Here is a 922746-nt window from a genome sequence, read left to right as displayed (position 1 = left end):
GAGTGTCGCAGCAGGCGGCTCCGTTCATTGCAAAGCTGAGCGAGCAGGAGCGTGTATTTAATAGCGGGACGCTCACCGCCGGGCAATACCAGCAGGCTCTGAGAATGCTGCCTGCGCAGTTCACTGACATTGCCACCTCTATCGCTGGTGGCATGCCCTTGTGGATGGTACTGATCCAGCAGGGCGGGCAGATCAGCGATTCGTTCGGCGGCATTGGTGGGCTGTTTCAGTTTATCAAGGAAGAGCTTCTGGGAATAAAAAGCGCTTCTGATGATTCGTCCGAGTCGCTTTCAGAGAACGCCAACTCGCTGGCAGAAAATGCGGAACATGGCAGGGGGCTTCTCTCGTTTCTCACCCCTGCCAGAGTAGCTATTGGCGGGCTGGTTGGTGTCGCTTCGCTGCTGGCGATAGCATGGTATAAAGGCTCGCAGGAGGCTACCGAGTTTAACAAGCAGCTCATTTTAACGGGAGATTATGCGGGCAAAACAGCAGGTCAGCTAAGGCTCCTGTCGAAGCAGATCGCTGATGATGCAGGCGTTACACCTGGTGAAGCAGCCGCCACGCTCGCAAAAGTAGTTGGCACCGGGCAGTTTGATGGCAGAAAGCTTGAGATCGTCGCCAGAACAGCTGCAGCAATGGAAGATGCAGTAGGGCAGTCAGTTGACGAAACCATCAAAAACTTTCAGAAGCTCTATGACTCACCCGCAAAGGCATCAGAAGAGCTGAACAAGCAGCTGCATTATCTTACTGCATCACAGTTCGATTACCTGTCTGCGCTTGAGCGCCGGGGGGACCAGGAAGAGGCTGCGGAATATGCTGCTGAGCTGTACAGCAAAGCGGAGCAGCAGCGCAGCCAGCAGGTGCTGGATAACCTCGGGCTGATCGACCGGGTAGTCCGCAGCGTATCAGATACCTGGAAGGGGTACTGGGATGCTGCTTTAGGGATTGGGCGTAAGGAAACCACTGCCGACCAGCTTGAAATGGTGCAAAAGCGTATCAGGGAGCTTACCGACAGCTCCCGGCCAGGCGCTTTCGGGCTGGGTAACATCGGTGATGGCGGGGCGTCTAGTAAAGAGCTTGCCGCCCTGCGCCAGCAGGAAAAAGAGCTGCAATTTGTTGTCAAGTCTCAGGAGGGATATAACCAGGCAAGGGCTGAGCTTAATAAGATTAACAGTGACGGCATTGAGGCCCAGAGCGTTGTTAATAAATATCTTGATGCGGGAACGACCCCTGCCGAAAAGCGCGCCCTTGCAGAGAAGGCGCTTGCAAAGGCTATTCAGGAAAGAAACAAAGCCGTTAAAGCAACTCAGTTCCTGCCTGAAAATCAGCGGGTAAAACCATTCAGTGAGGCTGAGTTAGCCAAGGCGCGAGCTGGCATTGAAAAGCTTTATCAGGACCCTAAAACGCCCAGGGTCAAAGGGGTAACAGTCGCCGCCGGCGATCGCGCCGAGGACTCCGCGCAGGCCGAACTGCTGGCGCTGCAGGCTCAGCTGAAAACGCTGCAGGATCACCGCTCGGTCAATGACACGATTAGCCAGCAGCGGAAAGACCTCTACACTACCGAGTCGAAATTCGCCGTGCTTGAGGAGGCGGCCCGCACGCGGCAGCTCTCTAAGCAGGAGCAATCCCTGCTGGCGAGCAAGAATCAGGTGCTGGAACTGGCCCGCCAGAAAGCGCTGCTGGGCGACCAGATCACCGCCCAGGAGCAGCTCAACAAGCGCATGGATACCGCCAGCAAATACGTCACGCATATGGCAGAAAAGCAGGCCGGGCTTGAGTCAGGCGCAACGATGAGCGACAGGCTGGCCAGCCGCGAGACGGCGCTCTCACAGCTGCGTAGCGGCTGGATTAATGCCGGTGGCAACCTTGAGGATGAGGGCTACCATAAGGAGCTTAAAGCAGCTCAGGATTATTATGATGCTGAGGATAAGCTTCGCAGTGACTGGCGGGCTGGCTTTAAGAGGGGCTGGGCTGAGTACCTGGACTCTGCAACTAACGTCTACGCCTCGATGCAGAGCGTGGCGCAGTCAGCCATGGGCGGCATCTCTGACATGATGACGAGTCTGGTCACCACCGGCACGGCCAGCTTCAAGAGCTTTGCCGCGTCGATGATGAAGATGATCGCTGATGTCATCAACCGGCTGCTGGTGGCCTACGCCGTGCAGTCCGCATTGGGGTGGGTAACCGGGAGTGTCAGCAGCAGCAGCGGGAGCACGCCATCAGGTGCCTATGCCAGTGCCGCAAACTCCGGCGTCAGCCTCTATGACACAGGTGGCTATACCGGCCCCGGCGGCAAATATGAGCCTGCAGGCATCGTTCATAAAGACGAGTTTGTCTTCACCAAAGAGGCCACCAGCGCGCTGGGCGTCGATAACCTCTACGCGCTCATGCGAAACGCCCGGGGTTACGCCAGCGGTGGTCTTGTCGGTCGGGCACCTATGTTCGGCCTGGGCAATAACGCGGGCGCGGCCGGTTCGGCTCCAGTGATACAAACCACCGTGCACGTTGATGCTAACGGTAATGCTTCAGCGCAATCAGAAGGCTCTGGCGATGCAATGGGCCGGGCGCTTGCGGCGGAGATGCAGAATGCAGCCACTCAGATAGTGCAGAAGCACCTGAAGAATGGTGGGATGATTTACAACTTTGTTAAAGGCAGATAGCCCACTTCGGTGGGCTTTTTTTATGGAGTAAATATGGCAGTCGAAACTTACCGATGGCCTGTGCAGCTGGGCGGCGGGGCCATTGAGTATGCCCAGGCGATCCGCTCGGCCCAGTTTGGCGACGGCTACGAACAGGTAGCAGATAACGGCATCAACTCCACGGCCATTCAGGTCCCGATGAAATATGTTGGCAAGGATACTGAGGTTAACGAGCTCCGCGCCTTCCTGCTGGCCCATACCGTAAAAGCCTTCATCATCACCCCGCCGGGAGAGGAAAAGGGCCTCTATCGCGTCGTGGCTAATTCGGTGCGTAAGAACCTGATCAGTAGTAATGCTGCTGAACTGACGTTCACCATCAAGCGGGCTTACGGAGTTTACGCATAATGGCACTGGTCGATCAGGCTGCAAAACTGGCACCCGGTGGCAGGGTGCGATTAATCACGGTGGACGCGTCAGAATTTAGCGGCGGGATCCACCGCTTCCATTACAGCCCGTTCCCTCACACATCCGAAGAAATCGACGCGGCAAACGGTGACGAGGACAAGCTCGGGCCAAAGGCCATCATCTGGGATGGCGAGGTTTATGAGTTCTGGCCGTTCCAGATGTCCGGCCTTGAGCTTTCAACAGACCAGGCGGCAGAGCCGGATCTCAGCGTGTCAAACCTGGACGGGCATATCACAGCGCTGTGCCTGCAGTTCCGGGATATGGTCAACGCGAAGGTGAGTATTATCGACACCTATGCCGTGTATCTCGATGCCGTGAACTTCCCGGACGGTATTAACCCGACTGCTGACCCGACAATGTTTTCTCTCCAGACCTTCTGGCTTGATACCAAAACGGCAGAGCATGACGAAACAGTAGCATGGGCCATGAGCAGCCCTGCGGATCTGCAAGGACAGGTCATTCCCACCCGGCAGATAACTTCTCTTTGCGAGTGGGCGATGCGCGGGCAGTACCGTAGCGGCGATGGCTGCACCTACAACGGCACGGCTTATTTTGACGCCAAGGGCAATCCGGTTGCTGACCCCGCGCTGGACGCATGCGGCGGCTGCCTTAGCGACTGCCGTAAACGATTCGGCGCTGGCCTGGCCGAGCCCAATACCGCCATTCTCGATTTTGGCGGCTACCCCAGCACGGTTCTGATCTCCCGATAAGGTTTTCCCATGAACAAAACGATAATGGCAGCAATCCGGGCACATGCACTGGAGGAATCACCGCGCGAGTGCTGTGGCTTCGTTATCCAGGCGGGCCGCCGCCAGCGCTACGTCCCGGTACCGAATAGCCATGAACAACCCGAAGAGCATTTCCGCATCGATGGCGAGGAGTGGGCTAACGCGGAGGATAGCGGCACGATCATTCGTGTCATTCACTCCCATCCGGGCGACGGCGCCCGGCCAATTCCGTCTGACCTTGACCGCCAGCAGTGCAATAACTCTGGTGTGGTCTGGGGCATCTATGCGCCCGACTGCGACGAGTACGCAGAAATTACCCCGGACGAGATCCCCCTGATTGGTCGCCCGTTCATTCTGGGCTCGCATGACTGCTGGGGGCTGATCATGGACTGGCACGCCATGCAGGGCGTCGTGCTGAACGATTTTCGCGTTGATTATCCCTGGTGGGAGAGCCAGTACCCGGACAACCTCTACTTCGACAACTGGGAGAAAGAGGGCTTTATCGAGTGTGACCCTGTGCCTGGCTGCATGGTCATCATGCAGGTGCAGTCCGATAAGTGGAACCATGCGGGTGTCCTCACCGAAGAAGGTAATCTACTTCACCACCTTTACGGCCAGCCCTCGTGCATTACCCCTTATGCCCGCGGCTATTTCAGAGACCGGACGATGATATGCGTCCGCCATAAAAACTTACCCAAGGAGATCAAACCATGGCGCGATTAACCACCATTCGCCTGTATGGCGCGCTCGGCGCGCGGTTCGGGCGCGTTCACAAATTTGCAGTCCAGACATCAGCCGAGGCCGTGAAAGCTCTGTGCGTCAATTTCGACGGCTTTGAAAGCTACCTGATGAACGCGAAAAAAAACGGCATGGTCTTCGCCGTGTTCAGAGGTAAGCGCAACATCGGCGTGGAGGACTACCAGAACCTTGGCGGCAATAACGACATCCGCATTGCGCCGGTAATGGAGGGGGCAAAGAAAGCAGGGATGTTCCAGACCATTCTCGGCGCGGTAATGGTGGTTGCCGGGATTGCTATCGCTACTCTCAGCTCGGGTGCTTTGGCGACTTTTGGTGCAGGCTTAGCAGCTGGAGGTGTCGGGATGATGGCCGGCGGTGTATACCAGATGCTTTCACCCCAACCTAAAGGCCTGCAGGGTCGCGACGATCCTGACAATAGACCCTCATACGCTTTCGGCGGCGCCGTGAACACTATTGCTATGGGGAATCCTGTGCCGGTCTTGTATGGAGAACGCGAAATCGGCGGAGCCATCATAAGCGCGGGTATAGTGGCTGAGGATATTTGAAATTTCTGCCTTGCTCATAAAGGCTGGTGTTCGAGCTTCTCAGTGATAAGATTTAAATCGCCTTAAGCTCTGAGACTATGAAAATGAAAAGAATATTTTTGACGGTTGTTTTTCTGGGTATATCTGGTTGTGCTACTAAGCCCATAACGAACGACCAAGCCAAAGAGGTACCAGCCAAGCGGTTAGTAGACCCATCTTTTACCACGCCAAAAGATAATACCGGTGAGGTAGTTATCAAACGCGATGACGGGTTGAGAGGCAGTATATGCACTGTTAGGGTATATGCTGACAGCAAGCCCGTTGCGGATTTAAAGGCAGCAGAGAAGGTCACTCTTTACTTAGATACCGGTGAGCATGTATTCAGCGCTCAAGGCACTGGTGCGTGTTATGGCGGCCTGAGTGGGCAATCCGGAAAGGTGTCTGTAGATAAAGCACTGACCTATCGGGTAGGGCTTGGATCTGTAGGCGATTTCGCGATCTACCCCGCGACATTTTAAGCTACTCGAGCAATACCAAAGCCCGCGCGAAGCGGGTTTTTTATTATCTAAAAATCACTACCCGCTTCGGCGGGTTTTTTTATGGACGCAATATGGCAACGATCACTGGTGCGAAGGGTGGCAAACAAAAGCAGCATACGCCTGTAGAACAGCCTGACAGCGCCCAGTCTATGGCGCGCTGCCGCATGCTGCTGGCGCTGGGGGAAGGTGAGTTTGCTGGTGGCCTGACCGATCTGACGGTATTTGCCGACGGTACTCCCGTAGGCAACGCTGACGGAACAAAGAATTTTGAAAACTTCACCTGGGACTTCCGCCCGGGTACCCAGATGCAGGATCCTATCCCCGGTTTCCCGGCGGTGGAGAACGAAACCACCATTGGCGTAGCACTGACGAATGCCACACCCTGGACGCGAGCCTTCAGCAACACGCAGATTGACGCTGTGCTGGTCCGGATCGGTATCTCCGGCCTGCAGCAACAGGATAAGAACAACGATATTGTCGGCACCTCTGTCACCTATCATATCGACGTGGCCACGGATGGTGGCTCTTATGAAACGGTCATGACCAAAACGGTGACCGAAAAGCTCAGCGCCCTGTATGAGCTCACGCACCGCATCAACCTGCCTAAGGCCAGTACCGGCTGGCAGATCCGTGTCGTGCGTGACACCGCCGACAGCACCAGCCAGCTGCTGCAGAACAAAACGCAGGTGCAGGCCATTACCGAAGTGATCGACGCCCGCCTGCGCTATCCGCACACCGCGCTGCTGTACGTGTCGTTTAACGCCAAAGCGTTCAGCAATATTCCGAAGATTTCCTGCAGGCCGAAAGGGCGTATTATCCGGATCCCCTCAAACTACGATCCGATTGCCCGGACCTACAGCGGCACATGGAATGGCACGTTTAAATGGGGCTGGTCGAATAACCCGGCGTGGATCTGGTTTGATGTCCTGACCGAGCCGCGCTTTGCCCTCGGCCGACGCGTAACGCCGGATATGCTGGATAAATGGGAGTTATACCGCATCGCGCAGCGCTGCGATCAGCTGGTACCAGACGGTAAGGGGGGCGGCGGCACGGAGCCGCGCTTTATGTTTGATGTTTATATCCAGGAGCAGGCCGATGCCTGGCAGGTGATCAAAGATATCGCGGCTGGTTTCAACGGCATGACGTTCTGGGGCAACAACATGTTCAACGTTGTCTCCGATATGCCAGTCGATACCTCTAAGCTGCAGATCCTCACCCGCGCCTCGGTGGTCGGTAAACCCACGTACTCCAGCGGCAGCGAGAAGAACCGCTATTCCAGCGCGCTGATTAACTTCAGCGATCCGGATAATCACTATCAGGACCGCACAACAGCGGTGATGTTCCCTGACCTGGTGAAGCAGTTCAATTTTAAGCAGACACAGATAACGGCCATCGGCTGCACGCGAGAGAGCGAGGCGCAGCGGCGCGGCGGCTGGGCGGTTTACTCCAACTATCTGGACCGGATCATCACCGTGGAGACCGGGCTTGATGGTGTCGCCTTCATGCCCGGTACCGTGTTCGCCTTTGCGGATGAACGCGTTTCCGGCCGGGTATACGGTGGGCGCATAACGGATTATGACGCATCCATCCGGGCGGTCATCACTGACCGGGGCACCAGCGCGGTGCCCGGTAATACGCTGATGATCCGCACGCAGGGCGGTACCGTGGAAAGCCGCATCATCCAGGCGGTGAACGGCAACCAGCTGATTGTGTCCACGCCATTTGCCGCGACACCAGCGCCGGATGCTGTCTTTGTCATCGATGCAGGGCAGCTGCGCCTGCAGTATTTCCGGGTGACCAACCTCAGGTACAACGACGAGGAAAACACCTTCACCATTACCGGCGCTGAGTACAATACCTCGAAATATGATGCCGTGGATAACAATGCACGTCTGGATGTTCCGCCGATTAGCCTCATCCCTACCGGGCTGGTGGCGCAGCCGGGCAACGTTACGGTCTCCGGTTATGATACCGTCCGCCAGGGGCAGCGCGTGGCAACACTGGTGGCAACATGGGACGCGCCGCTGGATAAAAACGGCAAACCTCAGGACGATGTGGTTGCTTACCAGGCGCAGTGGAAGCGCGGGGACAACGAGTGGATCAACACCCCGGAAACCGGGCTGAGGAGCATTGAGGCACCGGGCATATTTGCGGGCGATTATCTGGTGCGCGTCCGGGCCATCAACTCCGGCGGTGCATCCAGCCTTTGGGCCACTTCGGTGCTGACCCATCTTTCCGGACGCACGGGCGATGTACCGAAGCCCGTCGGCCTGGCCGCCACGGATGATGTCGTTTTCGGCATCAATATCACCTGGGCGTTTCCGGCAGACAGCGGCGACACGCTGAGCACTGAAATTCAGTACAGCCTGACCGCTGACGGCGAAAAGCCTGTGCTGCTGGCCGCTGTGCCTTATCCTCAGCAGCTTTACCAGCAGATGGGTCTGCGGGCCGGGCAGGAGTTCTGGTACCGGGCGCGGCTGGTGGACCGTATCGGTAATCAGTCCGGGTGGACAGATCTGGTACGCGGGCAGGCGAGCATCGACGTCTCTGATATTACCGACGCCATTCTGGAGCAGATCAAGGACACCGAGCTTTTCAAAGACCTGATCGAGAACACCGTGGAGACCAGCAAGACAGTGGCGGATCTGGCCGCCACGATAGCCGAAAATGCCGATCAGCTGGCGGCGGCCGTAGGCGCAACCCGGGAAACCGCCGAGGGCGTCATAAAGAACGCACTTGCGATTGCTGAGGTGACGTTCCGGCAGTCTGCTCAGAACGGCGAGAACTCTGCGCAGTTCGAGCAGTTGCGCGAGGTCATCGCCACCGAGACGGAGGCCAGGGTTACTGACGTCACGCGCCTCGAGGCGTCAACGGAGGAGAACGCGGCGGGCATTACCGAAGTGCGCCAGGCGCTGGCCAGTGAGACGGAGGCGCGGGCGACGGCGGTTACCCAGCTGACGGCGGCCACGAAAACCGCTTCTGATAAAGCCGATGCAGCAAGTGATGCAGCCGGTGCTGCTACAGAGGAGGTTGCGAAAAACACTGCGGCCATCACGCAGCTGGATCAGGTGGTCACAACGCTGGACAGCGCCACGGCGTCACGGTTCGATGAGCTGGAGGGTCAGACGTCTGAGGCGAGCGGCGGCGTTCAGAACACCGCGATCGCGCTGATTCAGAATACCCTGGCGCAGGTCAGCGCCCGGCGGACCCTGACAGCGGTTAATGCGGCTAACAGCGCCCAGATTGACCGGGTCGATTCAGCGGCAGCCAGCGACCGGGAAGCCTCGGCTCAGTCTATGCTGCAGATGTCTGCCCGTGTGGGTAGCAATACGGCCTCGATCAACAGCATCAGCAGGACGTTATCCGATTACCAGCAATCCATGGCAACTCAGGTTAACTCTCTGACGGCTTCGATTGGCGGCGTAAGCGCAGCTGTAACGACGAATGCCCAGGCGATTGCTAACCTCAACGGCAGCCTGAATGCGATGTACAGCATCAAGGTAGGTGCAGATGTTAACGGTGTGCAGTATGCCGCCGGGATGGGGCTGGGTGTGCAGAACACACCTGCAGGCATGCAGTCGCAGGTAGTTTTCCTCGCTGACCGGTTTGCGGTGATGAGCTATGCAGGCAGCACGGTAACGCTGCCGTTCGTTATTCAGAACGGGCAGACCTTTATCCGCGATACTTTCATTCAGGACGGTACGATCACTAACGCGAAAATTGGCGCATACATCCAGTCATCGAATTATGTCGTCGGTACTCTGGGGTGGATGATAGATAAAAACGGGAACATTGAGATAAACGGCGGGGTTGCAGGTCAGGGCAGGATGTCTATAACAAATAACCGGATTGTCTCGTATGACCAGTACGGACGTCCGGCGGCAGTTATGGGGCAGAGGCTGTAATGCAGACATTTATCCAGGGGACTTCGTTTGACGCCATAAACTCAATGGCAGTTAACTACGTTATGGATGTTCTGGATATTTCCGGCACGGGTAGCAAATCGTACCCGGCCGGATGTACCTACCAGGCGTCGCTCCTTATCGAGTCGGTTATCCAGGCGATGCCGACTACTAACCCGTATCAGGTAACTGTTTCCGGGAATGTCGTTTCATGGAATGTGGCGACCCCGATCCGGATGGTAGTGTTCGCCTCGCCCAATACGGGGCGGGAGTCGGATTATTACGGATTCTCGCTTTATTCCTACGACGGCAACGGTAACCGGACAATTAAACTTGCGCCTGACTTCACACCGTTTTGCCTGGTGAGCGTGATTGACGTTCCGCCCGGTAGCCAGAACATCGCCTCATCAGTCCCGCTGGGTCAGAAAATCGTGACGTTTATCCGGACGCGCGACGGCGATGCACGGATGCCGACGTCCTTTTACCAGCAGTACAATGCAGGGGGTAATTACGGATTTTCGTTCGTGCAAACGGGCGGAATGACGCAGACGGGCTGCCGGATGTACATCTTCTCGAACTACCTGGTTAACATCCCGATGCACGGCTTTTTCCTGTACCGGGACGGCGCTATGGTGTGGCACAGCAACTGCCTGCCGCTGAACATGCAGCTTTTGGCGAGGGATATAACCTCGGGAGCCCCAATGGCGGTAACTCCCGGTATCACTTCGGGGATTTATATTCCACAGGATCCATCGAACCCCCAATACGGTGGCTACCTGAACATGAACTGCTCCAGCGCGGGCATTTCTAATGGCGTCTGGAAAGCGTCTTCGGCGGTTGTTTATTCCAGCCGGATTATTTCTTCCAGTGAGGCCGCTGCCTTTAAGCCCTGGGCTATCAGCGGCCGGGTGGGCCTTATCGACTGCAGTATCTACGACCAGTATTACCCCTATGCGCTCGGGCTGGTTTAGCCAGCCCGCCATTTCCCTATTTCATCCTGAACCCGCCGCGTGCGGGTTTTTTTATGTCCGGAGAAAACATGATTTACACCACTGGCACGATCGCCGGCAGCGGCAACACACTCACCGGCACCGGCACTAATTTCACCGCAGCTGGTAGCCTGATCCGTAACGGCTGCACAGTCATTGTCATGACCAGCCCGCCTCAGGCATTCCAGATCACTGGCGTCAACAGTGCCACTGAGCTGGAAGTATCACCCGCAGTCAGCCCGGCCATTCCTGCAGGCACGCGCTATGCGATCCTGCTCAGTGACAGCAAAAGCCTGGATGGCTTTTCTCTTGATCTCGCCGAGACGTTCGGCATGTATCAGCGGTACATGAGCGGCTTCGCCGATGTGATGACCGGCTCAGGTAATGTCACCATCACCATTAACGGCGTGGCTGTCACGATACCCACGCAAAAATCGCTGGTTCAGAAAGGCGCTAATGGAGCAGCGCCTGTTGATCAGGGCGGCACCGGGTCGACAACAGCTGCCGGTGCTCGCAATAACTTGGGCATCAGCGACAACCAGCTCAACTCTGTCAACGGTAAATCAGGTGGTGCTATCGCTGGCGATACATCTATTGAGGGCGGGAACCTGAACCTGCGGGCATCGACTCCTGGAGGCGGCTGGCCATTTCTCATCAATTTTCAGGCCGGGCAGGGTAATAACCTGACGTACGCACGCCTGTATCAGGAGCGTTCCGGCGATATGACGATTGCGACGGCGGTGAATGCTTCACCGAAATATTTTCTGTTCACCAGCCAGGGATCTTTTAGCACCAGCGGCAACATCAGCTGCTCCTCGCTCACTCAGACGTCCGATGCTGATAAAAAGGACCGTATCGAAACAATAGCTGACGCCCGAGGGAAGGTCCGGCTGCTGCGCGGGGTGACCTACCTTTTAAAAGAGTCGCAAATGCCATCAGCTGGCGTCATCGCGCAAGAGCTCCTTGACGTGCTGCCGGAGGCGGTGAGTTCCGTTTTTGACGATCACGATGAATACGAGGAAGTAGAAGTTGACGTGGAAGTTGAGAAAATCGGAGAAGACGGCGAACTGGTAACAGTTACTGAGAGGCAGGTAATTACCCGCCTTAAGCATGCCCGCGATGAGAGCAAACGCAGCTACACTGTGGACTACTCTGCTGTTACCGGGCTTGTTCTGCAAACTGCCGTAGAGTTGGATCAGGCTGTAACAGCTATGGAGCAAAAACAGCGCAATATGGCAGCATTCCTAAAAACTTTCGGTTATAGTTCTGACATTGTCTACACCGCTTCAGAGGCAGATACCAAGAATTAATAAGCCGCGCCGTATAACATTCGCCACCATAGTAGTTCGATTAGCGAAATATTTCGCGCTCTGCTAGGCGAGTAGGGGGGGCTGTGAGCTGTATGTCGCGAGACAGACCAGAGCATTAAATTTACCTTTTTTTGCTCTGGGATCGCCCCGACCAAAGCCTTAGCCAAACGGGTAAAAGATTTTTTTTAGAAGCCTTGGATTGCCTTAAGCGAATAGTAGATTAAATGGTATTGATCGGTTTTAAGCGACCAAAATGCTAACGCCGCTAAAATCACATCTGGCTTGGAATTAGGGGTATCTAAATTTTTAATAAAAGTTTAGGTGTCTGTCCATTTCTGTGATTATAAAGGCCCCATGAAGCAGTAATTAAACCCCGCCCATCGAGCGGGTTTAATTAGATGGTGAATTAAGAAAATTTTTGTTACTTTTCCAAATCATTTAGTGCGTCGTTGACTTTATTTAGAGCGCTATACTGAATCTTTCTTTTACTCAAAACAGGTTGATAAAGAGGGTTTTCGAAAAGTTTACCGATGACTCTTTTGTAAGTAGATTCAAACCGCGTTTTGTCCAGTTTGCCATCCAGGTAGCGCTGACATGCAATATCGTAAGCATTCAATACAGTTTCGATATGAAGATCCAAAAGCGAGTCGTCAGCCTTACTGATGACGTAAGATTCTCCTGCCTCATCAGCCTTTTTCATTAATTCAATTTGGAATTTAGAGAATTCAAAAATTGATTTACTGATTAATTCATAAAGCTTAATTTCTGAATCACCTAAGGAATTACGATCACGTCTAGCAGTCATCCAAGAACTAAAACAAGCAATTAACGACGATACCACAGCAACAGATACACCAGCCGCATACATCAAATCTTTGAATGTCCAGTTACCAGAGGCTGCTTGTGCAACCACTTCAGCAGTAACTTCTGTAACAGCCATTACTTACGCTCTCTAAGGGCTGCAATCTCATCTGATGTTTGATCAGCGCTGTCAAATGATATCCGCTCAATTTTTTTAGAAGGAAGATCGTCACCATCACTGATTATGTGATGGCCCCTCTTGTTTTCCCGAATTTCAAAGCCCCCATCTGGTATAATGTAAGAGTCCTTGGGGTATTCTTCGTCTGACAAGTTTATACGTCGACGGGTTTTATCAGCAAGATTTTTCTTGTTAAAATCACTCATACGATTATTCTCTTAGGTTATATAAAATTATAGTTGCTCTGCGAAATTATCATAAGCTACGTTATTCATAATGAGTCTATACTAATTTTTTCGTAGTTCCTACATTTAGGGCACTCTTTGTCATCCACAAAGTGATGCTAACTGGCCTATCATATGCATAGCCATACGTTGTTATGAGTGAAAAGTAGACGTTATCATTTCGTTATTACGAGCGAATTTTCTTGGCTAGTCTGCACTGGTGTAAAACGATACCTTTTTTTATAAAAAACAGACTAATTGGCATGACTACGCAACGATGTATAAGTTAGCTGCATCGCAACCTGATTTTATAAAAAGTGTTGGAATCTCTTCTTCTAGAATACCCTCTAACATTAAAGCAGCTTTTGCTTGATTAAACGATTTTTCAACGGAAAGACCAAAGGTCAAAGATGAGTAAAATTGTGCAGAAAAAATTCTTGCTGCGTTATCTGTAATGGAGTTTTTCATCCCAATTGCGCAATCAATGTATTCAACCACTTTATTGGCCTGATTTTTTGAATGACAAGTATTGAAAAAAACCAATCTTAAGTTTTCATTCGCCACACTCATTGCTTGAATGATGGATCCCATCGACACTAATTTAGTGTTGGAATTATTATCCATAAGAACCAGTTCATCATTAGGGCTTCCATGACCACTAAAATGTATGACTGTCGGCATATATTGATTTATATATTGAAAAATATCACTTGGTCTAACTGCCCAACATGATTCCAAATATACCGCATCACGGTGACGTGATTTTGTAATCATTTCTTTTATCGTTCGAACTTCTTCATCCAAACTTAATTGCCCTTGATCGCGAGGATTTGATGCAAGAAAGAGTACGGTTATTTTTTCGGGTAAGTCACTTAAAGTGTTTATGATATTAGAGTGTTCCGATAATGTTTTATTTACAGCGGTTAATGCTTGAGATTGCTCTCGCTCGAATTTATCTTGTGCTTGTTGGCGTTTTTTTCGATCCTTCAACTCTTCGCTAATTAATTTTTTATTTTCATTTTGTAGTTGTTTGTTTTTTGCCGATATCTTGGATTCAAGGTCTGATATTTTTCTTTCAATTTTAGAAATCTCCAATTGATATCTGCTTACTTCTTTTTCTTTGTTACTAATGGTTGTTATTGATTTTGATGAGTTTATTTGCCGTGTTACAGTATTGATTTTATTTTTTAAGGTTATAATCTTAGAGTGTTCATTGGCTTTATGCTTAGTCAAAAGTGCGATTTCATCACATTTACGATTAACATTTCTTCTATATGTATCTGTCATTGACATGCTATTTTCTCTTTTTAAATTCAACTATTATCAATATTCATTTTTATCAAGCAATTGTATGAACACAAGGGAAAAGTAGTGGAGCAGTCTAACATTTTCCTCTTTGCCTCTTAACAACTGATGAACAGCATGTCACTGCTCAAGAGTAAGCAAAAGCTATAGCTCATATATCAAAAATAATGCAAAACAATCAAGGCCAAGATTGAAAAATTAAGCAAGTGACAGTTAACTTCCTGAATTTTATAGAGATAAATTAAAAATCAAAATCAAAATTGATAAAGGGCATACAACTCTAAGGCTTACAAATGGTCGGGCAAACTAAGCAAAACCTCATGTAAAAAGAGGTAAGGCGTCTTACTCCACGTTAAACATAGACTATCTAAGTTAAGAATCTATTTGGTCATCTATGATTTTCTTTAGACGATGGTATACTTAGACTATCAAATAAACAATGAGAATGCTAATGAACGCGCTGACAGTTTCACTTGTAGCCATTATGATCCCAGGGGTTATTATGGCTCTAATTTATGATACATATACCCAGCATAAGCCATGGGATTCATTTCGATATATCTTAATGTCTGTTGTATTTGGAATAGTCACCTACTTGACAATGCAAGCAGGAATTATAATTTATCAATTTATTAATGGTTTAATGGATACAAAATCAATAAAATGGCATTTACTTTCTGTGTGGTCAATTGCTAATGGGCAAGAAAAAATTTCAATTAGCCCACTTGAAATATTAATAGGTGGTATAGTTTCCATTCCGCTTGGGTTAGTTTCTGTGCTTATCTCAACTAAAAGAAAATTGCATGAGTTTCTTTTAAGAAAGGGAATATCTAACAAATATGGGGATGATAATGTTTTTATTCGTTCCATTGAACTAATGAATTCAATAGATGGATTTTGCCATTTAAGCTTGCATGACGACGGTTGGTTGATACATGGTAAGTTATTTTTGTACAATGAGAATGATAAAACTCAGGAGGTTGGTCTACGAGATGCTACAGTTTATCTTGCTTCGGATGGTACTATTCTTTACAAAACAAATCTTTTATACATTTCCAGAGAGTACGGTAAAATAGTGATGTTTAACCAATACATTGAGGACGAAAATAATGAGCATTAATAAGAAACCAGATAGTGGCTCTGATCAGTTCTGTCGACAATTAAGGCAAACCAATGAAGGGAGAGAGTTTCAAACTAATGGTCGTCAAACTCTTGCTGATGGTTTCGAAACACGCGGGGCACAATTTCAAGTTCCATCGAGCAACCAAGGCAATGTTGGTGCGGGAAGACAGACGGCACCAATAAACCTTGCCCCTACTAACTTCCAGTCACCAAAAGTACCTAAAATCCCGGCTAAAAAATCCTAAATCTTTGATTAAACAGCACCGCTTGAGAGCGGTGCTATGGAAGTAATGTTTGTACTTGGTGTAAAAATGAGAGCTTGATCAGTCTAACTTAAGAAAACTGTCGGTCTCTCGGTAACGATTTAATTAAATGCGAAAGGGAGTAATGAGTAGAGTCGATGATATAGATCTGTATCCTATCCAACGCAAAGATTTGGCAACGATTATGAAAAAAATTAGAAAGCATTTTGGGACATTTTTGGGGCAAAGAAAAGAAATGGGGCACGTTTTGGGACATAAAAAAGGTAGATAGGTGTAACTCAGTGTGGTAAATGAAAGAGTGCAACCTATTGAATATTAATAATTTTATTTTATTAACAACAACTTAAAAAGCGCAGTATGGTTTGTTTAAGTTGTACTGCTCTTTCTTGTTAACGTCTTGATGCTCTTGCATGGTGTGCTGTCTCGGTTGACCGGGTCGTCATTCATTCTATGTCGCGTATGGTACGGATTACGGCGACGAATGCCAGCATGTTTTACACTGGGGTTCCACTAAATCACGACGTTGCTCAGGCTCGCGGCTTTATGGCTCAAGGAGGACTTTAGCCTTGCGGAGCCTTTAACAGGGCAGGCTCATCCTTCGAGATTGAACCGTATTTGATCTCTCTGGCGATAAAAGGCTGAGGTTTACTAAACAGATATCCTTGTGCGAAATCGCAGCCCAGTGCCTTAAGGTGTTCCAGTTGTTCTTGTGTTTCAATACCCTCTGCGACAGTCTTCATATTGAGGGATTTCGCCATGCCGGTGATGAGTTTTATGATATTAAGAGCATCCTCCTTTTTAGCTATCGAATGCACAAAGGATTTGTCTATTTTAATTTTATCAAAGGCAAGCTGGCTTAGCCGGGAAAGAGAAGAGTATCCCGTACCAAAATCGTCGATGGAGATTTTTACGCCGAGAGCTCTAAGCTTATTAAGGGTATTCATCGGCATATTGCTCTCAGTAAAGAGAGACGATTCAGTAACCTCCAGTTCAAGTCGGTCAGCGGGCAGCCCTGTTTCTTTCAGTATAGACAGCACTATTCCTGCAAAGGCTTTGCTGCTTAGCTGAACAGGTGAGACATTTACTGAGATTTTAACCGGAACGGCCCAGCAAGCAGCTTCTCGACAGGCCATTTCAAGTATGGATTTCCCCATCTCGTTAATCATTCCTGTTTTTTCAGCAACCGGAATAAAACTATCTGGCGATAAAAGACCCTTTAGCGGATGTACCCAACGAATAAGGGCTTCATAGCTGTAAACTTCCCGACTGTACGAATCCACAATCGGTTGATAATACACTACGAATTCTTTATTGACTAACGCCAATGCCATATCATGCTCAAGGGTTCTCCTCTCCTGCAGCTTATCTAACATTCGCTGACGGAAAACTTTAATCTTGCCTTTGCCTTCATTTTTGGCTTCATAAAGGGCCAGGTCGGCAAATTTATAGAGATAGTCGGAACGGCGCTCAGTTTCTGAGTTAACAATGCCTACACAGGTGGTTATGTTGATAATTGTGCTATAAATAGTGTAGGGCTGGTTAATGCAATCACATATTCTTTGGGCGAGTGTAACAGCATGATTCTCTGTCAGATCGCTCGAGAGGATTGCAAACTCATCCCCACCTAAGCGATACAGCAACTCCGCTGGAAGACTCATCGAAAGCAGACGCTGAGATATTAGGCGTAATAACATATCACCAGCATCATGACCATACGTATCATTTACCTCTTTGAACCTGTCTAAATCAAACAACATCACGGTCACAGAGCTTTTATTTCTTTCAGCTATCTCGATGGTTTTATTCAAATTATCCCAGAAAAACAGTCTGTTACTCAGCTCTGTAAGAGGATCGTGGTAAGCGTCATACTCCAGCTTTGTATTCTGGATTTGCAGTTTTTCTTTAGATTCCTGCAGCTCTCCAGCAAGACTCTTGACCTGAAGATGTGCCTTTAGAATATTTCTGTTTTGATAAAAAATCAGCACGCCCAGTATCGCACTCAGTATTATTAGCAGTACAGAAATTGCGGAATAAATAGAGTATAAGATTTGAATTTTACTGTTGGCGCTATTAATAAGGTTAATATCTTTGTTTAAAGCGTCGGATGAAAGGCGGCTCAAAGGGGCGTCAATCGAATACATTACCTTCAAATACCCCTGGATTTCTGCGCGAGTCATTTTCTCAATGTTCGCATCCAGATAATTAAGAATATTTTCGAGTTTTACAGCCAGGTCATTAAGTGCTTTATTGCTATGTATAAATTGCCCCAGATCTCCTTCCTTCAATAAATCACTTTGGCTGAGCATGATGTCAAGATGAAGGCGAACATCATCCACCGTCATCGTCTCATCGATAGTATAAAGCCCAAGCCATGATTCGAAACGGTAATACCCCGAGACAAGCTGTCCAGCAGACCATGAACTGGCGTAGTGCGTCAGTTTCTGCAACTCTTGCTGTCTTTCATGTACAAGGAAAGATATATACCCGGTAGATATAAAAAGGGCAAATATTATACCAGCCAATATTCTGTTCATGTTATTCGTCTGAGACCTTACTCAATGCTCATTTTGCTGACCTGCCATGCTGACCTTGAATAAAAGACCTGGTTATTCAGTTCAGGCTCACTGTCATAGGGGTACACGATGAATAGCGGACCTTTGTCGCGGACGCGCATGTATTGCCCATTGATTTTTAAAGCAAGGATCACATTATATTTTTGGAAATCACTAAGAGGGATAACGGTAGTGTAGTCATTGAGTGCAGAGACCTTAACGACAGAGCCTTTCGCCCCTACGTACGCCATAAGCGTTTTCATCGGAATACCCGTAAAGGTTGTGCGCCCATTGTACCAGGGGGAGGCAGTCTGGAAACTAACCATACCCAGCTTCTCAAGGCTGGCGATATCGAAAACGGCTTTACCCTCTTCGTTTGTATTTTCTATATTACCGGACAGTGTCAGAAGGGGTTTCCCGGCGGGTTTGGGGAGTTCCCCAGCTAAAGCCTGCATGGAGATCGCAAAGCTTAACAACATGACAATTAACTTCATTCTAACCTACCTATCAAACGAATATAAAACAATTATAATTGAGTTATTATGCTATTTATACATGCCGCCTGGCGAATAACAATCCGTTGAGGAGATTTATAAATTAACAAGTAAAAATCAATGGGTTAGGTTGCGTGCTGTACCAGGGTGTTGATCGTCTAAGGTCGGTGCTATTATCTTTTAGGTGCGTTAAAAACATCATGCCTGTACGAAGAATAATCTATGTGTTTGATTAGTGCAAATAAACTCACACGAATGTTAAGGTTTAAAGGTTTATCCAGGCTCAGAGCATGATTGTTTGCAAGGTCATCATTAACGGTAGTTTTGGTACTCGCTGGCTGAACGACAGGGCCATTCAGCCCCCCTTGGCACTAAGGTATATCATACACATAACGCCAGATGTTAGCAGGAGAGGGGAGAAAACTGGCACTTGCTGTCTACCACCAGACAATAGCGGAAATTCTACTAAAGGAGTAAAAATGAAACAGGTAACGCCAAGCTATACGGCTGTTGATTTATCTCGTTGGGCAAGAAAGGAGCATTTTGAGGTATTTCAAGGCTTTGCTCAATCTACAATTAACCAAACCGTTCTGTTAGACATTACCGCGCTGCTAAAAAATATCAAAGAGGTGGGTTGGAAATTTTACCCTACTATGATTTTTCTGGTTTCCAAGATTGTAAACCGGCATACGGAGTTCCGTATGGCCATAAAGAACAATGAGCTGGTTATATGGGATGAAATTCATCCAAGCTATACAATTTTCCATAAGGAAACGGAGACCTTCTCATCATTATGGAGCCACTACGATGGTAATATTCATCACTTCCAGAGCGTTTATGCAGAAGACGCTGCACGCTATGGTAATAACCTTGCTTATTGGCCGAAGGAGGAGTCACGGGAGAACGTCTTTTTCATATCAGCTATTCCGTGGGTAACTTTTACCAGTTTTAATGTTAATGTTGCTAACATGAAGAATTTTTTTGCCCCCATGTTCACTCTGGGAAAGTACTACAACCAGGATGGAAAAGTATTGTTGCCTTTCGCCGTTCAGGTACATCATTCCGTGTGCGATGGTTACCATGTGGCAAGACTGGCCAATGAGTTACAAGAAATGTGTAATGACGTAATGCGCCATTCTGCAGAGCACGCAGAGTAGACATTACGTCCAGGTAATTTATGCGACTGTTCTGCCGCGTGGATCCACACATCGTATGAGCCCCCTCTACGTAACAACATACCAGGAGCAATGCGAGTCACGGGGTTTGGGATTTATCATTTGTCACTATACGAATGGCTTCGGCATGGAGTTTTTTCATGCCATCTATAGATTCTCTCTCTCCCAGCCTGAGCTGGGCCAGGATGTTTTCAGTTTCTATTGGCTTTCCCAGTGCTATCAGACACGAAATGGCATAACCTATTACTGCATAGATATCATGCATTTTTTCTGATTTATCGATGTCCATATAAATATCCTGTTTAACGCTCATGCAAGATACCCCTCCTAAAATCATACTAAAAAAGAAAAGCATACACAGAATAACGCCATAACGTTAATGGTTTTTTCCATTGAGTTGGCGCCGCGTCAGCACGATATTGAATAATAAACATGAAGGTTTGTGCTTACCCCTTGCTGGCAGGTGACGCTTCATCGGTCATCTTCGTAGCGGCCGACAGATAACCACCATAGCGACGGCACTACACAGCGGGAAAATCGCCAGTTCCAGCCATGGAATAACGGCCTGTGGGCCGGGGGAGAGAGCGGCATCAAGACGGGTACCAAAAACCAGATTTCCCACCAGTACCGCGCATCCACCCGCTGAGGCTAGCGCCCCGTAATGCGCACCCAGCGTGGACTCATGCGAGAACCAGGGAATAAGATCCTTCACGGCAGGCACCAGTAGCATTTGGCCCAGCGTCAGCAACGTCACAAAACATATTGACGGCAGCAGACGCAGCCAACCGTCTGGCGGCGCTGACGCGGCAAACAGCGCTACGCTGGCAAACGCAGCGGCGAGGAGCAAAAACCCAATAGGCAAGATTAGCGCCGCGCCGGCCCGCCTCGCCACGCGTGCCAGTGGAAGCTGGCACAGAATAATCAGCAGTGAAGCCAGTATAAACAGCGGGCCAAGATCTTTCTCACTCCCCCCGGCGCGCTGGATCTCTACCGGCAAGGCAAGATAGAGCTGGTTATAGCTCAACAACCACGAGCTGTAGGCAATGATAAAGGCGACAAACCGCGGTTGCCGAAACGTCGTCCACCAGGGAACTATCTTCAGCGTTTGAGCGCTGGGTGGGGCAGAAGGCAGTGAGAAAAATAGCGTTATCAGCGCGATAACAAAAATCCCGGCCCCCGCAAGTGCGATTTGGCGAAAGCCGAACCCGGTCAGTAGCGCACCCGCAGCCGGACCGAGCACCGCCCCGAGCTCGCCGCATACGGCGAACAGGGCAAACCACTCTGCGCGGCTGCGCTTACCCTGGGCCTCGCTTTGCGTGCCTGCTTTTGCCAGCAGTGCTTCAATAGACGGCGAGAAAAACGCGCCGCCGATGCCGGTCAGGCAGGCCCCCAGGATAACGGGCCACACGGTGTGGCTGAAGGCCAGCATCAAATAGCCAGCAATCCGTAGAAGGCAGCCACACAGAATGACGATTTTTGCCCCAAAGCGGTCAGAGAGTGCGCCGCCAACGATGAACATCCCTTGCTGCGAGAAGGTTCGCAGTCCCAGAATCAATCCAATCAGGCCGCCGGAGAGCATCATGTCATCGCGCAGAAAAATCGCCAAAAACGGGACAACGGCGTAGAAGCCAATATTAAAAACAAACTGGCTACCCAACAAAATGGGCGGCCAAAGTGTGCCTGCTGGGCGAAGAGGGTTTTGTGACATTTACACGCGCTTATATTATGAAATGAATATGCTTTTTGCCATGGAAGGGGGAAATTTCAATACGGGTTTTGACGTTGAACACCTCCCGAAGCAGATCCTCACTGAGGATCGCTTCCGGCGTACCGGTGGCGACAATTTGCCCCTGTCGCATGACAATAAGACTATCGCAAAACATTGCGGCATGATTGAGATCGTGAATGGCCACTATGCTGGTTACCGGCAGCGTGCTGATGAGATGCATCAGCTGCATTTGATGGTGGATATCGAGATGGTTGGTCGGCTCATCCAGCAGGATTTCAGTCGGCGACTGTGCAAGCGCCCGGGCAATATGCACCCGCTGGCGTTCACCGCCGGAGAGGCTCAACCATCCCTGATCGTTGCGATCCAGCATATCGACCCGCTGTAAGGCGGCATCGACGATCTCGTCATCTTTGGCGCTCCAGCTGGAGAAGGGCGAGTGGTGCGGAATGCGTCCCAGCTTGACCACATCGCGTACGCGCATATTGGCCTCGGTCATGCCATGCTGCTCAACAAATGCAACCCGGCGGGCAAGCGTCTTTCTGGCGATGCGGGTGATATCCTGCTCGTCGAGCAGTACGCGACCTGCATCCGGACGGCGTAATCCGGCAAGAATGCGTAGCAGTGAGGATTTACCGCAGCCGTTGGATCCTAACAGGCCAACGGTTGCCCCCCGATCAATGCGCAGCGAGACGTTGTTGACGATGATCTTTTTACCCGCCTTCCAGGTAATATTTTCAGCGGTAATACTCATCAGGTACTCCTTGAGCGGAAGATAATCACGGCGAAGAAAGGCACGCCTACCATGGCGGTGACGACGCCGACCGGTAAGCTTTGCGGCGCGATAAGCACCCGTGAGGCGATATCAGCCAGCACCATCAGGATCGCACCCGCCAGCGCGCTGGCGACCAGTAGCGTTCGATGCAGTGGGCCAAACATAAACCGCATAATATGAGGAACCACGAGGCCCACAAAGCCGATGGAGCCAGCCATGCTGACGATAGTAGCGGTCATGAGCGCGGTGAGGGTAAAGAGAATCAGCCGCACCACAGGAACGGCGATACCCAGCGAGGCGGCAGCATCGTCACCGAAGGTAAAGGCATCCAGCGCCCTGGCGTAGAAAAGACAGACCGCAAGCCCGATCAGCACCACCACCAGCGCAAGCTGAAACTCCGGCCAGCGTACGCCGCTAAAGCTACCCAGCAACCAGAACAGCACGTCACGCGCCTGCTGGGCACTGGCCGATGTGCTAATGGTATAGGCCGTAATGGCATTAAACAGCTGCGAAGCGGCAACCCCAGCCAGAATGGTCTGCTGATTGCCGCCGCGTGCACCGTTGGTCAGAAAAGCGACGAATGCAAAGGCTGCAAACGCACCGATAAAAGCCCCGGCGGAGAGTGACAAAGCCCCCGTGCCGATGCCGAGCACCACCACCATGACCGCGCCTGTAGATGCGCCAGCAGAAACGCCGAGCACGTAAGGCTCGGCTAGCGCGTTTTTCAGCAGGCTTTGTAGCACTGCACCACAGATGGCGAGTCCTGCCCCGCAGCAAGCCGCGACCAGCGCACGGCTCAAGCGAAAATCCCAGATCACGCTTTCATAGATGCGGTTAAGCGGAACGGCGGTCAGCCCCATCTTATTGCTGATGGCGTAAAAAACGTCCCGCAGCGGGATTGACAGCTCTCCCACGCTGACGCCCAAGGCAATCGCCATACATAACAGAATGACAGACAGCAAGCACGAGACGGCTAAAAACGTGCCCTGTTGCGCGTGCACCATCGGTAAGGCCATCAGTTCAGCCCCAGCTTTCTGAGTTGTTCGCCGACTTGCTCAGCGCCATAGAGGGTACGAACCGTGGGATTCATGGCCTGGCCATCCATCACCACGATATGACCCTTTTTCACCGCATCCAGCTGGCTGATCGCTGGATCGCTTTGCAAAAATTTAATCTTCTCCTGCGCGTTGTCCAGCGTCCAGCGGTTACGATCCAGGCTGGAGACCACAATGACATCCGGGTTGGCAGCAATGATGCTTTCCCAGCCTACCGTCGGCCACTCAGCCTCGGAGGTGATTGCGTTATGACCGCCCAGCACGTCAGCGATAAATCCGGACGCGCTGTTTTTACCTCCAACGTAGGCATCAGCCGATGGAGACGCGCTGGAAAACCAGAAGACAAAGGAGAGATCTCTCTTATTCTTACTGAACTCGTTGCGTAGATCGCTTTCGCGTTTTTTAAAGTCGGCAACCAGCGCGTCGCCACGCGGCTGTACGTCAAAAATCATGGCAAAATCTTCAATCTCTTTATACAGATAGGCCATGTTCCACAGCGTATGGCGACTGCCATACATATCTCCCGCCACTTTTTTTGTCGCGCACATACCAGGAGAGAGGTAGCTGTTAACGCCAACGGTGGCGAGATCCTCGCGCTTCGCAACCTTACTCTCTGGCCCCAGCAGCAGAGGCAGCTGCGCGGGCACAAAATCAGGGTTTTGTGAAAGCACGGACTCCAGCGTCGGGATCTCCACGGTCAGCAGCTTGATCTGCGCATTCTGTTCGGCCAGCTGCGGCATCACTTTCGTTGGCCAGAAGGCACTGGCAGTGATTTTATCCTGCAATCCCAACAGCAGCAGGATCTCCACGGTATTTTGTCCAAGGGCGACCACGTGCTCGGGGTTTTTGTTGAACGTCTCTTTATAGCCACAGTTGTCAATGGTGAGTGGGTAGGTAGTTGCCGATGCGGCGCTAAGCGTGGAAAACAGTATGGCTGCTGCGCAGATAACCTTTTTCATTAAATCCTGATCCTGAGGGGATATATCTTGATATTTAAACAGGAATGATAATGAAAATTATTTTTAATGCGATAAAAAATTGGTGGTGTGGGTCACAACAGTTGCTTTCGGAACATAAAAAAAACCTGCCATTGAGCAGGTTTTTTCTGTTTGTAAGAGGCGTACCAGCACGTTTTAACGTAACAGTACTTTACCAATCAGATAGGTTATTGCCTGACCACCAATGTGGACCCGGTCGCCCACGCGCTGGCAGCGCAAATCTCCTCCACGCTCTGAGCACTGGTGCGCCAGCATTTCTGTCTTATCTAATTTTTCAGCCCAGTAAGGGATGAGCATGCTGTGCGCAGAGCCTGTGACCGGGTCTTCCGCGACGGCTTCTCCCGGACAGAAGAAACGGCTGACAAAGTCGACCTCTCCTTCGCCCGGCGCGGTGATGCAGACCATTTTCCCGAGAGGAAGCATGGCGTTGATGTCTGGACGTACCGCTTCCACCTGACGCTGATTTTCCAGGACAACAAGGTAATCACGCGCCACGCGTACCTCTTTGCACTCGGCGATGCCCAACGTTTCCAGAAGTAGAGGCAGCGGCATCACGGGCTCTGTTTCCCAGGCAGGAAAATCCAGCGTCAGCCAGTCGTCACTCCGCGTTACCGTCAGAGGACCCACAAAGCGGGTATCGAAACGGATAGTCGTATCAAGGTAATCAAGATGTTCGAAAATGACGTGTGCCGCAGCAAGGGTGGCATGCCCACAGAGATTAATCTCTCCCTGAGTGGTAAACCAGCGTAGCTCAAAGCCATTATCATTTGCGATAAAAAATGCCGTTTCTGACTGGTTGTGCTGCTTAGACATTTTCAATAATGTCTCATCGGGCAACCATTCCGTGAGCGGGCATACTGCGGCGGCGTTACCGGTAAATGTGGTGGCCGCGAAGGCGTCTACCATATAAAAATCAATTTCTTGCATCACGAAAATCTCTCGTCGATCCCAGGGTAAATTCTACTCTATCAGAAACGATTGCATGAAATCACTTAGTGACCGTGAACCGTTAAGCCTACCAGCCGGATAACAATCGGACGCACAACGAGGATGCAAACCTGGAAATTTAGCGTCAAGGGGCAATCTATAAGCGCGAAACTCAACCCAGGTTCATTAGCGACGATATCGATATCGATATCATAACTAACATCGCTGTAAACGGAGGGAGGGGAACGACTTTATATCGTCACCTATGAATATTTATGCCTGCGTTAATGAGCGTCAGCGCTTAATTCAAAGGTCACGGCATTTATTACATTTTTAGAAACGGCGTTGGCCAGCAAAGGGGATGCACATCTCAAAATGTCTGCTTTGACTTCACAGGCTAACTGAGATTCTGCGCATAAAACGTCAACGCTTTGGCATAACGCTGAATGCTCAACGTTGGCGGATAGTTTGACACCAGTTCAAGCATCACCGTCATCGCGCGATCGTGTTCACCGAGGTTGTGCAGACAGAGGGCATAGAAGGGGATAGCTTCGCTGGCGTCGGGATAGTCGCGGATAATCTCCTCGAAAATCTGTTTCGCGAGCGCGTACTTCCCCAGACAGCGCCAGGTGCAGGCGAGGCCGAGCCGGGCTTCAAACAGATTATCGCCTTCCAGGCCTTCGTTCAGTGCCGCAAGATAATATTCAGCGGCAGTCTCTTCCAGCCCCTGATTGTCGTATGACCATGCGATATTAAGCAGCGCTTCCGCTTTCAGCGTGGGAAGTATTGTCAGCGTCCTCAGCAGGTCGCGGCTCTGTTCATACTCGCCTGCGGCGCGCAGAGAAATTGCCTGTTCAATTCTGGGATCCACAGTCATAAACCTTGTTGCGTCAATAGGTTGATTATTGACCCAATATATCTCATTTGAGAGGCAGCGTGCGGTTTTTATGGTGGGGGTGAAAAGATATCGGTGCCGGGTGGTATCACCCACCCGGCAGGGGACTACGCTGTTGCTACGTCTTCCTTGATTTGCTCAAGATAGCGATCGTAACGTTGCAGGAACAACACTTTACAATCGTTATCCATATTTCCTGTTATTGCCTCCGTGCAGAGATGTCGCCCTTGCGAACGCATCTGGGCAAAACTGAAGGCCAGGAAATCAAAATCCCCAGAAGACACTGCATACTTTTGACTCACTACCTGCATGAATTCCTCCTCTATTGTGGGTAAAGCAAAAAGGAAATATGCATATTTAACTTAAGTATGGTTCAAAAATCGCGGTTCGGTGAGAAGTGTGGAACGATTGCTGTAACCTATCAATATGGGAGCGCCAGTGCGCTCCCATTGATTCACTACTTATAACGACTGCAGGAACGCCAGCAGGTCGTTGTTCAGCTGATCCTGATGCGTGACGGCAAAGCCGTGCGGTGCGTTATCGTACACCTTCAACTGCGCGCCGGGGATGCTTTCCGCTGCAACTTTACCGGTGGTTTCAAACGGCACCACCTGATCGTTGCTGCCGTGGATCACCAGCGTCGGCACATCTACTTTCGCCACGTCAGGACGGAAATCCGTTTCGGCAAAGGCGGTCACGCAGTCGATAGTCCCTTTCAGCGAGGCGAGCAGGGCAATGTTCAGCGTCTGGGTCAGCACACCCTCAGAGACATTCTGCCCGGCGTTAGTGCCGTAGAACGGGGTAGAGAAGTCGCTGATAAACTGCGCCCGATCTTTACGTAGCCCGTCGCGGATACCTTCAAATACGCTCTGATCGACGCCCTGCGGGTAGTCGGCGGCTTTGCCGAAAATAGGCGTTACCGCGCCCAGCAGCACCAGCGCTTTCACACGTTCACTACCGTAACGGCCGATGTAGCGGGTCACGTCGCCGCCGCCCATTGAGAAACCGACCAGCGTAACGTCACGCAGATCGAGGCTGGTAATCAGGTCGTTGATGTCAGAGGCGAAGGTATCGTAATTGTAGCCTTCCCACGGCTGATCCGAGCGGCCAAAGCCACGGCGATCGAAGGCGATGACACGATAGCCACGCTCGGCCAGGAAGTTCAGCTGGCTGTCCCACATGTCGGCATCCAGCGGCCAACCGTGGCTGAACAGAACCGGCTTACCTGAACCCCAGTCTTTGTAATAAATCTGCGTGCCATCCTGCGTCTTGATTGTGCTCATGTCAGATCCTCAGTAGTAATAACGGGTTTTGGGTTGTGCTGCTTACGTAACGGGTGCTATCAGGTAGCGAGCCGCTGGGCGTTCGCTCCCCCGATGAAAAGCATAGACTTTGCTTTGGATCAGCAGATCGTTGGCCGTGTGGCGCTCCTGCTGACGCAGGTGCTCGATCCAGGTGCCGATAACAAAGGTTTCAAGAAAAATCCCTGGCCGCTGAATATCTTCGTACACCGACCAGCTTAGCGCGCCGCCGCGCTGGCGCACCCGGCGCATCTCCTGAATGCTCACAACAAAGTCATACACGTCATCGGCGTCAATTTGATACTCATAACTCACCATGATCGGGCCGCGCTCGTGAGAGACATCCAGCGTCCGGGCGAGGTTGTCCACTTCACGCAGCTCCAGGTTGAGATCGGGGTTCTCATCCAGCCGCCAGCGGAGTACGGTCAGGCTGGCCAGCATCATGCCCACCGTTGCCACGCAGAGCGAGACGGGGAGGGTGAAATGCGATGCCAGCTGGCCCCAGATGGCGCTGCCTACGGTCATTGAACCGAAAAATACCGTGAGATAGACCGCCAGCGCCCGCGCTTTAACCCATTTTGCCGCGCTGCGCTGCGCGCCCATGTTGAGCGTCGAGAGCACCGCTATCCAGGCGAAACCGGTGATGAACAGAAACGCGTTCAGCAGCCAGAAGTGGCGAACAAAGGCCAGGGCCAGCATTGCGGCGGCATAAAACAGGCTGGTCAGCACCATCAGGCGGTCCGGGTTGAGCCGCTTGCGCAGGCCAGGCAGCAGCACCGCGCCAAAAATCGCCCCGATACCAATACAGGCCAGCATAATGCCGTAGCCACCGGGGCCGAGCCCCAGCTCGCGTCGCGCGACCAGCGGCAGTAGGGCCCAGGCGGCGCTGCCGAAGAGGAAAAACGCCACCGTGCGCACCAGCACGTTGCGCAAGACTGGAGCGGCATGCACATAGCGTAATCCTGCCCGAACGGCGGGGAAGAAGTGCTCCGGCGGCAGGCGCTGAATAGAGGGCTCCGCTTTCCAGCGATAGAGCACCCATGCCACGCCCAGCACCGACAGCGCATTCAGCATGAACACCACCCACGGACCGGCAAACGACAGCACCAGCCCGCCCAGCGCCGGGCCAATCGCGCGGCTGATGTTGATCCCCAGCGAGTTCAGGGCGATAGCCGGGGCCAGCTCATTTTTCTCTACCAGATCCGGCACGATAGCCTGAAAAGGCGGCGAGCTCATTGCCGCGCCTGTGCTCAACAGGAAAGCAGCGATAAGCAGCACCGTCGGCGTTACGTAACCGGTCAGCGACAGCAGGGTCAGGCCCGCCGCAGCGATAAAGACCCACACCTGGGAGAAGAGCAGGTACTTCCGCCGGTCGACGATATCCGCCATTACCCCAGAGGGCAGGGCGAAGAGAAACATCGGCAGGCTGCTTGCCGCCTGCACCATCGCGACGGAGAGCGGATCCGCGCTCAGCGTCAGCATGGTCCAGTTGACCCCGACATCGTTCATCCATGAACCAATGTTGGACACCACCGTCGCTATCCACAGCATGCGAAAAATGGGGTTACGCAGCGGCTGCCAGGAGGATACGGCGGCGGGCTGCGTCGTCACCGCATGGATATCATTTACCTGCGCCATAGCGAAACTCCTGTACCCGACTCGTGAAGGGCCGCCAGCTGCCGGGCCCGGTGATAGCCAGCGTGGTGAAGATAATCAGCAGCAGCCAGCCAAACTGGCCCTCCGCTACGCTCCAGCCAGGGTGCACCACCAGCATCGCCACCAGCAGCACGCCGATAATCGGCAGGCAGGCCAGCCGTGTACCGACGCCGACGATGATGAAGAGCGGGCAAACTACCTCGGCGAAGATAGCCGGTAAAAGGCTGGCCCACGGCCCCAGTCCAAACGGATCTTCGATCCGCGTCAGCTCTTCACTAAAGTGCATCACCTTCGGCAAACCGTGCACATAGAGCAGCAGCAGAGAGCCGGTGAGGCGCAGGAAGAACAGCCCCGCATCAATACGGGGCGCAAAAGCGAATGTGCTTTTCATCGTTATCAGAAGGCGAAGCAGCTGCAGCCGAGCGCGCCCCAGAAGGCGCTGTCGTCTGAAACTGGAACCGAGGAGTGGCGCGCCACGTCGTGCTGGTGGCTGTGTACGCCGCACGGACCGCTGCAGTGGTGCACGGCAGGCATCAGCCCGACGCGGTTTTGCTGCGGTGGGGCGCTGCGGTAGTGGCCCGGCACGTTGACCACCGGCGACCACTCTGGCAGCACAGGAATCGACGGCGGAGCTTCCGAGGTAAAGGCCCCTGCGGCGTAGACGATGTTGCCATCCACCACGGTCAGCACGGATTCGATACCTTTGATCTCCTCTTCCGGCACGCGGAAATAGTCTTTGCTCAGCACGGCGAGATCCGCCAGCTGGCCAACTTTGATCTGGCCCTTTTTGCCCTGCTCGCTGGAGAACCAGGCGCTGCCCTGGGTCCAGAGCATCAGGGCGGTGTCGCGGTCGAGGCGCGCGTTGACGTCATACATCTGCATGCCGCCCACGGTGCGGCCAGAGACCAGCCAGTAGAGCGCAGTCCACGGGTTGTAGCTGGCGACGCGGGTGGCGTCGGTACCCAATCCCACCGGCACGCCGGTCTCCAGCATCTTCGCTACCGGCGGGGTGTGGCGCACCGCCTCCATGCCATAGCGCTCGGCGAAATATTCGCCCTGGAAGGCCATCCGGTGCTGTACCGCAATGCCGCCGCCCAGCGCTTTGATGCGGTCGATGTTGTGTTGGGTGACCGTTTCGGCATGATCAAAGAACCAGTGCAGGCCGTTGAAGGGAATGTCGCGGTTCACTCTCTCGAACACATCCAGCATGCGGCTGATGGATTCGTTATAGGTGGCGTGCAGGCGGAACGGCCAGCGGTGCTCTACCAGATGACGGACGACGCGCTCCAGCTCGTCTTCCATACCCGGCGCGAGATCCGGGCGCGGTTCAAGGAAATCTTCGAAGTCCGCGGCGGAGAAGACCAGCATCTCGCCTGCGCCGTTGTGGCGGAAGAAGTCGCTGCCCTGGCCCGGCGTCAGCATATCGGTCCACTTCTCAAAATCCTCCAGCTCATGGCCGGGACGCTGGGTAAACAGGTTATAGGCGATGCGGATGGTCATCTGCTCTTTGGCATGCAGCTCGGCGATCACCTCATAATCTTCCGGGTAGTTCTGGAAGCCGCCGCCGGCGTCGATGGCGCTGGTCAGGCCCAGGCGGTTCAGCTCGCGCATAAACTGGCGGGTAGAGTTGACCTGCTGCTCCAGCGGCAGCTTCGGCCCTTTTGCCAGGGTAGCGTAGAGGATCATGGCGTTCGGGCGGGCAATTAGCATCCCGGTGGGGTTGCCGTTGCCGTCGCGCTGGATCTCGCCGCCGGGCGGGTTCGGGGTATCTTTGGTGTAGCCCACCACCTTCAGCGCGGCGCGGTTGAGCAGGGCGCGGTCATAGAGATGCAGAATAAACACCGGCGTATCCGGCGCGGCCTCGTTGATCTCATCCAGGGTGGGCATCCGGCGTTCGGCAAACTGAAATTCAGACCAGCCGCCGACCACGCGCACCCACTGCGGAGCAGGGGTGCGCAGCGCCTGCTCTTTCAGCATACGCAGCGCGTCCGCCAGCGACGGCACGCCTTCCCAGCGCAGTTCGAGATTGTAGTTCAGACCGCCGCGGATCAGGTGCAGGTGGGAGTCGTTGAGGCCTGGGATCGCGGTGCTGCCTTTGAGATCGATGACGCGGGTGCCTTCCGCCTGGTGCTGCATCACCTCTGCCGCCGTGCCAACCTCCAGAAACTTGCCGTCGCGAATAGCCACCGCATCGGCGACCGGGTTTTCCCTGTCTACCGTATGAAATTTACCGTTGAGTAAAATGAGTTCTGCCTTGCCGAGCGAGACCATTGGGTTCTCCTGCTGAAGCGTCCGAAGCCTGATGCGCCGGACTATAAAGTGATGGGATTATCTTCAGCAGGGGGATCGGGCGTCTAGTTATACGAAGGTATACCTATACGAAGGTATAGTTATACACAGAGATAATAGTTATGCCGGTTCAGGGGTTTTACTATCCGTGTCGATAACAATCTGTTTTAACTTACACGACAATGGAAACTCACATGACCAACTCTAAGCTTGAAGTACTGACCCCAGAAAATTGCCAGATGATCTTTATCGATCAGCAGCCGCAGATGGCCTTCGGCGTGCAATCTATCGACCGTCAGGTACTGAAGAACAACGTGGTTGGCCTGGCAAAAGCGGCTAAGGTCTTCAACATTCCCACCACCATCACCACCGTTGAAACCGAAAGCTTCTCGGGTAACACCTTCCCGGAGCTGCTGGACGTCTTCCCTGAGCACGACATTCTTGAGCGTACCTCCATGAACTCCTGGGATGACCAGAAAGTGCGTGACGCGCTGGCGAAGAACGGCAAGAAGAAGGTGGTGGTGTCGGGTCTGTGGACCGAAGTGTGTAACAACACCTTCGCCCTGTGCGCCATGCTGGAAGGGGGATACGAAATTTATATGGTGGCTGACGCCTCCGGCGGCACCTCTAAAGAGGCGCATGACTTCGCGATGCAGCGCATGATCCAGGCGGGCGTGATCCCGGTGACCTGGCAGCAGGTTCTGCTGGAGTGGCAGCGCGACTGGGCGCACAAAGAGACCTACAACGCCGTGATGGATATCGTGAAAGAGCACTCCGGTGCTTACGGTATGGGCGTTGATTACGCTTACACCATGGTGCACAAAGCACCGTCGCGTGCCAAGGGCGCACATCGTACCCTGGCTCCGGTTCCGGCCAACAAATAACGTCGATGCGGGCCGGACCTCTGTCCCGGCCCGTTTTTTTACTGAGTGACGATTGAATAACGGGAGACTGCCATGAGCGCAGAGCTTATTTCCCTTGGCGCTGGGGTCTTGATTGGTCTGGTTTACGCCCTGCTGAAGGTGCGCTCGCCCGCGCCGCCTGCCATCGCGCTGGTGGGTTTGCTGGGGATGCTGGCAGGCGAGCAGCTTGTCAATCTCTTTACCTGGGCAGGCTAAATATGTTGAAATCATACGTTGTTTCGCTGGCGACCGGCCTTTTGGCAGGGGCTATCTATGGCGCATTACAGGTTCATTCGCCTGCACCACCGGTCATTGCCCTGCTGGGGCTGTTCGGTATGCTGGTGGGGGAACAGCTTATTCCGGTATGTCGGCGTCTTCTACGCCGTCAGCCGGTCACCCTGGCATGGTTTCGTCATGAATGCGTGCCCAAAATCAGCGGCACTCCTCCCCCCGAAGGCAAAAACCTACCGTAGGGAGCGCCACTCACGTTCGCGTGAGCTCAGTCAGAGGATCACGGCATGGCGTTCTCTCCGCGCATTGTCATTGTTGACGATGAACGTTCCGTTCGCAGCGGGCTAAGCAATTTACTGCTGTCGGAGGGCTACGATACCTGCACCTTCGAATCCGCAGAAGCGTTTCTCAGTGACGACTCGGCGTTGGCCAGCGCCGATCTGTTGATCCTCGACGTCAAGCTAAAGGGGATGAGCGGCCTGGAACTCTATACTTCAGTGGTATCGCAACCCAATCCGCCGCCGGTTATTTTTATCTCCGGACACGAAGAGAAAAACAGCCAGTGGACGATCACGGGCGCGGAGGCCGTTTCGCTTTTACGCAAGCCGATCAATATTGATACGCTGCTGGAACATATCCGCCGTGAACTCTCTTTACGTGAGGAGCGCTGATGAGCGAAAAACTCTCTGCCGCCGGCAACCTGATGAATGGCGACGTATTTACCTTAACCGACGACATTATCTTCACGCCGCTGGCTCAGGAAGGCTGCATCGCCTGGACTTTGTGTCATCCGCTGCATTCGGGCGAGAGCTTTATCCTGGCCAGCGCCGCCAGCGATGAGGCAGAGTTTCAGGCAACCCGGCTGCTCAAAAACGAATTTGCCCTGCGTAGGCAGCTTTCTGGCGTCTGGGCGGTACGACCCATCAGCTCCACCAGCCATCACGGCCGCTATGCCCTGGTCTATGCCCCGTTTCCCTTCCGCACCCTGGCGCAATCCACCCGCCTGCGGGTAGGCAATATCGCCGACTTTCTGGCGATGGCGCTAGGCCTCTGCACGCCGCTGCGGCAGATGCATGCCCAGGGGCTGGTGCACAGCGATATCAAACCCGGCAACTTTTTTATCGATCCCGGCGGCGCGTACCGGCTGGCCGGATTCGGCTTGACCACCGGCTCGCCAGAGATCGCCAGCCAGACGAGCCTGACGGTGCCCGGCGGGACGCTTGCCTATATGTCGCCGGAGCACACCGCGCGCACCCGCGATAACGTTGACAGCCGCAGCGATCTCTACAGCCTGGGCATCGTGCTGTATGAACTCCTGACCGGCACGCTGCCCTTTGAGTCCAGCGAAGGCGGGCAGGCGGAGTGGGCGCATCACCATATTGCCTCTGTTCCCCGGCCGCTGCACGAGGTGCGGCCCTCGGTGCCCGGCATGCTCTCGGCGATCGTTCTGCGTCTGCTGGAAAAATCCCCGGCGAACCGATACCAGACGGTGGAGGGGCTGATCGCCGACCTGCGCCGCTGTCAGGCGAACCTGGCAGAAAACGGGGATATCACGCCGTTTACGCCAGGCTTGCAGGATCGTCTGCCCGCCCGCTTTTTGCCGGACAATCTCTACCTGGCTCACCCTCAGCAGCAGCAGCTGCTGGCGGCGTTTGACCGGGTCATGGAGAGCGGCACGCATTCGCTGGTGGTGATTAGCGGCCCGCTCGGCAGCGGCAAGTCGTCGCTCATCGCGTCGGCGCTGAAAACGCTCCAGCATCGGCGTGTGCTGCTGGCGGTCAGCAAAGCCGACCAGTATTCCGCCGTGGTGCCCTATACCGTTATCGCCTCGGCCTTTCGCTCGTTAACGCTCTATCTGCTGGGGCTGGGGGCAGAGGACGTTGCGCGCTGGAAGCGGCGGCTTACCCGGGCGCTCGGCAGCTATGCCGTCCTGGCCGTCAAGCTGGTGCCGGAGCTGGGCCTGCTGCTGGATAATTGCTCCCTTACCGCGGGCGATCCCGACTCCACCGACGCCCGGGCGCGTTTCAACCAGATGGCATCCCGGCTGGTGGAGGCCTTCGCCACGCCGGACTGCCCGCTGGTGTTATTAATTGATGATATTCACTGGATAGATCAGGCCAGCCTGCAGCTTCTGGAATACCTGACCCACGCCAGCGGCGCGCTGCCGCTGCTGATGGTGGTTGCCCACTCTGATACCGACGCGTTTCCCGACGGTAGCGCGCAAACGCTGCTGAAAAACCTGCGCGCCGACGCCCATCATCTTGTCGATATCCGACCAGAGCCGCTCAGCGTCAAAGCCGTGTCGCGCTGGCTGGCGGACATTTTTCAGGCCCGGGCGTCTGGCTTACACGAGCTGGCGACGCTTATTCATGAAAAAACCGGCGGCAATCCGCTGTTTACCCATGAGTTTTTTCAGCGCATCGTCAAAGACGGGCTGATCACCCATAACAAAAAACAGGGCAAATGGTATTACGATCTGCCTGCTATCCGCGCGCGAAACTACACCGAAAACGTGGCAAGCCTGGTGCTGCTGCAGCTGGCGGATATGCCTCTGCAAGTGCGCAGGCTGCTTGGCTGCCTCGCCTGTGTAGGCGGAACAGGCAAACCCGCGCTGCTGAGCCAGATGCAAGCCATCGCGCCCGAGCAGCTTCACGAGCAGCTGCAACCGGCGGTTTCCGCCCGGCTGATTAGCCTTGCCGGGGATGAATATACCTTTACGCACGATCGCGTACACAAGGCGGCGCGGGCGCTGCTTAACGCTGACGAGATCGGCCAGCTTAATCTCTCTGCCGCGCGCCTGTTCACCGAGGCGGCGCGCCAGAGCGACGACAGCGATCGGCTGTTTTTAGCGGTTCACCATATCACCTCAGCGCTTAACGACATTCGCTTCTCGCCGGAGCGCGACAGCTACCGTGCGGTCTGTCATCTTGCCGCCCAGCGGGCGAAAAGTACCGGTGATTACGCCTCTGCCGTGCGCTATCTGCGTACCGCAAAGCTGCTGCATGAGGATGCGCTCCACGCCGAGCCGGATGAAGCTTTCCAGCTTGATTTTGACGAGGCGGAGTGCGAGTTTCTGCAAGGTAATCTCCCCGCTGCGTTGGCGCTGTGCCAGCGGCTGATGCATGCGCCGCGCCCGCATCAAAAAGCGGTAGCCGCCTGCATGATGGCGGAAATTCATATGCGCCAGTCTAATATGCCGCTGGCGCTGGAGACGGCCCTGTCCGGCCTGGTCACCTTTGGCGTTGACCTTAGCCGCCACCCGACGGCGCACGACTGCGACGAGGCGTGGCGATCGGTAGAGTCCCGAATTAGCGGCGATCCGGTCGCGGCTTTCCAGACCCTGGCCGTAACGCAAGACGGGGAGGCGGAAGCGATCATGAGCCTGATGCTCAGCGCCAGCATGTTCGCTGCCTTTGCCTGTCCGCGCCTGCACTTTTTACTGCTCTGCAAAATCATTCATATGACGCTGGACCGGGGATTATGCGGCGCTTCAACGGCGGCATTTGCCTGGTATGGCGTGCTGATTGGCCGCCGCTACAACGAATATCAGGCCGGATTTATCTGGAGCCAGCTCGCGCATGAGCTGGTGATGCGGCACGCTTTTAACAATTTCAAAGGGCGAACGCTGCTGGCGGTAGATCTGGCTACCTCGTGGGTGAAGCCGATCGGATCGGCCATCGAGAGCGCGAAAGTCTGCTTTACGGCCTCGGTTGACCACGGCGATCTCACCGCCGCCTGTTTTATCATTCGCCATCAGACCATGAATTTTCTTACCCGCGGCGATCACCTGGACGGCGTGCTGACCACTATCGAGCGCGGCCTGGGCTTTATTCGCAAACTGCGCTTCCCGGACGTGGAGATCCTGCTTCTGCTCCAGCGGCTGTATGTGAATCACCTGCGTAATGCCTCGGGGAGTTTTACCGGCGCGGACGTTTTCCCCGCGTCGCTGATTGCCGATGAGGCAGCGCGCGGCCATCAGCACATCCCTCTGACGCTGTTCTGGTTCTGGCTCTATCGCGGTATGGCGCATTTTATGGCGGGGGAGTACGCCGAGGCGTCCCATTGCCTGGAGAACGCCGCGCCGATGGTCGACAGCGTGCCGGGGTATATCCATCTGCTTGATTACCATTTTTACAGCGCGCTTTCCCTGACGCTTGCCCTGACGCCGGAGACCGCAACCGCCGCGCAGCGGGAGACGGTAAAAGGCCATCACGATCGGATCGCGCTGTGGGCGCGGCATAATCCGGCGACCTTTGCCGATAAAGAGGCGCTGGTCGGCGCAGAGCTGGCGCGCCTGGAGCAGAAGAGTGATATCGCCATCGCCCACTATGAGAGGGCGATTAAGCTCTCGGGCGACGCGGAGTTTCATCACATCCACGGCCTGGCCTGTGAGCTGGCCGGAGGCTTTGCGAAAGCAGCGGGCTTCCAGGTGGCCTCCGAGGCCTATTTCCGCGGGGCGTTTTCTGCATGGCGGCGGTGGGGCGCGATGGCGAAACTGCGCCAGCTGGAGCGCCACTATCCGCATCTCTCGCCATCCGTACAGAGCACGCCCTACGACACCATTGCTTTTGCGCAGAATGAGGTTGTACACGATCTGGAGAGCATGCTCAGAGCGGTGCGCGCCATGACGGAGGAGATCGACCTCGACCGGCTGATGCAGACGCTGATGACCCTGCTGCTTGAGCGGGCAGGTGCTCAGCGCGGCCTGCTTATTCGCATTCTTGATAACAACGTGCTGGAAACTCAGGCCTGCGCGGAGACCTCCTCGGACGGCGTGAAGGTGCGGCGGGTTAAGGAGCGGCCTTCTGCGACCGATATGCCGCTGTCGATTCTCTCGGCGGTGATGCGTACTGGCCAGGAGATCCGCACCGGGAAGCCGGGAAGCTTTAGCCCCTTCAGCCAGGATGCCTATCTGGTGACCTCCGGCGCGGCGGTGATGTGCGTCCCGATGTACAAGCAAGCCAAAATGGTCGGCGTGCTCTATCTGGAAAACCGCGTCATGCCGGAGATCTTTACCGCCGAGCATTCACGCATCGTCAGGATGCTGGCGTCGCAGGCGGCGGTATCGCTGGAAACGGCGCGTCTGTACGCCGAGCTGCTGGAGGAGAACGTCCAGCGGCGGCGGGTTGAGAAAGAGCTGCGCGCCAGCCAGACCTCCCTGATGCTCGGGGAGCGCATCAGTAACACCGGCACCTGGCGCTGGGATATCGATCAGGATCTGATGTTTGTCTCCGATGAATACGCCCGCATCCTTGGCCTGCCGGACCGGCAGCGCACGATCTCGATGGCGGATTTCCTGATGCTGGTGCATCCGGAGGATTATCAGCGCATCAGCCGGCTGGTTACCGATAGCGTGCGCAACGGCGTCTCGATGCGCGCCGAGTTTCGGGTGTTTCGTCCGGACGGAGAGTGCCGCTACATTCTGGGGGTAGGTAATCCGGTGGGGGATGAACCCAGCGTCGCAGAGTATTTCGGCGTCATCACCGATATCACCGCCCGCCGCCAGTCGGAGGACGCCGTGCGCGTGGCGCAGGCCGATCTCGCCCGCGTCGCCCGCGCCACCACGGTCGGGCAGCTAACGGCCTCTATCGCCCATGAGATCAACCAGCCGCTGATGTCGATTGTGGCTAACGCGGGTGCGAGCCTGCGCTGGCTCAGCCGGGAGCCGGCCATGCTCAGCCATGCGCGTACCAGCCTGGAGGAGATCATCAGCGAGGGCGAACGCGCCGGGAATATCATTCGCGGATTACAGGCGCTGACGCGCAACCAGACGGCAAGCCGCTCGCGGGTGAACCTGCACCATCTGGTCTACCACATTGTGGCGCTCTCACGCAGCGAGCTGGAGCGGCAGCAGATTGCGCTCCAGTACCAGCTTAAGGCGCAGGATGCCTTTATCTACGGCGACAGCGTGCAAATCCAGCAGGTGCTGCTGAACCTTATCGTCAACGCAATTGATGCTATGGCGGGCATACATGACCGTCCGCTCACCCTCACCGTGAGCTCACTGAACCCGGAGCCGGGCAGGATCCGTCTGGACATTACCGATACCGGGATTGGTCTGAGCCCCGAGGTGCAGGCGCGGCTGTTTGATTCGTTCTACACCACCAAAGAGCAGGGGATGGGGATGGGGCTGAGCATCAGCCACTCTATCATTGAACGTCATGCGGGTCGGTTGCAGGCTGCCCCAGGCGAGCGCCACGGCAGCCGATTCTGGTTTACCCTGCCGGTGCATGACGAGCAGGGTGAGCAGGGCGAGTAGCGCTTAGGACGCGGGCGCGATCTGCGTTAAACGGTTACGCAGTTCGCCATGCGCCATCGCCACCTCGGTGGACTCCTGCAGCGCATCGAGGTATTTCTGGCGAAACTCACCGCTGTTCTCCGCGCTCAGCAGGCTGGCGAGCGTTTTACGTACGCTCTCCACCGCCGCGCTATCTACCGGCTGCTCTTTGTCGTCCAGTCGCTCGTCAATGTCTACCAGCACCTCAGAGATCTGGCGCAGCCAGGCAAACTGCGGGTGGCTGGTCAGCAGCTGTAAATGCTCAAACGCGTTGCCGGGATCGCCAAAACGCGTGGTTTCGAGATCGACCAGCGTTTTATGCAGTTTTCTTAGCGTGGATGAAAGGGACTTAAGCTGCGAGCGGGGCTCAGTAGCGGGTTGGCTGGTCATCGATTTCTCCGGGGGCTTCAACGTTAACAACAGGCCGCAGCATAAGCATTAGCGGCTTTGCGATTTCACTATATTAAGACGCTCCGCACAGCGAACCAGATCCGCCAGCGAACGCACTTCCATCTTTTCCATGACCCGCTTCTTATGCACCTTGGCGGTAATTTCACTCACGCCCATGGCGGTGGCGATCTGCTTGTTCAGCAGGCCGCCGATGGCCAGTTGAAACACCTCTTTCTCGCGCGGGGTCAGCGACTCGTAGCGGCTGGTGAGCGTCTGTATCTCCTGCGACGCACCCATATTTTTCTCCGCCAGCGACAGCGCATCTGCCACAGCCTTGAGCAGCAGCCCCGGCACGGCGGGCTTGGTCATAAACTCATAGGCCCCGGCCTTCATCGCCTTAACCGACAGCGGGATGGTGCCAAACCCGGTGAGAAAGATCACGGGAATGAGATAGCCGAGTTTGGTCAGTGATTCAGCTACGTCAAAACCGTCGGCATCCGGCATGTTCATATCAAGGATAAGACAGCCGGGCTCTGGCCTGAACGCATGAGCGAGAAAGGCCTGCGCTGAAGGAAAGTCAGCAACCCGATAATCCTCTGCCATTAACAACCTGACCAGAGATTGCCTTACCGAATTATCATCATCTACTACATAAACAATAGGATCCATGAGTAGTCCTTGCCATCAACGGGTATGTATGCGTCTGAATCGGTTATTAAAAAAGCATATAACCATTTTGTTGTCTTATATAACAGAGACATACGCCACGTGTTTACCAAATAATAACCGGATAGTAACACAATAATTCTCATTATCATCTTGAAAATACGAAGATCGGGTGGAGTTAGGTAAGATATTGACAAGTAAAGGATAATAATTGAGCACTGGTAAAAAAAGAGGCGTAATTATCAGGTTACAGTGGCTGACAGCGGCCAGGCAAATTATGATACAAAGTACCAACACTCTTCTGAACCCTGACGCTACGCATGGCTTATACGATTGATATTATCTCCTGCATTACCGATCGCTTTATGGAGCTGACCGCCACTGAAAAGCGCATTGCCCAGTTCATTCTTGATGATGTCGCTACGGCGGCGGACCTGCCGATTGCCGAGCTGGCGCGCCTGACCGAAACCAGCCAGGCCTCTGTTACCCGTTTTGCGCGCGCGTTGGGCTGTAAAGACGTACGCGAATTAAAAATGAAGCTGGCGCAGTCCCTGGCGGTAGGGCAGCGTTTTATCCTCGACGTGCCGGATCTCGAAGGGGTGCAGGGGATTTACGAGTCGATCATCAGCGTGCTGGAGACCAACCGCCGGGCGCTCAACGGTGAGGCGCTGAACAAGGCGGTTAGCTGGCTCAGCCAGGCGCGGCAAATTCTCGCCGTTGGCATGGGGGGCGGATCCACCATCTGCGCTCAGGAGCTGCAATACCGCTTTTTCCGCCTTGGCCTGCCGGTGGTCAGTCAGAGCGACGGCCTGCTGGTGCGGATGATGTGTTCCGCCGTGGCTCCGCAGGACGTGGTGCTGGTGCTGTCGCTGGGCGGCTATACCCCGGAGATGATCGAGAGTGCGGCGATTGCCAGGCAGTACGGGGCGAAAGTGATCGCCATTACGCCGCTGGAGACGCCGCTGGCGGAGCAGGCCGATCTGGTGCTGCCCCTGCTGGTGCGAGAAAACGACTACATCTTTAAGCCCAGCACCTCTCGCTACGCCATGCTGGCGATGGTGGACGTGCTGGCGACTGAGCTGGCGATGGCGAACAAGGCGCAGACCAAAGATCGGCTGCGCCGTATCAAGCTGGCGCTGGACAGCCACCGCGGCGGCGTGGACCGTCAGCCGCTGGGAGACTGATCCACGCCAGCATGCTTCGCTAGCCCTCTGTCGGTTTACGTTTGCCGATCGGCAGCGGCGGCGCTTCCGGCTGGCTCTCGCGTTCACGGGTAATCAGCGCCAGCGCCTCTTCCCGGCTGAGCGCGCTGGCAGGCGTGACCAGCGTCACCACCACCGCACAACCCAGGCTGGTCAGCACCGACGGCACGCAGGGGTTGCCCCAGAAGGCGAGCCAGTCGCTGTCCATCAGTACGGCGACTGAGGCACCCGCGCCACCCGCCAGCGCGGCCAGCGCTCCCTGCCAGTTAAAGCGGTTCCAGAAGCGGCCCAGAATCGAGCAGATAAACATGCCGGACATAATCATCGAGATCATTTTGGTGATATAGCTGATGATGTCGTTAGAGGTGAGGGCGAACAGCAGGGCAAGGGCGATCACCAGCACCAGGAAGATGCGCGACAGACGAATGGCTTTCTCCGGCGCAGGCATATGCCCGGTCACCAGGGTGTAGAGATCGCGCAGGATGATCGATACCCCGGCGATAGCATCCGAACTGCCGGAGGACATATTGGCAGACATGCCCGCAATCAGCACCGCCATCGCCAGCACCGGCGGCAGAACCTGGGTTGCGAACAGGAAGGCGAAGCCGCTGTTGTCCAGCTGCGAGTTCATCGTCCAGACCGCCATCCCGATAATCGCCGGCAGGAAGGAGAAGAGCAGGTACAGCAGGCCGGTGATGGTAAATGACTGGCGCACCGACGACACCGTTTTTGCCGAATAGATACGCTGACGGTAAGAGGGGGTCGCCAGCACGCCGACGCCGATCACCATCGCCAGCGAGAAGGCGGGCAGGACGCCAAGCTTATCCACCGCAAACAGGCTCTGGGCGGCTGGATCGACGGCATGCTTAATATTCTCCCAGCCGCCGACGTGATTCACCGCCAGCACGGCCATTAAAATAAAGCCGACAAACAGGATGATAGATTGAACGGTATCGATCCACACTACGGCGGAATAGCCCCCGATACCGACATATACTACAAACGCCAGAGCAATAATAATTTTGGCGACGTTAATATCTATTCCACTGGCCCAGGCGAGATACAAACCGCCACCCAAAATATGCGCGCCCAGCCAGCCAATAGAGGCAATAAATATCAGTACGGCAACCACGTTTTTAACAATCTTACTGCCGCCGGTGTAATAGGAGATCTCTTCGCTCATGGTCATAAAGCGTAATTTACGCACCGGGGCAAATAGCCAGGCGACCAGTAAGATCCCGACCGCGCCCCCGAGGCCATACAGCATCCCGGCCCAGCCGTTGGTATAGCCAAAGCCCACTGCGCCCACGCTTGAGCCGGTGCCAACCATGGTGCCCACCGTCGATCCCAGGGTTAATATCATCGGCAACGAGCGGCCGCCCAGCAGAAAATCATCGCCATTTTTTTGATGCCGCGAAACGTACCAGCCGAGCGTAATCATGGCGCAGGCATACAGGGTGAACCAGACCAGGAAAGAGATATTATTCATTGCTCACGTCCAGATATCGTTAATCTATTTCGTCTGCGCGAAACGGATGTGTTAACAGGACCGGTCACCTGAAAAAAGGCGCAGGGGATCCGAGAGTACAGGCAAAGTAAGTGTTGCCGGGGTACCGCAATAGCTTTTTTATAAATGTGCGATCTCCCTTGCGCGCAAGGGAGAGGGGATTATTTGATGCGAGCAGCGTTGTAGCAGGTCACATCGACTTCAACTTTGCAATCCACGACCAGGTCTGCGACGCAGCAGATGCGGGCAGGGGGATGATCGCCAAAAAACTCCCGGAAAACCTTGTTGAACGACTGGAAGTAGCGGGCATCGGTCAGGATCACCTTCACGTGAACCACATCCGCCAGGGTATAGCCCGCCTCGGTCATAATATCCACGCAGTTCTGGATCGCCAGCCGGGACTGATCGACAATGCCGCCTTCCACCACTTCGCCATTTTTCATTGGGGTCTGGCCGGAGACATAGAGCCAGCCGCCTGCCTCCACCGCCCTGGCAAACGGCAGGTGCTGTCCGCCAGTGCCGGTTCCGCCTTCGGTGCCATAACGTTTAATGCTCATCGTTGCTCCTTATTCTGTGGTCTGCCGACGCAGGAAACGTCCTGCGCGTCCTGTAATGTGTTTATGGTGGTCGTAGCTCATTACGCCATTCACCATCACGGCGTCGATGCCGTCCGCGGGCCGTTTAGGATCCGAGAAACTGGCGACGTCGCGCACCGTATGCGGATCAAAAAGGACCAGGTCCGCATAGTAGCCGGTTTTGATCAGGCCCCTCTGCGGCAGCTGGAAGCGCGCCGCCGACATGCCCGTCATCTTATGCACCGCCATCGTCAGCGGGAAAAGCTTCTCGTCGCGGCAGTAATGGCCCAGCACGCGCGGGAAAGCGCCCCACAGGCGCGGGTGCGGCATCGGGTCGTTTGGCAGCCCGTCGGAACCGATCATCGTGACCGGATAGCGCAGCACCCGGCGCACGTCCTGCTCGTCCATGTTGTAGTAAATGGCCCCGGCGGGCATCAGCTGCTCCGCTGCGCTGTGCAGGCTCACCTGCCAGCCGTCCGCTATCTGCTGTAGCGTTTTACCCGCCTGCTCCGGGTGCGCCTCAGACCAGGTAATGACGATGTCGAACTCGTCGGTCACCTGCTTGAGATCCAGCGTCGAGGAGCTGGCGGAGTAGGGGTAGCAATCGCAGGCGATCTCCTGGTGCTGGCGCATCTTGTCGAAAAATGCCAGCGTCTCCCGCGTGCGTCCCCAGTTTTTTGCCCCGGCGCACTTATGGTGTGACACCACCACCGGCACCTTGCCGTGGCGGCCAATCCGGAACGCTTCGTCGAGCGCCTCCAGAATCGGTTCAAACTCAGAGCGCAGGTGCGTGGTGTAGATACTTTTTTCCGCCGCCAGCTCTTCCGCCAGGGCCATCACTTCGTCGGTGGATGACTGAAACGCCGTGGCGTAGGCCAGCCCGGAGCTCATGCCCAGCGCCCCCTGCTGTAGCGCCGCACGCAGCTGCTGGCGCATGGCGGCGATTTCGTCCGCGGTTGCCGCCCGGAACAGATCGTCCATGTGGTTATTGCGCAGGGTCGTATGACCAATCAGCGTCCCGACGTTGATGGCGGGCCGCGCGGCTTCCAGCGCGTGGGCGTAAGCGTCTACCGTCGGATAGATAAAGTGCTCTTTCTCGCCCAGCAGGTTCATCGGGTCTGGTACGTCGCTGCGGATCGTGGCGGTAGCGGCGCTGATGCCGCAGTTGCCGACAATCACAGTGGTGATCCCCTGGCTGATTTTCGGCAGGTAATCGGGCATGCGGATGACGTTGGTATCGTCATGGGTATGCACGTCGATAAAACCGGGCGACAGCACGTTGCCCTTGGCATCGATAACGTGCCCGGCCTGAGCGTGGATCGCAGGCGCGATCTCCACGATACGGTCGCCGCTGACCGCTACATCGGCGCGGTATTCAGGTCCGCCGCTGCCGTCGATAACGGTGGCGTTTTTGAAAAGCCAGTCATGCTTCATAACACCTCACTCTCTTTTTGTTCTGCAGCCAAGTTAATCATTTACAAGCTTAAAAAACAGTGGAAAACTACGCAAAATCCAGATCGTTTTGTGATACTTTTATTCAAAAACAATAACAATATTATATTTACTCTTTTATTTTCATATAGATAGATATGTTATTTTAACGTTAAAACACGATATCCCGATAAGGATTATGTTATGAAATATCATTCCGATACGTTAGTGACCCATAAGTCCGCGATAATGCATACCCCGGCAAACGTGCTGGCAGAAGAGGTTTGCCTGCCCGCGGCGGTGCTTAAAAAGTCGGCGCTGCGCAATAACATCGACTGGATGCAACGCTATGCTGACGCCCGCGGCGTCTCGCTGGCGCCGCACGGGAAAACCACCATGACGCCGTGGATCTTTCAGGCGCAGCAGCAGGCGGGCGCATGGGCGATTGGCGTTGGCAGCGCCTGGCAGGCCGGAGCGGCCATGGCGAGCGGTATCAAGCGCGTGCTGATGGTGAACCAGCTGGTGGGGAAGGCCAACATGCAGCTGATCGCTCAACTTAAGCAGCATTACCGTGAGGTGGATTTTGCCTGCTGTGTGGACAGCGTTGAAAATGCCGCTGCGCTTGCAGACTTCTTTGCCGGGCAAAACCAGACGCTGGATGTGCTGGTAGAGCTGGGCGTGCCCGGTGGGCGCTGCGGCTGTCGCAGCACCGACGCCGCGCTGGCGCTGGCACAGAAAATCCATGCGCTGCCTGGTCTGCGGCTGCGCGGGCTAGAGCTGTATGAGGGTGTGCTGCACGGCGACGATCCGCAGCCGCAGGTCGAAGCCCTGCTGCGTGATGCCGCCGAGCTGGCCTGTGGCATGGAGCACCTGGTGGACGGCGAGTTTATTCTCACCGGCGCCGGTACGGTCTGGTATGACGTGGTATGTGATATCTGGCTTGCCGCCCGCAAACCGGCGCAGTGTCGAATTGTGATCCGTCCGGGCTGTTATATCACCCACGACCGGGGGATTTATGCCGATGCGCAGCAGACGCTGATTGCGCGCGACCGCGTCGCCTGCGATCTGGGTGGCGATCTCGCCTCTGCCCTGGAGCTGGTAGCGATGGTGCAGTCGGTGCCGGAAGCCGACCGCGCGGTGGTGAACTTCGGCAAGCGCGACTGCGCCTTTGACGCCGGGCTGCCGCAGCCGATTGCCCACTATCGCCACGGCCAGGCCCTGCCGTTCCGGCCGCAGGCCATCGTCAGCGTTGGAATTATGGATCAGCACTGTATGGTGAAGCTGGCCCCGGAAAGCGACGTCCGCGTCGGTGACATTCTGGTGTTTGGCACCTCACATCCATGCCTGACCTTCGATAAATACAAAACGCTGCTGCTGATTGATGACGACTACCGCGTCGTCGACGAGCTCGACACGCTGTTCTAATCTACCGTCTGCGGCGATGCACGGCCTCGGCCTCCCAGAAGAGGAGTCGCCGCTGCAGCCAGCGCACCAGCTCTGCGCCGCACAGCCCAATCAGGGCCAGCAAAAACACGCCTGCGAACATGGTCGCCATACTCATGCTGACCGAGCTTGCCGCGATCAGATAGCCAAGCCCGCTCTGCGCCGAGAGAAACTCCGCTACCACCGCGCCAATCAGCGCCAGCGCAACGCCAATCTGCAATCCGGCGAAAATGTCGCTCGCCGCCGAGGGGAGTTTGACATGGAAGAGTAAATACCCGCGTGAGGCGGAAAAGGCGCGGCAGGCGTCCAGCAGCTCTGGATCGGCGCGGCGAATACCGTTGACGGTATTCACAAACAGCGGGAAAAAGCAGACCAGAGTGACCAGCACCACCTTTGACAGGGTGCCAAAACCAAACCACACCAGAATGATCGGCCCCAGCGCCACCTTAGGCGTGGCCTGCAGTGCCACCAGCAGCGGGTAGACGAACCGCTCAAAGGTGCGTGACTCCGCCAGCGCCACACCCAGCGTAATCGCCAGCACGCTGCCGATGGCAAAGCCGCTAAGCGTCTCGCCCAGCGTGACCGCAATATGCGGCCACAGGCTGTTATCCTGAAAGCCGCTGGCCAGCGCGCCGAATACCGCGCCGGGCGAGGGCAGCAGATAGTCGGGAATAGCAAACAGACGCACGGCCATGTCCCAGATAAATACCAGCACCGCCAGGCTAATCAGCGGGTAGATCAGCGGTTGAAGTCTACGCATGAGTAAAATACCTCCGTAAATGCTGGCACAGGGCCATAAACCTCGCGTCCCCTAGCGTCTCCAGCGTGCGCGGGCGCGGCAGGGAAATCGCTAGCTCTTCGACAATTCGGCCCGGCCTCGGCGACATCACCACTACCCGGTCGGCCAGAAATACCGCTTCCTGAATCGAGTGGGTAATAAACAGCACCGACTTGCGCTGCTGCTCCCAGATGCGCTGTAGCTCCAGCATCAGCGTCTCCCGCGACAGCGCGTCCAGCGCCGCGAACGGCTCATCCATCAGCAGCAGCTGCGGATCGTGCAGCAGCATCCTGGCGATGCCGACGCGCTGCTGCATTCCACCGGAAAGCTCGAACGGATAGTCGTTGGCAAAGGGCGCAAGACCCACCAGCGCAAGCAGTTCGAGAGCGCGCTGCCGGGCCGGGCCTTTGGGCAACCCCAGCGTACGGGCCGGCAGCAGGACGTTATTGAGAACGCTTTTCCACGGCAGCAGGTTGGGTTTCTGAAACACTACACCCGCATGGCGGCCCGGTCCGTTCACTGCTTCAGACGCCAGCAGAACCTGGCCCGATGAGGGCGGCATCAACCCGGCGGCGAGCTTAAGAATGGTCGATTTACCGCAGCCGGATGGCCCCAGCAGCGCCACAAACTCACCGTCTGCCACCCGCAGGTCAACGCTGCCCAGCGCCTCGATCTCTCCCCGGCGCGTGGTATAGGTCAGGCTCGTCCCGCGCAGCTCCAGCGCAGCGCTCATGTTTGTGCCTCGTGCTCTGCCCGCGCGGCGGCAAGAAACGCCAGCACCCACTCCCAGCTTCTACGGTTGGCCCGGGCGTTTGCAACCGGCGTTCCACCGCCGTCGATGGCGACCCCCGCCACCGGATGCACTTTAGCGATGTCAGTGGTCGGGACAAACGGAAAGCCGATGGCATGCCCGGCCCCGGCGTTATGCACATGCTCAACCGGCCAGGGGTGTTCCCGTGCCACCAGATCGGCCTTAATGCGATCGCAATACGCTTCCGACGGCCAGAAGCCATCATCAGAGCCGGAGATCACCAGCACGGGCCCGGCAATGCGCTCCACCGGAATACGCGCCGCCGCGGTGAATTCCGCGTTGCGCTCTACCGTTAAAAATGCCGGAGCCTGACGGAGGGGGACGTCCGGGGCGGAAGGGGGGTCAAACGCATGCCAGTCCGCATCAGGATTATTGTGCCAGATATTGCGCAGCGGCTCGCCGCGCCATATCCAGGCGGTGGCGTCGCGCGGCTCGTCCGGACGGCCAGCGCGCAGCGTGCCGTGGATCACCGCGCTTGGCACATAGCCAATTACGGCGCTGATACGTTCGGGGAAGGACGAGGCCAGCAGCAGGGCCAGTTCGCCGCCGCGAGAGTGTCCGGCGACCGCGATAAACCCGGCGCGCGGCTGAAGCTCACGGGCGGCCCACGCCAGCGCTTGCTCAAAATACTCCAGCGGGGTAGCGGAAATGTACTCCGGGCGGCCAGGCGCTTTGAAATAAGCCAGGGCAAACGCCGCGTAGCCGTGGGAGGCAAACAGGGCGGCACGCGACTCAGGCGTCCCACCGCCGGAGCCGTTCAGCAGCACAATCAGCGGATGCGGGCCCTCTCCCGGCGGGGTGAAGAGGGTGCCGGAAAGATCGCCCTCGCGTACCTCGCGGCGCGTAACGCCGGGGGCAACAAGATGCTGCACGATAGTGGTCTGCGCCTCTTTGCCTGCGGCATCCACAAGATGCAGTGCGATCCGTCGCGGTTCGGTGCTGTCGGACAGCTTAGGGTCAACAGGCGCGGAAACCTGGCGCAGCGCCCAGACAGGAGCCATAGGCTCTGTGTCCTGCCAGCTACCCTCCAGCGGTACAGCGGTGGCAACGTCCAGCGCACCGTCTTCAGCGATGGCAAACGCGGCACGGCTTTGCCAGATGCTGCCGTCCGGATGGGTAAACGACGCTGTGAGCCGGGCAACGCCACGCGCCAGTCCGCTGGCAGTGATGCTTCGCGGCCGATCGATTGGCCCGTCAGCCATATCAATATGCAGTGTCATACTCATTTTGCCGCCTCCGCCCGCTTGCGCAGGGCATCTTTATCAAAATCGTCAAACGCCGTAACGAACTCGTTAGAGAAGATCTTTGCCACCGGCACGTTTGCGCTGGGGAACTCCCCCTGTTTCGCCATCGCGCCAATGGCCTGCTGGATCACCGCGAGGTCATACTCGCCTGGCTGGCGGCGCGTGCCGTCCGGTCGGTAAAGCGTGCGCTGCAGGCGGCGGGTAAGCAGCGTCGTCGCCTCGGTCAGGACCTTGCCATCGGCGTTCGCGGGCTTGCTCTCCGGATGCTGTCGCCAGAAGGCCTGTACGCAGAAAGTCGGGTTGATTTCACAGACGTACTGCGCCTCGGTATAGGCGCGGCCAAAGCGGCGGATTAAGTCTGGATCCTCTTTGAAGGTATCCTGATGAGCGATAAAACCGTTGCCGGGGTTCTCCTGAAATACCGCCGGGTAGGCGATACGGCGGATTTTGGTGCCGGTAAACTCAAAAATATCGCCCCAGCTGCTGTTGTAGTTGAGCGCATCCACCTTACCGCTGCGCAGCGCCTGGAAGCCGGAGCCCAGCGCGCCGACCGCCACGAACTCAACGTTCTTGCCCGGCTCCAGCCCGGCAACCCTAAGCGCGGCCCGGCTGTTGGGCAGGGTGCCCCATGTCAGCGCGCCGACGCCGATCTTCTTATCTTTGAGATCGGCAAGGGTTTTAATGGGTGAGTCCGCCAGCACCGTATACTCCAGCGTCTGGTTTGGCGTGCCGTTATAGAAGTAGCGCAGCGGCAGCGGATTTTTGCCGCTGAAATAGCTGGAAATTACCGGCTCCGAGACTGGATAGCCGAAGGTTACACGCTTGCTGGCGACCTGGGGCAGCAGCGCGCCCGCCCCCTGAAACACCAGCAGCTTAACGTCGAGATTTTGTTCTTTGAACAACCCCAGCTCTTGTGCGGCCGCATAGGGGGCCCCGTCGTGGACGGCGGGAGGAATGGCCAGAGCCACGGTCACTTCATCAAGGGCCTGCGCCTGAGCGACGCCGGCAAACGTGAGTGACAACAGCAGATACTTTACTCGCATAGGGCTTCCTGATGATGACGAAACAGAGGCGCTCAAGGTAGAGCAGGCCACCCTCATGCAAAACGAACATATTGCGCTAACGGTATGCAAGAGAGAGCTAATCTGGGCAGCCCAGCGGCAGCGGCGCTCGCCGTTCAGGTCACTGGCTGCTGATACGCCCTTATCCGCGCACTGAGCAGCTCAGTTGATGCTTTTTTCAGTTTTACATTGCTGTTTTAATTATTAGAACCCGACGCAAACCTACCCCAGAATGGCCTCACTAAGAGCATCAAGGCGACGCTGTGAGAAGCTCACTGTGGTGAGATAAGCGGCTAAGGGGAGTGCTGTGACGGAATCTTTATCTTTAGGCGAACGTGCTTACCATGCGATCCGCCGCGACATTCTGACCTGTCGCATGATGCCGGGATCGCTGGTGACTGAATCCGAGCTGATGGAGCGCTACCAGCTGGGTAAAAGCACCTGCCGACTGGCGCTGGCGCGGCTCAGCCATGAATACCTTATCGAATCCCGCCCGCGTAAAGGCTACCGCATCGCGCCCATCACCCTCCAGGATGTAGAGGAGATCTTCACCCTGCGCGTGCAGCTTGAGCCGCTGGCGGCGCGTCTTGCCGTCGGCAAAGTGGATATCGACCTGCTTAAGCGGCTAGAGGCGGACTGCCGGGTAGAGGTCGCCGCGCCGCTCCCTACGCGCATTGATGTGTTTATGAATGCCAACAAGCGTTTTCATCTGGCTATTGCCGAGGCGGCGGGCAATCAGCATCTGCTGCGCACGCTCTCTACCCTGATGGATGAGATGGCGCGGCTGGTGGCGCTGGGGTTCAACGTTCAGCGTACCAAGCCGGAAATTCGCCACGACCATAACGCCATGATCGACGCCTTTATCGAGGGCGACCGCAAACGGGTGGAGTTTATCGCCCGCCGGCATATTGAGACCTTCCAGGCGATGACGCTGGAAAAAATCTACGCCACGTTAACGTCGGACGGTACGCTGCTGCCCGTTCAGGAGAGGAGAGCTTTCTCATGAGCGCCCTTCTTGAAGAGCTGCCTGCCGCCGCTGCGCCAGCGATCGCGCTCCAGCAGGTCGGCAAACATTTCGGCACGCAAGAGGTGTTGAAAGCGATTTCACTTAGCGTTTATCCAGGGGAGATCGTCGCGCTGCTCGGCGCTTCCGGCTGCGGAAAAAGCACGTTGCTGAATATCATCTCCGGCCTGCTGCCGGCTGACAACGGCGACATCGTCCTGCAGGGTGAGGCGGTGGCGCAGTTCAGCCAGTGGCGGCAGGTGGCCTATCTCTTTCAGGAGGACCGACTGCTGCCGTGGCGCACGGTGCGCCAGAACGTCAACTTCGCGCTGGAGAATAGCGCCCTGTCGCGCGCAGAGCGTCAGCGTCGCGTCGAGGCCGCTCTGCAACTGGTGGGCATGGCGCAGGTGGGGGATAAGTGGCCGCACCAGCTCTCGGGCGGGATGCGCAGCCGCATCGCCCTGGCGCGCAGCCTGGTGGCAGAGCCGCAGATTTTGCTGATGGATGAGCCGTTCTCCAAACTTGATCCGCAGACCCGCAGCGCCATGCACGACGAGCTGCTGCGTATTCGCCAGCTTAAGAATATGACGGTGGTGATGGTTACCCATGACGTCGAGGAGGCGGTGATCCTCGCCGACCGCATTGTCATTCTGCAACCCAATCCGGGACGCATTAAGCAGTTTGTGACCGTGACTCTGCCGCGTCCCCGTTTGCCCACCAGCCGCGACGTGGCCGAGAAGGTCCGTCTGCTGCGGATGGAGGTCTAGATGCATAAGTCCAGGAGAGTGCTCTCCCTTATTGTCCAGCGCCTGATCCTGCTGGCGGCCTTTTTCTTACTGTGGCTGCTGGCGGCACGCAATATGCCTGCTTTTGTCCTCCCAGGGCCGGAGAAGACCTTTAACGCGCTGCTGATGCTGTGGCGCAACGATACGCTGCTACACGACATTGGCGTGACCTTCTCACGGGTATTCAGCGGCTTTTTACTGGCTACGGTGGTAGGAACGCTGGCCGGGCTGGCGCTCGGGGCAAGCCGCAGGCTAGCGCAGTTTTTCGAGCCGCTGCTGGCGGTGTTTAACACCGTCTCGTCGGCCATCTGGGCGATATTCGCCATTATCTGGTTTGGCATCTCTAACGCGACCACCGTCTTCGTGGTGTTTATGACCTCAATGCCGCTGATCCTGACCAACGTCTGGCAGGGGGCGCAAACGGTCGAACGACAGTACGTGGAGCTGGCGCGCAGTTTCCGTATGAACCGCGTGCAGACGCTGCTCAAAATCTATTTACCCACCATTCTGCCTTACTTTTTTTCGGGCGCGCGGCTGGCGTTTGGTTTTGGCTGGCGCGTATCGCTGGTGGCGGAAACGCTGGGCGCATCGGACGGAATTGGCTACCGACTGCGCCAGGCGGGCGATCTGGTGCAGACAGATCAGGTCTTCGCCTGGACGCTGCTGCTGGTCTCGCTGATGCTGCTGCTGGAAGGCGGTTTGCTTAAGCCGCTGGAGCGCCACCTCTTTCGCTGGAAATCACACACACAGGAATAACAGATGAAAAACTGGTTAAAGGTGGCCACCCTGGCTGCCGGGGCTCTCTTCGCCCTGAATTCTGCGGCGGCTGAAAAGGTCCGCATTGGCTACTGGAGCAGCGGCGTCAGCCTGGGCTACGGCACCGTACTGGAAAATAAGGACTTTTTGGCTAAGCGCGGCATTGATGCTGAGTTCGTTCACTTCCCGGACGTCAATGCACCCATCAAAGCGCTGGCGTCAGGATCCATAGATTTAGCGTTCGGCGCGCCGCTGGCAGGGGTCTTCAGCAGCGCGGCCGAAGGGGTACCGATCAAAATCTTTGCCGCCACGCAACCTGCCGACGTGCAGTTTGTTGTGCCGCAGGGCTCACCTATTACCTCGCTGAACCAGCTCAAGGGTAAAAAAATCGGCATGTCGCCTGCCGGGTCGTCGGTGGCGGTGATCGCCGCCACGCTGTTACAGGGTAACAACCAGATCGCCCCCAATGATTTCCAGCTGATTGGCGGCAATGAATCGCGCCTTGCCCAGTATCTGGTGCAAAAGCAGGTCGATGCCGCCGCGCTACGTTCGCTGACTATTGAGCAACTGGACGAGCTGAAAGTGACGCCGCTTGGTAGCTTTGCCGATGAGTGGAAAAAGCTGACCCATAGCGACGCCGTACCCTATATCGGCGTCGGCGCGGTGCGCAGTGAGTTGATTGAACAGCACCCGGAAACGGTAGCGCGGGTTATCGCCGCGCTGCGTGACACCCTGGCGTGGGGTAAGGCTCATCAGCAGGAGGTGGTTTCGCTGCTGCAGAAAAACGCCAACCTGCCGCAGCGTGAGGCTGAAGTCTATTTCAGCCGCTGGGACAGCATGAACCGCGTCACCTTTGAACCGGCGGATATCGCCACCCTTAAGCGTCAACACCAGGTCTTTGTCGCCAGCGGCACCGTGAAAGGCGACGTGCCGGAGAGTCTCTACGACGACGCGGCGTACAAGGCATCGGCATCAATAAAATAACAGGAGATAACCGTGAGTCAGACCATGAAAGCGCTGGTGCTTAACCAGCACGGCAGCCTGGACAATCTGTCCGTTGTAGCCGACAAACCGCGCCCGACGTTGCAGCCAGGCCACGCCATCGTGCGGGTGAAAGCCTCCGCGTTTAACTATCACGACGTCTTTACCGTTAACGGCATGCCGGGCATTAAGGTGCCGCTGCCGGTGGTGCCGGGCCTCGATCTTGCTGGCGTCATCGATGAGATAGCTGACGACGTGACGGGCTGGAAGGTGGGCGACCGCGTGCTGATCAATCCGCTGAAGCCCGGCGTGGGGCTGATGGGCGAAATGACCGACGGCGGCATGGCGGAATATGCTCTGGTGGACGCCATGCAGCTTATCGCGCTGCCGGAAGCGGCCACCTTCGCCCAGGCGGCGGCGCTGCCGGTGGCCTACGGCACGGCGCACCGCATGCTGGTCACCCATGACACTATCAAACAGGGCGACCGGGTGTTGATCCTCGGTGCCAGCGGCGGTGTGGGCACCGCCTGCGTGGTGCTGGCGAAAAAGCTCGGCGCGGAAGTTATCGCCTGCGTCGGCAGCGCGGAGAAGGGCGAGGCGCTGCTCGCGCTGGGTGCCGATCACGTCGTTAACTATCGCGAAGAAGATTTCTCCCGCTGGGCAATTGGCCGCTACGGCAAACCCCAGCGCCGTAACTATGAGGGCGGCGTGGACGTGGTGATTAACTTCACCGGCGGCGACACCTGGCGTCCCTCGCTCAAATGCTTAAAACGCGGCGGCACGCTGCTGGTCTGCGGTGCGACGGCGGGCTACGACCCAGCGGAAGATCTGCGCTACGTCTGGAGCTTTGAGCTCAACATCAAAGGCTCCAACAGCTTCTACACCGAGGATCTGGAAGCGCTGCTGACGCTGGTGGCGCAGGGCGACATTAAACCGCTCATCGACCGTGAGCTGCCGCTGGAGCAGGCGGCGGAAGGGCTGCGGTTGATCCGCGACCGTGAAGTCTTAGGCAAAGTGATTGTGACACCATAAGGATAAGCAGATGAGCGAGATTGTTGCATTAAGCGCGCAGGACGTGCAGGAAAAACTGCTGAAGGGTCCCTATCACCAGTGGCTGGGGCTTGAGGTGCAGGCGGTGGCAAAAGGCGAAATCACCCTGACGGCGCGTTTTCGCGACGAGTGGGTGGTCAACCCTGCGGGAGGGTATATCCACGGCGGCATTCTGGCGGCGCTGGTCGATCTGACCGCCGACTGGGCGCTGGTAGCCTATACCGGGAAAGGCGTGCCAACGCTGGATATTCGAGTCGACTATCACCGTCCAGCGCGCGGCGACCTGCGAATAACAGGTAAAGTCATCAAAGTGGGCAAGCAGGTCTCCAGCGCGGAGGCATGGGTCTATGACAGCGAAGATCGGCTGGTGGCGAGCGGCCGTGGCCTGTACGCCATGCCTGCCGCCTGAGGAGCCGTCCATGCCACTGGTCTTCGATCACCTGGTGATTAATAACCATTTTGCGCTGGAAGCCACGCGGGATCTTTTTGCCGCGCTGGGCTTCACCCTGACGCCGGAGAGCCATCACTCGCTCGGATCGATGAACCAGCTGGTGATGTTCAACGGCCACTATTTAGAGCTTATCGGACTCCCGCGTCACGGGGAGCGGATCCGTCAGGAGCTGCTGGACAGCCCGCGCGGTATCGACGGCGTGGTGTTTCGCAGTACGGATGCCGCCGCAACCGCGCGGCAGCTGCGCGAGCAGGGATTCACGGTGCAGCCGGTCCAGCACTTTTCCCGCGAGGTAGCAGCCGACGGCGAGCGGGGCGAGGCGCGTTTCAGCACGGTACGTCTCGCAGCCGGCAGCTTTGCGGCGGGAAGGGTCTATTTTTGCCAGCATCACACCCCGGAGTGGGTGTGGCGCGCCCCCTGGCTCTCCCACGCCAATGGCGTTGCGGGGATCGAGGCGTTAACCGTTGTGAGCCAGAACGTCGAGCAGGAGGCGCAGGCGTGGCAGCAGCTCGGCGCGCCCGATCCGGCTTTTCAGCTGCAATTGCTGACGCCCTCCGCCTGGCGTGATGATTCCGCCGGTCTGGTCAGCGTGGACGAGAGCCGCCCCAGCCAGTTTACGGCTATCCACTTTCGCGGCGGCAATGCGTCGATGCTGATTCAGGCGGCGCGTAACGCCGGGCTGCCGCTGCATCAACGACCGGGACGGCTGCTGATCGCCATGCCCGCCATACACACCCTACTTGAGTTCAGGCTATGACTATCACTAATCTGGGGGCGCTGCCCCTGGCGGCTCGGCACAACCCGCTGCCCGCCTTTATCATGCCGCAGGGGGAAGGGGAGAACACCATCACCTTTGGTGAACTTGACGCTCAGGCCAACGCGGTAGGCGCGGCGCTGCGGGCCCGTGGCTATGTGCCGGGCGAACGTATCGCGCTGCTCGGGCGTAACTCCATTGCGTTTATTACCGCTTTTTTAGGCATCCTGCGAGCGGGGCTGGTCGCCGTGCCGATTAGCATCAAATTTCCGCCAGCGACGCTGGAGAGCATTCTCGACGACTGCGACGCGCGTCTGGTGATGGGCGATGATACGCTGCTGGCCAGCCTCGCCGCCACGCGCAGCCGGTGGGGCTTCAGCGAGCTGGTGACGCTTGCGTCGGTTACCGACTACGATGTTTTTACGCCGCAGGCAGACTCGCTGGCGATGCTGCTCTATACCTCCGGCTCCACCGGGATGCCGAAAGGGGTTCGTCTCACCCATGCCAGCCACCGCTGGGTGGTGGAGACGCGGCTGGCGGCCAACGAGCTGGTGGACCAGCGGGTGCTGATCGCCGCCCCCTTTTACCATATGAACGCCCTGGCGTTGGCGCTGCTGACGCTTGCCAGCGGTGTCACCACTATCCTGCTGCCGCAGTTCCGGGTGCGAGAGTACATTGCCGCTATTGCCCGCTACCGCTGCACCTGGATCACCGCCGTGCCGCCGATGATCGCGATGATGATGAAAGAGCAGGCGCTGCTTGCTGCGAGCGATCTCTCATCGGTGCGGGTTGTGCGTATGGGATCTGCGCCGGTTAACGAAGGGTTATTCAATCAAATTCGTCAGATCTGGCCCAATGCGCGGGTCATCAACGCCTACGGCACCACGGAAGGCGGCCCGATTGTCTTTGGTCCCCACCCGCAGGGACGCACCGCGCCATTGCAGTCCAACGGCTATGCCCATCCGGCGGTCTCGCTGCGGCTTCGCGACGAGCAGGGGCAGCTTAGCGACCACGGCGTACTGGAGATGAAAAGCCCGGCGCTGATGCAGGGGTATCATCAGCGCCCGGACGTCTCCGCGCCGTTCACCGACGATGGCTATTACATCTCCGGCGACGTATTCATGCGCGATGAACATGGCTTCTACACCTTTATCGGGCGACGCGACGACATGTTCGTCTGCGGCGGTGAGAATATCTATCCCGGCGAAGTGGAAAAGCTGCTGGAGCAGCATCCTGCCGTCCAGCAGGCGTGCGTCGTGGCGGTAAACGATGAGATTAAAGGCAGCAAGCCGGTAGCCTGGATTATTCCTCGGGAGGACAGCGTCGCCAGGCCGGAGGAGATCAAGGCCTGGACGCTAACCCACGGTCCTGCCTATTTGCACCCCCGCCATATCTGGCTTACCGACAGCTTCCCGTTAGCGGGTACGAACAAAGTAGATAAACAGGCGCTGCGCGCAGAGGCGGAGCGCTATCTGGCGACGGCAAGCGACAAGGAGATGCGAGCATGAAATTTAACTGGCATAACCCCTACCTGACCACGCGCACGCCGCTGTTCGCGCGTAACGCGGTGGCGACATCGCACCCGTTGGCGGCTCACGCTGGCAATCAGGCTCTGTTAAACGGCGGTAATGCGGTAGATGCGGCCATTGCGGCAGCGGCGACGCTGACTATCGTCGAGCCGGTCTCCAACGGGCTGGGCAGCGATGCGTTCGCCATGGTCTGGGACGGTCAGCAGCTACACGGCCTGAACGCCTCCGGCACCGCGCCCTCGCACTGGGATACCAACTGGTTTGCCCGGCGCTACGGCGTGGATGCGCAAGGCTATGCCAGACGGCCCGTGCGCGGCTGGGACAGCGTGACTATTCCAGGGGCCGTCGCCGCCTGGGAGGCGCTACATCAGCGCTTCGGCAAGCTACCGTTTCACCAGCTGTTGGAAACAGCTATCGATCTTGCCGAGCGAGGTGTGACCATTGCGCCGATGGTGTCGCGTAAGTGGCACGCCGCCGTGCCGCTGCTTCAGGATCAGCCGGGCTTTGCCGCCACCTTTATGCCCAACGGCCGCGCACCGGATATTGGCGAGAAGTTTGTCATGCCCGCCGCCGCCCGCACGCTGCGTCTGCTCGCCGACCAGGGCGCGCGTGCATTCTATGAAGGTGAGGCGGCAGAGGCGATTGTCCGCTTTGCTGCCCAAAGCGACGTGCCGCTAACGCTTGCCGAGCTTGCCGGATATCGCCCCGAATGGGTCACGCCGGTGAGCCGTCGCTATCGCGGTTACGACGTTCACGAGCTGCCGCCTAACGGTCAGGGCATTGCCGCCCTGATCGCGCTGGGGATCCTTGAGCATTTCGACCTTGCCAGCCTGCCGCTGGACAGCGTCGCGTCGCAGCATCTGCAGGTTGAGGCGATGAAGCTGGCCTTTGCCGATATCTATAAATACGTCGGCGATCCGCGCTCTATGGATATCACTCCTGAGCAGATGCTGGATGACAGCTATCTGGCCGAACGCGCCAGGCTGATCGACCCGGCGCGGGCCAGCCAGCCGCTATCGGGTATGCCCGCCAGCGGCGGCACCGTCTATCTCACTACTGCCGACGAAAGCGGCATGATGGTGTCATTTATTCAGTCGAACTATATGGGCTTTGGCTCGGGCGTGGTGGTGCCGGAGTACGGCATTAGTTTGCAAAATCGAGGGGCGGGGTTCTCCAGCGATCCACGCTCCGCCAACGTGGTCGCACCGGGCAGGCGGCCATTCCATACCATCATCCCTGGCTTTCTCACTAAAGACGGTCAGCCGCAGATGAGCTTTGGCGTCATGGGCGGGGATATGCAGCCGCAGGGGCACGTTCAGACGCTGGTACGGATGCTGGACTACCAGCAGCAGCCGCAGGCCGCCTGCGATGCGCCGCGCTGGAAGGTAAACCGCGATTTCTCGCTCGACCTGGAGGTCGGTTTTCATCAGGGCGTGGCGGAGCAGCTGGGTCAGCGCGGGCATCGTTTTACCTCGCTTAACGACCCGTATATGGACTTTGGTTCAGGCCAGTTTATCTGGAAACTGACGACGGAGGGCAGCGATGGCTATGTTATTGCCAGCGACAGCCGCCGCGACGGCCAGGCGGTAGGTTTTTAAATACGGTGCGCGACGCTCTTCAGGCGGCGCCAGGAGCGCCACCGTGAGTCAGATTACTGCGGACCACCAGACCTGGCATCGTCACTCTCTACTCGCGGCTGTGCCAGCCGGGCAAAGTCGGATCCTGCCGGGTGCTGGTAAATCTGCAGCTCAAAGTGGCGGGCCATCGCATAGATATATTCAAAAATCGCCGCCTGGGTATTTTCATAATCGCTCCAGAAAATAGATGAGGTGAAGCAGTAGATCTCCACCGGCAAGCCATCCGGTGACGGCTTCAGCGGACGCACCACGATATACATCTCTTTTTTAATATCCTCACGCTGGGCCAGCCAGGCGGTCAGAAACTTACGGAACACCATAAGGTTGGTAATGCCGTTCTCCATAAACCAGCGGTCGCCGACCGCGCTGATATCACGTCCATCCAGCAGCTCAGTGATAGATTCGCCTGCGATGCGGATCTGGCTTATCGCCTGCAACATCTCCTGATTCACAAAGGTGATAGACTTCTGATCAAGATAAAAGCTGCGCATGATACGACGCGCGCCCGAAGAGAACATCGCCTGCCAGTTGGTGTAGGTCTCGGTGAGGAAATTCTTGGTCGGGATACGTGAAATGGTGTTATCCCAGTTGCGGATAGTGATGGTATGCAACGCAATATCGATCACCTCGCCGCTGATATTTCTATCCGGCATCTCAATCCAGTCGCCCAGCTGCAGCACATCGTTGGACGAGAGCTGAATATTAGCCACCAGCGACAGCAGGGTATGCTGGAAGATCAGCATTAACACCGCGGCGACCGCACCCAGCGAAGAGATAATAATCGCCGGTGACTTGTTGGACATAATCGCCAGAATCATTATCGCGGCGATAATATGCACCAAAATTTTACCAATCTGGATATAGCCTTTTATCGAGTGATTCTTGCGCTTAGATTTGCGCGAATAGGAGTTGTTAACAATCTCCAGCACTTCATTGAAGAAGATCGACAGATAGACAAAAAACAGAATGCCGCAAATGGTCTGAATTGCAACTTTCAGATTTTCAGGCAGGCCTGGCATAAACTGCAGGAAATTGTAGACCACAATCACAGGCACAAAATTCGACAGCTTCTGAGAGAGGCGTACATCTTTATCCAGAGGAACGTCCTGTTTATGGCTGCTGAAAAAGACCTTTCTGATCACTTTGACGATGAAAAATTTGCAGATCAGGTGAGTGACCATCCCGGCCATAATCAGCAACAGCAGACTGACGCTGACCGACAGCACCCTGTTTCCCTCAATAAAACTCATCAAACTCTGAATAAAATGCATGATAACTACCGACCTGGCCCCATTGTTAATGACAACACTCAGTTTATAGAGTGATTACTGCTCCATGATAGTCTTTATCATGGGCGTGGTCAGTGTAGTGCCAAAAGCGGACATTTAATGCGCAAGCCGAATACGGGAGCCGCCTCGGTATGATGAGTAAGCTTTACCCGGAACTTAGCTATCAACAGTCATCGCCAGCACCCGCCGCCGTGACCGCCAGAGGGGAGGTTTTAAATGCAGTACGCATATAAAACAAGCGATTGAATACAAAAATAAAAAATTTACATATCCTTTAACCTTTTGATAAGTAATAATTTTTATTATTAATAATTACACACGTGGCGACAGGCATTTACTTAAGCCACTTGATCACGGCATCATATAAATCTACTGTATAAATACACAGTAGATATTATAATAAGGTGACGTCCGTGAGTTTAACATTTTATAAGCCCGCTGAGCTGCGCGAAGTTCTCGCGTTTCCTCTCTTTGGCGATGTTGTGCCGTGCGGTTTTCCCTCGCCGGCGCAGGACTATGTGGAGCAGAGTCTCGACTTAAACGAACTGATGATCCACCACCCCAATGCGACCTATTTCGTCAAGGCGGCGGGGGACTCGATGATCGACGGCGGCATCAACGAGGGCGATCTGCTGGTCGTCGATAGCGCCCGAACCGCCGCACATGGCGATATTGTTATCGCCGCCGTCGACGGTGAATTTACCGTTAAAGAGCTTCAGCTTCGCCCCACCGTCCAGCTTAACCCCCGCAACCCCCGCTATATGCCCATCCGCATCGGCAGTGAAGAGGCGCTCGAAATCTTCGGCGTCGTGACGCACATAATCAAATTCACGTGCTGAATCATGTTCGCCCTGGTGGATGTGAACTCATTCTATGCCAGCTGTGAAACGGTCTTCCGGCCCGATCTGCAAGGCAAGCCGGTGGTGGTGCTCAGCAATAACGACGGCTGCGTGATCGCCCTCAGCGCGGAAGCGAAAAAGCTGGGCATCACCATGGGCGCGCCGTTCTTCAAGCAGCGGGATCTGTTTCGTGCCCACCGTGTCACCTGCTTTAGCAGCAACTATGAGCTTTACGCTGACATGAGCCGCCGGGTTATGGGCACGCTGGAGAGGCTCTGCCCGCGCGTGGACGTCTACTCCATTGACGAAGCGTTCTGCGATCTCTCCGGGGTGCGTAACTGCCGGGTGCTGGAGGAGTTTGGCCAGGAGATCCGCAACACGCTGTGGCGTGAGACCCACCTGAGAGTCGGAGTGGGGATTGCGCAGACCAAAACCCTGGCCAAGCTGGCTAACTATGCCGCCAAGCGCTGGCCGCAGCTGGGCGGCGTGGTGGATCTCTCTAACGTCGATCGCCAGCGGCGGCTGATGGAGCGGCTGCCGGTGGATGAGGTATGGGGCATTGGGCGACGCCTTGCGAAAGCGCTAAATGCGCACGGGATCAAAACCGTACTGCAGCTTGCCGACAGCGATATCCGTTTTATCCGCAAGCAGTTCAGTGTGGTGATGGAGCGTACGGTGCGCGAGCTGCGGGGCGAGTCCTGCCTGGCGTTCGATGAGTTTGTCCCTGCCAGGCAGGAGATTCTTTGCAGCCGCAGCTTTGGCGAGCGTACAGCGGACTATGAATCGGTCAGGCAGGCCATTTGCACCTACGCCTCGCGGGCAGCGGCCAGGCTGCGCGGCCAGCATCAATACTGCCGCGTCATCTCGGCCTTTGTGAAAACCTCTCCTTTTGCCGCTGGGGAGCCTTACTACGGCAACAGCGCGATGGTGAAGCTGCTGACGCCCACCCAGGACAGCCGGGATATTATCCACGCCGCGACATGCTGTCTGGACACCATCTGGCGCGAGGGCCACCGCTATCAGAAGGCGGGCGTCATGCTCGGGGATTTCTACAGCCAGGGCGTGGCGCAGCTCGATCTTTTTGACGCTAACGCGCCGCGTCCGGGCAGCGATGCGCTGATGGCGGTGCTGGACGAGCTGAACAAAAAACGCGGGCAGGGGACGCTCTATTTTGCCGGGCAGGGGATCCAGCAGGCGTGGCAGATGAAGCGCGAGATGCTCTCGCCGCGCTACACGACCCGATGGTCAGATCTGCCGATTATTAAAGGTAAGTGACCAGGCGTAAAGGTGGCCTGACATAGCCCCTGTTTCAGCAGGATCCGGATTAGCGATGAAACAGCGCGCATATGGGCACATTTTGCATATGGGCAAGCTTTAAGACCGGGTAATGCGTTAAGATTGGCGAAAGATAGAAAAGCTAAGGTGTGGAGCAGGTATGGAAGGTAAGAAACTCACTCTGAATGATATTGCAAAACTGAGTGGCGTAAGTAAATCCACGGTTTCACTTGTCATCAATAACAGCCCTAAAGTCAAAAAATCCACGCTTGACCACGTCCAGTCCGTTATCCAACAGTATGGTTTCACGCCTTCAAAAGCCGCGCAGTCTCTGCGCGGCCAGCGTGAAAAAATCATCGGTATTATTGTGACACGCCTCGATTCGGCTTCAGAGAACCAGGCCGTCCAGACCATTTTGCCTCACGTTTATCAGCATGGATATGATGCGCTGATTATGGAAACGTTGCTACAACCGGAACGGCTTGAAGAACACCTGAAGGTACTGGAAAACCGGCAGGTTGAAGGCGTCATTGTTTTTGGTTTCACCGGGATCGCGAGCCCCATGCTCAGACAGTGGAAAGGCAGAGTGGTACTTATCGAAAGCGAACTCTCTGGATTTCCCCGAATTCGTTATGATGGCGCTGGCGCGGTGCGAATGCTGATGCAGCGTATGGTGCACAACGGCGCTGAGAACATGAGTTTTATTGGCGTCGCGGAGAAAGATAAAACCACAGGCAGCGAACGTTACCAGGCCTATCTCCAGGGATGTGAACAGTTCGGTTTTACCCCCCGCGCAGCCCTGGGAAATTTAACCTATCAGAGCGGCTATCAACTGGCGGCGGAGATCGTGAATGCAGACACTCGCGCACTGATCTGCGCGACGGATACCATCGCCCTCGGCGCGATCAAATTTATACGTGAAAAGCGTTTTAATCTTGAGATAGGCAGTATCGGGAGCATTCCGCTGCTGAGCTTTTTATTTCCAGAGGTCATGTCAGTCAGGCTGGGCTATCCGGATGCGGGTCGCGAGGCCATACAGCTCCTGATCGCTCTGTTAAACGGGAATGTCGAAAAGAAAAAAATTGTCATTCCCTGTCAGTTTGTTGTCTAGTGAACGTAGTGACTACCGACGTGTATCATTAAATAGACGTCGGCATTACTCTTTGTGAAAGCGGGTTATTTTATCCACCACATGCATTCATAAGGACGCAGTGAATCTACGCTATTCTGAGTGCTATCATAATTACCGTACAGTAGACGCCAGCGTTCTTCCTCGCCAAAATAGTCATCAATTGCGACTGTATCAGGTGTGAGATTAGCCAGCACCAATAAGCTATTATCTTTATCCTCTCGTTTATAGCACCAGATGCGCTCACTCAGCGGATCCATATCGGTATAATCGCCAAGCGTCAATACAGGCAGGCTTTTTCGCAGCGCAATTAAACGGCGATAGGTATTCAGAACGGATTGTTCATTCAACCGTTCCTGCTCAACGTTAATGACATCATAGTTGCCTGCTACGTCAATCCAGCTTTTACCGCTGGTGAAGCCTGCGTTAACGCTATTGTCCCATTGCACGGGCGTTCTGCTGTTATCACGTGACTTCTTCTCCAGGATTGCCAGAACGTGCTCCTCAGAGATACCCCCTGCAATAAGGGTTTGATAAATATTAAGGCTTTCTACATCGCGATAGTGATCGATATGCTTAAAATGCGGATCGGTCATCCCGATCTCTTCACCCTGAAAAATATAAGGCGTGCCCTGCATACCATGTAATACCATCGCCAGCATTTTTGCAGAAACCTCACGCAGGGGGCCGTCGTCACCCAGGCGGGAGACGATGCGTGGCTGATCGTGATTACACCAGAAGAGCGCATTCCATGCCAGGCCATGCATGCCGCGCTGCCACTCTGCAAATATCTTTTTCAGATGAACGCGATCTGGCGTACCGCGGTTCCACTTTTTGCCCTCATCATAATCTATTTTAAGATGGTGAAAATTAAAGGTCATCGACAGCTCTTTGCCATCCAGCCGAGCGTAACGCTGGCAGTGAGCCAGCTGTGTGGATGACATTTCGCCGACCGTCATTAGCCCGCGGGGTTGAAAAACATCCCGGCTCATCTCTTCCAGAAAATCATGAATGGCGGGGCCGTCGGTGTAGAAGCGACGGCCGTCTCCTTCGTGATCGTCCGGAAGATCGGGATGCTTCGACACCAGGTTAATGACATCCAGCCGCAGTCCGTCGATCCCTTTATCCGCCCAGAAGTGACATACCGCTTTTAACGCGTTACGCACGTCCGGATTCTCCCAGTTGAGATCGGCCTGCTCAGGGGAAAAAGAGTGCAGATAGTATTGCTGGCTCTCTTCATGCCACTGCCACGCGCTTCCACCAAATTTTGAGTGCCAGTTATTAGGTGGCAGGGCTCCTTTTCCGTCGCGCCAGATATAAAAATCGCGCCAAGGGCTCAGGCGATCGCCGGCGGCCGATTTGAACCAGGCATGCTGCGTGGAGGTATGGTTAAACACCATATCCATAACCACTTTTATCTGCCGTTCATGGGCGGCCGCAATCAGATTGTCGAAATCTTCCATGGTGCCGAACAGAGGATCGATATCGTAATAGTCCGCAACGTCATAGCCATTGTCTATCTGGGGCGAAGAGTAGATTGGCGTCAGCCAGATGGCGCTGACGCCCAGCCACTGCAGGTAATCCAGGCGACGGGTGATACCATTGATATCACCGATGCCGTTTCCTGTACTGTCCTGAAAACTGCGTGGGTAGATCTGGTAGATAACGCCGTTTTGCCACCAGTGGATATCATTTTTCATGTGTCCATTGTTCCTCTATTAAACAACCAGAAGCTTGCCTGAAGCCTGTTTTCTCTTGTAGATAGCGATGGTCAGCACCAGTGGGATCACAATGGCAACCATCATTGCCGCGCCGAAGACAGACCAGTAACGCGTTTGTATTGAGAGGATCGCCGGTAAACCACCGACGCCGATGCCACTGGCGGTTACGCCGAAGAGACCACAGACCAGACCGGCGCAGCTGGAACCCACCATGCCGCACAGCATCGGAAAGCGATACTTCATGTTGATGCCATACATTGCGGGCTCGGTGACGCCGAGGTAGGCAGAGACGGCGGCGGGAACGGAAATTTCACGCTCGTTTGTTTTTTTACTGATTAATATGATGCCGAGGACGGCGGAGGCCTGCGCCATATTAGAGAGGGCAATGATCGGCCAGACCGGTGTGCCACCCATGTTCTGGATAAGCTGAAGGTCGATTGCCAGCGTGGTCTGATGTACACCGGTGATCACGAGCGGCGCATACAGGAAACCAAACAGCGCTGAACCGATAGGTGCGAAAGGACCCGTCATCAGATGGCTGACGCCCCACGCGATGCCATCGCCGATGATTCGGCCAAAGGGACCGATAAGGGTATGGGCCAGAAAAACAGCAATAATCAGCGACACGACCGGCACAATCACCAGTGAAAGATAGTCGGGCACAATACGCTTAAGATTGATTTCCAACCACGCCAGGGCCATTGCTGCCAGTACAGAGGGGATCACCTGTGCCTGATAGCCTACTTTTTCAATGGTAAACAGGCCAAAATCCCATATTTCTGGCACCTGCTGTCCCAGCATGTAAGCATTCATCAACTGCGGCGATACCAGGGTGATGCCGAGTACAATACCGAGTATCGGTGTACCCCCCATTTTTCGCATCACCGACCAGCAAATACCTACCGGGATGTAAAAGAATATCGCCTCACCAATCAACCAGAGGAAATCGTAGATATTTTTCCACACCGCTGACGCGTTAATCAGGGGTTCATTGTTGTGTAATGGCAGATCGCCGATGACATTGCGAAAACCTAAAATCAAACCACCACTGATAAGGGCTGGCAGCAGAGGAAAGAATATTTCAGCCAGATGAGAGATCAGGCTTTCGTGCCATTTCATGTTTTGACGGGCAACGCGTTTAGCGCTTTCTTTATCCATGCCGGTCATTTGCGTTTGTTTCAGCAGGACCTGGTACCAGTCATCGACATCGGTACCAATGACAACCTGAAACTGCCCGGCATTAGTAAAGCAGCCCTTAACCATCGGCAGCGCTTCAATTTCTTTCGGCTGCGCTTTGGATGCATCGTTCAAAACGAAGCGAAGCCGGGTAATGCAGTGGGTTACCGCTGCAATATTGTCAACGCCGCCAACCAGAAGTATAAGCTTATCAATATCTTGAATATTTGCTTTCTTAGCCATAGTCAATGTCCAACACATTAGTAAGACGGTTTTAAGTGTTGGTCATCTTAGTGACGAGTCCTTTTTTACGTAAGTAGGAACGTTCCAATTGTCGAGCGAGATCACACTATATTTGTTGTTCCTTAAAGTGCTCTTAGGCAAAAACCCCAGGCTAACGAACTGCACTATTTAATTGCTGTATCTCATTAAGAGCTGATAGGTAACGCCATTGGTCCATGCAAAACCATCCTGTAACGGATATTCACCCCCTCCGCCGGGAAGGCTTTCTTTATTAGTTATGTCATATTTTTCAACCAGTTTATGGTGTTTTTGATAAAACTGGTCAACCGTGTGTATCCAGTTAGTCGCTATTTCGTGGGCCAGCTCTTTCTCGCCATAATTTTCAAAGCCAATCACTGCCATCCACTGTAGAGGAGCCCAGGCATTGGGTTTATCCCATTGCTCCCCGGTATCTAAAGCGGTGCTAAGAATGCCTCCAGGGGTGAGCAGCGTGTTTCTTACAGCCTGGGCTGAGGAGTGTGCTTTTTTCTCCGAGCTCATTTTTACAAAAAAGGGCGTCAGAGACGCGGCCGAGAACGCGCCAAAACATTTATTCTCCCAGTCATAGTCGCGATATACCCCGGAAGCGCTATCCCACAGATGCTTATTGATAGCTTTTTTACGCCTGAGATAGATTGATCTAAACTCTTTGGACTGATTGGTTTTTCCCGTTCTCAATAAAATTTCAGAAATTTTTCTTTCAAGATTAAACAGAAATGCGTTTAAATCTATAGGGATAAATGCGGTGGTTCTTATGCTACTGAGCAAGTTGGTTTCATCCAGCCAGCGTGATGAAAAATCCCAGCCTGAGGCTGCGGCCGAGCGCAGTTCGCGATAAACCTGCCTGTGTTCACGCCCGCTTAGGTTAGCCGTTTCAATATCTTCGGCCCATGACTCATCCCGTGGGCTGTCCCTTTCATCCCAATAGCGATTAAGTATCGACCCATCGTCCAGGGCTACAACATGTCGCAAAGCCTGGCCGGGCTCTATTTTATTACTGCCTTCCATCCAAAAACTGTACTCTCTTAGCAACTGCTCAATATAATCATCAGCATTTGCGAGTCCCTTTTCCTCTATCAGCTCTAACATCAGCGAAAAAACAGGCGGGTGAGAGCGGCTAAGGAAATAGGTCCTGTTGCCGTTGGGGATATGACCGTACTGATCTATTAACCATGCAAAGTTATCGGTCATATCTTTCAATAGATCAGGGCGGCCACTGTCGACGAAGCCAAGCATGGCGAAGTATGAATCCCAGTAAAAAGTCTCACCAAAACGGCCCCCCGGCACGATATACGGGTAAGGGAGGTCCAGCAGCGAGGAGTACTCATTTTTTACCGAAACCTTGGTCAGTATGGGCCAGAGATCTTCAATATGTTTTTGTAAAGACTTCGGGCTATCGGAAACATAATTGCTTTCGTTCACATAGGGAGTGTAAAAGTGCTCATGAACGAACAGTGCCAGGTTGAAATCAGGAAGGGAAGACCTTGCCCGATATTGCTCTAAAATAAGCTCGGGTGCTATTTTAGCCGTGCAGTCAGCAAATGTTTTGCCATCAGGAAACACTCTGGCCAGTTGTACGGCATGGAATAACTCTTGGTATAGATCCGCTGGGGTCAATACGGGGTTTTGATAGTCCAGGGCAGAGAAATGGTAATATAAATTCAACCAGTTCTCTCTGTGGTTGTCATTTAAAAACTTTTGTATGGTTTTACTGTATCGTTCTTTCGTATTCGAGTTTACAGTGATCATATAAGCCTTTTTTCACTAAATATCATGCGATAAGTATGATGGAATAAAAATCCTGACATCATTTTGTTTAAACTCTAGCACCTAAAAGGCAAAATTGGAACGTTCTGATTGATGGCAGGGCGCGCAGACAATCGTTCTGGATACGTTGTAAAGAGCGGGAGTAGGGGGAGGCCGCAGGCATTGCAGCTAAGGTATGAGAGGCGCTCGCCACCCCCTATTTATAGGGGGTGGCTGCTTACGCCTGTTGCAGTCTGTTCAAGTCTCTGAGCATCCGCTTAAGACATTTGAGCTTGTTTTTATCGCGTATGACCCCTGAAAGCTTGCTGAGCTGAAAAAGCGTTTTGTCACCGAACCCATCAATAACCTTGAAACGATATTCCTGGCGCGCGCTGTCCCAGGCGTAGACGATGTTTTTACAGTGCAGGGAGTTAATAATGACGCCGGTAGTGACAAACCATGCTAAAAACGCGTTCAGCTTTTGCAGCTTACCGGCATCAAGCTCTTTGTTCAGCGCAAGCTGATAAAGCGTTGGCGCGATATCGCTATGCTCATCGCACTCCTTCACAATGACTTGTCCTACGCCCCTGTTTGTTTCAACAAGGCCTTCAATCTTTTGGATATAAAGCGAGTCCGTTTGGTTATTCGGCTTGCACTCTTTGACATCCCGATAGACTTCACGCACTTTACTTTTGTATTTCACAATACCGGGAATAACCACTTTAATCAGCAGCTGACTATCGTGTGGATGCTGGAAGACGTAGCGATCGTTACCTTTGGCCAGTAAATCTTCATCGATCAATACAAGCTTTTGCTTCATGATAGTTATTGACTCTTACCCTATGGGAAATGAAATGCCTAACGATCATGTGTTGACAATTTCTATACGTTTACAAAACTATAGATTCCCTAATATCAACAATTGATATACGAACTTCACATTTGCTCAATAAGTAATCGCTTTAGTCAGGTTTGAACGAAGAGTGTAAACAGGAGAGGGACAATGATTTCAAAAGAGAACGCGGAGCATTATATCTGGGGTGAGAATTGCGACGGGTGGTATCTGTTAAACCGGCAGGATATGCTTATTATTCATGAAAAAATGCCTCCAGATACGCACGAAAAGCGGCACTTTCACTCGGTGTCCAGACAGTTTTTTTACGTTCTTGAGGGGGAACTGACCATGGAACTGGAAGGGGTTAAACATGAAATCAAGGCCCGGCAGGGAGTTGAAATTCCGCCGGGGGCAAAACATCAGGCCAGGAACGACAGTGCATTACCGGTGGAGTTTATTGTCATCTCTCATCCGACAACGCGAGGCGATCGTTCCGATCTCTCCTGTTGATAAGGGTTCTCTGTATTTGTTTGTTATGCAACAGGCAGCGCGTGTTGTGCAGCCATCGGGTTAGCTATCCTGGTTCATTGTGAGCACAATCCGGTAGCGCGCCAGCCCCTGTCTTAGCCGGTTGAGCGCCTCGCTGGCGTGCTCAAAAGGCATTTGTTCGATGACGGGCAGGGTCTGGAACAGCTGAGTGAAGTGTAAAGCGCGTTCGGTTTGCGCTGGCGTACTGACGAACGAGCCCGTCACAGTGCGTTCCGCCCCAATCATCATCCCCGGCATAATTTGCAATGGCGTCCGTCCGGTACCCAGCAGTATCGCTTTACCCTTTGGCGACAGGGCTGGCAGCAGGGCGGAAACTGCGTCAGAATCAGGCGCAGTAACGAGAATAAGATTCACGCCGCCCAGGGCTTTCAGGCGTTCTGTTACGTTCTCCGTGAGAGCATCAATGTAGTGATGCGCCCCCAGCTCAACGGCATCCCGTTCTTTTTCACCCCCGCGCGCAATCACGATGACTTCATACCCCATTTTATGGGCGTACTGAATCGCCATATGGCCCAGGCCGCCAGCACCGAGAATAGCTACCTTGTCGCCCGCTCTGGCGTCAGACTGACGCAGTGCAGTGAACGTGGCGGTGCCTGCGCAGAGGATTGGGGCGGCATCGACAGAGGACAACGCCGAAGGAATGGCTATGAGTGCGGTGTGGCGAATGACCACATATTCAGCGTAGCCTCCGTCACAGCTAAGCCCCGGCGTCAGCTGGTTTTCGCAGAGATGAAAAAGCCCGTCGCGACAGGGTTTACAGGACTGGCAGTAACCGCCCAGACGGCTCACGCCCACCCGCTGATCGGTGTGCCAGATATCAGGAACCGCATCGCCTTTCTGCGTAATACGCCCCACAATTTCATGTCCGGGAATACGCGCAGGCTGGCCCTCTGCGGCTGGCGTCTCCGTATCCCGCAGATCGGCCCCGCATACGCCACAGGCCTCAATTTTGATGAGAACTTCATCTGCCGTTGGTACCGGCATCGGTCTTACCACCATCTCCAGCACGCCCGGAGACGTGACCTGCATAGCACGAAAGGTTTTGTTCACGGTATCTCCTGTGAAACGGTTACGTCACGGTTTTTAGATTGCGAGGGCAACGAGGAAACGCGACACCATATTGTAAGCCGCGACGGTCGCAACGCCGTCTACGGTCTCTGCTTCACCAGCTCGGCGTTTCAGCCGTTCCGGCCAGCCATCACGCCACCATCGATATCCCAGATGGCACCGGTGACCCAGCCAGTCTTGTCAGAAAGCAGGAAGGCAACGGTTTCGGCGATATCGACCGGGGTACCCACGCGGCCAATCGGGTGGAAGCTGTCGAAGCTGTTCATGACTTCCTTCACGTCGTCTTTCGGAATGAAGCCTTCATAAATTGGCGTATGAACGACGGCCGGGGAGACGGCATTCACGCGGATCCCTTTTTCGCCAAGCTCAATCGCCAGGTTTTTGGTCAGCGCGTGCAGACCGGCTTTCGCCATCGAGTAGGCAGAAGACGGTGTGGCACCGATAGCCTGCTGCGCCCACATAGAGCCGATATTGACGATGGAGCCTTTAATGCCGGCATCAACCATGTTGCGTACCACGTCGCGGGTAATGAAGAAGGTCGCGCGGTTAATGTTCATGTACATGTCGTAATCAGACATCTCGTGTTCAGTGAACGGTTTCGGGAAGAATACGCCGGCGGCATTCACCAGCAGGCTGATATCTTTGTGTTCGGCGTTAATGGAATTTACCACGTGCTGCATGCCTTCTTCTTTCATCAGGTCGGCCACAATGATGGATACCTGACCGTCTGCTGCCAGCGCCTGGCGTGCCTGCTCGGCTTTGTCCTGGCGATTACCGACCAGCACCACGCTGCCGCCGTTTTTCAGGATCAGCTTCGCCGTTTCGAAGCCCATTCCACTTGTCCCACCGACCACTAACAGTTTCTTACCGGCAAAAGATGCGTTCATCGCTAACCTCATTAAAATCATCTGATTGTCATTGATGAAAAGCACGGCTCTTCATCGTGTGAAAACAGAATGCCACCCTGAAGCCAGATTGACGACTGAGAAGAAATTGCGACACAGGAAAGAAAATCTTTCTCGCTCAGGTATACTGAAAAAAACAGTAAATCAGGATACCTGCAATGCGATCGCTTAACCGACTGAAATGGCTGCACGCCTTTGAGGCTACTGCCCGACATGGCAGCTTTACCGGTGCGGCCCAGGAGCTGGGCGTCACGCCTGCCGCCGTGGGCCAGCTTGTCCGCTCCCTGGAGGAGTGGGTGGGACACCCGCTGCTGCACCGCACCCGCTCCGGGAAGGAGCGCCTGACGCTGGTAGATGAAGCGCGGGAAGCATTGCAGGACATCACCCAGGGTCTGGATAAACTGGAAACTGGGTTAAATAAACTGCGCGGACGTCGGGCGCGCTCTGTCGTGGTGGTCACCGCCTCCCAGGTTCTGATGATGAACTGGCTGATGGATCGCCTGAACCGCTTCTCGGAAACGCATGAAAATATCGATCTCAGGCTTAACGTCACGGAGAAGCTGATGGACGTCTCGCACGGTGAAGCGGATATCGGCATTCGCTGCGGGCAGGGCGACTGGCCCGGCGTGAATAAAACCTGGCTGATGGATGAGGAGGCCGTACTGGTCTGCAGTCCACGTCTGGTGCCGGCAGAGAAAATAAGCTGCGGTGAGTGGCTTGCCACCCAAAAACTGATCCACGATGACACGCCGCATCCCGGCGCGAATTTTCCGTCCTGGGACGATGTCCTGAGCGCGGTCGGTGCGTCTGACGCGCTGGAAAACGGACTGCATATTAACTCCACCTCCGCCGTTATCCTCTCAGCGCTGAGTGGTCGTGGTGTGGCGATTGTGCGTTACGCCCTGGTAAAACAGCTGATTGAGATAGGTCAGTTGATCCAGTTGCATCCTGACCATCGCTGGCCGCTGACCTGGTCTTACTATCTGGTGACCCCACAGCTGAACGTTATGCGGGATGAAGTGAAAGTTTTCCACGACTGGCTGGTGCAGGACGTTATCTCTGATACAGAGACGACGTAGATTTTCTTCTCTGCATCGCAAGATTATCTGATTTGTTGATGCACGCAAGCTTTCTCATAATCCCTTCCACTGAACGGCAATGGCTCTGTCGGCATTGCCTTACCCTGAGCGAAGGAGAGAACGATGGCTTATCTGCAAATCACCCTTGATATCACTAGTGAAAACCGTGCGGCTGCCGCCGGCATCTACCAGAAATACAAAACGCCGTTTCTGACCACCATTGACGGCGCCACCTCTAAAGAGCTGCTTGTCCGTGACGAGGATGTCCAGGTGCTGCACGGTTTTAAGACCGCAGCCCAGGCGCAGGCGTACCTCAACAGCCCGCTATTCACTCAGGACGTCGTGGCAGGATTAAAACCTTATTTAAACAGTGCACCCGACGTACGTATTTACGACGTTCTGTAATTAACGCTTTTCTGAGACAAACAAAACCGGAGTTTCAATGTTCTTAAACTGGAATGAATACCGCACTAGCCTGCTTGCCACCGTCGGCAAATTTGCCAAACTGCAGCCTGAGTTTATGAAAGGCCTTCAGCAGATGGACAAAGGTGCATCTGAAAACAAGCACCTCGATCCTAAAACCCATGAGCTGATTGCGCTGGCCGTAGCCGTCACCACCCGCTGCGACGGCTGTCTGGCTGTGCATGTGGATACTGCGGTCAAACACGGTGCCACGCGGGAAGAGATCGCCGAAGCGCTTGCTGTTGCCATCAGCCTGAACGCCGGTGCTGCGCTGACTTACACCGCGCGTGCTCTGGATGTTTACGATAACCTACCGAATAAATAAACCTGAAAACGGTACCTGCAAAGGTACCGTTTAACGACGGACTATGATGTTACTGAATGCTGATTTCTCGCAGCGAGCCATCATCTCCCCGGATGACTATCGCTGGGTGCCCTCTCCGCAGTCGGGCGTAGAACGTGCCATGCTCGACCGGATAGGTCGGGAGCAGGCCCGGGCGACCAGCCTTGTGCGTTATGCGCCGGCATCGGTGTTTCCTGAACACAGCCACCCCGGTGGCGAAGAAATTCTGGTGCTGAGCGGCACGTTTACTGAAAACGGGGTGGATTACCCTGCAGGCTGGTATCTGCGCAGCCCGGACGGTTCGTCCCATCAACCTTCCAGCCGCGACGGCACAACTATTTTCGTCAAGCTGCGCCAGATGGCTGCCGATGAACGCCAGCCCGTCAGAATTAATACAAAAGACGACAAGAACTGGCACGGTCAGCCGCAAAGAAAAATTTGCCCGTTGTTCTCGGACACACGGGAAACAGCGGTACTTCAGAAGCTGGCACCGGGCGAGCGTATCTTCTGTACACCGCTTGCCGGCGGTGCCGAACTGCTGCTGATTGAGGGAGAACTCAGGGCACCGGAAGGTCGCTATGAGAAAGGAAGCTGGCTACGGTTTCCGCCTGGTGACATGCCCGCCCTGACAGCCAGCGCGACTGGCGCACTTTTTTATCTGAAAACCGGGCACCTCAGCCCGGCCACCCTGACCGGAGAGTCTTTATGACAGGCAGCGTTATTATCATTGGGGCTGGCGAGGTGTTATATGAGCGTCATGCCGATGCGCCTGCGCACGTTACCCTGCGTATGAAACCTCACCGGCATCATTCAAACTGAAGGGAGGAGAGCAGACGCTGACGGCAATACTGAAGCGTCAGGTTCCGGCACGCAAAGATTCGCTGAAACAGGTTTTTTAACGCTGCACTGACTATTAAGGGCGCATTTTAAAGCTGCCAAAAGCCTATCCTGTCGGTGCTAATTTAACCGAGGATATCATTATGGAACTACCCGATCTGATTTTACCCCAGGCAACGGATAATGTGATCCAGTCTGCGGATATTGCGCTGGTGGGCGGCGTGGCGGTCTCTATTCCTGCCAATATTGATTCTCAACAAAGCGATCTTGTTAGCATTTATTGGGGAGACCGGCGGAGAGCGGCAAAAGTCATTATCGACCCTAATCAGGATTTTCCCGTGGTGTTCCTGATCCCGGATGAGTGGACGGCAATTGGTCAGCATGAGGTATGGTATGACTACCATGATAATGTCGAAAATATTTCATCAAGCAATCCAGTCACGGTAACCATTGAGTAATTATCACCAGGCCAGAAGGCTGGTCTGGCTTAACGGATCACTCTCCGCTCGGTAAATTTCCCCTTTACGACGCCATCATAAAAGCGGCCTTTCGACACTACGGTTAAAAACAGGGTGAATATGCGCAGCGGTACGCCGTGATACTGATAGCAGCTTCGGTCATGGAATAAAATCTCCAGCGTGCAGGAGGCTTCATCATAGCCTACGGAGGCGATGCGGGATGAGGCGACGGGGTGATGGCGCATGGCAGAACTCCTGGTCAGGCTGGCACAGGAGAGATTATTACACGTTTAGCCCGGCAATGCCGGGCTAAAACAGGGTGTTAATCCGCCGCGTTCTTCTCTGCTTTTCCTGCCAGCTGCGCCAGGAAGTCATAGCGTTTTTGCAGATCGGCAGTGGCGTCCTTCCACAGCTGCTCTGCCACCTCCGGCTGCTGGGCATTGAGGCGACGGAAGCGCTGCTCTTTCAGCAGCGTATCAGCCAGCGCGTCTGACGGCGGACGGGAGTCCAGCGCCAGCGGCAGCTTGCCTTCGTCGGCACGACGCGGATCGAAACGGTAGAGCGGCCAGAAGCCGGTCGCCGTTAGCTGGCGCATCTGATCGTGGCTAAGGGCCAGATCGTAGCCGTGCTCTTCGCAAGGGCTGTAGGCAATAATCAACGACGGCCCCGGATAGGCCTCCGCCTCCTGAATCGCCTTCACCGTCTGGTTAAGCTGCGCGCCAAGCGAAATCTGCGCCACGTAGACATGACCGTACATCATCATGCTGGCGCCCAGATCCTTACGCGCCTTGCGCTTGCCATGCTCGCCAAACTTGGTTACCGCCCCCAGCGGCGTTGCCTTCGAGGCCTGACCGCCAGTGTTGGAGTAACACTGGGTATCCAGCACCAGAATGTTGACGTTCTCCGTCAGGCTCAGGACGTGATCCAGGCCGCCAAAGCCAATGTCGTAGGCCCAGCCGTCGCCGCCAATCAGCCAGATGGATTTCTCTACCAGCGCGTCGGCATCCGTCAGCAGCTCTTCGGCTCCCGCCACGCCGCTCAGGTGCTGGCGCAGGGCGGCAACCTGCTCCCGACGGACTTCCGGCGTCGCCTCAGCGTGCAGCGCCGCGTTAAGCTCCGCCGGGATCGCCTCGGAGAAGCTCTCCAGCAGGCGCATCACCCGCTGACGATGCTGATCAACGGTAAGGCGGAAGCCCAACCCGAACTCGGCGTTATCTTCAAACAGCGAGTTAGCCCACGCTGGACCGCGCCCGTTGGCATCGGTGGTGTAGGGCGTAGAGGGCAGATTGCCGCCGTAGATCGAGGAGCAGCCGGTGGCATTGGCAATCAGCATCCGGTCACCGTAAAGCTGGGTCAGCAGCTTGATATACGGTGTTTCACCGCAGCCGGAGCAGGCCCCGGAGTACTCAAACAGTGGGGTAAGCAGCTGCGAAGTACGAATGTCGATACGCTCCAGCGTGCTGCGGTCCATCTCTGGCAGGTCAAGGAAGATGTCATAGTTAACTTTTTCCTCCTCCACGTGCTCAAGGCGCGACATCATATTGATGGCCTTGATCTCCGGGTTCTGGCGATCTTTGGCCGGGCACACTTCGACGCAGAGGTTACAGCCGGTGCAATCTTCCGGTGCGACCTGAAGAACGTATTTCTGACCACACATGTCGCGGGATTTGACGTCCAGCGACTGTAAAGAGGCTGGGGCGTTTTCCAGCGCCTCTGGGGCGACCACTTTTGCGCGGATCGCCGAGTGCGGGCAGGCGGCCACGCAGTGGTTGCACTGGGTGCAGATCTCCGGCTTCCAGATAGGGATCGCTTCGGCAATATTGCGTTTTTCCCAGCGGGTGGTACCCAGCGGCCAGGTGCCGTCCGGCGGCAGGGCGGAGACCGGTAGCGCATCGCCCAGCCCGGCCAGCATTGCGGCGGTGACGGTTTTCACAAAGTCCGGCGCGGCGTCGCTGACCACCGGCGGGCGGTACGGGCTGGCAGCGTTAACCTGCTCCAGCGGAACCTCGAACAGCGATTCGCGGGCCAGCGCCAGCGCCTGCCAGTTGCGCTCGACCAGCTCCTGGCCTTTGCTGCTGTAGCTTTTGGCAATGGCCCCCTGCAGGGCGGCCAGCGCGCTGTCGCCAGGTAAAAGCTGCGTCAGATGGAAAAACGCCATCTGCATAACGGTGTTGATGCGCGCTGCCAGACCGCACTCGCGCGCAATCTTCGCCGCATTGATAATATAGAAGCGGGCCCGCTTCTGGTTCAGTACCGCCTGTACCTCCTGCGGCAGCCGCGCCCACACCTCGTCGGCGCTGTAGGGGGTATTGAGCAGGAATATCCCGCCAGGCTTCAGGCGCTCGGCCATCTGGTACTTATCGATAAATTGCAGCTGGTGGCAGCCAACAAAATCCGCCTGGGAGATCAGATAGGCAGAGCGAATCGGCTGCTCGCTGACGCGCAGATGGGACACCGTCAGGCCGCCTGCTTTTTTCGAGTCGTAGACGAAGTAGCCCTGGGCATACCACGGCGTGGCGTTGCCGATAATTTTGATGTTGTTTTTAGTGGCCGAGACGCTGCCGTCGCTGCCCAGGCCGTAGAAGAGCGCCTCCAGCTTCGCAGCTGAGGGCAGGGTGTTCTCCGGCAGCGGCAGAGAGAGGTTGGTCACGTCATCATAGATGCCGACGGTAAAGCGCGGCATGGGCTTCTCTGCCTGCAGCGCGTTAAAGATAGCCAGTACGCACTCCGGGCCAAACTCTTTTGAAGAGAGGCCGTAGCGTCCGCCGATGACGCGCGGCAGGGTATCGCGCTCGCCCTGGTTAAAGGCTTCTGCCAGCGCGGTCATGATATCAAGATAGAGCGGCTCCGCCTGCGCGCCTGGCTCTTTGGTGCGATCCAGTACGGCAATGCGCTGAGCGCTCTGAGGCAGCACCGCCAGCAGATGCTGGGCCGAGAAGGGACGATAGAGGCGCACCTTCAGCACGCCAACCTTCTCATGGCGGGTTAGCAGCTCATCAACCACCTCTTCGCAGGTGCCGATCGCGGAACCCATAATCACAATGACCCGCTCCGCCTGCGGATGGCCGTAGTACTCAAACGGCTGATAGCGGCGGCCAGTGGCCTCGGCGAAGTCATCCATTGCCTGTTCAACGTGCGCATACACCGCGTTGTACCACGGGTTGGTCGCCTCGCGAGACTGGAAATAGGTATCCGGGTTCGCAGAAGTACCGCGGATCACCGGGTGGTCCGGGTTTAAGGCGCGAGCGCGATGGGCGGCGATCTCATCGCCAGGCAGCAGGTTACGGATCGTCTCATCAGCCAGCGGGACGATTTTGTTGATCTCATGGGAGGTGCGAAAACCGTCAAAGAAATGAATAAAGGGCACCCGGCTTTTCAGGGTAGCAATGTGGGCGATCAGGGCAAAATCCTGCGCCTCCTGGACGCTGCCAGCGCAGAGCATGGCGCAGCCGGTCTGGCGCACGGCCATGACGTCGGAGTGATCGCCAAAGATTGAGAGCGCATGGGTGGCCACGGTGCGGGCAGCAACGTGCAACACAAACGGCGTCAGCTGACCCGCCAGCTTGTAGAGGGTGGGGATCATCAGCAGCAGACCCTGCGATGAGGTAAAGGAGGTCGAGAGCGCCCCCGTCTGTAACGCGCCGTGCACGGCGGCAATCGCCCCGGCTTCGGACTGCATCTCGACTACCCGAGGCGTATCGCCCCACACGTTTTTCAGCCCGTTGCCGGCCCAGGCATCTGCCTGCTCGGCCATCGTTGAGCTGGGGGTAATCGGGTATATGGCGATAACTTCGCTGGTTCGGAACGCCACCGAGGCGACCGCGCCATTACCATCAACTGTGATCATAGGTTTGCTCTCATTGCGTAAATGTTCACTTCTCACTCCAGTATAGACAGCCAGTCCGGAGCGGTTTTTGATCTAAAAGTGAAGATATCGCAAAATCTAGCCCGGCATTTTTCCGTACGTAGCACTGGGAAACTATTTTCATTTTCCCCTTGCACTGTGCGGTTAATCATGCGTTAATAGTCCAATAATGCAGCACTGAAATTATCTTGAAATCCGCGAAACTCTCCCACAGTTAGTATCTTCCGAAATTTCCCTGTAACTTCCCTGCAAATACCACAACGACCGCTATACTTCTTATTGGGAACAGCGGGTTAAGGCAGGCCTGAACGGCGGCCCTCGTTGAAAATAATTATTTAAAAAAGGATATTATTATTTCTAGTCACATTCATTTCCGATGCCCACACTGTCATGGGTCGCAATACAGAACTTCACATTTTGACGTGAGCGAAGCCAATCCCTTCGGCGCAAAATGCATTTTTTGTAAGTCTTCCATGATTATGCTGAATAACGTTTCAGCCCCGCTCTCCGCTGCCCACGTAGCGCTGGATTTACGCACCTAGCGTAAACAAGGCCATCAGGCCTGTGGCATAGCGTAGAGTACAAAAAACGCTATGCCGGATAGAAAACCCGCATCCTCCTCTCGACGTCAGGCGCAACGCTGCCTATTATGCATAGGTTTTGCTAATTCAGAGGGGAGAAAAAATGCGTACAGCGTTATGGGTAGGGTGTGCTGTCTGGTTACTTTCGGCATGTAGCAGCGAGCCTGTACAGCAGGCCACGGCGGCGCACGTTGCGCCGGGTCTGAAGGCCGCCATGTCCAGTACGGGTGCAGCCAACTGCGCGATGATTGGCGGTTCGCTCTCAATTGCCCGCCAGCTAGATGGCTCTGCCACGGGCATGTGTGCACTGCCTAACGGTAAACGCTGTAGCGAACAATCTCTTGCCACAGGCACCTGCGGCAGCTACTGATCACTGTCCTGCGTCAGCCAGCTTATAGATCAGCGTCTTGTCCGCGGTGGTTAGCGTCAGCTGGCTGTCGGTAAGATCGACCTGCGCGCCGTCTTTAAGCACGGTGCCAATCACGCTATCCAGCTCGTTACGCTGCGGATCGGCACAGGCCATGCGGGTCATCACCAGCGCTTTCGCCGTTAGCTCGCCGCTGGAGAGTTTCCCCTGACCCGAGAAACGGTTACACATGCTGCCGGAGATCGCCAGCTTCTCACCGAAGCGTAGCTCGGGTGGATTCTCTCCAGGGGTTATGGCCTTGCCGTTAACGTTCTCCAGCACAAAGCGATGGCCGATTAGCTGCTCGCTGGTCACGGAGACCTTTCCATCCCGCACACAGCCGGCCAGCAGAACACACAGCCCAGTTAATACAATGACTCTTTTCATAACGACTCCCTGAAGATCCTCCGTGGTAAATTCTATTTTATCAGTACGGTAAGGGAAGTCTTGCGGGATAGTCTGAAACTCCCTCCGCTGAAGGGAGGGAGAGAGGCATGTTTTATTAACGCTTACACCAGCGCGTTAGGGCACGAATCGCCGTTTTCCAGCTGACGCAGGTTTTCCAGCGTGGTTTCCGAGATGCTGGTCAGTGCTTCGGCCGTCAAAAACGCCTGGTGACCGGTAAACAGCACGTTATGACAGGCAGAGAGGCGACGGAAGACATCGTCCTGGATCACGTCGTTCGACTTATCTTCAAAGAAGAGATCGCGCTCGTTCTCATACACGTCCATGCCCAGCGCACCAATTTTCTGCGTCTTCAGCGCTTCAATGGCCGACTGGGAGTCAACCAGACCGCCACGGCTGGTGTTGATGATCATCACTCCATCCTTCATCTGTGCGAAAGAGTCGCGGTTGAGAAGATGGTAGTTTTCCGGCGTCAGCGGACAGTGCAGGGTGATAACGTCAGAATTGGCAAACAGCGTCGGTAGATCGACATACTCGACCCCTAACTCCAGCGCGGCCGCGCTCGGGTAGGGATCGGACGCCAGCAGGCGCATGCCAAAGCCTTTTAGAATACGCAGGGTGGCAATACCGATTTTACCCGTGCCGATCACCCCGGCGGTTTTACCGTGCATGGTAAAGCCGGTCAGCCCCTCCAGCGAGAAGTTAGCGTCGCGGGTACGCTGATAGGCGCGATGGATGCGACGGTTAAGGGTCATCATCATGCCAACGGTGTGCTCGGCCACCGCTTCAGGCGAGTAGGCCGGAACGCGAACCACGCGCAGCCCCAGCTCTTTTGCCGCATCGAGATCAACGTTATTAAAACCAGCGCAGCGCAGGGCGATAAATTTTACCCCGTGCTTCTTTAACTCTTCCAGTACCGGACGGCTACCGTCATCGTTAACAAAAATGCATACGCCGTCGCAGTCGTGGGCGGTTTTCGCCGTTTTTTCCGTTAACAGAAAGTCAAAGAATTCAAGATTGTATTGATAGCTCTCGTTAACCTGCTGCAGGTACTTTTTATCGTACTGCTTGGTGCTGTATACCGCGAGTTTCATAAGCTTTTCTCCAGTGATTTAGGAGTAATTATAGCCAGTTACGCGAGGTCTTAACATAAGAATTGATGTTGATTATGTTATAATATAACATCACTTATCTTAACATGGATTGAGGGTAACATTTTGGCTAACCATTTTGGTAAATTTGCAGTAGCTCTGGGAACGTTATTGCTGGCGGGGCAGGCGTTGGCGCACGGCCACCACTCGCACGGTAAACCGCTGACGGCAATCGAGCAAAAAGCCGCCGAGGGCGAGTTCAATGACAACGATGTCAAAGGGCGCAACCTGAGCGACTGGGACGGTATGTGGCAATCTATCTATCCCTATCTGCTCAGCGGCGATCTCGATCCGGTTTTCAAAAAGAAGGCTGAGAAAGAGAAGGGTAAAACCGCCGAGCAGATCAAAGCGTACTACCGCAAGGGATATCTTACGGACGTTGACACGTTGGGCATCGAGAACGGCGTGATGGAGTTTCATACCGGCGATAAGGTAAGCAGCTGTAAGTATGAGTCAGCGGGCTATAAGATCCTCACCTACGCCTCAGGTAAAAAAGGCGTGCGCTATCTTTTTGAGTGTAAGGATGCCACCAGCAACGCGCCGAAATTTGTCCAGTTCAGCGACCACACTATCGCCCCGCGCAAGTCAGCGCACTTCCATATCTTTATGGGTAACACCTCTCAGGAGGCGCTGCTGAAGGAGATGGATAACTGGCCGACCTATTATCCATATCAGCTCAGCAAAGAGCAGGTGGTTGACGAGATGCTCCATCACTAAAAGTAAGAGGCGGCAGTAGTATGTAATCAACAGCTTAACGTGGCACAATGGCGTCAGTATGGATTACTTTCCGGGACGCTGACCTGCCCATGAGGGGTAAATACAAAGCCGCCATTGCGCTTCTCCTGCTGTTGATACTGCTGCCGCTGACGCTGCTGCTTACGCTCGCCCAGTGGCTGCCGGGGCTGGCGGGTATCTGGCTACCGGCTGGCACCCGTATTATGCTGGAGGCCAGCCCGCGGCTTACGCGTCATGCGCTGTACATCCCTGACCTGCGTTATCTGGTGGGGGATTGCCCTCTCGCCTGGATCCAGAATGCAGAGATCACCCATCCCAGCCGCTGGCAGTTGAAGATTAACGCGGTAGACCTCAATCAAACCTGCTTGCAAAAACTTCCCCAAACCGCGCCGTCCACCGCCGCACCGCGTACTTTAGCCGAGTGGCAAGCCATGCTGCCCTATGCATGGGTAAAGGTAGATCGGGTGACAGTGTCACCTTTTCAGGCGTGGGAGGGGTCGCTATCGCTTTCATTAACGCCTCAGGTACAGCAGGTACGCTATCACGGCGACCGGCTTACGCTTAATGCCACCCTGCGCGGGCAGGCGTTAACCGTCAACGAACTGGCGCTCTCCCTGCTTGATAATCAGCCACCCATTGCGCTCTCGGGTGAGTTTACGCTGCCTCGCCTGCCTGCTGGTGCGCCGGTTGACGGGCGCGCCACCGCGACGCTCAACCTGTCGCAGGTGCCGTCTGGTGTCGATGCCGAGCTGGAGTGGCGGGGCAACACCGGGCAGCTGATCGTCATGGCCCGCGATAACCCCGATCCGCTTCTCGATCTACCGTGGCAGGTGACCCAACAGCAGCTAACGATCAGCGATGGCCGCTGGCAGTGGCCTTATCAGAACGGCATCCCGCTGAGCGGGCGCGTTGCCCTGAAAGTGAAGGAGTGGCAGCAGGGCCTGGAGAAAGCAGAGGTTAGCGGTCGGTTAAACGTGTTAACCCAGGGGCAGGCCGGCAAGGGCAACGCGGTGCTGAGCTTCGGGCCAGGGCGATTGAGTACCATAGAGAGCGCCATGCCGCTGCAGCTCACCGGCGAGGCGAAGCAGGGCGATCTCATTTTCTACGCGGTGCTGCCTGCCCAGCTAACCGGCTCGCTCGCCGAGCCACAGCTACGTTTCTCCCCCGGCGCGCTGCTGCGCTCCCGGGGACGCGTTATTGACTCCCTGAATATTGATGAAATTCGTTGGCCGCTGGCGGGCGTCACGCTGACCCGCCAGGGCGTGGACGGACGTCTGCAGGCTATTCTGCGAGCGCATGAGGCGCAGTTGGGGGATTTTGTCCTCCATCTCGACGGTCGCGCGCAGAATTTCCTGCCGGACAACGGGCTGTGGCAGTGGGCCTACTGGGGAGACGGCAACTTTACCCCGATGCAGGCGCGCTGGGACGTCAGGGGGCGGGGCGAGTGGCGCGACAGCGATATCATCCTGACGGATCTCTCTACCGGTTTTGACCAACTGGCCTATGGCAGTGTGCAGGTACGCCAGCCCAGAGTGGTGCTTGACGCGCCGATCCGCTGGTCACGGGATCCGCAGCATCCGCACTTTAGCGGCGCATTGGCGTTGGACGCGCAGGAGACTGCTCTCAACGGCGGTGGTGCGCTGCCTCCTTCAACGCTTAAGTTCAGTGTCGAGGGGCGCGATCCGACTCGGTTTCAGTTTAAAGGCGACCTCCATGCGGCAGCAATCGGCCCGGTGCGGGTTAACGGACGCTGGGACGGCGAGCGCCTGCGCGGCCTGGCCTGGTGGCCACGCCAGCCGTTAAGCGTTTTTCAGCCCTTGCTGCCGCCTGACTGGAAGATGGATCTGCGCGAAGGCGAGCTGTATGCGCAGATTGCCTTCTCGGCGGCGGCGGGCCAGGGGTTTGAAGCCGGTGGCCACGGCGCGATCCGTCAGGGCAGCGCCTGGCTCCCCGATAATAAATTCAACGGCGTCGATTTTATTTTACCCTTCCGCTTTAGTGAGGCGGGGTGGCAGTTTGGCACGCGGGGGCCGGTATCGCTGCGCATTGCTGAGATCGTCAATCAGGTTACCGCCCGCAACTTCACCGCCGATCTGCAGGGCGCATACCCGTGGCGCGAGGATAATCCGCTACTGCTTAGCGACGTCAGCGTCGATCTGCTGGGGGGCAAAGTGACCATGCAGCAGCTGCGCATGCCCCAGCACGAGGCAGCCCTGCTGCGCCTGCAACATATCTCCTCAAGCGAGCTGATTACCGCCCTGCATCCGAAGCAGATTGCGCTCTCGGGGCCGATCAACGGCGCGCTGCCCCTGTGGCTGGAGCATGATAAATGGCTTATTAAAGACGGCTGGCTTAACAGTCCCGCCGCGCTGACGCTGCGTCTTGATAACGACACCGCCGACGCGCTGGCGAAGAAGAATATCGCGGCGGGGGCGGCCATTAACTGGCTACGTTACATGGAGATCTCGCGCTCCTGGACCACGCTCAACCTCGACAACCAGGGCGCGCTGACGCTTCAGGCCACGCTGCACGGCACCAGCTACGTCGAGGGGAAACGCAACACCGTGAATCTCAACTACCATCATGAAGAAAACGTATTCACCCTGTGGCGCAGCCTGCGCTACGGCGACAACGTAGAGACATGGCTTGAACAGCATGCGGCACTGCCGGGCTGCTCACGCGAACGGGGATGTAAGGACAAAGAATGAGAACCCTAAACGCCGCTTTTGGCCTGCTGCTTTTGCTGACGCTGACCGGCTGCACGCCGCGTATTGAAGTGGCGGCTCCAAAAGAGCCGATCACCATCAACATGAACGTGAAGATCGAGCATGACATCAACATCAAGGCGGATAAAGAGGTTGAGGCCCTGCTTAAGGATCGGCAGTAAAAAGGGTGCATTGAGGTCAAACCCGGTATGGCTGTTGCGGGGATTGCTCCCCGCATGAAAGCTACTTCTTCGATTCGTAAGCGAGAACAGCTTTAAACTCCATACTACGCTGCTTAAAACTCAGTTCACAAAGTGAGCCGCGCACCATCAGCGTAAATCCCAGTGCCGTACCGCATAGCACTATGATTGCCACAAGGGCATATTTCGTCGGCATGTTATTGCCTCCATGCAAAGAAGGGGCTAACATCCAAACTGTCGGGTTTGGTCGTTAGCCTCAGGTTGATAGAAATATCGCCTGGGGCTTTCAACTTTCTGGACTCCCGACATGCCTGAAGCCGCAAAAAGCCTCAAGCACCCAACGGCATTCTAACGGCGGGTGGCGGGGTGGATATAACAGGGTAAAGGATTTGCGGTGCGGCTCGGAATAAACAGTGCGGGAAGGGTAAATACCCCCTCTGCCGTAGCAGAAGGGGAAAATGCTTAGGCGGTAACGATGCTGTCGATAGCAGCTTTCGCGTCGGCCTGGGCTTTGGTCGCCACTTCCGGGCCGTAGGCGATGCCTTCGGCGAACACGAAGTTCACGTCGGTGATACCGATGAAGCCGAGGAACAGCTTCAGGTATGGGGCGATCAGGTCAGACGGGGTATCTTTATGGATGCCGCCACGGCTGGAGAGCACAACCGCACGTTTGCCGGTCACCAGGCCTTCCGGACCGTTTTCGGTGTAGCGGAAGGTCACGCCTGCACGGGCAACCAGGTCAAAGTAGTTCTTCAGCTGGGTCGGGATGTTGAAGTTATACATCGGGGCCGCCAGCACAATCACGTCATGCGCTTTCAGCTCGGCAATCAGCTCATCGGAGAGGGCCAGCGCTTCCTGCTGACGCGGGGTCAGCGGCGCATCGCTTGGGCGCAGCGCGCCAACCAACTCACCGTCCAGTACCGGAATCGGGTTAGCCGCCAGGTCACGCACGGTGATCTCATCCGCGCTGTTCTTCTCGCGCCACTGATCGACCAGATAATCAGCCAGCTGACCAGACTGCGAGTACCCTGCCAGAATACTGGATTTAAGAACTAATACTTTGCTCATGGGTGTTTCCTTTGTTGTATTTGATGAGGTTCGCCCCCAAATAATTGCTTGTCACTTTATTCACAAATCAGCGTCTTGAATAGCGCAATATATCGAAGCCTACATTCGAATTTTTTGAATAAGTCAAAGCGAGAACGGATGTGGTACTCTACACTCAACGTAAAAGCGAGATTCTTCCGGCAGCCTATTGCCCGATAACACTATGACAGAACAACAGAAATTGTCCTTCGCCGACCTCAACACTCACCTCGATAACCTCATGCTCCGCGACCGGCAGCGCTTCGCCCGTCGTCTGCACGGCGTGAAGAAGGTTAAAAATCCTGAAGCTCAGCAGGCCATCCTGCGCGAGATGACCCAGGAGATCGCTCAGGCTGCGGCCGTCGTTGAGCGGCGCGCGACATCGCGTCCGGAAATTAGCTATCCAGAGAATCTGCCGGTCAGCCAGAAGAAGCAGGACATTCTGGAGGCCATCCGCGACAACCAGGTGACGATTGTTGCTGGTGAGACCGGCTCGGGTAAAACTACCCAGCTGCCAAAAATCTGCATGGAGCTGGGGCGAGGCGTTAAGGGCCTGATCGGCCATACCCAGCCGCGACGTCTGGCGGCGCGAACCGTGGCGAACCGTATTGCCGAAGAGCTGAAAAGCGAGCCGGGCGGTGCGATTGGCTATAAGGTGCGCTTTAGCGATCACGTCAGTGAGAACACCATGGTCAAGCTAATGACCGACGGTATTCTGCTGGCCGAGATCCAGCAGGATCGCCTGCTGATGCAGTACGACACTATCATCATCGATGAGGCCCACGAGCGCAGCCTGAATATCGATTTTCTGCTGGGCTACTTTAAAGAGCTGCTGCCCAAGCGCCCGGATCTGAAGATCATCATCACCTCGGCGACCATCGATCCGGAACGCTTCTCGCGTCACTTTAACAACGCGCCGATTATCGAAGTTTCAGGCCGTACGTTCCCGGTGGAGGTGCGCTATCGTCCTATCGTCGAAGAGGCGGATGATACCGAGCGCGATCAGCTCCAGGCTATTTTTGATGCGGTTGACGAGCTGGGACGCGAAAGTCCCGGGGATATCCTGATCTTTATGAGCGGCGAGCGGGAGATCCGCGACACTGCCGACGCGTTAAACAAACTCAACCTGCGCCATACCGAGGTGCTGCCGCTCTATGCGCGTCTGTCGAACAGCGAGCAAAACCGCGTCTTCCAGCCCCACGGCGGGCGGCGCATTGTGCTGGCTACCAACGTAGCAGAAACCTCGCTTACTGTGCCGGGCATTAAGTATGTGATCGATCCGGGTACGGCGCGTATCAGCCGCTACAGCTACCGTACCAAGGTGCAGCGTCTGCCGATTGAGCCGGTTTCACAGGCGTCGGCTAACCAGCGTAAAGGGCGCTGCGGCCGCGTGTCCGAGGGGATCTGTATTCGTCTCTACTCCGAGGACGACTTCCTCTCGCGGCCGGAGTTTACCGACCCAGAGATCCTGCGCACCAACCTCGCGTCGGTGATTTTGCAGATGACCGCCCTCGGGCTGGGCGACATCGCTGCCTTCCCGTTTGTTGAAGCACCGGATAAGCGCAACATTCAGGACGGCGTGCGCCTGCTGGAGGAGCTGGGGGCCATCACCACCGATGAGAGCCAGACCGCCTACAAGCTTACCGCCCAGGGACGCCAGCTGTCACAGCTTCCGGTGGATCCGCGTCTGGCCCGTATGGTGCTGGAGGCGCAGAAGCTGGGCTGCGTGCGCGAGGCAATGATCATCACCTCTGCGCTCTCTATTCAGGATCCGCGCGAGCGGCCAATGGACAAGCAGCAGGCGTCCGATGAAAAACATCGCCGCTTCCATGACAAAGAGTCTGACTTCCTCGCCTTTGTGAACCTGTGGAACTACCTTGGCGAACAGCAGAAAGCGCTGTCGTCGAACCAGTTCCGCCGTCTGTGCCGTACCGACTACCTCAACTACCTGCGGGTACGCGAGTGGCAGGATATCTATACCCAGCTGCGCCAGGTGGTGAAAGAGCTGGGTATTGCGGTTAACAGCGAGCCGGCAGAGTACCGCGAAATTCATATCGCGCTGCTTACCGGCCTGCTGTCGCATATCGGCATGAAGGATGCCGACAAACAGGAGTTTACCGGCGCGCGCAACGCCCGGTTCTCTATCTTCCCCGGCTCTGGGCTGTTTAAGAAGCCGCCAAAGTGGACGATGGTTGCCGAACTGGTAGAGACCAGCCGCCTGTGGGGGCGCATCGCCGCACGTATCGATCCCGAGTGGGTCGAGCCGGTGGCTCAGCATCTGCTCAAGCGCTCGTACAGCGAGCCGCACTGGGAACGGGCCCAGGGCGCGGTGATGGCGACGGAAAAAGTCACCGTCTATGGCCTGCCGGTGGTCGCCGCGCGCAAGGTCAACTACAGCCAGATCGACCCGGCGCTCAGCCGCGAACTGTTTATCCGCCATGCGTTAGTGGAGGGCGACTGGCAGACCCGGCACGCCTTCTTCCGCGAGAACCTGAAGCTGCGCACCGAGATCGAAGAGCTGGAGCATAAGTCGCGCCGCCGAGACATTCTGGTGGATGACGACACGCTGTTTGAGTTTTACGACCAGCGCATTAGCGTCGACGCCGTTTCTGCCCGCCACTTTGACAGCTGGTGGAAAAAGGCCAGCCGCGAAACGCCGGATCTGCTCAACTTTGAAAAGAGCATGCTGATTAAAGAGGGCGCGGAGCAGGTCAGCAAGCTGGACTACCCCAACTTCTGGCATCAGGGCAACCTGAAGCTGCGTCTGAGCTATCAGTTTGAACCGGGCGCGGACGCCGATGGGGTAACAGTGCACATTCCGCTGCCGCTGCTCAACCAGGTGGAGGAGAGCGGTTTCGAGTGGCAGATCCCCGGTCTGCGCCGGGAGTTGATTATCGCCCTGATCAAGTCGCTGCCGAAACCGATCCGACGTAACTTTGTACCCGCGCCTAACTATGCCGAGGCGTTTCTGGGCCGCGTCACGCCGCTTGAGCTGCCGCTGCTGGATGCTCTGGAGCGCGAGCTGCGCCGCATGACCGGCGTTACCGTCGATCGCGACGCGTGGCAGTGGGAGCAGGTGCCTGACCATCTGAAGATCAGCTTCCGCGTAGTGGATGACAAAAACCGCAAGCTGCAAGAGGGGCGTGACCTGACGGCGCTGAAGGAGAGCCTGAAGGGCAAAGTGCAGGAGACGCTATCGGCGGTGGCTGATGACGGCATCGAGCAGAGCGGGCTGCATATCTGGAGCTTCGGCACCCTCGCCCAGAGCTATGAACAGAAGCGCGGTAATTATAAGGTGAAGGCGTGGCCAGCGCTGGTGGACGAGCGCGACAGCGTGGCGATCAAGCTATTTGATAACCCGCTGGAGCAGGAGCAGGCCATGTGGCGCGGCCTGCGTCGGCTGCTGCTGCTTAATATCCCGTCGCCGATTAAGTATCTGCACGAGAAGCTGCCTAACAAAGCCAAGCTGGGGCTCTACTTTAACCCCTACGGCAAAGTGCTGGATCTGATCGACGACTGTATCGCCTGTGGCGTCGATAAGCTGATTCACGAGGCAGGTGGCCCGGTATGGACAGAAGAGGGCTTCGCGGCGCTGCATGAGAAGGTACGCGCCGAGCTGAACGAGACGGTAGTGGAGATTGCCAAACAGGTTGAGCAGATCCTGACCGCGGTGTTCAATATCAACAAGCGTCTGAAAGGTCGCGTGGATATGACCATGGCGCTGGGGCTGTCGGACGTAAAAGCGCAGATGTCGGGGCTGGTCTATCGCGGCTTTGTCACCGGCAACGGTTTTAGCCGCCTGGGCGATACCCTGCGTTATCTGCAGGCCATCGAAAAACGGCTGGAGAAGCTGGCGGTAGATCCGCATCGCGATCGCGCGCAGATGCTGAAGGTGGAGCAGGTGCAGCAGGCGTGGCAGCAGTGGTTGAACAAGCTGCCACCCGCCCGCCGCAACGATGATGACGTACAGGCGATCCGCTGGATGATCGAGGAGCTGCGGGTGAGCTTCTTTGCTCAGCAGCTGGGGACCCCGTATCCGATTTCAGATAAGCGTATCCTGCAGGCGATGGAGCAGATCTCCGGCTAACGGCATGCCCGGTGGCGCTTTGCTAACCGGGCCTGCGATTTAGGATTGACCCGCCCAACCACCCCCTAATGCCCGATAAAGGTCGATCTGTGCCAGCAGCACGCTGTTCTTCACCTGGACCACGTTGAGCTGGGCCGAGAAGAGCGTGCGCTGGGCATCCAGCACGTCCAGATAGGAGGAGTAGCCGTTCTGGTAGCGATTCTGCGCGATGCGCAGCGTTTCGTCTGCCACCTCCACCTGCCCCTGCAGCTCGACCAGCTGCTCCTGTAAGCGAGCAATGGCGTCCAGGCTGTCGTTTACCTCTTTAAAGGCGTTACGCACCGTACGCTCATAGCCATAGAGCGCCTGGTTGCGCTGGGACTGGGAGACATCCACCTGCGCATTCAACGCCTGACGGTTGAGCAGCGGGGCAAGAATGCTCCCGCCGACGCTCCATAGCCGCAGCGGATTATCGAGTAACCCCGCCAGAGTATCATCCTGCACCGAACCGCCCGCCGTCAGATTCAGAGAGGGCAGCAGGTTCGCCTGCGAGACCGCCAGGCTGGCGTCGGCCGCGATCAGCTCCCGCTGCGCCTGAACGATATCCGGCCGGCGGTTGAGCAGCGAGGAGGGGAGCTGACCGGGGATGCGCAGCGGGGTTAATTTATCAAACTCGTCGCTGCGCCGGATGCCGCCTGGGTTGTCGCCAATCAGCACGCTCAGGGCGTTCTCCTGCTCGTTAATCTGATGCTGGAGCTGCGGGATCTGCGCCCGGGTAGCACGCAGCTCGGAGTCCGACTGCATCAGCTCCAGGCGCGAGCTGTAGCCAGCCTCATATTGACGCTGAGCGAGGGTAAACGCCTCTTCTCGCGCCTTCAGCGTTGACTGGGTAACGCGCAGCTGCTCATCGAGCGAAAGCAGCGTTACGTACCCCGTTGCTACCGACGACGCCACGGTCAGATTTGCTGCCGCCGCCGCGGCCTGCTGGGCTTCCAGTGAGGCCTGGGCGGCTCTGGCGGTGCTACGGTTGGCCCCCCACAGATCCACATCGTAGCTGGCAGAGAGATTGCCCCGGTAGAGCGTGCTGTAGGCTGGGAGACCTGTCGCCGCAGACTGCGTGCGCGCTCGCGTGCCGCTAAGACCTGCATCCAGGGTCGGGAACAGGCTACCCTCAGCGGCGTACACCCGCGCCTGATACTCATTAACCCGCTCGCGGGCGATCAGGATATCGCTGTTATAGCGCAGGGCCTGGTCTACATAGTGGTTGAGCTGGCTGTCATGGAAATTCCGCCACCAGACCGCCTCGGCCTGGCTGGCTGGCCCTACGGTGCTGCGCCACTGGGCGGGGATCTTCAGGCTGGGCTTCGCGGGCTGGACGTCAACCGACTGACAGGCTGCCAGCGCAACGCAGAGCGCCAGCAGCGCGGGGCGAAACGGTCTCATTTCGCCTCCCGGGTATCAATATGCACCTGTACCGACATGCCGGGACGCAGACGTGCGATCTGCTCTGCATTCCCCTCGACCGCAATGCGGACCGGAATACGTTGGGCAATCTTCACAAAGTTGCCGGTGGCGTTATCCGGTGAGATCGCGCTGAACTCGACCCCGGTGGCCGGAGAGATAGATTCCACCCGGCCGGAGAAAGCCTGATTGTTCAGCGCATCGACGGTAAAGCGTACGGGCAAGCCGGTGTGAATATTGGCGAGCTGCGTCTCTTTCAGGTTAGCGATAACCCAGCGCTGGGAGGGAACCAGCGAGGTCAGGTGCGTGCCCGCCGTCACATAGGCACCGAGCCGTACTGCCATCTGCCCCAGCTGACCGTCGCGCGGGGCGACGATGCGGGTATTTTGCAGATCGATTTGCGCCAGCTCCAGCGCCGCCTGAGCATTTTCCACGTCGGCCTGCAGTGCCGCACGGTTGACGATAACCGTTTGCAGATCCTGGCGGGATGTCTCAAGGGTGGCCCGGGCCTGCGCAATATCGGCGTTGCCCTGCGCTGCGCTGGCCAGCGCCGCATCGCGCTCACGAATCGACAGAGAACCATCTGCCGTGAGGTTTTTCACCCGGCGTAGATCTGCCTGCGACTTCTGGTTTTGCGCCTGGGCATTTTGCAGCGCCGCCTCGTTACGCTTGATCACCGCCTCGGCGCTTTTGCGCTGCTGGAGGTTATTGTTAAGTGCCGCCACCTTCATCGCTAGCTGGGCCTCGGCCTGGTGTACCCGCTGCTTGTAGATGCGATCGTCAATCTGCACCAGCAGATCGCCACGCTTTACTATGGCAAAGTCCTGCACCTTCACCTCGGTGATATAGCCGTTAACCTGCGGGCTGATAAAGGTGGTCTGGCCGCGCACGTAGGCGTTATCGGTAAACTGGGTATGGCGAGTAAACGGCGGTAGCTGCCAGGCGTAGAGGATCACCAGTACGCCCACGATGCCAATAGCGGCGGCGGCAAAAATCGAAACCACCCGCAGATTGCTGCGGGTATGTGCCTGCTCTTTAGCGGCATCCTGCTGACTCATAACCACTCCTGTTGTAACACTGCTCTCATTAATGCGCTTCCAATTCTATTTTGGGGTGTTCACTGCTTTTTTTAGGGCCAAACGGGCGGTAAGACGCAGCCGCAGCAGTCGCCATAGGATCCACAGCAGGGTGGCGGCGGCAACGGTAGCGGTCAGCATATACGTATCGTTATAAGCAAGAATATTTGCTTCGATAGCGCTGACGTTTTGTAGCTGGGCGATAGCCTGGGCGCTGAGCAGGGTGCTGTCGCCAATCACATTTTGGTACTGCTGGGTATAGAGCTGAATGCGCTCGGTTACCAGTGGGTCGAGCGTGGTAAGCTGATCCGCCAGCAGGCTGGAGTGATACTTCTCCCGCCAGACCTGGAAGGTGCCCAGCACCGCCGAGCCAAGCAGGCCGCCGAGGTTCTGGCTCATGCCAAACAGCACCGAGAAGCTTACCAGGTTACGCGGCTCGGTAACCACGCTGCCGATACCCGCCAGCATCGCCGGGGCAAGGAAGAACGCGCTGCCAAAGCCCAGCAGGAACTGGCTCACCATAAACTGGTTGGCGCGGGTCAGGCTGGTGGAGTGGCTGTCGAGCAGGGAGGCGACGATCATCACCGCCAGCGAGGTCACAATCGGCCAGGCCAGCCGCTGGGGCTTGATGGTCAGGCAGCTGGCGACGATGCCGCAGACGATGCCGGCAAAAATCGCCCAGGCCAGGTTGGTCATCTGCTCGTTTTGCAGGCCGATATACTGTAGCCAGCCGATGGCACCGCTGTTCTGCTCCGCCAGCACGATGCGGATCAGGATCATAATCAGCCCCAGCCGCACGATGCTGCCGCTGGAGAGCCAGCGCGTATTAAGCAGCGGGTTGCTGCGATTGTGCTCAAAGACGATGGCGCTAACGATCAACACCAGCGCCCCCGCCAGCGCCCAGCCGAGCCACGGTGTTTCGAACCACCACTCCAGCCGCCCCAGCGACAGCACCGCACAGAGCAGGGCCATGCCGGGGGCAAACAGCATGAAGGTGATAAAGTCCTTTTTCTCAAACACTTTTTTACGATCGCCCGGCGGCAGCTTAAGCATGATCACGCAGGCAAGGGAGACCAGCGCCAGCCCCAGCTCAAACAGGTACAGCCCGCGCCACTCGTCGGTTTGCAGCAGCTCGGTAGAGAAGAGCCTTGCCATGGGGATCGCCAGCGATGAGCCGGTGATACCAATGGTTAACGCCTTAAGACGGTGGCGGGCAGGCCAGGCCTGAATCTGATAATAGATCCCCAGTGAACTGAGGGCCGCCGCCACCATGCCGTGCGCCGCCCGCACCATGATCGCCGAGCTAAGATCGTTGACGAAAAGGTGGAAAAAGGTCACCAGCACGTAGAGCACCAGGAACCCTTCGGTAAAGGCGCGCAGGCCATACTGCTGGCGGAATTTGACCAGCAGCAGGTTGATCGAGACGTTGGTCATGACGTAAACCGCCGGTAGCCAGGCGATCTCGGTGGACCAGGCGGCAAAGGTGCCCTGTAAATTTTGCAGGTTGGCAGATACCATCGCATTGCCCAGCGCGCCGGTCAGGCACACCAGTAGTCCTACAATACCGTAGGCAATACGTTTCGGAACGGGGTGAAGCGGCGTTGAGGGGGACCCCAGCAGCATCGGTTTTTCATGCGGAGCCCATTCACGCGGTGCATAGGGATCGCGTTTCGTTGGCTGTTGGTCATCCATAGCGTGTTGACATCAAGCGGTCTGCATTAGGTTAGTGTACTTATGATAGTGAATATTTAGCAGATTAATGAATAAAGGGAAATCAGCGATTAGGAGAGATCGCCTTTTCTTTGCCTCGGGCTTTGTTACCCTGTAACGATATATCCTACAGGAGGTGACGATGTTTATGACCCGCTTTCCGGCTCTGCCAGAAAAGACGCTGGCAGCAGTGAACGCCCTGGGGCGCTGGCTGGCGCAAAATGAGTTCGACGGTAAACCGCTCCCTGCTCAGGCCGACTGCATCATTCTGGCAGGCAATGCGGTAATGCCCACGATTGACGCTGCCTGTGAGCTGGCTGCAGCCCATAAGTTACCGCTGGTCATCAGCGGCGGCATCGGCCACTCCACGTCCTTCCTCTATTCGGCGATTGCCCGCCACCCGCGCTATAACAAGGTGCGCACCACCGGACGTACTGAGGCGGCCATTATTGGTGATATCGCCCGTCAGTTCTGGAAAATTCCGCCCGAGAAACTGATCATGGAGGAGCGGTCAACCAACTGCGGGGAAAACGCCCGTTTCTCTCTGGCACTGCTTCGCGATCGCGGTATTCCGCTAAATACGCTGGTGATCGTACAGGACCCCACCATGCAGCGACGAACGATGGCTACCTTCGCCCGCGTGCTGGCGGACAACCACAGCGACACCTTCTGTGTCAGCTACCCTGGCTTTACGCCGATACTCGAGAACGGTAGCCATGGCCTGCGCTTCCAGCCCAAGAGCGACGGGCTCTGGCCTATCGATCGCTATTTGTCGCTGATCCCCGGCGAGCTGGCTCGGCTGCGCGATGACAGCCAGGGCTATGGCCCGAACGGACGCGATTTTATTGTTCACGTTGATATACCTGATGAGATTGCGCACGCCGGAGAAATGATCCTGGCGGATGAGACGCTCATTCCCACCCTGCAAGCGCGTTCGCTAATATAAAGGGTTGATGTACGGTGCTGTTTATTATGAGTTCACTCACAAATTCCGCCTGTAGCTATGGGAATTATTCAGTACGCCTGTAGATTTTAACAACATATTTACTTGTTAAAAACAATACCATTACAGGAGCAGCGCATGACAGCACCCGTACAGCACCCAATGTATATTGATGGTCAGTTTGTCACCTGGCAGGGCGAGGCCTGGATTGACGTTGTCAACCCGGCGACCGAAGCGCTCATCTCACGCATCCCTGACGGTACGGCGGACGATGCGCGTAAAGCCATCGATGCCGCCGCCCGCGCCCAGCCAGCATGGGAGGCGCTGCCAGCCATTGAGCGTGCCGGGTGGCTGCGGAAAATCGCGGCGGGCATTCGTGAGCAGGCCAGGGAAATCAGCGCCCTGATTGTTGAGGAGGGTGGTAAAATCCAGCAGCTGGCCGAGGTCGAGGTCGCCTTTACCGCTGATTATATCGAGTATATGGCCGAGTGGGCGCGCCGTTACGAAGGTGAGATCCTACAGAGCGACCGCCCCGGCGAGAACATTCTGGTCTTTAAACGCGCGTTAGGCGTCACCACCGGCATCCTGCCGTGGAACTTCCCCTTCTTCCTGATTGCCCGCAAGCTGGCTCCGGCCCTGATAACGGGCAATACCATCGTCATTAAGCCGAGCGAGTTTACGCCTAACAACGCCATCGCCTTTGCCAAAATTGTCGACAGCATTGGCCTGCCGCGCGGCGTGTTTAACCTGGTGCTTGGCCGCGGAGAGACCGTCGGCCAGGAGCTGGCGGGTAACCCGAAAGTGGCGATGGTCAGCATGACCGGCAGCGTCGGGGCCGGGGAGAAGATCATGGCGGCGGCGGCGAAAAATATCACCAAGGTGTGCCTGGAGCTGGGTGGTAAAGCGCCTGCCATCGTGATGGACGATGCCGATCTGGAGCTGGCGGTGAAAGCTATCGTTGACTCACGGGTGATCAATACCGGGCAGGTCTGTAACTGCGCCGAACGCGTCTACGTCCAGAAGGGCATCTACGATCGCTTCGTTAACCGCCTGGGCGAGGCGATGAATGCCGTTGAGTATGGCGATCCTGCTACCCGCAACGACATTGCGATGGGGCCGCTGATCAACGCCGCCGCGCTGGCCCGCGTTGAGCAGAAGGTAGCCGGTGCCGTAGAGCAGGGAGCGAAGATTGCGCTCGGTGGTAAAGCGGTAGAGGGCAGTGGCTATTTCTATCCGCCGACGCTGCTGCTGGACGTGCGTCAGGATATGACCATTATGCATGAGGAGACCTTCGGCCCGGTGCTGCCGGTGGTGGTCTTTGATACCCTGGAAGAGGCGCTGGAGATGGCTAATGACAGCGAGTATGGGTTGACCTCCTCGATCTATACGCAAAACCTCAATACCGCCATGAAAGCGATCAAGGGGCTGAAGTTTGGCGAGACCTACGTTAACCGCGAGAACTTTGAGGCGATGCAGGGGTTCCATGCTGGCTGGCGTAAATCCGGTATCGGTGGTGCCGACGGACGGCATGGCCTGAACGAGTATCTGCAAACGCAGGTGGTCTATCTGCAATCCTGAATGACTCGGTCAGGGAAAAATTAATGCACTTTTAATCAAAGCCCGGTATGTTTGCTTTTTTATTGTTTTAGATAAGGAAAATCTGATGCGCAGCAAATATTCCGGGTTACAAATAACCATTCACTGGCTGGTATTTTTGCTGGTGGTAGTAGCCTACTGCGCGATGGAGTTTCGCGGGTTTTTCCCCCGTAGCGACCGTCCGCTGATCAATATGGTGCACGTCTCCTGTGGGATCTCCATTCTGGTGCTGATGGTGGCGCGTCTGCTGGTACGCCTGAAATATCCCGCGCCGCTGATTACCCCAAAACCGAAGGCGATGATGACCGGGCTGGCGCATCTCGGACATTTGATTATCACTCTTCTGTTTATCGCCCTGCCGATTATCGGCCTGCTGATGATGTGGAATCGCGGTAATAACTGGTTTGCCTTCGGTATCACGATGCCCCACGCCAGCGAAGCAAACTTCGATCTGGTGGATACCCTGAAAAGCTGGCACGTTACCCTGGCGACGCTGGGCTACTACGCGATCGGCCTGCACGCCGCCGCCGCGCTGGTGCATCACTACGTCTGGAAAGACGATACGCTGCTGCGCATGATGCCAGGCAAGCGGCGCTAGCAAGGGGGCCGGGGTGAGTCATTACTCTACAGGCTCGATCATCTCCGGCCCCTGATTTTTAATGTTTCCCACCGCCCGGGTGACCGGGTGCCAGATGAACATCTCCGCCGGAACCGCGCCATCTTTGGCGATGTCTTCCGCCTCTTTACCGCTGACCTCCTGCCGCATCCACTCCCGGGCGGCCTCCGGCGTCAGCACCAGCGGCCGCCGATCGTGGATATCAACCAGACCTTTATCTGCCGCGGCAGTAACAATCAGAAAGCCTTCGTTTTCATCACCGCGTTCAAACGGCGCGCTGCCGATGGCCGCCATCAGAATCGGCTGCCCGTCGCTGCGGTGGATAAAGTAAGGCTGTTTTTTGTCGCCCTCTTTTTTCCACTCAAACCAGCCATCGGCAAAGCAGACGGCGCGACCGTGCTGCCATAGCGGCTTGAACATTCTGCTGGTGGCGGCAGTCTCGACGCGAGCGTTAATCAGCGCCGGTTTGTTCCACCAGCCCGGCGCATAGCCCCAGTGAACCGGATCCAGCCCCAGCTTGTCGTCACGCTCGCTCAGTAAAAGCACCTTTGTTCCAGGCGCAACGTTATATCGCCCGATGGGTTCGGGATCGAACGGGATATCGCGTTCTGCGTGATCGGCAAAAAGCGTTAAATACTCTTCGCGTGCCTGCGCCTGAGCAAATCGTCCGCACATATAAGCCTCCTGTTTCAATACAGAGAGTATAGAGGGGGATGCGAGATGACAGCGCCTGGTATATAAATAGCGATTAATACCTACGCCTTTTGTCCATAGCCATTGAGGAGTGCCTGATGCTTGAGCTAAGACCCAACTGTGAGTGCTGCAATAGCGATCTGCTTCCGGATGCTACCGGGGCGCTGATTTGCTCATTTGAGTGTACGTTTTGCGCAAGCTGCGCAGAAAAGATGGCGATGCGCTGCCCGAACTGCGGCGGCGAGCTGGTGCGGAGACCGCGCAGGGCGGCAGAGAAGCTCACCAATAACCCTGCCGCCACTGCACGCATTTTTAAACCTGAAGGCTGCGCGTGACATGATGGGTTTAAAAACAGCAGGCCGGAACCGCGCCTGCTGGTAGAGATACATGCTTAATTTAAAGAGGGGATAGATAAAGATTCTAGCTTGATAACAAAGTGGTTATTAGATCGCTTTATCTCTGCACCCTTACTTCCATACTCGTCGGCAATCTGGAAAAAAGCATCGGTATCAATGTCGAAATCCAGCTCAACCTCCCGGTGTTTACCGGAGTTGAGTAGCTGGTATGCCTGATCAAGATCGTACGCTTTAGCTGTGGCCATCAGACGTCTCCTCTTATTGGTTGCATAACGACCTTAAGTGTACTGGAGTTGTCTACTTTTGCAGCGGAAACCAGAAAATTCTAACGCTGTCGAAGGCATGTCGCATGTGTTCGCGGGCACTGTTCAGTGTCGCTTCACCAAACAGGCGATGACCGGGTTCGGAACTCGCATGAAAGCATGATAGCCGCCTCAAGGCGGCTTTTTTATTATCAATGCCGACGTTCGCAGTAGCACATTACGTTGAGGTCATTTCTTGTAAACATGGGACTGCTAACAAATGAAAACAATGCTTGTAGTGGCAGTAATTATTGGTCTGGTGGGCTGTACGCCCAAATCTGGGTCTGATCAACAGGCGAAGCTCGCGCCGGAGAAACAAATTCTTGCTCCACAGCTTCTGGTGAAAAAGAGGGACAGCGGCGCGGTGGTGATCAAGCGCGATGGGAGCTTTACAGGTAATTCGTGCTTAAGCCGTGTCTATATTAATGGCAAACCGGTAGCCGATTTAGATACCTCACAAGAAGTCATTGTCTATCCAACGCCGGGGGAGTATGTCATTAGTACCTTGCCGAAGGACTTCTGTGCGGGGAGCATGAGCGCCCAGTCTGCGGAGGTGGATGCAGGCACTACACTGACGTTTCGTATCGGATATGCGACAGACGGTGACTTTGGTATCTATCCATCGACCCATTAATTGTAAATGATTAATCAACCCACACTCGTGTGGGTTGATTGTATCAGTCCTATATGTAATTCAATAACTATTTAATTACGATGAGAGATGTTTTTTGATCTCATACGGACATTGTTTAAACTGGCATGAGGAACTATTTAAGCAGGGGCCATTAAAGTCGGGTGAATTTCCAGGACAATGCGTCGTTTTGATAAACCTGGTCCACAACTCAGTATTAAAAGGGAACGCATGTATAATATTGATTTTTTTGAGCCGATCATTGATTGCAAAACCGATATTACTTGTTGAAATAGAGTGTCCAGATCGTAAGAAGAAATCACTTCTGTACCACAATATCAATTTTAAGTTCCGGGATGAGGATACCGCGGCAAAGAAGGTCCCAGTGCCCGGACTGGCTAGCGAGTCGATGATTTTCCATTCCATGTTTTCTCCTTTTGACAACATTGAATCGCAATAATAAAAACGCTTACAGCTGCAAAAACAATAGTCACTGCATGTGACTAAAAATGTAGCAGTTTGAGTTAAGGTGTCAATGATTTTTGTTATACCTTAAATTTCTTTGAAAAAATATCTTTAATTTATAGTGGCTTACAAAGTTACGCATTTCTTTTTGATATAGGACAATTTATGCTGGAAATATAAGGCGGAGCAAACGTTGATGTATGCTGCGTTTCTCTCTACGGGCATCATCTTAGTCTGTTCGTGTGGAACGATCGCGCTACGGGTAGATGTTTCAGAGCAGATAAGAAATGGATTAAAAACTCCGCAAGCTGGGCGGTTGTTTGCCTATATAGCCAATATTTCCGTATAACTCACGTAACAATCACATATGGAAATAGTGTAGTAGAGGAATTATCTTTTTGACGCGGGTTGAAAGATGCCGGGCTTCCTGCGTGATGGTTTATGAAATGCAAATAGGCAGTAAAAATTAACAAAAAATGAGAGCCAGATCCGTGTGCTAATGTAACGAGAAGACATGTGAACTGGCTTACATTTTTGACCTCCGTCACACTCTATAGTTACTGCACGTGAAATTGAGAAACAGTAACGGCTTATGGCATCCCTGAAAGACGTAGCAAAAAAAGCTGGCGTATCTACCGCTACCGTATCACGCGTGCTAAACAATCATCCGGGCGTGATCCCGGAAACGCGCCAGGCGGTACGGGACGCCATGGATTTTCTCTGCTATGTGCCAATGAAAAGCGCCGTACAGCTCAACGGAAAATGTTCTGGTCTGATCGGCGTGGTCCTGCCCAATCTGGTAAATCCGCATTTCTGCGAATTGCTGGCCACCTTTGAAGAGGAGGCCAGATATATTGGCAAATCGGTGATTGTTAAAACGCATCAGAATCAGCCGCAGCAGGATAAACACACTATTCATAGCCTTATCGGAATGGGTATCGATAGCCTGCTGTGGGTGCCCACCGACGCAGAGGCAGAGCTGTCTGAATGGCTCAGCGCCACGAAAATACCCGTCGCCGTGGTGACGCAGGTGTCGCGGTTTTTTCATTCGGTATCTATTAACCAGACCAAAGGGGCAGAGAGTATCGCAGCGCATTTTATCCATACCGGACATACCGCCTTTGGGTTTATCGCTCAGGAGGGCGTAGATAATCGTAAAGTCTCGGCCTACAGCAAGAAAATTACCGGCCATGGACTGCAGCTGGCGCTGGCGCATCAATTCTGGATCGGTAAAGGGGAAGGGGAGAAAACCTCCGGGCATATCCATAACCTGGATGTGATTATCGATAAGCTGAAAAACGATCCGTCTCGCTGTACCTGTCTGCTGGTCTATAACGACGTTGCCGCCTGCTATATTATTGACGGCCTGAAAGCGCAGGGCATAACGGTTCCGGATGATATTGCCATCGCCAGCTTTGATAATACGGTTCTGGCGCAAACTCAAAAAATAACCAGCGTTGCGCAGCCAATAAATGAAATTGCGCACCTGGCGTTTCAGATAGTAAAGAATAAAAACCAACAGGAAAGTATCGATATGGTCGAGATTGTTTCTCGGCTCATTATTCGTGAGAGCAGCGTCAGGCTTACTATCACTACGCTGTGATGAGGTTATTCGCTTTCGCCTGACAAAATTTATTCCTGACATTATACCCGCACGGTACAGGTCTGATGACCTATGCCCGGCGTTTACGACTGCGCAAAAAAGAGGTAGGCCACGCTATGTCTGCAACTATATCGGTAACGACAACACAAAAGCACAGCGTTTATGAGAAGCTGAGCGTGAAAGAAAAGGTGGGATACGGTATGGGAGATGCCGGCTCCTGTATGATCTGGAGCGTGCTGGCTCTCTATTTGACCTGGTTTTATACCGATGTCTATGGGCTGGATGCCGGGGTGGTAGGCACCTTATTTCTGGTGATCCGTATATTCGATGCTTTTAGCGATCCGGTGATGGGGGCCATATGCGATCGTACGGCCTCTCGTTGGGGTAAATTTCGCCCATGGTTATTATGGATGGCAGTGCCCTTTGGATTGGGCGCGGTTGTGATGTTTACCACGCCCGATCTCAGCATGAGCGGCAAAATTATTTATGCCTGGGTGACCTATCTGGTGATGTCGCTTATTTATACCGCGATAAATATCCCGTACTGCTCCGTAGCCGGCGTAATCACCCTCAATCAGAAAGAGCGGCTGGGCTGCCTGTCGTGGCGATTCTTTCTTAACGGGTTGGCGACGCTGATTGTTTCTTCGTCCATTCTGCCGCTGACGGAATGGCTGGGAAAGGGCGATCGCGCCTCGGGTTTTCAGCTGACCATGATGATTATGGGCGGGGCGGCGACTTTGATGTTCCTGTTCTGCTTCGCCAGCATTAAAGAGCGCGTGGTGTCGGTTAAAGCCAATGACTCATTGATGCGGGATTTAAAAGATATCATCAAAAATGACCAGTGGTTACTGATGATCTCCATTACCTTCCTTAACGTTTTTCCGGCATTTATTCGCGGGGCGGTGACCATCTACTACGCTACCTATGTGATGCACGCTTCGGTGGGATTTGTCACCTTTTTTATGGCGCTGGGCGTTGCCTGTAATATGCTCGGCAGCGTGATTGCCAAGCCGCTCACCGACCGCTTTGATAAAATAAAGCTGTTTCGCATTATCAATATTATTCTCGGGGTTCTGTCGTTCGCGCTGTGGTTTGTTGATCCGCAATCGCTGACGCCGCTGTTATCCCTGTTTATCGTCATTAATATTCTGCATTTGATCCAGTCTGGCCCTATTTTGTGGGCCATGATGTCCGACGTAGATGATTATGGTGACTGGAAATACGGCAAGCGGCTGACCGGCATCTCATTTGCAGGCAATCTGTTTATGCTAAAAATGGGCCTGGCCGTTGCTGGCGCCATCGTCGCCTGGATCCTCTCATTTACCGGCTATGTCGCTAACCAGCCGCAGCAAAACCCGCAAACCCTTCAGGGCATAATTATCATGTTCTCGTTACTACCGATGGTGAGTTATTTCATCAGCGCCTGGATGGTACGTTATTTCAAACTCGATAATCAGCTGCTCGAAAAAATCAAAGTCGACCTGGCAAAGCGTGAACTTTCTGTTATTTAAAGGAGGATGTACCGATGACGAGTCCCAACCATTACGATGTAACCCAGTGGCATACCGGCAATCCCTATAGCGATATTGGTGAGGTAATTAACAGCATCATCAGCGATATTAAACGTCGGCAAACGCAAAATGACAGTAACGGCGGCGGTAAGCCTGGCGCGGTGATCTCTATTCCGCCCGGCGACTACCACCTCACCACCCAGGTAGTGATTGATATCAGCTATCTGAAAATCATGGGCGCGGGGCATGGCTTCACCTCGTCCAGCATCCGCTTTAACGCGCCGGAAAATGAGTGGCCAAACTGGCATGAGATCTGGCCAGGCGGCAGCCGGATCCTGGTCGATATCGCCGCAGGCGTCGGCGAAGAGGAGCATGCTGGGGCAGCTTTCTACGTTGAACGCAGCGGTGAGCCACGCGTTAGCGCAGTGGAGTTTTCCGGCTTCTGCATTGATGGTCTGCACTTTGTCGATGACGGACTGGGGCATAACGATCCGGAAAATAGCTATGTGAACGGCAAAACGGGTATCTATATCGCCAGCGCCCAGGATTCGTTCCGTATCACCGGCATGGGCTTTGTTTACCTTGAGCACGGCATCACCATCTACAACGCTGACGCGCTCTCGGTGCACGATAATTTTATTGCTGAATGCGGTAACTGCGTAGAGCTACGCGGCGCGGGTCAGGCTTCCAAAATTACCGATAACCTGATGGGGGCTGGCTACAAAGGCTTCACCATCTCCGCCGAGAATTTTGGCGGACTGCTGATTGCTGCAAACAACATCTTTCCCCGCGGGAAAAGCAGCGTGCACTTTGCAGGGGTAGCGCGGTCAAGCGTCACCGGCAATCGCTTCCACTCCTTCTATCCAGGCATGATTATCCTGGAGGGTAGCTGTACGGAAAACCTGATTTCAGCCAACCATCTCTTGCGCGACCGGGAGCCATGGCCGCCTATGCAGGGCTATGATAATGGCCTCGATGACACCTTTGGTATTGTGCATATCAATGGCGATAACAACTCGGTGATCGGTAATCATATTTCAGCATCCCTGGAAACGCTGCACATCACACCGCCCGGCGCAACGCCGGTGATCGTTCATATTGTTACGGGCCGGGGGAATTACATTTCGGGTAATCACATCGTTGCAACCCGCGAACCCACTGATGTGCAGAGTGCTGAGGCAGGATCGTGCTTTACAACGCAGGTGGGGGCGTTACTGGCAACGGAGCGGCGAGTGGCGCATGAAATTACTGCCGTGCTGATTGCACCTGCCGCGACGCATAATACTGTGCTTGATTCGGGCTGCGAGTCGCAGGTAAGCCTGGATAAAAGCCTCAATGCGTTCAGGGCTACGCCAGAACCAGTACGCCCTCTTTAATAGCTGAAACGATAAAGCAAAACCTTCTTAAACCCGCATTTTTCACGCAACGATGCGGGTTTTTTGCATATTTTATGCGATCTCGTCCGCAGAGTTTCCCTTGAAAATGTGACCTTTCTCATCAGGTGAACCTCGTCACATTTCTTTAACCTGCAAATCAGTAGATTTTCCCGCGACACGTAATAATCGATTCAGCAAAAAGGAAAAACAATGAAAATCAAACTGGCGTTAACGGTGCTTGCTCTGCTGGTCTCTGGTCAAGCGGCGGCTAAAACCTGGGTGCTGACCAACGCTGAACAGGGCATGGATAAAGGAAACTGGAAGATTTCAAGCAGTGAGCTGAACATTAAAGATAAGCCGTTCAGCATTGAGCAGAAAGTGCTGCATGGTGGTAAGCAGGAGGGGAGTAAAATTCTCGTCATCGCCAGTCAGAATGGGCTTACTATTACGCTGAGCCCAACGCGCGGTATGAACCTGCTGCGCATTGAAGGCTTTGGCGCAAAAATGGGCTGGGATTCACCGGTGAAAGAGGTGGTCAATCCGGCGTTTATCAATCTGGAGAGCCGCAACGGACTGGGCTGGCTGGAAGGTTTCAATGAAATGATGGTGCGCTGCGGCTATGAGTGGACAGGGCATCCGGTCACTGCGGATGGACAGATCTATACCCTGCACGGAAAAGCAGGCAATACCCCCGCCTCGCAGGTGGAGGTCGAGGTAGCTGATGCGGCACCGCATGAGATCCGTATTCGTGGCCTGGTTAAAGAGAGCACCTTCAAGAAGGCCGATTTGCAGACCATGACCGAGCTGCGCTATGTACCCGGCAGCAACAGCTTTAGCCTGCATGATGTGCTGACTAACCACGCTGACTATCCGCATGATTACCAGATTATCTACCACAGTAACTTCGGGATGCCGATCCTCGAAGAGGGGGCACGATTCCTTGCACCGATGTCCAGCATCAGTCCGTTTAACGACTATGCCAAAGCGGGCCTGAAGACATGGCAGACCTACGCCGGCCCAACCAAGGGCTTCGATGAGATGGTGTTTAACATCCAGCCGCTCTCCGGAGAGGATCATCAGACCGTGGCGGCAGTGGTGAATAAGGCGGGTGACAAGGGAGCCTCTATCCAGTTCGACACTCGCCAGCTGCCGGTGCTGACGCTATGGAAAAATACCGATACCGTTAAACAGGGCTACGTCACCGGGATTGAGCCGGGTACTAGCTATGCCTATCCGGTCACTATTGAACGCGAGCAGAAACGCGTCAAGCAGCTGCAGCCGGGTGCCAGCACGCAATTTGATTTGACCTATACCTTGCTGCACAGCAGCGAGCAGGTGGCGGACGTCGAGAAGAAGATTGCTGCTATCCAGGGTGAGACAAAAATCGAAGAGAACGCTACGCCGATAGCGAAAGAGTAATCTGCCCGTCGCGCTCCCGGACGGTGCTTCCGGGAGCGTAGTGCTACAGCGATTCGCGCAGCAGCAGCGGGCTTTCGACGCGAATGGTATCGCTGTGCGTTTCCTGATTGATGATATGCAGCGCGCTCAGGCGGCCAATATCGTAGTGCGGTAGCTGTACCGTCGACAGCGACGGAAAAAACAGATCGCCAATGCCCACCATATTGTCGTAGCCCATTACCGCGACGTCCTGTGGGATACGTAGCCCCTGGCTAAGCAGCGTCTGGTAAACCATAAACGCAATGCGATCGTTACCGCAGATCACAGCGTCAAACAGCGGCTTGCCGTGACGAATATGCGCCAGCAGCTGGGCGGGCATATCGCGGTAGTGCTCATCGCCGAACTGCATATAGACATGGTCAAGCGTATCGGGATCGACGTTGGCTTCGCGGCAGGCGCGCTCCAGTCCCTGGCGGCGGCGAATGGTCGCCAGATGCCTCTCGGGTAGGTGCAGGCAGAGCGGGCGACGATAGCCTGCGGCCAGCAGCGCCTTTACCGCGGTGTACTGACCCTGTTCATCATCCGGAATATAGCTCGCCACCGGCTCGTGCAGGCTTTCACAGTTTGCCAACACACAGGGCAGGGTGAGCAGCTTGGCGGGCAGCGGTACCTGCCGTAGCCCCATGGTGGTAAAGATAATGCCGTCCGGACGGTGAGAGAGCAGCAGATCCACCATGGTCTCCGGGCTATCGTCGGAAAACATGTTGACCACAAAACTGTTCCAGCCGTGGGCGCGGGCGGTCTCTTCGATAGAGAGCGTGATCTCGACCGAAAACGGGGTCGTCACGGTATCCAGCGCCAGCACGCCAATGGTGCTCGGCGAAGCATGGGCGCCACGGATCTTTTTGGCTGACAAATCCGGCACGTAGTTGGTCTGCGCAATGGCCTGCTGCACCCGAGCCAGGGTTTCAGGTTTCAGCCGCTCCGGGCTGTTCAGCGCCCGGGAGACGGTCATCAGCGATACGTTTGCCAGCTTTGCCACATCTTTCAGGGACGCCATGTGTCTTACTCCATCATTGCCATGTTGCGTGAGACAGTATAACTAAGTTGCTGATGTAAAAGGATCATACGCTATTGTTTCTCTTTGATGTTGCAGGTTGTACAACTGAAATGTTGATCGCGATCTCATCTTTATTATGTTAACGTTAACTTTTGTGATTAACATCATGAATCTTAGCAAAATGGCGTGAGGATATTCTTTTGTTAACGTTACCATCAAGGCATTACTCCAACATGAGATCGCCATGATGAAAACCCATCATTCTCACAGTTACCCGTTACTCAGTGCCTTGCTGTTCTTCTTTTTTGTTACCTGGTCCTCCTCAGGCTCGTTACTTTCTATTTGGCTGCATCAGGAAGTCGGGCTAAAAGCAGGGGATACGGGGATTATTTTTGCAGTGCTGTCGGTCTCGGCGCTGTTTGCCCAGATCTGTTACGGCTTTATTCAGGACAAACTCGGCCTGCGCAAGCATCTGCTGTGGTATCTCACCACGATGCTGATCCTCTCTGGCCCGGCCTATCTGCTGTTTGGGCATCTGCTGAAGATCAACATCCTGCTCGGCAGCGTGTTTGGCGGCATTTTTATTGGTCTGACCTTTAACGGCGGGATCGGCGTGCTGGAGTCCTATACCGAGCGCGTGGCGCGTCAGAGCCAGTTTGAATTCGGCAAAGCGCGAATGTGGGGCTCGCTGGGCTGGGCGGTGGCAACGTTTTTCGCCGGGCTGCTGTTTAACATTGATCCAAAGCTGAACTTTGCGGTGGCCAGCTGCTCCGGACTGGTGTTTCTGCTGCTGCTGGCCCGGCTGCGGGTCTCCTCTGCGCCCCATGCCATGCAGGAAGCGGTGGCGGGGGGCAAAGTCACGCTGCAGGATGCGCTGCGTCTGCTGACTCTGCCGCGCTTCTGGGCGCTGGTGTTCTTCGTCGTCGGCACCTGTGTTTACGGCGTGTACGATCAGCAATTTCCAGTCTATTTCTCGTCCCAGTTTGCCACGCCGCAGGAAGGCAATGCGATGTATGGCTATCTCAATTCGTTTCAGGTGTTTCTCGAGGCTGCCGGAATGTTTTGTGCCCCATGGCTGGTGAATCGCGTCGGCGCTAAAAATGGCCTGATATTCGCGGGCATGGTGATGGCAATGCGCATGATTGCCTCCGGGCTGGTAGAGGGGCCGCTGCTAATCTCCATTACTAAACTGCTGCACGCCGTCGAGCTGCCGGTGCTGCTGGTGGCGATCTTCAAATACAACAGCCTTAATTTCGATAAGCGCCTCTCATCAACGCTCTATCTGGTGGGCTTCGCCTGCACCAGCTCGGTGATCGCCTCGGTGCTGTCGCCGCTGGCAGGCTACAGCTACGAAAAATATGGCTTCGCCGAATCCTACCTCTTTATGGGACTGCTGGTGTTCGGCATCACCTTTATCTCCATGTTTTTACTGCGATCCAACAATGCTTCGGCGGATCCGCAGGTACCACAACTTTCCGCTATCTGACTGACAAGAGTGAAGACTATGACCTACTCAATTGCTGACGCTGAACAGGAACTCTTGGTAAAGCGCGATGCGCTTAACCTGCGCTGGTACCCACGCTACCATCTGGCCGCCAGGGCGGGGTGGATGAACGATCCCAACGGCCTGGTGTGGTTTGACGGCTGGTATCACGCTTTCTACCAGCATCATCCGTACTCCACCCAGTGGGGACCGATGCACTGGGGTCATGCGCGCAGTCAGGATCTGGTTCACTGGGAACATCTGCCGGTGGCGATCGCCCCGGAAGGGCCGGAGGACAAAGACGGCTGCTTTTCCGGCTCGGCGGTAGTGGACGGCGACACGCTGGCGCTGATCTACACCGGGCATAAATTCCACGGTGATGCCGATAACGAAGATAACCTTTACCAGGTGCAGTGCCTGGCAACCAGCCAGGACGGCATCCACTTTACGCGACAGGGCATTGTGGTCGATACACCGCCGGGCGTACATCACTTCCGCGATCCGAAGGTTTGGCGCGAAGGAGAGAGCTGGTACATGATCGTCGGTGCCCGTGCGGGCGAGACCGGGCAGGTGCGGCTGTATCGTTCAGCGGATCTGCGCCAGTGGCAGGAAGAGGGAGTTCTTGATGAAGCCGAGGCCGGGATGGGCTTTATGTGGGAGTGCCCGGACTTCTTCACCCTCGGCGACAAGCGCGTGCTGATGTTCTCCCCGCAGGGGATAGCCGCCCACGGCTTCAAAAACCGCAATCTTTTTCAGAGCGGCTATCTGCTGGGTGACTGGCAGCCTGGGCAGCCGTTTGTCCGCGCCGGTGAGTTTGTCGAAATGGATCACGGCCACGACTTTTATGCCCCGCAGAGCTTCCTGACCCCGGACGGGCGACGCATTGTCATTGGCTGGCTGGATATGTGGGAGTCGCCGCTGCCGGAGCAGCAGGATGGCTGGGCCGGGATGCTGTCCCTGCCGCGCGAGCTTAACCTTAGCGCTGACAACCGGGTACAGATGCGTCCGGCAAAAGAGGTGAAAAGCCTGCGCCAGGGCTGGTATCCGTGGCCGGTCAGCACGCTTAACAATCAGCAAATTAGCGTGGCGGAGAACGCCGGGGCGATGGAAGTGGTGCTGAACTGGAAAGGCGCGGAGAGTGATGCCGAACAGTACGGCCTGAGTCTGGGAGACGGCCTGCGCATCTATGTCGATGCGCAGATGCAGCGCCTGGTGCTGGAGCGTCGCTATCCACAGCACGGTCTATGCGGGACGCGCAGCGTGCCGTTAACCCTCGACCACGATCTCCACCTGCGCGTGTTTATAGACAGCTCGTCCGTTGAAGTCTTTGTCAATGATGGCGAGGCGTGTCTCAGCAGCCGTATATATCCGGATGCCAACCAACGGGATTTACGCCTATTCGCCTGGAGCGGTAGCGCGTCACTGTCCGATGGCGGAGCCTGGCAGCTTGAATAAATAAGATAAGCGTCTGGAATAACCCGTCTCTGGCGATGGACGGGTTAGGGTTGTCTTTGTCGCCAAACTGTACCTCTACGTAATGAATAACTGATTATCGCAATAATAAAAAAGGTTTCCCGATGAAAATAATCTGGGTCGGTTGTATGTTGACGTCTGTATTTAGCGGCGTGGTGTGTGCGCAGGATAGCCTTTCTCTGGAAGCACGGCTGGCGCAAATGGAAAATCGACTGAAAGCTACCGAGGCGCGCGCCGCCAGTGCAGAAGCCGAGATACGTGCCTTAAAGCAGCAGGAAACTCGCCAAACGGTTGCCCGCACCGCACCGGCAAAACCCACGTTACAGGTAAATGATACCGATGATTTAAAATTCTATGGCGACGTTGAATTTAATATGGACGGAGCCAGCCGCACCGGTGGACTGACATCGCTCAGAACCAGCGCTAATAAAAGCTGGACGCCAGGGGAAAAAGAGCGCTGGGATATTAACGGGCGTATTCTTCTCGGTTTTGATGGTATGCGAAAAGGGGCTGACGGCAAATATGCTGGCTTTACCGTCCAACCGTTGGCGGACATGAACGGTAAAATGAATCTCGACGATGCGGCTTTTTTCTTCGGTCAGCAGGATGACTGGAAAATTAAAATTGGTCGCTTCGAAGCCTGGGATATGTTCCCCCTGAATCAGGATACCTTTATTCAATACTCCGGTAATACCGCTAACGATCTCTACAGTGACGGGTACGGCTATATCTATATGATGAAAGAGGGACGAGGACGCAGCAACAGCGGCGGCAATTTCCTGCTCAGCAAAAACCTGGATAACTGGTATTTCGAGGTCAATACGCTGGTCGAGGACGGCAGCTCCCTGTTTGTCGATCAGAACTACCATGGCAACGCGCTGGATAACCGTAAAAACGTCGTGTATGTGCGCCCGGTGGCGGCATGGCAGTCCGGCCCGTGGTCGGTGGCCGCCGCGCTGGAGAGCAATCTGGTCAATAACGCCTACGGCTATCAGCAGGAAAATGGCCGCTTCCGGGATCAGTCCAGCCGTACCGGTTACGGCATGACCATGAGCTGGAATACGCTGAAGACCGACCCTGAAAACGGCGCGGTGGTGAATCTGAGCACCGCCTACCTTGACGCGGCAGACGAGAAAGACTTTAGCGCCGGTATCAATGCGCTATGGCACCGCGTCGAGCTGGGCTACATCTATGCCCACAACAAAATTGACCAGTTCAATATGGCAGGCGTCAACGCGGACTGCGATAGCGACTGCGCGATCCTTGCTCCGGGCCGCTACGACATTCACACCATCCATACCTCATGGCAGCTACCAGACATTATGGATATGCCAAATTTCAACATCTACCTCGGGGCTTACGCCTCCTGGCTGGACTCGGCGGCTGCGCCAACCGGTAACGATGATGAACGCTACGGCGCACGGGTTCGCTTTAAGTATCTGTTTTGATAATAATTTCGGTAAGGGGAGTTTATGAAAATCTGGGCATTAGGCGACGCGGTAGTGGATCTCCTGCCGCAGGGAGAGATGCAGTACACCGCCTGTGCAGGCGGCGCGCCGGTTAACGTTGTCGTCGGAGCCGCGCGTTTGGGTTGCGAGAGCGGCTTTATCGGCAGAGTGGGCGACGATCCGTTTGGTCATTTTCTACGTAACACGCTGACAGAGGAGGGCGTTGATACCCAGCCTATGCAGTTTGATACGCAGCACCGTACCAGCACGGTGCTGGTCTCGCTCGGGGATGAGGGCGATCGCAGCTTTACCTTTCTGGTCGATCCTTCTGCCGACCAGTTTTTGACCGCTGATACGCTTCCGGCGTTTGGAAACGATATTCTGCATTTTTGTTCCCTGGCGCTGGTGGCAACGCCATGTCGTGACACGCTGGTACGGGCTATCAGCTACATCAAGCAGCGGGATGGCCTGTTGAGCTTTGATATTAATCTTCGGGCGCAGATGTGGCCCGATGCGCAGGAGATGTTGGATACCGTGCGTCATTTTGCCCAGCAGGCCGATATTCTCAAGCTGTCGCAGGAGGAGCTGTACTGGTTGGCTGGCACCACGCAGCATGAAAAGGCGTTAGACATTCTACGAAGCTATCCGTCACGTCTGAAGGTGGTGACCTGCGGGTCTGACGGGGCGATGGTGTTATGGCAGGATCGGCGGGTTCAGGCCAGCGCGTTCCAGGTTAAAAGTCTGGACACCACCGGCGCGGGCGATGCGTTTATCGCGGGGCTGCTGGCGAGTGTGGCACAGGGCAATACGTTAGACGATCTGGCCCAGCTCAAACAGGCGATGACGCAGGCCAGCGCCTGTGGCGCGCTGGCAACCACGGCGAAAGGGGCGTTAGCCGCGCTGCCTGATGCCCAGGGTGTGGCGGCATTCAGGACATCAGCGCCTGAGCTCGTGTTTAATTCTGGGGAGATCGGTTAACCTGAAGCACCCTGGGTGAGCGGCGCTTATCCAGGGCTCTTTATCGAGGTGGTGAGCAGGCGCATACAGTATGAGTCGTTACTTGAAATATTTGTCCAGCGGATCGTGGTGTCTAAATTTCCTGAAGAAAAAGAGCCAGTAGACAAAACCAAGGGCCGCACCGAGTCCAGCAAAATATAAGAACAGAGTTTTACGAAAGCGAATAAGATCTGCAAATGAGTATTTATCTTTCAATATATCAATAATGCTTCCGTTTATCACCAGATCCAGGAACAGAGCAAGTGTGGGTAGTGCAAGAGCATAGGCCGCCATAAGATAGATAAGTGCCCAAATCCTGTGCCTGGTATCGATGTGCATGTTCCACCTCCATGCCTGAATGATAAATTCGCTGCCGGCCCTTGGGTTAACAGCGCTTCGCTGGTGACATGACTTGTTTCACATAATGTTCAATAACGATGTGGTTTTCACGGCCCACTTGCGAAATAAACGTTTGCAGACGCTCTGACGGAGAGTGAAGTGTATTCGCAATAAGGGTATCGAAGTCGTTCTGGGTGAAGCGATCGTTACCTTTCGCCGTCGACCGCTGAAGCAAGGTGTGGGCAATGACGTAGAGAACGGCTCGCCTGTAATTATCCGAAAGTAGGATGTCCAGATCGAGCTGGTCAATGTCAAACGTGAAGCTGAAGCTCACTACGCCTGAGTCGACAGGCAGCGAGTAGGTCAGCCTGTCGCCTAACCGATCGACATGAGGTTCATATCCGTCGCCCATAAGCCGTATTGGCTGCATAGCATTTTTCTCCTCAGGCAGAGTAGGAGTAACAAATAAGTTAAACTATCTCTTTCGTTGTAACTATTTTCGCAAATCCAGCCTCAAGTAGACCAAGCGTCACATCAAGAATGGTTTTGGCTTCAAGGTTTGACTCCTGGAGTGCAAAACTGATTACCGCATCCTTTACCACCGTCATTTTTAAACCTAAATCTGCACCAGCCCTGACGGTAGAATTCACACAAAAACCCGCTACGGCACCAATAACAACGCACTCGTCAATGTGGTTAGTTTTCAGGTGAGAAAAGAGCTCGGTTGAGCTGAAGGCTGAAGAGGTGTTTTTTATCATTACGGTTTCACCTTGCTCCGCCTCAAATTCTTCCATGACGTGAGCGAGCAGGGAATGTTGGTGTAGTGGCGAACCCTCTCCAGGCGTCTGATGACGAATATGAATAACAGGATCACCAGCGCCTCTGAATTTTTTTAATATGCTTTCCATATTATGCACGGCATTATCAGGATACATTCCAATGCCATTATTGATTCTGTCTACAATAAAATTTTGCATGTCGATGATAATCAGGGCCGCAGTCATCACTATTCCTTTTGATTTAGTCACGCGTCGAATAAAGATAAACCATCCTAGTCGATCGCCTTAAATCTGTCAGCCCCTAAGATTAATGGATAAGTGCTAACGCTCTGTCCAGCTCATCACGTTCATGACCACGCCTTGTTTTGGATAAACCCTACCAATTTCGGTTGGTTATTGAAAAAGTATCTAAAGGTACTATGCACCCTGTCGTCGTTTAAGGATGTCGAGAGTTTATAAAGGAATTGCTGATGAATACGCTTTTGCTGAGTTCTTTATGATCGCCTCGTCTTTAAGCATTGTTAGCCCCCTTACAGGGGAGGATCGCTGTTTGTAAGACCCTAAAATGGACATTCGGTCGATCAATCTCAGAGGAAAGAAGATGAAGAAGTACCTATTTGCTTTACCTGCCGTACTGTATATGGCTTTGCCATGTTTGATCTCTCCTGCCTATGCCGCACCGGCGGTTCGCTCGGTTGATGTAAAATCCTTTGATGTCGCTGGCGTGAAGACCGGCATGAGCGTTGAAGAGGCGCGAGCTGCAATGCAGAAAAACTTTGGCGTATCCGCAGACGCAATAAGAACCTCTACGTTCCGGAAAGATCAGATAGCTTATCTGGTCACCGGGAATATAGAAGTTTCAAACCTTATCTATGAAAAGGATGGCACCCGCATGCAGGTGAGCTTTGAACCTCGTGTGCCATACGATAAGAATAATCCCATGGCCGTATCGTTAATCAACTACGAAATTCCATGGACCAAAGAGAATGAAACGGCCATGAAGGAAGCTGCGATCGCAAAATATGGACCGATTTCAACCGGCGGAATGGCCCCGGAGTGGTGTGACAAACCCCTGCCGACCTCAGGCATGGGATGCGAGCCAGACTCTGCCACACTCAAGGTGGGAAGCACACATTTAAGTCTGTTTGATCCCGCATGGAAAAATGCGGTGAGCAAGTTTATGGACCAAAAACGGGCCACAAAACCTCAATTTTAATCAGGTTAAAAAGCTATTAGCTTCTTATTATTAAGGTCAGTGGGAAGGTGAAGGCTGTATAAAAATTGCCCTTCTGAAATAAAATCCAATACTTCAGAAGGGTGACCAAAGGGTCATCGTTACAAAGAACATGCACAGCATAGAGCAAATCAAGCGAATAGATACTGTAATTACAAAAAAGAGAGAAACTGTATCTTTACTTCTGTCATAAAGCCTCGTTTTACGTCTTAAAGAAGGGTTTATAAATACAATTTATAGATACAGTTGAGAGAGGTGATGACAGGCGACATGCACATTATGAAGGGGAGTTGTGTCGTCCTTGACATTTTCTCCAGCCGGTAACGCCTGAGCGTAACCGTAAGGTTATCTTCATCGTTTTCCGGCCGGAACCGGTCTACGTCTAAGTGTATCCGTTCTACTCGTCGTTCAGGCCGGTAAGGGTCTTAATATACGGCACGGACTCAACATCTTTCCCAGTAAGGTCAACATTCACCAGCCAATTTCTGGCTTCAAAGATAGCATAAATCCGCTCATCGCTTACGCTGGACTCAGCCATACGGGAGAGTTCCTTGATAAGCGATTTGACTTCAATATCCTGCTCTTTGAGGGCGAGAGAGAGTGCCGCTTCTCCGATTATGACGTAGCCTTTCTCGTCGTGTTGAATAGACAATAAAAATCCTCCACTTTTATTGATGATAACCTCATATTTAAGGCTAGCTTAAGTCTTGATAACTGCATTCAGATTTTTTGAAGATCTGTTTTAACTGCCCTGGTTTGACGCATTCTACACTGTAAGCGCAGCAACAATGACGGGTTCCAGTTTCTCCGGCGTGGTGAATGGCGCAAACCGCTTGAGTGGTTTGCCGTCGCGTCCGATGAGGAACTTAGTGAAGTTCCACTTGATTCGTCCACCCAATACACCGGGCAATTCCTCTTTTAAGTAACGAAACACCGGGTGCGTAGCGGCACCGTTGACCTCTACTTTCTCGAATATCGGGAAGCTCACACCGTAGTTGATGTGGCAGGTCTGGGTAATTTCATCGACGCCGCCGGGTTCCTGAGAACCAAACTGGTTGCAGGGAAAACCCAGCACCACCAGACCCTGGGCAGCATACTTTTTGTAGAGCGCTTCAAGGCCAGCATACTGCGGCGTGAAGCCACACTGGCTGGCGGTATTCACCACCAGCACCAGCTTGCCTGCGAAATCGGCCATCGATACAGGCTGGCCATGCAGGCTGGTGGCAGTAAGTTGATAAAAGGGAGCCATGTTGAGTTCCTCACAGCAGAATCAGGTAGTTTGACAGAAGCAGTACAGGGGCTAATATCTCATTTGTGAGAATTATTTCTCTAATTAGAGATGCTAACATGGATAATCAAGATTACAGACAAAAATTAGCGGCACGCCTTGCTGCACTCCGCGTGCAGCACAACCGAACCCTGGAAGAGCTTTCATCTGTATCGGGTATTAGCCGAGCCACCTTATCACGGATTGAACGTGGTGAGGTCAGCCCTACGGCTGAAGTACTGAATCAACTCTGTATCGTATACCGAATGACGATGTCCCGGCTTCTGGCTGAGGTTGAACAAACTGCTGATAATCTTTTCAGGGTGGAGCAACAAACCCTGTGGCAGGATGAGCGCAATGGATTTGAACGGCGAATGCTGTTACCGCCTTCTAATCAGTTTAGATGTGAGCTTATTGAGGGAAAATTGCGTCCAGGTGCTTATATCGAATATCTAAACCCGCCGGTGCAGGGGCTTGAGCAATACCTATGGTTATGTGCAGGAGGTTTAACTATCAAGGTAGATACTGAAATATGGACGTTAAAAAAAGGCGACAGTTTGCGCTTTCATTTGGCAGGCATCTCATCATTCAGCGCTCATGGGAGCCTGGGTGCACATTATCTCTTAGTGGTATGTAAATCATGATCAACTATGAATTTCTGAGCGCTACCGAAGCACATCAAAAATTAACGGAATTAGGTGACGTACTGCAGGCGTGTGTAAAAGACGGTGCAAGCGTAGGTTTTACTCAGCCAGACGATCGTCTGGCTATCGATCGCTTTTGGGAAGATAAAGTCAACAGCCTTGCCAGCCAGGATTGTGAATTATTGACAGCCCGTGATAACAACAGCGTGGTCGGCACAGTGATAATCAACTATTGTGCCATGCCCAATGGCAGTCATCGTGCTGAAATTTCCAAATTACTTGTTCACCCACATGCGCGTCGTCAGGGTATTGCCAGACAATTAATGAATCAGGCAGAGCAAAGAGCGTGGGAAAAAGGACTCTCTCTACTCGTCCTGGATACACGTAGCGGTGATGTTGCCAGCAAATTATATCTTTCACTAGGCTGGCAGATAGCCGGGTCGATTCCCTGTTATGCAAGGTCTATTGAAAACACCCTGGATGCGACGACCTATATGTATAAAGTCAGCGCTACTATCAGCTAAATCCGCTGGCAGAAGCCTTTCATCTATACTGACTCTTACCGTGGTCATTTGCATACAAGACCACACAACGTTTATCACCTTCCACCTTAATAATGCTTAAAGAGTTAAAAACCTTTACTTACCCCGGAGATAACTAATGAAAATAACCGATTTCGTCTACTCCGCCTTAATAGGTCTTGTCGCCAGCTGCCGTTCCATGACGCCGATGGCGGCCATCGCAGCAGCACGTATCACCGGCCGCGATACATCAGGCCGTCTTTTGCTATTGGACCGTCCACTATTCAAATATGGCGCATTAGCGATGGGAGTAGGGGAACTCTTTGGCGACAAGATGAAGTCAGCACCAGACCGCACTGTGTTTTTGGGCTTATCAGCTCGCGTGGCCAGTGCAGGGATTGCGGGCGCGGCATTGGCACCCAGCGGAAAAGAAAAGGCCGGGGCAGCGATTGCTGTCTCTGCCGCTGTGCCACTTGCCTATGTAACGCTTGCGGCACGCAAAAAGGCCATAGCAGAGATTGGGCAGACCAGAAGTGGCCTAATTGAAGATACGCTCATCGTCGCTATGGGAGCCGCAGTGGTCTTCCTGGCAACGCGCCCAAATCGTCTTTAAACGCACTTAGTCTTCTGAGGGCGATCCCGACAATCATGAAGGCGTCAGGGAGTGCTTCAGGCACAGGGCTGCTGTTGCAGCCCTCACACGTTAGACGTCAATTAACGCTGATATCTCCAGGGCACCTATCTCAATAAAATCTGAATCAGCTGGATAAAGATATACCCTGTCACTAGCACTTGTATTACCCGGAACCCACGTCTGAGATAGCGCCATTCATGACGTTCTCTGGCATCAGCTTCTTCAATGGCGGGATCTAAACGTTTTTTTTTCTTTGTCCTGAATTCACTTATTACCCACAGGACGAGCAAAAAGATAATGATGACTTTCTGAAGTATGGGATTATCCACAAAGCGTGCCTCCGGTCTACTCGCTAATGAAGGCAGAATAGATAAAAAACTTTTAAATAACCACTACTAAATGTAGGGTTAAAGTCGATTTTCGTTCATGCTGGGCATTGAGGTGATTCTGTCCAATGCAGGTTGAACTGCTGATCACACAGTTGGCTATACGCATTATCTAAACGGCAGCTATGAGCGAAAAGGGTACTTCCGGTTTTCTGCCATGGCAGAGCAAGCGTGAAAGTGATGAATTGCGCTAGCTTGCAGTGCTATTTTGGCGAGATGCGCGAAACGTCATCGCTACCGCCCCAAAAAGTAATAAACCACTTAAGCCAAAAGCACTTCGCCATCCCAGACTGTCGAATACCAGACCGCCTGTTGTTGAACCTAGCGCAATCGAAAGCTGGATGACAGCAACCATGAGGCCACCACCTGTCTCTGCATTTTCGGGCAGCGTCCGCGCTATCCATGTCCACCATCCCGTTGGCGCAGCCGTCGCAAGCATTCCCCACAGGCTTAGCAAAACGGTGACCGCCCATATGTTGTGTCCGGTCAGAAGTAACGTACCGGCAATCACTGCCATAAGCAGCGGTATCATGATCAAAGTCTGATAAAGCCTTGAGTTCAGTAATGTCGAAACGATTATTGTGCCGACAAAACCTGCCACGCCTGTAGCCAGCAAAATCAAGGACAGGCCAGAAGCACTAACCCGGGTCACGGTCTCCAGAAACGGCCGTACGTAGGTAAATAAGGCAAACTGTCCCATAAAAAAGAGTCCGCAGGCCAGCAGCCCCGTTGGTACTAGGGAGCCTCTTAACAGGCGAAGCACAGACCTGTGTGGCTTTCGTTGTTTATCGCTTTCCATCGAAGGCAGGCTGACGCATTGCCAGATGAACGCGACTATCGCGAGCGGTACGAGACAGAAAAAGGCTCCCCGCCAACCGACGGTCGCCCCAAGGTAGCTACCAAGCGGCGCCGCCACAACGGTAGCCAGCGCATTTCCGCCGTTAAAAATCGCCAGTGCGCGGGGAACCTGGTGCTGCGGAACCAGCCGAATGGCAGTTGCAGCCGACATTGACCAGAATCCACCGATGACAATACCAATCAAAGCCCTCCCTAGCATATAAACCGGATAGCTGTGCGCCAGCGCGATAATTGTTCCCGATATCGCCATCAAAACCGTCAGTCCCAGCAGAAGAAATTTACGATTCAGATCCCTGGCAATGTAGGAGATAGTCAGGCTGGCCAGGACCGCCAGGGCGCCAGAGATGGCTATTCCCTGTCCTGCGAGTCCCTCTGTGACATGCAAATCGTGGGCAATTGGCGTAAGCAGGCTGACTGGCATAAACTCAGAAGCGATCAGCACAAACACGCAGAGTGTCATAGCTAATACGCCATCCCAGTGTGCGCGTGTTTTTATGTTTGATGGGTTAGGACTTACCGTGGACATTATCAGCATCTCTTAATATCGATCCGACCGAATTCAGGTGCAGTCGGGGTAGGGGATATTCAGCATTACATCAGGCAGGTTCAAGCCACCCGTGTATTGCAGGTGGCCTGATCATTATCTCTTATTCAGAGGCTATTTTAAGTTGGTCTTGAAAAACTGTTCAAATTTAGCGAACGGAATCTTACCAGCAACGTTGTCGTACAGGTCCACATGGTTTGCCCCCGGGATAATCACTAACTCTTTCTCTTTGCTGCCGATCGCTTTAAAGGCGTCTTCAGCAAAATAACGTGAATGGGCTTTTTCGCCGGTCACAATAAGCGTAGGGATAGTGACTTCATTTGCATAGCTCAGCAGCGGCATATTCATAAACGACAAGGGCATTGTCGCATTCCATGCGCCGGTTGAATTGACCGAACGCGCATGGAAACCACGTGGCATACGGTAATAATCAAAGAACTCTTTTAAAACCGGGTTCGGATTGGCAGGTAACGTTTCCGGCAGAATACGCTCGGAAATGGTGGCTTTTCCCTTCTCATCCACATAAATATCATGCCCACCTGGTGCGAACGTGCCGTTTTCAGCATCCTTCCAGCGTTGCGCGTTCAGATACTGCAACACGGTACGACGATCGGCAGTAGTGTAGCGATCTTTGCCATCGCCTACGCCATGACCCATAGCCCGACTCATGTCATACATAACGCTGGTCGCCACCGCTTTAATGCGGGTATCCATTGCGGCATCGTTTAAAGCCATGCCGCCCCAGCCGCAGATACCGAGCACCCCGATACGGTTCCGATCAACCTCTTTTTGCAGTCCTAAGAAATCAATCGCCGCGCTGAAATCCTCGGTGTTGATATCCGGAGAAGCGACATTACGTGGGTAGCCGCCACTTTCACCCGTGTATGAAGGGTCGAACGCCAGGGTAATAAACCCTTTTTCAGCTAGCGTTTGCGAATAGAGGCCGCTGGATTGTTCTTTGACCGCACCGAAAGGGCCGCTTATGGCAATGGCCGCCAACTTGCGCTCGCCGCGATCCTTCGGAATGTAGAGATCCCCGACTAAGGTGATCCCGTAACGGTTCTTAAAGGTCACTTTTCGATGATCAACTTTCGTACTTTCAGCAAAAGTTTTATCCCATGTTTTGACCAGCGAAACGGGTGCGTTCGGATTGGTTGTATCAGCATAACTCATCGTTGTGACTCCACTTAATGATGCGCATAGCAGCATGACGGGTATCGCGGCTGTCAGTTTTTTGGTGAAAACAGTCATCAAAATCCTCCTGAAAACGTTATAGATACAGGTTTCATGCGGACAACGCTGCTGTGCTTCATTGGTATGCGCACATTATAGTTAGCAGCAGGAGTGCTGATTAGAGGCTAAAAAATACTAAGATTGATATCATATTGTTCTAAATAGCGATGCAGTCATTAGGCCGGGAAGATGGCAAAACGAGAAAACTATAACGATCTCTACCTTTTCATGCTGGTTGTGCGGGAGGGGAGTTTTACCGCCGCGGCGCAACGCCTCGGCCTGGCACAATCAGGAATCAGCCGTTCTGTACGCGAACTGGAAGAAAGACTGGGTGTTCAACTTCTGGTACGCACCACGCGCAGATTATCGCTCACTCATGCCGGCGAGCAGCTCTATGCGAGCGTTGAGTCAGGATTCGATGCGTTAGATATGGGACTCGCCACGCTGGCTCATTATCGCCAAACCCCATCCGGTACGGTACGCATTAATGCCAGTCAGCACGCTATTGATAAAGTTCTCATGCCGAAGCTTGCGGTGTTCAAGCAACACTACCCCGATATCAGACTGGAACTCATCAGCGAAAGCCGGTTTGTCGATATTATTGCCGAGAGATTCGATGCTGGTGTACGTCTGGGGCTGGAAGTTGGCAGTGGCATGATTGCTGTTCGCATTTCGCCCGACATGGAGATGGCCGTTGTCGGTACGCCAGAACACTTTCGTCGCTATGGCTTTCCGCAAGTCCCCGCCGATTTAGCGGTTCATCCCTGCATCGCTTATCAGTTTGGCGATGGCAGCCTCTACGCATGGGAACTCCATCAGGATGGTGAAAAAATAACCCATCGCCCGCAGGGACAGTGGGTTTTTTCTGACAGCTATATGGAAGCCAAAGCCGCCAGTCTGGGGCTGGGGTTGGCTTATGTCCCGGAAGAGTTGGTTTCCGATGAGTTAGAACGAGGGAAGCTTATTAGGGTTCTGCAGCGTTACAGCCAGCGTCTGGAAGGTTCCTTTCTTTATTATCCGCATCGCAATGTGTCACCCGCTCTGCGGGCAGTTATTGATACATTGAGAATGTAAGAGTAAGGATGATATTGACCACTTAAACATATATATCGCAGTTTTATTAACTTTCACGGTAACGTAGCGCGGCGATAACTTCAGCAAGCGCCGGCGCTAACTGACGCCGGCTGGCATAATAAAGATGATATCCCGGAAAACGCGGCCACCACTGTTCTAGTGCCGGGACTAGCTTTCCCGCAGTAATATACGGTTGCGCCAGCTCCAGCGGAATGTAAGCAAATCCCAGTCCGTCCAGCGCGGCATGTAACATAAGATAAGTATTATTAAAAACAGTTTGTCCTTGTACACGCACCGATAACGTTTTCCCTTGATGTTCAAACTCCCAGGCGTAAAGCCCCCCGCGCGTCGGAAGCCGCAGGTTTATGCACTGATGTGTTGTCAAATCTGCAGGTGTTATGGGCTTGCTTTTTCCTTTCAAATATTCCGGTGAACACACCACAGCCATATGAAAGTCAGGGCTGATTCTCACGGCTATCATGTCTTTATCAACGATGCTACCAACCCGGACGCCAGCATCAAACTGCTGCGCAACGATATCGGTAAGCGCATAGTCAACGCTTAGTTCAATCAGTATGTCGGGATATTGTTTCAGTAAAGCCTGAAGCCGGGGCCAGAGTACGGATTCAATGGCGTGATCGTGGGCGGTAATGCGTACAGTGCCTGCTGGCTTCTCGCTCAGGGCTCGCAGAGAAGCCAGCTCGCTATCAAGTGTATTCAGCATGGGCTGCAGAGTACTGTACAGGCGCATCCCGGCTTCTGTGAGCGCAACGCTGCGTGTTGTGCGTGTCAACAGCCTGACGCCCAACCGCGCTTCCAGCGCTGTAATAGCATGACTCAGCCCGGAACGTGACATAGCAAGCTGAGCCGCTGCCCGTGTAAAGTTTTTTTCTCGTGCCACGATCGTGAAAGCACGAAGGTCATTCAAATTTTCAGATGTCATTGTTGCATCCTGTGCACATACCCGTTCATATTTGCCTATCTTATCAACTAATCGTGCCCGGCTTACACTGATACTGTTCCGGTCGCCGAAATCGGCGCCCGGCGCACCCTGAAATGATAAGCGGAGCAGATATGAAGATACTTGCCATTATTGCTGTGTCCCTGACGCTATTAGTTTCAACTGCTTACTCTAAGGAGAACTCACCTATGATTACCGTTATGCAAAGTGGAACTACACCCTCGGCGAAGGGCCCGTCAGATTATTTTACTGGAACGGTCCGCATCGATTCGCCTTTCCAGGGCACAGAGCCTGCACGCGTAGGTGGCGCTACCGTGACGTTTGAACCCTCTGCCCGCACCGCCTGGCATACCCATCCGCTCGGGCAGACGCTGATCGTGACCGCCGGCTTGGGTCTGGTACAGGAATGGGAAGGCCCGGTGCGTGAAATTCGGCCTGGCGATGTAGTGTGGATACCTGCCGGCGTCAAGCACTGGCACGGTGCCGCCCCTGAATCCGCCATGTCGCATATCGCTATTGCCGAGGCTCAGGACGGTAAGGTTGTTGACTGGATGGAGCAGGTAACCGACGAGCAGTATGCCTCGGCTAACAAGTCATGAGGATAGCGTCATGAAACGAGACATAAATAGCGCACTCTTACTGTGTGCGGCACTGGCTTCCCCCTTCAGCTCCGCCGGAGAAGCCCTGTCCCTCTCATCGAAAAGGAGTGAAACAATGCTCACAAAGCAGGAACATCCCCTTACCGCGCAGCAAAAATATATGGCCGTTATCGCGGCCTATGCTGCAACGGGCAATTTGCCCGGGCTGAACAGCGCCTTACAGCAGGGGCTGGATGCCGGCCTGACAGTGAGCGACTGCCGTGAGATTCTGGTTCAGCTTTATGCCTATGCCGGTTTTCCCCGCAGCCTGAACGCACTGGGTGAGCTGATGAAGGTTATCGATGCGCGCAAAGCGCAGGGCATTCAGGATGCCCAGGGTCAGCTGCCTGGCCCACTGCCTAATCCTGATGAGATGCTGGCAGCCGGAACGCAGAATCAGACCGCGCTCGCTGGAAAGCCCGTAGAAGGTCCCCTGTTTAGGTTTGCGCCGGCTGCTGATGAGTATCTGAAGACGCACCTGTTTGGCGATATTTTCAGCCGGGATAACCTTGACTGGAAAAGCCGCGAGCTGGCTACGGTAGGTGCACTGGCCGCTATGACTGGCGTAGAGCCGCAGTTGAAAGCGCATCTGAGCATGAGCATGAATGTGGGATTAACGCCGCTTCAGCTCGCTGAGCTCATACCTGTATTTGAGGAGAAAGGGGAGAACATTATCGCCAACCGGCTGCGGAGCGCACTTGATTCTGTCGGTGCCGAATAACAAGCTGGTTTGTTCCGGACTTTGTGCTGCGGATATAGGTCAGTTCTGCCGACCGTTCGGGCTCATTAGCTGAAATTTTGGCGACCTCAAATTTTGGCGACCTCAAATTTTGGCGACATAGTGGGGACATATATGGTTTGTCAAAAAAGCTGTATATGTCTCCATGTGTTTTTAAGCGCTATTTCATAACTCACTGATTATCATTGCTTAATAAATTTTACAGCAAGATAGAGATCCTGCTACTATACCCCCCTACAGTATAGGAGGGCGTATGCCACACTCACCCGAAGATAAAAAGCGCATCCTTACCCGTGTTCGCCGCATTCGTGGCCAGGTCGACGCCCTTGAGCGGGCGCTGGAGTCGGGCGAACCCTGCATCGCAATATTACAACAGATCGCCGCCGTGCGCGGGGCTGCTAACGGCTTGATGGGCGAGATGGTCGAAATTCACCTCAAAGATGAACTGGTCAGCGGCGAGACGACGCCTGACCAGCGCGCGGTAAGAATGGCAGAAGTCGGCCATCTTCTGCGCTCTTATCTAAAATAATTACTACTGTTCACATAAGGGAAGAGAGTCTATGAAATCACGTGCGGCTGTTGCCTTTGGGCCAGGTCAACCACTGAAAATTGTTGAAATCGACGTAGCACCACCGAAAAAAGGTGAGGTGCTGGTCAAGATCACCCACACTGGCGTCTGCCACACCGATGCGTTCACCCTCTCCGGGGACGATCCGGAAGGTGTCTTCCCGGCGGTGCTCGGCCATGAAGGCGGCGGCGTGGTGGTGGAAGTGGGCGAGGGCGTGACCAGCCTGCAGCCCGGCGACCACGTTATTCCTCTCTATACCGCCGAGTGCGGCGAGTGTAAGTTCTGTAAATCTGGCAAGACCAACCTCTGCCAGGCCGTACGTGCTACCCAGGGCAAAGGCCTGATGCCGGACGGCACCACCCGTTTCTCCTACAACGGTGAGCCGATCTATCACTACATGGGCACCAGCACCTTTAGCGAATACACCGTTTGCGCGGAGATCTCGCTGGCGAAGGTCAACCCACAGGCCCCGCTGAATAAAGTGTGTCTGCTGGGCTGCGGCGTCACAACCGGTATCGGCGCGGTGCACAACACGGCGAAGGTAAAAGAGGGCGATAACGTGGCGGTCTTCGGCCTCGGCGGCATCGGTCTGGCGGTGATCCAGGGTGCAGTGCAGGCGAAAGCGGGCCGCATCATTGCCGTCGATACCAACCCAGAGAAGTTCAAGCTGGCAGGCGAGATGGGCGCAACCGACTTTATCAACCCCAACGACTACGATAAGCCGGTTCAGGACGTCATCGTTGAGCTGACCGACGGCGGCGTGGAGTTCAGCTTCGAGTGTATCGGCAACGTTAACGTCATGCGTGCGGCGCTGGAGTGCTGCCACAAGGGCTGGGGCGAGAGCGTAATCATCGGCGTTGCTGGCGCAGGCCAGGAGATCCGTACCCGTCCGTTCCAGCTGGTTACCGGGCGCGTCTGGCGCGGCTCCGCCTTCGGCGGCGTGAAGGGCCGTACCCAGCTGCCTGGCATGGTTGAAGATGCGATGGTTGGCAAAATCGACCTCGACCCGTTCATTACCCACCGTCTGCCGCTGGATCAGATCAACGAAGCCTTTGACCTGATGCACGAAGGTAAATCTATCCGTACCGTTATCCATTTCGGCGATAACTGATCCCACTGCCAGCGGTTTAGCCGCTGGCAGCTTCTTTAATGTGCGAATCTGTGACCGAGTTGGCGCTTTTAGACATAAGATAAATCTTATGGCTGCCGATGACTATCTTACAGGCGTGTAATTACGCATCTAACAATAAGAGAGTCGATAGCCATGGATAAAACAGCAGCGATGCACAAACCGCAGACAGTTGGCTTTTTACATCATATCCGCTTAGTACCCCTTTTCTCCGCCATCCTCGGCGGTATTCTTCTGCTTTTCGCCCTGAGTTCAGGGCTGGCAGGCTACTTCCTGATGCAGGCCGATAGCGACCAGCAGGATGTCACCGCCGAAATTCAGATCCGTATGGGGCTGTCGAATAGCTCTAACCACCTGCGTACTGCGCGTATCAACATGATCCATGCCGGGGCGGCCAGCCGCATCGCGGAGATGGATGATATGAAACTCAACATTGCTGAGGCAGAGAAGCGTATTGGCCAGTCGCAGGAGGGCTTCAATGCCTACATGAACCGCGGCGTGAAAACGCCAGCCGATGAGGCGCTGGATGGCGATCTCAAGGCGCGGTTCGATGCCTATATCGCCGGGCTACAGCCGATGCTGAAATACGCTAAAAACGGCATGTTCGAGGCGATCATCAATCATGAAAACGAGCAGGCGCGTGGGCTGGATACGGCCTATAACGAGGTGCTGCTGAAAGCGATTCAGATCCGCACCGAGCGGGCGAACAAGCTCAGCGAGCTGGCGCATGAGCGTGCGCAGCTTGGCCTGATGTTTATGGCTGGCGCATTTGTGCTGGCGCTGCTGCTGACGTTGATTACCTTCGTGGTTCTGCGCCGCATCGTGATCAATCCTCTCCAGCGTGCGGCACATCGCATCGAGCTGATTGCCTCCGGCGATCTGACCCATGCCGAGGAGGCTACGGGACGCAGTGAAATTGGTATCCTGAGCCGCGACCTGCAAAAAATGCAGCGCTCGCTGGTGAAAACCGTGGGCACGGTGCGCCAGGGGGCAGAAGAGATCTATCGCGGTACCAGCGAAATCTCGGCGGGCAATACCGATCTCTCATCGCGTACTGAACAGCAGGCGGCGGCTATCGAAGAGACCGCGGCCAGCATGGAGCAGCTGACCGCCACCGTGAAGCAGAACGCCGATAACGCCCACCACGCCAGCAAGCTGGCCGGGGACGCGTCCGGTAAGGCCACCAAAGGCGGGCAGATTGTCTCCGGCGTTGTGCAGACCATGGGCAACATCTCTGCCAGCTCGAAGAAGATCTCGGAAATTACCGCCGTCATCAACAGCATCGCTTTCCAGACCAATATTCTGGCGCTGAACGCGGCGGTAGAAGCGGCGCGCGCGGGCGAGCAGGGCCGAGGCTTTGCAGTAGTAGCCAGCGAAGTGCGTACCCTGGCTAGCCGCAGCGCCCAGGCGGCAAAAGAGATTGAGGGACTGATCAGCGAGTCGGTGACTCTGATTGAGCGTGGTTCCGGTGAGGTGGTTGCCGCAGGAGATACGATGGGTGATATCGTTGCGGCGGTAAAACGCGTTACCGATATCATGCAGGAAATTGCCGCCGCGTCCGACGAGCAGAGTCGCGGCATTGAACAGGTTAGCCAGGCTATCACCGAGATGGACAACGTTACCCAGCAGAACGCCTCGCTGGTAGAGGAAGCATCAGCCGCAGCGGCGTCGCTGGAAGAGCAGGCGGCACGCCTGACCGAGGCGGTAGGCACCTTCCGGCTCCAGCAGGGCAGCCAGGCGCGGGAAGAGAAACCCGCAGCGACAAAACCCTTTACGCCATCGCGTCCGGCGCTGGCCAGCGGCGATAACTGGGAAACATTCTGATTTCACCAACCTTTGGGGGCCACGAGGCCCCCTTTTTTTATCGCTTATTTACTGTCAGGCAGCGCGTAGGCAATGATGTAATCCCCGCGATCCGGAGACTGACGTGCGCCCCCCGCGTTAATCACAATGTACTGCTTGCCGGTTTTCGGTGACACGTAGGTCATCGGGCCGGACTGGCTGCCAACCGGCAGACGCGCCTTCCAGATCTCGCTCCCCGTCGCGGTATCAAACGCGCGCAGATAGAAATCCTGCGTACCGGCAAAGAAGAGCAGGCCGGACTGGGTAGAGAGGGATGCGCCCAGGGTCGGCATACCGATCGGGATTGGCATATGCATGCGGATCCCCAGCGGGCCGGTATCCTGCACCGTACCAACCGGAACCTGCCACACTAGCTTGCCAGACTTCAGATCGACAGCGGACATAGTGCCAAACGGTGGTTTCTGGCACGGAATGCCCAGCGGAGAGAGGAAGCGTTCGCGCATTGCACCGTACGGCGTCCCCTCCATTGGCACAATCCCCATCTCAATGCCGCTGGCGTTTTTCGCTACGTTGGCACGCGGCACCATGTAGTTTGCCAGTCCCAGACGCATGTCGTTAACAAACATCAGGCCGTTATTAGGATCGACAGAAACACTGCCCCAGTTCATGCCGCCAAGCGAACCCGGGAACTGCAGGGAGCGGTCGAGGCCCGGCGGGGTGAAGACGCCTTCATGACGCATCGCTTTAAATTCGATACGGCAGATCAGCAGATCGATAGGGGTGGCACCCCACATATCCGATTCAGTCAGCGTCTGGTTGCCAATCATCGGCATCCCAACGGAGTAAGGCTGGGTCGGAGAGTAACGCTCGCCCTCGACGTTGCCAGCTGGAACCGGGCGCTCTTCCACCTTCGCCACCGGCTCGCCGGTTTCGCGGTTGAGCATGAAGATCATGCCCTGCTTGCTGGTCTGCACCAGCACCGGCGTCGTGCCGCCTTTGCCGTCAGGCAGATCGTAGAGCAGCGGCTGTGCAGGCAGGTCAAAGTCCCACAGATCGTGATGAGTGGTCTGGTAGTGCCAGCGCACCTGACCGGTGGTGGCGTCAACGGCGACAATGGATGAACTGTACTTGTCATCCAGCGCGGTACGCTCCCCGGCGAAGAAGTCTGGGGTGGCGTTGCCGGTCGGCAGGTAGACCAGGTTCAGTTTGGCATCGTAGGACATTGCCGACCAGACGTTAGGTGTCCCGCGAGTGTAGGTCTGACCTTCCGGCGGCAGGCCGGTGATTGCCGGGTTACCCGGATCCCACGCCCACGCCAGCTTGCCAGTGTGCACGTCATAAGCACGTACCACGCCTGGCGGTTCGCCCGTGGAGTAGTTATCGGCTACGCGTCCGCCAACTACCACCACGTTACCCGCCACCAGCGGGGTGGAGGTCTGCTGATAGTAGCCTGGCTTCACGTCACCCATACCGACGCTGAGATCGACCGTGCCGTTGCTGCCAAAGTCCGCGCACGGCTGGCCGTTATCGGCGTTGATCGCAATCAGGCGGGCATCGGTGGTCGGCAGGAACAGACGACGGGCACAGGCTGCGGGCTGTGCCGCGGGAACGGTTGCAGCCTGTGCATCTTCGTAATAGCCGAGGCCACGGCAGCGCTGCCAGTTTGGCGCGGTAGCTTTGCTGTCATAGCGCCACTTCTCTTTCCCGGAGTCGACGTCCAGCGCCAGCACCTTGCTGTACGGCGTACAGACGAACAGCGTGTCACCAATTTGCAAAGGCGTGTTCTGATCTTCCGCGCCGGAGCCGTTGCTCTGCGGGATATCGCCGGTGTGGGCTATCCACGCCACTTTCAGTTGGTTCACGTTCTGCTTGTTGATCTGATCCAGCGCGGCAAAGCGGTCGCCGTGGGTGGTATTCCCCCAGTGCTTCCAGTCCGTCTGCTGACTACCTTCTGCCACTGGCTTCACCGGCACGGCTTCATTGGCCGCGACCAGCGTCTGCGGTTTGAACATCCAACCCGCGCTAACCAGCAGCACCAGGGCAATCACGCCCGCAAGGCCAAAGGCCGGTTTTTTGTTGGCGGAGGCGGTCAGGAAAGGCCAGAGCAGGGCGGCGAGGAAGGCCAGCACGCCAAAGGTAAAGAGCCGTGAGAACAGCGGCCAGAACTCCCAGCCCGCGTCGCTGACGGCCCAGATCGCCGAGGCGATAAACGCCAGGGCATAGAGTACGATGCCGCTGGTGCGGTTTTTAACGATCAATAGTGCAGAGATCAGCATCGCGACGCCCATGATCAGGAAGTAGGCGCTACCTCCCAACGAGACGAGTTTGATACCGGGAATACCAATAGCCAGGCCGATAATTATCAGAAGCCCGGCCAGAAGCCACTTCAGGATCCGGCCGATCCCGTGCGGCGTGCTGCCAGTTGCCATGTCACTCTCCTAAAACCTTTTTGATTACGCGAGCGAACCAAAAAGGTAATTTAAAAAGGTCTTACCGTGTAAAATAGGGTTTTAAATCCACCATGCCGTAATTTTACGAACCATATGGTGAATTCCGCGACATGATAGATCTGTTAAATTGTTTTACGCAATTGTTAAAAAATAATTTGGCACATTTTGTGAGCGGCAAACAAAACGCCCGTCACAAAGACGGGCGTAAGGAGAGGGATATTAAGGATTAAGCGATACGCAAGGTGGACTGGGCCTGAGCTTTGGTCACGCGCACCGGAATCGATTTTGACGTCGGGGTGCCGGTACCGTCTCCAATGCGGGAGAGAGGAACCAGCGGGTTCGTCTCAGGGTAGTAGGCCGCCAGGTTACCACGCGGGATGGCGTAGGCTACCAGTTTGAAATCCTGCACCTGGCGCACAATGCCGTCATCCGTCTCGGTAGTGATATCCACCCGATCGCCATCCTGTAAGTCCAGCGCTGCGATATCATCCGCATGCATAAACAGCACCTCGCGCTGGCCGTAAACGCCACGGTAGCGGTCGTCCAGCCCGTAGATGGTGGTGTTGTACTGATCGTGGGAGCGCAGGGTTTGCAGAATAAACGGCGCATCCTCGCGCACGGAGACCGGCAGCGGCGCGGCGCTGAATTCGGCCTTGCCCGACGGCGTGTTAAATGTCAGCCCGGCGGCGGCGTTGCCCAGCCAGAAGCCGCCCGGTAGATCGCAGCGGGCGTTGAAGTCGGCGAAGCCGGGGAGGGTGGCGGCAATATGGTCGCGGATCAGACTGTAATCATCCGCCAGCGCCAGCCAGTTCACGGCGGCATCGCCAAGCGTGGCGTGGGCGATATTGGCGATAATCGCCGTCTCTGAACGCTGGGTTGTCGCCAGCGGTTTGCCGATCCCTTCAGAAGCGTGAACCATGCTGAAGGAGTCCTCCACAGTGATGAACTGTCGGCCGCTGGCCTGGATATCTTCCTCCGTGCGGCCCAACGTCGGCAGGATCAGCGAGGCCTTACCGGGCATCAGGTGGCTGCGGTTGAGCTTGGTGCTGATATAGACCGTCAGCCCGCAGCGGCGCAGGGCGTCGCAGGTGCGCGGCGTATCCGGCGCGGCGGCGGCGAGGTTGCCCCCGAGGGCGATCAGCACCTTAACCTCATCCCGCAGCATGGCGTTGATTGCATCCACGGTGTGGTGCCCAGGCCTGCGCGGTGGTTCAAAGTTAAAGTGACGGGCGAGGCTGTCCAGCAGCACGGCAGGGGGCTTCTCATCAATGCCCACCGTGCGGTTGCCCTGCACGTTACTGTGGCCGCGAACCGGGCAAAGGCCCGCGCCGGGTTTACCGAGATGGCCGCCGAGCAGCTGCAGGTTGGTGATCTCCCTTACGGTGTCGAGAGAGTGTTTGTGCTGGGTAATGCCCATCGCCCAGGTACAGATCACCCGTTCGGCGCGCTGCCAGATGCCTGCCGCCTCGCGAAGCTGCTGCTCCGTCAGGCCGGACTGCTCCACCAGCGTTGCCCAGGAGGTGGCATCAATTTGCGCAAACCATGCCTCGATGCCCTGGGTGTAACGGGTGATAAATGTCTCATCAAAGATGCCGGGCTGGCCGTCGGCCTGCCGCTGGCGTTGGGTCTCCAGCAGCGCCTTGGCCATGCCGCGCACCGCCGCCATATCGCCGCCAAGGTTAGGCTGATAATAGGAGGAGCTGATGGTGCCTGCCTTCGGGGTGATCACCTCCAGCGGCTTCTGCGGATCGGCGAATCGCTCCAGCCCGCGCTCGCGCAGGGTATTAAAGGTGACGATGCTGGCTCCGCGATCGGCGGCGTGGCGCAGGCTGTGCAGCATACGCGGATGGTTGGTGCCCGGGTTCTGGCCAAAGACAAAGATCGCGTCGGCCTGGTCAAAATCCTTCAGGTGTACCGTGCCTTTCCCGACGCCGATGCTGCGCTTCAGCCCGGCACCGCTCGCCTCATGACACATGTTGGAGCAGTCGGGGAAATTATTGGTCCCGACCATGCGACCAAACAGCTGATAAATATAGGCCGCTTCGTTGCTGGCGCGCCCGGAGGTGTACAGCTCCATCTGATCCGGGTGATCCATCGCCTGGATATGTTGCGCAATCAGCGCCCAGACGGCGTCCCAGCTAATAGGCTCATAGCGGTCGGTGGTAGGGTTATAGCTCAGCGGCTCGGTGAGACGTCCCTGATACTCAAGAAAGTAGTCAGACTGCTGGTTAAGTGCGCTCACGGTGTGGCGGGCGAAGAAGTCGGCGTCAACCTGGCGACGGGTGGCCTCCCAGGTCACGGCCTTAGCGCCGTTTTCACAGAAGCTGAAGGTGCTTTTATTGTCGTCGCCCCAGGCGCAGCCGGGGCAGTCAAAGCCGCGAGCCTTGTTCATGCGCAACAGATTGCGCATATTCTTGAGGGCGTTTTTGCTGTCGATGACGAAGCGGGTCGTTGCTTCCAGAGAGCCAAGCCCGCCGGCAGCGGCGTGGTATGGCTTAATAGCAGATTTGAATTTCATGAATACTTCCAGACGGCGGGTTGCTGGGCCCATAATCAATAACGCGGTTTTATCACACAATTAACGTTATGTTTACCCTTTGCGCAACAATATGCGCAACAATTTGTGTAACAACAGCCGCTGGAAGAGCGCTAAAGCGCACGCTGTGTTAAACCGGCATCGATTTTCGGATCGCGCTAAGCAGCGTTTGCGCCGCCGCCGAAAGCGGGGCGTCGATACGGGTAATAATGCCAATCGGCTCGCCCGCGCCCTGAGCCGGGATCGGCAGCGCCGTCAGCGCCCCCTGTTTGAGATCGTCCTTTACCGCGCCGGAAGGCACAAACCAGACGTAGTTATACTCAACGGTAAGCTGGCGGGAGAGCGAGGCCGACAGCGTTTCGATGCAGCCGGAGGGCAGGGTGCACCCCTGGGCCGCCAGCAGCGCCTCGGTATGCTGGCGCGGGGCGGTGCCCTGCGGGGCAACCACTACCGGCCACTCCATCACCCGGCTGAGCGTCACCGTATCTTTTAATAGAGGGTGATGGGGATGCACTACCAGCTTCAGGGATTCTAAAAACAGCAGCTCGTAGTTCAGGCCGCTCATCATCTCTGGATCTGACATGCGGCCAATACCGATATCCAGCTCGCCGGTTTTCAGACCGGCCAGCAGCATCGGGTTATTCATCGTGGCAACCTGAAGCGTGATGTGCGGCAGGTGGCGATGAAATTCGCCAATCGCCGGCGGCATAATGCCCAGCGCGGCGGTAGGTAGCGCGCCAACGCGCACCACGTCATGGTTCACGCCCTCTTTGTGGTACAGCGCCTGTCCGGCGGTATTCAGCGCGTCCAGCACCCGTACCGCATGGGTCAGGAACTGTTCGCCGACCACGGTGAGGTGCGCCCCCATCCGGCCACGATCGAAGAGCCGCGTGCCGGTTAGTTGCTCCAGCTCGTTAAGGGTTTTCGATAGCGCAGGCTGACTCAGGTTGAGCGTTTCTGCCGCGCGCCCCAGCGTTCCCTGTTGAGCGACGGCGACAAAGGTATGTAAGTGGCGCAAGCGGATGCGCTGACTGAAGAGACCATTTTTTTCCATAACCAATGTTAAAAACAGAGCGCAACCGCTGACAAGAAAAGTTATCTAAATTTGATAACCTGCTAGCAAAATATTATTAACATTTAACCGCTTTGCTCAACGGCCAGGCGTTTGCCCAGCGTGGTGGTATAATTTTTTGTTATGTAACTTACGCTTACACTTTTTGCCCCGATCACACTTTGTAATTTTTTCCCGCGCCGGATGAGGACCTTCTCTACACTCCAGGTAGATAAAGGGGAGAAATGAGATTATGGCGTATACAATCACGGCTGATGAGATCCGGGAAGCATTTTCACAGGCCATGTCGGCCATGTACCAGCAGGAAGTTCCCCAGTACGGCACGCTGCTGGAGCTGGTCGCCGATGTCAATCTGGCGGTACTTGAGAACAACCCTAAGCTGCATGAGCAGCTCGCCAATGCCGATGAGCTGGCGCGTCTCAACGTCGAGCGCCACGGGGCCATTCGCGTCGGTACGCCGCTGGAGCTCTCTACGCTGCGACGACTCTTTGCGGTCATGGGGATGCAGCCGGTAGGCTACTACGATCTCTCCGAGGCAGGGGTGCCGGTGCACTCCACCGCGTTTCGCCCGGTTGATGACGAGGCGCTGTGCCGCAATCCGTTTCGCGTCTTTACCTCGCTCCTGCGGCCCGAGCTGATTGAGAGCGAGTCGCTGCGCCAGCGCGCGAAAGCGATTCTGGCTAAGCGTTCGATTTTCACCCCGCGCTGTCTGGAGCTGCTGGATTGCTTTGAGCAGCAGGGGGGATTCACGGCGGCTCAGGCCAGCGAGTTTGTTCAGCAGGCGCTGGAGACCTTTCGCTGGCATCAGCATGCCACCGTTGACTACGACACCTATCACGCGCTGCACAGCGAGCACCGGCTGATTGCTGACGTTGTCTGCTTTCCCGGCTGCCACATTAACCATTTGACTCCGCGCACGCTGGATATCGATCGGGTCCAGGCCCTGATGCCGGAGTACGGTATTGAACCGAAAGTGCTTATCGAAGGGCCGCCCCGGCGTGAGGTGCCGCTCCTGCTGCGGCAAACCAGCTTCAAGGCGCTGGAGGAGCCGGTGCTGTTTGCCGGCGAGCATCGGGGAACCCACAGCGCGCGCTTCGGTGAGATCGAGCAGCGTGGCGCGGCCCTGACGCCAAAAGGACGGGCGCTCTACGACAGGCTGCTGGCCGAGGCGGGCACCGGAAAAGATAACCTGATCCACCAGCATCACCTGCAGGAGAAGTTCAAAGCCTTTCCCGACAGTGAGCTGATGCTACGCCGTCAGGGGCTGGCCTACTTCCGCTACCGCCTGACGCCCACCGGAGAGGGCCATCGTCACGCCTTTGGTCCAGGAGACGATCCACAGCCGCTGATCGAGCGCGGCTGGGTAGTAGCGCAGCCCATCACCTACGAAGATTTTCTGCCGGTCAGCGCGGCAGGGATTTTCCAGTCCAATCTTGGCAATGAAACTCAGCAGCGTCAGCATGGTAATGCCAGCCGTGAGGCGTTTGAGCAGGCGCTGGGCTGTTCGGTACTGGATGAGTTTGCGCTTTACCAGGCAGCGGAGGTGCGCAGCCTGCGGCGTTGTGGACTAGTGTAAAACTCTCATTGGATTCTGCGACAAAGTTGTCTAGAGTGGGCGTGCTTTTATTGCCGCTGTTTCGCTTGCGGGCGGAGCGCTTTCACACGACCAAAAGGACGTTTTCTCAGGCATGAACCGCAGACGTTTTTTAAAATCTTCTATGATACTGGCCGCTGCGAGCGGGACATCAGGACTCGCCTCGCTCTTTTCCCGCGCTGCCTTTGCAGCGGAACCCGGCATTGCCGATGGTCAAAGCCATCGTTTTGATTTTTCCAGCCTGCAGGCGACGGCGCACGATCTGGCCCAAACGCCGTGGGGAGGCGCGCCGCGTGCGCTGCCCGAGACGCTCGCCACCCTGACGCCGCAGGCTTACAACAGCATTCAGTACGATGCAAAGCAGTCGCTATGGAACAACGTAGAGGGCCGCCAGCTTGACGTGCAGTTCTTCCACGTGGGGATGGGCTTCCGCCGCCGGGTGCGCATGTTCTCGTTGGATCCCTCCAGCCAACAGGCCCGTGAGATCCACTTCCGGCCGGAGTTGTTTAACTACCACGACGCAGGCGTTGATACCAAACAGCTCGAGGGGCAGAGCGATCTCGGCTTCGCCGGTTTCCGCGTGTTTAAGGCCCCGGAGCTGGCCCGTCGGGATATCGTCTCCTTCCTTGGGGCAAGCTACTTCCGCGCGGTTGACAGTACCTACCAGTACGGCCTCTCCGCCCGCGGCGTGGCGATCGACACCTTTACCGATACCCCCGAAGAGTTTCCGGACTTCACCTCGTTCTGGTTCGAAACGGCGAAACCCACGGACACCACCTTTACCGTCTATGCCCTGCTGGACAGCCCGAGCCTGACCGGCGCGTATAAATTCGTGATCCACTGCGAGCAAAACCAGGTGATCATGGAGGTGGATAACCATCTCTACGCCCGCAAGAACATCAAACAGCTGGGGATCTCACCGATGACCAGCATGTTCAGCTGCGGCAACAACGAGCGGCGCATGTGCGACACCATTCACCCGCAGATCCACGACTCTGACCGTCTGGCGATGTGGCGGGGTAATGGGGAGTGGATTTGCCGCCCGCTCAATAACCCGCAGAAGTTACAATTTAACGCCTTCGACGATAACAACCCGAAAGGCTTTGGGCTGCTGCAGTTGGATCGCGACTTCTCCCACTATCAGGACGTGATGGGCTGGTACAACAAGCGCCCAAGCCTGTGGGTCGAGCCGCGCAATAGCTGGGGCAAGGGGAGCGTTAACCTGATGGAGATCCCCACGACCGGTGAGACGCTGGATAACATCGTCTGCTTCTGGCAGCCGGAAAAACCGGTCAAAGCCGGGGACAGTCTCGCCTTCCAGTACCGCCTCTACTGGAGCGCGCAGCCGCCGGTGCATACGCCGCTGGCCCGCGTGCTGGCGACCCGCACCGGCATGGGCGGCTTCCCGGAAGGATGGGCACCTGGCGAGCACTATCCGCAGGTGTGGGCCCGCCGTTTCGCCATCGACTTTGCCGGAGGCAACATCAAAGAGGCCGCCCCGAGGGGCATTGAGCCCGTGATCACCCTCTCTAACGGTGAGGCGAAGCAGGTGGAAATCCTCTACGTGGAGCCGTTTGACGGCTATCGCATCCAGTTCGACTGGTATCCCACTAACGACGCCACCGATCCGGTGGAGATGCGCATGTTCCTGCGCTGCCAGGGCGAGGCGGTCAGCGAAACCTGGCTCTATCAATACTTCCCGCCAGCCCCGGACAAGCGGACCTACGTTGATGACCGCGTGATGCGCTAGGTTAAGGAGAGAAGATGCAGACCAGTACGGATGAGCTGATCCCCGTTAGTGACACCCTGAATCTGTGCGCCATTGATGAGCGTTTCGTCAGCGAGCTGTATCAGCTGGTGGTGAAGAACCGGGCGTGGCTCCAGCAGTCGCTAAACTGGCCGCAGTATGTTGCCAGCGAAGAGGACTCACTGAAAAACGCCCAGAGTAACATCATGCTGCACCAGCGTGGGTATGCCAAAATGTTCCTGATTGTGCAGCAGGAGACCCTCGTCGGCGTGCTGTCGTTTAACGCCATCGAGCCGCTGAACAAAACCGCTTATATTGGTTACTGGCTGGATGAAGGGCATCAGGGGCAGGGCATTCTCTCCCAATCGCTGGAGGCGTTTATTCAGCACTATGCCCAGAGCGGCGAGATCCGGCGCTTTGTGATCAAGTGCCGGGTGGATAACGCTGCCAGCAATCGGGTAGCCCAGCGCGCGGGTTTCGTGCTGGAGGGCTGCCTGAAAGAGGCCGAGTTCCTCAACGGCCGCTATGACGATCAAAACCTCTACGCGCGGATTATCGACGCCTAGAGTGCCCCCAGCAGCGGCGTGCGGGTAATACGCTCCGCGCCGCTCATCACCTTCGGACCGCGCAGGTGAATAGACTCTTCCTCCAGGGCGGTCACCGCCGCATCGCCGCTAATCTCAATATGTCCCTCGATCAGTAGATTGCCCCTGAGCTGCGCCCGGCCTTGAACGAGAACATAGTCGTCCAGCACCAGCGGTCCGCCGCTGAGCCGCGCTTCACCCCCGACGCGCACGTGGTGCTTCAGCACGCAGTTGCCCTCTACCACCGCATTCTCTGCTACCTGAGCGCTGTAGCGTAGGGTGGGAATGGCATCTTCCCCGCGTCCGGCGACCAGACGGGCGCGATCGTATACCCTGGCGCAGTCGCAGACCCAGACGTCGTTCTCCTCATTGCCATCCAGCAGGGCGAAGTCGAAGACCTCTGCGCGATGCTCAACGAAGGCGTAATTGACGATGGCGTCGCCGTAAATCTGCGCCTGGTGCAGGATGCGGGAGTGGTTCACCGTGGCCCGGTCGTAGATGCGCAGGGTGGCGTCGTGATCGAGGGTGAGACCACGGGCGGCAATAATCTCGCTGCCGTTGAGGATCCGTGCATCGTCGCCGAGCAGACACTCGCCGCTCACCCGCGACCGCTGCACCAGCACGTTGCCGCTCAGACGCGCCCCTCGACAGATTTCCGACCCATCAACCCAGGCATGGCCGCTAATCTCTACCCCGTCGTAAATGGTGCAGGACTGGCTAATGCGGGCGCAGTCGCGTATCCGGCTGCCGCCGAACACCATGCTGTTCTCATCGTAGATCCAGCAGCTGTCCTGCTGGCTTAGCACCTGCTCATCCTCTACCCAGCCGCCCAGCGTGCCGGCCTGGACATCATGAAAATCCCGCAGGGCGACGATCTGGTGCAGGATAACGTGCCGCTTTTCACCGTTATCCTGATAGCTAAATGAGCGGCTGGCATCGCTCAGGCGATACTTATTCATTGTTGGTTTTCCACTGATGGCCTTAGATAAACGTAGCAAACTTTGCCGCTCTGGCTATTGCAAAGGAATTTCAATAAAATGCATTTAAAATATCATTTTAAATTTCCCGCCACGTAAGGATGGATCATGGCCCAGGTTGATGAGAATTACTTCACTGAAAAATATGGTTTAACCCGCACCCATTCTGAGGTGCTGGCTGCGGCGGGGCGGGTTCCACCGGGCAAAACGCTCGATCTCGGCTGCGGCAATGGTCGTAACAGCCTCTACCTTGCCGCTAACGGTTACAGTGTCACGGCATGGGACAAGAATCCCATGAGCATCGCCAATATCGAACGTATTAAGGCAGCTGAGGGACTAACTAATCTTGAGATCGCCACCGTCGACCTCAACGCGATGAGCTTTGAGGGAGAGTATGACTTTATTCTCTCCACCGTGGTGATGATGTTCCTTGAGCCGCAAACCATCCCTGGCCTGATTGCCAATATGCAACGCACTACCGTACCGGGGGGCTATAACCTGATTGTCGCCGCGATGGACACGGACGATTTTCCCTGCACGGTCGGCTTCCAGTTTGCCTTTAAAACCGGAGAGCTGGCGGAGTACTACACCGGCTGGGAAGTCGTAAAATACAATGAAGACGTCGGTGAGCTACACCGCACCGACGCCAATGGCAACCGCATCAAGCTGCGCTTCGCCACGCTGCTGGCCCGTAAACCCGCTTAGCGGGCCGCCAGCAGACAGAGCTGAAGCGCGACGTTGTAGGACGCCTCGAAGGATTTCAGCGGCAGGAACTCAAAGCGCGAGTGGAAGTTGTGCGCACCGGTGAAGAAGTTCGGGGTCAGCAGCCCCTTCGCCGAGAGCGCTGCGCCGTCGGTTCCGCCGCGCATCGGGGTTGGCTTCGGCGTAATGCCCAGGCTCTCCATTGCCTCAAACATCAGATCGATGGCGCGGCGATCCTCGCCCACGGCGTTGCTGATGTTGCTGTAGACGTCCTCGATCTCATACTCCACCTTCGCGGTGGGGTGCTGCGCGGCAATACGCTGCGCCACCTCGCCAATCTGCCGCTTGCGCTCCTCAAAGCGTTCTTTATCGAAATCGCGGATGCTGGCGCTGAGAACGGCGTGGCCCTGTACTGCTTCCATACCGTTGAACCAGGTATAGCCCTCGCGGCCTGCGGTATGCTCCGGCGTCTGCTGGCGATCGAAATGGCTGATGTAGTCCGTGGCCATCAGCAGGGGGTTGACCAGTACGCCCTTAGCTGACATGGGGTGCGCCGTGACGCCGGTAAAGCGGATCTTCGCCTGGGCGGCGTTAAAGTTCTCGTAAACAATCTCCCCCAGCTCGCAGCAGTCGATGGTCCAGGCAAACTCGACGTCGAAACGCTTAAGATCCAGCGCCTTGGCCCCGCGCAGGCCTACCTCCTCATCGGGCACAAAGGCCACCACGATATCGCCATGCTGATGCTCTGCGGTCAGATTCTCCAGCAGGGTCATGACTACCGTTACCGCCGCCTTGTTATCCGCGCCCAGCACGCTGGTGCCGTCGCTAAAGATAATCTCTTCCCCTGGGTAGGCTAGAATTTCCGGGTGCTCGGCGGTGCGCAGCCAGATATCCTGCTGGGCATTCAGACAGAGATCTGTGCCGGTAAACTGCAGGATCTGTGGATGAATATCCGGCGACAGTCCGACGTCTACGGTATCGATATGGGTAATAAAACCGATGCGCGGCGCGCCTGCCACATTGCCCTTTTTAACCGCCGTCACGGTGGCGTAGTCGTCGATCACAATCTCTTCTAATCCCAGCGTTTTTAGCTCGTCGGCCAGCACGCGGGCCATCTCATACTGGCCCGCTGTGGTAGGCAGGGTGGTAGCAGACGCATCGCTCTGGCTGGTGATAGCAAGGTAGCTAAAAAAGCGTTGGGTTAATTGTCTGGCGAGTGGCGATGACATAGTGGATCCTTCTTTATTTGTTTTATCAGGTGCTTACGGTGTGACTTTAATGTTATGTATTAACGGGCAAACAACAAGCACTTATTGATAGCACGCTAAGATAGCCGGATAAACGACAGGATAAAGATGATAAGCAAACCCACAACACTTGCACTGGCGTTGGCCGCGCTCACGGTCAGTTCTACCGTGGCAGCGAAGACGCTGGTTTACTGTTCGGAAGGATCGCCTGAAAACTTTAACCCTCAACTTTACACCTCGGGAACCAGCGTCGATGCCAGCGCCGTGCCGGTCTACAACCGGCTGGTTGAGTTTAAGGTCGGTACCACGGAGTTAGAGCCTGGCCTCGCCGAACGCTGGGACGTCAGCGAAGATGGTAAAACCTACACCTTCCATCTGCGCAAAGGAGTGAAGTTCCAGAGCAATAAATACTTTACCCCGACGCGAGACTTCAACGCCGACGACGTGATCTTCTCGTTCATGCGGCAGAAGGATCCGAATCATCCCTATCACAACGTCTCTAACGGTAACTACTCCAACTTTGAGAGCCTGGAGTTTGGCAAGCTGATTACCAGCATCGATAAAGTCGACGACCATACCGTGCGCTTTACGCTTGCGCATCCGGAAGCACCGTTCGTGGCGGATCTGGCGTGGTATTTTGCCTCGATCCTGTCGGCCGAGTATGCCGACGCCATGCTGAAGGCGGGCACGCCGACCCGCGTCGATATGGACCCTATCGGCACCGGCCCGTTCAGGCTGGCACAGTATCAGAAGGACTCCCGCATCCTGTTTACCGCTTTCCCCGAGTACTGGCAGGGCAAGGCCAAACTTGACCGGCTGGTGTTCAGCATCACCCCTGACGCCTCGGTGCGCTACGCCAAGCTGGAGAAGAACGAGTGTCAGGTGATGGCCTTCCCGAACCCGGCGGATCTGCCGCGAATGCGCGAAAACCCCAATATCAACCTGATGAGCAAGGCCGGGTTAAATACGGGCTTCCTCGCCCTCAACACGCAGAAAGCGCCACTGGATAACGTCAAGGTACGCCAGGCGCTGGCGATGGCGATCAACAAGCCGGCGATTATCGATGCGGTGTTCCAGGGCACCGGCACGGCGGCGAAAAACCTGCTGCCGCCGGGGGTCTGGAGCGCCGACAGCGACCTTAAGGATTACGACTATAACCCGGAGCAGGCCAAAGCCCTGCTGGCCGAGGCGGGCTTTAGCAAGGGCTTAAGCATTGACCTGTGGGCGATGCCGGTTCAGCGTCCCTACAACCCGAACGCCAAGCGTATGGCGGAGATGATCCAGGCCGACTGGGCGAAGATTGGCGTGCAGGCGAAAATCGTCACCTTTGAGTGGGGCGAGTACCTCAAGCGCGTGAAGGGTGGTGAGCACCAGGCGGCGCTGATGGGCTGGACCACGGCCACTGGCGATCCGGATAACTTCTTCGGCCCGCTGTTTACCTGCCAGTCGGCGGACGGCGGATCCAACTCGGCGAAGTGGTGCTATCAGCCATTTGATAAGCTTATTGCCGAAGCGAAAGGCATCACCGATCGGTCTCAGCGTACTGCTCTCTACAAGCAGGCCCAGCAGATGATGCATGACCAGATGCCCGCCGTGATGATTGCCCACTCGACGATTTTCGAACCGGTGCGCAAAGAGGTGCAGGGGTATGAGATCGATCCCTTTGGCAAACACATTTTTTATCAGGTCGATTTAAAAAAATAATCAACCCATGCCTGCGGTCATGCGCAGGCATGATTTTTGGTAAAAGGGTGAGCCAGCGCTCTTTTAGTCACAACGACCCTAATCAAGTTTTGCTATAACTCCGTATGCATCGTCATAATTCCAGGAATAAATACATGCGTACTCACTCATTGATTCAGGTCGCAGTACTGTCGGGGCTGCTGGCTCTGACAGGGTGCTCGTCGAAAGTTACACAGCCCGAAAAGTATTCCGGTTTCTTAAAAGATTATTCAAATCTGAAAGAGGCGACCTCCGCCTCGGGGAAACCGGTCCTGCGCTGGGTTGATCCGTCGTTTGATGACAGCAAATACGATAGCATCGTCTACAACCCCATTACCTACTATCCGCAACCTAAACCCACCACGCAGATTGGTCAGGATACCCTCAACGGCCTGCTGACCTACACCAATACCAAGCTGAAAGCTGCCGCTGCCCAACGCAAGCCGCTGGTGGCTAAGCCCGGTCCGCGCAGCCTGATTTTCCGTGGCGCGATCACCGGCGTCGACTCCAGTAAAGAGGGGTTGCAGTTCTATGAGGTGATCCCAATTGCGATGGTGGTAGCAGGCACCCAGGCCGCCACCGGTCACCGTACCATGGATACCGCGCTCTATTTTGAGGGCGAGCTGATTGACGCCGCTACCAACAAACCGGTGATCAAAGTGGTGCGTAAAGGCGAGGGTAAAGATCTCAATAACCAGAATACACCGCTTACCGTCGATACCCTCAAGCAGGTGGTGGACGATCTGGCCAGCGATGCGGCGCTGTTCCAGGTTAAAAAACCGTAGTCAGCGAAGCGCCATCCCGGTGATGGCGCTTCTCTTTTCCCTCACGCCGAGCGCGGCCGCCCGTGCCAGACGCGCAGCAGACTCTCTGGCCGGGTAAACATCACCAGATTACCCACCAGGATCAGCGCCAGCCCCACCACGGCATTGCTCTCCCAGCGGTACCCTTCAAACAGGGTAGAGAGCGTTAACGCCACCAGCGGAAAGAGCAGCGTGCTGTAGGCGGCTTTGCTCGCCCCGATGCGACCCACCAGCGTAAAATAGACCCCAAAGCCAACGACCGATCCGAACAGCGCCAGGTAAACCAGCGCGCTGAGGTAGCTCACCGTCCACTCGGGCGTGAAGCTGTCGCCCCGTACCAGGGCAATAAAACCCATAATCAGCGTGCCGTAGAACATGGCCCAGCCGTTGGTGGTCATGGTCTCCAGCCCTTTACGCTGGTGACGCAGGCTGATCATATTGCCCAGCGAGAAGCCCAGGGTGCCCAGCGCAGACAGGCCAATGCCCAGCAGCAGGTTAACGTTCAGCTCTTTCGCCAGCAGATCCTGCCAGAAGAGGGCGACGATGCCGGTCAGGCCCAGCGCAGCGGCAAGAAAGAAGCGAGCTGGCGGGCGCTGCCCAAAGAAGATAAAGCTGTTTATCGCGTTGAACAGCACTGCCATGGAGAAGATGACCGACTCAAGGCCGGTGTTGATCCACGCCGCAGCGGTGTAAAAGCACCAGAAGTTGAAGCCAAACACGCAGCCGCCCTGCACCATACACATCAGGTGATCCCGGAGCGTCAGGGCGCGCAGCCGCTTAAGCACCAGCAGGGTCAGCAGCATGATGGCCGAGGCCAGCGCGAAGCGCCAGAAGATGGAGACCGGCGCAGCGACCGACCCCTGCTGCAAATGGATAGCAATCCACGTCGTTCCCCAAATCACCACCACCAGGCCATACATTAATGCGTTCATCGTGCGCTGCTCTCCATCGTTAAAAACCCTATTGTTGAGCGTGGCGGGCGGTGACGCTTGCAGGGGATTGCGGGAGACTTGCAAATTCTTGCGGTTTTTTGGCGGTCAGAGGGCGGCAACGCTTTCATCCGTGCCGCACTCTTCATACACTAAGGATCTGGTTAATCACTTGTTAATGTGGCAATGGCAGAAACCTACGGTGCTTTTGAAAACCTGCGCAGGCATAGCGCGGTGCTGAAAAATTCAGTGGCCCTGAATAATGGCATGCAGCTGGCCGCATGGTCCAACAAGCGCGATCGCATTACCCAATATTGCGATCACCACACGTTGAGCCTCTACGTTGCCGACGGCTATGAGAGCTACCATAAAACCCGCAGCGGCTGGCAAAACGGCGGCGGGCCGGATCGGTTTTGTCTTCTGCCGAAAGAGAGTGAATCGACCTGGGATATTCGCGACGATCTCTCCTTCGTGCACCTCTACTGCACCGATGCGCACCTGCGCAGCGTGGGGGAGCAGATCTGGGATCGCAGCCCGGCCACGCTGACGCTGGATGAGAAGACCTTTGGTCAGGATGCGCAGATCACCGCCCTCTATCGCCAGTTTTTGCTCGACTGCGACTGGCAGCAGCAGGCCAACCAGCTTACCCTGAGCACGGCATCGACGCTGCTGCTGACCCATATTATTCAGCGCTACAGCAGCGTGCAGTGGCGCATGCCGAGCAGCACCGGCGGGCTGGCGCCGTCGGTGCTGCGTAACGTGCTGGAGTATATCGACGCCCATCTTGCCGAGCCGCTGACTCTTGCCGATCTCGCCAGCCAGGCGTCCTTGAGCGAATACCATTTTGCCCGCATGTTTCGTCACTCCTCCGGGCTTGCGCCGCACCAGTATGTGATGCAGCGGCGGATGCACCAGGCCCGGGATAGGGTATGCCACACGGCGCTGCCGCTGACCGATATCGCCCTCGGATGCGGGTTCAGCTCCGCCAGCCACTTCAGTAACCGTTTCAAAAGCGTGTTTGGCGTGACACCGTCACAAATGCGCGCGGCGTACGCCTGACAGGGCGGCAAAGCAGATCCCGCCCACCAGCAGACCCCAGAATGCCGACCCGATGCCCAGCAGCGTCACGCCGCTGGCGGTAACCAGAAAGGTGACTACCGCGGCATCGCGCTCGCGTTCGTTTACCAGCGCCTGATGCAGGCTGCCGCCGATCGTACCCAGCAGCGCCAGCCCTGCTAGGGTCTGGATCCAGCTCAGCGGCAGGGCAGCCATTAGTCCGCTTATCGAGCCGCCAAACAGGCCCGCCAGCAGATAGAAGACGCCTGCGGCAGCGGCAGCCTGCCAGCGTCTCTCCGCATCCGGGTGCGCATCCGGGCTTTGACAGATGGCGGCGGTGATGGCGGCGATACAGACGGAGTAGACCCCAAATACGCTGCCCAGCAGCGCCAGCCCGCCGGTAAAGACCATCAGCGGCGAGGCGGGAACATGATAGCCAGCAGCCTGCATAGTGGCGAAACCGGGCGCGTTTTGCGAGGCCATCGTCGCCAGGAAAAAGGGCAGGCCCACGCTGATTAAGGTGGTCAGAGTAAAGCGAGGGGCAATTATCTCGGGCATCACCACCGAAAAGTGCAGTGCAGACGTGACAACGTCACCGTGTAGCCAGGCCACGAATGCGCCTGTAATCAGAGTGGCAATAATGGCGTAGCGCGGCGCTAGCGCTTTGCAGAGCAGCCATGCCAGCAACATGCTGACACATAAACTGAAATCGCTCTGTAAATTAGTAAAGGCCTGCAATCCAAAACGCAGTAAGATACCGGCCAGCATCGCTGCCGCCAGCGAGTGCGGGACAATCTTCATCAGTCGGGCAAAGAGGCCGGTAAGGCCGCAGAGCAGGATCAGGGCATTAGCAAAGATAAATACCCCGACGGCCTCGTTGAGGGTGGCCCCGTCAAGGCTGGTAGCGAGCAGCGCCGCGCCGGGGGTTGACCAGGCGGTGAGCACCGGAACGCGGTAGCGCAGGGTCAGCACAAGAGTGCTAATACCCATTGCCAGCCCCAGCGCCGTCATCCAGCCGGCGATTTGCACCGGGCTGGCACCGGCGACGCTGGCGGCCTGCCAGATAATGGCCGCTGAGCTGGCATAGCCCACCAGCACCGCCACAAAACCTGCCAGCAGGGTGGAAAAGGGAAAGGGACGCAGGGGCATAAGGACTCCATGTACGCTATCACGGTAGATAAAAATAGCACTGTGCGTTATAACGTACAACAGGCCATTCACGCACGAGGGAGGGAGAGTATGGATCTGCCACAGTATCTGTCTGCGACACTGAAAACGCTGCGCCAGAGCCGGGGCTGGAGCCTTTCGCGCCTCGCCACGGAAACCGGCGTCTCGAAAGCGATGCTCGGCCAGATCGAGCGTAATGAATCCAGCCCCACGGTGGCTACGCTATGGAAAATCGCTACCGGGCTAAACGTACCGCTCTCCACGTTTATCACCGCAGCGGACGCCAGCGCGCCGCAGGCCTACGATCCTGACCAGCAGGCGATGACCATTACGCCGATTTTCCCGTGGGATAGCGAGCTGCGCTTTGACCACTTTTCGGTAACCCTTGCCCCCGGCGCGTTCAGCGAGTCCACGCCGCACGAGCAGGGTGTCATTGAACATGTGGTGGTGATTTCCGGCACGCTGGAGATGCGGATCGACGGCGAGTGGCAGACGCTACAGGCGGGAAGCGGGCTCAGGTTTGCCGGGGATAAAACCCATGCCTACCGCAACAGCAGCGGACAGACCACCCAGTTTCACTCTCTGATCCACTATCCAAAAGAGCGAGTGGCGCGAAAAATAACGACCCATAGCCCTGACGCACCCTAACAAGACGGCGTCAGCATAGCGAAAATGTTTTCGTCCGGGCCAGCTTCTCACTACAATAGCGGCCATTTTGTTGATCACGGATAATAACGACCCTATGCGCCTGCCCACTCATCATCTTGAACTGTTAAGCCCGGCCCGCGACACCGCCATCGCCCGCGAGGCTATCCTGCACGGGGCCGATGCGGTCTATATCGGCGGTCCCGGCTTTGGTGCACGCCATAATGCCAGCAACAGCCTGCGTGATATCGCCGAGCTGGTGCCTTTTGCCCATCGCTATGGGGCAAAAATCTTTATTACCCTGAATACCATTCTGCATGATGATGAGCTGGAGCCGGCCCGGCGCCTGATTACCGACCTCTATGAGACCGGCGTCGATGCGCTGATCGTGCAGGATATGGGCGTGCTGGAGCTGGATATTCCCCCCATCGAGCTGCACGCCAGCACCCAGTGCGATATCCGCAGCGTAGAGAAGGCGAAGTTTCTCTCCGACGTCGGCTTCTCGCAGATCGTTCTGGCCCGTGAGCTGAACCTGCAGCAGATCCGTGCTATCCACGAGAGCACTGACGCCACCATCGAGTTCTTTATCCACGGTGCACTGTGCGTAGCCTATTCCGGGCAGTGCAACATCTCTCACGCCCAGACCGGGCGCAGCGCGAACCGGGGCGACTGCTCGCAGGCCTGCCGTCTTCCCTACACCCTGAAAGACGATCAGGGCCGGGTGGTGTCGTTTGAAAAGCATCTCCTGTCGATGAAGGACAATGACCAGACCGCCAACCTCGGAGCGCTGATCGACGCCGGGGTGCGCTCCTTTAAGATTGAGGGGCGCTACAAAGATATGAGCTACGTGAAAAACATCACCGCTCACTACCGGCAGATGCTGGACGCTATCATTGAGGAGCGGGGCGACCTGGCGCGTTCCTCAGCGGGGCGCACCGAGCACTTCTTTATCCCGTCGACGGACAAAACGTTCCATCGCGGCAGCACCGACTATTTCGTTAACGCCCGTAAGATCGACATCGGCGCATTTGATTCGCCGAAGTTTATCGGTCTGCCGGTGGGTGAAGTGCTGAAGGTAGGCAAAGATTATCTCGACGTTGACGCCAGCGAGACGCTAGCGAATGGCGATGGGTTAAACGTGCTGATTAAGCGTGCGATTGTCGGCTTTCGCGCCAATACGGTAGAGAAAACCGGCGAAAACCGCTATCGCGTGTGGCCGAACGAGATGCCCGCCGATCTCTACAAGGTGCGGCCGAATCATCCCCTTAACCGTAACCTCGATCACAACTGGCAGCAGGCGCTGACCAAAACCTCCAGCGAGCGCCGCGTTGGCGTGGATATCGAGCTGGGCGGCTGGCAGGAGCAGCTGATCCTTACCCTGACCAGCGAAGAGGGAGTGAGCATTACCCATACGCTGGAGGGCGAGTTTGCCGACGCCACCAACGCTGAAAAGGCGCTCAGCCAGCTGCACGATGGCCTGGCCAAGCTGGGGCAGACTATCTACTACGCCCGCGATATTCGCGTCAACCTGCCGGGCGCGCTGTTTGTCCCTGCCAGCCAGCTGAACCAGCTGCGCCGCGAGGCCGTAGAGCTGCTTGATAGCGCCCGTCTGGCAAACTACCCGCGCGGCAGCCGCAAAGCCGTGGCGACACCAGCCCCGGTCTACCCGGATACCCATCTCTCGTTCCTGGCGAACGTCTACAACGAGAAGGCGCGCACTTTCTATCACCGTTACGGCGTGCAGCTGATTGATGCCGCCTACGAGGCGCATGAAGAGAAGGGCGACGTGCCGGTGATGATCACCAAGCACTGCCTGCGCTTTGCCTTTAACCTCTGTCCGAAGCAGGCGAAGGGATCGATTAAGAGCTGGAAAGCGACGCCGATGCAGCTGGTACACGGCGATGAAGTGTTGACCCTGAAGTTTGACTGCCGTCCATGTGAGATGCACGTGATTGGCAAAATGAAAAACCATATCCTCAAGATGCCCCAGCCGGGCAGCGTTGTGGCCTCCATCAGCCCGGATGAGCTGATGAAGACCATGCCAAAACGCAAAGGGTAAGACCCAGAGTAGGCCCGGCAGGCGTAAGCGCCGCCGGGCAAGTCGGTCAGTGAGACTTAAACCCCGCCGCCGACATCAGCAGGCGAAACGCCATGCTGACCGCAGTAAGCGCCAGCACGCTGGCGACCCAGATAGCAATCAGCCAGAACAGCCGTTTCACGAAACGCGGTGCCGCCATCAGTGGTACCCCTCCCCAGGCTGAACTTTGCCCCGGAACACATAGTAGCTCCACGCGGTATACACCAGGATCAGCGGAATAATCAGCAGCGCGCCCACCAGCATAAAGCCCTGGCTTTGCGGCGGCGAGGCGGCATCCCACAGGGAGATACTGGGCGGGATAATATTCGGCCAGATGCTGATCCCGAGTCCGCTAAAGCCGAGGAATACCAGCCCCAGGGTCAGCACGAACGGTAAGGTGTGATGGGCATGGTTACTCAGGCTGCGCCACTGCCAGAAGCTGAGCAGGAGCACCAGCAGCGGCACCGGCAGGAAGAAGAACAGGTTCGGCACGCTGAACCAGCGGTCGGCGATGCCCTGGTGGGTCAGCGGCGTCCAGAGGCTGATCACGCCAATGGTCACCAGCAGCGCTAGCAGCAGCTGTTTCGCCCTGTGTCGCATCGTCTCCTGCAATGCGCCACCGCTCTTCATGACCATCCAGGTGGCACCGAGCAGAGCGTAGGCGATGGTTAACCCCAGGCCGCAGAAGAGGTTAAACGCCGTTAGCCAGTCCAGCGCGCCGCCGCTAAAGCGCCGGCCGGTCACCTCAAAGCCGTTCAGTACCGCGCCAACCACCACGCCCTGGGCGAAGGTGGCGACGATCGATCCGAAAATAAACGACTTATCCCAGAACGGACGGTGGGCAGGCGTGGCCTTGAAGCGAAACTCGAACGCCACGCCGCGGAAGATCAGTCCCGCCAGCATGATGGTCAGCGGAATGGTCAGCGCGTCGGTAATCACCGCGTAGGCCAGCGGGAACGCGCCAAACAGGCCCGCGCCCCCCATGACTAACCAGGTTTCGTTGCCATCCCAGACCGGCGCGACGCTGTTGACCATCACGTCACGATCTTCACCGTTACGAATGAGGGGAAACAGAATACCGATCCCGAGATCGAAGCCGTCCATCACGATATACATCAGCGTGGCGAAGACGATTATCACAAACCAGATAACTGACAGATCGATACCCATTATTTGTTCTCCTCTGTCTCTAACGACTCACCGGCTGCAGAGAGCGGACGCGCCGGGCGGCCCTCTGTCGGGTGACGATCTTCGGGCTGCGGACCGGCCTTGATCAGTCTGCCGATATAGACATACCCCACGCCAAAGACGGCGGAGTAGACCACAAAGAATCCCAGCAGGGTCAGGCTCATCTGCAAGGTGCTGTGTTGCGAGACGGCATCAATGGTGCGCAGCTGGCCGTAGACCACCCACGGCTGGCGTCCCACCTCGGTGGTCACCCAGCCCGCCAGCAGGGCGATCAGCCCGGCAGGCCCCATCCACAGGGCGAAGTGATGAAACGGTCGGGAGGTGTAGAGACGGCCCTTGTAGCGCAGCCACAGCCCGACCACGCCCAGCAGCAGCATCAGCAGACCCATCGCCACCATCAGGCGGAACGACCAGAAGACAATGGTGGAGTTAGGGCGATCTTCTTTCGGGAATGACTTGAGCGCCGGCACCTGCTTATCCAGACTGTGGGTCAGGATCAGGCTGCCGAGGGCAGGAATTTCCAGCCCGTAGCGGGTGCGCTCCTGCTCCATATCCGGCCAGCCAAACAGCAGCAGCGGAGTGGGTTCACCGGGCGGGTTTTCCCAGTGCCCCTCGATGGCGGCGATCTTCGCTGGCTGATGCTCCAGGGTGTTCAGACCATGCATATCGCCCACCACGGCCTGGATCGGGGCCACCACCAGCGCCATCCACAGCGCCATAGAGAACATCTTGCGGATAGCGGGCGTATTGTTGCCTTTGAGAAGGTGCCAGGCACCCGAGGCACCCACAAACAGCGCGCTGCTCAGGAAGGCCGCGATAGACATATGGAGCAGGCGGTAGGGGAACGACGGGTTAAAGATGACCTTGAACCAGTCAACCGGGATCACCTGGCCGTTGACAATCTCATAGCCCTGCGGGGTATGCATCCAGCTGTTGGAAGCGAGGATCCAGAAGGTCGACATCAGCGTGCCGAGGGCCACCATGCAGGTCGAGAAAAAGTGCAGGCCGGGGCCGACCTTGTTCCAGCCGAAGAGCATTACGCCGAGGAAGCCAGCCTCAAGGAAGAAGGCCGTCAGCACCTCATAGGTGAGCAGCGGCCCGGTAATGCTCCCGGCAAACTGCGAGAAGCCACTCCAGTTGGTACCAAACTGGTAGGCCATCACCAGACCTGAAACGACGCCCATCCCAAAGTTGACGGCGAAAATTTTCACCCAGAAGAGATACAGCGTTCGCCAGACCTGATTTTGCGTCTTGAGCCACAGGGCCTCAAGCACCGCCAAATAGCTGGCCAGCCCGATAGTAATAGCGGGAAATAAAATATGGAATGAGACGGTAAAGGCGAATTGAATTCGCGCCAGATGGAACGCGTCTAGATCAAGCATGCAGGACTCCGCGCACAATTTAAGTTATGTCAGCGAAAGTATAGGTGATGTCAATGAATGCGGGCAGAAACAGCACCCGAACTTAAAAGCATAACAGTTGCCCCTTGGCTAAACCTTTAACCGTAGAAAGCGCTTTCTGTTATACAATGGGCAGAGAGGAATTCACAGGACCGAGCAATGAAAAAGTATCAGCAGCTGGCGCAGCAGATTATTGAGCAGATCAATCTTGGCGTCTGGCAGCCCGGCGATCGGCTGCCGTCGCTGCGCGAGCAGGTCACCATCAGCCACGTCAGCTTTATGACCGTCAGCCACGCCTACCAGATGCTGGAGAGCCAGGGACGGATCGTTGCCAGGCCGCAGTCCGGCTACTACGTTGCGTCACCTCCCTCCCGTAAGCCGCCCATGCCGCCCGCCCAGGTGATGCAGGACGAGGCCGTGGACATCAACACCTACATTTTTGAGGTGCTGCAGGCCAGCTGCGACGCCTCGGTGCTGCCCTTTGGCTCGGCGTTTCCCGATCCGCGTCTGTTTCCACTCCAGCAGCTTAACCGCTCCCTGGCTAACGTCAGCAAAACCGCCAACGCCATGAGCGTGATCGAGAACCTGCCGCCGGGCAATGCCGAGCTGCGCCATGCCATTGCCCGCCGCTATGCCCAGCAGGGGATGAACATCTCTCCCGATGAGGTGGTGATCACCGCAGGCGCGCTGGAGGCGCTCAACCTCAGCCTGCAGGCGGTCACCGAGCCGGGTGATTGGGTGATTGTTGAGAACCCCTGTTTTTACGGGGCGTTACAGGCGCTGGAGCGGCTTAAGCTCAAGGCCCTGGCGGTCGCCACCGACGTTGAGGAGGGGATCGATCTCGATGCGCTGGCCCAGGCGCTGAACGACTATCCGGTGAAGGCCTGCTGGCTAATGACCAACAGCCAGAATCCGCTCGGCTTCACCCTGAGCAATGAGAAAAAGGCGCGGCTGGTGGCCCTGCTGGCAGAGCACAACGTCACTCTGATTGAGGATGACGTCTACAGCGAGCTCTACTTTGGCCGTGAGAAGCCGCTTCCTGCTAAAGCGTGGGATACGCAGGAGATGACCCTGCACTGCTCGTCGTTCTCGAAGTGTCTGGTCGCCGGGTTCCGTATCGGCTGGGTGGCAGCGGGGAAACACGCCCGACGTATCCAGCAGCTGCAGCTGATGAGCACCCTCTCGACCAGCTCGCCGATGCAGCTGGCGCTGGTGGACTATCTCTCCACCAAACGCTACGACGCCCACCTGCGTCGACTGCGCCGCACCCTGGCGGAGCGCAAGCAGCAGGCCAGGCAGGCGCTGCTACGCCATCTTCCTGACGAGGTGAAGATCCATCCCAGCGACAGCGGCTACTTTCTCTGGCTTGAGCTGCCCGCCCCCCTGGATGCCGGGCAGCTAAGCGAGCGGGCGCTGGCGCACCGCATCAGCATCGCGCCAGGCAAAATGTTCTCTACCTCGGACACCTGGGCTCCCTTTTTCCGCTTCAACACCTCCTGGGCATGGGGCGATCGTGAAGAGCAGGCGGCCAAAACGCTGGGGATGCTGATCCGCGAGGCCATGGCGTAACGCACCGGTATTAACCCGTTGTCTCTGCTCCAGAAGATGGCGGAGTGCGTCATCTGTCACAACCTAAGCAAATTTCTTTTGCGCCTTATGTGGGGCCGCAGCGCGCCGTCTACCTTTACTGAGGGAGATATTTTTACGGCACGGCTGCCGCACATTTGATTGCGACAGGAGTAATGGCTTATGAGTAAGACATTTGCCCGCAGCACGCTGTACGCGCTCGGTATGACTATCGTCACCGCGCAGGCAGCCGAGCCAACGGAAGTCGGTAAAGGGGAAGGGCGTCTCGATATCATCGCCTGGCCGGGATACATCGAGCGCGGTCAGACCGATAAGCAGTATGACTGGGTCAGCGAGTTTGAAAAAGCCTCCGGCTGCCAGGTGAACGTGAAGACCGCCGCCACCTCGGACGAGATGGTGAGCCTGATGGCGAAGGGCGGCTACGACCTGGTTACCGCCTCCGGCGATGCGTCCCTGCGCCTGATCATGGGCAAGCGCGTTCAGCCTATCAATACTGCCCTGATCCCCAACTGGAAAAACGTCGACCCGCGCGTGGTGAAGGGCGACTGGTTTAACGTTGGCGGCAACGTCTACGGTACGCCCTATCAGTGGGGGCCCAATCTGCTGATGTATAACAGCAAAACATTCCCGACGCCGCCGGACAGCTGGGCGGTCATCTTCGTTAAGCAGAACCTGCCGGACGGCAAGAGCAACCAGGGGCGGGTTCAGGCGTACGACGGTCCCATCTACATTGCCGATGCCGCCCTGTTTGTGAAAGCCACCCAGCCGCAGCTGGGCATTAGCGATCCCTATCAGCTCAGCGAAGAGCAGTATCAGGCGGTGCTGAAGGTGCTCCGCGACCAGCATGGACTGATCCACCGCTACTGGCACGACACCACCGTGCAGATGAGCGATTTCAAAAACGAAGGCGTGGTGGCCTCCAGCGCCTGGCCCTATCAGGCCAACGCTTTGAAAGCCGAAGGCCAGCCCATCGCCACGGTCTTCCCGAAGGAGGGGGTGACCGGCTGGGCGGATACCACCATGCTGCACACCGATGCGAAACACCCCAACTGCGCTTACAAATGGATGGACTGGTCACTGACGCCGAAGGTGCAGGGCGACGTGGCCGCCTGGTTTGGCTCGCTGCCGGTGGTGGCGGAGGGCTGCAAGGCCAGTTCCCTGCTGGGCGAGAAGGGCTGCGAAACCAATGGCTATGGGTTCTTTGACAAGATCGCCTTCTGGAAAACGCCGGTTGCCGAAGGGGGTAAGTTCGTGCCCTACAGCCGCTGGACTCAGGATTACATCGCCATCATGGGCGGCCGCTGATCGTCAGGAGTGACGCATGACTTATGCCGTTGAGTTTGATAATGTCTCGCGGATCTACGGTGACGTTCGGGCGGTGGACGGGGTTAGCCTGGCCATTAACGACGGAGAGTTTTTCTCTATGCTGGGGCCGTCCGGCTCCGGCAAAACCACCTGCCTGCGGCTGATCGCCGGGTTTGAACAGCTCTCCGGTGGCGCGGTGCGCATTTTTGGCAAACAGGCCAGCGAGCTACCGCCGTGGGAGCGCGACGTCAATACCGTGTTTCAGGATTACGCCCTCTTTCCGCACATGTCGATTCTGGATAACGTCGCCTACGGGCTGATGGTCAAAGGCATCGGCAAAAAAGCCCGCCATGCTCAAGCCCACGAGGCGCTGGAGCGGGTGGCGCTGGGGTTTGCCCACGCGCGGAAACCGTCCCAGCTCTCCGGGGGGCAGCGGCAGCGGGTTGCCATTGCCCGGGCGCTGGTTAACCAGCCGCGCGTGCTGCTGCTGGACGAGCCGCTTGGCGCGCTGGATCTTAAGCTGCGGGAGCAGATGCAGTTCGAGCTAAAGAAGCTTCAGCAGGATCTGGGCATCACCTTTATTTTTGTCACCCACGACCAGGGCGAAGCGCTGTCGATGTCCGACCGCGTCGCGGTGTTCAATAACGGTAAGATCGAGCAGATTGCTGCCCCGCGCGATCTCTACCTGCGGCCGCGCACCCCCTTCGTGGCGGGCTTTGTAGGCACCTCCAACGTGTTTAGCGCCACCAGGGCGCAGGCGCTGTGCGGCATGGCCGGAAGCTACTCTCTGCGTCCAGAGCATATCCGGCTGGACTGGACGAATGAAGTGCAAACCGAGGGCGTGGTGCAGACGGTACAGTATCAGGGAGCCGCGACGCGCATTGAGCTAAAGCTTGCGGATGGCGAGAGGCTGCTGGTCAGCGAGGCCAATCTTCTTGATGCCCGTCAGCCTGCTTCACTCCAGCCAGGGCAGACCGTGCCGCTCTCCTGGTCCCGTGCGGCAATGGTTCTGCTGCAGGAGGCGTAGATGGCGATGAGCGCTATGCCAGCCCCGCGCCCGTCGGCGCATGGTCGCCTGAGCGGGCTGTTCTGGCGCAAGCCGACGCTGGGCCTTTTCCTGCTGCTGATCGCCCCGCTGATCTGGTTTGGTATTGTCTATCTCGGGTCGCTGCTAACGCTGCTGTGGCAGGGGCTTTACACCTTCGACGACTTCACCATGTCGGTGACGCCGGATTTAACCCTGGCGAATTTGCAGGCGCTGTTTCAGCCCGCCAACTACGACATTATTTTGCGCACGCTGACCATGGCGATTGCGGTGACCATTGCAAGCGCGATCCTCGCTTTTCCGCTGGCGTGGTTTATGGCTCGCTATACCCAGGGCAAGATGAAGGCCTTTTTCTATATTGCGGTAATGCTCCCGATGTGGGCGAGCTATATCGTTAAGGCCTACGCCTGGACCTTGCTGCTGGCGCGGGACGGCGTGGCCCAGTGGTTTTTACAGCATCTGGGTTTGCAGCCGCTGCTGGAGAGCGTGCTGACCCTGCCTGCGGTGGGCGGCAGCACGCTCTCAACTTCCGGCCTCGGGCGCTTCCTGGTCTTCGTCTACATCTGGCTTCCGTTCATGATCCTGCCGGTGCAGGCGGCGCTGGAACGCTTACCGCCATCGCTGCTGCAGGCGTCGGCGGATCTCGGCGCGCGACCGGCCCAGACGTTCCGGCACGTGGTGCTGCCCCTGGCAATCCCCGGCGTCGCGGCAGGGTCAATCTTTACCTTCTCCCTGACGCTGGGAGACTTCATTGTTCCCCAGCTGGTGGGCCCGCCGGGCTTCTTCATTGGCAACATGGTCTATTCCCAGCAGGGCGCAATTGGCAATATGCCGATGGCAGCGGCGTTTACGCTGGTTCCTATCATCTTAATTGCCCTCTATCTGGCGTTCGTGAAGCGCCTGGGAGCGTTCGATGCACTCTGATCGCGCACCGCTGCTGTTAAAACTGGCTGCCTGGGGCGGGGTGATTTTTCTGCACTTCCCGCTGCTGATTATCGCCATCTATGCCTTTAATACCGAAGACGCCGCCTTTAGCTTCCCTCCTCAGGGCCTGACGCTGCGCTGGTTCAGCGTAGCCGCATCGCGGGGCGACATCCTCGAGGCTGTGACACTGTCACTTAAGGTGGCGGCACTGGCGACGCTGGTGGCGCTGATACTTGGCACGCTTGCTGCTTGTGCTCTCTGGCGCAGCCAGTTTTTTGGCAAGAGTGCTGTCTCGCTGCTGCTGCTGTTGCCCATTGCCCTGCCGGGCATCGTAACCGGTCTGGCGCTGCTGACGGCGTTTAAAACGGTAGGGCTGGAGCCGGGGTTTCTGACCATCGTGATTGGCCACGCCACCTTCTGCGTGGTGGTGGTCTTTAACAACGTCATCGCCCGCTTCAGGCGCACCGCCTGGAGCATGGTGGAGGCGTCGATGGATCTGGGGGCCAACGGCTGGCAGACCTTTCGCTACGTGGTGCTGCCCAATCTTGGCTCGGCGCTGCTGGCGGGCGGAATGCTGGCGTTTGCCCTGTCGTTTGATGAAATCATCGTCACCACCTTTACCGCCGGACACGAACGCACCCTGCCGCTGTGGCTGCTAAATCAGCTGGGCAGACCGCGCGAGGTGCCGATCACCAACGTGGTGGCGCTGCTGGTAATGCTGGTGACCACGCTGCCGATTTTAGGCGCATGGTGGCTGACCCGCAGGGGCGAGAACGCCTTTGGCAACGAGAAATAACTGACCCTCAACCAGGATATGACTATGCAAGATCAACTGTTAATTAATGGCCAACTGGTCAGCGGCGAAGGGGAAAAGCAGGCGGTTTATAATCCCGCAACCGGTGAGGTGCTGCTGGAGATCGCCGAAGCCTCTGCCGCCCAGGTGGACGCTGCGGTGCAGGCCGCCGATCGCGCCTTTAGCGAGTGGGGCTATGCTACACCGAAAGTCCGTGCCCAGGCGCTGCTCGATCTCGCCCAGGCCATTGAAGATAATGCCGAGGCGCTGGCCCAGCTGGAGTCCCTTAACTGCGGCAAGCCGCTGCACTGCGTGACAGGCGATGAGATCCCCGCCGTGGTTGACGTCTTTCGCTTCTTCGCCGGGGCGGCGCGCACCCTGAACGGACTGGCGGCGGGCGAGTATCTGGAGGGGCATACCTCGATGATCCGCCGCGATCCGGTGGGCGTGGTGGCATCGATTGCGCCCTGGAACTACCCGTTGATGATGGCGGCCTGGAAGCTGGCTCCAGCTTTGGCGGCCGGTAACTGCGTAGTGATCAAGCCGTCAGAGATCACGCCGCTCACCGCCCTGAAGCTGGCGGAGCTGGCGAAGGATATTTTCCCGGCCGGGGTGCTTAACGTGCTGTTTGGCCGGGGCAAGACCGTGGGCGATCCGCTCACCGGGCACGAGAAGGTGCGAATGGTTTCCCTGACCGGCTCCATTGCCACCGGGGAGCATATCATCGGCCACACCGCCTCTTCAGTGAAACGCACCCACATGGAGCTGGGGGGCAAAGCGCCGGTTATCGTCTTTGACGATGCCGACCTCGACGCGGTGGTGGAGGGGGTACGGACCTTTGGCTACTACAACGCGGGTCAGGACTGTACCGCCGCCTGCCGTATCTATGCCCAGAAAGGTATTTACGATGCGCTGGTTGAGAAGCTGGGCGCAGCGGTGGCGAGCCTGAAGATGGGTGCGCCAGACGACGAAAGCACCGAGCTGGGGCCGCTCAGCTCCGCAGCCCACCTGGAGCGGGTAACGCAGGCGGTAGAGGCCGCGAAAGCGCTGGGGCATATCAGCGTAGTGACTGGAGGCGAGAAGCGCGACGGCGCAGGCTACTATTTCCAGCCGACGCTGCTGGCCGGGGCGAAGCAGGAGGATGACATCGTCCAGAACGAGGTATTTGGCCCGGTAGTAAGCGTGACTGCGTTTGACGATGAGGATCAGGTCCTGAACTGGGCCAACGACTCCCGCTACGGGCTGGCCTCATCGGTATGGACCCGGGACGTGGGCCGGGCGCACCGGCTAAGCGCTCGCCTGCAGTACGGCTGCACCTGGGTCAACACCCACTTTATGCTGGTCAGCGAGATGCCGCACGGCGGGCAGAAGATGTCCGGCTACGGCAAGGATATGTCGGTCTACGGCATCGAAGACTACACCGTGATTCGCCACGTCATGATTAAACACTAGAGTATGCGCCCGGTGGCGCTTCGCTTACCGGGCCTACGGTGTCGCAAAACTGTACTGTTGCCTTCTTTTTTTGCTCTTCTCTTTATTTCGCCCGCTGCAGATAATCAACAGGGCTTTTCCCTCGCTTTGACAGGGATAAAGCTTGATTTACATCAATAAAAAATGCATATTGCGCGCGTTTTATTCTATTTTGAGCAAATGTCGGCTATGACCCTATACCAAAAAATGCTGGTCTTCTACGCTGTGATGGCAACGATCTGTGCCCTTATCACCTGGTTCCTGTCAAAGGATCGCAAGCGGATCCGCTTCCTGTGCGCATTTCTGATCGGCTCCACCTGGCCGATGAGCTTTCCGGTAGCGCTGCTGATCTCGCTGTTCTAAGAGCGCGCCGGTAAGAGGTTCCCCGGCGCGCGCTGCGTCACCGGGGGAGGCGATTAGGGCAGGAGCGTGAGCAACGTTTTGCGCTGGGCATCCGTCACGTCTGATGGGTGCCGATAGCCAATATTCTCGGTGCTGCGGGTATAAAGCGCCACCAGCCAGTCATAAACGTAGCGCGTAGCGGCATGCACCGGCTGATCGCCGAGTCGCGTTAGCCTGCCTTCGGTGTGGGCTGGTGCGTCGGTGCTGAAGATCGCGCTGCCTTTCTGGATGCGGCTAGCCGGGCGCTGATCTACCGCAACGTCGGCGTAACCCAGCCAGGCAATCAGATTGCCTATCGCCGCATGCAGCTGCGCCGCACAGGCGTTATCCCGCTGCATCAGGGTTTGCAGCTGGCTGGCGAGATCCAGCCGGTAGCTGGTGGTGATAATGGTGTCCGCCACCTGGCGCAGCGTAGCCGGGGTAATGTCCAGCCGGGCTGCGCTCTCCGCGCTACGGCTCCACTGGCGAAGATGATTCACCCACATGGCGTGTGCCTGTTGGCCAGCATCCCGTGCGGCGCTGGCGCGCTCCGGCACCTCCTGCGCATCGGCAAAGAGATCGATCGCCTCATTAAACAAGCCGCTCACCTTCTCCTCACGCGGAAGCTGCACCTTCCACAGGGCATCAAACTGCTTCATCTCTGGCAGCAGACCTTCCAACAGTTCACCGTGGCGTCCGGCCTGGCCCTGCAGCTCGCGAATCGCTGATTCAGCACGGGTGCGGCGGGTATCCGCATCCTCGGTTAGCGGCGAAAGCAGAGGCTGCATCAGATCGCGCAGCGTCTGATAGTGGCGCTCGCGCAGGGCAGTCAGCCGACTCGTACGCAGCGATGGCGTGGTAGCCTGAGAGAGCCACTCAATCAGCCGCTGCAGGCTGCTGGCATCGAGCGCCTGCAAGGTTCCCCAGCGCTGGCCGGGCTTGCCCAGCAGCTGCTGCACGGTTTCATCAAGATTCAGCGAGGTGGTAAAGCGGGCATCCTGAGGCGTAATCGCCCATACCAGGCCCGGCAGCGCCGTCTCCTGGCCCGACTGCGTCTCCTGCACCCAGTTCAGCAAGGCCCTGGCCGTGACGGCGGTGGCGCTGCGCTGCGGCGTGGCGTTGCAGATCATTAGCACGTCCGGCTGGAGCTGCTGGCGATAGTGCTCCAGCAGCCAGCGGCACTTGCTGTGCCAGAGCGGGCGTTGAGGCTGTGCCGCCGGGCAGGGAATATCGACAATATCTACCCCGTCCAGCACGGTGTCTTCGACGCACAGGACCAGCTCGTAGGTCAGCAGCGACAGGGTGGCGAGGGGAATGCTCACCGCGTTTTGCAGCTCCTCTTTTGACAGAGGATGAACCACGACTTCCGCCTGCGCCTCAATGCTCTCTGCCGCCAGCGGGTTCAGGAATCCCTCCGTTGGCAGAGCAAAGTTATCTACCAGCAGGCTCAGCGGCGCAGCCAGCTCGGCGGCGTTGCCGGTCTGATGCAGAACGTGCGCCAGGGCTAGCCACTGCTGGGTCAGCTCCTGCTGCTCTCCCCACAGCAGCGACCAGGCGCTGGCCCGGGCGCGCAGATCCAGGGCGGGGATCAGGGTAGCGAGCTGGTACCACAGGCCGTCGTCGATCTGCTGCTGTGCGGCGGGCACGGTAGTGCGCCAGAACGCGGCAATAGCGCCGACCTCCTCAGCGGTAATGCCCGCCACCGGATGCGGCTGACGCAGCCCGCGCCAGCGGTCAAGGCGATCTTCAATCACCGCCCGGTCGACAAGGTGGCGTTCCTGCTGTCCGGCGGCATGAGCGATAAACACCTGCACCAGTTCCGCCTCGCTAATCAGACGCAGACGCAGAGGAAACGCATCGTCAACGTTCTGGACCTGGGTCGTGAAGCGCAGCGCCATGCCGGTCAGGGCATGGCCTGGATTGATATGGCTCAGATAATCGAAACTCTTCTCGTCGGCCCTGACGTTTACCCGGCCACTGCCGCTGCTGCACAGGGCGGTAAGCAGGTGGGCTTTTGCCGCCTGGGCATGACCGTAGAGGCCCACCGTGCGGGGCTGGCTTGCGGCATGGGCCAGCACGCTCTCGTGCGCGGCGGCGGCGGTCAGGCGCAGCAGCAGGGCGTCGGCGTCATCGTCAAGCAGCGGGGCGTGCTGGCGGGTCTCATCTATCCATGCCATTAATGCCTGGGAGGTTTTGCTCAGATCTCTCATTTTAAGTACACGCTCCCGCTGTCAATCCAGTAGTGGCTGCCGCTGTGGCGGCGATCGGCCAGGGTGTTCAGTTTAAACGTCAACGCATCGGCGGCGACCGGGGTGCCGTCCTGCAGCCAGGCCTCGCTCAGGGTGAACGCTTCCGGCCCCAGCGCTTTGCTGCCGCCGGTAAGGGCCAGCCGCACGTTAAGCACGCCGTCTCCGGCGATGGCTTTTGCCAGCTCCGGCGAGTTAATGCTCAGGGTATAGAGCGGCGTTGCGGGCCAGCGGGCGTTGGCGAGCTGGCGGAAGCCCAGCGTGACGTTGCCACGCAGCGGAAAGTGCAGGCGGGCATCCAGTTTGGCACCCGACTTATCCAGGTCAATATCCTCGTACCAGACGTTCTCTTCGCGCAGGGTGTTCACCACGTTATCCAGCACGCCAAGGTAGCGCACGGTAGAGTAAGCCCCAATATCCGCCGCCTTAAAGTTAAAGCGCGGCAGGCGCAGATCCAGCGCCAGGCTGCACAGCATTGCCCCAACGGCGGCGGTGGATTTCGGATTGCCAATCCGTCCCTGCTGGCTAAACGGATACCACTCGTGCACTCGGTACTTATCCAGCCAGACCATACGGTTAACCGGAACCGGCTGCAGATGGCGGATCAGCGCCTGCACGCCCGGCAGGCAGCCCGGACGCCCGGTGACCAGCAGTACGTCACAGCCGTAGTGGGAGATGGCTTCACACACCGCATGGATCGGCGCGGTCAGGGTGAACTGTCCCCCCAGCATCGCCGCCTGCAGATCGCTAAAGTTAACCTGCAACGGCACGGCGAAGAGATCGAACGCCGGAGCGCTGGCTGGCAGGGCGTGATCGATGGCCTGCTTCAGGTAGTTCATGACGTTGCGCGTTGGCTGCTGGCTTAGCAGTTCGCCAAAGGTCGCGTGCAGCCCCGCCAGCGGATCGTTGATATCGCTCTGCTCCCAGGCCGAAAGGATGGCGTGGCCGATTGGCATAAAGAGTTGCAGCGTGGTCTGCTGGCGCAGCACCGCCTGGGTGTCGATGCGGCCGGAGTCGCCAAACAGCGTTGCCATTAGCGCGGCGGCATCGGTAATCCCCGACTTTTGCAGCTGGGTTTGCAGGGCAGGCAGCACGCAGCGCTGAATAATATCCAGCAGAATGTCGTCACCCGCCACCTTAAATCCCTCGCGGAACAGCAGGTGTGGCGTGATCTTGACGTTGCTCCCGGTGCCGTCATCCAGCTGATAGTGGACGATGGCCATATCAGTGGTGCCGCCGCCGATATCGATCGACGCCACCCGCAGGGCGCGGCCCGGCATTTCGTCCGGCGCGCCGATACGGTCCGGGCGGGCAAGAGAGGCAAAAAAGGTCTCTGTCTGTCCGGCGTAGTGAGAGATAGCTTCGTTATAGAGCCAGACCAGCTGACCGCAGCTGGCTTCATCCCACTCCATCTGGATCTGCGGGACGGGTACCACGCTCTTATCGCGTTGCTTGCTGTTAGAGAAATCGTCATCCTGCGGGTGCCAACCCATCGCTTTCCATACCAGAGCGATGGCTTCAAACATGCGGCGGCGGAAGATCTCGCGCTCCTGCTTCGGCATCGCCGAAGGCAGGGTCAGAATAATGGTGCGCAGCTGGCGGGGCGAAGCCGGGAAGCCCAGACGCAGGCGCGTCGCCACGCTGTTGATCTGTCCCAGCGCCTGAGCCAGCAGCTCACACAGCATGTGGGTCATCAGCGTGCTGCGGCTGTACTGGGGCGAGAACACCGGCAGACGCTCATCCAGCGGCAGGGTGTAGAGCGGCTGACCATCGTCGTTCATCAGGTTCATCAGCGGGAAAGCGGTCGCTAGCGGCTCGCGCTGGGACTTGCTGTTCATCTGGCTAAAGCGCCAGTCCTGTAGCACCGGGGTTTCATCCCACAGGTAACGACGCGGGCTGGAGATACCGCTGTTGCCTTCCGTCCCCAGACGCTGCATCGCCAGCTTGCGGGCCTCGTCGCCTACGCGAACAATCGACGGCCAGACGAAGGCATCTTCGCGCCCGCTCTCCACGGAGAAGTGCTGCTTGCCGAAGCGGGCTTCAGAGAACTCCAGCCGGCTGGTAAACAGCGGCTCGTTTAAAAACTGCGGCTCGCTCAGGGAGCGCACCTGCAGCTCTGCCGTCTGGCGCAGGCCGTCGTTGGCATCGCCCTGATCTTCAATGATTACGCCGCAGGTGTGGGTGTTGCCGACGTCGAGGATCAGATCCACCGGAATAGCCGGGGTGCTGAGGGTATGGGTAACGATTTTAACTTCTGGAACGGTCAGCTGCTCGCCCAGCAGAGTGAGCAGGTTGAGCCAGTGGGCCTGATACTCAAAGCCGCGCAGGGCCTGGGCAATCTCCCGCTCGCTGCGGTTCTCGACGCTGGTGGCGTAGTGCAGAAACGCCTCGCGCAGCCAGCCGTCAATCCAGGTCTGATCGAGAAAATCAAACACCTCGTCGTCGCGCCACGCCAGTGCAAAGCGGGTCCCGTTCAGGATGTCATTGGTGGTCGGGGCCAGCGCAAGAGGGGAGAGATCGTTGATCTGGCTGTCCAGCGCCAGGGTCACGCGGTGGGTGTTGCCTGCGCTGTCCGGCTCGGCCAGCTTGCGGATCTGCACGCGAGCCCAGTTGTCCGGGCCTTCCACGAAGGTACGCGGCGGGTTAAAGCGCAAAAAAGGAATGGGCAGCCACACGCCGTCCAGCACCGCCAGCGACTCAAGCAGCGGCAGGGTGCTCTCCGGCTTCACTACCTCGGGCTGGCCGCCGTCGCGCCCAGGCAGCGTATAGCGGCTGTTGATCAGATCGTAATCGAGGCGCAGCAGCGGCCCGTTAGCGGTTTTTCGTACAAAGCGTCCGCTCTGTAAGGAAGCCTGCGGCGTCAGGCCAAAGTCAAGAAACTGCACGCCGCTGTTGGCAATCAGCGTGACGCTCTGTTTGTAATCGCAAAGATTAACCAGCATAAAATCAGGAACCTGTTTTTCTGAACGTCAACGGGACAATGGTTTTGGCATCATACCGGGCGCTGCACTGGGCAACGTCGCTGGTGCCTGCGGTGCAGGAGATCTCCGGCATCGGGTAGCGAGTGCCGTCGCTGCAGCGCGCGTGACCGCGGCTTTTGATCATCAGTACGCCGGTGTCGTGCAGGCCAGAGAAGATCTCGGACCGGCAGACAATATTATTACCCTGCACCAGGCGGGCGGTACCTTTATTGTTCTGGATCTGGAAGCGCAGCGTAGGCGGTTTGCCGGTCACTTCGTCTTTGATATCCAGCATCACGCGCCAGCTGCCGTTGAGAAAACGGGTGCTGCCCGCTTTAACCTGGTTGGCATCCATCACCAGCGCATCTTTCGGAATGGCGGTGATAGTCGGCTCGCTGGTTTTTTCCACCACCGGGGCAGGCGCTGCTTTGGCTGCCACCACTTCTGCCTGATGCAACGGCAGCGAGGCCGTAAGCACCGGCGCAGGCTCAGCCTCGAGCGGAGCAGGCGCAATGGTCTGCGGAGCAGCGGGCGCGGCAGCTGTTTTGAGGGCAGGCGTTGAGGCATGCTCTGCGGGCTGATGCGGCCACAGCAGCGGGGCAGCAACGGCGGCGACCACCACGGCGGCCACCGGCAGGGCCCACAGGCCATAGCGGCGCTTAGTGGCAGGCGCAGGCGCAGCGGCAACGGCGGCAGGTGGCACAACCGGCGCGGGCTGGGGTTCAGGCTGCGGAGGTTCGGGAGGCTGCTGGGGGGTAATCTCCGGCACGGCGGCCAGCAGCGGTTCATCGGCTTTGCTGAAGGTCGCCACGGCAGGGACGTCCTCTTCAACGTCGCGCTCTTCCGGCATCTCGATGATCGGGGCAGGCGGCTCCTCTTCCCGCAGGCAGGCGAGCACATCCTCGCGGGCGCTCTCGTTAAGGTCAACAAAGCCCCAGAAGGTAATAACCGGTTTGCCATCCACCAGGAATACGTGGTTCACGCCGGGAAACTGCAGCGCTTTCGCCAGCAGCGAGCCAAAGAGCTGCTGAGCGGTTTTCGGCGACTGTAGGCTTTTCCGGCTCAGGGCAGCGGCGCTGTCGAGCGTGCTTTCCAGAAAACGCAGGGCGCGGAAGCGGGACTCGTCGTCTGCCGCCTTCCAGCTTACCGCCCGGCCTTCGATCGGTGAGTACCAGTCCACGCGATCGCCGTCGTCGTTAATCTGCGGTATGGCGAGGCAGTCCACCATCGCCTGCTGCTTACGCAGACGTAACGCTTCACGAATTTGCAATGCCGAATCAAAGACGGCCTGGCCGCCGCCGCCAACGGCCTGAAAATCATCCAGATCGCCGCTGCGCAAGAGAGTTTTTGCCACGTTTTCATCCCATAGACTTCTTCACGCCTCTACTTTACGAGATGTAATAGCAAGCAAACGGTGGAAGAGAGGCTAAAAGCGGTGAATTCTCGTGGCATTGCACCGGCGCTTTTCGCTTGACGTTTCCGGAATAACTTAAGGCAAACTAAATGGTGGGCGAAGGCGAAGAAATCAGCAAAATCAGCTGCTTTGGCATAACCTGATAGTGATTCGTTATTTGCCAGACTTTCACTGCTATGCTGAGATCACGTTTTAATAAAATAATAAGGTTTTAATTATGTTTTCAGGAAAACTGTCTACAGGCAAAACGCTGCTCGCGCTGGCGCTCAGCACGCTTCTGCCGGCAAGCGCGGCATGGGCGGCGGCCAACGATACCCTTATTTACTGCTCTGAAGCCTCTCCGGAATCCTTTAACCCACAGATCGCCAGCTCTGGCCCAAGCTTTGTCGCCAGCTCCCAGACGCTGTATAACCGCCTGATCAACTTCGACCCGGTGAAAAATACCCCGGTGCCGTCGCTGGCGACCAGCTGGACGATCTCCCCGGACGGTAAGACCTACACCTTTACCCTGCGCCAGGGCGTGAAATTCAACAGCAATAAATACTTCAAGCCGACCCGCGACTTTAATGCCGATGATGTGATCTTCTCGGTCATGCGTCAGAAAGATGCTAACCACCCGTATCACAACGTCTCTCAGGGTAACTATGAGTACTTCAACGACGTCGGCCTCGACAAGCTGATTAAAGAGGTCAAAAAGGTCGATGATTATCACGTGCAGTTCGTCCTGAACGAGCCGAACGCTGCATTCCTCGCCGACTGGGGCATGGATTTTGCCTCTATCCTCTCGGCGGAGTACGCGGATGCCATGCTGAAAAAGGGCACGCCGGAGAACGTCGATACCTGGCCAATCGGTACCGGGCCGTATGCGCTGCAGCAGTATAAGCGTGACGCGCTGATCCGTTATATTGCTAACCCGAACTACTGGGACGGTGAGGTGCCGACCAAGCACCTGATCTTCTCTATCACCCCGAACGTTGAGACGCGTCTGGCGAAGCTGCAAACTAACGAGTGCCAGATTATTCCCGCGCCGTCTCCGGTGCAGTTCGACGTGATCAAAAAGAACAAAGATCTGGCTCTGCACTCGGTAGATGCGCTTAACGTCGGCTATCTCGCGTTCAATACCGAGAAGAAACCGTTTGATAACGTGCTGGTGCGCCAGGCGTTGAACTATGCCACGGATAAAAAGGCCATTGTTAACGCCGTCTTCCTGGGCTCCGGTACGGTAGCTAAATCACCGCTGCCACCGAACATGCTCGGCTTTAATAAAGACCTCAAGGATTACGCTTACGATCCGGAAAAAGCCAAGGCGCTGCTGAAGCAGGCCGGTCTGGAGAACGGCGCGGAAGTCACGCTGTGGTCAATGCCGGTACAGCGTCCATATAACCCGAACTCTAAGCGTATTGCCGAGATGATCCAGAGCGACTGGGCGAAGGTGGGCGTGAAGGCGAAGATTGTCTCCTATGAGTGGGGCGAATACCTCTCTGGCATGCGCAAAGGCGAGCATGACAGCGCGCTGTTTGGCTGGATGTCCGACAACGGCGATCCAGACAACTTTGCCGACGTGCTGCTGGGCTGTGATAGCATTGAAACCGGCTCGAACGCCGCCCGCTGGTGTGATAAAACCTATAACGGGCTGGTGAAAAAGGCGAAGCTGACCTCCGTTCCGGAAGAGCGCGCTAAGCTCTACGCTCAGGCACAGGAGGTGTTCTACCAGCAGGCCCCGTGGATTGCGCTGGCGAACGGTAAAACCTTCTATGCCACCCGCAGCAACGTAACCGGGTATAGCGTTAGCCTGATGGGCAGTGATTTCTCAAAAGCTAAACTGAATTAACAGTCACAGGAGAGGATATGTCGCATTTGGAAGAGGTGGTTACGCGCGTGGATGCCGCTATCAAGGAGAGCGTGATTGCGCATATGAATGAGCTGCTGGTCGAGCTCAGCAATGACGCGGAGCTGAGCCGGGAAGATCGTTATACCCAGCAGCAGCGCCTGCGTAACGCCATCGCCCATAATGGACGGCACCATCAGGAAGAGATGGAGGCGCGCCGCGAACAGCTCACCAAAAACGGGACTATCCTCTAAAGCATTGTGAACGCCGGGCGGCGCTAACGCTTGCCCGGCCTACGTAAGCACGGTGTAATTTGTAGGCCCGGTAAGCGTAGCGCCACCGGGCGTTACGGTCCGGACTGCCGGGCAATTTACCTACCACTGACGTCTTGCCACTAGCCACGCACCAATCACCAGCAATACCGCCCCGCATACCGGGCCCACCAGCGCCCGCCATGGCACGCCGTGGCTTTTGACCAGGTCCATCACCAGTCCACCGATCAGCTGGCTCGCTACCAGCACCGCGATAGTGGTGGCCGCGCCAACGTATTGATATCCGCTAATGCTGGCAAAGACAAAAAATGACCCAAGCAGGCCGGGGATCAGCGTCCACCAGCGCACCGTTGCCGCCAGTTCGCTAAACCCGGCCAGGCCATACTTCATCAGCAGAATTCAAACAAACAGCACAATACCCACCAGCGAGTTGAGCAGCATGGCGATCAGCACGGTGGAGGAGGATTGGGTGATCCGCACCATCAGCGTATTTTGTACCACCAGCCCGATACCCGCCGCCGCCAGGAACAGCAGGGTCAACGACTGGTTCATGCGATAGCGTCCGGTTCGCTGCGGTCATCCAGCTGCAGCTGCATAAAGGTGAGATCCAGCCAGCGGCCAAACTTGGTACCCACCTGCGGCATCTGCGCGGTGGTGATAAAACCCAGCTTCTCATGCAGGTGAATAGAGGCCGCATTCTGCGACTCAATTCCGGCGATCATCACGTGCTTGCCGATGCGTTTTGCCTCCTCAATCAGCCTGACCATCAGCGCCTGGCCCAGACCTTTACCCTGATGATCCGGGTGAACATATACCGAGTGCTCTACCGTATGGCGGAAACCGTCGAAAGCGCGCCAGTCGCCGAAAGCTGCATAGCCGGCGATCTCGCCGTTCTCTTCGCTGACCAGCACCGGGTAGCCCATCAGGGTGCGCGCCTCAAACCAGGCGATGCGGTTGTCGGCATCAACGGTCTGATCGTTCCAGATAGCGGCGGTATGCAGTACGGCGTGATTGTAGATCGTGGCAATGGCGGCGCAGTCGTCTTTGCCCGCGTAGCGGATAGTCATGCTTAAAACCTCAGAGAATATGCACGGGATAGTCTGTTATGAATACTATTACAGCCGCGATAAATCAACGCTTTGCCGCTGCTGTTTCGCTTCAGGAGCGGATGACGCAGATTGCGAAGCAAAGAGAGGCGTAAGGCGCTACGCTGAAAGGATGTTTAACCGTCCAAGGAGACTATTGTGAGTCAAGAACAACAGCGTAACCGCCAGTGGCTGCTGGCTTCCCGCCCGAAAGGCGCGCCCGTTGCTGAAAACTTTCGTCTCGAAGAGAGCGAGATCCCCACGCCAACATCCGGCCAGCTGCTGCTGCGCACCGTCTATCTCTCTCTCGACCCGTATATGCGCGGTCGAATGAGCGATGAACCCTCCTATGCCGATCCGGTGAATATCGGCGACGTCATGTGCGGCGGTACGGTGAGCCAGGTGGTCACCTCACAGCATCCAGACTATGCCGAAGGCGACTGGGTGCTGGGCTACGACGGCTGGCAGACGTATGCCATCTCTAACGGTGAGGGGCTGGTTAAGCTCGACAAGAGCCTTGAGCACCCGTCCTGGGCGCTGGGCGTACTGGGGATGCCTGGCTTTACCGCTTATATGGGGCTACTGGACATTGGTCAGCCCAAAGAGGGGGAGACGCTGGTGGTCGCGGCGGCAACGGGCCCGGTTGGGGCAACGGTCGGCCAGATTGGCAAGCTGAAAGGCCTGCGGGTGGTAGGCGTCGCCGGTGGGGCAGAGAAGTGCCGTCACGCCGTGGAGAAGCTGGGCTTTGATGCCTGTATCGATCATCACGCCGATGACTTTGCTGAACAGCTTAAAAACGCCTGCCCACAGGGGATTGATGTCTATTATGAAAACGTTGGTGGCAAGGTATTTGATGCGGTGCTGCCGCTGCTGAATACCGGCGCCCGCGTGCCGGTGTGTGGCTTGATCAGCGGCTACAATGCCACCGATCTGCCGCCGGGGCCGGATCGCCTGCCGCTGCTGATGGGCACCATTTTGAAAAAGCGTATCCGGATGCAGGGTTTCATCATTACTCAGGACTACGGTCACCGCATCGACGAGTTCCAGCAGGAGATGGGGAAATGGGTTCAGGAAGGCAAAATTCACTATCGCGAGCAGATTGTTGATGGCCTCGAAAATGCCCCTGAAGCCTTTATTGGTCTATTGGAAGGCAAGAACTTTGGCAAACTGGTTATTCGCGTAGCCGCGGACCAGTAAAGGTAAGTGCCAATAAAAAATTGCATAAAAAATCATGCAATTTTACAAAATGTTGTCTTTAATTAAGCATAGCTACACCAGCGGAGCGGTATGTTCCGTTGGTGTATATTAATCTGCATAATAAATAACTTTTAGTTCTAACGATTTGCGTTAATCCAATACCAGGCAACTCTCTACCTACTATATCTTATGGTTCGTGTGCGAATAGTCACACGAATAGGTGAAAAGTAATAAGTATTCGACAGGACATGAATATGCTTGATTTGGAAAAGGCGCAGCGTCTGAGCCTCACTCAGCAGGTTGAAGTAAGTTTAAAAAACGCGTTAATCGTCGGGGCGCTAAAGCCCGGCGCACGCCTGATTACCAAGGAGATTGCCGACCAGCTCGGAACCAGCATTACACCGGTGCGCGAAGCACTTTTGCGTTTAGTCTCTGCGGGTGCGTTACATGCCACTCCCGCCCAGGCCTTTCTGGTTCCAGACGTGAGTCAGCAAACCCACCGCGAAATAACTGAAATTCGTAAGCGGCTGGAATCGATGGCCGTCAGTGCCGCCTGTAGCAAAATGACCGATGAAAAACTTCGCCAGCTGCGGCTGCTGGCTAAAACATTTAATGAAGCCCGACTGGGCGCGAACGTGGAGCAGGCCTTGCAGGCTAACCGTAGCTTTCGCTTTCGCCTGTACGAATATGCTGAGATGCCCACGCTGCTCTCGCTGATCGAGCAGCTGTGGGTGCGCATCGGCCCGTGCTTTAACCATCTTTATCCTGTCTCGGCGGAGCTGGCCAACGGGCACCATGACTATGCCGATCTGTTAGACGCCCTGGAGCGGGGTGACAGCGAGGCCAGCCAGCAGTCAATTATTAGTGTCATTGATATGGGCGTAAACATTGTTCAGCATCAGTATAAAGAGGCACTGTAGCCCGTCTCTTAATTGCGCCTTATAACGGCTTCCCTGGTGAATTTGCCTCAGGGAAGCACCTCCATCACACTTTTACTATTCTTCCTGCCAATCGCGTTAATTACCTTTCTCCAGTGCCGATAACCCTTTTATACGCAGTTGGGCGCTAACATTTTGCTTGGGCAAGGAGAGGGTATGTTTTTAAACCGACGATTACGCGATATCACCATCAGCAAGAAACTGTCGGTGGGCTTTGGTCTGGTTCTGCTGCTGGTTGCGGTTGCCACCACTCTCAGCGTGATGCGTTTTAAAGAGATCCGCAGCGTTTATGAAAAAACCAACCTGATCTACAACATCAATATTGAAGTCTTCCAGGCCAAGATTAATCGCCTGAAATATTTTTACAGCGGCGATGAAAAATCGGGTCAGGCGCTGGCAAACTATGTCAACCATGCCGCAGAGCTTACCGCCTCGGCGAAAAATCTCGACTGGACCGATGGCGAGACGACGCTGCTTCACACCCTTGAAACTCATCTTGCCGACTTTCAGCGCAGCGTAAGCGGCATGCAGAGCGCCAACGCCGCGCTCGCTCCGCTACGCGCCGCCGGCACCCAGGCAGGCAGCGCCGAGATGCAGCAGCTTCAGGCCGCCGAGGATGGGGTTAAGGTCGCTGGCGACAACAGCAGCGCCGACATCAAACTTATTATCGCCTCGGTAAAAGCCCATAACGATGAGCTGGCCTATAGCTCCAGCACCGTGACCGCGGTGATTGGCGGCGTTGCCATACTCATTGGCATTCTTGTCTCGTGGTGGGTTATCCGCCAGATTACCCGGCCGGTGCAGCATAACCTGACCCTGGCGGAGCGCATCGCCAGCGGCGATCTTAGCTCGGTGATTGAGGTGCGGGGCGGCGATGAGTTAGGTAAGCTCACCGGGGCGATGGCGAAGATGAACCTGCGTCTGCGGGAGATGATCCGCGAGGTGCGCAGCAGCGTGGCCCAGGTCTCCCACGCCGCCAGCGAAATTGCCGACGGCAACACCGATCTCTCTTCCCGTACCGAGCAGCAGGCGGCCGCCGTGGTGCAGACCGCGGCCAGTATGGAGGAGCTCACCGCGACGGTGAGAAATAACGCCGATAACGCCCGTCATGCCAGTAAACTGGCTGCTGAGGCCTCCAGCACCGCCAGCCAGGGCGGCAGCGTAATGCGCGACGTGGTCAATACCATGGGCGATATCCACGCCAGCTCGCAAAAAATTGCCGATATCACGGCGGTGATCAACAGCATTGCTTTCCAGACCAACATTCTGGCGCTGAACGCGGCGGTCGAAGCCGCGCGTGCTGGTGAACAGGGCCGTGGCTTTGCGGTGGTTGCCAGCGAGGTGCGCAGCCTCTCCCAGCGCAGCTCCCAGGCGGCGAAAGACATCGAGCAGCTGATCGGCGAGTCGGTATCACGTATCAGCACCGGCAGCGAGCTGGTGGCCAGAGCGGGCCAGACCATGGAGCAGGTGGTGGATGCGGTGACTCGGGTCAACGATATCATGGGTGAGATCTCTTCCGCGTCGGAGGAGCAGAGCCGGGGTATTGAGCAGATAGCCCGCGCGGTAGGCGAGCTGGACAGTACCACCCAGCAGAACGCCACGCTGGTCAGCGCCTCATCGCTGGCGGCGGGATCGCTGGAGGAGCAGGCGCAGCTGCTGTCTCAGCTTGTCGCGGCGTTCCGTCTGGAGCAGCCAGCAACGGCGTAAAATAAAAATGCCCGGCAGCGTTTGGCTACCGGGCATCAGCAGAGACGCTAAGGCGTTACTCGAAGCGGTACACTACCGAGAGGCCTACGCCGTAGTTACGACCCGGAGCCGGTTCGTAGTAGCGGCCGTTAGATTCGTTAACGATGACCGATCCGACATACTCTTTGTCGAACAGGTTATCGACGCGGCCAAAGACGTCCAGCATCCAGTTGTTGTAGTTGAACTTATAGCCGGTGTTCAGTCCCACGGTGGTATAGGACGGCGCTTTCGCCGTGTTCTCATCGTTCGCTTCAATGTCGCTCATGTAGCGCATATCAGCCCCCGCGTACCAGCCGCTCTCCGGCACGTAGCCGAGGGAGGCAAAGCCCATGTTACGCGCAATGCCCGGCATCCGGTTACCGTTGCAGTTGTCATCCCCGCAGACGTTGGTTCGGTAGGTGGCATCCAGATAGGTCCACGCCATTTTCACCCGCCAGTCGCCAGCAAACTGCTGGTCGAGGGAGAGCTCAGCGCCCTGACGACGGGTTTTCCCGGCGTTTTTGTAGGTCGTGCGCCCACCGCTGCTGGTATCCGTCACGATCTCGTCATGGGTCATCGTCTGGAACAGCGCTGCGGTAAACAGGCCGTTGCCGACGCGGGTCTTGCTGCCAATCTCATAGGTGTCGTTGGTAGACGGTTTAAGATTGAAGTTCAGGCCGCTCTGATTATTGGCCCGGTAGGAGAGCTCGTTGATGGTCGGCGTCTCGAAGCCACGGCCTGCGGCGGCGTAGACATTCCATGCATCGGTCACGGCATACTTCAGCGCACCGGCCGGGAGCCACTCGTGGTAGCTGGCTTCACCGCTGTCGTCGCCGTTAGCGGCAGTAATGTAGTGGTCATTGGAGTCAAACCACACCGAGCTGTAGCGCACGCCGGCGTCTAGCGAGAGCTTATCGGTCAGCTGCCAGCGGGACTGCATATAGGGATCCGCGTTCCACATCAGGTTACGCTCGTTACGGCGCAGGTTACCTTTCTGGCCGTAATCCGGCGTGCCGTTATTCATTACGAAGTTCTCGAAACCCTTCCGATCTTCGCTCATGTTTTCATAGTTCAAACCGGTGGTAATGGTCACCGGCACCAGCAGCTCGCCACGGTGCGTCCAGCGGGTATCGATCCCCTGGTAGTGACGGCTCAGGTCGATCACGCCGCCCGCATGGGTCGGATTGAGCTGCGGCGCACGCGGAATGGACTGGTACTGGGTCGTTTCACGCTGGCCTGCGTACATCATCACGCTGAGGTCATCCTGCTCGCTCAGCTGGCGCTCATAACGCAGTCCGGCCTGGGTCTGCTTGATGGTTTTGCGGGTGTTGTACTGGTCGGCACGCGGAGCCTGGTGCGGATCCTGTTTCCACTCCTGCTGCGTCAGGCCGCCCGGATCGTCCGCTTTGATATCAACGCTGTTAAAGATCAGGCTCAGCTTGCTAACGTCATCGATGCGCACACCAAGTTTGGCATTGGCCAGGTTCTTACGCGCACCGCTGTGGTCGCGATAGCCGCTGGTAATAAAGCGGGTAGAGGAGACGGTGTAGTCCACGTCACCTGCCTGAGTACCGTCTCCGGTTGCACCGGTGGCTTTCAGGCCGTAGCGCCAGCTACCGTAGCTGCCGTAGTAGCTGCTGGCTTCGATAGTCGTGGGCTGCTGACCGGTTTCGGTAGTGACGTTAACCACGCCGCCGGAGGCGTTACCATACAGGGCAGAGAAGGGGCCGCGCAGCACTTCGACGCTCTCGACGCTGTTGAGATCGATATTGGAGGTCTGTCCCTGGCCGTCCGGCATGGTCGCCGGGATGCCATCGACGTACATGCGGATGCCGCGCACGCCGTAGGTAGAGCGGGAGCCAAAGCCACGCATAGAGAGCTGCAGATCCTGCGCATAGTTCTGGCGATTCTGGATCTGTAGCCCCGGCACGCCGGTCAGCGACTCGGAGAGGTTAACGCGCGGAGCGGCATGACGCATCTCCTCCCCGTTGACCACGCTGACGGCGGCAGGCGTATCCAGCTCGGACACGGTCTGCGGCGTAGCGCTGACGATCAGGGTCTGCTCATCAGCGGCAAAAGCAGAGCCGCAGGCCGCGGGCAGCAGCAGCAAAGGGAGGGTCGCGTGCGTGATAGCGATGATTTTCATTAAAGGAACCGGTTAAATAAAAAACGAACCAAATGGAACATGTGTGCACATGTTACTGTTTTTGTAAAAATTATGAAAACGTTAACGGCACGTAGTGTTAAGTGCTGTATCCAAGTGTGTATGGAGAAAGTATGAAGATTATGGACGACCTGGCAAGAAAGGCTCCACATTTTATCAATTAATGATTATTATTCTCATTCGCAACACGCGAATGTATTAATCAAAGGGAGTCGTCATGTTTTTACGTCAATTAAGCTCGCCGCGCCTGCGTGGTTCACTGTTCCTCGGTTCACTGCTGCTGGCGGGGGCGTTTAACGCCAGCGCGGCGGAGGAGATGCTGCGTAAACCGGTGGGTAAGGGCGCATACGAAATGGCGTTCAGCCAGCAGGAGAACGCCCTGTGGGTCGCCACGACCCAGAGCCGCAAGATGGATAAGGGCGGGGTTATCTACCGCCTCGACCCTGTTACCCTGGATATCACCCAGGTCATCCACAACGATCTTAAGCCGTTTGGTGCGACCATCAACCATCAAACCCAGACGCTGTGGTTTGGCAACACCACCAATGGCGCGGTGACTGCCGTTGACGCGAAAACAGGCGAGGTCAAAGGCCGTCTGGTGCTGGACGATCGCAAGCGCTCCGAAACGGTGCGCCCCTTGCAGCCGCGCGAGCTGGTGGTGGATGAAACCACCAATACCGTTTATATCACCGGCATCGGTAAGGAGAGCGTGATCTGGGCCGTGGATGGCGAAACGCTGAAGCTGAAAAACACGATCGCTGACACGGGCACCTTTAGCACCGGGCTGGCTATCGATGCGGCGGCAAAACGTCTCTATACCACCAACGGCGACGGCGAGCTGATTACCATCGATACCGCCAGCAATAAAATCCTCTCCCGTCAGAAGGTGCTTGACGATGGCAAAGAGCACTTCTATCTCAACCTCAGCCTCGACACCGCAGGCCAGCGGGCGTTTATTACCGACTCGAAGCAGGCGGAAGTGCTGGTAGTAAATCTGCGCGACGGCAAGGTGCTGGCGAAGGTTACCGCCCCGGAGTCGCTGGCCGTGCTGTTTAACCCGGCGCGTAACGAAGCCTATGTGACCCACCGCAAGGCGGGCAAGGTGAACGTTATCGATGCGAAAAGTTATAAGGTGGTGAAGAGCTTTGATACGCCTACCTACCCGAACAGCCTGGCGCTCTCTGCCGATGGTAAAACGCTGTACGTTAGCGTGAAGCAGGCCTCGACCCGCGAGAAAGAGGCGACCGATCCGGATGATGTGATCCGTATTGCGCTGTAAGTAAGAGCAAGTAGGTTACTTTAGTGTATGTGTTCCGTACACCTCATGCGGGACAGAACATATAACGTGCGTCACACGTGAACGGGATAAGGGGGCCACCGCGGCCCCCTTATCGATCCCCGCGGCCCCGCGGGGAAACCGGTGCTGCGCACTGCGCTCTCCTCCCGCCCGGCTGACCGACGGCCGGCTCGACTCGAGATTACTCGTCCCATCCTCAGGACTCGCCCCTTCGGGGCCAACGCAAAGCGTTGTTCAAAATCGCTCCGGGCGATTTTGTCCTGTCTCGTTTCGCCTCTGGCCGCCCTCCCTGGCGTCCAGTCCTTGTCATCCGGTCTCCGGTTCGCCGGTTTCAGCGGGGACTCAACACCCGCGCGGTGAGACTGGAACCTATAGCGACAAAGACATCGCTGTAGGCTCGGTATCAAAGCGAGGTGTTGAATCCGGCTGAAAATCGCTGAGGCGTTCACTTCTGGCCGGGGCAGCCCGCATGGATGCGGGCTGAGGGCGTGCCTTACAGGGACGTTACCTCACGCCCGACCCGAAAGCCGGAAGGGATAAGCCGAGGACAAAATTGCCGGGAGCAATTTTGGACAGCGCTTGCGCTGGCCCCGAAGGGGTGAGCCCCAGGGATGGGGCGAACAAACCGCGCAGCGGCGATTTTCCCTGCCGGGAGCCCGGGTCGCCAGGGTGGTGGCGGCGAGCCACCCTGGCACGTTCACGTGTGCAGAATTTTAAGATAAGCAGGATTTTGACGTGAACGGAAACCTCAGCGGCCCCTCATATTCTTCACGCTCTTCCAATAAAAAAGCCAGTCTAATCGACTGGCTTTAATTTATTAGCTGGAGGTTTTCTCAACCAGCACGGCGCTTTCCGCCGTCTCTTCACTATGCACCGGCGCGGTGCTGTGGATCTCCTGCACCCGCTTACGCACGCCATACCAGCCTACGACCAGCAGAAGTGCAATCACCGGAATCGAGGCGATGGTATAGGTCCCGTTCGGATAGTCGAACGCCATCAGCACCAGCACGCTCAGCAGGAACAGCAGCGTCAGCCAGGAGGTGACCGGCGCGCCCGGCAGCTTGAAGCTGACGTCAGCCGCTTTGCCCTCTTTAATAGCTTTACGCAGGCGCATCTGGCACACCACGATAAACGCCCACGAGGCGATAATGCCCAGCGCCGCCACGTTCAGCACGATCTCAAACACGCTGGCCGGAACCAGATAGTTCAGCACCACGCCGAAGACGTAAATCGCCAGCGTCGCCAGAATGCCCGCGTAGGGAACATGCTGCTTGCTCATTTTGGACATGAACTTCGGTGCAGAGCCGCCCATCGACATGGAGCGCAGAATACGGCCCGTAGAGTAGAGGCCTGAGTTCAGGCTGGAGAGCGCGGCGGTCAGCACCACCATGTTCATTACGTCGCCAATGTAAGGCACGCCCAGCTTGCTGAAGAAGGTCACGAACGGGCTCTGTCCAGCCTGATAGGCATTCCACGGCAGCAGCAGCACCAGCAGAACCACGGAGCCAACGTAGAACAGGCCGATACGCCAGATCACGCTATTGATGGCTTTTGGCACCATGGTCTGCGGATCTTTACATTCACCCGCCGCCGTACCCACCAGTTCGATAGAGGCGAAGGCGAAGACCACGCCCTGCACCAGCACCAACGCAGGCAGCAGGCCATGCGGGAAGAAGCCGCCGTTATCGGTAATCAGGTGGAAACCGGTGGTGCCGCCGTCCAGCGGTTTGCCGGTGCCGAGGAAGATAGTCCCCACGACCAGGAAAACCACGATAGCCAGCACCTTCACCAGCGCAAACCAGAACTCCATTTCGGCGAACCATTTCACGCCGATCATGTTCATGGTGCCGACGATAGCCAGCGCGCCAAGGGCGAAGACCCACTGCGGCACGTCGCCAAACGCGCCCCAGTAGTGCATATAGAGCGCAACGGCGGTGATATCCACAATGCCGGTCATGGCCCAGTTGATGAAGTACATCCAGCCGGCAACGAATGCCGCCTTCTCACCCAGGAACTCACGGGCGTAGGAGACGAAGCTGCCGCTGGAGGGGCGGTGCAATACCAGCTCGCCAAGCGCGCGGAGAATAAAGAAAGAGAAGATCCCGCAAACCAGATAGACGATGGCGAGCGAAGGGCCTGCCATCTGCAGGCGTGCGCCCGCACCGAGAAATAACCCTGTACCAATCGCACCGCCGATAGCAATCATCTGCACCTGACGGTTACCCATCGCCTGCTTATACCCCTCTTCATGCGAGTTAAGCCAGCGGCGTTTTGCAGCCTGATGCTCTGCTGCGCTGTTGTTGCTGTTTTTCATTGCGTTACCTGTTGACCTGTCTGAATCATCGAGGATGTTTTCATTCGACCAGTACGAAACAAACGTTTGCCCTGGCGAATAAATATGCTGTCTTTCCCGCTATTTTGCGCATAGATAAGACGAAACATGGCGCAGCATCCTACCTGCAATTTTTAAGCGACGCAAAAGATACCCAGCGAAAATTGAGCGCTGTCGCGTGAATTCGTGTGGTCGGATGAGCAGCGTTGTCGATACGATTCAGCCCGATGAAAAGGGTTAGGGTGCAGGCGAGGCGAGAGAGATGCGACTTAGCCACTTTTTAGCTAATGAAATGTAAATTAATTGTTTCACAGGCGTTTCCTGACCTCTTACTAATAGAGGCATGTTTCCTCATCTGAGCGTACGCATGTCATATCGAATTAGTCTGCTGGATAAAAGTCCCATCGCCGATGGCGAAACGGCAACGGAGGCGCTGGCCCGCACCCTGCACCTGGCGCAGCGAGCCGAGGAGTGGGGCTATCACCGCTTCTGGATCGCTGAGCACCACAACACCCCGCAACTGGCCAGCCCATCACCGGAGCTGGTAATCGCGTGGATCGTCGGCCAGACCCGGCGTATTCGTGTCGGCTCCGGCGGCGTCATGCTGCAACACTACAGTCCCTACAAGGTCGCGGAAAACTTTAACCTTCTCGCCACGCTGGCACCGGGACGTATCGATCTCGGCGTAGGTAAAGCCCCTGGCGGCCTGCCGCTCTCCACCCGCGCGCTTCAGCAGGGGCTGGATCAGGAACGCGCCGGCACCTTTGCAGACAAACTGGCGCAGCTCGACAACTGGCTTTCACTCTCGGTAAACGATCGCCAGCAGGAGAGCCTGCTGGCAACGCCGGTACCGCCTCACCGCGCCGACGGTTTTCTCCTCGGGGCGAGCGTCGAGAGCGCTCGGCTGGCTGCCGCCCTTGACTGGAACTTTGTCTTTGCTGCTCACCTGAACGGGGATAAAGCCCTGCTGCGCGACGTGCTCACGGCCTGGCAGGCGCATAGCCAGCGCAGCACGGTGGTGGCGGTGCAGGCGATTGTGGCCGACAGCGATGCTGACGCGCAGGCGCTGGCCCAGGAGGTTGAGCTGTGGGGCGTGGAGCTGGAGAACGGCCAGCGCGTCACGGTAGCCAGCCAGGAGCAGGCGCAGGCGTTTGCCCGTCAGGCGGGCAGCCTGGCGAAGCAGATTGTTCGCCGGGACTCCTCGGCGCTGGTGGGCACGGCAGAGACGGTGCTGGCCGGGCTGAACGCGCTGCACCATGCATGGGGCATTGACGAATTTATTATTGACACGCCCATTACCGGCGGCGCAGCGCGGATTACCTCCCTGCGCCTGCTGGCAGAGGCGTGGTCGCAGGAGCGGCACGTGACGGAGGCAGCGGAATGCAGTTTGCACAACAGCTGATTGAGTGGCGACGTGAGCTTCATCAGTACCCGGAGCTGTCGCTTCAGGAGTTTGAGACAACGCGGCGGATCCGCCAGTGGCTGGAAAACGCCGGGCTGCGACTGTTGCCTTACGATCTGCCCACCGGCGTGGTGGTAGAGATTGGCAGCGGCGAAAAAATAATTGCTTTGCGCGGTGATATCGATGCGCTGCCTATCGACGAGGCCAGCGGCGTGCCGTTTAGCTCGAAAAACGCTGGCATCATGCATGCCTGCGGCCATGACGTGCACACCACCGTGATGCTTGGCGCGGCGCTGCTGCTCAAGGAGCACGAGCATCGGCTGGCGGGCAGGGTGCGTATCCTGTTCCAGCCTGCCGAAGAGAATTTTGGCGGTGCGAAACGGCTGATTAACGCAGGCGTCCTGAATGGCGTCAGCGCGATTTTCGGCATGCACAACGAACCCGGTCTGCCGGTGGGCGTCTTTGCCACACGCGGCGGCCCGTTCTACGCCAACGTCGATCGCTTTGTCATTGGCGTGAAGGGCAAGGGGGCACATGCCGCCCGCCCGCACGAGGGCAACGACGCCATCCTGCTGGCGAGCCAGCTCGTCAACGCCCTGCAGAGCGTCGCCAGCCGCAACGTTAACACCCTTGACTCAGTGGTGCTCAGCGTGACGCGGATCGCCGGAGGCAATACCTGGAATGTGCTGCCGGAGACGGTAGAGCTGGAGGGCACTCTGCGTACCCACGACGTTGCGGTTCAACAGCAGGTGAAGAGGCGCGTAAACGCCATTGCCGCCGGGCTGGGTCAGGCGTTTGGGGCGGAGATTGTCGTCAGCTGGTACGACGGCCCCACGGCGCTGGTTAACGATGAGCGCTGGGCCGCCTTCGCCCGTGACGTCGCTGACTGGCACGGGTATGAGACGCAGCACGCCGGGCTGCATATGGGCGGGGAGGATTTTGCCGTCTATCTGCAACATATTCCCGGTGCTTTTGTCAGCATCGGCAGCGCCAGCGAGTTTGGCCTGCATCACCCGGCATTTAACCCCGACGAAGCACTGCTTGAAGGCGCGGCGCGCTACTTTGCGCTGCTGGCTGAAAAAGCGTTACTGCAACCTTAAAAGGATCATTTATGGCGACTGAAAAACTGGCGACGACACGACAGTTACGGCTGGGCACGATTTTGCAGGGCGCAGCGGGAAATATGTCTGCCTGGCGCCATCCGGCAGCGGTGGCAGATGCCAGCATCAACTTTGAGTTTGTAAAAGAGACCGCGCGTAAAGCTGAACAGGGGAAGCTGGACTTCCTGTTCGTCGCCGACGGCCTGTACATTAATGAGAGATCAATTCCGCATTTCTTGAACCGCTTCGAGCCGCTAACGGTGCTCTCCGCGCTGGCTAGCCTGACCACCCACCTTGGGCTGGTGGGAACGCTCTCTACTTCCTACAGCGAGCCGTTTACCGTCGCGCGCCAGTTTGCCAGCCTCGATCACCTTAGCAATGGTCGGGCAGGGTGGAACGTTGTGACCTCGCCGCTGGAAGGCTCGGCGAAGAACTTCTCACGGGACAAGCACCCGGAGCACGCGCTGCGCTACCGCATTGCCGATGAGTACCTGGATGTAGTGAAAGGGCTGTGGGACTCCTGGGAAGAGGATGCCTTTGTGCGTAACAAAGAGAGCGGGCAGTTTTTCGATCCGCAAAAGCTGCATACGCTCAACCACAGCGGGACGTTTTTCCAGGTCGCCGGGCCGCTCAATATTGGTCGTACGCCACAGCATCGTCCCATTATTTTCCAGGCCGGGGCCTCAGACGATGGCAAAAAGCTTGCCGCCCGCCACGCCGACGCCATTTTTACCCACCATGACACGCTGGAGGAGGCCAAAGCCTTCTATCGCGACGTTAAGCAGCAGCTGGAGGCTAACCATCGCCAGCCTGACGATCTCAAGATATTCCAGGGGGTGAGCATCATCGTCGGGGATAACGACGCCGACGTCGAGGCGCAGTATCAGACCACCGCCGCGCTGGTATCGATAAACGATGCCCTGAACTACCTTGGCCGCTACTTCGAGCACCATGATTTTAGTCAGTATCCCCTCGATGAGCCTTTCCCGGACGTGGGGGATTTGGGGCAGAATAGCTTTCGCAGCACAACCGATGAGATCAAACGTAACGCCCGGGCGCGGAATCTGACCCTGCGCCAGGTAGCGCTGGAGAGCGCCTCGCCGCGGCCGCGCTTTGCCGGCACCCCGGAGCAGGTGGCCGACGGTCTCCAGCGCTGGTTTGAAGAGCGGGCCGCGGACGGATTTATCATCCAGGGCGGTACGCCGGAGAGCTTTGCCCACGTTGTGGATCGGGTAGTGCCACTCCTTCAGGCGCGGGGAGTGTTCCGCACTGACTATCCGGGCACCACGCTGCGCGAGACGCTGGGTTTATCCGCGCCTGATAATCAATTTATAAAATAATAATTTAATAAGAGAATACGCTATGCAGAAATCAACGCTACTTCTGGCCATTTCGCTTGCCTTTACGCCGCTGGCGTGGGCTGACAGCGTCACCATTAACGGCACCGGCGTGAGCCTTGAGGCCAACAAAGCACCCATTAATACCGCCAAAAATGCCCAGGCGGTGGCGGAGCTGCCAAAGGGCTACCGCTTCGCCCAGCCGGGCAAGTTTACCGTGGCGGTGGCGGCGTTGAATTCTCCTCCGCTAACGGTCTTCTCAGATGACAATAAAACGCTGCTGGGCAGCGAGGTCGATATTGCCCGGCTGGTAGCGGATAGCCTTGGCCTTGAGCTTAACGTCGTGCCGACCTCGTGGGAGGATTGGCCCCTGGGCGTCTCGTCCGGCAAGTATGACGCCGCCATCAGCAATATTACCGTCACCAAGGAGCGTAAAGAGAAGTTCGACTTCGCTACCTACCGCAAAGATTCGCTGGGCTTCTATGTGAAGTCGACCAGTTCGATTAAATCCATTGAGAAAGCCGAAGATATCGCCGGGCTGCGGATCATTGTGGGATCGGGAACCAACCAGGAGGCGATCTTGCTGGCGTGGGACAAGGCCAATCAACAGAAGGGGCTAAAGCCGTTTACGCCGGTCTATACCAAGGATGATGCCGCCCAGACGCTGGCGATCCAGTCCGGCCGTGCCGACGCCTTTTTCGGGCCGAACGTAATTGGCGCGTGGAAGGCTGCGCTAACGAACAGGACAAGGCTGGTGGGAAGCGTTGACGGCGGCTGGCCAAAGGCGGCGCACATTGCGGTAACGCTGAAAAAAGGCAGTGGACTGGTGGAGCCGGTGCAGACCGCGCTTAATGGTGCAATCCAAAGCGGCGACTACGACAAGGTGCTGGCCCGCTGGGGCGAAGGGATGGAGCGCATCTCCACATCGGAAATTAACCCGGAAGGCCTGGGTGACTGAGGAGAGAGCCATGCGCGAACGCTTTCGTGATGTCCCAATGGATGCCCCCGAGCTGCAACCGATTATCGAGGGGCTGTTTGGTGAATACGCCGCCCGCTATGGGGACTACTTCGCCAAAGACGCGGAGGTGGAGCTCAACGAATGGTATCTGCCGCCGCAGGGACTGTTTTTAGTTCTTGAGCGCGACGGGGAGATTATTGCCACCGGGGCCTACAAGCCATTCGATGCGCAGACGGCGGAGATCAAGCGTATCTGGACCCAGCGCACCCTGCGTCAGCAGGGCCTGGCCGGGCGCATGATGCAGGCCCTGGAGCAGAGGGCTTCCCTCGCTGGCTATCGGCGGATCTTTCTTACCACCGGTTTTCGTCAGCCGGAGGCGGTCAAGCTCTACCTGAGCCTGGGGTATGAAGCCCACTTCGATCTGCACCGCGATCCAGAGGAGTACAGCCTGCCGCCTTATGACGGACGGCTGCGCTTTACCAAAACGCTGGACGTTGCTCTGCGCCACTCAGCCTGAGGAAAAAAGATGACCACACCTGAAACTATTAAAGTGATCCCCGCCCGCTATCCGCTGCGCACCGTAGGCGCGTTTGTCGCGCTGTTTGTGCTGGCGATTGTGATCCAGTCCGTTGCCTTTAATCCGCGTTGGGAGTGGCACGTGTTTGCCCGCTGGTTTTTCGACCCGGCGATCCTGTATGGCGTAGGCCAGACGCTGCTGCTCACCCTGCTGGGGACGGTACTCAGCGTGCTTATCGGTGGTCTGCTGGCGCTGGCGCGCCTGTCATCCTCCTGGCTATTGAGCAGCCTCGCCTGGGGCTATATCTGGCTGTTCCGCTCCCTGCCGCTGATTGTGGTGCTGATTATTCTCTACAACTTCTCCTATCTCTACGACACGCTGACCATCGGTATTCCCTTTACCGCCATTAGCTGGGGGCAGTTTGAGACCATCAACGTGCTGGGTCAGTTCTCAACGGCGGTGGTGGGGCTGACGCTGGTTCAAAGCGCCTACACCGCTGAGATTATTCGTGGCGGATTTTTGGGCGTCGATCACGGTCAGTACGAGGCCGCTGCTGCCCTCGGTCTACCGGCATGGCGGCGCACCCTGCGCATCATCTTGCCCCAGGCGCTGCGCACCATTCTGCCGTCGGGCTTTAACGAGATCATCAGCCTCGCCAAGGGAACGGCGATGGTCTACGTGCTGGCAATGCCGGAGCTGTTCTACACCATTCAGATGATCTACAACCGTACCCAGGAGGTGATCCCTCTCCTGATGGTCGGCGCGGTCTGGTATCTGGCGATCACCAGCGTGCTGTCAATCATTCAGCACCTCGTCGAGCGCGCCCTGGCCCGCAGCGAGCGCCGTTCGGCCATCAACGCCGCGCCGCGTGTTTCTCGGGTCTCCTCTCCCGCAACCCACGTTACCGCTCAGGAGCCTGTCCATGCCCACCTCTCATAATGGTCATATCTCGATTACCGGCGTCAGCAAATATTTTGGTCGCCACAAGGCGCTGGACGGCGTCTCGCTGGAGCTGCCCCCCGGATCGGTAACGGTGATCCTTGGTCCCTCCGGCTCGGGTAAATCGACGCTGCTGCGCGCCATCAACCATCTTGAACGAGTAGACGAAGGCTTTATCCAGATCGACGGAGAGTACATTGGCTATCGTCGGGAGGGCGACCGGCTCTACGAGCTGAAAGAGAAAGAGATCCTGCGCCAGCGCATCAACGTCGGCTACGTCTTCCAGAATTTCAATCTCTTTCCGCATCTGACGGTGCTGGAAAATTTGATTGAAGCGCCCATCGCCCATAAACAGCTCAGCCGCAAAGCCGCCGTTGAGCGGGCTTACGAACTGCTGGACGTCGTCGGCCTGCGCAATAAGGCCGACGCCTGGTCGCGCCATCTCTCCGGCGGTCAGCAGCAGCGTATCGCCATTGCCCGCGCGTTGGCGCTGCGTCCACGCGTTATGCTGTTCGATGAGCCCACCTCGGCCCTCGATCCTGAGCTGGTGGGCGAGGTGCTTGACGTCATCAAAACCCTGGCCCGTTCCGGCACCACGCTGGTGGTCGTTACCCATGAGATCGGCTTTGCCCGCGAAGTGGCGGACACGGTGGTCTTTATGGTAGACGGCAAGATCGTCGAGCAGGGCAGCAGCGAGGCGGTGTTAAACCGCCCGCAGCATTCCCGCACCCAACAGTTTTTGTCAAAAGTGCTGTAAAAAAACACTATGGCCGCTTGCCAAACTCAACGGTCTGCTGCGTCCAGCGCCGCGCCTGCTCGCTTAACGTAAAGCCAAGGCCATGACGGTCGGAGACGTACATCCGGCCATCCCGCAGCTCAAGCTGCTCGTTAAACAGCGGGTTCAGCCACTCAAAGTGCTCCAGCCACGGCTCCAGCGGGTAGGCCGCCGCGAGGTGGAGATGGACCTCCATCGCGAAGTGCGGAGCCAGCTTGCGCCCGTGCTTCGCTGCCAGATCCATAATCTTCAGGAACGGCGAGATGCCGCCAACCCGTGGCGCATCGGGCTGGACGAAATCGCTGGCGTTGCCGAGGATCAGCTGTTCATGCTCGCGGAAGCTGGTCAGCATCTCGCCAGTCGCAATGGGCGTATCCAGCGCGGCGGCAAGCTGGGCGTGGCCCTCGACGTCATAGGCATCGAGCGGCTCTTCGATCCAGATCAGGTTGAACTGCTCCATTTTACGTCCCATGCGGATGGCGGTTTCGCGATCCCACTGTTGATTAGCATCCACCATCAACGGGAAATCGTCTCCCAGCGCCTCGCGTACGGCAGTGAGGCGACGGAGATCCTCGGCTGTATTGGGCTGGCCGACCTTCAGCTTAATGCCGCCAATGCCGTTCTCTCTGGATATGGTCACGTTTTTCAGCACCTGATCCAGCGGGGTGTGCAGGAAGCCGCCGGAAGTGTTGTAGCACTTCACCGAGTCGCGATGGGAGCCAAGCAGTTTCGCCAGCGGCAGACCCGCGCGTTTGGCTTTCATATCCCACAGGGCGATATCGAAAGGGGAGATGGCCTGCACCGCCATGCCGCTGCGGCCAACAGAGGCCCCTGCCCACAGCAGCTTGCTGTAGATCTTATCGATATCGTTAGGATCTTCACCCAGCAGGTTATCGGCAATCTCTTTGGCATGGGCGTAGATCCCCTGGCCGCCGGCGCGCTTGGAGTAGCTAAAGCCCACGCCTTCGAAACCGTCGCGGGAGTGGATCTCCGCCACGATAATCGCCACTTCGGTCAGCGGCTTTTGTCGACCGGTAAGCACTTTGGCATCGCTCACCGGCGTCGCCAGCGGCAGGAAGGCAAGGGAGAGCTTCACCCACTCAATACGATCGCCGGTTTCCGCTGCCGTTTTGACACCTTCTGCTTTGGCATAGGTGACTGAATCAGAATTTGCGCTAGAGGTCATCGCACTCTCCATAGGTTATAAAATGTTTGCGCTAACATTTATAGTTCAACCATCAGGCCGCTGCTAGAGGGGAGTGGATAATTTGTACAGTCGATCACAGTTTCTGCCCGCCTGGGACACAATAGCGTGTGGATTAAGCGCGCCGCTTGATGAATAATGGCAGAAATGCTTTTTAGAACAGGTTGATACTGCGTGACCACGCCTAAGATCTCTCGCCCACAGCCGCCCCGGGCCCCCACCCTGGATGACGTTGCCCGCGTCGCCGGCTTGTCGTCAATGACCGTCAGCCGGGCAATTAACACGCCAGAGCGGGTACGGCCAGAAACAGTTGATCGGGTAATGAGTGCCGTTAAGGCTACAGGCTATATTCCCAATGCGCTGGCAGGGGGGCTGGCTACCCGACGCAGCAAACTGGTTGCCGTTGTGGTACCGCAGATCAATAACAGCATGTTCGTCGATACTATTCAGTCCCTGAACGATGCGCTGGCGGCGCGGGGCTACCATATGCTGCTCTGCATGTCGGGCTACACGCCGCAGACTGAAGCCGAACTGGTAGCAGCGCTGCTGTCGCGCCGTCCGGACGGAATGGTATTAACCGGTATTCACCACTCGGCGGAGCTGAAAAAGATCGTGCTTAACGCCAGCGTGCCGGTGGTGGAGATATGGGATTCAACCCCAACGCCGCTCGATATGCTGGTGGGTTTCTCCCATGAAAAAGTGGGCCAGGCACTGGGGCATTTTTTACAGCGCAAAGGTTACACCCGTCCAGGGCTGATCTGGGCTGAAGATCGCCGCGCCCAGCAGCGTAAGGCAGGGTTATGTGAGGCGCTAACATTGCACGGTTTTCCTGCGCCGTTACAGGTAGATGTGCCGCTTCCCGCCAGGCTAGCGCTGGGCCGGGAAGGGCTAGGGGCATTGCTAACGCAGGGAGAGTGTGACGTGGTGGTGTGCAGCTCCGATACCCTTGCTCAGGGAGCGATTATGGAGGCCGAAAGTCGGGGACTGCGGGTGCCGCAGGATCTGGCCGTCGTCGGTTTCGGCGATCTCGATTTTGCCGCTTCCAATCGACCCGCTATTACCACCGTTAGCGTCGACCGTCACGAGATAGGCCTGCGCGCCGCGACGCTGCTTGCCGATCGCATCGAGGGCATTGAGCCTGATAATGTTATTCTGGACGTTGGCTTTACGCTTATTGAACGCGAGTCGGCTTAAACAGATTACAGGAGGGTAAGTGATAACGTTTCGATCCCCATCCCGGCATGAATTTCAGGCCTTTGTTGACTATTTTATCCCGGATTATGCTGCCGAGATTGTCAGTAACTATCTGCTCTCTGAGGAAGATGCCCTTGCGCAGGCGCGTCGCGAGCTGGAAGCCAGTTTCCCCGACGGCGAGAAGAGTGCAGGGCAGATACTACTGTGTATTGTTCTTAACGACGCTGAGAAAGAAAATCATATTGGCTACCTCTGGTACAAGCCGGATCCGCAGCTGCATTCAGCCTTTATCAATGACTTCTATCTTTTCCCCGCGTTCCGGGGAAAAGGTTTTGGCAGCGAGGCCATGAAGCAGCTTGAGCTGCGCCTGGTGGAAGAGGGCTGTAAGCAGATCAAACTGCGGGTGGCTGCTGGAAATCCGCAGGCCAGACGAGTCTATGAGAATAACGGTTTTAACGTAACCGGAATCAATATGAATAAAGTACTGGGCTAACAACCCGGCCAGACGCTAAATAAACGAGGAGTTTGCTATGCCGCATATCGATATTAAATGTTTCCCCCGCGATCTGAGCGAAGAGCAGAAAACGGCGCTGGCGGACGATATTACCGCTGCAATTGTCCGTCATCTCAACAGCAAAGACAATTCGGTGAGCGTTGCCCTGAGCCAGGTTCAGCCTGAGGACTGGAAAGCGCAGGTGTGGGACACAGAGATCGCTCCGCAGATGGAAAAGCTGATCAAAAAGCCGGGCTACAGCATGTAGTTTGTGCCTCCTGCCCTTCGGGGCAGGGTAAGCATGGGGTGTTGTAAATGAATAAATATTGCCTGGCGTATATCATTGGTACGATCCTATCGGCTTTTACTATCAATGCTTTAGCAGAATCCAACCATTCAAGCATAGTCAAAAATAGCGATGTTGACGCTTGTGTCGATAAGAGTAGTAATATAGACAGTGAGTGTTTAAATTCTGTCAGTAAGCGAAGTGAAAAAGAATTAAATGACGTTTATAAAGATAAACTAAAAGAGATATCAACTTTCGACTTTTCCCGGTGGTGGATGGGAGAAAAAGATCGGCGTGAAGGCATGAAGCAAGCCTTTATACATAGTCAAGAATTATGGCTTAAGTACCGCACTGAATATTGTAAAACCGCTAGCACAGGATCTGAGAGAGTTGATGGCTATGGAGCAGCAGTATTAAGCTGTCAGATTAACCTGGCGAAAAGGCGAATAGAAGAAATCAAAATGATACATCCTGAACTTTCGGACGGATGAAATAGAAATTACCAATAGTGAGGTTAAGGACTTGCTCTTGCTTAATTACTTAAGGTTCTTTGTTTAGGCTTTTATTCAACCACCAGATTATCTTATTAGTCATAAGGTTACTAATGGTTGAATAAAAATGAAGAAGCATCCAACAGTCATTTGTTGATTAAAAATTATACTTGATGCTGCCCTCTCGGGTACGCCAGATCATCATCAGTATATTTTTATCAATGCAGTTACGGGGAGGTTCAACATTGGGAAAACAGAGTCGATCTTCTTTACCTTCCTCTTGATACCCTTCACCAAAGGCGTATATCGTTATGAGAAACGGACCTTGAGCGCCAGCAGGAATATGATACTTACGTCTAATTTCATCCTGATTATGCTGCCACCAGTCAATTTTTTTCGCGTCAGTGAAAGGCAGAGAATCTACGATAATCCGTGCAGTGCTACCGTCATAATAACTATTTACCACTGTAACTTTTTGATCTTTATTAAAATAATAATACATAAAACCTAGCATTATTGCTAGAGCTGCGATAGCGAACGAACGCATCAGCGATTCCCCTGTATATTAACAATAGCCTCTAGATTTGTCAAAAATGGACGGAAACCAAATTTATTAAATCTTTGTAGGACAAACCATATTTGAAAGAATTTAAATTGGTAGAACTTCTTTTTTCTTATATCATTAATATCAAGACCAAAATGATCTTGGGCTGAAAATTTAACACGTGCTTTCCAACCTCGCTCGTATACTTCAAGGCTAATAATATCTATTTTTGTTGCATGAACATCATGAATGGTTATACCCATTCCATTAATCTTGTCTATAATCATAGAGTCAAATTTAGGAAGTATTGAACCACCTATAGCAGATGTAACATCTTTTAATCGCTCTTGGGGGAAGCATTTATTTTCATAATCAATAAAGGATCCAAATGTTTTTTGAAATATTGAATTTACACTCTTTGCATTATAGTCAGATTGAAGCTTTTGACTGTAAGCAGCGTTAAGTTGCGCATCGCCAAAAGGCGTACCTGTCGAACGCTGAAAATGTCTTAACATCTGGTTAATCAAATAACGGTATGGACCTACGAAGGAGTAAGGTAAAGAGGTTTTCTGCATCTCCTCAAATAATAATCGGGCACAGTCTTGAATGCTTATTGTTCCACCTCGATGAGTGCCACCATAAACCCCTGCGAATCTTGATTGCGGGTTATCAAATGTTGTCAGACGAGTTAATGTATAGGGATCAACGATATTTGATATATTCTTTAACCCAAATTCTCGTATGAGCCTATCGGCTGAGATATCTCCGTACCGCATATCATCTGCGCCATAATCATCAAATGGCCGCTGGGTCATAAATATTGTCTGTGGAAATACAGCATTAGTCATATAGTGTCATCCTTTACTTGCTTCATATCAATCCATCATACGATGATCATAAAACTGTGCAATAGATCATCATTTAACATTAACCTGTCATCAGTGATGTGATGATTCTACAGATGAGGCGCAGCTACTGGTTTGCGTTCCAGTATATAAGCCAAAATACCAATAATGTAAAAAATATTATCAAGATGATTCGTAAAAAGGAGGTTTGAGTATTGAAATCAGAGATCGCCATGGAGATGGAAGCACAAAAGCTGGGCCGAAGCATGGTCTTTTATCTCCCCACCGCTAACGGCAGGGAGCACTTCTCTACTTATCGTTAATGCTCATCTGCCTGCCGCTGGTGACAAAGGTTCCGCCGCCCAGGTGGTGCAGGGTATTGAGTTTGTCATCATCAAACTGCCAGCGTCCGTTAATAAATGCGCGTTCGTCGGCCGCAGCGGCGACTACCTCGCCAAACAGGGTATCGTATTTCTCCTGCGCGGCGGTGGCCGGCAGCAGACGACACTCCATCCATGCCAGGCAGCGCTCCTCAACCACCGGCAGGCCTAACACCGGACCTGAGATAGCAGGGATACCGTAGCAGTTAAATTTATCTTCATCCCGCCCGGTGACGCTCCCTACCGCATAGGTCCAGTTTTTGGCCGCAACGCCGGGAACCACGATGCCAAACATGCCGCTGCGCTCAATCAGCTCTCGCGACCAGGCGCTCTTATCGATCACGATGGCAATGCGCGGCGGGGAGAACTCCACCGGCATCGACCACGCAGCCGCCATAATGTTGCGGCGATCGATCTGGTCGTCCCGACTGGTGATCAGGACGGTTGGGCCGTGGTTTAGCAGACGGCTGGCGTGCTCCAGCGCAACGGGGCGGAAATAGCGCATTGTGACTCCTTCTAGTGACCTTGCTGCATTAAAGGCTGCATGACGGATTAAATCAAGCCGCAATAAATGCGTCATCTCGATGTAACAAAGCCTGCCTATAGTCGCCAGCAACTAAGTCCCAAAGAGGATAACAATATGTTTGCTCCCCTGTCTTTTGTACAGGTGAGTGCGGCCCGTCTGCATTTGGCGACGGGGCGTTGTCGGCTTCCTGTAGCTGGAGGGCGATAATGCACGCACTGACCCGTATTCGTCTCGAAGGTGTTTCGTACGCCTTTGCCAACCATACCGTTCTTCATCAGATCGATCTGCATATTGAACCCGGCAGCATCGTGGCCCTGCTCGGACCCTCTGGCTGCGGCAAAAGCACGCTTTTACGCCTGCTGGCCGGGCTGACGCACCCTGCGGAAGGGGAGATCTGGTTCGGTGAACGACTGGTCGCAAAGGCGGGCTGGGCGCTGCCGCCAGAGGCGCGCGATATCGGCATGGTCTTTCAAGACTATGCGCTGTGGCCACATATGTCTGTGGCGCAGAACGTCGCCTTTCCCCTCAAAATGCGTAACCTGCCACGTGCCGAGCGTGATCTCCGCGTCGCCGAGGCCCTGGCAAGGGTAGGGCTGTCGGACTTTGCCGAACGTAAACCGTCCGGGCTCTCCGGCGGACAGCAGCAGAGGGTGGCCCTCGCACGCGCCATCGTCGCCCAGCCCCGGATCCTGCTCTTTGACGAGCCGCTCTCCAATCTCGACAGTGAGCTGCGAGAGTCGCTGTGTCTGGAGATGTCACGGATCCTGCGCCAGTCCGGAACCACTGCGGTCTACGTTACCCACGATCGCCGGGAAGCAGAGTTGATTGCCGACCGTATTGTGCATCTCTCCGCCGGTCGCGTGGCGGCATCTGATTTAATTACAAATACTTTAGTTACAACATACAATGGAGCATTATTATGAAAGCAGTGTCGTCTGTAATAAAAGGAGTTGCATTAACTATGGCATTGTCTGCTATCAGCGTCTCCAGCGCGCAGGCGCTGACTGTCTATACCGCAGGTCCTGGGTCGCTGGCTAAAGGCCTCGCGGCAGGCTATGAGAAGAAAACCGGCGTCAAGGTCAACATCTTTCAGGCTACGACCGGGAAGGTAATGGCGCGCCTGGAGGCCGAGCAGGCTAATCCGCAGGCCGATATTCTTATCTCTGCGTCATGGGATACGGCGGAAGATCTGCACAATCGTGGTTGGCTGCTACCGTATCAGAGCCAGAATGCAGAAAAGGTGCCTGCTAACCTCAAAACCAGCGACTATGTTGCTCAGGGTATTTCGGCATTGGGTATCGTCTGGAATAGCAAAAGCGGTACGCCTGAGCCAAAAGAGTGGCAGGATCTCACCGCCACAGACTTTAAAGATAAAATCACCACGCCTGACCCGGCGCTCTCTGGTGCATCTCTCGATCTGCTGATTGGCCTGCAAAACGGCATGGGTGATGCGGCGTGGAAACTGTTTGAGCAGCTGAAGCAGAACGGTATGGTGGTCAGCGGCCCTAACGCCCAGGCGGTAACGCCGGTCATGCAGGGGGCGAAAGCCGCCGTGTTTGGTGCGGTGGACTATGTCTCTTACGGCAATATCGCCCAGGGTGAGTCGCTGAAGGTGATCTTCCCGGCGAGCGGGACGGTGATTGCCCCACGCCCGATGATGATCCTGAAAACCACGCAGCATGCTGACGATGCTAAAGCTTTTGTTGACTATGTGCTCTCGCCAGAAGGGCAGGCGTTGGTCGCCGATGCCTGGCTGATGCCGGCCCGCACCGACGTTACCGCTAAGCGCCCACTGCTGAACGACCTTAAAATCCTGCCGACCTCCAACGACGGCAACAGCGAGCGCAGCGATGTGTTGAAACGCTTTAATACCCTTTTCGCGCAGTAATCACCCGGCGGGGGCAACCCCGCTTTCAGGATAGCCGTTGTGAAACAGAGATTAATTACCCTCACTACCGTGGCGCTGCTGGCGATCCTGGTCGCGCTGCCGTTGCTGTTTATTATTCTACAGGCCATTTTTCCGCAGTTTAGCGCCGGCTCGTTGAGCGGGGCGTTAACGGGGATTGCCCCGCAGTTTCAGGATCCGCAGCTGCCCGCTATGCTGGGGGGAACGCTATGGATTGCCGCAGGCGTCGCGCTGTTGAGCGCTCTGATTGGTCTGCCGCTCGGCGTAATGCGCGGATTATTCAATCTTCCCGTACCCAGGCTGTGGGATCTTATCTTTCTCATCCCGTTTCTGACCCCGCCCTATATTGCCGCGCTCTCCTGGATGCTGGTCTTACAGACCAATGGTTATCTCGATCAGCTGACCGGTATCGACCTTAACAACCTGCTTTTCAGCCGCAGCGGCATTGTGCTGGTCATGACCCTGAATATTTTTCCGGTGGTCTATTTTGCCGTCTCGCGCAGCCTGCTCGCTAGCGGACAGCGGCTGGCGCTGGTTGCGCGAGTACATGGCGCGACGGCGTGGCGGGCATTTTGGCATATCACGCTGCCCATGGTCGCGCCCGCCCTGGCAGCGGGGATGCTGTTAGCCTTTACCCTGGCCATTGAGGAGTATGGCGTTCCGGCGGCGCTGGGAACGCGCTCAGGGGTAGTGATGATGACGGTGGGTATCGAGAAGAAACTCGCCGACTGGCCAATTGATCTGCCCGGCGCGTCGCTGCTCTCGATGGTGCTGATTGTCATTGCCTTAACCGGATGGTGGTTACAGCGACGCCTGGTAGGGGATAAAGAGGTGACCAGCGTAACCGGCAAGCCAACGGAGAATATGGGGGCCACGCTGGGCATCGCCGTCGTTCCGGTGGTGACGGTAATGGCCTTAACCGGATTTTTGGCAGTTGGACTGCCGGGATTATCCATGGCGGTGACCGGGGTGATGTCGACGCTGTCAGGCGGACTGGCCTGGAATAACGTGACGCCTCAGCACTATTTAGCGCTCTTCTCCCAGCAGGGGGATGCGCTGTCGGCGTTGGGCACCAGCCTGTCGCTGGCGCTCGGCGCGTCGCTGATCACCGGTCTCCTTGGCCTGCTGATTTCGTGGCTGGTTGTGGTCAGGCAGATAAAAGGTCGCAGCGTGCTGGATGCCCTGTCGCTACTGCCTGCGGCGCTGCCGGGCATTGTCGTTGGTGTAGGGCTGATTCTGCTGTGGAACCGCACCTTCTGGCCGGTTTCGCCCTACAATACCTGGGCGATCCTGCTGCTGTCATATTGCTGCCTGCTGATGCCCTGGCCGGTGCGCTATATCACCAGCGCGCTACGCCAGCTGGGTGGCAATCTGGAGCCGGCCGCGCGGGTTCATGGTGCAAGTGCGCTTCAGGCGCTGCGCTTTATCGTCATGCCGCTGGTCTTTCCAGCTATGCTGGCCGCGATGCTAATGGTATTTGCTATCGCGTCCCGTGAGCTGGTCACGTCGCTGCTGCTCTCACCAGCCGGCACGCAAACCGTGGCGGTCTTTATCTGGCGGCAGTTTGAACAGGGATCGGTCGGGCAGGGAATGGCGATGGCGACCTTAACGCTGCTCACCGGGCTGCTTCTTATGCTTACCGCGCTGGCAATCATGCAACGTAAGGGACGCGGCTGATAATAAATTACGCAAAAGCGTTCAAATTATCGCCAATCGCAAGGGTGACTATTGCGGAGGAAAGCATTGCCGTCTACGTTTATCGCGGTAACTATTTTCTCTCGATACGTAGAGAGGCCAGTAACTTAAATTTAAAGGCATATTGATGCACAGCGCAACAACTGAAGACACGCTCAACACCTGGTTTGATCAGGGTAGTCATGCTTTTGAAGCCGAACGTACTCTTATTAGGGGACTCGCTCAGAATCTCAAAAGTAATCGTATTGAGGTGAACAATAAAAATATGATTCTGGCCCTTATCAGGCTGCTTGAAACAGAAGATGATGTAATCAAGCTCGATGTCTATCGCAACGCGCTTGAACTCATCGTCCAGAAAACACCAGACGATTTGTAATGTTATTTAAAACGCCCCGTATCGCTTAGTCAGGATACAGGGCGTTGACTTATAAAGGTTTTACCAGACGGGCCCTAAGGTAGCGAATACAGCTTTCCAGAATGCTTAGCTGCTGCTTCTCTTTTACCATCACACTACGGGCGCGTAGTACCATCATAAGATTGTCCGCATTTACCGGCAGACGTGAATTCATCAGCCAGGTTGCCGCCTCACCAATGACCTCTTGAATATTTTCAAGTAAAACGTGTTCATCTTCGTTCAATTGCACTCTCAATGCAGAAGGGGGTTTGTCTTCCAGGCTAAGTCGCCAAGATCAAATTCACAGAGAGCATTTGGGGGAACATGCTTAAAGCAAGTCTGATTAGAAGGGTAAAACAGCAAAAAACCTGTTAACCGTACCGATTAAACAGGTATTACTGACTGAAGCTAATGTTTATAAACAATATTAGGGTGACTGAGAACAGCGTCGCGTCTGTGGAGCTTTAAGGATCGGGAGGGGCTGGAACCGCTGTCGGGGAGCATTCTGAACTGATGTACCCCATTGATGGCCGTACGAAAAGCTTCACGTCTGCCATGGTCATTTTCATCATGGAGACTCTCCTGCAACTGACTGAGAAGGGCATCGAAAGAGACGTTGTCATCAGCCTCAAGAAGCGACATTACGGCTTCACCCATCACTTTATCTACCAGCCTTTCCTTATCATTTTTGCTCATTGAGCCTCACAGTATTTATTTGGCGCTGGACTTCATATCATTCTAGCAGTATGCCCGCTTATGCCAGAGATAGATAGGTATATTACACGTTTCGCCCGTCAGAAATGATTATTACGCAGAATCAAACGCATTAGATCGCTGAGATGCGCCTGCATAAGGGGACTATTTTCAGCCTCGATACGCGCAACCAGTTTCAAACAGATCGTTCTTCTGCTGATAATTTGACCAGCACGCAACAGAGCGATGACGATATCTCCCAGCGTCTCTTCTCGTGAAGGCATATCCTGCATGACTACACACACGCCCGTATTGATATCGTTACTCTCTGTCGCTTTTACATCGTTCTCGCACATGTTGCGTTTCCGGTACCCGTTTAATCACGCACTTGATGAGGGGCTTTATCTGTCCGCCTCAGCCCGTTTATTTTGTTGCCTAATAATATCGATAAGAAACGGTAAAAGAAAAGAAAACTGATATTTTTTTACCCTACTCATACAAGGGGTAAAATGTAAGCTGTTTATTAATATAGGATATATCCAGTTTGTGATTGAACATAAACCTTCCTTAAGTAGAACTCCACATCACTTTTTACAGCATAGGCTATGATTTTATTTACATACGGTCAGGAGAGGTAGCAACCCGAATACCGTTTTACACCCTTTCGTCACGTCTGCGTTTATTGAGGTATCTGCATGGAGTCCAGATCTTTTCTTAAAAGCTGGGGGGCCGAGTTCGTGGCCGCTGACACAGTGCGTTTTCGTGTGTGGGCGAGCGGTCAGGAGAGCATTACGCTCAGGCTTTCAGGCAAGGAATTTAAGATGAACCCGGCCGGGGAAGGCTGGTTCGAATTTTCCGCTACCGATATCTCCCCTGGTACGGAATATCACTACGTTCTGGCTGATGGTACCGCTCTGCCGGACCCGGCGTCCCGGGGGCAAAAGGCCGATGTCAATGGCCCTTCGCTGGTTATCAATCCAGAAAGCTATCGCTGGCAAAACACGCAGTGGCAAGGGCGTCCCTGGGAAGAGACCGTTTTCTATGAGCTGCATGTTGGCACCTTTACCCCAGAAGGGACCTTCCAGGCCGCCATTGAGAAGCTGCCTTACCTGGCGGATATTGGAATTACCGCTGTTGAGATCTTGCCCGTATCGCAGTTTGGTGGCAACCGGGGCTGGGGCTATGACGGCGTGCTGCTTTACGCGCCGCACTCCGCCTACGGTACGCCAGACGATTTCAAAGCCTTTGTCGATGCCGCGCACGGCTACGGCATCTCGGTGGTGCTCGACATTGTGCTGAATCATTTCGGCCCAGAGGGCAACTATTTGCCGCTGCTGTCGCCAGAGTTCTTCCACAAGGAGCGCATGACGCCCTGGGGGCCGGGCATTGCCTATGATATCGATGCCACACGTCGCTATATTGCCGAAGCGCCGCTCTACTGGCTGAAAGAGTTTAACCTCGACGGGTTACGCTTCGATGCCATCGATCAGATTGATGACAGCGCTGAGAAGCATATCCTGATGGAGATTGCCGAGCGCATTCGGGCTGAGATTACCGACCGACCTGCACACCTGACGACGGAAGATTGCCGGAACGTCATTTTCCTGCATCCGCGTGATGAAGAGGGTTCGACGCCGCTGTTCAGCGGCGAATGGAACGATGATTTCCACAATGCCGTACACGTTTTTGCTACCGGCGAAACCCACGCCTACTATGAAGATTTTGCCGACCAGCCGGAGAAATATGTCGCACGTGCGCTGGCAGAAGGGTTTGCCTATCAGGGAGAGGTGTCCCCGCACTCAGGAGAGGCTCGCGGCGTGGACAGCACCGGGCAGCCGCCGGTGGCGTTCGTGGACTTTCTGCAGAACCACGACCAGACCGGCAACCGTGCGCACGGTGAGAGACTGATCTCCCTGGCTGGCGTCGAGCGTACCAGGGTGCTGCTCGCCGCGCTGCTTCTGTCTCCGCATATCCCGCTGCTGTTTATGGGAGAGGAGTACGGAGAGAACAATCCATTCCTGTTCTTTACCGATTTCCATGGCGATCTCGCTAAAGCCGTACGTGAAGGGCGCGCGAAAGAGTTTGCCGGGCATAATGGCTACGACGGTGACAGCGTGCCCGATCCGAACGCCGAGAGCACCTTTATGCAGTCGAAGCTGGATTGGCACAAACTCGAAAGCCACGAAGGGCGCGCCTGGCTGGAGCTGACCCGAGCGCTGCTGCGTCTGCGCCAGCAGAAGATCGTGCCGCTGTTGGCTACCGCCGGGGGCAATTCTGGCCGGGTAGTTAAAACAGACGAAGGATTCCTTGCCGTGAGCTGGACATTCCCGCAGGGAACGCTCTCTCTGGCGTTGAATATTGGCGAGCGTCATCAGACGCTACCGGAATTACCCGGCGAAACCGTTTTTGCCTGGCCGAATGCGGCAGATGAACTGCCGCAGAACTCCATTGTTGTTCGCCTTGCATCAGGAGAAGCAAAGTGAAGATCCCAACCGCGACTTACCGTATCCAATTTCGTAACGGCATGACCTTTGACCGCGCCGCTGCCCTTGTGCCTTATTTGCAGCAGCTGGGCATCAGCCACCTTTATGCCTCACCGATCTTTACCGCCACCGCCGACTCAACCCATGGCTATGACGTTACGGATGCCAACGAGATCGAGCCCGCCATTGGCGGCCGCGAGGGTTTTGACCGCATGGTAGCCGCCCTGAAAGAGGCCGGCCTTGGCCTGATTCTGGATATCGTTCCGAACCATATGGCGGCCTCGCTGGAGAACGCATGGTGGCGCGACGTCATTGAACACGGTGAACAGAGCCGCTATGCCCGCTATTTCGATATCGACTGGTCGCGTCGCCTGACCCTGCCGTTCCTCGGGGATACCTTTGAGGCCGAGCTGGAGAAGGGCGATATCCGCCTGCAGGCCGATCCTAAAACAGGTAAACCTGCCTTCGCCTATTTTGAGAGCTTCTATCCACTTTGCCCGGAGAGCTATCAGGGGCGTGAAGATGAGGTGCTTAATCTCACCGATAAAGCAGAGCTTATTGCGCTACACGAGCAACAGCCTTATCGATTGATGACGTGGCGAGATGCGCCCCGCGATCTCTCCTATCGTCGCTTTTTTGAAATTACCGGCCTCGTTGGAGTTCGCGTTGAAGATGAAGCCGTCTTTGACGATAGCCACCGCCTGATCCTGGATCTGGTGCGCAGCGGGGCGGTAGACGGCCTGCGGGTTGACCATGTAGATGGCCTTGCCGATCCCAAAGGCTATCTGAGACGCCTGCGCCAGGAGGCCGGCGCTGACTGCTACCTGACCGTTGAGAAGATCCTCGGCAAAGGCGAGCATCTGCCGGACGACTGGCCAGTATCGGGCACTACCGGGTACGAATTTATTGCCGCGCTCTCGGACGCCCTGGTCGATGACGATCGGCTTGCCGCGCTGCGCAAAGCCTACGACAAGACCATGGAGAGGCAAGTGGATATGCGGGCCGAACTGCGTTCGGCCAAGCTGCTGATGGTTGACCGCAACTTCGAGGGTGAATTTACCACCTTGCTGAAGCTGGCGCTCGGCCTTGCGGAAGTGGAGGGGTTTGTAACAGAGCAAGCGACAATGCATGCCGCTTTACGCGAGCTGCTTGTTGCCTTCCCGGTCTATCGTACCTACGGAACACAAGAGGGCCTGCCGCCTGCAGATGCTGAGCTGCTGCATAAAATAGTGACCAAGGTTAAAGCCAGCGACAATGCACCGGATCCCGAGGCGCTCGACTTTATTACCCAAATTCTTGCGGGTTTGCTGTCGAATGCAGCATCGGATAAAGCATCTCTGTTCCGCACCCGATTCCAACAGCTCACCGGCCCGCTGATGGCAAAATCCGTGGAGGATACGCTCTTCTTCCGCCAGAACATGGGCCTGGCGCTTAATGAGGTCGGTGCCGAGCCGTTGCCGCGCATGTTCTCTCTGGATCGTTTCCACGCTGAGATGAAAACCCGTCTGGAGAAGCAGCCTGATGCGCTTTCCAGCACCTCGACTCATGATACTAAACGCGGGGAAGACACGCGTGCGCGCCTCTATACGCTGACGGAAGCCCCGTCGCGCTGGGCGGTATGCGTCGGTCGCTGGCGGGAAATTAACCAGCATAAAGTGGTCGAGCTTGAAGATGGTCCGGCACCGAAGCCCGCTGGGAAGTGGATGCTGTACCAGGCGCTGGCGGGCGTGTGGCCCGTGACGCTGCAGCCCGACGATGCGGCAGGGCTAAAGGCGCTGGAAGATCGCTTCCTGGACTTCGTTGAAAAGGCGTTACGGGAAGCGAAGCTGCGCACCGACTGGGTGGACAATAACGATCCGTTTGAGAAAGCGATGCTCGACTATGCTCGACACCTGCTTTCGCCGGACAATCAGGTCTTCTTACAGGATTTCGTGAGTTCGCTTCAGCCGTTTATTCGCGCCGGACTGGTTAACAGCTTGACCCAGACCGCTATCAAACTTACCGCGCCGGGTGTGCCGGATATCTACCAGGGCAGCGAGGCGCTTAACTTTAGCCTTGTCGATCCTGATAACCGTCGCGAGCCGGATTTCGCCACCCTGACCCAGCAGCTGCCTGAGGATGACCATCCCGTCATCGTTACCGAAGAGAGCTGGCAAAGCGGTTTCCTGAAGCAGCAGGTTATTGCCAAAACCCTGCGCCTGCGTCAGCAAAAACCTGCGCTGTTCCGCTATGGTGATTATCTGCCGCTGACGGTAACGGGCGAGCGAGCGGATCACGTTATCGCTTACGCCCGGGTCAGTACCCGGATCCGCGGCGGCGATGCGCTTATTGTTATCGCTCCGCGTCTGGCGCTGCGGCTGCCTGACGATGCAGAAACAGCATGGTTTACCGATACGACCATTGCGCTCCCTGAATCGCTGGCAGGCCGCCGCTACCGTAACATTCTCAGCGGAGAAACGTTCTCCCTGAATGAACAGATTGATTTAATGCAAATTATCGGCGATGTACCGCAAATCTTGCTGGCTGAATGAGTATTCACCTGAATTTTTGCCGCGCTCAATCGCGCCTGGTTGCCTACTGCCTAAAGGAATGTGCTCTTTGAAGCCCACATTCTACGGAGAAGAATGAATGACACACCATAATACATACCAAATTTTGCCGGGGGATTATCACCTTCTCGGCGCAAACTACGATGGCGAGGGTGTTAACTTTGCCCTTTTCTCGGCGCATGCAGAGCGCGTGGAGCTGTGCCTTTATGACCCGAGCGGCAAGCACGAGATCGGCCGCCTGGACCTGCCGGAGTATACCCACGAGATCTGGCACGGTTACGTGCCCGGCCTGCAACCGGGTGCACTGTATGGTTTCCGCGTGCACGGTCCCTTCGATCCGGAAAACGGTCATCGCTTTAACCCCAACAAGCTGGTTATCGATCCCTACGCCCGTGAGCTGGTAGGCGATGTGGAGTGGAACGAAGCGCATTTCGCTTATGACATGCTGCACGAGGATAAGGACCTGACCTTTGATGAACGCGACAGCGCGCCGTTTATGCCGAAATGTCGGGTCGTTAACCCCAATGAGTTTGACTGGCAGGACAATAACCGCCCGAACATTCCGTGGTCACAGGCAATTATCTATGAAACCCATGTGAAAGGGTTTACCCAGCTTAACTCGGCGCTGCCGCAGGCGCTGCGCGGTAACTTCGAGGGGATGGGCCACAAAGCGACCGTGGACTACATCAAAAACCTCGGCATTACGTCGGTGGAGCTGCTGCCGATTCACTGGTTCCCGGACGATCAGCATCTGCTGGATCGTGGGCTGAAAAACTTCTGGGGCTACAATACGCTTGGCTTCTTTGCGCCAGCCTCTCGCTACTTTGGGCCGAAAGGCATTCAGGGCTTCCGCGATATGGTGCGCGCATTCCATGACGCAGGTATCGAGGTGATCCTCGACGTGGTCTACAACCACACGGCGGAAGGTAACGAGCTGGGGCCAACGCTGTCGTTTAAGGGTATCGATAACTTCTCTTACTATCGCACCATGCCCGATCAGCACCGCTACTACATCAACGACACCGGTACTGGGAATACGGTAAACACCTCTCATCCGCGCGTACTACAGATGGTGATGGACTCCCTGCGCTACTGGGCAGAGTCGATGCATATCGACGGCTTCCGCTTCGATCTGGGTACCATTCTGGGGCGTGAGCCGGAAGGCTTCGACCAGCGCGGCGGCTTCTTTGATGCCATCACCCAGGATCCGGTGCTCTCTAAACTCAAGCTGATTGGCGAACCCTGGGATATCGGGCCGGGTGGCTATCAGGTAGGTGGGTTCCCGCCGGGCTGGGCAGAGTGGAACGATAAGTATCGTGACACGGTACGTGAGTACTGGAAAGGCGACAACGTCGCCCAGGATTTTGCCTCCCGCCTGCTGGGTTCTGGCGATCTCTACGACATCCGTGGCCGTCGCCCCTGGTCGAGCGTTAACTTCATCACCGCCCACGACGGCTTCACGCTTAACGATCTGGTTTCGTATAACGAGAAGCACAACGAAGAGAACGGCGAGGATAACAACGACGGTCATAACGATAACCGCTCTTACAACTACGGGGCGGAAGGTCCTACCGACGACGAGAACATTAACGCAGTCCGCGAGCGGCAGAAGCGTAACTTCCTCGCCACGCTGTTCTTATCCCATGGTACGCCGATGCTACTGGCCGGGGACGAGTTTGGCCGTAGCCAAATGGGTAACAACAACGGCTACTGTCAGGACAGCGAGATCTCCTGGGTTCACTGGGACGATCTCCCGCCCTCCAGCGAAGCGCTGCGCGAGTTTACCCGCAAACTTATCAAGCTGCGTGCGGAGCAACCCTTGCTACGCCGCGAAAGCTGGCGCGATGGTCTGCTCATCGAGTGGTTCAACGCCGAAGGGGGGATCCAGCAGCCAGAGCACTGGCATGAGGGATCGGCCCTGGTGGTCTACATTAGCCGCCCGGATTTAATACCCGAAGAGGGGATCTGGCACGACGTGCTGATGCTGCTGAACCCGTTTGAAGAGAGCATGCCGTTCCGTATTCCGCAGCCAGGGGAAAGCGGTTGGGTTCTGGAGCTCACGACCTTTGATAAAGAGTCCCACGGTATCGTTATCGATAGTGAAACGGACTTTACTCTGGAAGGGCGCAGCATCGCGCTGTTCAGAAGGCCATAGGGTAAATAGCTAACAGCGCTTACTCAGGCGCGGATCGATAATAAACGGCTCTGCTTTTACACTCAGCAGAGCCGTTTTTGCGTCTGGATGTTCCGGGTTGAACAGGGCGTTCCACTCCCCGGTAATTAATGACGGAAATCGATCACCATACGACCGCGGATCTTGCCTTGCTCCATTTCATGGAAGATGGCGTTGATATCCTCCAGCGGGCGAGAGGCGACTTTCGGCACCACTTTGCCCTCGGCGGCGAACTGGAAGGCTTCGGTCAGATCCTGACGGGTGCCCACCAGCGAACCGACGACCTGAATACCGTCCAGCACCAGGCGCGGGATATCGAGACTCATGGACTCCGGCGGCAGGCCAACGGCAACCACGCGGCCACCGGCCCGCACCGCATCGACGGCGGAGTTGAATGCCGCTTTGGCGACAGCGGTGACCACCGCCGCATGTGCGCCGCCGGTTTTCTGCTGAATGATCTGCGCCGCGTCTTCGTTACAGGAGTTAATGGTCAGGTCAGCCCCCATCTCTGATGCCAGGCTGAGCTGCTCATCATTGACGTCGATAGCGATCACTTTGGCGTTAAAGACGTTCTTCGCATACTGCATCGCCAGGTTGCCGAGGCCGCCAAGACCGTAGATCGCAATCCACTGGCCGGGTTTGATATGGGAGATCTTGATCGACTTATAGGTCGTTACGCCTGCGCAGGTAATACTGCTGGCGGCGGCGGGATCGAGACCATCCGGCACTTTCACCGCGTAGTCTGCTACGACGATGCAGCCTTCAGCCATACCACCATCAACGCTATAACCCGCGTTTTTAACCTCACGACAGAGGGTTTCATTACCGCTGTTACAGTATTCGCAGTGTCCGCAGCCTTCATAGAACCAGGCTACGCTGGCGCGATCGCCTGGCTTCAGCGACGTGACGCCCGGCCCGACTTCCTCTACCACGCCAATGCCTTCATGGCCCAAAATGACGCCGGTTTTGTCACCGAAATCGCCATTCTTGACGTGAAGATCGGTATGGCAAACTCCACAGCACTCCATCTTTAACCGCGCCTCGCCATGGCGAAGCGGGCGTAAGGTCTTTTCGGTGATCTCTACTTGATGATCGTGAGTGACAACAGCTGCTTTCATTGTTATCTCCTGAAGGTATGCAGTTGATTAATGCATAACGTAACGCGTGAGAAGTGAACGAAATTACTCCTTAAGGATTAATGACTTCTGGAAAAGTTGCAACCTCGCAGACACATCCTGCAAAGATTTATGAGAATAATTCGCAAATGACTCGTCAACAAGCTCCAGGGAGGGTGAAGGGATGTAGGCCCGGCAAGCGTAGCGCCGCCGGGCAACTGATTAAATAGAAGTGCGGCGATAGCTGCGGTACTCAGGCCGCCAGAAGTTGTCGTCGATCGCCTGCTGCAGCGCCTCGGCGGAGGTTTTCACCGCCACGCCCTCCTGCTGCGCCACCTGGCCCACGGCAAACGCGATAGCGCGGGAGACGTGCTGGATCTGATCGAGGCCCGGCAGCACCATGCCGTTATCATTTGTGCGCAGCGGGGAGTGCTCCGCCAGGGTTTCACTTGCCGCCATCAGCATCTCGTCGGTGATACGCGACGCGCCAGCGGCGATAACGCCCAGCCCGACGCCCGGGAAGATATAGGCGTTGTTGCACTGGGCAATCGGGTAGACCTTATCTTTCCACTGCACCGGTGGGAACGGGCTACCGGTGGCTACCAGCGCGTTGCCGTCGGTCCAGGTGATGATATCCTGCGGCGTTGCCTCTACGCGAGAGGTAGGGTTTGAAAGCGGCATGACGATCGGGCGCGGGCAGTACTTATGCATCTCCCGGATAATCTCTTCCGTAAACAGGCCAGTCTGGCCCGAGACGCCAATCAGAATGTCCGGCTTGACGTTGCGTACTACGTCCAGCAGGGAGATAGCATCGCCGCTGGTCTCCCAGTGTTGAATATTCTCCTGCTTCTGCACCAGCTTGCTCTGGAACGGCAGCAGATTCGGCATCTGATCGGTCAGCAGGCCGAAGCGATCGACCATGTACACTTTTTGCCGCGCGGCGGCTTCGCTCAGCCCTTCGCGCTGGGTCTGGGCCACAATCTGCTCGGCGATACCGCACCCGGCAGAACCTGCGCCGAGGAATACAATTTTCTGGTTGCTGAGCTGGCTGCCTGCGGCATGGCTGGCGGCGATAAGCGTGCCCACCGTCACGGCCGCCGTGCCCTGAATATCGTCGTTAAACGAGCAGATCTCGTTGCGGTAGCGGTTGAGCAGCGGCATCGCGTTTTTCTGGGCAAAATCTTCGAACTGCAGCAGCACGTCCGGCCAGCGCTGTTTCACGGCCTGGATAAACTCATCTACAAACTCATAGTATTCGTCGCCGCTGATACGCGGATGACGCCAGCCCATATAGAGGGGATCGTTAAGCAGCTGCTGATTGTTGGTACCGACATCCAGCACCACCGGCAAAGTATACGCCGGGCTGATACCGCCGCAGGCGGTGTAGAGTGACAGCTTGCCGATGGGAATGCCCATGCCGCCGATGCCCTGATCGCCGAGACCGAGAATACGTTCACCGTCGGTGACGACGATCACTTTAATATTGTGCGCCGAGACGTTCTGCAGGATGTCATCCATCATGTGGCGGTTTTCGTAGGAGATAAATACGCCACGCGCGCGGCGATAGATCTCAGAGAAACGCTCGCAGGCAGCGCCGACCGTCGGGGTATAGATTACCGGCATCATCTCATCGAGATGGTTTTCTACCAGACGGTAGAAGAGGGTTTCGTTAGTGTCCTGAATGTTACGCAGATAGATGTGCTTATCGATATCCGTTTTGAACCCCTGATACTGCAACCAAGCGCGTTCCGCTTGCTCTTCAATGGTCTCTACCACTTCAGGCAGCAGGCCGAGCAGGTTAAAGTTGCGCCTCTCTTCCAGACTGAAGGCGCTGCCTTTATTCAGCAGAGGAAACTCCAGCAGCACGGGGCCAGCATAGGGGATGTACAGCGAACGGTTTTTCTTATACTTCAGCAACATCTCGAAAACTCCTGGGTAAACAAATCCCGGCGATGGCACGGTTACCTGCGTGCAAACGGGGTAGGTAGTACGGCGGAGGGAAGTATAAAGCATGCGTATTGCAATTACTTGTTACTTTGCTGAAACATATTCATAAATAAAAACGCCACCGGAGCGGTGGCGCGGGAACTGTTTTGGGTAACAATTTGTATAACAATAATGACATTACTGGGCGCGGCGATGACGCCCGTGGCGGTGTGTGACCACTTTTTCGCTGCCGTCGTCGCTACGCACGACCTTTCTCTGATTCGACAGCTTATAGTCCAGACCTAAAATATGACGTGCCTGACGATTCGTTCTCATGCTAACTCCTTAATTCTGTTAATAGTTTCAAGGACCAACTCGCAACGGCGAGCCGGGCAAAGCGTATCCCATAGCTGGGTTAGCATACCGCCGCCAGTGAACGAAAAACGTGCTGCACCGTTGAATTACGTCAATTCCCTCCGCCAAAAACCTGAACGGCGCGTTGCAGACGTGCGGCACGCGTGGAGAGGTCGCCGGCGGCGTCGGTCACCTGCTCAACCATGCTGGTATTGTTGTGGGTCATGACACCGATACGCGACACGGATTCGTTGATAAGCGACAGCGCCTGAGTCTGCTCCTGGGTAGCAGTACCCATCTCTTTAATCATCGTCGACATCTGGATCACGTTATCAATCATCGCCGTCAGGTGCGTCTCGGTGTTCTCCACCATCTTCACGCCGCTGCTGACGTTAGCGACGTTCTGCTCAATCAGGGTTTTGATCTCTTTCGCGGCGGAGGCGGAGTGCTGGGCCAGGTTACGCACCTCGGCGGCGACCACCGCAAAACCTCGGCCGGCTTCCCCGGCGCGGGCGGCTTCAACCGCAGCGTTAAGCGCCAGAATGTTGGTTTGAAACGCGATGCTGTCGATCACGCCGATAATATCCACGATCTGCCGGTTATCCCGGGAGACAGACTGCATCATGGTGATGGTTTGCTTCATGATATTACCGCTGTTCATCGCGTTGCGGCTGGTCTCATCTGCCCGCGTCATCGCTTCAGCGGCGGTTTCTGCCGTCTGCTTCACCGCGCTGGCAATCTCCTCCACCGCGGCCGCCGTTTGGTGCAGATCCGCTGAGGTCTCTTCAGTACGCTGCTGTAGCGACTCCCCCTCTTCGGAGATGCGATGGCTGATTTTGCGGATCCCCACCAGTTGGGTGGTGACGTCCCCAACCAGAGAGTTAAGATTCAGCCCGGACTGATTCACAAGGCGCAGCAGCATGCCGATCTCATCGACGCGGTTAAATTGAAAATAATCGGCGCGACGTCCGGATACCACTTTCTGCATTTGCGTTAAGATTAATTTTAACGGATGCGAAACCTGCGCCTGTAGGAAAAGTGCAATAAGTAAAAACAGCATCAGCGCTGTGGCGGATTGCACCGGCGCAGGGAGAGAAATAAAGGGCAGGGCAGCGATCAAAATCGCGGGAATAGCCAGCGCCAGATTAATTCTGCGGGAAATAGCCAGCCACTTAAAAAGAGAGAGAAAAGAGAGCACACCCCGGCGCACCAGTACGCCTTTATAGAAGCGATAGCCTTTTAATTTATTGCTGTTAATTTGCGCGTAGCATTTTTCACTCGCGTCTATCTCCTCCCGATGGGGAATATTTCTGACGGAGATGTAGCCGGTGAGTTTTTCCTGCTGATAAACCGGGGTAACGTTAGCGCGAACCCAGTAGTGATCGCCGTTGCAACGCCGGTTTTTCACCAGTCCCGTCCAGCTCTCTCCCTGCTGGATAGTAAACCACATATCGGCAAAGGCGGCGGGAGGCATATCAGGATGGCGGATAATATTGTGCGGCTCGCCAACCAGATCCCCCTCATCAAACCCGCTGGCAGCAATAAAGGCGGAGTTAGCGTAGGAAATATAGCTCTGCGTATCGGTTGTCGACATAAGCGTCGTGCCGTCGTTAAGTAAATACTCTTTCTGTGTAACGGGAGTGTTACGCTTCATCAATATCCCCACAATCAAGCGTCTGGCAATAAATAAATAGGAACTGTATTTTTCTTATAGCTCGCGCATTTTCCACGATCAATGCAATAACGGAAAGTAGCTTCAGGAAATATTTTTTTAGCCATACTGAAATATGCCTTTGGCATAGGTTATAAAAATGAAAATAGATCAAGTGGACGTTGTTAATACCTTAGTACCCGGCAAAACCTTAAGGCAAATAGGGAGGGTATCGTGCTATATCGCGAAAATAATCTACCCTTTACACGTACCGTTAATCGCCGGACAGGCTCAGGAGATGGACATGCATACCCCCACCGCGTCAGGACGTTCGAGCTTTGCCGTAGCGCTGTATGAGCTACTTAACCCCATTCCACTCGGTTTTTTTACCGCCGCCTGGATCTTTGACATTCTCTATATCAAAAGCATGCAGATTATGTGGACCGATGCCGCCAGCTGGCTGATTGTTATCGGGCTGGTGATTGCCATTATTCCACGCCTGATTAACCTGGTGCAGGTCTGGGTAGGGCGTCGCTATACCTTCGGCTCCCCCGTAAAGCTGCACTTCTGGCTTAACGTGCTCGCCATTCTGCTGGCGATCGTCAATGCCTTCATCCATAGCCGCGACGCCTGGGCCGTGGTCCCGCTGGGTGCGATCCTGTCGACGTTGGTGGTGATCCTGCTGCTGCTGGCAAATGTTCAACTCGCGCTGCGTCAGCGTAACGCTTAAGGAGAGCTGGTATGAAAAAACATAACCGAGCGTTACTCAGCGTGGCGATTGTCGCCCTACTGAGCGCCTGTGATAACGGCGCAACTGTCGATCCGCAAAAGCAAATGGGCCCCAACCCAGAGCTGCCGCAGGCGCAAAACTTCCTGCTGCCGCCGATGCAGGTCCCGGAAGGGGTGGCGTGGAAAGAGGGCGAGAAGCCTACCGTGCCCGCCGGGTTACAGATTGAAAAAATTGCTGATGGTCTGAAGCATCCGCGTCAGATCTACGTTTTACCGAATAATGATGTGCTGGTGGCTGAGTCAAACAGCACGCCGAAACCTACCACGCGACCCAAGCAGCTTATTATGGGCCTGGTGCAAAGCGCCTCCGGCAAGGCAGGAAAAGGCGGGGACACTATTACCCTGCTGCGCAACGTTAACGGTAAATGGGAGAAGCATACCTTTATTGAAAACCTGCACTCGCCGTTTGGCATTCAGCTGATCGGCAATACGCTGTGGGTGGCCAATGCCGACAGCCTGGTGAAGTTCCCCTATGAGACAGGGCAAACCTCCATCAGCGCCCCTGCTCAGGAGGTCACAGAGCTGCCCGGCGGCCCGATCAACCACCACTGGACTAAATCCCTGCTGGCCAGCCCGGACGGCAGCAAGCTGTACGTGGGCGTGGGATCGAACAGTAATATTACTGAAAACGGCATCGGGGCGGAGTACCGCCGGGCAGCCATTCTCGAAGTCGATGCGGCCAGCGGGGCGAGCCGCATTTACGCCAGCGGCCTGCGTAATCCCACCGGATTGGGATGGGAGCCGCAGAGCGGCAAACTGTGGGCTATCGTCAACGAACGGGATGAGATTGGCTCCGATCTGGTGCCGGACTACATGACGTCGGTGCAGGAGAACGGTTTCTACGGCTGGCCCTACAGCTACTTTGGTCAGCACGTTGATGAGCGTGCCCAGCCCCAGCGTCCGGATCTGGTGGAGAAGGCTATCAAGCCCGACTACGCCATTAGCTCGCACGTCGCACCGCTCGGCCTGCTGTTCTACACCGGGGACAATATGCCGCAGTATCGCGGCGGCGCGTTCGTCAGCGAACACGGCAGCTGGAATCGCAAGCCGCTCAACGGCTACCAGGTGATGTGGGTGAAGTTTGAGAATGGTCAGCCGGTAGGGTTGCCGCAGCCGGTGGTCACGGGCTTCTTAACTGACGATCAGAAACAGGTCCGCGGCCTGCCGGTTGGGTTGGGGATGGATACCCAGGGCGGGCTGATTATCGCTGATGATGCCGGCGATGCCGTCTGGCGGGTCAGCGCCGCGCAATAGAGTGAAGCGCCGGGCATGCGTGCTGCTGCCCGGCATATTTAACGTTGTTTCGTTAATGTCTCAGAGGCTGTTCAGGGAACCGCCGGGTACGGCTCACCCATTAATGTTGGTTATTTTGGATGGCATATACGGAGGCAGGCAGGAAGTAAAAGTGAAATAATTTTACTTCAATAATAAACCAGGAACATATGCTCACTGTCAACAGGAGGGGCTGGACCCATCTGAATTACTCTGTTAAACAACCGCCCATTCAACGATATATTAATGTCTAACAATGCATAAGCACTCTGCGTTTTCTTAGCCATACATAGAGTTTATTTTAATAAAACTTCATCGTCCATTGCTGCTATGATTCCCGCAAGTATGCTAACAAGTCATTTACATATTCCAGGTTTGTCATTTGTGCATATTTATTACCGCATGCTGGTTTGTTTGATCGCGGTAAAGATTCCTTATGATTTTCATAATAAAATTTGAAATTCATATTATTAAAGCGGAGAGGTAAGACGAATGAATATCTATTATGTATAAACCCAGCTATTACCTATGTGATTAAATTATTTATTGATTAATTAAAAGAAGAAAAGGAAATACTTATGAGTGGTGGTGATGGAATCGGTCACAATAGTGGTAGACAGAATGGTAGTAATATTAATGGTGGCCCTACTGGTTTTGGTGGACGTAGTGAGGCGTCAGACGGTTCAGGATGGAGTTCAGAAAACAACCCATGGGGCGGTCATGATAATGGTATTCATTGGGGTGGGGGTTCTGGTAACGGTAATAGTGGCGGGCACAAGAATAACTCAGATGGTAACCAATCCTCCATAATGCCAATTGGGTTTGGTTTTCCTGCTCTGGCCACTCCAGGGACTGGTGCTTTTGGTGTGGCTATTTCTGTTGATGCGTTATCTACAGCTATCGTAGACATTCTGGCAACTCTAAAAGGACCATTAAAATTTAGTGCATGGGGGGTGGCACTTTACAGCATTTTACCAACTGAGATAGCGAAAGATGATCCAAACATGATGTCAAAGATTGTCGTGTCATTGGCAGCTGAAACAGTAACTGATACGTTGGTCGATTCCCTGCCGTTAGATCAGGCTACCGTAAGTGCGACAATACGTGTGGTGGATACTGTGAAGGATGATCAACAGCATATTACTTTCGTAACCGGTTCACCGATAAGTATTCCGGTAGTGAACGCAAAACCGACCCAAAGTATGGGCGTATTCAATGTTTCTGTTCCTGATTTGCCAGATGTCCAGGTGAGTACTATTAACGGAGAAACAATATCGGCAGTGCTGCCCCGAGGTATTTCACAAAATAATAATGCTCAGGTCGGTTACCCAGGTCTAACTGCAGGAGGTAATTCACGTGATTTTTTTATCCGTTTTCCGGAAAAAAGTGGTCAGAAATCGATGTATTTATCGGTGACGGATGTGCTTACGCTTGAGCAGGTTAGACAGCGACAAAATGAGGAAAAACGTTATCAGCAGGCTTGGGATGCAGTTCATCCGATAGAATCTGCCAAGCGGGATTACTATATGGCCACTGCTGAGTTAAACCATGCTACTAAGCGTGTAGCCAGAATACAGGCTCGACAAATATCAGCAACTCAGAGAGTTTCTACACTTAGCAGCGAACTTGATACTGCAAATAAAAAATTTGCAGCAAAAAATGAAGAGATAAAAAGTTTTGAGCGATTTGCATACGACCCAATTGTGGATGGTCACAAAATGTGGCAGAGGGCTGGATACAAGGCGCAAAAAGCACAGAAAGAGATAAATCAAAAACAGGCGGAATTGAATGACGCTGAAAAAGAGTTAACTGAAGCTAGAATTGCTTTAAATGATGCATTTAACAACTTAAAGCAGAAAGAGAAAAAGACACAGGATGCTAAGACTAAATTTGATAAGGAAAAGAAACGTAATCAGCCTGGAAAAGCAACCGGCAAAGGTAAACCAGTTGATGATAATTGGCTTGAAGATTCTGGTAGAGAGCTGGGAGTCCCGATTCCCGATTGTATAGCGGATAAGTTACGTGAGAAACACTTTAAAAATTTTGATGATTTTAGAAAGAAGTTCTGGGAAGAAATTTCTAAAGATCCCGACTTAAGTAAACAATTCTCCCCCATTAATAAAAAGCGTATGAGTCTAGGATTAGCGCCACGAGCCAGGAATAAAGATACGGTGGGGGGACGACGTTCATTTGAACTTCATCATGTTGAAGAAATTAGACATAATGGAAGTGTTTATGATATGGATAACATTCGTATAGCGACACCTAAACATCACATCGATCTCCATAGAGGTAAATAAACATGCAATTGAAAAACAGTCTCAGCGATTACACTGAATCAGAATTTGCAAAACTTATTAGCGCCATTATCAATTGTGAAGGTGATGAAAAAACGCAAGATGCTAATCTTGAGCACTTTATTAGCGTTACTGAACATCCTGCGGGTTCAGACCTGATCTACTACCCTGAAGGTAATAATGATGGCACTCCTGAAGCCATCCTAAAGGAAGTCAAAGAGTGGCGCGTAGCTAATGGAAAACCAGAGTTTAAACAGAATTGATACGTTTCTAAAAAAAGTCTGCCCTGCGTTAAAGCTACAGGATTCTGAAGCCAAAGCAGGGCGCTAGCGTGGGCATCACGGCTGTCGCTTAGCCACCGAGTCCCTGACGATCAGCGAGCCTTCGTGCAGCGACTGTGGGGCGCTGTCAACGTTGCTATCTGGCGCGAGCAAAATGCGCACCGCATCGCGGATCATCTCATCCATCGGAATATGGACGGTGGTTAAGGTCGGGGTAAAGTAACGGCCAATGATGGAGTCATCGAACCCGGCAACGGAGATGTCGTCTGGCACTCGCAGTCCGTGGTCGATCATCGCCTTAGTGACGCCGATGGCCATGTCATCGTTGGCGGCCAGAACACAGCTCATCGGTCGCGCTTTTTTCAACAGGACGCAGCCCGCCTCATAGCCGCTTTCGGTGCTCCAGCTGCCGCGCACGATAAGCGATTCATCAGGCGTCAGACCCGCAGCGTTAAACGCATCGCGGTAGCCAGCAAGACGACTGTCACCCGTGGGTGACCCTTCGCCGCCAGCGACAAACGCAATATCGCGGTGGCCCTGGGCAAGCAGATATTTCACCATGCGCATGCTGCCCTGGTAGTGATCGACAAACACCGAGCTGCTGCGGTTGCGCTTTAGCTCGCGGTTGATAACCACGATAGGCACGCTGCTCTCATCAATAATGTCATCCAGCTCATCTACGCTGAGATACTTGGGATAGATCATGATCGCCTCGCAGCGCAGCTGCACCAGGAAGTTGATAGCGTTGCGCTCATCCTCCCGGCTGTGCTTGCCGTCGGCCAGCACCAGCTGACGCTGCAGATCTTCGCTGCACGTCGCCGCCTGGTAGATCATGGCGGAGAAGAACGGCCCGTTATACAGGCCGTTAGTGATCACCAGTCCTACCGAGTTGGAGCGGCTGGTCGCCAGGGTGCGCGCCAGCAGGTTAGGGCGATATCCCGTCTCTTCGATGGCCTTAAAGATCCGCGCCTTCACCTCTTCGCTGACCACTACTTTGCCGTTTAGCGCACGGGAGACCGTGGCTTTTGAAACGCCCGCTCGCCTCGCGACATCCAGTATCGTGACCATAACACTCCCCAGTTAGTTAACAGCGTATCAGGAGACGGTCATCAACGGCATCTCCTGACGAATAGTGCCCCCGGACTGGAGCTTCGTCAGTTGAAACTCATCGCTGTTGATCACCAGCACCGGCGTGGTCAGATCGTACCCGGCACGCTCGATGGCCTCTTTATCAAACTCCAGCAGCGGCGTACCGGCTTTAACAACGTCACCCTCCTTCACCAGCGGACGGAAGTGCTCGCCTTGTAGATTTACGGTATTTAACCCAACGTGGATCAGCAGCTCAGCGCCGTTGGCGCAGGCCAGGCCAATAGCATGGCGTGATTCGATCACCGTCTCCACCCGGGCATCGCAGGGCGCTACCACTTTACCTTCGTGGGGACGAATAGCAACGCCGTCGCCCAACACCTTTTGCGAGAAGGCTTCGTCAGCCACCGCTTCCAGGGCAATCACCTCGCCACTGAGCGGGCTGTTCAGCGCCAGGCTGGTCTTCGCCGCTGCGGTTGAGGTGGTGCCGATCGGGGCGGTCTCCGGCGCGTCGGTGAGCGTCTCTTCCGCCACCGGATCGTCAAAACCAACAAACTGCACCAGTATAATAGTCAGGACGATAGCCGTTGCGCTACCGGCAAGTTCACCGATAAAGGACATCGGCGCATCCGGGCTGATGGCGTTGACCAGGGTAAAGAGGCCCGGCAGCGCCGCATAGGCGTAATAAAGAGAGCCAAACAGGCTTGCGACCACCGCACCCACCGCACCGCCAATACAGCCGCAGATAAAGGGCTTTTTAAAGCGCAGCGTTACGCCGTAGATTGCCGGTTCGGTAATACCGAAGATGGCCGTTACGCCCGCCGACAGGGAGGTGGTTTTCAGCTCGCGGTTGCGGCTTTTCAGGAAGACACCAAATACGGCGGCCATCTGGCCGATGACGGCAATGGTTTGATAGGCCTGGAAGGAGTCATACCCCTGGGTATCGAAGTTGGCCATGATCACCGGGGTGATGCCCCAGTGGACGCCGAAAATAACAATAATCTGCCAGATACCGCCGATGAGCGCAGCGGCGACCGCAGGCGCGGCGGCAAAAAGAGCATTGTAGCCGCTGGCGATGCCCATTGCGGCCCAGGTGGTAATCGGCCCGATGACAATCAGCGTCAGCGGAACAATGATCACAAAGCAGATCAGTGGGGTGAACAGGGCGCTGACCACGTCCGGCAGCGCCTTCTCGACACGCTTCTCAAGCCAGGATAGCGCCCAGACCAGGAACAGCGGCGGCAGTACGGACGAGGTATAGACCGTTTTCGCCAGCGGAATAAACAGGAAGGTAATCGTCTCCCCGGTAGCAATGCGGCCCGCCATGGCCGACCACTCGGGGTTAATCAGCGCGCAGCAGCAGAGCACGGCAATAAAGGGATTACAGTTGAAGTGGCGCGCGGCTGTAATGGCGATAAACACCGGCAGGAAGGCAAACGGCGTCCACGACATAAAGTTGAGGATTGCATAGGTGCCGGTGGTTTTAATGTCGGCATCGATCAGGCCGACAACAATCAGCAGCCCCTGTAAAATCCCGGCGGCGGCAAGGATGTAGACAATCGGTGCAAACACCGCCGACATAGTGGCGATTACCGCATCCAGCCAGCGGGTTTTCGGTTTATTGCCCGTTCCAACGTGGTCCTCGCCGATCAGTGCGGAGAGGGCATTAAACACGTCGGCAACGTGGGTACCGATAACAACCTGGAACTGACCGCCGCTCTCTACAACGGCGATAACGCCAGGCAGGTTTTGGATGCGGCTTTTTGCCTGGGCAGGGGTATCGTTCAAAACCAGACGTAAACGGGTGGCGCAGCGGGTAAAGCTACTGATGTTTGCTTCCCCGCCGACCTCCTGAAGGATGTCACTGGCTAACTTATTGTAATCCCTAATAATGGCCATTCTGATGTACCTTTTTTATGGGTTATGAGTGTGTGACTTATATTTGAAACCGGTTTCATGCTAGCAGTGAAGCGCCCCCTTGCAACCGGTTTCATGGCTAAAATGTGGGTTGAATCACAGAGGTAAATGAGTGGAAAAGGGTGTGGATTGCTTTTCAGAGTCGTAAGAAGGGCCTATCGTGCCGGGGCGCGATGAGAGTAGAGTAAGGTTGAAATCGACGCAGTCACCCGGAGCATGCACATCGATGGATTACCTGTCTGGAATTATCGTCCATACGCCGCTGTGGGTATGGGCGCTGTTTATCTACCTGCTGGTTCGCGGCATCAAGGCGCGCCAACCGGCAACGGTGAAGCTGGAGAAGCTGCTGATCGTTCCAGCCATTTTTCTGGTATGGGATCTCTACGACTTAATCGCCTTTCGTCCTCCAACTGTCGGAACATGGGCAATGTGGGTATTGGGTCTGCTGGCAGGAGCAGCCATTGGCTATATGTTGATTAATCCACAACACATTCAGCCGGGCAACGAATCCCGAAGTCTGCAACGCCCAGGGGATTACACCGTCTTACCCATGATGATGATCGCTTTTTTAACCAAGTATGCCTTTGGCGTGCTCACTGCCATTTCACCTACTGCGATGGCGCAGCCGGGACTCAGCGGGTTGGCAATTGTCTCTGGCGGCGTCTTCGCAGGGACGTTTATGGGGAAATTTATTCACTATGTCCGCTGCTATGCCGCTTTCAAGCAAAACTAATCATCATGCCGAACGGGAAATTCACACCTGTGTGATTTCGCTTGCCGGCAATCCTGACACCAATGAACAGATAAAAAAAGTTGAGCACTTTTGCGGCTTATATAACGCCATGAATCAGGAAGAGAAGAAGAGGGCTATCTATCAACACCTGACCGGCCATCTTCCGCCTGTTTCTGTGAATGAGGCAAAGGCATTAGCCCTGAGCGAGCGCCCCTTGACCGGAAGAGCGCTCGGCGAGGTTGCTCAACGGCAGAATGGTGAGATTGCCGCGTACCGCGCTGCCGTTAACGCCTGGTTTGCCGATTGCGATAATAATTGGGAGCATATAATTCCGCAGGAGACGCTGGTGCTTCACTACCGTGGGCAGAACGAACATGCAGCCCGGTTTGTTGCAAAAGTTAACGGCGTCGTCACCCATACCGCGTTGACCTACTTTGAGAATCAGCGTCGCCACCAGCGTCATACCGGCACCCGCTGGCTCATTATCGATAAGAAAAACCATAGGCACGCGCTCACCCTGCCTGTCGCTGCCAACGTTCATTTCCACGACTCTCTGAATTTTTATTATCAACATCAGGATGGCAATGAGCGCATCTATAACTTCATGGGCCAGCCGCTAATGAAGGTCAACTGCAGCCCGGAGACCTCCCTTGCAGCCATTCTCAGCCATGAAGTTGATCGCAAAGAGTATGAAAAATTGCAGTCAACTTTACTTCGAGAGCAGGGTGATGCGGGTTCGGCTATCGCGCTCAACCAGCGCTGCTATGCTGCCGATGCGCTGTGGCAGCAGGAGCGGCTGAATGGCCAGGTCATTAATAAATCCGATGCCGTCGCGGATGTCTCTTTTTATCACGCCATTGCCATCAGTGACAGTGTCACTTATATTAGCGATAGCAGCGTTGAAGGAGAGGAGAGTTTAACGATAACAAAGATTATTTTAACTCGCGAAGATAAGATTTCGGCGTTCGCTGCCAGACTGACGGCGACGCTGGGAAGAGATCCGACGCAGGATGAAGTGGAAGAGAGAGTGGCACGCTTCGGAATCGATTCGCGTTAACCGGGCAGCGTGAGGGCACTACCCGACGGTTCCAGCAACGCCTGATGGCGTTGCGCTTAACAAGACTACGCTACCTGCAAATTAAATATCATCCATCGTATGGTCGACGACAATTTCCAGCGTCTTACGAATAATGTCGCTTTTCACCACGTTATCGGTAGTTTCGATCGCCTGGATGAGATGCAGGATAATGGCTTTATTATTGAGATGACCGCCAGAGGCAAGGATCGTTCTCACTACTGCACCCAGAACCGCTGATTCGTCTGCCAGAACGTCACCCGCATTGCGGAAGTAGGCGGAGAGGGCCGTATCGGGCAGCGTTTCGAATAGGTCTGATGATTGCTGAAGCGTAGCCTGAAGCATAGGATTATACCGTTAAAAAGTTAGAAAATGGATGCAGTCAGTGTTTTTTACTGGTGCTCTTTTGCTGGCTAGTGCCGAACAGTTGAAACACATTGTCCTTATGCTCGTTCTCAGAATCCTTCTGTTCACGTCCGGAGTGGCGACGCATCGATACTTTTGCATTATTCGTTATTTCCGCGATAACGCGGCCAAGCGTTTCACGTCGTCGAATATCCTTCTCTTTTGCTTCCATAGACTGCAACCTCGTGATAAGTGCCCTGGTGTTGACCGGGCCATTTTCACTGAGGAGAGATAAGACGGCTTCTCCGATTAGCTCATCTGTAAGCTTTTCAATGTCACTTCTATTCATAACTACGTCTCTGATGCCACACTAATCCAAATAATGGAAACGTGGCATGAGTCTGCGCCAGGTTGAGGCCGTGTGTTCTTCCATGAATACCAGCCTACTCCAGGCGACTTTAAAAAAACTTAACTACCAGTTGCTGTGATTTTGCTAACTCTTAGCGGTCAAACAGCAGGCCAATCAACGTGTGGTAATGGCTCTCTTCTTCAGAGTCAGACGCCATTTCCAGACGGCTAAGCAGTTTGGTGCAAATTGCCTTGCGGTTCAGGCTCTGGCCACTGCTCAGAATTTCAACCACAATCTGACCCAGCGTCTCCTGCTGGCTTGGCAGTGCAGCTTTATTGAAATACCGGGTAATGGCATTAGCTGTGTTCGGAACATAACCGTTCTGCTGCATATGTCACTCCTGTAAAATTCAGTAATTTGTGATAACGAGTACAAAGTTATACAAAACCGGCAAACTTGTACATAGAAACTGTACAAATTTGCGTAATTATTTATAGATATTTCTAACATATCCTTATAATCAATGCCTTACGGAAAATTCCTATCTTGATCTGAGAATACTTGTACAGGTATGGCAAAAAGCTGTACTCTTTATGGAGCAGCATACTTATACACGGGAAAGATTGTCTTTAAAATCAGGCACAATCATTACAAGATCTGGGTGCTGACATTTGTTAATGTGGCTTTTCACACACCGATCCCCGGAATAATTATGCTTACAACCATTATTTACCGCAGCCATCTCTGCGACGACGTGCCGGTTAAAATGCTGGAAGAGATGGTTGCCGCAGCAAACCAAAAAAATGGTCACTCCGAGGTGACAGGCATCCTGCTTTTTAACGGGACCCACTTCTTCCAGCTGCTGGAAGGGCCGGAAGAGAGCGTGTTCAAAATCTACCGCGCTATTTGTCAGGATACTCGCCACTACAACCTCGTTGAGCTGCTGTGTGACTATGCGCCGTCGCGGCGGTTTGGTAAGTCGGGAATGGAGCTCTTCGACTTAAGAGAGTATGACCGGGATGATGTGCTGCAGCGCGTACTGGACAAAGGTACCTCTAAGTACCAGCTAACCTATGACGACCGTGCGCTGCAGTTCTTCCGCACCTTCGTTGAGGAGCGCGAGAAAGAGAACTACTTTGAAATTCCGCCCGCAGATGCATGGGATTTCATTCCGGACGACGGTGCTTCCCGCTCAGAGAGGCGAGAAGTGGATGAAACGGCAGAGTGCAGCTTTGCTTTTCAACCGATGATCGATCCTTTTGCCCGTGAGGTGGTTGCGATTGAAGCCTTGCTGCGTACGCCGGGAGGAGATTTTCCCGAGGCCTGGTTTGCCGGGCTGATCGGGGATGAAACCTACGAGGCCGATCTGCGCAGCAAAAAAGTCGCTTTTGCCATGGCGGCGGAGCTGAATATTGGCGAGCAGACGCTGTCGGTAAATCTGCTGCCGATGACGCTGGTGAAGATACCCGGTGCGGTCAATTTCCTGCTTCAGGAGATCGAGGCCAACGGGCTGATTCCAGAGCAGATTATCGTTGAGTTTACCGAGAGCGAAGTGATTTCACGCCTCGATGAGTTCACCGATGCGGTAAGGCTGTTAAAGGCAGCGGGTATCCGTGTCGCCATCGATCACTTTGGCGCGGGCTTTGCCGGTCTGCTGCTGCTGGCGCAGTTTCAGCCGGACAGGATTAAGATCAACCGCGACCTGATCAAAGATGTACATAAGAGTGGCCCACGGCAGGCAATCATCCAGGCCATTATTAAATGCTGTAGCTCGCTGGAGATTCTGGTCTCCGCAGTGGGCGTTGAGCGGCCTGAAGAGTGGATGTGGCTGGAGTCAGCAGGCATATCACAGTTCCAGGGCTACCTGTTTGCCCGTCCCGAATTTGCCGGCATACCTGCTGTAGCGTGGCCAGAAAAGCGGGCGGGTTTATGAGATAATGATAGCGTTTGAATATGAGCATAGCAGCGTTGAGTTTAGGGGAGTTGATGGCTTTTTATAGTATTGGCGATGTAGCAGAAAGATGCGGTATTAACCCGGTCACGCTCCGTGCCTGGCAGCGTCGCTATGGCTTGCTCAAACCCCAACGCAGCGAAGGCGGTCATCGTCAGTTCGACGAGGAAGATATTCAACGCATCAAAGAGATCAAACGCTGGATCGAGAGCGGCGTCCCCGTCAGTAAAGTCAAGGCGCTGCTGGAGGACAACAAGGTGGTTGCCCATGATGACTGGGCAACGCTGCAGGAAGAGATGATGGGCGTGCTGCGCCAGGCCCGTCCGGCCAAGCTGCGTACTGCTCTCACAACGCTTGGACGCGCCCATACCGTAGATGACCTCATCGACCACATCCTCACGCCCGTGCGCCAGCGTCTGACCCTCGACCAATACACGGCACGCGTCATGTCCAGCCTGCTGGACGGCGTTATTACCGAGCATGCTGTCTCATGCGTCATTACTGCGCGTAAAAAAGCGGGCAGAGAAGCACTGCTCATTGGCTGGGGCAGCGAGGATCGCACCCGGCTGTGGCTGGAGGCGTGGCGGCTGTCGCAGCGGGGCTGGCATATCGATCTGCTGGCTGAGCCGCTGGAGGTGCCGCGTCCCGAGCTTTTCCCCGGCCAGCATATCTTTTTATGGACCGGCAAAGCGCTTACTCGCCGCCAGCAGGAGCAGCTGGAGCACTGGCAGGAGCAGGGGTTTACCATTTCGTTTCATGAGCCGTAACTGACTCGTTCATGCGTTTTTAAACGCATGAGTTCACCTATCCACAATTCCTGTACCAGGCTTACAGAGAAGGTAATAGTCATTGTGGAGCATTATGAAAGAGCAAAATCGTACTATCGGTATCAAACCCTATGGTGGTTCAGCTGGCGGTTGGGGAGCACTCAAAGCCGTCGCCGACGCAATACGCGGCCAGATGTCGGTGAAGCAGGACGTCATTGCCCTGTTCAAAGTTAACCAGCCTCAAGGCTTCGACTGTCCAGGCTGTGCATGGCCCGATCCGCAGCACGCTTCCTCGTTTGAGTTCTGTGAAAACGGCGCGAAAGCCGTCTCCTGGGAAGCCACCAGCAAACGTACCACCCCCGAATTTTTTGCCGCCCATACCGTGAGCGAACTGTGGGAGCGCAATGCTTTTGAGCTAGAGGGCGAGGGTAGACTTACCCATCCCATGAAATACGACCCCGCCAGCGATACCTACCAGCCCATTGAGTGGGAAACCGCCTTCCGAGAAATCGGTGAGCATCTTCGCAGCTACGACCACCCCGACAGCGTTGAGTTTTACACGTCCGGCCGCGCCTCCAACGAAGCCGCCTTTCTCTGGCAGCTCTTCGCCCGTGAGTATGGCACCAACAACTTCCCTGACTGCTCGAATATGTGCCATGAGCCCACCAGCGTCGGCCTGCCAGAATCTATCGGCGTCGGCAAGGGAACCGTTGAGCTGGAGGATTTTGACCATTGCGATCTGGTGCTGTGCATCGGTCATAACCCCGGCACCAACCATCCGCGCATGCTCGGCACGCTGCGGGAGGTGTCAAAACGCGGTGCCACCATCGTTGCCATCAACCCGCTGCGCGAGCGTGGCCTGGAGCGCTTTACCTCGCCGCAAAGCCCTATCGAGATGCTCTCCCTGAGCTCCACCGAGCTCGCCTCAACCTACTATAAGGTGCGGGTGGGCGGTGACGCGGCGATGCTGAAAGGGGTGATGAAAATTCTGCTGACGATGCACGACGAGGCGAAAGCCAAAGGCGAGCCCGGCGTCATTGATGAAGCTTTCATTAGCGAGCACACCCAGGGGTTTGAGGCACTAAAAGCCGATCTTGATGCCACCGACTGGGCGCACATCCTCAAGGTCTCGGGTATGGAGCGCAAAGAGATCCAGAACGTGGCCAGGCTGTACGCCAACGCCGAGCGGACCATCATCTGCTACGGTATGGGGATCACCCAGCACCAGTACGGCACGCAGAACGTTCAGCAGATCGCTAACCTGCTACTGATGCGCGGCAACATCGGTAAAAAAGGGGCTGGCATCTGTCCGCTGCGCGGCCACTCCAACGTGCAGGGCGATCGCACCGTGGGGATTACCGAGATCCCGCCCCAGTCGCTGCTGGACAATATTGAAAAAGTCTTCGGCTTCACGCCGCCGCAAAAGCACGGCCACGGCGCGGTAGCGGCGATTCAGGCGATGCGCGACGGGCAGGCCAAAGCGCTGCTCTGTCTCGGCGGTAACCTGGCGGAGGCGATCTCCGACCCGCAGGTCACTTTCCCGGCGATGCGCAACCTCGATTTGGTTGTGCATATGGCGACCAAGCTCAACCGCTCCCATCTGCTGCTGGGCAAGCACAACTATCTTCTTCCCGTACTGGGCCGTACCGAACGGGATGTTCAGGCCTCTGGCGAGCAGAGCATAACCGTTGAGGACTCCATGTCGATGGTGCATGCCTCTCACGGTTCGCTGGAGCCCGCCTCGCCGCACCTGAAATCAGAGCCCGCCCTGGTCGCCGGGCTGGCAAAAGCCACGCTGCCCAACACCGTTGTTGACTGGGATAAAATGGTGCGCGACTACAGCTTTATCCGGGATGCCATTGAGGCCACCATTCCAGGCTTCGACAATTTCAATGAACGGGTGAAAAAGCCGGGTGGTTTCCGCCTGCGCAATACCGCCTCAGAGCGAGTCTGGAACACGCCCTCCGGCAAAGCCGAGTTCAAAATCATGCAGGGTATCAATGAAGATCCGCGCTCGCTGAAGTGTCACGATCTGGTGCTGACCACGCTGCGCAGCCATGACCAGTACAACACCACGCTGTACGGCCTGAACGACCGCTATCGCGGGGTGACCGGCAGGCGGGACGTGTTGTTTATCAACGCCGACGAAGCCGAGAAGCGCAATCTGCGGGTAGGGGATCAGGTCAACATTGTGGCGCTCGATAGCGAGGGCAACGCTACCGAACGGCGAATGCACAATCTCACCGTAGTGGTGATCGACATGGCGCCGGGTTCGGTAGGGGCCTACTACCCCGAAGCCAACGTGATGGTGCCGCTGGATAGCCACGACACCAAAAGCGGCATTCCGGCCTATAAGAGCATCCCGATAGCGATGGAGCGCGTGGAGGCGGTGGCCACCTCCGGCGCGCTTCGTTAATCAGCCTTTGTTAATCAACTGCCCCAGCGGCTCCGCAGGTAGTTTACCGCCTGCTGAGCCTGGGGCTGATTGAGGTTGTTCTCCCGGAACAGAATGGTGCCGCCGATCTCAGGTAGCGCATCGTTAAGATCGAGCTGCTTTTTCAGCTCCGGCACGCCGCCGTTGACCGTCCAGTCCGGCTCGGTTTTCGACGGTTCGCCCACCTTATACAGCGCTACGCCAATATAGAGGCGCGTATGGGTGGGTTTCACCACGTCCGCCCACCATTTAGCCAACACATCATAGCGTGCCGCGTCTCTGGAGAAGGGCCAGTAGATCTGCGGGGCGATATAGTCCACCAGCCCTTTTTGCACCCACAGGCGGGTATCGGCGTAGGACTCATCATACGCCGCTGCGCCGCGCGTATCGGATCCGGCCGGATCGTGGGAGCGGTTGCGCCAGACGCCGCAGGGGCTAACGCCAAACTCTACGTTGGGGTTCAGCTGCTTAATGGTGCGCGACACCTGCTCAATCAGCTGCTGCGTGTTGTTACGTCGCCAGTCCGCTTTTGAGGCAAACGCGCTGCCGTATTTCTGGAAAGTTTGATTATCGTTCAGGGTCGAGCCGGGCGCTTCAGCATAGAAGTAGTCGTCAAACTGTACGCCGTCTACCGGATAGTGGGCCACCACCTCGGCGACGATGCTGGTGATCCAGTCCCGGGCTTCCGGAATACCGGGATCAAGCACGTAGCGATCGCTGGCGGTGCGGACCCAGTCCCGGTGCAGCACAAAGACGCTGGCGGGATTGAGCGGCAGGGTGCGATTCAGCTCGGCAACGGTGCTGGGTTTGGTATTGGTGGAGACGCGATAGGGGTTGAACCAGGCGTGCACCTTCATGCCGCGCTTGTGGGCCTCATCCAGCATAAACTGCAAAGGATCGTAGCCCGGATCGGCCCCGATGGTGCCGGTAAGCATATCTGACCACGGCAGGATCTTTGACGGCCAGAGGGCAGTTCCGTCAGGCTTCACCTGGAAGAAAACGGTATTCACCCCAAGGCGTTTCAGGTTGTCCAGCTTATCGGTCAACGCCTTCTGCTGCAGGCTGACGCGCAGCGCCGGGCTGGCGGTAACCGACGACGCCGGTGGCCAGTCGAGGCGGGAGACCGTGGTCAGCCAGACCCCGCGCACCGGCTCATTGCTACGCGCAGATTTATCCGGTAGCGGCTGCTTCGCGACGGGCGGAAGCGGGGTGATCAATGATTTCGGTGGTTTAGAAGAGCAGCTGGCAAGTAAAAGCGCGCAGCCAACCAGTGCGCCTAACCGTGTAATGTGTCGCGCCATCTTTGTTTCAGCTCTTATTCAGGCGGCTAGTAGCCCATGGGTTTAAAGCAGGCTCGTCCTGTGTTTCCGGGACGGCATCATCCAGTGAATCCAAATAGAGTGCTTCGACCTCCGCGCGCGCCCAGGGCGTGCGGCGTAAAAACTTGAGGCTCGATTTTACGCTGGGATCGTTTTTAAAGCAGTTGATATTAATTAGCTTGCCCAGCTCGCTCCAGCCATAGCGCGCAACAAGGGCATTCACCTGCATCTCAAGGGTTACGCCGTGCAAAGGGTCTTTAGATACGTGTGCAGTCATGACCAGTCCGATGGTTTAGGATGTGCTGATTAGAATAGCGGGCGCGGAGTAAAAGAAAAGGGGGAAATGCGGCACGCATCTTGCTTTGTCATCGGTATGTTCCTTTTGTGCAGGTACCGATATGCCTCTTTCTGCTCTCGATTTTGTGCTGGCCGCCCGACAAAGTGAAATTATCGGTCTACAGCAGCTGCTGCAAATGAGCAAGCTGGTGGGGGCGGTTAGCCAGCTTATCCATGTTCTGCAGCGCGAGCGGGGCACGGTCAATATCTATCTCTGTTCGCGCGGCGATACGTGGGGCGACCGGCTTGAAGAACGCGCGCAGCAGGTCCAGCTTGCCGCAGACGCGGTAGATAGCCAACTCACGAGCCTGGATCTCAGCGGTCCAATGGCTAACGCACCGCGCCTCTTTAGCCGCATCGCCAACGCCCTGCATAGCATGAGCAATTTGCCTGCGTTGCGTGAGCAGGTTGCAGCCCTGAAGATTGACCAGCCGGAGGCGATGAACCGCTATAGCGAAGTGATACGCGCCCATCTGGCGCTGGTGTTCGAAGCCGCTGATACCTCCGGGGATCCCACCGTGTCACGGGCGCTGCTGGCTATGTTCAGCTTTATGCAGGGCAAGGAGCTGGCCGGGCAGGAGCGCGCCCTGGCGGCGGCGGGTTTTACCTCGCAGCGCTTCGACGATGCTATGCATCAGCAGCTGCTGGAGCTTATAGAGGGGCAGGAGCGCTGCTTTCACGCCTTTATGGAGTTTGCCGATGAGCGCTCTTTGGCGCTGTGGCAGCAACAGCTCCACACCGACAGCAGCGAGCTGGAGCGCTTTCGGCGTATTGCCTGCACTTGTGTAACGCCTGCAGGCGTTGCGGATGACATCGCGCTGCGCTGGTTTGATATCACCACGGCACGTATCGACGGGATGAAAATCATCGAGGACCGGCTGGAGGAGCGGCTAATGGCCTGCTGCGAACAGAGGATCGGTGATGCACAACGCTGCGACGCTCTGCAACAGCAGGAGATTGCGCAGCTGCCGCTGCAGAATAGCGATTACGCGGCGCTGATCCCACCCCAGCTCAGCCGCTCCGTACTTGAGCTTATCGAGCGTCAGTCTCGCCAATTGCAGGCGCAGGATGCCGAGCTGGCCGCGCTGCGCGCGACGCTTGCCGACCGTAAGCTGGTGGAGCGCGCCAAAAGCTTGCTGATGCAGCACCACGGTATGAGCGAGCCGCAGGCCCACAAAATCCTGCGTGACATGGCCATGAAGCAGAATAAGAAGCTCGCGGAGATCGCAGAGGCGATGCTCTCTGTCGCCGCCATTATGGGAACAGCAGCGAATAAATCCGCTCCGTAATCCTTACGGAGTAGCTGCACCGCCGGTGTGCAAATAGTCAACCGTTGCGGTGCAGACAATGCCATATCCGCCGTTGAGTTTAACGTATTTCACTGAATTTAAAGCGTATCCGCAGATTGGCACACAAGCTGCATTACCCAAAGTACAGAAAGACTAAGCCAACGGCGGTTTAGTCAGCGTTTCGGATAAAGGCGTCCGTTAGCGTTCAGGAGACTGAGCGCTAACAGGACGCTTTTTTTTGCGCATTTTTCAGCTAACAGGAAGCCGCAATGAAGCAAGACGACAGCAACACCGTGGTGAGTCTCTCCCGACGCCGATTTCTGGCAGGTAGCGCGCTGCTGGGCGGCAGCATGCTGTTACCGGGTTTTATGAACAGCGTCTGGGCGGCGGGCTCTGATACGCCAGAGAAAAAAGAGATCCGCGTCGGTTTTATCCCGTTAACGGACTGCGCCTCGGTGGTGATGGCGGCAGTGAAGAAGTTTGATGAGAAGTACGGGATCAAAATCATCCTCAGCAAAGAGTCCAGCTGGGCTTCGGTGCGCGACAAGCTGGTCTCCGGCGAACTGGATGCGGCTCACGTGCTGTACGGCCTGGTGTATGGCCTGCAGCTCGGCGTCTCTGGCCCGCAGCATGATATGGCGATGCTGATGACGCTCAACAACAACGGCCAGGCGATCACCCTGTCGAACCAGCTGAAAGAGGCGGGCGTGACCAATGCAGCCTCGCTGAAAAAAACCATCGATGGCAGCGCAAAGGGAACCTACACCTTTGCCCAGACGTTTCCCACCGGCACGCATGCCATGTGGCTCTACTACTGGCTCGCCAACGCCGGGATCCACCCCTTTAACGACGTTCGCAACGTTGTGGTGCCGCCGCCGCAGATGGTGATGAACATGAAGATTGGCAACATGAGCGGCTACTGCGTCGGCGAACCCTGGAATCAGCGCGCCATTCTTGACGGGATTGGCTTTACCGCCGCGACGACGCAAGAGATCTGGCCCGATCATCCGGAAAAAATTCTCGGCACCACCTCGGCGTGGGTTGCCGCTCATCCCCATACGGCCCGCGCCCTGACCGCAGCAGTGCTGGAGGCCTCCCGCTGGATCGATACCTCTGACGCTAACCGTATTGAAACGGCGAAAACCATAGCCGGGCGCGCCTACGTCAACACCTCACCCGAGACCATTCAGGGGCGAATGCTTGGCGACTATGACAACGGGCTGGGCAAGAAGTGGAAAGACGCCCACGGCATGCGCTTCTTCAACGACGGCGCGGTGAACTATCCGTATCTCTCAGACGGCATGTGGTTCCTGACCCAGCACAAACGCTGGGGCCTGATCGAGGCCGACCCGGACTATCTGGCGGTCGCGAAGAAGATCAACCGCACCGATCTCTATAAGCAGGCGGCGACGGCGGTAGGCGGCATCAACCTGCCTGCCAGCGATATGCGCAGCAGCACCCTGTTCGATGGCAAGGTCTGGGACGGCAGCAACCCTGCAGACTACGCCAACAGTTTTGCTATGAAACGCTAAGTGAGGCTGACATGTCTATTAACACCAAAACGAATGTGGTTGCGCTGGCCGCCGAGCCGGAGAGTGCTGAGATCCTCCCCCTGAAGACCACTATCCCCACGCCGCCAGCATTAACAACGCAGGCGCCTGCCAGCCGCCTGCGTAAAGGCGTCCATGGCGCAGTGAAAAAAGCGGTGCCCGGCGTGCTGGGGGCGATGGTGCTGATCGTCCTCTGGCAGATCGCCGCCTTGAGCAGCAGCGGCTTTCCAACGCCGCTGAAGACCTGGGAAGCCGCCAAAATCATCTTCGCTGAACCCTTTTATATCGCCGGGCCGAACGATATGGGTATCGGCTGGAACGTGCTGGCATCGCTCAAACGCGTGGCGCTGGGATTTGGTCTGGCGGCGCTGGTGGGGATCCCCCTCGGCTTTCTCATTGGCCGCTTTAGCTTTATTGCCAACATGCTTAACCCGGTTATCGCCTTGCTGCGTCCCGTCAGCCCGCTGGCCTGGCTGCCGATTGGTCTGCTGCTGTTCCAGCGCGCAGAGCCTGCCTCGGCATGGACCATCTTTATCTGCTCTATCTGGCCAATGATCCTCAACACCGCCGAAGGGGTGATGCGCATTCCACAGGATTATCTCAACGTTGCTCGGGTGTTGAAGCTCAGTGAGTTCACCGTGATGCGCAAAATCCTCTTTCCCGCCGTGCTGCCGCACATTCTGACCGGGGTTCGCCTGTCAATCGGTATCGCGTGGCTGGTGATCGTCGCGGCAGAGATGCTGACCGGCGGCGTCGGGATTGGGTTCTGGATCTGGAACGAGTGGAACAACCTCAACGTGGAAAACATCATCATCGCCATCCTCTTGATTGGCGTGGTGGGGATGCTGCTTGAGCAGGGCCTGATGGCCATTGCCCGCCATTTTAGCTACGGCAGTTAGTCACAAGAACCCTCAGGAGCCTGATATGAAACACGAAAAAGCCATTATTCGCGTAGAAAACGTTACCCAGCGCTTTCACACCGCACACGGGCCGTTCCTGGCGCTCGACAACGTCAGCTTTGAGCTAGCGCGGGGAGAAACCGTTAGCCTGATTGGCCACTCCGGCTGCGGGAAATCCACGCTATTGAATCTGATCGCCGGGCTGAGTCAACCCACCGAAGGCGTGCTGCTGTGTGATAACCAGGAGATTAACGGTCCAGGCCCAGAGCGCGGCGTGGTGTTTCAAAACCACTCTCTGCTGCCGTGGCTGACCGCCTTTGAGAACGTTGCCCTGGCGGTAGAGCAGGTCTTTAAAGGAAAGATGAGTAAGAGCGAGATGCAGGCGTGGATCGAACATAACCTTGAGCTGGTGCATATGGGGCATGCCATGCACAAACGTCCTGGAGAGATCTCCGGCGGCATGAAGCAGCGCGTAGGTATTGCGAGGGCGCTGGCGATGAAGCCGAAGGTGCTGCTGATGGATGAACCCTTTGGCGCGCTGGATGCGTTGACCCGCGCCCATCTGCAGGATGCGGTGATGGAGATCCAGTCGCGCCTGAATACCACCATTCTGCTCATTACCCACGACGTTGATGAAGCGGTGCTGCTCTCTGACCGGGTGATGATGATGACCAACGGTCCTGCGGCAAAGGTTGGCGAAGTGTTGCATGTCGAACTGGAACGCCCGCGTTCGCGGCTGACCCTGGCCAACGACTCACGTTTCCATCATTACCGCCAGCAGGTGCTGCATTTCCTGCATGAAAAACACCGGGCCGTGGCCTGAGAGAGCGGGCGAGGTAAGCAGAATGGATAAACCTGTCCTGGTTGTGATTGGCAACGGCATGGCGGGCGTGCGGCTGGTGGAAAAGCTATGCGAACTGGCCCCCACCCGCTACCGGATAGTGATTATCGGTGATGAAGCGCAGCCCGCCTATAACCGCATCATGCTTACGCCGGTGCTGGCGGGGGAGAAATGCTTTACGGAGATCGTTACCCATGACCAGGCATGGTATGAGCGTTACAACGTCACGCTGATCGGCGGATCCCCGGTGACGACAATTGACCGTCAGGCCCGCACCGTATGGGTTAACGACAGGCCGCTGGGCTACGATCGTCTGGTAATCGCAACCGGCTCGCTGCCTTTTATGCCGCCGATGCCGGGTGGCGATCTGCCGGGTATCTATGGCTTTCGCAACCAGCAAGACGTGGAGAACATTCTGCACGCGCTGGTCGCAGGGCAACCGGCAGTAGTTATTGGTGGCGGGGTACTTGGCGTCGAGGCAGCGGCGGCGCTGGCGCTGCGGGGTATGCGGGTCACGCTTCTCCACCGTGGGCCACATCTGATGGATCAGCACCTGGATCGGCATACGGCAGATCTCCTGCGCGATGAATTGAGGGTCCGCGGTATTGAAACGGTACTGGAGGCGGAGACGATAGCCTATAGCGCCGATGAAAATGGACATCTTCAGGCTGTGAAGCTCCGCGACGGACGGGATATTCCTGCCCGACGGGCGATCGTGGCCGCTGGCGTGCGGCCCAATATTACCCTGGCGCAGTCCGCCGGACTGGCGTGCGCCCGCGGCATTCTGGTTAATGACCTACAGCAAACCTCCGATCCGCACATCTCGGCCATTGGCGAATGCTGTCAGAGAGGTGAACAGACCTTTGGGCTGGTGGCCCCGTGCTGGCAGCAGGCGGAGACCCTGGCGGCAACGCTGGCCGGCGTGAGCGTACCGCTTGCCGTTCATGACGTACCGCTGCGCCTCAAGGTTACCGGTATCCATCTCTTCTGCGCCGGAACGCTGCACGGCGGGCAGGATGCGGAGATCCATTCCACCTTTGATCCCTTTGACGGCCACTATCGGCGTCTGCTTATCCAGAACAATCAGCTAAAGGGCGTACTGCTGTGGGGAGACATTAGCGACGGGCCAGAATACCTCGCCCGTCTGGGTCACTCTCAATCCAGTCTGTTTATGCCTGACGCGCCTGATTCCCTCTCTTTGAAAGATCCGTTATCCGCAACGATAGCGAGGAGCACTATTATGTCAAAACCCGTTTTAGTGATGGCCGGACACGGCATGGTTGGTCACCACCTTCTGCAACAGCTGGTCGAGCGTGAACTGCATCTTCGCTATCAGATTATCGTCTTCGCCGAAGAGAATAGACCGGCCTACGATCGGGTCCATCTCTCGGAATACTTCTCCGGGCGCAGTGCGGCGTCGCTGTCGATGGTAGAGAGCGACTTCTTTGAATCAACCGGTATTGAGCTGCGCCTCGCTAACGGTATTGAGCATATCGATCGCCACCATCGGTATGTCGTGGACAAACAGGGGCGGCAGACCCGTTATGACGCCCTGATTCTGGCGACCGGATCCTATCCCTTTGTGCCGCCAATCCCCGGTAACGACAGACCCGGCTGTCTGGTCTATCGCACTATTGACGATCTGGCGGCGATTCAGGCCTGCGCGGAGAACGGCAGCGTCGGTGTGGTGGTCGGCGGCGGCCTGCTTGGACTGGAAGCCGCTAACGCGCTGAAGCATCTCGGTCTGCAAACCCATGTAGTTGAGTTCGCGCCACGGCTGATGGGCGTGCAGCTCGACGAAGGCGGGGCGGCCATGCTGCGTCGCAAGATCGAGGCGCTGGGCGTGCAGGTGCATACCGGAAAAGAGACGCGGGAGATTGTTCCGGGGGAGACCAGCCATTACCGGATGGTCTTTGCCGACGGCAGCCATCTGGAGACCGATCTGGTGCTCTTCTCCGCCGGGATCCGGCCTCGGGATCAGCTCGCCAGGGAGTGCGGGCTGGAGGTTGGGCCGCGCGGCGGGATTGTGATCGATGATCAATGCCGCACCTCCGATCCGGCTATCTTTGCCGTCGGGGAGTGCGCCCTGTGGAACGGGCAGATTTTCGGGCTGGTGGCACCGGGTTACCAGATGGCGCGTACCCTGGCGGAGACGCTTGCCGGCAACGAGGCGGCCTTTAAGGGCGCGGATATGAGTACCAAGTTGAAACTGCTTGGCGTCGAGGTGGCCTCGGTAGGCGACGCGCATGGCCGCACGCCGGGGAGTGAAAGCTATAGCTGGGTGGACGGCCCGGCAGAGATCTATAAAAAAATTGTGGTATCTGCAGACCGCAAGCGTCTTCTGGGCGCGGTGCTGGTGGGTGACAGCAACGAATACAGCACGCTGTTACAGATGATGCTCAACGATATGGCGCTGCCCGCCAACCCGGAGGGGCTAATTCTGCCCGCCAGTGCAGGCAGTGCCCCCCAGGCGCTGGGCGTCGCGGCCTTACCGGACGGGGCGCAAATTTGCTCCTGCCATAACGTCAGCAAATCTGATATCTGCCACGCCGTGAAAGAGGGCTGCGGTGACATGGCCGCGATTAAGTCCTGCACCAAAGCGGCCACCGGCTGTGGCGGCTGTGCGGCGCTGACTAAACAGGTGATGGAGTTCGCGCTGAGCGAAATGGGCGTTGAGGTAAAAAAAGATATCTGCGAACATTTTGCCTGGTCACGGCAGGAGATCTATCACCTGGTGCGCGTAGGCAACATCCGCAGCTTCGATGAGCTGATCGACAAACACGGCCACGGCTACGGGTGTGAGATCTGTAAACCGCTGGTGGCTTCGGTGCTGGCGTCGTGCTGGAATGATTATCTGCTCAAGCCGCAGCATCTCCCGCTCCAGGACACCAACGATCGCTTCTTTGCCAATATCCAGAAAGATGGCACCTATTCGGTGGTGCCGCGCATCCCGGCTGGAGAGATCACGCCTGACGGCCTGATCGCCATCGGCCAGGTGGCCAAACGCTACAACCTCTATACCAAAATCACCGGCGGGCAGCGGGTCGATCTCTTTGGTGCGCGGGTGGAGCAACTGCCGGAGATCTGGCAACAGCTCGTGGATGCGGGATTCGAAACGGGCCACGCCTACGGCAAGTCGCTGAGGACGGTGAAGTCCTGCGTTGGCTCTAACTGGTGCCGCTACGGCGTGCAGGACTCTACTGACCTGGCGCTGCGGCTGGAGAATCGCTACAAGGGGCTGCGCTCGCCGCACAAAATTAAAATGGCCGTTTCGGGCTGCACCCGGGAATGTGCGGAAGCGCAAAGCAAAGACGTGGGGGTCATCGCCACCGACAAAGGCTGGAACCTCTACGTCTGCGGTAACGGCGGCATGAAACCACGACATGCGGATCTGCTGGCCCAGGACCTGAGCACCGAGGCGCTGATCCGCACCGTGGATCGCTTCCTGATGTTCTATATCCGCACCGCCGACAGGCTGCAACGCACCAGTACCTGGATGGATAATCTTGAGGGAGGCATGGATTACATGCGTCAAGTGGTACTGGAGGATAGCCTGAGTATCGCCGCCGAACTCGAAAGCGAGATGGAGGCCGTGGTGGCGACCTACCAGTGCGAATGGCAAACCACGCTGGCTGCTCCCGATCGCCTCGCGCTGTTTAAACCCTTTGTTAACCGCGATGAGCCAGTACGGACGGTGCAGGGCTGGGTGGAGATCTGTGACCTGAGTGAGATCCCGGCCAATGCCGGTATGGCAGCTCGGCTAAGCAACCAGCAGATAGCGCTGTTTCATCTGCCGGATCATCCCCAGCAGGTATTTGCCCTTAGTAACCATGAGCCGAACAGCGATGCCAACGTGCTGGCGCGTGGACTGCTGGGGGACGTGAAGGGCGAGCCGGTAGTGATCTCTCCTCTGTATAAGCAGCGGTTCCGCTTGCAGGACGGCCGCAGCGTGGACGACGGGCAAAGCGCGCTGAGCGTCTGGCCGGTGAAAGTAGAGGGCGGACGCGTCTGGGTGCAGGAGCAGCCTGTGAGCCACATCGATCGGCCCGCGGCTATGATTGAGACGGTCAGCCTATGAACGGCACGACGGTCACAACCACCTGCGCTTACTGCGGCGTCGGCTGCGGGATAAAGATGCAGCCCCACTCAGACGGGTTTGCCGCCAGCGGCGACGGCGTGCATCCTGCCAACCTCGGGCGGCTATGTGTGAAAGGCAGCGCCCTGGGAGAGACGCTGGATCTGGACGGGCGGCTGCTGCATCCTGAGATTAACCGCCAGCCGGTAAGCTGGTCGCAGGCCTTAGACGCCGTCGCGCAGGGATTGCAGGCTATCATTCGCGATCATGGTCCCCAGGCGGTGGCCTTTTACGGCTCCGGCCAACTGCTGACAGAGGACTATTACGTCGCGAACAAGCTCATGAAGGGCTTTATTGGCGCGGGAAATATGGATACCAACTCGCGGCTGTGTATGGCCTCGGCGGTGGTGGGCTATAAACGCGCTTTCGGGGCCGATGCGGTACCGTGCAGCTATCGGGATCTGGAGCTGGCAGACTGCGTGATCCTGACCGGTTCGAATACCGCCTGGGCGCACCCGGTGGTCTATCAGCGGCTGGTTCAGGCTAAAAAAGCGCGGCCGGAGATGCGCATCATCGTCATCGATCCCCGTCAGACTGCCACCTGCGACATTGCCGATCTGCATCTGCCTCTGCGTCCCGGCAGCGACGCCGCCCTGTTTTGCGGCGCGCTGAACGCCATGGCAGAGCATGGCCTGCTGGACAGTAACTTCCTCACGCGTCACACCCAGGGTAGCGATGAAACACTGGCGGCAGCGCGTGACTGGACGGAAGAGCACACCGCTGCGGTCTGTGGATTGCCGCTGGCCCAGCTGCGGACGTTTTATCAGATGGTTGCCGACAGCGATCGTCTGGTCACGCTCTACTCAATGGGTATTAACCAGTCCACTTCGGGCGTGGACAAGTGTAACGCTATCATTAACCTGCATTTAGCGACAGGCAAAATAGGGCGCGAAGGCTGCGGTCCGTTTTCGATAACCGGTCAGCCAAATGCCATGGGCGGTCGGGAAGTCGGCGGGCTGGCGAACCAGCTGGCATCACATATGGGCTTTACTCTGGAAGAGATCGACCGGTTAGGACGCTTCTGGAAGAGTGACAACGTCACAAAAAGCGCAGGCCTTAATGCCGTTGAGCTGTTCCACGCTATTGAAGCGGGGCAGATAAAGGCGGTATGGATCATGGGCACCAATCCGCTGGTTTCGCTGCCGGATGCGGATCGGGTTCGGGCCGGACTGGCCCGCTGTCCGCTGGTCATTGTCTCAGACGTCATGCGCGATACCGATACTACCCAGGCAGCGCATATCTCTTTGCCGGCTCTGGCGTGGGGCGAGAAAAATGGCACCGTCACTAACTCTGAACGTTGCATCTCGCGCCAGCGCGCGTTTCTGCCTGCACCGGGCGAGGCGAAGCCGGACTGGTGGATCTTAAGCCAGGTCGCCCAGCGGCTAGGGTTCGACGAGGCGTTTGCGTATCAGCATCCGGCAGAGATATTTCGCGAGCACGCGGCGCTGTCCGGTTTTGAGAATAACGGTTCGCGGGCATTTGATATCAGCGGCCTGGCGCAGCTTACCGATCGGCAGTGGGATGAACTCTGTCCGGTGCAGTGGCCGGTCAACGCGGCAAATCCGCAGGGCAGGGAGCGACTGTTTACCGACGGGCGTTTCTTTCACCCTGATGGCAAAGCGCGGCTCATCGCCATTACGCCCCGGCTGCCGCGCAATCAGCCATCGGCGGTTTATCCCCTGATTATGAACACTGGCAGGATCCGCGATCAGTGGCATACCATGACCCGCACCGGTAAATCCGCGCGTCTGATGCAGCATATCAGCGAGCCGTTTTGTCAGTTTCATCCCGCTGATGCGCCGAACATTAACGACGGCGATCTGGTGCGCGTTTCATCCACCCACGGCTGGCTGCTGCTGCGCGCCAGGCCCGATAATCTGCAACCCCGCGGCAGCGTGTTTGTGCCGATGCACTGGAACAGCCAGTTTAGCCAGCAGGCGAGGGTAGATGCGCTGATTGAGGCGCATACCGATCCGCTATCAGGGCAGCCGGAGAGTAAACACATGCCGGTCAGCCTGCGGCGCTGGGCTACCGCATGGCAGGGTGAACTGTTTATGCGCGGCAGCCATCTTAAGCCGCCCGCCACGGCATACTGGAGCCGAATCGCTCAACCAGCCGTCTCACACTACCTCATGGCGGACTCCTCTGCGCCGAAAGACTGGCTGGCCTGGCTTAACGAGTACGCGGCTACCGGGGAGTGGATCTGCCAGTCGGCCCACCTCGGCGATAATGGATTTAACCTCCTTGCATGGGCAGACGGCGAACTCCAGCTGGCGTTTTACGCTCACCGGGATCGAACTACTGTGGATCGCCAGGCGGTAGTGGCTGCATTCAGCCAGCCCCCACAGACTGCATCACAGCGTCTGGCGCTACTGTCCGGCACGGCAGGAAAGGGTAAGGCTTCAGCGGGGGCAGCGATCTGCAGCTGTTTTGCGGTAGGCGAACTCACGATTGCTGATGCCGTGCGCCAGGGGTGCACTAGCGTGCAGCAGCTCGGCGCGCAGCTTAAGTGCGGGACCAACTGCGGCTCCTGTATTCCGGAGCTAAAGAAGATCCTCGCTGAACAGATCGCTTTGAATTCAGGTATGTCTTAATCGTGCAAGGCCATTGTTCTGCTAGCTTAATGATTTAGCTGAAGTTGGTAACCGGAGGTTATCTTTGCTGATTAAACTGAAAAGAACACGCTCGCATAATGAGGACCGCAAGCTGGCCCTGTGGCTCGCCACAGCGGCAGGTCTGCTAAACGCCATCGCGCTTGGTGCTTTCGGCTTCTTTCCCTCCCATATGACCGGGAACACGTCGCAGCTCTCCAGCGAAGTGTCTAATACTGACCTACGGGACGTTCTTTTTTTCAGCGCTATTATTGTAGCGTTTGTTTGCGGGGCGGTGCTTGCCCGCATTATTGTGCTGTGGGGGATCGTGCATAACTGCCGGCTGATTTTCTGCCAGATCCTTTTCGCCGAGGGGCTCTTTTTAACCGGGATATCACTGTATGAGATCTACTTTCATGCGTTCTCATCGAACCGGGAGATTGTTGTCACTCTTTGCGGCCTGATGGGATTGCATAACTCGACGTCTACGCAGCTGTCGAGTGGCCGGGTCAGATCGACACATATTACCGGCACCTTAACCGATGCGGGGATCTCGCTGGCGTCAGTGCTGGCAGCCATGCTGCGCCGGGATTACTCCAAAGATAGCGCCGCGCAGAAAAGTCAGCTCAAAACCCATCTCACCACGATTTTCTCGTTTCTGACCGGCGGTATTGCGGGCCTGTTCCTGTTCAGATGGTTTGGTTTTACCGCTATGTCGGCGGTCGGCGTAGTGCTGATGGCGATTGCTGCGCTGTCGATTATTAGCGTTAGCGTACGGGTGAGGAAAGTACGTGCAGCGATGCGTGGGGTATCCTAATAGGTAAATGTCGGGCGGCGTTTCGCTTGCCCGACCTACAGCCAATGCCCGAGCATACCCTTAGTCGAACCAGGTGGGACGCTCGGACGTGGCAATTTCCATGCTCACTTCTATCTGTTCAGGAACGATCCTTGTCAGCGACAGCTCCGGCAGCGCGTTAATATCAAAAAAGCCAATGTCGGTGGATTCGTGGCTTAAGGCCAGACTTCCACCGATCTCTTCGCACAGGAAGATAAGCTTGTAAACATGCCAGGGGTAGGGTGGATGGCCATGAAGATTGCGATCCCATACGCCCAGCAGTTTTGTCACGTTTACGCTGAGTCCAGTTTCTTCTTTAACTTCCCGGCTCACGGCCACAGACGGCGTATCGCCGACGTCTGCCCAACCGCCGGGTAAACTCCACAATCCATCGTCAGCTTCGCGAACCATTAGAATTTTCCCCTCGCGGAGGATAAATGCACGAACGTCCGTTTTCGGCGTTGCGTAACCAATTTCAGAAACGTGATTCCAGTTCTTAGCGTCAATGTCAAAGCGGGAGCCGATTAACTCAACGGCCAACTGCTGAAGGGTTTCATAGCGCTCGCGATCGAAAACATCTTTTGCATAAGTGAGGCCGGTCTGGGCGATGGCGTTGAGTTTTTTAGCAAGATCGGTGATATCAACAACCTTTAAATCGTCTGGCATCGAGCTTTCCTCTGGTTTGTCGTTATGATTTAGCGCGAAGTGTGACTATTACGTGTCTGGCTGATTAGCTGTCGCCAGGCGCGGTTATGTAGGGTAAAGATCAACATCTGATAGAAGGCAGTTGAGCGGATAGAGCTACCGCTGAGCAGTAGCATGACGACACTCACCATCGCTGCTGCCAGGTTAACGCCTGGCCAATTGGCACCGCTCAGCGTGCCAGCTAGCGCAAAAAGTAGGTAAACTGTTGTCAATAGCAGGCTCAACAGCGCCAGCGTAAGATGTACCCGAAGGGCACGCATGCTGCCTTTGCCAATCATAAACATCGTTAAGCCGTTAATGCCAGCAAACAGCAGAGCGATCGCTACTACCCACCCAAACACTCTTTCCTCAGGCTGGTTTAGTGCGGCGAGTATGCCGTGACCCAACCATAGCTGCGGAATAGCAAAACTGACTACCACACCGAGAGTGCTGATCGCCGCTGGAATGCCCATAGTATGTAGCCCCACTGGCTTACCCATCTGTTCGGCCAACTGTGTTTTCAGCTGTTGCAACTGTGTACTACTGGCCTTGCTAATGCTGGCCGCCACATCGTTACAATATTGCCAGCGACGGGATAATGTTTTAAACATCTGTATACCCTTCGCTTAGTTAGGGGAGAATGACTGTAACAGTCCCACTACATAGCGTCCAGACTGAACGGTGTTCTGTATAGTCGTGTTGTGTTACCGAAGAGAAGGGGAAGAGTGCTGGTTCTTATGTATAAGTCGCTGTAGGTAAGATGACATACAGCACCTCACACTGAATTTAACATAATATACATTATGCGCACTAAGGTTGTAGTGGCTAAGTTGTAATGTCCGGTCATGGGCTACGTTAAGATGTCCGTCACGTAGATTCACCACCGAGGGATCCTGATGACGGCTCATGCAGCAGAGTTTTTCACTTTGGATGAAGTTAACCGACTCAAAACGAGATGTCCGTTAATTAGTTAGTATGGACTCAACCCCACGAATCAGGCCGGGGAAATAAGACTGATCTATGACTATGCCACCCTTAAGCGTCCACCCTTCATCTTCTTGAGGACTGGCAGTAAAGTTGAAGCCGATAATATCACCGCCTTCCACCTCACGAAGTTCAAACGCAAATACCGGCACTCTTGGCGTGAATAATTCAGGAGCCGCTTCTGTGCTGTTCGAAATTTTTTCATAGAACTGTGAAAGCATGTCCCGAAGCCTTTCCAGGTCAAAAAGAGTCAGCTCACACTCGCATTGCAGCTTTATGGAAGGTTCCTCAATCTCTAGCCAGCACACAATTAGATCTTGCCGGCGGTCTTCCAGAACTTCGATTCGCTCGACAAAGGAGAAGCGGAATAAGACACTTTCGTTTTTGATTTCAAACATTATCGAACCGCCTCTATGTGATAGTGCATTACTGTCCAGTCCTTCTCTCTTTGGCCGTTGTCATTCATCCTGTGGTCAGTTTGTGGCTTTCAGATAAAAGATCGTGTATTTCCTTTGGGGATAACGGACCGGAGAGAACAATGCTTATCCAGTGCTCTTTGTTCATGTGATAAGCAGGTAAAATGCCCTCTTTTTTTCTAAGAGAACCGATGTGTTCAGGTCTGATCTTGACCTCCAGTACGTCAACGTCTGCTTCTGTTTTAAGACCCAGCTTCGTACCTGGCACGTTCATAACTATTCCGAACCACTTCTTCCCGTCGTGATGCCGGAGAACGGCATAGCCCGGAAGATTGCTCCATAGATACTCTGGCTCGGCGTGGTAATGCTCACGGGCATGTTTGAACAGCGTCTCTCTTTTCATCAATTTTCTTCTGTTAATTAGGTTTATATATGAGTATGTATATCGGATGAGCTAGATGTGCTCATTATAGGACGATGAGATGACGGATGCCGAGTTAGACATTTTAGTGAAAGATAAAACCGATTTTAATAAACGCTTGCGACTGGTCGCGAGTTTATCCCGTTGTGAGGATGAACGCAGCGTATTGGCGCTGAAACATCTTGCACAGCATGACTTCGTCTATGCTGTGCGACTCTCTGCGTGGCAGGCACTACAAGCAAAGGGCATTCTTATACCAGAACCCGTTGAACGCCCCCGCTATGCAATCCTGTTAGAAAGATCCCTTGCGCGCGCTAAACGCATCTGCCAGAGGGTGTTTGATTTTTGCCAGGGCTGGTATATCTGAACAGCACCGTCATTACCAACAACACTCAACGCCGCAGGATCTCGCCATTAATCGATGCGACACGCGTCTTGCCGCAGAACGCCATCGACAAATCGAACTCATTACGAATGATGTTGAGCGCCATTGTGACGCCCTCCTCGCCCAGCGCCCCTAATCCATACAGCATGCTGCGTCCGATATAGGCTCCTTTTGCGCCCAGCGCAATCGCCTTGAGTACATCCTGCCCGGAACGTATCCCGCCGTCAAAATGCACTTCAATGCGATCGCCTACCGCGGCGACGATCTCCGGCAATACTGTAATCGATGACGACACGCCATCCAGCTGACGCCCGCCGTGATTGGAGACGATCAGCGCATCCGCGCCCGCCTCCACCGCCAGACGTGCATCCTCGGCGTCCATAATGCCTTTTACCACAAGCTTGCCGCCCCAGCGCTGCTTTATCCACTCAATATCCTGCCACGAGAGCCGCGGGTCGAACTGCCGGGCCGTCCACTCCACCATCGCGTCGATATTATCAACGCCGCTGGCGTGGCCAATGATATTGCCGAAGTTACGGTTACGCGTGGCGAGCATACTGCGACACCATCGCGGTTTGCCGGCAATATTAAGTAGGTTGCGCAACGTCATTTTCGGCGGCGTCGACAGGCCATTTTTAATGTCTTTATGGCGCTGACCAAACACCTGTAAATCCATGGTGACGACCAGCGCGCCGCAATTTGCCGCTTTTGCGCGGTCGATAAGGTTCGCGACGAACTGGCGATCGCGCATGACGTAAAGCTGGAACCAGAATGGATGGTAGTCCGTTGCCTGCGCCACCGCTTCAATAGAACAAATACTCATCGTGGAGAGTGTAAAAGGAACACCAAATTTTTTAGCCGCGCGCGCCGCAAGAATTTCACCATCAGGATGGATCATGCCGGTTAAGCCAGTGGGCGCAATCGCCACCGGCATCGCCACGGCCTGACCGAGCATCTCGCTGGCGGTGCTGCGTTCAGTAATATCGACCGCCACGCGCTGGCGAAACTCAAGACGTCGTAAATCAGCTTCGTTGGCGCGATAGCTATATTCGGTCCACGAACCTGCATCCACATAGTCGTAAAACATTTTTGGCACCCGCTTACGCGCCAGCTGCCGTAACTCTTCGATGCAGGTTATGGTCATAGCCGTTATCCCATAAAAAAGCTAAATATCAGTGATTACGATTTAACATAATCGGTATAGGCGTTCTGCAACGCAATGTGATCGGCAATGTATTTAGCGTCGTGCCATACACCGTAAATAAACGATGAGGCGCGATTGACCAGGTTCGGCAGGCCGATGAAATAGATGCCCCGCTCTGCAGAAATACCGCGTTTATGAAACGGCAGCCCTTTCTCGTCGAATGCATCAACCTGCAGCCAGCTGAAATCAAATTTAAAACCGGTCGCCCAGATAATGGTCGTAATGCCCGCTGCGGCCATATCCAGTTGAGTAAGCGGAGTGAGCAGGCACGCCGGATCGGGCAACAGCTCCCACGCCTGCGGCTCCGGCGGCAGATCCAGCCCGTTGCGTTCAATGTAGGCATCGGCATCGCGTAGTACATCGAAGTAAGCTTTATCGCCATCGGCGATATTCTCAGCCAGGCCTTTGGCGAAGTGCAGCACGCCGTTATCCCAGCTTTGGGTAATACCGACAAGCGTAATGCCCATATGCGCCAGGCGGCGGAAATCCACGGTTTTGCCCCCTTCATAGCCGCTCACCGCAAAGGCCACGTGCTCTTTCTTCGGCTTGATTTTAACTTCATCCCACAGGCCGAGCGCGCCGAGCCACCAGCAGTAATCACGGTTGCGATAAGCACGCGGCGGACGGTAATGTTCGCCAACCGACAGATAAACCTCGCGCCCTGCTTTCCGCAGCTCTTCGGCGATTTGCGTACCCGATGCCCCTGCCCCCACCACCATCACGCCGCCTGCGGGCAACTGCTGCGGGTTTTTATAAACGGAAGAGTGGATCTGCTGCACCCCGGCGCTCTCCGGCACAATCTGCGGGAATGAGGGCTTCTGGAACGGGCCCGTTGCGGCAACCACGTTGTCGGCTTCGAATTCACCCGCTGACGTCACCACGCTGAAGCCGCTGCGCCCTGTCAGACGCACCACCTGATGAACCTCTACGCCGGTGCGTACGGGCGCCTTAAGCATCTTCACATAGTCTTCGAAGTACTGCGCCATACGCTCTTTTGGCGGAAAGGCTTCCTGAGAAATATTGTCGAATTTAAGCGAGGGGAACCGGTCGTGCCAGGCCGGTCCGTTCGCCACCAGCGAATCCCAGCGCTCGGAGCGCCAGCGTTCAGCGATACGGCTGCGCTCAAGAACAACATGCGGCACGCCCATCAGCGCCAGATGTTCACTCATGGCAATACCGGCCTGCCCGGCGCCAACAATAACAGTATTGATCTTTTCTACTGACATAATAGATCCCTGGAAATGAATAGTTTATTAATGTCTGGTTTCGACGTTTAATACTTTGCCAAGCCCTAAAAACTTATTAGCAATAATTAACAGCGTGGCGGTAACGGTAATATAAATAACTGACAGGGCCGCCAGCGTCGGGTCGGCAAATTCACGCACATAGTTGTACATCGCCACCGGTAAGGTCTGCGTCGCCTGAGTGGTAATGAACAGCGATGCGGTAAACTCATTAAAGGAGAGAATGGCTGCAAACAGCCAGCCGCCGAACAGGCCCGGCAAAATCAGCGGCACGGTGATGGTCAATACGACGCGGAGCGGCGATGCGCCAAGGCTTGCCGCCGCCAGCTCAATACGCTGCTCGAGGTTTTTTAGCGACACATACACGCTGCGCAGCACAAACGGCAGCACCAGCACGACGTGGCAGAAAATCACCAGCGGATAGCCACGCCCCAGGTTGAGCTGTGACACCAGCATCAGCAGGCCCAGACCTATAGTGAAATGCGGGATAAACAGCGGCGACAGCAGAATGCCTTCCAGCACCTGCTTGCACGGGAATGAATAGCGCTCAATGGCAATCGCCAGCGCGGCCCCCACGATCACCGCCAGCGACGATGCCCATGCGGTAACAATCAACCCGGACCAGAAGCCATGACGAAAGTCATCGTAACTCACCGCACGTTCGAACCAGCGCAGCGACCAGCCTTTCGGCGGGAAGAACAGCACCGAGGTGCTGCTGAACGCGGAGATAAACACCACGATGGTCGGCAGCAGCACAAAGATAAGAATAGCGGCGACCAGCAGGCGGCCCGTCAGCGTCATCAGTTTGTCGTTCATCGAACGGGTCATATTAATGCTCTCCCATCGCGTGCAGGAATCGGGTCATGCGTTTCAGCGCCATCAACAACAGGATGGTGAGGATCAAACCGGCAATGCTTAACGCGGCGGCAAACGGGAAGTTCATCGACGAGAAACCCAGTTGATAGACCAGGGTTGCCACGGTGCTGACGCGTCCGCCGCCAATCAGCTGCGGCGTGGCAAAGGCGCTAAAGGTCCAGGCGAACGCGGTGGTCAGGCTGGAGACAATACCGGGGATAGAGAGCGGAATGGTCACCGTCAGCAACGTGCGGAGCGGCCCTGCGCCAAGGCTGGTGGCGGCTTTCTCATAATCGGGGTTAATGTGCGACAGCGCGGTGGCCAACATCAGCACCATGATCGGCATGGTGACATGCACCAGCGCCACAACTACCCCCGTTTGCGTAAACATAAACTGAATAGGTGTTGAGATGACGCCCACGGCCAGCAACAGGCTATTCAGGAAACCGCTGTTGCCCAATACGATGATCCACGAATAGGTGCGCACCACTTCGCCAAGAAACAGCGGCGTAATCGCGATAATCAGAATAGTGGATTTGATCCACGTGGTGCGGGTGCGCACCAGTGCGTACGCCAGCGGATAACTCATCAGCAGGCCAAAAATAGCCGTTTTGGCGCTAAGCATGACGGTGTTGATAAAGGCATCGGCATAGATGCCTTTAAGCAGGCCGTTGAAGTTCGCCAGCGTAAATCCGCCCACGTCGAGCGAACCGGGAATATAGGCGCGCACGCTATATTGCATTACCGCAAACATCGCGATAACCAGCCCAAACGCGGTCAGCGTGGCGGGAATAATGAACCAGGGTAAAAATGTCGGTTTTCTCGTCATAGACGTCGCAGCCTGAGTAGTGTGTTGCCGGTAGAAACGGGGCGGCCCGCAGGCCGCCAGGTCAATCAATGAGACATGATGTTTTCAGAGAACCACTGACGCCACTCTGCGGTCTTCTCGGCGCGCAGCTGCGGATCGGTGTTGATGGTGGCGTTCCACTGCTCGGGGGTGGTCAACATGCCCGGCAGTTTCGCCAGCGCCGGGTCGATATGGGCGTTAGTCACCGTTGGGCTGCCGTGATAAATCTTCGCCACCTGCTGCTGGGTTTCCGGCTTCAGGGCGATATTGATGAACTTATACGCGAGGTCGGCCTTGCTAGTGCCTTTGTTAATGCCAATCGTATCGACGCCCAGAACCGCGCCCTCTTTCGGCATCACCAGCTTGATGTTTACCCCTTCGGCAATCATGTGGTAGGCGTTCATCGACAGCATCACCTGCACGGGCGTTTCGCCGGTGGAGATCAGCTGCTGGCTGTTGGCGTCATCGGTATAGAAAGATTTGATGTTCGGGATAAGCGCTTTCAACTTCGCCTGGCCCTGCTCCCAGTGCGCCGCGTCGGTGCCGGAGAGTTTGGCGGAAACCGCAATGATATGGCTCGGATCCCAGTCAGGCAGCGCCAGCGTCCCTTTCAGCTCAGGCTTCCACAGGTCGTTCCAGCTCTCAAAGGTTTCGCCCTTCGCCACCATATCCGGACGATAGCCGATTGTGTAAACGTAGCCCCACACGCCGAGGTGATAAGGGCTGACTTTCGCCTGCTGCACCAGGTTCGCCGCGTTCGGGATTTTGCTCATATCGAGCTTTTCAAACAGGCCGGAGTTGGCGTACAGATAGCCGACATGTGCCGTCGTAAAGGTCACGTCCGTTTCCGGCGAGCCCCCCGCCAGTTTGGCTTTGTTCAGACGATCGATAGTGCCGCCCGTGACAAACTGCACTTCCACGCCGGTCTCTTTGGTAAATTCTTTGGCGATGGTCTCATCAATCAGATCTTTAAAACCGCCGCCCCAGGTGCTGACAATCAGCTTATCAGCGGCCATCGCATTACCAGCGGACAACACACTTGTGGTCAACAACGTTAAGGCACAAATCTTACGCAACATATTCTCATCCCCAATGCATGAAATGACTGTGGTAGCAATCTGAAACCCGGCGCGCCAACACGGTGCGAACGGTGTTCCCTGGTGTGAAATCACTATGCCGTTGCGAGCCGATTCGGTAAAACAGCCTTTTCCTCGTCGTTGCGTCAGGATTTCTGACGCAAAAAAAATGCCCCTGTTCTGGCATGAGAAATGCAAGAAACCTGCACTATTAGAATGACTGGCGCTACATGATGGCGTCGGCGATCTCAGGAGAACCTGCATGCTCAGTCGCATCACCCAGCGTCAGCTGGAATATTTTGTCGCTTCCGGAGAGGCTGGCAGCATCATCGGCGCATCGGAGCGTATCCACGTTTCATCGCCGTCGATCTCTGCCGCGATCACCCACATTGAATCTGAACTGGGCGTACAGCTGTTCGTGCGGCACCACGCCCAGGGGGTGTCGCTGACCGCCATCGGTCATCAGGTACTGAAGGAGGCGAAGCTCATTCTGGAGCAGATGATGAACCTCTATACCATTGCGTCAGAATCAATGAACAATGTGCGCGGCCCGCTGCGCGTAGGCTGTCTGGATACGCTGGCGCCCATGCTGACGCCGGAACTGGTGTTCGGCTTTGGCCGCGCGTTTCCGGGCGTGCGCATTACGCTGGTGGAAGGCCACCACGAACAGCTGCTGAAACAGTTGCGCGCTGCCGATATCGACATCGCACTGACTTATGATTTAGTCCCCGCTAACGACATTGCTTTCACCTCGCTGGCGCAGCTGCCGCCGTATGTGATGGTGGGTGAACATCATCCGCTGGCGACACAATCGGCGGTGACGATTCAGGATCTGGCGACAATGCCGATGGTGCTGCTGGATATGCCGTGGAGCCGCGAATACTTCCTTGGGCTGTTTAGCGAGGCGGGCGTTACGCCGAATGTGGTCATGCGCTCCGGCAACATGGAGGTAGTACGCGCCATGGTGGCCAACGGCGTGGGGTTTGGTATCGCTAACGTGCGGCCGAAAGCGCATCTCTCTCAGGATGGCAAACGCCTGATCCGCGTGCGGCTGGCGGGGGTGAACAGGCCGATGCAGCTGGGTTACGCCACCGTGGCCCACACGCAGCACTCTATGGTGGTGAACGCTTTCGCCGAGCGCTGCCGCATGTTTATCTCCGACCAGTACATCCCTGGCATGGCGGCCCCCAGCTATTTCGACCCGCAGGTGGTGCGCGTGGCGTGACGGTGTCACATATAACCCCGGCGTGGGTATGAATGTTAGTACCCGCGCGCCGGGAACACTTGATGAGTTACCGGTTCGCCGCATGCGGCGCGTTGGATGTTCTCTGCAACCTGCTGCGCGGCGCTGGCGGGAATGGCGACAGACGCCAGATGCGGCGTAATCAACACATTTTCCATGCGCCATAGCGGATCGCCCGGCGGCAGCGGTTCGCGGTCAAACACATCCAGCGTGGCTTCCGCAATTCGCCCGGTGCGTAACGCATCCGTCAGCGCCGCCTGGTCGACAATTGCCCCGCGCGAGACATTGATAAACGCCGCGCCAGGCGGCAGTCGTGCCAGCCGTTCGGCACTAAGCAGGCCCGCCGTGTGCGGCGTGAGAGGGAGCATTACTACCAAAATGTCGCTCTGGCTGAGAAAGTCATTCAGTGATTCCAGTCCGCTGCTACAGCGAACACCCGCAATCGCTTTTTGCGAACGCGACCAGCCGCGTACATCGAATCCCTGTCGTGCCAGCTCCTGCGCCGCATACCCGCCCAACTCCCCGAGGCCCAACACGCCGACACGGACGCTGGAGGGCGTACGCGGATGCAAATAGCGCCAGCGCTGTTCACGCTGCGCACGCTCGAACGCCGGAATATCGCGCGCGTAGCGCAGCACCGCGAAAAGCACATAACCGGCCATCATGCGCGCCATATCCGGGTCGGACAGTCGTATAATCGGGATATCTGGCAGATCGTCGCGCCCGACCAGGGAGTCGACGCCCGCGCCGAGATTCACCAGCAGTTTGAGATTACGGTATGGTGCAAAGAAACCCTCCGGCGGTTGCCATGCCAGCGCATAGTGCACGTCATCAGGTTTTTGCACCGTTTCGGCGCGGCATATCGTCACGCCGGGCAAATACGGTGCAAGTAAAGCTGACCACTCGTCGAAGCTGTCAAATTCGCTGTAAAACACAAGGGTGCTCATGCGACGCGCCCCTCCATCAGGTTAACCACCGCATCAATCGCCAGCTCGTAACCCATCGCGCCCAGCCCGGCGATCACGCCGGTTGCCGCTTTCGACACCATGGAGTAGTGTCGGAACGGCTCGCGCTTCCAGATGTTGCTCATATGCGCTTCGATAATCGGGCCGTCAAACATCAGCAGCGCATCAAGGATCGGCACGGACGTGTAGGTCAACCCCGCCGCGTTGATAATCAATCCCGCCGCGTTCTGTCGCGCTTCCTGGATCCAGTCAACCAGCACGCCTTCATGATTGCTCTGGCGAAAGTGCACTATCACCCCGTGCGATTGGGCGCGACGCTGACAGCGCTCGCCAATGCTGACAAAACTTTCGCTACCATACGCGCCGTTTTTATCCAGCCCATACAAATTGGCGTTCGGCCCGTTGAGAAAATAGATCTGCTGTGACATGCAAGCTCCTGATTAAACGTGCGGACGCGTAGCGACCATAGCCGAATGCGCATCGAAAACGGCAAACCATGCGGCGGTCAGCGGGTGGCCAGTGCGCCAGTTAAGTTCGGCAAAGCGGAAGTCGAGATAACCCAGCGCGCAACCGATGGCAATCAGCCCGATATCGTGGGGACGATCGCTAAAACCGCTGGCCTGACGTTCAACTTCCGCCAGTGCGGCGGCAACTTTTTGCAGCTGCGCGTTGGCCCAGCTCTGCCACTGTTTCTCAGGCGGACGAGCGCTGAATTCATAGCGCGCCAGCAACGCGGCGTCGATAATGCCATCGCCCAACGCCTGCCGCGCAAGGCTCCGCCAGCGCGCATCACCGTCCTGCGGGAATAAACCGCCCTGCGCGCGAGCGTTGAGGTATTCGCAAATGACCCGGCTATCGTAGAGACAGATCCCGTTTTCGGTACGTAGCGCCGGGACTTTGGCTAACGGATTAAACGCGGCGATACGTTCGTCGCGCTCAATGGGATGCGCAGCGGAATCCAGCCGGTGTATCTCCTCAGCAAGGCCCAATACCGTCGCGCACACCATCACTTTACGGACGTAAGCGGACGTCGAGGCGAAATAGAGTTGCATCATGACGCCACCGCCAGCAGCACTTTGCCGATGTTGGCGTTGGCCTCAAGAATGCGATGCGCGTCCGCGGCCTGCGCTAACGGCAGGGTTTGATAAACAATCGGCGCGATTTTACCGGCAGCGATCGGCGGCAGCAGATGTGTACGGATGCACTGCGCCAGCCGCGCCTTCTCGGCATCACTCTTCGGACGCAGGGTTGAGGAGGTCAGGATCAGCCCCTTACGCATCACCTGTTGCAGGTCGAGTTCAATCTTCGCGCCCTGCATAAACGACAGGCTGACATGACGTCCGCCCGATGCTAACACGCTCAGGTTGCGCGCCACGTAATCGCCGCCAACGTTATCCAGCACCACATCCACGCCGCGCCCCTGGGTTTCCTCAAGGATAACCGCGACGAAATCTTCTCTGTGGCGGTCAATGGCGCGCCAGACGCCAAGCTGTCGCAGCGCTGCTACCTTTTCAGCACCGCCTGCCGTCGCCACTACCCGCGCCCCGCACGCCTGTGCGCACTGAATGGCGAACGTTCCCACGCCGCTGGCCGCCCCGTGGATCAGTACGGTTTCGCCGGGCTGCAAACGCCCCAGTTCAAACAGGTTATGCCACACGGTAAAGGCCGCTTCCGGCACGCCCGCCGCCTGGGCGAGCGGCAGGTTTTCCGGCACGGGTAAACAGAGTTCGGCGCGCGCCACGCAATACCCGGCATAGCCGCCACCGGAGAGCAGCGCCATTACCGGCGCGCCAGGAGCGAGAGAGTCAACGCCCGCGCCCAGCGCCGCAACGGTGCCGGAAACTTCCAGCCCCAGTACATTGGTGACGCCCGCCGGCAACGGCATGCCGTTGCGCTGTAAGATATCGGGACGGTTCACGCCCGCACAGGCAACACGAACTAATACTTCGCCCGGGCCAGGCTGCGGCACGTTACGCTGTACCAGGGCTAACACCTCAGGGCCGCCCGGCTCGCGGGCGACTATTGCGTTCATCATTTCAGGTATCATCGACGCTTATCCCTGTTTCGCCGCGCTAAACGCGCATACGCCTTCGTCATCAACGCTCACGCCCACCAGGCTGCCGATGGGCCAGCGCGTCAGTGAACTCAACCCGGACTGGCGCGCAAACAGCGAGGCGCTACCCAGCGCCGGGACATCGAGATGGACATCCACATGATCGCCCTGAAAGACATGGGCGATCACCGTGGCGCTGAACAACGAATGCGGTCCAAGCGGCGCCAGCTGCAGGTTTTCCGGACGCACGTAGACATCCAGGCGCTCGCCCATCATGGCGTGCACGCGTTCCGCCGGCAGGCGCAGCGTATTGCCGCCCACCTCCAGCATCGCCGCACCGTCACGACCGACATAGCGCCCCGGCAGAATATTCACATCGCCCACAAAACCTGCGACAAACGGATCCTGCGGACGACGATAGATCTCATCCGGCGTGCCGATCTGGCGCACGTGCCCTGCCGACATCACTACCACGCGGTCGCTCATGCTCAGCGCTTCACCCTGATCGTGCGTTACAAATACAGTGGTGACGCCAAGTTTGCGTTGAATCGCCTTGAGCTCAACCTGCATCGACAGACGCAGGTTTTTATCCAGCGCCGAGAAAGGCTCATCCAGCAACAATACTTTGGGGCGGATCACCAGCGCTCGCGCCAGCGCCACACGCTGCTGCTGACCGCCTGAAAGTTCCCGTGGCTTGCGATGGCCGTAACCGGCCAGCTTCACCAGCGCCAGCGCTTGCTCAACGCGCTCGGCGATTTCAGCTTTGGGCACACCGCGCATACGCAGGCCGTAGCCGACATTTTTCTCGACCGTCATATGGGGGAACAGCGCGTAGTTCTGAAACACAATGCCGATTTCACGCTGGTACGGCGGTATCTCGGTAACCAGATCGCCATCAATAAAAATTTCGCCGCCATCCGCCTCGGCGAAACCCGCCATCAGGTTCAGCAGCGTAGTTTTGCCGCAGCCAGAGGGGCCGAGCAGCGTAATAAATTCCCCTTCTTCTATGGTCAGGGAGATTTTGTGTAGGGCGATAGCGTCGCCAAAGCGTTTCAGTACGCCGTCAAGCTGTACGGCGACATGGGCTTTGTTGACGACGGGATGCAGCGCTTCGGGCTGCGGGAATGTGGTGACTTCGGCACTTACCATGGACTCTCCAGATACGGGCTATCAAATGCGTGTCACCAGCATACGGGGTAAGCGTGCATCATGCGGTTAGTGCTTCCTGAAGCTGGCGTTTGGAAAAGGGAAAGCAGAGAAAAAGGTGACAACGTCACCTTGACTGGCCCATCCATGCAGCAAGACGGCGCAGCATGGCATCGCAGGCGGCTAGCTGTTCAACAGTGATAAACTCATCGGGCTTATGGCCCTGCGCCATACTGCCCGGCCCGCAGATCACGCTGGGGATACCAGCCTGATGGAACAGCCCGCCTTCCGTACCGAATGCCACGGTGCTAAAGGCGTCGGTACCGGTGAGATGAGCAATCAGCTGTGCGGCGTTGCTGTGCGCTGCGGTATATAAACCGGGATAGCCGCTGATGGGATAAAAGCGAATAGCGGCGTCGGCATTGACGGCGTGCATGTGCGGCAGCAGTTCCCGCTGCGCATAGCGTTCCAGCGCCTGCACCACCTGCTGCGCGTCATCCTGCGGCAACGTGCGCACTTCGAAGTCAAACGTACAGTCGGCAGGCACGATATTCAGTGCCCGACCGCCCTGAATCACGCCGGTTTGCACCGTAGTAAACGGCGGATCGAAACGCGCATCCTGACGTTCCGGCGCGGCCAGCCGCTGGCCTATCACCGTAAGGCGGTGAATAAGTTTTGCGGCGTATTCAATGGCATTGACACCCTGGGGGGCATAGGCCGAATGGCAGGCCGCGCCCTGCACTTCGCAACGAACGCCGAGCTTGCCTTTGTGGCCGAGCACCGGCTGTAGCCCGGTGGGCTCGCCAATGAGGCAGATGTCGGGTTTGTCCGGGCGGCTCGCCAGGGCATCCAGCAGAGTGCGCACGCCCAGGCACCCGACCTCTTCGTCATAGGAAATTGCCAGATGCAGCGGTTGCGCCAGCGGCTCGGCAAGAAAGTGCGGCACCGCCGCCAGCATGCAGGCGATAAAGCCTTTCATGTCTGCCGTACCGCGGCCGTACAGCTTGCCGTCTCGCTCAGTCAGCGCAAACGGCGGTACGCTCCAGTTCTGCCCGTCCACCGGTACCACATCGCTGTGGCCGGAGAGCATTACGCCGCCGCTGCCTGCCGGACCAAGCCGCGCATACAGATTGGCTTTGCTGCGCTCGGCATTGTGAATCAGCTCACAGTGGACGCCGAGATCGGTTAAATAGCGCCAGACAAAGTCGATCAGCGCCAGGTTGGATTCGCGGCTGGTGGTATCAAACGCCACCAGCTGCTCCAGCAGTTTGCGACTGGTTATCATCGCCTCTCCTTACGTCATTCGTCGCCCGGCACGCCGTAGCCAGGTGCGCTGCGGGGATCGAGCGCGCGCGTTATATAGTCCTGCATTTGCGGCTTATACGCCTGCCAGAGCTGATTGAGCTCAGCGATGGGATCGCCGTCCGTCCAGTCGACACGTAAATCGACAACCGGCCAGACGGGCGCATCTACAATCGACAGTGCCGCTGAATGCACCGGCCCTGCCTCTCCGCCCGCTTTCATGCCCGCCTGCATCGCGGCAATGAGCCTGTCGGCAAGGTCGCCTGGGCGTTGTTCGAAGGCGTTGACCATCGCGATAATCACGTTCGGATCTGCCAGCAGATTACCCGCCGCCACGCAGTTTTCGCCGCTCAGGGCGTTGTTAACACCGAGCGTCTTCTCGCCGCTATAAAACGCGCTTTCTCCCGCAGCCGTCAGCACCGTAACTTGCCGATAGATGGCGTAATCATCAGTGCCGAGCCCGGCTTTTAGCGCGGTGTCGACAGCATCGCCCTGCTCCAGCCTGTCAAGAATGCGCGGCCCGAGCGCCGGTAAGGTGATGTTTTGGGTTGATACCGCGCCGACCTGACTGCGCAGCCAGGGACAACGCGCCCCCACCGCGATGCTGGACGAGCTGATGGCGATGCCTGTCTGGCCAGTTTGCGCGCAGCGGCCAATAATCGATAACGTCATGGTTTATGCTCCCGCCTGCGGCTGCCAGTCATCCGGGATCACGGCGATCACATCAATCTCCATCAGCCACTGCGGCTGACCCAGCCCGGAAATAACCAGCCCGGTTGAGATGGGAAATACGCCTTTCAGCCATTTACCGACCACCTGATAGACCGGCTCGCGATAACGGGGGTCGATGATATAGGTAGTGGTTTTAACGATATGCGACAGATCGCTGCCCGCTTCTTCCAGCAGCTGTTTCACGTTCTTCATCGCCTGTTCGGCCTGCGCGGCCGGGTCGCCAAGCCCCACCAGATTGCCGTCGAAGTCGGTACCAATCTGACCACGAACGTAAACGGTATTGCCTGCGCGAACGGCCTGGCAAAGATCGTTGTCCAGGGACTGGTTCGGGTAGGTCTCTTTGGTATTGAATTTGCGAATGCGGGTATGTGTGCTCATGTTTGCCTGCTGAGAAAATGGATTCCCAGCAAGGTATACGTCCTCAGGCGTCACAAGCAAAACAGCATATTCCGAGGCATTAGTTTAGAAAATCCGATCTCTGTGAAAAAGGGTCAGTTTTGTGATGGAAACTGACCAAGCTGCTGGAACAGGCCAAGCCAGTCCTCCAGGTGCCAGGTGGTGGTAATCAGACCGTTGGCCACCGTGTGAAACTCGTGCAGCCTGAAACTCACCTCTTTACCGGTTGGTGCGATGCCAAACAGCTCACCCAGATGGGTGCCACCGATCTCGGCGCGTACGCCGACCTTGCCGGGTTCCTGAATCGTGTCATGAATGGTGATGTGCACATCAGGAAAGGCGGCGACGACCATGTTGATGATGGTCTTGATCCCTGCCGGACCAGGAGCCTGACCCGGTGCCAGCGGAATGTCATCCCACTCCGGGGCAAGTACGGTATCCACAAGATCGGGGTTCTGTTCGCTGAATGCGCGATAGAGTGTTTCTACAGCGGCCAATTCGGTGCGTAATTGCTGGGTCAACTCTGTCGATGGGATGTTCATGATAAGCGCTACTCCGTAGTTAAGGAGGTGGCAGAATAAAACGTGCGTTATAATCAATCCAACAAATAACCGATATAGACCATTATTCGAAATATGGATTTTCACGGTATCGATCTGAACCTGTTGGTGGCTTTCAATGCGCTCATGAACGAACGCAATGTTACGCGTGCTGCAATCCAGACAGGCGTAAGCCAGCCGGCGATGAGCGCAGCCCTGTCCCGGCTGCGGATCCTGCTGGGGGATCCCCTCTTTCAGCGCAGCAATGCGGGGTTAATTCCCACGCCACGCGCGCGGGACCTGGCGTCCCCTATTGCTGCGGCCCTGCAGCAGATCGAGCAGGCCATGATTACCCGGCCTGTTTTTCAGCCTGAAACCGCGCAGGTCACGTTCAAAATAGGCTTGCAGGATTACCCGACTGTGGTTTTGCTTCCGACGCTTATGCAAGCGCTGGAGCGGACCTGGCCCGGTGTCTCTTTGAATGTCGTTGCATTTAATGACCGCAATGCTGCTGTCGAGCTGCTCGATGCCGGTGCGATCGATGTGGCCATCGGCGTGCCGCCGACAAATATGGATGCACGGATTCTGACCCGGCCGCTGCTGCGTGATGAATTTGTCACCATCGTATCAAGCGAACATCAGGCGGCAAGAGAACCGATGAGTTTAGAGACCTATCTGGATCTGCAGCATGTGCTGGTCTCACCTGAAGGAGAGCTGCACGGCCTCGTCGATCGGACTCTCGCGCAGCAGGGTAAGCAGCGTAGGCTCGTATTAACCGTGCCGAACATTTTTGCCGTGCCTGCGGTCATCGCGCGCACCCATATGGCCGCCACGATACTCAAACGCGTGGCACTTCATTCGCAGACCCGCCATCGGTTGGCGCTATTTTCGCCTCCCCTGGCGCTGCCGGAGATCGAATTCGGTCTGATATGGCATCGACGCAGCGATAACTCTCCCGCTCTGGTGTGGTTCAGAGAGCTGATTGCAAAGCACGCAACTACCTTGTAGCACGTTGTTCACTGCCCTCTTCGCGTCTACCCTTGAAGTTCTTTTATTGTCAGGGGACACCATGTCATCAGAAAAAGCGGCAAAAAACATAAGCGCCAGGTCTCACGCTATCAGCCCTGGCGTAAGCGTACTCGGAGCCAGAACGCATAACCTCAAGGACGTCTCCTTTACCTTTCCCCGCGATGCCATGGTGGTGTTTACCGGCATATCGGGATCGGGGAAATCTTCCCTGGCGTTTGACACGATCTATGCCGAGGCGCAGCGACGCTTTATGGAGTCTATCGCACCGCACGCGCGGCGTCTGATTGAGCAAGCGGCTGCGCCGGACGTGGATGGTATCGACGGTTTGCCACCCGCCGTTGCCCTGCAGCAGAGCCGTGCCGGTGCGCAGGAGCGCTCAACGGTCGGGAGTCTGACGCGGATCTCCGTTACCCTGAGGCTGCTGTTTTCCCGCGCCGGCAGCCATCCTGCCAACGTCCCATTTCTGGCAGCGGAATCTTTCTCGCCCAATAACCCGCAGGGCGCCTGTCCGGCCTGCCAGGGGCTGGGCATGGTACATGACGTTAAAGCCGACGCGCTGGTGCCGGACGATTCGCTGAGCATTCGCGAAGGGGCGATAGCCTCCTGGCCCCCTGGCTGGCAGGCAAAAAATCTGCGTTCAATTCTGGAAACGCTGGGCTACGACATTGATGCGCCGTGGAGGACGCTGGCTGAGAAAGATCGCGAGTGGATCGTCTTCACCGACGAACAGCCCTCGGTACCGATCTTTTTGGGACTCAATGCGCAGCAGCGCCAGGAGGCAATCGCCGCCGGTACCGAGCCCGCCTATACCGGAACCTACACCAGCGTCAGAAAATACCTGCTGCAGAGCTACTCCGGCGGTAAGGAGTCGGTGAAAAAACGACTCTCCCGCTTCATTACCGTGGCACCCTGCACCGAATGTCACGGCAAGCGGCTTAATCAGAGTGCGCTGGCCTACCGGTTTGCGGGCCTTGATATTGCTGAGATGGGCGATCTGACGATTACGCAGCTGAAGGCGCTGCTTTTACCCTATGCCGAAGGCCATCCTCAGCAACTGCCTGCCGAGGCCGCGCTGCGGGAAGCCGTCGTCAGGATGACGACCGATATCTGCGGCCGCCTCGACCAGCTGGAAAAACTGGGGCTCGGGCATCTGTCTCTCAGCCGCCGGACTACCATGCTCTCCTCGGGAGAACTACAGCGGATCCGACTGGCTACGCAGCTTATTTCCCGCCTCTTTGGCGTGATTTACGTGCTTGATGAGCCTGCGGCTGGCCTGCATCCGGAAGATGTACGCGCCCTGCTCAAGTCCCTGCGTTTGCTTCTCGATGCGGGAAACTCGCTGGTTATCGTCGAGCACAATCTGGACGTGATCGCCGAAGCCGACTGGCTGACGGAGGTGGGACCGGGCCCAGGGCATTTGGGCGGTGAGATCGTGTATAACGGTACGCCATCAGGTCTCAAACAGGTGTCCAGTTCCACTACCGCAGGCTACCTGTTCGACAGGCATCGTCCGGGGCTGCGTCAGCGGCGGCTTCCCGAACGCTGGCTCAAGCTAGAGCAGATAACCTGCAATAATATTCATGACATGAATGTTTGCATCCCCCTTGAACGGATGACCGCCATCACCGGCGTGTCTGGCTCGGGCAAGTCCACGCTTCTCGCCCGGGTGCTCCCCGCGCTGCTTCAACGGCTCGACAAAACCCCCGAAGAGGAAGGTGCCGAGGAGGAGAGCGTGGTTCCGGATGTGCAGGGTAAAATCACGGCGGGCGGAACATCTCTTAAACGTCTGGTTCGTATCGATCAGCGGCCTATCGGGCGGACGCCGCGATCCAATCTGGCGACCTATACCGGCTTTTTTGACACCGTACGCAAGCTTTTTGCCGAAACGGACGAGGCGAAAAAGCGCGGCTTTAACGCCAGCCGGTTTTCCTTCAACCTGCCCGCCGGTCGCTGTGCCGCCTGCGAGGGCCAGGGGCAGATCACCATTGAGCTGCTGTTTATGCCCGAGGCAAGCGCACCGTGCTCTGCCTGCGGCGGACGTCGCTACAATGATGAAACTCTTGCGGTGCGGTGGCATGACAGAACAATAGCGGACGTGCTGGATCTCACCGTCGACGAAGCTATCTCGGTATTTGAGGACAATGACGCTATCCAGCGCTCTCTTGCCGCGCTTGCCGCGCTCGGTCTCGGCTACCTGACGCTGGGTCAGCCTGCGACCGAACTGTCCGGCGGTGAATGCCAGCGCATTAAGCTCGCCTGGGAGCTGCAGCGCGTGCAGCGGGGTAAAACGCTCTATCTGCTGGACGAACCCTCTACCGGGCTGCATCCGGCGGATATGGATAAGCTAATGCGGGTTCTTGACAGGCTGGTTCAGCGTGGCGATACGGTGGTCATGGCAGAGCACGATATGCGCATCGCCGCCGAAGCTGACTGGGTCCTCGATCTCGGACCTGGGTCTGGCGAAAACGGCGGACAACTTGTTGCGACCGGTACGCCGGAAGAGGTAAGCCGATCACCGGACAGCCTCACTGCTCCCTACCTGGGGTCAGCTTTGAAAACGGAAAACATCCTACGCTAAGCCTGTTTTTTGTACAGGCTGCTATCTACTGAGCGTAATGAACGGTATTTCCCCTGTCCCAGCTTGAGGTTTGTTCTCCAGACGTAATCTCCACTCAGGTTGATGTGTCCCCATCCCAGCGGGGACACATGAGAAATCAACAGGTCATTGAATGGGATCCCTTTTCGCTTCAGAGAATCTATGGCTCTTTCTATATATACCGATTAGTACGTGACTTTTACGCACTGAGAGCCACAAAGAAAAGCATCATGCAAAAACACATCTTCAGCATCCTTGTCGGTAGACGATGCGCCAGAGCAACACCCGAGGCAACGGTGAACATGGCCCCCATGGCCATCGGTAAGCCGACGGACCAGGCAACGTGCCCTGCAAAAGCGTAGGATATCAGTGCGGTGAATGCGCCTGGCAGAACCAGCGCCAGCGCCGTACCCTGTGCTCTGGTTTGAGAGTAAGAAAAGAGTGCGACCAGCAGCGGAACGATAACCATACCCCCGCCCACGGTAAAAAGGCCAGACATCAATCCGCACACCGCGCCTGTCACAGGGAGCCAGGATTCAGACAAGGTATAGTTACGGGATGCACCCCGCTTCAAAACAGCGTACAGATAATAAAATGCAAGCAGCAAAATGAAAGCACAAAAAAACAAATTTAACGTTTTCGCGTTAAGATGGATCGCCAGCGTCGATGAAATAGCAGAAAATATGCTGGACAAAATACACACTGGAATAATTTTCTTTAATCTTATGTCGTTTCTTCGCCGATAATGGATGACACTCATAATAAGATTCGGGATGATCATAACCAATACTGTCCCCTGAGCGAGTTGCTGATCCATTTGAAACAGCCAGGCCAGTATCGGTATGGCAATAATCCCACCACCTATGCCTAACAACCCACCTAAATAACCCAGCCCACCGCCTATACAAAAACACTCTATAAATAATATTAACATTGAATAGTTATTCATCGTGATATCGTTTCTGACAAAGCACTATAGCATCTGAAATCAGGAGTTAAAAATGGAAGAAACACCCTGAAAAATACATTTAAGATATTGTTTATTATGATTAAATATCAGTTTTTACGATTTGGAAAAAAAGTTTTTACTTTTAATTTTTTCTGTACGGCTATACACATTACCCATGGGAATTATAATGGAAAAAACCAAAACCGGGAGTACCTCATGATGACGATAAAAATAGCAAAAACACTCTATGACAAACATATTGACTCACATACTGTAAGAAAACTTGATGACGAAGGTAATGTGTTGTTGTATATCGACCGTTCCATTCTGAATGAATATACCAGCCCTCAGGCATTCAGTGGCTTACGTGAGCAAAAGCGAAAAGTCTGGAATCCGCAATCTATTTTGCTCAACGTTGATCATGTCAACCCGACCCGGCCGAAACGCGATCCAGAAATGACCGATTCCGGTGGTGCAATTCAGGTGAAATATTTCACCGAAAACAGCCAGCACTTTAATATCGAATTGTTCGATGTGATGGATAAGCGTCAGGGTATTGAGCATGTTGTGGCTCATGAGCAGGGGTTAGCGATGCCAGGTATGGTTATCGCTGCCGGAGATAGCCATACCACCACCTATGGCGCTCTCGGTGCTTTCGGCTTTGGTATCGGCACATCGGAAATCGAGCATTTTCTGGCCACTCAAACGCTGGTTTATAAAAAACTACGCAATATGCGCGTCACACTGGAAGGAGAGCTCTGTGCAGGCGTGACCTCCAAAGACATTATTATGGCCCTGATAGCCCGTATCGGCGCTGATGGTGCCACGGGGTATGCTATTGAGTTCTGCGGAGGCGTTATTGATAGTCTTAGCGTTGAGGCGCGCATGACTATCTGCAACATGGCGGTAGAAGCGGGTGCGCGCGGCGCAATTATGGCTCCAGATGAAAAGGTTTTTGCTTACCTGAAAGAGACACCGCGGGCACCGAAAGGGGAGATGTGGGACCGGGCAGTAGAGAGCTGGCGGACACTGAAAACCGATACCGACGCGAGATTCGATAAAGAAGTGTATATCGACTGTGGACAGCTCGAACCTTTTATTACCTGGGGGATCAGCCCCGATCAGGCTGGCCCTATCAATGAGGTCATTCCCGACCCGCAAACCATTTCTGACGTGCAAAAAAGACACGATTACCTGACAGCGCTGAAGTATATGGAGCTGAAACCCGGTACACCATTTACTGAAATCCGTATCTCTCATGCCTTCATCGGTTCCTGTACCAATAGCCGCATTGAGGATTTACGTGAAGTGGCGAAGGTGCTGGCAGGTAAAAAAATAGCCCCACATGTAAGGGGAATGATTGTGCCTGGCTCAACCCAGGTGCGTGAGCGGGCAGAACAGGAAGGCCTGGCGAAAATCTTTATCGATGCGGGTTTTGAATGGCGGCAATCCGGCTGCTCAATGTGTCTGGCCATGAATGAAGACGTTCTGTCGCCAGGCGATCGCTGTGCCTCAAGTACGAATCGTAATTTTGCAGGCCGTCAGGGCGCGGGTTCGCGCACCCATTTAATGAGCCCGGCGATGGTGGCTGCTGCAGCCGTCGCAGGTCACCTAACCGATGTCAGATATTTCACCGAGGCTTAATAATGGAAGCATTTAATTGTGTAACTGGTATTGCTGCCCCCATGATGGCAGCAAATATTGATACTGATGTGATTATGCCGAAGCAGTTTCTTAAAGGTATCGACCGCAGCGGTCTTGATAAAGGATTGTTCTTTGACCTTCGTTTTAATAAAGACGGCAGCCTTAACAGCGATTTCATTTTAAATCAGCCAGGGTGGCAGGGAGCAACATTTTTGGTTGTTGGGCCTAATTTCGGCTGTGGTTCCAGTCGGGAACATGCAGTATGGGGTTTGAAACAATTAGGCATTAAAGCCTTAATAGGTACTTCGTTTGCTGGAATTTTCAATGACAACTGTCTGAGAAATGGAATATTAACCATTTGTCTTAATGAAACGGATTTGCAGCAAATCGCCGGATGTATTCAGCATCGTAACACTAATACACTGACAGTAGATCTTGCGCAGCAGTCACTTACGACCGTTGAACAGGTTTATTCATTCCATGTGGATCAAATTAAAAAGGACATGCTATTACAAGGACTGGATGCTATTGGTTTTACTTTATCCTTTACCCATGAAATTAAGCAATTCGAAACACAATACTTTGACCGTAATCCATGGCACAGAACCGGTCAGAATTAACAGGAATAAACACCATGAAAATTGTCAATTTTAAAATTAATGGTCAAAATAAGTTCGGCATCTTAAATGATAAAGGAATTATTGATGCCAGTGCGATTTATGGTAATCGCTATTCATCATTAAAAGCTTTTCTGGAGCATGAAGATGTTGCTAGTCTGGAAGCGATCGCGAGCTTATCCGCTGATTATTCGATTGAGGAACTCGAGTTTATTCCGGTAATTGATAACCCTAACAAAATTATTTGTGTAGGGATGAATTACAGTGAAAAACGCCTGGAATTTAATGAGCTGAATCCAGAGCCTACGCTGTTTGTACGCTTTGCCGACTCCCAAACTGGGCATCTTAGCTTTGTCAACAAACCGGCTGAATCCCGGGAGTTTGATTACGAGGGAGAGCTGGCGGTAATTATCGGTAAAAAATGCTCACATGTCAGCGAACATGATGCGCTGAAATACGTTGCAGGCTATAGCTGTTATATGGATGGTTCAGCACGTGACTGGCAACACACCTGGTATACCGCCGGTAAAAACTGGCCACGCACTGGCGCATTTGGCCCCTACTTAACCTGCAGTGACGAAATTCCAGATCCACATAACTTACAAATCCGGACATTTCTGAACTCACAGGAGGTGCAGTGTGATAATACCAAAAATATGATACACAAAATTCCTTATCTTATTTCTTATATCAGTACCTTTACCCCATTAAGTGCTGGCGACGTAATTATTACTGGCTCTCCTGGCGGAGTAGGCAAAAAAAGAACACCACCACTTTTTTTGAAAGATGGTGATTGTATTGAAGTGGAAATAGAAGGACTGGGACGCTTAAAAAATCATATCAAAGAATCTGTCACGTCATAATAAAAACAATATTAAATCATCTTCACCTCTTAAGGAAGTCATGCATCCTATTACAATTAAGGCGGACTTATGAATCACGTTGAAAGTAATACCCTACAACAAAGTAAAAAACTGGCTGAGACGCGTTCGCTGAGCGCTCTGTCGGGAAAAGAAATTTGTTCAGTACCTGTCTGGTTTTTGGGGGTTATGTGTATTGTTATCGGCGCAGCAGCATGGTTTGGTACGCTACCCAAAAACATGATTGGCGGACTGGCGATAATCATGTCTTTAGGATTTATTTTATCCACTATTGGTAAAAATATCCCGGTGATTAAGGATATCGGAGGGCCCGCGATATTTTGCCTTATGATCCCCTCTATTTTAGTCTTTTATCATGTCATCCCTCAGAACGTACTGGACTCCGTTCATGTATTAATGAAGGATGCCAATTTCCTGTACTTTGTTATCGCGACGCTGGTTGTCGGCAGTATCCTTGGCATGAACCGCATCATTCTGGTTCAGGGGATGATCAGAATGTTCTTTCCGTTAGTGGTGGGAACCATCACCGCGGTAGGTGTCGGTCTGTTGGTCGGAAAAGCGGTGGGTTACACTTTTTATCATACATTTTTCTTTATCATTGTTCCTATTATTGGTGGCGGTATTGGGGAAGGCATTTTACCACTATCTCTCGCTTACTCCTCAATCCTTGGCACCACCCCGGATATCTATGTCGCACAGCTGGTCCCTGCTGCTGTCGTCGGGAATATTTTTGCTATCGTATGCGCGGGCTTCCTCTCCAAGCTGGGGAAGATGAAACACGAACTCAGTGGCAACGGCATGCTGATCCGTACTGCTGAGGATAACGCAATATTCAATAATATTGCTGAAGATGGTAATGGTAAAACTGATTATTCCCTGATGGGGGCCGGATTATTGATGATTTGCTGCTTCTTCATTTTTGGGGGGCTGCTGGAACGGATTGTACATATTCCTGGTCCGGTACTGATGATTGTCATGGCCGTTATTTGTAAATACGCAGGTGTTATCCCCGGAAAAATGGAGGTGGGCTCGAAGTCTTGCTACAAGCTGATTTCCACTTCGCTGATTTGGCCGACGATGATTGGTCTCGGTATGCTGTATGTCCCGCTTGAAAGTGTGGTATCTGTATTTTCTGTTGCGTATGTGACGGTTTGTGCCTCAGTGGTGCTTTCAATGGCCCTGGTGAGCTTTTTCCTTGCCCGATTCCTGAATATGTATCCTGTCGAAGCCTCTATCGTGACCGTTTGCCATAGCGGACTCGGTGGCACTGGTGACGTTGCCATTCTCTCTGCCTGCGACCGTATGGGACTTATGCCTTTCGCGCAAATATCTACCCGTATTGGTGGCGCCTCTACTGTTATTCTTGCAACAATGCTGCTGGCCGCTTTTGCCTGATATTTTTGCCGCCCCGTTAAAAGGGGCGGCTGTCAGAAAAAAATGTCACTAAAATAGCTTTCGAGAAAAGTAATACACTTTTGGGTTTTAATCGATTCGTCCAGTTTGTTCGGGTACAACGCCCACACCGAAGCCTTTTCATAATAGTCAGGTAAAACCTGAATGAGATCGCCAGATTCAATATAACGCTTTGCATCCCATTCGCTTCTAAGCGCAATACCATGATCGTCAAGCGCCCAGTGCAGAATCACTTCACCATTATTCGATGACAAATTGCCTTCCACCCGTACCGTCTCTTGCTTTTGACCATTGGTAAGATGCCAAAGGCCGAAGGTTAACCCTTTTTCCTGCAAAAAAAGGCATTTATGGTGAGCTAAATCTGTCGGTGACTCAGGTAAATTCTGTTGATTCAGGTAACCTGACGATGCGCAAAGAATGCGCCTGTTATCGGCGATTTTTTTCGCATAGTAGCGTTCGTGAACCTCCTCTCCGACCATAATTTCCAAATCAATATTTTCTTTAATTAAATCCAGTTTTGTATCTGTTAAAGTGAGTTTTATCTTTAAGTTAGGGTTTAGTTTCGAAAACATGGAGAGTGGTGTGGTAAGATGATTTTTGCCAAAGCCAAATGAACTACAAATATGAAGATTGCCCTTAATATCTTTTTTTGTATTGACGATTAAATCCATCGCCACATTATTTTTTCTGATGATTTCTTCGGCCTGAATGAGGGCCACTTCCCCCGCTGCTGTCAGGCGCATTTCTCGGGTATTACGGTGCAGCAGCTTGGTATTCAATGTTTGCTCAAGTGCGGCAATCCGCTTGGTCACCCAGGCATTTGAAAAACCGAGTTCTACTGCTGCATCTGTAAAGCTGTTATGGCGTACCACCGCCAGAAAAACTTCCAGGTCTTCCACATGAGGCCATTTCCTATTCATCAGGGATGATCCTTGTTATGTATTCACAGAGTTAATAGCTTATGGGAAATGCGAGCCACAAAACAGAGGAGATTGCTTCCAGGATAAGCAGTGTATTACTAACATTTAAATCCAGGCCGTTATTTGGATACGGTTCATCCATTTAATACCGCCTGCTTTCCAGAGGCTGACGGATTTCTTACGCCGGACAGGTTGCGAACGTGAAAGCCGGGTGCAGCGCCGTATAGCGCTACACCCTCCCCTCAGTTACTCCAGCGCCAGCAATGCGAAACTCGCCAGCCAGTGTCCGCCGCTGTAGTGGCTTCCAACCACATGCTCGATGCTGGCAGCAAGATGACGCTCAACCGCCTCGCTCAACGCCTGCTGCCCCGGGTGATCAGTCGGCAACGCTTTCGCAATATGCTTCATGCACCAGGCGCGGCTGAGGTTTAAACCATCAAGGTGCGCAATTTTGGGATCGGTACGGTCGCTCACCTCCGCCGGGTTCATCAGCGCCGACACCGAGCCCACTTCAGGAAGAAACGCATCGAACCATGCGGGGAAGCGATCCGTCACCTTGCTCATTAGCAGTGCCTCGGTGAGCGCCCCGGAAATATACTCGTCCCCTCCTGGCTCATAGTGCGCCGGATAGTCCGTGTCAGCGAGATAGAAGCGGTTTGCCGCCGTTACGATCGATTGCTCAAGTGCGTTATCCTCCACGGCGCGGGCATAGTCCAGACCCAGCGCCAGCGCAAAGGCGGTGTTGTAATGGGTACCAACCCGAATCGGGTACGTTAGCTTACTGAGATAATCCATCAGCCTGCCGCGAATATCCTGCGTTAAAGGCTGCAGCGTCTGATACCAGCCTGCGGCCTGAGGTAAAGCGGATTGCTTTAGCTCCTGAGCCAGCGCCAGCAACCAGCCGTAGCCGTAAGGCCGCTCAAAAGAGGCCCGAAACGGCGCGTTAAAATAGGCCAGCTCCTGGGCCACCTTCTCTTCCGTCATGTGCTCATCAAATAGCGCGACGATCTCCTCCCGGCACGGCAGGTCAGGATAGCGGCGCACGCAACGCAGCAGCAGCCAGTAGCCATGCACCGCCGAGTGCCAGTCAAAACAGCCGTAGAAAATAGGGTGCAGTTCGCGGGGCGGCAATACGTCTCCATCGTCATTAAGCAGATGCATAATGTGGTTCGGATATTCCTGACGCAAATAGGTTAATGGCATTCTGGCAAACGCATCAGCCTGATGTTGAGTAAGTTCCATAACAGCTCCTTAAGTCATTGCTACGCTTAGCGAAATACGAGGAAATACATTAAGAACACGTTAACTACCAGCAGGGTTAGCGCGGTCGGGATCTGGATTTTGATCACCTGGTACTTATCTTTAAGCTCTAGCAGAGCCGCAGGAACGATATTGAAATTGGCAGCCATCGGCGTCATCAGTGTGCCGCAATAGCCTGCGTACATGCCAATCGCCAGCAGCGGTGCCGGGTTACCGTGATGTACGTTGATCAGGAAGGGTAAGGCGATGCCTGCACTCAGCACCGGGAACGCGGCGAAGGCGTTGCCCATGATCATGGTGAAGAGCGCCATACCCACGCAGTAGATCACCACCAGCATGAAACGACTATCCGGGTTCACAAACAGGCTGACTACCTTTTGCACCGATTCGCCGGTATTTGCCACCACAAACACACCGCCCAGCATGGCAAGCATCTGCGGCAGGATCACCGCCCAGCCGATGGTATCAACCAGGCGACGAGACTGGCGGACCGCATGCAGCGGTGTCCCCTTCGTCAGCCACCAGCCGGTGAGGATCGCGGCAACGCACGCCACGCACAGGGCCGCGAGCGTAAGCTGTTTCTGATCAAGCAGGTAAACCCCGCCCACCGACACGCCTTTCAGGAACAGGGTACCGATCACCGTAACCACCGGGATCATCAGCGCTGGCAGGAACAGCCAGTTTTTCAGTCGATTTGCCGAGGCGACGCGTTCGGACTCGGTGGACATCTTATAGTGTCCTTTACCCACCAGCCCAAAACCTGCCAGCAAGGCAATGAGAATGACGCAGCCGCCAATGATCCGGTACGCCAGAGACTTGCCCAGCTCCTGCACCATAAGATCGCCAAACAGGAAGATGCCGCCAAACAAAAACCAGAACAGCGCGGTGGTAAAGCGTTTAGGGTTGGCGCGGTCGCGCAGGGTCATCACAACCAGCAGCATCACAACAAAACCAATCAGGTAGTACACGCGGTTAATAGTGATTAACGTCATCATGGGGCGATCTCCTGTGTACCCTGCTCTGCTCTCCAGGCCATCACGTCGCGACGGATGCTCGCATCCAGGCGCAGCAGGCGCGTCATATGAATTACCAATGCCGCGATGGCGGTCGGAATGGCCCACAGGCCGATATGCAGCGGTTCAATTCCCTCAATGCCGCTCTCTTTCAGGAAGGCGTCAATCAGCAGCACCGCGCCAAAGGCGATAAAGATATCCTCGCCAAAGAAGACCGCAATGTTGTCGCACGCGGCGGCATGGGCTTTGATTTTGTCGCGGATATGCTGCGGCAGCTCGCCATATTCATTCAGCGCCGCCCCTTCGGCCATCGGCGCAAGCAGGGGACGCACCGTTTGAGCATGACCGCCAAGCGACATCAGTCCCAGCGCCGCCGTTCCTTCACGCGCCACAAAGTAGAGCATCAGAATACGTGCCGAGGTAGCGCTGGCGATCTTCGCGACCCAGGCCTGCGCCCGCTCTTTCAGCCCGTAATACTCCAGCAGACCAATAACAGGCAGGATCAGGATAAAGGTTGCCAGCGATCGGCTATTCACGAACTTTTCGCCAAACGTCTCCAGTAACATCCCAAAATCCATCCCCACCAGCAGACCGGTAGCTAGCCCCGCCACCACGACCACCAGCAGCGGGTTGAAGCGTAGTGCAAAGCCGATAACCACGATGGGTATCCCAATCAGCGGCAATAATGTCGAACCGTCCATAAACGTTTACCCTATCCAAAGTGAGTGTTGCGCGCCGACGGCTATTTTTTTAATACTTCGTATCAGGACGAAGCGTGATGCATTCCGGCGAGCGATGTTGTGTTTTGCGCCCGGCTCCACAGAACCAGTACTAAAAAGCTATATCTGAACCACAAAAACATGTAAACAATTTATCAATAAAATGTTCTTATTTTATCGATGTAAGTTTACATTTTTGGCTAAGAGTCACACTCCGGTAAGGACCGTTATGACCTTAAAAACACGAGCTACATCAAACCACGACGATATAACGGATGGCCGGATCGTCTCTTCTCGCCATCTGGTGTCTGAGCGCTGTGCTGAGTTATCGGAGCTGGAATACGCGCTGATCATGACCAGCAATGCGTTCAATAAATGGATGGTGCGCTGCATGACCGCTGCCGGGGAGCCTGATATGGCGGCCTTTGATGTCTCCCTTCTGCATCATGTGAACCATCGCAACCGTAAGAAGAAGCTGGCCGATATCTGTTTCGTTCTCAACGTTGAAGATACCCATGTGGTGACCTACGCCCTGAAAAAACTGGTCAAAGCGGGCTACGTGACGAGTGAGAAAGTGGGGAAAGAGCTCTATTTCTCAACCACAGAGGAGGGTAAAGCGCTATGCATGAAATACCGCGATGTGCGTGAAGCCTGCCTGATCAATATTCATGCGGAAAGCGGCATTTCAGGGGCATCTATCGGTGATACCGCGCAGCTGCTGCGCACGATATCGTCTCTGTATGACACCGCCGCCCGGGCGGCGGCATCGTTGTGAGATAACTGAACAGGCGTTAAGGCGTAGGGAGAGCGGTTTCGTGGAGATGTCGCCAGCGGACCGTGCCATCCGGCTCGGATACAAACACTACGGTTGAGAAACGTAACGTCGCGTTTTGACCGGGCAGCTGCTGGCGCTCCTGATAGGTCACGGTTGCGCCACCTGTGCTCTCTGCAACGAGCTGCATATTCTCAATGTCGATGCGCAACCCCCTCTTCGCGCCGCGCTGGGCGCGGAAGAATGCGTTCAATGCCGTAAAATCAAGCATGGCACCACCCGGGGTCACCATCGAGTACGCCGGGCTGAAGCGCGCCAACAGCGCTTCGCACACCTCGATTGCAGCGGTTTCGTCACCCAGCCAGTGGCTAATTAGCGCGTGGGCATCGACGACTTCCTGAAAATAACGATTCATCTCTTCTCCTGTTTGAGCGTTAAGACAAGACTTTGGTTCGGCAGCCGGAGGCAGTAGATCAACGGAATAATTACGCTACCTGCAGCCATTAAAAAACAGAGATGGAAGGCCTGGCTTATTGGCAAACCTGCGCTGAGCATGAGGTTCAACAGTAAACCCAGCACGGCGACGCCTAAACAAAAACTCAGTTGGCGATTAATGTTCCATAGCGCGCTGGCATCCGCTAACTCACCCTCCGCGATGTCAATAAATGCCGAGCTTTGCGCCGTACTACTACACAGGCTGCTGCCGAAACCCATCAAAAGGTAAGCCAGTGCGGCAATGGTAATGTCTTCGACATGACCAATAAGCGTCAGCAACGCAATGCCTGCTCCTTGCCCCAGGCAGCCGATAATAAACAGCGGACGAGGGCCAATATGATTGAATATTTTCCCGGTAAGCGTGATAGCCACACAGGAAGCCAGCGCCCACGGGATCATCATTGACCCTACAAGCGTTGCGCTCATACCCAACTGGTCCTGTAGATAGATCATGGTAATTAGACTCACACCGGTAAATACGCCAGGAATAAAGTGATACACCAGCATTGCGGTTTGCAGCAGCGGCGCGTTCAGCAGTCGTAAGTTGATCAAGGGCGTCGCTTTTCTCAGGGTGTGCCGGGCGAACAACCCCATCAGCATAATGCCGACCACCAGCACTAACCCGCCTCGCCAGATATGTCCCGCCTCTCCCAGATACGTCAGCCCCAGCAGAATCAGCGTGAGCGCCGAGCAGGCCATGATTAACCCTGAAAGATCTAACGGCTCAGACAGTGTCGAACCGACGTCCGGCTTAAGCCAAAGAGCAGAGAGGATGAGCGTGACACCCGCTAGCGGCAAACTTGCTAAAAAGACATAGCGCCAGCTGATGTTATCGACAATCAGCCCGCCAAGGGTGGGTGACAATGCCGGGGCCAGTAACGCCACCAGCATAATCGCTGAAGAGAGCTTTGCACGCTCATGACTGCGATAGAGCGCATAGGTCATCGTCTGCCCGACGGGAATTAATAATCCTCCGCCTATCCCCTGTAACCATCGGCAGGCGATGAGCTGAGATAGCGAAGAGGCAAGGCCCGCACCGGTCGCGCCCGCCATAAACACAATCAGAGACAGCATCAGCAGGCGCCTGGTGCCGATACGCTGGGATAACCAGCGGCTTAACGGTATCACCAGGGTGAGGCCCAGGATATACCCGTTGCTCACCCAGGCTAACAGGCTCACCGAGGCATCAAAGCGTCGGCCAATATCGGGATACGCTACGTTGCCGATAAACATGTTAATTAGATCAATGAAGAATCCCAGCAGATAGATACTGGCAACGCGTACTCGATAACTCATTTTCTTCCCTTAAAACAGCAAAGTGCGCGCAGTATAGGCACTGAACAGGATAGGATAAACGCCACGTTCGGCGTTATAGTGTCAAATTCATTTTGACAATAAGCGGGTTGACGGAGGGATGAATGCTCAACATGCAGCGGCTTGAGATATTTGTTGCGGTAGTGGAAGCCGGTAGCTTTACGAGAGCAGCGCAAACGTTGGGGCTGACTAAGGCAGTCGTCAGCTTTAACATCAAAAAGCTGGAAGAAAAACTTGGCGTGTCGTTACTTACACGTAGTACCAGGCAGGTCGCCGTTACCGATTCGGGAGAACGCTTCTACCATCGTTGCCTGCGGCTTCTGCAGGAGGCTGAAAGCGTATTTAATGACGTGCGTAGCGATCATTCCGGCTTAAGCGGTGTGCTTCGCATCACGACTACCCAGGAATACGGTGCTCATGTGGTTGTTCCGGCGCTTGCGGCTTTTTCAGCTGAGCATCCTCAGCTCAGAATTCAGCATGTTTCCTCTTCGAAAAACGACGATCTGATTGCCGGGCGATTTGACGTTGCCATCCGGCTTGGTCAGCTAACGGACTCAAGCCATCATGCCAAACTGATCGACCGGTTCGAGATCCTCCCCGTTGCGTCACCTGCTTACCTGAAGCGCGACGGAGGAGTGCACTCTCTCAGTCTGGAACAGCTTGCCGAGGCGAGCTGGCTGGCCCACACCCGACTTGCTACCCCGCTTAACTGGCAGGTTCTGACTCCAGAAGGCGAAAGCGTACTTTTTCGGGCGCATCTCCCCCCGGTAATCATGGCCGACAGCGCGGCCTCACTCCTGGCGTTTGCCAGATGCGGGGCCGGTATTGCGCTGCTGCCGGCCTGGCTGGTTCAGGACGATGTGAATAACGGCCAGCTTGTCCATCTGCTTCCCAATCACCGCTTTCCTCGTCAGGGGATCTATGCGCTGTATCCCAATACGCGCCATGTTCCAGAGAAAGTGCGAATGTTCATCGACTTTTTACAAAACTGGGTGACAGGTGACTAACGCCCTCTGACAGCCGCTCCGCCGGTGATGAGCTGCTGCGCCATCGGCCGGGAGATAAAGCGCGCCGGGAAGATAGGATCAATCGCGCTGGCCTGCTCCAGACGCTGGAGCTGCTCATCACTGAGCACGACATCCAGCGCAGCAAAATTGTCCTCGGCCTGAGCGACGGTACGTGCCCCCATAATGGTGGAAGCAACGGCAGGGTTACGTAATGTCCACGCCAGCGCAATTTGTGACGATGACGCCCCGCTTTCATGGGCGATGTCGCTTACCACCTCGGCAATGGCCAGCGCACGCTCGTTAAGATGGCCGGTCGAGGCGATGATCCCCTTACGCGTCGCTGCCACGTCGGCACCGTTCTCATCAGAGAGATCGGCCCGGCTGTATTTGCCGGTCAGGATCCCACCGCCGAGGGGTGACCACGGCAGGACGCCGAGGCCCATCGCCTGCGCCATCGGGATCAGCTCATGCTCCACCGTACGCTCCACCAGGCTGTACTCAATTTGCAACGCCACAAATGGCGACCAGCCGCGCAGATCGGCCAGGGTCTGCATCTGGGCGATACGCCATGCCGGTGTGTTACAGATACCCAGGTAGAGAATTTTGCCATCACGAACGAGATCGTCGAGAGCGCGCATCACCTCATCCGGCGAGGTAGTGAAATCCCATGCGTGCAGATAGAGCAGATCGATGCGGTCTGTATCGAGCTGCCGCAGGCTGGTCTCAACGGAGCGGACGAGATTGTAGCGGTGATTCCCGCCCGCATTGGGGTTACCCGCTTCCCGCGACATAGTGAACTTGGTGGCCAGCACGATACGGTCGCGTTTCGCCTTGATCATCCGTCCGAGAATTTTTTCCGCGCTGCCGTTGGTATAGTTAACTGCGGTATCGATAAAGTTGCCGCCACGTTCGACATAGGCATCAAAGATGCGTTGCGCTTCCGCGTCATCCGCGCCCCATCCCCAGTCAGAGCCAAAAGTCATGGTCCCCAGCGAAAGAGGTGAAACACGTAATCCGGAACGGCCCAGCAGGCGGTATTGGTCGAGTGCTGATGAGGTAGTCATGATGTCCGATCTCCTAAAAGTGTTGGTTCGACTATCATCCTCTATCAGAACGCGGGTCAGCGGATAGACATGAGATCCGCAATGATTGCACGATCGTCCTGGCTGAACGATGCTCTCTATGCGGAGACTTTTTTCAGGGATACTATGCCTGCCTATGAACAATCTTAATGCTCTCGTAGATATTATTGGCCGCCATGTGCCGGACGATGGCACATACCGCTGCGCCCTGCCTGGCGTGACGCTGATCCGTGCGTCGTCGCCAACCATGCCGATGCCGGTGATCTATACGCCAACGCTCTGTCTTGTGGCACAGGGAACCAAGGAGGCGCGCCTTGGGGAGACAGCCTACCGTTATGATGCAGCCAACTACCTGATTGCCTCCGTGGAGCTGCCTGTCATGGGGTCGGTTATCGAGGCCACGGCGGAACGGCCCTACCTCTGTCTGCAGCTTGATTTCGATATGACCGCGCTGTCAGAGCTGGCCATCCGCTACCCCTCTCCGTTGACCGATGCGCAGGCTTCCCCCTCAGGGATTATGTTAAATAAGACCCCCCCGGAACTGCTTGATGCGGCCATACGCCTCGCCAGCCTGCTGGATACGCCACAGGATATTGATGCGCTCGCCCCGCTGACGCTTCAGGAGATCCTTTATCGTCTGCTGACGGGGCCGCAAGGCGACATTATTCGCCATATGGCCAAGGGCGAGAGCCGGCTTAATCAGATTGCCCGGTCTATTATCTGGATCCGAACCCACTTTCGGGAAGCGTGCCGCATTGAACAGGCGGCCAGCGTTGCCGGGATGAGCCGTTCGGCCTTCCATCACCACTTCAAAGCCGTTACCACCATGAGCCCTATTGCGTTCCGCACGCATCTGCGCATGCAGGAGGCGCGACGGCTTATGGTGAGCGATGCAATAGACGCCGCCAGCGCGGGCTTTCATGTTGGGTATGAGAGTCCGTCCCAGTTTAGTCGCGACTATGTGCGGATCTTCGGTATCTCCCCTGCCATGCACGCCAGCCAGCTGCGTAATACGTCGTGAGGGGAATTGCCGGGACGAACCCGGCGCGATGAGTGTTAACTGCGGGGGGTATTATGCCAGTGCTGCTCGCACCGCTCTTTTGCCTCGGTGACCAGGTCGCGCAGGTCCGGGAGGGGATCGCCAGAGCCATAGTCCAGCGTACTGGTTGCTTCTTCCTGTTCTTCTTTCGCGGCGAAGCTCAGGGTGTCATCCAGCTTTTGCCAGCTGCCATCCCGCTGTTGGTATATCAACGCATAGGTTGGCGTCTTTTCGTCATCGCCATAGATCTCGTATTTTTGCGTTGGTGCATCTTCAGGGCCAAACTGCAGCGTATCGATCAGGGTTGAATCAGCCATCGTGTTCTCCTCTTTGTTAAGGAGTAAGGTTAGCTTATAAATAGCGAGGCTGCGGGCTTGCCTGTGGGATCGTTATCTTCACCCCTTCACCACCGATACGCCCTGCTCTTCCACCGACCGGATCCAGCCTTCATCGGTCCCCTCCTCGACCACCAGCGTATTGATAAGCGACAGGCTACCGATCGCAAAGGGTGATGCGGCGTTAATCTTTTCCGGCGATGCCAGCACCACTGTCTCAGCGGCTCTGCCGGAAAATGCACGTTTGATGCACGCCTCTTCGTAATCCCCGGTGGTCAACCCCGCTTCCGGGTGAATACCGGTCACGCCCATAAAGAAGAGATCGGCATGAATGTTTCCGATACCCTCTATGGCCGCCGCACCGACGGTAACAATGGAGTGTTTATACAGGCGGCCGCCGATCAGGATGACCTCAATGGCGGGATGATCAATCAGGCCCAGAGCAATGCCTGGACTATGCGTCACCACCGTAATGCGGAGATCCACAGGCAGCTGCTTAACAAGCTCCGAGGTTGTCGTTCCGCCATCGATAATCACCACCTGCCCGTCTGAAATCAGCTCAACGCCTTTGCGGGCTACGCGCTGTTTTGCATCTATTTTAAGCGATTTGCGCGCTGAGAAGGTGCCGGTGGCCGATGAGGCTGGCAGCGCGCCGCCGTGCACCCGTTGCAGGTGCCCTTCTGCCGCAAGCTCGCGTAGGTCACGGCGGATGGTATCTTCCGATACCGCAAAATGTGCGCTGAGATCCTTTGACAGAACCTGACCCTCGGCGGCCAGCTTTTCACGTATCAGCTGTTTGCGTTGACTGGTTAGCATCGTTTTATCACCTGCACGAATTAACTTGATCTTGCACGAAAGTGCTGTTTATGATGGTTACTCTACGTATTGGAGCGCTATCATGCAATCAAAACATGCAGAAGTACGGATCATCAACACACAAACTCTTTCCGATGACTGGTATACGCTAAAGAAATATACCTTTGCGCTGCAGCGCCAGAACGGCGAGTGGCAGCAGCAAAACCGGGAAGTATATGACCGAGGCAATGGCGCAACTATCCTGCTCTATAACCGCCAACAGCGAACCGTGATCCTCACGCGTCAGTTCCGCTTCCCTGTCTATGTGAACGGACACGACGGTATGCTGATCGAAGCGGCGGCTGGCCTGCTGGATAATATGGATCCGGAAAACCGCATTAAAGCTGAGGCGGAAGAAGAGACTGGATTTCGTATTTCGCACGTTGAGAAGGTATTCGAAGCCTATATGAGTCCCGGCTCGGTAACGGAGAAGCTCTATTTCTATATCGCAGAGTACCAGGCTGAGGATCGAACCGGCACGGGTGGCGGTATCGAAGCAGAAGGAGAGGATATTGAGGTGCTAGAGATGACGCTGGAGGACGCATTAGCCGCCATCGAAAGCGGCCTGATTGTGGATGGCAAAACCATTATGCTGCTCTATCACGTTGCCCTGAAGGGGGTTTTATAATGTTTACCCTATATCATTATTCTTAAAGGCTCAGGAGATAAAATGAAAGACAACGCGCACACTATACCTGCCGGATACTCCAGTATTGCTCCGGGTCATATCGCCTCGGTCGTCACCTGTCTTGAAATGCGCGAGAAGCCCGCTGGTGCGCCGGTCCCTCTACCGGAAGGGTTTACGTTGCAGCCTTTGACGCATCGCGATCCTGATGCTTACCGTAGCCTGTTCCGCAAGGTAGGCGCAGACTGGCTCTGGTTTTCGCGTCTCATGATGAGCGATGAGACGCTGATTAGCGTGCTGCAAAATTCTAGCCGGGAGATCTACGTTATCCATCATAACGATCGGGATGCAGGGCTGATGGAGCTGGACTTCAGCGAACCCGGCGAGGTCGAACTGGTCTTTCTCGGACTGACACCCGACGTCACCGGCAAGGGCATTGGCCGGGCGGTAATGAGCGCGGCAACGGAGCTCGCCTGGGCGAAGCCCGTTCAGCGTTTTTGGGTGCATACCTGCACCTTCGATCACCCTTCCGCGCTCGGGTTCTATATCCGCTCAGGGTTTACCCCCTACGCTCGACGGGTAGAGGTGCAGGCCGATCCGCGCCTCAGCGGCCATCTGCCGCTGGACGCCGCGCCGCATGTGCCGCTGCTCTCTGCTTGAAGATTAGGTGGCGGGTATCGGTTCGCGCGCAAAGACGCGATCGAAAAGCCAGGTAAAGATAAAAGCGTAAACAAAGAAGAAGGTGATGAGGCCGATCTCCATCATGAACGCCTTCACCAGACCAACATCGTAGTACCACATAAAGAACGGCACGATCAGAATAATAAACATCGTTTCGAAAAGCAGAGTATGCACAATCCTGATCGGAAGCGTGCGTTTCTGAATGTTGTTTCGCTTTTCCCACCGTTCAAAAAGGGTGTTGTAGATGTAGTTCCAGACAACGGCCACGACGGAGGTGGTCACGGCCACCGGTAGGGAGCTGGCCGCGTCACCGTGGCTCATGCCTGAAAGCAGCAGGGATGAGAAGAAGATGGCAATCACCTCAAAGGCGGTAACGTAGGCGATCCGGCGCGGAACCGGTTTAAGATAGAACATGGTAAACCTCATGTGCGATGATATGGCCGAAATTGCGTTGATTTCAGCCCTGTGATTAACTGGCAGGAAAGTTAACATACGACCGTATTTAAATCAATGGGGGGAGAGGCCCGTGGCAAGACCAAAAACGATAGATCGGGAAAGCCTGCTGGATGCAGCGGAGAGTGTGCTGGGCCGCGAAGGTGCCGCCGCCCTCTCCTTTGGCGCTATCGCCACGGAGGCTGGTATCTCAAAGGCCAGCGTGCAGTCGGTTTTTGGCTCACGTGAAAAGGTGCTGGATGCCCTGCTGGATCGCTGGCTGAATAAAGAGCAGGAGCGCTACCGCACGCTGCTGCCAGCAAACGCCGATGCCAAAGCGCGACTGCTGACCCACATCAGCGCAACCCAGCAGGAGACCTCGGAGGCCGGGATCAGAACCCTGACCCTGCTGGCCGCCCAGGCCGGGACGCAAAGCGAAAGCATGGTTAACTGGTATAAAGAGAGATTTGGCAATCTTGAGGCCACGGACGAGGCGTCCCGAAAACGGCGAATACTCTATCTGGCCACCGAGGGGGCTTTTATGATGCGGAACATGGTCGGCTTTGAGAGCGAATCGGCGCTCTGGAGTGAGGTGTTTAACGATCTCAAGGAATTTGCGGGTTAATATGCCGGTTCGTCTGATTACCCCCAAACTGGGGAACTGCGCCTGCTTTTATGGAGAGTGGTGATCGCCTGAGCGATCACCATTTAACGCCCATGCCAACTATTTTACAGTTTCATCCACATTTTGTATTTATGCGATTCCGAATGTGTAACTTTGATATTTTTAAGTAATCCACCGCCTATAATTATTTCTCTGCCCCCATCGGTATCATGAGGAGCATTGAATGCAATTCCAATCCTGCTAAGCGTTGGCATTAAAGGTTTCTCCTGATTAATTTCCTTTATCTTTTCATCATCTAAAAAGTCGGATTTATCAATCAGAAAATGTTTAATCGCCGCTGCTTTCTCGTCGCCAGAAAACGCATCACTGCCATGAGCATGGGCTATATTATTAAGAATCGGAATCTCTTCTGTTACCTCAAACGTATGCAGCCAGGCAATACCATTTCCGGTGATTTCATCGAGATAATCTGTTTCATACCCTTCAGATATCTCTTTATCCAGGGCAAAATATTGGCCTTCCCATTCGTCTTTATTTGCTTGCCCAGATATGGCCAACTCCACATCAAAACTAGCGTACCTCATAGCCTTATAGAGCGTTGTGCCAACCGGTAGTTTCTCTAGGGTCAATTCACCCAGGGTAATTTTGAGCTCATCAGGAAAAGCGATTTTTTTTACAGGCGCTGGATCTACAGCCTCTTCAGTATCTGATGAGTCACTTATTGGATCAGCTATCGTTAACTTTTTAAGTTCCATAATACTATCTTTTTCATCATCTTTGGTGGGAGCAAGTCCGTTATCATCCCTTAATGTTTCCGGATTATTTCTCACCATCCTGAAAAGGTTCAGTCCATCCACGGCACCGGCTGGGTCCGCACTCAGCCATCTACCTGCCCACGGCTGGTAGTAGCGGTAACCGTAGTAGTACAGCCCCGTCGCATCCCGCTCTTTGCCCGAGTAACGCACGACCTTATCGTCTGCCTCGGCCTGGCTCCGCACCGTCCACACAGACGTCCCGCCGTATGGATAGTACTCTTCCATGCTGATGACGTTGCCACTGCCGTCCAGCTCAAGCTGACTGCTGTGCGTCAGGTTGTCATAGCTGTAACGTAGCTGGTCATTTTCCAGGCCGTCCGGCTTACCGCTATCCCAGTGCAGCACCCTGACCTGCGCACGTCTGGCTTCGCCCACGGTAATCGCCTGCAGGCTTTCGGTTTGCTTATCGCCATTTTTTTTGCTGCGCAGCTCCAGCCCCGGCAGGTAGTGCACTCGCTGTGTCTGCGTGCCGCTGCTGATTTTCTGCACGCTGACTTTCAGCAGGCGCTGGCTGCTGCCGTCATAACGGTAGCTTTCATTGTCGTCTTCCGCGCCCCCACGCACCACCGGCATCACCTTTCGCAGCTCGTTACGCGGCGTCCAGACCATGCTCTGCCCCGGCTGCAGCTGCATCTGCTGCCCGCCCGCTGTAAACAGCGCTTCCACGTCTGAGGGATTTTCCGTCAGCGTGCTTAGCACGCCGCGGTTGCTGCGGTCGCTGATGGTAATGTCCGTGGTGTAACTGTTTCCTGTGGCCGGGGCACTGTGACTGATTTGCGTCAGGTTACCCGCTTCATCGTAGAGGTAGGAACGGCTGTAGTTTGTAAAGGCGGAACCGTCTGAAGGAAGAGGGATGGCGGGAGTGGGTAAGCTACTGCTCTGCTGGCCGACATTCGCCATCTCACGTCCACTCGCGGTGGCCAGCTGGTACAGGCTGTCGTAGGCGTACGTGTTCGCTGGCACCACTTTCTGGTTGCGCCAGAAACGCGTCTCTTCTGCGTCGTTGCTGATAGTCAGTACGTTGCCTACCGGGTCGTACTCATAGCGCAGATCCTGTAGCACTCTCGCCCCAGAGGGGTGCCCGGTCGGGCGCTCTGTCTTAATCCCGGTCAGGCGCTGCGTCTCTGCTTCGTACGTATAGGTGGTCACCACCCCGTTACCGTGCTCTTCACACAGCTTCAGTCCCGCTGCCGAGTACGTCAGAGACTTCACGATAATCTGCTTGGTTTTCCCCGTCAGGGCTAACCAGCTTCCTGACAGTAGGCCCGCTACGTCGTATGCTACACGCTGCAGGTTGCCCTTCGCATCGGTGGTCGTTAGCACCGCGCCGGTGGCATCCAGGGTGGTCAGGGTGGTGAAGGCCTCCGGGGCCAGCAGTTCATTCCAGGCGGATGCATCTGCGCCCTGCCAGTCGGCCACGGTATCCGGGTTATCCGCATCCTTCAGCAGGCGTCGGGTGACGGAGAGCGGTACGCCGGTTAGGGAAATGCTGTTGGTCTGTACCTGGCCTGCCGTGTCGTAGTGGCTGACGCATTGCCCGGCCAGATTCAGGCCTTTCTCCGCATCCGTATTGCCAGCATACACAAAGCGCTCCGTGAAATGTGATGTTCCGTCCGGCGTCTTTTCCTGGATGCTCAGAGGACGGCCGGGTAACGATGCATCCTCATATTGCCAGATATGGGCCACGGCCTGGCTGTTGTCATCCGTGCCGTCGGTGGCAGTACGAATGTTGCTGACGGTGATAGACGGTCGTCCGGCGGCATCGTTTAGAACAACGGTCGTGCCGTTATCGACGCCCTGCGTGCGCAAGACGTTGCCAGACAGGTCAGTGATATAGGTGAAGTTCACCTTACCGGCATGGTTCAGACGTGGGTCGGCACTCTGTGTCAGAAAGCCGCGTACATCGTACTGATAGCGGGTGATACGCGTATCCGTAACATCCGGCGAGTCAGGATGGCGGTAGTAGGCAATGTCGCGTACGGTCAGGCCCTGGTTATCAATGACCTTGACCGTGGGGGTGTTGCTGAATAGCGATATGCTCATGGTATTCTCCTGTGCAGGTTACGCAGCCGGTCTTGCTACGCAGAAAATAGCAGAGCACTATCACTTGATGTATACCGGTGGCATGTTTCATTTGCAGTCAATGTGGGCCAAAATCTGCACTGATTGCGAGCAGTTGGAGTTTCGGTTGCAAGCGTAGCGCCGCCGGTTTTTTTTCCTGTTATTAGATCACTTCAACCACGTCAAACTCTTCGGCAACCAGCTCCATCTCTTCCGAGAAGCTCCCTGTCCGCGTAAAGAAGCGCTGATGCTCCGTGCGCCAGTATTCAAGGCTCAGGTCACCTTCCCCCTCTTTACGCGCAAAGGCGGCGTCGACGTCGCAGAATTTCACCAGCCGCAGCGACGTAATGCGAATAACGCACACCGGTTCCTGCTGGCCGTTAAGAATAATATGGTAGCTGCCTACTGCCGGTGATGCGCTTTCCGCCTGGTATGACGCTAACGAGCCGCACGATGCCGTCTTTTTTCCCTTCACAACCAGGTCGGCTAACTGGTTTGCCAGCTCGACGCTGTCGCCAATGGACCACGCGGGGGCATTGGGATATTTTGCCTGTAAACTTTCGACTGAAGTCATGCGTTGTCCTTTATTATTAATTAGATTTTTTAAAGCGTTAAGGCAGTCCTTTTTCCTTCACAGACTGCCTTCCCGTTTAAATTAACTCACTATACGCAGCAGGTAGTCAAGGATCAGCGACGGCAGCGTAAAGTCAGGATCGGCAAAGGTCACCCCCTGCGCGCCCAGCTGCGAGAAGATCGGCAGCGTCAAGGCTGGCAGCACGCACAGCAGTAAACCGTTGATACTGCTGGCAATTACCGCACCACGGAAACCGCCGGTTGCATTCCCGAAGATCGCCGCCGCGCCGCCGGTGATAAAGCTGGCCATAATTCCCGGAACGATAATTGGTAGGCCAATGAACGGGAAAAGAAAAATACAGACCAGTTCAATAGAGAAGCTAATTAAAAAGCCGATCAGCGTGGCGTTGGGCGCTTTGGTAAACAGAACCATAACGTCGACTGCCGGTACTGAGCCTGGGGCAAAGACGCGCGCAAAGCCTTTGAATGCCGGGACGATCTCGGCGGTGAACAGGTTTACCCCCGCCTTCGCCAGATAGAGGCCGCAGGCAAACGTAGCTGACTGTTCCAGAATAAAGATCACCACGTTCTTGTCACCGGCACCCGCACCATAGACCACGGTCATCGCGTCTTTAATTTGCGGCTGGGTAGCAAAAATGCAGGAGATGAGCAGCAGAACCAGCATGGTCAACAGCGTGGCAATATTGGGTTCACGAATAAAATCAAACTTGCTGCTGATATTAAGGTGTTCGGTATCGTTCTGCTTATTACCAAACCATTTCCCCATATAGGAACCCATCACGTAAGATGAGATCGCCGCATGAGAAATAGCATACTCATTTGAGCCAATAATTTCCCGGCTAAAACGGCTGAGAATAAACGGTGATACGGCCATATAGGTTCCAATCAGCAGCGAGGCGATGACAATCATCATCGTGTGGCTGAAACCAAACTGTAGCAGCACGGCAGTGATGGCAAAGGCCATAAACAACACCAGGTGCAGCGAGAGATAGATAAATTTAAAACGGGTGAAGCGAGCTAAAATAATATTTAAAATCATAGCAAACAACAGGATAAGCGCCGCAATAGAGCCCAGCTTATCAATGGTAGCCGCCATAATCGCTTCATTACTTGGCACGACCCCAACTATATTAAATGCCTTGGAAAACAGCGAGCTAAAGGCTGTCAGCACCTTCATTAAAATGCTGCCGCCCACTTTAATCATTGTAAATCCGATAAACGATAAGAATGTACCGGTAATTAAGCGAGAAATTGATGCTTTTTGAAATAATAAACCCAAGAATGCAACGATCGCGATAATCACCGCGGGCGTTTTCACTAACCCTAAAAGTATATCCATCATTGTGATCCCATAAGGCACGGCTATTTATACAGGTTGATATTTTTCAGCTATGAAAAACGCAGGAGATACTATCACCCTGCGTTACTACCAATCTGTCGCGCCGATCACAAAAAGAAATACTATTTTAGCAAAATAGAAATAGCGTTTCATATAAGAAAAGTAAAATGTTTTCGCGTATTCTAACAACTAAGGTTAATTATTTGTGAATATCCGAAATAACCGCGCGGTCACGCCCCGCCATTTTCGCGCTATAGAGTGCAGCATCTGCGCCCTCTTTTAACGTGCGCGCATCATCATCGCCGCCGCGAGGGACCAGGCTATAGCAACCTGCGCTGATCGTCACCACTTTGGTCCCGGTCAGCGACTCCTTGTGCGGCAGCTGAATGGCGCGCACGGCAGCGACGGCAAGCTCGGCAATGGTGAATGCCGCCTCACGGTCAGTATTAGGCAGAACAATCGCGAACTCCTCTCCGCCGTAGCGAGCAATAAGATCGGACTGACGCAGGTTAAGCTTCTGCAATGCTTCCCCCACCTGCCGCAGGCAGTTATCACCCGCCACATGACCATAAGCGTCGTTGTAGCGTTTGAAGTAGTCGATATCAAGCATGATCAGCGAGACGGGTTTGCCGGTCAGCGAGGCGGCTCTCAGCGACTGGGAGAGAAAAAGATCGAACTGCCGTCTGTTTGCCAGCCCCGTCAGGCCATCCGCCAGCGCCATAGTTTGCAGCGTATGGTTAATACTGGTCAGCTCATCCCGCAGCGTGGTCAACTCCGTCTGATCCCTGACGTTGACCCTCACCACCCGAAAAATGAGCACGCCCATGATCAGCGTGCCTAACAGCAGCATAGCGTTAAGCACGATATCCGGCAGGCTCTCGCGCAGCCAGGTATGCCACAGCGCTGGCTTATCATATCCCGCAGCCACAACCAGCGGGTAACGATCCAGGCGAGCGAAACCAAAGATACGCTCTACGCGATCGATACCCGAACGCCACGTCGCATTGCCGCGATCCTGGCGGACCAACTCCTGGGTAAATAGCGGGCTCCGCGAAAGGTTACGATTGATGACATCATCGTTAAACGGGCGGGCATACAGCACCGTCGCATCGGTGCTGAGGATCGCCAGCAGATCGCGACTGCCCAGCTCAAAGTAGTTGTAGAAGTGGCGGAAGTAGTCAATTTTCACCGTCGCCAGGGCGACGCCATCGAAGCCGCCCGCCGCATCGTTCAGGCGCAGCGACACGGGGATAATGAGGTCGCCGGTAGAGCGGCTGCGGATCACGTGCCCAATATGGATGCTGCCGTGGCCATTTTTACGATGATAAATAAAATATTCCCGGTCAGCGTTATTGGTAATAGCGGGCTGGCGACCAAACGACGTAGATTTCATATTACCCTGTGAATCGTAGATAAACAGGCCATGCAGCTGCGGCAGGCGCTCTTTGATCTCTGTAAGGTACAGGTTGAATTTCGTCACATCGATGCCCGATACGCCCTCTTGCGGCACGTTCCGGCGGATATCTCTTAGCGCCAGTTCGGCTTGCAGAAAGGTATCTTCCGCCTGGCGAGCCTGGGAAACCGACAGGTTGATGGCGTTGCGCTCGCTCTCCTCAACGGTGCGCTCCCAGGAGCGGTTTAGCGTCCAGGCGCTGGTGGCCACGCCGGCAATGAGCAGGCCCGCCATAAAAAGAGAGATGCTACGCCCAAGGGAGGAGTTTAACGCCAGCGCGTTTGAAATTCGTTTCCCGACTGTCATTGTCACTCCTCCAGGGTTCCTTTACTTCAGTAAAGCACAAAATCTTACGACTTAAGATCGGATTAAGACAGATGCCTTATTGCAAACTGTTCACCCTTATTCAACACCCTGTTCATAAAAATGTAAAACAAAATCAAAATTGCATTTCGAAAAATAAAAAACATCAATCTATGTGATATAGATCAACTATTTAGATCAATGCTTTTCCGATATCTGCCGTTATTAGTCATACCTATCTCTTCTAAGACTTCACTATGAAAAAATTTGCGCAGTCTACGGTTTTAACCAAACTCTTAACCGGTTTTTCTATTCTGATCGCCATGATGCTACTGCTAGGCGTAGTGGCTATCTATCAGCTCAACGCCAGCAACCAGCACATCGATAAATATCGGGAAAATCGCCTGCCCGGCGTGCGCTACTCGCTGGAGATGCGCGGCGTACTGTCGGAGATGCGTTTGCAGCAGATCCAGTATATCAACTCGCCTACCCCTCAGGAGCGTGAAAAGCACCGTCTGGAGCTGTTGCAGAACCAGGATATCTTCCTCAATGCGCAGAAACACTACGCCGCGATTGCCGATGCGCTGCCGGACGAGATGCGGGCGCTGTTTGGCCAGGTGGGTGAGAACTTCACGCACTTTGTCGACGTCAATGGCAAACTGGTTGAGGCGGTAAATGCCGAACGGCTCGACGAAGCCGCTAAGATCAGCGGTGCCGTCTCGGCGAAATACCGCACGCAGCTGATGAAGGATCTCGCTACGCTGGTGGATATGGAAATCGCTATCGGCAACAAGGCGGGCGAAGAATCCGCGCAGGGATATCAGCGGGCACTCTATCTGCTCTCGGGCCTGCTGCTGATGGCCCTGATTGCGACCGGATTCATTGCGCTGTTTATTTCGCGTAATCTCTCCCGTCAGCTGGGGGGCGAACCGGCCTATGCGGTAGATATTATGCAGCAGATCGCCGCTGGTAAGCTGAATACCGATATTACGATTAACGCCAACGATCACAGCAGCCTGCTGGCCACCATCAAGTTTATGAACGGCAGGCTGGCAGAGATTATCAACGGTATCATTCATGGCAGCGAGTCTATTTCGCTGGCGGCCAGCGAAATTGCGATGGGCAACAGCGACCTTTCCCAGCGCACCGAAGAGCAGGCTGCCTCGCTGGTGCAGACCTCGGCCAATATGCAGCAGATCACCGAGAACGTGAAGAGCAACGCCGAGAATGCGCACAAGGCCAGCGAGCTGGCGCGTCAGACCTCGCAAACGGCGGTGAAAGGCGGTAAAGAGGTACACGATATGCTCATGCGCATGCATGAGATCTCCGACAGCTCACAAAAAATCGTCGACATCATTGCGGTGATTGAAGGTATCGCCTTCCAGACCAATATCCTGGCGCTCAACGCGGCGGTTGAGGCAGCTCGCGCGGGTGAGCAAGGTAAAGGCTTTGCCGTCGTGGCGGGTGAAGTGCGTAACCTGGCGCAGAAAAGCGCCGATGCGGCAAAAGAGATTAAAACCTTGATTGACGGCACAGTGAATAAAATCACCGAAGGCTCCCGCTATGCCGATACCGCTAGCCGGGCGATGGAAGAGATTGTCAGCTCGGTGAACAAAGTGACCGGTATCGTAGCAGAGATCTCCTCAGCATCGAACGAACAGCACCAGGGGATCCGGGAGATCGGCGTAGCCATTGAGCAGATGGATCAGGTTACTCAGCAGAATGCGGCGCTGGTAGAACAGGCCGCGGTTGCCGCGAACTCCATGACCGAACAGAGTGAGCACCTGCGTGACTCGGTGCGTTTCTTTCAGCTGCGGATGAGCTAACGATGTAGCGGTTCAACACGCGAACCCTCAGGGGCAAGAGTGCCCCTGAGAACGCGCAGGCTTGCCATAGGCATGGCTATGGAATTTCAGTCACAAACGAGAGATCGTAGGCGGTTGCAAACAGCGCAACGCAGGCAATCAGCACAACAACCATCTGAATTACTCTTTCCATCGTGTTTCCCTCCTGGCGGTTTAACCAGCCGGTAACGGGCGCATCCGGCTTTCGTTACGTAAGCTGGTAATACTTATCAGGCACTATTTTTGCGGGCACAACGTTTTCATCATTCATCTGCAGCAAGTCTATCTCAATCGCATTGCAGATGGCATCTAGCGGTAAATCGTTATCTTCCACGCCAAATGGATCTTCCAGCTCTTCGGCTAAGGTATCCAGCGATATAAAAGTATAGGAGATAAGTACCGAGACGAAAGGCGTCATGTAGTGCAAATCTACAACCAGCGCAAAGGGCAGCATAATACAGAACAGGTAGACCGTGCGGTGCAAAATGAGCGAATAGGCAAACGGCACCGGCGTAAAGGCAATGCGCTCACAGCCGGAGAGCACCGCCGAGATATCGTTCAGTCGGTTGTTCATACTGTGATAGAGAATGTCAGACAACCCGTTCGGCCCGCGCTGGGCGGCCAGCCACTCTCCCATCATCAACAGAAGCTGGTTAGCCGGCGAGTGGGCTTTCATCACCCTCACCAGTTCGCTGGGCGAGAGATAGTTCGCCAGCGTTCCCTCCAGCGGTTTGCGTCGCAGTGTCAGACGCAGGCAGTGCGCGAAGGCAATCAGCAGCAGTACAAAGTGGTGACGCCCTTCCCCCGCTGGCAGCGTGGTTTTGACCTCGCGCAGCAGCGAGCGGGAGGCGATCATCAGCTGTCCCCAGAGTACCCGCGCTTCGGTATAGCGGCTGTAGCAGGCATTATTGCGAAAGCCCAGGAAGATAGCCACGGCGATACCGAGGATGCTAAACGGTGCCACGGTAAGCCTAAAGCCCAGCGAGCTATACCAGGGCAGCATCAGAATGACCGCCACGGAGAGCATAAAGTTAAGCAGCAGACGAGAGTAAATTTTTGGTAGCACCGAACCATGCCAGACAAAGATACGTGCAAGCCAGTGCTGATGAGGACGAACAATCATGGGTGTATTCAGACATATGAGAGAGACGCGGTTATTAAACGTGATCGCCATCACGGTTGCAAGTTTGCTACAAAAATGTAGTGGAAATTGTTCGCTACTAAGCCATTGGTTGCACAGGTGCTGAAGGTATATAGATTAGAATGATATATGTATGTTGTAACTATTTAGGTGGCAAATAAATGCCGGGCGGCGCTACGCTTGCCCAGCCTACAGATCGCATTGACCGTAGGCCGGTGCAAGCAGCGCGCCGCCCGGCGTTTACCCAACTCTTAGCAGAGCGGCTTCACGGCCTCGCGCATGCCACGCAGCAGAATGGCATCCAGATCCAGGGAGACTTGCTCTACCAAACCGCTGATCTGGGTCAGGTCCTGCTCCCAGTGATCGCTAACGGAAAGCACGGCTTTTACCAGTTCGCTGGTGCTAATCTGGCGATCGCGGTGCTGGCTCCACAGCTGCTGGAAACGTTCAATCCAGTGAGCATCATCCTGGACCGGGAAGCTTTCGCCGTTACGCTCGCCACGATAGAACGCAATCAGAGCCGCAAGAGCAAAGGTCAGGCGCGCCGGCAGCTTACCGGTCGCCTTCTGCCCTGCCAGCAGCTGCGGCAGAATACGCGTGCGGAACTTAGTCATGCCGTTCAGGGAGATGGAGAGCAGCTGATGCTTGATGTAGGGGTTGCGGAAACGTCCCGTTACGGCGCTGGCGAAAGACTCCAGTTCGTCGCGGGGCAGATCCAGCACCGGAATAATCTCTTCGTAGATCGCTTTTTCAACAAAGGCGCAGATTTCGCTGTCGTTCATCGCCTCGCCAACGGTATCCAGACCCGCCTGGAATGCCACCGGGACTAACGCCGTGTGTGCCCCGTTGAGGATAGCCACCTTGCGCTCTTTATAGGGCTTGATGTCATCCACGATCAGCACGTTCAGCGGGAATTTGTCGAGGCGCAGCTCAGATGCCAGCGATTTCGGGCCCTGGATAACAAACAGATAGAAGTGCTCTGCGGTATCGAGGAAGCCATCACGGTAGCCCAGCTCGGCTTCGAGTTTCGCCACTTCATCACGCGGATAACCGGTTACAATGCGGTCAACCAGGGTTGAACAGAAGGCGTTGGCCTCGTTCAGCCACTGAACAAACGCGGCGGGCAATTCCCACTCGCTGGCATAGCGCAGCACCAGCTCACGCAGCGCGTCGCCGTTATAGTCAATCAGCTCGCACGGAATGATGATCCAGCCTTTATCCGCCGCGCCGTTAAAGTGAGTGAAACGTTCGAACAGCAGACGGGTCAGCTTCGCCGGGTAGCTAACGGCAGGCGCATCATCAAATTTATCACCCGCGTGGTAGCTGATACCCGCTTCGGTGGTGTTTGAGAACACAAAGCGGATCTCAGGGTTCTGCGCCAGCTTGAGGAACTCATCGTAGTGGTCATAGACGCTGATTTCACGGTTTACGGAACGGATCAGACGCGCATCGCTCACCGCTTCGCCCTGCTCGTTCAGGCCGCGAATGATAGTGGTGTAGAGACCATCCTGCGTGCTCAACGAGGGCGGGAAGTCACTCTTAATCGGACGAACGATAACCACACCGGCGTTAAGATCGGTGTGCTCATTAAGCAGATCGATCTGCCAGTCGACAAATGCGCGCAGGAAGTTCCCTTCGCCAAACTGAATGATACGTTCCGGATAGGTGGCACCGGGAAAATCGCGACGGTTTATCGTGTTCACAATGAGTTCCTTTTTGATTAGTCATACAACCTGGGAAGATTGGTCCAATAACTTACCAGACTTTACGACCATGAAACCCTGTTTTGATCAAAATGAGACGCCCTATTCGCGTCAATTATTAAACCGAATATAAATTTGTGGGCGTCATCACATTTTGTCGGCGTGAACGGGAAACGGCTAGCCGTTTTTGTGTTCGTTTTTCTCTTTCATGGCATACATCTTTTCGTCGGCGGAGGCGATCCAGCTGGTCATGTCCGGGTTGCGGTCATGATCGTATTCGCTCACGCCCCAGGAGAAGTTCAGCTGCCACGGTTTACCACTCGTCAGATTGAACACGTCGGCCTGCTCAGCAAGGTGCTGCATCGCGACCCACGCGCCCTGCTCATCGGTATCCGAGAAGAGAATGGCGAACTCATCGCCGCCGTAACGGATCAGCAGATCGGCTTCGCGAAAGCTGTCGCGCAGCAGGTTGGCCATGGCCCGCAGGGCGTTATCGCCCTCTTCGTGACCAAAGGTATCGTTAATATATTTAAACTTATCAAGATCCAGCCAGGCGAGGGTGAGCGGCTCGGCGCGGCGGCGAGCGCTGGTGATAGCGTATTTACCAAGATTATTAAAACCGCGGCGATTAAACAGGCCGGTAAGGTCATCGGTGGTGGCCGCGCTAATGGCAGCAAACTCATCCTCCACGATGGCGGCAAAGTCCTTCAGTACCGCGATCTCGTCAGGGGTAAAGCCACGCGGTTCAGGCGCAATGATACAAAACGATCCGACTCTGAAGCCGTCCGGCAACTGCAGCGGATAGCCGGCGTAGAAGCGAATGTGCGGCGGACCGACCACCAGTGGGTTATCTACAAAGCGTTCGTCCTGGTGAGCGTCCAGCACGACCAGCGGCTGAGGGCTGAGGATCGCATGGCCGCAAAAGGAGATGTCACGCAGCACCTGTCCGTTGGGGATACCGTCGCAGGACTTAAAGTGCAGCGTATCGCTATCAACGAGGCTAATCAACGCAATAGGGACATCGAACATCCGTTTTGCCAGCCGGGTAAGCCTGTCAAAACGTTCATGTGTGCCAGAGTCCAGCAGCCCGGACTCGTTAAGCGATGCCAGACGCTGCTGCTCGTTTTCAGGAAGTTGAGGAGTCTTCATAACGGGCCTTTTTCACTAAACAAAACTTAAGCTTAGCGCATTTATCATGTTTGGTCAGTGGGCGTAGATCCGGTTCTTGCCCGCGCGTTTAGCTCGATAGAGCGCGTCGTCAGCGGCTTTTAGCCAGTCGGTCGTAGTTTCCATATCTTCGGTGGCGTTGGCAATGCCGATGCTGAGCGTACAGCGAAACGAAGTATCCTGAGCTACTGTCATCGCGGCAGTGGCATCCATAATACGCGTGGCGACAACCAATGCCTCTTCCGGTGACGTATTCGGAAGCAGGATCACAAACTCATCGCCCCCCAGGCGCGCCGGTGTATCGGTTTTTCGGCTGGCGACGTGCAAAATTTTAGACACCGTCACCAGCAGCGTGTCCCCCACCTTATGACCGAATCGGTCATTCACCTCTTTAAAGTTATCGATATCGATAAACATCAAAGATGAAGCGTGGACAGCGTCGCGTAGCTTCTCTAGCTCATGCTGGATGCGCTTCTCCAGCAGGCGGCGATTGGCAATATCCAGCAGCGGATCCATCATCGCAATACGTTCCAGCTCGTGGCTCTTGTGGCGCAGCTTTTTGGCGATGTTATCCGTCAGCACGCTCAACGCCAGCACGTAGATAGCAATAAGCGGCAGCGTGGCAAGCAGCGTTCGCTGGGAGACCTCAGGCTCAAAAGCCATGCCCTGCGCCAGCCAGGCGGCGGCAAATACCGCTAGCATGGTCGCGCCAGCCTTACGCACAAGCGCAATCCCGCCCGCAGCAAGGCGATCGGCGATAAGAATGGTGGCAATCACCACGGAGGGAAGCGGGTTCACCGCCATCATGGCGATCCAGAAACCGCCTGCCGCCCCGTCAACAATCAGGTTGTGGTGTTCACACGTCAGGGGCTTTTGCGCTCGACGCGCGCGCAGAAAGGCGCAGGTCGGCCAGATAAAAGCGTTAGCGGCCAGCAGCACGATAAGCCAGCGCGGCTGGTGCTGCTCTAGCAGCACAGAGAGGATCGGAAAAAAGCACAGCAGCGTTCCGAGCATACGCATCAGATACATCCGTCTTACAAAACGCGTGCCGGTGATCTGTTCACTTCGTTTGAGCTTGTTCGATCCAGTCATCGCGCAATGTTGTCCGCTACCTATACTCGGCTATGGTATTGGCGTTAAAAATAGGTGGCAAGCAATTTTATTCGTTATTTCAATCAATTCGCGGAAAATGTACTGGCAAAAGTGACAATGTCACACACTCTGCTGTTCCGTCTCATTGGTGAGGGATTCCGTAGGGCTCTGACCTTCCCGCGCGCTGGTGCGGTTGCGGCCTGCTTTTTTCGACTGGTAGAGATACTCATCCGCCTCAGCCAGCAGCTTATTGAAGCGCTCCGTGAGCTCCCATGACTGTGTTGTGCCGCTGCTTACGCCAATACTAACCGTCAGGAACAGCGTCTGCTGCTGCCAGCGGAACGGGTGGGCTTCCACGGCGCGCCGAATACGCTCTGCCAGCATAAATCCCTGATGAGGATCCTGCGTCGTGGCGACGACGGCAAACTCTTCGCCCCCCATCCGTGCAACGATCCCACTGTCGCCGACCGTCTGCTGTATCTTCTGTGCAAACGTCGTTAACACTCTGTCGCCGCACTCATGACCATAGCTGTCATTGATGTTTTTGAAGTAGTCGATATCCAGCAGCATAACCGTTAAATGTCGTGCCTCGGTCCTGCGTTCGCGGCCCAGCGCTTCATAGAGACCAGAGCGGGAGTAGACCCGGGTCAGAAAATCAAAGTCAGCGCGCAGCGACACCTGCTTCATCAGCGTATTGATAGCGTTAACGCTGACGCAGACAATAATTGGGCAGATGGCCATGGTGGCGATCCCCAGTCTCGCCGAGAACATGCGCGGCATTTGCAGCGGGCTGGCGACGAAGATGTTTATCGTGCCGTTGGCAACCAGGATAATTTCCAGCGCACCGGTCAAAAAGGTCAGCAGCGCAGTGGTCAGTAGCGAATAGCGAACCGCACACCAGATCAGCGCCGGGAGCGGGAAAAGAAGGCTGCCCGCCCCGCCGATCGCCACCGAGGCAACCAGTGACGTCACCAGGGCGGCAATCGGCAGCAGGTGCTCAACGCGAAACGGCATGACCCAACGCGGCCACGTCAGGGTGAGTACACAGGGCAGGATCAGCACGCCGGTAGAAAACTGCTCGCTAAACCAGTCGGCATAGAGCGGCCAGAAGGTGAGTTCGTCTATCCCCACCGACGCAAACGCCCCGACCAGCGCGCAGCCCAGCGCCCCCAGCAGACAGTAGTTAAAGATCCGCAGGGCGTTTATCGGCAAAGTGCGCCTCTCAGGCCGTTTTTTATCCCGCACAATTAGCAGCGCCACGGTGAGAATAAACACCATGTTCGACAGGTTGATCACCAGCGAGGTGGCTCCCCACGTAGTGGTCATGGCATCGTAAACCAGCATCGCCACGTAGCAGATGGCGTAGTTGTGCAGTCGGTTTAGCCAGCTATAGCGCGCAAAAACACCGGCCATCACCGCGTTCAACGGCCAGAACAGGGAGAGCTCCTCCACCAGCCTGAGCATCGCGCCGATAGAGTAGAAGAGCGTGGTCAGCAGAAAGATCATGACCGCGTTACGCCAGGGCCTCTCTTTATGGAACGGACGAAACGCGATGTTCAGTGGTGCAAGCATAGAATTCTGTCCCTGTAGATAAGGGTAATGACGCGGCAGGCCATCAGTAAACCGAACGTCCCAGCTGACGGCTGAGTGCTTCAAGCATAGCAATACCCGCCAGCGAGTTGCCTGCCTCATCAAGCTCCGGGCTCCAGACGCAGATGGCCATCTCATGGGGCACGATCGCCACAATCCCCCCTCCGACCCCGGACTTCGCCGGCAGGCCCACGCGCCAGGCAAACTCTCCCGCGCTCTGATACATGCCGCTGGTGGCCATCAGAGCATTAACCTGCCGCGACTGCAATGGGGAGATAACCGACCGGGTGAGATGGCGCGCACGCCCCTCGTCGGCGAGAAACAGGAAAGTCTTTGCCAGCTCGACGCAGCTCATCTTTAGGGCGCAGTAGTGGAAATAGTTCTGCAGCACCGTCGCTACGTCATTGTGAAAGTTACCAAAGGATTTCATAAGCCAGGCGATGGCCGCGTTACGCGCCGAGTGATCGAACTCAGACCGCGCCACACGGCTGTCGTAGGTGATATCGCTGACGTCGCTCAGCTGGCGAACCACCTCCAGCATCCGCTGACGCGGAGCGCTGAGACGGCTTTGCAGCATATCGCATACCACCAGCGCACCGGCGTTGATAAAGGGGTTTCGCGGCTTGCCCTGCTCAATTTCGAGCTGCAACAGCGAATTAAACGGGTGGCCGGAGGGATCTTTACCTACGCGCTGCCAAATCTCCTCCTCCTGATAGTGATCCATCGCCACCACCAGGCTCAGTACCTTCGAGATAGACTGAATAGAGAAGCGCTCGTCGGCGTCACCGGCCTGAAAGTGGCGGCCATCGATGGTACTCACCGCAATCGCCAGCTTGTTCGCCTCGACCGATGCCAGCGCTGGAATGTAGTCGGCTACCTTCCCCTGGCCGATTAAAGGCCGGACCTGAGTCAAAATAGACTCCAGCATGTCATTATTAATGACCGTCGCCACACTACACTCCTCACCGGCTAAAAAAGGCCTGCGAGTATATCAGGGGTCCGCCTGGAAATCAGGGGCCCGCCCGGAAAATGCTGCACAGAATAAGCTCGTGCAGATCAATAACTTTGTCAGCCAGGATGATATCCTTGATTTTGATATGCTTTACTTTCTCTTTGAAGAACCTTTAGCTAATTACATCGAGCCTGGTGAGACTCTTCGTAAAAACCCTTCTAAAACGGAGCAATTTCTGGGTGCAATCGAGAATCTTTAGACTAATCAGAAAAGTCATTTCTGAGTTATCCGGAGCGGTTGTTATCAGCGCCGTAGTTATAGGAATTTTCATCGCAATATTTGCGAATGAAGGGATTAGGCGTGTTATCGCTCCCGTTCTCGTCTTTATCGCTGGCCTGGTTGTTTACTGGTTGGCCTGGATGATTTCATCAAAAGAAGATCGGAGATAGGTAACTTAAAACGCATTGCAGCCACCTGTTTTCACGTGGCTCGCTATCAGAGCCACGCGGCGAGCGTCAGGCTGGAAGTCGAAAACGCGTTACCGCCTGCATAAGCTGTCGGGAGTCATCGTGCAACTGCTGTGACGCCTCGGCGGCGGTGCTCACCAGCTCGCCGGTGCGACGGGCGACCTGGTTCAGTCCGTGCAGCTGGCGCGTCATCTGATGAATGTTCTCTCCCTGGTTTAGCGTCGCCTGAGAGATATCATTCAGCAGGCCGCTGAGATGCCCCACCAGGCCGGTGACCTGCTGAAGATTGTTCTCCAGTCGGTTCACCGCCTGCGAGCCCGCCTCTATCCCCTGCAGCGAGTGCTGGATCAGGGTCTGGATTGTCTGCGTCGAGTGGCTGCTTTTGCGTGCCAGCAGCCCGACCTCTTTTGCCACCACCGCAAAGCCACGGCCATGGTTCCCCGCGTGGGCCGCCTCGATGGCCGCGTTAAGGGCCAGGATATTGGTCTGGAACGCTACGTTATCGATCAGCGCCACGATACCCCGCATCTCATCGGAGCGGGCCACAATCGCCTGCATAGATTCATTGACGGTATCCATCATTCTGTCGCCCCCGGCGGCGGCCTGACGGGCTTCGTCGGCGCGCTGGCTGGCGAGTTTCGCATAGCCGGTATTGCCCTCAACGTGAGACTCCAGCTCGGCAATGTTGGCCGTTACCTCGTCCAGCTCTTTTGCCTGGCGAGCCGACTGCTGATAGAGCTTCTGGTTACCCTGCGCCAGGCTATCGATATTGCTCACCATCGAGGCGGTGGCGTCGCTGACCTGCGTCACCAGCTGCTGGAGCCCCCGCTGCATGGCCTCAATGCTGACGCTGAGCTGGCCGATCTCCCGGTTAAAACAGGTCACCGGTGGCGGTGCCACAGAGAGATCCCCTGCCGCCAGCAGATTAATATGGGTAATGAGCCGCTTGAGCGGAGCGATCACCCAGCGCGACATGCCAAACCAGACGGCGATGGCGATAATCAGCAACAGGGCTGGCCCCAGAATAAACAGATATTGCAGATTGGCCAGGCGGGACATCAGCGTCTGCCTGCCCTCCTCTGCGCGCGCATCGCTGGCCGCGCGGAAGCGGGCAAAGTTATCGTTGAAGTCGGCCTGAAAAGCCTGCGCCGGGACGGCAAAGAAGGCATTGATGGACTGCGTGCGGGTCAACGCATCCGCCTGCTCTTTAATCGCGCCGTAGAAAAGCTGGTAGCTGTTTATCAGCCCCTCGTCTTCGGGTGGATTAAGCGCCCGCCACGCCTGCCAGCTCTTTTGCGACGTCGCCAGCGCCTGCTGGGCCTCGTCCATCAGGCTATGCCAGCTGCCCTCGGAGCCGGTGGCCTGATCCTGCATAAAATAGACACCCGCGCGGTTAAGCAGATCGCTGGCCGCCAGCAGGGCCACCCGCGCTTCATCAACCCTGGCTTGTTGCAGAAGCGCCTGCTGATTGAGTCGCTCATGATGCTGGGCGTCGTGGAGGGAGCGGGAGAGGAGAAGCGATGAGGAGATCTGAAGCGCAGAGAACAAGCCGATAATACACAATATCCCTGCCAGCAAGCCAAACTGCCGTGGCGTATCCCGGCGAAATACAGATGGAAAAATTTTAGTTAAGTTCATGATATTCTTCTGTAACTATTCTGCTGTAACCACACACTGCGCGTGAGTCTACGAAACAAAAATGACAGAACCATGACAATGCGGCACCACTGAATAAACAGTGGTGCCGCGTGGATTAACGATGACGCTTACAGACGATCTTTCCACACCGTCTGCACGTTGCAGAACTCACGCAGGCCGAAGTGGGACAGCTCGCGACCAAAGCCGCTCTTCTTCACGCCGCCGAACGCCACGCGGGCATCGCTGGCGCTATAGCCGTTGATAAACACCCCGCCGCACTCCAGACGCGCCGCCAGGGCGTTCGCCCGCGCTTCGTCCGCGCTGAAGACGGTGGCGGAGAGACCGAAGTCGCTGTCGTTAGCGAGCTGAAGGGCGTGCTCTGCGTCTTGCGCGACGGTAATGGTCGCCACCGGGCCAAACAACTCCTGACGGAATGCGGTCATCTCAGAGGTGACGCCGGTCAGCACCGTTGCCGGATAGTAGTTGCCCTCCCCGTTGATTTTCTCCCCACCCAGACGCAGCGTCGCGCCTTCGTTTAGGGTTGCCTCAACCTGAGCATGCAGCTCGTCGCGCAGATCGTAACGCGCCATTGGCCCAAGGTAGTTCTCTTCAACGTCCGGCGCGCCCAGCTTCAGCGCCGCGGCGGCGGCGACAAATTTTTCGGTAAAAGCGTCTGCCACGCCCGCCTCAACGATAAAGCGTTTCGCCGCGGCGCAGACCTGTCCGGTATTCTGGTAACGACCGGCAACTGCCGCTTTAACGGCCAGATCGAGCGAGGCGTCGTTCAGCACGATAAAGGGATCGGATCCGCCCAGCTCGAGCACGCATTTTTTCAGCGCCGCACCCGCCTGAGCACCGATGGCCGCCCCGGCACGGACGCTGCCGGTGACGGTCACGGCGGCAATGCGCGGATCGTTAATCGCCTGGCTTACGCCGTCATTGGTGGCATTCACCCAGCCAAAGACACCCGTCGGAATACCCGCCTCACGAAAAATATCGCCCAGCAGTTCGGCACAGCCCAGCACGTTCGGGGCATGTTTCAGTAGATAGCTGTTGCCCGCCAGCAGGATCGGCACCGCACCACGCAGCACCTGCCAGACCGGGAAGTTCCACGGCATCACCGCCAGGATAGCCCCCAGCGGACGGTACTCAATCACCGCCTTGTTATTCTCGACCTGGGTCGGCTCGCTCGCCAGCATCGCCGGGCCGTGCTCGGCGTACCAGTCGCAGAGGTTGGCGGATTTTGCCACTTCAGCCCGGGCTTGCAGAATAGGTTTACCCATCTCAGCGCTAATCAGCTGGGCCATCTTTTCGCCGTGCTGCCGCAGAACGGCCCCAACGTTACGCAGCCCCTGGGCGCGCTGCGCTACGCTCTGCGCCCGCCACTGCTGGAACCCCTGCTGCGCGGCGGCCAGAGAGGAGTCGACCTCTGCCGAGGTTGCCCACGGACGTGCCGAGAGCTGTTTTCCCGTTGCCGGATTGATGGATAGCGCGTGGGTTACTGATGAAATCGTCATTATTTGTCTCTCTACTTAAACAGGGAACTTGCTTTATCCTGGCCTACTCTGCTATTTCTGAAAAATGAATAATATTAACTTACCCATTCACAAATCGAGAACAGCATGGATTTAACCCAGCTTGAGATGTTCAACGCCGTGGCGCAGACCGGTAGCATTACCCAAGCCGCACAGCGGGTGCATCGGGTTCCGTCGAACCTGACAACGCGTATCCGCCAGCTTGAGGCGGATTTGGGGGTAGATCTCTTTATCCGAGAAAATCAGCGGCTACGTCTCTCTCCCGCCGGGCATAGCTTTTTACGCTACAGCCAGCAGATCCTTGATCTGGTAGATGAGGCGCGCAGCGTGGTCGCGGGTGACGAACCGCAGGGGCTGTTTTCGCTCGGCTCGCTGGAGAGCACGGCCGCCGTGCGTATTCCCCCTACCCTGGCCGACTTCAACCAGCGCTATCCTCGCATCCAGTTTGATCTTGCCACCGGCCCGTCGGGGACCATGATTGACGGCGTGGTGGAGGGTCGGCTCAGCGCAGCGTTCGTTGACGGCCCCTTGATGCACCCAGGGCTGGAGGGGATCCCGGTCTACCGGGAGGAGATGATGATCGTCGCCCCAGGCGGGCATGTGGCCATCAGCGACGCTACGCGGGTTAACGGCGCAAGCATTTACGCTTTTCGCGCTAACTGCTCCTACCGCCGTCATTTTGAGAGCTGGTTTAAGGCAGCCGGAGCCACGCCCGGCAAAATTCATGAGATGGAGTCCTACCACGGCATGCTGGCCTGTGTGGTTGCCGGGGCCGGGCTGGCACTGATGCCGCGCAGCATGCTGGAGAGTATGCCTGGCCATCATCAGGTTTCCGCCTGGCCGCTGGCCGAGGAGTGGCGCTGGCTGACCACCTGGCTAGTATGGCGTAGGGACGCAAAGAGCCGCCCGCTGGAGGCGTTTATCGCTCTGCTGCAAGAGCGACCGCAGACGTCATAGGATAATACAATAGATGTTTCAGGATGTTGCGTCGTTGACCCGCAAGGGATATTTTTAAGCAGTCGCCATTAACGGTTAACGGAAAAATAATGAATACCAAAGCCCGTAAGGTCATGATTATTGGTACCGGCAACGTCGGTGCGTCGGCTGCCTACGCCCTGCTCAATCAGAACATTGCCGAAGAGCTGATTCTGGTCGATCTCAACCGCGATCGCGTCGAGGGACACGCCCAGGATCTGGCAGATGCAGCAGCCTATATGCCAGGGATGATGGCTATCTCTACCCGTGACGTCAGCGAGTGCGCGGATGTCGATATCGCGGTGATCACCGTCTCCGGCGGGCCGCTCCAGCCCGGCCAGACCCGGCTGGACGAACTGACCAATACGGCCAAAATCGTCAAAAAGATCGTGCCACAGATGATGGCGAACGGCTTCAACGGCATCTTTCTGATCGCCACCAACCCGTGTGACATTATCACCTGGCAGGTATGGAAACTCTCTGGCCTGCCGCGTAATCAGGTGATTGGGACCGGCGTATGGCTGGATACGACCCGTCTGCGCCGCTCTCTCGCCCAATCGCTGGATATTGGCGCACAGAGTATCGATGCCTTTATCCTTGGTGAGCATGGCGATACTCAGTTTCCGGTCTGGTCTCACTCTTCGGTGTACGGTTCACCCATCGCCGAAGTCTACCGGCGCAAGACCGGTGAAGCGTTAGATCGTGAGCGTCTGGCGGAGCAGGTTCGCCGTCAGGGTTTTGATATCTACGCCCGTAAAGGCTGCACCGAGTACGGCATTGCCGGGACTATCGCCGAGATCTGCCGCAATATCTTCACCGGCAGCCACCGGGCGTTAGCCATCTCCTGCGTACTTGACGGAGAGTATGGCGCGAACAATATCGCCATCGGCGTGCCGGCGGTGCTGGCCCAGAACGGCGTCCAGCAGATTATCGAATTGCAGCTGGCTGAGGATGAGCAGGCGAAGTTCCAACACTCGGCAAGCGTCATTGCCGCAAACATCGCCCGCCTGCCTTAATCGTTGTCGATTGTCGTTAGCCTGCCGCACCACGACGCACCAACAGCAGCGTCAGGCTAAACGACATTACCAGCGAGATCAGTACGCCGGAGATGGCATACGGGAACCACGGGCCGATGTAGGCTGGCAGGCTGAAGATGCTGGAAAGAATGTAGCCAAACAGCCGCACACCAAAGAAAGCGATAAACGCCGACGCCACGCTGCTGGCAATCGTCGCGGCAATAAACGCACGTTTCTCTTTAGTCAGTACGCCAAACAGCGCCGGTTCAGTGATGCCCAGCAGCGCGGAGATGGCCGCTGACAGCGTCACGGTGCGATCGTCGCGATGACGATTCTGGAACCAGATAGCGAAGGTCGCCCCGGCAATGGCCATGTTTGCCATGCACATCATCGGCATTAGCATGTCGTAGCCATGTTCGCTGAAGTTTTGCAGGGCAATAGGCGTCATCGCATGGTGCATGCCGGTGAGGATCGCCACCGGACGGATCGCGCCCACGATTAACCCTGCCAGCACCGATGAGGTGTCAAACAGGCCCTGAATACACCACGCCAGGCCTTTGCCCAGCCAGATGCCTACCGGACCAATCACCACTAACGCCACCAGCGCAGTGATAAACAGCGTCAGCGTCGGCGTAAACACCGTTCTCAGCACCTCCGGCATGACGCGATCCACCGCGCGATGGATATAGCTCAGCGCCAGCACCGAGAAGATGACCGGAATGACGCTGGAGGCGTAGTTGAATATCGACACCGGCAGCACACCGGCAAACCAGTAGGCCTGCACCGCCCCCGGCGCACCGCTCGACAGCTGCTTAGCCGCCTCAATCAGGGAGGGATACATCAGGCAGGCCACCACGGCTGCCGCTAAATATTCGTTGGTTTTAAACATTTTGGCGGCGGATACCGCAAGGAAAAACGGCAGGAACCAGAACACGCCGCTGGCGATCATATCGATCACCATCACGGTGTCGCTTTTTGCTGACAGCAGATTCATGGCAATGAAACCGGCCAGCAAGCCTTTGATCATCCCTGCACCCGCGATAGCCGGTACGATAGGGCCAAACACGCCGGACACCGTGTCCATAAACAGCGAGATTAAGCCTTTTTTGGCTTTGCCAGGCGCTTCGCCGGTTGGCTCAGCGGTTACCTCGCCGCCGATCTGTTGATACCACTGATTCACCTGCGGGCCGATAATCACCTGATACTGCTCGCTTTGCAGCTGTGCGCCCAGCACGCCAGGAAGCTGGGTCACGGCCTGTTGATTGATCTTCCCCTCATCCACCAGATCGAAGCGCAGACGGGTCATGCAGTGCCAGACTTTATTGATATTTTCTCGACCGCCAACGCCTTGAATTAGCGCGTTGATGATGGCTGGATTACTCATTTGCTGGCTCCTTATCTGCCTTGGTGACGGCATGTTCAATGCTGAAGAAGTCTACGACAAGGCGGCAGCGATAAACAGACCAATAAAAAGTGATAATGCTCACATAACCCTTACAGAAAGGTGCTGGGAGCAGCAATAAGGTAGAATTGGTCTGGTTTTTTTATCAATTACCAACCCTGCACGGACCAAAATAAAGTGCTGGAAATCGGTAAATAAGAGCAGGAATAATAGTCCCCGCAATCTGCTTTCAGTCAGCCGTCAGGAGCGACCATGACACCCACTTTAATCACCAACGTTGAATGTTTCATCACCCGCCCCGATCGCCACAACCTGGTGCTGGTCAAAGTCACCACCGATAAGAGTATCGTTGGTTATGGCTGCGCCACGTTTCAGCAGCGGCCGCTGGCGGTCAAAACCATGGTGGATGAGTACCTGAAACCGCTGTTGATGGGGCGCGATGGCAACCACATCGAAGATCTGTGGCAGATGATGCAGGTAAACGCCTACTGGCGAAATGGTCCGGTGATGAACAACGCTATCGCGGGCGTGGATATGGCGCTGTGGGATATCAAAGGCCAGCTGGCGGGCATGCCGCTCTACCAGCTGTTCGGGGGGAAATCGAAGGACGCGATTGCGGTTTACAGTCATGCTGCCGGTGAAAGCATGGATGAACTCTATCCGCAGGTAGACGCTCTGCTCTCACAAGGTTATCGCTACATTCGCTGCCAGCTCGGTTTTTACGGCGGCACGCCGCAGGATCTGCATGCTACACGCGAACCCACGGCGGGCGCCTATTACGATCAGGACGAATACATGGCGAATACTATCGCTATGTTTAAAGCCCTGCGCGAGAAGTACGGCCACCGTTTTCATATTCTACATGACGTGCATGAGCGGCTTTTTCCGCAGCAGGCGATTCAGCTGGCGAAGGCGCTGGAGCCTTATCAGCCCTGGTTTTTGGAAGATATCGTGTCGCCGCAGCAGAGCGGTTGGTTAGCGCAGATCCGGGCGCACAGCAGCGTGCCGCTGGCGATGGGCGAGCTGTTTAACAACCCGGCCGAGTGGCACGATTTGATCGTTAACCGGCAGATCGATTTTATTCGCTGCCATGTGTCGCAAATCGGCGGCATTACCCCAGCGCTCAAGCTGGCGGTGCTGTGCCAGGCCTTTGGCGTGCGGCTGGCGTGGCATGGGCCGCCGGATATGACCCCCGTCGGCGTGGCGGTGAATACCCATCTTAATATTCACCTGCATAACGCAGCGATTCAGGAGTTCATTCCGCCGCAGGCGAATACCCTGGCGGTGTTCCCCAACGCACCGCAGGCGGAGGGCGGGTATATGTATCCGCTCGATCGTCCGGGCATGGGTATACAGGTTGATGAAGCGGCGCTGGCGCGTTTCCCGCTGGTCTATCGTCCACACGAATGGACGCAAAGCCGCCTGCCCAACGGGGCGATGCACACGCCTTAACTGCCGCTGCGAAAGCGCAGGTTGTCGGCATTGAACGGCGTAACGTAGGTACATTCGTAATGAATGTCGATCACCTCGCTTAAGATCCACACCTCGCTGCCGGAAAGTATGCCGCGATTGGTTATTTTCATGGCAGGCGTGCCGCGTTTGCAGCCCAGCAGCGCGGCCTGGGCTTTGTCCACCGCCACCGCCTGATAGTGGGTGAGGAAGTGGGACAGCGTCAGGCCTTTGCCGATCGCATAACGTTGCAGTGAGCTTTCAATTGCCTGCTGATTGAGGTCAGGAAAGCGCGCCAGCGGCAGGCTGGAGGTTTCAATCTGCGTGCAGCGATCGTCCACGTAGCGCAGGCGGCAGAAGTACCATAGCCACTCATTTTCCCCGATGCCAAATACCTGCTGCTGCTCCTTGCTGGGCAGCCGTTTATGCAGGCTGAGCAGGCGATAGCGCATTTGGTCAAAGCGTTTTTCGGTGATGGAGTTATAAACCAGCGGATTGCTGCGTGCGTTTTCGCTGACGTAAATACCCGAGCCCTGCACGATACGAATAATGCCGATGCTGACCAGCTTTTTTAAGGCTTCCCGCACGGTGTAGCGCGAAACGCCATACTCTTCGGCGAGTTCGCGCTCGGCGGGTAATTTATGTAACGGCTCGCTGGCCGTCTGGAAGATCTTGCTAAGCAGATCCTGAGTAATAAATTCCCGTTTTTTCATGGTGTCCATCAAGGTTAGGGAAAAACGCGTGCTTACTACGGGTTTAAAATGAGATCTAAATCACAAAATGGTTGTGTTTTCGCCAGTGAACGTTTTAAGATCGCCCCATCTTTTCCCCTCGTCAACACTACTATAACCTTATGACAACGAACACTGTTTCACGCAAAGTTGCGTGGCTGCGCGTCGTGACGTTGGCCGTTGCGGCTTTCATCTTCAATACCACTGAATTTGTTCCTGTCGGGCTGCTCTCTGACATCGCCGATAGCTTCGGCATGCAAACCCCGGAAGTGGGCATTATGCTCACTATCTATGCCTGGGTTGTGGCGCTGCTGTCGCTGCCGTTTATGCTGCTCACCAGCCAGGTAGAGCGGCGCAAGCTGCTGATCGTACTGTTTGTGCTGTTTATTGCCAGCCACGTGCTCTCCTTCCTGGCGTGGAACTTTACCGTGCTGGTCGTAAGCCGGATTGGCATTGCCTTCGCGCATGCTATTTTCTGGTCGATCACCGCCTCGCTCGCCATTCGCGTGGCACCGCCGGGCAAGCGCGCCCAGGCGCTTAGCCTGCTGGCTACCGGCACGGCGCTGGCGATGGTGCTCGGGCTGCCGATAGGCCGGATCGTCGGGCAGTACTTCGGCTGGCGCACTACCTTCTTTATCATTGGCGTTGGGGCGCTGATCACCCTGCTCTGCCTGGCGAAGCTGCTGCCGAAGCTGCCAAGCGAACACTCCGGCTCGCTGAAAAGCCTGCCGCAGCTGGTTCGTCGCCCGGCGCTGATGAGCATCTACCTGCTGACGGTAGTGGTGGTAACCGCGCACTACACCGCCTATAGCTATATCGAGCCGTTTGTGCAGCACGTGGCGGGACTGAGCGCCAGCTTCGCTACCGTCCTGCTGCTGATTCTTGGCGGCGCAGGGATCATCGGCAGCATCCTGTTTGGCAAGCTGGGCAACCTGCATGCGTCGACGCTGGTGAGCGGTGCCATTGCTGTCCTGACCCTCTCGCTGGTGCTGATGCTCCCCGCCTCGCACAGCACAACGTACCTCGCCGTGCTCGGCGTATTCTGGGGCATTGCGATTATGATCATCGGCCTCGGTATGCAGGTGAAGGTTCTGTCGCTGGCGCCGGACGCCACTGACGTGGCGATGTCGCTCTTCTCAGGCATCTTTAACCTCGGCATTGGCGCGGGCGCGCTGGTGGGTAACCAGGTGAGCCTGCACTGGTCGATGGCGAACGTGGGTTACGTGGGCGCAGTTCCCGCGCTGGCGGCGCTGGTGTGGTCGGTGGTGATATTCCGCCGCTGGCCCACGGTGTTGGAAGAGCAGCCCCAATAGCGTTTACGCCGGGCGTTGCTGCTACGAAAGTGGGTAGCTGGAGATAATCTCCAGCACCCCGTTAATAATAAACTGCACCCCCATGCAGACCAGCAGAAAGCCCATCAGCCGGGAGATGGCCTCAATACCGCTTTTACCCACCAGCCGCATCACCGCACCCGAACTGCGCAGACACCCCCAAAGGATCACCGACACAAGCAGGAAAATCAGCGGCGGCGCAGCCAGGATCACCCAATCCGGAAAGGTTGAACTGTGACGCAGGGTGGAAGCCGAGCTGATGATCATCGCGATGGTTCCCGGCCCGGCGGTGCTGGGCATCGCCAGAGGCACGAACGCGATATTGGCGTCGGGCTCCTCTATCAGCTCCGCCGTTTTGCTCTTCGCCTCCGGCGACTCATGTGCTTTCTGCTGGGGAAAGAGCATCCGGAAGCCGATAAAGGCGACGATCAGTCCCCCGGCGATCCGCAGCCCCGGAATCGAGATACCGAAGGTATTCATCACCACCTGCCCGGCATACCAGGCAACCATCATAATGGCAAATACGTAGACCGACGCCATCAGCGACTGACGGTTACGTTCGGCAGCATTCATATTGCCCGCCAGGCCAAGAAATAGCGCGACGGTGGTTAATGGGTTTGCCAGCGGCAGCAACACCACTAGCCCTAATCCAATTGCTCTGAACAGATCCTGCATAAGGTGCACTCCGTGAAGCGGATAGTTGACGACTATTATATGCGCAAAGCCCCTGCGCGTGCAGAGGACAATACGCTAAGCCAATGTATAACTTACAGTTATTAATTTATTAGTTATTGCTAAAAAATTGGTACGTGAAACGTTTTAGCAAATTGTGGCATAAGCTAATGCATTCAGTTGACTTATAGTTGCCCCGGCAATAATATCTGCCGTGACTAATCTACTTGCCGGGGCAACCATCGTGAAAAGCACCAGTGACTTGTTCAACGAAATCATCCCACTGGGCCGCTTGATCCACATGGTCAACCAGAAAAAAGATCGCTTATTAAACGATTACCTTTCGCCGCTGGATATCACGGCGACGCAGTTTAAGGTGCTCTGCTCTATCCGCTGCGCGACCTGCATCACGCCGGTGGAGCTAAAAAAAGTGCTGTCTGTCGATCTCGGGGCACTTACCCGCATGCTGGATCGACTGGTATGCAAAGGCTGGATTGAGCGCCAGCCTAATCCGCATGACAAGCGCGGCGTGCTGATCCAGCTTACCGCTGACGGCGCAGCGCTTTGTGAGCAAGGCCATAAATTAGTGGGGCAAGACCTGCATCAGGAACTAACAAAAAACTTAACGGCAGATGAAGTGGCAACCCTTGAGTACTTGCTCAAGAAAATACTGCCGTAAACAGAAGAGGTATAATGATGTCCAGACGCAATAATGACGCCATTACTATTCATAGCATATTGGACTGGATCGAGGATAACCTGGAGTCACCGCTGTCGCTGGAGAAAGTCTCCGAGCGTTCGGGTTATTCAAAATGGCACCTGCAACGGATGTTTAAGAAAGAGACCGGGCACTCATTAGGTCACTATATCCGCAGCCGCAAGCTTACTGAAATCGCACAGAAGCTTAAGCAGAGCAACGAGCCGATTCTCTACCTGGCAGAGCGCTACGGCTTTGAGTCACAGCAGACGTTGACCCGAACCTTTAAAAACTATTTCGACGTGCCGCCGCATAAGTATCGCATGACCAATATGCACGGTGAGACCCGTTATCTGCTGCCGTTAAACCATTACAACTGTTAATCGCCTGTATTTAGACGTATCGAGGAAATCATGAAGTTTACCGTCTCCGCCGCCCTTACCCTGCTGGCGCTGTTTTCTGGCTATAGCAATGCGGAGCAGCAGCACCCTGGCGAACAAAACCAGCGCGACGCGATGATTATGCCTTCCGCCCATGACCAGTCACCGTTTGACTTAAACCATATGGGTTCCGGAAGTGATAAATCCGACGAGTTAGGCGTGCCCTATTACAACTAAGCACGGCTAATACGTTCTTGCCCCGCCCTGTGCGGGGCTTTTTTTACCGTGCGGCGACCGACGGCCTCAGACGAAAGCCAAAGATATTGATATACAATCCAGCCATGATCAGCGCAGCGCCGAGTAGCTGCAGACCATTCAGCGTCTCATCCAGTAACAGCGCGGCGCTGGCCATGCCTACCACTGGCACCAGCAGCGAGAGCGGCGCCACGCGCCAGGTTTCGTAACGCCCGAGCAGCGTTCCCCAGATCCCGTAGCCAATGATGGTGGCGACAAACGCCAGGTAGATCAGTGAGAGCACGGTGGTGATATCAATCTGCACCAGACTTTGCACCATCAGCGCCGGGCCATCGAAGATCAGCGAGGCGACCAAGAAGGGCACCACCGGGATCAGCGCGCTCCAGACCACCAGCGACATCACCGCCGGGCGTGATGAATGCTGCATGATCTTTTTGTTGAAGATATTCCCGCAGGCCCAGCTGAAGGCGGCCGCCAGAGTGAGCATAAAGCCCAGCACGGTCACGTTCTGACCGCTGAGGCTGGATTCCGCCAGCACCAGCACGCCAAACACCGCCAGCGTAATTCCCAGCACCTGCTTCAGCTGAAGCCGCTCGCCGAAGGTAGCCGCGCCGAGAAGGATGGTAAAGAATGCCTGCGCCTGCAAGACCAGCGAGGCCAGTCCGGTGGGCATGCCAAACTTAATCGCGCTAAACAGAAAGGCAAACTGACCAAAGCTGATGGTCAGGCCGTAGCCCAGCAGCAGACGCAGCGGCACCTTTGGCCGGGCGACGAACAGCAGCGCCGGAAAGGCCACCAGCACAAAACGCAGACCTGCCAACATTAGGGGGGGCATATTGTGCAGCCCGACCTTAATGACGACAAAATTAAGTCCCCACACTACTACTACCAGCAATGCCAGCAGTCCGTCTTTCCGCGTCATACCTGCCCCTGAAGTTTAAGCTTTTGTAAAAATGTTACGTTATCGTAAAAATATGTCTAGAGACAGATCACAATATTCGGTAGGTCAGCGTGTGCGATGCGAGAAATGTGGTCGCTATACAGTGCGCGTTTAGCGTGGTATTGCTGATAGTGAACGCAAAAAATAGAAAACAATGCACTGTCGGATACAACATGATCACATCTCAGCAACGCTCCATCATCGCACTGCTCGCCTCATCACTGCTGTTAACCATCGGTCGTGGCGCTACGCTGCCGTTTATGACCATCTACCTCAATAGCCAATACGGTATGGCGGTTGATCGGGTCGGGTTGGCCATGACCGTGGCCATGACCGTCGGCGTCTTCTTTAGCCTCGGCTTCGGCATTCTTGCCGATAAGTTTGATAAGAAGCGCTACATGCTCATTGCCATCACCATCTTCGTGCTCAGTTTTATCGGCATTCCCCTGAGTCATAATGCGGTGCTGGTGGTGATCTTCTTCTCCATTATCAACTGCGCCTACTCGGTCTTCGCCACCGTTGTCAAAGCCTACTTCTCCGATACGCTGGCGCCGGCAGCGAAGTCAAAAGTGTTCTCGCTAAACTACTCGTTTCTCAATATCGGCTGGACGATTGGCCCGCCGCTGGGCACCCTGCTGGTGATGCAGAGCAGCCAGCTGCCTTTCTGGCTGGCGGCGGCGTGCGCTGCCTTCCCGCTGGTGTTTATTCAGCTCTGGGTTCAGCGCGTCATGGTGAAACGCGAAGAGGAAACCCTCCAGCCCTGGTCACCGTCGCTTTTGCTTCATGATAAAGCCCTGCTGTGGTTTACCCTCTCCGGCGTGCTGGCCTCGTTCGTCAGTGGCTCCTTTGCCTCCTGTATTTCGCAGTACGTCATGGCGGTGGCCGATAACGCCTTTGCGCAGAAGGTGGTGGCGCTGGTTCTGCCGGTGAATGCGGTTATCGTGGTCATGTTCCAGTACGTGATTGGCCGCACGCTGCGAGCCAACAATATCCGCCCGATGATGGCCGTCGGCACGCTCTGCTTTGTCCTTGGCCTGCTGGGCTTTATGATCTCTGGCAGCCAGCTTTGGCTGTGGGGGCTGTCAGCCGCCGTGTTCACTATTGGGGAGATCATTTATGCTCCGGGCGAGTACATGCTGATCGACCATATCGCCCCGCCGGGTATGAAGGCGAGCTATTTCTCAGCTCAGGCCCTCGGCTGGCTTGGCGCGGCCATGAACCCACTGGCCACCGGCATTATTCTGACTACCCTACCGGGCTGGACGCTGTTTGCCATTTTGGCAGCAACGATTGTTTTCGCCTGGCTGATGATGCTGCGCGGAATGCAGATCAGGCCGTGGGACAGCGGACTCAGTGCGGCAAAAGCATAAAAAAAGGGGCAGGAAATCTGCCCCTCTTAACAATTACCAGACCTGTTCGGCAATGCGCGTCACCAGGCGCACCTTGTCCCACTGCTGGGCTTCGGTCAGGCTGTTGCCCTCTTCCGTAGAGGCGAAGCCGCACTGCGGGCTGAGGCAGATCTGATTGATATCCACATACTGCGCCGCTTCCTTGATGCGCGCCTCAATTCCTTCCGGGTTTTCCAGCTCGCCATTTTTCGTGGTAATCAGCCCCAACACCACCTGCTGCTTACCGGGGCGGATAAAGCGCAGCGGAGCGAAGTCGCCGGAGCGATCGTTGTCATACTCCAGGAAGAAGGCGTCGACATTGACCTGGCCGAAGAGCACCTCAGCCACCGGCTCGTAGCCGCCTTCGGAGATCCAGGTCGAGCGGAAGTTACCGCGGCATACGTGCAGACCGATAGTTAAATCCTCCGGCTTGCCCTCCAGCGCCTTGTTCAGTACCCGGGCGTAGATGCGTGCCAGTTCATCAGGATCTTCACCGCGCTCGCGGACCTGACGGCGCTGATCGTCTGAGCAGAGGTAAGCCCAGACCGTGTCGTCAAGCTGCAGGTAACGGCAGCCTGCTTCATAGAATGCGTGAATTGCATCGCGCCATGTGGTCGCCAGATCGTCAAAGTAGGCGTCCAGCTCCGGGTAGACCGTGCTGTCGATATCTTTCCGGCCACCGCGGAAGTGCAGCACGCTCGGGCTGGGGATCGTCATCTTCGGCTGGGCGCTGCCGCTAATGCTCTGCAGGAAGCGGAAGTCTTCCAGCATCGGATGATCGCCGAAGCCCAGCTTGCCGGTCACGCGCACGCCGTGGGCTTTGGTCTGGACACCGTTGAACTGAATACCCGCCTCGGAATCATAACGCTCTACGCCCTGCAGGCCATCAAAGAAGTCAAAGTGCCACCAGGCGCGACGGAATTCGCCGTCGGTGACCACGTGCAGACCGCAGGCGCACTGCTGCTCAACTACCTCACGGATCGCGCTGTCTTCAACTGCCCGCAGTTGGCCAGCATCGATTTCCCCCGCAGCAAACTGAATGCGTGCCTGCTTAATTGCATCGGGACGCAGGAAACTGCCGACAACATCGGCGCGGAACGGGGAGTGGTGACGCTGCATGGTGATCTCCTTGCCGTCGGGCAATGATAACCCGGCGTGATAGTTCATGATTTAAACGATTTAGCCTTCTGGACGGCTACATGTCTAAAAATATGTCACACTCCTCGCCGCGATGCAACCGAGAATAATTCACGTAACGTGAAAAATGCTCATGTTGCTAACGCTAATCACCGCTGGCGAAGGAGTAGCCCTCATCTTCCCAGCCGGTGATACCGCCTATCATGATCTTGACTGGCAGGCCCAGCTTCGCCAGTTTCAGCGCGGCACGATCGGCACCGTTGCAGTGTGGCCCGGCGCAGTAGACAACGAACAGCGTCCCAGTGGGCCACTCACGCATCTTCTCCTCGGTCATCTGACTATGCGGAAGGTGCACCGCGCCAGGCAGATGGCGTTTAGCAAAGGCCTCAGCGCTGCCAACCACGTGCAGCAAGGCGAAATCCTGCTGCTGGTGGGTTAACGCATGGTGGACATCGGCGCAGTCGGTTTCAACGCTCAGGCGCTGTTGAAAATGCGCAACGGCCTGCGCTGGGGAGGCAGCGAGAAATTCGCTTACGTAGCTCATGGTAGTTTCTCCTTGGTTGTGTTAACACTAAGCTAACCTAAACTTCATCGACCCACCGCCTACCGCTATGCCAGAAAACGCCAGGATAATGACAACCTTACCTTCCACCAGACCGCTGGTCGTGGTGGTTGCCTACGATGACCTCTGCACGTTTGAATTCGGCATCGCCGTGGAGATATTTGGCCTGCCGCGCCCTGAACTGGGGGAGAACTGGTACCGTTTTGCCGTGGCGTCGGTAGAGGAAGGTGAATTGCGTGCCACCGGGGGTGTCCGGCTGGTAGCCGACGGTGGCCTGGGGCTGCTGGCACAGGCCGATACCATCATTATCCCTGGCTGGCGCGGCGCGGATAGCCCGGTCCCGGAGGCGTTGTGTCAGGCACTGCGCGAGGCCAATGGGCGCGGCTGTCGAATGATGTCCATCTGTTCCGGGGTTTTTGTGCTGGCGGCCGCCGGACTGCTTAACGGCAAGCGTGCCACAACCCACTGGCGCTATACGCCTCTGCTGCGGGAGCGCTATCCCGCCATCGAGGTGCTTGATGACGCGCTCTACTATCATGAGGGGAGCGTGCTGACGTCGGCAGGCAGCGCGGCGGGTATCGATCTCTGCTTGCATCTGGTGCGCCTCGACTACGGCACCGACGTCGCCAATAACGTTGCCCGCCGGCTGGTCGTTCAGCCCCATCGCGACGGCTCGCAAAGTCAGCAGATCGTTCGGCCAGTCGCCAGATCGCGAGAGAGCCAGCGGCTTGGACAGGTGTTCGATTATCTTCACCGTCAGCTTGCCGCCACGCACTCGGTGGCCTCCCTTGCGAAGCTCGCTGGCATGAGTCCCCGCACCTTTTTGCGTCGTTTTGATGAGGCAACCGGAACCACGCCGGCACGCTGGATCCTACAGGAGCGTCTGGCGCGCGCCCGGACGCTGCTGGCTAACGCCGATCTCAGTATGGAGGAGGTGGCAGCCCAGGCAGGGTTTGCTACCGCCGCCTCGTTGCGCCATCATTTTCGCCAGCGTTTCGCCCTCTCCCCACGGGAGTATCGTAAAAATCAGGCATAAAAAAACCGCCAGTGATACTGGCGGTAAATGCTTGCATGGATAGATCTATTTTGTTCTGTACCTTATTCCGGGGTTCATTATTCGGAATAGCGGATCGGCACTATCATCGCACAGCGTTTCTTAACAAAGGTTAAACAGCACGGCATGTAGGCCCGGTAAGCGTGGCGCCACCGGGCGGAGAGATGTTAACCCCGCAACGCCGGGTGGCGGCTACGCCTTACCCGGCCTACCGGCTTTCCCGCCAGGCTTTAATCATCTCTTTAGTGACTTCATCTTTATAACAAACAGGTGAATAGCCCCCGGCCTTGCTCCAGGCGCTCCGCTTGCCGCATGAGCTGCCGTTGCGCGCTCGGTTAAATGGGCAAGCGCAGGTACCGGGATACTCGGCAATAGACTCTTTAATAATATTTTCTTTTATTTGGGCATCGGAAATAGCGGGACCTTTGGCGAGCGCAGTGCCGCCTGCAACAAAGGCTATGCCAGCCAGCAGGCTGACTAAGCGTCGAGTTTTAAACATAGAGGTTGCTCTGTAGACAAGAGAGCATCAACAATAAAACGGCATCAATTAACAAATATTGATTAATGACAAAAGATACATTCGCTTTATGAAAACAGGTAGGCCTGATAAGCGCAGCGCCATCAGGCAATGACACATTACCGGGTGAAAACTGCGCCTGGCCTGTTTTGGCGGACCCTACCCTTTTTGTACACCGGTATCGATCTTCAGATAGCGCATCAGACCCATAGTCGCGCTCTTTTTCGCTTCGTCGTTCACTGCGACCAGATAGTAGTCCGTCGCGACCGCATAAGGGGCTTTATCTGCTGGATAGACCGCGTACTTCAACACCAGCTTACCACCACGACGTTGACACTCCATATCCCAATGGCCCTGTTGTGCTGGCGAGATGCCGCACTTCCCCGGACCGTAGCTGTTGGAGAGATAGGAGTCGACGCGAGATTCAGCTTTCGTAATGTAAGCGGGTTTATTATTGTACATAAAACCGGTACACACCGCGCCAGCCACAATGAGGAGCGGTAACGATAACAGCATTTTTCTTTTCATTTTGACTACCTAATTTTCTCACAGAAACCACCGCGACTAGTATTAGTCCTAAAAAAGGAAAATGTAACTACCTTTATTAGCGGTTTAGGCAACATCTTATTCCATCAGGTCTATTAATAGGCCGTCTTTGTGACAATAGAGTGAATACCAGGGCAGCAAAAAGCCGCCCGTAGGCGGCTGTTCTTAGAGAGGCCTTGTACGATCGGGATCGTCAATATCGGGGTCATCGATATCAGGATCGTCGAAATCGGGATCGTCAGGGTCAATGGGGTCGATATCATCTGGCGGATAACGGTCGGGATCGTCCCGGTCCGGTCTGTCAGAAGGTAACGGGTCAAGAATATCGGGGCGTTCGGACATAGGACCTCCAGCACGATAAACGGCAGTAAAGGATGTTAGCGAAGCGCTATTTTTTATCCTGTTTTGGCTTTTTGGTGTCGGACCCAGACTTCTTGTCAGAATTTTTTTGCTGATCTTTTGAAACGTTCAGATTAACGCTTTTCATGGGTAACTCCAGGTAGGATGGCAGCTTTTGCTGCACCTGGAGTATAGGTAAGCTTTATCAATACCACCAGCGAGGCGGCAAGGCCTCAGCCGGGCCAGTTCAGGGTCTGACTCTGGACAATGCCTGCCCTGAAACTACGTTTTCATCTCTCATCACGCTGCGCAACTCTCCTTTAAGCCAGCTCAGAGGCATATCGTTATCACTACGCTTATGCCAAAGCAGCGAAAAAGCTATCTCTGGAGTTTCAACCGGAACAGGGCTGCAGCATAAACCGTAATGGGCAACCCAGTCGTCGGCCAGTCCGGCGGGAACGGTGGCTAGCGCGGGGATGCGCGACAGCAGCGGTGGCAAAGAGGAAAAGTGCGGCGTCACGTAGCGAATCGAACGTGCTTTTCCTAATGCCGATAGCCGGGTATCAATGGCGCTCCAGGCCGCCCCACGATAGGAAACCAGAACATGTTCATGCGCCACGTAATTTTCCAGCGTCAGCGGCACGGGGAGTGAAAGCTGTTCGGGGTGCCACAGCGTACAAAAGCTGTGTGACACCAGCTTCTCGCGCCGCAACGTGGCTGGCGTATTTTCACCAACCGAAATCGCAAGCTCTATCTCCCCTCGTGCAACGAGTTCCACATCCCGGAATGGGTCACTGGCAATGACCTTAATCGTTATGCCTGGCGCGTCGCGCATGATGCGGGCATACAATGCCGGCATCAGCCAGCGTTCAACCCAGTCGCTCATCCCCAGCCGTAAAACATGGGTCGCCTCTGAAGGCGTAAAAGATGCAGGCTGAAAAAGCACACTCTGCATCTGCTCCATCAACGGACCCAGCTCAGCGATCAGCGCTTCAGCGCGAGCGGTCGCCTCCATGCCCTGTGCCGTGCGCACAAATAGCGGATCGTTAAACATTGTCCGTAACCGGGACAGAGCCTGGCTCACTGCCGGCTGACCCAGATGAAGCTTTTGTGCGGCACGAGACACACTGCCTTCCCGCTTAAGAACTAACAGCACAGTCAGCAGATTAAGATCTACTCGATGAAAATCATTTTCCTTGATAGTGAACATCAGTTTAATCAATTTGAGTGATAACAGTGAAGTAAGGATAGTGCTGGCTACGTTCTGTTAATACTTTCTGGAAGGATTTTTATGAAAATTATTCTGATGCTGGTTGCTTCACTCATCATTTCAAGCCCGGCGCTGGCTGCAGAACAGGCCACAGCCTGGGATCAACAGGCTCCAGGTTACTACCGCATGATGCTGGGAAAATTGCGGATTACTGCTGTCTCCGACGGCACGGTTACTGTTCCCCTAAACACCTTACTGACCAATATTTCACCTGAAAAACTGCAACAGGCAATGGCCAGGGATGCCATGACACCGCAGGCTGAGACATCGATTAACGCCTACGTTATCGATGATGGCAAAAAGCGTATCTTAGTCGATACAGGTGCAGGAGAACTTTTCGGTCATAATGGCGGTCATCTGGTGACAAACCTTGCCGCAGCTGGTTATCCCGCAGAGTCGATCGATGTCGTTCTCCTGACACATATTCATGCCGATCATTCAGGTGGTGTCTCGCTTGCTGGAAAACCAGCGTTTCCAAAGGCTGAGGTCTATGTGGATAAGCGAGATGTCGATTTCTGGCTTAACCCGGCGAACGTCAGCAGGGTTGAGGCCAGCCAGGCGCATACCTTTGCAGAAAGTGAACATACCCTTCGGCCTGTCATCAGTGCGGGCCTGTTGAGAACGTTCATTGCGCCGGCAATGTTACCGGGAGGCATACAGGCTGAGTCAACGGCAGGCCACACGCCGGGCAGCGTACTTTATCGTGTAGAGAGTGAAGGCCAGACGCTGGTGCTATGGGGAGATATCATTCATGCCAAAGCGGTGCAAATGCCCGAGCCAGAGGTAGCAATCCACTTTGATGTCAACCAGAAGCAGGCTATCGCTACCAGGGGAAAAATATTAAAGCAGGCTGCAGATGAAGGCTATTGGGTTGCTGCAGCGCATATCGCCTTTCCTGGACTGGGTCACGTGCAGCATGAGGGTAAGGCCTACCGGTGGGTACCTGGGAATTACACAACCCAGCTCGGCCATTAAACTTTTAGCGCAACTAACCTGTTCCCTCTTATTCAAGGCATTTCGATCTAAGCGAGGATTTTAGGGAAGAAAAAAACCGGGCATCGCGCCCGGTTCTGTTTCCAGCCTGAATACGCTCTAGGCGCTCAACCCGCGATTCACCAGCATTGGTTCAATCTTCGGTTCGTGCCCGCGCCACGCGCGATAAAGTTCAGCTAAATCAGTGCTATTGCCACGGGACAAAATCGCCTCGCGGAATCTCTGCCCGTTTTCGCGGGTTAACCCGCCCTGCTCCACAAACCACTGGTAACCGTCGTCGGCCAGCATCTGCGTCCAGATATAGGCGTAGTAGCCTGCCGCATAGCCGCCCCCGAAGATATGGGCAAAATAGCTGCTGCGATAGCGCGGCGGCACGGCGGCAAGATCGAGATTTTCCTGCTTAAGCACCTCGACTTCAAAGGCAGCGACATCGCTGACGGCGGTACGCGATGCAAGGCTATGCCAGTTCATATCCAGCAGCGCGGCGCTCAATAGCTCCGTCATGTCATAACCTTTGTTAAATAACGCTGCCCGATGCATCTTCTCCTGCAGTGCCTTCGGCATAGGTTCGCCGGTTTGGTAGTGGCGAGCATAGCGGGCGAAAACATCGGGATGGCTGGCCCAGTGCTCGTTGATCTGCGACGGGAACTCGACAAAATCACGCGGCGTATTAGTGCCGGAAAGCGTAGCATAGCGCTGGGTGGCAAAAAGGCCGTGCAGGGTATGACCAAACTCATGGAATAGCGTAATGACATCATCCCATGAGATCAGCGCGGGTCCGCCTGCGGAAGGTTTCTGATAGTTGCAGACGTTATAGATAACCGGCCGGGTTCCCTGCAAGGTGGATTGCTCTACGAAGTTGCCCATCCATGCTCCGCCGCTTTTGCTGTCACGGGCGTAGAAGTCGCCGTAGAAGAGCGCCATCCCGGTGCCGTCCGCATCAACGATCTCCCAGACGCGGACGTCAGGATGGTAAACCGGCAGATCAAACCGCTCGACGAAGCTCAGCCCGAAGAGCTGGCTGGCGGTCCAGAACACCCCTTCAACCAGCACGGTGTTGAGGACAAAGTAGGGTTTGATCTGCGCGTCATCAAGGGCAAATTTCTCCCGGCGCACCTGCTCGGCATACCACGCCCAGTCCCAGGCCTCGGCCTGAAATCCGCCCTGCTGCTGGTCAATCACCCGCTGAATATCTGCCAGCTCTTGCTCGGCACGGGCGCGCGCTGCCGGAACGATATTGCGCATAAACGTCAGCGCGGCGGCAGGGTTTTGCGCCATCTGGTCAGCGGTTTTCCAGGCAGCATAGTCAGGGAATCCCAGCAGCGCGGCCTGTTCGGCGCGGATCTGGGCCAGACGCAGCACGATGGCGCGGGTATCGTTTTTATCGTCTTTTTCAGTACGCGACCAGCCTGCTTTAAAGAGCTGCTCCCGGGTATGGCGATCGCTCAGCCCCGCCAGTGCAGGCTGTTGGGTCGTGTTTAGCAGAGGGATAAGCCAGCGTCCTTCCAGGCCTCGCTCCTCGGCCGCCGCCCGCGCCTGTGCTTTTTCGCCGTCGCTCAGGCCATCAAGCTGCTGCTCGCTCTCGACGATTAACCCACCCGCCTTGCCTGCCGCCAGCAGGTGCTGGTTAAACTGGCTGGTAAGGGTTGCGGCTTCGGTATTGAGGCTTTTCAGTGCCTGCTTTTCGGCGCTGCCCAGGGTCGCCCCTGCCAGAATAAAGCGCTGGTGGATAACCTCCGTCAGGCGCAGGGATTCCGCATCAAGCCCCAGCACGTGCCGCTGCTGCCAAACGGCATCAATACGGGAGAAGAGCGCGCTATCCAGATAGATATCATTTGCCAGATCGGCTAGCTCTGCGGAGAAGGCCTCATCGAGCTGCTGAAGGTAGTCGTTGGTATGGGCAGAGGTCATAGCAAAAAAGAGGCTGGTGACCCGGTTAAGAAGCTGCCCGCTCTGCTCCAGCGCCAGAACGGTGTTATTAAAATCCGCTGGCGTTGTCGCCTGGGCGATGGCGCTAACCTCAGCGCGTTTTTGCCGTACGCCTTCATCAAAGGCCGGACGATAGTGGTTATCTTCAATTATATCGAAACGCGGCGCCAGGTAAGGCAGCGTGCTTTCGCTCAGTAAAGGATTCGTTAGCGACATTTCAACTCCTTAAACATTGTCGTTTACCCCAGGCTCTTAACCCATGCTATCGTAATAACACACAAAAAGCGTTGAGGAACAGAATGATGATTATTTTAGTCACCGGGGCAACGGCAGGGTTTGGCGAAAGCATCACCCGCCGTTTCGTTGAAAACGGTCATAAAGTGATTGCTACCGGCCGCCGCCAGGAACGTTTGCAGTCCCTGAAAGATGAGCTGGGCGATAGCGTTCTGACCCTGCAGCTGGACGTGCGCAAACGCGCCGCTATCGAACAGGCGCTGGACTCTCTCCCCGCTGCGTGGCGCGACATCGACGTGCTGGTCAACAACGCCGGTCTGGCACTGGGCCTGGAGCCTGCGCATAAGGCCAACGTCGAAGACTGGGAGACAATGATCGATACCAACAACAAGGGGCTAATCTACATGACCCGCGCCGTGCTGCCGGGGATGGTGGAGCGCAACCGTGGGCACATCATCAATATTGGCTCTACCGCAGGTAGCTGGCCCTACGCCGGTGGCAACGTCTACGGTGCGACCAAGGCCTTTGTACAGCAGTTCAGCCTCAACCTGCGTACCGATCTGCACGGTACGGCGGTGCGCGTGACCAACATTGAGCCGGGCCTGGTAGGCGGCACCGAGTTCTCCAACGTTCGCTTTAAAGGCGACGACGATAAAGCGGGCAAAACTTACGAAAACACTAACGCACTGAGCGCAGAGGATGTGTGCGAAGCCGTCTGGTGGGTCGCGACTCTGCCGAAGCACGTTAACATCAATACCCTTGAGATGATGCCGGTTAGCCAGACGTGGGCTGGCCTAAGCGTGCATCGTAGCTGATATTTCCCTCCCGGCCTGCGGGCCGGGTATGGGATGCAGATCAAATAGATGGTATGGTAGGCGGGTCACTATTCTATTAAGTAAGAGCGCATGGCCGTCGAAACCCACCTTAATCCTGTATTGCCTGTTAATCAGCAAATTTACCGTATCCTGCGCCAGGATATCGTACATTGTCTGATCCCCCCCGGCACGCCGCTGTCGGAGAAAGAGGTATCGGTGCGGTTTGACGTCTCGCGCCAGCCGGTTCGTGAGGCTTTTATCAAACTGGCTGAGAATGGACTGATTCAGATCCGTCCCCAGCGCGGCAGCTACGTCAATAAAATCTCCATGACTCAGGTTCGCAACGGTTGCTTTGTGCGTCAGGCTATTGAGTGCGCCGTCGCCCGCCGGGCCGCAACGCTGATCACCGACAGCCAGCGTTATCAGCTGGAGCAGAACCTCCACCAGCAGCGGATCGCTATCGACCATAAGCAACTGGATGATTTCTTCCAGCTTGACGATGAGTTTCATCAGAAGCTGGCGCAGATTGCCGACTGCCAGCTGGCGTGGGATACGGTAGAGAACATCAAGGCGACCATTGACCGGGTGCGCTATATGAGCCTCGATCACGTCTCCCCGCCGGAGAAGCTGCTGCGTCAGCATCAGGATATCTTTGATGCGCTGGCGAAGCATGACGTAGAGGGCGTAGATAAGGCGATGACCGCACATCTTGAAGAGATTGGCGAGACGGTACAGCTGATCCGCCAGGAGAACAGCGACTGGTTTAGCGAGGAGTAAGCGGAGATCGGGACGTAGTGGGCCGGATGAGAGCGGTTACTGGCTGTGTCCCTGCGGCTCGCCCAGCAGGCCTTAGGTGTTCCTTGTGTACTGGTGCCGTTCGTCGCTGGCTAGCTATTAGCGTTAGTCATTCCAGCTTATATACAGGCCGCAATTAAAATCATTTTTATTCGACTGTACAGCAATCTCACCCCAAGAATATTCAAAAACCACACCGTAGGGTGGCTGGGATATATCGTGCTTTGATACAAAATGAAGGGTACTTTCCAAAAAAGCCTTTACTCTCGCCTCTTCTCTTAAGAGTAAGTCTACATTCGCCCTTAGCTCCCAATCATGCAAGGAAGCATAAAACTCCGTTCCTTTTTCAACCATAAATATCTTTTTTTCGAACTGTTCCATCGCTGGCCAAAATTCTAAAGAATACTCTCTCCCAAGCCATGAGACGCTTTCCACGTAGTAACCATAATGACCGAACTCTTTTATATCGTCATTTTCTCTGTAAAAGCAACTCCCAACAAACTGCTCCCGAGACTGCAAATTAATCGAATAGTTATCAATGGTAACACTGCCATCACGTTCATTTAAAATCATCTTTTTCATAAATAAATAACCTTATTAAATCATTGCCAATAGCTCAGTAAATTCATCCATATTTTCTCTTCGCCTTCAATTACTACGCTATAATCGTTGAACTTCCGTCTATACTCTAAGAAAAGTAGTTGAATAGGTCTGATGGTTACGGTCCTATTCCTTCTCGATCCATCGACAAGCTCTTTTAACTCCTGCAAATAAAATTCATCTTTTACTCTAGCTGTAAAATAGTCATCTAGAAAATCTAAAACCTCATCGTAGGATTCAATATCCACTCTCGCCCTCTTACTGAATTCTAACCCGCCTGGGAATAGCGTAATTTTACTTTTTAGTCCCACCGCTCGTCAAGGTACGGAGTAATGCTTTCGATTGTGACAAACTTTGACTTGCAATTTATATATAATTGATTGCTACATATTTTTATTTCACTGTGACTTTCGCTGGAAGATATTTCTGGCGAGCAAATAAAACCTATCCCATTGCCTTTCACATCCAGTTCTATTATACCTCCAAATGTGATTACTAAACTAAGGGCATTGAACTTGCTCTTACTCCATTTTTCCGGGTAAGATGAAGGGATATTTCTGCTATAAAATTGAAATGTCACATCTGAAAAACGTTCAAATGAAAAACTACTGACTTCAACAGACTGAAGACTTAACTCCCCACCAAACATGAACTCTATTTTTTCTTTCCCTAAGGCATTATCAAACCACATATAAAACCCTCAAAGTTACCATATCCATGAGTCCTGACGTACTACGTGCATCCAGCTATTGGGGTGATCTTACCTTGAAATGAGCCTCAGCGCCATGACCAGGGGTAGCTTTAGGATGTCCCAAACATAAAACCAGTACGCCCCTCCGGTTTATAAAAAATCAATTAGCTTTCCAGATGATCAACTAAGAGATTGATTTTTGCATGCTCTACGTCAGTGAAGTCACCATGAGCCATGTAACCACAAAAACTTCTATATAAAATTCTTAACTCATTTTCCGATGTGTTTTCATCCTTTAATATCTTTTGTGCTGTTTTATAAAACTCTTTACCCTGTAGTTTATTTTCTCGATCAGAACAAGATATAATATCAGTCAATAACTCTATGGCTTTTGTTCTATTCATGGCCGCCTCAAAAATTCACCTTGTCTGTTCTAATAACCATCTAGTCTGATGATTCATTAACATTAACTATACAATAAAGTCCGGTTTACATGCCACTTCCCTGTGGCTCGCCCCTCTAGGGTTGCGCTACACGCATCAGATGTGTTCCTGACAAATTTGTCCCGATCCAAGGATTGGCCCTGCATGCACAGGTTCTGGGCATACGGCAGCTGTGCGTCACGCTCATGCAGCAGTTTACCCCACGCGCTGTTCTGCCCCTTCCAGCATACCTTGCCTTCCGCATCCGTGAGCCGCTCCGGCGTGCCGTTAGGCTGGTTATGGAACCAGTAGATGTCCGGGGTATTCACGCCGTCAATACGGGCCAGCGGCTCGTGGCTGTGCTGGTCGCTGTAGACGTAGGTCAGCGGCACCTCATTCTGGATCTCCTGCAGCAGCCGGGCCCCCTCCCAGATAAACCGGGTGGTCACCTCCCTGCCGTGCGGCTGCCCTGCCAGCGTCCGCGGCAGGTCTTGCTGATACGCCTGCCGAGCGGATCGTAGCAGAAGCTGACCGCCACCTGCGGCCAGGTGCGGTCGCGCGGCCGGCTGGAGACCTCGCCAGGAGGTGCTCCCCGTTGTAGCGATAGTGCGGTCCGGCCGTCGTTCTTTTCCACCGTGCGGGTATGGATGCCGTTGAGCTAAGTTAAATCATTAAAATTTACTACTTTCGCAAAATCCCATTCTTAAAATACTTAATGCGTTAATATTAAAATTAAATACTTACTAGTCATCGTCTATACTCGGAACAGACGATGTAATACCTAATACATCTCTAGCAAATTGCATTTCTTCGTTCGTTTTTTTTCTTAGCTTAAGGATTACTAACCCTAGTAATATTTCTTTGTTAATGTCAGAGTAGAATTTCAATTGATAACCTTGACTTCGGACATTTACAACACAAACACTTTTTTCATTAAAACTATCCAAAGCTACAATTAGCTCATTAAGCCCAGGAATATCTAAGCCTGTGCTCATGGCATTGTGCTTATGAACTTGCATTATTCGCAACTCATTTTTCTTATCTACCAAAAATGATGCGCATTGCATTTTATCTCTATCTTGAATAACCCACCCCAACTCAGATGGAGTAAAGCGTTCAATAAAATTATGTAAACTTTCATTAATCATGGTAAAAACACCTCAACATCACCACTTCGAATTCCTTTGAGCAAAACCTCACGTTCCATCCATTCATCAAACGAATACTCCCATGACCAAGTATCCCCTGCTTTTGGCGCACCAACTTTAACTCTTAGTATAACTCCATCAGGTCCTGCAAACCCTCTGGCTACGTCCGGATTGTCAGTCCATGATGTAAAAGGACTAATGCTAGAGGCGCCACCGAAGTTATGTTGTTCTGGAGTGAGTGATGAATGTATATCTCCAGGCATAACTTTACCGTTTAAAGCTTTTTCCCATTCGGGATGTTCTCTATGCACCCCACGATAATTATAGTGACCAGATTCAGCATTCGGTAAATGTTTGTCTGGTTTACATGGCGACAACGCCCACGGATCCACCCACCCCAGCGGATTCGGCGCATACTGGTAGAGGTTCAGCCCTCCCGCCAGCCCTATCGGATCCTGCTGGGTAAACCTGCCGCAGTCCGGGTCATAGTACCGGAACAGATTATAGTGAAGTCCGGTTTACTCGCCACTTCCCTGTGGCTCGCCCCTCCGGGGTTGCGCTACACGCATTCAAATTTGTTCCTGACAAATTTGTCACGGTCCAGGTACTGGCCCTGCATCCGCAGGTTCTGGGCATACGGCAGCTGTGCGTCCCGCTCATGCAGCAGTTTGCCCCACGCGCTGTTCTGTGCCTCCTGGCACACCTTGCCTTCCGCATCCGTCAGGCGCTCCGGCGTGCCGTTGGGCTGGTTATGGAACCAGTAGATGTCCGGGGTATTCACGCCGTCAATACGGGCCAGCGGCTCGTGGCTGTGCTGATCGCTGTAAACGTAGGTCAGCGGCACCGCATCCCGGATCTCCTGCAGCAGCCGGAACCCCTCCCAGATAAACCGGGTGGTCACCTCCCTGCCGTGCGGCTGCCCTGCCAGTTTCGCGTGTCACGTGACCGAGGGCGTCATACTCCCAACAGAGCTCCTGCTCCGCCTCGCGGCTTCAGGCGATCTCCGTCAGGACGAGGTGCACAGCTGGCGCTATATTTTGTTTAAAATATGAAAATTTCTTCCGGCTTATGCTTTTAACAAAAATAGAAATATATTTTTCTGATTAACTCCCCATCAATATCATCTATAGGCTCTATCGATAATTTATTAAAGTCTGCTAAAATCCCTTTCACGGGCACATCATCCATCATCAGAAATTCTTTAAACTTCCCTCTATCCCCCTCAGGAATATACTTATTGATTAGATACATTAAATCATTAATAAGTTCGTCGTGACTCATTTTTACTCCGGTAAAATTGTTATATCGTCAAAGTTAATAGTCGTGCCCTTTTCCATTGGCAGTAATTGCAGAGCACCACCCTTTCCATACTCTGGATAAGAACTAGTAAATAGCTCTAATCCCGGACCTTCCCCACCGTTGGCCATAGGGACTTTAACTTGTGGAATACCATTATTATAAAGTTGTAAGGTATCAAAATCTCCTAGTAATCTAGCATCACTCCATGATTTTGGATTTCCTTTTTCATAAAATATCTGATAGGCATCCCTGGCTTCGTGCCCCGTTTTATATTTTGTATACCCAAAATAACTTAACGGAGCCGATTTTGAGCTTATTGCTTCAGCTGCATACCTGTCAGTGCTATTCATATAGCGATAAGCTGTTGAAGGCATTGTAGAACCTGGACCATCAGGACCCACATAAAAATCAGGCTTTTTCTTACATAACCCCCACGGATCCACCCACCCCAGCGGGTTCGGGTTATAGTGGTAGAGGTTTATTTCCCTCTGTCAACCTTGTAGGTTCTGCACACAGATACTGCATTGTTCCGCAATGCATAGTAACGGAACCAGTTGTAGTATAGCCCTGATTCCTTATCTTCGTACTAACCTGCTAAATGCAACCGACAGGGTGATGCATTTTCATTATTCTACATCTTCTATTTTATATTCATCTTTTCCAGCCCATCGAATAACTTTATAAATGCCGAAATCAACTCCACGATCCTTATAATATGCTATTACTTCTGAGGGGTACCAGCCGTAACCAAATGAAAATAATGCGTTCGCGGAAATTAGCTTTTTGATTTTATTAATTTTATCCTCTTCATCTAAAATTTGAACTGAAAAAGAATCAGTATGGCATACAAAACCCATTTCTTTTACTTTCTCAACAGATGCATCTCCAGAGATAATAACCTCAATGATTTTTGATGTAATATCAGTAACAATGATTGAATTATCAGGAATTTTATTCATTTTACATTCACCTTTAATATGGATGAGGTAGAGCTTGGTATTGAGTTAATAACCATTTCTGGAGCTCCTCCAGGTAAATGATTCCCTGGGCCTAAAAAATATCGATTACCTTCGAGAGGACTCCGTGGATTCATCTCAGAGATTCCTTCAACCCTTCGAATATTAAAACTTTCAGATAATGAATTAGGTTTCAAACCCATATCACGTTCTATTTTATTAACTAGAGACTTTGAAATAGTTAATTCACTATTATGAGCATTGCCAAAATATTTTAAAGCTCCGTTTTTATCTGTAACGAATGTACCGCCTCTGCCAATTGAGGGATATTCATCCCAACTTTTAGGACTTATATTATATCCCACATCATTCCGTAGCATTTGCAATTGACGGGTTCTTGCATTATCAATTTTACATAACCCCCACGGATCCACCCACCCCAGCGGGTTTGGCGCATACTGGTAGAGGTTCAGCCCTCCCGCCAGCCCTATGGGATCCTGCTGCGTGAACCTGCCGCAGTCCGGGTCGTAGTACCGGAACAGATTATAGTGAAGTCCCGTCTCACGGTCCAGGTACTGGCCCTGCATCCGCAGATTCTGGGCATACGGCAGCTGTGCGTCCCGCTCGTGCAGCAGTTTGCCCCACGCGCTGTTCTGTGCCTCCTGGCATACCTTGCCTTCCGCATCCGTGAGCCGCTCCGGCGTGCCGTTGGGCTGGTTATGGAACCAGTAAATATCCGGGGTATTCACGCCGTCAATACGGGCCAGCGGCTCGTGGCTGTGCTGATCGCTGTAAACATAGGTCAGCGGCACCGCATTCCGGATCTCCTGCAGCAGCCGGGCCCCCTCCCAGACAAACCGGGTGGTGACCTCCCTGCCGTGCGGCTGCCCTGCCAGCGTCCGGCGGCAGGTCTTGCTGATGCGGCGGCCCAGCGGATCGTAGCGGAAACTGACCGCCACCTACGGCCCCTATAGCTATCAAATACTAAATAATACTTAAAATAAGCAAACCGAATAAAACTTTGTATTTTAAATAAATCATATCATAATTTTAAAACTATTTAATCTCCCCAGTAGCTATCGTTTTTATCAGCTTATATATATAGCAACACGCATCATCTTCATTCATAAAAGACTCTAGACCAGTACGACACCCCCTCTCAGAATAATAAACCAACCATTTATTTCCTTCATAATCCAAGCATAGTTTTTCATTGGGTAGCCCACCATCTAAGCAGTATAATGATTTTGATACACCTTCTTCCTCAAGAATTTTTTTTAGATCATACGTCTTCATGATTATTAAAGCCTCTCTAATGAGCCATTTTTTATCAGAGCAATAACTTTATCAGGCAATTCATACTGAATCCCGCGCCCCTCGTAGCCAAACCATGGAGCGACCTCGCCAGCATCTACAGTTATTTTTCTCTTAACTTCATATACAGTATATGGTTGTTTGTCTGTGCCAGGCTTTAATGCCCTGGCTCTATAAGGAACTCCTTCTGGCGATACAAACGTCCCATACTCGTGACCATATCGATCAATTTTCTCACCGGGGAGTAGTGTATATTTACTCGATACGCCATAGAACCCTCTGTTCGGTGGCCACTCGTTTAAAGCAGAAATGTTGGATGAGTGCCTGGCGCGCTTACTAGCCTCAATATTTTTTAATACTGTATTTCTGTCAAATTGGTTACATCTGCTCAACCCCCACGGATCCACCCACCCCAGCGGATTCGGTGCATACTGGTAGAGGTTCAGCCCTCCCGCCAGCCCTATGGGATCCTGCTGCGTGAACCTGCCGCAGTCCGGGTCGTAGTACCGGAACAGATTATAGTGAAGTCCCGTCTCACGGTCCAGGTACTGGCCCTGCATCCGCAGGTTCTGGGCATACGGCAGCTGTGCGTCCCGCTCGTGCAGCAGTTTGCCCCACGCGCTGTTCTGTGCCTCCTGACACACCTGCCCCTCTGCATCCGTGAGGCATTCCGGCGTGCCGTTGGGCTGGTTATGAAACCAGTAAATATCCGGGGTATTCACGCCGTCAATACGGGCCAGCGGCTCGTGGCTGTGCTGATCGCTGTAAACATAGGTCAGCGGCACCGCATCCCGGATCTCCTGCAGCAGCCGGGCCCCCTCCCAGACAAACCGGGTGGTCACCTCCCTGCCGTGCGGCTGCCCTGCCAGCGTCCGGCGGCAGGTCTTGCTGATGCGCCTGCCGAGCGGATCGTAGCGGAAGCTGACCGCCACCTGCGGCCGGGTGCGGTCGCGCGGCCGGCTGGTGACCTCCGCCAGGCGGTGCTCCCCGTCGTAGCGGTAGTGCCAGCAGGTCTGACCGTCGTCCTTTTCCACGGTGCGGCCATGAACGTCGTAGCGCCAGCGGATGCCGTTGAGCTGCGTCAAGCGGTTGTGGGTTATCTTCTCCCCGGATTGCTCTGTCGGGTTGCCCGCCGCATCCCACCGCCACTGCTCCCGGCCCGGCAGCGTGCCGTCCTGTGACAGCAACCGTCCGGCGCTGTCGTACTGCCAGTGATACCAGCTGAACGGATCGTCGTCGCGCTCCTCGCGCACCGGGTTGTTGCGGTAGTCGTAATCCCAGCGGCGGGACCAGCGGCGCGGGGCCGGGCGCTGCGCGCTGCCGGTAAAGACGTCCCGGCGGTGCAGGCGGCCCGGGCGGTCATACTCGCTGCGGGTGGTGAGCGGGCCCTGGGTGCGGCTGACCTCCCGGTGCAGTTCGTCGCGGGTGAAGTCCGTCACCGGCAGGCCGTCAAGGGCGATACCCAGCAGGTGGCCGCTGCCGTAGTAATGCTGCTTCAGCGTGCGCCCGTCCGGCAGCCGGAGTGCTGTGCAGTTGCCGGTTGCGTCATACTCCCGGGCCAGTTCGCCGTGCTCACCTGTTTCGCGTGTGATGCGGCCCAGGGCGTCGTACTCCAGGCAGAGCTCCTGCTCCGCCTCACGGCTCCAGGCGTTCTCCCCCAGGGCAGGATGCAGGGTGATGCGGCTCAGCAGCCCGCCCCTGGTGTAGTGCCGGCGGGTCTGGCCTTCGGGCGTGGTGTGGGTTAACAGCTGCCCGGCCGGGCTCCAGGCGAAGGTGTGGGTGATGGCGTCCGGATGCCCGGCGGCCTGGGTGCGGGACACGGTGCGCCCGCAGGCATCGTAACCGTAGCGGGTGACAACCCCGTCCGGCCCGGCTTCCTCCAGCAGCAGCGAGTCTGCCCCCGGGCGGAACCGGTACGTCTCCCCGTTCTCATTCTCCAGCGCGGTAAGGCGTCCCCGGCTGTCCCAGGTGCGGCGTACCGTCCCGCCCAGCGGGTCCGTGGTGGAAATAAGCCGCCCGGCCTCATCGTAAGCAAAGGTGCGGCGTTTACCGTCGGCCCCCTCGTGCGCCAGCGGCAGGCCCTGTTTACTCCAGATGAGGCGCGCCTGCCAGCCCTCCGCCCGCGCCAGCAGCACCGGGCGGCCTGCCGGGTCATAACCCCGGCGGGTCTCCTCCCCGTCCGCCGTGATTTCTGCGCTGAGCCAGCCCCGGGGATGCCAGCGGTAGCGGGTCACCCGCCCGGCACAGTCCGTGGCGCGGATGAGCTGCCCGGCGTCGTTATACTCCATGCGGCGGCTGTTCCCGGCGGTATCCACCTCCTCCACCACCCGGCCGTATTCATCGCGATGAAACAGCGTGCTCTGCCCCAGGGCGTCGACGATACGCGCCAGGCCGTGGTGCGCATCGTAGTAAAAGCGCGTGGTTGTCCCGTCCGGCTCCGTGACGGCCACCGGCAGGGCGCGGTGCCCCAGCCACTGCGTGGCCCGCATGTTGCCGTCCGCGTCGGTCTCCTGCACCCGGTTGCCGCTGTCGTCATACACGAACGTGACGGCATGCCCGGCGGGGTCGGTGCGGCGCACCAGCTGCTCGTGTTCGTTCCAGTCGTACCGCCAGCTTTCACCCCGCTCATCGACAAAGCGGGTGATGAGCTGCTGCTCGCTCCAGTAGTGACGGCACGTGTGCCCGTCATACCGGGTCACGGTGGTCAGCCCGGCCGCCAGGTCATAGGCGATGCGGCAGCCGTCGCCGGTGCTGGTCCGGGTCTCCACCACCCGCCAGTGGTCGGCGTGCTGCCAGCGGTACTCGCTCTCCGGCCCGCCCGCCAGGCGGTGCCAGACCATCAGGCCGTGGTCGTTGTAGCGGTACTCCCGCGTGGTCACGCCCGCGGCGTCGGTGGCAGCAGCCAGCTGACCGCGCGCGTCGTAGCGCCAGCGCATCAGCGGCCACGTTTTATCCCCGCCGGAGTGGGTGGCGGCGGTGACCCGCTGCGGGAAGCGCTCATCCTCATAGTGCAGCGTGACGTCGATGGCCCGGGGTTCGTCATGGATACTGACCAGGCGGCCCTGCGCATCCCACTCCGTTTCCAGGGCGTTGCCGTACTCATCGCTGAGCGAGGCCAGCCGGAGCAGGCCGGGGTCAGTACGCACAGGCTTAAACAGCCGCCAGACGGCCCCGTCCTCATCCGCAATCGCCACGTCGCCGTGCGCATTGCGGCGGACCATCACCCCCTCGCTGATGCTGTACAGCGCCTGGTCGACCGCAGGGAGGGTAAAGCGCAGCTCACGCCCGGTCTCATCCCGCCAGGTCACCTCGTTTCCATGCAGTATGAGACAGCTGTCATAGGCGGTGGCCCAGCCCTGACCAAACAGCCCTTCGCGGGTGTTCAGGCTGTTGTAGCTGCGCTGCCAGCGCAGGGGAAAGCAGCCCGGCAGGGAGAAGTCGAGTTCACTCTCGTCATTGAGCACCTTCACCCCGGTGGCGGCATGCACCGGGTGCGGGGAGGCGAAGAGCGCGTTAACGGCCATATCTGCCAGCATGCCGCCCCCGGCCGCCGCCAGCGCACAGGGCATGTTTTTCAGCATGGTGCCGGGGCGACCGCGGATGAGCGACAGGGCCACCATCGCCAGGGTCAGCCCCGGCACCTTACCGCTTTTAATATCCCGCACCCGCAGCGTTCCGCCGCCGATAATCACATCCGGCGACGCCCCCGACACGGTGCCGCCGCAGGTGGTGCGGTCCCCGGTGCGCACCGCGGGCTGGCCGTTGATAAACACGCTGTCAGACCCCTCCGCCAGATACCGGGGGCCTGCATGTCTGTCACACAGCACCCGGTCCTCTTCCCGCGGCGTGGTGCCCGGGTCGGCGGAGGCCACGGTGGGCTGCCACATCTCCCTGCCCGTCTGCCCGGCGGCAGCGAGCAGCATCCCGCCGTAATCGGCGAAGCTGTCCGGGGACTGCGGCTCCGGCCCGGGCATATCCGCCGGGGTGAGCCAGCCCGCCGCCCGCGCCGCCGGCAGGCCGTTGATAATCACATCCGGCGAGCCGGTAACGATGTTACCCGCCGGCGACGGCGGAAAGAGCATGTCCCCCAGCCCCGCCGCCGCCTGCGTGATGTCGTCCGTGACACCGGCCAGGTTCGCCAGGACGCCGCCGATGATGCCGCTTAACACGCAGCCGGAGCCGATGGCCGCCACCCCTGCGGCCGCCGCGCCGGTACCCAGCAGCGGGGCGGCCACGGTGGCGGCGGCTGCGACGGCCGAGCCGGCGACGGCATACGCCACGCCCTCTGCCATAATGCCGGTGATATCGGCGAAGACGGCGGAGTGAATAATCTCATCGCCCTGACGGGCCGCGTGGTTGTCGCTCATGATTCAGACGTCCGGGTGCTATTCAGCGTCAGAGTCTGTTTCAGGGCGTCCCAGCGCTCGCCATCTTCGTCAGTGAACGGACGCAGCGCAGAGAGGGTAAAAATCATCAGGACGGGTTTATCCGGCACCTGGACGGCGAGCTGCCGCTGCCACAGGCGCTGCCCGCTACGCTCAAATGTGTTTTCGACTTCTGTCGCAGGGATATTACTATCCGCCCCTGCGGTTACGCGCTGAAAGTCACTCTGGGTAATCTCTTCCATTTGCGTACGCAGCACATCCCACTGCCGGTGAAACTCTTTTTCGGCATCGCTGCCTTCAGGAATAGTGCCCCGGCTGACCACCACGGATAAACCGCTTTCGTCATCGCAAAGAACAGTCATGCTGGTGTCCCGCCATGCGGCAGGAAAAAGGGAAAACGTCCCTTCCTGAAAGGTGTATTTCATAATTTGGTTTTGCTCCTGCGCTAATAATAAAATCCGTCTTATTTAATGCCGGGCATGTCAGAGCGAGACGCTTATTACTACAACAGTTAATAACAAACGATTAGCGTTTCAATAAACGCTTCAATTGATAAAAAATGCACCTGTACTTTACCCGCTGAGTTTCCCCGCGTTTTACCTTAAAATGCTATCGCTTTTTATTATTCATTCACCCCCTAAATGGTTTGTGCCATTACTGGGGGGCTAATATCGATGCTTTTATTAATAAGCTTTATGAGAGGTTAGAGTTTTCCCGCCTGAGATTGCCGAGTTAAAACATATTTATCTGGCGCGTAATAATCCCCGTTCACTGGCGCTTTAATAAGATGCCACTTCATTTTCACTGCATCAAGCTCAAGTGTCGCGCGGCCATTCTTACCCCCAAATGAGGAATCAAATTTAATCTCTGCCTTCCCATTCTTGACTAAACCATGAATGTTATTCTCTTCATCCCCGGGGCAGTCAATGCGATTTCCGGCTTGCGTGATATAGCAATAGGTTCCGGTCAAGACATTTCCCGTCTGATTTAATGATAAATTCAACGTAGATTGCCCTACATCTTCCCCCTCCCAACGACCGGTAAAATTGCTTTCAGCATTTGCCTTTATCTCTTTTGACCAGATACCCTTATCGTTGAGAATGATCTTATTATTGCTGATAACGGTCAGGCTATCATCAACTTTACTCAGCATATAGGCCACCTGCCCGTTCTTGAACTCATAGATGATAATTGGACATGAAGCGGAATCGCACCTCGCCCTTGATGCCTTACCGGTAAGAGTTAACTCTGCACCATCTTTTTTGCGCTTGCCATAATAGGTCGCATCGTTACACTGGCCATCGGGTTGGCACTGGGTAGTCACTTTGATGATAAATTTATCTGTAGTGAAGTACTCTATTTCAAATCCTTTTCCGCGTTTTTCCTCTGCCAAAGTGAAGCTCATACCTTTGAAGCGTGCAGCCCACTCATTGATAGCAGGATGAACATTATGAAGCTCATCATCATTCGTTTTGTAATGAATGAGTTGTGCATCTGGCGTGACCCACCCTGCATAGACTTTACCATTCGGGTAAATAACGAAAGCGGAGGCATTTTCAAGATAGAGATCGTTCAGCCAACCCTCGACAAAAAGCCCACCGTCCGGCGTCTGATGAGGCTCACCAAAAACGTCAAAATTTTCGATAAAGGCGTTATAGTCCTCACCTAGCGTGTGCTTGAGTTGAGACTGGATCTCTTTATCACTCAAGGAAGCTGATACCTGCTGAAGCTGACTGTATTTTGTGAGATCGATTGAGCTTAATGCCGCCAGCGGCATAAACAGTAAAGTTGAGAAGAGCGGGAGCAGAGCATACTTCTTAAACATAACTACACCTTCCATGCGTTTTTGAACTGATTTATTCTATCAGTCCGGGGTTGCATTTCTACCCACCTTTAATGGCAACGCATTACTGCTTTTAATCACCTGCAATCACCACCCTGGCCAGACAATCAGGATCTTTTACCGTAAAGCTGAAACTGATTTTTTGCCCATTGATATCCGCAGGCGTACTAAAGCTGGTAACCTCATTTTCCGAGCGACCACGAGGATAGTCCGTCATGCTTAAATCATGATAATGTCCTTTAATGGTTGCAGGCGTAATACATTGATTTGAAGGAGAAAAAACCAAGAGAGGCGGTATACCTGGACGATTTTTACTTAAGCGTAATTCAATGGCAGAAATTAGCAGGCCATCCGCAAGCTTGACAGGCTCAGCCGTATAAAAATTCATATACTCAGTTTCGTTAGATAATCTGAATGTCAACAATGAGCCATCCAAATTGTCAATAGATAGGCTTTTTATAGCCGAGCTTGCAGCTGGAATAAACTGCCAAATATTTTGCGGCTGCCCTCTTTCCTCTGCCATTCCCGTGCAGGGCAATAGAGCGATGGCTAAGCCTATTTTGAACCCAAGGATAGTTTTCACCCAACCTCCTTCGTTATAATTTTTTACACGCCGCGTGAGAATCATGCTGAGACGACACAATCACTCTGAATCATTATCATAATTCATTGTTATTTTTAGGACTTTATTATTTTTGATTTGAAAAGAAAGCACTTTCGCTCCAACCGCGTACGAGATCCACTCTTCCCCATCATCATGTTGAGCTTGCCCCGTACCATATAATTTTCGCAAATCATCAACGCTTGCGCCAACATGGATTCCTCGAGGGGTAGCAATATCTGGTGCCGTTACGGTAATCTGGGCGACAATGTAATCATCGACACTTCTTTCGGCCTTATCCCACCAAAGATTAGCACTATAGAGTTCTACACCAGGCTTTTTATGCTGATAAAATTTATAGTTTGTACCATCAAATGGAACCTCACCCACAAAGTTTCCGGCATCTTCTACTCCTGTCTCACGGGCAAGGTGATTGTCCCACCGGTCACCCAATGTGACGGAATGATTATTTATCATTACAGAAAAATCACTTTTGGTTAAGGTATTACTCGAAGGTGCCTCGATGGGCTGTGTAGCCTGGCCTGCGATCGCAACGTTGGGCAGACAGAAGACCATTGAAAACAGAAAAAGATAATTAAATGCGTTTTTAGATTTTCTCACACTGCGTGTCCTTTAAATTCCATCATTCAACGTAAACCGCACAGTTTAAGCCTGTGCTTAATGTTATTGGCAGCTTGCTATTTTTCGACCATTTTTGACAATTAATAATACCTTGGTGTAATGATCGGCTGATACCTGATGCATCAGACTCCCCTCCAGCTTTGCGCATCCGCGAACCGTTACCGGACCCTGGTATGAAAACAACTGCATCGACTTGACCTTCTGTTCAGGTTGGTTGTCAGGATCGTCATCATCTGTACCTGCCGATGGTAACACGCTAACCGGTTCTGCCAGTTCTTTGTTTTCTCCATGCCATTGGCCAGCGAAGCTAACTTCTGCTATAGCAGGCAAGCTAAAAGCACTTTCTAAAACTAGAAAAATCAAAGAGTTGATCTTTTTCAAACTACCACCTTAAAGCAGCACACCTTAACTCCCCTTTCCCGACCTAAATTTCGCCTGTACCGCTGCCTCGATATCACGTTTATGTCCTGCGCCCGGGGCGGTGGTTCCTGGCTGTGTTCCGGATACATTGAGGTGTATTTTGCTGCCGGTGGTGATGTACCCTTCCCCCTCAACAAAGAGATTAAACTCTTTGCCGATCAGGTTAATCTGACCGTTGGCGTTCAGCTCAATAGCACTCTCTCCGGATACCAGACGCAGCTTCGTACCCGAAGCAATAACATACTGCTCAACGGCAGCATCCAGCTTGCCTTTACCGGTCAGGATCTCGGTTTCCCCTTTCACTGCCTGAGTCTGATTAGCCTCAACGCGGTGCAGTTCGTTTTTGCGCACGTAGTGGCTGCGTGCGCCGTTAACGCTGTGTGTCTCATCGTTTTTGACATGGGTGTCCATATTGCGCTCGGCCTGGATCCACACCTGCTCCTCTCCCGCCCTGTCTTCAAAGCGCAGAACGTTGGCGTTATTCGGCGAGCCATCCTTGGTGCGGCTCATGAATCCCATCTGTGTCGCAGCTGCCGGGAGTGTCCACGGGGGCATGCTCGCCTCGTTGTACACCCTCCCGGTGACTAATGGCCGGTCCGGATCGCCGTTAATAAAATCCACGACCACCTCATCGCCCACGCGCGGGATCTGCACCCCGCCATAGCCCTGACCTGCCCACGCGCTGGAGACACGCACCCAGCACGAGCTGGTATCATCCCCCTTCGCCAGCCGGTCCCAGTGGAACTTTACCTTCACCCGGCCGTATCTGTCCGTCCAGATGCTCTCGCCCTCTGATCCCACCACCTTTGCGGTCTGCGGGCCATAGGTACGCGGCCACGGGGTGGTCTGTGCCGGGCGGAACACCACCGACGACGGGATGACCGTAAACACGGTAGAGTGAACGGTGTCATCTTCAGATCCGCTGGCGTAACGGTTCTCCACAAACTCATAGAGTGCGGAGGTGGTCAGGTACTCGCCGTTGTCGCTGAAGAACGGCGCATCGCTCAGGGTGAAGGTATTACCCGGTGCAATACCCATGGCCGTGGCGGTGGCATTTATTTGCCGGTGCTCCACCTGCCATCGCTCCTGGCGGATGCGGGCATAAAACTCGCCGTGCCCCTGCTCAACAAAGCGCCCCGGCCAGTCATAGACATCGATGCTCCCCGGCTGCGGCGAGGTCGGGTTCTGCTGCGCCTGGAGCATCCATGCGTTCGGCTTGCGGAAGTCGTAGTCGTCCAGGCTGTAGAGCCCCGGCGTCACGCTGTCTTCCAGTGCCCATTTGCCGATACCCTCTTCGTCCGTGCTGCCGCCCGACGGCGTCACATGGTAGGGGATAATTTCATAGCCGCTGAAAGGTTGATGCTGCACGGCTGCATCCGTCAGCACCAGCGTGTGCCTGTCCACCTCGTGGCGGAAATGGTAAGCAATGCCCTCCAGCTCCATCAGGCGGCTAATAAACGCGAAGCTGCTCTCCTGATACTGTACGCAGTAGTCCCACACCCGGTAGCTGCCGGTGAGTCTGTTTTCCACGCTGACATGAAACTCGCCCAGCAGGGTGGCGACGATGTGCGGCACCGTCTGGCTCTGGAAAATACGCAGGTTGCGGTCACGCTTCATCGGCCACAGATCTGGCTCGACGGTCAACTCGTACTCCGCGTAGCGCGTGCCGGCCAGCTCTACCGCACTCACGCCAGCCTTAGTGATTTTGCCGTTGATGTAGCGCGGCGACAGCGGGTTCTGCGTCGGGAGGGTGATAGTCACCGGCTGGCCCAGCAGCATGCTGCGATCCAGCCGGGCATCGGTGCCGAGCACGGTCAGCTTTAGGGCGAACGACTCAGACATCGCCTCACGGCCAGTGAGTTTCCAGAAAAGCAGCCCCTCAACGGGAAGCTGAACGGTTATTCGGTTGTGCAAAATTCTTGATCCGTTTAAGCAAAATAAAGCGGATATATACCCTGACCGCCTGACTGGCTGCACCGGCAGGATGTAAGCAGATTATTCCTTTCAGAAGCAAGCCAAAGGCCAAAAGAGGGGGTTGAAGGTAAGATTGAGAACGTAAAGCGAAGCGTGAAGGAAGTGAATGCGGTTACACGGCAGATGACAAAAGTGGCTAAGTAGCAACAGGCGCTAACAATCTGACAGATAATGCGTCAGAAAATCCTTAAAAATAGCATTAAACCGTGGCAAACCAGATGCCGTAAAACATAAGGATACAGCCAAACGATGCCAGACACTTTGCCAGCACACGCAATTTTGGGCCATATTTATTGACTATCGATGATAATTTTGAGTAGTTCTTCTCACTGTTATAGCGCTTATGAAAGCGCATAATGCCATCAAAGATGGTACATAACATGACCACAAAAAATTTTGCAAATAAAATTGTCATAAATGAAGCAGAAATAATCACCATTAGCATTTTTGCTGTTTCCCTGGACATTAAATGCAAGTATTTACCCATTAATGCCAGAAGAATCGCTAATACACAGCTTCCTATAAGCACAGCAGCATATTTTATCAAAAAGGCGTACCAATCTTTTTTGGTAAAAAGATCCTTGCCATTCCAAATATAAACCAAAGTAATAATCATAAATAGAATAAAGCCTATCCATTTCATTGTGCAGCTCTCTCCATAAACTTTTAGTCACCAACCAAAACGGTAACACATCCGGTAATAATTGTCCCATCACCGCTTTCTACCGGGGCTAGCGCGGCGGCAGGCATATCATGGTGACCCCCAATATAGTCAATGAGGTCCATAACACGTCCAAACACCACCTTAATGCTCGCATCGCCTTCTAGTCCGATCGCAGTTGCTAGCCCTCCGGTTACCCTGACATTGGCAGAGTAGTCATTTATATCCCAGTATGCACTTCCGCCAATTGATGCCTCTGCCGAACCGGCATTAACGTCGCCTTTCACATCCGCTATGATAAAGCCGAGGATATCGACGCTGGCCATCCCTTCGGCTTTTATCGCTTTTTCTTCAGCTCCCACTTCAGCTGTTAAACCGTATCGGCCTTTGTTGCCGGTATACACTTCGAGAATGGCTTTGGCTTCTGCTGTACCCATGGTTACGTCCTCTGCAAACTCGCCATATAACCACTTCTCTTTACCTACAACAGCAGAAGCACCGTACTGCAAACCAGTCGCGGTGGCATCGGTATTTAGGCCATAAATGTCGTTCCCGCCGCCGTACAATGAGCCAGTAGCATTCGCCACGGCGAGCTTAATGCGTATCTCCTCACTCAGCACATCATTACTTTTCATCTTTCTGGTGGTGATGTCTGATAGCGCAAACCCAGCCGAGGCAGTATCAAGATCGCCATTAAGGTTCTTATCTCCCATGCTCGCATAGGCACCCAAAACACGCGCATCATAATTATCGCTGTGTCTCATACCATCTTCGCCGGCTTTATTTGCCAGCGTGCCACCCCAGTATTGTGCCGCAGCAGGCTTAGGCGCGGCAGAGGTAGGCGAGCTGCTGGCGTTGCACTGCGTCTCATCCCCCAGACGGGCAAGCGGTCTGCCGTTCACGAAGACCGAACCGGAACCGCCGATAATCACGCCGCTGCCATGTGTTGAGCACGATACCGTATCGCCCTTTCGGGCTGCGGGAAAACCACCGATCATGACATTCGGGCTACCAGATTGTATTGAACCGGTATGCGCACTGGTGTCAATTGTCGCTCTGGCAGCAGGCTTTCCCATAACTGCTCTCCTTCTGCTGTTAATATTAAATACGGCGTCTTGAATACCGATTAGGTACTGCTTACCTGACACCCTACGACAGCAGATATATTTCCCATTTCTCATGCCTGCCTGCATCCACAGGATGTAAGCAGGTTATTTTTTTCAGAAGCATGCAAATGCAAAAAGAGAGGCTGAAAACCGAGTCAGATAGCGGAGGGAGAAGCTCTGTAGGTAACCGGAGTGCTGAATGTCGCCACATGGCTGATGACAAAAACAGCGTAACGGCAACAGCCGCTAATAATTTGATAAATAACGCATTAGGAAATTCTTAGCGCCCAGAAAACAAAGAAAAATGCCGATCGCTATTAATCGACCGGCATTGCACTATGAAAACCGCTTTTGGTTAACGTTGAGCGTACTGCGCGACGGTGGCTTTCGCCCCCTTCGCCAGCAGCTGCTGATAAGCCTGCTGAACCTGTTCCACGAAGGCACGCTCCTGCGGCAGCTCTTTGCCAAAGATCGCCTCGATGCCCAGCAGCGCCATCACGCGGGATTCGCCCTCTTCACTGCCGTTAACCGCCTGCTGAATAGTAGACAGCAGCGGATCGCTGACCTCAATCGCCTGCCCTTGCTCATCTACGCCGCCAACGTAGCGCATCCAGCCCGCCACGCCCAACGCCAGCAGGGAGAAGTCGCTGTTGTGCACCAGATGCCAGCGCACGGAATCCAGCATTCGCTGGGGCAGCTTCTGGCTGCCGTCCATGGCGATCTGCCAGGTGCGGTGGCGCAGCGCCGGGTTGCTGTAGCGGGCAATCAGCTGATTGGCATAGTGAGCCAGATCGACGCCCTTCACCTTCAGCGTCGGAGCCTGCTCGTTTAGCATCAACGCATGCGCAGCGCGGCGATAGTTTCCGTCTTCCATGCACTCGTTGATATGCTGGTAACCCGCTAAATAGCCGAGGTACGCCAGGAACGAGTGGCTGCCGTTGAGCATTCTCAGCTTCATCTCTTCAAACGGCACTACGTCGGCAACCAGCTCCGCGCCTGCTTTTTCCCATTCCGGGCGTCCGGCAACAAAGTTATCCTCGATCACCCACTGACGGAACGGCTCGCAGGCCACGCCTGCCGGATCGCGTACCCCGGTCAGCTGTTCGATTTTGTCGAGCGTATCGGCCGTTACGGCTGGAACAATACGGTCTACCATGGTAGACGGGAAGGTGACGTTTTGCGCGATCCAGTCGCCAAGCTCAGCGTTCACCGCCCGCGCGTAGGCGCAGACCACGTTGCGTACCACGTGACCGTTTTCCGGCATGTTATCGCAGGACATCACGGTAAAGGCTGGCAGGCCAGCGGCTTTACGGCGAGCCAGCGCTTCAACGATAACGCCCGGGGCGGATTTCGGCTGCTGTGGGTTTTGCAGATCGTCGACGATCAATGGATGATCCAGCATCAGCTCACCGGTGGCGGGCGCGTGGCAGTAGCCTTTCTCGGTGATCGTCAGAGAGACAATCGCCACCTGCGGCTCACAGAGTGCGGCAAATACGGTTTCCAGACCGTCGACCTGCGCGTGCAGAGCGCGTTTCACCACCCCGACCACGCGCGCCGTCCATGCGTCGGCAGACATCTCCGCTACGGTGTAGAGATTATCCTGCTGCTTAAGATCGGCAATCTGCTGCTCGCCGCCGATCAGGTTGACCTCGCAATATCCCCAGTCGCTGTTGTGCTCAGCCGCCAGGATGTCGGTGTAGACGCCCTGGTGGGCGCGGTGAAATGCACCAAAACCTAAATGGACGATACGGGGAACCAGTTTGGTGCGATCGTAGCCTGGCAACGCAGCCTTTGCCGTTAAGAGCGTGTTTTGCATTATATGACCTATGGTTTAATGAGATCAGGACCCATCGAGAGTAACGCTTGTATGGTTGTATGCTTTGACCTGAATTAAGCTTTTGGCAATTGGTATGACATCATAGGAAAGTTATGTGACAGGCGGCATCCTTGCCGCCAAACGAAGTCAGAAACTAGATTAATGTTTTTGCCACTGCTGATATTCGCGTTTTAACCGCTGCGGTGCCGTTTCGGGCATCATGAGTAGACCAATAACAGAGATGACACCCAGAACAACCACATAGGTCGCCAACCCATAGTAGTGACCATCCGTAACCTGCAAAATCTTGACTGCAACTAACCCGAGGATCCCGCTCCCGATGAGTGACCCCATCTGCCAGATTAAGGCGATACCGCTGCAGCGAATATGCGTTGGGAAAAGTTCAGGAAAATAGGAAGCTTGAGGTGCATAGCACATGCTGTGCCCTACGCTAAGTACGAGGATCATCACCAGTTGGGTTAACCAGAAACTATCCTGATTAATCGCAAGGAAGAACGGGACAATCATAATAATCTGCAGCAGTGCACCCATAATATAGACCGGCTTGCGGCCAATTTTATCGCACAGGGATCCCATCAACGGTATGGCAAAGATTTCCAGAATGACCGCGACAATCATGGTTTCCATTAAAATATTGGCATCGAGATTATTAGCCTTACCGTAGGCCAGCACGATGACGGTAAACATGGCGAATGTGCAGGCTTCAATCAGCTTGGCGCAGACTCCTTTTACGACGATCCCTGGGAAATCGCGGATCACTTCCACCAGCGGACGCGACTCTTCGGCTTTGGTTTCACGTATTTGGGCGAAGACCGGTGATTCATCGATTTTAAGACGAATAAACAGGCCAACAATAACCAGTAACAGGCTTAATAAGAAAGGAATGCGCCAGCCATAGTCCATCATCGCTTCCGGAGAGAGTGTTGCGTTGAGTAGCGCAAACAACGCTAACGGCAGCAGGAAGCCTACCGGCGCGCCAATCTGCACCCAGCTGGCAAAGAAGCCGCGATGTTTCGGCTCTGAGTATTCTGCCGTCATCAGTACTGCCCCGGCCTGTTCACCACCAACGCCAAACCCTTGCAGAACGCGAATTAAAATAAGTAACACCGGAGCCCAGACCCCAATTTTTTCATAGGTCGGTAAGAGCCCGATACAGAACGTGCCCAGGCCCACAATCAGGATTGTAATAACCAGCGCTTTCTTGCGACCAACCTTATCGCCAATATGCCCGAATACTATCCCTCCTAGCGGTCGTGCTAAAAATCCCACTGCGTAGGTAGCAAATGCCGCCAGTGTGCTAATAAGCGGATCGCTACTTGGGAAAAACAGGTGCCCAAAAAAGAGCACCGCAGCGGTACCGTAGGCGAAGAAATCATAATATTCAGCCGCTGTACCAATTGCCGAGGCAGAGGCAACCCGGCGAATAATCGGCTTGTTATCTACGCCGTTTTTAATATCAACTGAACTCACCATAATATGTACCTATGTAGGGTATAGGGTTAATTAACGTATTGCCGGTGTGATTAAAATTACCAGTTCCACAGGGTGCCGTCTTCGAGGCGGGCGACCGGCAGGTAGGCAGGGTCGTAGGGGTATTTCGCGGCCAGCTTCTCATCGAACTCAATGCCGAGGCCGGGCTTCTCGCCTGGGTGCATGTAACCGCTGTCAAAGGTCCAGCTGTGCGGGAAGACCTCCAGCATCTGCTCGGAGTAGCCCATGTACTCCTGCACGCCAAAGTTCGGTACCCACAGGTCGAAATGCAGCGCCGCCGCGTGGCAGATCGGCGAGAGATCCGACGGGCCGTGGGAACCGGTACGCACCTGGTAGAGCGAGGCGAAATCAGCGATACGGCGCATGCCGGTGATGCCGCCCGCATGGGTAATGGTGGTGCGGATATAGTCGATCAGCTGCTCTTCAATGAGCTGCTTACAGTCCCAGATGCTGTTAAAGACCTCACCTACCGCGATTGGGGTTACGGTGTGCTGGCGAATTAAGCGGAAGCAGGCCTGGTTCTCGGCTGGGGTCGGATCCTCCATCCAGAACATACGGAACTCTTCTATGCTCTTGCCAAAACGCGCCGCCTCAATCGGGGTCAGGCGGTGGTGCATATCGTGGAGCAGATGCTCGTTAAAGCCAAACTTGCTGCGCACCGCATCAAACAGCTTCGGCGTAAAGTCGAGATACTTCTCCGTTGACCAGAGCTGCTCTTCCGGCCACTGACCTTTAGTAGCCGGCTCGTAGGCCAGGCCTTTGCCTTTAGACATGCCGTAGGTGGTTTTCATGCCCGGCACGCCGCACTGAACGCGAATAGCTTTGAACCCCATCTCTTTATGGCGGGCGTAATCTTCCAGCACGTCATCAATGCTGTGACCGGTGGTGTGGCAGTAAACCATCACCCCTTCACGAGAGGCACCGCCCAGCAGCTGATAGAGCGGCATGTTGGCTGCCTTGGCTTTGATATCCCACAGTGCCATGTCGATAGCCGAGATAGCGGACATGGTGACCGGACCACGACGCCAGTAAGCGCCCTTATAGAAGAACTGCCAGATATCTTCGATGCGGTGTGCGTCGCGGCCAATCAGCTGCGGACAGAGGTGATCCTTAAGATAGGACGCCACGGAGAGCTCGCGCCCGTTTAGCGTGGCATCGCCCAGCCCGACAATCCCCTCGTCGGTGGTAATTTTGAGGGTGACAAAATTGCGCCCCGGACAGGTAACAAATACTTCAGCCCCTACAATCTTCATCTTCTGATCCTTTACATCTCGGTTGTGATGGAGAGAATCTACGCAACTGAGCTACTACCATACAAGTATGATGATCATAAAACCTTCGCTGGATCACAAAAAAAGGCGCTATGCGCGCCCCCAACCTGCCACGATAATCAGCATGCCGCAGAGCGCCACCAGCGCGCCGAGCCAGTCATAAACGCTGAGCCTGACGCCATCCACCACCCGCAGCCAGATCAGCGCGGTGCAGACGTAGACCCCACCGTAGGCGGCGTAGACCCGGCCGCTGGCGGTTGGGTGCAGGGTTAACAGCCAAACAAAGGCCGCCAGCGCCACTCCGGCCGGGATAAGCAGCAGCGGGCTGGCTCCCCGCTTGAGCCACAGCCACGGCAGGAAGCAGCCGAGAATTTCGCACAGCGCGGTGATAAAAAAGAGCAGCGTGGTATGGAGCATGGCGGTGGTAAACATTACGGGCAACGGCCTTATATCGTTTCAGAAGAATGGTGTAGAATAACGGGAGGCGAGCACCACGTCTTCTCTATCGAACCAAGGAATAACAATGAACATGACCTTTAGTAAACGCCTCTGCGTGGCGGCCATGCTGACGCTGGGTGCGGGCATGATGAGTGCCACAGCCAACGCCGATACAAACAAGCTTATCATTGAGTCCGGCGACAGCGCCCAGAGTCGCCAGCAGGCCACGATGGAAAAAGAGCAGTGGAACGATACGCGTAACCTGCGCCACAAGGTGAACAGCCGCGTGGAGAAAGAGTTTGATAAGGCCGACGTGGCTTATGATGCTCGCGATAACTGCCAGCAGAGCGCTAACCTCAACGCCTACTGGGAAGAGAATACCCTGCGCTGCCTTGACCGCCGCACCGGGCGGCCAATCGGACGTTAATCTCAGTAGTAGGCAATGGTATTTTTGATCGCGTACTTATGCTCAACGGCAGGGGTTACGCTTTCATCTACGATCGTCAGGGAGCAGCTCACCGGGTTGTCATGACGATCGTACTCGCAGGCCTGCTTCACGCTGCCGATAGGCTTATCGTTCAGCGTACTGACGCCGGTATAGTCGAGCTTCTTACGTCTGTCCGTTGAGGGCGTTGATTCCACGGACAGATGCATCTCTTTACTGGTGGTCGATTTGCCAAGCGGATACCCTTCCGCATCGTACTTGTAGTTAATCTGCAGCTCCTTGCCACGCGCAAGCACCACAAAGCCCTTCTCATCCGTATCCCAGGTCACACCCGCCGACAGGAATTCGGCCAGCTGGCACTTACCCTGCAAGCGCAGGCGCTTTTCATGGGTCACGGCATCGACATAGAAGTTGGCATCCAGCACCAGCGCCAGCCCGGTGTTGTTATCCATATCGTGAAGCTCCAGCGTATCAAAACAGCCCTCCTGCGAGAGCGTGCCGGTTACGCGTTTAGAGACTTCTCCCTTATCGTTGAGCAGCGTCTGGCTAAAGTCTTTCACCGGGCCACGCAGTGGGTCAAAGTCAAACTCGTTGGAGAAGCTGGCCATCTCCGGCGTAAACGACACCGGCGCTTTGCCGTCATCGCATCCGGCCAGCACTGCCGTGATGGCTGCCAGCATCATTAACTTTTTCATAAATTCCCCACCCGTTGCACCTTATTAAAGCATCTTAGCAAATTCAGTGATTTATGTAACATCATCCCTTTGTATTACCCACGTCCTCGCACCGTGACCGCGCGCACCTTTTTTGTTCAACGCTGCGCAGGCCGGGTGCAACCCTAGCCTGCGCGCCACGGCACATTATTAAAATGTTATTAATTAACAATAGATTAAAAACTGGCACGCCGCTTGCTATTTGAATTCCATCTTGTATACCAGATGGAATTGCTCACTATGACAACAATGACCGGCCTGACCCTGAGCGGTTGGCAGCAGCAGATCCAGCAGCAGCACGGCGAGGTTTTATCTCTGCTAACGGCGCACCTGGCAACCCTCTCTGCCGATGACAATGCCTGGATCACCCTTGCCACGCCCGAGCAGATCGCCGCCCAGCTGGGAGCGTTAACCCCCCGCTATCAGCAAAACCCGGCGGCGCTGCCGCTATATGGCATCCCTTTTGCGGTAAAAGATAATATCGACGTCGCCGGATTTCCGACCACGGCGGCCTGCCCGGCGTTTCGCTATATCGCCGAGCAGGATGCGACTACGGTTGCGCAGCTTAAAGCCGCCGGGGCCATTGTCATTGGCAAGACCAATCTCGATCAGTTTGCTACTGGACTGGTAGGCACCCGTTCCCCGTGGGGCGCGGTGAGCAACAGTTTTAATCCGGACTATGTGAGCGGCGGCTCCAGCTCTGGCTCGGCATCGGCAGTGGCCCGCGGTCTGGTCCCCTTCTCCCTGGGAACCGATACCGCAGGCTCCGGCCGGGTGCCCGCCGGTTTCAATAACATCATCGGGTTGAAACCGACTAAAGGCTGGTTCTCCGCCAGCGGCGTGGTTCCAGCCTGCCGCCTTAACGATACCGTATCGGTGTTTGCTCTCACCGTCAGCGATGCCTGGACCGTTGCCGAGGCGGCGGCAGGCTACGACGCCCGTGACGCCTACTCGCGCCGCGCACCGGCCACCGCGCCCGCCGCGCTGCCCGAGCGCCCGCTGTTTGCCATTCCCGACACGCTGCAATTCTTTGGCGACGCCCAGGCCGAAGAGGCGTGGGAGCGCGCTCTGGATCAGCTCCGCGCCTGTGGCGTAACGCTGAAAACCATCGATTTCACACCGTTCGCCGAGCTGGCCGCTCAACTCTATCAGGGGCCGTGGGTTGCCGAGCGCACCGCTGCCGTAGGAGAGATCATCGACCGCCCGGAGGAGATGGATCCCACGGTATATCAGATTATCGCCGGGGGTAGCCGCTATAGCGCGGTAGAAGCCTACAAAGCTGAGTACCTACGCGCCGAACTGGCCCGCAACATTCAGCAGGCCCTTGCCGAAGTGGACGCGCTGGTCGTGCCTACCTCGCCCACCATCCGCACCAAAGATGAGATGCAGCAGGAGCCGATCCGCTACAACTCGGAGTTTGGCACCTATACCAACTTTACCAACCTGGCCGATCTCAGCGCCCTGGCCCTGCCCGCGCCGTTCCGCGCCGACGGACTGCCCGCCGGGATCACCCTGCTCGCCCCCGCCTGGCACGATCGCGCCTTAGCCAGCTTCGGCATTCGCTGGCAGGCGCAGAGCGGCCTGCCCCTGGGGGCAACTGGCAGCCGACTCCCCGCAGGCCAGGCGCTGCCTCTCTCACAGGATCACGTGCGTGTTGCGGTCGTCGGGGCGCATCTGCGCGGCATGCCGCTTAACCACCAGCTGATTAACCGTAAGGCGGTGTTTGTGGAGGCCAGTGAAACTGCTCCCTGCTACCGCCTCTACGCCCTGGCCAACACCCAGCCGGCAAAGCCGGGCCTGGCCCGGGCCAGCAGCGGCGAATCTATTCAGGTTGAGCTGTGGGATATCCCGCTGGCGCGCTTCGGAGAGTTTGTTGCCGAGATCCCGGCCCCGCTGGGGATCGGCTCTCTGGAGCTGGCGGATGGCCGCTGGGTGAAAGGCTTTATCTGTGAGGGTGCGGCGCTCGGCGACGCGCAGGACATTACGGCTTACAAAGGCTGGCGGAACTGGCTCGCCAGCAAGGAGATGCAGCATGTTTGATCGCGTACTGATTGCCAACCGGGGCGAAATCGCCTGCCGCGCCATCCGCACCCTGCGCCGACTGGGGATCGTGAGCATCGCCGTCTATTCCGATGCGGATAAAAACGCCGAACACGTCAAAGCGGCAGATATCGCCCTGCCGCTCGGCGGGGAGAAGGCCAGCGACAGCTATCTGCGCATCGACAGCATTATTGATGCCGCTAAACAAAGCGGCGCACAGGCTATCTGGCCCGGCTACGGTTTTCTCTCTGAGAGCCTGGCCTTTGCCGACGCCTGCGAGCAGGCGGGTATTGTCTTTGTTGGTCCCACGGCGCAGCAGATTGGCGAGTTTGGCCTCAAACACCGGGCGCGGGAGCTGGCCGCGCAGGCTGGCGTGCCGATGACGCCGGGGACGGGCCTGCTGAACAGCCTCGACGAGGCGCTGCTGGCCGCGCAGCAGATTGGCTACCCGGTGATGTTGAAAAGCACCGCGGGCGGCGGCGGGATAGGCTTGACCCGCTGCGCCGACAGCGAGGCATTGCAGCTGGCGTGGGAGAGCGTCCGCCGTCTGGGTGAGCAGTTCTTTAGCGATGCAGGCGTGTTTATTGAACGCTGCATCGATCGCGCCCGCCACGTCGAGGTACAGATCTTCGGCGATGGTAACGGCAACGTCGTGGCCCTCGGGGAGCGCGACTGCTCTCTGCAACGCCGCAATCAGAAGGTGGTGGAAGAGACGCCTGCGCCGGGGCTACCGCAGGCGACCCGCTCTGCGCTGCTCGCCTCCGCCGTTGAGCTGGGCAAGCTGGTTAACTACCGCAGCGCGGGCACGGTGGAGTACATCTATGACGCCGGGCAGGATGCGTTCTACTTCCTTGAGGTCAACACCCGCCTACAGGTAGAGCACCCGGTCACTGAGTCCGTTACCGGTCTCGATCTGGTGGAGTGCATGCTCCGCGTTGCCGCCGGAGAGACCATCGACTGGGCACGGCTCCAGCGACCACCGCAGGGCGCGGCGATTGAGGTGCGGCTGTATGCCGAAAATCCGCTGAAGAATTTCCAGCCGAGCCCTGGCGTGCTGACCCACGTGAGCTTCCCGGAGAACGTACGCGTCGACAGCGGCGTCACCACCGGCAGCGAGGTCTCCGCCTTCTACGATCCAATGATCGCCAAGCTGATTGTCCATGCGGATACGCGCGAGGCGGCCCTGCTTACGCTGCGCGAGGCGCTGGACGCCACCCAGCTGCACGGCATCGCCACTAACCTTGACTACCTGCGGCAGATCGTCGCCAGCGAGGCCTTTGTTCAGGGCCGCGTCTGGACGCGGATGCTCGATACCTTTACCCCTGCGATGGCGGCCATTGAGGTATTACAGCCCGGTACATGGAGCAGCGTTCAGGATTACCCCGGTCGTCCGGGCTACTGGGACGTCGGCGTCCCGCCCTCGGGCCCGATGGACGATTTTGCCTTCCGCCTGGCTAACCGCATCGTCGGCAACCACGCCTCCGCCGCCGGGCTGGAGTTTACCCTGCAAGGCCCGACGCTGCTGTTTCACAGCGACACCATCATCGCCCTGACCGGGGCCGACTGTCATGCCGAGCTTGACGGCCAGCCGGTGGCGTACTGGCAGCCGGTGGCGGTAAAGGCCGGTCAGACGCTGGTGCTGGGCCGCGCCCAGTCCGGGTGTCGCACCTATCTTGCGGTGCGCAACGGTATCGATGTGCCCTGCTATCTCGGCAGCCGGGCAACCTTTGCTCTCGGGCAGTTTGGCGGCCACGCCGGACGCACGCTGAAGGTGGCCGATCTGCTGCCCGTCTCCCGTCCTGAACTGGCCGCCTGCACCACGCCTGCGCCAGAGCGGGATCCGCAGCCGCTGGCCGCCGGGCTGATCCCGGAGTATGGAGAGAGCTGGCACATCGGCGTGCTCTACGGCCCCCACGGCGCACCGGACTTCTTCACCCAGGAGTCAATGGATGAGTTCTTCGCCAGCGAGTGGCAGGTGCACTACAACTCTAACCGTCTCGGCGTGCGCCTGAGCGGGCCGAAGCCGTCCTGGACCCGGCCCGACGGCGGCGAGGCGGGCCTGCATCCGTCTAACGTTCACGACTGCGAGTACGCCATCGGTGCGATCAACTTTACCGGCGACTTCCCGGTGATCCTCACCCGCGACGGCCCCAGCCTCGGCGGTTTTGTCTGCCCCGTGACCATCGCCAAAGCGGAGCTGTGGAAGGTGGGCCAGGTGAAGCCAGGGGATCGCCTGCGCTTCTACCCGATTAGCGTTGAAGAGGCGGTGGCGCTGGAGAAGGCCCAGCACCGCATCGTTGAGACGCTGGAGCCTGCCGAAACGCTGCCTGAGTATGCTACCCCGTCGCTGGCGGATCGAGACGGGATCTCCGCCGCCGCGCTGGTCTCTATACCGGCCAGCGGCACGACGCCCGCTATCTGCTATCGCCAGGCGGGCGATAACTACATCCTGATTGAGTATGGCGAAAACGTTCTCGATCTGGCCCTGCGCCTGCGGGTTAGCCTGCTGATGGAGCAGCTTCAGGCGCTGGCCCATCCGGGCATTAAAGAGCTTTCGCCTGGGGTGCGCTCGCTGCAGATCCGCTACGACAGCCTTGTTATCAGCCAGCCGTCGCTGGTGAAGATGTTGCTGGAAATTGAAGGCCGCCTGGGAGACGTCAGCGAGATGAAGGTGCCGTCGCGCATCGTCTGGATGCCGATGGCCTTTGAGGACAGCGCCACCCTTGGCGCGGTCAGCCGCTACCAGGACACGGTGCGGGCCAGTGCCCCGTGGCTGCCCAACAACGTCGACTTTATTCAGCGCATTAACGGCCTGGCGGATCGTCACGCGGTGCGCGACACGATTTTCGACGCTAGCTACCTGATCCTCGGCCTCGGCGATGTCTATCTGGGCGCGCCCTGCGCCGTCCCGGTGGATCCGCGCCACCGTCTGCTGAGCTCGAAATATAACCCGGCCCGCACCTTCACCGCCGAGGGCACGGTAGGCATCGGCGGGATGTATATGTGCATCTACGGCATGGACTCCCCCGGTGGCTACCAGCTGGTGGGCCGCACCCTGCCTATCTGGAACAAATTCCTGAAAAACAGTCAGTTCAAGCCGGACGAGCCGTGGCTGCTGCGCTTCTTTGACCAGGTTCGCTTCTACCCGGTCAGCGAGGAGGAGCTGGATCGCCTGCGGGATGATTTCCGCGAAGGCCGGGCCACCATCCGCATCGAGGAGACGGTATTCGACTACGCCGAGCATCTGCGTTTTCTTGCGCAAAACGCACCCGAGATTGGCCAGTTCCGCGAGCGTCAGGCTACCGCCTTTAGCGAAGAGGTTGCCCGCTGGCAGCTGGATGAGCAGGCCCAGCCCGAGGAGATCGTGCTGCCCACGGCTGAAGAGATAGATGACGGCGCGCTGGCGGTGAACGCCGACATGAACGGCAACGTCTGGAAGGTGCTGGTCCAGCCGGGCGATGAGGTTATCGCAGGCCAGCCGCTGGTGATTGTCGAGGCGATGAAGATGGAGCTGGCGATCCACGCTCCGCAGGCGGGCCGCATCAAGCGTATCAGCTGCCAGCCTGGCCGTCCGGTAAGCCCCGGCGACGCGCTGCTGTGGCTTGAGTCGTGAGCATGAGCGGCAAGCCGGGGCTGGCGGAGCGCATCTACCGCGCGCTGAAAAATGAGATTTTCACTTTTCAGCTGATGCCGGGGGATCGCTTTAGCGAGAGCGAGGTTGCCGGACGAATGGCCGCCAGCCGAACCCCGGTGCGCCAGGCGCTCTACTGGCTAGAGCACGAGGGCTACGTCGAGGTTGCCTCCCGCAGCGGCTGGCAGGTGAAACCGTTCGACTTCGCCTGGTTTGAGGCGCTGTACGATCTGCGGATCGTGCTGGAGCGCGAGGCGGTACGCCGCCTGTGCGGAATGCCTCCCGGCACCTGCGCCGAGCATCTCGCCCCGCTGATTGCGTTTTGGGTCGATGCCCCGCCGCTGGAAGACGGGCTGGCGGTCTCGCCCCACGACGAGCAGTTCCATACCGCGCTGGTGGCGGCAACGGGCAACGGCGAGATGACGCGCGTTCACATCGATCTGACGGAGAAGATCCGCATTATTCGCCATCTCGACTTTACGCGGGACGATCGGGTGGCAGCGACCTATCAAGAACACGGGCGCGTGCTACGCGCCATTTTGACACAGCAGACAGAGGAGGCGCAGCGGATCCTGACCGACCACATATTACAGAGCAAAGCGGTGGTCAGAAAAATCACACTACACAGGCTTCAGCAATCGCGGCTATCGCCGGTTTCATCGCAGATATAACGCAATAGTTCTCTTACACTTTTAGGGGTTGATGATGAAAAGACGTTCGTTAATTAAAGCCTTTGCCCTCTCCGCAACCATGGTCGGCATGGGGATCTCCTGGCAGGCCTGGGCCGCCGATACCATCAAGGTCGGCATCATGCATTCGCTCTCCGGCACCATGGCGATCTCCGAAACGCCGCTGAAAAACGTCGCGCTGATGACCATCGATGAGATCAACGCCAACGGCGGCGTGCTGGGGAAAAAGCTGGAGCCGGTGGTGGTCGATCCCGCCTCTAACTGGCCGCTGTTCGCCGAGAAAGCCCGCCAGCTCATCTCCCAGGATAAGGTCGCGGCGGTGTTTGGCTGCTGGACCTCGGTGTCGCGCAAATCGGTGCTGCCAGTCTTCGAGGAGCTGAACGGCCTGCTCTTCTATCCGGTGCAGTACGAGGGCGAAGAGATGTCACCGAACGTCTTCTATACCGGCGCGGCACCTAACCAGCAGGCGATCCCGGCGGTGGAGTATCTGATGAGCGAGGACGGCGGCAGCGCCAAACGCTTCTTCCTGCTGGGCACCGACTACGTCTACCCGCGCACCACCAACAAGATCCTGCGTGCCTTCCTGCACAGCAAAGGCGTGCAGGATAAAGATATCGAAGAGGTCTACACCCCGTTTGGCCACAGCGATTACCAGACCATCGTCGCCAACATCAAGAAGTTCGCCGCCGGGGGCAAAACCGCCGTGATCTCCACCATCAACGGCGACTCCAACGTGCCGTTCTATAAGGAGCTGGCTAACCAGAGCATCAAGGCCACCGACGTGCCGGTAGTGGCCTTCTCGGTGGGCGAAGAGGAGCTGCGCGGGATCGACACCAAGCCGCTGGTGGGCCATCTGGCGGCGTGGAACTACTTTGAATCCGTCGATAACCCAACCAACGCTAAGTTTGTGGCTGACTACAAGGCCTACGCCAAAGCGCATAACCTGCCGAACGCCGATACCGTGGTGACCAACGATCCGATGGAGGCCACCTACGTCGGGCTGCACATGTGGGCCCAGGCGGTAGAGAAAGCGGGCACTACCGACGTGGATAAGGTCCGCGCGGCGATGGCCGGACAGACCTATAAAGCGCCGGACGGCTTCACCCTGACCATGGATAAAACCAACCATCACCTGCACAAACCGGTGATGATCGGCGAGATCGAAGATAACGGGCAGTTCAACGTCGTCTGGCAGACCGAACAGCCGGTTCGCGCCCAGCCGTGGAGCCCGTTTATCGCCGGTAACGATAAGAAGCCGGATACGCCAGTGAAATCCACCGGGCAGTAACCCAGACGCCCGGCGGCATGGGCTGCCGGGCAATGACTCCATCAGCGGAATAAGCGACCATGAAAATAGCCTCGCGCTTCGGCCTCTTCTTTGCCTGCTGCCTGCTGTTCATCGGCACGGCCTCTGCCGGACCGGCAAGCGACTACGGCGCTGCCAGCCGCACCCAGCAGGCGCAGCTTTTACAAACCTGGTCCGCCGCCCCCGATGCGTCGCGCTTACCCCTGCTCCAGGCGCTGCGCCAGGAGAACGTGGTTGTCGATAAGCGCGGCCAGCTCTTTACCCTGTCGGGAGAGACCCTGACGCCGCTGGAGGGCAACGCGGCCCCGGAGGGTAATCCGCGCAAACTGTTTATGAACAACCGCATCCGCACCCTGGTGGCTAACGCGCTTGCCGCCCACCAGCTGGTCAGCGAGGATCGTACCCAGCGCCTTGCCGCCGCACATAATCTGCAAAACGACGCCACGGCAGAGCAGCTTCCGCTGCTGCAACAGCGGCTGGCCCAGGAGCAGGATGACGAGGTGAAGGCGGCCCTGCTGCTGGCCGTTGCCACTCTCCAGCTCGCCGATGCACATCCGCAGGTGCGCCTGCAGGCGGTTAAACAGCTGGGTGAAAGCAGTGCTCCGCCGATCCAGGCCAGCCTTCAGCGGCTGACCCAGCCACAAAATGAGCCGGACGCCAGCGTGCGCGCCGCCGCCGCCGACAGCCTGAAGCAGATCCAGCAGCGTCTGCGCTGGGGTGACTGGCTGGGGCAGGCCTTCAGCGGCCTGTCGCTGGGATCTATCCTGCTGCTGGCGGCTCTGGGGCTGGCCATTACCTACGGCCTGCTGGGGGTGATCAACATGGCCCACGGCGAGATGCTGATGCTGGGGGCGTACGCCACCTGGCTGGTGCAGGATCTCTTTGCCCGCCTCGCCCCGCAGTGGCTGGCCCTCTATCCCATTGTCGCCCTGCCGGTGGCCTTTTTCATTACCGCCGCGATGGGCATGGCGCTGGAGCGGCTGATCATTCGTCATCTCTATGGCCGTCCGCTGGAGACCCTGCTGGCGACCTGGGGCATCAGCCTGATGCTGATCCAGCTGGTGCGCCTGCTCTTCGGAGCGCAGAACCTGGAGGTAGCTAACCCTGGCTGGCTCTCCGGCGGCTGGGCGGTGCTGCCGAACCTGATCCTGCCGTACAACCGCATCGCGGTGATCGTCTTTGTCCTGCTGGTGCTGGCCCTCACCTGGCTGCTGCTCAACAAGACCCGGCTAGGGATGAACGTGCGGGCGGTCACCCAAAACCGGCGGATGGCCGACTGCTGCGGCGTACCCACCGGGCGGGTCGATATGCTGGCCTTCGGGCTGGGCTCCGGCATCGCCGGGCTGGGGGGCGTGGCGCTGTCGCAGCTGGGCAACGTCGGCCCCGAGCTGGGCCAGGGCTATATCATCGACTCATTTTTAGTGGTGGTACTGGGTGGCGTTGGCCAGCTGGCAGGTACGGTGGTGGCGGCCTTTGGCCTCGGCATCATCAACAAGCTGCTGGAACCGCAGATTGGCGCGGTGCTGGGCAAAATCGCCATCCTGGTACTGATCGTGCTGTTTATTCAGAAACGCCCGCAGGGGCTGTTCGCATTCAAGGGGCGAGTGATCGACTGATGAGCCAACCTATCACCCTGACGCTGGCGCAGCGTGCGCCCCGTCTGACGCGCACCCTGACGCTGGGCATTATCGTCCTGCTGCTGGCCCTGCCTTTTTTGGCCCTGCTGCCGCAGGATCATCCCCTGGCGATGTCCGCCTACACCCTGACGCTGGTGGGCAAGATCCTCTGCTACGCCATCGTTGCCGTGGCGCTGGATCTGGTCTGGGGCTACGCTGGCCTGCTGTCGCTGGGGCACGGGCTGTTCTTTGCGCTTGGCGGCTACGCGATGGGCATGTACCTGATGCGCCAGGCGGCGGGCGACGGCCTCCCGGCCTTTATGACCTTTCTCTCGTGGAGCGAGATGCCGTGGTTCTGGACCGGCACCCAGCACTTTGCCTGGGCGCTGTGCCTGATCGTGCTGCTGCCGGGCCTGCTGGCGCTGCTGTTTGGCTACTTTGCCTTCCGCTCGCGTATTAAAGACGTCTACTTCTCGATCATGACCCAGGCGCTAACCTATGCCGGGATGCTGCTCTTCTTCCGCAATGAAACCGGCTTCGGGGGTAACAACGGCTTCACCGGCTTTACCACCCTGCTCGGCTTCCCGGTTACTGCTACCGGAACGCGGATCGGCCTGTTTATCGCCACCGTGCTGCTGCTGATCGCCGCGCTGGGCATTGGCATGGCGCTGGCGCGCAGCAAGTTTGGCCGGGTGCTAACCGCGGTGCGCGATGCCGAGAACCGGCTGATGTTTTGCGGTTACGATCCGCAGGGATTCAAGCTCTTTGTCTGGACGCTCTCTGCCGTACTCTGCGGCCTTGCCGGCGCGCTCTACGTGCCGCAGGTAGGCATTATCAACCCAAGCGAGATGTCGCCCACTAACTCCATCGAAGCCGCCATCTGGGTAGCGCTGGGCGGGCGCGGCACGCTGATCGGGCCGCTGCTGGGCGCGGGCATCGTCAACGGAGCGAAGAGTTTCTTCACCGTGGCCTTCCCGGAGTACTGGCTCTTTTTCCTGGGCCTGATGTTTATCCTCGTCACGCTGTTTTTACCGCGGGGCGTTATTGGTTTGCTGAAGCGGAGAAAGCATGACTGACACCCTTTTTACCCAGCCGCTGCCGCAGGATCGCTACCGGGAGACCACCGACCCGGTGCTGATGCTGGAGAATATCAACGTCTCCTTCGACAGCTTCCGCGCCCTCACCGACCTGACGCTGGCGATTGGCGTTGGTGAGCTGCGCTGCATCATCGGCCCCAACGGCGCAGGCAAAACCACGCTGATGGATGTGATCACCGGCAAGACCCGCCCGGACAGCGGCAGCGTGGTTTACGACCAAAATATCGACCTGACCCAGCTCTCCCCGGTGGAGATTGCCCGCGCGGGCATCGGGCGCAAGTTTCAGAAGCCGACGGTATTTGAGGCGCTGACGGTGGCGGAGAATCTGGAGATTGCCCTGAAAACCGACAAATCAGTCTGGGCCAGTCTGCGGGCGACGCTCAGCGGCGAGCAGCGGGATCGCATCGATGAGACCCTTGAGATGCTGCGGCTGGCAAATCAGAGCCAGCGTCAGGCGGGGCTGCTCTCCCACGGCCAGAAGCAGTTTCTGGAGATTGGCATGCTGCTGGTACAGGAGCCACACCTGCTGCTGCTCGACGAGCCAGCCGCCGGGCTGACGGACGCCGAGACCGAGTATATCGCCGAGCTGTTTCGCACCCTGGCAGGCAAGCACTCCCTGATGGTGGTGGAGCACGATATGGGCTTTGTCGATACCATTGCCGATCACGTTACGGTGCTGCACCAGGGCCAGGTGCTGGCCGAGGGTTCCCTGCGCGACGTGCAGGCGAATGAACAGGTTATTGACGTTTATCTGGGGCGTTCACATGCTGGAAGTGAATGAACTGCATCAATACTACGGCGGAAGCCATATCCTGCGCGGCCTCTCGTTTGCGACGCATCCTGGCGAGGTGACCTGTCTGCTGGGGCGCAACGGCGTGGGGAAAACTACCCTGCTGAAGTGCCTGATGGGACTGATCCCGGCGAAGTCCGGGACCATTAGCTGGAAGGGTAAGCCCATCAACCAGCAGAAACCCCACCAGCGGGTGCGCAGCGGCATGGCCTATGTGCCGCAGGGGCGGGAGATCTTTCCCCGGCTGACGGTTGAGGAGAACCTGCTGATGGGCCTTGCGCGCTTTACCGGTTCGCAGGCCAGGCAGGTTCCCGATGAGATTTACGACCTGTTCCCGGTGCTGCGGGAGATGAAGCACCGGCGTGGGGGCGATCTCTCCGGCGGCCAACAGCAGCAGTTAGCCATTGGCCGGGCGCTGGCCTGTCGGCCCCAGCTGCTGATCCTTGATGAACCGACGGAGGGGATCCAGCCCTCGGTGATCAAGGAGATTGGCGTGGTAATTAAAACCCTGGCCGCGCGCGGCGACATGGCGATCCTGCTGGTAGAGCAGTTTTATGATTTTGCCGCCGAGCTGGCGGACAGCTACCTGGTGATGTCCCGGGGAGCGATCGTTCAGCGCGGCAGAGGCGAAGAGATGGAGAGCCACGGCGTGCGCAATCTGGTGGCGATTTAGCCGCGGCCGTCAGCGTGCGGCTCCCGGAGCGAGCCGCAGTCATCGGATTAGGCCAGCACGCGATCGGCGATCAGCGTTCGGGTCAGCAGGGTTACGTCGATATAGTGCGCCAGGTCGCGCTGCTCGGCGCGGGGCAGATAGGGTAGCTCACCGATCATCGGCGCGGGGATCTTTTTACCCAGCACGTTAATGATCTCAGCATAGTGGGCAAGGCCAGGGTTGATACGGTTAGCGACCCAGCCAATCAGCGGCAGGCCGTCGCTGGCGATCGCCTGAGCGGTCAGCAGAGCATGGTTGATACAGCCCTCCTGGATCCCCACCACCATAATCACCGGCAGCTGCTCCTGCACCACCCAGTCGGAGAGCGGACGCAGATCGTTCATCAGGCTGCGCCAGCCACCGGTGCCTTCGACCACCACGTGATCGACACGGTCGGTCAGGTGCGCAAGCCCTTTGGACAGCAGGCCATAGTTAATGGGGCAGCTGTGGGCCACGCTGCTCTCTTCCTCGCTCAGGGCGATGGGGTTCACCGCCTCGTAGGGTAGCGCCAGGGTCGAGACGTTTTGCAGCACCAGCGCATCTTTGTTGCGCAGGCCCTCAGGCGTCTCTTTACTCCCTTTCGCCACTGGTTTGTAGCCGGCTACGCTTCTGCCGCTGTTTGCCAGCGCCTGCAGAAGTGCGCGGGAGACCACTGTCTTCCCGACAGCCGTATCGGTACCCGTAATAAAGAAACGCTTAAGCATCACTTACTCCACCGTTTTGCCGCGAAAATATACACCACGAAAATAATTCAGAGGAGAAAGTCTAAGTTAAGTCGCCAGGGGCTAATTTGAGGTAGCGCAATTTTTCCTACAACTGTGCAAATTTGTTACCCCTGCAACAGTCGAATCAGCAACGAACCGTTATACATCGCGTCTTTTACCAGCGCGGCACCCGCCATGGTGCCCTGATTAGAGAACTGTGTGCTTTCGACAGTGATGTGTCGGCTATAGGCGGGCAGCGACTGCTGGCGAATGCAGCTGCTAATGGCAGGAAAGAGAATATCGGCGGCCTGGCTCAGGGGGGAACCGATAAGAATTTTTTGCGGATTAAACAGGTTGACCATGATCGCCAGAATGCGCCCGACGTTGGTACCTACGCCGGTGATAATATCCGTCGCCAGCCGGTCCCCCTCTCGCGCGGCCTGGCAGAGCGACGCTACGGTAAGTGGCTGACCGTGCAGCTGCGAGCTCATCGACTGGCTCATGCGCTGCTGCGCCAGCTCCAGCACGCTCTCTACGCTGGCGATGGTTTCCAGACAGCCGTGGTTGCCGCAGTAGCAGCGTTTGCCGTAGGGATCGACCTGGGTATGGCCTATCTCAACCAGGCTGCTGCTGCCTGCGTGCAGCAGGCGGCCGTCGGTGATCACCCCCGCGCCAACGTTGTGGTCGATCACTACCTGAATAACATCCCGCGCGCCACGGGATGCGCCAAACAGCGCTTCCGCCATGGTCCAGGCGCTGATGTCATGCTGAATATAGATCGGCACGCCGGTATGGCGCTCTAGGGCCTCCCCCAGCGCCATGTCTTTAACGTCTTCATAGAACGGCATGCGGTGCACGATGCCGTTCTCGGTATCGATGATACCCGGCAAGGTGATGGCGATAGCGGTCAACCGTTCGAGCTTGTTCTGGTGGCGAATAAAGAACTGGTCGATATGCTGAATAATGCGGCTGGCGAAGGGGGTATCGGCGTGTAAAGGCAGCTCAAGCTGCTCTTCAACCACCAGCTTGCTGCTGAGGTCGCGCAGGGCGAGATGGATCTCTCCCCGGCTGATGCGCAACGAGAGGTAGTGCCAGGCCTCGGTCTCAACCATCAGGCCCACGGCAGGACGCCCTCGGCTGCCCGGATCCTGGATCTCCGTCTCCTGCACCAGGTGCGCTTCTAGCATTTCACGGACAATCTTGGTAATGCTGGCGGGGGCAAGCTGCGCCAGACGCGACAGATCGATACGTGAAACCGGGCCTAGCTGATCGATAAGCCGGTAAACGGCTCCTGCATTGGTCTGCTTAATCTGATCAATATGGCCGGGCGTACTATCAGCAACCACCTCTTGCTCCCTTTATTTTCGCGCTTCGAAATAAACTTTAGGCTATGGTGAAGCAGTTCCTTGAGGCCGTCAAATTTTTGATTAGCCTTGTGATTTACTGCACATTTTCATCCTCTGCGGGATAAATTCTGCTCACTTTTAACGCTTTCCAGCAGCTGCTGCTTGAAATGCAGCGCGGCCGCGCCCTGCTCGTGATGCTTCGACCACACCAGCCACATTTGCGAGACCGCATCGGCTTCGGCAATCGGCAGCCAGCGCATCTCGCTGAGCTGAACCCGGCAAAACGACGCGGGCAGGATCGACACGCCCAGTCCGGCGGCCACCAGCCCAATAATGGTCATCGCCTCGCCGACCTCCTGGGCAATACGCGGCACCAGGCCGTAACGGCGCAGCAGGCCAAGAATGTCGTCGTACAGTCCCGTCCCGACATGGGGGTCGAAAAAGACAAACGGCTCCTTTGCCAATTCGCTCAGCGTAACCCTGGGCTGTGCCGCCAGGGGATGATCGCGCGGAACCATCGCCAGCAGCGGCTCGCGCAGGATCACCTCCCACGCCAGCGTTTCCGGCAGCGCAGTATTGCGCATCAGACCCAGATCCAGGGTTCCCTCGTGCAGAGGGGCAATCTGCTCCCGGGTATTGATCTCTCGGGTTTGCAGATGCACGTCCGGGTAGCGCCGCCGGAAGGTCGAAAGGGTGTCAGAGACTGCTTTAATAAAAGGCGCGGAAGAGGTAAAGCCGACCCGTAGCTCCCCGCTCCGCCCCTGATGCAGCCGGGCGGCGCGGGCGGCAGCGTCATCGACCTGGCTGAGGATCTGTCGGCTGTCGATCAGAAACTGCCTTCCCGCCGGGGTCAGCGCGACGCTGCGGTTGGTCCGGGCCAGCAGTCGGGCACCGACCTGCTGCTCAAGCAGCTGGATCTGCTGGCTGAGCGGCGGCTGGGAAATATTCAGCCGGGCCGCCGCATGGCCAAAATGTAACTCTTCGGCCACGGCAATAAAGTAGCGCAGGTGACGCAGTTCGATATTCATATGTTTAATGTATCATTTGAGATTATTAATATATTAGACAGAATATTTACATTTTCCTACTCTTAGCGGTAATTGCTTACCTGCTGTTATAGACTACTAAGGATCCTCCGTGAGCCGTACTACCGTCGTTGACATCGCCCCGGCGAGCGATGCCGACGTGCAAACCACCGCTGTTCCCGCCACGCCCTATATTAAACGCGGCACTCCCCAGTTTATGCGCGTCACGCTGGCGCTCTTCTCCGCCGGACTGGCGACCTTCGCCCTGCTCTACTGCGTGCAGCCGATCCTGCCGGTACTCTCCCACGAGTTCGGCGTCTCACCGGCCAGCAGCAGTATCTCGCTCTCAATCTCTACCGCCATGCTGGCTATTGGGCTGCTGTTCACCGGCCCGCTCTCGGATGCCATCGGCCGTAAGCCGGTGATGGTCACTGCTCTGCTGCTGGCCTCCTGCTGTACGCTGCTCTCGACGATGATGACCAGCTGGCACGGCATTTTGATCATGCGCGCGCTCATAGGGCTGTCGCTGAGCGGCGTGGCGGCGGTCGGGATGACCTACCTGAGCGAGGAGATCCACCCCAGCGTAGTGGCCTTTTCGATGGGGCTTTACATCAGCGGTAACTCTATCGGCGGTATGAGCGGACGCCTGCTCAGCGGTGTATTTACCGACTTCTTTAGCTGGCGTATCGCCCTGGCGGTTATCGGCTGCTTTGCCCTCGCCTCTGCGCTGATGTTCTGGAAAATTCTTCCGGAGTCGCGTCATTTTCGTCCTGCCTCGCTGCGCCCCCGGTCGCTGATGATCAACTTTCGCCTGCACTGGCGCGATCGCGGCCTGCCGCTGCTGTTTTTGACCGGCTTCCTGCTGATGGGATCGTTTGTCACTCTGTTTAACTACATTGGCTATCGCCTGATGCAAACCCCGTGGCAGCTTAGCCAGGCAGTGGTAGGCCTGCTTTCGGTGGCTTACCTGACCGGGACCTGGAGCTCGCCCAAAGCCGGGGCGATGACCGCACGCTTTGGCCGTGGGCCGGTGATGCTGGCTTCAACGGGGATTATGCTGGGCGGCGTGCTGCTGACGCTCTTCTCGTCGCTGGGGCTGATTTTTGCCGGGATGCTGCTCTTCTCTGCTGGCTTCTTCGCCGCCCACTCGGTCGCCAGCAGCTGGATCGGTCCGCGAGCGCGTCGGGCTAAAGGCCAGGCCTCATCGCTCTATCTGTTTAGCTATTACCTGGGATCGAGCCTGGCCGGGACGCTGGGTGGTCTGTTCTGGCACAGCTATGGCTGGAACGGCGTCGGCGGTTTTATTGCCATGATGCTGCTGGCCGCGCTGCTGGTGGGCCGTACCCTGCACCGCCGTCTCTCTGCGTAGCTAAACGTATCCTGCCTAAACATGCCGGGCGGCGCTACGCTTGCCCAGCCTACAAACAGCGCCTTACCGTAGGCCCGCGCAAGCGTTTTAGTCACGTCCTTATGTGGTCATTCTTAATAAATAAACCACTTTTTGCATAACGGTAACTCACTAACCTTTTTTATGATCGCGGTAAAGATAACCGGAGTATCTTTATGAGCGATAAATTACAGGTAGTGATGTCACCAGTACAACTGGCCGCAGTGTTGTCGGATAAAACAGTAACTGAAGCGGAAACGCTGCAAAATCGGTTGCTGGGAGGCCTTGGCGTTGCAATGAGTACGGTAGAGCTAGCGGGTGCAGCAATTCTTTGTGCAGCGCCCGATCCTACCACTCTTACCAAGGCGGCCTGCATTGTTGTTGGGGCTCATGGGTTGGATAGTCTTAATGCAGCCATTGACCAAACGCTTACGGGACATGATACCCGGACAACTGCATATCAGTTAGCTGTAGATACTGCGCGTCGCTTTGGCGCAGATGAAAAGACAGCTATAAATATTGGGCTGACTGTCGATATTGCTGTCCCAATTGCTTTTGGTCTTGCCTTAGGTGCTGTACGTGTCGCTTCTGTCCGCATCGGCAGAATAAGGCTTATGGAACATGAATCCGTAGCTGGATACAAACCCGGCGGACATACATTGTCTCGTCATGTGGGATTAAGTGAAGCAGACCTGAGAACGCGCCTGAGGAACAGACCAACACTATCGGGAAGCAGCACTTTTTATAATAAGCATTTAGCAGAGGATGTTATTTCTCGTGCGCTCAAATTCAATGCACCCTACATCACTAACTGGGCAAAAACAGCGAGAGCCAGTTCAAAACTGAATATCGACTTCTTCGCAGGAAGAGAGGTTGGATTTGGCATTGAATCTGCAACAGGTCCTGTAATTAAGTCCTATAAAATGCGTGTCGTGCTTGAACTTCAGATGTATAACGAAAAACCTTACTATGTCCTGACTGCCTTCCCGATACTGAGATAACTGATGATGACTAACTATCTGGATCACCTTATGGGAGCCTACTTCAATCAGGACTATGACCTGTTCGGCGAGACCATAGAAGAAGTTATGGATGCATACCTGAAATGTGAAGGGCCAGATCAGGCCAAAGGATTGATTGCCGACTGTCATTACTTTCTTAACAAAAGTGATGATGTGGAGACAGCGTTTCTTGACCTGTACAGGTTCGACTTCGATCCCGCATTATGGGGTATGACTGCCAGACAATTTCTCACAGTGGTATCAGCGCAGGCGTCCTGTTATCTTGAAATGTAAGCAAATTATATCAGCACAACACGAGGCATAATGGACACCAGCAACTACCAGCAACTGACCCGCACCTTCCAGCGTCTTTACCGTTTCTCTCACCTCTCCTCCATCGCCGGCTGGGACATGATGACCATGATGCCCTCTGCCGGGAGTGCCGCCCGGGGCGAAGCGCTGGCGGAGTTAAGCGTCCTGAAACACCAGATCCTGACGGATAAAAAGGTGGCTCAGTGGCTTGAAGCGGCCGCGCAGGAGGATCTTAACGACGTTGAGCAGGCCAACCTGCGGGAGATGACCCGCCACTATCAGCAGGCGGCGGTGCTTCCTGAGTCGCTGGTAGAGGCGAAATCGCTGGCGGGCAGCCGCTGCGAGCACGCCTGGCGTAGCCAGCGCCCGGCGAATGACTGGGAAGGTTTTTCCGCCAATCTTAAAGAGGTGGTCAAGCTCAGTCGTGAAGAGGCGAAGCTGCGTGCGGCCGTGAAGGGCTGCACCCCCTACGACGCGCTGTTGGATCTCTACGAGCCGGATATGACCGCCGCGAAGCTCGACGTGCTGTTTGCCGATCTCAAATCCTGGCTGCCGGATCTGCTTAATCAGGCGGTAGCGAAGCAGGCCCAGCGCCAGCTTATCGCGCCGGTCGGGCCGTTCCCGGTGGAGAAGCAGCGCGAGCTGGGTCTGACGGCAATGCATACTCTGGGCTTTAATTTTGACGCAGGCCGTCTGGATATCAGCGCTCACCCCTTCTGCGGCGGCGTACCGGAGGACGTGCGCATCACCACGCGCTACGACGAGAACGATCTGTTGGGTGCCCTCTTTGGCGTGGTGCATGAAACCGGCCACGCCCGCTACGAGCAGAACCTGCCCCGCACCTGGCTGGGACAGCCGGTTGCCGAGGCTCGCTCGATGGCCGTGCACGAATCGCAGAGTCTGTTCTTTGAGATGCAGCTTGGCCGCAGCAAGGCGTTCTTACAGCGTCTCCTGCCAGCGGTCATCGACCGTTTTGGCGCGCAGCCCGCCTTTAGCGAAGAGAATTTCATCGCCTGGAACCAGCAGGTGCAGCCTGGCCTCATCCGCGTGGATGCTGACGAAGTGAGCTACCCCGCACATGTGATCCTGCGCTATGAGATTGAGCGAGCGCTGATCAACGGTGAGATTGAGGTAGAGGATATTCCGGCTCTGTGGGATGAGAAGATGCAGCACTGGCTGGGCATCTCCACCGTGGGCAACTACCGCGACGGCTGCATGCAGGATATCCACTGGACCGACGGCGGCTTTGGCTATTTCCCATCCTATACCCTTGGCGCTATGTACGCCGCGCAGCTGTTCCACGCTGCACGCACCGCGCTGCCTAACCTTGATGCCGCCATCGCAGAAGGGGATTTCAGCGCCCTGTTCGAGTGGCTGCGGCAGAATATCTGGCAGCACGGCAGCCGCTTTACCACCGCGAAGCTGATTGAATCCGCCACCGGCGAAGCGCTGAACAGCCGCTACTTCCGCCAGCATCTTACCGCCCGCTATCTGTAACTTTTCCGGCCGGGAGCGTCATTCCCGGCCTCTCTCTGCGCGTTGTACATTACGTTACACGCCGATACCAATCACTCACTGAAGCCCCGCATTGAGAAGCCTATAGTCTCTTCAACGGCCCCGCAGTGGGGTTAAATGATGAAACCAATTCGAGGATATCAGAATGAAAAAAGTATTAGCTCTGGTTGTTGCCGCTGCTATGGGTCTCTCTTCTGCTGCGTTCGCTGCTGACACTGCTGCGACCACCGCTGCACCAGCAGCAACCGCTCAGACTCAGAGCGCTGCTCCGGCTGCCAAAACCACCCATCACAAAAAACACCACAAAGCTGCCGCTACCCAGAAAGCGCAGGCTGCTAAAAAGCACCACAAAAAAGCCACTAAACCGGCCGCTGACCAGAGCGCTGCTAAACCAGCCGCTGACCAGAAAGCCCAGGCTGCTAAGAAACACCACAAAAAAGCAGTAAAACACACCGCTGCTAAACCGGCTGCTCAGCCTGCTGCCTAAGTTTGATGCTTACTTCAGCGCCCGCCTGCCGGGCGCTGCTTCTTTCGGAGGATCTATGCTGCAACGCTACCGTTTCGAGCTGATTTTGCTCATGCTGATTGCCTGCGCGCTGGTGTCCCTCCGTTTCTATCTTTCCTGAATGTAGCACGCTGATTTTACTCCCCCTTTCCTCCCGTCCCGTCTATAGTTGTTGCTTAGGGTTTGAATAATCATTATTGCCCCACCAGAGTGTGATATGCATAAATTCGGTATTCTGCTATTGGGTTCGCTTTGTTCATTTTCTTTTTACAGCCATGCCGATGATGATGCCGCCGCTGCCGCTGAGATCAAGACGCTGTTTTTTAATCATGACGACCGGGTCCGGGTGAGTAATCCAACGCAGTCGCCGTGGGACGCTATCGGCCAGCTGGAGACTGCCAGCGGCAATCTCTGCACCGCGACGCTGATTTCGCCCCGCGTAGCGTTGACCGCTGGGCACTGCCTGCTGACGCCCCCCCGTGGCAAGGCTGATAAAGCCGTGGCGCTGCGCTTTGTGGCGCAGAACGGCATCTGGCGTTATGAGATCCATGGTATTGAGGGGCGGGTTGAATCAACCCTGGGTAAGCGCCTTAAGCCTGACGGCGAGGGATGGATTGTTCCGCCTGCCGCCGCGCCGTGGGATTTCGGCCTGATCGTGCTGCGCTATCCGCCGTCGGGTATCACCCCCCTGCCGCTGTTTGAAGGGGATCGCGATGCGCTGACCGCCGCGCTAAAAGCTGCCGACCGGAAGGTGACGCAGTCAGGCTACCCGCAGGATCATCTGGACAACCTCTACAGCCATCAAAACTGCGTGGTGACCGGCTGGGCGCAGGATAGCGTGCTCTCTCACCAGTGCGATACCCTGCCCGGCGACAGCGGCTCTCCGCTGATGCTAAAGACGGACGACGGCTGGCGGCTGATTGCGGTTCAAAGCTCCGCGCCGGGGGCCAAAGATCGCTGGCGCGCCGATAACCGGGCGATTGCCATCACCGGCTTTCGCGATCGGCTGGATGCCCTGGCGCAAGAGCCGTAGTTAACCCTGGCGGCGCTGACGGTGCTGCCGCAGCGCGTCAATCGGCATTGGCGCGCTAAAGAAGAAGCCCTGAAGCCGATCGCAGCCAGCCAGACTCAGCAGCTTCATCTGTTTCTCGTTCTCAATACCCTCTGCAACCACCGTCATCCCCAGCGCGCTGGCAATACGAATCGTACCGCCCACCAGCGCCGCCGCCTGCTCATCATGATCCACCAGCCCGGCCAGCGACTTGTCTATCTTGATAGTGTCAAAGTTGAAGCGCCGGAGGTAACCAATGCTGGAGTAGCCGGTACCAAAATCGTCCAGCGCAATGGCCGTTCCCAACGCTTTTAGATTACCGATCGCTGAAAGAGAGCGCTCTGGGTTCTCCAGCACATAGGTTTCGGTGATCTCCAGCTGCAGGCGATGCGCAGGGAAATGGCTATCACGAAGAACGTCTGCCACCTTGTTTTCAAAGTCGGGATCGCGAAACTGCGCCGGGGAGATATTCACCGACAGCTTGAGATCGCTAAGTGGTTGCAGATCCCTACAGGCGCGGCGCAGCACGAACTGTCCCAGGGCGTGGATCAGTCCGCTGGTCTCGGCAATGGTAATAAACGCATCCGGCGGTAGCGCGCCAGCGGGCCGCCGGGGCCAGCGCACCAGCGCCTCCACGCCCACCATCACCTGGCTGCGGGCATCGACAATGGGCTGGTACCAGACGTCAAACTCGTCGCGGAGCAGGCCCTCGCGAATATCGTTTTCAATGGCAACCTTGCGCTCGCGGGCGCTGTTCAGCTCGGCATCGTAGTGGGTGACCTGCGCCTTACCGTTCATTTTTGAATGGTACATAGCAATGTCCGCCCGGCGAAACAGCTCCGAGCTGGTACACTCCAGCAGCGTGCCGCTGGCAATACCAATGCTTGCGCCGATGTAGAGCGTACGCTCGCTCAGGCGAATCGGCAGATCGAGCATCACCAGCACCTGCTCTGCAAAGCGGCTGGCCTTTTCGCTGGCCCGATCGCCGCTGATGGTCATGGCAAACTCATCTCCACCCATCCGCGCCAGCATGCCGCCGTCAGGGACTTTATCGCTCAGGGATCTGGAAAGCGCTACGATCAGGCGATCGCCAACCTCATGACCATAGATATCGTTGACGTCCTTGAAGCCGTCGAGATCGATAAACACCACGCTGATCGCCTCGTTTGGATTAGCCAGGCTAAGCGCCTCCAGCCGCGCCAGCAGCGCTCGTCGGTTCGGCAATCGGCTCAGCCAGTCGGTCATGGCGGTGCTGCGGGCCAGCTTCTCCCCCTTTGCCAGCTTATAGAGGCCGGCGCTACTCAGCATGATAAACAGCAGGATCAGAGCAGCGACAAGCAAAACAATCTGGCGGATCTCCCATGCCGCCGCGTGCGCCGCCCTGGCCCCGGGCAGCTGCGGCTCCCAGCTTAAATAGCCCAGCAGATCCCCCGCAGAGCTTTTTAGCGGCACGCTGGAATCCCGGGTTCGGTTAAGACTGAAACGCAGATTTTCGATCTGGAAGGTATCGCCTAAGGCTTTAAGATTCTGCGTATCAATATGACGCGTAATCACCAGATAACGCCGAATATTGCCGTGTACCTGAAGCGGACTAATTCTGGGCTTGATAAGCCCAATAGCGATAAACGCAATACCATGACGGGTACGGGTAATGCCCGCAGTGATATTTTGCTTATTAACCTGAGTAGCGGTGGGTTTATTAACAAGTGCCTTAAAACCTTCGCCGAAAAAATCCAGATTCTTCTCATAAAACGGCTGGCTGCGAAAGGATCCCCATAGCACCTGGTGATGCTCGTCAAGCACGAAGGTGCCATCGTAAAGATTACTGCTCTTATACGCCGCCCCCCAGATATTATCGAGCCAGCGGGTATCAAGCTGCGGCTGGTAGACCTCACGTGCGGCATCGTCCCAAACGGCATTATCGATAACCAGCGACGACACGCGATTAATTGAGGTCTGTATTGCACCCTGCACTGACAGCGCCGAGCGATGTTCATCTATTTCGTTGGTTTTGCTGCTGATAAGATGCAGAGAGAGATAGAGCAAGGCCACTACGGAAACAATCAGCCCAATGCCAGCGATAAAAATCAGTACCGATAGCGTTCTTGCGGTGGGGATATTACGCCAGCTTAACGGTTTAAACATTCACCGCCCTCTTATCCGTGTGAACGGCCATCATCTTTTTGTTGGTTTTGTGAGTTAAGCGTAATACAACCAGCCGATTTCGCTGCCCGTTAATCGCGAATACGGATGGCGATCACAGCGGCAGCGAAAGGGCTTAGGAACGGGTTTGGGGGGGCAGCGCTAGCTGGCTTTGAACGGATCCTTATGGTCATCCTGGCTGTCATCACGCTTGCGGGGAAGCTCACCCTGCTTAGCGGGGTTATCCTTGACTGGCTTAGTCTCTTCTGCTTTTAAGGGGAAAGCGTAGTTTTCCGTCATCATGTTCTCCTGTTGTTACTTCACCTAAAGCTTAGTCAACGATTCAGGAACCGGGTAACAGAATCTATTCATGCTAAACAGGGCGCTTTCGGCCCACGCCTCGGGCAGGACATACAAGGACATATCCTAAGGCAATAAACTCACGATTATCAATCTTCCTGCTCCCCTGACTATCCTGCTGCCACAGCCCAGTCAGGGCATTAAACACAAGCTGTATCTCGCCCTCTGGGGTATTAACGATATACTTTCCGCTCGGTAAATAACCGCATGAGTAACTAATTCTGCGCATGGGCGGTGCTTTAACGCTATATTCAATTTTACGAAAGCCGGTAGCGGCAGTAGTAAAAAAATAGAATGGCAGGCTGGTTATTTTTAAATCACCCACGTCGGCAATAATTTCGCCATCACGAAACAATCTCAGCGCTTTTAAAACCAGATTAACTGAATGAGATGCCTCATATCCAGGATATTCAGCTTTAAAATAGACGAAATTCATAGATGCCTCTATCACCACTCTTAGCGACCACGTTAAAACAAGATTAGCAATGAAAACGCAACCGCAATGCTTTTTGTTAACGTGGCGTGATAGTCAGGCGAGGATTTCCGCAGCAGCAAGAAAATAGAGGCTACTGCGGTTAAAGCGGGCTACAGGCTCAGGCAACTTTTTCTACGACAGGCGTTTCACACTGGCGCAGGCTGAGTTGCAGATCGTAAATCAGACTTTTTACCATTTCCGGTGACAGGTGGAAAAACTGTGAATCAAAGGTGCTGGCCCCTGCCGTATACGGAGAGGTGCTAAAACCAAATCTCACCACAACGCCGTTATGATCTTCTTCCGGACCGACCTGCCAGCCTACGACAGGAAACGCAGGTAATACGGGCTCTTTGCTCATCCTAAATCTCCTTATAAACGTGATGCAATATTTAACCTTTGCAGCCAATCTCTTTAGCGTGGCTTAAGATTCATCTTAAACTCACCCGCGGAATTTCCAGTTTAGCTTAACGTTAGGCAGACACAAGCCGACCACAACAATAATGGCCCTTAAGCGTGTAACCAGGAGCATTCTGAACCCTTTCATGCAAAACGTTAACAGTACTTTCGTATGATTTGCACCTTTCCCTCTTTTATTTAGCACAGACGTTACTGAATTTCAGAGAATTACCTAAAAAGCTTACAATTTAACCCGCTAGCATAATTTCAGCGCCAAAATAACATTTAGGTAAAGTTTTTAAAGTATCGGCATAAATTTTAAAAAAAATAGCGGATCGGCGTATTGCTGACTACGTTTATTACTGGTTCATTCAACGAGACGGATTATTATGACGACACAAGATAACAACCTCCCTCACTATCCACGCCCTCCTTTTGTAGAGCAAACGCAGAAAGTGCCGGGGCTTGCGTCAGAAATGAAGCCGATCCCCGATCATGGTGAAACCAGCTATACCGGTTCGGGTCGTCTGGCAGGTAAAAAAGCACTTATTACCGGCGGTGACTCCGGCATCGGTCGCGCAGTAGCTATTGCCTATGCCCGTGAAGGCGCGGATGTAGCCATTAACTATCTGCCTGAAGAGGAATCTGATGCCGAAGCAGTGATCGCTTTAATTAAGGCTGAAGGTCGTAACGCCGTGGCGCTGCCAGGCGACATTCGCTCAGAAACCTTCTGCCAACAGCTGGTGGTTGAAGCCATCAACAAGCTCGGCGGCCTGGATATTCTGGTCAACAACGCCGGTCACCAGCAGTTCTGCGAATCTATTGAGACGCTGACCACCGAAGCGTTCGATGAAACCTTCAAAACCAACGTCTACGCGCCATTCTGGATCACCAAGGCCGCGGTGCCGCATCTGAAAGAGGGTGCCGTTATTATTAACACCTCTTCCGTTCAGGCCTTCCAGCCGAGCGACATCCTGCTGGACTATGCCCAGACCAAAGCCTGTAACGTTGCGTTTACCAAAGCGCTGGCTAAGCAGCTCGGTCCGAAAGGCATTCGCGTAAACGCCGTTGCGCCGGGGCCATACTGGACGCCGCTGCAGGTGTGCGGCGGGCAGCCGCAGGAAAAAGTAAAAGCCTTCGGTGAAACCGCCCCGCTCGGCCGTCCTGGCCAGCCGGTTGAGATCGCCCCGCTGTATGTTCTGTTTGCCTCTGACGAAAGCTCCTTCTCGTCTGGCCAGGTATGGTGCTCAGACGGCGGTACCGGCACGGTGTAATACGTGGGCAGGCCCCGCCTGCCTTGTCGATTTTTGCAGGATAAGCATTAATGAAGAATCAATCTTTATCCCGAAGTGAGCGTGTCGACGGCTATGCAGGCCTCGGCGACTATGCCGCCATTGGCGATGGTCGCTCGGTGGCGTTGATAGCGCCGGATGGCGCCATCGACTGGTGGTGTGCACCTAATATGGATTCGCCGCCGCTGTTCGATCGCATACTGGACGCCAGGTCTGGCGGCTATTTCCAGATCGAGCCGGTCGAAGAGTACTGCATGGAGCGGCAGTACCGGGAAAACAGCAACGTGCTGGAAACCTGTTACACCACGACAAAGGGTAAAGTCAGATTCACCGAATCTCTTAACAGTAATAACGCAGGCCGTCTGCCCTGGTGTGAGCTGGCCCGCCGCGTTGAGGGGCTGGAGGGCGAAGTGGAGATGAAGCTGGTCTTTGTCCCCGGTACCGCCGCCTGTACCCGCTCCTCATGGATTGCTGACTCCGCCAAAGGCCATATTGTTCACGTTGGCGATTTGATGGCGATGCTGCGTACCACCTCCGACATTGAAATCACCTGCGTGGACGATCAGGCAATCGAAGGCCTGTTTACCGCAAAAGCGGGCTCGCGTTCGCTGGTGGCCCTGTTGGTGAGTGATAACGAGCCGCTGGCCGTGCCGCCGCTGGAAAAAATCGATGAGCGGATCGACGTCAGCGATAAAAACTGGGCGTCCTGGGCAGAACATCTGAGCTATGAAGGCGTGCACAAGAAGCACGTTGTTCGCTCTGCGCTGGCGCTTAAGTTTCTGCTCTACTCCCCGACCGGCGCACTGGCCGCTGCCCCGACGACCTCCCTGCCGGAGGGCATCGGCGGCGAGAAGAATTACGACTACCGTTACGCCTGGATCCGCGACGCCTGCCTGATCATTCGCGCCTTCGCGTTTATCGGCGCGCTTGAAGAGTGTAAGGCGGCCTTCTCCTGGCTGACCCACACCATCGTGCGTCATGAAGGTAAGCTGCGAGCCTGCTATACCCTGGACGGCGACGTAGTGCCCAATGAGACCTATTTGCCGCTGGAAGGCTACAAGGGATCCCAGCCGGTACGAGTCGGTAATAACGCGCAGAGCCAGCAGCAGCTCAGCATGTTTGGCGACATGCTGGATACCGCCCTGCTGTTCGTTCATGCCGGTCACGTACTGGATCTGACTACCGCCCGTCTGCTGGCTTCTTTAGCTAACGAGTGCGCGGACACCTGGCGTCAGGATGACTGTGGGATATGGGAACTGCCCGAGCGACGCCACTATACCCACTCCAAAATGGCCTGCTGGGTGACGCTGGATATCGCCGTACGCCTGGCAGAAGACGGCCACATTGAAAAAACGTGGGCTAACCGCTGGACACGCGAACGGGATCGGGTCAGCGCCTGGATTGAAGAGCACTGTTGGTCTGAAAAGAAACAGGCTTATACCTTCTACGCCGATAGCGATCGTCTGGATGCCGCTATGTGCCTGGCGTGGTACTACGGCAGCAAAGTTAACCCAGAGCGGATGAAGTCCACCTATGACGCCATTTACGCGGAGCTGGGACATCATTCGCCGATGCTCTATCGCTACAGCGACGTAGAGAAAGAGGAGAGCACCTTTGTGGCCTGCTCATTCTGGCTGGTAGAGGCATGGGCGCGTCTGGACGATACGCAAAAAGCGTCTGAGTACATGGAAACGATCCTTGGCAACCTGTGCGATCAGGGCAACGTCGAGAACTTTAACGAAATGTTTGATGTGCGCACCGGCGAGTGGCGCGGCAATGTCCCGCAGGGGCTGAGTCACCTCTCGCTGATCTGTGCTGCCGATGCGCTATCACGCTTCCGTGATGGCGAAAAGCAGTGGCACGTCTGACGGATTGAACCAGGACTTCTATACTTCAGAGCGTAAGTGCTCTGTTAAACCCAAAGAAGAGTGCAATAAATTATTGGATCTTACGAGGAGTAATTAACGATGGCGACTAACTACACTGAACACTACCACGATTGGTTACGCGATGCCCATGCTATGGAAAAACAGGCCGAGTCCATGCTGGAAAAAATGGCTGACCGTCTTGAGCACTACCCGGATCTGCGCGCTCGCATCGTACAGCACATTGAAGAGACCCGTCAGCAGCAGAAGCTGGTCGATCAGGTGCTGGCCCGCAATAACATCTCTACCTCAACCCTGAAAGATGCGATGGGTAAACTGTCGGCGATGGGTCAGGCCATTGGCGGTATGATGACGCCGGATGAAGTGGTTAAGGGCGCAATCAGCGGCTACGTTTTCGAGCATTTCGAAATTGCCTGCTACACCTCGCTGATCAGCGCAGCCGAGATGGCCGGTGACCATGAGGGCGCGGCTGTTTTCAAACAGATCCGTGAGCAAGAGATTGCGATGGCAGACTGGTGTCAGACCCACCTGCCTGACGTGACTCAGCAGTTCCTGTCACGCTCTGCCCAGCCTCATACCGAAGCGAAACGCTAACTGTCCCTTGCCCGTTTCACTCTGAAGCGGGCAGTTTTCCTCTGCTTCTGGTTTCGCCCATTCTTATCCTCTGAGCGGCATACATAATATACTGACTCTAATAACGCTGCGTAATTAATACGCACGTGATGATTAAGCTATGCGTAAATAACAGTAAAACTGTCTACATTATTATTTCCCGGAGCCTAACGACTGCGCTTAGCATGGCGCTCCCAATTATCCTGTTTTGCCTGAGCGGTTTTACGCAGCGCAATATAACAGGCTCCGCTCCCGCCATGATGCGGTAGCGCCTGGCAAAATGCCTGAACGTCTTCAAATTCCGGCAGCCAGCGTGCAAGATAACTGCGTATAATATTAGCGTGCGACTTATCCTCTCGCCCTTTACCATGAATAATAAGCAAGTTACGCAGGTTATCCTGTCTGGCCTGATGCAGGAAGCTAAAGAGCATCTGTCGGCACTGCTCAACCGGCTGCTTTAACAGGTTAAGGCTGGCCTGCTGGCTGTACTTACCGAGACGCAGCTTATCAATGACACCGCTTTGCAGCCCCTCACGGCGAAACTCCAGCGGCGTCGTCAGCGGCAGCACGTCCAGAAAATCGGTAGTCAGGAAATTTTCCTGCTGTAACAGATCGATACGCGGCGGCGTGCGCGTGTTGCGGCTGGGATGCCAGTGTACGTCGGCACAGCGTTTAAGGGGTTGGACATCCTCCATGGCGTCAAGAAATAGCGATTTGTCGTCAAGGTTCATGGTCACTCCTCGTGCAACGTTTGACAGCTCAGGCGCTACTATAGCCACCTGAGAGGTCGGTCACAACGCTGTTGTTTAATTTCCATCATGTTCCTGATAAGACATGCTGTCTGGCAAACGTACTCAGGTATAAGTACATTAACCGCCACTTAACTAATACCACTATTACAGTAAACAAAATGATTTAACTTAAACCGCTGATAAACTCGTTATCAATCTTTACTGGTATTAGTATTAAAGATGTCTATACTAAAATAAACCCGCCCAAGGAGTGGTAGCGTTAAAATAATGTAAGGATGCACTGCTGTGTGTACTATAGAGTCTGGCGGATGTCGGCAGGCTCTATTTTTTTACGTAAAAATCGGTAAGATAATATCCTATATTGCTAGCCTGCTCATTTAGGATCTTGCCATGTTAACCCTGCTGGAAGACAAAATCGACACGCCCCTCGGCCCGCTTTGGGTTATCTGTGACGAACAGTACCGCCTGCGCGCCGTTGAGTGGGAGGAGCACGCTGACCGCATGGAGCTGCTGCTCAACATCCACTACCGTAAACCAGGCTATCGCCGGGTCGCGGCCAGCAATCCAGGCGGGCTAAGCGATAAACTCCACGACTACTTTGCCGGTAATCTTAGCGTGATTAACGATCTGCCCACCGAAACCGCCGGCACCCCATTTCAACGGGCGGTATGGAAAGCGCTACGCGAGATCCCCTGCGGTCAGGTCATCCACTACGGCCAGCTGGCTGAGCTGCTGGGTCGCGCTGGCGCAGCACGAGCGGTGGGTGCCGCGAATGGTTCTAACCCCATCAGCATTGTTGTCCCCTGTCATCGGGTGATCGGTCGCAACGGCACCCTGACCGGCTACGCCGGGGGCGTCCAGCGTAAAGAGTGGCTTTTGCGTCATGAAGGCTATCTTTTACTTTAGGAAAAGGGGACTTTTTGTGCCTTTTTTCGCGCCATTAATCGATAAACCCCTAATCAACACAAGGAATTTCAATAAGTTAAACTTATTGATTTTTCAAAGGTTCCAATAATCGCTGTTTGGAGATTAAGCAGACTTACGTGCTCAGCAAAAAGATGTTAAAATTGACCAATATCAATTACGGCCTGAGCAGACCTATGATCCCGGAAAAGCGAATTATTCGACGCATTCAGTCTGGCGGTTGTGCTATCCATTGCCAGGATTGCAGCATCAGCCAGCTTTGTATCCCGTTCACCCTTAATGAACACGAGCTGGACCAGCTTGATAACATCATCGAGCGCAAAAAGCCGATTCAGAAAGGACAAACGCTGTTTAAAGCGGGCGATGAACTGAAATCCCTTTACGCGATCCGCTCCGGTACGATTAAGAGCTATACCATCACCGAACAGGGTGACGAGCAGATCACCGGTTTTCATCTGGCTGGTGATCTCGTGGGCTTCGACGCTATTGGTACCGGCCATCACCCGAGCTTTGCTCAGGCGCTGGAGACCTCAATGGTCTGCGAAATTCCGTTTGAGACGCTGGACGATCTCTCCGGCAAGATGCCCAGTCTGCGTCAGCAGATGATGCGTCTGATGAGCGGCGAGATCAAAGGCGACCAGGATATGATCCTGCTGCTGTCGAAAAAGAATGCGGAAGAGCGCCTGGCGGCCTTTATCTATAACCTCTCTCGCCGGTTTGCCCAGCGCGGTTTCTCACCTCGTGAATTCCGCCTGACCATGACCCGTGGCGATATTGGTAACTACCTGGGCCTCACGGTAGAAACCATCAGCCGTCTGCTGGGCCGTTTCCAGAAAAGCGGTATGCTGGCGGTTAAAGGTAAGTACATTACTATCGAAAACGGCGATATCCTCGCCGAGCTTGCCGGCCACGCGCGCAACGTCGCCTGACGTTTACGCCGCAACTCACCTCTTGCCAGACAGCAATATATTCCGATTTGTTGATCTGGCAAAGGTTAGCCTCTGTTTCATTCTGCACATATAGGTTACTCTTTTAATTACAGACTGCGGTGACAGATGTAAGGAGACCCTGTATGGCCATGTATCAAAATATGCTGGTTGCCATCGATCCCAATCAGGATGACCAGCCAGCGCTACGGCGCGCTGTATATTTGCATCAGAAAATTGGCGGCCGCATCAAAGCCTTTCTGCCGATCTATGACTTCTCATACGAGATGACCACCCTTCTGTCGCCTGACGAACGTACCGCCATGCGTCAGGGCGTCATCAGCCAGCGGACCGCCTGGATCCGCGATCAGGCAAAATATTACATCGATGCCGGGGTGCCGATTGATATTAAAGTGATCTGGCACAACCGCCCTTTCGAAGCCATCATTCAGGAAGTGTTAACCGGACATCACGATCTGGTATTGAAGATGGCCCACCAGCACGACAAGCTGGAGTCGGTGATCTTTACCCCTACCGACTGGCATCTGCTGCGTAAATGCCCCTGCCCAGTGTGGATGGTGAAAGACCAGCCGTGGCCCGAAGGCGGCAAAGCGCTGGTGGCGGTGAATCTGGCCAGTGAGGAGCCGTACCATAACGCGCTCAACGAGAAGCTGGTGCGGGAAACCATCCAGCTCGCCGAGCAGGTGAACCATACGGAAGTGCATCTCATCGGTGCTTACCCTGTCACCCCGATCAATATTGCTATTGAACTGCCGGAATTTGATCCTACCGTCTACAACGACGCTATTCGCGGCCAGCATCTGCTGGCAATGAAAGCCCTGCGCCAGAAGTTCGGCATCTCTGAGAAACTCACCCACGTGGAAAAAGGACTGCCTGAAGAGGTGATCCCGGATCTGACCGAGCATCTGCAGGCTGGGGTCGTTGTGTTGGGCACGGTCGGTCGTACTGGCCTCTCCGCGGCGTTTTTAGGCAACACCGCCGAGCAGGTCATTGATCATCTGCGCTGCGACCTGCTGGTGATTAAGCCCGATGACTACCGCTCGCCGGTTGAGATTGATGACGACGAAGACGATTGAGTCGTTAATCGTTAATGTCATAAAAAAACCGCCATTACGGCGGTTTTTTATTTTATGCGTGTCTTACAACGCCTTGAGGATCGCATCCACGCTCTGCTTAGCATCGCCAAACAGCATCTGGGTGTTCTCTTTAAAGAACAGCGGGTTCTGCACGCCGGCATAGCCGGTGTTCATCGACCGCTTAAACACGATCACGTTCTGCGCCTTCCACACTTCCAGAACCGGCATCCCGGCAATCGGGCTACGCGGATCGTCCAGCGCCGCCGGGTTCACGGTATCGTTCGCGCCAATGACCAGCACCGTATCGGTATCGGAGAAGTCATCATTGATCTCATCCATCTCCAGTACGATGTCGTACGGTACTTTGGCTTCAGCCAGCAGCACGTTCATATGGCCCGGCAGACGCCCGGCAACCGGATGAATACCAAAGCGAACTTTGATGCCGCGGGCACGCAGCCTCTCCGTGATCTCTGCCACCGGATACTGCGCCTGGGCTACCGCCATGCCGTAGCCTGGGGTAATGATCACCGTGTGCGAATTCTTCAGCAGATCGGCGGTCTCTTCCGCGCTGATTTCGCGGTGTTCGCCTACCTCTGCGTCCTCACCGGTTGAAGAGCCATCGGTGCCGAAGCCGCCGGCGATCACGCTGATAAACGACCGGTTCATCGCCTTACACATGATGTAGGAGAGGATCGCACCGGACGACCCCACCAGCGCACCGGTGACAATCAGCAGGTCGTTGCTGAGCATAAAGCCCGCCGCCGCCGCCGCCCACCCGGAGTAGGAGTTGAGCATCGATACCACCACCGGCATATCTGCCCCGCCGATTGATGCCACCAGATGCCAGCCAAACGCCAGCGCGATGATGGTCATCAACAGCAGCGCCAGCACCTGTAGCCCCACGCTCTCGGTGCGGACAAACACCAGCAGCAGCAGGAAGGAGACCACCAGCGCCGCGAGGTTCATTTTATGGCGGTTTGGCAGCATCAGCGGCTTAGAGGAGATTTTGCCGCGCAGCTTGCCGAACGCCACAATAGAGCCAGTAAAGGTCACCGCCCCGATAAAGATGCCGAGGAACACCTCCGTCAGGTGGATATTCACCAGGATCGGCTCAAGGCCCGGCTCGTGGTACAGGTAGCTGTTAAAGCCCACCAGCACCGCTGCCAGACCTACGAAGCTGTGCAGGATTGCCACCAGCTCCGGCATTTCGGTCATCTCAACTCTCTTCGCCAGATGAATACCAATCGCGCCACCGATAATCATCGCGACGATGATCCAGGCGACGTTGCCGGTCTCCGGCCCAAAGATGGTGGCGATCAGCGCAATCGCCATCCCGGCGATGCCAAAGCGGTTTCCCTGCTGAGAGGTTTCGTGCTTTGACAGCCCGGCCAGGCTGAAAATAAACAGGATCGCGGCGACAATGTATGCAGCTGTAACTAATCCTCCAGACATGTGCTACCCCTTAGTTCTTCCGGAACATTTTCAGCATACGCTGAGTGACGGTGAAACCACCGAAAATATTGATACTGGCGATCAGCACGGCAATAAAGCTCAGGAAGCTTATCCAGCCGCCGTGACCAATTTGCAGCAGCGCCCCGACCACGATAATACCCGAGATAGCGTTAGTGACCGACATCAGCGGGGTATGCAGCGCATGGGAGACGTTCCAGACCACGTAGTAACCCACCACGCAGGCCAGCGCGAACACGGTAAAGTGACCGAGGAACTCCTTCGGTGCGACATCCGCCAGCCAGCCGAAGAGAATAATCACCAGGGCCATCAGGGCGTATTTGCGCCACGGCGAGGCGGGAGCCTTGGGTTCGTCCAGCACCGGGGCAGCTTTCGCGGCGGCCTGCGGCTGGGCAGAGACCTGAATCGGCGGCGCAGGCCAGGTGGTTTCGCCGTCGCGGATCACCGTTACCCCGCGCACTACCACATCGTCAAAGTCGACGGTGACGTTGCCATCTTTCTCTTTGCAAAGCAGCTTCAGCAGGTTAACCAGGTTGGTTCCGTAGAGCTGGGAGGACTGCGTCGGCAGACGGCCCGGCAGATCGGTATAGCCGATGACCTTTACGCCGTTGGCGGTGGTGAATACCTCGTTGGGCACGGTGTATTCACAGTTGCCGCCATTCTGCGCGGCAAGGTCGACAATCACGCTGCCCGGATTCATCGAGTCTACCATTTCACGGGTGATCAGCGTCGGGGCCGGTTTGCCTGGGATCAGCGCGGTGGTGACAATGATGTCCACCTCTTTTGCCTGGGCGGCAAACAGCGCCATCTCGGCCTTGATGAAGGCCTCAGACATCACTTTGGCGTAGCCGTCCCCGCTGCCCGCTTCCTCTTTGAAATCCAGCTCAAGGAACTCAGCGCCCATGCTCTGGACCTGCTCTTTCACTTCCGGACGGGTATCAAAGGCACGCACGATGGCACCGAGGCTGTTGGCTGCGCCGATGGCGGCAAGGCCAGCGACGCCTGCGCCAATAACCATTACCTTGGCAGGCGGCACTTTCCCGGCGGCGGTGATCTGCCCGGTAAAGAAGCGGCCGAACTCGTGGGCCGCCTCAACAATGGCACGGTAACCGGCAATGTTGGCCATCGAGCTGAGCGCATCGAGGGACTGGGCGCGGGAGATACGCGGCACGGAGTCCATCGCCATAACAGTGACGTTACGCGCAGCCAGCTTCTCAAGCAGCTGAGGGTTCTGCGCTGGCCAGATAAAGCTCACCAGCGTCGTGCCCGGATTAAGGCACTCAATCTCATCGTCACCAGGCGCATTCACCTTGAGGATGATATCTGATTGCCAGATCGCATTGCCATCGACAACCTCGGCACCTGCCTCGGTATAGGCAGCGTCATCGAAGCTTGCCAGCTTGCCCGCGCCGCTTTCGACCGCGACGGTGAAACCCAGTTTTAGCAGCTGCTCGACCGTTTTCGGTGTTGCCGCCACGCGAGTTTCATTGGCCAACCGCTCTTTTGGTATACCAATACGCATAGTTTTCCCTTCCATCGGTTTTGAATGAGGGTTTGTCAGTTTCTTCACAAATATCAAAAATAAAACCGTAACAAACTTTCTATAACCTACTGAAAATAACGCTTGTGATCTACCGCAACAATTCAGAAATTAAGGTTTTATGAGGTAAAATTGAGCCAGCACGGGTATAAACAGCCCAATTTAACTTTAAATAATAGCGACAGCCCCATATTCCGCTTATACGAGGCGGCAAAACATGATTTATCTCCGGGCCAGATCGCCAATTTAACAAGGTATTAACTTAAAAAAGTCATATGGTTAACCGCTTTTACTGGCAAGCGTCTGTTTTTTCCACATATCGCATTTTATTATGTCAGCCTGTCCCTCGGTAGCACTGGCGGTGAAAAATCTCGCAGACAGTTGCAAGATTAAAATGCAATAATCATCCACGTTTTCAAGACATCTCTAATACCAGTATCTGGTTTGCGCAAGGCGAAGGACTATTTTTATGAAGCTTAAGAACACCCTCCTGGCAACCGCACTCCTGTCGGCAACGGCCTTGTCGGCGCAGGCCGCGACCGAGTTGACGCCGGAGCAAGCGGAAGCGGTAAAACCTTACGACCGTATCGTGGTCACCGGCCGCTTTAACGCAATCGGTGACGCTGTCACCGCCGTCTCTAACCGTGCTGATAAAGTAGGCGCCGATGCCTTCTTCGTTGTCGATACCTCTGATTTAGGCAATAGTGGCAACTGGCGCGTAACGGCCGATCTCTATAAGAAAGACGCGGCCAAAGCGGAGGCATCGCAAAATCGCGTTATTAACGGCGTGATGGAGTTGCCAAAAGACGAAGCTATCCAGCTGGAGCCGTTCGATACCGTCACCGTTCAGGGTTTCTACCGCAGCCAGCCTGAAGTGAACAGCGCGATCACCAAAGCGGCGAAAGCCAAAGGCGCGGCCTCGTTCTATATTGTACGCCAGGTTGACGCCAATGACGGCGGTAACCAGCGTATCACCGCCTATATCTACAAAGCCGATGCTAAAAAACGCGTTCTGCAAAGCCCGGATGCTATCCCAGCTGACTCTGAAGCAGGCCGCGCTGCGCTGGCGAAAGGTGGTGAAGAGGCGAAGAAAGTAGAGATCCCAGGCGTAGCCACCAGCGCTGCACCGAGCGCAGAAGTGGGCCGCTTCTTTGAAACGCAGTCCTCTAAAGGCGGGCGTTACACTGTCACTCTGCCGGACGGCACTAAAATTGAAGAAGTGAACAAAATCACGGCAGCGCAGATGGTGCCGTTCGACAGCGTTCAGTTCACCGGTAACTATGGCAACATGACCGAAATCTCCTACCAGGTGGCGAAACGCGCCGCGAAGAAAGGCGCGAAGTATTACCACATTACGCGTCAGTGGCAGGAGCGTGGTAACAACATTACCATCAGCGCCGACCTCTACAAATAATTCTCCACAAGGCGGCCTCAGCCGCCTTTTTTTCACATTTCTGCAAATTTCTGCCCTACAGCATTGCATGCGCATCTTCCACTACGTAAAATCCCGCGCCTTAGTATGATCCACGTTATTTATGCGCTCCGGCGAAATAATTATTCTGGATGTGTCGTTTTTTTAACAGGATGCCAATGGAAAAGAAACTTGGCCTGAGCGCGCTGACTGCGCTTGTTTTAAGTTCAATGCTGGGCGCGGGCGTCTTCAGCCTGCCGCAAAACATGGCCGCCGTCGCCAGTCCCGCGGCGCTGATGATCGGCTGGGCCATTACCGGCGTCGGCATTCTGCTGCTGGCCTTCGCCATGCTGCTGCTCACCCGCCTGCGGCCGGACCTTGATGGCGGCATATTCACCTATGCGCGCGAAGGCTTCGGCGAACTGATTGGCTTCTGCTCTGCCTGGGGCTACTGGCTGTGCGCGGTCATCGCAAATGTCTCCTATCTGGTGATTGTCTTTTCGGCGCTGAGCTTCTTTACCGATACACCCGCGCTGCGCCTGTTTGGTGATGGCAATACCTGGCAATCCATCGTCGGGGCCTCCTGTCTGCTGTGGCTCGTCCACGGGCTGGTGCTGCGTGGCGTGCAGACGGCGGCGAGCATTAACCTCGCGGCCACGCTGGCGAAGCTGGTGCCGCTGGGCCTGTTTGTGGTGCTGGCCGGGCTGGCGTTTAACGCCGACAGGTTTAGCCTGGATTTTACCGGGGTAGAGCTTGGCGTGCCGGTGTGGGAGCAGGTGAAAAATACCATGCTTATTACCCTATGGGTCTTTATCGGCGTTGAAGGTGCAGTGGTGGTGTCCGCCAGGGCGCGCAATAAGCAGGACGTAGGCCGGGCGACGCTGATGGCGGTGATCGCCGCTCTGACGGTCTATCTGCTGGTCACTCTGCTGTCGCTGGGAGTGGTACCCCGTCCGCAGCTGGCAGAGATGCGCAATCCTTCAATGGCCGGACTGATGGTCGACATGATGGGCTCCTGGGGTGAGGTAATCATTGCCGCCGGGCTGATCGTCTCGGTCTGTGGGGCCTACCTTAGCTGGACGATTATGGCGGCCGAGGTGCCTCTGCTGGCGGCTAAGTACAAAGCCTTCCCGCGCATTTTTGCTAAGCAGAATGAGAATGGCGCTCCGTCGGCCTCGCTGTGGCTTACTAATGCCAGCGTCCAGATCTGCCTGATCCTGATCTGGCTCACAGGTTCAGATTACAATACGCTTTTAACCATCGCCTCCGAGATGATTCTGGTACCCTATTTCCTGGTGGGTGCCTATCTGTTAAAAGTCGCCCAGCGTCCGCTGCATCAGGCTACGGGTATCGGCGCCTGCATCTATGGCCTATGGTTACTTTATGCCTCAGGGCCGATGCATCTGCTGCTATCGGTAGTGCTCTATGCGCCAGGCCTGCTGGTCTTCATCTATGCACGCCGTACGCATCCGCAGCGCGATTTGTTACAACGTCACGAAATGGTGTTGATGGGGCTGCTATTGATCGCTGCTCTGCCAGCAACCTGGATACTGATGGGGCAGTAACGCTGCCCCTTCGCTGTAAACTAAGGAGATAACGATGGGAAGAAACGACCCCTGCCCGATTTTGATCACTGGCGGCGGCCGCCGTATTGGCCTTGCCATCGCCCACCATTTCCTTAACCATCAGCAGCCGGTTATCGTCAGCTATCGCACCGCCTATCCGGCCATTGACGTTTTACAGGAGGCGGGTGCCATCTGCATTCAGGCAGATTTTTGTCACGACGAGGGTATCCTCGCCTTTGCCGAAGAGGTTAAATCCCATACCCACGGGCTGCGGGGCATTATTCACAATGCCGGGGCCTGGGTGCCGGAGAAGCCGGGAGCGCCGATAACCGAGGTGCTCTGCGCGATGATGCAGATCCACGTTCATGCCCCCTATCTGTTGAATCACGCTCTGGAAAGCCTGCTGCGCGGCCACGGTCACGCAGGCGGCGACATCATCCACTTCACCGATTACGTGGTTGAGCGCGGCAGCGACAAGCATATCGCCTATTCGGCCAGTAAGGCGGCGCTGGATAATATGACCCGCTCGTTTGCCCGCAAGCTGGCCCCGGAGGTGAAAGTGAATTCCATCGCCCCATCGTTGATCCTGTTCAATGAGGGAGATGACGCTGAGTACCGGCAGAAGGCGCTTAATAAGTCGCTGATGAAAATCGCACCCGGCGAGAAAGAGGTGATCGATCTGATTGACTACCTGCTGACCAGCCGATTCGTGACCGGGCGCAGCTTTGCCCTTGATGGGGGACGCCCGCTGCGCTAGTGGAAGCGGCTCCAGCAGAAAATTAACAGCCAGGCGCTGAGGCTCCAGCAGAGTACTGCCGCACCCAGCGCCAGCGCCAGCGGCAGTCGCATAGCGGCGGTGAAATACCAGAGTGACAGCAGGTAGATAAAGTAAGGGATAATCGCCCACATGCCAAACACGATGGTTGTGCGCAGTGCCTCAGTGCCGCGCTCGGACGCGACAATATAGTGCGCGATCAGGGCGAAGGTAGGAAACAGCGGGATCAGCCCGGCAATGTAGTAATTTTTTGTTTTTGCTAACACGCCAATCAGCAAGACCACCAGCGCGCCAATCGCCGCTTTAACCACTAACCCCATGATTTATCCCTGACTCTTTCCCCGATTAAGTCACCAGCATAACGGAACCGCTCCCGTTTATGAAAGATTAATGGAAGCTTCCGGCAAGGCGGTGTATGTTGGCGCTTTTGCCCCTGATGATGACCAATGAATAAGATCGTTTTTGTGGAAGACGACCCGGAAGTGGGTGCGCTGATCGCTGCCTACCTTGGCAAGCACGATATCGACGTTATGCTGGAGACGCGTGGCGATCGCGCCGAAGAGACCATCCTGCGTGAAAACCCTGAGCTTGTGCTACTCGATATCATGCTCCCCGGTAAGGATGGCATGACCCTATGCCGCGACCTGCGTGGGCAGTGGCAGGGTCCGATTGTTTTGCTTACCTCCCTCGACAGCGATATGAACCACATCCTCTCTCTTGAGATGGGGGCCAGCGACTATATTCTGAAAACCACGCCGCCCGCCGTACTGCTGGCGCGTCTACGCCTGCACCTGCGTCAGAGCAGCGCCACTGCCCGTCCGGCTGCCACCGCATCGCTTACGCCGCACAACGCGCTGCGTTTTGGCACCTTATCTATCGATCCCGTTAACCGTCAGGTGCTGCTCGCCAACGAGCCGGTCGCCCTCTCAACCGCCGATTTTGACCTGCTGTGGGAGCTGGCCACCCACGCCGGGCAGATCATGGACCGCGATGCGCTGCTGAAAAACCTGCGTGGGGTGAGCTATGACGGCCTGGACCGCAGCGTTGACGTCGCCATCTCGCGCCTGCGCAAAAAGCTGCTGGATAGCGCCACCGAGCCTTACCGAATCAAAACCGTGCGCAACAAGGGCTACCTGTTTGCCCCGCACGCGTGGGATAACTAACGAATGAAGAAGCTTTTCGTCCAGTTTTACCTGCTGCTGTTTGTTTGCTTTCTGGTGATGACCATGCTGGTTGGGCTGGTGTACAAATTTACCGCCGAACGGGCAGGCAGACAGTCTCTGGACGACCTGATGAAAAGCTCCCTCTACCTGATGCGCAGTGAGCTGCGGGAGATCCCGCCTCACGAGTGGAGCAAAACTCTGAAGGAGATGGACCTCAATCTCTCGTTTGATATGCGTATCGAGCCGCTGAATAAGTTTCACCTCAGCGCGGCCACCACCCAGCGGCTACGCGAGGGAGACATTGTGGCGCTCGACGAGGAGTATACGTTTATCCAGCGCATCCCCCGCAGCCATTACGTGCTGGCGGTAGGCCCCATCCCCTATCTCTTCTACCTGCACGAGATGCGCCTGTTTGACATCATTCTGATGGTCTTTATTGCCATCTCCCTCGCCTTCCCGGTCTTTATCTGGATGCGCCCCCACTGGCAGGAGATGCTGCGGCTGGAGTCTGCCGCCCAGCGTTTTGGTAGTGGGCACCTGAATGAACGGATCCACTTTGCCAGCGGTTCGAGCTTTGATCGTCTCGGCGTCGCCTTTAACCAGATGGCGGATAACATTAACGCTCTGATTGCCAGCAAGAAGCAGCTTATTGATGGGATTGCCCACGAGCTGCGCACCCCGCTGGTACGCCTGCGCTATCGGCTGGAGATGAGCGATAACCTCACCGAGGCCGAGCGGCTGGCACTGAACCGCGACATCGGTCAGCTTGAAGCGCTGATCGAGGAGCTGCTTACCTATGCTCGCCTCGATCGCCCGCAAAACGAGCTGCATCTCTCTGAGCCGGATCTCCCCCGCTGGGTAGCGAGCTACGTCGATGATGTAACCACTATCAACCCTGCCCGCACGCTGCTGCTGGCGGCTAGCGCTGAGGCGGACTACGGCGCGCTGGATATGCGGCTGATGGAGCGGGTGTTGGATAACCTGGTAAATAACGCCCTGCGCTACAGCGAAAGCACCGTGCAGATTGCTCTCCGACATGACGGCGCACGGGCCAGCCTGATCGTTGAGGATGATGGCCCTGGCATCGAGCCTGAGGCACGGGAACGCATATTTGAGCCTTTTGTCCGGCTCGACCCTAGCCGGGATCGGGCCACCGGCGGCTGTGGCCTGGGATTGGCGATTGTACGCTCTATCGCGCAGGCCATGGGCGGAGAGGTGGTGTGTGATGCCGGGGAATTAGGCGGGGCACGCTTTACCTTCAGCTGGCCGGTGTATCATCTGGTCTCTGTACCTGCCGACATCACCACGGCATAACGCCGGATGGCGGCGGATGCCTTTTCCGGCCTACAAGACCTGTTGGCACAGTGGCCTAACTGCGAGCTGTGTGCTAATCTAAAAGTATGTTGTAACTAATGGAATTGCCTATGGCCAGCTACGATCTGATTGAGCGTTTAACCAGCACCTTCCGCCACATTGAGCGCGAGCTTGCGGAACTCAAGAGCGAACTGAGCGCGTGTCGGCTGCTGGCCGGGCGGGTATTTGAGCTGCCGGCAGTCACCAAAGAGGCCGAACATGAGCCTCTCACCACTATCCAGGTTAAGCAGCACGTCGGCAAGCGCGCCGCCGAGCGCGCCCTGCACCACTTCTCGCATCTCTTTATTCAGCAGCAGTCGGAGAACCGCAGCAGCAAGGCGGCCGTGCGTCTGCCCGGGGTGATCTGCTTCCAGACCACGCTGGCGACACGCGACAGCCTGGAGAAGCGCATCGGGCAGATTAACAGCCTGAAAACGGCCTTTGAGCGTATCGTTACCGTTGAGTCCGGCCTGCCCTCTGCGGCTCGCTTTGACTGGGTACACCATCATCTGCCGGGGCTGATCACCCTGAATGCTTATCGCACGCTGACCGTCCTGCGCGATCCGGCGACGCTGCGCTTTGGCTGGGCAAACAAGCATATCATCAAGAATTTCACCCGTGATGAGGTGCTGGCCCAGTTGGAGAAGAGCTTAAAAGCGCCGCGGGCGGTGGGCGGCTGGACGCGGGAGCAGTGGCAGGCCCGGCTGGAGCAGGAGTACAACGATATAGCCGCGTTGCCGGAGAAGGCCCGGCTGAAGATCAAGCGCCCGGTGAAAGTCCAGCCCATTGCTCGGGTCTGGTACGCCGGTTCGCAAAAACAGGTCCAGCATGCCTGCCCGACCCCCATCATTGCGTTGATCGCCGAGGAGAACGGTGGTCGGGTGCCGGACATCGGCGAGCTGCTGAACTACGATGCCGACAACGTCCAGCACCGCTATAAACCCGAGGCGCAGCCGCTGACGTTAATCATTCCCCGGCTGCACCTTTACGTGGCAAATTAGCTGCCGGATGGCATGCTGCCCACCATGGTTTCCGGACGCACCCAGGTATCAAACTGCTCCTCGGTCAGGTAGCCCAGCGCCAGCGCCGAGGCCTTCAGCGTCAGGCCCTCTTTGTGCGCCTTCTTGGCGATTTCAGCAGCTTTGTCGTAGCCGATGTGCGTATTCAGGGCCGTCACCAGCATCAACGACTCGTTGAGGAGCTGATCGATACGCGCCCTGTCTGGCTCAATGCCGATGGCGCAGTGCTCGTTGAAGCTCTCCATCCCGTCGGCCAGCAGCCGCACCGATTGCAGGAAGTTATGGATAACCATCGGGCGAAAGACGTTCAGTTCAAAGTTGCCTGACGCGCCGCCCATATTGATTGCGACATCGTTACCCATCACCTGACAGCAGAGCATGGTCAGCGCCTCGCACTGGGTTGGGTTTACCTTACCCGGCATGATGGAGCTTCCCGGCTCGTTTTCCGGAATAGAAATTTCACCGATTCCGCAGCGTGGGCCCGAGGCCAACCAGCGCACGTCATTAGCAATCTTCATCAGCGAGGCCGCCAGCCCTTTCAGCGCACCGTGGGCATGCACCAGCGCATCGCAGGTTGCCAGCGCCTCGAACTTGTTCGGCGCGGTAATAAACCCCTGACCGGTAATGGCCGCCAGCTCGTCGGCCACGCGGCGGGCATATTCCGGGTGGGTATTTAGCCCGGTGCCTACCGCCGTGCCGCCGAGCGCCAGCTCTGACAGATGCGGCAGGCTGTTTTCGATATGCTTAAGGTTATGCTCCAGCATCGCCACCCAGCCGGAGATCTCCTGGCCCAGCGTCAGCGGCGTAGCGTCCTGCAGATGGGTTCGGCCAATTTTAACGATATCGGCATAGGCGCGGGATTTTTCCGCCAGGGTGCGGGTCAGCTCCAGCAGAGAGGGGATCAGATCTTCCCGTACAGCGATAACCGAGGCCACGTGCATCGCGGTTGGAAAGACGTCGTTTGAGCTTTGGCTTTTGTTAACGTCGTCGTTAGGATGCACCTTACGCGCCATTCCGCGCTCACCGCCCAACAGCTCGCTGGCACGGTTCGCCAGCACCTCGTTCATGTTCATATTGCTTTGGGTACCGGAGCCCGTCTGCCAGATCGCCAGTGGAAACTCGTCCGGATGGTCACCGTTCAGCACTTCATCAGCCGCGCTGATAATAGCCTGCGCTTTCTCGACGGCCAGCAGGCCCAGATCCTGGTTTACCTTTGCCGCCGCCCGCTTGGTTAAGGCCAGCGCCCGGAGTAGCGAGACCGGCATTTTCTCCGTTGAGATGCGAAAATGCTCAAGCGATCGCTGGGTTTGCGCCCCCCATAGCTTCTCTGCCGGGACGTCGATTGCGCCCATCGAATCTTTCTCACTGCGATGCGAAGTCATACACGCTCCTTGAATAGGTTGTGATGTGGGTAACGACATGCTCACTTGCCCAAAGAGTTATTAGTATTGATGATTTTCAGACGTCAGCAGCAAAAAAAACCGCCCTTTCGGGCGGTCTTGTTTACTTCACGCAGCGGGCACAGGCCGAGGCGTGGATCTGCTGGAAGAAGTCGTTGCCCTTATCATCCACCAGGATGAATGCCGGGAAGTCGACCACTTCAATTTTCCAAATGGCTTCCATACCCAGCTCCGGGTACTCAATGCACTCCAGGCTGCGGATGCTGCCCTGGGCGAGGACCGCCGCCGGGCCGCCAATGCTGCCGAGATAGAACCCGCCGTGCTTGTGACAGGCGTCGGTTACCTGCTGGCTGCGGTTGCCCTTCGCCAGCATGATCATACTTCCGCCCTCGGCCTGAAGCTGATCGACGTAGGAGTCCATTCGCCCTGCCGTAGTCGGCCCGAGTGAGCCAGAGGCGTAACCATCAGGCGTTTTCGCCGGTCCGGCGTAGTAGATCGGGTGATCTTTGACGTACTGCGGCAGGCCTTCGCCGCGGTCCATGCGCTCTTTCAGCTTGGCGTGGGCGATGTCGCGGGCCACGATGATGGTGCCGCTGAGCGACAGCCGGGTCGACACCGGATACTGGGAAAGCTGCTGCAGGATGTCACGCATCGGACGGTTGAGATCGACGCGCACCGCTTCGCCCTCTCCGGCCTGGCGCAGCGATTCCGGAATGTATTTCCCTGGATTCTGCTCCAGCTTCTCGATCCAGATCCCGTCGCGGTTGATTTTGGCTTTAATATTGCGGTCCGCCGAGCAGGAGACGCCCATGCCCACCGGGCAGGATGCGCCGTGGCGCGGCAGGCGGATCACCCGCACGTCGTGGGCGAAGTATTTGCCGCCGAACTGGGCCCCAAGGCCAAGATCCTGGGCGGCACGCAGCAGCTCATTCTCCAGCGCCACGTCGCGAAACGCCTGGCCGTGCTCGTTGCCTTCGGTAGGCAGACCATCGTAATACTTGGTTGAGGCGAGCTTCACCGTTTTCAGGGTCGCCTCCGCTGAGGTGCCGCCGATCACGAAGGCAATATGGTAAGGCGGGCATGCCGCCGTTCCCAGGGTGCGCATCTTATCGACCAGGTAATCCTTCAGCTTGCCGGGCGTCAGCAGCGCCTTGGTCTCCTGATAGAGATAGGTCTTATTGGCCGAGCCGCCGCCTTTGGCGATGCAGAGAAACTTATACTCGTCGCCATCGACGCTATAGAGATCGATCTGCGCCGGCAGGTTTGTGCCGGTATTGACCTCGCGATACATATCCAGCGCCGCGTTCTGCGAGTAGCGCAGGTTGTCTTCGATATAGGTGTTATACACTCCGCGCGCCAGAGCGGCTTCATCACCGCCGCCGGTCCAGACCCGCTGGCCCTTCTTGCCGCTGATAATCGCCGTGCCGGTATCCTGGCAGGTGGGGAGAATACCTTTTGCCGCGATGTCGGAGTTGCGTAAAAACTGCAGCGCCACGTAGCGATCGTTCTCGCTGGCCTCAGGGTCGGCGAGGATGTCCGCCACCTGCTGCTGGTGCGCTGGGCGCAGCATAAACGAAGCGTCGTGGAAGGCCTGTTGCGCCAGCAGGGTCAGCGCCTGCGGTTCAACCTTGAGGATCTCCTGGCCTTCAAACTCCGTTACAGTGACGTGGTCTCGGGTAAGGAGATAGTATTCGGTATCATCCTTTTTGAGGGGAAAAGGATCCTGATAGTGAAAAGGTTTTGTCGACATTTTGCTCTCACTTACTGCGCGGTCTGGTTATGGTTTGGGCACACGTTCCGTTGCCCTGCTTAAAAGCGAGTCTGCATATCCTACACAATTTTTTAACAAAAACTGAGATAAGGACGACTTTTTAAGTTTAGTGATTACATACCATAGGTTTATTGGTTTAATACGCGCAGATCATTCAAACAGTGCAGGGCTTGATAATGCAAAAACTCATTAACTCAGTGCAGAACTATGCCTGGGGAAGTAAAAGTGCGTTAACGGAACTCTATGGGATCGCCAACCCCAACGGTCTGCCGATGGCAGAGCTGTGGATGGGCGCGCATCCCAGGAGCAGCTCAAAAATAGAGGACGCGTCTGGTCAGCCGCAGTCGCTGCGGGAGGTTATTGACCAGGATAAAACGGCGCTGCTGGGCCAGACGGTCGCGGAGCGCTTTGGTGAGCTGCCGTTCCTGTTTAAGGTACTGTGTGCCGACCAGCCGCTCTCTATTCAGGTTCACCCTAATAAGCAGGCCTCGGAAATCGGCTTTGCCAAAGAGAACGCGGCGGGCATTCCACTGGATGCGGCGGAACGCAACTATAAAGATCCTAACCATAAGCCCGAGCTGGTATTTGCCCTGACGCCGTTCCTGGCGATGAACGCCTTTCGCGAATTCAGCGATATCATCTCCCTGCTCCAGCCGGTGGCGGGTGCGCATCAGGCTATCGCCCACTTCCTGGCGCAGCCGGATGCCGACAGTTTAAGCCAGCTCTTTGCCAGCCTGCTCAATATGCAGGGCGAGGAGAAATCACACGCCCTGGCGGTGCTGAAGGCCACGCTGGCAAGCCAGCAGGGCGAGCCGTGGGAGACCATCCGCTTTATCTCTGAGTTCTACCCGGACGACAGCGGTCTCTTCTCCCCTCTGCTGCTTAACGTAGTTAAGCTCAACCCAGGCGAAGCGATGTTCCTGTTTGCTGAGACCCCGCATGCCTACCTGAAAGGCGTGGCGCTGGAGGTCATGGCTAACTCCGATAACGTTCTGCGCGCGGGCCTGACGCCTAAATACATCGATATTCCCGAGCTGGTGGCCAACGTTAAGTTTGTGCCAAAGCCTGCGGCAGAGTTGCTGACTGCGCCTGAACAGCGCGGTGCCGAGCTGGATTTCCCTATTCCGGTCGCCGACTTTGCTTTCTCCCTGCATGACCTCTCCACGTCGGTATCCACGCTTGCGCAGTCGAGCGCGGCGATCCTCTTCTGCGTTGAGGGCGAAGCCGTGCTGAGTAAAGGCGAACAGCAACTGGTGCTTAAGCCGGGCGAATCTGCCTTTGTCAGCGCTGAGGAGTCCCCCATTGAGGCGAGCGGCATTGGCCGCCTGGCCCGGGTGTACAATAAAGTGAACTAAGTACTGACCTTTTTGCACCTTATTGCTAAGCTTAGCAAGACCTTACGACTCTCCAGGCGGCCTCTTCCGCCTGGTTTCATTTTTAGGGATAATCGCTATGAAGAAAACGCTTGTCGCTGCGGGCATTATTGTTGCACTGGGCGTCGTCTGGACGGGAACCGCCTGGTACACGGGTAAACAGCTGGAAAAACATCTTGCCGATATGGTTGCGCAGGCCAACGCCGAGCTTAAGCGCAGTGCGCCGGGCGCAAACCTGGAGGTGTCCTCGCAGAACTACGAGCGTGGCATCTTCAAAAGTCATCTGCAGCTGCTGGTCAAACCGGTTGCAGGTGGAGAGAACGCCTGGCTGAAGCCTGGACAGAGCGTGGTACTGAACGAGACGGTGGATCACGGTCCGTTCCCCTTTGCGCAGCTTAAAACCTTTAATCTGATCCCGGCCATGGCCTCGGTGAAAACCACGCTGGTAAATAACGATGTCTCTAAGCCGCTGTTCGATATGGCCAAAGGCGAGTCGCCGGTAGAGGTAAATACCCGCATCGGCTATGGGGGTGATACCGGCTCCCACATCGCGTTCAAGCCGTTAAGCTATGAGAACGAGGGTGAAAAAGTTGCCTTCAGCGGCGGTGAGTTCCAGCTTGATGCCGATAAAGACGGCAACGCCATCTCCCTTAAGGGCGAGGCGCAGAGCGGTCTGGTTAACACCGTTAACGAGTATGGTCAGCATGTGCAGGTCACCTTCAACAATCTCAAAACCGACGGCGACAGCAAGCGCGCGCAGTTTGATGAGCATCTGGGCAACCAGAAGCTGAGCGTTGAGAAACTGGCCGTTGCCGTGGAAAACAAAGAGATCGCGGTGATGGAAGGCACGGAGGTGACGGTCAAAAACGATCTCGTCAACGACGGCAAAAACATCAACAGCCAGGTCGACTATTCGGTTAACAGCCTGAAGATCCAGAGTCAGGATATGGGCAGCGGCAAGCTGACCGTTAAGTTCGGTCAGATTGACGGCCAGGCATGGCACCAGTTCCGCCAGCAGTACAATGCGCAAAACCAGGCCCTGCTCTCTCAGCCTGATGTCATGAAAGACCCGGCCCTCTATCAACAAAAATCCACCGAGGCGTTCTTTGGCGCCCTGCCGATGCTGTTAAAAGGTGAGCCGGTGATCACCGTTGCCCCACTGAGCTGGAAAAACAGCAAAGGCGAGACAACGTTTAACCTGTCGCTGTTCATGAAGGATCCGGCGGCTACCCCTGCTGCCCCGGCACCACAGACCCTGGCGCAAGAGGTCGATCGCAGCGTGAAGTCGCTGGAGAGCAAGCTGACCATTCCAATGGATATGGCCACCGAGTTTATGACTCAGATTGCTAAGTTGCAGGGCTACCAGCAGGCGGATGCCGAAAAACTGGCGAACCAGCAGGTGAAAGGCCTCGCGGCGATGGGCCAGATGTTCCGCATCACCACGGTGGCGGATAACACCATCAGCACCAGCCTGCAATATGCTAACGGCCAGATCGTCCTGAATGGGCAGAAGATGAGCCTCGATGAGTTTGTCGGCATGTTTGGTATGCCTGAGCTGGGCATTCCTCAGGCGGCTCCTGCGCCAGCCCCGGCTCCTGCTCCACAGGTAGCACCGGAAGCTGCTCCGGCTCCTGCTCCACAGGCGGCACCGGAAGCTGCCCCGGCGCCTGCCCCGCAGGCGGCCCCCGAAGCTGCTCCAGCGCCTGCCCCGCAGGCGGCACCGGAAGCGACGCCACCGGCAGCTGTGCCTCAGCAGTAATCCCCAGGCCCCTCTCTGGAGGGGCTATTTTTTGACAATGAGTCGGGCCTTGAGGGTCTGGCTGCGAGCAAGACTGTCTTCCTTGGCAATACGCTGCATGACCCGTTCCGCCAGGGTATAGCCCATCTCTCGGGCAGGCGTCGTCACCCAGATAATCGGTAGTTCATCCAGCGCGCTCTCAGCGACGTCCGCAAAGGCGGCGAGCGTCACCTGCTGCTCAAAGTAGCTATCCATCCCTGCCTCACCGCTCTGCCGACCGGCCCGCATTAGGCCGAACCAGGCCCCCCGGGCGATGATGTCGTTGTAACAGACCACTGCGCTGATGGTGGGATTATGCCGTAGCAGCGCAGCGACTGCTTCAGCGCTCTGCTTCTGGCTGGTGTCGCACTCCACGACCCAGTCGCTGTGAAAAGGTAAGCCATATTTCAACAGGGTAGCGCAGTAGCCGCCTACTCTCTCTGCGCGCGTCAGCGAGGCACTGTTGCCCCCCAGCCAGGCAATACGCTGATGGCCACGCTGAATCAGATACTCGGTGAGCATCTGGGCCGCCTGCATGTTGTCGGGCCTGACGCAGTCAGCATCGTCAAGATAGCTGGCGCGAGAAGCAAACACGAGCGGAATGCCCTGCTCTGCGGCACACGTCTGCAGCTCACCGCTTACCCCCGCGCCGCCAGCGATGACGACGCCGTCCACCCCCTGTGCCAACAGGGTGTTAAAGCGCTGGAGGAGTTGCTCGCCGCCGTCGCCACCGTGCAGGAGAAACACCATCCGCCCCTGAGCTTCAAGCGCCTCGGTAAGCCCTGCCGTAAGTTCGGCATAAAACGGTGAAGAGAGGTTGCGTACGATCAGGCCAATCACGCCGCTCTGCCCGCCGCGCAGCACGGAAGCCTGGCGGTTGCGGACAAAGCCCAGTCGCTCGATAGTTTGGTTGACGCGCTCGCCGGTTGCCGTAGAGATACGGCCCTTGCCGCTGAGCACCAACGAAACGGTGCTAACGGAAACCCCGGCCGCGACGGCCACATCGTTAATGGTTATTTTTTTTGACGTCATCATAAAAAAACAAATCCCTGGTACTGGCGTAGATAAAACGATTTATCTATATGACATATTTATACACTGAGTTATCGCTCAGCATTGTGATTTATAGCGCATAAAATTTAGGTAAAACGTTTTATCTTTCCTGCACAACAACCTCATCTGCATCTCTTTTCGACAAGGAGTCGTTTATGACGACGAAAGCCGTACAGAAAATTACGCTGTGGGAATTTTTCCAGCAGTTGGGCAAAACCTTCATGCTGCCCGTGGCGTTACTCTCCTTTTGCGGGATCATGTTAGGCATCGGCAGCTCGCTAAGTAGCCGTGACGTTATGACCCTCATCCCTGTATTGGGCAATCCGGTGTTGCAGGCTATCTTCATCTGGATGAGTAAAATCGGCTCCTTCGCCTTTAGTTTTCTGCCGGTGATGTTCTGCATCGCTATTCCGCTGGGGCTGGCGCGTGAGAATAAAGGCATCGCTGCCTTTGCCGGTTTCGTCGGCTATGCGGTGATGAACCTGGCCGTTAACTTCTGGCTGACGGCAAAAGGTATTCTGCCGACCACCGATGCAGCGCTGCTGAAGGCCTACAATATTCAGAGCGTGCTGGGGATCCAGTCTATCGATACCGGGATCCTCGGCGCGGTCATCGCCGGGGTTATTGTCTGGCTGCTGCATGAACGTTTTCACACTATCAGGCTGCCTGACGCGCTCGCATTTTTTGGCGGCACCCGCTTCGTGCCGATTATTACCACCGTGGCAATGGGGCTGGTTGGCCTGGTGATCCCACTCATCTGGCCTGTCTTCGCCATGGGGATCCGTGGCCTGGGCCAGATCATTAACAGCGCAGGTGATTTTGGCCCGATGATCTTCGGCACCGGTGAGCGACTGCTGCTGCCGTTTGGCTTGCAGCATATTCTGGTTGCCCTGATCCGTTTCACCGACGCAGGCGGCACCCAGGAGGTATGTGGCCATACCGTTAGCGGCGCGCTGACCATCTTCCAGGCCCAGCTAAGCTGCCCGACCACCCACGGGTTTTCTGAAAGCGCCACGCGTTTCCTCTCTCAGGGAAAAATGCCCGCCTTCCTGGGTGGCCTGCCCGGCGCGGCGCTGGCGATGTACCACTGCGCCCGCCCGGAGAATCGGCATAAAATTAAGGGGCTGCTGATTTCCGGCCTGATTGCCTGCGTTGTCGGCGGCACCACGGAACCGTTAGAGTTTCTGTTCCTGTTCGTCGCCCCGGTGCTCTACCTTATTCACGCCCTGCTCACCGGCCTCGGCTTTACGGTCATGGCCGTGCTCGGCGTCACCATCGGCAACACTGACGGCAACGTGATTGATTTTGTGGTCTTTGGCATCCTGCACGGCCTGGCGACCAAGTGGTATCTCGTGCCGGTAGTGGCCGCCGTCTGGTTTGCGGTGTACTACATCATCTTCCGCTTCGCTATCCTGCATTTTAATTTGAAAACGCCGGGTCGGGATATCGAAACGGCCAGCACCGTCGAGAAGACGATGGCAGGCGCGCTGGGACGCTCGGGCTATAACGTTCCGGCTATCCTCGCCGCGCTGGGCGGCAGTGAAAATATTGTCAGCCTTGATAACTGCATCACCCGCCTGCGGCTGTCCGTTAATGATATGTCGCAGGTGAATGTGCAGGCGCTGAAGGACAATCGCGCCATCGGCGTGGTCCAGCTTAACCAGCACAACTTACAGGTGGTGATTGGGCCGCAGGTCCAGTCGGTAAAAGATGAGATGGAAGCCCTGATGAACTCGGTGCAGGCATAAAGGATAAGGCTATGTTTGATTTTTCAACGGCGATCGATCGGCATGGAACATGGTGTACGCAGTGGGACTACGTGGCCGATCGCTTTGGCGTGGCCGACCTGCTGCCCTTCACCATTTCAGATATGGATTTTGCGACCGCCCCCTGCATTCTTGACGCCATCCAGCAGCGGCTGGCGCACGGCGTGCTGGGCTACAGCCGCTGGAAGAATGACGATTTCCTTGGTGCGGTTTGCCACTGGTACGGGACCCGCTTTGCCACCGAGATCGACCCTGCGACTATTGTCTACGGGCCGTCGGTGATCTACATGGCCTCGGAGCTGATCCGCCAGTGGTCCGCGCCGGGAGACGCTGTCGCCATCCACACCCCGGCCTACGATGCGTTTTATAAAGCCATTGAGGGAAACCAGCGTCGCGTGCTAAGCGTGCCGCTGGAAAAAACCGCTACCGGCTGGGTCAGCGACGTAGCGGCTTTGGAGGCTGTGCTCGCTCTGCCGGACACGAAAATTCTGCTGCTGTGCAGCCCGCATAATCCCACGGGTAAAGTGTGGACGCGGGAAGAGCTGGAGGCGATGTCCATGCTCTGCGAACGGCATGGCGTCAGGGTGATTAGCGACGAGATCCATATGGATATGGTGTGGGGTAAAAAGAAACACACGCCCTGGTGTCAGGTGGGACGAGGCGAGTGGGCACTGCTCACCTCTGGGTCGAAAAGCTTCAATATTCCGGCCCTGACCGGCGCGTACGGTATCATCAGCGACGCGCGACGCCGTGACGACTACCTTGCCGCGCTCAAGGGCCGGGACGGTCTCTCATCCCCGGCGGTACTTTCGCTCTGCGCACATATCGCCGCCTACCGGGAGGGTGCGTCCTGGCTGGATGCGCTTCGCACCTACCTGCAGGGTAATATGACGACCATCGCCAGCCAGCTAAATCAGGCGTTTCCGCAACTTCACTGGCAACCACCCGAAGCAAGCTATCTGGCATGGATCGATCTGCGCCCGCTTAACCTCGACGATCGTGCGTTGCAGGATGTCCTTATCCACCAGCAGAAAGTAGCGATTATGCCCGGATACACCTACGGCCCGGAAGGCAGTGGGTTTGTCCGCCTGAATGCGGGCTGCCCAAGGGAGAAGCTGGACCAGGGCATTGGTAGATTGATTGCAGGGATCCATTCTCTCTTATAACTTAAGCCAGGCAAGGCAAATTCACCTCCAGGCTAACAAGGCCTGCATTGACGTCCGCTTTGTGCCATGAACAGCCCCTCCGTTATCGCCCGGCTCTGAGTATGGTGTTGGGCGCACAAAGCTGCGAAACTCAATTGAGTGCTGAATTTTACTGCTACTCACCGACAAAATTTGACAGTGCAAGAGAAAGATAACCCGGTTGTTCCCATGACATGCAATGACCACAATCATTAAGGATTACCGTTGAAATCCCTGACTTGACTAAATAATCGACATCGTCGTCTGGTAACGACCATTCACCGAAGATCAGCTGTTTACGCACTGGCAATTTAATAAATTGCTCAAGCCAGTCACCGCCTGCTATCAGACTTGAAGCACCTCGCCAGACCGCCCAAGGGGCATCAACTGCGAGGCTTCCCGCCCAGGGGCCTGATTCGTTTTCAATCATTTGTTTCCAGTGTTTGTTTATGAACTCTTCTTCACTGTGACTGCATATCTGCCGACTGAAAAAACCGCCCCCGGGCCTGAAATTAGGTTCAGATACCACAAGTCCCTCCACGCGATTTGTGATTAAGCCTGCCGCTTCAATACAGATACTCCCCCCCATACTGTGCCCGTAAATAAAACATTTGTTCAGCCCTAAATACCCGACTAACTCTGCCACCACACTGGCCTGGTCAGTGATTGAATAGCTGTAATCACGAGGTTTTTCACTGTAGCCACACCCTGGCAAATCTATAAGAATCGCACGTCTTTTATTGAAACGAGGGTCTGTGGCGATAAGTGGATATTCGTACGAAGAAGCACACCCTAGTCCGTGCACAAATATCAGGGGTGTTCCGCTGCCGGGCAGATCCTGCCAGCGGACGAGACAATTTGCAGTGGATGAAAAGAAAGATTCCATAGAGTTATCAATACTGGCTGAGTTTAAAGACGTCAGTATCTTTGCATTGAAGCCCGCAGACAAGGCTCAGATGTATAGGTTTCTGTTATTTACTGACCATCGATGGTCGTGTTTAGACCTGATCCCTTTTAATGAATACACGACTAAGCAAGCAAAAGTACGCGATTTAGCTTTGTTTAACATGGCTCTGGACAGTAAACTTCGGGGCTGTGATCTGGTTAAGCTAAAAGTGTCTGATGTGGCCTGCGGGCACTCTGTTTCGGGCAGAGCGACAGTGCTACAGCAAAAAACGGGAAGCCCCGTTCAGTTTCAACTGACTAAGGGAACCAGAGAGGCTGTAGCAGCGTGAATCAAAATGGCTCATCTACGTAGTAGCGACTATCTGTTCCAGTCCCGCGTCGGTTCTTCACGACATATCTCAACCCGGATCACCCCCCAGCCCCCGGGCCAGCTGGCTGTCCGGGGTCGTCTGCAGAGTGATCCCGAGACCAGCGGCAAAAGCGATAACGTAATACATCATGTTCATACGTTTCATACCTGTCAGTGTGTCTGCGCCGGCGGCAGGAAGGTCTCTGCAAAAATGTCAGGTTCATACCCGGCGGCGGAAAACAGATGCGCTCGAGATTCATCAATTGCTGCGCGAAGACGTGTGCTGTCCACGCCCACAACTTTGCCGTGCTGCTTAACGGTGCGTCCGCCGATCATGACGGTATCGATGTTGCTTCTCTCCGTTGCATGCACCACGGTGCCAAAGGCATTCCCGTTCGGGTAGAGGTTTATTTCGCCGGCGTTAATCAGGATAAGGTCTGCCTGTTTGCCTGGTGTCAGGCTGCCAATTTTGTCCTGCAGCCCTGCACAGGTAGCGCCATCGACAGTCGCGGCTTTAAGGAGCTGCGCTGCCGGCAGCGTTTTCAGTGAGTGGGCTGAATCGCAGCAGTGCTGCTGGTGCATGCCCATTACTCTTTGCAGGTAAAAGGCCACACGCATTTCCATAAACATGTCGGTACTGTACGACGTTTCGTTATCAACGCTCAGGCCCGGGCTGATGCCATGACGCTGCGCAGCCTCAATGGCAAACATCCCGCTTTCGATGCCATAGTGCGAATCGGAACGGGGGCAGACGTTCACCCGTACACCGGCTTTGCGCAGGATGTCCCATCCCTCATCAGGCAACGCCGTGCAGTGATTGAAAATATTGTCCGGACCCAGCAGCCCCTGCTGATACAACGATTCAAGTTCAGACCCCATCTCAGCACCAAAGAATTCGGTGACTATTGGCAGCCCCAGTCTGCGAGCCTCGGCCCACAACTCCGGCTCAAGCTGGGCCATGACCGCGAGAGAGACGAGGCTTTCAGGGTTGTTGGTGAAATACTTCTCCTGCAGACGCTGCCAGTTTCCCGGCCAGTGCGCTTTATCCCATTCGCCTGCAACGGGTGCTCCGGAGGCGTGAATGGCACGAATGCCCGAATCCAGCAGCGCCTCTACGGCGGCGTCAGAGTGTGCAGCGGTGCGACTGTTGTGCGAATTATCAATGACCGTGGTGATACCCGCATCAATTGCGCCCAGGGCAGTAAGCAGGTTACCCACATAGATATCGGCAGGGCGATAATATTTGGCGAAAGAGAAATGCGTGGCGTTGCTGTAGTCATCCAGACAGGTTGCATTAGGGTTGATACGGCGCAGCTGACCTTCCCATGAGTGACGATGTGAATCCACCATTCCCGGCATGGCAATCATGTTCGTGGCATCTATCACGTGGGCATCCTGCGCGTCCACGTTCTGACCCACGGCAGTGATGGTTGAACCACGAATAAGGATGTCGCCGTGCTCAATGTTGCCCACGCTGTCATCCATGCTCAGGATCGTTGCGCCCCGAATCAATGTTAATGGTGGGTTTACAATCTGGTTATTCACAATATTTCTGATGTAATCGGTCATCTGAACAGCCTCTTTCTTAGCAATCTGAAAAACGATACGTCACTCGATTAAAGTGAAAAAGGTGCTTAAATGGTTTTCATAATTCATAATTCACGAATAATAATCTTCACTGACTATCGGCTGAGAGGAAGAAATGGATCGCATTCAGGCTATGCAGGTCTTTTTACGCGTGGCTGAAGCCGGGAGCTTCGTACGGGCAGCAGAAACGCTTTCACTGCCCTCTTCGACGGTGACCAGCACGATAAAAAGTCTTGAAAAGTATTTGCAGGTTCGCCTGCTTAACCGGACAACGAGGCGGGTCAGCCTTACTCCTGAAGGTATGCAGTATCTCGGTGAGTGCAGGGAAATACTTTCCTTAATCGAACATGCAGAATCCGGACTGAAGGATTCCGGAAGGCGGCCCCAGGGACGTTTACGTGTTGATATGCCGGGTGGAGTAGCCCATTTCATCGTTATGCCAAAACTCAAAGATTTTTACCGGCTCTATCCGGATATCTACCTGATGATTGGGGTAAGCGACAGACAGGTAAATCTCGTCCAGGAGGGGGTTGACTGCGTGATCAGAACGGGAGATCTAAATAACTCTACGCTTGTGGCTCGCCCACTTGGCCGGTTTCGGTGGATCACCTGCGCCTCTCCTGACTATCTCAAAGAGTATGGTATTCCTGAAACGCCGGATGATTTGTCAGAGCATCGGGCCATCCACTATTTTTCCGGTTCGGCCAGGCGCTCAAATGAACTGCATTTTGTCCGTGACAGTGAAACTCAGTCTTTACCAGTGAATGGAGATGGTGCTGTTAATGAAACGGGGCTCTATATAAAAATGTGTCTTGAAGGTTTTGGGCTGGCGCAGCTTGCTGAGAATATTGTGTCTGAACATCTGCAGAAGGGGACGCTGGTCGAAGTTCTGGCCGACTGGCAGCCGCCTTCAGTCCCAGTTACCTTGCTGTACCCGCATCAACGCTTCCTTTCTCCCACGGTGCGCGCATTTGCGGACTGGATAGCCGACATCATTTGATATTGCCGCTACAATGTTTGAATGTCCGCATTATAACTTTCCGGATCACTACTCAGCCCCTCTTCTGAGGGGCTATTTATTTGCGATAGTGGCGCGGTGCTTAGGCAGTGACTTGCATATATCGGCCAATGCCATTGATAGAGAGCATGCCGGTAATTTTCACTGTCGGTGAATCCATAACCATAACAGGCGTGGGTTGAGGGCCATCTGCTTCATATGCCATAGCGTATACGCTACTATCGTCGGGACTCACGCCCACCGAGCTAACGGAAAAAAGTAGCTGAACAGAATCAATTACCTCTGCGCTGGCAAGATCAACGGTATAAACACCTGACGCAAACATCCCAACATATAAATAGAGTTCGCTGGCTGAGAGAGCGAGAGCGCGTGGACTGTCATCTAATACAATATGCTTTATCTCTTTTGTCGCTGTATCAACGGCCGCGATGGAGTTTCCATCTTGATTAGCGACATAAAGGGTTGTGCCCTCTTGAGATAAAACGATATCCATTGGCGTACGTCCTACAAATAGCGCATCCGTAACTAAAGCGCTTTCAACATCGATAATGCCTATCTGATCGGTACTGTAGAGCGCAACATAAACCGTTTTACCATCAGGCGAAACCGTTACGCCTCGGGCGTGGCCGGGAAGCGCGATCCCTGGTAACCTTAAATTATTAACAGTATCAATTATTTCAAGGGTTTTAGTAAGATCGCCCGTTACATAAAGTCTGGTTTCATCAGGACTTAACGCCACCTGAAAAGGCGTTATCAATCCACCCTCTGCATTTATAGTCGTAACAGAGCCGGTGACTGTCTGCGTTACTAAATCAACGATAATAATTTGATCGTTAAGGCTGTCTGTAATCCACGCAATAGTATTATTTTTGTTAACGGCGAATCCTTCTGGAGTCATCATCGGGCCAAGGTCTATACTGATAATCTCCTGCCCGGTTAATAAGTCCGTACCTGAAAAATAGCCATGCCCGCCGGTTAATGCGCAGGTTGCCCATAAAACACCTGATGTAGATAGAGTATTGTTCATATTCCCACCTTGATAATATAATTAAATAAATATGTTATGAATAGTTAACTCATTAACGCAGCTTATTTTTATCTGGAAACAATACACACAGTTTCTCTTAATCAAGAAATGGCGGGCAAAAAACAGTCAAATTTATCTGGGCGGTGACTATTTTGGGAAGTGTGGTGAACTGCTGTATAATCAATTGCACTTTATCTAAAAAAAGAGTGCAACCATGATTGACGCTAATCTCCCTTTGACCGACATTCACCGCCACCTTGACGGCAACATCCGGGCGCAAACCATTCTTGACCTTGGCCGTGAGTTTTCTCTTACCCTGCCCGCCGACTCGCTTGAATCGCTGCGTCCGCACGTCCAGGTGACCGCTAACGAACCGGATCTGGTGAGCTTCCTGGCAAAACTGGACTGGGGCGTCAAGGTGCTGGCCTCGCTGGAGGCCTGCCGTCGCGTGGCGTTTGAGAACATGGAAGATGCCGCACGTAACGGGCTGCACTATGTTGAGCTGCGCTTCTCCCCCCGCTATATGGCAATGACCCATGGCCTGCCGGTCGCGGGCGTCGTTGAAGCGGTCATTGAGGGCGTGCGTCAGGGCAGTGAGGCCTTTAACGTCCAGGCGCGTCTGATCGGTATTCTGAGCCGCACCTTTGGCGAGGACGCCTGCGTTGAGGAGTTGGAGGCGCTGCTGGCCCACCGCGATGCCATCACCGGGCTGGATTTAGCTGGCGATGAACTGGGCTTTCCCGGCAGCCTGTTCCTGACCCACTTTAACCGTGGCCGCGACGCGGGCTGGCACATTACCGTTCACGCCGGTGAAGCGGCCGGGCCTGAGAGCATCTGGCAGGCGATTCGCGAGCTGGGCGCGGAGCGTATCGGCCATGGCGTTAAGGCTATTGAGGATCGGGCCCTGATGGATTTCCTCGCCGAGCAGCGCATCGGCATTGAGTCCTGTCTGACCTCCAACATCCAGACCAGTACCGTCGCATCGCTGGAGGCGCATCCGCTGAAAACCTTCCTTGAGTACGGTATTCTGGCGACAATTAATACCGACGATCCGGCAGTTCAGGGCGTAGATATTATTCATGAATATCGCGTGGCGGCCCCGCAGGCAGGCCTGAGCCAGGCGCAGATTCGTCAGGCACAAATTAACGGTCTTGAGGTGTCGTTCCTGAGCGCGGCAGAGAAACAGGCGTTAAAAGATAGCCTGCGCACCGCGTAAAATAGTGCCGCCCGGATGGGCGGCACACTGGTTATATCAGGCAGCGTTACGCCAGGCAGAGCGTCGAACGATGTTTGGCTGACTCCATGCCTAACTCGATCAGCTCCATAATCTGAATCGCCTGGCTGGCAGGAACCGGGTTTTCGCCCACGCCGTTCAGCGCATCACGAATACCGGCATAGTAGGCAGGATAGTTCCCCGGTACGGTGAGCCAGCTCTCCTCGACCACCTCTTCCCCCTGCACGCGAGTCAACACGCCGTCGCGCATATCATAGCCCCAGTCCTCCTGCGGCAGACGCTCGCCGTTTTTCAGCCGCTCCTCCTGCGGGTCGAGTCCATACTTGACGTAGCTCCCCCGGGTACCATGCACGATATAGCGCGCCGACTCCGCCGCCGCCAGCAGCGTTCCATGCAGCACCACTCGGCGCTGAGGATAGCTCAGTACCGCATGGAAATAGTCCGTGGCCTGTGCACCCGGGCGCAGCTGGGCCAGATCGACAGTTAAACTCACCGGCAGGCCAAACATATTTACCGCCTGGTCGAGCAGATGCGGACCCAGGTCGTACCAGATGCCACTGCCCGGGCCGGCCAGCTCGCGCCAGCGGTTACGTACCTGCGGGCGGAAGCGATCGAAATGTGACTCAAAATAGGTGACTTCACCCAGCGCGCCGTCGGCCAGCAGCGCCTTGAGCGTCAGGAAATCACTGTCCCAGCGGCGGTTGTGGAACACCGAAAGCACGCGCCCCAGCGATTTCGCCAGCGCATCCAGCTCACGGGCCTGTGACAGTGTCACGGTAAAGGGTTTATCCACCACTACATGCTTGCCCGCCTCCAGCGCTGCCTTGGCCAGCGGGAAGTGGGTATCGTTGGGCGTCGGGATGACAATCAGATCGAGAGTGGGATCGTTGAAAAGATGTTTAGGTTCAGAGACGACCGGCACCGTTGGCCAGTCCGCCTTCACTTTCGCCTCATCGCTGCTGGAGATCGCGGCCAGTTCCATGCCCGAGGTGCCGTCAATCAGCGGGGCGTGAAATGTCTTGCTGGCGTAACCGTAGCCAATTAAACCGACCCGAATTTTATCATTCATCGTGCTGCCTCTCATCAGTGCGTGGGGATATTTCAATCCTCAACAAAGTTGTCACAATAATACGTAGTTTATAACTTATCTAAAACATCCTGTAGCACACTTTAACGTTCCAATTGCGAATAGGCCGAAAATATGGTTTGTTACTTGCTGAGGCTTTTTTGCGTCGATACTATGCCATTTCTATATACAGGGAGAAATAGAAAAGTATGTCTGGAATAATGAACCGAATCATTGAATTAGCTGGGTGGGTTGTGCTTGGCGTGAGTGCCATACTGCTGGGGGTTGCCAGCCATATTGATAACTACCAGCCGCCGGAACCTGCCGCTACCGTTCAGGCAAAATAGTGTCCACCCGCGTTATTCTTAAACGCTTGCCGCTGCGCTCATTTGTCGCCGAGTGCGGTAGGAAATAGCGCGGGTAGCATTCGCTGTATAATGCTTTATACTCTCGCCCTGCAAAAGAGACTGAGCCACGCCAGGGGGAGATAACAATATGACCGCAACGCCTGCTGAACGCCCCGCTGAACGCATCGGAGGATGGTTGCTGGCCCCGCTCGCGTGGCTGCTGGTCTCCTTGCTGGGAACGCTGCTGGTGGTAGCACGCTTTGTTGCTGTGCTGCTGACGCCTGAGATGGCCGCCGTACTGAATGGCCAAATCGCCGGAGATAAAGCGCTGTGGTATACCTCGTTTATCTTTGCTGTCGCCATGGGCGGTTACACCCTGTGGCTGACCGTCGCGTTCTTTAAACGCCGTCGGCTGGTGCCGAAGCACTATATTATCTGGCTGCTGGTCACCATTCTGCTCGCGCTGAAGGCGTTTGCGTTTTCGCCGGTGTCGGATACCCTGGCGCTGCGCCAGCTGCTGTTTCCGCTGCTGGCTGCCGCCCTGATCGTGCCCTATTTCAAGCGATCGCAGCGGGTCAAGAAGACCTTCGTAAACCCGTAAATAACCCTATTCGTTGTACTGTTGTCGCCCGAATCGATTTATCCGATAATAGGCGGCTACTTTTTTTCAGGCTGAATAATGACTGATTACCTGTTGCTGTTTGTCGGAACCGTACTGGTTAACAACTTCGTGCTGGTTAAGTTCCTGGGCCTCTGTCCGTTTATGGGGGTCTCCAAAAAGCTGGAGACTGCTATGGGGATGGGGCTGGCGACGACCTTTGTGCTCACGCTGGCCTCTATTTGCGCATGGCTGATCGACACCTTTGTTCTTATTCCGCTCGATCTCATCTATCTGCGCACCCTGGCCTTTATTCTGGTCATCGCCGTCGTGGTGCAGTTCACCGAGATGGTGGTCCGCAAAACCAGCCCGGCGCTCTATCGCCTGCTGGGGATCTTCCTGCCGCTCATCACCACTAACTGTGCGGTGCTGGGCGTGGCGCTGTTGAATATCAACCTCGGCCATAACTTTTTACAGTCGGCGCTCTACGGTTTTTCCGCTGCCGTCGGCTTCTCGCTGGTGATGGTTCTGTTTGCCGCTATTCGCGAACGTCTGGCGGTGGCGGATGTACCGGCACCGTTTCGCGGTAACGCCATCGCGCTGATTACCGCGGGTTTAATGTCTCTGGCCTTTATGGGCTTTAGTGGTCTGGTGAAGCTGTAATGTCTGCTATCTGGATAGCCATTGCGGCCCTGAGCGTGCTCGGGCTGATCTTTGGCCTTATTCTCGGCTACGCCTCGCGCCGTTTTGCGGTGGAGGACGATCCGGTCGTCGAAAAAATTGATAACCTGCTGCCGCAAAGCCAGTGCGGCCAGTGCGGCTACCCCGGCTGTCGCCCCTATGCCGAGGCTGTAGGCAGCCAGGGCGAGAAGATCAACCGCTGTGCGCCTGGCGGCGAAGCGGTGATGCTTAAAATCGCCACGCTGTTAAACGTCGATCCGCAGCCAATTGGTGACGATGCCGAAGCCGCTGAGCCGGTACGTATGCTGGCGGTTATTGATGAACCAAACTGCATTGGCTGCACCAAGTGCATCCAGGCCTGTCCGGTTGACGCCATTGTCGGTGCCACCCGCGCCATGCACACGGTCATCAGCGATCTCTGCACCGGCTGTAATCTCTGTGTTGCTCCGTGCCCGACGCAGTGTATCGACCTGCGTCCTGTTGCGACAACGACTGAAAGCTGGAAATGGGATCTGCAAACCATTCCGGTACGCATTATTCCAGTGGAACAACATGCTTAAGTTATTCTCCGCGTTTAAAAAAGATAAGCTCTGGGATTTCAACGGTGGCATCCATCCGCCGGAGATGAAAACTCAGTCAAACGGTACGCCTCTGCGCCAGCTTCCGCTGGCGGGGCGTTTCGTCATTCCTTTGAAGCAGCACATTGGCGCTGAGGGCGAGCTATGCGTGGCCGTGGGCGATCGCGTTCTGCGCGGCCAGCCGCTGACCCACGGTCGCGGACGTATGCTGCCGGTACACGCCCCTACTTCGGGGACGGTAGTGGCGATTGCCCCCCACTCAACCGCGCACCCGTCGGCGCTGGCCGAGCTGAGCGTCATTATTGATGCTGACGGCGAAGACCGCTGGATTGAGCGCGACGGCTGGAGCGACTATCGCTCCCGTTCCCGTGCCGAACTGATTGAACGTATCCACCAGTTTGGCGTAGCGGGCCTCGGCGGTGCAGGCTTCCCGACCGGTAATAAACTGCTGGGCGGCGGGGATAAAATTGAAACCCTCATCATTAACGCCGCAGAGTGCGAGCCTTATATCACCGCTGACGATCGCCTGATGCAGGACTGCGCCGCGCAGATCGTCGAGGGCATCCGTATCCTTGCGCATATTCTTCAGCCGCGCCAGGTACTGATCGGCATCGAAGATAACAAGCCGCAGGCTATTTCAATGCTGCGTGCGGTGCTGGCGAATGCGCATGACATCATGCTGCGTGTGATCCCCACTAAATACCCCTCCGGCGGCGCAAAACAGCTCACGCAGATCCTCACCGGCAAGCAGGTTCCGCACGGCGGCCGTTCGTCGGACATCGGCGTACTGATGCAAAACGTGGGAACCGCCTTTGCCGTTAAACGGGCGGTTGTTGATGGCGAACCCCTGACCGAGCGCGTCGTGACCCTGACCGGCGAAGCCGTTGCGCAGCCGGGTAACGTCTGGGCGCGCCTGGGCACGCCCGTGCGCCACCTGCTTGATGCAGCCGGTTTTTGCCCCTCCGGCGAGCAGCTGGTAATTATGGGCGGGCCGCTGATGGGCTTTACCCTGCCGTGGCTGGACGTGCCGGTGGTCAAAATTACTAACTGCCTGCTGGCCCCATCGGCCAGCGAAATGGGCGAGACCCAGGAAGAGAAAGGCTGCATTCGCTGCAGTGCCTGCGCCGATGCCTGCCCGGCGGATCTGCTCCCGCAGCAGCTCTACTGGTTCAGTAAAGGTCAGCAGCACGATAAAGCTACCGCCCACAATCTGGCGGACTGCATCGAGTGCGGGGCCTGCGCCTGGGTCTGCCCAAGCAATATTCCGCTGGTGCAGTATTTTCGCCAGGAGAAGGCCGAGATCTACGCTATCGCCCAGGAAGAGAAGCGCGCCGCCGAGGCGAAAATCCGTTTTGAAGCGCGTCAGGCCCGGCTGGAGCGCGAGAAAGCGGCACGACTTGAGCGTCATAAGAAGTCCGCTGCCCAACCCGCTGCCAAAGATAAGGATGCGGTGAATGCCGCCCTGGCCCGTGTACGTGAGAAACAGCAGCGCGCCGCCCAGCCGGTGGTGGTTCAGGCCGGTGCCGAGCCGGACAATAGCGCAGTGATTGCCGCTCGCGAAGCCCGCAAGGCCGAGGCCCGCGCCCGTCAGGCAGAGAAAGCCCAACAGCCAGCCGCAGAGACAGCAGCCGAGCCCGTCGATCCGCGTAAAGCCGCCGTCGAGGCCGCTATCGCCCGTGCGAAAGCGCGTAAAGCGGCTCAGACAGCCGCTCCGGAAGCCGCGCCTGAACCCGCAGTCGCTGAGCCGGCCGCCGCGGTCGACCCGCGTAAAGCCGCCGTTGACGCTGCCATCGCCCGCGCCAAAGCGCGTAAAGCACAGCAGCAGGCTGCCGAGAAGGTCGTCAATAAAATAGTAGATACCCCAGCGGCCAATGACGATCCGCGTAAAGCGGCCGTCGCTGCGGCAATTGCCAGGGCTCAGGCTAAAAAAGCCGCAAAACAGGCCGTTAACGAGGAATAGATGGTTTTTCGAATCGCAAGCTCCCCCTATACGCACAATCAGCGCCAGACATCACGGATTATGATGCTGGTTCTGCTCGCGGCCCTGCCCGGTATCGCCGTGCAGACGTGGTTCTTTGGCTGGGGAACGCTGGTGCAGATCGTACTGGCAGGCATCAGCGCCCTCGTCGCTGAAGGGTTGGTTCTTACGCTACGTAAACAAAATGCAGGTGCCATCCTCAAAGATAACTCTGCTCTGCTTACCGGCCTGCTGCTGGCGATCAGTATTCCGCCGTTCGCCCCCTGGTGGATGGTGGTTCTGGGTACCGTTTTTGCCGTGATTATTGCCAAGCAGCTCTACGGCGGCCTTGGGCATAATCCCTTTAACCCGGCGATGATCGGTTATGTGGTACTGCTGATCTCCTTCCCGGTGCAGATGACCAGCTGGCTACCGCCGCATGAGATTGCCGCCAACGTGCCTGGCTTTATGGACGCGCTTCAGGTTATTTTTACCGGCCACAGCGCGGGCGGTGCCAACATGGATACCCTGCGGATGGGCATCGACGGGGTTAGCCAGGCCACTCCGCTGGACACCTTTAAAACGTCGCTGCATGCAGGACACAGCGTCGACCAGATTATGCAGTACCCCATCTACAGCGGCGTGCTGGCGGGCGCAGGCTGGCAGTGGGTCAACCTTGCCTATCTGCTCGGCGGGGCGTTCCTGCTGGGGAAAGGTGCTATCCGCTGGCATATTCCGGTTAGCTTCCTTGTGACGCTGGCCTTCTGCGCCACGCTGGGCTGGCTGTTCTCGCCTGAGAGCCTGGCCTCGCCGGCGCTGCATCTCTTCTCTGGTGCGACCATGCTGGGGGCGTTCTTTATCCTCACCGATCCGGTCACCGCCTCGACGACCAACAAAGGCCGCCTGATCTTTGGCGCATTGACCGGGGTGCTGGTGTGGCTGATCCGCAGCTTTGGCGGCTACCCGGACGGCGTGGCATTTGCGGTGCTGCTGGCAAATATCACCGTGCCGTTAATTGACTACTACACGCGTCCGCGCGCGTATGGCCATCGCTGAGGAGCAGCCATGTTAAAGACGATGCAGAAACACGGCGTAACCCTGGCCCTTTTCGCCGCCTGCTCTACCGGCCTGACGGCGGCCATCGCCCAGCTGACCAAATCGACCATTGCCGAACAGGCTGCGATTCAGCAGAAGGCGCTGTTCGACCAGGTAGTACCGGACAATATCTATAATAACGATCTTAGCCAGAGCTGTTTTCTGGTAAACGCCCCGGAGCTGGGCAAGGGCGAACGGCGGATCTATATCGCCCGCCAGGATGACAAACCCGTGGCGGCGGTGCTGGAAACCACGGCCCCGGACGGGTACTCCGGCGCTATTCAGCTGCTGGTTGGCGCGGATTTTAACGGCACGGTGCTGGGGACGCGGGTCACCGAGCATCATGAGACGCCGGGGCTGGGCGACAAGATCGAACTGCGCCTCTCCAACTGGATCACCTCCTTCAGCGGCAAGACCATTGCCGGTGCGTCTGACAGCCACTGGGCGGTGAAGAAGGACGGCGGCGATTTTGACCAGTTTACCGGCGCGACGATCACCCCCAGGGCGGTAGTGAACGCCGTTAAGCGTGCTGGCCTGTATGCACAAACCCTACCCGCCCAGCTTAATTCCTTACCCTCTTGCGGAGAGTAGACCATGAGCGAAATTAAAGACGTTATTGTTCAGGGGCTGTGGAAAAATAACTCGGCGCTGGTACAGCTGCTGGGGATGTGTCCACTGCTGGCAGTAACTTCTACCGCCACTAACGCCCTGGGCCTCGGGCTAGCGACGACGCTGGTGCTGACCTTAACTAACCTGACCATCTCCGCCCTACGCCGCTGGACGCCCTCGGAGATCCGTATTCCGATCTACGTCATGATCATCGCTTCGGTGGTGAGCGCGGTGCAGATGCTGATCAACGCCTATGCCTTTGGTCTCTATCAGTCGCTGGGGATCTTTATCCCGCTGATCGTCACCAACTGCATTGTGGTAGGCCGCGCGGAAGCCTTTGCAGCGAAAAAAGGTCCGGCGCTCTCGGCCCTGGACGGCTTTTCCATCGGCATGGGGGCCACCTGCGCCATGTTCGTACTCGGCTCCCTGCGCGAAGTGCTGGGTAACGGCACGCTGTTTGACGGCGCGGATGGTCTGCTGGGCAGCTGGGCGAAGGTGTTACGCATTGAGGTATTTCATACCGATTCGCCCTTCCTGCTGGCGATGCTCCCTCCAGGCGCGTTTATTGGCTTGGGCATGATGCTGGCAGTGAAGTACCTGATCGATGAGCGGACTAAAAAACGCCAGGCGGCAGCAGACGTAGCTTCACCTGCCGTCGATACCGCTAATGTAGACACCTCTGCCACGCCCGGGAAGGCCTGATGAACAAAGTAAAACGCCTGGAGATTTTGACCCGTCTTCGGGATAACAACCCGCACCCCACCACCGAGCTGAACTTTAACTCGCCGTTTGAGCTGCTGATTGCGGTTCTGCTCTCGGCCCAGGCCACCGACGTCAGCGTCAATAAGGCAACGGCAAAGCTCTACCCTGTGGCCAACACGCCAGAGGCGATGCTCTCCCTTGGCGTGGAGGGGGTGAAGTCCTATATCAAAACCATCGGCCTGTTTAACAGCAAGGCCGAGAACGTCATTAAAACCTGCCGGATCCTGCTGGAGCAGCACGACGGCGAGGTGCCAGAGGATCGCGCTGCGCTAGAGGCACTGCCCGGCGTTGGACGCAAGACCGCCAACGTGGTACTGAACACCGCCTTTGGCTGGCCGACTATTGCCGTCGATACGCATATTTTTCGCGTCTGTAATCGAACGCAGTTCGCTCCGGGTAAGAACGTTGAGCAAGTGGAAGAGAAGCTGCTGAAGGTCGTACCGACGGAGTTCAAGGTCGACTGCCACCACTGGCTGATCCTGCATGGCCGCTATACCTGCATCGCCCGTAAACCCCGCTGCGGCTCCTGCATTATCGAGGATCTGTGCGAGTACCGTGACAAAGTTTACGCGTAGTTTTCTCCCTCGCTGCTTCTCCTTCTTATAACGCCAGCTTATGTTTTCACGCTCCTGCAAAGCGTGATAAAACTCGGCTGGTTATTACTTTTTAAGGTTAATCGTTTTTTTAATACAAAAAATTTCTATACATTTGTGATAGAGATCACTCTACCCGCCTCAGGTTAAAAAAATGTTTAAATGATTAGCCTGGCACCTGTACCAGACTGCATCCCATAAGCAATCAGCGGTAGATTAAACCACCGTTTTTAGCAATAGTGGGCCATTACGCTGCTTATAGCGCAGAATAGCAGAACATATCGCCATAACCCCTGCTGCGCCGGTTTTATTTAGTGGAAAAAACTATCAAAATGCTAAAGCCGAAATTTAACGCTGAATAACATTCTTCCAACTGGCGCTTTATACCGACCTGTTTATATGTAACAGATTATTACAAAGGTATTGCCTCAGCGTGCTGGATAGGGAACATTACCCGCCGTTTCCCCTCCCTTATAACTATAAGCTCGATGGACTCTGGCCATTGCGCACTGAACACCCCCGTTAATATGGGATGTAAAAAAAGAGGTATATGTGTCGACTGCAAACAACAAACCAACTGAGAGCGTCAGCCTGAACGCTTTCAAACAGCCCAAGGCGTTTTACCTGATCTTCTCCATTGAACTGTGGGAGCGTTTCGGTTTCTACGGCCTGCAAGGGATCATGGCGGTATATCTGGTGAAACAGCTGGGTATGTCAGAATCCGACTCGATTACGCTGTTCTCCTCCTTCAGCGCCCTGGTATATGGCCTGGTGGCCATCGGCGGCTGGCTGGGTGATAAGATCCTCGGGACCAAACGCGTGATCCTGCTGGGCGCGATTGTGCTGGCGATCGGCTATGCACTGGTAGCCTGGTCCGGCCATGATGCGGCTGTTGTCTATATGGGTATGGCGACCATTGCGGTAGGTAACGGTCTGTTCAAGGCGAACCCCTCTTCGCTGCTCTCTACCTGCTATGCGAAGGACGATCCGCGTCTTGATGGCGCTTTCACCATGTACTACATGTCCATCAACATCGGCTCGTTCTTCTCTATGCTGGCGACCCCATGGCTGGCGGCGAAGTTTGGCTGGAGCGTGGCCTTCTCGCTGAGCGTGGTCGGGATGCTGATCACCGTCGTAAACTTTTTATTCTGTAAGCGCTGGGTTAAACAGTACGGCTCGAAGCCAGACTTTGAACCGCTGCGCGTTGGTAGCCTGCTGGCCACCATCGCTGGCGTTGTCGTCCTGATCGCTGCTGCAACCTGGCTGCTGCACAACCAGGGCATCGCCCGTATGGTACTGGCGGTTGTGGCGCTGGGTATCGTGATCATCTTTGCCAAAGAGACCTTCTCGATGCATGGCGCGGCGCGTCGTAAGATGATCGTGGCCTTCATTCTGATGCTGCAGGCGATTGTGTTCTTCGTTCTCTACAGCCAGATGCCAACCTCACTGAACTTCTTTGCCATTCGTAACGTTGAGCACTCTATTCTGGGTATCGCCTTCGAGCCAGAGCAGTACCAGGCCCTGAACCCGTTCTGGATCATTATTGGTAGCCCGATTCTGGCCGCTATCTATACCAAAATGGGCGACACGCTGCCGATGCCGTTTAAGTTCGCCTTCGGGATGGTGCTCTGCTCAGCCGCGTTCCTGATCCTGCCGCTGGGGGCTAAATTTGCCAGCGACGCCGGGATTGTCTCTGTGAGCTGGCTGATCGCGAGCTACGCCTTCCAGAGCATCGGTGAACTGATGATCTCCGGCCTTGGTCTGGCGATGGTAGCCCAGCTGGTTCCACAGCGTCTGATGGGCTTTATCATGGGTAGTTGGTTCCTGACCACCGCCGGGGCAAACCTGATTGCGGGCTACGTGGCTAACATGATGGCTATCCCGGAAAATGTGACCGATCCGCTGATGTCACTGGACATCTATGGCCGCGTGTTCCTGCAGATTGGTATGGTGACTGCCGTTATTGCGGTGCTGATGCTGCTCACCGCATCAAAGCTGAACCGCATGACGCAGATGGATGAGAAAGAGTTAGCCGAGTCTCAAACAGCCTCCGCGTAACGGTACTGGGAAACGCAAGCCAACAAAAAAGCCGCTGAGAAATCAGCGGCTTTTTTTATTGATGCTGCAACGCCGGGCGCGACGATGCATCTCTTTTCCGGATAGCGAGGATATTCTTCATTTTCTTACCCGGACATAAAAATAAGGGAGTGATTTCTCACTCCCTGTGTTTAGTGCATTACTTCCAGCAGATCAGACAGTAATTTTTCTTACCACGACGCAGCAGCGTATAGCGCCCAAACAGGCGGTCGCTGTCGGTAAAGGTATATTCTGCGTCGGACTGTTTTTCACCGTTGACGGTGACCGCGTTAGAGGCGATGGTCTTGCGAGCCTGGCCACGAGACGGCTGAAGATCAGAATCCACCAGCGCCTGCATCAGATCCGCGCCCTTCTCCATTTCAACCATCGGCACGCCATCCTGGGCCAGCTGCTCGAAGTCAGCCTCGCTCAGATCGCTCAGGGTACCGTTGAACAGGCTGGCGGTGATGCGTTTCGCCGCCTCCAGCCCCTCTTCGCCGTGTACCAGACGGGTCACCTGCTCAGCCAGCACGTACTGGGCGCGCGGCGCTTTACCACTGTTCTTATCTTCCTCTTCCAGAGCGTTGATCTCCGCGATATCCATAAAGGTAAAGAACTTCAGGAAGCGGTAAACGTCAGCATCGGCAGTGTTGATCCAGAACTGGTAGAACTTATACGGGCTGGTTTTCTTCGGATCCAGCCAGACCGCGCCACCCTCGGTTTTACCAAACTTAGTGCCGTCGGCTTTGGTGATCAGCGGAACGGTCAGACCAAAGACCTGGTTCTGATGCAGACGACGGGTCAAGTCGATACCGGAGGTGATGTTACCCCACTGATCGGAACCGCCAATCTGCAGTGCCACGCCGTGCAGCTCGTTCAGGCAGGCAAAATCGTAGCCCTGCAGCAGGTTATAGGAGAACTCGGTAAAAGAGATGCCCTGATCGTCACGGTTCAGACGCTGCTTCACCGCCTCTTTGTTGATCATCTGGTTTACAGAGAAGTGCTTCCCGATATCGCGCAGGAAGGTCAGCACGTTCATGCCGCCAAACCAGTCGTAGTTGTTTGCCGCGATGGCCGAGTTGTCACCGCAGTCAAAGTCGAGGAAAGGCGCAACCTGTTTGCGGATCTTATCCACCCACTCCTGGACAGTGTCTTCCGTGTTAAGTTTACGCTCGGCGGCTTTAAAGCTCGGATCGCCAATCAGGCCCGTTGCGCCACCCACCAGCGCCACAGGCTTATGGCCTGCCTGCTGGAAGCGTTTCAGGCATAACAATGGAACCAGATGCCCCAAATGCAAGCTGTCAGCGGTGGGATCGAAGCCGCAATAGAGCGCGATCGGGCCTTGCGCCAGTCGCTCTGCTAACGCATTTTCGTCCGTCACCTGGGCCACGAGCCCCCGCTCTTGCAATTGTTTAATCAAGTTACCGCTTGCCATCAAATTCTCCATGTATCTAACGCTGCACCTCTGCCGGTACACGACTTTTCGCTCGTTACGAAAGAGGGATAGAATAAAGCGCAGGAACCCGGAGTACCAGCGCTTAAATCAACATTTTTCAGCCATTAAGGCGCGAGACGATCGATTTTCCAGCCGCTGTTTTCACGCTGGTATAAAAAACGATCGTGAAGGCGGTGCTGCCCCCCCTGCCAGAACTCCATCTGATCGATGCTGACACGGAATCCGCCCCAGAAGCTCGGCAGCGGGACTTCGCCCTGCTGAAACTTCTGCTTAAGCTCAAGGAACTTGCTTTCGAGGACTCCACGGGCAGAGATGCGGCTGGACTGCTGTGAGACCCATGCGCCAATCTGGCTGTCGCGTGGGCGGCTGTGGAAATACTTCACGACTTCCAGCGTCGAAAGACGCTCTGCTTTGCCAATGACCATGACCTGGCGTTCCAGCATGTGCCAGGGAAACAGCAGGCTGATCTGCGGGTTATTTTCAATATGGTGCGCCTTGCGGCTGCCGAGGTTGGTATAGAACACCAGCCCCTTTTCATCATAGTGTTTGAGCAGAACGATACGCTGGTAAGGCTGCCCCTTCTCATCCACCGTCGCCACCACCATCGCCGTGGGATCGGCAAGACGGGCCTCGCAGGCCTGGGCAAGCCAGCGTTCAAAAAGGTCTAGCGGCTGGGCAGGAAGATCGGTGCGGCGCAGGCCGCCTTTGATGTACTCGCGACGCAGGTGTGCAATGTGCTGCAGCTCGCTGTTATTGGCATCATTGTTGGCTGAGGTGTTGTCTGAATTGTTGTCTGACATGGCGTTCGCTACGTAAAGATTCAGGTGGCGCTATTGTGCGCCGCCTGTGTAAAAATCTCAACGCTGCGGGGTTTGTAGCTGGCAGTTATTCAAGATAATGCGATCGTGCTTGTAAACCGTGGCGTTATCCCCTTTAGACCAGAAGACGTAGATTCCGTCGGTGTAGCGCGCGCCAGAGGCGGAAAGGCCCTGCTGCAACGTCAGCGGCGTATCTTCCAGCATGAAGCTGACCTCCTGACGGGTCTGGTTGAGCTTAACCGTCAACGGTTTTTCATCATCGCACTGGTAGGTCAGCGTGTCGGTGTGCATACGCTCCATAAACTGGTTGTAGGTCGTACATCCGGCAAGCATTACGGGTAATAAAGCAATCAATAATCTTTTCATGATCCGTCCTAAAACATATCCCGGGGCAGATCGTATCACGACTCTGCCCCTGCTTTGTTTTAGTCTAACGTCTCGTTACAAAACAGAATTTAGGTTATGTCTGATTATGCCGTGGATTCGCGGGAAAGATGGCCCCAAGCACGCTGGGCTGCGCGGCGCCGGTCACGGAGGGAAGATTTCCGGGCAGACCGGCGATGGTTCGCCACGCCAGCCAGGCAAAGGCCAGCGCTTCCATATCGTCCCCGCTGATGCCCGCTTCGTCGGTGGTGCCTACCTCAATGCCCGGCAGCAGGCTAGCGAGTCGCGCCATCACCAGCGGATTTCGCCCCCCGCCGCCGCAGACCAGCAGACGCTCGCAGCCGCCGCTCAACAGCACCTGCTCGGCAATGCTGACTGCCGTCAGCTCTGCCAGGGTCGCCTGCACATCGCTGCCTGAGAGCCCTGGGAAATGGGCGAGCTGACGCTCCAGCCAGCCATAGTTAAAGTACTCCCGTCCGGTGCTTTTTGGGGCCGGGCGGGCAAACCACGGATCGCTGAGCATCTGCTGCAACAGCGGCCGGATGACGTTACCCGCCCTTGCCCACCGGGCGTCCTTATCGTAGGGCTGCCCCTTCTGCCGCCAGATCCACGCATCCATCAGCATATTACCTGGACCGGTGTCGTACCCCCTGACCGGCTGGCCAGGAAAGAGCAGAGAGAGATTGGCAATGCCGCCAATGTTGAGCACCATGCGCCGCTCTACCGGATGCGCCAGCAGCGCCTGATGGAAAGCAGGCACCAGCGGTGCACCCTGCCCGCCGAGGGCAATATCCCGGCGGCGAAAATCGCCTACGACCGTAATTCCGGTGCGGGCGACGATCTGATTATTGTCGCCAATCTGTAGCGTATGCGGCGCGTCGCCCAAGGGCTCATGCCAGACGGTCTGGCCGTGGCAGCCGATGGCGACAATCTCCTGTGGTCGCAGGTTCTCCTGTTTCAGCAGCGCCATTACGGCATCGGCAAACAGTTTGCCCAGCCGGCTATCCAGTTGCCCCAGCTGAGAGAGCGTCAGCTGTTGACCCTGACAGATAGCGAGTATGGCCTCTTTCAGCGACACGGGAATAGGCCAGCTCAGGCTTGCCTGCTGCGCCACCATGCGATCGTCAATTGCGGCGAGGACAACATCTACCCCATCCAGGCTGGTGCCTGACATGACGCCAATATAGCGACCCGATTTCATATGCCGTCCTTATCTGTCTGCGTGGCTTGAGTTCACGACACCACCTTAAAGCGGTTGCCCCGGATATGTGTAGCGCTATTTTGATTTTTCAGTCCGAATTTGTACCGGTATGGTTGTCCATTTTTGGCTTGTTTAAGTAAAGTTAAGCTCTGCAACCGTACTATTTTCGCATTGTTTTGGCGGAAGGTGTGACCTGTTATCTTTAAATGCCATATAATTTAAAGATGACGGATGCTCGTCCGAGCGTTTTAGGTGAACAGGAGATTCATAGATGATTTTACGTACACTGGCAGTTTCCCTGATTGGTTTCACTCTGGCAGGCTGTGCGAATGACAGCACCTTGTCAGGGGACGTTTACAGCGCATCCGAAGCTAAACAGGTGCAAAATGTCACTTACGGTACCATTGTCAATGTGCGACAGGTGCAGATTCAGGGCGGGGATGACAATAACGTCATTGGTGCGCTGGGCGGTGCGGTACTGGGTGGTTTCCTCGGTAACACCGTAGGCGGCGGCGCGGGCCGTTCGCTGGCTACCGCCGCAGGTGCCGTAGCAGGTGGCGTGGCCGGTCAAGGCGTGCAGGGCGCGGTAAATAAAAGCCAGGGTGTAGAGCTGGAGATCCGCAAAGACGACGGTAACACCATTATGGTGGTGCAGAAACAGGGTAATACCCGCTTCGCGGCTGGCCAGCGTGTGGTTATGGCAAGCAACGGCAGCCAGGTCACTGTCTCTCCACGCTAACTATTCTCAAGGGGTCGCTGTCGCGGCCCTTTCTTTTGCTATCGACTACTATCAAAACGCCCCGCCATAAAAAAGCCCTGCTTTCGCAAGGCCCTTGTCAGCGTTAGTCACGCGCTTGTAACTCAATAATATTATGCTCAAGTCGACCCACCAGACTGATGAGCTGCTCCAGCTCGCTGGCAGAGATACCTGCGAGGATCTCCCCCCGGGTTTTATTGATAACGGACTCCATCTCATCAATGATCGGAGCGGCCTTCTCGGTGAGCTTGATACGTTTTGCACGACGGTCGCTGGCGCAGGTCTGACGAGAGATCAGCCCCTTCTCTTCCAGCTGGTCCAGCGTACGCACCAACGACGGCTGTTCAATGCCGATCGCTTTTGCCAGTTGAATTTGCGACTGTTCGGGCGGCAGCTGATGGATATTATGCAGCGTTACCCAGTGTGTCTGCGTCAATTCCAGAGGTTTTAGGCGATGGTCAATCAATGCACGCCAGATACGTACTAAACGTGCCAGATCAGAACCCAATGGCGATTCCAATTTCATCTCCTTATAATTAGCTTGCTAAGTTATTATGCTGATTTTAGAATAGTGTGCAATATTTATATTTTCAAAACAAACGTCTTGCCTGTTTTACTTATAGCTGACGCGATCAGCTTAGAGCAGAAAAGGAGTGCGTTGGCGAGATTTTGCTAAACCTATAAACAATGATAGTTAATGCAAAGGACTACGATTTGTGACGTTTACGCTTAATGCAACAGGATTGCCCTTACAGGATCTGGTGATCGGCGCATCGCTCTATTTCCCTCCCTTTTTCAAGGCGTTCGCCTGCGGTTTCATTATCTGGCTCGTGGCACATCGTCTGTTGCGCGACTGGATCTATTCGGGGGAAATATGGCATCCCCTACTGATGGATCTGTCGATCTTTACGCTTTGCGTCTCTCTGAGTTTCGTATTGCTGGTTACGTGGTGAATATGTCGCTTAAAACAATTAAATATTTTTCAACAGTTGCGATCGCCGTCGTCGCGGTGCTGGCAGGGTGGTGGGTGTGGAACTACTACATGCAGTCCCCATGGACCCGCGACGGCAAAGTCCGCGCGGAGCAGGTAAGTATAACGCCCCAGGTTTCCGGTAGCATAACCCGACTCACGATTAAAGATAATCAGTTCGTCAACGCTGGCGACCTGCTGCTGACCATTGACAGAACGCCTTTTAACATAGCGATTCTTAATGCGCAAGCCGAGCTGGCTAAAGCGCGATCGGACCTCGCAAAAGCCACCAACGAAGCCAGCCGCCGCCAGCATTTGTCGCGCAACTATATCTCCGCCGAAGATATGGATACTGCCAATCTGAACGTTAAAGCGGCCAAGTCTACCGTTGAAGCGGCCGAAGCGGCTTTGAAAAACGCGCAGTGGCAGCTTGAGCAAACCGACCTTCGCGCTCCGGTGGCAGGCTGGGTAACCAATCTTTCGACCCGCACAGGTGACTACGCTACTACAGGCAAGCCCTTATTTGCTCTCGTCGATAGCCACTCCTTTTATGTTATGGGTTATTTTGAAGAGACAAAACTGCGCCATATTCGCGAAGGCGCACCGGCCGTTATTACGCTATATAGCAGCAACGTTAAGTTACAGGGTCACGTATCCAGCATTGGGCGGGCTATCTACGATCAAAGCGTAGAGAGCGATTCGGGCCTGGTACCTGACATCAAGCCCAATGTTCCTTGGGTACGCCTGGCTCAACGCGTGCCGGTGCGCATAGCGTTTGACTCACTGCCCCAGGATATCACGCTGATTTCCGGTACGACGTGCAGCGTTGCAATTGGTCAGCCCTAATGGATGTGTCGTCGTTGAGCTGGCGCAATACCCCCTGGTTTAAGGCGACCAGCGGGCAATGGCGATATGCATTGCGTAACGCCACTGCCATGTGCCTTGCCTTAACGCTCGCCTACTGCTTTAACCTGGATGAGCCATACTGGGCGATGACCTCCGCTGCCGTGGTGAGCTTTCCAACGGTGGGCGGCGTCATCAGTAAAAGCCTCGGGCGTATTGCTGGCAGTCTGTTAGGCGCTACGGCGGCGCTGATCATCGCCGGTAATACCTTAAACGAACCGTGGTTTTTCATGGTCAGCATGGCGGCCTGGCTCGGCCTGTGTACCTGGGCCTGCGCATACTTTACGAATAACGTCGCTTACGCTTTTCAGCTGTCAGGCTATACCGCTGCCATTATTGCCTTCCCGACCGTTAATCTCATTGATACCGTCCAGCTGTGGGATATCGCGCAGGCCCGCGTTTGCGAGGTGGTGTTGGGGATACTTTGCGGCGGAGTGATGATGATGATCCTGCCCAGCACCTCGGATGGCACCACCCTGCTCACTGCGCTGAAAAACATGCATACACGCTTACTGGAACACGCCGGTCTGCTCTGGCAGCCTGAAACCAACGATGCCATTCGTTCCGCGCATGAGGGGGTCATCAACCAGATCCTGACGATGAATTTGCTACGCATCCAGGCGTTCTGGAGTCATTACCGCTTTCGTCGTCAGAATGCCCTGCTCAACGCCCTGCTGCACCACCAGCTACGGCTGACCAGCGTTATTTCCAGCCTTCGCCGTCTGCTGTTGAACTGGCCCAGCCCGCCGCCCCAGACCCGTGACATCGTTGAACAGCTGCTCTCTGCGCTCGCCACTCCTCGTGTGGATGCTTACCGCATCGCATGCATTATCGCCCCGCTGCGTCCCCACGACGATAGCGACTATCACCACCTCGCCTTCTGGCAACGGCTACGCTATTTCTGCACGCTTTATCTGCAAAGTAGCCGCTGGCTGCGAGCGCTGGAAAACGGCACGCCCGTCTCGTTGCACACTGCCAGATATCGCCATGGCCTGGCACGTCATACCGATAGCATGGAAGCCTTATGGAGCGGTACGCGGACCTTCTGTACGTTAATGATGGTGGGGGCATGGAGTATTGGCACGCAGTGGGAGTCCGGTGCGAGTGCGCTATCGCTGGCGGCGATTAGCTGCGTACTCTATTCCATCGTCGCCACGCCGTTTAAATCTCTCACTTTACTGATGCGTACCCTCGTGCTGCTGTCGTTATTCAGCTTTGGGGTGAAATTCGGCCTGATGGTGCAAATAACCGATCTCTGGCAATTCTTACTGTTTCTTTTTCCACTGCTGATAACCATGCAGTTACTGAAACTGCAAATGACAACGCTGGCGGGATTATGGGGGCAGCTGATTGTTTTTATGGGATCGTTTATCGCCGTAACCAATCCGCCGGTATACGACTTTGCTGATTTTCTTAATGATAACTCGGCAAAAATCGTCGGGGTGGCGCTCTCCTGGCTGGCGTTCGCTATATTGCGCCCCGGCTCGGACGCCCGGAAAAGCCGCCGCCGTATACGCGCCATGCGTCGCGACTTTGTCGATCAGCTCAGCCGACGCCCCTTGCAGAGTGAATATGAGTTTGAATCGCTGGCGTATCATCACATCAGTCAGCTCAGCAACAGTCAGGATGCGCTGGCGCGCCGCTGGCTTTTACGTTGGGGGGTAGTGCTGCTCAACTGCTCGCATGTGGTATGGCAGCTTCGCGAATGGGAAACCCGCTCCGATCCCCTTTCCCGGGTCAGAGACATTTGCATTGCGCAGTTACGCGATGTGATGAGCGAGCGAGGAGTCAACCAACGTCAATTGGCCAACACGTTACAGCAGCTACAGCGTATCTGCGACACCTTATCGCACCACCATCAACCCGCGGCCCGAGAGCTGGCGGCGCTTATTTGGCGGCTACAGATCTCACTGTCGCAGCTTGTACAAGCGCCACCGCCGGGGATGCTAACCTAATTAGTTAATCACGCCACAGGCGTAGCGTGCCCCGCCACCGCCTAACGGCTCTGGTTTGTCGGAGTAGTTGTCGCCACCGACGTGGATCATCAGGGCTCTGTTTTTCACCTCATCCAGCTTCTTCAGTCGCGGTGAAACCACAGGCTGGGTGGCTTTACCGTCGTTATTGACCTGAAGTACCGGCAGATCTCCCGTATGACCGGCACCTTCTGGCCCCTCATGTTTACCCGTCGTGTGCGGATCGAGGTGCCCACCGGCCGCTTCAGCCGCCGAGGCCTTACCCTCTTTCATGGCAGGCTCACAGCTCCCCTTGGCGTGAACGTGAAAACCGTGATCGCCAGGCGGGAGCGCTTTAAGATCGGGCGCAAATTCCAGTCCCTTATCCGTTTCGGTAATTTTCACCGTCCCGATGGACTGCCCCACGCCCTGTGAAGTGACAAGGTTCATTTCAACCTCTTCACTGGCAGCCTGCGCACCGGTGCAGGCTAACAGTGTTAATACGGCCAGGCTTAATCGCTTCATATGCTCTCCGGTTATTGGCTGTTATCCCTGAAGTTTAAACCAGAGATGCAGATAACACCGGAGAATCAGATAATCAGCTATCAGGGTACGTCGTACCCCAGCGCGGCTTTGCGGATGCGGAACCACTGTTGGCGGGTAAGCGTGAGCGCTTCAGCGGCAATGGCCGCACGCACGCGCTCGATTTTGCCGGAGCCGATAATCGGCAGCGGCTTCGACGGCAGCGCCATTACCCAGGCATAGACCACCTGCTCAATGGTTTCTGCGTTGATCTCCTGAGCGACCTGAGCCAGCTCGTCGCGCAGCGGCTGGAAAGCCTCATCGCTAAACAACCTTCCACCGCCAAGGCAGGACCATGCCATTGGACGAATGCGCAGCTGCTGCAGCTGGTCGAGCGTGCCGTCAAGCAGCAGCGGCTGGTAAACCGGGGAGATCTCAACCTGATTCGTCGCGAGGGTGAACGGCAGGCGCGACTGCAACAGCGCAAACTGTGCCGGCGTGAAGTTAGAGACGCCGAAGTGGCGCACCTTGCCGCTCTGGTGGAGCTGAAGAAACGCCTCGGCAATTTCGTCGGCATCCATCAGCGGATCGGGACGGTGGATAAGGAGCAGATCGAGGCGATCGGTTGCCAGGTTTGCCAGGGACTGCTCGGCGCTGTGAATAATATGCTGCTTATCGGTGATGTAGTGGCCGATAACGTGCTCTGGACGCGCGGTGGTGGCAATGCCACATTTTGAGACCACTTCCATTCGCTCGCGCAGGTGCGGAGCCAGCTTAAGCGCCTCGCCAAAGGCGGCCTCGCACTGATAGCCGCCGTAGATATCGGCGTGATCGACCGTGGTGACCCCGAGATCCAGATGTGCCTCAATAAAGCTGACCAGCTGGCGTGGGGACATGTTCCACTCCATCAGACGCCAGTAGCCCATGACAAAACGGGAGAACTCTGGCCCCTGAGGGGCGAGGGTAATACGCTGAACCATAACCGCTTCCTTTCTTTGCAAAGAGATAGGCAAAGAGTATACGGAAAACGGCGCTTAAAACAGTGAGGGCTGCTGCGGTTCTTCGCCAGCCGGCTGGCTACCTGCACGCTTTTTACGCAGGGCTCGCTGATGGCAGAGACGTAAAACGTTCTGCTTTTCGCTATCGCTCATGCGCTGCCAGTTAAAGCGCTCATCCCGGCTGCGCAGGCAGCCCCGGCAGTAGCCCTGCTCGTCGGTCTGACAGATTCCCCGGCATGGGCTTACAATGGGGAAAAACTCCAGCTGTTCCGGCACGTCCTTCCTCCTGTTAACGATCAATAGTAACTATTGAAGACGCCCTCAGGCCAGAAAGCAACCCTTGCATTAGACCGAATGGTCTATTACAGTAAGCATTATGAACAGAGATACCGAACATGATACCCGTGAACATTTGCTGGCAACCGGCGAGCAGCTCTGCATGCATCGAGGGTTTACCGGCATGGGTCTCAGCGAGCTATTGAAAACGGCAGAAGTGCCGAAGGGCTCGTTTTATCACTACTTTCGCTCAAAAGAGGCGTTTGGCGTGGCCATGCTTGAGCGTCACTACGTTGGCTATCACCAGCGGCTGGCGCACCACTTTGCTCACGGCAACGGTAACTACCGCGATCGGCTGATCGCCTATTTCCAGGAGACGCTGAATCAGTTCTCGCAGAAGGGGATCATTAGCGGTTGCCTGACGGTGAAGCTTTCAGCTGAGGTGTGCGATCTCTCTGAAGATATGCGTAGCGCAATGGACAGAGGCGCAAGCCGGGTTATCGCCCTGCTGGCCGAGGCGCTGGAGAACGGGCGTCGTTCCCGCTGTCTGGCATTTGAAGGCGATGCCCTGACCCAGGGACAGGTTCTCTATGCCCTGTGGCTGGGAGCCAATTTACAGGCTAAGATTTCCCGCAGTGCCCTACCGCTAGAGAGCGCGGTGGCACATGCTAAAACAATACTTATCACGCCTGAGTAACGCAGGCGTTTTATTTGACCTTTAACTAGTCGACCGGTCTATTCAGGAGATGTTATGTCGAACAAACTGTTTACCCCGCTGAAAGTGGGTGCGATTACTGCGGCGAACCGCGTTTTTATGGCTCCACTGACGCGTCTGCGCAGCATTGAGCCAGGCGATATCCCTACTCCGCTGATGGGTGAATACTACCGTCAGCGCGCCAGCGCCGGGTTAATCATCAGCGAGGCAACGCAGATCTCTGCTCAGGCTAAAGGCTATGCCGGTGCCCCTGGCCTGCACAGCCCTGAGCAGGTTGCGGCGTGGAAAAAGATCACCGACGGCGTTCACGCTGAAAATGGCCACATGGCTGTGCAGCTCTGGCATACCGGCCGTATCTCTCACGCCAGCATCCAGCCGGGCGGCAATGCCCCGGTGGCTCCGTCTGCCATTAACGCCGGGACCCGCACCTCGCTGCGTGACGAGAACGGTAACGCTATTCGCGTCGATACCTCTACGCCTCGCGCGCTGGACATCAGTGAGATCCCGGGCATCGTTGACGATTTCCGCAAGGCCGTGGCTAACGCGCGCGAAGCAGGATTCGACCTGGTAGAGCTGCACTCTGCTCACGGCTACCTGCTGCACCAGTTCCTCTCTCCGTCCGCAAACCACCGCACCGACGAGTACGGCGGCAGCGTTGAGAACCGCGCCCGTCTGGTGCTGGAAGTGGTCGACGCCGTAAGCAAAGAGTGGAGCGCAGAGCGTATCGGCATCCGTCTCTCCCCGATCGGTACGTTCCAGAACACTGACAATGGCGATAACGAAGAGGCGGATGCGCTCTACCTGATCGAAGAGTTAGCTAAGCGCGGCATTGCCTACCTGCACCTTTCCGAGCCGGACTGGGCCGGTGGCCAGCCCTATACCGATGCGTTCCGTGAAAAAGTGCGTGCGCGTTTCCACGGCCCGATCGTGGGCGCCGGTGCCTATACCCCGGAAAAAGCGGAAAACCTGATTGCCAAAGGGCTGATCGATGCGGTGGCCTTTGGTCGCGACTACATCGCTAACCCGGACCTGGTAGAGCGTCTGCAGCGCAAAGCCGAGTTGAACCCGCAGCGCCCGGAGAGTTTCTACGGCGGCGACGCGGAAGGCTACACCGACTACCCGACGCTGTAACCGTCACTGGCATTGATAGCGGCAGGGATCCGCCGCTATACTAAAATAGACTTTATGACTTAAATGCCTGAGCAAAAAAACGAAAGAGGATATTATGCGCTTACTTCACACCATGCTGCGCGTTGGCGACCTGCAACGTTCCATTGAGTTTTATACCAAGGTTCTGGGCATGCAGCTGCTGCGCACCAGCGAAAACACCGAATACAAGTACTCGCTGGCCTTCGTGGGTTACGGCCCGGAGAGCGATGAAGCGGTGATTGAGCTGACCTACAACTGGGGCGTGGATAGCTACGATCTGGGCAACGCCTATGGTCATATCGCTCTGAGCGTAGAAAACGCAGCTGAAGCCTGCGAGCGCATTCGTCAGAACGGTGGCAACGTGACACGCGAAGCCGGTCCGGTTAAGGGCGGCACCACCGTTATTGCGTTTGTTGAAGATCCAGACGGTTATAAAATCGAGCTAATCGAAGAGAAAGACGCGGGCCGCGGCCTGGGTAACTGATCCCTGCGGGCGCACTCTGCGCCCGTTGTTTTATCTGCGCTATGTAATCCCACTCAAAGTTTGCCATAATGCGCGCTGCTTTTTCCTGTATTAAGAGATCCTATGTCCGATAACGCACAGCTCACCGGTCTTTGCGACCGTTTTCGTGGTTTTTACCCTGTCGTAATTGATGTTGAAACCGCCGGGTTTAATGCCAAAACCGATGCGCTACTGGACATTGCCGCCATAACGCTAAAGATGGATAGCGACGGCTGGCTGATGCCTGACAGCACCCTGCACTTCCAGGTTGCGCCTTTTGAAGGTGCCAACCTTGTTCCCGAGGCGCTGGCGTTCAACGGCATCGATCCCAACGATCCGCAGCGCGAGGCGGTCAGTGAATACGATGCGCTACACGCGATTTTCAAGATGGTGCGTAAGGGAATTAAAGATTCCGGCTGCAACCGCGCCATTATGGTGGCCCACAATGCTACCTTCGATCACGGTTTTATGATGGCGGCAGCAGAGCGCGCCTCGCTCAAGCGTAACCCGTTCCACCCCTTTGTGACCTTCGATACCGCTGCCCTCAGCGGGCTGGCACTGGGGCAAACCGTTTTATCAAAAGCCTGTACAGCCGCTGGCCTGTCGTTTGATAGCACCCAGGCCCACTCCGCGCTGTACGATACCGAACAGACCGCGCTGCTGTTTTGTGAGATCGTCAACCGCTGGAAACGGCTCGGTGGCTGGCCGCTGCCGATGGCTGCTGACGAGGCGTAACGCCGCGCGTTAGAGCGAAATAGTAGGTAATGAGCTGCTGTAAGTGCTGCTTCGCCTGCCGTTTTTGCGCATCCGGGATCGTTTCAGGCGTTTGCTGCTCAGACATCAGACGGAGCTGCTCCTCTACCGGCACCGTCTTGTTAAAGGCCAGCGTGGCGGCAAACACCTGTGACTTCAGCTCGCTGACGGTGAGGTATTTTCCCTTTTGACCATCAAGGGCATTGAGCCGCTCGCTCAGGTTTTGCAGCGTTAGCATGCCCTGATGCCAGCCGGTCAGCGATGCATCCGGCGTCCTGCTCAGCGCCCGATCGTACGGCAGCGCAGTGAGCGCATCCGGGCGGATCAGAGAGTACCAGCCCGCAAAGCCCACGGCACTCAGCACAAAGGCGGTCAGCATCCCACTCAGGAAAACACCGGCACGTTTTGCTGCAGGTGCTGTTTCGTGGATCACCTCAACGTTTGCACCCTGCGCCTGCGGGATCGTATCCAGCCGTTGCGGCTCGGAAGCACTCTCTACGTGCATTAATGCATGACGTACCTGTTGCAGCAGAGGCGCTATCTGACTTACCTGCTGCAGCGCCTGCCGGGCCAGAATGTCACTTAGCGTATCTAGCGTCGACTCCAGCTGCTGAAGCTGCGGGTAATCCTCAGCGCTCAGGGTAAAGGTGCGAAACACCTTATGCAGCCGCTGAAACAGCCCACAGAGAATTTCCGCACGCGGCTGTTTGGCCTGAGGCCAGAACTGCGCCCAACGATGGCCCAGCATTGCCGCAAGCATGTTCAGCCCTTCGTGCATGCCTGCCACCCGCGCCAGATGAGTGCGGGCCAGGGTATACCAGGCCCCTGTCTGCAGCTCAACGCCATTTTTTTCAAACAGCGCAAGGGAGAGCTGCTCTATGCGCTGCCAGTCGATATCAGGCCTGGCGGGATGCGTCAGCTTGCTCATTTCATTGCGCAGCGCAATGAAGTCAGGGAGCGGACGCGGATCGTCGCCCGTCCGGAGATGTCGGGGTTCTGTGTGTTTCATGATCGATGTATCCGTGAATTGAGTGACGTGTGTTCTAACTGAGATAGTTTTGTTGCTTCAGGTGGCGGATCAATACCCGCCCCTCCGGCATAAACTCGGTGCCATACCGCACGAGCCCGACGCCTCTGAGTTCAGCATCAATGGCATAACGCAGCTCGCCAGGGATCGTCTGGTCCAGCAGGACAACCTCAATCTTCTTCAGCCGGGGCTCATATTTAAGCAATACGGCTGACAGGGTTCCCATCAGCTGATGCGCGCTTCCCGGCATCCCCTGCAGGATTTTAGTCATGTCCGGCAGACCGTAGTCCGGCAGATGCGCCAGCGTTCCGGCGCGACAGTTCAGGATACGCTGCATGTTGTCCAGCACCGACAGGATCGTCTGGTTCTGCTCACTGACCTGGATCAGGTCGAGATCGCCGGTGAAGTTGCCGTAGAGGATTTCGTAGAGTGAGGGGGCGCTATGGCGTGGCGACATGGTCAGTTATCCTTCAACGGTTGCAGGATCAGCTGGTTATGCCCGGCTTCAATCACCCGGGGCCTGTCCGGATCGAGCTCGTCGCGAGACAATACCCGTTTCCAGCTATTTTTCGCCATCTCCGGCGCGCGGAAAAGCGCTACCACAGCGACAAACTGCGCCTTGTCATCCAGGGGCATATCCAGGCTGACATCCTCTCCTGGCTTCACCACCAGACTGCGGCTGGCAAGAAGATCTGCGCCCGGCGCATCATCACCCTGCGTCAGCAGCTGCGGGTAGACGGTTTTATCAAAGACCTTACGATCCTTAAGCTGGTAGACCCGTACCATCAGCGGCTCCGACAGGGAGGTATTCTCCTGCCCGTCGGTATTCAATGCCTGGCGCGCGGTGATGTCCAGATGCAGGGTTTTCACCTGCTTATAAAAAACAGACTTCACTACGGATGCCGTGCCGTCGCTGACGCTCTGCGTCAGGCCGCACCCCGCCAGCAACGGTGGCAGCAGCAGCAAAGGGAGTCGTTTAATCAACAGAGTACGCAACACGTCGTATTCCTTGTGGTGTAGCGGCGGGCGACATACCACGGTAACACCCGGCCTCAATGGTGAATGTTGCAGGCAGATCCGGCGGGACGTCATCGCCCTCCATGCCCAGAACGCCGGTCATGCCGAGGACAAAGGGCGTCTCCCCCAGCACCGGGGCGGGCAGCAGCTGTGTGGGAACGGTCAGTTGGATAAGCGCTCTATAGCGCCAGCCAAGGTAGACCCGCAGCAGCACCAGAAAGTCGTCATAGGTCTGCCCCGCCGGCAGCCAGCTCTGCGCCTCCGCGTGGTCTTCGGTATAGAGGGCAATCAACAGCTGGCTGCCAATCTCTGTCGTTTCATCGCCCAGCACCGTATATCCGTCGAGCTGGAAGTCGCTATCGCCGTAAAAACCCAGCGGGTTATCGAGATAAACCGGGCGCGGAGAGTGCGGCATGACGGTCACCTGCGTGCGGGGGGCCAGCAGCCGCACCAGCGCCTGAATCCCCTCTTCGGTACGGCCAGGCAGACGCATCACGCCAAGGAGCGCCAAAAAACGCGATACCGGGGTGGCTATATGGTTATCCGTGCCGGGAATACCCAGACCCATCAGTCCCAGCAGGCTTCGGGAGGTGCGGTCCCTGCCCCCGGCTTCAAAGGTTGCCGGATAGGAATACTTGCGCCAGATACGGTAAAACTGGGTCAGGATGCGGTGGTTAAAGATATCGAGAAACGCTTCCTGCGCCTCATGCCCCTCCCGCCGCTGCGCAATATCATCCAGCCAGGCAGTGGGCAGCGGCGAATCCACACCGTACAGCCCCATAAAGGTGGTGCGCACCGTCGGCGGCGCATCAGGGTTATCCTCATCATATTCCACTGCCTTTAGCTCGCTGACCGGGAAGCCCATCCCCGGATGCGGACGAAAGCGCACCGGGTCGTCCGCCGGGCTCAGCGCGATCCCCAGCGCGGGTGCGTCAGGGCGCGATTTCTCCAGCAGCTGACAGAAACGATAGAAGTTGATGCGGTGGACATCCCGCTCAAGCCCCGGGCTCAACCGGGAATGCGGCGGTTGTGGTTCTCCTGCCATTCAAGACGCTCTCCGGTAGGTTGCACTATCAAAATCAAACGGTTAAAGAGATGGATATCGGTGTACAGGGCAAAGAAGCGGTTGAGCATTTCACCAAACAGGCAGATGTCACCGTGGCCGGCAAAACCGTTGCTGTCCAGCGTCACCTCAACCTGCACGCCTCGCATAAAGTGCCCCTGCTCAAAACGCTCTACCTCGCCGTGTTTGACATCGACAATTGCCGCCAGGCGGCGGCGGTTCATCTCGTTATCCGTCCAGTCATACAACGCCAGCGCACCGCGCAGAACATCAGCGTTATCCATCATCCACAGAAAGCTGCTGCCGAGATGGCTCAGCACCCGCCAGTGAAAGCGGTCCCGATCCGGCGGGTAACACGGCAGCGTGGGCGCACAGAGATTGCGCACATGGATACGCGAGGTGGTGGACTTGACCACCGTATCCAGCAGCGTACTCTGTAACGCCCGACGCGGTAGCTGCCCGTTCGTTCCGGTCAGGCTGAGAGAGAGTTTTTCATCTTCCGGTACGGTATGGTTATCGAACGCCTCACCGCCGAGGATCAGCCAGGTATCGTGCAGCCCGGAAGCACCGCGCTTCACCCGCGTGTGGTAATAATATTCCGGCGCGTCGTGCCGGAGCATGCCCCCTTTATGGCGGAAGCTGGTAAACGGCACATATATTTGATGTCCGGAATGGCGCGACGAGGTCACGGAGTCCACCGAGTAAATCTCCGTATGTCCGTCCTGAATGCGCATCGGGCGCAGCAGGTACTCGGTCTGGAGCATGTCCAGCTGCAGCGGATCAGACTCGAGCGGGAACAGGTTAATCACCGGAGCGCAGTGCAGCCGGATCTGCTTCGCTGAGAAGGAAAACTCATGTGGCCACGCTTGATTCAGCACCAGTTCGATTTCAAACCAGGGAAGGTTTTCCGGAAAGACGACGTTTTCCAGCCCGCGCAGCGCCACGGACATAAACTTCTCGCGAAAGGTAAAATACTCCAGCAGTAGTTGATAGCCGCTGAAGCCGCCGCTTTCCGGCAGCAGCGCCTCATCCTTGCCAAAGCCGCAGACGGCAAAATGGGCGTCCAGCGGCCTGCGGTCGATGTCGCCGGGAAAGCGGATCCCCGCTTTCGCTACGTTGAGCGTGAATGCCTCGTGCAGCGCGCAGGCCAGCGCGGCGTCAGCATTCAGGTATAGCGGGAGGCGGCTTAAATCAATACTTCGCCAGTCTGCCAGCGGTCCGCACTCAAAACGCAGGCGGATCAGCGAGCGCCCGTCCGGCTCTGTGGTGATGCCTGCCTGAGAAAGCGACAGCGGCAACAGCGTCAGCGGCTGGGTGGTGGTGTAGCGGCAGCGGGTTCGCTTTTCACCGATGGGCTGCGAGCGCACCTCAAACCCTCTGGCAACGGTGACGGGCTCCTTCATCTCCCGCCAGTCGGTGGAAAACTCCACGATAGAGAGGGAGGGAATGGTGCGCAGATAGTGCGGCCAGATCATGCTGACCAGCCCACCGGTCAGCTCCGGCAGATCGTCGTCCAGCTTTTCACGCAGCCGCCCCATCAGGAAGGCAAAACCCTCGAACAGCCGTTCCACATAGGGATCGCGGGCACCCGCTTTGTCGAGGTTTAACGCTGCTGCTCGGTCAGGACGGGCGCGGGCAAACTCCTCACCCGCTTCGCGCAGGTAGCGCATTTCAGCGTCAAAATAACGCAGGGTTAAGTCGTCCATTGCATATCTCAGATATCAGGATGTGAATAAAAGCGTCAGCTGCACAGCACGGCAGCTCTTGCGGGATCGAGGGCGATCAGCCCAGCCAGCAGCGTCTCCATCTCCGGCTGTAGTCGGGTTTTCTCTGCTTCACTGCGTCCGGCCTTCATGCGCAACAGTTTCAGCCTTCTCGCCTTCACCTCAAACAACAGTCCCGGCTCCCATTGCGTCAGCGTCAGGGTGGCCGAAAGGGCATCCAGCTCAGCCAGCAGGTGCAGGGCCAGTTCGTTTTTGCCCGTCTGCTCGGCAACGCGCGCCATCAGTAAATGCAGCAGCCAGCGGCTGCGCGGCGTGGCGATCCCAGGACGGGCCTGCAGCCAGGCCAGCGCCGCATCGGGGCCGTCGCTGTCGGCAAGCGTGAGCGCTTCCGGCTCCAGGAGCAGGATATCGTCGTCGCCGGATACCATTGCGGACGCCGCCGTCGTGTTGTCCTGCCAGCCCGCAGGGTTATCCGTCACCTGCTGCTGTATCCAGTTGAGGGTCACTTCGTCAGCGAACGGCGTGCCGTCGCTAAAGGCCAGCGTCTCAAGCCCCGGCAGGCGCGAGAGCACGCCTTTCAGGTCAGACTGAATAATGGCGGCCTCGGCTTCCCGCCCGGATTTCAGCAGCGCCTGGTGCAGATACCACTGCACGTCCAGCCACAGGTGATTAGCACCCCGTGACAGCAGGCTGTCCGCCTCCTCCATGAGTTCACGCCAGCTCTGTTGCAGGTACAGCCGTTTCAACTGGGCTCGCTGTTCCGGTTTGGGCGGTTCGATGCGGGTTTTACCGTCGGCGGAGAGCGGCGGGAGCTGGTGCAGGGTGTCATGCCGAAGATTTTTAATTAGCCGATGGGCGGCCAACCAGCCGTCCGGCTGGCTTCTCAGGTAGTCTGCCAGGGTACGCGCCTGGGTAAGCAGCTCCTGACCTGAAGCAATGCCCGCCAACGGCGGCACGCTGCCGAACGGTGCCGCCGTATGGCTGCCCTCGCTGACGTTCTGTGGCACGACCGCATCCATACCGCCGGATTTCAACAGGCGGTTTTCCAGCGCGCCATACAGGGCACCGAGCTGCGGGCGCTCGTCTGCTGCCGTGTGCTCCACGGCCCGCTCAATCAGCCATAGCGCCCCGGCGAGGCGTCCGGCTTCAGCTTTTGTCACCTCCGGGTAGAGCAGCAGGCTGTCCAGCATCCGGCTGCTTGCCAGCCACTCCAGCGCCGCTTTCCGGCTGCGCTCCCGCTGCGGATGGAGCCCTGTACCAAAGCGCTGCATCAGGCCAGCCAGCAGTTCGAGTCCATCCGCCAGTCCCGCTTCCCCGTCACGATGCAACCGCGCCCAGGTGTAATACGTCGCAACACGAATATCCTTGCTGGTGGTCGTCAGCAGCTTTTCCGCCAGCTGGCAAATCAGCGCCGTGTCTGCGCCCGAGAGCTTGTTGACCTCCTCACGCATCTGCTGAAAATCGTCGTCATAGCCGGGGTCGTCGCCGGTGGAGTTGTCATCAGAGATGGGCTTCAGCCAGTTTTCCCACAGGGCAAGACGGGACTGTGCCTCCTGCGCCTGCGTGTCTGCCCGTAGCTGGCAGGCGGCCAGCAGGGAATCAACGGACGCCATTATTTACTCCTCTCATTTGCATCCACCTCTTTTTCATCCGTCGGTTTTGCATTCAGCGTATCAACGCTGAATATCTGCGCCGGAAGCGTGAAGTTGCGTAGCTTCAGCAGCGCCAGCGGGCCGTCGCCAAGCTCCGTGCGCAGCAGCCACTGAAGCTGCCGGTTGTCCGGCGCGGCAAGAGTCAGACGGTAGAGGCCGTCGCTCTCCTTTTGCCGCTTCATCCTCTCCAGCATACGGATAATCCCCCAGGGACCGCTGTCGTTGGCAAACAGCCGTGCGCCTGCCGCCGTGGAGGTCCAGGTCAGCATTGCGCCCGGTTTGTTAATCACCCCCGGCCAGCGGAAGCTCTGCCAGTCAGCAAGCTGGTTGAAATAGTGCAGCGTCTGCCCGTCAAGGGTCAGCTGGGTCTCGACAATCTCCGGCATGGCGACGCCCTGCATCTCAAAACTGATGCCCTGGCTACCGTCGGTAAACAGAATGTCAGATAACTCGCTCAGCTGATTAATCGCCTTGAGGAATGCCGGACTGAACGCCAGCCCCTGGCTGTGGGCGCTATCTGCCACCCAGGTACTGCCCTCCCGGTGCAGCACGCCACCCAACTGTCCGGTGAGGAAGCGATCGATACGTCCGCTGTCGCGACGGATAAACGCCGCGAGCATCGGCAGTGAGGCGTCATTTTTGCCTGCGGAAAAGGGATAACGTCCGTCAAAAGCAGCATGCCAGTTAGCCACAATGGAGCGCTGCCACGCCTCGTTCAGGCTGGCCGCCGACGGCTGTAACACCGTCTCCCAGGCTTGGGTCAGCGGCTGGACAAACAGGGTCTGCCCGAAGCCACTCCACTCCTCTCCCAGGCTCGCCGCCATCAGGCTGCCGTACTCACGGGTGTCGGTCAGATCCACGCTTTTCCCCTGAAATACGGTCTGCGCCAGCTGCTGCATCATCGCCTGCGGATCGGGCGAACTCGCCACCTGCTGGAGCCTGAGGCGCACGCGGGTCAGGCGGGTTAAATAGGTCTGTAAGCTGAGCGAACTGTCCGCTGCCATCACGTTTTGCGCGCTGTTTTTCCCCATCAAGGCCAGAAGCGGTCCGAACGTGCCGTCCAGGGGGCTGACAGGCCCGGCGGCCTGCTGGTCAATCACCGGTTTATCGCCCTTACCCAGCAAATTTTTCGCCGACTTCACCAGCGAGTCGGATATCGCCTCTCTCTGCTCTCCGGTCTGCCCCTGGTACGCCAGGGTATTCATCAGGGCAATCAAGGGCGACTGGCGGACATCGCTGGCAAGCGTTAACTGGTCGGTGACATCCGCAATAGTGTGCGCCGGGTTTAGCCGGATACTGTTTAAGACGTTCAGCCATGCACCAGAGAAGTCGGCGAAATAGCGCTCCGTCAGGCGCTGCTTCAGCGCCTCTGGGGAAACGTCCCCTGAGACGTTTTTCCGGTTATCGCTCAGGACCCAGTCAATCTCGTCGCGGCGGGAGTCCACCGCTTTAGCGATCGCGTCCTGAATCCCCCCCTCCCACGCCTGGCGGGTAAACATCCCCGGCACCACCTCCCGGGTGGTAAACAGACGGCTCGCATCGGTCTGCGGTGTCATATCCTCAAGGGTCATGTCGGCGTAGTTCCGACGCACCTGAGTGAGCATGTTCTCGTACAGGGTGCTCTCAGCATTACGCCGACCGATTTGCTCCAGTAACACCTGGCGCGCCTGCGTCACCAGCGCCGCATCCGGCGTGATTTTCCAGGCTGGCTGTGACGGCAGGTTTTGCATGTACCAGGCCCAAAGATCGGGCGCGATGCTCTGCCATATCGGCGAAGAGATGCCGACACGGGTAGGCTGAGCGCCTGTCATCACCCGGGTGTAAAACGCTGCATCCGCTTTGTCCGGACGCGCCATCATCAGATACGCTTTCAGCTGGTCATAACCGGCTTTTGCCCGCCGTGCCCGTTGCGGGCTGCGCGGCGGCAGGTTCGCCAGCGTCGTCAGCTGCTGCGTGAGCGCCTGCACCGCCGCATCACGTACCAGGCGGTTGTTCGCCTGCGTGTACCAGGGCATTAGCGCGGTAAAGAGCTGCGCACTGTGATCGAGGCCGAAACGCTGATACCACGGCGCGCCGTGCGCCTGCTGGCTCTGCAGACGTGCGAGATCGTTAAGCAGTACCTGCAAGGCCACCAGCTGCTCATCACTGACGACAGGATGGCTAACCAGCTGCTGCGCCCGTTCCGCGGCGGTCGCAATATGCTGGCTGTTAATGATAAAGGAGAGCAGGCTGCCCGCGCCCCACAGGACCACCAGCGTCAGCAGGGTAACGCCTAGCGTACGCTGCCACGGCATCCCTACCTGCACGCCGCGTACTCGTTCACAGTCGGTCATTACCCCCTGCCACGCAGCCGGAGCGGACCAGCCGTGAGGGTGCAGCGCCTCATCCGTTACTTTTTCCCCTGCCTGCGAGGGGCTGAACATCAGGCCGCGCAGCGGAATACGCTTCAGGTGCTCCGTAAGCCACGGCGTCAGCAGCGCACGCCAGCGGGCAATGCCGTTCTCCTTAAGGGAGTGTCCGACCCGCAGCAGAAAATCATGGGCCGGATTGGCGCACAGCTGTTGCATACCCTGCTGACGCAGGGAGGGCAGAATGGCGCAAAGCTGCTGTTCAACCCTCTCTGGCGTGGCCTGCACCGGAAACAGCGCCCCCACCGTCTGGCTAGCACGGCTATCCTGCGGCCACAGCGTGTCGCATACCTGCCACAGGTACACCGGCGGCTGGTAGCGCAACGTCTCCCCAAGCTGTTCGAGCGTGCGAAGCGCGTTATCTAGCGTACCGGCAGTAGCCTGCGCCTCATCAAGCGCCAGCACGATGCCGTCCAGCGGACGGTGACGTCGCAGCTTGCGCAGGGCGGCCAGTCGCTCCGCATCCGCTAACGCCGACAGGCTGCCGCCGTGAATCAGCACCGTCCGATACCCCTCCAGCCACTGTTTTTCCGCAAGGCCAGGAGCGATGGCGGCTATTTGCGCGGGCTCGCCGCAGACCAGTAAGAGGCGGACTCTGTAGCGCCAGAGAGAGGTGTAGCGGCGGCGAAGGTGTTTATTCAACGAAAAAAAAGAGTCGTTTTGTTTCCTTGTATTAGCCACCTCGCCTGCTGGATAACTGCCATGCGGGATCACCGGCGTATCGTTTTTCAGGAAAGGAATAAGGAAAAAAATCAGCGTGCACAGCGTAACGGTCACAAAAACCGTCCCCAGCAACGCTATCCAGGATGCGTGTTCGCCTATGGCTGCAAAGAAAGGTGATATCTGTGCCAGCAAAAACAGCAGCGCCGACAAAACGGCAAGGACAAAGAGAGTTGCCCCAAGTATGTATAAAAACTTTTTCATGGTGGATTACTCCTTGCGGGCCAGTCCGGCAGCCTGAATAAAGCGGGGGCGTTGCAGAGAAGCTAGGGTGCGGCGCAGAAGAAACACGGCTCCCGGCAGCGTAGCGACCAGTGACAACAGCATACTGAGCACGCCGTACCAGGAAAAAAACCAGTCTGGAAAAAAACGGGCTACGGCAGTGAAAACCGCGATATTGAGCAATATCCCAAGGCAGAGTGACCCTGCTGGATAAGGCATTGGGGAGCGTCGCACTTCTTCATCACGGATCACCGGCAGACTATTACCCACGACCACTGCACAGGCCTGCTTGTTATCCGCCTGTAATAGCCAGTGACTCCCCGGGCCGTAATTGACCATCTCTGTTGCCGCAGCGACCATCAGCCATCCGGCCAGATGACCATAATTTGCGCTGATTTTGGCAAAATCGATAATGCCAGCGGTGGCGATATCCTCATGCAGAGGCAGAGGTAATTCATTAACCACGCGTCCCAGTGCCTGTGCAGATGATCCAGATAACCCGCTGTACCAAACCAGATGCTTTATCCCGGCTGGCTGCTGGGCTATATCGCGCAGCTCGGCTAACTCACGAGGTAACGCACCCGTATTCAGCGGCATAGCGCGAAATACCCGTACCGCATCCCGTTGTTCTGCGGGTTTTAGCATCGCCTCAGGGAACAACATCAGCGCACAGGCAAATTCTGGTAAATTTTCCTCCGGCTGGCGGTAATGTAGTGCCAGTACCAGCACAGGAGCATGTGTAGCCTGTAAACGTTGGTTCCAGTCGTGACACAACAATTCGTCAGGCAAAAACTGAATCGTTGGCGTCCACGGCAACCCTTCGGCTGCCCATAGGCGGGAAAGTGCCTCCTTTTCCCTCTCTTTATCCATAGAAGTTGTCTGTATCAGCACCGTCAACGGCCCGGAAGGATACCGCTGAATAAGTGACGTTCTATGCTGCTGGATTAACTGCTGGCAAAGCTGCTCAAAACGAAAAACACCAGGTATCACAGGCTTATCCGTGGCCAGTGTCAGGGGATGATCGTCACCCTGATGCTCAGTCGCCCCACCCACCAGGCGGGGAAGCAGCTGAGGATCCGCGGTCAGTACCGCATGCCGGACGACGCAAAGATGCTGGTGCGCATAATATTGCCAGGCCAGGCGCGTATCCTGACGCCAGTTATTCCAGTTACAAACCCAATAAGATCGGGCTTCCCACCATAATAGATACAAAGCTATAGCCGTCGATATCCCCACCAGAGTATATGCTGTCAGCGGTAGCCAGTAGCCGCTGGCAAGTGTGGGAAGGCCTCCAATAGGCGAATGCATTACAACATGCACTAACACGACAAATACACCAGCGACAATAAACAACAGACAAATCCATGGCGACCAGGCGGGAGTTTTATCCATGGCGGGAATATTGGGTAAGGACCATCCCATTAATCAATCTCCATATCCGGCAGGCTGGCATACACCACCGAACCACAGGCGCTCTTACAGCCATGCACGACAATTCCCCTACCGTTTTCCTCATAGCTCATATCGCATTCCACAATCGGAGTGGAACCGTGCTCCGGGCAGGATACGATGTCATTCAGTAATGCCGCATTTCTGCCTTCAATTTCAAAGGTGGAAGAAGCAGAAATTACCCGACCGCCGTGAGACGTGGAATCGTTAAGGACTACAATACGTTTGGGCATATAAACTTCCTTGCACTAATTTTTAATAAAATATATTTTCAGGGAGAGAGTTCTTATATCTATAAATCACAATAATAAAATCCAAAAATCGCATAAATTATTTAAATCGACAGTTATTTATTAAGCTGCGAATAGATAAAATCTAATAACTCTTTGAGTAGCACCCCCTACATTTTATTAGTATGCCGAGCTGTTTCTTCAGCTTTTCTCTCTGCCGCAGCCGGATCCGCATCCTGGCGGATAATATCCGGCATCGGCGGAATGGTCAGTTTGCCATGAAAATAATAATCATCACTTTCCAGCCAGTCGGCCTGCCTGCGCAAATCTGCCAGGCTTGCCCTGTCCCATGAGTGCCAGCAGTACCCTACCGGTAAATCGTAAGCCACCACCCGGCTCATAAAACGCTCATCCATGGGCAGGGTGCTGTGGTCCGTCGGACGCTGCACATAGGTCCGCACCTCTTCCAGCATGTCGGCAGTTGACTGCTTCGCATATCCCCGGCGCGTCTCTTTCGAACCCGGTCCCGGCAGTGACCAGGAAGGAGGTTTGCGTACCATCTTCTGGTTAAAGTAACCGTAGAGTGAAATGTAGTAGCGGTAGTCGACATCAACAGGCTTGTGCGTCACCGGGTTAATCTGCCCGTAACCAAAACCCTCCGGGCCGCCCTGCTTTTCAGTGCTGGCGTAATCCTGATCGAAATTCTGCATATCTTCTGCTGTCAGCGGCTGCGGGACCCGGGGCGCATTGATGTTCAGCGTCTGCCCCCGGGGTGGCGCCGGCCAGGTCATCTCCTGAAGCAGCGTGGTGGTGCTGTCCCAGAACGGCCTGCCGTCACCGAGGTTGCCGAAGTGTGTCTGTGCATCCGGCTCTGCGCCGCAGGGGGTGTTGCGTCCCAGCATTCGCACATACAGGGTCTCTCCGGCCATGGCGAACAGAGGATGCGGCGCGCTGTAGTTGCTTTCCGCCGTGTCCGGCAGCCCCTGCCAGCCGATGCTGCGCAGCGGGGCCGAGCCCATCACCCGGTCATGCGGGTTACAGTAAATCCAGGTGGTGCCGTGGTTGTCACGCTCCGGCAGGCCACCGTGCGTTTTACCCTGCGGCGTCCAGCTTTCACCGTCACTGCTGACGCCCGCCAGCAGATGGTCACAGCCCTGCTGCGCCAGGCGGTTTCTGTTTTCCGCCACCTTTTTAACGATATCGGCAAACGTCGCCTCTCTGGCCTCACGGCTGATGATTTCCTTTACCGGATAGGAGATGTAGGTGGTGGGCTCGTTGTCCAGGGCATAGGGTGAATTCATCACAAACAGTGCATCCGGTGCCTCAATGGCCGCCGCAGCCAGGGCAATCATCGTCCCCTGGCTGTGCGACAGGACCGTGACGGTGTCCTCAGGATGTTTGCGGCGGGCAGTTTTTATCAGGTCGGCCAGCCGCCCGGCGGCGTGCGCATAGTAGTGGCGCGGCGGCGCGGCAGTCAGGAGCCGATCCCGCTCGCCATTCATCAGCTGGGTGCTGAACGGAATGGGGATGCCGAGAGCAGCGGGCCAGTTATCGAACCCCTGCTCACTCCACAGGCTCACCAGCTGGTTGCAGCCATTCTGAAAGGGACCGCCGCCCCAGTACCAGGGGCCATTGCTTTTCCGCTCTTCAGGCGAGAGGTCATAGTAGTTATCGCCCCGCTTATTTTTTAGCGGAATGGCATAGCTGTCGGTTTCGTGGTCCGCTGAACGGTAGCCCCAGTAGAAGCGGATAACCGGCGAGCGGCCTTCCCCGCCCTTTTTGATATGCCGCGACCCAGAGATCCATTTCATCCTGTTTCCGTCTGTACCGTAAAAGGTACTCAGCCCACTTTCTTTTTCATCGCAGGGCACCAGATGACCCTCTTCGTATCTATTTTCAATTAGTGCAAACTCACCACTCAGCCCCAGCCGTTCATTAAGACCTTTACATAACGCTGCTTCTGCGTTTTTATACCATTCACCTTCTGAATTAACACCATGCACGAAAATAACCAGTCCCGGTAGCTGTAGCGGCGGTTGCACCTCAGCACGAACCTTAATATTTTTATGCGAAGTCATAGAACGCGCATAGGGCATTCCATTATCAGTAAAAAATATCGGCACTTTGCGTGTCGGGAAAGGGAGTTTATATTTATCGCTCATTATTATTTCCTTAAGGGCTGAACTGGTTCAAGCTTTCTGTCGCACCGCATTTTTATGTCTCCGCTGCGGGGGTAAAGTTTTGATAAGTCGAGCTTGTAAAAACCGTACGGTGGGAGATCTTCCCCTGGCCTGAGTAGCTCATATTCATTGTCTGAACGAACGAATCCTACATCGCTCTTTTTATCAAAGTCCCATCGATCAACAACAGGATATGTTCTGTTAAGCGAGCGATAGTAAATCAGATAAAAACTATTATCAGTAACAATCATGTCATAATCCTTTGTATCGCCTGTAGGATCCTGCGTATAACCACCATATGCAATACCATCCAATATATTCCCACTATCAGTAGTGACCAGAACAGCATTCATACAACCCTTATCTGAACCCATGCAGGCCGCATGGCGTGTATTAATAGTTGCCGGAAACGCAAGATAATCATCACGCGTGGACAGCCAGAACAAGCGACCTTTAAACAAATACCCTGACCCGTCCAGTATTTTGACATGGATCTCTTTTTTCTTATTGTTATAGAATGTTTGTCCATCCTCACACCGTGTATAATTCTCCAGCGTGAAATAGCGGTTGTCATCAATCTGATAAATGATTTGCGGTGGGCCATAGACAGGCGGTGGCGCATTTTTATCTTTTTCCGTCATTACCGTTTCATGCAGGCTCCCTGCCCCCAGACCGAATGCGGCACCTTCGGTAACGCAGCCGCTCAGTGAAAGCAGAGCACCGCCCAGTAGTGATATTCTGACGAAAAATGCAGTTAGTTTATATATCATACTCACGCCTGTTATTTTCATGGGATAATGTGCAAACGGTTAATTCTTTGACAGGCTCACCAGCTGGTTGCAGCCGTTCTGAAAAGGCCCGCCGCCCCAGTACCAGGGACCTCTGGTTTTCCGCTCTTCGGGAGAGAGGTCGTAATAGTTATCGCCTTTTTTATTTTTTAGCGGGATGGCGTAGCGGTCAGTTTCGTGGTCCGCTGAGCGGTACCCCCAGTAGAAACGGATAACCGGGGAGCGACCTTCTTCTTTTATTTTTCGGGGAGGGTCGACCCATACTGTATCGTCATCATTCCAGTGAGGGTCGTAATACTTGTTAGGCTTTAACATTAAACTCTCGCTTTTTTCAGACAAACCAAGACGTATGTTAAGACCGTCACATAATGCATTTTCAGCAAAATTATACCATTCACCCTCAGAGTTAACGCCATGAACAAATATGATCAAACCGGGTAAATGTAAAGGCGGCTGAACTTCGGCATTTACTTTGATGTTCTTATGAGATGTCATTGAATAGGCAAATGGCGTGCCATTATCAGTAGTGTAAACCTCAACTTTCCGGGTCGGTGATGATTTATTAGCACTCATCTTATTGTTGCTCCTGATGGTTGTACTGGCTCCATTGCACGGTTACACACTATTTTCTCCTGTATGACATGAGAAACATCCATCTCAAACTCCCTTTGATATACCGGACCAGAGACTCCCGGATAGCCTCGTTCTTTCGTTGCCTTTTCATCTGGATGAAATTTCCATCGATCAACTGACCCATTTGTGGGCGTTCTATTTCCATCCCAATAGTTGATCATATAAAATCCCTCATTCGTGACTAACATGTCATAATCTTCCGTATCGCCTGTAGGATCCTGTGTATAACCGCCGTATTCAGCACCGTTGAGCGTCTTCCCACCATCGACTGTGACAATAACTGCATTCATACAGCCCTTATCCGAACCCATACAGGCTGCATAGTTCGTATTAATGGTTGCCGGAAATGCAAGATAATCATCACGTGTGGACAGCCAGAACAAACGGCCCTTAAACAGATACCCTGATCCATTCAGTATTTTGACATGGATCCCTTTTTTCTTATTGTTATAAAATGTCTGTCCGTTATCACACCGGGTATAATTCTCCAGTGTGAAATAGCGGCTGTCATCAATCCGGTAAATAATTTGCGGCGGGCCATAAACAGGCGGCGGCGCATTCTTATCTTTTTCGGTCGTCACCGTTTCATGCAGGCTCCCGGCCCCCAGACCGAATGCGGCACCTTCAGTAACGCAGCCGCTCAGTGAAAGCAAAGCAGCGCTCATTATCGGCAGGAAGATAAATAACCTGGTTAAGTTAAGCGGCATATTTTATCCCTCTTATTTCTTCAGAAGAATTTTCAATCCATCAATGGACTGCGAGCCTATAAGAGAAGAATGTCCTTTCGCATCTGTCACTCCTGTCGTCATGCTTCCATCGGGCAAATGAATTTCATACTTCTGATTTGCTAATATTTTTCCGGATGCAGGATGGGTAATAACAAACCGCTCATTAAAACTCCCCGGTTCAAACGACTTCATTACCCCCTGCATATTTGCAGATCCCTGTTTCGATATACCCTGGTTTTTCACCAGCAGCTTACCCGGCCCGCCAATTTCCACATTACCGCCCCTGATTTTGATATACCCCCCGCCGCATATCAGCGTCAGCTCATCCTGGGCGGTTATGACCAGTTTCTTACCGCTTGATATATGCGTGTCCTGCGTTGACCAGGTGGTGATGTTTCCCCCCTGCGCCTGGATATCCATATCACCCTGCGAGGCAAACCACCTCGCCCCCTGCTGGCTCCAGAGGCTGACTTGCTTTCCCGCGGCCAGCGTAAAATCCTTCTGTACGCCTATGTCCAGCTGCTTACCGGCGACCAGCGTCATATTTTCCTGCGCCGACAGCAGCATATCTTCACCGCTTGCCAGCGCCACACCGTGCGGAGCCGTGCCCAGCAGCACCGCCTGCTGAAGCCGATCGATCTTCTTTTGCAGCAGCCTCTGCTGACGTCCGACATCTGCTGCCAGGGCCTGTGCCTCCTGCGCGCTGGCCGCCAGCGACTGCATTTCCACCAGCGCCGCCGAAAGCCGTGACAGCGCCGGCTCCATCGCCAGCTGCTTTCCCTGCGCCTTCGGCTGTGCATCAGCGGTAATGAATATTCCCTTCCCGGCACGGATAGCCCCGTAGCTGTCCGTACGCAGCTCAATCCCCTCGCCGCGCTGATTTCTCTCGCTGTCCACCAGATGCCCGAGGTTAAGCTGGCTCTTGCCGCCGTACTCGGTGCTGATCTTCACGTGCTCTTTCCCGCGCGTGTCGTCGAGGCGGATCTTGTTGTTCGCCGGGGTTCTCAGCACGTTGCGTTTATAGTTGTAGATGGTGACGTGGTCACCGTGCGCCGAGTCGTGCAGGACGCCGGCGATATAGGGCCGGTCCGGATCGCCCTCTTCAAAGGCTATCGCCACCTCGGTGCCCGCCAGCAGCGGCAGGTGCAGGCCGTATGTGTCCCCGGCATAGGGCCGGGCCTGGCGCACCCACAGGCTCTCTTCACCCGGCGACCAGCGATCGCGGTCAAACAGCAGGCTGACGCGGTAGCGCCCGTCACGGTCGATATGGCCGTAGATATCGTTGATTTTGGTGCTGGTGACGCGTGCAGGAAGCGTCCCCGCCATCACCGGTTTAGCGACGGCGATCGGGCGGAAGCCGTAACGCTCTGAGAACGGGATCGCGTGAAAGGTGACCTCAAAGCTGCGGTCACGCCGGGCGCGGCTGTGAAGGCGGGTGACCACCACCCCCTGGCGGAAGCTGTCCACCACCTCCTCGCCGCCGGTCACCTTCAGCTCCTGGCCGGGGGCCAGCGTCGCGCAGTTGGTTTCGCCGTTCAGCTGCAGCTGCCCGTTCAGGTAGCGCTCGTGACGGATACGGGCGTAAAACGCCCCGCTCTCCGGCTCCGGGTCACGCTGGTCGCTGTTGCCCGGCGTCAGGTAGTTGTCTCCCCAGTGATACGCCTCGCCGTAGGTGGTGCTGTCACCCTGCGATACATCCGCGCTGAGGTTCATCTCCTCCGGCGCGTTGCGGTAGTTATAGCTGCGGGTAAAAACCGACTTCTCCACCACGTTATGGTGGCTTTTCAGCCCCCACACCGACTCGGTGCCGCGGTCATGCTGGCCGGATGGCGGAACAGACGGCAGCGTCAGCCCCTGTTCGACATAGCGCTGGTCATCATAAAACGCCACCACGTCAATATTGAGCCGGGTGTCAGCCGTAATGCTGTACCAGATCCCCACCTCCGCCAGCAGGCGTGAGATAAAGGTCAGGTCATCCTCGTTGTACTGCATCACCTGCTCACGGCGCGGATACTCATTCGCCAGGGTGAAGACAAAGTCCTCCCCGCGCATGTCGTGGCGGGTGCGCAGGATGTGCTCCACGATACCCGGCACCGACATATCCTGGTAAATCCGGTTCTGATGGCTTCTTGAAAGCAGGGCCAGACGCGGCTGCAGCGTCAGGCAATAGCGCGTTTCATCGTTTGAGGTGGAGAGACGTTCAAACCCGGTAACCACCCCCTGAAGCGTGCGTACCGGCTGCTGCACCTTTATGCCGTAACCCTGGTCAGCCGGAGCCTGCAGGGTCAGCGACGCGTCCTGCATCAGCATCTGCTGCGGCGTGATGGTCTTGTCCGGGCTGGTAAATTCAACGGTGTAGCGGAACGGTTCACTCAGCGCTTCATGGCCTTCAAAGCAGAGCACGTCCAGCAGCGCCTGACAGCCGCGGACCCTCAGCAGGTTATGGCTGTGGCTGAATATCAGGGAGGTTGCGTCACTCATGGCTTATTTCCCCTTCGTCGAGATCCAGTCCAATGCCCGCCTCCTCACTCCAGCTCAGCGTCAGGCGCTGCGGCTTCTGGCCCGTCGCCATATGGCTTAACAGCTGCTGACTCAGCACCGGCAGGATCTGCTGATTGAGCAGGCTGTCGACGTTACGCGCCCCGGTATCCGGTAGCAGGCAGGCGGCGGTCAGGGCGTCATACAGGCTCTCATCGATATCCGTTGTCATGCCGTAATGGCGGGCCAGCCGCTGGCTAACCTGGTCAAGCTTCATCCCTACGATGGTGCGCATTGCCTGCTGCCCCAGCGGGCGGTAGATCACCGTCTGGAAGCGGGCCAGCAACGCCGGCTGGAAGTGATCCCGCAGAATGGGGCGAAGCAGTTCGTGCAGGTCGACATCGGTGGCCTCCGGCTGGTCGTCCAGCAGCTGCATGATGTAGTCGCTGCCGAGGTTGGAGGTCATCAGAATAACGGTGTTGCGAAAATCGATCTCCCGCCCTTCGCCGTCGCGCATAAAGCCGCGATCGAACACCTGGTAGAAGAGGTTCATCACGTCCCGGTGCGCCTTCTCTACCTCATCGAGCAGCACCACGCTGTAGGGACGCTTGCGCACGGCCTCAGTCAGAATGCCGCCCTGACCGTAGCCAACGTAGCCCGGCGGGGAGCCTTTCAGCTGGGAGACGGTGTGCGGCTCCTGGTACTCCGAGAGGTTGATGGTGATAAGGGATTTCTCACCGCCGAACAGCGCATCCACCAGCGCCAGCGCCGTTTCGGTCTTGCCGGTGCCGCTCGGCCCGACCAACAGGAACACACCCTGCGGCCCGTTCTCCGGTGCAAGCCCGGTTTTGGCGGCACGCAGGCGCTGCGCGATGGCGTTCAGCGCGCCATCCTGGCCGACTACCCGTTTTTCAAGTGCGGCTTCAAGGCTCAGCAGCTCCGTCTGCTCATCCTTCATTAATGAGGAGAGCGGCACGCCGGTCCAGTCAGCGATAACCGTAGCAACGGTGCGCACACCGACGTCAACCTCCAGCAAAGGCTGGTTCTGCTGTACCTCAGCAAACTGATGCCGCAGAGCGGCCAGCTCCCTCTGGCGGGAGATATCCGCCCGGCATGCCAGCAGCTGTTCGCTGAGCGCCAGCTCCTGACCGTACTGCGTCTCCAGCGCGTCAAGCTGTAAAATAATATTCACCTCTTCCCGATCGATAGCCTCCAGCCGTTCGCCATGCGGGCCGCGCCCCACCGCCAGGTCTTCCAGCAGCGCCTGTTTTTCCATCTCCAGCGCGGTGATGGCGGATTTCATGCGGATCAGCGGCTCAGGCACGGTATCGAGGTTCATGCGCACCCGGGCGGCGGCGGTGTCGAGCAGATCCACGGCTTTATCCGGCAGCTGACGTCCGGTGAGGTAGCGCCGGGAGAGCGTAACGGCAGCGCGCACCGCTTCGTCAGTGATATGCACCCCGTGGTGCCGGGCGTAGCGGGTTTTCAGGCCACGGAGCATCAGGCAGGCGGTATCGTCGTCCGGCTCATCCACCAACACCCGCTGGAAGCGACGCTCCAGCGCGGCGTCGCGCTCAAAGTACTGCTTGTATTCGCTCCAGGTCGTGGCGGCGATAGTCCGCAGCTCGCCCCGCGCCAGGGCGGGTTTCAGCAGGTTGGCGGCATCCGCGCCGCCCGCCTGGTTACCCGCCCCGATAAGGGTGTGCGCCTCGTCGATAAACAGCAGAACCGGCGTGGACGACTGCTGCACCGCGTCGATGACGTTTTTCAGCCGCTGCTCGAACTCACCCTTAACGCCCGCACCGGCCTGGAGCAGGCCCAGATCAAGCGTGCGCACGCTGACGGTTTTCAGACTCGCCGGCACGTTGCCCTCGGCAATTCTGATTGCCAGCCCTTCCACCAGCGCGGTTTTGCCCACGCCTGGCTCGCCCACCAGGATAGGATTGTTTTTGCGGCGTCTGGAGAGAATATCCACCATCTGGCGGATCTCCGTATCGCGACCATACACCGGATCAATGTGACCCTCGCGCGCCCTGGCGGTGACGTCGAGGGTGAATTTATCCAGCACGTTCTGTAGCGCCGGGTTCAGCTCCCCGTCATGATGACGCGCCAGCTCCGCTTCCTGCTGAACGTCCGGGCGTTCATCGGACTGCGCATCGAGCAGCGGACGCAGACGTTCCAGCTGGCTCTGGCCCAGGGTCAGCAGCGGCCACAGGCTGTCGCAGCGCACCAGTTTTGGTTTATCCACCAGGGCCATCAGCAGATGAACGCTGCGAATATGCTCTTCACCTGCCAGCGAGGCCCGCAGCCAGGCGTTCTGCATCAGCGTCTGCGTGCTCTCTGCCAGCTGCGGACGACTGCGTACGGAGCGGGGCAGCGTATTCAGCCAGCCGAGCAGGTCCTGCCACAGGGCATCCATGTCCCACTCATAGCGGCGCGCCAGCACCGTCAGGTCACCCTCACCCTGCTCCAGCAGTTTCAGCAGCCAGTGCTCCGGCAGAATTTCACCCTGCGCCCGGGTCTGGCACAGGGAGGCGGCACCTTCCATTGCCCGGGCACAGTAGGGGTTGAGACGACGCAGCAGAACAGCGGGATTTTCCATGACTCTCTCTCTTTATCGGTTCCTGGACACGCTACCGCCCATCGCTGTTTCCTGTTGTTCAGGAGACCAAAGCGCACGAGGTCGGTATCAAATTGTGTTTTTGTTTGCTCAGCAGCCCGCAGCTGGCCGCTCAGAAAACAAAAACAGCAGACGGAAAACCGTCTGCCGGGGGGTTATGCAGTAGCGCGTTCGTTCCATGAGTCGGAATGAATGATGTTGCCGTCCTTATAGGTCCAGGTGATTTTTTCGTAACGCAGTTCGATGGTTTCGAGATGGTTATGCTTCTCGTAGGACGGATCCTTGATGTCGTGCATCTCTGGCGCGACCTTCACCAGCTTGACGTTCTCCAGCTTCGTGTTGAAGTACTCCACCTCCTGGCCCGCATCGTTGATTTTGTACCACTTGAACTCCGCTGATTTGAGGGTTTGCCCGGTGGTCACCGCCTTGTAGAGGTAGGGGCTGGAGGAGTCGATCTCCTTGGTGAACCTGAACGGCGTGTGGATCCGGGTGCCGGTCAGCCTGCCGGTGTTGTTGTCGGTCGGGATATAGAGATCGTGTTTCTGAGCCACCACTTCGATGCTGCCCTCACGATCCTTCACATCGACGGAACCCTTGATGTCCGCACCGCCATCGTCTTTCAGCCACAGATAAACTGGAATTGCCATTGTGTATCTCCACTTATTGCTTATTAGCGTCGCCCTGTTGGGGTGACAAAGGGGGGGTGTCCGGCATCCGGCAGGCATTGGCCTGCGGCACCAGACTGATGTCGACACGCCGGTTCAGCGCCCGGCCTTCCGGGGTGTCATTGGTTGCGACCGGGCGGCTTTCGCCATAGCCCTGTACCGCAAAACAGCTCTCCGGCACGCTGCCCGTGTCACGCATCCAGTTGCGGACTGATTCGGCGCGTTTCAGAGAGAGGATCTGGTTAGGTTTTTCATCCCCGATACTGTCGGTATGGCCTGCGACCACGATCAGCCAGCCGGGCCTGGCCTTAATACCGACCAGCGCATTGACCAGCACCTTTGTGGAGCCGGGTTTCAACTGCCACTGGCCGGTAGCAAACAGCGACATGCTGTCGAGACGTACCGTCTGCGGACCCTGGATCACCTTGTTGATCGCCCGCGGCGGAGGGGGTGGCGGAACATATGTCTGAATGGCGGCCAGCACCGCAGGGCGCAGCCGCTCCCCCCGATAGAGCCCCAGCCCGTAGCGCATCGGCTCGCCGTTACGAGACCAGCTATTGAGTAACGCCACATCGTTACGCAGCCGAGCCACCGCCCTGGCTTTCGGCACGGTGTCCGTCATGCCAATTCGGTAATAGTTCGAGATATCAAAGGCGAGCCGGTGCAGCAGCTGACGGTTGTTCCATGCACTGCTGCACAGCGCGACCAGCACGGCCAGAGTGAAGAGAGAGAGCGCCCGGCGCTGCGTCCGGTTACGCGGCGTGATACCGCCACCCTGCGGCAACAGCGGCAGAATAAAATCCGGGAGAGGCGCATCGCCTGGCGATACCGTGCCCGATTGCCAGCCCGGAAGCTGATTGAGCGTGGTACGACGCGCTAGCCAGCAAGACCAGAGAGAGTCTGCCAGCGCAGGCAGAGCGGACGACGGAGCCTGGTGGTAGAGCACCATTGCAGGCACCGCAGGCGGCATGTCCGGCGAGCTCGCCGTCAGCGCCGGTAACACCGCCTCCGCCATATAGCGGGCTTGCGCGTTTACTCTCACCTGCGCCCGAAGGCGGGAGGTGCTATCGCCCTGCGAAAGCCAGTGGGTAATGCTGCTCGGGGCGCGATCCGCCAGCCAGACCTGAAGCGCGCGCCCCGCCTGAACTGACTGCCACAGCGTTTTCGCGACGGATGCCCCCGCAACGGCGCTGGTCAGCAGCAGCGGCACCGTGCGCCGGGTATCTCGGCGCACCTGCGCAAGCTGCCAGCGCAGCTCATGCAGACGGGTAATGAGCATCGCTTCATCGTTATGCTGCTGCGGACGGACAACGATCATCACCGCCAGCTGCGCTACCAGCTCCGGGCGCTGCCAGAGCAGATGGCGCACCGTCTGCCGCAGTTGTGCTGTGGACACCTTCACCCAGCAGCCCTGCGCGGTACGGTATAGTGTGCCCTCGCCCGGCCAGTCCAGCGTGTCGCCGCAAACCAGCACCACCGGCAGGCGGTATGGCGCTTCCGGCAGCTCCTTCAGTTCACCCTCACCCTCACCCAAACCACCCGGACGGTGACCAGCAGAAACCAGACCAGCAATAACGACAGTCATTGTCAGCAGAAGGGTAAAACCGCGTTCACCGGCCGTCAGCGGCAGGAACAGCAGGCACAGCAGCGCCGCGAGCAAACCGCCCCACAGCCATACCAGGCGCTGCTGGCGCACGCTCATTTTCCCGCCCCCGGCAGCAGAGATGTTACCAGCCCGTCAAGCCAGTGATTAAGCCCCAGCCATAGCGCCGCCACCGCAATGGCGCACAGACCGATACACACTGGCCAGTGGCGTAACCTCTCACGCACGCCGCGACCGCCGGAAACCGTGGCCAGAAGCGGTACGTTTGACGCAAAACTCAACGGCGGCACGCGCTCGGCCAGCGCCCGAACCATCTGCTCACGAGCGAAGTCGTTCAGCGTGGCATAGCTGCCCTTAAACCCCAGCGCCAGCACCCGATGAAAGCAGGTTAGCACCGCGCTATCCGGCGCGGGCTCACGCAAAACCTGCCGTATTCGCTCGTACAGCGCATCCCCGGCGTCCATGGTGCCGAAGTATTTTGCCTGTAGCGGACGGTCGTACCAGACAATACAGGCATCATCCTCACCTTCTCGTCCCTTGGCGGTTTCATCCAGCAGCGCGCACCAGGCATAGAGAATATGCTGGCGATCGGCCTCGCTCATTCCGGCCTGCTCTAGCTGCGCCATCACCTGCGTAATATCCTCCACGCAGCGCTGCCAGAGCATCTCCCCTTCGCCTTCAGCCAGCACGGCCCCATAACGCAGCTCGGTGACGATCAGCCAGGTGTTCTCCAGCAGGGTGTCAATATCAATATCCTTTTTCATGAACGCAGCACCGCCCAGAGTTCAAGATCCGGCTCGCCCAGCAGGCCGGAGACGTAAAACACGCAGCTTCCTTCCGCCAGCATGGCCTGCGCTGCCGGATGGGCCATATCAAGGCTGAAATACTGATTTTCCAGACGCAGCGGGATCGCCGCCGGAACATGGCTCATTGCACGCAGCGGGACACCGGGCTGCGAGCCATTGACCACTCTGTCGACTTCATCGGGGCTGCCCACCTTGCACTGCTGCGGAAACAGCTCCAGCAGCTGCGCTACCGGTAATGCGGAACGCACTGAGAGATAAAAATCGGCATCCTCACGCAGCCTCGGATCGTGCAGGCGGGCATGCCAGCGTTTGCGCCGGGCATCCTTGACCATCTCGATGGCCACGACTCTGGAGGGCAGGCTGGCCTCCAGCAGCACGCCCAGCAGGTCAAACAGCGGCGGGAATACCGCCGTTAACTGCTCGTGACGGTAAACCGGAATATCAGCCGTGGTATGCGCAAGCGAAAAGGTCAGCAGGCTACCGGCCAGCCCCGCCAACACCTCGTAGAGGCGTTCGGGATGCACCTGCGGATGGCGCATAAAATGACTCAGCACCGGCTCCGCATGGTTCAGGGCATTCAGCAGCCAGAACAGCGACACGTCCGCCACCGCAAAGTCCGCCATCCGCTCGTTGCTCTCACGGCGCATCGCCATTAGCCGTTGCAGGCGAATGCGCAGCTGATTCAGTAACTGCGCCAGTCGATCCGTTAGCCAGCGGCTGGCCTGGACGCTCAACAGCGGTGGAACAAAGGCGCTTTCCTGCATCCAGTTACCCTGATTGTCACGATACAGGCGGGCAACGGGCAGCGTCTGGTAGTCACCGTTATCCTCGTCCGCCGCACGCAGCGTCAGTTCCGGCAGCATCACCGCGATCTGGCGGCTGTCGTCACCATAACGGTTTCGTACCTCCCGCCAGCCAAGTCGCCAGCGCACCGGGCGCGCCTGTTTATCGTCCGGACGCAGGCAGTTGCCGCCATTTGCATGCTCGTGCGGCAACGCCAGCACCACCGTCAGCTCGCTGCGTTCGGGAAGCACCAGCACTGGCGGCAAGGGATCCGCATTATCGGTATCGATAAGAGTGCCGTCGGCATAACGCACATACAGGTGGCTGGCTTTCAACCGCCCCTGCGCCAGCAGGGAGGCGTCAAATTCCACATACTCTATTCCCCAGGGATTCAGCGCCCCCATCCGGGCGATACTCTCTGCGGACCAGGCGGTAAGCGCCGCCTGATGCTGAAAATGCTGCGGCGAGATCATCTGTCCCCTTGCCCATAGCGGTCGTTCTGTCTTCATCGCACCTCCTGTGCGTTACGCTTTCGCCTTCGGCATCTGAGAGACCAGCGACAGATTGACGTCCATGCCTTCCACCTGGAAATGCGGAACCGCGTAGAGCTTCACGCGGAAGAAACCCGGATTGTCCTCGATATCTTCCACCACCACTTTTGCATCGCGCAGCGGATGCGAGGCCTGTAGGGCATCGCCCGGGTCGGTCATCTCGGTGACCAGACCGCGTACCCAGGTGTTGAGCTCCAGCTCAAGCAGGCGGCGATCCTTAGTGGTTCCGATGTTTTCCCGCTGGATAAGCTTGAGGTAGTGCGCAATACGCGACAGCAGGAAGATGTATGGCAGGCGGGCATTGATGCGGCTGTTGGCCGTGGCATCTGCCGTGTCATACAGCGCCGGTTTTTGGGTGGAGTTCGCCGAGAAGAAGCAGGCGTAGTCGCGGTTCTTGTAGTAGGAGAGCGGGATGAAACCAAGATTGGCGAACTCAAACTCGCGGGTTTCCGGGATCATCACCTCAGAGGGGATCTTCACCTGGTTACCGGTGCCGAGATCGTACAGATGGATAGGCAGGTCCTGCACGGCACCGCCAGCCTGTGGGCCACGGATCTGCACGCACCAGCCGTTATTGATGAAGCTTTTCACCATATTGGCGGCGAACGCGAACGAGGCGTTGGTCCACAGGTATTTGTCGTGATCCGGGCCTTTGACCTGCTCAACGTAGTTGAAGCTGCGCACCGGAACGGTATCCGGGCCGTACGGCAGACGTCCCAGCACGCGCGGCATCACCAGACCGAGGTAGCGAGAGTCATCGGTTTCGCGGAAGGATTTCCATTTGATGTACTCCGCGCGGTCGAAGTAGTTACCGATATCCTTGATGGCTGCCACCTGCTCCATATTCTCTTTTAAGAAGAATGTCGGCCCTGCGGAGCCAATAAACGGCATGTGGGCGGCAGCGGCGACCTTCGAGATGTTACGCATCAGCGCCACATCCTGCGCGGAGGCATCGAACTCCCAGGCGGAGATGACGGCGGCTATGGGTTCTCCGCCGGGGGTGTCGTATTCCGCGATATAGGTCTGCTTGTACAGCCCGCTCTGGATGATTTCCGGGGAGTCCTCAAAGTCCTGGCGCAGCTCCTCTTTGGATAAGTCGAGCAGTTCCAGCTTGACGTTCTGGCGAAAGTCGGTTTTATCCACCAGCGATTTCAGGCCCCGCCAGATGCTCTCCGTGCGCTGAAAAGCGTCATGATGCATGACCTCATCAAGCTGACGGCCAATCTGAAAATCCAGCTCCGCAATATGGTGGTCGAGGATGGTTTTATCCAGCTTCTCTACCCTCTGCCCGGAATTTTGCAGACACTGCATAAATACTTTTACTGCGGCAGTGACGCGCGCATCCGCAGAGGTTTCGGCCATCACGGTATTATCATCAAACCCGTTTACATCACCGAGTTCAGCTACCGGCGTTAAATTAATTTTTTCAAACAGGGAGGCATATACCCCACCCTGTGGCAGCGTTTTTTCAACAGTGGCGCTGCCCACCCCGTTTTTCGATTCTTTATTAACTGACATAAGCATTTACTCGTTATTATTCCGTTAAAAGACGATTTGATAATTAAGCGCGGATCGGGGCGAGCGCATTCAGCTCGCTGCGTAGCTCATCGGAGAGCGTCGGGTCTTTTAAAATAGTTTCGAGTTCTTTTCGGAAAGTGGCGTTATCAAGCAGATTAGATTTCAAGTCGCGTAGCAGGTTACGCATAGAGAGCATGGCCCGCAGCTGGGGTATCTGGCGCGCCACGGCCTCGGGCTCAAAGTCCTTCATCTGCTGAAAAGAGAGCTGCACGTTCTCTTCTGAGCCGTCGTCCACGAGGGTGTTTTTAACGGTGAGATTGATTCGGGGATTAAGATCGGCCAGGACGCTGTTAAAATTATTTTTGTTGATGTTTATTTTATCACGCTCGGAAAGCGGGCCTTCAGCCTTGCCATTGCTGAAATCACCCACGCTCAGGAGCTTTAACGGCAGCTCAACTTTTTTCTGAGCCCCCCCAGTAACAAGATCCAACTTTATATTGACGCGCGCACGAGGTATCTCGTTCTGAAATGATTCAGACATATATATTTATCTCCTGAATTAATTAAGAGCCCTGGCGGGTTATAATTCCGCCAGGTAAACGGACGCATTACTATTTACGCCTAATTCAGCACAGCGTAAAGCAAAGAAAGCGCCCTTTTATAAAATTCGGAATTTGACTCGAGAGATAATTAAAATATTAAAAATTGAAACAATCGGAAATGATATAGGGTATTTAATTTACCGCTGATATAAATGCATCAGGGTATGTAAAAAAAAGCCAGGCAGTTGTTTAACTGTCTGGCTTCATCTGTTCGAAAGGCGTTTATGCAAGAGGTAACGCTTACTCTGCGTCTGGCTCTTCGGTTTTGTGCTTCGCAGCCGTCTCTTTGATCAGCGACTGCAGCTCGCCGCGCTGGTACATCTCGATGATGATATCGCAGCCGCCAACCAGTTCGCCGTCTACCCACAGCTGCGGGAAGGTCGGCCAGTTAGCGTATTTTGGCAGCTCTGCGCGGATGTCCGGGTTCTGCAGGATATCAACATAGGCAAAACGCTCGCCGCACGCGGAGAGCGCCTGCACGGCCTGGGCGGAGAAGCCGCAGCTCGGCAGCTTAGGGGAGCCTTTCATATACAGAAGGATCGGGTTTTCAGCGATCTGCTGCTGAATTTTCTCTACGGTTGTGCTCATTGTCTTACTTCCTTAACGTCTTACGGCGTGGTGTGACATTCTAGCTTTTCACACCAGCAGGTAAAATAACATTTTGTTCACCAACCGTTAGTTTATCGCCTGAAGGATAAAGTTGCCGTAAAAATTGTGCTGCTTAGCGCCAGGGCCCTCACAACTGGTCATCTCGTGAGCGTTAAAGCGCGATAACTGATGCTTTTTTTTGCGCTTGCTAACGAAACAGCGCTGTGATGGAAAAAGTTTATTAACTTTTTGCCATTTTATGCTTTAGAATCGACGAGTTTTGTAAATCACACGCATGTCGTATTCGTTACTTGACTGACTCAGGGGATTGCTCAGTGGCGCGGATAAATAAAATCTCGATCACGCTCTGTGCTTTAGTTTTTGCCTCGCTGACGTTCTCGCCGCTGGCCGGGGCGTCAGAACAGGCGCGGCCCTCTGCCGTGCAAAAAACGCATTTGGCAAAAGCATTAGAGCGAAAGAGTAAAAGCACTAACCAAAAGACTTCAAAGAAAAGCAGTGGCACTGCAAAAAACACAACGAAAAAAACCAGCACCAAGGCAAGCACCGCTAAAACCGCCTCCTCCAGCACCAAGCGCGCGTCAAGCAGCGCCAAAGCCAGTAAAATCGCCTCTCGCCACACAAAAACCAGCCCGGATAAAATTGCCTCCGTCGCTATCGCGGAAAAATGCACTGCGCGCAAAGGCCACAAGGCACGCTGCGTGAAGGTAAAGGGCGGCAAGCCAGAGACGCTGGCGGATCTGCATAAGGCGCGGATGCAAAAAGCGCAGAAAACCGCCATGAATAAACTGATGGATCAGATCGGCAAGCCTTATCGCTGGGGTGGATCCTCCCCGCGTACCGGCTTTGACTGTAGCGGTCTGGTCTATTATGCCTATAAAGATCTGGTCAAGTTCCGCATCCCACGGACGGCCAATGAGATGTATCACCTGCGTGATGCTTCCCCGGTCAACACCGGTGAGTTGCAGAGCGGCGATCTGGTCTTCTTCCGTACCCAGGGTCGCGGCACAGCCGATCACGTCGGCGTTTACGTCGGTAACGGTAAATTCATCCAGTCTCCGCGCAGCGGCCAGGATATTCAGATCACCTCCCTGAGCGAAGATTACTGGCAGCGCCACTACGTGGGCGCACGCCGGGTGATGACCTCTAAAACCCTTCGTTAATCTTTAGCCCTGCCATTGTCTGGCAGGGCTTTTTATTACTCCACCGCGTATTCGCGTTCGACGTTGCCACGCCCGGAGATCAGCACCAGCAGCAGCGCCAGCACCGCAATCAGCGCCCCGGTCACCGGTACCACGCTATACCCCAGCCCGCCGGAGATCACCGCCCCACCTGCCGCTGCGCCCAGCGCATTGCCCAGGTTGAAGGCACCGATATTCACTGAGGACGACAGGCCTGGCGCCTCATGGGCCACGCGCATCACGCGCATTTGCAGCGGTGGCACCACGGCAAAGGTCGCTGCACCCCAGATGACCATGCTCACCGCCGCACCCAGCTCGTTACGTGCCAGCAGCGGGATTGCCAGCATGATAACGATCAGCAGCAGGAAAAAACCTTTAAGGGTACCGTTTACAGAGCGATCCGCCAGCTTGCCGCCCAGATAGTTGCCGATGGAGAAACCGACCCCAATCAGCACCAGCATGGCAGTAACAAACAACGGCGTGGCATGGGTAATCTCATGCAGTACCGGTGCGATGTAGGTATAGAGCGTAAACATTGCCCCCGCGCCGAGCACGGTGGTCAGTAAAGCCGACAGCACCTGGGGACGTACCAGCACGGCCAGCTCTTTGCGTACATCCGGACGCTGCCCGGCGCTGCCTTTTGGCAGAGAGAAGAACAGGCTCAGCATCGAGATCACACCGAGGCCCGCCGTGGCAAGAAACGACATTCGCCAGCCGATGGTTTCACCTAGCCATGTCGCCGCCGGCACGCCGCCGATGTTGGCGATGGTCAGCCCCATAAACATGGTAGCCACCGCGCTGGCCTGCTTCTCTTTGGGCACAACGCTGGCTGCCACCACCGATCCCAACCCAAAGAAGGCCCCGTGATTAAGGCTGGTGAGAATCCGCGACAGCATCAGGGTGGTGTAGTCAGGAGAGAGTGCGGACAGCACGTTGCCCAGGGTAAAGATGGCCATCAGGAAGATCAGCGCGCTACGACGCGCGCGATGGGAGAGCAGCAGCGTCATCAGCGGCGCACCCACCATCACGCCAATGGCATAGGCGCTAATAAGCATCCCCGCTGCCGGTATAGAGACATCTACCCCACGAGCGATCGTCGGCAGCAGGCCCATCGGGGAGAACTCGGTGGTACCGATGCCAAATGCCCCAATCGCCAGGGCCAGCAGGGGAAAGTTGATTTTCATATTTTGACTCCAGAATTGCCGTGTCGACAGGCGACACCGTCACAGAAGCCAAAAGCATGACATTTATCACAAAAAAACAGAAGTTATCAAACTAACAAAAGTTTATTGCCATTTTGATAACAATTGGGCGGGGAAAAGGTCGACATTAAACAGAGGGAGAGAGGCCCCTCCCCCATGCTGAATCAATTTAACGCAGCGGTCAGCGCACCCGCAACAATCAGGCCCAGCACAACAACGGTGGTCATCAGGGAAAACTTCAGATCTGCACTCATCAATTTCTCTCCATTCTTATTACCCCACAAAAAGTGAGCCTGCGCATTTTTACACATTTATGGGCAAAAATCTTCTTTGATTTGGGGTGATATGCGTTTTAACGCTTCCCCTTTTCATCAAGATAAGACAAAATTCCACGCTAAATTTATTCGCGTACCGGCCATAGACCCCTCCTGACGTTCCGTGTCGTTTTCCCGGCGAATCGCATCTCCAAACGTTGCGTGCAGGCTGAGTAGAGGCAAACGTTTACCTACACTATTTTCAGGAGCTTACGTCGTGGTTTGGAGTGACATTGAATGGCAACTATAAAAGACGTAGCGAAACGAGCAAACGTTTCCACCACAACCGTATCACATGTTATTAACAAAACCCGCTTTGTGGCAGAAGAGACGCGTAATGCGGTGTGGGCAGCTATTAAAGAGCTGCACTACTCACCCAGCGCCGTGGCCCGCAGCCTGAAGGTTAACCATACCAAATCGATTGGCCTGCTGGCGACCAGCAGCGAAGCGCCCTACTTTGCCGAGATTATCGAAGCGGTAGAGAAAAACTGCTTCCAGAAAGGCTATACCCTTATCCTGGGTAATGCCTGGAACAACCTGGAGAAGCAGGGTGCCTATCTGTCGATGATGGCGCAAAAGCGCGTCGATGGCCTGCTGGTGATGTGCTCTGAATACCCCGCCCCGCTGCTCAGCATGCTGGAGGAGTATCGCCATATTCCCATGGTCGTCATGGACTGGGGCGAGGCAAAAGCAGACTTTACCGACTCGGTGATCGATAACGCCTTCGAAGGCGGGTATATGGCTGGCCGTTACCTGGTCGAGCGCGGCCATCGTGAGATTGGTGTGATCCCTGGCCCGCTTGAGCGCAACACCGGCGCGGGTCGTCTGGCTGGCTTTATGAAAGCCATGGAAGAGGCGCTGATCAGCGTGCCGGAAAACTGGATTGTGCAGGGCGACTTTGAACCCGAGTCCGGCTACCGGGCGATGCAGCAGATCCTCTCTCAGCCGCACCGCCCTACTGCCGTGTTCTGCGGCGGCGATGTGATGGCAATGGGTGCGCTCTGCGCCGTCGACGAGATGGGCCTGCGCGTGCCGCAGGATGTATCGCTGATCGGCTATGATAACGTGCGTAACGCCCGGTTCTTCACCCCTGCGCTGACCACCATCCACCAGCCCAAAGACTCGCTGGGGGAAACCGCCTTTAATATGCTGATGGACCGCATTGTGAATAAGCGTGAAGAGTCACAGTCGATTGAGGTTCATCCTCGGCTGATCGAGCGCCGCTCGGTCGCTGACGGTCCCTTCCGCGACTATCGCCGTTAAGATCCCGCCGCGATAAAACCTGCGGGAGCCGATCACTCCGGCTCTCGCAGCCACTCCCGATTAAGCGTTTCGCTATCGCCTAAGTAGTCCAGCAGCCAGCCCAGCGCGGGCGAGTTGTCGTTTTGCTGCCAGGTCAGGCAGCATGCTGCATCTGGAAACGGCTCTTCCAGCTGGAGCTCCACCCACTCACCGCGATCGAGCCACGGCCGTGCAAAATGGCCCGGCACCATACCGATGCACAGTCCGGCGCTCAGACACTCTGCTGAAGAGGTCCAGTCCGGCACCACCATTCGCCGCTGGTTGTCCAGCAGCCAGGTGATCCTCTTGGGCAGCAGCCGGGAAGTATCTTCCCACACCAGCGACGGCCAGCCGCGCAGGAGATCGTCACTCAGCGGGCCACCCCTGCCCGCCAGCGGGTGATGAGCGGCCACGACGCAGCGCCAGTTGAGCATCCCCATATCGCGAAAGGCAAAGCGCCCGCCTACAGGTATGGCCTGAGTCGCACCGATAGCCAGCTCTACGCGCCCATCGGCCAGCGCATCCCAGACGCCATTAAACACCTCTTGCGACACCAGCAGCTCCACGTCTGAAAAGTGGCGGTAGAAGTCGACGATCATCTGCCGGGTGCGTTCGGGACGCACAATATTATCGACGGCAATGGCAAGCTGCCCGCGCCAGCCGTTGGCTATCTGCTGACACTGCTGTCGGGTGACCTGCATTTTTTTGATGACAGACCGCCCCTCCTGCAAAAACCAGCTGCCGGCAGGGGTCAACACGACATCCCGATGACGTCGTTCGAACAAAGGCACGGCAAGCCACTCTTCCAGCTGGCGAACGGTATAGCTGATTGCAGAGGGAACCCGGTGCAGCTCCTGGGCGGCGGCGCTAAAGCTGCCGGTACGGGCGACGGTATCTACGACTTCAAGGGAGTAATCTGACCACATATTCTGCCTGCAAAAAATTTGAATGCACCGCGCAAATATTACCGTTTCACAACCGACAATGCACTGCCTACACTTTGCCGCTTTGCGATCTGTCCTGTTCACCTGTCGTGTAAAAGATAATAAGAAGGAATCATGATGTTACCTGGTAAAGGGTTTTTAGTTTGGCTGGCGGGATTAAGCGTGCTGGGCTTTCTGGCAACGGATATGTATCTGCCGGCGTTTACTGCTATTCAGCAGGATCTCAATACGCCTGCATCGGCCGTGAGCGCCAGCCTGAGCCTGTTTCTGGCCGGTTTCGCCCTCGCCCAGCTGGTATGGGGCCCACTCTCCGATCGCTTTGGCCGCAGGCCAATACTGCTTTGCGGGCTGGGGCTGTTTGCTTTCGGCTGCCTCGGCATGCTGTGGGTGCGTGACGGCACCACGCTGCTGGTGCTGCGTTTTGTTCAGGCCGTAGGGGTCTGTGCTGCGGCGGTTAGCTGGCAGACGCTGGTAACGGACTACTATCCGGCTCAGCGGGTTAACCGGATTTTTGCCACCATCATGCCGCTGGTAGGGCTGTCACCTGCCCTTGCGCCGCTGCTGGGAAGCTGGATCCTTGCCCACTCCCACTGGCAGACGATCTTCATGGTGCTGTTTGTTATCACGCTGCTGCTGATGCTGCCCGCGCTGCGCCTTAAAAAACCGGTCAAAAAACAGCACCCGCACGCGACGCCCGTCACCTTTGGGCTGCTGTTACGCTCCCGCTTTTACTGCGGAAACGTCACCATCTACGCCGCCTGCTCGGCCAGCTTTTTCGCCTGGCTGACCGGCTCGCCGTTTATCCTGAGCGCGCTGGGCTATGGTCCCACGGCGATTGGGTTGAGCTATGTCCCGCAGACCATCGCCTTTCTGCTGGGCGGTTACGGCTGTCGCGCCGCGCTGCAACGCTGGCAGGGGCCACGCATGCTGCCCTGGCTGCTGGCCCTCTACGCCCTGAGCGTGGTTGCCGTCTGGCTGGTCTCCTTTATACCGCAGGTTTCATTAACGCTGTTGCTGGTGCCGTTCTGTGTCATGGCGATGGCTAACGGTGCGATCTATCCCATTGTTGTAGCCCAGGCATTGAGTCCGTTTCCACAGGGCGCGGGACGCGCGGCAGCGCTGCAAAATACCCTCCAGCTGGGCCTCTGCTTCTTCGCCAGCCTGCTGGTTTCAACGCTTATCGCTACGCCTCTGCTCACCACGACCAGCGTTATGCTGTTGACCGCGCTGCTTGCCGGGCTGGGCTATTGGGTGCAAAAACAGGCAATAAAATAATTAGTTAACTAACCATAATCGGTTGAACGAGCCGTTTTTGCGTCCTATACTCAATTCGATAATTCTTAATAGCAAAAATATGTATTGGCAGGCGTCGGAGTACGCCTGTTCTTCCATGGACGGCATTTTCGGCAAGGGCTATCTCCCTTCCTCTGTTCTACGTCGGATATCAAGCTCACGGCCCGTTCCGTGGGATTTCTCACAAACCATTAAACGCGTCTACGCTGTTTGAAGGTTCTGATCACATAGGGTGATGGAGAAGCTATGAGTTCATCGTGTATAGAAGAAGTCAACATACAGAGCGATAACTGGTTCCGTATCGCAAACGAACTGTTAAGCCGTGCGGGCATTAACATTAACGGTACCGCCCCGTCGGATATCCGGGTTAAAAATCCCCGTTTTTTTAAGCGCGTGTTAAAAGAGGGCTCGCTTGGGCTGGGTGAGAGCTATATGGACGGCTGGTGGGAGTGTGACCGGCTGGATATGTTCTTTAGCAAGGTTCTCCGCGCCGGTCTGGATAAGCAGATGCCGCGCCACCTCAAAGATACCCTTCGTATTGCAGCAGCGCGGGTGCTTAACCTGCAAAGTCAGAAGCGTGCCTGGATAGTTGGCAAAGAGCATTACGATCTGGGTAACGATCTCTTCAGCCGCATGCTCGATCCCTATATGCAGTACTCGTGTGCCTACTGGAAAGAGGCCCAGACCCTGGAAGCCGCACAGCAGGCCAAGCTGCGGCTAATCTGTGAAAAATTGCAGTTGCAGCCCGGCATGCGCGTGCTTGATATCGGCTGCGGCTGGGGTGGTCTGGCTTACTTTATGGCTAAAAACTATGGCGTCAGCGTGACCGGCGTTACCATCTCGGCAGAGCAGCAAAAGATGGCCCAGTCCCGCTGCGAGGGGCTGGATGTGACCATTCTGCTAAAGGATTATCGCGATCTAAAAGATCAGTTTGACCGCGTGGTCTCGGTCGGCATGTTTGAGCACGTGGGTCCAAAAAACTATGCCACCTATTTTGAGGTGGTCGATCGCAACCTCAAGCCAGAGGGTCTGTTCCTGCTCCACACGATTGGCGCGAAAATAAGCGATAACAACGTTGACCCGTGGATCGATAAGTATATCTTCCCGAACGGCTGCCTGCCATCGGTGCGCCAGATTGCCACGGCCAGCGAGCCTCATTTCATCATGGAGGACTGGCATAACTTTGGCACTGATTACGATACCACGCTGATGGCCTGGCACGAGCGTTTTCTGGCTGCCTGGCCGGAGATTGCTGATAACTACTCTGAACGCTTTAAGCGCATGTTCAGCTACTACCTGAATGCCTGTGCGGGTGCGTTTCGTGCGCGGGATATTCAGCTTTGGCAGGTGGTGTTCAGCCGCGGCGTCGAAAACGGCCTGCGCGTGGCGCGCTAATATACTGATAAAAAACCCCGGCATGCCGGGGTTTTTTATCTTTTTACTCGTTACTCGTCGCTGCCGCTAACCGAGGCGGCAATCATCGCTGCTTCCCGGCTGGCCAGTACGCGCTCGACCGTATCGACAATGGCCTGGGTCTGCGGGTCGATCTCAATATTGACCTTATGCCCCAGCTTTTTATTGCCCAGCGTAGTGCGCTCCAGCGTTTCGGGGATCAGATGCACACAGAAACGTGTCGGCGTGACCTCCCCCACCGTCAGGCTAATACCATCCACGCCAACGTAGCCTTTATAAAGAATATATTTCATCAGGTTGGCGTCCTGAACTTTAAACCAGATTTGACGATTATTTTCTGAGGCCAGAATTTTCACTACCTCTGCGGTGGTAATAATATGCCCCGACATCAGATGGCCGCCAATTTCATCGCTGAACTTCGCTGCACGCTCAACGTTCACCTCGCTGCCAACGCTCAGTTCACCCAGGTTGGTAATACGCAGCGTCTCTTTCATCAGGTCAAAGCTTACCAGCGGGCCATTGATGCTGGTGACGGTCAGGCAGCAACCGTTGTGCGCTACAGACGCACCGGTCTCCAGCCCCGGCAGCATCGCCTCGGGCAGTTCGACGACGTGGGTGCGGAAGTTGGGTTTCTCATCAATGGACACGATTTTTGCCGTGCCCTGTACAATACCAGTAAACATGCCTACAACTCCTGTAACCATTAATTCGGCGCAAGCCGTTTTGATAATTGCACAATAACAGGTGGAAAAAGAGGTTGCCAGCGCTGCACCCGCCCAGACTGTTTTTTCTCTGGCATATTCGCTGTTCCCCGTTACAATGGTCTGGCTATTTATCCTGCAATTTCTTCTTGCTGCCTGTTACGGCGGCTTTTTCATGCTTCCCTATAACAACAATATACAGGTGTTTCCGTGCAGAAGTATTATATCGAAGCACGCCAGCTGCTGGCGCTGGCTATCCCGGTGATCCTTGCCCAGGTTGCACAAACCGCGATGGGATTTGTAGATACCATTATGGCGGGCGGCTACAGCGCCACCGATATGGCGGCCGTCGCCATCGGCACGTCCATCTGGCTTCCGGCCATCCTTTTTGGCCACGGCCTGCTGCTGGCCCTGACCCCGATTATCGCTCAGCTCAACGGCTCAGGCCGTCGGGATCGCATTGCCGAACAGGTGCGCCAGGGCTTTTGGCTGGCCGGCTTTGTCTCGGTGTTAATCATGATCGTCCTCTGGAATGCCGGTCATATCATTCATGCCATGCATAACATTGACCCAGAACTGGCGGATAAAGCCGCACGCTATCTCCGAGCCCTGCTCTGCGGCACGCCGGGCTACCTTTTCTTCCAGGTGGCGCGTAACCAATGCGAGGGGCTGGCAAAGACCAAACCCGGCATGGTGTTTGGCTTTATCGGCCTGCTGGTGAATATCCCGGTTAACTATATCTTTATCTACGGCCACTTTGGCATGCCAGAACTGGGCGGCGTCGGCTGCGGGGTCGCCACCGCGGCGGTCTATTGGGTGATGTTTATCTGTATGCTCTCCTACATTAAACGCGCCCGCTCCATGCGGGATATTCGCCAGGACCAGCACTTTACGAAACCCGACTTCAGCCTCCTTAAACGTCTGGTGCAGCTTGGCCTGCCGATCGCACTGGCGCTGTTCTTTGAGGTGACGCTGTTTGCCGTAGTGGCGCTGCTGGTCTCTCCGCTGGGTATTGTTAACGTAGCGGGACATCAGATTGCCCTCAACTTTAGCTCGCTGATGTTTGTCCTGCCGCTGTCGCTGGCAGCGGCGGTAACCATCCGCGTCGGTTTTCGCCTCGGGCAGGGTTCAACCCTGGAGGCGCAGACTGCCGCGCGAACGGGTTTGGGCGTTGGCGTGTGCATGGCGGTGCTTACCGCAATCTTTACCGTATCGCTGCGAGAGCATATCGCCCTGCTCTACAACGATAATCCCGAGGTAGTGCATCTGGCGGCCCAGCTGATGATGCTGGCGGCCATCTATCAGATCTCTGACTCTATTCAGGTGGTGGGCAGCGGCATTCTGCGTGGCTACAAAGATACTCGCTCGATCTTTTTTATCACTTTCACCGCCTACTGGGTGCTGGGGCTTCCGAGCGGCTACGTGCTGGCGCTGACCGATCTGGTGGTCGATCGCATGGGTCCGGCGGGCTTCTGGATGGGCTTTATTATCGGCCTGACCTCGGCGGCGATCCTGATGATGCTGCGGATGCGCTTCCTGCAGCGTCAGCCTTCCAGCGTGATCCTTCAGCGCGCCGCACGATAATTCACCGCCAGCCGCCTGCGGGCGGCTGTTTTATCAACGTTTTGCGCAGTTGTTCCGCAATCGCGTGAAATCAGTAATAAAAGTGCTTTTTTCTGCTTGCCAGAGCCGCCGCCTGCCGCTAATATTCGTCCCCGTTGTCACACACAACGTTGCGTTCATAGCTCAGTTGGTTAGAGCACCACCTTGACATGGTGGGGGTCGTTGGTTCGAGTCCAATTGAACGCACCATCCTATATGCGTCTGTAGCTCAGTTGGTTAGAGCACCACCTTGACATGGTGGGGGTCGATGGTTCGAGTCCATTCAGACGCACCAAATCCCTGGCAGTACCCTTTTCAGCTTTATCTCTTACTCATTCTCAATGAAAAAAGTCTGTACTCACTCTTTTACCCTTAAGCTTCATTTATCTTTTTAAAATATTATCTGCTCTTTTTTTAAACGTTCTATAGGCACCTCCATGGATATAGTTTCAGCGTTCCGCAGAAAAGCTCTGCTCACTGGAACATTTATTCATTAAGAGGATTAACTATGAACACAGCTACTGCTACGAATACGATTGCAGCAATCACCGCCGAGCCGCTGAATACCAGACCTGGTGACACTATTATCTTAACGGCCACGGTGCTGGATGACGCTGGCCTACCGGTCTCCGGCGTTACCGTAACCTGGGTTGAACAGCGCACCCAGGTCAAAACTGAAGCCACCACTGACTCATCTGGTCAGGCAACACAGCAGGTAACAAGCGATACCCCCGCAGTTATTGTATATGCAGCCTTTATTGATGATGTCTCAACCGCTGCCCTGACGGAAGCCTGTTTTTATGACGCTAACGTTCCGCCCGTATATGTGCCTAACGGCATGGACGGCGAGCTGGATAAATATGATATTGCCCAGCAGGTTCAGGTCGTTATTGATGCTTTCTCGGCTATTCGGCTCAGAGATAAAGTGGTCTTTTGGTGGGACAATATTCATCGCTATTCAACGGAAATCCACAGCCTTACGGATGATTTTCCGATAGTTATTGATATTACTGATACATTCCCCCCGCCTGTCTGGCAGATGGAACCTACGAGCTGTTTTATCAGTACTATGATAAAGAAGGTAACGGAGGGGCATCCGTTCCGTGGCGTGTCACCGTTACCGGTGGCGGGATGACGCCGACCCTGCCCGCACCGACGTTTCCTGAAGGTGCAGACGGCTGGATCAACATAAACGAAGCCAGCGACGGGACTCAGCTTAACATCGCTTACAACGACCTTGCCTCAAATGACCAGCTTAGCGTGACCTGGCAGGTTGCGGACGAACAGGGTATTCAGATTACCTCTATAAATATTCCCTATATCGTTACCGCCGATAACGTTGCGGAGGGCTACTGCCTGGTTGACATCCCGGCGGAGGCTATCCCAGGCGTTCAACGCGGCTCAGCGCAGGCGTGGTATGTGATGACGCCAGCTAACGGTGATGACGTTCAGTCTTCTGCCGTGGGTAAAGTCGGCGTCGATACGGTTGCGTAACCTGACTGTCAAACCGTGTTTATCTTCGATTAACTCCTGTTCTGCCAGGCAGGTTGTTACCCCGCCTGGCTATAAGTTCACCAGACCGAATGCACCTCGCTTTTCTCCTCCGGCAGCTATACTGTAGCGTTTCTGTGCTTAGAAACGGAGGTAAAATGGAGTATCTGGCACGACTAAATATCGTTACGGTGTTGATGTCACCCGCGTTTTGGATCAATCTGGCTATCGTCTTTTTCGTCACCCTCATTACCTACTGGCTGACCAACCGGCTGCTTAATTTTGTCTATAAGACTATCCAGCAGGCCAGTAAAAAAGAGGGCAACAGCACCCACTCACGCTTTATCGCCTTCGATATCCTTAAGCGCACCAACAAGCTACTGCTCTTTATCGCAGCCTTTCTGTTTAGCCTGCGCTTCGTCGATCTCCCCGATCGCCTGTTCTCAACGATCTCCCACATCTGGTTCTTTGTCATCGCTATCCAGATTGCTATCTGGCTCGATCAGGGCGTGCAATCCTGGATGCGCCATCTGCTCTATGCGCCAGGATCGAATAAAAATCCGGTGACGATGGTTATTCTGGGTATGATCCTGCGCGTCGTGGTCTGGTCAATGATGCTGCTGTCGATTCTGGCGAATATTGGGGTCGATATTACCGCCCTGGTTGCCAGCCTTGGCGTTGGCGGTATTGCTATCGCGCTGGCGGTCCAGACCGTGCTGAGCGATGTTTTCGCCTCTCTGTCGATCGGCTTCGATAAGCCTTTTGAAATTGGCGACTTCGTGGTGTTTAACGACGTGGCCGGTACCATTGAGCATATCGGGCTAAAAACCACCCGTATCCGCAGCCTCAGCGGGGAGCAGATTGTCTGCGCCAACGCCCAGCTGCTGCAGCAGACCATTCATAACTACAAGCGTATGCAGACCCGCCGTATCGTTTTCACCTTTGGCGTGGCGCTCGCCACCCCGCCGGAAAAGCTGCGCACTGTAGGTGATATGGTCAAAACCATTATTAATGAGGTGGGTGAGACAAAGTTCGACCGTGCCCACCTGCTGGCGTTTAATGCGGATCGCCTGACCTTTGAAGTCGTGCATATCGTTAATACGGCGGATTACAACAAGTACATGGATATTCAGCAGGAGATCAATATCCGTATTATTGAAAAGCTGAATGAAAATGAGATTGAGCTGGCGCTGCCTAGCCTGGTGGTCAGAACGCCCGCCCAGCCTGAAGCGATGCCGTTCCCGGTTGCAATGCAGCGCTGGCCTAAAGAGGCCTGATTCAGGGGCTGGTTAGCATTTCTCGCCATCCCGAACGGATGGCATATAATGCTAAAGTAACAAATCAATCGGCTTTTAAAAGGGGTAGCTAATGGAAATTGATCTCGACAACCTGGAGTTTGCCGGGCTTGACGAAGCGCAGGAGCGCAATGCAGAACGTCTGGAAGACGCGGATAAAAAAGCGCAGGCGATCGTCGCCGATGATGACTGCGGCGACGCCTGCAAAATCTGATACTCAAACCGGCCGCTCAGGCCGGTTTTTTATATGTGAACGGGGCAGACGGCGGCGAATTCAGGATGTTGCTCCGGCTCTGGCTTATACTGCTCCAGCCGCTCGAAAAGCGTTTGCACCACCTCTAGCCGCTCCCGCTGCGTGGCATACTCCTGCTGTTGAACAGCATTCTGGGTCAGGATCTCTACTAGCGCTTTCGCCTCCTCAGCCGCTGCGCCGCGCATAGCCGGTGGATAGACAGGGTTTAGCGCAATATCGATATCCATATCCGCCTGCAGCTGGTTGCTATTAACAACGACGCGGCTTGCCGGCGGGAAGGCTTCAGACACCAGACGGTGACTCAAGGCGACCAGCTTAATGTTGTAATCCTGCCGGGGACGATCTGCAGGCCGGGCTAAATCAACGAGCTGGACGATACCGGCCGCAAAGGCAATCGCCTCGCGATCCGGTGGATCGCGTTGGGCCTCAGCCAACGACAGCATTAGAAAAGCAAGCCCCGCCGCCTGTTTAGACTGTACTCCTGCACGCTCGGCTGAAGCGAACCCCAGTCCCAGCACCACTAACCGTCGCGCCAGGCGCAGGTTAGCATCATCCAACCCCGTATCGCTTTTTAGCAGCGGGTAGCGCTCAATAAACCCCAGCATCGTCTTCATACCGGCCCCCGCCGGCAGAGCGCGATCGAGGCCATTTTCCAGTAGATGAATACGCTGCCTCGCTACGGTACACAGCAGCTGGGCGATATTGAGGTCAGCGCTGGCGGTTTCTGGATGAGGGGGAAAGCAAACTCTCTGATAGTGCAACGTGGTGAGCCTGTCCGCTTCTTCGCTTACCGAGTCCGTAAACGCCTGGTTATCTGCATCGCTGGCCCAGGCCAGGGCGAAACGCGCTTCCGCCAGCAGCAAGGCCGGGGGCGCAGCCATCTCTTCAATTTGCCTCAGCGCGGTATCCGCCTGCTGACGGTATGCCGCTCTGTCCAAACAGGCCTCGGCTACCACCTCGCCAGCCTGGTAGACGCGATCCAGCAGGCAACGTCCACGCCCTGCCTCATCAAGACTACTGCTGCACGCCGCGGGCGGCTCCGGCGGGTAGTGGCCGTAGGCATAATGAGCGTGTAGAGAGAACATAACCAACAGGAATAGCGCCACGATCTTCTGGCGTCCATGCTGAATAGTGAAGAGACATTCTATAATCGACATCAAAGGAGATCCGGCAGCGATCGATCACAGGAGTATAGGCAGACAGAGCGTGGCTAAAGTATGAAATTATCCCACCCTTTTGTTTCATATTCCTGTGACATACTATCGTGTATGTCAGCACACCTGCGAACAAGGAGATAACGATGCATAACATGGGTGAAGGTTTGACGCCTGAACAGGCGCTGGAGAAGCTTGACGCGCTGTATGAGGAGTCGGTCAATGCGCTACGCAACGCTATTGGCCTGTATATAGAAGAGGGTTCCCTGCCCGATACCCTGACGCGTGCTCAAGGCAAATTTGTCTATCCCGAGCTGTCTGTCTCCTGGGATGGCAATACCACCAATCCGCCTAAAACCCGCGCCTACGGTCGCTTTACTCACTCGGGCCGCTATACCACCACGATCACCCGTCCGGGCCTGTTTCGCACCTACCTGCTGGAACAGTTAACGCTGCTGTACAATGACTATGGCGCGCAAATCGAAGTTGGCCCCTCCCAGCATGAGATCCCCTATCCGTACGTGATTGACGGCTCTGCCCTGACGCTGGATCGCTCCATGAGCGCCGGACTGACCCGCCACTTCCCGACAACCGAGCTGGCGCAGATTGGCGATGAGACCGCGGATGGGCTGTTTCACCCCACCGAGCTCTATCCGCTATCGCACTTCGATGCCCGCCGGGTCGATTTCTCACTGGCCCGCCTGCGTCACTACACCGGCACGCCTGTCGAGCACTTCCAGCCTTTCGTGCTGTTTACCAACTACACCCGCTACGTAGATGAGTTTGTGCGCTGGGGCTGTAGCCAGATCCTCGATCCCGACAGCCCCTATATTGCGCTCTCCTGCGCGGGCGGGGTCTGGATCACCGCCGAGACCGAAGCACCGGAAGAAGCCATTTCCGATCTGGCATGGAAAAAGCACCAGATGCCCGCCTGGCACCTGATCACTGCCGATGGCGAAGGCATTACTTTGGTGAATATTGGTGTCGGCCCGTCGAACGCGAAGACCATCTGCGATCATCTTGCCGTACTGCGGCCCGCATTATGGCTGATGATTGGCCACTGCGGCGGCCTGCGTGAAAGCCAGTCCATCGGGGACTACGTGCTGGCGCACGCCTATCTGCGGGACGATCACGTTCTGGATGCGGTGCTGCCGCCGGATATTCCCATCCCGAGCATTGCTGAAGTTCAGCGCGCCCTCTATGACGCCACCAAAACGGTCAGCGGCATGCCTGGTGAAGAGGTTAAGCAGCGGCTGCGTACCGGGACGGTGGTCACTACCGACGATCGCAACTGGGAGCTGCGCTACAGCGCTTCCGCCCTGCGCTTTAACCTGAGCCGCGCAGTAGCGATCGATATGGAGAGCGCCACCATCGCCGCCCAGGGCTACCGCTTCCGTGTTCCCTACGGCACGCTGCTCTGCGTCTCTGACAAGCCGCTGCACGGTGAGATCAAGCTGCCGGGCCAGGCCAACCGTTTTTACGAGGGGGCGATTTCCGAGCACTTACAGATAGGCATCCGGGCAATTGACCTGCTGCGCGCCGAAGGCGACCGCCTGCACTCGCGCAAACTGCGAACCTTTAACGAGCCGCCGTTCCGGTAAACAGAGCGCAAAAGCCTGCTTTTTTGCGGGCTTTTCTTTGTTTTTACCGCTCGTTTACCGTATTGCCCGTCACAACATACTGTAAAAAATCATCACGCAAGGCGCTTTTCTTTTTTGCATTCCAGGCAACACCAATATTCCAGTGGATCTGATTTTCCGGCGGCACCAGCAGTTTTACGCCAGCGGGTAAAAAATGCTGAACGCTCTTCGGCAAAAAAGCGATACCGTTGCCACCGGCAACCAGCGCCAAAAGTGTGGGTATATCCTCCGTTACCGTGGCGGGCCTGACGTTAAACTGGTTACATTGGAGAAACGCTGCCGTCTGTTCTGCAAGGCACGGGCCGGAAGAGGGATGCAGTTGGAGTAGCGTATAGGTTGATAAAGCATGCTGAATATTCCACGGTTCAATATGGCTTTCTGCCGGGATGGCCAGAGCCAGCGTCTCCTTGTGAATTATTATTGAAGAGAGGCCTTCGGTTACCGGCATTCGCACAAAACCGACATGCAGGCTGCCATCCAATAACATTTTCATCTGCACGCTGGAGGGGAGCTGATTGATGACCACATCACATTGAGGAAACTGCTGATGGAATCGATTTATCCATATGGGAACTTTATGGAATGATGAAATACCAAACCCCAACGCTATTTTTTCCTGCCTTTGTGCCGTCAGCTCTTTTGCATAATCAAGGAAGTCAATGTGGGACTGTAGGAGCGCATTTGCCTTAGCAAAAAGCAGTGTTCCGAAGTCAGTCAGGGTTGCGCCATGGCGACCACGAAGGAAAAGGTTCCCGCCGGTCAGTTTTTCAAGCGTTTGTATCTGCTTAGAGAGCGCGGGCTGGGTGAGGAAAAGCGTTTTTGCAGCATGGCTATAACTTTTGTTTTCCGCCAGCGTAATAAAAGCACGCAGTAATTTTATATCTATTCCTTTCATTTATTGAACCCTCAATAAAATGGAATTATACAGCCCCTTATAACAGGCATATGATAACTATTTTAGGTGATAATTGAATCTAATTTTCACTTATCGCAGTAAGATCGTTACCCGAATTAATTACCTTCATGAATGCAAAGGGATATAAGTATGCCAAATGTTGCTGTTCTCACCAATGATCTACAATACGAGTTTACCTATAAAATCAGCCTCTTACCTCAAGAACTGGACCGAAAAATCGCTGATTTTAATCACTTTCTTAATAACATCCGAAAACTCGACCAAACAGTCATTCATCTACAACTCATTAATGATCCTGACGATCCCACAGTGCAACGACGCTATAAAAATCGTGAAGCCGGTATTCCCGCCATCGCAGGCAGACCTGAAAACCAAATTATTGATGCTATTTATCATCCTTCGGATCTGATAATTGTAAAAGGAAGAGACAGCGGTTTCTTTAATAATAATCTTGACGAAACGTTGCAGCAGCTGGGGGTAAAAACCGTCATAGTGACGGGTTTGCAAACACATGTTTGTGTGCAAACAACGGCCGCAGATGCTTTTTTCCGCGGATATAATGTCTGGATTCCTAATGATTGCGTTTTCGCCCCCTCAGCAGAGGATACCGCACGGGCTTTAGAGTGGCTTGCGGATTACTGCGCGACAGTTGCGCCATCCGCTGAAATTCTTTCCCTGTTGGAGAGATATAACGATCTTCCGGAACGCGGTGAAAGGAGTGCCTCATGAATAGGCATCCTACGCAAGTAGAGAGACCCATTGAGAAGATAGTGCTGGATCATGGTACAGGCGCCCGTCTCAGCCGCGAACTGGTCGAGAAGATCGCAGCAATTCTTGGTGACACCTACCTGGGAACAATGGAGGATAGTGCCTTACTTACGCTACCCTGCCAACATATTGCCTTCACAACGGACTCTTTTGTTGTTACTCCCTTTATTTTTGGCAACGGCGATATCGGTAAAATTGCCGTTTGCGGTACCGTCAACGATCTTGCCGTGAGTGGAGCACGCCCACTCTACTTGACGCTCAGTCTCATTATTGAGGCTGGAATGTTGATGTCTGATTTTGACACCATTATTAAGTCGGTACGTGATACGGCTATTGCTGCAGGGATCAAGATCGTTGCTGGCGATACCAAAGTTGTCGGTAAGGGGGAGGCCGACCGGATCTTCATCAACACCGCCGGCGTAGGTGTTATTGAAAACAACGTCTTTTCTATTAAAAACGTGCGTCCTGGACAGAAAATTATACTGAGTGGCTATATTGGCAACCATTCAATTCACCTGTTATCCATGCGTGAAGGACTTGGATTCGAAAGGAATATTCTTAGCGACTGCGCCCCTCTTAACCATCTGATCCAGCGGCTCGTTGATTCCATTCCTGCAGGAAAAATAGCTTCGATGAGGGACGTGACGCGTGGAGGCCTCTCCGCCGTCCTCCATGAACACGCCCGTGCCGCAAATCACGAGATTCGCTGTGACCGTCGCGCATTACCGATCCAACCTGAAGCGGCTATGGCCGCAGATATGCTGGGCGTGGATGTCATCAATCTTGCCAATGAAGGGTGCCTTTGTCTGTTTGTCGAACCTGACATCGCAGAAAAAATCCTCATGCTACTGCAGGCACACCCACTCGGACAAAAAGCAGCGATCGTTGGCGAAGTCATGCCAGTTCCTGAGGCGAAAGTGTGCATGATTGAACCGGATGGGACCCTGACGACTATAGAGGAGCTATATGGTGCCGAATTACCACGACTCTGCTGAGCAATCCAACGCGAGAGAAACCCGGCGTTATCGCATCTGCGGTATTGTACAAGGGGTGGGGTTCCGTCCTTTTGTTCACCGGCTGGCGCGAACTTTTGACGCCACAGGCTGGGTACTTAATGACTCAGAGGGAGTGCTGCTTGAGCTACAAGCAACACCGGTAAATATTTCCTGCATAATGGATGAGCTGGTATTGAGTCCACCGCCGCTGGCCAGAATTAGCAGCATTAAAGAGGTAGAAGCAGAAGATCCTGGCCAGTGCTATGAGGCATTCACTATTCGTAAGAGCCGCCAGCTAACGAATATGGACACCATTATTCCCCCCGACTCTAACGTCTGTCAGGATTGCCTTAACGAAATGCGCGATCCAAACAACTCCCGCTATCGTTACGCGTTTATTAACTGTACGAACTGTGGGCCGCGTTACTCCATTATAAAAGCGATGCCTTACGATCGCACCCAGACGACAATGCGCATTTTCGCTATGTGTCCGGCCTGTAAACGTGAATATAATGACATTGAGAGTCGCCGCTATCATGCACAGCCTAATGCCTGTTCCGTATGTGGCCCTAAGCTGCAACTGGTCTCGCAGAAGGGAACGCCAATCAATACCCATGATATCGTCAGATTTGCCATAGCAAAATTGCGTGAAGGGGCAATTCTCGCCATTAAGAGTCTGGGAGGTTTTCACCTTGTTGTTGACGGCAATAATGAGAACGCCGTAAAGATGTTGAGAATACGTAAACGCAGAGATGCGAAGCCTTTTGCCGTTATGGTGGCTGACATTGAGCAGGCTTTACGCATTGCCGATATTAGCCTTCATGAAAAAGCACTGCTGGAGAGCGTGGAACGCCCCATCGTACTACTACGCAAACGCCAGCCTGGACTTCCTGAGGCCATCGCTCCGCATAACCCCAATATCGGGATCATGTTACCCTCCACGCCTCTGCAATATTTGATGCTGGAGGATCCCAGCCTGTCCGCACTGGTCATGACCAGCGGCAATATTTCAGGTCATCCCATCGTCTTTAATAATGCCCAGGCGCTCGAGCAGCTCGGTGGTATAGCCGACTACTTTATTCTTAACGATCGTGATATTCATACGCGCATAGATGACTCCGTCGTTCGCGTCATGGCGCATCGTGATACGGAAAAATGTACTCACCTATATCTTCGCCGCTCCCGTGGCTATGCTCCCTATCCTATCCACCTTGCCTATGATGTGGGCACGATCGTTGCGCTTGGAGCTGAGTTAAAAACCACCGTCAGTATTGCTAAAGGCAATAAGGTATTCATGAGCCAGCATATTGGCGATCTCAAAAATGATCTTACCGCTACATCGCATATCGACTGTATCAATCATCTGCAAAAGCTGCTTGGTATTGAGGCCTCGACGTTAGCCTGCGATCTTCACCCTGCATTTCGCTCAACGCGGAGCGCAATGAACCAATCGCAGCGTCGTGTTATTCAGGTCCAGCATCATCATGCCCATATGGCTTCCTGCATGGCTGATAATGGGCTATCCGGAAAGACTATTGGCGTAATATTTGACGGCACGGGTTATGGCATCGACGGGACTATTTGGGGAGGCGAATTTCTTATCGGAGATACGAGAAGCGTCGATCGCGCGGCGCACCTTCGTCATATAGCCCTACCGGGAGGGGATAACGCGATCAAAGAGCCTGTCCGGGTGGCTATTTCATTATTAACCGAGATCTATGGTGAATCCCTTCCCGAATACCCTCTTCCCGGCTTAAGAAGTTTATCATTCGAACAACGAGCAATATACGCAAAGATGGCAGCAAGGAAATTCAATGCGCCTGTAACCAGCAGTATGGGCAGGCTTTTCGATGGAGTCTCCGCATTGATGGGCGTCTGCACGCATATTGAATATGAAGCGCAGGCAGCCATTGAACTGGAAGCACTGCTGCAACGCGATCTTAAGATGGGACAGCCCTTTAGCGTTGACATTGTGGAACGTAATGGCTGTTACGAAATAGATTATCGCCCAATGATAAATGAGCTGGTTTTGGCTCTAATGTCAGTCCGTCCGGACCTGGCTGAACTGAGCCGGCGCTTTCATTCCACCATTGTAGAGACGATCACAGCTGTCTGTATGCAACTGTCAACACGCTCAAATACCAGGCAGATTGTTCTAAGCGGAGGGGTATTCTGTAATGAATTCCTGCTTATCAATGCCATGGAGAGATTGAACGCCGCCGGGCTGGATCCTTACTGCCATCAACGCGTTCCCACCAATGATGGCGGTATTTCATTGGGGCAAGTTGTCGTAGCCTCAAGTCTGGTTGGAACATACGATACGCATAACAAGGAAATCGCCCATGTCTAATTATATCCCCTGTGCAGCAGCCGTACTGTTTGATATGGACGGCGTTCTTATCGATTCAAATGCGGTAATAGAGAGAGCCTGGCGTGAAGCAGCGGAGATGTTTGGCAAGATGATATCTGCAGACGATATTGTCAAACATATTCATGGGCAGCCTGGTCCGCATACTATCCAGGCGCTGTTTAGCGACCTGTCGCTGAAGGATCGAGAAAGGGTACAGGCGCATATTATTCATGTTGAAAATACGGCGGACTACGAACCGATCCCTGGTGTAGCGCAGTTGATTACCGCCCTGGATGCAGCAAGAATCAAGGTTGGCATTGTGACCAGCGGCTGGAGAGAGAAAATTGATCGGGTAACGGCCATGCTCGGCGTTCAGGCCTGCATCTCTGTCGTTGTCGAACGTGACGATGTGGCGCGAGGTAAGCCGTTCCCCGATCCCTATCTTCTCGCTGCCGAACGACTGGCTATGCCCGCCGGGAAAACGGTTGTGTTTGAAGACTCAAGAAGCGGCGTGACCTCAGCTGTTGCAGCGGGTGCTTTTTGCGTTGGCATTGGGGGAGTTGAACTGGTGGCGTGCGGTGCCAGACTTACGATCCCCGATTTCACCAGGGTTGAAGTCATCCCACGACTGGACGGAAACGCCGCAGTTTCGTTTTACCCAGGTTGTATAGTAGTAATGGAGACAGCTGACATACTATAGGGAAATCAAAACAGCATAAAGCAAAAAGCCCGCTAAAAAGCGGGCTTCTTTAATTTGGCTCCTCTGACTGGACTCGAACCAGTGACATACGGATTAACAGTCCGCCGTTCTACCGACTGAACTACAGAGGAATCGTGTGAACGGGGCGAATATTAACGACGAGGCGTGGCCTTGTCAAAGGGTGATTTAAAAAAATCGACCGATTGCCCAATAATTCCCCAAGTGGCACAATAATCCGTTCTGCCCGCCTGGTTACTGTCCATCCAGCCGCTTAACCCGCGGGTACTTCCACAGCCAGCGACCGCTGACCATACGCCAGTAAAAGAACACCCCGCGCACCGCCCAGTCGAGGAACATCCCCAGCCAGACGCCGACCACGCCCATACCCAGCACAACGCCCAATGTATAGCCTGCCACCACGCGGCAGCCCCACATGCCGAGCATAGACACCCACATCGCGAAGCGCGCGTCACGAGCCCCCTTCTGCCCCGCCGGCAGCACCCACGATGCCGCCCAGATAGGCATAAAGGCCGCGTTAAGCCAAAGCAGAACTTTTACAACCTCCTGCACATCCTGTTCCGGGGTATAGAACGAGGCCAGCAGGCCGGCAAACGGCGCGCTAAACCAGGCAATAGCGGTCAGGCCGATCGTCGATAGCCAGAAAACATGGCGCAGCTGGCGCTCGGCCTGGCCAATCTGCCCTTTACCCAGCCGCCTGCCGGTAATGATCGTTGAGGCGGAGCCCAGCGCGTTCCCCGGCAGGTTGATCAGCGCCGCCACGGAGAAGGCAATAAAGTTACCGGCGATGACGTTGGTCCCCATTCCGGCCACGAAAATCTGCGTCAGCAGCTTGCCGCTGTTAAAGAGTACCGACTCAATGCTTGCCGGGACGCCAATACCCATCACTTCCCAGACGATGGCAAAGTTCAGCGGCTTAAAGTAGCTTTTAAGCGTGATGCGCAGCGCCGGGTTAAAGCCGATCATCAGCACCCAAATAATCGCCACCGCGCCGATGTAGCGAGAGATCGTCAGGCCCAGCCCGGCACCGGCAAAGCCTAGCCCCGGCCAGGAGAAGACACCGTAGATCAGCGCGCTGCTGATAATGATATTGAGAATGTTCATGCCGCCATTAATCATCAGCGGAATTTTGGTATTCCCGGCCCCACGCAGCGCCCCGCTGCCAATAAGCGCAATCGCTGCCGCCGGATAGCTAAGCACCGTCAGTTCCAGATAGGTCAGCGCTAGCGCTTTAACCTGCGGGGTCGCCTCCCCTGCAACGACATCAATAATCTGCGCGCCAAAGTAGTGGATCACCGCCGCCAGCACGGCGGCAAAGAGGGTCATGATCACCAGCGACTGCCGCGCAGCTGCTCTTGCGCGCCGTCGGTCGCGTTTGCCCAGGCTGAAGGCGACCACGACGGTGGTCCCCAGATCGATCGCGGCAAAAAAGGCCATCACCACCATATTAAAGCTATCCGCCAGGCCGACACCGGCCATCGCCTCTTTACCTAACCAGCTGACCAGAAAGGTGCTAAGCACTCCCATCAGCAGTACGCAGGTGTTCTCCAGAAAGATGGGTACCGCCAGCGGGGTGATCTCACGCCAGAAGAGAACGCGATAACTTTTGCGTTTTTTATACCAGGACGTGCGTACGACGGCCTGTCGTAGAGCGGCATTGACGTTCAAAATGGACCTTAGCGAGAGTGCGAGAGAGAGAAAGTTGAAACCTCATTTCAAATGATGAGGGAGAAATGCCGATCCTGCAAAGTATTTTGCGGCTATTTTGTTGCCAAAAACATCAGAGTGGCGAGAGAAGCAGCAGACGAACCTCATTGATTCAAATGACGTTTGACAAAATTTTTTTAGCCGCTAATATTCGCTGCGTTCACACGATTCCTCTGTAGTTCAGTCGGTAGAACGGCGGACTGTTAATCCGTATGTCACTGGTTCGAGTCCAGTCAGAGGAGCCAAATTAAAGAAGCCCGCTTTTTAGCGGGCTTTTTGCTTTTTTCTATCCTCAGAGTTTGTCTCTTCACACCAGCAGACTGCGCAGCGATATTAAGCCCTTTTTCAGCCACGCTGTTGTGCCTCGCTGAGCGCTTCGCTTATGCTAGGCAGCATCAATTTGATCTATTGCTAAAAATCACAGGAAAACGGATGAGTATCACGATTCGTCAGGCCCGCCCGACAGATGCAAACACTATCTACACCATGATCTATGAGCTGGCAGTATATGAAAAAGCGCCGGAAGAGGTGGTGACCACACCTGAAGAGATCGGCGAAACGTTGTTTGGCCCGGAGAGTAAAACCGAAGCCCTAATCTGTGAGATTGATGGTGAGGCGGTGGGCTATGCCGTTTTCTTCACCAGCTACTCGACATGGCTCGGCCGAAACGGTATTTATCTGGAAGATCTCTACGTTTCACCCAAATTCCGTGGTAGAGGCGCAGGAAAAACAGTGCTGAAGCATATTGCCCAGTGTGCAGTTGCCCGCCAGTGTGGCCGTCTTGAGTGGAGCGTGCTCGACTGGAACAAACCCTCTATCGATTTTTACCTCAGCACCGGCGCGCTTCCGCAGAGCGAGTGGGTACGCTACCGCCTCGATGGCGATGCGCTGCTTAAGTTTGCTGAAGCGTAAATCAGATATCACCCCCCTATTTTTAGGCTCAGCGCTGCACCCAACGGCGGCTGGGCTGTTTTAAGTCAATGCTTGCCCGCGACAATACCAGAACTAACGGTTGAAAGCTCAACGGGACACTCATGGTATTTACGTTAGCGCTTATTTAATGATGCCAGGTGTTGCTGTGCAGCTATTCATCGAGCCAGGGCAGCATAATCTCATCTGCTGTTTGATTCTGCACAAAATGAGTTAGATAGCTATTAACGACTCCCGTAAAAGTGGGGTTACCTGTCTGACTGGCTTCGATGCCCCTTTATCATAAGCGCAAGATCGCCATCGGCAGAAAATAGTGCGATGCAGAAAACAATATTGATAACGGCCTGTGCCAGCTCAGCCAGTTTGAAATACCCTTGAAAAACCCAGACGATGAGCGCACTACAGGCCACGGCTAAAGTCCATGCTGCCCATGAGTAGGCCGGATGCTGAGGTGACCGAGTCGCATAGATAAAAACAATCTTCGCGATTATCATCCCTGCCACAAGGATATTAATTATATAACTATAATAAAGCATATTATTTTTTACCTTTTACAAAACCGCGATCGAAAATTGATCCCATCTTTTTCGGACGGGTGCTTAAATACATGAGTAATCGTACCGCTGCTGCGGCACCTATCACGGCACCAACTCCAGGCGGAACATCAAGCGCTAACCCTAATAGCTTACCACTCAGCAGGGATAATAGCTGCGCACAAAAACCTGAGCAGGTAAGGCCAACGATCATAGATGCGGCAAACAGTAAAATACGCGCCCAGACAGCAAAGTCGATCGCCGAGACCACAAATATAATGCTACCAGCAAAAGCAGCTATAAAAGTATCTGCGTCATGGCCAATAATAGTTGAGAGAGCCATAATTATTGAGACCTGTGATGGCGTTGGGCCATTAGTAATTATAAATAAGTTATTATTGCATTATCTTAACCCTGCCCTTCCTTAGGCTGACAAAGCCAATGATATTGCTATTGCGGCCGTATAGTGCTCATAAAAAGAGCAAAGTTAATCCAAAAGTAATCATCTTCCTGCTCATTTTTAATGTTTATTGTTCGATAACAATGGACATATCAATAACATTACAATTATAAAGCAATACGGTTTTGGATGAGCGAACGATGTTTTGACACTACTCTTATAGCCTCACAGGAGATTGCCGAATGGGCGTATTACTTGCTAAGAAAATGAAATATTTTATGGTTACGATGGAGGAGCGCAATTTTGCTAAAGCAGCTGAAGCCCTTTGCATAACACGTTCTCCCCTGAGCAAGGCAATTTTTGAACTTGAAGACTACCTTGGAGGCAAGCTGTTCAACCGCACCTACAACAGTCTTGAACCAACGGACCTTGCCGTTGAATATTATCAGAAGTGTAAGCCTATTTACGAAATGATACTGGCCCTTGAAAACGAATGCCGCTCGGGTAGCAATGAAAGTCCGCTAACGCTGCTGTTTGATATTAGCATGCCAGAACTACTCTACCAACAGATTATCATGGCGTTGAAAAGTGAAAACATTTCTTTTAATTGTGAACGTTATGTTGTCAACTTGAATGACATTGATGAAATAGCACGCAAAAATACGCTTGTTATATCATTGAGGGAGATTAGCCCTAATGCCAGCTGTGAAGTTGATAGATGGCAGGGAGATGAGTTAGTCATCTGCATGTCTGACAATTACCTGTCTAATCACAATAAAACCGGTATTTTTATCTGGAAAGATCGCTCAACTTCCTATCTTCAACGCAGCTTTTATCTTCTGGCTAAAGATCATATGCCTGACATCACGTTTATTGAACACAATTTCAACCTTACAGGGTTGCTATATAATGTACGTACGGGAAAAGGGTGTTCATTTCTGACCAGGAAAATGGCCACCATGTTTAAAGTCGACGGCGTCATCTGTTTACCCATAAAAGATCGCCGACCAATTATTTATTTGTATCATGGCAACAATAAGAAAAGCACTCACTATATCGCTCAAATCAAAAGAGTCATAAATATTTTCATTTAGGAATATCTGCTTGTTCATACATATGAAGCGAGTAGCCCACTCGCTTCGGTAAAATCTAAAAAATACGCATCATTGAATATTAGTTGCTACGCCTATCCCAATGCGCTGGGATGTTACGAATATCCACATGGGTAAATGTATCATAGCGGCCAATTGAACATGCACTGTGCACTCTCTCCAGATATTCCGCCACGGCGTCAGGCGATATATTCATGACTTTAATATCAGCAGCCATCCCTTTAGTATGTTGACTCTTTTTAGCCCCACCTATTTTTTGGTTATAATCCGGACAACGGCACGCTGAATTTATCACTACCGGCATAGTAAAATAGCAGCGAACATCTTCAAGTATCTCATTGAGTCTCTTATCAACTGCGGCAAATCCGCAACCGCAGTGGCAAGCAAACTCCCGACGATCGAAATGCGTAGATATATCTCCCATAGACTCTCCAGGTGTAGACTACGTTAATGAGGGGTGTAAGTCAGACTAACCGTTAATAAATATTAAATATTGAACAGGCTTAAAAATGCTGAAAAGTAAAAACAGGAGCGCAAAAAAAAGACAGTTTAGTTGCAGGGTCAGTGGACAGGGCGGGATTTTGTCAATATGTGAATACTTAACACCTTGGTCACACTTCGTTGTGAAACTGCCCATAACCTTTTTGAAACGCTGTTTTCATTTTCCTTTTGCTCTCTTTTCAGCGTATAATAGGTGTCTGGTCGCTATTGAATGGTTTCAGCTCATTGAACTGTAAAATTCAACTATCACATCGCATACTCCCGTTTTGGGCTGGAACTCAAGCACACATTACTCTGCACGCTCTTTTGATGTCACCTATCCTTACGCTGTGGCATCGCAGCTTTCGCAACACAGGTTTGACTCCGCGGTGGTGCGCCCCCGGAGCACTATTCTCCTATCCTTCACAACTTAAAGACTAAGACTGTCATGAAAAAGACCAAAATTGTTTGCACCATCGGCCCGAAAACCGAATCCGAAGAGATGTTAACCAAGATGCTGGACGCCGGCATGAACGTCATGCGTCTCAACTTCTCTCACGGTGACTATGCAGAACACGGTCAGCGCATCCAGAACCTGCGCAACGTAATGAGCAAAACCGGTAAAAAAGCCGCGATTTTGCTGGATACCAAAGGGCCGGAAATTCGTACCATTAAACTGGAAGGCGGTAACGACGTCTCCCTGAAAGCGGGCCAGACCTTCACCTTCACCACCGATAAATCCGTTGTTGGTAACAGCGATATCGTTGCTGTGACCTATGAAGGTTTCACCACTGACCTCGCGGTTGGCAACACCGTGCTGGTTGACGATGGCCTGATCGGTATGGAAGTGACCGCTATCGAAGGCAACAACGTTGTTTGTAAAGTGCTGAACAACGGCGACCTCGGCGAAAACAAAGGCGTTAACCTGCCGGGCGTCTCTATCGCCCTGCCTGCCCTTGCGGAAAAAGACAAACAGGATCTGATCTTCGGTTGCGAGCAAGGCGTTGACTTTGTTGCAGCGTCCTTTATCCGTAAACGTTCCGACGTAGTTGAAATTCGTGAGCACCTGAAGGCGCACGGCGGCGAAAACATTCAGATCATCTCCAAGATTGAAAACCAGGAAGGTCTGAACAACTTCGACGAAATCCTCGAAGCCTCTGACGGCATCATGGTTGCCCGTGGCGACCTGGGCGTTGAGATCCCGGTTGAAGAGGTGATCTTCGCCCAGAAAATGATGATCGAAAAATGTATCCGTGCACGTAAAGTGGTGATCACCGCCACCCAGATGCTGGATTCCATGATCAAGAACCCGCGTCCGACTCGCGCTGAAGCTGGCGACGTCGCCAACGCCATCCTCGACGGTACCGATGCTGTGATGCTCTCCGGTGAGTCGGCTAAGGGTAAGTACCCGCTGGAAGCAGTGACCATCATGGCGACCATCTGTGAGCGTACAGACCGCGTGATGACCAGCCGTCTGGACTTCAACAACGACAGCCGCAAGCTGCGTATCACCGAAGCCGTTTGCCGTGGTGCGGTAGAAACCGCTGAAAAACTGGAAGCACCGCTGATCGTGGTCGCAACCCAGGGTGGTAAATCTGCCCGCGCGGTACGTAAATACTTCCCGGATGCCACCATTCTGGCGCTGACCACTAACGAACTGACCGCTCGTCAGCTGGTGCTGAGCAAAGGCGTTGTCGCGCAGCTGGTGAACGAGATCGCCTCTACGGATGATTTCTACCTGCAGGGTAAAGAGATCGCCCTGGCGAGCGGCCTGGCGCAGAAAGGCGACGTGGTTGTAATGGTTTCCGGTGCGCTGGTTCCGAGCGGTACAACTAATACAGCATCTGTGCATGTACTGTAATTATTAACAGCTCTATTAATTTGCACTAAAAGCGCCTTCCGGGCGCTTTTTTTATTCCCCCACAGACCCTCTCATTAGGAATGCAAATCGGATTAGACTATTTAACGTCGTATTTCATAAGATATATCCGATGAAAATGGTCTGTTTTCACACAGCTTTTTTACCATTTTCGCCAAAGTCGGTGCATCTTTGAGCGAACGATCAAATTTAGGTGTATTCCCAGCAAAAAAATATTCTCAACATAAAAAAGTTTGTGTAATACTTGTAACGCTACATGGAGATTAACTCAATCTAGAGGGTATTAATAATGAATCGTACTAAACTGGTACTGGGCGCGGTAATCCTGGGTTCTACTCTGCTGGCAGGTTGCTCCAGCAACGCTAAAATCGACCAGCTGTCTTCTGACGTTCAGACTCTGAACGCTAAAGTTGACCAGCTGAGCAACGACGTGAACGCAATCCGTTCTGACGTTCAGGCTGCTAAAGACGACGCAGCTCGCGCTAACCAGCGTCTGGACAACCAGGCTCACTCTTACCGTAAGTAAGAGTTCCTGTAATAAAATGGCGCACAGTGTGCGCCATTTTTTTTGCCTGTCATTCAGTCGCCTTCTGACTACTGTGTCATTGTTACTCCCGCCCCTTCGCTCTCTGCTCCGGTCACTGACGGCGTCTGGCTATTGTGTGCTGACAGCACCGCCGCCGGGCCAGATGCGCCCTTTGCAACCGGTACGTTCACCGGATACCCTGCACGCCGCAGCATGGCTTTATCAACTGTGGATTGATCGCCTCCCGCCTGACGAATAGCGTCACTAAAGGTCGCTGTCAGAGTGATTGGCACGGTTTGCGTGTTCTCCTCTGGCTGCTGCGAGAGCGGGCGATGCACCTCAATATACTGCTTGCCGTCAGGCTCAACGGAGTACTTCACCGGCTCATTGATAATACGTACCGGCATGCCCGTAGAGGCTTGAGAGAAGAGCGCCTGGATATCGGGTGCAGCCATACGGATACAGCCAGAGCTGACGCGTAGCCCAACGCTGTCAGGCGCGCTGGTACCATGGATCAGGTACTCACCCCTTCCCTCTGCCAAACGCAGCGCAAAGCGTCCCAGCGGGTTATTTGGCCCGGCAGGGACTACGGCGGGTAGTGTAATGCCTTTGGCAAGCGAGCGCGCCCGTATGCCCGCAGGTGGTGTCCAGGTAGGGTTGGGTATCTTCTGGCTTATCCTGGTCAGCGTGACGGGTGTTTCAAGCCCCTGCTGGCCGATGCCGATAGGGTAAACCTGGACGCTGTTTTCACCCGGCGGATAGAAATAGAGCCGTAGTTCGGCCAGATTGACCACTATCCCCTCCCGAGGCGTATCCGGCAGCAGCATCTGCGTAGGGATGGTCATCACCGTGCCAGGCCTTGGTACAGGCGCGATAGTGTTGTTAGCTTCAATAAGTAACATCGCAGGCGTGTCGAAGTGACGACCGATCGCCTGAAGATTACGATCCTGAGGCTGCACGGTATAGGTCTGGTTTTGACCGATAAGACGGCTACCCGGCGGCGGCAGTAAATAGTCTGCTGCCTGGGCAGTTTGAATAGCGCTAAATGCGCTGATAATGCTCACTGTTATTAGAGACGCGCGTTTCATACAGAGTTTCCCGTATTCACTGGCCCAGCGCCAGAAAGCTGAAAATTACGCGAGGAGAAAAGTCACCTCGCGTAACAGGATGAAAGCTATAAAAACAGTTTAGCTAATGTTGGCGGCTTTGTTACGAATTGCGCGGATCATCGCTTCCAGTCCCTGGGAGCGTGAGGGGGTCAAATGCTGGGCAAGGGCCATTTTTTCAAACCACGGGCGGACGTCAAAAGCGACAATATCCTGCGCCGTCATCTGCTGATAGAGAATAAAGACGACGGCAATCAGGCCTTTTACAATGGCCGCGTCGCTATCGCCCTGTAGTTCAATAATGCCGCTCTCATTTTGCTGCATTACGATCCAGACCTGGCTCTGACAGCCCTGAATCGTGTTTTCTGCGCTGTGCGCCTGCTCGCTCAAGGCAGGCAGACGCTGGCCCAGCTCGATAATATACAGATACTTCTCTTCCCAGTTAGCGCAGCGCGTAAAGTTACGCAGCAGCCGCTCTTTATCGGGTAATTCAGCCATAACCGCTCCTTTGTTAGCCCAGCAGCTGATGAATGCGTTTCAGCCCGGCTACCAGACGATCCACCTCTTCCTGCGTATTGTAAATAGCCAGCGATGCACGACACATGGCTGGTACGTTATAAAACGCCATCAGCGGCATCGCGCAGTGATGACCGGTACGCACCGCCACGCCGTAATTATCGAGAAAGCTCCCGACGTCATAGGCGTGATGCTTACCTAAATTGAACGCAATGACGCCCTGACGCTGCGCGGGACCGTACAGAGTGATATCAGGCACGGTGGCCATCTCAGCCAGCGCATACCTCATTAGAGATTGCTCGTAAGCCTGGATGTTATCGAGACCCAGCGTGCTAACGTACTCGATGGCTGCACCAAGAGCGATAATCCCCCCGGTATTCGGCGTACCGGCCTCAAAGCGCCACGGCGCGCGGGCATAGGTCGTGCCGTCGGTCAGGCTGACGGTCGCGATCATTGACCCGCCCCCTTCCCACGGCGGCATAGCCTGAAGGATATCCTCTTTGACATACAGAATGCCGATACCGGTAGGCCCATAGAGCTTATGCGCGGAAAAGGCATAGAAGTCGCAGTCCAGCGCCTGGACATCAACGGTATGGTGGATCACCGCCTGAGCACCGTCCACCAGCACCTTAGCACCATGCTGGTGAGCAAGCGCAGTCATCTCGGCGATGGGGTTTTCTGTGCCCAGCACGTTAGACACCTGGGTAATTGCCAACAGGCGGGTGCGATCGTCAAGCAGCTCGCGCCAGACGTCCAGCTGCAGCGTCCCGTCGGGATTGAGCGGGATCACCCGTAGCTCAGCACCGGTACGCTCACACAGCATCTGCCACGGCACGATATTGGCATGGTGCTCCATCATCGTAATGATGATGTTGTCCCCGGCGCGGATCTGGCTGCTGCCCCAGCTGTTAGCCACAAGGTTAATCGCTTCGGTGGTGCCGCGGACAAAGACGAGCTCCTCTGCTGACCGGGCATTAAGGAAACCGGCCGCCTGGGCGCGTACGTTCTCCATCCGCTGCGTTGCCTCCGCGCTCAGAGTATGGATCCCCCGATGCACAGCCGCATAACCGTGACGATAGAACTCGGCCTCGGCGTCGATAACCTGATTGGGTTTCTGCGCGCTGGCAGCGCTGTCCAGATACGCCAGCGGCACGCCATTCACTTCACGCGACAGGACGGGGAAATCTGCCCGCACATCGCTCACGGAATAACTCATGCGTTGCCCCCTGCAAGGCGCTGACCAATACGGCTCAACACCTGCTGCTTAAGCGCCTCGTCACTGATGGCTTCCGTCAGTTCAGCGGCAAAGGCGTAGATAATCATCTGCTGCGCGGCCTGTTGCTCAATGCCGCGTGAGCGCAGGTAAAACATCTGTTCATCATCAATGCGGCCAACGGTTGCACCGTGGCTACACTTCACGTCGTCGGCATAGATCTCCAGCTGTGGCTTGGTATCGACCTCCGACAGCCGGCCCAGCAGCAGATTATTATTGGTCATCTGCCCGTCGGTTTTGATGGCGTGCTGAGCCACGTTGATCATGCCGTTAAACACCGCGCGTCCTTTGTCACTAACGATAGTTTTGTGCAGCTGGCGGCTGTTACAGAAGCCTTTGTTGTGCTCAAGCCAGGTACGGGTATCACATACCTCGTTATTCACTGGCATCACCAGGCTATTGATGCGCAGAGTGCTATTTTCACCGTTAAGCTGGGTGCTGGTATGGTGGCGCAGCACGGCCCCGCCGAGCAGAAAACTGTGGCTCCAGGCAGCGGCATCGGCGGCCATAAAGAGATCGTTATGGGCAAAGTGGTAACTACCCGCGTTCTCAAACGCCAGCTTCACATGGTGCAGCTGCGCGTTGGCCCCGACATTCATCGTCAGGCGTGAGCCGGTAAAATGTCCCCGATCGTTGAGGCTGGCGTAGTGCTCATAGAGGGTGGCCTCAGCGCTCTCTGCCAGTTCAATATGGTGCCGGTAGTGGACAGTATTCATTTCGTCCCCGTCCAGCCCCTGAGTAATGTGCATCAACAGCAGCGGTTTAGAGGGCCGTTGGTTACGCGCCACGTGAATATGCGTCACGCTCGTTGACAGACTTTCAGTGAGATGTAAAAACACCTCTGGCTGCACCGGCGCGGGCAATGCGCTGCGCTCATCGTTGATCGATACGCTATACCCGCTGCCGTCGAGGCTGTCGCTAAGGTCAGCATCAAACTGTCCGTCGACGAATACCAGGCGCAGCGCATCTATCGGCAGCGCCAGGGCATCGCGCTGCTCTGCGCTAACGTGGCTGCTTTTCGCGACAAACTGGTGCTTCAACAGACCGTCGAGGGCCGTATATTTCCAGTCCTCATGTTTGCGCGTCGGCAGGCCAAGACGCAGCATCTGCTGCAGGTGCTGTTGGGCCTGCTCAGAACGGTTCCCGCCCTGAGCTTCAAACAGATGATGCCACTGCTGCAGCGCGTTACTGCTGTTCTGTAAGCCAGCCATAGCCCTGCTCCTCCAGCTGTTTGACCAGCGTAAAATCGCCTGATTTCACAATGCGGCCCTGATAAAGGACATGCACGTAATCCGGTTTGATGTAGTCAAGGATGCGCTGGTAGTGCGTCACGATGATAAAGGCGCGCTTGTCGTCGCGCAGGGAGTTCACACCCTCAGCGACAATCTTCAGCGCATCAATGTCCAGGCCGGAGTCCGTTTCATCAAGAATGCACAGCTCAGGCTCAAGCACCGCCATCTGCAAAATGTCATTGCGCTTCTTTTCACCGCCGGAGAAGCCAACGTTGACCGAACGCGTGAGCAGATCTTCCGGCATCTTCAGCAGCTTGATCTTCTCTTCCATCAGATCCTGGAAGTCGAAACGGTCCAGCTCCTCCTGACCCCGGTGCTTGCGCACGGCGTTAAGGGCTGTCTGCAGGAAGAACTGATTGCTGACGCCGGGGATCTCCACCGGATACTGAAACGCCATAAAGACGCCCTCGCCAGCGCGCTCCTCGGGATCCAGCTCCAGCAGGTCTTTACCTTTAAACTCAACGCTGCCGCCGGTGACTTCATAATCTTCCCGCCCGGCCAGGGTCGCCGACAGCGTACTTTTACCGGAGCCGTTGGGTCCCATAATGGCATGTACCTCGCCGGGCCGAACCTCGAGGCTCAGACCGCGCAGGATCTCTTTATCTTCAACGGATACCTGTAAATCTTTAATACTTAACATAGGGATTCCCTTATTCCTTAACCGACGCTGTGTTCAAGGCTAATTGCCAGCAGTTTTTGTGCTTCTACGGCAAACTCCAGCGGCAGCTCGGAGAAGACATCTTTACAGAAGCCGTTAACAATCATGGATATCGCATCCTCTTCGCTAATGCCGCGCTGCAGGCAGTAGAAGAGCTGATCCTCACCAATGCGCGAGGTGGTCGCCTCATGCTCTAGCTGAGCGCTGTTGTTGCGGCATTCCACATAGGGGAAGGTGTGCGCCCCACAGTCAGGTCCAATCAGCATTGAGTCACACTGGGTAAAGTTACGTGCGTTGGTGGCTGTCGGCATGATTTTCACCAGCCCACGATAGCTGTTCTGGCTTTGCCCCGCCGAGATCCCCTTCGAGATGATCGTCGACCTGGTGTTCTTACCAATGTGGATCATCTTGGTGCCGGTATCAGCCTGCTGGTGGCCGCTAGTCAGCGCCACGGAGTAGAATTCGCCGATAGAGTTATCGCCGCGCAGGATAACGCTGGGGTATTTCCAGGTGATCGCCGAGCCGGTTTCAGACTGCGTCCAGGACATTTTGCTGTTTTCACCTTCACACAGCGCACGCTTGGTCACGAAGTTCAGAATACCGCCGGTGTTGTTATCCCCCGGGAACCAGTTCTGCACGGTGGAGTATTTCACCTCCGCGTCTTTATGGATGATCACCTCGACTACCGCAGCATGTAGCTGATAGCTATCGCGCACCGGTGCCGAGCAGCCCTCAATATAGCTCACATAGCTACCCTCATCGGCTACCAGAATGGTACGCTCGAACTGACCCGTTTTCTCCGCATTGATACGGAAATAGGTTGAGAGCTCCATCGGGCAGTGCACGCCTTTCGGCACGTAGATGAAGGTGCCATCGGAGGCGACGGCCGCGTTCAGGGCGGCAAAGAAGTTATCGTTGCCGGGTACGACCGTACCGAGGTATTTCTTCACCAGCTCGGGGTGATCGTGGATAGCCTCACCGAAAGAGCAGAAGATAATCCCCTGCTCCGACAGTTTCTCCCGATAGGTTGTCGCCACCGAAACGGAGTCAAAGATGGCGTCCACCGCCACCTCGCGCCCTTCACGCACCGGTACACCCAGCTGATTAAACGCCTCTTCGACTTCATTGGTCAGGAAGGCATTCGCGCCGGTCTGCTGAACCGCACCCGGCTCAGACGCGCAGGTATCGTCGCAGTTGCCGCAAGAGGGCGCGGAGTAGTAGCTGTAATCCTGGTAGTTGAGCTTGTCATAGTGAGCCTTGAGCCAGTGTGGCTCCTCCATGGTCAGCCAGGCCCGAAACGCATTCAGGCGGAACTCAAGCATCCATTCAGGTTCATTTCGTTTGGCCGAAATAGCCCGCACCACATCTTCATTGATGCCGTGGGCCATCTCGTCGGTCTGTAACCGGGTAAAAAAGCCCTCTTTATAGTTAAGGGGGCCTGACCAGGTCTGGACATCGTCCATTGCTTCAGTTTTATGAGACTCAACATTACGAGACATAGTACCGCCTATACCCCAAAGCTTTCACCACAGCCGCATTCGTGCTGAGCTTTCGGATTATAAAATTTAAATATCTGGTTTAATCCTTCGCGCACATAGTCGACGGTGGTTCCATCAATAAACGGCATGGCCTGTAAGGGAACATACAGGTGTGCGCCGTCGCGCTCAAAGAGCAAATCGTCTTCCGCAGGTTCGGTCACGGTATCCAGTACATAGCCAAACCCTGCGCAGCCCGTCTGTTTGATGCCAAGACGTACGCCGCGCAGCTCGGGCTGCTTACTGGTCAGGGCGCGAATGTGCTCCGCCGCTGCAGGGGTCAGAATCAAACCCTGCCAGCCAGGATTGTTTGGATCGAAAGTCCCTGAATGCAATTCCATAGGTCTACCTCACATGATGACGTCAGCAGGACATAACGCTATGTTAGTGATAATGATTATCACTTCAACCTCTAATCCGCAGGGTTATTCGCGTTAAAGGCCCTTTTTGTACACTTCTATTAAGCATAGACGCTGCTGCCAGGCTTAACACGAAAGGATGCCAGCTAATAATAGATTGAATTTTATGCTTATTTTATAAAAAACGGCTAATGAAGAGTCAAATTTGAAACATGCATAGGTAATACCTATTTATGCGATTAGCGGTAAAAAAGTTGCCAGCCATGCAGCCATCTGGGCATTTAAGCGCTTAAAATAAAAAAATATAAACATTGCGCAATTAATTCCCGTGTGGCCTAATGCCTTCATCGGTTTGGAAAACAGACCTTATGAAAGCAGTTTTAGTAAAGCAGTCCTCAGTTCAAGTGTTATCTAAAGATACCCTTCTTCATGAGCCTCCTCCTAAGTGCCAAATAAGTCACTCTCTAAATACAGGCCATCATCGCCACGCTTAGTGGCTCATTAATTAAGGAAGTATCTATGTCTAATAAAATGACTGGTTTAGTAAAATGGTTTAACGCAGATAAAGGTTTTGGTTTCATCACCCCGAACGACGGCAGCAAAGATGTATTCGTACACTTCTCTGCTATCCAGGGTGATAACTACAAAACGCTTGATGAAGGCCAGCAAGTCTCCTTCACCATTGAAAATGGCGCTAAAGGCCCTGCGGCCGGCAACGTCACAGCGCTGTAATCTGCGCTGGTTATCAGCGCCGTTTACGACAGCGATGAAGGCGATAGCCTGAGCAGTTAAGCTCTGCTGATAATAAAAATAAACCCGCCCTGTGCGGGTTTTTTATTACCGTTAAAATGCCGCTAAAGCAAACATTTCAAAGCCTTCCTTAAATCAGCTTAATTTTAACCTCGTAACCTTCAAGACCCGTCATCGTTTCGTTAGCAACAAACTCAATCTCAGCCACTTCCTGTCCTGACTTTTTACGTAACTCAGCAATTTTTTTGGCAATGAGAGCCGCTATTTCCGCTTCGGCCTTTTGTTTCTGATCGTCAATGTTCATCCTAACCTCCTCTGATTTTTCTAAGCCACAAATGCACCAGCAGGATAACTGGCCTACAAAGGCTACATAACTAATTATAAATTATGGCTAAGATCCTTGCTGACGTTTAAGAATCTTCACAGTTATTGATGGGTTTTGCCTTGTCAGGGGGCTAATGCCACTAGCAGTGCGCAGGAATAGTTAAGCAATATTTAATCATTTATCGGTAAATGTTTAAAAAGGTGCTAAGGTAGAGATCACCTTCAACGGGCCGGAGGGGTTATCCCCAACATCAAATTTAAGTGTCCCGTCTGCAATGGCGCTAAGTTTCTCTTCACGACTTTTTGCCCCGACAAAAGCTGCCCTCAGGGAACCGTCTGTTCCGTTTGCGGACTACCATTCACTGTCAAAACGATCATCCCGAAAAGACGGCGATGGAACAAAGTAGCTTGATTCAGGCCTCATTAGAGGCCTGTTTAACGTTGGCGTTTAGCCAGGAATCAAAGATAGAGCGAGGCTTCGCCCATAGGGCGGGTTTTAAAGCGGCGATGGATCCACAGATACTGCTCGGGGGCGCGCATAATTTCCCGCTCGATCACCCGGTTCATATAGCTGGCGGCTTCAAACTCATTTTCTACCGGATAGTCGGTTAACGCCTTGCCGATATGCAGCTGGTAGCCGGAGCCATCCGGTTTACGAATCATCGTTACCGTCAGCATCGCCGAGCCTGAAAGGCGGGACAGCACATAGGTGCCGTTAGTCGTAGCGGCGTTAACGGAGAAGAACGGCGCAAAGGTGCTGCCTTTGCGGCCATAGTCCTGATCCGGCGCAAACCACACTGCTTCACCTTTTCGCAGCGCGCTGACCAGCCCCTTCAGGTTACGACGGTCGATCATCGATTTGTTCGAGCGCATACGTCCCCGGGTCTGCACCCACTCCATCACCGGGCTGTTGTGCTGGCGATAGGTGGCCATCATCGGCTGGCACAGCCCCATGACGCGACCGCCCAGCTCCAGCGACATAAAGTGCACGCCAACGACCATCACACCGTGGTGTTTAGTCTGGGCTTCAACCAGATTCTGATAGCCTTCCACGTCGAACCAGCGGCGTACGCGCTTGTCCGACCAGAACCAGGCCATACCGGTCTCGATCAGCCCCATGCCTAATGACATGAAGTTTCGGTTGATGAGCGTTTCGCGTAGAGCGGGCGTCATCTCAGGGAAACAGAGCTCAAGGTTGCGCTGGGCAATGCTTTCCCGCCGCTTTAAAAACGGACGCGCGATGCGGCCAAGGCCAGTACCGAAGCGGTGAAGGACAGGATAAGGCAGTTGAACCAGAAGCCACAGAATGGCAAGACCAAACCAGGTCAACCAGTGACGGGGATGAAGAAAAGCGAGTTTAAATGAAGCGATCATAACGTTGTTACCTTTTAAGCTTATAATAAGTAGCGCTTTAGGAAACAACGAATCCCTTCATTAGGTCATTCAGCGTTACGTCTCCTGATTGGACACCGTCTTTCTCAGGAGATTCAATAGCGCCTAGTGTACCACGATTTTAAATAATCACCTTGCGGACTTAATAAATTTGGTCTACCCGATAACTTATACCACGGCGGTGGTCAGCCGCGATGAGCAGCACAGTCGATTTTGCTCATCAAAGATATCAATCTGCCAGACCTGATGGCGACCGCCGGTGTGCAACGCGGAACAGACGCCCCGCACCCGGCCGCTGCGTACGGCGCGAATATGGTTGGCGTTGACCTCAATCCCTACCACGCGATGCTCACCCTCGGTGCAGAGATAGCCCGCCACCGAACCGAGGGTTTCTGCCAGCACCACCGACGCGCCGCCGTGCAGCAGGCCAAAGGGCTGATGCGTGCGGGCGTCGACGGGCATCGAAGCCTCAAGCACATCGTCACCGATGCGCTCGAAACGAATATCCAGCAGCCCTACCATATTGCCCTCGCCCATCGCGTTGAGCGCGTCGAGGGTAGCCGTACGTTTCCAGATCATCCCATTATCTCCAGCAGTGCCTGTAGCGGATGGCGCACGCCGCTGCCCTCGATGCGTTTCACCTGGCTGCGGCAGGAGTAGCCCGTTGCCAGGCAGCGGTTACGCGGCAGGCGCTGCATGGCCTGATGCCAGGACAGCTCGTAAATCCCCAGCGAGTTAGCGTGATTTTTCATTTCGTGGCCGTAGGTTCCGGCCATCCCGCAGCAGCCGACGCTGACGTTTTCAAGCTTAGCGCCAAAGCGTGCAAAAATTGTTGCCCACTGTGCAGGCGCACCCGGCAGCGCGGTCACCTCCGTGCAGTGGCCAAACAGATACCATGCCTCGCCGCCTGGGATCCGCTCTTCATGAGAGGCCAATGCGGCGGGCAGCCACTCGTGTACCAGCTGAACGTTAAACTCTCCCCGCTTGTCACCTAACGTCTGCTTGTACTCATCGCGATAGCAGAGCACCAGCGCTGGATCAACGCCCACCATCGGCATGCCCAGCTGCGCCACGCGCGTGAGGAAGTCAGAGGTTTTCTGCGCCGTTTTTGCAAAGCGCGTCAGGAAGCCTTTGATATGCTGCGCCTTACCGTTCGGGGAGAAGGGCAGCACTACCGGCTGGTAGCCCAGCCTCTCAACGAGACGGACAAAATCGCTCACCACCTGCGCGTCGTAGTAGCTGGTAAAGGGATCCTGCACCACCAGCACCGTTTTAGCTCGCTCCTCCTCGCTAAGCTGCTCCAGCTCGTCGAGCGTCATGTTTGCCGAGCGGTGACCCACCATCTGCTGTTGCAGGGAAGGCACCGACAGCAGAGGCAGATCCACCATCCCAATATGGGTAGCCGACAGGGCTCGCACCCAGGGCTGGCTCATAAAGAAGTTAAAGGTTTTCGGCGCTCGGGCCATCAGCGGCGCATAGCTCTCGACGCTGGCGATAACGTGGTCGCTGAGCGGGCGCAGATAGCGAGTGTGATAAAGCTGCAGGAAGCGCGAGCGAAACTCCGGCACGTCAATTTTAATCGGGCACTGGGTAGAGCAGGCTTTGCACGCCAGACAGCCGGACATCGCCTCTTTCACCTCGTGCGAGAAGTCATACTCGCCGTGGCGGGCATGCCAGCTGTTGCGGGTACGCTCGATCAGGCCTCGCAGACTGGCGCGTTTTCCCGGCAGCTCCTTCTCTAACTTGATGGGATCGATACCGCGATCCGCCAGCAGCCGCAGCCATTCGCGTACCAGCGTGGCCCGGCCTTTAGGAGAGTGGATGCGGTTGCTGGTGATTTTCATCGACGGACACATCGGGCTTTTGGCATCAAAGTTAAAGCACAGCCCGTTGCCGTTGCACTCCATCGCGCCACGCCATGAGGCGCGTACGCTACCAGGGATCTGCCGATCAAAGGTGCCGCGCTTCACGGCATCGACCTGCATCATCGGCGCATCGAGGCCCGCAGGCGGGCAGATTTTACCCGGATTGAGTCGGTTCTGTGGATCGAACGCGGCCTTAACTTTGCGCAGTTCGCCATAGAGCTGCTCGCCAAAGAACGCCGGGCTGTATTCCGCGCGGAAGCCCTTGCCGTGCTCGCCCCAGAGCAGGCCACCGTACTTCGCCGTCAGGGCCACCACCTCGTCGGAGATCCTTTTCATCAGCATCTCTTGCTGCGGGTCGCACATATCCAGCGCCGGACGCACGTGCAGCACCCCCGCATCCACGTGGCCAAACATGCCGTAGTTCAGCCCGTGGCTGTCGAGCAGGGCACGAAACTCAACGATGTAGTCCGCCAGATGCTCCGGCGGCACGCAGGTATCCTCTGCAAAGGGGATCGGCTTCGCCGCGCCTTTGGCATTTCCCAGCAGGCCGACCGCTTTTTTACGCATCGCATAGATACGCTCAATTCCCGCCAGCTCGCTGCATACCTGCCAGCCAATCACTCCGCCCTCCTGAGCAGCGATCAGCTCATCCAGACGCTGGCAAAGGGCATGGACCCGCGCGTCAATCAGCTCGGCATCATCGCCGGCAAACTCAACGATGTTCAGCCCCAGCATGGTTTTATCCGGCACATCGGTAATTAAATCGTGCACCGAGTGCCAGACAATATCCTCCCGCGCCAGGTTAAGCACCGTAGAGTCAACGGTCTCAACCGACAGCGCCTGCGCCTCAACCATAAACGGCGCATTGCGAAGCGCCGAGTTAAAGGAGTCATACTTAACGTTGACCAGCCGACGCACCTTCGGCAGCGGCGTGATATCCAGCCGCGCCTCGGTAATAAAGGCCAGCGTGCCCTCCGAACCGGTCAGAATGCGGGTGAGATCAAAGGTCGTCATCTCATCGTTGAAAACGTGGCGCAGATCGTACCCGGTCAGGAACCGGTTCAGCTTAGGAAACTTATCGATAACAAGCTGACGATTATCGAAGCAGCTGTCATAGACCGTTTTATAGATCCGCCCCTGTGCCGTTTGCGCCTGCCCAAGCGTACGCGCCAGCTCCAGCGACACCGGCTGCGTATCCAGCAGATCGCCGCCCAGCAGCACGGCTCGCACCCCCAGCACGTGGTCGGAAGTTTTACCGTAGACCAGCGAGCCCTGCCCGGAGGCGTCGGTATTGATCATGCCGCCCAGCGTGGCGCGGTTGCTGGTGGAAAGCTCCGGGGCGAAGAAGAAGCCGTACGGTTTTAAAAACTGGTTTAGCTGATCCTTGATCACGCCCGCTTCTACCCGTACCCAACCCTCTTCAGGATTGATCTCAAGGATACGGTTCATATAGCGAGAGAGATCGACAATAATGCCGTGGTTGAGCGCCTGGCCGTTAGTGCCCGTACCGCCGCCGCGCGGCGTAAAGACCAGCGACTGGAAGCGGGCCTCACCGGCAAGACGGGTGATCAGGGAGACATCGGCAGTAGAACGGGGGAATACCACCGCATCGGGAAGCAGCTGGTAAATACTGTTATCGGTCGCCATGGTCAGCCGGTCGGCGTAATCCGTGGCGGTATCACCTGTAAAACCCTGTTGCTCCAGTGCCTGCAAAAAATTGAGCACCAGCTGAACGACGCCGGGTGCTTGAGAAATCTGTGGGATCATTACCGTTGACCCTGCCTGCCTGTTAATGTTGTAAGTGTATCGTTTGCGTTGTGATTTATCGTTGTATCACATTTTTTTACGCTACGCCCATGTGAATTACGGGCAAAATAGCGCGGGCAAAATACGCTGAAATTCACAGCCGTACTCTTGTATAAATCAAACGCTGCGCCGACGGTTCGGCGAATAAAAAAGGTGGATAGATTTTATGATCACTAGTCGTCAGCGCGGGGATGTGGCTCAGATCCTGCTCTCGGTGCTGTTTTTAGCCGTTATGATCGTTGCCTGTTTATGGATAGTGCAACCTTTTATCCTTAGCTTTGCATGGGCGGGGACTATCGTTATTGCGACCTGGCCGCTGTTTTTACGCTTTCAGCGCGTGCTGGCGGGCCGTCGCTCCCTGGCGGTGCTGTGCATGACGCTGATCTTAATCCTGGTATTTGTTATTCCGATTGCCCTGCTGGTTAACAGCCTCGTTGACGGCAGCGGCCCGGTGATCCGTGCGATTAGCTCCGGCGATCTGACGCCGCCGGATTTAGCCTGGCTTAAGAGCATTCCGCTGGTAGGCCATAACCTCTATCTCGGCTGGCATAACCTGCTGGATATGGGGGGCAGCGCGATTATGGCCAAGGTGCGGCCCTATTTGGGTGCCACTACGACCTGGTTTGTCGGCCAGGCAGCGCACATTGGACGCTTTATGATGCACTGTGCGCTAATGCTCCTGTTCAGCGCCCTGCTGTTCTGGCGCGGTGAGCGGGTCGCTCAGGGTATTCGCCACTTTGCTACCCGTCTCGCCGGCAGGCGGGGCGATACCGCCGTGCTGCTGGCAGCCCAGGCTATCCGCGCCGTCGCCCTTGGCGTGGTGGTTACCGCGCTGGTGCAGGCGGTGCTGGGCGGCATTGGGCTGGCAATCAGCGGCGTGCCCTATCCAACCCTGTTTACGGTGGTGATGATCCTCTCCTGCCTCGTGCAGATTGGTCCGTTGCCGGTGCTTATTCCTGCCATTATCTGGCTCTACTGGAGCGGAGATACGACCTGGGGCACGGTCCTGCTGGTCTGGAGCTGCGTAGTCGGTACGCTGGATAACGTTATCCGCCCGGTGCTGATCCGCATGGGTGCTGATTTGCCGTTAATTCTTATCCTCTCGGGCGTCATTGGCGGACTCATCGCCTTTGGCATGATCGGTCTTTTTATCGGTCCGGTTCTGCTCGCCGTGTCATGGCGTCTTTTCGATGCGTGGGTAAAAGAAGTCCCTGCTCCCGGCGATGTTAGCGATAATTTGCTGGAAAAGGTGAACGAGCGCGAAGCACATAATAAAGTGCATAATAAATAACCAGTAAGCGGGGAAACCCGCTTCACTATTAAGCCACGCTTATCAATTATTTATATTTCCTTTCTGGTCGGACCGCGCAACCCACTATATATACGCTATATCTCTCATTTCCCTTGTCGCAAAATCGTTACTTATGATTAACTATTGAGACGAATCTGATCGACTCAAAATTAGGGGATGCCTACTATTAAGGCACGGTTATAAATCAAGGCTTTGATTTATAAGCATGGAAATCCCCTGAGTGAAACAACGAATTGCTGTGTGTAGTCTTTGCCCATCTCCCACGATGGGCTTTTTTTTAAGCTAAATTCCATCACTGAAAATTGTGCTGAAACCATGCATAAAAAAAGCCAGACCGAAGGCTGGCTTTACGTTTAAATAACCATCGATATTATCTGCGACGTTCGTTCGCCGTTACCTGACGCGGCTGAGTACGACGTCCTACCATACCCATAGCACCGGCCAGTACCGCTTCAATCAGCAGCATAAAGAAGGTGAACCAGCTGGCTTTAGCCGTCGCAGCTGCCGCTTTCTCACCCGCTTCACGGGCTTTTTTCTCGGCCTGCGCTTTCAGCTCGTCAAATTTCGCCCGCGCTTCCTGATAGCTCTTTTCCGTCTGGGCGACAATCTGTTCCGCTTCAGCATCAGATTTACCGGTACGCGCCTTAATAATATTTTTCAGCGCTTCGCGGTCGGCTGCCTGGAAGGTGCTCTGATTTCTGTCAATTAAGCCTTTAATAAAGGCGGCGACATCAGTATCAGCCGTCTGCGGCGTGTTAGCCGTTGCTGCCGCCTGGTTCTGAGCATTATTTGCTTCATTCTGCGCCTGATTTTGCAGCGCCTCTGGCTGCAACTCCGGTTTCCCGGTCTGGCGCAACGTTGTTTCAAGCTCATCTTGTAAACTATCGAGGTTAATATTGTTCTCTGCGAGCTTCTCTTTCGCCATATCCTTAACCGACGGTGCAACCGCCGTGACGCCACTGCCTACCGCCTGTAAACCGGCCCCCAATATATTCATGGCACCGGTGACCGCGCTATTTGCCAGCATAATGACGAACCAGGCGCTAATGAGAGTATTGACGCCAAACATCAGCAGACCATGCAACGCCCCCTCTCGCTGTGCCAGCCTGCCGCTGGCATAGGCCCCTGCGGCAATGGCGATCAGCATGCTCAAGCCAGTCCAGATGGCCGCGCCCATGCCGATACCGCCCATCGGATCTTGCTCTTCCAGAGGATCGATAGTGCTGGCACCAATCGCGGTGCCAAGAATAGAAAGAATTAAGTAGAGCACCATTGAAATAATGACGCCGGCAAACACTGCACTCCAGGAAATACGTTTTAGGGGGACGCCTCTACCCGGCGTATATACGTCATCGTAATCGTTTCTGACATGTACATGTTGATCGGCCATCTTTTCTTCTCCCTTATAACCTTACGGCTTATGTCGCAATTTTCGACGGTTAAAAAAAATAGAGCTGGAATGGCTTCAGCTTTAGCCTCTGTAAGGGTAGTTCGGCATGGATAAATAAACCAAGGTGTCGTCACATCAGCAGAAATTCTTTCGACCAAATAAAAATCTGTAACGAATAAAAAAGCCTCCCAGGTGGGAGGCTTTAAGAGAACGGTGGCGTTTTACTTGATTTCAGCGAGGCTCAGCCAGGTCTGAACCACGGTATCCGGGTTCAACGACAGGCTGTCAATGCCCTCTTCCATCAGCCATGCGGCAAAGTCCTCGTGGTCGGACGGGCCCTGACCACAAATGCCTACATACTTGCCCTCTTTTTTCGCCGCGCGGATCGCCATCGACAGCAGCGCTTTAACTGCCTCGTTGCGTTCGTCAAACAGTTCTGAGACCACGCCGGAGTCGCGATCGAGGCCCAGAGTCAGCTGCGTCATATCGTTCGAGCCGATGGAGAAGCCGTCAAAATGTTCAAGGAACTGCTCTGCCAGCAGGGCGTTGGACGGGATCTCGCACATCATGATCACCTTCAGCCCGTCTTCACCGCGCTTAAGGCCCTGACGCGCCAGCTCGTCCACCACCGCTTTCGCCTGGTCAACGGTGCGCACGAAGGGGATCATAATTTCGACGTTAGTGAGACCCATATCGTTACGCACGTATTTTACCGCCTCGCACTCCAGCGCAAAGCAGTCGCGGAAGCTGTCAGAGACGTAGCGGCCCGCGCCACGGAAGCCCAGCATCGGGTTCTCCTCTTCCGGCTCGTAGCGCTCTCCGCCCACCAGGTTGGCATACTCGTTGGATTTAAAATCAGAGAGCCGCACGATAACGCGCTTCGGCCAGAACGCCGCGCCGAGGGTGGCAATGCCTTCGCTCAGACGACCGACATAGAACGCCTTAGGCGAATCGTAGCCTTTCATCATCTCGCGGATCTCTTTTTGCAGCTCTGGGGTCTGATCGTCAAACTCCAGCAGCGCCCGCGGATGCACGCCGATCATGCGGTTGATGATGAACTCCAGACGCGCCAGACCTACGCCTTCGTTTGGCAGGCAGGCGAAGTCAAACGCGCGATCCGGGTTGCCGACGTTCATCATGATCTTCAGCGGCAGGTCAGGCATGGTGTCAACGCTGGAGCTTTTCACGCTGAAGTCGAGCATCTCGGCATAAACATAGCCCGTATCGCCTTCGGCACAGGAGACGGTAACCTTCTCGCCATCGCGAATGCGGTCGGTGGCGTCACCGCAGCCCACAACGGCTGGAATGCCGAGCTCGCGGGCAATGATCGCCGCGTGGCAGGTACGTCCGCCGCGGTTGGTGACAATGGCCGCGGCTTTTTTCATGATCGGTTCCCAATCTGGGTCGGTCATGTCGGTTACCAGCACGTCGCCGGGCTGAATGCGGTTCATTTCGCTGATATCGTGAATGACCTTCACCGGCCCTGCGCCAATGCGGTGGCCGATTGCCCGGCCTTCAACCACCACTTTGCCCTGGTCATGAAGCGTGTAGCGCTCCATGACCTGTCCACGGGAACGCACGGTCTCCGGGCGGGCCTGCACAATATAGAGCTTGCCGGTATGGCCATCTTTGGCCCACTCGATATCCATCGGGCGACCGTAGTGTTGCTCGATCAGCACCGCCTGCTTCGCCAGCGCCTGAACCTCATCATCGGTCAACGAGAACAGATCGCGATCGGCCTCTGGCACGTCTTCAATACGCACCTGCTTGCCGTGCTCCTGGCTTGGGGCGTAGACCATGCGGATCTTTTTTGATCCCATAGTGCGCCGCACGATGGCCGGACGATCGTTTGCCAGCGTCGGCTTGTGAACATAGAACTCGTCCGGATTGACCGCCCCCTGCACGACCATTTCGCCAAGGCCCCAGGCAGAGGTGATGAACACCACCTGATCGAAGCCGGACTCGGTATCGATGGAGAACATAACGCCGGAGGAGGCTAAATCGGAGCGCACCATGCGCTGCACGCCTGCGGAGAGCGCCACGCCACGGTGGTCATAGCCCTGATGCACGCGATAAGAGATAGCGCGATCGTTAAACAGCGAGGCAAACACGTGTTTTACCGCCACCAGCACCGCATCGTAGCCCTGGACATTGAGGAAGGTTTCCTGCTGTCCGGCAAACGAGGCATCCGGCATATCTTCCGCCGTGGCAGAGGAGCGCACGGCAAACGATGCTTCGGCGTCGCCTTCCGAGAGTTGGTTATAGGCGTCATGGATAGCGTGTTCTAGCTCTGGCGTGAAAGGCGTATCGATGATCCACTGCCGGATCTGCGCCCCGGCTTTCGCCAGCTCACCAACGTCATCAATGTCCGTGTGATCCAGCAGCTCATAGATACGCTGGTTGACGCCGCTTTGGTCAAGAAACTGATTAAAAGCATCCGCCGTGGTGGCGAATCCGTTCGGGACCGATACCCCTGTTTCAGACAGATTGGTGATCATCTCACCCAGAGAGGCATTTTTGCCCCCCACGCGGTCAACATCATTCATCCCGAGTTGGTTATACCAGAGCACCAGCGGTGACGAGCCATTGTTGGACATCGGACAATCCTTTTTTGATATATGATTGAGTCAATAACTCCTGACGTACCTATTTATCCTGGCATACCTGGCTCGCTTAAAAAAACGGTGAATCGTTCAAGCAAATTTATTTTTCTATTTTTCGGACAGTTTCACGCTATTTTGTAACTTCATGATTTGTTTGCACTCTTTTTGAAACGTGCTCTGCACATGAAAAGCAAAAGTGAAATGGACATTTCAGTAAAAATAAAAACAGCATTTCATTTTTTATAGATGCGAGTGGCGCAGTAGTATGGTACATAAATTAATTCAGGCTTTAACACCATCATGCTATGGGGGGATAAAAATGGAAAATTCAGTGGATCGGCAGGTGTTTTATATTTCTGACGGCACGGCCATTACGGCAGAGGTTCTCGGGCATGCGGTCATGTCGCAGTTTCCCGTTGCCGTGCACAGCATCACGCTGCCATTTGTGGAAAACGTCCAGCGCGCAAATGCGGTCAAGGAGCAGATTGACGCCATTTTTCAGCAGACCGGCGTGCGCCCTCTGGTCTTCTACTCTATTGTGACACCCGAGATCCGCAGCATCATTACCCAGAGCCAGGGTTTCTGCCAGGATATCGTTCAGGCGCTGGTGGCTCCGCTCCAGCAGGAGCTTAAGCTCGATCCGACGCCGATCACCCACCGCACCCACGGCCTCAATCCGGGAAACCTGACGCGGTACGATGCCCGCATCGCGGCCATTGATTACACCCTTGCCCACGATGACGGTATCTCGATGCGCAACCTTGAACAGGCGCAGGTCATTTTGCTGGGCGTGTCCCGCTGCGGTAAAACGCCTACCAGCCTCTATCTGGCGATGCAGTTTGGCATTCGCGCCGCCAACTATCCCTTCATTGCCGATGACATGGATAACCTGGTACTGCCCGCTGCGCTAAAGCCGCTGCAGCACAAGCTGTTTGGCCTGACCATTAACGCAGAACGTCTGGCAGCGATCCGTGAGGAGCGCGTGGAGAACAGCCGCTACGCATCCATGCGGCAGTGTCGGCTGGAGCTGGCCGAGGTAGAGGCCCTCTATCGTAAAAACAATATTCCCTACCTCAACAGCACCAACTATTCGGTTGAGGAGATCGCCACCAAGATACTCGACATTATGAAGTTGAATCGCAGCATGTACTAATTAGCTAGTACAGGACGCCGTTTTCCGTTATCATTGCCCGCAGATTTGTGATGCGCATCACCCTCATACTTGAAAACATCAAGGATTGGTTTATCGTGATGCCCATTACTTCCGGCACTTTTGCCGTTGAAGCCGCCAATTTCTGAGATAAGTCATGAACAAAACTGATGAACTCCGCACTGCGCGCATTGAGAGCCTGGTGACGCCAGCCGAACTGGCCGAGCGGTATCCTCTCTCCCGACAGGTTGCGGAACATGTTAACGCTGCGCGTCGGCGAATTGAGAAAATCTTAAACGGTGAAGATCGCCGTCTGCTGGTGATCGTAGGACCCTGCTCCATCCACGATCTTGATGCCGCGCTCGAGTATGCTCGCCGGTTACAGGCACTGCGCGAAAAGCATCAGGATACGCTTGAGATCGTCATGCGTACCTATTTTGAGAAACCCCGCACCGTTGTGGGCTGGAAGGGTCTGATCTCCGATCCCGATCTCAACGGCAGCTATCGGGTTAATCACGGCATGGAGCTGGCGCGGAAGCTGCTGCTTCAGGTGAACGAGCTGGGCGTTCCGACCGCCACCGAATTTCTCGATATGGTGACCGGACAGTTTATTGCCGATCTTATTAGCTGGGGCGCAATCGGGGCGCGTACTACCGAAAGCCAGATCCACCGAGAGATGGCGTCGGCGCTCTCCTGCCCGGTAGGCTTCAAAAACGGTACGGATGGCAACACCCGCATTGCGGTTGACGCTATCCGTGCCTCGCGGGCGAGCCATATGTTCCTCTCGCCGGATAAGAATGGGCAGATGACCATCTATCAGACCAGCGGTAATCCTTACGGGCATATCATTATGCGCGGCGGAAAAACGCCTAACTACCACGCTGAGGCCATTGCCGAGGCCTGCGATACGTTGAGCGAGTTCTCTCTGCCCGAACATCTGGTGGTGGATTTTAGCCACGGCAACTGCCAGAAGCAGCATCGCCGCCAGCTAGAGGTATGTGACGACATTTGTCAGCAGATCCGTAACGGCTCAACGGCCATCGCTGGGATCATGGCGGAGAGTTTCCTGCAGGAAGGAACGCAGAAGATTGTTGCCGGACAGCCGCTCACCTATGGCCAGTCCATTACCGACCCGTGCCTGCACTGGGAAGACACGGCTCTGCTGGTAGAAAAGCTCTCTGCCGCGGTGTCCACCCGTCTTTGACATCCTGCCCGCCACCGCTGCGGCGGGCACTCTCTTTTAGCTTGAACAGCTCACTTCCAGATGTTTGCCCCAGTCGGGCGGCCGGCTAACATAGTCATCGCTACGATCGCTAAAGGGATCGCGTAATGCCTGGTGCAACCGCTCCAGCTCCTGGGTATCGCCCTTCTCGGCGTCGCTGATAGCCCGCTGGGCCAGCCAGTTACGCAGCACCAGCGCAGGATTCACGCCTTTCATCTGCCGCTGACGTTCAGCATCGTCGATCTGCTCGCCCTGCAACCGCGTACGATAGGTGCTAAACCAGGTATCAAACGCGCCGCGATCGATAAACTCATCGCGCAGCGGCGAACTGGCGCTGTGCTGCTCGGTGGTGCTCAGCATACGGAACGTGCGGGTATAGTCGCTTCCCTCCCGCGCCATCAGGGCAAAGAGCGTGTTCAGCAGCTCGTTATCGCCGCGCTGCTCGGTGAACAGCCCTAGCTTGCTACGCAGAAGCTTCCCGTACTGCTCCAGCAGCACCTGCTGATACTCATCCAGCACGCTGTTCAGGGTATCGACATCGATAAAGGGCGATAGCGTCTGGGCAAGACGCTGGAGATTCCACAGGCCGACCGCAGGCTGATTATCAAAACGGTAGCGGCCCTGATAGTCAGAGTGATTACAGATAAACCCTGGCTGATAGTCATCCAGAAAACCGAACGGGCCGTAGTCGATGGTCAGGCCCAGTATCGACATATTGTCGGTATTCATAACGCCGTGAGCAAAACCGACCGCCTGCCACTGGGCAATCAACGTCGCGGTACGCGCTACCACATCCCGCAGCCAGAGCACATATTTGTCGCTCTCATCAGCAAGGTGCGGCCAGTGGTGACGAATGGCGAAATCTGCCAGCTGGCGAACCTTCTCTGGCTCGCGGCGGTAGTAGAAATGCTCGAAATGACCGAAGCGCAGATGGCTCTCGGCAATGCGCATCAGCATTGCACCCTGCTCGGTGGTTTCCCGTGCCACGGGCGTATCACTGGTCGCTATCGCCAGCGCCCGGGTGGTGGGGATCCCCAGGTAGTGCATCGCCTCTGACGCCAGGCTTTCGCGAATGGTCGAGCGCAGCACGGCGCGCCCATCGCCCATCCGGGAGTAAGGCGTCTTTCCGGCTCCTTTAAGATGCCAGTCGACGGTTTTGCCATCAGCCAACAGCTGCTCGCCGAGCAGGATGCCGCGACCATCACCTAGCTGACCGGCCCAGACGCCAAACTGATGGCCGCTGTAGACCTGCGCCAGAGGGGACATGCCCGGCAGCAGCGTTTCACCACCCCAGACGCCTGCTCCTTCCTCAGGAGTAAAGAGCGCATCGGGTATGGCCAGATCCTGGGCCAGCGCAGCGTTATGCCATAGCACGCGCGCGTTACGCAGCGGCGTAGGAGAAAGCGAGGTGTAAAATCCCGGCAGCTCATCGCGCCAGCGTGTCGTAAACGTAAGGGTCATGGATCCTCCTTTTACTGTAGTGTAGAGGGTATCAGGAGGAATAAACACAGGCAGAGTGCACGGGTATCACTTCACCAGGTCGGTAATCTGCTCCGGGAGCACCGGCGGCCACAGGCTTCCCTGCATAGCGCTAAAGGCAAACGGCCTCACTTTCTTCAGCATCTGCTCACTATCTATCCCCGCAATCATTATTGAACGGCAGTAGGGTTCAACCTGGGTGATAATCGCCTGCATAAAAGGCTGAAACGATGGCGACTTAAGACGCTGTGAAACAAAATGCTTATCCAGCCTAACGCGAGCAAAAAGACCCTCAAATACGGCTCGGGTTGATGCCGCTCCCGCGCCGAAATTTGCCAGAACAAGAGGGAACCTGCTGCTTAATTGAGACAGCAAACTATTCTCACTTTCACTGTTTAAGTTAAGATAATTCTCATTAACCATAAACTCAATAAATGGATACCGATTAACAGACGCCGCTAAATCATCATCCTTTAACAATCTTTCTACAACTGCTGGTGTAATATTAATCCATGCGGCAATCTGATGCTGAATAAAGAAATGCTGACATACGCTGAGTAATTGTAGCTGTTCAATAAATAGCATTTCGGACTGCTGTGGTGTTAAGTGAGGCAAAATCAGCTCTGCGGGCGCCTGTGCCTCACGGTTGACGCCTACAAAGTTAACGGCGATCTCCAGTCCCTGCAATTCGCCCTCGGCATTACGGGCCGGATTGAAAAGCAGCTCTGAGCGCCATGTTTTGTCGAGTGTAATAATCATTATCCCTATACCTAATCCAGAAATGAATAAGACTATCCTTAGCCAGCATTAAAGATTATCCTGGGAACACGATAAGCGCCAGCAGATAAAACTGGATTAATAAAATAGTTGATAACTATTAGTGACCTCATTAATTAGTATTATTTAATAAAAAACGGAGCCTGTTAGCTCCGTTTTTTATTAGCACCCTGCAGGGTTGTGCCGGTTAAATTCGGCGCGCCTGCCAGAATTTTTTACGCCAGTAGACGTTATCAAGCGAGGATTTCATCACTCCACGGCTGGTGGAAGCATGAATAAACTGGTTATCAGTGTCGTAGATGCCAACGTGCAGGCCGCTCTCCCCCGACCCGGTTTTGAAGAACACCAGGTCTCCGGGCAACAGGTCATCTTTGTCTATCTCGGTGCCGATCCTGGCCTGTTGGCGCGTCTCTCGGGGCAGACGCAGATCAAACCGATCCCGGAAGGTCATCAGTACAAAGCCAGAACAATCGATCCCACCCCGGCTCATACCGCCGTAACGGTACGGCGTGCCCCGCCAGTGGCTAAGCTGATCGTTAAGGTTGGCGATAACGGTGATCGAGTCTGCCAGCCGTGGATTCGGCGGTGGGGCCCGGTGGTGGCTACATCCAGCTAACAAAAGCACGGCGGCGAAAAAAAACCATAGGCGCATGCGGGGCGGATCCTCTGCTTTATTATTTTTCCAGTAATGTAGCGTGACGGGAAAGCGCCGCGCAATATGCTCTGTGTTTACAACGTAGAAATAAGTACGCTATGCCCCTCAACGTCAAGACGGCGAAAAGGCATACCGTAGGCCTGGGCCAGCCTGGGCGGCGTTAGCACGCTATCGCGCGGACCGCTGGCAATCAGCTCACCGTTGCGCAGCAGCCATGCCTGGTGAGCATGGCGCAGGGTATGATTCAGATCGTGGCTGCTCGTCACCACGGTAATACCCGCCTGATAGAGCGTATTCAACAGGCGGTCGAGCGCCGCCTGCTGGGCCACGTCCAGACTGTTCATCGGCTCATCCAGCAGCAGTAGCTGCCCCTCAGGGTTGCCTTCAGGGTGGATCTGCAAAATCACCGCGGCCAACCGTACCCGCTGCCACTCACCGCCTGAAAGCTGATTTGCCTTGCGTCCGAGCTTATCATCGAGCCCCAGCGCCCCGGCGACGTCATGCAGTAACGCAGTGTGGCTGCGATCGCGCTGGTGCAGGGTTAGATAGTGCCACACCGGCATGGCAAAGGGGGGCGTTTGCTGCTGAGCAAGGTAGGCGCGACGCCGGGCCAGCGCGGTAGCGTGCCAGTCATTGAGCGGCATGCCGCTGAGCGTGATGCTACCCGGCCCGCTTGTCAGCCCGGCCATTCGCGCCAGCAGGGTACTCTTCCCGGCGCCGTTTGGTCCCACCAGATGCAGAATTTCTCCGGCATTGACCGTGACCGTGACGGGCCCCAGCCTGCCGGATTCCGCTACATCCTGTAGCGTCATTAATGCGTTCACTATTTTGCTAATGCCAGCTTGATGGCTTCCATCACGATAGGATCTTCCGGCGTCATATCCGGCGCAAAGCGCTGGACGACCTGCCCATCACGGCCAATCAGGAATTTTTCAAAGTTCCACAGGATATCGTCAGGATAGAGCGGTGCACGCCCTTTGCTGGCGAGACGCTCGTAAAATCCGCTGCTCTCCGGCGCAACGGCAGTTGGCGCAGCAGCGATCAGCTTCTGATAGAGCGGATGACGATTCTCACCGTTGACGTCAATTTTGCTGAACATCGGGAAGGTAACGCCATAGGTCGTGCTGCAGAAGGTTTTGATCTCCTCTTCGCTGCCCGGCTCCTGGCCTAAAAACTGGTTGCAGGGGAAGCCCAGCACCACAAAACCGTCTTTCTCCCAGGCCTTTTGAATGTTCTCCAGCTGCTCATACTGTGCCGTCAGGCCGCATTTAGACGCTACGTTGACCACCAGCAGCACCTTGCCCTGGTAATCAGCAAGCGTGGTCTTCTCGCCATCAATCGTCGTCACATCAGTGTTTAGAATATCGTGTTGCATAGCATCCCCTTAGTTATCAAACGCGCCAGCGGTTCAGTCGCTGGCCTTTAATAATAGACAATATGACGACGTCTACTCATGCGCAATTTTATCGTAAAAGTTTCTTCGCGATAGGGAGTTAAGTGCGGTGCGAGTGCGCTCTTACCTCGCGGCCTTCAGCAGCAGCCAGATAAACACCGGCGCGCCTAGCGTTGCGGTGACCACACCGATAGGCAGCTCTGCCGCGTTGAGCGCTTGACGGGCAACAATATCCGCAAACAGCAGCGCGCTTGCCCCTGCCAGCGCACAGCCGGGCAGCAGCACGCGATGATCGGTCAGACCGCAGAGGCGCAGGATATGGGGGATCACCAGGCCAATAAAACCGATTGACCCGGCCAGCGCTACGCTGACCCCGACCATCCAACCGATGGCAACCACCAGCACGTTGCGCCAGAACCACAGCGGCAGACCAAGCTGGCGGGCGGATGTTTCCCCCAGCGCCAACATGTTCAGCGGCTGCGACTGCAGACAAACCCAACCCATGACCGGCAGCAGAGCCAGCATCAGCCACCCCTGCTGCCAGTCAACGCCGCCGAATCCGCCCATCATCCAGTACATGAGCTGGCGCAGATCGAAGGAGGTCGAGAAGTAGATGGCCCACGTCATTAGCGCGCTGCAGATAATGCCCAGCGCAACGCCCGCCAGCAGCAGGCGGCTGATAGAGAGGTGACGACGGGCGAAGTGCAGCAGGATCAGCGTAATAATCAGCGCTCCGGCAATGGCGCACAGGCCGAGTGCCCAGGTAGGCAGCGCCCCCTGCCCCAGCATAACGGCGGCAATCAGGCCCACGCCTGCGCCGTTCGAGACGCCAAGCAGCCCCGGCTCCGCCAGCGGATTTTCAAACAGCGCCTGCATCACGGTACCGCACAGCGCCAGCGCCGCACCAACCAGCACCACCGCAAGGGTTCGGGGAAGACGGATCTGCCAGACGAAAAGTTGCCCGCGGGCGCTGAGCCAGTCGCCAGGGGCAATCCATTGTTCGCCTGCGCAGAGGCTCACCACGATAGCAAACAGCAGAAGGAGTATGAGTCCGCCAAGCCAGCGGGCGTGGCGTTGGGTCTGTTGGTGGGCAAGTGCGAGCATAGGATCCATCCTGCTTATCGTCGTGGACGTGATTTTAAGATGCAGAGCGGTTTGTGGAAAGAAAAAAGGCCGCACGGGCGGCCTTTTTGGTTAGTTCAGATTACTCTGCTTTGGGCGAAGCGTTTTCGACACGGCTTTTCAATTTCTGACCGGGTCTGAAGGTCACCACGCGCCGGGCTGTAATGGGAATATCCTCGCCCGTTTTCGGGTTACGTCCCGGGCGTTGGTTCTTATCACGCAGATCAAAGTTACCAAAACCGGAGAGTTTTACCTGCTCACCATTTTCCAGAGCGCGACGGATCTCTTCGAAAAATAGCTCTACCAGCTCTTTGGCATCCCGTTTGCTAAGCCCAAGCTTATCAAACAGATATTCTGACATTTCAGCTTTTGTAAGCGCCATAGGTTCAATCCCTCAATGATGCCTGGAATCGCTCTTTTAATGCCTCTACACATCTGGCAACGGTAGCGGCAATCTCCTCTTCTTCGAGTGTACGGCCGGTATCCTGAAGGATCAGGGTGATAGCGAGGCTCTTATAGCCCTCCGCTACGCCCTTGCCGCGGTACACATCAAACAAGTTTACGCCAACTACCTGATTTACGCCAACTTTCTTACACTCAGCCAAAACATCTGCTGCGGGGACGTTTTCTGTGACCACAACCGCAATATCGCGACGGTTTGCCGGGAAGCGTGAAACCTCCCGCGCCTGCGAAATTACGCGGTCTGCAATGGCGTTCCACTCGAGCTCAAACACCAGCGTCCGACCGTTCAGATCCAGTTTACGTTCCAGCTCAGGATGCACAACCCCAATAAAACCAATACGTTCGCCTTTCAGATAAATCGCGGCGGACTGGCCCGGGTGAAGGGCCGGATTGGCTTCCGCTTTAAACTGAATGTCGCCCAGCTTGCCAGTGAGATCGAGAATGGATTCCAGATCGCCTTTTAAATCATAGAAATCGACGCTCTCTTTTGCCAGGTTCCAGTGCTCTTCGTAGCGGCTTCCGGTAATAACTCCGGCCAGCATCACATCCTGACGGATCCCCAGATTGGCCTGGGTATCCGGTACAAAGCGCAGCCCGGTCTCAAAAATACGTACGCGGCTCTGCTGACGGTTCTGGTTATAGACCACCGTCCCCAGCAGGCCGGTCCACAGCGACAGGCGCATGGCCGACATTTCGCTGGAGATAGGGCTTGGCAGGATCAGCGCCTCCTCGCCCGGATGGATCAGCTGCTGCAGTTTCGGATCCACGAAGCTGTAGGTAATCACTTCCTGGTAGCCTTTGTCGATCAGCATGGTTTTCACCCGCTTCATCGACAGGTCCGCTTCGCGGTGGCTGCCCATAATCAGACCTGCTTGTACCGGGGCATCAGGAATGTTGTTGTAGCCGTAGATGCGGGCCACCTCTTCCACCAGGTCCTCTTCGATCTCCATATCGAAACGCCAGCTTGGGGCCACGGCCTGCCACTCATCCTGACCTTCGGTCACTTCACAGCCCAGGCGCTTGAGGATGTCGCCTACCTGCTCATCGGCAATGTGGTGGCCAATCAGGCGATCCAGCTTGCTGCGGCGCAGGGTGATAGTTGCACGCTTCGGCAGCGCGGCCTCGCTGGTGACATCGATAACCGGACCGGCTTCACCGCCGCAGATATCCAGCAGCAGGCGCGTCGCACGCTCCATCGCTTTGTACTGCAGCGCCGGGTCAACGCCACGCTCGTAGCGGTGGGAGGCGTCGGTGTGCAGGCCGTGACGACGGGCGCGACCGGTGATAGAGAGCGGGCTGAAGAAGGCGCACTCCAGCAGTACGTCCTGCGTTTCGCCATTCACACCAGAGTGCTCGCCACCAAAAATACCGCCCATGGCCAGGGCTTTGTTGTGGTCGGAAATCACCAGCGTATCAGACTGCAATTTAGCTTCGCTACCGTCGAGCAGCACCAGCGTCTCGTTCTCTTGCGCCATCCGAACAACGATCCCGCCCTCAATGCGGCCCAGATCGAAGGCGTGCATCGGCTGACCCAGCTCCAGCAGGACGAAGTTAGTGACGTCTACCACAGCGTCAATAGAGCGGATACCGCAGCGACGCAGCTTCTCACGCATCCACAGCGGGGTTGGCGCGGTGACGTCGATACCCTTGACCACGCGGCCCAGGTAGCGCGGGCAGGCGTCGGCGGCTTCAATGCGGATAGGCAGCGTATCGTTAATCGTTGCGGCAACCGGAGCAATCTCAGGCTCGGTCAGCGGCAGCGCGTTCAGCACGGCCACGTCGCGCGCGATGCCGATAATGCCTAAGCAGTCGGCGCGGTTCGGGGTGACGCTGATCTCAATGGTATTATCATCGAGCTTCAGGTAGTCGCGAATATCGGTGCCGATCGGTGCATCCGCTGGCAGTTCAATGATCCCGCTGTGATCGTCGGAAATACCCAGCTCGGAGAAGGAGCAGAGCATTCCTTCTGATGGCTCGCCGCGCAGTTTGGCGGCTTTGATTTTGAAATCACCCGGCAGCACCGCGCCGATGGTCGCTACCGCGACTTTCAGTCCCTGGCGGCAGTTTGGCGCGCCACAGACGATATCAAGCAGGCGCTCACCGCCAACGTTAACCTTGGTCACGCGCAGTTTGTCGGCGTTCGGGTGCTGACCGCACTCGACCACTTCGCCCACCACCACGCCGTTAAAGCTGCCGGCCACGGCGTCAACGCCGTCTACTTCCAGGCCTGCCATCGTAATTTGATCGGAGAGCGCTTCGCTATCGACCGCCGGGTTAACCCATTCACGTAACCACAGTTCACTGAATTTCATTATTTTTTCCTGCCTTTATTTAAACTGTTTAAGGAAACGCAAATCGTTTTCGAAGAACGCGCGTAAGTCGGTAACGCCATAGCGCAGCATGGTCAGACGCTCCATCCCCATGCCAAACGCGAAGCCAGAGTAAACTTCAGGATCGATGCCCACGTTGCGCAGTACGTTCGGATGCACCATACCGCAGCCCAGCACCTCCAGCCATTTGCCATTTTTACCCATTACGTCCACCTCAGCGGAGGGCTCGGTAAACGGGAAGTAGGACGGACGGAAACGTACCTGCAGATCTTCCTCAAAGAAGTTATTCAGGAAGTCGTGCAGGGTGCCCTTCAGATTGGTAAAGCTAATGTTTTTATCAACGATCAGCCCTTCCATCTGGTGGAACATTGGGGTGTGGGTCTGATCGTAGTCGTTACGATAGACGCGCCCCGGGGCGATAATGCGGATTGGCGGCTGCTGGTTTTCCATGGTACGGATCTGCACCCCAGAGGTCTGGGTACGCAGCAGTCGGGTAGCGTCAAACCAGAAGGTGTCATGGTCAGCGCGCGCCGGGTGATGTCCCGGAATGTTCAGGGCGTCAAAGTTATGGTAGTCGTCTTCGATTTCCGGACCGGTTGCCACGGTAAAGCCCAGCTCGCCGAAGAAGTTCTCAATACGGTCGATGGTACGGGTGACCGGATGCAGACCGCCGTTCTCAATGCGGCGGCCCGGCAGAGAGATGTCGATGGTCTCTGCTGCCAGACGCGCGTTCAGCGCTGCGCTCTCAAGAGCTTCTTTGCGGGCGTTGAGCGCCTGCTGTACCTGCTCTTTGGCTTCGTTAATCACCGCACCGGCGGCTGGACGCTCTTCAGGCGGCAGCTCACGCAGGGTTGTCATCTGAAGGGTCAGCTGCCCTTTTTTGCCCAGATATTCAACGCGCACATTATCTAATGCGGCTATATCTGAAGCCTCGTTAATGGCTGCCGTGGCGTTGGCAACCAGCTCTGCGAGATGTGACATGGTTTTCCTCATTATGTCGGTGCAGACACCGTTATGGTGATCTCATATTTTTTACATACAGGCATAAAAAAAGCCTCCCTGGGGAGGCTTTCTGGCGCTGTTTTTCGTTTCTTCTTTCACGCGCAAGCCCCCTGGGATCAGGTGCTAAAGTAAAAAAAGAAGCGGAAAATAGCAGCATTCATGCTTGCGTTACCTTGTGTGGAAAGGAATAAAAAGAGGGAGCCAGGCTCCCTCTCTCTAACTGGCTTATGCCAGAGCTGCTTTCGCTTTTTCGACCAGGGCAGAGAATGCCACTTTGTCGAATACAGCGATGTCAGCCAGGATCTTACGGTCGATTTCAACAGAGGCTTTTTTCAGGCCGTTGATGAATTTGCTGTAAGAAATACCGTTCTGACGTGCTGCTGCGTTGATACGCGCAATCCACAGTTGACGGAACTGACGCTTTTTCTGACGACGGTCACGATAAGCGTACTGACCTGCTTTGATAACAGCCTGGAAGGCAACGCGGTATACGCGTGAACGCGCACCGTAGTAGCCTTTAGCTTGTTTCAAAATTTTCTTGTGACGTGCACGTGCCATTACACCACGTTTTACGCGAGCCATGATGCTCTCCTGTATCTATTCTTAAAAAAGGTTAAAAGGTAAACGACTTATGCGTACGGCAGGCACGCGATGACCAGGCCCAGATCGCCTTTAGAAACCATGGCTTTCGGACGCAGGTGACGTTTACGCTTGGTAGCTTTTTTGGTCAGAATATGACGCAGGTTAGCGTGCTTGTGCTTAAAACCACCTTTACCGGTTTTTTTAAAGCGCTTAGCAGCACCGCGTACGGTCTTAATCTTTGGCATTTTAATAATTTCCACTTCGCATTGTTAATAAACGAAACAAAGGCGAACCAGACCCGTGAGCTTGTGGCCCACAGGTATGATTACTTGATGGCCTTACTGTTTCTTCTTCGGAGCAAGCACCATGATCATCTGGCGGCCTTCGATCTTCGTAGGGAAGGATTCGACTACTGCCAGTTCAACCAGATCTTCTTTCACGCGGTTAAGCACTTCCATACCGATCTGTTGGTGGGCCATCTCACGACCGCGGAAACGCAGTGTGATCTTGGCCTTGTCGCCCTCTTCGAGAAAGCGAATCAGGCTGCGGAGTTTTACCTGATAGTCGCCTTCATCTGTACCAGGTCGGAATTTGATTTCCTTAACCTGGATAACTTTTTGCTTCTTCTTCTGTTCCTTAGAAGATTTGCTCTTTTCATAGAGGAACTTGCCGTAATCCATTATACGGCAAACGGGCGGCTCGGCGTTAGGGCTAATTTCAACTAAATCTGCCCCGGCTTCTTCAGCTTTTTCCAGAGCTTCTCTTAGACTCACAATGCCAAGCGGCTCGCCTTCCAGATCTGTTAAGCGAACTTCTGTGGCGCGAATCTCGCCATTGATACGATTCGGACGCGCCGTTTGAACTCGTTTTCCGCCTTTAATACCTTATTCCTCCAGTTGTTGAAGACTGCGGCTGCGAATCTCTTGTTGCAGCTTCTCGATAACGTCATTTACGTCCAGGCTACCCAGGTCTTTACCACGACGGGTACGCACGGCTACTTTGCCGGCCTCAACCTCTTTGTCACCACAAACCAGCATATAAGGGACACGACGTAAAGTGTGCTCGCGGATTTTAAAGCCTATCTTCTCGTTTCTCAAGTCCGCTTTTACTCGAATGCCCGCATTTTGTAGTTTCTGCGTCAATTCGTTAACGTAATCGGCCTGAGAATCGGTAATGTTCATTACAACTACCTGCACCGGCGCAAGCCAGGTGGGGAAGAAGCCCGCAAACTCTTCGGTCAGGATGCCGATAAAGCGCTCCAGAGACCCAAGAATGGCGCGGTGAATCATCACTGGCACCTGACGCTCGTTATTTTCGCCTACGTAGGAGGCGCTCAAACGAGACGGCAGGGAGAAGTCCAGCTGTACCGTTCCGCACTGCCATGCACGATCGAGGCAGTCATACAGCGTAAATTCAATTTTCGGACCGTAGAACGCGCCTTCACCCACTTGATACTCAAACGGGATGTTGTTCTCTTCCAGCGCGACTGCTAAATCCGCCTCAGCACGATCCCACATCTCGTCGCTGCCGATACGCTTTTCCGGACGAGTGGAGAGTTTGACGACGATCTTCTCGAAGCCAAAGGTGCTATACATATCGTAGACCATACGAATACAGGCGTTCACTTCATCACGCACCTGCTCTTCTGTACAGAAGATGTGGGCATCATCCTGAGTGAACCCGCGTACACGCATCAGGCCATGCAACGCGCCCGACGGCTCGTTGCGGTGGCAGCTACCAAACTCTGCCATACGTAATGGCAGGTCGCGGTACGATTTTAGACCCTGATTGAAAATTTGCACGTGACCAGGGCAGTTCATAGGTTTGATGCAGTACTCACGGTTCTCAGACGAGGTGGTGAACATGGCATCTTTGTAGTTGTCCCAGTGGCCGGTTTTTTCCCACAGCACACGGTCCATCATGAACGGGCCTTTTACTTCCTGGTACTGGTACGCTTTCAGCTTGGAGCGAACAAACGTCTCCAGCTCACGGAAGATAGTCCAGCCATCATTATGCCAGAAAACCATGCCCGGTGCCTCTTCCTGCATGTGATACAGGTCGAGCTGCTTACCAATTTTACGGTGGTCGCGTTTCGCGGCCTCTTCCAGACGCTGCAGATAAGCGTTAAGCGCTTTTTTATCTGCCCACGCCGTGCCGTAGATACGCTGCAGCATCTTGTTGTTGCTGTCGCCGCGCCAGTAGGCTCCTGCGATTTTCATCAGTTTAAAGTGATGGCAGAAGCGCATGTTCGGCACGTGCGGACCGCGGCACATGTCGATGTACTCTTCATGATGATACAGGCCGGGCTTATCATCATGGGCGATGTTCTCATCAAGAATGGTAACCTTGTAGCTTTCGCCGCGCGCAACGAAGGTTTCACGCGCTTCGTGCCAGCTTACCTTTTTCTTAATGACGTTATAGTTCGTTTCGGCGAGCTCGTGCATACGTTTTTCGAGCGCGTCGATATCTTCCTGGGTCAGCGTATGGTCAAGATCGATATCGTAGTAGAAGCCGTTATCAACAACCGGACCGATGGCCATTTTGGCATGGGGCCACAGCTGTTTGATGGCATGACCTAACAGGTGCGCGCAGGAGTGGCGGATAATTTCCAGACCATCCTCATCTTTGGCGGTGATGATCGCCAGCTGCGCATCGTTTTCGATAAGATCGCTGGCATCCACCAGCTCGCCATTCACGCGACCCGCAATGCAGGCTTTCGCGAGTCCTGGACCGATATCAAGGGCAACATCCATTGGACTAACGGGGCGATCAAACTGGCGTTGGCTGCCGTCAGGAAGGGTAATTACAGGCATGTGAGATCCTTAATTTGCAGTGGTGACCCGCACGAAAGGTCACATACAAAACTATTTTCAAATTATTATCAACGACTTAAAGCAGGTTTTCGTCTTCACTCTGACAAACTTGTACAGAAAACACGCTGCACCCTACTCGGCTGTTGATAAGCTCACCCCTGATACTACACGTCTAATCAGTGAGTTAAAAGGCTGGCGTTGCATTCAATTTGCTCTACCAGGCTATTTATCTATTTCAGCAGGCAACCGGCGAGTTGTCATAATTGTGTAAAATTAAATAAGCAAAAGCCTTAGCAATAAAATTAATAAGGCCGCTAAAAGCATTACGCCTGGCGTGGAGAAAGATTGACAAAAAAACACGCTATTTATCGGACGATATATCCCTGGTACGCAAATAGACGTGCTAGGGTAGTGTTTCCACTTAACGGACCGGAGGGGTTATTCCAAACCTCAAATTTCAGTGTCCAGTCTGCAAGGGTTTTAGGTTTCGGTTTTCAATGTACAACGCTGAAAAAAAGCTTCCTCATGGCGCAATATGTGCAACCTGTGGGGAACGACTTACTGCATCGATGTGCATTCCCGCAGCCAGGTTAATGAGTAAAGTGACAGGTTAAATAAAGGCTTCGTAAGAGGCCTTTTGCTGTTCAGGCTTTACTCTCAGGAACAAGCGCGTTAATAACCGTCTCCATTGCCTGACGCGTCAGCTCGCTACGTTTAATTCGCTGGTTAGCCAGGGCCGTACGCAGCACACCAGCAATAACAATATGCTTCGGCTCCTGGCCTAAATCGCGCATCTCCAGCACAACCTTACCCACCACGCGGCACATCTCATTGTACAGCTCGCTCTCTTTTGCCTGATTACCCATGGTGCTCTCTCTGTTTGTTGCTGAATTTAAAGGCATAGCACATAGAAAAACCCTGCAAACGTCAAGCGATCCAGCGCACTATACCGATATTTAGACGGCTGCATCCCGGTGCTACCGTTTTTCATAGGTCGTATTGGTGTAAAGTTAAGCCAAATTTTGCCGATGATATAGCCTACATTGGGCAAACAGCATCGCGACACGACACATGCAATCGATAAATCATAACGGTATTGCAGGCCTCAATCTGAAAGCCCGGCCGGGAACCGCTTCGATCCTTCAGCAATCGATCGAAAGGCTCGCGTCCGGACTGCGGATTAATGGTGCAAAGGATGATGCCGCAGGTCTCGCTATTGCCAACCGGATGGGCGCAAACATAAACGCTGATACCGTGGTTTCCCGTGGGCTTGATGACGCCATCAGCCTCGCGCAAACCGCAGAGAGTAGTCTCGGCTCGATAAGCTCCATGCTCATTCGCGCCAAAGGTCTGGCTATTCAGTCGATCAACGACTCGCTCTCGGAGAGCGATCGCGCCAGTATCCAAAACGAATTTGCCAGCATTCTTGCCGGGATCGACAGTATCTCTGAAGGTACCGAGATCTTTGGCCTCTATCCGCTGGCGACGGAAAACCCTGAGCTGCCGCCAGCGTTGCTGGGTAACGTTGCACCGTTAAATACCAAGTTCCCGGTGGCAAACAAAGATTACTCCTTCACCTCCGGCATTATTCCGCTGGCCTATATTCCGGCCGGTTCGACCAATATCGCCATTACCATTAACTCCCTTGGTGCAGATGATGATATTCAACTCTTTACCCGCGACGGTAAACATCTGGCAGGCACGCCAATTAACGGTAGCGATGCGGACTATACTTGGGTGAGTAACAGCATCAACGATACCGCCAGCGCCAATACGCGCCTGCTCTCCCAGGCCAATGGCTTCCAGAGCGGTGCCACCTACGATGACTCTCTGCTGATTGAGGGCGGCGCAGCATGGGATATTAACGGCAGCGACTCCCTAAGCTATAACGGTATGAACATCACCTATAGCGGCGATGGCGATCGCTATGAGGACAGCACTACCGGTGGCTTTAACGACGGTAACAACGGTACAAACCTGCTGGAACGGGTCACTATCGACAATGTGAGTGAAGATTTGATCGTTGTCGTGGTAGGCAACGGTTCGTTCACCAGCAAGCTGACGTGGGGAAATCTGGAAGCGCCGACGGCCCAGCCTGCTTCGCCGCCGAAAAAGAGTATCCCTTATCAGGTGGTTACCAGTGCCAACTTTGGCGATGAAATCCGATCAACAACGCTGGAGCCTACTCCTGCGGATACCAAAACGCTTGGTATCAATGACGCCCAGCTGGATACCGTCCAGTCGGCTCGCTCGTCAATGGGTAAACTCGATAATGCGCTGGCTAAAGTAGATGGTTATCGCTCGCAGTATGGCGCGGCAATCAACCGCTTTGAATCCAGCAAGTCGGTGCTGGCACAGCAGAAGGTGGCGACGCAATCCGCGCAGAGCCGTATCCAGGATGCTGATTATGCACTGGAAACCAGCAAGATGATCAAAGCGCAAATTTTGCAGGAGAGCCAAAATGCGGTGCTGAAAATAGCGAACCAAGCACCTGAAAATCTACTTTCATTATTACGCGGATAAACACGCTAATTAGAAAAGTTTACACAGAATGACAGATATAAAAAAACCGGGACAGCATGCTCCGGTTTTTTGCTTAATCAGGCAGATACCTGAAGATAAAATAGCGGGATAGATTAAACGCTAACAATATTAATACCATTCGCCGGCAACAAGGGTCTTGGCGTTGAAGGCATCATCCGTAGAGCGTCCCGTATTTTGCGAACCAGGCTGAATATTCGAGCCAGCCTCCGTATCCGTGACACTAAACGTTGCGCTTGGGTAGGTGGTTTGACTGGCAGTGTTATAGCTTGGCTGAGCCGCGAAAGCGCCAAAAGAGAGTGCAGAAAGCACCGTGGCGGCAGCGAGTGTTTTGATTGTTTTCATGATCTTTCTTCTCTATTTGAATTAATACATTACTGCGAAGGCTTTTTTTTGCCTGTGCGTAAAGTGTAGATCTAGATCACACTTTTGCCTAGTCAGTTTATTTATCAAAAAGTGTCAAATAAATTGAAGGTGTTACTGCAGATGAAATTAAGGAGAGAAAAAGGAGAAACGCTTTTCCCAGGGAAATAAAACATTGTTGCAGGGTTTAATAGCACGACGTGTTAATGCTGAAGCGGGCCGGAATAACCGGCCCAAAATCAATTACATTTTGTAGCCCAGCGAAACGACGGTGCGACGATCGGTGTGCTCCGGCGCGGATGCCGGCGGCTCAGAGTTCCACGTCACGTTGTAGGCCACCTTCAGCCCAAAGTGCTCGTTGATCGCCACGTTGAGCGCGGTCTCGGAGTTTAACGTCGTATCGTCTGCGCCAAATACCGATACACCTTGGGTAAATTTGGCGTTATCGGTGAACTGCCAGGTATACGCGCCGGAAGCATAGCCCAGCGGCTGGGTTTCGCTGTCGCCGTCGGTATACTCGTCATAGCGGACACCCGGACCGAATTCAAAGCGCAGGCTGTGCACCGGACCATTCAGGAACTGGCGACCGTAACCGGCGGTGAGAATATCACGCTGGCGATAGCCGTTGTAGCGGTCGGTAAGCCAGCTCGCCTGGCCAAAAAGATAGTCAGCGTCGGTCACGTTATAACGCGCACGACCGCCCACGGCATACTTTTCCGAAGAGCGCTCATCGTTAGAAGAGGTATTGCTGGCGTTTCCCCAAAGTGACCATGCGGTCGTATTGCCGTACCAGGTCAGCGTTGAGTCAGCGGTCAGGGAGGAACTTTTCGTATTACCTGCCTGGTTCAGGTAGCCTGCATTCACATTACCTTCGAAGGGTTTCTGTGCTGATGAGGGATCGTCCATGACAGTAAAAACGGTATCATCTGCGGCAGCATTCATCGACGCAAGCACGCCTCCCGCCAGGATAACAACAGCGGGTACTGTCTTCAAAAGCTTCATTTTGGTTCTCTAAAATACAACTCAAGGGTTTAGCAGATATTTGCTGCGGCATATACTACTACCGAGTCGAAACAAAGATGAAGGTTCTTTTTACTCGTAAGAAAATTATTATACTTGCTTTTTGGGCTGTAATGATCAAAAGCCTTGCTGCTCAACCTTCACAGGCCCATACGCCGTTACTTCGGCCCACTCCCCTCATAATTGAGAATTCAGATTTTACTGAGAAACTCACAGCCTATTCTATCACAACCTTGAGTACTTCCATTCGAAGCTTTTCAAGGAAAATAACGGTAGCTATGAGTATTCTGGTTTGCTGTCGCAAAAAACCATCACGAAGCCTGAACACATCATCATAAATCCATTAATTTACAGTGATTTAATCTTTTTTCTCGCCTGTAAATTACGAGTGAAATGATAGTAAAAAACAATTAATAAACTTAAATCAATAGAACAAAAGAAGGCAAACAAGCACGAATTGCTAAAAAATCATAGTGAATAATCTTCAAGTGTGATACCCGTCAAATTTTGTTCCTAATCAATATTTATCTTCTTTCGATTCGTAAAATAAACGCCTTTGATTTCACATAAGTGACAAAAACGCATATTAACAAAGACATTGTGTCTTTATTAATCAACTCAACCTGGATGGAGTTTACCTCTAAGAGAATAGTGACATGCCTATTCACTTAACTAACCTGGAAAATGATGATGAAGCTTAAAATTACGTTGGTTGCCGGAATGGTTGCCATGTCTTTCAACTCTACTGCCAGCACATTTGATGCTGCTGTGAGTGTTCACAATCAGGCACAGACTAACCTCCAGGGTGCAAAGTCTTATCGTGACCAGGCTGCACTCAGAGCTGCGGCAGCTCAACAGAATTACACTAACAACCCTACCCGTAATAATGGGATAATCGCTGCTAATCACGCGTCTGCGTATGGTGACGCTGCTATTAATGCGTCTAAAAAGCAAGCCATTGCTGACCACATATCTGCCAATGTGACCGGTTCTTCTCTTCGCGATCAGATTTCACAGCAGCAAGCGCGTTCTGGTATGTCTAACCAGACACCACCTACCCCAGCCTCACAGCTCCCTGCTCAACCATCCGTTGACCCGGCTGCGTACAGAAGCGTTGTGACCGATGCTCAAGCAAGAGTTATCAGTAGTCAGACACCACCTGCACCGGCCTCACAACCCGCTGCTCAACCATCCGTTGACCCGGCTACGTACAGAAGTGTTGTTACTGATGCTCAAGCAAGAGTTATTAATAGTCAGACACCACCTGCACCGGCCTCACAACCCGCTGCTCAACCATCCGTTGACCCGTCTGCATACAGAAATGCCATCATCGCTGCACAGGCAAAAGTGATTGGTAGCCAGACACCAGCCATGCCGACGCAAACACCGCAGATCACGGGAACAAGCTACCGCTCAGGAATAGTGGCAATGCAATCTGTTGCAATGTCAAACATTGCTCAGTCTAACCCATCGGTACCGCCCCCATCTGTAATCAGCATTGAAAAGAGCGCTACCCCTGCTGCAACCGGTTCAATAAATAGTGATGCTGGCGCTCTGAAACCGACCACTCCTGTCAGCGTAACGGTGAATGGTGTAACTCAGATCACAACCGCTGGTGAAATCGCCAAAATTGATCCGAGCGTACAAGTCTCTGTCCCACATATTGACGCCATTATTGGCAGCCCTAACTGCAATGCAAACGGCCATGACAAATCTTCATCCGTTCGTGGTGGCACCGGCAACGGTGGTCAGAATGCAGCTAATACACGTTCAGGTGTATCTCACGGATTCGGTGACAATCATGTCGGTGGTGGTTCTGCTCAGTCTGGTTCACGCAACATAGGTCACTGGTAACACTATGCGATCGATGATCATAGCTCTGATGATGTTGAGCACTACGGCTTATGCTCAGACTGAACAGCAAAACCTTGCTCAGCTAGCTGATGAACTTGCTGGATGTGCAATTTCTACAGGTGATAGCGACAGCTACCGAGGAGAATTTGAAAAAGCTGCGGCTCAATTCCTGAAAGGAGACCGTCACGATATTAACCAAATGACCGCTCCGCACTTTGCTCAGGCACTCGAAGCAGAGTCTGTGGATCCTACTGTCTCATCTCTATGGAGAATGACCACAGAGAGATATACAGAAGCGTTTGCTGCTCATCCTGGCATTGATCTGAAGAAGTTCACCAAAGGGTGTGAAGAGCGTCTGGTCAATCTGTGAGTTGGAATACTTTCTGTACTAACTTATAGGCTCTGCGTAACAACAATATGCGTCATCAGTATTGTCATAATTGCTGCTCTTGCGGCTTACATGCTGATGATTTTCCCAATAAGCCATGATGATAGTGATTAAAAATATGAAGAAAGTTCTATGTATTACTCTGCTGGCGCTGTTCTCTTCTCAAGCCCTGGCAATCTCTGAAGGATACCGTCAACAGCTTCAGAAAAGTGGCTGCACTCAGATGACTGATGGCAATGGTTGCGACATTCACAAATCGAAAGCTGAGAATGCTGCTGCTGCGAAGAAAGCTGTGAAGCATAAATTCAGCCTCGATCAGATAAGCTCTGAGGTTGATTCGGTTATCGGAAAACGTTCAAACGTAGCTGATGAATATCTGTTTAATCAGGGCTGGCGTTTATCCGGTGACCACGAATACACCAAAGCTGGCTGGAAAATGCGAACAGTGGTAGATCCTAAGCAGGACTATAAAGTTGTGAATGCTCAGATCATCGGTAAAGAGTGATATAATCCCTCTGCGAATTAAACTCCAGGCTGCTCGAAAGAGTGGCCTTTTTTATTGACTGCATATAAGCCGAAAATTAGAGTTAAATTCATTTATTTAAAAATTTATACCAACTAGCTAAAGGTTGTAACCATGAAACACTTTTTCGAAACCAGCCATTGAGGCATCACCTCAGAGGGTGAACTCAAAAATGCGCTTGCCCAACCTGTTGCCATTATTTATTTGAAAAATCATGCTGTTATTTACTTTCCCTTCCCGCAATTTAGTGCCAGGCTTAGGGCAACCATGCGAAAGGAGATGAAAATGACAGCAGTCTATACTCTGACCCTGGCCCCGTCGCTGGACAGCGCGACGCTGACTCCCCAGATCTATCCCGAAGGCAAGCTACGCTGCACCTCGCCGGTTTTTGAACCCGGCGGCGGCGGCATTAACGTGGCGCGCGCCATCGTGCATCTTGGCGGACGCGCCACGGCCATCTTTCCCGCAGGCGGCGCGACAGGGGAACATCTCGCCACCCTGCTGGCCGATGAAAGGGTCACCACAATAAAGGTCGCGACCCATGACTGGACGCGGCAGAACCTGCACGTTCATGTTGAATCCAGCGGCGAGCAGTACCGCTTTGTCATGCCCGGGGCTGCGCTGAGTGACGATGAGTTCCGCCAGCTTGAAGAGCAGGTGCTGACTATAGAGCAGGGATCGCTACTGGTGATCAGTGGCAGCCTGCCGCCAGGCGTCCCGGTAGAAAAGATGAGCCAGCTGATTAAGGCTGCGCAGAACAACGGCATTCGCTGCATCATTGACAGCTCCGGTGACGCGCTGGCCGCGGCGCTGGAGATTGGCGGCATCGAGCTGGTGAAGCCGAACCAGAAAGAGCTGGCGGCGCTGGTCAACCGGGACCTCACTCAGCCTGACGACGTCCGCAAGGCCGCCCAGGAGCTGGTCAACAGCGGCAAGGCAAAACGTGTGGTGGTCTCCCTCGGTCCGCAGGGCGCGCTGGGCGTAGATGAGCAGCAGTGCGTGCAGGTGGTTCCTCCCCCGGTTAAAAGCCAGAGTACAGTGGGCGCAGGTGACAGTATGGTCGGTGCGATGACCCTGAAGCTGGCGGAAAATGCCTCGCTGGAGGATATGGTGCGCTTCGGGGTTGCCGCTGGCAGTGCCGCCACCATCAACCACGGTACGCGTCTCTGTGCGCAAGAGGACACACAAAAAATATATGATTATCTTTGCCAGAAATGATAATCGTCTATCCTGAAAAATAGTGCGATAACAATGAGGTGAGCTATGGCCAGTGGGGATATCACTCGCTACGTAATAACGGTAAAGTTTCACGAGCATAGTTTGACTGAAATCAACGAGCTTAATAATACCTTCACGCTTGCCGGGTATCTCCTGACCCTGAGCGATGACGAGGGCAAGGTTCATGAACTGGGCACCAATACGTTTGGCCTGGTCAGCCCGCTGAGTGAAGATGATATTAAAGAACAGGCGTTAGCGCTGGCGGAAAGCGCCATCGATCAACGACCTGAGATTGACGTTACGACCTGGGAGAACTGGCTGAAGACGCAGCAGCAATAAGTGCGATCGCGCCTGCCTGGCTTCCAGGCTGTGCGCGAAATCGTATTTTATGCTGCGTTAGCGCGCTAACCTTTAATCTGGCAGATTGCAGGGGAGAGAGAGCATGTGGCAAGCGGTGAATCGTCTGTTAAACGAGCAGCTTGGTGAAGGTGAAATTGAGCTGCGCAATGAGCTGCCGGGTGGAGAGATCCATGCCGCATGGCACATTCGCTTCGGTGGTCGCGATCTGTTTGTGAAGTGTGATGCGCGCGAGATGCTGCCCATCTTCACCGCCGAAGCGGATCAGCTTGAACTTCTGGCGCGCAGCCATACGGTCAGCGTCCCGGAGGTGGCGGCGGTAGGCAGCGATCGCGACTACAGCTTTCTGATCATGGCCTACCTCCCTGCCCGCCCGCTGGATGCGCATAACGCCTTTCTACTCGGCCAGCAGTTGGCCCGGCTGCACCAGTGGAGCGAGCAGCCGCAGTTCGGTCTCGACTTCGACAACGATCTCTCTACCACGCCGCAGCCAAACGCCTGGCAGCGCCGCTGGTCAACATTTTTCGCCGAGCAACGGATCGGCTGGCAGCTTGAGCTGGCGGCGGAAAAAGGTCTCGCCTTTGGCAATATCGATGCCATCGTCGAACATATTCAGCAGCGCCTTGCCGCCCACCAGCCGCAGCCCTCTCTGCTGCATGGCGACCTGTGGTCAAATAACTGTGCGCTGGGCCCCAACGGCCCCTACATTTTTGACCCAGCCTGCTACTGGGGGGACAGAGAGTGCGATCTGGCGATGCTGCCGCTGCACCCGGAGCAGCCGCCACAGATCTATGATGGCTATCAGTCGGTGCTGCCTCTGCCAAACGATTTCCTGGAGCGTCAGCCCATCTACCAGCTCTACACGCTGTTTAATCGGGCGATCCTCTTTGGCGGGCAGCATCTGGTGACGGCTCAGCAGGCGTTGGACAGGATCCTGGCCGCGTAATCGGCGCGGCCAACAGCCCAATTGACGTCCCGGCTACATAAACCCGAGCAGGGTAAAGAAGAAGTAGCCAGCAATGATGACAATCACCGGCAGCACGTACAGCGGGAAGATTTGCAGGAAGATGGTATGACGCGGCACAACGATACGCGACTCGATCTGTTCGCGGGTTAGGCCGTCCGCTCCCTTCGCCTTCTCAAGGATGAGCTGATCTTCAACCCCCTCACGCAGGAAGCGGGTCTGACGGCTCATGCGCGCCCCGGAGGCCTGTAGCGCCAGGCCGACAAATATCAGGGCGTAGATAATCCAGAAGCCGATATTCAGCTGGTGGTGAAAATCCGGCGTCGGCGAGTTGTACCAGAAAACATTGAGAAACGGCGTATTGAAACGCATCATCTCAATCATGACATGGGCGAAATCCAGCATCACGGCGTTGATCCCCGGCTGCTTCTCGCTGTGATCGTACATAAATTTGAATACGGAAATCAGGGTGGAAACCACCGCCGGGATAAAAATCACCCATCCCAGAACGCGCTTGAGCACGGCAATGCGTCCAGCTTGTTGATACGTCATGAATTCCCCTTGTTTAAGACGTTCTATTTGCGGGTTAAGTCTACCTTCTGAACGGGATTTTCGCCCGCCTTTAAAAGCGTTATCCTCGTCCAACAGCCATAATGAACGTTCATTTGTCTATTTATTCCACTCATAAGGAGAGGTTGTTATGTCAACCCCGCGTCAGATCCTCGCCGCTATTTTTGATATGGATGGCTTGCTTATCGACTCCGAGCCGCTTTGGGACCGGGCCGAGCTGGAGGTGATATCCAGTCTGGGCGTCGATGTTACCCGTCGCCATGAGATGCCTGATACGTTGGGCCTGCGTATCGATATGGTGGTCGATCTCTGGTACGCCATGCAGCCCTGGAGCGGACCGGGGAAACAGGAGGTGACAGACAGGATCATCCAGCGCGCTATCTCCCTGGTTGATGAGCAACGTCCGCTGCTGCCCGGGGTGCGTGAGGCGCTGGCGCTGTGTAAAGCGAAAGGGTTAAAAGTCGGCCTGGCATCCGCTTCGCCGCTCTATATGCTGGAGAAAGTCCTGTCGCTTTTCGAGCTGAGCGACTACTTTGATGCCCTGGCGTCGGCGCAGACGCTTCCCTACAGCAAACCCCATCCGCAGGTCTACCTCGACTGTGCGGCAAAGCTCGGCGTCGATCCTCTCTCCTGTGTAGCGTTAGAGGACTCGGTCAACGGAATGATTGCGGCAAAAGCGGCCCGTATGCGCGCCATCGTTGTGCCTGCGGAGGAGAACCGCCACGATCCGCGCTATGCGTTGGCAAACATCAAGCTTGAGTCGCTAGCCCAGCTGACGGAGCACGATTTGCGCGGATAACGCGCATTTTGCCCTCCTGAGAAAAAAAATATAAAACGGTGACAAAGTGTTACACCGTCACCTCTTCCGCCTACTGTACAAAAACCCTATACTGTATACTTCGACAGTTGAGTGAGTATGATCATGACGGCGGAAGGACACCTCCTTTTTTCCATTGCCTGCGCGGTGTTTGCCAAAAACGCCGAGCTTACCCCTGTGCTTGCGCAAGGGGACTGGTGGCATGTTATTCCCTCAGCCATTGTCACCTGCCTGCTCCCGGATATCGATCATCCGAAATCGTTTCTTGGCCAGCGCCTGAAGTGGATCTCGAAACCGATCGCCCGGGCCTTTGGCCACCGCGGCTTTACGCATAGCCTGCTGGCGGTGTTTATTGCCGTAACGCTTTTCTATCTTAAAGTGCCTGATAGCTGGTTTATCCCTGCCGATGTTTTGCAGGGCATGGTGCTGGGCTACCTGAGCCATATTCTGGCCGATATGCTGACTCCCGCCGGCGTACCGCTGCTCTGGCCCTGTCGCTGGCGCTTCCGCCTGCCTATTCTTCGGCCGCAGCGCGGTAACCAGCTTGAGCGCGTGCTCTGTATGGTGTTGTTTACCTATGCCGTCTGGATGCCGCAGAGCGTACCCGATAACAGCGCCGTGCGCTGGTCTTCTCAGGTTATCAATACCGTGCAAGGTGAGTTCACTCGCTTTATAAATCAGCAATCCGGTCATTAGCCAGACGAATTTGGCCATTTTCTTATAACCCATTCCATTTGGATATAAGACCTAAATCACACTTCTGCTAACCTTGGCGGCAACAGGGCGGCATGCACGCGCCGCCTGATAAAAAACCGTTCAGGAGATCTGAAATGAATTTCCCTTTAATTGCGAACATCGTGGTGTTCGTCGCCTTGCTATTTGTGCTGGCGCAGACGCGCCACAAGCAGTGGAGTCTGGCAAAGAAAGTGCTGGTCGGTCTGGCGATCGGCGTGGTGTTTGGTCTGGTGCTGCAAGCAATCTATGGTGCAGAGAGCCAGGTGCTGAAAGATTCTATCCAGTGGTTTAACGTAGTCGGTAACGGCTATGTCCAGCTGCTGCAGATGATCGTGATGCCGCTGGTATTTGCCTCGATTCTCAGCGCGGTGGCCCGTCTGCATAACGCCTCCCAGCTGGGTAAAATCAGCGTATTAACCATCGGTACGCTGCTGTTTACCACGCTGATCGCGGCGCTGGTCGGGGTGCTGGTAACGAACCTGTTTGGCCTCACCGCCGAAGGGCTGGTACAGGGTACGGCCGAGACCGCGCGCCTGAACGCCATTCAGAGCAACTACGCGGGCAAGGTCGCCGATCTGAGCGTGCCGCAGCTGCTGCTCTCCTTCGTTCCGAAAAATCCGTTTGCCGATCTGACCGGGGCTAACCCGACCTCCATCATCAGCGTGGTAATTTTTGCCGCCTTCCTGGGCGTGGCGGCACTGAAGCTGCTGAAGGACGATGCGCCGAAGGGCCAGCGCGTGCTGACCGCTATCGATACCCTGCAGAGCTGGGTGATGAAGCTAGTACGCCTGGTGATGCAGCTGACGCCGTACGGCGTGCTGGCGTTGATGACCAAAGTCGTGGCAGGCTCCAACCTGCAAGACATTATCAAGCTGGGCAGCTTTGTGGTCGCCTCCTACCTGGGGCTGGGGATCATGTTTGTTGTACACGCGATCCTGCTGGCGGTGAACGGCGTGAGTCCGCTGAAATACTTCCGTAAGGTCTGGCCGGTGCTGACCTTTGCCTTCACCAGCCGCTCCAGCGCCGCCTCCATTCCGCTGAACGTGGAAGCGCAGACCCGTCGCCTGGGCGTGCCGGAGTCTATCGCCAGCTTCTCAGCCTCCTTCGGTGCCACTATCGGTCAGAACGGCTGCGCCGGTCTCTACCCGGCCATGCTGGCGGTGATGGTTGCCCCAACGGTGGGTATTAACCCGCTAGATCCCCTGTGGATTGCGACGCTGGTGGGCATGGTTACCATCAGCTCGGCTGGTGTGGCGGGCGTGGGCGGCGGTGCTACCTTTGCCGCGCTGATCGTCCTGCCTGCGATGGGTCTGCCGGTCACCCTGGTGGCGCTGCTGATCTCCGTTGAGCCGCTGATCGATATGGGTCGTACCGCGCTGAACGTTAGCGGGTCAATGACCGCCGGGACGCTCACCAGCCAGTGGCTGAAGCAGACCGATAAAGAGGTGTTGAATAGCGAAGAGAGTGCCGAACTGGCGCATCGCTAAACCTCATGCACCCGGCGGCATTCGCTGCCGGGCTTCTTTTTTCAAGACCAACGCTACGCCTCGTCAATCTCCCCTTCCTGACGCATTTGCTCTGCCCAACGCTGAGCCGCCTCCGGCATGCTAAACGTCGGCGAACGACGGAAATGCTCCCCCATCAGCACAAACGCCACATACTTACCACGCAGCAGCCAGACATCACGAAACCCCTCTACCTTATTGGCGTGATCGGGTGGCGCAGGCTCCACGCGGGGTACGTAGCTGATAACAGGGCGATTATTTTGACGAAACGGTTTCATAAGCGAGAGTTCACTAAAGCAAATTGCAGATACGGGCAGCCACTATGATAGCCGATCTCACGGTAAAAACACGGTGTTGCTCTATAGTTATAAGGGTTTTGACGTTACATCGGCCACCCTTTCAGCAATGAAAACAGGAGATGAGCACAATGTCGCATAATGAGAAAAACCCACACGGCCATCAATCCCCGGTCCACGATCCCAGTGAGTCCCGACCGGGCCTTGACTCCCTGGCCCCCGAAGATAACTCCCACCGCCCCGATCCCCGCCCCACCCCGCCTGGAGAGCAGCCAACCGCCCCCGGCAGCCTTAAGGCCCCCGATACGCATAATGAGAAGCTCACCGCTCTGGAGACCTTCCGTAAAGGCAGCGACGGTTTTCCCCTGACCACCAACCAGGGAGTACGCATCAGCGACGATCAAAACTCCCTGCGCGCGGGCAATCGCGGCCCGACGCTGCTGGAGGATTTTATCCTGCGGGAGAAAATTACCCATTTTGACCACGAGCGTATTCCGGAGCGTATCGTCCACGCCCGCGGCTCGGCAGCGCACGGCTACTTTCAGCCCTACAAGAGCCTGAAGGATATTACTAAAGCAGATTTCCTCAGCGATCCCGAAAAGATCACCCCGGTCTTTGTCCGCTTCTCTACGGTGCAGGGCGGCGCGGGCTCGGCGGATACCGTGCGTGACATTCGCGGCTTCGCTACCAAATTCTATACCGAAGAGGGGATCTTCGACCTGGTTGGCAACAACACGCCGATATTTTTTATTCAGGATGCGCACAAGTTTCCAGACTTCGTCCACGCGGTGAAGCCGGAGCCGCACTGGGCCATTCCGCAGGGCCAGAGCGCCCATGACACCTTCTGGGACTACGTCTCGTTACAGCCAGAGACCCTGCACAACGTGATGTGGGCCATGTCCGATCGCGGTATTCCCCGCAGCTACCGTACCATGGAGGGCTTCGGCATCCACACCTTCCGCCTGGTGAACGCCGAAGGCAAAGGAACCTTTGTCCGCTTCCACTGGAAGCCGGTGGCGGGTAAAGCCTCGCTGGTGTGGGACGAGTCGCAGAAACTCACCGGCCGCGACCCCGATTTTCATCGCCGCGATCTGTGGGAGGCCATTGAAGCGGGCGATTTCCCCGAGTACGAACTGGGGCTACAGCTGATCCCGGAAGAGGACGAGTTCAAGTTTGATTTTGACCTCCTCGACCCTACCAAGCTGATCCCCGAGGCGCTGGTGCCGGTTCAGCGGGTAGGTAAAATGGTACTCAATCGCAACCCAGATAACTTCTTTGCCGAAAACGAACAGGCGGCGTTTCATCCGGGCCATATCGTCCCCGGCCTGGATTTTACTACCGATCCGCTGCTGCAGGGGCGTCTCTTCTCCTATACCGATACGCAGATCAGCCGCCTTGGCGGGCCAAACTTCCATGAGATCCCTATTAACCGCCCAACCTGTCCGTACCATAACTTCCAGCGCGACGGCATGCACCGCATGGATATCGACACCAACCCGGCGAACTACGAGCCGAACTCAATCAACGATAACTGGCCGCGGGAAACACCTCCCGGCCCGAAACGCGGCGGCTTTGAGTCCTATCAGGAGCGGATAGAGGGCAATAAGATCCGCGAGCGCAGTCCGTCGTTTGGCGAATACTATGCCCACCCGCGCCTGTTCTGGCAAAGTCAGACCCCGCACGAGCAGCAGCACATTATTGATGCCTTTAGCTTCGAGCTGAGCAAAGTGGTGCGCGAGTACATTCGCGAGCGGGTTGTCGATCAGCTGGCCTGCATCGATACCACACTGGCGCTGTCGGTGGCGAAAAATCTGGGTATCTCCCTGACGGATGAGCAGCTCAACGTTACCCTGCCCAAAGAGGTTAACGGGGTAGCAAGCGATCCGTCGCTAAGCCTCTACGCCCAGCCGGACGCCAGCGTTAAGGGCCGCGTAGTCGCCATCCTGCTTAACGATAAGGTGGTTGCCAGCGAGCTCTTGAGCATCCTGCAGGGGCTGCGGGCGAAAGGCGTACACGCCAAACTGCTCTATTCGCGGATGGGAGAAGTGACAGCGGACGATGGTTCAAGCCTGTCGGTAGCGGGCACCTTTGCCGGATCGCCCTCGGTAACCGTAGATGCAGTTATCGTTCCCGGCGGTGACGTCAGCACTCTGCTGAACAACGGTGATGTCGCCTACTACCTGCTGGAGGCCTATAAGCACCTGAAGGTGATTGCCCTGGCAGGCGATGCGCGTCAGTTCAAACAGACGCTGAAGGTCGATGCGCAAGGCGAAGCGGGCATTGTCGAAGCGGATAACGCAGCTGGCTCCTTTATCGATGATTTCCTGACCCAGCTGGCCGCACATCGCGTCTGGTCCCGGAGCGGCAAAATCAGCGCTATCCCGGCCTGATAAAGGTCGCGGCATAAAAAAACCGGCGCTTAGGCCGGTTTTTTCTTGCTCAGGCTAAAATAGCATTACTTTTTCGGGGCCTGCGGGTCGGTGTCGTACTCCGCACAGGTCTGATAACCCGAATTCATAACGTGGCCGGTGTCATCCAGGGCCACAAAGTAGGTTTCGGTTTTACCATCGCGCTGACCCAGGATATAGGTCTGGCAGGTACCACGAGCGTGGATCATGGTCACTTCTGAGGACGGCTTACCAGCGACCTGCATAACCTGCGCACGGCTCATGCCTTTTTTAACGTCTTTCACTACCGGCGTGGTGACCTGATCTTTAGTACGATCGTAAGCAGTACACCCTGCCAGCATTGCCATAACTGCTGCTGCACCCATAATTCCTGCGAGTTTCATATTCATAATCCTTCCTCTTGTTATCCGCTGTTGTATCAGCGCGTTATCTAAGCCTGGAATATAAAATTACTTTTTTCAACCCGTCGAACACGATGACATAACTTTCGGAAAATTCTAATAAAACTGCTATAAGATACTAAACCGACGCAAATTACAGCACTCGATGGCGATAGCCTTGTCGTTTCAGTGCCAACGGGTTAGCTTTATTAGAGAGCGATATTGCCACTGGCCCGGCAGGCCACTAACGGAGGATGATTAATGACTCTGCAACAAGAAATTATTGAAGCGCTTGGCGTCAAGCCAACGGTAAATGCGGAAGAAGAAGTTCGCCGCAGTGTAGATTTTCTCAAAGCCTATCTGAAAGCGCACCCGTTTTTAAAAACTCTGGTACTGGGCATTAGCGGCGGTCAGGATTCGACCCTTGCCGGCAAGCTGAGCCAGCTGGCCATCAGTGAACTGCGCCAGGAGACGGGCAACGAGGCGCTGCAGTTTATCGCCGTGCGTCTGCCCTATGGCGTGCAGTTTGACGAGCAGGATTGCCAGGACGCGATCAACTTTATTAAGCCGGATCGTGTCCTGACCGTTAACATCAAATCCGCCGTGCTGGCCAGCGAGCAGGCCCTGCGTGAGGCGGGCATTGAGCTGAGCGATTTTGTTCGCGGCAATGAAAAAGCGCGCGAGCGTATGAAGGCCCAGTACAGCATTGCTGGCATGACAGGTGGCGTCGTCATTGGTACCGACCATGCCGCAGAAGCGGTAACCGGGTTTTACACCAAGTACGGCGATGGCGGTACGGATATCAACCCGCTGTTCCGTCTGAACAAACGCCAGGGTAAACAGCTGCTGGCGCATCTGGGCTGTCCGGAGCATCTCTACAAAAAAGCGCCGACGGCGGATCTGGAAGACGATCGCCCCTCCCTGCCGGATGAAGCCGCGCTGGGGGTTACCTATGAAAACATTGATGATTATCTGGAAGGCAAAACGCTGGATGAAGGCACCGCCCGCATTATCGAGGGCTGGTACCTGAAAACCGAGCATAAGCGTCGTCCGCCGATCACGGTTTTTGACGACTTCTGGAAAAAATAAATTCCTCAGGCGGCGTAAGCCGCCTCTTTTTTCACCAGCCATAGCCTGCTACACTGGATAAGTAACCAGTATCAGGAGTTTATCTGTGGCAAGGCGTCAATCTGCCCCACGCCTGGATTTTGAGGCGGCGGCTATCTACGAGTATCCCGAACATTTACGACCGTGGCTTGAAGCGTTACCTAAGCATCCCGGCGTCTATTTTTTCCATGGCGAAAGCGAAGCGATGCCGCTCTACATCGGTAAGAGCATCAATATTCGCAGCCGCGTGCTCTCCCATCTGCGCACTGCCGATGAGGCCGCCATGCTGCGCCAGTCCCGGCGCATTACCTGGGTGCGTACCGCCGGTGAAATTGGTGCGCTACTGCTGGAAGCGCAGCTGATTAAAGAGCAGCAGCCGCTGTTCAACAAACGGCTGCGGCGCAATCGCCAGCTCTGCTCTCTGCTGCTGGCGGGGGAAAAACCGCAGGTTGTCTATGCTCGCGAGGTCGATTTCTCGGCACAGCCGGGGCTGTACGGTCTCTTCGCTAACCGCCGGGCGGCGTTGCAAACGCTGCAAAGCATCGCCGATGAGCAAAAGCTCTGCTACGGCCTGCTGGGGCTGGAGTCGCTGACCCGAGGCCGAGGCTGTTTCCGCTCAGCGCTCAACCGCTGTGCGGGGGCGTGCTGCGGTAAAGAGAGCGTAGAGGCGCACAACCAGCGCCTGATTGACGCGCTTGAGCGCACGCGACTGGTGTGCTGGCCGTGGCGCGGCCCGGTTGCGCTGAAAGAGAGCAGCGGAGAGATGACCCAGTACCATATCATCCATAACTGGCTATGGCTGGGTTCGGTAGATTCCCTTGACGAGGCGGCCAGCCTGCCGCGTCCGCAGGCAAGCTTCGATCAGGATGGCTATAAGATCCTCTGCAAGCCGCTGATTACTGGCCTGCACGATATTACCGAGCTGCCCTGGCCCACAGAATAACCTCTGCCCGCCTGCCGTAGCGTCAACGGCAGGCGAACGGTTATGGCTTAGTGGCCCGGCAGCCAGGTAATTTCGCTAAACAGCAGCTGGCCCTCAGACTTCAACAGCCGCAGCGTGTGGTGCCCCTCCTGCCACCAGGCTCCCTGATCGGCAGTCAGCAGCTTATCCCCCAGCTGCCACGCTCCGCTTAAAACAAACACCACCCCACCCCGTGAGGCAAAGGTTGTAAAGGTGCGATCGGCAACGCGCACTTTCGCCTGACAGCGATCCCGGCGGGTCATGATATTAAAATCCATCGACATCTGACCGTCGGAAAGCTGCGCCTTTACCGACTGCTCGCCAGCAAAGGTAAAGGGCTGCAGACGCTTAAGCGTGTGGTTAAAGGCGCTGCCGCCGTCGAGCGTCACCTCTCCCCCTTCAATCAGGGTGATCACCCGATCTACGCCGGTAAACTGGGGAAAACCGCCGTTGCTGGCCAGGGAGGCAATGCTGGCGCGCCAGTCGAAATCACGGGTTGCAGCCGGGAAGCAGCAAATTTCACGGGTCTCGCCTGCACCATTACGCCACAGGTTGACCGGCATTTTACGAATATCAAAGTATTCCATTATCACCCTCAATGACGCGCACGCGCGTCCGCGCAACGGTCAAGGCCGCCACGCTTTTTTGTTATGGATTGCTGTTCTGAATGAGCATACCGTTTCGTTAACGGCTAACAAAGAGGGGAACAAAGAAAAAACCGCCAGGCCTGTCCACAGCCCGATGGGGGATGTGAACAAGACCGGCGGTCATAAAAGAAGATGATGATTTTTTAGTCGTTACAAAAAACATTGTTAATTTTACTAACTTTAACCACTCAATCTGTGTGCCTATAGTGTTTCTTTACATGGAGCAAAACAGATGCCAGTTAATACTACGATACGCCCTACGTCAGGAACGCCTATACCTCCTGGCGGAGTGCGGCAGCTTACGGTCGTTACTCTATGCATTCTCTTGACCGGATGCCCAGGAGGGCCAAGGGCACCTGAGCCACGCAATACATTTATCAATGGCGATACCCTCTGCTTCAGCGTCGATAGCAAAGATGTGTTGGACTACTACCGGATAGAATCAAATGAAAGCGGCCATTATGAAGTGGTTGCCAACTCTGGCCAAGAGAGGCTCAATGTCTCTTATCCACGGGACTGCATTCAATTCAGCTTTAAGACAGGCTACAACTATGCCATCTCATACGGACTTAATGGTAAAAACTATATTCACGAGATGAGTTCACAATCGTTTTAAAAGAAAAAACCGCCGGGCCTGTCCACAGCCCGATGGGGGATGTGAACAAGACCGGCGGTCTTGAGAAAGTGTGCTGAGTTACTCAGCAGACTCAGGCATTTTACCTTCTGGCGCTTTACGTTCTGTCAGACGCTTCTCAAAATTGGCATTAAACTGCTTTTTCTGCTCTGGCGTCAGGATGTTATAGATTTTGTTCTGGGTTTCCATATGCGCCAGCATACGGGCTTTGTTCTGCTCGGCCATTTTGTCAATCTGTGCTTCAGCTTTCGCCTTGTCGAAGGTGTCGCTGGCAATGATGCTATGGGCAGCGCGGCGCTCATCCAGAGAAGGACGCTTCATCTGGTCACGCTGGCTCTTCATGATCTCACGGATCTGCTGTTTCTGCGCGTCGGTCAGGTTGAGGTCTTTAAACATCATATCGTGATGCGGACCCATTTTGCCTTTATGGTGCATTGCTGCGCCGTTGTCCGCTGCGGCAGTGGTTTCGGCAGCGTGAGCCAGGTTAGCAGCGCCGAACGCCAGGGTAGAGGCAACAAACAGAGCGGTTAATTTACGCATAGTCTTCATCCTTCTTTCAGTTATTCTTACTTACGGCACGTTGCCGTGTTGACGAGATTAACTTTACGACCTTTTTCGTCAATTAATCAGTGCAACGGTAAAACAGTGAAAGTATAAAAAACATTTTCTGCGCAATTGTGAAGACAATATGGAAAAAAGATGGAGAGGTGTAGCAAAAATATTCAAGCGGATGATTTTGAAGGGAATATTTAGGAGCATACTCCTCCATCGATTATTAATAAAGCAGTTTTGTAAGAATAGTCTGCAATAATATCTTAGGCTGACTTTCTATTTCACTCTCTCTACTCCATCCGCACCAGCATTAAACCTGCCCGCAGGCCAGGGGCGACGTTTGGGTTCGGAAATAATACATACTCAGTCTCGTGTTGAACCACGTAGCGCGTCTCGCCCTCTTCTGCCAGCAGCGTACCGGCGCTAAACGGCGTGAAGTTGATCGTCTGGGCAGGCATGCAGAGATGGAAACGCTCCCCGAGGCGCGTAATCTGCTGGGCTACCCGATAGCGCAGCACCGGCGCATGCGGGCTCGTCCAGGGCGTTTCGCTGAGCAGCGCTGCCAGCGCATCGCGGGTTACAGCGAACTGGCTCAGATCGTTCTCGCCAAAGGGAAGCGCTTTTCCTAACTCAAGGGTGCAGGCCAGGGCGTTAAAGCGCTCGCAGCTAAAATGGGTAAAGGTGCCCCCCGGCGACTGGTGAAAGACCAGCGCCTCCAGCCCCGCCCCTTCCAGCCAGTGCAGGAATGCTTCATCCCACGGTGTTGTACGGGCGGGTAAAACGCCGAAGCGCGGGTGGTGAGAGCCGCGGATCGCGGTATGCAGATCGAGATGCCAGCGCGTCTCTGTCCTGCTATCAGTAAAAAAGCGATCCACGGCCTGCTCAAGCTGCTCAGCTCGTTTGGTCTCAAGGCTGGGGGGATAATTCTGCCAGCGTTGTCCAAACAGGCGGTTGAGATCGACATGCAGATAGCGCTGATGGGTACGCAGCGCGTCGGGGTTGCCTAATATCACCAGCATGCGCCAGCGCAGCGCCAGTGAACCGGTGAACAACGCGGCCAGCAGGTCATCAACGATCTCTACCGGCGCGGTTTCATTCCCATGAATGCCCACCGAGAGCACCATGGCGCGATCCACGGGCTGATGCGGCGTGAGTTCCAGCAGCCCCTCACCGTGCCAGCGCCAGCTAAAGGTGACAGTGTCACCTTTCGTTTTATCGGGATGCGTCCCAGCCAACGTTAAAGCGAGAAAATCGTGCATTGCATCTCCCTTAACGCTGGAAAGCGTAGACTGAGCCAAGATTCAGCAGCTGAGAGAGCTGGTCTAACGCCTCCCTGCCCTCACGCAGCAGCTGCGGATCGGCAAGGTCAGCCTGCGTCAGACGATCGCGATAGTAGCGATCTACCCAGCCATTAAGTTGATTAAAAAGCGCGTCATTCATCATCACTGCGGGGTTAACCGCCTGCCGCTCCGCCTCCGTTAGTACCACGCGCAGGCGCAGGCAAGCCGGACCACCGCCGTTAGCCATGCTTTCACGCAGATCGAATACCTTTAGCTCATGGATAGGATTATCCTCTGCCAGCAGGCCGTTGAGATAGCGCCAGACGCCTGCATGCTGCTGCGACTCCTGGGGCACGACCAGCACCATTGACCCATCCTCCCGGCTCAGGAGCTGGCTGTTGAACAGATAGGTCGCCACAGCATCTTTCACCGATACTGCCTCCTCCGGCACCTGAATGGCCTGAAATCCCGGCACCCGCTCCGCCAGATGGCTCATCAGTCCACACTGCTTAACAAAAGCCCGTTCGTGGCAGAACAGCACCTGACGGTTGCTTACCGCAATCACATCGTTGTGAAACACCCCCTCGTCAATGACCGTGGGGTTTTGCTGGGCGAACATCACCCGATCCGGATTAACCTGATTAAGGCGCGCCACCGCCTGACTCGCCTCGAGGGTCTGACGCGCAGGATAGCGTTCGGGTGCGGCGTGACCATGCTCCTCACGACCGTAAATAAAGAGCTGAAGACCTGGCTCACCATATTCGCCGCCGAGACGGTTATGGTTTGCCGCCCCCTCGTCGCCAAAGCGTGCCACCTGCGGCAGCGCCGGATGCACGGCGAAACGTTCCTCGTCACGGAAAATAGCCCGCAGCAACGCCTCGGTGGTCGGCGCTTCGCTTGAACGGTGGAACTTGTTGTTCAGGTTAGCAACGGTGAGATGCACCCTGCTGTCCATGGCGTCAGCGGAGGGGCAGACCGTCGCCGCGTTGGCGACCCACATAGAGGATGCCGAGCTGGCCGCCGAGAGCAGCTCCGGCGTCTGCGCTGCCGCTTTCGCTACCACCTGCTCATCGCTACCGCTGAATCCCAGCTGGCGCAGCACCGCGACGTTGGGCCGCTCCTGAGGAGGGATCACCGCCTGAGGAAAGCCCGCGTCGCTCAGCGCCTTCATCTTCAGCAGGCCCTGCTTCGCCGCCAGCTTCGGGTTGGACACCTGATTACGGTGCTTTGTCGACGCCTCGTTACCAAACGAAAGCCCGGCATAGTGGTGGGTCAGCCCCACCAGGCCGTCAAAGTTTACCTCATGCGCTTTCATGCTCCCTCCCCCGGCGTAAAGTGCAGCCCTGGACTGAGCGTCTCTGGCAGGGTTAAGCTGGGTGACTCCAGGCTCGCCATCGGCCACGCACAGTAGTCGGCGGCGTACCAGGCGCTGGGGCGATGATTTCCCGATGCCCCGATGCCACCAAAGGGTGCGGTGCTTGCCGCGCCGGTGAGCGGCTTATTCCAGTTGACGATCCCGGCCCGCGCCGCCAGCAGCAGCGCGTCAAATTTTTCGCGATCCGCCGAGACCAGTCCGCAGGCCAGTCCGTAGCGGGTGGCGTTGGCCAGCGTAACCGCCTCTTCCCAGCTATCGTAGCGCCAGACGCCCAGCAGCGGGCCAAAGACCTCCTCATCCGGCACGTCCGCAACGCCGGTGAGATCGATAATGCCAGGAGTGAGCAGCGACGTCCCGGCCTTGAGTCGCTTCGGTGCCAGCAGGGTTCTGCCACCGCGCGCCTCGTGGGCCTGCCAGGCCTTGTAAACCTGATCGGCGGCCTGCTCCGAGATCAGCCCGCCAATAAACGGCTGCGGCTCGGCGTTCCAGCTACCGGGCGCAATACGGCCCGCTACCTCTACCAGGCGGGCAAGAAAGGCGTCACCCTCCGCGCCACGCTTCACCAGCAGGCGACGGGCGCAGGTACAGCGCTGGCCAGCGGTGATAAATGCCGACTGGATAGTCAGATGCACGGCGGCATCGCGATCCGCTATGTCATCCACGATCAGCGGATTGTTTCCTCCCATCTCAAGGGCGAGGATCTTCTCTGGCTGTCCGGCCAGCTGGCGATGCAGCTGGTAGCCGGTGCTGGCGCTGCCGGTAAAGAGCAGACCGTCAAGATCCGGCAGGCCACTCAGGGCCTGCCCGGTTTCACGCCCGCCCTGCACCAGGTTAAGTACGCCAGCGGGAAGGCCTGCCTGCTCCCAGAGCTTCACCACTGCTTCGCCGCTATGCGGCGTTAGCTCGCTGGGCTTAAACACCAGCGTATTGCCCGCCAGCAGGGCGGGAATAATATGGCCGTTGGGGAGATGGCCCGGGAAGTTATAGGGGCCAAAGACCGCCAGCACGCCGTGGGGGCGATGGCGCAGCGTTGCCGCCCCGTCCGCCATTGCCGTCTGCTGCTCGCCGGTTCGCACGTGCCAGGCCTTTACGGAGATGGCGGCCTTGTTAATCATGGCCCCCACTTCTGTCGCCGCCTCCCAGCGCGGTTTACCCGTCTCCCGGGCGATGATCTCCGTCAGCGCGCCTCTATTCTCCTCCAGCAGCGCGGCAAATTTTTCCACCACGGCCTGACGGGCAGCAAAAGGCTGCGACGCCCAACCGGGAAAGGCAGCGCGGGCGGCCTGGCATGCCTGGGTTACCTGCCCGGCATCGGCATCGTTCCCCTGCCAGAGCCGATCGCCATTCACCTGATCGTGTTTTTCACGTCGAGCGCCCTGACCGGTCACCCAGTCACCGTTAATCCATAAGCTCATACACTTTTCTCCTCGGCGCAAAGGCGCACCAGGCGAACCTTGTCGCCCGGCTGGCATTTAAGTACGTCTATCTGGGCGGCGCTCAGCACCAGCCGCTCGGTATCGGGATTAGCGGTCACCAGCATGACGCGAAACTGCTGGTACTGCTCGTTAGCCACCATACAGAGCGGCCACTCTCCTGGCGCAGGCTGCCCTTCGGCCACCTCCACGAGGCGGCTTTTGCGAATGGCGCGCACCCGGTCGATATCACACTCCAGCGTCGGTCCGCCGTCGAAAATATCGATATAGTTCCGGTAGCGAAAGCCCTCTTTCTCCAGCACGGCACGCGCCGGGGCGGTTTGCGGATGCACCTCCCCAATCACCGCCTGCGCTTCCGCCGACAGGAACTGGGTATAGATCGGATGCTTGGGCATCAGCTCGGCAATAAACGCCTTCTGTCCGATACCGCACAGGCGATCGGCGCGGCTGAAGGACATGGAGAAGAAGGTTTTGCCCAGGCTGTCCCAAAAAGGCGAGTAGCCATCTTCGCTGATCACGCCGCGCATCTCCGCCACCACCTTGTCGTTGAAGCGATCGCGAAATGCGGCCATGAACATAAAGCGCGATTTAGAGAGCAGGTAGCCGTTGCCCTCCTTCCGCCACTCGGGATCGAGAAACAGCGTGCACAGTTCGCTGCTGCCGGTATGGTCGTTGCTTAAGAACAGCGTAGGCAGCGCGTTGTAGACGTTAAGCTCTTTGGAAGCATGTACCAGGGTCCCGACGCGGTAGTTGTACCAGGGATCGTTCAGGCCGACGGCGACCTCAATGGCGCAGACCCCAGCCACCGTGCCGCTGTCGCTATCTTCCAGCACAAACAGATAGCCCTGATCGCTTTTCGGCAGCTCACCCAGCCAGGTCTGTCGCGCCCGAGTAATACGCGCTGCCAGCGTGGCCTCGTCAGCAGGCAGCGAGGTTAGCCCGCCGCCGGTTTTTCCCGCCAGCTGCATCAGGGCGGGCAGATCGCTATGCTCAATCGGACGGATCACCATCATGTTGCGTACCCCGCAAGAAATCGTTCGCAGGCGCGGGAGAAGCGTTCCATGCCGGTGCGGATCTCCTCCTCGCTGATATTCAGCGCCGGGGCGAAGCGCACGACGTTGCCTCCGGCAATCAGCACCATCGCGCCCTCTTCGGCGGCAAGCTGGGCGATCTGCTTGGCTTTGCCGGCCCAGGCGGGATCCAGCTCGCAGCCAATCAGCAGGCCGATGCCGCGGATCTCTTTAAACAGCGCTAAGCGAACATTAATAGCCTCGAGCTGCTCGACGAATGCCTGCTGACGCTGTTTCACGCCGTCCAGGAAAGCCTTGTTGTTGACGTTATCCAGCAGCTCTCCCGCTACGGCAGCAGCCAGCGGATTGCCGCCGTAGGTGGTTCCGTGTGTGCCCACGGTCATCACGCTGGCGTACTCGTCCCGCGTCAGCATTGCGCCAATCGGAAAACCACCCCCGAGGGCTTTGGCCGTGGTCAGCACATCAGGCGTAACGCCATAGTGCATATAGGCATACAGCTCGCCGGTGCGTCCTACGCCCGTCTGCACTTCATCGAAGATCAGCAGCGCGTTATGGCGATCGCACAGCTCACGCAGCGCCTGTAAGAATTCTGCTTTCGCAGGTACAACGCCACCTTCACCCTGAATGGGTTCAACGAGCACGGCGCAGGTATCATCGTTAATTAATGCCTGGGCGGAGGCGATGTCGTTGAATACCGCGTGGTGGATATCCGGCGGCAGCGGGGCAAAGTCCTGCGAGTAGGCAGGCTGGCCTCCGGCGCTAACGGTAAAGAGCGTCCGGCCATGGAAGGCATTTTTAAAGGCGACGATCCCACTCTTCTGCGCACCATGGCGATCGTGCGCGTATTTGCGCGCCAGCTTGAGCGCCGCCTCGTTGGCCTCCGCGCCGGAGTTACAGAAGAAGACCCGGTCGGCAAAGGTGGCGTCGATAAGCCGTTTTGCCAGCCGCAGCGCTGGCTCGTTGGTATAGCCGTTGCCGGTATGCCAGAACCGAGCCGCCTGCTCGCTCAGGGCGCGACACAGCCCCGGATGGGCATGGCCCAGCGCGTTAACGGCAATGCCGCCAGCAAAATCGACATACTCTTTCCCCTGCTGATCCCACAGGCGGGAACCCTCCCCACGGACGGGAATAAAAGGCGCAGGCGCATACACCGGCAGCATCCACTCATCAAAACTCTCACGCGTAACGGGCAAAGACATAGCCACCTCATCAGGTAAATGAAACGTTGTTAATATGTTAATTATTGTGAACATCGGCCCTGTGAATGTAGATTGCACGCATCGTGCCAGCCAGCGATAAAAATGCATAACGCCGGAGCGGTGACGAAATATCAATGTGTTACAGCAGAGCGCTATGCAAATAAATTGCATAAAAAGTGAATAATTTTATTAAGAAGGCCGATGGCGGTGTCTGAGAGCAGCGGATTTATGCAGGTATAAAATTTAATTCTGGAAGTGTGATCGCAAGCGAAACTTACCGCCGTTTCGCGCCCTCATGCGGTGCGGACTGCCCTTTTTTAGTGCGTGATGGGCATGAGAAATCCAGGGCGGATACGCTGCGATTTTTCTGTTAACATCTGGGCTTACTTATTGCTATGTGGCAGAAAATATGAAATTTGTTTCTTTTAATATCAACGGGCTGCGTGCGCGCCCCCATCAGCTGGCGGCAATTGTAGAGAAACACCATCCGGACGTGATTGGCCTGCAGGAGACAAAGGTTCACGACGATATGTTCCCGCTCGAAGAGGTCGCAAAGCTGGGCTACAACGTCTTTTATCATGGCCAGAAAGGGCATTACGGCGTGGCACTGCTTACCAAAGAGACCCCTGTCTCGGTGCGTCGTGGCTTTCCCGGTGACGACGGCGAAGCGCAGCGCCGGATCATCATGGCGGAGATCCCCTCGGCCCTCGGCAATATCACGGTGATCAATGGCTACTTCCCGCAGGGCGAGAGCCGCGATCATCCGACAAAATTCCCGGCCAAAGAGAAATTTTACGCAGACCTGCAGAGCTATCTGGATAACGAGCTGCAGAAGGACAGCCCGGTGCTGATCATGGGCGATATGAATATTAGCCCAACGGATCTCGATATCGGCATTGGCGAAGAGAGCCGCAAGCGCTGGCTGCGCGGCGGCAAATGCTCCTTCCTGCCGGAAGAGCGTGAGTGGCTGGGTCGTCTGCTGGGGTGGGGGCTGGTGGATACCTTCCGCCACGCCAACCCTGAAACCCAGGATCGCTACTCCTGGTTCGACTACCGTTCAAAAGGGTTCGATGACAACCGTGGGCTACGTATCGATCTGCTGCTTGCCAGCCAGTCGCTGGCCAGCCGCTGCCAGGAGACGGGCATCGATTACGATATCCGTAGCATGGAGAAGCCCTCCGACCATGCGCCGGTCTGGGCCAGCTTCAAGCTCTAACCCTGGCTAACGTAACGCCGGGCGGCGCTAGCGCTTGCCCGGCCTACTCGCGTACTCGCCGCCACACCAGCGGATTGGTGCTAAGCGTGCGCTCGTCGCGCTGGCACTGCAGCAGGACGCCCTCCGCCTTGATCACTGCCCCTTCCGAATAGTTCCGATCTTCATAAATACAGCACAGATTACAGGGCTGCGGGCGCTGTCCGCCCGTGCTAAATACCTCCGGCGGCACGTTTACCTCCACGTCGGGGCGGATGCGGTCGGCCTGTGCACCGGCGGATAAAAGTCCAAGCAGAGCAATCACGTAACGGTTCATCGACGAGTTTCCTTTTTTGTGCTGATTATCACTATAACGGTAAACCATGCCGGTTCCTTTAATTTATCTGCCCATCGTTTTTAGTTATGACTCAGGCCCGCTTATAAATTTCCCTTAGGGGGTTAACTTTTCGCTTGCCTGGCAAAGCGGTGCGGGTGGTATAGTCGAAAACGATGCTAAAACGCTCACACAACAACCATAATTTATTATAAGAGGAACTTATCTCTATGGATCAGGCACGCTCTCTGGAATCATTTCTAACCCATGTCCAACGCCGCGACCCGCATCAAAGCGAGTTTGCTCAGGCCGTCCGCGAGGTGATGACCACCCTCTGGCCTTTCCTTGAGGCAAACCCGCGCTATCGCCACATGTCGCTGCTTGAACGCCTGGTAGAGCCAGAGCGCGTGATCCAGTTCCGCGTCGTGTGGGTAGATGATAAGAATCAGGTGCAGGTCAACCGCGCCTGGCGCGTACAGTTCAACTCGGCGATCGGCCCGTTTAAGGGCGGTATGCGCTTCCACCCCTCGGTGAACCTGTCGATCCTCAAGTTCCTCGGTTTTGAACAGACTTTTAAAAATGCCCTCACCACCCTGCCGATGGGCGGTGGCAAAGGCGGCAGCGATTTCGATCCTAAAGGCAAAAGCGAAGGCGAAGTGATGCGTTTCTGCCAGGCACTGATGACCGAGCTGTACCGACACCTGGGGCCGGATACCGACGTTCCTGCGGGCGACATCGGCGTCGGCGGTCGTGAAGTGGGCTTTATGGCGGGGATGATGAAAAAGCTCTCCAACAGCAGCGCCTGCGTCTTTACCGGCAAAGGACTCTCTTTCGGCGGCAGCCTGATCCGCCCTGAGGCGACCGGCTACGGCCTGGTGTACTTCACCGAAGCTATGCTCAAGCGTCACGGCCTGAGCTTCGAAGGGATGCGCGTGGCGGTCTCTGGATCTGGCAACGTGGCGCAGTACGCTATCGAAAAAGCGATGGAGTTTGGTGCCCGCGTGGTGACCGCCTCCGACTCCGGCGGCACCATGGTCGATGAAGCTGGCTTTACGGCAGAGAAACTGGCGCGCCTGTGCGAGATCAAAGCCAGCCGCGATGGCCGCCTGGCCGACTACGCCCGCGAGTTCGGTCTGCTCTGGCTGGAAGGCAAGCAGCCGTGGTCCGTGCCGGTGGATATCGCACTGCCGTGCGCGACCCAGAACGAGCTGGACGAGGATGCGGCGCGCCAACTGATCGCCAACGGTGTGAAGGCGGTGGCGGAAGGGGCGAATATGCCCACCACCATCGACGCCACCGATCTGTTCCTTGAGGCGGGCGTGCTCTTTGCGCCGGGTAAAGCCGCTAACGCGGGCGGGGTCGCCACCTCCGGTCTGGAGATGGCGCAGAATGCCGCGCGTCTGGGCTGGAAGGCGGAGAAAGTAGACGCCCGCCTGCACCATATCATGCTGGATATCCACAACGCCTGCGTGGAGTACGGTGGGGAAGGCAAACAGACCCACTACGTGCGTGGGGCAAACATTGCCGGGTTTGTGAAGGTGGCCGACGCGATGATCGGGCAAGGGGTAATTTAATTCTACGGCTACGCCGGGTGGCGGCTGCGCCTTACCCGGCCTATGGTTCGCGCCGTTGTAGGCCCGGTAAACGCAGTGCCACCGGGCTTTTTTATGCTGAACTCTTCTTCTTTTTAAATGTCTTTTTGGTGCCGCCGCCCGGCGCAACAATCCCTTTAAACTGGCGAACCGGCGTGCTGCGCGCCTGGTCGATCAGCTGATAGAGCGTGCCCACCAGCGGCTGCATAAAGTCCTGGTAGCGGCACTGCTTCTCGCTGATCTGCGTCAGAACCGACTCCCAGTGGGCGGTCATGTCCGGCCTGGCGGCCATCTCCGGCAGAGAGTGGATCAGCGCTCGTCCCGCATCGGTAGAGAGAATGCTCCGCCCCTTCTTATGCAGAAAACCGCGCTTAAAGAGCAGCTCAATAATTCCGGCGCGGGTCGCTTCCGTTCCCAGGCCATCGGTGGCGCGCAGGATCTTTTTCAGATCCTTATCCTGCACGAAGCGCGCGATCCCGGTCATTGCCGAAAGCAGCGTGGCATCGGTAAAGGGCCGTGGGGGCTGGGTCTGACGCTCAACCACCTCACCTTTTTCACACAACAGCTCATCGCCCTTCGCCACCACCGGCAGCGGCGTGCCGTCGTTCTCTTCATCACGCTCTTTGTTGCCGAGCAGGGTTCGCCACCCGGCCTGCGCCAGAAAACGCGCCTTCGCCAGGAACTTACCGTTGGCGATATCCAGCTCGATCTCGCACTTGCGGAACACCGCATCCGGGCAGAACTGCATCAGATACTGGCGGGCAATCAGGCTATAGACCTTCGCTTCATTGTCATGCAGGTTTACCGTGCTGCTGCGCGCCGTGGGGATAATCGCATGGTGGGCATCGACTTTTTTATCGTCCCAGCAGCGGTTACGCCGATCCGTATCCACCACCGGCTGTGGGAGTAGATCCGGGGCATGGACGCCAATGGCCTTCATCACGGAATGGCGTCCGGCGAAGTGCTCCTCCGGCAGATAGCGGCTGTCGGAGCGCGGATAGGTGATCAGCTTGTGGGTCTCATAAAGCTTCTGGCAGATATCCAGCACATTCTGCGCGCTTAGCCCGAAACGCTTCGCCGCCTCAATCTGCAGTGAGGAGAGCGAGAACGGCAGCGGCGCAGGCTCCGACTCCTGCTTGTCGTTATAGCGCGTGACGTGCGCGGGCTGGCCGGAGATGCGTTTGACCACGTGCTCCGCCAGCGTCCGGTTGAGCAGACGCCCCTCTTCATCCTGATGCGGCTCGCAGGCCTCGCTCGGCTGCCAGAGCGCGGTAAAGCGCTCCTCTTTCGGCGTGACGATATGCGCCTTCACCTCAAAGAAATCTTTGGCGACAAAGTTCTCAATCTCTTCATCGCGGCGCACCACCAGCCCCAGTACCGGCGTCTGGACGCGCCCTACCGAGAGCACCCCCTGGTAGCCCGCGTTGCGCCCCAGCAGCGTCCAGGCGCGGGTCATATTGATGCCGTAAAGCCAGTCGGCCCTTGCCCGCGCCAGCGCCGAGACGCAGAGCGGAATAAATTCGCTGTTGGCGCGCAGGCGACCAATCGCCCGCTCTACCGCCTGCGGGTTGAGATCGTTAATCAAACAGCGCTGGACACGCTGACGCTTCTCCGCCGGGAGCTGGAGATAGTCGAGCACCTCATCCACCAGCAACTGACCCTCGCGATCCGGGTCACCGGCGTGAATAATCTCGCTGGCCTCGCCAAGCAGACGCTTGATCACGTTGATCTGCTTGGTGACCGAGGCGCGCGGCTGCAGCTGCCACTTCTCCGGCACGATCGGCAGATCCGCCAGGCTCCAGCGGGCGTAGCGGCTGTCATAGACATCCGGCTGCGCCTGCTCAAGCAGGTGACCGATGCACCAGGTCACCACCTGGCCGTTGCCACACTCGATATAGCCGTCGCCCTTGCGGTGCGGCTTTGGCAGCACGTCGGCAATGGCACGGCCCAGGCTGGGTTTTTCGGCAATAAACAACCGCATTGCTTAAATAATCTCAATCATTGGGCGACCTGCACGGGCAGTCACCAGCTCGCCGATGGCGCTCAGGGAGATATCAAACTCGGCGGCGGTGGCTTTCACCTCATCTTCCGCCTCCGGTGAAACCGCCAGCAGCAGGCCGCCGGAGGTTTGCGGATCGCAGAGCAGATCCCGCCATGCCTGCGGCATCGTGCCCATCAGGTGGCCGTAGCTGGCAAAGTTGCGCTGCGTACCGCCCGGTACCGCGCCCCTGGCAATATACTCTTCTACACCGGGCAGCTTGGGCACCGCCTCATAGCGGACCTGCGCCTGGACGCCTGCCCCCTGGCACACTTCGCTCAGATGGCCGAGCAGGCCAAAGCCGGTGACGTCGGTCATGGCTTTCACCCCTGGGATGTTCGCAAAGGCTGCGCCAGCGATGTTCATCTGGCACATGACGTCCCGCGCCAGCCCCTGGTGCTCCGGTTGCAGCAGCGATTTTTTCTCGGCGGTGGTCAGAACGCCGATCCCCAGCGGTTTGGTCAGGAACAGTTTGCACCCGGCCTCGGCGGTGCTGTTTTTCTTCACTCGCGCGGTCGGCACAACGCCGGTGACCGCCAGGCCAAAAATCGGCTCCGGGGCGTCAATGGAGTGGCCCCCGGCCAGCGCAATCCCCGCCTGCTGGCAGGCAAAGCGTCCGCCCTCGATCACCTCCCGGGCGATCTCTGGCGGCAGCGTGGCGATCGGCCAGCCGAGGATCGCAATCGCCATGATCGGCTTGCCGCCCATGGCAAAGATATCGCTAATGGCATTGGTGGCGGCGATGCGGCCAAAGTCGAAGGGATTATCCACGATCGGCATAAAGAAATCGGTCGTGCTGATGACGCAGGTCCCGTTGCCGAGATCGTACACCGCCGCGTCATCCCGCGTCTCATTGCCTACCAGCAGGTTAGGATCGACAAATTTCGCCTGCTCGCTGTGCAGAATGGTCTCCAGCACCTTTGGCGAAATTTTGCATCCGCAGCCTGCCCCGTGGCTGTACTGTGTTAAACGAATAGCCTGCTCGCTCATGGACATCTCCTGTCAATACGATTCCTGACTCATTAATAGCGCTATGGTAGCGCTTAGAAATAGCGGACGAAAGGGGATGTGTCCGGGATACTCACCGTGGTAGCGGCTTTCAGCTGCGGCGTGCCAAGGTAGAGGAAGCCCACGATCTGATCCTGCTCGCGGCACGCCAGCGCTTCGCGCACCACCGGGCTGTCGGTCAACGGCCCGCTGCGCCAGATGCCGTTAAAGCCCTGCGCCTGTGCCGCCATCTGCATCGCCATCACCGCGCAACCTGCGGAAAGCAGTTGCTCCCAGCGCGGCACTTTCGGATGTGCTTCACAGTGCGCAACCACCGCAATGATGAGCGGAGCACGAAACGGCGCGCTGCGGGCCTTGTCGATACCTTTCTCATCCTGTCCGGCCTCGGTGGCCGCCCGGGTCAGCAGCTGGCTAAAGCGCTCGCGCCCTTCCCCCTCTACGATGAAAAAGCGCCACGGCTGCAAGGTGCCGTGGTCCGGCGCACGCATGCCGGCACGCAAAATGTTTTCCAGCATCTCGCCTGCCGGTGCAGGTTCAGCCAGCCGGGAGGCGCTACGACGGTTAACGAGCAGTTCAAGTGCGTCCATTAGTTAACTCCTGTCATCAAATTTGGGCATAAAATTAACATGCGCGGGAACTTTGTTACAGCGTCGACGGTGATTCCTGCTGACAAGAGGCCGTCGGGTAATTAGGATAACCGCACATTCCCGCACGGGGTGCGGTGGTTGTTAAACAGGTTAGGGAGAAGACATGCGAACCCTTTGGCGGATTATTGCCGGATTCTTTAAATGGACGTGGCGAGCGCTCAATTTTGTGCGCGAACTGGTGTTCAACATTTTTTTCATCTTGTTGATTCTGGTGGGCGTCGGCATCTGGATGCAGCTGAGCTCCGGCCCGGCTGAGCATACCAGTCGGGGGGCATTGCTTCTTGATATCACGGGCGTGGTGGTGGACAAACCCTCCAGCAGCAGCAAGCTCAGCGCGCTGGGTCGCCAGCTGTTTGGCGCGAGCTCAGATCGCCTGCAGGAGAACTCTCTGTTTGATATCGTGGAGACCATCCGCCAGGCGCAGGCCGACCGCAATATTACCGGCATTGTACTCGATCTGAAAAACTTTGCCGGGGCCGATCAGCCCTCAATGCAGTACATCGGCAAAGCGCTGAAGGCGTTCCGCGACAGCGGTAAGCCGGTCTACGCCGTCGGGGATAACTACAGCCAGGGGCAGTACTACCTTGCCAGCTTTGCCAATAAAGTGTGGCTCTCACCGCAGGGCGTGGTGGATCTGCATGGCTTTGCCACCAACGGTCTCTACTACAAGTCTCTGCTCGACAAGCTGAAGGTCTCGACTCACGTTTTCCGCGTCGGTACCTATAAGTCCGCCGTTGAGCCGTTTATCCGTGACGATATGTCCCCTGCCGCGCGGGAAGCAGACAGCCGCTGGATTGGCGAGCTGTGGCAGAACTATCTCGGCACGATTGCTGCTAACCGTCAAATCACCCCGCAGCAGGTCTTCCCTGGCGCGCAAGGCGTGCTTGATGGCCTGAGCAAGGTCGGCGGCGATACCGCCAAATACGCGCTGGACAACAAGCTGGTGGATACGCTGGGCAGCAGCGCCGATGCTGAAAAAGTGCTGGTCAAACAGTTTGGCTGGAGCGATGTGGATAAAAACTATCGCGCCATCAGCATGTATGACTATCCGCTGAAAAAACCGAGCGAGGTGGGCAGCAGCGTTGCGGTGATCTTTGCCAACGGCGCCATCATGGACGGTGAAGAGACGGCGGGCAACGTCGGCGGTGACACTACCGCCGCGCAGATCCGCGACGCCCGCATCGATCCTAATGTTAAAGCCATCGTGCTGCGGGTTAACAGCCCTGGCGGCAGCGTCAGCGCCTCGGAAGTGATCCGCGCCGAACTGGCCGCAGCGAAAGCGGCGGGCAAACCGGTGGTGGTCTCCATGGGCGGTATGGCCGCATCGGGCGGCTACTGGATCTCTACCCCGGCCAACTACATCGTGGCTAACCCCAGCACACTTACCGGCTCCATCGGTATCTTCGGGGTGATCAACACCGTTGAGAAGAGCCTTGATGAGCTGGGCGTTCACACCGACGGCGTGGCGACCTCTCCGCTGGCGGATGTCTCGGTCACTAAAGCCCTGCCGCCGCAGGTGCAGCAGCTGATGCAGCTGAGCATCGAGAACGGCTACCAGCGCTTTATCTCTCTGGTCGCCCAGGCGCGTAAGTCGACGCCGGAGCAGGTAGATAAGATTGCTCAGGGGCACGTCTGGACCGGCGAGGATGCGAAAAACAACGGTCTGGTGGATGCGCTGGGTGACTTTGACGATGCCGTGGCGAAAGCCGCCGAGCTGGCGAAGCTGAAGCAGTGGCACATCGAGTACTACCAGGATGAGCCGACCTTCCTGGCCCGCCTGATGGACGGTTTCTCCGGTGAGATCCGCGCCATGCTGCCGCAGGCCTTGCAGGCCTATCTGCCTGCCCCGCTGGCCGCGGCGGCAGATACGGTAAAAGCTGAGACCGACAAGCTGGCGGTATTTAACGATCCGCAAAGCCGCTACGCGTTTTGCCTGACCTGCGCCAACATTAAATAACCCATCTCCCCCCGTCATCGGGGGGATTTTCTTTGCGGTACAAGAACTGACAACCATGCAAAAAAAATCAATTTATGTCGCCTACACCGGCGGGACCATCGGTATGCAGCGCTCAGAGCAGGGCTACATTCCGGTCTCTGGTCACCTGCAACGCCAGCTGGCGCTGATGCCCGAGTTCCATCGCCCGGAGATGCCGGATTTTACTATCCATGAATACGATCCGCTGATGGACTCGTCGGATATGACCCCGGAAGACTGGCAGCATATCGCAGACGATATCAAGGCTAACTACGATCGCTACGACGGCTTTGTTATTCTTCACGGCACCGACACCATGGCCTTCACCGCCTCGGCGCTGTCCTTCATGCTGGAGAATCTTGGCAAGCCGGTAATTGTGACAGGGTCACAAATCCCTCTCGCCGAGCTGCGTTCCGACGGGCAGATTAACCTGCTTAATGCCCTCTACGTGGCGGCGAACTTCCCGATTAACGAAGTGACGCTGTTCTTCAACAACCGTCTTTTTCGTGGCAACCGTACCACGAAAGCCCACGCGGACGGCTTTAACGCCTTCGACTCCCCTAACCTGCAGCCACTGCTGGAGGCGGGCATCCATATTCGCCGCCTCGGCAACCCTGGCGCGCCAGGCTGCAATGGCGAGCTGATTGTTCACCGTATCACCCCGCAGCCCATTGGCGTGGTCACGATCTATCCAGGGATTTCGGCCGACGTGGTGCGCAACTTCCTGCGCCAGCCGGTAAAGGCGCTGATCCTGCGCTCCTACGGCGTAGGCAACGCGCCGCAGAACGGCGAGTTTCTCCGGGAGCTGGAGGCAGCCAGCGCGCGCGGCATCGTGGTGGTGAATCTTACCCAGTGCATGTCCGGCAAGGTCAATATGGGCGGTTACGCCACTGGCAACGCTCTGGCGCACGCCGGAGTCATTGGCGGCGCGGACATGACGGTTGAGGCGACCCTGACTAAGCTACACTGGCTGTTGAGCCAGGATCTGGATGCCGACGCCATTCGTCAGGCGATGGCCCAGAACCTGCGCGGCGAGCTAACCCCCGACGAATAAGGAGCCTGTGATGACGCAACGAGCACTCTTGCTGGTGGATATACAGAACGATTTTTGCGCCGGTGGGGCGCTGGCGGTGCCGGAGGGCGATAGTGTAGTAGACGTGGCTAACGCCCTGATTGACTGGTGTAAAGCCCGTGGCGAGGCGGTGGTAGCCAGTCAGGACTGGCATCCTGCCGATCACGGCAGCTTCGCCAGCCAGCACGGCGTAGAGCCCTATACTCAGGGAACGCTGGATAATCTGCCCCAAACGTTCTGGCCAGATCACTGCATACAGGGAAGCGAAGGGGCTGAACTGCATCCTCTGCTTCAGCAAAAAGCCATTGACGAGATCTTTCACAAGGGTGAAAACCGGGTCATCGACAGCTACAGCGCTTTTTTCGACAACGGTCATAAGCAGAAAACCGGCCTGGACGCCTGGCTACGCATGCGCGGCGTCACCGAGCTTATCGTGCTGGGTCTGGCGACGGACTACTGCGTGAAGTTTACCGTGCTGGATGCACTGCAGCTGGGTTATCAGGTCAACCTGATTACCGACGGCTGCCGGGGAGTCAATATCGGCAAGCAGGATAGCGCCCAGGCGTTTATGGACATGGCATCAGAGGGCGCGACGCTCTATACGCTGGCGGATTGGGTAGAGACGCACGCATAACTAACGCCCGGTAGCGCTACGCTTACCGGGCCTACACATTCTACCTACCTACTTGAATGTCGCGATCGGTTTGGGCGTGATGCCAAACTCCTCTTTCAGCTGCTGTTTACTCTTCATCACCATCTGACCGTTGGTATCGATGGTCATATGCTGCGCGTCGGTGTTGTGACGCGCCTGCCAGAGCATCACCAGCTGCATGCTGTTCTCTTTTTGTTCCGGAGTCAGCGCCACGCCATCGGGCCATTTTCCGGTCTCTACTGCGGTCGCCAAACGCTGATACACCTCTGGCGTCATGCTGGCAACAAGCTCATTAATTTCCATCGTTCACCTGCTTTGGTGGAATAATTTGCTGAATCGATTCTCTAGCCCTTGATCTGCTCGCCATCGGCCTCATCGTTGAAGCTCAGAGAGGCGGAATTGACGCAGAAACGCTCTCCTGTTGGCTTCGGGCCATCAGGGAAAACATGGCCCAAATGGGCGTCACAATTGCCACAGCGGATCTCAATTCGCTGCATGCCATGTGAGTAATCGTTGAGATAACGGATCGCATTTTCACTTACTGGCTCGTAGAAGCTCGGCCAGCCGCAGCCGGAGTCATATTTGCTCTGGGAGTTGAACAGCGCAGCATCGCACACCAGGCAGTGATAAACGCCTTCGCGCTTGTTATGCAACAGCTTACCGCTAAACGGTGGCTCTGTACCGTGATTTTGCGTCACATAAAACTGCATTTCAGTAAGGCTGTTTTTCAGGTCATCCTGAGAGGATTCATTAGCCATATGCTTGCTTCTCGCTATAGGTTCATTTACATCTTTTGTCTGATTCTAACAAAACATTAACAGTGGCGTCCTGACTTTTGTTCTAAACTTAGGCGGTGCGAAAATGTAGCGGAGGAATTGTGATCTATTTCACGTTTTTATCCTGCATGCCCTTTAAAATCCACGCCGGCGGCCCCATACGGGTTGTAGCTGATTGGAATAGTGAGACGACATCGCCGCGCAAAGGTTATGCACAGGATTGATTTGTCGCAATGATTGACACGATTCCGCTTGACGCTGCGTAAGGTTTTTGTAATTTTACAGCCAACCTTTTATTCACTAACAAATAGCTGGTGGAATATATGACTATCAAAGTAGGTATCAACGGTTTTGGCCGTATCGGTCGCATTGTTTTCCGTGCTGCTCAGGAACGTTCTGACATCGAAATCGTTGGTATCAACGATCTGTTAGACGCTGACTACATGGCGTACATGCTGAAGTATGACTCAACTCACGGTCGTTTCAACGGCACCGTTGAAGTCAAAGACGGCCATCTGGTTGTTAACGGCAAAACCATCCGTGTTACCGCTGAAAAAGACCCGGCTAACCTGAAATGGGACGAAATCGGCGTTGACGTTGTTGCTGAAGCTACCGGTATCTTCCTGACCGACGAAACTGCTCGTAAGCACATCACTGCTGGCGCGAAAAAAGTAGTGCTGACCGGTCCGTCTAAAGACAACACCCCGATGTTTGTTAAAGGCGCTAACTTTGACAAATACGAAGGCCAGGACATCGTTTCTAACGCATCCTGCACCACCAACTGCCTGGCACCGCTGGCGAAAGTTATCAACGACAACTTCGGCATCATCGAAGGCCTGATGACTACCGTTCACGCGACCACCGCTACTCAGAAAACCGTTGATGGCCCGTCTCACAAAGACTGGCGCGGCGGCCGTGGCGCGTCCCAGAACATCATCCCGTCCTCTACCGGTGCTGCTAAAGCAGTAGGTAAAGTACTGCCAGAACTGAACGGCAAACTGACCGGTATGGCGTTCCGCGTTCCGACTCCGAACGTATCCGTTGTTGACCTGACCGTACGTCTGGAAAAAGCAGCGTCTTACGAAGAGATCAAGAAAGCCATCAAAGCCGCTTCTGAAGGCGACATGAAAGGCGTTCTGGGTTACACCGAAGACGACGTTGTTTCTACCGACTTCAACGGCGAAATTTGCACTTCCGTGTTCGATGCCAAAGCAGGTATCGCACTGAACGACAACTTCGTTAAACTGGTCTCCTGGTACGACAACGAAACCGGCTACTCTAACAAAGTACTGGACCTGATTGCTCACATCTCCAAATAAGATGTGACACTCAACTTAAGAGCGACTTCGGTCGCTCTTTTTTTTGGCTTAAGACAGAGGATTGAGAAACGAATATGATTAATAAAATTTTTGCTCTTCCGGTAGTCGAAAACATTACCCCGGTGATTTCCCGCCGCCAGCTGGACGAGCTGGAGTTGATTGTCATCGATCACCCGCAGGTGAAAGCCTCTTTTGCCCTGCAGGGCGCGCATCTGCTGTCGTTTAAACCGGCAGGCGAAGAGGAGGTGCTGTGGCTGAGCGACAATACGCCGTTCAAAAATGGCGTGGCGCTGCGCGGTGGCGTTCCGGTGTGCTGGCCGTGGTTTGGCCCGGCGCAGCAGCAGGGGCTGCCCGCTCACGGTATTGCCCGCATCCTGCCTTGGACGCTGACAGCCCATAACGAAGATGAGAACGGCGTGGTGCTGACCTTTGAACTGCAAAGCAGCGACGCGACCCGTGAACAGTGGCCGCACGATTTCACTCTCTTTGCCCGCTTTAAGCTCTGCCAGACCTGTGAGATTGAGTTAGAAGCCCACGGCGAGTTTGAAACCACCTCTGCCCTGCATACCTACTTTAACGTGGGCGACATCAGCGCGGTGAAGGTCAGCGGGCTGGGCGATCGCTTTATCGATAAGGTAAATAACGCGCAGGAAGATGTCCTGGCCGACGGCGTGCAGACCTTCCCGGACCGTACCGATCGTGTTTATCTGAACCCGGAAGCGTGCAGCGTGATCCACGATGGCGCGCTGAATCGCACTATCGACGTGATCCATCACCATCACAGCAACGTGGTGGGCTGGAACCCAGGCCCTGCGCTCTCTGTCAGCATGACCGACATGCCGGACGATGGGTATAAGACCTTCGTGTGCGTAGAGTCTGCCTGCGTGACCGTTCCGCAGAAAACGACTGAAGAGAAACCGTCCCGCCTGGCGCAAACCATTCGCGTCAGCAAGCGTTAATCATTAAAAACGCTATGCCCTCTCACCCTGAGAGGGCAGTTTTCCCTAGACCATATCCAGCGGCGTTTTGTGCCCCGGTGCCGGAAAGGCACGATTGAGCTGGTTCAGCTCATCTTCGCTCAGGTTTACCTCAAGTGCGGCAGCGTTCTCCTTCACATGCGTAACGCTGGCAGCCTTCGGGATCGCCATCACGCCTTGATGACTAATAACCCACGCCAGTAGCACCTGTGCGGCGCTTACGCCATGCCCATGCGCGATCTCCCGAACGGTGGCGTTTTCCAGCAGGCCATCGCGCAGACGTCCGGCCTGGGCCAGCGGACAGTAGGCCATCACCGGCAGAGAGTGCTGCTGGCACCAGGGCAGCAGATCGAACTCAATGCCACGGGAAGCGAGATGATACAGCACCTGATTGGTGGCGCAGGCTTGACCGCCTTCAACGCGCCACAGTGCCTGCATATCGTCATAGTCCAGATTGGAAACGCCCCAGCGCCGAATTTTACCCTGGCGGATCAGGGTCTCCATCGCCTCTACCGTTTCGGCCAGAGAGTAGTTCCCCCGCCAGTGCAGCAGATAGAGATCGAGACAGTCGGTGCCGAGACGGCGCAGGCTGGCTTCACAGGCGGCAATCGCCTTTTGGCTTCCCGCATTCCACGGGTAGACTTTCGACACCAAAAACACCTCGTCGCGCCTGCCCATAATAGCTTCGCCTACCACCACCTCTGCGCCACCGTCAGCATACATTTCAGCAGTATCGATAAGGGTCAGGCCGAGGTCGATCCCCGCCCGAAGCGCTGCCACCTCGTTTTGTCGCTGACGGGGATTCTCACCCATATACCACGTGCCCTGGCCGATAGCGGCCAGCGGCTGTCCGTCGACAAACTGCTCACGTTTTTCTGCCATGGTTTTCTCCTGTGTTGATTCTCCTGACGTAAAAACAAACAGGGCGCAAGCGCCCTGTTTAAATTCACCATCATCTGAGTATAAACATCAGAAGCTGTAAGTCACCCCGGTAGAGAAGACGCCGGCCCAGGACTTATCAACCATCGGGCTGTCTTTGATCTCATCACCCAGACGGGTATAGCGGCCCAGGCCATATACACTCCAGCTATCGTTCAGCTGGTAGCTGGCGCTCAGCTCCAGGTAAGGACTCCAGTCGCTGTCCGGATCGTAAGTACGCAGACCGCTGCTACGAGACTCATGGCCCGAGACGCCGTAGTAGTATTCGTTCTGGTTTTCGCTGCTCCACTCGGCACCAATCCCCGGTGTCAATGTCAGACCGCCGTTGGTATAGCGGTAGAGCCAGGCCAGATCCCAGGTGATACCATTGCTGTTATCAAGCGTGTCGCCCGCCAGCGAGGTGCGTAAAAAACCGTACTGGGTGTTATGCACATAGGAGAGACCCGCCATCAGCGTAGATTTACGCTTATCGAGCTGGCGCAGCTGCCAGTCATCGCTGTCTTTCGGCCGGAAGTGGAACGGATTGTAGTAAGCGGTGACAGAGAGCTTATCGCTCTCATCATTCCAGAGATAGTAGCCGCCGCCGAGGCCATGGAACCAGAAGTTTTCGCCTTCGTAGTTGATCACCGGAACGGGGGCAACATCGCGATCGTAATCTTTATAAGGCGTCTCAAGCACACCAACACCCGCGCCAATCGACCAGGGGCCCGCTGCGTTTGCCGTTGCGGCACATGATGCGATAAATACACCAAGCGCCAGAAATTTGAGTTTGGTCACAATCCTTTCCTTCCTGTAGTCAAATAATCAGCGGGAGCAGTGTAACCGCCCGCCTCCGTCATCCCAAATTTTTTCGCTGATTATTATATAACTGAACGCAACAGCATGCTTTTTTAGCATGACAACCTGCTTACGGATAGATGACAGAGAGATGAATCGCCTGCACCCCCCTTTATCTATAAAGAAAATAAATACAGATGAGTTATTGATATGTCATTGAAATTAGATTCGCGTCCAATGCAAGTTTTGCAAATGCCATCTACGCTTAATTTTAAGAAGGTGTATCGCGGGCGCGTTAACTGCTGGCGTTCACAACCTGGCATAAGGGTTGCTGCATTCCGGTGCTGAAGTAGAGCTAGCGTCGTTCAGCTTATCTCTTCCGGGAGCCTCCACTATTCATATGAACGGCTCTTTTCTTGTGCTAAAACGAAAGGACGCATAACTTAATCAATGGGAACATTCAAATTTGACTTGATTAGACAAATTCACATCACATTTAATGCATATATTTCAGTAGCTTATATGGTTCTTTTCAAATCATGTTTCTCTGTACTCAACCGTTACCACTTCACACACAACGTTAGTACCATGCCACTGATCCCGGTAGATTGAGGTATCGATACCGCACCCTGCTTCAAACGTCCAGCTAGTATCATTCACAAATTTTTTGTACTTTGCTGATTCTTTACGGTCATAGCAATGTACCCCGCTGTACACAAAACCTGCTGAACTTTGTGGAACTATCCATACACCATACGGGGCTAAGGTACTTCCATGCTCAATCACTTTGTACTCAAACTCTAAACCTGAATACTTACCCGTCTGCATTTCACTTGTTTTGATCTTTCCGAAGGGCGGATTACCATAGACGATATCAAATGGTTCAGTAGCTGTGTAAGCGAGAGCATCCATACAGATCCACTCTGCCTGGGGTAGTACCCTCTTCTCGATCATGACGTACTCTGGATTGAGTTCAACGCATGTAATGTGCTCGGGTTGGTTACGCTGGTACTGATCGAATGATAGCCGCCCAATACCTGCACACAGTTCAATGCAGCGTCCAGTACTGCCAGCATCAATGATAAAGTCATTTGATAGAAGCTCAGGGGTGAAGAAGGCTCCGGTTGAACCTACTGCATCCCCTGCATAGTTCTGGAGGATAAACTCTTTTTCATCGTATGTTAGTGCTCCATCTGGGTGTACTAACTCCATGACCTGCTGGTGTAATTTTGTTTCCTTTTTTGTTAATTTTCCCATAATCTATACCTGTACAATTTAAGTACGGGTATTTATGAGCTATTTTTTATATGACTATACAGAATGGATACACTAATGAATTTTCGCGATAAGTTGAATCTTTCTCATATCATTGGTTTCATTACAGGTGTTGTTATAACTTTATCTATTTTAGCTTTAACATATAAATTCCCTAAATGGATAACGGCACCTGGGATTACAGCTTTATTTGCTATAGGTACATTTTCATTAGCTTTATACACTGCCTTTCAACTTAAAAAATGGATTAACTCGAAAGTAAATGAAAAAGCATTTAAACGTTCTGAAGAATTACTTGATGAATTTTCAAAATACATACTTGCTGCTGCGAATATACAAAACTTCATGCTAAGAATGAAAGCCCAAGAAGAATATACTGAGCATTCATTCAGTCTGATGTTTGAAGAGTTAAAGGAGTTGCAAAAAAAACTTATTGACTCTAGCCACTCGCAAATCCTAATTATACATAGCTTTTCACATTGGGGCATTAAATTTATTGGTAAAAAATATTACCTGAAACAAAGAACACATTTTGTATACGTTAACTCTTATTGTAATGCTTTACTTTCAATTTTAGATCAACATAAATCTGACCAAAGTAAAGCCATCGACCCAGAAATCATAAAATATGCTCAGTTACTACGAAAACAAATCTCTTCAAGAATAGATTCAGGAGGTTATATCTTGGATGGAATAATGAAAATGAAGTATCAAAAATTATTCCTCTACGAAACCAAATGAACCCGATTAAATTCACTGAATTGCAAACAAAAAAGTGCAGGTGTGACCACCTGCAAAATCTTAACTGCCGCCTAGTAACAGAATTAGCACTTGGAAAATCTGACCTAGCGGCAAACTAAAAATTACTATGCCGAAATAGTCTAGTACTGGAACAAAAATATAGTTCCACGCGAGAATGAATGCCAGAACGTAGCCTAAACATTGACGCCATGTAAATCCTTGCCGCGTTTCTTCAAGAGTGATCTGATTTTGATCGTGATTTGTTTGTGCTGTTAATTCACCTTTGTTCTGCTCTTTTTTCTGGAAAAAGCTAAAACCATTTTTAATTAGTTCAATTAGTACGCTTATCATTCAATGATCCCCACACAGTACACCCAGAAGTGTTTACCCTTCACAAAGAGCTTCTTGCACTCAATTGCGTAAACGTCCATTCCTTCACCCTGTAGTGACCATGTTAGTAACTCACCCTCAGTAAAATCCTGTTGCGTTTCAAAGCAAACATTCATAAAGTATTCAATATTAATATTTTTCTTTTTTAATACTTTCTGGAATTTCTTACCTAGAAAGCATTTGTGAATTGGCATACTGTTAGCATATGGTACTATGCCATTTAGTTCGATTTCTCGAGTCAATTCACCATAGTGTTCTTCAAAATTCATCTTATCCCTTCTTAACTATGAATGAGCCACGTATGTCACTCATTATCAGTACTGTCCCCTTTTCTGCATTTCTGTAGAAATCATAAATTAGCTTTCGCTTCTTGTTTTCACGTACAGCGATCACACGTTTCTCTTTCTTCTTCTGTTTAGTATCAATCAAACGTTCTTTACCATTCTTACCCTTCACGACCTTGAAGCGACCATTTGAGAGGTTTCGTTTAAGCCCGGCAATGTTCCCCTGACTGGTTAAACGTGCCTTACTGGTAGGTATGAACTTATCAATAGCTTTTGGCTGTACCAGTACTTCATATAGGTAATGAGCCTGAATGTCTTTGATCATGATTGTAGTACTAACACCCGTACCCTTTTTTCTGTATAGGAATAGTACTGCACGGTTAGTAAATGGTACTGCACCTTTATCTACAGAATCGTTTAAATCTTTTTGCATTTTAATGGATAGTTCTCTTGACCTTTTGATTATTTCATTCTGGAAGTTTCTACCTAACTTCTCCCCTGTTTTATTAAGATAAGCCCTTGAGTTATCTATTCCATTTATTTTTACTTTCAACATATATATTTAATCCTTCAGTTTAACCATGATAGCAGCTCCTGCACTATTCCATGTAAGCGGCGTTTGTTTTCACCAGTTGGTAATCTTGCTTTATGCATAACTGCAAGATTAAGATTATGGGGCTTTAGACCTTCTGAAAGGATAAGAATAGTTTCAACCAATAGCGTTTCGTTCATAGTAGGAAAGCACCATAGGATAGTTTTTGTATAGTTATCACCATTATCAATCTTATCATTTACAACCTTGCTGCTACTGGTGTACTCACGCCACCCATTTTCTACTGAAGTACTCTTAATTTTTTTACGATCCTTAACACGCTTATAAATCTGTTTTGATCCAATATAACTAGTACCATCCTCAAACTGAAACATGTAAACGAAACCTGCATACATTCCATTAGTTACATCCTGTTCCATCCAGGTATCAGCATAATTCCATTCACACATATAAATACCTTTATTAATAATTTATAAGGTATTTATTCAATGGATATAAAAACAAGATTAAAGGAATATGAAGGTACAGCATCTTATCAGGCAAAGATGAAGTACTACCGTAATGGGAAATTTTACCCTTATTATGATAGTGAAGGTTTCGCGACTATTGGCTATGGTCACTTGATCAAACGTGGTGAAGATTTCAGTACTGGCCTTACCGATGCACAAGCTGATGCATTACTTGATAAAGATATTGCTATAGCACGAACCAACGTGAAAGTACTACAACTTACCCTACCTGATGACTGAAATGATTTTATTGTTATCATGATCTTTCAGTTAGGATTAGGTGGCGTTCAGAAGTTCAAGAAGATGATTGCAGCATTGAAAACGCAAAACTATAGTGAGGCGATTAAACAGGCTAAGGATTCTCTCTGGTATCGTCAGACACCTAATCGAATAGATAGTATGATTTCACAACTTAGAAACAAATAACGAAGGGGCTATTATGCCCCTTTGTTACTTTCCAGAATTGCAAGAATACGTTCAACCTTAACATTTAACTGGTTGATCTGTGATTCCAGTCCTCTAAGCATCTTCTTCATTTCGTCCTGCTCTGCTTCCAGACGTTCTATAGTACTTTCAGCTAAAAGCACCTTAGTTTCTACTTGTGATACACGCTCAAGTAGTTCAGATGTATCACCTGATTTATCACGGTAGATTGTCCAGAGTAAACAAAGTCCAGAAATGATGAGAGAAATAATTACACCCATTTCCATAAACTGCCTCATTATTGTTATTATATTATTATTTAGTACCCGGTGAAGTAAGCCAGTGCTATACGCAATCCACTGTTACCCATCGCAGTACGATAAGGTTTCTGAAACCTGTTTATGTACTGTAATTGAAACTGAGTACTACTAAGACGGCGAACTAGTAAACCTGAGTACCCACCCTGAGTACCATCAGATGAGATGTTGCCTGGACACTGACTGATGCAAATCCACGGATCAGCAAACGCTGTGTTTAGCGTCAATGTTGTAGCAAGATCATGGGATGATGGTACTGTAAAAAAATCCATTATCCGTGGCATAGTACCCGCACTTGCTGCACTCCAGATTAGTTGACCTGCTCCATCGAACACATCAAGATACCCACTCTGTATAGCAGTAGTATTTGAACAAATCATAAAGCGGCCTGTATTGGCCTGAAAGAGAGATGCACCCGGAAAACAGTAGCTACCATTCACCTGTGGTTGATACCATCGCAACCCGGTAGCGGGGAAGAAGTCACTTGCCAAAAAACCCAGATTGCCGCCATCGCCAAAATCGCTAATGAACCGATAGAAACCTGTATCTGACAGCCCTCCCATCCCCTTAACGGTACTCATCACAATAGATTTGTTATCTGAATCAATAGTGAGTGCACCGTTTGAATTGTAAACCTCGAAACCTAACATGGTTCCCCCTTAAACTTCATACTTATATATATCAAATGTGAGTGTTGCCGTGTACGGTGATGAGACTGGTAGGTACTGTACTGTGAAGGCATTGTTGCCCGGTATGCAGTAGTAATCATTCCAGTACAGACTGGTACGCAACACTGCTAACCATCCATTAGGACGCATCCCCTGAACAGGTACAGACCATGCATTAGCTCCAGGACCGACGTTAAGATTAACAGTACCGATATAACGCATGTTGTAATCACCAACATCTACTATTAACCTCCCATACTCATCCCAGCATTGAAGACCTTGTGACATAATCAGTCCTTCTTACTGCGTAGGTTTATTTCAATTTTGTCTTTGTATATTTTAAAGGTGTAACCTTCAGGATCAATATTGTTAACTCTCCACCCATTGCTATAAAAGACCCTATCCCCGCTAGTTATTTTCCAACAATTGCTATTGATAATTAAATTCTTATTCATTTCTTATTCCTTAAGATATTGAGGGTTATCCCCTCAACTATTTATTACCATAATCCCATACGCACACGTAAGACACTGTTATTATCATATATTAGGATCTGGTTATTATTGATGATTAGTCTACCTGTACCGCCATTACCATTGATATAGAAAGTACCGTCTTTATTGATTTGCCAACCTGAATAGTTTGGATAGTAATTATTACTTTGAATAGTATTGGCTATCTTTGCATTTGTAATTGCACCATCCTGTATTTTTGCATTGGTAATATGTCCATCAACAATCTTTGATACTGTAATGGAAGCATCACTAATTTTTGCAGTACCTATACTGGCATCAGCGATGATTGCATTATTCAGATATGCGATACCGTTATACACAGCAAAAGGTGCAACAGCATTAGTTGTTACCCCATACGTAGGTGAGATAATAAACCTATCCGCTGCAAAATACATTGCACTGGTATTAGTAGCTCCAGTACTAGCAAGTAGTTTGAAACCAGCAACTACACCATTTGCATTTACACTCATTGTATAGGAACTGTTAACCGTTGCGGCATCGGCCTTAGTACTTAACTGTGTATTAACACTACCGATCTGATTGTTGAAAGTACTTTGCAACTGGGAGATTGATTGTGTCTGTGCACTGTTATTATTTGCTACTGTCTGAGTAAGATTAACAATCTTCGAATTATTATCCCCTACACTAGATTCAACAATACCGATACGCTGACTCATGGCACTATTGTTATCAGTGATCTGAGTCTGTAGTAGTGTCTGACTGGCAGAAATCTTACTATCAAATTCCTGTTTAGTCTGTGTAACTACTGTATTTGTATTCGCATATGCAGCAGCGATTGCATCATCAAGCGTATCAGACAGACGAGTGTTGAGATTCAGAATATCATTAATGTTCTCAACATCCTGTTCCGAGAAATGATAATCACCACTTACAGTGATAGTACTCTCCGGCGTATAGTTTAGATTATCTATTCCAAATATATCGTAATGGGCTAGCTTAACCTTGTATGTTCCCTCAACCAGATTGAAGCTTGTGAACTGTGGTGAAGCAGTATTCATATTCGTTACAGTACTGTTCACTGTGTTCTGAATACTGATATACGTACCGACATAATCCCGCTCTAACTTAGTATCATCCCAATCGACGAACAAAGATTTGTAGCCAGGGGCTATCTTATAGCTACCTGACGGGGCTTTGTGTTGCTTGTTCTCAACGGTGATCTTAACCTCTTCAGAGTACGTACCGCTTGTATAGCCCCTTGCGATAATCCCAATTGTAGGTTTACGAATCCTTGCGGCGTTCTTCTCAAAGGTAAAATCAAAACTGGGTTGCTGCGTATTGTAGGTATACGCGAGAGTATTACCGTTGTAGATCCTTACCTCGTACTGTTTGAAGTACTCAGAAAAGGTACGCCCGTTAACCTTAAGGTTTGTCTGATCGTTCCAGGCAATGTTGAAGTCGCCACTATCCGTCTCGTACTGACTAACTGTGTTGTTCATAAGGTGCAGGCCAGTTACAGCGGCTAAGGCAAAGCTGTAGGATGGTACTAGCCCCAGTAGCGTTAACTTGTCACTGACTAACCCAATGTTTGAGTATGCCGCTACGGCAAAATCATAACGGTCACTATCGCTTAGATTGAATAACTCATAATCGGTTTGATACTTTGAGATGCTACCCGCATACGTCCAGTTTGAAGCATTACTGAGACGGTAGTAGACATAGTAACCCCGTAGGTAAGGATCGGTACTGCCCTTCCAGCTCATCTCCACCACAGAGCCGCTAGTGATGTTACCCATACGGCTAACATTTAATTCTGTAGGCGGTATAACGGTTAGCTGGGGGAAATTAATTACACCACCCGGCGACCAGATACCAACATCGACGCCATCATACATAGCATCAGGTGCTTCAACTGCCGTGATAGTTACATAGCCTACGTTCTCTTGATCGGTTGCTACATCCTTTGACAGTACTTTGAACTTGCCATTAATGGCAAACTCATCATTCTTAACATCAATCGCATCCCATACTTTGAGATCCCAGCCCTCACTGGTAGTGAAGCTGATTGTACGTAATGCATACTTCGCTTTTAATACATCAACATTTACCATCCTTGCCAATGTATCCTGATCGTAACACCATGAGTAATCCCGGCTAAGGGTGATTACCTGCCCATCACTTTTGATCGCTTCGTCTGTCGTAATATCTGATGGGATGCGTAGCACATCACTTGCGTACATCGATAATGGGTTTATAAACTTTGCATCAACTGTGTTGAAATAATCAGTACCGCCACTGGTAGTAATCTGTACTGAACCAACCATATTATGTTCATCGAACGATGCAACAGAGAGTGTTTTACGGTCTGTGGTCATGCATATTTGGCCTGCATGTACATACATAATACCGCCAAAAACTTGCAAGATACTTTCAATGTTTTCTTTATATGTATTTTGATAGCTTATCGCACCATTCGCGTAATATTCTAGTTGATGACAATATGCAGCAGTTTCAATAAACGTATCGAGATTAATCAGTGCTGGCTCAATGCCCATTCCATATATTGTATTAGTCAGATAATCATAAATTATTGAAGGTGGATTTGATGTAGCGAATTTAGTACCAGTAACAAGGGATAATATTTCCTGCCCTTTAAGCTCAACCTGCATCGTAAACTGATCATTTGTTAATAGGTTTTGCTCTAAAGAATCCTGTGTTTTCTTGATTACTGCACTAATAGTGCAAACACCCTTCCCTAAGAATTTATCTGTCCATTTCGGCCCGGCATATTGTTTAGCTAGGGTTTTAGTAGTTTTATAATCACCACCGAATGTTACTTCCAGTTGCAATAGTCCCTGATACTTACCTGCAATGTTAGCAGTAGGTACAACCCCATCGCTTGTAACTGGAACGGCAAGTACTGGCTCATTATCGATATAGATTTGCTCAATATGATTTTGCACGCCTGTGTAACATACTGCCTGTTCACTAAACAGATATTGTGAATCACTGTTAGGTATGTTGTACCAGGTACAGATAGTACCAGTAAGTACAAACGAGCCACCGGATACACCATTTTTATGCGGTAACTCACCCGAATAGATTACGGGTAATCCCGTTGTTGGTGAAGTACTTCGGCTAAGTGAATCAGTTACGTCCCCATATCCCGTTACACCAATTTGCCCTAGCATACTTGTTGCTACAAGGGAGATCGCCCCGGCAGCAGCCCCCCATCCTATTGCAGCTAATGCTGTTCCACCTGTAAAGTAGACGGCAGCCGCAACCACTACGGCAGTAATTAATGCACCTACGAAACCGCCAATTTTTTTACCCATTATCTTGTTTCCTTACTCTGTAATACTTTCCTTTTTTTGGTATTGGTTGAAGTACAAAACCGTTATGTTCGTCATTCACTCCAAGAACGCGACCACTTACAACTACTGCCATGATTAATAGGTTATCTGGATCTAGCCAAATATCACCATCAATAACGTGTGTAACCTCATCACAGTACGCCTCAACGATTTCCCCGGTATGATTCCACCCTTCCTTATTAAGTCCTGCTATACCCTCTTTAACGCTCGTATATTCACGTATGGATAATGATGTTCCTGCGAACAAATCGATAATGCGGAGTACAATTAGGTTGCAATCGTTATCACCAAACTGGTAGGGGGTATCAATCGAGTACTGAATGATTTTCATTAATTTGTTATGTATCATTTGTACCGCCAGATTTGATCCTGATTCACCTGGCCTAATAAGCTAAAGTACTCATCACCTTTATAGAGAGATTGATATACCGAATTGGCTGCAATTAGGGGTGGTTGTCTGTCTAGTTTTTTGTATACGCTGTTAACGTATATGGTCATTTCATTATTTTTCTGATTGGGATCTGCAACTGCCTGTACGTAGTCAATAAAACCACTAAACATACGCATCGAATACAATACAGTACTGTCATAGGGATTAAGGATTACTAGGGTTATGTTCATCTGAGCATCTTTAAGGAATCCACCAAAAGCAAGTGCTCGTGTTGATTGGTTGACATTGCTAACCTTGAAATTGATTGAATCATTACTTATACCTTTCTCTTCTGTAAAAGATGGTAATGAACCGGTAATGATATCGGGGAAGCTAATGTACTTGTTTCCGTCCAGATCAATATCAATAAGTGAATCTGTCCAGTGAAAACCATTTGTACCTTTAGGTAATACATCAAAACATGTTACATGTACACCCAAACTCATAACTTCCATTACTGTAAGGCGTTGTTTGTTACCGCCCCTTACTAAGTTCCAATATCTTAGTAATTGTTTATTCGTTAAAATATTCTCATCCATTAGATAATATTCTCCGTTGCCTTTAGCTGTAGCGTGATGATGTTAGTAATTGGCATTGAGTAATTATTATCTGGATCAAGAACGGCTTCGATCATTAAGTTATCATATATAATCGGTTCGCTTGCCTGTACTGTGTTTTGTAGTGCCGGAAAGACAGTTAATGTATTGCCAGTACTTTCAATGATTCGATAGATTTTCTTGTGATTGGTAAACTGAATTAGTTCACCTACTGCCATTGCATTGTTATTAATACTGATAACACGAGTACCCTTAGCAGCTTCCACTTCACTAGTTAAAGCACCAGTTTGTGATCCACGGTAAGTACTAAAATGACCTAGTGAAAAGGTGAAGGGCATACCCTGGGAGTACTGAGCGAGAAAGCTATTAATTTCACCTACATCAGCTACATTAAAGCTAAGCTGGAATTGCAATTCATAGTACTGAATACCAGTACTTCGCATGATTCGCTGACCTGTCCATGTTTTATTACTATAGATTGGCTCAACGCTTTTGATTTGAAAGTTATTAACCTTCACATTCTTTGAAAAACTTGCCATAAAATACCTCATTAATTTCATAAGGTATTTATAAAAAAAGAGAGCACCTGGCTCCCTCTTTGATTGTTACGTGACTACCTTAGAGAATTAATATCTTTAAAATTAAATCCGTAAGGTAGTCACACGAAATTATGTGTTACGCTTCTGAGCGTCCCTAACCGCCTGATTAACATTGTTGGCGTGCTTCTTCAACATTACCTGAAACTTTGCATCATCATCTGCTACAGCACCCTGTACTATCAATGGTGCGTTGATAGTGATTTCTCCCGCTGAATTACCTGAACTTTGATTATCAAGGAACTGCGTAAGTTTCTTATTTGCCTCCGGCTGTACTACACGTTCGCCAGCCTTCAGTACAAATGATTTATTGTCATAGCTGGAAGGTAATTCATCTATACCACCGTGGAACTGACCACTTGCACCCTTTGCAGTACTGATAATCGACATACCCAGAGATGCAACCTGTGCATACGCCGCTAAGTTTTGTGGAAATGATGTAGCTAAAGCCTGGGCCAGTGCTGACTGGATTGATAAAATTGTTTGACTAATTGTAATGCCTCTTGATACTGCCGCTGCGGCCTTAGCTGCTCCACTACTTTCACCAAATGCTGCAACCATTGCATTAGCTAAAGAATCAGCCGTATTACCAAAAATACTTAATTGATCTTGTGCATTCTGATTACTAATTGTAATTGCCTGGGCGTTATACTTAGCGGTGATTTCTGCTTTTCGCTTTTCATAATCTTCATGACCTTTGAGTAACATATCATTCTGCTGTAACTCCAGATTCATAGCTTCGTTGTTTTGCTGAAGTTGCTGGTCTGTGTTGTTATAGCTAAATGGATTATCACCACTGATACGCTGAGCTTGCTGATCTGCAAGATGATTTTTTTGGCTGGAACCCAATACACCGGAATTTAATAAGTTATTTGTATCCTTTAAACTCTGATTGGGATCTTGATAGCCAATCATTCCATTGACCAAATCGTTACGCTTAGTTAGACCGCTTGCATTTGCTTTATCAATATAATTTTTTAACTGATCTGCCGGAATCCCAAGAGTCTTTGCACTGTCTGTGATTGACTGGATAAGAGCCTTTTGCTGTCTGTCAAACTGCTGTAAGCGTATCTCCGCCCCGGTTTCACCTACCTGTGTTAGAGCTGCCTCAAGGTTACGCTGTGCCTGTAGACGTTTTGTGTTGGCGGCCTTCTCCGCTGCTTCACGCTTCTTACGTTCCTGGTCTGCCTTCTTAGCTGCATCCTCAGCTTCCTTCGCTTTATCCTTCCATCCTTCACGCGGGGCATTAACTACTGCCATATCATTCTGAAGGCTGTTCATCAGAGATTTCAGATTATCTCGCTTCTGCTCAGCTTCGTTGCTTTTACCGTTGTCCATACTGCCCGTATGAAGAGCTGCACCCTGATAGTTTAATGCACCCGCAAGCCGTAACTTCTGCCAGATATCTAGCATATCCTGTAATGACCCCTTCGAGGTTTTGATACGCTCGTTGAGATCTTCAAATAATCCCGCTTCATGGGGTTTCTTGTTAGCTGCGTCCATTACTGCATTCATTGCGTTGACAAGAGGGTTAAGACCATCGGCAACCGTTCCCTTGAGCTGGGTAGTTAGCTTACCCAGATTCTTATCAAACTCTGCGTAGTTCTGGGCGGCCTCGTTACTTACTGCGGCGTTCTGGCTCTGCACATAGTTCATTGCTTCAGTTTCATTTTTGAACTGTTGCAAGGTACTGATCATGTGAGATGAGTCTGAGGCAAGCGTTTCCATGACGTTCACTATCTCAGCCTGAGACTTACCAGCATCACGCATAGCATAGAAGGTATGAATAACTGCTTTCATACCGCCGTCTGCCTGTTTCAGATACTTGTTGTAGTCCTGTAGGTTTAATCCATACTCTTTCAAATCATCTGCAACACCACCGCCAGCCCTGAAACTATCCCCAAGCTTATCAAGGGTGTCTTTATTGAAATCCCCAAGCTTATCGATCTGTAGTCCAAGTCCTGCAAAAGCACTACTGAGCTGCTGAAGCTGTACCACTGATAATCCAGTACTACGGCTAATCTCGTTCATTTCACGGACATATTCACGACTGGAATTGACCATAGCAGTTAGACCGCCGATCCCTATAGCAGTAGCCCCGGCTAATCCGGTCATTGCAGTAGCAAATCCCCCTGCCATACCGCCGAAACGGCTTGTAAGATCACCAACAATCCCACCCGCATTATCTCCAAAATCACGTAATGCATTCTCACCATCACGTAAAGCCCGATTCAGGCCGGACGTATCACCATCAATATCGAATCGGATTCTATTATTATTTGCCATTATTATTTTTTCCTAATGCTTTTCTTTTTATGTATTCACCCAATGCGTTAATGTTATTAGCTTGCTTCTGTTGATTCTCAGCCTCTCGCTTCTCAGCTTTTTCGAGAGTTGATAAGTTTTCAGTACTGAGAATATCCAGAAAATCAAAATCTTTAACTGTGATTTTTTTACGTGATTCACTGGTCAGATTGGGATTATTGATCGAGGTGATATAGCTACTATGAGCATGAAACAACATATCAACATAAGTACCGGAAGGTTCTATATAAGCATCGTAAATCATAAGCATATCGAGCACTTCACTATCCAGGTTAAAGTACTCTTCTGGTGATAGACCTCGCTTATTAACCATTTTGCAGAAGTACTTTAATTGGTCATCACCCCTTACTTTTTTTCAATTTCATCTACTGCATTACTATTACTGACTAGTGCAATGATTGCAGCATAGATTTCATTCTGCATTACAAAATCAATAGCGTTAACGTTAATACGCCCATCAATGTCTTCAGCCGAAAAAATCGGATCGCCGTTCTCATCTTTCACACACAGAATTAGAGTATTTTTGATGTCAGTACAATGTTCAAAATCTCGACCAGTAGGACGATGAATATAGATAGTTGTATCTTCAATCTTAAAAGCATGTAGTTTAGGTTGTAGTTTCTTTTTTAGTTCATTTAAATTCATTTAGTATTCTCCAGTAAAAAGGGAAAGCTTCCGCCTTCCCTTTATTTATTTGTTTATTAAGCTTCTGGTAGAATACCGCTCTTAACTTCCCCGCCATCTACAGCTAAGTTGAATGTCTTTGTAATTGTTTCATCCTTGTTTCCGCCAAGAGTAGTACTGGACACGAAACATGTATACACTACATAAAATCCTGTGGTGTGGGTTTCATCCTCAAAGTAACTTAAGCGAACCTGGCAGCGTTTTTGATCTGCTGCTAATTGCTCTAATTTCTCATGCATTTCATTATCTGGAATGAAATTTACTTTCAATTCGATATCTGGAATGCTTTTCGTACCTAATAGTTTGCGATTGTATTTGCTATTAAAAGTGACTACATCGATTACAGTACTTTCGAAACCTGAAGTAGTAAATGCTGCAACTTCCGGTACTTGTTTAAAATCGGTAGCTACGGTAGCACCTGCTGTACCCAATTCAACTACAAGATTTGCACCAGAAAAAATATCCATTGCCATTTTATATATCCTTATATAATTTTAATTGCGGGGTAAATCCATTTACCCCGATTGTATTTATTTATTAACTAGTAGTGACTGTACTAAAGCTTTTAGTTCATCAATCTGTTTCTGTTGTTCCAGTACAAGGCCGCCGAGGTAGTTTGTAGCAAGTAAATTATCAAGCATGATTGGATTACTATCTAAGGTAAGTTGTTCAATAGTATCTTCCCCTTCAATTTCTTCATTGAATTTGAGAAGTTTCACGTACTCTGGATCAATTGCTTGCATATCCTGTGCAATTACGCCACGGCGAACACGACGCTTTTCATCTGCTTTATATATATATGTGGCAGGTTTAATCTGCATAATATTGTTAAAAGCTACTTTACCATCAGTGTAATCAACATCATCTTTTAATTTAATGTCACAATTTGGATTTTTCTGGTAAATGTAACTTTGCCCGTCAAAACCGCCGACAGCTGATGACCAACTACTAATATCAGCATTCACAGGGTTAAAAACAAAAGCACGACCATATCTATTATCTCCATAACAATACATAGCAACACTTGGCCATGCATTATTACCTCCACTGATAGCACCTATTGAGGTGGATAATCCGTATCCACCAGTTGAAGACGTGCCAAAAGTTAGTGCTGCGGCAAAACCTGAATCATTATTAGTGGTGGTTCTGACAAAATATGGACTAACTCCACTATCACCAGGGGCATTCCACGATCCCATCTGCCCGGATGCGTCATGTTTTTCAGCATGAGATACTCCGCTTGGATACCACATAAAACTTGCTGCCTGACCTAATTCAGGTGAAACAACGTTCATTTGAATAGTAGTCATTGCTGCCGTAGCAGATCGAACAAGTCCCAACTGCCAATAATCTCTGTACCAGTTTCCAGAAATATTATTTACATAACCTCCAGTAACCCCGTCATTAGGAGAATTTTGGAGAATAATTGTTTTATTACCACCAACCTGTGTTAATACCCCTATCGCATTACTCTGCGAGGCGTAAATGTTCCCACTGATTGCTCCACCAGATTTACCATCAATTGTTGATAAACGGATATCATTACCTGCTGCTACGGTCCCAGCTACTGTACCAACGTTAAGTACTGCACTATTACCCAGTCCCATATCATTACGTCTGTCTGCTGCTGTACCATATGTACGAACCCAGGGACTCCATACATTACTGGATGTAGCAGAACTATAATAGCAACGACGCATGTATACATCATCACGTTCAAATGGGTAATACAGTTGGGTACATGAGTTAGGTGTAATTGCATTATTTTGATAAACAATTAATACGCCTGCAACCTGAACTGGATAGTTATTGGAAGGAGTAGCACTGGAGTTAAAATTACAGTAATATTTGCCTTCTTTAGTACCATCAAATGAATTTAAATTATTTCCTGCCTGTAGTGCATTTACATTACTACTGAATGCTCCAACATCTTTTGCAGTTGGGTTGAACCCGGTATGATATATCTGACGATCAATCGAATTACCAACACTATCAACTGCCTGACGGAATAATAATTGAGAGCTGCCATTGATACCGAAAAACTCATCTGCTTTGACCGACTTATCATTGTTATGACGCCAGATCATCGCATGTGCTGATTCACTTGATAGTGATGCACACATTCCGGCATTTGAAGCAGTACGTAATCCCTGAGCTGCTGGCACAACTAACTGCCCGGTCATGGTATCGCCAGTACCATCTACGTAGCGTACATCACTCTCATACTTGCTATACACGTCAAGGTTACTTCGTGCCCCCGCTGCGGTAGTGGCTCCAGTACCGCCAGATTCAATCCCTAATGCATTAGTCAATACTAGTTTGTTGATAACAGATGTTTTATTTCCTGCATCATAGGTGAAAACGTTAGGGCCGCCGGTATTGGTTTCCTGAATACGGAATGATTGCAGATCATTAACGATCACATAGGGAGTACTGCCAGCGTCTGTATCCTGGAACTTGATAGTAGGGTTAGCTGATATGAGCGTAAGAGGATTGTTAGCATTACTGTTGAACGTTGCATTGCCCCCGGTGATCAATACCTGGTCTGCGTTTTGTATAGCCATCGAACCCAAGCCCAGATTATTACGTGCTGTGGGAACGTCAGGTACATCACTAAGATTGCTGGCCTGCACGAGCTGCTTCGCGTTTAGTACCTCAGATAGTCCTACATCACTTTTGCTTAGTGCTACATCCTTACTCAGATCATATCCATTCACGGAACGCTCTACTGGTACTGCCCCAACATCACTAGGCGTCAGTACAATGTCAGTAGTTAGGGGCTTACGGTTTACTGTTCTGGTAAGAGGTACATACCGTGCATCCATCTGTGTAGCCGTATAGATACGAGTCCATGCAGTATTCTGGTTACGTGCAAAGATCCCTAAACTACCGGCTTTTGTCATTGCAATGGCTGCTGTGCTTCCCGCATCAACGAAACCTACACCCATGAGATCCGTACTGGCTGGGTTTCCTGGCATACCTGAAGGTACTTTGATAAAGCCGTTCCCGGTTACTACGTCAGTCTCATATTGAGGAACATCACTACCATTACTGCCAATGCCATAATCACCCTGTATAAGAGGCTGTAGAGAGTTTGCCGTTACTACCCGGCTGACAACTTCAGTAGGCTGGAAAGTGTAGGTCTTAGTTAATACCGTTTCTTTATCACCATTGAGCATAAACGCACTGATAACCCCGTTTAGGATCGCGTAATCTACAGTACCTTCACTCTGCCGATAATTAATAATGAGCTGAAATTCATCCTGATTTTCTGTGCATTCATCCAGAAAGAGCTGTGATTCATCTCCAGTATAATTAACGACAATATCTAATGGTGCAGTATCTTGTTCAGCTAGGAGTATAGAACTGTATTCACTATCGTATGTCTCAACTTCTGTTGTTCTTGATTGAATTTGTAGAGAGGGGAATACAGCTACGTTATTGATTGTTACGTTACCTATTCCCTGTGGTGAACGGTTACCCGTATCTGTGTTGTAGGATAATGTAAGACCATTACCCGTATAAATGTCTGCCATGAATATTCCCTTATTATTTTGATTTTTCTGCAACATGAATATTTATGGTAAAGGCAAGACTAACAGAGCCAGATACTGGATCGGTCACAATATCCCCTTGCTCATATGTGCATGAAAAGATAATTAAACCTGCATCTTTAAAAGCCTTAGCTTTCTCATTATCGAAAGTACTTATAATCTGATCATATTGTACGGATGGTGCAGTATTACCACTATCTGGTTTTGGACTTACCAAGTACTGAATAGTAAATAATCCCGATTTGCGGGATGAACCAAAAGCTAAACTTTCAAAACTGAAATTAAATGCTATCTCATTGAAAACATCTTTATCCCTTGATGTAGTCATATTTTTATCGGCATTGATTAGTAACTTCATTACCTGCCGGACTTTTTTTACTAGTTCCATTAGTAATCCTCTGCGAAGGATTGACCTTGTTCAGTGCGATAGAATACGTTTACCATTCCTGAATGATCATCTTCGATATTGTAAACCACATAATGCACACCATTAATAATAAGAATTGTATTAAGGGCTACATTCGCTGTAGTTAAATCTTCATGTTTCATGCTTACATATGTTTCTGTGCTTTCAATAAATCCACCCACCACATCAATAGAAACGGGAAGTACTTCTACAATTCCAGTAAAAGTACTTCCCGTAGAAGTTTGGATCGTTTGACCGAAAGCATTCAGAAACACATCACATTGTGTGCTCTGAAATGCTCTCATTCATTATGCTCCAACACGTAGAACGTAGAATGCTTCTGGACGTGCTAGGGCATAGTTGATAGTTGCCCAGATTCGCAAATAAAGACCACCACGATCACGTGAAGTAGTTTCATCCTTATCCAGCTCAACATCTGAACCCCATTGTGCGATTACGATTTGGGAAAAATCACCCAAAATTACTTGATCATCTGCTACTAGAGTACTTTCGATTACTGGAATCTCACCCGCTAGTAATTGTGAAGAACCCTGGCCTTCTACTAGGAACTTAGCACTGGTATTACCTTTAATTACCTGCTTACGTAGAGCTGCACGTGTTTTTGGTGACATAACAGCAACAACTTTAGAACTAACTACATTATTAGAACCTAGTTCGCCCATTGCATCCACTACTGCATCGAAATCAATATTTGATAGAGCTGCAACTTCTTTAACATTACCTTCTTTAACCGCTTCGGAAACTACTTTAGCCATTACATCTTTTTCAAGACTTGAGGACGCACCTTTAATCATTGCATCAGTAGTATAACGTTCAGCAGCATTGGAAGATTTCATCATAATACGAGTTAGATAAACAGAACCGGTGAAATCTTTAGGCTCTAGTGTAACTTTACCATATGCTGGGGTTGCTTCTGGCGATTTACCATCTTCTTCAATAAAACCGAAAGCATCAGTAAAATCAGAGTTAAGAGCAGGTAAGGATAGTTTTCCGTCACCTTCAAGACCACTGATCACAGTAATTGGGAAGTTTGCAAGTACTGAATTAGCACGAAGGATATCGATGTATGAATCGTAATCAATAGTTTCTTGAATTAGATTAGCACCGACAGTAGTATTAACAGCACGTAGTGCACTAGTAGGAACTACCAAACCACGTTTGCCCTGTTCGAATGCAGACATATCTTCTTCATTTGCAAATGAACGTAGGCCATTTTTTAGAGTAAAATCTTTTTTCATTTTATCATCCTTGATATTTTTATTTTCATTAATTTGACGTTTGAAGTCGGTTACGCTAATTCCTTTAGCGATTGCATCCGACACATCAATATTTAGTACTTTACCGATAGAAGTTAGCTCTAGCTGACGTTCATTTTCAGTATTAATTAATTCATTACTAATTAGTGGTTCTTCAGTACTGTTAAGCTTATTTAGCAGATCTGGACGACTTGCAATGATTGCTAATAGTTCATCATCACTGTGTAATGCACGTGTTTGTTCTTCTAGAACTACTTCAGCTTCTTCTTGTTCGGTTTCGAGTGCTTCTTCCTGTACTTCTTCTCGAACTACTTCAGCTTCTACGTGTTCATTTTCAGGTTCATTAATATCCTGAGTATTCTCTTCCATGAGTTCACCCTCTTGAATTGTTTCACTAGGACTATTTAGTGTTTCCAATTCAATTAGGTTTTCATTTGGATCAAGACTACGGCCTATTCCAACGGTAGGATCAACGGGAATAGTTACCCAGCTAATTTCGTAAGGAGTAAAACTTGTGACAATGATATTATCACCATCAATACGAAAATCATTGATAAAATACCCAACACTAATATGTGTTAGTGTTCCCTCTAAAATCATCTGCCAAATATTTTCAGCAGTATTACTAATACGAACAGTAGCACGACCTACACGATCAGCATCCATGCGTGCACTAAGTACCGATCCAATAATAGCATTAGGATCATGATTCCAGAGCAATGCAGCATTTTGATTTAATCTACGAAGATCTACGTTTTCAGTACTACATAAAAGAATTTCATTATAGTCTTTGTCATTGATTTTACGCTTTGCTGGCAATTCGCTACAAAATGCAATTTCAACGGTTCGCGATTCAATATCAATCGCCTGTAGGGGTATCGTTAGTTCCCTCTTGTTGTTGTTCTTGATTTCCATCCTGGATATCTTCCTTATCACCTTTCTCTTTTGCGATTTCTTCCATTACTTTGCGTGGATCACCTCCTAACTCTGCAATTACTTGTGTTTTACTCTTTAGTCCTGCATCCAGTTGCATAACTTCTGCTTCAATATCCTTAACAGGATCAAGAGAAATAGGCTTCTGTGGGATATAACGAGCACAACATAGATCATCAAAATCTGAGAAACTTAAGTTTAATTTGGTATTATTTAGCATCTCATTCTTCAACCAGGCGATATAAATCGGTTTTAGTACTTTACTAATGAGAACATTAGTACGGGTACGGAATGTAGTTTGCTGTAACTTTTCAGTTAAACGTGCAGCACTGAATGATGCATTTGAAGTATCAGATAGAAGTGCTTGCTTAGTAACATTTAAACCCATACTAATCTGATTCATTAATTCATTTGTAAATTGATCTATACCGTCTACGCCATTAGTTGGGGTGACTGTTTTAATGTCCTGCCCTTCCCCTAATTCACCTATAAAACCCGCTTCAAAGTACTCGGTGTAAACAGGCGTAACTTCATCGCGACTACCATCTACCAGATCGACCTGTGAGGTATCACTATTATTGGTTATGAATGCCATACTTGAAGCACTAACACGCTTCGCCGTTAATGCTGCCTCTGTGAAGTTCTTAAGATCTTCCATAAGCTTACTCGTTGCTACCATATCTGGAATGCCGCGTTCCTGAATCCCATCAGCAATAAAGTAATGGCAGATTTCAGAAGCAGGAATTACTTCATAATTAGTAGTGTCATAGTTATAAGTTACTGGATTGTATGCACAGAAATAGTAGTTAATGGGGCGATGATACTTATCAAATTCGATACCGTTACTGATAAAGTTACCGGATGGTAGCCACTGATTATTAGCCTGTGTTAAACGAGCTGCATCGATGATTTCTATCTTGACAATGCCGTCAATATTATGAATCCTTACAAATACTTCACCATCCTGAATGCGTAACTTTTCACAAACTTGCTGAAAATTGTCAAAAGACATTGAACCATCAAGGCTAAAGTTAGTAGCGTTATATGCCCATCGGTCAAAAAGCTTTTCTAAAGTATTGTTGATGTGATGAAGTTCTTCTTCATCTTTATCTAGCTCTACAGCAGGCTTAAGGTAGATGCCATCACTACCAACTACACCATCTACCGATAAATTCATGTACTTTCGTCCAATAGGATTTTTCAGTACTGCATCCCTGCTAAAAGCCCTAAAGGTAGCTAACGATCTCATCAGAATGTAGTTGATGTTTGTACCGCTATTTGAATTAAATCCAAAATTCAGTACAGAGGTGTTACGTACTGCTTGTAAATCCTTCTTTAAAGTACTGGATTTTACAGAGCGTTGATTCTGTGCAGTTGGTTTAATCTCTGGAAGTACTTCTTTTTGTTTTTTATTATTCCAAAACATTAGCGAGTCCTCCATGTGTTAGGCTTAAACACGGTGATACTCTTGAATGGCCTGCCATTACCCGATACGTTAAGACCGTTCATCTTTGCCCATAAGGCATTAGCACGCTTTACGTAGCGTTCACGCATGGTTTCAAGGGAGTTAAGAGATTCACTTACTAATGTTTTATTATTGATTGTTATACTGTAATTAGCCCCACCGCTAATCTTATTGGCAATTACTGCATCAATTTCATCAATCATTAGTTTTAGTTTGGCATATTCAGAAGTATGCAATACAGGGTTGATAACTTCAGAAGTAAAATTACTCACATTGTTATTAGTGATTTGCGTACAGAATAGCATTTCGCTTGCTGTACTAATCGTTAATGGGAGAGTAAATTCTTTTGAAGTATCAGACTGTAAATTATCTAGTGAAGTACTAAGACCGGATGATGTAAAACTAACTACAAGAATTGTTTTAGCGGGAACCATTACCGTAAATTCATATGGTTGTGTGACCATATAAATCTTTTCTGGTAATAATGCCATTCGATATCCTTATCATTTACCGAACCAGTTACTACCCATTCCAGTACGTCTAGACTTTTTTCTTTTTTCTGTTTTGGGAATTGGTTCTTCTGCTTTATTTATAGTTTTAGTTATAGTTTTCTCTGCTTTAGATTTGTGATCACGTAATCTTCTGAAAGGTTGGCTAGTACCTATCACTGGTGCAGATAGGGAATAGCTGATCGCTATCATTGCATAAACTAAACAGTCTAATGCTTCGTTACGCTTCTGGCTTTTCTTGAGTCGCCAAACTAATTTACCCCCGGCTGGCTTCAACTCTTCGGCACTAAGCTGTTCAAAATAATCTGAAGGTAGCGAACTACTAAAACGTAACTGAGTTGGTGAGTCTTCGGGATTCTCAGATAACATTAAATTAAGCAGTTTGCGTATATTATTTTTCTCTTCATGTACGTTTAATAAAAGTAGAGGATACTTTGCTTCTGTACTGGTCTTGAATAGTTCGCCTGTAGTTGTAGATCTGCCCTTGATAGAGTGATACTTAGAAGATTTTCTTACCCATGTCCGTACTGTAGCTGTTGCATTACCGTTAGAACTGTCAACGAATACTGCTAATGTTGGTGTATCTCTACCGCTTACTGTTTTAAACTGTTGCCTACAATACACATCAAGTTCTGCCCATGCAGGTGATTCGATCTTAGTACAATCGTGACCATAGAAGAACTCATGGCTTAACACATAAACATTCTTCTCATCAAACCCTAATACTGTTGCTTCCAGGCGGTCTAATTGCTGGTCAACGCCAATACATATCCCAAGTACGCTATCAGGTATTGCTTGTAAGTTAAATTCATCTTCACGTAATGATTCTAATTGGATTACATCTAATTCTTTCTGGTATTCATCTTCGAACGGCAAACCTAATTCATTGTTAAAGAAAGTTTGCATCGTGAAGCTATAAAGTGCTTCTGCAAACTTACTTACCATTTCTTCGATAGTGTTCAGCGGTGAATACATACGGCTAATTTGATACCCTACTACACCTTTCTCACCATTTGGATTAGTTGCGATCCATCGCCCCTTATTAACCATCTGATGCCGTGTATGTTCGTCTATTTCAACCTCACAATGTGGACATATCAAACGAGTAGTAGTACTGTCTGGTATTGATCTTCCATTCTCTAATTGCTTAAAGCTAAATGCTACCTGCTCCCATTCAAAGGTATATTCATGACCACAAGTATGAGTGACAAAGTATCTTCTTTGATCTGATAAATTATATTCAGCATTAATCAAATCATCTTTATAGAGGGGAGTACTCGAAACAACTACAAGAGCATCATCACCGAAGGTACTTGTTCTCGCCTCTGCCAACTTGATTGGATTTCCTTCATCAGTAATTTCTACGTTTGAAACTTCATCAAGCAAAACCACCCGGCAAGTGATACCCCGAAGATTACCTGGCGTGTTGAGGTTCAACCAATAGATGAATGTACCGTTAACGAGCTGCGTTTGTTTTGCATTGTTTGCAGCATTTTTATCATTTTTGTCTGTCACTAATGGTGCAAGTACTTCACTGGTTTCAATGGCAGGAAGAAACTTTCCATCCTTGAATTTCTTCACTTCAGATTCACTACTGGAACCGAAAGCAAAGTTACATGGATCATTTGCCATTATTCCAAATGCAATGGATTGAAGAACAGTAGTTTTAAGTAGCTGGCTACAACTCTGAAGTACAATCTTCTTTGTGGATCGCTCCTGTGCGATATCCATTGGCTCTTTTTGAAAACTAAACGGAACCCAATCAAGACCCATATTAGGCCCATCGACAAACTTTACTACACCGTTACTAATCCATTCACTCGTTTTCTGAATCTTCGGCGGGCGAATCGTCGGTAATATTTTCGCTAATATCCTTGTTACTTTTATCTTGTTCGTATTCATCTTCCATGATTTCCAAATCTTCCGGTAGCTCAAATTCCATCGAGCCTAATTGGTACAAAGTACTGTCTATTTCTTGTTTCAATCTGTCCCTTAAATCTTTAGCATCAGTCTGTGCAAATAATTCCAGGTATACTTTTGATGGTATTGCACGCATTGCTGTTTTCACTTGGAATAAGTATGCTGTTAACACTTGCTCTATATAGATAGTACTGACCACCTCGCCGTTCTTCTCTTCTAACTCTATTTCAGCTATTGCAGCTTCTGCTTTCAACTTACGATATCTTTCTTTCTCAATTAGTTCTTTGGTATCTGTATTTCTAAGAGGGTTAAGGATATTCTCTATTACCCATTGGGTTATTTCGGGCATTGTCTTTGTGCAATCTAATCCACGTGCCACCCAGTCACGGCTAACAACACTGGGATCGTAACCATACATAGCGGCAAGTTCGGCGTACTTTATTGTTAAGCCCGTTGTTCTTGCTTTTTTAGTCATTTTTATTCCTTTGCTACCCTAATACCTGTCGTGGGTATTGTTATAATGTCACATACAAATTAAAGATCGCGTGGCGAAATCTACGCGGTCTTTTCAAAATTCATGGGAGAACCTTTTCATTAATTGAATGCGATCTGTTTATGATATTTATCATTTGTAATAGCATTACAAAGTACTTCATGATAATCTTTAACTTTCCCATACATATGAGGCCCTCTAAATGTTTTCCTATATTCGTAAGTTCTTTGACTTATTTCTAAAGTTACCTAAGTCTGTTCAAGTTCAAATCATTGACGCTATCATTTTCGCTTTTTCTTTCGCCTACCGTCGTCTTTTCAAAACTAAAAGCAAAGAGGATTTAAAGAAAGCAACCGATGAAGCTGTAACACCAAAGCAGTGGAATGCAACTACTTTAGCCGTTCGTTCTTATGTACCTTCATTGTACTCATCTGAGAAGAAAGCAGAATTTGCACAATCAATCATCGAACTTGTTAGGAGTAACGATTTTATCAGTGAGTTGGGTAATCGTATTGAAAAGATACAAGCTGATGATGAAGAAGCTTATGTAGCACTTTGCTCTATTGAAACTAAAAAGCTTATTATCGAAATGATGGATAAAGCAAAATGACTGCACATGATATTACTGATAAATCTTTCTTGGATTTCTTATCTGAGAACATGAGTGTAATAGGTACTATTCTAGGTTCACTTATTACTGGCCTGGTGTCTTACCTCATTCAGTCAAACAATAACAGAAGCAAGCTGATAGAGAGTAAGCAACAGTTTCTATTCAAGATTACTGAGCAAGACCTTAAAGAAAAGCGTGAGTTAATTAGACCCCTATTACAATTTTTTGAGTCTATTGTTCATCCCGCTAGCATATCTTTTCCTGCTGATGTGGATGATTTCAATACTTGTTTAGTACAAAAAAGTCACATTATAAAAAAAGAAATTTCCAATTTTTTAGTCAACTACTCAATTTTTATAAATGAAAAGTTGAAGGGAGATATTTGGCAACTTCATGAAAGTATTTTATTATTAGAAGAATGGGAAAATCGTATATATACACCGGGACTCAACGACTATGACAATGCTTATCAAGTAGCTACGCAAGCAACCAGTAGTGTTGAACAAATAAAGGATAATATTAACATATTAGTTGCATCTCTATATGAAGAGATATCACTTGATAAAAAATAAAACCTTTTGATCTTAGATAATAGATACTCTACTAATATCCCTTATATGAATATGAGGGATATAAACTCCAACTAAATATTTTAAAGCCCCTCTCCCCCAGTTGCATTTTATCGATATTTACATTAATCTCATAATACTTATCACCACAATGGAACATTTATGGAATGGTATAACTACACAGGTAATGCTGCCGATTGGGTAATGGCTGGAGCAGCTCTAGGAGGCTATTTTCTAGCTAGAGATTATTTTTCTGATATCATTAAGAAAGATGGTTATGATCTTGTTAAGAAACTGCACCTTGAATTATTGCCTCAGCTTCAAAGCAACCTTAATCTTTCATCTATTAATGTACTGGACATTGAAGTTCCAAGTTATATAGCGGGAGAAAATGGAGTATTTCAAGATGAAGACGAAGAAAGCAATTTGAATGTGACATTAAATCGAGATCTAAAAGATTTGAAGCAAAGGCTTTCTACTAGTTATAAACTTGAAAGAGAAATTCTTGCTATTTTAAATGATTTGGAAATCTATGGCTGGCACTTAAAAAATGATCGCAAGCAGATTCTTATTGAGTTGCTCAATGCTCATAAAGCTACGTTTTCCCGTATTCACAATATCACTTTGTATTTAGAAGAAATACTTAAAAGAAACCCTCCGCAGTTTGAAGTGTTAGAGGAAAATGATGGCCGGTTTGGCTCAAAATATTTACCTCCATTTTTACAGCCTATTGATGATCTTTCAGCGAATTTAATTAAGAATCAAAAAGCTTTATATGATGTTGGAAGTGAGACTCCATATACCTTTTCCAATACTTTATGGTATAAGTATTTCAATAAAGGTAAGCACTTAAAGTTATACTATGAGTACCGTAAATAAATTTCATGCCGTAAGTTCTAAAGATTTACGGCATTGTTGTTAAATATTATCGGGAATATGATTTGATGAATTAACATCATTTAAGGACTCGTGAATAGTACTACTATCTTTTGCAGTTACTGTCGGTATATGCTGCCTATATGGCCTGAGATCAACAAGTCGTGACTCACGTATCATACAGCCAATACTGCTATCATCATCCTGATAGTACTTGTTATAATGGCAATCACTTGCAAACTGTGAGCGGTAGTACTTCACCCCGTTACGCTCGCCAGCAGGGAATACTACAACGGCGTGTTGACTGTCTACATACCCTACTAACGCCTTATCCATGAAACTGTGATGAGTATTGCAACCAGTAAGTACTATCACCATCATGAGCCATACCTTCATATGTATGTTTCCTTACATCAGGGTATGAACCTTTGTGAATGGCACGGTACGGTACTGGCCCTGTACTCCCCAGATACCTGCTTCCCGTAACATTGGTACATGTCTCCTGTCCTCAAAGGAGGGAACAATGATCCGATCACAATACTCTCGCAGGTTTTTAATGAGGACGGGGAATGTAGGCTTGTTTACCTCATTATTGAAAAAACCGTTATCCAGCTTCACTACATCATAGTTATGAGTAACGAGGCCAGATACATCACTATCCCCCTTCCCAAGGTCAGACAGCCACATAGCATTACGTATGCCCCTCAACTCATCCCGTACCGTACTGATACTCTCTGAGAGTTCGAGTCTTACGAATGGTAATGAACTTAGTGCATAACGCAGTGCATTATCATGGCTCAGTAGCACGGCAGATTCTTCATCACATACGGGTAACGATACTGTTACGCCACGTTTGAGTATCCAGGCTGCTTGTTTAGTAATTGTCGATAGTTGCTCATATAGGTAGTTACGTTTCTCATCCGTACTCCAGGTTCTGATCACCAACTCTGGATGTTGTACATGTACCCCATCATTGAGTAGCACCGTCTGTACTGATACTCCCAGAAGTTGTCCTGCTACGGAGGTAATCGGTTCTGCGACAAACTGGTATGGCTGCTGTGTAGTTTTCATTTTTCATCCATTGATATGTGCAATAGCGAGATTGTACGAATGGCTGTGCCAGGTTGTGTCAATCCGCTAAGTTATTGAAAATGATCATTTTATTGATCAATTTCAAATAGATATCAATATTAATTTTTCCATAACTTTTTGAGATATCACTTAAGCCAATGATTTCAATAGGAATAAATTTTTTATTTGCCTTTGCTATGAAAGGATGTGTAATACTGTACATACATACAGTTATAGAGGGAGGGATGATAATGACAAGTAAGACAGGGTTTGATCCATCACAGACACGTGGTGTACAGGCGTTCGAATATCTGGGCCATTGGTATCGTGTGTGTTACTACGGATCGGTACTGGAACATGTGCTAATAGGTGAGAAGGTATTGTTTCAAAACGAGGCGGGGATGTATTGGATCGGTACTATAGAGAGGGATTGTTTCATGTTCGTTGGTGATGGGTTGTTCGATTCGGTACTTGCGGCGGTAGGGTATGATTGGTTCTGCGAGCAGGGAGAGCTACTTTTATAAGCCGCTGTACTGCATCTTTTTCTTTACAAAAAAAAACAAATATTACAAAATGGGATTTTTCCTATTCATTGTTTATTGATAATAAGGGATGCAAATGAGTTCTTACAACAATATTTCTAAAATAGCATTATCGGTGCTTCAGAATGCAACAAGTAGAATTGAAGAGTCTAATAATTCTTATCAAAAAAATGAAAATGAGATTAAAAATAAAACAAAACCTTCATCTAAAACTAAAATTTTAGATGACTTGTTTTCTAAATTGCCTCCAGAAATAGCAAAATATACCAAAAAGAAATTAACAGAGGTTATTGATTATGAGCCTCGTATTGGTGTAATGGGTAAAACTGGCGTTGGTAAATCTTCTCTATGTAATGCTATTTTCCAGCAAGATGTTTGCAAGATAAGCCATGTTGAGGCATGTACTCGCACTGTTGAAGAACTTCGTATTGATGTAGGTGGTCGTCATTTAACAATTGTAGATTTGCCTGGTGTTGGTGAAGGTGAGGCTCGGGATGATGAATATGCTGCCCTGTACGAAGAACAAATCCCAAATCTCGATCTGATTTTATGGGTAATCAAGGCAGACGACCGTGCTCTTGGACCTGATGAGAAATTTTATAATCAAGTATTAAAAAAATTGGATGCTGAAGAGAAAATTCTCTTTGTCATAAATCAGGCAGATAAAATTGAACCATCTGATGAATGGAATTTCGAATCTAACCGTCCCTCGAACGAACAACGTGAAAGTTTAGAGCGGAAAGAAGTTGATATTTATAGCAGACTATTCGAGCCGAATAATGGATGTATTGCAGTATCTACAAAGCGTAAATTCAATATCGATTTATTAGTTAAAAAAATGATATTGAAATTACCAAAACATTCGAAAGCAGCAGTATATAGTACCCTTCGTGAAGAGAATAAAACTGAAGAGGTTAAGAAAGAATCAAAAAAGGGGTTCGCAGAAGCCGTAAAAGACGTTCTTGATGCAGTAATTGATAATGCTCCTCTACCCAAAATCGTGAGAGAGCCATTAAAAGCAGCAAAGAATTATATTTGCGATAAAATCTCTGGATTCTTTGATTCTTGGTTCTAATTAAGTAATGCCAGTACATTGCAGTACTGGCAAATTGTACTACCCCCACACCACCAACAAACCTACCCATTTGGTGTAAGAGTAGTACCACTTAACTCTAATGATAAACAGTAATACGTGCAATGGGAATTTCACAATATTGTACTAAACTCAAATTGGAAGTTCCCTTGTTCATATTGAGTTTTAGCCAGTGCCGTAAGGCACTGGCTTTTTTTACTGAATCTCTGCCCCAATCTCTTTCATCTTGGACAGTACTTTATCAAGTTCTTCTTCATTCAATGCTAACTGTTCAAGTACAAAATCGTTATCCGGCTCGTACTTGAATACCTCACGATAAGCCCGATCTAATAGAACTTCGATGATATATGCTTTAACATCTGGATTGATAGATCATAATGAGCTATGGTGATAAAAATTAAACTTTATTTATTGATTAGTTTTAAATGGATAAATTTTACACAAAACCCGATTACGCTTTGTACTGTATGGATGTTGTTAAATTGCTAACTGATACTTCAGAAATGCATTTTTTTGAACCCTGCGTAGGTGATGGTTCATTTTATAACCTCATGCCCATTGATCGACGTAGCGGATATGATATTCATCCGAGAGTACCCAATGTACCAGCACGTAATTTCCTCATACAACGTTCATTACTTAATAATGAATTACCAGTTTGTGTTGTGAGCAATCCACCATTTGGGCGGTTATCATCAGTTGCAGTAAAATTTTTTAATAAATGTGCATCATTCTCAGATGTGTATTTTATCTGTTTTATTGTCCCCTTAACTTTTAGAAAAGCAGCAACACAAAATAAACTAAATGAATCTTTCCATTTAATTCATGATGAGGACTGTCCTAAAAAATGTTTTCTCATTGATGATAGGGAGCATCACGTACCAACATGTTTTCAGATATGGGAACGCCGTAGCTATTCACGAGATAAAAATATTATTAAAAATGAAAGTGACTATTTTACATTTTGCACTAAAGATGTTGCAGATATTGCCATTAAACGTGTTGGTACTAAGGCTGGTGAGTTGGCATTACGAGGGGAAGAACATTTAGATTCTGCAATGTATTACATTAAATCACCATTTAAACGCCAGATATCAAACATCATGAACTCAGAGCAATATATGAGGGATATTATCAGTTTGCGTAATAGTACGGCAGGAGTTTATTGTGTGAGTAAATCAGAATTGGTTCAAACAATTGAAAAGTATATTTCTATTTGAATAATTTATGATGCACTGTAGGGTTGGCGGGCTGCGACTATTCGCTACCCTGTGCAGACAATATAGCCCCTTTGGTCATATTTCGCAAGGGACTAAAATAGATCGTCTTCCTCTTTAGAAGGTTTTTCTTCCTGCTGATTGTTTCTAATCAAATCATCAATTAGCTTCAATGAGTGCTCTCTTAAATCAATGAGATCTTGTTTAATCTCAAAGAGACTTAAGCCACGTTCAAAATCTAAGATGTTAACTACAACTTTCCAGTACTTTTCGCTTTCTTTATCGCCTGCAAGCGTCAATAACCAATAGCCAGCTAAACCAATATCTTCACGTTTAGGTAGCTTATTACTTCCAGTTTCAACACATGAAAAATAGTCTTCAAAACAGGCAATAGACTTATCAAATAAATCTGTGCAAACATCATAGTTACTCAGATCAAATTTTAATGTTTCTTTGTCTAAAAAATTAAAAACAGTATTAGGTACTAAGAGGGCTTTAAGCTTTACCATGATAACCTCGGCTTTTAATCAAGGGTTTCTAGTAATGTACTTCTTAGTAGAACTAATTGCAATATATTTTATCTTTAAACACCCGGTACTCTGTACCAAATGAGTAGTTATATTTTTCTATATCCATAGATTTTCACCTCTATGGATATTTATAGTTATGACAGTATGTTTATCTAATTAGACCCATTCAAACATGGGTTGTATTTTCTCTTGCTGATAAACCTCATCGTCAAATACACATTTATAATTTAGTTTAGAAAGTTGACGTACTAGAACATCTGTAAACCCGTATTCATAGCATTCAGTATACCCTTCTGGCATTGAGTCGCGTTTAACAGCAGCACGGTACTTTAGATTAGCATTATGTATTTTCTGCTCATCATAAATGTAACCAATAGATTTTACATCATGCTTGAATAAACGAAAATGTGAGTACTCATAATGTACGTTCCTTTTTTCTAGTTGATCCATACGTTTCAGTATATTACTGGTATATCCTAGTTTTACATAGCAAGATCCAGTATGAACATTCCTTACTTTACATATATAGATGAATTGCTCTTTCTCCATTTTTTATCCTCATTACTGAGGCGATAAATAGTACGCTAACACTGGGCGGCCTTCGGGCTGCCTTTTTTATCACCTTTTGTTTTTTTAGTACTGCTTTTTAGTAGAGGTAGCGGTTAGGATATCTATTATATAAAATATTAAATTACTAACCGCTACCTTTTATACTTACATACGTAACTGATTTAGTTTCGCTTTGATCCCTTCCAGAGATTGCCTTGCTTCCACATGTTCGGTAGCACCTACGTATAACGTGAAGGCTGGCTTAGTGAAACGTAAGCCTGTTAGGGATAGGTGGATCACCTCACATACCTTGATAACACTACCGTTCACCTTTGCGTTCTTACCCTTACCAAGAGTGATGTAACGCTCTAGAATAGCTTTAGCCCCCTTAGATGAGTTGCTTTCTACCCCAATACTCCCCATCGTTACGCATTTTGACCACATAGGATGTTTCAACATCAACGCTGTATTACCCGCAAAGTACTCATGTAGTACTTTCTGGATCACGGCATCTGCAATGTCACGGATCGCGAAAGCGTCTAGCTTCGTTCTATCCGCTACCATCCCTACGATTAGTTCACGAATAGTGTTACCTGTTGGGAAGTAATCTGCGTCCATGTGAGCACGATAGAAGAAGGTACGATCATCAATGAACCCTTTCACTAGTGCTTCAAAATCATCCTTGTGTAGACCACGTGCTAGTAGTTTCTCAGCACTCTGATCAACCGCTGTATAAAGCTCTGTAGCCTCTTCTACGGGCTTCACGTTCCCGTTGATGGCATCAGATAGGTACTCTTCTATAATCGCGTTCTCTGCTTCTATAGCAGCCTCTTTCAGCTTCTTAGCAGTATCGGTGATGACTGCATTATTTTCTCCGTCACCATCTTCAAATCGTAGCGGTTGAACGATGAAATCATATTTTTTCAATTCTGTGCTAAGGAGTGAGAAATCATTAGCGTACTCACGTGTTCTGTGTTCAGAGTATGCATAATCAATACCAGTAAAAGAAACTTCAAACTTTCCTTCATGGAAGTACACCATACTCCCAGCAATATCTTTACGGTACTGACTAGTAAATGAATACTTTGCTTCATCTGTTTGAAGTGCTTCATATGTAGTTTGTAGAAGCTCTTTCATTACTTTAGCATCAGCAACTACTTCAGCACGATTAAATAAACCAACTTCCACCACTTCTTTTCTGTTCACGTAGTAAGTAACGCTTTTTAGCTTTATGATCTTACGGAAACGGTTTGTGAATTGTTCAATACGTGCGGGATGTTCATCACCAACAATAATAACATCTACTTCATCTAATTGGTTTTCAATTGATAGTCCTTCAACGATACTGTATGTACCATAAAGTACTTCAGATTTCATTTCACCACTTACATATAAATCAACTACATCATCATCATTTTTCTTATCAGCGTTTACAACTAAGCCAGTACGGCTACACATTTGATTTAGTGCTTCACACTGTGCTTTATCATTTAGTAATACTATGGTTTTGCGATTACTTGTATTCAACTGATTGAGTACTAGATCCTGAACCTTTGAAGCTACTACAGTACTAAGTACTTTACGTGCCTTACTCGCTTTATAGACCTTGTATACTTTGTTAAAGTGAATACCAGAGAAATCATCAGGTGAAGCCGTTCCTGACATCATAATTACACTTTTAAACAATGGGAAAGCGGCAATCAGGCGGTTAATAACATTAGCCTTATAACCATAGTCTAAGAAGAATCCGTGAACTTCATCAATTACTAATGTCTTATCAGAAAAGTACTCTTGATTATCATGGCGTAGAATAGTTTCTATCTGGTTCCATGTACAAATCCCAGTACTGAATACATCATTATCGCCATTGAACGATAAGCGGATTGATGTTAACGGTACTAATACAATGTAACCTGGTTTTGCCCTACTCTCATTTTCTTTAGTCTCAATAAACTGTGTAGTCTTACCAGTACCTACTGATGAATTAATAAGATTTACACCATGAGAAAGATCCATCCTGCTAAAGATGTCACTAATGTATTGATACTCTTCTAAGTTCCATTCACCATCATAAATTGATGAATTTCCCGCTAGTTCTTCTCTGAGAGCATTTGATAGTACTCTATCAACCACCGTACCATTCATCACAGCCTGACGTAATTTATCTGCCTCTTCTTTAAGTGCTGCACGGTCAACTACACGCGGTAGTAATAGTTCCTCTTCCATTTTGTATATCCTTATATTATCGCGTTACTTCCTGTAATCGCGTTGCTACTACTTGTAAGGCCAGTAGCATTTACCCCTTGATCATCATTTCATTGATTAGATATTGGATTGCGGCAGATTGCCCTTTGGCTTTTCCTGTATCTATTAATTGTTTCTGTAATGCTTGTACCTGTGATTCGCTAAGGCGTACAGACACACGAATGTCTTTATTTTCTTTTTTCATTTTGTCATGCTTTTCTCGATAAATTTTATACAAAAGGTAGCCCCATTGCGGGGCTATTCTTATACAAAAGGATTGGAGTTTATAATGCTAACGTACTGACCCGACGTTAAAGGGTTATATTATGATTATACCATATTAATTTTTAGCGTTTCATAAATCTCGCTACGTATTTATTTATCATTTTTTCTAGATTGTTCCTGGTTACTAAATCCCAGATACCTTCTAAAGAATGGAACCTTAACAGGTAGTGCCAGTACTACCAAAACCATAAACATCAGTACAAGTACTACATAAAATGGGAAAAGCAGAAAATCGATTATAAGTTGCATGATGTTACCCACCTCTCGTTGTTCTCTAGACTTATTTATAGCAAGAGGTGGATCTAGCTGTACTTATGCGATGTTAAATGATGGTTTATGAATCAAACTAATGTCATAACCACGAATACTGTGTAAGAGTTCAATTAGTTCCATCGTTATTGGATTACAAAAGTACTCTGAGCATTCACGTAAACCAGCCTCAGTGATTGGGAAATTCTTTCGTTCTACGCTACTTGTAATAGGTGAATCCCAATCTGGAGTTACTTCACGTGGTAATACATGAATTTGGTGTACATCCAGTACATCACCGACAATAGTATAATTTGTTACTATATCGTGATCTGTACGATGCATCCCCAGTATTACAGGTAATTCATCATTATGTTTAATGCCCTGAATGCCGCAAGAATAACCAGTACCTTCGTAAAGGTCACTTAGTAGTTTCTTGATTAACTTTTTTGCTTTCATAAATGCCCCTTTGGCTCAATTAAAATTTATCTCATTACGTTTTCCTCCTCTGTTCTACTGTTTTGACCGTTTATCGAAACTAACGTTGTTTTCACGCCTCTAATATTAAAGACTGAACGCCGGACAGTCAAAAAGCCACTTAAGTGAAATTAAGCTCAAATTTGACAGAGTTATAGGCTACGTAGTAACATTATGTTTCAAGGATAATATTCAAACCCATCGGGTACAAAGTTGCATTCTTAGATGTTGACTTTTCACTAGAATCTTGATAGTGATTGCTATCAATCTTTGTTGTTCCTTCGCCCAATCCTTATGTAGTATTTTCTGTTGTTTTCCTTTTTTTTTCGTTTTTTTATTCTTAAACTATTATAACCCCATGTTTTTGTTGACAAAAAGGTCTGCCTACGATTTATAAACAAAAACCTCGTAGAAATCTTTCTACGAGGCTGAAATGTACTTTCTAATGGGGGATGCTTAATCAATCCATTCGATCATGTCTTCATTAACTATCAAATCAAAATTTTCCGGTTCTCTGCCCCGTAACAATTCTAGATAGTAATAGATATCTGAAACTGTTTTAAATCTTGAGACATATAATACCCAATTTGAACCGTCAGATTGTACTTTAAATACAGTACTACCTTTTTCTTTGACAATGTATGTTCTTTCTTTATCCCGCTCAGTAATGGCTATCTCTTGCAGTACAGATCCCCCACCACGCTTGTTATCTATTACTAGGGTATGTGAAAGCACGTCATTGAAGTATTTGATATGCACAAAAATGCGTTTATCAAACACCCAATAATGTATACTAGAAAGTACTTGTTTAAGTTCTTTTCTTACTTTTGCTCGCAATTCAACATTCATCGGATCCAGCAAGCTATCCAGATCGTAGTTAAAAACAGGTATATCTTCTTGTCCCATTGAACTACTAATTCTGTTTTGAATTTCTTCTATACGATCTTGCACATCGGTTAGACCTTCCATCAGAGGTAGGGAAGTTTTTTTACCAGTTGCTTTACGTTCTGCAATTTTTGATAGGTATGTTTCTTCTTCATTACGAAGTGCTGATAACTCAACTTTGAGTAGTTCTAAGACACTATCATTATTAGCGGAGTTTTCATTCATTAGCTTGTTGAAATCCACGCCCATTACAACATTTAGAATATTCTTCTCAATACGAGTGTACTGTATAGATTTTGCATCACATCTCTTTTTCTCTTCACGAGTTCTGCATATCACATACTTTGTGCGAACATGATTATAGTGAATCGCAATATTCCCTTTGCAACACCCGCATTTGAGAATCCTGGGAAACAAGTTTGATATATAGTCATCTTGGCCTATAGTTACATCTTTACGTATTCTGTTAGCTACACCATTTTTAGTTAGCTTTGCATTCACTCTTTCAAATGTAAGATTATCTATAATCTTTTCTTCAACTACTCGCTTATCGCGAAGCACTCTGAGTACGTTTACAGTACTCCATCCATCAGGTAATTGTTTAACAATTGCCCCTGAACCTAATCCAGATTCAGACAATGTAAAAATTTGTTTAACTACTTCTGGCTCCAGTAGAAGATCTTCGGCAGGCTTCTTTTTCTCCGCCATAACGGTATCCATCATTCGATTAGCAATCGTAAATAATTCTTCGTCAATTATTTTTGGATACACGTTTGGGATTTGTTCACCATTGTATCTTTTATGTTCTCCTAGCAAACGGCGATCCCGTATCAAGCGAGAGACTCTTACCATTTGCCATCTTGGATTGTTTATCCTCTTTACAATCTCACCAGTGCTCAACCCTGATTTGTACCATTCGAAACACTTAACTATTTGCTCCGCTTGTTCCTGAATGATTGAGTACTTGTTATCTATGTTTTCTAACCAAAACGGCATACGGTTCGATACCACCTCCCCGTTACTAGCAGCCCTAAGTACTTTGTTTTGCCATGCTACTTTTGACCTTACTGATTTCATTAGAGATTCGTTATGGGAACGCTGTAAGATGATTTCCATCAGTATCTTAGAAAAATTGTCATCTTCCTGTAACACCAATTTTGTACTTATATCATGTACTACGATTCCACTAGATACGATGAACTGGATTGTATTCTCATTCCAGCTGGAACGTCTTGAGAGGCGATCTAGACTTGTGACAATTAACGCGTCACCTTTACCATACCTGCGATCACGCACATCCTGCAAAAATTTTCCAAGATTTGACTCAGATGATATGTTGGCATTTTTAAAGGCCGAAACGCCTTCATCCGTTATGTATATCCTTTCATTGGTGAATTTTTCAGCATTTTCCTTCAAATATTGATCAATTATTGACCTCTGATCATCTAATCCTGCTCCGCTCAAGACTTGATCAAAAGACGATACACGCTCATAACAAATAGGACGGTGCATGAAATTTATCCCGTTGGTTTTAACGCTAAAAGTAAAGGACTTCAAATGTTCCCATAGATTACAATAGGACGGCATGCCATGAATATATTCGATCACTATCGCCAGCGTTATGAAGCTGCCAAGGACGAAGAGTTCACCCTGCAGGAGTTTCTTACCATTTGCCGCCAGGATCGCAGCGCCTATGCAAACGCGGCAGAACGGCTACTGATGGCTATCGGCGAGCCCGTGATGGTAGATACTGCTCTGGAGCCCAGGCTTTCCCGTCTATTTTCGAATCGGGTTGTCGCACGTTATCCAGCGTTTGAAGAGTTTTATGGCATGGAAGATGCCATTGAGCAGATTGTTTCCTATCTGAAACATGCCGCACAGGGGCTGGAAGAGAAGAAACAGATCCTTTACCTGCTGGGGCCGGTCGGCGGCGGTAAATCCTCGCTTGCTGAACGTCTGAAATCTCTGATGCAGCGCGTGCCTATTTATGTGCTGAGCGCCAACGGCGAGCGTAGCCCGGTTAACGATCACCCTCTGTGCCTGTTCAACCCGCAGGAAGATGCGCAGATCCTTGAGAAAGAGTACGGCGTTCCGCGCCGCTATCTCGGCACGATTATGTCCCCGTGGGCGGCTAAGCGCCTGCATGAGTTCGGCGGCGATATCACTAAGTTCCGCGTTGTGAAGGTATGGCCCTCTATTCTGGAACAGATCGCCATTGCGAAAACCGAGCCCGGCGATGAGAACAACCAGGATATCTCCGCGCTGGTGGGTAAAGTCGATATCCGTAAACTGGAAAACCACGCCCAGAACGATCCCGACGCCTACGGCTACTCCGGCGCGCTGTGCCGCGCCAACCAAGGCGTTATGGAGTTCGTCGAGATGTTTAAAGCGCCTATTAAGGTGCTACACCCGCTGCTGACGGCCACCCAGGAGGGGAACTATAACGGTACGGAGGGGATCTCCGCCCTGCCGTTCAACGGCATTATCCTGGCACACTCGAACGAATCCGAGTGGGTGACGTTCCGTAACAACAAGAACAACGAAGCCTTCCTTGACCGCGTTTACATTGTGAAGGTGCCCTACTGCCTGCGCATCTCGGAAGAGATCAAAATTTACGAGAAGCTGCTTAACCACAGCGAGCTGACGCATGCCCCTTGCGCGCCGGGAACACTGGAGACGCTTTCACGCTTCTCTATTCTCTCGCGCCTGAAAGAGCCGGAAAACTCCAGCATCTACTCTAAAATGCGCGTCTATGACGGCGAGAGCCTGAAAGACACCGATCCGAAAGCGAAGTCGTATCAGGAGTACCGGGACTACGCCGGGGTAGATGAAGGGATGAACGGCCTGTCGACGCGCTTTGCGTTTAAAATCCTCTCTCGGGTCTTTAACTTTGACCACGCAGAGGTTGCGGCCAACCCGGTACACCTCTTCTACGTGCTGGAGCAGCAGATTGAGCGCGAGCAGTTCCCACAGGAGCAGGCCGAACGCTATCTTGAGTTCCTGAAAGGCTACCTGATCCCGAAATATGCCGAATTTATTGGCAAAGAGATCCAGACTGCCTACCTGGAATCCTACTCTGAGTACGGTCAGAACATTTTTGACCGCTACGTGACCTATGCGGACTTCTGGATCCAGGATCAGGAGTATCGCGATCCGGATACCGGTCAGCTGTTTGACCGTGAATCCCTGAACGCCGAACTGGAAAAAATCGAGAAGCCTGCCGGGATCAGTAACCCGAAAGACTTCCGCAACGAGATCGTCAACTTTGTGCTGCGCGCCCGCGCCAATAACAGCGGTCGCAATCCGAACTGGACCAGCTACGAAAAACTGCGCACGGTTATCGAGAAGAAAATGTTCTCGAACACCGAAGAGCTGCTGCCGGTGATTTCGTTCAACGCTAAAACCTCTACGGATGAGCAGAAGAAACACGACGATTTTGTCGACCGGATGATGGAGAAAGGTTACACCCGCAAACAGGTGCGCTTGCTGTGCGAATGGTATCTGCGCGTTCGTAAATCGTCCTGATAGCCCGGAGCCCGGCGGCGCGTTGCGTGCCGGGCCTACTAAAGATGCGAACCGTAGGCCGGATAAGCGCAGCGCATCCGGCTTTACGCCGCAGCATAAAGTTGGCAAATGCAGTACGGGGGGCTTATGACCTGGTTCATCGACCGGCGTCTTAACGGCAAAAACAAGAGCACGGTTAACCGCCAGCGTTTCTTGCGCCGTTATAAATCGCAAATCAAGCAGTCGATCTCTGAGGCGATCAACAAGCGCTCGGTGACCGACGTAGAGAGCGGCGAGTCCGTCTCTATTCCTTCAGAAGATATCAGCGAACCGATGTTCCACCAGGGACGTGGTGGCCTGCGCAACCGCGTACATCCGGGGAACGATCACTTTGTGCAGAATGACCGCATCGAACGTCCGCAAGGTGGCGGTGGAGGAGGCAGCGGCCAGGGTCAGGCCAGCCAGGACGGCGAAGGCCAGGACGAATTTGTCTTTCAGATCTCAAAAGATGAGTACCTTGACCTGCTGTTTGAAGATCTGGCCCTGCCGAACCTGAAAAAAAATCAGCATCGGCAGCTTAACGAGTACAAAACGCACCGCTCAGGCTACACCTCTAACGGGGTGCCAGCCAACATCAGCGTGGTACGCTCGCTGCAAAACTCGCTGGCACGCCGGACGGCGATGACGGCGGGTAAACGGCGCGAGCTGCGGGCGCTGGAAGAGGATCTCACGACCGTTGCGAAGAGCGAGCCGGCACAGCTGCTGGAAGAGGAGCGGCTGCGCAAGGAGATTGCCGAGCTGCGGGCGAAGATTGAACGTGTGCCTTTTATCGACACCTTTGACCTGCGTTACAAGAACTATGAGAAACGACCAGAGCCCTCAAGTCAGGCGGTAATGTTCTGCCTGATGGACGTCTCCGGCTCGATGGATCAGGCCACCAAGGATATGGCCAAGCGTTTCTATATTCTGCTCTATCTCTTCCTGAGCAGAACCTATAAGAACGTAGAGGTAGTCTATATCCGCCACCACACGCAGGCTAAGGAGGTGGACGAGCATGAGTTCTTCTACTCACAGGAAACCGGTGGGACGATTGTCTCCAGCGCGCTGAAGCTGATGGATGAGGTGGTTAAGGCGCGCTACGATCCGGCGCAGTGGAACATCTATGCGGCGCAGGCGTCGGATGGCGATAACTGGGCCGATGATTCACCGCTGTGTCATGAGATTTTGGCGAAGAAAATATTGCCGGTGGTGCGCTACTACAGCTATATCGAGATCACCCGTCGGGCGCATCAGACCTTATGGCGTGAGTATGAGCACCTGCAGGCAACGTTTGAGAACTTTGCTATGCAGCATATCCGCGATCAGGAGGATATCTACCCGGTCTTCCGCGAACTGTTCCACAAGCAAACGTCAGATTCCCATAGCTAACCCTAACCAGCCGGTAAAGCAATTTACCGGCTGCCCGGCGGCGCTCCGCTTGCACGGGCCTACAAAACCATAGAACCTGTAGGCTGGGTAAGGCATCAGTTGGCGTCACAGACCATATTTTCATGACTCCTAATGTTTTTTAATTTCCTTCTTCTTCCAAAGCTATCTTACATTCTCCTTTATTATCTAATTTATAGATCCCCATTGCTCCTCCTTTCAGCAAGAAAGCATCATTACCTATTATATAATCAGAGCTCATCAATTCATAATTTATATAGCACAATCTGCGCTGAAATTACTTCTAGCCTATGTTTATATAAGAAAACCTTAAAAAATGTTAATAAATCACCAAGGATAATACATGGCGATCCCTTCTTACTTATGGCTTAAAGATGATGGTGGTGCAGATATTAAAGGCTCGGTTGACATAAAAAATCGAGAGGGTAGTATTGAAATTTTATCGTTTGGTCATAATTTGCACATCCCAACCGACAGCAGCTCAGGTAAATTGACCGGAACACGTGTACATTCCCCTCTCACTATTGAAAAAGAGTTCGATAGTTCATCACCTTATCTCTATCGTGCAGTAGCTACCGGTCAAACGCTAAAGTCTGCTGAAATCAAATGGTATAAAATTAATGATGCGGGGCAAGAAGTAGAATATTTCAATATGTTTCTTGAAAATGTCAAGATCGTTGGCATTACCCCTGTCATGCATAATATAAAAAACACTGAAATGGAAAAACACAATCATAATGAATCTGTAGAGTTACGTTATGAAAAAATCACATGGAAATATTGCGACGGAAATGTTCAATTTAGTGATGATTGGAATATGCGAGTAACGGCATGATTGCTGCTAGATTTTCACTTAATGGTTTACCAACATCAATACTAACTATTCCCGGCGTTGGTAATTTTCCGGCATTCTCAGGGCAAAAGAGTGGCCGTAATAATTCAACGTTGAGTAGTATAGTTGACATCGGCCCAATACCTCCTGGAAGATATTTTATTGTCGGACGTCATAGCGGTGGCCGGCTGGGCAGTATTTATGATTTTTATTTGAAAAATTTTTATGGCACAGACAGATCAGAGTGGTTTGCATTGTACGGCGATGACTGGCAAATTGATGACTCTGTTTTCATTGAAACAATAAAGCGTGGAGGGTTTCGGTTGCATCCAATCGGACCAAGAGGATTAAGCGAGGGGTGTATTACTCTGACGCATGTGAGTGATTTTGACTATCTTAGAAAAGCTCTGCTTAAGACAACGATGATTCAAGTTCCATGCTGTAGTTTCAAAGCCTACGGAACAATAACTGTATCATGATCGTAATCTTTCTTCGGTTAGTAACGATAGCCCTACTTTTCGTGGTTTGGTTTGTCGCCTGCGCTACGCTTTGGGCGGAAATCTTCCCGATTGAAAATGTCTACTCGCTTGCCCGGATGCTATGCATCTACGGTGATGAGAACATTTATGATCTGGCGGCAGCTCTCGGAATGATGTTTTCAGGAGCGGTTTCGCTGGTGCTTACCTGGTTGTCTGTGGTGTTTTTGCGACGTCACGCTAACTACTTAACATCACCCCATCCGCTCCAAAATAAGCACCGACGCCACCAGCACGGCGATGATGGCTAAAAAGGATGAGGTGATAATCAGCGTCTCGGTCAGCATCGGATCGTTCATTTTGTCGTCTCTTTTCTGCGCGATACAGCATTCATAATAGAGCGACATGAATATTTAATGACAGCTAAAGTGTTTTTAAGTGAAACTTTTAGGAACTTTCGCAGCGGGGTGAAAAAGTTCTGCTGGCACACGCAGATAAGGTAAAGTAAGCGGGCTTATATTTCTGCCTGGAACCATCTTACATGTTTGATACCACTCTGTTTATTCTGCTAGGGCTGACGGCCCTCGGATTTATTAGCCACAACACCACCGTGGCCGTGTCGATCATGGTGCTGATTATGATCCGCATCACCCCGCTGAACGTCTACTTTCCATGGATTGAAAAACAGGGCCTGACCATTGGGATTATCATCCTCACCATTGGCGTGATGGCTCCCATCGCCAGCGGGACGCTGCCACCCTCCACGCTTCTGCACTCCTTTGTAAACTGGAAGTCACTGATTGCTATTGCAGTAGGGATCTTTGTCTCATGGCTGGGTGGACGCGGCGTGGCGCTGATGAGCGCGCAGCCCTCACTGGTGGCAGGGCTGCTGGTAGGGACAGTGCTGGGCGTGGCCCTGTTCCGGGGCGTGCCGGTCGGGCCACTGATTGCGGCGGGTCTGGTGTCACTGCTGCTTGGCCGCCAGTAGGCTGCGGCGCTGCCAGCGCTTAACCGTGTGCTCCAGCAGGGTACAGAGCAGGTAGTAAACCAACCCGGTAAAGATAAACAGTGCCGCCGGGTAGACCTGTACGCGGTTGTTAACCTGCCCCGCAACGGTGGTGAGCTCCGGGACGTTGACGATAAACGCCAGTGAGGTGTCTTTCAGCAGCGCAATCAGTAATCCCACGTAAGAGGGAAGCGCGTTGCGCAGCGCCTGCGGGAGCAGTACCCAGCGCAGCAGTTGTACACTGCTGAAGCCTCCCGCCAGCGCCGCCTCATGCTGCCCTTTGGGCAATGAACCCATGGCGGCCAGCGTAGAGTACATCACCGAGGCGGAGGTAAACCATGCCAGCGCCAGGGTCACAGTCACCGCGCCAGGTAGATCGGCTCCGGTCAGCATCGGCAGCAGAAACCATAGCCAGAAGATCACGAAGATCAGTGGAATGCCGCGGATAATCTCCGCCCAGGCAAACAGTACCCGTCGCGGCCAGCCCTTGAAGCGCCAGGCTAAGCAGGCCAGCGCGATCCCGCCAGGAAAGGCCAGCAGTGCCGCCCCGAGGGTCATCAGCACCGACAGCAGCACCCCACCCGGCTCGCCCTGAGCAGCACGGCCCAGCAGCAGATAGTCAAGGTTATCGGTAATCACCGTGATGTTAGCGATCATCCTGCACCTCCTTGCGCGCCAGCGCCCTCTCCTGCCGCGCCGCACGCCACCACACCGGGGCGTTAAACAGCAGGCTCATCACCAACCCCAGCAGCAGATAGAGCACGCTGCCAACGGCAAACGCCTCCAGAGCATGGGCGTTGTAGCTCTCAATCTGTCGGGTCTGATAGGTCAGCTCGGCAAAACCAATCCCGGTCGCCAGTGAGGAGAGTTTCATCAGGTTCAGATACTGTCCCACTACCGGCTGCCAGGCGTTGCGTAAGCCCTGAGGCAGCAGCACCCAGCGAAACAGCGCCAGCTCGCTAAATCCCTGCGATTTCGCCGCCTCAATCTGCCCCTTCGCCACGGCATGCAGCCCGGCCTGGATCTCCTCTACCAGAAAAGCCGCGGTAAACAGGCCCAGCGCCCAGGCGGAGCTGAGAAACTCCGGCGTGAACCACCACACATCGCCCGGTAGAATGCTAAAGGCGTGATCGGCATTAACATACTGGCGAAAACCCAGCGGCAGCAGGTTCCAGGCAGCAAAATACCAGAACAGCAGCTGAACCAGCAGCGGCGTATTGCGGAACAGCGACACCCACACGGCGACCACGCCGCGTCCCACTGCGCCGCCCGCCAGACGGAGGGCCAGCAGCAGTACGGTCAGCACCGTGGCCAGCACGATGCCAGCGACGGTCACCCAAACAGTGGTGAGAAAACCAGAGAGGATCCACTGCGCAGGCTGGCCGGTAAGCACCCCGGCCCAGTCGAGATGGATGTGCATTACAGCTCCCTGCTTTCGGCGTGCAGCGGGTTAAGCACCTTCTGCAGGAAGCGCTGCGCCCGTGGATGCTGCGGAGCGGTAAAGAACTGCTCCGGTGCAGCCTGCTCAAGGATCTCGCCGCCGTCAATAAAGATTACCCGGTCAGCAATCTCGCGGGCAAACTGCATCTCATGCGTTACCACGATCAGCGTCATGCCGCTGTGGGCCAGGCTACGCATGACCTGTAGCACCTCGCCGATCGTCTCGGGATCGAGCGCCGAGGTAGGCTCGTCAAACAGGATGATCTGTGGCTTTGCCGCCAGGGTGCGGGCGATGGCCACCCGCTGCTGCTGGCCGCCGGAGAGCTGGGACGGCAGGTGATGCGCCTTGTCGCGCAGGCCGACCCGCTCCAGCAGCGCCAGCGCTGTCTCCTGCGCCTCATGCGGGAGCTGGCCGTGCACTTTGGTTAGCGCCAGGGTGATGTTATCCAGCGCGTTAAGATGGGCGTAAAGGTTGAACTGCTGGAAGACAAAGCCCACATGGCGACGCAGGTCGCGCAGCGCCTTGCCTTTCAGGGTACTGGTGGGTTTACCGTCAACGTAGATTTCGCCCCCGCTTACCGTTTCAAGCTGGTTTATCAGGCGGATCAGCGTCGATTTACCCGAGCCGGACGGCCCGCAGACGGCAAGCACCTCGCCAGCGCGAACCTGAAGATCGATCTGCTTTAAGACCGGGTGATCGCCATAGCATTTACTGACCTGACGGAATTCGACCGTGCCCGCCTGCACGGGAAACGCCTCCGTGGCACTGGCCACAGAGGCGGAGAAAAGACCTGCAAACATATTACTTCGCTTCTATTTTAAAGCTGCGCGGCTGAGGGGTTTTGGTCTGCGGGCCAAACCAGGTAGCGTAAATTTTGGCCGCATCGCCGCTCTGCTCAAGCTTAACCAGCTCGCTGTTTACCGTGTTCAGCAGCGCCGTTTCACCTTTGGGTACGCCCACGCCAATCTCCTCTTTAGAGAGCAGATCCGGCAGGATTTTAAACTTCGCTTTATCCGGCGCTTCCGCCAGCAGGCCAGCCAGAATGGTGCTGTCCTGGGTGATCGCCTGCACGTTGCCGTTACGCAGAGCGGTCAAGGCCAGCGGGATATCGTCATAGGCCAGCACGCGCGCCTGCGGGAAGCGCTGATGCAGCGCCTGCTCGCCGGTGGTGCCTTTTACCGCACCGATACGCGACTTGCTGTAGGCGTCCAGCTTATCTGCGCCGTCTGCCGTTACCAGGAACTGCTGGCCGGTAACAAAGTACGGCGTCGAGAAGTCGATGACCTGGGCACGCTCTGGCGTAATGGTGATGTCGGCAACGATCAGGTCAACCTTGCCAGACTGCAACAGCGGAATACGGTTCGCCGGGTTAGTGGCGACCAGCTCCAGCTTAACGCCGAGGCTTTTCGCCAGCGCTTTAGCAAAGTCGACGTCATAGCCCACGATGTCGTGCGTTTTTGGATCCACTGCGCCAAACGGCGGGTTTGCATCAAAAGTGGCGACTTTCACCACGCCTGCTGACTTAATATCGGCCAGTTTGTCGGCGTGAGCGGCAAAAGAGAGCGTTGAAAGGAGCGCCAGCGTGGAGATGGTCCATGCTTTTTTAGTTTGTGTAAAAGTTGCCATGCTTAATCCCTGTTATCCCTGGTTATAAATATTTAGCGCTACGTTCACATAAGCATTGGCGTCAGACAAATATCAAAAAGTGCATTACATATCCGTAAATAGAATAAGGCTATAGGCACATAAGCTTTTCAGGGTTCGTCGGCTGCTTTCATCACAGCGAAAAAGCGTTATCCTGTTAGCAACGTATTCAACCTGAGAAAACAATGACTAGCCTGACCTCCTCCGGCCGCAAGCAGGGACTGCTGCTGATTGCCGGGATCTTAATGATTGCCACCACCCTGCGCGTGACCTTTACCGGTGCCGCCCCCCTGCTGGACGCCATTCGCGCTGACTACGGCCTGACCACGGCGCAAACCGGACTCCTGACCACCCTGCCGCTGCTGGCCTTTGCTCTTATCTCCCCGCTGGCGGCCGGTGCTGCCCGCCGCTTTGGCATGGAGCGCAGCCTCGCCACTGCGCTGATCCTTATTTGTGCGGGCATTGCCCTGCGCTCGCTGCCTTCCGCCGCGCTGCTGTTTGTCGGTACGGCGATCGTTGGCTGCGGGATTGCGCTGGGTAACGTCCTGCTGCCCGGCCTGATCAAGCGTGACTTCCCCGGCCAGGTCGCAAAGCTTACCGGTGCCTATTCCCTGACGATGGGGGCAGCCGCAGCGCTCGGTTCGGCGCTGGTGGTGCCCTTAGCGCTACACGGATTTGGCTGGCGAGGGGCGCTACTGATGCTGATGGCGTTCCCACTGGTTGCCCTGCTGCTGTGGCTGCCCCAGACCGGACGTCGGGCAGCAAGCAGCCTGACCCAGGCGGGTAGCCTGCAAAATCGTGGGATCTGGCGATCGGCGCTGGCCTGGCAGGTGACGCTCTTTCTGGGTATTAACTCGCTTATCTACTACGTGATTATCGGCTGGCTGCCGGCGATCCTGCTGAGCCTGGGCTACAGCGAAACCCAGGCGGGCTCTCTGCATGGCTTGTTGCAGCTGGCTACCGCGGCACCAGGCATTGTTATTCCGCTGATCCTGCATCGCCTGCGCGATCAGCGCAGCATCGCCGCGCTGGTGGCGCTGATGTGTGCCGTCAGCGCCGCCGGGCTGTGGCTGGTTCCCGCCCACGCGGTGCTGTGGACGGTGATCTTTGGTTTCGGCTCGGGTGCGACGATGATCCTCGGTCTGACCTTTATCGGCCTGCGCGCCAGCTCGGCGCATCAGGCGGCAGCGCTCTCCGGCATGGCGCAGTCGGTGGGCTACCTGCTGGCGGCGTTTGGCCCACCGCTGATGGGCAAGATCCACGATGCCAGCGGCGACTGGCGCATTCCGCTTATCGCCTGCGCCCTGCTGGCGGTGGTGATGGCTGCGTTTGGCATTTTTGCCGGGCGCGATCGCGAGATCGACGCCCGGTAAGAGAGGGGCGATCGGAGATTAGTTACTGGCGATGCGCAGCAGCGCATGAACCAGCGGCGCGGGACGACCGCTCAGGGCGGCACGCTCGTGCTGGAACAGCGTCGCAACAAAAAATGGGTGCGTGATCAGCTCAACGGCGCGCACTTCGCCCTCTTCATCCCAGCCGGTGACGCGCAGATCGGTCTTATCCAGCTCGGCGGCAAACGCTGGCGACACGCCATAGTTACAGTGATAGCCCTCGTCAATGGCATCTTTGCCGTAGGCGCGGGCAATAAGGGTATTGTGACGCAGCTCGATAGTGCCGGTCTGCTCCACCAGCGAGCAGGCCAGCGGCGTCACCACCATACGTCCTGCGCTGTCGGTTTCAGCATGTGCCGCATCGTCCCAGCCCATGACGTTGCGCGCGTACTCAATCAGCGCATGCTGGAACCCGCCGCAGGTGCCGAGAAACGGCACGCCGTTCTCACGGGCATAGCGAATCGCCGTGAACGCGCCCTGGGCATTTTTATAGGGGCTAGCCGGCACGACCCAGATGGCGTCATAACCTACCAAATCCTCTTCGCTGGCGATCTCATCGGTTGCCAGCCAGTCGTAGTCGGCCGTCAGTTCCTGCACGGCGGCGGCATCATCAATCGCCAACGGGATCGCCTGATGCGCAACAACGTCAGGGTTATAGTCGCCTACGAGGGCAATACGCAGCGTTTTTTTCAAAGGAGTGTGTTCCATGCGGGAGTCCTTATGTCAGGGGCAAATTACGGATAACATAAGGAGCCTCAGATTACCGATCTTTTACTGGTATCACAATACCTTAAAATAGGTGGGCGACGCTGATTAGCACCACTCGCGGGCCTCTACCTCTTCCGGCAACGAATCCGGCAGAAGCGGCATCAGGTGCTCGGCGCGAACAAACGCAAAACCGTGCTGGCCATCGAAGGCCACAACGTCCCCGGTTACCAGCCATAGCGCACGTGGGGCAGCGATCGGCATGTCGGTCATCACGCCGTTAACCGGGTTCAGAAAACGATCTCCCGGCTGGCACAGCGCAAACAGCTCCACGGATTTACCAATGTTGCGGCGTCCAGCAGGAGTTTGTGCGCCAATAACCATTGCCAGGCTGCCCGGTTTTAACTGAAACATAGCTCTCTCGTTCACAGAAAAATAGAATTTGCGGTTAGGATAATTCCTAAGCGAAATTTTACTCTGAGAGACAGGTCATTGTCATCACAGTAATTCATGCCTGCGATTAAAACCTCTGCTGATTTTAGGCAGACGAGAAAACATGATATATGAATTCGCCGCTTTTCATGTTTTACTGTACGGATAGCCCAAATATTAACCATAACGTATAAGGGTTTTTTACCTTTATACGGGAGTAAAAGAGAGTCATGTCAGATATTATTCTGGCTCGCGTTTCGGAAACGCTCGCAAGTGAACAAACCGTTGAAAGTCTGGTTCGCCAGCTGCTGGAGATGCTTGAGCTGGTGTCCGAAATGGAGTCAACCTACCTGACCAAAATCGATACCGATGCCCGCCTGCAGCACATCCTGTATGCCCGAAACAGCAAGCAGATGAATATTCCGGAGGGGCTTTCCGTGCCCTGGGGAGATACCCTCTGCAAGCGCGCCCTGGACGATGAGTGCTTCTTTAGCAATGATGTCGCTACGCTCTGGGGCGACTGTGGCCCTGCACGCGCGCTGGGCATCAAAACCTATCTCAGTTCGCCCGTTCATCTGGCCGATGGGACGCTGTACGGCACGCTTTGCGCTGCCAGCGCCGAAACCCATGCGCTAAACGTGCGGGCAAATCAGGTTCTGCAGCTCTTTGCCGGACTGATTTCTCAGGCGATCCAGAAGGAGTCTCTGGTAGCACAGCTGCGGGAAGCCAACGCGGCGCTGATTTCCCACTCCTACACCGATGCGCTTACCGGCTTGCCTAACCGGCGGGCGATATTCGACAACCTCTCTACTCTTTTCTCGCTGGCGCGCCATCTGAATGTGCCGGTGATCATTGCCTTTATCGATCTCGATAATTTTAAATCAATAAACGATAACTTTGGCCATGACGTGGGCGATCTCTTTTTAGTGCAGGTGGGCCAGCGGATCATACGTCAGTGCGACGGCAACGACATTGCTGGCAGGCTGGGCGGCGATGAGTTCATGCTTGCCTGTCTGGGCAGCGTGCGCGGAAAAAGCGACGAGGCCTATCTCCGCGAGCTGAAGGCGCGCTTGAGCGGTCACATTATCGGCGACTATAGCCTGGGGAATATACGGATCTATTATCCCGGTGCCAGTATCGGTATCGTTGAGATTGACCCCACGCAGACCGACGCCGATACTGCCCTGCGCATGGCCGATGTCGCCATGTACCAGGAGAAAAAAGGTCGGCAAAAAAGCCCCTTTATCGTTCTGGATTAATTCATTATTTAGCGATCTTTCAGGAGCAAGGCGTGAAAAAAACAACGGTTATTATGCTGATCGTGGCGATTGTTGTCGTGGCCGGTACGCAACTGGGCTGGTGGTAATCCCTCTCGTATACCCTATTTCTTAATATCGTCTACTCGCACTGGAGAGGTAGACGATATATTCGAGGCCCCTTTCTCGAATTTTTAGCGTGCTTTTACCGTATTGACATCGACTATGCTTTAAACAGGGTTAACACGTCGCTGACATGTTAATTTAATGTTGCAAATAATGTTGTGTCGGTACGGGTTCAATTTTTAGATCCTCATCTGGGCAGGAGCTCATACATGTTCAGTGGACTCAGCAAGAACGAAACAAAAAGGCTGGCGGCGCTTGCCCTCTTACGCAAGTACGATAAAGCGCGGGATACCGCGCTTGGCGAATTTGCGAATCTGGCCAGCGACATCATGGGCGTTAATGGCTGCTTCGTCACCATTTTCGACGACCAGTATCAATATATTAAATATGTAAAGAATATCTCCCAGCTGCCAATAAAAACCGCGATCCCTGAAACGATGTGTCAATATGCCGTTGCCAGCGTCGAGCCGGTTATCTGCTCCGACACCCGCACCGACAGCCGCTTTGCCGACCATATTCTGGTTACTACAGGGCAAGTCATCTTCTATGCCGCTGCTCCCCTGCAAACAAAGGAAGGGTTTGTACTGGGTACGCTATGCGTTAGCCATACGCAGCCTGTCGCGGCAACGCCGGAGCAGATTGATAACTTCCTGCGCGTTGCCGCACTTGCCAGCACCTATCTTGAGGCATGGTATTCGCTGGGCCGCATTGATGGCCTGACCGGGTTGCCTAACCGCCAGTCTCTTTTAAAAGAGATAGAGACCCTGGTGCTGGATAACAACGCCCAGCCCTGGTCGCTGATCCTCTTCGACTGTATTGATATGCCCCGCGCCTATGAGCTGTCGCGCTATCTTGGTCTACCCGCAGTAGAGAAGATGCTGCGTGGGTTTGGCCCTCTGCTGCGCCTGCGCCTTAAGCTATCTTCACGAATAACGCTGTTTGCTTTTGCGCCAGGGCGTTATGCCGTGCTGGTAGAGGCCGCGATAGCCCAGACGCTAATCCAAAGGGCGGGCTCCCTGCCGGATATCGATGCGCAGATCCGTGGCGATGTTGGTATTAACCTGCAGGTGCGTACCGGTTATGTCAACTTCACTCCGAAGGATAACGATCCGCATGAAATTCTGCGCCAGGGCATCAGCGCCCTGCACGAGGCGATGCGCGAGGAAATTCCTGTTCTGGCCTTCGATCCTCTTCTCGATCAGAAGCGCAATAACCACTTCCGGCTACTGCACGATCTGAGCGAGGCGATCAAAGCGCCGGATCAGCTCTATATGGTCTATCAGCCGAAAATTTCACTGCATACCGGCCTGACCCAAGGCTGTGAAGCGCTGCTTCGCTGGCATCATCCGGTACAGGGCAACGTGCCGCCGTCAACCATTGTTCAGCTGGCAGAGAAGACCAGCCTGATGACGGATATTACGCAATGGGTAATCAAAACCGTCATTGAGCAGCTTCAGACCTGGCGCAAAGCCGGAATTGACCTGCCTGTTTCCATTAACGTCACGGTGAGCGACTTCTCGCGCCAGGGTTTTGCCGACGAGCTGGAGAAGAGCCTGCTTAATGCCGGGCTCACGGTAGCGGATCTGCGTATCGAATGTCTGGAGACCGAGAAGGTGCTGGAGAGCGATGAGGCACTGTACGAGCTGGGTCAGCTGAAAAATAAGGGCTTTAAAATCCTGCTCGATGATTTCGGCGCAGGCTACAGCAATATCAGCTACCTACGACGCATTCCCTTCGATGTTATAAAGCTCGATCGCTCGCTTATCAGCCAGATTGTCTCTGACTCCGATAGCCGAATTATCGCCCGCAACGTCATTACGATGCTCAAGGATCTGAACTATCTGGTACTGGCGGAGGGGATTGAAGACAGGCAGACGGCCATGATGCTGAAGGAGTATGGCTGTGACGAAGCGCAGGGATATTACTTCTCCAGGCCAATCTCTCCAGCGGAGATCCCGGCATGGCTGGCAAAAGGCAGCGCGGTGGATAAGCTGCCTGGCCTGCTGCGACATGGAACCTGTTAGCGTTTACTCAGTGCCAGCTTAGCGGCAAAGAGAATAAACAGCGTGCCGGTGGTGCGATCCATCCAGCGTACTACCGCACTGCGTTTCAGGAAACGACCGAGCGGACGCGTGGCCAGAATCAGCACCGTCGACCAGGTCTGCCCCAGCACAACGTGGATCGCCACCAGCCCAAAGGTCCAGGCGATTAACGGCTGACCGTGGGGAATAAACTGCGGTAAAAAGGAGACGTAGAAGACGCCCATTTTGGGGTTTAGCAGATTGCCCAGCAGCCCCTTGATAAACCCGCTCTGCTTTGCCCTGGGTGTTTCTCCCTCTGCCGCTGCGGTTAACCCACCCCCGCGACTCAGCAGCATATTCACCCCCAGCCAGCAGAGGTAAGCTGCGCCGCAGTATTTCAGAATGGAATAGGCCAGCTCAGAGACGGCGATAAGCGCGCCCAGACCAAACGCCACCATCGCTCCCCAGATAAAGCACCCGGCATTGATACCCAGCGCAACTTTAAACGCCTGGGCCCGACTCTCGACCGAGGCGGTGCGCAGGACCAGCGCGGTATCCAGCCCTGGAGTCAGGGTAAGCAGAGCAGCGGCCAGCGTAAATGCCAGCAGGGAGTCATAAATGGTCAAGCAGTGTCTCCATGAATATGTAAAAGATATCTAATCATACTTTACGTCAGGCGAGCGCGGTCTATACTTCTCTCATTGTAAATGCCCGGCAATGTTCATGAAATGATTGCCCTCTGGCACACACCATTTTTAGTAGTTTTTAGTTCATTGAATTGGTTTAAACTCTCCGTCACGTAACCGAAAGGACGCAACGATGAATGTATCAAGCAGAACGGTAGTCTTGCTAAATGTGTTAGCCGCAGCGGGACTCTTTCTGACCCTTTACTCTAAATACAACTGGTTGTGATGCTGTTTCAGAGCGGGTTGTAGGGTAATAATAGAAAACGGGAGCCGACTGGCTCCCGTTTTTTTATTGATTAGCCGGTAAGCTTTAAATCGACTTTGCGGTTATTCTTTTGATCTTGATAGAAGTTTTCGTGCGAGCCTATGCTTAGCAGATAGAGCTCCAGCTTATCCCTGACCCAACTGTATCCCAGAAGCGCCTGCTGTTTGTTTAGCGGAAATTTGTGCACCCAGAGAAAGCTGAGGTCTCCCCTCTTCTGCTCGCCTATAGCTGGGTTATCAATGATTTTATCGATCTCATCCTCTACCACCCTCAGTAAAGCGGTCGGGAGTTTGTCCAACGCCTTTTCGAAACGGCGACTCTGGTAAACATCAATTTTTTGAACGCCCTGTCCTTCTGGCATATCGCGTTACCTTCTGGTTTTTGATTTCGCTTTGCGCCAGCAGGGTTTCATTGATAAAGCTGTAGGGAAGGTCAGGGTTATCTTCTGCAATCTGCCCTATTTTAGCCCAGTGCTCAATCTGCCTGGGAACGCTGCGGTTTGCAGCTTCAGCATGAATCTTTACGTCGCTAACGAAGTCATCGTCTAAACGAATGCTTATGGCCATATCACCTGTCTCCCGGATTAAATCACCTTACGTGTAGAATGCCTACGCAAAGTGTGCGCATGCTTAATATGCGACATTTTGTCGCATTATGCAATCTCTATACTCTGATGCTACGAGGGAGGATTTATCTGGCTTACGTTTTATAGCGGTATCTTACCGTCCCCCAATAATCTGATTCCCCATCCGTAACTTTTTTCCAACCTGCGCGTTCGAGCTCTTTGGCTATCAGCTTGTTCATGATGCCGTGCCCCATGCTGAGAACCTGTTCGTGCTCATGGGCCAGCGCTGTCAGGCGATCCGCGACTCTTTTCGCGCGCTGTTGAGCATCTGCGCAGGACTCACTCTTTGACGACGCGCCCGCTAACCAGAGCAGCCTGAAGAGCACCAGCCACAGTGAGGGCGGTAATTTAATCGCCGGTACGTTAAAGATGGGTAGTGGGGCCTCGCTCAACTCATTCAAAATGAAATCTGGATTTACGCCCAACGTATGAAGGGAGGAAACAGCGCGAGGCAGCGGACTGCTCACCACCAGGTTACTATTCTGACAGGCTACTTTTGCCGCAGATGCAGGCGATCCAGAAATAGATGACGCGTCGTAGGCAGATACCCACTCCCGCATACCTGCCGCATTTACGCTGCCAGACTTTTTCAGATCGGGTTTGCCATGCCTTACTAACGTAATCTCCATTGCGAACATCTTCCCTCTGATTATCAAACAACTTTAATAAATCAGCAGATTAGCATTTTCACCAGGAGCGCAGCGAAATATTTGCCAACATCCGCAGCATGCGCCCGGAACCCTGTTATTTTCAACTACGCTTCTTAAGTAAAATTTTAATTTTCTCAGGAGAGCGCATGCCGCCTTTAACGTCCCCGCTTCACTCCGACTTAAAACGATCCCTGCTCGCCACCGTTCCGCTCGGCATCGGTATGATGGCAGCAATTGATGAAGTGGTATTCCATCAACTTCTGGCCTGGCATCACTTTTTCGACTGGGGCACCCCGGCTTTCAGCCTGCTGTCGGATGGTTTGCTGCACTCCGCTGAGCTGATCCTATTTGTGCTCGGATTTTTTATGTATACCGGGCTCTATCGCCGCGGCGTGCTTAATCGAACGGCAGCATGGGCGGGTTTTGTTTTGGGGATGGGGGGTTTCCAGCTATTTGACGGGATTGTCGATCACAAGCTGCTTAGACTGCATCAGATCCGCTACGTTGAAAACGTTCTGCTTTACGATGTCATCTGGAACGGGGTTGCCGTAGTGTTGTTGCTGGCAGGCTATCTGCTGTTTCGCCGCGCGCGCCGTACGGCCAGGGGTTAAGTCGTGGAGCCGATGATGCATCATCCAGACGGCGCACCTTCAGCCGCGCTGTTTATTCTGCTGGTCATTATTCCTGTGGCGCTGCTCTGCCTGTATCTGTTCGCCGCCCTGAGAATTCGCCGTACCGCCCGCTGGAGCAGCTGGCGCATCGCCAGCTTTACCGCCGGAACCGTGTTGATTGTGGCCGCCATGCTGCCACCGCTGGCAAGCTGGGCCCATCACGATCTGCGCGGTCATATGATGCAGCATCTGTTTTTAGGTATGTTTGGGCCGCTTGGGCTGGTATTTGGTGCGCCGGGTTCGCTTTTGCTACGCAGCGTTTCAGCCCGAACGGCTCGCGGCATCATGAATTTTCTCCGCATCCGTCCGATACGTTTTTTAATCCACCCGGTTACCGCTGCGTTTCTGGATATAGGCGGCATGTATCTGCTCTATCTCACGCCCTTTTACACGTTGAGCATGGGCGATCCCGTGCTGTTTGTTTTGCTCCACGTGCATTTTGTACTCTCCGGCTACCTGTTTACCTGGTCTGTCGCCGGGCCGGATCCTGCCCCCCATCGTCCGTCGAGAAATCTACGGCTGACAGTAATCTTCTTAGCTACCGCCGCACACGCGATCCTCGGCAAGCTGATGTACGGCTATGGATACCCGCAGGGTACCTCGGCCAGCGTTGAGGAGATTCAGGCGGCCGCGCAGTGGATGTATTACGGCGGCGATCTTGCCGAGTTTCTCATTATCATCGGCTTTTTTGCTGCATGGTTCCGTCAGCGCAGCGCCCTGCCTGGTGCTTTGAAGGATTATTAAGACCAGTATGGGGGTGTTTCACTCCACGCTAAAATAGTTCAGCTCTTCAACTCTTCTCTTTTTCATATTGATTCTGCACTGAAGAAGTAACGCTGGATGCAACGGCGCAGAGGCGCTTATTCTGGACGTGGCGAGTTCACAAAATTGCATATTTTCCTTCTGCCAGCTTTTTTGATTGCTGATGAATGCCTCTTTGTTTTGTTTGACAATATCAGAGTGGCTATTTTCATAATCAACGTTTGGCAGAAGCCACTCATCCGACTGAACGGTAGCTAACGATCTATCAAAAGCGGCCTTCACTGCTTTATCTACTTTGCTCTCTTCTTTTTGCAGGCAATCAATATAATTTGATATATCATCATTTGCTAGTTTTTTACTTTGGCACAGCTCGCTCTCTTGGCCAGTCAAAATTTTTTCCATCCCGGCGGCAAAGAGCGGCCGCATTGATAATAATAAAATAATTGATAAGATTTTTCTTAAGGAGGCCATTTTACTCTTTCAATAGCATGATATTTTTTCTGTAATGGAAATCAACGAGCCGTTATTCTTACTCAGTACTTCATAGAAGTTAATGTTATCTCCATCTTTCAGCCCATTCCTTGACTAAAATCAGATATACACATAATTTTATTTTAAAGATAGAAGGTGACATGAATCGAGGGAATGGGATTTTCATAATAATTAGTGGTTGTCGTTATTAATCCCCTTAATAAAAATCACACTTTTTGCTTAACACCGATGCTATCTTTACTATTACAGTTGATTATCTTTCATAAAAGAGTATTTACCCTGGCTAATGGCAGGCTTTACTCATACTGTAACGGAGAATGGATGCATGGCACGCCAAGTTGCCCCAGGCTATTGTATTGTGCAACAGCCTGGAAACCTTAATTTTCAGGCCCGAGTACTGTTCAGAGATACCCGTTCTCCTGCTGCTAGCCTATTTATGCAACTCAATGCTGATTCGCAGTGGCTCATCCCAGGTCAGATATTGATCGTTGCCGACCCAAGTAACGTTACACCAGCGACAACACAGATACTATATAAACTTAGACAGGTAAAACAAAATATCCAGAATGCCTTTATAGGCGTGGGTGCTGAAGATGCGAGCTTTCTTCAAAAGCATTATGGCATCATTGCTGGGTTAACTAGTGCTGGTGATAAAATTTTTGGCACTACAGGGGATGTTGGAGAAAAATATTTTTCTGCCATTGAGCAGACCTTGAAAAAGATCGAGGCCACCTATCAGAATCAATACCGCACACAGGGTACGCTGATTGGTCAGCAGTTTTTTATTGAGCGTAACCAACTATTAAATCAGTTGAAAGACTTAGTAAACAAACCATTGCTCAAGTCCCTTGCTCGTCACTCTGTGAAATTTAGGCCCTATGAAGATATGCGTCGGGCATTGAATCTTTCTAGTCGCTCAATTGTGCATGAATGGTCAACTACTGGTATTACGGGTTTACCTGGTTATTCAAACTATATAGGAAACGCTGCTAAAGCTGCGCGTTTCCTGAAGTACGGTGGCTATATAGGAATAGTTTTTTCTTTCGCTGGTGTTAGCAGTGAGGTTATCAATAACTGTACGCTGAAGCGGGAAAACGAATGCAAGCAGATTGCTTTTCAAAAATATACTAAGTTTGCTTTTAGCACTGGTTCGGGTATAACTACTGGAGCATTGGGCGGTGGGGCTATGTTAGGGCTCTGCGCTATGGTCGGCATTACTACAATGGGTATGGGTGGTGTCGCATGTGCTGCGATAGGTTCTATCGCAGGGAGTTATGCTGGTAGTGCAGCAGGGGAAAAACTGGTCAATAAATTTTTGGAGTCAACTGGTGATTGAACATGTACTGGCGAGGTTAGGGTTATTTATAGGGCTTTTCGGTAGTATTCTTATTTTTATCTCTTTCCTGATTTACCTGGCTAACAAAAAGAGCTATGAAAACTTAGTTTCACTATTCAAAGAAAAATATACTTTTCCAGCGCCAAGTTCATTTTATCATATGGTGGGTTTTTTCGGTGTTTTTCCAGTAAGCAGGTTTTTTATCAAACTGAGTAAGAAGAAAAAAATTTCCTTTCTTAAACAGAGCGATCCGGCCTACAGCTTTTTTGAAGAAAATGACTTAAAAATTCAACCGTGGATGAATTATCTATCCTATATTTGGATTACGGCAACGGTAGCTTACCTGATTTCAGCTATAATAGGTGTCGTTTTATCTCTTATTCGTTAGTCAGTAGGTTAGCAATAAGGATGGGAGCCACCCACCTCCCACCCTCCCTTAATTAAAAAAGCGAGCCAGTTTTTTTTACTTTACTCATAACAACGATTACATTTTGTTAAAGCCAAAAAGATTAAAATATAAAAGAACGGCATTATTTTATTAGGGAAATAATCGTAAAGATAATAATTATGCTTACATGTAAATAAGACTGTAAGCCAGGGCGCTTTAGAAAATCAAATTTACTGCTCTTTTTCAATGGCGGATGAGGTAAAACATCCTCTTCAATGGTATTTTTTGATTTAGTGTCAGCGTCATTGTATACAGAATTAAAAAGCGCTTCATTATATTTTTTTAGTAAAAAGCGAGCTCTTTCCTGATGGAATTTAACCCATTGCCTAGACTTTATTATGAATATTGCCGCAAAAAGATTTATCAAAATCAAAAAACCTAGCAAAAAATCGCTCACACCCTGAGAAATATCATTACTTTCAGATAAAAAAAACGTGAACATCGCAGCTGTTATAGTTAGAACAAGGCTACTAAAAGTTAATCTTTGATTTTCGTGATGAGCAATTCTTTCGTACTGTAATTTTAACATATCCATATAATGTAAATCTTCATTATTCATTTCTATACCCCTTAAAATTCATGCACTTTAATATAATTTAGATAACTACCTATAATAGCCTTAATAAATAAAAAACGGGAGCACACTGGCTCCCGTTGTCATGTAATCCAAAGTATGGATTACATGTTTTCGATGATCGCGTCACCAAACTCTGAACATTTCAGCAGTTTAGCGCCGTCCATCAGACGTTCAAAGTCATAGGTCACGGTTTTATTGTTAATCGCGCCTTCCATGCCTTTAACGATCAGGTCTGCGGCTTCGAACCACTCCATATGACGGAGCATCATCTCTGCGGAGAGGATGATCGAGCCTGGGTTAACCTTGTCCTGGCCTGCGTATTTCGGCGCAGTACCGTGGGTTGCTTCAAACAGTGCGCACTCGTCACCAATGTTTGCACCCGGTGCGATACCGATCCCGCCAACCTGGGCTGCCAGGGCATCGGAGATGTAGTCGCCGTTCAGGTTCATACAGGCAATCACGTCGTACTCGGCCGGACGCAGCAGGATCTGCTGCAGGAACGCATCGGCGATCACATCTTTAATGATGATCTCTTTGCCGGTGTTCGGGTTTTTGATCTTCTGCCACGGGCCGCCGTCGATCAGCTCACCGCCGAACTCTTCCTGAGCCAGCTGATAGCCCCAGTCTTTGAACGCGCCTTCGGTGAACTTCATGATGTTGCCTTTGTGCACCAGGGTCACGGAGTCACGATCGTTGGTGATTGCATACTCGATGGCAGCACGCACCAGACGCTTGGTACCCTCTTCTGAGCACGGCTTGATACCGATACCGCAATGTTCCGGGAAGCGAATTTTCTTCACGCCCATCTCTTCGCGCAGGAATTTGATCACTTTCTCAGCGTCAGCGCTGTCAGCTTTCCACTCAATACCAGCATAGATATCTTCGGAGTTCTCACGGAAGATCACCATGTCGGTCAGCTCCGGGTGTTTAACCGGGCTTGGCGTACCCTGGTAGTAACGTACCGGGCGCAGGCAGACATACAGGTCCAGCTCCTGGCGCAGGGCAACGTTCAGGGAACGAATACCGCCGCCGACGGGAGTCGTCAACGGGCCTTTAATTGCTACACGATACTCACGGATCAGATCCAGGGTCTCAGTCGGCAGCCAGACGTCCTGGCCATACACCTGGGTCGATTTCTCACCGGTATAAATTTCCATCCAGGAAATTTTACGCTCACCGTTGTAGGCCTTTTGCACAGCGGCATCAACCACCTTGATCATCGGCGGCGTCACGTCCACACCGATACCATCACCTTCGATAAACGGGATGATCGGATTGTTTGGCACGTTCAGCTTGCCGTCTTGCAGGGTGATCTTACTACCTTCCGCCGGAACAACTACTTTGCTTTCCATTCACCTCTCCTTCGAGTTCGAGCGTGTTTTCGTTCTGCTGTTTTGTTAATAAATTGTAATGGGCCTGTCAATACTAACTGATTGTCGGCTGGCATGAAAGGCGCAAGTTATTCCGCTATAATGCGGCAATTGTTAACATCTGAAAATACCATGCGCAAAACTTCTTTTATAGATCACCGGGTTAAGCGATTCAGCTCACAACAACCTACCAAACGTCACGGCAAAACCCACCCAAAGCGGGTGATTTTGTTCAATAAACCCTACGATGTGTTGCCGCAGTTTACCGACGAGGCCGGACGCAGCACGCTGAAGGATTTTATCCCCGTTGCCGATGTCTACGCCGCAGGCCGTCTGGACCGTGACAGCGAAGGGCTGCTGGTACTGACTAACGACGGCGCACTGCAGGCGCGGCTGACGCAGCCGGGCAAGCGCACCGGGAAGATCTACTACGTTCAGGTAGAGGGCCTACCCGGCGAGGAGGCGCTAGCAGCGCTGCGCAACGGGGTGACGCTCAACGATGGCCCTACCCTACCCGCCGGCGTCGAGGTGGTCAGTGAGCCAGCATGGCTGTGGCCACGTAATCCGCCGATCCGCGAGCGGAAATCCATTCCTACCGCCTGGCTGAAAATCACCCTCTATGAAGGGCGGAACCGCCAGGTGAGGCGCATGACCGCGCACGTAGGTTTTCCCACGCTGCGCCTGATCCGTTACGCTATGGGAAATTACACGCTGGATAATCTCGCCAACGGTGAGTGGCGAGATATTGCTGAATAAGGATGAAAGTATGTTTAAACCGCACGTTACCGTTGCCTGCGTAGTGCATGCCCAGGGCAAGTTTCTGGTTGTTGAAGAGACCATCAACGATAAGGCGCTGTGGAACCAGCCTGCCGGACACCTTGAAGCCAATGAAACCCTGGTGCAGGCCGCTGCGCGCGAGCTGTGGGAAGAGACCGGCATTGATGCCATTCCCCAGCATTTTATTCGCATGCACCAGTGGATTGCGCCGGACAACACCCCCTTCCTGCGCTTTCTGTTTGCCATCGAGCTTAACGAAACGTGCGCTACCTGGCCCAACGATGGCGATATCGATCGCTGCCTGTGGGTCACTGCCGATGAGATTTTAAACGCCTCTAACCTGCGATCGCCGCTGGTGGCGGAGAGTATCCGCTGCTACCAGAGCGGTCAGCGCTACCCGCTGGCGCTGATCGGCGAATTTAACTGGCCTTTTACAAGTGATGCCTGAGGCGCGCTTGCATGATAGAATACGCCGCCTTGAAGTTTAATGTCGCGAGTATTCTATGTCTGAAAGCCCAAAAAAAGTGATCGTCGGGATGTCCGGCGGTGTCGACTCTTCCGTCTCTGCCTGGCTCCTGCAACAGCAGGGCTATAAGGTGGAAGGCCTGTTCATGAAGAACTGGGAAGAGGATGACGGCGAGGAATACTGCACCGCTGCCGCCGACCTTGCCGATGCGCAAGCGGTGTGCGACAAGCTCGGCATTGAGCTGCACACCGTTAACTTTGCCGCAGAGTACTGGGATAACGTCTTTGAGCACTTCCTCGAAGAGTACAAGGCTGGCCGCACGCCAAACCCGGATATTCTCTGCAACAAAGAGATCAAATTCAAAGCCTTCCTGGAGTTCGCCGCCGAAGATCTCGGCGCGGACTATATCGCTACCGGCCACTACGTGCGCCGGGCGGACGTCGATGGCAAAAGCCAGCTGCTGCGCGGGCTGGACGGCAACAAAGACCAGAGCTACTTCCTCTATACCCTCGGCCACGAACAGATCGCCCAGAGCCTCTTCCCGGTTGGTGAGCTAGAGAAGCCCGAGGTGCGTAAAATTGCCGAAGAGCTGGGTCTGATCACCGCCAAGAAGAAAGATTCCACCGGGATCTGCTTCATCGGCGAGCGCAAATTCCGGGAGTTCCTGGGGCGCTACCTGCCTGCCCAGCCGGGTAAAATCATCACCGTTGACGGGGACGAGATTGGCGAGCACCAGGGGCTGATGTATCACACCCTCGGCCAGCGTAAAGGCCTTGGTATCGGCGGCACCAAAGAGGGCAGCGAAGATCCGTGGTACGTGGTCGATAAAGACGTTGAAAACAACGTGCTGATCGTCGCCCAGGGTCACGATCATCCGCGCCTGATGTCGGTGGGCCTGATTGCTCAACAGCTGCACTGGGTCGATCGCGAAACCTTTACCGGCACGCTGCACTGCACGGTAAAAACACGCTATCGTCAGACGGATATCCCCTGCACCGTCACCGCACTGGATGACGAGCGTATTGAAGTCCGTTTTGACGAGCCGGTGGCTGCCGTTACGCCGGGCCAGTCCGCTGTCTTCTACAGCGGGGAAGTGTGCCTGGGCGGCGGCATTATTGAGCAGCGTCTGCCGCTGCCGGTTTAACGTAGAACATTCTCCCCGTGGGCGTAAGGCTGCGGGGATACAAGGAGTGAGTGTGGCGAAGAACTATTATGATATCACCATCGCACTGGCAGGGATCTGCCAGTCGGCTCGTCTGGTGCAGCAGCTGGCGCATCAGGGCACCTGCGATTCCGACGCCCTGCATGTCTCGCTGAATAGCGTTATCGACCAGAATCCGGACTCCACGCTGGCGGTGTTTGGCGGTAGCGAAGCCAACCTGCGCATGGGTCTCGAAACCCTGCTGGGCGTGCTCAACGCCAGCAGTCGCGAAGGGCTGAACGCCGAGCTGACCCGCTACACGCTGAGCCTGATGGTGCTGGAGCGTAAGCTCGCCGCGAGTAAAGGCGCAATGGATAACCTTGGCAGCCGCATTGCCGGGCTGTCACGCCAGCTTGAACACTTCGATCTGCACTCCGACACCCTGTTAAGCGCGATGGCGGCGATCTATGTCGATGTCATTAGCCCTCTTGGCCCGCGTATTCAGGTCACCGGCTCCCCGGCGGTGCTGCAAAGCGCTCAGGTGCAGGCGAAAGTTCGCTCCTCGCTGCTTGCCGGGATCCGCGCCGCCGTGCTCTGGCACCAGGTGGGCGGCGGTCGTCTGCAGCTGATGTTTTCCCGTAATCGTCTGTCCACGCAGGCGAAACAAATTCTTGCTCATTGTTAACGTCCCGGAGTTTTGTCTTATGGAATTATCCTCACTGACCGCCGTTTCCCCTGTCGATGGACGCTACGGCGATAAAGTCAGCGCGCTGCGCGAGATCTTCAGCGAATTCGGCCTGCTGAAGTTTCGTGTTCAGGTAGAAGTACGCTGGCTGCAAAAACTGGCGGCACATGCAGCTATCAAGGAAGTTCCTGCTTTTGCTGCCGACGCAAACGGTTACCTTGATAAGATTGTCGCGGAATTCAGTGAAGAAGACGCCGCGCGCATTAAAACCATTGAGCGCACCACTAACCACGACGTGAAAGCGGTCGAGTACTTTCTGAAAGAGAAAGTGGCTGACGTACCGGCTCTGCATGCGGTCTCTGAGTTCATCCACTTCGCCTGTACCTCGGAAGATATCAACAACCTCTCTCACGCCCTGATGCTGCATACCGCTCGGGAAGAGGTGGTTATGCCCTACTGGCGCAAGATTATCAATGCGGTAAAAGATCTGGCGGAGCAGTATCGCGATATCCCGCTGCTCTCCCGCACCCACGGCCAGCCGGCAACGCCGTCAACCATGGGCAAAGAGATGGCCAACGTGGCCTACCGCATGGAGCGCCAGTTCCGCCAGCTTGCCCAGGTAGAGATCCTCGGCAAGATCAACGGCGCAGTGGGTAACTATAATGCCCACATCGCGGCCTACCCGGAAGTGGACTGGCACCAGTTCAGCGAGGAGTTTGTGACCTCCCTTGGCATCCAGTGGAACCCCTACACCACCCAGATCGAGCCGCACGACTATATCGCCGAGCTGTTTGACTGCATGGCACGCTTCAACACCATTCTGATCGACTTCGACCGTGACGTTTGGGGCTACATTGCCCTGAACCACTTTAAGCAGAAGACGATCGCCGGTGAAATCGGCTCTTCCACCATGCCGCACAAGGTTAACCCTATCGACTTCGAAAACTCCGAAGGTAACCTGGGCCTCTCCAACGCGATGCTGCAACACCTGGCGAGCAAACTGCCACTCTCCCGCTGGCAACGCGATCTCACCGATTCCACGGTGCTGCGTAACCTCGGCGTAGGTATCGGCTACGCGCTGATCGCCTATCAGTCGACGCTGAAAGGCGTTAGCAAGCTGGAAGTGAACCGCGATCGTCTGCTCGACGAGCTGGATCATAACTGGGAAGTGCTGGCTGAGCCGATCCAGACGGTGATGCGCCGCTACGGTATCGAAAAGCCGTACGAGAAGCTGAAAGAGCTGACTCGCGGCAAGCGCGTTGATGCCGAAGGCATGAAGCAGTTTATCGATAGCCTGGCGCTGCCAGAGGAAGAGAAAACCCGCCTCAAAGCCATGACGCCTGCCAACTACATTGGCCGCGCCATCACCATGGTCGATGAACTGAAATAATCCCCCTGCCTTTTAGCCCGCTCTCGTTTAGGGAGCGGGCTGCTTCCCCACTGGTTTACTCTCTGTTGATTTCATTCGCATCATAATCACGCATTCGCGTTAAACTATTCACAACATGAATGTATGGGAGTTCGGACAATGCGCGTACTCGTCGTAGAGGATAACCCTTTGCTGCGCCACCACCTGAAAGTTCAACTGCAGGAGCTGGGGCACCAGGTCGACGCCGCCGAAGATGCAAAGGAAGCGGATTACTACTTAAATGAACACCTTCCTGACATCGCCATCGTCGATCTCGGCCTGCCGGATGAGGATGGGCTGTCGCTGATCCGCCGCTGGCGCAGCCATGATGTCACCCTACCCGTGCTGGTGCTCACCGCCCGTGAAGGGTGGCAGGATAAGGTCGAGGTGCTGAGCGCCGGGGCCGATGATTACGTGACTAAGCCGTTTCATATTGAAGAGGTGGCTGCTCGCATGCAGGCCCTGATGCGCCGCAACGGCGGTCACGCCTCGCAGGTTATCTCTATGCCGCCGTTCCAGGTCGATCTTTCGCGTCGGGAGCTGTCTATTGACGACGAGGTGATCAAGCTGACCGCCTTCGAGTACACCATTATGGAGACGCTGATCCGCAACAGCGGCAAGGTAGTGAGTAAAGATGCCCTGATGCTACAGCTCTACCCGGACGCCGAGCTGCGGGAGAGCCATACCATCGACGTGCTAATGGGTCGCCTGCGGAAAAAGATCCAGGCCCAGTATCCCCATGAGGTGATTAATACCGTGCGCGGTCAGGGCTATCTGTTCGAACTGCCCTCATGAAGAGGCTTCGGCGGCACCTGCTGCCGCTCTCCCTGCGGGTCCGTTTTCTGTTCGCCACGGCTGCCGTCGTGCTGGTGCTCTCCCTCTCCTACGGCATGGTGGCGCTGGTGGGCTACAGCGTCAGCTTCGACAAAACCACCTTTCGCCTGCTGCGCGGCGAGAGCAACCTCTTCTATACGCTGTCAAAGTGGGACAACCAGCGCTTTAGTATTGAGCTGCCGGAAAACCTGAATCTGCAAGGTCCTACCGTGGCGCTGATCTACGACCAGCAGGGGCAGCTTTTGTGGTCCCAGCGCAGCGTGCCGTGGCTGGTGCAGCGCATTCGCCCTGAGTGGCTGAAGAGCGATGGCTTCCATGAGATTGAGGCCGACGCCGACGCCACCAGCGCCCTGATCAGCGGCGACCCCTCGGCGCAGAAAGCCCTCAGCGACCTGCGCGCGGACGACAATGACAGCGAAACCACCCACTCGGTGGCGGTGAACTACTTCCCGGCGACGGCCCATATGCCACCGATGACCATTGTGGTGATCGACACCGTGCCCGATGAGCTAAAGCAGGCGCATCAGGTGTGGAATTGGTTTATCTACGTGGTGATGGCTAACCTGCTGCTGGTTATTCCCCTGCTGTGGCTAGCCGCGCGCTGGAGCCTGCGCCCCATCGAAGCGCTGGCGAAAGAGGTGCGTGAGCTGGAGGAGCACCACCGTGAGCGCCTGAATCCGGTAACCTCCCGCGAGCTGGTCAGCCTGGTGCGCAACCTCAATCGCCTGGTGAAAAGCGAGCGCGAGCGCTACGACAAGTACCGTACCACCCTCACCGATCTGACGCACAGCCTGAAGACCCCGCTGGCGGTGCTGCAAAGCACGCTGCGCTCGCTGCGCAGCAATAAGCTGAGCGTGAACGATGCCGAGCCGGTGATGCTGGAGCAGATCAGCCGTATCTCCCAGCAGATTGGCTACTATCTGCATCGGGCCAGCATGCGCGGCGGCAGTATTATGCTTAGCCGCGAGCTGCATCCGGTGGCGGCCATGCTGGACAGTCTTACCTCGGCGCTGAATAAGGTCTATCAGCGCAAAGGGGTGGCTATCACTCTCGATATCTCCCCGGAAATTAGCTTTGTCGGCGAGAAAAACGACCTGATGGAGGTGATGGGTAACCTGCTGGATAACGCCTGCAAATACTGTCTGGAGTTTGTTGAAGTTTCTGCCCGGCAGTCTGACGATCGCTTGCATATCATCGTTGACGATGACGGCCCCGGTATTCCCGTTAGCCTGCGAGAGACGATTTTTGATCGCGGTCAGCGCGCCGATACGCTGCGTCCCGGCCAGGGAGTAGGCTTAGCCGTTGCCCGCGAAATCGTGGAGCAGTACGGCGGGGAGATCGTTACTGGAGAAAGCCCGCTCGGCGGCGCGCGGATGGAGGCTATATTTTCCCGCCAGCAGGAGAGCGCCGGGGATAATTAACGAATTAAGCATCCAGCCAGGCCGCCATCCGTTATAATCCGAGTCAGACACAAGACCAGGAAACTCATATGGAATATCAATTAACACTCGACTGGCCCGATTTTATTCAGCGTTACTGGCAAAAGCGCCCGGTAGTGCTGAAGCGTGGCATAGCCAACTTTATCGATCCCCTCTCGCCGGACGAGCTGGCTGGGCTGGCGATGGAGAGCGAAGTCGACAGCCGCCTGGTCAGTCATCAGGATGGTAAATGGAACGTCAGCCACGGCCCGTTTGAGAGCTACGATCACCTGGGTGAAACCAACTGGTCGCTGCTGGTACAGGCGGTGGATCACTGGCACGAGCAGAGTGCCGCCCTGATGCATCCCTTCCGGGCGTTGCCGGACTGGCGTATTGACGACCTGATGATCTCTTTCTCCGTACCGGGCGGCGGCGTGGGTCCGCACCTCGACCAGTACGATGTGTTTATCATTCAGGGTACCGGCCGCCGCCGCTGGCGCGTGGGCGATAAAGTGCCGATGAAGCAGCACTGTCCGCACCCGGATCTGCTGCAGGTCGATCCCTTTGAAGCGATCATTGATGAGGAGCTGGAGCCGGGTGATATCCTCTATATCCCCCCTGCCTTCCCGCACGAGGGCTACTCTCTTGAAAACTCAATGAACTACTCGGTGGGTTTCCGTGCGCCAAGCGGTCGGGAGATGATCAGCGGCTTTGCGGACTATGTCTTGCAGCGCGAGCTGGGCAGCCACCGCTACAGCGATCCGGACGTGCCGTCGCGTGAGCACCCGGCGGATATTCTGCCGCAGGAGCTGGATAAGCTGCGCGGAATGATGCTCGAGCTGGTTAACCAGCCGGCACAGTTCCAGCAGTGGTTCGGTGAGTTTATCTCTCAGTCGCGCCACGAGCTGGACGTCTCCCCGCCGGAGCCGCCGTATCAGCCGGATGAGATCTACGATGCGCTGCAACAGGGTGACAAGCTGGTGCGTCTCGGCGGCCTGCGCGTGCTGCGCGTCGGCGAAGAGATATTTGTTAACGGTGAGAAGGTTGATTCCCCGCACCGCCCGGCCCTCGCCGCGCTGGCAAACCATATGGTGGTGACCGCCGACACCCTCGGCGACGCGCTGGACGACCCGTCGTTCCTCGCCATGCTCGCCGCGCTGGTTAACAGCGGCTACTGGTTCTTCGAGGATTAGTTCTCGGTAACGTAACGCCCGGCGCGCCTGCCGGGCCTACGAACCCACCGCAGCCTCACTATCACCCCCGCTTCGCGGTCAGCTCCGCAATCCGTACGATCACGCGCACCGCTTTCTCCATCCCTTCCAGGGTGACGAACTCATGTTTGCCATGGTAGTTATAGCCGCCGGTAAAGATATTCGGGCACGGCAGGCCCATAAAGGAGAGCTGCGCGCCATCGGTGCCGCCGCGAATAGGCTTAAGCTGCGGCTCAATATCACAGTCGCGCATCGCCTGCTGGGCGATATCGATAATATGCGGATGCTCAGCGACCTTCTCGTGCATGTTGTAGTAGCTATCCTCGATCGTCAGTTCGATATAGCAGTCCGGGTGCAGCCCCTTGCCGACCTTCTTGGCGATCTCCATGATCTTACGTTTGCGCGCTTCAAAGTTCTTACGATCGAAATCGCGAATGATGTAGTGCATCTCCGCACGATCGACCGCCCCCTTTATGCTGGCGAGATGATAAAAACCTTCGTAACCCTCGGTGGTTTCCGGGCTCTCATCGGCAGGAACCAGGGCGTGAATACGCGTTGCCAGCGTCAGGGCATTCACCATGACCCCTTTCGCCGTGCCGGGGTGCACGTTGTTACCCACAATTTTAATCGTCACCGAGGCCGCGTTGAAGTTCTCAAACTCCAGCTCCCCTACGCCGCCGCCGTCAACGGTATAGGCCCAATGCGCGCCAAACGCTGGCACGTCGAAGTGCTTCGCCCCTTTTCCCACCTCTTCATCAGGCGTAAAGGCCACGCGGATCTCACCGTGAGGTACGTTCTGTTTAATCAGCACCGCCAGCGCGGTCATGATCTCCGCCACGCCGGCTTTGTCATCCGCACCGAGCAGGGTTTTGCCGTCGGTGGTGATCAGCGTCTGCCCCAGCAGCTGATGCAGCACCGGGAACATCACCGGCGAGAGGATCTCATCCCCTACGCCCAGAGCGATATCGCCGCCGCGGTAGTTCTCAACGATCTGTGGATTAACATTCTTGCCGGTAAAGTCCGGGGAGGTATCAACATGGGAGATAAACCCAATGGCGGGGATATCGCCCTCTACGTTTGCGGGCAGCGTCGCCATCACCGTGCCTTTGTCACTCAGCGTCACGTTGATAAGGCCCATCTCGTTAAGCTGATCGCGAAGCAGCTCTAATAGCTTCCACTGTCCTTCTGTACTTGGAACCTGTCTGACACCCGGTTTTGACTGGGTATCTAACGAAACATAGTGCAAAAAACGCTCAAGTAATTTTTCCATGCGGCCACCCTCACTTTTTGTCACAACATTATCAAGACGCGCGACAGGTTGCGTATTGCGTCAGGTCACTTTTAGCGTGTAAACCCTGTATTTTAGTACACCTTTAATAGTGGCTGAAAATGCCCAGGCTGGAGAAGAAATAAGAACAAGGTTTGGCGATTTCAGTGGTTTGCCGTAGAATGCCAGGCCTTATTCATGTGCCAAAACCCAAGGTGGTTAATCACAAACCCCGCATCGGTAAGCCATCCGCTGCGTCTACACGGGACAGAGTCAAAAATTGAATACACAACCACGTTCGCTTTCACCGCTGGTACAAATGGCGGGGATTCGAAAAAGTTTTGATGGTAAAACCGTTATTTCCGATCTTAACCTCACCATCAACAACGGCGAATTCCTGACGCTGCTTGGCCCTTCTGGCTGCGGTAAAACTACCGTCCTGCGCCTTATTGCAGGCCTGGAGAGTGTCGACACAGGCCGCATTATCCTCGATAGCGATGATATAACGAACGTTCCAGCAGAACATCGCCATGTTAACACCGTCTTTCAAAGCTACGCCCTGTTCCCACACATGACGGTGTTCGAAAACGTCGCCTTTGGCCTGCGGATGCAGAAGACGCCGGCGGATGAGATCACCCCTCGCGTTACCGATGCCCTGCGTATGGTGCAACTGGAAGAGTTTGCCCAGCGTAAGCCCCACCAGCTCTCTGGCGGCCAGCAGCAGCGCGTAGCCATCGCCCGGGCGGTGGTCAACAAGCCGCGTATGCTGCTGTTAGATGAGTCCCTCTCTGCCCTCGATTACAAGCTGCGTAAGCAGATGCAGAACGAGCTGAAGGCATTGCAGCGCAAGCTTGGCATCACCTTTGTCTTCGTTACGCACGATCAGGAGGAGGCGCTGACCATGTCCGATCGTATCGTGGTGATGCAGAACGGTAAAATCGAGCAGGACGGCACCCCGCGTGAGATCTACGAGGAGCCGAAAAACCTCTTCGTGGCCAGCTTTATTGGCGAGATCAATATCTTTAACGCGACGGTGATCGAGCGTATTGATGAGCAGCGCGTGCGGGCCAACGTTGAAGGCCGCGAGTGCAATATCTACGTTAACTTTGCCGTCACGCCGGGTCAGAAACTCAACGTGCTGCTGCGTCCGGAGGATCTGCGCGTCGATGAGATCAACGGCGACAATGAGATCGAAGGACTGATTGGCTACGTGCGCGAGCGTAACTACAAGGGCATGACCCTGGAGTCGGTGGTTGAGCTGGAGAACGGCAAGATTGTGATGGTCAGCGAGTTCTTTAACGAAGACGATCCCGATTTCGACCACTCGCTGGATCAGAAGATGGCGATCAACTGGGTAGAGAGTTGGGAGGTCGTACTGGCTGATGAAGAGCACAAGTAAATTCCAGAACGTGGTGATTGCCACTGTCGTCGGTTGGCTTGTGCTGTTTGTCTTTCTGCCCAACCTGATGATTATCGTCACCAGCTTTTTGACCCGCGACGACGTCTCCTTCGTTAAGCTGGTCTTTACGCTGGATAACTACACGCGCCTGCTCGATCCGCTCTATTTTGACGTGCTGCTGCACTCGCTCAATATGGCGCTGATCGCCACCCTCGCCTGCCTGGCGCTGGGCTATCCGTTCGCCTGGTTCCTGGCGAAGCTGCCGCAGAAAGTGCGCCCGCTGCTGCTCTTTCTGCTGATCGTGCCGTTCTGGACCAACTCGCTGATCCGCATCTATGGCCTGAAGCTTTTTCTCAGCACCAAGGGCTATCTCAATGCCTTCCTGCTTGAGCTGGGGATCATCGATACGCCGCTGCGCATTATGTTTACCCCCAGCGCGGTCATCATCGGCCTGGTCTATATCCTGCTGCCCTTTATGGTCATGCCGCTCTACTCCAGCATTGAGAAGCTGGATAAGCCGCTGCTGGAGGCGGCGCGGGATCTCGGTGCAAGCAAACTGCAAACCTTTATGCGCATCATTGTGCCGCTGACCATGCCGGGCATTATCGCCGGCTGCCTGCTGGTGATGCTCCCGGCGATGGGGCTGTTCTACGTCTCGGATCTGATGGGTGGGGCAAAAAACCTGCTGATCGGCAATGTGATTAAGAGTCAGTTCCTCAACATTCGCGACTGGCCATTCGGTGCGGCGACCAGCATCACCCTGACGGTGGTAATGGGGCTGATGCTGCTGGTCTACTGGCGAGCGATGCGCCTGCTGAATAAAAAGGTGGAGCTGGAGTGATGGGTCGACTGCTGCGCGGCGGTTTTATGACCGCCATTTATGCTTATCTCTATATTCCGATCGTTATTCTGATCGTTAACTCCTTTAACCAGGCGCGCTTTGGCATTAACTGGCAGGGCTTTACCACCAGCTGGTATAGCCTGCTGATGAACAATGACAGCCTGTTACAGGCAGCCCAGCACTCGCTGACCATGGCGGTGCTGTCGGCAACCTTTGCTACGCTGATCGGCTCCCTGACGGCGGTGGCGCTCTACCGCTACCGCTTTCGCGGCAAGCCGTTTGTTAGCGGGATGCTGTTTGTGGTGATGATGTCTCCGGATATCGTAATGGCGATCTCGCTGCTGGTGCTGTTTATGCTGCTTGGTATCCAGCTGGGCTTCTGGTCGCTGCTCTTCTCGCACATCACCTTCTGCCTGCCGTTTGTGGTAGTGACAGTCTATTCCCGGCTAAAAGGCTTTGACGTGCGGATGCTGGAGGCGGCGAAGGATCTGGGTGCCAGCGAAATCACGATCCTGCGTAAGATCATTCTGCCGCTGGCAATGCCCGCCGTGGCCGCTGGCTGGCTGCTGAGCTTTACCTTGTCAATGGATGACGTGGTGGTCTCGTCGTTTGTGACCGGGCCAGGGTATGAAATTCTACCGTTGAAGATCTACTCAATGGTGAAAGTCGGCGTCTCACCAGAGGTGAACGCGCTGGCGACCATTCTGTTAGGACTCTCGCTGGTTCTGGTGATTGCCAGCCAGTTAATTGCACGTGATAAAACTCAGGGGACGTTAAAATGAAAAACTGGTCACGCCACCTGCTCGCTGCGGGGGCTTTAGCGCTCAGCGTGAGTGCCGCCCATGCCGAGGATAATAAGACCCTCTACTTCTATAACTGGACCGAGTATGTGCCGCCGGGCCTGCTGGAGCAGTTCACCAAAGAGACCGGTATCAAAGTGATCTATTCGACCTATGAGTCGAACGAGACCATGTATGCCAAGCTCAAAACCTATAAAGAGGGCGCTTACGATCTGGTTGTGCCCTCTACCTACTTTGTCGACAAGATGCGCAAAGAGGGGATGATCCAGAAGATCGACAAGAGCAAGCTGACCAACTTCAGCAACCTCGATCCTGAGGTGCTGAACAAGCCGTTCGATCCGAGCAACGACTACTCGGTTCCTTACATTTGGGGCGCGACGGCGATTGGGGTGAATAGCGAAGCGATCGATCCGAACAGCGTCACCCGCTGGGCCGATCTGTGGAAGCTGGAGTATAAGAGCAGCCTGGTGCTGACCGACGATGCCCGGGAAGTGTTCCAGATGGCGCTGCGCAAGCTGGGCTACTCGGGTAACACTACCGATCCGAAAGAGATTGAGGCGGCCTACCACGAGCTGCAGAAGCTGATGCCAAACGTGGCGGCCTTCAACTCCGATAACCCAGCCAACCCCTATATGGAAGGCGAAGTTAACCTGGGGATGGTCTGGAACGGTTCCGCCTGGGTGGCGCGCCAGAGCGGTACGCCGCTGACGGTGGTATGGCCTAAAGAGGGTGGCATCTTCTGGATGGACAGCCTGGCGATCCCGGCCAACGCCAAAAACGTGGACGGCGCACTCAAGCTGATCAACTTCCTGCTGCGACCGGACGTGGCGAAACAGGTCGCGGAGACCATTGGTTACCCGACGCCTAACCTGGCGGCACGCAAGCTGCTTACCCCAGCGGTGGCCAACGATAAGTCGCTCTATCCAGATGCCGAGACCGTGAGCAAAGGCGAGTGGCAGAATGACGTCGGCCAGGCCAGCGCCCTCTACGAGAGCTACTACCAGAAGCTGAAAGCGGGCCGTTAAGCGTAAAATGCCCGGCGAGCCTGCCGGGCCTACAGGATCCGTTACAGCCCCTTCAGCAGCCGCTCAACAAACTCCGGCACCACCTGGCTCGCCAGCCCATAGTGCTTCTCTTCGAATTCGCTGCCAACCTGACTCGGTTCAAGGTTCAGCTCGACGGTGTGTGCCCCCTGCAGCTTCGCCTCATGCACAAACCCGGCCGCGGGATAGACGTGCCCGGAGGTGCCGATGGCGATAAAGATATCCGCCAGCGCCAGCGCGCTGTAGATCTCATCCATGCCCAGCGGCATCTCGCCAAACCAGACTACGTGCGGGCGCAGCGGTGACGGGAACTGGCAGCAGTGGCACTTATCTTCCGGGGTAACATCCCCCGTCCACGCCAGGACCTGTCCGCTGGCGGCGCAGCGCACCTTCAGCAGCTCGCCGTGCATATGCAGCACGTTGTTGTTACCGGCGCGCTCGTGCAGATTGTCGATGTTCTGGGTGATTAGCAGAAAGCGATCTCCAATGGCCTCTTCCAGCTCAGCCAGCGCCAGATGCGCGGCGTTGGGCGCAATCTCCGGCTGCTGCAGCTGGCGACGGCGTGCGTTGTAGAATGACTGCACCAGCTCCGGGTTACGGGCAAACCCTTCCGGCGTGGCGACGTCTTCAACATGATGCTCCTCCCACAGCCCGTCGGCGGCGCGGAAGGTACGAATGCCCGATTCGGCGGAGATCCCCGCCCCGGTCAACACGACCACTCTTGGTTTTTCCATCACGTCGGGTACCACTCTGTCTCTGAAAAAGATGCGCTGGCGTAGACGCTCGCGCAAACGACGTTTGTTGCGGCGAAAACGGCTTAGTCGGCTAAAACGACGCGACTGCATATCGGCCTCTTGTGCTTAATCGGTGAGATGGAGGAAGGCTGCGCCACGCATGCCACCCGCGTCGCCGTGTCGGGCGCGCTCAATGCGCGGCACGCGAGCAACCGGCAGCAGACGCAGCGGCAAACGGTCGGACAACAGCGTGGTCAACGCGGCAAAGTTTGATAACCCGCCGCCGATGACCAGCAGATCCGGATCTACGATGGTCAATATCGTCCCCAGGCAGGCGGCCAGCAGCTCAACGTAGCGAGCCACATGCGCACGTGCCCCTTCATCACCTTGTTCCCATAGAGCGATTATTTCAGGTGCGTTCAGAGATTGATCGTAGAAGTGATTGTAGAGCCATGCAAAGCCGTGACCCGAAAGATAGTTCTCAATGCAGCCCAGCTGGCCGCAGCCGCAGCGCAGCAGGGGAATATCGCGCCCAAGGATTTCAAGGGCATCGACGGGAAGACGAATGTGGCCAAACTCACCGGTAATATAGCTATGGCCGGGAATGGATTTGCCGTTGATCACCAGCCCGCCGCCCACGCCGGTGCCGAGGATCAGCCCCATCACCAGCGGATAGCGGGCAAACTCATCGTCCCAGGCTTCCGAGAGGGCAAAGCAGTTGGCGTCGTTGTCGAGACGCACGTCCCGGCCTAACAGCGCGCAGAGATCGGCCCGCAGCGCCCTGCCGCTGGCGGCGGGAAGGTTCGCCGCGTAGAGCGTGCCGTCAGCGGTAACGGGCATACCGGGAATGCCGATGCCCACCGAGCCGCGTTCACCCGTACGGGCATCGGCGTCGTGCACCAGCCCGGCGATGGCGGCTAAAAAGGCGCTGTAGCTCTCATGGGGTGTGGCGATGCGCCGCTCCCACTGTAACGTTCTGTCACTGTCGAAGACGCCCAGCGCAATTTTACTGCCGCCAATGTCCAGCCCGTAATGCATCGCCACTCCTGGTTACTGCCCGCTCAAAACCCGGGCCGGATCGATATTGCTGGCGCGTCTGGCGGGATACCAGCTCGCCAGCAGGCTCAGCACCAGGGCGGTGACCAGCACGTAGACCACGTCAAGGGCGTGCAGCTCTGACGGCAGGAAATCGATAAAGTAGATATCCCCCGACAGGAATTGATGGCCGATCAGTGTCTCAAGACCGTTGATAATCGGCGTCAGCTGGAGAGCGACCACAACGCCAATCACCACGCCCGCCACGCTGCCGAACAGCCCGGCCAGCAGACCATACCAGACGAATACCGCGCGAATAAGTCCATCTTTCGCCCCAAGGGTGCGCAGCACGGCGATGTCGCCGCTCTTGTCCTTCACTGCCATCACCAGGGTCGAGACGATGTTGAAGCAGGCCACGCCGATTACCAGCACCATTGCCAGATACATAATGGCGCGGATCATCTGGATATCGCGATACATGTAGCCGTAGGTGCCGATCCAGCTCTTGATGTAGACGTAGCTGTCGGTCACGCTGCCGGCGTCGCGCACCAGCTTATTGGCGTTAAACACGTCCTTCACCTTGATGGCAATCCCGGTTATGCCGTCGTTCATCTCCAGATACTGCTGAGCATCCTGCATCGGGATCATGGCAAAACTGTGATCGAGCTGGCCGCTGAGCTGCAAAATACCGCTGACGTGCAGCCTGATGCGTTTCGGTTGCAGCAGCTTGTGGTCAGCGCTGGCGTTGGGGATCTGCATTGATACCCAGTCGCCCTGCTTAACCTTCAGCGCCTCGGCGACGCCTTTGCCGAGGATCACCTGCTGCTCGCCCGCCTTGAAGCTGGCCCAGGCACTGTTCTGCACATAGCGCGGCAGCGCGCTCAGACGCGTCTCCTGCTGCGGATCGACCCCTTTCACCTGGATAGCGCGCAGGTTTACGCCGCTCTCTACCAGACCGGTGAAGTTGATATAGGGCGCAGCGGCTTCGATGCCTGCCACCTTCTCAACTTTGCCCAGCGCCTCGCGCCAGTTACTCCACGGCTGGTTGACCGGCTCGATCTCGCCGTGGGGCACCACCGCGAGAATGCGGTTATTCAGCTCGCGTTCAAAGCCGTTCATGGCGCTCAGGCCGACGATCAGCACCGCCACCCCCAGCGCAATGCCGATGGTAGAGATCACCGAGATCAGCGACACCATGCCGCCACGCCGACGGCCACGGCTAAAACGCAGGGCAATGAGTAACGACAGAGGTGAAGCCATTACTGCGCCCCCATCAGCGTCATCTCCGCGCTCAGGTGGCCGTCGCGCATCTCCATCTGGCGGCTCATGCGTTTTGCCAGCTGCAGATCGTGGGTGACCACCAGAAACGCCGTGCCCTGCGACGCGTTTAGCTCGCCGAGCAGGGCAAAGATAGCGTCGGCGTTGCGCGCGTCGAGGTTACCGGTAGGTTCATCCGCCAGCACCAGGCGCGGATTGTTCACCAGCGCCCGGGCAATGGCCACGCGCTGGCGCTCGCCGCCGGAAAGCTCCGACGGACGGTGGTTCGCCCGGTGCAGCAGCCCTACCGCCTGGAGCATATCCCGCGCACGCTGGGTAATTTCCGCCGGTTTATGCTTGCCAATCAGCAGCGGCATGGCGACGTTCTCCTGGGCGGTAAAATCCGGCAGCAGGTGGTGGAACTGGTAGATAAAGCCCAGCTCGCGGTTGCGCAGCTCGGCTTTCGCCGTTGAGGAGAGCTGGCTCAGATGACGATCGCCAAAAATCACGTCGCCGGAGGTAGGCGTATCCAGCCCCCCCAGCAGGTGCAGCAGCGTACTTTTACCGGAGCCGGAGCTGCCGACAATCGCCACGGTTTCGCCTTCGTTCACGCTAAAGCTGACATCGTGCAGCACGTCGGTCTGCACGTTCCCTTCCTGATAGCGTTTGCACAGGTTGTCGCATTGCAACAGGATCTTATTCATAACGTAAAGCCTCAGCGGGTTGGGTGGCGGCGGCGCGCCATGAGGGATAGAGCGTAGAGAGCAGCGCAATGGCCATCGCCACCAGCGCGATAATCACCACCTGGAGTGGCTCAATAGCCACCGGCAGCGCCGCGCCGTCCAGCAGCGCGCCAATGATCGGCATCAGATTGTTAAGCTGGCTGGCAAGGAGAGCCCCCAGTACGGCACCGAGCAGCGCGCCGATAATCCCCGCACTGGCCCCCTGCACCATAAAGACCGCCATGATCTGGCGCGGGGTCAACCCCTGGGTTTGCAGGATCGCCACTTCGCCCTGCTTCTCCATCACCATCAGCCCCAGCGAGGTGATGATGTTGAAGGCGGCGACGGCGACGATCAGGCTCAGCAGCAGGCCCATCATATTTTTCTCCATGCGCACGGCCTGGAACAGTTCACCTTTGCGATCGCGCCAGTCCTGCCACTTAGTGCCGTCCGGCAGCGTCTGCTGACTCAGCTCGTCTACCTTCAGAGGTTCGTTGAGCCACAGCCGCCAGCCGGTAATATTGCCCGCCGGGTAGCGCATCAGGCGCGATGCGTCCTGAATGTTCACCAGCATCTGGTAGCCATCGACTTCGCTGTTGGCAGCAAAGGTGCCGATCACGTTAAAGAGGCGTTGGCTTGGCAGTCGGCCCATCGGCGTAAACTGGCTGGCGGAGGGCACCATCACTCGCAGCTGGTCGCCGCGGTTAACGCCCAACTGCCCGGCCAGCTGCTCGCCAAGGATCACGTTATATTTGCCCGGCTGCAGATCGGTTTGCTTGACGTTAACGAGGTACGGCGTGAGCGGATCCTTTTGCGCGGGATCGATGCCGAGCATCACCCCCACCGAGACGCTACGCGCGCTCTGTAACACCACGTCACCGGTGGTCAGCGGCGCAACGCGGCTGACGCCCTGCAGCTTTGCGGCGCTGGCTGGCAGCTGCTGCGGGTTCAGCGAGCCGTTGGCCGAGGAGAGAACCGCCTGCGGCATCAGCCCCAGGATGTTGTTTTGCAGCTCGCGCTCGAAGCCGTTCATCACCGACAGCACGGTTACCAGCGCCATCACGCCAAGCGTAATACCAATGGTCGAGAGCCAGGAGACAAAGCGACCGAATCGGTCCGCTGCGCGCCCACGCATATAACGCAGGCCTATGAATAGTGCGACAGGTTGGTACATGACATCCGTCTGGTTGCGGTTAGCAGACTCACGAGTATATAAGCGAAACAGGGGATGGTAAATCGCTTATGCGCTAAGAATTGTCGGGTATTGGGGTAAAAATTTGTTCAAAATCAATTTGCTAAAACAGCGTTTCTCGCCCATGCGGGTGACAACGGACCTCACCTTTTTCCGAAAACGTCTCATAACAGGGTAAATCCAGAGCGTTACCCATTACAGCGCCAGCTTCCCCGATCACTATATACGGCAAAATTTATCGCAACACGGGCGTTTTAACGATGAAGCAAAAAGCATTGTGGATTAACCAGATCAAAGGGTTATGCATCAGTCTGGTGGTGATCTACCACTCGGTGATCACCTTCTATCCGCATCTTGAGGGGCTGCAACATCCCCTCTCCGGCCTGCTCGCCAAATGCTGGCTCTATATGAATCTCTACCTCGCCCCGTTCCGCATGCCGGTCTTTTTCTTCATCTCCGGCTACCTGATTCGGCGCTATATCACCGAGGCGGAATGGAAAAACTGTATTGATAAGCGGCTGTGGTCAATTTTTTACGTGCTGGCCCTGTGGGGCGTTTTACAGTGGCAGGGGATCGGCTTTCTCAACCGCTGGCTGGCTCCCGAGCGCGATCTTAGCCAGTCGGCCAACGCCGCCTACGCCGACTCGCTGAGTGAGTTTCTCCACGGAATGCTGACCGCCAGCACCAGCCTGTGGTACCTCTACGCCCTGCTGATCTACTTCGTGGTTTGCAAATTCCTGAGCCGCTGGAAACGCCCCGCGCTGGCGCTGATGCTGGTGGCGTCGGTGGCCATTAACTTCCTGCCGCTGCCGTGGTGGGGAATAAACAGCGTGGTGCGCAACATCATCTACTATGCCCTGGGGGCCTGGTACGGCGTGACCATTATGACCTGGCTGCAGAGCATCCCTCTGCGCCGCCAAATTTTACCCCTGGTGCCTGCCCTGCTGGTGGCGGTAGCGCTCTGGTTTTGCAACGTGCCGGTACTGCTCTCTCTGCTGTCGGCCTGGCTGATCATGTCCCTGTTCTGGCGGCTGGAGCAGCGCTTTACCCCCGGTGAGGATCGGCTCCTGAACGTGATTGGCTCCAACACCATTGCCATTTACACCACCCACCGCATCCTGATCGAAGGCAGCAGCCTCGCCCTGCTGCCGCTGTTTCGTCAGGGCGTGCTCTCGCCGACGCTGGAGCTGGGCCTGCTGCTGGTTTACCCCCTGCTGAGCCTGCTGGTGTGTACCCTGGTTGGGCTGGGTATCCGCCGTCTCTCCGTGCGCCTGTTTGGCGACCTCTTTTTTTCACCACCGGAGAAACTGCGTCTGGCTCCCACCACGCGCTAGCGGTCTAACTTTGCTAATATTGAGGGATCAAAGATAATAAACTGCATTGTGTATCAGTGATATGTCCCCATATCAGGGGGCATAAACCCAAGAGATCCCGATATTCGCTATGCCTGAACAATACCGTTACTCCCTTCCCGCCAAGGCGGGCGACCAGCGCCAACTGGGTGAGCTTACAGGCAGCGCCTGTGCCACAGAAGTGGCAGAAATCGTTGAGCGTCATGCAGGCCCGGTGGTGCTCATCGCACCCGATATGCAAAACGCACTGCGCCTGCATGATGAGATCCGCCAGTTTACCGACAGCATGGTCATGAACCTTGCCGACTGGGAGACACTGCCTTACGACAGCTTCTCTCCGCACCAGGAGATCATCTCTTCGCGGCTCTCAACGCTCTATCAGCTGCCCTCTATGCAGCGCGGCGTGCTGATTATGCCGGTGAACACGCTGATGCAGCGCGTCTGCCCGCACAGCTATCTGCACGGTCATGCGCTGGTCATGAAAAAGGGCCAGCGCCTCTCGCGCGACGCCCTGCGTGCCCAGCTGGATACCGCAGGCTACCGCCACGTTGACCAGGTAATGGAGCATGGCGAATACGCCACCCGCGGCGCGCTGCTGGATCTCTACCCGATGGGCAGCACGCAGCCCTACCGCATCGACTTCTTTGATGATGAAATCGATAGCCTGCGGCTGTTCGATCCCGATACCCAGCGCACGCTGGAAGAGGTGGAGGCGATTAACCTGCTGCCCGCCCACGAGTTTCCTACTGACAAGGCGGCTATCGAGCTGTTCCGCAGCCAGTGGCGCGATACCTTTGAGGTGAAGCGCGACGCCGAGCATATCTATCAGCAGGTGAGTAAAGGCACGCTGCCGGCGGGGATCGAATACTGGCAACCGCTCTTTTTCAGCGAGCCGCTGCCGCCGCTATTTAGCTATTTCCCGGCCAATACGCTGGTGATTAACACCGGCGATCTCGATGCCAGCGCGGTGCGTTTCCAGAGCGAAACCCAGGCCCGCTACGAGAACCGCGGTGTCGATCCGATGCGTCCTCTGCTGCCGCCAGAGACGCTGTGGCTGCGCAGCGACGAGCTGTTTGCCGAGCTGAAACGCTGGCCGCGCATTCAGCTGAAAACCGAACAGCTGGCGGAGAAAGCCGCTAATACCAATCTCGGCTACCAGACGCTGCCGGATCTGGCCGTACAGGCGCAGCAGAAAGCGCCGCTTGATAGCCTGCGCAAGTTCCTCGAATCCTTCACCGGCCCGGTGGTCTTCTCCGTTGAGAGCGAGGGCCGTCGTGAGGCGCTGGGAGAGCTGTTGGCGCGGATTAAAGTCGCACCGAAGCGGATCCTGCGCCTTGATGAAGCCGCCGACAGCGGACGCTACCTGCTGATCGGCGCGGCCGAGCGCGGGTTTATTGATACCCTGCGCAACCGGGCGCTGATCTGCGAGAGCGATCTGCTGGGTGAGCGCGTCGCGCGCCGTCGTCAGGATAATCGCCGAACCATCAACCCGGATACGCTGATCCGCAACCTGGCGGAACTGCACCCTGGCCAGCCGGTGGTACACCTGGAGCACGGCGTCGGGCGCTATGCGGGCATGACCACGCTGGAGGCGGGCGGCATTAAAGGGGAATACCTGATGCTGACCTACGCCAACGAGGCCAAACTCTACGTCCCGGTGTCGTCCCTGCACCTGATCAGCCGCTACGCGGGCGGCGCGGAGGATAGTGCACCGCTGCACAAGCTCGGCAGCGATGCCTGGACGCGGGCGCGGCAGAAAGCAGCGGAAAAAGTGCGCGACGTGGCCGCCGAGCTGCTGGACGTCTACGCCCAACGCGCGGCCAAGACCGGCTTTGCCTTTAAACATGATAAAGAGCAGTACCAGCTCTTCTGCGATGCGTTCCCGTTTGAAACCACGCCGGATCAGGCTCAGGCGATCAACGCCGTGCTGAGCGACATGTGCCAGCCGCTGGCGATGGACCGTCTGGTGTGCGGCGACGTGGGCTTCGGTAAGACCGAGGTCGCCATGCGCGCCGCCTTCCTTGCGGTAGAGAACCACAAGCAGGTTGCGGTTCTGGTGCCTACGACCCTGCTGGCCCAGCAGCACTACGATAACTTCCGCGACCGCTTCGCCAACTGGCCGGTACGCATCGAGCTGCTGTCGCGCTTCCGTAGCGCTAAAGAGCAGACCCAGGTGCTGGCCGATGCCGCAGAGGGCAAGGTCGATATTCTGATCGGCACCCACAAGCTGCTGCAAAACGATCTGAAGTGGCGCGATCTCGGCCTGCTGATCGTCGACGAGGAGCACCGCTTCGGGGTGCGCCACAAGGAGCGCATCAAAGCGATGCGTGCCGACGTCGATATCCTGACGCTCACCGCCACGCCGATCCCGCGTACCCTGAATATGGCCATGAGCGGCATGCGCGATCTGTCGATTATCGCCACGCCGCCTGCGCGTCGTCTGGCAGTGAAAACCTTCGTGCGCGAGTTCGATAGCCTGGTGGTGCGTGAGGCAATGCTGCGTGAGATCCTGCGCGGCGGTCAGGTTTACTACCTCTATAACGACGTGGAGAACATCCAGAAGGCGGCCCAACGGCTGGCAGAGCTGGTGCCGGAGGCGCGGATCGCCATCGGCCACGGCCAGATGCGCGAGCGCGAGCTGGAGCGGGTGATGAATGATTTCCATCACCAGCGTTTTAACGTGCTGGTCTGCACCACCATTATCGAAACCGGGATCGATATTCCTACCGCTAACACCATCATCATCGAGCGGGCGGATCACTTCGGTCTCGCCCAGCTGCACCAGCTGCGCGGTCGCGTTGGGCGCTCACATCACCAGGCCTATGCCTGGCTGCTGACGCCGCCCCCGAAGGCAATGACCACCGACGCGCAGAAGCGTCTGGAAGCGATCGCCTCGCTGGAAGATCTGGGTGCGGGCTTTGCGCTGGCTACCCACGATCTGGAGATCCGCGGCGCGGGTGAGCTGCTCGGGGAAGATCAGAGCGGCTCTATGGAGACCATTGGTTTCTCGCTCTATATGGAGCTGCTGGAGAACGCCGTTGATGCGCTGAAGGCTGGCCGCGAGCCGTCGCTGGAGGATCTGACCAGCCAGCAGACCGAGGTTGAGTTACGCATGCCCGCCCTGCTGCCGGATGATTACATCCCGGACGTCAACACGCGCCTGTCGTTCTACAAGCGCGTCGCCAGCGCCAAAAGCAGCAGCGAGCTGGAAGAGATCAAGGTCGAGCTGATTGACCGCTTTGGTCTGCTGCCCGATCCAGCCCGCACCCTGCTTGAGGTGGCTCGACTGCGTCAGCAGGCGCAGAAGCTGGGGATCCGCAAGCTGGAGAGCAACGATAAAGGCGGCGCGATTGAGTTTGCCGAGAAGAACCATGTCAATCCGGCCTGGCTTATCGGCCTGCTGCAGAAGCAGCCGCAACACTTCCGTCTCGATGGCCCTACCCGGCTGAAGTTTATGCAGGAGCTGGGCGAGCGCAAAACCCGCATGGAGTGGGTAAGTAACTTTATGAAGGAGCTGGCAGAGAACGCCATCGCCTGATCTCAAGGCGCACGCGATAAGGCGTGCGCCACTCTTTACAAATCCTTGCACATCTGAGAAACATTTCGACACACCTTCCGTCCATACTTCACGTTTGCTTTTGAATAACAATAAGCTGAATGAACGGTGGTTCAATGATTAAACAGATGCGCATTGCTCGCTGGATAATGCTGCTGGCCCTTGCGGCAGCGGCCCTTCTCTCTCTTCCCGCCCAGGCCAATACCTGGCCGCTTCCCGCTAACGGCAGCCGCCTGGTAGGCGAGAACCGTTTTCACCTCGTCGAAAACGACGGCGGCTCGCTGGAAGCGATTGCCAAAAAATATAACGTCGGCTTTCTGGCCCTGTTACAGGCTAACCCCGGCGTTGATCCCTACGTGCCGCGCGCCGGCAGCGTGTTGACCATCCCGCTCCAGACCTTGCTGCCGAACGTGCCGCACCAGGGAATCGTTATTAACCTGTCCGAGCTGCGCCTCTACTGGTTCCCGCCTGGTAAGAACGAAGTGACCGTCTACCCCATCGGCATTGGCCAGCTGGGAGGCGACACCTTAACGCCAACGATGGTCACCCGCGTATCGGATAAACGCGCCAACCCGACCTGGACGCCGACGGCCAACATTCGTGCGCGCTATAAGGCGCAGGGCGTGGAGCTTCCGGCAGTTGTGCCGGCTGGGCCAAATAACCCGATGGGCCACCACGCGATCCGCCTGGCAGCCTACGGCGGCGTCTACCTGATTCACGGCACTAACGCCGACTTTGGTATCGGGATGCGCGTTAGCTCGGGCTGTATTCGCCTGCGCGATAACGACATAGCGACGCTGTTCCGTCAGATTACCCCTGGAACAAAGGTCAATATCATCAACGCGCCGGTAAAAGCCTCGGTGGAGCCGGACGGCACGCGGCTGGTTGAAGTGCATCAGCCGCTGTCGAAATCCATCAATGACGATCCAAAAACGCAGCCGCTGGTGCTGAATGCCAGCATGGAGAGCTTTAGATCCGCTGCCGAGACCGACGCTGCGCTAATGGACAAAGTAATGGCCGTACGCTCGGGGATGCCGGTCGACGTAACGCAGCATGACTCCGCATCAATACAGTCCATGTAAGAGGCAAAACGTTAAAAGTCATTAAGATATAACATAATTATTTTTAACTATTCCCTGCTGGCCTTTGGGGACAATTATTTTTATAATGATTGTTCAATAATTCAACATTGGGTGAGGAGCCACTATGACCACTGACGTCAGCAGTTGCACAAAAAAAAGCCGTGGCCGACCAAAAGTTTTCGACAGGGAAGCGGCGCTCGACAAAGCCATGACCCTTTTCTGGCAGCATGGCTATGAGGCCACATCGCTGTCCGATCTGGTCGAGGCCACCGGTGCGAAAGCCCCGACGCTCTACGCCGAGTTTACCAACAAAGAGGGGCTGTTCCGCGCCGTGCTCGATCGCTATATTTCGCAGTTTGCGACCAAGTACCAGGCGGAGCTGTTTTGCGATGAGAAGCGCGTTGAGCAGGCGCTGCTGGACTACTTTACCTCCGTCGCGACCTGCTTCACCAGCAAAGAGACGCCTTCCGGCTGCTTCTTAATCAGCACCTCGGCGGCGCTGGCGGCCTCGTCAAATGAGATTGCCCAGACGCTGAAGTCTCGTCACGCTTTGCAGGAAGCGGCTCTGCTGCGCTTTCTTGAGGAGCGCCAGCAGCGTGGCGAGATCCCCGCGACAGCCACACCGCAGACCATAGCCCAGTTTCTGAACTGCGTGATCCAGGGGATGTCGGTCAGCGCGCGTGAAGGCGCGTCGCAAGAGAAGCTGCTGCAAATTACCCGCACCGCCCTCGCCCTGTGGCCAGAACTCATCAAGTCATAGTATTCATCAAGTCATAGTATTGCCGTGGCCTATTTAAATAATAGGCCAAAACTTTCTCACACTTTTGTATGACTCTTGCTACGCTTAGTAAGTGATTATTCCCCTGCTAACCATTAGCAGGTTTTTTTCAGGACAATTTTACGACTATTCACATGCAGAAGGATAACGGTCATGGTTTTGCTATTACCATTATTTAAAGTGTTAATAGTAATTACATTGTTATTTAGTCTCTGGGTAGTATGTGGTGGTTCGATCCTGTTCGCTTTCATCTCTGTGCTGATCACAGGATGCTTGCTGATCCGCCAGCAGAGTATGATTTGAATCTGAGCGTTCATAAAAGCCTTGCGTAAGCGAGGCTTTTTTATGCCATAAAAAAAGCTCCCCAGCCTGAGCGAATGGGGAGCTAAATCAGGGTACTGCTTTTTTATGCTTTGTTATCCAAAACCAGCTGCCCGTTGCTATCTAACGGGATCTGGGTACCGGGATCGTTCTCCATGCGAATTTTCCCGTGCTGGTCACCAATTTTGTAGGTAACGTCGTAGCCGAGCATCTTCTCTGATTTGTCATAGACGGTTTTGCAGCGCTGCTGCGTACTGGTATAGGTATCCCGCTCCTGCATGGCCCCCTGAACCTGATTGCCGGCATAGCCGCCGCCCAGCGCCCCAACGACCGTGGCGACATCTTTACCGCGTCCGCCGCCGAACTGGTGACCAATCACCCCGCCCGCTACCGCGCCGAGAACCGAGCCGGTGAGGCGGTTTTCATCCTGAACCGGACGTCGATGGGTTACCGTCACGTTGCGGCACTCTTTACGCGGCGTTTTCACCGTCTCTTTAATAGGTGTAGCAGAAACCACCTGCGCGTACTGAGGGCCGCGATTGAAAACGTCTAAGCCTGCCACCGCAGCAACGCCCAGTGCAGCGGCCACACCAATTCCGATACCCGCTAACATGGATTTATTCATTGAATAGTCCTTCTGGTTGGCTCTGATGTCATAATTCTGCAATCAGCGTGGCAAGATGCCAATCAGAAAGGCGGTAAAAAACGGGGAGTTATGTGGCAGATCGCGGTGATTCAGAGAAATCTGAGCCACCTGATGGAAATCCACAGAAGGATATGCTAAACGCCCCGTCAGACGTGACGGGGCGACAGGCTTAGTGCAGCTTCAGTCGCGGACGGATCACGCGGTTGATGCTGCCTACCAGCATCATCAGGCCCGTCTTGAAGTAGCCGTGCAAGGCTACCTGGTGCATACGGTAGAGCGAGATATAGACGAAACGCGCTACGCGCCCCTCTACCATCATCGAACCGCGCATCAGGTTACCCATCAGGCTGCCCACGGTGGAGAAATTCGACAGCGAAACCAGCGAGCCGTGATCTTTGTAGACATAGGCTTTCAGCGGCTTGCCTTTGATCTGCGCCAGAATGTTGTGCAGCGCGCAGGTCGCCATCTGATGCGCAGCCTGGGCACGCGGCGGCACGAAGCCCCCTTCCGGACGCGCGCAGGAGGCGCAGTCGCCAATCGCATAGATATCCGCATCGCGGGTGGTCTGCAACGTCGGCTCTACCGCCAGCTGGTTGATACGGTTGGTTTCAAGGCCGCCAATCTCTTTCATAAAGTCTGGTGCTTTGATCCCTGCCGCCCAGACCATCAGATCGGCCTGGATATATTCGCCATCTTTGGTATGCAGACCGTCCTCGTCCGCGCTGGTGACCATGGTCTGGGTCAGCACGCGTACGCCCATTTTAGTCAGCTCGCTGTGAGCCGCCCCGGAGATGCGCGGTGGCAGCGCAGGCAGAATGCGCTCGCCTGCTTCTACCAGGGTCACGTTCAGCGCCTCGTTGGTCAGGCCCTTATAGCCGTAGCTGTGCAGCTGCTTCACCGCGTTGTGCAGCTCAGCCGACAGCTCAACGCCGGTGGCCCCACCGCCAACGATGGCAATGTTGACCTTGCCGCTGGCCCCAAGGTTAGCGGAGTACTTCAGGAACAGGTTCAACATCTCCTGATGGAAACGGCGCGCCTGATGCGGATTATCAAGGAAAATGCAGTGCTCTTTTACGCCCGGCGTGTTGAAGTCGTTGGAGGTACTCCCCAGCGCCATCACCAGCGTGTCATAAGGCAGCTTGCGCTCAGGCACCAGTAGCTCGCCCTTCTCATCACGCAGCTCGCCCAGGGTAATGGTTTTACCTTCACGGTTAATATCCACAACCGAACCAAGCTGGAACTGGAAGTCATGATTGCGCGCGTGGGCCAGATAGCTCAGCGCGTCCACGCCTTCATCCAGCGAGCCGGTGGCCACTTCATGCAGCAGCGGCTTCCACAGGTGGCTGTGGTTGCGGTCGACGAGGGTAATTTTAGCTTTTTTACCCCGGCCCAGCTTCTTACCCAGCTGGGTGGCCAGCTCTAGCCCGCCAGCTCCACCGCCAACAATCACAATCTTTTTCAATGGTGTAGTCAACATGACCCCCTAAAATATTAACCAATTGTTAACTAAAAGTTATGCAAATAGCTTTTAGTTAACAACAAGTTAGCTGCAAAAAACCTCATCTACCCCTTGAGAATAACATGAACGGTGCATTGGTCATACCAAAATTGATATATATCAAGTTTTGATGCATAAAAGATAACCAGGTTTCAGTCGAAGGGTGAAAAAAAACCAGCCATTAAAAGGCTGGTTTTTATGCTGGCGTCTTAGCCCAGGGTTTTGAAGGCCTTGATGCGCTGCAAATGAGGAGAGATATTCTTGAACTTATGCGTCTGCGCTTCGTCCCAGACAATCTCATAAAAGTCGTGCAGTACCTCGGCAGTGCGCTGGCTGTTTAGTGCTTCATCGTGGCGGGAGAGGATCGCCAGGCAGCGGTCGCGGTTCTTTTCGCGGAAGTTGGTTACACACTTGGTGGCGATATCCGCATACTCCTCCGGCCTGTCGATTTTGCCCTCCATATTCTCCTGTGGGTAGAGATTAGGATTGAAGATCACCTGCCGGATGTCGCAGAGAAAACCAATACGCTCGGCCCAGTATCCGCCCAGGCCCACGCCACAGATCAGCGGTCGCTCATCGACGTTAAGCTGCAGCATCTTATCGACCTCTTTCAGCAGATGCTGCATATCATGCTTCGGATGGCGCGTGCTGTAACTCAGCAGGCGCACGTCGGGATCGATAAACTGCAGTTGCAGAACCTTTTCGTGATTGCCCGGACTGTTTGAATCAAAACCGTGTAAGTAGATGATCATCTGTCCTCACCCTGTGCTATCTCCCTTTCAGGGAGCGTTAATGGGCCGCTGGCCGCTCCAGCCAGCGGGCCTGAAGCTGTTCCAGTTTGCTGTTCACCGCTTTCCATTCGGCAGACGCAAGCAGCTCCTGACGCGTAAACGAACCTCTATGATACAACTCTGTAACACGCGCTGCATTGATCGGCGACAGGTTATCCAGCACGCTCACCGCCCCCTGGCGATTATTACAGACCAGAACCATATCGCAGCCAGCATCCAGCGAGGCCTGGGCACGTTCGGCATAGCTACCCATGATCGCCGCCCCCTCCATGGAGAGATCGTCCGAGAAGATCACGCCGTCAAAGCCCAGCTCACCGCGCAGCACCGTTTTCAGCCAGTGCGGCGAGCCGCTGGCCGGACGTGGATCCACCTCGCTGTAGATGACGTGTGCGGGCATAATGGCATCCAGCTTGCCGTCGCGGATCAGCGCGCTAAAGATCGCCATATCATGCTCGCGGATCAGCGCCTCTGGCCGCGGATCGCGCGGGGTCTCTTTATGGGAGTCCGCCGCAACCGCCCCGTGGCCGGGGAAGTGCTTGCCGGTGGCTTTCATGCCTGCCCGGTGCATACCGTCGATCACGCGGGTGGCGATAGCCAGCGCCTTATGCGGATCGGCATGGTACGCGCGCTCACCGATGGCCGCGCTGATATGGCCCACGTCCAGCACCGGCGCAAAGCTGATGTCGATATCCATAGCGATCATCTCGCAGGCCATCAGCCAGCCCGCCTCCTCGGCCAGCCTGCCGCCCTCCTCCATCCCGAGCAGTGCGGCAAACGACTGAGCAGCAGGCAGGCGCGTAAAGCCGTCGCGAAAACGCTGTACCCGGCCTCCCTCTTGATCCACTGCCACCACCAGCCGATGGTGCGAGGCGGCGCGGATCTGCCGCACCAGCTCGCGCAGCTGCGCAGGATCGTGATAGTTTCGGGTAAAGAGGATCAGGCCTCCTACCAGCGGATGCGCCAGAATCTCGCGCTCCTCCGCATCCAGTTCATAGCCTGCCACATCTAACATTACCGGACCCACACTGACCTCTCTTATCCTTTTGTCTCTAACTGACACCATGTTTCATCTGCCAGCATAATAAATTGCTGCTCCCCGGTCTGCTGCCAGCGGCACTCGTACCAGCCCGCCATCAGCATCAGCACCCAGGGCCGCCAGCGCTGAACCTGCCGCGCCAGCCGCGCGTTCTCTATGTTTGCCACGCGGGCGTAAGCATTAATAAGCCGCTGACGCTCAGCCTCATCCGCTGTCCAGACCGAGGCCAGCTCAAGGGCAATATCGCCATCGCCAGCATACTCCCAGTCAATCAGCCGCAGGCCAGAGTCGGTATGCACCAGGTTACCTGCATGCACATCCATATGTAACGGAGCCAGTCTGATAACGCCTGGCTCACGCTCACGCTTCAGGCGTTTTAGCCATACCAGCCAGCGCGACGTACGGCGCGCAGGATCGCACGTCTGCCAATAGCGCTCCAGCAGCGGCAGCAGCGTGATGCGCCAGCCAAAACGGGGCTGCTGATGCAGATGATACAGCAACTCGGCAAGGTGCTGGGGTTCCGGAAGCGTGGTTTTCACCTCGCCGGCAAGATAGTCTACGGCCATCCAGCCCTCGCCCAGCCACTGTGGACGGGGTGCCAACGTATGCGGAAGTTGCTTAAGGGCGCGGTATTGACGGAGAAACGGCGCTGGCGTGGTAGCCGCATGCTGCTGGCGCAGCACCAGCCGCTGCGGGCCGTTGGCAATGACGCAGCTCCCGCCGCTCAGCCCAGTATGTTCAGGGCTGGCGACGAGCGTTGCGTGGGGAAAGAAGCGTGACAGGATTTCGTCACGCTCAGGATTACTGTTGTTGAACTGCACCTTTACCTGACCAGACGATCTCGCCCGTCTGCACCAGCATCAGCTGCATCTGTAGCGCGGGGGAGTTAACGTTGCCGGAGGCGCTGGTGTAGAGCACATACTGCGCCCCCACATTGCGGGCGATACCGATCGCTTTACTGCGCGTGCCAAGGCTGTCCTGCGGCGACAGGCCGAGCTGCTGCTTGGCTACGGAGAGCTGCTGCGCAGAGACCAACGTAAACTTACCGTTATTCGCCAGCGCACCACGCAGGACCTCTGTCGCTTCGGCGGTATTCAGCGAGCCGTTGGTACGGTTATTGACGCTGTCCACCAGCAGCACGCTGCCACCGGAGGCGCCGCTGGCCTGCAGCATTTTGCTGACCATCGGTGACACCGCCCCGCTCCAGTCGAAATGACGTTCGCGCGGCGTCGGCTGCGCCGTTTCATCCTGGTGCTCAATCGGCCCCGGCTGGGAAGGGACAGACGGTACGGACGGCACCTCAGGAACCGGCTGCGGCTGCGGCTGTTCAATCGGCTGCTGCGGCTGCGGTTTGGCTTCTTCTACGGGCGCTGGCTGCTGCTCGCCCCGCATAATACATCCCGAAAGGATCATCGCTACGGTCGTGAGTAGCGCATACCGACCCAGTTTATTAATCAAGATTCACCCCTTACAGATAGAGATAGAGTCTCACCTTACGCGCGCCTAAATAGTTAGCGCTGCCGTAGAGCGTTACCGATGAATGCGCAGGAATGGTAATGCGCCGGGGCGCTTCCAGCGGATGCATTTCGAGACCCCTGGCGTCATACCAGAAAAAACGATAGTTGACGGTGGCGGGTTCGCCCCGTTCGTTATAGAGCGTTGAGGACGCAGAGGGCTGGATCTCAGCGTTATTCAGCACCGGTTTTTCTGCGCTTATGCCCGCCGCCAGCACGGTTGCTTCCATCACCAGCGTCTGCTCATCGCTCACCGGGATCGACGGACGCGAGCTACAGCCGGTCAATACAGCCAGCGCCAGCAGCGCGGCCAGGCCTCCTCTCAGCATCAGCTTAACCTTTATGTGTCAGCATCGGGCCCAGCGCGCGGCCACCCAGCAGATGCAGATGAATATGGTACACCTCCTGGCCGCCGTGGCGGTTGCAGTTCATGATCACCCGATAGCCATCTTCGGCAATCCCCTCCTGAGCGGCCAGCTTCGCGGCGACGGTGAGCATACGCCCCAGCGCCTGCTCGTGCGCCTCAGAGACGTCATTTAGCGTTGGGATCAGCAGGTTAGGCACAATCAGGATATGCGTCGGCGCTTGCGGAGAGATATCACGGAATGCCGTGACCAGCTCATCCTGCCAGACGATATCCGACGGAATTTCGCGGCGGATAATTTTACTGAAAATCGTTTCTTCGGCCATGACGTCTTCCTTAATGAATAACTGCGGGACTCAACAAGAGAGTATGATCGAGAATCTCCTGATGTTTCAACTATTACGCCGCTTTTCTTCACGCATTAGGATTAACCACTGCCGTTACGTCTGATTTTTCACCACTTAACGCCCTGCAATAATTCACTTAATAAATATTACATCTGTTTACAGCGATAAGATGAATGCGTATATTTCGCATTTGCATTTTCATGCGCAATTGCATGACAAGAACACACAGCACGCTCGGCATCGGCAACGTATCGGTCAGAGCGCACTATTTAACTTGCGAAAAGGGTTTACCATGTCTTTCACCGTTCACGCCAGGGATGGACACCGTCCTGCCGCCGCGCCATCCCTGCTGGCAGTCTGTATTGCTTTTGCACTTACCCCTGCCGCTGGCGTTGCCGCCACGCCGGATACCACCGCGGATGATACCGTTATCGTTGATGGCTCAGCAGACAGCGCCTATGCCGAGCAAGAGCGCCAGGACTACAGCGTTAAAACCACCACCTCCGGCACCAAAATGCTGCTGGTTGCGCGTGATATCCCGCAGTCCGTGAGCATCATCAGCGAACAGCGCATTAAGGATCAGAAGCTGGAATCCCTCGGCGACGTGCTGAAAAACACCACCGGCATTACCCAAAGCGCGACGGACTCTGAGCGCACCAACTACTATTCCCGCGGGTTTGAGATCGACAACTTTATGGTCGACGGCATTCCGACCCTGTTTGAGACCCGCTGGAATATGGGTGACGCCCTGTCTGATACCGCTCTGTATGAGCGTATCGAAGTCGTCCGCGGCGCTAACGGACTGACCACCGGCTCCGGTAACCCTTCCGCCGCCATTAACATGGTGCGTAAACATGCCGACAGCCGTGAATTTGTCGGCAACGTCTCCGCTGAGTATGGCAGCTGGAACAAACAGCGCTACGTGGCCGATCTCTCTACCCCGCTCACCGACGACGGTCGCATTCGTGGCCGCATGGTGTCGGGCTACCAGCACAATGATAGCTGGCTGGATCGCTATAGCCAGGAGAAAAAATTCTTCTACGGCGTGCTGGATGTTGATCTGACCGACGCGACGACGTTCTCCGTCGGCTACGACTACCAGGAGACCAACTCCAACAGCCCCACCTGGGGCGGCATTCCACGCTGGTATACCGATGGCGGCCGCGTCAATCCGGATCGCAGCTTCAGCACCGCACCGGAGTGGGCCTATGTTGATAAAAAATCTGAGCGTACCTTCGCGACCCTGAAGCAGAAGCTGGGGGACAACTGGCAGCTGACCGTCAACGGCACCCATACCGAACAGAATCTCGACAGCAAGCAGCTCTATCTTGACGGCCAGGTTGATCGTGAGACCGGCCTGATGGTCAGCCCCTACGGCGCATCCTATCCTTTCGTGGGCGGCACCGGTTACAACACCGGCAAGCGCAAAGTTGACGCTATCGATACCTTTGCTAACGGCTCCTATGACCTGCTTGGCCGTCAGCACGAGCTGATGATCGGGACGAACTACAGCCGTCAGAACAATATCTACTACAGCTCCTGGGAGAACATTGGCGATACTCAGCTGGGTAACTACGCTGACTATAACGGTAACTTCCCGCAGACTAACTGGAACCCGCTGAGCCTGGCGCAGGATGACACTATCCACCAGAAATCAGTCTATACAGCGACCCGCCTCTCTCTGGCCGATCCGCTGCACCTGATCCTGGGGGCGCGCTATACCAAATACAACCTGGATACGCTGAACCAGCAGATGGAGAAGAACAATACCTCTCCTTATGCCGGCGTGGTGTTTGATATCAACGACAGCTGGTCCACCTACGCCAGCTATACCTCGATCTTCAAGCCGCAGACCCAGCGTGATGAGCAGCGTAAGTATCTGTCACCCATCACCGGTAATAACTATGAGGCCGGCGTGAAGGCGGACTGGATGAACAGCCGTTTGACCACCTCCCTTGCCGTGTTCCGCATTGAGCAGGATCACCTCGCGCAGTCTACCGGTCTGGTGATCCCTGGCAGCAACGGCGAAACTGCCTACCGCGAAGCGGACGGCACGGTGAGTAAAGGCGTTGAGTTTGAGATCAACGGGGCGTTGACCGATAACTGGCAGATGACCTTTGGCGCAACCCGCTACGTGGCGAACGATGCCGAAGGCGACGCGGTTAACCCGAACCTGCCGCGTACCACCGTGAAGATGTTCACCAGCTACCGTCTGCCGATGATGCAGGATCTGACCCTCGGCGGCGGCGTTAACTGGCAGAACCGCGTCTGGTCTAACGTTGCCGTTGCCGACGGCACGCTGCGCGCTGAGCAGGGTAGCTATGCGCTGGTGGATCTGTTTGCCCGTTATCAGGTCACTAAAGCGTTCTCTCTGCAGGCGAACGTCGACAACCTGTTCGACAAATCCTACGAAACCGACATCGACAGCCGCACCATTGTCTATGGCGAGCCGCGTAACTTCTCTATCAGCGCTAACTACAGTTTCTGATAGCAGTGATGTAAAAAAGGGAGCCGAAAGGCTCCCTTTTTATTTGCTTGTAAGCCAGCCTCTTACTTGCAGGCCGCTAAATCAGCCATCTGTTGCGCGTTGGGCATGCCCAGAATCTGCTGAAGGGCGCGGTCTTTATTCAGATAATAAATGGCTGGCGTGCCATTTGCCCCTAACTTATCCATAAGCTGCTGATTACGCTGAATTTGCTCAAAAACAGGGCGAGGCGTATTTTCTTTTAACGCCGGTTTGTTTTTACCGTTAGAGTTTTCAAGTTCGTGCCACGCCTTACGGGGATCGTCTGCTGCCAGGATGGCCGCTGCATATTGTCCACTCTCAGGGCGGATCACGCCTACCAGCAACGTTGTCATGCTGACGCGCTTGTCTTTAATAAGCGGCTGCACCTGATGCCAGAATTTATTGCAATAGGGGCAGAAGGGATCGGCAAACATCACCACCTTGCAGTTCGCCTCCTCGCTACCCTCTTTTATCCCCTGCGCCTGGGTGAGCGTTTTCCACATCTCCCGGCCTGCCGGAATATAGATCTCATCATTGATAATTTTCTCGCTCAGGTTATTACCCTGGGCATCGTACATATAGCCTGAAATAGCGTGTTTTTTATCAGGCGTCAGATAGATCGTAACCCCAGTATCCTGATATTTGCCCAACCATCCTTCGACGCCTCCGGGTGCGGTAAAGGGTTTAATAATCTCAATCCCCTGCTTCTCTATCTGCTTGACGGGTTCAGGAAGCGGCGCGTTTTGCGCATGGGCCGCGAGGCTCCCCAGCAGAGAACATATCAATGCAATTTTTTTCATGATTTTCCTTAGCAGCGGGATTAAATGTACTGAACGGTAAAGTCTGTTTTATGTTCGGACAGCCATGCTTTGGCGGTCAAGAAATTTCCGCACGTCGTCCCCTATCTCTTTCGCATGGGTTTCAAGCGCGAAGTGACCGGTGTCATAGAAGTTTATCTCGGCTTTCGGGATATCGCGCTTCCAGGCTTCCGCACCAGCGGCCATGAAGAACGGATCGTGTTTCCCCCAGACCGCCAGCAAGGGTGGCTGATACTCTCTGAAATAGCGCTGAAACAGAGGGTACATCTTCACGTTCGAAGCATAATCCAGCAGCAGGTCAAGCTGGATCTCCGCATTGCCCGGCCGTGATACCTGCATCCCTTCAAGTGAATAGCCATCCGGGGAAACTAGACTCGGATCGGTTACACCTTCCAGATACTGCCATTTGATTGACGCCGGCGTTGGAAAATCACGCAACGCGCTCCGGTTCCCGGAGGTCGGGTCGGCCCAGTACTTCTGAATAGGTGCCCAGGCCTCTCCCAGCCCCTCTTCGTAAGCGTTGCCATTCTGGGAAATGATGGCGGTAACCCGCTGCGGATGCGACAAGGCAAGACGCCATCCGACGGGAGCACCGTAGTCGTGAACCATCAGAGCATAGGAATCGAGGCCCAGCTCTTGAGTAAACCGGTCGATAGTTTCAGCAAGCTGGTCAAAAGTATAAGCGTATTCACCCCGTGCTGGCGCCTCGGTAAAACCGAAGGCCGGCAAATCTGGCGCTATCAGGTGATAGCGATCTGCCAGCTGCGCAATAAGATCACGGAACATAAATGATGAGCCCGCGAAACCGTGCAGCATCAGCAGGACTGGCGATGCCGGATCGCCAGCCTCACGGTAAAAAACGTTAACGTTGCCCGCCTGTTTATAGCGGTAATGAACTTGTGCCGCTGGCGTGGCAGGCGCGTTATCTGCAGCTGATGATCCAAAATGAGAAGATGTCATAGCAAACCCCTTGTAACCGTTAAAGTGCTTAATTGAAGGTTACACACAATTGTGGTAACCTGTCAAAATTATTTAACGGGTTACAGGTACGTATGGAAATCAATAAGCGTTCTTCCCCTCCTCTCTTCCTGGCCGATAACCTCGCACTGGACTTCATCAACAGTGAATACGGGACAGGTGACGACCGACATGATTGCTTTGATGACGATCGAAGCGTTATCGACTGGCTGGAAACGGCGGGACTTGTGCCAAAAGACGCTGTGGCTCCGCCTCAATTACTGGCGGAGGCTCGCCAGCTCCGCGATGCCGCCCGGGCAGTCGTGCATGCCGCGATGAAGTCCAGTGAGGCAGATCTGACGGTCATTAACAGGATCCTTGAAAAAGGCCGTCCTGAGACGCGGCTGAAATGGGACCAGGATACGCAGCGCTATCGTGTGGATGTTCGTTCCGACGCTGACAGCCCCGAAGGCCTCCTCTGGCCGGTTGCCGATGCGCTTGTAAAACTGATCACCGATGAAAAGTTCGAATACGTGCGGCAGTGTGAAGCCCACAACTGTATTTTACTTTTTCACGATTTAAGTAAATCCCATCGCCGCCGCTGGTGCAGCATGGCCACCTGCGGCAATCGCATGAAAGTGGCTGCATTCCGCAACAGAAAAGGCGTTTAGCAAACCAGGCCGCACCTGTAAAAGTGCGGCTACGGTTAGCATTTATATCCACCCTCCCCAGCAGCGACCCCATCCTCAACACTCATTTTATCCCTGACAGCATTGTCTTTTCAGAAAACCACTTTGCCGTACAAAAATTATTTACCTCTTATTTATTGATTTAAAATAATTTATTTCCTTAGTACCCCGCCCGTGTCGAAATACGCGAAAACAAACGCTTGACCAGGTAGAACGATCGTTCTACCTTTAAGACATGAACAAGAAGCCAAGTGATACCCGAGAAAAAATCCTCGCCACCGCTGAGCAGCTCATCTACCAGAACGGCATCCACGCCATGGGCATGGACCTTCTGGTGAAGACCTCCGGCGTCGCCAGGAAAAGTATTTATCGCCATTTCGCGAACAAAGAGGACGTGGCTTCGGCCGCGTTGAATGAGCGTGACGAACGGTGGATGCAGTGGTTCAGAACCGAATCTGATAAAGGCGAAACGCCTCAGGATCGTATTCTGAACATGTTCACTGTCCTGAAGAGCTGGTTTGAGTCTGAAGGCTTCCGGGGCTGTGCCTTTATCAACACAGCCGGAGAGGTGGGAGACCCGGACGATCCCGTTCGCCAGATAGCAAAGATGCATAAACAGAAACTGCTGGATTATGCCCTCGAACTTAGCGAGCAGCTGAATACTGAACAGCCCGAGGTCCTGGCCAGGCAGCTACTGGTTCTGATAGAGGGGGCTATCACCATGACATATGTAATGGGCGACCGGAACGCCGCTGATGACGCACGGGACGTTGCAAAAGTTTTGCTGGAGAGGTTCTCAGCCGGAGCCTGAGTAACAAATATTGCTATTACTTTAAATCGAAATTAACAGGAGTCTTACCATGACTGATACACAAGTACGTCCGCCGCTTCCGCCATTTACGCTGGAAACGGCTATTGAGAAAGTCCGTCTGGCTGAAGATGGTTGGAACAGCCGCGACGCGGCAAAAGTCGCGCTGGCTTACTCGCTGGATACCAAATGGCGTAACCGTGCAGAGTTCGCTAATAACCGCGAAGAGGCTGAAGGCTTCCTCGCCCGTAAATGGAAAAAAGAGCACGAGTACCGCCTCATTAAAGAGCTGTGGGCGTTTGGCGGGAACCGCATTGCTGTCCGCTATGCTTACGAATGGCGTGATGACTCGGGTAACTGGTTCCGCTCTTATGGCAACGAAAACTGGGAATTTGAGGCCGACGGCCTGATGAAGCGCCGCTTCGCATGTATCAATGACATGCCTATCAAAGAGAGCGAGCGCAAGTTCTTCTGGCCGCTGGGGCGTCGTCCTGACGATCACCCGAGCCTGTCCGATCTGGGTCTGTAAGTTATTACGTTATCCCGCGTAAGGCCCACGACTCCTCTCCTGGCCGGGGCTTTACTCAACCCGTCGATGTTAAGTTGAGACTGGGGCTTTTTACAATTTTGTCGGAGCGCGGGTTTACCGGGGCAAGTACAGTCCATCTATTTTACCTCGGTAAGTAGCGCACTATTTTATAGCAAACGATATTATTAAGGTCATATTATGAATATTAAATCTGTATTGCTGACTGCCGCAATGGCAGCCGTTTCAGGCAACAGCTTTGCCGATGCTCCTCAGCCGGAGCGTCACGTGCAGGCGTTTCTCAACGCCCTGAACGGTGCCGGAGGCAAGCCTATGGAGCAGATGTCTCCACAGGATGCGCGTCAGGTGCTGATCAACGCCCAGAAAGGCGCAAAGTTACCTGCAGCAGACGTCACTGAAAAAACGATCAATGTTGATGGCGGTGCGATCAAACTTCATATTGTGAAACCCCACAACGCACACGGAACCCTGCCTGTCTTTATGTTCTTCCATGGCGGCGGCTGGGTTCTGGGCGATTTTGCCACCCACGAACGCCTCGTTCGTGACCTGGTGAGTGAGTCAGGTGCAGCGGCTGTCTTTGTCAACTACACACCATCACCGGAAGCGCATTTCCCGGTTGCCATTAATCAGGCCTATGCAGCAACCCGCTGGGTTGCCGAGCACGGTAACGAAATTGGCGTTGACGGTAGTCGCCTGGCACTGGTAGGTAACAGCGTCGGCGGAAACATGGTTGCCGCCGTAGCGCTCCAGGCCAAACAGCATAAAGCGCCGGCAATCCGCTATGAGGTCATGCTCTGGCCTGTGACTGACGCGAATTTCAATACCGGTTCTTACAGCCAGTATGAGAACGGCTATTTCCTGTCGCGTAATATGATGAAGTGGTTCTGGGATGCCTACACCACTAAAGAGAGCGATCGAAACAACATCCTGGCATCGCCGCTACGCGCAACGCCTGAACAGCTGACGGGACTGCCGCCCACTCTGATCCAGACTGCTGAACTTGACGTACTGCGCGACGAAGGTGAGGCGTTTGGCCGCAAGCTTGATGCCGCCGGCGTCAATGTGACGGTTACCCGCTACAATGGGTTAATTCATGACTACGGTCTGCTGAACGCGCTGAGCGACGTGCCCGCCGTGCGGACCGCACTTGGTCAGGCCGCTTATGAACTAAAAGAACACCTGAAATAACTGCATGCTGACCGGTCGGTTTCATCGGCCGGTCGTTCCGCTGCGATAATGACGTCATGTCCCGGTAGAGCGGTAGCATGAGTCGAGTTTATCGAGAAAAGTGAATGACGCATCACGGGATCTTCTTTCTGAAAACGCAGGCAGCCCGGTTTTTCAGTTGCCGGGCTTAATGTTGAGGGGATCAGAAAGGTTTGGTTGGCAGATACTTGCCGTCCAGGGTGATCACCGCACGATGGCCGCCGTCCGGATCTTCAACTTTCTTAATGTCCAGTTTGAAGTTAATAGCGCTGATGATGCCGTCACCGAACTTCTCATGAACCAGAGCCTTCAGGGTGGGCCCGTAAACTGACATCATCTCGTAGAAACGGTAGATGGTCGGATCGGTCGGGATGCCATCGGCAAAGCTGCCGCGAACGGGCACTGACTGCAACAGTTTAACTTCATCGGCATTCAGGTCGAGCTTCCTGCCGACAACTGCTGCGGCATCGGCAGGCAACGGATGCTGACCAAGCAGGGCTGCGGTAACGAAGGCTTCGGATAAACCGGTGCCGTCAACGATGTCGGCGAAGGAGAGATCCTTGCGTGCCTTAGTCAGAATAATGGTTTCGGTGAGTGCCTGACGTGCGGCCTGAGTGACTTGAGTCTGGATCATGGTCTTTTCTCCTGGGAAGTAAGGGGTTCAGGCAACATGCCTGGCTTGTGAGGAAACGGCGTTTACGTCTGGATTTTCAGCAAGGGACACAAAGGTGCCGGCTCTGCCATCAAAAGCATCAATGCGACCGCTCTCAATGTCATAGACCCAGACGTGCAGCGTTACACGCCCCTCTTCAAGCGCCAGGCGAACGGACGGGTGAGTCTGGATATTAGCCAGCTGCGCAATGACGTTTTCGCGCACCATCGCCGCGACCTTGGCGGACGGGTCAGGATGCTGTCGGGCCTCATTCACCACACGGGCGGAGTCGGCATAGCGCAACCAGCTCGATACGGCGGGCATATGGTCGAGGCATTTGCAGGTGGCAACGGCAGTCATGGCGCCACAGTCAGAGTGGCCGCAAATTACGATGTCATTCACCTGGAGAGCGGCAACCGCATATTCCACTGAGGCTGAAACGCCGCCCGGTTCCGGGCCATAAGAGGGCACAATGTTGCCAGCGTTGCGGATCACAAATAAGTCGCCAGGTTCGCGCTGGGTAACCAGTTCAGGCACCAGGCGGCTGTCGGAGCAGGAAATAAACAACGCTCTCGGATTCTGCTGGTTGGCCAGACTTTTGAACAGCTTGACGCGCTCGGGGAAGACGTTTTTCTGGAACTTCAAAAAACCTTCAATAATCTCTTTCATGGTTGCAGCCTCAGTGTCGGTTGTGTGGGACAAAGAGTAAGCAACCTCTGGTATAAGGTAAAAGTCTACATTATTATGGATTGCTTCAGATAATCTTATGGAATAAACGATGCTTGCGCGGCACATACGGTATTTTCAGGCGGTTGCTGAGCACCTCAGCTTCACCAAAGCTGCTGCAGCGCTGCACGTCTCTCAGCCAGCGCTCTCGCAGCTGGTAAAGCAGCTGGAAGAGGAGCTGGGCACCCAGTTGTTCGATCGGTCTGGCCGTACAACACGTCTGACTGATACCGGGCACGCTTATCTACAGTATGTGCGCCGCGCTTCTCAAGAGCTGCGGGACGCTACGCGCGCTATCCACGACGTAAACGATCTCAGCCGTGGATCGCTCCGCTTAGCCGTAACGCCAACCTTCACAACATATCTTGTCGGGCCGCTGGTCGAGGCATTCCACCTTCGCTATCCAGAAATCACCCTCAACGTGCGGGAAATTTCACAGGAAAGCATCGAAGCGCTGCTTCAGGAAGGGGAGCTGGACGTGGGGATCGCATTCGGTGATGTTCACTGTCCGGACATTGACGCGATACCGCTGCTGGACGAAACGCTTGCCCTCATAGTCAATAGCGGGCATAGGCTTGCGAAGGAAAAATCTGCCGGGCTACGGGCTTTAAATACCGAGTCCCTCGTATTACTCAGCAAGGAGTTCGCGACCCGCGAGCAGATTGACAGCTTCTGCCGTAAACACAGCATTCATCCAAAAGTCGTGATGGAAGCTAATGCTCTCGGGGCGGTAATCGAAATTGTCCGCAGGACATCTTTATCCACGCTGCTGCCCGCCAGGACCGCCCTTGTCCAGGATAATCTGGTAGCGATCGCGCTCGAACCCGAACGCCTGACGCGCACAGCGGTCCTGATGCGCCGAAGAGATGCTTATCAGAGCTTTGCAGCCTGGGCATTTACTGAAATAGCCGTGGACGTATCCGCTCAGCTGAATGCATAACCGCCTTTATAGCAGTTACAGACAGTTACTTGGGCGGCGAAACGGCAGCCACCGTATGCTGGAAAACGTAGGGATCGGAGAGTAGTTCAAACTGTTCATCATCCGGATAGGTGACCGCCACATGATAATTCTCGCCTGCAAACGCCTTCACCGCCGATAGATCTTCCCAGTACGTTGCGAGGAAAAAGTGCTCCCAGTCGCCCTGCGTCTCTCGGCGAACAAACGCCCCCCGGTTTCCCGGTACGCTTTTTGAATGATCGACGCCTGTTTTATCAAGGTGCTCTGCAAAGCCTTCAGCATGCTTTAGTGGAACGCAGCCGTGCCATGTCCGGACAATCATAATTTATCTCCTTTTCGCGTTAACGTATTACCCTATCATCAATGATTATGCTTCTTTAGAGAAAAAGGCTGCTGGCCTAAACCAGCAGCCCTTGTAAAGGCGCTCGCGATGCTCAGACACATCGTTCCTGAAAAGGCGGGGTTGCCCCCGCCTCCAGGTTGCTACTTACCAGATTCGCAGGCCATCGAAGCAGCCACCTCCCTGCTCCCATCTCTGTAGCGAATTTCACACAGTGATTTTCGCGTCAGCCAGGTGAATATCAACAGCGTTAAACAGACAATTAATACGCACCAGATGAGAGCGTTCCATGGCAGCTTCATAGCCTTCTTCTCCTTGCCTTGTGGCGGGTAAACGGCTACTCTGATGTTGTCGAGCATAAGAGCAAGCCTCGTTGGTTAATTGAAAAATGACCTTCGGGGCTTTCTTCTTTCTGCCTCATCACATCTTTACCACTTCAACGTTATGAGGCAAAAAGCCTCAAGCGCCACGGCTATTCTACTGCGTCTATGCTCTCTGTGTTGCGGGGCGCCACGCATAACACCTTGCTGCTGCAAAATATTTTAATAAACTAACGAGGCCAGATTTTCATCCTTTTCTTCTAATAATGCGCGTAAAGCAGGCTAATATAGAGAACAGCGTTAAGAGAAGAATGACTGATTTTTTAACCGAGCTAACTCCGCAGGGTTGTTGGCAGGTATAAGGGGAAAGAATGCCTTTTTTATTTGGTGAGTTATCTGTCGCTCCGGCATGGGTGCCAGCTGTATTGGTCGTGACGCTCTCGCTCGCGGTGGGTTTTCTTGCAAGATTTATACTGCTACAGTTCATTCGCTACTGGCAAAGTCGTGACAGAAAGCTATTTAAATCCCTTGAGAAACACCTTCGCGGATCAATGTTCCTTTTCATCCCTCTGCTGTTGATACGCGTGGGGGTTAATTATGTCCATGTTCAACCTGAATACATTACATTCATTACAACGACAATTAATATATTTATAATACTATCATTTTGCTCAGTCCTGATTCGATTAATTAATGTTGCGCAGGATATGCTTTTTATACGCTATGACATTAACATTTCCAATAACCTTCGCGCCCGCAAAATTCGCACTCAGATAATCTATGTTAAGAAAGTCGCTATTGTTGTGCTGGTGACGTTCTGTCTTTCACTGATTTTACTTAGTTTTCCTGGCGTTCGAAAATTCGGTACAACCATTCTGGCTGGTGCAGGGGTTGCCGGAATTATAATTGGCTTTGCCCTACAGAAATCACTTGTCAATTTGTTTGCCGGAATTCAGATAGCGTTTACACAACCCATAAAAATCGATGATGCTGTAGTGGTTGAAAAAGAGTGGGGTTGGATTGAAGAGATAAACCTGACGTATGTTGTAGTGCGTCTCTGGGATCTGCGCCGACTGGTCTTACCGATCACCTACTTCACAGAAAATCCATTCCAAAACTGGACGCGTAACAATGCACAAATTTTGGGATCTGTTTTTCTTTATGTTGATTATTCCATGCCCTTAGAGCCTCTGCGAAAACACTTTGAAAAGGTGCTCAGTGAAACAAGACTTTGGGATCAACAAACTCAGGTCCTTCAGGTTACCGATACGACTGAAAAAACGATGACCATCAGATTGTTAATGACGGCGCAAAATTCACCTACGGCCTTCGATTTACGCTGTTACGTGCGGGAAAAAATGATTGAGTTTATTCAACAAAATTACCCGCAGAGTCTTCCTCAGGTCAGGGCGACGCTGACCAGTCCCGGTGCCTCCGGGAGTGAGTGATTATCTTACAGGCGGAGCGTAGCGAATCTGTCAGCGGATTACATCAGACTTAGGTCATCTGTATGTCCGCTGGTTGATAATGTTGGTCGCAATTTCTTAGGGAGCATAATAAAAGCACTATAAATATTTCCTGCAAACACTATTAAAAGTGGCAATATAATTTTTTCGATGTATAATATGCACGTGTTTTTAACAAGGAATTGACTTGTCACATAAAATGACAGGAATTGTCAAAAGTTTTGACGTTCTTAGTGGTAAAGGGCTCATCACCCCTTCTGATGGCCGAAAAGACGTTCTGCTTCACATTTCAGCCGTTCACTCCCGCGAATCAGAATTACTCATCCCAGGAAGCCGTATTGAATTTTGCCGGATCAACGGTCTCAGTGGACCTGTGGCTGCAAACATCTACCTTTCCTGAATTTCAGGACATTAAAATAAATAGATTAAAAATTAACCGCATGTGATACGGTGAAGCTCATTCATTGAAAGGTTAATGATTATGTCCATTATCGATTATGCAATGAACCTCTTTAGCGGTGCGCCTGCCGGCACTGCTACCTGCCCTGTTTGTCTCTCGACGCCAGCACCGCGCACAGAGCCCATATTCTATACTTAAGTCAAATTCCAGCAGATGTAAAATCCCTGATGCCTTACGCCCATCCTGAGAGAACGTTTCTGAACTGATTTCACACCTGCTCCTGCGCGCTAACGTCTCATCAGAGCAACGCTATGAAAAAGACCCCAAGAGCGTGGTTTAACCGCTCCCATACTCCTGCGCATGCCGCTGAAAACGTTACCTTTTCGGCGAACGATCCTACTGGTGAAAGCAGTCCGCGGTCAGAACTTTTTTCGACCGCCCAGATGGAACGCTACGGTCAGAAGCTGGCCCGGACCCATAAAGTATCGCCTGATAAGCCTCCTTATTATCTCCTGAAACGACTCGGCGAAAACGAGGCCGTTATTACGCAAAACTGCTATGAGCTTAACGCGGGTAAAAAGACCACTATCTTGCCCGCCGGGGAGTGGTTGCTGGACAACTATTACCTGATTGAGGAACAGATCCGTACTGTCCGCCAGCACTTACCGAAAAGTTTCGGTAAAGGTCTTCCCTCGCTGATGTCGCCGCTGAACTGTCCACGAATTTACAATATTGCCTCAGAGGCCATCGCTCATGGTGATGGCCGTTGGGATACTGCCAGCCTGACCAGCTATCTCACCGCCTATCAGCAGGCGACACCGCTGACATTAGGTGAAGTCTGGGCCTTACCGGGAATGCTGCGCCTGGCGCTGATTGAAAATCTCCGTCGTATCAGTACAGAGGTGATAAAGGCACAGCGGGAACGAAACCTGGCAGATACATGGATAACACGATTTTTTGAATGTGCGGAGCGCGCGCCTGCTGATTTAATCATGATGGTTGCCGATATGGCGCGCTCCCAACCTCCGTTAACCAGTGCCTTTGTCGCAGAACTGGTGCGGCGCCTGCAGGGCCATGGCAACGCGTTGTCGCTACCTCTGACCTGGGTTGATCAGTGTCTCCGGGAACAGGGAGTCACCACCGATATTCTTATACATAACTTCAATCAACAGCTTGCCGCCAGCCAGCTATCGGTTAGTAACAGCATCGCAGGGCTGCGATTAGTGAGCGAAACGGACTGGGCTGATTTCGCAGAAACGATAAGCGTTGTTGAACAGGCTCTGCGCAACGATCCTGCTGGTATCTATCCCCGGATGCACTTCAATACCCGGGATCACTACCGCCATGTAGTAGAGATCCTGGCCAGAGACAGTGGTCTCAGTGAGCCGGAAGTTGCTGACAGGGTTCTGCTGCTTTCAGGGGCCAGGACGCCCGGTACACAGGAATATCACGTTGGGTACTATCTCGCGGGAGAAGGTCGACAGCAGCTGGAAATTCATCTGTTGGCAGACACGTCCAGGCTGATACGATTACGACACAGTTTCAATAGAGTAACCTTGCTCTCCTGGCTTGGAAGCCTGGCATTGTTGACCACCGCAATGACCGCGGCAATATTGCATGAAACTGCCATGCAGGGGGCAGACTGGCTGCCGATCGCAGTGATATTGCCTCTGATTATCGCTTTAACGCAGTTAACGAGTGATTTACTCAGTGACGCAACCACGCGTTTTCGCGTTCCTCGACCGTTGCCAGGCATGGATTTTTCAACCGGCATTCCCGCTGACAGTGCAACCATGATCGTCATCCCCTGCATGCTAACCAGCCACGAAAGTTTCTGCAAACTCCTCACCAGTCTTGAAGTCTGCTGGCTGGGGAATCAAAACGAAAATCTTAGATTTGCTCTGCTCACTGATTTCGCTGATTCTGAAAATGAACCCTCGCCGGAAAGTAACGCACTGCTCAGACAGGCTATCGCCGATACGCAGGTGCTTAACCGCCGTTACCCCTCCAGCCGCCCGCGTTTTTATCTGCTACACCGTCAGCCTGAATGGAATCCGACAGAAGGAAAGTGGATGGGCTATGAACGCAAGCGGGGAAAACTGGCGTTGCTGAATAGCTGGCTACGCCATCCGGGGACACAGTTCATCAGCGTTGCAGACATGCCTGCCCACCTTTTGCCGGGGCACATTAAATACGTCATTACCCTGGACAGTGATACGGTGCTGCCGCGCGATACGGCACACAAACTGGTCGCGGCGATGGCGCATCCGCTGAATACGCCAGAGTACGATCCGATCCGCCAGAGGGTCGTCAAAGGATACGGCATTCTGCAACCCGGGCTTGCAGAGGAGATACCCCGCAACGGGCAAGGACGCTATGCCGCTCTGCGTAGCAGCGTACCGGGCAATAACCCCTACTCGATGATGTCTTCGGATATCTATCAGGATCTCTTTGGGGAAGGATCTTTCGTGGGCAAAGGCATTTATGATGTCGATATCTTTGTGCAGGCCACTGCCAACACCTGCCCGGAAAATCTGGTTCTCAGCCATGATCTCCTTGAAGGATGCTATGCACGCTCAGGTCTGCTAAGTGAAGTGTTACTCTACGAACAGTACCCTAATAATTATCTGTCGGATGTTGCACGACGTTCACGCTGGATCCGGGGGGACTGGCAACTGCTTAACTGGTTGAAACCACACGTCAGAAAAGCCGATGGAACCCGAGGTAAGAATCCGCTGACCGCGCTTTCTTACTGGAAATTACTTGATAATCTGCGCCGCAGTCTGGTTGCCCCCTCGCTACTGATATTGCTGTTCTTCACCCTGCTTTGGGTGCCTAATCCGTTTTATTGGCTGGGCGTACTGTCGCTGATATGGCTGTTGCCAGCCATCCTCTGCATCGCCCATGATCTTCTGCATAAACCTCTGCGTCGTCGCCTGAAGCCGCATCTATTAATGGTGGGCACGAGCGCGCTGAAGCGTCTGTCAGGTATCGGCCTGAATTTCATGATACTGCCGCACGAAGCGGGATACTCGCTGAAAGCGATTGCCGTGACGCTATGGCGACTGGGGATCAGCAGGCATAACCTCAGCCAGTGGGTCAGCCACAGCCAGGACAGCCATCAGGCCAGACCCACGGTTGCGCGTTTTTATCTGGCTATGTGGCTGAACGTTGTAGGTGGCGTGACGCTAATCATACTGACCGGACAACTTGCGCCGCAACTGCTGGCGATTGCGTTGCCGATCGGTTTGCTCTGGTGTCTGGCACCGCTGCTAATGAGCTGGCTGAGCCGCCAGCCTGTTCGCAGGGTGTTTTCGCCAAATCAGGAACAAAAACAACTCTTACGCCAGACAAGTCGTGAAATCTGGGCATTTTTTGAAACCTTTGCCACAGAAAAAGAGAACTGGCTTCCACCTGATAATTACCAGGAAATACCGCAACCCACGGTGGCGCATCGTACTTCCCCTACCAATATAGGCCTCTCCCTTATGGCTAACCTGACGGCCTGGGACTTTGGCTACCTGCCCGGAGGCGAGGTGCTCCGACGCGTATCGCTCACGCTCGACACGTTGGATAAAATGGAGCACTACCGGGGCCATCTCTATAACTGGTATGACACCCGTACGCTGGCCCCCCTCAGCCCCCGCTATGTCTCAAGCGTCGATAGCGGCAACATGGCAGGGCATTTGCTGACGCTGCGGGCAGGGCTGTCCGCTATGCGTCATCAGCCCGTATCAAACACACAGCAGATACTGGCAGGACTGAACGATACGCTGGATATTCTGGAAAAACAGTGGGGGCAGAACCGACCTGACAGCCTGCAACTGCTGCGCAAACACTGTTTGAGCGCCGAGTCGCTATCTCCGCAAGCGTTTTTTAGCGAGCTGAAAAACATGCGTACCCAGTGCAACCATCTGACAACGCAGAGTCATAAGGGGTCTCCCCTTCAGGTACGTTGGGCAAGACATCTGGAGCATCAACTGGTTCAGCTTTGCCATGAGTGGTCGCTGCTGCTTGGCTGGTTACCCGCCTCCTGGAACGAACAAACACTGCCGACGCTGAGCGAGCTTGCCCGTGCGACATTTACCGGAGAAGGAACACCTCCGGCGTCAGCGACGGGGCAAGCCAGAATGCGGCTCAATATTATCACCGAACTTGAACAGCGACTGGATGAGCACTCCCGGATGGATTTCGCCTTTCTCTATAGCGAAGCCACCAGTCTGCTCAGGGTCGGTTATAACTGTGACACGAATACGCCTGACAAGAGCCACTACGATCTCCTGCCATCTGAAATCCGCCTGACCAGTTTCCTCGCCATCGCGACTAATCAGCTGCCTCTTAAAAGCTGGTACGCGCTGGGTCGACTGTTTACCACGATTGATAATGAAACCGCCCTGATGTCATGGAGCGGGTCGATGTTTGAATACCTGATGCCGAATCTGGTGATGCCCACCTGGCCTGGTAGTCTGCTTGATGAGATGAGTAAGTCGGCGGTTATGCGCCAGATTCACTGGGGAAAAGAACGCGGGGTACCGTGGGGTGTATCAGAGTCTGGTTATCATGCTTTTGATGTTCAGCATAATTATCAGTATCAGGCATTTGGCGTGCCGGGTCTCGGTCTGCGCAGGGGACTTGCCGATGACATGGTCGTAGCCCCTTACGCCACACTGCTGGCACTGATGATTTCACCCCAGAGAGCCTGTGAGAATCTGTTCAGGCTGCAAAAAAATGGTGCCCATGGCGAATATGGTTTTTATGAAGCGCTGGACTATACCCCTTCGCGCCTTGCAACCGGTCAGCTCTATGCGGTGGTAAAGTCATGGATGGCACATCACCAGGGCATGGCTTTTCAGGCACTGGCTCATGTACTGCTAGACGCCCCCATGACTGAGCGATTCATGTCCAGTACGGTGTTCCGCTCAGCGAGCCTGCTATTACAGGAGCGCGTGCCGGATGCGATCGATCTCTACAGCCCCCGCCGTCATTTTGAATCTCATGAGGGCAGAGTTAAACCCGTTCGCTATGAACCCCGAATCTTTAATGGAGTGGATACACCCACCCCGGATATTCAGCTCCTGTCCAACAGCCATTATCATCTGATGTTGACAGCAGGGGGTGGCGGTTACAGTCGCTGGAATGATATTGCTCTTACGCGCTGGCGCAGTGATACCACCCGCGATAACTGGGGAGCATTCTGCTATATCCGCGATATACAGACGGGGAGTGTGTGGAGCAATACCTGGCAACCGACAGGCTACACCAAAGGACATGATGAGGAAGTTATATTCACCGATGCAAGTGCTGAATTCAGGCGCTCCTTTGGGGAACTCAGCGTCAAAACGCAGGTTGTGATCTCCCCGGAGGATGATATTGAGTTGCGACGGCTTACTCTGATCCATCGTGGTCGCCAGCCGCGCGCTCTGGAATTGACAACCTATGCCGAAGTGGTTTTAGCACCTGATGCCAGCGATCTGGCGCACCCGGCATTCAGCAATCTGTTTATTCAAACTGAGCTGGATCCTGAGCGCGACGCTATTCTTTGCCACCGACGCCCGCGCTCCCCGGATGAACCCAGTCCCTGCCTGTTTCACATGATGGTGGTGCATGGCGATAACCGACATAACGTCTCGTTTGAAACGGACAGGGCAAAATTTCTTGGTCGCGGCAGAAACCCTGCTGATGCCCTGGCGATAGAGGCTGGAGGAGCGCTCAGCAACACGTCGGGGTCAGTGCTGGATCCGATTCTGGCAATACGCCACGCCATCACTCTGCAACCGGGGCAGCCGATCACCATTGATATCATTTATGGCATCAGCGAGACCCGCCAGCAGAGCCTGGCGTTGCTGGAAAAGTATCGCGATTACCCTATCGCGGATCGCGTCTTTGAACTGGCCTGGTCTCACAGTCTGGTAGTACTACGCCAGATGAACGCCAGTGAAGATGATGCCACATTGTTTAATCGTCTCGCCAGCGCGGTGCTTTACCCTGTCCAGGAGCTGCGCGCCGAAGGTCTGGCGATCGGCCGCAATCGGCGTGGACAGTCCAGTCTGTGGGGCTGGGCAATCTCAGGCGATCTGCCGATAGTGTTGCTCAGTATTACCAGCGAGGAAAGTATCTCCTCCGTTACCACCCTGATACAGGCACACCGTTACTGGAGACAGAAAGGACTGAATGTTGATTTGGTTATCCTGAATAACAGCCCCGGCGGCTACCAGCAGGGATTACAAAATCAGATTATGGAATTAATTTATGCGGGGTCTGAAGCCAGTCTGCTGGACAAAAAGGGCGGGCTTTTTGTCCGTAATGGCGAGCATCTCTCTACTGAAGATAAGTTGCTTTTGATGAGCGTGGCCTGTCTTTATATTGATGACCGCGCAGGTGGCATTAATGAGCAGCTTAACCAGCGTCTTCATACCCTGAAACCTCCGGTCAGAGCACTCATTCCACGTGTTGTACGGGAGCATAATCAACATACGGACTGGAGCCCCGATACCCGTCAGTTATGCCATTTTAATGGCTACGGTGGATTTTCGCAGGATGGTCGGGAGTACCAGATTCTCCTGCGGGAAAATGCGCCGACACCGGCCCCCTGGTCAAACGTACTGGCAAATTCCCGTTTTGGCAGCGTGATTTCAGAGGCGGGACAGGCCTACACCTGGTATGAGAATGCACATGAATACCGGTTGACGCCGTGGGAGAACGATCCGGTGAGCGATCGCAGCGGCGAGGCATTTTATCTGCGCGATGAAGAGAGCGGTGAATACTGGTCACCGACGGTTTTGCCTGTTCGCGGACACGGTGATTACCTGACCCGCCATGGTTTTGGTTACAGCGTTTTTGCCCATCGTGAGAGTGGTATAGACAGCGAGCTGACGGTGCTGGTTGCTGAAGCGGCGCCGGTTAAACTGGCGATCCTGACGTTCAGTAACACGTCGGGACGGACACGTAAACTCTCCGTCACTGGCTATGTGGAGTGGACGCTCGGCGAATCCCGAACTCGCTCAGCCCCTCACATTGTGACACATGCAGCCACTATTCCTGGCGGCTGTAGCGTTCTGGCGAACAACTTTTACGGTAATAACGGTGGCGAGCGTACTGCTTTTATTGCCGTCAGCGGTAATGACTGTTCGCTGACGGGTGACCGCCGGGAATTTATCGGCCGTAATGGCTCTCTGCACGCCCCCTCCTCCATGAAACTGCGCAGACTTTCAGGTAAGACGGGAGCCGGTCTGGATCCCTGCGGGGCGGTACAATCGGCAGTCACATTAATTGATGGCGATCAGAGGACGTTTATTTTTATCCTTGGCGCAGAAGAGGATCCTGTGCGTGCTCAGGAGACGCTTAACCACTATATGAATGAGGATACGGTCCGTCAGGCGCTAAACCGTGTTCACGCCCACTGGCATAATGTGCTCGATAAAATCGTGGTTAACACCCCCGACACCTCCGTAAATTTACTGGTTAATGGCTGGCTGTTGTATCAGACAGTAGCCTGTCGTCTTATGGCTCGCAGTGGTTACTATCAGTCAGGTGGTGCATTTGGTTTTCGCGATCAACTGCAAGATACGTTGGCATTGAGCCATGCCGATCCGAACCGGATGCGTGAACAGATAATCCTGTGTGCATCACGGCAATTTATCGAGGGAGATGTGCAACACTGGTGGCACCCTCCACACGGCAACGGTGTTCGTACCCGCTGTTCTGATGACTACCTGTGGCTTCCCCTTGCCGTTTGCCACTATGTTGAAACCACGGGGGATAAAGATGCCCTTGAAATACGCTCGCCTTATCTGGAGGGGCGTCTGCTTCAGCCTGGGGAAGAGTCTGTCTATGACACGCCGGTCATCAGCGGCACCGAAGAGACACTCTGGTTACACTGCGTCAGAGCGATTAAATATGGACTGCGGTTCGGAGAGCATGGTCTACCGCTAATGGGCGCGGGCGACTGGAATGACGGGATGAACCGGGTGGGTATCGAAGGCAAAGGTGAAAGCGTCTGGCTGGGCTTCTTCCTGTACGACATTTTGCAGCGCTTCGCGGCGCTGGCAGAGAGCAGGCAGGATGAGGGTGTCGCTTCCATGTGTCGTACACAGGCCTTGCGCCTGCAAAAAAATCTCGAAGCCCACAGCTGGGATGGCGAGTGGTACCGGCGCGGCTATTTTGACGATGGTACTCCACTGGGGTCGAAAGCCTCACAGGACTGCCGGATTGATGCGATTGCGCAGAGCTGGTCTGTATTGTCCGGGGCCGCAAGTCCGGAGCGGTGCGCAAAGGCCATGCAGGCACTGAATCAGCACCTTGTAGATAACGAGGGGGGGTTGATAAAACTGTTAACGCCTCCGTTCGATGGCCATGGTCCTAATCCGGGTTATATTCAGGGGTATCTGCCTGGTGTGCGTGAAAACGGAGGGCAGTATACACATGGTGCCATCTGGGCAGTGATGGCATTTGCCCGAATGGGGAGTAGTGAACGCGCCTGGCAACTCTGGTCAATGCTCAGCCCGATAAATCATGCTCTGGATGCAGACTCGGTTGGGATTTATAAAGCTGAGCCCTATGTCATGAGTGCTGATGTCTACAGCGTCGCGCCCCATACCGGACGTGCGGGCTGGAGCTGGTATACCGGTTCCGCAGGCTGGGCCTGGCGTTTACTGACCGAGGAGTTACTGGGAATAAAACGTTCCGGTGCTGTCTTAACTGTTCATGCCCGGTTGCCGGATGCGTGGCCATCTTTTTCTATGGCCTACCAATATGGCAAAAGCCGTTATCAGATTAGTGTCTCACGCGGCGATGCAGAATATCGCCTTACACTCGATGGCGTTATCCTGGCTGATGACAGAATACCGCTGCAAGATGATGGGCAAACCCATACGGTTGAGATCATTCAGAGCTGACACTGATTCCAGACGCGCATTAACGCCTGCCGTTAATGCGCGGGTTATCTCTGTGCCCATAGTGCAAGGGATCCCCCGAACCACTTAGCACCCCAGAAAAATATCCTTCATCTATACTGAGTTACGTTTAGTGAGCTGTGCGGCTGTCATTGCCCTGCGTGATGATTAGCAGCAGTAGACTACTACGACAGCAGATTAATTATTGTTCATTTTGGAGAGAGGATTTCCTGGTATGTTGCAATCTCAACCCTCACGCTTCGGCAGTATACTTCTGCTGCTATCAGCCGTGATTGGCTTCGCAGTCGCTTTATATGCGTGGCTAACGCCGCTTACCGGCGTCACCGGCACTATCGGTGCCCTCGGCGTCGCCGTTGCCAGTGTGTTTCTGGCGATACTGACCTTTATACTGCGTGCTGCCTCTCGTCGTGGAACGCGTATTTTCCTGATTGTTGTCACCCTTGTCATGTTGTTCGGTATTGGTTTTGCAGGCGCGTTGCTGCATCAGTACCTCATTACTGCAGCAATGGTAGTCGGCCTGATTGGTTTGATTGCGCTGAGCAGCAATTCCGTTCGTACCAATCATCGCGCCAGAGTCTGAGGAGCCGCCCGTGCATAACGAAAAACATTCTCCATTACTGAAAGTCAGCATGACGGCGCTCGCCTTGCTGGTTGCGCCGCTCTCGCTGCATGCACAAGAGAAGGCCGCTGAGGCCTCTCAGGGAACCCAGGAAAAGCTGAACGTCGATGCCGCCGATCAGCAGGCGCCAGGAACCACAAAAACCACTGACGATGTCTCAACCGGCAAAAATGACGGACAGAAGGTGGAATCTGCCGTACAGCCCGCCACGCCGCTGGTGCCTGCTACTGCTACCTGGGACAGCTTTCATGGCCAGCTTAACGCCCAGAAATACAGTCCACTGACGCAGATTACGGCGGACAACGTCAGTAAATTAACTAAAGTCTGGGAATTTCATACCGGTGACGTCTCGGATGGCAAAGGTGATACCCCTGCCACCGTCTGGTCAGCAACGCCTATTTTTGCCAACGAAACGCTCTATATCGGTACCCCTTTTGATCGCCTGATTGCACTCGATCCAGGTACAGGGAAAGAGAAATGGCATTACGATACTAAATCATCGCGCAAAGCCCTGACTCAGCCGGTTCTCAAGAACCGCGGCGTCTCCTACTGGCAGGCTAAAAATCCGGTCGCCGGACAGGCATGCCAGAAAATCGTTTATATGGGTAACGTGGACGGCCATCTCTATGCGCTGGATGCCGACTCAGGGAAGCCGTGTGCAGGCTTTGCTGATAATGGCGTGCTGGATATCAATCAGTGGAACACGGTCAACGCCAAATATCCGTTATCTATCCTGCAGCCGCCAACCGTGGTAGGTAATCATCTGCTGGTCGGCTGGGCGGGTAAAGACTGGGCCTATGCCGAGGCACCTCCGGGTACTGTGTTCTCAATCAACGCGCAAACCGGCGCGCGTGAGTGGACCTTTGACGCGATTCCGGCAGAGATCCGCCAACGCACCGGTACAGCCAACGTCTGGACCCATATGTCTGCTGATGAGGCCAATGGCCTGGTCTATCTCCCGGTCTCGTCCCCCTCCCCTAACTACTGGGGCGGCAATCGTGTTAAACCTATTCCGCTTGCAACCTCCACTACTGCGCTGGATATCAATACCGGTAAAGTTGTCTGGTCTCGTCAATGGGTTCATCACGACGTGTGGGATTACGATATCAACTCTGCGCCGACCCTGATGGATATCACCGTCGATGGCAAACAGATCCCGGCACTGGTACAGGCGACCAAACAGGGCTTTCTGTTTGTTGTGAATCGCCTGACGGGCGAAGATGTCTGGCCGATTGAAGAGCGTCCGGTACCACAGGGAGATGGTTCGGTACAGGGTGAAGTGCTTTCGCCAACGCAGCCCTTCCCGACGAAGCCTGCGCCGCTGCTCGATCAATCGAAGAAGCCGGAGATCTGGAAACTGGCAGATGCCGTAGGTGCGGGCCAGTGCTCTCGCCTGTGGGATAAGCTGAGTTACGACGGAATGTACACGCCGCCAACAACCAAGGGAGAAGGTGCCCTGACCTATCCAGACAGTGCCGGTGGCGTTCAGTGGGGCGGTGTGGCATTCGATCCGAAAAAACAGATTGCCATCGTCAATACCTCACATATTGTGCAGTACCTGAAGCTCTATAGCCGTGAAGATTATAAAAAGGCGGATAAAGGTTCCGGCAATGAGAGCGGCTTTGCGCCTCAGGAAGGTGCACCTTACGGTATGCGTCTGATGGTGGCGAATAACTGGCTTGGCATGCCGTGCTGGCAACCCCCATTTGGTGAAATCGTAGCGCTGGATATGCACACGGGGGATGTGAAGTGGCGTCGTCCAGTGGGTGCATCGCAGCAGTATGGCTTCTTTATGCCAGAGAGCTGGGGCTCCCCGACCATCGGTGGTCCAGCCGTGACGGCAGGGGGCGTGGTGTTTATCGGTGCCTCCATGGATGCCAAAGTTCGCGCCTATTCAGTGGATAGCGGTGAAGAGCTATGGTCCGATCAGGTAGAAGCACCTTCGGTAGCGAACCCCTCGATCTATGAGTACAAAGGCCGTCAGTATGTCGCCTTTGTCGCGGGGGGCAATACTATTCTGAAGGATCAGGTAGGCGATCAGGTTGTCGTTTACGCGCTTCCTGAATAACCGTTTAACATACCGTTAAGCAAACTGCGTGGGGCCTTCGGGCCCCATTTTTTTAGCATTTTATGAACAGCGTACGGGTGATTTACTGCCCTGGTTGCAACAGAAATCGCCGGAGTTCAGCTGTAAGTTCTTCAGGCGCTTCTTCAGCCATATGGTGACCGCTGGCTATGGCTTTGCCTTGAGCTTGCGGTGCCCACGTTTTCCAGATGCCTAATATGTCACCGTATATATCTTCCAGATCGTCATATTTTGACCATAGACAGAGCGTCGGACAGGTAATCAATTTGCCATTCTGACGATCGTGATGCTCGTGCTCTTTATCGATGCTCAGACCGGCGCGATAGTCCTCGATCATTCCATGCACGGTTTCCGGATCGTGTATGGCCTGCCTGAATTCGAGATACTCCTCGTCTCCCATTGTTTCAGGCTGGCCTCCATACCATTTATCAGGATCAGCCAGTATTGCCCGCTCTGGTTTTTCTAATTGAGCAAAGAAGAACCAGTGGTACCACTGCCGGGCAAACTTTTCATCACACCGGTTAAGTGCTTCAAGTATTGGAATGCAATCCAGTACGGCTAGTCGGGTGATCCGTTCCGGGTAATCAAGCGCGGCCCGGTAAGCGGTGTAGCTCCCTCTGTCATGCCCAACAAGAGCAAACTGCTCAAACCCCAGCAGGCTCATTAACTCAACACAATCTTTTGCTTTAGCGCGTTTAGACGAGCCCGCGTGATTTGGCTGGTCGGCAGGTTTAGATGAGCGCCCGAATCCCCGCAAATCAGGGCAAACCACGGTAAAGGATTTGGCAAGCTGGGGAGCGACTTTTGACCAGGTGACGTGAGTACGAGGATGGCCATGCAACAGCAGCACCGGAGGGCCACTTCCCCCATAGCGGACATTAAGCACGGCTTCGGAAAGGCTAATTTGTGTATGCGTAAATCCTTCAAACATAGGTTATCTCCCCGCCAACCACACCGGCTCTGAAAAAGCGGGGTTGTCCCCGCTTTCTGTATCAGGACTTAAACAGGTTCTTCAGCGTATGAGGCTGGCAGCGAAGATACTGGCTGGCTGCCCTCACCTGTGCGCCCAGCGTTGCGGCGGCATGCCACGGCCAACGCGGATCGTACAACGCCGTACGCGCAATCCCAATAATATCTGCATCGCCGCTCGCGACAATGGACTCTGCGTGTTGGGCTTCGGTAATCAATCCAACGGCTACCACCGGAATAGTGACTGCGGACTTCACTGCTCGTGCTAGCGGAACCTGATAGCCCGGATAGACATCGATTTTTTGATCGGGATGGAGACCCCCGCTTGATACATGGATCGCATCAACACCGCGCGCTTCAAGCATTTTTGCAAACGCCACGGCTTCCTCAATGCTGAATCCGCCCTCTACCCAGTCCGTCGCGGAGATGCGCACGCTGATCGCTTTTTCTGTCGGGAAGGCTTCACGGACCACGTCAAAAATTTCCAGTGGGAATCTGGCGCGGTTTTCCAGTGAGCCGCCGTACTCATCGGTGCGCTGGTTTGATAACGGCGACAGGAACTGATGCAGCAGATAACCATGTGCGGCGTGAATTTGAATTAGATCGATACCCAGCCTGGCAGCGCGTTTTGCGGCATTGGCAAACTGGGTGCGAACCTCGTCTAGTCCGGCACTGTCCAGGGCGGTCGGGAGCGTGTAGCCCGTGGTGTAGGGAACGGCGGAGGGGGCTAACGTTTGCCACCCGCCCTGCTGATCAGGCGGAATTTGCCCCTGTTGATCCCAGGGTTTGTAGGTCGATGCTTTTCTTCCCGCATGAGCCAGCTGGATCGCAATGGGCATATCCGACCATTTACGGATTGCATCAAGCACCCGGGCCATGGCTGCCTCACTCTTATCATCATAGAGACCGACGTCGGCAAAGGTGATACGCCCTTCAGGGGAGACGGCAGTGGCTTCAATGGTCAGCAAACCCGCACCGGATTGCGCCAGCTGCCCCAGATGCATCATGTGCCAGTCAGTCATGCATCCCTCTTCAGCGGAGTACTGGCACATGGGGGCTATCACGATCCGGTTTTCAATTTCCAGATTTCTGATGCGTAGCGGGGTAAATAGCGTGGGTTGTGGCATAAGACTTCCTTTCGGTTTCAGCATTTATAGAAATCTTAATATAGCGCATAAAAAAGGGAGCCTTACGGCTCCCTCAGTCTCCCCAGACTGCAAATTAGCTGTTGCGGATGTACTCATCCATTTCGGTTTTCAGGTTATCGGATTTAGTACCGAAAATAGCCTGAACGCCCGAACCTGCAACCACCACACCCGCTGCACCCAATTTCTTCAGGCCAGCCTGGTCAACCTTCGCCACGTCGGCCACGCTTACGCGCAGACGCGTAATACAGGCGTCGAGGTTAGTGATGTTCTCTTTACCACCGAAGGCGGAGACCAGTGCCGGAGCCATCTCGCTGGTTGCGCCAGCTTTAGTGTCTTCGGTTGCGTCTTCACGACCTGGGGTTTTCAGATCCAGCGCTTTGATCAGCACGCGGAACACGGTGTAGTAGATTGCCGCGTAGCACAGGCCAACAATCGGGAACAGCCACAGTTTGCTGCCGTTACCGCTCAGCACGATGAAGTCAATCAGACCGTGTGAGAAGGAGGTCCCGTCACGCATACCCAGCAGGATACAGATCGGGAAGGCCAGACCTGCCAGCACCGCATGGATTGCGTACAGGATCGGCGCAACGAACATGAAGGAGAACTCGATCGGCTCGGTGATACCGGTCAGGAACGAGGTCAGCGCGGCGGAGATCATGATACCGCCCACTTTGGCACGGTTTTCCGGTTTTGCAGAGTGCCAGATGGCAATCGCAGCAGCCGGCAGGCCGTACATTTTGAACAGGAAGCCGCCAGAGAGTTTACCTGCGGTCGGGTCACCTGCCATGTAGCGTGGGATATCGCCATGGAAGACCTGGCCTGCCGCGTTGGTGTATTCACCAATCTGCATCTGGAAAGGAACGTTCCAGATGTGGTGCAGACCGAACGGTACCAGGCAGCGCTCAATGAAGCCGTAGATACCAAACGCCACAACCGGGTTCTGGTAAGCAGCCCACTGGGAGAAGGTCTGGATAGCCGTACCGATCGGTGGCCAAATGAAGGAGAGGATCACGCCCATGAAGATCGCAGCCAGACCAGAGATGATCGGCACGAAGCGCTTACCAGCGAAGAAGCCCAGATACTCAGGGAGCTTGATGCGGTAGAAGCGGTTGAACATGTAGGCAGCAATCGCACCTGCGATGATCCCGCCGAGAACACCGGTATCCGCCAGGTGTTTCGCCGTAATCTCTTCCGCAGGCAGATGCAGCACCAGCGGCGCAACCACGGCCATGGTTTTAACCATGATGCCATAGGCAACCACTGCCGCCAGCGCAGACACGCCGTCGTTATTGGTGAAGCCAAGTGCAACACCGATAGCGAAAATCAGAGGCATGTTAGCAAAAACGGAACCGCCCGCTTCTGCCATAACATGGGAAACCACTTCTGGAAGCCAGGTGAAGTTAGCCGAACCGACGCCAAGCAGGATCCCTGCAATGGGCAGTACGGAAACGGGCAGCATCAGTGATTTACCGACCTTTTGCAGGTTAGCAAATGCATTCTTAAACATAATTGAGAGTGCTCCTGAGTATTTGTGCTTTTTTTACGTTTTCACGCATTGGCACGGGGGGAGAACCGCGCCCTGGACAGAGCATCTAAGTGCCCTTTATTTATTACACAGAGTAAAATAAATCGCCCTAAGTTTGTTTGACGGTTATCACGTTTCAAAACGCGGTCACCGGAAAACTTTCACTTATTTACAAAAACGGAGTCTGAAAGTATCAAAAAGTCGACTCACCGCCAAGTTTATGGCGGTGCACTGTACTCGCATTGTTAATTAATTACGAGCCTTAAAAAAACAGACTTATGGGCGGGATAGGAGACGCGCGGGGTCGATATGGAACAGCGTGGCGAAGTTTTGCGTGGTCTGCTGCGCCAGCGTCTCCAACGATACGCCCTTCAGCACTGCCATGTACTCCGCAACGTCGCGGGTCATTGCAGGCTGGTTCTCTTTGCCCCGGTGCGGAACCGGTGCCAGATAGGGTGAATCCGTCTCCACCAGCATTCTGTCCAGCGGTACGTAGCGTGCAGCGTCGCGCAGCTGTTCAGCGTTACGGAAAGTAACAATGCCAGAGAACGAGATATAGAACCCCATATCCAGCAGCTTTCCTGCCGTTTCTCTGTCTTCTGTGAAACAGTGTAGTACGCCACCGCAATCCGTCACCTTTTCCTCGGCCAGAATCGCCAGCGTATCTTCGCGAGCATCGCGGGTATGGACGATCACTGGCTTATTCAGCTCGCGACCAATGCGGATATGGTTGCGGAACGACTCCTGCTGAATGGGTTTGGTCTCCGGGGTATAGAAGTAATCCAGCCCGGTCTCGCCCATGGCTACGACGCCCTCTTCTGCCGCCAGGGTACGCAGCTCCTCAACGTCATACGCCTCGTCCTGATTAAGCGGATGCACGCCGCAGGAGAAAGCTACGTTGTCACGATTGCCCACCAGCTCACGCATGGCGCGGTAGCCCGGCAGCGTCGTAGCCACCGCAAGGCAAAACTTAACGTCGCGGGCGGCCGCTTTGGTCAGCACGTCGTCCACGTCCCGGTGCAGGGATTGATAATCAAGGCCATCAAGATGGCAGTGGGAGTCGACTAAAAACATAATGTCTCTCTTAAAGATGGGATACAGGCAGCACGGCGTCGGGTTGCAGCCAGTGCTCCTGGCTCAGGAGTAAATCGGTTAGCAGCAGTTCGCGATTAACGCCGGTCACGGTCAGCAGCTGCTCCCGGCAGGTAAAGATCGCCGCCAGGAGAGCCCGCAAACGCGCAGGCGCAATAATTCTCGCCAGCCGGGTGACCAGCGGATAGGCGTCGGCGTTACCGATCTGCGTCGCTCCCTGCTGGATTTTCATGGCGTCAAGATAGAGCGAGGCCAGCCAGTGCAGACGATCGGCAACGCTGTCATGGTTAAGCGCGGGCAGCAGAGAGAGCCAGTCGCTGCTGGTCAGGGCTGCATCCACGGCAGCGCACAGCGTCTGGCGCTGCGCCCACGCATCGGTAGAGAGCAGGGTTTGTGCCGCGCCAGGCGCACCGCCGCAGAGCCGCAGCGCCGTCAGGATCGCCTCGGGCGAGGCCTGGACCTCCCGCGACAGCCAGGCGCAGGCATAGCGCTCGTCCGGTGGCGCAAGGTGATGCAGGCGGCAGCGGCTGCGCAGAGTGGCCAGCAGGCGGGCCGGCTCACGGCAGGCGAGGAAGAACCAGGTATTGGCCGGGGGCTCCTCCAGCGTTTTAAGCAGAGCGTTGGCGGCGGCCTCGGTCAGCCGGGCCGCATCGCTGACCCACACTACCTTCGCGCCGCTCAGGCGTGCATGCTCGTAAAGCTTCTCGCTCACCTCGCGCACCGCATCAATACCCAGCGTGCTTTTGCCCTTCTCTGGCTCCAGCACATAGTAATCCGGATGGGTTCCGGCCTGCATCAGCTGACAGCCGCGACAGCGACCGCAGCTTTTATGCCCGTCGGGCTGCTGGCAGAGCAGATAGCGCGTCAAAGCATAGATTAAGGCCTCATCACCCATACCGGGCAGAGCGTGGATCAGTAGCGCATGGTGTCCGCGTCCGGCCTGGTAGCTGGCAACCAGGCTTTCAAAGTCTGGGCGTAACCATGGATACCATTTCATGCGCCCTGCTCCTGCACCCAGGCGATGACCGTCTGGCGAATGTCGCTCATCACCTCGTCGAGGGATCGCGTAGCGTCGATGGTTTTAATCCGCGAATCGGCAGCGGCAAGCTCAAGGTAACGGGCGCGGGCGCGATGGAAGAAGTCATAGGACTCCTGCTCGATGCGGTCCAGCTCGCCCCGGGCGCGGGCGCGTTTCAGGCCCACTTCCGGCTCAACGTCGAGGTAGAGCGTCAGGTCGGGACGAAAATCGCCTAATACGGTGTCGCGCAGGGTGGCCAGCATATGCGCATCAATACCGCGTCCGCCGCCCTGATAGGCCTGAGTAGAGAGATCGTGGCGATCGCCGATCACCCAGCAGCCGCGGGCCAGCGCGGGCTTGATGACCGTCTCCACCAGCTGGACGCGGGCAGCATAGAACATCAGCACTTCGGCTTTGTCGGTAATGACCTCATCGCCTACCGATTTGATATCCAGCACCAGGCTGCGCAGCTTTTCGGCAAGCTGCGTCCCGCCCGGCTCGCGGGTAAAGATCATCTCGCCCACCCCAAGCTGGGTCAGCGTCTCCACGACGGTATCGCGGGCGGTGGTCTTTCCGGCCCCTTCCAGCCCTTCGATAACGATGTATTTACTGGCCATTTTTTTCCTTAAGCACTTTCAGATAGTCCTGCACCGCGCGGTTGTGGCTGACGAGGTTGGTGGTAAAGGTATGCCCCCCCTTGCCGTCAGCAACAAAATAGAGATACGGCGTTTTAGCCGGATGCGCAGCGGCACGCAGCGATGCGTCGCTCGGGATGGCAATCGGTCCCGGCGGCAGGCCGCTAATGGTATAGGTATTATACGCCGTCGGCGTTTCCAGATCGCTACGGCTGATTTTACCGGTGTAGCTGTCGCCCATGCCGTAAATGACGGTGGGATCGGTTTGCAGGCGCATGCCGGTACGTAGACGGTTGATGAAGACCGAGGCGACCCGATCCCGCTCGCTGGCTACCGCCGTCTCTTTTTCAATAATCGAGGCCATGGTCACCAGCTGGTTTTGATCTTTATACGGCAGGCCCTCCGCCCGCCCTTCCCAGGCCTTTTTCACCGCGGCGACCATTTTATCATGGGCGCGTTTAAGCATGGTGATGTCAGTGGTATGGGCAGTGTAGAGCCAGGTATCGGGCCAGAACCACCCCTCGATCCACTCAGGGTGCTCAAACTTAAGCGCCTCTGCCACCGTGGCGTAGCTGTCATCTTTCAGGGTGTGCTGAATATAGGGCGCATCGCGAAGCTGCTTCAGGAGGTCGCTGAGACGCATCCCCTCCACCAGCCGCAGCGGGAACTGCGCCTCTTTGCCGCTCTCCAGCAGCCGCAGCATGTCGCGCACCGTCATATCCGGTGTAAAGCGATAGGTCCCGGCTTTGAAATGGGAGAGCGCTGGCTCCACGCGCAACAGCCACTGGAAGACGCGAGGACGATTAATAATCTTCTCACTATAGAGCTGGGTTCCCAACGCCTGGCGACCGGTGCCTGCTTTCAGGGTAAAGATGGTCTCTGCGTTAATGAGCAGCTTGCTCTCCGCCAGCTGGCGAACCTTCCAGTAACCTGCTCCGGCAGCAATGCCCAGCAGCACCAGCAGAAGTACAACAAAACGAAACATTTTCTTCATGACGAGATCGCACGCTCACAAAGGGGAGATAAAAAGGAATACAGCTCGCGGGATGTCCACTCCCACTCGCCGCAGGCGTTAACCGGCACGACAGGCATCAGCGCGTTACAGATCAGCACCTCATCGGCATCGGCCAGCGCCTTCGGCCGCGCGGCAACTTCCGCGAAGGTAAAGCCCGAGGCGGTCAGCCGGTCGATAATAAACTGACGCATAATGCCCTTCACGCCTGCCTGGTCAAGACAGGGCGTAAATACCCTCATGCCCTGACGCCAGAATAAATTCGCGGCACAGCATTCCGTAAGCAACCCGTCGCTGTCAAGAACCAGCGCCTCGTCGCCTGCCGTCTGCTCAAGATGAGTACGAATCAGCACCTGCTCCAGGCGGTTAAGATGCTTTACACTTGCCAGATGCGGGTTACGCCCCAGCCGGATCGGGCTGAGCGCGAGGGTGATCCCCTCCTGCTGCCAGCGGGCATAGTGGGCAGGCAGCGCTGACAGGCTCAGGATGCGCGTAGGCGTCTGGCAACCCGCGGCACTGTAACCGCGCCCGCCCGCACCCCGGGTGATCATCACCTTCAGCACGCCCGTCTGCTGACGACCTGCCAGAGCGATCATCTCCTGCTCGAGGATAGCCCAGTCGGTAAACGGGATAAATAAGCGCTCACAGGCATCGCGCAGGCGCGCAAGATGGGCCTGAAGCAGCTGGATCTCACCGGTTTGGATCCGGGCGGTGGTAAAGCAGCCGTCGCCGAACTGTACAGCCCTGTCGTTCGCCGCCAGCGTCTGCTGTTGGCAGCCATTTATCAAGAACATAGCGGCTCCTCTATCCGTGGCCGGGTAGTCTGGCAGGATGCGAAACGCAGGACAAGCGGAGAAAGCTGAATTGAAAGGGAAAACATGTTGAACGGACCGGGCAGCACAGAGGCTACCCGGTCATACGGCGTTAGATCCGTTTAAAGATCAGCGAGCCGTTAGTACCACCGAAGCCAAAGGAGTTACACAGGGTGTACTCCAGATCGCTCACCTGGCGTGCGACATGCGGAACGTAGTCCAGATCGCAACCCTCATCCGGGTTATCCAGGTTAATGGTCGGCGGGATCGCCTGATCGCGCAGGGCCAGGATGGAGTAGATAGACTCTACCGCGCCCGCTGCGCCCAGCAGGTGACCGGTCATGGATTTGGTGGAGCTGACCATAACGCGGCTTGCCGCTTCGCCAAACACGGATTTCACCGCCTGGGTTTCGGCTTTATCGCCGGCCGGTGTGGAGGTGCCGTGGGCGTTAACGTAGCCAATCTTCGCCGGATCCAGCTGGGCATCACGCAGCGCATTGGTCATCGCCAGCGCCGCACCCGCGCCGTTTTCCGGCGGCGAGGTCATGTGGTAGGCATCGCTGCTCATACCAAAGCCAACCAGTTCGGCATAGATTTTCGCGCCGCGTTTTTTGGCATGCTCGTACTCTTCCAGCATGACCATACCCGCGCCGTCGCCCAGCACAAAACCGTCACGATCTGTATCCCACGGACGGCTTGCCGCCTGCGGATTATCATTACGGGTAGAGAGCGCACGCGCTGCGCCAAAGCCGCCCACGCCAAGCGGGGTACTGGCTTTTTCAGCGCCGCCTGCCAACATGGCGTCAGCATCGCCGTAGGCGATAATACGCGCCGCATGGCCGATGTTGTGCACGCCAGAGGTACAGGCCGTAGCGATGGAGATGCTCGGGCCCTGAAGACCAAGCATAATCGTCAGATGACCGGCTACCATGTTAACAATGGTAGAGGGCACAAAGAACGGGCTGATTTTACGCGGGCCGCCGTTAACCAGCGAGGCGTGGTTCTCTTCGATCAGGCCAAGACCGCCGATACCTGAACCGATAGCGGCCCCGATACGGTGAGCGTTCTCTGGGGTGACCTCAAGGCCAGAATCCTGCATGGCCTGCCAGCCCGCAACAACTCCATATTGAATGAAGGCATCCATCTTGCGCTGCTCTTTGCGCGAGATGATGTCATCACAGTTAAAATCCTTTACTAAGCCAGCAAATTTTGTTGCATAGGCGCTAGTATCGAAATGGTCGATCAGGCTGATGCCACTCTGACCGGCAAGGAGAGCACTCCAGGTAGACTCTACGGTATTGCCGACAGGAGACAACATGCCAAGTCCGGTCACAACTACACGACGCTTAGACACGTTTGTCCTCCAGGGAGGGATAAAAAAGAGATGGGTGGGAGAAAAAGATAAAACTCAGGCGGTCGAATGACCGCCTGGAGATGTTCACTTATGCCTGGTGACCGTTGATGTAATCAATGGCAGCCTGAACAGTAGTGATCTTCTCAGCTTCTTCGTCCGGAATCTCAGTATCAAACTCTTCTTCCAGAGCCATTACCAGCTCAACGGTGTCAAGAGAATCCGCGCCCAGATCGTCAACGAAAGAAGCATTGTTAGTCACTTCTTCCTGCTTAACGCCCAGCTGCTCGCCAATAATTTTCTTAACGCGTTCTTCGATAGTGGTGCTCATACTCTTAAATTTCCTATCAAAACTCGCTTTCGCGATGGTTTTCGTAGTGTATAAAATGTTGAAAAATTTGCAACTAAATCCCGGCAGGTCCTACCACGATTTTGCGCTATTTTGAGGCCAATTGGGCTGATAACGCAAATAAAATTATTTCCATTTGATGCTTTAGGAAATAACGTGGTTAAACCATATACATTCCGCCGTTGACGTGCAGGGTTTCACCAGTGATGTAACCCGCTTCGTCAGAAGCTAAAAATGCTACCGCGCTGGCAATCTCTTTTGGATCGCCAAGACGACCCGCCGGAACCGCTGCCAGCGTACCCGCACGCTGATCTTCGGTCAGCGCACGCGTCATGTCCGTTTCAATAAAACCCGGAGCAACAACGTTTACAGTAATACCGCGGGACGCAACTTCACGCGCCAGCGACTTACTGAAACCGATCAGGCCTGCTTTCGCCGCAGCGTAGTTAGCCTGACCAGCATTTCCCATGGTACCCACCACAGAACCGATAGTGATAATGCGACCATGACGCTTCTTCATCATAGCCCGCATTACCGCTTTTGACAGGCGGAAAACAGAAGAGAGATTGGTTTCGATGATATCGTTCCACTCGTCGTCTTTCATCCGCATTAACAGGTTGTCGCGGGTAATCCCGGCATTATTGACCAGAATATCCACTTCGCCAAACTCTGCACGGACATTTTCCAGCACAGATTCAATAGATGCAGGATCGGTCACGTTTAACAGTAAACCTTTGCCGTTTGCACCTAAATAGTCGCTGATGGCCTGCGCGCCGCTTTCGCTGGTCGCGGTACCGATCACCTTCGCGCCGCGGGCAACGAGGGTTTCAGCAATTGCGCGGCCAATGCCACGGCTTGCACCGGTAACCAGTGCGATCTTTCCTTCAAAACTCATGGTTTTGGGTTCCTTGTTTATTGCTCAGCCGCCGCTGACAGTGCCGCAGGCTCGTTAATAGCCGAGGCGGTCAGGGTGTCAACAATACGCTTGGTCAGGCCAGTAAGCACTTTGCCCGGACCGACTTCATACAGGTGCGTAACGCCCTGAGAAGCGATAAATTCAACGCTTTTAGTCCACTGTACCGGACTGTAGAGCTGGCGGACCAGCGCATCACGGATAGCTTCCGGCGAGGTTTCGCACTTCACGTCAACGTTGTTTACCACCGGAATAGCCGGCGCGTTGAAGGTGATTTTTTCCAGCTCGGCGGCCAGCTTCTCTGCTGCGGGCTTCATCAGCGCGCAGTGGGACGGCACGCTTACCGGCAGCGGCAGCGCGCGTTTAGCACCCGCTGCTTTACAGGCCGCGCCTGCACGCTCAACCGCGTCTTTATGCCCGGCAATGACCACCTGACCCGGCGAGTTATAGTTCACCGGAGAGACAACCTGGCCTTCAGCAGCCTCTTCACAGGCTTTAGCAATCGCCGCATCGTCAAGGCCGATAATCGCCGACATGCCGCCGGTGCCTTCCGGTACCGCTTCCTGCATAAATTTGCCGCGCAGCTCAACGAGGCGTACGGCATCGGCGAAATCGATCACGCCCGCGCACACCAGCGCAGAGTATTCGCCCAGGCTATGGCCTGCCATCAGCGCCGGGGTTTTACCGCCCTGCTGCTGCCAGACGCGCCACAGTGCGACGGAAGCCGTCAGCAGCGCGGGCTGGGTCTGCCACGTTTTGTTGAGCTCTTCTGCCGGGCCCTGCTGGGTCAGAGCCCACAGGTCATAGCCCAGCGCCGCAGAAGCTTCACGGAACGTCTCTTCCACCAGGGGAAACTGTGCTGCCACATCGGCCAGCATACCCACGGTCTGAGAACCCTGTCCCGGGAACACAAAAGCAAATTGCGTCATCTTATTTATCCTTAATACTAGAAACGAACCAGCGCAGAGCCCCAGGTGAAACCGCCGCCGAAGGCCTCAAGCAGCACCAGCTGGCCCGGCTTGATACGTCCGTCGCGCACGGCTTCATCCAGCGCACAAGGCACCGACGCCGCAGAGGTATTGCCGTGACGGTCAAGGGTAACGACCACTTTGTCCATCTCCATACCCAGCTTTCTCGCCGTCGCGCTGATAATGCGCAGGTTCGCCTGGTGCGGAACCAGCCAGTCCAGCTCGGCGCGATCGATATTATTCGCCGCCAGCGTCTCTTCAACGATGTGCGCCAGCTCGGTCACGGCCACTTTGAAGACTTCGTTACCCGCCATGGTCAGGTAGGTAGGGCTGTCCGGCGTGACGCGATCCAGGTTCGGCAGCGTTAACAGCTCGCCGTAGCTCCCGTCCGCGTGCAGATGGGTAGAGATGATACCCTGCTCTTCGGATGCGCTCAGCACTGCCGCGCCCGCGCCGTCACCGAAGATAATGATCGTTCCGCGATCGGTCGGATCGCAGGTACGGGCCAGCACGTCAGCGCCGATCACCAGCGCATGCTTTACCGCACCGCTTTTGACATACTGATCGGCAATGCTCAGGGCATAGGTAAAGCCTGCGCAAGCGGCAGCCACATCAAATGCCGGGCAGCCTTTGATCTCCAGCAGGCTCTGCACCTGGCAGGCCGCGCTGGGGAAAGCATGGGTCGCCGAGGTGGTGGCGACGATGATCAGACCGATCTCAGTTTTATCAATGCCCGCCATGTCGATGGCGCGCTTAGCAGCTTCGAAACCCATGGTTGCCACGGTCTCATCCGGGGCGGCAATGCGGCGCTCACGAATGCCTGTGCGGGTGACAATCCACTCGTCAGAGGTATCGACCATCTTTTCCAGATCGGCGTTGGTTCGCACTTGCTCGGGCAGGTAGCTGCCGGTACCACTAATCTTCGTATACATATACGCTCAGTCTTTTTCCGGTAACACAGATTCCAGGCGAGCGGCAATCCGTTCGGGGACGTGCCGCTGCACCGCCTGCACTGCCTGTTCAATCGCGACTGCAAACGCGCGCTGATTGGCTGCACCATGACTCTTGATCACCGTGCCGCGCAATCCTAACAGACAGGCACCATTATACTGGTCGGGGTTGAGGTGACTGAATCGCCTTGTCAGGCTTTTTTGTAACCAACGCTTTAATAAAAGCAGCCACCACGACCGTTTTTTGCCTTCGCCCTGCGATTTCAGCAACGACAGGAACATTCTGACCATGCCTTCCATCGTCTTCAACGTCACGTTGCCGGTGAAGCCGTCGCAGACCAGCACGTCCGTTTTGCCGGTGAGCAGCTCATTGGCTTCAAGATAGCCAATATAGTTGATCGATGGGATCGATTTTAGCAGCGCCGACGCATCGCGGATGCTGTCGAGGCCTTTGACCTCTTCTTCCCCGATATTGAGCAGCGCCACGCGCGGATGTTCAATACCGATGACCTCTTCAGCCATCACCGATCCCATAATGGCGAACTGCACCAGCATGGTACTGTCACAGTCAACGTTAGCGCCGAGATCCAGCACCACGGTTCTGCCCTTCTGCTGATGCGGCAGCACCGTCATCAGCGCCGGACGTTCAATACCGTCAATGGGCTTAAGCAGTAGCTTAGCCAGCCCCATCAGCGCCCCGGTATTGCCTGCGCTGACGCAGGCTTCGGCACGCCCCTCTTTGACCAGCTCAAGCGCGATACGCATAGAGCTACCCCGGCTGTTGCGCACGGCCTGGGCGGGACGGACATCACTGGCAATAACCGACTGGGCAGGAATAACCTGCAGGCGCGAGCGCTGATCAAAATCGGCTTTGGCAAGTAATGGCGTGATAGCGTCGGGATGACCGACTAACAGAAGTGTGAGTTGAGGGTTAGAATGCAGTGCCTGCAATGCTGCAGGCACTGTCACGGAAGGGCCAAAATCGCCCCCCATGACATCTAACGCCAGGGTTAGACGTGTCAAGGTATCATCGTGCCTGGTTCGGTTAACCCCCGCTTACACGGGGATTTCCTCACTAAGCTTCATCACGCTTGCGCGTGATTACTTAGTGATAACCTTGCGACCGCGGTAGAAACCGTCAGCGGTCATGTGGTGACGCAGGTGAGACTCACCAGACGTTTTGTCTACAGACAGGCTGGTGACTGCGGTCAGCGCGTCATGGGAACGACGCATGCCACGTTTGGAACGGGTTGGTTTATTTTGTTGTACGGCCATGGACCTTACTCCTCAATTACGGTAACTCCATTACTACGGAGAAACCTGTTACTTACGCTTTAAGCTGGCTAATACGGCAAATGGGTTTGGCTTCTGTGCCTCTTCAGGCAGTTCACCAAAGACCATGTCCGCGTCGGACACTTCACAGTGTTCAGAATCATGCACCGGCACTACCGGCAAGGAGAGGATAATTTCATCCTCGACCAGTGCCAGCAGGTCGATTTCACCGAATTCGTTAACCTGAATCGGTTCATACGCTTCCGGGAGTGCTTCGGCCTGCTCGTCTTTGACGATCGGGCTAAAACAATATTGCGTGTAGACCTGATGGGCAAACGTCTTGCCGCAGCGCTGACACTCGAGCGTTACCGAAACTTTTGCATCGCCGGTTAAAACCGCAAGGCGCTGGTTATCGATAGCGAACGACATGGAACATTCCACATCACTGTCTACACTGACTACGGATTCAGCGACGCGCTCGGCCTGCTCACGAGTGTATACACCCTCGTAATCAAGGCGTTTTTGAGCGGTACGAACCGGATCAAGAGTCAGGGGTAATTTTACCTTTTGCATAGGGCGCGCATATTAACTTTGTAACGTTCTGGAGTCAAAGAAAAAGGCAGTCTGTGATTGCCTTTTGCCAATTATTCGCACACATTGCGGCCTGTAGTTTAAAATGCCTGACCTCGTTATGCCATATAGGGTAGAAAAAATATGTCGAATATTATTCTTGCGTCCACGTCTTCTTACCGCCGCGCGCTGCTGGAAAAACTCGGCATTGCCTTCGAGTGCGCCGCACCGGACGTGGATGAGACCCCAGAGCCTGGCGAATCGCCGCGTCATCTGGTGCTGCGCCTGGCGCAGGCGAAGGCGCAATCGCTGGCAGAACGCTACCCTCATCACCTGATTATTGGCTCCGATCAGGTCTGCGTGCTGGACGGGGAAATCACCGGCAAGCCCCATACCGAAGAAAAAGCCTGCCAGCAGCTGATGCGTGCCCGCGGCACCATTGTGACTTTTTATACGGGGCTTGCCCTCTACAACTCGGCCTCGGGCCACCTGCAAACCGAATGCGAGCCTTTCGACGTGCATTTCCGCCACCTCAGCGAGCAAGAGATTGTGGATTACGTGCGTCGTGAAAGGCCGCTGAACTGCGCGGGAAGCTTTAAAAGTGAAGGGCTGGGCATTGCGCTGTTCGACAAGCTGGATGGCCGTGACCCCAACACGCTGGTGGGGCTGCCGCTGATTGCGCTGTGCCAGATGTTAAGACGCGAAGCGTGTAATCCACTGACGGTGTGATGTTTCCCCAGCGGCGCTTCGCTTGCATGGGCCTGCAGGTTTTGTAGGCCGGGTAAGCGCAGCGCCACCCGGCACGTAATCAGCCGCGCAGTACCTTCAGGCAGCGTTTGAGCTGCTCATCCAGCGGGGCTTCAATGCGCATAGTTTCGCCGGTTCCCGGATGGGTAAACTTCAGCGCCGCCGCGTGCAGGAAGAGCCGGTTTAACCCGGTTCCCGCCAGCTGCTTATCAAACTCGCGGTCGCCATAGCGATCGTCAAAGGCGATGGGATGCCCGGCGTGCTGGGTATGAACACGGATCTGGTGAGTACGGCCGGTAATAGGGCTACAGCGCACCAGGGTAGCAAACGCATAGCGCTCCTCAACCTTAAAGCGCGTCTCTGACGGTTTGCCTTCGCTATTCACGCGGACGATCCGCTCCCCGCTCTGCAGAATATTTTTCAGTAGCGGAGCCTGTACCGTTTTGACATGCGACTGCCACTGGCCGCGCACCAGCGCCAGGTAATCTTTTTGCATGCCTTTCTCGCGCAGCTGCTCATGCAGGGAGCGCAGCGCCGAGCGCTTCTTGGCCACCAGCAGCACGCCGGAGGTATCCCGGTCCAGACGGTGCACCAGCTCCAGGAAGCGCGCTTCCGGACGCAGGGCGCGCAGGCCTTCAATGACGCCGAAGCTCAGCCCGCTGCCGCCGTGGACAGCGGTGCCTGACGGCTTGTTCAGCAGCAGAATATGATCGTCTTCATAAAGGATGACATCCGCCAGCGCCGCTACCTTATTCAGATGCGGTGACACCGCCTCCTCTTCACGCTCGGCAACGCGCACCGGCGGGATACGCACCTCATCCCCGCCCTCCAGCTTATACTCGGGCTTCACGCGCTTCTTGTTAACCCGCACTTCGCCTTTACGCAGGATGCGGTAAATCATACTTTTCGGCACGCCCTTCAGCTGGGTGCGTAAAAAGTTATCGATGCGTTGCCCGGCGTCGTCGGCCGCGATAGCAACAATTCTTACGGATGGAGTCTCAGTTTTCATGGGGGGCGATTCTAAAAGCCTCGCCCGATTCGCGCCACTCATTTTTATGTGCTTATATTTATCTCTATCGGTGTCATGTTGACCGTCATCACGCTTTTCGCTGGGTTTTAGCACAATCCCTGGGCAAACGTGAAAAAACTGTTAGTAACCGGGTGATAAATGGCAAAAGTCATCTTGCTATAACAGATTTAGCAAGGAATAATGAGGCTGTTTTCCGCTTGAATCTTGTTAAACAAGGAAATTTGCGGAATGACCAGTTTTGCCTGTCCGATCATCCACGCAGCAATGGCGTAAGACGTATTGATCCTTCAGGCACTTAGCGGGCTGCGGGTTGCAGTCCTTACCGGTAGAGGGATCGACCCTGGAGAGTAATACCCAGGCAGTTCCCCTGATAATTGCGCTGTTTTTCCGTATGAAATACAGGCAACCGACACTCTGCGCCTCTTAAGCGTGCGATAACCGTGAGGTTGGCGACGTGAACAGACACGAGGCCATCGGTTCACCCCGGAAAGGCGTTAACTATGCCCGCAGCCTAGTCGTCAATGTAAGAATAATGAGTAAGTTACGATGAAAAGAATGTTAATTAACGCAACTCAGCAGGAAGAGTTGCGCGTCGCCCTTGTTGATGGGCAGCGCCTGTACGACCTGGATATCGAAAGCCCGGGACACGAACAGAAAAAAGCGAACATCTACAAAGGTAAAATTACCCGTATTGAACCGAGCCTTGAAGCCGCATTTGTTGACTACGGTGCTGAGCGTCACGGTTTCCTACCTCTGAAAGAGATCTCCCGCGAATACTTCCCTGCTAACTACAGTGCCCATGGCCGCCCGAACATCAAAGATGTGCTGCGCGAAGGCCAGGAGGTCATTGTCCAGATTGACAAAGAGGAGCGCGGTAATAAAGGCGCAGCCTTAACCACCTTTATCAGCCTGGCCGGTAGCTATCTGGTTCTGATGCCAAACAACCCGCGCGCGGGTGGCATCTCTCGCCGTATTGAAGGCGATGACCGTACCGAGCTGAAAGAGGCGCTGGCGAGCCTGGATATGCCGGACGGCATGGGGCTGATCGTTCGTACCGCAGGCGTAGGCAAATCTGCCGAAGCGCTGCAGTGGGACTTAAGCTTCCGCCTGAAACACTGGGAAGCGATCAAGAAAGCCGCTGAAAACCGCCCTGCTCCCTTCCTGATCCACCAGGAGAGCAACGTTATCGTTCGCGCCTTCCGCGACTATCTGCGCCAGGATATCGGTGAGATCCTCATCGACAACCCGAAAGTGATGGAGATGGCACGCCAGCATATCGCTGCGCTGGGCCGTCCTGACTTCAGCAGCAAAATCAAACTCTACACCGGTGAAATCCCGCTGTTCAGCCACTACCAGATTGAATCGCAGATCGAGTCCGCTTTCCAGCGCGAAGTGCGCCTGCCTTCTGGTGGCTCTATCGTTATCGACTCCACCGAAGCGCTGACCGCGATCGATATCAACTCCGCCCGCGCAACCCGCGGCGGCGATATCGAAGAGACGGCGTTTAATACCAACCTGGAAGCGGCAGACGAAATCGCCCGCCAGCTGCGCCTGCGCGACCTCGGCGGCCTGATCGTTATCGACTTTATCGATATGACCCCGGTTCGCCACCAGCGTGCGGTTGAAAACCGCCTGCGCGAAGCCGTGCGTCAGGATCGCGCCCGTATTCAGATCAGCCATATTTCGCGCTTCGGCCTGCTGGAGATGTCCCGCCAGCGTCTGAGCCCGTCCCTCGGCGAGTCCAGCCATCACGTCTGTCCGCGCTGTAGCGGTACCGGTACCATCCGTGACAACGAATCCCTGTCGCTCTCTATTCTGCGCCTGATTGAAGAGGAAGCGCTGAAAGAGAACACTCAGGAAGTTCACGCGATTGTTCCCGTGCCGATTGCCTCCTACCTGCTTAACGAGAAACGCGCTGCGGTAAGCGCGATCGAAGCGCGTCAGGGCGGCATTAAGTGCGTTATTGTGCCGAATGACCAGATGGAAACCCCGCACTACTCCGTACTGCGCGTGCGTAAAGGCGAAGAGACCTCGACCCTGAGCTATAAGCTGCCGAAGCTGCATGAAGAGGCGATGGCGCTGCCGTCCGAAGAGGAGTACGCCGAGCGCAAACAGCCTGAACAGCCTGCGCTGGCCACCTTCGTGATGCCTGACATTCCGCCTGCGCCTGCGCCACAGTCCGCGCCGGTTGCTGAAGAAAAAGCACAGCCAGCCGCTGCACAGCCTGCCGCTCCGGCGGAAACGGGCCTGCTGGGCCGTCTCTTTGGCGCCCTGAAGAAGGTATTCGCCAGCGAGCCTGCCAGCCAGCCGGTTGAGGTTAAAGCGGAAGAAGAAGTTAAAGAAGAGAAACCGGCCCGTTCCCAGGAGCGTCGTAAGCCGCGCCAGAACAACCGCCGTGACCGCAACGACCGCGGAGATCGTGGCGATCGTAACGAACGCCGTGACAGCCGTAGCGAAGGCGCAGAAGCGCGCGAAGGCCGTGATAACCGCGACAATCGTGATAACCGCGACAACCGTGAGCGCGACGAGAATCGCCGTGGTCGCCGTGAAAAACAGCAGCCGAACGGTGAAGTTCGCGAAGTTCGCCAGCCGCAGGCCGTTGTTGAGGACGCAGATAAGTCTAAATCCCGCGATGAGCAGCAGCAGTCCCGCCGCGAGCGCAACCGTCGTCGCAACGACGAAAAACGTCAGGCTCAGCAAGAAGTTAAAGTGCTGAACCGCGAAGAGCAGCCACTCCCGGAAGTCGAAGCGGAACAGGAAGATCGCGTTCAGGTGATGCCGCGCCGTAAACAGCGCCAGCTGAGCCAGAAGGTTCGCTTTGAGTCTGCGCCGTCTGCCGATGCCGCTGTTGATGAGATCGCTGCCGCGACGCCGGTAACAGATGCCCAGGCATCCCATACTGAGCTGGCGAAGGTAGATCTGCCTGCGGTTGTTGAGCAGCCGGCTCAGGAGCAGGAAGAGCCCAGCGAGAATCGTGATAACGCCGGGATGCCGCGCCGTTCACGTCGTTCTCCGCGTCACCTGCGCGTCAGCGGCCAGCGCCGTCGTCGCTACCGTGACGAGCGCTACCCGACCCAGTCCCCGATGCCGCTGACCGTAGCCTGTGCATCGCCGGAGATGGCGTCAGGTAAAGTGTGGATCCGCTACCCGGTCGCGCAGAACGTTGAGCCGGTACAGGATGAGACCACCGTTGAAACCGCACCGGAAGCTATCCAGCAGCCGATCGTTGAGCCAGTAGCAGAGCCGATTGCGGCATCTGTTAGCGCTGAACCTGCTGTAGTTGAACCGACAGTTGTTGAAACTGCTGTAGTTGAACCGACAGTAGTTGAACCGACAGCCGTTGAACCTACCGTTGTCGAGCCGCAAGCCGCCGTGAGCGAGCCGCAGCCTGCCGCAGTAGACACTACGCATCCTGAAGCGATTGAGACGCCGGTTGACGAGCAGCCGCAGCTGATCGCCCCGGAAGACGTGCCGGTTGCTGAGCACATCGCGGAGATCGCAGAGCCTGCTGAAGCACCAGCCGAAGTGGTTGAAGAGGTGAAAGCCGCTGAGCCTGTCGCGGAAGCGCAGCCAGAAGCTGAGGTGAAGCCAGCCGTGGAAGCGCAGCCTGTGGTTGAAGCCCAGCCTGAGCCAGAAGCGAAGCCTGCTGTCGAGCCGAAGCCGGAAGCAGACGTTAAGCCTGCTGTTGCCGCTCAACCTGTCGCCGCTAAGGCACTGCACAGCTTTGCCACCGCGCCGATGACTCGCGCGCCAGCCCCGGAATACGTTCCTGAGCCGCCGCGTCACAGCGACTGGGTTCGCCCGGCGTTTGACTTCGATGGCAAAGGTTCTGCGGGCGGCCATAGCGCTACCCATCAGGCTACCGCCCCGGCAACGCGCCCGCAGCAGCCTGAATAACGCACGCTGCGAGTAATAAGCCGACCTCCGGGTCGGCTTTTTTTATGCCCCGGAGGCGGGAAGGCGCATACCGGTAATGTCAGGAACCGCCTCGCGCATCATTTGCAAAAAGGCCCGCAGCCGGGCCGGATAGTAACGCGCCCACGGGTAAACCAGGTGCACCGGCAGCGGGGCAGGCTCCCAGTCGGGCAGCAGCCTGACCAGCCTCCCCTCACGGACATCCTCCGCCACCGCCCAGCTTGAGATGATCACCGCGCCTAATCCCTGCAGGGCCGTACTGCGCGCAACATAGAGGCTGTCGGTATAGAGCCGCGGAGCGATAGTCACCTGCTCAACCGTCCCGGCGGTATGGGTCAGGCTAATGCTGTGCTGGTAGAAAGTGCTGAGCGCCACCCACGGCAGCGCCGCCAGCTGCTGTGGCCCGGTCACCGCCGGGTAGTCAGCGAGCAGCGCAGGCGCAATCACAACGCTACGCGGCACCTCCGCCAATAGCACCGACACCGTACTCGGATCGATCTCCGCGCCGACGCGAATCGCGCAGTCGATGTTAGTGCTCAGAAAATCGACGTTTTTATCGTTTAGCATCCACTCAACCGAGAGCTGTGGATGCTGGCTAAGAAACCGGGTTAGCGGCGCAAGCAGTTGCTCCTGGCCAAAAGCGTGCGGGGCACGCACCCGCAGCGTACCGACCGGCTCATCGCCAGCGTGGCTCACCTCATCCTCCAGGGTGGACCAGGCCGATAGCAGCCGCCTGGCATGCTGGTAGCAGCGTTCGCCGTCATCGGTCAGCTTCATGGCGTGGGTCGTGCGCAGGATCAGCTTAACCCCCAGCAGCGCCTCCAGCGACTGAAGACGGCGGCTTACCGTCGCCTGGGTGGTTTCCAACAGCCTCGCGGCGGCTGACAGGGAGCCACTCTCAACGATGCGGACAAAGGTGTGCATCAGATCGACCCTGTCTATACGCTCAGTTCGCTTCATTTTATTTTTGCCTATACGTTTCGCGTATAGCTCTTTTACCATTGGACCGGCTACCGCGTCACGCCATCTTCAGCAAAAATGTCTTCACACCACCTTTGAGGACTCTATTATGAACCGTCAGGCATCACCCTTGGACGTACCGCGCTGGATTATCTTTATCCTGGCGATGGGAGCCGGATTCAGCGTTGCCGCTATCTATTATGCTCAGCCTCTGCTGCCGCTGATGGGTCGCGATCTCCATTTAACCGTTAACGGCATGGGTCTCGTGCCGACGCTGACCCAGGCAGGCTACGCGCTGGGCATTCTGTTCCTGCTGCCGCTGGGGGACCGCTACGATCGCCGTATGCTAATCCTGATAAAATGCGCCGCGCTGGCCCTCTTCCTGCTGATCTGTAGCCTGACCAGCCATCTCAATACGCTGCTGGCGGTAAGCCTGCTGCTGGGGATGGCCGCCACGATGGCGCAGGATATCGTGCCTGCCGCAGCGATACTTGCGCCAGAAGGCAAACAGGGAAAAACCGTAGGCACCGTGATGACAGGTCTGCTGCTGGGGATCCTGCTCTCCCGTACGGTAAGCGGCTTCGTGGGTGCGGCCTTTGGCTGGCGGGTGATGTACCAGCTGGCAGCGGCGAGCATCGCGTTTATTGGCGTCGTGATGTGGGCGGTGCTGCCGCGCTTTGCTACCCACTCCGACCTCCGCTATCCGGCGCTGATGCGCTCTGTAGCCCAGCTGTGGGGGCGCTACCCTGCCCTGCGCCGCGCCGCGCTGGCGCAAGGCTTTCTCTCGGTAGCCTTTAGCGCCTTCTGGTCTACCCTGGCGGTCATGCTGCTGGATCGTTTTCACCTTGGCAGCGCAGCAGCAGGTACCTTCGGGATTGCTGGCGCGGCGGGTGCGCTGGCTGCACCGCTGGCCGGGGGGCTGGCCGATCGGGTCGGGGCAGCGAAAGTCACCCAGCTGGGTGCGGCGCTGGTCACCGTCTCCTTTGCCCTGATGTTTGCCCTGCCGCTGCTCTCTACCCAGATGCAGCTGGTTGTGATTGCCATTGCGGCGGTAGGTTTCGATCTGGGACTACAGTCGAGCCTGGTTGCTCACCAGAATCTGGTTTATAGCCTTGAGCCGCAGGCGCGGGGTCGTCTCAATGCGCTGCTGTTTACCGTGGTGTTTATCGGCATGGCGGCTGGCTCTGCCCTCGGCAGTAAAATCTACACCCTGGCGGGCTGGCCTGGCGTTGTGGCCCTGGCGACGGTCTCAGGCATTATTGCCCTGGTAATCCGCCTGACAACGGGTACGCGTCGCCCAGAGGTAGCAAACGTTGGATAAAAAAAACCGCCCCGGTCAATGAGGGCGGTCTGCAAAGAGAGTGCATACCTGTCCATTTAACCGGACAGGTTTTCTTTTTATTAAGAGTTAATCTGGAACAGCGACATGCCCTGCATATCGGAAAACGCTTTATAGGATGCCTGAAGCGCTGCCTGCTGCATGGTGTAGGAGGAGATAGCCGCATTCCAGTCAACGTCAACCAGATCGCTCATCTGCTGGGTTTGACCCAGGGCGCGATCGGTGCCCAGCGCGTCAAGGTTGTCCAGCTCGTTAAGCTGCGTTCCGACTTCAGCACGTACGGCAAGCACGTTGTTAAGTGAATTGCGCAGGCCACGGTTGGTTTTATCCATTACGTCTTGCGCCTTGGTCTGGGCCGTCTCATCCCCGCTTACCGGGGTCTTCAGCGAGGCAATAGCCGAATCCAGCATGGCAAACAGGTTCGTTTCCGGGGCGGTGCCGTCTGGCTCGGGTACCGCGTTGCTGGTTACGCTGTCAAAAACCTGGGTGCCGGTGTGGGCAATCACCATTGACCGCGCGGCGTCTACCTGCTGGGTAATGGGCTGCGCGCCGCCGCCGTACTGACCGGTGGCCTGATTGAACGGTGCGCTTTCGGTTTTGTAGCCGCCAAAAATATAGCGACCGTTGCCGTCGGTGCTGTTGGCAAGGTTCATGATCTGGTCGCGAATACCTTGCAGATCGGTTGCCAGCGAGGCACGGTCGTCATCGCTCAAGGAGCCGTTGCCGCTGTTGATGACCTTGGACTGCGCGGACTGGATCGCGGTAGAGACCTGGTCCAGGATGCTGTCTTCCAGCGAGACTTTCTGCGTCGCGAAGGTGCGAGCCAGCTGATACTGGCTGTTCTGCGCCTGGGCCTGGGAGAGCACCACCGCCTGCGAGGCGGCGATAGGGTCATCAGAAGCGCGGTTGACGCGCTTGCCGGTAGACATCTGCTCCCCGTAGCCTAGCCACTTGCTCTGCGAACTGGTGACACCACGCATGTTTTGTTCATACATCATCTGAGTGCTAACGCGCATCATCAACCTCTTGCTTAGCGGATGTTCAGTAACGCATCAAACAGCGAGCTCGCCGTCTGTAAGACCTGTGCGTTTGCGAGATAATATTGCTGGTAACGCTGTAAGTTACCGTACTCTTCGTCGAGGTTAACGCCGGAGATAGACTGCTGCTGGTTGCTCAGCTGCGTCACCACGTTATCCTGGGTGGTGCTGCTGCTCTTCAGCGTGGCCGTGGTGCTGCCCACGGTGCTGACCAGCGCGGCATAGGCATCGTTGAAGCTCTTGTTGCCGCCGACGCTTTTGCTTTTTTGCAGATCCAGCAGCGCCTGGCCATTGACGTTATCGCTATCGCCGCTGGTGGCGGACGCCGCCATGGCAATTTTTGACTCGTCCTGGAAGGCCAGATCCATATTGACGATGGCATTGGCCGTCGGCTTGATAATAAAGCTGTCGTTATTGCCCGCACCGTTGGTAGCGCTAATGTTGACCTTCAGGCCGTCAAAGTTCAGGCTGCCGTCGTTAGCATCCGGCGTGGCGGTAAACGAGGTGTTGTCTGACAGGCGAGTGACCTGCCACTTCGAGCCGTCGTAAACTACCTTATAGTCGGTGGCCTGCACCTTGCTGCTGTCGCTCACCGTGGTGGTCAGCGCCGCATCGCCGGTGTTGCGTGCGTTGCTCAGCGTGGAAGGCGATCCAATGGTAAAGAAGTCGCCGCCCTTATCGCCGTTAGCGTCATAGCCTTTGGCATGCTGGGTGTTGAAGGCGTCGGCAAAGGAGAGCGCCAGCTGGCCCAGCGAGTTGCGGGTCTGGTCGAGGTTCTGGCTGCGGAAGGTCAGCAGGCCACCAAGGGAACCGCTGTTGAGCAGCTTCTCTGGGATCTCCACGTTGCCCGCGGTGGCATCAACGTAGGCCACGGTGGTACGGGACGGATCCGCGCTGGACGGCACGGCAGCCAGCTGACGCGAAGAGCTGCCCTGAACCAGGGTGTAGCCATTAGCCATGCTGATGTTATAGGTGCCGCCGTCCTGGACGCTCACTTCCACGCCAACAATCTTGTTGAGCTCGCTCACCAGCTGATCGCGCTGATCCAGCAGGTTATTTGGCGAGGAGCCTGCGCCCACGCCGGTCAGACGGGAAATCTGATCGTTAAGGTTAGCGATCTGGGTGGTGTAGTTGTTGATCTGATCCACGCTGGAGGAGATAGACAGGTTAACCTGCTTATCCTGATCGCGCAGATACTGATCGGTCACCTTGAACTGGTTTACCAGCCCGTCGGCTTTGCCCAGCAGGGTCTGGCGGGAGGCCGGATCTTCTGCGTTGCTGACCAGCGTTTGCAGGCTGGTAAAGAAGCCCTGCATGGTGGTGGCCAGGGTATTCGTCGAGCCAGAGAGCATGTCATCAATCTTAGACATCTGCTCATAGCGCGTGGTCAGGCCGCTGCTCTGGGTCTGCGCGGCGCGCAGCTGATTGGTGATGAAGGCGTCATATTCACGCTGGACGCCGGTGACGTTCACCCCGTTGCCAACCCAACCGCCTGCACCCAGCGTACTGTTTGCCTGTGCCAGCACCGTCGTCTGACGGGTATAGCCCGCGACGTTATAACTGGAGATGTTATTACTGACGGTATTCAACGCGGCCTGGGCTGCATTCAGCCCGCTCATGGCGCTGTTAATCAAGCTACTGGACATGGAGATTCCTTATACACTTTTAGACATAAGTCCTGCTAACGATTATCGGCAGCGCCAGGCTGAACTTGAGTGCTGTCAGAACAGATTTTCAATATCGTTGCTGTAGGCTTTACTCACCTTATCGCTAAGGGATTTCAGCTGCTGGATCATGCTGGTAAGCTTACGGGCATAGTTTGGATCGGTGGCGTAGCCCGCACTCTGCAGCGCCTGCGCCCCCTGCTCGGCAGTCGCCGCGGTGGTGACGGCGGCATAGCGCGGGTTGCGCGACAGCAGGCCAACGTAGTCCGACAGCGCCTCCAGATAGGAGCCGTAGACGCGGAACTTCGCCTTCACCTTCTTCGCCTCACCGTTCTCATATTCGGTGGTGGTGATCTCGGTGGTCGGCCCCTTCCAGCTGCTGCTGGCCTTGACGCCAAACAGGTTAAAGCTCGGCTCACCGTTTTCACGCTTGATCTGCCGCTGCCCCCAGCCAGACTCCAGCGCCGCCTGGGCGAGGATCAGGTGGTGCGGCACCCCGCTCTGCTCGCTGGCCAGTCGCGCCGGCAGGGAGAGCTGAGCGAGGAAATCCTTGCTATCGCCGGACAGGGCGGCATCGTTGCCCCCGCCGTCGGGCGTTTTCGGCATCGCCTTGCGCACCATCTGGGTCAGGGCCTGGTTTTGATAACTGGTCACCGTTTCCAGCGGGAACTTCATTGGCACCTGTGAAGGTGCCTCAGCAGGTTCGCTCTGACCACCGGACATCTGCTTCACCATCATCTCCGCCAGCCCCAGTCCCTTGCCAGCGGTCAACTGCTGGGCAATCTGCTGGTCATACATGCTGGTGTACATGCGGGTAGAGTCGCTGCTAAACAGGCCGTCTTTTGGCAGGGCTTCACGCATGCTTTTCAGCATCATCTGCACGAACATCCCCTCCACCTGACGGGCCACCGGGCGCAGGTTAGCCTGCGGATCCTGCCCGGCCTGGGTTTTCAGTTCATTCAGCGATTGCGCATCCCATGCCGCGCTCGCCATCATCCGGCTGTCGGTTAGCATTAGATAATTTCCAGTTTCGCGCGCAGGCAGCCTGCGCTCTGCATTGACTGAAGGATCGACATCAGATCGATCGGCGTCGCGCCCAGCGCGTTCAGCGCCCGGACAACGTTGTTCAGGTTGGCGCTGGAGCGAACGCTCTGTAGCGAACCGCCGCTCTGGCGCAGGTCGATCTGCGTCTGCGGGGTGACCACGGTCTGACCGCCGCCAAACGGCGTATCCGGCTGGCTGACGTTGGCCTGGCGGTTTACCGTCACCGAGAGGTTGCCCTGGGCCACCGCACAGCTGTCCAGCGTCACTTCGCGGTTCATCACCACCGATCCGGTACGGGAGTTGATCACGACCTTCGCATCCTGCGGCGTCACGCCAACTTCCATATTCTGGATATCAGCCAGGAAACGCACCTGCGAGCTGTTGCCGCTCGGAACGCGGATCTGGATGGTTCGCGCATCCAGCGCCGTGGCGCTGCCGTAGCCGCGAGAGCGGTTGATGGTGTCGGTGATCTGCTGCGCCAGGGTGAAATCTTCCTGGTTCAGCTGCAGATTGATGGTGTTGCCGGAGCCAAACTGGCTAGGCAGCTCACGCTCTACCACCGCGCCGCCGGTAATACGGCCGCCGTTGAGCTGGTTAACCTGCACGCTGCTACCGCCTGCCGCTGCGCCCGCACCGCCGACCAGCACGTTGCCCTGCGCCAGAGCGTAGACCTGGTTATCGACGCCTTTCAGCGGCGTCATGATCAGCGTACCGCCACGCAGGCTCTTGGCGTTACCCATCGAGGAGACCACCACGTCGATGGTCTGCCCCTGGCGGGCAAACGCCGGGAACTGGGCAGTAACCATCACCGCCGCCACGTTTTTCAACTGCATGTTGGTCCCGGCAGGGACGGTGATCCCCATCTGGGAGAGCATGTTGTTCAGGCTCTGGGTGGTAAACGGCGTCTGGGTGGTCTGGTCGCCCGTCCCATCCAGGCCGACAACCAGCCCGTAGCCAATCAGTGAGTTCTGTCGTACGCCCTGTACGCTGGTGAGGTCGCGGATGCGCTCGGCCTGGGCAATGGTTGCTACCAGTACCAGCGCGATCCCTGCCAGATATTTAAACATTGGTCACCCCGTTACATCGGCGAGAGGTTAAGGAAGAAACGCTGCAGCCAGCCCATATTCTGCGCTTCATTGATATAGCCGTTGCCGACATATTCGATGCGCGCGTCCGCCACCTGGGTGGACGGAACGGAGTTGCTGCCGCTGATGGTGCGTGGGTTCACGACACCGGAGAAGCGGATGAACTCAGTGCCCTGGTTAATGGCGATCTGTTTTTCACCCACGACGTGTAAGTTACCGTTGGCCAGAACCTGGTCAACCGTCACGGTCAGCGTTCCGCTGAAGGTGTTGCTGGCGTTGGCCCCACCCTTACCGTTAAAGCCGTTGCTGCCTGAGGCGTCGACATCCGCCCGGCCGTTGCCAAACAGGCCTTCTAAGTAGCGCGGCGCAGTACCGACGCCGAAGTTGGTTTTGCCGTCGCGGCTGGCGTTCGCCGACGAGCTTTTGCTGGCGCTGACGTTCTCTTGCAGCACGATGGTCAGCGTATCGCCTACGTTACGCGGCCTGCGATCCTCAAACAGCGGCTGATAGCCGTAGTTGATTGGCTGGGCGGTCTGAAAAATGGAGCCGTTGACAATGGGCTGCGGGCCGGGCGTGGGCTGCGCAGTAGTTGCGCCCTGCACCAGCGGCGTCGAGGGGATCCAGGCACACCCGTTGAGGGTGAGTGCCACCAAAGCCATAAGCGGATAACGAAACGCGGCGGATTTATGCATTGCTTTCATCTTCGAAATCAGGGGCCCGGCGCGGCGGTTACTGCCGCGCCGGAGCGCGCCTTAGAGTTGCGTCAGTTTTTGCAGCATCTGATCGGTAGTCGATACGGCTTTACTGTTAATTTCGTAAGCGCGCTGAACCTGGATCATATTCACCAGCTCTTCAGCCACGTTCACGTTAGAGGTTTCAACATACCCCTGGTAAAGCAGCCCTGCACCGTTCAGGCCAGGCGTCGAGTCGTTCGGCGCGCCGGAAGACTGCGTTTCGGTATAGAGGTTCTCACCAATGCTTTCCAGACCGGTATCGTTCATAAAGGTGGTCAGGTTGAGCTGCCCTACCTGTACCGGTGCGGCCTGGCCCTGCTGGGTCACGCTCACCACGCCGTCACGGCCAATGGTGATGCTCAGGGAGTTCGCCGGAATGGTAATGGCTGGCTGCACCTGGAAACCGCCGGCGGTCACCAGCTGGCCGTTCTGATCCACCTGGAACGAGCCGTCGCGGGTATAGGCCGAGGTGCCGTCCGGCAGCATCACCTGGAAGAAGCCCTGGCCTTTGATCGCCACGTCTTTACTGTTATTGGTCTGGGAGAGGTTACCCTGGCTGTGCAGGCGCTCGGTGGCCACCGGACGAACGCCGGTACCAATTTGCAGGCCTGACGGCAGCGTAGTCTGCTCGGAAGACTGCGCGCCGGGCTGGCGAACGGTCTGGTAGAGCAGATCTTCAAAGACCGCACGCTGACGCTTGAAACCGTTGGTGCTGACGTTCGCCAGGTTGTTGGCGATGACGTCCATATTGGTTTGCTGGGCGTCGAGGCCGGTCTTGGCAATCCATAAAGAGTTAATCATAGTTAGTCCTGTATTAGCTCATCGACAGCAGTGAGTTAGCACGCTGCTCATTTTCATCAACGCTGCTGATGACCTTCATCTGCATCTCAAAGCGACGCGCGCTGGCGATCATATCGGTCATCGCGGCCACCGGCTTGACGTTGCTCCCCTCCAGCACGCCCGACATCACACGGATGGTGGGGTCGGCCTGCAGGGTCGCGCCGCGGGTCGCCTGGGCGGCCTGGCTGAGACGGAACATGCCGTCATCGCCACGCACCACTTCAGTCCCGGTCGCCTTAACCAGCTTCAGCTTACCAATCGGTGATACCGTGTTCGGCGGATCGCCGGGGGTCAGCGCCGAGACGGTGCCGTCCGCCGCAATGGTGATCTCCGCCCCTTCCGGCACGGCAATCGGACCCGCATCGCCCATTACCGGGTTACCCTGGATGGTCAGCTGACCGGTCGGGCTCACCTGCATATTACCGTTGCGGGTATAGCCCTCGGTGCCGTCCGGGGTCTGCACCGCCAGCCAGCCGTCCTGTTGCAAGGCAACGTCCAGCGGGCGGGAGGTGTAGTCCATCTGGCCCTGGGTCATATCCGCGCCGGGGGTAGACGCCGCTACCAGCGTACGGGTAGGCAGCGACAGGCCCTCTACCGGCACGGCGCGCAGCGCGTTGAGTTGCGCGCGGAAGCCCGGCGTAGAGGCGTTCGCGAGGTTGCTGGCCGTAACCGCCTGCTGGTTGAGCGTCTGGCTGGCCGCGCCCATCGCGGTATATATTGCGTGATCCATGAAGCCGTCCCGTCAGGCGCTTAGCGCAGGTTAACCAGGGTGTTAAGGATCTGATCCTGGGTTTTGATGGTCTGCGCGTTTGACTGATAGTTACGCTGCGCGACGATCATGTTGACCAGCTCTTTACTCAGATCGGTGTTGGATGCTTCCAGTGCGCCGTTGGTCAGGGTACCGAAGTTACCGTTGCCTGCGGTGCCCAGCAGCGCCACGCCAGAGGACTGGGTCGCCGTCCAGACGTTGTCGCCTTCAGAGGCCAGGCCTTCGTTGTTAGCGAAGTTAGCGAGTACGATCTGGCCCAGCAGCTGGTTCTGCTCGTTAGAGTAGTTACCCACTACGGTGCCGTCGTCGTTGATCTGGTAGCTCACCAGGTCACCCGGCTTATAACCGTTCTGGTTAGTGGCCACGATGTTGTTCGCACCGGTGTTCTGCTGCATCGAGTTCAGGAAGCTCAAGCTGAAGGTCGCCGGGGTTGCGCCCGGGATCGTTGCCGTCGTCACGCTGGCGGTGCCGCCGGAGGTCAGCGCGCCGGTGTTGCTGAAGCCCAGCGTGGTGGAGAGCGTCGCAGGGCTGTTCGCCACGCTGCTGTCCTGGGTGTAGACGTTCCAGGTGTTGCTCGCCGTGCTCTTCACGAAGTAGACGTTCATGTCGTGAGAGTTACCCTGGCTATCGAAGACCGTCACCGAGCCTTTTTTGTTGTAGCTGTCGGCGTTGGTCGGATCAAAGGCCACGGTCGGCGCAGCGTCGGTGGAGTTCAGGTTGATCTGCATCGCCGCTGTATCGGTGGTTTTCGCCGCCATCAGCGTGTTGGGAATAGAGATCGCCGTCGGGTTCGCGCCCTGCTGAACAGTCGGCGGGGTGCCGGTGGCCGGGAAGCCGGTCAGCTGCAGGCCCTGCATGTTAACGATGTTGCGGTTTTCGTCCAGCTTGAACTGGCCGTTGCGGCTGTAGAATACCGACCCGTTGCTGTCCACCAGACGGAAGAAACCGTTCTGGCTGATAGCGACGTCCAGGCCGCGACCGGTGTTGGTGGTCGTGCCGTCGGTGAAGTCCTGGGTAATACCCGCTACCTTCACGCCGAGACCGACTTTAGAACCGGCAAACATATCGGCGAAGGACGCGGTGCCAGATTTAAAGCCATAGGTGGCGGAGTTGGCGATGTTGTTACCAATGACATCGAGGTTGGTGGCCGCAGCATTCAGGCCGCTGACCGCTTGTGAGAAGGCCATGACTTACTCCTGATAAGTGTAAAGGCTTATATAATCTGCCGTACTTCGTCGAGGGTGGTGGTACCGTAGGTACCCAAATCTAAGGTGTTACCGGTACTGCTTTTGGTGACGCCCTGCACCAGCGCAAACTGCAGCGGCTGAGCCACGAGCTGGGTAGAGCCGTTGCTGGCACCAATGGAAACGGTGTAGGCGCTGTCCGGTGCGGCGGTGCCGTCGGTCATCTTGCCGTCCCAGCTAAAGGTGTGAACACCCGCGCTCAGTCCGCCAATATCAATAGTGCGTACGACCAGGCCATTTTTATCGGTAATGGTGGCGGTGACTTTGTCCGCAGGCTGGGTCAGCTCAACGCCAAACGGCGTGGTGGTTTCGCTGCCTGCCAGCACGGTGGTGCCTGGGATCATCACGCCGTGGCCGATGAGGGTGCTCGCCTGCAGCGACTGGCTGTTGTCGATCTGGCCGGAGATCGCACCGAGGGTGGTATTGAGCTTCTCAATGCCGCTCACGGTATTGATCTGTGCCAGCTGGGTGGTCAGCTCGTTGTTCTCCATCGGATTGGTGGGATCCTGGTTTTTGAGCTGAGCCACCAGCAGCGTTAAGAAGCTGCTCTGCAGATCCGTTGCGCTACTGCCGGAGGTCGCGCTGGTCGCTTTCGATGTGGCGGTAGTGCTGGTGGTGTCGTTGAGATTTACAGCGATAGACATGCGACTCTCCTTTACGAACCAAGCGTGAGCGTTTTCAGCATCATGCTCTTCACGGTGTTAAGTACTTCAACGTTTGCCTGGTAGCTGCGTGAAGCGGACATGGAGTTAACCATCTCGCCGACGACGTCTACGTTGGGCATCCGCACGTAGCCTTTAGCATCGGCAAGCGGGTTGCCTGGCTCAAAGACCAGCTTTTCCGGCGCCTGGCTCTCAATGACGTTGGCAACCTTGACGCCGCCGGTGGCTGCGCCCGGGGCCGCATTCACCTGGAACACGACCTGCTTGGCACGGTAGGGCTGGCCGTCGGGGCCGGTGACGCTGTCGGCGTTCGCCAGGTTACTGGCCGCCACGTTCAGCCGCTGTGACTGGGCGGTCAGCGCCGATCCGGCGATATCAAAAATGTTCAGTAATGCCATCGATTAATTCCCCCCCTGCAGCACGCTCATCATGCCTTTGATCTGTCCACCCAGAACGCTCAGCCCGGTCTGGTATTGCAGGCTGTTATCGGCAAACTGGGTACGTTCCCGGTCCATATCGACGGTGTTACCGTCCAGCGACGGCTGATCGGGAATGCGATAGAGCAGTTCAGTAGACGGTGCGGCGATGGTCTGGGCAGGAATATGGCGGGCGGAAGTCAGTGCCAGCGATACACCGCTGGTTTCGGCCCGGCCGCGCTCCATCACTTTTTTAAGTTCGCTGGCAAAATCCATATCGCGCGCCTGATACCCCGGGGTATCGGCGTTGGCAATATTGGCAGCCAGAACTTCCTGGCGCTGCGCGCGCAGGTTTAATGCTTCTTGCTGAAATCGTAGCGCGGCATCGAGTTTATCGAGCATGTCTCCCCCGCTGATGACTATTATGCTGATGAGAAATTGACAGATGACAGCTTAAAGGGCAGAGGGCACGCCTTATCGTTGGAATAAACGCAAAATGCGTCGCTATTTATTGCGTTGATAGATTTGCACTGCGGGTAAAATCCTCTCACTTTCTCATCCAGGCAGGAGTTCGCCATGCACAGTGTGAAAAGCCTCTGCGCTGCCATGTTGCTGTTGATTAGCCCCTTTGCGGCCGCGCAGGATCTCACCGCCCAGCTGACCACCTTTTTTGCCCAGCGGCTGGCTGGCTTTAGCGACGAGGTCGCCGTCACCGTGCGCACGCCAGCTAACCTGCTGCCTGCCTGTGAACAACCGGCGCTGAGCGTCGCGGGTAGCGCGAAGCTGTGGGGCAACGTTAACGTGCTGGCCCAGTGCGCCAATGAGAAACGCTATTTGCAGGTCACGGTAGAGGCAACCGGCAACTACGTGGTGGCGGCCCAGGCCATCACCCGCGGCAGCACGCTCGCACCGGACAGCGTGACCCTTAAGCGTGGCCGTCTGGATCGGCTGCCGCCGCGCACCATGCTCGATATTAACCAGGCCCAGGATGCGGTTAGCCTGCGCGATCTCGCCCCAGGCCAGGCGATTCAGCTCTCGATGCTGCGCCAGTCGTGGCGCGTAAAAGCCGGACAGCGGGTGCAGGTGATCGCCAGCGGCGACGGCTTTAGCGTAAACGGTGAAGGCCAGGCGCTGAACAACGCCTCGGTGGCGCAAAACGCCCGCGTGCGCATGACCTCGGGGCAGGTGGTTAGCGGAACGGTAGCGCCTGATGGGAATATTCTGATTAACCTGTAATCTTTTTAAAGAATTTGCGGCACCTGCCGATAATTAAGCAATATATGATGATGGCAAGCCACAACGGCCGCGAACCCTCGATGAGGACAACACTATGAGCATTGATCGTACATCGCCTTTAAAGTCGGTTAGCACTGTCCAACCGCGCGAAACTCACGATACTCAGACCCCAAAAGCGCGTCTGGAAAAATCCGCTACCGCGAACAGTACCAGCGTCACGATTAGCAATGCGCAAACCAAGCTGACCCAGGCGGGCAGTGAAGATATTAATATGGAGCGCGTGGAAGCCCTGAAAACCGCAATCCGTAACGGCGAGCTGAAAATGGATACCGGCAAAATTGCCGACGCCCTGATTAGCGAAGCGCAGAGTTTCCTACAGAGTAAGTGAGCGTATGAGCAAACTGTCAGAAGTTCTTGATCAAATGACAGTTATCCTGAACGCGCTGAAAGGCGTGATGGATGCTGAGCAACAACATCTTTCTGCGGGCCAGATTAACGGCAGCGCGCTACAGCGTATTACCGAAGAGAAGAGTTCGTTGCTCGCCACGCTGGACTATCTTGAACAGCAGCGTCGTGCCGAACAGAATATGCAGCAGAGCGCAAATGATGATATCGCAGGCCGCTGGCTGACTATCACTAAAAAAACGCAGCACCTACGCGAGCTTAACCAGCACAACGGCTGGCTGCTGGAAGATCAGATCCAGCGCAACAGGCAGGCGCTGGAGGTGCTAAAACCGCATCAGGAGCCCGCCCTCTACGGCGCGAATGGCCAAACCTCGGTTACCCACCGCGGCGGCAAGAAAATCTCCATCTGATCTTGCACCGCACAGGCCCGGGCACCGCTGCCCAGGCCTGTTCTGTTTTACGCCGTCCGGCGAGCAAACTCCTTCACCTTAAAGCCCAGCAGCGCCAGCGTGGCGAAGTAGGCAATGCCCCCCACCGCTACCACCGCCATCAGGCGCAGCAGTCGCCAGGCCATGGCGCCCTGCGACCACTCCGGCATTATCGAGAGCACCCCCAGCAGCGCGGCGGCCATTACCACAACGGCAATAATCAGACGCAGCAGAAAACGCTGCCAGCCCGGCTGCGGGGTAAAAATCTTCTGCTTGCGCAGCTGCCAGTAGAGCAGGCTGGCGTTGAGGCAGGCCGCCAGGCCAATGGACAGCGCCAGTCCGGCGTGCTTGAGCGGGCCGATAAAGGCCAGGTTCATCAGCTGGGTCATAATCAGCGTGACGATAGCGATCTTGACCGGCGTTTTGATGTCCTGTCGCGAGTAGAAACCCGGAGCCAGCACCTTCACTACAATCAGCCCCATCAGCCCCACAGAGTAGGCTACCAGCGCCTTCTGGGTCATCAGCGCATCGGTAGCGGTGAATTTGCCGTACTGGAACAGCGAGACCGTCAGCGGTTTGGCGAGGATCCCCAGCGCCACGGCGCTCGGCAGCGCCAGCAGGAAGCAGAGGCGCAGGCCCCAGTCCATCAGGCGACAGTACTCGTCGTGGTTGCCGCTGGCGAAGCTGCGAGAGAGCGACGGCAGCAGAATCGTGCCCAGCGCCACGCCCAGCACGCCAGAGGGAAACTCCATCAGACGGTCGGCGTAGTACATCCACGACACCGAGCCGGAGACCAGAAACGAGGCGAAAATAGTGTTGATGATCAGTGAGATCTGGCTGACCGAGACGCCAAGGATCGCGGGCCCCATCTGCTTAACAACGCGAATTGACCCTGCATCACGCAGGCTGATGCGCGGCAGTACCAGCATGCCAATCTTTTTGAGGTGCGGCAGCTGATAAAAAAGTTGCAGCACGCCCCCGACGGTCACCGCCCAGGCCAGCGCCAGCACCGGCGGGTGAAACAGCGGTGCGGCAAAGAGCGCAAAGCCAATCATGCTGACGTTTAAAAGGGTGGGCGCAAAGGCCGGCACCGAGAAGCGGTTCCAGGTATTCAGGATCGCCCCCACCAGTGAGGCTAGCGAAATCAGCAGAATGTAGGGAAAAGTGATCTTCAGCAGCTGGGTGGTGAGCGCAAACTTGTCGGCGGTATCGGCAAAGCCCGGCGCGGTGACCATGATCACCCAGGGCGCGGCCAGCATCCCGGCAATGGTCACAATCGCCAGCACCAGCGTCAGCAGACCGGAGACATAGGCGACAAAGACGCGGGTCGCATCTTCCCCCTGCTTGCTCTTGTACTCGGCCAGAATAGGCACAAACGCCTGAGAGAATGCCCCCTCCGCGAAGATACGGCGCAGCAGGTTAGGAAGCTTGAACGCCACAAAGAAGGCGTCGGTTGCCAACCCTGCGCCAAACACCCGCGCCACGATGGCGTCGCGGGCAAAACCCAGCACGCGGGAAAAGAGAGTCATCGAGCTGACCGCAGCCAGCGATTTTAATAAATTCATTACCGTATTAATCCGAACCCTGCGGCAAAACGCCTGCATAGCAGGCGTTAGAAGAAGCGCTTAGTCTACCTGGATTGCGATGAAATACTACATCCAGAAACTATTACCAGATACGACAGCGAGTTATTCAACCATCGCCTCGCGCCAGAGCCTGTCGATGATGCGCTGGGCCAGCACCGCCTGCTCCCCGGAGGTTTCAGGTGCAGTCTGATTTTTCACACAGGTGATAAAGTGCCGGGCGCAACCCACGAAGCCACGCTGCTCAAGGGTGCTTTGCCAGCCGGGGATCGGACGCAGCGTAATGCCGCTACCCTGCTCTTCCCGCCACTCGCGCATATCGGTCACGTCATACAGGCCACCATCGGTCACCGCCTGCACCCACTCGCGCTGGCTGCCCGCCCGGCGATGCATGCTGGTGGTGATGTGCAGGGCCTGGTGGCTAAAGTGGTGCTCGGCGTAGATCATCGCCCCCTCGTCGTTAGTCAGCAGCGTGCCGCCGTTAAGCTGCCCTTCGCCCCCCGCCAGCCACAGGGCGGTGTCCACCACGTGGAGGTAGTCGTCCAGCAGCGTAAAGCGCAGATCGTGCGGCCCGACGCTGTCGCTCCGGTGCTTATCCATGCGCAGCGATGCCCCGCTGGCGAGGCGGGTTTTCAGGTCGCGATACAGGGGGGCAAAGCGGCGATTGAAGCCGACCATCAGGATCAGCTTTTTACGCGCAGCCAGCGCCACCAGCCGCTCGGCGTCGGCAAGGTTCTCCGCCAGCGGCTTATCAACGCAGACGTGCACGCCGGCATTTAAAAGCTCGCTGACTACCGCGTAGTGTGAGGCCGTAGAGGTGTGAACGAACACGGCATCGCACTGGGCAGCCAGCTCCGGCAGCGATCCGGCGTAGGGCATCCGCCAGCGCTGGCAAATGTCTAACGCCTTTTCCCGCGACGGCGACCAGGCCGCCTGCAGCGTCCAGTCGGTGGCGGCGCCCAGTACCGGCAGCCAGGCCTTCTGGGCAATACCACCCAGCCCCACTACGCCTATGCGTAACTGTGTCATGGTTAATCTCCCAGATGTGCCCGCAGCGAATCGAGACGCTGCTTCAGTTCGGCGACCTCGCCCTCCAGCGCCGTCACCCGCGCCGCGAGATCGTCTGGCTGTGGCTCGTCGCGCTCCGCGGAGGCGGCCTCCGGGGCCGCCTCGCCGCTAAACAGGTGCATGTAGCGGCTTTCACGTTTGCCCGGCTCGCGCGGCAGGCGAACCACAAAGGGCCCATCCTCCCGGTCGGCCAGCGCTTCTAACGTCTTTTCGACCTCCGGCACGTCGGCAAACTCATGCATTCTTGCCGCCCGCATCCGCAGCTCGCCTGGCGTCTGTGCGCCGCGCAGCAGCAGCGTGGTGACGAGCGCCGTCTCGCCGCTGCTGAGCTTGAGGTTACCAAACTCGGAATTACAAAAGCGCTGTTCGTATTTCGTGACCCGATTGCCGAAGCCGCTGACGTTGCGCAGATAGTGCCGTTTGACCAGCGTGTCGAGGAGATCCTGCACCTCGGCGTCGCTGAGAGACATAACGGGTTCACGGTTGGTTTTCTGATTGCAGGCGCTGACCACTGCATTCAGAGAGAGGGGATACTGCTCAGGCGTCGTCACCTGCTTCTCCAGCAGACAGCCAATAATCCGCGCTTCGGCGGGGCTTAACAGGATTTTCATTTTCGTCTTTCCTTAGTTGCGGCCAGCGGTCCACTCCTGGGTGGTCAGCGCCGTCAGGACGTGATCGCGCCACTCGCCGTCGATCAGCAGATAGGCTTTGGCATAGCCCTCTTTTTCAAAACCCAACCGCGCCAGCAGGCCGCCGCTGCGCTGATTGTGCGGCATGTAGTTAGCCATAATGCGGTGGATATGCTGGGTGCGCTGCATATAGCGGATCGCGGCGGTCAGCGCCTCAAACATCAGCCCCTGCCCCTGCCACTTCTGTCCGATGGAGTAGCCCAGATAGCAGGCGTGAAACGAGCCGCGCACCACGTTAGAGAAGTTAGCGACGCCAACGATCTCTTTTTCGTCGGGATCGAACAGCGCAAAGTAGAAAGCGCTTCCCTGCTTGTGAAATTCGTTAATCATGCTCAGGCGCGCCTGCCAGCCGGACGGATAGCAGTGGCTCTCATCGCGTATGGGCTCCCAGGGCTTTAAAAACTGGCGGTTTTCTGCGTAGTAGTCTGCTAAACGCCATGCATCGCGTTCATGCACTAAACGTACCACCAGCCGGTCCGTCGTCAAGCGCACTTTTGGAACGTTGTTACGATAGCCGAACATTCATCACCACTCCTGTCAAAACATCTTGTTACCCCTGCGGATAACTATACCTGCGCCAGGCCACTATTACGATAAAGAGCATCAATCAAAGCGTTGCTTTGATAAAAAAATATCGTCGCCGCAGCGGTGGGAAAATGGTCAGCAACCACGCAAAATAGCAGGGTAACTATTTTGACATTCCCAGGAGGGGAGATGTCCCGCGTATCGCAGGCCAGGCGCCTGGGTAAATATTTCCTGCTCATCGATAATATGCTGGTTGTGCTCGGTTTTTTTGTTGTCTTCCCGCTTATTTCTATTCGCTTTGTGGATCAGCTCGGTTGGGCCGCCCTGATGGTGGGGATTGCCCTCGGCCTGCGCCAGCTTATCCAGCAGGGGCTGGGGATCTTCGGCGGTGCTATCGCCGACCGCTTTGGTGCTAAGCCGATGATCGTCACCGGCATGCTGCTGCGGGCCGCCGGGTTCGCCACCATGGCGGTAGCGCAGGAGCCATGGCTGCTCTGGAGCTCGTGCATCCTCTCTGGCCTCGGCGGGACGCTGTTCGATCCACCGCGCTCGGCGCTGGTGGTCAAGCTGATCCGCCCGCACCTGCGCGGACGTTTCTTCTCGCTACTGATGATGCAGGACAGCGCCGGGGCGGTGATCGGTGCCCTGCTCGGCAGCTGGCTGCTGCAGTACGATTTCCGCCTGGTGTGCGCTACCGGCGCGGTGATCTTTGTCCTCTGTGCCGCCTTCAATGCCTGGCTGCTGCCCGCGTGGCGGCTCTCGACGGTGAAAATCCCGGTGCGGGAGGGGCTTAGCCGGGTCGTGGCCGACAAACGCTTCGTGACCTACGTTCTCACCTTAACCGGCTACTACATGCTGGCCGTACAGGTGATGCTGATGCTGCCGATCATGGTGAACGACATCGCCGGTTCGCCCGCAGCAGTGAAGTGGATGTATGCCATTGAGGCAAGTCTTTCGCTGACCCTGCTCTACCCGCTCGCCCGCTGGAGCGAAAAACGTTTTCGCCTTGAGCAGCGTTTGATGGCCGGCCTGCTGTTTATGTCCTTCAGCCTGCTGCCGATTGGCATGGTGAGTTCGCTGCAGCAGCTCTTTACATTAATTTGCACGTTCTATATCGGCTCGATTATTGCCGAACCGGCGCGGGAAACGCTGAGCGCTGAGCTGGCCGATGCCCGGGCGCGGGGCAGCTATATGGGCTTCAGCCGCCTGGGCCTCGCCTTTGGCGGATTCCTTGGCTATGCGGGGGGTGGCTGGCTGTTCGACGCCGGAAAAGCCTTCAGCCAGCCCGAGCTGCCGTGGATGATGCTGTCGGCGATTGGCCTGGTGACGCTGTTTGCGTTGTGGTGGCAGTTCAGCCCCCGTCATCCCCGGACAGGGGTGCTCGAACCGGGGGCCTGATTTGAAAGGCGCTTTTTTCTCTTCCATACTGATGGTTACGGACAACCATCACCTGGAGGGGAAACGTGAAGCTCTATATTTACGACCACTGCCCGTACTGCCTGAAAGCCCGCATGATCTTCGGCCTGAAAAATCTGCCGGTCGAACTTAACGTGTTGCTCAACGATGATGAAGCCACGCCCACCCGTATGATTGGCCAGAAGATGGCCCCAATCCTGCAAAAAGATGACAGCCGCTACATGGCCGAGAGCCTGGACATTGTGAAGTAAGTTGACCAGCTCGACGGCGAGCCGCTGCTGACCGGCGCACGCAAGCCAGCCATCGAGACATGGTTGCGCAAGGTTAATGAGTACACGAACCGCCTGCTGCTCCCGCGCTTTGCCAAAGCACCGTTTGATGAGTTTGCAACGCCCGAGGCGCGCGCTTACTTCATCAAGAAAAAAGAGGCCGCTATCGGCGACTTTAGCGAGCATCTTGCCCATACGCCGGGGCTGGTGAAAAAAATCAGCGATGATCTGCGCGATCTGGATAAGCATATTGTCCAGCCCAACGCGGTTAACGGTGAACTCTCTGAGGATGATATCCACCTCTTCCCGCTGCTGCGTAACCTGACGATTGTGCCCGGTATTGTCTGGCCAACCCGCGTCGCCGACTATCGCGACAATATGGCCAAGCAGACGCAAATTAACCTCCTCTCCTCTATCGCAATTTAACCTCTGGTTCGGCGGAAGCGTAGGTTTCCGCCACCGCTTTCAGCCTTTTCTGCTGTTACGCCTCCCGCTGGTGCGCCAGGCTGCTTTATGTCACGATGGCATAAATGGATGGCTTTTGAGGGATCCCATGAAGAAGATTTTATTTGCCGCAGCCCTTGTTGCAGGCGGCCTGCTGGCAGGCTGTAACCAGCTCACCCAGTACACCGTCAGCGAGCAAGAGATCAACCAGGCGCTGCAAAAGCACAACAATTTTTCCCGCGATATTGGCCTGCCGGGCGTGGCGGATGCGCATATTGTGCTAAATAACCTGGTCAGCGCTATCGGGCGTGACGATCCGGGCAAAGTTACGCTCTCTGGCGACGCCGGACTGGATCTTAACTCCCTGTTTGGTAGCCAGCAGGCCACGGTTAAGCTGAAGCTCAAGGCGCTCCCGGTTTTCAATAAGGAGAAAGGAGCGATCTTTCTCCAGCAGATGGAGGTGGTTGACGCCTCGGTAATGCCGCAGAAGATGCAGCCGGTCGTACAGACCCTGATCCCCTACCTGAACCAGGCCCTGCAGAACTACTTTAACCAGCAGCCTGCCTACGTCTTAAGCGAAGACAGCAGCAAGGGCGAAGCGCTGGCGAAAAAGTATGCCAAAGGGCTGGAGATTAAAGAGGGCGAAATTGTGATCCCCTTTATTAACTGACCGATAGGCGCACCGTAATTTTTGCTCTGCGGTCAGGAAAGTGGTGCAAACGAAAACGTTTACGCCTATGCTTAGTGCCCGGCATAAAACCAGCCATTATTGACTTCACTTTAGCCGGAGCACTACCATGACAGCACAACCCCAGGTTTTAAAAATTCGCCGCCCTGACGACTGGCACGTACATCTGCGCGACGGCGATATGTTGAAGACTGTGGTGCCCTACACCAGTGAAACCTATGGCCGCGCTATCGTGATGCCAAACCTGGCACCGCCGGTGACCACCGTCGAAGCCGCCATCGCCTACCGCCAGCGTATTCTTGCCGCCGTCCCTGCCGGACACGACTTTACCCCGCTGATGACCTGCTACCTTACCGACTCGCTGGATCCCAACGAGGTCGAGCGCGGCTTTCGCGAAGGGGTCTTTACTGCAGCCAAGCTCTATCCGGCCAATGCCACAACGAACTCCAGCCATGGGGTGACCAGCATTGACGCTATCATGCCGCTGCTGGAGCGGATGCAGATGCTGGGTATGCCGCTGCTGGTGCACGGCGAAGTGACCCACGCCGAGATTGACATCTTCGATCGCGAGGCGCGCTTTATTGAAACGGTGATGGAGCCGCTGCGCCAGCGCCTGCCTGCGCTGAAGGTGGTGTTTGAGCACATCACCACTAAAGATGCCGCCGACTATGTGCGCGAGGGCAATGAGCTGCTGGCAGCGACTATTACCCCGCAGCATCTGATGTTTAACCGTAACCATATGCTGGTGGGCGGCGTGCGCCCGCACCTTTACTGTCTGCCGATCCTCAAGCGTAACGTTCACCAGCAGGCGCTGCGTGAACTGGTCGCCAGCGGCTTCGACCGTGCTTTCCTTGGCACCGACTCCGCCCCGCATGCGCGCCTGCGTAAAGAGACCAGCTGCGGCTGTGCAGGCTGCTTCAATGCCCCGTCGGCGCTGGCCAGCTACGCCACCGTCTTTGAAGAGATGAACGCTCTGGCACATCTTGAAGCCTTCTGCTCGCTTAACGGCCCACGCTTCTACGGCCTGCCGGTCAACGAGGGTTACGTAGAGCTGGTGCGCGAAGAGGAGCAGGTGCCAGAAAGCATCGCCCTCAGTGACGATACGCTGATCCCTTTCCTGGCAGGCGAACGCGTTAACTGGCGGATCCGTCGCTAAAAAAGAGTTTGCTCCCTGTTGTAAGTTCTGCGTCTATACTGTATAAAAATACAGTACATTACTCAGGGGGCAATCATGCGTATTGAAGTGACTATCGCTAAAACAACACCCTTACCGCCGGGCGCGATTGATGCGCTGGCAAGCGAACTCTCCCGCCGTCTGCAGAGCGACTATCCCGACACCGAAGGCAAGGTGACCGTCCGCTATGCAGCTGCCAACAATCTGTCTGTTCTCGGCGGTGCCAAAGGTGATAAAGAACGCGTTAGCGAGATCCTCCAGCAAACCTGGGAGAGCGCGGACGACTGGTTTACGCAGGATTAATGGTTGTTTCCCTATTGTGCTTTTGCCGGGTCGCCCCGGCTTTTTTTCACTTTTAGGCATTATTCTGATGGTGCCGCTTATCTCTGTAATAAATAAGCCGTAATTAGCCCTTTTCTTGTTCAAAAAATTCTAAGAAAGTTCAGAAAAAATGCCCCTATTTTTTTTATTGGCGCAATCTGCTTAATTATTGATATACTTAAGTTGCTTCAAAAAACACGCATTGAACCTCAAGAGTCGTTGTCACTACACACGCATTTAGGGGGTTAAAATGGTAAAAAATAATGAAGTCATTCAAACCCATCCGCTCGTAGGGTGGGACATCAGCACCGTGGACAGTTACGATGCGCTGATGCTGCGCCTGCACTACCAGACCCCAAACCACGCCGACCGTGACGATACCGAGGTCGGACAGACTCTGTGGTTAACGACCGATGTTGCTCGTCAATTTATATCGATTCTAGAAGCCGGCATTGCCAAGATCGAATCTGGCGACTACCAGGAAAACGAGTACAGGCGGCATTAATGAATGCTCATTTTTCAACCAACAGGCACCCATAGGGTGCCTTATTTATTTGTGGCTTGTATAACGTCGGCGGGTTAATTACTCTCCTGAGCACGCGTTTTTGCCAGGAGAGCTTATGAAATACGATCTTATTATTATCGGTAGCGGTTCAGTGGGCGCGGCGGCGGGCTATTATGCTACCCGCGCGGGGCTGAAGGTGCTGATGACCGATGCCTATATGCCGCCACACCAGCAGGGTAGCCATCATGGCGATACGCGGCTTATCCGCCACGCCTACGGCGAGGGCGAAAAGTATGTCCCTCTGGTGCTCAGAGCACAGACGCTGTGGGAGCAGCTGGCAGCAGAGAGCGGCGAAGAGGTGTTTATCCGCAGCGGCGTGGTTAACCTGGGGCCCGCCAACTCTGATTTTCTACGCAACGTTGCCCAGAGCGCGCAGCAGTTTAACCTTAACGTTGAGCAACTCGACGCTGCGGCGCTGATGGCACGCTGGCCTGAATTTCGCGTGCCGGATGACTATATCGCCCTGTTTGAAGCCAACTCCGGCGTGCTGAAGAGCGAGCTGGCGATTAAAACCTGGATCCGCCTCGCCCGGGAAGCCGGCTGTGCGCAGCTGTTCAACTGTCCGGTGACGGCGATCCATCATCATGATGATGGCGTGACCATTGAGACGGCTGATGGCGAGTATCAGGGTGCGAAGCTGCTGGTCAGCGCTGGAACCTGGGTTAAGCAGCTGCTTCCCGCCCTGCCCATTCAGCCGGTACGCAAGGTGTTTGCCTGGTATCAGGCCGATGGCCGCTACAGCAGTAAAAATAACTTCCCGGCCTTTACCGGCGAGCTGGCCAACGGTGACCAGTACTATGGTTTTCCGGCAGAAGACGATGCGTTTAAGATAGGCAAGCACAACGGCGGGCAGCCGATCAGCAGCGAAGACGAGCGCCTGCCCTTTGGCCGCGTCGCTACCGACGGCTCAGAGAGCTTCCCGTTCCTTCGCCAGTGCCTTCCCGGCATCGGCGGCTGTCTGTACGGTGCCGCCTGTACCTATGATAACTCGCCGGATGAGGACTTTATCATCGATACGCTGCCAGACAGCAGTAGCACCATGGTCATCACCGGCCTCAGCGGACACGGGTTTAAGTTTGCGTCGGTACTGGGAGAGATTGTCGCTGACTTTGCCGCAGATAAAACGCCAGCGTTTGACTTAACCCCCTTTTCACTACGACGTTTCATGGCAGGATAAGCAGAAGGCCCCGCGCGGGCCTCTTCACGCTTAATTATCCCTGGAGATATAATGCGCCGGCTATTTACTTACCTTACAGAAAACGTCCGTGAACATTTGATGGCCTATATTGCCTTCTGGTCGCTGCTGGCCTTAATTGACTTTATTTATATACTCTATGCCGGATAAGTAATATTGACAAAAGTTGACATTACTTTAATAAAACCTAATTTGTGCGCAGTTTTTTTGAATGAACGTAAGCAGGCTGTTCAGCCTGCGAGCTCAGCGACACGCACCATTTCTTGCGATGTGAGACGAAATCATTGAAGGTCATAAGGCAAACCAGAGCAAAAAAACTGAAGGAAATTAAATAGCCTCTGGTTTTGTTATTTTTAAGTTGCATTAATATTTTTTGCAGGCCATTTTAAGTTAACTTTATATTTGAGTATGGTTAACTCTATGCAAATGCGTAATTCTGCTCGCCGCTATGGTGCGGTCTCTATTGCGTTACACTGGCTGGTTGCTCTTGTGGTTTACGGCATGTTTGCCCTTGGCCTGTGGATGGTTACGCTGAGCTATTATGATGGCTGGTATCATCAGGCCCCGGAGCTGCATAAAAGCATCGGCGTACTGCTGATGATGGGCCTGGTGGTTCGCCTGATCTGGCGTCATGTCTCTCCGCCGCCGAAAGCGTTAGCCTCTTACTCGCGCCTGACGCATGTCGCCGCCATTGGTGCGCACATTATTCTCTACGCCCTGCTGTTCGCCATTGTGATCAGCGGCTATCTGATCTCTACCGCTGACGGTCAACCCATTAGCGTGTTTGGCCTGTTTGAGGTCCCCGCTACCCTGGCCGACGCCGGTGCGCAGGCGGATCTTGCGGGTACCCTCCATCTGTGGCTGGCATGGAGCGTGGTGATCCTCTCCGTACTGCACGCCCTGGCCGCCCTTAAACACCATTTTATTGATAAAGACGACACCCTCAAACGTATGCTGGGTAAATCGTCCCCTGACTCTGGAGCATAAGATGAAGAAAAACCTGCTGGCATTAACCTTCGGCGCGCTGCTGTTCACCACCGGTTCCGCCGTAGCCGCTGATTACAAAATCGATACAGAGGGCCAGCACGCCTTCGTTAATTTCCGTATCCAGCACCTTGGCTACAGCTGGCTGTACGGTACCTTTAAGGACTTTAACGGGACTTTTACCTTTGACGAAAAGAATCCTGCGGCGGATAAGGTCAACGTCACTATCAATACCAACAGCGTTGATACCAACCACGCCGAGCGCGATAAGCACCTGCGCAGCGCGGACTTCCTGAACGTAGCGAAATTCCCGCAGGCAACCTTCGCCTCTACCGGGGTTAAGAAAGAGGGCGACGAGCTGGATATCACCGGCAACCTGACCCTTAACGGCGTGACCAAGCCGGTAACTCTCGAAGCGAAGCTGATTGGCCAGGGTGACGATCCGTGGGGCGGCGTACGCGCAGGCTTTGAAGCCGAAGGCAAAATCAAGCTGAAGGACTTCAATATCAATACCGATCTGGGTCCGGCAGCGCAGGAAGTGGATCTGATTATCTCCGTTGAGGGCGTGCGCCAGAAATAGCGCCGCCTCGCAGAGACCCTGCCGGGATCGCTCCCGGCAGGGTTGCAACGCTTACTCGGGGTCCGGAATGCCTAATTTGGTATTCAGACGCCCGCGGGATTTATTGAAGATCTTATTTCCGTTCTCACGCCCCGCCCGGCGACGACGCTGCTCCTCTTCCGGCAGCTCACGCTCCGTCTGGCACAGCTCGCTACAGCAGCCTTTAAACTTCTCCGCGCATGACGGGCACTGAATAAACAGCAGATGGCAGCCGTCGTTCAGGCAGTTAGTATGGCTGTCGCACGGCGTCCCGCACTGGTGGCAGTGGGCAATCACATCTTCAGAGATGCGCTCTCCCATCCGCTCGTCAAAAACAAAGTTTTTACCGATAAAGCGTACCGGCAAACCCTGCTCCCGCGCCCGGCGCGCGTACTCAATAATACCGCCTTCGATATGCCAGACCTTATTGAAGCCGTTGTGCTTCATCCACGCGCTGGCCTTCTCGCAGCGGATGCCGCCAGTGCAGTACATCACGATCTTTTTATCTTTATGCTCCTGCATCATGTCGACCGCCTTCGGCAGCTGCTCGCGGAAGGTGTCCGCCGGGATCTCCAGCGCGCGCTCGAAATGCCCCACTTCATACTCATAGTGGTTACGCATATCAATAAAGATCGCATCGGGATCGTCCAGCATGGCGTTGACCTCGGCGGCCTTCAGGTAATCACCGACGTCGCTGGCGTCAAAGGTAGGATCGTCGATACCGTCGGCCACAATGCGGTCACGTACCTTCATGCGCAACACCCAGAATGATTTACCGTCGTCATCCAGCGCGACGTTCAGACGCAGGCCGTCCAGCGCCGGATCGAAGGCGTAGAGGCACGCACGCAGGGCCTCAAACTGGCTCTCCGGGACGCTTATTTGCGCATTAATGCCTTCATGAGCCAGATAGATGCGACCAAAAACGTTCAGGGCGGTTAATGCCTTGTATAATGCATCGCGAGTGGTCTGAGGATCGATAATGGTAAAGTATTGATAGAATGAGACAGTGATGCGCGGCTCGGTTTCAGCAAGCATACGCGCCTTCAGCTCCTCATTCGAAATGCGGTTGTGTAACACTGGCATGGTGTACGTTTCCTGCAATCGGTGAATGATGAATGAAAATCGGGCAGCATCATAAAGCAATTACTGTTAATTTACATCCCCGGCGTTTACGTTACATTTGCACACCAGAACGATCAAAAAGGAGAACAGGCGTTGGAGAACAGGAAAGACCAAACGCATTTACCCCAATTTTCAGCAGCGTTGCTGCACCCTCGCTACTGGTTGACGTGGTTCGGCATAGGGATTTTATGGCTTATCGTCCAGCTTCCCTACCCGTTCCTCTATCGCCTGGGCTCGGGTCTTGGCCGGCTGGCCATGCGTTTTATGAAGCGCCGGGCGCACGTTGCTATACGCAACCTTGAGCTGTGCTTTCCTGAGATGAGCGCCAATGAGCGCCATGCGCTGGCGGTAAAGAACTTTGAGTCCACCGGTATGGGCCTGCTGGAGACCGGCATGGCCTGGTTCTGGTCAGATAAACGTCTTGCCCGCTGGATGGAGGTCATCAATTTTGAACCTGTGTACGAGCTACAGCGGCAAAAGCGCGGTATTTTGCTGATCGGCGTACACTTTTTAACCCTGGAGCTGGGCGCACGCATGTTTGGAATGCAGACGCCGGGCATTGGTGTTTATCGCCCCAACGATAATCCGGTGATCGACTGGCTGCAAACATGGGGACGCCTGCGCTCCAATAAAAGCATGCTCGATCGCAAGGATCTGAAAGGCATGGTGAAGGCGCTGAAGAACGGTGAAGTTGTCTGGTACGCGCCGGACCATGACTACGGCCCGCGTGCCAGCGTCTTTGTGCCGCTGTTCGCCGTCGATCAGGCTGCTACTACCTCAGGAACCTGGATGCTCTCGCGTCTCTCAGGCGCAGCGCTGGTTCCCTTTGTCCCACGCCGCAAAGCCGACGGCAAAGGCTACGAGCTGGTGATGCTGGATCCTGAGCTGTCCCCGCCCCTGGACGATGCTGAAACCACCGCCGCCTGGATGAACAAAGTTGTCGAGAAGTGCATTCTGATGGCCCCGGAGCAGTACATGTGGCTGCACCGCCGCTTTAAAACCCGCCCTGAAGGCGTGCCTTCACGCTACTGATTTTTAAGTCTCGTAACGCCGGATGGCGGCATAATGCCCTGTCCGGCCTACGATCTTCAGCGCCCGCCCGTGAATTATTTTCCGCAATCATTCTTGTAAAATCTCAGATTCAACTATTCTTTCCCTGAACAACATGTCAATTTCACAGGGAGAAACCAATGACCATGTACGCCACGCTGGAAGAAGCCATTGATGCTGCTCGTGAAGAGTTTTTGGCCAACAGTCCGGAGCTGGACGAAGAGACCGCCAATATTCAGCAGTTTAATATGCAGAAGTATGTGCTACAGGATGGCGAGATCATGTGGCAGGTGGAATTTTTTGCCGATGAGGGCGAAGACGGGGAGTGTCTGCCATTGCTGACCGGTGAAGCCGCGCAGAGCGTTTTCGACGGTGACTTTGATGAGATCGAGCTGCGTCAGGAGTGGCTGGAGGAGAATACCCTTCATGAGTGGGATGAGGGTGAATACCAGCTCCAACCGCCGCTGGATACCGAAGAGGGTCGCACCGCAGCGGACGAGTGGGACGAGCGTTAACTACTCGTAGGGTCCGTGATGCGCATCTATAGGCAGCAGAAGCGTGTCAAAGACCAGCGAGAAAGGGAGATCCAGCACGGTGAGGTAGCGCCATTTTGAGTCGCGCACGTCCCACTGGACGCCGGGGTAGTACTGGTTTCCATGACCCTGCCCCGGAATAGTACGACTGATAATGCTGCCGCACCCGCTAAGCAGCATCGCCATTATCACCACAGTGATTATCCGCATACCTCTCCTTATAAAAAAAATACCGGCTGATGAGCCGGTATTTATTCATTAAACATTAAGCCGTTATTTTGTCTTCAGCGCGTCGTATTCGCTAATCCATGAGGAGTAGCGCTCCGGCGAAGACCAGACCCGATAGTGCATACGTGACATTGTCACTGGATCGCTCAGCAGTACCAGACGACGGTCGCGGGTAAGCTTGTCCGGCGTCTCGTTCAGCGCCTGCTCAACGTGGCGATCGCGGGCAATCTCCAGCACCTGGCTTGCCCGGTGACGGGCGGTTGCCATGGCGGTGGCCAGCGCGTTATACGACGGGTTAAACACCGCATGCATAAAGCCATTTTCCAGCGAACGCGCACGGTTCAGCGTCAGGTACCGGTCGGTATCCACCAGCACCTGCGGCGGGGAATACTCTTCCGGGATCAGGAACAGCTTCCAGCGCTTGGTACGCAGGCCTACCGTCGCCCGGCTCGAAATGACCGAGACAAACGGAGAGAGGATCAGCGAGACAACGATCGGTGCCAGCCAGAACAGGAAGCGCAGATCCAGCCACGCCATGCCGATTGCCCAGACCAGGCCAAGCAGCATCTGCGAGCCGTGACGCATAAACGCCTCACCCCACGGGGTGGAGTCATCGTCACGCTGCGGTGAGTTCCAGACCACTTCCCAGCCGAGGAACGCGCTGACCACGAATACGGTGTGGAACAGCATACGCACCGGAGCCAGCAGCACGGAGAAGAGCACCTCCAGCAGCAGCGAGGCCGTTACGCGCAGGAATCCACCGTACTCCTTCGTGCCTTTACACCAGATAAGGATGATGCTCAGCAGCTTCGGCAGGAACAGCAGCACCATGGTCGAAGCAAACAGGGCGATCGCCAGCTCGGGACGCCACTGCGGCCAGACCGGGAACAGCTGACGCGGCTGCAGGAAGTACTGCGGCTCGGTCAGAGCGTGAACCACCTGCAGCGCCGTCGAGAGCGCAAGGAACATAAACCACAGCGGTGCAGAGAGGTAGGACATGACCCCGGTCAGGAACACCGCACGGTGTACCGGGTGCATCCCTTTCACCAGGAACAGGCGGAAGTTCATCAGGTTACCGTGACACCAGCGGCGATCGCGTTTCAGCTCATCCAGCAGGTTCGGCGGCAGCTCCTCATAGGAACCAGGCAGATCGTAGGCGATCCACACCCCCCAACCGGCGCGGCGCATCAGAGCCGCCTCTACGAAGTCGTGAGAGAGGATAGAGCCAGCAAATGAGCCCTCGCCCGGCAGCGGAGCCAGCGCACAGTGCTCAATAAACGGCTGCACGCGGATAATGGCGTTGTGCCCCCAGTAGTGCGACTCCCCAAGCTGCCAGAAGTGCAGACCGGCGGTAAACAGCGGCCCATAAACGCGGGTGGCAAACTGCTGGCAACGCGCGTAAAGGGTATCCATGCCGGACGCACGCGGCGACGACTGGATAATACCGGCGTTCGGGTTAGCCTCCATCAGACGCACCAGACCGCACAGGCAGTCGCCGGTCATCACAGAGTCCGCATCCAGCACCACCATGTAGCTATACTGGCTGCCCCAGCGGCGGCAGAAGTCATCGATGTTACCGCTTTTACGCTTCACGCGGCGGCGGCGGCGGCGATAGAAGATCTGCCCTTCGCCCTGTACCTCGGCAATCAGCTCCATCCACGCCTTTTGCTCTGCCACGCAGATATCAGGGTTGTAGCTGTCGCTGAGGATATAGACGTCGAAGTGCTCGGCGTTACCCGTTGCCTTCACTGACTCCCAGGTCGCACGCAGACCGGCGAAGACGCGATCGACGTCTTCGTTACAGATCGGCATGATCAGCGCGGTGCGGTGCTGCGGGTTAAGCGCCTCATCCCCCACCGTAGAGGCTGAAATGCTGTATTTGTCGCGGCCGATCAGCAGCTGGAGGAATCCCATCAGCGCCGTCCAGAACCCGGCCGACACCCAGCAGAAGAGCACGGCAAAGAGGATCAGGATCCCGGTTTGCAGCACGTAAGGCAGGAGCTGCATAAAGGAGACAAGCAGATCCTGGCCCATCATATCTTCCGGGGCGATCAGCGCCCAGCCCTGATACGGGAGAATGGTTTTCATATACCACGTGGCCACCACCGTCTGGGCAATAGTCAGCAGCAGCAGAATGTAACGGCGGATAGAACCCACCGCGCGCCACTTCTGCTCGTTGGCCTGTTGCTCTTTGGTCAGACGGGAGAGGTAGCGCGGCGGCACATCGCGACCGCGCAGACGGTCCCAGAAGCGGCCGATCGGGTTGGTGCGCCACGGATCGGGGAACATAGAAGAGCGCTTCGCCTCAGGCATGGCCTTCAGCTGGGTACGCCCTTCATCGTCCTTGATCAGCTGGCCTTCCGCCAGCGAATCCGGCCAGCTATGTTCAAGACGCGCCTGCACTGAACCCAGCGGGCTGTCATCGTCCCGCTCATAGCGACGATGCTCAGCATCCAGCGCTTCGTGCACGGCGCGCAGATCCGTTGTCGGCAGCGCCGCTTTCCCCTCAGCGGAAAGCGACAGCGCGTCGATATATTCAGTTGTCTTATTCATTGGCAGGTAGCTGATAGCTCCAGGTTTCACTCAGCGGCTGCTCGGCATTCACCAGCGCAGCACGCATATCGGTCGTCTTTTTCTGGTCTTTAACCTTGACGCGCAAGGTTAAACGCCATCCCTGAGTGACCGGGTTATAGCGCACAACGTTTTCAACGATTTCACCGTTATCACCGATGCTGACCTGGGCAGTAACCGGGGTATCCTGCGCCAGTTTTTTCATCTCTTCCCCGGTGAAGTCGACAACAAACGCCAGAGTACCGTCCGGCTGGCGGATCAGGTTGGACTGTTTAACATCGCCGGTAGAGCGGCGCGTCTGCGTAACCCAGGCGTTATCCGGGGCGTGCAGTTTGTCTTCATCGCGGCTAAAGGTGATGGTGTACTTGAAGTTCATCTCTTTACCGGGTTCCGGCAGCTGATCCGGCGTCCAGTAGGCCACGATGTTGTCATTGGTCTCATCGTTGGTCGGGATCTCTACCAGCTCAACTTTACCTTTGCCCCACTCGCCTTTTGGTGTCACCCAGGCGCTCGGACGCTGATCGTAGCGATCGTCGATATCTTCGAAGCGGCTAAACTCGCGACCACGCTGCAGCAGGCCAAAGCCCTGCGGGTTTTCCATGGCATAGCTGCTCACGGCCAGGTGTTTCGGGTTGTTCAGCGGACGCCAGATCCACTCGCCGTTGCCGGCATGCATCGAGAGGCCGTTGGAGTCATGCAGCTCCGGACGGAAGTTGGTCGCCGGTGACGGCTGGTTTGGCCCAAACAGGAACATACTGGTCAGCGGGGCGACGCCCAGCTTGCCGACTTTATCGCGCAGGTAGACTTTTGACTGCACGTCCACCACGGTGTCACGGCCCGGGATCACCACAAACCGGTAAGCGCCGGTTGCGCGCGGTGAATCCAGCAGTGCGTAGATAGTCAGGCGCTTGTCGGTAGGCTTCGGACGCTCAACCCAGAACTCGCGGAAGTGTGGAAACTCTTCGCCGGACGGCAGCGCGGTGTCAATGGCGAGACCACGGGCGGAGAGACCATAGACCTGGCCGGCACCGATCACGCGGAAGTAGCTCGCCCCCAGCATACTGACAATTTCATCGTTCTTGTCTTTGCTGTTGATGGGATAGAGAACCTTAAAGCCGGCAAAGCCTAAATCTTTGACCGTATCCTTGTCATGCTGGACGTTGCCAAAATTGAAATAGTCCGGGTTGTACTTGATCTTATGCACGGCCGACGCCGTCACTTCATTGACGGTCACGGGCAGGTCGAAGTACATACCCTGGTGATAGAACTCAAGCTTGAATGGGGTTTTAACGTTGTTCCAATACGCTTTGTCGTGATTGAATTGAATCTGCTGATAGTCCGCGTATTTCATGTCGCGGAAGACAGAGGGCAGGTTGCTTTTTGGGGCTTCATAGCCTTTTGCGGCTAATGACTGCGCCTGTTTTGCTACGTCATCGATGTTAAAGGCCCAACCCGATGAAGAGTACAGGGATAACAGCACCGCTGCGCCTAACCAACGCATTTTCATCACTTGTAGATTATGTTTCATAGTAACTAAGCACTTCCCCCTTTGTGTGCTTAAATCGATCCGATCTATTTTAATGGTATTTCAGGCAATCCGACAACTTAATCCCCGCTTTGTTCAGCCGCTGGCTCAGTGGATAAGCAAATGAAAGCAACACCTTGCCAATTGCGTGTTTATCCTGGAGACAGGCTGCGACGCTTAGTGTAGGGTTGCCAACGAATGTAATCATAACTGGTCTTAGGGATAAGACGATAAGTCTGATATTGCACGGAGTGATATGAGTAAACTACCCGCACAGCGCGAATACTTCCTTGATTCCATTCGCGCGTGGCTGATGCTGCTAGGCATCCCCTTTCATATCTCATTAATCTATTCAAGCCACGTCTGGCATGTGAACAGCGCTGCGCCTTCGTGGTGGCTGACCCTGTTCAATGACTTTATCCACGCCTTTCGGATGCAGGTCTTCTTTGTAATCTCGGGCTATTTCTCCTATATGCTCTATCTGCGCTATCCCATGAAGCGCTGGTGGAAAGTGCGCGTCGAGCGCGTGGGCATCCCGATGCTGACCGCTATCCCGCTCTTAACGCTGCCGCAGTTTCTGATGCTGCAGCACGTCAAGGGCAAGGCCGACAGCTGGCATACCCTCTCTGTTTACGACAAGTATAATACTTTAGTCTGGGATCTGGTTTCGCACCTCTGGTTTCTCCTGGTGCTAGTGGTGCTCACTACGCTTGGGCTGGTGCTGTTTCGCAAGCTTAAGCAGGCTGTCGCGGTTAAGCCGGACGCGCTACTCAGCCAGCTTACTCTGCCAAAGCTGACGCTAATATTTCTGCTGCTCGGCGTGCTGTATGCCGCGTTCCGCCGTACGCTGCTGGTTCTCTACCCACCTATTCTCAGCGATGGCCTGTTTAACTTTGCCGTTATGCAGACCCTGTTCTACCTGCCGTTTTTTGTGCTGGGGGCGCTCACCTTTATTACGCCTCGGCTCAAGGCGCTCTTTATCACCCCGTCGTGGGGCTGCACCCTGGGCGCGGCGCTGGCTTTCGTGGCCTATCTGCTTAACCAGCGCTATGGCAGCGGTGACGGGTGGATGTATGAAACAGAGAGTGTCATCACCATGGTGATGGGGCTGTGGATGGTCAACGTGGTCTTCTCGCTGGGGCATCGGCTGCTCAACTTCCAGTCGGCCCGCGTAACCTACTTCGTGAATGCGTCACTGTTTATCTACCTGGTGCACCATCCGCTGACGCTGCTTTTTGGCGCATGGATCACGCCGCATATTCACTCCAATACGCTGGGCTTTATCTGTGGGCTGATCTTCGTGGTGGGCTGTGCAATTGCGCTCTATGAAGTGCATTTGCGTATTCCGCTGCTGCGTTTTCTCTTCTCCGGCAAGCCTGAGGTGAACAAAGCGCAGCCCAAAGAGGTGCGAAACTAATCTTAGAGGAGCCACTCTACCGGCAGCCTGGAGGCTAATCGCACCAGCATCCGCTGCCAGAAGCGCGTTTTCGGCTCCTTCTTTAATACGTGTTCTTGACCGTCATGGGTGTCGATCCAGTTAATTCGCCCCCAGCGGTCAAGACGCAGCTCCCATGCCGCATCGCGCTGGCTCTGCTGAAAACGTTTATGGATCACCTTCGCCAGCGGCTCGCTTTCGATGACAAAACCCATTTCGGTATTGAGCATGGCCGAGCGGGGATCGAAGTTAAACGAGCCGATAAATACCTTCGCCCCATCAATGCTAAACGTTTTAGCGTGCAGGCTGGAACCGGAGTTACCCGTCAGGCCGCGATCGTGAATATGTCGGCCACCTTCCCGAGTAGGTTTTAGCTCATATAAGGCTACGCCGTGGCGCAACAGCTTTTTACGCCAGCGCGCATAGCCCGCGTGCACCACTGCCACATCGTTCGCCGCCAGCGAGTTGGTAAGGATGGCAATTTTCACCCCTTTACGCACCATCTGCAGCAGCTGCGCTACTCCCGCACGGGTCGGGACAAAATAGGCGGAGATGATATCGATCTGCTCCTGCGGCATTCCCATTACCTTTACCAGACGCTGCGGTAGCAGGGTATGCTCACGCGCCCTGCCCTGCCCCTTGCGCGGATCGTCGCTTAGCAGACGCGTTTTGGCCCACAGCATAGGCAGTGTCCCCGCCTCAAGCCGGGTGGAAAACTGGGTGGTTTCAAGCTTGGAGAGGTAGCGCCGCGCCGTCTCATCATTATACCAGGACTCGGGCACCTGAATCTTGCCGTCGATATCGTCATCTTTAATATCGAGCACTTTCTCAAGTGTGGAAACCGACTGGCAGGTCCAGTAGCGTTCAAAGTCAGCTACGACGTCGCTTACCACCGGGCCAATCGCCAGCACGTCAAGATCGGAGAAGAGCGGCTGCTCCCCCGCGCCAAAGTAGGCGTCACCAATGTTTCTGCCACCCACGATAGTCACTTCTTCATCGGCGGTGAAGCTTTTATTGTGCATGCGCCGGTTAAGGCGAGCAAAATCGGTTAGGTAGCCCAGCGATCTAAAGAGGCGAAACGAGAAGGGATTAAACAGCCGAACATCGATATTGGCATGGGCATTTAGCTTACGCAGGATATCATCCAGCCCTTGGGTATTGTTATCGTCCAGCAGCAGGCGGATTGTCACCCCTCGCCGGGCCGCCTTAAGCAGCTGGGACAGCAGCAGCCGCCCGGACATATCGTCTTCCCAGATATAGTACTGTATGTCCAGGGTACGCTCGGCCATCTCAATCAGCCGGTAGCGAGCGGCAAAGGCATCAAGACTGTCATCCAACGCCAGAATGCCGCATGCGTCGGGATGGGCCGCACGGGCGGGGGCGATAGCGCGCCCCAGCCGCGTACTAGGCGTCTGGTTCGTCACCTTGCTGGGTGAGTAGTCGCTGATAAAGCCGGGTATTTTCATCGTCATAACAGACAAAGTATACCTGACCAATCGACGGATGACGGGTTAGATAATCCGAAACCGTAGCGACAGCGATTTCCGCCGCCGCGGGCTTAGGAAAACCGTATACGCCGGTGCTGATGGCTGGGAACGCCACCGAGTGATAGCCGTTGGCCTCGGCCAGCTTCAGGCTATTACGGTAGGCATCCTCCAGCAGCCGCTGCTCATGCTCCGCGCCGCCGCGCCAGATGGGGCCTACGGTATGGATCACCGCCTTTGCCGGTAGCGCCCCGGCAAGGGTGATCACCGCATGGCCCGGCGGACACTCACCCTGCTGCTCCCGCACGGTTTTACAGGCGGCCAGCAGCGCCGGTCCGGCGGCACGGTGGATAGCGCCATCGACGCCGCCCCCGCCCATTAAGGAAGGGTTAGCCGCATTGACGATGACATCGACCTGTAACGTGGTGATGTCACCGTGAATAACCTCCATACGCGATTGCATATTTGCCTCTCTTGTCTCATCGCTTTCAACTAAGTGTATAGCAGGGTATGGCAGGTGGGAGAAATAACACGGCGCTCGGTCAGACGGCACAGCACTACAGCAGGTTGATTTTACACCGGATCTTGCTGCGTTATTGCTCAGAGGGCCACTGCTGTACGAGGTGCAGGGCATCGCCGTCGGTCACGGTAACCACGACTTTGACCGTGTCTTTGGGCGAAATATTTATGCTCAGGCGGGCAAGTTTTGTGGGCTGGTTAGCTTGCAGCGTCAGGGTCTTTCGCTGCTGGGTATTGCTCTGCCCGCTTACGCCCGCATGAACGGTGAGGATCTGGATCTGGCATACACAGGGCTGGGTGACAACGACCTGGGGGGTAATGGTATAGATATCCTGCTGCCGCTCGGTCAGGAAAGTAATCTGGCTGGCCATGGCGGCAACGAAGAGGAAGGGGTGCATAGCGACCTCCTGATAAAAAAAACAGGGCCGTAGCCCTGTTTTTTCGCACCAGATAGAATTAGTACTGGTTAGCCGTGGCGTTGTTGCCGTAGCCAACCTGACGTACTTCTACGTAAGACTGAGACGCGGTCTGGTTAACCAGCGCGCCGTTAGCGGTACCGTATTGACGTACGTCGATATCAGAGTGGCGGCTGTTCCACTGGTCGATAGTGGCGTTGTTACGAGAACCGTTCTGGGACAGGCTGATAGAGCTGTCATCAGAACCCTGGCCTACGTCTGCGGCGTTGCGTGAGCCATGCTGAGTCACGGTCAGATCGGAGTCACGAGCATCGGTCTGCAGAGCCAGAGCGGAGTTGTTGCTACCGTACTGGTAAATGCTTAATTCAGAGTTCGGGCCGCCGTAGCTGCCGCCGCCATATTGACCAACGGAACCTGCGAAAGCGCTGCCGGAAATAACGATCGCTGCCAATGCTGCCACTTTAATGAATTTCATGGTTAACTCCCATCGGATTGATATATTAGTTTCACAACGGATTTAGCGTTGAATAACGCGAATAGCCATTTGTGATTGCCTCTGCACTACAACTGCCGTTTTTTGCGTACCATACTGCGTAATATTCGCTTTGTTACCCGAACCTTTCTGAATAATCATTGCGGTATTACCGTATGCACCTTGCGTTATACTTGCGTCATTAGCACTGCCTGACTGATCGATATACGCAAAGTTATAGGCTCCTGCCTGATCAATTCTTGCCCGGTTACTCGCCCCTTCCTGGGAGATAACAGCGTGCATTTTAGATCCTTCCTGACGTAGCTGGGCGCTGTTATTGGTACCATCCTGGCCAATTATCGCAGCCTGATTGTAAGACGTTTTGCTCAATTCATTTACCGCAAAGTTATATTCTGACACAGCCAGATCATAACTTGACGCGGTGGCTATCCCAGGCGCACCCAGCATTGTTAACACCATAATCAACGTTCTGTTTTTCATGTTGTCACCTGGACCTGGACTATTTTCAGTGATGACTATTATGCTCCGCCGTTATTAACGTATTTTTACATCCGTTAACGCTGCGTTACGGAAAAGAGTATGTAACGGTAAATATTAATAATATCTCACCCGCCAGTGGTATTTTTATTTCTATGTTCACCTTAAAGTGCTAACGGTCTAAAAAAAGGATGGATAATGTATAAAACTAATTACGTCGCCTTGGTTTGGTACAGGTTTGAGCGTTATAGCAACCGAGAATGAGTTATGCCTTACTCGCATCCTCCCAAAGGTAGGCGTAAAAAATTTGTGGTTTTGCGATCATCAAAGAAATTTTTTCTTTACTCTCCTCGGCTTTGATAACAGAGGCTCATAAAAAGTTAACACATAAAAAAAGCAAAATCCGACAAAAGAAGATATATTTATAAATAAATCAAATATTTAAAATAATTTGTATGATTTTTAAATGTGATGCAAAAGTATTAGTTTGTACAACTTTTCCATGAAAATTAAACATCAAAAAAAGCACAAAATAACATTTTAAAATTTATTTTTACATTTTGTTACATGTTTAACACTTGATTTAAGATTGGTAATAGCTAGATTGAAATCAGCAGTATGTTTGAGTTTTTGTTAAATTTTGCCCATAGGGCTCACTCTTATTGATTACACACAGCAGTGCAACATCTGTCAGTACTTCTGGATGCCCAGTAATACCTGGGGAAAAAGACAGGTGTACCAACAAGCGGGGTTTATTATGTTTAATGAAGTCCAGAGTTTTCAAAGTCAATCTATTCTGTTGATTACTAAACCTTCCTTACAGGCTGCCGCGTTACTGCAGCATCTGAAGCAGTCCCTCTCTCTTTCGGGGAAAGTGCATAATATTCAGCGTTCTCTGGATGATATATCGCCCGGAAGCGTGATCCTGTTTGACATGATGGAGGCAGATAAAAAACTGATCCATTATTGGCAGGATAATTTAGGCAGGAAAAACAACGCCGTTAAGCTGCTATTGCTGAATACGCCTGACGAATACCCGTTCCGTGACATAGAAAGCTGGCCGCACATCAACGGCGTTTTCTATGTGACGGAAGATCAGTCCCGGGTGGTGGATGGCCTTCTTAGCGTACAGCGCGGCGAGTGCTACTTTTCACAAAAGCTCGCCAGCTACCTCATTACCCACTCCGGCAACTACCGTTACAACAGCTCCGAAGCCGCGCTGCTCACGCACCGGGAGAAGGAGATCCTCAATAAGCTACGCATTGGCGCCTCGAACAACGAGATCGCCCGCTCGCTGTTTATCAGCGAAAACACGGTAAAAACCCATCTTTACAATCTTTTCAAGAAGATATCCGTAAAAAATCGTACGCAGGCCGTCTCCTGGGCTAACGATAACCTCAGGCGATAACACCATGAAACGGTTCGTTGCATGGTTTGCAGCTGCAGGTCTTCTGCTGGCTGCCGGGAACCTGCGTGCTGTCGAGGTGGAAGTTCCCGGATTACTGACCGATCGAACGGTCTCTTCTGTTGGACACGATTTTTATCGTGCTTTTAGTGATAAATGGGAAAGCAGTTATACAGGGAACCTGAGTATCAATGAACGTCCCAGCGCGCGGTGGGGAAGCTGGATCACGATTACGGTTAATCAGGATGTCGTGTTTCAAACGTTTTTATTTCCCACTAAACGCGACTTTGACAGCAATGTTAATGCCGCGGTAGCGCAAACCCATGAAGCACTGGATCGCCGGCAGATCGATCAAGCTCTGCTTGGTACTGGCGATCTGGCGCGAGATGAATTCTAAAACACGATAAATTTCTTTCGGAGGCTCACATGCGTATCGCCTGTGCCGTAGTCACGCTTTTGCTTGTGTCACCGTCACTATTTGCTGCAAATATGACATTTCAGTTTCGTAACCCTAATTTTGGGGGCAACCCCAATAACGGCGCTTTTTTATTAAATAGCGCCCAGGCACAAAACTCCTATAAAGATCCGGACTATGGATCTAATTATGGAATAGAGACACCGTCGGCGTTGGATAACTTTACCCAGGCAATCCAATCACAGGTGCTGGGAGGACTACTGACCAATATCAATACTGGCAAACCGGGAAGAATGATCACCAGTGATTTTATTGTTGATATCGCTAATAACGACGGGCAGCTTCAGCTCAACGTCACGGATCGAAAAACCGGCAAAACATCCACTATAGAGGTGTCGGGTTTACAAAATGGTTCAACCGACTTTTAAAGCACAGCTATCGTTTCTACAGGAATAATAATTATGCAGCGCTTACTCACCATACTGGCTGTCTGTTTACTCAGCGGATGCTTAACGGCTCCACCGAAAGAAGCAGCGAAACCAACATTAATGCCTCGGGCTCAGAGTTATCAAGATTTAACCCATCTACCGATGCCAACCGGTAAGATATTTGTCTCTGTTTATAATATTCAGGATGAAACCGGACAGTTTAAAGCCTATCCGGCGAGTAACTTCTCTACCGCCGTCCCGCAGAGCGCCACGTCTATGCTGGTCACGGCACTGAAGGATTCGCGCTGGTTTATTCCGCTTGAGCGTCAGGGGCTACAGAACCTGCTTAACGAGCGGAAGATCATCCGTGCTGCACAGGAGAACGGTACGGTGGCGGTCAATAACCGTTTCCCACTCCAGTCTCTGACTGCGGCTAACGTAATGGTCGAAGGCTCGATTATCGGCTATGAGAGTAACGTGAAGTCCGGCGGCGTGGGCGCGCGTTACTTTGGCATCGGGGCCGACACCCAGTACCAGCTTGACCAGGTCGCCGTTAACCTGCGCGTGGTCAACGTGAGTACCGGGGAGATCCTGTCGTCGGTCAACACCAGCAAGACGATCCTCTCTTATGAGGTACAGGCCGGGGTGTTCCGCTTCATTGACTACCAGCGTCTGTTGGAAGGTGAAGTCGGCTTTACCGCGAACGAACCCGTTATGCTGTGTTTGATGTCTGCGATTGAAACTGGGGTAATCTACCTGATCAACGATGGCATCGATCGTGGGCTGTGGGATCTGCAAAACAAGGCGGAGAGCGAAGATCCGGTTCTGGTGAAATACCGCCATATGGCGACACCGCCAGAGTCATAATCGCTCCTCAGCACTATCCAGCGTGGCGGATCACTCCGCCGCGCTTTTTTTTGTGCTGGGATTTGCCGCTCTGTCGCGCCAGGCCGCCAGCCACAGACCGCTATTTTTCATGGCATAGCCAAACAGTAGCCCAACGGCCAGCGAGGGAACCACCGTTCGCCAGTCGCCCTGGGCGGCAAAGGTGGCACAGGCACCGATAAAGGTGCCGGGAACAAAGGAGAGCAGCAGATTTTTCGCCTGAATGCACATCAGGAAGGCCACGATACCAGTAAGCATATAGCTGACAATGCTCAGATGTGGGCTTAACGCACTGCCGTAAATAATTACCTGCGCCCAGGCGACGCCGCTCATTACGGTAAAAGCGGCGATCAACAGGCCCTTTACCCCACCCTGTGGACAGGCGAAATAGGCTGTACAGCCAAGGAAGCCGGCCCAGCTCAGCAGGCCCAGCGAGACGGCAACCCAGCCCCAAAGGCCGGAGAGAATGCCCGTTGTTAATGCAATTGAGAAGAGTATGTTCATGGCGCGCATCTTAGCAGAAGCGCGCCATTGAAATGAGATCGCCCGCACGTTATTTGCAAGCGATCGACACAAGTTACATTTTTCTTGTGATATACATCACATCAATCGGCGGACTCTTCCTCAAGCTCATCCCACATGGCGGCGATGGCATCGCGGGTAAGCCCTGCCATGGTGCGCCAAAACGGCGTTACCGCATGGGCTTCAACTTTGCCAAGGAAGGTGCCACACCACGGCAGCAGGTAGTCGGCAAACAGGGCCTCCAGAGCCTCACTCTCATCCTCAGCGGCATTATCTTCCAGCCAGGAGGCGGCCAGCAGCAGCGTACCAAAGTGATCGGCTGGCGCATCGGTCAGCGGCATGCCCCGGGCGGTTAAAAAGGCCCGCACCTCTGCCTCGTTTGCCCCCTCCTGCCACGCGCTGCGATACGGCGCGACGCTGCATGCCTCGCCGACAAACAGGGCCTGGTAATCCGTCACTAAGGCCGGATCGTCAACGCTTTTTTGCAGGCGGGCAAGCAGCTCATCCTGCTCCAGCGGCCAGTTTGCCGCCAGCTTACCGTCACGGATCAACGCAAAGAGTGGGACTAAAACCGGATCCTCTGGCTGGCGGTAGTAGAGTGAGCCAAGCACGCGGCAGAGGATTGAAAACTCGTTCATTATAGGTTCCGTGATAAAAATTAAAGTTCGGCAAACTCATCGATCGGCGGCATCCCGCGCGATTCAAGGAAGTTTAACAGGCGGCGCGGCGAGACGTTAAGGATCCGATCTTCCGGAAAATCAACGTCATCCAGCACCTTGCGACACTCGGTAAAATCACCCAGCGAAAAGGCGGTGTGCGAATCGGATCCCAGCGCCACCCAGCCTCCCGCATCACGCACGGCTGCGGCAATGGCGCGACAGTTCGCCTCGCTGCCCTTCCGCGAGTGAAGGAAAGAGGAGTTGTTGATCTCCAGGGCGACATTATACTTCGCTGCGGCAGCGGCAATCGCCGGAATATCAACAGGGTACTTTGGGTTGCCCGGATGACTGATAATATGCACGTTACCACTGGCCATCGTAGCGATCATCGCCTCGGTGTGGGTTGCCCGATCCTGTGGCGCGAATACCGGCTCATGAAACCCGGCAATGATCAGATCCAGCGCGGGAAGCATAGGGCCAGAGCAGTCAATCTCACCGGCGATATTTTTGATGTTGGCCTCGATACCGCGCAGGATCCCTACCCCATCCACCAGCCGCGGCCAGATACGCATATTCACAAAGTGCCAGTAGTGCGGAGCATCTGCCATATCGGGGCCGTGATCGGTGATAGCAAAAAGCTTAAGACCTTTGCTTTTGGCTATCGCAATATAGTCGTGGAGGGTGCTGTAGGCGTGGGTGCTGGCGACGGTGTGCATGTGCAGGTCAACGGGGTACATGGCGCTCTCCTCTGTTAATGACGCTCAAGGATAACAGGAATTATTACCCTTTATAATGAAAACCCGGCGCTAGTAGCCGCGGGTCCGGTCAACCTGGCCGGTTACCGGCTCGCCCTGTTCCAGCCGGGTAATCGTACGGGCAATATACTCGATCGCTTCATTGGGACGCGTGACCGCAGCGATGTGCGGGGTCATTGCCACGCGGGGATGCGCCCACAGCGGGCTGCTGGCTGGGAGCGGCTCTTGACTGAAGACGTCCAGCATGGCCCCTTTCAGCTTGCCGCTCTCCAGAGCCTGGAGGAGATCGTCTTCCACCACGTGCACGCCACGCGCCAGATTAAGCAGATAAGCGTTATCCGCCAGCTGGTTCAGCAGCGATACGTCAATGATGCCTCGAGTCTCTGAGGTATTAGGCAGGAGGTTAATCAAGACGCGGGTTCCTTGCAGGAAATCGCTCAGCTCGTTTTCGCCAGCAAAGCTTTTGACGCCAGGCCAGGATTTACGGCTACGGCTCCAGCAGCGCAGCGGAAAGCCCCATGATTGAAGGCTTTCGGCCACCTTCGCTCCCAGCACGCCCGCGCCAAGAATGCCGATGGTAAAATCTTCGCGCTGATACTCATCCAGCGCCTGCCAGCGGGCCTGCTGCTTCTGGGCTTGATAATCATCAAAGCGGCGGAACCAGTGCAGAACCTGGCTCACGGCATACTCCTGCATCTGCAATGCCATGCCGGTATCTTCGAGGCGAAACAGCGGAATGCTTTCAGGGAGCATGTCCGGGTGGGCGTTAAGCTGGCTCAGAATAGAGTCAACGCCTGCGCCGAGGGCAAACACGGCTTTCAGGCTACGGCCCTGAAGCATTTCAACTGGCGGATGCCAGACCAGGGCATAGTCTGCGGGTTCATTATCGCCCGGCTTCCACTCACGGACTCGGGCATGGGGAAGTGTCTGAGCGAGTTTATCCAGCCAAAATTGCGTATCGAAAGACGGGTGATAGAAGATGATATCCATACTGACTCCAGATGCATTCATGCGATGGTTTAGTTAAAGCGTTATCTATTGATGAGGATAACAAATTTGTTCCAGGGACAGGGATAAAGGTGGCTGATGATAAAAAAAACAGTTCCTGGATATTTAGAAAGCACGTTGCTTGAAGTTTGTCTAAACGCGCTAAATTATTGAAAAAGAGGATTGACGGTAGAGCCGGATTTCCCTACATTAGCGCCGTCCCAGCGATGCTGGGAAGACAATATGGTGAGGTGTCCGAGTGGCTGAAGGAGCACGCCTGGAAAGTGTGTATACGGCAACGTATCGGGGGTTCGAATCCCCCCCTCACCGCCATATTTGAAGAGAAGCTCGCATGCAAATGCGGGCTTTTTTTTCGCATGTAGCACCCAGCGGGGGGGATGAGAACCTCCGACCGGGGTTCGACAACGGGCAGTTGCCCGTTGGACAGACCGGGAGCGCAGCGAGTCAATCCCTCCCGATGGAGAGCCGTGATCCGCTCCTGATCCCCCGGTGGCGCTTCGCTTACCGGGGCTACGATTTGTGCCTGTCTCTTGCATTTGCTCACGGCTTAACCGAACGCACGTTAAAGCAGAAATTAAGCTTGACCGTTTTAGCACAACTCCCTATAGTAGCGCCCCGTTGCCCCCGAGAGGAAGGCAGCAAAAACAATACGGTGAGGTGTCCGAGTGGCTGAAGGAGCACGCCTGGAAAGTGTGTATACGGCAACGTATCGAGGGTTCGAACCCCTCTCTCACCGCCACATTTAGAGAAGAGCTCGCATGCAAATGCGAGCTTTTTTTTCGCCTGTCACTTTTCAATGTGTACTTGCCATGTACAGCGCATCTTCTCCTGCTGGCAAACGCATCGGTGCACTGGGATCGTTTGCAACTTGCCAGACCGCTTTTGCCACATCGATAGGCCAGGTTACCCTCGCGCTAGCATCCCGCATGTTATTAAAGATTTGCTGGCTTAGCTCTGCATAATCCGCAGGAATGTTCCCCATGATACGTTGAGCATTTTCGCCAAAACGGGTCTCTGGCGCACGTCCTGGCAGGATGAGGCCCACGCGGATATTAAACGGCTTTAGCTCAAGAGCCAGCGATTCAGTAAACGCATTCACTGCCGCCTTGCTGGCGGTATAAGCTGCGAGTAGCGGAAGCGGTTTTAGGGTAACAGCAGAGGTGATATTAACGATCAACCCTGAACGCCGCTGTCTGAATTGTGGAAGTACGGCCTGGGTCATTGCGATAGTTCCAAGCGTATTTGTTTCAAACACCTCTCTCAACGCCTGCGGGGAAACACCCTCAAGCGCGTTTAACATTCCGACGCCTGCATTGTTTACCAGAACATCTATATCGCCAGCGTCTTCAATGGCATGCTCAATGCTTTGCTGCTGGGTAACATCAAGACTTAAGAGCCGTAAACGATCGCTTTTAGGCAAGAGATCGCGCTGAGGGGTGCGCATTGTCGCAATCACATTCCAGTCGTGCTCAAGAAAATAACGTGCCGTCTCCAGACCAAAACCAGATGAACAGCCGGTGATCATAATCGTTTTCATGTTAACTCCGTTGTTGTTTACCTGTATAAACAATACCCCTGAATGGCTGGACGATATATAATCAAAAATCCGCCATTCTTTAGCAGGAGTCCGGAAATGAGCGATCCGCTCGCAGAAGTTATTGCCATGCTAAAGCTCAGATCGGTTTTGACAAAAACGGTGACGGGCGCAGGCCGTTGGCGAGTCAGTCGTTCAGACGAGGGGCTGTCATTCTATTGCGCAGTGCTGGAAGGTTCATGCCGCCTTGAGATTGAAAAGCACGAGCCGCTGACGCTTCACGCCGGTGATTTTATTTTGCTACCTGCGGCTTACCATTTTGCCCTCACCAGCCTTACTCCCCCTGCGGCACAAACCATTAACACCCCACCGATAGAGGTGGCAGACAGACACTTCAGGGTTGGCGATCCGCTCGCAGCACCTGAAATGCTGGCGCTGGTAGGCCACTGCGTATCTGATTCTTCCGATTCAGGCTTGTTGGTTTCGCTTCTGCCAGAGTTTGTTTGCGTGCGTGATGAAAAACGCCTGGCGCTGTTGATGGGGTTGCTGAAAGATGAAACGCAGGCGCAGCGTGCAGGGAAAGCGTTCATTTTGGCGCGGGTAACTGAATTGCTTTTTATTGAAGCTATTCGGTCTGGTAATGCTCTTATCACGCCCGGGCTGATACGCGGCCTGGAAGATCCCCGTATCGCTCAAGCTATTCGGCTGATACATCAGGATCCAGCCAGGCGGTGGACAGTCAAAGCGCTGGCCAACGGCTGCGCATTATCGCGATCGACGCTGTTTGAACGATTTACAGAAATGATTGGCATAACGCCGATGAGTTACCTTCTCGCCTGGCGAATGGCCCTGGCCAAACAGATGCTTTGCCATACCGGTATCACTATCGCAGCGGTAGCAGAGCGCATTGGCTATGGATCTGCCAGTGCATTCAGCGTGGCGTTTACCCGGTATGTAGGTACCTCACCGGGAAAATATGCGCAACATTGTGCAGCCAGGCCTGGTGATAACGATGCGAATCCCGAGAATTATTACCGCTAAACGACGCCCTAAAAAACAAAGCCCGGTCACCCGGGCTTTGCAATCATATTCTTAATCACGCTATTTCATCAGTAGTACGCCTGCAGTGTTCGCTGGCAGAGGGCCGAGCGCACGCAGTCATCTTTGGTAAAGCGGACAACGCCAATCATCTCATCTTCTTCAAAACGTGCCAGCGCATCGCTCAGGCCGGACTGAACGCCCGACGGCAAATCGCACTGGGTGATATCACCGTTAACAATCACGGTCACGTTCTCCCCGAGGCGTGTCAAAAACATCTTCATTTGCGCAGCGGTCACGTTCTGAGCCTCGTCAAGGATCACGACCGCATTTTCAAATGTACGTCCGCGCATATAGGCGAACGGCGCGATTTCTACCTTACCAATCTCTGGCCGCAGGCAGTATTGCATAAAGGACGCTCCCAGGCGTTTGACCAGCACGTCATAGACGGGCCGGAAGTAAGGAGCGAACTTCTCCGAGATATCTCCGGGTAAGAAGCCAAGATCTTCATCGGCTTGCAGGACCGGACGAGTGACGATAATTCTGTCCACATCCTTGTGGATCAGGGCTTCCGCCGCTTTCGCTGCGCTGATCCAAGTTTTACCGCATCCTGCTTCACCTGTAGCAAAAATGAGCTGTTTACGCTCAATTGCATCGAGGTAGTGCGCCTGAGCTTCATTCCGCGCGGCAATTGGCGAGTTATCACGGCTGTCCCGCGCCATGCCAATTGATTCAACGCCACTCATCTGCACAAGCGAGGTGACCGACTCTTCTTCACGCTGTTTATGGCTGCGCGAATCTCGTCTCAGCACACGTTTAGCTTCACGACGAGCTTTGATCACTGCTTTCTGTCTTCCCATGGATAGCACCTTGAGTTGTAGGTTTACATCACACGCGCCGCTGCCGGCACGATTATGCGCACGAACGTCTGAGGTTTGGCTTCCTTGTAAGCCATGACTTGCTGATGAAAAGACGCGGCAAACCCACCCACTGTGTCATTTGCCACGTCGGTAAATTCAAGTTTTCTGATGAGGAAAGAGGAGATTTTGGCGGTGAGACGATCGCTGTCGGTGGCGTGTTGCCCGTACCGAGCCTGACGGTTTGAATTGAGTGTTTGGCCTGAGCCGGATGCTACCATTCGCGATCTCCATAGTGAATCGTTCACTGCCGGGAACTACCGCTGTTGATATAAGTAAAACAAAAATTTTCATAAAAGCAACATTATATTTACCTAAATATAACGTGCCAGCGCGCTCATACCGAGCCAGTTTCTGACATTAATATTACAAATATATAACAGGATCGCGTTCATAGAAAAAAATGATAGTTCTCCCCTGCCCCGCAGGACAGAGGAGAGCGGGCTAGGCCTCAAGCAGTGACTGAGCCAGATAGTGCGGCGTATCCTTGACGCCCGGCAGCGCAAAGAAGTAACCCCCGCCGATCGGCTTGATGTACTCCTCCAGCGCTTCGCCGTTGAGCCGCTTCTGCACCGTCAGGAACCCCTTCTCCAGATCGTGCTGGAAGCAGACAAACAGCAGGCCCATATCCAGCTGGCCGGAGTTGGTCACCCCCAACGAGTAGCTGTAGCCGCGACGCATCATCAGATTCACCTCGGTCTCTGGCGTACGCGGGTTGGCAAGACGTATATGGCTGTCGAGAGCAATGACCTCACCCTCTGGATCGCGACTATAGTCCGGCACGTCATGCTCATGTTTCATGCCCAGCGGTGCCCCGCTGTGCTTGTCCCGGCCAAAGATAGTCTGCTGCTCCTTGAGCGGCGTGCGGTCCCAAAACTCAACGTGGAACTGGATGATGCGTACCGCCTGATAGCTGCCGCCCACCGTCCAGGCCGGTTCCTGCTGGTCGGGCGTGACCCAGACCACGCTCTGCATCAGCTTACTGTTTCCACTGTCCGGGTTGCCGGTGCCGTCTTTAAAGCCCAGCAGGTTGATCGGCGTCTCTTTGCCTTTACTGCGCGCCGCGTGATCGGAGATAAACCCTTCCCGCTTCCAGCGGATGCTAAGCAGATCCGGCGTGTACTTAATGATATCGCGCAGGGCGTGGATCACCGTATCCCCGGTGTTAGCGCAGATCTGCAAGAGCAGATCGCCATGGCACAGGGCAGCGTCCAGGGAGTCGTTGGGGAAGCGCGTCATCTTCTCCAGTTTGGCAGGACGCTGCGGGCCCAGGCCAAAACGCTCATCAAATAGCGATGACCCTACCGAGACGGTGATGGTCAGGTTATCTGGCGCAATAAAGCCGCCAAGAATACCGGAGTCCATTGGCGGTAGACGTGGGTTCGGCGTTTGTGGCGCGGGACCGCCGGTAGTTAAAAACGCAATCCGCTGGGTCAGGAGACGAAACAGCCGCTCCAGTTCAGATTTGTCGCTGGCCAGCACGTCAAACGCCACCAGCATCATTGAGGCCTGCTGCGGTGTCAGGATCCCTGCCTGATGCTCGCCATAGAACGGCTGGGTCTCCATCCGCGCATCCGGCGACAGGGTGCCCGGCGCGCTTGTCGGTTTGGCCGCGTGGGCAACCGGACAGCCGCCCGCCAGCGCCAGCGCGCCACCTAGCGCGCCCATACTTTTTAGTAAACGACGGCGTGAAGGCTCGCTCACGCCGTCTACATCATGCTCTGTCATGCTTAATCCAGTCCGAGTACGCCGCGCAGCTGGGCCAGATCTTCCGCCAGGGTGGTGATCGGTCCTTTCAGCGCCGTGCGATCGGCGTCGGTCAGTTTGTCATAGGTTTCGAAGCCATCTTTGGTGCGATATTTCGCGAGAATGGTATCGACCTTCTTAAAGTTGGCGTCTACCTTCGCCAGCAGATCGGCGTTGCCTTTCTGCAGCTGCGGACGCAGTAGATCGACAATTTTCTGTGCGCCGTCGACGTTCGCCTGGAAGTCCCACAGATCGGTGTGGCTGTAGCGATCCTCTTCACCGCTAATTTTACTGGCCGCAACCTCTTCAATCAGCCCTGCCGCACCACCCACCACTTTTGACGGCGGGAAGGCCAGCTCGCTGATGCGTTTTTGCAGCTCCAGCACGTCGCTGTTGAGCTGCTCCGCATACTGCTCCATGCCTTTAGTGGAATTATCACCAAACAGCGCTTTTTCGAGGCGGTGGAAACCGGTAAATTTCGGATCGGCGGCTTTTTGCTCGTAGTCATCTTCACGGGCATCAATGCTGCCGTCGAGGTCAGAGAAGAGCTCGGCGATAGGCTCAATACGCTCGTAGTGCTGACGCGTCGGGGCATAGAGCGCTTTCGCTTTCTCGATATCGCCCGCCTTCACCGCATCGGTAAAGGCTTTGGTCTTCGCCACCAGTCCCGTCATCTCCTGGGTCACGTAAGCTTTATACGCGGTAATAGCTCCGCCCAGGCTCAGCAGTGCGTCACCTTTAGCCGCATCCGCCGTGGAGGCACCTTTGACAATCAGCTTGCCCTTGGGATTGGTCAGCAGGCCGCAGGTCATCTCATATTCACCCGGCTGCAGGTTAGCGGTCAGCTTCTGGCTAAAGCCCGGCGCGATGTTCTCCCGCTCCTCAACCACCATGACGCCCTTCAGGATCTCCCACTCCAGCGCTTTCTGGCTGTGGTTGAGGATAATGAACTGCGTCTTGCCCGCGTTGACCGTGAGGTTCATCGGTTCACACTGTTTATCCGTTACCGTAACCTTCACCTGAGGAACATCCGCCGCCTGGGCGTTAAACGCGCAGGCGAGCAGCGCGGCAATACCAACCTGTAAAGCACTATGACGAAAATGCGTTGCCATGACCTTTCCCTTTAAAAGTATGTTGTAACTATTATTGTCACGCTGAGTAAACATCAGGAAGCCCCGGGCGACATCTGCGCCCCTGGGCGCGGCGGCAGCATAAACAGCACCAGCGCCGGAATAAGATAGGCAAACCAGACCACCACCTCACTGACGCTGGGGGCTTCCTGGTAGCCAAAAATGCCCTCCAGCAACGTGCCAAACAGCGTATGGGTGCTCAGGGTGTTGCTGAGATCGAAGGCCACCTGTTGGAAATGGTTCCACAGGCCCGCTTCGTGGAAGGCGCGGATCGCCCCCGCGGCCAGCCCGGCGGCTACCAGCAGGATAAACAGGCTGGTCCATTTGAAAAACGCGGCCATGTTAAGGCGAATACCGCCCCAGTAGATAAGGAAGCCGATGACCACCGCCGTCGCCAGCCCGGTGAGGGCCCCCACAGGAGGCCAGATACCCACATCCTGCTGAAACGCCGCCAGCAGGAAGAAGACCGACTCCAGCCCTTCCCGCGCCACAGCAAAGAAGACCATCATAATCAGTGCCCAGCCGTGATGATTGCCCTGCTTCAGGGCGTTATCAACGGCCTGCTCAAGCTGCACCTTGACGTTGCGCGACACTTTGCGCATCCAGAAAACCATCCATGTCAGGATCACCACGGCGATGACCGCGACGATGCCCTCAAACAGCTCCTGCTCTTTCTGAGGAAACTCGCCGGTGGTTTCATTGATGATGATACCGAGCGCGAGGCAGAGCGCGGCGGCGAGAAAAACGCCGATCCACATCACACCTATCCAGCGGCCGCGTTGGGTACGCTTGAGGTAGCTGGCGATGAGGCTAACGATCAGCGCCGCTTCGAGACCTTCGCGTAACATAATGAGAAATGGCACAAACATGCGGTAAACCTTTGAATGTTAATCAGCGTCAAATGATGCAAAGAAAAGTAAATTTCAATGATAGTGATTATCATTACGGCAGCAAGAAACACAAGTAATTTCTGCACGGAAGTTTCTCAGAATGTTACGCAGAACAGGCCACGCACTGGACGGTGAACCAAAGGTTGGAGAATTGTAAATAAGAAGTGAGAAAACGCACCGGAAAGCGGCTCCGGTGCGTGTATAACGGTTAGTTTGCTACGCGTGGTTCCGGCTTGGTGTGGTAGTGCGCATCCGCCTCGGCAAAGCGCGCCTGCATGCTTGCGGACGGCGCTTTGTCCAGCAGGCTGAAGAGCACAATACCGATGCTGCCGAAGATAAAGCCTGGAATGATCTCATACAGGCCCAGCAGCTCAAAGTGCTTCCAGACGATAACGGTTACCGCCCCGATGATCATCCCTGCCAGCGCGCCGTTACGGGTCATGCGCGACCACAGCACCGAGAAGAGCACCACCGGACCAAAGGCGGCACCAAAACCAGCCCAGGCATAGCTCACCAGACCCAGCACGCGGTTTTCCGGGTTAGCCGCCAGGGCAATAGCCACCAGCGCGACCACCAGCACCATGACACGTCCGACCCACACCAGCTCCGTCTGGCTTGCGTGTTTACGCAGAAACGCCTTGTAGAGATCTTCTGTGATGGCGCTGGAGCAGACCAGCAGCTGGCAGCTCAGGGTCGACATCACCGCTGCCAAAATAGCAGAGAGCAGCACGCCGGCAACCCATGGGTTAAACAGCACCTGCGCCAGTTCGATGAACACGCGCTCGGCGTTCTGGTTTACCGCCCCAGCCTGCCCTGGGTTGTTGCTGTAGTAAGCGATACCGAAGAAGCCTACGGCGACCGCACCGGCCAGGCAGAGGATCATCCAGGTCATGCTGATCCGCCGAGCGTGAACGATGGTGTGGTGGGAGTCCGCCGCCATAAAGCGCGCCAGAATATGCGGCTGGCCAAAGTAGCCCAGGCCCCAGCCCAGCAGCGAGACGATAGCCACGAAGTTCAGCCCTTTGAGCATGTCGACGTTTTCAATGCTCTTCTGCTTAATGACCATCAGCGACTCATCGAAGCCGCCCACGGAGACCATCACCATGACCGGAGTGAGGATCAGGGCGAAGATCATCAGGCTGGCCTGCACGGTGTCGGTCCAGCTTACGGCCAGGAAGCCGCCCACGAAGGTATAGATGATGGTTGCTGCCGCACCGGCCCACAGCGCCGTTTCGTAGCTCATGCCAAAGGTGCTTTCAAACAGACGCGCCCCTGCCACGATGCCAGAGGCACAGTAGATGGTGAAGAAGAGCAGGATAACCAGCGCAGAGATGATGCGCAGCACGCGGCTACGATCTTCAAAGCGGCCGGTGAAGTAGTCCGGCAGCGTCAGGGCATTGTTGTTCACCTCGGTGTGCACGCGCAGGCGGCCCGCCACCAGCTTCCAGTTGATCCAGGCCCCCAGCGTCAGGCCAATAGCGATCCAGCTTTCAGAGATACCAGAGATAAAAATTGCCCCAGGCAGGCCCATCAGCAGCCAGCCGCTCATATCGGATGCGCCCGCAGAGAGGGCAGTTACCATCGGCCCCAGGCTGCGCCCGCCGAGAATATAGTCGTCAAAGTTTTTTGTCGATCGCCAGGCGACAAAGCCAATCAAAATCATGCCAAAGATGTAAATAAGAAACGTCACCAGCATCGGTGTGCTCATTGCCATTCAAAAGTCTCCAGATCTCTTCGTCAGCAAACGTCATATCTGCTGCGCTGACCTTTTCCGGAACGGGGAAAAAGTCTCGTTGTTGTGTTGGGCGACCGTATCCTGCCGGAAGCGATTTCTAACCACAATCGATTTAACATGGCATTCACATGAATTACATCCCCGTTACGATACCATTTTCTAATAGGTTGCACTCGCTCACGCTTTGCAAGGTAACACCGTGCAAAAGTGTTAAGCACCGCATGGTTCCTGGCTTTTCAGCATGCTAGCGCTGATTATGAGAGCGGGATCTCTTTTAACAATCCATTCATTTTTCAGCTTGCTGGCCGCGTCACAATTAACATGGTTGCACAAAGTTGCAACATGGTAGATATTCCTCGCTAACGAGTTGAGTGACGATAATATTGAGGAGTAGATGCATGGGTAGCACCACGATGGGGGTTAAGCTTGATGATGCCACGCGGGAACGTATTAAGCAGGCCGCGACGCAGATCGATCGCACGCCGCACTGGCTGATTAAGCAGGCCATCTTTAACTATCTTGAGCGCGTTGAGAGCGGTGACGCGCTGCCGGAGCTACCGGGCCAGACCAACGGTACAGAGAGCGAGCCCGCCGAGGCCAACGTACCAAAAGACGAGCCGCATCAGCCCTTCCTGGAATTTGCCGAGCAGATCCTGCCTCAGTCCGTGAGCCGCGCGGCCATCACCGCCGCCTGGCGTCGTGCGGAAACCGACGCCGTCCCGATGCTGCTGGAGCAGGCGCGCCTGCCAGAGCCGGTGGGCGAGCGAGCGCAAAAGCTGGCCTACCGCCTGGCGGAAAAGCTGCGTAACCAGAAAACCGCCACCGGCCGTGCAGGGATGGTGCAGAGCCTGCTTCAGGAGTTCTCTCTCTCCTCCCAGGAGGGTGTCGCCCTGATGTGTCTGGCCGAAGCGCTGCTGCGTATTCCGGACAAGGCCACCCGTGACGCGTTGATCCGTGACAAAATCAGCAATGGCAACTGGCAGTCGCACATCGGACGCAGCCCCTCGCTGTTTGTTAACGCCGCGACCTGGGGCCTGCTGTTTACCGGCCGCCTGGTGTCTACCCATAATGAAGCCAGCCTCTCGCGCTCGCTGAACCGTATCATCGGCAAGAGCGGCGAGCCGCTGATCCGTAAAGGCGTCGACATGGCGATGCGCCTGATGGGCGAACAGTTTGTTACCGGTGAAACCATTGCCGAAGCGCTGGCGAACGCGCGCAAGCTGGAGGAGAAAGGGTTCCGCTACTCTTACGATATGCTGGGCGAGGCGGCGCTGACCGCTACGGATGCACAGGCCTATATGGTCTCCTATCAGCAGGCGATCCATGCCATTGGTAAAGCCTCCAACGGCCGCGGCATCTATGAGGGTCCGGGGATCTCCATCAAGCTGTCGGCCCTGCACCCTCGCTACAGCCGGGCGCAGTATGACCGGGTGATGAGCGAGCTCTATCCGCGCCTGAAGTCCTTAACCCTGCTGGCGCGCCAGTACGATATCGGGATCAACATCGACGCCGAAGAGGCGGACCGGCTGGAGATCTCTCTCGATCTGCTGGAAAAACTCTGCTTCGATCCGGATCTGGCGGGCTGGAACGGCATCGGCTTCGTGATCCAGGCCTATATGAAGCGCTGCCCGTTTGTCATTGACTACCTGACCGATCTCGCCTCCCGCAGCCGTCGCCGCCTGATGATCCGTCTGGTGAAAGGTGCCTACTGGGACAGCGAAATCAAACGCGCCCAGGTTGAGGGGCTTGAGGGCTACCCGGTCTATACCCGCAAGGTCTATACCGACGTCTCCTATATCGCCTGTGCGAAAAAGCTGCTCAGCGTACCGAATCTGATCTACCCGCAGTTTGCGACCCACAACGCCCACACCCTGGCCGCCATCTACCAGCTTGCCGGGGAGAACTACTATCCGGGCCAGTATGAGTTCCAGTGCCTGCACGGCATGGGCGAACCGCTCTATGAGCAGGTGGTGGGCAATATTGCCGACGGCAAGCTGAACCGCCCCTGCCGTATCTACGCTCCGGTCGGCACCCATGAGACGCTGCTGGCCTACCTGGTCCGCCGCCTGTTGGAGAACGGCGCGAATACCTCCTTTGTTAACCGCATCGCCGACACCACCCTGCCTCTTGACGAGCTGGTGGCCGATCCGGTGAGCGCCGTTGAAAAGCTGGCGGCCCAGGAGGGTCAGATTGGCCTGCCGCATCCGAAGATCCCTCTGCCGGTGGATCTCTATGGCGACGGTCGGGTGAATGCCGCCGGGCTGGATCTGGCGAACGAGCACCGTCTGGCGTCGCTCTCCTCTGCCCTACTCAACAGCGCGCTGCACACCTGGCAGGCCGGGCCGCTGCTGGAGCAACCGGTTGAGGACGGCGAGAGGGTTGCCGTGATCAACCCAGCCGAGCCGAAAGATATTGTCGGCTACGCACGGGAAGCGACCTCTGCGGAGGTGGAGCAGGCGCTGGAGAGCGCGGTAAATACCGGGCCTATCTGGTTTGCCACCCCGCCCCAGGAGCGCGCCGCTATCCTGGAACGTGCTGCCATGCTGATGGAGGATCAGACCCAGCAGCTGATCGGCATCCTGGTGCGCGAGGCGGGTAAAACCTTCAGCAACGCCATTGCCGAGGTACGCGAAGCCGTTGATTTCCTGCGCTACTACGCGGGCCAGGTGCGGGACGATTTCGACAATGAGACCCATCGCCCGCTGGGCCCGGTGGTCTGTATCAGCCCGTGGAACTTCCCGCTGGCTATCTTTACCGGACAGGTTGCAGCAGCCCTGGCGGCGGGTAACAGCGTGCTGGCGAAGCCGGCGGAGCAAACGCCGCTGATTGCTGCCCAGAGCGTAGCCCTGCTGCGGGAAGCGGGCGTTCCTGCTGGCGTGGTTCAGCTTCTGCCAGGCCGGGGCGAAACCGTTGGCGCGCAGCTGACCGCCGACAACCGCGTGCGCGGCGTGATGTTTACCGGCTCGACCGAGGTCGCGACCCTGCTGCAGCGCAGCATTGCTCCGCGCCTCGACGCGCAGGGTCGTCCCACCCCGCTGATCGCCGAAACTGGCGGTATGAATGCCATGATCGTTGACTCCTCGGCGCTGACCGAGCAGGTCGTGGTCGATGTGATGGCCTCGGCGTTTGATAGCGCGGGCCAGCGCTGCTCGGCCCTGCGTCTGCTCTGCCTGCAGGAGGATATCGCTGACCACACGCTGAAAATGCTGCGTGGTGCGATGGCAGAGAGCCGAATGGGTAACCCTGGCCGCCTGTCGACGGATATCGGTCCGGTGATCGACGCCGAAGCGAAAAATGCCATCGAGCGCCATATCCAGGCGATGCGGGCCAAAGGCCGTCCGGTGTTCCAGGCGGTGCGCGAAAACAGCGAGGATGCGAAAGAGTGGCAGACCGGCACCTTCGTTGCGCCAACTCTGATCGAGCTGGACAGCATCGATGAGCTGAAAAAAGAGGTCTTCGGTCCGGTGCTGCACGTGGTGCGCTTCAGCCGCAGCCAGCTGGATGAGACGATCCGCCAGATCAACGCCTCCGGCTACGGTCTGACCCTCGGGGTGCATACCCGTATCGACGAAACCATTGCTCAGGTTACCGGCAACGCCTATGTGGGCAACCTCTACGTCAACCGCAACATGGTGGGCGCGGTAGTGGGTGTCCAGCCGTTTGGCGGAGAGGGGCTCTCGGGCACCGGGCCTAAAGCGGGCGGGCCGCTCTATCTCTACCGCCTGCTGGCAAGCCGACCGCAAAATGCGCTGGGTGTGACCCTGGCACGCCATGACGCGGTGCGCCCAGTGGATGCCCGTCTGCGCAGCGTGCTGGCTCAGCCGCTGGAGGCGTTAAGCGCCTGGGCTACCAGCCGTCCTGAACTGGTTGAACTCTGCCAGCAGTTTGGCGAGCAGGCGCAGAGCGGTACCCAGCGCCTGCTGCCTGGCCCTACCGGCGAGCGCAACACCTGGACGCTGCTGCCGCGTGATAGCGTGCTTTGCATGGCGGACAACGAGCAGGATGCGCTGGTACAGCTGGCTGCGGTGCTGGCGGTGGGCAGCAAGGTACTGTGGCCGGAGGATGGGCTGCATCGCGATCTGGCGAAGCAGCTGCCGCCTGCGGTGGCAGAGCGCATCGCCTTCGCCAAGCCGGATACGCTGCTGGCTCAGGCGTTTGACGCGGTGATCTACCACGGTGATTCCGACCAGCTGCGGGCAATCTGCGAGCAGGTTGCCGCCCGCGACGGCGCGATTATCTCGGTGCAGGGCTTTGCGCGGGGCGAAACGGCGATCGTGCTGGAGCGTCTCTACCTGGAGCGCTCCCTGAGCGTCAATACCGCCGCTGCCGGAGGCAACGCCAGCCTGATGACAATCGGGTAATAGTGTAATATTCCCCGGTGGCGCTACGCTTACCGGGGATACAGTGTAACCGTGGGCCGGATAAGCACAGCGTATCCGGCTTTTTCATTTGGAGGCAAAATGAAACCTTTATTTATTGCAGGCGTGGCTTTGCTGTTAAGCACCGGCGCGCTGGCGGACGAGTGTGACAATGCCAGCACCCAGTCCGATCTAAACAGCTGTACCGCGCAGCAGTATCAGGCAGCGGATAAAAAGCTCAATGAGACGTATCAGGCCGCCCTGCAGCGGGCCGCCGCACCCCAGCGCGAGCTGTTGAAGAAGGCACAGCAGACGTGGATTAGCGTGCGCGACGCCGACTGCGCGCTGATCGCTTCGGGTACCGAAGGGGGAAGCGTGCAGCCAATGATCCATAACCAGTGCCTGCATGATAAAACCGCCGAGCGCGAAGCCTTTTTGGCCTCGCTGATGCAGTGCGAAGAGGGCGATCTCAGCTGCCCGCTGCCGCCTGCGAACTGACCGCGTCACGCTACTCTTCGTTTAACGACGCCGTCGCCGACGGCGCTTTTTTTCTGCTGAGCTTAAGCTCGCTCACCAGCACCCCAAGCACGATTAGCGCCCCACCGAACAGCGCCAGCAGCGGCAGACGTTCCCCTGCCAGACGTCCAAAAATACCTGCCCACACCGGTTCGCCGGTATAGATCACCGTTGCCCGGGTTGGGGATACGCTGCGCTGGGCCCAGTTCATAGTGACCTGAATAATCGCGCTGAAGATACCCAGCCCGGCGGCCACCAGCAGCAGCGCAGGAGAGAACGACGGCACGGACTCGCCCGCCGGACCTGTGGCGGCAAAGGCTACCACCGAGGCGGTAGCTAGCTGAATGACGGTCACCCGCCGGATATCCACCTTGCCCGCCCAGGCGCTGATGAGAATAATTTCAGCGGCAATGGCGACCGCGCTGACCAGGGTGATCCACTCCCCCTCCCCCATCGCCAGCATGTTACCCTCCGGCCCCGCCAGCAAAACCAGCCCGCCAAAGGCCAGGGCGATGCCCACGCAGGACATCAGGCCCGGCAGCCTGCCGAGGCAAAGCCACTGCAATAGCGGCACCAGTGGCACATACATCGCCGTAATAAAAGCGGACTTGCTGCTGGAGATGGTTTGCAGTCCCCAGGTTTGCAGGCCATAGCCGAAGGCGATAGAGACACCGATGGCCACCCCGGCCTTGATCTCAAGCCAGGTTATGCCGCGCAGCACCTTAAGGGAGAGCAGCGCAACCGCAATAGCCGCCGTGGCAAAGCGCAGGCCGACAAAAAAGAGCGGACCGCTCAGGGTCACCGCGTACTGAACGGCCAAAAACGTGCCGCCCCAGAACATTGTGATGAGGATCAGGAGTGCCTCTTGCGGCTTAACAGAGAATTTATAGCGAGAGAAAAACGGGGTCATTTTACCACCAGCCCAGGACGAAGCCCCGTAGTGTGCGATGGTAGAGGAGTCAGTTCAACGATTTGGCAGAAAAAAGGCATAAAAAAACCGCCGGGCGAACCCGACGGCGGGACAAACGTAAGAGGTCATACTATTAACTTATCTTACGCTGCGATGGTACTGGCATTTAGCGGTTATTGCCGCCGCCCTGGCCGCCACCACCATGGCTACTTTTGCCCCCTTTTTTGCCAGCTTCGGATGCGCGCTCAGGGTCGTTTTTGAAGTTACCCCCGCTGTGCTGGCCACCTTTACGACCTGCTTCTGATGCTTTTTCACGATCTTCTGCGAAGTTACCAGAACCACCACGATGTTCTGCCATTTCTGACCTCCAGAATCAATACATTAGACATCATACTGCATTCAGTAAAAGACAATTCTTTCACCTGACGGCGTATAAAAAGTAGATATTTCGTCGCCGCGTAGAGATAAGCCTAGTGCAAACGGCATCGACGGCCAGCAGACAGTAATATTCTGCAACAGGATATCAGGCAAAAGTAGGGTTTGTGCGGCTTTCAATTAATAAGCCTTTCTTATATCTTGAGAAATGAAGCTGACCAAAAGTGTGTCAATTTGCTACAGCCTGTTAGCTCGCTGGCATCGGCGGGCTTTGCGCCCGCCGCTCATGACCCAAAATCAAGGATTAGTGATTATTTTTTAAGACCTTAATCGTGTATCTGCCGTCTGCCTTGCGATACGCGCCGTGAATATCAGTCTCAAAACCAGGATAGTGTGAGCCGATCTCGCATAGCATCTGAATAAACTCCAGCACCGGACGGTTATCTTCCGTTAGCATCTCACCTGGCATAACCAGCGGTACCCCCGGCGGATAGGGCAAGATCATATTGGCATTGACGCGACCAATCATCTCATCGATGTAGACCTCCTCAATGTCACCGTTTATCTCTTTCTGCCACGCGGCCCACGGGTTCATCACCATTTTTGGTAAGGTCTCAAAGGCGCGATACATCAGCTCAGGCAGGTTATGCTTACTGATCACCTCGTGCATACCCTGGGCCAGCTCCTGAATACGCATCTCCTTATAGAATTCAGGATCAAGGGCATAGAGCGCAGGCATCATCTCTTTAATACGCTTGTTACTGTCGTACTCGCGCTTGAAGTCTGTCAGGGCACGCAGCAGGCTCAACGCCTTGGTTTCATCAATCCCGATGCTGAACAGGAATAGCAGATTGTAGGGGCCGGTCTTCTCAACAACGATGCCATGATAGTCGAGGTATTTCGAGACGATCCATGCTGGAATACCGCGCTCCGTCATTTCGCCCTGCTTATTCATCCCCGGCGTTAACAGCGTCACCTTCACCGGATCCAGATGCATATGGTCGTCATCGATATTCCTGAAGCCGTGCCAGGTCTCCTCCCCTTTCAGCGGCCAGCACTCGGTGGTGCTGATATCCTCAGGCTGCCAGACATCAAAGAACCAACTGTCGCTCTCGGCGCTAAGCTTTTTGATCTCCTGACGGAAGGAGATAGCGCGATCGATAGCGTCCTGCACCAGCCGTTTACCCGCGCTCCCCTCCATCATCGCCGCCGCGGTCTCAATGGAGGCGACGATACCGTAGTGAGGCGACGTGGAGGTGTGCATCATAAAGGATTCGTTAAACGTCTCCTCGTTAAAGTCGCCCTTAATATGGATCATGGACGCCTGGGAAAATGCCGCCAGCAGCTTATGGGTCGACTGCGTTTCATAGATCACCTTACCCTCTGTGCGCTCGCCGCTCATGCCGCACAGCCCTTTGTAGATAGGGTTGAAATTGGTATAGGGCACCCAGGCAGAATCAAAGTGGATCGAGTTCACCTCCAGGTTTTGCTTGATATAGTCGGTGTCATACAGCAGGCCGTCGTAGGTAGAGTTGGTGATCACCGCGTGCACCGGCCAGCTCGCTCCCGGCGTAGCGTTAACCTTCTGCTGGATCGCCCTGTGTGAAAACTCGCTCTGCGGAATGCCCCCTAAAATGCCGAAGGCGTTACGGGTAGGCCGCAGGTAGATCGGCGTAACGTCGCTCATCATCAGCAGATGCGTCAGGGATTTATGGCAGTTACGATCGATCAGCACCGTGCTTTTCACCGGCGCAGCGTACATGCCGACAATTTTATTGGCCGTAGAGGTGCCGTTGGTCACCATATAGCTACGCTCGGCATTGAAGGTACGGGCGATATACTCCTCTGCTTCTTTGTGAGGACCCGAGTGATCCAGCAGCGAGCCTAGCTCCGTCACCGATACCGAGATGTCCGACTTCATAGTGTTGGCACCAAAGAAGTCGTAAAACAGGCTACCCACCGGGCTCTTCTGAAACGCGGTTCCCGACATATGGCCGGGCGTACAGAAGGTATATTTCCCAGCGTTCACATAGTTAAAAAGTGCCTTCGTCAGCGGCGGCAGAATTTTGTCGTAATAAGCTTCCGTTACCTGCTGGATTTTATTGGCAATATCGCAGGCAACGTCGAGGGCGTACTCAAAGAAGTGAATATTAGCTTCTAAGTCACGCAGCGTCAGATCGAGCGCGCTGTTCTTATTGGCAAACATATAGATCGGGAGCCGATCGTTAAGCGCGCCGATCTGCTGGGTCAGACTGAGATTATAGCTATCCCAATCAATCACCACGCCACAGATTTTGGCGTTATTGTTAATGAGCCCCAACAGATCGTCAGTATTCTCGGGATAGAGAATACGGAAATCCATGGCACTTAAGCGCTGGCCCAGCTCCTGCAGTGCGGTCTCTTTAAAAATAACGCCAGGGTGATTCATTATTGCTATGGTCTTCATCTTAATATCCTTATTTATTTATCAGTGTGTGTTTGTCTTGCTTATCAATAAAAATTCCCCAGAACGACCAGCCCGCAAAGGTGGTAAGTGCGCCGAGCATCATCGCCTCTTCGCCAGATGCGTAGAGGGCATAGAAGCTGTAGACGGTGCCAATCACGGCGGTACAGGTATTGATGCGGAACTGGGACTTGGTGACCCCGGCCAGGCGCTGCATGGGAATAAGCGCTGCCATTGAGAGCACATAGGGGATGAGGTTGGTTATAACGGCCAGATTAACCAAACTGTTAAACTGTTTATTCAGGGATGGGCTAATGGTCATTAGCGCCAGCAGGGTCTGGATAATGCCGAGAACGATCATGCCAACCACGGGTGCGTCGGCTTTCGTGACGCGGGAGAAAATCCGCGGGAAATAACCGATATCCGCCGATGATTTAAAAACGCGGCCCACGGTAAACTGCCACCCCAACAGGGAACCAATACAGGCCAGGGTCATCAGCAACATCACGACTTTACCCACGAAGGGGGTAAACATGCTGGCGTAAGCGAGGCCAAAAGGCGCTGTGGAGTTCAGCAGGTCGGCATTAGGCACAATGCCGGAGATGACATTCGTCGACAGGATATAAACGACGGCACAGGCCAGGGTTCCGCCGAAAACGGCTATAGGGACATTCTTTTGCGGGTTCTCAACCGCGTCCATGTTGGCGCAGGCTGACTCCAGACCGAGAAATGCCCACAGCGTCATGGAAATAGAGGTAGAGACCGCAGAGAAGAAGCTGCTGTGGTTAGGGTTCCAGGCGCTGATATAGAGCGAGGGCTTGAACCAGAACCAGCCAAAAATGCTCAGGCCGACTACCGGGATAATCACGCCCCAGACGGTCACGGAGCCAATACGCCCGGTGATTTTTGCCCCGCCAAAGTTACAGATGGTGGTCACCCATATCACGCCGATGGTCGCCACGCACGCGCCCACCGGCGAGAGGACGACGCCGAGAAGATCGCTGCCGTAACCCACTGCGGAAATAGCGATGGCAATATTGGCAATTAACAGGCTAATAGCATAGGTATAGTTGGAAATAAAGTTTCCTGACTTACCAAATGCATATTCTGCGTAGCCCCCCATGCCGCCGCTCTTTTGACTAAACAGGCCACACTTAGAGAAAGCGAAGGCCAGCGCCAGCGAGCCTAATGCCGTGACCAACCATGACAGAATAGATATTGTCCCGACCTCGGCTAATTTCGTCGGCAGCATAATAATCCCTGAGCCCATCATGTTAACCGCAGTTAATACGGTGAGCTGGAGTACACCCATTTTATTTCCAGGCTGACTCATAACACCCTCTTACAGATATAAAAATAGATTGCCAGTAATGGTTAATTACTGTCCTGTTGATAAAGCGTCTGTTCTATTACGCGGAATAGTTAACGGCACGGCGGAGTTTATTTTCCGCCAGCGAGTGCCTCTGTTAGTGCGTATCCTTCTGCTTGGCATAACGGCTTGGCCAGATCTGTGCAGGCTCTACGCCAATGGCGTCGGCAATGATGCGCTCTGCTTTCGGATAGGCTCGTGAGAGCACGTTTTTTAAGGTGTCCGGTTTGAGACCGGCCTGGATCGACAGTTCACGTATCGAGTACCCGCGCTTGTGAAGCGCGGCGACAATGTCGATACGACACCAGTCCATCTGCGTGGCTTCAACTTTACTCATAATTCATCTAACCTCTTCTTCAACCCTATGGGATAATCCCGAACGCTAATCACCTGGTGATAACGTGGTAGTATCATTGATCTCTTTTGAGATGAATAAAAGCGTTATCTGAAGAATTTGTGATTCTAAACTCGTTTTGTGATCTCTATGAAGATCAGACTACCTACACCGTCGCGGATGGACTAAAAATGGAAGGCGAAGAGACAATTTCATACCGTACAGCCGGGCAGGAGACGCTGGCGGACAGGCTAAGGCTACTGATTGGTAACCGCAGTACCCGGGCGGCGGCCGAAGAGTGGCAGCTTCCCTACTCCACGCTAAATAACTACATCAGCCGGGGAACCGACCCTTCGTTTAACGTGGCAATAAAAATTGCTGAGCGGGAGAACGTCTCTCTGGAGTGGCTGGCCTACGGCGGCAGCGAGCGTAACCCACGCGAGCTTAAAGAGACCGAGGCGAAATGGCATACCACGCCTAAGCCGGTAGACGATCCGCTGCAGTTTGCCTGGTCAATGGTCTACTCGTCGCTGGATGACAGCGAACGTGAGGCGCTGCTGCGCGTTATTCATAAAGAGGGGGTGCAGGGGATAATGAACCATGCCGAAATATTTGGTCCGCTGGCCCGACATATCGCCTCACTCTCTACCAGCGAAAAAGCCCGGTTTATGCAGGAAGCGATGGCCATTATCAGTAAGATTAAGCGCGACGCCTGAACAGGGCGTTTGTTAGCGGTTCACGTAACCCCAATTAAGATCAACATGATCTCATTTTAGAGAAAAACGCTTGCTTTTGCTGGCTGCCTGGTCGTAGATTGTTTCGAAAACGATTGTTGTGAAAACAATTGTTGTGAAAACAGCGATACACAAGGAGCGGCTATGAGCGAAGAGAGAGCAGTGTTTGAGCAAGCGTTAACGGGTGAGCGGGAAGTACGTCGCGAGAAGCTGGCGCAGCTACGCGAAGAGGGGATCGCTTTCCCAAACGATTTTCGCCGGAACAGAACCGCTGACGCGCTTTATGCGCGCTATGCAGAGTGTGATACCGCGACGCTACAGGCCGAAAATGTTCAGGTCGCTATTGCCGGGCGCGTCATGTCACGCCGCATTATGGGCAAAGCGGCCTTCCTGGTTTTACAGGACTGCGGCGGTAAGATCCAAATCTATGCCGCCCAATCCTCTCTGGGGGAGGTGCAGTATCAGCAGCACATCAGACGCTGCGATCTGGGCGATATCATCGGCGTTGAGGGCACGCTGTTTAAAACCCAGACCGGCGAGCTCACCCTGCACGCCAGCCGGATCGCCCCTCTAACCAAAGCGCTACGGCCGCTCCCCGATAAGTTTCATGGCCTGGCGGATCGCGAGATGCGCTATCGCCAGCGCTACGTGGACCTGATCGTCAACGATAGCACGCGACGCACCTTTGTTACGCGTTCACACATTCTCAGCGCCATTCGCGCCTTCATGCAGGCCCGTGGCTTTCTGGAGGTAGAGACGCCAATGATGCAGGCCATTCCCGGCGGCGCATCAGCAAGGCCGTTTATGACCCACCATAATGCCCTTGATCAGCAGATGTATCTGCGTATTTCGCCAGAGCTCTATCTTAAAAGGCTGGTGGTTGGCGGCTTCGAGAAGGTATTCGAAATCAACCGCAATTTTCGCAACGAGGGCATCTCCGTCCGTCATAACCCTGAGTTCACTATGATGGAGATGTACGAGGCCTATGCTGACTACAACGACCTGATAACCTTTACCGAATCGCTCTTCCGGCACGTTGCCCAGACGGTGTTGGGCACGACGACCGTTCAGTACGGCGACTGGACGTTTGATTTTGGCCGCCCCTTTGACCGCCTGACCATGACCGGGGCGATCCTCCGCTACGGGGAGGGCATCGTCGCTGAGGATTTGGCCACGCTGGAGGCGGCGCTGCGTCTTGCCGAGCGCCTGGATATTAAGATTGAGGCGGGCTGGGGGTATGGCCGTATTATTACCGAACTCTTCGATGCGGTTGCCGAAAAGCACCTTATCCAGCCTACGTTCATTACCGAGTATCCGGCAGAGGTCTCGCCGCTGGCGCGCAGAAACGACGCCAATCCGGACATCACCGATCGCTTTGAGTTTTTCATTGGCGGCAGAGAGATTGGCAACGGCTTCTCTGAGCTTAATGATGCCGAAGATCAGGCCGAGCGCTTTAGAGAGCAGGTGATGGCGAAAGAGGCCGGGGATGACGAAGCGATGTTTTATGATGAGGACTACGTGACGGCGCTTGAGTACGGGTTACCTCCTACCGCCGGGTTAGGTATTGGTATCGATCGCATGGTGATGCTGTTTACTAATGCTCCCTCTATTCGCGATGTGATCCTTTTCCCGGCGTTGCGTCCGGTTAAACAGCCATGAATCAGCAAAAATACGCCTTACAGGAGGAGTGAATTGTGCAGCATTATTATCCACTACAATGTCAATACCGGCTGCCTGTGTACCCTTAATGAAAAAGGAGAATTTACGCTTGCTACCACGTTAACGGGTTGCAAAGTATTATCTGGCGATCTCCTGAACAGTAATATGGAGTGTTATGGCCAGACGACAGTGTTTAATGTCACAGCAAACCTCTCACTGGATATCGATATTAAATATCGCACCCGCTCAGAAGCGCACGCGGTAAATTTGTTACAGAAAATGACATAATAAATTACCCGTTTTCTCTGCCTTCCGGGATTAGTTTGCCCCTGTGGCATGCTAATCCCGCTGTAAAATAAGCGCGATCCGATTTGCACTCTCAGCCTGACGGCATATCTTTAACTATACCCTGATGGCAACCGAGGAGTGAAAAGATGGCAAAGGTTCTGGTTCTTTATTATTCCATGTATGGGCACATTGAAACCCTGGCGCACGCCGTGGCTGAAGGCGCAGGAAAGGTGGAAGGCGTTGAGGTAGTGATTAAGCGCGTACCAGAAACGATGCCGCAGGAGCTGTTTGAGAAATCAGGCGGTAAGGCACAGTCCGCCCCGGTCGCTACCCCGCAGGAGCTGGCTGAGTACGACGCCATTATCGTGGGTACGCCGACGCGTTTCGGCAACATGTCTGGGCAGATGCGCACCTTCTTTGATCAGACGGGCGGCCTGTGGGCGTCCGGAGCCCTCTATGGCAAGGTTGCCAGCGTATTCAGCTCCACCGGTACGGGTGGCGGGCAGGAGCACACAATCACCTCGACATGGACTACGCTTGCACATCATGGGATGGTGATTGTGCCGATTGGCTATGGCACAAAAGAGCTGTTCGATATCTCTGAAGTTCGCGGCGGTACGCCATACGGCGCGACGACCATTGCGGGTGGCGACGGTTCCCGCCAGCCCAGCGAGGAAGAGCTGGCTATTGCCCGCTATCAGGGCGAATACGTGGCCGGCCTGGCCGTTAAGTTAAAAGGTTAACCCTAACAGGAGAAGTAAGATGCCAAATCAGGAAGCAAAAGCTCATCACGTCGGCGAATGGGCAAGTATCCGTAATACTTCGCCAGAAATTGCCGAAGCCATTTTTGAAGTTGCCAACTACGACGAGAAGCTGGCAGAAAAGATCTGGGAAGAGGGAAATGACGAAGTGCTGATTCGTGCCTTCAAGAAAACCGATGCAGATTCACTGTTCTGGGGTGAACAAACCATCGAGCGTAAAAACGTTTAACTCCCTCGCCTCCCCCGCCTGTGCGGGGGAGTGTTAGTCATGTCTTACCAGCCTAATGCCGCTCTGATTTCTCGCCGATAGCCCGTATCAATCTGTTCCGGTACCTGTTGAATATAGCTTTTGGCATGTTCCCCCTCCTCTCCCGTCAGGCCCCGCAGATAAGCGATCGCCGCTTCCGGCGTGGGGACTTTGCCCTCAATGTCATCAATGCGTGCCGGCAGTGCCGTCCAAATAATTGCCTCGATGCCGCGCCCGCGGGCCCAGTCGGCGAGCAGTCCTGTGGTCTGAGAAGAGAGCGTTAACGACCCTACGCCGTCCACCCGCTCCTCGGGGATCCCCTCCCGCTCGCGAAGCGCCTGACACGCTTCGCGAAGAGAGTGGGTTGCCAACGTTGCCCAGAGCACCGGGACAGGCGTAGCGTTAATGCAGATGGCGGTAGCCAGTTCACCGCCGTCACTGACGCGCGTAAACTCTATGGGCAGCTCAGGACCATCAGCGTGCCACTCACTTGCCACTGGCAGAGCGCCAGACTTCCAGACCAGCGATCCCCACCCCAGACAAACAATTTTCATCGGTATTACTCCTGTATATGCTTACACCCCACACTAAAGCTTTAACTATGAATATGATAAAGCGCAACCCGGCAGCGACGTATTTTGCTTTACCTTGGTTGGCAAGCCTTCTATAGTAACGCCTGTATATATAACCAGGCTTCGAGGGTAGATGTGTGTTTGTTGAATTAGTGTATGACAAGCGAAACGTGGCCGGGCTGCCGGGCGCGCGTGAAATTATCCTGGACGAGCTAACGCGTCGGGTTCACCGCATCTTCCCGGACGCCGAGGTACGCGTCAAACCCATGCAGGCCAATGGGCTAAACAGCGACGCCAGTAAAAGCGACAGAGAGAAATTGAACCGCATGCTGGAAGAGATGTTTGACGAAGCCGATATGTGGCTAGTCGCAGAATAAAAACCGCTTCGGCGGTTTTTTTATATATGCCATACTTATCCGCACCACGCTGATTTAAATATTCACCAACCAAATAACATTAACTCAACTTATTAATCAGACACCATATATCATTTTAAAAATGAGAAAGGACCCGAGATGAAAAAAGCAGTACTGAGCTGTGCTCTTTTTATTTCTTTTACCACCAGCGCTGCCAGCTTCGACTGCACAAAAGCCAGATCAGCAGATGAAAAGGCAATTTGCACTAACCTGATGCTCAACGACAAAGATGTAGAAATGACAACGACATACCGACTCCTGCGCGGCCTGTTTGCCATGGGTACACAGGGTGATATGCAGGATGCCCAGCAGGCGTGGCTTAACCATCGACGGCAGTGTGGCGGCAATATTACCTGTTTAACTAACGCCTATAATAGCCGTTTACAGCAGCTCAACGCGATGTACCTCACTATTAACAAGCCCCTCTAGCGATCCTTTCAGTTAATAGCTGCCAAAAAAGTAACATTATTAAAAAGTGCTGGCACATTGTTACGCGTTGAAATTAATTAGCAAGACTATGGGATGCCATATCCCTGTATTATCGCTGGCGCAAGGAAATACAGCGCAGCCTGGCTGTGCTTTACCGAAAAAATCTTTTAACAAAAGGTATTACGATGAAAAAGTTAGCCATGATGCTGGGTGTCTGTACATTACTGGTCTGCGGCGCGGCCAGCGCTGCGAACGGTCAGGTTGCGGCAAATGCCAAAACCGCCTGCCAGGATAACCCAACCCAGTGCACTCAGGCAAAATCAACCGCTAAAGCCACTGCACAAAAACAGGCCCAGGCGGCGAAAGATGCCTGCGCTAACAATCAGGCCGCTTGCGATAACGCGAAAGCTGACGTCAAAAATGCGGCTAAACGCTAAGCCCCTCTCTACGCGGCGGATTTTATCTGCCGCGCTTTCTCACTGATTTAACGGCTATTAACTATGTCCGAAACAGAATCATCGACCCTAACCGAAGCTATGCTGCTGAACGACGCTATTGCTGAAGCGCTTGAGCGTGCAGGGCTCTGGCGTCGGGCCGCCACCCGCTGGCTGCATATTTTTGATTGCGTTGAGACTGACCGTGCGCGGGAGCGAATTGCCCTGCGCCGTGAAGCCTGCCTGCGAATGGCAAGCAGTAGCGCAGGCAGTGAAGGCGGCCAAAAATGCCATAAGCGTCTCCGCATGCTGCTGGCGACAAAATAGCAGCCTGCATGTACCTCCTCCCCGGCTTCATGCCTTTCATGCTATAGACCGTGATCCTTTTCTCCTTTTAAGAAATTACCTGCGCAAACCGTAGACAGTTTTACAACTCGGCTTTATCGTTAACATGAATAATAAATCATTATTGAATAAATATTCAATGTGGAGAAAACGATGAACGCTACCTTTGTTAAATCCGTACTGCTCGCTTCTATGATCGCCGCTTCCGGTTCGCTGTTTGCTGCTGATAACGGACTGATTGCTATCATTACCCCTTCCCACGACAACCCCTTCTTTAAAGCAGAGGCCGATGGCGCGGCGGCGAAAGCCAAAGAGCTAGGTTACACCACCCTTGTCGCCTCGCATGACGATGATGTAAACAAACAAAACCAGCTGATCGAGACCGCCATCGCCCGTAAGGCGAAAGCGATTATTCTCGATAATGCCGGCGCAGATGCCACCGTCGGGCCGCTGGAGAAAGCCAAGGCCGCAGGCGTTCCGACCTTCCTGATCGATCGCGAGATTAACAAAACCGGCATCGCCGTGGCGCAGATCGTCTCTAACAACTACCAGGGCGCGCAGCTGGGTGCCGAGAAGTTTGCCAAGCTGCTGGATGGCAAAGGTACCTATGTAGAGCTGCTGGGTCGCCAGTCGGACACCAACGCCAGCGTCCGCTCTCAGGGGTATCACGACATTCTGGACGACTACCCAGACATGAAGATGGTGGCACAGCAGACCGCCAACTGGAGCCAGACCGAAGCCTTTAACCGTATGGAAGCCATTCTGCAGACGAATCCAGACATCGTTGGTGTGATCTCTGGCAACGACACCATGGCATTAGGTGCCGAGGCCGCACTGAAGGCCGCCGGTAAGACCAATGTTATCGTCGTTGGCTTCGACGGCAGCGACTATACCCGCGACTCCATTGTTAACAAAGGCAATATCAAAGCCACCGTTTTGCAGCCGGGCTGGGAGCAGGCGCAGATGGCCGTTGAACAGGCGGACTACTTCCTGAAAAACGGCAAAGCGCAGAAAGACGAAAAACAGCTGATGGATTGCGTCCTGATCGATGAGTCAAACGCTAAAAAACTCAACATGTTCAAACTCAGCGAGTAAGGCGGAGGCGCTATGGGCGTAAAACAATGGGGTGTCGCGCTGATAGGGTGCACCACCCTGTTGCTGACGGCCTGCACGGTGGTGGATCTGGATGAAAACGGCAAGCCAATCATGCCTGTCGATCCAAATGCGAAACAGAATTTCGACAATCTGACCCCGCAGCAGATCGCGCAACAGACCTGGCAATCCCGTGTTATGGATGCCGCTAACCAACATGCGCTGGATGCCAGCGCGTTTGCCAGCCAGCTGAAAGCCGCCAGCGGCGCACCCAGGAGCGTTTTTGTTCGCCTGACTAGCCAGGTGACCGCCGTTGATATCAGCAACGCGCGCGAGCAGAAGCTGACGTTCACGGTCGACAACCAGCCGCTGACGATCCAGCTTGGGCCGGTGATGCGTGGCAACGCCATTCGCGATGCCACCGGCTTTAAGTTTGAAGACTTTACTAACCAGGTTCAGTTCGCCCAGCTCTCTCGCGCCTATAACCGCGAGGCCGCGAAGCATCTGCCGAAAATCGACGCCAGCTGGAACGGTAAGCCTGCAACCGTGCTGTTTGCCGTCACGCTGGCCAACGGCAAAGCCCAGGATGCTGCCGCTCTGGATGTCAAACAGGAGGCCCCATAATGAGCGTTACTCCGGTGGATGACATTATCCTGCGCACCCGCGGTATCTCGATGCTCTTTCCCGGCACCGTGGCGCTGGATAACATTGATTACAACGTCTGGCGCGGCAAGGTTAACGTCATTATTGGCGAGAACGGGGCCGGTAAATCGACGCTGATGAAGATCCTGGCCGGTGTCCAGCAGCCCAGCCTTGGCGAGATCCTGCTGAACGGCGAGCCGGTGCACTTCCCAAGCACTCGCGCAGCGGCGGCCCACGGGATCGGCATGGTGCATCAGGAGCTAAATCTGTTTGAAAACCTTAACGTGGCCGAGAATATTTTTCTTGGCCGCGAACTGCAAAAAGGCGTTGCCCCCATCAATGAAGGCGAGCAGGAGCGTCGCGCCGCCGAGCTGTTGCTGCGCCTTGACCAGCCCATCTCCCCGCGTGAGCTGGTCGGTAACCTCAAGGTCGGCCAGCAGCAGCTGATAGAGATCGCCAAAGCGCTGGCGGAGGATGCGGATATTCTGATCCTTGACGAACCCACCTCGGCGCTGAGTAAAACCGAAGTAGAGATCCTTTTTCGCGTGATCCGCGAGCTGACTCGCCAGGGGGTGACGATCATTTATATTTCGCACCGTCTGGAGGAGCTGATGGCCATCGGCGACGTCATTACCATCCTGCGCGACGGCAAGTTCCAGGCGGAAGCGAAGGTAAAAGATATCGACGTGCCGTGGATTGTCCGTGAGATGCTCGGTAGCGATCCGGTGAGTAACTTTCTCGAACCGGGACGCACCTTTGGGCCGCCGCTGCTGGAGGCTGAGCACATTACCTGCGTTAACGCCGCGGGCAACACGGTGGTTAACGACGTTAGCTTTAAGGTCCATGCCGGAGAGATCGTCGGTATTTACGGCCTGATGGGGGCCGGACGCACCGAGCTGTTCGAGTGCCTGCTGGGCACCGAGCGCAACTACTTCGGCAAGCTCTGGCTCGACAGCAAGCCGGTGCCCCAGCGTCTGGCGACCGCCGATCGCATCCGGATGGGCATGAGCCTGGTGCCGGAAGACCGCAAGCGGACCGGGATCTTCCCTATTTCCTCAGTGGCAAGCAACCTGACCATCGCCAGCCTGTGGCGACGCCTGCAGCGTGGGCTCACCATTGCCAGCAAAGAGGAGGATGCCGTCGTGGCAGGCACCATCGGCGATCTGTCGATCAAGGTCTCCTCCCCGCAGGTAGAGATCCAGGCCCTGAGCGGCGGCAACCAGCAGAAGGTGGTGATTGGCCGCTCGCTGCTGACCAATCCCAGGGTGCTGTTTCTTGATGAGCCGACGCGGGGCATTGACGTCGGCGCGAAAGCGGATGTGTTTCGCATGATGGTCCAGCTCTCGCAGCAGGGTATCGCGGTGGTCTTCTCCACCTCGGATTTAAAAGAAATTATGGCGGTTTCCGACCGTATTCTGGTGATGTCCGGCGGCAAACTCACCGCCGATATCGTTCGCGATCGGGCCGAAGAATCAGCGCTGGTCACAGCAAGTGCTCAGGGGTTTTAAGATGAAAACAGTCCAGTCGGCTACGTTAACACCGCGCGGCGCGGCCTCGCTGTCCCGCGAAAATATCCTGCTTATTCTGCTGAAGCTACGTACCTTTATCGCCCTTTTTCTTATTGTCGGCTTCTTTACGGTGATGGTGCCGGGATTCCTGTCGGCAGGCAGCATGGTGATCATGATCAAGCATATCGCTATCAACGCCTTCCTGGCGCTCGGGATCACCTTCGTGATTATCACCGCCGGGATCGACCTCTCTATCGGCGCGACGCTGGGCCTGTGCGGAATGATTGCCGGGTGGATGATCACTAAAGGCATCGTGCTGCCGATGTTTGGTATTGCCATCTTCCCCAGCGTCTGGGTGATCGTACCCGTGGTGCTGCTGATCGGCGCCCTGATCGGCGCGGCCAACGGCTGGATCATCACCCGCTACAACGTCGCGCCCTTTATCTGCACCCTTGGCACAATGTACGTCCTGCGCGGGGCGGCAATGTTGACCTCCGATGGACAGACCTTTCCCGGTCTGTCCGGAAACCCGCTGCTGGGCAATACCGGCTTTGATGAGATCGGAGCCGGAACGCTGTTCGGCATTCCGTGGGCGATCTGGATGATGATCGTGCTGGCGCTGATTATCGCCTACGTTGCACGCCGCCTGCCCTTTGGTCGCCACGTCTATGCCATTGGCGATAACGAGCGCGCCGCCGAGCTCTCCGGCGTCAAGGTCAAGCAGGTTAAGATCCTGGTCTATATGCTCTCCGGCCTGTGTGCGGCGATTGCCGGGATCGTGGTCTCCGCGCAGCTGGTGGCCAGCCATCCGGCTAACGGCACCGCTTTTGAGATGAACGCTATCGCGGCGGTGGTGCTTGGCGGGACCTCGCTGGCAGGCGGGCGCGGCACCATTCTCGGCACGCTGATCGGCGCTTTCGTGATCGGTTTCCTTGCCGATGGGCTGGTCATGATGGGCGTCAGCGAGTTCTGGCAGATGGTGATTAAAGGCATCGTGATTATCGTGGCGGTTATCATCGACCAGATGCAAAACCGCATGCAGCAGAAAGCCGCGGTGGTGGCGCAGAAAGCGGTAATGGAAGGTAAGTAGCCCCTGCACCTCTACCCCGGGCGTGTCTGCCCGGGAGAGGCGGATTACTTCTTCATCAGGCTGCGAGCGGTGGCGAAGTCGGTAATTAACACATCGATATAGTTTCCCTCCAGCGCGCCGCGAATGGCGTTGCTTTTTTCCAGGCCACCCGCCAGGGCGATCACGTGCTGGCAGGCGCGCATCTGCGCCAGCTCCATGCCGATAACCGGATCCTCCTCCTGGCTCAGCACCGGGTTACCGGCGGCATCGTAGTAGTGGAGGCAGATATCCCCCACCGCCCCGCGCTCTGCCAGCAGCGTCAGCATCTCTTCGTTGTAGTAGTTACCGGAATTTTTTAGCAGCTGAGACGGCTCAAGCTCGCCAATGCCGACGATGGCGACATCCACCTCGTCAAATTTGGCTACCGCCGCCGCCACATCCGGGCTGTTCACCAGCCGGGCGCGCTCCTCCACCGAGTGTTCAATACTCTGAGAGGGCAGCAGCCACGCCGGACAGCCGAGGTGCGCCGCCAGCTGCTGGGTGAGGATCGTCGCCTGCACGTTGCCGTTGGGGCCAACGCCGCCCAGCAGTTGGATCACCCCTGCCGCCCGGATATTCTGCGGGTGCATCTCGTCCACCATGCAACGAATGGTACTGCTCCAGGAGGAGATACCCACCAGATCCTCCGGCCGCAGGCGCGTTTCAACATAGTGCGCCGCCGCGCTGCCGATGGCGTGTTTGAGCTGCCCGTTGCTGGCGTTCTCGCCGATATCCACCACGATGGCCTGGCGAATGCCAAAGCGCTCCTCAATCGCCTTCTCCAGTTCGACAAAAATATTGGTCGGTTGGACAACGGTGATCTTAACCAGGCCCTCTTTCTGGCAGCGCGTCAGCGCGCGTGAGACAAAAGATTGTGACAGGTGCAGCAGCGAGGCAATTTCAGACTGCTTTTTGTTTTCGCTGTAATAGAGCGTGGCGATCTTCACCAGCAAGCGTTGTTCATCCTGCTTAGACATAGCGTTCCCCTTGATTTTCTGTCTGTTATTTTTATGCATACCTGAATAGATAACAAGCACGCCTTGCTTTCGCTTGCTGAACCAACTGTGATCGTTTTCTCCTTTCTCAGAAAATAGGCTATGCGCGTGGTGACAAAGGGAAAAGTAGCGCATATCTTACTCTAATGAATAATAAATCATAAATGAATATATATTCAAGCCGATTACTGGAGAGAACAATGTCCCGAATTCCGCAGAACCTGACCATGGGCGTTATTATTGGTAACCGGGGATTCTTCCCCAGCTATCTGGTGGCCGAAGCGCGCGAGCAGGCCACCGCGCTCTTTGCCCGCCTGGGCATTAACACCATTATGCTGGATGAGACGCAGACCGAGCTGGGCGGGGTTGAAACCCGCCAGGATGCGAAGATCTGCGCCGAGCTGTTTCGCGCCCACCGGGATGACATTCACGGTGTGGTGGTGCTGCTGCCTAACTTTGGTGATGAGAAGGCGGTGGCGGAGACCCTGCGTCTTTCGGGCCTCAACGTGCCGGTGCTGATCCAGGCCGAAGAGGACAACCTCGATAAAATGGGGCTCGCCACCCGCCGGGACAGCTTCTGCGGCAAGATCTCCCTTTGCAACAACATGCGCCAGTACGGCATCCCCTTTACGTTAACTACTCAGCACGTCTGTGCCCTCAGCGGCGAGGTGTTTGAAAAAGATCTCCGTCGCTTCGAGCAGATTTGCCGCGTGGTGAGCAGCATGCGCGGCGTGCGCGTTGGGGCCATCGGCGCGCGCCCGGCGGGCTTCAACACCGTGCGCTACAGCGAGAAGCTGCTTGAGCGGCTGGGCATCGCCGTAGAGACGCTGGATCTTTCCGAGGTCTTTACCCGGGTTAAGCAGCTGCGCGATGACGATATCCGTGTCGATGAGAAGCGCCGCCTGCTGCTCGACAACGCCGACGCCAGCGGCATCCCGGCAGATAAAATTGTTACCATGGCGAAGCTGTTTGTGGTGATCAGCGAGTGGGTGATTGCTAATGATATCGATACTACCGCTATCCAGTGCTGGACCTCGCTGCAGGAGAACCTGGGCATCAACGTCTGCTCGATCATGAGCATTATGTCCGGACAGCTGATGCCCAGCGCCTGCGAGGTGGATGTGATGGGGGCGCTGTCGATGTACGCCCTCGCCAGCAGCAACATGAGCCCCGCCTCAATTGCCGACTGGAACAACAACTTTGGCGACGATCGCGACAAATGCGTCCTGTTCCACTGCGGTAACTTCGCTGCGGCCAGCCTTGAGGATCCGCATATGGGCACCGCCGACATCATCGGTACCACCGTTGGGAAGGAGAACACCTGCGGGGCGGTGCATGGTCGGCTGAAGAGTGGCAATCTGACCTACTTCCGCCTGAGCACGGACGATCTCACCGGCGAGATCAAAGCCTACGTCGGCGAGGGCCAGTCGGTGGACGATCCGCTGGATACCGTCGGCTGCCGGGCAGTGATTCAGGTTCCGCACCTGGAGAACCTGCTGGCGTGGATCTGCCGCAACGGTTTCGAGCATCACGTCGCCATGAACCACTCCGCCAGCGCCGAGATTCTGCAGGAGGCCTTCACCCGCTACCTTGGGGTCAGCACCTATCTGCACCGTTAGGAGTCAGGGTTATGCCGGGCGCTTGCCCGGCATAAAACGTTAATCCTCATTTTTCATCTTCATCTTCATCTCCAAACCACGGGTCGATAGGATCCTCGTAATGAGTCCACCGCTGCGGGCCTTCGGCCATCTCCCGATCCGTCAGCAGGGCCGCATTCAGCTGCGCCCGCAGCCGCGCCTCGTCCATCTCCATGCCGATAAACACCAGCTCCTGGCGGGCATCGCCGACGCCCTCAAGCCAGTTAGCCATAATAAACTGCAACGACTCCTCGTCTTGCGGCCAGCGCTCCCGGGGGATGCTTGTCCACCAGCTGCCAGCCAACCCCTGACGCGCTACGCCTCCCGCATGCGACCATGAGCCAGCAAACTCTGGTCGGCTAGCCAGCCAGAAGTAGCCTTTCGAGCGCACTACGCCCGTGAGTTCGTTTTCCATAACCTGTGCGAAGCGGGCCGGGTGAAAAGGCCGACGGGCGCGATAGGCAAAGCTGGTGATGCCATACTCTTCCGTCTCTGGGGTATGCTCCCCGCGTAGCTCTTTGAGCCAGCCCGGTGACTGGGCGGCTTTGGCGAAATCAAACAGGCCGGTATTCAATACCTCGCTGAGCGGCACCTGACCGAACTGCGCCCTCACTATTTTTGCCCCAGGGTTGAGGGAGCGCAGAATGGCCAGCAGCCTACGCTGCTGCTCGTCGCCGATCAGATCGATCTTGTTAATCACCAGCACATCGCAAAACTCCACCTGCTCGATCAGCAGATCCACCACGCTACGGGTATCGTCCTCTCCTAATGACTCTCCCCGCGAGTGGATGCTCTCCTCAGAGCCGTAGTCATTGAGAAAGTTAAAGGCATCAATAACGGTAACCATGGTGTCGAGGCGGGCGACGTCCGCGAGGCTTCGCCCCTCATCGTCGGCAAAAGTAAAGGTTTCCGCCACCGGCAGCGGCTCAGCGATACCGGTGGACTCGATCACCAGCTGGTCAAACCGCCCTTCTCGTGCCAGCCGGTTCACCTCAATCAGCAGATCTTCCCGCAGCGTGCAGCAGATACAGCCGTTACTCATCTCTACCAGTTTCTCATCGGTGCGCGACAGCTCGGCTCCTCCGCCTCTGACCAACGCGGCATCGATATTGACCTCCGACATATCATTAACGATAACAGCGACGCGCCTGCTCTCCCGGTTGTTCAGGATATGGTTAAGCAGCGTGGTTTTCCCTGCGCCCAAAAAACCGGACAGTACGGTGACCGGTAATCTTTTTACTTCGCCTGTTGTTATCCGTGCTTCTGCCATTTTACTCACCCTTCGTTATTTTGTTGATGTTATAACATAACAATTCAGGGTGGAAAAGAGGATATTAAATTGACATCAATTGTATTTAGATCAATATTTACATCCATGTAACGAGACGGTTAGCTTGCTGTTTCTAAACCGAACGCTGACTGAACATAGTGATGATATGGAACACGATAAAATCGAGGCCTGTGGCGTTCCGCCGCAGAGCGAAGCACCTGTAACAGTGGATCAGTTCCTCTGTTTTGCCCTCTACTCCGCTTCTCTGGCCATGACCAAGCTCTACCAGTCGCGGCTGAAACCTCTGGGGCTGACCTACCCGCAGTATTTAGTTCTGCTGGCGCTATGGGAAAAGGATAACGTGACGGTTTCTGAGATTGGTGCGCGCGTGCAGCTCGACTCCGGTACCCTCAGCCAACTGCTGAAGCGGCTTGAAGAGTCGGGGTTGATTAGCAGACGGCGTGACGTGGGCCGCGATGAGCGCAAGGTACTGATCTCGCTCACCGGGCAGGGAGAGGCGTTAAAGATTCGCGCCGCCGGCGTTCCGGCAGACATGATTTCCGTGATGGATACGCCAATTGAAGAGCTGTCCGATCTAACGGTTAGGGTAGCCGCACTGCGGCAGAAATTGATTAACGCTATCCCTTAAGGGCCGGTCGGAGTAAACGCTTTGGAAAACTTACAGCTTGAGAGCAGTGACGATATTCACGCGCTGATAGGACAGATGGCGTCACAGATGCTGAATACCGGTAAGCCGCTGGAGGCACAAAACATGATGGCGTTTCTCCAGGAACAGGCACAGCAGACCGCTGACGGCATGCGTAAGCAGGACTACGTTATGGCCATGCGCGCAATCGCCGACAGGGTACGATGATCCCTGCGGCGGACTTCCTGTGGAAGTGAGTGTGGATTGAAGTAACGTCAGACTATCAGTGGATCATCTTACTGCTGGGAGGATATTCACTGCCTGCCTGAACGCTGCCGTACTCCGAGGATTGCGCCATAAGGCTGCTTTGCACTTCAACGACGGCGTTGGTACACGCCTGCTTTCTGAACGCCATTTTCTCTGAAATGGCCATAAGCTGAAGTTTTTCCATCAGGCTGTATGGCGTTATGGGATCGCCTTCGCTCAAAAGAGCAAGAATGGCTTCTCCCAGCACAATATCAGTCAATCTTTTATCATTAAATCTATTCATATCTGTGCCAGTTGCTTCTTTTGCCGGAAATCTAAAACGGTACGACGCTAAACAATCTAGCCCGCAATGTACAGGGGTTTTCATCTATAACACCCTGATTTCATCATCGTACACCCCACAGCGATCGTGCGGCTTTCGTTATGGCGATACCGTGAAACAGATATGCGGGTAAAAAAGGTATCCTCGACAGTGTAGCCTCCCTCCCCGTTTCTGCCAGCCTTAAGAATCATTCTCAGGTAAAGACTGCCCTCGCCAGGGCAGTCACCGCGTCATGCTCCGACCCGCAGGCCCTATCACCCGGGCGGCCTTTAACTGGCTGGAAGAGCTGGCCAGGCGATCTCAGGAGCCGTAGCAATATCCACAGCTTTGACTGCCCTTTTATAGGCCATCCATGCGGAGAGCTTTTCTCTGTCCACCGCGCTGATTTCATCCAGTAACAGCTCTGTTCGCCAGTCGGCGGTCATATCATCTGCCTGTTTTAACAGTGCTTGCCGATACAGTTCCGCCTGCTCAATACGCTGTGCGTCAGTGGGCGGCGGTAAGTCGAGCCAGGCAGGCTTACCGTTATTCAACCCAATAATTTTATCGTTTGGTACAGGAAAGAGCGCATCGTGTTCACTCTCCGTAATGTCGATGCCGTCTGACGGCCAGAGATTGGCCGCAATAAAAATGTCTTTATCCGACAGTGGAAAAAATCCGCCCGCTGACGGGCTATATAAATAATTCATACTTAGTACCCCACCGCAATATAATCAACGTTGTATCCGCCGGCTCCATTCTGCCATGCTCTAAACCCAGTAGGCTTCTTTGAGGTGGCGACTATAGCTACTGAAGCCGGCGCCGGGCTTGTAGAAGTACCGTCAAAGTTTCTGTCTGACCACGTCATAGTCACGCCATAATTATTACTTGTAAAAGCGCGTTGTAGCGTTACGTTCTGTTCAATAATGCCAGGGTTATAACCAAACGTGCCGCGCTGGATGATTAAGCCGCTGGGCATTTTTACCCAGTCATTTCCTTCCTGGAGACCAAGGTATGAGAGAAGCCCCGCCACTGACTTACCGCTAAGATTGGTCAGCGTGGCGTCCGTGGGCTGGAAATCTTTCCCAAGGCCGCTCACCAGCTTGGTGATGAAACCTGCCATGTCGCCGTCGTCCAGCACGTTCTGCCCGGTTTTATTAGTGACGTACTGCGCCAGAGCGGCCGAAATAAAGCTGGCCTGGCGAATCGCTTTATTCACCTGGGCGCTGGAGGCTTTGCCAGATTGAAAACCGGTAAACAGCGTCGGGAGCGATGCCCACTCTGCCTGCGCCGTTACGTTAGCACCTGCCCCTGTTGCGAAGGGCTTGAAGTCATTTGTTGCCATTAGAGTTTTACTCCCCATGCGCCGCTATCAAAGCCGACGATATAGTCGTTATCCATGTCGAAGCCGAAAAATGTCGGGCCAACGGATGGAGTGAGAATGGATGGTGTCAAAATATCGCCAGCCCAGACGCCGGCGGCCTTTACGGTTAAATATCCCTGTTTGATGGCGGCAATAAGCTCCAGCGAGACGTTTGCTATATCGCTCTCTGGAAAAACCCATACCGCGATGGTCATATCCTGGTTATCAACAATCTGCATACGCAGCCCGGAGCCAGCGGTGGCCGCATCAAGAATGGCGGGCAGTGTGTCGTTCTGCCCATTCCAGCTGTTGATGGCAATTTTGGCCTTCAGGATGATGCGATAGGTCTCATCGCTAAGGGTGGTGTAGCCCGCGTCGGGATCGAAGGGGCCCTGCCATACGCCCTGCTCATACCCTAAGCCATCGGTATCCCAGCAGAAGTAGACCCCGGATATCGGCTCGCTAACCTGCCGCGACCTGCCGATCCACAGCCCCAAAATATCGAGCTGTGCGCCGGTCGCCTGATCTATGTCAAACGCCTCAATCAGGCCTTCAACCGCAGCCGACGTGTCAATCAGCGGCCGCGTACTGAGGTCGATATGGTTTACAAACCGAGGTCGGGTGGCGTGATAGTTGGTGATGAGTTCGGTGTATTTACTCATGACGCCACCGTTATCGCGATATTGGCCGTGCTGCAGGAGGCCGATTCGTTATAGGCAATGGCAATGTTGGCTGCCGCCGCGCTGGTGGGCGATCTGCCAATCCGCAGCGAATTGATGTCGTAAAATCGGCTGCTCCCTCCGCTGACGACGCCGAGGTTAGCTGGAGAGTAAACGCGGCTAAGCAGCACGTCATCGCCAATGCTCAGGCTGTTAACGTAGTCAGCGATAGCCTGTTTAATCTGCTCCCCTACCTGGGTGGTATAGCCCGGAAAGACACTTAGCGTTATTGCGGCGTAAATGGGCACGTTGGTTGAACGCGAGAAGCGAATAACGTGCGGGTTGCCGTAGAGATCGGCAACGGTAACGGAAGTCGACCCAAACGTGCTGACGCCCTGCCCTTTTTTGCCGCGCAGGGTCTGAGCGATCGCCGTCACGTCTCCTCCGTCAACGATCGCCGACAGAGAGTGCGCCGGTAGCCCGTTGCCATCCGTCACGCCCGTATCGTTTTCATACAGCTTATGGCGAGTTACCCCGGCCACGTTAGCAATCGCCCCCTCCAGCGCCTCGAAGGGAGTAATGGATGAAATGGCCACGCTCTGCGCCTGGCGGATGCGGATCTGCGCGTCCCGCTCTGCCTCTACGCCCGGCGTGGCCGACATGGCGTTCGATACCGCCACCCAGCCCAGGGTGGGAGTAGCGATGCGGGTAATGCTGCCCGCTAGCGCCTCGACAGCCCCGGCGGTTGCACAGGTGGCGGTGACGGTGACGGCTCCGCCGCTGCCAATGGTTACGCTGGCGGGTAGAGACCAGGCAACGCCCCGGGTATCCTTTACGGAACCGTGAGTAATGGTGGTTCCCGTCTGACCCGTGAGCGTAACGTCCACCGTCGAGTGGGTAGCCGCCTTACGCACGATCCCATTGATTTTAACGTTACGCGTCAGGGCATCACTCATGGCGGTGGCTGGTGAGAAAGAGTTATAGACCTGAATAGCCGTGTTGTTGGCATCGTGTACCGCCAGCGCAACGAGCGCCACCATCTGCCCATCTTTGCTGTCCGGCGCCAGGTAAGCATCCGTACCGTAAATCTGCTGAAAGTAGCCAGTAATGCCAGCGAGAATTGCCTGATAATCAGGCGCGCTGATCCCCTGGTCAGTTACCCTTGCGGATAACCCCAGCGTGTCGAGATTAAGTGCCATTATGCCTCGCTTGTGACGGTAGTGATCCCGTAGCGGGTGTCAATTGTCGCGGTGAATATCACGCGGCGGGATGAGGTGTTGAGGGTGGTATCGAACGCCTGAATGGCGTTTACGCCCTGGGTTTCCAGTATGCGCTGGCGAATGGCCAGGCTGTAGACGTCCGGGCTCTGCTTGCCCAGCACGGACTGGATCCACGGCGTTCCCTCGGTGACGTCAAGAAACCACTGCCCATACCAGAGCATAAAGCGGGTTTTAACCGCCTGGGCTACCGTTTCCGGTGAATCAACGAGCCAGCTGTCGTCACCGTTGCCGAAGGTGTAGTCACCGTCAGCATCTTCCTGTCGGTACTGCATTAGTTAGGTCCTCCCGTATTGCCGCCGCCGGTCTGCACCCCGCTGTGGGTGTGCGTCATCAGGCTTTTCCCTCCCGCCTTCACATCGTTAGATACCGTGACGGGACCCAGCAGCGTTGCCGTGCCGCCTGCGGCTCCCATTCCCTGGGAGAGGCTACCGTTGATTGTCACATTGCCGTTAAGGGTGATCGTAGGTGAGGTTACGACGGTGCCCCCCTGCGCGGTAGCGGTAAGCTTTCCGGGCGTGGTGAGGGTGATGTCATGACCCGCCGCCACCTCGACGAACGCCGCGCCATCGTCGGTGCGCAGCTGTGCGGCGCGGATGCTGATATTGCCGATCTTTTGCGCCTGCGACATCGGGCCAACAAAGCAGATCGCATCAGAAAGATCGTGCATGCGATCGTCTACCGGCTCCTGTACGCCGCCGCTCTGCCACCAGAAATCGATGCAGCGATCGTTAAAAATCAGCTCGCACTCGTCACCAGGCCGGACCGGAAAAGTCAGGGTACAGCCGCCGCCGCGGGGAAACGCTACCGGCACGTCCACCAGCAGAGGATAGTTTTGCGTTATCCGCTTGCCGTCGATGTCGATATGCACATAGCGAATTGCTGGCTGCACAACCGCGGTGACGGCGTCAGGATTGAAAGAGTGAATAATGCCTGGCATGGCGACGCGGAGCTGGTTTTTGAGGCTCTCCCGCTCGGATTTAAAGACGTCGGAGAGGTCGCCGCTGCGGGTCTGATCTGATATGGACATAGGATAGGCTCCAGAAAGCAAAAACCCGCCGGATGGCGGGCTGTTTATCACAGGCAAGCGCTACTTAAGCGCTCTCTTGCGGCGTTTTTTTCGCAACCGGATCCGCTACGCCAGGCGGCCTGCAGACCATCTCCATGTACCACTGCTGGCCCCGGGTATCGCCGGTATAGATAATCTCGCGCACGCTATAGACGCCGTTCGATACTGCGGGAAGTGGTATGCGCTGCTCAAGCTGCACCAACCCTAACAGGCGGATGTTGGGGTTAATCAGCACCCTTACCTTTATGCCGTCGTCAATCGCCGTCGGGGAGCCAATCAGCCCGGTAGCGCTGCTCAGCAGGATAGCCTTATGCACGTACTCATGATCGGCAACCATCTGCCGTTTGCCATCCACGAACTGCCATGTGGCGTTGCACTGGGCAGCCAGGTTATCCATCAGGTGCCGGGTCATGCCAAACAGCACCCGACCACGGGGAAAGACCGTATCGGGCATTTTTGGCGTCAGCCCCTCTGTGATACCCTCGAGGGAAAAATCTTTCATTAACAGCCGGTTGAAATCCGCAGGCGTGTAGCCCGCTGACAGTGTCTGCGCGCTAGTGGTAGTGATAAGCGCTTTGATACTGTCCGCCGCCTTAATCTGCACCCAGGTGGCGAGCTTATCCTCCTCCCTTCCGGTCTGCGTTGAGTCGATTTGACCGCTAAAGATCATACCGTAGTTGCGGCCGTCGCTCTGCTCTACCGCTGTTGGGTCAACCACGCGCACTTTACCCACGCTGCTGGCCGCTACGTCCGGGGCGATGCCGTCGTAGCCAGCAATAAGCCGAAGGTGAGTAAATTCCTTCCGGGCGATCCGGCTTACGGTTGGTGCCGACAGGTTAAAAATTTTTATCTCTGCCGACCGGGACACGCTGCTGGTGTTGTACCAGCTGATGGTGAAATAGACTTTAAACTCGCTAAAGTCGATCCACCTCCCTTTGTCGTCCTTGAGCTGCAGTTCGAAGTGACGCATCCAGTTCTGTGCCATGCTGCTTACTCCGTGATAACCAGTAGGTGGCTGCTGCTGCCCAGATCGGTTTGCGTGGGATAGTCCTGACCGTTGGCATCACAGACGACGATCAGCTTAACGCCGGGCTGTAGCCAGGCATACTGCGCCAGCAGATCCACCCCGGTGACCAGAGGCAGGCCGGAAACTAACGCTTCTCCCCTCTCATCCTGCAGATCCATAACCCAGCAGCTGCCCCGCCAGATGATACGCACCTGCCAGGCCGTGCCAGCAAGGGTGATGCTGAACTGCTGGTTATCTGCGGTAAGGGGGATCTCTTCAATTGTCATCATTGCCCTCCCGACGTTAACGCAATGCCGCCTGCCGGTTTCGTGGTTTTGGTGCCGGTATTGCGCACCTCGGCGGTATTGACGCCCATCTTCATCTCACTTTTCTCTGCCACGTAGACCTCTTTGGTCTGGACGAGAATGACCTCTTTCAGCGTCAGGTCAGCAAAGAGGACGTTTTCGCTCTCGCTTTCCGTAGTCACGCTCAGCGTAGCGATCAGCATATTGTTGTACTGCCGCTTTCCGGTGGTGACGCTGAAGGGCATTCGACGTGCCTGCAGATCCAGCAGCTGCTGGTAGGTCTCCTGTGGGCTCAGCCCTAACAGACTGGTAGCAGTAAGGCTGCCGGCAAAGTCCAGCAGCGTGCCGCCGCCGGCAAAACCAACTTTCATCTTCAGCTCTGCCGGATTTTTGTAGGCGTGATCGGCAATTACCGCACCATCCTCAATAGGATGCTCGGTAATCGTCAGCGTATCGGTGTGAATTTCAGAGGTGACGACGCTGGGAATAATCACGCCAATTTGTCGCGTATGCTGATGAAACAGCGTGGAAAGATAATCCATTAGCCCACCTTTACCTGGTTGACGCGCATAAACTGGGCGTTGGCGGAGTGCTGGCGAAGCTCTACCTCGGCCCCGATCTCCTGCGCGTTGTTGCCATAGATGTGGTAGCTGTTGTGCTGATCAAGCTGCGGTCCTGCCACGTTCGACGCGGCGGTTGTGTTCCGTTCCCGCTCGATCAGATCGCGAGAATAGATACTCTGGCTATTCTCCGGGTGGAGAACGTTGACAGTGTCAGCCCAACTCAGATTTTTGAAGTATTTACCGACGTTTCGAGGATCAACGCGTAAATGCTTTTTAATCAAATCAGCAACTTCGTTCGCACTCTTTGTGACCCAAGGCAGCGCATCAGGCTTATCGTTGCCCTGCTTAAACAGGCTTTTACCGATTTCAACGGCATCGGACCAGCGGTTTTCACCCACGGCTTTCAGCAGTTCGGCGAGCATTTTAAGCATCTGGTTGAACTCACCCAGCTGCGCAATGGCGTTGCTGAAGTCCCATTTCAGTGACCACGAGCCCAGGTCAATGTTAAGCAGCCCGGCGACGGCGTGTACGAGACTGCTGATGGCGGTTTTAAAATCGCTGATAAGCGCTATCGCATCATCAATCACGGGCTGCCATTCACCCCAGTTGATAAAGCTCTGACCGCCTTCGGTCCATTTTTTGTAGTCGTCCCACAGCAGCGCAATGGCCGCCGCCAGGGCGAGGATAAGCCCGACAGGAGAGAGCAGAAACGCGCTGTTCAGCGCGCTGAGAGCAAGGGCCAGCCCGCCCAGCAGCGTAATGAGATCCTGGGTCTGCCCATCAAGCGCCCCCCACCACTCAGCAAGATCTAATGCGCCCTCGAGGATCCCCAGCAACAGCGGTATGAGGGTATCACCCAGCGCCACGATCCCGTCGACAATCCCGAGCAGCGCCTGCTCAATACGCGGATAGTTATCGAGAATGAAGTGGCTCAGGGTGTCGAGCCAGCCCGCCATTCCCCCGGCAAGGCGGGAGCCGATTTTCTCCTGCACCATGTCAACCACGGCGCTGACCTCCCGGAGGGAGGTCATAAACCGATTCGCGTCTGCGGCAGCGTCATCAGCGTTAAAGCCAATGGTCTTCGCCATGACGCTATGCTGCGTTGAGAAGCTGCCTGCCCCGCCGCGCATCGCCGCCAGGGTATCATCACTGATACCCAACGTTTTTGCGCTCTGGCTGGCGAGGGGCATCGGCATCGCGCTGAGCTTCTGGCCCACTTCGGTAAAGATAACCGCCGTATCCCGTGGGTGACCCGACGCATCGCGCACCTGAATATCGAGCTGGCTGAGGAAACGCTCTGCGCCAGGCGCCTGCTGCACAAAGCGTGACAGGTTCTCAAGCGAGCCGCGTGCGTCATCAACGTTGCCGCCCACCTGCGATACCCCATAGCCGATGGATTCGATCCCCTCTACGCTAGCCCCCGTGCGCTGGGAGAGGGCATAGAGATGATCCAGCCCGGTTGCGGTGGTGAGCGTAAAATCATAGATCGACAGCGCAGCGTCTTTTACCGCCAGCCCTAGCTTAAGCGCGCCCTCTGCCGCACCGGCCAGCATGGCCCCCAGGTTTTGCCCGCCGCCCTCCCCGGACGGCACGCCGAGAGAGCCGAGGAGGGCCACAATCATATTAGGATTCATTACTCTCTCTCCATTTCTCAATGCGATAATGGTTATCCGCTTTGACGGCCAGATGGTCATTCATCAGCGCGACGTCACACAGATCGATCGATCCATCTTTCAACGCGCTGTAGGGAATTAACCCGGCGTCAACCGGGTCAAGAAGGTATGAAAGCCCATCCGGCAGGCTATTGAGCGTCAGGCTTGATGCGGGCCCGGCGTCGCGCTGGTAGGGAGTGCGGGCAAAAAATTTCCCAGCGAGTCGGCGACCACCCGCGCCACCAGCTGGAGCATGGTGAAGAGGTCGATATCGTCAAACATCAGCTCGCCGCCGGTAAACACCGCCGTCCAGCTCTTGCCGTTCTGGCGCGCAACGACGCCAAGGCAGGGATGGATAATGGCACTGGTATCCTCTTCGCTCAGCGAGGAGAGCGCATCGGCAAGGCGCGGCAGCACCTTTTCAAACACCGGTGCCAGCGCATCCACCTGTGCACCGTCCATTTTTCCCTCAGCGGGCAGCAGCGCGCGCAGGCTGCCCACATCTGTCATCATGCCAGCCAGCACCGGCAGCAGTTTACGGGTAACCTTCAACTGATCGAAGACGGTGAGTTTTGCCACGCGATACGCGTGGCCTTTGATTTCAAACTCCATCGGTTAAAACTCCCCAAGCAGCTGATCGATTTTGCCGCAGTTAAACTCCCACTTCACCACGCCAATATCTTTGCTATTGGACACGTCCGGCTGTTTCGAGAACGCCACGCTGCGGGCCGTCACCGTTTCGCCGCTGGCCTTGTTGCGGATCACGATGACGTTTTTGCCCCAGGCCGCCGTGGAGAGGCTTTGGGCGTTATACATCAGCGACAGCTTTCTATTAACCGGGGAGGTTTTCAGCAGGCTGACGGCAATGGTGCCGCTCTTATTGGCATGCAGGCTGTGCATCACTTCGCCATCCAGACCCACGGTCATGGTGTTTTTTGATTCACCCATCGACACAACGATCCCCTCGTCGGCGTTAGCTGAGCCGTAGCCGAAATCGATTTCGCCGGTAGGTCCAACGAGAGAGGCGGTAACATCCATAAAAGAGTAAGTAGCCATTGAATTTTTCCTTATCGAACAACGTTAATTTGCACATCGGCGTAGTGCACGGCACCCGCCAGTTTGCACGCAACCTGAATGAGTGGCGCTTTGCGCGCCTCGCGATCGGCCTGGGCCTGTTCTGCCAGCGGCTGGGCATACACGTAATAGCCTTTGGTCAGCGTCTCCCCGGACGCCAGCTGGCCGACCGGGCCGCCGCTCCAGATGCCCGGTGCAACCAAACCGTTGGTCACCGCCTGATCCATCGACTGTTCGACATTGGCGAGCAGGCGCGTTACGCCCGCATCGGTCTGGGGTACTTTGCTGGTGCTGGTGTAGAGCATGTTGAACAGGTTGGTCTGGACATAGTTCTGCATCCAGTCCAGCCCGTGGCGTTCATCAAAGAAGTCGCCGTTGGCCATCACGCCCTGCTGCAGAATGGCCGTGTCGTTCTGGTAGTAGACGAAGACGTTGCAGTTTTTGGCGTCCAGCGCCGCCGCCTGGTTCACGGTCAGCGCCTCATAGGTAACGCCCGGCTCCTGCTTGAACTTCAGGGTGATGGTGGTGTTGCTGCCGTTGAAGTTAACGGTAAACGCCCGGCTAAAGGCCGAGAGCGCCGCATAGTTGCTGCTGGCAGAGAACTGTACAAAAGTACGGGCATACTTCGCCGCTTTCAGGCGGGAAGCGAGATCGGCAGTAGACGCAGCATCGAGGGTTTGCGGGTCGCTGACGGTGATCGCCAGAATACGGCTCAGGCTGGCGGACTCAATCGCTGATGCGACAGCCAGCCACTCGGCGTCGTCGATAGCCTCACTGTCTGCCACACCCAGGCCGTACCAGTTGGTATACTGCAGCACGGCGTTAACGGCCTCGGTGAGCGTCTCCGTCTCTCCGCTCTCGGTGGTGGCAAGGGTTTTCGCCCAGCGGCCGACGTAGACCTCCTGGGGGGTCGGCGACTGCGAGAAGTAGACGGTCGCCGCCTGATATTCCGGGCTGTCCAGGCCAAAATCTTTGCCGATATCCTCAGCCGAGGGGTAGAGGCGGATACGCTCGCTGATCGGGATGATCGTCGAGGAGCCGAGGATCAGCAGCGCACCAAAGTTACGGCCAGCGGCCGCGCGCGGCGACATGATCACGTCGACGTTAACAACGTTAGATACAGGTAATCCCTGTGGCATAATTTACTCTCCGAAGTAGTGTGTAGATGCAGATTTAAGTGTCCGGATGTTGTAGGTCCGGGTGTTTTTGCGGGAGAGCGTTACGCTAAGGTCGTAACGCCGCACCCGCTGGTTATCGATAAGCGCAGGCAGGCTCTTAATGGCGCCGGCATCAACCAGCGACAGCCCGGACAGGTTCAGTTCGGCGTTGTTTTGCTCGATAAACATTCCGGCGCGAAAGTTTGCGCAGGTGGTGGCGCTAAGCGGGCCATAGAAGCTGCCGCTCACCGCGATCTCTTCCCATGTCCACTGCTCAGACTGCTCGTCTGAAACCTGGACATCAGACTGGCTTAAGGGCCGCGGTACGGCAGCGATGCTGAATTCACACCAGGTCGTGCCGTCGGGTTGGGCGGGTGGCTGCGGCGCATTCCAGAGCGGCAGAACCTGCCCGGCTGGCAGACCGGCAACGCCGCTTATCCACCGGCCAATCTCTTGCTCTAAGGCTTCGTCATACGCAGGGCCGTCTCCCACCGGTGTCAGGTAGCCACGCGTGGTGCTGTCATTACTCAAAGTAAATTCCTCACTTCTGGCTGGTTTGCCGTTGAATTTCGATATCTCTGATATCGGCTTTATCCCGGTTGCACTGGCCTAACGCGGCAAGCAGAGAGAGGTTCAGATCGAGGCTCTGGCCCCAGCGCAATCTACCGGGTGGGATGATGGGCTGAGGCGTTTCAGCGGTCAGGCTTGCCGGGAGCGGCGGTGCGGGTACCCAGGCGGGTTGCGTAGTGCCGCAGCCGACTATCTGCATCAGCAGGAATAGCGCGCTGAGCACACTCATCGTTCGCCATAGCCGAGTGGACATCACGCGCCGCGTTTTGGACGTCCAGGGTAATCTGGTTTTTCGCATGCTGATTGGCCTCGGTGACGGTGTTGATAAGCGCTACGGTACGCTGGAGATGGGTGACTACCGCAGCGGCGCTGCTTGCAAGGCGTTCGGCGTTATCGGCCCGATTTTTCTCCCTGGCATACTGGCCGCTGTAATAAACAATGGCGAAGAGTGCCGCAGCCAGCAGCGCTAACGCTGCGCCAGAGAACAGGACGACAAAGCGGCTCATGGCACCCCCTCCAGACAGAGCGCCTGCTCATTGCTGCGACGCGTTTTCAACCCCGCCAGCGGCACGCCGTCGGCATAGATCCAGCGCGTAAACTGCGCGCAGGCCTCGGACACGCTCTCCTGACGCAGCAGCCTGAACAGCGTGGAACGCTGCATTGCGCCGCAGCCAACGTTAAAGGTGAGAGAGGTAACGGCGGAGAAGGTGTTATCGCTCAGGCGCTTTCCAGCGGCCCAGGCATTGACGCACCGCTCTGCCGCCAGGATGTTTTTCTCCCAGTCAGCGGCAATCTGCGCATCTGTTTTCTGCACACCAGCGCTGACGTTATGGGTGTTGCCGATGCCGTCAGTGAGTACGCCTGCCGGACAGAGATAGGGATCCCGGCGGCAGGACTCGGCGTTACCGATCAGCCTCAATCCACGCTCATTGGTTCGGACATGCCCGGCGTTGAGCACCATCGTGATAATCATCCCGACAGAGCAAACAATACCGGCCGCACCGCCTGCTTTTTTAATCAGCTGGGTCATGGCCTATCCTCCTCATTGCTTCGGTAATCACTTCGGCCGTTGCCGGTCGCTCATGGGCTGGTCTGGTTGTCATCTCGCTAAGATAGGCTGCCAACAGCCGGGTACGTTTCTGTTCCTCTGCCAGTCGATTACGCTCGTCGCGCCGCTTCGCGTAATACGTTTTAATCGTGAACCAGGCCGAGATCGCTGCCCCGACGATAAAAACGTAATCCTGCAAAGAGAGAAGCGAAAAAACACCGAGCATCGACGACCACCAATAAGGCAGGTGGTGACCATCTGTAGGGTTCATACGCTGTATTTCCACGCCCGCATAAAAGAGGGCGTTGTAGGGGTAAGAGAGGGGTCAGGCCCGCGGGCTCTGTTGATAACGAGATCGTCTGATAGTGATCCCCAGGGCCTGAAATAAAAAAACCCGCACGATGGCGGGTTATTTTAGGCGGAGACGAGAGAGGCATCTGCCTTAATTATGCTGTCGCTGTTTGTCGCAGCGGGTAAAACTTCACAAGCTTATCTGAATTCAACCAACACCCGCGCAACTTTGCAAACGAAATCTTTGCGGATTTTTATCAAATTGAATGCACATAGGAGAATAGAGCATAAATTCAGCGACTTGCAGATAGACATCAATGCGATTTTCGCAGGTGCGCAGGCTCCATTCAGGGTGTTTTGCCTGCAGCTGGCGAGCCATCTCTTTTTTACTCAGCCGGTGACGATAGCGATCGTTAATCACTTTAAACAGGCCGTCGTGGCCGCCACGCACCAGCACCTCGGCGATAACGTTATCTATTATTAACCCTTCGCTATCCGTACAGAACGCCAGGCTGGATTTATGCTTGCCGCTCAGCAGATCGAGAAAATAGGTTTTTAGCTCCTGCTCATCCATGCCGGAGGCTTTTAAATGTGATAATACCTGCTGAATAGCTGTTTTAGATATTTTTGTCGAGGCCAGCAGAGCATTAAACATATTGCCGGTCCGACCGTGGCCAATAACAGACCAACGCCCCCACATACGCAGCTTGCCCTGGATCCAGACCGATTCCAGAGTTAACAGGCGCGCTGACTCAGCGGTTTTTCCGGTGGTATTTGGATAGATCATCGTAATATCTCCTCTTGCAGATGTGCGGTATACAAAACACACCCGGAGCGGTACGGCGCGGGCGTGTCAGAATTAACCAAGGGGATAAGATGTCGCGGGATAAATATGCCTTGCGGGCAAAGTGATAATAAAAAGCGCAACATACATTATCCTTATTAGCGCCGCAGTTGCTCAGAAATAGCGCGTCGGGGTGTTCACGCCCGCCGCGGGTTACATCTCAGGATCGTCTTCCAGTTCCACGGTATAGCCAGCCATTTTTACCAGCTCGATCAGCGCCTTAAGTGAGGCGACGTGCTCGTCGTCGTAGATGACTCTGGCTGACGTGATCTTACCGTTTTTGCAGGTGAACAGTACGCGGCCGTCCTCAGGAAGATATCTTCCGGCCTCCGTCTTATCGAGCATGTTCACCTCCAGGTAATAATACTGTACAAATCTACAGTAGTTATACCCTCACCTCCCAATAAGTGCAAACTTTTAGATAAAAGAAATAAAAAAACGTCCTCTATTTTCCCTTGGTATCCATGGAGTTAACAAAAAATAAGCAGTGCTGGTTATTTTATTGGCAGGCGGGCGATGAGCGATGGTGGAAGAGGCGTGCTGTTACCGGGCAGAGGGAGATCCCCTGCCCGGTGAAGATTTAGGCTCTGGCGTTTTTATCTGAGAGAGCGTAAAAACGCGGATCGACGTTAATAAGCGTGAAGTGCGTCACGGGCATATCGTCGTGGCGGTGAATTTCCACCAGGTTGGACTGCAGCAGCGCAAACACCCGCTTCTGTAGCTGCGGCAGCGTGATGGTTATTTCACCGTGCTCCCTGACAATGGCGGCGAGTATCGCCTGATACGACAGCGTTCGGCCCAGCATAATGGCCACCAGCGCCTGCGCCGACAGCGTAGTTTTTGCCGTCTCAGCTTCTGGCTCTACCGCCCTCCTGGCAGGCGCAGGACATTTTTTAGGCGTAGCTGAAATGCGCGGCTGCACCACCTGTACCCGGTGCGGAGCGGGTACAAACACGGAGCGACTGCAGGCCCGGGCCCCGGCGTTCATCCGCCAGAGGATGGTTTCAGTCCAGTCGCAGCCGTCATCAGCATACGCTGAATTAGGGGTTAAGATTGTTTCGGTCATGGGTCTTTCCTCGGTCTGTTTAGCGCTGGTCAGGCGCATTTAAAATTTCTCACTGCTGTAAAGCTCGGAATACTTCCGCGGTGGCCTGCGCGGCCGTTCTGCGTCCAACCGCAGGCGCGTTTTCTCCTTGGCAATATGCCGATCGATAGGCACGAAGTGCCCATGGGTAAACTGTTGATAGATAATGGTTCCGGCAGCGGCAAAGCGGCATTTGCCAAGGATAATCTCGGCCACGCCTGCGGCTGGTGTTTCTGGGTTGTAGACTTCATCCCGATAGAGAAAAAGAATGCTGTCCGCGTCCTGCTCGATTGCGCCAGAATCCCGCAGATCGGACATCACGGGCCGCCGCTGTGCCGCCGGGCGGGAGTCCACCGCGCGCGATAGCTGGCTTAACGCGAACGTGGGCGTATGCAGGCGCATCGCCATGGTTTTCAGGTTGCGGGAGATATGGGCCACGGCAAGATCGTTGCGTTCCGCCTGTGGTTTTTTTATAAGTCCAAGGTAATCCACCACAATGGTGGCCAGCTGCGGATAGCGCCGCTTATGGGTTTCCGCAATGGCTCTGATCTGCTCAATAGTCAGATCCGTCGCGTCTACTATCCAGATATCCCGGCTCGCCAGCCTGCTGATTGCTGCCGTCAAACCAGCCCACTCGTCGTCATGCATCTCTTTTGGATTGCGTAAACGAGAGACCGGCATCGCCTGCGACCCCGCCAGAGCACGCTCGGCGATCTGCAGTGCGGCCATCTCCATGCTGAAGATCAACGCCCCGCCGCCGGCTGCGGTGACGCCCTCGACGATTTTAAGCGCCAGCTCGGTTTTCCCCATGCCGGGACGCCCGGCCACGACGATCAGGTCCTGCGGGTTAATCCCTCCCATGGCATCGTCCAGTGCGCTAATACCGGTCAGCAAATTAGACGATGAAGCGCTGCCATCCAGACGTTTGAGCAGCGTATCCTGGTAACGCGGCAGGAGATCGGCGATATGCAGAGGCAGGACGTTCCCGGTATCAGCGGTCATATCCAGCAGCTGGGCGACGGCTTTATCGATGAACAAATCCCGTTGCGCCTGGTTGACGGCAGTGCGGATAGCCTCGGCGCTCTCCTGTAGCAGGCGGGCTACCTTGCGGCTGCGCCACGCTTTGACCATTTTCCCCGCATACCCCTTCAGGTTCGGAACCGTGGCGGGAAGCCGGGCTATCTCTGATAAATCGGCCAGGCTGGTGCCGCCCAGCGCTTCGCTGATAAACAGTATGTCGATCAGTCCGCTGCCCAGCGCCTGCTTTTTGATTTCACGAAAGGTACGGCGATAAAAGAGCGTGCAGAAGGCCTCATCCGGGGTGCCCGCCAGCACGTCAAACGCATCTGGCGTCGCACCGCCGTTAAGCAGCCCCGCCAGCACGCAGGCTTCCAGCTCTTGCGGCGTCATAACGCCCCCTCACGCGTTTTGCGCAGCGTTTCAGGCTTCATCAGGTAGTCAAAGCTGGCGTGCCAGCCGGTGCCGTTTTCGCCACCAAAGTAGAAATCCGGGGCGGTATTACGGAATTTTTCAAAATAGCCCAGAAACGCGCCGGTACTTTTACTCATCATGTGGGTAGCCAGGCGGTTAATCATGCTACGGCGATCGGCATCGAGCGTAGCGACAGGCAGCAGATCGGCAAAAATGTCGTTATAGCCCTCAATCACCGCCTTAGGATCAATGATCGGATCAAAAGAGTGATTGGTTCTGGTGCCGTCACCTGATACAGGGGGTGTGCTTTCTGCTGGCACAGGCGTGGTTTTTACCGGCACAGGAGGTATGTTTTTTGACGACACAGGGGCATCAAGGTTTAGCGTATAGACATTCGATGCGTTCCCTTTGCCATTGTTGGTCCCGATGCGGTTAACCTTCGCCAGCAGCCCCAGCGCGATTAACGCGCCGACGTGCTCGCGAACCGCGCTTCTGCTGCATTCACAGTGATCGGCTATGTGGCGGTAAGATGGCCAGCATTCACCGCTATCGTTAGCGTTGTCGGCTAATTTAATCAGGACCAGCTTACGCAGCGGGTTGCCTGTTTTGATCGCCATTGCTCTGGCCATAAGCGTCATGCTCATAATCACAGCCTCTGAGCAGTAGCCATTAACGGGTATTCAGCGTGCATTACGATCTCTCCTCTGTACCAATGAAGTGCCAGTTGGGCAAAAACAGGTCATGAGGAGCTATTCTTTGCACTACCCCTCGCCAATAATATTAGTTATGCTAATATTATTGGTCAATAACGTTGACCTTAGAACTTCATTAATTTTGCGAATAATATGCACTCATGAGAAAGAAAACCCTTGATGCAGCTGAGGCTGACGCAGCCAAACGTCTTCGTGACATTTGGAACGAGAAGAAAGTGACTTTGCGCCTGACGCAAGAGAGGGCCGCAGAGGCGCTTGGCTTTAGCACGCAGGCGTCAATAAGCCACTACCTCAACGGAACGACGCCGCTTAATACCGATGCGACGCTGAAGTTTGCTGCGCTACTGGGGGTCAAGCCGGAAGAGATCCGTCCGGATCTGGCAGAAGCCATGAACTACGTGAGAAAGTCAGGGGAGTATGTTGAGGACCGCACCGGGCCAGGCTGGACGCTGCTGGGCGCTGAGCACACGGAGCTGGTTAACCTGTACGACAGGCTGCCGCAAAGTGAAAAAGAGCGGCATTTAGCTGATTTAAAAGAAAAAGTAGCTGGCTTCGACAGGCTGTTTAAAGAGCTGCTGGCTACCCGGAAACAGTAATCTGACCTCCCTGCCCCCTATCCCGGCGCTGGGATTTATTTGCTCTTATTAATCAATAAAATACAATAAATAGTGCCATTGTTAATATATTAGCATTGACCAATAATATTATTAATACTAATATTTATCATATCAACCCTGCACTCACCCTGCGGCAGTTGCTCAGATAACACGTTCTGACAGCCTGGAAAGACGGGCAACAGTGAGAATAGAGTAATAACTAAATCCGCCGATCGGCTGCAATCACTATCAGGATCCCGGCCAGCACCAGCACGGCGGCAATAAGCATGCGGATGCCTGGCACCTCTCCCAGAAACAGCGAGCCTCCCAGCGCGGCCAGACAGGGCACACTGAGCTGTAAGGTACTGGCCGTTGACGATGAGATGTCACGGACAATGACATACCAGAGCACATAGGCCAGCCCGGAGGTAATCCCGCCTGAAACCAGGGACAGCAGGATGCCCCACTTATCCGCTAAGGCGTGATCCGATGAGAGCAGAAACAGCGTAGTGATAATCGGCACGCTCAGGAGAAAGTTACCAGTGGTGGCACCGGTTGGGTCAGATACGCGCTTGCCTCTCACTGAATAAGCGCCCCATGCCAGCCCGGAAGCGATCATCATGATGGCAGGCACAGCAGAGGGCATGCTGGCACCCGGCAGGAGTAACAGCGCGATGCCCACAACGGCGACAGCAATACCCGACAGCTTACGCGGCCCCGTTTTTTCTCCCTGCCATGCTCCCCATAGCACCATACAGACCTGAACGGCACCGAAAAGCAGCAGCGCGCCGGTAGCGGTATCAAGGTGAACATAGGCCAACGAGAACAGAAACACATAGGCGGTGAGCAGGCCCGCGTTTACCACGTTCCAGCGAATGCTATGCCATCCACGCGATACCAGCTGGAGGAGAAGCAGCACAGCCGCGCCTGCCAGCAGACGTAACGTACTGAATGTTGCGGGATCGGCATGGCCTTCGCGCAACGCAATACGGCACAGAACAGAGTTCGCGGCGAAGGCCAAAAGAGTAAAAGCAATCACCAGAAATTTTTTCATCAGTTTTTCTTCGCCGCCCCTGTCCTGTGCGCTGAAAGGATCACTCCTGGTGAAGCCTGCTGTGGCTTAAATACTCAGCCCATTCAGCCTGTTCATCACCTCGTCCGACAGGATCAACTGTTCGCTGGCCAGGTTCTCCTGCAAATGCTGCGGCGATGACGTGCCGGGGATTAACAGAATGTTGGGTGAACGTTTCAGTAGCCAGGCCAGTGCAACCTGCATCGGCGTTGCCTGTAACTCGCTGGCGATGTCATTGAGTTGTTCCGACTGTAACGGCGAGAAACCGCCGAGCGGGAAGAACGGGACGTAGGCAATGCCCTGGGCGGCTAACTCATCGATAAGCGCATCGTCCTGCCGGTTGGCAAGGTTGTACATGTTCTGGACGCAGACAATCGGCGTCATTTTTTGTGCATCAGCGACCTGTTTAGCAGTGACATGGCTGAGACCAATATGCTGGATCAGCCCGCGCTCCTTCAGTTTGATCAACGTCTCCAGCTCTTTTTCCAGAGAACCCTCCTCCGGATGATGCACATTGAACATGCTGCGCAGATTGACCACCGGTATCACATCCAGCCCCAGGTTATGTAAGTTATCTTCTACCGCCTGGGTCAGCTCTTGCGGGCTGAATGCTGGAAGCCATCCGCCCTTTTCATCACGCCGCGCGCCCACTTTCGTCACGATGCACAGATCGTCAGGATAAGGATGTAGCGCTTTTTTAATCAGCCGGTTGGTTTCATGTGGTCCGTAAAAATCGCTGGTATCAATGTGATTAACGCCAGAGGCAACGGCGTCACGCAGAACCTGAATCGCCCGCGCTTCATCTTTAACCGGCCCAAAAACACCCGGCCCTGCCAACTGCATGGCACCATAGCCCAGACGGTTTACTTCACGGTCGCCCAGGCGGTAACGCATAATGGGTTTTGACATGGTGATCTCCTGTGTGAGTGTGCCTTGATTGTACGACCGAATTTTCTGCGCGGCTATCCGGGCACATTAGGCCGGGCAAAGATTACTCTCTGACTTACATCAGCTCATACCTGCCTACACATCGTTGCGATCCGCGCTATAGGCCACGGCTTTCATGTCGTGCAGCGCCTCCAGACGGGCGTTGAGTGCTGCTTCAATATTGTCATAGGCGGTGCTGCCTAAGGGTAGACGCAGGGGTGGGCTGTCCAGATCAGCCGCGGCAATCATCGCCGTCACGCATTTCTCCGCATCGCCTTTAATGACAAACTCACCAGAGAGGAGTGCCTCCCGCATTTTCCCCGCCGCCGTATCCCGATACTCAGGCAAAGCATCAGCCACATCCAGCCCGGTGCCAAACTGGGTTGCCGTAGGCCCCGGCTCTACCAACAAAAAGTCGATGCCAAACGCGGCAACTTCCTGGCGAACCGCTTCGACAAAGCCCTCAATTCCCCATTTACTGGCGTGATACAAACTGAAGTTGGGATAGGCAATTTGGCCACCTTCCGAAGAGACCTGCACGATGCGCCCGCCTCCCTGCTGGCGCAAAAAGGGAATTGCCGCACGAATCAGCTGAATTGAGCCCATAAGATTGGTGGTTAACTGCCGGTCAATTTGCCCATCGCTCAGCTCTTCCGCTGCGCCAAACAGCCCGTAAGCCGCATTACTGACCACAATATCGATCCGCCCCGCCTGAGCAAACGCAGCGTCAACAGCGGGCCTGATGGTGGACGTCATGCTGAGATCGAGCACCACTACCTGTAAACGATCGCCGTACTGCGTGCGTATATCATCTAATGCAGCCTCACGGCGAACGGTTGCCACTACCCTGTCGCCACGGGCCAGTAATTTTTCACTCATCAAACGCCCCAGGCCGCTGGATGCACCGGTAATTAGCCAGGTTTTCATGATTGTCTTCTCCGTTTAGTGAACCGACGTTCATCATAAACCCAATCATTGGTGGCATAATCTCCACAAACTGGCATGGGATAGTGGGAAATATTCAACAATGAAACGCCCCTCCTGGAACGAACTGCAGGCTGTGAAAACCATTGCCGAGCAGCGTAGCTTTCGTCGTGCCGCTGAGGTGCTCGGGCTTAAACGTTCATCGCTCAGCCATACCATCAAAGGGCTGGAGGCTACGCTTGGCGTACGCCTTTTCCATCGAACAACACGGAGCGTGGCGCTAACCGAAGCAGGTGAAATGCTCATTGCGCGCCTGACGCCGCTGCTGGCAGAGATGGATGAGCTGCTTAATGACGTGACGGCGAGCGGTCATCAACCCTATGGCACTCTGCGTATCAGCGCCAGCGATGCCGCGATCCGCCTTCTACTGGAAAAGGTATTGCCGACGTTTATTCAGCAGAAGCCGGGGATTGAAATTGACTTAGTCGCACAGGGTCAGCTGGTGGATATTGTCGCGCTAGGGTTTGATGCGGGCATTCGGCTGATTGAAGATGTACCCAAAGACATGGTCGCCATTCCCCTGAGCGGCCCCCTGCGCTTTGTCACCGTGGCATCGCCCGATTACCTGGCATGGCGGCCGAAAATCCAACATCCTCAGGATATGATGCAGCACATCTGTTTGCGGCAGCGCTTGCCTGGCGGCAAACGCTATCACTGGGAATATCAGCAGCATGAGCAGCAGCTTGCGCTGGATGTCCCGGGCAGTCTGACTCTCGACAGCAGCGCGCTCATGGTAGAGGCTGCGGTCGCCGGATTAGGCATAGCCTATGTGCCAGAGCTCTATGCGCAGCCGTGGCTGGCTAGCCAGCAACTGGTGACGCTACTGGACGACTGGGCAATTGCATCGCAAGGAATTGCGCTCTACTTTCCGCAAAATCGTCATATGCCCGTTGCGTTACGGCTGTTTGTCGATGCGGTAAAAGCAGCGCCGCGCGTCTGAAGGAAGGGAGACGCCCAAAGAAAAAAGCCCCGCGATATTGCTATCGCAGGGCTGTTCCGCATTTGGCGGAAGCGCAGAGATTCGAACTCTGGAACCCTTTCGGGTCGCCGGTTTTCAAGACCGGTGCCTTCAACCGCTCGGCCACACTTCCGGAATGAGGCGCACTATAAACACCTCGATGCGTCGTGTAAACCCCTGTGATATCTGTTTGCCTGAAAAACAAGCAATATGCTGCTAATCGGCTGAAAGAACAGCATATTGACCATTAAATCAGCACAATACTCAGTGTTTGGTGATGTAGAGATCTTTTGTATAGACGTAACCGAGGTTGCTGGGATCGAACCCACCTACCCATGGTTTTACCAAACGCGCTCTGACATAGTGGTAAACCGGGATCGCCGGCACGTCCTGGGCCAGAATCGCTTCCGCCTGCTGATAGTCCTTGCCGCGCTCGTTAGCGTCCTTCGCCTTTGCCGCGCTGTGCATCAGCTCATCATAGGCCGGATTGCTGTAGAGAGTGGTATTCTCGCTGTCACCGGTGCGGAACGTATTCAGGAAGGTCGCCGCATCGTCGTAGTCTGCTATCCACGCATAGCGCACGGCGTCGAAGTTGCCGGTGTGCATGGTATCAAGCATGGTTTTCCACTCCTGGTTTTGCAGCTTCGCCGTCACGCCAAGATTTTTCTGCCACATCGAGCTGGCGGCAATGGCGATGCGCTGGTGAGTTTCCATGGTGTTATAGAGCAGGTTAAAGGTGAGCGGATGCGCCGCGTCGAACCCGGCCTCGGCCAGCAGCTTTTTCGCCTCGGCAATGCGTTTATCTCGCGGCCAGGCGGCGTAGTCCGGCGAGGCGATCTTCACGCCGCCAATCTCCGGCTGGCTGATGACCCATGCCGGGCGCTGCCCCTGCCCCATCACCTTGTCGGCAATGATATCTTTATCCAGCGCCATATTCAGCGCCCGGCGTACCCGCGCATCGTTAAAAGGCGGCTTAGTGGTATTGAACTGGTAGTAGTACGTCGCCAGCTGCGGCGTGATATGCACTTCTGCGCCCAGGGTTTTCTTCAGTTGGGCAAACTGGTTTACCGGAATGGTGTTGGTCATATCGATTTCACCCGCCTTATAGCGGTTGACGTCGGCAGTCTCAGAGCTGATAGGCAGATAAGTGACGGTGTTAATCACGGTGTGCTTATCGTCCCAGTAGCGCGGATTGCGCACCGCAACAATCTTCTCGTTCACCACCCAGTCGGTGATTTTGTACGGCCCGCTGCCGACAAAGTGCTCCGGCTTGGTCCACTTATCGGCAAAGCGACCAATCAGTACCTTATCAACCGGCACCAGCGACGGGTGTGCCAGCATGGGCAGGAACGACGCCGTGGGCTGGTTGAGGGTAACCTGCAGCGTGGTATCGTCCAGCGCCTTCACGCCTAGCGTATCCGGGGCCTTTTTACCCTGCGTAATATCCGCTGCGTTAACGATATGCATATTGCCTGGATAGGTGGCGTACGGGGAGCCGGTAGCTGGATCCACCAGACGCTGCCAGCTCCAGACCACGTCCTGAGCGGTGATGGCCGTCCCGTCCGACCAGGTGATACCCGCACGCAGGTGGAAGGTCCAGACGGTGTTATCCTGATTCTCCCACTTCTCTGCTAATCGTGGCTGTGCGCTGCCATCTTTTCCGATCGCGATCAGCCCCTCGAATAAGTCGCTGATAATATCGAATTCGACGTTGCTTTCTACCTTATGCGGATCGAGGGAGGCCGGCTCGCTGCCGTTATTGCGCACCAGCGTTTGCTGCTCCGCCAGCGTGGTTCCAGCTGGAACCTGAGCTGCCAGGGCAGCGGTACTTATGCTTATAATGCCCGTTGCCAGTAGCGAGAGGGCAAAACGGGGACCTGTCTGTGGTTTCATATCATGCCTTAATTGTGTACTGATTAACGTTATCCCTGACACTCTTAGCGCTCGTCTGACAAGAAGGCAATACTTTTCAGGCACCTATAAGAGGTTGATCTGTTTAGTTCCGGCGAAAATGCGATCGCACTTCCAAAAGTGAAATTTAAAGCAGCCTCTGCTGAGGGTAAGTTATTGTTGTTTGGGTAAAGATGGGTAAAACCGCTTTAAGCTACCGTTCTGTTTACCTATCCTTCATCCTTAATTACATCTGTCATAAGAGAGTGACTCATGGATCGTATTGTTAGCGCTTCACGCGGGCGTACATCGCTGCTCAGCACGCACAAAGTGCTGCGAAACACCTATTTTATGCTCAGCCTGACGCTGGCGTTCTCCGCGATTACCGCGACCGCCAGTACGGTGTTGGGCCTGCCGTCACCGGGGCTGATCCTGACCCTGGTAGGCATGTACGGCTTAATGTTCCTGACCTATAAGCTGGCGGATAAGCCTGCCGGCATTCTGGCCGCCTTTGCCTTTACCGGTTTCCTGGGTTACATCCTCGGGCCGATGCTTAACGCCTACCTCTCGGCGGGCATGGGCGATTTGATTGGTCTGGCGCTGGGCGGTACCGCCCTGACCTTCTTCTGCTGTTCGGCCTACGTGCTCACCACCCGCAAGGATATGTCTTTCCTCGGCGGAATGCTGATGGCGGGCATCGTGGTGGTGCTGATCGGGATGGTTGCCAACATTTTCCTGCAGCTGCCGGCCCTGCATCTGGCGATTAGCGCGGTGTTTATCCTGATCTCTACCGGCGCAATCCTGTATGAAACCAGCAACATTATTCACGGCGGCGAAACCAACTACATTCGCGCCACCGTCAGCCTCTACGTCTCGCTGTACAACATCTTTGTCAGCCTGCTGAGCATCCTGGGCTTCTCCAGTCGGGACTAACCGCTTAAGCATCACGTCAAGGCCCCGCTTATGCGGGGCTTTGTTTTTTGCTACACTGCAGCGGTTTTTAGCTGACCCGTGAATAATTATGTTGAGCTTTGAAGGTAAAGAGATAGAGACCGATAACGACGGCTATCTGAAAGAGAGCAGCCAGTGGAGCGAAGGTCTGGCAGAAGTGATTGCGGCGCAGGAGTCTATTACCCTCTCGCCTGAGCATTGGGAAGTGGTGCGCTTCGTGCGCGACTTTTATCTGGAATTTAACACCTCACCGGCGATCCGCATGCTGGTAAAGGCGATGGCAAACAAGTTTGGCGAGGAGAAAGGCAACAGCCGTTACCTCTACCGCCTCTTTCCGAAAGGCCCGGCCAAACAGGCCACCAAGATTGCTGGCCTGCCTAAACCGGTGAAGTGCATCTAGTAGCGGATACCAAAGTTGGTCCACTCTCGGGTGGGCTGATGCGGCTCGGTTAAGACGTTGTCGACCCGAGCGCTGCGCGGCCCCCCTGCTTTCAGCCACTCAATCAGCTCGGCTAACTTCTCTTCGTCACCGCAGGCAAGAACCTCAACGCTGCCGTCATCCATGTTGCGCGCGTAGCCGGTCAAGCCAAGGCGATGCGCCTCGCGCTGCGTACTGTAGCGAAACCCAACCCCCTGCACGCTGCCGTGAACCCAGCATTTAATGCAGGCGGACGCTTTTTCATTAGTTCTGTTCTCGTCAGTCATGGTGCCCCTCCTTCTCTGATTCACTAAGGGTAGCGTATGCCGCCGCCACTATCAGACTTTTCCCTACATACCGCTTCGCTTCTGTATACCAGACTAAAAGTATTAACTCTCATTGCCTGTCTGTCTTGCCAGTACCTTGATGGTACTGGCATTTTTTTATCTTCCCATCTGCCGAATTGCTTTTCCTGCGCTAACCCAGGAAAATGGCGGCCATTTTCTTCATAAAGACGATCAAATTTATTATGAGCGTACGTTTAGTGTTAGCCAAAGGGCGCGAGAAGTCTCTGCTGCGCCGTCATCCCTGGGTCTTCTCCGGTGCGGTTGCCCGCATGGAAGGCAAAGCCAACCTCGGTGAAACCGTTGATATCGTTGACCATCAGGGAAAATGGTTAGCTCGCGGCGCGTACTCCCCTGCTTCGCAGATCCGCGCCCGCGTCTGGACGTTCGATAAAAACGAAAGCGTAGATATCGCCTTCTTTAGCCGCCGCCTGGCGCAGGCCCAGCAGTGGCGCGACTGGTTGGCGAAGCGTGATGGTCTGGATAGCTATCGCCTGATCGCCGGTGAGTCTGACGGTATGCCCGGCATTACCATCGACCGCTTCGGCAACTTCCTGGTGCTGCAGCTACTGAGCGCAGGCGCAGAGTATCAGCGCCCGGCGCTGGTGGCGGCCCTGCAGGAGCGCTACCCCGAGTGCGCCATTTACGACCGCAGCGACGTGGCGGTACGTAAGAAAGAGGGGCTAGAGTTGACTCAGGGCCCGGTGAGCGGTGAGCTGCCGCCGCCGTTGCTGCCGATCGAAGAGCACGGCATGAAGCTGCTGGTGGATATCCAGGCCGGACACAAAACCGGTTACTACCTTGACCAGCGCGACAGCCGACTGGCGACCCGCCAGTACGTAGCGGATAAGCGCGTGCTGAACTGCTTCTCCTACACGGGTGGCTTTGCGGTCTCTGCGCTAATGGGCGGCTGTGCCCAGGTGGTGAGCGTCGATACCTCCCAGGAGGCGCTGGACGTGGCCCGGCAAAACGTAGAACTCAACAAGCTCGACCTGAGCAAAGCAGAATTTGTGCGCGATGACGTTTTCAAGCTGCTGCGTAAGTATCGTGACAACGGCGAGAAGTTTGACGTTATCGTGATGGATCCGCCGAAGTTCGTTGAGAACAAAAGCCAGCTGATGGGTGCGTGCCGTGGCTATAAGGATATCAACATGCTGGCGATCCAGCTGCTGAATCCCGGCGGCGTGCTGCTGACCTTCTCCTGTTCCGGCCTGATGACCACCGATTTATTTCAGAAAATCATCGCTGATGCCGCAATAGATGCGGGTCGTGATGTACAATTTATAGAGCAGTTCCGTCAGGCCGCAGATCACCCGGTGATCGCTCCCTACCCGGAAGGACTGTATCTTAAAGGGTTTGCCTGTCGCGTCATGTAGCTTGAGTTCTGGAAACTTATCCCCATATCGGGGATAAGTACTGTTTCCTGGAGGTGACTATGATTGCCAGCAAATACGGCATTGGCCAGCAGGTGCGCCACTCTCTGCTGGGATTTTTGGGCGTAGTGGTGGATATCGATCCGCAATACTCTCTTGATGAACCCTCAGCTGACGAGCTGGCCGTTAACCCGGATCTGCGTGTCGCCCCGTGGTATCACGTGGTGATGGAAGATGATGACGGACAGCCGGTGCACACTTACCTGGCCGAAGCTCAGCTCAGCGGCGAAGTGCAGGATGAACATCCGGAACAACCCTCTATGGATGAGCTCGCACGCTCCATCCGTAAGCAGCTCCAGGCGCCCCGGCTGCGCAACTGACAGGACCCCGCCAGCGCGGGGTCTTTTTTTAGCGGGTAAGCCCCAGGCGTGGAATTTCAATCGCCGGGCAGCGATCCATCACCACGTTTAACCCCGCCTCGCGAGCCAGCACCGCTGCCTGCTCGTTGATCACGCCCAGCTGTAACCACAGGGTTTTCGCCCCGATGGCAATCGCCTCCTGCGCCACGCCCCAGGCCGCCTCCGACTGGCGGAACACGTCCACCATATCGACCTTCTCAGGGATTTCCGCCAGCGTCGCGTAGCCCTGTTGACCCAGCAGCGTCTTTCCCGCCACCTTCGGCGAGACCGGGATGACATGGTAGCCCTGATCGAGCAGGTATTTCATGACCCGGTAGCTAGGACGGTCAGGTTTGTCGCTTGCGCCTACCAGCGCAATGGTGTGGGTTGATTTCAGAATGCCAGCAATATCGGTCTCTTTCATAATCATCTCCAGGCTATTTTCTCAAGTGTATGCCAAACCCGGCTCCCCGACCATCTATCCCATACCTCTGCATGAGGGTAATCAGAAGCATAACTCTATATGTTACTAAACATACCGTTAGACATGTTCAGACACGATTTTAACCCTTAAAAACAGCGGAGATTTTATGAGAGCCGGCTTTGCCACCGCACTGATTGTCTGCTTAATGCCGGTTACCGCTTTCGCAACGACCCTGCGCCTGGCAACGGAGATCGATCTCCTGATCCTTGACGGCAAAAAGGTTTCCAGCTCCCTGCTGCGTGGTGCGGGCAGTATTGAACTGGAGAACGGCCCGCATCAGCTGGTATTTCGGGTGGAGAAAAGTATCCGCATGACCAATCGCGAGCAGCGGATGTGGATCTCTCCGCCACTGATCGTCAGTTTTAATACCCGCGATATCAATCTCGTCAACGTGACGCTGCCCCGACTGGAGACGCAGAGAGAATCAGAGATGTTTGATGCCTCGCCGCAGATTTCGCTGCTGGATGGTCACGCGGTCGCTATCCCTGCCATGATAGATATTCTGCCGATAACCGAGACGTCAGAGGGGATCGACTATGAGCGTGATACCGAACGCTATAACAAACAGGGACAGCACGCCTCGCTATCCCAGTTCGCCACGCAAATGGCGGATGACAGAACGTTGCTCTCCAGCGTATCGGAGTTGGACGTCCCGCCGTCGCAGGATCTGACCGAGCAGCGGTTAAAGTACTGGTATCAACAGGCCGATAAGCAAACCCGCAGCCGCTTTATGGAGTGGGTGAAACAGCAGCCTCCCTCCTGAGGGTGCGTTAAATCACATTCCCTTTTCCAGTCGCGCTTTTTTTACGCCTTTCTCTTGCAGCATCAAACGCTTCCAGTAATCTGTAGCAAATTTAATAATGGAATCGGATTATGGAACTGACGACACGTACGCTTCCGGCACGAAAACACATTGCGCTAGTGGCGCACGATCACTGCAAGACCATGCTGATGAACTGGGTAGAGCGCCACCACGCGCTGCTGGCCCAGCATGAGCTGTATGCCACTGGCACCACGGGCAACCTGATCCAGCGCGCCACCGGCCTGCCGGTAAACGCAATGCTGAGCGGGCCGATGGGCGGCGATCAGCAGGTAGGGGCGTTAATCTCTGAAAGCAAAATCGACGTGCTGATCTTCTTCTGGGATCCGCTCAACGCCGTGCCACACGATCCGGACGTCAAGGCCCTGCTGCGCCTGGCAACGGTGTGGAATATCCCGGTCGCCACCAACGTCTCTACCGCCGACTTTATTATTGAGTCAGCGCACTTCGGCGACAGCTTTGATATTCAGATCCCGGACTATCAGCGCTACCTCGCCGATCGTCTTAAATAATGCATCGCCGGTGACGCTTACGCTTACCCGGCCTACGCGTTTTGTAGGCCCGTGCAAGCGCAGCGCCGCCGGGTAAAATCACGGTTTGCGAACGACCGTCACGCCCAGCTGCTTTAAATCCTCTACAAACGGCGACGGCGCCTCTTTGCTGAACAGCAGCCAGACGCGCTTGCGGGCGCGGGTCATGGCTACGTACAGCAGGCGGCGCTCCTCGGCGTCCGGATAATCCTCCGGCGCAGGCAGCAGCGCCTGCTCCATCACCGACTCCCGCGCCGGGGCCGGAAAGCCCTCTTTGCCCTCCTGCAGCCCCAACACAATGACATAGTCCGCCTGCTGTCCTTTGCTGGCGTGGATGGTCATAAAGTCCAGCATCAGCTGCGGCCAGCGAGTTGCGGCCTTCTCCAGCACGGCGGGTTTGAGGTAGTGATAGCGCGCCAGCAGCAGGATCCGCTCGTCCGGCTTAGCATAGCCGCTGAGCTTATCCAGCAGGGCATCGAGCCGATCCTCAGCCAGCAGCGTCACGGCGTTCTTCTCGCCTGCCGCCAGGCTGTTAAGCGGCTTTCTGAGCTGGTGCGGGTTCTGCTGGATAAAGCGGTTGGCCACGTCGCCAATACGATGGGTAAAGCGATAGGTGGTATCCAGCACGCAGCTTTCCCCCTCGCCAAAATAGTGATGAAACGCGGTGGTCAGAGAGAGCTGCGCCCCGCTAAAGCGGTAGATCGCCTGCCAGTCATCGCCGACGGCAAAGAGCGTAGTGTTTGAGTTCTGCTTGCGCAGCGCCGCCAGCAGCGCCGCACGCTGGGGAGAGATGTCCTGGAACTCATCCACCAGAATATGCTTCCACGGGCTGATAAAGCGCCCTTTCTCCAGAATATTGATCGCCTGGTGGATTAAACCAGAGAAGTCGACGGCGTTTTCTGCCTTCAGCGCCGTTTTCCACGCCTTGAGCAGCGGGGCCATCAGCTTCACCCGCTTTGAAAACAGGTTACGCACCTCTTCTGGCGCGGAGGCGATCATCTCGGCCTGCGCGCCACCGTGCATGCGCATCAGACTCACCCAGCGGTCGAGCCGCCCGGCAAGGCGGCGCTGTAGGGCTTTATCGTCCCAGAAATTCCCTTCCGGTACCTCCCACTCCAGCTCCTCTTCCAGCCACAGCCGCCAGCCCTTCGCCTGGGCTTTTTTCTCACTGCACTGCTGCTGCCAGGCCTCGATAAACAGCGCCTGCCGGGCGTCGGTATCGTTCTCCAGCGCGCTGATGGTGGGAACCTTTTTACTGCCGTGCTGAATAATGGCGAGCGCCAGAGCGTGGAAGGTCTGGGCAGCGATCTCATCGGTATTGAGCCGCTCGCGAATACGCGCGTCCATCTCCTGGGCCGCTTTCCGGCCAAAGGCCAGAAGCAGGATCTGATCCGCTGCCGCTTCACCGCGCATCAGCAGCCAGCCCGCGCGGGCCACCAGCACCGATGTCTTGCCGCTGCCCGCTCCGGCCAGCACCAGCAGCGACTGCTCGCCATTCACCACCGCTTCTGCCTGGGCTGGGTTAAGCGGGGAGGATTCAACGCTGGCAAAGAAAGGCGCGTACTGCACCAGCATTTTGCGGGTGTACTCGCGATTATGTGCTGCCCGGCTGGCTTCAACGTCTACCAGCCAGCGCTGGCATTGCTGCCACGCTTCGCGGCAGTTATCGAACTCATCAAGACGGGCCTGCGGCAGCGGCAGCGCCGCAAAGGCGTGACGGATCCGATCCTGCAGGCCCGTGGTCTGCTGGCGGGTGAGCCACCTGTTGGCCTTCATGCCGCTGGAGAGGGTCTCTACCGTCTCCTGCAGCACCCCTGCGGCCACCTCGCTCATTTGGCTGCTCCATGCCTGCCAGTGGGCGTTGAGATGTTGATAGAACTGCTGGGTTTGCGCCCACTCGGTACCGTGCAGGCGCACCACTTTGGCATCGGATAGCACGAACTCCAGCTCGCCCCAGACCAGCCCGCGCTTGCAGACAATCGCCAAAAGTTGATTATAGGGAATAAGATACTCATGGCGATCGCCGGAAACTTTCACGCCCGCGTGGAGCATGACCGCCCGGTCATAGGGGTGCTGGGCCAGACGTTTTCCGAGTGAAGTCGCTTTCAGTTCCATGATGTGCCGTTTCTCTGGTCATAACGTTGCCCGTCAGTGTACCCGTCAGAGAATTTACGCTCCAGCGTAAAAAGACGTTACACTTAGCAAGCCTTTTCCTATGGCAAATAACTTTGAGGATGTATGCGTACTGTACTGAATATTCTTAACTTCTTTCTGGGCGGCTTCATGACGACGCTGGCCTGGATCCTGGCAACGATGATGAGCGTTGTCTTTGTCATCACGTTGCCGCTGACCCGCTCATGCTGGGAGATCGCGAAGCTGTCGCTGGTGCCGTATGGCAACGAGGCGATCCATGTGGATGAGCTCGATCCCTCCCGCCGTAACGTCATAATGAACACCGGCGGCACGCTGCTGAATATTATCTGGCTGGTGCTGTTCGGCTGGTGGCTATGCATAATGCATATCCTCGCGGGTATCACCCAGTGCCTGACCATCATCTGTATTCCGGTGGGTATCGCCAACTTTAAAATCGCAGCCATTGCTCTGTGGCCGGTTGGACGGCGGGTCGTGTCGGTGGAAACGGCGCAGGCCGCCCGCGAAGCCAACGCCCGGGCCCGTTTCTAATCTGAAGGACGCGTCACTCATGCTAAGCCCCCTGCTTCGCCGTTACACATGGAACAGTGCCTGGCTCTATAACGTCAGGATTTTTATCGCCCTGAGCGGTACGGTTGCCCTGCCCTGGTGGTTGGGCGAGGTGAAGCTCACCATCCCGCTGACCCTGGGCGTGGTAGCCGCCGCGCTGGCGGATTTAGATGACCGCCTTACCGGGCGGCTGCGCAACCTGGTTATCACCCTGGTCTCGTTCTTTATTGCCTCGGCCTCGGTGGAGCTACTCTTTCCCTGGCCGTGGCTGTTTGCCCTCGGGCTTATCGTCTCTACCTGCGGGTTTATCCTGCTGGGCGGTCTCGGTCAGCGCTACGCCACCATCGCCTTTGGTGCGCTGCTGATTGCCATCTATACCATGCTGGGTATCTCGCTTTTCGACCAGTGGTACCAGCAGCCGCTGCTGCTGCTGGCGGGCGCGGTGTGGTTTAGCCTGCTGACGCTAGTGGGGCACCTGGTGTTTCCGGTGCGCCCGCTGCAGGACAACCTCTCACGCTGCTATGCGCAGCTGGCGAACTACCTGGAGCAGAAATCACGCCTCTTCGACCCCGACTATGATGATGAGAGTGAAAGTGAAGCGCCGCTCTACGATCTGGCCCAGGCTAACGGCCAGTTGGTCACTACCCTCAACCAGACCAAGGCCTCGCTGCTGACAAGGCTACGGGGAGATCGTGGCCAGCGCGGTACCCGACGCACGCTGCACTACTATTTTGTTGCCCAGGATATTCACGAGCGCGCCAGCTCGTCGCATATCCAGTACCACGCCCTGCGCGAGCGCTTTCGCCACAGCTCCCTGATGTTTCGCTTTCAGCGGATGCTCTCTATGCAGGCCCAGGCCTGCGCCCGACTCTCACGGGCTATTCTGCTGCGCGAACCCTATCAGCACGATCCTCAGTTTGAGCGTGCCTTTGCCCATCTTGACACGGCCCTTGAGCACGCCCGCGCCCTGGGCACCTCTATGGACTATATTGAGTCGCTGGGCTTTGTGCGCGATAACCTGCGGGCTATCGACGCTCAGCTGGCGACGATAGAGTCTGAGCAGGCGCTGATGCAGCAGCCGCAGAGTACCGAGAATGAGCTTGCCGATGACAGCCTGACCGGGCTGGACGATATCTGGCAGCGCCTGAAGCGCAACCTGACGCCAGAGTCGGCCCTGTTTCGCCATGCGGTAAGAATGTCGGTGGTGCTCTGCCTGGGCTATGCCTTTATACAGGTCACCGGGCTCCAGCATGGCTACTGGATCCTGCTGACCAGCCTGTTTGTCTGCCAGCCAAACTATAACGCCACCCGCCACCGCTTAACGCTGCGTATCATTGGCACGCTGGTGGGCGTGGCGGTGGGTCTACCGATACTGCTTTTTGTCCCGTCGCTGGAGGGGCAGCTGGTGCTGATCGTCATTGCCGGGGTGCTCTTTTTTGCCTTTCGCAACGTGCAGTATGCTCATGCCACGATGTTTATCACCCTGCTGGTGCTGCTCTGCTTCAACCTGCTCGGGGAGGGTTTTGAGGTGGCGATCCCGCGTATTATCGATACGCTGATCGGCTGCGCCATCGCCTGGGCAGCGGTGAGCTTTATCTGGCCGGACTGGCGTTTTCGTAACCTCCCACGCGTGCTGGAGCGGGCGCTTGACGCTAACTGCCGCTATCTGGATGCCATTCTGGAGCAGTATCATCAGGGACGCGATAACCGACTGGCATATCGCATTGCCCGGCGCTACGCCCACAATGGCGATGCAGAGTTCGCATCAGTGGTCTCAAACATGTCCACCGAGCCGAACGCCACGCCGCAGACGCGCGACGTCGCGTTCCGCCTGCTCTGCCTGAACCACACCTTTACTAGCTACATCTCTACGCTGGGGGCACACCGGGAACAGCTCCAGCAGCCGGAGATACTGCAACTGCTGGATGATGCCGTCTGCTATGTCGATGATGCCCTGCACCACCAGCCTGCTGATGAGGTGCGGGTTGGGCAGCAGCTTGCGGCACTCTCAGAGCGAATTCGCCAGCTTGAACCCGATCCTAAAAGCAAGGCCCCGCTGGTTCTGCAGCAGGTAGGCCTGCTAATTGGGCTGCTGCCGGAGATCTGCCAGCTGCAGCATCAGGTTCCCCGCTGATTTACACGGCTCTCTGCCTCCAGCTCTTTATACCAGACGGTCAGCTCCCGGCGTATTTCTGCCGGGAGCGCGGCCTCATGCAGGCCAGCGATGGCCCCTTCCAGCGCAAACAGCACCCGGATACTCAGCAGCGGGCTGCGCTCCTTTAACCTGAGCCAGCATGCCTTCGCTCCCAGCAGCTTCAGGCTGTGTTCATCCTTAACGCCCGCTTCCCACAGCAGCGTCTCCAGCTGAAAATTCAGGTTGGGCAGATCTCTGAGCCGCTTTTGCGCATACCTTGCGACCTTTTCGCGCCGCGCTGCCGCCAGAGAGTAGTTGCCCAGCGTGAGCAGCGTTTCGCGATCCTGCCACAGGCTATCATCGACCCGGTAGTAGTTAAGCAGCACCGGCCTGCCCCGCTTCACAAAGGTCAGGAACGGGGCCTGCGTGTTGACACAGTAGGAGGCACTCTCTTCACAAGCACGCAGGTAGAGCGCCCCTTCGGCAACCATGGCAAAGACGGTATCTTCTATGGCGAGGCTGTAACCACCAAACAGTGCGCGGTGGCGAATATGTCCCAGCGACGAAAGATATTCCCGAGATTGATAGATCCTTTGATACGATACGTTTTTCATACTTATCCCTTTGAAATCAAGGCGTAATATATCTTCTGTTTATTAAGCCATCCGTTAAAAAGGAACATAGGGAAGTTACCCGGCATCAGCAAGATGATTTTTTCTCTCACCGCACGATCGGGTCATATTTGCGAGACGCTTTCAGAAAATGAGGTTGATCTTTAAACGCGCCGGAGGTACTGTATAGATATACAGTAACTCTCAGGGTTGGATGACTATGTACGCTTCAGGCTTTGCTAACCGCTCATCTCAATATACTTCTTTTGCAGGCAACCGCACGCAGGTTAATGCACCTGCTGCGGCCACCGGCCTCATCAGTGAGGTAGTCTACCGTGAAGACCAGCCGATGATGACGCAGCTGCTGCTGCTGCCTCTGCTACAGCAGCTTAGCCAGCAGTCTCGCTGGCAGCTCTGGCTGACGCCGCAGCAGAAGTTGAGCCGGGCGTGGGTACGGTCCGCAGGTCTGCCTTTAAGCAAACTGATGCACATCAGCCAGCTCTCCCCAGAGAGTACGTTAGATTCCATGATTAAAGCATTACAGACGGGGAACTACAGCGTGGTGATTGGCTGGCATGCGCAGGAGCTGTCGGCAGATGAGCATCGCCGCCTCGTTGATGCAGCCCAGGAAGGGAATGCAATGGGGTTTATTATGCGACCGGTTCGCTTCGACCCTCAGGCTTCAGGACAGTCATCGGGCCTAAAAATTCACTCGAATTTGTTTCATTAAGTAAATTTAAGATAATTCCTGGGATCTTTTTTGCGCCGGTTCCAGGCTATTGGTCATTAAGCTAAATTCGCTCGCGAAGCCTGTCTGGCGGGGCAACCACGATATTTTGACGGCGATTTTATCGTCATAAATGTTAAATATTGTGTCTACAACTCTTTTTTTTTCATATGCCTGACGGAGTTCACACTTGTAAGTTTCCAACTACGTTGTAGACTTTACATCGCCAGGGGTGCTCGGCATAAGCCGAAGATATCGGTAGAGTTAATATTGAGCAATGCCCCCGGTGAAGGATTTAACCGTGTTTTCTCTGGCGAGAAGTTCATGGCGATTTTTGGATGATAACGAGGCGCAAAAATGAAAAAGACAGCTATCGCGATTGCAGTGGCACTGGCTGGCTTCGCTACCGTAGCGCAGGCCGCTCCGAAAGATAATACCTGGTACACTGGTGCTAAACTGGGCTGGTCCCAGTACCACGACAACGGTTTCATTGACAACAATGGCCCGACCCGTGAAGACCAGCTCGGCGCTGGCGCATACGGCGGCTATCAGGTTAACCCGTACGTTGGTTTTGAGCTGGGTTACGACTGGTTAGGTCGTGAGCCGTACAAAGGCGACAACGTAAACGGTGCTTTCAAATCTCAGGGCGTTCAGCTGACCGCTAAACTGGGCTACCCAATCACTGACGACGTTGATATCTACACCCGTCTGGGTGGTATGGTATGGCGTGCAGATGCTAAAGCTCAGGTTCCTGGCGTTGCTGGTGCGAACTTCAAAGACCACGATACCGGTGTTTCCCCAGTATTCGCTGGTGGCGTAGAGTGGGCAATGACCCGTGACATCGCTACCCGTCTGGAATACCAGTGGGTTAACAACATTGGCGATGCTAAAACTCTGGGCACCCGTCAAGACAACGGTATGCTGAGCGTAGGTGTTTCCTACCGCTTCGGCCAGCAGGAAGACGTAGCTCCGGTTGTTGCACCGGCTCCGGCTCCGGCTCCGCAGGTTTCTACCAAGCACTTCACTCTGAAGTCTGACGTACTGTTCAACTTCAACAAAGCGACTCTGAAACCAGAAGGCCAGCAGGCTCTGGATCAGATGTACAGCCAGCTGAGCAACCTGGATCCGAAAGACGGTTCCGTTGTTGTTCTGGGCTTCACCGACCGTATCGGTTCTGACGCCTACAACCAGGGTCTGTCCGAGAAACGTGCTCAGTCTGTTGTTGACTACCTGATCTCTAAAGGTATCCCGTCCAACAAGATCTCCGCACGTGGTATGGGCGAGTCTAACCCGGTTACTGGCAACACCTGTGACAACGTGAAAGCACGTCCGGCACTGATCGACTGCCTGGCTCCGGATCGTCGCGTAGAGATCGAAGTTAAAGGTATCAAAGACGTTGTAACTCAGCCGCAGGCTTAAGTTTACGTCTTATAAAAAAACCCCGCTCTGCGGGGTTTTTTATTGCCTGCTCTCTGCTGATGGGCTGAGGTTATGCGTTACTCTTTGCCCAGCAGCGCCTGCAGATCCTGCTTCAGGGTACTCATTTTGCTGGCATACTTCTCTTTATGCTCGGCGTCTTCAATCAGCTGCACAATCGTCTCTGACAGCGTTTTTCCCCGCCGCTGGGCAAGACCGGCCAGACGTTGCCAGACCATAAATTCTAGATCGATTGATTTTTTACGCGTGTGCTGGTGCTCGGCGTTGAAGTGCCGTTTTCGCCGGGCGCGGATGGTCTGCTTCATGCGGTTCATTAATGCGGCATTCATATGCTGCGCAATCCAGTCGTTAACACGAACCGGTTCGTATTCAAGCTTCAGCAACAGATCGACGGCCTCTTTAGCCGCACTGGTTTCTAAATAGCGCGTGATGAGTTCACCTTCACGGTGCTTTTTCACCAGGTACTTCCATTTCCAGCCGCTTTCGAGATTTTCCAGTTGTTGATATTTCATTGCGATCTCAGTGTTACCGTGTAACTTAGTTCAGAATATCAGTTTTTTGCCAATCTGCTGAAAAGAAATCACATCCTGTGAGCTAAGCGGTGCCCGGATAGCGGTAAAAGCATCTATTCCGCGTGTGCTGAATTGCCGCTTACGCTATAATTTCGCCCTTTACAGCTGATGATAAAACCTCGACTTTGACCATAACTAAACTAGCCTGGCAAGACCTTGTTCCTGATACCGATAGCTATCAGGAGGTGTTTACACCGTCTGACGTTGACCTTGAGTCTGAGCTTTCTCTTGGTGACACGCAACCTCGTTTGCAATACGCGCTGGAGCAGTTGCTGCATCCGTCTGCCTCTTCACGCTTCTTACTGGCCAAAGCGCCGGAAGAGCCGGAGTATCTGTCCCTGATCGCCGCCGCCGCCCGTGAGCTTCAGCCCGCAACGTCGCCGGTTGTTGGCGTCGAATATAGCGTCGCTGGCCGCACGGTAAGCGTTAAGCCTGCCGCCAGTGCAGAGGCAAACTTTGCCGGCCAGAGTGAAGTGGTGGTTGCCGATTGGGTAGAAGCCGAGCAGCTCTTTGGCTGCCTGCGCCAGTTCAATAATGAGATCACCCTTGAGCCAGGGCTGGTACACCAGGCCAACGGCGGCGTGCTGGTGGTGTCGCTGCGTACCCTGCTGAGTCAGCCCCTGCTCTGGATGCGCCTGAAATCCATCGTGACTCGCCAGCGTTTCGACTGGGTCTCCTTTGACGAGTCGCGTCCCCTACCCGTTAGCGTTCCCGCAATGCCGCTGACGCTGAAGGTTATTCTGGTCGGCGAGCGCGAGTCGCTGGCAGATTTCCAGGAGATGGAGCCGGATCTGGCCGCCCAGTCTATCTACAGCGAGTATGAAGAGACGATCCAGATCACCGATCTGGACGCGCTTGCTACCTGGCGTCAGTGGGTCATTCTTAACGCCGAGCAGGCCGGACTTCCCACCCCGGCAGAGGATGCCTGGCCGATATTTATCCGTGCCGCGGTACGCTACACCGACGATCAGGAGACGCTGCCGCTCAGCCCGCTGTGGCTGGCGCGCCAGCTGCGCGAGGTCTCTGCCTTTACCGAGGGAAGCACCTTCGACGCGGAGCAGCTGCAAACCATGCTGAGCCAGCGCGAGTGGCGTGAAGGCTATCTGCCGGAGCGTATGCTGGATGAGATCCTGCTGGAGCAGATCCTGATTGAGACCGAAGGCGATCGCGTGGGGCAAATTAACGCCCTGTCGGTGGTTGAGTTTCCCGGTCACCCTCGCCCCTATGGCGAACCGTCACGCATTAGCTGCGTGGTACACATCGGCGACGGCGAGTTTCATGACATTGAGCGGAAAGCCGAGCTGGGGGGCAACATCCATGCGAAGGGCATGATGATCATGCAATCCTTCCTGATGGCCGAGCTGGAGCTGGAGCAGCAGATGCCGTTCACGGCGTCGTTGACCTTCGAGCAATCCTACAGTGAAGTAGACGGCGACAGCGCCTCAATGGCCGAGCTTTGCGCCCTAATTAGCGCCCTGGCCGATGTCCCGCTGCATCAGCATATCGCTATCACCGGCTCGGTGGATCAGTTTGGACGGGCACAGCCGGTAGGCGGTCTGAACGAGAAGATCGAAGGCTTTTTCGCCATTTGCCAGCACCGGGGTCTGACCGGCAAGCAGGGCGTGATCATCCCGGCGGCCAATGTCCGTCACCTTTGCCTGCATCAGGAGCTGCTGGACGCGGTCCAGGCAGAACAATTTTTCATCTGGGCCATTGATGATGTAACCGATGCACTACCCTTACTGACAGACCTGGTCTGGGATGGCGAAGGGCAAACCACGCTGGTCCAGACTATTCAGGAACGTATTACGCAGGCGACGCAGCAGGAAGCGCGTCATCGCTATCCGTGGCCGCTACGCTGGGTCGGCTGGTTTACGCCTAACTGATCGGAGTTGTTCAGCGTACACGTGTTAGCTATCCTGCGTGCTTCACTAAAATAAGGCTTACTGAGAACATGGTAGATAAACGCAAATCCTCTTATACGAAAGAAGACCTTCTTGCCTCTGGTCGTGGTGAACTGTTTGGCGAAAATGGCCCGCCGTTACCAGCAGGAAACATGCTGATGATGGATCGTGTGATCACAATGAGCGAGACGGGCGGTAATTTCGATAAAGGCTACGTTGAAGCAGAGCTGGATATCAAACCGGATCTGTGGTTCTTCGGTTGCCACTTCATCGGCGATCCAGTAATGCCTGGCTGCCTGGGCCTTGATGCCATGTGGCAGCTGGTTGGTTTTTACCTCGGCTGGCTCGGCGGCGAAGGTAAAGGCCGTGCCCTCGGCGTAGGCGAAGTGAAACTGGCTGGCCAGATTTTACCTACTGCCGCTAAAGTTACCTACCGCATTCACTTCAAGCGCGTGATCAACCGTAAGCTGATCATGGGTATCGCGGACGGTGAAGTGCTGGTTGACGGTCGTCAGATCTACACCGCAACCGATCTGAAAGTGGGTCTGTTCAAGGACACCTCTGCGTTCTGATCCCCCTGACAGGCGAAACCTCCGCCAGGCGGAGGTTTCATTTAAAGAGACAGAATCAGGCGATAACTACCCTATCCTCCATGGCTTCTCGCCAGCCTCCAAGCCAGTATGATCTCTGATTCAGCGTCTGGTAAGGACACAACTCTTTTGAGCGTCCGGCAATGCCGGCCTGGTAACCACGTTGATGTGCCCGTTCCAGGCGATCTCGTTTTTGTCTCTTCATGCCTCGTTTCCCTCATTATTTATGTCTGGTGGAAAAGAAAACAGTGGCTACTAAATGTGCAACCACGTCTAAGAAATAGCGCGATAGACGCAGACAGTCAATGCACAAAATTCATACCAATGTCATAAATGTGAGATATGCGAGAGTTCATTTGTACAAAAAGTGTGAGCAGGCACAGGTTTTATCCCGCTTAGAAGGCGAAAAAAAACCACGCTACCGGGAAAGACAGCGTGGTTTTTTAGGATTAATTGCAGACTCAGGTACAAATTAGGGTAAGCGATTTATCTCCCGGGCCATGTTGCTGGCCTGCTGCGCCCACGCTTCGCCCAGCACTTTTACCATCGCGTCATAGCCATCCTGAGGCTGCGTCATCTCCACATGGAAAGGACGCTTGATCAGCGTGCCCTGGTGATTAAGCAGCCACTCGCCGCTGACAATCACGTGCCCATCATAACGGCCATGAAAACCGGTCACGGTAACGTTAAGGGTATCTTGATCGCTGCCCATCGGCTGAGAGGCGACCACCCAGCCTGGGAGATTGCGGCTAAGGTTCGCCACCAGCGAAGTACGCAGCTGCTGGTCGAGCGGGCTGGCCCACAGGTTGTTGTTAGCGATGACGTACTGCACGTCGCTGGTCTGGTAGACCACGCCGTTACCCGCGAGATAGTCCGGAACCGACACCTGCTCCACCCACAGCTGACGCTGTGCCTGCCCAGGGTTGGTTGCCATCATGCTCTGCGACGCGGCAGCCTGCGACAGCTGAGCGTTTGATAGCTGATTGTTCGGCAACTGATAGTAGCGTGGCTCCTCGCTACCGCTACTGCAGGCGCTGAGCAACAGCACCGCAATGACCATTATCCCTTTTCTCACTGTTTAACCCCCTTCGGCTCAGGATCTTTTTTGCCCTTCGCCTCAAAGACCAGGGCGTTGCTCTTCTGGTTAAGCGTTTGCAGCACCGGCTGCAGCTCGCGCAGAACCTGATCCAGGCGCTGCATATCCGCCACCATCTTGTTATAGGCTGCCGATCCCGGCTGGAAGCCCTGCATGCTACGGTTCAGCTCGCGCAGCGTTTTCTGCATATCCTGCGGCAGCTGCTGTACCGACTGGCTGGCTGTCAGCTTGTTCAGGTTATCCAGCGTGGTTTGCAGACGGCGCATGGTGCGCTGGCTCTCGGCAAGCGTGCCGGTAGCCTGCTCAAGCATCGGATTCAGCGGCAGGTTGTTGATCTTATCCAGCGTGTCCATCAGGCGCTGCTGGATCTGCGCCAGACCGCTGCTGACCGTCGGAATAATGCTGTAGCCGCCAAACTCACGGATGCCGGTGATCGGCGGCGGTTTCGAGACGAAATCCATATCTACGTAGAGCGCGCCAGTCACCAGGTTACCGGTTTTCAACGAGCCGCGCAGTCCCTGCTTAAGCAGCTCAGGCAGATTCGTCAGGATATCCGGACTTTCCCCCATCTGGCTGGCGATCCGCTCTGGCTCAATACGGATCAGCACCGGAATACGGTAGTCGTCGTTCAATGCCTGACGCAGGCCCGGCATAAAGAACGGTACCTTGCTGACGGTCCCAAGACGCATGCCGCGGAACTCTACCGGTGCGCCAGGTTGCAGGCCGCGAATAGAATCTTTGAAGAACAGCAGGAAATCCTGGTGCTGCGTATAGAGCGACTCCTGAATACTGCGCTGGTTATCATAGAGATCGAACTCGGCCTTCTCGGCTACCGGCTGGCCTAAATCGATGCCGTCGGGCACGTCAAAGCTGACGCCGCCGCCAAACAGAGTGGTCAGCGCCCCCATCTCGACGCGCATGCCTGCCGAGGTGAGATCGACAGCGATACCGCTATCCTTCCAGAAGCGGACGTTGCTGGTCACCAGACGGTCGTTAGGCGCGTTAATAAACAGCTGATAGCTCATGGTGCGCTTCTGCGGGTCGAACACGCTGGTCTCTACCGAGCCGACGCGATAGCCGCGGAAAAGTACCGGATCGCCAGGGGTAAGCTGACCCGCTTTTTTACTGTCGAGCACCACGCGGATGCCTTTTGCATCCGGCGGTGCCAGCGGCGGCGAGTCCAGCAGCTGGTAGTCGTCACGCACGCCGCCTTTGGATCCCGGCTTAAGTTCAATATAGGCCCCGGAGAGCAGCGTACCCAGCCCGCTGATCCCCTCCCTGCCGACCTGCGGTTTCACCACCCAGAACACCGTATCGCCGTGCAACAGCTTTTGCATATTGGCATTCAGCCGGGCCTTGATCTCAACGTGGGTCAGATCGTCGGTCAGCGTTGCAGACTCCACCACGCCGACGTCAATGCTGCGGCTTTTGATGGTGGTTTTACCCGCTTCAATGCCTTCAGCATTGGTGGTGATCAGCGTCACCTCCGGCCCCTGATGGCTATAGTGATAGAAGAGGATCCAAGCCCCGATCAGCGCCGTGACAATCGGGAAGATCCACACCGGTGACCAGTTCTTCACCTTCTGCACTTTGGCTTCCCCACCTTTGGTCTCCATGTTTTACGACTCCTCCTGGCTTGATTCTGGCTCGCGATCCCACGACAGGCGTGGGTCGAAGGTCATGGCCGCAAACATCGTCATGATGACAACCAGCGCAAACATCAGCGCGCCCATTGCGGGGTAAATATTCATTAATCCGCCCATACGTACCAGGGCAGAGAGTACGGCAATGACGAAGACGTCTATCATCGACCAGCGGCCAACAAATTCAACGACTTCATAGATCAGGTGCATACGCTCGCTGTCGCGTCGGCCGTGCCCTTTCGCATCCCAGCAGAGCCAGGCGATGGCGATCATCTTCAGGGTTGGCACCATGATACTGGCGATAAAAATCACCAGCGCCACTGGATAGGAGCCTTCGCTCCAGAGCAGGATCACCCCGGCCAGAATGGTCGAGGGCATTTTATCCCCCAGCAGATCGGTGATCATAATGGGCAAAATATTGGCTGGCAGATAGAGCAGGATGGAGGTGACCAGCAGCGCCATCGTTAGCTGAAGGCTGTTTCTGCGCCGGGCGTGGCCATGGCTGTAGCAACGGGGGCACACCGTCTGATCTACGGGCAGTACCGCCGTGCAGCAGGCGCAGGAGCGCAGCCCCTGGCGAATCCCCGGCACGCCGACGTGCAGCGGCTGAGCCAGGGCCGGCGCGGGAGCAATGTCGTCCCACAGCCAGCGTTTATCGACGCACTGAAAGGCGCGCAGATGCAGAATGCAGAACAGACACCAGGGGATGAAGCTACTACCGACGCCGATATCGCCATAGGCCATCAGCTTCACGAAGCTGACCAGCACCCCGGCGAGGAAGATCTCGGCCATCCCCCAGTTTTTGAGCATGAAAAAGATGCGGGCCAGCCTGCGCTTCAGGCGATCCGGCAGCGGAACCTGATTCACCAGCAGAATGACGGTGACCAGGCAGAACGCGGGCACGAACTGCACAAAGAGCAAGAAGAAGGTGCCAAGGCTGGCGTAGTCTTCATTGAACATGACGCGCGGGATCTCCATCAGCGTCACTTCACTGGTGACCCCTGCCACCTTCATGTTAACGAAGGGGAACAGGTTAGCCAGTACCAGCATAAACAGCGCCATCACCGAGTAGGCCAGCGGGCGCTGCCGGGGTGCATCCCAGCGGGTGGTCAACGTATGGCCGCAGCGCGGACAGGCTGCCTTGTGCCCGTGTGCGAGCGATGGCAGCACCACCAGCAGGTCGCACTGCGAACACAAAATGTGCCGGGCGTCATGATGTTGTTCGCACATGCGCACTCCCTGAATTACGTTGCGTTTTTAAGCGCCTCAAGATGCTCCCACCGCTCAAAGGCCTCTTCCAGCGCCTTCTCTGCGGCAGCCATCTCGTCTAACACCTTTTGTGTCTGCTCGTGAGGCTGGCTGAAAAAGGCCCCGTCGGCAACCTGTGCCTGCAACGCAGTAAGGTTTGCCTCCAGCTCTTCAAGCCGTTGAGGAAGCTGCTCAAGTTCCCGCTGCAGGTTATAGCTTAGTTTGCTCCCGCCGCGTTTAACAGTATCCCCTTTTGCTACCGGAATGTCGGTCACCTTTTTGGTAACAGACTGTTTATACGATTGAGATGCGGCCTGCTGGCCACGCGCATCCTGGTAACCACCCACGTAGCGACCAATCCGCCCCTGGCCTTCGAAGATCCAGCACTCGGTCACGGTGTTATCGACAAACTGACGGTCGTGGCTCACCAGCAGAACCGTGCCCTGGTAACCATCGATCAGCTCTTCCAGCAGCTCCAGCGTCTCAACATCGAGGTCGTTGGTCGGTTCATCGAGGATCAGCAGGTTGCTGGGCTTGAGGAACAGGCGCGCCAGCAGGAGACGGTTACGTTCCCCACCGGAGAGCGCCCGAACCGGGGTCATAGCGCGTTTCGGGTGGAACAGGAAGTCCTGCAGGTAGCCCAGCACGTGGCGCGGCTTACCGTTGACCATCACCTCCTGCTTGCCTTCGGCGAGGTTATCCATCACCGTCCGATCCGGATCCAGCTCAGCACGGTGCTGGTCAAAATAGGCCACTTCCAGCTTGGTCCCGATATGAATACGTCCGCTGTCAGCCTGTAACTGGCCGAGCATCAGCTTCAGCAGGGTGGTTTTCCCGCAGCCGTTCGGGCCAATCAGGGCAATTTTATCCCCGCGCTGTACCTGAGCAGAGAAATCGGTAACCAGCTTTTTGCCGTCCACGGCGTAGTGAACGTTCTCCATCTCAATAACGATTTTACCGGAGCGGGAGGCCTCTTCAACCTGCATCTTCGCGCTGCCCATCACCTCACGGCGTTCGCTACGCTCGCGACGCATCGCCTTCAGAGCCCGGACGCGCCCTTCGTTACGCGTACGGCGCGCTTTGATGCCCTGGCGGATCCACACCTCTTCCTGGGCCAGCTTGCGGTCAAATTCGGCGTTTTGCAGCTCTTCGACCCGCAGCGCCTCCTCTTTCTCCAGCAGGTACTGATCGTAGTTGCCTGGATAGGTCACCAGCTTGCCGCGATCGAGATCGACAATGCGCGTCGCCATATTGCGGATAAACGAACGGTCATGGGAGATGAAGATAATCGTGCCGTTGAAGGTTTTCAGGAACCCTTCCAGCCAGTCGATGGTTTCAATATCCAGGTGGTTAGTCGGCTCGTCCAGCAGCAGCACGCGCGGGTTGCTCACCAGCGCACGTCCCAGCGCCGCCTTACGCAGCCAGCCGCCGGAGAGCGAGGCCAGCGCCATATCGGCCTCCAGACCCAGCTGGGCCAGCACCTCGTTGATACGGTTCTCCATCTGCCAGAGGCCGTAGTGATCCAGCAGCTCCTGCAGGCGCGCCATCTCGTTGAGGTTCTTCTCGCTTGGATCGGTCATCACCAGATGGGAGATCTCATGGTACCCCTTGAGATACTCCGCCTGCTCTGAGATACCCTCGGCAACAAAATCGTAAACGCTGCCAGCGACGTTACGCGGCGGATCCTGCTGCAGACGCGCCACAACCAGATCCTGCTCATAGACGATGCGGCCATCGTCCAGACCCTGTTCGCGATTGAGGATCTTCATCAGGGTAGATTTCCCCGCGCCGTTACGTCCGACCAGGCAGACGCGCTCGTTGTCTTCGATGTGAAGCTCGGCGTTGTCCAGAAGCGGCGCGTCGCTGAACGACAGCCAGGCACCGTGCATACTAATTAATGACATCTTGTTCTATTCCTCTCAGGCTGCGGTAATCAGCCAGCAGTTATGGATCTGACGGTTGCGGGCGAAATCCTGCGACTGTGTTTTTTGGGTAATGTCTTGTGCTTTCAGCCCCAGTTCAGCCAACCCGTCGTGATCCATGCGGAAACCGCGTTTATTGTTTGAGAACATAATCGTGCCGCCTTTACGCAGCATCCGTTTTAAGTCTTTCATCAAGCTCAGGTGATCGCGCTGGACATCAAACGCCTCTTCCATTCGCTTGGAGTTAGAGAAGGTCGGCGGATCGATAAAGATCAGATCGAACTGCTCGTCGGTTTCCCGCAGCCAGCCCATCACGTCGGCCTGCATCAGGCGATGCTGACGACCGGTGAGGCCGTTCAGGCGCAGGTTGCGCTCGGCCCACTCCAGGTAGGTGCGCGACATGTCGACGGTGGTGGTCGACGCCGCGCCGCCCAGCCCCGCATGCACGCTGGCGCTGCCGGTATAGGAGAAGAGGTTGAGGAAATCTTTGCCTTTGCTCATCTGGCCGAGCATCCGGCGGGCGATACGGTGATCGAGGAACAGGCCGGTATCCAGGTAGTCGGTCAGGTTAACCCACAGGCGGGCGTTGTATTCGCTCACCTCCATGAATTCGCCCTTCTCGTTCATCTTCTGGTACTGGTTCTTGCCTTTCTGCCGCTCGCGGGTTTTCAGCACCAGCTTGTTAGGCGCAATGCCCAGCACCGTGATGGTGGCGGCGATGACATCCAGCAGGCGCTGACGGGCCTTCTGCGCATCAACGGTTTTCGGCGGAGCGTACTCCTGCACTACTACCCAATCGGCGTAGCGGTCTACCGCCACGTTATAGTCCGGTAGGTCAGCATCGTAGAGGCGATAGCACTCGATCCCCTCCTGGCGCGCCCACTTCTCCAGCTTTTTGACGTTTTTGCGCAGGCGGTTGGCGTAATCTTCCGCCATGCCGCTGCCTTTAATATCACCAAAGTTTTCTGCGATAGAGTAGTTTTTCTGTACGCAGTCCAGCGGGCCGTTTTTGGCTTTAAACTGGCGGTCGGCGCGCAGCTGGAGGCAGTTGAGCAGCTCCGGCGAGGCGCTGAACAGGGAGACGTTCCAGCCGCCAAAGTTGTTTTTCAGAGTGCGGCCCAGCAGGCTATGCAGGGCGATCAGCGCCGGCTCGCTCTCCAGACGCTCACCGTACGGCGGGTTACTCAGGACGGTACCGTGCGGCCCTTCCGGCAGCGGATTGGTCAGTTGGGCGACATCTTTGACGTTAAAATCAATCAGCTCGCCGACGCCTGCGCGACGGGCGTTGCTGCGGGCAATATCGATAACCCGGGCATCGCTGTCGGAGCCGTAGAAGCGTGAGCCGTAGTCCGCCAGCCCCTGACGGGCGCGGGTCTGGGCCTCGGCTTTCACCTCTTTCCACAGCGCTTCATCGTGCTGCGCCCAGCCGCTAAAGCCCCAGTGCCCGCGATGCAGGCCCGGTGCGCGATCGGTGGCGAGCATCGCCGCCTCAATCAGCAGGGTACCGGAGCCGCAGAGCGGATCGAGCAGTGGCGTACCCGGCTGCCAGCCGGAGCGCATCACCACTGCCGCCGCCAGGGTCTCTTTCATGGGGGCCAGCCCGGCCCGGTCGCGATAGCCGCGCAGGTGCAGGCCGTCGCCGCTGAGATCGAGGGCGATATGCGCCGTCTCTTTATTCAGCCAGACGTTAATGCGCATATCCGGCTGCTCGCGATCGACGTTCGGGCGTTCCATATTCTTACGCGTGAAGCTGTCGACGATGGCGTCTTTTACCCGCATAGCACCGTACTGGCTGTTGCGGATCTCTTCATTCACCCCGCTAAAGTGCACGGCGAAGGTCGCGCCAGGATTGAAAATCTCCGTCCAGTCAATCGCCTGCACGCCCATATAGAGATCGAGGTCGCTATAGACCTTGCACTCGTTCAGCGGCAGCATAATGCGCGAAGCCAGACGACTCCACATCAGGCTCTGGTAAATGAGCCGGGTGTCCCCCTCAAAATGGACACCGCCCTGAACCACCTGGACGTGCTGCGCCCCAAGGTTTTCCAGTTCAGTTTTTAACAGCTCTTCCAGCCCACGGGCCGTACTGGCAAACAGAGAATTCATATCGTCACTTTTACTCTAATAAAATTGTTGCGCATTATAGCCAATATAAGTGGGATGTCATAAAGTTGAGACCCTATTTTCACACCCATGGAGGGCGCAGTGGCTACCCTGTCGCGGCTTTTTATACATCCGGTCAAATCGATGCGCGGAATTGGCCTCACGCACGCTCTGGCCGACATCAGCGGTCTGGCCTTTGACCGCATCTTTATGCTTACTGAACCCGACGGTACCTTTATTACCGCTCGTCAGTCTCCACAGCTGGTGCGTTTTATCCCGTCGCCGCTGCATGACGGTCTCCATCTCACCGCCCCCGACGGCAGCAGCGCGCTGGTCCGCTTTGCCGATTTCATCAGCGATGCCCAGCCGACGGAGGTATGGGGCAACCATTTTACCGCATTAATTGCCCCGGCGGCGATTAACCAGTGGCTGAGCGGCTTTTTTAATCGCGAGGTGCAGCTGCGCTGGGTAGGACAAGAGCCCACCCGCCGGGTGAAGCGCTTTGAGAGCGTGCCGCTCTCCTTTGCTGACGGCTTCCCCTATCTGCTCACCAACGAGGCCTCGCTGCGCGATCTACAAAACCGCTGCCCGGCCAGCATCCAGATGGAGCAGTTTCGTCCGAACCTGGTGGTGACCGGGGCGCAGGCATGGGAAGAGGATAGCTGGAAAACCGTGCGCATCGGCGAGGTGATCTTTGACGTCGTTAAACCCTGTAGCCGCTGCGTATTTACCACCATCAGCCCCGAGCGTGGGCAGAAGCACCCGGCCGGAGAACCGCTGCACACCCTGCAACAGTTCCGCACCGCCGTTGATAATGGCGATGTCGATTTCGGTCAAAATCTGATCGCCCGTAACAGCGGCGTGATCCGCGTCGGTGACGAGGTGAGCGTGCTGGCGAGCGGTCCGGCGAGAGTGTACGGTGCCGGGGAGCCGGTTGAAACGCTGGAGATTGAGAAGCAGGCTGCGTCAACGGTGACCATTGGTTGGCAGGGAGAGACCTTTACGGGCAATAACCAGCAGGTGCTGCTTGAGCAGCTGGAGAGTCAGGGGATCCGCGTGCCCTACTCCTGCCGGGCTGGGATCTGCGGCTCCTGCCGCGTACGTCTGATAGAGGGGGAAGTCAGCGCCCTGAAGCAGTCCGCCATTGGCGACGACGGCACCATCCTGAGCTGCAGCTGTATTCCCAAAACGCCGCTGGTGCTGGCGCCTTAAACCGCCTGCTCCAGGCTATACATCTGGGGCAGCGGTCGCATCCGATCGTTCATCACTTTGATCGCGTCGCCAAGCTGCATCGTACGCCCGGCAATCACCACGCCGGGCTGGGCCAGCAGGCAGAGCGTGGCGTTATCACCCGGCTCAACCACCAGCAAATTGACCTGCTCTGCGGTATCGCTGAGCCAGACGCTGGCCGCTTCGCCCAGATCGGGCTGCCAGCTGTCGCCGTAGGAGTGGAAGTGCCAGCTCTTTGGCATCTGCGGCTTGAGAAAACGGATCGCCACCAGCGCATTCAGCACCAGCTCGGCCCGCTGCTCCCGGGAGAGATCAAACTCGCGGCAGCGCTCCTCAAAGGAGAAGTAGAGTGCGGCATCATCCACACAGAAACCAGAGGGTGCGAACGCGTCCGGCGTCAGCATCCGACGGGCGTAACGGGAGCGAAACAGCATCCCATTGGCAAGATCGAGCATCATCCGGTCGTGCTCTTCGTCGTAATACCAGCGCCAGTTATCGTCAGGTTTAATTCGCATAGTCCTCTCCGCTTCCCCTTAAGCATCCTGCTGCGTTTGTGTCCGTTGCTACCGCTTCGCTTACCACAAAATGTCAATAATGAGAACGTTTAAATTAACAACAACCGGGGGAATATAAAACAACCAGGGCGGGAAATAAAGCCCTGGTTAACATTTAGACGCAAAGGATTAGATATGGGTAACGATCTCTTTAATCAGCGGCGGGCCTTTAAATATAAAGCCGGAATAGATCTGCACCAGCGTTGCACCGGCCGCTATTTTCTCCCGGGCGGCGATAACGGAGTCGATTCCGCCGACGCCGATAATCGGCAGCTGACCCTTCAGCTCCTGGGCAAGAAGGCGAATAATTTCGGTGCTTTTCAGCTGTAATGGCCGGCCGCTTAAGCCTCCGGTCTCATCACAGTGCTTCATTCCCTGTACCAGCCCCCTATCGAGCGTGGTATTGGTGGCGATCACGCCATCGATATTATGGCGAAGCAGACTGTCAGCTACCTGAATTAACTCTTCAACCGAGAGATCGGGAGCAATTTTCACCGCCACAGGGACATATTTATGATGAATATTCTGCAGCTCGCGCTGCTTATTTTTGATGGCGGAGAGCAGATCGTCCAGCGCCTCACCGTATTGCAGTGAGCGCAGGCCTGGGGTGTTGGGCGAGGAGATATTAATCGCAATATAGCCCGCGTAGGGATAGACTTTATCCATACAGATCAGGTAGTCATCTTTCCCCTGCTCTACCGGTGTATCTTTATTTTTGCCGATATTAATGCCCAGCACGCCATCAAAATGGGCTTTTTTGACGTTCTCTACCAGGTTATCCACGCCAAGGTTATTGAAGCCCATGCGGTTAATTAACCCCTCGGCCTCGACCAGGCGGAAGATACGCGGCTTATCGTTACCCGGCTGAGGGCGCGGCGTCACGGTGCCGATCTCAATCGCGCCAAAGCCCATTGCGCCCAGCGCATCGATGCACTCGCCGTTTTTATCCAGACCCGCTGCCAGGCCGAGCGGATTCTTAAAGGTCAGCCCCATACAGGAGACCGGTTTTTGCGGCACGTTCTGGCGTACCAGCGCGGCTAGCGGCGTGCCGGAAATACGGCGTAATTGCTGAAACGTCAATTCATGAGCGCGCTCAGGGTCGAGCTGGAAAAGGGCTTTACGAACGAAGGGGTAGTACATGAACTCTCCTGGATTCCCGGTGTGCAAACCGGGGGCGTATTATCTGCGATTGCGAGGCGAAAGGGAATTGACCTGAGGCAAATAATTCGGATAAAACGCAAACGTTTTCTTCTCTGCTCCCACTTTATCTAGTTTTTAGCTATGTAGTCTCGAATAAATTATTTAGGGAATAACCCGCTCGGTGCCACACTCCTGAAAATTGTTATCAATGTTAGATAAAAGCAAACAATTAGTTATAAGGAGCAAGCATGCGCGTTATTACCCTGGCCGGAAGTCCACGCTTTCCCTCTCGTTCCAGCGCATTACTGGACTATGCCCGCGAAAAGCTCACCGCCCTGGATGTGGAAGTTTGTCACTGGCACCTTCATAACTTTGACGCTGAAGATCTGCTCTACGCCCGATTTGATAGTCCGGCGCTCAACGCCCTGACCGAACAACTTAAGGACGCTGACGGACTGATCGTGGCGACACCTGTCTATAAAGCCTCATTTTCCGGCGCGCTTAAAACCTTACTCGATCTTCTTCCTGAACGTGCCCTGGCTGGCAAGGTGGTGTTACCGCTGGCCACGGGAGGTACGGTTGCCCATCTGCTGGCAGTGGATTACGCCCTGAAACCGGTGCTCAACGCCCTCAAGGCGCAGGAGATTTTACATGGTGTCTTTGCTGATGATTCGCAGGTCATCGACTATCAGCATACCCCCCATTTCACGCCAAATTTACATCACCGTCTTGATGAGGCGCTGGAAACCTTCTGGCAGGCTCTGCACCGCCGCGATGTTCAGGCGCCTGCATTTAGCCAACCGCAAGGAGTGGCCCATGTTTAAAATTCTGTCCCGCATCGGGCTGGCTGGCGTGCTGGCACTCTCATCGCTGAGTCATGCCGCGGAAACCTCTCCGGAAAGTCTGCGCATCGGCTATCAAAAAGGGAGCGTCAGCATGGTGCTGGCAAAAAGCCACCAGCTTTTAGAAAAACGTTTCCCTACTACAACATTTTCCTGGGTCGAATTCCCGGCGGGGCCGCAGATGCTCGAGGCGCTGAACGTCGGCAGTATCGATCTCGGCAGCACCGGCGATATCCCGCCTATCTTTGCCCAGGCTGCGGGCGCGGATCTGGTCTACGTAGGCGTAGAGCCTGCCAAGCCTAAGGCTGAGGTGATCCTGGTGGCTAAAAACAGCGCCATTAAACGCGTCGCCGATCTGAAAGGTCACAAGGTCGCGTTCCAGAAAGGCTCCAGCTCACACAATCTGCTGCTGCGCGCGTTACAGGAGGCCGGGCTTACGTTCAAAGATATTCAACCTGTCTATCTGACGCCTGCCGATGCTCGCGCGGCATTCCAACAGAAAAACGTGGACGCCTGGGCAATCTGGGATCCGTACTACTCCGCCGCCTTGCTGCAGGGCGGTGTACGGGTGCTGAAGGATGGCACAACGCTGAAGCAGACCGGCTCGTTCTATCTGGCCGCCCGCCCCTATGCCGAAAAGAACGGAGCGTTTATTCAGAGCGTACTCGATACGTTCTCCCAGGCGGATGCTCTGACGCAGAGCCAGCGGCCTGAGAGCATCGCTCTGCTGGCGAAAACAATGGGTTTACCTGAGCCGGTGATCGCCACCTATCTTGACCACCGTCCGCCGACCACGATTGTTCCGGTCAATGACCACGTCGCGGCGCTGCAGCAACAAACTGCCGATCTCTTTTATCAAAATCGCCTCGTTCCAAAACAGGTGAACATTCGCGACCGTATCTGGCAACCCGCAGACACTAAAGGAACTAAATCATGAGCCTGAATCTTTTCTGGTTTTTACCTACCCACGGTGATGGGCATTATCTTGGCACAGAAGAGGGTTCCCGCCCGGTCGATCATGGCTATTTGCAGCAGATTGCCCAGGCCGCGGACCGAATCGGCTTTAGCGGTGTGCTGATCCCTACCGGGCGCTCCTGCGAAGACGCATGGCTGGTTGCCGCTTCCCTGATCCCCGTGACACAGCGGCTAAAGTTTCTCGTTGCGCTGCGCCCGAGCGTGGTCTCGCCTACCGTGGCCGCCCGCCAGGCTGCGACGCTGGACAGGCTCTCTAATGGCCGCGCCCTCTTTAACCTGGTGACCGGCAGCGATCCGCAGGAGCTGGCAGGCGACGGTGTATTCCTCGATCACACTGAGCGCTACGAGGCTTCCGCCGAGTTTACCCGCGTCTGGCGTCGTCTGCTGGAGGGCGACACCGTGACGTTTGAAGGCAAACATATTCATGTCCGGGACGCGAAACTCTACTTTCCGCCGGTACAGCAGCCGCGCCCTCCCCTCTACTTTGGCGGGTCGTCGGACGTGGCACAGGATCTGGCGGCTGAGCAGGTTGATCTCTATTTGACCTGGGGCGAACCGCCGGCGCTGGTTAAGGAGAAGATTGCTCAGGTGCGTGCCAAAGCGGCCGCGCAGGGTCGGACGGTGCGCTTTGGTATTCGTCTGCACGTGATTGTGCGCGAAACCAATGAAGAGGCGTGGCAGGCGGCTGACCGTCTGATCGCGCATCTGGATGATGACACTATCGCCAAAGCGCAGGCCGCCTTTGCCAAAACCGACTCCGTCGGGCAGCACCGGATGGCCTCCCTGCATAACGGCAAGCGTGAAAATCTGGAGATCAGCCCGAACCTGTGGGCAGGGGTGGGACTGGTGCGCGGCGGCGCAGGGACCGCCCTGGTAGGTGATGGCCCAACCGTGGCGGCGCGGATTAACGAGTATGCCGGACTCGGTATCGACAGCTTTATCCTCTCCGGCTACCCGCATCTGGAGGAGGCGTATAAAGTCGGCGAGCTGCTATTCCCGCACCTTGATGTTGCTATCCCTGAGGTACCGCAGCCGCGCCCGCTGCCGCTTCAGGGCGAAGCGGTGGCCAACACCTTTATCCCGCAAAAAGCGGCGCAAAGCTAAGGAGTCACGATGTCCGCCACCTCACAAAAATGGCTGCTGCGTGCTGCCCCCTGGTTTTTACCCGTCGGCATCGTGGCGATATGGCAACTGGCGTCGTCAACAGGCTGGCTGTCGAGCCGCATTCTGCCCTCTCCTGAGGGGGTTGTAGAGGCTTTCTGGTCGCTGAGCGTTAGCGGCGAGCTGTGGCAGCACCTGGCAATTAGCTCCTGGCGCGCAGTGATTGGCTTTTCCATTGGCGGAAGTATTGGCCTGACGCTGGGGCTTATCAGCGGCCTCTCCCGCTGGGGCGAACGACTGCTGGATACCTCTATTCAGATGCTGCGCAACGTGCCGCATCTGGCACTGATCCCACTGGTGATTTTGTGGTTTGGTATCGATGAGAGCGCAAAAATTTTCCTGGTGGCGCTGGGCACGCTGTTCCCAATCTACATCAATACCTGGCACGGCATTCGTAATATTGACCGCGGGCTGGTAGAGATGGCGCGCAGCTACGGCTTATCCGGTTTCGCCCTGTTTGTCCATGTGATCCTGCCGGGCGCTCTCCCTTCCATTATGGTGGGCGTGCGCTTTGCACTGGGATTGATGTGGCTGACGCTAATTGTCGCTGAAACGATTTCGGCCAACTCCGGCATTGGCTATCTGGCCATGAATGCCCGTGAGTTTCTGCAAACGGACGTAGTAGTGGTGGCCATCATTCTTTATGCCCTGCTCGGCAAGCTTGCCGACGTCAGCGCCCAGGGGCTGGAACGCGTCTGGCTGCGCTGGAATCCGGCCTATACCCATCAGGAGGCGAAAGCATGAATACTGCCCGGCTTAATCAAGGTACGCCGTTGCTACTGAACGGCATTATCAAACGCTATGGCGATAACACCGTTCTCAACGAGCTGGATCTGCATATTCCTGCGGGACAATTTGTGGCCATTGTGGGTCGCAGCGGCGGCGGGAAAAGTACGTTGCTGCGCCTTTTGGCCGGGCTGGAGGCACCCGACGGCGGCGAAATCCTGGCGGGGACGACGCCGCTGGCCACGATTCAGGACGACACGCGGATGATGTTTCAGGACGCGCGCCTGCTGCCCTGGAAAACAGTGGTCGATAACGTTGGCCTGGGGCTGAAGGGGAGCTGGCGCGAGCGTGCCCGTCAGGCGCTGGCCGCCGTCGGTCTGGAAAACCGCGGGGGTGAGTGGCCAGCGGCACTCTCCGGGGGGCAAAAACAGCGCGTGGCGCTTGCCAGGGCCCTGATCCACCGCCCCGGCCTGCTGCTGCTGGATGAGCCGCTCGGCGCGCTCGATGCTCTGACCCGTATCGACATGCAGGCGCTAATCGAATCCCTGTGGCAGGAGCATGGCTTTACGGTGCTTCTGGTAACGCATGATGTGAGCGAAGCCGTCGCCATGGCCGACCGCGTCCTGTTAATAGAAGAGGGGAAAATTGGTCTGGATCTATCCGTGGATATCCCGCGACCTCGCCGCGTTGGTTCAGCACGTCTGGCAGAGCTGGAGGCAGAGGTACTGGATCGGGTGATGCAGCGCGGGGTGAGCGAACGGACGTTGATAACCGCCCACGCCTGATGCTCTCTCCCACCGGGAGAGAGCGAAACCGTTAGCCCGGGGCCACCTGCCACCGGGCTTTTTTACATCAGGCCAGCGCCTTGGCAATCTTCTCGTAGAGATCGCCGGAGAGGTTTTCCAGCCCTTTCAGCTGCTCCAGCGCGGCACGCATCTGGGTCTGACGCCCTTCATCGTAACGTTTCAGGCGGATCAGCGGCTCAATCAGACGCGACGCCACCTGTGGGTTACGGCTGTTAAGCTCGGTCAGCATCTCAACCATGAAACGGTAGCCGCTGCCGTCTTCAGCATGGAACGCCGCCGGGTTGCTGCCAGCGAATGCACCAATCAGCGAGCGCACGCGGTTCGGGTTACTGAGCGTAAAGGAGCGGTGGTTAAGCAGGCCGCGCACCGTCTCCAGCACGTTGCTGGCCGGGCTGGTGGCCTGCAGGATAAACCACTTGTCCATCACCAGACCGTCCTGATGCCAATTATCATCGTACTCCTGCATCAGCGCGTCACGGCACGGCAGCTGCGCCGCGACGGCGGCAGAGAGCGCCGCCAGCGCGTCGGTCATGTTGTCCGCAGTGTGATACTGCTGAGTAACCAGGGCATCGCCCAGCTTCGCGTCGGCAAACGCCAGATAGCGCAGGCAGGTGTTGCGCAGCGAACGCTTGCCGATATCCGCATGTTCAACCCGGTAAGCATCGAGCTTATGCGCGTTGTAGACCGCAAGGAACTCGTCGGAAAGCTCGGTCGCCAGGGTGCGGGTCAGCGCCTCGCGGACGGCAACGATCGCCACCGGATCGATGATGTCGAACAGCTCGGCCATTTCGCCTGCGCCAGGCAGGGTCAGGATCTCTGCCGCCAGCGCCGGATCGATATCGGCATCCAGCAGGATCGCCCGGAAGGCATCGGCCACGTGCAGCGGCAGCGACAGCGGCTGACCCTGCTGGTGGCGGGCCACGTTCAGCTTGATGTAGGTCGTCAGCAGGCTCTGGGCCGCATCCCAGCGGGAGAAGTCGTTACGCGCATGGCGCATCAGGAACGTCAGCTGCTGATCGCTCCACTTATACTCCAGCTTCACCGGCGCGGAGAACTCGCGCAGCAGAGACGGCACCGGCTGGAAGTAGACCTTATCAAAGACAAAGGTCTGCTCCTCCTGAGTGACGTTGAGCACGTTGTGTACCGGATGTCCCTCTTTTTGCAGCGGGATAACCTGGCCCTCGTTGTCGTACAGCTCAATATCAAACGGAATGTGCAGGGGCAGCTTCTCTTCCTGATCCGGCGTCGGCGGCGTGCGCTGGCTGATGGTCAGGGTGTACTGCTCGGTCTCTGGGTTGTAGTCGTCGCGCACGCTCACAATCGGCGTACCGGACTGGCTGTACCAGCGACGGAAATGAGAGAGGTCGACATTAGAGGCGTCTTCCATCGCCTGCACGAAATCGTCGCAGGTGGCGGCGCTGCCGTCGTGGCGCTCAAAGTAGAGCTGCATCCCGCGCTGGAAGTTCTCTTCCCCCAGCAGGGTATGCAGCATGCGGATCACCTCTGATCCCTTCTCATACACCGTCAGGGTATAGAAGTTGTTCATCTCGATGACTTTGTCCGGACGGATCGGGTGCGCCATCGGACTGGCATCTTCCGCAAACTGCAGGCCACGCATGGTGCGCACGTTGCTGATGCGGTTCACCGCGCGGGAGCCGAGATCGGAGCTGAACTCCTGATCGCGGAACACGGTCAGCCCCTCTTTCAGGCTCAGCTGGAACCAGTCGCGGCAGGTCACGCGGTTGCCGGTCCAGTTATGGAAGTACTCGTGGCCAATCACGCGCTCAATATCGAGGTAGTCTTTATCGGTAGCGGTGTCGGTGCGGGCCAGCACGTATTTGGAGTTAAAGACGTTGAGGCCTTTGTTCTCCATTGCTCCCATGTTGAAGAAATCCACGGCGACGATCATATAGATGTCGAGGTCGTACTCAAGACCAAAGCGCTCTTCATCCCACTTCATGGAGTTTTGCAGGGAGGTCATCGCCCACGGGGCGCGGTCAAGGTTACCGCGATCGACAAACAGCTCCAGCGCCACTTCGCGGCCGGAGCGGGTGGTATAGGTATCGCGCAGCACGTCGAAATCACCGGCCACCAGCGCAAACAGGTAGCAGGGTTTCGGGAACGGATCCTGCCACTGTACCCAGTGACGACCGTTCTCCAGCTCGCCCTCACCTACGCGGTTACCGTTGGAGAGCAGGAACGGGTATTTGCTTTTATCGGCGATGATTTTAGTGGTAAAGCGCGCCAGCACATCCGGACGGTCAAGGTACCAGGTAATATGGCGGAAGCCTTCGGCTTCACACTGGGTGCAGAGCGCTTCGCCTGACTGGTAGAGCCCTTCCAGCGCGGTATTGGTGGCCGGGCTAATCTCGTTGACGATGCGCAGGGTAAACCTTTCCGGCAGGTTATTGATGACCAGCGCGTTCTCAGCGATCTGGTAATCAGACCACGGCTGCCCGTCTACGTGGAGAGAGACGAGAGTCAAATCTTCGCCGTTAAGACGTAAAGGCTCGGCCGTTGCGCTATGGCGAGAGACGCTGCTCTCAGCCGTAACGACGGTTTTAACAGCATCAAGATCGAAAGTCAGGTCAATATCGCTAATCAGGTAATCTGGCGCACGGTAGTCGTGGCGGTATTTGGCTTGGGGCTGTTGAGTCATAAAAAACCTTTAGCATCTCATTAGGGTAACGACTCAGTCTATTCCTGTTGCCTCATTCGCGCTACGCGGAAACGCACTCTTTTCAAGGCAAAAAGCCCTGTTTGCTACATTTTGATAACAGAGGCACAAATTGCCCTCGTACATCTTACGCGGTTGTGTTGTGATCCAGGTTCATTAAACCGATAATCAAGGTATACTCCTGCGTCTTTATCTGCTTTGGCTTTGATGGATACGCTCCAGTGAGAGGATGCTACGGCGCACCATGACACAACTCGCGAACCCTATTCTGCGAACGCTGCTTGATACCGATGCCTATAAGCTGCATATGCAGCAGGCGGTTTTTCATCAATATCATGATGTCCACGTGTCGGCTGAGTTTCGCTGCCGGGGCGATGACCTGCTGGGTATCTATGCAGATGCCATTCGCGAGCAGGTTGATGCCATGCAGCATCTGCGCCTGCAGGATGATGAATACCAGTGGCTCTCCAGCCTGCCCTTCTTCCGTGCCGACTATCTCGACTGGCTGCGGACGTTCCGCTATGACCCAAGCCAGGTTGTCATTACCAATGACCAGGGTAAGCTCTCTATTCGCCTCGCCGGCCCATGGCGCGAGGTGATCATGTGGGAAGTGCCGCTGCTGGCGGTCATCAGCGAGGTGGTGCACCGCTACCGCTCGCCGGATGCGGGCGTCAGTGAAGCGCTGGCAACCCTCGAAGAGAAGCTGGCGAATTTCTCGCAGATGACCGCCGGACTGGATATGTCCCGCTTCCGTCTGATGGACTTCGGCACCCGCCGCCGCTTCTCCCGCGACGTGCAGCAGGCTATCGTTGAGCGCCTGCAGCAGGAGCCGTGGTTTGTCGGCACCAGCAACTACGATCTTGCTCGCCGCCTGACCTTAACCCCGATGGGGACGCAGGCACACGAGTGGTTCCAGGCCCACCAGCAGATCAGTCCTGAGCTGGCCACCAGCCAGCGCGCCGCCCTTGCCGCCTGGCTAACCGAATACCCCGATCAGCTGGGCATTGCCCTGACCGACTGCATTACTATGGACGCCTTCCTGCGCGACTTTGGCCCAGAGTTTGCCTCCCGCTACCAGGGCCTGCGCCACGACTCGGGCGATCCGGTTGAGTGGGGTGAAAAAGCGATTGCCCACTATCAAAAGCTGGGGATCGATCCGCTCAGTAAGGTGCTGGTGTTCTCGGACAACCTCGACCTGAAAAAAGCGCTGGATCTCTACCGCCACTTCTCCGCGCGGGTGAATCTGAGCTTTGGCATCGGCACGCGCCTAACCTGCGACATTCCGCAGGTGAAGCCGCTGAACATCGTTATTAAGCTCGTTGAGTGTAACGGCAAACCGGTGGCAAAACTCTCTGACAGCCCGGGTAAAACCATCTGTCACGATAAAGCGTTTGTCCGGGCGCTGCGTGAGGCGTTCGATCTGCCGCAGGTGAAAAAAGCCAGCTAATCCACGCAGGGAGCCGCTTCGGCTCCCTTTTCTTTATTAATTTCTTATTTCTTCCCTTCTTACTGTTAATTCTGCTTGTCTGATGGCGCACGCCAGGTAACATAGGCAAACCCCCTCTTTGGGTGGAAAACGTATTTTTCGGACAATTAACAGAGAGAATATTATGAGCGTTGTGCCTGTAGCCGACGTACTCCAGGGCCGCGTCGCCGTTGACCAAGAAGTCACCGTGCGCGGATGGGTACGTACCCGCCGAGATTCAAAAGCTGGCATCTCCTTCCTGGCCGTCTATGACGGTTCCTGCTTTGATCCTGTACAGGCCGTTATTAATAATTCTCTGCCCAATTACAATGATGAAGTCCTGCATCTGACCACCGGCTGCTCCGTGGTGGTGACCGGCAAGGTTGTTGCCTCTCCGGGCCAGGGCCAGAGCTTTGAGATCCAGGCAAGCCACGTTGAAGTGACCGGCTGGGTCGAGGATCCGGATACCTACCCGATGGCGGCCAAGCGCCACAGCATCGAGTACCTGCGTGAAGTGGCGCACCTGCGTCCGCGCACCAACCTGATCGGCGCGGTGGCTCGCGTACGCCACACCCTGGCGCAGGCGCTGCACCGCTTCTTTGATGAGCAGGGCTTCTTCTGGGTCTCGACCCCGCTGATCACCGCCTCCGATACCGAAGGTGCTGGCGAGATGTTCCGCGTCTCTACGCTGGATCTGGAAAACCTGCCGCGCAACGACCAGGGCAAAGTCGATTTCGACAAAGACTTCTTTGGCAAAGAGTCCTTCCTGACCGTTTCCGGCCAGCTGAACGGCGAAACCTACGCCTGCGCCCTGTCAAAAATTTACACCTTTGGCCCGACCTTCCGTGCAGAGAACTCCAACACCAGCCGTCACCTGGCTGAGTTCTGGATGCTGGAGCCGGAGATCGCCTTCGCCGATCTGGAAGATAACGCCGCGCTGGCGGAAGCGATGCTGAAGTATGCCTTTAAAGCAGTGCTGACCGAACGTGCAGACGACATGAAGTTCTTTGCCGAGCGCGTAGATAAAGATGCGGTGACGCGTCTGGAGCGTTTTATCGAGGCGGACTTCGCGCAGGTAGACTACACCGACGCAGTGACTATTCTGGAAAACTGCGGCAAGCAGTTTGAGAACCCGGTCTACTGGGGTGTGGATCTCTCCTCCGAGCACGAGCGCTATCTGGCTGAAGAGCACTTCAAAGCGCCAGTGGTCGTGAAAAACTACCCGAAAGAGATCAAAGCGTTCTATATGCGTCTCAACGACGACGGCAAAACCGTTGCGGCCATGGACGTCCTGGCACCGGGCATCGGTGAAATCATCGGTGGCTCCCAGCGTGAAGAGCGTCTGGAGGTGCTGGATGCGCGTATGGCTGAGATGGGCCTCAATAAAGAGGACTACTGGTGGTATCGCGATCTGCGTCGCTACGGCACCGTACCGCACGCCGGTTTCGGCCTCGGCTTTGAACGCCTGATTGCCTACGTGACCGGCGTTCAGAACGTTCGCGATGTGATTCCGTTCCCACGCACGCCGCGTAACGCTACGTTCTAATCCTCTCTGGGCCAGCTTATGCTGGCCCTTCTTCCCTTCCCCTTGTCAACTTTTGTTAACAAATCGTTAGTTATTCCCCTAATCAACCCTTTCCCCATTAGCGTCTGTAAGCGTATTTTTCAGAAATAATTTTGTACAAAAATCATACTGACTAAAACTTGCACAAAAAATTCTCTTTTGGCTTTAGCACATTTGGATAAAACACGCACAGCTATCCAGATGTCTAAACACAGAAATGAGAAAATGTCTCACTCACCTCTTTTCTGAATAAGTTAATCCTATATCACTATTAAACATAAGTAATTCATATATATAGGAATGGATCCGCTGTTTTTATCAGCAACTCTATTGGAAACATGAAGTGGTTCACAAAGTTCCCTAAAATACATAAATTCTTACACATTATTTCTTTTTGTTACCTCTTTAAGACATTTGTAGCACTTTCAAGGTAGCGAAACGGTTTTATGAATGGAAAGATGCTCTCAGACACAAAAAGACACCAAACTCTCAGCAATAGTTCCGTAAATATTTATTGACGGAATTCATTGACGGCAGTGGCAGGTGTTATAAAAAACCTAATGAGGGTAATAAATAATGATGAAGCGCAATATTCTGGCAGTGGTTATCCCTGCTCTGCTGGTAGCCGGTGCAGCAAACGCTGCAGAAATCTATAACAAAGCCGGTAACAAATTAGACCTGTACGGTAAAGTTGTAGGTGAGCATGACTTCGTAACCTCTGGTGATGACACCGGCAGCAACGACAGCACCTATGCTCAGATTGGCTTCAAAGGCGAAACTCAGATCAACGACCAGCTGACCGGTTACGGCCAGTGGGAATACCGTGCTCTGGCAAGCGGCGAAGAGAGCGGCGGCCAGTCCCAGCGTACTCGTCTGGCATTTGCCGGCCTGAAAATTGCTGACGCAGGCTCCATCGACTACGGCCGTAACTACGGTATCGCGTACGACGTTGACGCTTACACCGATATGGCACCGTCCTTCTCCGGTATGACCTGGGCGAACTACGCTGACAACTTCATGACCGGCCGTACCTCTGGCGTTGCGACTTACCGTAACTCCAACTTCTTCGGTCTGGCTGATGGCCTGAACTTCGGCCTGCAGTACCAGGGTAAAAACGACCGTGCTAACCCGCTGACCTCTAACGGCGACGGCGTAGGTTACTCTCTGGGTTATGACTTCGCAGAAGGCTTCAGTGTAATCGGTGCTTACTCCAACGCTGACCGTACTAACAACCAGGAAGGCCTGAACCTGCGTAACGCCGCTGGCGACATCACTCGTGGCAGCGCCCGCGGTAGCCGTGCGGAAACCTGGGGTGTGGGTGTGAAATATGACGCCAACAACATCTACCTGGCGACCACCTACGCTGAAACCCGCAACACTACCCGTGAAGCGGACGGCACCTTTGCTAACAAAACGCAGAACTTCGAAGCCATCGCTCAGTACCAGTTCGACTTCGGTCTGCGTCCGTCCCTGGCCTACGTGCAGTCTCGCGGTAAAGACCTGGCAGCAACTACCGACGGCGCGTTCGGCGGCGGCAGCGAAGACCTGCAGAAGTTTGTTGAAATTGGTGCTACTTACTACTTCAACAAAAACTTCAACATCTGGGTTGACTACCAGCTGAACCTGATCGACGACAGCGACTACAGCCGCAACGTTGGCATCGTCAACGGCAAAGACGACCAGGTTGCTGTAGCGGTAACTTACCAGTTCTAATTGCACGACCTCCTCGTTATATGCTGATAAAAACAGGGCTACGGCCCTGTTTTTTTATGCCTGAAAAGCCCGTCAACGCTGCTTGCGGTCACACTCTGTTTCTTTTTGTCGCAAACGGTTGGCAATTGATAAATCTCCCGTTACCCTGATACGCAACGCCCTTCTGTCATCAAAATGGAACCTCGTCATGTTTGAGAATATTACTGCAGCCCCTGCTGACCCTATTCTGGGGTTAGCCGATCTGTTTCGTGCCGACCAACGTCCGACAAAAATTAACCTTGGCATCGGCGTCTATAAAGATGAAACCGGTAAAACGCCGGTGCTGACCAGCGTGAAGAAAGCCGAGCAGTATCTGCTGGAGAACGAGACGACGAAGAACTATCTCGGCATCGACGGGATCCCGGAGTTTGGCCGCTGCACTCAGGAGTTGCTGTTTGGCAAAGGCAATGCGGTCATTAACGACAAGCGCGCCCGTACGGCGCAGACCCCGGGCGGCACCGGCGCGCTGCGCGTAGCGGCAGACTTCCTGGCGAAAAACACCGACGCTAAGCGCATCTGGGTGAGCAACCCAAGCTGGCCGAACCATAAAGGCGTGTTTAATGCAGCCGGGCTGGAGGTGCGCGAATATGCTTACTATGACGCGGCTAACCATACGCTGGACTTTGACGGCCTGCTGGCTAGCCTCAACGACGCCCAGGCGGGTGACGTAGTGCTGTTCCACGGCTGCTGCCACAACCCAACCGGCATCGATCCAACCCTGGATCAGTGGCAGACCCTGGCGCAGCTCTCCGTTGAGAAGGGCTGGCTGCCGCTGTTTGACTTCGCCTATCAGGGCTTTGCCCGTGGTCTGGAGGAGGATGCTGAAGGACTGCGCGCCTTTGCCGCGCTGCATAAGGAGCTGATCGTTGCCAGCTCCTATTCGAAAAACTTTGGTCTGTATAACGAGCGCGTCGGGGCCTGCACCCTGGTGACTGCCGATGCGGACACAGCCGATCGCGCCTTCAGCCAGCTGAAGTCCGTGATCCGAGCCAACTACTCCAACCCGCCTGCGCACGGTGCATCTGTCGTCGCCACCATTCTCAGCAATGACGCCCTGCGCGCCATCTGGGAGCAAGAGCTGACCGATATGCGCCAGCGCATTCAGCGCATGCGTCTGCTGTTTGTTAATACGCTACAGGAGAAAGGGGCTAACCGTGACTTCAGCTTTATCATTAAGCAGAACGGCATGTTCTCGTTCAGCGGCCTGACCAAAGAGCAGGTTCAGCGTCTGCGCGAAGAGTTTGGCGTCTATGCGGTGGCATCCGGTCGCGTTAACGTGGCGGGCATGACCCCGGACAATATGGCTCCGCTGTGTGAAGCTATCGTCGCCGTGCTGTAAGCGTAGCGCAAAAAAAAAGGGTCGCCGAAGCGACCCTTTTTTATGGGACGAACTACCAGATCGGCTGCTCGTCCTGCAAAAACGGGTTGTGCAGTCGCTCTTCGCCCAGGGTCGACATCGGCCCGTGACCGGGAATAAAGGTCACGTCGTCGCCCAGGGGCAGCAGCTTGCGCTTGATAGAGTCGATCAGCTGACCGTGATCGCCGCGCGGAAAATCGCTGCGCCCTACCCCGCCCTTGAAGATCACATCCCCAGAGACCAGCAGGCGCGACTGCGCATCAAAGAAGACAATGTGGCCAGGCGTATGGCCCGGGCAGTGCAGCACCGCCAGCGTTACATTGCCGACGCTCACGCTCTCGCCCTCATCCAGCCAGCGGTCGGGCGTCAGAGGCTGACACTCCTCCAGGCCAAACATACGGCTTTGGGCAGGAAGCCCCGTCAGCCAGAACTCATCCTCTTTTTCCGGGCCGACAATAGGCACACCGTAGTGTTGCGCCAGCTCGGCGGCGGCTCCCACGTGATCGAGATGACCGTGGGTGAGCAAAATCTGCGTCAGCGTAACGTCAGAGGCGGCAACCACCTCTTTGATACGCTCGGCATCACCACCGGGATCCACCAGCGCGGCCTGACGCGTCTCCTCACACCAGATCAGAGAACAGTTCTGGGAAAACGCGGTAACCGGAATAAGACGATAGTTCATACTGCTCCTTTTCATTAAGCCCTGTTACCAGTGCCGAACCGGCCCGGTATCAATATGTACAAAGTTGCTGCGCGGGTAATATCCTACACCACCTGCTCCCATAGATAACGCAGCTTTGCGAATATTGCTTAATGCGAGGCCTTCAATATGGAAATCCATTGCCTGGCCTTTAGTGTGGTAGCTGTGCTTGGCGACGCCGCTGCTGTGGGCGCGAAGCTCATTGTTGGTATCGACAGAGCGATAGCCAGAGATAAGCTGAACCGGTTTACGCGTGCCGAGCAGGCCCTGCAGGCGGTAGATCTGGTCGAAAAGCTTAGGGTCAATGGACGTCACTTTATTGGCGCGATAGTCGCGGAAAAAGTGGTTAAGTTTAGCTAATTCATCCTGAATATAGCCCTTGCCGTCAAAAAACTCGGTTTTGATTGACTCTCCGGTATGTAAATTACTGAGGGTCAGGATCCGTGGGCGTGGCGTAGAGAGGGTAGCGAACGCAGGCGTTGGCAGGATGGCTGCACCGAGTGCAATGCCACCTAACGCCAGCAGTTTGCGGCGATTAGCGTCAAATTTATCCATGATAATCAGGTCTACAGGTAAAAAGGTTGCTTAATTAATGCACTTCTGGCGCGTGAAAAAGCACCTTACCGGGCAAAAATTCTTACGTCAAGGAAGGTCAAGCGTGGTAAAGACGGGCCGCGTAGCCTGGAGAGCCCGTTTTTACCAGTGATTTGGGGAATGGATTAATCTGAACTACTTCATTTATTTGATTAATTGTTCCGCCTTCGGCAAAACGTCAGCGCTTGAACGGGCGGTCAGATCGTAATTGTAAATATCTGTACGATACTGGGTACGCCCGTCGCTGCCGACGAAGGCGGTCAGGTAGTAGAGGTTCACCGGAATATTCTGGCGAATATTCACGTAGCGCGTGTTTCCTTCCTGCAGTGCGTCAGAGATGCGCGTATCGTTCCAGCCTGCGTCCTGCAGCAGCATGCTGGCCAGCTCGGAGGATTTATTCACGCGAACGCAGCCGGAGCTGAGCGCACGCTCGTTCTTCTGGAACAGAGTATGGTTCGGCGTATCATGCAGGTAGATAGCATCCGAGCTGGGCATATTGAACTTGTAGCGGCCCAGGGAGTTATGCGCGCCCGGAGCCTGCTGGAAGCGGAATGGCAGATTAGACGGCGTGATGGTGCCCCAGTCGACCCGCCACGGATCGATCGTCTCTTTGCTGTTCCAGCCGCGCAGCACAACATAGTTATGTCGCTCCAGATAGCCGGGATCGTTCCACACCTTCGGCAGAATGTCCTTGCGCGCCAGGGTCGGCGGGACGTTCCACGGCGGATTGACCACCACGTTATTGAGCGCGCTGCTCATCATCGGCGTTTTACGGTCGGGACGACCGACGATCACCCGCGAGGCCAGCACCTCGTTACCCTGCTGATAATAGACCAGCGAGTAAGCCGGAATGTTAACCATAATGCCGGTAGAGATCGTGCCCGGCAGCAGGCGCAGACGCTGAATGTTAAGAGCCAACACCCCTGCGCGCTGGGCGGGGGTCACATTAAGCCAGTCGCGGGTGGACTGACCGATAGAGCCATCGCTCCCCAGCCCCTGCCAGGTCTGGAAACGTTTCACCGCCGCCACCAGCTCGGGATCGTAGGTGCCGCCGCGCGCAGACTTCGCCTTTTTAGGTTTATCCCCCGGCAGAACGATGTTCTCGGCGTTATCCAGCATCCCCGTGCGGGAGAGGATCTCGCGCAGGGCGGGAATATCGTTGCTCCACTGTCCCGGACGCAGCGTGGCGGTGCTCTTTAGCGTCGGCCACGGCTGAGTATCACTCACTAGCTTCAGCAGCGACGTGTGCATCAAAGAGTACTGGTCATGCTGCGGTGCAAGGCTGGCAACAAAGGGGGTCAGATGGCCGTTATCCAGCGCCATCTGCCACTGGTTAATCACCGTCAGCGGCGGCGTCGCCAGCTGATAGGGTTTGGCGCTATAGAGCCAGCTATTGCCCTTAACGGGAATACCAGCGATGAAGTGCAGGTAGCCCAGCATGGCATCAGAAAGCACCACGTCCCGGGCCTGACCGGTTACAGCAGGATCGGTCAGCAGCTCTACCCATTTCGTGAACTGGGGCTGGAAACCGGCGATTGCCACCTCGGCCAGCTGTTGCTGAAACGCTTTAACCGCCTCGCGATCGTCCCACATGGCTTTTTGCTCGCGGGCGGCATAGAGCGCAACGAGCTGGTTCATATAGACCGGGGTATAGCCTGCCGGCAGCTGAGCCTGGATTTCAGCACGGGTTTTGGCCATCAGGCCAGCATCGGCCAGCGCCTCTACGCCCGCCAGCACCGCGGTAGCGTGGGACTGCACCAGCGGCTCGGCCAGCGCCGTAGGCTGTACGCCCATGCTGGCAGAGCTGTCGGTTGGAATAACTTCTGGCTCATCGGCCATAGCGTTAAACAGCGGAGCAAACGTGAGGGCCACGCACAAACTCAACGCGGATACCCGACGACTCTCTTTTTTCTTCAGCAACATCCCTTGCCCCCTGTTTAAAAACGAATCGATTAATCCGTCTGGTTCTATGAGTATATAAAGACAAAAATACATTTGCCCGGCAAAATGTAAAGAAGATTAAAGATTGATCTGGTGCTGGTTGGGCCAGCAGGCAATAAAAAAGGGCGGCTATGCTGCCGCCCTTTTGCTCGATTAACCGTCAGGTTACGCTGGCATCCGCCGTGCCGGGCAGCGGCTCAGGCAGCTGCGGGGCAAAGCCGCGCAGGCCCACCACGTGCACGTGCTCTTGATTGTTGAACACCTTACGCACCAGCTTATAGGTGGTACCTTTCTCCGGACTGATGTTTTCAGGCGCAGCGATAATCAGCTGCATCTCCAGCCGCTCGCACAGCTCAAACAGCGTGGCGATAGAGCGGGCATCAAGACGGGCGGCCTCATCGAGGAACAGCAGGCGGCATGGAGAGATATCTTTCCCACGCAGACGACGGGCTTCGTCTTCCCAGCTCTGCACCACCATCACCAGAATCGACATCCCGGTACCGATCGCCTCCCCGGTAGAGAGCGCGCCGGACTCGGCACGCAGCCAGCCGTCGGATCCACGGTTAACCTCGACCTCCATCTCCAGATAGTTACGGTAGTCGAGCAGCTCTTCACCGATGGTCTGCGGCGTACGCTGGCCCATATCAATCTGCGGGTTCAGGCGCTGATAGAGTTTCGCCAGCGCTTCCGAGAAGGTCAGACGGTTGCTGTTAAAGAGATCCTGATGCTGTTCGTGCTGCTCGGAGAGCACGTCCAGCAGCGTAGCGTGGGTCTCCCGCACGTTCACGTTCAGACGTACGCTGTTCACCTGACCAAAGGAGACGCTCTGTAGCCCCTGGTTGAGCTGGCGGATACGGTTCTGCTCGCGCTGGATGGTTTTACGAATGATGTTTGCCGCACTGCGGGAGCTGATCGCCAGCTTCTGCTCGCGGGAGGTCAGCTCTTCCGTCAGACGGCCCAGCTCGATCTCCATCTGCTCAATCGCTTCAACCGGATCGTCGGTGCGAATAATATCCTGACGGATACGCTCGCGCAGATGCTGGTAGACTGCGACAAAGAACTGGATCTTACGCTCGGGGCGCTTCGGATCTTCGGACATGCGCAGCACGTCGCGCAGGTGTTCGTTATCCGCCACCGCCAGACGCAGCGCACCCAGCGCCTTATCCGACATCGAGCGCAGCTCATCGGCAGAGAGATAGGCCAGCTCGCGACGGTGCAGACGACGCTCAACGCCGTTATCTTTCACCATCCGCATCACCGCGCACCAGCCCGCTTTGGCCGTCACCACCTGCTCGCGCTTCTCGTAGTAGTCACGCTCAAGCCGCTTGAGCTTGCGGGTCAGGTTATCCATCTCCGCTTCGCAGAAGGTCAGGGCTTTCTCGAGCTGGTTGCGACGCGCGCGGTTGCCGGAGAGCTGGGCATAAAGCTCATCCCGACGAATGCGCGCCCGCTCTTCCGAGCCGCTGTCTGCCCGCACGCCAATCTCCTGCAGCTCTTTATGCAGATCGTTCAGCAGCTCTTTTTTGGTGTCATAAGAGCTTTTCAGCGATGCCTGCACTTGGCCGTACTGGCTAAGCTGGGCGGCGTGGCTGCGCATCGCCTCACGGGCGCGGGCGCGTTCGCTCTCCGCCTGCTCCAGACGCTGGCGCAGCTTCTCGTTAAGATCGCTGTTGCCGGTGAGCATCGCGGCGGAATCGCTATAGCTAAAGTGGGCGCGGCGCTGCACCACCTCGGTGAGGGCAAACGCCTGCTGGCGCGCTTCACGCTGCACCTGCTGCGAGTAAGCATAGTCCTCTTTTAGCTGTTCAAACTGCTCCGGGTCGCTCTGCAGCACCGAGACCACCGGCTCCAGCTTCGCCAGCTGGTTACCGAACTGCTGGATAAAGCGTGCCGCTTCCTGGGCTTCGTCAAGGCGCTCGCGGATCTCATCCACGCGGTCGGCCAGGGTATCGTCGCTCAGCAGGTTGATGCGCGGCAGCAGGCGGTTAAGGGCGCTGACGCCCTCCTTGGCCTGATCGTACTGGGCACGGCTCTGCTGGTTGTCGCTCTCGTGAGCGCTGAGGGCGCGCTCAAGCTCGCCCCGACGACTGGTCAGGGTACGGATCTCGGCTTCCGGATCGTCCTCAAAGGCGACTGCCAGATGGCTACCGATAAAGCGGCTGAAGGCCTGATGCAGACGCTGGGTCTTCTGGACATCAAACGACAGCGTGGCGAAGCGCTCTGCCAGGGTTTCACGCTCGGCGTGCAGGCTCTCAATACGGCTTTCGCGTGCGGCACGGCCAAACAGCGGCAGCGACGGGAAGCGAGAGTAGCGCCACTGGCGATCGGCGACCTTAACGATCACCGCTTTTTCCAGCTCGTCGGCAGCAAAGACGCTGTCATCAAAGGACTGCGGATCCCCTTCGATCAGGTAGAGATCTTCCGGGCAGTCGGTTAATCCTTCCAGCTGTTCGGCGATCAGAGAGAGATCCGGCACCACGATAGCGTGACGGGATGGGCCATACAGCGCCGAGTAGTACGGCGCATCGTCAAGGCTGACATCATCGTAGATTTCAGAGAGCAGCACGCCGCCGAAACGTTCCGCCAGGGCGTTGAGACGGGCATCTTCTGCCCCGCCTGGCTGGCTCAGACGCTCGATCTCGTCGTCTACCGCCTGCTTGCGGGCACCGATTTCGTCACGCTCAACAATGGCTTCGCGCTCGCGCTCCAGCAGCTGTTGCAGAAACTCCGTTACGTCCTGGCTTGATTCAAACTCTTGCCCGCTCTGCTCGCAGAGCTGGTTGAGGCTGTTCTGCGCGGCCAGCCAGACCGGGGCACGCTTCAGCAGGCGCTGAATACGTGCCTGCAGCTGCTCCAGCTCCTGACGCAGGGCCATGCGCTGCTCACCGGCGTTGGCAACGGTCTCAGAGAGGGCGGCAATCTGCGCCTCCAGCTGCTGGTGCAGGGCCTCCAGCTCATCGGGGTCGACGCGCTTGTTGTGACGCTTGCAGAACTCGGCCAGCAGACGCTCGGCCTCCTGCTGCTCGCGCAGGCGCTGCTCCAGCTCGTTAAGACGCATCCGCAGCGGCTGCACCTGGTCTGCCAGGTGGCGCTGGTTAACGGCGTCACGCAGCAGCTCCCGGGCGACGCTCCAGGCCTCGCTGCGCGCGAGCGGACCGTTAATGGCCGCCACCAGCTGATACGCCTGCTCAAACTGGCTGTGCGCGGTCTGGGCCACGCTCATCTTCTGCTCCAGCGAGAGCAGCTTCTCAGTGGCTTCCTGCTCTTTGGCCTGGAAGGTCTCCTGCCACTGCTGGGCGCTCTCCGGCGTCAGATCCGGAATGTGGCACAGGGCCTGAGCGCGCTCCAGCGCGGCCAGCGCCTGGTTATACTGGATGGCACGCGTCTGCTGCACGTCGAGCGCCTGCTGATAGTTGGCAAGCTGGCTCTTCAGCTCATCCACCTCCAGCTCGGCGGCTTCCGCCCGGGCCTCGTTCTCTTCATGGCGGTCGGCGGCTTCTGCCACCACCTCGTTCTGCTCCTCCAGACGGATTTGCAGTTCGTCGAGATCCGCTTCGTAGCGCTCAATTTTTTCCTGCTGACGCAGCGCGGTTTGCACCAGGTTCAGGTGGTCGCTGGCGGCCTGGTAATCCGCTTCGAGATCGCCCTCCGCCCCGGTGTGCTCATGCAGCTCCCGCGCCATCTCAACGTGCTTATACTGCTCGGCAGCCAGCTGCGACCGGGAGGTAAAGAGATCCCGACGGAAGGCCAGGGCCTGATCGAGATGCACCCGACGCTCGTTGGCGTGGCGCATGTAGTCCGAGGCCACGTAGTTGGTGGCTTCGCTGATCAGGTGCTTGAAGAGATCCCTGTCCGACTGGGTGACGCGGATCGCCTCCAGGGTCATACGGTTCTCCCGCAGCGCGGCTTCCATATCCTGGAATGCCTTCCGTACCCCGCCGTTTTCCGGCAGCAGGTAGTCACGCAGCGAGCGGGTAATGGCGCTGGAGATCCCGCCGTAGAGCGAGGCCTCAATCAGACGGTAGAACTTGCTGCGATCCGAGGCGGAGCGCAGGCGACGCGCCACGATGCCCAGATCGAACATCAGGGCGTGGTAATCGATAATTGAGTTGAACTGCTTGAACTGAACGCCTTCGATCTCATCCAGCTTCTCTTTCAGCTCGGTCAGGCTCAGCACCCGCGCCTGACGCTCGTTGAGCGTCTCGGTCAGCAGCTGGGTCGGTTGAATGCTGGTCGGCAGGCCCTGAATCGCAAAGGGTTTAATATCGACTTTGCGATCGCGCCCGGCGACCTGCTGCAGGCGCACGCCTACCACCACGCGCTGGTTGCGCGAGTTGATCACGTCCAGCACCGAGTAACAGACGCCCGCCTTCAGCTTGCCGTGCAGGCCCTTATCGCGCGAGCCGCTGGTGGCCCCCGCTTCGGTGGTGTTACGGAAGTGCAGCAGGGTTAAATCCGGGATCAGCGCCGTGACAAACGCCGCCATGGTAGTGGATTTACCGGCCCCGTTACCGCCTGACAGCGTCGTAACCAGCTCGTCAAGGTCAAAGGTGCGGGCAAAAAAGCCGTTCCAGTTTATCAGCGTTAGCGAGCGAAATTTACCGCGATCGATCATGACTCTTCCTCCGCACTGTCCGGCTGGTTCTCATCTTGCTCATCATTGAGCTGCAGGTTGTTCTCTATCGGCATGGCCTCGCCGTCGCGGATCATGCGCAGCTGTGCTTCACGCAGATCGTCGCCGCCGCGCACGTCAGCGCCGAAGCGGAACACCGACTCGGTGATGCGGAATTTGCTGCTGTCGTTCCCCATAAACCAGACCATGCCCAGGCGGCGCAGACGGTTCAGGGAGGAGCGCACCTTCTCCTGTAATTTCTGGCGATCGACGTCAGAGCCGGTGGAGCGGTTGTTAACCAGCTTCAGCAGCTTGCTCTCATCTGCCAGCGCCAGCAGCTCGTCGTAGAGCTCCTGCTGGGTAAAGATGCCCTCGTTGGCCAGGCGCTCCGGGCTAAGATAGAGGTAGCAGAGGATCTTGCCGACCATCATATCCAGCTCTGAAAGCACCGAGCGCGGGATCAGCGTCGTGGAGCGCGGGCGCAGGTAGAAAAACCCTTCTGGCGCGCGGATCAGCTCCACGTTATAGCGGGCGTAAAACTCCTCCAGATACTCCTGGAAGTCCATCAAAAATGCGTGATTGTCCAGCTCATCAAGACCAATGTGGCGACCGGCACGCAGCTGACTGTCCAGCGCCGGGAACAACGGGTTAGCCAACGCCTGCGCCAGCTTGACTGGCATCACTTGTTCAATATTTGTCAATGACATGCGCCTGTACCCTGGCTCCGTAATCATTAATTGGCTGCCATTTTGCTGGCAACCCGGTGAAATCGCCCTGCGCTACGCCGAGGCGTACCGCCTGATCAACCACAATTCGCGCAACGTCAAAGTGACGCGCCCGCGGATATTGCGCCAGATATTCGCGTACTACGAGACCGAGATCCAGTGGCACTTCTCTGGTTTTATATACCGCCAGCTGCGCTTCAATCATGGCGGCAAGCTGCTCGCGAATTTCGTTAAACTCTTCAAATTCGAGAGCCGGTGGCAGTTCGCCGGTGACCTCTTCATCGCGCAGCGTCATCTCTTCGTCGCGCATATCCAGCAGACGATCGGCGCTGGCGTAGGTCAGTGCCCATGGGGCATCGAAGTAAGACTGCACCGACTGGCGCAGGCGCTGGGCAAAGACGCGGTTTTTATCCATATCGATGGCGGTACGGATAAACTTATGCACGTGGCGGTCGTAGCCGATCCACAGATCGATTGCCTGCTGACCCCAGCTGATGATGCGGTCCAGCTTGCTTTGCAGATCGAACACCAACCGGTCGACGAACTCGAGATCGTTATGGGCAAGGGTCGCATCCTGGATGCGCAGCAGGTTGGCCTGCAGCTTATCCCCCGCCGCCTCCAGCGTATCCTGCAGCTCACGCAGGGTACCTGAGGTTTCCGACAGCAGAAGCTCACAGCTGGAGATCGCCGCCCGCCAGTCTTTGTTCAGCAGCTGGGCGATGTCATCTTTCACCAGCTGCTGCTGCTCGTCCATAATCCGCTGGGTCAAATCAATGCTGTCGAAAATCTCCGCAACGGAGTACTTGAGCGGGGCATAGACGTGACGATGCCAGTGGAACTCGTCTCCGCCTTCCGCCGCCGCGTCAGCCGCGCGTTTCAGTTCGCTGGCAACAATAGAGAGCTGCATCGAGAGGCGCAGCGTAGAGAACTCGCGCTGACGGATGTAGTAGTCCGTGATGCCGATCCCGAGAGGTGTCAAACGGTAGATGGCGTTCCCCTCGGCCTGCTCGCTGGTAAAGCGGTTCAGCAGGCGCTGGCGCACCATATCGTTGATGGCGTTATTGGCGCGCACGCCGATGGTTTCGCTGGTCTGCTCAAACGCCTCGCTGACGTGACGAAACGCGTCAATCAGCTCCCCTTCGCTCATCTCGCCATCGAGTCGCTCGCCGTTGAGGGTGGCGACAGCCAGCAAAAAGGAGAGTCTGTCCACCGGCAGCGCGATCGAGAAATCATTTTTTCTGGCCCAGGCAACCAGTTCGGGGACTGTCTGGGAAAATTCACTCATCGTTAATCCTTGTATCTACCTGCGGCTTCTGCGCGGTAACGTGTATATAGCGGCCCAGGCTCAGGTAGGGCTCCTGACGGCAGTAGCGCGTCTCCAGCTCCACGAGTGCAGCAAAACAGTCATGCTGTTTTTGCTTATCGCGCAGATAATCGTGAAAAACTCTGATACCGGTTTTACCGGTGATCTGCCAGCCCATCTCTTCGAGCCAGCCGTAAACCTGCTGCGGATCGCGCGGAAAGTCCGGTGAAAGCGTCCGCCGTTTCTTTTTGTACATGCCCTGCTGCACATAGCCAAAATTGCCGACCAGCACGTTCCGCATCAGCAGGCCGTTGGCATTGTAAAACATCAGCGACAGCGCGCCGCCGTGACGCAGCGCCGACCAGAGGGTTTGCAGTACGGCAACCGGCTCGGCGACCCACTCCAGCACGGCATGGAACAATATCAGATCGACCGGCGATTCCAAGTGCTGGGCAATGTCCTGAGCGGCGCAGTGGATAAAATGCATGTTGTCGATCACACCTTCCGCCTCCGCCGCCGCGCTGGCCCGGGCAACCATCTCACCCGACAGATCGCACAGGGTGACGTGATGACCGAGCTTCGCCAGCCGGATGGCCGTCTGCCCCTCTCCGCCGCCAGCATCGAGAATACGCAGCGGTCGTGGGCCAAAGGTCGCCAGCAGCGCGTCAAGATCCTGCCACAGGATCGCCTGACGAAGCTGCCCTTTCGTCGTGCCATAGATATTGCGGGAAAACTTCTCCGCGATGTCATCGAAATTGCGATCCTGCATCTGCTACTCCGCGATCCTGGCAAAACCGCTATTTTGTCACAGCCACGTTAAGAAGGAACCTATCTGGTGTAAGATCCACAGAATAACCTGCTGTATGGTCAAAAAGGAAACGGAAGCCATGCTTTTTACGCTGAAGAAATACATTGGTGGGATGCTGCTGCCCCTGCCGCTGCTGCTTTTGCTGATGGGGATTGGCCTGGCGCTGGTCTGGTTTACCCGCTATCAGAAGTCAGGTAAGGCGCTGATGAGCGCGGGCTGGCTGGCGCTGGTGCTGATCAGCCTTCAACCGGTGGCGGACGGTATGCTCAGGCCGATAGAGCAGACCTACCCTACCTGGCGCGGCACCCAGCAGGTGAAATACATTGTGGTGCTCGGCGGGGGCTACACCTGGAACGATACGTGGGCACCCAGCTCCAACCTCATCAACAACAGCCTGCCGCGTCTGACCGAGGCGGTACGCCTGTGGCGGCAAAATCCAGGCGCCAAAATGATCTTCACTGGGGCACCGGCGGTCACCAACCCGGTCAGCACCGCCGAGGCCGGGGCGCGGGTGGCTGAAACGCTGGGCATCCCGCGTAGCGACATTATGACACTCGACAGTGCCAAAGATACCGAAGAGGAGGCCGCCGCGGTGAAGCAGGCTATCGGTGAGACGCCGTTTCTGCTGGTGACCTCGGCGTCGCATCTGCCCAGGGCGATGATCTTTTTCCGCCACGCAGGCTTACATCCCCTGCCCGCACCGGCTAACCAGCTGGCGATCGACTCACCGCTTAACCCCTGGGAGCGCATTATCCCCTCCCCGGTGTGGCTGATGCACAGCGACCGAGTCGGCTATGAGACGCTGGGGCGCGTCTGGCAGTGGCTTAAGGGTTCGTCAGGCGATCCACGGCACGAGTGATTTTGAGGCGAGGTCAAAATTGGCGCGATTGAAATGGCCGGTGTTCACCAGCTGCGCCACCTCGTCCCACAGCGTGTAGAGCCAGCGCCGCCAGATAAACGACTCGGAAACCGGGGCATGCTGGAGATAGTGCCACAGCAGCCCTTCTGCCAGCGCGCTGTCGGAGAGGCGAAACAGCTCGTACTCCCGCGGCGCCCAAAGCATGACGCCTGGCCCTACCATCGCCACCAGCTGATCGGTGCGGGCATCTTTTAACATGCTGCGCAGGTTCAAATTGCCGTGCACCAGCACGCAGTTGTCGTTAAAGCCTTCAAAGAGTTTGGGCAGGCACTCCCGGGTGCGGAACAGGATCCGTTTATCCTGCATTGTCAGGCCAGTGTTTTTAAACTGATTGAGGGTGTTCCACAGCACCTCAACCCGCTGGCGATACCATGAGGGCCAGATGTTCTCCTGGGTGCTGTCCACCACGCCGACACAGCCGTGGCTATCCTGCCGATGCCAGGCGAGCAGCGCCTCAACGATCTGATCTTTGAGTTGCTCCCAGCGCTCCGGCGTGCGGGCCGGAGCCTCAACCGGTACGCCGCGCAGCCGCTCGATCAGCAGCACGTCCGGGCCGGGGTGCTCGTCATGGGTCATCACCCCGTAGACCACCGGCATGCGAACCGTACCGCTGCGGGCCAGCATCGACATCTTCCACGCCAGCTGCCGCGCCAGACCCGGCGTGGTAAAGCTTCTCGCCAGCAAGGGCATGGGGTGGCCGTGGCTGTCGTACAGTGACCACAGCGCGGTGTCCGCCTTCTCGTTAACACACTCCACGCGGCTGAGTTTTTCCCCCAGCAGGTGGCTCAGTTCGGCACGTAGTTGTTCCATTCACGTTTCCCCCTTACGAATACCCTTACTTTTTATAATGGGCTTCCGTCACAGAGATGTCATCCTGATAAGATCAAAACAGCGGTAGAAAGTGTAGAAATTCCCCTCCGGGCGGAGGGGAGAGAGGAACTAGCGGAGTTCAGCGCGCACGCGGGCGAGATCTTCTGCGGTATCCACGCCGGTGCCGGGGATGGCCTGCGCCACATCAACGTGAATCTTTTCCCCGTTCCAGAGCACACGCAGCTGTTCCAGCATCTCGATCTGCTCCAGCTGGCTTGGCTGCCAGGTGACGTAGCGGCGGATAAACCCGGCCCGGTAGCCGTAGATACCGATATGGCGCAGGAAGTTATCGCCGATAGCCTCGCGCGACTGGGCGAAGCGGTCGCGATCCCAGGGAATGGTCGCCCGGGAGAAGTACAGCGCGTAGCCCTCGCTGTCCATCACCACTTTAACCGCGTTAGGGTTAAACGCCTCTTCCGCGCTGTGGATCGGCACAGCCAGCGTCGCCATCCCAACCTGGCGCTGGGCCAGATTCTCCGCCACCTGGCGAATAATCGCCGGTGGGATCATCGGCTCGTCGCCCTGGACGTTAACGATGACCGTGTCATCGCTAAAGCCGCACGTCTCCACCACCTCTGCCAGCCGCTCGGTGCCCGACTGGTGATCGGCGCGGGTCATGCACACTTCGCCCCCGGCCGCTTCGACGGCCAGCGCCACGTCAGGATGATCGGTAGCAACAATAATTCGCGCCGCCCCGGACTCGCGCGCCCGCTCCAGTACGTGCACGACCATCGGCTTGCCGTTGATATCCACCAGCGGCTTACCCGGCAGGCGGGTTGAAGCATAACGCGCAGGAATGATAACAACGAAACTCATGGACGGCTCTCTTCGGCTGCGAGCGGGCGAGCTTCGTTTTCCAGCAGTACCGGAATACCTTCCCGCACCGGGAAAGCGAGGCTGTCGACTTTACAGATCAGCTCTTGTTTATCCTGGCTGTAGTAGAGCTTACCGTTGCAGACCGGGCAGGCAATGATTTCGAGTAGACGGTGATCCATAGTTCCTCCTGAGGGACCGAAAGTGGTATGCCTTAAATGTTATCATATTCCCCTAATCCACAGCGGCAATTTCCCATTCGCCTTGCCTGTGGGTAAAGAGCCCGTCCGGGAGGCGTTTGCAGACCACCTGCCGCGCGCCCTGCCAGCGGGCAAAATCCTCAATGGCCGTTGTGAGGCCGCTCTCCAGCCTGCGGCCCGGCTTGATGTCTGGCTCCAGATAAAGGGCGATAATTTCTAGCACGCCCGTTTTACGGTGCATCTTGGCATCCATCCGCCCGACCAGCTGCCCGCAGTGCAGCAGCGGCAGGACAAAATAGCCATACTGCCGTTTTGGTGCCGGGGTGTAGCACTCCAGCCGGTAGGTAAAGTTAAAGAGCTGCTCGGCGCGCTTGCGATCCCACACCACCGGATCGAAAGGCGAGAGTACCGCGCTGTGGGTAGCGTTCAGCCTGCCCGCCTGCGCTAGCTCAAGCTCGGACAGCAGGTCGGTATGCACAAACGCCTCCCCCAGAGTTTCAACCTCTACGCGCACCACCTTCTGCTCAGCCTGCCAGCGCGCCATCAGCGCGGGCAGTGCCGGCTGGCGCAGACGATAGTAGTCCGCCAGCCAGGCGGGGCGAAAAAGACCTAAGCTGCGGGCGCTCTTCTCCAGCATCCGATCCTCCGCCACCGCCTGGGAGAGAAGATCCCGCTCGTCATCCCAGTGGGGCATCACGCGGTGGGTCAGATCGTAGACGCGCTGAAAGTTGCGCCGCTCAACCACCATCACCTTACCGGCGGTAAACAGCCCCTCAAGGTGTCGCTTATGCGGCTTCCACTCCCACCAGCCGCTGCTGCCTTTGCACGGATGAGCGAAATCCGCCGAGCGCACCGGGCCATTCTCAAGGATATGGGCAATAAGCTGCTCAATTTCAGCCGCGTGCTCATCCATCCAGGCCGCGCGGTACTTCCAGCCCATATTTTCCGGGGCCAGCATGCGGTGGCGTACCAGGGCAAAATCCTCACGCGGCAGAAAGCAGGCCTCGTGCGCCCAGTACTCCATCAGCTCCCCCCGGCGCAGCGCCTCATCGAGCCATGACGGCGAGTAGTCGCCGAGGCGGCTAAACAGTACGAGGTAGGGGCTACGGGCCACGATATTAATAGTGTCGATTTGCAGAAGCGACATCTGCTGAATGGTAGACAGAATATCGGCAGGCCTGGCGCGGCGGCGCGGCTTTTTCAGCAGGCCCTGGGCGGCAAGATGGAGATGACGGGCGGCGGTAAGCGAGAGTTGCGGCACAGACATACGGGTTCCCGTGGTTAACAGGGCGCTGTCGGCACTGTGCCGCTAGCGCACAAGAGTGAGCAGATCCTGTAGCAGGCGTTCCGGTTTGTCGCCCTCCAGACGGGCGTCAACAGGCAGATACCACCAGCTCTCGTCGGCAAAGGCGCGGCACTTGACCGCGTCCTTCTCGGTCATTATCAGCGTTTGGCCGGGTTGAATAAACCCGCTCACCTGTGAATAGCTGAGCGCCTGATGATCGGCCAGCGCAACGGTGTTCTCTACCGCTGCGCCGCAGTCGGCCAGAGTCTGGAAAAAGCGCGGCGGATGACCAATCCCGGCCATAGCGACCACGGCGGGAAGTTCAGCAACCGGACGGCGCTCGCCGCTCTTGAGGTTCACGGCAAGACCCGGCTGCAGGCGCATCGGGATCTCTTCCGCCCGCGCCTCACCGCCGTTGGTTATCACCGCATCGACGGAGCGCAGACGGGAGGCCCGCTCGCGCATCGGTCCGGCAGGCAGCCACCAGCCGTTGCCAAATCGGCGTACGCCATCGATCACCACGATCTCTTTATCGCGGGCGAGACGGTAGTGCTGGAGTCCGTCGTCGGTCACAATAAGCTGGAGATCGTGCGCGTCCAGCAGGGCTTTCACCGCGTCGCTGCGCACCGGGGAGACCGCTACCGGTGCACCGGTACGCTGATAGATCAGCACCGGCTCGTCGCCCGCCTGCTCCGTGGTTGTCTGTGGGTCCAGCACCAGCGGATAGCTATCCGCCTTGCCGCCGTAGCCGCGAGAGACCACGCCAACCCGCACGCCGCGCTGCCGCAGCTGCTCAACCAGCCAGATCACCACCGGCGTTTTGCCGTTGCCGCCCGCCGTGAGATTACCCACGACCACCACCGGCACCGGTGCGCGCCAGGCTTTTTTAATGCCCAGCCGGTAGCAGAGACGAATTGCCCCGCTCACCAGGCCATAGAGCCAGGAGAGCGGCAGCAGCAGTAGCCACAGCGGTGATTCGCCTGACCAGATGCGGGCTATCATGCGCCAAACTGCATCTTATGCAGCTGGGCATAAACACCCTGCTGAGCCAGCAGTTCATCATGGCTACCGCGCTCAACGATGCGACCATCTTCAACGACCACGATCTCGTCCGCCTTCTCAATGGTAGAGAGACGGTGAGCGATCACCAGCGAGGTGCGGTTTTTCTGCAGCTCGTCCAGCGCGGCCTGGATAGCGCGTTCAGACTCGGTATCCAGCGCTGAGGTGGCCTCGTCGAGGATCAGGATCGGGCTGTCGCGCAGCAGGGCACGGGCGATAGCGATACGCTGGCGCTGGCCGCCGGAGAGCAGCACGCCGTTCTCGCCGATAATGGTATCGAGACCGTTATCCATCTTGCTAATAAAGTCCATGGCATAGGCCATACGGGCAGCGGTCTCGATCTGCTCCCGGCTGTACTCTTCCGTGCGCGCATAGGCGATGTTATTCGCCACCGTGTCGTTAAACAGATGCACGTTCTGCGATACCAGTGCCACCTGATTACGCAGGGAGTGCAGCTTGTATTCGCGCAGATCGTGGCCGTCCAGCAGGATCTCGCCGCTGTCTGTGTCATAGAAGCGGGTGATCAGGCTGGCAAGCGTTGATTTACCCGAGCCTGAACGCCCCACCAGCGCCACGGTTTTGCCTGCGGCGATGTTCAGGTTGATGTCACGCAGCGCTGGGGTTTCACGCCCAGGATAGGTAAAGGTGACGTTGCGGAACTCCAGGTTGCCTTCGGCACGCTCAATGTCGCGCTTGCCTTCGTCTTTCTCCTGCTCGCTGTCGAGAATGGCAAACAGCGTCTGACAGGCAGCCATGCCGCGCTGGAACTGGGCATTAACGTTGGTCAGCGACTTCAGCGGACGCATCAGGGCAATCATCGAGGAGAAGACCACGGTGATGGTCCCGGCGGTCAGGGTCTCCATCACGCTGGGGAAGCTCGCCGCATAGAGCACAAAGGCCAGCGCCAGAGAGGCGATCAGCTGAATGATCGGATCGGAGATCGAGGAGGCGGAGACCAGCTTCATCCCCTGCAGGCGCATCTTGTTGCTCACCTTGTCAAAGCGCTCGGTTTCGACCTGCTGGCCGCCAAACATCAGCACCTCTTTGTGGCCCTTGAGCATCTGCTCTGCGCTGGTGGTCACCTGCCCCATCGTATTCTGCATATTCTTGCTGATGTTACGAAAACGCTTCGATACCACACGAATGGCAATCGAGACAATTGGGGCCAGCACGATCAGGATCACCGACAGCTGCCAGCTGTAGTAGAACATCATGATAAACAGGCCAATAATTGACGCCCCTTCACGCACGACGGTAATCAGCGCGTTAGATGAGGAGGAGGCAACCTGCTCAGAGTCATAGGTGATACGGGAGAGCAGCGTCCCGGTGGACTGTTTGTCAAAGAAGGCGACGGGCATGCCCATCATGTGGCTGAACAGGCGCCGGCGCATGCCCATCACCACTTTGCCGGAAACCCATGAGATACAGTAGCTAGAGATGTAGCTGGTGATCCCACGCAGGATCATCAGCCCAATGATCACCAGCGGCATCCACAGCAGCACGGAGCGGTCCGTTTTACCAAAACCTTCATCGAGCAACGGTTTCAGAAGCGATAGCATAAAGGTATCGCTGGCTGCGTTAAGGATCAGTGCGACCCCCGCCACGAACAGACCCGCTTTGAAAGGTGCAATCATTGGCCAGAGGCGGCGGAACGTTTGCCACGTAGAGAGATCTTTGTCGTTATGCATTCAAAAAACCAGCACTTGTTGAAATAGCCGCATATTCTACCCGTTATCTGCAGGGACGCCAAACCGCTGATGATACCAGCGGGGGAAAAGTTGTTCGCGCAGGCTGAGGATCTTCCAGCCTTTGGTAGAAAAGTAGATGCTCGTTTGCCCTGCATGCGGCGTGTCGTACCAGCGGTAGCCCTGCTGCCGGTAGCGGCGAATCACTTTTGCTGAGGGGAGTCGCCAGGCGTTATAGCGCGAGGCGGAGGCCAGCGCCGCCTCGCCGTTGACCCGTTGAATAAGCGGCAGCGACGAAGAGGTGCTGCTCCCGTGGTGTGGAACCTGGATAAGTGTAGCCTGTAGATGCTGCCAGTAGCGGCTCAGCATGCGCTGCTCGGCAGGGGCTTCGATATCGCCGGTAAGCAGGATGCTCTGTTGACCATCATCGACCTTAACGACGCAGGAGCCGTTGTTTCCTTTCGCCACCTCCCCCGCCAGCGGCCAGTGTGCGGTAAAGTTAAGACCCTGCCACTGCCAGCGCTGGCCGCGAAAACAGGGCAGATGTCCGCCCCACCCCAGCGGACTGCGCACGGTCATCTCCGGCCACGCTTTTTGCAGCGTCTCCAGCCCGCCCCGGTGATCGAGGTGCTCATGGCTGAGGATAACGCCATCAGGTTTAAGATGATGCCAGCGTAGCCACGGAACGATCAGCTGCTGGGCACTGTCCCCGCCCGGCCACGCCAGTCCGGTGTCATAGAGCATGGCGCGCTGATTGCGGACAATGACCATCGCCAGCCCCTGCCCTACGTCCAGCATGTGTACGGCCCACTCATCGCTGCGGGCAGCGCGGTTGCGCGGCAGCGCCAGCAGCACAACAATCGTCAGGCCAAGGAACGGCGCTTTGGTGTAGATGCGTAGCCGCCAAAGCGCTATCGCCACCCACGGGAGCCAGACCAGTCCCTGCCAGCGCTGGTCAATGTCATACCAGCCGTCAGGCAGCTGGCGTAAAAACCAAAACAGCAACGCCAGGGTTCTGTCCGCCAGCAGCCAGCTGCCGCTCTCGACGATCGCGGGGCCGCTCAGATGCAGCAGCATGCCAGTGAGGATCAGCGGCACGGTGACAAAGGTCACCAGCGGTACGGCAATGAGATTGGCAACGATTGAGGTCAGGCTGATGCCATGAAAAATGGCTACCTGAATGGGCAGGAGGAGGATCATCATGCCCAATTGCAAATGCAGCAGGCTCAGGACGCTGCGCACGATATGCCCTCCTGGCAGGGGCGGCAGCGGCAGCCACTGATACCAGAAGATCAGCGCGGCGACGGCAAACGCGGAGAGCCACAGACTCTGGGAGAGAATAGCTACGGGATCGATAAACAGGATCGCGGCTACGCAGCAGAGCCAGACCTGCCAGGGCGACCACTGTCGACCCGAGAGGCGTAGCGCGCCCCAGACGACGAGAGACACCGCCGTACGCAGGGCTGGCGGCTGCATACCGGTAAGCCAGGCATAGTAAATCGCGCAGGCAAGACCAAACAGCAGCGGCAGCCGCCAGCCGATCCTGTTGCCAGGCAAGAAAAACTGTAGGCCGCGCATCAGCAGCCAGCCCAAAGACGCCGCCAGAGCAATATGCAAACCGGAGATGGCCATCAGGTGTGCGGTGCCGGTCTGGCGCATCAGGGCTTTAACATCGGCACTTAGCGCGGCGCGCTCCCCCATGCCTAGCCCCAGCATGACCGGTCGCCACGTGTAAAGTGCCAGCGTCTCGCTCAGAGAGGCGAGATAGCGGGCGCGCAGGTCGCAGCGAAGATCGATCGGCGTGGCATGAATAAACCGCCCGCTTACCGGCTGATGCTGGGCTATAGCATAGCGCTGGGTATCGAAGCCGCCATCGTTAAGCTGTCCGTGTACGGCACGCACTTTCAGCGTCATCTCCCAGCGCTGTCCGGCACAGCCTGGCTGAGGCAGATACTGCCCGTACAGTCTAATCCCTGGCGCAGGGAAGAGCCGCCTGCCGTCCAGCTGCTCGATAATGCCCCGATGGGCGGTCATACCGTCGGTGGCGACAATCTTTACCACCGCCCGCTGGGTTGCCCCCGGCAGCGATTTTGCTGGCCAGACGGCCTCCTGTGCGGCCAGCACTCCCCAGGCAAAAAAGAGCAGCCATAGCGCCAGCCAACGGACTCGCGGCCAGCCTCCCATCAGGCAGCCAGCAACAATGATAGCCACGACTCCACTGATTTCTGGCAGGGCTGGAAGCCATAGCAGGGGCAAAACGGCAGTAATCAGACAACATGCAACGGCGGGCAGACTCATAGCCACCTCCTTGTGCCGCGAGTATGCAGGCATCGGGCGGCGCTGTCGGCTATGGCTTTTCGGTTTTACGAGGCAGCTTCAGAAGCGATAGAAAAATCGCGAACGACAGAAATGAAAAAAGCACCCGCAGGTGCTCTCTTCAGAGAAGTACGTTTTCGCCGGTACGGCGTAAAACCTACTCTTCGTAAATGTTGGCGCGGTCGCGCAGTTCTTTACCCGGCTTAAAGTGTGGGACATATTTGCCTTCCAGATCCACTTTATCACCTGTTTTTGGGTTACGCCCGGTGCGTGGTGCCCGATAGTGCAGAGAGAAACTGCCGAAACCGCGGATCTCAATGCGCTCGCCCTGGGCCAGGGTCGAGGCCATATGCTCCAGCATCTCTTTCACAGCGTCTTCTACAGACTTAGCCGGAATGTGAGATTGTTGGCTTGCAAGTCTTTCGATCAATTCTGACTTGGTCATGATTCCTCCGGTTTCCTTAATCAGGAATATTTACTAACAGCAGATTAGACAAGGGCGGCCGTAGCCGCCCTTTGTTATTGATTACAGGACTAATCTTGTAATCTGTCAAGCTACCCGAGGGTAACTTATTCGCCTTTCGCTGCTTTGAACGCTTCAGCCATAGCGTTAGAGAAGTTGCCTTCTTCCTGTTTGTTGTTAACAGTAGCGATTGCATCTTTCTCGTCAGCTTCGTCTTTAGCACGAACAGACAGGCTGATGGCGCGGTTCTTACGATCAACACCGGTGAACTTAGCTTCAACTTCGTCGCCAACGCTCAGAACCAGAGTTGCGTCTTCAACGCGGTCACGGGACGCTTCAGAAGCGCGCAGGTAGCCTTCAACACCGTCGGCCAGCTCTACGGTTGCGCCTTTCGCGTCAACTGCAGTCACTTTACCGGTTACGATTGCGCCTTTCTTGTTCAGGGCAACGTAGTTGTTGAACGGATCTTCTGCCAGCTGCTTAACGCCCAGGGAGATACGCTCACGCTCTGCGTCAACCTGCAGAACAACCGCTGCGATTTCGTCGCCTTTTTTGTATTCACGAACTGCTTCTTCGCCTGTAACGTTCCAGGAGATGTCAGACAGGTGAACCAGGCCGTCGATGCCGCCGTCCAGGCCGATGAAGATACCGAAGTCAGTGATAGACTTGATTTTACCTTCAACACGGTCGCCCTTGTTGTGGGTTTCCGCGAACTGCTGCCACGGGTTGTTTTTGCACTGTTTCAGGCCCAGGGAGATACGACGACGTTCTTCGTCGATATCCAGAACCATTACTTCCACTACGTCGCCAACGTTAACAACTTTAGACGGGTGGATGTTTTTGTTGGTCCAGTCCATTTCGGAAACGTGCACCAGGCCTTCAACGCCCTCTTCGATTTCAACGAAGCAGCCGTAGTCGGTCAGGTTGGTTACGCGACCGGTCAGCTTGGTGCCTTCCGGGTAACGTTTAGCGATAGCAACCCACGGATCTTCGCCCAGCTGTTTCAGGCCGAGGGATACACGGGTACGCTCGCGGTCGAACTTCAGCACTTTAACAGTGATTTCGTCGCCAACGTTCACGATTTCGCTTGGGTGCTTAACGCGTTTCCATGCCATATCAGTGATGTGCAGCAGGCCGTCAACGCCGCCCAGATCAACGAATGCACCGTAGTCAGTGAGGTTCTTAACGATACCTTTAACTTCCATGCCTTCCTGCAGGTTTTCCAGCAGCTGATCGCGCTCTGCGCTGTTTTCAGACTCGATAACCGCACGACGGGAAACAACAACGTTGTTGCGTTTCTGGTCAAGCTTGATCACTTTGAACTCAAGCTCTTTGCCTTCCAGGTGCAGCGTATCGCGTACCGGACGCACGTCTACCAGAGAACCTGGCAGGAACGCACGAATACCGTTCAGCTCAACAGTGAAGCCACCTTTAACTTTGCCGTTGATAACACCAACTACAGTCTCAGCGTCTTCGTAAGCTTTTTCCAGCGTGATCCAAGCTTCGTGACGCTTAGCTTTCTCACGGGACAGCAGAGTTTCACCGAAGCCGTCTTCTACTGCATCCAGTGCAACGTCAACTTCGTCACCAACCTGGATTTCCAGCTCGCCCTGGGCGTTTTTGAACTGCTCTGCCGGAATGGCAGACTCAGATTTCAGACCGGCGTCAACCAGTACGATATCTTTGTCGATAGCAACAACAACACCACGAACGATGGAACCCGGACGGGTTTCGATTGTTTTTAAGGATTCTTCAAAGAGTTGAGCAAAAGATTCAGTCATGTTTAATCTTCAGGTTAATATAACGTCCACCTGGCTCCATGCCGGATGGGGTTGTTTCACATACCCGCTGTCACTCCGTTGCAGCGGGGGTACTACATAATCTTGCTACTACATAATTTTACTACTACATAATCGTGCTACTACAAATTCGGTCGCTTTAAGCGAGAGCCAACTTTTGGCGCGCGTATTGTAACGCTTTTTCAATCACTTGCTCAATGCTTAAACTGGTAGAATCCAGGACTAATGCATCGGCAGCGGGGACCAGCGGCGCTACGGGGCGATTACGATCGCGATCGTCGCGTTCTTTGATCTCGGCCAAAAGGCGTTCAAAGTTAACACTAAAGCCCTTCTCCTGCAACTGCAGCATGCGGCGATGCGCGCGCTCTTCCGAGGAGGCGTCGAGGAAAATCTTCACCGGCGCGTCGGGGAATACCACCGTACCCATGTCGCGACCGTCGGCAATCAGGCCGGGCAGCTCACGGAACCCACGCTGGCGACGCAGCAGTGCCTCACGTACGCGAGGAAACGCGGCCACCTGGGATGCAGCATTCGCCACTTCCTGGGTGCGGATCTCACCGCTCACGTCTTCGCCCTCAAGGATCACCTCTAGCTGGCCGTTAGTGGATACAAAGCGTACGTCGAGATGTGCAGCCAGCGGGACCAGCACCTCTTCCGAGGTAACGTCAACGTGATGATGCAGCGCAGCCAGCGCCAGCACGCGATAGATCGCACCCGAGTCGAGAAGATGCCACTGCAGCGCTTCCGCCATCGCCTGGCACAGAGTCCCTTTGCCCGCACCGCTTGGCCCATCAATGGTGATTACCGGGGCAGTTGCCGCCATCTTTTGCTCCTTATTAAAGGCTTACCATGAACGTAAACGCCGCGCATTATACGCGCCAACGTACGCAACTGTTATCTTTGCGTGTAAATAACGGAATTAATGAGACAGAGTGTAGAAGAAATGGGCAGGGATGAGTGTGAGAAAGCGTAAGGAAATGCCGCATCGCAGGATGCGGCAGAGATAATCATGCGAAGGTGCTAATACGCGCCAGCTGGTCGAAATAGTCCGGGAAGGTTTTCGCCGTACACTTCGGGTCAAGGATCGTCACCGGCGTTGCCGACAGGGCCACCAGAGAGAAGCACATCGCCATCCGGTGATCGTTATAGGTGGCAATGGACGCCTCCTGCAACACCGCAGGCGGCGTGACGCGGATATAATCCTCGCCCTCTTCCACCTCTGCCCCCACCTTGCGCAGTTCGGTCGCCATGGCAAACAGGCGATCGGTCTCTTTTACCCGCCAGTTATAGATGTTGCGCAGGGTCGTCGTCCCGCTGGCAAACAGCGCGGTGGTAGCAATCGTCATCGCCGCATCCGGAATATGGTTCATATCCATATCAATCGCTTTCAGCTCACCGCGGGTGCAGGCGATGTAATCCTCGCCCCAGGTCACAGTCGCGCCCATCTTCTCCAGCACGTCGGCAAAGCGAATATCGCCCTGCACGCTGTTGCGCCCGATGCCGGTCACCTTCACCGTGCCGCCTTTAATGGCCGCCGCTGCCAGGAAATAGGAGGCAGACGAGGCATCGCCCTCTACCAGATAGTGACCCGGAGAGCGGTACTGCTGCCCGCCGCGCACCACAAAGCGCTGGTACTGCTGGTTCTCGACCTCGACGCCAAAGGTCTTCATCAGATGCAGCGTGATATCAATGTAGGGTTTTGAAACCAGATCGCCTTTAATAGCGATCTCTGTGTCTTTTGATGCCAGCGGCGCGGTCATTAGCAGCGCGGTAAGGAACTGGCTGGAGACGCTGCCGTCTACCGCCACCTGGCCGCCGGTAAAGCCGCCGCGCAGGCGCAGCGGGGGGTAGTTCTCTTGCTCAAGATAGTCGATCTGGGCTCCGCCCTGACGCAGCGCATCCACCAGATGGCCAATCGGGCGCTCTTTCATGCGCGGTTCGCCAGTCAGCACAACGTTGCTGCTGCCGAGACACAGCGCGGCCGCTAGCGGACGCATCGCAGTACCGGCATTGCCGAGAAACAGCTCAACCTCTTCAGCAGACCGTAACGCGCCGCCGTTGCCGGTGACTTCACAGCGGGTACGATCGTCAGAGAGCGTGTAATGAACGCCTAACGCTTTCAGCGCATTGAGCATATGGCGCACGTCATCGCTGTCCAGCAGGTTAGTGAGGACGGTGGTGCCGTTTGCCAGCGCTGCCAGCAGCAGAGCGCGGTTCGAGACACTCTTGGAACCAGGCAGATTAATGGTGCCATCTACGCGCGCAATAGGTTGTAACGTCAGGGATTCCATGAAACTAAACTCTCAACTCAACATAATAAAAACCCCGCAGCAGGCGTGCGGGGGTGAAAAAAGCGCAATTAACCGTGGCGACGTTCGAAGTCGACCATGAAATCGGTCAGGGCTTTGACGCCCGCCAGCGGCATGGCGTTGTAGATAGAGGCACGCATTCCGCCGACGACGCGGTGGCCTTTCAGGGCATGCAGACCGGCGGCGAAGGACTCCTCCAGGAAGAGGTTGTCGAGCGTGCTGTCCGCCAGCTGGAATGGTACGTTCATGCGCGAACGGTTCGCGACCGCCACGTCGTTACGGTAGAAGTCGCTGCCGTCGATAACGCCGTAGAGCAGCTCGGCTTTCTGCTGGTTGATGGCATTCATCGCCGCAACGCCGCCGTTTTGCTTCAGCCACTTGAACACCAGGCCAGAGAGGTACCAGGCAAAGGTCGGCGGGGTGTTGAACATAGAGTCGTTTTCGTTCAGCACGCTGTAATCGAGAATTGACGGGCAGGACTTATGGGCTTTACCCAACAGATCGTCGCGCACGATCACCAGCGTCAGGCCTGCCGGACCGATGTTTTTCTGCGCACCGGCGTAGATAACGCCGTAGCGGCTAACGTCAAGCGGCGCGGAAAGAATAGTCGACGAGAGATCGGCAGTTACCACGACGTTATCGCCAAACTCAGGCTCTTCATGGATAGCGATGCCGTCGATGGTCTCGTTCGGGCAGTAGTGCAGGTAGGCCGCATCGTTAGAGAGCTGCCAGTCACGCATTGGCTTCACCGCGCGCAGTCCGTCAACGGTCGTTTTGGCATCAATCACGTTCGGCGTACAGTATTTATGCGCCTCTTTTACCGCGCTGGCCGCCCAGTAACCGGCATCAACGTAATCCGCCGTGGTTTTATCACCCAGCAGGTTCAATGGAATGCCCGCGAACTGACCGCGACCGCCACCGTGGCAGAACAGAACCTTATAGTTCTCAGGGATGCTTAACAGATCGCGAAAATCCTGCTCCGCCTCTTCTGCGCACTGGATAAACGGCTTACCGCGGTGGCTAATCTCCATGACCGACGTGCCAAGACCCTGCCAATCGCAGAGCTCCTGCTGAGCCTGTTTAAGCACCTCTGTCGGCAACATCGCCGGACCAGAACTAAAATTAAAGACCTGTGTCATTTCCTCTCACCACGCTGAAAGCAATAAGTTATTCCTGTGACATCGGTTGTACCATTGCACGTCACCCGCCGCAACGGGTATTCCGAAGACGGGAAGAAATGTGCGCTCAGTCACATAGCAGATTATTTTGTGCTGTTCTGCGACGGTGGCGAAAAACCCTGTCAGGTAATGCGAATTGCCCGGCTGGCCTTCGTCCATTCTGGACTTTTGCAGCGCGGACAGGGTTGTTTATCTCCTGCCTGCATCGCAATCACCTCGCTGCATTTTACGCAGGCGTAGTCGCCCGCCTCTGGCGCGACCATAAAGCGCGGTACCAGCCCCGCCGGCATCAGCGATAGCCCAGGGCGCACGTCCTCATCGCGATAGTAGTAGGTACTGATCTGCCCGTTGGTTTCCAGGATGGCCAGCCGAATCTGCCCCAGTTGCTCTACGCCGCTCACCCGCAGCTCCATATAGAACTCGACCTCGGTCAGGTTAGCCGCTCTAAGCTTGTCCCACGCCAGCTCGCCCTCTTCAACAATAATAATCGGCTTACCTTCCAGCAGATCCTCAAGCCGTTCACTGTGAGCCATGAGCCACATGACAAGCCGGTAGAACAGCGCCAGCGAGATAAACACCACCAGCACCGGCAGCATCGGCACGTCGTCATAGAAGGCAACGTCCCCTGCCGCCGAGCCGAGGGTCAGAATGATCAATACCTCAAAGAGCGACATCTGGCGCACGCCGCGCCGTCCGGCAATCTTCAGGAACAGAAAAACGAGGATAAAGGTATAGAGACTTCGCAGCGCGACCTCACCTAAAAAGTCGAGCGGCGCCTTGTCCAGCATCATACGATGCAAATCGAATGCTTTCATTTTCTTTTGCCTAAACAGGACGTTAGTTTCTACAAGCATAGCTCGCGCTTTTATTTTCGTCCTCTGGCGCAGGAAGATAGCGCCGTTCACCTAAAACCCGTATCATTGCGCGCTTTCCGTACGAATAAAGTGACGCTCATGACGCAAACATTTATCCCCGGCAAAGATGCCGCTCTGGAAGACTCCATCGCCCGCTTCCAGCAGAAACTGCTCGATCTTGGCTTCGATATCGAAGAGGCCTCCTGGCTGAACCCGGTGCCAAACGTCTGGTCCGTGCATATCCGCGATAAAGCCTGCGCCCTCTGCTTTACCAACGGTAAAGGCGCAACCAAAAAAGCCGCGCTGGCCTCCGCCCTTGGCGAGTATTTCGAGCGTCTCTCTACTAACTACTTCTTTGCCGACTTCTGGCTGGGCGATGAGATCGCTAATGGCCCGTTTGTGCACTATCCGAACGAGAAGTGGTTCCCACTGCCGGAAGACGACTCGCTGCCGGAAGGTATTCTCGACGCCCGCCTGCGTGCGTTCTACGATCCAGAAGGCGAGCTGGCCGCCGGCATGCTGATTGACCTGCAGTCAGGCAACGAAGAACGCGGCATCTGCGGTCTGCCGTTTACCCGTCAGTCAGATCAGCAGACGGTCTATATTCCGATGAATATCGTCGGCAACCTGTACGTCTCCAACGGCATGTCCGCCGGTAACACCCGCAACGAAGCCCGCGTACAGGGTCTGTCGGAAGTGTTTGAGCGCCACATCAAGAACCGCATTATTGCGGAAAGCATCAGCCTGCCGGAGATCCCGCAGGAGGTGCTGGCTCGCTATCCAGGCGTGGTAGAGTCTATTGCTACCCTGGAAGCTGAAGGTTTCCCTATCTTTGCCTACGACGCCTCGCTGGGCGGCAAATACCCGGTGATTTGCGTCGTGCTGTTTAACCCGGCTAACGGCACCTGCTTCGCCTCTTTCGGCGCACACCCGGACTTTGGCGTGGCGCTGGAGCGTACCGTAACCGAGCTGCTACAGGGCCGTGGCCTGAAGGATCTCGACGTCTTCACCCCGCCGACCTTTGATGATGAAGAGGTCGCCGAGCATGCCAACCTGGAGACCCACTTTATCGACTCCAGCGGTCTGATCTCCTGGGATATGTTCAAGCAGGACGCCGACTATCCGTTCGTGGACTGGAGCTTCTCTGGCACCACCGAAGAGGAGTTCGCGACCCTGATGGCCATCTTCCGTGAGGAGGATAAAGAGGTCTACATCGCTGACTACGAGCATCTGAGCGTCTACGCCTGCCGTATTATCGTGCCGGGCATGTCCGACATCTATCCGGCAGAGGATCTCTGGCTGGCGAACAACAGCATGGGGAGCCACCTGCGCGAAACCATTCTTGCCCTGCCGGGCAGCGAGTGGGAGAAAGAGGCGTACCTCGATCTGATCGCCCAGTTGGACGACGAGGGTCACGATGACTTTACCCGCGTGCGTGAGCTGTTAGGCATTGCTACCGGGAAAGACAACGGCTGGTACACGCTGCGCATTGGCGAGCTGAAGGCGATGCTGGCGCTAGCGGGGGGCGATCTTGAGCAGGCCCTGATCTGGACCGAATGGACAATGGAGTTTAATGCCTCCGTCTTTTCCCCGGCGCGAGCAAACTACTACCGCTGCCTGCAGACCCTTCTGCTGCTGGCTCAGGAAGAAGAGCGCCAGCCGCTGCAGTACCTCAACGCCTTTGTCCGCATGTATGGCGCGGACGCGGTGGAAGCAGCCAGTGCAGCGATGAGCGGTGAAGCGCCGTTCTACGGTCTACAGGCGGCAGACGGTACGCTGGAAGCGTTCCCGGCTCACCGCTCCCTGCTGGCAGCCTACGAGAAGCTGCAGCGGGCGAAACAGGCTTTCTGGCCAAAAGAAGCGTAAATAACACCATAAGCTGTAGGCGTATTGCGACAGCCAGGCTATATTACGGGGCAATTTCATTGCCCCGTTTTTTATATATTTTTGCAAAGAATTATAAATGTAATAATTAGGTTACTCATAAGTAATATTCTTTATTGAAACTCAGGCGTATTGTTACTTTTTGGCAGAATTACTCCATTGTAATTAACGCGCCAGCGACGAGTCCAAAAAAAGATTCAAAACATTTTATAATTTTTAAACTTTATTTATTTTATAAAAATCAATTAGTTACGCATAAAAAAACCTAAAACCACAACATCAAAAGGCCTATAAGACGGGTGAGATATGATCCATATCAAGTTCTCTCCTATAATGCTTTGTTAGTATCTCATTGCCAACTTAATGAAGAGAGAGTTAGTGTGAAAGCTGACAACCCTTTTGATTTGATACTTCCCCCTGCGATGGCAAAAGTTGCCGAAGAGGCGGGTGTCTATAAAGCCACAAAGCGTCCGATGACGACGTTCTTCCTGGCGATTACCGCCGGGGTGTTCATCTCCATCGCCTTTGTTTTCTATATTACCTCCACCACCGGCACCGCCGCGATGCCGTACGGTGTTGCTAAACTGATTGGCGGTATCTGCTTCTCACTGGGCCTGATTTTGTGCGTTATCTGCGGTGCAGATCTCTTTACCTCGACGGTACTTATCGTAGTGGCAAAGGCCAGCGGCAAAATCACCTGGGGCCAGCTGGCTCGCAACTGGATCAACGTTTACGTTGGCAACCTGGTCGGCTGTCTGCTCTTTGTGCTACTGATGTGGCTCTCGGGTGAGTACATGACCGCTAACGGCGGCTGGGGACTCAACGTCCTGCAAACCGCTGACCATAAAATGCACCATACTTTTATTGAAGCCGTCGCACTCGGCATCCTGGCAAACCTGATGGTCTGTCTGGCCGTATGGATGAGCTACTCAGGCCGCAGCCTGATGGACAAAGCCATGATTATGGTCCTGCCGGTTGCCATGTTTGTTGCCAGCGGCTTTGAGCACAGCATCGCAAACATGTTCCTGATCCCACTGGGTATCGTGATTCGTGATTTTGCTTCGCCGGAGTTCTGGACCGCAGTCGGTTCATCTCCAGCCAATTTTTCTCATCTGACCGTGATGAACTTCATCACTGATAATCTGATCCCCGTAACGATCGGGAACATTATCGGTGGGGGTTTACTGGTTGGGTTGACATACTGGGTCATTTACCTGCGTGGCGATAACCATCATTGATGGCTGTTCCAGGCAGTAAATAAAAAATCCACTTAAGAAGGTAGGTGTTACATGTCCGAGCTTAATGAAAAGTTAGCAACAGCATGGGAAGGTTTCGTTGAAGGTGACTGGCAGAAAGCGGTCAACGTCCGTGACTTTATCCAGAAAAACTACGCTCCTTACGAGGGCGACGAATCTTTCCTGGCCGGTGCCACTGAAGCTACCACCACGCTGTGGGACAAAGTAATGGAAGGCGTCAAACTGGAGAACCGCACCCATGCGCCAGTTGACTTCGACACCTCCGTTGCGTCCACCATCACCTCTCACGACGCCGGCTACATCAACAAGGCGCTGGAGAAAATCGTTGGTCTGCAAACTGAAGCGCCGCTGAAACGTGCGATTATTCCGTTCGGTGGTATCAAAATGGTTGAAGGTTCCTGCAAAGCGTACAACCGCGAGCTGGACCCGATGCTGAAAAAGATCTTCACTGAATATCGCAAGACCCACAACCAGGGCGTTTTTGATGTCTACACCAAAGACATCCTGAACTGCCGTAAGTCTGGCGTGCTGACCGGTCTGCCGGACGCCTACGGCCGTGGCCGTATCATCGGTGACTACCGTCGCGTTGCGCTGTACGGTATCGACTTCCTGATGAAAGACAAATACGCTCAGTTCCTCTCTCTGCAAGATAAACTGGAAAACGGCGAAGATCTGGAAGCGACTATCCGTCTGCGTGAAGAGATCTCCGAACAGTATCGCGCACTGGGCCAGATCAAAGAGATGGCAGCGAAATATGGCTGCGATATCTCCGGTCCGGCAACTACTGCTCAGGAAGCGGTTCAGTGGACCTACTTCGGCTACCTGGCCGCGGTGAAATCCCAGAACGGTGCAGCCATGTCCTTTGGCCGTGTCTCTACCTTCCTTGACGTTTACATCGAACGCGACCTGAAAGCCGGTAAAATCACCGAGCAGGACGCGCAGGAGATGATCGACCACCTGGTCATGAAACTGCGTATGGTTCGCTTCCTGCGTACCCCTGAGTACGATGAGCTGTTCTCCGGTGACCCGATCTGGGCAACCGAATCCATCGCCGGTATGGGCGTTGATGGCCGTACGCTGGTCACTAAAAACAGCTTCCGCTTCCTGAACACCCTGTACACCATGGGGCCGTCTCCGGAGCCGAACATCACCGTACTGTGGTCTGAAAAACTGCCGCTGGGCTTCAAAAAATACGCAGCGAAGGTCTCTATCGACACCTCTTCTCTGCAGTATGAAAACGATGACCTGATGCGTCCTGACTTCAACAACGACGATTACGCTATCGCTTGCTGCGTAAGCCCGATGGTTGTTGGTAAGCAAATGCAGTTCTTCGGCGCGCGTGCTAACCTGGCGAAAACCATGCTGTACGCGATCAACGGCGGCGTTGATGAAAAACTGAAAATGCAGGTGGGTCCGAAATCTGCACCGATCAAAGGCGATGTCCTGAACTTCGACGAAGTCATGGAGCGCATGGATCACTTCATGGACTGGCTGGCTAAGCAGTACGTGACTGCCCTGAACATCATCCACTACATGCACGACAAGTACAGCTACGAAGCTTCTCTGATGGCGCTGCACGACCGTGACGTTGTTCGCACCATGGCATGTGGTATCGCAGGTCTGTCCGTTGCGGCTGACTCCCTGTCCGCTATCAAATATGCGAAAGTTAAACCGATTCGTGACGAAGACGGTCTGGCGACTGACTTTGCAATCGAAGGTGAATACCCGCAGTTTGGTAACAACGATTCACGCGTTGATGACCTGGCGGTTGACCTGGTTGAACGTTTCATGAAGAAAATTCAGAAACTGACTACCTACCGCAACGCTATCCCGACCCAGTCCGTTCTGACCATCACCTCTAACGTCGTGTATGGTAAGAAAACCGGTAACACCCCGGACGGTCGTCGTGCTGGCGCGCCGTTTGGCCCAGGTGCTAACCCGATGCACGGTCGCGATCAGAAAGGTGCCATTGCCTCTCTGACCTCCGTTGCTAAACTGCCGTTTGCCTACGCTAAAGATGGTATCTCTTATACCTTCTCTATCGTTCCGAACGCGCTGGGTAAAGACGATGAAGTGCGTAAAACCAACCTGGCAGGCCTGATGGATGGTTACTTCCATCACGAGTCTTCCATTGAAGGCGGTCAGCACCTCAACGTGAACGTCATGAACCGTGAAATGCTGCTTGATGCAATGGAGCACCCGGAAAAATATCCGCAGCTGACCATCCGTGTTTCCGGTTACGCGGTACGTTTTAACTCCCTGACCAAAGAACAGCAGCAGGACGTTATCACCCGTACCTTCACGCAAACCATGTAATGGTTGACTGAAAAAGCGTACAATAAAGGCTCCACAATCGTGGGGCCTTTTTAGTAAACGCGCCCTCTCCTTCGAGCCTGCTTTGCCAACTGTCCTGCTTACGGGCAGCTGGCAAAACAGACTTAAACATAGCGGAAAGCTGTGCAAATACAGGCCCGGGACGGGCCATATCCGGAGAACCTCGCAATGTCAGTTATCGGTCGCATTCACTCCTTTGAATCCTGTGGCACAGTTGATGGCCCGGGGATCCGCTTTATCACCTTCTTTCAGGGCTGCCTGATGCGCTGCCTCTACTGCCATAACCGTGATACATGGGACACCCATGGCGGCAAAGAGGTTACCGTTGACGAGCTGATGAAAGAGGTCGTGACCTATCGCCACTTTATGAACGCTTCCGGCGGCGGCGTAACGGCCTCCGGCGGTGAGGCTATCCTTCAGGCCGAGTTTGTGCGCGACTGGTTCCGCGCCTGCCATCAGGAAGGCATTCACACCTGTCTGGATACCAACGGCTTTGTTCGCCGCTACGATCCGGTGATCGACGAGCTACTGGAAGTCACCGACCTGGTGATGCTCGATCTCAAACAGATGAACGATGAGATCCACCAGAATCTGGTTGGCGTCTCTAACCACCGCACGCTGGAGTTCGCCCAGTATCTGTCGAAGAAGAACATTAAGGTCTGGATACGCTATGTGGTAGTGCCGGGCTGGTCAGACGATGACGACTCTGCGCATCGCCTGGGTGAGTTCACCCGCGATATGGGCAACGTTGAGAAGATTGAGCTGCTGCCCTATCACGAGCTGGGTAAGCACAAATGGGTCGCGATGGGCGAAGAGTACAAGCTTGATGGTATCCATCCACCGAAGAAAGAGACCATGGATCGCGTGAAAGGTATCCTGGAGCAGTACGGTCACAAGGTAATGTATTAATAAAAAGCCCGGTCTGAGCCGGGCTTTTTATTACCTATTTGAATACGCCGTTTATCACCGACGTGACGATGGCTGTGCTGAGAGCAATCAGGACCAAATCGTCACCGACGATGCGCCACTCGTGACCCGGGTAGGATGGCAACTGCCCAAGCATTGAAGCCGGAACGGCTTTTTTCGCAATCCCAGGCGGCAGCGGTTTGCCCCGCGCCAGGTTTTTAGCAATACCCGGCGGCAGTGATTGATAGCCTGTCAGGCCATAATCGAGCGCCAGGGCGCGAGCGCGGTCATAGCTCACATTCATAGAGAGAGTATCGCCGCCCTTATTACCCGACTGGTTGTGCTTTGCATGATCGTTATCTTGTTTGCTACCGTGATTACCCGAATTACCATGACCGTTGCCGTTACCGGGATTAGCCATGGCAGGTGCCGATGCAAAAGATAAAGATAACATTACCGCCAGTGCGGTAACGCTAAAACAGCGCTTTGACATAGTTTTTGCCTTTTCTCTATCAGACCCGGACAGGTTATCGTACGCCTCTCTCCGGCTCAATGGGGCAAGTCTCATTTCAGTATCAAGCGTGTGCCACAGGCGTCGGATGCTGGCCTGCTTTGCGCAGCAGCATCATCAGGTAGATAAATGACACGCTGGCGATCATCACAAACAGCAGGTTGTCAGAGTAGCTCTGCATCAGCATTGAGGTCAGGGTCGGCCCCAGCAGACTGCCGACGGTGTAGCTAAGCAGCAAAGCCTGGTTCATCGCCACCAGCTGGTGTGGCTCAACCTTCTCACAGGCCCACGCCATCGCCACCGGGTAGAGCGTAAAGCCTGCCGCGCCCAACACAAACAGCGCCGGTGCCATCGCGGCGTTGCCCAGCATCGCCAGACAGCCGACGATCACCACAAACACCTGCACGCGCAGAACCAGCAGGCGACCAAAGCGATCCGCCAGCTTGCCCACCGGCCACTGGCCGAAAATACCGGCGCTAATCAGCACCGCCATCCAGAAACCAATTCCGGCATCGCTCACCCCGTGATGGTTCAGCCACAGCGGCATCAGGCCATACAGCGAGCCAAGAATAATGCCGGAGATAACGCAGCCGTTGATGCCCAGACGCGCCTGACGCAGGCGCAGCATCGGCCACATCGATGTCGCCTCCTGATGCTCGCTATGTTCGTTCACAATGCGGGTGAAGAGCAGCGGCAGGATCGCAGCCAGGATCAGGCCGGTAACCCACGGCATAACCTGCATCAGCCCGGTTGGCAGCTTGCTTACCATCAGCTGGCCCAGCACCGTACCTACGTAGTAGATCATCATATAGGCAGCCAGCAGGCGACCCCGATTGCGGGAGGTGCCGCTGCACATCAGGCCGCTCTCAACCACTACCCAGATCATTGCACAGCCGACGCCAGCGACGAAGCGCCATACCATCCAGCTCCAGAAGCCCACCATCAGACCCATTCCCACGCAGCCCGTAGCAAAAATCAGCGAGGCGATGTAGTAGCTGCGGTTAAAACCGAAGCGTTTGATCAGGCGACCGCAGAGCAGCGTGCCCACCAGGTTACCGGTAAAAAAGGCGGAGCCAACCATACCTACCTGCCACGTCGGCAAGTTTTCATGGGCGAGCCAAAGCGGCACGAGCGTGTTTAGCGTCGCGATCGACAGGGTCAACAACAACAGGCCACAGAGCAACAATAGCACCGGGCGGGTATAGATAGGCATGGATATAAACCGTGAGGAAGTTCTGATTTCGAGCGCATCATGCCACCGGCAAAAACATTGTCAATCGGCCTGGATAGCCGCAGCAGGCCCTTTTGCGACGATCGATTTGAAATACTGATTATCAGAAATGAAACGCAGCGGGATAAAATCATTAATCACATGATTATATTATAAATAACGAAATATCCCGGGCCTGCGTTTAGTAGAAAAATTTCATGGTTGAAGACGCCTCTTTTTTGCGGCTTCCTTATCTTTAACCCGCAACCGCCATGCCTACAGTCATGTGCAGACCATAAAATACGCCGCGACCAATCAGCTCCCCGGCCAGCAGCAGTATAAATGCCACCGAGAGCAGCGGCACCGCGGGGGCTTTTCCTGCCATCTGCGGTACGATCCAGCAGCAGAGGGCCGCCGCCAGCACCACGGTACGCCAGGCCATCAGCGAGGCGTAGTCAGGTACCAGGGCAGACGCCTGCTGCACCGCACTATGGATCGTCGCCAGCTCTGCGCCCTGCATAATCGACACGATTGCGCTTGCGATTAAGGCCAGCACGGAAACCACAGGCAGCAGGCGCATCGCCCAGCCATCGATCCCGGCAATACGCAAAAGCAGATAGCCCAGCAACGGTCCTCCCATCAGCAGGGTCAGGAAGAAGCTCAGCGGTGTCCAGATGCCGTACCAGGTCGGCACCGTATCGATGCTGTTATAGACACGCACCATCATCCAGACAAAAACGATGCCCAGGATCATCGTGCCCACCAGCCAGAGCGTGCGTAGCCCTGGAGCCAGCTTGCGTACCCTCGCCAAAAGCCAGCCGATCCCACCGACCGCAAAAAAGATCGAACCGGTGGCGATTTCGTTGCTTAAGGGAGACGCACCTACCCGGTTAAGGGAGTTAAAGGCGCGCAGCGGCGAACCAAGGTGGAGCACCGAGGCGATGAAACCCACGCCCATCAGCACCCACAGCCACAGCATACCGGTAGTAACCCGCTGCTGCGCCTCGGGGGTAAGCCCTCCCTTCAGCAGGGCAAATGCCAGAACGATAAAACCGCCCACCACGCACTGCCCAAAGACCGTAAAGACCATCAACGGCCACTCATGCCATCCGCTTCCCATCTCACACCTCCTCCGGGTTCGCCAGATAGCCCGTGGTGTCCCCGATCGGGCGGCAGTTGGCGTTGGGTTTAATAACGATGTTGGGTTTCGTGAAGTGTGCGCCCGGCAGAGGGGCAACGGCGGCCAGTTCACCGTGCTGCTTACGCAGCGTCTCGATAGGGCCGAAATCGAGCGCGCGCAGCGGGCAGGACTCAACGCAGATCGGTTTTTTCCCCTCAGCCACGCGGTCGTGACAGCCATCGCATTTGGTCATATGCCCCTTACTGGCATTGTACTGCGGTGCGCCGTAGGGACAGGCCATATGGCAGTAACGGCAGCCGATGCAGACCTCTTCGTTGACGACGACAAAACCATCTTCTCGTTTGTGCATCGCCCCGGTCGGACATACCTTGGTACAGGCGGGATCTTCGCAGTGGTTGCATGCGATAGAGAGATAGTAGGCGAAGACATTCTGTTGCCAGACGCCGTTATCCTCTTGCCAGCTGCCGCCCGCGTACTCATAGATGCGGCGGAAGCTGACCTCCGGGGTTAAATCTTTATAGTCTTTACAGGCCAGTTCGCAGGTTTTGCATCCGGTGCAGCGGCTTGTATCAATAAAAAATCCATACTGGATTGCCATCAGTCACTCCTTAAACCTTTTCGACCTGAACGAGATTGGTATGGGACGGATTCCCCTTCGCCAGCGGAGAGGGGCGTTGGGTAGTCAGCACGTTAATGCATCCGCCGCGATCTACCCCCTGGCCATCCGGGTCGTACCAGGCTCCCTCACCTAAGGCAACAACGCCGGGCATCATGCGTGGCGTCACCTTCGCCTCAATATGCACCTCGCCACGACCGTTAAAGATGCGCACCTTGTCTCCGTTGCTGATTTGTCGTTTTTGCGCATCGATGGGGTTGATCCACATCTCCTGGCGGCAGGCGGCCTTCAGCACATCAACGTCGCCGTAGGTTGAGTGAACGCGGGATTTATAGTGAAAGCCGGTGAGCTGGAGCGGATATTTTTTTATTAGAGGATCGTCATAGCTTTCAAACCCGGGCGTAAAGATGGGCAGCGGATCGAGAACGTCTCCTTCCGGCAGATCCCATGTCGCCGCGATCTCTGCTAAGGCCTCAGAGTAGATCTCAATTTTACCGGAGGGGGTAGCGAGTGGGTTAGCCTGCGGATCTTCGCGGAAAGCTTTATAAGCAACATGATGTCCCTCGGGATCGCGTTTTTTAAAGATCCCCTGCTGGCGAAACGCCTCGAAGGTGGGCAGCTCAGGTATGGCTTTTCGCGACGCTTCATAGAGATAACGCAGCCACCCCTCCTGAGTGCGCCCCTCGGTAAACTGCTGTTCCACGCCCATCCGCTTTGCCAGCTGCGAGGTCATCTCATAGATTGTCTTGCACTCAAAGCGCGGCTTGACCGCCTGCTCGGTGAAGATGACGTAGGCCATGTTGCCGCAGGAGGCATCCAGCGCGAAGTCCATCTGCTCCGATGCAGTACAGTCCGGCAGCAAAATATCGGCATATTTTGCTGAAGAGGTCATATGGCAGTCGATAACAACGATCATCTCGCACTTTTTATCATCCTGTAGGATCTGATGAGTGCGGTTAATGTCTGAATGCTGGTTAACCAGGCAGTTACCTGCATAGTTCCAGATCATTTTGATCGGCACATCGAGCTTGTCCTTTCCACGAACCCCATCGCGCAGGGCGGTCATTTCCGGACCGCGCTCTATGGCATCCGTCCACATGAACATGGAGATACTCGTCGCGACCGGGTTCTCCAGGGTTGGCATACGCTCAAAGGGGAGCTCATAGGAGCCTTCTCGCGCGCCGCTGTTGCCGCCGTGGATGCCCACATTGCCGGTGAGAATGGCCAGCATCGAGATAGCCCGGGTCGTTATTTCACCATTAGCACGACGCTGCGGCCCCCAGCCCTGGCTGATATAAGCGGGTTTAGCGCTGGCAATTTCACGGGCTAGCTTGATGATACGATCGGCGGGAATACCGGTGATCGGCGCGGCCCACGCTGGCGTTTTCGCGATCCCGTCCCTCCCCTGGCCGAGAATATAGGCTTTATAGTGACCGTTTTTTGGCGCGCTGGCGGGAAGGGTTGTTTCATCGTAGCCGATGCAGTACCGATCGAGAAAAGGTTGATCGATCAGATTTTCAGTGATCAATACCCACGCCAGGCCGTTGACTAGCGCGGCATCCGTGCCCGGCTTAATAGGGATCCACTCATCCTCACGTCCCGCGCCCGTATCGGTATAGCGCGGATCGATAATGATCATTCTGGCGTTTGACTTCTCGCGGGCCTGCTCAAGATAGTAGGTTACGCCGCCGCCGCTCATCCGCGTTTCGCCTGGATTATTGCCAAACAGCACCACCAGCTTGCTGTTCTCAATATCTGACGGGCTATTGCCATCGGCCCAGCCGCCGTAGGTGTAGTTCAGGCCCGCCGCAATTTGCGCCGAGGAGTAGTCCCCGTAGTGATTCAGGTAGCCGCCACAGCAGTTCATCAGGCGTGCAATCAGAGTTTTTCCCGGTGGCCACGAGCGCGTCATGGTCCCGCCGAGGGTGCCGGTGCCGTAGTTCAGGTAGATAGATTCATTGCCGTAATCTTTAATAAGGCGTTTCATATTGTCGGCGACGATGTCGAAGGCTTCATCCCAGCTAATGCGTTCGAACTTACCCTCGCCGCGCAGGCCAACGCGCTTCATCGGGTACTTCAGGCGATCCGGGTTATAGACGCGGCGGCGCATAGAGCGACCGCGCAGGCAGGCACGAACCTGGTGCAATCCTTCATAGTTGTCGTCACCAGTATTATCGGTCTCAACATATTTGATCACGCCGTCGACAACGTGCATACGCAATGGGCATCGGCTGCCGCAGTTGACGGTACAGGCGCTCCAGATAATTTTTTCATTACTCGGACTGAGTCTTTCAGCGGCATTCGCTATACGGGTGAAAGGAGCGGTGAAGGTAGTGCTGGCAAGCGCCAGACCGCCTAATGCCGTGGTTTTGACTAAACTGCGCCGGCTTACCTCTGCTGCCAGTACTGCATCGGAGATCTTCTTTTTCATAGGGACTCACTTTGCTGCCTGTAGTAAAAAAAAGAAAAGTGCCGTTATGTAGTTTTTTATAGAGAAAATTTTGGTGATGCCAGTAATAAGCTCCGACCTTCATATGAAGGCAGTATTACCCCGAAAGAGGTATGAATTGTTGCTTGATGTCAAAAATGCATAAAAAAAGCGCCCGTAGGCGCTTTTTTAGGAGGGAGTGTGACTTGAGTTAACCGATGTACTCCAGACCTTTCATGTACGGACGCAGCACCGCTGGGATCTCGATGCGGCCATCAGCCTGCTGGTAGTTCTCCAGCACAGCGACCAGCGTACGCCCTACTGCCAGACCAGAGCCGTTCAGGGTATGCACCAGACGGGTTTTCTTGTCGGCTTTGCTACGGCAGCGAGCCTGCATGCGGCGCGCCTGGAAATCCCACATGTTAGAGCAGGAGGAGATTTCACGGTAGGTATCCTGCGCCGGCAGCCACACTTCCAGATCGTAGGTTTTGCGCGAGCCGAAGCTCATGTCGCCGCTGCACAGCAGCACTTTACGGTACGGCAGGCCTAACAGCTGCAGCACCTTCTCAGCGTGGCCAGTCATCTCTTCCAGCGCGTCCATGGACTCTTCCGGACGCACGATCTGCACCATCTCAACTTTATCAAACTGGTGCATACGGATCAGGCCGCGAGTATCGCGTCCGTAGGAGCCCGCTTCTGAGCGGAAGCACGGCGTATGGGCCGTCATCTTCAGCGGCAGCGCCTCTTCTTCAAGGATCTCATCACGTACGAGGTTGGTCAGCGGCACTTCTGCCGTTGGGATCAGCGAATAGTTGCTGCTCTCCGCCTCTTCGTCCAGAGGACGGGTATGGAAGAGATCGCCACCAAATTTAGGCAGCTGGCCGGTACCGTACAGCGTGTCCTGGTTAACCAGGTACGGCACGTAGTTCTCGATATAGCCGTGCTGTTCGGTATGCAGATCGATCATGAACTGACTCAGGGCGCGGTGCAGGCGGGCAATCTGCCCCTGCATTACCACAAAGCGGGAGCCGGTCAGCTTAACCGCCGCGGCAAAGTCGAGGCCTTTAGCCATCTCGCCCAGCGTGACGTGATCGCGTACTTCAAAATCAAACTTACGTGGCTCACCCCAGCGGCTCACTTCCACGTTTTCGCTGTCGTCTTTACCGAGCGGCACACAGTCGTCCGGCAGGTTCGGCAGGGTCAGCGCGATGTCACGGATCTCCGCCAGCAGCGTCTCAAGCTCGGCTTTAGCGGCATCCAGCTCTTCGCCCAGCTTGTTCACTTCCAGACGTAACGGCTCAATGTCTTCCCCACGCGCTTTCGCCTGGCCAATGGATTTCGATCGCGAGTTACGTTCCGCCTGCAGGTTTTCCGTGTCGACCTGCAAAACTTTACGACGCTCTTCAAGAGCGCGCAGTTTATCTACATCCAGCTTAAAGCCCCGGCGTGCCAGTTTTTCTGCGACTGCGTCTGGCTCGGTACGCAGCAGATTGGGATCGAGCATGCTTATCCTGTGCTTATCGAATTGATATTAGAGGGAGTGGCCGCAGACGCAGCCACAAGAATTCACAGGTAACCTTACCGCAACGCCTCAATTAGCGATAGCGTTTTGTGGGGCTTTTATTGTCCTGATCGGCCAGCCAGGCGAGCTTTTCGCCAATCTTGCCCTCAAGACCTCTGCTGGTGGGATGATAATAGCGCGTTTGTGCTATTTCGGACGGGAAGTACTCTTCGCCAGCGGCATAGGCGTTAGGCTCGTCGTGGGCATAGCGATACTGCTGGCCGTACCCCATCTCTTTCATCAGCTTGGTTGGTGCATTGCGTAGATGGTCGGGTACGTCATAGTCCGGCTTGTCGCGGGCATCGGCCATTGCCGCTTTAAAGGCGGTATAGACGGCGTTGCTTTTTGGCGCGCAGGCAAGGTAGACAATTGCCTGAGCGATGGCGCGCTCCCCTTCTGCTGGCCCGACGCGGGTAAAGCAGTCCCAGGCCGAGAGCGCAACCTGCATCGCACGGGGATCGGCGTTGCCGACATCCTCAGAGGCGATCGCCAGGCAGCGGCGCGCGACGTAGAGCGGGTCGCCACCGGCGGTAATAATGCGGGCATACCAGTAGAGGGCCGCATCCGGCGCGCTGCCGCGGACGGATTTGTGCAAGGCCGAAATGAGATCGTAGAAGCGATCGCCTTTATTATCGAAGCGCGCGCTGCGCTCCCCGGCAATCTCCGTGAGCAGCTCAGGCTTCAGCACCCGATTGCCGCTCTCGTCGACCTCGGCCATGTCAGCCATCATCTCCAGCGTATTCAAGGCGCGCCGGGCATCACCGTTGACCAGTTGGGCGATGGCCAGCCGGGTCTCGTCCGGCAGGACGATATTCTGCCCGCCGTAGCCGCGCGTTTTGTCGCTGATGGCCTGATCCAGCACCTGCTCGATATCCTCAACGGAGAGAGATTTCAGCAGATAGACGCGGGCGCGGGAGAGCAGCGCTGAGTTAAGCTCGAACGAGGGGTTTTCGGTGGTGGCGCCGATAAAGGTAATAGTGCCATCTTCAATGTGCGGCAGAAAGGCATCCTGCTGGCTTTTGTTGAAGCGATGGACCTCGTCCACAAACAGAATGGTGCGACGACCGGCATTGCGGCGCTGGCGTGCACGTTCGATGGCTTCGCGGATCTCTTTCACGCCAGAGGTGACCGCCGAGATGCGTTCAACGTCAGCGTTGGCATAGTGGGCAATGACCTCAGCAAGGGTCGTCTTGCCGGTGCCGGGCGGCCCCCAGAGGATCATCGAGTGCAGCTGCCCGGCCTCGATAGCACGCGGCAGCGGCTTACCGGGCGCCAGCAGATGCTGCTGCCCGATGTACTGCGCTAAGTTTTCTGGCCGCATACGGGCGGCCAAAGGTTGAAACGCGTTGTCTGAAAAATCGAGCGACAGGTTGCTCACTCAGGCCTCTACTTGCGTTGATCGTCCACCGTTACGCCCTGCGGCGGGGTAAAGGTAAATTTAGAGGGATCCACAGCGCCATTCTGCTGAGACTGCAGCTGATACAGGCTGCGCTGATCGTCCTGCTCAACGGCGCTGAACTGGTTAATGGTACCGTTCTGGCTCACGTTAATGGTGAACTGCTTCAGGTTACCATTCTTGCTTTTCGGCGTGAGCACGAAGTCGTTACCGGTTTGCTTGATGTTGTACTGCTGCCAGTCGCTGGTCTGGTTACGGGCAATCAGCATAAACGGCGTGTTGCTGGTTGCCGAGTTGAGGTTGGTCGCCGTCGCCTGCTCAACGAACGGGTTGTAGAACCACAGGGTTTTGCCGTCGGAGACCAGGATGCTTTCATCCGGCTGTGTCATATGCCAGTTAAACAGATTCGGGCGCTTAACCCATAAATCCCCCTGACCTTCCTGCACTGCCGCGCCGCTGCCGTCGGTCACTTTTTGTGTGAAGCTGGCATGGAAGCTGCTCACCTTATCGAGGCGGCTTTTCAGATCGCTGGCGGCGTCAGCCCAGACGCTGCTTGCCACCAGGGAAGAGAGTAATGCACAGGTCATTGCGATTTTTTTCATTGTTATTCCTTTTGCTACGTCTGCTACGTCACTCCCGATCCGGGAGAACCTCTGACACTCATTGCAGGCTAAACCGGCAAAGAGTGAAAGAGGAAAAAGCTGATTTTTGACGAATTTACCCAAATTTGCACTCTAAAGCGCTACTCAAACGGCGGTGGTGCAAGCACCTCACGGTTACCGTTGTGGCCCGCCTCGCTGACAATACCCTGGGCTTCCATCTGCTCGATGATACGTGCCGCGCGGTTATAGCCGATGCGGAACTGACGCTGAACACCAGAGATTGAGGCTTTACGCTTCTCGGTGACAAAGTTGACCGCCTGGTCGAACAGCGGATCCAGCTCTTCACCGGAATCCAGCCCGCCTCCGCCGCTTTCACTTTCGCTGTCAGAGGTGATCCCCTCGACATACTGCGGACGACCGCGCGCTTTCCAGTCCTGCACCACGGCATGAACCTCTTCGTCACGAACAAAGGCACCGTGCACACGTACCGGCGCTGAGGAGGAGTTAGGCCCGGAGTAGAGCATATCCCCCATGCCTAGCAGCGACTCCGCGCCGCCCTGATCGAGAATGGTTCGGGAGTCAATTTTGCTGGATACGGTAAAGGCGATACGCGTCGGGATGTTGGCCTTGATAAGGCCGGTGATCACATCCACCGAAGGACGCTGAGTAGCCAGTACCAGGTGAATACCGGCAGCACGCGCCTTCTGTGCCAGACGGGCGATCAGCTCTTCAACTTTTTTACCTACCGTCATCATCAGATCGGCAAATTCGTCCACCAGCACAACGATGTACGGCAGCTTCTCCAGAACCGGATGGGTGGCGTCCATGCTATCGCCCGGCTTCCAGTATGGATCCGGGATCGGGCGACCCATGCGTGCGGCTTCCGCGATCTTCTCGTTGTAGCCTGCAAGGTTACGCACGCCGAGCGCAGACATCAGCTTGTAGCGACGCTCCATCTCGTTGACGCTCCAGCGCAAGGCGTTGGCGGCGTCCTTCATGTCGGTTACCACTTCGGTCAACAGGTGAGGAATACCCTCATAGACCGACAGCTCCAGCATTTTCGGGTCGATCATGATGAACTTCACCTCTTCCGGCGAAGCTTTGTAGAGCATGCTGAGGATCATGGCGTTGACCCCCACCGATTTACCCGAGCCGGTGGTCCCCGCGACCAGCAGGTGCGGCATTTTTGCCAGGTCGGCAATAACCGGATCGCCGGCGATATCTTTCCCCAGCACCACGGTCAGCGGCGACGGGCTCTCACGGAACTTAACGCAGTCCAGCACCTCACGCAGATAGACGGTCTGACGTTTTTTATTCGGCAGCTCCAGGCCGACGTAAGGCTTACCGGGGATCACTTCCACCACGCGGACGGCCACCGTTGACAGGGAACGGGCCAGATCGCGGGAAAGGTTAGAGATACGGGCCGCTTTCACGCCTGGCGCAAGGTTAAGCTCGAAGCGGGTGATCACCGGACCCGGGGAATAGTTCACCACGTCAGCCTTGATGCGGAAATCGTTCAGGCGAGCCTCTACCAGGCGCGCCATCTGCTCCAGAGCAAAGGTATCTACCGGTTCCACTTCTGACGGCGGCTGGGTCAGGAGATCCAGCGACGGCAGCGGCGTCGTTGGGCGCTGGGCTGGACGGCTGTCGCCGTTACGCATCAGCAGCGGATGGATCAGGCTATCCTGCGGCGCCGGCTGCTGCGCGGGCTGATAATGCTGCTGTGGCTGTACCGGCGCAGGCGCGACAGGTTGCTGGTAGTGCGGCTGTGGCTGCTGTACCGGCGCGGGTGCAGCAGGCTGCTGATACTGCTGTACCGGCGCGGGTGCAGCAGGCTGCTGATACTGCTGCTGCACAGGAGCCGACGGCTGAACAGGCTCTTCCGGCGGCAGCGTAAAGAGCGGCTCGCTCGGGCCATCGTCTACCAGCACTTTCATTGGCGAAAACTCAAAGTCGGCCAGCGAGAATGGATTTGCCGACGGCGGCTGCTCAGATGAATAGCGCTGCTGCTGCGAGGCAGCGAACTGGCGGGCCAGCTCCGCTTCGGCGGCATCGTCTTCTTCATCCTGCCATGCATTATCATGTGCTGGGTCGGCGTGCACTTCGTGCTGATACTCTTCCCCATAGCGTGAATGCTGGGAAGCGGCAAACTGGCGCGCCAGTTCGTCCTGATGCAGCGTATCCGCCTCGTCATCGCCAAACGACTCAGGCTGCTGAAGCTCGGCTTCACGCGCGGCGCGCTCCTCAGCGATACGCTGTGAAGGAAGCTTGATACCGTAAGAGGCCAGCTCGCGGCGGGTCGGCACGCGTACACGGTTCGGACGCGGCAGCTGCGGGCCAATACCCTCTTTAACCTGCGGACGCGGCGCACCACCGTCGGCCAGTCCGAACGCGGGTGCCGTAGCGGCGGACGCGGCAACGGCAGTGACAGCGGCTGCGGCCTGTTTAACATCGGGCACGGCTGGCGCAAAGGTCGGCTCTGCAACCGGCGGCGGCGTCACAGGCGCGGCGGGTGACGGAACAAATGGCTCTGGCGCAGCGGGTTCAGGTACCGGCTGGTACCAGGCAGCAAGCTGCTCACGTTCGCGGGCACGTCGCTCCTCAACCTCTTCAAAATAGTAGAGTGGCGGACGGGTATGCTTAACCTCTTCCTCTGGTTCTGGCTCCGGCGCTGCCACAGCAGGCTCAGGCATCGGTGCGGGCGCAGCGGCGACAGGCTCTTGCTGCCAGACGGGCTCAGGAGACCAGACCGGCTCCGGCTGCGGCGCAACGTTAGCGACGTGCATCTCGGGGGGATTCTGCGCCTGCATTGGCGGAACATAGTGTTGCTGCGGCTCTGCAGCGGCAGGCTGCCACTGTGTTTCAGGTGCATGCTCAGAGAAGGTCGCTGCGGCCGGGACAGGCGGCGTCTGTGTAACCGGTGGTGTAGGCATAACCGGCTGCGATGGCGCAACGTGCGCCTGGGCATCGGCGGTTGCCAGCGCGGCGGCGGCAAGCGGCTCTGCTATGCTCGGGCCATTCAGCAGCGGATCGTACTCGTCATACTGCTCGCTCTGGGTTGCCCGGTGGCCGGAGAAGAGCACGTCGTTAGGATCGGCGGCGACGCCACGGGCGCTGTACTGCACCTCTTCCTCATCGTCCATGCGCCTGCCCGAGAAGAGCGCTGCATCGGTTTTACGGCCGAGCGGATTAGCAAACTTCTCTGCTACACGCTTACGGCGGGCGAGAACGCCACGCATAATGCGGGTACGGCGAGACTCGCGCCGTTGGGCAGCCGGCTCGTCGTACTCCTGTTCGTCGTCATACTCTTCGTCATCATACTCTTCGTCATTGACCCAGGTATCATCCCGGCGAGTACGGTTGCTGGCAAACGTGAGAATATTGAGCAGCACGCTGCCGATCTTCTCGGCGATGCTGACCCACGACCAGCCGGTAAACAACGTCAGCCCGGCAGCCCAGACGCAGAGCAGCGCGATCGTGCCTCCGCTGCTGTGCAGCAGCGGCATCATGGTAGTGCTCAGCAGGCTGCCAATCACCCCGCCGGAGGCAAAGTACCAGATATCATCGGCATTGATGGCGGCTAGCCCGCAGGAGGTCAGGATCAGCGCCAGCACGCCAATCAAACGCAGCGAGACGGCGAAGTAGTCGATATAGTCTTCATTGGCGCGGTGCCGCCAGGCAAACCAGCAGCCGCCGACGATCATCACCGGGATGGTGTAGGCCATTACGCCAAAGATGAAAAATAGCGTATCGGCAAGCCACGCGCCCGGCGCGCCACCCAAATTATGGATAGGCTCGTGCCATGCGGTTTGTGACCAGCTGGGATCGGAAGGGTTGAAGCTGAGCAGTGCGGCCATCAGCCAGACTGCAAACAGGGCGACAAGTATCAGTAACGCCTCAAGGAGCCGGCGTCCACTGCTTAACTTGGTTAATGTGACTTCTTTGTCTTCAGTATATTCCTGGCTCAAGAAAGGCTCTCCAGGTCCTTGATGCTAAAACGGAGAACAGTGTCAGGTTGCCCTGACACTGCTGCTGTATGGATTACCAGGAGTGTAATCAAACTGCGTCGATTTTGCACCTGTTCCGTGTTAGCGGGTTTTAATCACCAGACGATTGCTCTGTTTGACCTCTTCCATTACCACGTAGGTACGCGTGTCGTTGACGCCCGGCAGACGCAGCAGGGTTTCACCCAGCAGTTTGCGGTAGGCCGACATATCCGGCACGCGGGTTTTCAACAGGTAGTCGAAATCACCGGAAACCAGATGACACTCTTGAATTTCTTCAAGTTTTTGCACTGCGGCGTTAAATTGCTCAAACACATCCGGTGCGCCGCGATTCAGAGTAATCTCAACAAATACCAGAAGTGATGCATCCAGATAATGCGGGTTCAGCAGCGCGGTATAGCCCTGAATGAAACCCTGTCTTTCCAGTCGGCGCACGCGCTCAAGGCACGGCGTCGGAGAAAGTCCCACTCGCTTTGAAAGCTCGACGTTGGAGATCCGTCCATCCTTCTGCAATTCATTCAGAATGTTACGATCGATGCGGTCGAGATCTTTGCCAGGGCGCTTTTTGCTATCTACCATTATTATTGTCTCTCTGTATTCCTTCCCTACTCCTGTCTTGACCCTGTGCACTTCACTGTTCAGAGTCTTTGCCCGTCGCTATACGTTCCGCATTATCATTATTTGCGCGGAGCATAACGGGGCCTGCATTAAGAAGACGGTTGCCAGCCGCAGCCAGTAAGATTGCACAGAGTGTCTGTCCACGCCCTGTACTATTTCACTGGCCCTGTTAAGGGCATCTTTATGCGTGATATTGTCCCACGCGCGAAACGCTGCTCTTGTCTTCTTCGAATGTTTTCGCAAATGCGCAGCGGATTGTCAAAGTAAAACATCGTTTTTTAGTACAACATGCCAGATATTCATCATCGACCCTCCCTAAACCTCATGTAATCTTCTTATAACACTACCAATTTCAGTAGATTTTGTTATAGCCACAGAGAGTAAAAGGGTCTACGCCATTGGCCGCGCCTATTACACATATCGTTAACAAAACCGTCATGCTCTTTTTTTAACGCCGTAAATTCCCTACAATCCTGCTCATTGTCTGCCAACAGCAGTCTCTGCCACCAACAATGGGGATCTCATGGGCACAGCTAAACATTCTAAGCTGCTTATTCTTGGTTCTGGACCTGCCGGCTACACCGCTGCGGTCTATGCCGCACGCGCTAACCTTCAGCCGGTACTGATTACCGGTATGGAAAAAGGCGGTCAGCTGACTACCACGACCGAAGTGGAAAACTGGCCGGGCGACCCGCACGATCTGACGGGGCCGCTGCTGATGGAGCGTATGCACGAGCACGCTGCGAAGTTTGAGACCGAAATTCTGTTTGACCACATCAGCAAGGTCGATCTGCAGAACCGTCCTTTCCGCCTGACCGGCGATAGCGGCGAGTACACCTGCGATGCGCTGATCGTGGCGACCGGCGCGTCTGCCCGCTACCTGGGCCTGCCCTCTGAAGAGGCATTCAAAGGCCGCGGCGTCTCTGCCTGCGCCACCTGCGACGGTTTCTTCTACCGTAACCAGAAAGTCGCGGTTATTGGCGGCGGCAACACGGCGGTTGAGGAAGCGCTCTACCTGGCGAACATCGCCTCTGAGGTGCACCTGATCCACCGTCGCGACACCTTCCGCGCGGAGAAGATCCTCATCAAACGTCTGATGGACAAAGTAGCAAGCGGTAACATCGTGCTGCATACCCATCGTACTCTGGAAGAGGTCACTGGCGACCAGATGGGCGTTAGCGGCCTGCGCCTGCGTGATACGCAGAATGCCGACAACGTAGAGTCGTTAGAGGTTGCAGGCCTGTTTGTGGCCATCGGCCACAGCCCGAACACGGCAATTTTTGAGGGTCAGCTAGAGCTGGAAAACGGCTACATCAAGGTACAGTCCGGTATTCATGGCAATGCCACCCAGACCAGCATCCCAGGCGTGTTTGCTGCGGGTGACGTTATGGATCACATCTACCGTCAGGCGATCACCTCGGCGGGCACCGGCTGCATGGCCGCGCTTGATGCAGAGCGCTATCTCGACGGACTGGCTGAACTGTCTAAATAATCTTTACAAGTCAGTAACAAAGGTAAAAAAGGCGACTATAAGTCGCCTTTATTTTTATCCCGTTGTAACATTGCGCAGCACAAAAATCTGACAAGCCACCTGCTAAGCGCGCAATGAATAAAACCCGTCAACAAGAATTAACCCGCTGGTTAAAACAGCAAAGTATTTTCTCCCGCCGTTGGCTGCTGGCGTCACGCCTGCTGGGCCTGGCTAGCGGTCTGTTGATTGTCGCCCAGGCCTGGCTGCTGGCGCGCATTCTCAACTACCTGATCATTGAAAATATTCCGCGCGAGGCGCTGCTGCTGCCGTTTGTCCAGCTGGTGCTGGTGTTTGTCCTGCGCGCCTGGGTGGTCTGGCTGCGCGAGCGCGTCGGCTTTCACGCGGGCCTGCACATCCGGTATGAGATCCGCCGCCAGGTGCTCGACCGCCTGCAGCAGGCTGGGCCCGCCTGGATCCAGGGGCGACCGGCTGGCAGCTGGGCCACGCTGATCCTTGAGCAGATTGACGATATGCACGACTACTACGCCCGCTATCTGCCGCAGATGGCGCTGGCGGTGAGCGTGCCGCTGCTGATTGTGATTGTCATCTTCCCTTTTAACTGGGTTGCGGCACTGATCCTGCTGGCCACGGCCCCGCTGATCCCCACCTTTATGGCGATGGTAGGCATGGGTGCCGCCGATGCTAACCGCCGCAACTTCAAGGCGCTGGCCCGTCTGAGCGGCCACTTTCTTGACCGCCTGCGCGGAATGGAGACCCTGCGCGTCTTTGGCCGCGGTGCGGCAGAGACGGACAATATTCGTAAAGCGTCGGAGGATTTTCGCAGCCGCACCATGGAAGTGCTGCGCCTGGCGTTTCTCTCCTCTGGTGTACTGGAGTTCTTCACCTCGCTCTCCATTGCGCTGGTGGCGGTTTACTTTGGCTTCTCTTACCTTGGTGAGCTGAACTTCGGCCACTATGGCACCGGCGTAACGCTGTTCTCTGGTTTTCTGGCCCTGATCCTGGCTCCGGAGTTTTTCCAGCCGCTGCGCGATTTAGGCACCTTTTACCATGCGAAAGCGCAGGCCGTTGGCGCGGCGGATAGCCTGAAAACCTTCCTGGAGACGCCGCTCGCCCACCCAGAGCGTGGTGAGGCAGTGCCTGACGATAGCAACGGCATCGGCCTCTGTGCCCGCGATCTCTGGATCACCTCGCCGGAAGGTGCGGTGCTGGCCGGTCCGCTGAACTTTACCCTGCCCGCAGGCCAGCGCGTGGTGCTGGTAGGTCAGAGCGGCTCGGGTAAAAGCTCGCTTATTAATACTCTCTCCGGCTTCCTCTCCTACCGGGGATCATTGCAGATTAACGGTACCGAGCTGCGCGATCTTAACCCCGCGGCCTGGCGTCAGCGCCTGAGCTGGGTGGGACAAAACCCGCAGCTTCCGGCGGCCACGCTGCGTGAAAACGTGCTGCTGGCGCGTCCCGATGCCAGCGAAGCGGAGCTTAACGCCGCGCTGGATAGCGCCTGGGTGAGTGAATTCCTGCCGCTGTTGCCGCAGGGCATCGACACGCCGGTTGGCGATCAGGCGGCACGGCTCTCGGTCGGCCAGGCCCAGCGGGTGGCAGTGGCGCGTGCCCTGCTCAACCCTTGCCAGCTGCTGCTGCTGGATGAGCCTGCCGCCAGCCTGGATGCGCACAGCGAACAGCGTGTGATGCAGGCATTAAACGCCGCCTCCCTGCGCCAGACCACGCTGATGGTCACTCACCAGCTGGAGGGGCTTGCCGACTGGGATGCCGTCTGGGTAATGCAGGATGGATCGATTGTCGAACAGGGTACCTTTGCCGAGCTTTCCGCCGCCAACGGGGCCTTTGCCGCCCTGCTCGCTCATCGTCAGGAGGAGATTTAAATGCGCGCGCTTATCCCTTTTCTTGCGCTTTATAAGCGCCACATCTGGCTGCTGACGCTGGGCGTTGTGCTGGCGATCGTCACTCTGCTGGCGAGCATTGGCCTGATCACGCTCTCAGGCTGGTTCCTCTCCGCCTCAGCGGTCGTTGGCGTGAGCGGGCTATACAGCTTTAACTACATGCTCCCTGCCGCCGGGGTGCGCGGCGCGGCGATTACCCGTACGGCAGGACGCTACTTCGAACGGCTGGTAAGCCACGATGCGACCTTCCGCGTGCTTCAGCATCTGCGCGTCTCGACCTTCAGCAAGCTGCTGCCGCTCTCCCCCGCCGGGCTGGCGCGCTTTCGCCAGGGCGATCTGCTTAACCGCATCGTGGCGGACGTGGATACCCTGGACCATCTCTACCTGCGGGTGATCTCCCCGCTGGTGGGGGCGCTGGTGACCATTGTGGTGGTGACGATAGGCCTGAGCATTCTGGATGTCACCCTGGCCCTGACCCTTGGCGGTATCATGCTGCTGACGCTGCTGCTGCTCCCGCCCCTGTTCTATCGCGCCGGGAAACCCACCGGCGAGAAGCTGACTACCCTGCGAGGCGAGTATCGTCAGCAGGTAACGAGCTGGCTGCAGGGCCAGGCGGAGCTGACGATTTTCGGCGCAAGCGAACGCTACCGGGCGCAGATGGAGAACACCGAGCTAAGCTGGCACGATGCCCAGCGCCGTCAGTCAGAGCTTACCGCGCTGTCGCAGGCGGTGATGCTGCTGATCAACGCCGTCGCCGTCCTCGCCATGCTCTGGCTCGCGGCGGGTGGCGTCGGGGGTGATACCCAGCCGGGGGCGCTGATTGCGCTCTTTGTCTTCTGTGCGCTGGCTGCCTTTGAGGCGCTGGCGCCGGTGACGGGGGCGTTTCAGCATCTGGGGCAGGTCATTGCCTCTGCGATGCGGATCACGCAGATTACCCAGCATCCTCCCGAGGTGCGCTTCAGTGAAAACCAGACGCCGCCGCCTGCTCAGGTAGCGTTGACCCTGACTAACGTTAGCTTTAGCTATGCCCAGCAGCCGCAAAAGGCGCTGGATGACCTCTCATTACAGATCAACGCCGGGGAGCACGTTGCCATTCTGGGACGCACCGGCTGCGGTAAATCCACGCTTCTGCAGCTGCTGACGCGCGCCTGGGATCCTGCCGCAGGCGAGATTGCCCTTAACGGCCAGCCGCTTGCGTCCCTGAGCGAATCCGCCCTGCGGGCGGCAGTTAGCGTCGTGCCTCAGCGCGTGCATCTGTTTAGCGCCACCCTACGCGATAACCTGCTGCTGGCCTCGCCGCGGGCAACGGATGACACCCTCGCGGCGGTGCTCGCTCAGGTGGGGCTGGAGAAGCTGCTGGACGAGAGCGGGCTAAACAGCTGGCTCGGCGAAGGTGGCCGTCAACTCTCCGGCGGCGAACTGCGGCGGCTGGCGGTAGCGCGTGCGCTGCTGCATGATGCGCCGCTGCTGCTGCTGGATGAGCCTACCGAAGGGCTGGATGCGACCACCGAGCGTCAAATTCTTGATTTACTTGAGCGCGTTACCCAGGGCAAAACCGTGCTGATGGTGACCCACCGCCTGCGTGGATTATCGCGTTTCGATCGCATTATTGTGATGGACAATGGTCAAATAATTGAGCAAGGTAATCATACAGCGTTACTGGCCAAACAGGGTCGTTATTACCAGTTTAAGCAACGGCTGTAGAGGACTGACCAGGCACAGGGTGCCTGGTTCAATGGATTAACTATTGTTGCGTTGCGGAGCGTTATCGCTATGCGCCTGGCTCAGCTATCTCATCACTCGCTTGCGTTTCCCTCCCCTGAGGGCGCGCTGCGTGAACCCAATGGACTGCTGGCGCTGGGAGGCGATCTCAGTCCGGCTCGCCTGCTGATGGCCTATCAGCGAGGCATCTTCCCCTGGTTCTCTCCCGGCGATCCGATCCTCTGGTGGTCCCCCGATCCCCGGGCGGTACTGTGGCCTGCCCGCTTTCACGTCAGCCGCAGCATGAAGCGCTTTCATAAAAACTCGCCCTACCGCGTGACGCTGAACCACGATTTTAGCCGGGTGATCGACGGCTGCGCGGCCGATCGCAACGAAGGAACGTGGATCACCCCCGCGGTGGTGCTGGCCTACCTGCGTCTGCACGAGCTGGGCCATGCTCATTCAATTGAGGTCTGGGAGGGAGAGGAGCTGGTTGGCGGCATGTACGGCGTTGCTCAGGGGGCGCTGTTCTGCGGCGAATCCATGTTTAGCCGCCGGGTCAACGCCTCGAAGACCGCTCTGCTGGTGTTCTGCGCGGAGTTCTTGCGCCAGGGAGGCGAGCTTATCGACTGTCAGGTATTGAACGAGCATACCGCCTCGCTGGGGGTGGGTGAAATGCCGCGTCGGGACTACCTTCAGCATCTGGAGCGCCTGCGTCATCAGCCGCTTTCTCCACGTTGCTGGCTGCCGCGCACCTTATTTATGCCAGCCCTATGAATGTTTTCGGCATATTTTCTTTCAGAGTGCTATAATAGCGGCGCAGAGTAGCTTCTGCCTGTTGCCCCGCCGCCGCTTGGGAATAGCTCGAATCAGGTAACGCCCATCGTTTATCTTATCGCTCCCCTTTAGGTTTGCGCGTTTTGCGCCGCTTCGCTGGCGCGAGGGTAATACGCCAAGGTTACTTTGCTGCGTTTTATCAGCACAAATCTTTACTTAACAGACGAACTTCGGCATTATCTTGCCGGTTCAAAAATTTTGGTAGTGATACCCCCGAGGACTAGATGGCCAAAGAAGACAATATTGAAATGCAGGGTACCGTACTTGATACGTTGCCTAATACCATGTTTCGCGTAGAACTGGAAAACGGTCACGTGGTAACTGCGCATATCTCCGGTAAAATGCGTAAAAACTATATCCGCATTCTGACGGGCGACAAAGTGACTGTTGAGCTGACCCCGTACGACCTGAGCAAAGGCCGCATTGTCTTCCGTAGTCGCTAATCGCATCGCTACTGTGCGGTAATTGCACAGATTATGAATAGTAAAAGGCCGGGAATTATCCCGGCCTTTTTATTGGCATAAGTGAGAGATTAATGCGCCGCTTCCGGCTTGTGCTTCTGCGCACCCTGGAAGTCGTAGAGCAGTTCGTTTTTCTCGGCGTCCAGCTCGACCGTCACCTGACCACCGTCCACCAGCGTTCCAAACAGCAGCTCGTTGGCCAGCGGTTTTTTCAGGTTGTCCTGAATCACGCGTGCCATTGGACGTGCACCCATGGCGCGATCGTAACCCTTCTCTGCCAGCCAGTCGCGTGCTTCCTGACTGACCTCCAGCGAGACGCCTTTCTGATCCAGCTGCACCTGAAGCTCGACGATAAACTTATCCACCACCTGATGAATAACCTCGGTAGAGAGGTGATCGAACCAGATAATGTTGTCGAGACGGTTACGGAACTCCGGCGTAAAGATCTTTTTGATCTCTTCCATCGCATCGGTGCTGTTGTCCTGGTGGATCAGGCCGATAGATTTACGCTCGGTTTCGCGTACCCCGGCGTTGGTGGTCATCACCAGCACCACGTTACGGAAGTCCGCTTTGCGCCCGTTGTTATCGGTCAGGGTACCGTTATCCATCACCTGCAGCAGCAGGTTAAAGACGTCCGGGTGCGCCTTCTCGATCTCATCGAGCAGCAGTACCGCATGCGGATGCTTGATCACCGCGTCCGTTAACAGACCGCCCTGATCGAAACCTACGTATCCCGGAGGCGCACCAATCAGGCGGCTCACGGTATGACGCTCCATATACTCGGACATATCAAAGCGCAGCAGCTCGATACCCAGCGCTTTGGAGAGCTGAACCGTGACTTCGGTTTTACCGACCCCGGTCGGTCCGGCAAACAGGAACGAGCCTACTGGCTTGTGATCCTGACCGAGTCCGGCGCGGCTCATCTTAATGGCTTCGGTTAAGGCCTCAATGGCTTTATCCTGACCAAAGACCAGCATTTTCAGGCGCTCGCCGAGGCTCTTCAGCGTATCGCGATCGCTCTGGGAAACGCTCTTCTCAGGAATACGTGCGATGCGGGCCACCACCGTTTCGATATCCGCCACGTTGATGGTTTTTTTACGCTTGCTAACCGGCATCAGACGCGCACGCGCTCCGGCCTCGTCAATCACGTCGATAGCCTTATCCGGCAGATGGCGGTCGTTAATGTATTTCACCGCCAGCTCCACCGCCGCACGCACCGCTTTCGCGGTATAACGCACGTCGTGGTGCGCTTCATACTTCGGCTTCAGGCCGTTGATAATCTGTACCGTCTCTTCGACAGACGGCTCGGTGATATCAATTTTCTGGAAGCGACGCGCCAGAGCACGGTCTTTCTCAAAGATGTTGCTGAACTCTTGATAGGTGGTAGAGCCCATCACGCGGATCTTGCCGCTGGAGAGCAGCGGTTTGATCAGGTTTGCGGCATCAACCTGTCCACCCGACGCGGCACCCGCCCCGATAATGGTGTGGATCTCGTCGATAAACAGAATGCTGTTGCTGTCCTGTTCGAGCTGCTTCAGCAGCGCCTTGAAACGTTTCTCAAAGTCACCGCGGTACTTGGTGCCGGCCAGCAGCGAGCCAATATCCAGCGAGTAGATAGTGCAGTCGGCCATCACTTCCGGCACATCGCCCTGCACAATACGCCAGGCAAGGCCTTCGGCAATCGCCGTTTTACCGACGCCAGACTCACCCACCAGCAGCGGGTTGTTTTTGCGGCGACGGCACAGCACCTGGATAGCTCGCTCAAGCTCCCTTTCGCGACCGATCAGCGGGTCAATGCCGCCGACACGAGCAAGCTGATTGAGATTGGTGGTGAAGTTTTCCATACGTTCCTCCCCGCCTGCCTGCTCTTCGTGATTTGCCTGGCTGCCGGGATCGGAAGCCTGATTCGGTTCATCTTTCCGCGTGCCGTGGGAGATAAAGTTCACCACGTCGAGACGGCTCACCTCATGCTTACGCAGCAGATAGGCAGCCTGAGACTCCTGTTCGCTAAAGATGGCGACCAGGACGTTCGCGCCGGTCACTTCGCTGCGGCCGGAGGACTGAACGTGGAATACCGCGCGCTGCAGTACACGCTGGAAGCTGAGCGTCGGTTGCGTATCGCGCTCCTCTTCGCTGACGGGCAGCACCGGTGTGGTTTGTTCGATGAAGGCTTCGAGTTCCTGACGCAGCGCCACCAGATCGACAGAGCACGCTTCAAGCGCCTCGCGAGCCGATGGGTTGCTGAGCAGAGCCAGCAATAAGTGCTCTACGGTCATAAACTCATGTCGGTGCTCGCGCGCTCTGGCGAAAGCCATATTTAAACTGAGTTCCAGTTCCTGGTTGAGCATTGGGCACCCCCTCAATAGTTTGCCTTAATCAGGCGAGTTCCTGCGTACACAACAACGGATGTTCGTTCTCCCGGGCGTATTTGTTCACCATCTCCACCTTGGTCTCTGCTACTTCAGCAGTGAAAATGCCGCAGATGGCTTTCCCGTGATAGTGAACCGTGAGCATCAATTGCGTAGCGCGTTCTACATCATAAGAAAAGAACTTTTGTAGCACGTCAATAACAAATTCCATCGGCGTGTAATCATCGTTCATTAACATAACTTTATACATAGATGGCGGTTTTAGCCCTTCGCGCAGCTTATCCGCCGTCAATTGGTCAAAATCCAGCCAATTATTAGACTTACCCATCGTTGTTCGCTTTCATCTAAGGTTGCCATTTCCGACAGAGTGCACCCTGTCGTTGACTTGAGTCTAGATGCATTTTGAATCTACATCAGGATCCAAATAACTAACATCTATCATTGCTATTCGCGAGGCCTGTCACAAACCCAGGCAATAGCGTTAACTGCTTCAAATTTTCGAGTGAATCATCCTGCTGGACGCTGCCAAACGCTTGACGCTAACCCCGATTTATCTAAATTGTACAGGCGAGAGTTGGCGAGGTTTTGAACAAACCCAGACTCTGCCACCGGTTCATTCCATCTTACTCAAAGAAGATTAACGAAGGATGTCGAAGCATGGAAACGGGTACTGTTAAATGGTTCAACAATGCTAAAGGGTTCGGTTTTATCTGCCCTGAGGGCGGCGGCGAAGATATCTTCGCCCACTACTCTACCATCCAGATGGAGGGTTACAGAACGCTCAAGGCAGGACAAACCGTCCAGTTTGATGTACACCAGGGGCCGAAAGGCAATCATGCCAGCGTCATCGTGCCCGTTGAAGCCGTGGCGTTCGTCGAGGCCGTTGCCTGACGCCGCTTAGTTTAATTGTGTACATCCTGCACCTAAAATGCCAGCCACACGCTGGCATTTTTATCACCCTACTCCCGCGCCAGCGCCTCAACCGGATCGAGTCGGGCGGCGTTGCGCGCCGGCAGCCAGCCAAACAGCACCCCGGTAAAGGTTGAGCAGACAAACGCCGTAATCAGCGCAACCGGGGAGAAGCCGATCTCCCAGCCGGGTAAAAAGAGCTGAAGCGTAAAGGCAATGAGCATCGACAGGCAGACGCCTAATGCGCCCCCCACCAGGCAGACCAGTACTGCCTCAATCAAAAACTGTGACAGCACGTCGGTTTTACGCGCCCCCACCGCCATGCGGATGCCAATCTCCCGGGTGCGCTCGGTGACCGAAACCAGCATGATATTCATCACACCGATGCCCCCCACCAGCAGGGAGATCACCGCCACCAGCGTCAGGAAAAGCTGAAGAGTACGTGTGGTCTTTTCTGCGGTTTTCAAGATCCCATCCATGTTCCAGGTGAAGAAATCTTTTTTGCCATGACGCAGGGTAAGCAGTCGCGTCAGCTGAAGTTCAGCACGTTCGCTGCTGTAACCTTCGTTCACCCGCACGGTGATGGAGTTCAGCCAGGACTGGCCCATAATGCGTCCTGACATGGTGGAATAAGGCAGCCAGACGCGCAGGATCTTGCTGCTGCCGAACATGCTCTGCTTCTCCTGGGCTACGCCGATCACCGTCGCTGGCATGTTGCCCACCAGCACAATTTCACCCACGACTTTGGCCTTATTGGGAAAGAGCTGACGTCGGGTATTCTCGTCCAGGATCACGACCTGGGCGCGGCCGGTAAGCTGCTGATCGTTGAAGGTGGTCCCCTCGCTGAAGGTCATCCCGTAGACGTTAAAATACTGCCCGCTGACGCCGTTAGCGCTGGCGGCCACGTCGGTCCCGCCGTAGCGCAGGCGCAGGTTCTGGGATACCGCCGGGGTCGCCGAGCGAACCCAGGGCTGCTTCTGGATAGCAATCAGATCGTCATATTTCAGCGCCTGCTGGTACTGCGGATCGTCATCGCCAAAATCTTTCCCTGGATAGACGTCAATGGTGTTGGTCCCGATGGCGCGGATATCTGCCAGCACCAGCTGTTTGGCGGCATCCCCTACCACCACAATCGACACCACCGAGGCGATGCCGATAATAATCCCCAGCATGGTCAGTAGGGTACGCATCTTATTGGCCGCCATCGCCCGCCACGCCATGGTCAATGCCTCACGAAAACCACTGCTGAACTGCTTCCAGCCGTTATCGGGCTGGACGCTGGGCTGCTGGCGGACGGCTTCCGGCTTCACCGCTGGCGGTGGATTGCGGATAATCTCGCCGTCGCGGATCTCAACGATCCGCTCAGCCTGCGCCGCCACCTGCGGATCGTGGGTGACGATAATCACCGTGTGGCCCGCATCGCGCAGCTGATGGAGGATAGCCATGACCTCCTCTCCCGAATGGCTATCCAACGCCCCGGTGGGCTCATCGGCGAGGATCACCTGCCCACCGTTCATCAGCGCCCTGGCAATACTGACGCGCTGCTGCTGGCCGCCGGAGAGCTGAGAAGGCTGATAGCTCTCCCGCTCCGCCAGCCCCAGCCGCTTCAGCAGCGCATTGGCGCGGGCCAGCCGTGCTTTGCGCTCGGTACCCGCGTAGACCGCAGGTACCTCCACGTTCTGCGCCGCCGTCAGGTGGGAGAGCAGATGGTAGCGCTGGAAGATAAAGCCGAAATGCTCCCGGCGCAGGCGGGCCAGCGCGTCACCGTCCAGCGTGGCGACGTCCACTCCCGCCACCCGGTAGCTGCCGATGGTGGGTTTATCCAGGCAGCCAAGGATATTCATCAGGGTCGATTTACCCGAGCCGGATGCGCCCACGATGGCCACCATCTCACCGGCGACGATATCCAGGGTGACACCTTTCAGCACCTCAACCATGCCTTCGCCTGAGGGGTAGCTGCGGCGAATATCCCGCAGCTCAAGCAGGGTCGTCATGGTGCGGCTCCGGCGTTATCCTGGTCGATGACGACCTCATCGCCCTCCTCCAGGCCTTTCACGACTTCAGCGTCGGTATCGTTGCGCGCCCCAAGCGTTACCTCCCGCTCGCGGGTTTCACCGTTGCGCAGCAGCGTGACCTTGTAACGGTTATCGCCAATGGGTTCACCCAGCGCCGCCAGCGGAATGGTCAGCACGTTTTTCACCGTCGAGAGTTGAATATGGACCTGAGCGGTCATCTCCAGACGCAGTACCCCTTGCGGATTCGGCACCTCAAAACGCGCATAGTAGAAGATGGCGTCGTTAACCTTCTCTGGCGTCGGCAGAATATCCTTCAGCACCCCTTCGTAACGCGTCAGCGGATCCCCCAGTACGGTGAACCACGCCTTCTGCCCCGGCTTGAGGTGAATAACGTCCGCTTCTGAAACCTGGGCTTTGACCAGCATGGTGCTCATATCCGCCAGGGTGAGAATGTTTGGCGCCTGCTGGGCGGCGATCACCGTCTGGCCTTGCAGGGTCGTAATCTGCGTCACCTCTCCCGCCATCGGGGCGATAATCCGCGTGTAGTCGAGGTTGGTTTTTGCCGTGTCGAGCGTGGCCTGGTTACGCTTGATCTGCGCTTCGATGGTACCGGTCTGCGCCTCTTTTACCGCCAGCTCAGTGGCGGCGCTGTCGAGATCCTGGCGTGATACCGCCTGGGTCCTGGCCAGCTGCTGCTGACGGGAGAGGGTGACCGCCGCCAGCCGCTTCTCCGCCTCCGCCTGACGGCGCTGGGCCCGCAGCTCCATTAGGGTTGCCTCTACTTCACGGATCTGGTTCTGCGCCTGCTCGGGATCGATCACCCCCAGCAGCTGATCCTTTTTCACCTTGTCGCCGATGTTAACCGACAGGGTTTTCAGCTGCCCGCTCACCTGGGCACCTACGTCAACCTTGCGCAAGGCATCCAGCTTGCCTGTCGCCAGCACGCTCTGCTGAAGCTCCCCAGGTCGGACGATCAGCGTCTGGTATTGCGCGATCGGCGCGTTGAGCTTCTGCCATCCCCAAACGGCAACGATCAGCAGGAGCAGCGCCAGCGCGACGTAAATCTTCCTGCGTTTTCCCTTAAGATTCATAAAAATTCCGGATAGTTAACCTGACTACACTGAAACAATTCTATATGAACCGCCTGCCGCTGAAACCCTCTCTTTTTTTGCCTCAACGTTTCAGGATTAGTCTGCCCGTCCACGCGCCAGCCACAGCACGCGGGAGAACATGCTGCGTAACAGCGGCGGAACCGCCTCTACGCCGCGCCGTCCCGCCTCCAGCGCCACCTCGATGGCCAGGTCCGGCTTGGAGGAGCGGTGAATCGCTTTAACGATCACCCGCCGCTCGTTCATGCGGATCCCCTCAGGCAGCTGGGCCACGCGGTGATAGACATCAGCGAAGCCCTGGCGGTACATGAAATGCTCCATATCAAGGGCGGGCAGCACCGTTAAATGCTCCCGCTCCAGCGCCTTGTCATTATCGAGCAGGCTGCGCACCGTGGCGGCGTATTTTTTCCCCGCCTCGTCGCCATCGACCAGCACATGCCACGCGATGCCCATCCGCCGGGCAAACTTTACCAGCGGCCTGAGGCCGGACTGAGCAAACTCAATCACCTTAATCCCTTCAGCATCGAAGTGGTGACCGCACTGACGGGCCAGTTCGCTGATGGTCCAGGTCTCGGTCTCCCCCTCTACCAGCAGCCAGCAGCGGGCAAAGAGCGACGAGGGACGGTTGGCACGAATATGAAAGGCGATGCGGCGGCCATCCTCCGCGCTTAGCCCGCCCGGCCCCAGCCGCCAGGCAGCGACCCGCGAGGCCTCGCGCACCAGCCGACAGAGGTGCTCGACGGGCGTCAGGGAGAGCAGCTCCCCGGAGTTGGTGGTGGTAATACGCTGGAGCGGCAGCAGGTTGAGCAGGTGCCAGGCCACCGAGAGCATAATCGGGTGCAAGCGTGTCTCGGGATCTTCAATTAGCAGCAGCGGGCGCGCGTCCCTGTCCAGCTGCACGGTTCCCTTGGCTTTTAACAGGGTGGCGAACAGGCCCAGCAGGATCACCCGATGGCTGCGGCCGCCGGGCCTGTCGATCATTCGGTTGATGATATCAAGATAGCGCCAGCTGCGCTGCTCATCGTGGGAGCGGCGGCGCATCAGGCGCTGGCGCGATTCACCGGTGCCCTGCTCAGCAAAATAGTGCTCCAGCAGCTGCACCATCGCCGATAGCCCCTGACGGATCTGCCCGTCGCTGAGGTTTTGCGGGCGCGAAACCAGATCGTGGGCCAGCACGTCGAGCTGACGGGCGGTGAAGTCCACCTCCGGCAGATCCGGCACGCTACCGTTGCGAATACGGCGCATAAAACGGGCATCGCGCAGGCGCAGAACCGGCATCAGCCGGACCAGGTGCTGTGCCAGGCCATCGGCTTCCGTCAGCGTCAGCGTCTGGCCCTCGGCATCCAGAAAACTGCGGCGGGTGGTGACATGACCCTCATGAGTCTGCTCTGCTTCGAGACGATAGAAAATCCGCCGATAGCCATCCGTTCCCTGAGCCATGCAGTTCGCCAGCGGGCGATAGCGACGGGCACGATAGTTACCCGGCTCGGCTTCACAAAAGGTCAGAATGATATGCAGGTGGCGCTCGCGACCCTGCATATCACCGGGGGGAAACCAGAAGTCATTGCGGGTAAACGTATACAGTTCTGTTTCCGGTGAGAGCAGAAGCGTGAGCGCATCCAGCAGGCTCGATTTTCCCCACGCATTTTCCCCTATCAGCACGTTATTGTGCTCCAGCATCAGCGACAAACGATTAATGCCGCGAAACCCTACAATCTCTACCCGCTCAAGTCGCATTTCGCCTCCCACAGAGTGTTTTTTAATCATTACATAAATTTGCGGGATGCTTAACGATATTATTCCCCCTGATACCCCTTTAGGCTTAGCTGCCCGTCAATAAAATTGCGCTAAATCAATCTCCCTTCAGATAGCATAAATATCGCTTTCACCGCCTTTCGCCGGGGCATAATCTTAAACATGTATTTAAAATATAACTTTATAGGTGTGACTATGTTTTGTGTGCAATGTGAACAAACTATCCGTACCCCGGCTGGCAACGGCTGCTCCTATGCGCAGGGTATGTGCGGTAAAACCGCAGAGACCTCTGACCTACAGGATCTCTTGATCGCAGCGCTGCAAGGCTTGTCCGCCTGGGCGCTGAAAGCCCGCGACTACGATCTGATCGATCATGAGATCGATAGCTTCTCCCCGCGCGCCTTCTTCTCCACCCTCACCAACGTGAACTTTGATTCACCGCGCATCGTCGGTTATGCCCAGGAAGCTATCGCCAAACGCGAGGCGCTGAAAGCGCTGTGCCTGAGCATCGATCCCACCGCCTCCGTTGATAACCCGATGGCGGGATTACAGCTGATCAGCGACGACCTGGGCGAGCTTCAGCGCCAGGCCGCTGTCTTTACCCCGAACAAAGACAAAGCCGAAATCGGCGACAATATTCTTGGCCTGCGCCTGCTCTGCCTCTACGGCCTGAAAGGGGCGGCAGCCTACATGGAGCATGCCCACGTGCTCGGCCAGTACGACAACGCCATCTACGCTCAGTACCATAAAATCATGGCGTGGCTGGGCACCTGGCCTGCGGATATGAATGCTCTGCTGGCGTGCGCCATGGAGATCGGCCAGATGAACTTCCAGGTGATGAGCATCCTCGATGCCGGAGAGACCAACGCCTATGGCCATCCGACCCCCACCCAGGTTAACGTCAAGGCGGTAGCCGGGAAATCTATTCTGATCTCCGGCCACGATCTGAAGGATCTGCACAACCTGTTGCAGCAGACCGAGGGCACAGGCGTGAACGTCTATACCCACGGCGAAATGCTGCCAGCGCACGGCTATCCGGAACTGCGTAAGTATAAACATCTGGTAGGTAACTACGGCAGCGGCTGGCAGAACCAGCAGGTGGAGTTTGCCCGCTTCCCTGGCCCCATCGTGATGACCTCCAACTGCATCATTGACCCGGCTCCGGGTGCCTATGACGATCGTATCTGGACCCGCAGCATCGTCGGCTGGCCGGGTGTAAGCCACCTCGAAGGTGATGATTTTGCGCCGGTGATCGCCCAGGCCCAGCAGATGGCGGGCTTCCCCTACAGCGAAATTGAACACCTGATCACCGTCGGCTTTGGCCGTCAAACCCTGCTCGGCGCGGCCGATACGCTGATCGACCTGGTGAGCAGGGAGAAGCTTCGCCATATCTTCCTGGTGGGCGGCTGCGACGGCGCACGCGGGGAGCGTAGCTACTTTACCGACTTCGCCACCAGCGTGCCGGAAGATTGCCTGATCCTCACCCTGGCCTGCGGTAAGTACCGCTTTAACAAGCTCGACTTTGGCAACATCGAAGGGCTGCCGCGCCTGGTGGATGCCGGTCAGTGCAACGACGCCTACTCGGCGATTATTCTGGCGGTGACCCTGGCAGAGAAGCTGGGCTGCGGAGTCAACGACCTGCCTCTGTCGCTGGTGCTCTCGTGGTTCGAGCAGAAAGCGATTGTGATCCTGCTGACCCTGCTCTCTCTGGGCGTCACCAATATCGTTACCGGTCCAACCGCACCGGGCTTCCTGACCCCGGATCTGCTGGCGGTGCTGAACGAGAAGTTTGGCCTGCGTTCGGTCACCACCGTTGAACAAGATATGCAGCAGCTGCTGAGCGCGTAAGGAGGAGATAATGACGATGCCAACCTCACAGTGTCCGTGGCGGATGCAGGTTCACCACATTCACCAGGAGACGCCGGATGTCTGGACGCTCTCTCTGCTGTGCCACGACTACTATCCGTACCGTGCCGGACAGTATGCTCTGGTCAGCATCGGCAACGCCGCCGATACCCTACGCGCCTATACGCTCTCCTCTACGCCGGGGGTAAGCGAGTACATTACGCTGACCGTGCGCCGTCTTGACGACGGCGTAGGCTCGCAGTGGCTGACGCAGGAGGTAAAACGCGGGGACTATATCTGGCTCTCTGACGCCCAGGGTGAGTTTACCTGTGACGATAAGCCTGGCGACCGGGTGCTACTGCTGGCGGCAGGCTGCGGCGTTACGCCGATTATGTCGATGCGCCGCTGGCTGGCGAAACACCGCCCGCAGGCCGACGTGCAGACTCTCTTCAGCGTGCGCTCGCCGCAGGACGTCATCTTCGCCGACGAGTGGCGTGACTATCCGGTCACCCTGCTGGCCGAGCACAACGCCACTTCAGGGTTTATTCCCGGTCGGTTGACCACCGAGCTGCTGCAGAGCGTGCCGGATCTCGCCTCGCGCACCGTGATGACCTGCGGCCCTGCGCCCTACATGGCGTGGGTGGAAAACACGGTGAAATCGCTGGGCGTAACGCGTTTCTACAAAGAGCAGTTCTTTGTGCCGGTCACAGCGGCGGCCAGCAGTGGGCTGAAGATCAGCGCCTTGCAGCTGGCGCGGGAATTTTACGCGCCGGTCGGTACGACCCTGCTGGAGGCGATGGAGAGCAATAAGGTTCCGGTTAACGTGGCCTGCCGGGCAGGCGTGTGCGGCTGCTGTAAAACGAAGGTGGTCGCCGGGGAGTATGCGGTGACCAGCACCATGACGCTGACCGATGCCGAGGTTGCAGAGGGCTACGTGCTGGCCTGCTCCTGCCAGCCGCAGAGTGATTTAGTGCTTGCCTGAGTAAGGTAAATGCCCGGTGGCGCTATGCTTACCGGGCCTTGCAGAATTATGAATATTTTGGTGCCACGGAGTAGCGTCCGGCGCCTAAGAAAGCCACCGCCAGCGCCGCGATAAAGAAGTAGACCATGCTCTCAATCGCCCAGGCACCGGTTTTATCCAGCTGTCCGGTAATATTCACCCCTACCATCATCCAGGCAACGATCATCGTAAAGGCCAGCACCAGCGCCGCCGGGCGGGTGAAGATGCCGAGAATAATCAGCACCGGTGCCACCACCTCCCCAACCAGCACGCCGTAGGCGATAAACCCCGGCAGCCCCTTCGCCACCAGCATGCCGCTGATGCCATCCACACCGTCAATCAGCTTGTGCAGGCCGTGAAACAGCATCAGCCCACCCACCGTCAGACGCAGTAAAAAACGGCCTGCATCTTCATGTGCACACATTCTATTAACCGCATTTAACATTGATTTAACCATTTGAAATGATTCCTGTTTTCATTACCCATTGGCAAAAATCATCTTACGTTTAGTTACCGAAAAGCCACAGCAAATAAAGGGGCAACGGCGCTTCGTTTGCGCTTTTTCATCTAAGCTTGTTACCAACATCACAAAATGGAGATGACAAGATGAAACAAACCGTCGCCGCTTATATCGCCAAAACGCTTGAGCAAGCCGGGGTAAAACGCATCTGGGGCGTTACCGGTGATTCACTGAATGGGCTGAGCGATAGCCTCAACAAGATGGGCACTATCGAATGGATGTCGACCCGTCATGAAGAGGTCGCCGCCTTTGCCGCCGGGGCAGAAGCGCAGCTGACGGGCGAGCTGGCGGTGTGTGCAGGCTCATGCGGGCCAGGCAACCTGCATCTGATCAACGGCCTCTTTGACTGCCACCGCAACCACGTGCCGGTGGTGGCGATTGCGGCGCATATTCCCTCCAGCGAAATTGGCAGCGGCTACTTCCAGGAGACCCACCCGCAGGAGCTGTTCCGCGAGTGCAGCCACTACTGCGAGCTGGTCTCCAGCCCGGAGCAGATCCCGCAGGTGTTAGCCATCGCCATGCGTAAGGCGATCCTCAATCGCGGCGTCTCGGTGATCGTCCTGCCCGGCGACGTGGCGCTGAAGCCCGCGCCGGAGAGCGCCAGCAGCCACTGGTATAGCGCCCCGCAGCCGGTGGTGACCCCCACCGAAACAGAGCTGCACAAGCTCGCCCAGCTGCTGCGCTACTCCAGCAATATCGCCCTGATGTGCGGCAGCGGCTGTGCCGGGGCCCATGACGAGCTGCTTGCCTTTGCCGAAAAGCTGAAAGCACCGATTATCCATGCCATGCGCGGCAAAGAGCACGTGGAGTATGACAACCCCTACGACGTGGGCATGACCGGGCTGATCGGCTTCTCATCCGGCTTCCATGCCATGATGAACGCTGACACGGTGATATTGCTCGGCACCCAGTTCCCCTACCGGGCCTTCTACCCCACCGATGCAAAAATTATCCAGATCGATATCAACCCGGCCAGCATTGGCGCGCACAGCAAAGTAGACATGGCTCTGGTGGGCGATATCAAAGCCACGCTGGCTGCCCTGCTGCCGCACCTGGAGGAGAAAACCGACCGCCGCTTCCTTGATAAAGCGCTGGAAGACTACCGCGACGCCCGCAAGGGCCTGGACGACCTGGCGAAGCCCAGCAGCAAGGTCATTCACCCGCAATACCTCGCCCAGCGGATCAGCGATTTTGCTGATGACGACGCCATCTTCACCTGCGACGTGGGAACGCCAACGGTGTGGGCCGCCCGCTACCTGAAGATGAACGGCAAGCGCCGCCTGCTTGGCTCCTTCAACCATGGCTCAATGGCCAACGCCATGCCGCAGGCGCTGGGAGCGCAGGCGACGCATCCCAGCCGTCAGGTAGTGGCGATGTGCGGCGACGGCGGGTTCAGCATGCTGATGGGCGATTTTCTCTCCCTGGCGCAGATGAACCTGCCGGTAAAAATCATCGTCTTTAACAACAGCGTGCTGGGCTTCGTGGCGATGGAGATGAAGGCCGGAGGATATCTGACGGACGGAACCGACCTGCATGAGACCAACTTCGCCCGCATCGCAGAGGCGTGCGGTATTACCGGCATCCGCGTCGAGAAGTCCGCTGACGTCGACAGCGCCCTGCAGCGTGCGTTTGCCACCGAGGGACCGGTGCTGGTGGACGTGACGGTGGCAAAAGAGGAGCTCTCTATTCCGCCGCAGATCAAGCTTGAGCAGGCCAAGGGCTTCAGCCTCTATATGCTCCGCGCCATCATCAACGGTCGCGGCGATGAGGTCGTGGAACTGGCGAAAACCAACTGGCTCAGGTAAAACAGATGGCACGATCCTGAAGATGATAAGGAAGTGCCGTGATTGATTTACGTAGTGATACCGTGACCCGACCGAGCCGCGCCATGATGAAAGCGATGATGGCCGCCCCGGTCGGGGACGACGTGTATGGTGACGATCCCACCGTTAATGAACTACAGCGCTACGCCGCCGAGCTTGCCGGCAAAGAGGCAGCGCTGTTTCTGCCTACCGGCACCCAAGCCAACCTGGTGGCGCTGCTTAGCCATTGCGAGCGCGGTGAGGAGTATATCGTGGGTCAGGGAGCACACAACTATCTCTATGAGGCTGGCGGCGCGGCGGTGCTGGGCAGTATTCAGCCTCAGCCTATCGACGCCAGCCCGGACGGCTCGCTGCCGCTGGATAAGGTAGCGGCGAAGATCAAGCCGGACGATATTCACTTTGCCCGTACCCGCCTGCTGAGCTTAGAGAACACTCACAACGGCAAGGTGTTGCCGCGTGACTATCTCGCTGAGGCGTGGCACTTTACCCGTGAGAAAGGCCTGGCGCTGCACGTTGACGGCGCACGCATCTTCAATGCGGTGGTGGAGTATGGCTGCCCGTTAAAAGAGATCGCCCAATACTGCGATACCTTTACCATCTGCCTCTCAAAAGGCCTCGGCACGCCGGTTGGTTCGCTGCTGGTAGGCAGCCATGAATATATCAAGCGCGCTAACCGCTGGCGCAAAATGACCGGCGGCGGCATGCGCCAGGCGGGGTTCCTGGCAGCGGCGGGCCTGTTTGCGCTGAAGAACAACGTCGAGCGTCTGAAAGAAGATCACGCTAATGCCGCATGGCTGGCGGCGCAGCTGCGGGAAATTGGCGCTGACGTTATGCGTCACGATACCAATATGCTGTTTGTCCGCGTAGGCGAGCAGAACGCCGCGGCTCTTGGCGAGTTTATGCAGGCGCGCGGCGTGCTGCTCAACGCGTCACCGATCGTCCGCATCGTTACCCATCTCGACGTCAGTCGCGCACAGCTGGAAGAGTTGGTTAACCACTGGCAGGCGTTCCTGAAACGTTAAACACCGCTTAAGATTGTGCAAGATGTAGAATATTTGACAGATAAAGTCCGAAATCGGGCTTTTATCTGTCATCTTTCCATTGCATAGCGGCGTAATTCACGGAAGAATGCGCACGAAATTCTTTTCAACACAGTGGATTGCTATGAAGGTTCTGGTCACCGGCGCAACCAGCGGTTTAGGCCGCAACGCGGTCGAGTATCTGCGTCAGAGAGGCGTGAGCGTCAGAGCAAGCGGTCGCAATGAGGCGATGGGCAAGCTGCTGCAAAAGATGGGCGCGGAGTTCGTCCAGGCCGATCTGACCGAGCTTGTCTCCTCTCAGGCAAAGGTGATGCTGGCTGGCGTCGACACGCTCTGGCACTGCTCCAGCTTTACCTCCCCCTGGGGCACGCAGGAAGCGTTCGACCTCGCCAACGTGCGAGCGACCCGCCGCCTCGGTGAGTGGGCCGTGGCATGGGGCGTGCGCAACTTTATCCACGTCTCCTCGCCGTCGCTCTATTTCGATTATCATCACCATCATGATATTGACGAGAACTTTCGCCCGGCGCGGTTTGCCAACGAGTTTGCCCGCAGCAAAGCCGCTGCGGAAGAGGTGATCCAGCTCCTGGCCCAGGCCAATCCCAACACCCGCTTTACTATTCTGCGGCCGCAGAGCCTGTTTGGCCCGCACGACAAGGTGTTTATTCCCCGGCTGGCGCAGATGATGCACCACTACCGCAGCGTGCTGCTGCCGCGCGGCGGCGATGCATTAGTGGATATGACCTACTTCGAGAACGCGGTGCATGCTATGTGGCTCGCCAGCCAGGAGACCTGTGACGCACTGCCGTCCGGGCGCGCCTATAACATTACCAACGGCGAGCGGCGTACCCTGCGCAGCATCGTCCAGCGGCTGATCGACGAGCTGGAGATCCACTGCCGTATTCGCTCGGTGCCCTACCCGATGCTGGATATCATCGCGCGCAGCATGGAGCGCTTTTGTGACAAGCGGGCTAAAGAGCCCGCCCTGACTCACTACGGCGTCTCAAAGCTGAACTTTGATTTCACCCTTGATACCCGCCGCGCTCGCGACGAGCTGGGCTATGCCCCGCTGGTGACGCTGGATGAGGGGATACGGCGCACCGCCCTGTGGCTCAAGGATCACGGCAAACTACACCGTTAGTCGCTGTTTTTTATAGTCGTTGTCAGTCACCCTTTGCCATTTCCGCACCTTTTGCTGCTGATACCTTTATGTCTATTTATATAAACAGGAGGCATCATGAGTACATCAGCAGCACTACCCTCTCCCGCGTTACCCCAAATGAGCGATGACGGCTATATCAATGAGGTAGAGCTTTTATCGTCCGGCGGCGTTGATATTCAGGTCAACCGCTATAACAATGCCGCCGTGGGTGACTATCTGGGCCTGTTCTGGGATGGTGAGGTCGTCAGTACGCTCTGGCTTACCAAAAATAACATTGACTCGGCGTTCCCCTGGCAGGTGATCGTTCCAGAAAAGCTGGTGCCAGACGGCAGCCACAGCGTCTGGTATACCTCAACCGACGCCTATCAAAATATTGCCGCCTCAGGCATCACCACGGCAATTGTTGATCGCAACCATACCGGCTCGCTGCCACCGCCGGTGTTCACCGATGCGGTAAACAATGTCATTACCTACAGCTCCGTCATGCTCAACAAGGGTACGTATGTTGAAGTGCCCGGCGATGGGCTTGCATCTGGCGATCTGGTCACGCTCTACTGGGTCGGTTTTGATCAAACGGGGGTCGCCGTACCCGCCAGCGTCACCAGCGTGACGCACTCCGTCACCAGCGCAGATTTGCAGGGGTTCGAGGTACTTATCGCCCCACCATACATTATGCCGATAGGCGAAGGCAGCGTTCAGGCATGGTACTCCGTGGCCAGCCCCTCCGGTGAGAGTCAAAACTCTGACAGCGCCTCGGTGAATATTGATATGGCACCGTCAGTGCTCTACCCAGCCCCCCTCTTTCCGGCAGGCGGCGACGGCTGGCTTGACTGCGCCGAATGTAGCCAGGGTGTCGACGTTACCGTTCCGGGGAACAGCAGCTTTGTTGCCAACAGCGTCGTTACCCTCTACTGGCAAGGTTATACTGCAAACGGAACGGCCATTGCGGCTGCCTATGACGTTATTGCTCACGTTGTGGCCTCTACTGAGATAACCACCGGTTTCACCGTCACGGTGCCATCGACCTATGTCACGCCGATAGGTATCGGCTATGCACAGGCTTGGTATCAGGTTGCCTCGCCCTCACAGCCGGGCATCTCTGAGCTGGCGCAGGTCAACGTGGATACCGAGCACTGCTCCCTGCTGCCCGCCCCCGACTTTCCGGCGGCAGAAGATGATGGCGTGATTACCGAGAGTGAGATCGACGCCGATAACGGTACGGAGATGACGGTTTCCTACCCTGGCATGGTGGCAGGCGATACGGTAACGGCGTTCTGGTTTGGCTATATCACCTCGCCTGCCTCCCCGATCCCAGGCACTGCCTGGACCGAAACCCGCACGCTTGGTGCCAGCGAGGCCCTGGCGCAGCAGGCCATATTCCATATTCCCGCCAGCTTTATGGCTCCGGTAGAGCCTGGCTATGGTGAAGGCCGCTACCAGGTGCTGTTTAGCAACGAAGGGGGGATCGCCTCCTCTACCACTACCGATGTCACAATCGCTACGGCAGCGGCAGCAGGTTTAAGGATGATATGCGGAACCGGCGCACCGCTCTACACGCCGTCAATTCCCGTTCGCCCCATGAATTCGGTAACCCTCCAGGGGCCGGCAGGCGCAGACGTAGAGCTTTCCGTTTCGGCGACCTCTGGCGCCTTGTTTAACGCTAATAGCGCCAATACGCTAACGGTTCGGCTGGATGAAACGGGGTTTGGATTTGCACAGGTCTACTCTTACGCCACCGGGAACGTGCCGATCAACGCTTATGTCATTAGCGAACCGCAGCTGAGCGCCAGAGCCAGCATGACTTTTACCTTCTGGCTCTATGGCCAGGGTGAACTGGCCTACTACGGTGTCTCTACCGGCGCAGCGGCTGATGGCAGAAGCCTCTGTAGCGTCTATCTTCGCAGCAGCGCCTTCTCTGCCGCTACCCGGGCAACGTTGACGTTGAATACGGCCAGCAGCGCCACTATTACCACCAGCGGCAGACAAACGGCCTATATTAATATTGGCGCTACCCATGCAGGCGGTTTCGATATTATCGATGCGACGGCGGAAAGTGTTTCATTCACGCTATCGCTACTGAACGTCTCGGGCGCGTATATTTCCAGCTCTGTTGTATTTAGCGCGTTCAATTAATAAGAGGCCGCCTTTTTTATTGGTGGCTTTAGCAGGTAATAAAAAAGGCTTCCCGAAGGAAGCCTTGTTAACAAAGCTAATTAATTTCCACCCGGTGGGACCACGTCAACCTCGGTACGGAACGTCTCTGAGGTTTCAACGGCAGAGCCATCGGCCGGCGCCACGGTGTACCAGAACAGCGCATAGGCATTTTCGCCAATCTGCTGCATATCTTGCAGAGTGATTTTATCTATCTCAACCGTGCCCTTCCGCGCATCAATTGCCGTCACGATGTAGGTGTACTCAATATCGGCTAATTCAAGGCTCGCCGCATTGTCGTAACCCTTCATGATCAGCGTAATGACATCGCCTGCAGTCATCGGGGAATAGGTGATGTCAACTGCAACACCATCAAGCGCGGCATTATAGTTGATGTAGCCCGGTGCAGCATCCGGGACGACCGGCGCAGGCAGCGTCGCTACATACTGTCCCGCATCAATAATCAGAGAGATATGGTCGGACTCTCTCTGGTTCTGAAGGTGGTCGGTAACCACATAGTAGACATCGTAGGTACCATCCTCATGGTTGCTGGGCGGATAATCATTGAGCACGTCAATCTCCAGCGGCAGTTGATCTGTATCAGCGATTTGATACTCCTGCTGGTAGTCGCCCCAGTGAACCATTACAAGATCTTGAGGCTGCGCATCAGTATAATCTGGAATAACCAGAACCAGACCCGACTTAATATCATACTGGTCAATAGTGTAATTATCGTCGGAGCTGGCATTGAGTACGCGCGGGGCGGCAGGCGTGTCAATCGCAGTTAATTTATTAGTCATATTTATTACCTCATAGTGTTAACAGGTTTGTCTTATCGACAGGAGTAGCGTACCCGTGTGGCAGTGAGGTAATTGTTCCTTATTGAGTAACGAGGGCAGCAATGATTGCGCATTGTTAAAATTTTTTTATTTATCAAAAAAATATCCCTGCAGAGCAGGGATAAAGTTAATGGCATATCTTAAGATTTAAGGAACGGTATCAATCGGATGGGATTGCGACGCGGTTTGGGTTTTGTCACCCTGGGTAACAACAACCTTAAGGTTTAACCTTGCCGCATCATCGGGGTTTGGTCCCTCTACGCCCATCATCGCGCTTTCCGGCAGCGTTATGCTAATGTCCTGACCCACCTCGCCTGCGGTAACCGTATGGACCGGCGCGCTATAGTCCAGGGTTTGGCCATTTTTATCCCCACTTACGTTAGAGCTAAGGGCAATCTGATCGCCCGCTGCCATACCGTTATAGTGCAGGGTCAAAACCGGGGTGCCCTCAAGTGCAATATTGTAGTTAATATTGTTGCCAGGCACTTCCGGCAAATCAAAATCAATCGGCCCGAACTCAGGGGTAACAAAGGTTGACTGCACTTTACCGGTCTCATTGCCTACCGTCGCCACAACGTTGAATGTTTCAGCCGTGTCATCGGTGTAGGCCATAGTGGCGATACCCTCATCATTGGTTGTAGCCGTTGGTGAAGAGGCGTTCATTGCGTTGGAGGAGTCTTTACTCCAGGTCACCGCCGCCCCGGAAACTGGCCGGTTGTCTTTCATAACCGCCACCTGAGCAATGTTTTGCGTTTTACCATCGGCCGGAGAGTTATCGACCTTCATCGTCACGGTAACGGTTTGCTGAAGTTCGGTAAACGACACCTGGGTAGTCCCTGTTGCCTCACCCACCGTTGCGGTGACGGTCAGGCCGCTCTCTGCAACGTTATCCGTCAGGCTCATCCTCGCCTTACCAGTTAGGTCGGTTACCGATGAGTTGGCGGTCAGTTTAGCGCTGCCGGTGGTGGTCCAGTTTACGGTAACGCCCTTCAGCGCCTGGCCGTTACCGTCTGTAACCAGCGCATTAACCACGTTGGTTGACATGCCGTCCGCCGGGGCATTGTCTGTGGCGGTGGTCACGGTGATATTATCCAGAAGCGCCTTAAAGCTGGTGGTGGCCGAGCCGGACGCATCCCCTGCCGTGGCAGTCACCGTCAGGCCACTCTCTGCGACGCTGTCCGTCAGGTTAACGCTGGCATTACCCCGGAAGTCAGTGACAGAGGAGGTTGCAGCCAGTTTTGCACTACCGGTGGTGGTCCAGTTTACGGTCACGCCTGAGAGCGCTTTACCGTTGCTGTCCGTTACCGTGGCACGAGCCACGTTCGGCGTCACGCCGTCGGCAAAAGAGTTGTCCGTGGTCATAGTGACGGCGATCGATTTCTGGATCTCAACAAACGTCGTCGTGACTGATCCTTTCGCATCTCCCGCTGTGGCGGTAACGGTCAGGCCGCTCTCCGCGACGCTGTCCGTCAGGTTAACGCTGGCATTACCATTCACGTCGGTAACAGAGGAGGTTGCCGCCAGTTTTGCACTGCCGGTGGTCGTCCAGTTCACGGTCACGCCTGAGAGCGCTTTGCCGCTGCTGTCCGTAACCGTGGCGCTAGCGACGTTTGCCGTTACCCCATCAGCCGGTGAGTTGTCCGTCGTCATGGTGACAGCGATGTTCTGCTGAATGCCCTTGAAGGCCGTTGTGGTCGATGCTTTCGCATCCCCTGCCGTGGCGGTCACCGTCAGGCCACTCTCGACAACCGTGTCCGTCAGGTTAACGCTGGCATTACCGCTGGCATCGGTTACTGAGGAGGTGGCAGCCAGTTTTGCACTACCGGTGACAGCCCAGTTCACGGTCACGCCTGAGAGGGCTTTACCGTTACCGTCCGTTACCGTGGCGCGGGCGACGTTCGGCGTCACGCCATCGGCTGGGGAGTTGTCGGTAGCCATCGCCACGGCAATGTTCTGCTGAACGCCGACAAAGGTTGTGGTGGTGGAGCCGGAAGCATCACCCGCCGTGGCGGTAACGGTCAGGCCACTCTCCACGACGCTGTCCGTCAGGCTAACGCTGGCATTGCCGCTGGCGTCAGTGACAGAGGAGGTCGCAGCCAGTTTTGCGCTGCCAGTCGTGCTCCAGTTCACGGTCACGCCTGAAACCGCTTTGCCAGTGCTGTCCGTCACCGTCGCATGGGCGACGTTCGGCGTGACGCCATCGGCCGGCGAGTTGTCCGTTGTCATGCTGACAGTGATATTATTTTTCGTTGCGGCAGCAACAAAGAGAGAATTTGTTGATTCCGTTTTACCCGAGGCGCTGGCGCTCAGCTTCACCGACTCCGCTTTGGTATCGGTGAACTCAGCGCTGGCATGGCCGCTAGCGTCGGTCACGGCGTCGCTGTGCACAATCGTTGCGCTATGATCTACGCTCCAGCTCACCGATACGCCCGACATCGCCTTACCGCTGGCATCCAGCACGGTCACCTTGCCGCTATTGGTATCGACGCCGTCCGCTTTACTGTTGTTATCGGTCATCTCGAGATTCAGTGAACTGACCGACTCGTCAAAGTTGCTCGGCACGCTGCGGGTAAGGGAGCCGGAGGTGGCGCTCACCGTAACCTGTTCGGCGGTGGTGTTGGTAATGCCGACGGTGGCGTAACCGTTGTCGTCGGTCACCCCTGAGGTGGCGCTCAGTTTACCCGTTCCGCTGACGCTCCAGGTAATTGCGACATTTTTAACGCCCGTGCCGTCTGAGGTGACCGCTTGCACCACTACGGAGTTGTTGGTCGCGCCATCGGCAGGGCTATGATCCTGAAGTGGAGTCAACTTCATATCAGCGAGGACGTCGTTATGCTCTTTCTTTTTATACTGCAGCACGATTTCGTTGTTACGATCGACCAGATCGTAGCGGCTGCCGGCCAGGCTGCGGCGAATCGCCACCTGATCGGGCGAGATCTGCGCGCCCCAAGACTGGCCCAGAGCATAGCGGAAGTTAAGGCTAAATTCGGTCTCATCCACTGAATCCTGGCCGCGACGATAGTCAACGCCAGCGGTCACTAACGGAATAGGGGTATAGTTAAACCCAACGGTCACCGCAGAAGGATCGTTTTGCAGCGTGTCTTTATCAAACAGGGCAACGTCATCGCCATAGTATTTTTCATACATCAGCTTGCCGCCCAGCTGTGGGTAGGCGGGCAGGTAGCCGTCAGCACGAATATCAAAGCCGTCAGCGGGCTTTTCGTTGTAATCGGCAAAGTCGCGAGAGGTGTGCCAGTCGGTCGTGCCCGCATAGGTATTAAAGCCCAGCTTCAGGAAGTCTGTCCAGGCCTCAGCACCGGCCCCGACGCGGCGGTTTTTACCCGTGAAGTCATCATCAAAGAAGACGTTTCCACCGAACATCCAGTTTTTAAGGTTAAACACCCTGACGCCCAGACCAAAGTTACCGGTGTTGCGGCCGTCCGGCGCACGATAGCCGAGCTGGGTAAAGAGGAGCTGCTGCTGGTTGTCATACAATGGCAGCAGGAAGTCCAGAGAGCTGTCGTCCCAGTTACCGTTGTCATCAACGTTCAGCTTCACCTTAGCCGTGCCGAATTGGCTCAGCCAGTCCTCGGCTGAGGAAGCCGCATAACCGGTTGCCGCCGAAGCGGCCGCCCCTTTTAAGCCATCCGTACCGGAAGAAGAGAGCGCGGAGGCCGTCGAGCTGAGCGTATCACTACCGGGTAGCGTGCCAGTATCCGTCTGCGGCTCGCTGCTGGTAGCAGAGGCCGGGGGACTACTGAGGAGAAATGAAGCTGAAACCGGAAAGGTTATCAATGAAAAAATAAATATAAACGAGAGAATAATTTTTTGCTGCCAGCTGGCGCGGTGTATCCTCGCCATCAGGCGCATTTTTTGCGCCTGAACAAGCTTTTTTGGTTTCGATTTTACTTTCATTAAAAAGTCTCTTTTCACAGTGCCAAAAAGCGTGCACAACACGAATGCTTGCACTTTTCACGTTAATTGAAATGTATGTTTACATTTAGATATTAAATGAGTAACGCATCCCCCTACTGGATAAGTGGCACCCTCTTTCAACGCACTGAAAAGCGAAAAGAGTTAAACCATCCCAAGTTTGCGCTAATTATTTATTATATTTTATTTAAAGAAAAACGAAAAAAGTGCTCCATTTGGGACTGTCATATCACACTGATAATAAAGGTTTTTTATTGACTTAGCCGTTAATGTTGCCTGGGTTGCCTAACCACCATAAAGTGTCATGTTTAATATCTAAAAGATTTAATTTATTAACGGCATGAATTACAGGTTTTCGGAATATCCAAACAGGGAGTATAAAAATGAGCATTGCGCCTGAAAGTAATCTCACGGGTATTCTTTCCCGCCGTCCGTTTCACGCTTACCAAAGAATCATATCCGCGCTGGAAGAGAAAGGCGTCCCCTTTAGCCTGGCCTCGGGAGAGTGTGCAGGAAAAAGCATAGCCGATGAAGGTCGACTCTGGCTGGTTACCCGAGGCGTAATTACGGTGGTCAGACAATCAGACGAAAGCTGGCTGGGAACCGCCTCCGCGCCCTTTATTATGGGGATGAGCGGACTATTCTCTCAGCAGAAGGGTAGCTATACCCTGATCGCGCAAAATAGCTGCCAGGGCATAAGCGTGGAGCGGGATTTATTTTTTCAATGTATCGATCAAAATAATCTCTGGCAGGAGGTGGCACATATCCAGGACTGGCTTCTGGAGCTGCTGCTTTTCAGGGATCGCTGGGTCTCCTCTGGCGATGCGTACCTGATGGTCAGGCGGCAGCTGCTTAACCTGATGAAGCTGCCCTACGATATTCGCATTACCACCCCGGTTGAGAGTTATATTCGCAAGCATACCTGCCTGTCACGCAGCTCTGTTTTCCGCATCCTTTCGCAGCTGCGTAAGGGAAAATTTATCCTGATCAAAAAAGGAAAGCTGCTCAACGTTGCACGTCTTCCGGAGCGGTATTAGCCATGCCGGGCGAAGCTGGCTAGCCCTGACCGTACTTCTCTAGCAGCGCATTGGCAATGGCCAGGGTTTCCGCGTCGGCGACACCGTCATAGCGCGCCGGGCGGAAGTGCATCTGGAAGGCCATAATCACCCGCTTCTGCTGGGCTAACGTCATGCCCGGCACCACCTCATAGCCGTAACGGTAGAGCACATCCAGCAGGGTTGCGCTATCGACGCGTTGCGAAGGCGCGCGCCCGTTGAGGTAGAAGGTCACGCGCTGGGCGTCCGGCCAGGCACCAATCCCCTGCGCGGCCAGCTCACGCCACGGAAACAGCGGACCGGGATCGACTTTACGCTGGGGGGCGACGTCGGAGTGTGCCACGACGTTAGCTGGCAGTATGTTGTAACTATTAATGATATCCTTCGCCAGCGGGATCAGCGCGGCAATTTGATCCGGAGCAAAGGGGGTAAAGTCCTTCTCTCTGCCTATCTTCTGCCAGCCGTGGTTCTCCAGCTCAATGCCGATAGAGGTATCATTGATGCGCGTTGCGCCCCGCCAGTAGCTCACCCCGGCGTGCCACGCCAGCTGATCCTCGGGCACCAGCTGCCAGATACGCGGCTTGCCGTTGTGAACCGGCGGATGTTCGGGAATGAGGTAGTGGGCGCTGACATCTTTATCCGTCAGGGTGGTAAGAGAGGTATCGAAATCGCCCGCCGTGTAGTGGATCACCAGCACTTTTATGCGTGGGTAAGCCGCCTGAGCCCGACGCTGGGTATCCAGCTCATAGCTCACCTTCTTCACCACGCCCTTGTCACTTATCTCGCTCTTCTTGCTTGCACAACCAGTAAGCAGCAGGGCCAACACCAACAGCCAGAATCGTTGCCACGCCGGCTGCGGCATAGGGGCGGGAAATAGCCGCATCTTTACTCTCCTTTTTAACCTTCGATGCCACAAGCGATGCATAATCAAACAGCCAGGGCTATGATTGATAAAACTATACACATGTCGTTAGCTTATAAGGAAATCATTATGCGCTACTCTTTTCTATCCGTCATTGCGCCCTGTGCGCTGGTGCTCACCGCTTGCACCACTCCCGTGACGCCCGCGTTTAAGGATATCGGCACGCGCAGCGGCCCCTGCGTGGCAGGCGGTCCTGATGCCGTTGCGCAGCAGTTTTACGACTACCGCATCCAGCACCGCAGTAACGATCTGACGGCGCTGCGTCCCTACCTCAGCGACGACCTCGCCGCGATGCTGACCGCCGCCTCCCGCGACAGCCGCAATAGCGCCCTGCTGAGTGCCGATCCCTTCTCCAGCCGCGCTACACCAGCCCAAACGGCCACGGTCGCCAGCGCCTCAACGATCCCTAATACCGACGCGCGCAATATTCCTCTGCGCGTGGAGTTGACCCAGGGCAACCAGCGTTGGCTGGATGAGGTACTGATGGTGCGTCAAGGTCAGTGCTGGGCGGTAGATGACGTGCGCTATCTCGGCGGCAGCGTTCACGCCCCGGCAGGCTCTCTGCGCCAGTCAATCGAACATCGCTAATCTTCTGTACAGGCCGGACCTCCGCGATTTTGTGCTATTTTTAAGGTGGAAGATGGCCTGTAGTTAAGTTTTAACGCATAAATATTGCATAACTATTCTGTCAACGTTACTATTTGCGGCCTCAATTGCTATCAGATTGCCTCGATGAGTATTAAATTAAACGGCATTAACTGCTTCTACGGCGCACATCAGGCGCTGTTTGATATCACACTCGACTGCCCAGAGGGCGAGACGCTGGTACTGCTCGGCCCAAGCGGCGCGGGCAAGAGTTCGCTGCTGCGCGTGCTTAACCTGCTGGAGATGCCGCGCTCCGGCACCCTGAGCATTGCGGGTAACAATTTCGATTTTGCCAAAACGCCCTCTGATAAAGCGATCCGCGAGCTGCGGCAAAACGTCGGCATGGTGTTTCAGCAGTACAACCTCTGGCCGCATCTGACCGTGGTGCAGAACCTGATTGAAGCGCCCTGCCGCGTGCTGGGACTGAGCAAAGAGCAGGCCCATGCCCGCGCCGATAAGCTGCTGGAGCGCCTGCGCCTGAAACCCTACAGCGATCGCTATCCGCTGCACCTCTCCGGCGGTCAGCAGCAGCGCGTGGCCATTGCCCGAGCGCTGATGATGGAGCCGCAGGTGCTGCTGTTTGACGAGCCGACGGCAGCGCTGGATCCCGAGATTACCGCGCAGATCGTCAGCATTATTCGCGAGCTGGCGCAGACCAAAATTACCCAGGTTATTGTGACTCACGAAGTTGAAGTGGCGCGTAAAACCGCCAGCCGTGTGGTGTATATGGAAAATGGGTATATTGTCGAACAGGGCGATGCCAGCACCTTTACCGCACCGCAGACCGATGCGTTTAAAAACTACTTATCTCACTGATATTTTTTTGGGAAGTGACAATGAAAAAAGTATTGATTGCCGCGCTGCTCGCCAGCGTTAGCCTCTCTGCTACAGCAGCCCAAACCATTCGTTTCGCCACCGAAGCGAGCTACCCTCCGTTCGAATCTACCGATGCCAATAACAAAATCGTTGGCTTCGACGTCGATCTGGCGAACGCGCTGTGTAAAGAGATTGATGCGACCTGTACGTTCACTAACCAGGCGTTTGATAGCCTGATCCCAAGCCTGAAGTTCCGCCGCTTTGATGCGGTGATGGCGGGTATGGATATTACCCCCGAACGTCAGAAGCAGGTGCTGTTCACCACCCCATACTATGACAACTCGGCGCTGTTTATCGGCCAGCAGGGTAAATATGCCAACATCGATGCGCTGAAAGGCAAACGCGTTGGCGTGCAGAACGGCACCACCCATCAGAAATTCATCACCGACAAGCATCCGGAAATCACCACCGTACCGTACGACAGCTACCAGAACGCGCGTCTGGATCTGCAGAACGGCCGCATTGACGCCGTGTTCGGCGACACCGCCGTGGTGACCGAGTGGCTGAAGGCCAACGACAAGCTGGCAGCGGTCGGCGAGAAGGTGACGGATAAAGAGTATTTCGGCACGGGTCTCGGCATTGCGGTGCGTCAGGGCAATACCGAGCTGCAGCAGAAATTTAATACCGCGCTGGAAAAAGTGAAGAAGGATGGGACTTACGAGACCATCTATAAAAAATGGTTCCAGAAGTAATCCTTGATGAATGAATTTTTTCCTTTAGCAAGCGCCGCCGGGATGACCGTCGGCCTTGCCGTTTGTGCGCTGGCCATTGGCCTGGTGCTGGCCATGCTGTTTGCCGTTTGGGAGTCCGCTAAGTGGCGACCTGTTGCATGGTTGGGATCGGGGCTGGTGACTATCCTGCGCGGCCTGCCGGAAATTCTGGTGGTGCTCTTTATCTATTTTGGCTCGTCACAGCTGCTGCTGGTGCTCTCGGATGGCTTTACCCTGAATTTGGGGTTTGTGCAGATCCCGGTGCAGATGCAGATTGAAAACTTCGACGTCAGCCCGTTCCTGTGCGGGGTGATCGCCCTCTCCTTGCTGTACGCGGCGTATGCTTCTCAGACCCTACGCGGGGCGCTGAAGGCCGTGCCGCAGGGACAGTGGGAGTCCGGTCAGGCGCTGGGGCTGTCTAAAAGCGCCATCTTCTTCCGGCTGGTCATGCCGCAGATGTGGCGTCACGCCCTGCCGGGGCTGGGCAATCAGTGGCTGGTGCTGCTGAAAGATACGGCGCTGGTATCGCTTATCAGCGTTAACGATCTCATGCTGCAAACCCGCAGTATTTCGACCCGTACCCAGGAGCCGTTTACCTGGTTTCTGGTGGCGGCGGCCATCTACCTGGTGATTACGCTTCTCAGTCAGTACATTCTCAAACGCATTGACCAACGCGCGACACGTTTCGAACGGAGGCCAGGCTGATGCTTGAGTATTTACCTGAACTGATGAAGGGGCTGCACACCAGTCTGACGCTTACCGTGGCATCGATTGTGGTGGCGCTAATCCTCTCCCTGATTTTCACCATCGTTCTGACGCTGAAAACGCCGGGGCTGGTGTGGATCGTGCGCGGCTATATCACGCTCTTTACCGGTACCCCGCTGCTGGTGCAGATCTTCCTGATCTACTACGGGCCGGGTCAGTTTCCGTCGATCCAGGCCTATCCGTGGCTGTGGCACCTGCTCTCTGAGCCGTGGCTCTGTGCGCTGATCGCCCTGTCGCTGAACAGCGCCGCGTACACCACACAGCTCTTCTACGGCGCGATTCGGGCAATCCCGGAGGGGCAGTGGCAATCCTGCGGCGCGTTGGGGATGAGCAAGAAGGATACGCTGGCGATCCTGCTGCCGTATGCGTTCAAGCGCGCCCTCTCCTCCTACTCCAACGAAGTGGTGCTGGTATTCAAAAGTACCTCGCTGGCGTACACCATCACACTGATGGAGGTCATGGGCCACGGACAGCTGCTGTATGGCCGCACCTACGACGTCATGGTCTTCGGCGCGGCAGGGGTTATCTACCTGATAGTCAACGGTTTGCTGACGCTGCTGATGCGGTTAATCGAGCGGCGGGCGCTGGCGTTTGAACGACGCAGTTAAAACACAACAGAGGCGGGGCAACCCGCCTTTTTTACGCCCGAATAAATATAATTAATCAATAATATTGCATACTAATGCATTAGATGGCATTGTAATTCCATGCCGCAGACACGGTGAAAACGATAAGATTGACAGACAGGAGTTCCACAATGAAAAAGTTAATTCTGGCCGCTATTCTCGCCACCTTTGCCGCCGGTGCCAGCGCAGCAGATAAAATCAGCTTTGGCGCGTCTGCTACCTATCCGCCATTTGAGTCGCTGGATGCCAACAACCAGATCGTAGGCTTTGATATCGATTTGGCGAAAGCACTGTGCAAGCAGATGCAGGCCGACTGCACCTTCACCAACCACGCGTTTGACTCGCTGATCCCGGCCCTGAAGTTCAAGAAGTATGACGCGGTGATCTCCGGCATGGACATTACGCCAGAGCGTAGCAAACAGGTCTCCTTTACCGACCCGTACTACGCCAACTCGGCGGTGGTGATCGCCAAGAAAGACGCGTTTAAATCATTTGACGATCTGAAGGGCAAACGCATCGGCATGGAGAACGGTACGACCCACCAGAAGTACCTCCAGGATAAGCACCCGGAAGTGAAGACCGTGGCCTATGACAGCTACCAGAACGCGATCCTCGACCTGAAAAATGGCCGTATCGACGGCGTATTCGGGGATACTGCGGTAGTGAACGAGTGGCTGAAGAGTAACCCGCAGCTGGGTACCGCTACGCCGAAAGTGACCGATGCGCAGTACTTCGGGACCGGCCTGGGTATCGCGGTGCGTCCGGATAACAAAGCCCTGCTGGAAAAACTGAATGCCGCCCTGAAGGCCATCAAAGCCGACGGCACCTACCAGAAAATCAGCGATCGGTGGTTCCCGCAATAATCACGGTATAATTGCCTACGCCGGGTGGCGGCTCCGCCTTACCCGGCCTACTCGACTACTTTACTTCCCGCACCAACAACGTTAACACCTCATAATGCGCCGTATGCGGGAACATATCGAACAGTTGCACGCGTTCGATGCGGTATCCTGGCAGCGCGCGAATATCTTTCGCCATCGTTTCAGCGTTGCAGCTGGAGTAAATAATCCACTGCGGAGCCATTGCGCTCAGGTAGTCGCACAGCGGCTTACCGATGCCGCGCCTCGGCGGGTTCACCACCACCAGATCCGGCACCGCCCCCTGCCCTGTGGCGAACGCGGTGGAATCCAGCGCCTGAAAATGCACATTATGCAGACCCAGCTCTTCAGCAGACTGTTTCGCGCAGGCGATGGCCTCCGGAGCAATCTCAATTCCGGTTAGCGTCATCTCCGGCGTCGCGCAGTGCAGGCCAAAACCGCCCACGCCGCAGAAGAGATCCCACATGTGCGTCACCGGCAACGCCCGCACCCAGTCGCGAGCGGTGGCGTAGAGGCTCGCCGCTACGCTGGGGTTGGTCTGGAAGAAGCTCTGGGGGCGGATCCACAGCGGCACGCCGTTAAAGCGCTCCGCCAGCGCCCGCTGGTCGGTGAGCCATATCTCCTGCTCCCCCTCCATAATCGCCATATGCACCGGCTGGATATTTACCGAGATCACCTTCAGCTGCGGCAGTTCGGCCTGCAGCGCAGGCAGCGCGGCGCGAAGCTGGTCGAGCTTGGCCTCTGAACGCAGCACAAAGCGCAGCATCAGGCCGCCGTCGAGCTGGCTCTCGGTGAGCAGGAGGTACTTCAGCTCTCCGCGTTTGCGCGCCACGTTATAGGGCGTCAGGCCCGCCCGGGCAATAAAGGGCTTCAGGGCGGCGAAGACCGGGTAGAACGACGCCGGATAGAGCGGGCAGCCGGTGAGATCCTCCGGCGAGCCGTCGCGGTGCAGCATCCCCAGCAGCGGTTTCTCCACGCTGCCGCTCACCACCATCTTGGCTTTGTTACGGAACCCCTGCTCCGGCCCGCTGACCGGCGTGCACCACTCGGCGACGGGCAGACCGTCCAGCAGCGCATGCAGGCTCGCCGTCTTGGTGGCAAGCTGTTGCGGGACCGGCTGGTCGATCCATTGACAGGAGCGACAGCGACCGGCGTCATAAAGGGCGCACTGCATGATAGAAACCTTCTTTTTTGCGGGGCGGGGATTGTACCACCGTTACTGGAAGCGGAAAAAGCGTCTGCAGGGGGATGGGATAAACAGCAGGCCAAGCACCAGCATATCCGGCAGCTTTTGCATTACCAGCGAGCGGAGAATTTCCCGTTTCGAGCCACCGGCAATGCTGAACAGCTCCGGGTAGCCGTAACCCAGCGAGGCCGCCCACAGGTAACCTGCGGCCACCACCTGGGTCAGGAGATAGAGCCAGCGCGCCCAGTTGCGGCCTTTGATGACCGAGAAGGCGCAGAGAAATTCGAGGAACAGCAGCAGCAGGCTACCGAGAAAAATCAGCGTCAGGTTCCACGTCTGGGCGCTGCGGTGGATAAAGTCCATCGTCCCGCGTAGCCCCAGCAGGTTAAACAGCAGCAGCAGGTCGAGGCAGCGGATCGCAATAATAGCGATAGCCGCGACCTGAACCAGCGCCGGCACGTTTAGCCGCGCATGACCCTGCTGCGTTTTATTGAAAAATCCCACGGCGTAGCCTTCCCTGCGAAACGATGCCGCGACCGGCGCGGCATCAGTGACCCATGACCTCAGCAAATAGTAGTGGGATCAGCCCTGCCTTGCACGCTGGATATCGCGCGTTCGCTGCTTTTCTGCACGCGCCATCAACAGCCAGGCGATAAAACCAACAATACCCACCACGCCGAGGATAATCGACGCCAGGGCGTTGATCTCTGGATTTACCCCCATGCGTACGCTGGAGAAGACCAGCATCGGCAGCGTTGTGGCCCCCGGCCCGGAGACAAAGCTGGCGATCACCAGATCGTCCAGCGACAGGGTAAAGGCCAGCAGCCAGCCGGAGATCACCGCGGGCATGATCATCGGCAGGGTGATGATAAAGAAGACCTTCACTGGCGTAGCACCGAGATCCATCGCCGCCTCCTCAATGGAGCGATCCAGCTCGCGCAGGCGGGAGGAGATCACCACCGCCACGTAGGCGGTACAGAAGGTCACATGCGCCAGCCAGATGGTGAGCATCCCGCGATCCGCAGGCCAGCCAATGGCGTGGGCCAGGGCGACAAACAGCAGCAGCAGCGACAGGCCGGTGATCACGTCGGGCATCACCAGCGGGGCAGTGATCATAAAGGCAAAGCCATTGGCGCCGCGAAAGCGTCCGAAGCGCACCATCACTACGGCGGCGATGGTCCCGAGGATCACCGCCATCGTTGCCGCGCAGGCGGCAATGGTCAGGCTCAGCCCTACCGCGCTCATCATCGCATCGTCATGGAACAGCTCACGATACCAGCGGGTAGACCACCCGGCCCACACCGTCACCAGCTTCGAGCTGTTAAACGAGTAGACCACCAGCATCAGCATTGGCGCGTAGAGGAAGGTAAACCCGAGAACCAGGATCAGGATCCGCCACGGAGAGCGCACTACCGGTAAATTGTTCATGCGTGGTCTCCCGTCGCCTTGCTCTGATGTTTATGGAACCACATGATCGGCACGATCAGCAGCAGCAGCATGATAATGGCGACCGCCGAGGCCACCGGCCAGTCACGGTTGTTAAAGAACTCCTGCCACAGCACGCGGCCAATCATGATGCTATCCGGGCCGCCGAGCAGCTCCGGGATCACGAACTCCCCCACCGCCGGGATAAACACCAGCATCGAGCCCGCAATAATCCCGCCTTTAGTCAGGGGCACGATCACGCTAAAGAAGGTCTTCAGCGGGCGGGCACCGAGATCCAGCGAGGCTTCCACCAGCGAGTAGTCGATGCGCGTCAGGGCGGTATAGATCGGCAGCACCATAAACGGCAGATAGGCGTACACAATGCCGATATAGACCGCGAGGTTGGTGTGCAGAATGGTGAGTGGCTGATCGATGACCCCCAGCCACAGCAGGACGTTATTCAGCACGCCGTTGTTTTTTAAAATCCCCATCCAGGCATAGACGCGGATCAGGAACGAAGTCCACGACGGCAGGATCACCAGCAGCAGCAGGATGTTGCGCGTCGACGGCTTGCTGTGCGCCACCGCCCAGGCCAGCGGGTAGCCCAGCAGCAAGCAGCAGATCGTCGAAATGCCCGCCACCTGCAACGACTGCAGGTAGGCCTCAACGTAGAGCGGATCGTCCGTGAGCTGGAGGAAGTTCCCCAGGTTAAGGGTGATCGAGAGCTGGCCATCGGCCCACTCCATCAGATCGGTATAGGGCGGGATCGCTCGCGCCATCTCGGCCAGGCTAATTTTAAAGACGATCAGAAACGGCAGTAAAAACAGCAGCGACAGCCAGATGTAGGGCAGCGCGATCACCAGCTTGCGCCCGTGCTTCATCTGCATCCGCGCCAGCCAGAGGGTAAAGCGGGACGTTTTTTCTACGCGGGCCGGGGGTTCTAATGTGCTCATCACCGCTCCTTAAACCGTTAGCACAACGCAGCTGTCGGCATCCCAACAGAGACGGACTTCGTCGCCCCACGTCGGCTGGCCTTTGCGGTAGCGATGCTCGTTCTGCAGCTGGGCGCTGATCATCTGTCCGCTCTTCAGGCGAACGTGGTAGATAGAGAGATCGCCCAAATAGGCAATATGCACCACTTCTCCCACGGCAAAGTTGAAGCCGTCGGCAGGTGGCTCGTCGCAGAGCATGATCTTCTCCGGGCGCAGGGCCACGTAGACCGGTACGTTGTCCACCACCGACGCGTCGGCATCAACCTTCAGGGGATGCATCAGCCCCGGCGAGTCAATCACCAGACCATCCTCCTGGCGCTCCTTCAGCACGCCTTCAAAGACGTTCACCGAGCCGATAAATTCCGCGCTGTAGCGGGTGGTCGGATGCTCGTAGATCTCCTCCGGCTCGCCGATCTGCACAAACTTGCCTCGGTTCATGATCGCGATACGCCCGGCCATGGTCATCGCCTCTTCCTGATCGTGGGTGACCATCACGCAGGTCACCCCCACTCGCTCAAGAATATCGACCACTTCCAGCTGCATCCGGTCGCGCAGCTTCTTGTCCAGCGCGCCCATTGGCTCGTCGAGCAGCAGCAGCTTCGGCCTCTTCGCCAGGCTGCGGGCCAGGGCCACGCGCTGACGCTGGCCGCCAGAGAGCTGGTGCGGCTTGCGCTTAGCAAACTCGCTCATGTGCACGAGGCCCAGCATCTCCGCGACCCGGCTGGCTATCTCCGCCTTCGGCAGCTTGTCCTGCTTCAGGCCGAAGGCGATGTTCTGCTCTACGGTCATGTGCGGGAAGAGCGCGTAGGACTGGAACATCATATTGATGGGGCGCAGGTAGGGTGGCACGTGGGACAGATCGACGCCGTCGAGCATAATCTGCCCGGTGGTGGGCTGTTCGAAGCCCGCAAGCATACGCAGCAGGGTCGATTTCCCACAGCCGGACGCGCCCAGCAGAGCAAAAATCTCACCCTTGTAGATAGTCAGGTTGACGTCATCCACGGCGTGTTGACCATCAAACGATTTGGTCAGGTTACGAATTTCCAGCAGCGGCGTCAGCGCCTTACGAGGTTTCGCCTGTGGGCGGGGGGTTGCGTCATTCACGGGGTGCTCTCCGGCATACAGATAAACAGGTGCAAATGCACTAAAACGGTGCCTGATCTCCGGTGGCGCGAACGCCACCGGAGAGGGTCTTATTTACCGCTCTTCACTTTGGTCCACGCGCGGGTTCTCACGCGATCGATTTTCGGCTCCTGCACCTTCAGGGTAAAGAGCTTGGCGAAGACATCTGCCGGTGGGAAAATCGCCGGGTTATCGCGAACTTCAGCGCTGATCAGCGGCACGGAGGCCTTGTTGCCGTTAGCATAGAAGACGTGGTCGCTGATGTGGGCGATAACGTCCGGACGCATCAGGTAGTTGAGGAACTGATAGGCTTCCTCTTTATTTTTGGCATCTTTTGGCATGGCGAAGACGTCAAAGAAGGCCAGCGCCCCCTCTTTTGGAATGATATAGGAGACGTTAACGCCGTTTTTCGCCTCTTTCGCGCGGTTCGCCGCCTGCCAGACATCCCCTGCCCAGCCAATCGCCACGCAGATATCGCCGTTGGCCAGATCGTTAATGTACTGGGAAGAGTGGAAGTAACGGATATTTGGCCGCAGCTTCAGCAGCAGATCGGTGGCCGCGCCGGTATAGTCATCTGCCTTGCTGCTGTTGGGATCTTTACCCAGATAGTTCAGCACGGTGGCGAAGATCTCTTCCGGCGCATCGAGGAAGGAGACGCCGCAGCTTTTCAGCTTCTCAAGGTTCTCCGGTTTCATAACCAGATCCCAGCTGTCCACCGGCACGTCGCCCAGTACGGCCTTCACCTTATCGACGTTATAGCCAATGCCGGTGGTTGCCCACAGGTACGGCATCGCATATTTGTTCTCAGGATCGTGCTTGGCTACCATCTTCAGCACGTCTGGATCCATGTTTTTCCAGTTCGGCAGCTTGCTCTTATCCAGCGGCTGGAACACGCCTGCGGTCAGCTGGCGCTCCAGGAAGCTGGCGGAGGGGACGACCAGATCGAAGCCGGTGCTGCCCGCCATGAGTTTGCCTTCCAGCACTTCATTGGAGTCAAACACATCGTAAACAACTTTAATACCGGTCTCTTTTTCAAAGTTTGCCACCGTATCCGGGGCAATATAGTCAGACCAGTTATAGACGTGCAGCGTCTTCTGCTCGGCGGCCAGCGTGCCGGCGGAGACCGCCATCAGCGCGCCTGCTACCAGACCGGACAACCATTTTTTATTCAGGGTGGTCATATCTCATTCCTTCTGGAAAGTTCGTGAATAGACGAACTAAATGTACGCATTAAAGATATGCAAGAATCGTGCATACTTTATCACTCTGCACAGCATCGGGTATGAGACGCCACCCGGCAGACGCTGCAAGCTTTTTAAAGCAGCGCAAGAATAACTGTAGCCAGGGTTAGAGGCTATAGGTCAGGTTAAAAACCGGGTTTTATCAATTTTTTATTCACTATTTGTCTATACGATAGCCCGATAGCGCCATCATGGCGGTGAATAAAACTGGTGGGAGGCAGAAAATGCAGAATAAAAGCGGGGAAGAATGCAGCCGCTATGGCAGCGACTGCGCTAATGACGTCAGGCTTTAGTGAAGAAAATTGCGCACCGTTTCACCGACAGCGGCCTCGTCTTCCTCGGTATTAAACAGCAGCTGCTGCGCGCAGACTTCGAGGATCACCATGGAGACCTGCTCCTCGCTGTGACGCATAAACCAGGCAAACTGCTTCAGATTCACGCCAGGGGCGGCGAACAGCGACTGGCACACTACCAGCTTCGGCAGATTATCATCCTGAATATCGAGGAAGGCTTTGATCGTCAGCGAGCTGGCGTTAATTGCAGAGAGATCGGCCGCCAGCGCCAGCAGCGCCGTGGGCTTGACCTCTGCCATCGCTGAGAAGAGAACAATATCATCAACCAGATCGATTTTGGCGTCGTAGATGCCGTCAAAGTTTTGCATATGCGGCAGGTGTAGCGCCTGGCAGGTGTCACACTCATAAAAACTAATGCCCAGCTCGTCAAGCCAATGACGCAAGGTGTCCAGACTGGGTACGACGAGTGAATCCATAATAGGGGGTGACCTCTGTAAAAAAATTTGCGGGCATAGCTTACGCAAAAAACGCCCTGTATACCATTTATACTGCCGGAAAAGCGCCTAGCCGCCCGTTTTCAGACAAAAGCCGGGGGTGGCCTGCTGCTCGATCCAGGCGATCATCCGCCCGGCGATGTCCACCCCTGTTGCCTTCTCGATGCCCTCCAGGCCCGGCGAGGCGTTCACTTCCATCACCAGCGGCCCGCGATCGGCGCGTAGAATATCGACCCCCGCTACCTCCAGCCCCAGCGTGCGCGCCGCCAGCAGGGCGATCTCCCGCTCGCGTAGGGTGATGTTGGCCTCCGTTGCCACGCCGCCGCGGTGCAGGTTAGAGCGGAAATCCCCCTCTTTCGCCCGCCGCTCGATAGCAGCCACCACCTCATCCCCTACTACGAGACAGCGAATATCGCACCCCTTCGCCTCTTTAATATACTCCTGCACCAGGATGTGAGCATTGAGACCGCGAAAGGCATCGATCACGCTCTCTGCCGCCTGGCGCGTCTCCGCCAGCACGACGCCGATGCCTTGGGTTCCCTCGACCAGCTTGACCACCAGCGGCGCGCCGCCGACCATGTCGATAAGATCGCTGGTGTCATCCGGCGAGTGGGCAATGCCGGTGATCGGCAGATCGATCCCCTGGCGCGCCAGCAGCTGCAGCGAGCGCAGCTTGTCTCTGGCACGGGTGATGGCTACGGACTCGTTGAGGGGATAGCTGCCGAGCATTTCAAACTGACGCAGCGCCGCCGTGCCGTAGAAGGTAATGGCCGATCCAATGCGCGGGATCACCGCATCAAAATAGGGGAGCTGACGGCCCTGGTAGTGGATCGAGGAGGCTGCCGGGCTGATGTTCATATAACAGGAGAGCGGATCGAGGATCTCGAGGGTGTGGCCCCGCTGTACCGCCGCGTCACGCAGCCGTTTACACGAATAGAGCGTTCCATCCCGGGACAATATGGCAATTTTCACCCTGCACCTCTCTACAATAACGGTGTCGCAGCCGCATCACTATCATACACGCAGCGAGACGCAGGATGAACGGGATTTATCGCCTCGCCCTGGTTTGGCGAAACATAGCCTTTTGGCATCGAAACGACAGGTAAAACCTTCTTTCTATTACCGGAGGTAATCGGCATCATAGCCCTGGTCGCTGTCTGGTTTAACGTTAAGGAGAGAGTATGTTTGCTGTAATCTTTGGACGCCCCGGCTGTCCCTACTGCGTACGCGCAAAAGAACTTGCAGATAAACTGAGCACCGAGCGTGACGATTTTAGCTATCGCTATGTCGATATTCATGCGGAAGGGATCACCAAAGCCGATCTGGAAAAGACCGTTGGCAAACCGGTTGAAACCGTGCCGCAGATCTTCCTCGATCAGAAGCACATCGGTGGCTGCACCGACTTTGAAGCCTATGCTAAAGCGCATCTGGGCCTCTTTGCCGAGCAGTAAGCACGCCAGGGGGCGTTAGCTGCGCCCCCGTCTTCCCAACAGGCTGCGAATAAAGAGATAGCAGAGCGCCCCCAGCGCGCACCAGAACACCGCGCTAAACAGCCACGCCATCTCCTGCCAGACTGAACGTATCGGCGTGATAAAAAACAGCATCAGCACAAAGCAGACCGTTGCCCCCAGCATCGCCCCGACTACCGGCAGCACCACGCGACGCTTTGTCGAGACAAAGCTGGCTACCGCGCCGGGAATGATAAAAAAGAGCAGCCCCAGCTCAGGATGGCCAGCTTGCTGAAATGCCCCTCTCACGTTCAATATATGTGACAGGTAGACCACAATAAAAAGCAGGAAGCAGCAAAAAGCGCCCGCCCAACCACGTTTAGACTTCAAATAATCCTCCTGACATCGTCTCTATCGAACATTTCTTCGCCCCAAAGGAACGTCCGGTTTGATAAAGCAGTGTGGCAATCCCTGCCCAAAAAGCACCCACGCGAATGCACGATTCTTAGCTAGCCGTTGTTTATCAATACGATTAAACTACCGGCCTGATCTGTTTTGCGATTATTGTTTTGTTTT

Annotated in this window: 866 protein-coding genes, 7 tRNA genes, 1 other RNA gene, 11 pseudogenes and 1 other annotated feature (1 of these 886 cut by a window edge); of the genes and pseudogenes, 390 read left to right on the top strand and 495 right to left on the bottom strand. The window is 55.3% G+C overall.

Annotated features, from left to right (window positions below):
• The 9 genes from NR795_RS07250 to NR795_RS07210 all read left to right on the top strand — a co-directional run.
• Positions 1–2660: the 3' portion of a phage tail tape measure protein gene (locus NR795_RS07250; protein WP_257757737.1), read on the top strand. It extends 796 nt beyond the left edge of the window; 2660 of the gene's 3456 nt are visible here — the last part of the coding sequence; its start codon lies off the left edge, out of view; its stop codon occupies positions 2658–2660.
• A gap of 33 nt (positions 2661–2693) precedes the next feature.
• Positions 2694–3044 carry a phage tail protein gene (locus NR795_RS07245; protein WP_257757736.1) on the top strand — a complete coding sequence of 117 codons (351 nt, stop codon included), beginning with the start codon at positions 2694–2696 and terminating at the stop codon, positions 3042–3044.
• Positions 3044–3814 (top strand): phage minor tail protein L, encoded by a 771-nt coding sequence (locus NR795_RS07240; RefSeq protein ID WP_257757735.1) that lies wholly within the window; start codon positions 3044–3046, stop codon positions 3812–3814. Before NR795_RS07245 ends, NR795_RS07240 begins: the two co-directional genes overlap by 1 nt.
• A 9-nt stretch (positions 3815–3823) precedes the next feature.
• Positions 3824–4555 (top strand): C40 family peptidase, encoded by a 732-nt coding sequence (locus tag NR795_RS07235; RefSeq protein WP_257757734.1) that lies wholly within the window; start codon positions 3824–3826, stop codon positions 4553–4555.
• Positions 4543–5136, top strand: a complete 594-nt coding sequence (locus tag NR795_RS07230) for a tail assembly protein (protein ID WP_257757733.1) — start codon at positions 4543–4545, stop codon at positions 5134–5136. Before NR795_RS07235 ends, NR795_RS07230 begins: the two co-directional genes overlap by 13 nt.
• Before the next feature lie 77 nt (positions 5137–5213).
• Positions 5214–5633: a hypothetical protein gene (locus NR795_RS07225; protein ID WP_257757732.1), complete on the top strand. Its 420-nt coding sequence runs from the start codon at positions 5214–5216 to the stop codon at positions 5631–5633.
• Positions 5634–5725: 92 nt separating this feature from the next.
• Positions 5726–9559 carry a phage tail protein gene (locus NR795_RS07220; protein WP_257757731.1) on the top strand — a complete coding sequence of 1278 codons (3834 nt, stop codon included), beginning with the start codon at positions 5726–5728 and terminating at the stop codon, positions 9557–9559.
• The gene (locus NR795_RS07215; RefSeq protein ID WP_257757730.1) at positions 9559–10527 is read left to right on the top strand and encodes a hypothetical protein; all 969 of its coding nucleotides are present in this window, start codon (positions 9559–9561) and stop codon (positions 10525–10527) included. The genes NR795_RS07220 and NR795_RS07215 overlap by 1 nt, the downstream gene beginning before the upstream one ends.
• Positions 10528–10595: 68 nt before the next feature.
• Positions 10596–11855 (top strand): tail fiber domain-containing protein, encoded by a 1260-nt coding sequence (locus tag NR795_RS07210; protein ID WP_257757729.1) that lies wholly within the window; start codon positions 10596–10598, stop codon positions 11853–11855.
• Between the two features lie 421 nt (positions 11856–12276).
• Here NR795_RS07210 and NR795_RS07205 read toward each other — a convergent pair whose 3' ends face one another.
• The 3 genes from NR795_RS07205 to NR795_RS07195 form a co-directional block, all read right to left on the bottom strand.
• Positions 12277–12795 carry a hypothetical protein gene (locus tag NR795_RS07205; protein ID WP_257757728.1) on the bottom strand — a complete coding sequence of 173 codons (519 nt, stop codon included), beginning with the start codon at positions 12793–12795 and terminating at the stop codon, positions 12277–12279.
• The gene (locus NR795_RS07200) at positions 12795–13040 is read right to left on the bottom strand and encodes a hypothetical protein (protein WP_257757727.1); all 246 of its coding nucleotides are present in this window, start codon (positions 13038–13040) and stop codon (positions 12795–12797) included. Before NR795_RS07200 ends, NR795_RS07205 begins: the two co-directional genes overlap by 1 nt.
• A 285-nt stretch (positions 13041–13325) precedes the next feature.
• Entirely contained in the window at positions 13326–14351 is a 1026-nt protein-coding gene (locus NR795_RS07195; RefSeq protein WP_257757725.1) for a CHAT domain-containing protein, read from the bottom strand.
• A 463-nt stretch (positions 14352–14814) separates the two neighbouring features.
• On the opposite strand from NR795_RS07195, the gene NR795_RS07190 reads away from it, so the two are divergent.
• From NR795_RS07190 to NR795_RS07180, 3 genes are all read left to right on the top strand, one after another.
• A complete protein-coding gene (locus tag NR795_RS07190) occupies positions 14815–15483 on the top strand; it encodes a hypothetical protein (RefSeq protein ID WP_257757724.1) in 669 nt (222 codons plus the stop codon).
• Positions 15473–15730 carry a hypothetical protein gene (locus NR795_RS07185; protein ID WP_257757721.1) on the top strand — a complete coding sequence of 86 codons (258 nt, stop codon included), beginning with the start codon at positions 15473–15475 and terminating at the stop codon, positions 15728–15730. Before NR795_RS07190 ends, NR795_RS07185 begins: the two co-directional genes overlap by 11 nt.
• Positions 15731–15872: 142 nt before the next feature.
• Positions 15873–16019, top strand: a complete 147-nt coding sequence (locus NR795_RS07180; RefSeq protein WP_257757720.1) for a hypothetical protein — start codon at positions 15873–15875, stop codon at positions 16017–16019.
• A gap of 289 nt (positions 16020–16308) precedes the next feature.
• Here NR795_RS07180 and NR795_RS07175 read toward each other — a convergent pair whose 3' ends face one another.
• Together NR795_RS07175 and NR795_RS07170 are read right to left on the bottom strand one after the other, a co-directional pair.
• On the bottom strand, positions 16309–18282 hold the full coding sequence (locus tag NR795_RS07175) for a bifunctional diguanylate cyclase/phosphodiesterase (RefSeq protein WP_257757719.1): 1974 nt from the start codon (positions 18280–18282) through the stop codon (positions 16309–16311).
• A gap of 17 nt (positions 18283–18299) precedes the next feature.
• Complete coding sequence (locus NR795_RS07170; protein WP_144815214.1) at positions 18300–18794, bottom strand: molybdopterin-dependent oxidoreductase; 495 nt, start codon at positions 18792–18794, stop codon at positions 18300–18302.
• A 479-nt stretch (positions 18795–19273) separates the two neighbouring features.
• Here NR795_RS07170 and catA point away from each other — a divergent pair, with 479 nt between their 5' ends.
• Positions 19274–19951, top strand: a complete 678-nt coding sequence (catA, locus tag NR795_RS07165) for a type A chloramphenicol O-acetyltransferase (protein WP_257757717.1) — start codon at positions 19274–19276, stop codon at positions 19949–19951.
• 97 nt (positions 19952–20048) lie between these two features.
• Here catA and NR795_RS07160 read toward each other — a convergent pair whose 3' ends face one another.
• The 12 genes from NR795_RS07160 to NR795_RS07105 all read right to left on the bottom strand — a co-directional run bounded on the left by NR795_RS07160 (position 20049) and on the right by NR795_RS07105 (position 31573).
• The gene (locus NR795_RS07160) at positions 20049–20282 is read right to left on the bottom strand and encodes a hypothetical protein (RefSeq protein WP_257757716.1); all 234 of its coding nucleotides are present in this window, start codon (positions 20280–20282) and stop codon (positions 20049–20051) included.
• 165 nt (positions 20283–20447) lie between these two features.
• Positions 20448–21677: an MFS transporter gene (locus NR795_RS07155; protein WP_257757715.1), complete on the bottom strand. Its 1230-nt coding sequence runs from the start codon at positions 21675–21677 to the stop codon at positions 20448–20450.
• A gap of 10 nt (positions 21678–21687) precedes the next feature.
• Positions 21688–22449, bottom strand: coding sequence for an ABC transporter ATP-binding protein (locus tag NR795_RS07150; protein ID WP_257757714.1), 762 nt, complete (start codon positions 22447–22449; stop codon positions 21688–21690).
• Complete coding sequence (locus NR795_RS07145) at positions 22449–23474, bottom strand: FecCD family ABC transporter permease (RefSeq protein WP_374544247.1); 1026 nt, start codon at positions 23472–23474, stop codon at positions 22449–22451. Before NR795_RS07145 ends, NR795_RS07150 begins: the two co-directional genes overlap by 1 nt.
• 11 nt (positions 23475–23485) lie before the next feature.
• The gene (locus NR795_RS07140; protein ID WP_257757712.1) at positions 23486–24484 is read right to left on the bottom strand and encodes an ABC transporter substrate-binding protein; all 999 of its coding nucleotides are present in this window, start codon (positions 24482–24484) and stop codon (positions 23486–23488) included.
• A gap of 174 nt (positions 24485–24658) precedes the next feature.
• Positions 24659–25450: a PhzF family phenazine biosynthesis protein gene (locus NR795_RS07135; RefSeq protein ID WP_257757710.1), complete on the bottom strand. Its 792-nt coding sequence runs from the start codon at positions 25448–25450 to the stop codon at positions 24659–24661.
• 397 nt (positions 25451–25847) lie between these two features.
• Positions 25848–26321 carry a tetratricopeptide repeat protein gene (locus NR795_RS07130; RefSeq protein ID WP_144815243.1) on the bottom strand — a complete coding sequence of 158 codons (474 nt, stop codon included), beginning with the start codon at positions 26319–26321 and terminating at the stop codon, positions 25848–25850.
• A gap of 131 nt (positions 26322–26452) precedes the next feature.
• Positions 26453–26656, bottom strand: a complete 204-nt coding sequence (locus tag NR795_RS07125; RefSeq protein ID WP_257757709.1) for a hypothetical protein — start codon at positions 26654–26656, stop codon at positions 26453–26455.
• A 150-nt stretch (positions 26657–26806) separates the two neighbouring features.
• Complete coding sequence (locus NR795_RS07120) at positions 26807–27628, bottom strand: alpha/beta fold hydrolase (protein WP_222887859.1); 822 nt, start codon at positions 27626–27628, stop codon at positions 26807–26809.
• 42 nt (positions 27629–27670) lie between these two features.
• Positions 27671–29284, bottom strand: a complete 1614-nt coding sequence (locus NR795_RS07115) for an MFS transporter (protein WP_257757708.1) — start codon at positions 29282–29284, stop codon at positions 27671–27673.
• Positions 29268–29693, bottom strand: a complete 426-nt coding sequence (locus NR795_RS07110) for a DoxX family protein (protein WP_144815256.1) — start codon at positions 29691–29693, stop codon at positions 29268–29270. Before NR795_RS07110 ends, NR795_RS07115 begins: the two co-directional genes overlap by 17 nt.
• Before the next feature lie 5 nt (positions 29694–29698).
• Entirely contained in the window at positions 29699–31573 is a 1875-nt protein-coding gene (locus tag NR795_RS07105) for an amidohydrolase (RefSeq protein WP_257757707.1), read from the bottom strand.
• A 212-nt stretch (positions 31574–31785) separates the two neighbouring features.
• Here NR795_RS07105 and NR795_RS07100 point away from each other — a divergent pair, with 212 nt between their 5' ends.
• From NR795_RS07100 to NR795_RS07080, 5 genes and pseudogenes are all read left to right on the top strand, one after another.
• The gene (locus NR795_RS07100) at positions 31786–32475 is read left to right on the top strand and encodes a hydrolase (RefSeq protein ID WP_257757706.1); all 690 of its coding nucleotides are present in this window, start codon (positions 31786–31788) and stop codon (positions 32473–32475) included.
• Positions 32476–32547: 72 nt separating this feature from the next.
• A pseudogene (locus NR795_RS07095) lies at positions 32548–32682 on the top strand (DUF1427 family protein); the annotation flags it as partial.
• A gap of 29 nt (positions 32683–32711) precedes the next feature.
• The gene (locus NR795_RS07090; protein ID WP_181016623.1) at positions 32712–32966 is read left to right on the top strand and encodes a XapX domain-containing protein; all 255 of its coding nucleotides are present in this window, start codon (positions 32712–32714) and stop codon (positions 32964–32966) included.
• 45 nt (positions 32967–33011) lie between these two features.
• Complete coding sequence (locus tag NR795_RS07085; protein WP_042390765.1) at positions 33012–33395, top strand: response regulator transcription factor; 384 nt, start codon at positions 33012–33014, stop codon at positions 33393–33395.
• Positions 33395–38983: an AAA family ATPase gene (locus NR795_RS07080; RefSeq protein WP_257757705.1), complete on the top strand. Its 5589-nt coding sequence runs from the start codon at positions 33395–33397 to the stop codon at positions 38981–38983. Before NR795_RS07085 ends, NR795_RS07080 begins: the two co-directional genes overlap by 1 nt.
• Positions 38984–38986: 3 nt before the next feature.
• Here NR795_RS07080 and NR795_RS07075 read toward each other — a convergent pair whose 3' ends face one another.
• Together NR795_RS07075 and NR795_RS07070 are read right to left on the bottom strand one after the other, a co-directional pair.
• Positions 38987–39391, bottom strand: a complete 405-nt coding sequence (locus tag NR795_RS07075; protein ID WP_144815273.1) for a hypothetical protein — start codon at positions 39389–39391, stop codon at positions 38987–38989.
• A gap of 48 nt (positions 39392–39439) precedes the next feature.
• Positions 39440–40060, bottom strand: a complete 621-nt coding sequence (locus NR795_RS07070; protein ID WP_257757704.1) for a response regulator transcription factor — start codon at positions 40058–40060, stop codon at positions 39440–39442.
• 317 nt (positions 40061–40377) lie between these two features.
• Between NR795_RS07070 and NR795_RS07065 the strand changes: the two genes are divergently transcribed.
• Positions 40378–41241 carry a MurR/RpiR family transcriptional regulator gene (locus tag NR795_RS07065; protein WP_222887842.1) on the top strand — a complete coding sequence of 288 codons (864 nt, stop codon included), beginning with the start codon at positions 40378–40380 and terminating at the stop codon, positions 41239–41241.
• Between the two features lie 19 nt (positions 41242–41260).
• Here NR795_RS07065 and NR795_RS07060 read toward each other — a convergent pair whose 3' ends face one another.
• The 3 genes from NR795_RS07060 to NR795_RS07050 all read right to left on the bottom strand — a co-directional run bounded on the left by NR795_RS07060 (position 41261) and on the right by NR795_RS07050 (position 44775).
• The gene (locus NR795_RS07060; protein WP_257757703.1) at positions 41261–42748 is read right to left on the bottom strand and encodes a sodium:solute symporter family protein; all 1488 of its coding nucleotides are present in this window, start codon (positions 42746–42748) and stop codon (positions 41261–41263) included.
• Positions 42749–42927: 179 nt separating this feature from the next.
• Positions 42928–43323 carry a RidA family protein gene (locus NR795_RS07055; RefSeq protein ID WP_042390775.1) on the bottom strand — a complete coding sequence of 132 codons (396 nt, stop codon included), beginning with the start codon at positions 43321–43323 and terminating at the stop codon, positions 42928–42930.
• 9 nt (positions 43324–43332) lie between these two features.
• Positions 43333–44775, bottom strand: a complete 1443-nt coding sequence (locus NR795_RS07050) for an amidohydrolase family protein (RefSeq protein ID WP_257757702.1) — start codon at positions 44773–44775, stop codon at positions 43333–43335.
• A gap of 201 nt (positions 44776–44976) precedes the next feature.
• On the opposite strand from NR795_RS07050, the gene NR795_RS07040 reads away from it, so the two are divergent.
• Positions 44977–46197 carry an amino acid deaminase gene (locus NR795_RS07040; RefSeq protein ID WP_144815291.1) on the top strand — a complete coding sequence of 407 codons (1221 nt, stop codon included), beginning with the start codon at positions 44977–44979 and terminating at the stop codon, positions 46195–46197.
• 1 nt (position 46198) lies between these two features.
• Here the strand turns inward: NR795_RS07040 and NR795_RS07035 are convergent, their stop codons facing one another.
• From NR795_RS07035 to NR795_RS07020, 4 genes are read right to left on the bottom strand one after another with little or no spacing between them, the layout of a single operon-like run.
• Positions 46199–46975 carry an ABC transporter permease gene (locus NR795_RS07035; protein WP_144815294.1) on the bottom strand — a complete coding sequence of 259 codons (777 nt, stop codon included), beginning with the start codon at positions 46973–46975 and terminating at the stop codon, positions 46199–46201.
• A complete protein-coding gene (locus tag NR795_RS07030; RefSeq protein WP_257757700.1) occupies positions 46968–47726 on the bottom strand; it encodes an ABC transporter ATP-binding protein in 759 nt (252 codons plus the stop codon). The genes NR795_RS07035 and NR795_RS07030 overlap by 8 nt, the downstream gene beginning before the upstream one ends.
• Positions 47723–49030 (bottom strand): acyl-CoA thioesterase/bile acid-CoA:amino acid N-acyltransferase family protein, encoded by a 1308-nt coding sequence (locus NR795_RS07025; protein WP_257757699.1) that lies wholly within the window; start codon positions 49028–49030, stop codon positions 47723–47725. The genes NR795_RS07030 and NR795_RS07025 overlap by 4 nt, the downstream gene beginning before the upstream one ends.
• Entirely contained in the window at positions 49027–50091 is a 1065-nt protein-coding gene (locus NR795_RS07020; RefSeq protein ID WP_144815305.1) for an ABC transporter substrate-binding protein, read from the bottom strand. The genes NR795_RS07025 and NR795_RS07020 overlap by 4 nt, the downstream gene beginning before the upstream one ends.
• Positions 50092–50416: 325 nt before the next feature.
• Here NR795_RS07020 and NR795_RS07015 point away from each other — a divergent pair, with 325 nt between their 5' ends.
• Genes NR795_RS07015 through NR795_RS06975 form a run of 9 tightly spaced genes read left to right on the top strand, consistent with a single transcriptional unit; the run spans position 50417 to position 59016 of the window.
• Complete coding sequence (locus NR795_RS07015; RefSeq protein WP_257757698.1) at positions 50417–51115, top strand: GntR family transcriptional regulator; 699 nt, start codon at positions 50417–50419, stop codon at positions 51113–51115.
• Entirely contained in the window at positions 51112–51879 is a 768-nt protein-coding gene (locus NR795_RS07010; protein ID WP_257757696.1) for an ABC transporter ATP-binding protein, read from the top strand. The genes NR795_RS07015 and NR795_RS07010 overlap by 4 nt, the downstream gene beginning before the upstream one ends.
• Positions 51880–52653: an ABC transporter permease gene (locus NR795_RS07005; RefSeq protein ID WP_257757694.1), complete on the top strand. Its 774-nt coding sequence runs from the start codon at positions 51880–51882 to the stop codon at positions 52651–52653.
• 3 nt (positions 52654–52656) lie between these two features.
• Entirely contained in the window at positions 52657–53637 is a 981-nt protein-coding gene (locus NR795_RS07000) for an ABC transporter substrate-binding protein (protein WP_257757693.1), read from the top strand.
• Positions 53638–53649: 12 nt separating this feature from the next.
• Positions 53650–54666, top strand: a complete 1017-nt coding sequence (locus tag NR795_RS06995; RefSeq protein WP_257757691.1) for a zinc-binding dehydrogenase — start codon at positions 53650–53652, stop codon at positions 54664–54666.
• Between the two features lie 10 nt (positions 54667–54676).
• Positions 54677–55093, top strand: coding sequence for a PaaI family thioesterase (locus tag NR795_RS06990; RefSeq protein ID WP_144815321.1), 417 nt, complete (start codon positions 54677–54679; stop codon positions 55091–55093).
• Positions 55032–55892: a VOC family protein gene (locus tag NR795_RS06985; RefSeq protein WP_257757690.1), complete on the top strand. Its 861-nt coding sequence runs from the start codon at positions 55032–55034 to the stop codon at positions 55890–55892. The genes NR795_RS06990 and NR795_RS06985 overlap by 62 nt, the downstream gene beginning before the upstream one ends.
• Complete coding sequence (locus NR795_RS06980) at positions 55889–57397, top strand: class I adenylate-forming enzyme family protein (RefSeq protein WP_257757689.1); 1509 nt, start codon at positions 55889–55891, stop codon at positions 57395–57397. The genes NR795_RS06985 and NR795_RS06980 overlap by 4 nt, the downstream gene beginning before the upstream one ends.
• Positions 57394–59016, top strand: a complete 1623-nt coding sequence (locus tag NR795_RS06975) for a gamma-glutamyltransferase family protein (RefSeq protein ID WP_257757688.1) — start codon at positions 57394–57396, stop codon at positions 59014–59016. The genes NR795_RS06980 and NR795_RS06975 overlap by 4 nt, the downstream gene beginning before the upstream one ends.
• A 53-nt stretch (positions 59017–59069) precedes the next feature.
• Here the strand turns inward: NR795_RS06975 and NR795_RS06970 are convergent, their stop codons facing one another.
• Positions 59070–60326 carry a mechanosensitive ion channel family protein gene (locus NR795_RS06970; RefSeq protein ID WP_144815332.1) on the bottom strand — a complete coding sequence of 419 codons (1257 nt, stop codon included), beginning with the start codon at positions 60324–60326 and terminating at the stop codon, positions 59070–59072.
• Positions 60327–60433: 107 nt separating this feature from the next.
• Between NR795_RS06970 and NR795_RS06965 the strand changes: the two are divergent.
• The 4 genes and pseudogenes from NR795_RS06965 to treR form a co-directional block, all read left to right on the top strand.
• Positions 60434–60514: pseudogene (locus NR795_RS06965) on the top strand (hypothetical protein); the annotation flags it as partial.
• Between the two features lie 243 nt (positions 60515–60757).
• A complete protein-coding gene (locus tag NR795_RS06960; protein WP_222887835.1) occupies positions 60758–61183 on the top strand; it encodes a translesion error-prone DNA polymerase V autoproteolytic subunit in 426 nt (141 codons plus the stop codon).
• Between the two features lie 3 nt (positions 61184–61186).
• Positions 61187–62458: a Y-family DNA polymerase gene (locus tag NR795_RS06955; RefSeq protein ID WP_257757687.1), complete on the top strand. Its 1272-nt coding sequence runs from the start codon at positions 61187–61189 to the stop codon at positions 62456–62458.
• Positions 62459–62618: 160 nt separating this feature from the next.
• Positions 62619–63569, top strand: a complete 951-nt coding sequence (treR, locus tag NR795_RS06950; RefSeq protein ID WP_144815340.1) for a trehalose operon repressor TreR — start codon at positions 62619–62621, stop codon at positions 63567–63569.
• Between the two features lie 65 nt (positions 63570–63634).
• Here treR and treC read toward each other — a convergent pair whose 3' ends face one another.
• From treC to NR795_RS06930, 4 genes are all read right to left on the bottom strand, one after another.
• A complete protein-coding gene (gene treC / locus NR795_RS06945; protein WP_257757686.1) occupies positions 63635–65287 on the bottom strand; it encodes an alpha,alpha-phosphotrehalase in 1653 nt (550 codons plus the stop codon).
• Between the two features lie 18 nt (positions 65288–65305).
• Entirely contained in the window at positions 65306–66727 is a 1422-nt protein-coding gene (gene treB, locus NR795_RS06940; RefSeq protein WP_144815347.1) for a PTS trehalose transporter subunit IIBC, read from the bottom strand.
• A gap of 168 nt (positions 66728–66895) precedes the next feature.
• A complete protein-coding gene (treF, locus tag NR795_RS06935) occupies positions 66896–68515 on the bottom strand; it encodes an alpha,alpha-trehalase TreF (protein ID WP_144815350.1) in 1620 nt (539 codons plus the stop codon).
• A gap of 235 nt (positions 68516–68750) precedes the next feature.
• Positions 68751–69332, bottom strand: coding sequence for a PhoP regulatory network YrbL family protein (locus NR795_RS06930; RefSeq protein ID WP_257757685.1), 582 nt, complete (start codon positions 69330–69332; stop codon positions 68751–68753).
• Positions 69333–69515: 183 nt separating this feature from the next.
• On the opposite strand from NR795_RS06930, the gene NR795_RS06925 reads away from it, so the two are divergent.
• Entirely contained in the window at positions 69516–69857 is a 342-nt protein-coding gene (locus NR795_RS06925; RefSeq protein ID WP_257757683.1) for a cupin domain-containing protein, read from the top strand.
• Between the two features lie 60 nt (positions 69858–69917).
• Here the strand turns inward: NR795_RS06925 and NR795_RS06920 are convergent, their stop codons facing one another.
• Both NR795_RS06920 and NR795_RS06915 read right to left on the bottom strand, forming a co-directional pair.
• Entirely contained in the window at positions 69918–70946 is a 1029-nt protein-coding gene (locus NR795_RS06920; RefSeq protein ID WP_257757682.1) for a zinc-binding dehydrogenase, read from the bottom strand.
• A gap of 128 nt (positions 70947–71074) precedes the next feature.
• Positions 71075–71851, bottom strand: coding sequence for an SDR family NAD(P)-dependent oxidoreductase (locus NR795_RS06915; protein WP_257757681.1), 777 nt, complete (start codon positions 71849–71851; stop codon positions 71075–71077).
• Positions 71852–72027: 176 nt separating this feature from the next.
• Here NR795_RS06915 and NR795_RS06910 point away from each other — a divergent pair, with 176 nt between their 5' ends.
• From NR795_RS06910 to NR795_RS06890, 5 genes are all read left to right on the top strand, one after another.
• A complete protein-coding gene (locus NR795_RS06910) occupies positions 72028–72948 on the top strand; it encodes a LysR substrate-binding domain-containing protein (RefSeq protein ID WP_257757680.1) in 921 nt (306 codons plus the stop codon).
• A gap of 123 nt (positions 72949–73071) precedes the next feature.
• Entirely contained in the window at positions 73072–73353 is a 282-nt protein-coding gene (locus NR795_RS06905; protein ID WP_257757679.1) for a hypothetical protein, read from the top strand.
• 37 nt (positions 73354–73390) lie between these two features.
• Entirely contained in the window at positions 73391–73735 is a 345-nt protein-coding gene (locus NR795_RS06900; protein ID WP_257757678.1) for a carboxymuconolactone decarboxylase family protein, read from the top strand.
• A gap of 43 nt (positions 73736–73778) precedes the next feature.
• Entirely contained in the window at positions 73779–74462 is a 684-nt protein-coding gene (locus tag NR795_RS06895) for a cupin domain-containing protein (RefSeq protein ID WP_257757677.1), read from the top strand.
• A 271-nt stretch (positions 74463–74733) separates the two neighbouring features.
• Entirely contained in the window at positions 74734–75048 is a 315-nt protein-coding gene (locus NR795_RS06890; protein WP_257757676.1) for a hypothetical protein, read from the top strand.
• Between the two features lie 29 nt (positions 75049–75077).
• Here NR795_RS06890 and NR795_RS06885 read toward each other — a convergent pair whose 3' ends face one another.
• Entirely contained in the window at positions 75078–75293 is a 216-nt protein-coding gene (locus NR795_RS06885; protein WP_222887826.1) for a KTSC domain-containing protein, read from the bottom strand.
• Positions 75294–75370: 77 nt separating this feature from the next.
• Positions 75371–78895, bottom strand: a complete 3525-nt coding sequence (gene nifJ, locus NR795_RS06880; protein WP_257757675.1) for a pyruvate:ferredoxin (flavodoxin) oxidoreductase — start codon at positions 78893–78895, stop codon at positions 75371–75373.
• Between the two features lie 371 nt (positions 78896–79266).
• On the opposite strand from nifJ, the gene NR795_RS06875 reads away from it, so the two are divergent.
• Both NR795_RS06875 and NR795_RS06870 read left to right on the top strand, forming a co-directional pair.
• Positions 79267–79455 carry a cold-shock protein gene (locus NR795_RS06875; RefSeq protein ID WP_144816007.1) on the top strand — a complete coding sequence of 63 codons (189 nt, stop codon included), beginning with the start codon at positions 79267–79269 and terminating at the stop codon, positions 79453–79455.
• 142 nt (positions 79456–79597) lie between these two features.
• On the top strand, positions 79598–79864 hold the full coding sequence (locus tag NR795_RS06870) for a DUF333 domain-containing protein (protein WP_042390811.1): 267 nt from the start codon (positions 79598–79600) through the stop codon (positions 79862–79864).
• Here NR795_RS06870 and hslJ read toward each other — a convergent pair whose 3' ends face one another.
• Positions 79865–80287: a heat shock protein HslJ gene (gene hslJ / locus NR795_RS06865; protein ID WP_257757673.1), complete on the bottom strand. Its 423-nt coding sequence runs from the start codon at positions 80285–80287 to the stop codon at positions 79865–79867.
• Positions 80288–80409: 122 nt separating this feature from the next.
• Positions 80410–81399 (bottom strand): 2-hydroxyacid dehydrogenase, encoded by a 990-nt coding sequence (locus NR795_RS06860; protein WP_144815378.1) that lies wholly within the window; start codon positions 81397–81399, stop codon positions 80410–80412.
• 123 nt (positions 81400–81522) lie between these two features.
• Here NR795_RS06860 and zinT point away from each other — a divergent pair, with 123 nt between their 5' ends.
• From zinT to NR795_RS06845, 3 genes are all read left to right on the top strand, one after another.
• Positions 81523–82173, top strand: coding sequence for a metal-binding protein ZinT (gene zinT / locus NR795_RS06855; protein ID WP_257757672.1), 651 nt, complete (start codon positions 81523–81525; stop codon positions 82171–82173).
• A gap of 89 nt (positions 82174–82262) precedes the next feature.
• On the top strand, positions 82263–84899 hold the full coding sequence (locus tag NR795_RS06850; RefSeq protein ID WP_257757671.1) for a YdbH family protein: 2637 nt from the start codon (positions 82263–82265) through the stop codon (positions 84897–84899).
• Positions 84896–85078 carry a YnbE family lipoprotein gene (locus NR795_RS06845; RefSeq protein ID WP_257757670.1) on the top strand — a complete coding sequence of 61 codons (183 nt, stop codon included), beginning with the start codon at positions 84896–84898 and terminating at the stop codon, positions 85076–85078. Before NR795_RS06850 ends, NR795_RS06845 begins: the two co-directional genes overlap by 4 nt.
• Positions 85079–85139: 61 nt before the next feature.
• Here the strand turns inward: NR795_RS06845 and NR795_RS06840 are convergent, their stop codons facing one another.
• Both NR795_RS06840 and azoR read right to left on the bottom strand, forming a co-directional pair.
• Complete coding sequence (locus NR795_RS06840; RefSeq protein ID WP_072015212.1) at positions 85140–85292, bottom strand: Hok/Gef family protein; 153 nt, start codon at positions 85290–85292, stop codon at positions 85140–85142.
• 266 nt (positions 85293–85558) lie between these two features.
• Complete coding sequence (gene azoR / locus NR795_RS06835) at positions 85559–86164, bottom strand: FMN-dependent NADH-azoreductase (protein WP_144815390.1); 606 nt, start codon at positions 86162–86164, stop codon at positions 85559–85561.
• Positions 86165–86366: 202 nt separating this feature from the next.
• Between azoR and hrpA the strand changes: the two genes are divergently transcribed.
• The gene (gene hrpA, locus NR795_RS06830) at positions 86367–90269 is read left to right on the top strand and encodes an ATP-dependent RNA helicase HrpA (protein ID WP_257757669.1); all 3903 of its coding nucleotides are present in this window, start codon (positions 86367–86369) and stop codon (positions 90267–90269) included.
• Positions 90270–90308: 39 nt separating this feature from the next.
• Here the strand turns inward: hrpA and NR795_RS06825 are convergent, their stop codons facing one another.
• From NR795_RS06825 to NR795_RS06815, 3 genes are read right to left on the bottom strand one after another with little or no spacing between them, the layout of a single operon-like run.
• Positions 90309–91691: an efflux transporter outer membrane subunit gene (locus NR795_RS06825; protein WP_257757668.1), complete on the bottom strand. Its 1383-nt coding sequence runs from the start codon at positions 91689–91691 to the stop codon at positions 90309–90311.
• Positions 91688–92767 (bottom strand): HlyD family secretion protein, encoded by a 1080-nt coding sequence (locus tag NR795_RS06820; RefSeq protein WP_144815399.1) that lies wholly within the window; start codon positions 92765–92767, stop codon positions 91688–91690. Before NR795_RS06820 ends, NR795_RS06825 begins: the two co-directional genes overlap by 4 nt.
• A gap of 45 nt (positions 92768–92812) precedes the next feature.
• Complete coding sequence (locus NR795_RS06815; RefSeq protein WP_257757667.1) at positions 92813–94477, bottom strand: MFS transporter; 1665 nt, start codon at positions 94475–94477, stop codon at positions 92813–92815.
• A gap of 160 nt (positions 94478–94637) precedes the next feature.
• Here NR795_RS06815 and NR795_RS06810 point away from each other — a divergent pair, with 160 nt between their 5' ends.
• The 3 genes from NR795_RS06810 to cybB all read left to right on the top strand — a co-directional run bounded on the left by NR795_RS06810 (position 94638) and on the right by cybB (position 97632).
• Positions 94638–95441, top strand: a complete 804-nt coding sequence (locus NR795_RS06810; protein WP_257757665.1) for a YdcF family protein — start codon at positions 94638–94640, stop codon at positions 95439–95441.
• A 135-nt stretch (positions 95442–95576) separates the two neighbouring features.
• A complete protein-coding gene (gene aldA / locus NR795_RS06805) occupies positions 95577–97016 on the top strand; it encodes an aldehyde dehydrogenase (RefSeq protein WP_144815409.1) in 1440 nt (479 codons plus the stop codon).
• A gap of 85 nt (positions 97017–97101) precedes the next feature.
• Complete coding sequence (cybB, locus tag NR795_RS06800) at positions 97102–97632, top strand: cytochrome b561 (RefSeq protein ID WP_257757664.1); 531 nt, start codon at positions 97102–97104, stop codon at positions 97630–97632.
• Positions 97633–97653: 21 nt separating this feature from the next.
• On the opposite strand, the gene NR795_RS06795 is transcribed toward cybB, so the two are convergent.
• Positions 97654–98325 carry an SOS response-associated peptidase gene (locus NR795_RS06795; protein WP_144815414.1) on the bottom strand — a complete coding sequence of 224 codons (672 nt, stop codon included), beginning with the start codon at positions 98323–98325 and terminating at the stop codon, positions 97654–97656.
• A gap of 116 nt (positions 98326–98441) precedes the next feature.
• On the opposite strand from NR795_RS06795, the gene NR795_RS06790 reads away from it, so the two are divergent.
• Entirely contained in the window at positions 98442–98678 is a 237-nt protein-coding gene (locus NR795_RS06790) for a DUF1272 domain-containing protein (protein WP_144815416.1), read from the top strand.
• A gap of 56 nt (positions 98679–98734) precedes the next feature.
• On the opposite strand, the gene NR795_RS06785 is transcribed toward NR795_RS06790, so the two are convergent.
• The gene (locus tag NR795_RS06785; RefSeq protein WP_144815419.1) at positions 98735–98944 is read right to left on the bottom strand and encodes a hypothetical protein; all 210 of its coding nucleotides are present in this window, start codon (positions 98942–98944) and stop codon (positions 98735–98737) included.
• A 277-nt stretch (positions 98945–99221) separates the two neighbouring features.
• On the opposite strand from NR795_RS06785, the gene NR795_RS06780 reads away from it, so the two are divergent.
• The 5 genes from NR795_RS06780 (at position 99222) to NR795_RS06760 (ending at position 106006) form a co-directional block, all read left to right on the top strand.
• Entirely contained in the window at positions 99222–99635 is a 414-nt protein-coding gene (locus NR795_RS06780; RefSeq protein WP_257757662.1) for a hypothetical protein, read from the top strand.
• A 1054-nt stretch (positions 99636–100689) separates the two neighbouring features.
• Positions 100690–101700 carry a LacI family DNA-binding transcriptional regulator gene (locus NR795_RS06775; RefSeq protein WP_144815427.1) on the top strand — a complete coding sequence of 337 codons (1011 nt, stop codon included), beginning with the start codon at positions 100690–100692 and terminating at the stop codon, positions 101698–101700.
• Between the two features lie 116 nt (positions 101701–101816).
• Positions 101817–103211, top strand: a complete 1395-nt coding sequence (locus NR795_RS06770; RefSeq protein ID WP_374543922.1) for a glycoside-pentoside-hexuronide (GPH):cation symporter — start codon at positions 101817–101819, stop codon at positions 103209–103211.
• 14 nt (positions 103212–103225) lie between these two features.
• Positions 103226–104587 carry a NosD domain-containing protein gene (locus NR795_RS06765; RefSeq protein WP_257757661.1) on the top strand — a complete coding sequence of 454 codons (1362 nt, stop codon included), beginning with the start codon at positions 103226–103228 and terminating at the stop codon, positions 104585–104587.
• Between the two features lie 210 nt (positions 104588–104797).
• The gene (locus NR795_RS06760; RefSeq protein WP_257757660.1) at positions 104798–106006 is read left to right on the top strand and encodes an aldose 1-epimerase family protein; all 1209 of its coding nucleotides are present in this window, start codon (positions 104798–104800) and stop codon (positions 106004–106006) included.
• A gap of 43 nt (positions 106007–106049) precedes the next feature.
• Here the strand turns inward: NR795_RS06760 and NR795_RS06755 are convergent, their stop codons facing one another.
• Positions 106050–107045, bottom strand: a complete 996-nt coding sequence (locus NR795_RS06755) for a LacI family DNA-binding transcriptional regulator (protein WP_257757658.1) — start codon at positions 107043–107045, stop codon at positions 106050–106052.
• 244 nt (positions 107046–107289) lie between these two features.
• On the opposite strand from NR795_RS06755, the gene NR795_RS06750 reads away from it, so the two are divergent.
• The 4 genes from NR795_RS06750 (at position 107290) to NR795_RS06735 (ending at position 112427) form a co-directional block, all read left to right on the top strand.
• Positions 107290–108531 carry an MFS transporter gene (locus NR795_RS06750; RefSeq protein WP_144815437.1) on the top strand — a complete coding sequence of 414 codons (1242 nt, stop codon included), beginning with the start codon at positions 107290–107292 and terminating at the stop codon, positions 108529–108531.
• Between the two features lie 18 nt (positions 108532–108549).
• Entirely contained in the window at positions 108550–109983 is a 1434-nt protein-coding gene (locus tag NR795_RS06745; RefSeq protein ID WP_257757657.1) for a glycoside hydrolase family 32 protein, read from the top strand.
• Between the two features lie 122 nt (positions 109984–110105).
• A complete protein-coding gene (locus NR795_RS06740; RefSeq protein ID WP_144815443.1) occupies positions 110106–111449 on the top strand; it encodes a carbohydrate porin in 1344 nt (447 codons plus the stop codon).
• 24 nt (positions 111450–111473) lie between these two features.
• Complete coding sequence (locus NR795_RS06735; protein ID WP_257757656.1) at positions 111474–112427, top strand: aminoimidazole riboside kinase; 954 nt, start codon at positions 111474–111476, stop codon at positions 112425–112427.
• Positions 112428–112505: 78 nt separating this feature from the next.
• On the opposite strand, the gene NR795_RS06730 is transcribed toward NR795_RS06735, so the two are convergent.
• The 3 genes from NR795_RS06730 to NR795_RS06720 are packed head-to-tail and all read right to left on the bottom strand — an operon-like array spanning position 112506 to position 113788.
• Entirely contained in the window at positions 112506–112784 is a 279-nt protein-coding gene (locus tag NR795_RS06730; RefSeq protein ID WP_257757655.1) for a hypothetical protein, read from the bottom strand.
• Positions 112785–112830: 46 nt separating this feature from the next.
• Complete coding sequence (locus NR795_RS06725; RefSeq protein WP_257757654.1) at positions 112831–113214, bottom strand: hypothetical protein; 384 nt, start codon at positions 113212–113214, stop codon at positions 112831–112833.
• A 40-nt stretch (positions 113215–113254) separates the two neighbouring features.
• Positions 113255–113788: an isochorismatase family protein gene (locus NR795_RS06720; RefSeq protein ID WP_257757653.1), complete on the bottom strand. Its 534-nt coding sequence runs from the start codon at positions 113786–113788 to the stop codon at positions 113255–113257.
• A gap of 376 nt (positions 113789–114164) precedes the next feature.
• Here NR795_RS06720 and NR795_RS06715 point away from each other — a divergent pair, with 376 nt between their 5' ends.
• Positions 114165–114779, top strand: a complete 615-nt coding sequence (locus NR795_RS06715; RefSeq protein ID WP_257757652.1) for a hypothetical protein — start codon at positions 114165–114167, stop codon at positions 114777–114779.
• A 415-nt stretch (positions 114780–115194) separates the two neighbouring features.
• On the opposite strand, the gene NR795_RS06710 is transcribed toward NR795_RS06715, so the two are convergent.
• Both NR795_RS06710 and NR795_RS06705 read right to left on the bottom strand, forming a co-directional pair.
• Entirely contained in the window at positions 115195–115449 is a 255-nt protein-coding gene (locus tag NR795_RS06710; RefSeq protein ID WP_144815465.1) for a hypothetical protein, read from the bottom strand.
• A 114-nt stretch (positions 115450–115563) separates the two neighbouring features.
• A complete protein-coding gene (locus NR795_RS06705; RefSeq protein WP_144815467.1) occupies positions 115564–116046 on the bottom strand; it encodes a glutathione peroxidase in 483 nt (160 codons plus the stop codon).
• A 98-nt stretch (positions 116047–116144) separates the two neighbouring features.
• Here NR795_RS06705 and NR795_RS06700 point away from each other — a divergent pair, with 98 nt between their 5' ends.
• The 3 genes from NR795_RS06700 to NR795_RS06690 all read left to right on the top strand — a co-directional run bounded on the left by NR795_RS06700 (position 116145) and on the right by NR795_RS06690 (position 117842).
• Positions 116145–116708: a helix-turn-helix domain-containing protein gene (locus NR795_RS06700; protein WP_257757651.1), complete on the top strand. Its 564-nt coding sequence runs from the start codon at positions 116145–116147 to the stop codon at positions 116706–116708.
• Positions 116705–117232, top strand: coding sequence for a GNAT family N-acetyltransferase (locus NR795_RS06695; RefSeq protein WP_257757650.1), 528 nt, complete (start codon positions 116705–116707; stop codon positions 117230–117232). The genes NR795_RS06700 and NR795_RS06695 overlap by 4 nt, the downstream gene beginning before the upstream one ends.
• Positions 117233–117368: 136 nt before the next feature.
• Positions 117369–117842, top strand: a complete 474-nt coding sequence (locus tag NR795_RS06690; RefSeq protein ID WP_144815475.1) for a hypothetical protein — start codon at positions 117369–117371, stop codon at positions 117840–117842.
• Between the two features lie 125 nt (positions 117843–117967).
• On the opposite strand, the gene NR795_RS06685 is transcribed toward NR795_RS06690, so the two are convergent.
• From NR795_RS06685 to NR795_RS06675, 3 genes are all read right to left on the bottom strand, one after another.
• Positions 117968–118192, bottom strand: coding sequence for a hypothetical protein (locus tag NR795_RS06685; protein ID WP_144815477.1), 225 nt, complete (start codon positions 118190–118192; stop codon positions 117968–117970).
• Positions 118193–118439: 247 nt separating this feature from the next.
• Entirely contained in the window at positions 118440–119633 is a 1194-nt protein-coding gene (locus NR795_RS06680; protein WP_257757649.1) for an MFS transporter, read from the bottom strand.
• A 132-nt stretch (positions 119634–119765) separates the two neighbouring features.
• Positions 119766–120902 (bottom strand): alpha/beta hydrolase, encoded by a 1137-nt coding sequence (locus NR795_RS06675; protein WP_257757648.1) that lies wholly within the window; start codon positions 120900–120902, stop codon positions 119766–119768.
• A 171-nt stretch (positions 120903–121073) separates the two neighbouring features.
• On the opposite strand from NR795_RS06675, the gene NR795_RS06670 reads away from it, so the two are divergent.
• The gene (locus tag NR795_RS06670; RefSeq protein ID WP_144815487.1) at positions 121074–121958 is read left to right on the top strand and encodes a LysR family transcriptional regulator; all 885 of its coding nucleotides are present in this window, start codon (positions 121074–121076) and stop codon (positions 121956–121958) included.
• A gap of 46 nt (positions 121959–122004) precedes the next feature.
• On the opposite strand, the gene NR795_RS06665 is transcribed toward NR795_RS06670, so the two are convergent.
• A complete protein-coding gene (locus tag NR795_RS06665) occupies positions 122005–122901 on the bottom strand; it encodes a LysR family transcriptional regulator (RefSeq protein WP_257757647.1) in 897 nt (298 codons plus the stop codon).
• A gap of 131 nt (positions 122902–123032) precedes the next feature.
• Between NR795_RS06665 and NR795_RS06660 the strand changes: the two genes are divergently transcribed.
• The 5 genes from NR795_RS06660 to NR795_RS06640 all read left to right on the top strand — a co-directional run bounded on the left by NR795_RS06660 (position 123033) and on the right by NR795_RS06640 (position 127817).
• Positions 123033–123518, top strand: a complete 486-nt coding sequence (locus NR795_RS06660; RefSeq protein WP_257758275.1) for a cupin domain-containing protein — start codon at positions 123033–123035, stop codon at positions 123516–123518.
• A 10-nt stretch (positions 123519–123528) separates the two neighbouring features.
• Positions 123529–124278 (top strand): carboxymuconolactone decarboxylase family protein, encoded by a 750-nt coding sequence (locus tag NR795_RS06655; protein ID WP_374543912.1) that lies wholly within the window; start codon positions 123529–123531, stop codon positions 124276–124278.
• A 271-nt stretch (positions 124279–124549) separates the two neighbouring features.
• Positions 124550–124825: a metal/formaldehyde-sensitive transcriptional repressor gene (locus NR795_RS06650; RefSeq protein ID WP_072015216.1), complete on the top strand. Its 276-nt coding sequence runs from the start codon at positions 124550–124552 to the stop codon at positions 124823–124825.
• A 31-nt stretch (positions 124826–124856) separates the two neighbouring features.
• Complete coding sequence (locus tag NR795_RS06645) at positions 124857–125975, top strand: S-(hydroxymethyl)glutathione dehydrogenase/class III alcohol dehydrogenase (RefSeq protein ID WP_257757645.1); 1119 nt, start codon at positions 124857–124859, stop codon at positions 125973–125975.
• 153 nt (positions 125976–126128) lie between these two features.
• A complete protein-coding gene (locus NR795_RS06640) occupies positions 126129–127817 on the top strand; it encodes a methyl-accepting chemotaxis protein (RefSeq protein ID WP_144815502.1) in 1689 nt (562 codons plus the stop codon).
• A 44-nt stretch (positions 127818–127861) separates the two neighbouring features.
• On the opposite strand, the gene NR795_RS06635 is transcribed toward NR795_RS06640, so the two are convergent.
• From NR795_RS06635 to NR795_RS06625, 3 genes are all read right to left on the bottom strand, one after another.
• Complete coding sequence (locus NR795_RS06635) at positions 127862–130225, bottom strand: glucose/quinate/shikimate family membrane-bound PQQ-dependent dehydrogenase (RefSeq protein WP_257757644.1); 2364 nt, start codon at positions 130223–130225, stop codon at positions 127862–127864.
• A gap of 247 nt (positions 130226–130472) precedes the next feature.
• Positions 130473–132764, bottom strand: coding sequence for an FdhF/YdeP family oxidoreductase (locus NR795_RS06630; protein ID WP_257757643.1), 2292 nt, complete (start codon positions 132762–132764; stop codon positions 130473–130475).
• Positions 132765–132912: 148 nt separating this feature from the next.
• Complete coding sequence (locus tag NR795_RS06625) at positions 132913–133836, bottom strand: LysR substrate-binding domain-containing protein (RefSeq protein WP_257757642.1); 924 nt, start codon at positions 133834–133836, stop codon at positions 132913–132915.
• A gap of 250 nt (positions 133837–134086) precedes the next feature.
• Here NR795_RS06625 and NR795_RS06620 point away from each other — a divergent pair, with 250 nt between their 5' ends.
• The 3 genes from NR795_RS06620 to rimL all read left to right on the top strand — a co-directional run bounded on the left by NR795_RS06620 (position 134087) and on the right by rimL (position 137761).
• Positions 134087–135430, top strand: a complete 1344-nt coding sequence (locus tag NR795_RS06620; protein ID WP_257757641.1) for a VOC family protein — start codon at positions 134087–134089, stop codon at positions 135428–135430.
• A gap of 112 nt (positions 135431–135542) precedes the next feature.
• Positions 135543–137198, top strand: a complete 1656-nt coding sequence (locus tag NR795_RS06615; protein ID WP_257757640.1) for a glucan biosynthesis protein D — start codon at positions 135543–135545, stop codon at positions 137196–137198.
• Between the two features lie 14 nt (positions 137199–137212).
• Entirely contained in the window at positions 137213–137761 is a 549-nt protein-coding gene (gene rimL / locus NR795_RS06610; protein ID WP_257757639.1) for a 50S ribosomal protein L7/L12-serine acetyltransferase, read from the top strand.
• Here rimL and ydcK read toward each other — a convergent pair.
• Positions 137758–138738, bottom strand: a complete 981-nt coding sequence (ydcK, locus tag NR795_RS06605) for a YdcK family protein (RefSeq protein ID WP_257757638.1) — start codon at positions 138736–138738, stop codon at positions 137758–137760. The genes rimL and ydcK overlap by 4 nt on opposite strands.
• A 126-nt stretch (positions 138739–138864) precedes the next feature.
• Here ydcK and tehB point away from each other — a divergent pair, with 126 nt between their 5' ends.
• Positions 138865–139461: a tellurite resistance methyltransferase TehB gene (gene tehB, locus NR795_RS06600; RefSeq protein ID WP_257757637.1), complete on the top strand. Its 597-nt coding sequence runs from the start codon at positions 138865–138867 to the stop codon at positions 139459–139461.
• On the opposite strand, the gene pepT (NR795_RS06595) is transcribed toward tehB, so the two are convergent.
• Positions 139458–140687 (bottom strand): peptidase T, encoded by a 1230-nt coding sequence (pepT, locus tag NR795_RS06595; RefSeq protein WP_144815531.1) that lies wholly within the window; start codon positions 140685–140687, stop codon positions 139458–139460. The genes tehB and pepT (NR795_RS06595) overlap by 4 nt on opposite strands.
• 126 nt (positions 140688–140813) lie before the next feature.
• On the opposite strand from pepT (NR795_RS06595), the gene NR795_RS06590 reads away from it, so the two are divergent.
• Both NR795_RS06590 and NR795_RS06585 read left to right on the top strand, forming a co-directional pair.
• On the top strand, positions 140814–142409 hold the full coding sequence (locus NR795_RS06590) for an ABC transporter substrate-binding protein (RefSeq protein ID WP_144815535.1): 1596 nt from the start codon (positions 140814–140816) through the stop codon (positions 142407–142409).
• A 134-nt stretch (positions 142410–142543) separates the two neighbouring features.
• Positions 142544–143212 carry a DUF3313 domain-containing protein gene (locus NR795_RS06585; RefSeq protein ID WP_144815539.1) on the top strand — a complete coding sequence of 223 codons (669 nt, stop codon included), beginning with the start codon at positions 142544–142546 and terminating at the stop codon, positions 143210–143212.
• A gap of 41 nt (positions 143213–143253) precedes the next feature.
• Here NR795_RS06585 and NR795_RS06580 read toward each other — a convergent pair whose 3' ends face one another.
• Complete coding sequence (locus NR795_RS06580; RefSeq protein WP_257757636.1) at positions 143254–144162, bottom strand: DMT family transporter; 909 nt, start codon at positions 144160–144162, stop codon at positions 143254–143256.
• Between the two features lie 183 nt (positions 144163–144345).
• On the opposite strand from NR795_RS06580, the gene NR795_RS06575 reads away from it, so the two are divergent.
• Positions 144346–145218 (top strand): helix-turn-helix domain-containing protein, encoded by an 873-nt coding sequence (locus tag NR795_RS06575; protein WP_257757635.1) that lies wholly within the window; start codon positions 144346–144348, stop codon positions 145216–145218.
• Here NR795_RS06575 and NR795_RS06570 read toward each other — a convergent pair.
• The gene (locus NR795_RS06570) at positions 145192–146364 is read right to left on the bottom strand and encodes a benzoate/H(+) symporter BenE family transporter (RefSeq protein ID WP_257757634.1); all 1173 of its coding nucleotides are present in this window, start codon (positions 146362–146364) and stop codon (positions 145192–145194) included. The genes NR795_RS06575 and NR795_RS06570 overlap by 27 nt on opposite strands.
• Positions 146365–146454: 90 nt before the next feature.
• On the opposite strand from NR795_RS06570, the gene NR795_RS06565 reads away from it, so the two are divergent.
• Both NR795_RS06565 and NR795_RS06560 read left to right on the top strand, forming a co-directional pair.
• Complete coding sequence (locus NR795_RS06565) at positions 146455–147030, top strand: helix-turn-helix domain-containing protein (RefSeq protein WP_257757633.1); 576 nt, start codon at positions 146455–146457, stop codon at positions 147028–147030.
• A 94-nt stretch (positions 147031–147124) separates the two neighbouring features.
• Positions 147125–149086, top strand: coding sequence for a U32 family peptidase (locus NR795_RS06560; RefSeq protein WP_257757632.1), 1962 nt, complete (start codon positions 147125–147127; stop codon positions 149084–149086).
• 46 nt (positions 149087–149132) lie between these two features.
• Here the strand turns inward: NR795_RS06560 and NR795_RS06555 are convergent, their stop codons facing one another.
• From NR795_RS06555 to NR795_RS06545, 3 genes are read right to left on the bottom strand one after another with little or no spacing between them, the layout of a single operon-like run.
• A complete protein-coding gene (locus NR795_RS06555) occupies positions 149133–149264 on the bottom strand; it encodes a DUF2474 domain-containing protein (protein WP_103820197.1) in 132 nt (43 codons plus the stop codon).
• Positions 149264–150274, bottom strand: coding sequence for a cytochrome d ubiquinol oxidase subunit II (gene cydB, locus NR795_RS06550; protein ID WP_257757631.1), 1011 nt, complete (start codon positions 150272–150274; stop codon positions 149264–149266). Before cydB ends, NR795_RS06555 begins: the two co-directional genes overlap by 1 nt.
• Complete coding sequence (locus tag NR795_RS06545) at positions 150274–151674, bottom strand: cytochrome ubiquinol oxidase subunit I (protein ID WP_144815562.1); 1401 nt, start codon at positions 151672–151674, stop codon at positions 150274–150276. The genes cydB and NR795_RS06545 overlap by 1 nt, the downstream gene beginning before the upstream one ends.
• A 177-nt stretch (positions 151675–151851) precedes the next feature.
• On the opposite strand from NR795_RS06545, the gene NR795_RS06540 reads away from it, so the two are divergent.
• The 7 genes from NR795_RS06540 to NR795_RS06510 all read left to right on the top strand — a co-directional run bounded on the left by NR795_RS06540 (position 151852) and on the right by NR795_RS06510 (position 159179).
• On the top strand, positions 151852–153261 hold the full coding sequence (locus NR795_RS06540) for a PLP-dependent aminotransferase family protein (protein WP_144815566.1): 1410 nt from the start codon (positions 151852–151854) through the stop codon (positions 153259–153261).
• 180 nt (positions 153262–153441) lie between these two features.
• A complete protein-coding gene (ydcS, locus tag NR795_RS06535; protein WP_257757630.1) occupies positions 153442–154584 on the top strand; it encodes a putative ABC transporter substrate-binding protein YdcS in 1143 nt (380 codons plus the stop codon).
• A 16-nt stretch (positions 154585–154600) separates the two neighbouring features.
• Positions 154601–155611 (top strand): ABC transporter ATP-binding protein, encoded by a 1011-nt coding sequence (locus NR795_RS06530; protein ID WP_257757629.1) that lies wholly within the window; start codon positions 154601–154603, stop codon positions 155609–155611.
• Positions 155612–156553, top strand: a complete 942-nt coding sequence (locus NR795_RS06525; protein ID WP_257757628.1) for an ABC transporter permease — start codon at positions 155612–155614, stop codon at positions 156551–156553. It begins immediately after the preceding gene.
• On the top strand, positions 156543–157349 hold the full coding sequence (locus NR795_RS06520) for an ABC transporter permease (protein ID WP_257757627.1): 807 nt from the start codon (positions 156543–156545) through the stop codon (positions 157347–157349). The genes NR795_RS06525 and NR795_RS06520 overlap by 11 nt, the downstream gene beginning before the upstream one ends.
• Positions 157350–157373: 24 nt before the next feature.
• The gene (gene patD / locus NR795_RS06515; protein WP_257757626.1) at positions 157374–158798 is read left to right on the top strand and encodes an aminobutyraldehyde dehydrogenase; all 1425 of its coding nucleotides are present in this window, start codon (positions 157374–157376) and stop codon (positions 158796–158798) included.
• 207 nt (positions 158799–159005) lie between these two features.
• The gene (locus NR795_RS06510) at positions 159006–159179 is read left to right on the top strand and encodes a GhoT/OrtT family toxin (protein WP_072015224.1); all 174 of its coding nucleotides are present in this window, start codon (positions 159006–159008) and stop codon (positions 159177–159179) included.
• Between the two features lie 53 nt (positions 159180–159232).
• On the opposite strand, the gene NR795_RS06505 is transcribed toward NR795_RS06510, so the two are convergent.
• The 3 genes from NR795_RS06505 to NR795_RS06495 are packed head-to-tail and all read right to left on the bottom strand — an operon-like array spanning position 159233 to position 165757.
• Positions 159233–161407, bottom strand: a complete 2175-nt coding sequence (locus NR795_RS06505; protein ID WP_257757625.1) for a virulence factor SrfC family protein — start codon at positions 161405–161407, stop codon at positions 159233–159235.
• Positions 161404–164385, bottom strand: a complete 2982-nt coding sequence (locus NR795_RS06500) for a virulence factor SrfB (RefSeq protein WP_257757624.1) — start codon at positions 164383–164385, stop codon at positions 161404–161406. Before NR795_RS06500 ends, NR795_RS06505 begins: the two co-directional genes overlap by 4 nt.
• A 4-nt stretch (positions 164386–164389) precedes the next feature.
• Positions 164390–165757 carry an SrfA family protein gene (locus tag NR795_RS06495; RefSeq protein ID WP_257757623.1) on the bottom strand — a complete coding sequence of 456 codons (1368 nt, stop codon included), beginning with the start codon at positions 165755–165757 and terminating at the stop codon, positions 164390–164392.
• A gap of 292 nt (positions 165758–166049) precedes the next feature.
• On the opposite strand from NR795_RS06495, the gene NR795_RS06490 reads away from it, so the two are divergent.
• Together NR795_RS06490 and NR795_RS06485 are read left to right on the top strand one after the other, a co-directional pair.
• Complete coding sequence (locus NR795_RS06490) at positions 166050–167648, top strand: ABC transporter substrate-binding protein (protein ID WP_257758274.1); 1599 nt, start codon at positions 166050–166052, stop codon at positions 167646–167648.
• Positions 167649–167665: 17 nt separating this feature from the next.
• Entirely contained in the window at positions 167666–167899 is a 234-nt protein-coding gene (locus NR795_RS06485; protein ID WP_257757618.1) for a YdcY family protein, read from the top strand.
• 120 nt (positions 167900–168019) lie between these two features.
• On the opposite strand, the pseudogene NR795_RS06480 reads toward NR795_RS06485, so the two are convergent.
• Both NR795_RS06480 and NR795_RS06475 read right to left on the bottom strand, forming a co-directional pair.
• Positions 168020–168469, bottom strand: a pseudogene (locus NR795_RS06480) (DMT family transporter).
• Positions 168466–168984: a GNAT family N-acetyltransferase gene (locus NR795_RS06475; protein WP_257757617.1), complete on the bottom strand. Its 519-nt coding sequence runs from the start codon at positions 168982–168984 to the stop codon at positions 168466–168468. The pseudogene NR795_RS06480 and the gene NR795_RS06475 overlap by 4 nt, the downstream one beginning before the upstream one ends.
• 177 nt (positions 168985–169161) lie before the next feature.
• Between NR795_RS06475 and NR795_RS06470 the strand changes: the two genes are divergently transcribed.
• The 3 genes from NR795_RS06470 to NR795_RS06460 all read left to right on the top strand — a co-directional run bounded on the left by NR795_RS06470 (position 169162) and on the right by NR795_RS06460 (position 172844).
• Complete coding sequence (locus NR795_RS06470; protein WP_257757616.1) at positions 169162–170199, top strand: NADP-dependent oxidoreductase; 1038 nt, start codon at positions 169162–169164, stop codon at positions 170197–170199.
• A 254-nt stretch (positions 170200–170453) separates the two neighbouring features.
• On the top strand, positions 170454–171119 hold the full coding sequence (locus tag NR795_RS06465; RefSeq protein ID WP_144815608.1) for a GntR family transcriptional regulator: 666 nt from the start codon (positions 170454–170456) through the stop codon (positions 171117–171119).
• Positions 171120–171293: 174 nt separating this feature from the next.
• The gene (locus NR795_RS06460; protein WP_257757614.1) at positions 171294–172844 is read left to right on the top strand and encodes a methyl-accepting chemotaxis protein; all 1551 of its coding nucleotides are present in this window, start codon (positions 171294–171296) and stop codon (positions 172842–172844) included.
• A gap of 55 nt (positions 172845–172899) precedes the next feature.
• On the opposite strand, the gene pqqU is transcribed toward NR795_RS06460, so the two are convergent.
• The gene (gene pqqU / locus NR795_RS06455; protein ID WP_257757611.1) at positions 172900–175008 is read right to left on the bottom strand and encodes a TonB-dependent receptor PqqU; all 2109 of its coding nucleotides are present in this window, start codon (positions 175006–175008) and stop codon (positions 172900–172902) included.
• A gap of 235 nt (positions 175009–175243) precedes the next feature.
• Between pqqU and NR795_RS06450 the strand changes: the two genes are divergently transcribed.
• Positions 175244–176305 (top strand): YncE family protein, encoded by a 1062-nt coding sequence (locus NR795_RS06450; RefSeq protein ID WP_257757609.1) that lies wholly within the window; start codon positions 175244–175246, stop codon positions 176303–176305.
• 835 nt (positions 176306–177140) lie between these two features.
• On the opposite strand, the gene ansP is transcribed toward NR795_RS06450, so the two are convergent.
• A complete protein-coding gene (gene ansP / locus NR795_RS06445; protein ID WP_144815624.1) occupies positions 177141–178637 on the bottom strand; it encodes an L-asparagine permease in 1497 nt (498 codons plus the stop codon).
• A 385-nt stretch (positions 178638–179022) separates the two neighbouring features.
• Between ansP and NR795_RS06440 the strand changes: the two genes are divergently transcribed.
• The 6 genes and pseudogenes from NR795_RS06440 to NR795_RS06415 all read left to right on the top strand — a co-directional run bounded on the left by NR795_RS06440 (position 179023) and on the right by NR795_RS06415 (position 185665).
• Entirely contained in the window at positions 179023–180057 is a 1035-nt protein-coding gene (locus NR795_RS06440; protein ID WP_257757608.1) for an LLM class flavin-dependent oxidoreductase, read from the top strand.
• The gene (locus NR795_RS06435; protein WP_257757607.1) at positions 180036–181157 is read left to right on the top strand and encodes an amidohydrolase; all 1122 of its coding nucleotides are present in this window, start codon (positions 180036–180038) and stop codon (positions 181155–181157) included. The genes NR795_RS06440 and NR795_RS06435 overlap by 22 nt, the downstream gene beginning before the upstream one ends.
• A 26-nt stretch (positions 181158–181183) precedes the next feature.
• Positions 181184–183452, top strand: a pseudogene (locus tag NR795_RS06430) (NtaA/DmoA family FMN-dependent monooxygenase).
• 10 nt (positions 183453–183462) lie between these two features.
• Positions 183463–183969 (top strand): GNAT family N-acetyltransferase, encoded by a 507-nt coding sequence (locus NR795_RS06425; protein ID WP_257757606.1) that lies wholly within the window; start codon positions 183463–183465, stop codon positions 183967–183969.
• A gap of 9 nt (positions 183970–183978) precedes the next feature.
• Positions 183979–184908: an amino acid ABC transporter permease gene (locus NR795_RS06420; protein ID WP_257757605.1), complete on the top strand. Its 930-nt coding sequence runs from the start codon at positions 183979–183981 to the stop codon at positions 184906–184908.
• The gene (locus tag NR795_RS06415) at positions 184892–185665 is read left to right on the top strand and encodes an amino acid ABC transporter ATP-binding protein (protein ID WP_257757603.1); all 774 of its coding nucleotides are present in this window, start codon (positions 184892–184894) and stop codon (positions 185663–185665) included. The genes NR795_RS06420 and NR795_RS06415 overlap by 17 nt, the downstream gene beginning before the upstream one ends.
• A gap of 7 nt (positions 185666–185672) precedes the next feature.
• Here NR795_RS06415 and NR795_RS06410 read toward each other — a convergent pair whose 3' ends face one another.
• On the bottom strand, positions 185673–186869 hold the full coding sequence (locus NR795_RS06410; protein WP_257757601.1) for an L-talarate/galactarate dehydratase: 1197 nt from the start codon (positions 186867–186869) through the stop codon (positions 185673–185675).
• Between the two features lie 192 nt (positions 186870–187061).
• On the opposite strand from NR795_RS06410, the gene NR795_RS06405 reads away from it, so the two are divergent.
• The 4 genes from NR795_RS06405 to NR795_RS06390 are packed head-to-tail and all read left to right on the top strand — an operon-like array spanning position 187062 to position 189351.
• Positions 187062–188081 carry a LacI family DNA-binding transcriptional regulator gene (locus NR795_RS06405; protein WP_374543892.1) on the top strand — a complete coding sequence of 340 codons (1020 nt, stop codon included), beginning with the start codon at positions 187062–187064 and terminating at the stop codon, positions 188079–188081.
• A gap of 19 nt (positions 188082–188100) precedes the next feature.
• Entirely contained in the window at positions 188101–188574 is a 474-nt protein-coding gene (locus tag NR795_RS06400) for a GNAT family N-acetyltransferase (protein ID WP_186370529.1), read from the top strand.
• Positions 188575–188611: 37 nt separating this feature from the next.
• A complete protein-coding gene (gene pptA / locus NR795_RS06395; RefSeq protein WP_257757600.1) occupies positions 188612–188842 on the top strand; it encodes a tautomerase PptA in 231 nt (76 codons plus the stop codon).
• Between the two features lie 47 nt (positions 188843–188889).
• Complete coding sequence (locus tag NR795_RS06390; protein ID WP_257757599.1) at positions 188890–189351, top strand: lysozyme inhibitor LprI family protein; 462 nt, start codon at positions 188890–188892, stop codon at positions 189349–189351.
• Positions 189352–189508: 157 nt separating this feature from the next.
• Here NR795_RS06390 and NR795_RS06385 read toward each other — a convergent pair whose 3' ends face one another.
• The 3 genes from NR795_RS06385 to NR795_RS06375 all read right to left on the bottom strand — a co-directional run bounded on the left by NR795_RS06385 (position 189509) and on the right by NR795_RS06375 (position 191625).
• Positions 189509–189898, bottom strand: coding sequence for a DUF943 family protein (locus NR795_RS06385; protein ID WP_257757598.1), 390 nt, complete (start codon positions 189896–189898; stop codon positions 189509–189511).
• Positions 189898–190743 carry a DUF3289 family protein gene (locus NR795_RS06380; RefSeq protein WP_257757597.1) on the bottom strand — a complete coding sequence of 282 codons (846 nt, stop codon included), beginning with the start codon at positions 190741–190743 and terminating at the stop codon, positions 189898–189900. The genes NR795_RS06385 and NR795_RS06380 overlap by 1 nt, the downstream gene beginning before the upstream one ends.
• A gap of 306 nt (positions 190744–191049) precedes the next feature.
• Complete coding sequence (locus NR795_RS06375; protein WP_144815656.1) at positions 191050–191625, bottom strand: flavin reductase family protein; 576 nt, start codon at positions 191623–191625, stop codon at positions 191050–191052.
• Between the two features lie 227 nt (positions 191626–191852).
• Here NR795_RS06375 and NR795_RS06370 point away from each other — a divergent pair, with 227 nt between their 5' ends.
• The 4 genes from NR795_RS06370 to NR795_RS06355 all read left to right on the top strand — a co-directional run bounded on the left by NR795_RS06370 (position 191853) and on the right by NR795_RS06355 (position 195623).
• Positions 191853–192569: an ABC transporter ATP-binding protein gene (locus NR795_RS06370; RefSeq protein ID WP_257757596.1), complete on the top strand. Its 717-nt coding sequence runs from the start codon at positions 191853–191855 to the stop codon at positions 192567–192569.
• The gene (locus tag NR795_RS06365; RefSeq protein WP_257757594.1) at positions 192566–193534 is read left to right on the top strand and encodes an ABC transporter substrate-binding protein; all 969 of its coding nucleotides are present in this window, start codon (positions 192566–192568) and stop codon (positions 193532–193534) included. Before NR795_RS06370 ends, NR795_RS06365 begins: the two co-directional genes overlap by 4 nt.
• A 39-nt stretch (positions 193535–193573) precedes the next feature.
• Positions 193574–195229, top strand: coding sequence for an iron ABC transporter permease (locus NR795_RS06360; protein ID WP_144815664.1), 1656 nt, complete (start codon positions 193574–193576; stop codon positions 195227–195229).
• 145 nt (positions 195230–195374) lie between these two features.
• On the top strand, positions 195375–195623 hold the full coding sequence (locus NR795_RS06355; RefSeq protein WP_257757593.1) for a biofilm development regulator YmgB/AriR family protein: 249 nt from the start codon (positions 195375–195377) through the stop codon (positions 195621–195623).
• Between the two features lie 49 nt (positions 195624–195672).
• Here the strand turns inward: NR795_RS06355 and NR795_RS06350 are convergent, their stop codons facing one another.
• The 3 genes from NR795_RS06350 to NR795_RS06340 form a co-directional block, all read right to left on the bottom strand.
• Entirely contained in the window at positions 195673–195885 is a 213-nt protein-coding gene (locus NR795_RS06350; protein ID WP_257757592.1) for a hypothetical protein, read from the bottom strand.
• A gap of 164 nt (positions 195886–196049) precedes the next feature.
• Positions 196050–196337: a hypothetical protein gene (locus NR795_RS06345; protein ID WP_144815674.1), complete on the bottom strand. Its 288-nt coding sequence runs from the start codon at positions 196335–196337 to the stop codon at positions 196050–196052.
• Between the two features lie 98 nt (positions 196338–196435).
• Positions 196436–196690, bottom strand: coding sequence for a hypothetical protein (locus NR795_RS06340; protein ID WP_257757591.1), 255 nt, complete (start codon positions 196688–196690; stop codon positions 196436–196438).
• 339 nt (positions 196691–197029) lie between these two features.
• Between NR795_RS06340 and treZ the strand changes: the two genes are divergently transcribed.
• The 3 genes from treZ (at position 197030) to glgX (ending at position 203521) form a co-directional block, all read left to right on the top strand.
• Positions 197030–198817, top strand: a complete 1788-nt coding sequence (gene treZ / locus NR795_RS06335; RefSeq protein WP_257757590.1) for a malto-oligosyltrehalose trehalohydrolase — start codon at positions 197030–197032, stop codon at positions 198815–198817.
• Positions 198814–201348, top strand: coding sequence for a malto-oligosyltrehalose synthase (treY, locus tag NR795_RS06330; RefSeq protein ID WP_257757589.1), 2535 nt, complete (start codon positions 198814–198816; stop codon positions 201346–201348). The genes treZ and treY overlap by 4 nt, the downstream gene beginning before the upstream one ends.
• A gap of 97 nt (positions 201349–201445) precedes the next feature.
• Positions 201446–203521, top strand: a complete 2076-nt coding sequence (glgX, locus tag NR795_RS06325; protein WP_144815686.1) for a glycogen debranching protein GlgX — start codon at positions 201446–201448, stop codon at positions 203519–203521.
• Between the two features lie 125 nt (positions 203522–203646).
• Here the strand turns inward: glgX and adhP are convergent, their stop codons facing one another.
• The 4 genes from adhP to NR795_RS06305 all read right to left on the bottom strand — a co-directional run bounded on the left by adhP (position 203647) and on the right by NR795_RS06305 (position 208588).
• Positions 203647–204657, bottom strand: a complete 1011-nt coding sequence (gene adhP, locus NR795_RS06320) for an alcohol dehydrogenase AdhP (RefSeq protein ID WP_257757588.1) — start codon at positions 204655–204657, stop codon at positions 203647–203649.
• 219 nt (positions 204658–204876) lie between these two features.
• Entirely contained in the window at positions 204877–206574 is a 1698-nt protein-coding gene (locus tag NR795_RS06315) for an NAD-dependent malic enzyme (RefSeq protein WP_257757586.1), read from the bottom strand.
• A gap of 204 nt (positions 206575–206778) precedes the next feature.
• Positions 206779–206916: a stationary-phase-induced ribosome-associated protein gene (gene sra / locus NR795_RS06310; protein WP_072015219.1), complete on the bottom strand. Its 138-nt coding sequence runs from the start codon at positions 206914–206916 to the stop codon at positions 206779–206781.
• Positions 206917–207046: 130 nt separating this feature from the next.
• Positions 207047–208588 (bottom strand): PAS domain-containing methyl-accepting chemotaxis protein, encoded by a 1542-nt coding sequence (locus tag NR795_RS06305; RefSeq protein WP_257757585.1) that lies wholly within the window; start codon positions 208586–208588, stop codon positions 207047–207049.
• 301 nt (positions 208589–208889) lie between these two features.
• Here NR795_RS06305 and NR795_RS06300 point away from each other — a divergent pair, with 301 nt between their 5' ends.
• From NR795_RS06300 to NR795_RS06285, 4 genes are all read left to right on the top strand, one after another.
• Entirely contained in the window at positions 208890–209315 is a 426-nt protein-coding gene (locus tag NR795_RS06300) for a DUF2231 domain-containing protein (protein ID WP_257757584.1), read from the top strand.
• An 11-nt stretch (positions 209316–209326) separates the two neighbouring features.
• A complete protein-coding gene (locus tag NR795_RS06295) occupies positions 209327–210628 on the top strand; it encodes a sorbosone dehydrogenase family protein (RefSeq protein ID WP_144815707.1) in 1302 nt (433 codons plus the stop codon).
• Between the two features lie 596 nt (positions 210629–211224).
• On the top strand, positions 211225–212946 hold the full coding sequence (locus NR795_RS06290) for a colicin-like bacteriocin tRNase domain-containing protein (protein WP_257757583.1): 1722 nt from the start codon (positions 211225–211227) through the stop codon (positions 212944–212946).
• A 2-nt stretch (positions 212947–212948) separates the two neighbouring features.
• Positions 212949–213206: a bacteriocin immunity protein gene (locus tag NR795_RS06285; RefSeq protein ID WP_257757582.1), complete on the top strand. Its 258-nt coding sequence runs from the start codon at positions 212949–212951 to the stop codon at positions 213204–213206.
• 75 nt (positions 213207–213281) lie between these two features.
• Here the strand turns inward: NR795_RS06285 and NR795_RS06280 are convergent, their stop codons facing one another.
• On the bottom strand, positions 213282–214292 hold the full coding sequence (locus NR795_RS06280) for a LacI family DNA-binding transcriptional regulator (RefSeq protein ID WP_257757581.1): 1011 nt from the start codon (positions 214290–214292) through the stop codon (positions 213282–213284).
• Between the two features lie 27 nt (positions 214293–214319).
• Positions 214320–216209 (bottom strand): beta-glucoside-specific PTS transporter subunit IIABC, encoded by a 1890-nt coding sequence (locus tag NR795_RS06275; RefSeq protein WP_257757579.1) that lies wholly within the window; start codon positions 216207–216209, stop codon positions 214320–214322.
• A gap of 244 nt (positions 216210–216453) precedes the next feature.
• Between NR795_RS06275 and NR795_RS06270 the strand changes: the two genes are divergently transcribed.
• Both NR795_RS06270 and NR795_RS06265 read left to right on the top strand, forming a co-directional pair.
• Positions 216454–216960, top strand: a complete 507-nt coding sequence (locus tag NR795_RS06270; RefSeq protein WP_257757578.1) for a DUF6622 family protein — start codon at positions 216454–216456, stop codon at positions 216958–216960.
• Positions 216926–218017 carry a hypothetical protein gene (locus NR795_RS06265; protein WP_257757577.1) on the top strand — a complete coding sequence of 364 codons (1092 nt, stop codon included), beginning with the start codon at positions 216926–216928 and terminating at the stop codon, positions 218015–218017. The genes NR795_RS06270 and NR795_RS06265 overlap by 35 nt, the downstream gene beginning before the upstream one ends.
• Positions 218018–218098: 81 nt before the next feature.
• Here NR795_RS06265 and NR795_RS06260 read toward each other — a convergent pair whose 3' ends face one another.
• From NR795_RS06260 to ycgZ, 3 genes are all read right to left on the bottom strand, one after another.
• A complete protein-coding gene (locus tag NR795_RS06260) occupies positions 218099–218380 on the bottom strand; it encodes a biofilm development regulator YmgB/AriR family protein (protein WP_144815720.1) in 282 nt (93 codons plus the stop codon).
• A gap of 37 nt (positions 218381–218417) precedes the next feature.
• On the bottom strand, positions 218418–218729 hold the full coding sequence (locus NR795_RS06255) for a hypothetical protein (protein ID WP_257757576.1): 312 nt from the start codon (positions 218727–218729) through the stop codon (positions 218418–218420).
• A 151-nt stretch (positions 218730–218880) separates the two neighbouring features.
• A complete protein-coding gene (gene ycgZ, locus NR795_RS06250) occupies positions 218881–219120 on the bottom strand; it encodes a regulatory protein YcgZ (protein ID WP_144815726.1) in 240 nt (79 codons plus the stop codon).
• Positions 219121–219441: 321 nt separating this feature from the next.
• Between ycgZ and NR795_RS06245 the strand changes: the two genes are divergently transcribed.
• From NR795_RS06245 to NR795_RS06235, 3 genes are all read left to right on the top strand, one after another.
• The gene (locus NR795_RS06245) at positions 219442–220662 is read left to right on the top strand and encodes a diguanylate phosphodiesterase (RefSeq protein WP_257757575.1); all 1221 of its coding nucleotides are present in this window, start codon (positions 219442–219444) and stop codon (positions 220660–220662) included.
• A 53-nt stretch (positions 220663–220715) separates the two neighbouring features.
• Positions 220716–221447 (top strand): MerR family transcriptional regulator, encoded by a 732-nt coding sequence (locus NR795_RS06240; protein WP_144815731.1) that lies wholly within the window; start codon positions 220716–220718, stop codon positions 221445–221447.
• A 94-nt stretch (positions 221448–221541) separates the two neighbouring features.
• The gene (locus NR795_RS06235) at positions 221542–223863 is read left to right on the top strand and encodes an FdhF/YdeP family oxidoreductase (RefSeq protein WP_257757574.1); all 2322 of its coding nucleotides are present in this window, start codon (positions 221542–221544) and stop codon (positions 223861–223863) included.
• Between the two features lie 14 nt (positions 223864–223877).
• Here the strand turns inward: NR795_RS06235 and NR795_RS06230 are convergent, their stop codons facing one another.
• Complete coding sequence (locus tag NR795_RS06230; RefSeq protein WP_144815737.1) at positions 223878–225182, bottom strand: glycoside hydrolase family 10 protein; 1305 nt, start codon at positions 225180–225182, stop codon at positions 223878–223880.
• Between the two features lie 7 nt (positions 225183–225189).
• Positions 225190–225477 (bottom strand): VF530 family DNA-binding protein, encoded by a 288-nt coding sequence (locus NR795_RS06225; protein ID WP_144815740.1) that lies wholly within the window; start codon positions 225475–225477, stop codon positions 225190–225192.
• 121 nt (positions 225478–225598) lie between these two features.
• Here NR795_RS06225 and NR795_RS06220 point away from each other — a divergent pair, with 121 nt between their 5' ends.
• The 7 genes from NR795_RS06220 to NR795_RS06190 all read left to right on the top strand — a co-directional run bounded on the left by NR795_RS06220 (position 225599) and on the right by NR795_RS06190 (position 237658).
• Positions 225599–226825 carry a nitrate regulatory protein gene (locus NR795_RS06220; protein WP_257757573.1) on the top strand — a complete coding sequence of 409 codons (1227 nt, stop codon included), beginning with the start codon at positions 225599–225601 and terminating at the stop codon, positions 226823–226825.
• A 269-nt stretch (positions 226826–227094) separates the two neighbouring features.
• Positions 227095–228357 (top strand): CmpA/NrtA family ABC transporter substrate-binding protein, encoded by a 1263-nt coding sequence (locus NR795_RS06215; RefSeq protein ID WP_257757572.1) that lies wholly within the window; start codon positions 227095–227097, stop codon positions 228355–228357.
• 11 nt (positions 228358–228368) lie between these two features.
• Positions 228369–229274 (top strand): nitrate ABC transporter permease, encoded by a 906-nt coding sequence (ntrB, locus tag NR795_RS06210; protein ID WP_257757571.1) that lies wholly within the window; start codon positions 228369–228371, stop codon positions 229272–229274.
• Positions 229275–229299: 25 nt separating this feature from the next.
• Complete coding sequence (locus NR795_RS06205; protein ID WP_257757570.1) at positions 229300–230097, top strand: ABC transporter ATP-binding protein; 798 nt, start codon at positions 229300–229302, stop codon at positions 230095–230097.
• Positions 230098–230119: 22 nt separating this feature from the next.
• The gene (gene nirB, locus NR795_RS06200; RefSeq protein ID WP_257757569.1) at positions 230120–234193 is read left to right on the top strand and encodes a nitrite reductase large subunit NirB; all 4074 of its coding nucleotides are present in this window, start codon (positions 230120–230122) and stop codon (positions 234191–234193) included.
• Positions 234190–236844, top strand: a complete 2655-nt coding sequence (locus NR795_RS06195; protein ID WP_257757568.1) for a nitrate reductase — start codon at positions 234190–234192, stop codon at positions 236842–236844. The genes nirB and NR795_RS06195 overlap by 4 nt, the downstream gene beginning before the upstream one ends.
• Positions 236845–236908: 64 nt before the next feature.
• Positions 236909–237658, top strand: a complete 750-nt coding sequence (locus NR795_RS06190; RefSeq protein ID WP_144815761.1) for a YoaK family protein — start codon at positions 236909–236911, stop codon at positions 237656–237658.
• A gap of 60 nt (positions 237659–237718) precedes the next feature.
• On the opposite strand, the gene NR795_RS06185 is transcribed toward NR795_RS06190, so the two are convergent.
• The 4 genes from NR795_RS06185 to NR795_RS06170 form a co-directional block, all read right to left on the bottom strand.
• Positions 237719–238342: an NUDIX hydrolase gene (locus NR795_RS06185; protein ID WP_257757567.1), complete on the bottom strand. Its 624-nt coding sequence runs from the start codon at positions 238340–238342 to the stop codon at positions 237719–237721.
• A gap of 29 nt (positions 238343–238371) precedes the next feature.
• On the bottom strand, positions 238372–238971 hold the full coding sequence (locus NR795_RS06180; protein ID WP_144815767.1) for a hypothetical protein: 600 nt from the start codon (positions 238969–238971) through the stop codon (positions 238372–238374).
• Positions 238972–239322: 351 nt separating this feature from the next.
• Positions 239323–239742 carry a hypothetical protein gene (locus tag NR795_RS06175; protein WP_144815780.1) on the bottom strand — a complete coding sequence of 140 codons (420 nt, stop codon included), beginning with the start codon at positions 239740–239742 and terminating at the stop codon, positions 239323–239325.
• Between the two features lie 64 nt (positions 239743–239806).
• The gene (locus tag NR795_RS06170) at positions 239807–240163 is read right to left on the bottom strand and encodes an MmcQ/YjbR family DNA-binding protein (protein WP_144815784.1); all 357 of its coding nucleotides are present in this window, start codon (positions 240161–240163) and stop codon (positions 239807–239809) included.
• 79 nt (positions 240164–240242) lie between these two features.
• Here NR795_RS06170 and NR795_RS06165 point away from each other — a divergent pair, with 79 nt between their 5' ends.
• Positions 240243–240548: a hypothetical protein gene (locus tag NR795_RS06165; protein WP_257757566.1), complete on the top strand. Its 306-nt coding sequence runs from the start codon at positions 240243–240245 to the stop codon at positions 240546–240548.
• 25 nt (positions 240549–240573) lie between these two features.
• Here the strand turns inward: NR795_RS06165 and NR795_RS06160 are convergent, their stop codons facing one another.
• From NR795_RS06160 to NR795_RS06140, 5 genes are all read right to left on the bottom strand, one after another.
• Positions 240574–241710: an alpha-hydroxy acid oxidase gene (locus NR795_RS06160; protein ID WP_257757565.1), complete on the bottom strand. Its 1137-nt coding sequence runs from the start codon at positions 241708–241710 to the stop codon at positions 240574–240576.
• Between the two features lie 35 nt (positions 241711–241745).
• The gene (locus NR795_RS06155) at positions 241746–242996 is read right to left on the bottom strand and encodes an NAD(P)/FAD-dependent oxidoreductase (protein WP_257757564.1); all 1251 of its coding nucleotides are present in this window, start codon (positions 242994–242996) and stop codon (positions 241746–241748) included.
• Between the two features lie 27 nt (positions 242997–243023).
• The gene (locus tag NR795_RS06150) at positions 243024–243842 is read right to left on the bottom strand and encodes an ABC transporter permease (RefSeq protein ID WP_144815796.1); all 819 of its coding nucleotides are present in this window, start codon (positions 243840–243842) and stop codon (positions 243024–243026) included.
• Between the two features lies 1 nt (position 243843).
• Positions 243844–244698 (bottom strand): ABC transporter permease, encoded by an 855-nt coding sequence (locus NR795_RS06145; RefSeq protein ID WP_222890524.1) that lies wholly within the window; start codon positions 244696–244698, stop codon positions 243844–243846.
• Positions 244699–244763: 65 nt separating this feature from the next.
• Positions 244764–245795 (bottom strand): ABC transporter substrate-binding protein, encoded by a 1032-nt coding sequence (locus NR795_RS06140; RefSeq protein WP_308219168.1) that lies wholly within the window; start codon positions 245793–245795, stop codon positions 244764–244766.
• 259 nt (positions 245796–246054) lie between these two features.
• Between NR795_RS06140 and NR795_RS06135 the strand changes: the two genes are divergently transcribed.
• Positions 246055–247017, top strand: coding sequence for a LysR family transcriptional regulator (locus NR795_RS06135; protein WP_103821027.1), 963 nt, complete (start codon positions 246055–246057; stop codon positions 247015–247017).
• A 35-nt stretch (positions 247018–247052) separates the two neighbouring features.
• Here NR795_RS06135 and NR795_RS06130 read toward each other — a convergent pair whose 3' ends face one another.
• From NR795_RS06130 to NR795_RS06090, 9 genes are all read right to left on the bottom strand, one after another.
• Positions 247053–247982, bottom strand: a complete 930-nt coding sequence (locus NR795_RS06130) for a glyoxylate/hydroxypyruvate reductase A (protein WP_257757561.1) — start codon at positions 247980–247982, stop codon at positions 247053–247055.
• Entirely contained in the window at positions 247979–248428 is a 450-nt protein-coding gene (locus tag NR795_RS06125) for a type II 3-dehydroquinate dehydratase (RefSeq protein WP_257757560.1), read from the bottom strand. Before NR795_RS06125 ends, NR795_RS06130 begins: the two co-directional genes overlap by 4 nt.
• A gap of 12 nt (positions 248429–248440) precedes the next feature.
• On the bottom strand, positions 248441–249055 hold the full coding sequence (locus tag NR795_RS06120; protein ID WP_257757559.1) for a glutathione S-transferase N-terminal domain-containing protein: 615 nt from the start codon (positions 249053–249055) through the stop codon (positions 248441–248443).
• Complete coding sequence (locus NR795_RS06115) at positions 249052–250035, bottom strand: NAD(P)H-quinone oxidoreductase (RefSeq protein ID WP_257757557.1); 984 nt, start codon at positions 250033–250035, stop codon at positions 249052–249054. Before NR795_RS06115 ends, NR795_RS06120 begins: the two co-directional genes overlap by 4 nt.
• An 18-nt stretch (positions 250036–250053) precedes the next feature.
• Positions 250054–251202, bottom strand: coding sequence for an ABC transporter ATP-binding protein (locus NR795_RS06110; RefSeq protein WP_257757556.1), 1149 nt, complete (start codon positions 251200–251202; stop codon positions 250054–250056).
• Between the two features lie 124 nt (positions 251203–251326).
• Complete coding sequence (gene argE / locus NR795_RS06105) at positions 251327–252484, bottom strand: acetylornithine deacetylase (RefSeq protein ID WP_257757555.1); 1158 nt, start codon at positions 252482–252484, stop codon at positions 251327–251329.
• Between the two features lie 14 nt (positions 252485–252498).
• The gene (locus NR795_RS06100) at positions 252499–253173 is read right to left on the bottom strand and encodes a DUF1028 domain-containing protein (RefSeq protein WP_257757554.1); all 675 of its coding nucleotides are present in this window, start codon (positions 253171–253173) and stop codon (positions 252499–252501) included.
• A gap of 3 nt (positions 253174–253176) precedes the next feature.
• Positions 253177–253611 carry a RidA family protein gene (locus tag NR795_RS06095; RefSeq protein ID WP_042391122.1) on the bottom strand — a complete coding sequence of 145 codons (435 nt, stop codon included), beginning with the start codon at positions 253609–253611 and terminating at the stop codon, positions 253177–253179.
• Positions 253612–253724: 113 nt separating this feature from the next.
• Entirely contained in the window at positions 253725–254171 is a 447-nt protein-coding gene (locus NR795_RS06090) for an ester cyclase (RefSeq protein WP_144815824.1), read from the bottom strand.
• A gap of 93 nt (positions 254172–254264) precedes the next feature.
• Between NR795_RS06090 and NR795_RS06085 the strand changes: the two genes are divergently transcribed.
• Both NR795_RS06085 and NR795_RS06080 read left to right on the top strand, forming a co-directional pair.
• Positions 254265–255176 (top strand): LysR family transcriptional regulator, encoded by a 912-nt coding sequence (locus tag NR795_RS06085; RefSeq protein WP_257757553.1) that lies wholly within the window; start codon positions 254265–254267, stop codon positions 255174–255176.
• A 61-nt stretch (positions 255177–255237) separates the two neighbouring features.
• Complete coding sequence (locus NR795_RS06080) at positions 255238–257775, top strand: excinuclease ABC subunit UvrA (RefSeq protein ID WP_257757552.1); 2538 nt, start codon at positions 255238–255240, stop codon at positions 257773–257775.
• Here the strand turns inward: NR795_RS06080 and NR795_RS06075 are convergent.
• Positions 257772–257978, bottom strand: a pseudogene (locus tag NR795_RS06075) (Tn3 family transposase); the annotation flags it as partial. The gene NR795_RS06080 and the pseudogene NR795_RS06075 overlap by 4 nt on opposite strands.
• Positions 257979–257992: 14 nt before the next feature.
• Positions 257993–258742, bottom strand: a complete 750-nt coding sequence (locus tag NR795_RS06070) for a sulfite exporter TauE/SafE family protein (RefSeq protein WP_257757551.1) — start codon at positions 258740–258742, stop codon at positions 257993–257995.
• Positions 258743–258958: 216 nt separating this feature from the next.
• Between NR795_RS06070 and leuC the strand changes: the two genes are divergently transcribed.
• From leuC to NR795_RS06050, 4 genes are all read left to right on the top strand, one after another.
• Positions 258959–260386, top strand: coding sequence for a 3-isopropylmalate dehydratase large subunit (leuC, locus tag NR795_RS06065; RefSeq protein ID WP_257757549.1), 1428 nt, complete (start codon positions 258959–258961; stop codon positions 260384–260386).
• 2 nt (positions 260387–260388) lie between these two features.
• Positions 260389–261006: a 3-isopropylmalate dehydratase small subunit gene (gene leuD, locus NR795_RS06060; RefSeq protein WP_257757548.1), complete on the top strand. Its 618-nt coding sequence runs from the start codon at positions 260389–260391 to the stop codon at positions 261004–261006.
• A 14-nt stretch (positions 261007–261020) separates the two neighbouring features.
• Positions 261021–261866 (top strand): fumarylacetoacetate hydrolase family protein, encoded by an 846-nt coding sequence (locus NR795_RS06055; protein WP_257757547.1) that lies wholly within the window; start codon positions 261021–261023, stop codon positions 261864–261866.
• Between the two features lie 69 nt (positions 261867–261935).
• Positions 261936–263279 carry a 2-hydroxycarboxylate transporter family protein gene (locus NR795_RS06050; protein WP_257757546.1) on the top strand — a complete coding sequence of 448 codons (1344 nt, stop codon included), beginning with the start codon at positions 261936–261938 and terminating at the stop codon, positions 263277–263279.
• Between the two features lie 32 nt (positions 263280–263311).
• On the opposite strand, the gene NR795_RS06045 is transcribed toward NR795_RS06050, so the two are convergent.
• The 4 genes from NR795_RS06045 to NR795_RS06030 all read right to left on the bottom strand — a co-directional run bounded on the left by NR795_RS06045 (position 263312) and on the right by NR795_RS06030 (position 267191).
• Positions 263312–264217 carry a LysR family transcriptional regulator gene (locus NR795_RS06045; RefSeq protein ID WP_257757544.1) on the bottom strand — a complete coding sequence of 302 codons (906 nt, stop codon included), beginning with the start codon at positions 264215–264217 and terminating at the stop codon, positions 263312–263314.
• A 246-nt stretch (positions 264218–264463) separates the two neighbouring features.
• A complete protein-coding gene (locus NR795_RS06040) occupies positions 264464–265459 on the bottom strand; it encodes a DUF2891 domain-containing protein (protein WP_257757542.1) in 996 nt (331 codons plus the stop codon).
• 26 nt (positions 265460–265485) lie between these two features.
• The gene (locus tag NR795_RS06035; RefSeq protein WP_042395177.1) at positions 265486–266472 is read right to left on the bottom strand and encodes a DUF979 domain-containing protein; all 987 of its coding nucleotides are present in this window, start codon (positions 266470–266472) and stop codon (positions 265486–265488) included.
• Entirely contained in the window at positions 266469–267191 is a 723-nt protein-coding gene (locus tag NR795_RS06030; RefSeq protein WP_042395176.1) for a DUF969 domain-containing protein, read from the bottom strand. The genes NR795_RS06035 and NR795_RS06030 overlap by 4 nt, the downstream gene beginning before the upstream one ends.
• Before the next feature lie 247 nt (positions 267192–267438).
• Here NR795_RS06030 and NR795_RS06025 point away from each other — a divergent pair, with 247 nt between their 5' ends.
• Positions 267439–267984: a winged helix DNA-binding protein gene (locus tag NR795_RS06025; protein ID WP_238084687.1), complete on the top strand. Its 546-nt coding sequence runs from the start codon at positions 267439–267441 to the stop codon at positions 267982–267984.
• Positions 267985–268000: 16 nt separating this feature from the next.
• On the opposite strand, the gene NR795_RS06020 is transcribed toward NR795_RS06025, so the two are convergent.
• Positions 268001–268396 (bottom strand): DUF4440 domain-containing protein, encoded by a 396-nt coding sequence (locus tag NR795_RS06020; protein ID WP_257757540.1) that lies wholly within the window; start codon positions 268394–268396, stop codon positions 268001–268003.
• Positions 268393–269772, bottom strand: coding sequence for an MFS transporter (locus NR795_RS06015; RefSeq protein WP_257757539.1), 1380 nt, complete (start codon positions 269770–269772; stop codon positions 268393–268395). Before NR795_RS06015 ends, NR795_RS06020 begins: the two co-directional genes overlap by 4 nt.
• Before the next feature lie 122 nt (positions 269773–269894).
• On the opposite strand from NR795_RS06015, the gene NR795_RS06010 reads away from it, so the two are divergent.
• Positions 269895–270797 (top strand): LysR family transcriptional regulator, encoded by a 903-nt coding sequence (locus NR795_RS06010; RefSeq protein ID WP_257757538.1) that lies wholly within the window; start codon positions 269895–269897, stop codon positions 270795–270797.
• Here NR795_RS06010 and NR795_RS06005 read toward each other — a convergent pair.
• Complete coding sequence (locus NR795_RS06005; protein ID WP_144815847.1) at positions 270794–271861, bottom strand: aldo/keto reductase; 1068 nt, start codon at positions 271859–271861, stop codon at positions 270794–270796. The genes NR795_RS06010 and NR795_RS06005 overlap by 4 nt on opposite strands.
• A gap of 154 nt (positions 271862–272015) precedes the next feature.
• On the opposite strand from NR795_RS06005, the gene NR795_RS06000 reads away from it, so the two are divergent.
• Positions 272016–272900, top strand: a complete 885-nt coding sequence (locus tag NR795_RS06000; RefSeq protein WP_257757537.1) for an AraC family transcriptional regulator — start codon at positions 272016–272018, stop codon at positions 272898–272900.
• Between the two features lie 35 nt (positions 272901–272935).
• Here NR795_RS06000 and NR795_RS05995 read toward each other — a convergent pair whose 3' ends face one another.
• Together NR795_RS05995 and NR795_RS05990 are read right to left on the bottom strand one after the other, a co-directional pair.
• Positions 272936–273235 (bottom strand): hypothetical protein, encoded by a 300-nt coding sequence (locus NR795_RS05995; protein ID WP_257757536.1) that lies wholly within the window; start codon positions 273233–273235, stop codon positions 272936–272938.
• A 78-nt stretch (positions 273236–273313) separates the two neighbouring features.
• Positions 273314–274069, bottom strand: a complete 756-nt coding sequence (locus NR795_RS05990; RefSeq protein ID WP_144815854.1) for a DeoR/GlpR family DNA-binding transcription regulator — start codon at positions 274067–274069, stop codon at positions 273314–273316.
• An 82-nt stretch (positions 274070–274151) separates the two neighbouring features.
• Here NR795_RS05990 and NR795_RS05985 point away from each other — a divergent pair, with 82 nt between their 5' ends.
• Both NR795_RS05985 and NR795_RS05980 read left to right on the top strand, forming a co-directional pair.
• On the top strand, positions 274152–274736 hold the full coding sequence (locus NR795_RS05985; RefSeq protein ID WP_257757535.1) for an NUDIX domain-containing protein: 585 nt from the start codon (positions 274152–274154) through the stop codon (positions 274734–274736).
• Positions 274737–274778: 42 nt separating this feature from the next.
• On the top strand, positions 274779–275393 hold the full coding sequence (locus tag NR795_RS05980) for an N-acetyltransferase (RefSeq protein ID WP_257757534.1): 615 nt from the start codon (positions 274779–274781) through the stop codon (positions 275391–275393).
• 3 nt (positions 275394–275396) lie between these two features.
• Here NR795_RS05980 and NR795_RS05975 read toward each other — a convergent pair whose 3' ends face one another.
• Positions 275397–275828: a PACE efflux transporter gene (locus tag NR795_RS05975; protein WP_257757533.1), complete on the bottom strand. Its 432-nt coding sequence runs from the start codon at positions 275826–275828 to the stop codon at positions 275397–275399.
• A gap of 112 nt (positions 275829–275940) precedes the next feature.
• Here NR795_RS05975 and NR795_RS05970 point away from each other — a divergent pair, with 112 nt between their 5' ends.
• Positions 275941–276471, top strand: coding sequence for a TetR/AcrR family transcriptional regulator (locus NR795_RS05970; RefSeq protein WP_186370533.1), 531 nt, complete (start codon positions 275941–275943; stop codon positions 276469–276471).
• Positions 276472–276575: 104 nt separating this feature from the next.
• On the opposite strand, the gene NR795_RS05965 is transcribed toward NR795_RS05970, so the two are convergent.
• The 4 genes from NR795_RS05965 to NR795_RS05950 form a co-directional block, all read right to left on the bottom strand.
• Positions 276576–279329, bottom strand: a complete 2754-nt coding sequence (locus NR795_RS05965) for an RHS repeat protein (protein ID WP_257757532.1) — start codon at positions 279327–279329, stop codon at positions 276576–276578.
• 181 nt (positions 279330–279510) lie between these two features.
• Positions 279511–279921 (bottom strand): ASCH domain-containing protein, encoded by a 411-nt coding sequence (locus NR795_RS05960; protein WP_257757531.1) that lies wholly within the window; start codon positions 279919–279921, stop codon positions 279511–279513.
• Positions 279922–280002: 81 nt separating this feature from the next.
• On the bottom strand, positions 280003–281280 hold the full coding sequence (locus NR795_RS05955) for a PTS ascorbate transporter subunit IIC (RefSeq protein WP_144816041.1): 1278 nt from the start codon (positions 281278–281280) through the stop codon (positions 280003–280005).
• A gap of 199 nt (positions 281281–281479) precedes the next feature.
• Entirely contained in the window at positions 281480–283039 is a 1560-nt protein-coding gene (locus NR795_RS05950) for a sensor domain-containing diguanylate cyclase (RefSeq protein ID WP_257757530.1), read from the bottom strand.
• A gap of 254 nt (positions 283040–283293) precedes the next feature.
• Here NR795_RS05950 and NR795_RS05945 point away from each other — a divergent pair, with 254 nt between their 5' ends.
• Positions 283294–284862 carry a methyl-accepting chemotaxis protein gene (locus tag NR795_RS05945; RefSeq protein WP_257757529.1) on the top strand — a complete coding sequence of 523 codons (1569 nt, stop codon included), beginning with the start codon at positions 283294–283296 and terminating at the stop codon, positions 284860–284862.
• Positions 284863–285088: 226 nt separating this feature from the next.
• On the opposite strand, the gene NR795_RS05940 is transcribed toward NR795_RS05945, so the two are convergent.
• The 6 genes from NR795_RS05940 to glsB form a co-directional block, all read right to left on the bottom strand.
• On the bottom strand, positions 285089–286003 hold the full coding sequence (locus NR795_RS05940; RefSeq protein WP_144815882.1) for a bestrophin family protein: 915 nt from the start codon (positions 286001–286003) through the stop codon (positions 285089–285091).
• Between the two features lie 269 nt (positions 286004–286272).
• On the bottom strand, positions 286273–287724 hold the full coding sequence (locus tag NR795_RS05935) for a tagaturonate reductase (RefSeq protein ID WP_144815889.1): 1452 nt from the start codon (positions 287722–287724) through the stop codon (positions 286273–286275).
• 177 nt (positions 287725–287901) lie between these two features.
• Positions 287902–288873 carry a sensor domain-containing diguanylate cyclase gene (locus NR795_RS05930; protein WP_257757526.1) on the bottom strand — a complete coding sequence of 324 codons (972 nt, stop codon included), beginning with the start codon at positions 288871–288873 and terminating at the stop codon, positions 287902–287904.
• Between the two features lie 54 nt (positions 288874–288927).
• Positions 288928–289920 (bottom strand): sensor domain-containing diguanylate cyclase, encoded by a 993-nt coding sequence (locus NR795_RS05925; RefSeq protein ID WP_257758272.1) that lies wholly within the window; start codon positions 289918–289920, stop codon positions 288928–288930.
• A 183-nt stretch (positions 289921–290103) separates the two neighbouring features.
• On the bottom strand, positions 290104–291555 hold the full coding sequence (locus tag NR795_RS05920) for a sensor domain-containing diguanylate cyclase (protein WP_257757525.1): 1452 nt from the start codon (positions 291553–291555) through the stop codon (positions 290104–290106).
• 43 nt (positions 291556–291598) lie between these two features.
• On the bottom strand, positions 291599–292501 hold the full coding sequence (glsB, locus tag NR795_RS05915; protein ID WP_374544244.1) for a glutaminase B: 903 nt from the start codon (positions 292499–292501) through the stop codon (positions 291599–291601).
• Between glsB and NR795_RS05910 the strand changes: the two genes are divergently transcribed.
• Entirely contained in the window at positions 292500–292784 is a 285-nt protein-coding gene (locus NR795_RS05910; protein WP_186370535.1) for a hypothetical protein, read from the top strand. The two genes, glsB and NR795_RS05910, sit on opposite strands and share 2 nt — an antisense overlap.
• Positions 292785–293040: 256 nt before the next feature.
• Here NR795_RS05910 and NR795_RS05905 read toward each other — a convergent pair whose 3' ends face one another.
• A complete protein-coding gene (locus tag NR795_RS05905; protein WP_257757522.1) occupies positions 293041–294630 on the bottom strand; it encodes a methyl-accepting chemotaxis protein in 1590 nt (529 codons plus the stop codon).
• A gap of 128 nt (positions 294631–294758) precedes the next feature.
• Positions 294759–296147 (bottom strand): succinate-semialdehyde dehydrogenase, encoded by a 1389-nt coding sequence (gene sad, locus NR795_RS05900; RefSeq protein WP_257757520.1) that lies wholly within the window; start codon positions 296145–296147, stop codon positions 294759–294761.
• A gap of 105 nt (positions 296148–296252) precedes the next feature.
• Between sad and NR795_RS05895 the strand changes: the two genes are divergently transcribed.
• Both NR795_RS05895 and NR795_RS05890 read left to right on the top strand, forming a co-directional pair.
• Entirely contained in the window at positions 296253–297122 is an 870-nt protein-coding gene (locus tag NR795_RS05895) for a LysR family transcriptional regulator (RefSeq protein WP_257757519.1), read from the top strand.
• An 89-nt stretch (positions 297123–297211) separates the two neighbouring features.
• Entirely contained in the window at positions 297212–298156 is a 945-nt protein-coding gene (locus NR795_RS05890; protein WP_257757518.1) for an L-lactate dehydrogenase, read from the top strand.
• Positions 298157–298172: 16 nt separating this feature from the next.
• Here NR795_RS05890 and NR795_RS05885 read toward each other — a convergent pair whose 3' ends face one another.
• Positions 298173–299540: a PTS transporter subunit EIIC gene (locus NR795_RS05885; protein ID WP_257757517.1), complete on the bottom strand. Its 1368-nt coding sequence runs from the start codon at positions 299538–299540 to the stop codon at positions 298173–298175.
• A gap of 270 nt (positions 299541–299810) precedes the next feature.
• Here NR795_RS05885 and NR795_RS05880 point away from each other — a divergent pair, with 270 nt between their 5' ends.
• Positions 299811–301010 carry an enolase C-terminal domain-like protein gene (locus tag NR795_RS05880; RefSeq protein ID WP_257757516.1) on the top strand — a complete coding sequence of 400 codons (1200 nt, stop codon included), beginning with the start codon at positions 299811–299813 and terminating at the stop codon, positions 301008–301010.
• Here NR795_RS05880 and NR795_RS05875 read toward each other — a convergent pair.
• Complete coding sequence (locus NR795_RS05875) at positions 301007–301720, bottom strand: GntR family transcriptional regulator (protein ID WP_144815921.1); 714 nt, start codon at positions 301718–301720, stop codon at positions 301007–301009. The two genes, NR795_RS05880 and NR795_RS05875, sit on opposite strands and share 4 nt — an antisense overlap.
• A 140-nt stretch (positions 301721–301860) precedes the next feature.
• Here NR795_RS05875 and NR795_RS05870 point away from each other — a divergent pair, with 140 nt between their 5' ends.
• On the top strand, positions 301861–303051 hold the full coding sequence (locus tag NR795_RS05870) for a sugar transporter (protein ID WP_144815923.1): 1191 nt from the start codon (positions 301861–301863) through the stop codon (positions 303049–303051).
• Between the two features lie 21 nt (positions 303052–303072).
• On the opposite strand, the gene NR795_RS05865 is transcribed toward NR795_RS05870, so the two are convergent.
• Positions 303073–303744, bottom strand: a complete 672-nt coding sequence (locus tag NR795_RS05865; protein ID WP_144815925.1) for a MarC family NAAT transporter — start codon at positions 303742–303744, stop codon at positions 303073–303075.
• A gap of 241 nt (positions 303745–303985) precedes the next feature.
• Here NR795_RS05865 and marR point away from each other — a divergent pair, with 241 nt between their 5' ends.
• The 3 genes from marR to marB are packed head-to-tail and all read left to right on the top strand — an operon-like array spanning position 303986 to position 305055.
• Positions 303986–304420, top strand: a complete 435-nt coding sequence (marR, locus tag NR795_RS05860; protein WP_042395082.1) for a multiple antibiotic resistance transcriptional regulator MarR — start codon at positions 303986–303988, stop codon at positions 304418–304420.
• 17 nt (positions 304421–304437) lie between these two features.
• Positions 304438–304821 carry an MDR efflux pump AcrAB transcriptional activator MarA gene (gene marA, locus NR795_RS05855; protein ID WP_144816048.1) on the top strand — a complete coding sequence of 128 codons (384 nt, stop codon included), beginning with the start codon at positions 304438–304440 and terminating at the stop codon, positions 304819–304821.
• A gap of 30 nt (positions 304822–304851) precedes the next feature.
• Positions 304852–305055 carry a multiple antibiotic resistance protein MarB gene (marB, locus tag NR795_RS05850; protein ID WP_144815926.1) on the top strand — a complete coding sequence of 68 codons (204 nt, stop codon included), beginning with the start codon at positions 304852–304854 and terminating at the stop codon, positions 305053–305055.
• Positions 305056–305098: 43 nt separating this feature from the next.
• Here the strand turns inward: marB and eamA are convergent, their stop codons facing one another.
• Positions 305099–305995, bottom strand: coding sequence for an O-acetylserine/cysteine exporter (eamA, locus tag NR795_RS05845; RefSeq protein WP_144815928.1), 897 nt, complete (start codon positions 305993–305995; stop codon positions 305099–305101).
• A 191-nt stretch (positions 305996–306186) separates the two neighbouring features.
• Between eamA and ydeE the strand changes: the two genes are divergently transcribed.
• Complete coding sequence (gene ydeE, locus NR795_RS05840) at positions 306187–307383, top strand: efflux MFS transporter YdeE (RefSeq protein ID WP_144815930.1); 1197 nt, start codon at positions 306187–306189, stop codon at positions 307381–307383.
• Positions 307384–307416: 33 nt separating this feature from the next.
• Here the strand turns inward: ydeE and NR795_RS05835 are convergent, their stop codons facing one another.
• Together NR795_RS05835 and NR795_RS05830 are read right to left on the bottom strand one after the other, a co-directional pair.
• Positions 307417–308520: a cobalamin-independent methionine synthase II family protein gene (locus tag NR795_RS05835; RefSeq protein WP_222890482.1), complete on the bottom strand. Its 1104-nt coding sequence runs from the start codon at positions 308518–308520 to the stop codon at positions 307417–307419.
• 163 nt (positions 308521–308683) lie between these two features.
• Positions 308684–309082: a rhodanese-like domain-containing protein gene (locus tag NR795_RS05830; protein ID WP_257757513.1), complete on the bottom strand. Its 399-nt coding sequence runs from the start codon at positions 309080–309082 to the stop codon at positions 308684–308686.
• Between the two features lie 67 nt (positions 309083–309149).
• On the opposite strand from NR795_RS05830, the gene ftrA reads away from it, so the two are divergent.
• Positions 309150–310136 carry a transcriptional regulator FtrA gene (gene ftrA / locus NR795_RS05825; RefSeq protein ID WP_257757512.1) on the top strand — a complete coding sequence of 329 codons (987 nt, stop codon included), beginning with the start codon at positions 309150–309152 and terminating at the stop codon, positions 310134–310136.
• A 226-nt stretch (positions 310137–310362) separates the two neighbouring features.
• Here the strand turns inward: ftrA and NR795_RS05820 are convergent, their stop codons facing one another.
• From NR795_RS05820 to NR795_RS05805, 4 genes are all read right to left on the bottom strand, one after another.
• Positions 310363–310653 carry a hypothetical protein gene (locus tag NR795_RS05820; protein WP_144815936.1) on the bottom strand — a complete coding sequence of 97 codons (291 nt, stop codon included), beginning with the start codon at positions 310651–310653 and terminating at the stop codon, positions 310363–310365.
• A gap of 177 nt (positions 310654–310830) precedes the next feature.
• Positions 310831–311187: a hypothetical protein gene (locus NR795_RS05815; RefSeq protein WP_144815938.1), complete on the bottom strand. Its 357-nt coding sequence runs from the start codon at positions 311185–311187 to the stop codon at positions 310831–310833.
• 195 nt (positions 311188–311382) lie between these two features.
• On the bottom strand, positions 311383–311559 hold the full coding sequence (locus tag NR795_RS05810; protein WP_165570675.1) for a hypothetical protein: 177 nt from the start codon (positions 311557–311559) through the stop codon (positions 311383–311385).
• 244 nt (positions 311560–311803) lie between these two features.
• Positions 311804–312766, bottom strand: coding sequence for a LysR family transcriptional regulator (locus tag NR795_RS05805; RefSeq protein ID WP_257757510.1), 963 nt, complete (start codon positions 312764–312766; stop codon positions 311804–311806).
• Between the two features lie 81 nt (positions 312767–312847).
• Here NR795_RS05805 and NR795_RS05800 point away from each other — a divergent pair, with 81 nt between their 5' ends.
• Positions 312848–313801, top strand: coding sequence for an MBL fold metallo-hydrolase (locus NR795_RS05800; RefSeq protein ID WP_257757509.1), 954 nt, complete (start codon positions 312848–312850; stop codon positions 313799–313801).
• A gap of 117 nt (positions 313802–313918) precedes the next feature.
• Here the strand turns inward: NR795_RS05800 and dcp are convergent, their stop codons facing one another.
• Positions 313919–315964 (bottom strand): peptidyl-dipeptidase Dcp, encoded by a 2046-nt coding sequence (gene dcp / locus NR795_RS05795; RefSeq protein ID WP_257757508.1) that lies wholly within the window; start codon positions 315962–315964, stop codon positions 313919–313921.
• Between the two features lie 86 nt (positions 315965–316050).
• On the opposite strand from dcp, the gene ydfG reads away from it, so the two are divergent.
• Together ydfG and NR795_RS05785 are read left to right on the top strand one after the other, a co-directional pair.
• Entirely contained in the window at positions 316051–316797 is a 747-nt protein-coding gene (gene ydfG / locus NR795_RS05790) for a bifunctional NADP-dependent 3-hydroxy acid dehydrogenase/3-hydroxypropionate dehydrogenase YdfG (protein WP_257758271.1), read from the top strand.
• Between the two features lie 90 nt (positions 316798–316887).
• A complete protein-coding gene (locus NR795_RS05785) occupies positions 316888–317574 on the top strand; it encodes a GntR family transcriptional regulator (RefSeq protein ID WP_144815945.1) in 687 nt (228 codons plus the stop codon).
• A 123-nt stretch (positions 317575–317697) separates the two neighbouring features.
• On the opposite strand, the gene NR795_RS05780 is transcribed toward NR795_RS05785, so the two are convergent.
• The 25 genes and pseudogenes from NR795_RS05780 to NR795_RS05660 form a co-directional block, all read right to left on the bottom strand.
• Positions 317698–318174, bottom strand: a complete 477-nt coding sequence (locus NR795_RS05780; protein WP_144815946.1) for a hypothetical protein — start codon at positions 318172–318174, stop codon at positions 317698–317700.
• Between the two features lie 20 nt (positions 318175–318194).
• Positions 318195–318440 carry a hypothetical protein gene (locus NR795_RS05775; protein WP_144815948.1) on the bottom strand — a complete coding sequence of 82 codons (246 nt, stop codon included), beginning with the start codon at positions 318438–318440 and terminating at the stop codon, positions 318195–318197.
• 53 nt (positions 318441–318493) lie between these two features.
• Positions 318494–318883 (bottom strand): immunity 50 family protein, encoded by a 390-nt coding sequence (locus tag NR795_RS05770; protein ID WP_257757506.1) that lies wholly within the window; start codon positions 318881–318883, stop codon positions 318494–318496.
• Between the two features lie 164 nt (positions 318884–319047).
• Complete coding sequence (locus NR795_RS05765; RefSeq protein ID WP_257757505.1) at positions 319048–319287, bottom strand: hypothetical protein; 240 nt, start codon at positions 319285–319287, stop codon at positions 319048–319050.
• A 158-nt stretch (positions 319288–319445) separates the two neighbouring features.
• Positions 319446–319954: pseudogene (locus NR795_RS05760) on the bottom strand (RHS domain-containing protein); the annotation flags it as partial.
• 94 nt (positions 319955–320048) lie between these two features.
• Positions 320049–320453, bottom strand: coding sequence for a hypothetical protein (locus NR795_RS05755; protein ID WP_257757504.1), 405 nt, complete (start codon positions 320451–320453; stop codon positions 320049–320051).
• Complete coding sequence (locus tag NR795_RS05750; protein WP_257758302.1) at positions 320450–320845, bottom strand: hypothetical protein; 396 nt, start codon at positions 320843–320845, stop codon at positions 320450–320452. Before NR795_RS05750 ends, NR795_RS05755 begins: the two co-directional genes overlap by 4 nt.
• Positions 320825–321381 (bottom strand): annotated as a pseudogene (locus NR795_RS05745) (RHS repeat-associated core domain-containing protein); the annotation flags it as partial. The pseudogene NR795_RS05745 and the gene NR795_RS05750, both read right to left, overlap by 21 nt.
• A gap of 146 nt (positions 321382–321527) precedes the next feature.
• Positions 321528–321734, bottom strand: a complete 207-nt coding sequence (locus tag NR795_RS05740; protein WP_257757503.1) for a hypothetical protein — start codon at positions 321732–321734, stop codon at positions 321528–321530.
• A gap of 2 nt (positions 321735–321736) precedes the next feature.
• Positions 321737–322126, bottom strand: coding sequence for a hypothetical protein (locus NR795_RS05735; RefSeq protein ID WP_238084636.1), 390 nt, complete (start codon positions 322124–322126; stop codon positions 321737–321739).
• Between the two features lie 252 nt (positions 322127–322378).
• Positions 322379–322711 (bottom strand): hypothetical protein, encoded by a 333-nt coding sequence (locus NR795_RS05730; protein ID WP_257757502.1) that lies wholly within the window; start codon positions 322709–322711, stop codon positions 322379–322381.
• Positions 322712–323118: 407 nt separating this feature from the next.
• Positions 323119–323661 (bottom strand): annotated as a pseudogene (locus NR795_RS05725) (RHS repeat-associated core domain-containing protein); the annotation flags it as partial.
• A 348-nt stretch (positions 323662–324009) separates the two neighbouring features.
• Complete coding sequence (locus tag NR795_RS05720) at positions 324010–328389, bottom strand: glycohydrolase toxin TNT-related protein (protein WP_257757501.1); 4380 nt, start codon at positions 328387–328389, stop codon at positions 324010–324012.
• Positions 328386–328832 (bottom strand): DUF1795 domain-containing protein, encoded by a 447-nt coding sequence (locus NR795_RS05715; protein ID WP_257757500.1) that lies wholly within the window; start codon positions 328830–328832, stop codon positions 328386–328388. Before NR795_RS05715 ends, NR795_RS05720 begins: the two co-directional genes overlap by 4 nt.
• Before the next feature lie 278 nt (positions 328833–329110).
• Entirely contained in the window at positions 329111–330232 is a 1122-nt protein-coding gene (locus NR795_RS05710; protein WP_257757499.1) for a hypothetical protein, read from the bottom strand.
• Positions 330233–330323: 91 nt separating this feature from the next.
• On the bottom strand, positions 330324–330833 hold the full coding sequence (locus NR795_RS05705) for a hypothetical protein (protein WP_257757498.1): 510 nt from the start codon (positions 330831–330833) through the stop codon (positions 330324–330326).
• A gap of 60 nt (positions 330834–330893) precedes the next feature.
• Entirely contained in the window at positions 330894–331472 is a 579-nt protein-coding gene (locus tag NR795_RS05700; protein WP_257757497.1) for a hypothetical protein, read from the bottom strand.
• 63 nt (positions 331473–331535) lie between these two features.
• Entirely contained in the window at positions 331536–331874 is a 339-nt protein-coding gene (locus tag NR795_RS05695; RefSeq protein WP_257757496.1) for a hypothetical protein, read from the bottom strand.
• Positions 331875–331898: 24 nt separating this feature from the next.
• A complete protein-coding gene (locus NR795_RS05690) occupies positions 331899–333827 on the bottom strand; it encodes a type VI secretion system Vgr family protein (RefSeq protein WP_257757495.1) in 1929 nt (642 codons plus the stop codon).
• A 259-nt stretch (positions 333828–334086) separates the two neighbouring features.
• The gene (locus NR795_RS05685; RefSeq protein WP_257757494.1) at positions 334087–334530 is read right to left on the bottom strand and encodes a hypothetical protein; all 444 of its coding nucleotides are present in this window, start codon (positions 334528–334530) and stop codon (positions 334087–334089) included.
• Positions 334531–334553: 23 nt separating this feature from the next.
• Complete coding sequence (locus NR795_RS05680; RefSeq protein WP_257757493.1) at positions 334554–335624, bottom strand: PAAR domain-containing protein; 1071 nt, start codon at positions 335622–335624, stop codon at positions 334554–334556.
• A gap of 385 nt (positions 335625–336009) precedes the next feature.
• Positions 336010–337470: a mannitol dehydrogenase family protein gene (locus NR795_RS05675; protein ID WP_257757491.1), complete on the bottom strand. Its 1461-nt coding sequence runs from the start codon at positions 337468–337470 to the stop codon at positions 336010–336012.
• Positions 337471–337629: 159 nt separating this feature from the next.
• The gene (locus tag NR795_RS05670) at positions 337630–338964 is read right to left on the bottom strand and encodes an MFS transporter (protein WP_257757490.1); all 1335 of its coding nucleotides are present in this window, start codon (positions 338962–338964) and stop codon (positions 337630–337632) included.
• A 56-nt stretch (positions 338965–339020) separates the two neighbouring features.
• Positions 339021–340235 carry a starvation-sensing protein RspA gene (rspA, locus tag NR795_RS05665; protein WP_257757489.1) on the bottom strand — a complete coding sequence of 405 codons (1215 nt, stop codon included), beginning with the start codon at positions 340233–340235 and terminating at the stop codon, positions 339021–339023.
• A gap of 108 nt (positions 340236–340343) precedes the next feature.
• Positions 340344–340670: a YnfA family protein gene (locus NR795_RS05660; RefSeq protein WP_144814551.1), complete on the bottom strand. Its 327-nt coding sequence runs from the start codon at positions 340668–340670 to the stop codon at positions 340344–340346.
• Positions 340671–340776: 106 nt separating this feature from the next.
• On the opposite strand from NR795_RS05660, the gene NR795_RS05655 reads away from it, so the two are divergent.
• On the top strand, positions 340777–341118 hold the full coding sequence (locus NR795_RS05655; protein ID WP_238084622.1) for a DUF1283 family protein: 342 nt from the start codon (positions 340777–340779) through the stop codon (positions 341116–341118).
• Between the two features lie 2 nt (positions 341119–341120).
• Here the strand turns inward: NR795_RS05655 and NR795_RS05650 are convergent, their stop codons facing one another.
• Positions 341121–341831 carry a YnfC family lipoprotein gene (locus tag NR795_RS05650; protein WP_257757488.1) on the bottom strand — a complete coding sequence of 237 codons (711 nt, stop codon included), beginning with the start codon at positions 341829–341831 and terminating at the stop codon, positions 341121–341123.
• A 258-nt stretch (positions 341832–342089) separates the two neighbouring features.
• Between NR795_RS05650 and atzF the strand changes: the two genes are divergently transcribed.
• From atzF to urtE, 8 genes are read left to right on the top strand one after another with little or no spacing between them, the layout of a single operon-like run.
• Entirely contained in the window at positions 342090–343889 is a 1800-nt protein-coding gene (gene atzF, locus NR795_RS05645) for an allophanate hydrolase (RefSeq protein ID WP_257757487.1), read from the top strand.
• The gene (uca, locus tag NR795_RS05640) at positions 343882–347502 is read left to right on the top strand and encodes an urea carboxylase (RefSeq protein WP_257757486.1); all 3621 of its coding nucleotides are present in this window, start codon (positions 343882–343884) and stop codon (positions 347500–347502) included. The genes atzF and uca overlap by 8 nt, the downstream gene beginning before the upstream one ends.
• Positions 347503–347504: 2 nt before the next feature.
• A complete protein-coding gene (locus NR795_RS05635; protein WP_257757485.1) occupies positions 347505–348191 on the top strand; it encodes a GntR family transcriptional regulator in 687 nt (228 codons plus the stop codon).
• A 34-nt stretch (positions 348192–348225) separates the two neighbouring features.
• Positions 348226–349497 (top strand): urea ABC transporter substrate-binding protein, encoded by a 1272-nt coding sequence (urtA, locus tag NR795_RS05630; RefSeq protein ID WP_257757484.1) that lies wholly within the window; start codon positions 348226–348228, stop codon positions 349495–349497.
• 59 nt (positions 349498–349556) lie between these two features.
• Positions 349557–351131, top strand: coding sequence for an urea ABC transporter permease subunit UrtB (gene urtB, locus NR795_RS05625; RefSeq protein WP_257757482.1), 1575 nt, complete (start codon positions 349557–349559; stop codon positions 351129–351131).
• The gene (gene urtC, locus NR795_RS05620; RefSeq protein ID WP_222890444.1) at positions 351131–352207 is read left to right on the top strand and encodes an urea ABC transporter permease subunit UrtC; all 1077 of its coding nucleotides are present in this window, start codon (positions 351131–351133) and stop codon (positions 352205–352207) included. Before urtB ends, urtC begins: the two co-directional genes overlap by 1 nt.
• Entirely contained in the window at positions 352200–353009 is an 810-nt protein-coding gene (gene urtD, locus NR795_RS05615; RefSeq protein WP_257757480.1) for an urea ABC transporter ATP-binding protein UrtD, read from the top strand. The genes urtC and urtD overlap by 8 nt, the downstream gene beginning before the upstream one ends.
• Positions 352993–353691 carry an urea ABC transporter ATP-binding subunit UrtE gene (gene urtE / locus NR795_RS05610; RefSeq protein ID WP_257757479.1) on the top strand — a complete coding sequence of 233 codons (699 nt, stop codon included), beginning with the start codon at positions 352993–352995 and terminating at the stop codon, positions 353689–353691. The genes urtD and urtE overlap by 17 nt, the downstream gene beginning before the upstream one ends.
• 47 nt (positions 353692–353738) lie before the next feature.
• Here the strand turns inward: urtE and bioD are convergent, their stop codons facing one another.
• The 3 genes from bioD to NR795_RS05595 form a co-directional block, all read right to left on the bottom strand.
• Positions 353739–354434, bottom strand: coding sequence for a dethiobiotin synthase (bioD, locus tag NR795_RS05605; RefSeq protein WP_144811691.1), 696 nt, complete (start codon positions 354432–354434; stop codon positions 353739–353741).
• A gap of 125 nt (positions 354435–354559) precedes the next feature.
• On the bottom strand, positions 354560–355780 hold the full coding sequence (gene mlc / locus NR795_RS05600; protein ID WP_144811694.1) for a sugar metabolism global transcriptional regulator Mlc: 1221 nt from the start codon (positions 355778–355780) through the stop codon (positions 354560–354562).
• A 107-nt stretch (positions 355781–355887) separates the two neighbouring features.
• Positions 355888–356808 carry a LysR family transcriptional regulator gene (locus NR795_RS05595; RefSeq protein WP_257757478.1) on the bottom strand — a complete coding sequence of 307 codons (921 nt, stop codon included), beginning with the start codon at positions 356806–356808 and terminating at the stop codon, positions 355888–355890.
• A 109-nt stretch (positions 356809–356917) separates the two neighbouring features.
• Between NR795_RS05595 and NR795_RS05590 the strand changes: the two genes are divergently transcribed.
• From NR795_RS05590 to NR795_RS05565, 6 genes are all read left to right on the top strand, one after another.
• On the top strand, positions 356918–358174 hold the full coding sequence (locus tag NR795_RS05590; protein ID WP_144811700.1) for an MFS transporter: 1257 nt from the start codon (positions 356918–356920) through the stop codon (positions 358172–358174).
• A 194-nt stretch (positions 358175–358368) separates the two neighbouring features.
• A complete protein-coding gene (locus NR795_RS05585; protein WP_257757477.1) occupies positions 358369–359193 on the top strand; it encodes an RNase A-like domain-containing protein in 825 nt (274 codons plus the stop codon).
• Between the two features lie 3 nt (positions 359194–359196).
• The gene (locus NR795_RS05580) at positions 359197–359487 is read left to right on the top strand and encodes a contact-dependent growth inhibition system immunity protein (protein WP_257757476.1); all 291 of its coding nucleotides are present in this window, start codon (positions 359197–359199) and stop codon (positions 359485–359487) included.
• 30 nt (positions 359488–359517) lie between these two features.
• Positions 359518–361002, top strand: a complete 1485-nt coding sequence (locus NR795_RS05575; RefSeq protein ID WP_257757474.1) for a carboxypeptidase M32 — start codon at positions 359518–359520, stop codon at positions 361000–361002.
• 163 nt (positions 361003–361165) lie between these two features.
• Positions 361166–361507 carry an acid resistance repetitive basic protein Asr gene (asr, locus tag NR795_RS05570; protein WP_072015283.1) on the top strand — a complete coding sequence of 114 codons (342 nt, stop codon included), beginning with the start codon at positions 361166–361168 and terminating at the stop codon, positions 361505–361507.
• A 235-nt stretch (positions 361508–361742) separates the two neighbouring features.
• A complete protein-coding gene (locus NR795_RS05565; RefSeq protein ID WP_144811712.1) occupies positions 361743–362558 on the top strand; it encodes a serine protease in 816 nt (271 codons plus the stop codon).
• Here NR795_RS05565 and NR795_RS05560 read toward each other — a convergent pair whose 3' ends face one another.
• The 4 genes from NR795_RS05560 to NR795_RS05545 form a co-directional block, all read right to left on the bottom strand.
• Positions 362559–364721: a bifunctional diguanylate cyclase/phosphodiesterase gene (locus NR795_RS05560; RefSeq protein WP_257757473.1), complete on the bottom strand. Its 2163-nt coding sequence runs from the start codon at positions 364719–364721 to the stop codon at positions 362559–362561.
• Positions 364722–364880: 159 nt separating this feature from the next.
• On the bottom strand, positions 364881–365018 hold the full coding sequence (locus tag NR795_RS05555) for a hypothetical protein (RefSeq protein ID WP_257757472.1): 138 nt from the start codon (positions 365016–365018) through the stop codon (positions 364881–364883).
• Positions 365019–365091: 73 nt separating this feature from the next.
• Positions 365092–365514, bottom strand: a complete 423-nt coding sequence (locus NR795_RS05550; RefSeq protein WP_144811719.1) for a hypothetical protein — start codon at positions 365512–365514, stop codon at positions 365092–365094.
• Positions 365515–365671: 157 nt separating this feature from the next.
• Positions 365672–365911 carry a hypothetical protein gene (locus NR795_RS05545; protein ID WP_144811722.1) on the bottom strand — a complete coding sequence of 80 codons (240 nt, stop codon included), beginning with the start codon at positions 365909–365911 and terminating at the stop codon, positions 365672–365674.
• Between the two features lie 427 nt (positions 365912–366338).
• Here NR795_RS05545 and NR795_RS05540 point away from each other — a divergent pair, with 427 nt between their 5' ends.
• From NR795_RS05540 to NR795_RS05530, 3 genes are all read left to right on the top strand, one after another.
• Positions 366339–367223 (top strand): SDR family oxidoreductase, encoded by an 885-nt coding sequence (locus NR795_RS05540; RefSeq protein ID WP_257757469.1) that lies wholly within the window; start codon positions 366339–366341, stop codon positions 367221–367223.
• Positions 367224–367273: 50 nt separating this feature from the next.
• Complete coding sequence (locus tag NR795_RS05535; RefSeq protein ID WP_257757468.1) at positions 367274–369109, top strand: glycoside hydrolase family 15 protein; 1836 nt, start codon at positions 367274–367276, stop codon at positions 369107–369109.
• A 99-nt stretch (positions 369110–369208) separates the two neighbouring features.
• On the top strand, positions 369209–369721 hold the full coding sequence (locus NR795_RS05530; protein ID WP_042393653.1) for a ferritin-like domain-containing protein: 513 nt from the start codon (positions 369209–369211) through the stop codon (positions 369719–369721).
• 185 nt (positions 369722–369906) lie between these two features.
• Here NR795_RS05530 and smrA read toward each other — a convergent pair whose 3' ends face one another.
• Positions 369907–370470 (bottom strand): DNA endonuclease SmrA, encoded by a 564-nt coding sequence (smrA, locus tag NR795_RS05525; protein ID WP_144811729.1) that lies wholly within the window; start codon positions 370468–370470, stop codon positions 369907–369909.
• A 411-nt stretch (positions 370471–370881) separates the two neighbouring features.
• Between smrA and ogt the strand changes: the two genes are divergently transcribed.
• The 3 genes from ogt to uspE all read left to right on the top strand — a co-directional run bounded on the left by ogt (position 370882) and on the right by uspE (position 373438).
• A complete protein-coding gene (ogt, locus tag NR795_RS05520) occupies positions 370882–371397 on the top strand; it encodes a methylated-DNA--[protein]-cysteine S-methyltransferase (RefSeq protein WP_257757467.1) in 516 nt (171 codons plus the stop codon).
• 194 nt (positions 371398–371591) lie between these two features.
• Entirely contained in the window at positions 371592–372344 is a 753-nt protein-coding gene (fnr, locus tag NR795_RS05515) for a fumarate/nitrate reduction transcriptional regulator Fnr (protein ID WP_144814560.1), read from the top strand.
• Positions 372345–372487: 143 nt separating this feature from the next.
• Positions 372488–373438, top strand: a complete 951-nt coding sequence (gene uspE / locus NR795_RS05510; protein ID WP_144811736.1) for a universal stress protein UspE — start codon at positions 372488–372490, stop codon at positions 373436–373438.
• A 63-nt stretch (positions 373439–373501) separates the two neighbouring features.
• On the opposite strand, the gene pntB is transcribed toward uspE, so the two are convergent.
• Together pntB and pntA are read right to left on the bottom strand one after the other, a co-directional pair.
• On the bottom strand, positions 373502–374890 hold the full coding sequence (pntB, locus tag NR795_RS05505) for a Re/Si-specific NAD(P)(+) transhydrogenase subunit beta (protein ID WP_144811739.1): 1389 nt from the start codon (positions 374888–374890) through the stop codon (positions 373502–373504).
• Positions 374891–374900: 10 nt separating this feature from the next.
• Positions 374901–376430 carry a Re/Si-specific NAD(P)(+) transhydrogenase subunit alpha gene (gene pntA, locus NR795_RS05500; protein ID WP_186370489.1) on the bottom strand — a complete coding sequence of 510 codons (1530 nt, stop codon included), beginning with the start codon at positions 376428–376430 and terminating at the stop codon, positions 374901–374903.
• 487 nt (positions 376431–376917) lie between these two features.
• Here pntA and ydgH point away from each other — a divergent pair, with 487 nt between their 5' ends.
• The 3 genes from ydgH (at position 376918) to folM (ending at position 380181) form a co-directional block, all read left to right on the top strand.
• Entirely contained in the window at positions 376918–377862 is a 945-nt protein-coding gene (ydgH, locus tag NR795_RS05495; RefSeq protein WP_144811745.1) for a DUF1471 family protein YdgH, read from the top strand.
• A 176-nt stretch (positions 377863–378038) separates the two neighbouring features.
• A complete protein-coding gene (locus tag NR795_RS05490; RefSeq protein ID WP_144811747.1) occupies positions 378039–379424 on the top strand; it encodes an amino acid permease in 1386 nt (461 codons plus the stop codon).
• Between the two features lie 34 nt (positions 379425–379458).
• Complete coding sequence (gene folM / locus NR795_RS05485; RefSeq protein ID WP_144811750.1) at positions 379459–380181, top strand: dihydromonapterin reductase; 723 nt, start codon at positions 379459–379461, stop codon at positions 380179–380181.
• Here folM and NR795_RS05480 read toward each other — a convergent pair.
• Positions 380178–380519 carry a GlpM family protein gene (locus NR795_RS05480; RefSeq protein ID WP_257757462.1) on the bottom strand — a complete coding sequence of 114 codons (342 nt, stop codon included), beginning with the start codon at positions 380517–380519 and terminating at the stop codon, positions 380178–380180. The genes folM and NR795_RS05480 overlap by 4 nt on opposite strands.
• A gap of 126 nt (positions 380520–380645) precedes the next feature.
• Here NR795_RS05480 and rstA point away from each other — a divergent pair, with 126 nt between their 5' ends.
• From rstA to tus, 3 genes are all read left to right on the top strand, one after another.
• On the top strand, positions 380646–381362 hold the full coding sequence (rstA, locus tag NR795_RS05475) for a two-component system response regulator RstA (RefSeq protein ID WP_222890428.1): 717 nt from the start codon (positions 380646–380648) through the stop codon (positions 381360–381362).
• A 3-nt stretch (positions 381363–381365) separates the two neighbouring features.
• The gene (gene rstB / locus NR795_RS05470) at positions 381366–382676 is read left to right on the top strand and encodes a two-component system sensor histidine kinase RstB (RefSeq protein WP_257757461.1); all 1311 of its coding nucleotides are present in this window, start codon (positions 381366–381368) and stop codon (positions 382674–382676) included.
• A gap of 110 nt (positions 382677–382786) precedes the next feature.
• Positions 382787–383716: a DNA replication terminus site-binding protein gene (tus, locus tag NR795_RS05465; RefSeq protein ID WP_257757460.1), complete on the top strand. Its 930-nt coding sequence runs from the start codon at positions 382787–382789 to the stop codon at positions 383714–383716.
• On the opposite strand, the gene fumC is transcribed toward tus, so the two are convergent.
• Positions 383713–385116: a class II fumarate hydratase gene (fumC, locus tag NR795_RS05460; RefSeq protein WP_144811767.1), complete on the bottom strand. Its 1404-nt coding sequence runs from the start codon at positions 385114–385116 to the stop codon at positions 383713–383715. The genes tus and fumC overlap by 4 nt on opposite strands.
• Positions 385117–385237: 121 nt before the next feature.
• Entirely contained in the window at positions 385238–386884 is a 1647-nt protein-coding gene (gene fumA / locus NR795_RS05455) for a class I fumarate hydratase FumA (protein ID WP_257757459.1), read from the bottom strand.
• 197 nt (positions 386885–387081) lie between these two features.
• Between fumA and manA the strand changes: the two genes are divergently transcribed.
• Together manA and NR795_RS05445 are read left to right on the top strand one after the other, a co-directional pair.
• Entirely contained in the window at positions 387082–388260 is a 1179-nt protein-coding gene (gene manA, locus NR795_RS05450; RefSeq protein WP_257757458.1) for a mannose-6-phosphate isomerase, read from the top strand.
• A 97-nt stretch (positions 388261–388357) separates the two neighbouring features.
• Complete coding sequence (locus tag NR795_RS05445; RefSeq protein WP_257757457.1) at positions 388358–390037, top strand: YdgA family protein; 1680 nt, start codon at positions 388358–388360, stop codon at positions 390035–390037.
• A gap of 24 nt (positions 390038–390061) precedes the next feature.
• Here the strand turns inward: NR795_RS05445 and NR795_RS05440 are convergent, their stop codons facing one another.
• Positions 390062–391090: a Mal regulon transcriptional regulator MalI gene (locus NR795_RS05440; RefSeq protein WP_257757456.1), complete on the bottom strand. Its 1029-nt coding sequence runs from the start codon at positions 391088–391090 to the stop codon at positions 390062–390064.
• A gap of 173 nt (positions 391091–391263) precedes the next feature.
• Here NR795_RS05440 and malX point away from each other — a divergent pair, with 173 nt between their 5' ends.
• Positions 391264–392856, top strand: a complete 1593-nt coding sequence (gene malX, locus NR795_RS05435) for a maltose/glucose-specific PTS transporter subunit IIBC (protein WP_144811785.1) — start codon at positions 391264–391266, stop codon at positions 392854–392856.
• 11 nt (positions 392857–392867) lie between these two features.
• The gene (locus NR795_RS05430) at positions 392868–394040 is read left to right on the top strand and encodes a MalY/PatB family protein (protein ID WP_257757453.1); all 1173 of its coding nucleotides are present in this window, start codon (positions 392868–392870) and stop codon (positions 394038–394040) included.
• Between the two features lie 154 nt (positions 394041–394194).
• Here NR795_RS05430 and NR795_RS05425 read toward each other — a convergent pair whose 3' ends face one another.
• Positions 394195–394944, bottom strand: coding sequence for an alpha/beta fold hydrolase (locus NR795_RS05425; RefSeq protein WP_257757452.1), 750 nt, complete (start codon positions 394942–394944; stop codon positions 394195–394197).
• 148 nt (positions 394945–395092) lie between these two features.
• Here NR795_RS05425 and NR795_RS05420 point away from each other — a divergent pair.
• A pseudogene (locus NR795_RS05420) lies at positions 395093–395371 on the top strand (integrase); the annotation flags it as partial.
• Here the strand turns inward: NR795_RS05420 and NR795_RS05415 are convergent.
• Together NR795_RS05415 and NR795_RS05410 are read right to left on the bottom strand one after the other, a co-directional pair.
• Positions 395369–395470 (bottom strand): annotated as a pseudogene (locus NR795_RS05415) (EamA-like transporter family protein); the annotation flags it as partial. The pseudogenes NR795_RS05420 and NR795_RS05415 sit on opposite strands and share 3 nt — an antisense overlap.
• A 14-nt stretch (positions 395471–395484) precedes the next feature.
• Positions 395485–396882, bottom strand: coding sequence for an amidohydrolase family protein (locus NR795_RS05410; protein ID WP_257757450.1), 1398 nt, complete (start codon positions 396880–396882; stop codon positions 395485–395487).
• 133 nt (positions 396883–397015) lie between these two features.
• Between NR795_RS05410 and NR795_RS05405 the strand changes: the two genes are divergently transcribed.
• Positions 397016–397900 carry a LysR family transcriptional regulator gene (locus NR795_RS05405; protein WP_144811796.1) on the top strand — a complete coding sequence of 295 codons (885 nt, stop codon included), beginning with the start codon at positions 397016–397018 and terminating at the stop codon, positions 397898–397900.
• A gap of 100 nt (positions 397901–398000) precedes the next feature.
• Here the strand turns inward: NR795_RS05405 and NR795_RS05400 are convergent, their stop codons facing one another.
• Positions 398001–398945 (bottom strand): YncE family protein, encoded by a 945-nt coding sequence (locus NR795_RS05400; RefSeq protein WP_257757442.1) that lies wholly within the window; start codon positions 398943–398945, stop codon positions 398001–398003.
• Positions 398946–399159: 214 nt separating this feature from the next.
• Between NR795_RS05400 and add the strand changes: the two genes are divergently transcribed.
• Complete coding sequence (add, locus tag NR795_RS05395; protein WP_257757441.1) at positions 399160–400161, top strand: adenosine deaminase; 1002 nt, start codon at positions 399160–399162, stop codon at positions 400159–400161.
• A 46-nt stretch (positions 400162–400207) separates the two neighbouring features.
• Here add and NR795_RS05390 read toward each other — a convergent pair whose 3' ends face one another.
• Complete coding sequence (locus NR795_RS05390) at positions 400208–401248, bottom strand: oxidoreductase (protein WP_257757440.1); 1041 nt, start codon at positions 401246–401248, stop codon at positions 400208–400210.
• 218 nt (positions 401249–401466) lie between these two features.
• On the opposite strand from NR795_RS05390, the gene blr reads away from it, so the two are divergent.
• From blr to dtpA, 10 genes are all read left to right on the top strand, one after another.
• On the top strand, positions 401467–401592 hold the full coding sequence (gene blr / locus NR795_RS05385; protein ID WP_042393736.1) for a division septum protein Blr: 126 nt from the start codon (positions 401467–401469) through the stop codon (positions 401590–401592).
• Between the two features lie 148 nt (positions 401593–401740).
• Positions 401741–402193, top strand: coding sequence for a DUF2569 domain-containing protein (locus NR795_RS05380; RefSeq protein WP_144811807.1), 453 nt, complete (start codon positions 401741–401743; stop codon positions 402191–402193).
• 78 nt (positions 402194–402271) lie between these two features.
• Entirely contained in the window at positions 402272–402853 is a 582-nt protein-coding gene (gene rsxA / locus NR795_RS05375; protein ID WP_042393740.1) for an electron transport complex subunit RsxA, read from the top strand.
• Complete coding sequence (rsxB, locus tag NR795_RS05370; protein WP_042393745.1) at positions 402853–403431, top strand: electron transport complex subunit RsxB; 579 nt, start codon at positions 402853–402855, stop codon at positions 403429–403431. The genes rsxA and rsxB overlap by 1 nt, the downstream gene beginning before the upstream one ends.
• Positions 403424–405409 (top strand): electron transport complex subunit RsxC, encoded by a 1986-nt coding sequence (gene rsxC / locus NR795_RS05365; RefSeq protein WP_257757438.1) that lies wholly within the window; start codon positions 403424–403426, stop codon positions 405407–405409. Before rsxB ends, rsxC begins: the two co-directional genes overlap by 8 nt.
• Positions 405410–406462 carry an electron transport complex subunit RsxD gene (gene rsxD / locus NR795_RS05360; RefSeq protein ID WP_257757437.1) on the top strand — a complete coding sequence of 351 codons (1053 nt, stop codon included), beginning with the start codon at positions 405410–405412 and terminating at the stop codon, positions 406460–406462.
• 9 nt (positions 406463–406471) lie between these two features.
• Positions 406472–407092 (top strand): electron transport complex subunit RsxG, encoded by a 621-nt coding sequence (gene rsxG / locus NR795_RS05355; RefSeq protein ID WP_144811815.1) that lies wholly within the window; start codon positions 406472–406474, stop codon positions 407090–407092.
• Positions 407093–407095: 3 nt separating this feature from the next.
• Positions 407096–407812 (top strand): electron transport complex subunit E, encoded by a 717-nt coding sequence (locus tag NR795_RS05350; protein ID WP_257757435.1) that lies wholly within the window; start codon positions 407096–407098, stop codon positions 407810–407812.
• Positions 407812–408447, top strand: coding sequence for an endonuclease III (nth, locus tag NR795_RS05345; protein ID WP_257757433.1), 636 nt, complete (start codon positions 407812–407814; stop codon positions 408445–408447). The genes NR795_RS05350 and nth overlap by 1 nt, the downstream gene beginning before the upstream one ends.
• A 570-nt stretch (positions 408448–409017) precedes the next feature.
• Positions 409018–410523, top strand: coding sequence for a dipeptide/tripeptide permease DtpA (dtpA, locus tag NR795_RS05340; RefSeq protein WP_144811823.1), 1506 nt, complete (start codon positions 409018–409020; stop codon positions 410521–410523).
• A gap of 178 nt (positions 410524–410701) precedes the next feature.
• On the opposite strand, the gene tyrS is transcribed toward dtpA, so the two are convergent.
• The 4 genes from tyrS to anmK form a co-directional block, all read right to left on the bottom strand.
• On the bottom strand, positions 410702–411976 hold the full coding sequence (gene tyrS, locus NR795_RS05335) for a tyrosine--tRNA ligase (protein ID WP_144811827.1): 1275 nt from the start codon (positions 411974–411976) through the stop codon (positions 410702–410704).
• Between the two features lie 125 nt (positions 411977–412101).
• On the bottom strand, positions 412102–412797 hold the full coding sequence (pdxH, locus tag NR795_RS05330) for a pyridoxamine 5'-phosphate oxidase (protein ID WP_222890398.1): 696 nt from the start codon (positions 412795–412797) through the stop codon (positions 412102–412104).
• A 57-nt stretch (positions 412798–412854) separates the two neighbouring features.
• Entirely contained in the window at positions 412855–413181 is a 327-nt protein-coding gene (gene mliC, locus NR795_RS05325) for a C-type lysozyme inhibitor (RefSeq protein WP_144811835.1), read from the bottom strand.
• Positions 413182–413275: 94 nt separating this feature from the next.
• A complete protein-coding gene (gene anmK / locus NR795_RS05320; protein ID WP_144811838.1) occupies positions 413276–414400 on the bottom strand; it encodes an anhydro-N-acetylmuramic acid kinase in 1125 nt (374 codons plus the stop codon).
• A 271-nt stretch (positions 414401–414671) separates the two neighbouring features.
• Between anmK and slyB the strand changes: the two genes are divergently transcribed.
• Entirely contained in the window at positions 414672–415139 is a 468-nt protein-coding gene (gene slyB, locus NR795_RS05315) for an outer membrane lipoprotein SlyB (protein WP_042393782.1), read from the top strand.
• Positions 415140–415242: 103 nt separating this feature from the next.
• Here slyB and slyA read toward each other — a convergent pair whose 3' ends face one another.
• The gene (gene slyA / locus NR795_RS05310) at positions 415243–415683 is read right to left on the bottom strand and encodes a transcriptional regulator SlyA (RefSeq protein WP_286172063.1); all 441 of its coding nucleotides are present in this window, start codon (positions 415681–415683) and stop codon (positions 415243–415245) included.
• Positions 415684–415873: 190 nt separating this feature from the next.
• Between slyA and NR795_RS05305 the strand changes: the two genes are divergently transcribed.
• From NR795_RS05305 to NR795_RS05295, 3 genes are read left to right on the top strand one after another with little or no spacing between them, the layout of a single operon-like run.
• On the top strand, positions 415874–416110 hold the full coding sequence (locus NR795_RS05305) for a DUF1656 domain-containing protein (protein ID WP_257757428.1): 237 nt from the start codon (positions 415874–415876) through the stop codon (positions 416108–416110).
• A 2-nt stretch (positions 416111–416112) separates the two neighbouring features.
• Positions 416113–416973, top strand: coding sequence for an HlyD family secretion protein (locus NR795_RS05300; protein WP_257758270.1), 861 nt, complete (start codon positions 416113–416115; stop codon positions 416971–416973).
• The gene (locus NR795_RS05295; protein ID WP_374543823.1) at positions 416973–418985 is read left to right on the top strand and encodes an FUSC family protein; all 2013 of its coding nucleotides are present in this window, start codon (positions 416973–416975) and stop codon (positions 418983–418985) included. The genes NR795_RS05300 and NR795_RS05295 overlap by 1 nt, the downstream gene beginning before the upstream one ends.
• Here the strand turns inward: NR795_RS05295 and sodC are convergent, their stop codons facing one another.
• The 3 genes from sodC to NR795_RS05280 form a co-directional block, all read right to left on the bottom strand.
• Complete coding sequence (gene sodC, locus NR795_RS05290) at positions 418986–419507, bottom strand: superoxide dismutase [Cu-Zn] SodC (RefSeq protein ID WP_144811850.1); 522 nt, start codon at positions 419505–419507, stop codon at positions 418986–418988. It abuts the gene before it with no gap.
• An 80-nt stretch (positions 419508–419587) separates the two neighbouring features.
• On the bottom strand, positions 419588–420484 hold the full coding sequence (locus NR795_RS05285; protein ID WP_257757426.1) for an aldo/keto reductase family oxidoreductase: 897 nt from the start codon (positions 420482–420484) through the stop codon (positions 419588–419590).
• Between the two features lie 54 nt (positions 420485–420538).
• Complete coding sequence (locus tag NR795_RS05280) at positions 420539–420778, bottom strand: DUF1289 domain-containing protein (protein WP_042393803.1); 240 nt, start codon at positions 420776–420778, stop codon at positions 420539–420541.
• 100 nt (positions 420779–420878) lie between these two features.
• On the opposite strand from NR795_RS05280, the gene NR795_RS05275 reads away from it, so the two are divergent.
• From NR795_RS05275 to rnt, 4 genes are all read left to right on the top strand, one after another.
• Positions 420879–421475 carry a TetR/AcrR family transcriptional regulator gene (locus NR795_RS05275; protein WP_257757424.1) on the top strand — a complete coding sequence of 199 codons (597 nt, stop codon included), beginning with the start codon at positions 420879–420881 and terminating at the stop codon, positions 421473–421475.
• A 54-nt stretch (positions 421476–421529) separates the two neighbouring features.
• Positions 421530–422624, top strand: a complete 1095-nt coding sequence (locus tag NR795_RS05270) for an alkene reductase (protein WP_144811858.1) — start codon at positions 421530–421532, stop codon at positions 422622–422624.
• 94 nt (positions 422625–422718) lie between these two features.
• Entirely contained in the window at positions 422719–423126 is a 408-nt protein-coding gene (gene gloA / locus NR795_RS05265; RefSeq protein ID WP_144811861.1) for a lactoylglutathione lyase, read from the top strand.
• Between the two features lie 102 nt (positions 423127–423228).
• The gene (gene rnt, locus NR795_RS05260; protein WP_144811863.1) at positions 423229–423879 is read left to right on the top strand and encodes a ribonuclease T; all 651 of its coding nucleotides are present in this window, start codon (positions 423229–423231) and stop codon (positions 423877–423879) included.
• On the opposite strand, the gene NR795_RS05255 is transcribed toward rnt, so the two are convergent.
• The 22 genes from NR795_RS05255 to NR795_RS05150 all read right to left on the bottom strand — a co-directional run bounded on the left by NR795_RS05255 (position 423821) and on the right by NR795_RS05150 (position 451952).
• Positions 423821–424906, bottom strand: a complete 1086-nt coding sequence (locus NR795_RS05255) for a VasL domain-containing protein (RefSeq protein WP_257757423.1) — start codon at positions 424904–424906, stop codon at positions 423821–423823. The two genes, rnt and NR795_RS05255, sit on opposite strands and share 59 nt — an antisense overlap.
• A gap of 34 nt (positions 424907–424940) precedes the next feature.
• On the bottom strand, positions 424941–425381 hold the full coding sequence (tssE, locus tag NR795_RS05250; protein WP_257757422.1) for a type VI secretion system baseplate subunit TssE: 441 nt from the start codon (positions 425379–425381) through the stop codon (positions 424941–424943).
• A 2-nt stretch (positions 425382–425383) separates the two neighbouring features.
• Positions 425384–425923, bottom strand: a complete 540-nt coding sequence (gene tssJ, locus NR795_RS05245) for a type VI secretion system lipoprotein TssJ (RefSeq protein WP_257757421.1) — start codon at positions 425921–425923, stop codon at positions 425384–425386.
• On the bottom strand, positions 425901–426986 hold the full coding sequence (gene tssG / locus NR795_RS05240) for a type VI secretion system baseplate subunit TssG (protein ID WP_257757420.1): 1086 nt from the start codon (positions 426984–426986) through the stop codon (positions 425901–425903). Before tssG ends, tssJ begins: the two co-directional genes overlap by 23 nt.
• The gene (tssF, locus tag NR795_RS05235) at positions 426950–428710 is read right to left on the bottom strand and encodes a type VI secretion system baseplate subunit TssF (protein WP_257757419.1); all 1761 of its coding nucleotides are present in this window, start codon (positions 428708–428710) and stop codon (positions 426950–426952) included. Before tssF ends, tssG begins: the two co-directional genes overlap by 37 nt.
• Before the next feature lie 35 nt (positions 428711–428745).
• Positions 428746–430341 carry a type VI secretion system protein TssA gene (gene tssA, locus NR795_RS05230; protein WP_257757418.1) on the bottom strand — a complete coding sequence of 532 codons (1596 nt, stop codon included), beginning with the start codon at positions 430339–430341 and terminating at the stop codon, positions 428746–428748.
• The gene (locus tag NR795_RS05225) at positions 430341–433712 is read right to left on the bottom strand and encodes an ImcF-related family protein (RefSeq protein ID WP_257757417.1); all 3372 of its coding nucleotides are present in this window, start codon (positions 433710–433712) and stop codon (positions 430341–430343) included. Before NR795_RS05225 ends, tssA begins: the two co-directional genes overlap by 1 nt.
• A gap of 6 nt (positions 433713–433718) precedes the next feature.
• The gene (locus NR795_RS05220) at positions 433719–435152 is read right to left on the bottom strand and encodes a hypothetical protein (RefSeq protein WP_257757416.1); all 1434 of its coding nucleotides are present in this window, start codon (positions 435150–435152) and stop codon (positions 433719–433721) included.
• Positions 435152–435412, bottom strand: coding sequence for a PAAR domain-containing protein (locus NR795_RS05215; protein WP_257757415.1), 261 nt, complete (start codon positions 435410–435412; stop codon positions 435152–435154). The genes NR795_RS05220 and NR795_RS05215 overlap by 1 nt, the downstream gene beginning before the upstream one ends.
• A gap of 167 nt (positions 435413–435579) precedes the next feature.
• Positions 435580–437220 carry a hypothetical protein gene (locus tag NR795_RS05210; protein ID WP_257757414.1) on the bottom strand — a complete coding sequence of 547 codons (1641 nt, stop codon included), beginning with the start codon at positions 437218–437220 and terminating at the stop codon, positions 435580–435582.
• Positions 437221–437573: 353 nt separating this feature from the next.
• Positions 437574–438359: a hypothetical protein gene (locus NR795_RS05205; protein WP_257757413.1), complete on the bottom strand. Its 786-nt coding sequence runs from the start codon at positions 438357–438359 to the stop codon at positions 437574–437576.
• 39 nt (positions 438360–438398) lie between these two features.
• Complete coding sequence (locus tag NR795_RS05200; RefSeq protein WP_257757412.1) at positions 438399–438950, bottom strand: hypothetical protein; 552 nt, start codon at positions 438948–438950, stop codon at positions 438399–438401.
• Positions 438947–439717, bottom strand: a complete 771-nt coding sequence (locus tag NR795_RS05195) for a hypothetical protein (RefSeq protein WP_257757411.1) — start codon at positions 439715–439717, stop codon at positions 438947–438949. Before NR795_RS05195 ends, NR795_RS05200 begins: the two co-directional genes overlap by 4 nt.
• A gap of 12 nt (positions 439718–439729) precedes the next feature.
• A complete protein-coding gene (locus NR795_RS05190; protein WP_257757410.1) occupies positions 439730–442219 on the bottom strand; it encodes a type VI secretion system Vgr family protein in 2490 nt (829 codons plus the stop codon).
• On the bottom strand, positions 442212–444818 hold the full coding sequence (gene tssH / locus NR795_RS05185; RefSeq protein WP_257757409.1) for a type VI secretion system ATPase TssH: 2607 nt from the start codon (positions 444816–444818) through the stop codon (positions 442212–442214). The genes NR795_RS05190 and tssH overlap by 8 nt, the downstream gene beginning before the upstream one ends.
• 173 nt (positions 444819–444991) lie before the next feature.
• On the bottom strand, positions 444992–445483 hold the full coding sequence (locus NR795_RS05180) for an Hcp family type VI secretion system effector (protein ID WP_144811919.1): 492 nt from the start codon (positions 445481–445483) through the stop codon (positions 444992–444994).
• A 13-nt stretch (positions 445484–445496) separates the two neighbouring features.
• Entirely contained in the window at positions 445497–447203 is a 1707-nt protein-coding gene (locus tag NR795_RS05175; RefSeq protein ID WP_257757408.1) for an OmpA family protein, read from the bottom strand.
• A complete protein-coding gene (gene tssL / locus NR795_RS05170; protein WP_257757407.1) occupies positions 447200–447868 on the bottom strand; it encodes a type VI secretion system protein TssL, short form in 669 nt (222 codons plus the stop codon). Before tssL ends, NR795_RS05175 begins: the two co-directional genes overlap by 4 nt.
• The gene (gene tssK, locus NR795_RS05165) at positions 447865–449202 is read right to left on the bottom strand and encodes a type VI secretion system baseplate subunit TssK (RefSeq protein WP_257757405.1); all 1338 of its coding nucleotides are present in this window, start codon (positions 449200–449202) and stop codon (positions 447865–447867) included. Before tssK ends, tssL begins: the two co-directional genes overlap by 4 nt.
• Positions 449203–449217: 15 nt before the next feature.
• Positions 449218–450768 carry a type VI secretion system contractile sheath large subunit gene (tssC, locus tag NR795_RS05160; RefSeq protein WP_144811931.1) on the bottom strand — a complete coding sequence of 517 codons (1551 nt, stop codon included), beginning with the start codon at positions 450766–450768 and terminating at the stop codon, positions 449218–449220.
• Positions 450769–450805: 37 nt separating this feature from the next.
• Positions 450806–451303 carry a type VI secretion system contractile sheath small subunit gene (tssB, locus tag NR795_RS05155; RefSeq protein ID WP_144811934.1) on the bottom strand — a complete coding sequence of 166 codons (498 nt, stop codon included), beginning with the start codon at positions 451301–451303 and terminating at the stop codon, positions 450806–450808.
• A 301-nt stretch (positions 451304–451604) separates the two neighbouring features.
• Entirely contained in the window at positions 451605–451952 is a 348-nt protein-coding gene (locus tag NR795_RS05150; protein ID WP_144811938.1) for a Grx4 family monothiol glutaredoxin, read from the bottom strand.
• Between the two features lie 335 nt (positions 451953–452287).
• Between NR795_RS05150 and NR795_RS05145 the strand changes: the two genes are divergently transcribed.
• The gene (locus NR795_RS05145) at positions 452288–453133 is read left to right on the top strand and encodes a C40 family peptidase (protein ID WP_257757402.1); all 846 of its coding nucleotides are present in this window, start codon (positions 452288–452290) and stop codon (positions 453131–453133) included.
• A gap of 35 nt (positions 453134–453168) precedes the next feature.
• Here NR795_RS05145 and NR795_RS05140 read toward each other — a convergent pair whose 3' ends face one another.
• Both NR795_RS05140 and NR795_RS05135 read right to left on the bottom strand, forming a co-directional pair.
• Positions 453169–454335 (bottom strand): MFS transporter, encoded by a 1167-nt coding sequence (locus NR795_RS05140; protein WP_144811943.1) that lies wholly within the window; start codon positions 454333–454335, stop codon positions 453169–453171.
• Positions 454336–454517: 182 nt separating this feature from the next.
• Positions 454518–454607, bottom strand: a complete 90-nt coding sequence (locus tag NR795_RS05135; RefSeq protein WP_103820868.1) for a YnhF family membrane protein — start codon at positions 454605–454607, stop codon at positions 454518–454520.
• 297 nt (positions 454608–454904) lie between these two features.
• Here NR795_RS05135 and purR point away from each other — a divergent pair, with 297 nt between their 5' ends.
• On the top strand, positions 454905–455930 hold the full coding sequence (gene purR, locus NR795_RS05130; protein ID WP_144811946.1) for an HTH-type transcriptional repressor PurR: 1026 nt from the start codon (positions 454905–454907) through the stop codon (positions 455928–455930).
• 32 nt (positions 455931–455962) lie between these two features.
• Here the strand turns inward: purR and punR are convergent, their stop codons facing one another.
• Positions 455963–456874, bottom strand: coding sequence for a DNA-binding transcriptional activator PunR (gene punR / locus NR795_RS05125; protein ID WP_144811950.1), 912 nt, complete (start codon positions 456872–456874; stop codon positions 455963–455965).
• A gap of 135 nt (positions 456875–457009) precedes the next feature.
• Between punR and punC the strand changes: the two genes are divergently transcribed.
• Positions 457010–458167 (top strand): purine nucleoside transporter PunC, encoded by a 1158-nt coding sequence (gene punC / locus NR795_RS05120; RefSeq protein WP_257758269.1) that lies wholly within the window; start codon positions 457010–457012, stop codon positions 458165–458167.
• Between the two features lie 264 nt (positions 458168–458431).
• Positions 458432–459580: a cyclopropane fatty acyl phospholipid synthase gene (gene cfa, locus NR795_RS05115; RefSeq protein WP_144811953.1), complete on the top strand. Its 1149-nt coding sequence runs from the start codon at positions 458432–458434 to the stop codon at positions 459578–459580.
• Between the two features lie 50 nt (positions 459581–459630).
• On the opposite strand, the gene NR795_RS05110 is transcribed toward cfa, so the two are convergent.
• A complete protein-coding gene (locus NR795_RS05110; protein ID WP_222890363.1) occupies positions 459631–460281 on the bottom strand; it encodes a riboflavin synthase subunit alpha in 651 nt (216 codons plus the stop codon).
• Between the two features lie 228 nt (positions 460282–460509).
• On the opposite strand from NR795_RS05110, the gene mdtK reads away from it, so the two are divergent.
• The 7 genes from mdtK (at position 460510) to NR795_RS05075 (ending at position 464901) form a co-directional block, all read left to right on the top strand.
• Positions 460510–461883: an MdtK family multidrug efflux MATE transporter gene (gene mdtK, locus NR795_RS05105; RefSeq protein WP_257757396.1), complete on the top strand. Its 1374-nt coding sequence runs from the start codon at positions 460510–460512 to the stop codon at positions 461881–461883.
• Positions 461884–462034: 151 nt separating this feature from the next.
• Positions 462035–462111, top strand: a tRNA-Val gene (locus NR795_RS05100).
• An 8-nt stretch (positions 462112–462119) separates the two neighbouring features.
• A tRNA-Val gene (locus tag NR795_RS05095) sits at positions 462120–462196 on the top strand.
• A gap of 213 nt (positions 462197–462409) precedes the next feature.
• Positions 462410–463036, top strand: coding sequence for an Ig-like domain-containing protein (locus NR795_RS05090; RefSeq protein ID WP_257757394.1), 627 nt, complete (start codon positions 462410–462412; stop codon positions 463034–463036).
• On the top strand, positions 463033–463395 hold the full coding sequence (locus NR795_RS05085; RefSeq protein ID WP_257757393.1) for a hypothetical protein: 363 nt from the start codon (positions 463033–463035) through the stop codon (positions 463393–463395). Before NR795_RS05090 ends, NR795_RS05085 begins: the two co-directional genes overlap by 4 nt.
• 155 nt (positions 463396–463550) lie before the next feature.
• Positions 463551–464669: a mechanosensitive ion channel family protein gene (locus tag NR795_RS05080; protein ID WP_257757392.1), complete on the top strand. Its 1119-nt coding sequence runs from the start codon at positions 463551–463553 to the stop codon at positions 464667–464669.
• 91 nt (positions 464670–464760) lie between these two features.
• A complete protein-coding gene (locus tag NR795_RS05075; protein ID WP_144811972.1) occupies positions 464761–464901 on the top strand; it encodes a hypothetical protein in 141 nt (46 codons plus the stop codon).
• Positions 464902–464930: 29 nt separating this feature from the next.
• Here NR795_RS05075 and NR795_RS05070 read toward each other — a convergent pair whose 3' ends face one another.
• Positions 464931–466097 carry a hypothetical protein gene (locus NR795_RS05070; protein ID WP_257757391.1) on the bottom strand — a complete coding sequence of 389 codons (1167 nt, stop codon included), beginning with the start codon at positions 466095–466097 and terminating at the stop codon, positions 464931–464933.
• Positions 466098–466240: 143 nt separating this feature from the next.
• On the opposite strand from NR795_RS05070, the gene NR795_RS05065 reads away from it, so the two are divergent.
• On the top strand, positions 466241–467695 hold the full coding sequence (locus tag NR795_RS05065; protein WP_144811979.1) for an AMP nucleosidase: 1455 nt from the start codon (positions 466241–466243) through the stop codon (positions 467693–467695).
• Between the two features lie 43 nt (positions 467696–467738).
• Here the strand turns inward: NR795_RS05065 and NR795_RS05060 are convergent, their stop codons facing one another.
• Entirely contained in the window at positions 467739–468629 is an 891-nt protein-coding gene (locus NR795_RS05060; protein WP_257757389.1) for a LysR family transcriptional regulator, read from the bottom strand.
• Positions 468630–468779: 150 nt separating this feature from the next.
• Between NR795_RS05060 and NR795_RS05055 the strand changes: the two genes are divergently transcribed.
• From NR795_RS05055 to NR795_RS05040, 4 genes are read left to right on the top strand one after another with little or no spacing between them, the layout of a single operon-like run.
• On the top strand, positions 468780–469379 hold the full coding sequence (locus NR795_RS05055) for a cysteine hydrolase (protein ID WP_257757387.1): 600 nt from the start codon (positions 468780–468782) through the stop codon (positions 469377–469379).
• Positions 469376–470413: a hydrogenase expression/formation protein HypE gene (hypE, locus tag NR795_RS05050; RefSeq protein WP_257757386.1), complete on the top strand. Its 1038-nt coding sequence runs from the start codon at positions 469376–469378 to the stop codon at positions 470411–470413. Before NR795_RS05055 ends, hypE begins: the two co-directional genes overlap by 4 nt.
• Positions 470385–472763, top strand: coding sequence for a carbamoyltransferase HypF (hypF, locus tag NR795_RS05045; RefSeq protein WP_257757385.1), 2379 nt, complete (start codon positions 470385–470387; stop codon positions 472761–472763). The genes hypE and hypF overlap by 29 nt, the downstream gene beginning before the upstream one ends.
• Positions 472756–473463, top strand: coding sequence for an HAD family phosphatase (locus tag NR795_RS05040; protein WP_257757384.1), 708 nt, complete (start codon positions 472756–472758; stop codon positions 473461–473463). Before hypF ends, NR795_RS05040 begins: the two co-directional genes overlap by 8 nt.
• A 55-nt stretch (positions 473464–473518) precedes the next feature.
• Here the strand turns inward: NR795_RS05040 and NR795_RS05035 are convergent.
• Positions 473519–473594 (bottom strand) — tRNA-Asn (locus tag NR795_RS05035).
• A 121-nt stretch (positions 473595–473715) separates the two neighbouring features.
• Positions 473716–475152, bottom strand: a complete 1437-nt coding sequence (locus NR795_RS05030; RefSeq protein WP_144811983.1) for an EmmdR/YeeO family multidrug/toxin efflux MATE transporter — start codon at positions 475150–475152, stop codon at positions 473716–473718.
• 205 nt (positions 475153–475357) lie between these two features.
• On the opposite strand from NR795_RS05030, the gene NR795_RS05025 reads away from it, so the two are divergent.
• Positions 475358–475433: transfer RNA gene (locus NR795_RS05025), tRNA-Asn, on the top strand.
• A gap of 187 nt (positions 475434–475620) precedes the next feature.
• Positions 475621–476100 (top strand): GNAT family N-acetyltransferase, encoded by a 480-nt coding sequence (locus NR795_RS05020; protein ID WP_144811986.1) that lies wholly within the window; start codon positions 475621–475623, stop codon positions 476098–476100.
• A 266-nt stretch (positions 476101–476366) separates the two neighbouring features.
• Here NR795_RS05020 and NR795_RS05015 read toward each other — a convergent pair whose 3' ends face one another.
• Complete coding sequence (locus NR795_RS05015; RefSeq protein WP_144811995.1) at positions 476367–476654, bottom strand: phage holin family protein; 288 nt, start codon at positions 476652–476654, stop codon at positions 476367–476369.
• Between the two features lies 1 nt (position 476655).
• The gene (locus NR795_RS05010; RefSeq protein ID WP_257757383.1) at positions 476656–476994 is read right to left on the bottom strand and encodes a phage holin family protein; all 339 of its coding nucleotides are present in this window, start codon (positions 476992–476994) and stop codon (positions 476656–476658) included.
• Between the two features lie 299 nt (positions 476995–477293).
• Here NR795_RS05010 and NR795_RS05005 point away from each other — a divergent pair, with 299 nt between their 5' ends.
• Positions 477294–478145 carry a LysR family transcriptional regulator gene (locus NR795_RS05005; RefSeq protein ID WP_144812002.1) on the top strand — a complete coding sequence of 284 codons (852 nt, stop codon included), beginning with the start codon at positions 477294–477296 and terminating at the stop codon, positions 478143–478145.
• A 79-nt stretch (positions 478146–478224) separates the two neighbouring features.
• Here the strand turns inward: NR795_RS05005 and NR795_RS05000 are convergent, their stop codons facing one another.
• Positions 478225–478587, bottom strand: a complete 363-nt coding sequence (locus NR795_RS05000) for a D-Ala-D-Ala carboxypeptidase family metallohydrolase (protein ID WP_257757382.1) — start codon at positions 478585–478587, stop codon at positions 478225–478227.
• 504 nt (positions 478588–479091) lie between these two features.
• Between NR795_RS05000 and pykF the strand changes: the two genes are divergently transcribed.
• Both pykF and NR795_RS04990 read left to right on the top strand, forming a co-directional pair.
• A complete protein-coding gene (pykF, locus tag NR795_RS04995; RefSeq protein WP_144812009.1) occupies positions 479092–480504 on the top strand; it encodes a pyruvate kinase PykF in 1413 nt (470 codons plus the stop codon).
• Positions 480505–480811: 307 nt separating this feature from the next.
• Positions 480812–481048, top strand: a complete 237-nt coding sequence (locus NR795_RS04990; protein ID WP_007374746.1) for a major outer membrane lipoprotein — start codon at positions 480812–480814, stop codon at positions 481046–481048.
• 68 nt (positions 481049–481116) lie between these two features.
• Here the strand turns inward: NR795_RS04990 and NR795_RS04985 are convergent, their stop codons facing one another.
• The 7 genes from NR795_RS04985 to sufA form a co-directional block, all read right to left on the bottom strand.
• Positions 481117–482136, bottom strand: a complete 1020-nt coding sequence (locus NR795_RS04985; RefSeq protein WP_257757381.1) for a L,D-transpeptidase family protein — start codon at positions 482134–482136, stop codon at positions 481117–481119.
• Between the two features lie 99 nt (positions 482137–482235).
• The gene (gene sufE / locus NR795_RS04980; protein WP_042394762.1) at positions 482236–482652 is read right to left on the bottom strand and encodes a cysteine desulfuration protein SufE; all 417 of its coding nucleotides are present in this window, start codon (positions 482650–482652) and stop codon (positions 482236–482238) included.
• 13 nt (positions 482653–482665) lie between these two features.
• Positions 482666–483886, bottom strand: a complete 1221-nt coding sequence (sufS, locus tag NR795_RS04975) for a cysteine desulfurase SufS (RefSeq protein ID WP_144812016.1) — start codon at positions 483884–483886, stop codon at positions 482666–482668.
• The gene (gene sufD / locus NR795_RS04970; RefSeq protein WP_257757379.1) at positions 483883–485154 is read right to left on the bottom strand and encodes a Fe-S cluster assembly protein SufD; all 1272 of its coding nucleotides are present in this window, start codon (positions 485152–485154) and stop codon (positions 483883–483885) included. The genes sufS and sufD overlap by 4 nt, the downstream gene beginning before the upstream one ends.
• Positions 485129–485875, bottom strand: a complete 747-nt coding sequence (gene sufC / locus NR795_RS04965) for a Fe-S cluster assembly ATPase SufC (RefSeq protein WP_144812023.1) — start codon at positions 485873–485875, stop codon at positions 485129–485131. The genes sufD and sufC overlap by 26 nt, the downstream gene beginning before the upstream one ends.
• 17 nt (positions 485876–485892) lie before the next feature.
• The gene (sufB, locus tag NR795_RS04960) at positions 485893–487392 is read right to left on the bottom strand and encodes a Fe-S cluster assembly protein SufB (RefSeq protein WP_144812027.1); all 1500 of its coding nucleotides are present in this window, start codon (positions 487390–487392) and stop codon (positions 485893–485895) included.
• Between the two features lie 8 nt (positions 487393–487400).
• Positions 487401–487769: a Fe-S cluster assembly scaffold SufA gene (sufA, locus tag NR795_RS04955; RefSeq protein ID WP_042394773.1), complete on the bottom strand. Its 369-nt coding sequence runs from the start codon at positions 487767–487769 to the stop codon at positions 487401–487403.
• A gap of 537 nt (positions 487770–488306) precedes the next feature.
• Here sufA and cspA point away from each other — a divergent pair.
• Positions 488307–488519, top strand: a complete 213-nt coding sequence (gene cspA, locus NR795_RS04950; RefSeq protein ID WP_144812031.1) for an RNA chaperone/antiterminator CspA — start codon at positions 488307–488309, stop codon at positions 488517–488519.
• Positions 488520–488667: 148 nt separating this feature from the next.
• On the opposite strand, the gene NR795_RS04945 is transcribed toward cspA, so the two are convergent.
• The 4 genes from NR795_RS04945 to NR795_RS04930 form a co-directional block, all read right to left on the bottom strand.
• Entirely contained in the window at positions 488668–488841 is a 174-nt protein-coding gene (locus tag NR795_RS04945; protein ID WP_144812034.1) for a GnsA/GnsB family addiction module toxin, read from the bottom strand.
• A 479-nt stretch (positions 488842–489320) separates the two neighbouring features.
• Positions 489321–490235: a kdo(2)-lipid IV(A) palmitoleoyltransferase gene (gene lpxP / locus NR795_RS04940; RefSeq protein ID WP_144812057.1), complete on the bottom strand. Its 915-nt coding sequence runs from the start codon at positions 490233–490235 to the stop codon at positions 489321–489323.
• A gap of 186 nt (positions 490236–490421) precedes the next feature.
• Entirely contained in the window at positions 490422–490832 is a 411-nt protein-coding gene (gene menI / locus NR795_RS04935; protein ID WP_257757378.1) for a 1,4-dihydroxy-2-naphthoyl-CoA hydrolase, read from the bottom strand.
• Positions 490829–493885, bottom strand: a complete 3057-nt coding sequence (locus NR795_RS04930; RefSeq protein ID WP_144812063.1) for an FAD-binding and (Fe-S)-binding domain-containing protein — start codon at positions 493883–493885, stop codon at positions 490829–490831. Before NR795_RS04930 ends, menI begins: the two co-directional genes overlap by 4 nt.
• A 205-nt stretch (positions 493886–494090) precedes the next feature.
• On the opposite strand from NR795_RS04930, the gene ydiK reads away from it, so the two are divergent.
• Together ydiK and rprA are read left to right on the top strand one after the other, a co-directional pair.
• Positions 494091–495215 (top strand): AI-2E family transporter YdiK, encoded by a 1125-nt coding sequence (ydiK, locus tag NR795_RS04925; RefSeq protein WP_257757377.1) that lies wholly within the window; start codon positions 494091–494093, stop codon positions 495213–495215.
• 194 nt (positions 495216–495409) lie between these two features.
• An RNA gene (gene rprA / locus NR795_RS04920) (antisense sRNA RprA) lies at positions 495410–495517 on the top strand.
• A gap of 89 nt (positions 495518–495606) precedes the next feature.
• Here the strand turns inward: rprA and NR795_RS04915 are convergent.
• On the bottom strand, positions 495607–496626 hold the full coding sequence (locus NR795_RS04915; protein WP_257757376.1) for a hypothetical protein: 1020 nt from the start codon (positions 496624–496626) through the stop codon (positions 495607–495609).
• 221 nt (positions 496627–496847) lie between these two features.
• The gene (ppsA, locus tag NR795_RS04910) at positions 496848–499223 is read right to left on the bottom strand and encodes a phosphoenolpyruvate synthase (protein ID WP_144812072.1); all 2376 of its coding nucleotides are present in this window, start codon (positions 499221–499223) and stop codon (positions 496848–496850) included.
• A gap of 325 nt (positions 499224–499548) precedes the next feature.
• Between ppsA and NR795_RS04905 the strand changes: the two genes are divergently transcribed.
• Positions 499549–500382, top strand: coding sequence for a pyruvate, water dikinase regulatory protein (locus NR795_RS04905; RefSeq protein ID WP_042394791.1), 834 nt, complete (start codon positions 499549–499551; stop codon positions 500380–500382).
• A 154-nt stretch (positions 500383–500536) separates the two neighbouring features.
• Positions 500537–501583 (top strand): 3-deoxy-7-phosphoheptulonate synthase AroH, encoded by a 1047-nt coding sequence (gene aroH, locus NR795_RS04900; RefSeq protein WP_257757373.1) that lies wholly within the window; start codon positions 500537–500539, stop codon positions 501581–501583.
• Between the two features lie 36 nt (positions 501584–501619).
• Here the strand turns inward: aroH and selO are convergent, their stop codons facing one another.
• From selO to fumD, 15 genes are all read right to left on the bottom strand, one after another.
• Positions 501620–503062: a protein adenylyltransferase SelO gene (gene selO, locus NR795_RS04895; RefSeq protein ID WP_257757372.1), complete on the bottom strand. Its 1443-nt coding sequence runs from the start codon at positions 503060–503062 to the stop codon at positions 501620–501622.
• A gap of 66 nt (positions 503063–503128) precedes the next feature.
• The gene (locus NR795_RS04890; protein ID WP_257757371.1) at positions 503129–503839 is read right to left on the bottom strand and encodes an EAL domain-containing protein; all 711 of its coding nucleotides are present in this window, start codon (positions 503837–503839) and stop codon (positions 503129–503131) included.
• Positions 503840–504044: 205 nt separating this feature from the next.
• On the bottom strand, positions 504045–504509 hold the full coding sequence (locus NR795_RS04885) for a C40 family peptidase (protein WP_144812083.1): 465 nt from the start codon (positions 504507–504509) through the stop codon (positions 504045–504047).
• 77 nt (positions 504510–504586) lie between these two features.
• Complete coding sequence (gene btuD / locus NR795_RS04880; RefSeq protein WP_374543794.1) at positions 504587–505324, bottom strand: vitamin B12 ABC transporter ATP-binding protein BtuD; 738 nt, start codon at positions 505322–505324, stop codon at positions 504587–504589.
• Between the two features lie 11 nt (positions 505325–505335).
• On the bottom strand, positions 505336–505887 hold the full coding sequence (locus tag NR795_RS04875; protein ID WP_144812089.1) for a glutathione peroxidase: 552 nt from the start codon (positions 505885–505887) through the stop codon (positions 505336–505338).
• A 141-nt stretch (positions 505888–506028) separates the two neighbouring features.
• The gene (gene btuC / locus NR795_RS04870; RefSeq protein ID WP_257757368.1) at positions 506029–507009 is read right to left on the bottom strand and encodes a vitamin B12 ABC transporter permease BtuC; all 981 of its coding nucleotides are present in this window, start codon (positions 507007–507009) and stop codon (positions 506029–506031) included.
• A gap of 100 nt (positions 507010–507109) precedes the next feature.
• Positions 507110–507409, bottom strand: a complete 300-nt coding sequence (gene ihfA / locus NR795_RS04865) for an integration host factor subunit alpha (protein WP_006820203.1) — start codon at positions 507407–507409, stop codon at positions 507110–507112.
• A gap of 4 nt (positions 507410–507413) precedes the next feature.
• A complete protein-coding gene (gene pheT / locus NR795_RS04860) occupies positions 507414–509801 on the bottom strand; it encodes a phenylalanine--tRNA ligase subunit beta (RefSeq protein ID WP_257757367.1) in 2388 nt (795 codons plus the stop codon).
• Between the two features lie 15 nt (positions 509802–509816).
• The gene (gene pheS / locus NR795_RS04855) at positions 509817–510800 is read right to left on the bottom strand and encodes a phenylalanine--tRNA ligase subunit alpha (protein WP_144812097.1); all 984 of its coding nucleotides are present in this window, start codon (positions 510798–510800) and stop codon (positions 509817–509819) included.
• Positions 510801–510863: 63 nt separating this feature from the next.
• Positions 510864–510987: a sequence feature (Phe leader region), on the bottom strand.
• A complete protein-coding gene (gene pheM, locus NR795_RS04850) occupies positions 510938–510982 on the bottom strand; it encodes a pheST operon leader peptide PheM (RefSeq protein WP_001386830.1) in 45 nt (14 codons plus the stop codon). It overlaps the preceding feature by 45 nt.
• Positions 510988–511046: 59 nt before the next feature.
• Complete coding sequence (rplT, locus tag NR795_RS04845; protein WP_007760430.1) at positions 511047–511403, bottom strand: 50S ribosomal protein L20; 357 nt, start codon at positions 511401–511403, stop codon at positions 511047–511049.
• Positions 511404–511450: 47 nt separating this feature from the next.
• Positions 511451–511648, bottom strand: coding sequence for a 50S ribosomal protein L35 (rpmI, locus tag NR795_RS04840; RefSeq protein ID WP_001124225.1), 198 nt, complete (start codon positions 511646–511648; stop codon positions 511451–511453).
• Between the two features lie 93 nt (positions 511649–511741).
• Positions 511742–512284 (bottom strand): translation initiation factor IF-3, encoded by a 543-nt coding sequence (gene infC, locus NR795_RS04835; protein WP_072015308.1) that lies wholly within the window; start codon positions 512282–512284, stop codon positions 511742–511744.
• A 3-nt stretch (positions 512285–512287) separates the two neighbouring features.
• On the bottom strand, positions 512288–514216 hold the full coding sequence (gene thrS, locus NR795_RS04830) for a threonine--tRNA ligase (RefSeq protein ID WP_257757364.1): 1929 nt from the start codon (positions 514214–514216) through the stop codon (positions 512288–512290).
• 644 nt (positions 514217–514860) lie between these two features.
• Complete coding sequence (gene fumD, locus NR795_RS04825; protein WP_257757363.1) at positions 514861–515082, bottom strand: fumarate hydratase FumD; 222 nt, start codon at positions 515080–515082, stop codon at positions 514861–514863.
• Between the two features lie 205 nt (positions 515083–515287).
• On the opposite strand from fumD, the gene NR795_RS04820 reads away from it, so the two are divergent.
• The gene (locus tag NR795_RS04820; protein ID WP_257757361.1) at positions 515288–516739 is read left to right on the top strand and encodes a flagellin; all 1452 of its coding nucleotides are present in this window, start codon (positions 515288–515290) and stop codon (positions 516737–516739) included.
• Positions 516740–516868: 129 nt separating this feature from the next.
• On the opposite strand, the gene NR795_RS04815 is transcribed toward NR795_RS04820, so the two are convergent.
• Together NR795_RS04815 and NR795_RS04810 are read right to left on the bottom strand one after the other, a co-directional pair.
• The gene (locus tag NR795_RS04815) at positions 516869–517102 is read right to left on the bottom strand and encodes a hypothetical protein (protein WP_042394828.1); all 234 of its coding nucleotides are present in this window, start codon (positions 517100–517102) and stop codon (positions 516869–516871) included.
• A 261-nt stretch (positions 517103–517363) separates the two neighbouring features.
• Entirely contained in the window at positions 517364–518122 is a 759-nt protein-coding gene (locus NR795_RS04810) for a YdiY family protein (RefSeq protein WP_257757359.1), read from the bottom strand.
• A 705-nt stretch (positions 518123–518827) separates the two neighbouring features.
• On the opposite strand from NR795_RS04810, the gene NR795_RS04805 reads away from it, so the two are divergent.
• From NR795_RS04805 to NR795_RS04780, 6 genes are all read left to right on the top strand, one after another.
• On the top strand, positions 518828–519994 hold the full coding sequence (locus NR795_RS04805) for a hypothetical protein (protein ID WP_257757358.1): 1167 nt from the start codon (positions 518828–518830) through the stop codon (positions 519992–519994).
• A 4-nt stretch (positions 519995–519998) separates the two neighbouring features.
• A complete protein-coding gene (locus tag NR795_RS04800; protein ID WP_257757356.1) occupies positions 519999–520364 on the top strand; it encodes a hypothetical protein in 366 nt (121 codons plus the stop codon).
• Between the two features lie 136 nt (positions 520365–520500).
• Complete coding sequence (locus tag NR795_RS04795; RefSeq protein ID WP_257757355.1) at positions 520501–520887, top strand: hypothetical protein; 387 nt, start codon at positions 520501–520503, stop codon at positions 520885–520887.
• Positions 520888–521190: 303 nt separating this feature from the next.
• Positions 521191–522123, top strand: coding sequence for a 6-phosphofructokinase II (gene pfkB / locus NR795_RS04790; protein ID WP_257757354.1), 933 nt, complete (start codon positions 521191–521193; stop codon positions 522121–522123).
• Between the two features lie 45 nt (positions 522124–522168).
• On the top strand, positions 522169–522462 hold the full coding sequence (gene ghoS / locus NR795_RS04785; protein WP_257757353.1) for a type V toxin-antitoxin system endoribonuclease antitoxin GhoS: 294 nt from the start codon (positions 522169–522171) through the stop codon (positions 522460–522462).
• 103 nt (positions 522463–522565) lie between these two features.
• Entirely contained in the window at positions 522566–523426 is an 861-nt protein-coding gene (locus tag NR795_RS04780) for a fructosamine kinase family protein (RefSeq protein WP_144812117.1), read from the top strand.
• Positions 523427–523459: 33 nt separating this feature from the next.
• Here NR795_RS04780 and NR795_RS04775 read toward each other — a convergent pair whose 3' ends face one another.
• On the bottom strand, positions 523460–523996 hold the full coding sequence (locus NR795_RS04775) for a YniB family protein (RefSeq protein ID WP_144812120.1): 537 nt from the start codon (positions 523994–523996) through the stop codon (positions 523460–523462).
• Positions 523997–524144: 148 nt separating this feature from the next.
• Here NR795_RS04775 and hxpB point away from each other — a divergent pair, with 148 nt between their 5' ends.
• The 3 genes from hxpB to NR795_RS04760 all read left to right on the top strand — a co-directional run bounded on the left by hxpB (position 524145) and on the right by NR795_RS04760 (position 527053).
• Complete coding sequence (gene hxpB / locus NR795_RS04770) at positions 524145–524813, top strand: hexitol phosphatase HxpB (RefSeq protein ID WP_144812123.1); 669 nt, start codon at positions 524145–524147, stop codon at positions 524811–524813.
• A gap of 123 nt (positions 524814–524936) precedes the next feature.
• The gene (locus NR795_RS04765) at positions 524937–525527 is read left to right on the top strand and encodes a metal-dependent hydrolase (RefSeq protein ID WP_144814574.1); all 591 of its coding nucleotides are present in this window, start codon (positions 524937–524939) and stop codon (positions 525525–525527) included.
• A gap of 134 nt (positions 525528–525661) precedes the next feature.
• A complete protein-coding gene (locus tag NR795_RS04760; protein WP_144812125.1) occupies positions 525662–527053 on the top strand; it encodes an L-cystine transporter in 1392 nt (463 codons plus the stop codon).
• Positions 527054–527106: 53 nt separating this feature from the next.
• Here the strand turns inward: NR795_RS04760 and cedA are convergent, their stop codons facing one another.
• Positions 527107–527349: a cell division activator CedA gene (cedA, locus tag NR795_RS04755; protein ID WP_144812128.1), complete on the bottom strand. Its 243-nt coding sequence runs from the start codon at positions 527347–527349 to the stop codon at positions 527107–527109.
• A gap of 149 nt (positions 527350–527498) precedes the next feature.
• Between cedA and katE the strand changes: the two genes are divergently transcribed.
• On the top strand, positions 527499–529757 hold the full coding sequence (gene katE / locus NR795_RS04750) for a catalase HPII (RefSeq protein WP_257757352.1): 2259 nt from the start codon (positions 527499–527501) through the stop codon (positions 529755–529757).
• 65 nt (positions 529758–529822) lie between these two features.
• Here the strand turns inward: katE and osmE are convergent, their stop codons facing one another.
• The gene (osmE, locus tag NR795_RS04745) at positions 529823–530164 is read right to left on the bottom strand and encodes an osmotically-inducible lipoprotein OsmE (protein ID WP_042394854.1); all 342 of its coding nucleotides are present in this window, start codon (positions 530162–530164) and stop codon (positions 529823–529825) included.
• Between the two features lie 252 nt (positions 530165–530416).
• On the opposite strand from osmE, the gene nadE reads away from it, so the two are divergent.
• Positions 530417–531244: an ammonia-dependent NAD(+) synthetase gene (gene nadE, locus NR795_RS04740; protein WP_257757350.1), complete on the top strand. Its 828-nt coding sequence runs from the start codon at positions 530417–530419 to the stop codon at positions 531242–531244.
• 85 nt (positions 531245–531329) lie between these two features.
• Positions 531330–532205 carry an excinuclease Cho gene (gene cho / locus NR795_RS04735; protein WP_144812136.1) on the top strand — a complete coding sequence of 292 codons (876 nt, stop codon included), beginning with the start codon at positions 531330–531332 and terminating at the stop codon, positions 532203–532205.
• Positions 532206–532252: 47 nt separating this feature from the next.
• Here the strand turns inward: cho and ves are convergent, their stop codons facing one another.
• The gene (gene ves / locus NR795_RS04730; protein WP_257757341.1) at positions 532253–532810 is read right to left on the bottom strand and encodes an environmental stress-induced protein Ves; all 558 of its coding nucleotides are present in this window, start codon (positions 532808–532810) and stop codon (positions 532253–532255) included.
• 292 nt (positions 532811–533102) lie between these two features.
• Between ves and NR795_RS20690 the strand changes: the two genes are divergently transcribed.
• Complete coding sequence (locus NR795_RS20690; RefSeq protein ID WP_374543782.1) at positions 533103–533486, top strand: putative T6SS immunity periplasmic lipoprotein; 384 nt, start codon at positions 533103–533105, stop codon at positions 533484–533486.
• A 78-nt stretch (positions 533487–533564) separates the two neighbouring features.
• Here the strand turns inward: NR795_RS20690 and spy are convergent, their stop codons facing one another.
• The 6 genes from spy to NR795_RS04700 all read right to left on the bottom strand — a co-directional run bounded on the left by spy (position 533565) and on the right by NR795_RS04700 (position 540374).
• Positions 533565–534044: an ATP-independent periplasmic protein-refolding chaperone Spy gene (gene spy / locus NR795_RS04725; RefSeq protein ID WP_144812142.1), complete on the bottom strand. Its 480-nt coding sequence runs from the start codon at positions 534042–534044 to the stop codon at positions 533565–533567.
• Positions 534045–534346: 302 nt separating this feature from the next.
• Positions 534347–535315, bottom strand: coding sequence for a succinylglutamate desuccinylase (gene astE, locus NR795_RS04720; RefSeq protein WP_257757340.1), 969 nt, complete (start codon positions 535313–535315; stop codon positions 534347–534349).
• Between the two features lie 10 nt (positions 535316–535325).
• Positions 535326–536651 carry an N-succinylarginine dihydrolase gene (gene astB, locus NR795_RS04715; RefSeq protein ID WP_257757332.1) on the bottom strand — a complete coding sequence of 442 codons (1326 nt, stop codon included), beginning with the start codon at positions 536649–536651 and terminating at the stop codon, positions 535326–535328.
• The gene (gene astD / locus NR795_RS04710; protein ID WP_257757331.1) at positions 536648–538126 is read right to left on the bottom strand and encodes a succinylglutamate-semialdehyde dehydrogenase; all 1479 of its coding nucleotides are present in this window, start codon (positions 538124–538126) and stop codon (positions 536648–536650) included. The genes astB and astD overlap by 4 nt, the downstream gene beginning before the upstream one ends.
• A complete protein-coding gene (astA, locus tag NR795_RS04705; protein WP_222890260.1) occupies positions 538123–539157 on the bottom strand; it encodes an arginine N-succinyltransferase in 1035 nt (344 codons plus the stop codon). The genes astD and astA overlap by 4 nt, the downstream gene beginning before the upstream one ends.
• Positions 539154–540374 (bottom strand): aspartate aminotransferase family protein, encoded by a 1221-nt coding sequence (locus NR795_RS04700; RefSeq protein ID WP_144812158.1) that lies wholly within the window; start codon positions 540372–540374, stop codon positions 539154–539156. The genes astA and NR795_RS04700 overlap by 4 nt, the downstream gene beginning before the upstream one ends.
• A gap of 409 nt (positions 540375–540783) precedes the next feature.
• Between NR795_RS04700 and xthA the strand changes: the two genes are divergently transcribed.
• A complete protein-coding gene (gene xthA / locus NR795_RS04695) occupies positions 540784–541590 on the top strand; it encodes an exodeoxyribonuclease III (protein ID WP_257757330.1) in 807 nt (268 codons plus the stop codon).
• Between the two features lie 43 nt (positions 541591–541633).
• Here the strand turns inward: xthA and NR795_RS04690 are convergent, their stop codons facing one another.
• Positions 541634–541903 carry a YnjH family protein gene (locus tag NR795_RS04690; RefSeq protein ID WP_222890257.1) on the bottom strand — a complete coding sequence of 90 codons (270 nt, stop codon included), beginning with the start codon at positions 541901–541903 and terminating at the stop codon, positions 541634–541636.
• Positions 541904–542130: 227 nt separating this feature from the next.
• Between NR795_RS04690 and gdhA the strand changes: the two genes are divergently transcribed.
• Positions 542131–543474: an NADP-specific glutamate dehydrogenase gene (gene gdhA / locus NR795_RS04685; protein WP_257757329.1), complete on the top strand. Its 1344-nt coding sequence runs from the start codon at positions 542131–542133 to the stop codon at positions 543472–543474.
• A gap of 91 nt (positions 543475–543565) precedes the next feature.
• Here gdhA and NR795_RS04680 read toward each other — a convergent pair whose 3' ends face one another.
• Genes NR795_RS04680 through NR795_RS04670 form a run of 3 tightly spaced genes read right to left on the bottom strand, consistent with a single transcriptional unit; the run spans position 543566 to position 547125 of the window.
• The gene (locus tag NR795_RS04680; RefSeq protein ID WP_257757324.1) at positions 543566–545473 is read right to left on the bottom strand and encodes a DNA topoisomerase III; all 1908 of its coding nucleotides are present in this window, start codon (positions 545471–545473) and stop codon (positions 543566–543568) included.
• Between the two features lie 3 nt (positions 545474–545476).
• A complete protein-coding gene (gene selD, locus NR795_RS04675) occupies positions 545477–546520 on the bottom strand; it encodes a selenide, water dikinase SelD (protein WP_144812175.1) in 1044 nt (347 codons plus the stop codon).
• A 53-nt stretch (positions 546521–546573) separates the two neighbouring features.
• On the bottom strand, positions 546574–547125 hold the full coding sequence (locus NR795_RS04670) for an NAD(P)H nitroreductase (protein WP_257757323.1): 552 nt from the start codon (positions 547123–547125) through the stop codon (positions 546574–546576).
• Positions 547126–547288: 163 nt separating this feature from the next.
• On the opposite strand from NR795_RS04670, the gene sppA reads away from it, so the two are divergent.
• From sppA to pncA, 3 genes are read left to right on the top strand one after another with little or no spacing between them, the layout of a single operon-like run.
• Positions 547289–549142, top strand: a complete 1854-nt coding sequence (gene sppA / locus NR795_RS04665) for a signal peptide peptidase SppA (RefSeq protein WP_144812182.1) — start codon at positions 547289–547291, stop codon at positions 549140–549142.
• Between the two features lie 55 nt (positions 549143–549197).
• Complete coding sequence (ansA, locus tag NR795_RS04660; protein ID WP_238084433.1) at positions 549198–550214, top strand: asparaginase; 1017 nt, start codon at positions 549198–549200, stop codon at positions 550212–550214.
• A gap of 10 nt (positions 550215–550224) precedes the next feature.
• Positions 550225–550866 carry a bifunctional nicotinamidase/pyrazinamidase gene (gene pncA, locus NR795_RS04655; protein WP_144812188.1) on the top strand — a complete coding sequence of 214 codons (642 nt, stop codon included), beginning with the start codon at positions 550225–550227 and terminating at the stop codon, positions 550864–550866.
• 48 nt (positions 550867–550914) lie between these two features.
• Here the strand turns inward: pncA and NR795_RS04650 are convergent, their stop codons facing one another.
• Positions 550915–551187 carry a YeaC family protein gene (locus NR795_RS04650; RefSeq protein WP_257757322.1) on the bottom strand — a complete coding sequence of 91 codons (273 nt, stop codon included), beginning with the start codon at positions 551185–551187 and terminating at the stop codon, positions 550915–550917.
• A 41-nt stretch (positions 551188–551228) separates the two neighbouring features.
• Complete coding sequence (gene msrB, locus NR795_RS04645; RefSeq protein ID WP_144812193.1) at positions 551229–551642, bottom strand: peptide-methionine (R)-S-oxide reductase MsrB; 414 nt, start codon at positions 551640–551642, stop codon at positions 551229–551231.
• 341 nt (positions 551643–551983) lie between these two features.
• Here msrB and gapA point away from each other — a divergent pair, with 341 nt between their 5' ends.
• Positions 551984–552979 (top strand): glyceraldehyde-3-phosphate dehydrogenase, encoded by a 996-nt coding sequence (gene gapA, locus NR795_RS04640; RefSeq protein ID WP_042392940.1) that lies wholly within the window; start codon positions 551984–551986, stop codon positions 552977–552979.
• A 74-nt stretch (positions 552980–553053) separates the two neighbouring features.
• On the top strand, positions 553054–553938 hold the full coding sequence (locus NR795_RS04635) for a D-hexose-6-phosphate mutarotase (protein ID WP_257757321.1): 885 nt from the start codon (positions 553054–553056) through the stop codon (positions 553936–553938).
• Positions 553939–553983: 45 nt separating this feature from the next.
• Here NR795_RS04635 and NR795_RS04630 read toward each other — a convergent pair whose 3' ends face one another.
• The 3 genes from NR795_RS04630 to NR795_RS04620 form a co-directional block, all read right to left on the bottom strand.
• Positions 553984–554838, bottom strand: a complete 855-nt coding sequence (locus NR795_RS04630) for an aldo/keto reductase (protein WP_257757320.1) — start codon at positions 554836–554838, stop codon at positions 553984–553986.
• Positions 554839–554925: 87 nt separating this feature from the next.
• Positions 554926–555672, bottom strand: a complete 747-nt coding sequence (locus tag NR795_RS04625; RefSeq protein WP_144812203.1) for a MipA/OmpV family protein — start codon at positions 555670–555672, stop codon at positions 554926–554928.
• A gap of 537 nt (positions 555673–556209) precedes the next feature.
• Complete coding sequence (locus tag NR795_RS04620; RefSeq protein WP_257757316.1) at positions 556210–556929, bottom strand: methyltransferase; 720 nt, start codon at positions 556927–556929, stop codon at positions 556210–556212.
• A gap of 75 nt (positions 556930–557004) precedes the next feature.
• On the opposite strand from NR795_RS04620, the gene NR795_RS04615 reads away from it, so the two are divergent.
• Positions 557005–557688, top strand: a complete 684-nt coding sequence (locus NR795_RS04615; RefSeq protein WP_257757314.1) for a hypothetical protein — start codon at positions 557005–557007, stop codon at positions 557686–557688.
• Between the two features lie 60 nt (positions 557689–557748).
• Here NR795_RS04615 and NR795_RS04610 read toward each other — a convergent pair whose 3' ends face one another.
• Genes NR795_RS04610 through NR795_RS04595 form a run of 4 tightly spaced genes read right to left on the bottom strand, consistent with a single transcriptional unit; the run spans position 557749 to position 559364 of the window.
• Positions 557749–558039, bottom strand: coding sequence for a hypothetical protein (locus NR795_RS04610; RefSeq protein ID WP_257757312.1), 291 nt, complete (start codon positions 558037–558039; stop codon positions 557749–557751).
• Positions 558036–558347, bottom strand: coding sequence for a hypothetical protein (locus NR795_RS04605; RefSeq protein ID WP_257757311.1), 312 nt, complete (start codon positions 558345–558347; stop codon positions 558036–558038). The genes NR795_RS04610 and NR795_RS04605 overlap by 4 nt, the downstream gene beginning before the upstream one ends.
• A 1-nt stretch (position 558348) precedes the next feature.
• Positions 558349–558918: a hypothetical protein gene (locus NR795_RS04600; protein WP_257757310.1), complete on the bottom strand. Its 570-nt coding sequence runs from the start codon at positions 558916–558918 to the stop codon at positions 558349–558351.
• A gap of 14 nt (positions 558919–558932) precedes the next feature.
• Positions 558933–559364 (bottom strand): hypothetical protein, encoded by a 432-nt coding sequence (locus NR795_RS04595; RefSeq protein ID WP_257757309.1) that lies wholly within the window; start codon positions 559362–559364, stop codon positions 558933–558935.
• Positions 559365–559403: 39 nt separating this feature from the next.
• On the opposite strand from NR795_RS04595, the gene NR795_RS04590 reads away from it, so the two are divergent.
• The gene (locus NR795_RS04590; RefSeq protein ID WP_257757308.1) at positions 559404–559664 is read left to right on the top strand and encodes a glycoside hydrolase family protein; all 261 of its coding nucleotides are present in this window, start codon (positions 559404–559406) and stop codon (positions 559662–559664) included.
• 197 nt (positions 559665–559861) lie between these two features.
• On the opposite strand, the gene NR795_RS04580 is transcribed toward NR795_RS04590, so the two are convergent.
• The 19 genes from NR795_RS04580 to NR795_RS04490 all read right to left on the bottom strand — a co-directional run bounded on the left by NR795_RS04580 (position 559862) and on the right by NR795_RS04490 (position 579813).
• Positions 559862–560134, bottom strand: coding sequence for a PspA/IM30 family protein (locus NR795_RS04580; protein ID WP_257757306.1), 273 nt, complete (start codon positions 560132–560134; stop codon positions 559862–559864).
• A 32-nt stretch (positions 560135–560166) separates the two neighbouring features.
• On the bottom strand, positions 560167–560814 hold the full coding sequence (locus NR795_RS04575) for a hypothetical protein (protein WP_257757305.1): 648 nt from the start codon (positions 560812–560814) through the stop codon (positions 560167–560169).
• Between the two features lie 9 nt (positions 560815–560823).
• Positions 560824–561120, bottom strand: coding sequence for a hypothetical protein (locus tag NR795_RS04570; RefSeq protein ID WP_257757303.1), 297 nt, complete (start codon positions 561118–561120; stop codon positions 560824–560826).
• Between the two features lie 211 nt (positions 561121–561331).
• The gene (locus tag NR795_RS04565) at positions 561332–564643 is read right to left on the bottom strand and encodes a phage tail protein (protein ID WP_257757301.1); all 3312 of its coding nucleotides are present in this window, start codon (positions 564641–564643) and stop codon (positions 561332–561334) included.
• The gene (locus NR795_RS04560; RefSeq protein WP_257757300.1) at positions 564636–565031 is read right to left on the bottom strand and encodes an ornithine carbamoyltransferase; all 396 of its coding nucleotides are present in this window, start codon (positions 565029–565031) and stop codon (positions 564636–564638) included. The genes NR795_RS04565 and NR795_RS04560 overlap by 8 nt, the downstream gene beginning before the upstream one ends.
• Positions 565028–565651 (bottom strand): DUF2163 domain-containing protein, encoded by a 624-nt coding sequence (locus NR795_RS04555; protein WP_257757299.1) that lies wholly within the window; start codon positions 565649–565651, stop codon positions 565028–565030. Before NR795_RS04555 ends, NR795_RS04560 begins: the two co-directional genes overlap by 4 nt.
• Positions 565651–566208 (bottom strand): hypothetical protein, encoded by a 558-nt coding sequence (locus tag NR795_RS04550; protein WP_257757298.1) that lies wholly within the window; start codon positions 566206–566208, stop codon positions 565651–565653. The genes NR795_RS04555 and NR795_RS04550 overlap by 1 nt, the downstream gene beginning before the upstream one ends.
• A gap of 129 nt (positions 566209–566337) precedes the next feature.
• Entirely contained in the window at positions 566338–568551 is a 2214-nt protein-coding gene (locus NR795_RS04545) for a hypothetical protein (protein ID WP_257757297.1), read from the bottom strand.
• Positions 568541–568840 (bottom strand): hypothetical protein, encoded by a 300-nt coding sequence (locus tag NR795_RS04540; protein WP_257758268.1) that lies wholly within the window; start codon positions 568838–568840, stop codon positions 568541–568543. Before NR795_RS04540 ends, NR795_RS04545 begins: the two co-directional genes overlap by 11 nt.
• A 95-nt stretch (positions 568841–568935) precedes the next feature.
• Positions 568936–569235 (bottom strand): hypothetical protein, encoded by a 300-nt coding sequence (locus tag NR795_RS04535; protein WP_257757295.1) that lies wholly within the window; start codon positions 569233–569235, stop codon positions 568936–568938.
• A 56-nt stretch (positions 569236–569291) separates the two neighbouring features.
• Positions 569292–569747: a phage tail protein gene (locus NR795_RS04530; protein ID WP_257757294.1), complete on the bottom strand. Its 456-nt coding sequence runs from the start codon at positions 569745–569747 to the stop codon at positions 569292–569294.
• A 57-nt stretch (positions 569748–569804) separates the two neighbouring features.
• Positions 569805–572810: a pyocin knob domain-containing S74 family peptidase gene (locus tag NR795_RS04525; RefSeq protein ID WP_257757293.1), complete on the bottom strand. Its 3006-nt coding sequence runs from the start codon at positions 572808–572810 to the stop codon at positions 569805–569807.
• A gap of 13 nt (positions 572811–572823) precedes the next feature.
• On the bottom strand, positions 572824–573216 hold the full coding sequence (locus tag NR795_RS04520; protein WP_257757291.1) for a hypothetical protein: 393 nt from the start codon (positions 573214–573216) through the stop codon (positions 572824–572826).
• Positions 573216–573539, bottom strand: coding sequence for a hypothetical protein (locus NR795_RS04515; RefSeq protein WP_257757289.1), 324 nt, complete (start codon positions 573537–573539; stop codon positions 573216–573218). The genes NR795_RS04520 and NR795_RS04515 overlap by 1 nt, the downstream gene beginning before the upstream one ends.
• A gap of 3 nt (positions 573540–573542) precedes the next feature.
• Positions 573543–575426, bottom strand: a complete 1884-nt coding sequence (locus tag NR795_RS04510) for a phage major capsid protein (protein ID WP_257757287.1) — start codon at positions 575424–575426, stop codon at positions 573543–573545.
• Positions 575371–576870, bottom strand: a complete 1500-nt coding sequence (locus tag NR795_RS04505; protein WP_257757286.1) for a phage portal protein — start codon at positions 576868–576870, stop codon at positions 575371–575373. The genes NR795_RS04510 and NR795_RS04505 overlap by 56 nt, the downstream gene beginning before the upstream one ends.
• Positions 576870–577400, bottom strand: coding sequence for a hypothetical protein (locus tag NR795_RS04500; protein ID WP_257757285.1), 531 nt, complete (start codon positions 577398–577400; stop codon positions 576870–576872). The genes NR795_RS04505 and NR795_RS04500 overlap by 1 nt, the downstream gene beginning before the upstream one ends.
• A gap of 12 nt (positions 577401–577412) precedes the next feature.
• Positions 577413–579320, bottom strand: coding sequence for a phage terminase large subunit family protein (locus NR795_RS04495; protein ID WP_257757284.1), 1908 nt, complete (start codon positions 579318–579320; stop codon positions 577413–577415).
• Positions 579235–579813, bottom strand: a complete 579-nt coding sequence (locus tag NR795_RS04490; RefSeq protein WP_257757282.1) for a terminase small subunit — start codon at positions 579811–579813, stop codon at positions 579235–579237. The genes NR795_RS04495 and NR795_RS04490 overlap by 86 nt, the downstream gene beginning before the upstream one ends.
• A 220-nt stretch (positions 579814–580033) precedes the next feature.
• Here NR795_RS04490 and NR795_RS04485 point away from each other — a divergent pair, with 220 nt between their 5' ends.
• The 3 genes from NR795_RS04485 to NR795_RS04475 all read left to right on the top strand — a co-directional run bounded on the left by NR795_RS04485 (position 580034) and on the right by NR795_RS04475 (position 581889).
• Complete coding sequence (locus NR795_RS04485; RefSeq protein ID WP_257757281.1) at positions 580034–580441, top strand: hypothetical protein; 408 nt, start codon at positions 580034–580036, stop codon at positions 580439–580441.
• Positions 580438–581013, top strand: coding sequence for a hypothetical protein (locus NR795_RS04480; protein WP_257757280.1), 576 nt, complete (start codon positions 580438–580440; stop codon positions 581011–581013). The genes NR795_RS04485 and NR795_RS04480 overlap by 4 nt, the downstream gene beginning before the upstream one ends.
• 159 nt (positions 581014–581172) lie before the next feature.
• Positions 581173–581889, top strand: a complete 717-nt coding sequence (locus NR795_RS04475) for a hypothetical protein (RefSeq protein WP_257757279.1) — start codon at positions 581173–581175, stop codon at positions 581887–581889.
• Between the two features lie 39 nt (positions 581890–581928).
• On the opposite strand, the gene NR795_RS04470 is transcribed toward NR795_RS04475, so the two are convergent.
• The gene (locus NR795_RS04470; RefSeq protein ID WP_257757278.1) at positions 581929–582282 is read right to left on the bottom strand and encodes a hypothetical protein; all 354 of its coding nucleotides are present in this window, start codon (positions 582280–582282) and stop codon (positions 581929–581931) included.
• A gap of 12 nt (positions 582283–582294) precedes the next feature.
• Positions 582295–582957, bottom strand: a complete 663-nt coding sequence (locus tag NR795_RS04465) for an EAL domain-containing protein (protein ID WP_257757277.1) — start codon at positions 582955–582957, stop codon at positions 582295–582297.
• A 251-nt stretch (positions 582958–583208) separates the two neighbouring features.
• Between NR795_RS04465 and NR795_RS04460 the strand changes: the two genes are divergently transcribed.
• The 3 genes from NR795_RS04460 to NR795_RS04450 all read left to right on the top strand — a co-directional run bounded on the left by NR795_RS04460 (position 583209) and on the right by NR795_RS04450 (position 585812).
• Complete coding sequence (locus tag NR795_RS04460; protein WP_257757276.1) at positions 583209–583481, top strand: hypothetical protein; 273 nt, start codon at positions 583209–583211, stop codon at positions 583479–583481.
• A gap of 94 nt (positions 583482–583575) precedes the next feature.
• Complete coding sequence (locus NR795_RS04455; protein ID WP_257757275.1) at positions 583576–584574, top strand: GTPase family protein; 999 nt, start codon at positions 583576–583578, stop codon at positions 584572–584574.
• 443 nt (positions 584575–585017) lie between these two features.
• Positions 585018–585812 (top strand): hypothetical protein, encoded by a 795-nt coding sequence (locus NR795_RS04450; RefSeq protein WP_257757273.1) that lies wholly within the window; start codon positions 585018–585020, stop codon positions 585810–585812.
• A gap of 92 nt (positions 585813–585904) precedes the next feature.
• On the opposite strand, the gene NR795_RS04445 is transcribed toward NR795_RS04450, so the two are convergent.
• The 6 genes from NR795_RS04445 to NR795_RS04420 form a co-directional block, all read right to left on the bottom strand.
• On the bottom strand, positions 585905–586318 hold the full coding sequence (locus tag NR795_RS04445; protein WP_257757272.1) for a hypothetical protein: 414 nt from the start codon (positions 586316–586318) through the stop codon (positions 585905–585907).
• Positions 586319–586495: 177 nt separating this feature from the next.
• Positions 586496–586888 carry a GIY-YIG nuclease family protein gene (locus NR795_RS04440; protein ID WP_257757271.1) on the bottom strand — a complete coding sequence of 131 codons (393 nt, stop codon included), beginning with the start codon at positions 586886–586888 and terminating at the stop codon, positions 586496–586498.
• A 165-nt stretch (positions 586889–587053) separates the two neighbouring features.
• Complete coding sequence (locus NR795_RS04435) at positions 587054–589114, bottom strand: DEAD/DEAH box helicase family protein (protein WP_257757269.1); 2061 nt, start codon at positions 589112–589114, stop codon at positions 587054–587056.
• A 70-nt stretch (positions 589115–589184) separates the two neighbouring features.
• Positions 589185–589337 (bottom strand): hypothetical protein, encoded by a 153-nt coding sequence (locus tag NR795_RS04430; RefSeq protein WP_187371639.1) that lies wholly within the window; start codon positions 589335–589337, stop codon positions 589185–589187.
• Between the two features lie 392 nt (positions 589338–589729).
• Positions 589730–590125, bottom strand: coding sequence for a hypothetical protein (locus NR795_RS04425; protein WP_257757266.1), 396 nt, complete (start codon positions 590123–590125; stop codon positions 589730–589732).
• A 474-nt stretch (positions 590126–590599) separates the two neighbouring features.
• Positions 590600–592540, bottom strand: coding sequence for a recombinase family protein (locus tag NR795_RS04420; protein WP_257757265.1), 1941 nt, complete (start codon positions 592538–592540; stop codon positions 590600–590602).
• A gap of 78 nt (positions 592541–592618) precedes the next feature.
• Here NR795_RS04420 and yeaG point away from each other — a divergent pair, with 78 nt between their 5' ends.
• From yeaG to NR795_RS04400, 4 genes are all read left to right on the top strand, one after another.
• Complete coding sequence (gene yeaG, locus NR795_RS04415) at positions 592619–594553, top strand: protein kinase YeaG (RefSeq protein ID WP_144812206.1); 1935 nt, start codon at positions 592619–592621, stop codon at positions 594551–594553.
• Between the two features lie 126 nt (positions 594554–594679).
• The gene (locus tag NR795_RS04410; RefSeq protein WP_144812209.1) at positions 594680–595960 is read left to right on the top strand and encodes a YeaH/YhbH family protein; all 1281 of its coding nucleotides are present in this window, start codon (positions 594680–594682) and stop codon (positions 595958–595960) included.
• A 361-nt stretch (positions 595961–596321) separates the two neighbouring features.
• Positions 596322–596813: an Hcp family type VI secretion system effector gene (locus NR795_RS04405; RefSeq protein WP_238084426.1), complete on the top strand. Its 492-nt coding sequence runs from the start codon at positions 596322–596324 to the stop codon at positions 596811–596813.
• On the top strand, positions 596810–597289 hold the full coding sequence (locus NR795_RS04400; protein WP_257757264.1) for a DUF2778 domain-containing protein: 480 nt from the start codon (positions 596810–596812) through the stop codon (positions 597287–597289). The genes NR795_RS04405 and NR795_RS04400 overlap by 4 nt, the downstream gene beginning before the upstream one ends.
• Before the next feature lie 251 nt (positions 597290–597540).
• Here the strand turns inward: NR795_RS04400 and yoaI are convergent, their stop codons facing one another.
• Complete coding sequence (yoaI, locus tag NR795_RS04395) at positions 597541–597645, bottom strand: small membrane protein YoaI (protein WP_238084425.1); 105 nt, start codon at positions 597643–597645, stop codon at positions 597541–597543.
• Positions 597646–597827: 182 nt separating this feature from the next.
• On the opposite strand from yoaI, the gene NR795_RS04390 reads away from it, so the two are divergent.
• Positions 597828–598274 (top strand): DUF441 domain-containing protein, encoded by a 447-nt coding sequence (locus NR795_RS04390; RefSeq protein WP_144812217.1) that lies wholly within the window; start codon positions 597828–597830, stop codon positions 598272–598274.
• Here NR795_RS04390 and NR795_RS04385 read toward each other — a convergent pair.
• From NR795_RS04385 to NR795_RS04370, 4 genes are read right to left on the bottom strand one after another with little or no spacing between them, the layout of a single operon-like run.
• Positions 598251–598949, bottom strand: a complete 699-nt coding sequence (locus NR795_RS04385; protein WP_144812219.1) for an amino acid ABC transporter permease — start codon at positions 598947–598949, stop codon at positions 598251–598253. The two genes, NR795_RS04390 and NR795_RS04385, sit on opposite strands and share 24 nt — an antisense overlap.
• A complete protein-coding gene (locus tag NR795_RS04380; RefSeq protein ID WP_257757260.1) occupies positions 598939–599712 on the bottom strand; it encodes an amino acid ABC transporter permease in 774 nt (257 codons plus the stop codon). Before NR795_RS04380 ends, NR795_RS04385 begins: the two co-directional genes overlap by 11 nt.
• Complete coding sequence (locus tag NR795_RS04375) at positions 599712–600533, bottom strand: amino acid ABC transporter ATP-binding protein (RefSeq protein WP_257757259.1); 822 nt, start codon at positions 600531–600533, stop codon at positions 599712–599714. Before NR795_RS04375 ends, NR795_RS04380 begins: the two co-directional genes overlap by 1 nt.
• Position 600534: 1 nt before the next feature.
• On the bottom strand, positions 600535–601359 hold the full coding sequence (locus tag NR795_RS04370; RefSeq protein ID WP_257757257.1) for an ABC transporter substrate-binding protein: 825 nt from the start codon (positions 601357–601359) through the stop codon (positions 600535–600537).
• 203 nt (positions 601360–601562) lie between these two features.
• Here NR795_RS04370 and NR795_RS04365 point away from each other — a divergent pair, with 203 nt between their 5' ends.
• Entirely contained in the window at positions 601563–602750 is a 1188-nt protein-coding gene (locus tag NR795_RS04365; RefSeq protein ID WP_257757256.1) for a CynX/NimT family MFS transporter, read from the top strand.
• Positions 602751–602768: 18 nt separating this feature from the next.
• On the opposite strand, the gene NR795_RS04360 is transcribed toward NR795_RS04365, so the two are convergent.
• Positions 602769–603476: a CTP synthase gene (locus NR795_RS04360; protein ID WP_257757254.1), complete on the bottom strand. Its 708-nt coding sequence runs from the start codon at positions 603474–603476 to the stop codon at positions 602769–602771.
• 105 nt (positions 603477–603581) lie between these two features.
• Positions 603582–603887 carry a hypothetical protein gene (locus NR795_RS04355; RefSeq protein ID WP_257757253.1) on the bottom strand — a complete coding sequence of 102 codons (306 nt, stop codon included), beginning with the start codon at positions 603885–603887 and terminating at the stop codon, positions 603582–603584.
• 248 nt (positions 603888–604135) lie between these two features.
• Between NR795_RS04355 and NR795_RS04350 the strand changes: the two genes are divergently transcribed.
• Together NR795_RS04350 and NR795_RS04345 are read left to right on the top strand one after the other, a co-directional pair.
• The gene (locus tag NR795_RS04350; protein ID WP_257757252.1) at positions 604136–605164 is read left to right on the top strand and encodes a sensor domain-containing diguanylate cyclase; all 1029 of its coding nucleotides are present in this window, start codon (positions 604136–604138) and stop codon (positions 605162–605164) included.
• 332 nt (positions 605165–605496) lie between these two features.
• Positions 605497–607311 (top strand): sensor domain-containing phosphodiesterase, encoded by a 1815-nt coding sequence (locus tag NR795_RS04345; RefSeq protein WP_257757251.1) that lies wholly within the window; start codon positions 605497–605499, stop codon positions 607309–607311.
• On the opposite strand, the gene NR795_RS04340 is transcribed toward NR795_RS04345, so the two are convergent.
• Complete coding sequence (locus NR795_RS04340) at positions 607308–607934, bottom strand: LysE family translocator (RefSeq protein WP_238084413.1); 627 nt, start codon at positions 607932–607934, stop codon at positions 607308–607310. The genes NR795_RS04345 and NR795_RS04340 overlap by 4 nt on opposite strands.
• 193 nt (positions 607935–608127) lie before the next feature.
• Here NR795_RS04340 and yncL point away from each other — a divergent pair, with 193 nt between their 5' ends.
• Complete coding sequence (gene yncL / locus NR795_RS04335; RefSeq protein ID WP_144812251.1) at positions 608128–608220, top strand: stress response membrane protein YncL; 93 nt, start codon at positions 608128–608130, stop codon at positions 608218–608220.
• Positions 608221–608290: 70 nt separating this feature from the next.
• Here yncL and NR795_RS04330 read toward each other — a convergent pair whose 3' ends face one another.
• The 3 genes from NR795_RS04330 to NR795_RS04320 all read right to left on the bottom strand — a co-directional run bounded on the left by NR795_RS04330 (position 608291) and on the right by NR795_RS04320 (position 609513).
• Positions 608291–608620 (bottom strand): type II toxin-antitoxin system RelE/ParE family toxin, encoded by a 330-nt coding sequence (locus NR795_RS04330; protein WP_257757250.1) that lies wholly within the window; start codon positions 608618–608620, stop codon positions 608291–608293.
• A complete protein-coding gene (locus NR795_RS04325) occupies positions 608589–608825 on the bottom strand; it encodes a hypothetical protein (protein ID WP_103821259.1) in 237 nt (78 codons plus the stop codon). Before NR795_RS04325 ends, NR795_RS04330 begins: the two co-directional genes overlap by 32 nt.
• Positions 608826–608958: 133 nt before the next feature.
• Positions 608959–609513, bottom strand: coding sequence for a histidine phosphatase family protein (locus NR795_RS04320; protein ID WP_257757249.1), 555 nt, complete (start codon positions 609511–609513; stop codon positions 608959–608961).
• 167 nt (positions 609514–609680) lie between these two features.
• Between NR795_RS04320 and NR795_RS04315 the strand changes: the two genes are divergently transcribed.
• Both NR795_RS04315 and NR795_RS04310 read left to right on the top strand, forming a co-directional pair.
• Positions 609681–610145 (top strand): DUF2243 domain-containing protein, encoded by a 465-nt coding sequence (locus NR795_RS04315; protein ID WP_144812259.1) that lies wholly within the window; start codon positions 609681–609683, stop codon positions 610143–610145.
• Positions 610146–610157: 12 nt separating this feature from the next.
• Positions 610158–610949 (top strand): cytochrome c oxidase assembly protein, encoded by a 792-nt coding sequence (locus NR795_RS04310; RefSeq protein ID WP_257757248.1) that lies wholly within the window; start codon positions 610158–610160, stop codon positions 610947–610949.
• A gap of 18 nt (positions 610950–610967) precedes the next feature.
• Here the strand turns inward: NR795_RS04310 and NR795_RS04305 are convergent, their stop codons facing one another.
• A complete protein-coding gene (locus tag NR795_RS04305; protein ID WP_257757247.1) occupies positions 610968–611438 on the bottom strand; it encodes a DUF1311 domain-containing protein in 471 nt (156 codons plus the stop codon).
• A gap of 346 nt (positions 611439–611784) precedes the next feature.
• Here NR795_RS04305 and NR795_RS04300 point away from each other — a divergent pair, with 346 nt between their 5' ends.
• Both NR795_RS04300 and NR795_RS04295 read left to right on the top strand, forming a co-directional pair.
• Positions 611785–612795: a hypothetical protein gene (locus NR795_RS04300; RefSeq protein WP_257757246.1), complete on the top strand. Its 1011-nt coding sequence runs from the start codon at positions 611785–611787 to the stop codon at positions 612793–612795.
• On the top strand, positions 612788–613183 hold the full coding sequence (locus NR795_RS04295; RefSeq protein ID WP_257757245.1) for a hypothetical protein: 396 nt from the start codon (positions 612788–612790) through the stop codon (positions 613181–613183). Before NR795_RS04300 ends, NR795_RS04295 begins: the two co-directional genes overlap by 8 nt.
• Positions 613184–613325: 142 nt before the next feature.
• On the opposite strand, the gene NR795_RS04290 is transcribed toward NR795_RS04295, so the two are convergent.
• On the bottom strand, positions 613326–613802 hold the full coding sequence (locus NR795_RS04290) for a hypothetical protein (RefSeq protein WP_238084406.1): 477 nt from the start codon (positions 613800–613802) through the stop codon (positions 613326–613328).
• Positions 613803–613921: 119 nt separating this feature from the next.
• Positions 613922–615172, bottom strand: coding sequence for an NADP-dependent isocitrate dehydrogenase (icd, locus tag NR795_RS04285; protein WP_144812267.1), 1251 nt, complete (start codon positions 615170–615172; stop codon positions 613922–613924).
• A gap of 120 nt (positions 615173–615292) precedes the next feature.
• Between icd and rluE the strand changes: the two genes are divergently transcribed.
• The 8 genes from rluE to NR795_RS04245 all read left to right on the top strand — a co-directional run bounded on the left by rluE (position 615293) and on the right by NR795_RS04245 (position 623112).
• Complete coding sequence (gene rluE / locus NR795_RS04280; protein WP_257757243.1) at positions 615293–615946, top strand: 23S rRNA pseudouridine(2457) synthase RluE; 654 nt, start codon at positions 615293–615295, stop codon at positions 615944–615946.
• A gap of 10 nt (positions 615947–615956) precedes the next feature.
• Positions 615957–616415 (top strand): NUDIX hydrolase, encoded by a 459-nt coding sequence (locus NR795_RS04275; protein ID WP_144812272.1) that lies wholly within the window; start codon positions 615957–615959, stop codon positions 616413–616415.
• A gap of 55 nt (positions 616416–616470) precedes the next feature.
• Positions 616471–617577, top strand: coding sequence for a tRNA 2-thiouridine(34) synthase MnmA (gene mnmA, locus NR795_RS04270; protein WP_144812275.1), 1107 nt, complete (start codon positions 616471–616473; stop codon positions 617575–617577).
• 52 nt (positions 617578–617629) lie between these two features.
• Positions 617630–618259, top strand: coding sequence for a high frequency lysogenization protein HflD (gene hflD / locus NR795_RS04265; protein WP_144812277.1), 630 nt, complete (start codon positions 617630–617632; stop codon positions 618257–618259).
• Positions 618260–618278: 19 nt separating this feature from the next.
• Positions 618279–619649 carry an adenylosuccinate lyase gene (gene purB, locus NR795_RS04260; RefSeq protein WP_144812279.1) on the top strand — a complete coding sequence of 457 codons (1371 nt, stop codon included), beginning with the start codon at positions 618279–618281 and terminating at the stop codon, positions 619647–619649.
• A gap of 138 nt (positions 619650–619787) precedes the next feature.
• Positions 619788–620462 (top strand): two-component system response regulator PhoP, encoded by a 675-nt coding sequence (phoP, locus tag NR795_RS04255; RefSeq protein ID WP_144812282.1) that lies wholly within the window; start codon positions 619788–619790, stop codon positions 620460–620462.
• Positions 620459–621922, top strand: a complete 1464-nt coding sequence (gene phoQ / locus NR795_RS04250) for a two-component system sensor histidine kinase PhoQ (RefSeq protein ID WP_257757241.1) — start codon at positions 620459–620461, stop codon at positions 621920–621922. The genes phoP and phoQ overlap by 4 nt, the downstream gene beginning before the upstream one ends.
• 68 nt (positions 621923–621990) lie before the next feature.
• Entirely contained in the window at positions 621991–623112 is a 1122-nt protein-coding gene (locus NR795_RS04245; RefSeq protein ID WP_257757240.1) for a cupin domain-containing protein, read from the top strand.
• A 61-nt stretch (positions 623113–623173) separates the two neighbouring features.
• Here NR795_RS04245 and pepT (NR795_RS04240) read toward each other — a convergent pair whose 3' ends face one another.
• Complete coding sequence (gene pepT, locus NR795_RS04240) at positions 623174–624400, bottom strand: peptidase T (protein WP_257757239.1); 1227 nt, start codon at positions 624398–624400, stop codon at positions 623174–623176.
• 316 nt (positions 624401–624716) lie between these two features.
• On the opposite strand from pepT (NR795_RS04240), the gene potA reads away from it, so the two are divergent.
• The 4 genes from potA to potD are packed head-to-tail and all read left to right on the top strand — an operon-like array spanning position 624717 to position 628462.
• Positions 624717–625796, top strand: coding sequence for a spermidine/putrescine ABC transporter ATP-binding protein PotA (potA, locus tag NR795_RS04235; RefSeq protein WP_257757238.1), 1080 nt, complete (start codon positions 624717–624719; stop codon positions 625794–625796).
• Positions 625780–626637: a spermidine/putrescine ABC transporter permease PotB gene (potB, locus tag NR795_RS04230; RefSeq protein WP_144812295.1), complete on the top strand. Its 858-nt coding sequence runs from the start codon at positions 625780–625782 to the stop codon at positions 626635–626637. The genes potA and potB overlap by 17 nt, the downstream gene beginning before the upstream one ends.
• Positions 626634–627419 (top strand): spermidine/putrescine ABC transporter permease PotC, encoded by a 786-nt coding sequence (gene potC, locus NR795_RS04225; protein WP_144812298.1) that lies wholly within the window; start codon positions 626634–626636, stop codon positions 627417–627419. Before potB ends, potC begins: the two co-directional genes overlap by 4 nt.
• Positions 627416–628462 carry a spermidine/putrescine ABC transporter substrate-binding protein PotD gene (potD, locus tag NR795_RS04220; RefSeq protein WP_257757237.1) on the top strand — a complete coding sequence of 349 codons (1047 nt, stop codon included), beginning with the start codon at positions 627416–627418 and terminating at the stop codon, positions 628460–628462. Before potC ends, potD begins: the two co-directional genes overlap by 4 nt.
• A 41-nt stretch (positions 628463–628503) precedes the next feature.
• On the opposite strand, the gene cobB is transcribed toward potD, so the two are convergent.
• Genes cobB through lolC form a run of 5 tightly spaced genes read right to left on the bottom strand, consistent with a single transcriptional unit; the run spans position 628504 to position 633402 of the window.
• Positions 628504–629325, bottom strand: a complete 822-nt coding sequence (gene cobB, locus NR795_RS04215) for a Sir2 family NAD+-dependent deacetylase (protein ID WP_144812305.1) — start codon at positions 629323–629325, stop codon at positions 628504–628506.
• A gap of 15 nt (positions 629326–629340) precedes the next feature.
• Positions 629341–630252, bottom strand: coding sequence for an N-acetylglucosamine kinase (gene nagK / locus NR795_RS04210; RefSeq protein ID WP_144812308.1), 912 nt, complete (start codon positions 630250–630252; stop codon positions 629341–629343).
• Between the two features lie 12 nt (positions 630253–630264).
• Positions 630265–631509, bottom strand: coding sequence for a lipoprotein-releasing ABC transporter permease subunit LolE (lolE, locus tag NR795_RS04205; RefSeq protein ID WP_257757236.1), 1245 nt, complete (start codon positions 631507–631509; stop codon positions 630265–630267).
• Positions 631509–632210 carry a lipoprotein-releasing ABC transporter ATP-binding protein LolD gene (gene lolD, locus NR795_RS04200; RefSeq protein ID WP_144812314.1) on the bottom strand — a complete coding sequence of 234 codons (702 nt, stop codon included), beginning with the start codon at positions 632208–632210 and terminating at the stop codon, positions 631509–631511. Before lolD ends, lolE begins: the two co-directional genes overlap by 1 nt.
• Positions 632203–633402 (bottom strand): lipoprotein-releasing ABC transporter permease subunit LolC, encoded by a 1200-nt coding sequence (gene lolC / locus NR795_RS04195; protein WP_144812316.1) that lies wholly within the window; start codon positions 633400–633402, stop codon positions 632203–632205. The genes lolD and lolC overlap by 8 nt, the downstream gene beginning before the upstream one ends.
• A 278-nt stretch (positions 633403–633680) precedes the next feature.
• Here lolC and NR795_RS04190 point away from each other — a divergent pair, with 278 nt between their 5' ends.
• The 4 genes from NR795_RS04190 (at position 633681) to NR795_RS04175 (ending at position 640170) form a co-directional block, all read left to right on the top strand.
• Entirely contained in the window at positions 633681–634754 is a 1074-nt protein-coding gene (locus tag NR795_RS04190; RefSeq protein WP_257757235.1) for an acyltransferase family protein, read from the top strand.
• A 109-nt stretch (positions 634755–634863) separates the two neighbouring features.
• Entirely contained in the window at positions 634864–638310 is a 3447-nt protein-coding gene (gene mfd, locus NR795_RS04185; protein WP_257757234.1) for a transcription-repair coupling factor, read from the top strand.
• A 134-nt stretch (positions 638311–638444) separates the two neighbouring features.
• Complete coding sequence (locus NR795_RS04180) at positions 638445–639410, top strand: L,D-transpeptidase family protein (protein WP_257757233.1); 966 nt, start codon at positions 638445–638447, stop codon at positions 639408–639410.
• A gap of 124 nt (positions 639411–639534) precedes the next feature.
• Complete coding sequence (locus tag NR795_RS04175; protein WP_144812328.1) at positions 639535–640170, top strand: TetR/AcrR family transcriptional regulator; 636 nt, start codon at positions 639535–639537, stop codon at positions 640168–640170.
• A 424-nt stretch (positions 640171–640594) separates the two neighbouring features.
• Here the strand turns inward: NR795_RS04175 and NR795_RS04170 are convergent, their stop codons facing one another.
• The 8 genes from NR795_RS04170 to hinT form a co-directional block, all read right to left on the bottom strand.
• On the bottom strand, positions 640595–641134 hold the full coding sequence (locus NR795_RS04170; RefSeq protein ID WP_042392843.1) for a glycine zipper 2TM domain-containing protein: 540 nt from the start codon (positions 641132–641134) through the stop codon (positions 640595–640597).
• A 190-nt stretch (positions 641135–641324) separates the two neighbouring features.
• Positions 641325–642629 carry an NAD(P)/FAD-dependent oxidoreductase gene (locus NR795_RS04165; protein ID WP_257758267.1) on the bottom strand — a complete coding sequence of 435 codons (1305 nt, stop codon included), beginning with the start codon at positions 642627–642629 and terminating at the stop codon, positions 641325–641327.
• 233 nt (positions 642630–642862) lie between these two features.
• Positions 642863–643405 carry an alpha/beta hydrolase YcfP gene (ycfP, locus tag NR795_RS04160; protein ID WP_257757232.1) on the bottom strand — a complete coding sequence of 181 codons (543 nt, stop codon included), beginning with the start codon at positions 643403–643405 and terminating at the stop codon, positions 642863–642865.
• Positions 643406–643442: 37 nt separating this feature from the next.
• Entirely contained in the window at positions 643443–644468 is a 1026-nt protein-coding gene (gene nagZ / locus NR795_RS04155; protein ID WP_257757231.1) for a beta-N-acetylhexosaminidase, read from the bottom strand.
• Between the two features lie 11 nt (positions 644469–644479).
• The gene (gene thiK / locus NR795_RS04150) at positions 644480–645301 is read right to left on the bottom strand and encodes a thiamine kinase (RefSeq protein ID WP_257757230.1); all 822 of its coding nucleotides are present in this window, start codon (positions 645299–645301) and stop codon (positions 644480–644482) included.
• Positions 645282–645935, bottom strand: coding sequence for a penicillin-binding protein activator LpoB (gene lpoB, locus NR795_RS04145; protein WP_144814587.1), 654 nt, complete (start codon positions 645933–645935; stop codon positions 645282–645284). Before lpoB ends, thiK begins: the two co-directional genes overlap by 20 nt.
• 13 nt (positions 645936–645948) lie before the next feature.
• On the bottom strand, positions 645949–646323 hold the full coding sequence (locus NR795_RS04140) for a YcfL family protein (RefSeq protein WP_144812341.1): 375 nt from the start codon (positions 646321–646323) through the stop codon (positions 645949–645951).
• Between the two features lie 4 nt (positions 646324–646327).
• Entirely contained in the window at positions 646328–646684 is a 357-nt protein-coding gene (gene hinT, locus NR795_RS04135) for a purine nucleoside phosphoramidase (RefSeq protein WP_042392832.1), read from the bottom strand.
• A gap of 313 nt (positions 646685–646997) precedes the next feature.
• On the opposite strand from hinT, the gene fhuE reads away from it, so the two are divergent.
• Complete coding sequence (gene fhuE / locus NR795_RS04130; protein ID WP_257757229.1) at positions 646998–649193, top strand: ferric-rhodotorulic acid/ferric-coprogen receptor FhuE; 2196 nt, start codon at positions 646998–647000, stop codon at positions 649191–649193.
• Positions 649194–649255: 62 nt separating this feature from the next.
• Here fhuE and dsbG read toward each other — a convergent pair whose 3' ends face one another.
• Positions 649256–650011, bottom strand: a complete 756-nt coding sequence (gene dsbG / locus NR795_RS04125) for a thiol:disulfide interchange protein DsbG (RefSeq protein ID WP_257757228.1) — start codon at positions 650009–650011, stop codon at positions 649256–649258.
• 48 nt (positions 650012–650059) lie between these two features.
• Positions 650060–650989, bottom strand: a complete 930-nt coding sequence (locus NR795_RS04120; protein WP_257757227.1) for an alpha/beta fold hydrolase — start codon at positions 650987–650989, stop codon at positions 650060–650062.
• A gap of 92 nt (positions 650990–651081) precedes the next feature.
• Here NR795_RS04120 and NR795_RS04115 point away from each other — a divergent pair, with 92 nt between their 5' ends.
• The 4 genes from NR795_RS04115 to NR795_RS04100 all read left to right on the top strand — a co-directional run bounded on the left by NR795_RS04115 (position 651082) and on the right by NR795_RS04100 (position 654218).
• Entirely contained in the window at positions 651082–651657 is a 576-nt protein-coding gene (locus NR795_RS04115; RefSeq protein ID WP_257757226.1) for an ABATE domain-containing protein, read from the top strand.
• A gap of 253 nt (positions 651658–651910) precedes the next feature.
• Positions 651911–652486: a TetR/AcrR family transcriptional regulator gene (locus tag NR795_RS04110; protein WP_257757225.1), complete on the top strand. Its 576-nt coding sequence runs from the start codon at positions 651911–651913 to the stop codon at positions 652484–652486.
• Positions 652487–652535: 49 nt separating this feature from the next.
• Positions 652536–653012: a DUF1348 family protein gene (locus NR795_RS04105; RefSeq protein WP_222890164.1), complete on the top strand. Its 477-nt coding sequence runs from the start codon at positions 652536–652538 to the stop codon at positions 653010–653012.
• A gap of 198 nt (positions 653013–653210) precedes the next feature.
• Positions 653211–654218, top strand: coding sequence for an alpha/beta hydrolase (locus NR795_RS04100; RefSeq protein ID WP_144812364.1), 1008 nt, complete (start codon positions 653211–653213; stop codon positions 654216–654218).
• Between the two features lie 181 nt (positions 654219–654399).
• Here NR795_RS04100 and cynS read toward each other — a convergent pair whose 3' ends face one another.
• Positions 654400–654870 (bottom strand): cyanase, encoded by a 471-nt coding sequence (gene cynS, locus NR795_RS04095; RefSeq protein WP_144812368.1) that lies wholly within the window; start codon positions 654868–654870, stop codon positions 654400–654402.
• A 27-nt stretch (positions 654871–654897) separates the two neighbouring features.
• On the bottom strand, positions 654898–655557 hold the full coding sequence (locus NR795_RS04090; RefSeq protein ID WP_257757224.1) for a carbonic anhydrase: 660 nt from the start codon (positions 655555–655557) through the stop codon (positions 654898–654900).
• Between the two features lie 109 nt (positions 655558–655666).
• On the opposite strand from NR795_RS04090, the gene cynR reads away from it, so the two are divergent.
• The gene (cynR, locus tag NR795_RS04085) at positions 655667–656554 is read left to right on the top strand and encodes a transcriptional regulator CynR (RefSeq protein WP_257757223.1); all 888 of its coding nucleotides are present in this window, start codon (positions 655667–655669) and stop codon (positions 656552–656554) included.
• Positions 656555–656579: 25 nt separating this feature from the next.
• On the opposite strand, the gene NR795_RS04080 is transcribed toward cynR, so the two are convergent.
• The 3 genes from NR795_RS04080 to NR795_RS04070 form a co-directional block, all read right to left on the bottom strand.
• Positions 656580–656894, bottom strand: coding sequence for a hypothetical protein (locus NR795_RS04080; protein ID WP_144812378.1), 315 nt, complete (start codon positions 656892–656894; stop codon positions 656580–656582).
• Between the two features lie 161 nt (positions 656895–657055).
• Positions 657056–657175, bottom strand: a complete 120-nt coding sequence (locus NR795_RS04075; protein WP_257758266.1) for a type I toxin-antitoxin system Hok family toxin — start codon at positions 657173–657175, stop codon at positions 657056–657058.
• Positions 657120–657302 carry a FlmC family protein gene (locus NR795_RS04070; RefSeq protein WP_257758265.1) on the bottom strand — a complete coding sequence of 61 codons (183 nt, stop codon included), beginning with the start codon at positions 657300–657302 and terminating at the stop codon, positions 657120–657122. The genes NR795_RS04075 and NR795_RS04070 overlap by 56 nt, the downstream gene beginning before the upstream one ends.
• Before the next feature lie 301 nt (positions 657303–657603).
• On the opposite strand from NR795_RS04070, the gene NR795_RS04065 reads away from it, so the two are divergent.
• The 5 genes from NR795_RS04065 (at position 657604) to NR795_RS04045 (ending at position 670697) form a co-directional block, all read left to right on the top strand.
• Positions 657604–658680: a mechanosensitive ion channel family protein gene (locus NR795_RS04065; protein WP_257757222.1), complete on the top strand. Its 1077-nt coding sequence runs from the start codon at positions 657604–657606 to the stop codon at positions 658678–658680.
• A gap of 205 nt (positions 658681–658885) precedes the next feature.
• Positions 658886–659098 carry a cold shock-like protein CspF gene (cspF, locus tag NR795_RS04060; protein ID WP_144812484.1) on the top strand — a complete coding sequence of 71 codons (213 nt, stop codon included), beginning with the start codon at positions 658886–658888 and terminating at the stop codon, positions 659096–659098.
• 311 nt (positions 659099–659409) lie between these two features.
• A complete protein-coding gene (locus tag NR795_RS04055) occupies positions 659410–667992 on the top strand; it encodes a glycoside hydrolase family 94 protein (RefSeq protein WP_257757221.1) in 8583 nt (2860 codons plus the stop codon).
• 232 nt (positions 667993–668224) lie between these two features.
• A complete protein-coding gene (locus NR795_RS04050; protein ID WP_144812490.1) occupies positions 668225–668590 on the top strand; it encodes a hypothetical protein in 366 nt (121 codons plus the stop codon).
• Positions 668591–668600: 10 nt separating this feature from the next.
• Complete coding sequence (locus tag NR795_RS04045) at positions 668601–670697, top strand: pyrroloquinoline quinone-dependent dehydrogenase (protein ID WP_257757220.1); 2097 nt, start codon at positions 668601–668603, stop codon at positions 670695–670697.
• Between the two features lie 82 nt (positions 670698–670779).
• Here the strand turns inward: NR795_RS04045 and NR795_RS04040 are convergent, their stop codons facing one another.
• From NR795_RS04040 to yceD, 16 genes are all read right to left on the bottom strand, one after another.
• Entirely contained in the window at positions 670780–671646 is an 867-nt protein-coding gene (locus NR795_RS04040) for an alpha/beta fold hydrolase (RefSeq protein ID WP_257757219.1), read from the bottom strand.
• A gap of 61 nt (positions 671647–671707) precedes the next feature.
• Complete coding sequence (locus NR795_RS04035) at positions 671708–672811, bottom strand: NADH:flavin oxidoreductase/NADH oxidase (RefSeq protein WP_257757218.1); 1104 nt, start codon at positions 672809–672811, stop codon at positions 671708–671710.
• Between the two features lie 94 nt (positions 672812–672905).
• Complete coding sequence (gene ptsG, locus NR795_RS04030) at positions 672906–674339, bottom strand: PTS glucose transporter subunit IIBC (RefSeq protein WP_144812504.1); 1434 nt, start codon at positions 674337–674339, stop codon at positions 672906–672908.
• 294 nt (positions 674340–674633) lie between these two features.
• On the bottom strand, positions 674634–675431 hold the full coding sequence (locus NR795_RS04025; RefSeq protein WP_257757217.1) for a metal-dependent hydrolase: 798 nt from the start codon (positions 675429–675431) through the stop codon (positions 674634–674636).
• 10 nt (positions 675432–675441) lie between these two features.
• Positions 675442–676446 carry a DNA polymerase III subunit delta' gene (holB, locus tag NR795_RS04020; protein WP_144812509.1) on the bottom strand — a complete coding sequence of 335 codons (1005 nt, stop codon included), beginning with the start codon at positions 676444–676446 and terminating at the stop codon, positions 675442–675444.
• Positions 676443–677084, bottom strand: a complete 642-nt coding sequence (gene tmk / locus NR795_RS04015; RefSeq protein ID WP_257757216.1) for a dTMP kinase — start codon at positions 677082–677084, stop codon at positions 676443–676445. The genes holB and tmk overlap by 4 nt, the downstream gene beginning before the upstream one ends.
• Positions 677074–678096: a cell division protein YceG gene (gene yceG, locus NR795_RS04010; protein WP_257757215.1), complete on the bottom strand. Its 1023-nt coding sequence runs from the start codon at positions 678094–678096 to the stop codon at positions 677074–677076. The genes tmk and yceG overlap by 11 nt, the downstream gene beginning before the upstream one ends.
• A complete protein-coding gene (pabC, locus tag NR795_RS04005; protein WP_257757214.1) occupies positions 678093–678908 on the bottom strand; it encodes an aminodeoxychorismate lyase in 816 nt (271 codons plus the stop codon). The genes yceG and pabC overlap by 4 nt, the downstream gene beginning before the upstream one ends.
• Positions 678909–679038: 130 nt before the next feature.
• Positions 679039–680280, bottom strand: coding sequence for a beta-ketoacyl-ACP synthase II (gene fabF / locus NR795_RS04000; RefSeq protein WP_144812523.1), 1242 nt, complete (start codon positions 680278–680280; stop codon positions 679039–679041).
• Between the two features lie 88 nt (positions 680281–680368).
• Positions 680369–680608 carry an acyl carrier protein gene (gene acpP / locus NR795_RS03995; RefSeq protein ID WP_042392766.1) on the bottom strand — a complete coding sequence of 80 codons (240 nt, stop codon included), beginning with the start codon at positions 680606–680608 and terminating at the stop codon, positions 680369–680371.
• A 178-nt stretch (positions 680609–680786) separates the two neighbouring features.
• Complete coding sequence (gene fabG / locus NR795_RS03990) at positions 680787–681521, bottom strand: 3-oxoacyl-ACP reductase FabG (protein ID WP_042392763.1); 735 nt, start codon at positions 681519–681521, stop codon at positions 680787–680789.
• Positions 681522–681538: 17 nt separating this feature from the next.
• Positions 681539–682468 carry an ACP S-malonyltransferase gene (gene fabD, locus NR795_RS03985; protein ID WP_238084348.1) on the bottom strand — a complete coding sequence of 310 codons (930 nt, stop codon included), beginning with the start codon at positions 682466–682468 and terminating at the stop codon, positions 681539–681541.
• A 17-nt stretch (positions 682469–682485) separates the two neighbouring features.
• Positions 682486–683439 (bottom strand): beta-ketoacyl-ACP synthase III, encoded by a 954-nt coding sequence (locus tag NR795_RS03980; protein ID WP_144812529.1) that lies wholly within the window; start codon positions 683437–683439, stop codon positions 682486–682488.
• A gap of 6 nt (positions 683440–683445) precedes the next feature.
• Positions 683446–684480, bottom strand: coding sequence for a phosphate acyltransferase PlsX (plsX, locus tag NR795_RS03975; protein ID WP_144812532.1), 1035 nt, complete (start codon positions 684478–684480; stop codon positions 683446–683448).
• Between the two features lie 78 nt (positions 684481–684558).
• A complete protein-coding gene (gene rpmF / locus NR795_RS03970; protein ID WP_042392755.1) occupies positions 684559–684732 on the bottom strand; it encodes a 50S ribosomal protein L32 in 174 nt (57 codons plus the stop codon).
• 48 nt (positions 684733–684780) lie between these two features.
• Complete coding sequence (gene yceD, locus NR795_RS03965; RefSeq protein WP_042392753.1) at positions 684781–685302, bottom strand: 23S rRNA accumulation protein YceD; 522 nt, start codon at positions 685300–685302, stop codon at positions 684781–684783.
• Positions 685303–685443: 141 nt separating this feature from the next.
• On the opposite strand from yceD, the gene NR795_RS03960 reads away from it, so the two are divergent.
• Positions 685444–686028: a nucleoside triphosphate pyrophosphatase gene (locus NR795_RS03960; protein WP_257757212.1), complete on the top strand. Its 585-nt coding sequence runs from the start codon at positions 685444–685446 to the stop codon at positions 686026–686028.
• A 79-nt stretch (positions 686029–686107) separates the two neighbouring features.
• Here the strand turns inward: NR795_RS03960 and rluC are convergent, their stop codons facing one another.
• A complete protein-coding gene (rluC, locus tag NR795_RS03955) occupies positions 686108–687055 on the bottom strand; it encodes a 23S rRNA pseudouridine(955/2504/2580) synthase RluC (RefSeq protein ID WP_257757211.1) in 948 nt (315 codons plus the stop codon).
• Positions 687056–687622: 567 nt separating this feature from the next.
• Between rluC and rne the strand changes: the two genes are divergently transcribed.
• On the top strand, positions 687623–690973 hold the full coding sequence (rne, locus tag NR795_RS03950) for a ribonuclease E (protein ID WP_257757210.1): 3351 nt from the start codon (positions 687623–687625) through the stop codon (positions 690971–690973).
• Positions 690974–691015: 42 nt separating this feature from the next.
• Here rne and NR795_RS03945 read toward each other — a convergent pair whose 3' ends face one another.
• Positions 691016–691951: a LysR family transcriptional regulator gene (locus tag NR795_RS03945; RefSeq protein ID WP_144812545.1), complete on the bottom strand. Its 936-nt coding sequence runs from the start codon at positions 691949–691951 to the stop codon at positions 691016–691018.
• Positions 691952–692060: 109 nt separating this feature from the next.
• Between NR795_RS03945 and NR795_RS03940 the strand changes: the two genes are divergently transcribed.
• A complete protein-coding gene (locus NR795_RS03940) occupies positions 692061–693272 on the top strand; it encodes an MFS transporter (RefSeq protein ID WP_257757208.1) in 1212 nt (403 codons plus the stop codon).
• A gap of 80 nt (positions 693273–693352) precedes the next feature.
• On the opposite strand, the gene flgL is transcribed toward NR795_RS03940, so the two are convergent.
• The 11 genes from flgL to flgB form a co-directional block, all read right to left on the bottom strand.
• The gene (gene flgL / locus NR795_RS03935) at positions 693353–694306 is read right to left on the bottom strand and encodes a flagellar hook-associated protein FlgL (RefSeq protein ID WP_144812551.1); all 954 of its coding nucleotides are present in this window, start codon (positions 694304–694306) and stop codon (positions 693353–693355) included.
• A 14-nt stretch (positions 694307–694320) separates the two neighbouring features.
• On the bottom strand, positions 694321–695973 hold the full coding sequence (gene flgK / locus NR795_RS03930) for a flagellar hook-associated protein FlgK (RefSeq protein ID WP_144812554.1): 1653 nt from the start codon (positions 695971–695973) through the stop codon (positions 694321–694323).
• A 75-nt stretch (positions 695974–696048) separates the two neighbouring features.
• Positions 696049–697005 (bottom strand): flagellar assembly peptidoglycan hydrolase FlgJ, encoded by a 957-nt coding sequence (gene flgJ / locus NR795_RS03925; protein WP_257757205.1) that lies wholly within the window; start codon positions 697003–697005, stop codon positions 696049–696051.
• The gene (locus NR795_RS03920) at positions 697005–698102 is read right to left on the bottom strand and encodes a flagellar basal body P-ring protein FlgI (protein WP_042392737.1); all 1098 of its coding nucleotides are present in this window, start codon (positions 698100–698102) and stop codon (positions 697005–697007) included. Before NR795_RS03920 ends, flgJ begins: the two co-directional genes overlap by 1 nt.
• A gap of 11 nt (positions 698103–698113) precedes the next feature.
• Positions 698114–698812: a flagellar basal body L-ring protein FlgH gene (gene flgH / locus NR795_RS03915; RefSeq protein WP_144812560.1), complete on the bottom strand. Its 699-nt coding sequence runs from the start codon at positions 698810–698812 to the stop codon at positions 698114–698116.
• 60 nt (positions 698813–698872) lie between these two features.
• The gene (flgG, locus tag NR795_RS03910) at positions 698873–699655 is read right to left on the bottom strand and encodes a flagellar basal-body rod protein FlgG (protein WP_042392733.1); all 783 of its coding nucleotides are present in this window, start codon (positions 699653–699655) and stop codon (positions 698873–698875) included.
• A gap of 13 nt (positions 699656–699668) precedes the next feature.
• The gene (locus NR795_RS03905; RefSeq protein ID WP_144812564.1) at positions 699669–700424 is read right to left on the bottom strand and encodes a flagellar basal body rod protein FlgF; all 756 of its coding nucleotides are present in this window, start codon (positions 700422–700424) and stop codon (positions 699669–699671) included.
• 20 nt (positions 700425–700444) lie between these two features.
• Entirely contained in the window at positions 700445–701650 is a 1206-nt protein-coding gene (flgE, locus tag NR795_RS03900) for a flagellar hook protein FlgE (protein ID WP_144812567.1), read from the bottom strand.
• Positions 701651–701676: 26 nt separating this feature from the next.
• A complete protein-coding gene (gene flgD / locus NR795_RS03895) occupies positions 701677–702351 on the bottom strand; it encodes a flagellar hook assembly protein FlgD (protein ID WP_144812570.1) in 675 nt (224 codons plus the stop codon).
• A gap of 11 nt (positions 702352–702362) precedes the next feature.
• The gene (gene flgC / locus NR795_RS03890) at positions 702363–702767 is read right to left on the bottom strand and encodes a flagellar basal body rod protein FlgC (protein WP_042392725.1); all 405 of its coding nucleotides are present in this window, start codon (positions 702765–702767) and stop codon (positions 702363–702365) included.
• A 3-nt stretch (positions 702768–702770) separates the two neighbouring features.
• Positions 702771–703187, bottom strand: a complete 417-nt coding sequence (gene flgB / locus NR795_RS03885) for a flagellar basal body rod protein FlgB (RefSeq protein WP_103821236.1) — start codon at positions 703185–703187, stop codon at positions 702771–702773.
• 174 nt (positions 703188–703361) lie between these two features.
• On the opposite strand from flgB, the gene flgA reads away from it, so the two are divergent.
• The 3 genes from flgA to flgN all read left to right on the top strand — a co-directional run bounded on the left by flgA (position 703362) and on the right by flgN (position 704836).
• Complete coding sequence (gene flgA / locus NR795_RS03880) at positions 703362–704021, top strand: flagellar basal body P-ring formation chaperone FlgA (RefSeq protein ID WP_144812577.1); 660 nt, start codon at positions 703362–703364, stop codon at positions 704019–704021.
• A gap of 94 nt (positions 704022–704115) precedes the next feature.
• Complete coding sequence (gene flgM, locus NR795_RS03875; RefSeq protein ID WP_042392719.1) at positions 704116–704409, top strand: flagellar biosynthesis anti-sigma factor FlgM; 294 nt, start codon at positions 704116–704118, stop codon at positions 704407–704409.
• A 4-nt stretch (positions 704410–704413) separates the two neighbouring features.
• Entirely contained in the window at positions 704414–704836 is a 423-nt protein-coding gene (gene flgN, locus NR795_RS03870) for a flagella biosynthesis chaperone FlgN (protein ID WP_222890137.1), read from the top strand.
• A gap of 47 nt (positions 704837–704883) precedes the next feature.
• Here flgN and murJ read toward each other — a convergent pair whose 3' ends face one another.
• The 4 genes from murJ to rimJ all read right to left on the bottom strand — a co-directional run bounded on the left by murJ (position 704884) and on the right by rimJ (position 708716).
• Positions 704884–706419, bottom strand: a complete 1536-nt coding sequence (murJ, locus tag NR795_RS03865; protein WP_257757201.1) for a murein biosynthesis integral membrane protein MurJ — start codon at positions 706417–706419, stop codon at positions 704884–704886.
• 123 nt (positions 706420–706542) lie between these two features.
• Complete coding sequence (locus tag NR795_RS03860) at positions 706543–707466, bottom strand: Gfo/Idh/MocA family protein (protein ID WP_257757200.1); 924 nt, start codon at positions 707464–707466, stop codon at positions 706543–706545.
• 2 nt (positions 707467–707468) lie between these two features.
• On the bottom strand, positions 707469–708116 hold the full coding sequence (locus tag NR795_RS03855; RefSeq protein WP_257757199.1) for a YceH family protein: 648 nt from the start codon (positions 708114–708116) through the stop codon (positions 707469–707471).
• 12 nt (positions 708117–708128) lie between these two features.
• A complete protein-coding gene (rimJ, locus tag NR795_RS03850) occupies positions 708129–708716 on the bottom strand; it encodes a ribosomal protein S5-alanine N-acetyltransferase (RefSeq protein WP_257757198.1) in 588 nt (195 codons plus the stop codon).
• A gap of 192 nt (positions 708717–708908) precedes the next feature.
• On the opposite strand from rimJ, the gene mdtH reads away from it, so the two are divergent.
• The 10 genes and pseudogenes from mdtH (at position 708909) to NR795_RS03800 (ending at position 716355) form a co-directional block, all read left to right on the top strand.
• Positions 708909–710117, top strand: a complete 1209-nt coding sequence (mdtH, locus tag NR795_RS03845; RefSeq protein ID WP_144812591.1) for a multidrug efflux MFS transporter MdtH — start codon at positions 708909–708911, stop codon at positions 710115–710117.
• Between the two features lie 65 nt (positions 710118–710182).
• Positions 710183–710830, top strand: a pseudogene (gene grxB, locus NR795_RS03840) (glutaredoxin 2).
• 127 nt (positions 710831–710957) lie between these two features.
• Complete coding sequence (locus tag NR795_RS03835) at positions 710958–711518, top strand: lipoprotein (protein ID WP_144812597.1); 561 nt, start codon at positions 710958–710960, stop codon at positions 711516–711518.
• Positions 711519–711645: 127 nt separating this feature from the next.
• Complete coding sequence (gene pyrC, locus NR795_RS03830; RefSeq protein WP_257757197.1) at positions 711646–712692, top strand: dihydroorotase; 1047 nt, start codon at positions 711646–711648, stop codon at positions 712690–712692.
• 75 nt (positions 712693–712767) lie between these two features.
• Positions 712768–713013, top strand: coding sequence for a DNA damage-inducible protein I (gene dinI / locus NR795_RS03825; RefSeq protein WP_042392697.1), 246 nt, complete (start codon positions 712768–712770; stop codon positions 713011–713013).
• Positions 713014–713281: 268 nt separating this feature from the next.
• Positions 713282–713536, top strand: a complete 255-nt coding sequence (bssS, locus tag NR795_RS03820; RefSeq protein WP_103821249.1) for a biofilm formation regulator BssS — start codon at positions 713282–713284, stop codon at positions 713534–713536.
• A 115-nt stretch (positions 713537–713651) separates the two neighbouring features.
• Complete coding sequence (gene solA, locus NR795_RS03815; RefSeq protein ID WP_257757195.1) at positions 713652–714773, top strand: N-methyl-L-tryptophan oxidase; 1122 nt, start codon at positions 713652–713654, stop codon at positions 714771–714773.
• A gap of 51 nt (positions 714774–714824) precedes the next feature.
• Entirely contained in the window at positions 714825–714941 is a 117-nt protein-coding gene (locus tag NR795_RS03810; RefSeq protein ID WP_144812607.1) for a YceO family protein, read from the top strand.
• 270 nt (positions 714942–715211) lie between these two features.
• Entirely contained in the window at positions 715212–715778 is a 567-nt protein-coding gene (locus tag NR795_RS03805) for a cytochrome b (protein WP_257757194.1), read from the top strand.
• A gap of 1 nt (position 715779) precedes the next feature.
• Positions 715780–716355: a YceI family protein gene (locus NR795_RS03800; RefSeq protein ID WP_257757193.1), complete on the top strand. Its 576-nt coding sequence runs from the start codon at positions 715780–715782 to the stop codon at positions 716353–716355.
• A gap of 51 nt (positions 716356–716406) precedes the next feature.
• On the opposite strand, the gene NR795_RS03795 is transcribed toward NR795_RS03800, so the two are convergent.
• Positions 716407–717456 carry a rhodanese-related sulfurtransferase gene (locus tag NR795_RS03795; RefSeq protein WP_042392689.1) on the bottom strand — a complete coding sequence of 350 codons (1050 nt, stop codon included), beginning with the start codon at positions 717454–717456 and terminating at the stop codon, positions 716407–716409.
• A gap of 132 nt (positions 717457–717588) precedes the next feature.
• Between NR795_RS03795 and NR795_RS03790 the strand changes: the two genes are divergently transcribed.
• Both NR795_RS03790 and NR795_RS03785 read left to right on the top strand, forming a co-directional pair.
• Positions 717589–718527: a Kdo(2)-lipid IV(A) acyltransferase gene (locus NR795_RS03790; RefSeq protein ID WP_257757192.1), complete on the top strand. Its 939-nt coding sequence runs from the start codon at positions 717589–717591 to the stop codon at positions 718525–718527.
• A gap of 158 nt (positions 718528–718685) precedes the next feature.
• Positions 718686–719060: a MysB family protein gene (locus NR795_RS03785; protein WP_257757190.1), complete on the top strand. Its 375-nt coding sequence runs from the start codon at positions 718686–718688 to the stop codon at positions 719058–719060.
• On the opposite strand, the gene NR795_RS03780 is transcribed toward NR795_RS03785, so the two are convergent.
• The 3 genes from NR795_RS03780 to mdoG form a co-directional block, all read right to left on the bottom strand.
• Positions 719061–719288, bottom strand: a complete 228-nt coding sequence (locus tag NR795_RS03780; protein ID WP_144812619.1) for a YceK/YidQ family lipoprotein — start codon at positions 719286–719288, stop codon at positions 719061–719063.
• Positions 719289–719351: 63 nt separating this feature from the next.
• Positions 719352–721859, bottom strand: coding sequence for a glucans biosynthesis glucosyltransferase MdoH (mdoH, locus tag NR795_RS03775; protein ID WP_144812622.1), 2508 nt, complete (start codon positions 721857–721859; stop codon positions 719352–719354).
• Positions 721852–723387, bottom strand: a complete 1536-nt coding sequence (gene mdoG / locus NR795_RS03770) for a glucans biosynthesis protein MdoG (RefSeq protein ID WP_144814593.1) — start codon at positions 723385–723387, stop codon at positions 721852–721854. Before mdoG ends, mdoH begins: the two co-directional genes overlap by 8 nt.
• A gap of 271 nt (positions 723388–723658) precedes the next feature.
• On the opposite strand from mdoG, the gene mdoC reads away from it, so the two are divergent.
• Positions 723659–724819, top strand: coding sequence for a glucans biosynthesis protein MdoC (gene mdoC, locus NR795_RS03765; protein WP_257757189.1), 1161 nt, complete (start codon positions 723659–723661; stop codon positions 724817–724819).
• 2 nt (positions 724820–724821) lie between these two features.
• On the opposite strand, the gene NR795_RS03760 is transcribed toward mdoC, so the two are convergent.
• From NR795_RS03760 to csgB, 5 genes are all read right to left on the bottom strand, one after another.
• Entirely contained in the window at positions 724822–726309 is a 1488-nt protein-coding gene (locus NR795_RS03760) for a phospholipase D family protein (protein WP_257757188.1), read from the bottom strand.
• The gene (gene ymdB / locus NR795_RS03755) at positions 726242–726784 is read right to left on the bottom strand and encodes an O-acetyl-ADP-ribose deacetylase (protein ID WP_257757187.1); all 543 of its coding nucleotides are present in this window, start codon (positions 726782–726784) and stop codon (positions 726242–726244) included. Before ymdB ends, NR795_RS03760 begins: the two co-directional genes overlap by 68 nt.
• A gap of 130 nt (positions 726785–726914) precedes the next feature.
• Positions 726915–727238, bottom strand: coding sequence for a curli assembly chaperone CsgC (gene csgC, locus NR795_RS03750; protein ID WP_257757186.1), 324 nt, complete (start codon positions 727236–727238; stop codon positions 726915–726917).
• 58 nt (positions 727239–727296) lie between these two features.
• Entirely contained in the window at positions 727297–727731 is a 435-nt protein-coding gene (csgA, locus tag NR795_RS03745) for a curli major subunit CsgA (RefSeq protein WP_144812637.1), read from the bottom strand.
• Positions 727732–727773: 42 nt separating this feature from the next.
• Positions 727774–728229, bottom strand: coding sequence for a curli minor subunit CsgB (gene csgB / locus NR795_RS03740; protein WP_144812640.1), 456 nt, complete (start codon positions 728227–728229; stop codon positions 727774–727776).
• A gap of 754 nt (positions 728230–728983) precedes the next feature.
• Between csgB and csgD the strand changes: the two genes are divergently transcribed.
• The 4 genes from csgD to csgG are packed head-to-tail and all read left to right on the top strand — an operon-like array spanning position 728984 to position 731341.
• Positions 728984–729634, top strand: coding sequence for a biofilm master transcriptional regulator CsgD (gene csgD, locus NR795_RS03735; RefSeq protein ID WP_042392665.1), 651 nt, complete (start codon positions 728984–728986; stop codon positions 729632–729634).
• Between the two features lie 4 nt (positions 729635–729638).
• A complete protein-coding gene (csgE, locus tag NR795_RS03730) occupies positions 729639–730028 on the top strand; it encodes a curli production assembly/transport protein CsgE (RefSeq protein ID WP_257757185.1) in 390 nt (129 codons plus the stop codon).
• A 29-nt stretch (positions 730029–730057) separates the two neighbouring features.
• The gene (gene csgF / locus NR795_RS03725; protein WP_042392660.1) at positions 730058–730474 is read left to right on the top strand and encodes a curli production assembly/transport protein CsgF; all 417 of its coding nucleotides are present in this window, start codon (positions 730058–730060) and stop codon (positions 730472–730474) included.
• A gap of 33 nt (positions 730475–730507) precedes the next feature.
• On the top strand, positions 730508–731341 hold the full coding sequence (gene csgG, locus NR795_RS03720) for a curli production assembly/transport protein CsgG (RefSeq protein WP_042392658.1): 834 nt from the start codon (positions 730508–730510) through the stop codon (positions 731339–731341).
• A gap of 30 nt (positions 731342–731371) precedes the next feature.
• Here the strand turns inward: csgG and NR795_RS03715 are convergent, their stop codons facing one another.
• The 4 genes from NR795_RS03715 to ghrA form a co-directional block, all read right to left on the bottom strand.
• Complete coding sequence (locus NR795_RS03715; protein WP_144812646.1) at positions 731372–731863, bottom strand: DUF1097 domain-containing protein; 492 nt, start codon at positions 731861–731863, stop codon at positions 731372–731374.
• A gap of 101 nt (positions 731864–731964) precedes the next feature.
• Complete coding sequence (locus NR795_RS03710) at positions 731965–732519, bottom strand: molecular chaperone (RefSeq protein WP_144812650.1); 555 nt, start codon at positions 732517–732519, stop codon at positions 731965–731967.
• A 20-nt stretch (positions 732520–732539) separates the two neighbouring features.
• A complete protein-coding gene (locus tag NR795_RS03705) occupies positions 732540–733277 on the bottom strand; it encodes a phosphatase (RefSeq protein WP_257757184.1) in 738 nt (245 codons plus the stop codon).
• Positions 733278–733346: 69 nt separating this feature from the next.
• A complete protein-coding gene (ghrA, locus tag NR795_RS03700; RefSeq protein WP_257757183.1) occupies positions 733347–734285 on the bottom strand; it encodes a glyoxylate/hydroxypyruvate reductase GhrA in 939 nt (312 codons plus the stop codon).
• Between the two features lie 242 nt (positions 734286–734527).
• Here ghrA and NR795_RS03695 point away from each other — a divergent pair.
• Positions 734528–734615: transfer RNA gene (locus NR795_RS03695), tRNA-Ser, on the top strand.
• 339 nt (positions 734616–734954) lie between these two features.
• A tRNA-Ser gene (locus tag NR795_RS03690) sits at positions 734955–735042 on the top strand.
• 54 nt (positions 735043–735096) lie between these two features.
• Here NR795_RS03690 and NR795_RS03685 read toward each other — a convergent pair.
• The gene (locus NR795_RS03685) at positions 735097–735840 is read right to left on the bottom strand and encodes an SDR family oxidoreductase (RefSeq protein WP_257757182.1); all 744 of its coding nucleotides are present in this window, start codon (positions 735838–735840) and stop codon (positions 735097–735099) included.
• Between the two features lie 96 nt (positions 735841–735936).
• Between NR795_RS03685 and NR795_RS03680 the strand changes: the two genes are divergently transcribed.
• Positions 735937–736878: an AraC family transcriptional regulator gene (locus NR795_RS03680; protein WP_222890113.1), complete on the top strand. Its 942-nt coding sequence runs from the start codon at positions 735937–735939 to the stop codon at positions 736876–736878.
• Between the two features lie 68 nt (positions 736879–736946).
• Here the strand turns inward: NR795_RS03680 and phoH are convergent, their stop codons facing one another.
• From phoH to putP, 6 genes are all read right to left on the bottom strand, one after another.
• Positions 736947–737735, bottom strand: coding sequence for a phosphate starvation-inducible protein PhoH (gene phoH, locus NR795_RS03675; protein ID WP_186370501.1), 789 nt, complete (start codon positions 737733–737735; stop codon positions 736947–736949).
• Positions 737736–737758: 23 nt separating this feature from the next.
• Positions 737759–738013 carry a hypothetical protein gene (locus NR795_RS03670; protein ID WP_186370502.1) on the bottom strand — a complete coding sequence of 85 codons (255 nt, stop codon included), beginning with the start codon at positions 738011–738013 and terminating at the stop codon, positions 737759–737761.
• 223 nt (positions 738014–738236) lie between these two features.
• Positions 738237–739520: an iron uptake transporter deferrochelatase/peroxidase subunit gene (gene efeB, locus NR795_RS03665; RefSeq protein WP_257757181.1), complete on the bottom strand. Its 1284-nt coding sequence runs from the start codon at positions 739518–739520 to the stop codon at positions 738237–738239.
• Positions 739521–739522: 2 nt separating this feature from the next.
• Entirely contained in the window at positions 739523–740650 is a 1128-nt protein-coding gene (gene efeO / locus NR795_RS03660; RefSeq protein ID WP_257757180.1) for an iron uptake system protein EfeO, read from the bottom strand.
• Positions 740651–740703: 53 nt separating this feature from the next.
• A complete protein-coding gene (gene efeU, locus NR795_RS03655) occupies positions 740704–741537 on the bottom strand; it encodes an iron uptake transporter permease EfeU (protein WP_222890109.1) in 834 nt (277 codons plus the stop codon).
• 229 nt (positions 741538–741766) lie between these two features.
• Positions 741767–743272, bottom strand: a complete 1506-nt coding sequence (gene putP, locus NR795_RS03650) for a sodium/proline symporter PutP (protein ID WP_144812677.1) — start codon at positions 743270–743272, stop codon at positions 741767–741769.
• Positions 743273–743691: 419 nt separating this feature from the next.
• Here putP and putA point away from each other — a divergent pair, with 419 nt between their 5' ends.
• Both putA and NR795_RS03640 read left to right on the top strand, forming a co-directional pair.
• Positions 743692–747654 (top strand): trifunctional transcriptional regulator/proline dehydrogenase/L-glutamate gamma-semialdehyde dehydrogenase, encoded by a 3963-nt coding sequence (putA, locus tag NR795_RS03645; RefSeq protein WP_257757179.1) that lies wholly within the window; start codon positions 743692–743694, stop codon positions 747652–747654.
• Between the two features lie 99 nt (positions 747655–747753).
• Positions 747754–748149, top strand: coding sequence for a lysozyme inhibitor LprI family protein (locus NR795_RS03640; protein ID WP_257757178.1), 396 nt, complete (start codon positions 747754–747756; stop codon positions 748147–748149).
• 10 nt (positions 748150–748159) lie between these two features.
• On the opposite strand, the gene NR795_RS03635 is transcribed toward NR795_RS03640, so the two are convergent.
• The 5 genes from NR795_RS03635 to NR795_RS03615 all read right to left on the bottom strand — a co-directional run bounded on the left by NR795_RS03635 (position 748160) and on the right by NR795_RS03615 (position 753601).
• Positions 748160–749077 (bottom strand): DMT family transporter, encoded by a 918-nt coding sequence (locus NR795_RS03635; protein WP_257757177.1) that lies wholly within the window; start codon positions 749075–749077, stop codon positions 748160–748162.
• Between the two features lie 166 nt (positions 749078–749243).
• Positions 749244–749435, bottom strand: a complete 192-nt coding sequence (locus NR795_RS03630) for a general stress protein (protein WP_144812689.1) — start codon at positions 749433–749435, stop codon at positions 749244–749246.
• Between the two features lie 321 nt (positions 749436–749756).
• The gene (cadA, locus tag NR795_RS03625) at positions 749757–751898 is read right to left on the bottom strand and encodes a lysine decarboxylase (protein WP_257757176.1); all 2142 of its coding nucleotides are present in this window, start codon (positions 751896–751898) and stop codon (positions 749757–749759) included.
• Positions 751899–751908: 10 nt separating this feature from the next.
• Positions 751909–753228, bottom strand: coding sequence for a putrescine-ornithine antiporter (potE, locus tag NR795_RS03620; RefSeq protein WP_257757175.1), 1320 nt, complete (start codon positions 753226–753228; stop codon positions 751909–751911).
• Positions 753229–753361: 133 nt separating this feature from the next.
• A complete protein-coding gene (locus NR795_RS03615; RefSeq protein WP_144812699.1) occupies positions 753362–753601 on the bottom strand; it encodes a helix-turn-helix transcriptional regulator in 240 nt (79 codons plus the stop codon).
• A 119-nt stretch (positions 753602–753720) separates the two neighbouring features.
• Here NR795_RS03615 and NR795_RS03610 point away from each other — a divergent pair, with 119 nt between their 5' ends.
• The 4 genes from NR795_RS03610 (at position 753721) to NR795_RS03595 (ending at position 757269) form a co-directional block, all read left to right on the top strand.
• Complete coding sequence (locus tag NR795_RS03610; RefSeq protein ID WP_257757174.1) at positions 753721–754314, top strand: helix-turn-helix domain containing protein; 594 nt, start codon at positions 753721–753723, stop codon at positions 754312–754314.
• Between the two features lie 162 nt (positions 754315–754476).
• The gene (lysS, locus tag NR795_RS03605; RefSeq protein ID WP_257757172.1) at positions 754477–755991 is read left to right on the top strand and encodes a lysine--tRNA ligase; all 1515 of its coding nucleotides are present in this window, start codon (positions 754477–754479) and stop codon (positions 755989–755991) included.
• A 434-nt stretch (positions 755992–756425) separates the two neighbouring features.
• The gene (gene wrbA, locus NR795_RS03600; protein WP_257757170.1) at positions 756426–757022 is read left to right on the top strand and encodes an NAD(P)H:quinone oxidoreductase; all 597 of its coding nucleotides are present in this window, start codon (positions 756426–756428) and stop codon (positions 757020–757022) included.
• A 19-nt stretch (positions 757023–757041) separates the two neighbouring features.
• Positions 757042–757269, top strand: a complete 228-nt coding sequence (locus tag NR795_RS03595) for a YccJ family protein (protein ID WP_144812711.1) — start codon at positions 757042–757044, stop codon at positions 757267–757269.
• 44 nt (positions 757270–757313) lie between these two features.
• Here the strand turns inward: NR795_RS03595 and NR795_RS03590 are convergent, their stop codons facing one another.
• Positions 757314–757841 carry a hypothetical protein gene (locus NR795_RS03590; RefSeq protein ID WP_257757169.1) on the bottom strand — a complete coding sequence of 176 codons (528 nt, stop codon included), beginning with the start codon at positions 757839–757841 and terminating at the stop codon, positions 757314–757316.
• A gap of 155 nt (positions 757842–757996) precedes the next feature.
• On the opposite strand from NR795_RS03590, the gene NR795_RS03585 reads away from it, so the two are divergent.
• The 8 genes from NR795_RS03585 (at position 757997) to NR795_RS03550 (ending at position 763815) form a co-directional block, all read left to right on the top strand.
• Positions 757997–758236, top strand: a complete 240-nt coding sequence (locus tag NR795_RS03585; RefSeq protein ID WP_042392580.1) for a DinI family protein — start codon at positions 757997–757999, stop codon at positions 758234–758236.
• A 138-nt stretch (positions 758237–758374) separates the two neighbouring features.
• On the top strand, positions 758375–758704 hold the full coding sequence (locus NR795_RS03580) for a lysozyme inhibitor LprI family protein (protein ID WP_144812716.1): 330 nt from the start codon (positions 758375–758377) through the stop codon (positions 758702–758704).
• Between the two features lie 185 nt (positions 758705–758889).
• Positions 758890–759141 carry a late histone H1 gene (locus NR795_RS03575; RefSeq protein ID WP_144812719.1) on the top strand — a complete coding sequence of 84 codons (252 nt, stop codon included), beginning with the start codon at positions 758890–758892 and terminating at the stop codon, positions 759139–759141.
• A 63-nt stretch (positions 759142–759204) separates the two neighbouring features.
• A complete protein-coding gene (locus NR795_RS03570; protein ID WP_257757168.1) occupies positions 759205–759465 on the top strand; it encodes a PerC family transcriptional regulator in 261 nt (86 codons plus the stop codon).
• A gap of 171 nt (positions 759466–759636) precedes the next feature.
• Positions 759637–760578 (top strand): D-ribose ABC transporter substrate-binding protein, encoded by a 942-nt coding sequence (locus NR795_RS03565; RefSeq protein ID WP_144812723.1) that lies wholly within the window; start codon positions 759637–759639, stop codon positions 760576–760578.
• Positions 760579–760590: 12 nt separating this feature from the next.
• The gene (locus NR795_RS03560; RefSeq protein WP_257757167.1) at positions 760591–761199 is read left to right on the top strand and encodes a DUF2291 family protein; all 609 of its coding nucleotides are present in this window, start codon (positions 760591–760593) and stop codon (positions 761197–761199) included.
• Complete coding sequence (locus NR795_RS03555; protein ID WP_186370503.1) at positions 761199–762725, top strand: sugar ABC transporter ATP-binding protein; 1527 nt, start codon at positions 761199–761201, stop codon at positions 762723–762725. The genes NR795_RS03560 and NR795_RS03555 overlap by 1 nt, the downstream gene beginning before the upstream one ends.
• Position 762726: 1 nt before the next feature.
• Positions 762727–763815, top strand: coding sequence for an ABC transporter permease (locus NR795_RS03550; protein WP_042392568.1), 1089 nt, complete (start codon positions 762727–762729; stop codon positions 763813–763815).
• A 44-nt stretch (positions 763816–763859) separates the two neighbouring features.
• Here NR795_RS03550 and NR795_RS03545 read toward each other — a convergent pair whose 3' ends face one another.
• Complete coding sequence (locus NR795_RS03545) at positions 763860–764810, bottom strand: sugar-binding transcriptional regulator (RefSeq protein WP_144812730.1); 951 nt, start codon at positions 764808–764810, stop codon at positions 763860–763862.
• A 218-nt stretch (positions 764811–765028) separates the two neighbouring features.
• On the opposite strand from NR795_RS03545, the gene NR795_RS03540 reads away from it, so the two are divergent.
• Positions 765029–766447, top strand: a complete 1419-nt coding sequence (locus tag NR795_RS03540) for an L-fucose/L-arabinose isomerase family protein (protein WP_144812733.1) — start codon at positions 765029–765031, stop codon at positions 766445–766447.
• A gap of 46 nt (positions 766448–766493) precedes the next feature.
• Here the strand turns inward: NR795_RS03540 and zigA are convergent, their stop codons facing one another.
• Positions 766494–767735: a zinc metallochaperone GTPase ZigA gene (zigA, locus tag NR795_RS03535; RefSeq protein WP_257757165.1), complete on the bottom strand. Its 1242-nt coding sequence runs from the start codon at positions 767733–767735 to the stop codon at positions 766494–766496.
• Positions 767736–767901: 166 nt separating this feature from the next.
• Here zigA and NR795_RS03530 point away from each other — a divergent pair, with 166 nt between their 5' ends.
• On the top strand, positions 767902–768384 hold the full coding sequence (locus tag NR795_RS03530; protein WP_144812739.1) for a MarR family winged helix-turn-helix transcriptional regulator: 483 nt from the start codon (positions 767902–767904) through the stop codon (positions 768382–768384).
• Between the two features lie 21 nt (positions 768385–768405).
• Entirely contained in the window at positions 768406–768609 is a 204-nt protein-coding gene (locus NR795_RS03525; protein WP_257757163.1) for a hypothetical protein, read from the top strand.
• A 55-nt stretch (positions 768610–768664) separates the two neighbouring features.
• Here the strand turns inward: NR795_RS03525 and NR795_RS03520 are convergent, their stop codons facing one another.
• From NR795_RS03520 to NR795_RS03400, 24 genes are all read right to left on the bottom strand, one after another.
• Positions 768665–769015 carry a hypothetical protein gene (locus NR795_RS03520; protein WP_144812746.1) on the bottom strand — a complete coding sequence of 117 codons (351 nt, stop codon included), beginning with the start codon at positions 769013–769015 and terminating at the stop codon, positions 768665–768667.
• A 224-nt stretch (positions 769016–769239) separates the two neighbouring features.
• Positions 769240–769659 (bottom strand): tail fiber assembly protein, encoded by a 420-nt coding sequence (locus tag NR795_RS03515; protein ID WP_144812749.1) that lies wholly within the window; start codon positions 769657–769659, stop codon positions 769240–769242.
• A 2-nt stretch (positions 769660–769661) separates the two neighbouring features.
• Positions 769662–770294, bottom strand: a complete 633-nt coding sequence (locus tag NR795_RS03510) for a hypothetical protein (RefSeq protein ID WP_257757162.1) — start codon at positions 770292–770294, stop codon at positions 769662–769664.
• Positions 770294–770974 carry a DUF2612 domain-containing protein gene (locus tag NR795_RS03505; protein WP_144812755.1) on the bottom strand — a complete coding sequence of 227 codons (681 nt, stop codon included), beginning with the start codon at positions 770972–770974 and terminating at the stop codon, positions 770294–770296. Before NR795_RS03505 ends, NR795_RS03510 begins: the two co-directional genes overlap by 1 nt.
• Positions 770971–772170 (bottom strand): baseplate J/gp47 family protein, encoded by a 1200-nt coding sequence (locus NR795_RS03500; protein WP_257757160.1) that lies wholly within the window; start codon positions 772168–772170, stop codon positions 770971–770973. Before NR795_RS03500 ends, NR795_RS03505 begins: the two co-directional genes overlap by 4 nt.
• Entirely contained in the window at positions 772170–772523 is a 354-nt protein-coding gene (locus NR795_RS03495) for a hypothetical protein (RefSeq protein ID WP_257757158.1), read from the bottom strand. Before NR795_RS03495 ends, NR795_RS03500 begins: the two co-directional genes overlap by 1 nt.
• Positions 772523–773278, bottom strand: a complete 756-nt coding sequence (locus tag NR795_RS03490) for a Gp138 family membrane-puncturing spike protein (protein ID WP_257757157.1) — start codon at positions 773276–773278, stop codon at positions 772523–772525. Before NR795_RS03490 ends, NR795_RS03495 begins: the two co-directional genes overlap by 1 nt.
• A gap of 64 nt (positions 773279–773342) precedes the next feature.
• Entirely contained in the window at positions 773343–774302 is a 960-nt protein-coding gene (locus NR795_RS03485) for a hypothetical protein (RefSeq protein WP_257757156.1), read from the bottom strand.
• A 5-nt stretch (positions 774303–774307) separates the two neighbouring features.
• On the bottom strand, positions 774308–774610 hold the full coding sequence (locus tag NR795_RS03480; RefSeq protein ID WP_257758264.1) for a hypothetical protein: 303 nt from the start codon (positions 774608–774610) through the stop codon (positions 774308–774310).
• Positions 774610–775170 carry a phage baseplate protein gene (locus NR795_RS03475; RefSeq protein WP_257757155.1) on the bottom strand — a complete coding sequence of 187 codons (561 nt, stop codon included), beginning with the start codon at positions 775168–775170 and terminating at the stop codon, positions 774610–774612. Before NR795_RS03475 ends, NR795_RS03480 begins: the two co-directional genes overlap by 1 nt.
• Complete coding sequence (locus NR795_RS03470; RefSeq protein WP_257757154.1) at positions 775170–776825, bottom strand: lytic transglycosylase; 1656 nt, start codon at positions 776823–776825, stop codon at positions 775170–775172. Before NR795_RS03470 ends, NR795_RS03475 begins: the two co-directional genes overlap by 1 nt.
• On the bottom strand, positions 776815–776991 hold the full coding sequence (locus NR795_RS03465; protein WP_072015259.1) for an NTP pyrophosphohydrolase: 177 nt from the start codon (positions 776989–776991) through the stop codon (positions 776815–776817). Before NR795_RS03465 ends, NR795_RS03470 begins: the two co-directional genes overlap by 11 nt.
• A gap of 11 nt (positions 776992–777002) precedes the next feature.
• On the bottom strand, positions 777003–777455 hold the full coding sequence (locus NR795_RS03460) for a phage tail assembly chaperone (RefSeq protein ID WP_144812778.1): 453 nt from the start codon (positions 777453–777455) through the stop codon (positions 777003–777005).
• 3 nt (positions 777456–777458) lie between these two features.
• Positions 777459–777899: a DUF3277 family protein gene (locus tag NR795_RS03455; protein ID WP_144812781.1), complete on the bottom strand. Its 441-nt coding sequence runs from the start codon at positions 777897–777899 to the stop codon at positions 777459–777461.
• 11 nt (positions 777900–777910) lie between these two features.
• Positions 777911–779056 (bottom strand): DUF3383 domain-containing protein, encoded by a 1146-nt coding sequence (locus NR795_RS03450; RefSeq protein WP_257757153.1) that lies wholly within the window; start codon positions 779054–779056, stop codon positions 777911–777913.
• Between the two features lie 3 nt (positions 779057–779059).
• Positions 779060–779605 carry a hypothetical protein gene (locus NR795_RS03445; RefSeq protein WP_257757152.1) on the bottom strand — a complete coding sequence of 182 codons (546 nt, stop codon included), beginning with the start codon at positions 779603–779605 and terminating at the stop codon, positions 779060–779062.
• Between the two features lie 161 nt (positions 779606–779766).
• Positions 779767–780150, bottom strand: coding sequence for a DUF2570 domain-containing protein (locus NR795_RS03435; protein ID WP_257758301.1), 384 nt, complete (start codon positions 780148–780150; stop codon positions 779767–779769).
• Positions 780147–780674 (bottom strand): lysozyme, encoded by a 528-nt coding sequence (locus tag NR795_RS03430; protein WP_257757151.1) that lies wholly within the window; start codon positions 780672–780674, stop codon positions 780147–780149. The genes NR795_RS03435 and NR795_RS03430 overlap by 4 nt, the downstream gene beginning before the upstream one ends.
• Positions 780658–780972, bottom strand: coding sequence for a hypothetical protein (locus NR795_RS03425; RefSeq protein ID WP_257758263.1), 315 nt, complete (start codon positions 780970–780972; stop codon positions 780658–780660). Before NR795_RS03425 ends, NR795_RS03430 begins: the two co-directional genes overlap by 17 nt.
• A 219-nt stretch (positions 780973–781191) precedes the next feature.
• Complete coding sequence (locus NR795_RS03420) at positions 781192–781770, bottom strand: DUF1133 family protein (protein ID WP_257757149.1); 579 nt, start codon at positions 781768–781770, stop codon at positions 781192–781194.
• A gap of 210 nt (positions 781771–781980) precedes the next feature.
• Positions 781981–782172, bottom strand: coding sequence for a hypothetical protein (locus NR795_RS03415; RefSeq protein ID WP_144812803.1), 192 nt, complete (start codon positions 782170–782172; stop codon positions 781981–781983).
• Between the two features lie 235 nt (positions 782173–782407).
• Positions 782408–782893: a hypothetical protein gene (locus tag NR795_RS03410; protein ID WP_257757148.1), complete on the bottom strand. Its 486-nt coding sequence runs from the start codon at positions 782891–782893 to the stop codon at positions 782408–782410.
• Positions 782894–782932: 39 nt separating this feature from the next.
• Positions 782933–784321, bottom strand: coding sequence for a replicative DNA helicase (locus NR795_RS03405; RefSeq protein WP_257757147.1), 1389 nt, complete (start codon positions 784319–784321; stop codon positions 782933–782935).
• Positions 784318–784986, bottom strand: coding sequence for a helix-turn-helix domain-containing protein (locus tag NR795_RS03400; protein ID WP_257757146.1), 669 nt, complete (start codon positions 784984–784986; stop codon positions 784318–784320). Before NR795_RS03400 ends, NR795_RS03405 begins: the two co-directional genes overlap by 4 nt.
• A 209-nt stretch (positions 784987–785195) precedes the next feature.
• Here NR795_RS03400 and NR795_RS03395 point away from each other — a divergent pair, with 209 nt between their 5' ends.
• Positions 785196–785651: a helix-turn-helix domain-containing protein gene (locus NR795_RS03395; protein ID WP_042392519.1), complete on the top strand. Its 456-nt coding sequence runs from the start codon at positions 785196–785198 to the stop codon at positions 785649–785651.
• 220 nt (positions 785652–785871) lie between these two features.
• Here the strand turns inward: NR795_RS03395 and NR795_RS03390 are convergent, their stop codons facing one another.
• The 3 genes from NR795_RS03390 to NR795_RS03380 all read right to left on the bottom strand — a co-directional run bounded on the left by NR795_RS03390 (position 785872) and on the right by NR795_RS03380 (position 788577).
• Entirely contained in the window at positions 785872–786705 is an 834-nt protein-coding gene (locus tag NR795_RS03390) for a DMT family transporter (protein WP_257757145.1), read from the bottom strand.
• Between the two features lie 66 nt (positions 786706–786771).
• Complete coding sequence (locus tag NR795_RS03385; protein ID WP_257757144.1) at positions 786772–787632, bottom strand: aldo/keto reductase family oxidoreductase; 861 nt, start codon at positions 787630–787632, stop codon at positions 786772–786774.
• A gap of 114 nt (positions 787633–787746) precedes the next feature.
• Entirely contained in the window at positions 787747–788577 is an 831-nt protein-coding gene (locus tag NR795_RS03380) for an SDR family oxidoreductase (RefSeq protein WP_144812821.1), read from the bottom strand.
• Positions 788578–788677: 100 nt separating this feature from the next.
• Here NR795_RS03380 and NR795_RS03375 point away from each other — a divergent pair, with 100 nt between their 5' ends.
• Positions 788678–789574, top strand: coding sequence for a LysR family transcriptional regulator (locus NR795_RS03375; RefSeq protein WP_144812825.1), 897 nt, complete (start codon positions 788678–788680; stop codon positions 789572–789574).
• Positions 789575–789637: 63 nt separating this feature from the next.
• Here the strand turns inward: NR795_RS03375 and NR795_RS03370 are convergent.
• A tRNA-Ser gene (locus tag NR795_RS03370) sits at positions 789638–789725 on the bottom strand.
• A 131-nt stretch (positions 789726–789856) separates the two neighbouring features.
• A complete protein-coding gene (locus tag NR795_RS03365) occupies positions 789857–791485 on the bottom strand; it encodes an ABC transporter substrate-binding protein (protein WP_257757141.1) in 1629 nt (542 codons plus the stop codon).
• Between the two features lie 270 nt (positions 791486–791755).
• Between NR795_RS03365 and yccA the strand changes: the two genes are divergently transcribed.
• Together yccA and tusE are read left to right on the top strand one after the other, a co-directional pair.
• A complete protein-coding gene (gene yccA / locus NR795_RS03360; RefSeq protein ID WP_042392507.1) occupies positions 791756–792415 on the top strand; it encodes an FtsH protease modulator YccA in 660 nt (219 codons plus the stop codon).
• 88 nt (positions 792416–792503) lie between these two features.
• Positions 792504–792833 carry a sulfurtransferase TusE gene (gene tusE, locus NR795_RS03355; RefSeq protein ID WP_042392631.1) on the top strand — a complete coding sequence of 110 codons (330 nt, stop codon included), beginning with the start codon at positions 792504–792506 and terminating at the stop codon, positions 792831–792833.
• On the opposite strand, the gene yccX is transcribed toward tusE, so the two are convergent.
• Positions 792830–793138: an acylphosphatase gene (yccX, locus tag NR795_RS03350; protein WP_222890077.1), complete on the bottom strand. Its 309-nt coding sequence runs from the start codon at positions 793136–793138 to the stop codon at positions 792830–792832. The genes tusE and yccX overlap by 4 nt on opposite strands.
• Before the next feature lie 242 nt (positions 793139–793380).
• Here yccX and rlmI point away from each other — a divergent pair, with 242 nt between their 5' ends.
• Together rlmI and hspQ are read left to right on the top strand one after the other, a co-directional pair.
• Positions 793381–794571: a 23S rRNA (cytosine(1962)-C(5))-methyltransferase RlmI gene (gene rlmI / locus NR795_RS03345; protein WP_257757140.1), complete on the top strand. Its 1191-nt coding sequence runs from the start codon at positions 793381–793383 to the stop codon at positions 794569–794571.
• Positions 794572–794630: 59 nt separating this feature from the next.
• Positions 794631–794948 (top strand): heat shock protein HspQ, encoded by a 318-nt coding sequence (gene hspQ / locus NR795_RS03340; RefSeq protein ID WP_238084152.1) that lies wholly within the window; start codon positions 794631–794633, stop codon positions 794946–794948.
• A gap of 28 nt (positions 794949–794976) precedes the next feature.
• On the opposite strand, the gene NR795_RS03335 is transcribed toward hspQ, so the two are convergent.
• Positions 794977–795390 (bottom strand): CoA-binding protein, encoded by a 414-nt coding sequence (locus tag NR795_RS03335; RefSeq protein WP_144812845.1) that lies wholly within the window; start codon positions 795388–795390, stop codon positions 794977–794979.
• Positions 795391–795556: 166 nt separating this feature from the next.
• On the opposite strand from NR795_RS03335, the gene NR795_RS03330 reads away from it, so the two are divergent.
• Together NR795_RS03330 and mgsA are read left to right on the top strand one after the other, a co-directional pair.
• Entirely contained in the window at positions 795557–796213 is a 657-nt protein-coding gene (locus tag NR795_RS03330) for a DUF2057 family protein (protein WP_257757138.1), read from the top strand.
• Positions 796214–796323: 110 nt separating this feature from the next.
• On the top strand, positions 796324–796782 hold the full coding sequence (gene mgsA, locus NR795_RS03325; protein WP_144812851.1) for a methylglyoxal synthase: 459 nt from the start codon (positions 796324–796326) through the stop codon (positions 796780–796782).
• A gap of 78 nt (positions 796783–796860) precedes the next feature.
• Here mgsA and helD read toward each other — a convergent pair whose 3' ends face one another.
• Positions 796861–798915 (bottom strand): DNA helicase IV, encoded by a 2055-nt coding sequence (gene helD / locus NR795_RS03320; RefSeq protein ID WP_257757137.1) that lies wholly within the window; start codon positions 798913–798915, stop codon positions 796861–796863.
• 123 nt (positions 798916–799038) lie between these two features.
• Between helD and NR795_RS03315 the strand changes: the two genes are divergently transcribed.
• Both NR795_RS03315 and yccS read left to right on the top strand, forming a co-directional pair.
• Positions 799039–799482 carry a YccF domain-containing protein gene (locus tag NR795_RS03315; protein WP_257757135.1) on the top strand — a complete coding sequence of 148 codons (444 nt, stop codon included), beginning with the start codon at positions 799039–799041 and terminating at the stop codon, positions 799480–799482.
• A 19-nt stretch (positions 799483–799501) separates the two neighbouring features.
• Entirely contained in the window at positions 799502–801634 is a 2133-nt protein-coding gene (gene yccS / locus NR795_RS03310) for a YccS family putative transporter (protein ID WP_144812860.1), read from the top strand.
• On the opposite strand, the gene NR795_RS03305 is transcribed toward yccS, so the two are convergent.
• Positions 801619–802248, bottom strand: a complete 630-nt coding sequence (locus tag NR795_RS03305; protein ID WP_222890072.1) for a TfoX/Sxy family DNA transformation protein — start codon at positions 802246–802248, stop codon at positions 801619–801621. The genes yccS and NR795_RS03305 overlap by 16 nt on opposite strands.
• A gap of 217 nt (positions 802249–802465) precedes the next feature.
• On the opposite strand from NR795_RS03305, the gene sulA reads away from it, so the two are divergent.
• The gene (gene sulA / locus NR795_RS03300) at positions 802466–802975 is read left to right on the top strand and encodes an SOS-induced cell division inhibitor SulA (protein WP_144814610.1); all 510 of its coding nucleotides are present in this window, start codon (positions 802466–802468) and stop codon (positions 802973–802975) included.
• Between the two features lie 354 nt (positions 802976–803329).
• Complete coding sequence (gene ompA, locus NR795_RS03295; RefSeq protein WP_144812867.1) at positions 803330–804391, top strand: porin OmpA; 1062 nt, start codon at positions 803330–803332, stop codon at positions 804389–804391.
• 77 nt (positions 804392–804468) lie between these two features.
• On the opposite strand, the gene matP is transcribed toward ompA, so the two are convergent.
• Positions 804469–804921, bottom strand: a complete 453-nt coding sequence (gene matP, locus NR795_RS03290) for a macrodomain Ter protein MatP (RefSeq protein WP_042392481.1) — start codon at positions 804919–804921, stop codon at positions 804469–804471.
• A 185-nt stretch (positions 804922–805106) separates the two neighbouring features.
• Between matP and NR795_RS03285 the strand changes: the two genes are divergently transcribed.
• Together NR795_RS03285 and fabA are read left to right on the top strand one after the other, a co-directional pair.
• Positions 805107–806867, top strand: a complete 1761-nt coding sequence (locus NR795_RS03285) for a Lon protease family protein (RefSeq protein WP_144812870.1) — start codon at positions 805107–805109, stop codon at positions 806865–806867.
• Between the two features lie 68 nt (positions 806868–806935).
• Entirely contained in the window at positions 806936–807457 is a 522-nt protein-coding gene (gene fabA, locus NR795_RS03280) for a bifunctional 3-hydroxydecanoyl-ACP dehydratase/trans-2-decenoyl-ACP isomerase (RefSeq protein WP_144812874.1), read from the top strand.
• A gap of 55 nt (positions 807458–807512) precedes the next feature.
• Here fabA and rmf read toward each other — a convergent pair whose 3' ends face one another.
• The 6 genes from rmf to rlmKL all read right to left on the bottom strand — a co-directional run bounded on the left by rmf (position 807513) and on the right by rlmKL (position 815490).
• A complete protein-coding gene (gene rmf, locus NR795_RS03275) occupies positions 807513–807680 on the bottom strand; it encodes a ribosome modulation factor (protein WP_072015258.1) in 168 nt (55 codons plus the stop codon).
• A 267-nt stretch (positions 807681–807947) separates the two neighbouring features.
• Positions 807948–808550: a membrane integrity-associated transporter subunit PqiC gene (gene pqiC, locus NR795_RS03270; protein ID WP_257757130.1), complete on the bottom strand. Its 603-nt coding sequence runs from the start codon at positions 808548–808550 to the stop codon at positions 807948–807950.
• Entirely contained in the window at positions 808547–810187 is a 1641-nt protein-coding gene (gene pqiB, locus NR795_RS03265; protein ID WP_257757129.1) for an intermembrane transport protein PqiB, read from the bottom strand. Before pqiB ends, pqiC begins: the two co-directional genes overlap by 4 nt.
• Positions 810188–810190: 3 nt before the next feature.
• Positions 810191–811444: a membrane integrity-associated transporter subunit PqiA gene (gene pqiA / locus NR795_RS03260; protein ID WP_257757128.1), complete on the bottom strand. Its 1254-nt coding sequence runs from the start codon at positions 811442–811444 to the stop codon at positions 810191–810193.
• 14 nt (positions 811445–811458) lie between these two features.
• Positions 811459–813366, bottom strand: coding sequence for an ABC transporter ATP-binding protein (locus NR795_RS03255; protein ID WP_257757127.1), 1908 nt, complete (start codon positions 813364–813366; stop codon positions 811459–811461).
• Positions 813367–813381: 15 nt separating this feature from the next.
• On the bottom strand, positions 813382–815490 hold the full coding sequence (gene rlmKL / locus NR795_RS03250; RefSeq protein ID WP_257757126.1) for a bifunctional 23S rRNA (guanine(2069)-N(7))-methyltransferase RlmK/23S rRNA (guanine(2445)-N(2))-methyltransferase RlmL: 2109 nt from the start codon (positions 815488–815490) through the stop codon (positions 813382–813384).
• A 99-nt stretch (positions 815491–815589) separates the two neighbouring features.
• On the opposite strand from rlmKL, the gene NR795_RS03245 reads away from it, so the two are divergent.
• Positions 815590–816699 carry a YcbX family protein gene (locus NR795_RS03245; RefSeq protein WP_144812894.1) on the top strand — a complete coding sequence of 370 codons (1110 nt, stop codon included), beginning with the start codon at positions 815590–815592 and terminating at the stop codon, positions 816697–816699.
• Here the strand turns inward: NR795_RS03245 and zapC are convergent.
• Positions 816696–817232, bottom strand: coding sequence for a cell division protein ZapC (zapC, locus tag NR795_RS03240; RefSeq protein WP_144812898.1), 537 nt, complete (start codon positions 817230–817232; stop codon positions 816696–816698). The genes NR795_RS03245 and zapC overlap by 4 nt on opposite strands.
• Positions 817233–817400: 168 nt before the next feature.
• Positions 817401–818411 carry a quinone-dependent dihydroorotate dehydrogenase gene (pyrD, locus tag NR795_RS03235; protein ID WP_144812901.1) on the bottom strand — a complete coding sequence of 337 codons (1011 nt, stop codon included), beginning with the start codon at positions 818409–818411 and terminating at the stop codon, positions 817401–817403.
• Between the two features lie 248 nt (positions 818412–818659).
• Between pyrD and ssuE the strand changes: the two genes are divergently transcribed.
• Genes ssuE through ssuB form a run of 5 tightly spaced genes read left to right on the top strand, consistent with a single transcriptional unit; the run spans position 818660 to position 822900 of the window.
• Positions 818660–819235 carry an NADPH-dependent FMN reductase gene (gene ssuE / locus NR795_RS03230; protein WP_144812904.1) on the top strand — a complete coding sequence of 192 codons (576 nt, stop codon included), beginning with the start codon at positions 818660–818662 and terminating at the stop codon, positions 819233–819235.
• Entirely contained in the window at positions 819228–820190 is a 963-nt protein-coding gene (locus NR795_RS03225; RefSeq protein WP_257757125.1) for a sulfonate ABC transporter substrate-binding protein, read from the top strand. The genes ssuE and NR795_RS03225 overlap by 8 nt, the downstream gene beginning before the upstream one ends.
• Positions 820187–821332, top strand: coding sequence for an FMNH2-dependent alkanesulfonate monooxygenase (ssuD, locus tag NR795_RS03220; RefSeq protein WP_144812910.1), 1146 nt, complete (start codon positions 820187–820189; stop codon positions 821330–821332). Before NR795_RS03225 ends, ssuD begins: the two co-directional genes overlap by 4 nt.
• 9 nt (positions 821333–821341) lie before the next feature.
• The gene (gene ssuC, locus NR795_RS03215; protein WP_222890060.1) at positions 821342–822133 is read left to right on the top strand and encodes an aliphatic sulfonate ABC transporter permease SsuC; all 792 of its coding nucleotides are present in this window, start codon (positions 821342–821344) and stop codon (positions 822131–822133) included.
• The gene (gene ssuB / locus NR795_RS03210; RefSeq protein WP_144812917.1) at positions 822130–822900 is read left to right on the top strand and encodes an aliphatic sulfonates ABC transporter ATP-binding protein; all 771 of its coding nucleotides are present in this window, start codon (positions 822130–822132) and stop codon (positions 822898–822900) included. Before ssuC ends, ssuB begins: the two co-directional genes overlap by 4 nt.
• 67 nt (positions 822901–822967) lie before the next feature.
• On the opposite strand, the gene pepN is transcribed toward ssuB, so the two are convergent.
• Positions 822968–825580 carry an aminopeptidase N gene (gene pepN / locus NR795_RS03205; protein ID WP_257757124.1) on the bottom strand — a complete coding sequence of 871 codons (2613 nt, stop codon included), beginning with the start codon at positions 825578–825580 and terminating at the stop codon, positions 822968–822970.
• A 262-nt stretch (positions 825581–825842) separates the two neighbouring features.
• Here pepN and pncB point away from each other — a divergent pair, with 262 nt between their 5' ends.
• The 4 genes from pncB (at position 825843) to NR795_RS03185 (ending at position 831718) form a co-directional block, all read left to right on the top strand.
• The gene (pncB, locus tag NR795_RS03200; RefSeq protein WP_257757123.1) at positions 825843–827045 is read left to right on the top strand and encodes a nicotinate phosphoribosyltransferase; all 1203 of its coding nucleotides are present in this window, start codon (positions 825843–825845) and stop codon (positions 827043–827045) included.
• A gap of 163 nt (positions 827046–827208) precedes the next feature.
• Positions 827209–828609 (top strand): asparagine--tRNA ligase, encoded by a 1401-nt coding sequence (asnS, locus tag NR795_RS03195; RefSeq protein WP_257757122.1) that lies wholly within the window; start codon positions 827209–827211, stop codon positions 828607–828609.
• A 594-nt stretch (positions 828610–829203) separates the two neighbouring features.
• On the top strand, positions 829204–830340 hold the full coding sequence (locus tag NR795_RS03190) for a porin (protein ID WP_286172094.1): 1137 nt from the start codon (positions 829204–829206) through the stop codon (positions 830338–830340).
• A 187-nt stretch (positions 830341–830527) separates the two neighbouring features.
• Positions 830528–831718: an amino acid aminotransferase gene (locus NR795_RS03185; protein ID WP_238084109.1), complete on the top strand. Its 1191-nt coding sequence runs from the start codon at positions 830528–830530 to the stop codon at positions 831716–831718.
• A gap of 52 nt (positions 831719–831770) precedes the next feature.
• On the opposite strand, the gene NR795_RS03180 is transcribed toward NR795_RS03185, so the two are convergent.
• From NR795_RS03180 to cmoM, 7 genes are all read right to left on the bottom strand, one after another.
• Positions 831771–832418, bottom strand: coding sequence for an MBL fold metallo-hydrolase (locus NR795_RS03180; RefSeq protein WP_144812931.1), 648 nt, complete (start codon positions 832416–832418; stop codon positions 831771–831773).
• Positions 832419–832442: 24 nt separating this feature from the next.
• Complete coding sequence (locus NR795_RS03175; RefSeq protein WP_257757121.1) at positions 832443–832991, bottom strand: YcbK family protein; 549 nt, start codon at positions 832989–832991, stop codon at positions 832443–832445.
• Between the two features lie 183 nt (positions 832992–833174).
• Entirely contained in the window at positions 833175–834953 is a 1779-nt protein-coding gene (gene ldtD, locus NR795_RS03170) for a L,D-transpeptidase (protein ID WP_257757119.1), read from the bottom strand.
• A gap of 178 nt (positions 834954–835131) precedes the next feature.
• A complete protein-coding gene (gene mukB / locus NR795_RS03165) occupies positions 835132–839586 on the bottom strand; it encodes a chromosome partition protein MukB (RefSeq protein ID WP_257757118.1) in 4455 nt (1484 codons plus the stop codon).
• Complete coding sequence (gene mukE, locus NR795_RS03160; protein ID WP_144812944.1) at positions 839583–840290, bottom strand: chromosome partition protein MukE; 708 nt, start codon at positions 840288–840290, stop codon at positions 839583–839585. The genes mukB and mukE overlap by 4 nt, the downstream gene beginning before the upstream one ends.
• Positions 840271–841593, bottom strand: coding sequence for a chromosome partition protein MukF (mukF, locus tag NR795_RS03155; protein WP_257757112.1), 1323 nt, complete (start codon positions 841591–841593; stop codon positions 840271–840273). The genes mukE and mukF overlap by 20 nt, the downstream gene beginning before the upstream one ends.
• The gene (cmoM, locus tag NR795_RS03150) at positions 841586–842380 is read right to left on the bottom strand and encodes a tRNA uridine 5-oxyacetic acid(34) methyltransferase CmoM (RefSeq protein ID WP_257757110.1); all 795 of its coding nucleotides are present in this window, start codon (positions 842378–842380) and stop codon (positions 841586–841588) included. The genes mukF and cmoM overlap by 8 nt, the downstream gene beginning before the upstream one ends.
• Positions 842381–842498: 118 nt before the next feature.
• Here cmoM and elyC point away from each other — a divergent pair, with 118 nt between their 5' ends.
• Complete coding sequence (gene elyC, locus NR795_RS03145; RefSeq protein WP_144812953.1) at positions 842499–843278, top strand: envelope biogenesis factor ElyC; 780 nt, start codon at positions 842499–842501, stop codon at positions 843276–843278.
• On the opposite strand, the gene NR795_RS03140 is transcribed toward elyC, so the two are convergent.
• The 13 genes from NR795_RS03140 to NR795_RS03080 form a co-directional block, all read right to left on the bottom strand.
• Positions 843255–844148 carry a YcbJ family phosphotransferase gene (locus tag NR795_RS03140; RefSeq protein WP_144812956.1) on the bottom strand — a complete coding sequence of 298 codons (894 nt, stop codon included), beginning with the start codon at positions 844146–844148 and terminating at the stop codon, positions 843255–843257. The genes elyC and NR795_RS03140 overlap by 24 nt on opposite strands.
• A 129-nt stretch (positions 844149–844277) precedes the next feature.
• A complete protein-coding gene (kdsB, locus tag NR795_RS03135; RefSeq protein WP_257757106.1) occupies positions 844278–845024 on the bottom strand; it encodes a 3-deoxy-manno-octulosonate cytidylyltransferase in 747 nt (248 codons plus the stop codon).
• Positions 845021–845203, bottom strand: coding sequence for a Trm112 family protein (locus tag NR795_RS03130; RefSeq protein WP_042392435.1), 183 nt, complete (start codon positions 845201–845203; stop codon positions 845021–845023). Before NR795_RS03130 ends, kdsB begins: the two co-directional genes overlap by 4 nt.
• 52 nt (positions 845204–845255) lie before the next feature.
• A complete protein-coding gene (locus NR795_RS03125) occupies positions 845256–846488 on the bottom strand; it encodes a winged helix-turn-helix domain-containing protein (RefSeq protein WP_257757105.1) in 1233 nt (410 codons plus the stop codon).
• A gap of 42 nt (positions 846489–846530) precedes the next feature.
• Complete coding sequence (gene lpxK, locus NR795_RS03120; RefSeq protein WP_144812965.1) at positions 846531–847508, bottom strand: tetraacyldisaccharide 4'-kinase; 978 nt, start codon at positions 847506–847508, stop codon at positions 846531–846533.
• Positions 847505–849253 carry a lipid A ABC transporter ATP-binding protein/permease MsbA gene (gene msbA / locus NR795_RS03115; protein ID WP_144812967.1) on the bottom strand — a complete coding sequence of 583 codons (1749 nt, stop codon included), beginning with the start codon at positions 849251–849253 and terminating at the stop codon, positions 847505–847507. Before msbA ends, lpxK begins: the two co-directional genes overlap by 4 nt.
• Before the next feature lie 36 nt (positions 849254–849289).
• A complete protein-coding gene (locus tag NR795_RS03110; protein WP_257757103.1) occupies positions 849290–851548 on the bottom strand; it encodes a ComEC family protein in 2259 nt (752 codons plus the stop codon).
• Between the two features lie 175 nt (positions 851549–851723).
• The gene (gene ihfB, locus NR795_RS03105; protein ID WP_042392427.1) at positions 851724–852011 is read right to left on the bottom strand and encodes an integration host factor subunit beta; all 288 of its coding nucleotides are present in this window, start codon (positions 852009–852011) and stop codon (positions 851724–851726) included.
• Between the two features lie 125 nt (positions 852012–852136).
• Positions 852137–853810 carry a 30S ribosomal protein S1 gene (gene rpsA / locus NR795_RS03100; RefSeq protein ID WP_042392425.1) on the bottom strand — a complete coding sequence of 558 codons (1674 nt, stop codon included), beginning with the start codon at positions 853808–853810 and terminating at the stop codon, positions 852137–852139.
• Positions 853811–853967: 157 nt separating this feature from the next.
• Positions 853968–854651: a (d)CMP kinase gene (gene cmk, locus NR795_RS03095; protein ID WP_042392424.1), complete on the bottom strand. Its 684-nt coding sequence runs from the start codon at positions 854649–854651 to the stop codon at positions 853968–853970.
• A gap of 184 nt (positions 854652–854835) precedes the next feature.
• The gene (gene aroA, locus NR795_RS03090) at positions 854836–856119 is read right to left on the bottom strand and encodes a 3-phosphoshikimate 1-carboxyvinyltransferase (RefSeq protein WP_257757086.1); all 1284 of its coding nucleotides are present in this window, start codon (positions 856117–856119) and stop codon (positions 854836–854838) included.
• A gap of 68 nt (positions 856120–856187) precedes the next feature.
• The gene (serC, locus tag NR795_RS03085; RefSeq protein WP_144812977.1) at positions 856188–857276 is read right to left on the bottom strand and encodes a 3-phosphoserine/phosphohydroxythreonine transaminase; all 1089 of its coding nucleotides are present in this window, start codon (positions 857274–857276) and stop codon (positions 856188–856190) included.
• A 161-nt stretch (positions 857277–857437) separates the two neighbouring features.
• Positions 857438–858130, bottom strand: a complete 693-nt coding sequence (locus NR795_RS03080; protein ID WP_144812981.1) for a DUF421 domain-containing protein — start codon at positions 858128–858130, stop codon at positions 857438–857440.
• Positions 858131–858268: 138 nt separating this feature from the next.
• On the opposite strand from NR795_RS03080, the gene ycaO reads away from it, so the two are divergent.
• The 4 genes from ycaO to pflA all read left to right on the top strand — a co-directional run bounded on the left by ycaO (position 858269) and on the right by pflA (position 864552).
• A complete protein-coding gene (gene ycaO, locus NR795_RS03075) occupies positions 858269–860035 on the top strand; it encodes a 30S ribosomal protein S12 methylthiotransferase accessory factor YcaO (RefSeq protein ID WP_144812984.1) in 1767 nt (588 codons plus the stop codon).
• Positions 860036–860433: 398 nt separating this feature from the next.
• Complete coding sequence (gene focA, locus NR795_RS03070; protein ID WP_144812988.1) at positions 860434–861291, top strand: formate transporter FocA; 858 nt, start codon at positions 860434–860436, stop codon at positions 861289–861291.
• A 51-nt stretch (positions 861292–861342) separates the two neighbouring features.
• The gene (pflB, locus tag NR795_RS03065) at positions 861343–863625 is read left to right on the top strand and encodes a formate C-acetyltransferase (protein ID WP_257757083.1); all 2283 of its coding nucleotides are present in this window, start codon (positions 861343–861345) and stop codon (positions 863623–863625) included.
• A gap of 186 nt (positions 863626–863811) precedes the next feature.
• Positions 863812–864552 (top strand): pyruvate formate lyase 1-activating protein, encoded by a 741-nt coding sequence (pflA, locus tag NR795_RS03060; protein WP_257757081.1) that lies wholly within the window; start codon positions 863812–863814, stop codon positions 864550–864552.
• Positions 864553–864586: 34 nt separating this feature from the next.
• Here pflA and NR795_RS03055 read toward each other — a convergent pair whose 3' ends face one another.
• The 10 genes from NR795_RS03055 to lrp form a co-directional block, all read right to left on the bottom strand.
• A complete protein-coding gene (locus NR795_RS03055) occupies positions 864587–865042 on the bottom strand; it encodes an anti-virulence regulator CigR family protein (RefSeq protein ID WP_144812994.1) in 456 nt (151 codons plus the stop codon).
• An 82-nt stretch (positions 865043–865124) separates the two neighbouring features.
• Positions 865125–866273 carry an MFS transporter gene (locus NR795_RS03050; RefSeq protein WP_144812997.1) on the bottom strand — a complete coding sequence of 383 codons (1149 nt, stop codon included), beginning with the start codon at positions 866271–866273 and terminating at the stop codon, positions 865125–865127.
• Between the two features lie 253 nt (positions 866274–866526).
• Positions 866527–867390 carry a dimethyl sulfoxide reductase anchor subunit family protein gene (locus NR795_RS03045; protein WP_257757075.1) on the bottom strand — a complete coding sequence of 288 codons (864 nt, stop codon included), beginning with the start codon at positions 867388–867390 and terminating at the stop codon, positions 866527–866529.
• Between the two features lies 1 nt (position 867391).
• The gene (locus tag NR795_RS03040; RefSeq protein WP_144813007.1) at positions 867392–868009 is read right to left on the bottom strand and encodes a DMSO/selenate family reductase complex B subunit; all 618 of its coding nucleotides are present in this window, start codon (positions 868007–868009) and stop codon (positions 867392–867394) included.
• 10 nt (positions 868010–868019) lie between these two features.
• Complete coding sequence (gene dmsA, locus NR795_RS03035) at positions 868020–870458, bottom strand: dimethylsulfoxide reductase subunit A (protein ID WP_257757072.1); 2439 nt, start codon at positions 870456–870458, stop codon at positions 868020–868022.
• A gap of 208 nt (positions 870459–870666) precedes the next feature.
• The gene (gene serS, locus NR795_RS03030) at positions 870667–871959 is read right to left on the bottom strand and encodes a serine--tRNA ligase (RefSeq protein ID WP_144813013.1); all 1293 of its coding nucleotides are present in this window, start codon (positions 871957–871959) and stop codon (positions 870667–870669) included.
• Between the two features lie 91 nt (positions 871960–872050).
• On the bottom strand, positions 872051–873394 hold the full coding sequence (locus tag NR795_RS03025) for a replication-associated recombination protein A (RefSeq protein WP_257757070.1): 1344 nt from the start codon (positions 873392–873394) through the stop codon (positions 872051–872053).
• Positions 873395–873402: 8 nt separating this feature from the next.
• On the bottom strand, positions 873403–874014 hold the full coding sequence (gene lolA / locus NR795_RS03020) for an outer membrane lipoprotein chaperone LolA (protein WP_144813020.1): 612 nt from the start codon (positions 874012–874014) through the stop codon (positions 873403–873405).
• Positions 874015–874154: 140 nt separating this feature from the next.
• Positions 874155–877982: a DNA translocase FtsK gene (gene ftsK, locus NR795_RS03015; RefSeq protein ID WP_257757067.1), complete on the bottom strand. Its 3828-nt coding sequence runs from the start codon at positions 877980–877982 to the stop codon at positions 874155–874157.
• Positions 877983–878102: 120 nt separating this feature from the next.
• Positions 878103–878597: a leucine-responsive transcriptional regulator Lrp gene (gene lrp / locus NR795_RS03010; RefSeq protein ID WP_000228469.1), complete on the bottom strand. Its 495-nt coding sequence runs from the start codon at positions 878595–878597 to the stop codon at positions 878103–878105.
• Positions 878598–879159: 562 nt separating this feature from the next.
• Between lrp and trxB the strand changes: the two genes are divergently transcribed.
• From trxB to infA, 5 genes are all read left to right on the top strand, one after another.
• Complete coding sequence (gene trxB / locus NR795_RS03005; RefSeq protein WP_144813026.1) at positions 879160–880128, top strand: thioredoxin-disulfide reductase; 969 nt, start codon at positions 879160–879162, stop codon at positions 880126–880128.
• 113 nt (positions 880129–880241) lie between these two features.
• A complete protein-coding gene (gene cydD, locus NR795_RS03000) occupies positions 880242–882008 on the top strand; it encodes a cysteine/glutathione ABC transporter permease/ATP-binding protein CydD (protein ID WP_257757065.1) in 1767 nt (588 codons plus the stop codon).
• A complete protein-coding gene (gene cydC / locus NR795_RS02995) occupies positions 882009–883730 on the top strand; it encodes a cysteine/glutathione ABC transporter ATP-binding protein/permease CydC (protein ID WP_257757063.1) in 1722 nt (573 codons plus the stop codon).
• Between the two features lie 69 nt (positions 883731–883799).
• Complete coding sequence (aat, locus tag NR795_RS02990; protein ID WP_257757062.1) at positions 883800–884504, top strand: leucyl/phenylalanyl-tRNA--protein transferase; 705 nt, start codon at positions 883800–883802, stop codon at positions 884502–884504.
• Positions 884505–884788: 284 nt separating this feature from the next.
• The gene (gene infA / locus NR795_RS02985; RefSeq protein WP_002211347.1) at positions 884789–885007 is read left to right on the top strand and encodes a translation initiation factor IF-1; all 219 of its coding nucleotides are present in this window, start codon (positions 884789–884791) and stop codon (positions 885005–885007) included.
• A gap of 89 nt (positions 885008–885096) precedes the next feature.
• Here infA and clpA read toward each other — a convergent pair whose 3' ends face one another.
• Positions 885097–887373 carry an ATP-dependent Clp protease ATP-binding subunit ClpA gene (clpA, locus tag NR795_RS02980; protein WP_144813040.1) on the bottom strand — a complete coding sequence of 759 codons (2277 nt, stop codon included), beginning with the start codon at positions 887371–887373 and terminating at the stop codon, positions 885097–885099.
• A 28-nt stretch (positions 887374–887401) separates the two neighbouring features.
• On the bottom strand, positions 887402–887722 hold the full coding sequence (gene clpS / locus NR795_RS02975; RefSeq protein WP_144813043.1) for an ATP-dependent Clp protease adapter ClpS: 321 nt from the start codon (positions 887720–887722) through the stop codon (positions 887402–887404).
• Between the two features lie 329 nt (positions 887723–888051).
• Here clpS and cspD point away from each other — a divergent pair, with 329 nt between their 5' ends.
• A complete protein-coding gene (gene cspD / locus NR795_RS02970) occupies positions 888052–888285 on the top strand; it encodes a cold shock-like protein CspD (RefSeq protein ID WP_144813047.1) in 234 nt (77 codons plus the stop codon).
• A gap of 68 nt (positions 888286–888353) precedes the next feature.
• Here cspD and macB read toward each other — a convergent pair whose 3' ends face one another.
• The 3 genes from macB to NR795_RS02955 form a co-directional block, all read right to left on the bottom strand.
• Entirely contained in the window at positions 888354–890297 is a 1944-nt protein-coding gene (gene macB / locus NR795_RS02965; protein WP_257757061.1) for a macrolide ABC transporter ATP-binding protein/permease MacB, read from the bottom strand.
• Complete coding sequence (gene macA / locus NR795_RS02960; protein ID WP_222890027.1) at positions 890294–891409, bottom strand: macrolide transporter subunit MacA; 1116 nt, start codon at positions 891407–891409, stop codon at positions 890294–890296. Before macA ends, macB begins: the two co-directional genes overlap by 4 nt.
• 96 nt (positions 891410–891505) lie before the next feature.
• Entirely contained in the window at positions 891506–893164 is a 1659-nt protein-coding gene (locus NR795_RS02955) for an ATP-dependent endonuclease (protein WP_257757057.1), read from the bottom strand.
• A gap of 213 nt (positions 893165–893377) precedes the next feature.
• Here NR795_RS02955 and hcp point away from each other — a divergent pair, with 213 nt between their 5' ends.
• Both hcp and hcr read left to right on the top strand, forming a co-directional pair.
• A complete protein-coding gene (gene hcp / locus NR795_RS02950; protein WP_257757055.1) occupies positions 893378–895030 on the top strand; it encodes a hydroxylamine reductase in 1653 nt (550 codons plus the stop codon).
• Positions 895031–895040: 10 nt separating this feature from the next.
• On the top strand, positions 895041–896009 hold the full coding sequence (gene hcr / locus NR795_RS02945) for an NADH oxidoreductase (RefSeq protein ID WP_257757053.1): 969 nt from the start codon (positions 895041–895043) through the stop codon (positions 896007–896009).
• A 46-nt stretch (positions 896010–896055) separates the two neighbouring features.
• On the opposite strand, the gene NR795_RS02940 is transcribed toward hcr, so the two are convergent.
• Entirely contained in the window at positions 896056–896484 is a 429-nt protein-coding gene (locus tag NR795_RS02940) for a DoxX family protein (protein ID WP_103819673.1), read from the bottom strand.
• A 149-nt stretch (positions 896485–896633) separates the two neighbouring features.
• Between NR795_RS02940 and poxB the strand changes: the two genes are divergently transcribed.
• From poxB to NR795_RS02920, 4 genes are all read left to right on the top strand, one after another.
• Complete coding sequence (gene poxB, locus NR795_RS02935; protein ID WP_222890025.1) at positions 896634–898352, top strand: ubiquinone-dependent pyruvate dehydrogenase; 1719 nt, start codon at positions 896634–896636, stop codon at positions 898350–898352.
• 38 nt (positions 898353–898390) lie between these two features.
• Entirely contained in the window at positions 898391–899392 is a 1002-nt protein-coding gene (gene ltaE / locus NR795_RS02930) for a low-specificity L-threonine aldolase (protein WP_257757050.1), read from the top strand.
• Between the two features lie 142 nt (positions 899393–899534).
• The gene (locus NR795_RS02925; protein ID WP_238084030.1) at positions 899535–900548 is read left to right on the top strand and encodes an NAD(P)-dependent oxidoreductase; all 1014 of its coding nucleotides are present in this window, start codon (positions 899535–899537) and stop codon (positions 900546–900548) included.
• Between the two features lie 96 nt (positions 900549–900644).
• Positions 900645–902702, top strand: coding sequence for a hypothetical protein (locus NR795_RS02920; RefSeq protein WP_257757049.1), 2058 nt, complete (start codon positions 900645–900647; stop codon positions 902700–902702).
• 80 nt (positions 902703–902782) lie between these two features.
• On the opposite strand, the gene NR795_RS02915 is transcribed toward NR795_RS02920, so the two are convergent.
• Both NR795_RS02915 and NR795_RS02910 read right to left on the bottom strand, forming a co-directional pair.
• Positions 902783–903520 carry a hypothetical protein gene (locus NR795_RS02915; protein ID WP_257757048.1) on the bottom strand — a complete coding sequence of 246 codons (738 nt, stop codon included), beginning with the start codon at positions 903518–903520 and terminating at the stop codon, positions 902783–902785.
• 186 nt (positions 903521–903706) lie between these two features.
• Positions 903707–907474, bottom strand: coding sequence for an Ig-like domain-containing protein (locus NR795_RS02910; RefSeq protein ID WP_257757047.1), 3768 nt, complete (start codon positions 907472–907474; stop codon positions 903707–903709).
• A 401-nt stretch (positions 907475–907875) separates the two neighbouring features.
• On the opposite strand from NR795_RS02910, the gene NR795_RS02905 reads away from it, so the two are divergent.
• Positions 907876–908529, top strand: coding sequence for a helix-turn-helix domain-containing protein (locus NR795_RS02905; protein WP_144813086.1), 654 nt, complete (start codon positions 907876–907878; stop codon positions 908527–908529).
• Positions 908530–908548: 19 nt separating this feature from the next.
• Here NR795_RS02905 and NR795_RS02900 read toward each other — a convergent pair whose 3' ends face one another.
• Positions 908549–909430 carry an N-acetylmuramoyl-L-alanine amidase gene (locus NR795_RS02900; RefSeq protein WP_286172098.1) on the bottom strand — a complete coding sequence of 294 codons (882 nt, stop codon included), beginning with the start codon at positions 909428–909430 and terminating at the stop codon, positions 908549–908551.
• A 108-nt stretch (positions 909431–909538) separates the two neighbouring features.
• Here NR795_RS02900 and NR795_RS02895 point away from each other — a divergent pair, with 108 nt between their 5' ends.
• From NR795_RS02895 to artJ, 6 genes are all read left to right on the top strand, one after another.
• Positions 909539–910057, top strand: coding sequence for a lipoprotein (locus tag NR795_RS02895; RefSeq protein ID WP_144813090.1), 519 nt, complete (start codon positions 909539–909541; stop codon positions 910055–910057).
• Between the two features lie 144 nt (positions 910058–910201).
• Positions 910202–910930: an arginine ABC transporter ATP-binding protein ArtP gene (artP, locus tag NR795_RS02890; RefSeq protein ID WP_042392362.1), complete on the top strand. Its 729-nt coding sequence runs from the start codon at positions 910202–910204 to the stop codon at positions 910928–910930.
• Between the two features lie 20 nt (positions 910931–910950).
• Positions 910951–911682 (top strand): arginine ABC transporter substrate-binding protein ArtI, encoded by a 732-nt coding sequence (gene artI / locus NR795_RS02885; protein WP_144813096.1) that lies wholly within the window; start codon positions 910951–910953, stop codon positions 911680–911682.
• Positions 911683–911688: 6 nt separating this feature from the next.
• Positions 911689–912405: an arginine ABC transporter permease ArtQ gene (artQ, locus tag NR795_RS02880; RefSeq protein WP_042392358.1), complete on the top strand. Its 717-nt coding sequence runs from the start codon at positions 911689–911691 to the stop codon at positions 912403–912405.
• Positions 912405–913073 (top strand): arginine ABC transporter permease ArtM, encoded by a 669-nt coding sequence (artM, locus tag NR795_RS02875; RefSeq protein ID WP_042392357.1) that lies wholly within the window; start codon positions 912405–912407, stop codon positions 913071–913073. The genes artQ and artM overlap by 1 nt, the downstream gene beginning before the upstream one ends.
• Before the next feature lie 149 nt (positions 913074–913222).
• Positions 913223–913954, top strand: a complete 732-nt coding sequence (gene artJ, locus NR795_RS02870; protein WP_144813098.1) for an arginine ABC transporter substrate-binding protein ArtJ — start codon at positions 913223–913225, stop codon at positions 913952–913954.
• A 55-nt stretch (positions 913955–914009) separates the two neighbouring features.
• On the opposite strand, the gene rlmC is transcribed toward artJ, so the two are convergent.
• The 8 genes from rlmC to rimK all read right to left on the bottom strand — a co-directional run bounded on the left by rlmC (position 914010) and on the right by rimK (position 921694).
• Positions 914010–915143 carry a 23S rRNA (uracil(747)-C(5))-methyltransferase RlmC gene (gene rlmC / locus NR795_RS02865; RefSeq protein WP_257757044.1) on the bottom strand — a complete coding sequence of 378 codons (1134 nt, stop codon included), beginning with the start codon at positions 915141–915143 and terminating at the stop codon, positions 914010–914012.
• Positions 915144–915185: 42 nt separating this feature from the next.
• Positions 915186–915659, bottom strand: coding sequence for a YbjO family protein (locus tag NR795_RS02860; protein ID WP_144814620.1), 474 nt, complete (start codon positions 915657–915659; stop codon positions 915186–915188).
• A gap of 78 nt (positions 915660–915737) precedes the next feature.
• Positions 915738–916583: a putrescine ABC transporter permease PotI gene (gene potI / locus NR795_RS02855; RefSeq protein WP_144813105.1), complete on the bottom strand. Its 846-nt coding sequence runs from the start codon at positions 916581–916583 to the stop codon at positions 915738–915740.
• Positions 916580–917533, bottom strand: a complete 954-nt coding sequence (potH, locus tag NR795_RS02850) for a putrescine ABC transporter permease PotH (protein WP_222890013.1) — start codon at positions 917531–917533, stop codon at positions 916580–916582. Before potH ends, potI begins: the two co-directional genes overlap by 4 nt.
• 9 nt (positions 917534–917542) lie before the next feature.
• Entirely contained in the window at positions 917543–918676 is a 1134-nt protein-coding gene (gene potG / locus NR795_RS02845) for a putrescine ABC transporter ATP-binding subunit PotG (RefSeq protein ID WP_144813112.1), read from the bottom strand.
• An 89-nt stretch (positions 918677–918765) separates the two neighbouring features.
• Entirely contained in the window at positions 918766–919875 is a 1110-nt protein-coding gene (gene potF, locus NR795_RS02840; protein ID WP_222890012.1) for a spermidine/putrescine ABC transporter substrate-binding protein PotF, read from the bottom strand.
• Between the two features lie 349 nt (positions 919876–920224).
• Entirely contained in the window at positions 920225–920704 is a 480-nt protein-coding gene (locus tag NR795_RS02835) for a YbjN domain-containing protein (RefSeq protein ID WP_257757043.1), read from the bottom strand.
• Positions 920705–920791: 87 nt separating this feature from the next.
• Complete coding sequence (rimK, locus tag NR795_RS02830; RefSeq protein WP_144813123.1) at positions 920792–921694, bottom strand: 30S ribosomal protein S6--L-glutamate ligase; 903 nt, start codon at positions 921692–921694, stop codon at positions 920792–920794.
• Between the two features lie 209 nt (positions 921695–921903).
• Here rimK and NR795_RS02825 point away from each other — a divergent pair, with 209 nt between their 5' ends.
• The gene (locus NR795_RS02825; RefSeq protein WP_042395364.1) at positions 921904–922173 is read left to right on the top strand and encodes a GrxA family glutaredoxin; all 270 of its coding nucleotides are present in this window, start codon (positions 921904–921906) and stop codon (positions 922171–922173) included.
• A gap of 15 nt (positions 922174–922188) precedes the next feature.
• Here the strand turns inward: NR795_RS02825 and NR795_RS02820 are convergent, their stop codons facing one another.
• Positions 922189–922560 carry an inner membrane protein YbjM gene (locus tag NR795_RS02820; protein WP_144813126.1) on the bottom strand — a complete coding sequence of 124 codons (372 nt, stop codon included), beginning with the start codon at positions 922558–922560 and terminating at the stop codon, positions 922189–922191.
• Between the last annotated feature and the right edge of the window lie 186 nt (positions 922561–922746).

It is taken from the genome of Pseudescherichia sp. L3 (assembly GCF_024656065.1).
In the GTDB taxonomy this organism is placed as follows: Bacteria; Pseudomonadota; Gammaproteobacteria; order Enterobacterales; family Enterobacteriaceae; genus Pseudescherichia.
This window is presented reverse-complemented; position numbering and strand designations above follow the sequence as displayed.

What these genes read in the sequence shown, in the direction of transcription:
- NR795_RS06770 (WP_374543922.1), top strand. Translation starts at nt 101,817, where the DNA reads ATGTCTGCAACTATATCGGTAACGACAACACAAAAGCACAGCGTTTAT.
- treR (WP_144815340.1), top strand. Translation starts at nt 62,619, where the DNA reads ATGGAAGGTAAGAAACTCACTCTGAATGATATTGCAAAACTGAGTGGC.
- NR795_RS06975 (WP_257757688.1), top strand. Translation starts at nt 57,394, where the DNA reads ATGAAATTTAACTGGCATAACCCCTACCTGACCACGCGCACGCCGCTG.
- NR795_RS06475 (WP_257757617.1), bottom strand. Translation starts at nt 168,984, where the DNA reads ATGACTATCCGCTACGCGGGCAAAGACGACTGCGCCGCCATTGCCACG.
- NR795_RS04525 (WP_257757293.1), bottom strand. Translation starts at nt 572,810, where the DNA reads ATGGCAGACATTTATACGGGTAATGGTCTTACATTATCCTACAACACA.
- flgL (WP_144812551.1), bottom strand. Translation starts at nt 694,306, where the DNA reads ATGCGCGTTAGCACTCAGATGATGTATGAACAAAACATGCGTGGTGTC.
- NR795_RS06215 (WP_257757572.1), top strand. Translation starts at nt 227,095, where the DNA reads ATGAAGCAAGACGACAGCAACACCGTGGTGAGTCTCTCCCGACGCCGA.
- pntB (WP_144811739.1), bottom strand. Translation starts at nt 374,890, where the DNA reads ATGTCTGGAGGATTAGTTACAGCTGCATACATTGTCGCCGCGATCCTG.
- NR795_RS06725 (WP_257757654.1), bottom strand. Translation starts at nt 113,214, where the DNA reads ATGCAGCCAATACGGCTTATGGGCGACGGATATGAACCTCATGTCGAT.
- NR795_RS06780 (WP_257757662.1), top strand. Translation starts at nt 99,222, where the DNA reads ATGAAAACAATGCTTGTAGTGGCAGTAATTATTGGTCTGGTGGGCTGT.
- efeU (WP_222890109.1), bottom strand. Translation starts at nt 741,537, where the DNA reads ATGTTTGTGCCATTTCTCATTATGTTACGCGAAGGTCTCGAAGCGGCG.
- NR795_RS03395 (WP_042392519.1), top strand. Translation starts at nt 785,196, where the DNA reads ATGAGAAAGAAAACCCTTGATGCAGCTGAGGCTGACGCAGCCAAACGT.
- NR795_RS06705 (WP_144815467.1), bottom strand. Translation starts at nt 116,046, where the DNA reads ATGGCTCCCTTTTATCAACTTACTGCCACCAGCCTGCATGGCCAGCCT.
- NR795_RS03710 (WP_144812650.1), bottom strand. Translation starts at nt 732,519, where the DNA reads ATGAACGAGTTTTCAATCCTCTGCCGCGTGCTTGGCTCACTCTACTAC.
- tehB (WP_257757637.1), top strand. Translation starts at nt 138,865, where the DNA reads ATGGCCCAGGTTGATGAGAATTACTTCACTGAAAAATATGGTTTAACC.
- NR795_RS03805 (WP_257757194.1), top strand. Translation starts at nt 715,212, where the DNA reads ATGCAAATGCGTAATTCTGCTCGCCGCTATGGTGCGGTCTCTATTGCG.
- NR795_RS03405 (WP_257757147.1), bottom strand. Translation starts at nt 784,321, where the DNA reads ATGACGCCGCAAGAGCTGGAAGCCTGCGTGCTGGCGGGGCTGCTTAAC.
- cfa (WP_144811953.1), top strand. Translation starts at nt 458,432, where the DNA reads ATGAGTTCATCGTGTATAGAAGAAGTCAACATACAGAGCGATAACTGG.
- pncB (WP_257757123.1), top strand. Translation starts at nt 825,843, where the DNA reads ATGACACAACTCGCGAACCCTATTCTGCGAACGCTGCTTGATACCGAT.
- NR795_RS02925 (WP_238084030.1), top strand. Translation starts at nt 899,535, where the DNA reads ATGAAGGTTCTGGTCACCGGCGCAACCAGCGGTTTAGGCCGCAACGCG.
- NR795_RS04345 (WP_257757251.1), top strand. Translation starts at nt 605,497, where the DNA reads ATGTTCAGTGGACTCAGCAAGAACGAAACAAAAAGGCTGGCGGCGCTT.
- NR795_RS05885 (WP_257757517.1), bottom strand. Translation starts at nt 299,540, where the DNA reads ATGAGTAATCCAGCCATCATCAACGCGCTAATTCAAGGCGTTGGCGGT.
- NR795_RS05710 (WP_257757499.1), bottom strand. Translation starts at nt 330,232, where the DNA reads ATGTTTAAGAAGTATGCTCTGCTCCCGCTCTTCTCAACTTTACTGTTT.
- NR795_RS05220 (WP_257757416.1), bottom strand. Translation starts at nt 435,152, where the DNA reads ATGGGATGGTCCTTACCCAATATTCCCGCCATGGATAAAACTCCCGCC.
- infA (WP_002211347.1), top strand. Translation starts at nt 884,789, where the DNA reads ATGGCCAAAGAAGACAATATTGAAATGCAGGGTACCGTACTTGATACG.
- NR795_RS03615 (WP_144812699.1), bottom strand. Translation starts at nt 753,601, where the DNA reads ATGAGTAAAGTTGAAGCCACGCAGATGGACTGGTGTCGTATCGACATT.
- fabG (WP_042392763.1), bottom strand. Translation starts at nt 681,521, where the DNA reads ATGAGTTTTGAAGGAAAGATCGCACTGGTTACCGGTGCAAGCCGTGGC.
- NR795_RS03430 (WP_257757151.1), bottom strand. Translation starts at nt 780,674, where the DNA reads ATGACCCAGCTGATTAAAAAAGCAGGCGGTGCGGCCGGTATTGTTTGC.
- NR795_RS04325 (WP_103821259.1), bottom strand. Translation starts at nt 608,825, where the DNA reads ATGGCCATAAGCATTCGTTTAGACGATGACTTCGTTAGCGACGTAAAG.
- NR795_RS07190 (WP_257757724.1), top strand. Translation starts at nt 14,815, where the DNA reads ATGAACGCGCTGACAGTTTCACTTGTAGCCATTATGATCCCAGGGGTT.
- cybB (WP_257757664.1), top strand. Translation starts at nt 97,102, where the DNA reads ATGCGCAGCAAATATTCCGGGTTACAAATAACCATTCACTGGCTGGTA.
- sufC (WP_144812023.1), bottom strand. Translation starts at nt 485,875, where the DNA reads ATGTTAAGTATTAAAGATTTACAGGTATCCGTTGAAGATAAAGAGATC.
- rne (WP_257757210.1), top strand. Translation starts at nt 687,623, where the DNA reads ATGAAAAGAATGTTAATTAACGCAACTCAGCAGGAAGAGTTGCGCGTC.
- NR795_RS06820 (WP_144815399.1), bottom strand. Translation starts at nt 92,767, where the DNA reads ATGAGTCAGCAGGATGCCGCTAAAGAGCAGGCACATACCCGCAGCAAT.
- NR795_RS03905 (WP_144812564.1), bottom strand. Translation starts at nt 700,424, where the DNA reads ATGGATCACGCAATATATACCGCGATGGGCGCGGCCAGCCAGACGCTC.
- NR795_RS04450 (WP_257757273.1), top strand. Translation starts at nt 585,018, where the DNA reads ATGGATAAATTTTACACAAAACCCGATTACGCTTTGTACTGTATGGAT.
- NR795_RS06545 (WP_144815562.1), bottom strand. Translation starts at nt 151,674, where the DNA reads ATGCTTGATCTAGACGCGTTCCATCTGGCGCGAATTCAATTCGCCTTT.
- cynR (WP_257757223.1), top strand. Translation starts at nt 655,667, where the DNA reads ATGCTTGCGCGGCACATACGGTATTTTCAGGCGGTTGCTGAGCACCTC.
- NR795_RS04890 (WP_257757371.1), bottom strand. Translation starts at nt 503,839, where the DNA reads ATGATTATTACACTCGACAAAACATGGCGCTCAGAGCTGCTTTTCAAT.
- NR795_RS04570 (WP_257757303.1), bottom strand. Translation starts at nt 561,120, where the DNA reads ATGTCACAAGGTCTTCAATGCTGGGATGAGTATGGGAGGTTAATAGTA.
- NR795_RS04985 (WP_257757381.1), bottom strand. Translation starts at nt 482,136, where the DNA reads ATGAAACGCGCGTCTCTAATAACAGTGAGCATTATCAGCGCATTTAGC.
- NR795_RS04530 (WP_257757294.1), bottom strand. Translation starts at nt 569,747, where the DNA reads ATGGCAATGGATATTTTTTCTGGTGCAAATCTTGTAGTTGAATTGGGT.
- acpP (WP_042392766.1), bottom strand. Translation starts at nt 680,608, where the DNA reads ATGAGCACCACTATCGAAGAACGCGTTAAGAAAATTATTGGCGAGCAG.
- anmK (WP_144811838.1), bottom strand. Translation starts at nt 414,400, where the DNA reads ATGAAATCGGGTCGCTATATTGGCGTCATGTCAGGCACCAGCCTGGAT.
- lolD (WP_144812314.1), bottom strand. Translation starts at nt 632,210, where the DNA reads ATGAATAAGATCCTGTTGCAATGCGACAACCTGTGCAAACGCTATCAG.
- NR795_RS05560 (WP_257757473.1), bottom strand. Translation starts at nt 364,721, where the DNA reads ATGTTTAAACCGTTAAGCTGGCGTAATATCCCCACCGCAAGAACGCTA.
- NR795_RS03130 (WP_042392435.1), bottom strand. Translation starts at nt 845,203, where the DNA reads ATGGATCACCGTCTACTCGAAATCATTGCCTGCCCGGTCTGCAACGGT.
- NR795_RS06015 (WP_257757539.1), bottom strand. Translation starts at nt 269,772, where the DNA reads ATGAGTTATCGAGTACGCGTTGCCAGTATCTATCTGCTGGGATTCTTC.
- NR795_RS05555 (WP_257757472.1), bottom strand. Translation starts at nt 365,018, where the DNA reads ATGACGGAAAACTACGCTTTCCCCTTAAAAGCAGAAGAGACTAAGCCA.
- NR795_RS06645 (WP_257757645.1), top strand. Translation starts at nt 124,857, where the DNA reads ATGAAATCACGTGCGGCTGTTGCCTTTGGGCCAGGTCAACCACTGAAA.
- NR795_RS05675 (WP_257757491.1), bottom strand. Translation starts at nt 337,470, where the DNA reads ATGCAAAACACGCTCTTAACGGCAAAGGCTGCGTTGCCAGGCTACGAT.
- NR795_RS03110 (WP_257757103.1), bottom strand. Translation starts at nt 851,548, where the DNA reads ATGAGTCTGCCCGCCGTTGCATGTTGTCTGATTACTGCCGTTTTGCCC.
- astD (WP_257757331.1), bottom strand. Translation starts at nt 538,126, where the DNA reads ATGAGCTTATGGATTAACGGTGACTGGGTGACCGGTCAGGGCGCTCGA.
- NR795_RS07090 (WP_181016623.1), top strand. Translation starts at nt 32,712, where the DNA reads ATGTTGAAATCATACGTTGTTTCGCTGGCGACCGGCCTTTTGGCAGGG.
- NR795_RS03255 (WP_257757127.1), bottom strand. Translation starts at nt 813,366, where the DNA reads ATGTCATTAATTAGTATGCACGGTGCCTGGCTGTCGTTCAGCGACGCG.
- NR795_RS04605 (WP_257757311.1), bottom strand. Translation starts at nt 558,347, where the DNA reads ATGAATTTTGAAGAACACTATGGTGAATTGACTCGAGAAATCGAACTA.
- NR795_RS06450 (WP_257757609.1), top strand. Translation starts at nt 175,244, where the DNA reads ATGTTTTTACGTCAATTAAGCTCGCCGCGCCTGCGTGGTTCACTGTTC.
- tssC (WP_144811931.1), bottom strand. Translation starts at nt 450,768, where the DNA reads ATGCTTATGTCAGTTAATAAAGAATCGAAAAACGGGGTGGGCAGCGCC.
- serS (WP_144813013.1), bottom strand. Translation starts at nt 871,959, where the DNA reads ATGCTCGATCCCAATCTGCTGCGTACCGAGCCAGACGCAGTCGCAGAA.
- NR795_RS03705 (WP_257757184.1), bottom strand. Translation starts at nt 733,277, where the DNA reads ATGTACCCCGTTGACCTGCACATGCACACCGTCGCCAGCACCCACGCC.
- NR795_RS06715 (WP_257757652.1), top strand. Translation starts at nt 114,165, where the DNA reads ATGAAGAAGTACCTATTTGCTTTACCTGCCGTACTGTATATGGCTTTG.
- NR795_RS05680 (WP_257757493.1), bottom strand. Translation starts at nt 335,624, where the DNA reads ATGGGAAAGCCTGCTGCCAGAGCGACAATTGACACCAGTGCGCATACC.
- punR (WP_144811950.1), bottom strand. Translation starts at nt 456,874, where the DNA reads ATGTGGTCAGATTACTCCCTTGAAGTCGTAGATACCGTCGCCCGTACC.
- macB (WP_257757061.1), bottom strand. Translation starts at nt 890,297, where the DNA reads ATGACGACCCTGCTTGAGCTGCGGGATATTCGCCGCAGCTACCCCTCA.
- NR795_RS06380 (WP_257757597.1), bottom strand. Translation starts at nt 190,743, where the DNA reads ATGACTAATGCTGTATTTCCACAGACAATATTTATGACCCAGCGGCCA.
- yncL (WP_144812251.1), top strand. Translation starts at nt 608,128, where the DNA reads ATGAATGTATCAAGCAGAACGGTAGTCTTGCTAAATGTGTTAGCCGCA.
- NR795_RS04055 (WP_257757221.1), top strand. Translation starts at nt 659,410, where the DNA reads ATGAAAAAGACCCCAAGAGCGTGGTTTAACCGCTCCCATACTCCTGCG.
- putA (WP_257757179.1), top strand. Translation starts at nt 743,692, where the DNA reads ATGGGTAGCACCACGATGGGGGTTAAGCTTGATGATGCCACGCGGGAA.
- rsxD (WP_257757437.1), top strand. Translation starts at nt 405,410, where the DNA reads ATGGTTTTTCGAATCGCAAGCTCCCCCTATACGCACAATCAGCGCCAG.
- NR795_RS07210 (WP_257757729.1), top strand. Translation starts at nt 10,596, where the DNA reads ATGATTTACACCACTGGCACGATCGCCGGCAGCGGCAACACACTCACC.
- sufB (WP_144812027.1), bottom strand. Translation starts at nt 487,392, where the DNA reads ATGTCTCGTAATGTTGAGTCTCATAAAACTGAAGCAATGGACGATGTC.
- NR795_RS06745 (WP_257757657.1), top strand. Translation starts at nt 108,550, where the DNA reads ATGACCTACTCAATTGCTGACGCTGAACAGGAACTCTTGGTAAAGCGC.
- NR795_RS05090 (WP_257757394.1), top strand. Translation starts at nt 462,410, where the DNA reads ATGAACACAGCTACTGCTACGAATACGATTGCAGCAATCACCGCCGAG.
- NR795_RS04435 (WP_257757269.1), bottom strand. Translation starts at nt 589,114, where the DNA reads ATGGAAGAGGAACTATTACTACCGCGTGTAGTTGACCGTGCAGCACTT.
- uspE (WP_144811736.1), top strand. Translation starts at nt 372,488, where the DNA reads ATGGCCATGTATCAAAATATGCTGGTTGCCATCGATCCCAATCAGGAT.
- pqqU (WP_257757611.1), bottom strand. Translation starts at nt 175,008, where the DNA reads ATGAAAATCATCGCTATCACGCACGCGACCCTCCCTTTGCTGCTGCTG.
- sra (WP_072015219.1), bottom strand. Translation starts at nt 206,916, where the DNA reads ATGAGAACGAATCGTCAGGCACGTCATATTTTAGGTCTGGACTATAAG.
- lolA (WP_144813020.1), bottom strand. Translation starts at nt 874,014, where the DNA reads ATGAAAAAAATCGCAATGACCTGTGCATTACTCTCTTCCCTGGTGGCA.
- marB (WP_144815926.1), top strand. Translation starts at nt 304,852, where the DNA reads ATGAAGTTTACCGTCTCCGCCGCCCTTACCCTGCTGGCGCTGTTTTCT.
- hcr (WP_257757053.1), top strand. Translation starts at nt 895,041, where the DNA reads ATGACGATGCCAACCTCACAGTGTCCGTGGCGGATGCAGGTTCACCAC.
- NR795_RS02895 (WP_144813090.1), top strand. Translation starts at nt 909,539, where the DNA reads ATGCGCTACTCTTTTCTATCCGTCATTGCGCCCTGTGCGCTGGTGCTC.
- NR795_RS04190 (WP_257757235.1), top strand. Translation starts at nt 633,681, where the DNA reads ATGAAGCAAAAAGCATTGTGGATTAACCAGATCAAAGGGTTATGCATC.
- rnt (WP_144811863.1), top strand. Translation starts at nt 423,229, where the DNA reads ATGTCCGATAACGCACAGCTCACCGGTCTTTGCGACCGTTTTCGTGGT.
- urtB (WP_257757482.1), top strand. Translation starts at nt 349,557, where the DNA reads ATGAAAATAGCCTCGCGCTTCGGCCTCTTCTTTGCCTGCTGCCTGCTG.
- NR795_RS03055 (WP_144812994.1), bottom strand. Translation starts at nt 865,042, where the DNA reads ATGTCAAAGCGCTGTTTTAGCGTTACCGCACTGGCGGTAATGTTATCT.
- hinT (WP_042392832.1), bottom strand. Translation starts at nt 646,684, where the DNA reads ATGGCCGAAGAAACGATTTTCAGTAAAATTATCCGCCGCGAAATTCCG.
- NR795_RS04560 (WP_257757300.1), bottom strand. Translation starts at nt 565,031, where the DNA reads ATGATACATAACAAATTAATGAAAATCATTCAGTACTCGATTGATACC.
- NR795_RS04550 (WP_257757298.1), bottom strand. Translation starts at nt 566,208, where the DNA reads ATGGCAAGTTTTTCAAAGAATGTGAAGGTTAATAACTTTCAAATCAAA.
- NR795_RS04460 (WP_257757276.1), top strand. Translation starts at nt 583,209, where the DNA reads ATGACAAGTAAGACAGGGTTTGATCCATCACAGACACGTGGTGTACAG.
- NR795_RS07220 (WP_257757731.1), top strand. Translation starts at nt 5,726, where the DNA reads ATGGCAACGATCACTGGTGCGAAGGGTGGCAAACAAAAGCAGCATACG.
- ihfA (WP_006820203.1), bottom strand. Translation starts at nt 507,409, where the DNA reads ATGGCGCTTACAAAAGCTGAAATGTCAGAATATCTGTTTGATAAGCTT.
- fhuE (WP_257757229.1), top strand. Translation starts at nt 646,998, where the DNA reads ATGTCTTTCACCGTTCACGCCAGGGATGGACACCGTCCTGCCGCCGCG.
- potB (WP_144812295.1), top strand. Translation starts at nt 625,780, where the DNA reads ATGAAGAGCACAAGTAAATTCCAGAACGTGGTGATTGCCACTGTCGTC.
- NR795_RS06345 (WP_144815674.1), bottom strand. Translation starts at nt 196,337, where the DNA reads ATGAGCAAAAATGATAAGGAAAGGCTGGTAGATAAAGTGATGGGTGAA.
- NR795_RS07170 (WP_144815214.1), bottom strand. Translation starts at nt 18,794, where the DNA reads ATGAAGTTAATTGTCATGTTGTTAAGCTTTGCGATCTCCATGCAGGCT.
- NR795_RS03960 (WP_257757212.1), top strand. Translation starts at nt 685,444, where the DNA reads ATGTCGAATATTATTCTTGCGTCCACGTCTTCTTACCGCCGCGCGCTG.
- NR795_RS05040 (WP_257757384.1), top strand. Translation starts at nt 472,756, where the DNA reads ATGTCTAATTATATCCCCTGTGCAGCAGCCGTACTGTTTGATATGGAC.
- NR795_RS07155 (WP_257757715.1), bottom strand. Translation starts at nt 21,677, where the DNA reads ATGTCACAAAACCCTCTTCGCCCAGCAGGCACACTTTGGCCGCCCATT.
- ssuD (WP_144812910.1), top strand. Translation starts at nt 820,187, where the DNA reads ATGAGCCTGAATCTTTTCTGGTTTTTACCTACCCACGGTGATGGGCAT.
- NR795_RS07030 (WP_257757700.1), bottom strand. Translation starts at nt 47,726, where the DNA reads ATGAGCGCTGCGCTGGAGCTGCGCGGGACGAGCCTGACCTATACCACG.
- NR795_RS04245 (WP_257757240.1), top strand. Translation starts at nt 621,991, where the DNA reads ATGGAATATCAATTAACACTCGACTGGCCCGATTTTATTCAGCGTTAC.
- NR795_RS06440 (WP_257757608.1), top strand. Translation starts at nt 179,023, where the DNA reads ATGTCATATCGAATTAGTCTGCTGGATAAAAGTCCCATCGCCGATGGC.
- manA (WP_257757458.1), top strand. Translation starts at nt 387,082, where the DNA reads ATGCAAAAACTCATTAACTCAGTGCAGAACTATGCCTGGGGAAGTAAA.
- NR795_RS03335 (WP_144812845.1), bottom strand. Translation starts at nt 795,390, where the DNA reads ATGAAAGAGACCGATATTGCTGGCATTCTGAAATCAACCCACACCATT.
- yccS (WP_144812860.1), top strand. Translation starts at nt 799,502, where the DNA reads ATGCTAAGCCCCCTGCTTCGCCGTTACACATGGAACAGTGCCTGGCTC.
- ssuE (WP_144812904.1), top strand. Translation starts at nt 818,660, where the DNA reads ATGCGCGTTATTACCCTGGCCGGAAGTCCACGCTTTCCCTCTCGTTCC.
- adhP (WP_257757588.1), bottom strand. Translation starts at nt 204,657, where the DNA reads ATGAAAGCAGCTGTTGTCACTCACGATCATCAAGTAGAGATCACCGAA.
- NR795_RS02835 (WP_257757043.1), bottom strand. Translation starts at nt 920,704, where the DNA reads ATGGATTCACTCGTCGTACCCAGTCTGGACACCTTGCGTCATTGGCTT.
- NR795_RS03080 (WP_144812981.1), bottom strand. Translation starts at nt 858,130, where the DNA reads ATGAAAGCATTCGATTTGCATCGTATGATGCTGGACAAGGCGCCGCTC.
- cmk (WP_042392424.1), bottom strand. Translation starts at nt 854,651, where the DNA reads ATGGCGGCAACTGCCCCGGTAATCACCATTGATGGGCCAAGCGGTGCG.
- NR795_RS06385 (WP_257757598.1), bottom strand. Translation starts at nt 189,898, where the DNA reads ATGCGTTCGTTCGCTATCGCAGCTCTAGCAATAATGCTAGGTTTTATG.
- NR795_RS04990 (WP_007374746.1), top strand. Translation starts at nt 480,812, where the DNA reads ATGAATCGTACTAAACTGGTACTGGGCGCGGTAATCCTGGGTTCTACT.
- NR795_RS07150 (WP_257757714.1), bottom strand. Translation starts at nt 22,449, where the DNA reads ATGAGTATTACCGCTGAAAATATTACCTGGAAGGCGGGTAAAAAGATC.
- serC (WP_144812977.1), bottom strand. Translation starts at nt 857,276, where the DNA reads ATGACACAGGTCTTTAATTTTAGTTCTGGTCCGGCGATGTTGCCGACA.
- NR795_RS04475 (WP_257757279.1), top strand. Translation starts at nt 581,173, where the DNA reads ATGGAATGGTATAACTACACAGGTAATGCTGCCGATTGGGTAATGGCT.
- NR795_RS03305 (WP_222890072.1), bottom strand. Translation starts at nt 802,248, where the DNA reads ATGAAAAACGTATCGTATCAAAGGATCTATCAATCTCGGGAATATCTT.
- rstB (WP_257757461.1), top strand. Translation starts at nt 381,366, where the DNA reads ATGAAGAAGCTTTTCGTCCAGTTTTACCTGCTGCTGTTTGTTTGCTTT.
- NR795_RS06205 (WP_257757570.1), top strand. Translation starts at nt 229,300, where the DNA reads ATGAAACACGAAAAAGCCATTATTCGCGTAGAAAACGTTACCCAGCGC.
- NR795_RS03715 (WP_144812646.1), bottom strand. Translation starts at nt 731,863, where the DNA reads ATGAACATACTCTTCTCAATTGCATTAACAACGGGCATTCTCTCCGGC.
- NR795_RS05140 (WP_144811943.1), bottom strand. Translation starts at nt 454,335, where the DNA reads ATGAAAATCAACTTTCCCCTGCTGGCCCTGGCGATTGGGGCATTTGGC.
- NR795_RS04120 (WP_257757227.1), bottom strand. Translation starts at nt 650,989, where the DNA reads ATGACATCTTCTCATTTTGGATCATCAGCTGCAGATAACGCGCCTGCC.
- artJ (WP_144813098.1), top strand. Translation starts at nt 913,223, where the DNA reads ATGAAAAAGTTAATTCTGGCCGCTATTCTCGCCACCTTTGCCGCCGGT.
- NR795_RS02900 (WP_286172098.1), bottom strand. Translation starts at nt 909,430, where the DNA reads ATGCGGCTATTTCCCGCCCCTATGCCGCAGCCGGCGTGGCAACGATTC.
- NR795_RS07110 (WP_144815256.1), bottom strand. Translation starts at nt 29,693, where the DNA reads ATGAAAAGCACATTCGCTTTTGCGCCCCGTATTGATGCGGGGCTGTTC.
- NR795_RS04105 (WP_222890164.1), top strand. Translation starts at nt 652,536, where the DNA reads ATGACTGATACACAAGTACGTCCGCCGCTTCCGCCATTTACGCTGGAA.
- NR795_RS05545 (WP_144811722.1), bottom strand. Translation starts at nt 365,911, where the DNA reads ATGAGCAAAGAGCCCGTATTACCTGCGTTTCCTGTCGTAGGCTGGCAG.
- NR795_RS06555 (WP_103820197.1), bottom strand. Translation starts at nt 149,264, where the DNA reads ATGGCGGCACCGCGTTTCGTGAAACGGCTGTTCTGGCTGATTGCTATC.
- NR795_RS03485 (WP_257757156.1), bottom strand. Translation starts at nt 774,302, where the DNA reads ATGGCACAGAACTGGATGCGTCACTTCGAACTGCAGCTCAAGGACGAC.
- ydeE (WP_144815930.1), top strand. Translation starts at nt 306,187, where the DNA reads ATGATCACATCTCAGCAACGCTCCATCATCGCACTGCTCGCCTCATCA.
- NR795_RS07100 (WP_257757706.1), top strand. Translation starts at nt 31,786, where the DNA reads ATGACCAACTCTAAGCTTGAAGTACTGACCCCAGAAAATTGCCAGATG.
- NR795_RS06315 (WP_257757586.1), bottom strand. Translation starts at nt 206,574, where the DNA reads ATGTTGCTGAAGTATAAGAAAAACCGTTCGCTGTACATCCCCTATGCT.
- NR795_RS03520 (WP_144812746.1), bottom strand. Translation starts at nt 769,015, where the DNA reads ATGAAAACCCCTGTACATTGCGGGCTAGATTGTTTAGCGTCGTACCGT.
- rpmI (WP_001124225.1), bottom strand. Translation starts at nt 511,648, where the DNA reads ATGCCAAAGATTAAGACCGTACGCGGTGCTGCTAAGCGCTTTAAAAAA.
- potH (WP_222890013.1), bottom strand. Translation starts at nt 917,533, where the DNA reads ATGAGCACATTAGAACCCCCGGCCCGCGTAGAAAAAACGTCCCGCTTT.
- NR795_RS06170 (WP_144815784.1), bottom strand. Translation starts at nt 240,163, where the DNA reads ATGAAAAGAGAGACGCTGTTCAAACATGCCCGTGAGCATTACCACGCC.
- NR795_RS06125 (WP_257757560.1), bottom strand. Translation starts at nt 248,428, where the DNA reads ATGTCACAGCAGATCTATTTTCTCAACGGGCCGAACGCCAATTTGTAT.
- nagK (WP_144812308.1), bottom strand. Translation starts at nt 630,252, where the DNA reads ATGCATTACGGGCTGGACATTGGCGGCAGTAAAATTGCGCTGGGCGTC.
- NR795_RS06135 (WP_103821027.1), top strand. Translation starts at nt 246,055, where the DNA reads ATGCTCAGTCGCATCACCCAGCGTCAGCTGGAATATTTTGTCGCTTCC.
- btuD (WP_374543794.1), bottom strand. Translation starts at nt 505,324, where the DNA reads ATGACGCTACAGGATGTAGCGGAATCCGGCAGGCTGGGGCCCGTCACG.
- tus (WP_257757460.1), top strand. Translation starts at nt 382,787, where the DNA reads ATGGCCAGCTACGATCTGATTGAGCGTTTAACCAGCACCTTCCGCCAC.
- NR795_RS04385 (WP_144812219.1), bottom strand. Translation starts at nt 598,949, where the DNA reads ATGATCGCTAACATCACGGTGATTACCGATAACCTTGACTATCTGCTG.
- astE (WP_257757340.1), bottom strand. Translation starts at nt 535,315, where the DNA reads ATGCACGATTTTCTCGCTTTAACGTTGGCTGGGACGCATCCCGATAAA.
- NR795_RS04615 (WP_257757314.1), top strand. Translation starts at nt 557,005, where the DNA reads ATGAATTTTCGCGATAAGTTGAATCTTTCTCATATCATTGGTTTCATT.
- ptsG (WP_144812504.1), bottom strand. Translation starts at nt 674,339, where the DNA reads ATGTTTAAGAATGCATTTGCTAACCTGCAAAAGGTCGGTAAATCACTG.
- NR795_RS05810 (WP_165570675.1), bottom strand. Translation starts at nt 311,559, where the DNA reads ATGTCCGAACGCCCCGATATTCTTGACCCGTTACCTTCTGACAGACCG.
- NR795_RS05300 (WP_257758270.1), top strand. Translation starts at nt 416,113, where the DNA reads ATGTCGCTTAAAACAATTAAATATTTTTCAACAGTTGCGATCGCCGTC.
- fumC (WP_144811767.1), bottom strand. Translation starts at nt 385,116, where the DNA reads ATGACTTCGCATCGCAGTGAGAAAGATTCGATGGGCGCAATCGACGTC.
- NR795_RS05585 (WP_257757477.1), top strand. Translation starts at nt 358,369, where the DNA reads ATGAGCGATAAATTACAGGTAGTGATGTCACCAGTACAACTGGCCGCA.
- NR795_RS06165 (WP_257757566.1), top strand. Translation starts at nt 240,243, where the DNA reads ATGACGGATGCCGAGTTAGACATTTTAGTGAAAGATAAAACCGATTTT.
- NR795_RS04470 (WP_257757278.1), bottom strand. Translation starts at nt 582,282, where the DNA reads ATGAAGGTATGGCTCATGATGGTGATAGTACTTACTGGTTGCAATACT.
- NR795_RS06045 (WP_257757544.1), bottom strand. Translation starts at nt 264,217, where the DNA reads ATGAATAGGAAATGGCCTCATGTGGAAGACCTGGAAGTTTTTCTGGCG.
- NR795_RS07025 (WP_257757699.1), bottom strand. Translation starts at nt 49,030, where the DNA reads ATGAGTATGACACTGCATATTGATATGGCTGACGGGCCAATCGATCGG.
- NR795_RS03420 (WP_257757149.1), bottom strand. Translation starts at nt 781,770, where the DNA reads ATGATCTATCCAAATACCACCGGAAAAACCGCTGAGTCAGCGCGCCTG.
- NR795_RS05875 (WP_144815921.1), bottom strand. Translation starts at nt 301,720, where the DNA reads ATGAAAAAACGGGAATTTATTACTCAGGATCTGCTTAGCAAGATCTTC.
- NR795_RS05080 (WP_257757392.1), top strand. Translation starts at nt 463,551, where the DNA reads ATGGAGTATCTGGCACGACTAAATATCGTTACGGTGTTGATGTCACCC.
- NR795_RS04360 (WP_257757254.1), bottom strand. Translation starts at nt 603,476, where the DNA reads ATGGAACACACTCCTTTGAAAAAAACGCTGCGTATTGCCCTCGTAGGC.
- NR795_RS03175 (WP_257757121.1), bottom strand. Translation starts at nt 832,991, where the DNA reads ATGGATAAATTTGACGCTAATCGCCGCAAACTGCTGGCGTTAGGTGGC.
- cydC (WP_257757063.1), top strand. Translation starts at nt 882,009, where the DNA reads ATGCGCGCGCTTATCCCTTTTCTTGCGCTTTATAAGCGCCACATCTGG.
- NR795_RS04545 (WP_257757297.1), bottom strand. Translation starts at nt 568,551, where the DNA reads ATGGCAAATAATAATAGAATCCGATTCGATATTGATGGTGATACGTCC.
- NR795_RS04600 (WP_257757310.1), bottom strand. Translation starts at nt 558,918, where the DNA reads ATGTTGAAAGTAAAAATAAATGGAATAGATAACTCAAGGGCTTATCTT.
- NR795_RS05390 (WP_257757440.1), bottom strand. Translation starts at nt 401,248, where the DNA reads ATGAATGATAAAATTCGGGTCGGTTTAATTGGCTACGGTTACGCCAGC.
- NR795_RS05650 (WP_257757488.1), bottom strand. Translation starts at nt 341,831, where the DNA reads ATGAAAAAGTTAATGATGCTGGCAGCCATCACGGCAGTGCTGGCCGGA.
- NR795_RS07175 (WP_257757719.1), bottom strand. Translation starts at nt 18,282, where the DNA reads ATGAACAGAATATTGGCTGGTATAATATTTGCCCTTTTTATATCTACC.
- csgB (WP_144812640.1), bottom strand. Translation starts at nt 728,229, where the DNA reads ATGAAAAACAGAACGTTGATTATGGTGTTAACAATGCTGGGTGCGCCT.
- NR795_RS03550 (WP_042392568.1), top strand. Translation starts at nt 762,727, where the DNA reads ATGAAAACAGTCCAGTCGGCTACGTTAACACCGCGCGGCGCGGCCTCG.
- NR795_RS06845 (WP_257757670.1), top strand. Translation starts at nt 84,896, where the DNA reads ATGAGAACCCTAAACGCCGCTTTTGGCCTGCTGCTTTTGCTGACGCTG.
- NR795_RS05010 (WP_257757383.1), bottom strand. Translation starts at nt 476,994, where the DNA reads ATGGCTCTCTCAACTATTATTGGCCATGACGCAGATACTTTTATAGCT.
- NR795_RS07075 (WP_144815273.1), bottom strand. Translation starts at nt 39,391, where the DNA reads ATGACCAGCCAACCCGCTACTGAGCCCCGCTCGCAGCTTAAGTCCCTT.
- NR795_RS04540 (WP_257758268.1), bottom strand. Translation starts at nt 568,840, where the DNA reads ATGCTTATGATTTACGATGCTTATATAGAACCTTCCGGTACTTATGTT.
- NR795_RS06245 (WP_257757575.1), top strand. Translation starts at nt 219,442, where the DNA reads ATGCTTACAACCATTATTTACCGCAGCCATCTCTGCGACGACGTGCCG.
- NR795_RS06785 (WP_144815419.1), bottom strand. Translation starts at nt 98,944, where the DNA reads ATGGCCACAGCTAAAGCGTACGATCTTGATCAGGCATACCAGCTACTC.
- NR795_RS06340 (WP_257757591.1), bottom strand. Translation starts at nt 196,690, where the DNA reads ATGTGCGAGAACGATGTAAAAGCGACAGAGAGTAACGATATCAATACG.
- NR795_RS07180 (WP_257757720.1), top strand. Translation starts at nt 15,873, where the DNA reads ATGAGTAGAGTCGATGATATAGATCTGTATCCTATCCAACGCAAAGAT.
- NR795_RS06120 (WP_257757559.1), bottom strand. Translation starts at nt 249,055, where the DNA reads ATGATGCAACTCTATTTCGCCTCGACGTCCGCTTACGTCCGTAAAGTG.
- ydcK (WP_257757638.1), bottom strand. Translation starts at nt 138,738, where the DNA reads ATGAATAAGTATCGCCTGAGCGATGCCAGCCGCTCATTTAGCTATCAG.
- NR795_RS05660 (WP_144814551.1), bottom strand. Translation starts at nt 340,670, where the DNA reads ATGCTCCATACCACGCTGCTCTTTTTTATCACCGCGCTGTGCGAAATT.
- poxB (WP_222890025.1), top strand. Translation starts at nt 896,634, where the DNA reads ATGAAACAAACCGTCGCCGCTTATATCGCCAAAACGCTTGAGCAAGCC.
- NR795_RS06630 (WP_257757643.1), bottom strand. Translation starts at nt 132,764, where the DNA reads ATGAAATTCAAATCTGCTATTAAGCCATACCACGCCGCTGCCGGCGGG.
- NR795_RS02940 (WP_103819673.1), bottom strand. Translation starts at nt 896,484, where the DNA reads ATGGTTAAATCAATGTTAAATGCGGTTAATAGAATGTGTGCACATGAA.
- tssF (WP_257757419.1), bottom strand. Translation starts at nt 428,710, where the DNA reads ATGGACGACTTAACCCTGCGTTATTTTGACGCTGAAATGCGCTACCTG.
- NR795_RS06500 (WP_257757624.1), bottom strand. Translation starts at nt 164,385, where the DNA reads ATGCTGGTTAATCTTTGCGATTACAAACAGAGCGTCACGCTGATTGCC.
- phoQ (WP_257757241.1), top strand. Translation starts at nt 620,459, where the DNA reads ATGAAGAGGCTTCGGCGGCACCTGCTGCCGCTCTCCCTGCGGGTCCGT.
- mdoC (WP_257757189.1), top strand. Translation starts at nt 723,659, where the DNA reads ATGAGTAAACTACCCGCACAGCGCGAATACTTCCTTGATTCCATTCGC.
- NR795_RS05490 (WP_144811747.1), top strand. Translation starts at nt 378,039, where the DNA reads ATGGAAAAGAAACTTGGCCTGAGCGCGCTGACTGCGCTTGTTTTAAGT.
- punC (WP_257758269.1), top strand. Translation starts at nt 457,010, where the DNA reads ATGTTACCTGGTAAAGGGTTTTTAGTTTGGCTGGCGGGATTAAGCGTG.
- glsB (WP_374544244.1), bottom strand. Translation starts at nt 292,501, where the DNA reads ATGCTGGAGTCTATTTTGACTCAGGTCCGGCCTTTAATCGGCCAGGGG.
- NR795_RS04510 (WP_257757287.1), bottom strand. Translation starts at nt 575,426, where the DNA reads ATGGAAATCAAGAACAACAACAAGAGGGAACTAACGATACCCCTACAG.
- hxpB (WP_144812123.1), top strand. Translation starts at nt 524,145, where the DNA reads ATGTCAACCCCGCGTCAGATCCTCGCCGCTATTTTTGATATGGATGGC.
- yccA (WP_042392507.1), top strand. Translation starts at nt 791,756, where the DNA reads ATGGATCGTATTGTTAGCGCTTCACGCGGGCGTACATCGCTGCTCAGC.
- NR795_RS06620 (WP_257757641.1), top strand. Translation starts at nt 134,087, where the DNA reads ATGGCGTATACAATCACGGCTGATGAGATCCGGGAAGCATTTTCACAG.
- NR795_RS04915 (WP_257757376.1), bottom strand. Translation starts at nt 496,626, where the DNA reads ATGGCCGATCAACATGTACATGTCAGAAACGATTACGATGACGTATAT.
- NR795_RS03330 (WP_257757138.1), top strand. Translation starts at nt 795,557, where the DNA reads ATGAGAGCCGGCTTTGCCACCGCACTGATTGTCTGCTTAATGCCGGTT.
- NR795_RS06095 (WP_042391122.1), bottom strand. Translation starts at nt 253,611, where the DNA reads ATGAGCACACATACCCGCATTCGCAAATTCAATACCAAAGAGACCTAC.
- NR795_RS05720 (WP_257757501.1), bottom strand. Translation starts at nt 328,389, where the DNA reads ATGAGCGACAACCACGCGGCCCGTCAGGGCGATGAGATTATTCACTCC.
- NR795_RS05270 (WP_144811858.1), top strand. Translation starts at nt 421,530, where the DNA reads ATGTCGAACAAACTGTTTACCCCGCTGAAAGTGGGTGCGATTACTGCG.
- rsxG (WP_144811815.1), top strand. Translation starts at nt 406,472, where the DNA reads ATGTTAAAGACGATGCAGAAACACGGCGTAACCCTGGCCCTTTTCGCC.
- NR795_RS05540 (WP_257757469.1), top strand. Translation starts at nt 366,339, where the DNA reads ATGACGACACAAGATAACAACCTCCCTCACTATCCACGCCCTCCTTTT.
- NR795_RS05740 (WP_257757503.1), bottom strand. Translation starts at nt 321,734, where the DNA reads ATGAGTCACGACGAACTTATTAATGATTTAATGTATCTAATCAATAAG.
- murJ (WP_257757201.1), bottom strand. Translation starts at nt 706,419, where the DNA reads ATGAATTTATTAAAATCGCTGGCTGCGGTCAGCTCGATGACTCTCTTT.
- NR795_RS06580 (WP_257757636.1), bottom strand. Translation starts at nt 144,162, where the DNA reads ATGAACGCATTAATGTATGGCCTGGTGGTGGTGATTTGGGGAACGACG.
- elyC (WP_144812953.1), top strand. Translation starts at nt 842,499, where the DNA reads ATGCTTTTTACGCTGAAGAAATACATTGGTGGGATGCTGCTGCCCCTG.
- flgJ (WP_257757205.1), bottom strand. Translation starts at nt 697,005, where the DNA reads ATGCTAACCGACAGCCGGATGATGGCGAGCGCGGCATGGGATGCGCAA.
- tssE (WP_257757422.1), bottom strand. Translation starts at nt 425,381, where the DNA reads ATGTCGCCACGCCATAGCGCCCCCTCACTCTACGAAATCCTCTACGGC.
- NR795_RS03555 (WP_186370503.1), top strand. Translation starts at nt 761,199, where the DNA reads ATGAGCGTTACTCCGGTGGATGACATTATCCTGCGCACCCGCGGTATC.
- NR795_RS06160 (WP_257757565.1), bottom strand. Translation starts at nt 241,710, where the DNA reads ATGACCATAACCTGCATCGAAGAGTTACGGCAGCTGGCGCGTAAGCGG.
- NR795_RS02905 (WP_144813086.1), top strand. Translation starts at nt 907,876, where the DNA reads ATGAGCATTGCGCCTGAAAGTAATCTCACGGGTATTCTTTCCCGCCGT.
- NR795_RS04700 (WP_144812158.1), bottom strand. Translation starts at nt 540,374, where the DNA reads ATGTCTTTGCCCGTTACGCGTGAGAGTTTTGATGAGTGGATGCTGCCG.
- clpS (WP_144813043.1), bottom strand. Translation starts at nt 887,722, where the DNA reads ATGGGTAAGTCTAATAATTGGCTGGATTTTGACCAATTGACGGCGGAT.
- NR795_RS04310 (WP_257757248.1), top strand. Translation starts at nt 610,158, where the DNA reads ATGATGCATCATCCAGACGGCGCACCTTCAGCCGCGCTGTTTATTCTG.
- NR795_RS06195 (WP_257757568.1), top strand. Translation starts at nt 234,190, where the DNA reads ATGAACGGCACGACGGTCACAACCACCTGCGCTTACTGCGGCGTCGGC.
- NR795_RS06415 (WP_257757603.1), top strand. Translation starts at nt 184,892, where the DNA reads ATGCCCACCTCTCATAATGGTCATATCTCGATTACCGGCGTCAGCAAA.
- sulA (WP_144814610.1), top strand. Translation starts at nt 802,466, where the DNA reads ATGTACGCTTCAGGCTTTGCTAACCGCTCATCTCAATATACTTCTTTT.
- NR795_RS04400 (WP_257757264.1), top strand. Translation starts at nt 596,810, where the DNA reads ATGATTGCTGCTAGATTTTCACTTAATGGTTTACCAACATCAATACTA.
- NR795_RS06560 (WP_257757632.1), top strand. Translation starts at nt 147,125, where the DNA reads ATGCGCCTGCCCACTCATCATCTTGAACTGTTAAGCCCGGCCCGCGAC.
- NR795_RS05960 (WP_257757531.1), bottom strand. Translation starts at nt 279,921, where the DNA reads ATGACTTCAGTCGAAAGTTTACAGGCAAAATATCCCAATGCCCCCGCG.
- NR795_RS06870 (WP_042390811.1), top strand. Translation starts at nt 79,598, where the DNA reads ATGCGTACAGCGTTATGGGTAGGGTGTGCTGTCTGGTTACTTTCGGCA.
- NR795_RS06175 (WP_144815780.1), bottom strand. Translation starts at nt 239,742, where the DNA reads ATGTTTGAAATCAAAAACGAAAGTGTCTTATTCCGCTTCTCCTTTGTC.
- NR795_RS07215 (WP_257757730.1), top strand. Translation starts at nt 9,559, where the DNA reads ATGCAGACATTTATCCAGGGGACTTCGTTTGACGCCATAAACTCAATG.
- NR795_RS06110 (WP_257757556.1), bottom strand. Translation starts at nt 251,202, where the DNA reads ATGGTAAGTGCCGAAGTCACCACATTCCCGCAGCCCGAAGCGCTGCAT.
- NR795_RS04875 (WP_144812089.1), bottom strand. Translation starts at nt 505,887, where the DNA reads ATGCAACACGATATTCTAAACACTGATGTGACGACGATTGATGGCGAG.
- NR795_RS05060 (WP_257757389.1), bottom strand. Translation starts at nt 468,629, where the DNA reads ATGAAAGGAATAGATATAAAATTACTGCGTGCTTTTATTACGCTGGCG.
- NR795_RS07125 (WP_257757709.1), bottom strand. Translation starts at nt 26,656, where the DNA reads ATGCAGGTAGTGAGTCAAAAGTATGCAGTGTCTTCTGGGGATTTTGAT.
- NR795_RS06070 (WP_257757551.1), bottom strand. Translation starts at nt 258,742, where the DNA reads ATGAATAACTATTCAATGTTAATATTATTTATAGAGTGTTTTTGTATA.
- NR795_RS06150 (WP_144815796.1), bottom strand. Translation starts at nt 243,842, where the DNA reads ATGACCCGTTCGATGAACGACAAACTGATGACGCTGACGGGCCGCCTG.
- ntrB (WP_257757571.1), top strand. Translation starts at nt 228,369, where the DNA reads ATGTCTATTAACACCAAAACGAATGTGGTTGCGCTGGCCGCCGAGCCG.
- aroA (WP_257757086.1), bottom strand. Translation starts at nt 856,119, where the DNA reads ATGGAATCCCTGACGTTACAACCTATTGCGCGCGTAGATGGCACCATT.
- NR795_RS03785 (WP_257757190.1), top strand. Translation starts at nt 718,686, where the DNA reads ATGACCATGTACGCCACGCTGGAAGAAGCCATTGATGCTGCTCGTGAA.
- phoH (WP_186370501.1), bottom strand. Translation starts at nt 737,735, where the DNA reads ATGGGAAGACAGAAAGCAGTGATCAAAGCTCGTCGTGAAGCTAAACGT.
- artQ (WP_042392358.1), top strand. Translation starts at nt 911,689, where the DNA reads ATGAATGAATTTTTTCCTTTAGCAAGCGCCGCCGGGATGACCGTCGGC.
- NR795_RS05910 (WP_186370535.1), top strand. Translation starts at nt 292,500, where the DNA reads ATGTCATTATTAATGACCGTCGCCACACTACACTCCTCACCGGCTAAA.
- NR795_RS06680 (WP_257757649.1), bottom strand. Translation starts at nt 119,633, where the DNA reads ATGTCCACGGTAAGTCCTAACCCATCAAACATAAAAACACGCGCACAC.
- NR795_RS04495 (WP_257757284.1), bottom strand. Translation starts at nt 579,320, where the DNA reads ATGAATACGAACAAGATAAAAGTAACAAGGATATTAGCGAAAATATTA.
- NR795_RS04930 (WP_144812063.1), bottom strand. Translation starts at nt 493,885, where the DNA reads ATGATCCCACAGATTTCTCAAGCACCCGGCGTCGTTCAGCTGGTGCTC.
- cspD (WP_144813047.1), top strand. Translation starts at nt 888,052, where the DNA reads ATGGAAACGGGTACTGTTAAATGGTTCAACAATGCTAAAGGGTTCGGT.
- NR795_RS05380 (WP_144811807.1), top strand. Translation starts at nt 401,741, where the DNA reads ATGACCGCAACGCCTGCTGAACGCCCCGCTGAACGCATCGGAGGATGG.
- pqiB (WP_257757129.1), bottom strand. Translation starts at nt 810,187, where the DNA reads ATGGAGACCAAAGGTGGGGAAGCCAAAGTGCAGAAGGTGAAGAACTGG.
- hspQ (WP_238084152.1), top strand. Translation starts at nt 794,631, where the DNA reads ATGATTGCCAGCAAATACGGCATTGGCCAGCAGGTGCGCCACTCTCTG.
- NR795_RS05820 (WP_144815936.1), bottom strand. Translation starts at nt 310,653, where the DNA reads ATGTTTAAAACTCGACGCTTAGTCAGCCTGCTGGCTGGCATAGCCTTT.
- hypE (WP_257757386.1), top strand. Translation starts at nt 469,376, where the DNA reads ATGAATAGGCATCCTACGCAAGTAGAGAGACCCATTGAGAAGATAGTG.
- cspA (WP_144812031.1), top strand. Translation starts at nt 488,307, where the DNA reads ATGTCTAATAAAATGACTGGTTTAGTAAAATGGTTTAACGCAGATAAA.
- NR795_RS03800 (WP_257757193.1), top strand. Translation starts at nt 715,780, where the DNA reads ATGAAGAAAAACCTGCTGGCATTAACCTTCGGCGCGCTGCTGTTCACC.
- rstA (WP_222890428.1), top strand. Translation starts at nt 380,646, where the DNA reads ATGAATAAGATCGTTTTTGTGGAAGACGACCCGGAAGTGGGTGCGCTG.
- NR795_RS06220 (WP_257757573.1), top strand. Translation starts at nt 225,599, where the DNA reads ATGCCTCTTTCTGCTCTCGATTTTGTGCTGGCCGCCCGACAAAGTGAA.
- NR795_RS05150 (WP_144811938.1), bottom strand. Translation starts at nt 451,952, where the DNA reads ATGAGCACAACCGTAGAGAAAATTCAGCAGCAGATCGCTGAAAACCCG.
- NR795_RS04440 (WP_257757271.1), bottom strand. Translation starts at nt 586,888, where the DNA reads ATGGAGAAAGAGCAATTCATCTATATATGTAAAGTAAGGAATGTTCAT.
- sppA (WP_144812182.1), top strand. Translation starts at nt 547,289, where the DNA reads ATGCGAACCCTTTGGCGGATTATTGCCGGATTCTTTAAATGGACGTGG.
- thrS (WP_257757364.1), bottom strand. Translation starts at nt 514,216, where the DNA reads ATGCCTGTAATTACCCTTCCTGACGGCAGCCAACGCCAGTTTGATCGC.
- NR795_RS06520 (WP_257757627.1), top strand. Translation starts at nt 156,543, where the DNA reads ATGCACTCTGATCGCGCACCGCTGCTGTTAAAACTGGCTGCCTGGGGC.
- NR795_RS04805 (WP_257757358.1), top strand. Translation starts at nt 518,828, where the DNA reads ATGATGAAGCTTAAAATTACGTTGGTTGCCGGAATGGTTGCCATGTCT.
- mukE (WP_144812944.1), bottom strand. Translation starts at nt 840,290, where the DNA reads ATGTCATTGACAAATATTGAACAAGTGATGCCAGTCAAGCTGGCGCAG.
- NR795_RS03450 (WP_257757153.1), bottom strand. Translation starts at nt 779,056, where the DNA reads ATGCCACAGGGATTACCTGTATCTAACGTTGTTAACGTCGACGTGATC.
- NR795_RS04610 (WP_257757312.1), bottom strand. Translation starts at nt 558,039, where the DNA reads ATGATAAGCGTACTAATTGAACTAATTAAAAATGGTTTTAGCTTTTTC.
- NR795_RS03225 (WP_257757125.1), top strand. Translation starts at nt 819,228, where the DNA reads ATGTTTAAAATTCTGTCCCGCATCGGGCTGGCTGGCGTGCTGGCACTC.
- nth (WP_257757433.1), top strand. Translation starts at nt 407,812, where the DNA reads ATGAACAAAGTAAAACGCCTGGAGATTTTGACCCGTCTTCGGGATAAC.
- NR795_RS06130 (WP_257757561.1), bottom strand. Translation starts at nt 247,982, where the DNA reads ATGAGCACCCTTGTGTTTTACAGCGAATTTGACAGCTTCGACGAGTGG.
- NR795_RS06790 (WP_144815416.1), top strand. Translation starts at nt 98,442, where the DNA reads ATGCTTGAGCTAAGACCCAACTGTGAGTGCTGCAATAGCGATCTGCTT.
- NR795_RS07035 (WP_144815294.1), bottom strand. Translation starts at nt 46,975, where the DNA reads ATGCGTAGACTTCAACCGCTGATCTACCCGCTGATTAGCCTGGCGGTG.
- hcp (WP_257757055.1), top strand. Translation starts at nt 893,378, where the DNA reads ATGTTTTGTGTGCAATGTGAACAAACTATCCGTACCCCGGCTGGCAAC.
- NR795_RS06700 (WP_257757651.1), top strand. Translation starts at nt 116,145, where the DNA reads ATGGATAATCAAGATTACAGACAAAAATTAGCGGCACGCCTTGCTGCA.
- rimL (WP_257757639.1), top strand. Translation starts at nt 137,213, where the DNA reads ATGCAGACCAGTACGGATGAGCTGATCCCCGTTAGTGACACCCTGAAT.
- catA (WP_257757717.1), top strand. Translation starts at nt 19,274, where the DNA reads ATGAAACAGGTAACGCCAAGCTATACGGCTGTTGATTTATCTCGTTGG.
- mfd (WP_257757234.1), top strand. Translation starts at nt 634,864, where the DNA reads ATGCCTGAACAATACCGTTACTCCCTTCCCGCCAAGGCGGGCGACCAG.
- NR795_RS05405 (WP_144811796.1), top strand. Translation starts at nt 397,016, where the DNA reads ATGGATCGCATTCAGGCTATGCAGGTCTTTTTACGCGTGGCTGAAGCC.
- NR795_RS04305 (WP_257757247.1), bottom strand. Translation starts at nt 611,438, where the DNA reads ATGGCCTCCTTAAGAAAAATCTTATCAATTATTTTATTATTATCAATG.
- NR795_RS06090 (WP_144815824.1), bottom strand. Translation starts at nt 254,171, where the DNA reads ATGAACATCCCATCGACAGAGTTGACCCAGCAATTACGCACCGAATTG.
- cadA (WP_257757176.1), bottom strand. Translation starts at nt 751,898, where the DNA reads ATGAAGACCATAGCAATAATGAATCACCCTGGCGTTATTTTTAAAGAG.
- NR795_RS07195 (WP_257757725.1), bottom strand. Translation starts at nt 14,351, where the DNA reads ATGTCAATGACAGATACATATAGAAGAAATGTTAATCGTAAATGTGAT.
- msrB (WP_144812193.1), bottom strand. Translation starts at nt 551,642, where the DNA reads ATGGCTAATGAATCCTCTCAGGATGACCTGAAAAACAGCCTTACTGAA.
- NR795_RS03400 (WP_257757146.1), bottom strand. Translation starts at nt 784,986, where the DNA reads ATGAGCATGACGCTTATGGCCAGAGCAATGGCGATCAAAACAGGCAAC.
- NR795_RS05730 (WP_257757502.1), bottom strand. Translation starts at nt 322,711, where the DNA reads ATGAATAAAATTCCTGATAATTCAATCATTGTTACTGATATTACATCA.
- NR795_RS05755 (WP_257757504.1), bottom strand. Translation starts at nt 320,453, where the DNA reads ATGATTAATGAAAGTTTACATAATTTTATTGAACGCTTTACTCCATCT.
- ppsA (WP_144812072.1), bottom strand. Translation starts at nt 499,223, where the DNA reads ATGTCCAACAATGGCTCGTCACCGCTGGTGCTCTGGTATAACCAACTC.
- fumD (WP_257757363.1), bottom strand. Translation starts at nt 515,082, where the DNA reads ATGGGTAATCAGGCAAAAGAGAGCGAGCTGTACAATGAGATGTGCCGC.
- lpxK (WP_144812965.1), bottom strand. Translation starts at nt 847,508, where the DNA reads ATGATAGCCCGCATCTGGTCAGGCGAATCACCGCTGTGGCTACTGCTG.
- NR795_RS05285 (WP_257757426.1), bottom strand. Translation starts at nt 420,484, where the DNA reads ATGGTTCAGCGTATTACCCTCGCCCCTCAGGGGCCAGAGTTCTCCCGT.
- lysS (WP_257757172.1), top strand. Translation starts at nt 754,477, where the DNA reads ATGAGCGAAGAGAGAGCAGTGTTTGAGCAAGCGTTAACGGGTGAGCGG.
- mukB (WP_257757118.1), bottom strand. Translation starts at nt 839,586, where the DNA reads ATGATCGATCGCGGTAAATTTCGCTCGCTAACGCTGATAAACTGGAAC.
- NR795_RS06675 (WP_257757648.1), bottom strand. Translation starts at nt 120,902, where the DNA reads ATGACTGTTTTCACCAAAAAACTGACAGCCGCGATACCCGTCATGCTG.
- flgD (WP_144812570.1), bottom strand. Translation starts at nt 702,351, where the DNA reads ATGTCTATCGCTGTAAATCTCAACGACACCACCAGCACTACCGCCACA.
- potI (WP_144813105.1), bottom strand. Translation starts at nt 916,583, where the DNA reads ATGAACAATTTACCGGTAGTGCGCTCTCCGTGGCGGATCCTGATCCTG.
- urtC (WP_222890444.1), top strand. Translation starts at nt 351,131, where the DNA reads ATGAGCCAACCTATCACCCTGACGCTGGCGCAGCGTGCGCCCCGTCTG.
- flgK (WP_144812554.1), bottom strand. Translation starts at nt 695,973, where the DNA reads ATGTCCAGTAGCTTGATTAACAGCGCCATGAGCGGGCTGAATGCAGCC.
- pheS (WP_144812097.1), bottom strand. Translation starts at nt 510,800, where the DNA reads ATGTCACATCTCGCAGAGCTGGTTGCCAACGCCACGGCAGCCATTAAC.
- katE (WP_257757352.1), top strand. Translation starts at nt 527,499, where the DNA reads ATGTCGCATAATGAGAAAAACCCACACGGCCATCAATCCCCGGTCCAC.
- tssA (WP_257757418.1), bottom strand. Translation starts at nt 430,341, where the DNA reads ATGGCGTCCGTTGATTCCCTGCTGGCCGCCTGCCAGCTACGGGCAGAC.
- rlmI (WP_257757140.1), top strand. Translation starts at nt 793,381, where the DNA reads ATGAGCGTACGTTTAGTGTTAGCCAAAGGGCGCGAGAAGTCTCTGCTG.
- sad (WP_257757520.1), bottom strand. Translation starts at nt 296,147, where the DNA reads ATGACGATTTCATCAGTAACCCACGCGCTATCCATCAATCCGGCAACG.
- NR795_RS04620 (WP_257757316.1), bottom strand. Translation starts at nt 556,929, where the DNA reads ATGGGAAAATTAACAAAAAAGGAAACAAAATTACACCAGCAGGTCATG.
- NR795_RS04580 (WP_257757306.1), bottom strand. Translation starts at nt 560,134, where the DNA reads ATGGAAATGGGTGTAATTATTTCTCTCATCATTTCTGGACTTTGTTTA.
- NR795_RS07205 (WP_257757728.1), bottom strand. Translation starts at nt 12,795, where the DNA reads ATGGCTGTTACAGAAGTTACTGCTGAAGTGGTTGCACAAGCAGCCTCT.
- NR795_RS03470 (WP_257757154.1), bottom strand. Translation starts at nt 776,825, where the DNA reads ATGAATCCTAATATGATTGTGGCCCTCCTCGGCTCTCTCGGCGTGCCG.
- dinI (WP_042392697.1), top strand. Translation starts at nt 712,768, where the DNA reads ATGCGTATTGAAGTGACTATCGCTAAAACAACACCCTTACCGCCGGGC.
- NR795_RS04170 (WP_042392843.1), bottom strand. Translation starts at nt 641,134, where the DNA reads ATGAATAAATCCATGTTAGCGGGTATCGGAATTGGTGTGGCCGCTGCA.
- NR795_RS07200 (WP_257757727.1), bottom strand. Translation starts at nt 13,040, where the DNA reads ATGAGTGATTTTAACAAGAAAAATCTTGCTGATAAAACCCGTCGACGT.
- NR795_RS05685 (WP_257757494.1), bottom strand. Translation starts at nt 334,530, where the DNA reads ATGAAATGGATAGGCTTTATTCTATTTATGATTATTACTTTGGTTTAT.
- purB (WP_144812279.1), top strand. Translation starts at nt 618,279, where the DNA reads ATGGAATTATCCTCACTGACCGCCGTTTCCCCTGTCGATGGACGCTAC.
- clpA (WP_144813040.1), bottom strand. Translation starts at nt 887,373, where the DNA reads ATGCTCAACCAGGAACTGGAACTCAGTTTAAATATGGCTTTCGCCAGA.
- fabD (WP_238084348.1), bottom strand. Translation starts at nt 682,468, where the DNA reads ATGACGCAATTTGCTTTTGTGTTCCCGGGACAGGGTTCTCAGACCGTG.
- pdxH (WP_222890398.1), bottom strand. Translation starts at nt 412,797, where the DNA reads ATGTCAGACAACAATTCAGACAACACCTCAGCCAACAATGATGCCAAT.
- urtE (WP_257757479.1), top strand. Translation starts at nt 352,993, where the DNA reads ATGCTGGAAGTGAATGAACTGCATCAATACTACGGCGGAAGCCATATC.
- NR795_RS03475 (WP_257757155.1), bottom strand. Translation starts at nt 775,170, where the DNA reads ATGGATTATCTTTCCACGCTGTTTCATCAGCATACGCGACAAATTGGC.
- NR795_RS06155 (WP_257757564.1), bottom strand. Translation starts at nt 242,996, where the DNA reads ATGTCAGTAGAAAAGATCAATACTGTTATTGTTGGCGCCGGGCAGGCC.
- NR795_RS07060 (WP_257757703.1), bottom strand. Translation starts at nt 42,748, where the DNA reads ATGAATAATATCTCTTTCCTGGTCTGGTTCACCCTGTATGCCTGCGCC.
- nifJ (WP_257757675.1), bottom strand. Translation starts at nt 78,895, where the DNA reads ATGATCACAGTTGATGGTAATGGCGCGGTCGCCTCGGTGGCGTTCCGA.
- NR795_RS05805 (WP_257757510.1), bottom strand. Translation starts at nt 312,766, where the DNA reads ATGTTCACTATCAAGGAAAATGATTTTCATCGAGTAGATCTTAATCTG.
- NR795_RS05880 (WP_257757516.1), top strand. Translation starts at nt 299,811, where the DNA reads ATGACACCCACTTTAATCACCAACGTTGAATGTTTCATCACCCGCCCC.
- NR795_RS06930 (WP_257757685.1), bottom strand. Translation starts at nt 69,332, where the DNA reads ATGAAGCAAAAGCTTGTATTGATCGATGAAGATTTACTGGCCAAAGGT.
- ihfB (WP_042392427.1), bottom strand. Translation starts at nt 852,011, where the DNA reads ATGACCAAGTCAGAATTGATCGAAAGACTTGCAAGCCAACAATCTCAC.
- NR795_RS06080 (WP_257757552.1), top strand. Translation starts at nt 255,238, where the DNA reads ATGTCATCAGAAAAAGCGGCAAAAAACATAAGCGCCAGGTCTCACGCT.
- rlmKL (WP_257757126.1), bottom strand. Translation starts at nt 815,490, where the DNA reads ATGAATTCTCTGTTTGCCAGTACGGCCCGTGGGCTGGAAGAGCTGTTA.
- NR795_RS06425 (WP_257757606.1), top strand. Translation starts at nt 183,463, where the DNA reads ATGCGCGAACGCTTTCGTGATGTCCCAATGGATGCCCCCGAGCTGCAA.
- NR795_RS06840 (WP_072015212.1), bottom strand. Translation starts at nt 85,292, where the DNA reads ATGCCGACGAAATATGCCCTTGTGGCAATCATAGTGCTATGCGGTACG.
- rpsA (WP_042392425.1), bottom strand. Translation starts at nt 853,810, where the DNA reads ATGACTGAATCTTTTGCTCAACTCTTTGAAGAATCCTTAAAAACAATC.
- NR795_RS06285 (WP_257757582.1), top strand. Translation starts at nt 212,949, where the DNA reads ATGCAATTGAAAAACAGTCTCAGCGATTACACTGAATCAGAATTTGCA.
- NR795_RS04175 (WP_144812328.1), top strand. Translation starts at nt 639,535, where the DNA reads ATGACCACTGACGTCAGCAGTTGCACAAAAAAAAGCCGTGGCCGACCA.
- pepT (WP_257757239.1), bottom strand. Translation starts at nt 624,400, where the DNA reads ATGGAAAAATTACTTGAGCGTTTTTTGCACTATGTTTCGTTAGATACC.
- pykF (WP_144812009.1), top strand. Translation starts at nt 479,092, where the DNA reads ATGAAAAAGACCAAAATTGTTTGCACCATCGGCCCGAAAACCGAATCC.
- NR795_RS03460 (WP_144812778.1), bottom strand. Translation starts at nt 777,455, where the DNA reads ATGGAGTTTGAAATCAAAGGCCACGCGTATCGCGTGGCAAAACTCACC.
- NR795_RS06005 (WP_144815847.1), bottom strand. Translation starts at nt 271,861, where the DNA reads ATGACTACCTCATCAGCACTCGACCAATACCGCCTGCTGGGCCGTTCC.
- NR795_RS03315 (WP_257757135.1), top strand. Translation starts at nt 799,039, where the DNA reads ATGCGTACTGTACTGAATATTCTTAACTTCTTTCTGGGCGGCTTCATG.
- NR795_RS06235 (WP_257757574.1), top strand. Translation starts at nt 221,542, where the DNA reads ATGAAAGAGCAAAATCGTACTATCGGTATCAAACCCTATGGTGGTTCA.
- NR795_RS06825 (WP_257757668.1), bottom strand. Translation starts at nt 91,691, where the DNA reads ATGAGACCGTTTCGCCCCGCGCTGCTGGCGCTCTGCGTTGCGCTGGCA.
- NR795_RS03415 (WP_144812803.1), bottom strand. Translation starts at nt 782,172, where the DNA reads ATGCTCGATAAGACGGAGGCCGGAAGATATCTTCCTGAGGACGGCCGC.
- NR795_RS05445 (WP_257757457.1), top strand. Translation starts at nt 388,358, where the DNA reads ATGAAGAAAACGCTTGTCGCTGCGGGCATTATTGTTGCACTGGGCGTC.
- NR795_RS03410 (WP_257757148.1), bottom strand. Translation starts at nt 782,893, where the DNA reads ATGACCGAAACAATCTTAACCCCTAATTCAGCGTATGCTGATGACGGC.
- mukF (WP_257757112.1), bottom strand. Translation starts at nt 841,593, where the DNA reads ATGAGTGAATTTTCCCAGACAGTCCCCGAACTGGTTGCCTGGGCCAGA.
- slyA (WP_286172063.1), bottom strand. Translation starts at nt 415,683, where the DNA reads ATGAAATTGGAATCGCCATTGGGTTCTGATCTGGCACGTTTAGTACGT.
- NR795_RS03040 (WP_144813007.1), bottom strand. Translation starts at nt 868,009, where the DNA reads ATGGCAATCCAGTATGGATTTTTTATTGATACAAGCCGCTGCACCGGA.
- solA (WP_257757195.1), top strand. Translation starts at nt 713,652, where the DNA reads ATGAAATACGATCTTATTATTATCGGTAGCGGTTCAGTGGGCGCGGCG.
- NR795_RS03595 (WP_144812711.1), top strand. Translation starts at nt 757,042, where the DNA reads ATGCCAAATCAGGAAGCAAAAGCTCATCACGTCGGCGAATGGGCAAGT.
- NR795_RS04650 (WP_257757322.1), bottom strand. Translation starts at nt 551,187, where the DNA reads ATGGAAATTAATGAGCTTGTTGCCAGCATGACGCCAGAGGTGTATCAG.
- pabC (WP_257757214.1), bottom strand. Translation starts at nt 678,908, where the DNA reads ATGTTCTTGATAAATGGCTGCCAACAGCAGACGCTGGCGGCGAACGAC.
- NR795_RS05965 (WP_257757532.1), bottom strand. Translation starts at nt 279,329, where the DNA reads ATGAGCATATCGCTATTCAGCAACACCCCCACGGTCAAGGTCATTGAT.
- hypF (WP_257757385.1), top strand. Translation starts at nt 470,385, where the DNA reads ATGGTGCCGAATTACCACGACTCTGCTGAGCAATCCAACGCGAGAGAA.
- NR795_RS05055 (WP_257757387.1), top strand. Translation starts at nt 468,780, where the DNA reads ATGCCAAATGTTGCTGTTCTCACCAATGATCTACAATACGAGTTTACC.
- NR795_RS05835 (WP_222890482.1), bottom strand. Translation starts at nt 308,520, where the DNA reads ATGCAGCGTCACCACTCCCCGTTCCGCGCCGATGTTGTCGGCAGTTTC.
- NR795_RS04425 (WP_257757266.1), bottom strand. Translation starts at nt 590,125, where the DNA reads ATGAAAGCAAAAAAGTTAATCAAGAAACTACTAAGTGACCTTTACGAA.
- blr (WP_042393736.1), top strand. Translation starts at nt 401,467, where the DNA reads ATGAACCGAATCATTGAATTAGCTGGGTGGGTTGTGCTTGGCGTGAGT.
- pfkB (WP_257757354.1), top strand. Translation starts at nt 521,191, where the DNA reads ATGACAGCAGTCTATACTCTGACCCTGGCCCCGTCGCTGGACAGCGCG.
- dsbG (WP_257757228.1), bottom strand. Translation starts at nt 650,011, where the DNA reads ATGAAAAAAATTGCATTGATATGTTCTCTGCTGGGGAGCCTCGCGGCC.
- NR795_RS04595 (WP_257757309.1), bottom strand. Translation starts at nt 559,364, where the DNA reads ATGTGTGAATGGAATTATGCTGATACCTGGATGGAACAGGATGTAACT.
- NR795_RS04350 (WP_257757252.1), top strand. Translation starts at nt 604,136, where the DNA reads ATGTCAGATATTATTCTGGCTCGCGTTTCGGAAACGCTCGCAAGTGAA.
- NR795_RS07040 (WP_144815291.1), top strand. Translation starts at nt 44,977, where the DNA reads ATGAAATATCATTCCGATACGTTAGTGACCCATAAGTCCGCGATAATG.
- NR795_RS05950 (WP_257757530.1), bottom strand. Translation starts at nt 283,039, where the DNA reads ATGACAGTCGGGAAACGAATTTCAAACGCGCTGGCGTTAAACTCCTCC.
- NR795_RS03640 (WP_257757178.1), top strand. Translation starts at nt 747,754, where the DNA reads ATGAAACCTTTATTTATTGCAGGCGTGGCTTTGCTGTTAAGCACCGGC.
- osmE (WP_042394854.1), bottom strand. Translation starts at nt 530,164, where the DNA reads ATGAATATGAAACTCGCAGGAATTATGGGTGCAGCAGCAGTTATGGCA.
- mdoH (WP_144812622.1), bottom strand. Translation starts at nt 721,859, where the DNA reads ATGAATAAGACAACTGAATATATCGACGCGCTGTCGCTTTCCGCTGAG.
- NR795_RS06695 (WP_257757650.1), top strand. Translation starts at nt 116,705, where the DNA reads ATGATCAACTATGAATTTCTGAGCGCTACCGAAGCACATCAAAAATTA.
- NR795_RS03920 (WP_042392737.1), bottom strand. Translation starts at nt 698,102, where the DNA reads ATGTTTAAATATCTGGCAGGGATCGCGCTGGTACTGGTAGCAACCATT.
- NR795_RS03375 (WP_144812825.1), top strand. Translation starts at nt 788,678, where the DNA reads ATGAAACGCCCCTCCTGGAACGAACTGCAGGCTGTGAAAACCATTGCC.
- NR795_RS06665 (WP_257757647.1), bottom strand. Translation starts at nt 122,901, where the DNA reads ATGACATCTGAAAATTTGAATGACCTTCGTGCTTTCACGATCGTGGCA.
- tssB (WP_144811934.1), bottom strand. Translation starts at nt 451,303, where the DNA reads ATGTCTGAATCATTTCAGAACGAGATACCTCGTGCGCGCGTCAATATA.
- NR795_RS06635 (WP_257757644.1), bottom strand. Translation starts at nt 130,225, where the DNA reads ATGGCAACTGGCAGCACGCCGCACGGGATCGGCCGGATCCTGAAGTGG.
- NR795_RS05870 (WP_144815923.1), top strand. Translation starts at nt 301,861, where the DNA reads ATGACAACGAACACTGTTTCACGCAAAGTTGCGTGGCTGCGCGTCGTG.
- NR795_RS04500 (WP_257757285.1), bottom strand. Translation starts at nt 577,400, where the DNA reads ATGGCATTATTACCAGAAAAGATTTATATGGTCACACAACCATATGAA.
- NR795_RS06895 (WP_257757677.1), top strand. Translation starts at nt 73,779, where the DNA reads ATGATGTTACTGAATGCTGATTTCTCGCAGCGAGCCATCATCTCCCCG.
- NR795_RS05400 (WP_257757442.1), bottom strand. Translation starts at nt 398,945, where the DNA reads ATGAACAATACTCTATCTACATCAGGTGTTTTATGGGCAACCTGCGCA.
- NR795_RS05995 (WP_257757536.1), bottom strand. Translation starts at nt 273,235, where the DNA reads ATGGCTGATTCAACCCTGATCGATACGCTGCAGTTTGGCCCTGAAGAT.
- patD (WP_257757626.1), top strand. Translation starts at nt 157,374, where the DNA reads ATGCAAGATCAACTGTTAATTAATGGCCAACTGGTCAGCGGCGAAGGG.
- NR795_RS05990 (WP_144815854.1), bottom strand. Translation starts at nt 274,069, where the DNA reads ATGCTAACCAGTCAACGCAAACAGCTGATACGTGAAAAGCTGGCCGCC.
- NR795_RS05830 (WP_257757513.1), bottom strand. Translation starts at nt 309,082, where the DNA reads ATGAGCTACGTAAGCGAATTTCTCGCTGCCTCCCCAGCGCAGGCCGTT.
- folM (WP_144811750.1), top strand. Translation starts at nt 379,459, where the DNA reads ATGGGAAGAAACGACCCCTGCCCGATTTTGATCACTGGCGGCGGCCGC.
- NR795_RS05195 (WP_257757411.1), bottom strand. Translation starts at nt 439,717, where the DNA reads ATGCCGCTTAACTTAACCAGGTTATTTATCTTCCTGCCGATAATGAGC.
- NR795_RS05020 (WP_144811986.1), top strand. Translation starts at nt 475,621, where the DNA reads ATGAGTATCACGATTCGTCAGGCCCGCCCGACAGATGCAAACACTATC.
- sodC (WP_144811850.1), bottom strand. Translation starts at nt 419,507, where the DNA reads ATGAAGCGATTAAGCCTGGCCGTATTAACACTGTTAGCCTGCACCGGT.
- aat (WP_257757062.1), top strand. Translation starts at nt 883,800, where the DNA reads ATGCGCCTGGCTCAGCTATCTCATCACTCGCTTGCGTTTCCCTCCCCT.
- hslJ (WP_257757673.1), bottom strand. Translation starts at nt 80,287, where the DNA reads ATGAAAAGAGTCATTGTATTAACTGGGCTGTGTGTTCTGCTGGCCGGC.
- NR795_RS05075 (WP_144811972.1), top strand. Translation starts at nt 464,761, where the DNA reads ATGGAAATTGATCTCGACAACCTGGAGTTTGCCGGGCTTGACGAAGCG.
- NR795_RS05895 (WP_257757519.1), top strand. Translation starts at nt 296,253, where the DNA reads ATGGATTTAACCCAGCTTGAGATGTTCAACGCCGTGGCGCAGACCGGT.
- NR795_RS05905 (WP_257757522.1), bottom strand. Translation starts at nt 294,630, where the DNA reads ATGAACTTAACTAAAATTTTTCCATCTGTATTTCGCCGGGATACGCCA.
- atzF (WP_257757487.1), top strand. Translation starts at nt 342,090, where the DNA reads ATGACAACAATGACCGGCCTGACCCTGAGCGGTTGGCAGCAGCAGATC.
- NR795_RS04375 (WP_257757259.1), bottom strand. Translation starts at nt 600,533, where the DNA reads ATGTTTGCAGGTCTTTTCTCCGCCTCTGTGGCCAGTGCCACGGAGGCG.
- phoP (WP_144812282.1), top strand. Translation starts at nt 619,788, where the DNA reads ATGCGCGTACTCGTCGTAGAGGATAACCCTTTGCTGCGCCACCACCTG.
- efeB (WP_257757181.1), bottom strand. Translation starts at nt 739,520, where the DNA reads ATGACAGAGCATGATGTAGACGGCGTGAGCGAGCCTTCACGCCGTCGT.
- NR795_RS03560 (WP_257757167.1), top strand. Translation starts at nt 760,591, where the DNA reads ATGGGCGTAAAACAATGGGGTGTCGCGCTGATAGGGTGCACCACCCTG.
- NR795_RS03545 (WP_144812730.1), bottom strand. Translation starts at nt 764,810, where the DNA reads ATGTCTAAGCAGGATGAACAACGCTTGCTGGTGAAGATCGCCACGCTC.
- treF (WP_144815350.1), bottom strand. Translation starts at nt 68,515, where the DNA reads ATGATCACTGTAAACTCGAATACGAAAGAACGATACAGTAAAACCATA.
- NR795_RS06460 (WP_257757614.1), top strand. Translation starts at nt 171,294, where the DNA reads ATGTTTTTAAACCGACGATTACGCGATATCACCATCAGCAAGAAACTG.
- ycfP (WP_257757232.1), bottom strand. Translation starts at nt 643,405, where the DNA reads ATGATCATCTACTTACACGGTTTTGATTCAAACAGTCCGGGCAATCAC.
- mgsA (WP_144812851.1), top strand. Translation starts at nt 796,324, where the DNA reads ATGGAACTGACGACACGTACGCTTCCGGCACGAAAACACATTGCGCTA.
- pntA (WP_186370489.1), bottom strand. Translation starts at nt 376,430, where the DNA reads ATGCGTATTGGTATACCAAAAGAGCGGTTGGCCAATGAAACTCGCGTG.
- NR795_RS06655 (WP_374543912.1), top strand. Translation starts at nt 123,529, where the DNA reads ATGAAACGAGACATAAATAGCGCACTCTTACTGTGTGCGGCACTGGCT.
- NR795_RS04315 (WP_144812259.1), top strand. Translation starts at nt 609,681, where the DNA reads ATGCCGCCTTTAACGTCCCCGCTTCACTCCGACTTAAAACGATCCCTG.
- argE (WP_257757555.1), bottom strand. Translation starts at nt 252,484, where the DNA reads ATGATAACCAGTCGCAAACTGCTGGAGCAGCTGGTGGCGTTTGATACC.
- NR795_RS04680 (WP_257757324.1), bottom strand. Translation starts at nt 545,473, where the DNA reads ATGCGGTTGTTTATTGCCGAAAAACCCAGCCTGGGCCGTGCCATTGCC.
- NR795_RS05550 (WP_144811719.1), bottom strand. Translation starts at nt 365,514, where the DNA reads ATGAATTTCGTCTATTTTAAAGCTGAATATCCTGGATATGAGGCATCT.
- zapC (WP_144812898.1), bottom strand. Translation starts at nt 817,232, where the DNA reads ATGCGAATTAAACCTGACGATAACTGGCGCTGGTATTACGACGAAGAG.
- NR795_RS04140 (WP_144812341.1), bottom strand. Translation starts at nt 646,323, where the DNA reads ATGCTGAGAGGAGGCCTGGCCGCGCTGCTGGCGCTGGCTGTATTGACC.
- pyrD (WP_144812901.1), bottom strand. Translation starts at nt 818,411, where the DNA reads ATGTACTACCCCTTCGTTCGTAAAGCCCTTTTCCAGCTCGACCCTGAG.
- NR795_RS05135 (WP_103820868.1), bottom strand. Translation starts at nt 454,607, where the DNA reads ATGAGTGCAGATCTGAAGTTTTCCCTGATGACCACCGTTGTTGTGCTG.
- NR795_RS06055 (WP_257757547.1), top strand. Translation starts at nt 261,021, where the DNA reads ATGAAAATTGTCAATTTTAAAATTAATGGTCAAAATAAGTTCGGCATC.
- leuD (WP_257757548.1), top strand. Translation starts at nt 260,389, where the DNA reads ATGGAAGCATTTAATTGTGTAACTGGTATTGCTGCCCCCATGATGGCA.
- astB (WP_257757332.1), bottom strand. Translation starts at nt 536,651, where the DNA reads ATGAAAGCGCATGAGGTAAACTTTGACGGCCTGGTGGGGCTGACCCAC.
- ymdB (WP_257757187.1), bottom strand. Translation starts at nt 726,784, where the DNA reads ATGCAATCGCGTATGGAGGTTATTCACGGTGACATCACCACGTTACAG.
- NR795_RS04565 (WP_257757301.1), bottom strand. Translation starts at nt 564,643, where the DNA reads ATGGGTAAAAAAATTGGCGGTTTCGTAGGTGCATTAATTACTGCCGTA.
- tssK (WP_257757405.1), bottom strand. Translation starts at nt 449,202, where the DNA reads ATGAAGACAGAACGACCGCTATGGGCAAGGGGACAGATGATCTCGCCG.
- NR795_RS04445 (WP_257757272.1), bottom strand. Translation starts at nt 586,318, where the DNA reads ATGGTAAAGCTTAAAGCCCTCTTAGTACCTAATACTGTTTTTAATTTT.
- NR795_RS06530 (WP_257757629.1), top strand. Translation starts at nt 154,601, where the DNA reads ATGACTTATGCCGTTGAGTTTGATAATGTCTCGCGGATCTACGGTGAC.
- mnmA (WP_144812275.1), top strand. Translation starts at nt 616,471, where the DNA reads ATGTCTGAAAGCCCAAAAAAAGTGATCGTCGGGATGTCCGGCGGTGTC.
- potA (WP_257757238.1), top strand. Translation starts at nt 624,717, where the DNA reads ATGGCGGGGATTCGAAAAAGTTTTGATGGTAAAACCGTTATTTCCGAT.
- artP (WP_042392362.1), top strand. Translation starts at nt 910,202, where the DNA reads ATGAGTATTAAATTAAACGGCATTAACTGCTTCTACGGCGCACATCAG.
- yccX (WP_222890077.1), bottom strand. Translation starts at nt 793,138, where the DNA reads ATGACTGACGAGAACAGAACTAATGAAAAAGCGTCCGCCTGCATTAAA.
- hrpA (WP_257757669.1), top strand. Translation starts at nt 86,367, where the DNA reads ATGACAGAACAACAGAAATTGTCCTTCGCCGACCTCAACACTCACCTC.
- cobB (WP_144812305.1), bottom strand. Translation starts at nt 629,325, where the DNA reads ATGCAGTCGCGTCGTTTTAGCCGACTAAGCCGTTTTCGCCGCAACAAA.
- NR795_RS04905 (WP_042394791.1), top strand. Translation starts at nt 499,549, where the DNA reads ATGGAAAATTCAGTGGATCGGCAGGTGTTTTATATTTCTGACGGCACG.
- pptA (WP_257757600.1), top strand. Translation starts at nt 188,612, where the DNA reads ATGCCGCATATCGATATTAAATGTTTCCCCCGCGATCTGAGCGAAGAG.
- pqiA (WP_257757128.1), bottom strand. Translation starts at nt 811,444, where the DNA reads ATGTGCGAACAACATCATGACGCCCGGCACATTTTGTGTTCGCAGTGC.
- purR (WP_144811946.1), top strand. Translation starts at nt 454,905, where the DNA reads ATGGCAACTATAAAAGACGTAGCGAAACGAGCAAACGTTTCCACCACA.
- NR795_RS06410 (WP_257757601.1), bottom strand. Translation starts at nt 186,869, where the DNA reads ATGACCTCTAGCGCAAATTCTGATTCAGTCACCTATGCCAAAGCAGAA.
- csgC (WP_257757186.1), bottom strand. Translation starts at nt 727,238, where the DNA reads ATGCACCCCTTCCTCTTCGTTGCCGCCATGGCCAGCCAGATTACTTTC.
- NR795_RS03795 (WP_042392689.1), bottom strand. Translation starts at nt 717,456, where the DNA reads ATGCCAGTGTTACACAACCGCATTTCGAATGAGGAGCTGAAGGCGCGT.
- flgB (WP_103821236.1), bottom strand. Translation starts at nt 703,187, where the DNA reads ATGCTCGATAAACTCGATGCCGCGCTACGATTTCAGCAAGAAGCATTA.
- NR795_RS04290 (WP_238084406.1), bottom strand. Translation starts at nt 613,802, where the DNA reads ATGAATAATGAAGATTTACATTATATGGATATGTTAAAATTACAGTAC.
- efeO (WP_257757180.1), bottom strand. Translation starts at nt 740,650, where the DNA reads ATGGCAACGCATTTTCGTCATAGTGCTTTACAGGTTGGTATTGCCGCG.
- NR795_RS03810 (WP_144812607.1), top strand. Translation starts at nt 714,825, where the DNA reads ATGCGCCGGCTATTTACTTACCTTACAGAAAACGTCCGTGAACATTTG.
- NR795_RS06300 (WP_257757584.1), top strand. Translation starts at nt 208,890, where the DNA reads ATGCATACCCCCACCGCGTCAGGACGTTCGAGCTTTGCCGTAGCGCTG.
- NR795_RS05580 (WP_257757476.1), top strand. Translation starts at nt 359,197, where the DNA reads ATGATGACTAACTATCTGGATCACCTTATGGGAGCCTACTTCAATCAG.
- NR795_RS05255 (WP_257757423.1), bottom strand. Translation starts at nt 424,906, where the DNA reads ATGAAACACACAGAACCCCGACATCTCCGGACGGGCGACGATCCGCGT.
- NR795_RS05800 (WP_257757509.1), top strand. Translation starts at nt 312,848, where the DNA reads ATGAAAATTATTCTGATGCTGGTTGCTTCACTCATCATTTCAAGCCCG.
- NR795_RS07160 (WP_257757716.1), bottom strand. Translation starts at nt 20,282, where the DNA reads ATGAGCGTTAAACAGGATATTTATATGGACATCGATAAATCAGAAAAA.
- pyrC (WP_257757197.1), top strand. Translation starts at nt 711,646, where the DNA reads ATGACAGCACAACCCCAGGTTTTAAAAATTCGCCGCCCTGACGACTGG.
- potD (WP_257757237.1), top strand. Translation starts at nt 627,416, where the DNA reads ATGAAAAACTGGTCACGCCACCTGCTCGCTGCGGGGGCTTTAGCGCTC.
- NR795_RS07000 (WP_257757693.1), top strand. Translation starts at nt 52,657, where the DNA reads ATGAAAAACTGGTTAAAGGTGGCCACCCTGGCTGCCGGGGCTCTCTTC.
- ssuB (WP_144812917.1), top strand. Translation starts at nt 822,130, where the DNA reads ATGAATACTGCCCGGCTTAATCAAGGTACGCCGTTGCTACTGAACGGC.
- urtA (WP_257757484.1), top strand. Translation starts at nt 348,226, where the DNA reads ATGAAAAGACGTTCGTTAATTAAAGCCTTTGCCCTCTCCGCAACCATG.
- NR795_RS06230 (WP_144815737.1), bottom strand. Translation starts at nt 225,182, where the DNA reads ATGGCGCGACACATTACACGGTTAGGCGCACTGGTTGGCTGCGCGCTT.
- NR795_RS06280 (WP_257757581.1), bottom strand. Translation starts at nt 214,292, where the DNA reads ATGGTCACGATACTGGATGTCGCGAGGCGAGCGGGCGTTTCAAAAGCC.
- macA (WP_222890027.1), bottom strand. Translation starts at nt 891,409, where the DNA reads ATGAATCTTAAGGGAAAACGCAGGAAGATTTACGTCGCGCTGGCGCTG.
- NR795_RS04115 (WP_257757226.1), top strand. Translation starts at nt 651,082, where the DNA reads ATGGAAATCAATAAGCGTTCTTCCCCTCCTCTCTTCCTGGCCGATAAC.
- xthA (WP_257757330.1), top strand. Translation starts at nt 540,784, where the DNA reads ATGAAATTTGTTTCTTTTAATATCAACGGGCTGCGTGCGCGCCCCCAT.
- yceG (WP_257757215.1), bottom strand. Translation starts at nt 678,096, where the DNA reads ATGAAGAAAATGTTTCGTTTTGTTGTACTTCTGCTGGTGCTGCTGGGC.
- NR795_RS05210 (WP_257757414.1), bottom strand. Translation starts at nt 437,220, where the DNA reads ATGAAATGGATCTCTGGGTCGCGGCATATCAAAAAGGGCGGGGAAGGC.
- NR795_RS03855 (WP_257757199.1), bottom strand. Translation starts at nt 708,116, where the DNA reads ATGAAAATCCTGTTAAGCCCCGCCGAAGCGCGGATTATTGGCTGTCTG.
- NR795_RS04050 (WP_144812490.1), top strand. Translation starts at nt 668,225, where the DNA reads ATGTTGCAATCTCAACCCTCACGCTTCGGCAGTATACTTCTGCTGCTA.
- NR795_RS04690 (WP_222890257.1), bottom strand. Translation starts at nt 541,903, where the DNA reads ATGAACCGTTACGTGATTGCTCTGCTTGGACTTTTATCCGCCGGTGCA.
- bioD (WP_144811691.1), bottom strand. Translation starts at nt 354,434, where the DNA reads ATGCTTAAGCGTTTCTTTATTACGGGTACCGATACGGCTGTCGGGAAG.
- NR795_RS07020 (WP_144815305.1), bottom strand. Translation starts at nt 50,091, where the DNA reads ATGCGAGTAAAGTATCTGCTGTTGTCACTCACGTTTGCCGGCGTCGCT.
- NR795_RS06540 (WP_144815566.1), top strand. Translation starts at nt 151,852, where the DNA reads ATGAAAAAGTATCAGCAGCTGGCGCAGCAGATTATTGAGCAGATCAAT.
- NR795_RS02920 (WP_257757049.1), top strand. Translation starts at nt 900,645, where the DNA reads ATGAGTACATCAGCAGCACTACCCTCTCCCGCGTTACCCCAAATGAGC.
- menI (WP_257757378.1), bottom strand. Translation starts at nt 490,832, where the DNA reads ATGATCTGGAAACGTACGGCTACCCTCGACGCGCTCAACGCGATGGGC.
- NR795_RS06035 (WP_042395177.1), bottom strand. Translation starts at nt 266,472, where the DNA reads ATGATGACGTTAATCACTATTAACCGCGTGTACTACCTGATTGGTTTT.
- rlmC (WP_257757044.1), bottom strand. Translation starts at nt 915,143, where the DNA reads ATGCAGTGCGCCCTTTATGACGCCGGTCGCTGTCGCTCCTGTCAATGG.
- NR795_RS03180 (WP_144812931.1), bottom strand. Translation starts at nt 832,418, where the DNA reads ATGAACTATCGTCTTATTCCGGTTACCGCGTTTTCCCAGAACTGTTCT.
- kdsB (WP_257757106.1), bottom strand. Translation starts at nt 845,024, where the DNA reads ATGAGTTTCGTTGTTATCATTCCTGCGCGTTATGCTTCAACCCGCCTG.
- NR795_RS06025 (WP_238084687.1), top strand. Translation starts at nt 267,439, where the DNA reads ATGACCTTAAAAACACGAGCTACATCAAACCACGACGATATAACGGAT.
- NR795_RS03580 (WP_144812716.1), top strand. Translation starts at nt 758,375, where the DNA reads ATGAAAAAAGCAGTACTGAGCTGTGCTCTTTTTATTTCTTTTACCACC.
- NR795_RS04780 (WP_144812117.1), top strand. Translation starts at nt 522,566, where the DNA reads ATGTGGCAAGCGGTGAATCGTCTGTTAAACGAGCAGCTTGGTGAAGGT.
- NR795_RS06925 (WP_257757683.1), top strand. Translation starts at nt 69,516, where the DNA reads ATGATTTCAAAAGAGAACGCGGAGCATTATATCTGGGGTGAGAATTGC.
- NR795_RS04110 (WP_257757225.1), top strand. Translation starts at nt 651,911, where the DNA reads ATGAACAAGAAGCCAAGTGATACCCGAGAAAAAATCCTCGCCACCGCT.
- pflA (WP_257757081.1), top strand. Translation starts at nt 863,812, where the DNA reads ATGTCAGTTATCGGTCGCATTCACTCCTTTGAATCCTGTGGCACAGTT.
- flgN (WP_222890137.1), top strand. Translation starts at nt 704,414, where the DNA reads ATGAGCAAACTGTCAGAAGTTCTTGATCAAATGACAGTTATCCTGAAC.
- NR795_RS05930 (WP_257757526.1), bottom strand. Translation starts at nt 288,873, where the DNA reads ATGAAGACTCCTCAACTTCCTGAAAACGAGCAGCAGCGTCTGGCATCG.
- potF (WP_222890012.1), bottom strand. Translation starts at nt 919,875, where the DNA reads ATGACCACCCTGAATAAAAAATGGTTGTCCGGTCTGGTAGCAGGCGCG.
- NR795_RS07135 (WP_257757710.1), bottom strand. Translation starts at nt 25,450, where the DNA reads ATGCAAGAAATTGATTTTTATATGGTAGACGCCTTCGCGGCCACCACA.
- NR795_RS06465 (WP_144815608.1), top strand. Translation starts at nt 170,454, where the DNA reads ATGCTTGATTTGGAAAAGGCGCAGCGTCTGAGCCTCACTCAGCAGGTT.
- flgC (WP_042392725.1), bottom strand. Translation starts at nt 702,767, where the DNA reads ATGGCATTACTGAACATTTTTGATATCGCCGGATCGGCGCTGACCGCC.
- NR795_RS03670 (WP_186370502.1), bottom strand. Translation starts at nt 738,013, where the DNA reads ATGGTAGCATCCGGCTCAGGCCAAACACTCAATTCAAACCGTCAGGCT.
- NR795_RS04080 (WP_144812378.1), bottom strand. Translation starts at nt 656,894, where the DNA reads ATGATTGTCCGGACATGGCACGGCTGCGTTCCACTAAAGCATGCTGAA.
- spy (WP_144812142.1), bottom strand. Translation starts at nt 534,044, where the DNA reads ATGCGTAAATTAACCGCTCTGTTTGTTGCCTCTACCCTGGCGTTCGGC.
- NR795_RS06730 (WP_257757655.1), bottom strand. Translation starts at nt 112,784, where the DNA reads ATGCACATCGATACCAGGCACAGGATTTGGGCACTTATCTATCTTATG.
- NR795_RS05190 (WP_257757410.1), bottom strand. Translation starts at nt 442,219, where the DNA reads ATGAGTGACGCAACCTCCCTGATATTCAGCCACAGCCATAACCTGCTG.
- artM (WP_042392357.1), top strand. Translation starts at nt 912,405, where the DNA reads ATGCTTGAGTATTTACCTGAACTGATGAAGGGGCTGCACACCAGTCTG.
- NR795_RS05065 (WP_144811979.1), top strand. Translation starts at nt 466,241, where the DNA reads ATGCATAACATGGGTGAAGGTTTGACGCCTGAACAGGCGCTGGAGAAG.
- NR795_RS04575 (WP_257757305.1), bottom strand. Translation starts at nt 560,814, where the DNA reads ATGTTAGGTTTCGAGGTTTACAATTCAAACGGTGCACTCACTATTGAT.
- NR795_RS04635 (WP_257757321.1), top strand. Translation starts at nt 553,054, where the DNA reads ATGATTAATAAAATTTTTGCTCTTCCGGTAGTCGAAAACATTACCCCG.
- NR795_RS02910 (WP_257757047.1), bottom strand. Translation starts at nt 907,474, where the DNA reads ATGAAAGTAAAATCGAAACCAAAAAAGCTTGTTCAGGCGCAAAAAATG.
- NR795_RS06030 (WP_042395176.1), bottom strand. Translation starts at nt 267,191, where the DNA reads ATGGACGGTTCGACATTATTGCCGCTGATTGGGATACCCATCGTGGTT.
- NR795_RS06510 (WP_072015224.1), top strand. Translation starts at nt 159,006, where the DNA reads ATGACCCTATACCAAAAAATGCTGGTCTTCTACGCTGTGATGGCAACG.
- NR795_RS05670 (WP_257757490.1), bottom strand. Translation starts at nt 338,964, where the DNA reads ATGGTGAGTTCAGTTGATATTAAAAACGGCGTAGATAACAAGCCGATT.
- NR795_RS05765 (WP_257757505.1), bottom strand. Translation starts at nt 319,287, where the DNA reads ATGAATAGAACAAAAGCCATAGAGTTATTGACTGATATTATATCTTGT.
- NR795_RS06270 (WP_257757578.1), top strand. Translation starts at nt 216,454, where the DNA reads ATGGATTACCTGTCTGGAATTATCGTCCATACGCCGCTGTGGGTATGG.
- NR795_RS05940 (WP_144815882.1), bottom strand. Translation starts at nt 286,003, where the DNA reads ATGATTGTTCGTCCTCATCAGCACTGGCTTGCACGTATCTTTGTCTGG.
- NR795_RS04390 (WP_144812217.1), top strand. Translation starts at nt 597,828, where the DNA reads ATGTTTGATACCACTCTGTTTATTCTGCTAGGGCTGACGGCCCTCGGA.
- NR795_RS05635 (WP_257757485.1), top strand. Translation starts at nt 347,505, where the DNA reads ATGAGCGGCAAGCCGGGGCTGGCGGAGCGCATCTACCGCGCGCTGAAA.
- NR795_RS05005 (WP_144812002.1), top strand. Translation starts at nt 477,294, where the DNA reads ATGGGCGTATTACTTGCTAAGAAAATGAAATATTTTATGGTTACGATG.
- NR795_RS05440 (WP_257757456.1), bottom strand. Translation starts at nt 391,090, where the DNA reads ATGATGACGTCAAAAAAAATAACCATTAACGATGTGGCCGTCGCGGCC.
- NR795_RS03500 (WP_257757160.1), bottom strand. Translation starts at nt 772,170, where the DNA reads ATGGCACTTAATCTCGACACGCTGGGGTTATCCGCAAGGGTAACTGAC.
- NR795_RS03490 (WP_257757157.1), bottom strand. Translation starts at nt 773,278, where the DNA reads ATGTCCATATCAGATCAGACCCGCAGCGGCGACCTCTCCGACGTCTTT.
- lolC (WP_144812316.1), bottom strand. Translation starts at nt 633,402, where the DNA reads ATGTACCAACCTGTCGCACTATTCATAGGCCTGCGTTATATGCGTGGG.
- flgG (WP_042392733.1), bottom strand. Translation starts at nt 699,655, where the DNA reads ATGATTAACTCTTTATGGATTGCCAAGACCGGCCTCGACGCCCAGCAA.
- NR795_RS03480 (WP_257758264.1), bottom strand. Translation starts at nt 774,610, where the DNA reads ATGACAATTGAAGAGATCCCCCTTACCGCAGATAACCAGCAGTTCAGC.
- NR795_RS04630 (WP_257757320.1), bottom strand. Translation starts at nt 554,838, where the DNA reads ATGGCAGAAAAACGTGAGCAGTTTGTCGACGGACAGCCGCTGGCCGCT.
- NR795_RS03590 (WP_257757169.1), bottom strand. Translation starts at nt 757,841, where the DNA reads ATGAAAATTGTTTGTCTGGGGTGGGGATCGCTGGTCTGGAAGTCTGGC.
- sufS (WP_144812016.1), bottom strand. Translation starts at nt 483,886, where the DNA reads ATGAGTTATTCCGTGAGCGATGTGCGGGCAGATTTCCCCGTCCTGTCG.
- NR795_RS03570 (WP_257757168.1), top strand. Translation starts at nt 759,205, where the DNA reads ATGTCCGAAACAGAATCATCGACCCTAACCGAAGCTATGCTGCTGAAC.
- NR795_RS03835 (WP_144812597.1), top strand. Translation starts at nt 710,958, where the DNA reads ATGAAGAAGATTTTATTTGCCGCAGCCCTTGTTGCAGGCGGCCTGCTG.
- NR795_RS05865 (WP_144815925.1), bottom strand. Translation starts at nt 303,744, where the DNA reads ATGCAGGATCTGTTCAGAGCAATTGGATTAGGGCTAGTGGTGTTGCTG.
- NR795_RS03050 (WP_144812997.1), bottom strand. Translation starts at nt 866,273, where the DNA reads ATGCCTATCTATACCCGCCCGGTGCTATTGTTGCTCTGTGGCCTGTTG.
- NR795_RS06900 (WP_257757678.1), top strand. Translation starts at nt 73,391, where the DNA reads ATGTTCTTAAACTGGAATGAATACCGCACTAGCCTGCTTGCCACCGTC.
- NR795_RS04330 (WP_257757250.1), bottom strand. Translation starts at nt 608,620, where the DNA reads ATGCCAGAAGGACAGGGCGTTCAAAAAATTGATGTTTACCAGAGTCGC.
- NR795_RS04515 (WP_257757289.1), bottom strand. Translation starts at nt 573,539, where the DNA reads ATGAGAGCATTTCAGAGCACACAATGTGATGTGTTTCTGAATGCTTTC.
- sufD (WP_257757379.1), bottom strand. Translation starts at nt 485,154, where the DNA reads ATGGCTGGCTTACAGAACAGCAGTAACGCGCTGCAGCAGTGGCATCAT.
- flgH (WP_144812560.1), bottom strand. Translation starts at nt 698,812, where the DNA reads ATGCATAAATCCGCCGCGTTTCGTTATCCGCTTATGGCTTTGGTGGCA.
- cynS (WP_144812368.1), bottom strand. Translation starts at nt 654,870, where the DNA reads ATGATCCAGACTCAAGTCACTCAGGCCGCACGTCAGGCACTCACCGAA.
- csgA (WP_144812637.1), bottom strand. Translation starts at nt 727,731, where the DNA reads ATGAAATTCATTAAAGTGGCAGCATTGGCAGCGATCGTTATTTCCGGC.
- NR795_RS03385 (WP_257757144.1), bottom strand. Translation starts at nt 787,632, where the DNA reads ATGTCAAAACCCATTATGCGTTACCGCCTGGGCGACCGTGAAGTAAAC.
- NR795_RS04035 (WP_257757218.1), bottom strand. Translation starts at nt 672,811, where the DNA reads ATGCCACAACCCACGCTATTTACCCCGCTACGCATCAGAAATCTGGAA.
- NR795_RS03980 (WP_144812529.1), bottom strand. Translation starts at nt 683,439, where the DNA reads ATGTATACGAAGATTAGTGGTACCGGCAGCTACCTGCCCGAGCAAGTG.
- add (WP_257757441.1), top strand. Translation starts at nt 399,160, where the DNA reads ATGATTGACGCTAATCTCCCTTTGACCGACATTCACCGCCACCTTGAC.
- btuC (WP_257757368.1), bottom strand. Translation starts at nt 507,009, where the DNA reads ATGCTCGCACTTGCCCACCAACAGACCCAACGCCACGCCCGCTGGCTT.
- ycaO (WP_144812984.1), top strand. Translation starts at nt 858,269, where the DNA reads ATGACGCAAACATTTATCCCCGGCAAAGATGCCGCTCTGGAAGACTCC.
- NR795_RS06050 (WP_257757546.1), top strand. Translation starts at nt 261,936, where the DNA reads ATGAATCACGTTGAAAGTAATACCCTACAACAAAGTAAAAAACTGGCT.
- potE (WP_257757175.1), bottom strand. Translation starts at nt 753,228, where the DNA reads ATGAGTCAGCCTGGAAATAAAATGGGTGTACTCCAGCTCACCGTATTA.
- lolE (WP_257757236.1), bottom strand. Translation starts at nt 631,509, where the DNA reads ATGGCTTCACCTCTGTCGTTACTCATTGCCCTGCGTTTTAGCCGTGGC.
- NR795_RS05925 (WP_257758272.1), bottom strand. Translation starts at nt 289,920, where the DNA reads ATGTATCTGATGCGTATGCTCGGAACGCTGCTGTGCTTTTTTCCGATC.
- NR795_RS07085 (WP_042390765.1), top strand. Translation starts at nt 33,012, where the DNA reads ATGGCGTTCTCTCCGCGCATTGTCATTGTTGACGATGAACGTTCCGTT.
- NR795_RS07235 (WP_257757734.1), top strand. Translation starts at nt 3,824, where the DNA reads ATGAACAAAACGATAATGGCAGCAATCCGGGCACATGCACTGGAGGAA.
- NR795_RS06485 (WP_257757618.1), top strand. Translation starts at nt 167,666, where the DNA reads ATGTCGCATTTGGAAGAGGTGGTTACGCGCGTGGATGCCGCTATCAAG.
- NR795_RS03125 (WP_257757105.1), bottom strand. Translation starts at nt 846,488, where the DNA reads ATGTCTGTGCCGCAACTCTCGCTTACCGCCGCCCGTCATCTCCATCTT.
- treZ (WP_257757590.1), top strand. Translation starts at nt 197,030, where the DNA reads ATGGAGTCCAGATCTTTTCTTAAAAGCTGGGGGGCCGAGTTCGTGGCC.
- NR795_RS05980 (WP_257757534.1), top strand. Translation starts at nt 274,779, where the DNA reads ATGAAAGACAACGCGCACACTATACCTGCCGGATACTCCAGTATTGCT.
- NR795_RS06650 (WP_072015216.1), top strand. Translation starts at nt 124,550, where the DNA reads ATGCCACACTCACCCGAAGATAAAAAGCGCATCCTTACCCGTGTTCGC.
- NR795_RS06905 (WP_257757679.1), top strand. Translation starts at nt 73,072, where the DNA reads ATGGCTTATCTGCAAATCACCCTTGATATCACTAGTGAAAACCGTGCG.
- ghoS (WP_257757353.1), top strand. Translation starts at nt 522,169, where the DNA reads ATGGCCAGTGGGGATATCACTCGCTACGTAATAACGGTAAAGTTTCAC.
- NR795_RS07005 (WP_257757694.1), top strand. Translation starts at nt 51,880, where the DNA reads ATGCATAAGTCCAGGAGAGTGCTCTCCCTTATTGTCCAGCGCCTGATC.
- urtD (WP_257757480.1), top strand. Translation starts at nt 352,200, where the DNA reads ATGACTGACACCCTTTTTACCCAGCCGCTGCCGCAGGATCGCTACCGG.
- NR795_RS06370 (WP_257757596.1), top strand. Translation starts at nt 191,853, where the DNA reads ATGCACGCACTGACCCGTATTCGTCTCGAAGGTGTTTCGTACGCCTTT.
- rmf (WP_072015258.1), bottom strand. Translation starts at nt 807,680, where the DNA reads ATGAAGAGACAAAAACGAGATCGCCTGGAACGGGCACATCAACGTGGT.
- tssH (WP_257757409.1), bottom strand. Translation starts at nt 444,818, where the DNA reads ATGGAAAATCCCGCTGTTCTGCTGCGTCGTCTCAACCCCTACTGTGCC.
- NR795_RS04810 (WP_257757359.1), bottom strand. Translation starts at nt 518,122, where the DNA reads ATGAAGCTTTTGAAGACAGTACCCGCTGTTGTTATCCTGGCGGGAGGC.
- NR795_RS06910 (WP_257757680.1), top strand. Translation starts at nt 72,028, where the DNA reads ATGCGATCGCTTAACCGACTGAAATGGCTGCACGCCTTTGAGGCTACT.
- NR795_RS07225 (WP_257757732.1), top strand. Translation starts at nt 5,214, where the DNA reads ATGAAAATGAAAAGAATATTTTTGACGGTTGTTTTTCTGGGTATATCT.
- NR795_RS04490 (WP_257757282.1), bottom strand. Translation starts at nt 579,813, where the DNA reads ATGACTAAAAAAGCAAGAACAACGGGCTTAACAATAAAGTACGCCGAA.
- NR795_RS04760 (WP_144812125.1), top strand. Translation starts at nt 525,662, where the DNA reads ATGAATTTCCCTTTAATTGCGAACATCGTGGTGTTCGTCGCCTTGCTA.
- selD (WP_144812175.1), bottom strand. Translation starts at nt 546,520, where the DNA reads ATGAGCGAGCAGGCTATTCGTTTAACACAGTACAGCCACGGGGCAGGC.
- NR795_RS02825 (WP_042395364.1), top strand. Translation starts at nt 921,904, where the DNA reads ATGTTTGCTGTAATCTTTGGACGCCCCGGCTGTCCCTACTGCGTACGC.
- NR795_RS05295 (WP_374543823.1), top strand. Translation starts at nt 416,973, where the DNA reads ATGGATGTGTCGTCGTTGAGCTGGCGCAATACCCCCTGGTTTAAGGCG.
- NR795_RS06690 (WP_144815475.1), top strand. Translation starts at nt 117,369, where the DNA reads ATGAAAATAACCGATTTCGTCTACTCCGCCTTAATAGGTCTTGTCGCC.
- NR795_RS06810 (WP_257757665.1), top strand. Translation starts at nt 94,638, where the DNA reads ATGTTTATGACCCGCTTTCCGGCTCTGCCAGAAAAGACGCTGGCAGCA.
- NR795_RS06750 (WP_144815437.1), top strand. Translation starts at nt 107,290, where the DNA reads ATGATGAAAACCCATCATTCTCACAGTTACCCGTTACTCAGTGCCTTG.
- NR795_RS06145 (WP_222890524.1), bottom strand. Translation starts at nt 244,698, where the DNA reads ATGACGAGAAAACCGACATTTTTACCCTGGTTCATTATTCCCGCCACG.
- NR795_RS03505 (WP_144812755.1), bottom strand. Translation starts at nt 770,974, where the DNA reads ATGAGTAAATACACCGAACTCATCACCAACTATCACGCCACCCGACCT.
- flgA (WP_144812577.1), top strand. Translation starts at nt 703,362, where the DNA reads ATGCACAGTGTGAAAAGCCTCTGCGCTGCCATGTTGCTGTTGATTAGC.
- NR795_RS07185 (WP_257757721.1), top strand. Translation starts at nt 15,473, where the DNA reads ATGAGCATTAATAAGAAACCAGATAGTGGCTCTGATCAGTTCTGTCGA.
- dmsA (WP_257757072.1), bottom strand. Translation starts at nt 870,458, where the DNA reads ATGAAAAAGAAGATCTCCGATGCAGTACTGGCAGCAGAGGTAAGCCGG.
- NR795_RS03390 (WP_257757145.1), bottom strand. Translation starts at nt 786,705, where the DNA reads ATGAAAAAATTTCTGGTGATTGCTTTTACTCTTTTGGCCTTCGCCGCG.
- sufA (WP_042394773.1), bottom strand. Translation starts at nt 487,769, where the DNA reads ATGGAATTGCATTCAGGGACTTTCGATCCAAACAATCCTGGCTGGCAG.
- tusE (WP_042392631.1), top strand. Translation starts at nt 792,504, where the DNA reads ATGTTGAGCTTTGAAGGTAAAGAGATAGAGACCGATAACGACGGCTAT.
- ansP (WP_144815624.1), bottom strand. Translation starts at nt 178,637, where the DNA reads ATGAAAAACAGCAACAACAGCGCAGCAGAGCATCAGGCTGCAAAACGC.
- NR795_RS04535 (WP_257757295.1), bottom strand. Translation starts at nt 569,235, where the DNA reads ATGAATTTAAATGAACTAAAAAAGAAACTACAACCTAAACTACATGCT.
- ydgH (WP_144811745.1), top strand. Translation starts at nt 376,918, where the DNA reads ATGAAGCTTAAGAACACCCTCCTGGCAACCGCACTCCTGTCGGCAACG.
- NR795_RS06260 (WP_144815720.1), bottom strand. Translation starts at nt 218,380, where the DNA reads ATGCTTCAGGCTACGCTTCAGCAATCATCAGACCTATTCGAAACGCTG.
- NR795_RS04885 (WP_144812083.1), bottom strand. Translation starts at nt 504,509, where the DNA reads ATGCGCCTATGGTTTTTTTTCGCCGCCGTGCTTTTGTTAGCTGGATGT.
- NR795_RS04405 (WP_238084426.1), top strand. Translation starts at nt 596,322, where the DNA reads ATGGCGATCCCTTCTTACTTATGGCTTAAAGATGATGGTGGTGCAGAT.
- NR795_RS04670 (WP_257757323.1), bottom strand. Translation starts at nt 547,125, where the DNA reads ATGGACGCACTTGAACTGCTCGTTAACCGTCGTAGCGCCTCCCGGCTG.
- eamA (WP_144815928.1), bottom strand. Translation starts at nt 305,995, where the DNA reads ATGACGCGGAAAGACGGACTGCTGGCATTGCTGGTAGTAGTAGTGTGG.
- NR795_RS20690 (WP_374543782.1), top strand. Translation starts at nt 533,103, where the DNA reads ATGCCAGTTAATACTACGATACGCCCTACGTCAGGAACGCCTATACCT.
- NR795_RS06795 (WP_144815414.1), bottom strand. Translation starts at nt 98,325, where the DNA reads ATGTGCGGACGATTTGCTCAGGCGCAGGCACGCGAAGAGTATTTAACG.
- NR795_RS03190 (WP_286172094.1), top strand. Translation starts at nt 829,204, where the DNA reads ATGATGAAGCGCAATATTCTGGCAGTGGTTATCCCTGCTCTGCTGGTA.
- NR795_RS04090 (WP_257757224.1), bottom strand. Translation starts at nt 655,557, where the DNA reads ATGAAAGAGATTATTGAAGGTTTTTTGAAGTTCCAGAAAAACGTCTTC.
- yoaI (WP_238084425.1), bottom strand. Translation starts at nt 597,645, where the DNA reads ATGAACGATCCGATGCTGACCGAGACGCTGATTATCACCTCATCCTTT.
- NR795_RS05205 (WP_257757413.1), bottom strand. Translation starts at nt 438,359, where the DNA reads ATGATATATAAACTAACTGCATTTTTCGTCAGAATATCACTACTGGGC.
- lpxP (WP_144812057.1), bottom strand. Translation starts at nt 490,235, where the DNA reads ATGATCGCTTCATTTAAACTCGCTTTTCTTCATCCCCGTCACTGGTTG.
- NR795_RS06640 (WP_144815502.1), top strand. Translation starts at nt 126,129, where the DNA reads ATGGATAAAACAGCAGCGATGCACAAACCGCAGACAGTTGGCTTTTTA.
- NR795_RS05225 (WP_257757417.1), bottom strand. Translation starts at nt 433,712, where the DNA reads ATGAAAAAGTTTTTATACATACTTGGGGCAACTCTCTTTGTCCTTGCC.
- NR795_RS06525 (WP_257757628.1), top strand. Translation starts at nt 155,612, where the DNA reads ATGGCGATGAGCGCTATGCCAGCCCCGCGCCCGTCGGCGCATGGTCGC.
- rsxC (WP_257757438.1), top strand. Translation starts at nt 403,424, where the DNA reads ATGCTTAAGTTATTCTCCGCGTTTAAAAAAGATAAGCTCTGGGATTTC.
- NR795_RS05070 (WP_257757391.1), bottom strand. Translation starts at nt 466,097, where the DNA reads ATGTCGATTATAGAATGTCTCTTCACTATTCAGCATGGACGCCAGAAG.
- nirB (WP_257757569.1), top strand. Translation starts at nt 230,120, where the DNA reads ATGGATAAACCTGTCCTGGTTGTGATTGGCAACGGCATGGCGGGCGTG.
- NR795_RS06970 (WP_144815332.1), bottom strand. Translation starts at nt 60,326, where the DNA reads ATGCATTTTATTCAGAGTTTGATGAGTTTTATTGAGGGAAACAGGGTG.
- NR795_RS05350 (WP_257757435.1), top strand. Translation starts at nt 407,096, where the DNA reads ATGAGCGAAATTAAAGACGTTATTGTTCAGGGGCTGTGGAAAAATAAC.
- rluE (WP_257757243.1), top strand. Translation starts at nt 615,293, where the DNA reads ATGCGGCAATTGTTAACATCTGAAAATACCATGCGCAAAACTTCTTTT.
- trxB (WP_144813026.1), top strand. Translation starts at nt 879,160, where the DNA reads ATGGGCACAGCTAAACATTCTAAGCTGCTTATTCTTGGTTCTGGACCT.
- marA (WP_144816048.1), top strand. Translation starts at nt 304,438, where the DNA reads ATGTCCAGACGCAATAATGACGCCATTACTATTCATAGCATATTGGAC.
- NR795_RS03680 (WP_222890113.1), top strand. Translation starts at nt 735,937, where the DNA reads ATGAGCGATCCGCTCGCAGAAGTTATTGCCATGCTAAAGCTCAGATCG.
- NR795_RS05715 (WP_257757500.1), bottom strand. Translation starts at nt 328,832, where the DNA reads ATGAAATACACCTTTCAGGAAGGGACGTTTTCCCTTTTTCCTGCCGCA.
- NR795_RS03510 (WP_257757162.1), bottom strand. Translation starts at nt 770,294, where the DNA reads ATGGCAACAAATGACTTCAAGCCCTTCGCAACAGGGGCAGGTGCTAAC.
- gloA (WP_144811861.1), top strand. Translation starts at nt 422,719, where the DNA reads ATGCGCTTACTTCACACCATGCTGCGCGTTGGCGACCTGCAACGTTCC.
- NR795_RS05110 (WP_222890363.1), bottom strand. Translation starts at nt 460,281, where the DNA reads ATGTTTACTGGTATTGTACAGGGCACGGCAAAAATCGTGTCCATTGAT.
- ldtD (WP_257757119.1), bottom strand. Translation starts at nt 834,953, where the DNA reads ATGTTGCTGAAGAAAAAAGAGAGTCGTCGGGTATCCGCGTTGAGTTTG.
- NR795_RS06365 (WP_257757594.1), top strand. Translation starts at nt 192,566, where the DNA reads ATGAAAGCAGTGTCGTCTGTAATAAAAGGAGTTGCATTAACTATGGCA.
- NR795_RS03455 (WP_144812781.1), bottom strand. Translation starts at nt 777,899, where the DNA reads ATGGCTACTTACTCTTTTATGGATGTTACCGCCTCTCTCGTTGGACCT.
- NR795_RS03495 (WP_257757158.1), bottom strand. Translation starts at nt 772,523, where the DNA reads ATGCAGTACCGACAGGAAGATGCTGACGGTGACTACACCTTCGGCAAC.
- cydD (WP_257757065.1), top strand. Translation starts at nt 880,242, where the DNA reads ATGAATAAAACCCGTCAACAAGAATTAACCCGCTGGTTAAAACAGCAA.
- NR795_RS07070 (WP_257757704.1), bottom strand. Translation starts at nt 40,060, where the DNA reads ATGGATCCTATTGTTTATGTAGTAGATGATGATAATTCGGTAAGGCAA.
- pheT (WP_257757367.1), bottom strand. Translation starts at nt 509,801, where the DNA reads ATGAAATTCAGTGAACTGTGGTTACGTGAATGGGTTAACCCGGCGGTC.
- NR795_RS07240 (WP_257757735.1), top strand. Translation starts at nt 3,044, where the DNA reads ATGGCACTGGTCGATCAGGCTGCAAAACTGGCACCCGGTGGCAGGGTG.
- NR795_RS05770 (WP_257757506.1), bottom strand. Translation starts at nt 318,883, where the DNA reads ATGTGGTTTGATAATGCCTTAGGGAAAGAAAAAATAGAGTTCATGTTT.
- NR795_RS06255 (WP_257757576.1), bottom strand. Translation starts at nt 218,729, where the DNA reads ATGAATAGAAGTGACATTGAAAAGCTTACAGATGAGCTAATCGGAGAA.
- NR795_RS06990 (WP_144815321.1), top strand. Translation starts at nt 54,677, where the DNA reads ATGAGCGAGATTGTTGCATTAAGCGCGCAGGACGTGCAGGAAAAACTG.
- lrp (WP_000228469.1), bottom strand. Translation starts at nt 878,597, where the DNA reads ATGGTAGATAGCAAAAAGCGCCCTGGCAAAGATCTCGACCGCATCGAT.
- NR795_RS06420 (WP_257757605.1), top strand. Translation starts at nt 183,979, where the DNA reads ATGACCACACCTGAAACTATTAAAGTGATCCCCGCCCGCTATCCGCTG.
- ves (WP_257757341.1), bottom strand. Translation starts at nt 532,810, where the DNA reads ATGGAATACTTTGATATTCGTAAAATGCCGGTCAACCTGTGGCGTAAT.
- ydiK (WP_257757377.1), top strand. Translation starts at nt 494,091, where the DNA reads ATGATCACTAGTCGTCAGCGCGGGGATGTGGCTCAGATCCTGCTCTCG.
- NR795_RS03760 (WP_257757188.1), bottom strand. Translation starts at nt 726,309, where the DNA reads ATGACGATGAAAATACCCGGCTTTATCAGCGACTACTCACCCAGCAAG.
- NR795_RS06140 (WP_308219168.1), bottom strand. Translation starts at nt 245,795, where the DNA reads ATGTTGCGTAAGATTTGTGCCTTAACGTTGTTGACCACAAGTGTGTTG.
- NR795_RS05200 (WP_257757412.1), bottom strand. Translation starts at nt 438,950, where the DNA reads ATGAGTGCTAATAAATCATCACCGACCCGGAAAGTTGAGGTTTACACT.
- NR795_RS06295 (WP_144815707.1), top strand. Translation starts at nt 209,327, where the DNA reads ATGAAAAAACATAACCGAGCGTTACTCAGCGTGGCGATTGTCGCCCTA.
- aldA (WP_144815409.1), top strand. Translation starts at nt 95,577, where the DNA reads ATGACAGCACCCGTACAGCACCCAATGTATATTGATGGTCAGTTTGTC.
- NR795_RS05180 (WP_144811919.1), bottom strand. Translation starts at nt 445,483, where the DNA reads ATGGCAATTCCAGTTTATCTGTGGCTGAAAGACGATGGCGGTGCGGAC.
- slyB (WP_042393782.1), top strand. Translation starts at nt 414,672, where the DNA reads ATGATTTTACGTACACTGGCAGTTTCCCTGATTGGTTTCACTCTGGCA.
- mliC (WP_144811835.1), bottom strand. Translation starts at nt 413,181, where the DNA reads ATGAAAAGATTATTGATTGCTTTATTACCCGTAATGCTTGCCGGATGT.
- flgE (WP_144812567.1), bottom strand. Translation starts at nt 701,650, where the DNA reads ATGGCCTTCTCACAAGCGGTCAGCGGCCTGAATGCTGCGGCCACCAAC.
- NR795_RS05955 (WP_144816041.1), bottom strand. Translation starts at nt 281,280, where the DNA reads ATGGATATACTTTTAGGGTTAGTGAAAACGCCCGCGGTGATTATCGCG.
- NR795_RS04485 (WP_257757281.1), top strand. Translation starts at nt 580,034, where the DNA reads ATGTTTTCCTATATTCGTAAGTTCTTTGACTTATTTCTAAAGTTACCT.
- NR795_RS03565 (WP_144812723.1), top strand. Translation starts at nt 759,637, where the DNA reads ATGAACGCTACCTTTGTTAAATCCGTACTGCTCGCTTCTATGATCGCC.
- rpmF (WP_042392755.1), bottom strand. Translation starts at nt 684,732, where the DNA reads ATGGCCGTACAACAAAATAAACCAACCCGTTCCAAACGTGGCATGCGT.
- NR795_RS06615 (WP_257757640.1), top strand. Translation starts at nt 135,543, where the DNA reads ATGAACCGCAGACGTTTTTTAAAATCTTCTATGATACTGGCCGCTGCG.
- yceD (WP_042392753.1), bottom strand. Translation starts at nt 685,302, where the DNA reads ATGCAAAAGGTAAAATTACCCCTGACTCTTGATCCGGTTCGTACCGCT.
- ogt (WP_257757467.1), top strand. Translation starts at nt 370,882, where the DNA reads ATGTTAACCCTGCTGGAAGACAAAATCGACACGCCCCTCGGCCCGCTT.
- NR795_RS05785 (WP_144815945.1), top strand. Translation starts at nt 316,888, where the DNA reads ATGGCCGTCGAAACCCACCTTAATCCTGTATTGCCTGTTAATCAGCAA.
- NR795_RS03140 (WP_144812956.1), bottom strand. Translation starts at nt 844,148, where the DNA reads ATGGAACAACTACGTGCCGAACTGAGCCACCTGCTGGGGGAAAAACTC.
- tssG (WP_257757420.1), bottom strand. Translation starts at nt 426,986, where the DNA reads ATGGCAGGAGAACCACAACCGCCGCATTCCCGGTTGAGCCCGGGGCTT.
- ydcS (WP_257757630.1), top strand. Translation starts at nt 153,442, where the DNA reads ATGAGTAAGACATTTGCCCGCAGCACGCTGTACGCGCTCGGTATGACT.
- uca (WP_257757486.1), top strand. Translation starts at nt 343,882, where the DNA reads ATGTTTGATCGCGTACTGATTGCCAACCGGGGCGAAATCGCCTGCCGC.
- csgG (WP_042392658.1), top strand. Translation starts at nt 730,508, where the DNA reads ATGCAGCGCTTACTCACCATACTGGCTGTCTGTTTACTCAGCGGATGC.
- ydfG (WP_257758271.1), top strand. Translation starts at nt 316,051, where the DNA reads ATGATTATTTTAGTCACCGGGGCAACGGCAGGGTTTGGCGAAAGCATC.
- asnS (WP_257757122.1), top strand. Translation starts at nt 827,209, where the DNA reads ATGAGCGTTGTGCCTGTAGCCGACGTACTCCAGGGCCGCGTCGCCGTT.
- NR795_RS04430 (WP_187371639.1), bottom strand. Translation starts at nt 589,337, where the DNA reads ATGAAAAAAGAAAATAAAGACATTCGTGTGTCTGTACGCCTTAGCGAA.
- NR795_RS04100 (WP_144812364.1), top strand. Translation starts at nt 653,211, where the DNA reads ATGAATATTAAATCTGTATTGCTGACTGCCGCAATGGCAGCCGTTTCA.
- NR795_RS06375 (WP_144815656.1), bottom strand. Translation starts at nt 191,625, where the DNA reads ATGCGCTATTTCCGCCCCGTTGCGCTGGAGCACGCCAGCCGTCTGCTA.
- NR795_RS06955 (WP_257757687.1), top strand. Translation starts at nt 61,187, where the DNA reads ATGTTCGCCCTGGTGGATGTGAACTCATTCTATGCCAGCTGTGAAACG.
- zigA (WP_257757165.1), bottom strand. Translation starts at nt 767,735, where the DNA reads ATGGCAGAAGCACGGATAACAACAGGCGAAGTAAAAAGATTACCGGTC.
- cydB (WP_257757631.1), bottom strand. Translation starts at nt 150,274, where the DNA reads ATGGGTATCGATCTGTCAGTTATCTGGTTTGTGATAATCGTCTTCGCC.
- NR795_RS05920 (WP_257757525.1), bottom strand. Translation starts at nt 291,555, where the DNA reads ATGCTTGCACCACTGAACATCGCGTTTCGTCCGTTCCATAAAGAGAGG.
- NR795_RS04355 (WP_257757253.1), bottom strand. Translation starts at nt 603,887, where the DNA reads ATGTTTCAGTTAAAACCGGGCAGCCTGGCAATGGTTATTGGCGCACAA.
- fumA (WP_257757459.1), bottom strand. Translation starts at nt 386,884, where the DNA reads ATGTCGACAAAACCTTTTCACTATCAGGATCCTTTTCCCCTCAAAAAG.
- NR795_RS05530 (WP_042393653.1), top strand. Translation starts at nt 369,209, where the DNA reads ATGGCGACTAACTACACTGAACACTACCACGATTGGTTACGCGATGCC.
- ansA (WP_238084433.1), top strand. Translation starts at nt 549,198, where the DNA reads ATGCAAAAAAAATCAATTTATGTCGCCTACACCGGCGGGACCATCGGT.
- NR795_RS05425 (WP_257757452.1), bottom strand. Translation starts at nt 394,944, where the DNA reads ATGGAATCTTTCTTTTCATCCACTGCAAATTGTCTCGTCCGCTGGCAG.
- sufE (WP_042394762.1), bottom strand. Translation starts at nt 482,652, where the DNA reads ATGGCTGAATTACCCGATAAAGAGCGGCTGCTGCGTAACTTTACGCGC.
- NR795_RS03780 (WP_144812619.1), bottom strand. Translation starts at nt 719,288, where the DNA reads ATGCGGATAATCACTGTGGTGATAATGGCGATGCTGCTTAGCGGGTGC.
- NR795_RS06290 (WP_257757583.1), top strand. Translation starts at nt 211,225, where the DNA reads ATGAGTGGTGGTGATGGAATCGGTCACAATAGTGGTAGACAGAATGGT.
- NR795_RS06890 (WP_257757676.1), top strand. Translation starts at nt 74,734, where the DNA reads ATGGAACTACCCGATCTGATTTTACCCCAGGCAACGGATAATGTGATC.
- NR795_RS06185 (WP_257757567.1), bottom strand. Translation starts at nt 238,342, where the DNA reads ATGCCAGACGATTTAAAGGTTGTTGATATCACCGATCTTGCTAAAAAA.
- rimJ (WP_257757198.1), bottom strand. Translation starts at nt 708,716, where the DNA reads ATGTTCGGCTATCGTAACAACGTTCCAAAAGTGCGCTTGACGACGGAC.
- NR795_RS04370 (WP_257757257.1), bottom strand. Translation starts at nt 601,359, where the DNA reads ATGGCAACTTTTACACAAACTAAAAAAGCATGGACCATCTCCACGCTG.
- NR795_RS05410 (WP_257757450.1), bottom strand. Translation starts at nt 396,882, where the DNA reads ATGACCGATTACATCAGAAATATTGTGAATAACCAGATTGTAAACCCA.
- csgF (WP_042392660.1), top strand. Translation starts at nt 730,058, where the DNA reads ATGCGTATCGCCTGTGCCGTAGTCACGCTTTTGCTTGTGTCACCGTCA.
- ftrA (WP_257757512.1), top strand. Translation starts at nt 309,150, where the DNA reads ATGCCAGAAAACGCCAGGATAATGACAACCTTACCTTCCACCAGACCG.
- dcp (WP_257757508.1), bottom strand. Translation starts at nt 315,964, where the DNA reads ATGTCGCTAACGAATCCTTTACTGAGCGAAAGCACGCTGCCTTACCTG.
- NR795_RS04815 (WP_042394828.1), bottom strand. Translation starts at nt 517,102, where the DNA reads ATGAAAACAATCAAAACACTCGCTGCCGCCACGGTGCTTTCTGCACTC.
- asr (WP_072015283.1), top strand. Translation starts at nt 361,166, where the DNA reads ATGAAAAAAGTATTAGCTCTGGTTGTTGCCGCTGCTATGGGTCTCTCT.
- NR795_RS05735 (WP_238084636.1), bottom strand. Translation starts at nt 322,126, where the DNA reads ATGCCTTCAACAGCTTATCGCTATATGAATAGCACTGACAGGTATGCA.
- NR795_RS06585 (WP_144815539.1), top strand. Translation starts at nt 142,544, where the DNA reads ATGCGTACTCACTCATTGATTCAGGTCGCAGTACTGTCGGGGCTGCTG.
- NR795_RS05000 (WP_257757382.1), bottom strand. Translation starts at nt 478,587, where the DNA reads ATGGGAGATATATCTACGCATTTCGATCGTCGGGAGTTTGCTTGCCAC.
- NR795_RS05085 (WP_257757393.1), top strand. Translation starts at nt 463,033, where the DNA reads ATGACGCCGACCCTGCCCGCACCGACGTTTCCTGAAGGTGCAGACGGC.
- NR795_RS05430 (WP_257757453.1), top strand. Translation starts at nt 392,868, where the DNA reads ATGTTTGATTTTTCAACGGCGATCGATCGGCATGGAACATGGTGTACG.
- NR795_RS03630 (WP_144812689.1), bottom strand. Translation starts at nt 749,435, where the DNA reads ATGGCAGAACATCGTGGTGGTTCTGGTAACTTCGCAGAAGATCGTGAA.
- NR795_RS06040 (WP_257757542.1), bottom strand. Translation starts at nt 265,459, where the DNA reads ATGGAACTTACTCAACATCAGGCTGATGCGTTTGCCAGAATGCCATTA.
- NR795_RS06670 (WP_144815487.1), top strand. Translation starts at nt 121,074, where the DNA reads ATGGCAAAACGAGAAAACTATAACGATCTCTACCTTTTCATGCTGGTT.
- NR795_RS06860 (WP_144815378.1), bottom strand. Translation starts at nt 81,399, where the DNA reads ATGAAACTCGCGGTATACAGCACCAAGCAGTACGATAAAAAGTACCTG.
- ssuC (WP_222890060.1), top strand. Translation starts at nt 821,342, where the DNA reads ATGTCCGCCACCTCACAAAAATGGCTGCTGCGTGCTGCCCCCTGGTTT.
- NR795_RS06180 (WP_144815767.1), bottom strand. Translation starts at nt 238,971, where the DNA reads ATGTTTAAAACATTATCCCGTCGCTGGCAATATTGTAACGATGTGGCG.
- astA (WP_222890260.1), bottom strand. Translation starts at nt 539,157, where the DNA reads ATGATGGTGATCCGTCCGATTGAGCATAGCGATCTGCCCGCCCTGATG.
- NR795_RS03530 (WP_144812739.1), top strand. Translation starts at nt 767,902, where the DNA reads ATGGAACACGATAAAATCGAGGCCTGTGGCGTTCCGCCGCAGAGCGAA.
- NR795_RS03860 (WP_257757200.1), bottom strand. Translation starts at nt 707,466, where the DNA reads ATGACACAGTTACGCATAGGCGTAGTGGGGCTGGGTGGTATTGCCCAG.
- NR795_RS03185 (WP_238084109.1), top strand. Translation starts at nt 830,528, where the DNA reads ATGTTTGAGAATATTACTGCAGCCCCTGCTGACCCTATTCTGGGGTTA.
- NR795_RS06565 (WP_257757633.1), top strand. Translation starts at nt 146,455, where the DNA reads ATGGATCTGCCACAGTATCTGTCTGCGACACTGAAAACGCTGCGCCAG.
- cedA (WP_144812128.1), bottom strand. Translation starts at nt 527,349, where the DNA reads ATGAAACCGTTTCGTCAAAATAATCGCCCTGTTATCAGCTACGTACCC.
- NR795_RS06720 (WP_257757653.1), bottom strand. Translation starts at nt 113,788, where the DNA reads ATGACTGCGGCCCTGATTATCATCGACATGCAAAATTTTATTGTAGAC.
- NR795_RS04065 (WP_257757222.1), top strand. Translation starts at nt 657,604, where the DNA reads ATGCCTTTTTTATTTGGTGAGTTATCTGTCGCTCCGGCATGGGTGCCA.
- NR795_RS06010 (WP_257757538.1), top strand. Translation starts at nt 269,895, where the DNA reads ATGCTCAACATGCAGCGGCTTGAGATATTTGTTGCGGTAGTGGAAGCC.
- NR795_RS07080 (WP_257757705.1), top strand. Translation starts at nt 33,395, where the DNA reads ATGAGCGAAAAACTCTCTGCCGCCGGCAACCTGATGAATGGCGACGTA.
- tssL (WP_257757407.1), bottom strand. Translation starts at nt 447,868, where the DNA reads ATGAAAAAGGATATTGATATTGACACCCTGCTGGAGAACACCTGGCTG.
- pflB (WP_257757083.1), top strand. Translation starts at nt 861,343, where the DNA reads ATGTCCGAGCTTAATGAAAAGTTAGCAACAGCATGGGAAGGTTTCGTT.
- holB (WP_144812509.1), bottom strand. Translation starts at nt 676,446, where the DNA reads ATGAAATGGTATCCATGGTTACGCCCAGACTTTGAAAGCCTGGTTGCC.
- pepN (WP_257757124.1), bottom strand. Translation starts at nt 825,580, where the DNA reads ATGACTCAACAGCCCCAAGCCAAATACCGCCACGACTACCGTGCGCCA.
- NR795_RS06435 (WP_257757607.1), top strand. Translation starts at nt 180,036, where the DNA reads ATGCAGTTTGCACAACAGCTGATTGAGTGGCGACGTGAGCTTCATCAG.
- NR795_RS03945 (WP_144812545.1), bottom strand. Translation starts at nt 691,951, where the DNA reads ATGAAGCGAACTGAGCGTATAGACAGGGTCGATCTGATGCACACCTTT.
- NR795_RS04765 (WP_144814574.1), top strand. Translation starts at nt 524,937, where the DNA reads ATGACGGCGGAAGGACACCTCCTTTTTTCCATTGCCTGCGCGGTGTTT.
- icd (WP_144812267.1), bottom strand. Translation starts at nt 615,172, where the DNA reads ATGGAAAGCAAAGTAGTTGTTCCGGCGGAAGGTAGTAAGATCACCCTG.
- NR795_RS06305 (WP_257757585.1), bottom strand. Translation starts at nt 208,588, where the DNA reads ATGAAGCGTAACACTCCCGTTACACAGAAAGAGTATTTACTTAACGAC.
- NR795_RS06265 (WP_257757577.1), top strand. Translation starts at nt 216,926, where the DNA reads ATGTCCGCTGCTATGCCGCTTTCAAGCAAAACTAATCATCATGCCGAA.
- tyrS (WP_144811827.1), bottom strand. Translation starts at nt 411,976, where the DNA reads ATGGCAAGCGGTAACTTGATTAAACAATTGCAAGAGCGGGGGCTCGTG.
- NR795_RS04180 (WP_257757233.1), top strand. Translation starts at nt 638,445, where the DNA reads ATGATTAAACAGATGCGCATTGCTCGCTGGATAATGCTGCTGGCCCTT.
- NR795_RS07010 (WP_257757696.1), top strand. Translation starts at nt 51,112, where the DNA reads ATGAGCGCCCTTCTTGAAGAGCTGCCTGCCGCCGCTGCGCCAGCGATC.
- NR795_RS07140 (WP_257757712.1), bottom strand. Translation starts at nt 24,484, where the DNA reads ATGAAAAAGGTTATCTGCGCAGCAGCCATACTGTTTTCCACGCTTAGC.
- NR795_RS04365 (WP_257757256.1), top strand. Translation starts at nt 601,563, where the DNA reads ATGACTAGCCTGACCTCCTCCGGCCGCAAGCAGGGACTGCTGCTGATT.
- NR795_RS07055 (WP_042390775.1), bottom strand. Translation starts at nt 43,323, where the DNA reads ATGAGCATTAAACGTTATGGCACCGAAGGCGGAACCGGCACTGGCGGA.
- gapA (WP_042392940.1), top strand. Translation starts at nt 551,984, where the DNA reads ATGACTATCAAAGTAGGTATCAACGGTTTTGGCCGTATCGGTCGCATT.
- NR795_RS06100 (WP_257757554.1), bottom strand. Translation starts at nt 253,173, where the DNA reads ATGACGTTATCGATTATTGGCCGCTGCGCGCAAACTGGCCAGACAGGC.
- NR795_RS07115 (WP_257757708.1), bottom strand. Translation starts at nt 29,284, where the DNA reads ATGGCGCAGGTAAATGATATCCATGCGGTGACGACGCAGCCCGCCGCC.
- rsxA (WP_042393740.1), top strand. Translation starts at nt 402,272, where the DNA reads ATGACTGATTACCTGTTGCTGTTTGTCGGAACCGTACTGGTTAACAAC.
- NR795_RS06225 (WP_144815740.1), bottom strand. Translation starts at nt 225,477, where the DNA reads ATGACTGCACACGTATCTAAAGACCCTTTGCACGGCGTAACCCTTGAG.
- helD (WP_257757137.1), bottom strand. Translation starts at nt 798,915, where the DNA reads ATGGAACTGAAAGCGACTTCACTCGGAAAACGTCTGGCCCAGCACCCC.
- NR795_RS04275 (WP_144812272.1), top strand. Translation starts at nt 615,957, where the DNA reads ATGTTTAAACCGCACGTTACCGTTGCCTGCGTAGTGCATGCCCAGGGC.
- smrA (WP_144811729.1), bottom strand. Translation starts at nt 370,470, where the DNA reads ATGAACCTTGACGACAAATCGCTATTTCTTGACGCCATGGAGGATGTC.
- NR795_RS06240 (WP_144815731.1), top strand. Translation starts at nt 220,716, where the DNA reads ATGGCTTTTTATAGTATTGGCGATGTAGCAGAAAGATGCGGTATTAAC.
- NR795_RS07120 (WP_222887859.1), bottom strand. Translation starts at nt 27,628, where the DNA reads ATGAGCACAATCAAGACGCAGGATGGCACGCAGATTTATTACAAAGAC.
- NR795_RS07230 (WP_257757733.1), top strand. Translation starts at nt 4,543, where the DNA reads ATGGCGCGATTAACCACCATTCGCCTGTATGGCGCGCTCGGCGCGCGG.
- NR795_RS03045 (WP_257757075.1), bottom strand. Translation starts at nt 867,390, where the DNA reads ATGGGAAGCGGATGGCATGAGTGGCCGTTGATGGTCTTTACGGTCTTT.
- NR795_RS04300 (WP_257757246.1), top strand. Translation starts at nt 611,785, where the DNA reads ATGGCACGCCAAGTTGCCCCAGGCTATTGTATTGTGCAACAGCCTGGA.
- treC (WP_257757686.1), bottom strand. Translation starts at nt 65,287, where the DNA reads ATGAAAAATGATATCCACTGGTGGCAAAACGGCGTTATCTACCAGATC.
- NR795_RS03365 (WP_257757141.1), bottom strand. Translation starts at nt 791,485, where the DNA reads ATGAAACCACAGACAGGTCCCCGTTTTGCCCTCTCGCTACTGGCAACG.
- NR795_RS05015 (WP_144811995.1), bottom strand. Translation starts at nt 476,654, where the DNA reads ATGCTTTATTATAGTTATATAATTAATATCCTTGTGGCAGGGATGATA.
- putP (WP_144812677.1), bottom strand. Translation starts at nt 743,272, where the DNA reads ATGGCAATGAGCACACCGATGCTGGTGACGTTTCTTATTTACATCTTT.
- NR795_RS07065 (WP_222887842.1), top strand. Translation starts at nt 40,378, where the DNA reads ATGGCTTATACGATTGATATTATCTCCTGCATTACCGATCGCTTTATG.
- NR795_RS06020 (WP_257757540.1), bottom strand. Translation starts at nt 268,396, where the DNA reads ATGAATCGTTATTTTCAGGAAGTCGTCGATGCCCACGCGCTAATTAGC.
- NR795_RS06885 (WP_222887826.1), bottom strand. Translation starts at nt 75,293, where the DNA reads ATGCGCCATCACCCCGTCGCCTCATCCCGCATCGCCTCCGTAGGCTAT.
- rspA (WP_257757489.1), bottom strand. Translation starts at nt 340,235, where the DNA reads ATGAAGATTGTAGGGGCTGAAGTATTTGTTACCTGTCCGGGGCGCAAT.
- NR795_RS05890 (WP_257757518.1), top strand. Translation starts at nt 297,212, where the DNA reads ATGAATACCAAAGCCCGTAAGGTCATGATTATTGGTACCGGCAACGTC.
- csgD (WP_042392665.1), top strand. Translation starts at nt 728,984, where the DNA reads ATGTTTAATGAAGTCCAGAGTTTTCAAAGTCAATCTATTCTGTTGATT.
- fnr (WP_144814560.1), top strand. Translation starts at nt 371,592, where the DNA reads ATGATCCCGGAAAAGCGAATTATTCGACGCATTCAGTCTGGCGGTTGT.
- NR795_RS06765 (WP_257757661.1), top strand. Translation starts at nt 103,226, where the DNA reads ATGACGAGTCCCAACCATTACGATGTAACCCAGTGGCATACCGGCAAT.
- NR795_RS03540 (WP_144812733.1), top strand. Translation starts at nt 765,029, where the DNA reads ATGTCCCGAATTCCGCAGAACCTGACCATGGGCGTTATTATTGGTAAC.
- NR795_RS06085 (WP_257757553.1), top strand. Translation starts at nt 254,265, where the DNA reads ATGGATTTTCACGGTATCGATCTGAACCTGTTGGTGGCTTTCAATGCG.
- selO (WP_257757372.1), bottom strand. Translation starts at nt 503,062, where the DNA reads ATGACCCTTACGTTTACGACACGCTGGCGCGATGAGCTGCCGGGATTT.
- NR795_RS04025 (WP_257757217.1), bottom strand. Translation starts at nt 675,431, where the DNA reads ATGTTTTTAGTCGACTCCCACTGCCATCTTGATGGCCTTGATTATCAA.
- NR795_RS04040 (WP_257757219.1), bottom strand. Translation starts at nt 671,646, where the DNA reads ATGTTTGAAGGATTTACGCATACACAAATTAGCCTTTCCGAAGCCGTG.
- NR795_RS04795 (WP_257757355.1), top strand. Translation starts at nt 520,501, where the DNA reads ATGAAGAAAGTTCTATGTATTACTCTGCTGGCGCTGTTCTCTTCTCAA.
- yeaG (WP_144812206.1), top strand. Translation starts at nt 592,619, where the DNA reads ATGAATATATTCGATCACTATCGCCAGCGTTATGAAGCTGCCAAGGAC.
- NR795_RS07105 (WP_257757707.1), bottom strand. Translation starts at nt 31,573, where the DNA reads ATGGTCTCGCTCGGCAAGGCAGAACTCATTTTACTCAACGGTAAATTT.
- NR795_RS06660 (WP_257758275.1), top strand. Translation starts at nt 123,033, where the DNA reads ATGAAGATACTTGCCATTATTGCTGTGTCCCTGACGCTATTAGTTTCA.
- NR795_RS03635 (WP_257757177.1), bottom strand. Translation starts at nt 749,077, where the DNA reads ATGACCCCGTTTTTCTCTCGCTATAAATTCTCTGTTAAGCCGCAAGAG.
- NR795_RS05535 (WP_257757468.1), top strand. Translation starts at nt 367,274, where the DNA reads ATGAAGAATCAATCTTTATCCCGAAGTGAGCGTGTCGACGGCTATGCA.
- NR795_RS06505 (WP_257757625.1), bottom strand. Translation starts at nt 161,407, where the DNA reads ATGAGAGATCTGAGCAAAACCTCCCAGGCATTAATGGCATGGATAGAT.
- NR795_RS06755 (WP_257757658.1), bottom strand. Translation starts at nt 107,045, where the DNA reads ATGGCGTCCCTGAAAGATGTGGCAAAGCTGGCAAACGTATCGCTGATG.
- NR795_RS06575 (WP_257757635.1), top strand. Translation starts at nt 144,346, where the DNA reads ATGGCAGAAACCTACGGTGCTTTTGAAAACCTGCGCAGGCATAGCGCG.
- NR795_RS06625 (WP_257757642.1), bottom strand. Translation starts at nt 133,836, where the DNA reads ATGGAAAAAAATGGTCTCTTCAGTCAGCGCATCCGCTTGCGCCACTTA.
- NR795_RS05215 (WP_257757415.1), bottom strand. Translation starts at nt 435,412, where the DNA reads ATGCCCAAACGTATTGTAGTCCTTAACGATTCCACGTCTCACGGCGGT.
- ompA (WP_144812867.1), top strand. Translation starts at nt 803,330, where the DNA reads ATGAAAAAGACAGCTATCGCGATTGCAGTGGCACTGGCTGGCTTCGCT.
- NR795_RS06815 (WP_257757667.1), bottom strand. Translation starts at nt 94,477, where the DNA reads ATGGATGACCAACAGCCAACGAAACGCGATCCCTATGCACCGCGTGAA.
- gdhA (WP_257757329.1), top strand. Translation starts at nt 542,131, where the DNA reads ATGGATCAGGCACGCTCTCTGGAATCATTTCTAACCCATGTCCAACGC.
- NR795_RS07050 (WP_257757702.1), bottom strand. Translation starts at nt 44,775, where the DNA reads ATGAAGCATGACTGGCTTTTCAAAAACGCCACCGTTATCGACGGCAGC.
- NR795_RS04555 (WP_257757299.1), bottom strand. Translation starts at nt 565,651, where the DNA reads ATGGATGAGAATATTTTAACGAATAAACAATTACTAAGATATTGGAAC.
- NR795_RS04820 (WP_257757361.1), top strand. Translation starts at nt 515,288, where the DNA reads ATGCAATCGATAAATCATAACGGTATTGCAGGCCTCAATCTGAAAGCC.
- fabA (WP_144812874.1), top strand. Translation starts at nt 806,936, where the DNA reads ATGGTAGATAAACGCAAATCCTCTTATACGAAAGAAGACCTTCTTGCC.
- NR795_RS04590 (WP_257757308.1), top strand. Translation starts at nt 559,404, where the DNA reads ATGGATATAAAAACAAGATTAAAGGAATATGAAGGTACAGCATCTTAT.
- bssS (WP_103821249.1), top strand. Translation starts at nt 713,282, where the DNA reads ATGGTAAAAAATAATGAAGTCATTCAAACCCATCCGCTCGTAGGGTGG.
- NR795_RS04520 (WP_257757291.1), bottom strand. Translation starts at nt 573,216, where the DNA reads ATGGAACTAGTAAAAAAAGTCCGGCAGGTAATGAAGTTACTAATCAAT.
- csgE (WP_257757185.1), top strand. Translation starts at nt 729,639, where the DNA reads ATGAAACGGTTCGTTGCATGGTTTGCAGCTGCAGGTCTTCTGCTGGCT.
- NR795_RS04455 (WP_257757275.1), top strand. Translation starts at nt 583,576, where the DNA reads ATGAGTTCTTACAACAATATTTCTAAAATAGCATTATCGGTGCTTCAG.
- NR795_RS04380 (WP_257757260.1), bottom strand. Translation starts at nt 599,712, where the DNA reads ATGCACATCCATCTCGACTGGGCCGGGGTGCTTACCGGCCAGCCTGCG.
- NR795_RS05780 (WP_144815946.1), bottom strand. Translation starts at nt 318,174, where the DNA reads ATGAAAAAGATGATTTTAAATGAACGTGATGGCAGTGTTACCATTGAT.
- NR795_RS05565 (WP_144811712.1), top strand. Translation starts at nt 361,743, where the DNA reads ATGCATAAATTCGGTATTCTGCTATTGGGTTCGCTTTGTTCATTTTCT.
- NR795_RS06570 (WP_257757634.1), bottom strand. Translation starts at nt 146,364, where the DNA reads ATGCCCCTGCGTCCCTTTCCCTTTTCCACCCTGCTGGCAGGTTTTGTG.
- cmoM (WP_257757110.1), bottom strand. Translation starts at nt 842,380, where the DNA reads ATGCAGGATCGCAATTTCGATGACATCGCGGAGAAGTTTTCCCGCAAT.
- msbA (WP_144812967.1), bottom strand. Translation starts at nt 849,253, where the DNA reads ATGCATAACGACAAAGATCTCTCTACGTGGCAAACGTTCCGCCGCCTC.
- NR795_RS03435 (WP_257758301.1), bottom strand. Translation starts at nt 780,150, where the DNA reads ATGAGCCGCTTTGTCGTCCTGTTCTCTGGCGCAGCGTTAGCGCTGCTG.
- NR795_RS05975 (WP_257757533.1), bottom strand. Translation starts at nt 275,828, where the DNA reads ATGTTCTATCTTAAACCGGTTCCGCGCCGGATCGCCTACGTTACCGCC.
- NR795_RS03940 (WP_257757208.1), top strand. Translation starts at nt 692,061, where the DNA reads ATGAACCGTCAGGCATCACCCTTGGACGTACCGCGCTGGATTATCTTT.
- NR795_RS04410 (WP_144812209.1), top strand. Translation starts at nt 594,680, where the DNA reads ATGACCTGGTTCATCGACCGGCGTCTTAACGGCAAAAACAAGAGCACG.
- NR795_RS06590 (WP_144815535.1), top strand. Translation starts at nt 140,814, where the DNA reads ATGATAAGCAAACCCACAACACTTGCACTGGCGTTGGCCGCGCTCACG.
- tmk (WP_257757216.1), bottom strand. Translation starts at nt 677,084, where the DNA reads ATGGCCAGTAAATACATCGTTATCGAAGGGCTGGAAGGGGCCGGAAAG.
- NR795_RS06740 (WP_144815443.1), top strand. Translation starts at nt 110,106, where the DNA reads ATGAAAATAATCTGGGTCGGTTGTATGTTGACGTCTGTATTTAGCGGC.
- mdtH (WP_144812591.1), top strand. Translation starts at nt 708,909, where the DNA reads ATGTCCCGCGTATCGCAGGCCAGGCGCCTGGGTAAATATTTCCTGCTC.
- NR795_RS05595 (WP_257757478.1), bottom strand. Translation starts at nt 356,808, where the DNA reads ATGAATATCGAACTGCGTCACCTGCGCTACTTTATTGCCGTGGCCGAA.
- treB (WP_144815347.1), bottom strand. Translation starts at nt 66,727, where the DNA reads ATGGCTAAGAAAGCAAATATTCAAGATATTGATAAGCTTATACTTCTG.
- NR795_RS06985 (WP_257757690.1), top strand. Translation starts at nt 55,032, where the DNA reads ATGACAGCGAAGATCGGCTGGTGGCGAGCGGCCGTGGCCTGTACGCCA.
- aroH (WP_257757373.1), top strand. Translation starts at nt 500,537, where the DNA reads ATGAACAAAACTGATGAACTCCGCACTGCGCGCATTGAGAGCCTGGTG.
- malX (WP_144811785.1), top strand. Translation starts at nt 391,264, where the DNA reads ATGACGACGAAAGCCGTACAGAAAATTACGCTGTGGGAATTTTTCCAG.
- NR795_RS06760 (WP_257757660.1), top strand. Translation starts at nt 104,798, where the DNA reads ATGAAAATCAAACTGGCGTTAACGGTGCTTGCTCTGCTGGTCTCTGGT.
- NR795_RS06850 (WP_257757671.1), top strand. Translation starts at nt 82,263, where the DNA reads ATGAGGGGTAAATACAAAGCCGCCATTGCGCTTCTCCTGCTGTTGATA.
- NR795_RS06390 (WP_257757599.1), top strand. Translation starts at nt 188,890, where the DNA reads ATGAATAAATATTGCCTGGCGTATATCATTGGTACGATCCTATCGGCT.
- NR795_RS02955 (WP_257757057.1), bottom strand. Translation starts at nt 893,164, where the DNA reads ATGCGACTTGAGCGGGTAGAGATTGTAGGGTTTCGCGGCATTAATCGT.
- rluC (WP_257757211.1), bottom strand. Translation starts at nt 687,055, where the DNA reads ATGAAAACTGAGACTCCATCCGTAAGAATTGTTGCTATCGCGGCCGAC.
- NR795_RS03515 (WP_144812749.1), bottom strand. Translation starts at nt 769,659, where the DNA reads ATGAATTATTTATATAGCCCGTCAGCGGGCGGATTTTTTCCACTGTCG.
- NR795_RS04800 (WP_257757356.1), top strand. Translation starts at nt 519,999, where the DNA reads ATGCGATCGATGATCATAGCTCTGATGATGTTGAGCACTACGGCTTAT.
- NR795_RS04505 (WP_257757286.1), bottom strand. Translation starts at nt 576,870, where the DNA reads ATGTTTTGGAATAATAAAAAACAAAAAGAAGTACTTCCAGAGATTAAA.
- NR795_RS04480 (WP_257757280.1), top strand. Translation starts at nt 580,438, where the DNA reads ATGACTGCACATGATATTACTGATAAATCTTTCTTGGATTTCTTATCT.
- NR795_RS06775 (WP_144815427.1), top strand. Translation starts at nt 100,690, where the DNA reads ATGGCATCCCTGAAAGACGTAGCAAAAAAAGCTGGCGTATCTACCGCT.
- NR795_RS06915 (WP_257757681.1), bottom strand. Translation starts at nt 71,851, where the DNA reads ATGAACGCATCTTTTGCCGGTAAGAAACTGTTAGTGGTCGGTGGGACA.
- NR795_RS05480 (WP_257757462.1), bottom strand. Translation starts at nt 380,519, where the DNA reads ATGGGGTTAGTGGTTAAAGCGGCGATTGGCGCGCTGGTGGTCTTGCTG.
- NR795_RS05655 (WP_238084622.1), top strand. Translation starts at nt 340,777, where the DNA reads ATGAACATGACCTTTAGTAAACGCCTCTGCGTGGCGGCCATGCTGACG.
- NR795_RS06735 (WP_257757656.1), top strand. Translation starts at nt 111,474, where the DNA reads ATGAAAATCTGGGCATTAGGCGACGCGGTAGTGGATCTCCTGCCGCAG.
- flgM (WP_042392719.1), top strand. Translation starts at nt 704,116, where the DNA reads ATGAGCATTGATCGTACATCGCCTTTAAAGTCGGTTAGCACTGTCCAA.
- NR795_RS06275 (WP_257757579.1), bottom strand. Translation starts at nt 216,209, where the DNA reads ATGGCCATTATTAGGGATTACAATAAGTTAGCCAGTGACATCCTTCAG.
- wrbA (WP_257757170.1), top strand. Translation starts at nt 756,426, where the DNA reads ATGGCAAAGGTTCTGGTTCTTTATTATTCCATGTATGGGCACATTGAA.
- NR795_RS06355 (WP_257757593.1), top strand. Translation starts at nt 195,375, where the DNA reads ATGCACAGCGCAACAACTGAAGACACGCTCAACACCTGGTTTGATCAG.
- NR795_RS06000 (WP_257757537.1), top strand. Translation starts at nt 272,016, where the DNA reads ATGAACAATCTTAATGCTCTCGTAGATATTATTGGCCGCCATGTGCCG.
- NR795_RS06115 (WP_257757557.1), bottom strand. Translation starts at nt 250,035, where the DNA reads ATGATGAACGCAATAGTCGCCCGCGAGCCGGGCGGCCCTGAGGTGTTA.
- NR795_RS06980 (WP_257757689.1), top strand. Translation starts at nt 55,889, where the DNA reads ATGACTATCACTAATCTGGGGGCGCTGCCCCTGGCGGCTCGGCACAAC.
- NR795_RS07145 (WP_374544247.1), bottom strand. Translation starts at nt 23,474, where the DNA reads ATGGTGCACGCGCAACAGGGCACGTTTTTAGCCGTCTCGTGCTTGCTG.
- matP (WP_042392481.1), bottom strand. Translation starts at nt 804,921, where the DNA reads ATGAAATATCAACAACTGGAAAATCTCGAAAGCGGCTGGAAATGGAAG.
- NR795_RS05175 (WP_257757408.1), bottom strand. Translation starts at nt 447,203, where the DNA reads ATGAGCGTGCGCCAGCAGCGCCTGGTATGGCTGTGGGGCGGTTTGCTC.
- NR795_RS05575 (WP_257757474.1), top strand. Translation starts at nt 359,518, where the DNA reads ATGGACACCAGCAACTACCAGCAACTGACCCGCACCTTCCAGCGTCTT.
- azoR (WP_144815390.1), bottom strand. Translation starts at nt 86,164, where the DNA reads ATGAGCAAAGTATTAGTTCTTAAATCCAGTATTCTGGCAGGGTACTCG.
- pncA (WP_144812188.1), top strand. Translation starts at nt 550,225, where the DNA reads ATGACGCAACGAGCACTCTTGCTGGTGGATATACAGAACGATTTTTGC.
- rsxB (WP_042393745.1), top strand. Translation starts at nt 402,853, where the DNA reads ATGTCTGCTATCTGGATAGCCATTGCGGCCCTGAGCGTGCTCGGGCTG.
- rplT (WP_007760430.1), bottom strand. Translation starts at nt 511,403, where the DNA reads ATGGCTCGCGTAAAACGTGGTGTAATGGCACGTGCACGTCACAAGAAA.
- NR795_RS07245 (WP_257757736.1), top strand. Translation starts at nt 2,694, where the DNA reads ATGGCAGTCGAAACTTACCGATGGCCTGTGCAGCTGGGCGGCGGGGCC.
- pepT (WP_144815531.1), bottom strand. Translation starts at nt 140,687, where the DNA reads ATGTCATCGCCACTCGCCAGACAATTAACCCAACGCTTTTTTAGCTAC.
- NR795_RS04945 (WP_144812034.1), bottom strand. Translation starts at nt 488,841, where the DNA reads ATGAACATTGACGATCAGAAACAAAAGGCCGAAGCGGAAATAGCGGCT.
- glgX (WP_144815686.1), top strand. Translation starts at nt 201,446, where the DNA reads ATGACACACCATAATACATACCAAATTTTGCCGGGGGATTATCACCTT.
- NR795_RS05275 (WP_257757424.1), top strand. Translation starts at nt 420,879, where the DNA reads ATGAACAGAGATACCGAACATGATACCCGTGAACATTTGCTGGCAACC.
- NR795_RS05815 (WP_144815938.1), bottom strand. Translation starts at nt 311,187, where the DNA reads ATGCTGTTATCGTTACCGCTCCTCATTGTGGCTGGCGCGGTGTGTACC.
- nadE (WP_257757350.1), top strand. Translation starts at nt 530,417, where the DNA reads ATGACTCTGCAACAAGAAATTATTGAAGCGCTTGGCGTCAAGCCAACG.
- NR795_RS02915 (WP_257757048.1), bottom strand. Translation starts at nt 903,520, where the DNA reads ATGACTAATAAATTAACTGCGATTGACACGCCTGCCGCCCCGCGCGTA.
- leuC (WP_257757549.1), top strand. Translation starts at nt 258,959, where the DNA reads ATGATGACGATAAAAATAGCAAAAACACTCTATGACAAACATATTGAC.
- NR795_RS03380 (WP_144812821.1), bottom strand. Translation starts at nt 788,577, where the DNA reads ATGAAAACCTGGCTAATTACCGGTGCATCCAGCGGCCTGGGGCGTTTG.
- NR795_RS05945 (WP_257757529.1), top strand. Translation starts at nt 283,294, where the DNA reads ATGAAAAAATTTGCGCAGTCTACGGTTTTAACCAAACTCTTAACCGGT.
- artI (WP_144813096.1), top strand. Translation starts at nt 910,951, where the DNA reads ATGAAAAAAGTATTGATTGCCGCGCTGCTCGCCAGCGTTAGCCTCTCT.
- NR795_RS04420 (WP_257757265.1), bottom strand. Translation starts at nt 592,540, where the DNA reads ATGCACCGTCCTATTTGTTATGAGCGTGTATCGTCTTTTGATCAAGTC.
- ghrA (WP_257757183.1), bottom strand. Translation starts at nt 734,285, where the DNA reads ATGGATATCATCTTCTATCACCCGTCTTTCGATACGCAATTTTGGCTG.
- NR795_RS03575 (WP_144812719.1), top strand. Translation starts at nt 758,890, where the DNA reads ATGAAAAAGTTAGCCATGATGCTGGGTGTCTGTACATTACTGGTCTGC.
- NR795_RS04465 (WP_257757277.1), bottom strand. Translation starts at nt 582,957, where the DNA reads ATGAAAACTACACAGCAGCCATACCAGTTTGTCGCAGAACCGATTACC.
- ycgZ (WP_144815726.1), bottom strand. Translation starts at nt 219,120, where the DNA reads ATGCAGCAGAACGGTTATGTTCCGAACACAGCTAATGCCATTACCCGG.
- NR795_RS04775 (WP_144812120.1), bottom strand. Translation starts at nt 523,996, where the DNA reads ATGACGTATCAACAAGCTGGACGCATTGCCGTGCTCAAGCGCGTTCTG.
- NR795_RS05985 (WP_257757535.1), top strand. Translation starts at nt 274,152, where the DNA reads ATGCAATCAAAACATGCAGAAGTACGGATCATCAACACACAAACTCTT.
- NR795_RS03685 (WP_257757182.1), bottom strand. Translation starts at nt 735,840, where the DNA reads ATGAAAACGATTATGATCACCGGCTGTTCATCTGGTTTTGGTCTGGAG.
- NR795_RS04320 (WP_257757249.1), bottom strand. Translation starts at nt 609,513, where the DNA reads ATGGAGATTACGTTAGTAAGGCATGGCAAACCCGATCTGAAAAAGTCT.